At 50.2% G+C, this 922746-nt stretch carries 843 protein-coding genes, 2 tRNA genes, 9 pseudogenes and 7 riboswitches (1 of these 861 cut by a window edge); of the genes and pseudogenes, 181 read left to right on the forward strand and 673 right to left on the reverse strand.

From position 1 onward, the window contains the following. Positions 1-104: 104 nt before the first annotated feature. Both MHI43_RS16795 and MHI43_RS16800 read right to left on the reverse strand, forming a co-directional pair. On the reverse strand, positions 105-560 hold the full coding sequence (locus MHI43_RS16795) for an endo-1,4-beta-xylanase (RefSeq protein WP_235201644.1): 456 nt from the start codon (positions 558-560) through the stop codon (positions 105-107). Next, positions 557-1021: an endo-1,4-beta-xylanase gene (locus tag MHI43_RS16800; protein ID WP_327196867.1), complete on the reverse strand. Its 465-nt coding sequence runs from the start codon at positions 1019-1021 to the stop codon at positions 557-559. The genes MHI43_RS16795 and MHI43_RS16800 overlap by 4 nt, the downstream gene beginning before the upstream one ends. 310 nt (positions 1022-1331) lie before the next feature. On the opposite strand from MHI43_RS16800, the gene MHI43_RS16805 reads away from it, so the two are divergent. Further along, positions 1332-2105, forward strand: a complete 774-nt coding sequence (locus tag MHI43_RS16805; protein WP_036660575.1) for a helix-turn-helix domain-containing protein — start codon at positions 1332-1334, stop codon at positions 2103-2105. 105 nt (positions 2106-2210) lie between these two features. Here the strand turns inward: MHI43_RS16805 and MHI43_RS16810 are convergent, their stop codons facing one another. The 13 genes from MHI43_RS16810 to MHI43_RS16870 form a co-directional block, all read right to left on the reverse strand. Continuing rightward, positions 2211-3878 carry a glycoside hydrolase family 43 protein gene (locus tag MHI43_RS16810; protein WP_036660576.1) on the reverse strand — a complete coding sequence of 556 codons (1668 nt, stop codon included), beginning with the start codon at positions 3876-3878 and terminating at the stop codon, positions 2211-2213. A 156-nt stretch (positions 3879-4034) separates the two neighbouring features. Beyond that, complete coding sequence (locus MHI43_RS16815) at positions 4035-5657, reverse strand: helix-turn-helix domain-containing protein (protein WP_036660577.1); 1623 nt, start codon at positions 5655-5657, stop codon at positions 4035-4037. Then, the gene (locus tag MHI43_RS16820; protein ID WP_036660579.1) at positions 5650-7401 is read right to left on the reverse strand and encodes a histidine kinase; all 1752 of its coding nucleotides are present in this window, start codon (positions 7399-7401) and stop codon (positions 5650-5652) included. Before MHI43_RS16820 ends, MHI43_RS16815 begins: the two co-directional genes overlap by 8 nt. 79 nt (positions 7402-7480) lie before the next feature. Then, on the reverse strand, positions 7481-9175 hold the full coding sequence (locus tag MHI43_RS16825; RefSeq protein WP_036660580.1) for an extracellular solute-binding protein: 1695 nt from the start codon (positions 9173-9175) through the stop codon (positions 7481-7483). A gap of 163 nt (positions 9176-9338) precedes the next feature. Then, complete coding sequence (locus tag MHI43_RS16830; RefSeq protein ID WP_028404889.1) at positions 9339-10283, reverse strand: carbohydrate ABC transporter permease; 945 nt, start codon at positions 10281-10283, stop codon at positions 9339-9341. 15 nt (positions 10284-10298) lie between these two features. Then, positions 10299-11216: a sugar ABC transporter permease gene (locus MHI43_RS16835; RefSeq protein WP_015735530.1), complete on the reverse strand. Its 918-nt coding sequence runs from the start codon at positions 11214-11216 to the stop codon at positions 10299-10301. Further along, positions 11213-13771 carry a DUF5696 domain-containing protein gene (locus tag MHI43_RS16840; RefSeq protein WP_036660583.1) on the reverse strand — a complete coding sequence of 853 codons (2559 nt, stop codon included), beginning with the start codon at positions 13769-13771 and terminating at the stop codon, positions 11213-11215. Before MHI43_RS16840 ends, MHI43_RS16835 begins: the two co-directional genes overlap by 4 nt. Positions 13772-13783: 12 nt before the next feature. Then, positions 13784-14410, reverse strand: coding sequence for a Yip1 family protein (locus MHI43_RS16845; protein WP_036660584.1), 627 nt, complete (start codon positions 14408-14410; stop codon positions 13784-13786). Continuing rightward, entirely contained in the window at positions 14407-15867 is a 1461-nt protein-coding gene (locus tag MHI43_RS16850; RefSeq protein WP_036660585.1) for a hypothetical protein, read from the reverse strand. The genes MHI43_RS16845 and MHI43_RS16850 overlap by 4 nt, the downstream gene beginning before the upstream one ends. Positions 15868-15885: 18 nt before the next feature. Next, a complete protein-coding gene (locus MHI43_RS16855) occupies positions 15886-16749 on the reverse strand; it encodes a carbohydrate ABC transporter permease (RefSeq protein WP_175495229.1) in 864 nt (287 codons plus the stop codon). 14 nt (positions 16750-16763) lie between these two features. Beyond that, complete coding sequence (locus MHI43_RS16860) at positions 16764-17645, reverse strand: sugar ABC transporter permease (RefSeq protein ID WP_235201681.1); 882 nt, start codon at positions 17643-17645, stop codon at positions 16764-16766. A 98-nt stretch (positions 17646-17743) separates the two neighbouring features. Next, the gene (locus tag MHI43_RS16865) at positions 17744-20635 is read right to left on the reverse strand and encodes an extracellular solute-binding protein (protein WP_036660586.1); all 2892 of its coding nucleotides are present in this window, start codon (positions 20633-20635) and stop codon (positions 17744-17746) included. Between the two features lie 96 nt (positions 20636-20731). Beyond that, positions 20732-22123, reverse strand: coding sequence for an extracellular solute-binding protein (locus MHI43_RS16870; protein WP_036660587.1), 1392 nt, complete (start codon positions 22121-22123; stop codon positions 20732-20734). Positions 22124-22424: 301 nt separating this feature from the next. On the opposite strand from MHI43_RS16870, the gene MHI43_RS16875 reads away from it, so the two are divergent. After that, positions 22425-23114: a helix-turn-helix domain-containing protein gene (locus MHI43_RS16875; protein ID WP_015735538.1), complete on the forward strand. Its 690-nt coding sequence runs from the start codon at positions 22425-22427 to the stop codon at positions 23112-23114. Between the two features lie 390 nt (positions 23115-23504). Here the strand turns inward: MHI43_RS16875 and MHI43_RS16880 are convergent, their stop codons facing one another. After that, complete coding sequence (locus MHI43_RS16880) at positions 23505-24029, reverse strand: AAA family ATPase (protein WP_036660588.1); 525 nt, start codon at positions 24027-24029, stop codon at positions 23505-23507. 178 nt (positions 24030-24207) lie between these two features. Next, positions 24208-24837 carry a hypothetical protein gene (locus tag MHI43_RS16885; protein WP_036660589.1) on the reverse strand — a complete coding sequence of 210 codons (630 nt, stop codon included), beginning with the start codon at positions 24835-24837 and terminating at the stop codon, positions 24208-24210. A gap of 233 nt (positions 24838-25070) precedes the next feature. Here MHI43_RS16885 and MHI43_RS16890 point away from each other — a divergent pair, with 233 nt between their 5' ends. Both MHI43_RS16890 and MHI43_RS16895 read left to right on the forward strand, forming a co-directional pair. After that, positions 25071-25460, forward strand: coding sequence for a DinB family protein (locus tag MHI43_RS16890; RefSeq protein ID WP_341283137.1), 390 nt, complete (start codon positions 25071-25073; stop codon positions 25458-25460). 249 nt (positions 25461-25709) lie between these two features. Then, a complete protein-coding gene (locus MHI43_RS16895) occupies positions 25710-25919 on the forward strand; it encodes a hypothetical protein (protein WP_036660591.1) in 210 nt (69 codons plus the stop codon). A 221-nt stretch (positions 25920-26140) separates the two neighbouring features. On the opposite strand, the gene MHI43_RS16900 is transcribed toward MHI43_RS16895, so the two are convergent. From MHI43_RS16900 to MHI43_RS16910, 3 genes are all read right to left on the reverse strand, one after another. Then, positions 26141-27010 carry a hypothetical protein gene (locus MHI43_RS16900; RefSeq protein WP_036660973.1) on the reverse strand — a complete coding sequence of 290 codons (870 nt, stop codon included), beginning with the start codon at positions 27008-27010 and terminating at the stop codon, positions 26141-26143. A gap of 208 nt (positions 27011-27218) precedes the next feature. Continuing rightward, complete coding sequence (locus tag MHI43_RS16905) at positions 27219-28148, reverse strand: alpha/beta hydrolase (RefSeq protein ID WP_036660592.1); 930 nt, start codon at positions 28146-28148, stop codon at positions 27219-27221. A gap of 75 nt (positions 28149-28223) precedes the next feature. After that, positions 28224-29126 carry an AraC family transcriptional regulator gene (locus tag MHI43_RS16910; RefSeq protein ID WP_036660594.1) on the reverse strand — a complete coding sequence of 301 codons (903 nt, stop codon included), beginning with the start codon at positions 29124-29126 and terminating at the stop codon, positions 28224-28226. A gap of 153 nt (positions 29127-29279) precedes the next feature. On the opposite strand from MHI43_RS16910, the gene MHI43_RS16915 reads away from it, so the two are divergent. Further along, positions 29280-30191: a DMT family transporter gene (locus tag MHI43_RS16915; RefSeq protein WP_036660596.1), complete on the forward strand. Its 912-nt coding sequence runs from the start codon at positions 29280-29282 to the stop codon at positions 30189-30191. A gap of 227 nt (positions 30192-30418) precedes the next feature. Here MHI43_RS16915 and MHI43_RS16920 read toward each other — a convergent pair whose 3' ends face one another. The 9 genes from MHI43_RS16920 to MHI43_RS16960 all read right to left on the reverse strand — a co-directional run bounded on the left by MHI43_RS16920 (position 30419) and on the right by MHI43_RS16960 (position 41583). Then, a complete protein-coding gene (locus MHI43_RS16920) occupies positions 30419-30886 on the reverse strand; it encodes an IseA DL-endopeptidase inhibitor family protein (protein ID WP_235201647.1) in 468 nt (155 codons plus the stop codon). Then, positions 30887-31204 (reverse strand): copper amine oxidase N-terminal domain-containing protein, encoded by a 318-nt coding sequence (locus MHI43_RS16925; protein WP_235201649.1) that lies wholly within the window; start codon positions 31202-31204, stop codon positions 30887-30889. It abuts the gene before it with no gap. A gap of 114 nt (positions 31205-31318) precedes the next feature. After that, positions 31319-32734, reverse strand: coding sequence for a stalk domain-containing protein (locus tag MHI43_RS16930; RefSeq protein WP_036660598.1), 1416 nt, complete (start codon positions 32732-32734; stop codon positions 31319-31321). 407 nt (positions 32735-33141) lie between these two features. Next, positions 33142-34416 carry a Gfo/Idh/MocA family oxidoreductase gene (locus MHI43_RS16935; protein WP_155989844.1) on the reverse strand — a complete coding sequence of 425 codons (1275 nt, stop codon included), beginning with the start codon at positions 34414-34416 and terminating at the stop codon, positions 33142-33144. Positions 34417-34512: 96 nt separating this feature from the next. Beyond that, positions 34513-36195 (reverse strand): response regulator, encoded by a 1683-nt coding sequence (locus MHI43_RS16940; protein WP_036660600.1) that lies wholly within the window; start codon positions 36193-36195, stop codon positions 34513-34515. 12 nt (positions 36196-36207) lie between these two features. Further along, the gene (locus MHI43_RS16945; protein WP_015735550.1) at positions 36208-37938 is read right to left on the reverse strand and encodes a histidine kinase; all 1731 of its coding nucleotides are present in this window, start codon (positions 37936-37938) and stop codon (positions 36208-36210) included. 39 nt (positions 37939-37977) lie between these two features. Beyond that, on the reverse strand, positions 37978-38862 hold the full coding sequence (locus MHI43_RS16950; RefSeq protein WP_200868603.1) for a carbohydrate ABC transporter permease: 885 nt from the start codon (positions 38860-38862) through the stop codon (positions 37978-37980). A 37-nt stretch (positions 38863-38899) separates the two neighbouring features. Then, the gene (locus MHI43_RS16955) at positions 38900-39802 is read right to left on the reverse strand and encodes an ABC transporter permease subunit (RefSeq protein WP_015735552.1); all 903 of its coding nucleotides are present in this window, start codon (positions 39800-39802) and stop codon (positions 38900-38902) included. Between the two features lie 113 nt (positions 39803-39915). Next, the gene (locus tag MHI43_RS16960) at positions 39916-41583 is read right to left on the reverse strand and encodes an extracellular solute-binding protein (protein WP_015735553.1); all 1668 of its coding nucleotides are present in this window, start codon (positions 41581-41583) and stop codon (positions 39916-39918) included. A gap of 306 nt (positions 41584-41889) precedes the next feature. Here MHI43_RS16960 and MHI43_RS16965 point away from each other — a divergent pair, with 306 nt between their 5' ends. The 6 genes from MHI43_RS16965 to MHI43_RS16990 all read left to right on the forward strand — a co-directional run bounded on the left by MHI43_RS16965 (position 41890) and on the right by MHI43_RS16990 (position 47172). Beyond that, on the forward strand, positions 41890-42738 hold the full coding sequence (locus MHI43_RS16965; protein WP_036660602.1) for an AraC family transcriptional regulator: 849 nt from the start codon (positions 41890-41892) through the stop codon (positions 42736-42738). A gap of 106 nt (positions 42739-42844) precedes the next feature. Then, positions 42845-44227: an ADP-ribosylglycohydrolase family protein gene (locus MHI43_RS16970; RefSeq protein ID WP_036660603.1), complete on the forward strand. Its 1383-nt coding sequence runs from the start codon at positions 42845-42847 to the stop codon at positions 44225-44227. A 413-nt stretch (positions 44228-44640) separates the two neighbouring features. Next, positions 44641-45099, forward strand: coding sequence for a LytTR family DNA-binding domain-containing protein (locus MHI43_RS16975; protein ID WP_015735556.1), 459 nt, complete (start codon positions 44641-44643; stop codon positions 45097-45099). Further along, positions 45096-45506 (forward strand): DUF3021 domain-containing protein, encoded by a 411-nt coding sequence (locus MHI43_RS16980; protein WP_036660606.1) that lies wholly within the window; start codon positions 45096-45098, stop codon positions 45504-45506. Before MHI43_RS16975 ends, MHI43_RS16980 begins: the two co-directional genes overlap by 4 nt. A 17-nt stretch (positions 45507-45523) precedes the next feature. Further along, positions 45524-46435, forward strand: coding sequence for an ABC transporter ATP-binding protein (locus MHI43_RS16985; RefSeq protein ID WP_036660607.1), 912 nt, complete (start codon positions 45524-45526; stop codon positions 46433-46435). Next, positions 46432-47172 (forward strand): ABC transporter permease, encoded by a 741-nt coding sequence (locus MHI43_RS16990; RefSeq protein WP_036660609.1) that lies wholly within the window; start codon positions 46432-46434, stop codon positions 47170-47172. Before MHI43_RS16985 ends, MHI43_RS16990 begins: the two co-directional genes overlap by 4 nt. 27 nt (positions 47173-47199) lie before the next feature. Here MHI43_RS16990 and MHI43_RS16995 read toward each other — a convergent pair whose 3' ends face one another. Next, on the reverse strand, positions 47200-47568 hold the full coding sequence (locus MHI43_RS16995; protein WP_015735560.1) for a helix-turn-helix domain-containing protein: 369 nt from the start codon (positions 47566-47568) through the stop codon (positions 47200-47202). A gap of 139 nt (positions 47569-47707) precedes the next feature. On the opposite strand from MHI43_RS16995, the gene MHI43_RS17000 reads away from it, so the two are divergent. After that, positions 47708-48061: a DoxX family protein gene (locus tag MHI43_RS17000; protein WP_036660610.1), complete on the forward strand. Its 354-nt coding sequence runs from the start codon at positions 47708-47710 to the stop codon at positions 48059-48061. 157 nt (positions 48062-48218) lie between these two features. Here MHI43_RS17000 and MHI43_RS17005 read toward each other — a convergent pair whose 3' ends face one another. Further along, the gene (locus MHI43_RS17005) at positions 48219-48815 is read right to left on the reverse strand and encodes a TetR/AcrR family transcriptional regulator (RefSeq protein WP_015735562.1); all 597 of its coding nucleotides are present in this window, start codon (positions 48813-48815) and stop codon (positions 48219-48221) included. Positions 48816-49138: 323 nt separating this feature from the next. Between MHI43_RS17005 and MHI43_RS17010 the strand changes: the two genes are divergently transcribed. Together MHI43_RS17010 and MHI43_RS17015 are read left to right on the forward strand one after the other, a co-directional pair. Continuing rightward, positions 49139-50020, forward strand: a complete 882-nt coding sequence (locus tag MHI43_RS17010; protein ID WP_015735563.1) for an ABC transporter ATP-binding protein — start codon at positions 49139-49141, stop codon at positions 50018-50020. A gap of 23 nt (positions 50021-50043) precedes the next feature. Then, positions 50044-51657: a tetronasin resistance protein gene (locus MHI43_RS17015; RefSeq protein WP_036660611.1), complete on the forward strand. Its 1614-nt coding sequence runs from the start codon at positions 50044-50046 to the stop codon at positions 51655-51657. A gap of 234 nt (positions 51658-51891) precedes the next feature. Here MHI43_RS17015 and MHI43_RS17020 read toward each other — a convergent pair whose 3' ends face one another. Next, the gene (locus MHI43_RS17020) at positions 51892-52293 is read right to left on the reverse strand and encodes a DUF6223 family protein (RefSeq protein ID WP_036660612.1); all 402 of its coding nucleotides are present in this window, start codon (positions 52291-52293) and stop codon (positions 51892-51894) included. 629 nt (positions 52294-52922) lie between these two features. On the opposite strand from MHI43_RS17020, the gene MHI43_RS17025 reads away from it, so the two are divergent. From MHI43_RS17025 to MHI43_RS17035, 3 genes are all read left to right on the forward strand, one after another. Beyond that, positions 52923-53609 (forward strand): response regulator transcription factor, encoded by a 687-nt coding sequence (locus MHI43_RS17025; protein ID WP_015735566.1) that lies wholly within the window; start codon positions 52923-52925, stop codon positions 53607-53609. A gap of 32 nt (positions 53610-53641) precedes the next feature. After that, a complete protein-coding gene (locus MHI43_RS17030) occupies positions 53642-54742 on the forward strand; it encodes an ATP-binding protein (RefSeq protein ID WP_341283138.1) in 1101 nt (366 codons plus the stop codon). Between the two features lie 278 nt (positions 54743-55020). Beyond that, the gene (locus MHI43_RS17035; protein WP_036660614.1) at positions 55021-58101 is read left to right on the forward strand and encodes a PQQ-like beta-propeller repeat protein; all 3081 of its coding nucleotides are present in this window, start codon (positions 55021-55023) and stop codon (positions 58099-58101) included. A 114-nt stretch (positions 58102-58215) separates the two neighbouring features. On the opposite strand, the gene MHI43_RS17040 is transcribed toward MHI43_RS17035, so the two are convergent. The 3 genes from MHI43_RS17040 to MHI43_RS17050 all read right to left on the reverse strand — a co-directional run bounded on the left by MHI43_RS17040 (position 58216) and on the right by MHI43_RS17050 (position 63902). After that, positions 58216-59991, reverse strand: a complete 1776-nt coding sequence (locus MHI43_RS17040) for a S41 family peptidase (protein ID WP_081746261.1) — start codon at positions 59989-59991, stop codon at positions 58216-58218. 744 nt (positions 59992-60735) lie between these two features. Then, positions 60736-62160 (reverse strand): response regulator, encoded by a 1425-nt coding sequence (locus tag MHI43_RS17045; protein WP_036660618.1) that lies wholly within the window; start codon positions 62158-62160, stop codon positions 60736-60738. Further along, positions 62157-63902: a histidine kinase gene (locus MHI43_RS17050; RefSeq protein ID WP_081746262.1), complete on the reverse strand. Its 1746-nt coding sequence runs from the start codon at positions 63900-63902 to the stop codon at positions 62157-62159. The genes MHI43_RS17045 and MHI43_RS17050 overlap by 4 nt, the downstream gene beginning before the upstream one ends. A 364-nt stretch (positions 63903-64266) precedes the next feature. Here MHI43_RS17050 and MHI43_RS17055 point away from each other — a divergent pair, with 364 nt between their 5' ends. From MHI43_RS17055 to MHI43_RS17070, 4 genes are all read left to right on the forward strand, one after another. Continuing rightward, positions 64267-65967, forward strand: a complete 1701-nt coding sequence (locus tag MHI43_RS17055) for an extracellular solute-binding protein (RefSeq protein ID WP_015735573.1) — start codon at positions 64267-64269, stop codon at positions 65965-65967. A 97-nt stretch (positions 65968-66064) separates the two neighbouring features. After that, a complete protein-coding gene (locus tag MHI43_RS17060) occupies positions 66065-66955 on the forward strand; it encodes an ABC transporter permease subunit (protein WP_009590468.1) in 891 nt (296 codons plus the stop codon). A gap of 65 nt (positions 66956-67020) precedes the next feature. Continuing rightward, positions 67021-67911: a carbohydrate ABC transporter permease gene (locus MHI43_RS17065; protein WP_015735575.1), complete on the forward strand. Its 891-nt coding sequence runs from the start codon at positions 67021-67023 to the stop codon at positions 67909-67911. A 480-nt stretch (positions 67912-68391) separates the two neighbouring features. Continuing rightward, a complete protein-coding gene (locus MHI43_RS17070) occupies positions 68392-68760 on the forward strand; it encodes a hypothetical protein (protein ID WP_341283139.1) in 369 nt (122 codons plus the stop codon). A 173-nt stretch (positions 68761-68933) separates the two neighbouring features. On the opposite strand, the gene rarD is transcribed toward MHI43_RS17070, so the two are convergent. Next, a complete protein-coding gene (gene rarD / locus MHI43_RS17075; RefSeq protein ID WP_036660621.1) occupies positions 68934-69812 on the reverse strand; it encodes an EamA family transporter RarD in 879 nt (292 codons plus the stop codon). 530 nt (positions 69813-70342) lie between these two features. On the opposite strand from rarD, the gene rsgA reads away from it, so the two are divergent. Next, positions 70343-71416 carry a ribosome small subunit-dependent GTPase A gene (rsgA, locus tag MHI43_RS17080; protein ID WP_051425301.1) on the forward strand — a complete coding sequence of 358 codons (1074 nt, stop codon included), beginning with the start codon at positions 70343-70345 and terminating at the stop codon, positions 71414-71416. Continuing rightward, positions 71413-72429 (forward strand): phosphotransferase, encoded by a 1017-nt coding sequence (locus MHI43_RS17085; RefSeq protein ID WP_036660622.1) that lies wholly within the window; start codon positions 71413-71415, stop codon positions 72427-72429. Before rsgA ends, MHI43_RS17085 begins: the two co-directional genes overlap by 4 nt. Before the next feature lie 128 nt (positions 72430-72557). Here MHI43_RS17085 and MHI43_RS17090 read toward each other — a convergent pair whose 3' ends face one another. Both MHI43_RS17090 and MHI43_RS17095 read right to left on the reverse strand, forming a co-directional pair. Then, on the reverse strand, positions 72558-75341 hold the full coding sequence (locus MHI43_RS17090) for a hypothetical protein (protein ID WP_341283140.1): 2784 nt from the start codon (positions 75339-75341) through the stop codon (positions 72558-72560). Between the two features lie 97 nt (positions 75342-75438). Next, the gene (locus MHI43_RS17095; RefSeq protein ID WP_036660624.1) at positions 75439-75735 is read right to left on the reverse strand and encodes a hypothetical protein; all 297 of its coding nucleotides are present in this window, start codon (positions 75733-75735) and stop codon (positions 75439-75441) included. Between the two features lie 342 nt (positions 75736-76077). Here MHI43_RS17095 and MHI43_RS17100 point away from each other — a divergent pair, with 342 nt between their 5' ends. Both MHI43_RS17100 and MHI43_RS17105 read left to right on the forward strand, forming a co-directional pair. Then, positions 76078-77031 (forward strand): ABC transporter ATP-binding protein, encoded by a 954-nt coding sequence (locus MHI43_RS17100; RefSeq protein WP_036660625.1) that lies wholly within the window; start codon positions 76078-76080, stop codon positions 77029-77031. 2 nt (positions 77032-77033) lie between these two features. Beyond that, positions 77034-77864, forward strand: coding sequence for an ABC transporter permease (locus MHI43_RS17105; RefSeq protein WP_036660627.1), 831 nt, complete (start codon positions 77034-77036; stop codon positions 77862-77864). A gap of 238 nt (positions 77865-78102) precedes the next feature. Here the strand turns inward: MHI43_RS17105 and MHI43_RS17110 are convergent, their stop codons facing one another. The 22 genes and pseudogenes from MHI43_RS17110 to MHI43_RS17215 form a co-directional block, all read right to left on the reverse strand. Further along, positions 78103-79029, reverse strand: coding sequence for a DUF2268 domain-containing protein (locus tag MHI43_RS17110; RefSeq protein ID WP_036660629.1), 927 nt, complete (start codon positions 79027-79029; stop codon positions 78103-78105). A gap of 261 nt (positions 79030-79290) precedes the next feature. Then, positions 79291-80313 (reverse strand): alpha/beta hydrolase, encoded by a 1023-nt coding sequence (locus tag MHI43_RS17115; protein ID WP_081746273.1) that lies wholly within the window; start codon positions 80311-80313, stop codon positions 79291-79293. A gap of 277 nt (positions 80314-80590) precedes the next feature. Beyond that, positions 80591-80989 carry a YkvA family protein gene (locus tag MHI43_RS17120; protein ID WP_036660631.1) on the reverse strand — a complete coding sequence of 133 codons (399 nt, stop codon included), beginning with the start codon at positions 80987-80989 and terminating at the stop codon, positions 80591-80593. Between the two features lie 14 nt (positions 80990-81003). Next, complete coding sequence (locus MHI43_RS17125) at positions 81004-81144, reverse strand: hypothetical protein (RefSeq protein ID WP_340966937.1); 141 nt, start codon at positions 81142-81144, stop codon at positions 81004-81006. A 226-nt stretch (positions 81145-81370) separates the two neighbouring features. Next, a complete protein-coding gene (locus tag MHI43_RS17130) occupies positions 81371-81829 on the reverse strand; it encodes a DUF2269 family protein (protein ID WP_015735586.1) in 459 nt (152 codons plus the stop codon). A 14-nt stretch (positions 81830-81843) separates the two neighbouring features. Next, on the reverse strand, positions 81844-82572 hold the full coding sequence (locus MHI43_RS17135) for an NAD(P)H-binding protein (protein ID WP_036660632.1): 729 nt from the start codon (positions 82570-82572) through the stop codon (positions 81844-81846). Positions 82573-82842: 270 nt separating this feature from the next. After that, positions 82843-83175: a helix-turn-helix domain-containing protein gene (locus tag MHI43_RS17140; protein WP_015735588.1), complete on the reverse strand. Its 333-nt coding sequence runs from the start codon at positions 83173-83175 to the stop codon at positions 82843-82845. A 236-nt stretch (positions 83176-83411) separates the two neighbouring features. Beyond that, positions 83412-84422 (reverse strand): phytanoyl-CoA dioxygenase family protein, encoded by a 1011-nt coding sequence (locus tag MHI43_RS17145; protein WP_015735589.1) that lies wholly within the window; start codon positions 84420-84422, stop codon positions 83412-83414. Positions 84423-84525: 103 nt separating this feature from the next. Continuing rightward, positions 84526-85419: an AraC family transcriptional regulator gene (locus tag MHI43_RS17150; protein WP_015735590.1), complete on the reverse strand. Its 894-nt coding sequence runs from the start codon at positions 85417-85419 to the stop codon at positions 84526-84528. 316 nt (positions 85420-85735) lie between these two features. Further along, the gene (locus MHI43_RS17155) at positions 85736-86032 is read right to left on the reverse strand and encodes a hypothetical protein (RefSeq protein WP_036660634.1); all 297 of its coding nucleotides are present in this window, start codon (positions 86030-86032) and stop codon (positions 85736-85738) included. 375 nt (positions 86033-86407) lie between these two features. After that, positions 86408-86752 (reverse strand): DUF1048 domain-containing protein, encoded by a 345-nt coding sequence (locus MHI43_RS17160; protein WP_036660636.1) that lies wholly within the window; start codon positions 86750-86752, stop codon positions 86408-86410. A 9-nt stretch (positions 86753-86761) separates the two neighbouring features. Continuing rightward, entirely contained in the window at positions 86762-87109 is a 348-nt protein-coding gene (locus MHI43_RS17165) for a DUF1048 domain-containing protein (protein ID WP_036660638.1), read from the reverse strand. Positions 87110-87126: 17 nt separating this feature from the next. Beyond that, positions 87127-87323, reverse strand: a pseudogene (locus tag MHI43_RS17170) (hypothetical protein). Between the two features lie 349 nt (positions 87324-87672). Then, on the reverse strand, positions 87673-88821 hold the full coding sequence (locus MHI43_RS17175; protein ID WP_015735594.1) for an enolase C-terminal domain-like protein: 1149 nt from the start codon (positions 88819-88821) through the stop codon (positions 87673-87675). Positions 88822-88894: 73 nt separating this feature from the next. Continuing rightward, complete coding sequence (locus tag MHI43_RS17180; protein ID WP_036660640.1) at positions 88895-89236, reverse strand: iron chelate uptake ABC transporter family permease subunit; 342 nt, start codon at positions 89234-89236, stop codon at positions 88895-88897. Between the two features lie 2 nt (positions 89237-89238). Further along, complete coding sequence (locus MHI43_RS17185; protein WP_036660642.1) at positions 89239-89790, reverse strand: OsmC family protein; 552 nt, start codon at positions 89788-89790, stop codon at positions 89239-89241. A 93-nt stretch (positions 89791-89883) separates the two neighbouring features. Beyond that, entirely contained in the window at positions 89884-90852 is a 969-nt protein-coding gene (locus MHI43_RS17190; protein ID WP_036660643.1) for a winged helix-turn-helix domain-containing protein, read from the reverse strand. A gap of 154 nt (positions 90853-91006) precedes the next feature. Then, complete coding sequence (locus MHI43_RS17195) at positions 91007-91972, reverse strand: ABC transporter ATP-binding protein (protein ID WP_036660645.1); 966 nt, start codon at positions 91970-91972, stop codon at positions 91007-91009. Next, positions 91965-92948, reverse strand: coding sequence for an ABC transporter ATP-binding protein (locus MHI43_RS17200; protein WP_036660646.1), 984 nt, complete (start codon positions 92946-92948; stop codon positions 91965-91967). The genes MHI43_RS17195 and MHI43_RS17200 overlap by 8 nt, the downstream gene beginning before the upstream one ends. A 7-nt stretch (positions 92949-92955) precedes the next feature. After that, positions 92956-93840, reverse strand: coding sequence for an oligopeptide ABC transporter permease (gene opp4C / locus MHI43_RS17205; protein ID WP_235201683.1), 885 nt, complete (start codon positions 93838-93840; stop codon positions 92956-92958). 65 nt (positions 93841-93905) lie between these two features. Then, positions 93906-94859, reverse strand: a complete 954-nt coding sequence (locus MHI43_RS17210) for an ABC transporter permease (protein WP_015735600.1) — start codon at positions 94857-94859, stop codon at positions 93906-93908. A gap of 99 nt (positions 94860-94958) precedes the next feature. Next, positions 94959-96707, reverse strand: a complete 1749-nt coding sequence (locus MHI43_RS17215) for an ABC transporter substrate-binding protein (protein WP_036660988.1) — start codon at positions 96705-96707, stop codon at positions 94959-94961. 707 nt (positions 96708-97414) lie between these two features. On the opposite strand from MHI43_RS17215, the gene MHI43_RS17220 reads away from it, so the two are divergent. Then, complete coding sequence (locus tag MHI43_RS17220) at positions 97415-98314, forward strand: dihydrodipicolinate synthase family protein (protein ID WP_036660650.1); 900 nt, start codon at positions 97415-97417, stop codon at positions 98312-98314. A 228-nt stretch (positions 98315-98542) separates the two neighbouring features. After that, complete coding sequence (locus MHI43_RS17225; protein WP_036660652.1) at positions 98543-99442, forward strand: DMT family transporter; 900 nt, start codon at positions 98543-98545, stop codon at positions 99440-99442. Positions 99443-99673: 231 nt separating this feature from the next. Here the strand turns inward: MHI43_RS17225 and MHI43_RS17230 are convergent, their stop codons facing one another. After that, complete coding sequence (locus MHI43_RS17230) at positions 99674-100159, reverse strand: DinB family protein (RefSeq protein ID WP_036660653.1); 486 nt, start codon at positions 100157-100159, stop codon at positions 99674-99676. A 185-nt stretch (positions 100160-100344) separates the two neighbouring features. Between MHI43_RS17230 and MHI43_RS17235 the strand changes: the two are divergent. Continuing rightward, positions 100345-100443, forward strand: a pseudogene (locus MHI43_RS17235) (AraC family transcriptional regulator); the annotation flags it as partial. Positions 100444-100569: 126 nt separating this feature from the next. On the opposite strand, the gene MHI43_RS17240 reads toward MHI43_RS17235, so the two are convergent. The 9 genes from MHI43_RS17240 to MHI43_RS17280 form a co-directional block, all read right to left on the reverse strand. Then, entirely contained in the window at positions 100570-101511 is a 942-nt protein-coding gene (locus MHI43_RS17240) for a hypothetical protein (RefSeq protein ID WP_036660989.1), read from the reverse strand. A 240-nt stretch (positions 101512-101751) separates the two neighbouring features. Continuing rightward, positions 101752-103092 carry a two-component sensor histidine kinase gene (locus MHI43_RS17245; RefSeq protein WP_036660655.1) on the reverse strand — a complete coding sequence of 447 codons (1341 nt, stop codon included), beginning with the start codon at positions 103090-103092 and terminating at the stop codon, positions 101752-101754. A gap of 309 nt (positions 103093-103401) precedes the next feature. Further along, on the reverse strand, positions 103402-105999 hold the full coding sequence (locus MHI43_RS17250) for an ABC transporter permease (protein WP_036660656.1): 2598 nt from the start codon (positions 105997-105999) through the stop codon (positions 103402-103404). After that, positions 105996-106679: an ABC transporter ATP-binding protein gene (locus MHI43_RS17255; RefSeq protein WP_036660991.1), complete on the reverse strand. Its 684-nt coding sequence runs from the start codon at positions 106677-106679 to the stop codon at positions 105996-105998. Before MHI43_RS17255 ends, MHI43_RS17250 begins: the two co-directional genes overlap by 4 nt. 24 nt (positions 106680-106703) lie before the next feature. Then, on the reverse strand, positions 106704-107642 hold the full coding sequence (locus MHI43_RS17260; protein WP_036660657.1) for a VanZ family protein: 939 nt from the start codon (positions 107640-107642) through the stop codon (positions 106704-106706). Between the two features lie 101 nt (positions 107643-107743). Then, complete coding sequence (locus tag MHI43_RS17265) at positions 107744-108745, reverse strand: HAMP domain-containing sensor histidine kinase (RefSeq protein ID WP_036660658.1); 1002 nt, start codon at positions 108743-108745, stop codon at positions 107744-107746. Next, a complete protein-coding gene (locus MHI43_RS17270) occupies positions 108746-109429 on the reverse strand; it encodes a response regulator transcription factor (protein ID WP_015735612.1) in 684 nt (227 codons plus the stop codon). Between the two features lie 152 nt (positions 109430-109581). After that, entirely contained in the window at positions 109582-110823 is a 1242-nt protein-coding gene (locus MHI43_RS17275) for a YbfB/YjiJ family MFS transporter (protein ID WP_015735613.1), read from the reverse strand. A gap of 43 nt (positions 110824-110866) precedes the next feature. Further along, a complete protein-coding gene (locus MHI43_RS17280; protein ID WP_036660659.1) occupies positions 110867-111952 on the reverse strand; it encodes a polysaccharide deacetylase family protein in 1086 nt (361 codons plus the stop codon). Between the two features lie 125 nt (positions 111953-112077). On the opposite strand from MHI43_RS17280, the gene MHI43_RS17285 reads away from it, so the two are divergent. Further along, positions 112078-112980, forward strand: a complete 903-nt coding sequence (locus tag MHI43_RS17285; protein WP_341283287.1) for a LysR family transcriptional regulator — start codon at positions 112078-112080, stop codon at positions 112978-112980. A 211-nt stretch (positions 112981-113191) separates the two neighbouring features. Here the strand turns inward: MHI43_RS17285 and MHI43_RS17290 are convergent, their stop codons facing one another. Next, on the reverse strand, positions 113192-113524 hold the full coding sequence (locus MHI43_RS17290) for a glycerophosphodiester phosphodiesterase (protein ID WP_051425303.1): 333 nt from the start codon (positions 113522-113524) through the stop codon (positions 113192-113194). A 334-nt stretch (positions 113525-113858) separates the two neighbouring features. Between MHI43_RS17290 and MHI43_RS17295 the strand changes: the two genes are divergently transcribed. Then, complete coding sequence (locus tag MHI43_RS17295) at positions 113859-114341, forward strand: MarR family transcriptional regulator (RefSeq protein WP_015735616.1); 483 nt, start codon at positions 113859-113861, stop codon at positions 114339-114341. A 59-nt stretch (positions 114342-114400) separates the two neighbouring features. Beyond that, a complete protein-coding gene (locus MHI43_RS17300) occupies positions 114401-115432 on the forward strand; it encodes a nitroreductase family protein (protein WP_036660661.1) in 1032 nt (343 codons plus the stop codon). Positions 115433-115534: 102 nt separating this feature from the next. Here the strand turns inward: MHI43_RS17300 and MHI43_RS17305 are convergent, their stop codons facing one another. The 10 genes and pseudogenes from MHI43_RS17305 to MHI43_RS17350 form a co-directional block, all read right to left on the reverse strand. Continuing rightward, positions 115535-115960 (reverse strand): DoxX family protein, encoded by a 426-nt coding sequence (locus tag MHI43_RS17305; protein WP_015735618.1) that lies wholly within the window; start codon positions 115958-115960, stop codon positions 115535-115537. Further along, positions 115953-116441: a hypothetical protein gene (locus tag MHI43_RS17310; protein ID WP_036660993.1), complete on the reverse strand. Its 489-nt coding sequence runs from the start codon at positions 116439-116441 to the stop codon at positions 115953-115955. The genes MHI43_RS17305 and MHI43_RS17310 overlap by 8 nt, the downstream gene beginning before the upstream one ends. Positions 116442-116517: 76 nt before the next feature. Beyond that, a complete protein-coding gene (locus MHI43_RS17315; protein WP_036660662.1) occupies positions 116518-116997 on the reverse strand; it encodes a GyrI-like domain-containing protein in 480 nt (159 codons plus the stop codon). A gap of 338 nt (positions 116998-117335) precedes the next feature. After that, the gene (locus tag MHI43_RS17320; protein ID WP_036660663.1) at positions 117336-123284 is read right to left on the reverse strand and encodes an S-layer homology domain-containing protein; all 5949 of its coding nucleotides are present in this window, start codon (positions 123282-123284) and stop codon (positions 117336-117338) included. Positions 123285-123428: 144 nt separating this feature from the next. Then, complete coding sequence (locus MHI43_RS17325; RefSeq protein ID WP_015735622.1) at positions 123429-124697, reverse strand: cytosine deaminase; 1269 nt, start codon at positions 124695-124697, stop codon at positions 123429-123431. Next, entirely contained in the window at positions 124666-125943 is a 1278-nt protein-coding gene (gene codB / locus MHI43_RS17330; RefSeq protein WP_015735623.1) for a cytosine permease, read from the reverse strand. The genes MHI43_RS17325 and codB overlap by 32 nt, the downstream gene beginning before the upstream one ends. A 285-nt stretch (positions 125944-126228) precedes the next feature. Further along, positions 126229-127558, reverse strand: a pseudogene (locus tag MHI43_RS17335) (MFS transporter). 38 nt (positions 127559-127596) lie between these two features. Then, entirely contained in the window at positions 127597-127860 is a 264-nt protein-coding gene (locus MHI43_RS17340) for a CD3324 family protein (RefSeq protein WP_015735624.1), read from the reverse strand. Positions 127861-128024: 164 nt separating this feature from the next. After that, positions 128025-129065: a Cfr family 23S rRNA (adenine(2503)-C(8))-methyltransferase gene (locus MHI43_RS17345; RefSeq protein WP_036660664.1), complete on the reverse strand. Its 1041-nt coding sequence runs from the start codon at positions 129063-129065 to the stop codon at positions 128025-128027. 378 nt (positions 129066-129443) lie between these two features. Continuing rightward, positions 129444-130298, reverse strand: coding sequence for an AraC family transcriptional regulator (locus tag MHI43_RS17350; protein ID WP_015735626.1), 855 nt, complete (start codon positions 130296-130298; stop codon positions 129444-129446). Between the two features lie 106 nt (positions 130299-130404). On the opposite strand from MHI43_RS17350, the gene MHI43_RS17355 reads away from it, so the two are divergent. Further along, a complete protein-coding gene (locus MHI43_RS17355; protein ID WP_036660665.1) occupies positions 130405-131565 on the forward strand; it encodes an epoxide hydrolase family protein in 1161 nt (386 codons plus the stop codon). Positions 131566-131611: 46 nt separating this feature from the next. Here the strand turns inward: MHI43_RS17355 and MHI43_RS17360 are convergent, their stop codons facing one another. The 13 genes from MHI43_RS17360 to MHI43_RS17420 form a co-directional block, all read right to left on the reverse strand. Then, positions 131612-132097 (reverse strand): hypothetical protein, encoded by a 486-nt coding sequence (locus MHI43_RS17360; protein WP_015735628.1) that lies wholly within the window; start codon positions 132095-132097, stop codon positions 131612-131614. Positions 132098-132216: 119 nt separating this feature from the next. Further along, positions 132217-132414, reverse strand: coding sequence for a hypothetical protein (locus MHI43_RS17365; protein WP_341283141.1), 198 nt, complete (start codon positions 132412-132414; stop codon positions 132217-132219). Between the two features lie 113 nt (positions 132415-132527). After that, positions 132528-132923 carry a hypothetical protein gene (locus tag MHI43_RS17370; RefSeq protein WP_341283142.1) on the reverse strand — a complete coding sequence of 132 codons (396 nt, stop codon included), beginning with the start codon at positions 132921-132923 and terminating at the stop codon, positions 132528-132530. Positions 132924-133254: 331 nt separating this feature from the next. Then, positions 133255-134262, reverse strand: a complete 1008-nt coding sequence (locus MHI43_RS17375; RefSeq protein WP_015735630.1) for an SGNH/GDSL hydrolase family protein — start codon at positions 134260-134262, stop codon at positions 133255-133257. Next, complete coding sequence (locus tag MHI43_RS17380; protein WP_015735631.1) at positions 134259-135635, reverse strand: FAD-dependent oxidoreductase; 1377 nt, start codon at positions 135633-135635, stop codon at positions 134259-134261. Before MHI43_RS17380 ends, MHI43_RS17375 begins: the two co-directional genes overlap by 4 nt. Positions 135636-135674: 39 nt before the next feature. Continuing rightward, positions 135675-136688, reverse strand: a complete 1014-nt coding sequence (locus MHI43_RS17385) for a glycoside hydrolase family 130 protein (protein ID WP_015735632.1) — start codon at positions 136686-136688, stop codon at positions 135675-135677. Positions 136689-136722: 34 nt separating this feature from the next. Next, positions 136723-137625, reverse strand: coding sequence for a carbohydrate ABC transporter permease (locus MHI43_RS17390; protein WP_015735633.1), 903 nt, complete (start codon positions 137623-137625; stop codon positions 136723-136725). A 151-nt stretch (positions 137626-137776) separates the two neighbouring features. Then, complete coding sequence (locus tag MHI43_RS17395; RefSeq protein ID WP_081746274.1) at positions 137777-138676, reverse strand: sugar ABC transporter permease; 900 nt, start codon at positions 138674-138676, stop codon at positions 137777-137779. 72 nt (positions 138677-138748) lie between these two features. Continuing rightward, positions 138749-140152 carry a sugar ABC transporter substrate-binding protein gene (locus tag MHI43_RS17400; protein WP_036660667.1) on the reverse strand — a complete coding sequence of 468 codons (1404 nt, stop codon included), beginning with the start codon at positions 140150-140152 and terminating at the stop codon, positions 138749-138751. Between the two features lie 130 nt (positions 140153-140282). After that, positions 140283-141908, reverse strand: coding sequence for a helix-turn-helix domain-containing protein (locus tag MHI43_RS17405; RefSeq protein ID WP_036660668.1), 1626 nt, complete (start codon positions 141906-141908; stop codon positions 140283-140285). Next, positions 141895-143658: a sensor histidine kinase gene (locus tag MHI43_RS17410; protein ID WP_235201655.1), complete on the reverse strand. Its 1764-nt coding sequence runs from the start codon at positions 143656-143658 to the stop codon at positions 141895-141897. The genes MHI43_RS17405 and MHI43_RS17410 overlap by 14 nt, the downstream gene beginning before the upstream one ends. A gap of 180 nt (positions 143659-143838) precedes the next feature. Then, the gene (locus tag MHI43_RS17415) at positions 143839-146796 is read right to left on the reverse strand and encodes a family 16 glycoside hydrolase (protein WP_341283143.1); all 2958 of its coding nucleotides are present in this window, start codon (positions 146794-146796) and stop codon (positions 143839-143841) included. A gap of 439 nt (positions 146797-147235) precedes the next feature. Continuing rightward, positions 147236-148066, reverse strand: coding sequence for an isocitrate lyase/phosphoenolpyruvate mutase family protein (locus tag MHI43_RS17420; protein ID WP_036660670.1), 831 nt, complete (start codon positions 148064-148066; stop codon positions 147236-147238). A gap of 168 nt (positions 148067-148234) precedes the next feature. On the opposite strand from MHI43_RS17420, the gene MHI43_RS17425 reads away from it, so the two are divergent. Further along, positions 148235-148747, forward strand: a complete 513-nt coding sequence (locus MHI43_RS17425) for an SMI1/KNR4 family protein (RefSeq protein ID WP_015735641.1) — start codon at positions 148235-148237, stop codon at positions 148745-148747. A gap of 74 nt (positions 148748-148821) precedes the next feature. Here MHI43_RS17425 and MHI43_RS17430 read toward each other — a convergent pair whose 3' ends face one another. Further along, entirely contained in the window at positions 148822-149391 is a 570-nt protein-coding gene (locus MHI43_RS17430; protein WP_036660671.1) for a YdeI/OmpD-associated family protein, read from the reverse strand. 78 nt (positions 149392-149469) lie between these two features. Then, positions 149470-149934 (reverse strand): VOC family protein, encoded by a 465-nt coding sequence (locus tag MHI43_RS17435; protein WP_036660672.1) that lies wholly within the window; start codon positions 149932-149934, stop codon positions 149470-149472. A 98-nt stretch (positions 149935-150032) separates the two neighbouring features. Between MHI43_RS17435 and MHI43_RS17440 the strand changes: the two genes are divergently transcribed. Next, positions 150033-150941 carry a YafY family protein gene (locus tag MHI43_RS17440; protein ID WP_036660674.1) on the forward strand — a complete coding sequence of 303 codons (909 nt, stop codon included), beginning with the start codon at positions 150033-150035 and terminating at the stop codon, positions 150939-150941. 139 nt (positions 150942-151080) lie between these two features. Here the strand turns inward: MHI43_RS17440 and MHI43_RS17445 are convergent, their stop codons facing one another. The 11 genes from MHI43_RS17445 to MHI43_RS17495 all read right to left on the reverse strand — a co-directional run bounded on the left by MHI43_RS17445 (position 151081) and on the right by MHI43_RS17495 (position 166843). After that, positions 151081-152532, reverse strand: a complete 1452-nt coding sequence (locus MHI43_RS17445; protein ID WP_036660675.1) for an extracellular solute-binding protein — start codon at positions 152530-152532, stop codon at positions 151081-151083. Between the two features lie 92 nt (positions 152533-152624). Then, positions 152625-153653, reverse strand: coding sequence for an alpha/beta fold hydrolase (locus MHI43_RS17450; RefSeq protein WP_036660677.1), 1029 nt, complete (start codon positions 153651-153653; stop codon positions 152625-152627). Beyond that, entirely contained in the window at positions 153640-155547 is a 1908-nt protein-coding gene (locus tag MHI43_RS17455) for a hypothetical protein (RefSeq protein ID WP_036660678.1), read from the reverse strand. Before MHI43_RS17455 ends, MHI43_RS17450 begins: the two co-directional genes overlap by 14 nt. Next, a complete protein-coding gene (locus MHI43_RS17460) occupies positions 155528-156766 on the reverse strand; it encodes a DegT/DnrJ/EryC1/StrS family aminotransferase (RefSeq protein ID WP_036660680.1) in 1239 nt (412 codons plus the stop codon). The genes MHI43_RS17455 and MHI43_RS17460 overlap by 20 nt, the downstream gene beginning before the upstream one ends. A gap of 23 nt (positions 156767-156789) precedes the next feature. After that, the gene (locus MHI43_RS17465; protein WP_036660681.1) at positions 156790-158493 is read right to left on the reverse strand and encodes a hypothetical protein; all 1704 of its coding nucleotides are present in this window, start codon (positions 158491-158493) and stop codon (positions 156790-156792) included. Between the two features lie 125 nt (positions 158494-158618). Continuing rightward, entirely contained in the window at positions 158619-160214 is a 1596-nt protein-coding gene (locus MHI43_RS17470) for an extracellular solute-binding protein (protein WP_036660682.1), read from the reverse strand. Positions 160215-160302: 88 nt separating this feature from the next. Beyond that, positions 160303-161178: a carbohydrate ABC transporter permease gene (locus MHI43_RS17475; protein ID WP_015735651.1), complete on the reverse strand. Its 876-nt coding sequence runs from the start codon at positions 161176-161178 to the stop codon at positions 160303-160305. A 32-nt stretch (positions 161179-161210) separates the two neighbouring features. After that, positions 161211-162173, reverse strand: coding sequence for an ABC transporter permease subunit (locus MHI43_RS17480; protein ID WP_036660683.1), 963 nt, complete (start codon positions 162171-162173; stop codon positions 161211-161213). Beyond that, on the reverse strand, positions 162161-164668 hold the full coding sequence (locus tag MHI43_RS17485) for a heparinase II/III family protein (RefSeq protein ID WP_036660684.1): 2508 nt from the start codon (positions 164666-164668) through the stop codon (positions 162161-162163). The genes MHI43_RS17480 and MHI43_RS17485 overlap by 13 nt, the downstream gene beginning before the upstream one ends. 525 nt (positions 164669-165193) lie before the next feature. After that, positions 165194-166090, reverse strand: a complete 897-nt coding sequence (locus MHI43_RS17490) for a chromosome condensation regulator (protein WP_036660686.1) — start codon at positions 166088-166090, stop codon at positions 165194-165196. Between the two features lie 66 nt (positions 166091-166156). Continuing rightward, the gene (locus MHI43_RS17495; RefSeq protein WP_036660688.1) at positions 166157-166843 is read right to left on the reverse strand and encodes a DUF6273 domain-containing protein; all 687 of its coding nucleotides are present in this window, start codon (positions 166841-166843) and stop codon (positions 166157-166159) included. Positions 166844-166999: 156 nt separating this feature from the next. On the opposite strand from MHI43_RS17495, the gene MHI43_RS17500 reads away from it, so the two are divergent. Beyond that, positions 167000-167701: a MerR family DNA-binding transcriptional regulator gene (locus tag MHI43_RS17500; RefSeq protein ID WP_036660690.1), complete on the forward strand. Its 702-nt coding sequence runs from the start codon at positions 167000-167002 to the stop codon at positions 167699-167701. Positions 167702-167856: 155 nt separating this feature from the next. On the opposite strand, the gene tnpA is transcribed toward MHI43_RS17500, so the two are convergent. From tnpA to MHI43_RS17525, 5 genes are all read right to left on the reverse strand, one after another. Then, positions 167857-168330 (reverse strand): IS200/IS605 family transposase, encoded by a 474-nt coding sequence (gene tnpA, locus MHI43_RS17505; protein WP_015737123.1) that lies wholly within the window; start codon positions 168328-168330, stop codon positions 167857-167859. A gap of 244 nt (positions 168331-168574) precedes the next feature. Continuing rightward, on the reverse strand, positions 168575-169324 hold the full coding sequence (locus MHI43_RS17510; protein ID WP_009592402.1) for an ABC transporter permease: 750 nt from the start codon (positions 169322-169324) through the stop codon (positions 168575-168577). After that, positions 169325-170086: an ATP-binding cassette domain-containing protein gene (locus MHI43_RS17515; protein ID WP_036660692.1), complete on the reverse strand. Its 762-nt coding sequence runs from the start codon at positions 170084-170086 to the stop codon at positions 169325-169327. A gap of 203 nt (positions 170087-170289) precedes the next feature. Continuing rightward, positions 170290-170631, reverse strand: coding sequence for a DUF1048 domain-containing protein (locus MHI43_RS17520; RefSeq protein ID WP_036660693.1), 342 nt, complete (start codon positions 170629-170631; stop codon positions 170290-170292). Positions 170632-170700: 69 nt separating this feature from the next. Next, positions 170701-171021: a PadR family transcriptional regulator gene (locus MHI43_RS17525; RefSeq protein WP_015735658.1), complete on the reverse strand. Its 321-nt coding sequence runs from the start codon at positions 171019-171021 to the stop codon at positions 170701-170703. Positions 171022-171428: 407 nt separating this feature from the next. Between MHI43_RS17525 and MHI43_RS17530 the strand changes: the two are divergent. Next, positions 171429-171926, forward strand: a pseudogene (locus MHI43_RS17530) (AraC family transcriptional regulator); the annotation flags it as partial. A 99-nt stretch (positions 171927-172025) separates the two neighbouring features. Here MHI43_RS17530 and MHI43_RS17535 read toward each other — a convergent pair. Beyond that, positions 172026-173459 carry a family 43 glycosylhydrolase gene (locus MHI43_RS17535; RefSeq protein ID WP_036660696.1) on the reverse strand — a complete coding sequence of 478 codons (1434 nt, stop codon included), beginning with the start codon at positions 173457-173459 and terminating at the stop codon, positions 172026-172028. 267 nt (positions 173460-173726) lie between these two features. Between MHI43_RS17535 and MHI43_RS17540 the strand changes: the two genes are divergently transcribed. Beyond that, the gene (locus tag MHI43_RS17540; RefSeq protein WP_036660697.1) at positions 173727-176882 is read left to right on the forward strand and encodes an ATP-binding protein; all 3156 of its coding nucleotides are present in this window, start codon (positions 173727-173729) and stop codon (positions 176880-176882) included. Positions 176883-177000: 118 nt separating this feature from the next. Here the strand turns inward: MHI43_RS17540 and MHI43_RS17545 are convergent, their stop codons facing one another. After that, positions 177001-177906, reverse strand: coding sequence for a LysR family transcriptional regulator (locus MHI43_RS17545; RefSeq protein WP_015735661.1), 906 nt, complete (start codon positions 177904-177906; stop codon positions 177001-177003). 143 nt (positions 177907-178049) lie between these two features. On the opposite strand from MHI43_RS17545, the gene MHI43_RS17550 reads away from it, so the two are divergent. Further along, a complete protein-coding gene (locus tag MHI43_RS17550) occupies positions 178050-179069 on the forward strand; it encodes an alpha/beta fold hydrolase (RefSeq protein ID WP_036661005.1) in 1020 nt (339 codons plus the stop codon). A gap of 100 nt (positions 179070-179169) precedes the next feature. Here the strand turns inward: MHI43_RS17550 and MHI43_RS17555 are convergent, their stop codons facing one another. The 11 genes and pseudogenes from MHI43_RS17555 to MHI43_RS17605 form a co-directional block, all read right to left on the reverse strand. Continuing rightward, a complete protein-coding gene (locus MHI43_RS17555; RefSeq protein WP_015735663.1) occupies positions 179170-179700 on the reverse strand; it encodes a GNAT family N-acetyltransferase in 531 nt (176 codons plus the stop codon). Positions 179701-179780: 80 nt separating this feature from the next. Continuing rightward, entirely contained in the window at positions 179781-180569 is a 789-nt protein-coding gene (locus tag MHI43_RS17560) for an oxalate:formate antiporter (RefSeq protein WP_036660699.1), read from the reverse strand. Positions 180570-180747: 178 nt separating this feature from the next. Next, positions 180748-181017: a 30S ribosomal protein S14 gene (gene rpsN, locus MHI43_RS17565; RefSeq protein ID WP_036660701.1), complete on the reverse strand. Its 270-nt coding sequence runs from the start codon at positions 181015-181017 to the stop codon at positions 180748-180750. A 29-nt stretch (positions 181018-181046) separates the two neighbouring features. Beyond that, complete coding sequence (locus tag MHI43_RS17570) at positions 181047-182270, reverse strand: metal ABC transporter substrate-binding protein (RefSeq protein ID WP_036660703.1); 1224 nt, start codon at positions 182268-182270, stop codon at positions 181047-181049. Further along, the gene (locus MHI43_RS17575) at positions 182257-183123 is read right to left on the reverse strand and encodes a metal ABC transporter permease (RefSeq protein WP_036660704.1); all 867 of its coding nucleotides are present in this window, start codon (positions 183121-183123) and stop codon (positions 182257-182259) included. The genes MHI43_RS17570 and MHI43_RS17575 overlap by 14 nt, the downstream gene beginning before the upstream one ends. Beyond that, positions 183069-183776, reverse strand: a complete 708-nt coding sequence (locus MHI43_RS17580; protein ID WP_036660706.1) for a metal ABC transporter ATP-binding protein — start codon at positions 183774-183776, stop codon at positions 183069-183071. Before MHI43_RS17580 ends, MHI43_RS17575 begins: the two co-directional genes overlap by 55 nt. A gap of 106 nt (positions 183777-183882) precedes the next feature. Beyond that, positions 183883-184176: pseudogene (locus tag MHI43_RS17585) on the reverse strand (AAA family ATPase); the annotation flags it as partial. Positions 184177-184256: 80 nt separating this feature from the next. Beyond that, positions 184257-184505, reverse strand: a complete 249-nt coding sequence (locus MHI43_RS17590) for a type B 50S ribosomal protein L31 (protein WP_015735669.1) — start codon at positions 184503-184505, stop codon at positions 184257-184259. 199 nt (positions 184506-184704) lie between these two features. Further along, on the reverse strand, positions 184705-184830 hold the full coding sequence (locus MHI43_RS17595; RefSeq protein WP_081746264.1) for an NAD(P)-binding domain-containing protein: 126 nt from the start codon (positions 184828-184830) through the stop codon (positions 184705-184707). Positions 184831-184869: 39 nt separating this feature from the next. Next, positions 184870-185388, reverse strand: coding sequence for a GNAT family N-acetyltransferase (locus tag MHI43_RS17600; RefSeq protein ID WP_036660708.1), 519 nt, complete (start codon positions 185386-185388; stop codon positions 184870-184872). Positions 185389-185413: 25 nt separating this feature from the next. Next, positions 185414-185866, reverse strand: coding sequence for a MarR family transcriptional regulator (locus tag MHI43_RS17605; RefSeq protein WP_015735671.1), 453 nt, complete (start codon positions 185864-185866; stop codon positions 185414-185416). A gap of 287 nt (positions 185867-186153) precedes the next feature. Here MHI43_RS17605 and MHI43_RS17610 point away from each other — a divergent pair, with 287 nt between their 5' ends. Next, complete coding sequence (locus MHI43_RS17610) at positions 186154-186339, forward strand: hypothetical protein (protein WP_009591326.1); 186 nt, start codon at positions 186154-186156, stop codon at positions 186337-186339. Between the two features lie 356 nt (positions 186340-186695). On the opposite strand, the gene MHI43_RS17615 is transcribed toward MHI43_RS17610, so the two are convergent. After that, positions 186696-187004: a hypothetical protein gene (locus tag MHI43_RS17615; RefSeq protein WP_036660710.1), complete on the reverse strand. Its 309-nt coding sequence runs from the start codon at positions 187002-187004 to the stop codon at positions 186696-186698. 238 nt (positions 187005-187242) lie between these two features. Between MHI43_RS17615 and MHI43_RS17620 the strand changes: the two genes are divergently transcribed. The 3 genes from MHI43_RS17620 (at position 187243) to MHI43_RS17630 (ending at position 190524) form a co-directional block, all read left to right on the forward strand. Then, entirely contained in the window at positions 187243-187917 is a 675-nt protein-coding gene (locus MHI43_RS17620; RefSeq protein ID WP_015735673.1) for a response regulator transcription factor, read from the forward strand. Continuing rightward, a complete protein-coding gene (locus MHI43_RS17625) occupies positions 187902-188984 on the forward strand; it encodes a HAMP domain-containing sensor histidine kinase (protein WP_015735674.1) in 1083 nt (360 codons plus the stop codon). Before MHI43_RS17620 ends, MHI43_RS17625 begins: the two co-directional genes overlap by 16 nt. Positions 188985-189045: 61 nt before the next feature. Next, on the forward strand, positions 189046-190524 hold the full coding sequence (locus tag MHI43_RS17630; protein WP_036660712.1) for a serine hydrolase domain-containing protein: 1479 nt from the start codon (positions 189046-189048) through the stop codon (positions 190522-190524). Positions 190525-190600: 76 nt separating this feature from the next. On the opposite strand, the gene MHI43_RS17635 is transcribed toward MHI43_RS17630, so the two are convergent. Continuing rightward, complete coding sequence (locus tag MHI43_RS17635; RefSeq protein WP_036660714.1) at positions 190601-191830, reverse strand: multidrug effflux MFS transporter; 1230 nt, start codon at positions 191828-191830, stop codon at positions 190601-190603. Positions 191831-191986: 156 nt separating this feature from the next. Next, on the reverse strand, positions 191987-193033 hold the full coding sequence (locus MHI43_RS17640; RefSeq protein ID WP_036660716.1) for an NAD(P)-dependent alcohol dehydrogenase: 1047 nt from the start codon (positions 193031-193033) through the stop codon (positions 191987-191989). A 262-nt stretch (positions 193034-193295) separates the two neighbouring features. Here MHI43_RS17640 and MHI43_RS17645 point away from each other — a divergent pair, with 262 nt between their 5' ends. Further along, positions 193296-193844, forward strand: coding sequence for a TetR/AcrR family transcriptional regulator (locus MHI43_RS17645; RefSeq protein ID WP_036660717.1), 549 nt, complete (start codon positions 193296-193298; stop codon positions 193842-193844). 231 nt (positions 193845-194075) lie between these two features. On the opposite strand, the gene MHI43_RS17650 is transcribed toward MHI43_RS17645, so the two are convergent. From MHI43_RS17650 to modA, 10 genes are all read right to left on the reverse strand, one after another. Then, positions 194076-194852 (reverse strand): NAD(P)-dependent oxidoreductase, encoded by a 777-nt coding sequence (locus MHI43_RS17650; RefSeq protein ID WP_015735678.1) that lies wholly within the window; start codon positions 194850-194852, stop codon positions 194076-194078. Between the two features lie 252 nt (positions 194853-195104). After that, positions 195105-195752: a hypothetical protein gene (locus MHI43_RS17655; protein ID WP_015735679.1), complete on the reverse strand. Its 648-nt coding sequence runs from the start codon at positions 195750-195752 to the stop codon at positions 195105-195107. Positions 195753-195909: 157 nt separating this feature from the next. Continuing rightward, a complete protein-coding gene (locus tag MHI43_RS17660) occupies positions 195910-196542 on the reverse strand; it encodes a Vat family streptogramin A O-acetyltransferase (RefSeq protein ID WP_036660718.1) in 633 nt (210 codons plus the stop codon). Positions 196543-196779: 237 nt separating this feature from the next. Then, the gene (locus MHI43_RS17665; RefSeq protein ID WP_015735681.1) at positions 196780-198156 is read right to left on the reverse strand and encodes an amino acid permease; all 1377 of its coding nucleotides are present in this window, start codon (positions 198154-198156) and stop codon (positions 196780-196782) included. Positions 198157-198389: 233 nt separating this feature from the next. Next, complete coding sequence (locus MHI43_RS17670) at positions 198390-199268, reverse strand: metallophosphoesterase (RefSeq protein ID WP_015735682.1); 879 nt, start codon at positions 199266-199268, stop codon at positions 198390-198392. Between the two features lie 88 nt (positions 199269-199356). After that, positions 199357-200175, reverse strand: coding sequence for an SMR family transporter (locus MHI43_RS17675; RefSeq protein WP_051425311.1), 819 nt, complete (start codon positions 200173-200175; stop codon positions 199357-199359). 201 nt (positions 200176-200376) lie between these two features. Beyond that, positions 200377-201141 carry a DeoR/GlpR family DNA-binding transcription regulator gene (locus tag MHI43_RS17680; protein WP_036660720.1) on the reverse strand — a complete coding sequence of 255 codons (765 nt, stop codon included), beginning with the start codon at positions 201139-201141 and terminating at the stop codon, positions 200377-200379. Positions 201142-201331: 190 nt separating this feature from the next. After that, positions 201332-202318 carry a helveticin J family class III bacteriocin gene (locus tag MHI43_RS17685; RefSeq protein WP_036660721.1) on the reverse strand — a complete coding sequence of 329 codons (987 nt, stop codon included), beginning with the start codon at positions 202316-202318 and terminating at the stop codon, positions 201332-201334. Positions 202319-202545: 227 nt separating this feature from the next. Further along, the gene (gene modB / locus MHI43_RS17690) at positions 202546-203205 is read right to left on the reverse strand and encodes a molybdate ABC transporter permease subunit (RefSeq protein ID WP_036661011.1); all 660 of its coding nucleotides are present in this window, start codon (positions 203203-203205) and stop codon (positions 202546-202548) included. Positions 203206-203216: 11 nt separating this feature from the next. Next, complete coding sequence (modA, locus tag MHI43_RS17695) at positions 203217-204056, reverse strand: molybdate ABC transporter substrate-binding protein (protein WP_036660722.1); 840 nt, start codon at positions 204054-204056, stop codon at positions 203217-203219. A 224-nt stretch (positions 204057-204280) separates the two neighbouring features. On the opposite strand from modA, the gene MHI43_RS17700 reads away from it, so the two are divergent. Continuing rightward, positions 204281-205231 carry a helix-turn-helix transcriptional regulator gene (locus MHI43_RS17700; protein WP_036660723.1) on the forward strand — a complete coding sequence of 317 codons (951 nt, stop codon included), beginning with the start codon at positions 204281-204283 and terminating at the stop codon, positions 205229-205231. Positions 205232-205352: 121 nt separating this feature from the next. Here MHI43_RS17700 and MHI43_RS17705 read toward each other — a convergent pair whose 3' ends face one another. The 5 genes from MHI43_RS17705 to MHI43_RS17725 form a co-directional block, all read right to left on the reverse strand. After that, positions 205353-205736, reverse strand: a complete 384-nt coding sequence (locus tag MHI43_RS17705; RefSeq protein WP_036660724.1) for a VOC family protein — start codon at positions 205734-205736, stop codon at positions 205353-205355. 37 nt (positions 205737-205773) lie between these two features. Continuing rightward, positions 205774-206052, reverse strand: a complete 279-nt coding sequence (locus tag MHI43_RS17710) for a metalloregulator ArsR/SmtB family transcription factor (RefSeq protein ID WP_036661013.1) — start codon at positions 206050-206052, stop codon at positions 205774-205776. A 200-nt stretch (positions 206053-206252) separates the two neighbouring features. Beyond that, a complete protein-coding gene (gene ppsA, locus MHI43_RS17715) occupies positions 206253-208868 on the reverse strand; it encodes a phosphoenolpyruvate synthase (protein ID WP_036660725.1) in 2616 nt (871 codons plus the stop codon). A 223-nt stretch (positions 208869-209091) separates the two neighbouring features. Then, positions 209092-209556 carry a hypothetical protein gene (locus MHI43_RS17720; protein ID WP_009592531.1) on the reverse strand — a complete coding sequence of 155 codons (465 nt, stop codon included), beginning with the start codon at positions 209554-209556 and terminating at the stop codon, positions 209092-209094. 23 nt (positions 209557-209579) lie between these two features. Continuing rightward, positions 209580-210059, reverse strand: a complete 480-nt coding sequence (locus tag MHI43_RS17725) for a GyrI-like domain-containing protein (protein ID WP_015735692.1) — start codon at positions 210057-210059, stop codon at positions 209580-209582. A gap of 109 nt (positions 210060-210168) precedes the next feature. Between MHI43_RS17725 and MHI43_RS17730 the strand changes: the two genes are divergently transcribed. Further along, complete coding sequence (locus MHI43_RS17730) at positions 210169-211131, forward strand: HTH domain-containing protein (protein WP_036660727.1); 963 nt, start codon at positions 210169-210171, stop codon at positions 211129-211131. 384 nt (positions 211132-211515) lie between these two features. Here MHI43_RS17730 and MHI43_RS17735 read toward each other — a convergent pair whose 3' ends face one another. Then, the gene (locus MHI43_RS17735) at positions 211516-212247 is read right to left on the reverse strand and encodes a glucose 1-dehydrogenase (protein WP_036660729.1); all 732 of its coding nucleotides are present in this window, start codon (positions 212245-212247) and stop codon (positions 211516-211518) included. Between the two features lie 176 nt (positions 212248-212423). Here MHI43_RS17735 and MHI43_RS17740 point away from each other — a divergent pair, with 176 nt between their 5' ends. From MHI43_RS17740 to MHI43_RS17750, 3 genes are all read left to right on the forward strand, one after another. Further along, positions 212424-213038: a TetR/AcrR family transcriptional regulator gene (locus MHI43_RS17740; protein ID WP_081746265.1), complete on the forward strand. Its 615-nt coding sequence runs from the start codon at positions 212424-212426 to the stop codon at positions 213036-213038. A gap of 171 nt (positions 213039-213209) precedes the next feature. Continuing rightward, entirely contained in the window at positions 213210-213947 is a 738-nt protein-coding gene (locus tag MHI43_RS17745; RefSeq protein ID WP_036660733.1) for an EcsC family protein, read from the forward strand. A gap of 312 nt (positions 213948-214259) precedes the next feature. Continuing rightward, positions 214260-215609, forward strand: a complete 1350-nt coding sequence (locus MHI43_RS17750; protein WP_200868605.1) for a glycoside hydrolase family 64 protein — start codon at positions 214260-214262, stop codon at positions 215607-215609. Between the two features lie 232 nt (positions 215610-215841). Here MHI43_RS17750 and MHI43_RS17755 read toward each other — a convergent pair whose 3' ends face one another. Beyond that, on the reverse strand, positions 215842-216246 hold the full coding sequence (locus MHI43_RS17755; RefSeq protein WP_036660734.1) for a ketosteroid isomerase: 405 nt from the start codon (positions 216244-216246) through the stop codon (positions 215842-215844). A gap of 93 nt (positions 216247-216339) precedes the next feature. Then, entirely contained in the window at positions 216340-216807 is a 468-nt protein-coding gene (locus MHI43_RS17760; RefSeq protein ID WP_036660735.1) for a DinB family protein, read from the reverse strand. 197 nt (positions 216808-217004) lie between these two features. Here MHI43_RS17760 and MHI43_RS17765 point away from each other — a divergent pair, with 197 nt between their 5' ends. Next, positions 217005-217892 (forward strand): LysR family transcriptional regulator, encoded by an 888-nt coding sequence (locus MHI43_RS17765; RefSeq protein ID WP_036660736.1) that lies wholly within the window; start codon positions 217005-217007, stop codon positions 217890-217892. A 142-nt stretch (positions 217893-218034) separates the two neighbouring features. On the opposite strand, the gene MHI43_RS17770 is transcribed toward MHI43_RS17765, so the two are convergent. Both MHI43_RS17770 and MHI43_RS17775 read right to left on the reverse strand, forming a co-directional pair. Next, a complete protein-coding gene (locus MHI43_RS17770) occupies positions 218035-218430 on the reverse strand; it encodes a VOC family protein (RefSeq protein ID WP_036660737.1) in 396 nt (131 codons plus the stop codon). A gap of 114 nt (positions 218431-218544) precedes the next feature. Continuing rightward, positions 218545-219909, reverse strand: a complete 1365-nt coding sequence (locus tag MHI43_RS17775) for a PLP-dependent aminotransferase family protein (RefSeq protein ID WP_036660739.1) — start codon at positions 219907-219909, stop codon at positions 218545-218547. 179 nt (positions 219910-220088) lie between these two features. Here MHI43_RS17775 and blaOXA point away from each other — a divergent pair, with 179 nt between their 5' ends. Further along, the gene (gene blaOXA / locus MHI43_RS17780; protein ID WP_036660740.1) at positions 220089-220898 is read left to right on the forward strand and encodes a class D beta-lactamase; all 810 of its coding nucleotides are present in this window, start codon (positions 220089-220091) and stop codon (positions 220896-220898) included. Positions 220899-221066: 168 nt separating this feature from the next. Here the strand turns inward: blaOXA and MHI43_RS17785 are convergent, their stop codons facing one another. The 18 genes from MHI43_RS17785 to MHI43_RS17870 all read right to left on the reverse strand — a co-directional run bounded on the left by MHI43_RS17785 (position 221067) and on the right by MHI43_RS17870 (position 239577). Further along, entirely contained in the window at positions 221067-221945 is an 879-nt protein-coding gene (locus MHI43_RS17785; protein ID WP_036660741.1) for an alpha/beta hydrolase, read from the reverse strand. Positions 221946-221962: 17 nt separating this feature from the next. Then, the gene (locus tag MHI43_RS17790; RefSeq protein ID WP_036660743.1) at positions 221963-222661 is read right to left on the reverse strand and encodes an ABC transporter permease; all 699 of its coding nucleotides are present in this window, start codon (positions 222659-222661) and stop codon (positions 221963-221965) included. Beyond that, positions 222618-223580, reverse strand: coding sequence for an ABC transporter ATP-binding protein (locus MHI43_RS17795; protein ID WP_051425305.1), 963 nt, complete (start codon positions 223578-223580; stop codon positions 222618-222620). Before MHI43_RS17795 ends, MHI43_RS17790 begins: the two co-directional genes overlap by 44 nt. A 171-nt stretch (positions 223581-223751) precedes the next feature. Continuing rightward, positions 223752-224690, reverse strand: coding sequence for a sensor histidine kinase (locus tag MHI43_RS17800; RefSeq protein WP_036660744.1), 939 nt, complete (start codon positions 224688-224690; stop codon positions 223752-223754). A 3-nt stretch (positions 224691-224693) separates the two neighbouring features. Beyond that, positions 224694-225392: a response regulator transcription factor gene (locus tag MHI43_RS17805; RefSeq protein WP_036660745.1), complete on the reverse strand. Its 699-nt coding sequence runs from the start codon at positions 225390-225392 to the stop codon at positions 224694-224696. A gap of 231 nt (positions 225393-225623) precedes the next feature. Continuing rightward, entirely contained in the window at positions 225624-226730 is a 1107-nt protein-coding gene (locus MHI43_RS17810; protein ID WP_036660746.1) for an MBL fold metallo-hydrolase, read from the reverse strand. 79 nt (positions 226731-226809) lie between these two features. Continuing rightward, complete coding sequence (locus MHI43_RS17815) at positions 226810-227358, reverse strand: TetR/AcrR family transcriptional regulator (RefSeq protein ID WP_235201659.1); 549 nt, start codon at positions 227356-227358, stop codon at positions 226810-226812. Between the two features lie 103 nt (positions 227359-227461). Continuing rightward, entirely contained in the window at positions 227462-227857 is a 396-nt protein-coding gene (locus MHI43_RS17820; RefSeq protein WP_200868607.1) for a MerR family transcriptional regulator, read from the reverse strand. A 56-nt stretch (positions 227858-227913) separates the two neighbouring features. Further along, positions 227914-228894 (reverse strand): aldo/keto reductase, encoded by a 981-nt coding sequence (locus tag MHI43_RS17825; protein ID WP_036660748.1) that lies wholly within the window; start codon positions 228892-228894, stop codon positions 227914-227916. Between the two features lie 578 nt (positions 228895-229472). Beyond that, entirely contained in the window at positions 229473-230780 is a 1308-nt protein-coding gene (locus tag MHI43_RS17830) for an MFS transporter (RefSeq protein ID WP_036660749.1), read from the reverse strand. A gap of 148 nt (positions 230781-230928) precedes the next feature. Further along, positions 230929-231606: a metalloregulator ArsR/SmtB family transcription factor gene (locus MHI43_RS17835; protein ID WP_015735714.1), complete on the reverse strand. Its 678-nt coding sequence runs from the start codon at positions 231604-231606 to the stop codon at positions 230929-230931. A 200-nt stretch (positions 231607-231806) separates the two neighbouring features. After that, complete coding sequence (locus MHI43_RS17840) at positions 231807-232400, reverse strand: YdeI family protein (protein ID WP_036660750.1); 594 nt, start codon at positions 232398-232400, stop codon at positions 231807-231809. Between the two features lie 78 nt (positions 232401-232478). Further along, a complete protein-coding gene (locus tag MHI43_RS17845; protein ID WP_235201661.1) occupies positions 232479-233024 on the reverse strand; it encodes a hypothetical protein in 546 nt (181 codons plus the stop codon). A gap of 8 nt (positions 233025-233032) precedes the next feature. Further along, on the reverse strand, positions 233033-233587 hold the full coding sequence (locus MHI43_RS17850) for a hypothetical protein (protein WP_235201663.1): 555 nt from the start codon (positions 233585-233587) through the stop codon (positions 233033-233035). A gap of 322 nt (positions 233588-233909) precedes the next feature. Next, complete coding sequence (gene helD, locus MHI43_RS17855; RefSeq protein ID WP_036660752.1) at positions 233910-236324, reverse strand: RNA polymerase recycling motor HelD; 2415 nt, start codon at positions 236322-236324, stop codon at positions 233910-233912. Between the two features lie 448 nt (positions 236325-236772). Beyond that, the gene (locus MHI43_RS17860; RefSeq protein WP_081746266.1) at positions 236773-237600 is read right to left on the reverse strand and encodes a phytoene/squalene synthase family protein; all 828 of its coding nucleotides are present in this window, start codon (positions 237598-237600) and stop codon (positions 236773-236775) included. A gap of 189 nt (positions 237601-237789) precedes the next feature. Then, on the reverse strand, positions 237790-238152 hold the full coding sequence (locus tag MHI43_RS17865) for a DUF4181 domain-containing protein (protein ID WP_036660754.1): 363 nt from the start codon (positions 238150-238152) through the stop codon (positions 237790-237792). Positions 238153-238326: 174 nt separating this feature from the next. Then, on the reverse strand, positions 238327-239577 hold the full coding sequence (locus tag MHI43_RS17870; RefSeq protein WP_036660756.1) for an MFS transporter: 1251 nt from the start codon (positions 239575-239577) through the stop codon (positions 238327-238329). 374 nt (positions 239578-239951) lie between these two features. On the opposite strand from MHI43_RS17870, the gene MHI43_RS17875 reads away from it, so the two are divergent. Then, the gene (locus tag MHI43_RS17875; RefSeq protein WP_036660757.1) at positions 239952-240836 is read left to right on the forward strand and encodes an aminoglycoside phosphotransferase family protein; all 885 of its coding nucleotides are present in this window, start codon (positions 239952-239954) and stop codon (positions 240834-240836) included. A gap of 57 nt (positions 240837-240893) precedes the next feature. On the opposite strand, the gene MHI43_RS17880 is transcribed toward MHI43_RS17875, so the two are convergent. The 9 genes from MHI43_RS17880 to MHI43_RS17920 form a co-directional block, all read right to left on the reverse strand. Next, positions 240894-241772 (reverse strand): ADP-ribosylglycohydrolase family protein, encoded by an 879-nt coding sequence (locus MHI43_RS17880; RefSeq protein ID WP_036660758.1) that lies wholly within the window; start codon positions 241770-241772, stop codon positions 240894-240896. Positions 241773-241942: 170 nt separating this feature from the next. Next, positions 241943-242359: a VOC family protein gene (locus MHI43_RS17885; RefSeq protein ID WP_036660759.1), complete on the reverse strand. Its 417-nt coding sequence runs from the start codon at positions 242357-242359 to the stop codon at positions 241943-241945. A 166-nt stretch (positions 242360-242525) separates the two neighbouring features. After that, entirely contained in the window at positions 242526-243035 is a 510-nt protein-coding gene (locus MHI43_RS17890) for a GNAT family N-acetyltransferase (protein WP_036660760.1), read from the reverse strand. Between the two features lie 115 nt (positions 243036-243150). Beyond that, positions 243151-244056: a class I SAM-dependent methyltransferase gene (locus tag MHI43_RS17895; RefSeq protein WP_036660762.1), complete on the reverse strand. Its 906-nt coding sequence runs from the start codon at positions 244054-244056 to the stop codon at positions 243151-243153. 435 nt (positions 244057-244491) lie between these two features. Further along, the gene (cydC, locus tag MHI43_RS17900; RefSeq protein ID WP_036660763.1) at positions 244492-246213 is read right to left on the reverse strand and encodes a thiol reductant ABC exporter subunit CydC; all 1722 of its coding nucleotides are present in this window, start codon (positions 246211-246213) and stop codon (positions 244492-244494) included. Continuing rightward, positions 246210-248030, reverse strand: coding sequence for a thiol reductant ABC exporter subunit CydD (gene cydD, locus MHI43_RS17905; protein ID WP_036660764.1), 1821 nt, complete (start codon positions 248028-248030; stop codon positions 246210-246212). The genes cydC and cydD overlap by 4 nt, the downstream gene beginning before the upstream one ends. 55 nt (positions 248031-248085) lie before the next feature. Continuing rightward, complete coding sequence (locus MHI43_RS17910; RefSeq protein WP_009592515.1) at positions 248086-249102, reverse strand: cytochrome d ubiquinol oxidase subunit II; 1017 nt, start codon at positions 249100-249102, stop codon at positions 248086-248088. A gap of 6 nt (positions 249103-249108) precedes the next feature. Then, complete coding sequence (locus MHI43_RS17915) at positions 249109-250464, reverse strand: cytochrome ubiquinol oxidase subunit I (protein WP_036660765.1); 1356 nt, start codon at positions 250462-250464, stop codon at positions 249109-249111. Positions 250465-250807: 343 nt separating this feature from the next. Beyond that, the gene (locus MHI43_RS17920; RefSeq protein ID WP_036661023.1) at positions 250808-251236 is read right to left on the reverse strand and encodes a disulfide oxidoreductase; all 429 of its coding nucleotides are present in this window, start codon (positions 251234-251236) and stop codon (positions 250808-250810) included. 365 nt (positions 251237-251601) lie between these two features. Between MHI43_RS17920 and MHI43_RS17925 the strand changes: the two genes are divergently transcribed. Further along, positions 251602-252009 (forward strand): FixH family protein, encoded by a 408-nt coding sequence (locus MHI43_RS17925; protein ID WP_036660766.1) that lies wholly within the window; start codon positions 251602-251604, stop codon positions 252007-252009. A gap of 7 nt (positions 252010-252016) precedes the next feature. On the opposite strand, the gene MHI43_RS17930 is transcribed toward MHI43_RS17925, so the two are convergent. The 12 genes from MHI43_RS17930 to MHI43_RS17985 form a co-directional block, all read right to left on the reverse strand. Beyond that, complete coding sequence (locus tag MHI43_RS17930; RefSeq protein WP_036660768.1) at positions 252017-252703, reverse strand: sulfite exporter TauE/SafE family protein; 687 nt, start codon at positions 252701-252703, stop codon at positions 252017-252019. Beyond that, positions 252694-254904 (reverse strand): cation-translocating P-type ATPase, encoded by a 2211-nt coding sequence (locus MHI43_RS17935; protein ID WP_036660770.1) that lies wholly within the window; start codon positions 254902-254904, stop codon positions 252694-252696. The genes MHI43_RS17930 and MHI43_RS17935 overlap by 10 nt, the downstream gene beginning before the upstream one ends. 271 nt (positions 254905-255175) lie before the next feature. Further along, positions 255176-256072: an effector binding domain-containing protein gene (locus tag MHI43_RS17940; RefSeq protein WP_015735735.1), complete on the reverse strand. Its 897-nt coding sequence runs from the start codon at positions 256070-256072 to the stop codon at positions 255176-255178. A gap of 109 nt (positions 256073-256181) precedes the next feature. Continuing rightward, a complete protein-coding gene (locus MHI43_RS17945; protein WP_015735736.1) occupies positions 256182-256550 on the reverse strand; it encodes an iron chaperone in 369 nt (122 codons plus the stop codon). A 120-nt stretch (positions 256551-256670) separates the two neighbouring features. After that, positions 256671-257378, reverse strand: coding sequence for an FAD-dependent oxidoreductase (locus MHI43_RS17950; protein ID WP_036660772.1), 708 nt, complete (start codon positions 257376-257378; stop codon positions 256671-256673). Between the two features lie 14 nt (positions 257379-257392). Then, positions 257393-259648 (reverse strand): excinuclease ABC subunit UvrA, encoded by a 2256-nt coding sequence (locus MHI43_RS17955; RefSeq protein WP_036660774.1) that lies wholly within the window; start codon positions 259646-259648, stop codon positions 257393-257395. 170 nt (positions 259649-259818) lie between these two features. Then, on the reverse strand, positions 259819-260217 hold the full coding sequence (locus MHI43_RS17960) for an SRPBCC domain-containing protein (RefSeq protein WP_036660776.1): 399 nt from the start codon (positions 260215-260217) through the stop codon (positions 259819-259821). Then, entirely contained in the window at positions 260214-260543 is a 330-nt protein-coding gene (locus MHI43_RS17965; protein WP_036660777.1) for a metalloregulator ArsR/SmtB family transcription factor, read from the reverse strand. Before MHI43_RS17965 ends, MHI43_RS17960 begins: the two co-directional genes overlap by 4 nt. A 394-nt stretch (positions 260544-260937) precedes the next feature. Then, complete coding sequence (locus MHI43_RS17970; protein ID WP_009592465.1) at positions 260938-261714, reverse strand: TerC family protein; 777 nt, start codon at positions 261712-261714, stop codon at positions 260938-260940. A gap of 448 nt (positions 261715-262162) precedes the next feature. Beyond that, positions 262163-262600, reverse strand: a complete 438-nt coding sequence (locus tag MHI43_RS17975) for a hypothetical protein (protein WP_036660779.1) — start codon at positions 262598-262600, stop codon at positions 262163-262165. Continuing rightward, a complete protein-coding gene (locus MHI43_RS17980) occupies positions 262590-263063 on the reverse strand; it encodes a MerR family transcriptional regulator (RefSeq protein ID WP_036660781.1) in 474 nt (157 codons plus the stop codon). Before MHI43_RS17980 ends, MHI43_RS17975 begins: the two co-directional genes overlap by 11 nt. A 211-nt stretch (positions 263064-263274) precedes the next feature. Continuing rightward, positions 263275-263379 (reverse strand): DUF6254 family protein, encoded by a 105-nt coding sequence (locus MHI43_RS17985; protein ID WP_015735743.1) that lies wholly within the window; start codon positions 263377-263379, stop codon positions 263275-263277. A gap of 289 nt (positions 263380-263668) precedes the next feature. On the opposite strand from MHI43_RS17985, the gene MHI43_RS17990 reads away from it, so the two are divergent. Continuing rightward, positions 263669-264541 (forward strand): hypothetical protein, encoded by an 873-nt coding sequence (locus MHI43_RS17990; protein ID WP_036660783.1) that lies wholly within the window; start codon positions 263669-263671, stop codon positions 264539-264541. 107 nt (positions 264542-264648) lie between these two features. Here the strand turns inward: MHI43_RS17990 and MHI43_RS17995 are convergent, their stop codons facing one another. After that, a complete protein-coding gene (locus tag MHI43_RS17995; RefSeq protein WP_015735745.1) occupies positions 264649-265569 on the reverse strand; it encodes an arginase family protein in 921 nt (306 codons plus the stop codon). Positions 265570-265674: 105 nt separating this feature from the next. On the opposite strand from MHI43_RS17995, the gene MHI43_RS18000 reads away from it, so the two are divergent. Further along, the gene (locus MHI43_RS18000) at positions 265675-266016 is read left to right on the forward strand and encodes a helix-turn-helix domain-containing protein (RefSeq protein WP_015735746.1); all 342 of its coding nucleotides are present in this window, start codon (positions 265675-265677) and stop codon (positions 266014-266016) included. A 23-nt stretch (positions 266017-266039) separates the two neighbouring features. On the opposite strand, the gene MHI43_RS18005 is transcribed toward MHI43_RS18000, so the two are convergent. The 3 genes from MHI43_RS18005 to MHI43_RS18015 all read right to left on the reverse strand — a co-directional run bounded on the left by MHI43_RS18005 (position 266040) and on the right by MHI43_RS18015 (position 268702). Further along, positions 266040-266879 carry an SUMF1/EgtB/PvdO family nonheme iron enzyme gene (locus tag MHI43_RS18005; RefSeq protein ID WP_015735747.1) on the reverse strand — a complete coding sequence of 280 codons (840 nt, stop codon included), beginning with the start codon at positions 266877-266879 and terminating at the stop codon, positions 266040-266042. A gap of 172 nt (positions 266880-267051) precedes the next feature. Next, positions 267052-267687, reverse strand: a complete 636-nt coding sequence (locus MHI43_RS18010) for a glycoside hydrolase family 11 protein (RefSeq protein WP_009592475.1) — start codon at positions 267685-267687, stop codon at positions 267052-267054. A gap of 307 nt (positions 267688-267994) precedes the next feature. Then, a complete protein-coding gene (locus MHI43_RS18015; protein WP_036660786.1) occupies positions 267995-268702 on the reverse strand; it encodes a DNA alkylation repair protein in 708 nt (235 codons plus the stop codon). Positions 268703-269213: 511 nt separating this feature from the next. Here MHI43_RS18015 and MHI43_RS18020 point away from each other — a divergent pair. Next, complete coding sequence (locus MHI43_RS18020; RefSeq protein ID WP_015735750.1) at positions 269214-270425, forward strand: MFS transporter; 1212 nt, start codon at positions 269214-269216, stop codon at positions 270423-270425. Between the two features lie 121 nt (positions 270426-270546). Beyond that, on the forward strand, positions 270547-272010 hold the full coding sequence (locus MHI43_RS18025; protein WP_015735751.1) for an Msr family ABC-F type ribosomal protection protein: 1464 nt from the start codon (positions 270547-270549) through the stop codon (positions 272008-272010). Between the two features lie 123 nt (positions 272011-272133). On the opposite strand, the gene MHI43_RS18030 is transcribed toward MHI43_RS18025, so the two are convergent. The 28 genes from MHI43_RS18030 to MHI43_RS18165 form a co-directional block, all read right to left on the reverse strand. Continuing rightward, positions 272134-272355, reverse strand: a complete 222-nt coding sequence (locus tag MHI43_RS18030; RefSeq protein WP_015735752.1) for a helix-turn-helix transcriptional regulator — start codon at positions 272353-272355, stop codon at positions 272134-272136. Positions 272356-272366: 11 nt separating this feature from the next. Further along, a complete protein-coding gene (locus tag MHI43_RS18035) occupies positions 272367-272849 on the reverse strand; it encodes a DUF2975 domain-containing protein (RefSeq protein WP_015735753.1) in 483 nt (160 codons plus the stop codon). Positions 272850-273015: 166 nt separating this feature from the next. Continuing rightward, positions 273016-273468, reverse strand: a complete 453-nt coding sequence (locus MHI43_RS18040) for a hypothetical protein (RefSeq protein ID WP_015735754.1) — start codon at positions 273466-273468, stop codon at positions 273016-273018. Positions 273469-273808: 340 nt separating this feature from the next. Continuing rightward, positions 273809-276427 carry a family 16 glycosylhydrolase gene (locus MHI43_RS18045; RefSeq protein WP_015735755.1) on the reverse strand — a complete coding sequence of 873 codons (2619 nt, stop codon included), beginning with the start codon at positions 276425-276427 and terminating at the stop codon, positions 273809-273811. A gap of 429 nt (positions 276428-276856) precedes the next feature. Continuing rightward, positions 276857-277813, reverse strand: a complete 957-nt coding sequence (locus MHI43_RS18050) for an MFS transporter (RefSeq protein ID WP_081746267.1) — start codon at positions 277811-277813, stop codon at positions 276857-276859. 128 nt (positions 277814-277941) lie between these two features. Beyond that, positions 277942-279198, reverse strand: a complete 1257-nt coding sequence (locus MHI43_RS18055; RefSeq protein ID WP_015735757.1) for an MFS transporter — start codon at positions 279196-279198, stop codon at positions 277942-277944. A gap of 174 nt (positions 279199-279372) precedes the next feature. Next, positions 279373-280590, reverse strand: a complete 1218-nt coding sequence (locus MHI43_RS18060; protein WP_015735758.1) for an MFS transporter — start codon at positions 280588-280590, stop codon at positions 279373-279375. Between the two features lie 137 nt (positions 280591-280727). Then, positions 280728-281312: a TetR family transcriptional regulator C-terminal domain-containing protein gene (locus MHI43_RS18065; RefSeq protein WP_015735759.1), complete on the reverse strand. Its 585-nt coding sequence runs from the start codon at positions 281310-281312 to the stop codon at positions 280728-280730. Positions 281313-281373: 61 nt separating this feature from the next. Further along, complete coding sequence (locus MHI43_RS18070) at positions 281374-282687, reverse strand: CehA/McbA family metallohydrolase (protein WP_015735760.1); 1314 nt, start codon at positions 282685-282687, stop codon at positions 281374-281376. A gap of 22 nt (positions 282688-282709) precedes the next feature. Further along, on the reverse strand, positions 282710-283576 hold the full coding sequence (locus MHI43_RS18075; protein ID WP_015735761.1) for a carbohydrate ABC transporter permease: 867 nt from the start codon (positions 283574-283576) through the stop codon (positions 282710-282712). Positions 283577-283584: 8 nt separating this feature from the next. Then, the gene (locus MHI43_RS18080; RefSeq protein WP_009592462.1) at positions 283585-284457 is read right to left on the reverse strand and encodes an ABC transporter permease subunit; all 873 of its coding nucleotides are present in this window, start codon (positions 284455-284457) and stop codon (positions 283585-283587) included. 69 nt (positions 284458-284526) lie between these two features. Further along, positions 284527-285939 carry an extracellular solute-binding protein gene (locus MHI43_RS18085; protein ID WP_341283144.1) on the reverse strand — a complete coding sequence of 471 codons (1413 nt, stop codon included), beginning with the start codon at positions 285937-285939 and terminating at the stop codon, positions 284527-284529. 43 nt (positions 285940-285982) lie between these two features. Then, on the reverse strand, positions 285983-286996 hold the full coding sequence (locus MHI43_RS18090; RefSeq protein WP_015735763.1) for a LacI family DNA-binding transcriptional regulator: 1014 nt from the start codon (positions 286994-286996) through the stop codon (positions 285983-285985). A gap of 269 nt (positions 286997-287265) precedes the next feature. Beyond that, on the reverse strand, positions 287266-287676 hold the full coding sequence (locus MHI43_RS18095; protein ID WP_015735764.1) for a DUF6157 family protein: 411 nt from the start codon (positions 287674-287676) through the stop codon (positions 287266-287268). Positions 287677-288063: 387 nt separating this feature from the next. After that, a complete protein-coding gene (locus tag MHI43_RS18100) occupies positions 288064-288948 on the reverse strand; it encodes an NAD(P)-dependent oxidoreductase (protein ID WP_036661029.1) in 885 nt (294 codons plus the stop codon). Between the two features lie 55 nt (positions 288949-289003). Continuing rightward, on the reverse strand, positions 289004-291340 hold the full coding sequence (locus tag MHI43_RS18105; RefSeq protein WP_015735766.1) for a helix-turn-helix domain-containing protein: 2337 nt from the start codon (positions 291338-291340) through the stop codon (positions 289004-289006). 109 nt (positions 291341-291449) lie between these two features. Further along, complete coding sequence (locus MHI43_RS18110) at positions 291450-293549, reverse strand: hypothetical protein (protein ID WP_015735767.1); 2100 nt, start codon at positions 293547-293549, stop codon at positions 291450-291452. Between the two features lie 152 nt (positions 293550-293701). Continuing rightward, a complete protein-coding gene (locus MHI43_RS18115) occupies positions 293702-295252 on the reverse strand; it encodes an extracellular solute-binding protein (protein WP_015735768.1) in 1551 nt (516 codons plus the stop codon). A 149-nt stretch (positions 295253-295401) separates the two neighbouring features. Next, on the reverse strand, positions 295402-296283 hold the full coding sequence (locus tag MHI43_RS18120; protein WP_015735769.1) for a carbohydrate ABC transporter permease: 882 nt from the start codon (positions 296281-296283) through the stop codon (positions 295402-295404). A gap of 56 nt (positions 296284-296339) precedes the next feature. Beyond that, on the reverse strand, positions 296340-297317 hold the full coding sequence (locus MHI43_RS18125; RefSeq protein WP_015735770.1) for an ABC transporter permease subunit: 978 nt from the start codon (positions 297315-297317) through the stop codon (positions 296340-296342). Further along, on the reverse strand, positions 297304-299421 hold the full coding sequence (locus MHI43_RS18130; protein ID WP_162164386.1) for a family 10 glycosylhydrolase: 2118 nt from the start codon (positions 299419-299421) through the stop codon (positions 297304-297306). Before MHI43_RS18130 ends, MHI43_RS18125 begins: the two co-directional genes overlap by 14 nt. A 391-nt stretch (positions 299422-299812) precedes the next feature. Next, positions 299813-301579 carry a glycoside hydrolase family 2 gene (locus MHI43_RS18135; RefSeq protein WP_015735772.1) on the reverse strand — a complete coding sequence of 589 codons (1767 nt, stop codon included), beginning with the start codon at positions 301577-301579 and terminating at the stop codon, positions 299813-299815. A gap of 37 nt (positions 301580-301616) precedes the next feature. Next, positions 301617-304085, reverse strand: coding sequence for a family 43 glycosylhydrolase (locus tag MHI43_RS18140; RefSeq protein ID WP_235201665.1), 2469 nt, complete (start codon positions 304083-304085; stop codon positions 301617-301619). Positions 304086-304090: 5 nt separating this feature from the next. Continuing rightward, the gene (locus MHI43_RS18145) at positions 304091-304927 is read right to left on the reverse strand and encodes a carbohydrate ABC transporter permease (protein ID WP_015735774.1); all 837 of its coding nucleotides are present in this window, start codon (positions 304925-304927) and stop codon (positions 304091-304093) included. A gap of 11 nt (positions 304928-304938) precedes the next feature. Then, on the reverse strand, positions 304939-305832 hold the full coding sequence (locus MHI43_RS18150; RefSeq protein WP_015735775.1) for a sugar ABC transporter permease: 894 nt from the start codon (positions 305830-305832) through the stop codon (positions 304939-304941). 93 nt (positions 305833-305925) lie between these two features. Then, positions 305926-307311: a sugar ABC transporter substrate-binding protein gene (locus MHI43_RS18155; protein ID WP_015735776.1), complete on the reverse strand. Its 1386-nt coding sequence runs from the start codon at positions 307309-307311 to the stop codon at positions 305926-305928. Between the two features lie 135 nt (positions 307312-307446). Next, positions 307447-308523, reverse strand: a complete 1077-nt coding sequence (locus MHI43_RS18160; protein WP_015735777.1) for a GntR family transcriptional regulator — start codon at positions 308521-308523, stop codon at positions 307447-307449. 196 nt (positions 308524-308719) lie between these two features. Continuing rightward, a complete protein-coding gene (locus MHI43_RS18165) occupies positions 308720-309775 on the reverse strand; it encodes a GntR family transcriptional regulator (RefSeq protein WP_015735778.1) in 1056 nt (351 codons plus the stop codon). A gap of 131 nt (positions 309776-309906) precedes the next feature. On the opposite strand from MHI43_RS18165, the gene MHI43_RS18170 reads away from it, so the two are divergent. Continuing rightward, complete coding sequence (locus MHI43_RS18170) at positions 309907-311508, forward strand: hypothetical protein (RefSeq protein WP_015735779.1); 1602 nt, start codon at positions 309907-309909, stop codon at positions 311506-311508. Positions 311509-311700: 192 nt separating this feature from the next. Here MHI43_RS18170 and MHI43_RS18175 read toward each other — a convergent pair whose 3' ends face one another. Together MHI43_RS18175 and MHI43_RS18180 are read right to left on the reverse strand one after the other, a co-directional pair. Continuing rightward, the gene (locus tag MHI43_RS18175; protein ID WP_015735780.1) at positions 311701-313005 is read right to left on the reverse strand and encodes a hypothetical protein; all 1305 of its coding nucleotides are present in this window, start codon (positions 313003-313005) and stop codon (positions 311701-311703) included. Beyond that, positions 312998-313555 (reverse strand): sigma-70 family RNA polymerase sigma factor, encoded by a 558-nt coding sequence (locus MHI43_RS18180; protein ID WP_313958351.1) that lies wholly within the window; start codon positions 313553-313555, stop codon positions 312998-313000. Before MHI43_RS18180 ends, MHI43_RS18175 begins: the two co-directional genes overlap by 8 nt. Positions 313556-313711: 156 nt before the next feature. On the opposite strand from MHI43_RS18180, the gene MHI43_RS18185 reads away from it, so the two are divergent. From MHI43_RS18185 to MHI43_RS18195, 3 genes are all read left to right on the forward strand, one after another. Beyond that, entirely contained in the window at positions 313712-313882 is a 171-nt protein-coding gene (locus tag MHI43_RS18185; protein WP_015735782.1) for a hypothetical protein, read from the forward strand. 11 nt (positions 313883-313893) lie between these two features. Beyond that, the gene (locus MHI43_RS18190; protein ID WP_009592545.1) at positions 313894-314073 is read left to right on the forward strand and encodes an H-type small acid-soluble spore protein; all 180 of its coding nucleotides are present in this window, start codon (positions 313894-313896) and stop codon (positions 314071-314073) included. Positions 314074-314429: 356 nt separating this feature from the next. Continuing rightward, a complete protein-coding gene (locus MHI43_RS18195; protein WP_036660798.1) occupies positions 314430-315392 on the forward strand; it encodes a metallophosphoesterase family protein in 963 nt (320 codons plus the stop codon). A 141-nt stretch (positions 315393-315533) separates the two neighbouring features. On the opposite strand, the gene nagA is transcribed toward MHI43_RS18195, so the two are convergent. From nagA to MHI43_RS18300, 21 genes are all read right to left on the reverse strand, one after another. After that, on the reverse strand, positions 315534-316697 hold the full coding sequence (gene nagA / locus MHI43_RS18200) for an N-acetylglucosamine-6-phosphate deacetylase (protein WP_015735784.1): 1164 nt from the start codon (positions 316695-316697) through the stop codon (positions 315534-315536). Then, positions 316697-317482 (reverse strand): DeoR/GlpR family DNA-binding transcription regulator, encoded by a 786-nt coding sequence (locus MHI43_RS18205; RefSeq protein ID WP_015735785.1) that lies wholly within the window; start codon positions 317480-317482, stop codon positions 316697-316699. The genes nagA and MHI43_RS18205 overlap by 1 nt, the downstream gene beginning before the upstream one ends. A gap of 269 nt (positions 317483-317751) precedes the next feature. After that, positions 317752-318225, reverse strand: a complete 474-nt coding sequence (locus tag MHI43_RS18210; protein ID WP_015735786.1) for a heme-binding protein — start codon at positions 318223-318225, stop codon at positions 317752-317754. A gap of 92 nt (positions 318226-318317) precedes the next feature. After that, positions 318318-319346 (reverse strand): alpha/beta hydrolase, encoded by a 1029-nt coding sequence (locus tag MHI43_RS18215; protein WP_015735787.1) that lies wholly within the window; start codon positions 319344-319346, stop codon positions 318318-318320. A 259-nt stretch (positions 319347-319605) separates the two neighbouring features. Next, on the reverse strand, positions 319606-320532 hold the full coding sequence (locus tag MHI43_RS18220) for a hypothetical protein (protein WP_015735788.1): 927 nt from the start codon (positions 320530-320532) through the stop codon (positions 319606-319608). A gap of 189 nt (positions 320533-320721) precedes the next feature. Next, a complete protein-coding gene (locus tag MHI43_RS18225; RefSeq protein WP_015735789.1) occupies positions 320722-321078 on the reverse strand; it encodes a hypothetical protein in 357 nt (118 codons plus the stop codon). Positions 321079-321102: 24 nt separating this feature from the next. Further along, positions 321103-321777, reverse strand: a complete 675-nt coding sequence (locus MHI43_RS18230) for a hypothetical protein (RefSeq protein ID WP_015735790.1) — start codon at positions 321775-321777, stop codon at positions 321103-321105. 297 nt (positions 321778-322074) lie between these two features. Beyond that, positions 322075-324348, reverse strand: a complete 2274-nt coding sequence (locus MHI43_RS18235) for a hypothetical protein (RefSeq protein WP_036660800.1) — start codon at positions 324346-324348, stop codon at positions 322075-322077. Positions 324349-324628: 280 nt separating this feature from the next. Continuing rightward, positions 324629-325984 carry an extracellular solute-binding protein gene (locus MHI43_RS18240; RefSeq protein WP_015735792.1) on the reverse strand — a complete coding sequence of 452 codons (1356 nt, stop codon included), beginning with the start codon at positions 325982-325984 and terminating at the stop codon, positions 324629-324631. 198 nt (positions 325985-326182) lie between these two features. Then, positions 326183-327112: a dihydrodipicolinate synthase family protein gene (locus MHI43_RS18245; RefSeq protein WP_036660801.1), complete on the reverse strand. Its 930-nt coding sequence runs from the start codon at positions 327110-327112 to the stop codon at positions 326183-326185. A gap of 40 nt (positions 327113-327152) precedes the next feature. Next, on the reverse strand, positions 327153-328121 hold the full coding sequence (locus MHI43_RS18250) for a phosphoglycerate dehydrogenase (RefSeq protein WP_015735794.1): 969 nt from the start codon (positions 328119-328121) through the stop codon (positions 327153-327155). Next, on the reverse strand, positions 328121-328948 hold the full coding sequence (locus MHI43_RS18255) for a carbohydrate ABC transporter permease (RefSeq protein WP_015735795.1): 828 nt from the start codon (positions 328946-328948) through the stop codon (positions 328121-328123). The genes MHI43_RS18250 and MHI43_RS18255 overlap by 1 nt, the downstream gene beginning before the upstream one ends. Positions 328949-328960: 12 nt before the next feature. Further along, entirely contained in the window at positions 328961-329887 is a 927-nt protein-coding gene (locus MHI43_RS18260; protein ID WP_015735796.1) for a sugar ABC transporter permease, read from the reverse strand. 106 nt (positions 329888-329993) lie between these two features. After that, entirely contained in the window at positions 329994-331319 is a 1326-nt protein-coding gene (locus MHI43_RS18265) for a sugar ABC transporter substrate-binding protein (protein WP_235201666.1), read from the reverse strand. Positions 331320-331523: 204 nt separating this feature from the next. Beyond that, positions 331524-333284, reverse strand: a complete 1761-nt coding sequence (locus MHI43_RS18270) for a response regulator (RefSeq protein WP_036660803.1) — start codon at positions 333282-333284, stop codon at positions 331524-331526. Continuing rightward, positions 333262-334998 (reverse strand): histidine kinase, encoded by a 1737-nt coding sequence (locus tag MHI43_RS18275; protein ID WP_015735799.1) that lies wholly within the window; start codon positions 334996-334998, stop codon positions 333262-333264. Before MHI43_RS18275 ends, MHI43_RS18270 begins: the two co-directional genes overlap by 23 nt. Before the next feature lie 33 nt (positions 334999-335031). Next, entirely contained in the window at positions 335032-336339 is a 1308-nt protein-coding gene (locus tag MHI43_RS18280) for a sugar ABC transporter substrate-binding protein (protein WP_036660804.1), read from the reverse strand. Positions 336340-336556: 217 nt separating this feature from the next. Next, a complete protein-coding gene (locus tag MHI43_RS18285; protein WP_036660805.1) occupies positions 336557-337498 on the reverse strand; it encodes a copper amine oxidase N-terminal domain-containing protein in 942 nt (313 codons plus the stop codon). 150 nt (positions 337499-337648) lie between these two features. Beyond that, positions 337649-338470, reverse strand: coding sequence for a GNAT family N-acetyltransferase (locus MHI43_RS18290; protein WP_036660806.1), 822 nt, complete (start codon positions 338468-338470; stop codon positions 337649-337651). A gap of 42 nt (positions 338471-338512) precedes the next feature. Further along, positions 338513-340003 (reverse strand): arylsulfatase, encoded by a 1491-nt coding sequence (locus tag MHI43_RS18295; protein ID WP_036660807.1) that lies wholly within the window; start codon positions 340001-340003, stop codon positions 338513-338515. 254 nt (positions 340004-340257) lie between these two features. After that, positions 340258-341097, reverse strand: a complete 840-nt coding sequence (locus tag MHI43_RS18300) for a hypothetical protein (protein WP_036660808.1) — start codon at positions 341095-341097, stop codon at positions 340258-340260. 250 nt (positions 341098-341347) lie between these two features. Here MHI43_RS18300 and MHI43_RS18305 point away from each other — a divergent pair, with 250 nt between their 5' ends. Continuing rightward, positions 341348-342694 (forward strand): FAD-binding oxidoreductase, encoded by a 1347-nt coding sequence (locus MHI43_RS18305; protein ID WP_015735805.1) that lies wholly within the window; start codon positions 341348-341350, stop codon positions 342692-342694. A 31-nt stretch (positions 342695-342725) separates the two neighbouring features. Here the strand turns inward: MHI43_RS18305 and MHI43_RS18310 are convergent, their stop codons facing one another. The 7 genes from MHI43_RS18310 to MHI43_RS18340 form a co-directional block, all read right to left on the reverse strand. Further along, positions 342726-343418 (reverse strand): aspartate/glutamate racemase family protein, encoded by a 693-nt coding sequence (locus MHI43_RS18310; protein ID WP_036660809.1) that lies wholly within the window; start codon positions 343416-343418, stop codon positions 342726-342728. A 271-nt stretch (positions 343419-343689) separates the two neighbouring features. Then, entirely contained in the window at positions 343690-344343 is a 654-nt protein-coding gene (locus tag MHI43_RS18315; protein ID WP_036660810.1) for a SprT family zinc-dependent metalloprotease, read from the reverse strand. A gap of 61 nt (positions 344344-344404) precedes the next feature. After that, positions 344405-345322 (reverse strand): HPr(Ser) kinase/phosphatase, encoded by a 918-nt coding sequence (gene hprK / locus MHI43_RS18320; protein ID WP_015735808.1) that lies wholly within the window; start codon positions 345320-345322, stop codon positions 344405-344407. 112 nt (positions 345323-345434) lie between these two features. Then, positions 345435-346808 (reverse strand): PD40 domain-containing protein, encoded by a 1374-nt coding sequence (locus MHI43_RS18325; protein ID WP_051425312.1) that lies wholly within the window; start codon positions 346806-346808, stop codon positions 345435-345437. Positions 346809-346934: 126 nt separating this feature from the next. Then, positions 346935-347264: a chaperone CsaA gene (gene csaA, locus MHI43_RS18330; RefSeq protein ID WP_036660811.1), complete on the reverse strand. Its 330-nt coding sequence runs from the start codon at positions 347262-347264 to the stop codon at positions 346935-346937. Positions 347265-347438: 174 nt separating this feature from the next. After that, complete coding sequence (locus tag MHI43_RS18335) at positions 347439-348314, reverse strand: arylamine N-acetyltransferase (protein ID WP_036660812.1); 876 nt, start codon at positions 348312-348314, stop codon at positions 347439-347441. Positions 348315-348422: 108 nt separating this feature from the next. After that, positions 348423-349847 (reverse strand): PLP-dependent aminotransferase family protein, encoded by a 1425-nt coding sequence (locus tag MHI43_RS18340; protein ID WP_036660813.1) that lies wholly within the window; start codon positions 349845-349847, stop codon positions 348423-348425. A gap of 256 nt (positions 349848-350103) precedes the next feature. On the opposite strand from MHI43_RS18340, the gene MHI43_RS18345 reads away from it, so the two are divergent. Next, positions 350104-350628, forward strand: coding sequence for a thioredoxin family protein (locus tag MHI43_RS18345; RefSeq protein WP_235201667.1), 525 nt, complete (start codon positions 350104-350106; stop codon positions 350626-350628). A gap of 257 nt (positions 350629-350885) precedes the next feature. Then, complete coding sequence (locus MHI43_RS18350) at positions 350886-351818, forward strand: L-lactate dehydrogenase (protein ID WP_036660815.1); 933 nt, start codon at positions 350886-350888, stop codon at positions 351816-351818. Positions 351819-351900: 82 nt separating this feature from the next. Here the strand turns inward: MHI43_RS18350 and MHI43_RS18355 are convergent, their stop codons facing one another. After that, positions 351901-352494, reverse strand: a complete 594-nt coding sequence (locus tag MHI43_RS18355) for a LysE family transporter (protein ID WP_036660816.1) — start codon at positions 352492-352494, stop codon at positions 351901-351903. A gap of 128 nt (positions 352495-352622) precedes the next feature. On the opposite strand from MHI43_RS18355, the gene MHI43_RS18360 reads away from it, so the two are divergent. Further along, entirely contained in the window at positions 352623-353180 is a 558-nt protein-coding gene (locus MHI43_RS18360) for an XRE family transcriptional regulator (protein WP_036660817.1), read from the forward strand. A gap of 79 nt (positions 353181-353259) precedes the next feature. Here MHI43_RS18360 and MHI43_RS18365 read toward each other — a convergent pair whose 3' ends face one another. From MHI43_RS18365 to MHI43_RS18390, 6 genes are all read right to left on the reverse strand, one after another. Next, positions 353260-354036 carry an ABC transporter permease gene (locus MHI43_RS18365; protein WP_036660818.1) on the reverse strand — a complete coding sequence of 259 codons (777 nt, stop codon included), beginning with the start codon at positions 354034-354036 and terminating at the stop codon, positions 353260-353262. A gap of 15 nt (positions 354037-354051) precedes the next feature. Further along, positions 354052-354834, reverse strand: coding sequence for an ABC transporter ATP-binding protein (locus MHI43_RS18370; protein WP_186326465.1), 783 nt, complete (start codon positions 354832-354834; stop codon positions 354052-354054). A 13-nt stretch (positions 354835-354847) separates the two neighbouring features. Then, complete coding sequence (locus MHI43_RS18375; protein WP_036660821.1) at positions 354848-355858, reverse strand: ABC transporter substrate-binding protein; 1011 nt, start codon at positions 355856-355858, stop codon at positions 354848-354850. Continuing rightward, the gene (locus tag MHI43_RS18380) at positions 355851-357305 is read right to left on the reverse strand and encodes an aryl-sulfate sulfotransferase (protein ID WP_036660822.1); all 1455 of its coding nucleotides are present in this window, start codon (positions 357303-357305) and stop codon (positions 355851-355853) included. The genes MHI43_RS18375 and MHI43_RS18380 overlap by 8 nt, the downstream gene beginning before the upstream one ends. A 27-nt stretch (positions 357306-357332) precedes the next feature. Next, complete coding sequence (locus MHI43_RS18385; protein ID WP_015735821.1) at positions 357333-357875, reverse strand: MarR family winged helix-turn-helix transcriptional regulator; 543 nt, start codon at positions 357873-357875, stop codon at positions 357333-357335. A gap of 504 nt (positions 357876-358379) precedes the next feature. After that, the gene (locus MHI43_RS18390; RefSeq protein WP_036660823.1) at positions 358380-359363 is read right to left on the reverse strand and encodes a glycoside hydrolase family 5 protein; all 984 of its coding nucleotides are present in this window, start codon (positions 359361-359363) and stop codon (positions 358380-358382) included. Positions 359364-359634: 271 nt separating this feature from the next. On the opposite strand from MHI43_RS18390, the pseudogene MHI43_RS18395 reads away from it, so the two are divergent. Both MHI43_RS18395 and MHI43_RS18400 read left to right on the forward strand, forming a co-directional pair. After that, positions 359635-360833 (forward strand): annotated as a pseudogene (locus MHI43_RS18395) (AGE family epimerase/isomerase). Positions 360834-360971: 138 nt separating this feature from the next. Continuing rightward, on the forward strand, positions 360972-361976 hold the full coding sequence (locus MHI43_RS18400) for a substrate-binding domain-containing protein (RefSeq protein ID WP_036660824.1): 1005 nt from the start codon (positions 360972-360974) through the stop codon (positions 361974-361976). A 142-nt stretch (positions 361977-362118) separates the two neighbouring features. Here MHI43_RS18400 and MHI43_RS18405 read toward each other — a convergent pair whose 3' ends face one another. The 5 genes from MHI43_RS18405 to MHI43_RS18425 form a co-directional block, all read right to left on the reverse strand. Then, entirely contained in the window at positions 362119-363282 is a 1164-nt protein-coding gene (locus tag MHI43_RS18405) for an MFS transporter (RefSeq protein ID WP_036660825.1), read from the reverse strand. Between the two features lie 64 nt (positions 363283-363346). Further along, a riboswitch (purine riboswitch) is annotated at positions 363347-363446 on the reverse strand. Positions 363447-363478: 32 nt separating this feature from the next. Continuing rightward, positions 363479-363904 carry a VOC family protein gene (locus tag MHI43_RS18410; RefSeq protein WP_015735825.1) on the reverse strand — a complete coding sequence of 142 codons (426 nt, stop codon included), beginning with the start codon at positions 363902-363904 and terminating at the stop codon, positions 363479-363481. Positions 363905-364017: 113 nt separating this feature from the next. Beyond that, a complete protein-coding gene (locus tag MHI43_RS18415; RefSeq protein ID WP_015735826.1) occupies positions 364018-364821 on the reverse strand; it encodes a DUF6597 domain-containing transcriptional factor in 804 nt (267 codons plus the stop codon). A gap of 80 nt (positions 364822-364901) precedes the next feature. Next, positions 364902-365345 carry a hypothetical protein gene (locus MHI43_RS18420; RefSeq protein ID WP_015735827.1) on the reverse strand — a complete coding sequence of 148 codons (444 nt, stop codon included), beginning with the start codon at positions 365343-365345 and terminating at the stop codon, positions 364902-364904. Beyond that, complete coding sequence (locus MHI43_RS18425; protein WP_235201671.1) at positions 365346-366566, reverse strand: aminotransferase class I/II-fold pyridoxal phosphate-dependent enzyme; 1221 nt, start codon at positions 366564-366566, stop codon at positions 365346-365348. 150 nt (positions 366567-366716) lie between these two features. Here MHI43_RS18425 and MHI43_RS18430 point away from each other — a divergent pair, with 150 nt between their 5' ends. Beyond that, positions 366717-367922: an MFS transporter gene (locus MHI43_RS18430; protein ID WP_015735829.1), complete on the forward strand. Its 1206-nt coding sequence runs from the start codon at positions 366717-366719 to the stop codon at positions 367920-367922. A 1274-nt stretch (positions 367923-369196) separates the two neighbouring features. On the opposite strand, the gene MHI43_RS18435 is transcribed toward MHI43_RS18430, so the two are convergent. From MHI43_RS18435 to MHI43_RS18485, 11 genes are all read right to left on the reverse strand, one after another. Continuing rightward, a complete protein-coding gene (locus tag MHI43_RS18435; protein WP_015735831.1) occupies positions 369197-369526 on the reverse strand; it encodes a four-helix bundle copper-binding protein in 330 nt (109 codons plus the stop codon). A gap of 245 nt (positions 369527-369771) precedes the next feature. Then, on the reverse strand, positions 369772-370425 hold the full coding sequence (catA, locus tag MHI43_RS18440; RefSeq protein WP_015735832.1) for a type A chloramphenicol O-acetyltransferase: 654 nt from the start codon (positions 370423-370425) through the stop codon (positions 369772-369774). Positions 370426-370781: 356 nt separating this feature from the next. Beyond that, positions 370782-373025 (reverse strand): stalk domain-containing protein, encoded by a 2244-nt coding sequence (locus MHI43_RS18445; protein WP_015735833.1) that lies wholly within the window; start codon positions 373023-373025, stop codon positions 370782-370784. A 288-nt stretch (positions 373026-373313) separates the two neighbouring features. Continuing rightward, on the reverse strand, positions 373314-373940 hold the full coding sequence (locus MHI43_RS18450; protein WP_015735834.1) for a histidine phosphatase family protein: 627 nt from the start codon (positions 373938-373940) through the stop codon (positions 373314-373316). Between the two features lie 30 nt (positions 373941-373970). Beyond that, positions 373971-374345 (reverse strand): VOC family protein, encoded by a 375-nt coding sequence (locus tag MHI43_RS18455; RefSeq protein ID WP_015735835.1) that lies wholly within the window; start codon positions 374343-374345, stop codon positions 373971-373973. Between the two features lie 84 nt (positions 374346-374429). Then, complete coding sequence (locus MHI43_RS18460) at positions 374430-374870, reverse strand: hypothetical protein (RefSeq protein ID WP_015735836.1); 441 nt, start codon at positions 374868-374870, stop codon at positions 374430-374432. 51 nt (positions 374871-374921) lie between these two features. Further along, a complete protein-coding gene (locus MHI43_RS18465; protein WP_036660828.1) occupies positions 374922-375434 on the reverse strand; it encodes a GNAT family N-acetyltransferase in 513 nt (170 codons plus the stop codon). 189 nt (positions 375435-375623) lie between these two features. Then, on the reverse strand, positions 375624-376355 hold the full coding sequence (locus MHI43_RS18470) for a class I SAM-dependent methyltransferase (RefSeq protein WP_036660829.1): 732 nt from the start codon (positions 376353-376355) through the stop codon (positions 375624-375626). 161 nt (positions 376356-376516) lie between these two features. Then, complete coding sequence (locus MHI43_RS18475) at positions 376517-376792, reverse strand: CD3324 family protein (RefSeq protein WP_036660830.1); 276 nt, start codon at positions 376790-376792, stop codon at positions 376517-376519. 339 nt (positions 376793-377131) lie between these two features. Then, complete coding sequence (map, locus tag MHI43_RS18480; RefSeq protein WP_036660831.1) at positions 377132-377878, reverse strand: type I methionyl aminopeptidase; 747 nt, start codon at positions 377876-377878, stop codon at positions 377132-377134. 26 nt (positions 377879-377904) lie between these two features. Beyond that, positions 377905-378645, reverse strand: a complete 741-nt coding sequence (locus MHI43_RS18485; RefSeq protein WP_015735841.1) for a TetR family transcriptional regulator — start codon at positions 378643-378645, stop codon at positions 377905-377907. A 451-nt stretch (positions 378646-379096) separates the two neighbouring features. Between MHI43_RS18485 and MHI43_RS18490 the strand changes: the two genes are divergently transcribed. Further along, positions 379097-380377: a hypothetical protein gene (locus MHI43_RS18490; protein WP_036660833.1), complete on the forward strand. Its 1281-nt coding sequence runs from the start codon at positions 379097-379099 to the stop codon at positions 380375-380377. A 248-nt stretch (positions 380378-380625) separates the two neighbouring features. Next, complete coding sequence (locus tag MHI43_RS18495; RefSeq protein ID WP_015735843.1) at positions 380626-381039, forward strand: hypothetical protein; 414 nt, start codon at positions 380626-380628, stop codon at positions 381037-381039. Between the two features lie 42 nt (positions 381040-381081). Here the strand turns inward: MHI43_RS18495 and MHI43_RS18500 are convergent, their stop codons facing one another. Beyond that, positions 381082-382185: a beta-eliminating lyase-related protein gene (locus tag MHI43_RS18500; protein WP_036660835.1), complete on the reverse strand. Its 1104-nt coding sequence runs from the start codon at positions 382183-382185 to the stop codon at positions 381082-381084. 252 nt (positions 382186-382437) lie between these two features. Between MHI43_RS18500 and MHI43_RS18505 the strand changes: the two genes are divergently transcribed. Beyond that, entirely contained in the window at positions 382438-383361 is a 924-nt protein-coding gene (locus MHI43_RS18505; protein ID WP_036660836.1) for a cation diffusion facilitator family transporter, read from the forward strand. A 415-nt stretch (positions 383362-383776) separates the two neighbouring features. On the opposite strand, the gene MHI43_RS18510 is transcribed toward MHI43_RS18505, so the two are convergent. The 6 genes from MHI43_RS18510 to MHI43_RS18535 all read right to left on the reverse strand — a co-directional run bounded on the left by MHI43_RS18510 (position 383777) and on the right by MHI43_RS18535 (position 393312). Then, the gene (locus MHI43_RS18510) at positions 383777-385564 is read right to left on the reverse strand and encodes an ABC transporter substrate-binding protein (RefSeq protein WP_036660839.1); all 1788 of its coding nucleotides are present in this window, start codon (positions 385562-385564) and stop codon (positions 383777-383779) included. 180 nt (positions 385565-385744) lie between these two features. Continuing rightward, complete coding sequence (locus tag MHI43_RS18515; RefSeq protein ID WP_036660841.1) at positions 385745-387031, reverse strand: histidine--tRNA ligase; 1287 nt, start codon at positions 387029-387031, stop codon at positions 385745-385747. A gap of 253 nt (positions 387032-387284) precedes the next feature. Then, on the reverse strand, positions 387285-389354 hold the full coding sequence (locus MHI43_RS18520) for a catalase (RefSeq protein ID WP_036660842.1): 2070 nt from the start codon (positions 389352-389354) through the stop codon (positions 387285-387287). A 250-nt stretch (positions 389355-389604) separates the two neighbouring features. Beyond that, entirely contained in the window at positions 389605-390465 is an 861-nt protein-coding gene (locus MHI43_RS18525) for an RNA polymerase sigma-70 factor (RefSeq protein ID WP_036660844.1), read from the reverse strand. Between the two features lie 38 nt (positions 390466-390503). Then, complete coding sequence (locus MHI43_RS18530; RefSeq protein ID WP_081746268.1) at positions 390504-391691, reverse strand: FAD-dependent oxidoreductase; 1188 nt, start codon at positions 391689-391691, stop codon at positions 390504-390506. 172 nt (positions 391692-391863) lie between these two features. After that, positions 391864-393312, reverse strand: a complete 1449-nt coding sequence (locus tag MHI43_RS18535) for a PLP-dependent aminotransferase family protein (protein ID WP_051425306.1) — start codon at positions 393310-393312, stop codon at positions 391864-391866. Positions 393313-393413: 101 nt separating this feature from the next. Here MHI43_RS18535 and MHI43_RS18540 point away from each other — a divergent pair, with 101 nt between their 5' ends. After that, entirely contained in the window at positions 393414-394331 is a 918-nt protein-coding gene (locus MHI43_RS18540; protein WP_036660846.1) for an EamA family transporter, read from the forward strand. A 112-nt stretch (positions 394332-394443) separates the two neighbouring features. Here the strand turns inward: MHI43_RS18540 and gcvH are convergent, their stop codons facing one another. After that, positions 394444-394833, reverse strand: a complete 390-nt coding sequence (gcvH, locus tag MHI43_RS18545) for a glycine cleavage system protein GcvH (RefSeq protein WP_036660848.1) — start codon at positions 394831-394833, stop codon at positions 394444-394446. 171 nt (positions 394834-395004) lie between these two features. Further along, positions 395005-395125: riboswitch (glycine riboswitch) on the reverse strand. Positions 395126-395311: 186 nt separating this feature from the next. Next, a riboswitch (glycine riboswitch) is annotated at positions 395312-395414 on the forward strand. Between the two features lie 217 nt (positions 395415-395631). On the opposite strand from gcvH, the gene gcvT reads away from it, so the two are divergent. The 3 genes from gcvT to gcvPB are packed head-to-tail and all read left to right on the forward strand — an operon-like array spanning position 395632 to position 399544. Next, positions 395632-396744, forward strand: coding sequence for a glycine cleavage system aminomethyltransferase GcvT (gene gcvT / locus MHI43_RS18550; protein WP_036660849.1), 1113 nt, complete (start codon positions 395632-395634; stop codon positions 396742-396744). Further along, positions 396741-398090: an aminomethyl-transferring glycine dehydrogenase subunit GcvPA gene (gene gcvPA / locus MHI43_RS18555; RefSeq protein ID WP_036660850.1), complete on the forward strand. Its 1350-nt coding sequence runs from the start codon at positions 396741-396743 to the stop codon at positions 398088-398090. Before gcvT ends, gcvPA begins: the two co-directional genes overlap by 4 nt. Beyond that, the gene (gene gcvPB / locus MHI43_RS18560) at positions 398087-399544 is read left to right on the forward strand and encodes an aminomethyl-transferring glycine dehydrogenase subunit GcvPB (protein WP_036660851.1); all 1458 of its coding nucleotides are present in this window, start codon (positions 398087-398089) and stop codon (positions 399542-399544) included. Before gcvPA ends, gcvPB begins: the two co-directional genes overlap by 4 nt. Before the next feature lie 365 nt (positions 399545-399909). Here gcvPB and MHI43_RS18565 read toward each other — a convergent pair whose 3' ends face one another. Next, positions 399910-401556: a DUF4901 domain-containing protein gene (locus MHI43_RS18565; RefSeq protein WP_036660852.1), complete on the reverse strand. Its 1647-nt coding sequence runs from the start codon at positions 401554-401556 to the stop codon at positions 399910-399912. 119 nt (positions 401557-401675) lie between these two features. Between MHI43_RS18565 and MHI43_RS18570 the strand changes: the two genes are divergently transcribed. Beyond that, positions 401676-402458, forward strand: coding sequence for an arylamine N-acetyltransferase (locus MHI43_RS18570; RefSeq protein WP_036660853.1), 783 nt, complete (start codon positions 401676-401678; stop codon positions 402456-402458). 44 nt (positions 402459-402502) lie between these two features. On the opposite strand, the gene MHI43_RS18575 is transcribed toward MHI43_RS18570, so the two are convergent. Then, positions 402503-402982 carry a nucleoside deaminase gene (locus MHI43_RS18575; protein ID WP_015735860.1) on the reverse strand — a complete coding sequence of 160 codons (480 nt, stop codon included), beginning with the start codon at positions 402980-402982 and terminating at the stop codon, positions 402503-402505. Between the two features lie 221 nt (positions 402983-403203). On the opposite strand from MHI43_RS18575, the gene MHI43_RS18580 reads away from it, so the two are divergent. The 3 genes from MHI43_RS18580 (at position 403204) to MHI43_RS18590 (ending at position 405923) form a co-directional block, all read left to right on the forward strand. Then, on the forward strand, positions 403204-403548 hold the full coding sequence (locus tag MHI43_RS18580; RefSeq protein WP_051425307.1) for a hypothetical protein: 345 nt from the start codon (positions 403204-403206) through the stop codon (positions 403546-403548). A gap of 62 nt (positions 403549-403610) precedes the next feature. After that, the gene (locus MHI43_RS18585) at positions 403611-405317 is read left to right on the forward strand and encodes an ABC transporter ATP-binding protein (RefSeq protein ID WP_015735862.1); all 1707 of its coding nucleotides are present in this window, start codon (positions 403611-403613) and stop codon (positions 405315-405317) included. A gap of 258 nt (positions 405318-405575) precedes the next feature. Then, complete coding sequence (locus MHI43_RS18590; protein ID WP_015735863.1) at positions 405576-405923, forward strand: hypothetical protein; 348 nt, start codon at positions 405576-405578, stop codon at positions 405921-405923. A gap of 75 nt (positions 405924-405998) precedes the next feature. On the opposite strand, the gene MHI43_RS18595 is transcribed toward MHI43_RS18590, so the two are convergent. Next, positions 405999-406658: a response regulator transcription factor gene (locus tag MHI43_RS18595; protein ID WP_009593355.1), complete on the reverse strand. Its 660-nt coding sequence runs from the start codon at positions 406656-406658 to the stop codon at positions 405999-406001. Next, positions 406655-407482 carry a histidine kinase gene (locus tag MHI43_RS18600; protein ID WP_036660854.1) on the reverse strand — a complete coding sequence of 276 codons (828 nt, stop codon included), beginning with the start codon at positions 407480-407482 and terminating at the stop codon, positions 406655-406657. Before MHI43_RS18600 ends, MHI43_RS18595 begins: the two co-directional genes overlap by 4 nt. Positions 407483-407727: 245 nt before the next feature. Between MHI43_RS18600 and MHI43_RS18605 the strand changes: the two genes are divergently transcribed. Further along, a complete protein-coding gene (locus MHI43_RS18605) occupies positions 407728-408573 on the forward strand; it encodes a hypothetical protein (RefSeq protein ID WP_036660855.1) in 846 nt (281 codons plus the stop codon). Between the two features lie 136 nt (positions 408574-408709). Here MHI43_RS18605 and MHI43_RS18610 read toward each other — a convergent pair whose 3' ends face one another. The 6 genes from MHI43_RS18610 to MHI43_RS18635 form a co-directional block, all read right to left on the reverse strand. Next, the gene (locus MHI43_RS18610) at positions 408710-409186 is read right to left on the reverse strand and encodes a GNAT family N-acetyltransferase (protein WP_036660856.1); all 477 of its coding nucleotides are present in this window, start codon (positions 409184-409186) and stop codon (positions 408710-408712) included. 76 nt (positions 409187-409262) lie between these two features. Beyond that, the gene (locus tag MHI43_RS18615; protein ID WP_036660858.1) at positions 409263-411119 is read right to left on the reverse strand and encodes an ABC transporter ATP-binding protein; all 1857 of its coding nucleotides are present in this window, start codon (positions 411117-411119) and stop codon (positions 409263-409265) included. Continuing rightward, positions 411116-412903: an ABC transporter ATP-binding protein gene (locus tag MHI43_RS18620; protein ID WP_051425308.1), complete on the reverse strand. Its 1788-nt coding sequence runs from the start codon at positions 412901-412903 to the stop codon at positions 411116-411118. The genes MHI43_RS18615 and MHI43_RS18620 overlap by 4 nt, the downstream gene beginning before the upstream one ends. Before the next feature lie 231 nt (positions 412904-413134). Beyond that, entirely contained in the window at positions 413135-413383 is a 249-nt protein-coding gene (locus tag MHI43_RS18625; protein ID WP_036660860.1) for a hypothetical protein, read from the reverse strand. Positions 413384-413596: 213 nt separating this feature from the next. Next, complete coding sequence (locus MHI43_RS18630; RefSeq protein ID WP_015735870.1) at positions 413597-414079, reverse strand: tetratricopeptide repeat protein; 483 nt, start codon at positions 414077-414079, stop codon at positions 413597-413599. 137 nt (positions 414080-414216) lie between these two features. Further along, complete coding sequence (locus MHI43_RS18635; protein ID WP_015735871.1) at positions 414217-416454, reverse strand: MMPL family transporter; 2238 nt, start codon at positions 416452-416454, stop codon at positions 414217-414219. Between the two features lie 170 nt (positions 416455-416624). Between MHI43_RS18635 and MHI43_RS18640 the strand changes: the two genes are divergently transcribed. Then, positions 416625-417263 carry a TetR/AcrR family transcriptional regulator gene (locus MHI43_RS18640; RefSeq protein WP_015735872.1) on the forward strand — a complete coding sequence of 213 codons (639 nt, stop codon included), beginning with the start codon at positions 416625-416627 and terminating at the stop codon, positions 417261-417263. Positions 417264-417371: 108 nt separating this feature from the next. Here MHI43_RS18640 and MHI43_RS18645 read toward each other — a convergent pair whose 3' ends face one another. From MHI43_RS18645 to MHI43_RS18660, 4 genes are all read right to left on the reverse strand, one after another. Beyond that, positions 417372-418013: a nitroreductase family protein gene (locus MHI43_RS18645; RefSeq protein ID WP_015735873.1), complete on the reverse strand. Its 642-nt coding sequence runs from the start codon at positions 418011-418013 to the stop codon at positions 417372-417374. Positions 418014-418135: 122 nt separating this feature from the next. Beyond that, the gene (locus MHI43_RS18650; protein ID WP_015735874.1) at positions 418136-418585 is read right to left on the reverse strand and encodes an Rrf2 family transcriptional regulator; all 450 of its coding nucleotides are present in this window, start codon (positions 418583-418585) and stop codon (positions 418136-418138) included. Positions 418586-418712: 127 nt separating this feature from the next. After that, positions 418713-420716, reverse strand: a complete 2004-nt coding sequence (locus MHI43_RS18655; protein WP_036660863.1) for a Na+/H+ antiporter — start codon at positions 420714-420716, stop codon at positions 418713-418715. 189 nt (positions 420717-420905) lie between these two features. Continuing rightward, positions 420906-421664 carry an SDR family oxidoreductase gene (locus MHI43_RS18660; protein WP_015735876.1) on the reverse strand — a complete coding sequence of 253 codons (759 nt, stop codon included), beginning with the start codon at positions 421662-421664 and terminating at the stop codon, positions 420906-420908. Between the two features lie 224 nt (positions 421665-421888). Here MHI43_RS18660 and MHI43_RS18665 point away from each other — a divergent pair, with 224 nt between their 5' ends. Next, positions 421889-422497 (forward strand): TetR/AcrR family transcriptional regulator, encoded by a 609-nt coding sequence (locus tag MHI43_RS18665; RefSeq protein ID WP_015735877.1) that lies wholly within the window; start codon positions 421889-421891, stop codon positions 422495-422497. A gap of 190 nt (positions 422498-422687) precedes the next feature. On the opposite strand, the gene MHI43_RS18670 is transcribed toward MHI43_RS18665, so the two are convergent. Beyond that, on the reverse strand, positions 422688-423104 hold the full coding sequence (locus MHI43_RS18670; RefSeq protein WP_015735878.1) for an AsnC family transcriptional regulator: 417 nt from the start codon (positions 423102-423104) through the stop codon (positions 422688-422690). A gap of 169 nt (positions 423105-423273) precedes the next feature. Here MHI43_RS18670 and MHI43_RS18675 point away from each other — a divergent pair, with 169 nt between their 5' ends. Further along, positions 423274-424254, forward strand: a complete 981-nt coding sequence (locus MHI43_RS18675) for an NADH:flavin oxidoreductase (RefSeq protein ID WP_036660866.1) — start codon at positions 423274-423276, stop codon at positions 424252-424254. Between the two features lie 231 nt (positions 424255-424485). Here MHI43_RS18675 and MHI43_RS18680 read toward each other — a convergent pair whose 3' ends face one another. The 14 genes from MHI43_RS18680 to MHI43_RS18745 all read right to left on the reverse strand — a co-directional run bounded on the left by MHI43_RS18680 (position 424486) and on the right by MHI43_RS18745 (position 444981). After that, the gene (locus MHI43_RS18680) at positions 424486-425496 is read right to left on the reverse strand and encodes a LacI family DNA-binding transcriptional regulator (protein WP_186326462.1); all 1011 of its coding nucleotides are present in this window, start codon (positions 425494-425496) and stop codon (positions 424486-424488) included. 136 nt (positions 425497-425632) lie between these two features. Beyond that, complete coding sequence (gene iolB / locus MHI43_RS18685; RefSeq protein ID WP_036660867.1) at positions 425633-426433, reverse strand: 5-deoxy-glucuronate isomerase; 801 nt, start codon at positions 426431-426433, stop codon at positions 425633-425635. A gap of 49 nt (positions 426434-426482) precedes the next feature. Continuing rightward, positions 426483-427514: an inositol 2-dehydrogenase gene (iolG, locus tag MHI43_RS18690; protein WP_036660869.1), complete on the reverse strand. Its 1032-nt coding sequence runs from the start codon at positions 427512-427514 to the stop codon at positions 426483-426485. 24 nt (positions 427515-427538) lie between these two features. Beyond that, entirely contained in the window at positions 427539-428984 is a 1446-nt protein-coding gene (locus MHI43_RS18695; RefSeq protein ID WP_036660870.1) for a CoA-acylating methylmalonate-semialdehyde dehydrogenase, read from the reverse strand. A gap of 52 nt (positions 428985-429036) precedes the next feature. Beyond that, complete coding sequence (gene iolC / locus MHI43_RS18700) at positions 429037-430050, reverse strand: 5-dehydro-2-deoxygluconokinase (RefSeq protein ID WP_036660871.1); 1014 nt, start codon at positions 430048-430050, stop codon at positions 429037-429039. A 263-nt stretch (positions 430051-430313) separates the two neighbouring features. Then, complete coding sequence (gene iolE, locus MHI43_RS18705) at positions 430314-431219, reverse strand: myo-inosose-2 dehydratase (protein WP_036660873.1); 906 nt, start codon at positions 431217-431219, stop codon at positions 430314-430316. Between the two features lie 231 nt (positions 431220-431450). Continuing rightward, positions 431451-433316, reverse strand: a complete 1866-nt coding sequence (iolD, locus tag MHI43_RS18710) for a 3D-(3,5/4)-trihydroxycyclohexane-1,2-dione acylhydrolase (decyclizing) (RefSeq protein ID WP_036660875.1) — start codon at positions 433314-433316, stop codon at positions 431451-431453. Positions 433317-433546: 230 nt separating this feature from the next. Then, on the reverse strand, positions 433547-435673 hold the full coding sequence (locus MHI43_RS18715) for a glycoside hydrolase family 88 protein (protein ID WP_327196868.1): 2127 nt from the start codon (positions 435671-435673) through the stop codon (positions 433547-433549). Continuing rightward, positions 435670-437445 (reverse strand): hypothetical protein, encoded by a 1776-nt coding sequence (locus MHI43_RS18720; protein WP_081746269.1) that lies wholly within the window; start codon positions 437443-437445, stop codon positions 435670-435672. Before MHI43_RS18720 ends, MHI43_RS18715 begins: the two co-directional genes overlap by 4 nt. Positions 437446-437470: 25 nt before the next feature. Then, positions 437471-438346 carry a carbohydrate ABC transporter permease gene (locus MHI43_RS18725; protein ID WP_036660879.1) on the reverse strand — a complete coding sequence of 292 codons (876 nt, stop codon included), beginning with the start codon at positions 438344-438346 and terminating at the stop codon, positions 437471-437473. A gap of 26 nt (positions 438347-438372) precedes the next feature. Beyond that, positions 438373-439275: an ABC transporter permease subunit gene (locus MHI43_RS18730; protein WP_036660881.1), complete on the reverse strand. Its 903-nt coding sequence runs from the start codon at positions 439273-439275 to the stop codon at positions 438373-438375. An 84-nt stretch (positions 439276-439359) separates the two neighbouring features. Continuing rightward, positions 439360-440985 (reverse strand): extracellular solute-binding protein, encoded by a 1626-nt coding sequence (locus tag MHI43_RS18735; protein ID WP_081746270.1) that lies wholly within the window; start codon positions 440983-440985, stop codon positions 439360-439362. A gap of 440 nt (positions 440986-441425) precedes the next feature. Continuing rightward, positions 441426-443732 carry a helix-turn-helix domain-containing protein gene (locus tag MHI43_RS18740; protein ID WP_235201673.1) on the reverse strand — a complete coding sequence of 769 codons (2307 nt, stop codon included), beginning with the start codon at positions 443730-443732 and terminating at the stop codon, positions 441426-441428. Between the two features lie 199 nt (positions 443733-443931). Beyond that, positions 443932-444981, reverse strand: a complete 1050-nt coding sequence (locus MHI43_RS18745) for a Gfo/Idh/MocA family oxidoreductase (RefSeq protein WP_036660884.1) — start codon at positions 444979-444981, stop codon at positions 443932-443934. 190 nt (positions 444982-445171) lie between these two features. On the opposite strand from MHI43_RS18745, the gene MHI43_RS18750 reads away from it, so the two are divergent. Continuing rightward, positions 445172-446059 (forward strand): AraC family transcriptional regulator, encoded by an 888-nt coding sequence (locus MHI43_RS18750; RefSeq protein WP_036660885.1) that lies wholly within the window; start codon positions 445172-445174, stop codon positions 446057-446059. Between the two features lie 165 nt (positions 446060-446224). On the opposite strand, the gene MHI43_RS18755 is transcribed toward MHI43_RS18750, so the two are convergent. From MHI43_RS18755 to MHI43_RS18795, 9 genes are all read right to left on the reverse strand, one after another. Further along, positions 446225-448594, reverse strand: coding sequence for a DUF4962 domain-containing protein (locus MHI43_RS18755; RefSeq protein WP_036660886.1), 2370 nt, complete (start codon positions 448592-448594; stop codon positions 446225-446227). Then, entirely contained in the window at positions 448578-450824 is a 2247-nt protein-coding gene (locus tag MHI43_RS18760) for a heparinase II/III family protein (RefSeq protein WP_341283145.1), read from the reverse strand. Before MHI43_RS18760 ends, MHI43_RS18755 begins: the two co-directional genes overlap by 17 nt. After that, positions 450821-451588 carry a 3-oxoacyl-ACP reductase family protein gene (locus MHI43_RS18765; protein WP_015735897.1) on the reverse strand — a complete coding sequence of 256 codons (768 nt, stop codon included), beginning with the start codon at positions 451586-451588 and terminating at the stop codon, positions 450821-450823. The genes MHI43_RS18760 and MHI43_RS18765 overlap by 4 nt, the downstream gene beginning before the upstream one ends. 15 nt (positions 451589-451603) lie before the next feature. Next, complete coding sequence (locus tag MHI43_RS18770; RefSeq protein WP_015735898.1) at positions 451604-453475, reverse strand: sensor histidine kinase; 1872 nt, start codon at positions 453473-453475, stop codon at positions 451604-451606. Continuing rightward, complete coding sequence (locus MHI43_RS18775) at positions 453472-454539, reverse strand: response regulator (RefSeq protein WP_341283146.1); 1068 nt, start codon at positions 454537-454539, stop codon at positions 453472-453474. Before MHI43_RS18775 ends, MHI43_RS18770 begins: the two co-directional genes overlap by 4 nt. A 92-nt stretch (positions 454540-454631) precedes the next feature. Next, positions 454632-456209, reverse strand: coding sequence for an extracellular solute-binding protein (locus MHI43_RS18780; RefSeq protein ID WP_036660890.1), 1578 nt, complete (start codon positions 456207-456209; stop codon positions 454632-454634). Between the two features lie 125 nt (positions 456210-456334). Then, the gene (locus tag MHI43_RS18785) at positions 456335-457207 is read right to left on the reverse strand and encodes a carbohydrate ABC transporter permease (protein WP_036660892.1); all 873 of its coding nucleotides are present in this window, start codon (positions 457205-457207) and stop codon (positions 456335-456337) included. Between the two features lie 18 nt (positions 457208-457225). Beyond that, on the reverse strand, positions 457226-458188 hold the full coding sequence (locus MHI43_RS18790; RefSeq protein WP_015735902.1) for an ABC transporter permease subunit: 963 nt from the start codon (positions 458186-458188) through the stop codon (positions 457226-457228). Positions 458189-458194: 6 nt separating this feature from the next. Further along, the gene (locus MHI43_RS18795; protein WP_009590941.1) at positions 458195-458377 is read right to left on the reverse strand and encodes a tautomerase family protein; all 183 of its coding nucleotides are present in this window, start codon (positions 458375-458377) and stop codon (positions 458195-458197) included. Between the two features lie 271 nt (positions 458378-458648). Between MHI43_RS18795 and MHI43_RS18800 the strand changes: the two genes are divergently transcribed. Continuing rightward, positions 458649-459842 (forward strand): glycoside hydrolase family 88 protein, encoded by a 1194-nt coding sequence (locus tag MHI43_RS18800; RefSeq protein ID WP_036660895.1) that lies wholly within the window; start codon positions 458649-458651, stop codon positions 459840-459842. A gap of 18 nt (positions 459843-459860) precedes the next feature. On the opposite strand, the gene MHI43_RS18805 is transcribed toward MHI43_RS18800, so the two are convergent. The 13 genes from MHI43_RS18805 to MHI43_RS18865 all read right to left on the reverse strand — a co-directional run bounded on the left by MHI43_RS18805 (position 459861) and on the right by MHI43_RS18865 (position 476337). Beyond that, complete coding sequence (locus MHI43_RS18805) at positions 459861-460946, reverse strand: ATP-binding protein (RefSeq protein WP_036660896.1); 1086 nt, start codon at positions 460944-460946, stop codon at positions 459861-459863. Then, on the reverse strand, positions 460943-461635 hold the full coding sequence (locus tag MHI43_RS18810) for a response regulator transcription factor (protein ID WP_036660898.1): 693 nt from the start codon (positions 461633-461635) through the stop codon (positions 460943-460945). The genes MHI43_RS18805 and MHI43_RS18810 overlap by 4 nt, the downstream gene beginning before the upstream one ends. A gap of 153 nt (positions 461636-461788) precedes the next feature. Further along, positions 461789-462622, reverse strand: coding sequence for a sugar phosphate isomerase/epimerase (locus tag MHI43_RS18815; protein ID WP_036661046.1), 834 nt, complete (start codon positions 462620-462622; stop codon positions 461789-461791). A 3-nt stretch (positions 462623-462625) separates the two neighbouring features. Beyond that, on the reverse strand, positions 462626-463699 hold the full coding sequence (locus tag MHI43_RS18820) for a Gfo/Idh/MocA family oxidoreductase (protein WP_015735908.1): 1074 nt from the start codon (positions 463697-463699) through the stop codon (positions 462626-462628). 166 nt (positions 463700-463865) lie between these two features. Further along, positions 463866-464885: a galactose/methyl galactoside ABC transporter permease MglC gene (gene mglC / locus MHI43_RS18825; RefSeq protein ID WP_015735909.1), complete on the reverse strand. Its 1020-nt coding sequence runs from the start codon at positions 464883-464885 to the stop codon at positions 463866-463868. Continuing rightward, positions 464863-466419 (reverse strand): sugar ABC transporter ATP-binding protein, encoded by a 1557-nt coding sequence (locus MHI43_RS18830; RefSeq protein WP_081746271.1) that lies wholly within the window; start codon positions 466417-466419, stop codon positions 464863-464865. The genes mglC and MHI43_RS18830 overlap by 23 nt, the downstream gene beginning before the upstream one ends. 93 nt (positions 466420-466512) lie before the next feature. Then, a complete protein-coding gene (locus tag MHI43_RS18835; protein ID WP_009596029.1) occupies positions 466513-467565 on the reverse strand; it encodes a galactose ABC transporter substrate-binding protein in 1053 nt (350 codons plus the stop codon). A 172-nt stretch (positions 467566-467737) separates the two neighbouring features. Further along, on the reverse strand, positions 467738-468736 hold the full coding sequence (locus tag MHI43_RS18840) for a substrate-binding domain-containing protein (RefSeq protein WP_036660902.1): 999 nt from the start codon (positions 468734-468736) through the stop codon (positions 467738-467740). Next, positions 468729-470561, reverse strand: coding sequence for a sensor histidine kinase (locus tag MHI43_RS18845; protein WP_036660903.1), 1833 nt, complete (start codon positions 470559-470561; stop codon positions 468729-468731). Before MHI43_RS18845 ends, MHI43_RS18840 begins: the two co-directional genes overlap by 8 nt. Before the next feature lie 7 nt (positions 470562-470568). After that, a complete protein-coding gene (locus tag MHI43_RS18850; RefSeq protein WP_036660904.1) occupies positions 470569-472203 on the reverse strand; it encodes a response regulator in 1635 nt (544 codons plus the stop codon). Positions 472204-472399: 196 nt separating this feature from the next. Next, positions 472400-473758: an MATE family efflux transporter gene (locus MHI43_RS18855; protein WP_036660906.1), complete on the reverse strand. Its 1359-nt coding sequence runs from the start codon at positions 473756-473758 to the stop codon at positions 472400-472402. Between the two features lie 319 nt (positions 473759-474077). Further along, the gene (gene purT / locus MHI43_RS18860; RefSeq protein ID WP_036660908.1) at positions 474078-475238 is read right to left on the reverse strand and encodes a phosphoribosylglycinamide formyltransferase 2; all 1161 of its coding nucleotides are present in this window, start codon (positions 475236-475238) and stop codon (positions 474078-474080) included. Between the two features lie 82 nt (positions 475239-475320). Beyond that, positions 475321-475401: riboswitch (ZMP/ZTP riboswitch) on the reverse strand. Between the two features lie 60 nt (positions 475402-475461). After that, positions 475462-476337: a LysR family transcriptional regulator gene (locus MHI43_RS18865; RefSeq protein ID WP_036660909.1), complete on the reverse strand. Its 876-nt coding sequence runs from the start codon at positions 476335-476337 to the stop codon at positions 475462-475464. Between the two features lie 111 nt (positions 476338-476448). On the opposite strand from MHI43_RS18865, the gene dapA (MHI43_RS18870) reads away from it, so the two are divergent. From dapA (MHI43_RS18870) to MHI43_RS18880, 3 genes are all read left to right on the forward strand, one after another. After that, positions 476449-477324 (forward strand): 4-hydroxy-tetrahydrodipicolinate synthase, encoded by an 876-nt coding sequence (gene dapA / locus MHI43_RS18870; protein WP_036660911.1) that lies wholly within the window; start codon positions 476449-476451, stop codon positions 477322-477324. Positions 477325-477589: 265 nt separating this feature from the next. Then, positions 477590-479032: a PAS domain-containing sensor histidine kinase gene (locus MHI43_RS18875; protein WP_036660913.1), complete on the forward strand. Its 1443-nt coding sequence runs from the start codon at positions 477590-477592 to the stop codon at positions 479030-479032. A 24-nt stretch (positions 479033-479056) separates the two neighbouring features. Beyond that, positions 479057-479512, forward strand: coding sequence for a hypothetical protein (locus tag MHI43_RS18880; protein ID WP_036660914.1), 456 nt, complete (start codon positions 479057-479059; stop codon positions 479510-479512). 27 nt (positions 479513-479539) lie between these two features. On the opposite strand, the gene MHI43_RS18885 is transcribed toward MHI43_RS18880, so the two are convergent. The 5 genes from MHI43_RS18885 to MHI43_RS18905 all read right to left on the reverse strand — a co-directional run bounded on the left by MHI43_RS18885 (position 479540) and on the right by MHI43_RS18905 (position 485191). Next, on the reverse strand, positions 479540-480172 hold the full coding sequence (locus tag MHI43_RS18885; RefSeq protein WP_036660916.1) for a YdcF family protein: 633 nt from the start codon (positions 480170-480172) through the stop codon (positions 479540-479542). Positions 480173-480318: 146 nt separating this feature from the next. After that, entirely contained in the window at positions 480319-482865 is a 2547-nt protein-coding gene (locus MHI43_RS18890) for a diguanylate cyclase (RefSeq protein ID WP_036660918.1), read from the reverse strand. 101 nt (positions 482866-482966) lie between these two features. Then, complete coding sequence (locus MHI43_RS18895; RefSeq protein WP_036660921.1) at positions 482967-483488, reverse strand: GNAT family protein; 522 nt, start codon at positions 483486-483488, stop codon at positions 482967-482969. A 189-nt stretch (positions 483489-483677) separates the two neighbouring features. After that, positions 483678-484124 carry a DinB family protein gene (locus MHI43_RS18900; RefSeq protein WP_341283147.1) on the reverse strand — a complete coding sequence of 149 codons (447 nt, stop codon included), beginning with the start codon at positions 484122-484124 and terminating at the stop codon, positions 483678-483680. Between the two features lie 152 nt (positions 484125-484276). Continuing rightward, positions 484277-485191 carry a LysR family transcriptional regulator gene (locus MHI43_RS18905; RefSeq protein WP_036660926.1) on the reverse strand — a complete coding sequence of 305 codons (915 nt, stop codon included), beginning with the start codon at positions 485189-485191 and terminating at the stop codon, positions 484277-484279. A 375-nt stretch (positions 485192-485566) separates the two neighbouring features. On the opposite strand from MHI43_RS18905, the gene MHI43_RS18910 reads away from it, so the two are divergent. Continuing rightward, entirely contained in the window at positions 485567-486787 is a 1221-nt protein-coding gene (locus MHI43_RS18910) for a hypothetical protein (RefSeq protein WP_036660928.1), read from the forward strand. A 95-nt stretch (positions 486788-486882) separates the two neighbouring features. On the opposite strand, the gene MHI43_RS18915 is transcribed toward MHI43_RS18910, so the two are convergent. Further along, positions 486883-487602: a YebC/PmpR family DNA-binding transcriptional regulator gene (locus MHI43_RS18915; RefSeq protein ID WP_009596040.1), complete on the reverse strand. Its 720-nt coding sequence runs from the start codon at positions 487600-487602 to the stop codon at positions 486883-486885. Between the two features lie 339 nt (positions 487603-487941). Here MHI43_RS18915 and MHI43_RS18920 point away from each other — a divergent pair, with 339 nt between their 5' ends. After that, the gene (locus MHI43_RS18920; RefSeq protein ID WP_036661052.1) at positions 487942-489147 is read left to right on the forward strand and encodes an MFS transporter; all 1206 of its coding nucleotides are present in this window, start codon (positions 487942-487944) and stop codon (positions 489145-489147) included. Positions 489148-489291: 144 nt separating this feature from the next. On the opposite strand, the gene cysI is transcribed toward MHI43_RS18920, so the two are convergent. Beyond that, positions 489292-491016, reverse strand: coding sequence for an assimilatory sulfite reductase (NADPH) hemoprotein subunit (gene cysI / locus MHI43_RS18925; RefSeq protein WP_036660933.1), 1725 nt, complete (start codon positions 491014-491016; stop codon positions 489292-489294). A gap of 36 nt (positions 491017-491052) precedes the next feature. Further along, a complete protein-coding gene (locus tag MHI43_RS18930) occupies positions 491053-492891 on the reverse strand; it encodes an assimilatory sulfite reductase (NADPH) flavoprotein subunit (RefSeq protein WP_036660935.1) in 1839 nt (612 codons plus the stop codon). Positions 492892-493132: 241 nt separating this feature from the next. Between MHI43_RS18930 and cdaS the strand changes: the two genes are divergently transcribed. Next, positions 493133-493750 (forward strand): sporulation-specific diadenylate cyclase CdaS, encoded by a 618-nt coding sequence (gene cdaS, locus MHI43_RS18935; RefSeq protein WP_015735928.1) that lies wholly within the window; start codon positions 493133-493135, stop codon positions 493748-493750. Between the two features lie 158 nt (positions 493751-493908). On the opposite strand, the gene bshB2 is transcribed toward cdaS, so the two are convergent. From bshB2 to MHI43_RS18980, 9 genes are all read right to left on the reverse strand, one after another. Beyond that, on the reverse strand, positions 493909-494565 hold the full coding sequence (bshB2, locus tag MHI43_RS18940; RefSeq protein ID WP_036660938.1) for a bacillithiol biosynthesis deacetylase BshB2: 657 nt from the start codon (positions 494563-494565) through the stop codon (positions 493909-493911). Between the two features lie 22 nt (positions 494566-494587). Then, positions 494588-494932: a YojF family protein gene (locus tag MHI43_RS18945; protein ID WP_015735930.1), complete on the reverse strand. Its 345-nt coding sequence runs from the start codon at positions 494930-494932 to the stop codon at positions 494588-494590. Between the two features lie 103 nt (positions 494933-495035). Then, positions 495036-495527: a DUF523 domain-containing protein gene (locus tag MHI43_RS18950; RefSeq protein WP_036661055.1), complete on the reverse strand. Its 492-nt coding sequence runs from the start codon at positions 495525-495527 to the stop codon at positions 495036-495038. Between the two features lie 183 nt (positions 495528-495710). Then, complete coding sequence (locus MHI43_RS18955) at positions 495711-496505, reverse strand: helix-turn-helix transcriptional regulator (protein ID WP_036661057.1); 795 nt, start codon at positions 496503-496505, stop codon at positions 495711-495713. Between the two features lie 191 nt (positions 496506-496696). Further along, positions 496697-497785: a Gfo/Idh/MocA family oxidoreductase gene (locus MHI43_RS18960; RefSeq protein WP_015735933.1), complete on the reverse strand. Its 1089-nt coding sequence runs from the start codon at positions 497783-497785 to the stop codon at positions 496697-496699. Positions 497786-497799: 14 nt separating this feature from the next. Next, complete coding sequence (locus tag MHI43_RS18965; RefSeq protein ID WP_015735934.1) at positions 497800-498747, reverse strand: AraC family transcriptional regulator; 948 nt, start codon at positions 498745-498747, stop codon at positions 497800-497802. A 22-nt stretch (positions 498748-498769) separates the two neighbouring features. Beyond that, positions 498770-499771, reverse strand: a complete 1002-nt coding sequence (locus MHI43_RS18970) for a Gfo/Idh/MocA family oxidoreductase (protein WP_015735935.1) — start codon at positions 499769-499771, stop codon at positions 498770-498772. 158 nt (positions 499772-499929) lie between these two features. After that, positions 499930-500454: a YfiT family bacillithiol transferase gene (locus MHI43_RS18975; RefSeq protein WP_036661060.1), complete on the reverse strand. Its 525-nt coding sequence runs from the start codon at positions 500452-500454 to the stop codon at positions 499930-499932. 169 nt (positions 500455-500623) lie between these two features. Continuing rightward, positions 500624-501604: an aldo/keto reductase gene (locus MHI43_RS18980; RefSeq protein ID WP_036660942.1), complete on the reverse strand. Its 981-nt coding sequence runs from the start codon at positions 501602-501604 to the stop codon at positions 500624-500626. 110 nt (positions 501605-501714) lie between these two features. On the opposite strand from MHI43_RS18980, the gene MHI43_RS18985 reads away from it, so the two are divergent. Next, positions 501715-503142 (forward strand): PLP-dependent aminotransferase family protein, encoded by a 1428-nt coding sequence (locus MHI43_RS18985; protein WP_036660944.1) that lies wholly within the window; start codon positions 501715-501717, stop codon positions 503140-503142. Positions 503143-503236: 94 nt separating this feature from the next. On the opposite strand, the gene MHI43_RS18990 is transcribed toward MHI43_RS18985, so the two are convergent. The 21 genes from MHI43_RS18990 to MHI43_RS19090 form a co-directional block, all read right to left on the reverse strand. Then, on the reverse strand, positions 503237-504142 hold the full coding sequence (locus MHI43_RS18990; protein ID WP_341283288.1) for a hypothetical protein: 906 nt from the start codon (positions 504140-504142) through the stop codon (positions 503237-503239). Next, complete coding sequence (locus tag MHI43_RS18995) at positions 504142-504507, reverse strand: glyoxalase superfamily protein (protein WP_036661095.1); 366 nt, start codon at positions 504505-504507, stop codon at positions 504142-504144. Before MHI43_RS18995 ends, MHI43_RS18990 begins: the two co-directional genes overlap by 1 nt. Before the next feature lie 157 nt (positions 504508-504664). After that, positions 504665-505300, reverse strand: a complete 636-nt coding sequence (locus MHI43_RS19000) for a DedA family protein (protein WP_036661097.1) — start codon at positions 505298-505300, stop codon at positions 504665-504667. Between the two features lie 18 nt (positions 505301-505318). Then, positions 505319-506560, reverse strand: coding sequence for a glycosyltransferase (locus MHI43_RS19005; RefSeq protein ID WP_036661101.1), 1242 nt, complete (start codon positions 506558-506560; stop codon positions 505319-505321). 22 nt (positions 506561-506582) lie between these two features. Then, on the reverse strand, positions 506583-507119 hold the full coding sequence (locus MHI43_RS19010; protein ID WP_015735943.1) for a phosphatase PAP2 family protein: 537 nt from the start codon (positions 507117-507119) through the stop codon (positions 506583-506585). Further along, positions 507120-507737: a VTT domain-containing protein gene (locus tag MHI43_RS19015; RefSeq protein ID WP_036661104.1), complete on the reverse strand. Its 618-nt coding sequence runs from the start codon at positions 507735-507737 to the stop codon at positions 507120-507122. A 333-nt stretch (positions 507738-508070) separates the two neighbouring features. Continuing rightward, a complete protein-coding gene (locus tag MHI43_RS19020; protein WP_015735945.1) occupies positions 508071-508718 on the reverse strand; it encodes an HAD family phosphatase in 648 nt (215 codons plus the stop codon). 160 nt (positions 508719-508878) lie between these two features. Continuing rightward, positions 508879-509577: a YjjG family noncanonical pyrimidine nucleotidase gene (locus MHI43_RS19025; RefSeq protein ID WP_036661106.1), complete on the reverse strand. Its 699-nt coding sequence runs from the start codon at positions 509575-509577 to the stop codon at positions 508879-508881. Between the two features lie 64 nt (positions 509578-509641). Next, the gene (locus MHI43_RS19030; protein WP_036661109.1) at positions 509642-509911 is read right to left on the reverse strand and encodes a hypothetical protein; all 270 of its coding nucleotides are present in this window, start codon (positions 509909-509911) and stop codon (positions 509642-509644) included. A gap of 12 nt (positions 509912-509923) precedes the next feature. Further along, complete coding sequence (locus MHI43_RS19035; RefSeq protein ID WP_051425316.1) at positions 509924-510523, reverse strand: GNAT family N-acetyltransferase; 600 nt, start codon at positions 510521-510523, stop codon at positions 509924-509926. 4 nt (positions 510524-510527) lie between these two features. Next, positions 510528-511184, reverse strand: coding sequence for an HAD family hydrolase (locus MHI43_RS19040; protein ID WP_036661111.1), 657 nt, complete (start codon positions 511182-511184; stop codon positions 510528-510530). A gap of 49 nt (positions 511185-511233) precedes the next feature. Then, positions 511234-511713 carry a GNAT family N-acetyltransferase gene (locus MHI43_RS19045; protein ID WP_036661114.1) on the reverse strand — a complete coding sequence of 160 codons (480 nt, stop codon included), beginning with the start codon at positions 511711-511713 and terminating at the stop codon, positions 511234-511236. Positions 511714-511731: 18 nt separating this feature from the next. After that, complete coding sequence (locus MHI43_RS19050; RefSeq protein WP_036661121.1) at positions 511732-512430, reverse strand: class I SAM-dependent methyltransferase; 699 nt, start codon at positions 512428-512430, stop codon at positions 511732-511734. A 230-nt stretch (positions 512431-512660) separates the two neighbouring features. Further along, positions 512661-513407 (reverse strand): GNAT family N-acetyltransferase, encoded by a 747-nt coding sequence (locus tag MHI43_RS19055; protein ID WP_036661125.1) that lies wholly within the window; start codon positions 513405-513407, stop codon positions 512661-512663. A gap of 73 nt (positions 513408-513480) precedes the next feature. Then, a complete protein-coding gene (locus MHI43_RS19060) occupies positions 513481-514086 on the reverse strand; it encodes a GNAT family N-acetyltransferase (protein ID WP_036661130.1) in 606 nt (201 codons plus the stop codon). A 36-nt stretch (positions 514087-514122) separates the two neighbouring features. Further along, complete coding sequence (locus tag MHI43_RS19065) at positions 514123-514590, reverse strand: hypothetical protein (protein WP_036661133.1); 468 nt, start codon at positions 514588-514590, stop codon at positions 514123-514125. Between the two features lie 2 nt (positions 514591-514592). After that, positions 514593-515237 carry a hypothetical protein gene (locus tag MHI43_RS19070; RefSeq protein ID WP_036661136.1) on the reverse strand — a complete coding sequence of 215 codons (645 nt, stop codon included), beginning with the start codon at positions 515235-515237 and terminating at the stop codon, positions 514593-514595. 123 nt (positions 515238-515360) lie between these two features. Next, positions 515361-515906: a GNAT family protein gene (locus MHI43_RS19075; RefSeq protein ID WP_036661139.1), complete on the reverse strand. Its 546-nt coding sequence runs from the start codon at positions 515904-515906 to the stop codon at positions 515361-515363. A gap of 48 nt (positions 515907-515954) precedes the next feature. After that, positions 515955-516296 carry a DUF3139 domain-containing protein gene (locus MHI43_RS19080; protein WP_036661141.1) on the reverse strand — a complete coding sequence of 114 codons (342 nt, stop codon included), beginning with the start codon at positions 516294-516296 and terminating at the stop codon, positions 515955-515957. Further along, complete coding sequence (locus MHI43_RS19085) at positions 516293-516943, reverse strand: hypothetical protein (RefSeq protein WP_036661144.1); 651 nt, start codon at positions 516941-516943, stop codon at positions 516293-516295. Before MHI43_RS19085 ends, MHI43_RS19080 begins: the two co-directional genes overlap by 4 nt. 358 nt (positions 516944-517301) lie before the next feature. Further along, on the reverse strand, positions 517302-517703 hold the full coding sequence (locus MHI43_RS19090; RefSeq protein ID WP_015735961.1) for a NusG domain II-containing protein: 402 nt from the start codon (positions 517701-517703) through the stop codon (positions 517302-517304). A gap of 130 nt (positions 517704-517833) precedes the next feature. Between MHI43_RS19090 and MHI43_RS19095 the strand changes: the two genes are divergently transcribed. Beyond that, positions 517834-518232, forward strand: a complete 399-nt coding sequence (locus MHI43_RS19095; protein ID WP_162164387.1) for an AraC family transcriptional regulator — start codon at positions 517834-517836, stop codon at positions 518230-518232. A 40-nt stretch (positions 518233-518272) separates the two neighbouring features. On the opposite strand, the gene MHI43_RS19100 is transcribed toward MHI43_RS19095, so the two are convergent. From MHI43_RS19100 to MHI43_RS19135, 8 genes are all read right to left on the reverse strand, one after another. Then, the gene (locus MHI43_RS19100; protein WP_036661151.1) at positions 518273-518743 is read right to left on the reverse strand and encodes a hypothetical protein; all 471 of its coding nucleotides are present in this window, start codon (positions 518741-518743) and stop codon (positions 518273-518275) included. A gap of 14 nt (positions 518744-518757) precedes the next feature. After that, positions 518758-519297 carry a thioredoxin fold domain-containing protein gene (locus tag MHI43_RS19105; protein WP_036661153.1) on the reverse strand — a complete coding sequence of 180 codons (540 nt, stop codon included), beginning with the start codon at positions 519295-519297 and terminating at the stop codon, positions 518758-518760. Between the two features lie 11 nt (positions 519298-519308). Next, complete coding sequence (locus MHI43_RS19110; protein WP_036661156.1) at positions 519309-519836, reverse strand: hypothetical protein; 528 nt, start codon at positions 519834-519836, stop codon at positions 519309-519311. Between the two features lie 27 nt (positions 519837-519863). After that, entirely contained in the window at positions 519864-520496 is a 633-nt protein-coding gene (locus tag MHI43_RS19115; protein ID WP_235201714.1) for a DUF4407 domain-containing protein, read from the reverse strand. 229 nt (positions 520497-520725) lie between these two features. Next, positions 520726-521325, reverse strand: coding sequence for a GNAT family N-acetyltransferase (locus MHI43_RS19120; protein ID WP_015735967.1), 600 nt, complete (start codon positions 521323-521325; stop codon positions 520726-520728). A gap of 15 nt (positions 521326-521340) precedes the next feature. Beyond that, a complete protein-coding gene (locus MHI43_RS19125) occupies positions 521341-522021 on the reverse strand; it encodes a DUF6320 domain-containing protein (protein ID WP_015735968.1) in 681 nt (226 codons plus the stop codon). Further along, on the reverse strand, positions 522018-523289 hold the full coding sequence (locus tag MHI43_RS19130; RefSeq protein ID WP_036661159.1) for an alcohol acetyltransferase: 1272 nt from the start codon (positions 523287-523289) through the stop codon (positions 522018-522020). Before MHI43_RS19130 ends, MHI43_RS19125 begins: the two co-directional genes overlap by 4 nt. A 78-nt stretch (positions 523290-523367) precedes the next feature. Next, entirely contained in the window at positions 523368-523979 is a 612-nt protein-coding gene (locus MHI43_RS19135) for a polysaccharide deacetylase (protein WP_081746284.1), read from the reverse strand. 384 nt (positions 523980-524363) lie between these two features. Here MHI43_RS19135 and MHI43_RS19140 point away from each other — a divergent pair, with 384 nt between their 5' ends. Further along, positions 524364-526760 (forward strand): Ig-like domain-containing protein, encoded by a 2397-nt coding sequence (locus MHI43_RS19140; RefSeq protein ID WP_036661161.1) that lies wholly within the window; start codon positions 524364-524366, stop codon positions 526758-526760. 415 nt (positions 526761-527175) lie between these two features. Here the strand turns inward: MHI43_RS19140 and MHI43_RS19145 are convergent, their stop codons facing one another. The 9 genes from MHI43_RS19145 to MHI43_RS19185 all read right to left on the reverse strand — a co-directional run bounded on the left by MHI43_RS19145 (position 527176) and on the right by MHI43_RS19185 (position 534736). After that, on the reverse strand, positions 527176-528639 hold the full coding sequence (locus MHI43_RS19145; RefSeq protein WP_036661163.1) for a glycosyl hydrolase family 18 protein: 1464 nt from the start codon (positions 528637-528639) through the stop codon (positions 527176-527178). A 296-nt stretch (positions 528640-528935) separates the two neighbouring features. Then, positions 528936-529475: a hypothetical protein gene (locus MHI43_RS19150; RefSeq protein WP_036661164.1), complete on the reverse strand. Its 540-nt coding sequence runs from the start codon at positions 529473-529475 to the stop codon at positions 528936-528938. 52 nt (positions 529476-529527) lie between these two features. Further along, positions 529528-530055: a 2-phosphoglycerate kinase gene (locus MHI43_RS19155; RefSeq protein ID WP_235201699.1), complete on the reverse strand. Its 528-nt coding sequence runs from the start codon at positions 530053-530055 to the stop codon at positions 529528-529530. A 255-nt stretch (positions 530056-530310) separates the two neighbouring features. Next, the gene (locus MHI43_RS19160) at positions 530311-530907 is read right to left on the reverse strand and encodes an HAD-IA family hydrolase (protein WP_036661168.1); all 597 of its coding nucleotides are present in this window, start codon (positions 530905-530907) and stop codon (positions 530311-530313) included. A 162-nt stretch (positions 530908-531069) separates the two neighbouring features. Then, positions 531070-531834, reverse strand: coding sequence for an SDR family oxidoreductase (locus MHI43_RS19165; protein ID WP_015735978.1), 765 nt, complete (start codon positions 531832-531834; stop codon positions 531070-531072). 164 nt (positions 531835-531998) lie between these two features. Continuing rightward, entirely contained in the window at positions 531999-532817 is an 819-nt protein-coding gene (locus MHI43_RS19170) for a radical SAM protein (RefSeq protein WP_036661628.1), read from the reverse strand. Between the two features lie 84 nt (positions 532818-532901). Continuing rightward, entirely contained in the window at positions 532902-533615 is a 714-nt protein-coding gene (locus MHI43_RS19175; protein ID WP_015735980.1) for a 2OG-Fe(II) oxygenase, read from the reverse strand. After that, entirely contained in the window at positions 533608-534153 is a 546-nt protein-coding gene (locus MHI43_RS19180; RefSeq protein WP_015735981.1) for a methylated-DNA--[protein]-cysteine S-methyltransferase, read from the reverse strand. The genes MHI43_RS19175 and MHI43_RS19180 overlap by 8 nt, the downstream gene beginning before the upstream one ends. Beyond that, positions 534143-534736, reverse strand: coding sequence for a bifunctional transcriptional activator/DNA repair enzyme AdaA (locus tag MHI43_RS19185; RefSeq protein WP_015735982.1), 594 nt, complete (start codon positions 534734-534736; stop codon positions 534143-534145). The genes MHI43_RS19180 and MHI43_RS19185 overlap by 11 nt, the downstream gene beginning before the upstream one ends. Positions 534737-534883: 147 nt before the next feature. On the opposite strand from MHI43_RS19185, the gene MHI43_RS19190 reads away from it, so the two are divergent. Beyond that, positions 534884-535870: a DNA-3-methyladenine glycosylase gene (locus MHI43_RS19190; RefSeq protein ID WP_285857304.1), complete on the forward strand. Its 987-nt coding sequence runs from the start codon at positions 534884-534886 to the stop codon at positions 535868-535870. Between the two features lie 96 nt (positions 535871-535966). Here MHI43_RS19190 and MHI43_RS19195 read toward each other — a convergent pair whose 3' ends face one another. From MHI43_RS19195 to MHI43_RS19280, 18 genes are all read right to left on the reverse strand, one after another. Next, the gene (locus tag MHI43_RS19195) at positions 535967-536440 is read right to left on the reverse strand and encodes a hypothetical protein (RefSeq protein ID WP_015735984.1); all 474 of its coding nucleotides are present in this window, start codon (positions 536438-536440) and stop codon (positions 535967-535969) included. A gap of 229 nt (positions 536441-536669) precedes the next feature. Further along, positions 536670-537716, reverse strand: coding sequence for an ATP synthase subunit B (locus MHI43_RS19200; RefSeq protein ID WP_015735985.1), 1047 nt, complete (start codon positions 537714-537716; stop codon positions 536670-536672). Beyond that, positions 537704-538492 carry an alpha/beta hydrolase gene (locus tag MHI43_RS19205; protein WP_015735986.1) on the reverse strand — a complete coding sequence of 263 codons (789 nt, stop codon included), beginning with the start codon at positions 538490-538492 and terminating at the stop codon, positions 537704-537706. The genes MHI43_RS19200 and MHI43_RS19205 overlap by 13 nt, the downstream gene beginning before the upstream one ends. 97 nt (positions 538493-538589) lie before the next feature. Next, positions 538590-538724, reverse strand: coding sequence for a hypothetical protein (locus tag MHI43_RS19210; RefSeq protein WP_327196870.1), 135 nt, complete (start codon positions 538722-538724; stop codon positions 538590-538592). 17 nt (positions 538725-538741) lie between these two features. Beyond that, on the reverse strand, positions 538742-539545 hold the full coding sequence (locus MHI43_RS19215) for an acetamidase/formamidase family protein (protein WP_327196871.1): 804 nt from the start codon (positions 539543-539545) through the stop codon (positions 538742-538744). Positions 539546-539827: 282 nt separating this feature from the next. Continuing rightward, positions 539828-540019, reverse strand: coding sequence for a hypothetical protein (locus MHI43_RS19220; protein WP_036661169.1), 192 nt, complete (start codon positions 540017-540019; stop codon positions 539828-539830). 25 nt (positions 540020-540044) lie between these two features. Beyond that, positions 540045-541127 (reverse strand): glycoside hydrolase family 172 protein, encoded by a 1083-nt coding sequence (locus tag MHI43_RS19225; RefSeq protein ID WP_036661171.1) that lies wholly within the window; start codon positions 541125-541127, stop codon positions 540045-540047. Positions 541128-541225: 98 nt separating this feature from the next. Then, positions 541226-542893, reverse strand: a complete 1668-nt coding sequence (locus MHI43_RS19230; RefSeq protein WP_036661173.1) for a ribulokinase — start codon at positions 542891-542893, stop codon at positions 541226-541228. 109 nt (positions 542894-543002) lie between these two features. Next, on the reverse strand, positions 543003-544010 hold the full coding sequence (locus tag MHI43_RS19235) for a LacI family DNA-binding transcriptional regulator (RefSeq protein WP_036661175.1): 1008 nt from the start codon (positions 544008-544010) through the stop codon (positions 543003-543005). A gap of 232 nt (positions 544011-544242) precedes the next feature. Then, positions 544243-544875: a ThuA domain-containing protein gene (locus tag MHI43_RS19240; protein ID WP_036661178.1), complete on the reverse strand. Its 633-nt coding sequence runs from the start codon at positions 544873-544875 to the stop codon at positions 544243-544245. A gap of 27 nt (positions 544876-544902) precedes the next feature. After that, positions 544903-545625: an SDR family NAD(P)-dependent oxidoreductase gene (locus MHI43_RS19245; RefSeq protein WP_036661182.1), complete on the reverse strand. Its 723-nt coding sequence runs from the start codon at positions 545623-545625 to the stop codon at positions 544903-544905. 161 nt (positions 545626-545786) lie between these two features. Then, positions 545787-546521, reverse strand: coding sequence for an aminoglycoside phosphotransferase family protein (locus MHI43_RS19250; RefSeq protein ID WP_235201700.1), 735 nt, complete (start codon positions 546519-546521; stop codon positions 545787-545789). Between the two features lie 172 nt (positions 546522-546693). Then, positions 546694-547257, reverse strand: a complete 564-nt coding sequence (locus tag MHI43_RS19255) for a histidine phosphatase family protein (protein WP_036661186.1) — start codon at positions 547255-547257, stop codon at positions 546694-546696. Positions 547258-547502: 245 nt separating this feature from the next. Then, the gene (locus MHI43_RS19260; protein WP_341283148.1) at positions 547503-547922 is read right to left on the reverse strand and encodes a hypothetical protein; all 420 of its coding nucleotides are present in this window, start codon (positions 547920-547922) and stop codon (positions 547503-547505) included. Between the two features lie 7 nt (positions 547923-547929). After that, positions 547930-548280: a VOC family protein gene (locus MHI43_RS19265; RefSeq protein ID WP_015736006.1), complete on the reverse strand. Its 351-nt coding sequence runs from the start codon at positions 548278-548280 to the stop codon at positions 547930-547932. Positions 548281-548517: 237 nt separating this feature from the next. Next, on the reverse strand, positions 548518-548925 hold the full coding sequence (locus MHI43_RS19270; protein WP_036661189.1) for a DUF6220 domain-containing protein: 408 nt from the start codon (positions 548923-548925) through the stop codon (positions 548518-548520). 14 nt (positions 548926-548939) lie between these two features. Continuing rightward, a complete protein-coding gene (locus tag MHI43_RS19275) occupies positions 548940-549662 on the reverse strand; it encodes a VOC family protein (RefSeq protein ID WP_036661190.1) in 723 nt (240 codons plus the stop codon). A 488-nt stretch (positions 549663-550150) separates the two neighbouring features. Then, positions 550151-552031, reverse strand: coding sequence for a beta-L-arabinofuranosidase domain-containing protein (locus tag MHI43_RS19280; protein WP_036661196.1), 1881 nt, complete (start codon positions 552029-552031; stop codon positions 550151-550153). A 151-nt stretch (positions 552032-552182) separates the two neighbouring features. Between MHI43_RS19280 and MHI43_RS19285 the strand changes: the two genes are divergently transcribed. Beyond that, positions 552183-553088, forward strand: coding sequence for an AraC family transcriptional regulator (locus MHI43_RS19285; RefSeq protein ID WP_341283149.1), 906 nt, complete (start codon positions 552183-552185; stop codon positions 553086-553088). A gap of 33 nt (positions 553089-553121) precedes the next feature. Here MHI43_RS19285 and MHI43_RS19290 read toward each other — a convergent pair whose 3' ends face one another. The 3 genes from MHI43_RS19290 to MHI43_RS19300 form a co-directional block, all read right to left on the reverse strand. Then, positions 553122-553916 (reverse strand): SDR family oxidoreductase, encoded by a 795-nt coding sequence (locus MHI43_RS19290; protein WP_015736011.1) that lies wholly within the window; start codon positions 553914-553916, stop codon positions 553122-553124. A 116-nt stretch (positions 553917-554032) separates the two neighbouring features. After that, the gene (locus MHI43_RS19295) at positions 554033-554878 is read right to left on the reverse strand and encodes an aldo/keto reductase (RefSeq protein ID WP_036661199.1); all 846 of its coding nucleotides are present in this window, start codon (positions 554876-554878) and stop codon (positions 554033-554035) included. A gap of 109 nt (positions 554879-554987) precedes the next feature. Further along, complete coding sequence (locus tag MHI43_RS19300; RefSeq protein ID WP_036661202.1) at positions 554988-556205, reverse strand: MFS transporter; 1218 nt, start codon at positions 556203-556205, stop codon at positions 554988-554990. A gap of 193 nt (positions 556206-556398) precedes the next feature. Between MHI43_RS19300 and MHI43_RS19305 the strand changes: the two genes are divergently transcribed. Continuing rightward, positions 556399-556809: a helix-turn-helix domain-containing protein gene (locus MHI43_RS19305; RefSeq protein WP_036661206.1), complete on the forward strand. Its 411-nt coding sequence runs from the start codon at positions 556399-556401 to the stop codon at positions 556807-556809. A 104-nt stretch (positions 556810-556913) separates the two neighbouring features. On the opposite strand, the gene MHI43_RS19310 is transcribed toward MHI43_RS19305, so the two are convergent. The 4 genes from MHI43_RS19310 to MHI43_RS19325 all read right to left on the reverse strand — a co-directional run bounded on the left by MHI43_RS19310 (position 556914) and on the right by MHI43_RS19325 (position 561843). After that, complete coding sequence (locus MHI43_RS19310; protein WP_036661208.1) at positions 556914-557912, reverse strand: ABC transporter substrate-binding protein; 999 nt, start codon at positions 557910-557912, stop codon at positions 556914-556916. 34 nt (positions 557913-557946) lie between these two features. Further along, positions 557947-559662 carry an ABC transporter ATP-binding protein gene (locus MHI43_RS19315; protein WP_015736016.1) on the reverse strand — a complete coding sequence of 572 codons (1716 nt, stop codon included), beginning with the start codon at positions 559660-559662 and terminating at the stop codon, positions 557947-557949. Positions 559663-559752: 90 nt separating this feature from the next. Continuing rightward, positions 559753-560787 carry an iron ABC transporter permease gene (locus MHI43_RS19320; protein WP_036661212.1) on the reverse strand — a complete coding sequence of 345 codons (1035 nt, stop codon included), beginning with the start codon at positions 560785-560787 and terminating at the stop codon, positions 559753-559755. Next, entirely contained in the window at positions 560788-561843 is a 1056-nt protein-coding gene (locus tag MHI43_RS19325; RefSeq protein WP_049788715.1) for an iron ABC transporter permease, read from the reverse strand. Between the two features lie 228 nt (positions 561844-562071). After that, positions 562072-562132, forward strand: a riboswitch (Fluoride riboswitch). Positions 562133-562203: 71 nt separating this feature from the next. On the opposite strand from MHI43_RS19325, the gene MHI43_RS19330 reads away from it, so the two are divergent. After that, positions 562204-563529: a voltage-gated chloride channel family protein gene (locus MHI43_RS19330; protein ID WP_036661213.1), complete on the forward strand. Its 1326-nt coding sequence runs from the start codon at positions 562204-562206 to the stop codon at positions 563527-563529. A 16-nt stretch (positions 563530-563545) separates the two neighbouring features. On the opposite strand, the gene MHI43_RS19335 is transcribed toward MHI43_RS19330, so the two are convergent. The 3 genes from MHI43_RS19335 to MHI43_RS19345 are packed head-to-tail and all read right to left on the reverse strand — an operon-like array spanning position 563546 to position 565484. Next, positions 563546-564229 (reverse strand): hypothetical protein, encoded by a 684-nt coding sequence (locus MHI43_RS19335; protein ID WP_015736020.1) that lies wholly within the window; start codon positions 564227-564229, stop codon positions 563546-563548. Beyond that, on the reverse strand, positions 564226-565116 hold the full coding sequence (locus MHI43_RS19340; protein WP_036661214.1) for an ABC transporter ATP-binding protein: 891 nt from the start codon (positions 565114-565116) through the stop codon (positions 564226-564228). Before MHI43_RS19340 ends, MHI43_RS19335 begins: the two co-directional genes overlap by 4 nt. Next, positions 565116-565484, reverse strand: coding sequence for a GntR family transcriptional regulator (locus tag MHI43_RS19345; RefSeq protein ID WP_009591066.1), 369 nt, complete (start codon positions 565482-565484; stop codon positions 565116-565118). Before MHI43_RS19345 ends, MHI43_RS19340 begins: the two co-directional genes overlap by 1 nt. Positions 565485-565716: 232 nt before the next feature. Here MHI43_RS19345 and MHI43_RS19350 point away from each other — a divergent pair, with 232 nt between their 5' ends. The 3 genes from MHI43_RS19350 (at position 565717) to MHI43_RS19360 (ending at position 569588) form a co-directional block, all read left to right on the forward strand. Then, a complete protein-coding gene (locus tag MHI43_RS19350; protein WP_036661215.1) occupies positions 565717-566850 on the forward strand; it encodes a phosphodiester glycosidase family protein in 1134 nt (377 codons plus the stop codon). 247 nt (positions 566851-567097) lie between these two features. Beyond that, a complete protein-coding gene (locus tag MHI43_RS19355) occupies positions 567098-569167 on the forward strand; it encodes a restriction endonuclease fold toxin (protein WP_036661216.1) in 2070 nt (689 codons plus the stop codon). Positions 569168-569186: 19 nt separating this feature from the next. Then, the gene (locus tag MHI43_RS19360; protein ID WP_036661217.1) at positions 569187-569588 is read left to right on the forward strand and encodes an immunity 7 family protein; all 402 of its coding nucleotides are present in this window, start codon (positions 569187-569189) and stop codon (positions 569586-569588) included. Positions 569589-569756: 168 nt separating this feature from the next. On the opposite strand, the gene MHI43_RS19365 is transcribed toward MHI43_RS19360, so the two are convergent. From MHI43_RS19365 to pxpB, 4 genes are all read right to left on the reverse strand, one after another. Continuing rightward, positions 569757-570395, reverse strand: a complete 639-nt coding sequence (locus MHI43_RS19365) for a pyroglutamyl-peptidase I (protein WP_036661218.1) — start codon at positions 570393-570395, stop codon at positions 569757-569759. 64 nt (positions 570396-570459) lie between these two features. Then, entirely contained in the window at positions 570460-571221 is a 762-nt protein-coding gene (locus MHI43_RS19370; protein WP_036661219.1) for a 5-oxoprolinase subunit PxpA, read from the reverse strand. 7 nt (positions 571222-571228) lie between these two features. Continuing rightward, complete coding sequence (locus tag MHI43_RS19375) at positions 571229-572236, reverse strand: biotin-dependent carboxyltransferase family protein (RefSeq protein WP_036661220.1); 1008 nt, start codon at positions 572234-572236, stop codon at positions 571229-571231. Beyond that, complete coding sequence (gene pxpB, locus MHI43_RS19380) at positions 572233-572952, reverse strand: 5-oxoprolinase subunit PxpB (RefSeq protein WP_036661221.1); 720 nt, start codon at positions 572950-572952, stop codon at positions 572233-572235. Before pxpB ends, MHI43_RS19375 begins: the two co-directional genes overlap by 4 nt. A gap of 239 nt (positions 572953-573191) precedes the next feature. Here pxpB and MHI43_RS19385 point away from each other — a divergent pair, with 239 nt between their 5' ends. Beyond that, a complete protein-coding gene (locus tag MHI43_RS19385; RefSeq protein ID WP_015736028.1) occupies positions 573192-573368 on the forward strand; it encodes a hypothetical protein in 177 nt (58 codons plus the stop codon). A gap of 122 nt (positions 573369-573490) precedes the next feature. Here MHI43_RS19385 and MHI43_RS19390 read toward each other — a convergent pair whose 3' ends face one another. The 6 genes from MHI43_RS19390 to MHI43_RS19415 all read right to left on the reverse strand — a co-directional run bounded on the left by MHI43_RS19390 (position 573491) and on the right by MHI43_RS19415 (position 582536). Next, entirely contained in the window at positions 573491-574702 is a 1212-nt protein-coding gene (locus MHI43_RS19390; protein ID WP_036661222.1) for a VWA domain-containing protein, read from the reverse strand. 3 nt (positions 574703-574705) lie between these two features. Next, positions 574706-577060 (reverse strand): DUF5682 family protein, encoded by a 2355-nt coding sequence (locus MHI43_RS19395; RefSeq protein WP_036661223.1) that lies wholly within the window; start codon positions 577058-577060, stop codon positions 574706-574708. Beyond that, positions 577057-578160 carry an AAA family ATPase gene (locus tag MHI43_RS19400; protein ID WP_009591055.1) on the reverse strand — a complete coding sequence of 368 codons (1104 nt, stop codon included), beginning with the start codon at positions 578158-578160 and terminating at the stop codon, positions 577057-577059. Before MHI43_RS19400 ends, MHI43_RS19395 begins: the two co-directional genes overlap by 4 nt. 18 nt (positions 578161-578178) lie before the next feature. After that, positions 578179-580035, reverse strand: a complete 1857-nt coding sequence (locus tag MHI43_RS19405) for a HEAT repeat domain-containing protein (protein ID WP_036661225.1) — start codon at positions 580033-580035, stop codon at positions 578179-578181. Between the two features lie 27 nt (positions 580036-580062). Continuing rightward, positions 580063-581493, reverse strand: a complete 1431-nt coding sequence (locus MHI43_RS19410; RefSeq protein ID WP_036661229.1) for an SWIM zinc finger family protein — start codon at positions 581491-581493, stop codon at positions 580063-580065. 311 nt (positions 581494-581804) lie between these two features. Next, on the reverse strand, positions 581805-582536 hold the full coding sequence (locus MHI43_RS19415) for a metallophosphoesterase family protein (RefSeq protein WP_036661230.1): 732 nt from the start codon (positions 582534-582536) through the stop codon (positions 581805-581807). 480 nt (positions 582537-583016) lie between these two features. Between MHI43_RS19415 and MHI43_RS19420 the strand changes: the two genes are divergently transcribed. The 3 genes from MHI43_RS19420 to MHI43_RS19430 all read left to right on the forward strand — a co-directional run bounded on the left by MHI43_RS19420 (position 583017) and on the right by MHI43_RS19430 (position 586153). Further along, a complete protein-coding gene (locus MHI43_RS19420; protein WP_036661232.1) occupies positions 583017-584273 on the forward strand; it encodes an extracellular solute-binding protein in 1257 nt (418 codons plus the stop codon). An 81-nt stretch (positions 584274-584354) separates the two neighbouring features. Continuing rightward, on the forward strand, positions 584355-585314 hold the full coding sequence (locus tag MHI43_RS19425; RefSeq protein WP_015736035.1) for a sugar ABC transporter permease: 960 nt from the start codon (positions 584355-584357) through the stop codon (positions 585312-585314). Between the two features lie 17 nt (positions 585315-585331). Beyond that, positions 585332-586153: a carbohydrate ABC transporter permease gene (locus MHI43_RS19430; RefSeq protein ID WP_009591051.1), complete on the forward strand. Its 822-nt coding sequence runs from the start codon at positions 585332-585334 to the stop codon at positions 586151-586153. Positions 586154-586227: 74 nt separating this feature from the next. Here MHI43_RS19430 and MHI43_RS19435 read toward each other — a convergent pair whose 3' ends face one another. Then, positions 586228-587820 (reverse strand): MDR family MFS transporter, encoded by a 1593-nt coding sequence (locus MHI43_RS19435; protein ID WP_036661234.1) that lies wholly within the window; start codon positions 587818-587820, stop codon positions 586228-586230. A 207-nt stretch (positions 587821-588027) separates the two neighbouring features. On the opposite strand from MHI43_RS19435, the gene MHI43_RS19440 reads away from it, so the two are divergent. Together MHI43_RS19440 and MHI43_RS19445 are read left to right on the forward strand one after the other, a co-directional pair. Further along, positions 588028-588411, forward strand: coding sequence for a MerR family transcriptional regulator (locus MHI43_RS19440; RefSeq protein WP_009591074.1), 384 nt, complete (start codon positions 588028-588030; stop codon positions 588409-588411). A 39-nt stretch (positions 588412-588450) separates the two neighbouring features. Continuing rightward, the gene (locus MHI43_RS19445; RefSeq protein ID WP_036661236.1) at positions 588451-589680 is read left to right on the forward strand and encodes an aminopeptidase; all 1230 of its coding nucleotides are present in this window, start codon (positions 588451-588453) and stop codon (positions 589678-589680) included. 152 nt (positions 589681-589832) lie between these two features. On the opposite strand, the gene MHI43_RS19450 is transcribed toward MHI43_RS19445, so the two are convergent. The 10 genes from MHI43_RS19450 to MHI43_RS19495 form a co-directional block, all read right to left on the reverse strand. Beyond that, positions 589833-595049, reverse strand: a complete 5217-nt coding sequence (locus tag MHI43_RS19450) for an S-layer homology domain-containing protein (protein ID WP_036661239.1) — start codon at positions 595047-595049, stop codon at positions 589833-589835. A 782-nt stretch (positions 595050-595831) separates the two neighbouring features. Continuing rightward, positions 595832-596404, reverse strand: coding sequence for a DUF1697 domain-containing protein (locus tag MHI43_RS19455; RefSeq protein ID WP_036661241.1), 573 nt, complete (start codon positions 596402-596404; stop codon positions 595832-595834). Next, positions 596401-597798, reverse strand: coding sequence for a protoporphyrinogen oxidase (locus tag MHI43_RS19460; protein WP_036661243.1), 1398 nt, complete (start codon positions 597796-597798; stop codon positions 596401-596403). The genes MHI43_RS19455 and MHI43_RS19460 overlap by 4 nt, the downstream gene beginning before the upstream one ends. Before the next feature lie 533 nt (positions 597799-598331). Further along, positions 598332-599075, reverse strand: coding sequence for a GTP pyrophosphokinase family protein (locus MHI43_RS19465; RefSeq protein ID WP_015736042.1), 744 nt, complete (start codon positions 599073-599075; stop codon positions 598332-598334). A gap of 250 nt (positions 599076-599325) precedes the next feature. After that, positions 599326-601074 (reverse strand): sigma-70 family RNA polymerase sigma factor, encoded by a 1749-nt coding sequence (locus MHI43_RS19470; protein ID WP_015736043.1) that lies wholly within the window; start codon positions 601072-601074, stop codon positions 599326-599328. Positions 601075-601249: 175 nt separating this feature from the next. After that, on the reverse strand, positions 601250-602620 hold the full coding sequence (locus tag MHI43_RS19475; protein ID WP_015736044.1) for an LLM class flavin-dependent oxidoreductase: 1371 nt from the start codon (positions 602618-602620) through the stop codon (positions 601250-601252). Positions 602621-602669: 49 nt separating this feature from the next. Next, the gene (locus MHI43_RS19480; protein WP_015736045.1) at positions 602670-603479 is read right to left on the reverse strand and encodes an ABC transporter permease; all 810 of its coding nucleotides are present in this window, start codon (positions 603477-603479) and stop codon (positions 602670-602672) included. Next, entirely contained in the window at positions 603476-604345 is an 870-nt protein-coding gene (locus tag MHI43_RS19485) for an ABC transporter permease (RefSeq protein WP_015736046.1), read from the reverse strand. Before MHI43_RS19485 ends, MHI43_RS19480 begins: the two co-directional genes overlap by 4 nt. Before the next feature lie 37 nt (positions 604346-604382). Next, the gene (locus MHI43_RS19490; protein WP_015736047.1) at positions 604383-605402 is read right to left on the reverse strand and encodes an aliphatic sulfonate ABC transporter substrate-binding protein; all 1020 of its coding nucleotides are present in this window, start codon (positions 605400-605402) and stop codon (positions 604383-604385) included. Between the two features lie 64 nt (positions 605403-605466). Then, a complete protein-coding gene (locus MHI43_RS19495) occupies positions 605467-606243 on the reverse strand; it encodes an ABC transporter ATP-binding protein (protein ID WP_015736048.1) in 777 nt (258 codons plus the stop codon). A gap of 381 nt (positions 606244-606624) precedes the next feature. Between MHI43_RS19495 and MHI43_RS19500 the strand changes: the two genes are divergently transcribed. Next, positions 606625-607197, forward strand: a complete 573-nt coding sequence (locus MHI43_RS19500; RefSeq protein ID WP_036661246.1) for a thymidine kinase — start codon at positions 606625-606627, stop codon at positions 607195-607197. Positions 607198-607245: 48 nt separating this feature from the next. Then, the gene (locus tag MHI43_RS19505) at positions 607246-607458 is read left to right on the forward strand and encodes a hypothetical protein (RefSeq protein ID WP_036661247.1); all 213 of its coding nucleotides are present in this window, start codon (positions 607246-607248) and stop codon (positions 607456-607458) included. A 102-nt stretch (positions 607459-607560) separates the two neighbouring features. Here MHI43_RS19505 and MHI43_RS19510 read toward each other — a convergent pair whose 3' ends face one another. Beyond that, positions 607561-608427, reverse strand: coding sequence for a YitT family protein (locus MHI43_RS19510; protein ID WP_009592439.1), 867 nt, complete (start codon positions 608425-608427; stop codon positions 607561-607563). A gap of 336 nt (positions 608428-608763) precedes the next feature. On the opposite strand from MHI43_RS19510, the gene MHI43_RS19515 reads away from it, so the two are divergent. Continuing rightward, positions 608764-609417, forward strand: a complete 654-nt coding sequence (locus MHI43_RS19515) for a TVP38/TMEM64 family protein (protein WP_015736051.1) — start codon at positions 608764-608766, stop codon at positions 609415-609417. Between the two features lie 84 nt (positions 609418-609501). On the opposite strand, the gene MHI43_RS19520 is transcribed toward MHI43_RS19515, so the two are convergent. From MHI43_RS19520 to MHI43_RS19550, 7 genes are all read right to left on the reverse strand, one after another. Next, a complete protein-coding gene (locus MHI43_RS19520) occupies positions 609502-610383 on the reverse strand; it encodes a GNAT family N-acetyltransferase (RefSeq protein WP_036661248.1) in 882 nt (293 codons plus the stop codon). A 195-nt stretch (positions 610384-610578) separates the two neighbouring features. Next, entirely contained in the window at positions 610579-610974 is a 396-nt protein-coding gene (gene mnhG, locus MHI43_RS19525; protein WP_015736053.1) for a monovalent cation/H(+) antiporter subunit G, read from the reverse strand. Beyond that, positions 610958-611251, reverse strand: a complete 294-nt coding sequence (locus tag MHI43_RS19530) for a Na(+)/H(+) antiporter subunit F1 (RefSeq protein WP_036661249.1) — start codon at positions 611249-611251, stop codon at positions 610958-610960. Before MHI43_RS19530 ends, mnhG begins: the two co-directional genes overlap by 17 nt. Further along, complete coding sequence (locus MHI43_RS19535) at positions 611248-611727, reverse strand: Na+/H+ antiporter subunit E (RefSeq protein WP_015736054.1); 480 nt, start codon at positions 611725-611727, stop codon at positions 611248-611250. The genes MHI43_RS19530 and MHI43_RS19535 overlap by 4 nt, the downstream gene beginning before the upstream one ends. A 5-nt stretch (positions 611728-611732) precedes the next feature. Then, complete coding sequence (locus tag MHI43_RS19540) at positions 611733-613214, reverse strand: Na+/H+ antiporter subunit D (protein ID WP_036661251.1); 1482 nt, start codon at positions 613212-613214, stop codon at positions 611733-611735. Continuing rightward, complete coding sequence (locus MHI43_RS19545; RefSeq protein ID WP_036661254.1) at positions 613207-613545, reverse strand: Na(+)/H(+) antiporter subunit C; 339 nt, start codon at positions 613543-613545, stop codon at positions 613207-613209. Before MHI43_RS19545 ends, MHI43_RS19540 begins: the two co-directional genes overlap by 8 nt. Positions 613546-613547: 2 nt before the next feature. Continuing rightward, on the reverse strand, positions 613548-616406 hold the full coding sequence (locus MHI43_RS19550; protein ID WP_036661256.1) for a Na+/H+ antiporter subunit A: 2859 nt from the start codon (positions 616404-616406) through the stop codon (positions 613548-613550). 244 nt (positions 616407-616650) lie between these two features. Between MHI43_RS19550 and MHI43_RS19555 the strand changes: the two genes are divergently transcribed. Continuing rightward, positions 616651-616872 carry a hypothetical protein gene (locus MHI43_RS19555; RefSeq protein WP_036661258.1) on the forward strand — a complete coding sequence of 74 codons (222 nt, stop codon included), beginning with the start codon at positions 616651-616653 and terminating at the stop codon, positions 616870-616872. 26 nt (positions 616873-616898) lie between these two features. Here MHI43_RS19555 and MHI43_RS19560 read toward each other — a convergent pair whose 3' ends face one another. From MHI43_RS19560 to MHI43_RS19570, 3 genes are all read right to left on the reverse strand, one after another. Beyond that, positions 616899-617525 (reverse strand): DedA family protein, encoded by a 627-nt coding sequence (locus tag MHI43_RS19560; RefSeq protein WP_036661260.1) that lies wholly within the window; start codon positions 617523-617525, stop codon positions 616899-616901. A gap of 126 nt (positions 617526-617651) precedes the next feature. Beyond that, positions 617652-617927 (reverse strand): hypothetical protein, encoded by a 276-nt coding sequence (locus MHI43_RS19565; RefSeq protein ID WP_015736058.1) that lies wholly within the window; start codon positions 617925-617927, stop codon positions 617652-617654. A 28-nt stretch (positions 617928-617955) separates the two neighbouring features. Continuing rightward, positions 617956-618159 carry a hypothetical protein gene (locus MHI43_RS19570; protein ID WP_015736059.1) on the reverse strand — a complete coding sequence of 68 codons (204 nt, stop codon included), beginning with the start codon at positions 618157-618159 and terminating at the stop codon, positions 617956-617958. Positions 618160-618397: 238 nt separating this feature from the next. Between MHI43_RS19570 and MHI43_RS19575 the strand changes: the two genes are divergently transcribed. Next, positions 618398-619447 (forward strand): hypothetical protein, encoded by a 1050-nt coding sequence (locus tag MHI43_RS19575; protein ID WP_036661262.1) that lies wholly within the window; start codon positions 618398-618400, stop codon positions 619445-619447. Between the two features lie 26 nt (positions 619448-619473). On the opposite strand, the gene MHI43_RS19580 is transcribed toward MHI43_RS19575, so the two are convergent. From MHI43_RS19580 to MHI43_RS19630, 11 genes and pseudogenes are all read right to left on the reverse strand, one after another. Further along, positions 619474-619965: a M23 family metallopeptidase gene (locus MHI43_RS19580; RefSeq protein ID WP_235201704.1), complete on the reverse strand. Its 492-nt coding sequence runs from the start codon at positions 619963-619965 to the stop codon at positions 619474-619476. 12 nt (positions 619966-619977) lie between these two features. Beyond that, positions 619978-620400: a hypothetical protein gene (locus tag MHI43_RS19585; RefSeq protein ID WP_235201705.1), complete on the reverse strand. Its 423-nt coding sequence runs from the start codon at positions 620398-620400 to the stop codon at positions 619978-619980. Positions 620401-620614: 214 nt separating this feature from the next. Further along, positions 620615-621061 carry a hypothetical protein gene (locus MHI43_RS19590; RefSeq protein ID WP_341283150.1) on the reverse strand — a complete coding sequence of 149 codons (447 nt, stop codon included), beginning with the start codon at positions 621059-621061 and terminating at the stop codon, positions 620615-620617. A 300-nt stretch (positions 621062-621361) separates the two neighbouring features. Continuing rightward, complete coding sequence (locus tag MHI43_RS19595; RefSeq protein WP_036661264.1) at positions 621362-622378, reverse strand: hypothetical protein; 1017 nt, start codon at positions 622376-622378, stop codon at positions 621362-621364. Between the two features lie 4 nt (positions 622379-622382). Further along, on the reverse strand, positions 622383-622727 hold the full coding sequence (locus MHI43_RS19600) for a PadR family transcriptional regulator (RefSeq protein WP_015736063.1): 345 nt from the start codon (positions 622725-622727) through the stop codon (positions 622383-622385). A 297-nt stretch (positions 622728-623024) separates the two neighbouring features. Then, positions 623025-623183 (reverse strand): annotated as a pseudogene (locus tag MHI43_RS19605) (NADPH dehydrogenase); the annotation flags it as partial. A gap of 3 nt (positions 623184-623186) precedes the next feature. After that, complete coding sequence (locus MHI43_RS19610) at positions 623187-623984, reverse strand: Cof-type HAD-IIB family hydrolase (RefSeq protein WP_081746276.1); 798 nt, start codon at positions 623982-623984, stop codon at positions 623187-623189. Positions 623985-624235: 251 nt separating this feature from the next. After that, entirely contained in the window at positions 624236-625657 is a 1422-nt protein-coding gene (locus MHI43_RS19615) for a sucrose-specific PTS transporter subunit IIBC (protein WP_015736065.1), read from the reverse strand. Then, positions 625654-627156 carry a sucrose-6-phosphate hydrolase gene (locus MHI43_RS19620; protein ID WP_036661267.1) on the reverse strand — a complete coding sequence of 501 codons (1503 nt, stop codon included), beginning with the start codon at positions 627154-627156 and terminating at the stop codon, positions 625654-625656. Before MHI43_RS19620 ends, MHI43_RS19615 begins: the two co-directional genes overlap by 4 nt. A gap of 180 nt (positions 627157-627336) precedes the next feature. Next, positions 627337-628329: a LacI family DNA-binding transcriptional regulator gene (locus MHI43_RS19625; RefSeq protein WP_036661270.1), complete on the reverse strand. Its 993-nt coding sequence runs from the start codon at positions 628327-628329 to the stop codon at positions 627337-627339. Between the two features lie 276 nt (positions 628330-628605). Then, a complete protein-coding gene (locus tag MHI43_RS19630; RefSeq protein WP_036661273.1) occupies positions 628606-629475 on the reverse strand; it encodes a tetrahydrofolate dehydrogenase/cyclohydrolase catalytic domain-containing protein in 870 nt (289 codons plus the stop codon). A 65-nt stretch (positions 629476-629540) separates the two neighbouring features. Then, a riboswitch (ZMP/ZTP riboswitch) is annotated at positions 629541-629620 on the reverse strand. A 154-nt stretch (positions 629621-629774) separates the two neighbouring features. Here MHI43_RS19630 and MHI43_RS19635 point away from each other — a divergent pair. The 3 genes from MHI43_RS19635 to MHI43_RS19645 all read left to right on the forward strand — a co-directional run bounded on the left by MHI43_RS19635 (position 629775) and on the right by MHI43_RS19645 (position 632976). Then, complete coding sequence (locus MHI43_RS19635) at positions 629775-630785, forward strand: permease (RefSeq protein ID WP_036661276.1); 1011 nt, start codon at positions 629775-629777, stop codon at positions 630783-630785. A 107-nt stretch (positions 630786-630892) separates the two neighbouring features. Then, positions 630893-631870 carry a TIGR03943 family protein gene (locus MHI43_RS19640; RefSeq protein ID WP_036661279.1) on the forward strand — a complete coding sequence of 326 codons (978 nt, stop codon included), beginning with the start codon at positions 630893-630895 and terminating at the stop codon, positions 631868-631870. Further along, on the forward strand, positions 631867-632976 hold the full coding sequence (locus tag MHI43_RS19645; protein ID WP_015736071.1) for a GTP-binding protein: 1110 nt from the start codon (positions 631867-631869) through the stop codon (positions 632974-632976). Before MHI43_RS19640 ends, MHI43_RS19645 begins: the two co-directional genes overlap by 4 nt. Positions 632977-633053: 77 nt before the next feature. On the opposite strand, the gene MHI43_RS19650 is transcribed toward MHI43_RS19645, so the two are convergent. Further along, entirely contained in the window at positions 633054-633305 is a 252-nt protein-coding gene (locus tag MHI43_RS19650) for a YolD-like family protein (RefSeq protein WP_015736072.1), read from the reverse strand. Positions 633306-633616: 311 nt separating this feature from the next. Here MHI43_RS19650 and MHI43_RS19655 point away from each other — a divergent pair, with 311 nt between their 5' ends. The 3 genes from MHI43_RS19655 to MHI43_RS19665 are packed head-to-tail and all read left to right on the forward strand — an operon-like array spanning position 633617 to position 634990. Continuing rightward, complete coding sequence (locus MHI43_RS19655) at positions 633617-634018, forward strand: MarR family transcriptional regulator (RefSeq protein WP_341283151.1); 402 nt, start codon at positions 633617-633619, stop codon at positions 634016-634018. 27 nt (positions 634019-634045) lie between these two features. Further along, positions 634046-634684 (forward strand): nitroreductase family protein, encoded by a 639-nt coding sequence (locus tag MHI43_RS19660; RefSeq protein WP_015736074.1) that lies wholly within the window; start codon positions 634046-634048, stop codon positions 634682-634684. A 9-nt stretch (positions 634685-634693) separates the two neighbouring features. Continuing rightward, on the forward strand, positions 634694-634990 hold the full coding sequence (locus tag MHI43_RS19665) for a putative quinol monooxygenase (RefSeq protein WP_015736075.1): 297 nt from the start codon (positions 634694-634696) through the stop codon (positions 634988-634990). 103 nt (positions 634991-635093) lie between these two features. On the opposite strand, the gene MHI43_RS19670 is transcribed toward MHI43_RS19665, so the two are convergent. Continuing rightward, complete coding sequence (locus tag MHI43_RS19670; RefSeq protein WP_015736076.1) at positions 635094-636302, reverse strand: GTP-binding protein; 1209 nt, start codon at positions 636300-636302, stop codon at positions 635094-635096. A gap of 222 nt (positions 636303-636524) precedes the next feature. Here MHI43_RS19670 and MHI43_RS19675 point away from each other — a divergent pair, with 222 nt between their 5' ends. The 3 genes from MHI43_RS19675 to MHI43_RS19685 are packed head-to-tail and all read left to right on the forward strand — an operon-like array spanning position 636525 to position 637745. Further along, positions 636525-636863: a DUF1801 domain-containing protein gene (locus MHI43_RS19675; RefSeq protein WP_015736077.1), complete on the forward strand. Its 339-nt coding sequence runs from the start codon at positions 636525-636527 to the stop codon at positions 636861-636863. A gap of 24 nt (positions 636864-636887) precedes the next feature. Continuing rightward, positions 636888-637205 carry a metalloregulator ArsR/SmtB family transcription factor gene (locus MHI43_RS19680; RefSeq protein ID WP_036661282.1) on the forward strand — a complete coding sequence of 106 codons (318 nt, stop codon included), beginning with the start codon at positions 636888-636890 and terminating at the stop codon, positions 637203-637205. Positions 637206-637238: 33 nt separating this feature from the next. Beyond that, positions 637239-637745, forward strand: a complete 507-nt coding sequence (locus MHI43_RS19685) for an SRPBCC domain-containing protein (RefSeq protein WP_015736079.1) — start codon at positions 637239-637241, stop codon at positions 637743-637745. A gap of 143 nt (positions 637746-637888) precedes the next feature. Here the strand turns inward: MHI43_RS19685 and MHI43_RS19690 are convergent, their stop codons facing one another. The 3 genes from MHI43_RS19690 to hxlA all read right to left on the reverse strand — a co-directional run bounded on the left by MHI43_RS19690 (position 637889) and on the right by hxlA (position 639597). Next, the gene (locus MHI43_RS19690) at positions 637889-638308 is read right to left on the reverse strand and encodes a helix-turn-helix domain-containing protein (RefSeq protein WP_015736080.1); all 420 of its coding nucleotides are present in this window, start codon (positions 638306-638308) and stop codon (positions 637889-637891) included. Positions 638309-638394: 86 nt separating this feature from the next. Continuing rightward, positions 638395-638958, reverse strand: coding sequence for a 6-phospho-3-hexuloisomerase (gene hxlB, locus MHI43_RS19695; RefSeq protein ID WP_036661286.1), 564 nt, complete (start codon positions 638956-638958; stop codon positions 638395-638397). 6 nt (positions 638959-638964) lie between these two features. Beyond that, positions 638965-639597, reverse strand: a complete 633-nt coding sequence (gene hxlA / locus MHI43_RS19700) for a 3-hexulose-6-phosphate synthase (protein WP_015736082.1) — start codon at positions 639595-639597, stop codon at positions 638965-638967. A gap of 389 nt (positions 639598-639986) precedes the next feature. Between hxlA and MHI43_RS19705 the strand changes: the two genes are divergently transcribed. Continuing rightward, on the forward strand, positions 639987-640532 hold the full coding sequence (locus tag MHI43_RS19705; protein ID WP_036661289.1) for an AAA family ATPase: 546 nt from the start codon (positions 639987-639989) through the stop codon (positions 640530-640532). A 220-nt stretch (positions 640533-640752) separates the two neighbouring features. Here the strand turns inward: MHI43_RS19705 and MHI43_RS19710 are convergent, their stop codons facing one another. From MHI43_RS19710 to MHI43_RS19760, 11 genes are all read right to left on the reverse strand, one after another. Further along, positions 640753-641772: an ABC transporter substrate-binding protein gene (locus tag MHI43_RS19710; RefSeq protein WP_036661290.1), complete on the reverse strand. Its 1020-nt coding sequence runs from the start codon at positions 641770-641772 to the stop codon at positions 640753-640755. A 122-nt stretch (positions 641773-641894) separates the two neighbouring features. Next, positions 641895-642863 carry an ABC transporter permease gene (locus MHI43_RS19715; protein ID WP_036661297.1) on the reverse strand — a complete coding sequence of 323 codons (969 nt, stop codon included), beginning with the start codon at positions 642861-642863 and terminating at the stop codon, positions 641895-641897. Positions 642864-642906: 43 nt separating this feature from the next. Continuing rightward, positions 642907-644406 (reverse strand): sugar ABC transporter ATP-binding protein, encoded by a 1500-nt coding sequence (locus MHI43_RS19720; RefSeq protein ID WP_036661300.1) that lies wholly within the window; start codon positions 644404-644406, stop codon positions 642907-642909. Between the two features lie 131 nt (positions 644407-644537). Then, positions 644538-645518, reverse strand: coding sequence for a substrate-binding domain-containing protein (locus MHI43_RS19725; RefSeq protein WP_036661302.1), 981 nt, complete (start codon positions 645516-645518; stop codon positions 644538-644540). Beyond that, positions 645515-647311, reverse strand: a complete 1797-nt coding sequence (locus MHI43_RS19730; RefSeq protein WP_036661304.1) for a sensor histidine kinase — start codon at positions 647309-647311, stop codon at positions 645515-645517. Before MHI43_RS19730 ends, MHI43_RS19725 begins: the two co-directional genes overlap by 4 nt. Next, on the reverse strand, positions 647308-648927 hold the full coding sequence (locus MHI43_RS19735) for a response regulator (RefSeq protein WP_036661312.1): 1620 nt from the start codon (positions 648925-648927) through the stop codon (positions 647308-647310). The genes MHI43_RS19730 and MHI43_RS19735 overlap by 4 nt, the downstream gene beginning before the upstream one ends. Before the next feature lie 118 nt (positions 648928-649045). Beyond that, the gene (locus tag MHI43_RS19740; RefSeq protein ID WP_015736090.1) at positions 649046-649588 is read right to left on the reverse strand and encodes an NAD(P)H-dependent oxidoreductase; all 543 of its coding nucleotides are present in this window, start codon (positions 649586-649588) and stop codon (positions 649046-649048) included. A gap of 102 nt (positions 649589-649690) precedes the next feature. After that, complete coding sequence (locus MHI43_RS19745) at positions 649691-651403, reverse strand: VOC family protein (RefSeq protein ID WP_036661314.1); 1713 nt, start codon at positions 651401-651403, stop codon at positions 649691-649693. Continuing rightward, on the reverse strand, positions 651400-651960 hold the full coding sequence (locus MHI43_RS19750; RefSeq protein WP_015736092.1) for an NADPH-dependent FMN reductase: 561 nt from the start codon (positions 651958-651960) through the stop codon (positions 651400-651402). The genes MHI43_RS19745 and MHI43_RS19750 overlap by 4 nt, the downstream gene beginning before the upstream one ends. Positions 651961-652154: 194 nt before the next feature. Then, a complete protein-coding gene (locus tag MHI43_RS19755) occupies positions 652155-652817 on the reverse strand; it encodes a response regulator transcription factor (RefSeq protein ID WP_015736093.1) in 663 nt (220 codons plus the stop codon). 3 nt (positions 652818-652820) lie between these two features. Next, positions 652821-654512 carry a GAF domain-containing sensor histidine kinase gene (locus MHI43_RS19760; protein WP_036661316.1) on the reverse strand — a complete coding sequence of 564 codons (1692 nt, stop codon included), beginning with the start codon at positions 654510-654512 and terminating at the stop codon, positions 652821-652823. 436 nt (positions 654513-654948) lie between these two features. On the opposite strand from MHI43_RS19760, the gene MHI43_RS19765 reads away from it, so the two are divergent. Beyond that, the gene (locus MHI43_RS19765) at positions 654949-655230 is read left to right on the forward strand and encodes a CD3324 family protein (protein ID WP_006211013.1); all 282 of its coding nucleotides are present in this window, start codon (positions 654949-654951) and stop codon (positions 655228-655230) included. Between the two features lie 216 nt (positions 655231-655446). Here MHI43_RS19765 and MHI43_RS19770 read toward each other — a convergent pair whose 3' ends face one another. The 6 genes from MHI43_RS19770 to MHI43_RS19795 form a co-directional block, all read right to left on the reverse strand. Continuing rightward, positions 655447-655983 (reverse strand): hypothetical protein, encoded by a 537-nt coding sequence (locus MHI43_RS19770; RefSeq protein ID WP_036661318.1) that lies wholly within the window; start codon positions 655981-655983, stop codon positions 655447-655449. A gap of 22 nt (positions 655984-656005) precedes the next feature. Then, complete coding sequence (locus tag MHI43_RS19775; protein ID WP_036661321.1) at positions 656006-657499, reverse strand: amidase family protein; 1494 nt, start codon at positions 657497-657499, stop codon at positions 656006-656008. A gap of 271 nt (positions 657500-657770) precedes the next feature. Further along, positions 657771-659549, reverse strand: coding sequence for an ABC transporter ATP-binding protein (locus MHI43_RS19780; protein ID WP_036661324.1), 1779 nt, complete (start codon positions 659547-659549; stop codon positions 657771-657773). Positions 659550-659577: 28 nt separating this feature from the next. After that, the gene (locus tag MHI43_RS19785) at positions 659578-660168 is read right to left on the reverse strand and encodes a hypothetical protein (RefSeq protein ID WP_036661326.1); all 591 of its coding nucleotides are present in this window, start codon (positions 660166-660168) and stop codon (positions 659578-659580) included. After that, positions 660165-660398 carry a hypothetical protein gene (locus tag MHI43_RS19790; RefSeq protein WP_341283152.1) on the reverse strand — a complete coding sequence of 78 codons (234 nt, stop codon included), beginning with the start codon at positions 660396-660398 and terminating at the stop codon, positions 660165-660167. The genes MHI43_RS19785 and MHI43_RS19790 overlap by 4 nt, the downstream gene beginning before the upstream one ends. A gap of 586 nt (positions 660399-660984) precedes the next feature. Then, positions 660985-661398: a DUF4183 domain-containing protein gene (locus MHI43_RS19795; RefSeq protein ID WP_015736101.1), complete on the reverse strand. Its 414-nt coding sequence runs from the start codon at positions 661396-661398 to the stop codon at positions 660985-660987. A gap of 492 nt (positions 661399-661890) precedes the next feature. Here MHI43_RS19795 and MHI43_RS19800 point away from each other — a divergent pair, with 492 nt between their 5' ends. Continuing rightward, positions 661891-662688 carry a DUF4183 domain-containing protein gene (locus tag MHI43_RS19800; protein ID WP_200868609.1) on the forward strand — a complete coding sequence of 266 codons (798 nt, stop codon included), beginning with the start codon at positions 661891-661893 and terminating at the stop codon, positions 662686-662688. A 143-nt stretch (positions 662689-662831) separates the two neighbouring features. On the opposite strand, the gene MHI43_RS19805 is transcribed toward MHI43_RS19800, so the two are convergent. Beyond that, a complete protein-coding gene (locus MHI43_RS19805; protein WP_036661331.1) occupies positions 662832-664352 on the reverse strand; it encodes a glycoside hydrolase family 43 protein in 1521 nt (506 codons plus the stop codon). A gap of 125 nt (positions 664353-664477) precedes the next feature. Beyond that, a complete protein-coding gene (locus MHI43_RS19810; protein ID WP_036661333.1) occupies positions 664478-666157 on the reverse strand; it encodes an ABC transporter substrate-binding protein in 1680 nt (559 codons plus the stop codon). Positions 666158-666360: 203 nt separating this feature from the next. On the opposite strand from MHI43_RS19810, the gene MHI43_RS19815 reads away from it, so the two are divergent. The 4 genes from MHI43_RS19815 (at position 666361) to MHI43_RS19830 (ending at position 670142) form a co-directional block, all read left to right on the forward strand. Then, on the forward strand, positions 666361-667224 hold the full coding sequence (locus MHI43_RS19815) for an AraC family transcriptional regulator (RefSeq protein ID WP_036661335.1): 864 nt from the start codon (positions 666361-666363) through the stop codon (positions 667222-667224). 185 nt (positions 667225-667409) lie between these two features. After that, complete coding sequence (locus MHI43_RS19820) at positions 667410-668135, forward strand: type II toxin-antitoxin system prevent-host-death family antitoxin (protein ID WP_036661337.1); 726 nt, start codon at positions 667410-667412, stop codon at positions 668133-668135. Between the two features lie 251 nt (positions 668136-668386). Continuing rightward, the gene (locus tag MHI43_RS19825) at positions 668387-668698 is read left to right on the forward strand and encodes a YbjQ family protein (RefSeq protein ID WP_036661340.1); all 312 of its coding nucleotides are present in this window, start codon (positions 668387-668389) and stop codon (positions 668696-668698) included. A 949-nt stretch (positions 668699-669647) separates the two neighbouring features. Then, the gene (locus tag MHI43_RS19830) at positions 669648-670142 is read left to right on the forward strand and encodes a hypothetical protein (protein WP_341283153.1); all 495 of its coding nucleotides are present in this window, start codon (positions 669648-669650) and stop codon (positions 670140-670142) included. Positions 670143-670627: 485 nt separating this feature from the next. On the opposite strand, the gene MHI43_RS19835 is transcribed toward MHI43_RS19830, so the two are convergent. Both MHI43_RS19835 and MHI43_RS19840 read right to left on the reverse strand, forming a co-directional pair. Next, positions 670628-672034 (reverse strand): HAMP domain-containing sensor histidine kinase, encoded by a 1407-nt coding sequence (locus MHI43_RS19835; protein WP_036661345.1) that lies wholly within the window; start codon positions 672032-672034, stop codon positions 670628-670630. Continuing rightward, positions 672034-672747 (reverse strand): response regulator transcription factor, encoded by a 714-nt coding sequence (locus MHI43_RS19840; RefSeq protein WP_036661348.1) that lies wholly within the window; start codon positions 672745-672747, stop codon positions 672034-672036. The genes MHI43_RS19835 and MHI43_RS19840 overlap by 1 nt, the downstream gene beginning before the upstream one ends. 161 nt (positions 672748-672908) lie before the next feature. On the opposite strand from MHI43_RS19840, the gene MHI43_RS19845 reads away from it, so the two are divergent. The 5 genes from MHI43_RS19845 to MHI43_RS19865 all read left to right on the forward strand — a co-directional run bounded on the left by MHI43_RS19845 (position 672909) and on the right by MHI43_RS19865 (position 675995). Then, positions 672909-673826: an ABC transporter ATP-binding protein gene (locus tag MHI43_RS19845; protein WP_015736111.1), complete on the forward strand. Its 918-nt coding sequence runs from the start codon at positions 672909-672911 to the stop codon at positions 673824-673826. Next, positions 673823-674575 carry an ABC transporter permease gene (locus tag MHI43_RS19850; protein WP_015736112.1) on the forward strand — a complete coding sequence of 251 codons (753 nt, stop codon included), beginning with the start codon at positions 673823-673825 and terminating at the stop codon, positions 674573-674575. The genes MHI43_RS19845 and MHI43_RS19850 overlap by 4 nt, the downstream gene beginning before the upstream one ends. A gap of 12 nt (positions 674576-674587) precedes the next feature. Further along, complete coding sequence (locus MHI43_RS19855) at positions 674588-675319, forward strand: ABC transporter permease (protein ID WP_015736113.1); 732 nt, start codon at positions 674588-674590, stop codon at positions 675317-675319. 23 nt (positions 675320-675342) lie between these two features. Continuing rightward, complete coding sequence (locus MHI43_RS19860; protein WP_015736114.1) at positions 675343-675693, forward strand: YxeA family protein; 351 nt, start codon at positions 675343-675345, stop codon at positions 675691-675693. A gap of 182 nt (positions 675694-675875) precedes the next feature. Continuing rightward, positions 675876-675995 carry a hypothetical protein gene (locus MHI43_RS19865; RefSeq protein ID WP_235201719.1) on the forward strand — a complete coding sequence of 40 codons (120 nt, stop codon included), beginning with the start codon at positions 675876-675878 and terminating at the stop codon, positions 675993-675995. 130 nt (positions 675996-676125) lie between these two features. Here the strand turns inward: MHI43_RS19865 and fucU are convergent, their stop codons facing one another. The 4 genes from fucU to MHI43_RS19885 all read right to left on the reverse strand — a co-directional run bounded on the left by fucU (position 676126) and on the right by MHI43_RS19885 (position 680703). Further along, positions 676126-676554 carry an L-fucose mutarotase gene (fucU, locus tag MHI43_RS19870; protein WP_015736115.1) on the reverse strand — a complete coding sequence of 143 codons (429 nt, stop codon included), beginning with the start codon at positions 676552-676554 and terminating at the stop codon, positions 676126-676128. Between the two features lie 82 nt (positions 676555-676636). Next, a complete protein-coding gene (locus MHI43_RS19875) occupies positions 676637-678148 on the reverse strand; it encodes a rhamnulokinase family protein (protein ID WP_036661350.1) in 1512 nt (503 codons plus the stop codon). Positions 678149-678225: 77 nt separating this feature from the next. Beyond that, entirely contained in the window at positions 678226-678885 is a 660-nt protein-coding gene (locus MHI43_RS19880) for a class II aldolase/adducin family protein (RefSeq protein ID WP_036661352.1), read from the reverse strand. A gap of 24 nt (positions 678886-678909) precedes the next feature. Next, the gene (locus MHI43_RS19885; RefSeq protein WP_009592101.1) at positions 678910-680703 is read right to left on the reverse strand and encodes an L-fucose isomerase; all 1794 of its coding nucleotides are present in this window, start codon (positions 680701-680703) and stop codon (positions 678910-678912) included. A 202-nt stretch (positions 680704-680905) separates the two neighbouring features. Here MHI43_RS19885 and MHI43_RS19890 point away from each other — a divergent pair, with 202 nt between their 5' ends. Continuing rightward, a complete protein-coding gene (locus MHI43_RS19890) occupies positions 680906-681763 on the forward strand; it encodes an AraC family transcriptional regulator (RefSeq protein WP_015736118.1) in 858 nt (285 codons plus the stop codon). Positions 681764-681860: 97 nt separating this feature from the next. On the opposite strand, the gene MHI43_RS19895 is transcribed toward MHI43_RS19890, so the two are convergent. Then, positions 681861-682250 (reverse strand): 2Fe-2S iron-sulfur cluster-binding protein, encoded by a 390-nt coding sequence (locus MHI43_RS19895; RefSeq protein ID WP_015736119.1) that lies wholly within the window; start codon positions 682248-682250, stop codon positions 681861-681863. A gap of 222 nt (positions 682251-682472) precedes the next feature. Here MHI43_RS19895 and MHI43_RS19900 point away from each other — a divergent pair, with 222 nt between their 5' ends. Beyond that, positions 682473-683747 carry a stalk domain-containing protein gene (locus MHI43_RS19900; RefSeq protein WP_015736120.1) on the forward strand — a complete coding sequence of 425 codons (1275 nt, stop codon included), beginning with the start codon at positions 682473-682475 and terminating at the stop codon, positions 683745-683747. Between the two features lie 120 nt (positions 683748-683867). Here MHI43_RS19900 and MHI43_RS19905 read toward each other — a convergent pair whose 3' ends face one another. Then, on the reverse strand, positions 683868-684344 hold the full coding sequence (locus tag MHI43_RS19905; RefSeq protein WP_036661354.1) for a C40 family peptidase: 477 nt from the start codon (positions 684342-684344) through the stop codon (positions 683868-683870). A 3-nt stretch (positions 684345-684347) separates the two neighbouring features. Next, positions 684348-684481: riboswitch (cyclic di-AMP (ydaO/yuaA leader) on the reverse strand. 262 nt (positions 684482-684743) lie between these two features. On the opposite strand from MHI43_RS19905, the gene MHI43_RS19910 reads away from it, so the two are divergent. After that, complete coding sequence (locus MHI43_RS19910; protein WP_036661356.1) at positions 684744-685271, forward strand: hypothetical protein; 528 nt, start codon at positions 684744-684746, stop codon at positions 685269-685271. A gap of 305 nt (positions 685272-685576) precedes the next feature. Here MHI43_RS19910 and MHI43_RS19915 read toward each other — a convergent pair whose 3' ends face one another. The 11 genes from MHI43_RS19915 to MHI43_RS19965 form a co-directional block, all read right to left on the reverse strand. Further along, complete coding sequence (locus tag MHI43_RS19915) at positions 685577-686518, reverse strand: ROK family protein (RefSeq protein ID WP_341283154.1); 942 nt, start codon at positions 686516-686518, stop codon at positions 685577-685579. Positions 686519-686565: 47 nt separating this feature from the next. Then, entirely contained in the window at positions 686566-687252 is a 687-nt protein-coding gene (locus MHI43_RS19920; RefSeq protein WP_015736124.1) for a copper homeostasis protein CutC, read from the reverse strand. A 12-nt stretch (positions 687253-687264) separates the two neighbouring features. Next, entirely contained in the window at positions 687265-688743 is a 1479-nt protein-coding gene (locus tag MHI43_RS19925) for a leucyl aminopeptidase family protein (RefSeq protein WP_036661360.1), read from the reverse strand. 40 nt (positions 688744-688783) lie between these two features. After that, complete coding sequence (locus MHI43_RS19930; RefSeq protein ID WP_015736126.1) at positions 688784-689773, reverse strand: dipeptide ABC transporter ATP-binding protein; 990 nt, start codon at positions 689771-689773, stop codon at positions 688784-688786. Then, positions 689770-690774, reverse strand: coding sequence for an ABC transporter ATP-binding protein (locus tag MHI43_RS19935; RefSeq protein ID WP_015736127.1), 1005 nt, complete (start codon positions 690772-690774; stop codon positions 689770-689772). Before MHI43_RS19935 ends, MHI43_RS19930 begins: the two co-directional genes overlap by 4 nt. Before the next feature lie 15 nt (positions 690775-690789). Then, the gene (locus MHI43_RS19940) at positions 690790-691650 is read right to left on the reverse strand and encodes an ABC transporter permease subunit (protein ID WP_085981268.1); all 861 of its coding nucleotides are present in this window, start codon (positions 691648-691650) and stop codon (positions 690790-690792) included. 60 nt (positions 691651-691710) lie between these two features. Then, entirely contained in the window at positions 691711-692637 is a 927-nt protein-coding gene (locus MHI43_RS19945; RefSeq protein ID WP_009592113.1) for an ABC transporter permease subunit, read from the reverse strand. A gap of 114 nt (positions 692638-692751) precedes the next feature. Further along, complete coding sequence (locus MHI43_RS19950; RefSeq protein WP_036661369.1) at positions 692752-694341, reverse strand: glutathione ABC transporter substrate-binding protein; 1590 nt, start codon at positions 694339-694341, stop codon at positions 692752-692754. A 94-nt stretch (positions 694342-694435) separates the two neighbouring features. Next, on the reverse strand, positions 694436-695440 hold the full coding sequence (locus MHI43_RS19955; RefSeq protein ID WP_036661643.1) for an asparaginase: 1005 nt from the start codon (positions 695438-695440) through the stop codon (positions 694436-694438). A gap of 28 nt (positions 695441-695468) precedes the next feature. After that, positions 695469-696629, reverse strand: coding sequence for an ROK family transcriptional regulator (locus MHI43_RS19960; protein ID WP_036661372.1), 1161 nt, complete (start codon positions 696627-696629; stop codon positions 695469-695471). 914 nt (positions 696630-697543) lie between these two features. After that, entirely contained in the window at positions 697544-697780 is a 237-nt protein-coding gene (locus MHI43_RS19965) for a 4Fe-4S binding protein (protein WP_015736133.1), read from the reverse strand. A 292-nt stretch (positions 697781-698072) separates the two neighbouring features. On the opposite strand from MHI43_RS19965, the gene MHI43_RS19970 reads away from it, so the two are divergent. Further along, positions 698073-698720, forward strand: coding sequence for a metalloregulator ArsR/SmtB family transcription factor (locus tag MHI43_RS19970; protein WP_009592087.1), 648 nt, complete (start codon positions 698073-698075; stop codon positions 698718-698720). A 223-nt stretch (positions 698721-698943) separates the two neighbouring features. Here the strand turns inward: MHI43_RS19970 and MHI43_RS19975 are convergent, their stop codons facing one another. Together MHI43_RS19975 and MHI43_RS19980 are read right to left on the reverse strand one after the other, a co-directional pair. Then, positions 698944-700032, reverse strand: coding sequence for a PQQ-dependent sugar dehydrogenase (locus MHI43_RS19975; RefSeq protein ID WP_036661377.1), 1089 nt, complete (start codon positions 700030-700032; stop codon positions 698944-698946). Between the two features lie 22 nt (positions 700033-700054). Then, on the reverse strand, positions 700055-701563 hold the full coding sequence (locus tag MHI43_RS19980; protein WP_036661379.1) for a UDP-N-acetylmuramoyl-L-alanyl-D-glutamate--2,6-diaminopimelate ligase: 1509 nt from the start codon (positions 701561-701563) through the stop codon (positions 700055-700057). Positions 701564-702061: 498 nt separating this feature from the next. Between MHI43_RS19980 and MHI43_RS19985 the strand changes: the two genes are divergently transcribed. Beyond that, complete coding sequence (locus tag MHI43_RS19985; RefSeq protein WP_036661380.1) at positions 702062-702916, forward strand: SDR family oxidoreductase; 855 nt, start codon at positions 702062-702064, stop codon at positions 702914-702916. 189 nt (positions 702917-703105) lie between these two features. Here the strand turns inward: MHI43_RS19985 and MHI43_RS19990 are convergent, their stop codons facing one another. The 10 genes from MHI43_RS19990 to MHI43_RS20035 form a co-directional block, all read right to left on the reverse strand. Further along, positions 703106-703846: an LUD domain-containing protein gene (locus MHI43_RS19990; protein ID WP_036661382.1), complete on the reverse strand. Its 741-nt coding sequence runs from the start codon at positions 703844-703846 to the stop codon at positions 703106-703108. After that, positions 703839-705359: a LutB/LldF family L-lactate oxidation iron-sulfur protein gene (locus MHI43_RS19995; protein WP_015736139.1), complete on the reverse strand. Its 1521-nt coding sequence runs from the start codon at positions 705357-705359 to the stop codon at positions 703839-703841. Before MHI43_RS19995 ends, MHI43_RS19990 begins: the two co-directional genes overlap by 8 nt. Then, positions 705346-706083 carry a (Fe-S)-binding protein gene (locus MHI43_RS20000; RefSeq protein WP_036661383.1) on the reverse strand — a complete coding sequence of 246 codons (738 nt, stop codon included), beginning with the start codon at positions 706081-706083 and terminating at the stop codon, positions 705346-705348. Before MHI43_RS20000 ends, MHI43_RS19995 begins: the two co-directional genes overlap by 14 nt. Positions 706084-706186: 103 nt before the next feature. After that, a complete protein-coding gene (locus tag MHI43_RS20005) occupies positions 706187-706963 on the reverse strand; it encodes a DeoR/GlpR family DNA-binding transcription regulator (RefSeq protein ID WP_036661644.1) in 777 nt (258 codons plus the stop codon). Between the two features lie 30 nt (positions 706964-706993). Beyond that, on the reverse strand, positions 706994-708463 hold the full coding sequence (locus MHI43_RS20010; protein WP_036661386.1) for a rhamnulokinase family protein: 1470 nt from the start codon (positions 708461-708463) through the stop codon (positions 706994-706996). 71 nt (positions 708464-708534) lie between these two features. Continuing rightward, entirely contained in the window at positions 708535-709800 is a 1266-nt protein-coding gene (gene rhaA, locus MHI43_RS20015; RefSeq protein WP_036661397.1) for an L-rhamnose isomerase, read from the reverse strand. A 108-nt stretch (positions 709801-709908) separates the two neighbouring features. Beyond that, a complete protein-coding gene (locus MHI43_RS20020; RefSeq protein WP_015736144.1) occupies positions 709909-711978 on the reverse strand; it encodes a bifunctional rhamnulose-1-phosphate aldolase/short-chain dehydrogenase in 2070 nt (689 codons plus the stop codon). Positions 711979-712179: 201 nt separating this feature from the next. Beyond that, positions 712180-712506, reverse strand: a complete 327-nt coding sequence (locus MHI43_RS20025) for a DUF4176 domain-containing protein (protein WP_015736145.1) — start codon at positions 712504-712506, stop codon at positions 712180-712182. 5 nt (positions 712507-712511) lie between these two features. Continuing rightward, complete coding sequence (locus MHI43_RS20030) at positions 712512-712712, reverse strand: hypothetical protein (protein WP_015736146.1); 201 nt, start codon at positions 712710-712712, stop codon at positions 712512-712514. 17 nt (positions 712713-712729) lie between these two features. After that, positions 712730-713632: a WXG100 family type VII secretion target gene (locus MHI43_RS20035; RefSeq protein WP_341283155.1), complete on the reverse strand. Its 903-nt coding sequence runs from the start codon at positions 713630-713632 to the stop codon at positions 712730-712732. A gap of 299 nt (positions 713633-713931) precedes the next feature. Here MHI43_RS20035 and MHI43_RS20040 point away from each other — a divergent pair, with 299 nt between their 5' ends. Then, positions 713932-714825 (forward strand): hypothetical protein, encoded by an 894-nt coding sequence (locus tag MHI43_RS20040; protein ID WP_015736148.1) that lies wholly within the window; start codon positions 713932-713934, stop codon positions 714823-714825. Between the two features lie 89 nt (positions 714826-714914). Here MHI43_RS20040 and MHI43_RS20045 read toward each other — a convergent pair whose 3' ends face one another. From MHI43_RS20045 to MHI43_RS20055, 3 genes are all read right to left on the reverse strand, one after another. After that, positions 714915-715256: a hypothetical protein gene (locus MHI43_RS20045; RefSeq protein WP_036661398.1), complete on the reverse strand. Its 342-nt coding sequence runs from the start codon at positions 715254-715256 to the stop codon at positions 714915-714917. 100 nt (positions 715257-715356) lie between these two features. After that, positions 715357-716442, reverse strand: coding sequence for a redoxin domain-containing protein (locus MHI43_RS20050; protein WP_036661399.1), 1086 nt, complete (start codon positions 716440-716442; stop codon positions 715357-715359). A 105-nt stretch (positions 716443-716547) separates the two neighbouring features. Continuing rightward, on the reverse strand, positions 716548-717075 hold the full coding sequence (locus MHI43_RS20055; protein ID WP_036661400.1) for a GNAT family N-acetyltransferase: 528 nt from the start codon (positions 717073-717075) through the stop codon (positions 716548-716550). Positions 717076-717251: 176 nt separating this feature from the next. On the opposite strand from MHI43_RS20055, the gene MHI43_RS20060 reads away from it, so the two are divergent. Continuing rightward, positions 717252-719084 (forward strand): DUF2334 domain-containing protein, encoded by a 1833-nt coding sequence (locus tag MHI43_RS20060; RefSeq protein ID WP_036661401.1) that lies wholly within the window; start codon positions 717252-717254, stop codon positions 719082-719084. An 88-nt stretch (positions 719085-719172) separates the two neighbouring features. Then, positions 719173-719844, forward strand: coding sequence for a pentapeptide repeat-containing protein (locus MHI43_RS20065; protein WP_036661402.1), 672 nt, complete (start codon positions 719173-719175; stop codon positions 719842-719844). Positions 719845-719979: 135 nt separating this feature from the next. Here the strand turns inward: MHI43_RS20065 and MHI43_RS20070 are convergent, their stop codons facing one another. The 4 genes from MHI43_RS20070 to MHI43_RS20085 are packed head-to-tail and all read right to left on the reverse strand — an operon-like array spanning position 719980 to position 724131. Continuing rightward, positions 719980-721086, reverse strand: a complete 1107-nt coding sequence (locus tag MHI43_RS20070; RefSeq protein ID WP_015736153.1) for a Gfo/Idh/MocA family oxidoreductase — start codon at positions 721084-721086, stop codon at positions 719980-719982. 21 nt (positions 721087-721107) lie between these two features. Beyond that, positions 721108-721839 (reverse strand): ThuA domain-containing protein, encoded by a 732-nt coding sequence (locus MHI43_RS20075; RefSeq protein ID WP_036661405.1) that lies wholly within the window; start codon positions 721837-721839, stop codon positions 721108-721110. A 53-nt stretch (positions 721840-721892) separates the two neighbouring features. Then, positions 721893-723053 carry a Gfo/Idh/MocA family oxidoreductase gene (locus tag MHI43_RS20080; RefSeq protein ID WP_036661407.1) on the reverse strand — a complete coding sequence of 387 codons (1161 nt, stop codon included), beginning with the start codon at positions 723051-723053 and terminating at the stop codon, positions 721893-721895. A gap of 25 nt (positions 723054-723078) precedes the next feature. Next, a complete protein-coding gene (locus tag MHI43_RS20085; RefSeq protein ID WP_036661409.1) occupies positions 723079-724131 on the reverse strand; it encodes a LacI family DNA-binding transcriptional regulator in 1053 nt (350 codons plus the stop codon). 182 nt (positions 724132-724313) lie between these two features. On the opposite strand from MHI43_RS20085, the gene MHI43_RS20090 reads away from it, so the two are divergent. Both MHI43_RS20090 and MHI43_RS20095 read left to right on the forward strand, forming a co-directional pair. Further along, positions 724314-725360 (forward strand): ROK family transcriptional regulator, encoded by a 1047-nt coding sequence (locus MHI43_RS20090; protein ID WP_036661410.1) that lies wholly within the window; start codon positions 724314-724316, stop codon positions 725358-725360. 29 nt (positions 725361-725389) lie between these two features. After that, the gene (locus MHI43_RS20095; RefSeq protein ID WP_015736158.1) at positions 725390-726643 is read left to right on the forward strand and encodes an MFS transporter; all 1254 of its coding nucleotides are present in this window, start codon (positions 725390-725392) and stop codon (positions 726641-726643) included. An 86-nt stretch (positions 726644-726729) separates the two neighbouring features. Here MHI43_RS20095 and MHI43_RS20100 read toward each other — a convergent pair whose 3' ends face one another. Beyond that, positions 726730-728493: a beta-galactosidase family protein gene (locus tag MHI43_RS20100; RefSeq protein ID WP_015736159.1), complete on the reverse strand. Its 1764-nt coding sequence runs from the start codon at positions 728491-728493 to the stop codon at positions 726730-726732. A 176-nt stretch (positions 728494-728669) separates the two neighbouring features. On the opposite strand from MHI43_RS20100, the gene MHI43_RS20105 reads away from it, so the two are divergent. Both MHI43_RS20105 and MHI43_RS20110 read left to right on the forward strand, forming a co-directional pair. After that, positions 728670-729584, forward strand: a complete 915-nt coding sequence (locus MHI43_RS20105; RefSeq protein WP_015736160.1) for a helix-turn-helix domain-containing protein — start codon at positions 728670-728672, stop codon at positions 729582-729584. 259 nt (positions 729585-729843) lie between these two features. Next, on the forward strand, positions 729844-730236 hold the full coding sequence (locus tag MHI43_RS20110; protein WP_015736161.1) for a DoxX family protein: 393 nt from the start codon (positions 729844-729846) through the stop codon (positions 730234-730236). A 110-nt stretch (positions 730237-730346) separates the two neighbouring features. Here the strand turns inward: MHI43_RS20110 and MHI43_RS20115 are convergent, their stop codons facing one another. From MHI43_RS20115 to MHI43_RS20140, 6 genes are all read right to left on the reverse strand, one after another. Continuing rightward, complete coding sequence (locus tag MHI43_RS20115) at positions 730347-731588, reverse strand: MFS transporter (protein WP_036661413.1); 1242 nt, start codon at positions 731586-731588, stop codon at positions 730347-730349. Between the two features lie 149 nt (positions 731589-731737). Continuing rightward, positions 731738-732016, reverse strand: a complete 279-nt coding sequence (locus MHI43_RS20120; RefSeq protein WP_081746278.1) for a DUF6171 family protein — start codon at positions 732014-732016, stop codon at positions 731738-731740. 9 nt (positions 732017-732025) lie between these two features. Continuing rightward, complete coding sequence (locus MHI43_RS20125) at positions 732026-733519, reverse strand: alpha-N-arabinofuranosidase (protein WP_009593122.1); 1494 nt, start codon at positions 733517-733519, stop codon at positions 732026-732028. Positions 733520-733715: 196 nt separating this feature from the next. Beyond that, positions 733716-734462, reverse strand: coding sequence for an amino acid ABC transporter ATP-binding protein (locus MHI43_RS20130; RefSeq protein ID WP_036661415.1), 747 nt, complete (start codon positions 734460-734462; stop codon positions 733716-733718). A gap of 15 nt (positions 734463-734477) precedes the next feature. Then, complete coding sequence (locus tag MHI43_RS20135; RefSeq protein WP_009593110.1) at positions 734478-735137, reverse strand: amino acid ABC transporter permease; 660 nt, start codon at positions 735135-735137, stop codon at positions 734478-734480. A 157-nt stretch (positions 735138-735294) separates the two neighbouring features. Then, positions 735295-736062, reverse strand: coding sequence for an amino acid ABC transporter substrate-binding protein (locus MHI43_RS20140; RefSeq protein ID WP_036661416.1), 768 nt, complete (start codon positions 736060-736062; stop codon positions 735295-735297). A gap of 282 nt (positions 736063-736344) precedes the next feature. On the opposite strand from MHI43_RS20140, the gene MHI43_RS20145 reads away from it, so the two are divergent. Continuing rightward, on the forward strand, positions 736345-737088 hold the full coding sequence (locus MHI43_RS20145; protein WP_036661419.1) for a hypothetical protein: 744 nt from the start codon (positions 736345-736347) through the stop codon (positions 737086-737088). 105 nt (positions 737089-737193) lie between these two features. Here MHI43_RS20145 and MHI43_RS20150 read toward each other — a convergent pair whose 3' ends face one another. The 9 genes and pseudogenes from MHI43_RS20150 to MHI43_RS20190 all read right to left on the reverse strand — a co-directional run bounded on the left by MHI43_RS20150 (position 737194) and on the right by MHI43_RS20190 (position 745408). Further along, complete coding sequence (locus MHI43_RS20150; RefSeq protein ID WP_036661422.1) at positions 737194-737709, reverse strand: hypothetical protein; 516 nt, start codon at positions 737707-737709, stop codon at positions 737194-737196. Between the two features lie 345 nt (positions 737710-738054). Beyond that, complete coding sequence (locus MHI43_RS20155) at positions 738055-738984, reverse strand: manganese-dependent inorganic pyrophosphatase (RefSeq protein ID WP_009593146.1); 930 nt, start codon at positions 738982-738984, stop codon at positions 738055-738057. Positions 738985-739110: 126 nt separating this feature from the next. After that, positions 739111-740133, reverse strand: coding sequence for an FAD-binding protein (locus MHI43_RS20160; protein ID WP_036661425.1), 1023 nt, complete (start codon positions 740131-740133; stop codon positions 739111-739113). Between the two features lie 201 nt (positions 740134-740334). Further along, positions 740335-741207, reverse strand: a pseudogene (rpoD, locus tag MHI43_RS20165) (RNA polymerase sigma factor RpoD); the annotation flags it as partial. Between the two features lie 276 nt (positions 741208-741483). Beyond that, positions 741484-742803: a beta-N-acetylhexosaminidase gene (gene nagZ, locus MHI43_RS20170; RefSeq protein WP_341283156.1), complete on the reverse strand. Its 1320-nt coding sequence runs from the start codon at positions 742801-742803 to the stop codon at positions 741484-741486. Between the two features lie 185 nt (positions 742804-742988). Continuing rightward, complete coding sequence (locus MHI43_RS20175; protein WP_009593107.1) at positions 742989-743144, reverse strand: hypothetical protein; 156 nt, start codon at positions 743142-743144, stop codon at positions 742989-742991. Positions 743145-743271: 127 nt separating this feature from the next. Further along, positions 743272-744120, reverse strand: a complete 849-nt coding sequence (locus tag MHI43_RS20180) for a DegV family protein (RefSeq protein ID WP_036661431.1) — start codon at positions 744118-744120, stop codon at positions 743272-743274. A gap of 150 nt (positions 744121-744270) precedes the next feature. Continuing rightward, the gene (locus MHI43_RS20185; RefSeq protein WP_036661434.1) at positions 744271-744624 is read right to left on the reverse strand and encodes a GIY-YIG nuclease family protein; all 354 of its coding nucleotides are present in this window, start codon (positions 744622-744624) and stop codon (positions 744271-744273) included. A gap of 28 nt (positions 744625-744652) precedes the next feature. Beyond that, positions 744653-745408, reverse strand: a complete 756-nt coding sequence (locus tag MHI43_RS20190) for a DUF2087 domain-containing protein (RefSeq protein ID WP_036661436.1) — start codon at positions 745406-745408, stop codon at positions 744653-744655. 157 nt (positions 745409-745565) lie between these two features. Between MHI43_RS20190 and MHI43_RS20195 the strand changes: the two genes are divergently transcribed. After that, complete coding sequence (locus MHI43_RS20195; protein ID WP_036661447.1) at positions 745566-746858, forward strand: MFS transporter; 1293 nt, start codon at positions 745566-745568, stop codon at positions 746856-746858. On the opposite strand, the gene MHI43_RS20200 is transcribed toward MHI43_RS20195, so the two are convergent. The 4 genes from MHI43_RS20200 to MHI43_RS20215 form a co-directional block, all read right to left on the reverse strand. Further along, positions 746848-747525, reverse strand: coding sequence for a DUF4166 domain-containing protein (locus tag MHI43_RS20200; protein WP_036661455.1), 678 nt, complete (start codon positions 747523-747525; stop codon positions 746848-746850). The genes MHI43_RS20195 and MHI43_RS20200 overlap by 11 nt on opposite strands. Beyond that, entirely contained in the window at positions 747509-748468 is a 960-nt protein-coding gene (locus MHI43_RS20205; protein ID WP_036661457.1) for a DoxX-like family protein, read from the reverse strand. The genes MHI43_RS20200 and MHI43_RS20205 overlap by 17 nt, the downstream gene beginning before the upstream one ends. A gap of 184 nt (positions 748469-748652) precedes the next feature. After that, positions 748653-749291: a response regulator transcription factor gene (locus tag MHI43_RS20210; RefSeq protein WP_015736177.1), complete on the reverse strand. Its 639-nt coding sequence runs from the start codon at positions 749289-749291 to the stop codon at positions 748653-748655. Then, positions 749288-750631 carry a sensor histidine kinase gene (locus tag MHI43_RS20215; RefSeq protein ID WP_235201708.1) on the reverse strand — a complete coding sequence of 448 codons (1344 nt, stop codon included), beginning with the start codon at positions 750629-750631 and terminating at the stop codon, positions 749288-749290. The genes MHI43_RS20210 and MHI43_RS20215 overlap by 4 nt, the downstream gene beginning before the upstream one ends. A 266-nt stretch (positions 750632-750897) precedes the next feature. On the opposite strand from MHI43_RS20215, the gene MHI43_RS20220 reads away from it, so the two are divergent. From MHI43_RS20220 to MHI43_RS20230, 3 genes are read left to right on the forward strand one after another with little or no spacing between them, the layout of a single operon-like run. Beyond that, positions 750898-751611, forward strand: a complete 714-nt coding sequence (locus MHI43_RS20220) for a polyphosphate polymerase domain-containing protein (RefSeq protein ID WP_015736179.1) — start codon at positions 750898-750900, stop codon at positions 751609-751611. A gap of 3 nt (positions 751612-751614) precedes the next feature. Further along, positions 751615-752325, forward strand: a complete 711-nt coding sequence (locus MHI43_RS20225) for a DUF4956 domain-containing protein (RefSeq protein WP_015736180.1) — start codon at positions 751615-751617, stop codon at positions 752323-752325. Between the two features lie 18 nt (positions 752326-752343). After that, on the forward strand, positions 752344-754278 hold the full coding sequence (locus MHI43_RS20230; protein ID WP_036661461.1) for a CotH kinase family protein: 1935 nt from the start codon (positions 752344-752346) through the stop codon (positions 754276-754278). A 93-nt stretch (positions 754279-754371) separates the two neighbouring features. On the opposite strand, the gene MHI43_RS20235 is transcribed toward MHI43_RS20230, so the two are convergent. Together MHI43_RS20235 and MHI43_RS20240 are read right to left on the reverse strand one after the other, a co-directional pair. Continuing rightward, positions 754372-754689 (reverse strand): hypothetical protein, encoded by a 318-nt coding sequence (locus tag MHI43_RS20235; protein ID WP_036661465.1) that lies wholly within the window; start codon positions 754687-754689, stop codon positions 754372-754374. A 636-nt stretch (positions 754690-755325) separates the two neighbouring features. Then, positions 755326-755787, reverse strand: a complete 462-nt coding sequence (locus MHI43_RS20240; protein WP_036661467.1) for a hypothetical protein — start codon at positions 755785-755787, stop codon at positions 755326-755328. A 214-nt stretch (positions 755788-756001) separates the two neighbouring features. On the opposite strand from MHI43_RS20240, the gene MHI43_RS20245 reads away from it, so the two are divergent. Both MHI43_RS20245 and MHI43_RS20250 read left to right on the forward strand, forming a co-directional pair. After that, positions 756002-756529 (forward strand): hypothetical protein, encoded by a 528-nt coding sequence (locus tag MHI43_RS20245; protein WP_145037738.1) that lies wholly within the window; start codon positions 756002-756004, stop codon positions 756527-756529. Positions 756530-756544: 15 nt separating this feature from the next. Beyond that, positions 756545-757195 carry a hypothetical protein gene (locus tag MHI43_RS20250; RefSeq protein WP_036661470.1) on the forward strand — a complete coding sequence of 217 codons (651 nt, stop codon included), beginning with the start codon at positions 756545-756547 and terminating at the stop codon, positions 757193-757195. Between the two features lie 318 nt (positions 757196-757513). Here MHI43_RS20250 and MHI43_RS20255 read toward each other — a convergent pair whose 3' ends face one another. The 9 genes from MHI43_RS20255 to MHI43_RS20295 all read right to left on the reverse strand — a co-directional run bounded on the left by MHI43_RS20255 (position 757514) and on the right by MHI43_RS20295 (position 762777). After that, complete coding sequence (locus MHI43_RS20255; RefSeq protein ID WP_036661474.1) at positions 757514-757792, reverse strand: HIRAN domain-containing protein; 279 nt, start codon at positions 757790-757792, stop codon at positions 757514-757516. 267 nt (positions 757793-758059) lie between these two features. Then, entirely contained in the window at positions 758060-758683 is a 624-nt protein-coding gene (locus MHI43_RS20260) for a TVP38/TMEM64 family protein (RefSeq protein ID WP_036661648.1), read from the reverse strand. A gap of 55 nt (positions 758684-758738) precedes the next feature. Next, entirely contained in the window at positions 758739-759209 is a 471-nt protein-coding gene (locus tag MHI43_RS20265; RefSeq protein ID WP_036661477.1) for a DinB family protein, read from the reverse strand. Continuing rightward, positions 759202-759801, reverse strand: a complete 600-nt coding sequence (locus MHI43_RS20270; protein WP_036661480.1) for a DUF4269 domain-containing protein — start codon at positions 759799-759801, stop codon at positions 759202-759204. Before MHI43_RS20270 ends, MHI43_RS20265 begins: the two co-directional genes overlap by 8 nt. An 18-nt stretch (positions 759802-759819) precedes the next feature. Next, on the reverse strand, positions 759820-760647 hold the full coding sequence (locus MHI43_RS20275; protein ID WP_015736186.1) for a GNAT family N-acetyltransferase: 828 nt from the start codon (positions 760645-760647) through the stop codon (positions 759820-759822). Positions 760648-760750: 103 nt separating this feature from the next. After that, positions 760751-761470 (reverse strand): DsbA family oxidoreductase, encoded by a 720-nt coding sequence (locus MHI43_RS20280; RefSeq protein ID WP_015736187.1) that lies wholly within the window; start codon positions 761468-761470, stop codon positions 760751-760753. 127 nt (positions 761471-761597) lie between these two features. Beyond that, the gene (locus tag MHI43_RS20285) at positions 761598-762179 is read right to left on the reverse strand and encodes an AAA family ATPase (RefSeq protein ID WP_015736188.1); all 582 of its coding nucleotides are present in this window, start codon (positions 762177-762179) and stop codon (positions 761598-761600) included. 136 nt (positions 762180-762315) lie between these two features. Further along, positions 762316-762576 (reverse strand): YqkE family protein, encoded by a 261-nt coding sequence (locus tag MHI43_RS20290; protein WP_015736189.1) that lies wholly within the window; start codon positions 762574-762576, stop codon positions 762316-762318. Positions 762577-762704: 128 nt separating this feature from the next. After that, a tRNA-His gene (locus tag MHI43_RS20295) sits at positions 762705-762777 on the reverse strand. A gap of 194 nt (positions 762778-762971) precedes the next feature. Between MHI43_RS20295 and MHI43_RS20300 the strand changes: the two genes are divergently transcribed. Further along, on the forward strand, positions 762972-763823 hold the full coding sequence (locus tag MHI43_RS20300; protein ID WP_036661482.1) for a prolyl oligopeptidase family serine peptidase: 852 nt from the start codon (positions 762972-762974) through the stop codon (positions 763821-763823). Between the two features lie 43 nt (positions 763824-763866). Here the strand turns inward: MHI43_RS20300 and MHI43_RS20305 are convergent, their stop codons facing one another. From MHI43_RS20305 to MHI43_RS20340, 8 genes are all read right to left on the reverse strand, one after another. Next, positions 763867-764382, reverse strand: a complete 516-nt coding sequence (locus tag MHI43_RS20305) for a GNAT family N-acetyltransferase (protein ID WP_036661483.1) — start codon at positions 764380-764382, stop codon at positions 763867-763869. Between the two features lie 2 nt (positions 764383-764384). After that, positions 764385-764840 carry a RidA family protein gene (locus MHI43_RS20310; RefSeq protein WP_015736192.1) on the reverse strand — a complete coding sequence of 152 codons (456 nt, stop codon included), beginning with the start codon at positions 764838-764840 and terminating at the stop codon, positions 764385-764387. Between the two features lie 128 nt (positions 764841-764968). Next, on the reverse strand, positions 764969-766540 hold the full coding sequence (locus MHI43_RS20315; protein WP_341283157.1) for an S-layer homology domain-containing protein: 1572 nt from the start codon (positions 766538-766540) through the stop codon (positions 764969-764971). 133 nt (positions 766541-766673) lie between these two features. Next, entirely contained in the window at positions 766674-768626 is a 1953-nt protein-coding gene (gene pulA, locus MHI43_RS20320) for a type I pullulanase (RefSeq protein WP_015736194.1), read from the reverse strand. 12 nt (positions 768627-768638) lie between these two features. Beyond that, complete coding sequence (locus tag MHI43_RS20325) at positions 768639-769943, reverse strand: DUF4129 domain-containing protein (RefSeq protein WP_015736195.1); 1305 nt, start codon at positions 769941-769943, stop codon at positions 768639-768641. Beyond that, entirely contained in the window at positions 769940-771046 is a 1107-nt protein-coding gene (locus MHI43_RS20330; protein ID WP_015736196.1) for a DUF58 domain-containing protein, read from the reverse strand. Before MHI43_RS20330 ends, MHI43_RS20325 begins: the two co-directional genes overlap by 4 nt. A 12-nt stretch (positions 771047-771058) precedes the next feature. Continuing rightward, the gene (locus tag MHI43_RS20335; RefSeq protein ID WP_036661486.1) at positions 771059-772039 is read right to left on the reverse strand and encodes a MoxR family ATPase; all 981 of its coding nucleotides are present in this window, start codon (positions 772037-772039) and stop codon (positions 771059-771061) included. 225 nt (positions 772040-772264) lie between these two features. Next, complete coding sequence (locus tag MHI43_RS20340; protein ID WP_036661489.1) at positions 772265-772648, reverse strand: antibiotic biosynthesis monooxygenase family protein; 384 nt, start codon at positions 772646-772648, stop codon at positions 772265-772267. A gap of 148 nt (positions 772649-772796) precedes the next feature. On the opposite strand from MHI43_RS20340, the gene MHI43_RS20345 reads away from it, so the two are divergent. Continuing rightward, on the forward strand, positions 772797-773099 hold the full coding sequence (locus MHI43_RS20345) for a hypothetical protein (RefSeq protein ID WP_036661491.1): 303 nt from the start codon (positions 772797-772799) through the stop codon (positions 773097-773099). Between the two features lie 165 nt (positions 773100-773264). Here the strand turns inward: MHI43_RS20345 and MHI43_RS20350 are convergent, their stop codons facing one another. The 11 genes from MHI43_RS20350 to MHI43_RS20400 all read right to left on the reverse strand — a co-directional run bounded on the left by MHI43_RS20350 (position 773265) and on the right by MHI43_RS20400 (position 786055). Next, positions 773265-774197, reverse strand: a complete 933-nt coding sequence (locus tag MHI43_RS20350) for an NAD(P)/FAD-dependent oxidoreductase (protein WP_036661493.1) — start codon at positions 774195-774197, stop codon at positions 773265-773267. Between the two features lie 170 nt (positions 774198-774367). After that, positions 774368-775597, reverse strand: coding sequence for a chromate transporter (locus MHI43_RS20355; RefSeq protein WP_036661495.1), 1230 nt, complete (start codon positions 775595-775597; stop codon positions 774368-774370). Between the two features lie 283 nt (positions 775598-775880). Beyond that, on the reverse strand, positions 775881-777110 hold the full coding sequence (locus tag MHI43_RS20360) for an MFS transporter (protein ID WP_036661497.1): 1230 nt from the start codon (positions 777108-777110) through the stop codon (positions 775881-775883). A gap of 144 nt (positions 777111-777254) precedes the next feature. Continuing rightward, the gene (locus MHI43_RS20365) at positions 777255-778622 is read right to left on the reverse strand and encodes a hypothetical protein (RefSeq protein ID WP_036661500.1); all 1368 of its coding nucleotides are present in this window, start codon (positions 778620-778622) and stop codon (positions 777255-777257) included. A gap of 43 nt (positions 778623-778665) precedes the next feature. Beyond that, positions 778666-780045: a helix-turn-helix transcriptional regulator gene (locus MHI43_RS20370; RefSeq protein WP_036661503.1), complete on the reverse strand. Its 1380-nt coding sequence runs from the start codon at positions 780043-780045 to the stop codon at positions 778666-778668. A 234-nt stretch (positions 780046-780279) separates the two neighbouring features. Beyond that, positions 780280-780426: a hypothetical protein gene (locus tag MHI43_RS20375; protein ID WP_155989858.1), complete on the reverse strand. Its 147-nt coding sequence runs from the start codon at positions 780424-780426 to the stop codon at positions 780280-780282. A gap of 193 nt (positions 780427-780619) precedes the next feature. Next, complete coding sequence (locus tag MHI43_RS20380) at positions 780620-782008, reverse strand: helix-turn-helix transcriptional regulator (RefSeq protein ID WP_036661506.1); 1389 nt, start codon at positions 782006-782008, stop codon at positions 780620-780622. Between the two features lie 300 nt (positions 782009-782308). Continuing rightward, positions 782309-783103 (reverse strand): ABC transporter ATP-binding protein, encoded by a 795-nt coding sequence (locus tag MHI43_RS20385; RefSeq protein ID WP_015736205.1) that lies wholly within the window; start codon positions 783101-783103, stop codon positions 782309-782311. Further along, on the reverse strand, positions 783103-784023 hold the full coding sequence (locus MHI43_RS20390; protein WP_036661509.1) for an ABC transporter permease: 921 nt from the start codon (positions 784021-784023) through the stop codon (positions 783103-783105). The genes MHI43_RS20385 and MHI43_RS20390 overlap by 1 nt, the downstream gene beginning before the upstream one ends. Positions 784024-784083: 60 nt before the next feature. After that, positions 784084-785121: an ABC transporter substrate-binding protein gene (locus MHI43_RS20395; protein WP_036661512.1), complete on the reverse strand. Its 1038-nt coding sequence runs from the start codon at positions 785119-785121 to the stop codon at positions 784084-784086. A 295-nt stretch (positions 785122-785416) separates the two neighbouring features. Further along, positions 785417-786055 carry an SGNH/GDSL hydrolase family protein gene (locus MHI43_RS20400; RefSeq protein ID WP_036661515.1) on the reverse strand — a complete coding sequence of 213 codons (639 nt, stop codon included), beginning with the start codon at positions 786053-786055 and terminating at the stop codon, positions 785417-785419. A gap of 200 nt (positions 786056-786255) precedes the next feature. On the opposite strand from MHI43_RS20400, the gene MHI43_RS20405 reads away from it, so the two are divergent. After that, entirely contained in the window at positions 786256-787161 is a 906-nt protein-coding gene (locus MHI43_RS20405; protein WP_015736209.1) for a rhodanese-related sulfurtransferase, read from the forward strand. 80 nt (positions 787162-787241) lie between these two features. Here MHI43_RS20405 and MHI43_RS20410 read toward each other — a convergent pair whose 3' ends face one another. From MHI43_RS20410 to tatC, 5 genes are all read right to left on the reverse strand, one after another. Continuing rightward, positions 787242-787835 carry a hypothetical protein gene (locus MHI43_RS20410; protein WP_036661517.1) on the reverse strand — a complete coding sequence of 198 codons (594 nt, stop codon included), beginning with the start codon at positions 787833-787835 and terminating at the stop codon, positions 787242-787244. 524 nt (positions 787836-788359) lie between these two features. Then, on the reverse strand, positions 788360-788953 hold the full coding sequence (locus tag MHI43_RS20415; RefSeq protein WP_036661519.1) for a redoxin domain-containing protein: 594 nt from the start codon (positions 788951-788953) through the stop codon (positions 788360-788362). An 11-nt stretch (positions 788954-788964) separates the two neighbouring features. Further along, a complete protein-coding gene (locus tag MHI43_RS20420) occupies positions 788965-789489 on the reverse strand; it encodes a MauE/DoxX family redox-associated membrane protein (RefSeq protein WP_036661521.1) in 525 nt (174 codons plus the stop codon). 20 nt (positions 789490-789509) lie between these two features. Then, positions 789510-789668, reverse strand: a complete 159-nt coding sequence (locus MHI43_RS20425; RefSeq protein WP_036661523.1) for a twin-arginine translocase TatA/TatE family subunit — start codon at positions 789666-789668, stop codon at positions 789510-789512. Between the two features lie 13 nt (positions 789669-789681). Then, complete coding sequence (gene tatC, locus MHI43_RS20430; protein WP_036661525.1) at positions 789682-790449, reverse strand: twin-arginine translocase subunit TatC; 768 nt, start codon at positions 790447-790449, stop codon at positions 789682-789684. Between the two features lie 313 nt (positions 790450-790762). On the opposite strand from tatC, the gene MHI43_RS20435 reads away from it, so the two are divergent. After that, positions 790763-790858: transfer RNA gene (locus tag MHI43_RS20435), tRNA-Sec, on the forward strand. Positions 790859-790867: 9 nt separating this feature from the next. Here the strand turns inward: MHI43_RS20435 and selB are convergent. From selB to MHI43_RS20460, 5 genes are all read right to left on the reverse strand, one after another. After that, positions 790868-792754 (reverse strand): selenocysteine-specific translation elongation factor, encoded by a 1887-nt coding sequence (selB, locus tag MHI43_RS20440; RefSeq protein WP_036661527.1) that lies wholly within the window; start codon positions 792752-792754, stop codon positions 790868-790870. Positions 792755-792783: 29 nt separating this feature from the next. Then, a complete protein-coding gene (selA, locus tag MHI43_RS20445) occupies positions 792784-794175 on the reverse strand; it encodes an L-seryl-tRNA(Sec) selenium transferase (RefSeq protein WP_036661529.1) in 1392 nt (463 codons plus the stop codon). A gap of 385 nt (positions 794176-794560) precedes the next feature. Next, positions 794561-794809 carry a DUF1450 domain-containing protein gene (locus MHI43_RS20450; protein ID WP_015736210.1) on the reverse strand — a complete coding sequence of 83 codons (249 nt, stop codon included), beginning with the start codon at positions 794807-794809 and terminating at the stop codon, positions 794561-794563. A 90-nt stretch (positions 794810-794899) separates the two neighbouring features. Continuing rightward, positions 794900-795691, reverse strand: a complete 792-nt coding sequence (locus tag MHI43_RS20455; RefSeq protein ID WP_015736211.1) for an SDR family NAD(P)-dependent oxidoreductase — start codon at positions 795689-795691, stop codon at positions 794900-794902. A gap of 239 nt (positions 795692-795930) precedes the next feature. Further along, the gene (locus MHI43_RS20460) at positions 795931-797013 is read right to left on the reverse strand and encodes a lactonase family protein (RefSeq protein WP_036661533.1); all 1083 of its coding nucleotides are present in this window, start codon (positions 797011-797013) and stop codon (positions 795931-795933) included. A gap of 174 nt (positions 797014-797187) precedes the next feature. On the opposite strand from MHI43_RS20460, the gene MHI43_RS20465 reads away from it, so the two are divergent. After that, on the forward strand, positions 797188-797355 hold the full coding sequence (locus tag MHI43_RS20465; protein WP_176502423.1) for a hypothetical protein: 168 nt from the start codon (positions 797188-797190) through the stop codon (positions 797353-797355). Between the two features lie 78 nt (positions 797356-797433). Here the strand turns inward: MHI43_RS20465 and odhB are convergent, their stop codons facing one another. From odhB to MHI43_RS20485, 4 genes are all read right to left on the reverse strand, one after another. Then, complete coding sequence (odhB, locus tag MHI43_RS20470) at positions 797434-798708, reverse strand: 2-oxoglutarate dehydrogenase complex dihydrolipoyllysine-residue succinyltransferase (protein WP_036661535.1); 1275 nt, start codon at positions 798706-798708, stop codon at positions 797434-797436. A 5-nt stretch (positions 798709-798713) separates the two neighbouring features. Next, positions 798714-801590 carry a 2-oxoglutarate dehydrogenase E1 component gene (locus tag MHI43_RS20475; protein ID WP_036661538.1) on the reverse strand — a complete coding sequence of 959 codons (2877 nt, stop codon included), beginning with the start codon at positions 801588-801590 and terminating at the stop codon, positions 798714-798716. A 247-nt stretch (positions 801591-801837) separates the two neighbouring features. Continuing rightward, positions 801838-802737 carry a DUF72 domain-containing protein gene (locus MHI43_RS20480; protein WP_036661650.1) on the reverse strand — a complete coding sequence of 300 codons (900 nt, stop codon included), beginning with the start codon at positions 802735-802737 and terminating at the stop codon, positions 801838-801840. Positions 802738-802853: 116 nt separating this feature from the next. Beyond that, positions 802854-803363, reverse strand: a complete 510-nt coding sequence (locus MHI43_RS20485; protein ID WP_036661540.1) for a metallophosphoesterase family protein — start codon at positions 803361-803363, stop codon at positions 802854-802856. A 242-nt stretch (positions 803364-803605) separates the two neighbouring features. On the opposite strand from MHI43_RS20485, the gene MHI43_RS20490 reads away from it, so the two are divergent. Beyond that, on the forward strand, positions 803606-804241 hold the full coding sequence (locus tag MHI43_RS20490; protein ID WP_036661542.1) for a LysE family transporter: 636 nt from the start codon (positions 803606-803608) through the stop codon (positions 804239-804241). Here the strand turns inward: MHI43_RS20490 and MHI43_RS20495 are convergent. Next, positions 804238-805626, reverse strand: coding sequence for an amino acid permease (locus tag MHI43_RS20495; RefSeq protein WP_036661544.1), 1389 nt, complete (start codon positions 805624-805626; stop codon positions 804238-804240). The two genes, MHI43_RS20490 and MHI43_RS20495, sit on opposite strands and share 4 nt — an antisense overlap. 224 nt (positions 805627-805850) lie before the next feature. Here MHI43_RS20495 and MHI43_RS20500 point away from each other — a divergent pair, with 224 nt between their 5' ends. Genes MHI43_RS20500 through MHI43_RS20510 form a run of 3 tightly spaced genes read left to right on the forward strand, consistent with a single transcriptional unit; the run spans position 805851 to position 809499 of the window. Continuing rightward, positions 805851-806960, forward strand: coding sequence for an endospore germination permease (locus tag MHI43_RS20500; RefSeq protein WP_015736221.1), 1110 nt, complete (start codon positions 805851-805853; stop codon positions 806958-806960). Further along, positions 806957-808363: a spore germination protein gene (locus tag MHI43_RS20505; RefSeq protein ID WP_036661545.1), complete on the forward strand. Its 1407-nt coding sequence runs from the start codon at positions 806957-806959 to the stop codon at positions 808361-808363. Before MHI43_RS20500 ends, MHI43_RS20505 begins: the two co-directional genes overlap by 4 nt. Continuing rightward, positions 808360-809499 carry a Ger(x)C family spore germination protein gene (locus tag MHI43_RS20510; protein WP_036661546.1) on the forward strand — a complete coding sequence of 380 codons (1140 nt, stop codon included), beginning with the start codon at positions 808360-808362 and terminating at the stop codon, positions 809497-809499. The genes MHI43_RS20505 and MHI43_RS20510 overlap by 4 nt, the downstream gene beginning before the upstream one ends. Before the next feature lie 80 nt (positions 809500-809579). On the opposite strand, the gene nagE is transcribed toward MHI43_RS20510, so the two are convergent. From nagE to MHI43_RS20530, 4 genes are all read right to left on the reverse strand, one after another. Then, positions 809580-811049 (reverse strand): N-acetylglucosamine-specific PTS transporter subunit IIBC, encoded by a 1470-nt coding sequence (gene nagE, locus MHI43_RS20515; RefSeq protein WP_015736224.1) that lies wholly within the window; start codon positions 811047-811049, stop codon positions 809580-809582. Between the two features lie 354 nt (positions 811050-811403). Further along, the gene (locus tag MHI43_RS20520; protein WP_015736225.1) at positions 811404-811901 is read right to left on the reverse strand and encodes a PTS glucose transporter subunit IIA; all 498 of its coding nucleotides are present in this window, start codon (positions 811899-811901) and stop codon (positions 811404-811406) included. Between the two features lies 1 nt (position 811902). Beyond that, positions 811903-812790: a transcription antiterminator gene (locus tag MHI43_RS20525; RefSeq protein WP_015736226.1), complete on the reverse strand. Its 888-nt coding sequence runs from the start codon at positions 812788-812790 to the stop codon at positions 811903-811905. A gap of 279 nt (positions 812791-813069) precedes the next feature. Continuing rightward, on the reverse strand, positions 813070-815751 hold the full coding sequence (locus MHI43_RS20530; RefSeq protein ID WP_015736227.1) for a CHASE3 domain-containing protein: 2682 nt from the start codon (positions 815749-815751) through the stop codon (positions 813070-813072). A gap of 251 nt (positions 815752-816002) precedes the next feature. On the opposite strand from MHI43_RS20530, the gene MHI43_RS20535 reads away from it, so the two are divergent. Continuing rightward, positions 816003-816569, forward strand: a complete 567-nt coding sequence (locus MHI43_RS20535) for a cupin domain-containing protein (RefSeq protein ID WP_036661548.1) — start codon at positions 816003-816005, stop codon at positions 816567-816569. A 67-nt stretch (positions 816570-816636) separates the two neighbouring features. Here MHI43_RS20535 and MHI43_RS20540 read toward each other — a convergent pair whose 3' ends face one another. Then, on the reverse strand, positions 816637-817014 hold the full coding sequence (locus MHI43_RS20540) for a DivIVA domain-containing protein (protein WP_009590687.1): 378 nt from the start codon (positions 817012-817014) through the stop codon (positions 816637-816639). Positions 817015-817248: 234 nt separating this feature from the next. On the opposite strand from MHI43_RS20540, the gene MHI43_RS20545 reads away from it, so the two are divergent. Then, the gene (locus tag MHI43_RS20545) at positions 817249-817812 is read left to right on the forward strand and encodes a TraR/DksA C4-type zinc finger protein (protein ID WP_036661551.1); all 564 of its coding nucleotides are present in this window, start codon (positions 817249-817251) and stop codon (positions 817810-817812) included. A gap of 66 nt (positions 817813-817878) precedes the next feature. Here the strand turns inward: MHI43_RS20545 and MHI43_RS20550 are convergent, their stop codons facing one another. From MHI43_RS20550 to hrpB, 7 genes are all read right to left on the reverse strand, one after another. Continuing rightward, positions 817879-818472 carry a helix-turn-helix domain-containing protein gene (locus MHI43_RS20550; RefSeq protein ID WP_341283158.1) on the reverse strand — a complete coding sequence of 198 codons (594 nt, stop codon included), beginning with the start codon at positions 818470-818472 and terminating at the stop codon, positions 817879-817881. Between the two features lie 49 nt (positions 818473-818521). After that, a complete protein-coding gene (locus tag MHI43_RS20555; protein WP_036661553.1) occupies positions 818522-819799 on the reverse strand; it encodes an MFS transporter in 1278 nt (425 codons plus the stop codon). Between the two features lie 188 nt (positions 819800-819987). Further along, the gene (locus MHI43_RS20560) at positions 819988-820992 is read right to left on the reverse strand and encodes a Gfo/Idh/MocA family oxidoreductase (RefSeq protein ID WP_036661555.1); all 1005 of its coding nucleotides are present in this window, start codon (positions 820990-820992) and stop codon (positions 819988-819990) included. Positions 820993-821030: 38 nt separating this feature from the next. Further along, complete coding sequence (locus tag MHI43_RS20565; protein ID WP_009590710.1) at positions 821031-821390, reverse strand: helix-turn-helix transcriptional regulator; 360 nt, start codon at positions 821388-821390, stop codon at positions 821031-821033. Between the two features lie 331 nt (positions 821391-821721). After that, a complete protein-coding gene (locus MHI43_RS20570) occupies positions 821722-822918 on the reverse strand; it encodes an acyltransferase (RefSeq protein WP_015736233.1) in 1197 nt (398 codons plus the stop codon). Between the two features lie 287 nt (positions 822919-823205). Next, the gene (locus tag MHI43_RS20575; RefSeq protein WP_036661557.1) at positions 823206-823757 is read right to left on the reverse strand and encodes a general stress protein; all 552 of its coding nucleotides are present in this window, start codon (positions 823755-823757) and stop codon (positions 823206-823208) included. 78 nt (positions 823758-823835) lie between these two features. Continuing rightward, complete coding sequence (gene hrpB / locus MHI43_RS20580) at positions 823836-826346, reverse strand: ATP-dependent helicase HrpB (protein WP_036661559.1); 2511 nt, start codon at positions 826344-826346, stop codon at positions 823836-823838. Between the two features lie 170 nt (positions 826347-826516). Between hrpB and gluQRS the strand changes: the two genes are divergently transcribed. Further along, positions 826517-827494 carry a tRNA glutamyl-Q(34) synthetase GluQRS gene (gluQRS, locus tag MHI43_RS20585; protein WP_036661564.1) on the forward strand — a complete coding sequence of 326 codons (978 nt, stop codon included), beginning with the start codon at positions 826517-826519 and terminating at the stop codon, positions 827492-827494. A 69-nt stretch (positions 827495-827563) separates the two neighbouring features. On the opposite strand, the gene MHI43_RS20590 is transcribed toward gluQRS, so the two are convergent. The 13 genes from MHI43_RS20590 to MHI43_RS20650 form a co-directional block, all read right to left on the reverse strand. Next, the gene (locus tag MHI43_RS20590; protein WP_036661566.1) at positions 827564-827944 is read right to left on the reverse strand and encodes a DnaJ family domain-containing protein; all 381 of its coding nucleotides are present in this window, start codon (positions 827942-827944) and stop codon (positions 827564-827566) included. Between the two features lie 115 nt (positions 827945-828059). Continuing rightward, a complete protein-coding gene (locus MHI43_RS20595) occupies positions 828060-828857 on the reverse strand; it encodes an SDR family NAD(P)-dependent oxidoreductase (protein WP_036661568.1) in 798 nt (265 codons plus the stop codon). Positions 828858-828970: 113 nt separating this feature from the next. Continuing rightward, the gene (locus tag MHI43_RS20600) at positions 828971-829564 is read right to left on the reverse strand and encodes an ABC-2 transporter permease (protein WP_036661570.1); all 594 of its coding nucleotides are present in this window, start codon (positions 829562-829564) and stop codon (positions 828971-828973) included. Then, the gene (locus tag MHI43_RS20605) at positions 829536-830456 is read right to left on the reverse strand and encodes an ABC transporter ATP-binding protein (RefSeq protein ID WP_036661572.1); all 921 of its coding nucleotides are present in this window, start codon (positions 830454-830456) and stop codon (positions 829536-829538) included. The genes MHI43_RS20600 and MHI43_RS20605 overlap by 29 nt, the downstream gene beginning before the upstream one ends. Further along, entirely contained in the window at positions 830453-830836 is a 384-nt protein-coding gene (locus MHI43_RS20610; protein WP_341283159.1) for a GntR family transcriptional regulator, read from the reverse strand. The genes MHI43_RS20605 and MHI43_RS20610 overlap by 4 nt, the downstream gene beginning before the upstream one ends. 196 nt (positions 830837-831032) lie before the next feature. Further along, positions 831033-831875: a hypothetical protein gene (locus tag MHI43_RS20615; protein WP_015736240.1), complete on the reverse strand. Its 843-nt coding sequence runs from the start codon at positions 831873-831875 to the stop codon at positions 831033-831035. A gap of 11 nt (positions 831876-831886) precedes the next feature. Continuing rightward, on the reverse strand, positions 831887-832639 hold the full coding sequence (locus MHI43_RS20620; protein WP_036661656.1) for a vWA domain-containing protein: 753 nt from the start codon (positions 832637-832639) through the stop codon (positions 831887-831889). A 42-nt stretch (positions 832640-832681) separates the two neighbouring features. Next, complete coding sequence (locus MHI43_RS20625) at positions 832682-834757, reverse strand: membrane protein (RefSeq protein ID WP_036661574.1); 2076 nt, start codon at positions 834755-834757, stop codon at positions 832682-832684. Positions 834758-834946: 189 nt separating this feature from the next. Then, complete coding sequence (locus MHI43_RS20630; protein WP_006211202.1) at positions 834947-835222, reverse strand: WXG100 family type VII secretion target; 276 nt, start codon at positions 835220-835222, stop codon at positions 834947-834949. A 157-nt stretch (positions 835223-835379) separates the two neighbouring features. After that, complete coding sequence (locus MHI43_RS20635; protein ID WP_015736242.1) at positions 835380-835892, reverse strand: hypothetical protein; 513 nt, start codon at positions 835890-835892, stop codon at positions 835380-835382. A gap of 27 nt (positions 835893-835919) precedes the next feature. Further along, complete coding sequence (locus MHI43_RS20640) at positions 835920-836726, reverse strand: hypothetical protein (RefSeq protein ID WP_015736243.1); 807 nt, start codon at positions 836724-836726, stop codon at positions 835920-835922. Positions 836727-836742: 16 nt separating this feature from the next. Next, on the reverse strand, positions 836743-840726 hold the full coding sequence (essC, locus tag MHI43_RS20645; protein ID WP_036661577.1) for a type VII secretion protein EssC: 3984 nt from the start codon (positions 840724-840726) through the stop codon (positions 836743-836745). Between the two features lie 89 nt (positions 840727-840815). Beyond that, complete coding sequence (locus tag MHI43_RS20650) at positions 840816-841127, reverse strand: hypothetical protein (protein ID WP_009590697.1); 312 nt, start codon at positions 841125-841127, stop codon at positions 840816-840818. Between the two features lie 364 nt (positions 841128-841491). On the opposite strand from MHI43_RS20650, the gene MHI43_RS20655 reads away from it, so the two are divergent. Next, positions 841492-841731: a hypothetical protein gene (locus MHI43_RS20655; RefSeq protein WP_006211206.1), complete on the forward strand. Its 240-nt coding sequence runs from the start codon at positions 841492-841494 to the stop codon at positions 841729-841731. A 36-nt stretch (positions 841732-841767) separates the two neighbouring features. Here the strand turns inward: MHI43_RS20655 and MHI43_RS20660 are convergent, their stop codons facing one another. Next, positions 841768-841902 carry a hypothetical protein gene (locus MHI43_RS20660; RefSeq protein ID WP_260871389.1) on the reverse strand — a complete coding sequence of 45 codons (135 nt, stop codon included), beginning with the start codon at positions 841900-841902 and terminating at the stop codon, positions 841768-841770. A gap of 267 nt (positions 841903-842169) precedes the next feature. Here MHI43_RS20660 and MHI43_RS20665 point away from each other — a divergent pair, with 267 nt between their 5' ends. The 4 genes from MHI43_RS20665 to MHI43_RS20680 all read left to right on the forward strand — a co-directional run bounded on the left by MHI43_RS20665 (position 842170) and on the right by MHI43_RS20680 (position 844602). Next, positions 842170-842499: a PadR family transcriptional regulator gene (locus tag MHI43_RS20665; protein ID WP_009590638.1), complete on the forward strand. Its 330-nt coding sequence runs from the start codon at positions 842170-842172 to the stop codon at positions 842497-842499. After that, positions 842492-843052 carry a DUF1700 domain-containing protein gene (locus tag MHI43_RS20670; RefSeq protein WP_036661579.1) on the forward strand — a complete coding sequence of 187 codons (561 nt, stop codon included), beginning with the start codon at positions 842492-842494 and terminating at the stop codon, positions 843050-843052. The genes MHI43_RS20665 and MHI43_RS20670 overlap by 8 nt, the downstream gene beginning before the upstream one ends. Then, entirely contained in the window at positions 843049-843897 is an 849-nt protein-coding gene (locus tag MHI43_RS20675) for a DUF4097 family beta strand repeat-containing protein (RefSeq protein ID WP_162164388.1), read from the forward strand. Before MHI43_RS20670 ends, MHI43_RS20675 begins: the two co-directional genes overlap by 4 nt. A gap of 78 nt (positions 843898-843975) precedes the next feature. After that, positions 843976-844602 carry an FMN-dependent NADH-azoreductase gene (locus tag MHI43_RS20680; RefSeq protein WP_036661582.1) on the forward strand — a complete coding sequence of 209 codons (627 nt, stop codon included), beginning with the start codon at positions 843976-843978 and terminating at the stop codon, positions 844600-844602. A gap of 92 nt (positions 844603-844694) precedes the next feature. On the opposite strand, the gene MHI43_RS20685 is transcribed toward MHI43_RS20680, so the two are convergent. Next, the gene (locus MHI43_RS20685) at positions 844695-845000 is read right to left on the reverse strand and encodes a DUF2087 domain-containing protein (RefSeq protein ID WP_036661584.1); all 306 of its coding nucleotides are present in this window, start codon (positions 844998-845000) and stop codon (positions 844695-844697) included. Between the two features lie 218 nt (positions 845001-845218). Between MHI43_RS20685 and MHI43_RS20690 the strand changes: the two genes are divergently transcribed. The 7 genes from MHI43_RS20690 (at position 845219) to MHI43_RS20720 (ending at position 850555) form a co-directional block, all read left to right on the forward strand. Continuing rightward, positions 845219-846196 carry a YpdA family putative bacillithiol disulfide reductase gene (locus MHI43_RS20690; RefSeq protein WP_036661587.1) on the forward strand — a complete coding sequence of 326 codons (978 nt, stop codon included), beginning with the start codon at positions 845219-845221 and terminating at the stop codon, positions 846194-846196. 130 nt (positions 846197-846326) lie between these two features. Continuing rightward, positions 846327-846770 carry a DUF441 domain-containing protein gene (locus MHI43_RS20695; protein ID WP_015736251.1) on the forward strand — a complete coding sequence of 148 codons (444 nt, stop codon included), beginning with the start codon at positions 846327-846329 and terminating at the stop codon, positions 846768-846770. 276 nt (positions 846771-847046) lie between these two features. After that, positions 847047-847901 (forward strand): decaprenyl-phosphate phosphoribosyltransferase, encoded by an 855-nt coding sequence (locus tag MHI43_RS20700; protein WP_235201720.1) that lies wholly within the window; start codon positions 847047-847049, stop codon positions 847899-847901. A gap of 29 nt (positions 847902-847930) precedes the next feature. Next, positions 847931-848563, forward strand: coding sequence for an HAD-IB family hydrolase (locus MHI43_RS20705; protein WP_036661592.1), 633 nt, complete (start codon positions 847931-847933; stop codon positions 848561-848563). After that, positions 848551-848892 carry an EamA family transporter gene (locus MHI43_RS20710; protein ID WP_036661594.1) on the forward strand — a complete coding sequence of 114 codons (342 nt, stop codon included), beginning with the start codon at positions 848551-848553 and terminating at the stop codon, positions 848890-848892. Before MHI43_RS20705 ends, MHI43_RS20710 begins: the two co-directional genes overlap by 13 nt. Continuing rightward, a complete protein-coding gene (locus MHI43_RS20715; protein WP_036661597.1) occupies positions 848882-849202 on the forward strand; it encodes an EamA family transporter in 321 nt (106 codons plus the stop codon). Before MHI43_RS20710 ends, MHI43_RS20715 begins: the two co-directional genes overlap by 11 nt. Before the next feature lie 60 nt (positions 849203-849262). Beyond that, the gene (locus MHI43_RS20720; RefSeq protein ID WP_036661599.1) at positions 849263-850555 is read left to right on the forward strand and encodes a DUF6080 domain-containing protein; all 1293 of its coding nucleotides are present in this window, start codon (positions 849263-849265) and stop codon (positions 850553-850555) included. A gap of 79 nt (positions 850556-850634) precedes the next feature. Here the strand turns inward: MHI43_RS20720 and MHI43_RS20725 are convergent, their stop codons facing one another. Beyond that, positions 850635-852380, reverse strand: coding sequence for an ABC transporter ATP-binding protein (locus tag MHI43_RS20725; RefSeq protein ID WP_036661601.1), 1746 nt, complete (start codon positions 852378-852380; stop codon positions 850635-850637). Between the two features lie 250 nt (positions 852381-852630). Here MHI43_RS20725 and MHI43_RS20730 point away from each other — a divergent pair, with 250 nt between their 5' ends. After that, on the forward strand, positions 852631-853143 hold the full coding sequence (locus MHI43_RS20730) for a hypothetical protein (protein ID WP_009590651.1): 513 nt from the start codon (positions 852631-852633) through the stop codon (positions 853141-853143). A 139-nt stretch (positions 853144-853282) separates the two neighbouring features. Here MHI43_RS20730 and MHI43_RS20735 read toward each other — a convergent pair whose 3' ends face one another. Together MHI43_RS20735 and MHI43_RS20740 are read right to left on the reverse strand one after the other, a co-directional pair. Next, a complete protein-coding gene (locus tag MHI43_RS20735) occupies positions 853283-853732 on the reverse strand; it encodes an NUDIX domain-containing protein (protein ID WP_009590665.1) in 450 nt (149 codons plus the stop codon). Between the two features lie 46 nt (positions 853733-853778). Next, the gene (locus tag MHI43_RS20740) at positions 853779-854084 is read right to left on the reverse strand and encodes a HesB/YadR/YfhF family protein (protein WP_009590696.1); all 306 of its coding nucleotides are present in this window, start codon (positions 854082-854084) and stop codon (positions 853779-853781) included. 585 nt (positions 854085-854669) lie between these two features. Here MHI43_RS20740 and MHI43_RS20745 point away from each other — a divergent pair. Together MHI43_RS20745 and MHI43_RS20750 are read left to right on the forward strand one after the other, a co-directional pair. Next, positions 854670-856427: an ABC transporter transmembrane domain-containing protein gene (locus MHI43_RS20745; RefSeq protein ID WP_036661603.1), complete on the forward strand. Its 1758-nt coding sequence runs from the start codon at positions 854670-854672 to the stop codon at positions 856425-856427. Next, a complete protein-coding gene (locus MHI43_RS20750; RefSeq protein ID WP_036661605.1) occupies positions 856428-858533 on the forward strand; it encodes an ABC transporter ATP-binding protein in 2106 nt (701 codons plus the stop codon). Between the two features lie 197 nt (positions 858534-858730). On the opposite strand, the gene MHI43_RS20755 is transcribed toward MHI43_RS20750, so the two are convergent. The 7 genes from MHI43_RS20755 to MHI43_RS20785 form a co-directional block, all read right to left on the reverse strand. Next, positions 858731-859657, reverse strand: a complete 927-nt coding sequence (locus MHI43_RS20755) for an S-layer homology domain-containing protein (RefSeq protein WP_036661607.1) — start codon at positions 859655-859657, stop codon at positions 858731-858733. Positions 859658-859724: 67 nt separating this feature from the next. Further along, positions 859725-860189: a hypothetical protein gene (locus MHI43_RS20760; protein ID WP_015736261.1), complete on the reverse strand. Its 465-nt coding sequence runs from the start codon at positions 860187-860189 to the stop codon at positions 859725-859727. A 79-nt stretch (positions 860190-860268) separates the two neighbouring features. Beyond that, complete coding sequence (locus tag MHI43_RS20765) at positions 860269-861000, reverse strand: hypothetical protein (protein WP_015736262.1); 732 nt, start codon at positions 860998-861000, stop codon at positions 860269-860271. Beyond that, positions 860997-861887, reverse strand: a complete 891-nt coding sequence (locus tag MHI43_RS20770) for an ATP-binding cassette domain-containing protein (RefSeq protein ID WP_036661609.1) — start codon at positions 861885-861887, stop codon at positions 860997-860999. The genes MHI43_RS20765 and MHI43_RS20770 overlap by 4 nt, the downstream gene beginning before the upstream one ends. Before the next feature lie 5 nt (positions 861888-861892). Continuing rightward, positions 861893-863134 carry an ROK family protein gene (locus tag MHI43_RS20775; protein ID WP_036661611.1) on the reverse strand — a complete coding sequence of 414 codons (1242 nt, stop codon included), beginning with the start codon at positions 863132-863134 and terminating at the stop codon, positions 861893-861895. 168 nt (positions 863135-863302) lie between these two features. Beyond that, positions 863303-863641, reverse strand: a complete 339-nt coding sequence (locus MHI43_RS20780; protein WP_009590455.1) for a four-helix bundle copper-binding protein — start codon at positions 863639-863641, stop codon at positions 863303-863305. A 128-nt stretch (positions 863642-863769) separates the two neighbouring features. Beyond that, positions 863770-864840, reverse strand: a complete 1071-nt coding sequence (locus tag MHI43_RS20785) for a CobW family GTP-binding protein (protein WP_036661613.1) — start codon at positions 864838-864840, stop codon at positions 863770-863772. A gap of 108 nt (positions 864841-864948) precedes the next feature. On the opposite strand from MHI43_RS20785, the gene MHI43_RS20790 reads away from it, so the two are divergent. Then, a complete protein-coding gene (locus MHI43_RS20790; RefSeq protein ID WP_015736266.1) occupies positions 864949-865467 on the forward strand; it encodes a molybdenum cofactor biosynthesis protein B in 519 nt (172 codons plus the stop codon). Between the two features lie 64 nt (positions 865468-865531). Here the strand turns inward: MHI43_RS20790 and MHI43_RS20795 are convergent, their stop codons facing one another. Further along, positions 865532-866059, reverse strand: a complete 528-nt coding sequence (locus MHI43_RS20795; RefSeq protein WP_036661614.1) for a hypothetical protein — start codon at positions 866057-866059, stop codon at positions 865532-865534. A gap of 89 nt (positions 866060-866148) precedes the next feature. Continuing rightward, positions 866149-867147: an acryloyl-CoA reductase gene (locus MHI43_RS20800; RefSeq protein WP_015736268.1), complete on the reverse strand. Its 999-nt coding sequence runs from the start codon at positions 867145-867147 to the stop codon at positions 866149-866151. Between the two features lie 213 nt (positions 867148-867360). Here MHI43_RS20800 and MHI43_RS20805 point away from each other — a divergent pair, with 213 nt between their 5' ends. Further along, positions 867361-868161 carry a hypothetical protein gene (locus MHI43_RS20805; protein ID WP_036661616.1) on the forward strand — a complete coding sequence of 267 codons (801 nt, stop codon included), beginning with the start codon at positions 867361-867363 and terminating at the stop codon, positions 868159-868161. Between the two features lie 78 nt (positions 868162-868239). Here the strand turns inward: MHI43_RS20805 and MHI43_RS20810 are convergent, their stop codons facing one another. The 28 genes from MHI43_RS20810 to uxaC all read right to left on the reverse strand — a co-directional run bounded on the left by MHI43_RS20810 (position 868240) and on the right by uxaC (position 897873). Next, entirely contained in the window at positions 868240-869694 is a 1455-nt protein-coding gene (locus tag MHI43_RS20810; protein ID WP_015736270.1) for a nicotinate phosphoribosyltransferase, read from the reverse strand. Between the two features lie 57 nt (positions 869695-869751). After that, positions 869752-870309, reverse strand: a complete 558-nt coding sequence (locus tag MHI43_RS20815; protein WP_036661618.1) for an isochorismatase family cysteine hydrolase — start codon at positions 870307-870309, stop codon at positions 869752-869754. Positions 870310-870376: 67 nt separating this feature from the next. Then, complete coding sequence (locus MHI43_RS20820) at positions 870377-871162, reverse strand: NUDIX domain-containing protein (protein WP_015736272.1); 786 nt, start codon at positions 871160-871162, stop codon at positions 870377-870379. A gap of 160 nt (positions 871163-871322) precedes the next feature. Further along, positions 871323-871772, reverse strand: a complete 450-nt coding sequence (locus tag MHI43_RS20825) for a YlbF family regulator (RefSeq protein WP_015736273.1) — start codon at positions 871770-871772, stop codon at positions 871323-871325. Between the two features lie 101 nt (positions 871773-871873). Continuing rightward, positions 871874-873433: a tRNA (N6-isopentenyl adenosine(37)-C2)-methylthiotransferase MiaB gene (miaB, locus tag MHI43_RS20830; RefSeq protein ID WP_015736274.1), complete on the reverse strand. Its 1560-nt coding sequence runs from the start codon at positions 873431-873433 to the stop codon at positions 871874-871876. Positions 873434-873693: 260 nt separating this feature from the next. Continuing rightward, a protein-coding gene (locus tag MHI43_RS20835; RefSeq protein ID WP_085982514.1) for an IS3 family transposase occupies positions 873694-874838 on the reverse strand; the annotation gives its coding sequence in 2 pieces (ribosomal slippage) (positions 873694-874544 and positions 874544-874838; 1146 coding nt in all). A 188-nt stretch (positions 874839-875026) separates the two neighbouring features. Then, positions 875027-875599: a phosphate propanoyltransferase gene (locus MHI43_RS20840; protein WP_036659268.1), complete on the reverse strand. Its 573-nt coding sequence runs from the start codon at positions 875597-875599 to the stop codon at positions 875027-875029. A 163-nt stretch (positions 875600-875762) separates the two neighbouring features. After that, positions 875763-876734: a dipeptidase gene (locus tag MHI43_RS20845; protein ID WP_036659266.1), complete on the reverse strand. Its 972-nt coding sequence runs from the start codon at positions 876732-876734 to the stop codon at positions 875763-875765. Positions 876735-876823: 89 nt separating this feature from the next. Beyond that, positions 876824-877084 (reverse strand): stage V sporulation protein S, encoded by a 261-nt coding sequence (locus MHI43_RS20850; protein ID WP_006211249.1) that lies wholly within the window; start codon positions 877082-877084, stop codon positions 876824-876826. Between the two features lie 129 nt (positions 877085-877213). Next, on the reverse strand, positions 877214-878017 hold the full coding sequence (locus MHI43_RS20855) for a TIGR00282 family metallophosphoesterase (protein WP_009589304.1): 804 nt from the start codon (positions 878015-878017) through the stop codon (positions 877214-877216). A gap of 139 nt (positions 878018-878156) precedes the next feature. Then, positions 878157-879698, reverse strand: coding sequence for a ribonuclease Y (gene rny, locus MHI43_RS20860; protein ID WP_009589303.1), 1542 nt, complete (start codon positions 879696-879698; stop codon positions 878157-878159). A 365-nt stretch (positions 879699-880063) separates the two neighbouring features. Next, the gene (locus MHI43_RS20865) at positions 880064-880801 is read right to left on the reverse strand and encodes a RecX family transcriptional regulator (RefSeq protein ID WP_036659265.1); all 738 of its coding nucleotides are present in this window, start codon (positions 880799-880801) and stop codon (positions 880064-880066) included. Between the two features lie 139 nt (positions 880802-880940). Further along, a complete protein-coding gene (recA, locus tag MHI43_RS20870; RefSeq protein ID WP_015736279.1) occupies positions 880941-882002 on the reverse strand; it encodes a recombinase RecA in 1062 nt (353 codons plus the stop codon). A gap of 287 nt (positions 882003-882289) precedes the next feature. After that, positions 882290-883552: a competence/damage-inducible protein A gene (locus tag MHI43_RS20875; RefSeq protein WP_036659261.1), complete on the reverse strand. Its 1263-nt coding sequence runs from the start codon at positions 883550-883552 to the stop codon at positions 882290-882292. A 102-nt stretch (positions 883553-883654) separates the two neighbouring features. Then, on the reverse strand, positions 883655-884242 hold the full coding sequence (pgsA, locus tag MHI43_RS20880) for a CDP-diacylglycerol--glycerol-3-phosphate 3-phosphatidyltransferase (RefSeq protein ID WP_009589313.1): 588 nt from the start codon (positions 884240-884242) through the stop codon (positions 883655-883657). Positions 884243-884506: 264 nt separating this feature from the next. Continuing rightward, complete coding sequence (locus MHI43_RS20885) at positions 884507-884998, reverse strand: YajQ family cyclic di-GMP-binding protein (RefSeq protein WP_009589306.1); 492 nt, start codon at positions 884996-884998, stop codon at positions 884507-884509. Between the two features lie 151 nt (positions 884999-885149). Next, complete coding sequence (locus MHI43_RS20890; RefSeq protein WP_009589315.1) at positions 885150-885323, reverse strand: hypothetical protein; 174 nt, start codon at positions 885321-885323, stop codon at positions 885150-885152. Positions 885324-885399: 76 nt separating this feature from the next. Next, entirely contained in the window at positions 885400-886413 is a 1014-nt protein-coding gene (locus tag MHI43_RS20895; RefSeq protein WP_036659260.1) for a helix-turn-helix domain-containing protein, read from the reverse strand. A 49-nt stretch (positions 886414-886462) separates the two neighbouring features. Then, positions 886463-887230 carry a DUF3388 domain-containing protein gene (locus MHI43_RS20900; RefSeq protein WP_009589314.1) on the reverse strand — a complete coding sequence of 256 codons (768 nt, stop codon included), beginning with the start codon at positions 887228-887230 and terminating at the stop codon, positions 886463-886465. Between the two features lie 204 nt (positions 887231-887434). After that, complete coding sequence (locus MHI43_RS20905) at positions 887435-887689, reverse strand: DUF3243 domain-containing protein (RefSeq protein ID WP_009589302.1); 255 nt, start codon at positions 887687-887689, stop codon at positions 887435-887437. Positions 887690-887797: 108 nt separating this feature from the next. Beyond that, entirely contained in the window at positions 887798-888568 is a 771-nt protein-coding gene (fabG, locus tag MHI43_RS20910) for a 3-oxoacyl-ACP reductase FabG (RefSeq protein WP_036659259.1), read from the reverse strand. After that, positions 888568-889848: a pitrilysin family protein gene (locus MHI43_RS20915; RefSeq protein ID WP_036659253.1), complete on the reverse strand. Its 1281-nt coding sequence runs from the start codon at positions 889846-889848 to the stop codon at positions 888568-888570. The genes fabG and MHI43_RS20915 overlap by 1 nt, the downstream gene beginning before the upstream one ends. 3 nt (positions 889849-889851) lie before the next feature. Beyond that, positions 889852-891132, reverse strand: coding sequence for a pitrilysin family protein (locus MHI43_RS20920; RefSeq protein WP_036659251.1), 1281 nt, complete (start codon positions 891130-891132; stop codon positions 889852-889854). Between the two features lie 123 nt (positions 891133-891255). Beyond that, complete coding sequence (gene sleB / locus MHI43_RS20925) at positions 891256-892068, reverse strand: spore cortex-lytic enzyme (RefSeq protein WP_009589318.1); 813 nt, start codon at positions 892066-892068, stop codon at positions 891256-891258. Between the two features lie 193 nt (positions 892069-892261). Then, positions 892262-893374, reverse strand: coding sequence for a glycoside hydrolase family 88 protein (locus MHI43_RS20930; RefSeq protein ID WP_036659248.1), 1113 nt, complete (start codon positions 893372-893374; stop codon positions 892262-892264). 45 nt (positions 893375-893419) lie between these two features. Continuing rightward, complete coding sequence (locus tag MHI43_RS20935; RefSeq protein ID WP_036659246.1) at positions 893420-894934, reverse strand: altronate dehydratase family protein; 1515 nt, start codon at positions 894932-894934, stop codon at positions 893420-893422. Beyond that, positions 894931-896445, reverse strand: coding sequence for a tagaturonate reductase (locus tag MHI43_RS20940; RefSeq protein ID WP_036659245.1), 1515 nt, complete (start codon positions 896443-896445; stop codon positions 894931-894933). Before MHI43_RS20940 ends, MHI43_RS20935 begins: the two co-directional genes overlap by 4 nt. Before the next feature lie 3 nt (positions 896446-896448). After that, positions 896449-897873, reverse strand: coding sequence for a glucuronate isomerase (gene uxaC / locus MHI43_RS20945; protein WP_015736288.1), 1425 nt, complete (start codon positions 897871-897873; stop codon positions 896449-896451). A 322-nt stretch (positions 897874-898195) separates the two neighbouring features. Here uxaC and MHI43_RS20950 point away from each other — a divergent pair, with 322 nt between their 5' ends. After that, entirely contained in the window at positions 898196-898927 is a 732-nt protein-coding gene (locus MHI43_RS20950) for an AraC family transcriptional regulator (RefSeq protein ID WP_235201590.1), read from the forward strand. A gap of 81 nt (positions 898928-899008) precedes the next feature. On the opposite strand, the gene MHI43_RS20955 is transcribed toward MHI43_RS20950, so the two are convergent. The 22 genes and pseudogenes from MHI43_RS20955 to nusA form a co-directional block, all read right to left on the reverse strand. Continuing rightward, positions 899009-901654 carry a DNA translocase FtsK gene (locus MHI43_RS20955; RefSeq protein ID WP_036659241.1) on the reverse strand — a complete coding sequence of 882 codons (2646 nt, stop codon included), beginning with the start codon at positions 901652-901654 and terminating at the stop codon, positions 899009-899011. 61 nt (positions 901655-901715) lie between these two features. Continuing rightward, a complete protein-coding gene (locus tag MHI43_RS20960; protein WP_036659240.1) occupies positions 901716-901958 on the reverse strand; it encodes a YlzJ-like family protein in 243 nt (80 codons plus the stop codon). Beyond that, positions 901955-902731, reverse strand: coding sequence for an ATP-dependent Clp protease proteolytic subunit (locus tag MHI43_RS20965; protein ID WP_015736292.1), 777 nt, complete (start codon positions 902729-902731; stop codon positions 901955-901957). Before MHI43_RS20965 ends, MHI43_RS20960 begins: the two co-directional genes overlap by 4 nt. A gap of 269 nt (positions 902732-903000) precedes the next feature. Next, positions 903001-904680, reverse strand: a complete 1680-nt coding sequence (locus MHI43_RS20970; RefSeq protein WP_009594732.1) for a ribonuclease J — start codon at positions 904678-904680, stop codon at positions 903001-903003. A 225-nt stretch (positions 904681-904905) separates the two neighbouring features. Next, positions 904906-905787 (reverse strand): 4-hydroxy-tetrahydrodipicolinate synthase, encoded by an 882-nt coding sequence (gene dapA / locus MHI43_RS20975; RefSeq protein WP_036659239.1) that lies wholly within the window; start codon positions 905785-905787, stop codon positions 904906-904908. Between the two features lie 109 nt (positions 905788-905896). Continuing rightward, positions 905897-907111: an aspartate kinase gene (gene dapG, locus MHI43_RS20980; protein ID WP_036659238.1), complete on the reverse strand. Its 1215-nt coding sequence runs from the start codon at positions 907109-907111 to the stop codon at positions 905897-905899. A 125-nt stretch (positions 907112-907236) separates the two neighbouring features. Next, positions 907237-907446: pseudogene (locus tag MHI43_RS20985) on the reverse strand (Asd/ArgC dimerization domain-containing protein); the annotation flags it as partial. After that, the gene (locus MHI43_RS20990) at positions 907439-908029 is read right to left on the reverse strand and encodes a dipicolinate synthase subunit B (protein WP_009594715.1); all 591 of its coding nucleotides are present in this window, start codon (positions 908027-908029) and stop codon (positions 907439-907441) included. The gene MHI43_RS20990 and the pseudogene MHI43_RS20985, both read right to left, overlap by 8 nt. Next, positions 908030-908926, reverse strand: a complete 897-nt coding sequence (gene dpsA, locus MHI43_RS20995; protein WP_015736295.1) for a dipicolinate synthase subunit DpsA — start codon at positions 908924-908926, stop codon at positions 908030-908032. It lies immediately after the preceding gene. A gap of 244 nt (positions 908927-909170) precedes the next feature. Beyond that, positions 909171-909617 carry a dUTP diphosphatase gene (gene dut, locus MHI43_RS21000; protein WP_015736296.1) on the reverse strand — a complete coding sequence of 149 codons (447 nt, stop codon included), beginning with the start codon at positions 909615-909617 and terminating at the stop codon, positions 909171-909173. Next, on the reverse strand, positions 909592-910860 hold the full coding sequence (locus MHI43_RS21005) for a pitrilysin family protein (protein WP_009594719.1): 1269 nt from the start codon (positions 910858-910860) through the stop codon (positions 909592-909594). Before MHI43_RS21005 ends, dut begins: the two co-directional genes overlap by 26 nt. Positions 910861-910954: 94 nt before the next feature. Continuing rightward, positions 910955-911947 (reverse strand): polysaccharide deacetylase family protein, encoded by a 993-nt coding sequence (locus MHI43_RS21010; protein WP_036659236.1) that lies wholly within the window; start codon positions 911945-911947, stop codon positions 910955-910957. A gap of 216 nt (positions 911948-912163) precedes the next feature. Then, the gene (gene pnp / locus MHI43_RS21015; protein WP_015736299.1) at positions 912164-914269 is read right to left on the reverse strand and encodes a polyribonucleotide nucleotidyltransferase; all 2106 of its coding nucleotides are present in this window, start codon (positions 914267-914269) and stop codon (positions 912164-912166) included. 405 nt (positions 914270-914674) lie between these two features. Beyond that, the gene (gene rpsO, locus MHI43_RS21020; protein WP_006211281.1) at positions 914675-914944 is read right to left on the reverse strand and encodes a 30S ribosomal protein S15; all 270 of its coding nucleotides are present in this window, start codon (positions 914942-914944) and stop codon (positions 914675-914677) included. Between the two features lie 166 nt (positions 914945-915110). Further along, positions 915111-916064, reverse strand: a complete 954-nt coding sequence (locus MHI43_RS21025) for a bifunctional riboflavin kinase/FAD synthetase (RefSeq protein WP_015736300.1) — start codon at positions 916062-916064, stop codon at positions 915111-915113. Between the two features lie 35 nt (positions 916065-916099). After that, entirely contained in the window at positions 916100-917011 is a 912-nt protein-coding gene (gene truB, locus MHI43_RS21030) for a tRNA pseudouridine(55) synthase TruB (protein ID WP_015736301.1), read from the reverse strand. Further along, on the reverse strand, positions 917008-917985 hold the full coding sequence (locus tag MHI43_RS21035; protein ID WP_036659235.1) for a bifunctional oligoribonuclease/PAP phosphatase NrnA: 978 nt from the start codon (positions 917983-917985) through the stop codon (positions 917008-917010). Before MHI43_RS21035 ends, truB begins: the two co-directional genes overlap by 4 nt. A gap of 30 nt (positions 917986-918015) precedes the next feature. Continuing rightward, complete coding sequence (gene rbfA, locus MHI43_RS21040) at positions 918016-918369, reverse strand: 30S ribosome-binding factor RbfA (RefSeq protein ID WP_009594729.1); 354 nt, start codon at positions 918367-918369, stop codon at positions 918016-918018. A 19-nt stretch (positions 918370-918388) separates the two neighbouring features. After that, complete coding sequence (infB, locus tag MHI43_RS21045; RefSeq protein ID WP_036659234.1) at positions 918389-921040, reverse strand: translation initiation factor IF-2; 2652 nt, start codon at positions 921038-921040, stop codon at positions 918389-918391. After that, complete coding sequence (locus tag MHI43_RS21050; RefSeq protein WP_200868593.1) at positions 921033-921356, reverse strand: ribosomal L7Ae/L30e/S12e/Gadd45 family protein; 324 nt, start codon at positions 921354-921356, stop codon at positions 921033-921035. The genes infB and MHI43_RS21050 overlap by 8 nt, the downstream gene beginning before the upstream one ends. Continuing rightward, complete coding sequence (locus MHI43_RS21055) at positions 921349-921660, reverse strand: YlxR family protein (RefSeq protein WP_009594698.1); 312 nt, start codon at positions 921658-921660, stop codon at positions 921349-921351. Before MHI43_RS21055 ends, MHI43_RS21050 begins: the two co-directional genes overlap by 8 nt. 25 nt (positions 921661-921685) lie before the next feature. Further along, positions 921686-922746 carry the 3' portion of a transcription termination factor NusA gene (gene nusA / locus MHI43_RS21060; protein WP_009594773.1) on the reverse strand. 37 nt of this gene lie beyond the right edge of the window, so 1061 of the gene's 1098 nt are visible here — the last part of the coding sequence; its start codon lies off the right edge, out of view; its stop codon occupies positions 921686-921688.

Raw genomic sequence — 922746 nt, forward strand, 5'->3', positions numbered from 1 at the left:
TCTCATCATTCGGCTTTCTCCTTATCACGTTTTTTTCGGTAAGCGGCATTGAGCTATACAATTGTTTATCCATAATGCTCGCTCGATTCTGCGGTAACGTCTGTTTATAACTCGGTCTTCGCCGCCTCAACAACGGCCCAAAATGCCGGTTTGGGCTGATGTCGTTGATCGAACAGCAAAGGCGCATTGGTACGTGCGACCGGAAAACCGTGAAGCCAGGTATGATCGTCGGCGATGCCCCAAAACACGACGCCGCTAAGAATGTCCTTGTTTTGGCGGAATGACTTAAACAACTCGCCATATCGTTCGGCTTGCAGGTTTAGGATTTCTTGCGGGAGATCTTGGCCGTAATCGCTGCGGTCGTTCCAGGCATAAATGCTCATGTCGAGCTCGGTGACGAGATTGTCGAGGCCAAGCTCCGCGAATTTTCGCATCGACGTGATGATGGAATCCACCGATGGACCATAGATGTCAATATGCGTCTGATGTCCGACACCGTCGATCGGAACACCTTGCTCCAGCAAATCTTTCACCAGCTGAAACAAACGGTCCCTTTTCACAGGGTTATCCGTTCCGTAATCGTTAATATAGAGCTTCGCTTCAGGTCATCCGGCTTCATTGCGTTCTCCGCCACCAGCCAGCGGACATGCTTCTTCATCAGCTCCGACGATGGGCCGTTGGTCTGATTCGGTTCGATCGCGGCGCCGATCGGAAAATCCTCCTCGAATAGTTCATGAAGCGATGGAATATCTTGCCGCACAGACGGTTGTGCCTGCGGTTCAGTAGACGCGGGTTTGTTTGCACTGGCTGGGGATTCGGCACTCGAATTCCCGTTCGACGCTCCGGAGTTCTCCCGTAGCTCCGCGGCTCCTTCCTCCAGTGTTCCTGGTGCCTGACTTTCCGCGGCCTGCTTGTTGCGGCTGTCCATATAGGACACGATTAAGAGGAGAACAACGGACGCTGCCACCGCAGTTGCCACTGACGTTACCGCCCATCTGCCGAGTTTAGACATACGAAGCAAAACACTGCCTCCTTTCAGCTTCGAGCAAAAAACAGAAATCCGGTACGGAGCCCGGAACCCCGCCCGAATGGTCATAACTCCATATTAGCGCTTACATTTTTTTGCAACAACCTGCCAAATTGGGGTCCTTCACCCGTCCAATCTCAGGTTGTCAAAATTTCTTACGCGTTCACATACCGGTTATATTCGGTAAGAAGTAAATATCGGTTAGAAATATAAAGATCGGCACATTGTGATCCAGCCTTCCGTTCCCCATAATGTTATCAAACCGTATGTAAGCGTTATTACAAAGAAGTTAGGGGGAAGCATTGTGCATGATATTCTGCTTGTTGATCTGGAAACTCATGATGTAGAAACACCGGGAAGCCCGCCGGATTGGAATGATTTGAGATGCTCGCGGTGCCGCTGCGTCAGGTCCTCCTCGTCCGCTATGCAATTCGTTGCCTTGGAGCCTTACACGGTAGTGATTATCCATGCGTTCGGTTCAGATTCCGCAGGCATGGAGTTATGCGAACAAATCCGATGCGTAAGCCGAGTCCCTATCATTGTTGCCGGAGGCAGCACGGACTTTTATTGGACCCGGAAAGCCTTGCAGCTGCAAGTCAACGATTATTTGCCAGCACCGTTCACGATCGAAGAGCTCAGCTCCAGCTTGCAGATGATCACGCCGACAACCGATTCCGGTGACGGGAATCCGTGTCTTAGAGGGTCCCATGTCCATGCGGAAAAGGAGGATCAGGTCATTCAAGAGGTCAAGGAATACTTGGAAGATTCGAAGTATCAAAACGTCACCTTGAAAGAAATTGCCGAGCGGATGCATTTCAACTACTCCTATTTAGTCCAAAAATTCAAGTTCCACGAGAAGATGACGTTTAACGAATATCTATTGCAGCAGAGAATGGAGAAAGCGAAATTCTTGCTGGTGCACACCAACATGAAGATATACGAAATCGCTGACATGGTGGGTTATAACGATATGGACTGGTTCTATAAAAAATTCAAGTCCTATGCCGGCGTAAGCGCTAACATGTTTAGAAAAATGCATGGATCGCAGACAGTTCAGATCGCCTCTGGCCAGCATTAACTTGTACGTACATTATAACCTCGAAACCTAAAAAAGGCGCTGCTTTTTTCGGGAGCGCCTTTTTAGATTGCAATCATGTTATTAACGAACAGGCAATATCAGCAATCAATGATGAAATTGCCATGCTTCGAAATCAAATAGCCTCTGATCCCGCTGCCCGGTAAATATGAAGTAAAGATGATGGATGCCGGACGCGCCCGAAACCTCTATGGAGAATTCCCTTCGCTGTTCCGTACCGGATGAAGGCGGTACGTCCACCTTGCCGATCCGTTCTCCATCCGGACGATCCAGCCGAAGCTCCAGCCGCCCTCCCGCATCTATACCCGAGACCCAAGCCGTAAACGCAGATGCTCCTTTCCCGAAATCAGCATTGGCCACTGCGATCCAATCCCGGTCATGGATGTCCGTGACCCTCAATATCGGGCTTCCCTGCGAGTCCTCAGCAGCCATAGACGTATTGACTTGAATTCCGGCATTCCATGCCATCGTTACCGCCTCCGTTCGTTGGAAAGGATTGAGCGGCTGGATCCCTTTCACGCCTTCCATGTCAGCTACAATCTCCCTGATGGTACCGTCCGGCTCGAAATAAACCCGGTTCAGATGGGTTGACCGATAGCCTTTGGGAACCCCCATGGACTTCGACAGCGTTTGGGCGTGATAGGCAATATACCAGTTTTGTCGGAGTTGAAAAATGACGTGATGATTATTCCCTCCGACCCCGAAGAAATGCCCTGGATTTTTCAAAATAGTCCCTTTATAAATCCAGGGTCCCATCGGATGCTCGCTGACCATATAAGCGATCTCGCCTGGAGGAGGACTGTTCTCCGGCCGCGTTCCTCCGGAGAAATTGGAACAGTACGTATAGTAATACTTTCCACCAAACTTGTTGATTCCAGAATCCTCGAACATATAAGGAGCTGGAATCGTGACGGCTTCTCCAAGCACGCTGACCATATCTTCGCCAAGCTGCATGACGCGAGCCGTATCCGGCATTTCGGCTTTGCCTTCCGGAACGCCGCCGCCAAAGTAGATATAGGCTTTCCCGTCATCGTCAACGAGCACGGCGGGATCAAACAACCACGTGACTCCTTCCACGCCAGGCGTGTTTCTTGTGATCAGCGGCTTTCCTATAGGATCTATCCACGGGCCAACGGGGCTGTCGCTCGTCAGTACACCGATGCTGCTGGCATTGTTGGCAAAATAGAGGAAGAATCGATCTTCCCCGTGAATCACCTTGTGCGCGGCCGCTGGTGCCCATGATTGCGTTGCCCATGCGGCAGCGCCGGTCGGTCCTGCAACCTGGATTGCGCCGTGATCGGTCCAATTGACCAAATCCGAAGAAGAGATGACGGACAGCTTGTTGATCGTGCTGTAGCTGTTGTCCTTGACGTTCCCGTCACCGTCATACTCTAGTGCGTCATACGTGTTATATAAATATACACGACCGTCTACTGCCAGCGCATAGGGATCCGCGCCGAATTTATGCGAGACGACCGGATTCCCATTCGGAGGAATCTTGCCGATCGCGACCGCGTACGGCTCGCTGCGGGTGCTGTCCGCATCCCGAATCGTATCCATGCCGCTGCTGCCCTGGTCCATCATTTCAGTTCCCGCCTTTCCTGCTTTGATTTCATCACTCATCTTGTCACTCAACTCCTGGTTTAACAGTTTTGGATCGTCTTGGCCACGATTCGCAAAGTTTGCAAAGACAAACATTATGCAAACGAACGCGAATACGGTAGATATGACCAGTAACGGCTTTACGGGCTTCATCCCTGAACACGCCCTCCTCCATCGTTACTTGGCGACCTGTCATTCCCATTACGGGTCGACATTTCGGAAGTGGTCGTAAAAAGTGTACCTCTTGCTAAGCAAGGCAACAACCCGACATTCCATCTGAAAACACCGGACTAATAGTAGGTGGCCGGCCTAATTCACGAGATTGTCCCGGTACTCCTGAGGCGTTAACCCCGTCGCCTTTTTGAAGAAGCGGGTGAAGGAATGGGCTGCATCGTATCCGACAAGAGGAGCCACGTCCCTTACCTTCAAATCCCCTTCCTTAAGCAGCTCCTTGGCTCTTCGGATTCGGCATTTTTCGATATATTCGGAGATGTTGATTCCCCGTTCTTGCTTAAACAAGCGCGATAGATAGGACGGATTGAAATAATAGCGTTCTGCAAGATGCACAAGGGTCACGTCCTGATCCAAATGCTCCTCGATATATTGACATACCCGATCAATGACATGCGCCGTTTTGCCTCGTTCATCCATTCGTTTGAAAGCGAAGATGTCTTCGGCCGTTCGCCTCAAATACCGAAAAGCTTCCTTCATGGAATCATGGCCTTCCAAGTCCAGCAGCTTTCCCCGTTCACCGGTAGGATCCTGAAGACCTAGCCGGGTCAGCTTCGCATACAGCACCAGCGCGATAGAATAATAAGCTTGGGCAGCGTGCTGATGAAGATCGTCCACGGTCAGCACGATTTCCGACATCTGCTCCAATTCTTCCATAAATTCATTTTCCCTTCCGGCCTCCAAATGTGCTTCCAAGATGTCCGCCTTATGACTCGCCTCCACTCCTTCCTTGCAGTACGGCGATTTGTCAGAGTCGGTTTGATCCTTCAGAATCATCGGAAATCCGTCGCCCATCTTTAGCTGCTGCAGCCTTCGCAGCCTTTCATACTGTGGTGTCACATCCTCCCACCGGCACGGGAAGCCGCTTATGGTGAATGATACGGTAAGTTCAAGAGAATCAAGGCAGGCTTCCTGGATGAGTTCAAGCGTACCCTCCAAATAAAGAACCAGACGATCCCCGGTCGGGTTCTCGGACCGAGGCTGGAGCAACCATAATAAATCCCCGTGTTTGTCCACGACGCCGATGCTGCGGACATGCTCCTCCATAAAAGAATTCCATATCCATCTTACCGATCGATGGCCATTTTTCTTTTCTGCATATGCTTTGCCTGCTGAATACGCTACGCGGCCAAGAGCTAACAGTACAGGAAGTTTCGGATCCAGCCCAATGTTCAAGGTTTGGAAATCGTCAATCATCGCTTCGTTATCCGCTCCAAGCAAGCTGCTGTCCGCTACGAATTGCCGGAAGTACTCCCCCTGCTCCATCCACTCCAGCGCTTCGATCTGCATGCGAGATTGCTTGAGGCATTCTTTCATGCGGTTGCCGCTCTCGATTTCATGGATAACTTCCTTCACGACCTCCATGACCTTATCGAAACCTTCCGTCTTCAACAAATAGCGAATATTGGGCATCTGGATCGCTTGATAAGCGTAATCGAAATTACTGTACCCAGTCAGAAAGATAATTCTGCACCTTGGCCAAAGAGCGCGGATGCTCTCTGTCAATTCCAATCCGCTCATGCCCGGCATGCGTATGTCCGTCAGAACGATGTCGATTCTCGTGCGCGACATCCAATTCAGCGCTTCCTTGCCGGAGTAGGCCCGGCAAACATCAAGCTTTTCGGGCATCCATTGATGAAATACTTCGAACAAACTGTTCGTAATAATCTCTTCATCGTCGACGACCAGCAATCTATACATGTCCATTCCCCTCCGTCAGCCTGATTCGAATCTGGACCCGCAATCCATTCAATGGACTTCTTGAAAGAACTAATCCGCTGCTTTCCCCGTACGTTAAGGCAATTCGCCGATGGATGTTGATAAGGCCCGTCACTTCAGGGGATTCAGCGGATTCGGACGTCCGTTCAAGCCGCCTGTTTAGCTCTTCGATTTCGTTATCCGTCAGCCCGTTCCCATTTTCTTCAATCACGATGGAGGCTTCGTCTTTATCCAAATGAAACGCTACATGCAGCAAACCTTCATCCTGCATTTTTTCGAGACTGTGCTCATAGGCGTTTTCGATAATAGGCTGAATGATCAATCGCGGCACCTTGATGGTCTCCATTTCCTTCGGCAGCTCCCCGAATTGAACGCGGATCCGCCTTGAGAATCTGAGCTTTTGAATCTCGGTATAAATGCGGGAATGCCTCGTCTCTTCCAGCAATGGAACGTTGTCCGCATCATTGCGGGTAATGAATCGAAAATACTCTCCAAGCATGTTCGTGAACAACTCGATTTGCGCGACATCCCCCGTTTTGGCCAGGGAACTCAAGATGAAGAAGCTATTATATAAAAAGTGGGGATTGATCTGGGATTGGAGCTGTTTCAGCTCCGCCCTTTGCATCATGAGCTTATGCCTGAAATCCTGATCAATCAAATGCTGCAGCTTGATAAGCATATGATTGAATCGATCGTATAAATAGCCGAACTCATCCCTTTGTCCGTGCCTGATCCGGATATTAAACATGCCATCTTCCATTTTCCTGAAACTTTGGACAAGCAGGAGCAGCGGTTTATGAACCAGCTTGTATGTCGATACGGCATAGATGGCGATGGCTAAGAGCGTCGTGCCTGCAAACAGCCAGGCCCAGACATAAAATTTACTTAGCGGCCGCTTCACCACCTCGGTAGGCAAGTAGGTGAACACGGATAATTTCAGCTTATCGGAATACGCCTTATCGATCAGATACCTGCCTGTACCGATCATTATCAGTTGGCGATTCGCATTTGGGATGGCCTGCATGGCCCCTCCCATTAAACGATCCGCCTCCTCATGGCTGGCCAGAGCAAATCCGGACGGCTCGGAGACGATAAAAGCCCCGCTTTCCGGATATACGCTGATTTGCATCAGGGATTCCCTGAGTTTGCTCGGATCCAGTTCGATCTGAACGATCAGGAACGGCTCTTCCCCTTTTCTAGCTCCGTATTTAGCCGCTACAAGATGGAGCGTATCGTCGATCTGCAAGAGTCTCGCATTGCCGTGCGCCTTTCCTGCTTGGACATTGTTATACCGTATCGAGTCGAATGGGTTCATCCCGGTCATGGCTGAAATCGTTTTATCCATGCCGCGAATATGAACGAATACGTCTTTTATGTAGACACTGCTGTTTTTGATGGAGACCAGTCGAGGCAGCAAATAATGGAGGCTTGCTTTTCTATCGACCGTGCTCATCATCTCCCATGTCAGCGCCATTTTGTTGAGTTCCCCGTCCTGCAAAATATCGTATTGCTGAATTTCCAACCATTCGATTTCCCGGTTCAACCCGTCCAGGTAAGCCGAAAGCTGCGCTTGCGAATTTTTGGATATTTCCTGGCTAGCGTATTGGTAACTCCAGTTATACAGATAAACACCGAGAATGATAAGCGGAAGAATAACGAATAGATAGGTAGCAACCAATCGAATAAAGATGGTATTACGAATGGAATTCACGGGTAACTTAAGCAATTAAACTCCTCCGATGCGTGTGAATATGCTTGATGATTAGCCGCCTGATAGCCTTTGAAGCCAATCATGCTTGCGGGGCTCATGGTTCTATGGACGGCCTTTTCTTGTCCTCATGCCATTGATTCACTTCTGCCGTAATGTCCGCGCCGCCAAGCCGATACCATTCCTCGACAAACCGGTCGAATTGGTCGACGGGTTCACCGAGGATGATATTAACGAAGTAATCATGCTGAAGATTGTCCAGAATGTTTCTTCTTTCGATCATGGTTTCGGTCGGAGCGCCGGCAAATGCATCGAATAACAACTGATCGTTTTTCTCGTATTGGTCCAGGATACTCATCGCACCGGATGACCCGTAGATTTTTTCCCATCCCCAGCCGGATTCGCTGTCTTCTTTCTTATCCATATATCGAGCGATTCGGTCTTGAATGAATCCGGACTCACCTTGTAACTGTGACGTCAATCCTTGTTGACGCGCTTCGGCGATTTGCCGGTAGGCTTTGAGGTTTTTATCAGCAGGGAAAGGAGTCACGGGAGATAGACCCCACACGGGCGAGGAATCGTTGTAGTAAGTCCCGTACTCGGCCGTTTTGCCCCAATTTTTTTCAAGATGCAAATTGAACATTTTCAGAATCGCTTCCGGGTGAGCAAAATCCTTTTTTACGGCGTAAAAAGAACTTGTGGTGAATTTAAGCGGAACCATTGGCGCCTTGCCGGAGTCAGTAACAATGGGAAAAGCCTGCCACTCTGCATCCGGATCGCCGCTTCGGCTGGATTGAAACAAGAACGCTCCCCATTGCTCTCCATAGGCCATTCCGATCTTCCCATCGGCTATGAGCTGTTTGGCTTTGCTTCCGTTTTTAAAAATGAATTCACTCTCGATTTCATGGTTGCGATACATATCCTGAAGCGCTTTGAGCGCCTGTTTCACTTCGGGCTGAATGCCTCCGTATACGAGTTTGCCGCTCTCGTCTTCAAGCCATATGTTTGGGTAAGCTCCATAACCGGCCATGAATCCGGTTAAACCCATGACGGGGTCCCACAAATATTGGGTAGCCGCTATTCCATAGGTGTCCTGTTGGCCATTTCTGTCGGGATCCTGTTCTGTAAACGCTTTCGAAATTGCCAGGACATCATCCATCGTTTGCGGAGGCAACAGCTCCAATCGGTCCAGCCAATCCGTTCGAATCCACAGAAACATCGCCTTTTCGATAGAGGAATCGGTCTCTGGTATGCCCATCAGCTTGTCACCGATTATGCCGGATTCCAGGGTGCCGCTCCCTTCCTGACGATGAACTTGCCGAGTCAACGCTGAAGCATATTCCTCATAAGCCTGCGTCAGATCCTGGATCAGACCGGCATGACTTAATTGCCTGAGCTGCTGGGCATTGACCTTGACGATATCCGGAATGTCCCCTGAAGCCAGCATAATATCCAGCTTTTTGTGGTATTGTTCGCTTCTCACAGCCCATTTGTATTTGATTTGAATGCCAAGAACTTGTTCGTACAACTGACTCCAGCGATTGTCCTCCAGCGTTTCATCAGGCAATGCCTTCAGAATATCTTCCAAGCCGTCGCCGATTTCTCTAACAAGCGTGACTTCGATCGGCGGATGATAAGCGCTTAATGACTTATCGTTGTATACGCCCTCCCCGCGTGTTTCCGGCCCCCGATTGTGGTCGATACCGCTGCTTTGGTGACAAGACGCCAGTGTTGAACCAAACAGTAAAGCGCTTAGCATGACCTTGGATAAGTTCTTTACGATGATCAGCAACAGATAACACCCTTTCCTATCGATTAATTGTATTATTATACTTTAAAGGCCCCGGCCCACAATAAACATTTTTTTACTTTCCATCCCGTTATTTACTTGTTGCTGCATGCAAGCAAAAACCGCCATCCCCTAGATTCGGGGTGGCGGTTTTCATCTTGAAATGTTAGCCTACGATACCGGTACGCTCGATACTTTCCACGAAGTATCGCTGGACGAACAAATAAATGACGATCAACGGAAGGATGGCCAGCAAGATGCCGGTATCCTGCACCATACTCAAATAAAAAGGGTCTGCCTTCGACGGATCACCGCCCAGCATAATGGACAGATTGTACGGCAGCGATGAAAGCTGGGTGGACATGACCTTGCTTGAAGTCAGATACGTCGTCGTGTAGAAGCTGTCGTTCCATTGCCAGACGAAGGAGAACAACGTCGTGGTAATGACGGCAGGAATCGCGTTCGGCATCATGATGCGGGTAAAGGTGGTTCCGACGCCCGCGCCGTCGATATAAGCGGCCTCTTCCACTTCTTTCGGAATGCCGCGGAAAAATTGTCGGAATATAAAAATGTACAAACCCGCTTTGAGGGAATTGGCCGTCAGCGAAGTCAGAATGAACGGCCAATAGCTGTTTAACAGATTGACGGATTTCCCGGTTATGAGCGGGATCAAGCCCATCAGCGTAAAATCTTTCAGATTCAAGTATATAGGAATGAGAATCGTGGTTGGGGGCACCAGTATCGTCAGGATAACGCAAGCGAACATAAATTGGCTGCCTTTGAACTTCAAACGGGCAAAGCCGTATCCCGCAAGCGCGCAAGAAGCGGCTGTCAAGACCGTCGTCGTCGCCGACAGCGCAAACGTGTTGAAGAGCGTTTCCCAGTAATCCATAATGCGGATGGCATCAAGGAAATTGCTCATCGTAAAATTTTCCGGAATCCATACGACGACCGGTGAATAAAGATCGGCCTTGTCTTTGACGGCCGTCGAGATTTTTTGCAGAATCGGATACAGAATAACAAAGGACAGGCCTGCGATCAATGTTAAACGTATGAAAGACCAGAGCCATCGTTTCCAATGTTCGAGCGATAGCCACCGAGATACCGGCATTGCATTCACCTTCTTCTATTCATGGTAAAAGACTTTTCTGGATACCAAATATGCGCTGATTAATAGGATGATAGTAATGGCTAAGAAATAAATCCAGGCCATCGCTGAGCTAAGGCCGAAATCGAACTGAACGAAGCCCGTGGTACGGATTAACTCTGTCAGCTCATTTCGGGAGAACGAGTCGATAATCGTATAAATCATATTGACCAGAATTAGCGGGCTAACCATCGGAAACGTGATTTTCCAGAAGGCTTCGTAACCCGTTGCCCCTTCCATCTTGGACGCTTCATACAGCTGGGGAGATATCGTCTGGATGCCAGCCAGGAATATGAGAATCTGTACGCCGGATTGGCTTACAATATCATAAATACGATCCACGGCTCCCGTTAAATAGTTTACGATGGTCTCGCTTACGCCGGCTTGAAGCATTAATCGCTCGAGCTCAAAGCTTCCCAAAGCGTTGATCAGCCCTCCGGAACCGGCATTCTGATCATTGATCGCCTGAACGAGGCTGCTGCTTTCCAGGGTCAGTATGACCCCGGAAGCAAGAATGACAGGCAGGAAGAATATCGATCTGGCAAAGGAACGGCCAAGGAATTTCTGATTCAGGACAACAGCCAGAAAGAGGCTGAAAATAACGATCAGGGGCACGTTTACCACCATATTAACAATCGCTTCGGTCAGCATTCGATTAAAGCTGGTGTTGACCGTAAAGGCGGTCACATAATTTTTCATCCCCATTAGGGTAATGCCGATTCCTTCGGAATTCGCGGTTACAGTGCTAAAACTGTAGATCAGGGAAGTCAGCAAAGGGATCAGGAAGAAAAATATAAAGCCGAGAAGCCAAGGCATAACATAAGCAATGCCCCATAAAGCCTTCTGTTTCCCATAGCTCCTTTGCTTTCCCGCCAATCGCTGGGTTATGAATTTCACGGCGCTTCACCACCTGTCACATAGCTTTCGGCTTCAATGGTTAGATCGTCAATCGTCACCGGTACATGATTATAATTCACGATGACATAAACGCCGCTCTCATATATCGTCTTGAATACGCCGTCACCCAATTCGTCATGTCCGATGATCCGATCATGGCGAACCTTTTTCAGAAAAGCATTCACTTCCTCATAGATACGGGCGGCTTCATCGATCCATATCTCGTAATTGGCGGAGAACAAGTCGTTATGCGCTGTGTCCTTTATGTTGTGATTCGGTTCATAGATCCATTGGAAGTACACGCTGGAACCGTACTCCAAACACTTCAATATATACGGTTTGGGATCGGTATACGCAGTCAGATTGTAGGGTGAGCCTGTGTAATCGATATAACCGCGGACGACCATTTGATAGAACGGGATTTCCGCGTCCTCGATTTTAAACCTGCTGCTTGCCATGGGCGCGTGGGTGATATCGGTTAAGAAAGGCAGCGCATAAGCATTTCCTCCGTCAGCCATGACCTGAAGATTGGCATCTTCAATCTTGTTCAGCGCATCCTGAGACAGCTGCTCGGACTCCGTTCGGTCAATTTGGCGGTCCTTGCGAAAATCGCTATCGAGCTCGGCGGCCAGATCACTCAGCGAAACGGCATTTGCGCCGTATTTGCCATAGTCCTTTAAGAAAGCTTCCGTGTAACTACCTATAAACCGCGGCGATATGACATAGGTCGGCGAACCGGTCCGATCCCGGCGATTCAATGCCGGATTGAATGAATAGAGCTCTGCGGGGACGCCTCGGAGCGTTCTGGCCGCCTCCTTCGTTTCGTTGAACCCGGAACCGGACAATGCGGTAAGGATGGCGACATCCGGATATAGCGTTACCCCATTCTCGTTTGCATAGGATAACAGACGCCGAAGTCCCTTCTCTCCCCCTACCTGCTGGTCAACGGAGACGCTGCCAGGTACCTCATGAGCCAGCCCCTTGTTGAACCAGCCGCTATATTTCAATTTGATGTCATGGATTCCACGCTGGCTCATGTCTGTCAGAATACTTTGCGCTTGTTCAAAGGTCGTGAGCGGCTCCAGCGCCCGATAGGGAATTCCTGCAAAATGCTTTTTCTTATAAATGCTGCCTACGAGCTCCAGATAGAACGGCATATTCTCCCCGTTCCTCTCGGCAATTGCGGGAAGACCGCCATGCTGCTCCAAATATTTCCTGTAATAGGCAGCAAGTCCTTGATAGGAAGCCGACTGCTTGCCCACGAAGGCATATCGGACCGTAAAATCGCTTCGCATCGGAGCTTCCTGAAATTTCGGAAGCGAGCGCTGCTGGCCGTTCGCATCCAGGCTTAAGTCGCCTTTGTTGATCACCGTGAACGTCGGGTAAACGTAGTTATAGCTGTTCAGTCTGCCGCTAACGTCGGCATTGATTGTCGCGGCCGGAGCCCCTTCCTCGATGATGCCGATAAATGCCCCGGCTTGACGGATGATTCCGAACACCGGCAGCCTGATTTCCTGGCTGATTTCTGCCGTTTCGATGCGGCTCACGGTTCGGTCCGTTCCGTAAACGTTTTGTTGGTAGGCTGGATACCGGGTCTTGCCGTTATTAAAATGGATCAGCGCCCCCGATCCGTCAGGAATGAAGATCGAGCCTTTTTCTTCCGTTCCCCCGGCACCGAAGAAACTCAGGAACGATATGGTGTTCACCGGATATTCAGCCGGGAAATCGATGCTGGAAACCGGGATCTTGGCGAGCAGACTGTCGCCGTCCAGCGTGTATTCAACCGAAGCATGAAATACCCGCGGTTCAGGCTTGGTCTGATCCAAATGGTTTTCCTCAATGTCGACCAGCAAATCTTCTTCGGTATACCCGGCATCCTCAAAGGCTTTAAGCGCCCGCTCCAGTTGAAGGCCTTTAAGCGCGCCGTCGGACCGGACATGCATCCCCTGTTCCGCATCCTCGGTGTACGCGATTTTCAGCGTTCGCTGGCCCGTGCTGTCCAGCTTGTTTAACAGGTTCTGCTCGAAGCGCGACTTGCTGATCTTCTTGGGCATGTCGTCGATTGTTTTCTTGTCCGAGCCGAACCGGTAGTTTACGCGAACGCCATTTGCGATTTCCTCCATGCCGATTTGTTTATAAGCCACGCTATCGGCGTGCGAATTGACGGAGTTTATTTGTCCGAAACTATTATAAAAATCAAGCTTCAACTGAGAGGACAACAAACTCTTGTTCACGCCTGCAGCCAGCGGATCCGACTCACGCCCGGGAGGATTGCTGTGCCAAACTTCCCCGCTCGCTTTATGCACGACGGCGATCGCCCCCGTCTGATCGTCCGCTAGCAGCTGCAGTTGATCGTTCTCGGCGATGCCTTTCATGCCTTGGACTCTTGGATTGGCGAACGACGCCTTAAGGGTTGAATCGGGTTTAAACGTTTCGGTGAGCCTGTTGACTTGATCGCCAGCTGCCTCATCGGGTCCTTTATCCGTGCATCCGGCCATGATCAGCGCTGTCAGTACACTGGCAGCAAGCAGCATATATCTAGCGAAATTGCCCATTTTTCCTCCTCCTTAAGTTCTCATGACGAATTCTTGATAGATGACGGATATAAAGGCCACGATCTGTTGGACCAAGCTGAAAAACAGCAAACTGATAAAAGCCATGAACCCCATGGCGACCAGGGTCAGCATCATAATTCCGATCGTTTTGGACGGGGAAAACTGATGTACAGTCATATTGCCGATAAACAGCAGATATACGAACCAAAGAACCGCAACGGAGTTGGAAAAATAATAGAAGGCGGTCTCTTGCAGCGAAACGAGATTGCTGAGCCAAATCCATGGAAATTGAATGATCACGAGCGGCATAAGCGCAAAGCAGGTCGACGTGAAAATTTCGACGAATTTGCCTTCTCCGTCCATCAAGGTCGTAAGCGACCAGTTGGCCACGCACCAGAACAATACCGGCACGATCACATACACGATTTCCATGAAGCTGTTCATGGTCTCCGGATTGTACACATGGACTAGAAAACCGCTGTACTGGCTCCCCAAAATGTTCGTAACGGCCACCAGAAACAATACGCAAAATGAAATGATCAACGTGAATTTTCGGTTGCGATCGTATTTCAGGTCCCAATAGCCTTCAAAGGGATGAACCATGAGATTTAGGGGGAATCGAATCCAATCCCTGCTCATGCGGAAGCCCCCTTTCTTCGTTCCTTCACTTTCCGAAGCCTTGCCGCGGCAAAAATACTGATTCCGGCTAAGAACAGCACGGTCATGATCAACGGAAAATGCTCTCTCATGACTTCTTTTCGATATAGCAGGAATGCTTTGGAATAGTTTTTCTGATCCAAACTGCGTTTAAAATGCTTCATGGCGTCCTTATAATCGCCTTGACGAAGCAAGGCTTTACCGATCCCCGCATAGGCAAAATCCAGATTGGCATTCATGGCGATCGTTCGATTAAACAACGCAAAAGCGGTTTCTTCCTCGCCACGGTAATAGCTTTTGACTGCTTCATTCAGCGTTCGCCCGTACTCGGTCGTTCGGAAGACGGTGATTTCGCCCAGCGCTTTATCCAGCACAAGAAAATCCTCGCCGATTCGATCGATGGCGGCCGGCGTATGAAACTGGCCCAATTGGTTCCCCAGCCCGCCGAATACGTACATCAGATGACCGTCCCCGTTGTAAGTGAACACCCGCCCTCGCTTGCCATCGAGAACGGAGTATATCTCGCTGTTTGTAACATCGATATCGATCAGCTTAGAAGGACCTTCGCTGCTGATGTAAAGAATGTCGCCCTGCGGGTCGGAATACCCTGTTCTTCGTAAAATGTCACTGCCTTGCGCGTTAAGCTTCTTAATGTTGTTCCCCCACTGGTCTCCGTTAGTGGCATAGATAAATCCTTCCGAGTCCATATCCAGATTCGTAAACTCCGTAGGCGTAAACATGACCATCTGGCTGCGCTGCGCTTTAGTCGAGATCTGCTTCCAGAAATATTCGATCGGATCGATATAAACGCGATTCGCGCCAATGAAAGTAGTAAACGCCCCTTCGGCGTTGAATTCCATGAACCCGTCAAACACGCCGCCAGCCATGACATAAATTCGCTGTGCATGGTCCATTACGACCCGCACGGGTTCGAATTTAAACGAATCCTGCAATAGTTCCGACTCCGGCGAATCGATGATCTTGACCAGCTGAAAATCCGCATCTAAGTGAACCACCCGCTTGTTACCCGTGTCCGCTACAAGCACATCGCCGTCATCCGTCACGAAAATCCCTTGCGGTTGAAGGAATGTATCCGGCTTGCCCTCTCTCGTGAAGGAATCCACGGTGGTTACCAGCTTTAGATCATGGTCCAGCACAACGATCCGATTGTTGCCTGAATCCAGTACGTATACGCGATTGTCGGCGGCGACGTGGAGATCGCTGGGCTCTTGGAAAGCTCCCGTCCCCAGGTCCGAGCCGCTGATCCATTCGGTCGCCACATAAGCGGCCGGCGCTGCGACGGCATCGCCCCAATAGGAATAATTGTAGGAGTCCGCGGCGCTCTCGGCGCTTACGTTCCCCGTTCCTGCGCCAACCCCCAATAAGCAGCAGATCAAGATGAGGAGAGGCGTTTTCAGTTTGCGCAAGCTGTTGATCAATCTGGTCATGCCTCCTTTCTAATCCTTCATCCCTGAAGTGGCCATCGTCTGCATGACGCTGCTCTGGGAGATGATAAAGAGCGTGATGGGAACGATCATCAGGAGCAAAGCAACGGCCGCGCCGACGCCGGCTCTTGCGATTCCGCCTTCCGTGATCTGTCCCAGCGCGAAGTGTAACGTCTTCAGATGCTCGCTGTATATAAAGCTGCCGCCATCGCTGCCCCAAAGCGCGGGAAATTGCAAAATCATAAGCGTCAGCCAGGCAGGCTTCACGTTCGGCATCACAATGGACCAGTAAATCCGATACTCGCTGGCCCCGTCAATTTTGGCCGCCTCGAGCAGCGCGTCGGGAATTTGCTCCATAAACTGCTTCATCAGGAACAGCCCGAGCGGAAAAGCCAAGGAAGGCACGATGATGGAGGCATGCGTATTGATCCACCCCAGCCAAGACATGACCATATAGTTCGGGATCGCCGTTACATGGGGCGAAAACATCAGGGCGAGCACCACGATGGAGAACAGCGCTTTCGAGCCAGGAAACCGGTATTTGGCCAGCGGATAGGCTGCCGCGGACGCCAGCAGGATATGTCCGGCCGTTCCAATGATGGTGATCAATAGCGTGTTTGCGAAATAGCGCGATAAGGGTACCCAGGAATTCCCCATTAACACCATCAAGTCCAGGAAATTATCCATCGTCGGATTGTTTACGAAAAACCGCGGAGGGAAAATGAACAATTCGTCCAGCGGCTTGAATGCGTTGTTCACCGCGTAAATCAAGGGCAATGCCATGAAGGCTCCGAACAAGGCGAGCAGCGCAAACAGCAAAATGCTAACGGGCAAAGAACGGTTCAGCGTTCTCGGCAGCCGGAAATATCGAATCATTTTCGCAGCCAACGTTACTCACCTATCTTTCTCAACATTTTTTGCGTTAACTTGTTGGTCCCTACCATCAGCAGGAACAGGAACGTCGCAATGGCTGATGCGTAGCCGAGTTCAAAGCGGATCGTGCCGAAATCCATCAGATGGGTTACGATCGTGTGCGCCGCATAGTTAACGCTCGGAAACCCGGCTAGCGCGATGGAGATATCCGCGACCGCGAATGCGGTTGTAATCTGCATGACGGCCCCGAACATCAGCTGCGGCCTCATGGACGGCAGCGTAATATACCAGAGCTCCTGCCATCGATTTTTAATGCCGTCCATCGCCCCGGCTTCGATCAACGACTTGTCGATCGTTTGCAGACCGGCGATAAAAGCCAGAAAGCTGGTGCCCAGGCTGAGCCAAAGCTGTACGATAATCACGATCCATAGAATATAGTTTTCATTCAGAAGCCATTGAATCGGTTCCAAGATAAAACCGGCTTTCATAAGAAATCCGTTTAAATACCCGTAGCTGTCACCGGAAAAGATGATGAGCCAAATGAAATAAACGTTTCCCGATATGGAAGGCGCATAAAAGACCAGCGTCATGAACGCCCGCACTTTGGGCGACAGTTCATTGATGATCCATGCGAATACAAAGCAGGCGATATAACTGACAGGACCGGTTACGACTGCAAACATCAAGGTGTTTTTCAAGGCGATCATAAAGATATCGTCATTCAGAAATAGTCTCGAATAGTTTTGCCAACCGACGAACCTCGGAAATTCCAGCATGTTAAAGTAAAAGAAGCTTAGGGCAAAGGAAAAGACCACCGGAATGACCGTAAACAGAAAGAAAATAATCATATACGGACACATCAGCAAATAGTAGTGCTTGCTGCGTTTCAACTCACTCATGAAGGAAACCCAACGGCTGTTCCTCTGCACATTCGATTTGGGGCTCTTCACGGTTTGAATTCCTGGTTCTCCTTGCATCGTCTACCGCACCTCCCCTGTTAATATGGCAAATTGAACTCCTTTCGCTTGATCTCGATTTCATCGTTAATGTACAAAATATAATCGGACAAGGCTTCTCGCGGATTTTCGCTGGCATTCACTACTTTTCTAAACGCATTGTCCAAATGCCTGCCCGTGAAATATCCTCCTGGCACTTGCGGAATTCCTCGCACCCATCTCCATTGGTTATTCAAATTTCGGTAATCCTTCACCGGCCATGGCAGCTCCTCCAGCGCTTCGATGTTGGCCGTCGGATAGCGGGCCGCCTCACCCATCAAGCCTTCCATCTCTCGTCCATACGCAATTTGCGTATCCTTGCCGGTCCACCACTTCAGAAATTCCCAAGCGGCCTCTTTGCTCTTCGAATTCTGAAGCAGCATGACGGCGGTCGTATGGCTGGCAACCTCGTGGTTTACGGTGCCGTCCCCGCGTTCAGTGCCCGGCACGATCGTGAAATCCCACAGTCCCTTAATCTCGGGGGCCATAACCGTCAGCATGTTGTACGTCGTGTAATCCGCAATCCCGATCGGCATCTCTCCGGTCCGGAAACGGTTCGGAAAATCCGCTTGAAGCGGGAACTTGTAGCTGGTATAGAACTGCGTCCACTTCTTGAAGGCTTCCATGGAGATGTCGGAATCGAGCGCGCTCTTCGTATCGTTATCGCGGTAGAACTGCCCGCCGTTCTGGTACAGCAGCATCGCGAACGTCGCATTCGGGACCAGGCTTGCATTGGTGGCTTCCAGCGGCAAATAAAATTCCATGTTGTGCTTCTGAAGCACGGATATCATGTCATAGATTTCTTGCCAGGTAGCGGGCGGCTTTAAACCAAGTTCCTCCAAAATATCTTTCCGATAGAACAACATCGGGAAGGTTTGCTGCTCAGGCAAGGCGTACACCCCGCCGTTATATTTGTAAGGCTCCAGCCCGCTATCGCGGAACCGGGTGGCCACCTGCTCGAAATCATTGAATTTCGTCAAATCGGCAGCAGCGCCCCTCATCGCGTAGTTGACCGGCACATCCTCGCCGATTTGCATGGCGACATCCGGACCCTCTCCGGCAAGCGTAGCTGGCAGAAGGATATTTCCCGGAACAAGCCGGAGATGCACCGGAATGCCCGATTCAGGCGTAAACGTGTCGTCGATCAATGCTTTCAGTACTTGGGCCTGATCGCGTCCGGTCGTTACCCAAACGGTAATGGCGTCTTCTTCATCGCCGGCGTTGCCGATCGTGTCATAGTCTTCCGTGTATGAAGCCACGTAAGCGCCTAGCTCATGGCCCGTTATCTCGAGAAACGACGCGTCCGGTTTGGGCAGCTTGCGGTCCGGCGAGTGAATGATAAGGTAATCGAGCGAGATGGGCTGCTCTTTAATCTGCAGCATCCAGGTTCCCAGACCGCCTACGTTCACTTTATACGTATCCAAGCGCTTCGCGACGGTTTCGGGATTATCGGCAAGCTCGTTCAGCTGGTGCACCATCGAATGCAGGACGGCTACCTTGTCGCTTCGCTCGCCCGTAGCCTCTTCCAGGTAATCGGCCACGCTCTGAATGATTTCGGCCTGCTCGGCGAACACCTCCACCATATCCGGAATCCGCTTCTCCAATTGATAATCGCGGAACGGGTCCGGCGTATTGGAGGTGATCATCAATATTTTCCGGTACATTTCATTCAGTTCCAGCACGCTGGATTCAATCGTTTGCAAGAGAGGCGCAATCTCGCCAAGAGACACCATCATTCGGATCCGGTGCGTGCCTTTGGTGAAATGGAATAGATAAGGCTCTTCCACTCCCAGCACATTCATCTGCCAATCGCGGTCGTAATGAAAGCGGATTCGTTTCATTTCCTGAAAGGGAAACTCCCCGTCAATCATAAGGCTGCGGGTGGCGAATACGCCGCGGAGCTGGTCCTGCTTTTGCTTTAAGGCGATTTGGTATAAACCGTCTTCTTCCACTTCGAACTCCCATTCGATCCATTGCCCAGGCAGCTTCCAGTTGACGCCTCCGATGGTGTTGACTCTGATTTTGGAAACGTCGTACGGCACCACGGTCGGGCTGGATCTGTCGGATGTTGGATACAAGGTCGGCGACGATTTCCGCTTGGCGTCCTCCGCTTGGATCAGAATGTACTGATCCCGGCTCGGTTCCAAGCCCTCGGACTCATATTCATTCGCCAGCTCCTCGTACGTTCTCAAGGCATGATCCTGGTAGAGCTCGATATAATCAATGGCCATCGGCTCCCGCAAGGACGTTAGCGTAAGCTTCTGCTTGCCCCTGTCAAAATAAAAGGAATACGGCTCATCATAATAGCCATACCGATCGGAGAGCGGCGCAAGCTGCCATGAAGGCTTTTCGACCTGCCTTGGCCGCAGATCGTTTCCCCGGTTATCCTGCCTGATTTCTTCGTCCCGATTTCCCCATACCCTGTCGAATAGCACGATATCCGCACCTTTGAAAGGCACCTCGTCATTGATAGAGAACTGTCTTTCGATCGCCGAACTCTTCCCTTCAATCGGATAATAGCGAATTCGGACATGATATAAGCCTGGCTCTTCCACGTTCACCTTCCAGGAGATGGAACCCGTCTCTGGCGTGATCACGGATTTGCCTTCGGAACCGTGTAATTTCTCCGCGATCTCGAATCCCTTCCCAGCGGTTGATACAAAAGACTCGCCTTCGATGCGGACAATGCGGTCCGGACGGTTTGCCGATGCATGGGCTTCTAAATACTGGCTGTACCCGTCCTGCCCTTCCGTTTCCGTGATCGCTTCAAAGTCGGCGGTCGCTTGAACGGTGCCTTGGTTTGTCGATTTCGAAGGGTAGAAGGCCCATAGAGACAAAAAAAATAGGACGATGACAAGTATGGCGCTGCCGAAACGCTTGTTCCTGGTGTTCAATTTCTCTCCCTCCCACACGGTTAATCCATCCAATGATCGCCCCTGCCGCAGCAATGAGCTCCGCAGGGACGATCGGTCTTCGGCTAATATTCAAGGTCAAGGACCATATACTTCGTCGATGGCCGCTTGAAACGTTGACTTATACTTCTCAACAACGGTGGAAACGGATATCCCTTCATTCAGCTCCCCGACGAAATCGTAGTACTTCAAATTCGGGAATGTATTGTGGTCAAGAATAATCATATTTGGCGCCACCATCTTGGCGTTGTTCAAGTCATCTTCATTCGAGAATATCGTTTCGTACGAGCCTTGGTCCGGATAATCGTATACGGAATCAATGTCGTTGATTTTCTCCCAGATATACAGCAACTGTTCAGGATTTTCGACTGCTTTCGGAATGGTAAGCGCCTGGAAGAGTGCTTCGGCAGAGTGGTATTCCGTTGCGTTCGGCCCTTTTGGAAAAGGTACGAAACCGATGTCGTAATCCGGCATATCCGTCTGCAAGCCGCTCATCTCATAGAGGGCACCGGCGTACATTAATGTATTGCCTTGACGAAAAAATTGCCCTGGCTCCGTCCAGTCGCCGCCCTCGGTAGGTCTTGCTATTTTCTCGGTAGCAATACGAGAAATGAATTGAAGTGCATCCAATGTTGCAGGATCATCGAGATTTTGCTTATCTTCTTTGGTCAGCCCCGTATTGTTGGAATACAAGGCATGGTCCATGAGAGAGGAGTTTGCTAGCCCCCAAGTGTCCAGCTTGCCATCGTTGTTCGTATCTTTGTTGGCTTCCTTAGCCACTTGGATGAATGTTTCCCAGTTCCAGTTATCTTCGTTCACGTACTCTTGAAGCGGCTTTAAGCCAAGCTGGTTCATAAGTGTACGATTGTAAAAGATGCCTTGAACCAGATTTGCCTGGTTTTCGGTAAACCCATACCCCCTGCCTTTATACGTGTAGTATTCCTTCGTAACCTTTTGATTAAAGGCGATGGGGTTCTGGGTGTATTCGTCGATCGGCCAAAGCAGATCCTGTTTAACCAAGGTAGGCACCGTATAGGTTTTGCCAAGTCGAACGATATCGCCGATCGGCTCACCGGCTATCAGGGAAGCGGTAACTTTCTCTTGGTACTCGCCATAATCGATCGCCACGTACTCCACTTTAAAATTATGCTTTTGCATCAGGTCTTCAAGGTTCTTCTTGCGCTCGATATTGTCCGGGGTATCCTCCGGAATCGTCATATCCCACCAAGAGACGATTTTGATGGTCTTGCCGCCTAAATCAAAATCCATATCCGGCGTTCTGTAGACTTCTTCCTCGCCGCTGTTTTCGGTCTCGTCCGTTCCCTTCGACGTCTCGTTTTCAGTGCCGCTATTCGTCTCCGATTCCACGGTTTCTTGGTTGCCGCTGCTTGGGCTGCCTGAGCCTCCGCTGCAGGCTGCAAGCAGCAGCGCCAATCCTAATAACAGAACCATTAATTTGCGAACACACATCTTTAATCCCCCTCAACGATTGATGTTTGGTCCATATTCATCCAAAGTTTAGCGCTTACATTTCCATGCAACAACCTGGGGAAATCGGGATGTTCAACCTGTGAAACGCTAGATAGCCAGCTTGTTCTGCGGCATGTTCACCGATCTTTATAACCCAGCTATGAAAGAAGTAAAGAACGGCTAGCTATGCAAAGAAAAGCACATTGTGAAGAACGGGATCAGGGCAACATAATGTAAGCGTAATCATTTTGAATGATATTCCGTTTAAGGAAATGTACGGGAGGGAGTCAACATATCTAAGATGCTGTATATCAATCTGAGTTGCTATTCCGAAAGCGACATGCTTCGCCTGCAGGATTGGGGCAAATGCGGGATGAACATAGACATCTGCGAACATGATTGCGACGCATCGCTGCATCTGATTGAGGAGAATGGCTATTCGCTGACCGTCATCAACATGAACGGCAAACCTAAAGAAGGGTTGGAACTGTGCGGTCGGATCCGGAGGATCAGCCGATTGCCCATCATCGTCATCGAGGATGCCATGAAATTTGCCGTTATTCGAAAAGCGCTGCAGCTTCAGGTCAGTGATTACTTGCCGAGCACGTTGCCGGCTGAGGAACTGGTGAAGAGCGTAGCAGCTATAAAGGCGAACCATCACCGCACTGAGGATGACGTGATCCACAGAGTGAAGGAATATGTAGGAAAAATGCTTCACGAAAATATTACCCTGAAAGACTTATCGAGCAAATTCCATTTCAACCGCTCCTATCTTGGTCAAAAGTTCAAGAACCATGAAAATATGAGTTTTAACGAATATTTGCTCATCCAGCGCATGGAAAGAGCGAAAATATTGCTGGAGCAAACGGATCTCAAGGTTTACGAAATTGCGTATGAGGTGGGCTATACGGAAATCGACTGGTTCTATAAGCGATTTAAATCCTATACCGGCGTAAGCGCGAACGAATATCGGAAGATGGTCGCCTCCTAACGCCAAAAGTCCTTGGTTATCCAAGGACTGTCCCCCTTTGACCGGCCGTTTTGATGCTGCCAGGCTTTGACACCGGGACCCACCCAGGGGTTGTCCGTACATCGAGTTGGGGATACACAGTACGTTCGAGTTGGCAACGGCTTGCCAAGCATGTCAACTAGAGCGTCGTGCATGTTTTATGTTATTAACGCCTGCAGATGAGAGCAATAATTTCATAACTTTATGCGTCTGTCGTTTATTATTTGACTTTTTAGGGGGCTACATAAACTACAGAATAGTACATTTCGGTTCGTATTGTTTCTTTCAGAGTACTAATCTAAAAAGGCAACTGATCGCTCTGACCAGCTGCCTTTTCTTTATTTACTTTCGTTTCCCGTGAGCGTAACATGATTAATATTCGAACCTACCGTGCAAACATTTTAGAATCGAATCTGCACATTCTTCTGAAGAATTTACGTGTGTGTTGACAGTACAGTCGTACTGTATATCTTTTGCCATCAATTTGTCTTGCCAGTCTGATTGATCTTCAGCTCTATCTCCACGTTCAATATTTCTTTGGCGACAAATTTCCAAGGGACAAAACACTTCAACCATATAAAAGGGGTACCCAGCAAATATGTCCTTAACTTTTTCATAATGCGGCTTTAACTCAGGTCTTTCTACCAAGATGCCATCGATAAGCACATTTTTACCATGGTCAGAAAATAGTTTGGCGGTATGATACATCATAATAATGGCATCACTTAAATATTTCCAATAATCTTCTCGAAGATAGTGATCGCCAATTGTATTTTCAAAAAGATCGTTTGCAACAACATAATAAAACTCGTTCGATTTTAATTGAATAGCGTCTACAATAGATGTTTTTCCTGAACTGGTTACTCCGTTCAAAAACACGATTTTCCCTTTGCTCATCTCTAATTCCCCAATTCGTTCAATTTAATTACAGTTTAACAGTTTCAACGTATAAACAGGATTGAGAAAACAATTATAATTGAACTATGAGTAATGAAAATGAAGCAGCTGCCAACCGGCAAACTGCTCCATCTGTTTTCCTCAACTATCGTTTCCCATTAGTTCAGATAAGTTAAATCTAAATAACATTAGATTCATTGTTTACCACTATTATATCGAATGTTGTCGGTGGACGCAGAACTGTAAAATAGTAGTCCTCAGCCGAGTCCCATCGAAGATGCCAATCCAAATCGTCGGTACCCTCCCTAATATCATGCCTATGACGGCGAATTTCGGGTGGTACATCCACAAGTACTGTAAGATGGTTAACATCGGGTAGTTCAAGGAGGGAGCTATAAATACCATCAAGGATAATTACCTTTGAAGGCTCAATCGTCACCAAGTTCGATCCCAAGCTGTTGCCAGATAAAAAGTAATAAGGATAGTATTGGGCTTTCCTACCTTCTAACAGAGGCAATAATGCTTCATTAAGCATACGTTGCCAGTCAATACAACGACGGCATTTTTGCTCCAATGAGTATGTATCCCAATCGTTGTCAGGGACAGTTGCATCAAAAAAGTCATCGCAGTGAATCACTGCTGCACCTAACTGCGAGGTTACCCCAGCAGCAAGTGTAGATTTGCCTGCCCCACTTCCTCCGTCCAATGAAACTACTAAAGGATATTTATCATTCATATGGAGATTAATTGCAGAAACAATTGACTGAACGGCATTAAATGAATTTTGTGACAAATGGCTCTTTTCCAAATTTAACACTTCCAAACTTTCAAAGGGATTTTAAGCTAGTTTCTACCGATTTCCTCCCATTCACTTGAGATTCCGTTGTTCCCGTCCATATATTAAGTTATAATGAACCTCTATGATGATAGATATTCAACTTATACTTATTCTATCTTGCTACCGGAGGAATTATGAAACTAGTTGCTTTTTTTCCTTATCGAAATGATGTAAGGAAGATCCTGATCCCTTATTTAAACCAATTGACGGAAGAACAGTGGTATGAAACGCATCCCGATCATCCCAACTCTATCGCCTGGATCGTTGAGCACATCGCGCGCAGCGAAGACGAGTGGATTAACGTGATTAGTTCTAAGGGAAAATGTCAACTTCCGCAGTCTTTGGAGCACTCGCAGCAAATTTTACAGGCCTATATCGACATTCGGAACCAAACGGAGTTCAAGCTCAATTCCATGGTTTACGATGAATATGAACCAGCCATACAGCTCCCTCGTTTTTCAGACGGTTGGGAACCGCCTTCGGCGCCGACACTGCGATGGATTTTCCATCATGTTTTCGAGCATGAGTCGTACCATGTCGGTCAAATCGGCGTCATCGCACGTTTGAACGGATTCTCCGGTCCCCTCTTCTGAACGTAAAAACCATTTTGTCTTATAATGGTAAAGCCCTTTGCTACCCAACATCGGACTAATCCACCACTGCTTCATCTGATTTCTCATCAGGAAAATGATGCTGAAAATGACTTTCCGACTCTCCTTCTTCGACAGTTCACTTTAGCTTATCCAGACCTTCAAGTTCCGGAAGGCCCGCTTCTCAACGTTTCTAGAATAAGATGATTTATATTCAGTGGTTGTTAAAGTTAAGGAAGGTGAAAAATAGCCATGCGTAAAAAAGGTAGGAACGTAACAGGTATTGTATTGGCCGTAATTTACTGTGTTGTTCTTTTTGAGATTTTAATTGATGCACCCCCTGGTGAAGCTCCAAATAATCCGCCTTGGGCATACGCAATGATTCCACTTGGAGCTGTTGCAATCACCTTTCTCTTTGATTATGTGATCAAGTTCGATTTCTTCAAAAAAAAGAAAGAGTGAATGGGATGCGATAAATGACAAAATTAAATATGGATAACACATTTTGCGGAGTTCTCCTTTGATTGTTGAACTACCCGGATCGATGATGCTTGCTATGCCGAAACTCCCACTATGGTTTTTTAGCCCATGTTCTTGTGCCGCGGCAATCCTTGAACATATACCGTTAAAGGACAAGACCCCTTTCCCGCACTTGCCCCTTTTCGCCTATCACCTATCCAATGTTACCAGGACGAGAGCTCTGTTCTTTTCCACTTGTTTTCGGTAACGCAAACATATACATAATCGTCGTCCCATGCTATCTGACCCTGACTACAGGCAACTGTGGATGAAGCAGGCGTAAATTTGTCCCGGATTCGAAGCATATCCCCGTTTACATCTAACTTGGTATCGGGGTCATTCGTACCTAAACCGACATTACCGCTGCTGCGCCTTATGGTTAGCGGGGAATCAACGACGTTGCCGTCATCGTCATAACGAACGAACTGCATGTCGGCTCCGGAATTGTCCCCCGGTTCTTCGGAACTATCTGCCCGAAGGGCCCATCTCGTTATCGTCTCATTTTCCTTGCCGGCTACACTGAACTGGATATCCCGGTTAGTCCCTTTTTCCCCTGCGACTCGCAATATGCCGTTCATTACATTGAAGTTGGAAGAATGCGTACGAATCTCGCTAACGTCAGTATCGTAAGGAATTTCAAACCGGGTAAACAGTTGGTTCGGATATTCCCCCGTTGGCGACATCGTCGTCTCGAATGAGATATGCTTATGGTCGTGCTGATCAGGATTGTTAGCCTTGTCATGCGATATGATCGCCGTTTTGTTCATTCCCTTCTCGTCGAGCCACACGATTGCAGGTTTAGCCCTTTCCGCCGTCCATTGAAGCCGAATCAGATCAGACTGATGCCCTTCTTCCTCAACCCACCTCTGATCAGTAGACATATGCAGTCGGTCATTATGTGGTACGCGAATATTGTTATCGGATTGTTTGAGTTCGCTTAGGGTGATCTCCGATTCTTGTTTCTGAACGGTACAGCCAATGCCCAACAAGCAGATGCCGCCTACTATCATCATAATCGTCCTAATGTACTTCAAAGCGTTTCCCTCCGTTGTCGTAAATTCGAACTTGTTACGTAATAAGACTGATCGTATTATATTCAACAGAGGTCGTATACCCATTTCATCAAACTTCCCGGAAAAATGATTCTTTTCGTCTATACAATCAAAAGAGCACTCCGCCAGAGAGAAAGTCCTATAAATTACACAAACATAATCCCACGAGGGATATAACCGAACATGATTGTTATGGATTCACGAATGTATGATCATCCATATTAGCTTGTTCAACGTCCACCCAATTTGCATTATGCATCATCTCGGAAGAATCCCCATGAAATGCCTTCATGGCTTCCTGATCATCAAACAGCCGATATCTCATCCAAGCCGTCAAGTACCCCCGATGATTGCCACCATTACCTTCAATCGCTGTATGAGCAGCACCTTTCGCCATCCCCATCATAACTGGCGTGCTTGCATGAGTATTATGTAAGGCTAATTGATTCGTTGATACCGGTGATATTATGAAATCTCGTGTACCTCCCATAATGAGAAAAGGAACGGTAATACGTGCTGTATCGTACACATCTTCTGGATCACAATGCTTCAAATCCGGGAGAGCGATGGAAACAACCGTCTTAATCAACGATCCACTTTTATAGTTGGTATGTGCATTAATGACCCCTGTAGCCCCTTGAGAATGTCCAGCTACACCAATATGTTCCATTTGTATTTTTTGATAAAACAAGCTGTTTGCTTGTTCGTTTTCATTTTTCAAATAATCAATAGCCTCCACAATTTCTTTTCCTGTTCCTGTTGTCTTGCTGTACGAATCTATTACTATGAATCCCCAGCTAGCTAGATGAGTTAAGAGCTCATCATAACGATCTGGCGTGGCATCTGTTCCATTCCCCCATGAAATAATAGGATAGGATTCGTCTTCTTGAAATGCCGGGTAGTATATTCTAAATAAAGCCTCCCCGCTCATTCTCTTAACTTCTTCTACCTTTACATGATAGCTTCCTTTCTGCGCATACCTTTGCTCAATGCTTCCATCCGCAAGCTCTGGTATATTTGAATGAATGATGATTTGCATGAAAATAGTTATTGGAACTGCAACGATCAGGACTAAAGCTGACAACCATAAAATCCACTTTCGTTTTTTCAGAACCGACATATACGTGACCTCACGATAGACTACCGATTTCTCTATCGTCTTCTCAGTTAAAGTATGAAACTGAATGGATATACGTTAAACTTTGGAATGTTTCATTTCAGCTCTATGCTTTCGAAAATCTTTGGGTGTTCTTTCGTGGTACTTTTTAAAAGACTGAATAAAATGATTGACATGATTGAAGCCTACCCTGCGGGCGATCTCGGTTATGGTGTCGTCCGTTGATATTAATAATTCGCTGCTTTTCTTTATCCGGTACTTGATCAGGTACTCGTAGGGGGTCATATGAACCGTTTTTTTAAAACATCGGGTGCACTCCGAGATGCTCAGATGCGCAACATCGGCAATTTCTTGCAGCGTTACAGGAAACGAGTAGTTTTGATGTATGAAGCTAAGCATGAATTGCAGTCTCTCCTGTTGCCGCTTCACGTGTTTTGGTGCTTCCACGGGAGAGACCGACATATTGGAGATCAAGATGTACCATAGCTGAACGGTTTGAATCGAAATCTCATATTCCCATCCCCAGCTTTTTTTTATATTAAACTTCTTTCTCATTTCCCAAAGCAGGTCCAATACCTGCTTCTCCCACTCCGCATCTCCTGTGATCACGAGCGAAACGAAAGAAGAATTGGTAAAAGGGAGCACATAATTTTTTTCCATGGCACTGTCCGCGTGGAAGGCGAGCAGTTTCTCAGGAAAATTGAAACTCACATATTGACCGTCATGCGTTAGCTGCGTCGCCACATGAAGAACTCCCTTGTTGATCAGAATCGCCTGGCCGGTTTTCAGCTCATGATCCATCCCATTTACTTGAATACTCAGTTTTCCTTTCGTCACCAACGTGATCTGCAGATCTTCGTGCCAATGCAGATCGTTGAATCCTCTGCCTTCGGGAATGCTTTTATGAAGCGTATGCGTGTACATGATATAAGGAAACGAATCGTCGGGATACAAAATAGTTTCATGCAGCGGCTTAGCGATTCCAACTAGCTCCTTTCTATGACGATATATCTATATTATTGAAGGATATAATTACACAATACAATATTATACGATGATATTATTATATCATGAATTTGGCTTATCACTAGCCTGTGCACAGACGATCGGATAGGCCCTCTTGGAGGGTAATCATTGAAAAGATATAAATTACAGTTACAGCTTCATCCGTATATCCTGCTTTTTATCGCCATTCTGTCGGTGTCCGTATCTTCGATCATGATCAAATCATCGGACACGCCAACCGCTGTAGCCGGTATGTACAGACTTTATCTATCGGCACTCATCATGCTTCCGTTTGTCCCCTGGAAAACGCTCCGCTCCTCAAAACTGGACTCGAAGGATTGGAGAACCGTTTTTTTGGCCGGCCTGCTTCTGGGATTGCATTTCCTGTTTTGGATGGAGTCGTTGGTATATACCTCCGTGGCGAGTTCCATGGAAATCCTGGCGCTACAGCCTTTGTTTGTGATGATCGGTTCGTACTATATGTTTAGGGAACGAGCGAGTGTGCTGACCGTTCTTTGCTTGGTTGCCGCCCTGTTTGGCTCAATCATTATCGCTTGGGGAGATATTGGCGTCTCAAGAGAGGCTTTGATTGGGGACGGTTTGTCTTTGCTAGGAACCATACTGGTGTCGGCTTATATGCTGGTCGGACAGAAAGTGAGCCACAAAATCAATGCGAATCTATACAGTGTTGTCGTCTTCTTTATTGGGGGGAGTGTCCTGCTCGTCTACAGTTTGTGGAATCACCATTCTTTGACCCATTACAACGCTTCGGATTGGACATACTTCCTTCTGCTTGCGGTCATTCCCACGATCTTTGGCCAATATGTTTTCAATCTGCTGCTCAAGTCCATTGGTGCAACAACGGTTTCCGTTGGCATTATCGGCGAACCCGTTTTGGCCATAATGCTGGCTTATCTGTTGTTGGGAGAAACGATCTCCGTATTTCAATTTGTAGGTGGGATGATTACGCTGCTGGGCATGCTGACATATTTTTGGCTGCAAACCCTAAGATATTCAGCTCACAAAAATCTTTCGCATTGATCAGTGTATGCAGTATTAGTCCATCGGTAGAATGTAACTAGCCAGCATCCTCCATATGGAATAGGATACAATGCATCCCATACTGTTGCATGAGGTATAACATTATTAAGCTGCTCGTTAAACACAAACAGCCGATCCACGTGGATCGGCTGTTTTTAAACCCTTCTTTAAAAATATCATGCAGCGACATCATAATTCTTCTAGCGCTTATCCTGCTCTCGACCGTATTATGGCGCAATAATTTGTCTACCCACGTTCACATCATCTACCTTCCATTGGTTATCAACCAATTTATAGAATACAAAACGATCAACGAGCTCAAGATTGATCGGACCGCTTTCAAAGTAAGCCGATTGGTGCATTCTCGCCGCTGTGGTACTACTGTAGGTAATATCGGCCTTTTTTGTTAGTATAGCGTTATTTTTAATGCCATTACTGTGAATAATCTTGTTTATAAATGAGTCCGTGAAATAAGGTCTGAAATGTGTTCGGATTTGGGAATAGCTTGAGAGATCGGTGGCTTCATTTATCTTTTCATTCAGTACGTTTATTCTTTCTTGACTCATTCTCCAAGGCTTCTGCGGCTCTGTATAGATAAAGACCTGTTGCAGACCGATCGTAATGGTTGTTTTTCGTTCTTGTTTGGACCACAGCGCCGTTCCGCCAAAAGCTTCAGCAAAAACACGTGCGGGCACTTAAGTCGTTCCATGATCGATTTTTGCTGGCACATCAAGACTGAAAGCAGCGTTATTTAATAAAGCTGTGCGAGAGTTCACACGCAGCAATAGCTCTCGTTTGCCACGAATAATCGTAATGCTTTTTTTTGCCTGGTTCCAAGTTACTTCTGAATTGAATTTCTCTGAAACAGCACGTAATGGAATCAGCATTCGTCCATTTTCGATTTTCCCATTGTCAACCGTATTCGAAAAATTATCGGCGAAGCTTATCGCTGGATTACCGATTAGTAAGGTACACACTAAAGAAAATGTTAGTGCGAGTATTGTTTTTTTCATAGATGACTCCTCCCACGGTTCGATTATATCCTTGACCCTAACTCAATCCTTGTTATTTTAAAACAAACCCCTCCAGCAATTTACGCCGGAGGGATCAGGCAGTACGTAATGAAGCTATTTTTGATCAAATATGATTACCGTTTTGGGATTCGCCACGTATTCAACGGGAGATCCTAACAGCTCGGACACGAAGCGTACGGGGATAAACGAACTATTCTTCTTCAACAGTAACGGCGCATCAAATGAAACGGTTTTTCCATTCACGTTTGCTTTCTTTTCATTCACTTTCCAACGGATCGTCGTGTTGTCTTTGCTGATCGTTACCTCTTGTTTGCTTTGGTTCCACCCTACCTTCGAACCCAATCGCTCGGATACAAATCGAATCGGGACATAAGTGCGGCTCGATGCAATAAACGGCGCTTCGCTTAACCCAAAGGAACTCTCTCCTATGTAAGCAGTTCTACTCCCTATCACTAATCGCTGGGCTTTCAGTTGGCGGGATCCATCTCCACCGAGCTTATTGAGAAGTTGATACGTTTTGGTCGTACTTCTTAAATCCAAATAGTTACCGCTTAATTGCAACGCGTATCTTAGCGCTCCCGTGTCATAATGAGTATCGAACGAATGATTTCGAATGGGGTCCAAACTCCATACACGGTTATCCTTTAGATATAAATATTGAAGTTCCTTTAGGGATTTCAAAGGCTCAAGGTTGTAAACCAAATTAGAGTTTAGACTCAAGGAAGACAGGTTAGACATTTTTTTCAGTGGGTCTAGTTTCTTGATCTGATTGTTGTCCGCGGAAAGAACCCTCATTAGCGTCATCCCTTCAAGCGCACGGAGATCCGAAATTCGATTGCTTCCGATGTTAAGGCTCATTAAACTTTTGGATAGCGGCTTAAGTGGACTCAGGTCCGAGAATTGATTGCTCGCTATTTCCAAATTCTTTAGCTTGGTTAATCTGCTCAAGGGCTGAATATTCGCGATCTGGTTCCCGTTCAGTTGTAACCATGTTAATTCTCTGGCCATTGATAATGCCGTAATATTCGAGATTTGATTATCGTTCGCTTCGAATGTATGCAGACGCCCAAGCTGCTTGATCACATCAATCGACGAAATTTGGTTCCGGTTTACGATCAACATTTCCAAATCCGTCATGTCGGACAAATCCTCAATTGAAGCGATCTGATTGTCTGCAATATCAAGTTCGCGAATCTTAGTCAATGGCATGAGTGGCGTAATATCGTCAATTTCATTATCGGACAAGTCAAGATATGTCACATTGGAAGCATATTGCAAGCCTTGAATGCTTTTAATTCCTCGTCTTGAAAGATCAAGTAATGTTAATGATTCCATATCTTTCTGTGTAACAGCCGCATTTCCATCCTTTTTTAAAATCTGCTTTATTGCTTGCTCCAACTGCTCGTCCTGAAAACTTACTTCCAGGGAAGCCTGCTCCATAGATGCCTGGCCCGGTAAGCTGATCATCATTACCAAAATTAATACGAGCCCTGATAAAACCTTATTCATTTCCGTTCCTATCCCCTCTTCTACTGGTGTCTTATGGTAATGACGCTTATAACCGATAAAAGTTGCAGTACATTTTTTTCCATTGTGCCATCAAGACGAGTACAAAAAAAAGGCCAACCAGTAGACTCTGGCTAACCTTTCCATAAATCCTCCAACCTTACACGATTCTTTATTTAGTGCTCATACGCTCGAGCATATTTCTCATGGTAGTCGATTATCTCGTCCAACTCGGATTCCTCGAGTCCTTAACTTCCATTCCTCATTCCTTTCTTTGCTCGCGGACTTGTACGGCATCCGGGGAACGCAATTCCCAAGCCCGGACGCCGCGGATGTCCGCCATAATTACTTCGCAGCAAGTGATTCCGTTTTATATTGCCTATCACACATCGTTTTGCAGTTGTGTACAATTAAACGCCCGCTTCTTCCTTCTGATACATCTCGGTCAGCTTGATACTTCTGCCTTCCTGCAAACGGGATCGTTCGGAAGCGAAGGCAATCAAATGGCTTTGCAAGGAAGCGGTAGCCGATGTGAGGCCTTGAGACGGGTTGCGGTCGAATTTATGTACATTTTTAAGGAAGGAGCTCACCATGCGCTCATCGCCTCCGCCGTGGCCGTCGCCCTGCACGCTGCATTTAATTTCAATCTCTTCGCCCGTCGCATAGCGGTACAGCGTAAATGAGCCCTTATCCATGTCACCAATGATCTCTCCCTGCGTGCCCATAATCTGCACACGGCGGGTAGCGCTCTTGGTTAATCCCGACATAATAAAGTTAGCGTTGGCGCCGCTGGCAAATTCCATATTGACGACCTGATGGTCAACAACATTGTTATCGCAGCGATAGACGCAGCGGCCGAACGGTCCTTCCTTAAGCGCCCGGAGAATGCCTTCCCGTGATAAATCGTGCGTCATATAGCACGCCCAATGATCGGCAGGTTGCTCCAAATACATTTTAATCGCCGAAAAGGCACATTCCCTCTCCGCTTCGCAACCATCGATGCAGCGGTCCGTTGCACCCTCAGGCGCGTTCTCGGCTTTAAAATGCAGCAATGAGCCAAAGGAGCTGACCGCTGTGCACGGCTCATCCATCAGCCAGGAGATGAGGTCCAGGTCATGGCAGGATTTGGCCAGAATCATCGGACTTGTTTCCTCGGAATTGCGCCAATTGCCGCGTACGTAGCTATGAACCATATGGTGATAGCCTACGTTCTCTGTCAGCTGAATGGTGCCGATGGCACCCAGCTCCCCATCCTCGATGCATTTTTTGATGCCCGACCAGAACGGGGAATAGCGAAGCACATGCGTGACCACCAGCAAACGCTTATGCTTAAGGGATGCTTGCTCCAGGTCTATGCATTCCCGCACATCCGGTGACATCGGCTTCTCCAGCATGACATGGTAGCCAAGCTCCAACGCTTTCATTGTCGGTATATAATGCATCCGATCAAGCGTGCAGATGATCATCACGTCGGCTATTTTCCCCTGCTCGAATGCTTGTTCCCAAGAATGATAAACATGCTCTTCAGCGATTTGATGAATCTCAGCAAAACGCTGTCTGCGTTCATCATCCGGCTCGGCTACGGCAACAAACTTCAGCTCATTCGGAAATTTCTCCGCATATGGTCCGTAGATGTATCTACCTCTACTGCCTGCGCCTATTAGTACGGCCGTTAATGTTCTCAATGTTAGTCCCCCTTGCATGTACAGTTGCATCCTAATTTCATTGTAAGGGGTGACTCCGCGCATCAAAATAGATCATTGCTTACATTTCATATACATTTATTGACCTTGGTGCATAGTTTCGGTGCGGGCCGTTCGAAAATCCTGCGGCGTCATATCATTTTGCTTCTTAAAAAAGCGGATAAAGGCAAGCGCTGAATTGTAGCCGAGCTTGGCGGCAATTTCATTGACCTTCATGGATGTATTGAGCAGCATATCTTTTGCTATGACATTACGGTAATCATTTACGTATTTAGAAAGACCGATTCCCGTTATCTGTTTGTATAGCCTTGAGAGATAGGATGGATTCAAGCTGACATAATCCCCGATCGCGGTTAGGGATATATCATCCGCAATATGCTCCTCTATATAACGATGCACCTTATTGACAACCTCCGCCGGCAGCTCTGTCCCTCGAAGCGCATTCCATTCAAAAAAGCAGTCCGCAATTTGCCAATAGTATGGAATCAGTTCCGTCCATGAAGCGGTCTCCTCCTGGCGGAACAGCATATCCATATTCATCTGGGTGTTCATATAGTCTCGCATATCTTTATTTTTGTGCAAATGCGCCAGAAATACCGCAGATAGGAAATGGTACAACTCAAGCTTGCGCTCATAAGGAGTATCCGGATCGTTCCAGATGTCTGTCAATTCAACAAACAGATGATTAAACTGCTCGCGGTGATTATTTTCAAGACAGCTCATCAGCAGCTGCACGCGAGCGTGAAAAAAGCTGTCATGATAGCTTTTCGCCTTCTCTTTTTCTTCGGACTTCTGAAGATCTTGATCGGTCATGATGACCTCATGGAACAAGCCATGGCCTTGCATAAGACCGTATTTCATCGCATGAAAACGATCCGACAGCCGATTCCAGGGGACAGCCTCGCTGCCAATAAGAAAAGATACGGAGAGGTTCAGCAGCCTTTTGCTGGTCGCCTGGATCGTCTCCAAATTGCCGCTCACATAGCGGTACGCCCTGGTCCATTCCATCGTACGGGTATCCGCCGTTATCTCCGGACCGGCTTTAGGCTGAAAGATCCATACCATTTTGTTCATATCAAATACGACGGAAAAGCAGCGCACATGGGCGGATAAATACTCATCGCCGATATTTTGAAGAGCGTAAGCGAGCAAAGCTTTGTCCGGCGCCGTGAACATTTCCTTCCAGGCATCGATCCGGCCAATCAGTAAATAGACGGGCAGCGATGCGTCGAGCGTAATGTCCATTTCCGCAAAAGCGTCCCCAAGCTGCGGCTCCGTCATCGTCTTGCCTTGAAGCAAGCCCCAAATATACTCCTTCTGCAAGGAAGGCATCGCTTTCCTCATATTGGACTGGGCCCGCAAGATCATTTGCGCCTGACCCTGTTCCTCTTCAATTTGATCTATCGCCCGTTCAACGGTATGTATGATCTTCTCATCGCTTTCCACTTTCAGCAAATAATCAAAGGCACCAAATGTAAGGGCGTTCTTCGCATAGTGAAAATCGTTGAACCCTGTCAATAAAATAACTTTGCACGCCGGCCACTGTGATTTGATTTCCTGCAGCAGCTCAATGCCTTCTATGCCAGACATCTTAATGTCCGAAATCACAATATCCATCCGATGATGGGACAGCACCTCAAGCGCCTCTTCGCCGGAATAGGCCTTCATGACTTCAAGCTCCAAATGCTCCGTCTTCTCGAACAATTCCAGAAGACCATCTACAATGATCGGCAGATCATCCACGATTAAAAGCCTGTACATGGCGATTCCTCCTTAGTTCATGCTCAGTTTAATAATAGCTTGAAGCCCGCCAAGCTCAGAGCGTGATACGGTAATCCCATACTCTTCTCCATAACGAAGCCGAATTCTGCGATGAACATTAAGCAGGCCGGTTGTCTCCTCCATCAGGTTGGTTGAATAACGAAGCCTCTTGTCAAGCGCTTCAATCTCCTCGTCCGTAATGAACTCGCCATTATCTTCTATATAAATGTAATAAGCATCATTGCGCAGCTTACTGTGCACCCATAGCTCGCCTGTGCCGCGCATATTGCCCAGGGCGTACTTGTAAGCATTTTCAATAATAGGCTGCAAAATTAATCGGGGAACTTCTATCGACTTGGCTTCAACTTCAAACAGCACTTCGATTCGATCCCCGTAACAGATCGACTGCATCTCCACATACGTGCGGGAATGCTCAAGCTCCATCTCCAGCGGAATGTCGTCATCATGCTGACGGGTAATGAACTGAAAATATTGCCCGATGTATAAGCAGAACTGGTAGGCTTTTTCCTTCTGGCTATCGGATTTAATCAAACGGCAAAGGACGAAGAAGCAATTATATAAAAAATGAGGATTAATTTGCGATTGCAATCGTTTCAGCTCCGAACGCTGATTGCGAATTTGCTGCTCATAATTTTCCTCAATCAGTGTCTTCAAAGATTTCACCGTATCGTTAAAAGCCTGGTATAAATAGCCGAACTCATCCTTCCTGCGGTCGATCAAGATCGGCTCCAGCTCGTTTTGCTGCATGCGGCGGAAAGAACGCACCAGCTTGATTAACGGACGGTATATCAGCCGGATTAAAAAATAGGTGAAGAATAAAAATATAAAAACAGCAAGCGCGCAAGCCCACCAAAACAAAGTTTTATATACCTCGAGCGAACCAAGAATCGTCTCTTCCGGTATGCTCGTTACCATGTATGAATTCCAAAGGCTTGAATACTTAAATACGGTTAGAAATCGCTTATTTTTATAATGGATCGTATCATAGCCTTCATCCATGTTCGCTGCCTGCTTTTCAAAAGCCAGCTGCTTCATCAGATCATGCAATTCAAGGTCGGAGCCGCTATTGATTTCAAAGCCACGCTCCAGATTAAACAATACGGTCTGGCCTTCCCTGCTGTTGCCAATTTGCCCTAAAGTTTCTTTCATTTTGCCGGTTGAGAGCTCAACGCCTACCACATAGAGCGGGTCCTTCTTCCCTGCAGGGTACTGCATTGTAATAAACAGCCGATCCTGCCAATAAATAAAGGGCTCCGTATAGAGCTTCTTGTCTGGCTGCATCGCTTCGTATTCTTCCGCATTCAGACTGGTTTCAAAGCTGTTGCTCAGCACCGTGCGCTCGATTTGCGGAATGTACGCCTTCGCCTCACGAATAAACGGACTGGAATTTTTCATTAAATCCAATCGATGCTGAATATCCAATATTTTATACGACCGCTCATAGGAGTTCATCTGCTCGCCTGTCGCCGCCACCTCCATTAAATCCTTATCCATGACGTAGTTAGGCAAATATCGGCTGATTCGATCTGCTTCCTTATCCAGGGAGTCTATATAAAACCGCGTTGTATTCAAGATCGAATCGGATATTTCACTCCGGATATGATTGGCTCCTTGCTCATTGATCATCCAGGTAATCGCCATAAGCGGCAGTAAGGCCGCCAAAAAGGCAGCCATGATCTTTTTGAATATAGAAGAATCCTGTAACAAGAATATACTTTTCATCGTTTGTTCTCCTGTGCCTGAGATCTACGACCTTCCTGTCTATTCTTTTACACTTCCCATCACAATGCCTTTGATGAAAAACCGCTGCAAGAAAGGATAGACTATAAGAATAGGGAAAGCCGCAACGAAGATTTGTGCTGCCCTGCTTGTACGGTCAGACAGCTGGAGCATGAGTTCCACATTTTCTGATTTTAGAAATCGGAAGTCCATCTTAATAATAACGGTTTGCAAGAAGGTTTGCAGTGGATAATTTTCTGGATGATTCATATAAAGCATGCCATCGAACCAGCTATTCCAATGCCCGACCATCGTAAACAGCCCCGTTGTTGCCAGTGCGGGCAACGATAGCGGAACATATATTTTCCAAAGTGTTAAAAAATGTCCGGCTCCGTCTATCCGTGAAGCTTCCTCAAGCTCCTTGGGCAAATTGCGGTAAAAGTTCAATAGCAGAATGACGTTGAACACGTTAATCGCCATCGGAAACACTAGCGCTCCGAGAGAATCAATAAGTCCCAAGCTTTTAATTGTTAAATAGGTAGGGATTAATCCGCCACTGAACAAAATCGTAAACACGAAGATCCAGGCATAAACGGTTCTTAAACGAAACGTATTGCTGTCTTTGGATAAAGGATACGCCGTAACAATCGTTAACAGCATGCTTAATGCCGTCCCGACAACAACCCGTTGAAAAGAAATGCCAAAAGCTCTTAAATATTCAGGCTTGCCGAACACGTTATCATAAGCTGCCGTTGTAAATTCTACAGGCCACAGCCCCACCTTGCCGGCTGCCGCAGCTGAACCCGAGCTAAAGGAAATTGCCAAAATATGAATAATAGGCATTAAGCATAAAAACGATATAAAGGCTAGAAAAATTAGATTGCATACGAGAAAAGCTCTTCTTCCGAATGACGGTTTAATGACCACGATCTGTCTCCTTTCTGAATCACCGACTTTTTCGCTATTAGAAAATGCGGTAATTCGCTAGTCGGTATGCGAGTACGTAGGATACGGAAATGAAAATAAAGGATACAACGGATTTCAATAAACCGACAGCTGTGGCAAATCCGAACTGAGCTTGCTGGATCCCCATGCGGTAGACAAAAGTATCAATGATATCAGCACTTTCATAAACCGGTGCACTGTACAGGTTAAATATTTGATCAAATCCGGCATTCAGCACATTGCCGATATTAAGCGTAAGCATGAGGATAATGATCGGCATCATGCCCGGCAGCGTCACGTGAAGCGTTTGTTTCCATCGGCCTGCGCCATCGATTTGAGCGGCTTCATAAAGCGTAGGATTGATTCCTGTTAGCGCCGCCAAATAAACTATGGTGCCAAATCCAAATTCTTTCCATACATCGGAGATAACCATGACATAAGGAAACCAGTTATTGTCGCCAAGAAAGAAAATCGGCTTCATGCCGAACCATCCAAGCAGTTGGTTTAATATGCCGGAGGAAGGAGATAAAATGTCGACCAAAATACCGCTCAGCAGCACCCAGGATAAGAAATGGGGCAGATATACCAGGGTTTGGAACGTTCTTTTCATCCATTCTCTACGCAATTCATTAAGCAAAATAGCAATGGTGATCGGCACGAACAAACCGGCAACGATTTTCATTACGGCAATATAGACCGTGTTAAAAAAGATACGGCCGATATCCGGATAATCCATTAACAGCTGGAAGTTCCTCCATCCGATAAATGGGGAGCCGAACAACCCTTTATTCGGCACATATTTTTGAAAAGCCATCATGATTCCTGACATCGGAATGTAACTAAAAATAACAATAAAAGCCAAACCTGGCAGCAGCATCAAATGAAGCGGCCATTCCTTCTTCCATATGCGCATCAGTTTCATATCTTCACCTCGCTGATTCACTTTTCATGCTGTGCATTTCTTACTCAAGGACCTGATTGTTCTTGAAAAAAGGAGGGATTGCATAAAATCAATCCCTCCCTCCGCCACAGATTCTATTGAAGCGATTTATACCACTCGTTCACTTCTTTCGTGATTTCATCGCCGCCAAGCTTCTTCCACTCTTCAACGAATTTATCGAATTCGTCTACGGATACTTGGTTCATCATGATTTTGATGAATATCTCATCACGTTTCTTCGTCAAGATTTCTTGACGATCTGCCATCGTCGGAGTAGGCGCGCCGTAGAACTTGTTTTGCAGGTATTCTTTGTTTTGATGGATTTTAGGGTTATGCGATACCGCACCGTTCGGACCCGAAATCAGGTACTCCCACCACATGTTGATATCGCTGCCGTCAACATATTTCATTGCACGCTCATAACGCGTTTTTTGGTCTTTTGTTTCCAAAATGCTAGCATCTTTTGTTTCGATCGCTTTCGGCAAGATCTCCCCATTATTATCGATTTGTCTACCTACACGAAGCGGGTTAAGCAACCAGTAGTTAGCTCCTTTTTCTACCCGATCTTTACCGTATTCGTAAACCTTTTGTTCTTCTGTTGGATGAGACTGCGTTACGATGTATTGGTTCAGCAATTTGATAACGCCTTCCGGATGCTTGGCTTGTTTGGAGATTACATAGTACTCGTCAACGCCAAGGCCGATTTGATTCAACGTAGGCTTGTTATCGATTGAAGGGATCGGGAACGCTCCCCATTCTTGAACAACCTTGCCGTCTTTCACAGCGCCCTGCACAAGCTGGGCCGGTGTCCAGGAAGCGCCGAATACCATGCCGATGCTGCCGTCGTAGATGAGCTCAGCGGCTTTTTCCGTATCTTTAACGGCAAACTCAGGATCGATCAACCCTTTCTTGAACATGTCTTGTAGCGCTCCAAGAGCCTGCTTCATCTCAGGCTGAATATCACTGTTCATCAAACCGCCGTTCCCGTCTTCCATCCAAATGTTTTCATAAGCGTGATAGCCGTTCAAGAACGCTCTCAGACCGGTAACGCCTGTCTCTGTGCTAAATGGATTCTTGCTGACCGCAATACCGTAAGTCTGTTTTGTACCGCCAGGATTCTTCTCTTTGAACGCTTCGGCAATTTTAATGAAATCATCCATCGTTTTAGGCTCAGGCAGGTTCAGTTCTTTCAGCCAGTCCGTACGAACGAACAAGTACTGATAGTTGAATGGATTGTATGAGCTTGGAATACCCATCATTTTTCCGTCGATCATCGCTGTTTTCATTTGCATGCCGCCGTCCACGGTCAGAAACTTTTTTGTCTCTTCCGTAGCATGCTGATCATATATCTCTGTCAGATCCATAATCATATCCGCTTCAGTAAGCTCTTTAAGCTGTGCTGCGTTGACAAGCATGAAATCCGGAATATCATTCGATGCAATCGCGATTTTCACTTTTTCCTTAAATTGACTTACATCGGCAATCCATTTGTTTGTAATTTTGACACCGATATCTTGTTCATAAGCGTCATAAACTGAGTTTTTGTCGAAGTCTTCACCTTCGTCAAATTTCAAGTAAGGATCGCTTGGCGAAACCGTTGAAACCTCAATGATATCATTGCTGTTTCCTGTGCCTGTTGTTTGGATCGGTTCCTTGGAATTTCCAGATGGTTGGTTTGGCTCAGACGACGTTTTGAAGCCGCAGCCTGTAATCGCCAATGCAAGCGTCAAGGAGATCATTGCAAGTGCCTTTTTGCTCTTCAAATTTTACCCCTCCGGTACATTTTCGTTTAGTTTTCTGCAAATTGTATTGCAGTCTTTCATAATTCCAGTATAGAAAGAAGCCCCCCGCTGTTCTATATACTAGTCTTTACTTTCGTATACACCTCTTGACACCAGGCAAAAAGCAAATAATTACCGTGATTCACCTATACAACGGCAGCGTTTACTTTTCATTTAGAAACACCTCATAATGTATGTATGAAAGTAAATAACAGTATCTGGTTAAAGGCATCCCTTGTCTATATACTTAGCATATAAATTCATGTTTGTCTGGAGGCGTTGGACATAATGAGACTTCATATTGCCTATGACCATCCCATTGCTATCAATGCTTTCGAATGGACCCCTGCCACTTATCGGCAGCCGCCTCATGTGCACGCAAGTCTGGAGATCGGTCTCTGTTTAACAGGCAAAGGCTATTTTTTCTTTGGCAACAAACAATATGCAGCAAAACCTGGCGACTTATTTCTGGTCAACAATGATGAACGGCATATTGCCCAATCTGCCCCCGATGACCCGAGCCGCTATCTTTTTATTAATTTTGATCCCGCGCTGCTGCTAGCGGAAGAGCCCGGTCTTCTGCTGCCATTCTCCTATCGCTCCACTCATTTTTGCAATCATATTATGGGCGGCTCGCCGCTCGCCAAACAGCTTACGCCTTGGGTGCTGGCTATAGCGGAAGAACTGCGGGAAAAGTCCCCGGGTTATTTGGCAATGGCCAAAAGCGCGCTCATTCAGCTGTGCGGCCGTCTTCTTCGACATTACGACGGTTTGCTGACCGATGATGAGCGTCATCATATGGTACATTCCGTTCGCCAGGCGCAATCGCTGGCCGCTTTGGTCGAGCATCGTTACCATGAGCCGGTTAGCTTAGGGGAATTGGCTGATGAACTTGGTTTAAGCATCTCGCGCGTGAGTCGGGCGTTTCTGGAAACGACCGGTTATCGCTTCTCGGAATATGTTTCCTTGCTGCGTGTTCAGGCTGCCAAGCGGGAATTGGCAGGAACCGACAGAGCTGTTGCCGATATTGCATTCGAATGCGGCTTTCAAAGCTTGCCGACCTTTTACCGTGTTTTTAAAGAGATTGTCGGCCTGTCTCCGATCCGTTATCGGCAATCTAGAGGGATGACGGAATGAGCAAATAATGAGATTAATGCTTTCATGATTTGAGAAGCCATTGTCGTCATGACTGGTTATAATCAAGGCATATTTTGATTACATGGATTTCAGGAGGGCAACCTTAATGACGAAATGGATTGGACTGAGGGAATTAGTTCGGGATGAAATAAAACAGCGCGGAGAAGAAGGCTGTCATGTTGAGGGGATGGCCGAGCGTCAGGAAGCAGCCGGCACAGACGAAGCAAAGTTAATGGAAGTATACCAGGCTTTAATGGCTCTTGAAACGCATGCGGATTTCAAGTATTTCGAGCCGTCGGAATTGGAGGCCATTCGCGCCGAACGTCCGGATGGACCGAGATTCCTGTCCGGAAACTGGGATGAGCTTAAATGGCAGGATAAATTTCATGGTGCGTGGCTCGGCCGTTCGGCTGGTTGCGCGCTCGGAAAACCTCTCGAAGCTCCTTCCTTCATGCAAGGCTCGGGCGGAAGACCCGGCTGGCACAATATTAAGTTGTGGTTCGAAGGCGCAGGGCAATGGCCGATTCGCCACTATACACCGGGCGATTCAACTGCAGAAGCCGAGTACGGTATCGAGATAGCAAGGTGGAGCAGCTTGGCCAGCTGCCGGGATAACATTCGTTTTATGGAAACGGACGATGATGTTCGATATACCGTTCTCGGTCTGCTCATGCTTGAGGAACGCGGGCTCGATTTCAACTCTTGGGACGTGGGCAAGCTGTGGCATCGTCATTTGTCATTCGGGCAGGTATTTACGGCAGAAGCGCAGTCCTATCTTAATTTCGCTCGCGTCACTTCACATATTAGCGGCGATCAGCCAGACGACTGGGAGAAACATATCCACTGGGGGCGTTCTTATTTGAATCCCTACCGCGAATGGATCGGCGCCCAAATCCGTGTAGACGGCTATGCATACGGTGCTGCCGGCCAGCCCCAGCTTGCAGCTGAGCTTGCTTGGCGTGACGCTTCCTTCTCCCACGTGAAGAATGGGATTTACGGCGCCATGTTTTGCTCGGCAATGATTGCCGCCGCATTCGTTGAAAGTGACATGAAGCGAATTGTTGAGATCGGATTGAGTGAAATTCCGAAACGCAGCCGACTTGCAGAAGATATCGCATTAGCGGTCAACATTGCTGAGGAAACGGAAGACCCATTAGATTTGGTGAGTAAAATATGGGAAGCATTTAAGCATTATCACCCTGTTCATACCAATAATAATGCTGCATTATGCGCGGCAGCGCTCATTCATTCCGGAGGGGATTTCGAGAAAGGCATTACGGCAGCCGTACTTGGAGGCTGGGACACCGATTGCAATGGCGCCACCGTCGGCTCCATTCTTGGCGCATCGCTTGGAGCGGCGGCGCTTCCTGAGAAGTGGATCTCGCCGCTAAACGATACGTTGTATGCCGATGTCAGTGGCTTCCACCCCATTGCCATCTCCGAATGCGCGCAAAGAAGCTATCGCGTCTTTCGAAAATTGCAGCATTAACATGATTTAGGATGAATCGAGTATAATGCGGTATCATATTAAACTAATATGTCCGTTCACTTAAGAAGGCAGCTGATCGCTCTGACCAGCTGCCTTCTCTTTTTTATCAAACTCCTCTTGAGAAATTACCCGAACATCAACTTTCAAAGCATTTAAATAATAATCTGTGTAACACCTCCAATAATATCCTCTTGGCAAGTGTTCTGTACGCCCGATGAGCTCATTTCGATTATTCATTTTTGAAGGCATAAGCCATTTTCGTGTAGGATAATATCTGCTTTGCTGCAGGTCGGACGCCGATACATGCATCTTACTACCCGCGTCCTGCGTGTCGCCTTTGTTTTAATGACAATTGAAAAATCGCCATCTATACTAAACCTATAAAGCGTATGGAATGGAGGAGCCGTCTATACATGAAAATTTCACTCGACATCGACCCGCGCAACGAAGAAACCACGGTGACGATTCACTGCAAAGAATTGACCCCAGCCATCCAGGAGATCCTCGAGTACCTCAATAAGAATGACACGGATTTGATCGTCGGAAAAGATGGAGAGAATCAGCACTTAATTAAGCACGAGGAAGTACACTACTTTCGTACAGAAGGCGATGTGGTCACAGCCGCCACCTCAGAAGGAATCTTTAAAGTAAAAGAAAAATTATATGAGCTCGAAAACTCCCTTCCCTCCCACCGGTTTATCAGGATCTCAAAATCCGTCATTGCAAACCTGCATGCAATGAGCCATTTCGAACCATCATTTAACGGGACCCTCTGTGTTCACTTTAAATCAGGTGAAAAAGAATATGTTTCGCGTCATTACATTGGCCGAATTAAAGAAATTTTAAAGATGAACAGGAGGGAAACGAAATGAATGCATTTCTTTTCAGAAGCATGATCGGGATATTCTTCGGGGCCTTTATTGCTGTAATGACTACAAGTGCGCTTATTTATTTTGGCGGACAATCGACAATAGACGGAATGCATTTTATTAAAAATGCATTTGGCTATATATTCTGCGGCTGGCTGTTTAATGTCACACCCCTCTATTTCAAAATCCGCTCACTTCGCCTGCCCATACAGACTGCCTTGCACTTTCTAACAGTCACCATCGTCTACTTTATATTAAGCCTATGGATTGGCTGGATTCACATTAATGTGAAGAACTTTTTGATATTCCTGGGAATCTCTATTATCGGTTACGCCATCGGATGGATTGGATTTTATCTTTATTTTAAAAATGAATCGAAAAAGCTGAATAACGATCTTAGAAGACATTGAATAAAAGGAGAAAACGCATGGAGAGCGTCATTACAGTTCGCAATCTATCGAAAAACTTTGGCGGGACCAAGGCAGTAAAGAATCTTTCCTTTGATGTTTACAAAGGTGAAATCTTCGGAATTATCGGGCCGAACGGCGCAGGGAAAACGACCACCCTCGAAATCCTGGAAGGAATCTCTGATCCAAGCGAGGGAGCGGTTGAAGTCCTTGGACTCGTTCCCAATAAGCAGCTTCGGGCGTTAAACAAGAGAATTGGTGTCCAGTTTCAAGCCACTTCGATCCAGAAGAAAATGAAAGTAAAAGAAGCGCTGGATCTCTTTTCTTCATTTTATGATAACGCCACGAAAAAGGATCATTTCATAGAATTGCTTGGCTTAAACGAAAAGCTGAACGTAAAATTTGATGACTTATCCGGCGGATGGAAGCAGCGGGTAACTCTTGCTTTAGCCACTCTGCATGAGCCTGAAATCTTATTTCTTGATGAGCCGAGCATGGGTCTTGATCCCTCAGCAAGGCGGGAAATGTGGTCTTTGATCCGGCTGTTACGGGATCGTGGAAGTACGATTGTAGTGACCACGCATTATATGGAAGAAGCTGAGCAGCTGTGCGACAGGGTGGCGATGATTTACAGCGGCCAATTAAAAGCTTTAAACTCCCCTCGTGAATTATTAAACGAAGGTGCTGCTAATTGTCTTACCTTTATCAGTGAAGGACTCGCCCCCGAATATCTAAGCTCGCTTCCCGGCGTGGAGCGCGTTGAAAAGAATCAAGACGAATTCAAAGTGTTTTGTGATGACCAACAGACAACGGCTTATCACATTTTCAGTTACTGTCAGGAAAAAGGCATCCGATTGTCCAGCTTCAGGTTTGAAAAAGGCTCTCTCGATGATTTATTTATCCAGTACCTAGAAAAGGAGAAGATCGGATGAACGCAATCGTAAAACTCGCCGGTTTAGAAACGAAAATGTTCTTTAGAGACCGTTTAAGCGTGTTTTGGACGTTTCTCTTTCCAATTGTGATGATTGGGCTGTTTGGATCCATGTTTGTTGGAGATAACATGAGTCAAAAGGCTTTTGCCGAATATTTTGTTCCTTCGTGGATTGGCGTCAATATCGTAACCACTTCCTTTTTTACTCTGGGAACTGTTTTAACCAATTACCGGGAGACGGGCGTATTGCGAAGATATCAATCAACACCGCTCCAGCCATGGAAAATCCTCACCGCCCATACCTTTCAAGGAACCGTCATCTTTGCAATATCCGCCATGCTTCTGATGGTCTTTGGCATGCTGCTCTACGATTTAACCCTGCCGGCCTACATCGGAAGCACCCTGCTTTCATTGCTAATTAGCATCCTCGCCTTTTTCCCGTTTGCTTTATTCCTGACCTCATTAGCAAAAAACACTCAGGCTGCTTCCGCAATCAGTTCATTATTTCTAAACCTGATGCTGTTCCTCTCAGGAGCGACATTCCCGCTGGAAATGATGCCGACGGTTCTTCAATATGCAGCGAAAATACTCCCGCTCTATTACGTCATTCAGTTGCTGCGAGGGACGTGGACAGAAGCGCCAATAACGGAGTATGGCTTTGAAGCTGCTGTTTTGATTGGCATTGCTATAGTATCTGTTGTGCTTGCTACACGGTTTTTCCGGTGGAGCGGGAAATAGGAATATTATAAGAAGACTTGCATCGCATCATTTATAATCGGTTGACCCGGTTTCAAACCTAAAACGATCTACTCCATAGAGCGTATTCATATGCTCCATATGAGCCGCTCCCCAATTGTTCAATGCCTTTAGCACCGTGCTTAAACCTTTGCCATACTCGGAAATTGAATACTCTACTTTTGGAGGGACCTGGTTATAAACCTCTCGATGTACAATATCGTTATACTCAAGCTCTCTTAACTGTTGGGTAAGCATTTTTTTGTTTATACCCGGTATCGATTTTTGAAGCTCGCTGAATCTCATGGTGCCGTTGGAAATCAGTTGAAGTAAAATGACGGGCTTCCATTTCCCCACCAAAATATCAAGCGCTGATTCAAATTTGCAATACTCTTTCATTGAACTCCCCGCTTCCCTGTACCTTAGGTAACTTTTTATTCACTATGTTTAGATAAAGTGCCTACTTCATTGAACCCAATTACTAGACTATTATAACCTCAGAGAACGCAAATAAGTAATAAGGAGGTTAGCACCATTCATGAATATCGCATTATGGATCATTCAAGGGCTTGCTGCGCTGGGGTTTGTCTACTCAGGATGGTTGAAGGCGTTTCAGTTTGAAAAAGCCAACGCGTCTTGGGGATGGGTGAAAGACGTTCCCAAAGCGTTCGTCGTCTTTATTGGGGTAGCAGAATTGGTAGGAGCTTTCGGACTCATTCTGCCACTAGCGATGTATATCGCGCCCATATTGACGCCTATTGCCGCTGCAGGTCTTGCCACAATCGTTCTTCTTGGCGCCCTATACCATGTTGCACGCAAGGAGCATCGAGAAATAGGCGTAAACGTTGTCTTCTTTGTGTTAACTGTATTTATTGTGATCGGTCGTTTTTAAACCAGCATCTGCCGAAGCTGGATTCAATGTTTCAGTAGTGAATATAGCAGCAGAGAATCGACCTGCAGGTCGATTCTTTGCTCTACCACGATCGATGGTACGGTCCACCGTTAATGATCTCAAACGATCCTGCCCTTACTCTCTCATTCTTCTACCTTTATTTGCTTGGCGCAATCCCTTTTACCAGCAATTCCGTCCACTGGGCGGTATAAGGGAGTATCCTTTGGTAGATATGCGGGCTGGATATCCCTTCAACCAGGGCCTGGAAATATATCAGAAGAAATTCATCCGAATATTTCAGATCAACCTTGCCTTCTTTGCGCCCACGATGAAATAAATCCAACATAAGACTGTAGCTTTCGTTGACGTACTCCTGCATCATCAGTGATAATCCGTTATCGTCCTTCTTTGTAAAATAATCCATTAAATCGAAATAAAACTGCTTGTTGATCTTCTCCAGAAAATGAATTTTGATCTGACTCATGGCAATGATCGTTTCTTCGAAGGGTTTATTTTCGGCCATGATTTTTCGGGCATTTTCCCCCATTTGAGTTAAAAAATATTTAAACACCTCGTGGATCAGGTTTTCCTTGCTCCCAAAATATTTAAATATCGTCGTTTTACCGACATTGGCATGTCTAGCTATCTCATCCACTGTTACATTTTCGATGCCGGCTTCGGTATTCAACAAGTTAAAAGTTGCCTCCAAGACTTGATTTTTCTTCGCTTGTGTCCTCTTTTCAAAACCATTCATTCCTTATTCCTGCTTTCTAACGATTATGACTAAAATAAATTATTGCGGAGGTTTTAGTTCGTAATTTTCCTTCCTATTTATTATATAGCGAAATTATGAATTATCAAACTCATAAGAGTTTTAAACTTTAGTTTTTTTGCATTGACTATGCCAATAAACGGGTGTATAACTGAAGTTGTAAATGAACTTTGGTTTAAAACAAAGCATATTCAGCGAATAAATGAACTATTTCTAAATAATTAGTTCATTATTTATCAAGATGAAGCTTTGCTTTAGACTGGAAAGCACGTTACTAAAACTGGTTAAGAAGGAGTTTTAGTGCTATGACAAACATTGTAAAAGTGCAAGGCTTGCAAAAAAGCTTCGGGAAATTCAAAGCATTGCATGACGTGTCATTTACGGTAAATGCCGGGGAAGTTGTCGGATTTATCGGACCGAACGGTGCTGGGAAATCCACAACGATTCGTACGCTGCTCGGGATCATCCAGCGGGATGTCGGGGATGCGAAGATCTTTGGCAAGGATGTATGGAAGGACAGTCTTGAGATTCATAAACGAATTTCTTATGTTCCCGGGGACGTGGCGCTTTGGGGCAGCTTAACAGGCGGCGAAATCATTGATTTGTTTATGAAATTGCATGGCGGCGGAGACAAAACGAAACGCGACTATTTAATTAAACGGTTTGAATTGGACCCTAAGAAGAAAGCCAAAGGCTATTCCAAAGGAAATCGGCAAAAAGTCGGCTTGATCGCGGCTTTATCTGTTGATTCCGATTTGTATATTTTCGACGAACCGACCTCCGGCCTTGATCCGCTGATGGAATCCGTCTTCCAGGACGAGGTCGAGAAAATCAAGCTCGCGGGAAAAGCCATCTTGCTGTCCTCTCATATTTTGAGCGAAGTGGAACGACTGGCCGATAAAGTAGTTATTATTCGCCAAGGCAAAGTAGTTGAAACCGGAACATTGGATGAGCTGCGCCACTTAACCCGTTCGACAGTAACTATGGTAACGCAAGGCGATGTGGCTAAGATGGCAGCCGTTAACGGTGTCCATGATTTCAAGCAATCCGGCAATCAAGCGACATTCTCGGCGGATAACGAATGTATCAATGATATTTTGACCGAAGCGGTAAAATTGGGCGTCAAGAAATTTGAATCCGTGCCGCCTACGCTGGAAGACTTATTCATGCGTCATTATGAAGTCTAAGAGCGGAAACGGAGGAGACTAGGATGCAAGAAAAATTTGCGCGTTCGCGTGTACTGTTCGTCCAATATCTGAAACGTGATTGGAAAAAAGTCATCATCTGGGTTATAGGTTTAGGCTTGTTTTCAGCCGGATTTGTTCCGGCATTTGAAGAAATCGGCAAGGGGCAAGGATTGCAAGGAATGTATGAAACTCTGCAAAATCCTGCCATGATTTCCATGGTGGGTCCGACACCGATTGAGACCGCAGCGGATTATACTTTAGGCGCGATGTATGCGCACGAAATGCAGTTATTCTGCGGTTTGTTTGCGATGATTATCGCTGCATTGCATGTGGTAAGCCATACTCGCAAAGAAGAAGATCTTGGGCTTACTGAACTCGTACGCTCCTTTCAAGTAGGTCGTCAAGCCAATTCGCTTGCGGTGATTGCCGAAGTCGTTATGATCAATATTGTATTAGCGCTCGTGATTGGCGGAATGATGACTAGCTATGGCGCAGATACGATTTCGGCCGAAGGAGCCCTTTTGTTTGGCGCATCCATCGGGATGGCCGGGATTCTGGGAGCCGTGATTGCCTTAGTTATGGCGCAAATTATGCCGACCTCATCCGGAGCAACCGGTTCATCGCTCGGAATAGTAGGCTTGCTTTATATTTTTCGCGCCGGAACGGATGTGTCGAATCCTGATCTCTCCATGATCAATCCGATGGGTTGGACGTATCTAACCTATCCATTTACGGGAAACCATTGGGTCCCCCTGATTGTGGCGATAGTCTTCAGCGTCATTGTCGCGATCATCGCTTTTGCCCTTGAAGGCGGTCGAGACATGGGGGCCGGTTATTTGTCCGAACGAGAAGGACGTGAATCGGCAAAAAAATCATTGCTGTCCGTACCCGGCCTGTTTACCAAGTTGAACAAAGGCGTAATGATCAGCTGGTTGATTGCTTTCGTCATCATGGGAGCAGCCTATGGTTCGATTTATGGAGATATGCAGACGTTCCTAGAAAGCAATGAAATTCTGAGTCAAATGTTTACGATATCCGGCGTTTCCATCGAAGAAGCCTTTACCGGAACCATTATGATGGTCATGACCGGAATGGTTTCCATCTTGCCGATTGCAATCGTAAACAAACTGTTCTCGGAAGAAACGCGGCTGCATTTAAGTCAGCTTTATGCGACCAAAGTGACGCGAGCCCAGCTCTATTGGACGAGTGTCATGTTGGCCATCGTTGCTGGAATCGTGGGCATGTTGCTCGCTTCAAGCGGTCTTGGCGGAACGGCGATTTCGACCATGGGTGACCGCTCGTCCATGAAAATGTGGGATTTTATCGCCGCTGGTTATAACTTTCTGCCTTCCATGTTGTTCTTTACGGGACTTGCCGCTTTGGCTTTAGGCTGGGCGCCAAGACTGGGTAAAGCCGTTTATGCGTATCTTGGCTATTCTTTTGCATTAAACTACTTTGGCGGCATTTTGGAGTTGCCGGAATGGTTCTCGAAAACAGCCGTTCAAAGCTGGATTCCGCGGATGCCGGTTGATCCGTTTGATGCTGCCACCTTTATTGCGATCTCAGCAATCAGTATTGCCTTTATGGTTTTGGGCTTTGTCGGATATCGCAAAAGGGATATGGTTGAAGGAGCTTAACCGATAAATAAACTGATCTCATACTTTGATATAAATGGAACAGAAAACGGGCTGAATCCTGTATATTCAGCCCGTTTTTTTCATTTACGAAGTTTATCTGTATAACTAACAATATTGCCAAACTGCTCGCCCGCCATTATTCGCTGAAACGCGGTAGTGCTTCATCCATCGCGTAGATCCGCCCATTGGCTTAAATCACCTTTAAGTATTGGAATAGGAAGCATCATTGTCGGGTCAGCCGGCGCGGCGGGAGCGGACCAGAGTTAGCCCAGCGAGGATCACACCGATCAGCCCCATTACAATAGCAATGATCGCCCCAGCTCTCCCGGCGCCGGTACCGAAATCACCAGTGAATATGGTCAGATGCACTATAGCGTAGACTAAGACGATCAGCCCTAATACCATGGCCACGATCGACCCGTTTCGCCCACCATTTCCGGTACGACGTACGGAGCGGGCCAGAGACAGCCCACCGATGACCGCGCTGATCAGGCCCACCACCGCGTCCATCGTGGCCCAGAGTCGCCCGGGGGTTAATCCGTATCCGACATTACCGTTGGTCACTTCAGCAGAGGCAATAGTTGGAGCAAGTAGAAATGCACAAAGCATTACGAATGTAACTAGCTTCAATTTCATTTGTTAATTACCCCTCTCGGTTGTTTTTTCATCATTTGCAAGGAGACTTCATGAGTTTGATAGGAGTTCCTGCTAGATCAACTAGTAAGATCTGTTTACCACCAAAACCTGGCGACAATATCATTGCGGGTACGTAGGCCCGCTTTAAGCAGGGTTCTCCTCCTAGATTCTCATTTCTGGCCTAGACGTTCCAACAATCAGTACACTCGTCCGTATGCAATGACTGTGCTGAACTCAGCTAATTCAAACGTTTTTGTTTATTTAGATCTGATCAAGCACTGTCGTACTTCCGTTCTACTCAATTGTTACGGAATTGCCGGATAATCCCCCCCTTAATGCCGAGTTCAAACAGCGCTTTCTCAATCGATATCGTATACAATCCGCAGTTCATCCTTCCGTTTTCAAAAATTACGTTTCTCAGAATCCGATTCCCATATTAATTGTCCTTGTTGTTCTTCGCGGCTATCTCTCTCCTTTCACAGCCAGTTTACAAAACAAATGTCGAGAACTTATGCAGATCTTCCGCTCTTTGTGTGGATTTCTTTAAGAACCTACCTAATCACGTTATAATTTTCGGTAAGCGGCGTGTACTCGCTATGGAATCAAACTAAGGGAAGGATGTGATGGGAATGGAACCGAAATTGTTGATTGTGGAGGATGAACCGGGAATGCTGGAGGAGATGCAGACCTATTTGCAACGTGAAGGGTTCAAGGTATTGACAGCCTGTACCGGCAAGGAAGCGCTCATGATCGCCCGGTCTGAGCGGCCTGATCTCGTCGTGCTTGATTGGATGCTCCCGGAAAAAAGCGGAATCGACGTATGCCGCGAGATAAGACAAACCTCGCATTGCGGCATTATTATGGTCACGGCCCGATCGGACGAATCAGATAAAATCGTCGGTCTGGAAATTGGCGCGGATGATTATTTGACGAAGCCGTTCAGCTTGCGCGAGCTCGCATCGCGCATCAGAGCTTTGCTTCGCCGTTTACGCGGACCCGAAGACAAGTCGATATTCTTGGAAAGAGACAACCTGATCATTTCCGAGGCCAAATGTCAGGTATTCAAAGACGGTCAGGAACTCCAATTGACACCTACCGAATTCAAAATTCTGTTCACACTCGCGGGTCGTCCCGGCATTGTCTTTAGCCGTTTGCAATTGTTAAAGGCTGCTTTGGAGGATGAGTACATGGGATACGAAAGAACGATGGATTCCCATATCCGGAATCTTCGCCGCAAACTGGGAGACGATCCTGCCAATCCTCGATATATTCAAACGGTATATGGTTTCGGTTACCGGTTCGGTGAACGTACATGAAGATGACGGTCCGCATGAAAATGTTTGCCTGTATGGGACTGATCGTTTTCATTGTAAGCATCACGTTCTCCCTGACAACGCAGGTTTACACAAGCGGCTTGATCGATCAATTTCAAAGGGAACAAATCGATGCCAACTATTTGAGCGCATCGCCCGAAGAGAAAATCGAAATTTTTAAATCTTATATCCTTGACAATATGCAGCTGAACGAACTGCTTAATGTCACGCACGGCGTGCGCTTGTTCTTTTTTGTTGCGATCGGGTTGTTCTTCAGTTATTGGATGTCGGGGGTGCTTACCCTCCCGCTCAAAAAACTTATAGCCGCCATAGAGCGCGTGGCGCAGGGTGACCTGAATGTCAAAGTACCTGTAGACACGAAAGATGAGTATGGGAAAGTTGCCCAAACGTTCAACGATATGACGTTCCGTCTGCGTGAAGCCGAAGAGACCCGCAGGCGACTGGTGGCCGACATTGCTCACGAGCTTCGCACGCCGCTCTCCGTGATGCAGCTTAAACTGGAGAATTATCAGCAGGCCGGTCATCATGTCCCCCCGGAAATGCTGCTTCGGCTTCACGATGAGGTAATCCGGCTCAGTCAGCTTGTGAACGATCTTCATATATTGTCGCTGGCCGAATCGGGCCGGTTGTCGCTCGAACGCAAACCGCTCGATCTGACGATGCACCTAGAACGAATTGTGGACGACGTGAAATACGAAGCAGAAGAAAACGGTTTAGACGTTTGTCTTTATACGATTTCGAGTCCGGTTACCGTTATGGCCGATGCGAGACGGATCACGCAGGTATTCATTAATTTGCTGACTAATGCGATTCGTTACACGCCTCGTGGAGGGAAGATTACTGTTGAAATCGAAGACCGGGTCTTTGATAGGAATGCGTTCTTTGCGTGTGTCTCGGTAATCGATACCGGCATCGGAATACCGGCGGAAGAGCTGCCCTACCTATTCGATCGATTTTACCGCGTAGACGAAGCGCGCTCAAGGCATACAGGCGGTACGGGGCTCGGGTTATCTATCGCCCATCATTTTGTAAGAGCCCACGGCGGGTTCATCCGCGTTGCGAGTCAGTCTGATGAAGGTACTACATTTACCGTTTTTCTGCCTATAGGGCGATGATGTCTATAAAAGTTGATAACTCGGCATATAAACTTGCAGGAATTCCATTTACGTTCAATATCCTCATATATCCAGGTCTGGTAGCTTTATAAGGCTGAGACAAGACCTTTGGGGAGAGTATAGGCACAGCATATTTATAGAGAATTTAAAGACATTGACATTATATATGGCCCCTCATATAATCTATTTACATTTTTACCACTATTGAACTAGAAAGGAGAACGCAAACAACAAAATCAAATAGTTTATCGAAATTTACCGCATAAAGGAGGAAATTCATGAATTCCTGGATTAAAAAAACGGCCATCCTGTTAACTTATTCCTTAACTTTAAGTTCACTTGTACCTTTTGCTTCTGGATTTGCCCAGAGCTCCACCATGATGGTCTCCAATTCCTCTCCCGTCATTAACAACGCGGGTTTTGAAACCTTGGGAAGTGGTAGTGAAATACCGGGCTGGACTTATTATTGGTCACCACTGACTGACGAATATTCCATCTCGATCACAGATTCCAAAAGCTATGAGGGAAACTACGCTTTAAAGATGGTAGATGGAGGGCCAAAGTCACTGGGATTAATCAGTTCTTCCGTTCCGGTCACGGAAGGAATCAGTTATGTCACCTCCGTGAAAACCTGGCTGGAACAGGGTTCGGTGGCGATGATTGTTTATTACTACAATGCCGATAATAAGGAAATCAGCAACAGCCGCTCCTCCCTATCCTCCGTAAGCAGCGATTGGTTGGACTTTACGCATGAAAGCGTCGCGCCAGCCGGTGCCGTTACAGCCAAGATTATGCTGTACTCCGGTGCTGCCGGCTACAGTACCGCCTATTTCGATCATATGACCGTGTCCGCATCCACTGCAGCAGATATCCCCGTTGCCTTCGGGGATCCGATTGACCTGGGAGCCGCGACGAAAACGGTCAAAACCAGCGGGGCCGCCATGGCGAACGGCGAGGTTTACTTTGCAACGAATGGAACGCCTTCGACTTTCTATGCACTGGATGCCTCAACCGGCGAAGTCATCTATTCCTCTCCGGTCCAAGGCGTGAACACGGTATACGGTGTAGCAGCCGGTTCCGACGGCAATGTATACATATCCGGCGTGGAGAACGGCATGTTGTATCGTTATTCCCCTGCCGCGAAAACGTTGGAGTCTGTAGGCGTCAATCCATCTGAAAAGCTGGTCTGGGATTTGGCAGCCACCTCGGACGGCAAAATTTACGGGGCCACGTACCCAAACTCCAAAATCTTCGAGTATGATATTGCTTCCAATCAATTCCGTGATCTCGGAAGCGTTCGTGAGGACGTCATGTACGCTCGAGGAATCGGTGTGACCGAGCAGTATATCTATGTCGGGGTGGGAAACCCTGCTTATTTATACAAGATTGATCGTCAAACAGGTGAACAATCTGAAGTCAAGCTCCCGAACTCAGGAGACAATGACATGATCGCCGACATCTGGTCGTATAATGGAAAGCTGTTCGTACGTTCCGGTGCTACTACCCTGTTTATTTTGGATGAAGAAACCGAAGAAGTGCTTCAATCTCTCCCTTGGCCTTCTCCAACCCGTTTTGACAGTATGATCTCCCCTCCTTCCCCACTGGACAGAGATCTGGTGTATTTCCGGAATGTAGTTAACAGTGAACTAGTCACCTATAATACGGCAACCAATGAAATCTTCCCATTGGAGGGTGTCGTTCTGCCAAATTCAACGGTGCGGGCCTATGATTGGGTTACTCCTCAAACCGGGCATAAAGCCGGCAAAACCTTGCTGGCCATGGTAACAGAAAAGCTGGAATACGTGTTGTTTGATCCTGAAGATCGGTCGGTGGAGACCATCATGCCTGAAATTGAAGCGGAAGGCATTGATATTCAGAGCCTGGAGATGGGGCCGGACGGGAAACTGTATATGGGAGGCTTCCATACAGCCTTATCCATATTTGATCCAAGATCCAATGTCTACGAACTACAGAAACGTGTCTTTCCACAAATCGAAGGGATCGGCTTTTTAAACGATAAAGTATATTTCGGCACCTATGGGGGGGCTGTCATCTACAGATACGATCCATCCCAGCCGTACAAGAAAGACGTCAATCCTTCGCTCGCATTCAATATTGAGGATGGTCAGAGCAGGCCGTTCGCTTTTGCTTCAGGCGACGACCAGCTGTTCATCGGAACGATCGCCGACTATGGTCTCGTTAAAGGGGCATTGACCATGTACGATGAACCAACCGATACTTGGACCACCATTCCGGATATTGTGGAAAATCAAAACGTGATGTCCGTTGCCTATAAAGACGGTCTGGTCTATGGAGGAACAACGATCCATGGTGGCGGAGGCTCGACCCCCGCAGCTTCGGAAGCCAAAATGTTTATTTTTGATCCCAAAGCCAAAAGCAAAGTCACGGAGTTCTCCCCTGCGATCCCCGGCATGACATCCCACCAGCTGATCGGTGACCTGAAGGAAGGGCCAGACGGGCTTTTATGGGGTGTGACTTGGGGGAAAACAGCTTCAGGAACCACCGTATATTCGGTCTTCGCTATGGACGCAGCATCACAGGTGATCAAAAAGAGCAAGCTGTTATATCCGAATACCCCGTCCGGTAGTACATGGAGACCTTATTTTCTCCGTTTTGGCGACGATGGTCTGCTCTACACCACGGTCGGTCGTACTCTAACGGTGATCAATCCGGAAACAATGGATTCCCAAAAAATAGCGGACAGCGTCAACCTCATGACCTTGGCAGAAGATGGCGGAATTTATTATGCGGAAGGCTCCCATCTCAAGAAGCTCCCAATCGCCTTAAAAGAAGTCGCATTGAATTTGGATGAATCGTTACTCACTGTTGGAGATCAGGCACAGCTTATGCTGAGCGGAACCCTGTTTAATGGAAAATCCGCAGACTTGGCCAAAGCTTCGATCAACTATAAGAGCTCTGACGAAGGCATCATCACCGTGTCCGATTCTGGTACCATACAAGCTATAGGTGCCGGGAGGGCAGAACTACAGGCCACGGTTGTTCTGAACGGTATCACCGTACTCTCCAACTTTGTAGTGGTTGAAGTCCGTGCGACAGCGGAACAATTGACAGAGAAACTTCAACAGGAATTCAATCTTCGACTGGCTTCGGGCGAGATTCTTAAGCCGCTCGCGAATCAATTGGAGAACAGCCTGAAGCAAACCGAACATCAATTGCTCAAAAAACATACGACTCAGGCCATCCACCATCTTGAGAAATTCACCCGAGATCTTGCAGATCCGAAAATGAATGACTATATCGTTCCGGCCGCCAAGGAGGCATTGCTGCTCCAGGCTGCGGAGCTGCTGAATATCTTAAATCAACAATTGGACAGTTGAAATCGATGCTAGAGTTAAGCCTAAACAGCGTGTACCTATCGGTACACGCTGTTTGCGTGGATGAATTCATTACCTTTAGGCTTTCGTGCATGTAGCCATTTGCCTCGCCTTTGTTTAATAATCAGCTTTAATTATTTCTACGGCTTTCTCAACATACTCGTCCCTACCTTCCATCATTCCTTCAATGGTTGGATCAAGACGAATATCAGGCTGCACTCCTATTCTTTGCGTTGGTTTTTTATCTGGATAAAATACTCCTCTTCCACTTATTGCAGTTTTTATATTTCCTGGTAGAGTAAATATAACTTTATTACCGTCAGCTCCGGCAGTAGGCCTCCCAAGAACTATTGAATTTTCTGTATTTCTCAGCGACATCGTTGTAAATTCACCGTTACTTATCGTATGTTCATTGATTAACATCACGAGTTTTCCTTTGTAAACCTCGTCATTTATATTTTGAGGCTTCCCTGAGAAAATATGCATATAATAAAATTCACCTGGTATTGCAGGATTAGGATATGACAATTTGGCAAACTCTTTTTCGGAAGGGATCAGATATTGAGCTAATTTATAGGAAAGTTCGCTAGTAGGGTAGTTTCTAAGATCAAGAATTAAACCTTTTGTATTCCACCATTCCTTCATGAGTTTATCAATCTCTCCTTCTTCCAACAAACCGGCATTGATATAGTAGATGTCTCCATTCTCCATTGCTTGCGATTTCGTATCAACAAAGAAATTAAACCATTGTCGATAGCCTGTTGCACTTATTTTCATCGTATTTCCCTGTCGGATAACGGTAACGTCAGTATTCTTCTGTTGAGTTCGGAATAATGCAGGAAAGAAATGAGCTGACGTGTCTTCTCGAGACTGTGATATATATTTTCTTCTATTTTCTAATAATTCATCGATACTATCGTCGCCAACGTTTAGCACAATGTCTCCGACTTCAAGTCCACAATCGTTAATTACTTTACTGATAACAATCTGATTATTAATTTCGATAAAGTTTACGGGAAGCTGATACAATCCAAAATAGTCAGTAACAGTCTTTCTGTTTTTGCCCAACAAATAGGCATGAGAATCATGTATTCTAGTTGTCAGTTCTGCTAAGGTCATGTAATAGGAGTCATAATCAGACCCATCTATCATTTTAGGGATAAATTCCAGAAGCACTCGATCCCAATCCTCTTCGATGACATCTTTATAAGGATAATAATATTCAATAATATTCCAATAGCGGAATAAACCAAGTAATCTGTAGCCTGTATCATCAAATTTCATATTTATATAAGAGTTTTCATTATGCATACTCGGATGGGGTGAATCATCCTTAAAACTTACATATGCATGTTCTCGGTCTGAAATGTTCGAATTCAAAAGCATTGATAATTCAAGACTCAGATCTGCTCCGAGATATTCCTCGTCCTTGGACCAATCTGTAGTTGGTCTGAGATGTTTATAATCCTCGGGAATTTGGTATAGCTGTTCAAGAGCCCCGGGGACGTTCTCATTACCTAACGTATGAACCCACTCATAGAGGATTGAGTTCACATCCGAATTTTCATCTATAATAGAAGGCATCACACGAAAAAGCTCATAATCCCAATTTATTTCTCCAGATACAACCTTAGGATGGTAATATTTCACCAATCCCCATACCTTACTGAGCTTAGCGATATCCTCGATCTTCTGTTCAGAAAGGCTGGAAAATTTCATTCCACTTCCTTGGTCGTACTCCTGCCCCTGCTCCTGCTTCTGCTCTTTCACTTGCTCTTTCACTTGCTCAAGCTGATGAGCCTCCTGTGATGCAAAACATCCTGCAGTAATGAGGATAAACAATACACTGATAAACACAAAGAACATCCGGTCTCTTCTTTTTTTTAGTCTCACCTTTTTCCACCTTTCAGCTCAATAATTTATCTCTTTAGTCATTCTTGCAAATCTAGGACCTGCTTCGCCTTTCTAACACGTGGAATGTTAATATATTACATATTATATAAACTATCCCTCGAAATCTCTAGTGCAAATAAAAAGCCCAGCCTATATATTCTCCTAGGCTTGGGCGTATGTTGATCCGATTGATTACTCTTTCCTCAACATTGCTGAAGCATTTGCCGTAGTAACCTTCAACGAATTCCCTTTCCCCTTCAAAGGTAAAGCTGTAGCGTTTGAAAAAATGGGGGGCTATAATATATATCATATTTGATAAAATTGTACATGACATAGATAAGCCACCTGGTTCCTTTCCAAGTGGCTTATTGATCTTGCTACATATTTGATTTTCTTCGTTTTATTCCTTGGAAAATCAGCATTAACGCCATGAAGAAGAATAAAGTATTGACTGAACTTAGAGGCTGTTTTCCTAAAAAATCCTTAATAATAAGATACGATTGGATACCCAAGATAATCGATGCATATAGAAAATACATATTGGATTTGTCTTTAAATTTCCGGCCAAGCAGCTTAATTATCATTGTAAATGCAATGGCATAGATAGTGATTATCCCAACAAGAATAAGAGCTAAGATTGATAAGTTCATAATATCAATCCCTTCCATTTATTGATAATTACATTTTATCACAGTGATTGTTTGTAACAAAATAATTTTAGTATTTCAGGAGTTTAACTAGTGCCTACCTCGCCTTATACCGCTGTCTATATTCGCTCGGCAGCATGCCTGTCTGCTCTCGAAAAGTTCTGCTGAAATATTTCTCATCCTCGTATCCGGTTTGCTTGGCAATCCAGACAATTGGCCTGGCCGTCTGTTCCAGATATTCCCGAGCCTTATCGATCCGTACCTTGCGCAGATATTCATTGAAGGAGTAGCCAACGATTTCTTTGAAACATTGATAGAAGTAGCTTCGGCTCAGATTGACCCGCTTCGCGACATCGATAGCGAATAACGGCAACTCAAGTTCGTCGTGCACGATTTTGACCGCCGTCATAATGCTGCCGCTCACTTCGGGGCTCAGCTGCAGGCTGCCTGACAGCGTCATCCCAATTTCCCTGAATTGTTTCAGCCAGTCCGCAACCTCCCGCCAGCACGTAAATGTGTCAGGCATCTTGATATCATCAGGTTGTATCGCTCTATAAAGCCGGTTCCAGTCAACCATACATCCATAGATCCATTGCATTAGCTTGGAGACGGGTATACGCAGTTCTTTCAATCGACTGCAAAGCTTATCAAAGGCTTCATCGTCATGGACCCATGTGAAGGCGTGTAGTAATTCCTTTACAGTGGCCGTCTCTTCTTCTCCCGGTTCAGGACGTTCCGCCATCAGCTCCATGACAGACTTCTCAATCGGATAGGGCTCATTGCCGTCGCAGTCGTAGAAAAAATCTCTGCTCCTGTAGGCCCGTATTCGTTGAAGCAGCTCGGATGGAGATAAATCGGCTGTATGCCGTAGCCGTACCATATGCCATCCGGTGCTGCACGTTCCGTCTGGAAGCGGCGGCAACGGTTCTTCTTCGTCATTGCCATGAGACTGAACCTCCTTGGGAAGATCCGTCAGCCACATCAGAATAGATCCATCCGCTTCGGCTGTCCAGCCCAATGAAACGCAATCCGCTACCATTCTGCTTGTTAATGGCTCATCCGGGTACGTCAATAGCGCATACGCCGTATCGCAAGAACAAGCCGCTACTATCGAATCCGACTCATTCTTGTGCTTCTGCTTCACTTCCTCAATGCGCGAGTGAATGCGCTGAAACACTTCTTCGAACTGTTCTTTTTCAAGCTCAACCTTGGCAATGTAATCAATGGCACCCAGTCTCAGCGCTTCCTGGATGTATTCAAAATCCTGATGAAGAGTCAGCACGGCGATCGCGATATTCGGATATTGCTTGCGCACAACCCGAATTAACTCTATGCCCGACATCACCGGCATGGCCAGATCGGTCATTAACAGATCTACCCGATTCGCCTTCAGAAAATCGAGCGCCTTCTCCCCGTTGGCAGCTTCGCCTACAACTCTCATTCCGAACGATTCCCAGGGCAAAAAAGACATCAGTCCCTTACGTACAAGCTTGTCGTCGTCTACGATGAGAACATGGATCATTTCGTTAAATTCTCCTCCTCGATTTGTATCGAAATGATGATGCGGGTACCTTTGCCAAGCTCGCTTGTCACCGTCAGACTCGCTTTCCCTTCGTAATGAAATTCTAACATTCGTTTGACATAATTCAGTCCGATTCCCATTCCCACTCGATGGCGCTCAGTCTGTTCCTGCTCAAGCAATGCCTCAATCTTTTCCTCAGAGATCCCCCCACCGTTATCTCGAATTTCGATCTCAAGTCTGTCATTCTTTCTAACCACCACCTCGATTCTGCCGTTATCATCTAGACCGTGATACAGCGAATTTTCAACCAACGGCTGCAGAATGAATCTAGGAACCGTCACTTCGAGTAATGCGTCGTCCACGTGAATATTGACATCGAACTGAAAATTGTATCGAATCTGCTGGAGAATGAGATATTGCTTCAGTGAATCAATCTCATCCCTGATCGTCGCGACACTGTTGCCTTTGCGGAGATTGTAGTAAAGCAGTTTGTTTAACGAAGTGACAAGCCTGTCGATCTCCTCCTGACCGTTCATAACGGCTAGCCAGTGCGCGGTATCCAGCGTATTCATCAAAAAATGCGGATTAATCTGATACTGCAGCTTCTCGATCTCCAGATCCGCTCTGCGCTTCTCTTTGGCCTTGACTTCAGAATACAGCTGCGTAATCTGAACCTTCATATGTTGAAATTGGTTTAACACCATCTCAAATTCCGGGATGCGCGATTGCGTGGCAGCCGCATTAAAATTGCTGCCCGCAATCGATTTGATCTCCTTATTAAAGCGCGACAGCGGCCGGTACACCATTTTCCATAGAAGCCAGCCAATGGTCAGACTGACTACAGCGAACAGCAGCGCCAGCCCCAGCATCTGCATCATCCAGCGATTTTTCTCACGGTTGTAGTCGGATTTCGCAATAAGCGAGACCACACTCCAGCCCTGATTGCTGACTTGTCGATACCAATAATAGTCGGACGTAATACCTGTTACCAGGGAAGGCGCTAGAGCGTCCGAAAATATTGAATTTTCAGGAAAGATATCTTGAAGCTCGCTGTATGAAATTCTTCCGTTGTTGTCCAGAATTAAATGATTGGCATGCTTGCTGACTTCATCCAAATCAAGAATGCTCTGCGTCAGCTTGAAACCGGACTCAATGTAAACATAGGCATCTTCCCTCTGCGGCAAATCAACCTTTCGCAAGGCGGAAAGCACATATTGATTGTTGAATCGATCTTTACTGATATGCGGTCCAAAATAGGTAATGCCATAATACGCTGCTATGATGGGAAGGCCATCGATATCGAATGGCTGTTTCATGCCTGTATTCTCAAAAAGAGTGGTCTGATCGTCGCGTAAATAATACAGCGTTAATCCGACATTGGGATTGGTGAACGTGATTAAATTCAGCTGGTTTTTGATTTCATCCGTCAGATAACTCCGGTCGTACGGCTGCTTCGCCATCAAAAACTTCTCAAGCTGCCTACCGACATTCCCCTTAAAGGTCAGTTGTTGGGAAACGTGATTCAGATTGTCCAGCGTGTTCTCAAGCGACAATCGGACCTGCTTTAAATTGCTTTGAATGCCGGATTGCAGCTTCGTATTCAGAATGGATGTAATGGTGTTGTATGACAGATAACAGGTGCAGATGAAAGGGATCAATGTTGCTGCGGCAAACAGTAAAAGAATTCGATTTTTCAAGGTCAATCGCTTCAGGCGGGACTTCCAATCCTTTTCCGGTTTCATCGTTTCATCCCCATCGATTATCGACTCCTCCTCTCTTTGAATCATATGGTCTATGACGTGCATAATCAGAAACAGGCGGAAAAATCTTTCTAGAATATAACACAAATTAAAATGATTATTGAGCAAAGATTTCAATAAATCAGGTGCCAAATCCGTTAACGTTCAAATGAAAAAATCACGGGTAGACAAATGTCTTCTCCTTAGTGGGTGAAATGTCCAACCACCCGCAGCAGCCGTAAATTTTTGTACATATGACCCCCTCATTTAGAAACCACCTTCTATCCTTGAAGGCGGTTTCATTGTGTTACAGTTAAATGGTCCATACGAATAGTTATTCCATTCATCTGAAAGAAGGGGTGTAATTATGAAAAACAAGTCAAAGACGTTAGCGCTTTTACTGGCCTGTTTTCTCGTTCTAGCAGCTTGCAGCAATCCAACGAATAACACGCCGGCTGCACCGGAGAAAAGCGCGGAGTCCAGCGAACCCGCAGATCCATTTGGCCGCTACGAAGAACCTGTCCAGATCAGCATCAGTATTGAAATCGATCCCACCGATAATGAATTGCCTCCTGGCGACACGCCGCTCGACAATCAATACACTCGTCAGATTAAGGAAGCGCTTAATGTGGACGTCGATCATCAATTTGCTGCCTCTGGCCAGAATCTTCGTCAGAGAATTAGTCTCGCTATTGCAAGTAACGATTTGCCGGATGCTATGGTCGTCAATGCCGTTGAGCTGCGCCAATTGGTCGAAGCCGACCAAATTGCCGATTTAACGGAGGTGTATGAACAATATGCATCCCCGGATATAAAGACAATCATTGAAAACACCAACGGTGCTGCCCTGGATGCAGTAACATTCGATGGCAAAATCATGGCCCTCCCGGGTGTGCAAGCCAATGCCGATGGCATTCACCTCTTGTGGATCCGGCAGGACTGGCTGGATAAGCTGAACCTTGAACCGCCAACCACAATGGCTGAACTTGAGGAAGTCGCCCGTGCTTTCGTCGAAAATGATCCTGATGGTAACGGTCAGCGCGATACGATTGGGATCACCGGGCCGGAAAGTGGTGGCAAGCTGTATGCGAACTTCCTTGAGTCGAAGAACAATTTATACGGTTTTGACGCCATTTTCTCCGCGCATGACTCCTTCCCTGGATACTGGCTCGAGGGCGAGGATGGCAGCCCTGTATACGGCTCAATCCTGCCGGAGACTCGTGAGGCGTTAGCTAGTTTAAGAGATTTGTATTCCAAGGGACTTATTGATCCAGAGATGGGTGTTCGTAACAAAGCGGATGAGCCCATTATCGCCGGAAAATCCGGAATGTTCTTTGCGCCATGGTGGATGGCTTACGGCCCGCTAACCAATGCCGTAAAAAATGATGCCGAAGCCAATTGGCAGGCTTATGCTCTGCCTTTGAATCAAAATGGCGAATTTAGACCACATGCCGCTACACCTTCTACTGAGTTTGTGGTGGTTCGGAAAGATTACGAGCATCCGGAAGTTCCTATGAAATTGCTAAACAATCTGTTTAAAAACGAGCAAGAGAACACCTTTGACCCGAGCAAAGGCGGTCCTGGTTATTATCCGCTCCGCGTGGTTTACGCACCATCCGACGAAATTGAATTTACAGTCAAAGCCCTCCGTGACGTGCTGGCAGGCAATAAAACCGCCGAGGATTTTGCAAATGACAAGGCCTACAAACTGCTGCCTTCGGACATCGCAAGCATCAAGACGATCAAAAACGAGCCTTACGATTCCATGGATCTTTCAACATGGAACCCTGAAGCGAACTGGGGAGCATGGACTCGATCGTACTCCATCATGGTGGGCGGCAGGCCGCTGGTTGATACCGAGTTTGAGGAGGTGCCCAGTCTTCTGTATGAGCAGACACCGTTAATGGAGAGCCGTTGGGTGAATCTGCGCAAGTTAGAGGACGAGACTTTCCTGCGCATCATCATGGGGGCGGCTCCTCTGGAAACATTCGACTCCTTCGTCGAGAACTGGAAACGTCAAGGCGGCGACCAGATTACCCAGGAGGTTAAGGACGCGCTTGCGCAGTGATCTTAAGGCATACAACGAACCATAATAGCCAGAGCTCCCGGCAGCCGTCAGGAGCTCTGGAACACTCGATGCAGGATTCGGGGAAGGGAGTGCTGTCATGCGTATGAAAGGCTTCGCCAAACATTATTATCTGATGCTGATCCCGGGATTTCTATGGCTGTTCGTCTTCAGCATCGTTCCGATGTTCGGCATCATCATTTCGTTCCAATATTTTAATCCAGGCAAAGGTATCCTGGGCTCGGATTGGGCAGGGCTTGAGCACTTCAAGTATATGTTATTGCTGAAGGATACACAGGAAGTCTTCAGCAATACGCTTGTTATCGCGTCCATGAAGATTGTCGCCAATCTGATTGCGCCTCTGTTGTTTGCACTCATGCTCAATGAGCTGCGTTTGATGATTCTCAGACGCTGGATTCAGACCATCGTCTATCTGCCCCACTTTTTGTCTTGGGTTATTCTGGGGGGCATTGTACTCGATCTGTTCTCCTATAACGGACCCGTCAATCAACTGACTGCCTTGTTCGGATTCCAGCCTAAACTGTTCTTTGCCGACTCCCAACTGTTTCCGTTCCTCGTTGTCGGTAGTGACGTCTGGAAGGAATTCGGTTTTGGCACCATTATCTATCTTGCCGCGCTTACCGGGATCAACCCGGCACTGTACGAAGCTGCCAACATCGATGGCGCAGGACGCTGGAGAAGTCTCTGGCATATCACTTTGCCCGGGATCCGCACGACAGCCGTATTGCTTACGGTACTCAGCTTGGGTAATGTGCTTAATGCGGGCTTTGACCAGATCTTCAATCTGTACAACCCGCTCGTCTATTCTACAGGTGATATTATTGACACCTGGGTCTATCGTACAGGTTTGCTTAACCTGCAATATGAACTTGCGACCGCCGTCGGCCTGCTGAAGTCCGTTGTGGGCTTCCTGCTGATATCCGTCTCGTATTATCTGGCTTACCGTTTTGTTAACTATCGCATATTCTAAGGATTCATCCTGTTGAAAAGCTATATAAACCAATCCCATTCCAACTAGTGTAGGAGGTGCTGACCGTGGTCAGAGACCGGACGTTCGGCAACCGTGTGACGGATATTATACTGATTGTTGTCCTGATAGGCATTACGTTGTCATGCATCCTGCCGATCTGGTACACCCTCTCCCTTTCGCTTAGCTCCAACTCTGCCGCTGCGGCCGGTAAGGTCTGGCTATGGCCGGTCGATTTCAATCTCAACGCATATGCCCAGATTCTCAATGACCAGCAGTTCTTCCGGTCCTTCTGGACCTCGACCCAGCGAGTGCTGCTGGGGGTTATGCTCAATTTTATCATGGTTGTGCTCATGTCTTACCCGCTCTCGCGGACAGCGAAAGAGTTCAAGGGGCGCAATGTATTCATGTGGATTCTCATTTTCACGATGTTGTTCAACGGTGGACTGATCCCGCTGTATCTGACGGTCAAAGAGCTCAACATGCTGAACAGCATCTGGGCACTTGTCCTGGTCGGCGGCGCGCAGACACTCGTCTTCAACGTCATCCTCACGATGAACTTCTTCCGCAACCTGCCCAAGGAGCTGGATGAAGCTGCGCTTGTCGACGGCGCGGGACCATGGTACATCCTGTTCAAGATCTACATCCCGCTGGCCGTGCCGGTGCTGGCGACCGTCTCGTTGTTCAGTATCGTGTATCACTGGAATGAATTCTTGTACGGTCTGATCTTCATGTCCCGTGAGCAATTCTATCCACTCCAGACGTATATCCAGCAGCTTGTCGTCTCGGTCGATCCATCGACGATGTCCGAGGACCAATACCGTCGCTTGTCTGAGTTATCCAACCGGACACTCGATGCCGCCAAGATCTTCATCGCGATGCTGCCTGTCCTCATCGTCTATCCGTTCCTCCAGCGCTTCTTCATTCACGGGATTACGCTGGGTTCGGTTAAAGAGTAGCTCCGCCACCCAGGACAACAGCTTTCAGAGATCCGAGCCATTTTCTTTACATGAATATAAAAATATACGAAAACAGGCGCTGGGAGTACGTATCATCCCTCCCATCGCATGTGCTTTGTTTATCCTATGTACAGACAACCTCATTATCTTGGTTGTCTTTTTTTAATTCTACAAATATCCCCCTAATGGCTGACCTTCGTTTGGTTCACCGTGTGTTAATTGCTTCTCTTCGAGACCTGCTTCGATCGTTCTTCATAAAGATTTCAAACAGACGAAATTTCACGTAAAACACAATGTATCGTCATAAGTTCACAACATGAATTTGTTATTTTATAACGGTAAATAAGAACGCTACGGATTAGAAATTCAGAAACGAACATTAAGCCGACCCATCCGCTTTCGAGAAAATCAAGAATTTTGGTCCTCAGATCGTTCAATCACACCAGAAAGGAATTGTTTATAATGAAAACGTTCGATATCGTGAAAGAAAATTTGTTGTTTATTCTTGGACTTGGCGCATTAGCTCTAGTGAGGCCCATAATGAAGATGACGGGGATCATGGATCTGATCGGACAACAATTTGGCAGCATTCTGATGACGATTCTTATTTCCATAGCTTGGCTCGTTATCGTTTTAATTAAGAAACCCGCTTCTCCAGTGGTCATTCTTATTTTTGCCGGTATGAGTTATGCCTTATATGCCGTCATCCTTAGCGGCTTAGTCTCTCCGCTTCTTGATGGAAAATTACAAGGTCCATTAACTAATCCGTTTGCTCTTGTAAGTGTCTTTGCTATAAATGCCATTTGGGGATTCATCGTTGGATTCATTGCCAAAACACTACGCCGTTAACGTTTGAAATAACTGTTATCTCTTCCCGCCATCTCTCGAATCCTTGATAATGTAATTGTCATCGGCGCAGACGGCAGCAACTTCAGAGAAACGGAATATGTAACGGAAAACGGCCATCTCCGCCCCTATCGGACGGAAATGGCCGTTATGACTGTACCTTGACGCCCTTACCGTCAGCTCGCCTTCGCGAGTTTCGTGCTGCGAACCGATGCCACAGCGTATACAACGAGCGCTGTCCAGATGAGCGCGAAGCCGATAAGCAGAACCGGCGAGACCGATTCCTTGAACACGAATATGCTCAGTAACAGCATGATCGTCGGCCCGATGTATTGTACGAAGCCGAGCGTGGATAGCGCCATCCGGGCGGCCGCCCGCGCAAAGAAGAGCAGCGGCAGCGCCGTTACCACGCCGGATAGAAGCAGCTCGACGAACACCGGCGCAGGCAGCGTCCATGCCGTCGTCTTGCCCACGGCGGCCAAATAGATCCAGTAGCCGAGCGCGACGGGCAGGATTACAGCCGTCTCCGACAACAAGCCTACAGAAGCGTCCTGCACGATCTTCTTCTTCGCGAGGCCGTACAAGCCAAACGATACGGCCAACGAGATCGCGACCCACGGGAACCGCCCGTAGTCGATGGCGATGATGAGCACCGCGGCGCCAGCGATGGCAATCCCGAGCCATTGGCCGCGGTTAGGCTTTTCACGAAGGAAGACAACCGCTAACAGAACGTTCAGCAACGGATTCAAATAATAGCCGAGACTTGTCTCGACAACATGGCCGTTGTTGACCGCCCAGATGAAGATGAGCCAATTCGCAGCGATCAGCAGTCCGCTGGCGGCGAGCGACAGCAGGAGCGAGCGGCTAGTCGCAACCCGCTTCATGTCACCCCAGCGTCGCTGGACGGCGACGAGAATACCCATGAAGACGAACGACCAGACAACCCGATGCGACAGAATTTCGCCTGCCGGCACATTTTCAAACAACTTCCAATAAAGCGGGAGAACCCCCCACATGATATACGCGATAATAGCGTTAACCAACCCATTGTTCATTATGATTTCTCCTCTTCTAGCTCCGATGTCTTAACGGATTATACGCCTCGATCCTCGCTTAAGTAAAGCAAATAATTCGTGTCCGATAGCAGACAGTCACGCTCTTGTTCGATTCTCGTTGTATTTTGAGCTATCGTTTTCCGTTCGTTCGCAGACTCGATGAAGCAAGCAGCTGACACATTCTGCGCTGTTAGTCATTGATTATTTTTCCAAAATAGGTTATTTTATAGACAGCTTAGCGATAAGCAAGTTCCTACAACGAAGGGAGATGTGTTTTAATGGCGACTACTTATATGGTGGTTTGGTCTTAAAACTGAATAGCAGGCATACGCGATTAAAGCGGGACAACGCCCGTATTATTTGGTGTGCCATTCAAAGTAACCTTTCGTGAATATTGCTGTTTGCGAGATACGATGAATGTCGTATCTTTTTTGCGTCCTGATGCCGCGCGACAGCAGCTTCTTTAGAGGCTGCTTGTCCGTGGCATTTTTGCGTCCAAAAAACAACATTAAAGGAGCTAACAAAAAACTATGATGGATTTGAAAACTTATGGCTACACAGAAATAGAAGCAATTCAAGGCGGCTTATTGCCCGGCAGGGTGACGGAGCTTCGGCGCGAGCGCTTCAGGGTCATGACCGAGCGAGGCGAGGTAACGGCGGTGCTCAGGGGGGCGTTCTATCACAGTGCGGAAACGCGAGTAGACTTTCCTTGCGTCGGTGATTTTGTTTTGCTGCACTACAACGAAAGCGGAGATTCTCTCATCGACAGGGTACTGCCCCGCCGCTCCAAGTTCTCACGCGCGGATTACTCAGGGCATGCCGCAGGCTATGCCAAAACCGTGCGGGAACAGGTCGTTGCAACCAACTTTGACTATGTATTTATCCTTTCTTCTCTGAATTGGGATTTCAATGTTACCCGTATCATTCGGTATCTGACACAAGCCAGGCAGAGTGGCGGCCAGCCGGTCATCATTCTGACCAAGGCTGATCTCGCCCCAGATTATAATCTCCTGCTCGCAGAAGTCACACAAAGCATCCCCGATGTGCCGGTTCACGCGATCTGCAGTCATACAGGCCTGGGGATGAACGAACTCGATCCCTACTTGATGCCTGGTAAAACGGTCGTCTTTCTCGGCATGTCCGGGGTTGGTAAATCGTCTTTGCTCAATGCGTTGATAGAACAGGACGTAATGAAGGTTCAGGCAATCCGGGAGGTCGACAGCCGGGGGCGGCATACGACAACGCACCGTCAGCTGTTCATGCTGCCCTCCGGTACGATGGTTATTGATACGCCGGGTATGCGTGAGCTTGGGATTTTTGATGCCGACGAAGGCATACGCGCAAGCTTTACCGATGTGGAGGCATGGTTCCCGCAGTGCCGATTTACGGATTGCCGCCATCAGGCCGAGCCGGGCTGTGCCGTTCTTGCCGCGCTTGCCGACGGTTCATTGCCGCGTGAACGGTGGGAGCATTATGTGGCCCAGAAGCATGAGAACAAGTATGTCCAGGATAAAACCAGCTACCTCATCGACAAGAGGGCTCGAAACAAAACGAACGCCATGTGGAGCAAGCAAACGAAAAAAAACGGAGGATGGAAGATATGAATATTCAATTCGAAACGCTGATCTATGCCTTGAGCCGACAGTTCAAGAAGGATATCATCTCGGCCGACTGCCAAACCAAGCCGTTACAGGGCGGAACTGTGGGAAATGTGTACCTGGTAACGGGGATCGCCGATACCGCGGATGGCGAACAATTGCCGTATCGTATCGTGCTCAAAATCCAGCAGAAATGGGAGCGTAACGGCGATCCTGGTTCATGGCGCCGGGAATATGATCTTTATGCGTCTGACTTGGGAGCGACGTTCTCGGATGCCTTCCGCTGGCCGACATGTTATCACGCCGAGATCAATGCCGAGGAAAATGAATTCCAGCTGTGGCTGGAATATATCGATGGCGTAACCGGTTTAGATTTGACCGGTGACATGTATGAACAGGCTGCGCTGGAGTTAGGACGCTATCAAGGCAAGCTGTATGCGGAGCAGCCCGCTGTGCTGCAGAGCCTGACCAACCTGAGCCATGCGGATCTCATGAAGAATACGTATCTCCATTACCGGTCTTGGCCGGTCGTCTACGATTATATACGCTCGGAGAACTGCGATTTCCCGCAGCACGTGCGGCAAATGCTCATCGACATCGATGAGCATGCAGACGAGATTCTCGACCGCATCGAAAAATTGCCTCTCGTGCTATGCCACCGGGACTTCTGGGTGACCAACCTGATCTATGCCGACGGGAAAATCGCACTCATTGACTGGGATACATCCGGATGGGGCTACCTGGGCGAGGACCTCGCAAGCCTGATTGCGGATGAAGCGGATATCGATCACATGGTCGAAAACTACCAGCGTTGTGTCCCCGCGTATTACAAAGGCTTTTCGGAATATGCGGATGTACCCCCTATCGCCGAACATTGCATCTACGAGCTGATCCTTCTCGGCTTCGGATACAGGCTTGTGGAGTGGTATCTCCACACAGAGGACGATGACGAAAAGACGAAGCATTTCCATACGCTCCAAAAAATCCATGACATGAAGACCACCCCAGTACTGCGTTGACTCTAAAAAAAGAACTCCGAAAACCCTTGAATATAGTGGGTTTTCGGAGTTTCTTTCATTTACTCCCATTCGATCGTCCCCGGAAGCTAGCTCGTGATAACATCTCATATTGCTATATCATACACGTTTTAAAAAGGTCCGGTTATTTTCACCTTGATTTTATTGGATTCAACCGTTACCCCGTTCAATGTAATTCGAATCGACAACTCGGCTTGCCCCGGATGCTTGGCGATAATCTTTCCTTTCGGGTCGATCTCCGCCTTTTCCGGACGGCTGCTCAAATACTCAATGACTGCGCCGGATAACTCCTTAGTCGTTCTTTCTTTATCAAGGAATACTTCGTAGGAATAACCGACTTCATCTCCCGGACGAAGCTGGAGCGATTCAGCCTCAAGCTGTACTTTGTCTAGCTGCACGACCAGATTCGGATCGCTATACTTCATCAGCTCGCTGCCGTATTTGAAATATAAGTTGCCAAAATCGTCCTGGGCCAGTTTTTCCGCATTGCTCTCCAACAAGATGGACAGCGATTTGCTTGCAGCGTCAATCTTAAACATTTTGCTTGTGTACGTATGGTCAGCAACATATCCCGTAAAAATGGTACCGTATACATTCCCGTCGGTTCCCACGGTTAAGCGAGGATTGCTGTGTGCATAATCTGCTGCAGGAAACATATCTTCGCTGTAAATAATCTCTTGGCGCTCCGGATCATAGATAAACAGAGACCCTAGCGCCATTCCCCAAATGTTACCGTCCGGGCCCCATATCAAAGAGGTTACTGCTTTTTTGCCCGCAACAGGTACCTGTTCCAGCTCTACTCGGCCGGATGCTGTATCGTAAATGGCAAGCTTCCCCTCTCCGCCTGTCATCGCGCCGGTGGCCATAAACAGCTTTCCATTTTTGTAAAGCAACGAATTGATCGAATGCCCGGATATAATGTCACGTTTCACATCAAACGTTCCGGTAACGGGATTATAGACGGTAAGAGCCCCGCCTGTTTTGCCTGCGATTGGATAAGAACCGATATATAACAGGTTTTCTTCCTCGACCCCGAGCATGGCAACGGGCCGGTCTTGCTCTGAACCCAGCTGATCAAGCCGCAGCGGATTATTCGGCTCTGATGGGTCCGTTCGGTTCCATGGCTTGGCTGGATCGTATTCAAAGATAGTCGCTCTAGGATAAACGCCGAGATACATTTTCCCGTTCAAGGAACCGAATCCTTCGACTTGGCCGATTTGAGGATAATGCTTGGTCTCGTTACGGGTTGGGGAGTAAATTCCCATACCCCCGCCTGAAATGAAGCCAGAGGACAGTATCTGCCCATCTGTGCTCTTCCCGATATTAAACAATTCCACGAACTGTGCCGGAAACGGAAGCTCCGGCGTTTCAATCAAACCGGTTTCCAGATTGTAATAAAATGCTCTTCCGCTATTTCCGGCCAATCCGACTAATGTCCAGCCCGGATAATTTGTCTGGTCCAGCTGTACGTAACCAAAAGCTACGCCTGCTCCTTTGACGTCGACACCCAGCGAGCCGTAATCTCCCGTTCTCACGTCGTATGAATAGAGAGACCATTGCTGCACGCCACCTGGAAGGGTTTCGTAATAGGTGTAGAATACCTCCTCGCCGTCAGGCGATAACGGTGAAAATCCTCGTGCATTATAGGCAGTATTATTGTTAACGATCCAGCTAGCTGTATCGGGATCATACACGAACATAACCGGTCCGGGATCCACGCGCACGAACAATTTACCTCCTGCATACTGGAGATCGTAAACCGAAGTCTTGCCGATAAATTCAGGATGATGAAGCACAATCGACGTGCCGCTAGCAAGATCGTATTGATAAAGCTTAGCGACGTCTGCTCCCCCCACATAGATCATTTGACGATCGGAATCGTAAGCAAGGCTGCGGATATGAGCCTCTTTCGATGAAGTCTTGAAGGATTTAAGGATTCGAGTCTGGTCGGTAACGGGATCATATTCAAACAGCGATTGGGAATATCCTGTTCCTCCATACACTTTGCCATCTTCCCCGGCTACAAGCGTCCAGATGACGGTATCGGTAGGAACAGGTTTCCCGATGGCACGCAGCTTATCCTCTGCCGGATCATATTGAAACAACGTCCCGTTCGGCGTACTTCCGATGTATACCTTACCGTCGGAGGCTGTCACAATCGCCCAAGCTGCCGAAACGTTGCTCCCGTCAAGCGCAACAAGTGGATGAGTGGATTTCACTTCTTTCGAAGCAACATCCATCACGATGAATTGTGCCGGATCACCCTGTGCGACCGTAAACAAAGCATCCTGACCATTCCTATCTTTACCGAATGCAGCCGTCATTAAGGTTAAACTTGAAGATTGCGGTCCTAAATTCGTTAAGTACGGGGAGGAAGCCTGCGACTCCAATGAGACGCTGTCAACGAAATACCTGCCGGTTAGGTCACCATTAAAACCAAAGGCTACCCTGACCTCCGTTGCATTTTTAGGGGCAGAAGCAGCCACTCTTAAATTCTGCCATTTGCCCGATGTTTCACCGACCAGGCCGCTCACGACGGAGACAAGCTTTCCGCCTGCATCATAAAATCTGAGGTCTGCTTTGCCGCCTTGGCCTTCATCCGATAGCACGCTTGCTGTCATGATGACATTGCCGAATGGTTGGGCGGTATATGCATCGCTCACAACTCCGGAGCCTGCGGCGGGCGACAGGCGTTCCACCTGAAGACTTCGTTCCCCTTCTGCGTACACGGACTCACTTACAGTTATGACAGCTGTGTCTTCATCGGGCTGCCAGCCCGGCAAGCGTCCATCTTCTTCGGAATCCTCGAAGCCGCCGTTGATCAAAACGTTGGTCAATTCTTCGTCTGCTGCATACGTGATCGACTTTGCCCACCCGATACTTGCGAACATCATGATGACTGTTAGGGCTCCGGCAAGCCGACTCCTCCACTTGCTTCTCACTAAACTCTCCCCTTTGCGAATAAATTTTTTCAACAGATAGTAAACGCTTTCAATACGCTCTCATCTTATCATATCCCTTCATTCGTATACAAGTAAAATACATGTAAATATAATTCTTTCCGATAAACAAATAAGCCGTGGCATCGGGATATGTGTTAAACAGCGTTGCAATATTGGTCATGTATCCAAGTCCGAGTAGCACAAATTCATGTGGATTAGCCTTGATCATCTCATACATAAAGGCAGGCGCTTCCGATTTTTCATAGAAGCCGTGTTCCCAGTTTGCCAATGCCGCCGCGCCGTCCGGGGTCGGATATACAGGGACAGGCTGTAAAGTTGTATCCAATGCCGAGCTTCGTAAACCACCTTCCGTCCGTCCCTCCGGGGAGCAGCATCTGCACCGGAACGGCCTCCTTATCCACTCTTTCGGCACATCGGACAGCAAACCGAACATCCCCAGTCGGGATTTGAGGCGCGTGGGTCATGGTGCGGCACTAGGGCACGGCATGCCGTCTCCGTCCTCAGACGGAGACAAAAACCATTCTGCCGTCCCTCACTTCTTCTCAGAGCAATAAGTTATCGTTGTATTAACGCCTGTTGATATACCGTTACACAGTCAAAGAATTCTCTTTGTATTTAAACACGCAGCAGCAAAAACATAGTTCGAAAACTGAAAGGGGCAAGCATGATGAAGCTGATCTATCAATTAGAGCATGTGAATAAAACATACAAAAAAGGAAAGGTTGTCGCCAATCAAAACATAAGCTTCGACGTTCAACAAGGGGAAATTCTCGGTTTGCTCGGTCCGAATGGAGCGGGCAAATCCACGCTAATCAAGCAGATGGTAGGCCACCTTGCTCCCACCTCAGGTACGGTACGCTATAAAGGAACCAGCGTGCAGACACAAACAAAGCGAGTTGCCCAGGAGGTCGCCTACTACTCGCAAGAGCCTCACGCCCTGACCAGTTTAAAAACCTGGGAAGCCTTGTATTTTACAGGAAGATTGCGTGGGTTGACGACGGAATCCGCCTTAAAGCAAACAGAGGAATTGTTGGAACGCTTTGGTATGCAAGACCTCCGTCATAAGCTGTTGAAGAACGTTTCCGGCGGACAAAAGCGTTTAATCGGGATCGGAACTTGCTTGATCGGCTTTTCCCCCGTCATGATCCTGGATGAACCGACCAATGAACTAGATCCTAAAAAGAGAAGGCTCGTATGGGATCTGATTCAGGAACGCAATCGTCAAGGAGTAACCGTGATCTTGGTAACACACAACGTGCTGGAGGCCGAACAGGTCGTGGATAGAGTTGCTGTCGTAAATCACGGCAAGCTATTGGCCATCGATCATGTCAGTGTTTTAAAACAAAGGGTAGACCAGCGGATGAAGCTGGAAATTACGACTTCCTTTGGCGAAAGCGATTATGTTTGCCGAAGCTTAAGCGCTCTAGGGCAGTGGACCAAAACGGGAGAAAACCGAATCCGGACACTGATCGAGAAGCAAAACGCCAGCTACGCGATCGACTGCCTGACTGGGCAGCAATTACCGATTGAAGAATACTCGTTGGTCCCTCCGAATCTTGAAGATGTCTATTTTCATATTGATGATGATCAGGATAAGCCTGCCAAAGAGGAGGTGGTCTAAACATGGAAAAGATAAAACCATCCATGCAAAGCCATGACATGCAGCTGCAAGAAACCGTCTTTCTCCAAGGGCACGAACAGCAGAGCATAATCCAGCGCAGAATCACGGAATGGCTGATCTTAGCCCGCATTCAATTTACGATCATCCGCGAAGCATGGGTTTGGATTTTCATCATGGCATGCATGTTTCCGTTAACGACGCTGTTGTTTCTCAAATTCTTTACGGTCGACCCAACGCCGGCTGTCATGACACGTATTATTACGGGGAATATGCTTTTCGGCTTAATCGTCATGGGACTCAATTCCATGGCTCAAGAGATATCTTGGCAGAAGCATCAAGGCCATTTCACGTACTATTCGTCTCTGCCGATTGCCAAGGTAAACTTCATCTTCGCCAATTTGCTGCGTGGATTGATCATGAGCGTACCGTCTTTTATTATCCTGGCCATGATTGGTCAACTTGCTTATGGCATTCAATTCCACTACAGCTGGGGACTTGTCCCTGTATTGCTGCTCACCGTTTTTAGCGTGGTTGGCGCGGGTGTACTGATCGGCTTCTGGTCACCTAGCCATCAATTGACCAACATGCTGGTCCAGGCGCTGATGATGTTCATCTCGTTTTTGACGCCTGTCATGGTGGATATGGATCAATTGCCTATGATCTTGCAATGGCTCTCTTATATCTTCCCAACCACTTACGCCGCTGAGGCCATGCGGGAGGTATTGATATCTGGCTGGTCCGGCTCTGTTGCCTGGAACACGCTTGTTCTCTTGTTTTTCTCGCTGCTCTCCATCGTATTGATCTTGAAAAAGGTTGATTGGCGTGTTGAGTAGTAAAGAAAAGTTCTCCTTGTTTACGGTCGTTGACTAGCAACCTCGACGAAAATAGATAATCACGAGCATAACAAAGTCGTCTTTACAGGCGACTCTGGACACCAACTTGTACCTGTCAAAGCAAAAAAGCCGCTAAAATAGCGGCTTTTAATGGGAGCATGTCGTTGTCTCTCTGCCCGAAATTTCATAAACGTGGGCAATGTAAGTTCCAAATGGTTTCTGTTATTTAAACGCGATCTTAACAGCTAATCACCGTGTCTTCATTCCAAAATTCTTTTACTTCGTCTAATATTTCAGAAGCAGGCGTTATGGTGGCCTCGAAAATCGTTCTACCTGTTTTCCTTAAAAAATATTGGATTAGATAATATCCGCACGCGTATCCAGCACTATATGGCATGTTGACCGGTTTAAAGTTTTGTAGTTTGGCGATCTCGTCACCGTAAAGATACGGAGCAATATTATCAAAACCCGTTAAATGCAATTGCTCTTTAAGCACAGGCTTTATGCGCCTGTTCAGTGTTTCTGCATCTGTTTTCGTTACCCAAGGACCGAGCAATTCTTCTCCAAACATGAACGTAGCGTAATTTTCGGCTAATCCTTCACTTACAATGAGCTCACCCAAATGAACGGTGTGATCCCACTGAATAAATTGATATCGCACATTATGGTTGCATTCGTGCGCGAGCGCAGCCTTCATTCGAGGAATCGTGTACGCATTTGGCAAGATTGTACCCCAGATATACCCGGGAATGCCCCCAAAACCGCTATAACCTTCGTTAATGGTTAAGGCACGGCTTTCCGGATTCCCTAGTTGAATAGTAAATAAATATTCAGAAACAGGGAGGTTTATTTCATGTTCCATAAATAGTTGGAGGCTTTTCCTTACTGCGTGCTCACACTCTAACCAAAAAGAATCTGACGAAATCAAATCTACCTCATGTGAAATCTGCGCGGTAATCTGATCAGGAGATCGATGCATTATGCTATTAAACGTAATAACGTCAAAACCGTTAGCCTCTTCCGCTCTAAAAGGGATCTGTTGAATATGCCATTGTTTCATAAAGGGAGCCATCATTTCGTTTCTGAATAATTCAACTTTTTCCTCGGGCGAAGCTTGGGCAACTTTTTGATAAATATGGTCTGAACGCAATGTTCTTATGTTCATTTCTATCACTCCTAGTTATGTATTCATAGAGAGACTTATGCACGGGCTACGATCGATTTCTAACCGTAATACATAAACATCATATTTGAATAGAAGACAACGAGGATATGCCGATTATAGATATATTCATTTATTACCTCTTCCTGCCCGTTTCTTCATTTGAAAAAGGGAGCAGCTGCTGGCGCAATCTGCTCCCTTTCATTCAACTCGATCCAGTTCATTTTTGGTAATGCAATCGATCTACGCCATAATGGGATCTAATTATTTTATCCCGCCCGTAAAATCCCTAATTTTGTCCGAGATTTCTTTTGGATGAGAACGATATAAATAATGTCCCGCGTCCAATAAAACCATTTCTCCATGTACAGATTCCTCTAATTGCTTCTCATGCTCGGGGATCCATCGGTCCGTCACAGGGTGATTCGCTTGAACAAAGAAAAGAATAGGTAAATCGGGAGGAAAATCCAGCTGTTCTGCTGCTTTAAAGTTGGAATACATGCTCACTGCCTCATTTAATTGCGTGTTGTTATACATGTTTTTGCGTATCATAATGTTCAATTGTTCTTTGGTTTGTTGATCATACGGCAGTCCTTCATAAGGGTCAGCGCTTAGTTTCAATTGTAACCGGGCGAAGCCCAAGTTGCGGAACCATTTAACCGGTTCTGTGTCTGACGAATCAATCTTCTGTTCGCTCAGAGACGGAACGCTGCTATCCAGCCCGATAAACGCACGCACTTCATCTGGATATTGGTTCACGTAATCCAGACTATAGAGCCCCGAAATGGAATGAGCCATGAGGATATAACGATTGATCTGGAGACTTTGTAACGCTTCGTGAATTTCACTTACGATATTTGCTGTACTGCGCTCCTTCTGGGTTCGATCGCTCAAACCGTAACCAAAAGGTTCAATCACGACGACTTTATAATAAGGGATTAACTCTGATATGAGCGGCTTAAAATCAAGTGCAGGTGCCGCTGTTCCATAACCGGGAAGAATCACAATGGTTTCTTCACCTTGACCTTGAATGAAAACATTCATCTGTTTTCCATCTACAGCTATACGCTGACCGTATGGCTCCATTCTTTTTTGTTCTGCATGACTGCTGATTTTATTTACGGTATACACGGTGGCGATAAAAAGCAGGATGGCTATAACTACTGCGACGATTATTTTAAGCAAAATATGTAGTACTCTCTTTGTTTTTGTACTATTCCTTACTTCCTTTCCTGCTGGTTGTGTCAAACTCTTCAGCTCCTTCTTGTCTAACTGTACACTGGCCATGGGGTCCACTAATACAAGTCTAGCCAACCAAGATGTCCTCTCAATGAATGCAATATGAACGGAGCATGAACAAAGTTTATTGGTAATCGACACCCGCTTTTGTCCTCGGCTAGGGACTAGATCTTGTACGGACAAAACAAAAAAAGCCGCTAAAATAGCGACTTTTATAGGTATTTCGGAAGCACAATAAATAGCAAGTGAGCACTTTGCTGTAATCCGTAAACAGTGAGCTGATTAAGAGGTGAAAAGATGCAATTGAGAGCAGTTATAACCTACCTTAAGTAAATAATTTATAGCAGATGCTTCCGACCCATACGGCGATTAATACCCATATCAAAATGAATAACGCACCGGTCACCCAGTTTTTCGGTTTTCCCTGCTCCCTGATCTCCTCCGCTTTAGCTCTACATTCTTCAATAACCGATTGTGGAATCATTTTAAGGGCGATCGTAATTCCTAAAGGCACGATAATCAAATCATCAAGATAACCTAAAACGGGTATGAAATCCGGTATCAAATCGATCGGACTGAAAGCATAGGCAACCACTAAAACCGCAAACAACTTTGCGTACCAAGGTACTCTTGGATCTTTATAGGCCAGGAACAAAACAAAAACATTTCGTTTAATTTCTCTTGCCTTATTCTTTGCTTTTGTTAGAACCTTCGCTTCTCTCATAAAGACCTCCAAAATCATTTGCTATGTCCCTGGCGCAGCTCGTTAACGGAACAAATGGTGTTCTTTAGTTCAGAATACGGCAGCTGGATCGGCTGCCGTTTCTTGGCTATCATTCCCTTATCTTTCGTCAGATTGTCAGTGAATTTTGGCTTCATTTAAAAAGTTGGCACCCGCCCACTCCCCCTCAAACTTAAACAACTCATACACAGCCTCGCGGTCCTTAGGCGGTTCATCTATCCAAGAACTCAATTGGTCTAGACCATAACCCGCTTTTAAAATCCCAATTTCAATGACCGCCTTTTCTCTTAACCCAGCACTTTCCTAATTATATCACCAAAATCATGTGGCTATAAAAGTAAGTTAAGATGCTCCATCGGCTCCTTAAAAAGGTTTTAAGACCATAAGCACCAATATGGCAATCATCATCAGCTGTGCTGCCGTCTCGATGGGGACGATCTTTTTGATCAGCAGTCCGAACTCGGCGGGTATTTCATTACTCTGGTCTTGATTTTCAGATATGAGCTTGATGATCTTTTTCAAACGGGGCTCGATCCATCCGTCGATTAGGACGATCATGAGGAGCGATAAAAGGATGGACACATTCAACCACATTTGGGATATCCCCATCTTGGTTATGATCATAAGCCAAACCCCGGTTACAATAAGTAGAATGCCGCCCATTTTAGGTATGATGGCAAGTTTGGTCGTTATACCAAAAGTAAAGTGCAGCTGGCCGACGGTTCTAGCGGATCTTCGAATGAAGGGCATTACGAAAGCGGGGCCAATGATGGCGATCGAAGCCAATATATGAAAAACAAGCAGTAATCCAAACAAACCCATACTCCCTCTTCTCCTCAGCGCACCGAAATCTTGCTTTGATAGGCTAGCCCGACCCTTTTCCTTTTAAATGCTCCTCCGAGCTCAAGATGGTTGAGCATACACATTACAACATCGTCATAAGCAACATTGAGTTCTTGAAATCGGCTGAACAAATGACCGGCAATTTCTGCCTCGGAAAATTCCTTGATCATCTCCGACATCGGAACGGGCAAGGTTTCCGCTGTTACATGTAGCTGAACCGGATCTGGATGCTCTCTTGAATCCATCATGGTTCCCGGACACATCATGGACCAATCGAGCCCAGTCCGTTGCAGCCTTTCGAAATTCAGGTTGTGATTTTTATACTCGGGCGGGAAGCCGGGTAAATGGTTGCCGATCAGATCGGTATATGGAATATCCAGCAAACCGGCTCCTCCCATGACCCATACCCGCCCAGAGAAACTAGGCTCCAATTCACATCGGCTTATGATGTTATCGACGATACGAACAAACTCTTCTCCCTGTCCCGCATGTCCGGCCGCAATAATAGCAGCGTCTTGATGCGCAAGCGCCTCGCTGACGCTTACTGGGTTCAACATATCGTCCACGATCACCTTCACATGCTTTGCGGAATGTTCACCTAGTTGATCATATAGCTTCTCAGAATTCCGCACAAACGCGGTCATTTTGTGCCCCATTTTTATTCCTTGTGCCAACACTCTTTTCCCCGTATTTCCCGTTGCTCCAAAAACAATAATGTTCATTGTTCTTTCCTCCTCTTTAACGGCTCCAATATTTGGTTGACTCAAGCTTAGCATCGCTTCAAAAAGATGTTAAGAACCCACTTTAAAGTAGGGTACTTACTTAAAAGTAAGCTTCACAGAAAGAGAACCCATATTGTGCGCGGAGGTCGGGACGATAGGAAAAACCTTGTGGCAGATTGTGCGGCTGTAGACGAAAAAAAGCTGCCCGGAATTCCGTGGCAGCTTGTGTTATGGGTTGATTGAATTAGATTCGATTTCTTTAAATCAGCTTTATGACGCTGACTCTTCATACTTCCGCTTATTATGATTTTCTCCCCAAGCACACATGACTTCTGCTACAGGAATCAATGTTCTGCCATATTCACTAAGGGAATATTCAACTTTTGGAGGGATAGCAGGGTAGACCGTTCGGTCGACTATGCCTTCGCGTTCCAAATCTCGGAGATGTTGGGAAAGCATTTTTTGTGAAACATCAGGTATAAGCTTTTCCAGATCGTTGAATCGCTTTGTGGATTCAATCAAATGCCATAAAATCAAAGGCTTCCATTTGCCGCTTAAAACATGCAGGAGTGTTTCGACTGGACATTCGCGCTGATGAATCATGGATCAATCATCCCCTTACTTTTGAGTACGTGTATTACCGATATTAATGTAACAAAATTTTACAATAGGGATACCATCAAGTCAATCATCGAAACTAAAAAGGGTTTTGGGGAAGCACCTGTTATCTTATTCGTCTACTGACTGCTCCACCTATCAAGCAGTCAGTGCAATAAAACAATGAGCCCTCAGTTCGATCATTGAACTGAGGGACTTTTCCTCTTATGCAATTTTCACCTCTAGTCCTGTTCTTTTTTCACCTGTACGACAGGCAGCATCATGCCGTCATCCATGCCCATCAACGTCACGCTGGATGATTCGGGTATCTCATCGTGCTGCGTAATATCTACCGGGGTATCAAATATCGGTTCCGCATAAGCAAGATGCGTCCGGCCGCGGGCCAAAATCTGGCGGTAATTCCCGCTTTCGCCTTCATAACCGTCATGGTCCCACGGAACGAACGACCGAGCGTTACAATAATGGCACACATAGGAGCGGCGATAACGGTCCTTCGTTCGGTTCCGATATGAACGGTGGAACAAATGGGAATCAAAGAACAGCACATCTCCAGGCTTCATTCGCACTGGAATGGGGGCCGGATAATTGGACACCACTTTGGATAACGTGTTGACCTCATCGTCAAGGTGACTGACATTCTCCACGGAATGGAGATCGGTGAATGCTTCTTTAGCATGAACACTGCCGCCGTTATCCCCTGGCGGTGGGTAAATCGGTTCGTGATTGGAACCGGGAACGACCCACAAACACCCATTCTCTTCATCGGCATCCTCCAGGGCAATCCAGGCTCCGATTAGTGTGTCGGGATGGGTCTTGATGTAATATGCATCCTGATGCCAACCTTGCCCCCCTTTTCCCGGCGGGTTAAAGAACATCATCGATTGCAGAGCATAGACATCGGGCCCGATAAGCGCCTCAAGCACATCCAAAATCCGGGGATGAAGCATCAGCTGCTCCCCTTCCGGATGGACGCGGGAGATCATATGGACCCTCGTTTTCTCGGCAAACTCCGATTTGAGAGGATCCTTATCTTCCGTAGATGCCTCTTGACGTTTCCCCTCATGTTCAATCCGCAGTCTCTCTGCCCACGCTGCATAATGCTCTATTTCTTTCGGATCCAACAGTCCTTCAACAATAAGGAAACCATCTCTGTGATAGTGCTTGTATTGCTCTACCGTTACATAATAACGGCCTTCTCTTAGTTTGGCCTTAGGTACATAAGTCTGCCCCATGCTGATCCCTCCACATGAATTGATTACCTTAAGTGTGAAGGATTTCAAAAGCGTTCTCAATGGAGAGGACACGGAAAACGGTGGACTGATTTGATATCCGTTATCATGTCCGTTCCTGATTCAGAGCGACAAAATGCCGGTTCAAGGGATAAGCGGACTCCTCCTCTTCAGTCATGGCCAAATGACGAAATAACGGATCCGCAAAACGATCGCGGAATTCCACGGCAGTGACACCACGTGTCCGTTTGAACATGCGGGAGAAATAGTGCTCATCGGCAAACCCGACATCGTAAGCGATTTGTTTGATCGTTCGCTCCGCTTGGATTAATAGCTGTTCCGCTCTCCGTAGACGGCGTTCCAGCAAAGCCTTCTGGGGAGGGATCCCAATCCAGCGGACAAACATTCGGGTAAAGTGCTCATGAGTCCAGCCGGAACTGCCCGCAATCTCTTCAATGGTAATTTGGTGATGAAGATGTTGTTCCATATAATCCAATGCCTTGATAATCGGGGCAGGCAGGTTCATGGAAGAGCGCGAATCGTCTTCATCGATCGCCTGCCATTCCTCCAGAACGCTCAATAGCAAAATGGCTCCTCTTCTCTGCCAGCCGCGGGGTTTTACATGCACAATTTTGAGCATTTGTTTCAATAGGGAGGGAACAAGACTTCCCCCGGCAATCACCGACCAGTCCTGGCATTCCCCTCGGCTATCGTCCTGTCTGCAGAAGGTTTCCCGGAATGCTGTATATTCGAAGTGGACATATAAATGCCTGGTGGGAACGAGCGGATCAAACCGGTACCTATGCGGCTCTCCGGGACAGGTGAAAACAATGCCGGGCCGATCCAGCAGAAATTCGCCCCGGTCGTTTTCGTAAACGGTTCGGGACCCCGTCGGAAAGAATACCAATTCGAAATCATCAATCGTTCGCACCCCCAGAACGGATCCCTTGTTAACAGTGATATCCCCCATGACATGAAGTGCGGGCAGCGTTAGCGACAACGTATAACCTCCCATTCCTTCCGTTTGTTCTAAATAATATGACGCAGGGCACAAGTTATAAGTTCCATTTAAAACGGTTTCAATTATATGCTACACCACTTAACTCGTAAGAAGGAAATAACTGCCGAAAAAAATGGTATTAGTCTAATCGGTAAAAAGGAACTCCTTATCGGCGATCGGGACGAGAACTTGTAACGATAAAAAAAGCCGCTAATATAGCGACTTACAATGGGTGTTCTTATCCCTCGACACCTACAATTATTTTGTTTCAAACAATAGAAGGCTCTACTGCTTCGTGTTTTGTTGATCTTGATAACTAAACAAGAAAATCATCGGGCTCGGTAATCTCATGTTCCAATAACGAGTGCCATATTGGTTTAAGTCTCCAAACTACATACTCTTCATCAATATCAAGTTCTTGTAAGCCTCCTATGCTATTAATATCTCCTCTTTCTAAAATTATATTTTCAGGTAAGCTAAAAATGAAGGTAGCAATTGTCTGATCTTGATAGATGATATTAGTAGTTACTTTCTTTGCGCTTAAATCTACTTTCGTAAATACAGCTTTTAAATTCAGCGGTACGAATTCTGTATATCCTAATGTACTAGTCATCTTAAATCCTCCTCCCTTCATCTTACCATGCCTTGTATTGGAAAGTGACGAACCATGCCTCTACTCAAAAAGACTAGAAAAAAATCATGAACTCAAGGGGTGTCAGATTCCCCGCAATCACTTAGTCAGGCAAATTTCCAGACCGCGTCCCTACGGGTACACCTTCCCGTTAATGGTCCATAGAAAATGAATCTGACCATTGTAAAATCCCATTTCGTTGCCGAGAATCATATGGACGATCTTTTTGCCAGTATAACGACGGGACTCAAGAAGGGACAAAAAGCGAAAGGAACTAGCATTGGCCAGCTCCCTTATATACGTCTAACAAATAAAGCCGACTATCATTCGAATCTCAAAGTCACCTATATCCCACTTTTACTTTGTTTTATCCGTAATCTTTTTTATGGCCTTGCTTTGGTCAAATGATTCTTGATAGATATCAGCGTAAGTTTTTGAATCTTTGATAAGATCGTCGCAGAAAGCCGCTACGTCACTGCCCGTTACTTCGAGCACGCCTTTTCCCGCGGCCGCGCCCTCTTCAAAAAGATCGATAATCCCCGAGAGCAAACCCGTCCCGTCGGTTAGTTCGACAGGGCCGACCTTAAAGAGATATTTTTGAATCTCTTTATAAACAATCTGATAATCTTTCGGGAGTGCTTTGACACGCGCCACATGCGCTCGCCACTCTTTTTTGCCTTCGATGATATCTTGTATTCTCATGTTATCCTCCTATTTACCTAATTTTTTAGCGATATTATTGTTGAGCTGCTCGCGCCACTTGTCACGAAAAGACTTTGCTCCTTCTTCGCCGGCCAGCGCTGAACAGAAACCCTTGATATCGTTACCCAAAACCTCTTGGACATTCTGACCTTCCGCCGCCGATTCTTCGAGCAAGCCAAGCACGCCGTCAAGAATTGGCATGAGGTTGCGACCGGTGAAATCGGAGTGCGGCCAAAGATTGGCATTAATATCTTTCCATGCAGCTTGATAATCAGCCGGCAGCTTCTTGGCCCGTGATTCAAAAGTTTTAAATTCTTTAGTCATGTCGCTGCCGGTGATTTTTTCCCAAAAATTCATGATTAATTCTCCTTTAACTAGTTAATTGTTGAGGATACGAACTCCCATGTTTCCCAGAACCTTTTCAGCTCCGCGCGCTCCACGTACAGCCTTCCCTCCACAACACGGAAGTTCAGTCGCCGCGTGATTTCGTAGCCGTAGGTTTCAATGCAGCATATAATTCCAAGGACACACCTTCAAGCATCCCTTTGAGCAATTCCGTTAGGTTTTCCAGCCAATTACCCCTGGCTATTCTGTACCACTGGTATGAAGTGTTACTTACTACTTCTATAAAGTAACACGTAGTAGTTGGTTTGTCAATTGCATTTCCTCTGACACGGATTTTACATGTTCAACAATCCTGGCCGTTGGTAGAACAAAGGCAGCCGATTTTATGAACGGCTGCCTTTTTGTCTTCTAATGAACTAGTTCTGCTAAAGGCATGGCGATAGTTCCTATATACTAACGTTCCTCTGGCTAATTTTCCATGGGATAAGAAAGTCCCTCCACTTTCTCTGTTCTGGGAACACGGCTATGAATCCACTTCGCTTGCTCAGTTGCATGCTGCCATTACTCAACTGATCTCAGGACCAGCCGGATCGGTTTATAAGGTAAGTTACAAGTTCATCGTCGAAGACGATGCCGAAACCCGGCGTGGCCGGAACATGAATCTCTCCGTTTTCGATTCGATAGCCTGATACATCCATTCCTTCAATCGTGATGTCGTCATATTCCACAAATTCGAAGTTTCGCACCGCGGCAGACAAATGTCCCGACGCGTAAATGCCATAAGCATTGCCGTAACAATGAGGCGCAGACCGCAAACCATGGGCATCCAACTTCTCGCCTAATTCCATCCAATGCGTGAAACCAGGCCAAATGATATCGTACTGCAGTACATCAACACGGCCGCGAGTCGCCCACTCAATAAGATGAGGTGAGGCAAGCCCTTCCCCATCCGCGATAAGCACATTCTGCCCACGTTGCCCGAGCCATTCCTTCAGGTCCTCGTACAAGGCTTCATCCTCATGAAACGCTTCTTCCAGCCAATACAGATTCACATCCGATAAAGCCGCCAAGACCTCTTTGGTTAAGTTCAAATTATAGGCATTATTCGCATCGATCATGATCTTGCCTGCGGGACCTGCCACTTCCGAGATCCCGCGCACGATTGCGATATCTCGTTTCGTCCCTTCCCAGAGCGGCATATGGCGTCCGCCTCGGCCAACCTTAATCTTAAAATGACGTTGGCCCTTCGCATAACCTTGCATCGCTTCTTCCTGCATCAGCGCGACCGCGGCCCTCTCATCGGCCAAATGCAAATCGTCGAAGTATAGAGAGGTATCATAGCAGGGGACAACCAATGAGGCTCCCGTTTCCAGGTGGGCACCGGACACTAAGTCATACACTGGTTTGCCTTGTCTCTGTCCTAACCAATCGAGCACAGGGTATTCCAATTGCAAACGATACGCTTCCCGCAGTCTGCCACGGTCATCGAATAAATCAAGCAAACGGCGGCCTATTACATCTTCGGCCCATTCCGGTGTCATATGAATCGAGCTACCGTAACCTGTTTGTCCATCGATCGTAATTCTGGCGATATCCACTGTGCAGCTTTTGCCATGAACGCCGATTCTACCATTGGCCCCCGCGCTTCTGGCTCGTTCACCCGTTAACTTGGCGAATTCGATTTTTTCCACTTTCCAGTCAGATTGTATACCGGTAATGTTCATACGATCCTCCTTAACCGATTCGAACGGTTTCTTGTCCGGATTTGATTCGTAAGTAGAATACCATATCATAGAATTATACTGTGAGTTGAACTATGTTATTCACACGAATAAGCCGCCACGAATGACGGCTTATCCTTTTAGCTATATGCGGTCCAATCAGGCCGATAAACCCCACGGCTCCGACCAGAGCGACCGATGATCCGGCAAGTCCCACGGCAATGAGAAGCAGCCATAGGCGTTGTCGCTGCACAGCCGCGCCCATGCCGGTTGCGATCCCTTCCCCAAGCGTGTGAATGTTCAAATGGCGAGCATTCAACCAAGCGATTCCGCCGCAGAGCACCGTCCACGGCATTAGCGTTAGCACCTGGTTCCAAGTAGCTTCATACCGCTGCCGGTTAGGCGGAATTTCATTCATTTCTAGAGAGAAGAACCCTCTGGCTGTCCGGCAGGCGATCGATGCACCAATTCACCGGATATCGATTGCGGATATTTCAACAGGTTGTAAATCGGACATACGCGTTCAACCGCTTTATGAAGATCGGCGATGGTTTCAGCGGATTCTTCGGATACGATGTAAATGTGATATTCGATATTATGCGGATAGATAGGAATATCCTCGTATCCCGGTTTGCCGGCAAGCGGGTGCAATTGACCCGTGACTTCGACTTCAAGGGATTCCAGCGATACGCCCCGTTCCGCTGCCTGAATCAATGTAATATGAGTCAGGCAGCTGCCTAGTACGCCAAGCTGAATTTCTGGTGATGATGGACCGAGGCTATATCCGGCATAATTCTCGGGACTGTCGCTGATGATTTGGAAGTCGCGTATGCGTATTTCACGAACGCCGCTGCGGCCTTTCGCCTGTACCTTGGCCGAATAAGTATTCGGCTTGGGGTCTTGCTCCGCTTGAGAACGCAGGGACTCCGCCGCCGCTTTCTTTTGCGCTAAATATTCATTTAATGTAGTCATCGTATCTCGCTCCTTTAAAATATCAATGATTTTAACGAAAAAAGACACAGCTAAGCAGCATCTCTGCTTAAAGCTGTGTCTCCGACGATTCGGTCAACACTCGTTGCTCGGTGATACTATTTCATTAACTCGATTGGATAATAGGCTAGGGTTCATTCCCAAATAATCGAAGAGCCCCTGTTCGATTTGTTGAATTCGTTCCACTCTTAAACTATAGGTCGATACCGTCTCCCCGACGACATGAACATTGAGCAGCCCCGCGCAGCGCAAATTGAAAATATGGTCATGCGTTATGCCTTTGGATATGCCGAGATGACGAACCACTTCGATAAAAGTGCGCGGTTCGCTGCGCAAAAAGTGCAGGATTCGCAAACGACTCTTCTCGCTCAGGCTGCGGAGCAGCCGGTATAAATGAAGCGACGGCCCATCCTCTTCCTCGGAATGCGGCTCGATCCTGGAGGCATATTGGCAGATGGTTAGGCTTCCGTACGAATAAAAGATATTGCCGGGCTGAAAATGGTAATGCGGAATCAGAACCAGCTTCTCCAGCCCGTTCACCGGCTCGAAACAAAACCCGTTCGTCAAGGCTGCCGCCTTCTCGTAAGCCTCAAATCCACCCCATCCCGTCTTCTCTTCCGCTTCGGCACGCAAAGCCGTGACGATCCCCGGGTCGATATGTTTAAAATAGACTTCTTTCCATTCAGACAGCATCCGATGCTGCCGGTCTCGTACCGCGCCGAAATCTTCGGGAAACGTCTGGACATACGGCGACAGCACGGCATAAAGTTCACCCAACGTGAGTTTATGCAGCCAGGATAGAAAATCTTCGACGCTATTCTTGTTCGGGGACACATAGGCCAGAAGATGAAGCAGCTTCCATTCCAAATCGATTCCCGTCTGTTCCAGTTGATCGGCGAATTCTGAAGACAAGGCTGCATGTACATTCTGAGTCCAGTCAGGACCAAGATCAATCCGTTTGTGCCAGCTTTTGCAAAGATACGTATGGAGGCTGTTGATCAGTTCGTTGACGGGACTGAACGATAATTCCAATTGATAGGACAACAAGTTGCACTCCTTCTTTGACCTGTTATGACTGACTGGATGCCGTTAATACAGCAACCGTCTCGTTCATATTGTACAACATTTGGCAGCGGACGACACAGCCCAAGGCATATCCTCAATGTGTTATAAAATGATCTGAAAATGGCGTGCCGCTTCAAACGAGATGACAAGCCACGTAATGATCGTCCCCCACGTTTCGGAGCTCGGGCACGACCTCCCTGCACTGCGCCAAGGCATATGGGCAGCGTGTATGGAACTTGCAGCCGGAAGGCGGATGGGCCGGACTTGGAATATCCCCTTTAAGTACGATTCTCTCCCGCTTCAGCCTCGGAACCGGAACAGGGATCGCCGATAGCAATGCTTGCGTATAAGGATGCAGCGGACGGCTGAACAGTTCGTCACGCGAAGCCATTTCCATCATGGAACCAAGATACATCACCCCGATGCGATTGCACAAATGCTCCACGACGCTTAGATCATGCGAAATGAACAAATAGGTTAATCCGCGGTTATGCTGAAGCCTTTGAAACAAATTGATGATCTGTGCCTGGATGGATACATCAAGCGCAGACACCGGCTCATCGGCGATAATAAAATCGGGATTCAGCACCAGAGCGCGGGCAATGCCGATCCGCTGCCGCTGGCCGCCCGAAAACTCGTGCGGAAACCGATTGTAGTGATAGGCAGATAAGCCGCAAGCCTCCAGCACATCCAATACCTGATTGCGAACCTCGTCTTTTTCGGCCAAACCGTGCTCTAGCAGCGCTTCGCCGATGGCGTCTCCGATGCGGATTCGCGGATTCAACGAGCTGTAGGGGTCCTGAAAGATAAGCTGCATTTTAGGTCTAAGTTTGCGCATCTCCGATTTGGGAAGCTCGTGAAACGGGATTCCTTTATAAAGGATGTCCCCGCTGGTTTTCTCATGAAGCCGAAGAATCGTGCGCCCGACCGTGCTTTTGCCGCTGCCGGATTCGCCGACCAGGCCGAATGTTTCTCCGGCCCGTATACTCAAGCTGATGTCATCAACCGCTTTGACATGACCGACGGTACGGTTAAGCAGCCCTGCGGTGATGGGAAAATATTTTTTTAAATGTCGTACTTCCAGCAATGCTTCACTCATGCCGCGCCTCCTCTTCATACAACCAACAGGCCGTCCTGTGACCAGGCTCCACTTCTCTTAATGACGGCTGCCGGGTTCGGCAGACGGGCATGCAGCTCTCACAGCGATCATGAAAATAGCAGGATTCCGTCAATTCAAGCGGATTGGGAACCTGACCAGGGATGGAGTATAACTGCTCCGAGCGCTGGCCGATGATCGGCTTCGATTTCAACAATCCCTTCGTGTACGGGTGTTTTGGATGGTCGAAGATCTCCTCGACGTCTCCTTCCTCGACGATTTTCCCCGCGTACATGACGATGACATAATCCGCCATCTCGGCCACTACGCCAAGATCATGCGTGATCAACAGCATTGACATATTGGATTGCTCCTTGCTTTCCCTAAGCGTTTCCAGCACCTGCGCCTGGATGGTAACGTCCAGTGCGGTCGTCGGTTCGTCGGCGATTAACAGCTTGGGGCCGCACGAGATCGCAATTGCAATCATAATCCGCTGCAGCATGCCTCCCGACAATTGATGGGGATAGGAAGCCGCGATTTGTTCCCCTCGGGAAATGCCGACCAGCTCGATCAATTCGAGCGCTCGGGCATAAGCTTGTTTTTTGTTCATTCGCCGATGTAGCATGAGCGGCTCCATGATTTGCTTGCCGATGGTAATGACCGGGTTCAGGGAGGACATCGGTTCTTGGAAAATGATCGAGATGTCGTTGCCCCGGATTCGGCGCATCTCTTCTTTGCTGATCTTCAGTAGATCTTTGTCCCCAAATTGGATCCTGCCGTTCACCACCTTCCCGTGCGGCCCTTCGACCAGTCCCATGATCGACATGGCCGTAATACTCTTGCCGCAGCCGGATTCGCCCACGACGCATACCGTTTCGCCTTCGCGGATACGGAAGCTGATATCATCCACCGCTTTGACCGTTCCGGTTCCGGATTCGAAATAAGTGCTTAAGTGATTGATCTCGATTAATGAATTCATCATCCGTTCACCTGCTTGTATTCTGTTTAGGATCAAGTACGTCTCGCAATCCGTCGCCGAAAATGTTAATGGCAATGACCGTCAAAAAAATGGCCAAGCCTGGTGGAATCCACAGCCAGGGCCGTTTCTCAAAATCGATGACATTGTTGGCCGCATCGATCATATTTCCCCAAGTTGGCGTTGGAGGCATGACCCCCAGCCCGAAGAAGCTAAGGACCGATTCCGACAGTATAGCTCCACCGATGCTAAGCGTGGCGATGACAATCAGAAGCGGGAAGACATTAGGCAGCAAATGGCGAAACAGCTTCCGTTTATCGCTGAGACCAAGCACGTCGGCTGCCAGCATATACTCTCGTTCCCGCAAAGTCAGCATTTGGCTGCGGACGAGCCGAGCTACGCCGGGCCATCCGATGATGCTGAGCATGAGCATGACCAGATACAGCCGATAGTCGGTCGGAACCTTCCAATCCGACATCAGCGCACCCATGATAAAGAGAATTGGAAGACCCGGAATCGTGAAGAGCAAATCGGCTGTTCGCATGATCAACTGATCGACTACTCCACGATAATAACCCGAGATGACGCCGAGAACCGTCCCGATCGTCATAGACAGCGCCATGGATGCAAGACCGACCGTGAGCGATATTCGGCCTGCTTGCAAGAGTCGGGTCAGCACGTCGCGGCCGAGCAGGTCCGTTCCGAGCCAATGCTTGCCGCTTGGGGGCTTGTGCATCATGGCAGGATTGATTTTGCCATCCGCATACGGCGAGAACAACGGACCGATAAAGCATGCGACAAACATCAACACGATAAAGGCGAAGCCGGCTACGGCCAGCTTATTTTTCCAAAGTTGCCGAGTGGATTGCTTCCACAGGGAGTCTGGAACATCCATTCTTCGGGCGGCTTTTCCGGCTTGACTTGCCGTCGTTGGAATCGACAAGGTAATCCCTCCTTTCTTTAAAGCCTGACCCGGGGATCGGAAGTGTGGTAGAGGATATCGGATATGAGCGTCCCGACGACCGTCAAGATAGCCAAAAACATCGTAAAGCCCATAAGGAGCGGATAATCCCGCACCGTGAAGGATTGCATGTACAACTGGCCGATGCCCGGCCAATTGAAAATCTTCTCAATGATGATGGAGCCGCCGAAAAGGCCCGGCAATTCGAAACCTATCAACGTAATCGCGGGCAGCATCGCATTTTTCAATGCGTGGCGGTACAGCACCGTTCTCTCTTTCAACCCTTTCGCACGGGCGGTGCGGACATAATCCTGCCGGATCACCTCCAGCATGTTGCTGCGGAAATAACGGGTGAGCGACCCGACGCCGAGCAATATCATAACGGCGGCCGGAAGCAGCATATGGTGCAGCACCTCGACAACGTAGTCCCAGCCCTCGGCCCGGCTCCCCGTCGTAATCATTCCCCCTGGCGGGAGAATCTTTAAATCGACGGCGAATACTTTGATCAGGAATAATCCGATGAAGAACGAAGGAATCGACATCGCGGCGAAGATGCCGATCATAACCAGGGTATCGAGCAGCGAATATTGCTTATAGGCCGTAATAACGCCCACGACGACCGCGATGAACCAGGTGAAGAACGTGGATACCACCGCCAGCACAAAGGAGTTCCATATGTAATCCTGAAACAGGTCGAGGACGGGGCGCTGCTGAGCCAGAGAATAGCCGAAATCGCCTGTGAAAATGTTGGCCATCCAATTAACGTATCGTTCGATGACAGGTTTGTTCAACCCGTGGATTTCCCTGAGTTCCGCCTTGCGCTCCTCGCTCAAACTCAAGTTGTTATCGACATAATCGCCTGGCGTTAGGGAGTACAGGAAGAAGATTAACAGGGATGCGCCAATTAATATCAAGAGCATGTACAAGCATCTTCGGAGCAAATAGGTTCTCATGTTCTCTCCTTCATTAGTCATCTCCTTGCCTGATGGGTTCAGGCAGGAGATGTCTTCTTTGATAGAGCAGTCTAATCTTCCCTCCAGCTGCCGTCTGGCTTATTGCAGATTCCATCCCGGCAAGCTGTATGCGATTCCCGCCAGCGGGTTCAATTCGAAACCGTCGATGCGCCCGTTGATCGCGATGACCGATTTGGTATAGTTGGTAAACATGATCGGTAATTCGTCATTCAATATTTTGAACATTTCGTGGTAAATCGCTTTGCGTTCTTCGACGTCGTCCGTGGCAAGACCCTGGGCGTAGAGCTCTTCGATGCGCGGATTGTCGTAGCCCTTCGTTTCGCCTTTGATGAACCGCTCCACCCCTTGCGAAGGATCGCTGATAATCGTCGTCGAGAACGAAGCCATGTCATAATCACCGCTGTTGACCTTGGATACGAGTGTGTTAAAGTCCGGGAATTGCTCAGGCACGAAATCAACCCCGAGTTCTTGATAGTTCTCTTTGGCAACGGCAATGAAAATATCGGTATTCGGGCTCTTTGATCCCAGATAGTTGATACGAAGCTTGACCCCTTCCTTCTCCCGAATGCCGTCTGCGCCGACCGTCCAGCCCGCTTCATCCAGCAGTTGTTTTGCTTTTTCCGGATCATACGGATACGGGTTGATATCCTCCTCGGTATAGGACCACAGAATCGGAGATGATGGGATGTTGGCGATCGACGCAGCCCCTTGCCTGGAATCCACGTAAATCAGCTGACGATTCAGGCCGTAAGTCAAGGCTTGGCGAACCCGCTTGTCTTTCAATGGATCCCTCTCCAGATTGAATTGATTATAGCCGTAGTTGCTGGCCGTGGACGGAATCAGGTTCAGGAAACCAAGGGCTTTCAGTTTCTCGATGTTATCCGTCGTAGCCGAGAAGCTGCCATAGTCGACTTCTCCGGTTTCGATAAACTGCCAAGTGTCGCCTTCCGTCGTCTTGTAGATGAAGTATTCGGTCTCCGGTTTACCTAACACGTAGTGTTCATTGGCAACAAAACGCACTTCTTGGCCCGGAATGAACTTCTCCAGCTTGTAAGGGCCGTTCGTGATCGGATTGGCGTGCAGGTTCTTAATATAGTCCAGGTTGCCGAACTGATAATCCTTGCCGTAGTACGCCTTGGACAATATCGGTCCGCCAAGCACCGTCAACGCCGTTGCGTTGGTCTCTTCCAGCGTCACGGAAATCGTTCGCTCGTCGATAATTTGAATGCCTTCAATGGAATCCGCTTTTCCGTCCTTGTAGGCTTGACCTCCCTTGATCTTCGCCTCCACCACGCTGTTGAGACCGTCATACGACGGATCATGAAGCAAGGTCCATGTAAATTCCACGTCCTCGGTTGTCATGGGGGAACCATCGCTGTATTTCAGCCCTTCCCGAAGATGATACGTATACGTCAGCTTATCCTCGGAAATTTCCCATTTCTCCGCGAGACCAGGAACCGGTAAACCATCGGTATCGACGCGGACAAGCGGAGTGTACAGAACAGAGTTTACATTACCGTCATAACCCACTTGGGTGAAATATGGTGTGAATGCCCCGCTCGGATTCACCAGAGTGACGATAATGGCATCATTGCGCTGCTTCGCTCTGTCCGGTAGCTTGTTTAAATCGGTTGCCGCAAAGGGTTCTTCGAGCAAATGGCCCTCCGTATCTTGCTCAGCCGGCTCACTGGATGCGTTCGCTTCTGGAGTTGTCGGCGGCGATGCGGCCGTCTCCTTGTTAGCAGATCCGGAGGAGCAAGCAGACAATATTAAGAATAGCGACAATAACCCTAACCATAACAAACCGGAATATCGTTGTTTTCTCATAGAAACCACCTTTTCCATTTTTTAGAGTTTAACCTCCAAGTAAAATTATAATTCAAATAGGTTAAGTAGGATTTATTGCCAAACTGATGCATCAGTAAGCTCATTTTAGCCAGCGTTATTGATTCTGTAAATAGCTAACTTCCGCGTGTTTCTGTCTAGACAGAAACATTCTGACTACTTTTGGACATTACAATGTTGGCCGTAACTTCGTCGGCATTTGTTCAAATGATGGATATCAAATCATCTTTGATTCTCCAAGGTTTGCGATGGCTTCCTTCTATCGATTCTTGTCCTTCCATCTCCGTTCTATGGAATGACATGCCTACTAATAGGTAGAAATCGAATCTTCAAGCTGCATCTGTTCTTGCATCGCTACGACCTATTGGGCCCTGGGAGATTCCAGTCCGTTATTTATCTTGATGTTGAGTTGTCCATATCGACCGAATTTAGTAATTCCATTCCGGTTTTCACATAAATTTTTTTAAAAAAAAGTTTTTCCTCCCCTTCTTTTCCGATTTTTCCGGTTCCGTCTACCGACGGCATATCCACTTCCATCAAGGTACTTTTTTGTTTGAAACCGACACACCAATATTACTTTGATAAATTGGCCTAATAGAGTGTTTTGAAATTGGATCTTTAAGTGAGTCCAGTTGATTCTTATAATTTGTGTTATTTATGAAAGTTAACATTTGGAGGAGTGTAGCTTCATGTTCCATGGATTATCCGCCTTTCCACTGACCCCAATGAATGAAACAGGAATTAATGAAAATGAATTTGTTAAGCTAATTGAACGATTGGCAGCAGCAGGCGTAGACTCCATCGGGGCACTGGGTTCTACAGGTAACTATGCCTATCTGAGCCGGGAGGAACGCTACCGGGTTTTGCAACTTGCGGTCGGTTACGCTGAGGGCATTCCCGTGATGACAAGCATAAGCGCAATGCGCACGGCTGATGTGCTTCGTTTGGCAGAAGACGCACAAAGAGCAGGAGCAAGTGCGGTGCTGTTAGCTCCTGTTTCTTACCAAGCATTAACGGATGAAGAAGTATACTCCTTATATAAACAGGTGACATGCTCACTCTCTATCCCGCTTTGCGTTTATGATAATCCGGGGACTACGCATTTTCATTTTAGCGATGAACTGCATGGCCGAATTGCTGAGCTCCCCAATGTACGTTCAATCAAGATCCCTGGAGTGCCGTCTGAACCTGAAGCAGCCAAGACACGAGTAAGCCATCTCCGCGAGCTCATTCCTTCCGGCGTAACCATCGGAGTAAGCAATGATCCGTTTGCAGCCACCGGCTTGAATGCAGGTTGTGAAGCTTGGTACTCGGTGCTGGGAGGCTTATTTCCTAAGACATGCATGAGGATGACTCGATTGGCTTTGGAGGGCTTTGCAGACGAAGCCAATCTCCTTTCTAAACAGCTCGAACCGATTTGGACGTTATTTCGCCAATATGGTAGTCTTCGCGTAGTATCTGCAGCAGCAGAAATGGATAACTTGATTTCAAGTCCCAGCCTCCCTCTTCCGTTACAACCACTGAATCCTTCAGCCAGAGAGCATTTGAAGTCCATACTTGTTGACATTCAACTTATGGAATCATCTTGATTGACATCTATATTGGGGCTGTTGCGCAGCCCTAATATTTTTATGCATAGTAATTGACATGGATCAAAGTATGCTTTTATACTGTTAAATGAACTTAATATCTTACCTAAAACCTATTTGGGATGATGTGGACTTTTCTGGAGAGCTATCTCTCCATTTTCGCCACGCAAAGGCCGTACGGTCGTTTGTGTGGCTTTTTTGCGTTTAACTAAGGAGGATAATGATTAGATGAAATTATGGCACTATGCATTGATCGTTTTTTTAGGAGGCTGCAGTTATGGGGTTTTGTCCACCTTCGTTAAATTGGCCTATGCAGCAGGTTTCACCGTGTCCGCAGTAACCGGAGGACAGTATCTCTTCGGCGTTGTCCTCTGTTGGCTTGCCGTGTTATTTACCAAACAGAAAAAACTGACTCGGATCCAGACTTCAAAGCTTATCCTATCTGGAATTCCCTTCGGGTTAACGGGCATATTTTATTATCAAGCCCTACAAACTTTAAGCGCCTCTCTAGCAATCGTTATTTTGTTCCAATTTGTTTGGATCGGAGCCTTGTTGGAGTGGGTATTCCACAAGAAAAAGCCAACCAAGACGAAACTCATTTCCATCGCCTTGCTTTTGGCTGGTTCCGTGTTGGCAGCCAATATCCTATTCCAAGAACCCATATTGTTATCATGGCAGGGATGCCTCTGGGGAATGCTTGCGGCATCGTCCTTTTCCGCATTCGTATTTTTGAGTGGATCGGTTGAAAAGGAAACCCCTCCCATTTTAAAAAGCGCCCTACTTTCCACGGGAGGCGTATTGACCGTATTTATCGTTTTTCCGCCAACGTTTTTATTCGACTTGGATGTATTTGTGGGAATCATTCCTTACGGATTGGCACTGGGCATATTCGGCGGCGTCCTCCCCCCTCTTCTGTATTCGATTGGAATGCCGCATGTCGGTTCGGGATTGGGAACCATTCTTACGTCATCCGAATTGCCGGTTGTCATCGCCATGTCCTCTTTAGTCCTGGGAGAAACCATAAGCTGGTCTCAGTGGATTGGCGTGATCATCATTCTGGGCGGAATTTTTTACAGTAATATTCGATTTCGTACTCGGAACAGAGAAGCTTTGACAACCACTGTGTAAGCTAAAAGCATGTGACAAAAAAAACCGCTAAACCCAATAGGATATGGCTCGATATCAAGTAGATGGAGTAAGAACAAAAAGATGAATCCTTCGGTTCCATACTAGAACTGAAGGATTTTTGTTCTTTACGCCATTCGTTGGGGATAAGCAGTTCGGGCATCTTTGCCGATTGCATAGCTGTGAACTCGTCCATATGCTGACCCTGGCATGTTTATCGTTCAATAGAATACATCAGCATTTTATATCGAATAACCCTCTATGAATCAAGTTTGCAGTAACCGGCTGCTTTCCGATTTCTCGCGACCAGATAGACAATTGACCGATATGATGAATTTCATGGGCGATCACGTGACGCATCACTTCACCGAATGTAAATCTTTCCTGTTCCCCGTCCTGGTTCGTGTCAACCATGATGCGATCTTCCAAGCTATCATTCCAGTCGTAGACGAAGGGAGCAATTTCCGCATGGGCTCGGGCCGAATAATCTCTTAATCCTTTGACGCTTGCACAATCCTCGAACGAAGGGATATCCAGCTCTTTCCCTTGCAAATCCCCGCACAACCAGGCATATTCAACGGTCACGATATGATACAGTGTGAAGAGAATGCTTCCTATGCCACCGGTGCGTTGTTTCAACAACTCTTCCTCGCTCACGGTATCGCACCAGTCAAACCAATCTTGGCGTACTTGCCAGTTATACTCGAATAGCTTCAACATATCACAGCCTCCTGTAATCATAAACTTTGTTGCGTATACTCATGATTCGCGATCTAATTCCATTATCCTCCCTCTATGAAGATTCCGGATCCGAGGTTTACCTCTAACATATCATGTATTGTTGGATGAAGCGTCTCTATTCAAAGCTAAGAACAAAACCATAGCCATGATGCAGGACGTCCCAATCCAATCAGGTAGGATTTAACAGCACCAGCTATTTCATCAATCAATTCAGAAAAACAATGAACATGACACCTTTAATCTATAAAAAGCAGAAAAAATAACGTAACATGGCGATTCGTAATGGAGTGAGGAACTTTATATGCTTCAAACAAAAAAGCCGCATGGTATGCGGCTTTTCAGTGTATTCATGTTCTTGTCGTTTGACAAAAAACAGCGGTACGGGTAGTTTACAAGACTCGCCGTCGATCGTGCAGCACTAGAAGAATGATCATTACCATTATGATCCCCAAGATCATCCCCGCTTCCGTGGTCAACACCCGCAGCAACGGGTACTCCGGAGAAAATTGGGAGTCCGTGCGTATGGCGGAAAAGAGATTGTATGAGAATAACATTCCCGACGAAATCCACACCGTTGCCATCGGGGGGAGAAACCTTCGCGATCCGTTATCCGAAGTTAGAACCCGAGCTCCCCACGCTCCCGCGAAAGACCATGCTCCGGTACTAAACGTCAGCAGATGCCACCACACATCGCGTTCATCCACTCTTGCCGGGTCAATGCCGAAGGTCCCTCCCGCAGCCCAAAACACCTTGATGGTGCCGAGTAGAATACAGCCAACTCCAACAAACTTGGCCAATGTTTGCTGCAGCTTCAAAGTGTTCCCGGGTAAATCACGATAATCAAAGAATGTGCCGAAGGCCTCCGGCCAGCGTGTTCTGGCGTAACCTGCTAGGGCGAGAGGCAGACAAATGCCGACACCGACCAGCGATATCATGACGAAAAACTGTTCATAAACCCAAACATCGGCGGCGCCTGCCTCCTTATCCCGAGTCATTGCTGCCGGTCCTAGTACCGGAGCCAAGAGCAGCATAGGAACCAGCAGACCCGTACCCATCCAAATGGGGATGGCAACCAGCCAAGCAGGAAGACGTTCGCCCCATGGCATGCTGAACGCCAGCGCCAGCAGGATTCCGATCATTGCGAGCACTACGGTAGCTGCGTTGATCGCACGCCAACTAACATCGCCCATTTGTTCGGTCGGAATGAAGAAACCTAAAGTCCAAGCGATTTTGATCAACAGATACGGCAGCACCGATATGGCTGCTCCATAGCCGCATTTGCGACGCAAAGTCATCCATAACGGCGCCTGCAGCTCTTTCGACATTGCCATGTTATCATACCTCATGTTGGATTACTTACCTCCTTAAATAACGCTGCTTGCATATCCCATTCTATCTTCTGAATCGAAAAGTAAAGCGACCTTAAGTTTAAGAATGGGTTAAATTTCTGCATAAGTAGCCTTACGCGAGGTAATTGATCAAAAAAGAAACTGCATGCAACCGTGCACGCATTATCGAATGGATCAGGTTCGTCGGTTTCAGGGCTTACTTGATGTAATTTTCTATGTAATCTAAATGCTGCCGCCGCTATCCTTCCAAAGATAAAACGAGCTTCCGTTTGCTTCGGACTTCAACTCCCATTGCAAACCCATCTCCCTGGTCATCATGGATACAATGGACAATCCAATTCCAGCTCCTTTTTCAGGAGACTCGTTACAAGTGCCGGGACCCTTGTCTTGTACGATAATAGCCTGATTTGGATAATCCGTGATTTGAATGCCGATGTATCGGCCAGCTCCAGCATGACGCACCACGTTCTGGAACACATTGTCAATGATCCGATGAAGCCACATGGGGTCTACATTCCATAGGATCGGGCAATCAGGCAGCTCGACAACAACATCAAAGTCCTTTGCCTCGAAGATCGGATACCATTCGGCCACGCGGTTACGAACTTCTTCAGTGATATCGATCGATTGGATGTTAATGGGATACTTACCCGCCGATAGCAGTGAGTATGACAGCAGGTTATCCATCAACTTGTCGACTTCATCCAGCTTGTGATCAATGATAGAAAGCGACGTCTGTTCCTGGGAAGCAGCAGGATTACTTCGAACGGAATGAACATGCTGCCGAATGACAGTTAACGGAGTCCGGAGATCGTGGGAAATATTCGAAATGAATTGCTTACGCAGTTCCTCCTCCTCCCGCTCCCGCTGCTGACTTTCTTTAAGCTCGCAGACCATCCGGTTAAAGGCGCCTTCCAGCTCTCCAATCTCGTCTTCCTTGCTAATAACGACTTCATTCGGGAAGCCGGTCTTCCCGCTTAAGTTCATCGCTGATCGAAGTTTAATCAATCTTTTTCGAAGATTCACGAAGAACAGAAATGACAGTACCAGAAAGCATAGACAGACGGTGAAGAACATAATGGCTAACGGCATGTTTTCTGGAAACGACATTTCCGCAGATATAATATAAGATTCGGGAAGACTCATCACCATAAAGCCTTGTTTTGGATCGTTTCCGATGAGAGCCGTCAAGGTAAACGCTTCCTGGTTGCTATCCAGGGTTTGAAGCGAGAGCATATCCTCATAACTCCATTGCGCCGGGATATCGTTCGAGGTGACCTTGATCGCATTCGTTCTACCCGCCGAATCGACCCAGAACATCTCTGCTTCCGGATATTCCATGCTCAACTCGCCCAGTTGGGCTTGAATCTTCCCACTTCCTGCACCATTCAGCTTGATGGCCTCCTCTTGCCACCTACGAGTGATCTCTTCCGGACGATACATCGAATGCTCGCTGAATAGGTAACCCGGTAAATAAAACATCGCTGGAATGACTGGCCATAGCAGCAATGCGGTCATCATCAGAGCCAGGTATTTGCTCATTAACGAGGTGCGCATCCTCATGTTCTCACTCGGTATCTAACGCGGCGAATCGTCTCGATCATCTGAGGGGAACGGGAGTCCAGCCCTGTTCTCCAGATCACCTCATAGCCTTGTCCGCATAGAAAGTTTCTGGGCCAGGTGCTAATTTCCTGATTGTTTTCCATGTACAAGATCGTGAATGTCTTCATCTTCACACAGGCTCCTAACAAGTGGTATAAGGTTAGTCTAACACAGGAAGGAAATACGGTGAGCGTTATAACGAGAACTTCTATACTTCAAGCAAAAAAGCCGCAACTTTTGCGGCTTTCCTGATAGTCAATTTCGATCTGCCTATATATTCTCCTGCTTTAACGCATCAATAATGTTTTCCTTTTTTAATTTCCTGCTGGAAAAAATAATCGCAGAAACGACAATAACAAATACGGCGACGACAACAGAAAGCACACTCAGCCAGGGAACGGTGAATCCGTAGCTGAATCTGTTCGCAAATGACCTATAAATCAGAATCATCACGGCGAAACTGACGGGAAGCCCGAACAGCAGCGACTTGACTCCATAAAAAATACTTTCATAGTTCATCATTTTCGCAAAGCCCTTTGGCGTCATGCCAACGGATTTTAACATCGCAATTTCTCGCTTACGAAGGGATAAGCCCGTTGAGATGGTATTAAAAATATTCGCAATGGAAATCGCGGAGATTAATACGATAAAACCGTAAGAAAAGACGGCCGTCAATAGAATCTGTTGTTCTTCGCTTTTTCTGGATTGATATACATTGTAGACATTCAGATTGGTCTCAAACATCTCTTCGATTTCCTGCTGTGTTCTCATCGGCTCCGTACTTTTCAAATAGAGGTATGTCTGAAGGTTAGCCAGCTCCTCGTCGTCTGCCAATTGATCCATGATGTGTTCCGACACGATCATATTTAACCCACACACGCCTGCCCCGCTCATCCCCATCGGCGCTTGATCTTGATCCGCCAACGCGGCAACGGTCACCCGGCTTACCTTCGTTTCTTCCGCATTATCTTTATAGCTATTCGTTAGTTCGAAATTTTGACCGACATTCGTATACACGGCCTTTGTCTGGACATATCTCCCAGAATCCATATCTTGGTAGCGGATTGTATCCATCACGATCGCGGCAGGATGATCCGGATCCCTAAGCTGTTCGTAATTTGCACCGACGGCATTGGCATAGGCTTGCAGACTCAAATCGTTTAATGCATGGATCTTAATCTCGTAAGGGTATTTTCCGCCTTGCAGTAAACCCTTATCCTTCTTAACCATCTCTTGCAATTCATCGGCGATGTACGCTTCATCGACCCAAGCCTGCTTATAGAACTCTTGAATCAGGTTGTAATCCGTTACACCATCTAAGGATACAATCGATTGCAGCAACCGGTCGTCTATTCTTTTTCCATTGCTGTACGACAATTGAATATCATAATTGACGCCTTCCTGCGACAATTCCAGGGATTGTTTCATGCCGGTGGTAAAAAACGATACCGTCAAAAATAAAACGATGCTGATGACAAGCGAAAATACAATGGCATGATATCTCCGTTTGTTTCTTTTTAAGTTTTTCAATCCGATTTCCGCTTCGATGCCGAAGAGCTTGCGAATGAACCTCGACGTTTTCACGGCTTTCGCCGTAAGTTTAACGTCGGACGTTTGGCGAATTGCGTCCAAAGCGGAAACCTTGGATGCTTTGATCGCCGGAAGATACGTCGAAATGAAAATCGTCAGCATCGAAACAACACAGGCAATCAAGAGTGATAACGGCGTGACGATGACCGTCAGCTTTTCACTGCTCCATAATGCCCCTTCAATCATCGGGTTCATGAACCAAAAGGTGATTCCGATCCCAGCAAGACTGCATAGAATGCCAATCGGAATGCTAATCAGGCCAATAATGACACCTTCAAAAAGCACGGAATTTCGCTTCTGCCTTTTCGTAGCCCCGACGCTCGCGAGCATCCCTAAATGACGGGAACGTTCCGAGCCGGATATCGCAAACGCATTATAGATGAGCGAAACCGAGCCGATCATAATGACCGCCATCAGGATCGCCGATAAAGAGTACATCATGCTGTACGATTCTTCGTTTTTGGATAAGCCGTAATAATGCAGCAAGTCGTTATTGTATTGGACCGATTCGATGCCGTTTCTCTTTGCCACATTTTCCGCATGCGCGAACAAGGACGGTTTGATTTTCTGCAAGACCACCGCTGCATTCACGTGATCTTTTGCCCCGATCATATTTTCATCGACATAACTGATCATCGTATAACCCGGAGACCAATCCGTTTCCCATTCGGGACGCTTGATGTAGCCGACCACCGTATAATCCCTTGTCTCGATATGCTGCAAAGTTTCGGTCAAAGCGCCCTCTTCCCTGCGCAGCGGTTCAGTCTGATCCAAAGGATGATCGCCCCCTTGTTCGAATCGTTCGCCGATGCGAAGGGTTAGACGATTGCCGATTTCGTACTTCACTTTGGCGTTCGTTGCAACGGGCTCGGAGATAACGACTTCCTTGTCCGTATGGGGTAGACGCCCCTTGCTTAGTTCAACCTGAAATTGCGTGAAACCTTGCGCATCATACTCCTTGATGAACAAGTATGGTTTATTGGGATTCTGTCCCCCTTCTAAAGGAGCGAAGCCAAGATCCCTTGTAATCGCAACCGTTTTAGTTGCCTCATCGGCTTGTATCGCCGCAAGCTGTTCTTTGGTAACATCTTGATATTGGACATGCCACTCCCCGCTATCCGCGATGGTTTGCCTGATCATTAAATCCGAGAAGGAGAACACAAGCGTAGCGACAGCTGTCACCATGGCAACCGAAATGATGACGCCGATGATGGTTACGAGTGTTCGTCTCTTGTTTTGCTTTAAATTCCGGATGGCAAGTTTGTAGACAATATTCATCGACGGATCACCTCGTCTTTGGCAATCTTCCCGTCTACAATTGAAATGATCCTGTCGGCCTGCAAAGCGATTCGTTCGTCGTGAGTGATGACAATCAGCGTCTGATGATAGGTTTTATTCAACATTTTCAACAAATCGACGATCTCGCTGCTATTTTTGCTGTCCAAATTCCCGGTGGGCTCGTCTGCCAGCATGATGGCAGGGTTACTGATGATCGCTCTGCCGATCGAAACCCGCTGCTGCTGTCCGCCGGATAACTGATTGGGCAGGTGGTTTAAACGATGCTCCAAATTTAGCGTCTTTACGAGCCCATCGAACTGCTTCTTATCTTCCTGCTGGTTGTCAAGCAAGAGCGGAAGCGTCATGTTCTCTTTCACCGTTAAGGTGGGAATCAGATTGAAAAACTGGTAGATCAGTCCGATTTGTCGCCGCCGGAAGATGGCCAGTCGCGTTTCGTCCAATGCATAGATGTCCGTATTTTCAACGAAAACCTTGCCGCTTGTCGGTCGATCGACGCCTCCCAGCAGATGAAGAAGGGTCGATTTTCCCGATCCGGACGGTCCGATAATGGCCACAAATTCGCCTTTTTGAACCGAAAATGACACATCGTCAAGCGCCTTTACCGCCGATTCGCCTGTACCGTATATTTTAGACAGATGCTCGATGTTTAAAATTTCCATTTCCATAGCTCCCTCCCTTCATGCTCAATTCCAGCGATAGACCATCTCTTGATATCCAACATCCCACAGGGTTACATTTCCCTCAATGGTTATGGTAAGCTCATCGGCCTTGGGGAAATAAATCAAGCCCATATCCGGCTCGTGGCGTCCGGCTTCAACAGATACAGTCAGGTACTCATGTCCATCGGCGGTAACCCTAATGCTGCCTTGGGAATCCTGCTGATCGGGAATTCCATAATTCAAGAAAAGGTACAACTCCTTCTTATTGCCAAACGTATATGTGTACGTTTCCTTGTTTTTACCTTCAATGCTGTACACATTATATTGGGGTTCCACATCTTGACCGCCAATCTCAAAACTGGCCGTTTTGAGTCCTGTTGAAGGATTCCCAGTACTATTCCTTAAATCGTTTATCGCCACAAAGGGACCCATCTCTTTGGTGAACGCTTGGTCAACCATCCCGAAGATCCCCCACACCCCGAGCATCAGGACAATGCTGGAAATACCCGAAGCAGCAATATTTCTCCAGTAGTTTTTTCTACGAAAGCCAAGTTTGTACGCCCCGAATCCGATGGCTGCGCCCGTTGAGTTCTGAATGAGGTCGTTCATGTCGAAGCTGCCGAGGAAAGTTAGCGCCTGAATCGTCTCCAGCACAAGAATCGACAGGACGAACAAAGTCATGAAGCGAACAAAGTTGGTTCGATATAACAACGGAATCAATATGCCAAAAGGAATGAAAGCGGCGACGTTCCCGAAACCCACAAAATCCATCAACGTCGGATGTAGAAGGTCGGATAGACCTGGCAGCCTAAAAAAATCGTCCGGTAAAAAAATAAAGGTGTACCCCTTGATTTGATCTGCCTTACCTACTCTGCCGAAAGCGAAAAACAAAAAATAAAGAATAAACAGGGTGTAAAATATCGTAATAGCAAAAATAATCTTACGCTGTTGCTTCGATTGCATTGTCTTACCTCCATCGTTCTTCTGATGAATATCATTTTATCTGTCTAAAATGACTTTACAGTGACGATGGAGGTGACAATTCAGTCACTTACGGAGTGCCGCTAAATCACCTGCTTATAAAATTTAATCCGAAACTGCGTACCCTTCTCGCTGTCGCTCGTCACATCGATCACGCCGTTCTGGCTGGCAATGATGCTCTGAGCCATCGCAAGCCCTATGCCGATGCTCCCTTCGCTAGCATTCTTTCCTTTGTAGAAACGTTTGAAAATATACGGCAAATCTTCTTTCGGAATGCCTTTTCCGTTGTCGGCAATGACGATTTCCGTGTATAACGCGTTTTCGGAAAATGAGATGGCGATCGCACCGCCTTCAGGCGTATGCTCCACTCCGTTTTTCAAAATATTGATAACCGCTTCAGCAGTCCAATTGAAATCGCCGACAAAAGAGACATCGTCTTTCCCCGCAATGGAAACCGTCTGTCCCTTAATATCCATCGGAATCATTACCGGCTCTAATGCCTTTTGGATAAGGTTTTTCATGGGTATTCGATCTTTTTTGAATGGGATGGTCTTCGCGTCCATTTTCGAGAGCTTTAATAAAGAAGAAACAAGCCAGTCGATCCGTTCAAGCTGGATGCGAATATGGTGGGTGAACTCCGTTCTTTTGACCGGAGGCAGGTCAGGGGCGCTTAGCAGATCCGCCATGACGGTCATGGAGGTGAGCGGCGTTTTGAGCTGATGCGAAATATCGGAGATGGCATCCGTCAATTGAAGTTTGTCCCGCTGCAATAGCGACCGGTGTTCCGACAGCATGCGCGTCACTTTGTAAATATCATTCTTTAGGATGCTAAGCTCGCCTTCTGTATTATCCCGCACGTCAAGGGTATCATTGCCGCTGCTAATCTCCCGCAAATAGACGGACAGCTTTTCAATTTCGCGGTATCTCCATTTCGTAAATAACAAGCTGCCGCCAATGAGCAAAATCGATAGAAAGAAAACGAGCATTGCGGCGGCAGGAGAGATCATAAGAGCTGCAACAATCCCCGCAAGGCTGACGGAACCCATGACGAACAATAACATCATAATTTCTCGATTGCGCAGCATCTAATCACCAACCTTATATCCCAGTCCGCGCACGGTTTTGATCAATGTCGGATGTCCAGGATCATCTTCCAGCTTTTCCCGCAGTCTTTTGATATAAACGGTTAACGTATTGTCGTTCACGAAATCGCCGGCCACATCCCAAATTTGCTCTAATAGCTGATTTCTTGAGAGAACCTGCCCGATATGATTGCCAAAGATGAGCAATAAGCGATATTCCAAAGCGGTCAACGCTATCTCGGCACCGTTCTTGAACACTTTCCCTTCCAGCGTATTGATGCGGATATCATCGATATCCATGATGCTGTTAACTTGGGACGGCTTTTGATATCTTCTTAAAACAGACTTGATCCGCGATAGAAGTTCACGCACTCGAAAAGGTTTGGTAATATAATCATCGGCTCCCATATCAAGCCCCATCACGACATTAACCTCATCATCGATCACGGTTAAGAAGATGACCGGAATGTCACGCCGCTCCTTCACCATCTTGCACAATTCATAGCCGCTTCCGTCCGGAAGCTGTAAATCGAACAAACATAAAGCGAACTGATCGATGTCTTCGGCGAGCACCTGTTTTGCAGATGCGACATCATGGCAAATAACGGTGGAATAGCGCTCTTGCTGCAGCGAATATTCCAGACCGGACGCAATCGTTTTATCATCTTCCACTAACAAGAATTTCATATCCAAAAAGATCATCCTAACGTTATGATTAAATTTATGACCCCATCTTCATTCTGATAGTTTACCAACGCATTAGGAAAAATAAAAGCCGTTGCCTCAATGAAAACGGCAGCCGATCATTTGACCAGCTGCCTCAATATGATGCTTCAACATCAACTACGGATAGGCAAATCTCGAATCTCAAGCTTTCGTTGCTGTTGTCCATACAATACAGCCAACGCAGCGGCAATCGCCATAAAGATGGCGCTGGATGCCACGCCGAATGGCAAGCCGTATTGTTCGACGATCAAACCTCCAACGATGGGACCGATGATCTGTCCAGAGGCAAAAAAAGCAGTGGCTATGCTGAGGCTTGGCGCATACGCGTGGTGAGGGACATGACGACGAAGAAGCGCTGTTGTCATCAGCGGAGGGGTAATAAAGGAAACCAACCCAATCGTGGTGGCTCCAAGTACAGTAAAGAACATATTATTAGTGATTACCCCACACGCACCGATCGTACCTAAGGTTAATCCCGACGCCAGCGTATACCCGTTCGGCCATCGGTCAATGGCTCTGCCTCCGATCCATCCGTTAAACAAACCCGCGAATCCGATACCGGACCATATCAGCCCGGCATAGAGGGATGGAATGCCTTGGTTCACCAGATAGGGAATCAAATACGTGAAATAGATGATGTATCCCCAGCCGAAGAAGAAATAAGAAGCGATTAGGAACAAGAGCTTATTGGGGTTCAACAGGAGACGATACACATGATTGCTTTCTTGGTCCCTTGGCTTCGATTCGGTCGGCGCGGGTATTTTTACGACTCCCCTCTCTCTGGTAACAACGAACTCGAAACCGAGCGCGGCAATTACACCGAATACGCCCATGATTACCCAAGCATACCGCCAACCCTGCAGGTGTGAAGGATCAATGATAAAGGGGGCGAACAAACCCGTCACTAGAATGCCGGCAGATCCGCCCAGCCATATAAGACCCGATGCAACGCCTCGTTCCGCCGGTCGAACGGCATCCATGGCAATGGACAGGACTAACACGGTCGCGAAGGCAGATAACAATCCGATGGCGAACCGCCAAAGCCCAAGCTGGGTAAAATGGTCACTAAATGCCGAGCCGATCAAAGTTAATCCGAGCAATAAGCACGTCATCCGATTCATGATATGCTTGTGGTCTGGAAACCGGGAGATCAATGGGGAAAGACACAACGTCCCGATTAAATAACCGATAAAGTTGACGGTGCCGAGTATACCCAACTGTCCATAACTCCCCCCGATGACCCTCTGGATCCCGGGCAAAAACATGCCGTAGGAGAGCCGGGAAAAACCGAGTATCACGACAAATAATAACGATGCCCATAGCGTAATCCAATTCCATGCCGATTTAGTACCCATATCCCCCATCTTCCCCCAAAATAATAAGGCGAACCATGAACCGCTACCCTTCCTGCAATACAATCTCGGCTTCGATGCCCATCTGTTCGCACAGCTTGTGAATCCGGCGCATGTCCTGTGTGCTGGTGATCCATTCGCAACCCAAGGCTGATGCCTCGTGAGCCGCCCATTGCAGGATATAGACTATAGCATCCGCATGGGCTTCCTTCGTAGCGAAGTCCTCCAGTATCAGCGTGCCGCCCCGGATCGAAGCACGCACGTATGCCCAGTGCTGTCCGGCAAAGCTGCGTGCGACAAAACGCGTTTCACCATCCGACGGAGACTGCATGGAGAGCGCTTGCAGCCATTTGCCGAAAGCTCCTGACCCCGTCGGAGCTTTCGGGTTCCCCCATTCAAGTGAATCGGCAGCCAGCTTCCGCAATTCATCCTCGTCAGCGACGCTCTTCCACTGCTCACTTTGGTAAGAGTTCGGGAGAATCGGTTTGAAGCGGACTTGCCAGCTGCGTTCGCCTGCCCTGATGCCATTGGCATGTAGCAGATCGGATACGGTGATCATATCAAGACCTTTGGCGTGAGCATGGTGTACAAGCGATTTTACGGCCTGCGGCGTTTCTTTGGCGATTTCATTGGCATGAAACATCAAAATCGTCCCATTATCCAGCTTAGGTATCACCCGCTCCACAAGCTGCGCGCTTGGCGGTCCCGACCAGTCGACGGTATCCTCCCCCTCGATGACCAGATAGTTCCACTCCCGAAGCCATTCCAAATTCTCTTCCCGATAAGAGGCGTAAGGAAACCGCATGAAAGTCGGAACCGGCCTTCCCGTTGCTTCTTGATAAGCAAGCTCAGCCCATTTCAACTCTTCCAAGAATACGGCTTTGGTCACATCTGCCATTCTGCGGTGATGGTAGGTATGCGTGGTAAGCTCATGGCCCCTGGCTATCATTTCTCTTGCTTTCGCCGGATACCGATCAAACCACTCGCCCGTTAAAAAAAACGTCCCGCACGCGCCTCCCTGCTCCAAAGCATCCAGCCATGCGTCAACAGGAATCCGCATCGGTCCGTCATCAAACGTAAAGGCACAGTGAGAAAGCGCCGGATTGCCGCGAGTAATGACCAAATTAGACATCGTAAATCCCCCTTCTGTAATATCTTTTCATCAGAATACCGGTGTGACCCTATTGTAAAATCCCGGGAATGTTTTGTAAAATTGAATAATATGAATGAATGATTCAGATAACTTAAACAAAGGTGATGGAAATGATGGATCTTCGAGCTTTAAAGACCTTTGAGGCTTGCGTGCGTCTTGGACATTTTTTGAAAGCCGCCGAGGAACTCCAATATGCTCCTTCTACGGTAACCCTTCAGATTCAGCGTCTCGAAGCGGATCTTGGCGTTTCTTTGTTCGTGCGCGACGGAAAACGCGTGATTGTGACCGAAGCCGGCCGATGGCTCTATCATGAGGCCTCGGCTTTACTGAAATCGATCGGAGCCATGAGGCAGACCGTCTCGGATATTGCAACGGGAGATAACGGCTCAGTGCGTTTTTCCTCTATCGAGCCTGTCGCAAGCCAGCAGCTAGCGGCCGTGATAGCCCGCTATTGCAAGACTAGACCGAAGGTGCAGTTAACGATGGAAGTAGGCGGCAGCAGATCCATTGCGGAGAGGGTTCGGGCCGGCGAACTCGATTTTGGTGTTTGCTCGGCTCCACCTTCGAAGCTCATGCTGGAGTTTGAGCCGCTGTTTGAAGAAAGATTAGGCGTCATGTTAAACATGAATCACCCATTAGCCGATCGAGATAGCATCACGGCGAGCGACCTCGCGGGGCATACCATTCTAGTCAAAGAACCGACTTGTATCTATCGGGAGCTTTGGGAAACGGCGATTTATGAGGCTGGGGATAACCTGTTCTCTTGTATGGAGGTTGGAAGCTTCTTTGTGATTCAACAAATGGTAAAGGCCGAGCTCGGTATCGGGATTGTTCCGATATACAGCGGTCTGGAACAGGAGGGCTCCTTGGTTATACGACCAATAACCGATTTGAATCCTGTCATTACGATAGGCATCGCTTATAAAGACAAAAACGTCCTAGGCAAGGCAGCTTTATTGTTAATGGAGGCCATTCGGAGCATCCGCGAACCCAAGCCTGCTCTCTAAAATTCGACAGGACCTGTATGGAAAATGACGATGAGTTAACTCCCATGAAAAATTTCGGCGGTAAAGTCCCGTGCTGTTCATGCCCTTCTTGTTCAGGGCTGCAGCGTGCGCGGAAAGTTGGAAATCGTCCTCTTTACGTAAAATAAAAAAAGCCGCACCTGTGCGACTTTTAAGCATATATGTTGTATCGGTCCACGGCCATACCCCAGGACTACCCGTTCTGGCCGGATACCTTCGCCCAGAGTTCCAGCTCGTTCGTGCAGATAAGCAAGGAAGGATATTGAGCTGCCAATTTCATGTCGCTTTCTTGATTAACTGTCCAGGAGATGAGCTGAATGCCTTCTTCTGCACAGCGTTGGATGAAAGGCTCCGTAATATGTTGATGTTCAATCGACATGTAGCCGCAATGGATCTCTTTGGCAAATGGAAAAAATGCCGGCGAAGCCCCGATATTGATCAGGCCAAGGCCGATTGTATCGTCAAGCTGTCTTACTCTTTCGAGGCAATAGTGGTCGAAAGATGTGATGAAGACCTGCTCCTGCATTCCTTTTTTCTAGACCATATCCAGTACAAGCTGTTCCATCCCCGGGTATAGATCGCCCATCTGCTTCAATTCAATATCAATGATGATCCGGTCCTTTAATAAATCGAGCGCTCATCACCTGTATATTACAGTGAGCGGCGCTATTGCACAATGCGTTTCTTCCAACTCTTGCATTCAGATCGTCAATAACACATTTCGCTTGTTCCCAGCGCTCAAAATGCTCAGTAGCTGATTGTCGGACATCACATGCAAGATGCATGCGGCACTTGCTGAATCCGACAAACTGTGATATTTTAATTTCCAAGTAAACAATATGGAGTGTGAGACCGGAACTATGGATTACCCTGATCGCATCAAGTCAATCATTTATGAACAGCTGCTTCACTTCTCTCATTTGCATGAACAGCGAATGGAACTGGAACTTAAAGAAATCCAAGAGATGGTCCAGCTTCATCAACTGAAAGGCGTACCTGGAAATTTATCGACCATCCATGTCCTGGATTGCATCGGCCAACATGAACCGATCAATCATTCCGCGATTGCCGAAAAATTAAAATTGTCGAAGGCAAGCATTACCAAAATCAGCAAGAAACTGCTTGCGCTTGACCTTATTCATCGGACCCAGCTTAACGACAATCGCAAAGAAGTATATTTTCGTCTAACGCCCCAAGGAAAGCAGCTGTTCGAATTGCATCGGACTTTGCACGAAGCAGAGGAGCAGCGCTTTATGCGATTTTTGGACGATTACTCCGAAAGCGAGCTGCAGACGATGTTGAAGTTTTTTCAAGGAATGGCCCGGTATATAAGCGAGAGATAAGTAAATTTTTTTAACATTATTGTTTACCAGTAAACTAAATTATATAAGGAGGAATCGAATTGAATATTCCCCAAACGATAAGAGAACGCAGAACCATCCGGAGATTCAACACAACGCCGGTACCTCCCGAACTGGTCGTATCCTTGTTGAACGATGCGGTCAACCTGTACGAAGACAAAGGTACGCCCCGCTGGCGCTGTCTTATCGCTGGCACGCCGGAGTCGCGTCAAAGATTGGTGGAGAGCATGATGACCAAGATGAAGGAAAACCGATTCGTTAAGCTCATGCCCCCTAAAATGATTGATTTTTTCATTAAACGAGTAACGGAAATTCCCGCTCACCTGATTTTCATCACGGAATCGGCCTCCGATCGGCGGCAGAGCGACGAAAACTTCGCTGCAGTTTGCAGTGTGATGCAAAATTTTCAGCTGCTTGGCTGGGAACGTGGATTGGGAGCGCTGTGGGACACGGACCCCATGTTTCAAAGCGAGTCATTTCTTGCGGAAATCGGTTTGCAGGAAGGTGAAAGGTTTGCCGGGATTTTGCACATTGGATATTTCGATAAAGCGCCGAGAGCCCGAAGAAGAACGCCGGCCGAGCAGAAATGGACCGCCGTCGGCGAAGGCCGAGAAGCGAATGGGCTTCGGTCGGAACGCGGCCGGATTTCAGCGCAAAGCATTCTGGAAGTGCTGAATGACGCTGTCTGGGCCCCGAATGACGGACTAAGAGAACCGTGGCGCTTTATCTATGTGACGGGCAGCGAAGCGGCCGCAAAGCTCTCGAATTCGGAAGGATATACATCATCGGCTTTTCTCTTGATTATAGCAGAGCATGAAGAGGATCCCCACAAGCAGGAGGAGGATTATGCGGCGATATGCTGTTTGATCCAGAACGTACAACTATTGGTTAAATCCAGGCCGTGGAACGCACGCCGATCGATACCGGAATGGATTTATGACCAGGATCAGTGCAAAGTGTTCGGCATTCAGCCGGAGGAGCGGGTTGTAGCGGTGCTGGAGCTCGGAGAAAACGGTCGATCGTTGCAATCGGAATCGTCTCCTCCCCCGCTCCTTAACCTGACGCATCTATAATGATATAAGCGGGGTGGACCTCCCCAGATTGCTTGATGCGAAGTCCACTCCGTCGTATTTGTGCAATAACCCCGTTCAGATAGCCGTGATTTCGCCCTGTTCTTAAGATAAGCGGTTCTTCGGTGGCCGTAGCGCCCACGAGACGATATTAAGTACCGCATAAGAAAGCGGTAGGATAAGATTAAACCCGTAATCCCCGTAATCGTTAGCAAATGCATGAGATAATGCCGCACCCGTCATTAAAAAGAAGATGCCGGCGTGAACCCATTCTTTAAGTCGAGGTAAACCTGGCACGAGGAGAGCGATGGCACCAAGCACTTTCCAAATTCCGAGAATGGTCAATACATATAGTGGATAGCCCAGATTCGTCACCAATTCGAGGTTTCCCCCATATTGCATCAACTGTCCGATACCACTTAACATAATAGCTGCTGCGAGCAATCCTGTGACTGACCAATAAGCAACCGTTTTCCCTAGAGGGCGGGTATTTATTTTCATGCTTGTTTCTACACCGATCACCTTATTCATTGGTTTCCACCTCTTCATAATATTCTCTCTTGATTACAAAAAACGAGCCTCGAATCGTTCCTGCAAGTTTCGACTTCTGCCTAGCGAACTTGAACTTCCCTTCTAACTCTTCGGGCACCTCCATCCCCTCCGAAAGCTTAATACCAACGGCTCGCTTCTTAGGATCATCAACTGTATACATTACGTTTAACCCGAGACCATTCTCGTAAAAAACATAGGCAAATTGAATGTTTTCCACTTGAAAACGTGACGTTTCCAATGGTTTGGCCGCAAACTCAAGATCACGCTCTTCTTTCAATATTCGGTTCACGTAATCCAGGGTCTCCTGGCTCTCGCTAGCCGGTACAACCGTAAATGCATGCTTATACTTGTTCATAAAGTAACGGGCTTCATTCGCTCGTAAACCAGCAAGCGCTTCTGCTACGGGCGAAGACTCTAAACCAGTTGAAGATACATGTTTAAAATCAACGATATTGGACACGATCATCCCTCCTAATAGTATTGCGAGCTTTACTTCTTCTATGGGCAAAGCTCGCATCAAAATCATTCACGGCTCTTTATTTCCGAACAACAGGAATCCACATTTCGCCTAATTTTTGGCCGTTTCGCTGACCCATATCCACCATGGCATTCGGCCCGCCGACATAAGCGAAATTGTTGGCTTCCGGCAATACTTGACCAAAGGCGATACCAGCAAGCAATTGACTCAACTCATCAGCCGACTGCCCCTCCCCTTTTACAACGAGGTAATCCCCTTTAGGAAATTGGATAACGCGGGTTGCTTCGGGCACCGATTCCTCTGTCATGACGCCGGCGTAGAACATCATCTTGTTGTTAACCGCTTCGTTTACGGCAAAAATGTAGTCATTTGCGGCGATGCCCTTTAACGTGTCCAACCTTCCGTCTTGCTTCACGGCTTCCCAAAAGTCGGCCTTCTCCTTGTTAATGCCCGCATAGTCGGTGTAGTCGCTCTGAAGCTCAGTTCCAATTCCTAAAACGATAAAGCTGTCTTTTTCCTCGAGGATGTAATTTGTCATTTTCAATCCCTTCCTTTTCTTTGAATATTCATTTCGTTCGATGGGTTAATCATAACTTTTAATCATGTCAAAAAATGATACTGTTTAGAGGGCTTATGAAAAAAGTTAAAACGGATGAATTCCATCACTTGGTTTCTTAACCTCAACTCGGGTCAAGAGCTTGCAGCAATAAGACAAACTAGCCTCGATTCTCGCAATCTCTTATGCATGTATATTCTTGTAATCAAGTGCTTACAAGAATACAAGCAACAAAATAAGAACGGGAAGTTTCTCCCGTTCTTATTTTGTGAGCACTTCTAATTCATGTCTTTTTGCCTGATCCTCATGTGTTCTTTTGTTTATGAGGCTTCCCGGCTTTTGACTAGGTAATTGTACATCAGCTCGGCTGCCATTGCCCGATTGGTAACGGCCTTTGGAGACAGTTTGCCTCCGCCGGTGCCTTGAATCAATGCGGCTTCAAGCATGAAATCCATCGCTTCCCGCGCATAACCGGATACGTCCTTCGCATCGGAATAACGATCCATGTCGTCTCCTCCGCCCGGAAACTCGCTTCCGGCCGCTTCCATCATCGCATGAAGCATGACGACCATATCCTGACGCGTGATCGAGTCCTCCGGTCTAAACCGGTTATCTCCCGTTCCATGAACCAGTCCCAGCTGCTTCGCAGCGGACAAATACGGCGTATAATACCTGCTCCCCGCATCGGCAAAATTCATGGCGTCATCCGTTTTCCCTGGTTTGATGCCGAAGGCATTCATGGCCATGACCAGGAAATCGGCCCGGCTGATCTCATCCTGTGGGAGAAATCGCCCTCCGCCTGCACCTTTAACAACGTCCCTGGCAGAGAGGTAATGAACGGCGTCCGCATACCAGCTGCGCGGGTCTATATCCCGGTAAGATACTTGCTTATATGCGATCGCATACGTGCCAAGCTTGCCCGTTTCAAAGGTCAGGGTACGATGCTCGACATTGTAATAACCGTTTAGGACAGCGGATACGGATCCCATTGCATTGAGTTCCCACGCGACCAGCTGATCCAATCGCTCGTCAGCCTTGGCCTCATAATGGAGCGATACCTTTACAGGTGTGCTGCTTCCCGGCCACTCCACCGTCTTGCCATCGATCTGCAGCAGCAGCTCGACGATCGGTCTGTTCCAAATCCCGGCTAGTCGGTCCCCGGAAAGCCCGCCTTGATTGCCCGGACGAATCACGAGGCCCGTGAACTGCCCTGCTTCCTTCAGATTGTTCAGCATATTGGAAGGCACCTTCACAGTTGCCAGTGGGGTAACGATTTCGATCCGTTCCCGTGCGTGGTTCCGGTTCAAGTACGCTGACGGTACCTGGATGACGATTTCGCCGTTGAACGTTCGGACGCTTTCGTCCAGTTGAATCGTGACGGTCTTAATTCCCCGCCCATCTGCTGTTACGCTTTCGAAGGCTTCGCTGAGCTCCAATTCGCCGATGGCTGCCTGAGCCTTCTGACCGTTTATTGCGACTTCCGCCGTAATCGTTCCCGGTCTGGAAGCTCCAGTGGTCGGCGGTGTGCCACCTGGCTTGCTTGGGCCTGGTTGATTGCTGCCGCCTCCATTATTGCTGTTGTTTCCGTTGTTTCCATTGTTTCCGTTATTGCCGTTATTGCCACCCCCATTGTTTCCGCCGCCGTCATTCCCGCCACCTGGAGGTGAGGATTTCTTTGAGGTCGTAAAACGATAGATTGGACTAAGCTGCTTGGCGCCGAATTCATCGGTAATATCCATATACCAATAATACGTCTCATCGGCTTCTCGTCCATTCCATACGGCAGAAGCAATTTCTCCGGAATTCACGTCTTTTTGCTCGCCAATCAGCGTATCTTTGTACACATTGACCGCAAAATAATCGGTTGCCACCCGTTTTTGAATATCCCTGAACGCAAACGGTTCCGTAAAATCCTCAATGGCGTCGTCAAAGAAATTATAATCGTCCAAGTAAGGCGAATACGTATCCACGTCCAGCGTGCCGGAGGTTGGATCGAATTTCAGCAGACGCAGATAACCGTTTCCTCCGTTCGGCCCTCCCTGATAATCCGCCAGCATTTCAATGACCTGTCTTGACGATCCGTCCGGATGCGTCACCGTTTTCACGACCCGGTTGGCAGCATGATAATGGCCGCTTAGCACCAGCTGCACGTTTTTGTTTGGCGCAATGACCTGGTCAAAAACGCTCTGCGCCATATTGGACAAGGTGCCGTTGCTCTCCAAATAAGCGTGCATGCCCACGATCGCGATGCGGTCCGCATGCTTCTTCAGCACCTCGTTGGCCCAAGCGATCGTCTCCGGTGTATCCTCCAGCCCAAAGCCGATATAGAGGAAAATAAAGTCGTGGCCTCCGAACGACACGAGGTCGTAATGGTTGCGGTTGTTATCCATTTCGCCGCCATACCATGGATTGTTCTTGTACCGGTCGGCCCCGACATATTTCCCGTAGTAGGAGTAGTCCACGCCGTCAATGATGACGTCGTGATTGCCCGCCAGCACGCCATACGGTACGCCCGCTTCGTCCAGCTTCTTCAAATTCCGGTCGGCTACGGCCCACTGCTTCTCGTCGTCGGCCACGTTCACGATGTCGCCGGTATGGATCACATAACTGAACAAGCCCTTCTTATATTCTTCCGTGATCCAATCGCCCAGCTTATCGAAAATGTCCGGGTACGATTCTGCGTAATACTGGGTATCCGTAAACCATAAAATGTTGAACGGCGCATTCGCGCTCTTCACTTCATCTTGGACCATGGCCTGGATTTTGCCGTTTCGCACGTAACGGCTAGGATCCACTTCCGCTGTCAAGACGATGTCGGATTCGGCTTCGTCACCGGTGGCCGACTTCAGTGCCGTCCACTTTCCGCTCTCATAATCCCAAGTATACAGCGTCACGATACGGCCCGGAAGCGTGCGCCCTTGCCAGTGCAGCTCTACGGTATCCTGTTCCGACCATGCTTCGTCCAGCTCTACGGTATCCTGTTCCGACCATGCTTCGTCCAGCTCGATTTCGAATCGATGATAAGGGAACCCGGAATCCGTATCCGTGATAAGATACTCACCGTCCGGATAAGCCATCTTCTCGACTTCCTCCTTGCCGATCCCTTTCTCTCCGTCCGGCGCCAGCACGAGCGGAGGCTCCCGGTCTGCAACGTTGAAATGGCCTTCGATCCCGTCTTCGCGGGCAAAGTCATATTTATCCCCTTCCAAGAAGCGAACGTCCATCGAATCTCCGCTCGGATCGCTGAGTCGTGCTCTTAGGCTCGGATTCAAACCCACCTTCTCCGCGAAATCGGCTGGGGAAACCTCGCCCGGAAGAAGAGGTTTCTCCTCTTCGATCATAAAGGTGCGAGAAATCTCCGCCGAATTGCCGGCCCCGTCGAGTACGGTCACATTCATTATATGCTCGCCCGGCGAAAGCAGCGTGGAAGATGTTTCATAAGGTAGCGTGATTGGCTCGCCATCTAGCTCCGCCTTAATGCCCGTTACGCCTGTTAAGTTATCTGAAGCGACCACATCCAGCATGAACGGCCCTTTGAGCTGTATGGCGTCGGTCAATAATTGCCCTTCCCCATACGATATCCCTTCAATCTCGGGTTCGGTGTTGTCCACAGTCACGTCGATGGACTGGAAGACTTGACCGTTCACCGACATGCTCAGCGGATATACCCCGTCCTTTACCGAAGCGGTGTCGAGCTCGGCATATCTTGCCGTGAACTTGTCTTGCGGAATCGGAAAATGGAAGTCGCTGATCATCGGCTTGTTCGGGTTGCTGCCGTAATCCGCATCGCCGAATCCGTAGTACGTATCCTCCCGATAATCTACGGTCGACTGCCCAAGGTTGCCCAGGTAGTTCAGTACCTTATCCGGTTTGACCACCGAACCGTCCGGCAGCACAAGATGTAGATTCATCACTTCAAAATCATCATGGTTGTTCTTGCCGAATACCTTGTCATGGTCTTTGACTTGATATGGCGCATTCTCATTTCCGGTATGCACGGAAACCGTTGTCCCGGTGACGAACAGGTCAGGAGCCATATCGAACATCGACCAGGCGCCGTCGATGTATTTGGGCAGGATGCGGCTGAAAAATACCGTCTCCCCGCTTGCATCCAGCGCGCTTGCCGACGCTTGGTAAATCTGATCGATCCCCCGGGTCTGCATGCCCAGCTGTACCTTACCCGGCAGTGCCTTGCGAAGCGGCAGCGGATTGACCTCAAAGCGAACTTCGATGTCGTCTTCAGCCCGGGAGCCGTAAGCATAGAAGGATGACTTTCCGCTGATCATGCTGCCGTTTGATAAGGACAACCCCGGCTCCGGCAGCTCCGTTCCCGTATTCTCTTCGTTAACCGTTAGCAAGCCGCCTCGGGAGTTATATGGAACCCGCGTGCGGTTGCCGCTGCCGTCGGCAGCTTCAATGATATACCGATAGACGCCGATCTCATTTAGCGTGATCGTGCCTTGATAGACGTAAAGTCCATTATCTTGGGACGCAAGCGTCAGCGCATGCTTGTCCGTAAACGCTGTCGGCTCCTCGGAAGCCGCTCCAATCAGCACTTCAATGGAAGCAAGGGGCTCATCGCTGATCACGGAAACCGGATAAGCCTGTCCCTGGCCCAAGTTATAGGCGGTCTGCTCATGCTGCAGCGTCGGGGCAATCATGTCGACACCTGCAACAGGCGGCACCTGAACCGGATCAATGCTCCCAGGATTGGCGTACATCCGATTATCCAGGCGTTTCATGGTCGTTCCTGCATCCGGATAGGCATATCGAACGACCGCATTGCGGACGTCATTGACCAGCCTGTCCGGGCTGTCCGGAGCGCTGGGATCGTACCAGGCCTGTACAATGTACGAATTGGCCTGTCCCGGCGCGGACAAGGCGATCCCTCGATGCAGCGAATTCGGAAGATTGAAATCCGAAGCTTTCGAATTATCGTAGAAAATAATATCGTTGTCGTTCAGCATGCTGTTAAAATGCAGATTGAAGTCCGCCGTCGTCGTATAACCCTTGCCGTTAGCCACGGCTTCCTTCGCGAACCAGATAACCGCTGCGCTGTACGGCTCGATCGAGGTATGATCCGGTACCTTCCAGCTCTTAGGCGCCGTTGTGCCCGGATATAGATACCAGAGGGTGTAATCCTTGAGGTCCAAAACCTGATCCGAGTTATTGTAGATTTCAACGTATTCGTATTGGTTGCCGCTTCCCCACCGGTAATCCCCGGCCGGGTTCGGAAGAATTTCGGTGATTAGAATACGCGGTACGTCCCCGCCTGCAGAAGCTCCGGTTAAAGCCGTTTCATAATCGACAGATCTCGACTGCTGAAGTCCATCCGCTGCCTCGATATAATACTGCAGCTTATCCCCGGTCAACTGATCGGCCGGAATGACCGCATCGAATTGATCACCGCCCCGATCGATCATGTCGATCTGGCTGTAGGGACTATTGACCGCCGTTTTGTAATACATCTTAACTACCAGCGCATCTCCGTCCGCGTCATAGACGCTTGCGCTGACGGTCAGCGGCTGTGTCCGCTCGGTAAAGGCAATGGGCGTGTGATTGATTTCCGGCGCACGATTGTCAAGCGGCGATAGCTGGCCCAAGTCAACGATTCCGGCGCTAGGTGCAGCTTCCCTGGCGTAAGGAATCATCGCCGAATCGCCGGGAGGCAGCTGAAGATGTACACTCTTGCCGTCGCCGACATCATTGGCAGTATAATAGAAGCCACTGATCACGGCGTCGTCGTCGCCTTTTCGGGTTATGTATAAGCCGCGGTCCGTATTGTTGAGGCCATCCTGTCCCCGAAGCTTGAATACCGGTACTTGGTCGGGAATCGAATGATACCGGCGGAAATCGGATTCCGTCAGGGCAGCGGCTGCTCCGGTAATGGATGAGCTTGTCCGTTCCACCCAGAGCACGGCCGGGCTGTCCGCCGGGATGACCACCCCATCCGGATTGCCGTATACGGTGTCCGTTACCGTTAACGTCTTCACGCCCGTATTGTAGTCGTAACGCATGTTGAATTCGTCATTAAACGAGATCGGCGCTCCCGAGTGATTGTAAACCTCCACATATTCGAACAGGTCGGCCCCGCCCGCGCCTTCGATCGTCTGCTGATTCGACCGATCATCGGGATAAATTTCCGAGATCAACACCGGCATTGCTCCCGAAGGGGCCGCATAGGCCGAGTTGCTTGCAAGCGCAAGCTCAAACAAGCTGCTGCCAATCAGTATGCCGGATAATAATCCGGCGATCCATTTTCGCTTCATGTGCTCCTCCTATTTGCTTTATTTCTCTAAAATCCTAAAGCATAAGGGTCAAGCGAATATTAAATGTAATTGCGTGTTTCGTAAACGAATTCTGAATAAAAAAAAGCCATCGCTAAGAACGCGATAGCTTTAAACTTCATTTCATTATTTATTGAAAGTGACCTTCTCCGAACCGCCCTCAAGAATGATCGACGTGTCCCGCGGCTTCGTTTCGGCGATTTTGCGGCCGCCTCTGAACGAGTAGAGCACCCCGGCCTGTTTGCGTATAGCCTCATATTCGTTCTCGGCTTCAAGAACGATGAAGTTCGCAGGCTTGCCTTCTTCAATACCGTACACGTCCTCGATATGCAGCGTTCTTGCACTGTTTTTCGTAATGAGATCGATCGAATTCACGATTTGATCGTAACCGAGCAACTGCGAAGCATGGATGCCCATGTGCAGCACCTGCAGCATGTTGCCCGTGCCTAGCGGATACCATGGATCAAAGATATCATCGTGACCGAAGCATACATTAAGACCGGCTTCCTGAAGCTCTTTGACGCGAGTCAGCCCTCTTCTTTTCGGATATGTGTCAAAGCGTCCCTGCAGGTGGATGTTGACCAGAGGATTGGAGACGAAATTGAGGTCCGCCATCTTCAGCAATCTGAACAATTTGTAGGTATATGCATCATTGTACGACCCCATCGCCGTCGTGTGGCTTGCCGTGGTGCGGGAGCCCAGCCCGCGTTCGTAGGCTTCTTTGGCGACGACTTCCACGAAACGGGATTGCTCGTCATCAATCTCGTCGCAATGGATGTCGATGAGACGGTCGTATTTTTCGGCTAGGTCAAACGCAACCTTCATCGATTCAACGCCATATTCCCTCGTGAATTCGAAGTGCGGAATGCCCCCAACCACGTCAACGCCCATTTTCAGCGACTCTTCCAGCAATTCCGCGCCGTTCGGGTAGGAGTGAATGCCTTCCTGCGGAAAAGCGACAAGCTGAATGTCAATGTATGGTGCCATTTCTTCTTTCACTTCAAGCATCGCTTTTACTGCGGTCAAGCTTGGATCGGTGACGTCCACATGCGTTCGTACATGCTGGATGCCCTGTGCCATCTGCCACTTCAGTGCCGTTTTGGAGCGCGTCTTGACGTCTTCATGCGTCAGGAATGCCTTGCGTTCAGACCAACGCTGAATGCCTTCGAACAGCGTTCCGCTTAAATTCCATTCCGGCTCGCCTGCCGTTAACGTTGTATCCAGATGAATGTGAGGCTCAATGAACGGCGGCAGCACAAGCGAGCCGCCCACGTCAATGACTTCCTCATTCGCCGTTGCTTCCAGCGACTGCGTGATTAGCTCAAACCTTCCGTCTTTCACGACGATATTCCACAAACCTTCTTTACCCCGCAATTTTGCGTTCTGTATAATCATTGTTTTTCCCCTTTTCTTTGGATTCTTTCACAGGAGCGATCAGCATCAACACAATGTAGGCCACCGCCGTACCGATTAGTGCGTTCAATGGCGTTATGCCTGGAGCAAGCTGAGCGAACGCCACGCCGATAGCCCAAGCCAGCATCGCTATCCAGTTTACCTTCTTGAAAGTCATGTCGGCAAATGGCTTATAGTTTCTGCGCTTCACAAAAAAGTAGTCCGCGATGATGATGGCCCCGATGGACGGTACCGCCGCGCCCAGCACATTGAGGAAACCGACGAAATTGTTGTACATCCACATGGCAAATAGGGTACCCACGATGCCGTTTACGATGACGAAGAATTTTTTCGATATTTTTGTGATGTTGGCAAATCCCAGTCCGGAAGCGTAAAGAGCGTTATCATTGGTCGTCCAAATATTCAGCCCCAGTACGATGATCGCGGGAATGATCAGCCCTTGCAGGAACATGACCTCCGAGATATCTGCCAGGTTATAAGCCATGGCGCCAACCGCACCGAACAGGAACATGAGCGAATTCCCCAGGAAGAACGCTATGACCGTGGCGGTAACCGCCTGCCTCGATGTCCGGGAGAACCGTGCAAAATCGGGCGTCAAGGTTCCACCGCTAATGAATGAGCCGATACAAATGGTCAGTGCCGCTGCCGCGGTCAGTGTCTGTTCAGGCGTGTAATCGAGCAAGCCTTGCAGACCGCCCAGCATATCTGCGCCTTTGAACATGGAGTAACTGCCGAGAATGGTAATGGCCGGAACCGCGATATAACCCAGAATGACCAGCGACTTCATGCCGAAGATGGCCGATGCCGTCATGGCGAGACCAAACAGGAAGATCAACAGGTACACGTTCCAATCCATCGCTTTGGCAACCGGAATTGCGAACATGGCCACGCCGACGCCGAACCATCCGACCTGCGTGAAGCCAAGCAGGAATGATGGCAGGTACGAGCCTTTCTCACCGAACGCGTATTTTGCCAGCAAATGCGTGGAAAGGCCCGTTTTTGCAGCGATATGTGCCAGCGCTCCTGTGTAGATACCGAGTGCCAAATTACCCGCAAGCACGATTCCAATAAACTCCATGAACGTCAAGCCGACTCCGAGCGTCCCTCCCGCAAGCATGCTTGCCGAAAAGAATGTGAACCCTAACATGACGGATAACGTCTTCCAAAAATGGTTTCTCTGCGTTTTCGGTACCGCTTGCCACGAAAACTCTTGATCTTGTTTGCTCATCAGAATACCTCCAGGTTAAAGTGTTCTGATACCAAAGAAGCAGAAAAAAGAGGCTACTCGTCAAGTCTTCACTGACAAGTAGCCTCTTCTATCACATCATAACCCGCGTGAAGACGCAGAGCATCCCTGACGGAATACGCTCTGAATCACGCGTGATTATAAAAATCCGCTGCCCTTGCCAGCCTCTCTGGACTGAATTAAAGGTACCAGTATTCAATTACATTCTATTATTTTGGAAAAGCCTGCAGTTGTCAATGTTATAATTATCCAATGGTTAAAATCCTCTTAAGTATCTTTAATGCGGAAGGATATCGTAAAACTCAAGAGCACGAAGATAAATTGGAGAGACAAAGCCAATAAGATCCCCGTTAATATACCAAAATTCAGCGACTGACTAATCGCAACGAGGGCGCCGCCGATTCCAATGCTCAATCCAGGACTAAAGGCATCTGTAAACTGAAGACTGGCGGATATTTCCCCCTCTTCCCCTGCTTTTGCGTGCTGCAGCGCAATGGCTCCGGTGGTTGGATGTGCCAGACCGATGCCAAACCCAGTGAAAAGCTGCGAAATCGCTGCAAATCCAATTCCCCCTTCAGGTAGGCCCACAGCCAGCAATACGGATAAAACACCAATCATCATAAATCCAATACCGATTGTTACCCGTTTCTTTCGTCCCTTCCCGTGGTCTTTATCATCAAGCTTAGACTGCAGCCAAGCGGCCGTTGACCAACGTAACGCACCCGCGGCTACAATCAGTCCCGCTACATCTGCAGGGAGGTTTTTTACATCAGTCAATGCCAGTACGACATAGCTTTCAGTCGCATTATAGCAAGCCACGAAGAATGCTCTAGAAGCAATCGTAGCTGGCAGACCTGCTCTAGCGCTTAAGGTACCTGCAGGCAGCAATGTTCGCAAAGGCTGAATCAAGATCGCAAATCCTGCCAGTGAAAGCAAAATACCATTCCAATTGGTTATCAGGCTTAATCCAACCAGCAGCAGGCCCGTTCCTATTGTTAGAAGTAATGCAAATCCTTCTTTTCGGCTGTTCTTAAGAACAGAATCCCGTCTCACTGGAAATTTGAGAAAAGCGGGAAGCGTCAGCAGTACAGCCAAACCAATGAAAGGAAGCACCAGCCAAAAAACCAATCTCCAGGACATATACTCCGCAATGAGTCCGGCAATATAAGGGCCGATTAATGCAGGCAAAATATATGCCCCGGAAAACAAAGCAAGTATTTTCGTTCTCAGTTTATCGGGATAACCTAGAGTAATGCTGTAATACACGCATGTAACAATAGCCCCTGCACCAAATCCCTGAAACGCTCTCCCTGCGAGCAGCATCATCATGTTCACAGAAACAGCAGCAATCACGATGCCTGTCACAAAAATAAAAATCGATATGCCAAACGATGCAAAAACGCCGATTCGGTTGATCCGTTGACCTATAATCATCGTTCCGAGGATTTGGGCCAATAGATATCCAACCGAACAAATGCAGCCCATTCAACTGTTGAGCCAGGGTCGGTGCAATCGTCACAAGTGCCAGTCCTTCAAACGCAACGGTCGTTACAGCAAGAATGATCCCTATAGTTAAAAAAATCCCTTCAAGTAACAGTGCTGGATTTTAGCACGCTTGAAGGGATTCATAGGTAATTATTTCTGATAAATTATTTTTCTGATAGCGTAGGTTGATAAAAAGAACGATTCTGAGAGTTCCTCGACTGAAGCGCCAGATAAATACGCATCCACAATAGCATCATTTCTTTGGTTAATTTCTTTTCGTGCGCCAGACAGCTCTCCCCAGACTTTAAACTCATCTTTTCTAGCTGGTATATAGAGGTATTCGCCTTGGACATATTCCTGTAATTGTTCTACTAGTTCCTCCGGCAAGACGACAGAAGCATTAATATATCTCACGAACGACTCACTCCTTGAAATTATTGTTCAAGCAGCAAAGCCAGTTTCTATTTTGTTGGCTGCTCCATGCAAATACTCAAAACCGGCTCTGCATGGAGAATCACATGTGTTATAGATGTATTTTTTAAGAACATTGTATTCCTCCTGGTTAGTTGATCGACTTATTAAATGTTACCGTTTGATCCATATAGTTGACCGCATGCTGCGTTGATGTCTGATCCGAATTGGGTCCTCACGGTGACATGGATTCCCTTTGACTTCAAGATTCTAAGGAACATATTGATGCTGTTCTGATCCGACTCTACAAAACTTTGTGATGTGGCATCAGTGGAATTGTATGGAATTAGATTGACGTGATATAAATGTTCCCACGACCCTCTTTCACGCAACAAATCAGCAACGGCTTTAGCATGTTTAGTTGAATCGTTGATACCCCTTAGCAGGATATAAGCAATGTAAACCTTTCGCTTTGTTTGCTGAATATGCTCGTCCAACACGGTCATAACTTCTTCTAATGGAAAATGATTGTTAATGGGCATTAACTCGCTTCTCTGATCATGAAATGGTGAATGAAGCGAGAACGTTAAATTAATCTGTGGAAATTCCTTCGTCAACTTTTTTACTCCAGGTAATAAACCTATGGTAGAAACCGTAATCCTTCGATGTCCTAAACCGAAAAGTTTAGGATCCGTCAGCAAATGCAAAGCATCAAATACATATGGATTTGCAAGTGCCTCTCCCATTCCCATAAAAGACACACTGTCCAAGGGATGGTTATTCAAAGTAAAATAAAGCAGTTGATCCGTTATTTCATCCGTTGTAAGATTCCTCTTCAAACCGAGTGTTCCCGTAGCGCAAAATGTACAACCAAATCCGCAACCGCACTGCGAAGAGATACAATAGGATTCCCAGCCCGTTTGATAACTTAACCTTACGGATTCAATGTATTCATCGCCTGGGATAGCAAACAGAATTTTGCTAACTTGGTTGGATTTCTGCTCCATTTTCGGTGTGATGCTTAACACATTGTTTCCAAGCTCTTTGATTAATTCATTTCTTACAGGCTTAGGCAAGTTGTTCATTGCTTCGAAATTTCCGATCTTGTTCTTGAAGATTGCCTCTGTTATTTGCGAATATCTATAATTCGGTTGATTTAGAGCCGATAAGATCTTACGTATTTTTTCATACTTAGATAAATGCTTCATTTCTATCTCCCTTTAAACGGAGAAAACGCAAAAAAGCACCAGCTTACCGGTGCTTTTTGCGTACATTAACCTAACTATACCTATACAAAAATAAGAGACTAACTATAAATAAGTCGCGAACTGTATATATGCATAGAAGGATAAAGTTCCGGTATCTGATTTGTAATTATGTGAACCTTGTCAAACATCGCTTTACATGACAGGTTCACGTTTACATCTACAATCTCAGAAGCAGTCATCACTTTATCCCTCCCATTGTTCATCATCGTTAATACATGAAAAAAATTTAACACAAGATATATATTTCGGTCAAGGCGAGTTAGATAGCAGGCACATTTCCTCCCCGCTTCGGACTTTTTATTGATCCTTCCTCATCTTCTATTGTTCAGTCGCGAACTTACGAGTCATGTTCCTATACTTTGTAGGTGAAATGCCTTTTTTAGCTTGAAATTGCTTAATAAAGTAAGTGTCATACTCGAATCCGGTATCGCGTGCAATTTCATCAAGCTTCATACCTGTATGTGTCAGAAGATCGCACGCAACGTTTAAACGATAGGAAAGCAAGTAACCGATAGCTGTATTTCCGCATCTCTCTTGAAACAGCTTATTTAGCGTCACACGGTTCAAATGAGCGCAATTCGTCAAATCTTCCAACGAAATCTTTTTGGGATAGTTGGTGTGTATATATTCCAATACCAAATCAACCGGGGATTGTTCACTATTATGATTTAGATCCTCAAGTAAACCTAAAATTTGAATGAGGTATTTTTTTATTCTGCATACCCAGCGTTCATCACTTTGCGCTTGCACTTCCGTACCGAGTATGAAGAACCACTCGAATATAAGCGGGTATGCTTTTTCCGTTACACGGGGTACACCAGAGTTTCGATCATTTCTTTGAAAAAGTGAAAGACCCCTTTGTATACTCGGACCCGTAGGAATGTAACTCTGCGTTTCGGAAAGTGTTACGGTGTTAAGGAATGCAGGGTGAAAACGAAAGGATTGTGCAGCCACGTTCTGTCTCTCAACGACTTTCATCTCATCTTCTTCAGCAAGACAAAGGACGCCCGGTGCGGAAATTTTAATTGGTCGTTCGTTTAATATCCCGCTAAAACTTCCTGACGTAATGAGAACCAGGGTAAGACGTTCAGGATAAGGAAGCACACTAAAATCCTCCATTGCGGCAAATTCAATGTACACGGTACGGTTTTTGTGACGGTCTACTTGCGGCATAGCAATCACCTATCAAATCGTATAGTCAGATGCTTCATTTAAGCCAGTGTACCACACATAGGTGCGGGATATAATAGCGATGTAACAACTAAAGGAGGAGATCCATATGTCGATGGAACGTTATCATATTCACGTCTCCGATGAGATCCTTGCCGATCTCAAATACAGACTTCATCACATCCGTTGGCCTGATCAGCTAGAACACTCGGGTTGGGAACGGGGTACGGAATTAAGCTATTTAAAGTCGCTGGTTTCGTATTGGCGGGACCACTACGATTGGCGGGCACAAGAAGCTGAGTTGAACCGTTATTCCCAGTATAGCTGCAATATCGATGACATGGATGTGCACTTCGTGCACGAGCGTGGAAAAGGACCTAACCCCATGCCTATTATTCTTACTCACGGATGGCCCGACAGCTACCTTCGTTACCAAAAAATCATCCCCCTTCTTACGGATCCGGCCAGCCATGGTGGTCATCCCGAGGACTCTTTTGATGTGGTTGTCCCTTCATTACCTGGATTCGGGTTCTCAAGCAGCCCCAAACAACCTGGATTCAACAATAATCGCGTCTCCGAAATGTGGGCTAAACTGATGACAAAAGAATTAGGCTATAAGAAATTTGCTGCCGCAGGCGGAGATATTGGCTCCGGTGTTACAAGATATCTGGCAGCAAACCATCCCGAGTTATTATTTGGAATTCACCTGACCGATATCGGCATTATCAGAAATCTCATGAATGCATCTGGTCAGGCTAATCTCTCGCAAGAAGAACTGCGATACAAGACAAGCGCTTCGGAATGGATTGCTCTTGAAGGTGGCTATATGTCGATTCAATCGACACGCCCCCAAACCCTTGCATATGGACTTTCCGACTCGCCGGCAGGTTTGGCAGGCTGGATGATCGAAAAATTCCGATCATGGAGTGATTGTAAGGGTAACCTCCAGCAAAGATTCAGCAAGGATGAGCTCCTCACCCACATTATGATTTATTGGGTTACGAATACGATGGGATCGTCAACACGCATGTATTATGAGAATTCACATTCATTACCGCCATTGGGCTATATCGAGGTACCGACAGGCATCGCATTGTTTCCGGAAGACATCTTGCTGCCGCCTAAGGAATGGGCCTCACGTAACTTAAACGTTACTCGCTGGACTTCAATGCCATCCGGCGGACATTTTACCGCCATGGAAGAACCTGAGCTTCTAGCTCGTGACATTCGTGCTTTCTACAAGCCATACAGATTGGGAAATAGAAATTAATCTAAATCAAAACTATTTCATCATGCAAGCTATAGATGAGTGCTCATTAGGATTCAACGGCCTTTACTGTTTCGTCTTTAGTGCTGTTGAAGCCTGCACCTCTGATTGTTCTGGTGGGTAGAGGGTAAATCGTTATGAGTTTCTCATATATCTCCTTTACCTCTGATCGATTATCTTGTTTTATATGGACTACCAAAGATTCGAACTCCGGAATGTCCTTCTTTCGATACAAGTCATATCCAAGCTCTATCGTTTCGGCAAGTTGATTGCAAAATGCTTGAGAAACTTCCGGTCTTTCGAGATACATCTTAATGGAGTACATAATATTGGACCCATACCGTTCTCCGGCTTGGCTTAATTCGTCGGTTCCTGAATCAGCATGGGGATTCATATTCATGGACTCAACAGCTTCTTTCGTTGCTATCTCTTCTGGGATGCGTGGATTGCTTTGTTCACTAGCGCTGCAACCGACACTAAATGCAATGAACAACATCATAGTGATGCGGCCAGAATTTTTCACAAAACTCTTCAAGCCTGGTTCCTCCTCAAACTTTATATTGGTAGTTTACCAGGCCGAGGTTTATTTTTCTATAAAACCCATTATCTTCATTAGATTAAGGTGTAGCATGCTGCCCATTCCATTCATTCGTCTTATTTTTGACCTGTAAAGTCTTCTTGGATCTTTTTCAATCGTTCAAGATGTGGTTTCAACTGCCGCAGCATTTCCGCTTTATATGACTCTATTTGATCCTCGAAAAACATGTGGTGTGCGGCATCCTTGAACGACATAATCGTTTGGTTTAACGCACGGAGTTCAGTCGCAAGCGAGCGCAAGGTTTCTCTGGTCATGGCGTCAATTGTTTTAGGGTTAGACTTCCAATATGAATAGCTTATTTGGTATAACGATCGCCATGTCCTTGCCTGAAAAGCGAGAATAAACATATCCTCCTGGTTATCCGTTGTCATTGCCGTATTATTAACTGAAAGCTTGGGAACCGCGTTGTTGGGGAAGGTGTCGCTAATTCAATGATCGTTAATAGCTGCTCATCGATTTCCTCCGCTTGGATCTTCGCCTTATCGATCCATTGCCGTATCTTGGCAGGATCTTCATTTTCCTTCGACTCGCTGATCGCCATCAGCGTATCAGCAAGCGGAATCGTTTCAGAAGCGTGCTTCACTAAATAGGCAAATGCCGAGTCGTTCTTCAGCTGATACAGGGAATGGAGGCTGTTGTATCTAACAGATGCCTGGTTTTCCAAATGCCTGTACACCGCAACGTTTATAATGATGATAATAATAAGTATTGGTGCGTAGATCTTTATGTGCTTAGGCAAAGCTGTACTTCCTTTCTGATACATTCATCTTGTAAGTAGGATGATTTAATTGCTGCTATATGAAGTTGCTAGTTTATTTTCGCGAATGTTAGTTCATATTGCAGTCGAAAAAATAGTTTAACATACCAATTCATCAACCCTAAATGGATAATATATTCCATAAAAGTGCCCATTAACTTAATAAGCAGTAAATGCACCTGACTTAAGTAACAACAAGAATTTATATATTTCAAACCAAAAAAGCCGCATAGGATGCGGCTTTAAGTTCTTCAAGTTCTTTTCGTCCAATCAAAAGAAAGTCCAAAAATGATCCGCCATGATTCCCATTGGTTATCCCGAATTTAATAGAAGCACGTCACTCCGCGTTTCGATGTACAGTCCGTAACGCAAAGTCATGAAGATTGCGGAAACGCCGGCCCAGCAGCTCATATCCCTCGGCTCCAGGGTGTAGGCCATCCGTCAGAAAGGCTTCATCCTCCGGACCGAACCACTTCAAGCCGTCCTGATAGTATAACTGGCGATCGCCCCGAGCCCTTAGCAGCTCCACGGTCTCGCGGATGAATTCCCGCATTACGGGCAGGGTGAAGCCCAGTGAATTGAGCTGCGTTTCGCGGACTGTGCCATAAATCGGAGAAATGACAAGCAGCGGGGTATCCCTGTGTTTGTCGCGTATCGTCTCCAGCAGGCCAATCAGCAGCGGCTTGAACATGCGAGGGCTTAAGGTGCCCCCGCCATAGATGTTCACGCCTGCACATATCGAGATGAAATCGGCCGGCAAGTCGCGAATCAGACGCCCGATCATCGGTTCCATGTGGCAGTTGCCGGAGAAGCCGAGATTGGTCAAGCTGAAGCCGCAGGCTTCGGCGGCAATGGCTGGCCAAGCGCGGGAGGGGCTGGAAGCCCCGACGCACTGGGTAATGGAGCTCCCGTACGTAACCCAGCGGGGCCGGGTGTCCGGCAGCGGGACTCCGACGGCATGGGCATCAATCCGTAGGCCGGTGACGGTTATTCCTATATTTTGAGGGAGCCAAATCTCCACATCCTTGATTCCGTCCTTAAGTCCGCTGAACAAGGCTTCTGTTGCTCCGCCGGGCAGGCTGAGCGTCTGGCATAGTCTACCTTCTACAACGCAATCCATGGCGGCGGCGTCCGCAAGCGGTGCAAAAGATACTGTCACCTCGGTGGAGTCCGTCCGCAGCCGCAGGCGAACACCGGCACATATCTCGGCTTTGCCATCGATTCCCCCAGGCGGATACAGCTCGTAATCCATGTAAGGAATACGCCACGGCTTGATACCATCCTCCCCGTGTTCGAGCGACACGGCACCGTGAAACCACTCATCCGTTAATGGAAGCCGCTTCACGGCGCATTCCCGCCCTTCTGCTTATCAGCCGGAATGAAATCTTCTCCCAGCCATACATCCTGCTCCAACAGCCGCTGCTGAAGCTCGGCTACGGAAATGCCGCGCGAGCCGGTGCCGTCCCGCAGCGCCAATGCAGCCGCCGTTCCCGAGGCCTGACCCATGGAGAAGCAGTTCGGCATCACCCGAAGGGAGCCTTGCACTGCTCGGTCCGAGGATACGCAGCGTCCGGCAACCCAAAGGTTGTCGAAGCCAACCGGCAGCATGATCCGGTACGGTACGCCGTGTGAAACCCCGGGCGGCAGGTGGTTAAAGGTCATTTCGCTTTTGCTGTTGGCGAGATGAATATCGATGTAGTATGCGTTGCGGGCAATGTCGTCCGGGAAGGAACGCGCAGCAAGGAAGTCATCGACCGTCAGGATATAGTCCCCTTCGATCCGCCGCGTCTCCCGGATGCCGAGCTGCTCCCCGCTCGCTACCATATGGGCGCGCTCAAAGCCCGGGACGTAGCGGCGGAAGAACTGCAGCTGGCGTTCCGCCGTGCGGCGCCCTTCAATCGCCCCCCGCGTCAAGTCCTCGGCAAGGGTCCCGTCCACGCCGAATACATGGCCGAAGTTGACGCCTACCAAATAGTCGCTGACCCAAGCAAGGCCGGAGATCGACTTGCGGCCCTCCGGCAGCGCACCGTCCTCGATCGCCAGCTCCACCGTCTTGTGCAGTTGGCCCGTATCCCCGCTCTCCTCCAGGTACCGTGTGAACCTTGGACGGTCTACATTCGCAAGCAAATAGCACATGCTGCCAGGCTGAAGTTCGCCCGCTTCCCCGCCCTTCTGAAAAGGAGCTCCCGCCAGTGCGGCAATATCCCCATCTCCCGAACAATCGATAATATACCGGCAGGGAATGAAAGATCGTCCTGTCTTGTTTACGACAACGACACCCTCAACCTTCCGGCGGTCCTCAGACCGGACAACATCGTAAACAAAGGTGTGATACAGCGGCGTCACGCCGCTTTCCAGAATGGCATCATCATAAACCCGCTTCAGCACTTCGGGATCGATCGGCACCCAATCCAGCATCTCTTGATATTCCTCAAGGTACTGAGGATCGCATGCCTGCTTCATCCGTTCCATCAATTGAAGGCCGAGACCGCGGATAATCGGCTTCCGCTTATCCGTAAAGGGACAGAAAGCCGGAACGAGCGCAACCGTGCCCATGCCGCCAAGGAACCCTCGCTGCTCCACCAGCATTGTTTTCGCCCCCCCTTTCGCAGCGGCAATGGCCGCGGCGATGCCTGAGGCGCCTCCGCCGATGACAAGCACATCCACCTCGCGGCTGACCGGAATGCTGGCGGATGGCAACGTAATATGTCCTTTCATAGAACCCTCCCCATTCTGTATAGCTTTAACATGTCATCATTACTTATGGACTGTGCCTTTCAGACAAAGATGCAGCAAATCATCTACATGCGCAGTTGCCAGGCATTCTACGGTATCGGCGGCGCCGTAGTAGATTTTGACTTCCCCGGTATCTTCCAGAATCATGCCTCCCGGAAAAATAACATGATTGCGGAAGCCCCCATCGGTCTCGTAATCGGCTTCCGGGGCAAGCAGCGGCGTCTCCGCCCTGCCGATGATCCGGCTGGGATCGGCAAGATCCAGCAGTAAAATACCGGTCGTATAGCGCTTCTTCCAGCTGTCCTCCCAGCCGTTCTTGCCCCTGCTGGGATCGATGTCCACGGCATGGAACAGGGTCAGCCAGCCTTTGTCCGTTTTGACGGGCGGAGCGCCGGGGCCAACCTTGTCATTGGCATAAGCTACATCTTCAACCGCCAGCAGCAGCTTGGAGTTTCCCCAGTATTTCAGGTCAGGCGAGTCGCTCATCCACATGTCGAAGCGGTCTATCCCGCCTCGGCTGTATACAGGCATCGGACGCTCCAGCCGGACGTACTTGCCCCCGATCCGCTCCGGGAACAATACCATGTTGCGGTTATCCGGCAGCGACAGGCTCAGCACTTCAAAGGATCTGAAATCTTCGGTGACGGCGATGCCGCCGCGCAGCCCGTGCTTGGTATCGACCGCAAAGCACATATAACATTGTTCGCCGATTACCGTTAGACGCGGATCATACACGCGGATGACCTCTTCATCATGCCAAGACCAGCACGGCTTAGGCTGCACATCCCACTTTATGCCGTCATCGCTGAAGGCCAGACCAAGATTCGTTGTATGATGAGGAGCAACAATCCCTTTAAGTTCATCACCGTAGTCATTGCGAAAAACCATAACATATTTGCCTTTAAATTTGGCAACTCCGGCATTAAAGACCATCGCCGGACCGTAGGGCACATCACCCGGAGTCAGAATCGGATTCGCGGAATGCCGGGTCATGATCGGGCTGGAAAACAAAGGTCCCACGATTGAATCTCTCATATGCATCAAACTCCTTGTATATGGAATTATGAAATTAACCTTTGACTGAACCCGCCGTCACTTGAATAAAGGATTTGTTCGCCACAATATAAGCGAGAAGCATCGGCAGGATCGACAGGCATGCTCCCGCCATCATCAAATGGATCTGCATGGCCGCGGAAGAACCGTAACGAAGATTCGCCAGCCCGACGGTGAGCGTCTGCAGCTGCGGATTCGTCATCGTGAATACCAGCGGCAGAATGTATTCGTTCCAGGCATGGCGGAAAGCAAACAGCCCGGCCACGCCAAGCCCCGGCGTCAGGAGCGGGAGAATAATCCGGAAGAAGGTTCGGACGAACCCGGAGCCGTCCACCATGGCCGCTTCGTCAAGCTCGCGGGGAATCGCTTTGAAGAAACCCAGCAGCATAAAAAATGTGCTGGAATGCGCGCTGATCAGAATCAGGATCACGCCCCACAGCGTGGTATTCAGGTTCAGCGCGACCATCAAATCGAATTGCGGGCGCAGCACGATCGCACCGACGGATATAAACATCATCGACGCCTGCGTCGTCACATACAGGGATTTGCCGGGAAAATGGCGACGGTCCACCACATAAGCCGCCATGGCAGCTACCAGCAGGGTGCCTGCGGTAACCATAATGCTGACAAAAGCGCTGTTCCAGGTATAGCGGGCAAAATTAGCCTGCTTCCAGGCTTCGGCATAGTTGACGAACTGCAGCTTGGCCGGCAGCAGGCTCCCGCCGGTCATCATTTCGGCGCCGGTCTTGAGCGAACCGGACAATGTCATCAACAAGGGAAATAATGTCAGTATCGCCGTTATCAATAAGAACAGCCACATCACCGTACGGCCCACAATTCTGCCTGTGTGACCGGAAGGCGGGCGGGCGGCGATTTTGCCGCGCGCATCCGGTTGTTGGGGTAATACCTGTTCGTTCATCTGCTGATCCTCCTGCACGCCTGCAGCCGTTCATGATCAATCGGTCTGCGGCGTTGTTGTCAAATCGTAAGGGCCTTTGCTAAGTTGGCGTCTATTGTTGCATATAGTGCATGTTCAAAAATCATGTTAAGTGGGCTTTTTAAAAGAAACTCTAATAAAGCTTGTTCATTTTACGGCTTAATAAGAAATACAAACCCGTGATGGCTCCCACAATAACAGCGGTTGCGAAGCCAACGGCGCTGCCGTATCCAAGCTGCTGCTCCACAGGCGATCCCGTGGAAACCGGAAACAACAGTTTATACAGATAGAGATACATGACCTCGGTTTTGCCGATAGGTCCGCCTTCCGTGATGAGCATAATGCTCTCATAGCCTTTCAGGGATGCGATAATCGCAAGCATAATGACCAACTGGGCAACCGGAGCCAGCATCGGAAGCGTAATGCTCCAGAACCGTCTTCCTGCATTCGCGCCGTCCATGGCCGCACTTTCGTACAAATCCTGCGGAATGCTCTGCAAGCCAGCCAGAAACAGCAGCATATAGTTACCGACCGCGCCCCATACCGCCACAATAATGACCGTAAGCATCGCATGCTTCGGCCCGAGCCAGTCGATCGGCTGCGAGATCAGGTGCAGCTTCATCAATACGGTGTTAACCATCCCGTTATAGGAATTGAAGATCGTATAGAACACCACGGAGATAACTGCGGTGCTGATGATCGTCGGCATAAAATAGATCCCTCGCAGCAGTTTTCCGCCTCGCAGCTTGCCGTTCAGGATGACCGCGAGCAGCAGGGACAATGGCAGCGTCAGCAGCAGCTTGCCTCCGGCGTAGACAAAGGTATTGCCAACCGATTCCCAGAACAGGGCATCGCGCATCAGCCGACGAAAATTGTCCAGCCCAACGAACAGCGCTTCGCCATACCCGGCATAGTCATAAAACATATAACGCAGCATCCATATCAAGGGGTAGATGCCCAGGGCAGCCGTCAAAATGATGCTCGGCGATAGAAACAGAGCATTCTCCCCTAGCCGTTTCCATTTCATACTCACGATGGGTTCCTCCTTCGGGGAAAGAAAAGGGGCATCCGCCAAAAATGCTTGCGGCAGCCCCATCCTCGCCTGTTATTCTCCCTGTGGTTTGGTTGGATCAAAGGCAGGGTTCGGCGTTACAGTGACCTCGCCTTTCTCCACCGCTTTGGACAATGCGGCGTTGTATCTTGTGTTTAAATCCTCCGTAATCGCTTTCAGGTCTTCATCGGTAAGGATATATTTGAAGAAAGCGTCCGCATAGGTGGATCCCTCCGGAGTAACGTTTGGCGAAGCAGGCCAGAGCGAGTCGTGTTCCCCGACAAGGAAGCCTTCCATGCCACCCATCTCCGGATCTTTTGCCTGTTCTACAATGCTCGGTACAATGGCAATCCCGAAGCCTTTTTCGTGATAGGTCTTCAGAACCTCATCGCCGTACATATACTGCATGAATGTCCAAGCCGCTTCCTTATTGGCCGATTGGGCGCTGATGCCGAGCCACGTTCCGGCGGACACGATTTCGGAAGTTCCCTTGATCTGACCGTCCAGCGTTGGAGCCAACGCGCCCCCCCAGTTGATTTCGGTCGGGAATTGATCCATGTACACGCCGGGCTCCGTCGAGAAGGATAGATACATACCGATTTTGCCTGCGGCGAATTGGGCGCGCAGCGGGTCGATGTCCAGCGCTTCCGCGCCAGGCAGAATGCTTCCGTCTTTATGCATTTGCTTGAAATATTCAATGACCTGCGAGTAAGGCTCGAAATCGAATTGGCCTGTTTTCAGATCAAACCCTAGTCCCTGATGACCGCTCAAGGATAGAATCTCCCGTACGGAACGGTCAAATGCTTGCTTCGGATTTTTGAAGTTCAGCGCAAAACCATAGATGCCCTCGGCCTTGCCGACTTCGGTAATTTTCTTGGCATCCTCCACCATTTCCTGCAGCGATTTCGGAGGATTCTCAATGCCCGCTTTGGCAAAGAGATCCTTGTTGTAGACCAGGCGCATGGTGAGGCCGGTATTGGCAAGCGAGTACACCTTGCCGTCAAAACGGTTGACATCGTCGATCAGCAGGCTGCCGAACTTCGCTTTCAAGTCATCGGTCAGATACTCGTCAATTGGGGCGAGATACCCTTTTTTGACGAATCCGGACGTATTGGCGCTCTTGAGACGCAGCACATCCGGCGCCTGGTTGCTGGAGAAGGCAATGTCGACGCTTTGCGCGTAATTCTCGGACATGACCGTAAGTTCCACCTGGATGTTATCTCCGTTAGTTTCATTGAACTTGTTGATCAATTCCTTGATATACTCCTGGTCATGACGGTCGTCAGTCCAGTATTTAAGCTGTACGGGTTGGCCCGTCTCGGTTGATGGTGCTGCCGTTCCGCCGTCAGACTTGCCATTCGTCGTGCCGCCATTGCTGCTGTTGTCGTTCCCGCCGCAGCCTGCGATTCCGGCTGCCAGAATGAGGCTCAAGCCGAGACTTAACCATTTTTTTCGCATACATTCTACCCCTTTGATTAACGTTTGTATTGTGAGCTCGTTTTTTATTATAGAATCCCGTTCTCGGAAAAGGAGTGAGGCAAATTCACTCTCAAGGGATAGAATTCTATGGTCTCCTGCAGCAGGCACCTCAAGCCTCCGGCCGCTCCATGTGATAGCCCGCCCTGAATTCCGACGGTGTCTGGCCGGTGATCTTCTTGAACATCTCGCTGAAATATCTGCGCTCTTCATACCCTACCGCCGCAGCCACCTCCTGCACCTGCGCTCCCTCCACCAGCAGCAGTCTCGCTTTGTGAATGCGTTCCGAGGTGATAAACTGCGTGACCGTCATCCCGGTCACTTGCTTGAATAAGCTGGAAAAGTAGCTGGCGCTTAGATGCACATGCGCGGCGCATTCGCCAACGGTAATATCCTCGGACAAGCGGCCCTTGATGTAGCCTATGGCATTATAAATAACCTTCTGCCCTTCGGATAAGCTGTTTCGGCGAACCAGCTCGGCTCCCTCCGTGCACAAGGCATGCAGTTGACGCTGCAAAGAGGCCAGCGGCAGCCCCGCCGTCCCTTGTACCGTTCTGAATTTCTGAATCATCGGCTGTATCTCCGAATAGGTAACCATTTCGTAAAGCGTGCGGATCGCTGAAGCGGCCAGCTCATCGTACAGGCTGAGGAGATAATCCGGACTTTGCCGCGAGATCCGTTTCTGCAGCGCTTCCGAAATCGCGGACAGAATCTCGTCCGTCCGGGCGGCATTCCCGGAACGAAGGGCCAGCAGGAGCTCGTCCTTGTACTCCAGTGCCAACGGCTCCTGGCTTCCGCTCTGATGGATATCGTCATACATAATGGCGGCATTGCCTTCAGTGAATAAGTGATGGGAGAGCGCCCGATGAGCCTGGCGATAAGAATCCGGGAGCCCGCTAATCTCCTCCACTCTGCCGCCGACCCCGACCGAGATCGTAAACTTGGTGTATCGTTCAATATTCCGGCAGCACTGCTCGGCAATTTCGATCGGACTGGACGGTCCTGAATCGTTCAGTACGGCCAGGTACTGATCATGACGGGCACGGAAAAGAACGCTGTGCGCATAATGGGCAAGCGTCTCCTGCATAATATTCAACAGCGAGAACCGGATCAGCTCCATCTCCTTCACGGACTGCTCGGCAACTTGCTCCCGGAAACGATCAATTTCAATCAGCATCACGACGAAGCCGCGCGGCTCCAATTCAATATTCAGAAAATCCCACCGTTCCGAGGCCTCTTCCCATGATGTGCGGTGACTTACGAGCAGCCCAAAGTATTCCTGCCGCAGCGCCGGCATGCTCTCGCGAAGCTTGTTCTCCATTTCCCTCAAACTTATCCGTTTGGACCTCTCTTCCATAACCTCTGCTTTGGCTCGCAGCACAGCCGACATCATATCTTCTTCTGTGAAGGGCTTCACCACAAAATCAAACGCCCCCAGCTGCACCGCCTGCTGCGCATATTCAAAGTCGGCATAGCCGCTGATCAGAATGACCTTGCAGCTGGGATTCTCTTCCAGAACCAAACGCAGCATGCTCAACCCGTCCATGATCGGCATCCGGATATCGGTAATAACCAGATCCGGACACAACCCGCTGATCAGCTTCAGCCCCTCTTCTCCATTGCTCGATACACCTGCGACCCGAATCCCTTGCTCTTCCCAGTTCATGGCGGTCAACCCGTCCACCACGCTCTTAATATCGTCGATAATGCAAAGACTGATCGCTTCAGGATTGCTCATCCAAATGCTCCCCTTTCTTGGGTAAAGAAATCCGTATTTCGGTTCCGCGTTCCGGCGCACTGTCTACGCGAAATTCCGCACCGTCCCCATAATAGAGCCGGAGCCGCCGGATCAAGTTGGACACCGCATATCCCTTCTTCGATTCCAGCCAAAAGAGTGCGCGCACTTGGGCCTCATCCATGCCCCTGCCGTTATCGCGTACGGCAATCGTCCAGCGTTTCTCATCCCCGCTAATTTCGATTTCGATTAGGCCGCCGTTCTTCAGGTCGCGAAAACCGTGCAAAATGCTGTTCTCGACCAGCGGCTGCAAAATGATGCGTGGAATCGAAATCGATGACACCTCCGGTTCGCGTACATGGATCTCATAAGAGAATAAGTCTTCATAGCAGCTTAACTGCAGTTCCAAATACTGGCGCACATGCTCCAGCTCTTTCGACATTGTCGTAATTTCCTGACCATTGTTCAGCCCGAGTTGGAACAGGCGGGAGAGCGACATGACCATTTGCTGCGACGGTTCGATCTGCTTCAATTTCAATTTCCAGTAGATGGTATTGAGCGTGTTGTACAGAAAATGCGGGTCCATTTGCGCCGACAGCGCCTTGATCTCTGCAGTTCGCTTATGCGTCTGGGCTTCCGTTACCTCATCAATCAACACCACAATCTGTTCCAGCATCCGGTTAAACCGAAATCCCACCTGAGCCAGCTCATCTCCGCTGCCGCTCTCAAAACGGGCGGTCAGATCGTTGTTCTCGACCCGCTTCATCACCTTCAGCAGCCCTTGCAGCGGCTTTAGCAAATAGCGTGAAAATGCCCCTGAAATTAACGTGGTGACGGTAAAAACAGCCAGCGTAACCCCGGCAATCAGCCATTTGACATACACCATGTCCTGGAGCACGTCGGCCCGGGAACGGATGGTGGTCATCGTCCAATCCGCTATGCCGAGGCGGGCATAATTAAGCAGATAGGTTTGGCCGTCCAGATCAAAAGGCTGACTTCCCTCCGAGCGGTTCATCATGCCACTCAAATCTCCCGTCTCCACCGCCTGCCTGACCAGCGGTTCCTTCACGGGGTAAACCGTCTCTCCATCAGCGTTCAGCAAGAAGCTGGACGCCCCTTCCGCGGTGTTCCCCTGGACCAGCTTGCGGAAGCCGTCCTCACGGATATTCACGACAATATAAACACCACTGACCGGGGTGTCAAAGATCGGCTCCAGAATAAGCGAAATGACGCGTTCCTTGCCGGAGAAGAGCATATCCTCATGACCCTCCACCCACAGGTTCTTTTTCTCCTGTTCGATGCGCGCATACAGAACGGTATCCTCGAATGCGGTGAGCCGATTGCGGTTCATGGACGAAGGATAAAATTCGCCAATCGGCGTAAATACGTAGATCGATTGGATCAGCGGTTCGGCGATCCGCGCCTGCGAGAAAACGTTATCAAGATCGTTCAGATGCGTGTAATATCTGCTGGCATCCCCGGAGGCGGCATCCTTCAGCATGTCGTAGAAAGGCTGGCTGATCATAAACGTCATCATAATCAGCATCAGTTTGTTCAGCTTCTCATCGACGATCTGCGCGGATCTGACCACCGTATCCTGCGTGAGCTTCAGCGCATTCTTTTCCAGCGTGGCAGCCGAGATATAATAAGACAACCCTCCGGTCATCAGGACAGAAAGCACGATGACAGCCAGAAAAGCGACCTTGAGTTTGTTGCGGAACGATTGCCTGCGGAGGTAGTCCAAGCTTTTCACGCCTTCCGTTAAATTTCTTCCTTTGATTATGTCACTGCATCCCCTGTTCGACAATGCAAAAAAACGAAGCTGTCCCTGGCAGCCAATCATGGCGTTAGGGGCAGCTCCTTCGTATGATCCCATTAACGCTGACCGACCTGTGGATCGGCTTTTATTGACACGGTACGGGATGCCTTCAAGTTAGATCGAATCAGGTGCCAGTACCACAGCATCATCAAAAGCTACGCCTGCCGAAGTGGTCCGAAATCCTATTTTTCCTGCTGTCAGTTCCGTCTCGGGATTGGTCCATTCCACTTTTAATTCTCCATCCACATAACCTTTTATGGTGTTCCCTTCAATAGAAGCCTTCATCGTATACCACTGGTTCGCCTGAGCTGTAAACGGGGTACTGGATACAAGGGTCATGACGTTGTCCACGGATTTGTACAACTCCAGCTTTTGGGCTGCGGAATGGATTCGGAACATATAGAAATTACCCGCATCCTGTACCCTGAAGAGAATGCCTGCGTTGGCATTGGTGATGGGCATTTTCGCCTTGGCCTCATACGTATAATCCGTCCACGAATCGCCGGCAGCAATGACTGCAGTGGCAGCTTGATTCTGAATCAAGGCTTTTGTGCCGTCCGTTGTTACATCCCAAGAACCTGAAGCAGACGTCCATCCTCCGGCATTTCCATCTTCGAAATCGTCGCTGAATACAATGACCGTAGGATCCGGATTCACGGGAGGTTCATTCACGTCCGTGACATGGATCGTAAAGGTCTTCTCAACATACAGTCCGCCTGAGTCTGTACTCCTCACCCGGATGCTGTAGCTATCCTTGGCTTCGTAATCAGGCGTTACGGCTAGGAACAACTTATTGTCCGAAATGGTGAAGCTGCCGTTGTCCACATCCCCTGCCCCCGCTATCAGCATATAAGAAAATGTTTCTTCCGCATCAGGGTCGCTGGTGGAAAAGGTTCCGACCATTCCTCCCGCCGTCGTGTTTTCAACAACACTGTTGTGTGAAAGGGCAATCTCCTCAGGCGCTTTATTGAGGAGACTAACCACGGCATCGTCAAAATGGACGCCCGCCGAGGTGGTCCGGAATCCGATCCCCCCAGCCGTCAATTCGGTTACAGGATTGGTCCATTCCATCTTTAATTCTCCATCCACGTAACAGGAAATCGTGTTCCCTTGTATAACCGCCTTAACCTTATACCACTGTTTCTCAATGGCCGTGAACGGCATACTGTTTACAAGCGTCAGCTGTCCATTCACGGATTTGAACAACTCCAGCTGTTGATTCGATGAATGAATGCGATACATATAATAATTGTTTGCATCCTGCACCCTGAAGACCATGCCCGCGTTGGCATTGGTGATGGGCATTCTTAATCTGGCTTCATAAACGTAATCCGTCCATGAACCCCCGCTATTAGCGGTAATCAGGGAGGTGGTTGTCTGATTCCCGCTGGACAGCACGTGATTCGTGCCGACTTTCGGGACGATCCAACCGCCGGACATCGACGTCCAACCCGCCGTATTTCCGTCTTCGAAATTGTCGCTGAATAGCGGAGGTTTGGAATTGGCAAAAACGATACCATATACATTGTTATTGACGGTAACATTCAAGTCGTCCAGGGTTGCTGCAAGCTTGCCTCCAACATAAACATCCGTGAACGTGACGCCGTTAACCCTTCCGCCTTTCGTGGCATTCCCGGAAATTCTGGATTTCTGGGTGCCGGTCTCGCGAACATGGATGTTCTTGACTACAACATTGCTTACATCGCCGGAAGTGCTGGTGGACACTCCAAGCCAATAGTTCCCGAATTGATTGATGCCGACGCGTTCGATGTCGATATTTTCAAAGGTGATATTTTGGGCGTAACCTTCCTCCGGGAGTGTATTCAGTTGGTATCCATGATCAATAAGCAATGCTCGGGCGCTTTGATAGACATACGAATTTCGGATGGTTACGCCGATTTGCGGCTGGGCTACACCCATGCCAATCTTGAAAGCCGCGCATCTTGTCCATGCAAAAGCGTCATCAAAGACCACATTCTCCAAATGTTCAAGCTCGCCCGGCCAGTCTTTGGACATCCCCGTCTGCAGCCAGGTTTTAGTGGAATACGTGTCATCATCCGAGATGGCAATCGAATGCTGAACAAGCACGTTCTGACTCTCATTGATATCGATAACGTCATTCTCGATTTTGTATAAATCCTGGAATCCCTTAAGATTGTTTATGGTCACATTGTCGGAACGTACCACCATGAACGACCAGAAACCGCCATCCCGCAATATTAGGCCGTCAAAAGTAAAATTGGATGTTGCGATCGGAACGAGCAGGTTATTGAGGAACCCTTCATTCTTATTCGGCGCCGGCATCCTTCGCTCTCGCATCGCAATGCCTTTTCCATCAATGGTTCCCCGTCCCCGTATCGTAATATTGGTGGAATCTACGGCAGTACGAATAAAATACGTTCCATCCGCGTTTCGTGAATCCTTGCGAAAATCAATCACGTAGTCTTCCCCCTTGCCCGTGCCGACAATGACGGCGCCGCCGGCCAGGTAAAGGGTTACGTTGCTTTTTAATGTCAGGTTCCCGCTCTTATAAACACCGGCCGGAATGAATACAACGCCGCCGCCGGCTTGATGGGCGTCATCGATCGCCTGCTGAATCGGACCCGATGCCAGCGATGTACCCGTGTTATCCGCATGGTAAGGCGACTGCGTCACATTATAAATCCCGGCACCTGTGGACGGGGGAATATCCGTCTCCAAGGGATCTGCTGCGATAACAATCTTCTTCCTCTGGTCATTGATTTTCACGATGACATAGGTTGAGGATGAAAGATAGAACGTTAGCTTGTTCCCGTTGACCGTGCCTTCGATATTTTTAGCCTGAGGACTGATGGAGTATGATGTAATCGGCACATTGTTGGTAACTTCGATACGGACCGTGCCGGAAAAGGAAAATTGCGCATAATCATAATCAGCCAGATAACTGATAACAGGAATCGCTTCGTTATTCGCTTTCAACGAAAACACGCTGGATGCGGTATAGATGGATGGCATCGGGTAATTTTGTATCGTGGCCGGAGCAGCGGCGGTCTGTGCCAAAGATGCCGGATCAGCGGCATCCGTCATATCCATTGAAGAAATTGAATACCTATCGATTTCTAAAGCATCCGCAGTTCGGGGTGAGAATCCTGTGATCATTACGGCAAGCACGACCAACAGACTAACTGCTTTTCTTGTAATGGTAAGCATAAATACCTCCTCAAGATTATTCATCTGCCACACGATAATAAGGCACTGCAGCTTCCGTTCTCCCGGTTGTATTCTTGCTTGTTTTTTTGTGAAGGCGCTAACATTTATCGGAAGCAGGCAGCCCGCTTTCTGACGTTCACTCCCCCCTCCATCCAAACTTTTCACTGTCACGATGGATTATAATCCCTGCCCATAAAAAAAGGAGTGGGGCAAGCCCACTCTCCAGGGATACATTTTAACTGTTCTCGATCGCCTGCCGTTCCACCGGCAGCCATAGCAAAGCTGCAATGAAGATCTACGCAGGCGCTATCTCCGTTGATTGCTACCAAGACTGCTTTTCCGATAAATCGTCGTAAGAAAGGACTCCCGAAGTCATGTGCTCAAAAGTTCCCTCCTCCAATATTTCATGGCCCATGCGATGCAGCAGCGATATTGCGGCGCGAAAAGGACCTGAGCCGGTGCTGATACGCTGGATCCCTAGCGCTTCAAGCTCCTTTGCGGAAGGTATTCCCGGTCCGGCCAATACATTGATCGGACAGCTTATTTCATGGCGCAGTGTTTGGATGTCGGAGATTTCCTGGATTCCGGGGACAAAAATACAATCTGCCCCGGCTTCCTGGTAGGCATGGGCCCGCTTGATCGTCTCTTCAAGCCTCCCAGCAGACGGCATAGACTTGATCCAGTAAGCATCGATCCGTGCATTGATGAAGAGAGGATACCCCATGGCATTCCCCAGCCTTCGGATCACGGCTAATTTGTTTTGCTGGAGCAAAATATCATGCAGCGGCGCTTGTCGATCCATGCTGCTGTCTTCTATGTTAATCCCAGTCGCGCCTGCCTTGATCACCTGCTTAACCGATTCTGCGACTTCATCAGGCATCTGTCCATACCTGTCTTCCATATCCACGGTAACCGGGATATCCACGGTTTGCACGATCCTGCGGACCGTATCCAGCATCCTATCGAAGGGCATATTCCGATCCGCATACCCATGGGAAACCGCTATGCCGGCACTTGTCGTGCCAATGGCCTTGAAGCCGCACTTCTCGAAAGTTTTCGCGCTTGCAGCATCCCATGCATTGGGCAAAATAAAGAAATTAGAGTGAAGCTTTTTAAAGGCGGTAAGCTTTTCAAGCTGTTTTATCATGTCCATACTATACCTCTCCCCATCTATTATCGACTGGCGTACTTTTGTATATAGTATAAACCGAGTACTATTCGATACCTATCGAAATATGGAATGCACATTGAGTTCCAGAAGGATATGGAACTGTCTGACTAGAATAATAATCAGAGCCTATAAGAAATTGGAGTGAATACGGTGGGAGAAGAGACCCTGAATGACAAAATAAATGAATTTATGATTTGGGCTGAAGAAAACGGTTGGACGATAACTAAGAATGAGGATCATCAATTACATTTAGCTGGCAGCTTGTTATCAAGATATAAGGAAATCCCTAATGATTATTTGGAATTTTTAAGTGTTGTAAAACGATGCATCACACCTGATGAGAAGACCTGGTTTCTATGCGAGGATGAATACAATAATCGCTCCGAGGCTGAATTTAAATGGAATGAATTTGAAATGCTCAGTTTGGAGGCAGCAAGGGACGATGAACTATGGAAATCAGAAATAACTGCGTGGTGGGATTCTTACCTGCCGATCGTGATGTCAGTTGATGGAGGGTATTCCTTCTATGCGATTGATTTAACCAATGACATTGGTGCTATCGTGCGCGGATATGAACCTGAATTTGAAGAAGTTGAACAAGCGGCACATAATCTTGAAGAGTTTTTGGAATTGATTATGTCGAACTCTATAGAGTTCCAGTGATAAAAAGGCAATGCATACAACCTTAGTTCGGTACTCAACCAGACTAAGGTTGTTGGCCTTCGACCCAGGGAGTATTAATATTCAAGTAGACGGCCATGATCGTTCCATTGACTGTACATTTTGTTTTCTCTTGTGTTGGATATGAATTTGTCTAATCTGCTCTTGAATAATTCCGGCTGATTCTTATAGCTTTGTATCGTGTCGATCCGAACTCTTTTATAAAGATCAGGAAATGCCATGAAATTCTCAAATACTTGCTTTTCCTCTTTTAGCCTTTGTTCTATGACCCCATCTATTCTGAAAGAACCGGGATCCATGTCAGGATGAACCCTTCTGCCTTCGTCACTCATGAAGCCCAACTTTTCGAGGCGGCGGACACGTTCTTTATTCAATTCGGTCCATGAGCTTTTTCTACTTCTAGGAGACAGTCTCTGGGCCAGCTCGGTTTCGGACATTTTCTTTTTCATGCCATCAATCCATCCAAAGCATAAAGCTTCCTCAACGACGTCCAAATATAACAACATATCAGGGGTTGGCGTCATACTAACCAAGACCCAGCAAGACTTCTCGGCCGTGCCATGGTTCTGCAGCCAAATCCTTAGATCCTCTCTCGATTTTGCTGGAACCACATGTTCAATTTTCATAGCTATAACCCATCCTCCTCCTTTCTAATGAGAATATCAAAACATGGCCTTTCATTGGTAGGCCATGTTTTGAATGCGTTACTGTTTGTTTGAAATGACTTTATCCAGGAAGCGATCTGCGTCACGATTAAATTTCCAGGCAACTCCGAATTTATCAACCAGCATTCCAAAACACGAAGACCAAGGAGTATTGGATAATGGCATCACAACATGGCCGCCAACAGACAATTGGTTAAAGTATTTTTCCAATGCTTGTTTATCCTCCATGATTAGACTAATAAGCATGTTGTTTCCTTTCACCAACTCACCCGTTACCGCCTTCATGGAGGGCAAAATATCCGACATCATGATTTTCCCGCCTGCAAATTCTACCGAGGATTCCATGATCATATTGAGTTCATTATCTGGCAATGGATAGTTTGGATCCTGCGGAAAATCCTTAAATTTCACTTTTTTTACCTCGTTCGCCAGTAGAGCCTCCGAATAAAATTCAATCGCTTCTCCGGCGACCCCATCAAAGTTCAAATATGCAATAGCTGACATAAAGTTGTACCTCCTTCTTTTGATAGATGAAGTATAATTTATTAGTGGTGACAGACGCATGTCACCATTTAAAAATTTGTACCAAAAGAGGGGCTGTTATGGAGAAGGTTGAGAGATTAATATCCATTATCATGATATTGCTGAAAAAAAATATCGTTTCAACAAAAGAATTCGCACAATTATTCAACGTTTCCAAAAGAACGATTCTTCGCGATATGGAAACACTGAGCTTATCCAATATCCCCATCTATTCTGTTCATGGAATTCATGGCGGATACGGTATTATGGATGAATACAAGGTGGATAAGCGACTTTTAAACAGCTCCGACTTAGAAAATATATTGACTGCGCTCGGCGGATTGGAACAAATTCTAATTAGCGAGGAAGTTGAAATCACGATTAAAAAAATGGAGGCCATGGTTCACCCCATGTCACTGAAAGGTTCAGTCCGTCTATCATTTTATGATTGGGAGGGTCGGTCCGATATTCTTCAAACCTTGAAGACATGCCAAGAATCGATCATAGGGAAAAAGTTAATTTCATTTGATTATATAGATAAAAATGGCATGATAACGAATCGAATCGTCGAGCCGTATCAGCTTCATTTTAGCGAAACCAGTTGGTATTTGAAGGGATTCTGTTTACATCGCCAGAGCTATAGAACATTTAAATTATCCAGGATCGATAATCTCAATATGAATGAAGAAACCTTTAACCCGAGAGATTATGCATTAGAACAAGACGCAGCCAGTTATCAGCCGCAATTAGTCGCCATTAAAGCGTTGATTGCGCCCGGCATAAAAGATCAGTTTATTGAAAGGTACGGTCGAAAGAGTATTGAAAGTCATAGTTCTGAATATTTCCTGGCTACCATCCAAATTCCTCGGAACCCTATTGGATTTCAGTTTTTAGCAAGTTTCGGTACAAATCTAGAAATCGTAGAACCGAAATCATACGTAGAGGAATTTCGCAATTATTTACTTAAAATGGTCGATAAATATTCTTAAAAGGTCCTTTCAAATGAACATGTCGGCAACTTCTAACAGATATGCATATTTGCTGCCAACACAAAAACACCTTCAAGACCGTCTCCATATCTTACGACATGGCTTCGTTCTCCTGAAGGTGCTCTTTTTTACCGAATCGTCATTTCTCCATCCCGGTACCGGCGTCCTTCAAGCCCAGCCGGGAGTTGAAGAGTTGCTCGATCCGGGTGCAGGTATCCGCCGGGGTTTCCATGCCAGCCCACAGCAGATTCAGTTCATCCAGCAGCGTCAATATCTCAGATTGGTTCATGTTAAGGATATGCAGCGGATAAGCATGCGGCAGCACCTCGAGATAACGGTTATAGTGCTGCGGATGAATGTCCGGATTCAGCAGGCTGTCATCCTCGGCTACAGACCGCAACACCGGAATGGTGCAACCGTACTGTTTTAGCAGTTTCTGTGCTTCCTCGCCCGTCATAAAATCCACGAGTTTTTCGGCGATATTCCGATGACTGCTCGCAGCGTTGATCGACAGCCCCCCGCCTAGCAGTATAGTGGCGGGTTTGCTCCCTTTCGGCAAGGTCATCACATCCCAGTCGATGGAATGGTCGCGGAATTCATTCATGAAATAATACGTGGACATGATCATCGCAACCCGTTCTTTCATAAACAGGCTTTCGGCTAAATGGCTGCTGCCATGGGAAAAGATCGGCGACACATGCTCCTTGTACATCAGCGATACGCAAAACTCCAGCGCTTCGATGTTTCGTTCGTCCGCCATCGTGCTCCGGCTGCGGTCTGCAGCCATGATGCTGCCGTCATTTTGAAGCAGGAAGACCGGCCAGCGGTTGGGGGACGAAGAGAAGCAGAACCCGTAATGATCGGTCATTCCGTCTTCGTTCGGGGCCGAGGTGCTGGCTTTGGCCACCTCCAGCAGCTGCTGCCAGTCGACAAGACTGACGGGGTGAGACAGGCCGTGCTGACGGAAGATCGAACGGTTATAACATATGACTACCGGAGAGAACACGAACGGCGCCGCGAGCATGCCGCCTTCATGATTGAACAGCTCGAAGACCCGCGGATAGCTGACCCCTTTCTCCATCAGACGGGGTGGAACATACCCTGTCAGCAGATTCGTGCGCCCGCTTTCGGTCCATTCCCGGAAATGCTGATCCGACATGATAAACAGATCAGGCCCTTGACCGTCCTCAATGGACCGGATGATGGTTTCGGTGTAGAAATCCTCGGAATACAGCACCATCTCCACCTGAACGAACGGATGCTTCCGCTCGAACGCCTCGATCATTTTTTCGATTATCGGAATCTCATAGGAAGAAGAGAACCATGCGAGTCTCAGCACGACAGGCGTTCTGTCCTCATCCGGCACTTTCACCCGGTTGCCCTTGCCCGCGATTTTCTCGATCAATCCTTCGTTCACCAGCTCATCCAGCGCCTTCCGGATCGATACCCGGCTCATTTCGTATTTTTGGCTAAGCGTGTTTTCCGGCAAAATAAATTCACCCGGCTGAAGAACACCGGCAACGATTTCATTCCTCAATTCCTGGACAAAGCGTTCATAACGCTCATGAAATTCATTTCTTCTACGCAACAATATATACCGCTCCTATACATGTCTATAAAAATCAGTATATCATGAGGGACATCAGGATTCCATGCACTCCGGATAAAGAACGCGTATATATTTTACTCCGCAAGCTGTTTTTCAAGAAAAGCATAGGCACGCTGCCGGATATCCGGCGGAAAATCGTGCCCTTCATGACCGATCCAGCACTCGAAAGCAGATGAAGCGCCCAGAAAATCATACAAACCATCCAGCTCCCCCAGTCCCGTGACAATCTCTCTCCAGTTCGGAAAAATCGGGTCTCGCGTTCCGGACCACATCAACATCGGCACCGGAGCTGCAAGCGCCGCGATTTCATGCCACTCAAACGGAAGGGAGCCGCTCCTCAGGGTGTCCGTGATGAATGGGATATGGGAAAACCATTCCCGAAGGCCCCAGCGGTTCGGCTCCGGATCGCCGCGGAACATCGTAAATCCGCAGCTCGAGACGACGGCCTTGATGCGTTTATCTATTCCGGCCAGAAACCAGCCATTATAGCCGCCAAGCGAGTGGCCGATCACGCCGATCCTGTGTGGATTTACCTGCGGCAGCGAGGTCAGCACGTCGACCCCTACCATGTGATCGGAAAGCATTTTGCCGACTGCGGTCCACGCAGGGTGCCGTTGATAGAACGGAGCCGTTTGAAACGGCGCTTCCCCTTCATAGATTCGGTCACCGAACGTGATGGAGTCCGGAGCCAGCACGGCAAAGCCGCGCTGTACCAGCTCTAGACCATACTGCCGGTTCGCCCGTCCGGAAGCCAGACATACATCGTCTTTTCCATTCTCGGTTGTCGGGTGAAGGGCAAGTACAGCGGGGAATCCTCCTACAGCAGGCTTTCCTGAAGGGAGCAACAGATAAGCCGGGATCGAATCCCCGTCCGGTGATTCGTACATGATCGCCTGTCTTGTGTGATCTTCTTCCTTATGCACGGAAAGCACCCGGAAGCACCCGCTGTCTGCTACAGCTCTCGGCTTGTAATCTACCGGCTCCGGAGGCTCCCCCAGCAGCTTCAGCCATCGTGCTCTCAGTCTGGACTCCTTCTCCATCCAGGCCTCAAGGGTATGGATTCCCTCTAACAGCGGCACTAATTCCCCATTAAACTGAGTCATAAAAGTAATCACCCTCCCCTTCCATCCGATACCGCCACAGCTCAGCACCGGAACCGAAATACACGTTTCCGTTCAGGCAGGCGATTCCGCTGGTCGCTTCGACCGGAAGCACTTCCAGCAGTTCCGGCTGCATGTTCACCGTATTTAAGGTGAACAAAGCCCCGCTAAGCAGACCCAGAAGGAATGGATGCCCCTTGCGTTCTATCATGAGCAGTCCCTGCCGGACGATACCGCCCCAGGAAGAAAGATCGCGGCAATGAATGATCTTTTGCAGTCCTGCATCGTAAACGAAGAACACCGATTCCGAGGTCAAGCCATAGACAAGCCCGTTTGTGCCGGATCTCAGCTGAGCGATTTCCCTGGCACCCGGTACCGGCACCCAGCGCCGAATCACTTGTCGGGCAGGCCAATCCAACTCATACATCACCGCTTCCTCCGCCGTGCTGATCCCGCCGCCGGGCGTCTCAATGCTGGTGCCGCCGAATACCCTGCCATCCGGCAGCACGGCAAGCGAAATCGTACTCTGCCCGCTGACCATTTCCCGGTTCTCCAGCATCTCCACCTGCCCGGCCAGTACATCCACGATGCCGAGCCCGCCGCCGGCCGCACCATAACCAGGAAAGCCGCCATACAACACATGGCGGCCGTCCGGATGTGCGACTGCGCATCTCGGCCTGTGGACAGCGGCATTTTCATAGATTAGCCGGGGATTCCGGTGGGGTCCTGGTTCCGTACACCATTCTTTCGCCGTATCCATTAGGTGGACCATGCCGCCGGCATAAGCAGCACCCACGATGATGCTGCCTTGCGCCGCATAAGCGGCAATATTGCCGCCGCCTCCCCGCTCCACGATATCGCCGCCACAATCGGTCAGGCGCCCGGCTTCGGTATCGTACGTGAACAGATGAAGCGGGTGATTGGAAGTGCCGTAAAGAATGCCGTCCGGACCTCCGAACAGCGGAGAGAGTGACGTTCCGCCTCCCTTGTAGTCAAGCGGAATCCGGCTCAGGCTTCCGTCCGCTTCCATGATTTCGATCTGCTTGTCGGACAGCTGCCATTTCAGCAGCACTCGACCGGCATCAAGGTCCCGGTGCAGCTTGTTGTAACCTGCCCCCTTATACAGGGACGGGTTAACCTCCTCCGCCGACACCTGCTCTGCCCCCTGCTCGCCCAGCAGGTACCATATGCCGGCTCCGTCCTCCCCGGTTGGCAGCCAGCCGTAAACGGCGCCGTTGCAGCCTTGGTGAACGGCAGCGCTGCCTGTCGTACCCGGCAGTCCCTCCAGTATTATCTCAAGCTCTCCGGTCTCCTCATGAAAACAGGCAATGGCCGGCGACGTTGTGCCCAGTCCGGCATAGACCTTCCCACCGCTTCCGCAGGCGAGCGTCATGGCATACTTCCTCTCGGCATCCAGCCTGCATAAGGTACGCGAGGATTTTGACGATGCATCGAGCTCAATCAGATAGCTTCCCGGGTAAGTTGTTGCGTAGACCCGACCATCTCCATTCACGGCAAATGCAAAGCCGGCTCCCTCTTCCCCTTCAGGTACCCGGTGCTGCCCGACAAAAGCCGGAGTGAACGGATCGATAACGTAAAAATAGCGGCCTGCTCCGGTATAGAACCGTCCTCGGGAATCACTGATCGACGCAAACGGGTACTGGCCCTCGCCCCCTGGAAAATAAAGCTGCGTGCTGTTTCCTGTTCCCGGATCCGCGATCAGCACATATCCCCGGGCTGCGATTACGATGCGCTCGGTGCCGTCGGCTCTTCGGCACACCGCCGCAGATCTGCTCTCGTCGACATCAACGGGTACGCCGATCCGCTCAAAAGCCCCCATCGTCCCCGTTGCCTCGCTGACGTTCACTTCTTCCGCATTATTCATGGCTTTTCCCATAATAGGCGCCCACCTTGGCAACCGCCTGAATGATATGCTCAATATCCTCGGGCGAGTAGAATTCGTTCATCGGAATCTGCACCGCCGTGTCTAATATCGCCTCCGCGACAGGACAACGGCCTTGCTCATAAGAGACGCTGCTGTTGTCAAACGGAAAATGGCTCCCCGGATAAGCCTGCCGGTTCCGGAACAGCGGCTGCAAATAGCATACCTGCGGGATATAGCCGGCACGGTTGGGGATCCCCTCAGCCTCCAGCGCCCTGCAAAACTCTTCGCGGCTGCACGTCAGCTTGCCCAGATCAAGGCACAGCATGTAGAACCAGTATGTACAGTCATGCTCCGGGTCGACCTGCGGCGGAATGACGCCCTGGATTCCCTGCAATCCTTCATTGAGCCGGTCGCCGTATTGCTGACGCCGCCCGCAAATCCAGGGCAGCTTTTTGAGCTGGGCGATACCGACGGCTCCCTGAAGCTCGGTCATCCGGTAATTCGGCGCAATATAGCTGGTTCCCCGGTCAACCGTGGTGCCGAGACGGCGGTAGTTTTTGTCCGCGAAGGCGTGAGCGGTTTCGTAATCCTCGCGCGCTCCCGAATTGATCAGCACCATGCCCCCGTCCCCGGTGGAGATATGCTTAAAATCGTTCGTGCTGAAACAGCCATAATCGCCAATGGTGCCGGCCAGCCTCCCCTTATACCGGGTCAGATAAGCCTGTGCGCAATCCTCAATGACCTTAATGCCATGCTTTTCCGCGATCTCCATGATCGGGTCCATATCGCACGGATATCCCGCCAGATGGACGACTAGGATCGCTTTCGTTCTCGGCGTAATGCAGGCTTCGATCGAGGCCGGATCCAGATTGTAAGTGTAAGGCTCCAGATCGGCAAACACGGGGATCGCATTCTGGTACAGAATGCCGATCAGCGTTCCCTGGTCCGTAATCGGGCTTGTAATGACCTCGTCCCCTACGGAGACCCCAGCCGCACCCAGCGCGACATGAATCGCCGCGGTGCCGGAGGATGTCGCTACACTGTATTCCCGGCCGTACATCGCATTGAAATCGGCCAAAAACTGTTTAACCTTGGTGCCGAAATGATAAAACAGCGTGTTCTGCTCCAGCGCTTCGAGCAGATGCGCGGCCTCCTCTTCCCCGAATCTTTTGCCTGTGCCAAAAGGACCGGTCTTGACCGGCGCTCCCCCATGAATCGCTAACGCTTCCACTGTCTGATTCCTCCTCATTGCCGTTATTCAGCTGCTGTTTTCATCATGCTCGCCGCTTCTGCACACGGCCGCCCAAAGCGAATGTCCGTCTGTGAAGATGACGGGTCCGCCTCCGCAGCCAACGGCTGGCGCACGACCGCTCCCTGCGGAAGATTCTCGGTGATGAGGGTACCGTCTGCGCTTACCCGGAGCACCGCAGCTCGTCTGGCCTGCTCCCAGCGGGTGATCTCCTCGCTCGTCCAGAACGCATAACCGAGCCGCTTCGCGGTTTCGACCGCTTGCGAAAACGCATGCCGAACGTTCCCTAGATGATGGATGTGCTGCTGGTGAAACAGGAAATGGGCGACGCCGCGGACTTCCGCCACCTTTTCGAGAAACGGGGCAATCACCGACGCATCCGTAAGCGTGGGATGCTCCAGGTCCTGGGTAAGAAAGCCGATCTGCAGCACCCGGTATAGCCGGTTGCGGTCATCCGAACGAGCGATCGGGTAATACGGATGGCTGGTACCGAACGGAAAGCCGACATTTCCTTTTTTGCTCGGCCCTCTAGTTTGATCCGCTTCGATGCCGTTCTGCTCGCACCATACATAGAGCTCTCCCCAGCCCTCAAAGCGGGTATAGTGGTTCTTGTTCGAAATGATCGGTGCGCCGCTGGTGCTCCGGATTACGTTCAGTTGACGGGCAAATTCCTCGGCGCTCCATATCCCCTTCTCCTGCTCCAAAGCATTGTAGTGAAATGCCAGCTCATGCCCGGCAGCCTGAATTTCTTTGTAGAGCGACGGGGAGTAGCCTGGTTCGATCATGCACCAGGTCGAGCGGACGCCGTTTTCCTGAAGCACGCTCAGGGTCGTTCGGGCCGCCTCCTCTATGTTGAAGTCGCTGTCGTGCGAGATCATGGCCACCTGATTGACGCCTTCAGGCCAATAGTCCAGAAACGGAAGCGTCATTCCCAGCGCATCTGCTTCCTCCATCAGTTGACGGACCATCACCTCACGCCACCAGTCTGCATACGGCGTATCAAAGTATGGCATCCCGGTCTCCGTCACCGAGCGGTCCTCATTCCAGTCCATCTCACACCGGTCATCGGCCTTCAAAATGCCTTCGTCCACCGCTCCCGTACCGTCCGGCGCGGGGATGCCGTCCTGGACGACCGGGCCGACACCCTGCTGCAGCATAACGATATTCGCGGGGATGTCCACATTCCAGCGAATCAGCCGGCCAGCACCTAGCGGAATCTCCAGAACGGCTGCGGCTGCCTCGGCACCAGCTTTATGGAGCCGGCACAGAACGCCATCCGCTTGAACCGGGATGTCGGATTTCTCTGACACCATCCACGGATCGCTGCTTACCGCCCTTAAAACCGGTATGCCTTGCGCATAGCTTATTCCTGACAGGTGCCCGTACACCGCATCCCGGATGGCAAACCGGGTACAGCCCAGCCGGCCGGCCATGCGGTTCAATCCACCGTAACTGATGAGCGTCGCTCCACGGCGGGCCCACTCCTCCAGACGGTTCAGATCCTCTTCCTTCTCTCCCGGGTGCAGTATGACGATGATATCGGGTTCATATGACTCAAGGGTTTCGGCGTCATCAAACCTTGCATAAGGAATGCCCGCATGACCAAGCACCTCCTCCACATATAGCTGAAACAGATCCTGGCCATGTCCCCAGAAGTATTCCGCCGACTGCCTGTTAAACCACAGACCGATTTTCGCTGTCTTTTTCATGATATATGTCTCCCTCCTCCACAGCTCGCATTCCCATGGGCGCTAATTCTTCCAATGCAGAACAGGGGCAAAAAGATTTGCCCCGCTGTCCCACGGATCATGCATAAAGCGTCATCTCCAAAGTCTCACTTGAACAGTGCCTTCGGATCCTTCTCTTTGATATTCGCGTTGTATTCCTGGATGATCTGGGCACCGCCTTTGTCCAGATACTCCTGAACCAGTTTATCCCAATCCGAAACCGGACGGGTGCCTGCAATCATTTTTACCTGCTCATCCATGATATACTTTCTCAACTCTGCGCCTTTCGAGTTGTCGGTCGGCGACTCCAGTCCATTGATCGGGTTTGCATAAAGCTTGATTTCCTTATACATGGATTCGATCTCCTCAACCAGATCGGCCAGCTGCTTGGTCTGATACGTAATGGAGTAATCATTATCGAAATCCTGCGGCGCCCACGACGTGTTATCAACAAAATAAGTGGAAGGCGCAAGTCCGTCGGATGCGAAATTCTCCTTGTTGACCTGCACGCCGTCCTGCATGTCATAACCCACACCGACTTTGCCCGACCACCAATCAAAATCGGCGTTTGTATCATTCCGCTGATCCTGCGGATAGAACTGGCGGCCGAAATCAATCATTTCGAAAATCTTCTTCAGCTTTTCCGGCTCATCGGCAAGTTTGGCGCTCAGCACGGTAATTCCGTTGTAGCCCGCTCCAGACGTAAGCCCTTTGTTGCCGTAATTGTCCTCGAAAGGACCAAGACTGATAAACTGGGCATCCGGATGTATACTGAGCAGGCCGTTCATGTAATCCTTCGACATGCCGCGCGGCGTTCCAATAAAGATGCCTGCTTTGCCGGAATAGAACTCCTTGTTGGTGTCTCCCCAGTTCAGGATGGCGTAGTCCTTCGTCATCGCTCCCTGTTGGTAGAGCTCAGACAGCATCGTAATGAACTCCCGGCGGCCTTCCCCGATAATGCCCGGGATGTAGTTGCCCTGCGCATCTTGGTGGTACCAGGCATCCGGGTCCCAATACGGTCCCTGGTTGAAGTTCGGGTTAATGTCCTGACCAATGGCGATTCCGTAGGTGTCCTTCTTGCTGTTGCCGTCCGGATCTCCGTTCGTGAATGCCAGCGCTACCTCTTTCAGCTCCTCGTAATTTGTCGGCGGTTTCAGGCCAAGCTTATCGAGCCAGTCCTTGCGGAGCACCGTGACGACCTGATACTTCGGAGAATACTGCGGGATGGCATAAATCTTGCCGTTCACCCGCATGGCATCCCAGATGAAATCAGGCACCACTTTAAGCGACGGATACTCCTGGATATAAGGCTCGATATCTAGGAAAGCCCCCTGCTTCGCAAATTTATTGTAGCGGTTCTTGATGTCAGCCGACATAAGTCCGATCATATCGGGTATTTTACCTGAGGCGAACACAGCGTTGATCTTCTCATCAAAGGCGGTATTCGGCACAAAAACCGGCTTGTAGTCGACTTTAAATTTCTCGTTGATCATATCAAGTCCCGGACTTGAAGTCGGTGGCGGATCACCATAGCGAAAATCAATCGTAGAGATTTCATACGTCTGCTCTGTCTGTGCCGGTTTTTCCTCCCCCCGAGTGGTCGTTCCAGGTTTCTCCTCCGCCTTCGGCTGGCCGCCGCATGCTGCCACGCTGATGGAGAGCAAGGCCGCCATCACTGCGGTAAGTCTGTGTTTCTTTAACATGAGCTTTCCCCCATTCTAATCAGTGTTGGAGTGTGACCTCCGTTTATGATTCATTCGAACAGCTCCGTTATTCGGCCGTTCGAAGTCATCAACCTTTGACGGCGCCAAGCATGACGCCTTTCGCGAAGTGCTTTTGCAAGAACGGATACACGATCAGAATCGGCAGCGTCGCCATGAGAATCGCGGCCATCTGGATCGTTTCCGGGGGCGGCGGATTATCCATGAACATGTTATCTCCTCCGAGCGTGCCTGTCGTTTCCCCCACCACCACAATCTGTCTCAACACGACCTGTATCGTCCATTTGGCCGGATCATTGATGTACAGAATCGGCGCAAAATAGTTGTTCCAGTGCGTGACCGCATAAAACAGGCTGAATGCCGCCAGCGCAGGCTTCGAGAGCGGCAGGATGATGCGCCCGAAGATCTGCAGGTCATTCGCGCCATCTACGATGCCCGCCTCGATCATATCGCTTGGGATGTTCATGAAGAATTGGCGGATGACAATCAGGTTGAAGGGCGCGATGGCCACCGGCAAAATAAGCGACCAGATGGAATCCAGCAGCCCCGTTTCCTGGACGACCAGATAGGTCGGAATCATGCCGGCCGAGAACAATAGCGCAAAGACGACCATAAACATGACGGTACGCTGGCCTACGATCGGTCTTGACAAGGCGTATGCCATCGTCGCCGTAAAAAACAGATTGACGATGGTACCGAGCACGGTAACCAGCGACGTGTTCAGCAGCGCCTGCCGGAACGTCCTGGAGGCCCAGATATATTCATAGGCGTCGGTCGTCCATTTGGACGGCCAGAGCAGCAGTTTGCTGCCCAGAAAATCCTCGAACGAGGAAAATGAAACCGAGAACAAATATAAAAAAGGAAACAGCATGACTGCGGATATGACAAGCAGCAGACTGATATTCACGCCGCTGAACAAGCGTTCCGCGATGGATTTTTGCTTCATATGTCGTTCTCCTCCCAGAAAGAATCGAAGCCCTAATATACGCCCTGTTCGCCGAATCGCTTGGACAGCTTGTTGGCGGCCATAACCAGCACGAGACCGACCAGACCCTTGAATACGCCGACCGCGGTCGAGAAGCTGTAGTCCGACTGCTGGATCCCCTTGTAATACACGAAGGTATCGAGCGTATTGCCGATGTGCATGTTAAAGGCGTTCAGTTGAAGGAACACCTGCTCGAAGCCGACCTCCAGCACGTCGCCCAAACGTATGATCAGCATGATAATGATCGTGCTGCGGATAGCGGGCAGCGTAATATGCCAGATTTGGCGGAAGCGCCCTGCGCCGTCCATGACGGCCGCCTCGTAAAGAGCCGGGTTGACGCCTGCCAGCGCCGCCAGGAAAATAATCGTTCCCCAGCCGGCTTCCTTCCAGATGACCTCCAACACCAGAAAAGCTCGGAAATAATCGGGCTCGGTGAGAAAAGGGATCGTCTGCTGCAAGCCGAACCATTCGCGCAGCACGTCGTTGATCAAGCCCTCGTTGCGGAAAAAGATCGTCACGATGCCGACCACCACGACCCAAGACAGAAAATGCGGCATGTAAACGATGGACTGCAGCCCTCTTTTCAAGAGCGGATTTGCCACCTCGTTCAGCATGATGGCCAGAATGATCGGCGCCGGAAATGCGAACGCGATCTGCAGAAATGAAATGGTAAGCGTATTCCAGATAACCTGGATAACCTCCGGGCTTTCGAAAATCCGGGCAAAGTTCGCAAAACCGACCCAAGGACTCTCCGCGAACCCCCGGAACGGGCTGTATTCTTTAAAGGCTAGGGATATGCCCAGCATGGGCAGATACCGGTACACGATAAAGTAAAGCAGGCCCGGCAGCAGCAGCAGGTATAGATAACGATCCCTCCACATTCGGGTCCGGATTCGCTTCCAAGGGCTCTTCTTGACGGGAGCGGATGGATTGACCTCCGAAATCACGGTTTCCACACAGCTTCTCTCCCTTCCGCCTGACCACCTCTGCCGGTATTCATAAGATTCCATTCATAATAGCCGGGTGGTGCGGTTTGTTTGACTTCCACGCCAGCAGTTATCTGCCTCAGCTTGAAGGAGACCTCCACAGGGTGGGGGTTATGCACAATGCAGGTTAAGCGGCGGTCATCGCTGTATAAACTCAGAGGCAGCTCCGCCTCAAAAGCGATGTCTCCGCCGGACAACCGTTCAGCCTTCCACAAATTAAGCATGCCGTTACCCGATAAACGGGCGGCTTCTCCCAGGAAAGTTATGCCCCGGTAGCGGGCTTCCACAGCGTCAGCGCAAAACAGCCAGATATCCTCCGCCCCGCCGGGCCTTTCCACCGTTAAACCGGAAGCCAAGCTTCCGGTATCCTGCTCCTCCTGAAGGATGGCCAATCTCTCGCCGTAATGGACCCGTGGATTGATCAGCGTGATGAACCGCCGTCTTTTGCCTTTCGTGCCACCGACAGCTACATATGGACCGTAGGTTTCAGCCCCAGGGTACTCGCGGAGGGTGAGCACCTTCTCCTTGGGAAAAGGAAACATCAGCTGCAGTGCGGCGCTTTCTCCCTGGAATACAACGGATTCACTTCCCAGAATCTCGCCCGGAGCCTTGGGCTCTTCTCCATCCAGAACCGCCGAAGTCGTATGAAACAGCAGCTCGGCCTCATCCGATTCCTGATGAAGCTCCACGTCATCCACGATGAAGTAATATGCCGAATCGATATGTAGGACAGATCGCCGGTAGCGTTTCAGCAGCCCGCCATAGCTTTCGGCAGCGTCCCCGACAACCGCCTCAAATGACGGGAGTAACAACTCCTCCCGGAGACCCCCGCCACCTAGGTTGATCTGCCCCTGACCATTGACGAGCAGCGAATTATGGCCCACAGTGCCGGTAGTGTAATCCGCCTTCGGACCGGGTACATAATCCTGGTAGCCGGGATTGGTCAACAGCCACTCTCCGCCGACATTGATCACCAGATTGTTCTGGTCCTTGTGATTATGGTCCTTCGCCGAGCTGCTTGAGGTGAAGCACAGCAGATGATCCTCATCGCCCCATCCCGACCGCAGGGCGGCCCAGCCTACGCTCCGGAATACTGCGGAAGCGCGCTTCCCGTACAGCTCCGTTGGACTTGCAGGTGAGGTCTCTTTCCGTAAATAAAGAAGCGATGCGTGATGCGTTGCAGCATGCTTGTGCAGGTACCAAACCGCTGCCGGATGGTCGTAATGGGTAGCTGTCATGGCCATGAGGTAAGCGATATCGAGCTTGTAAAACGAATCCGACAGATTCGGAAACGAGCTTTCCTTTCCCGGTGCCAGGAGCCGAAAAAAACGTTCAGGAAGCTCTTCCCGCAAATACGGATGCTTAACCAGGCTGTCATCGCCGCTGATTCTCCGATAAAGATCCGCCGCCATCCAGGCATGGCGCGCAGCCACATTGTCGTACAGCAGCCCCTCTGTTTCTCCGGACATCCCTTTTCGGTCCAGATAGCTTTGAAGATAAGTAAGTCCGGCCTGCAAATATTTGGCGGCAAACGGGTTCTCATCCATGATGGCCGCCGCGCCGTACACCATCGCCACCTGCTTGGCTGCCACGATGTTGTGCATATCACGGCTTCCGATATCGATGGCCAGCGGATGCAGCCCTTTATCCAGAATGGCTTGTCGAATGGATCGCCGCTCTTCTTCCGTCAGCAAGCTGTGAATGGCATCATAGGCGCACGAAGCGCCTAGCAGCAGATGGGCGTTGCTCAGATTTCCTTCCGCACCCCGCTCGTCGAACTCATACCATTTGCCGAAGGCAGCCAGGGACAACAGATGCTGCTTCACTCGAACCGCATACTTTCTCTCTTCCGTCACCAGGAAGGCCGTGGACATGACGACCAGCCGATCCTCTATCGCTCTGGCGTACATCGTCCAGAACGGGAAGAAGGTATGGCCTTGCGGTTCTCGTACCCGCTTCGGCTCCGTTAGGGGCATCGCAACCTTCCACTGATCCGATATGGACGGATACAGCACCTCGAAGCTATCTTCCTCCACATAGTCGTCCGCTTTTGCCAAGTATCCGGCCCATAGCACAGATGCATCGATTGCCCTCGCAGAACTGCCGTCATCCCGCTTAATCCGATCCCGAAAATCCGCGAGCTCATCGATCGAAAACAACATCCTCGGACGGTCCTTCAGCTTCAATTTCGCGGGTTGACCAGCCGGCCTTACAAGAACCTTCCATTTAAACTCTGAAAATCTATCGTCCAGAAAGTCTACGGCAATTTCGGTCTCGCCCGGCTTCAGCCCGGTGATCGCGCTGCCGTTCACCTCAACGATCTCCGGGTCGCTGCAAGTCATGCTAAAGGTCGTATCCGATTGCGGCTCCATTCTTCCGCAGGGGTGCACAAGCATGAAGTTAAGCCGATGTTCCTCCCCGGCCTCCAGGAGCGAGGGCTTAATAAATTCCATCCGCAGCAACAATCGCAAGTTCCTCCTTTTATTAAGTGAGTATCTTTCTTTTCAATCGATCAAGAAAACGCTGTCATAAGTTTTTGCAACAAAGCACCGATTGAAGCCATCCGCCGTTACGTAACTTCTGGTTGTCATGATTCAATTGAATTCCCTTTTTAATATACATGTATATTACTTGTATATTTTATGATCTGTCAATTCAAATTTTTGTTGCATTCGTCCAACTGCAACATGATCAATCGGAAGGAAATCCCCCTTATACGGCCTGCTATAAGGAAACTTGCCCGTTCCACAGCGTTAGGCTGCAACCATATTTATTTCCGACTTTAAATCTTTGTTGTTAATCTCAATCCTTCACTTGCGGCGTCCGTTCAGGCGAAATCCAAATGTAAAGCGGCACCAAACATTCCTTTTGGTGCCGCCTCTTTTTGCCTTGCTATTTAACCGTGACTACACATTCCGACTTCTTGCTGCATTGAATCTTTGCCAAAAGTCTATGATCCATTCCTAAAAGTTAAGCAATTAACATTAAAACTACCTGCCGGGAAGCTTGATGCCGCGCCATTCGCTTACATCGCATTGGCCATATTCATTATCGCCCACGGCTACGACCGTGCCATCCGATTGAAGGCCGAGCGTATGAGCGCATCCCGCCGCTACCGCTACAATGTCGCGCCAGCCGCTTACATTGCATTGTCCATGCTGATTCCAGCCCGCGGCAATGACCGTACCGTCGGATTTAAGACCGATGGTATGATAACTCCCCGCCGCTACCGCCACTATGCCGCTCCAACCGATTACATCGCACTGGCCGTGCTTATTTAAACCCACAGCGGCCACCGTGCCGTCCGATTGAAGCCCGACGGTATGAAGGTAGCCCGCCGATGCTTCCACGATGTTGCGCCAGCTGCTTACATTGCATTGGCCGTACCGATTATTCCCCACGATCGTTACCGTCCCGTCCGCTTTTAGACCGACCGTATGCCAGTCACCTGCGGCGACCGCCACTATGTCGAGCCAGCCGCCTATACTGCATTGACCTTCATTATTTCGTCCCGCAGCCACCACTGAGCCGTCGGATTTAAGACCGACGGTGCGACGCCAGCCTGCCGCTACCGCAACCATATCGCGCCACCCGCTGACATCGCATTGATTATGCTTATTCCAACCCACGGCCGCCACCGTACCGTCCGATCTAAGACCGATGGTATGAGCATTCCCCGTGTTCGTTGCCATATGAACATTCCCGGCCGCGACCGCTACGATATCGCGCCAGCCGCTGACATCGCATTGGCCATTATGATTATCTCCTGCGGCCGTGACCGTGCCGTCCGATGTAAGAGCCACGGAATGACGTCGACTCGCCGCTATGGTATGTTTGGGCCACCGTTTTCCTTTGAACGCCGCTTCTGGCTGGGAAGTGCAATCCATGTCTTACCTCCTCGAAAAGTGTGAGTTTCGATATTTCTTCCGGAAAGTTCTCCTATTCCATTTCGTTTATGATAGATCCAAATTTAAAGCAGGGCGTACGCCATAACCGTCAATACTGTTATTTCCGTAACTGCGAGCACTGCAGCCTGTCCCTACAAAATACGCACGCGAAGGCTTGTTTCCTTGCGTCCGCAGCCACCACCAGGAACAGCCAGCTTCTTTGCCGTCTATGATCATATAGTTGTCTTTGTTCGTTTTATCATATACATATAAGCTGCATCCATCGGGCTTAATCGTTTTGGCATAATCGGTTCCGACAGCGCGTCTCCAATCCTTGCCGTGAGTCTCAGATACATCGTTTATTTCGGCAACGCTGAGCAGAAAAACCTTATCCTCCGTATCCGGGCAGCCCTTTCCGTTGTCCGTGCAATGCGTCGTCTTGATGAGTTCTTTCTCCGAAGCATTGAATGCGACGTTATAGAATTCATGATTCAGCCACTCGCGCAAGTCGCAGTCATGCCACGATATATCCATGCAATCACGCCACGTCAGATCCGCACGCTTGCCGTGATACCTCTTGCAGTCCAAAATATATTCGCTCAATACCAACAGCTCGCTTCCTGAGTTTTGAAGAACACGCCAAGTAATCGCCTGTTCTTTGCCGTCCATAGTCTGCGGATACGTGCCGAACGTAATGAATTCGCCGGGCTTTAGGTTGCGATATGACGCTAAAGCATAATTCCCTTTTTCCATGACCTTTACCTCCTCCATGTTGCGTTCCTGCTTCGATCATATAACATTCATGCAAGATTTCGCTTGATATACCGGGAATCCTTGTGGGGAGGGTCATTGTCTCTTATAATATTGTTGCCGTACTTTAGAGTTTGACTTTAAGGAAGGTGCACGCAAATGGACAGAACCTTTACACCGAAACAGATGGCCAAGAAACTTCATGTCAGCACCACTACCTTGCGAAGATATGAAAATCTCGGCCTGGTGCCTGACGTACCTCGGACTTCAAGCAACAGAAGATATTACACGCCGCTCCATGATCAAGCTTTTCTTGCTTTACGATCCTTGGTCCAAGGATTCGATCTGCCTATCGCCTACGAGGTCATGAGTTTATTAAAGAAAGGTCATGTTGAACAAGCACTTTGGATGATCAATGTACAGCAGTACAACATTCAGGTAGAGAAGCAGCGAGTCGAGGAGGTTATGAGGCTCATTCATCAAACGGATTTCTCCAAGTATAGAAATATTAAGGTCACGGATGAAATGAAAATCGGGGAGGTCGCGTTGATCGCTGGCGTTAACCCCTCCGCTATTCGACATTGGGAAAAGGAGGGACTTATTCGCGCTAAGCGAAACGCGGAAAACGGATATCGAGTCTTTACGTCTCAGGAATTAAAAAAGATTATAGTGCTAAGCAGTTTAAGGAAAACCATCTTTTTCATTGAAAGCATGAAACAGCTGCTTGAAGCTTTAGAGACACATGATCTAACTACGATTGAACGCTCCTTCAAAGTGGCTCTTCAGAAGCTGAATGAGCAACTGGAAAAGCAAATGAACGGCATATCCGAAATGATGAGATACATACAATTTTTCAAGTAAAACGTATATTCTTCAATCATGACCACCCGTCCAACGGGTGGTTTGCTCTTGGGGTATAACCCCTTGTTGCCAAACTGCGCCTAAAGACGCTAGCCTGACCACAAATCCGTTCAGGCTCAGTGTTTTTGTCACTTTCACTTACCAGTTAAACTGGTTTATTTCTTCTTGCTCCTGTTGCTACTGAACGGATCTTCGTACTCTTTTACACTCAGCTTATCTACCGCTTGGTCATGTGCTTCTTGTTCACGAATGTACTTTCTTACCGTTGCTTCATTTAATCCTACCGTACTCACATAATATCCTTCTGCCCAGAATTTTCGATTCCCGTATTTATATTTGAGTTGGGCATGCTTCTCAAAGATCATTAGCGAACTTTTTCCTTTTAGATATCCCATGAACGATGAGACTGCAATTTTCGGTGGGATCGCTACCAACATGTGTACATGATCCGGCATCATATGACCTTCTATGATCTCTACACCTTTGTACTTGCATAAGCGCTTGAAAATTTCAATCAGATCTCTTCTCACTTGATTATAAATCTCTTTCCGTCTATACTTCGGGGTGAATACAATGTGGTATTTGCACATCCACTTTGTGTGAGCTAGGCTGTAGCTCTTGGTTGCCATCTAAGACCATTCCTTTCTTTGAGCCTGAACATCTCAAGTTTATCGGAATGGTCTTAGTGGTCAAACCCTCAATCCCTCCACCCGCATAGCGGGTGGTTTTTTGTTTCGCGCGTTTCACGCACTCAACTGGCTAAAGCCATAACAAAAAAAGCCGCATTTCATGCGGCTTTTACAGTATCCATGGCCATTCTGTTCGATGAAAGATGTTACCTGTTCTTTGATCATCTGAGGAGGCTAGGTGTATTTAACCTAACTGGCGTTTAAAGGCTTTATTAGCGAAAAAGTAAGCGATGACCATGATGCCGACGCACCAGGCAAGCGCGATCCAGATATCGTTTCCGACAGATCCTTCATGCAAGAGGGCACGAATCGCATTTACGATGGAAGTCACGGGCTGGTTCTCAGCGAACGCACGCACAATTTTAGGCATGGTTTCGGTAGGGACAAAGGCCGAACTGATAAACGGCAAGAATATCAGCGGGTATGAGAAGGCCGTCGCCCCTTCCATCGTCTTTGCTGTCAAGCCGGGAATGACCGCCAGCCATGTCAGCGCCAGCGTAAACAACCCGAGTATCCCTGTTACCGCGAGCCAATCCAGGATATTAGCGCCGGAACGGAAGCCCATCAATAGCGCGACGAGGAAAACCACCACGACCGTAAGCGCATTGGAAACAAGCGATGTCAACACATGAGCCCACAATACCGACGAGCGCTTGATCGGCATGGTAATGAAACGCGCCATCAGTCCGCTCTTTACATCTCCGAACAGCCGGAAGGCAGTATAAGAGACGCCGGATGCGATAGCCATCAGCAAGATTCCCGGCAATAAATAATTGACGTAGTTGGCCGTGCCAGTCTCTATGGCGCCGCCAAATACGTAGACAAACAACAGCATCATCATTATCGGCGTAATCGCCACCGTGATAATCGTATCCGGGCTGCGCATGATGTTGCGCATTAAACGCCCCAATAATACCCCTGTTTTGCTTTTCATTTACATTTCCTCCTTTTTACCGATGATTGCAAGGAAAATTTCCTCCAATGTCGGCTGCTTCTCGATATACTCTACTTTTGCCGGCGGGAACATCTCTTTGAGTTCGGAAAGGGTACCGGTCGTGATGATTTTTCCGCCATGCAGGATGGCGATACGGTCCGCCAGTTGCTCGGCTTCCTCCAGGTACTGGGTCGTCAGCAAGATGGTCGTGCCGCTGCCGGCAAGCTCCTTGACGGTATTCCAGACTTCAATTCGTGCTTCAGGGTCAAGTCCTGTGGTCGGTTCGTCGAGAAAAATGACGGCTGGACTCCCGATCAGGCTCATGGCGATATCAAGCCGGCGCTTCATCCCGCCGGAATACTGGTCCGCCCGGCGGCCCGCCGCATCGGTCAGGCTGAATTTGGCAAGCAGATTGTCAGCGACTTGAGCAGGATTGGGAACTCCCCTCAGCTTGGCGATCATAATGAGGTTTTCCCTTCCTGTGTTCATGCCGTCAATAGCTGCAAACTGCCCAGTCAGGCTGATGCTTTGGCGAACATGATCCGGTTGACGCTGGACGTCAGAGCCGCAAATACTCGCTGCGCCGCCATCCGGCTTCATCAGCGTCGAGAGGATATTGACCGTCGTCGTCTTGCCCGCTCCATTGGAGCCCAGCAGCGCGAAAATTTCGCCGCGCCGCACTTCAAAATCCACCCCTTTTAAGACTTCCTTGTCTTTAAAGGATTTTTTTAACCCTTTTACTGAAATCGCCGCATTGCTCATATTTTTTCCTCCTTATAATCGATTAGGCCGCGCTTGAGAATTCCGAAAATTACGGTTAAGTGCCTTGAGAGCTAAATTAACGCAACTAGTTAGTCTGACTGATAATCTGTATTACTTACTACTGGACTAAAAATATAACTGAATAGCGAAGGTGGCAATTCACACGCGTAACCAGCTAATCAGTCGGTATTATTGTAATGAATTTATTTCTTACCCAATCGTTTCATGATGCTCTGATTCAAATCTTCACGATACTTCGCGACATAGGTTTTAGCGTTAGCAACCAGCTCGTCGGCAAAGGATGCCACGTCGTCCCCGGTGATCTCCAGCACTGGTCTGCCTTCCGCCGCACCGGCTTCGAACAATTCGATTAATTCATACTGCATATGCAGCATATCCATCCCGTTGCCGGAGGAGAAATTCCACATGTAATTTTGAATCTTCTTAAATACATACTGGTAGTCTTCTGGCAGGACTTCAACGCGTGCCATCATCATCTTGTATTCTTTTTTATCGCCGATCATTTTTTTGAATATTTCCATCATGTTATGGTTCCTCCTTTTTTATAAAACCGAACCCGACACTCCATATCTCGGACGGAATATCTTATGATGCTACGTCGACTTCAAGACGTTGATTTTTGATGATACAAAATCCCACTTTTCCCAAAACAACTCAAGTTCCTGGCGGCCCGCTTCATTCAGTGTGTAAAACTTGCGAGGCGGTCCCATGTCTGACGGTTTTTTTTCGATGTTCACCAATTTCTTCTTCTCCAATCGCACGAGAATGGTGTAGACCGTCCCTTCCACGACTTCGGTAAACCCAAGCTCGTTCAGACGGCGGGTAATCTCGTAGCCATAGGTTTCATGGCGGCTGATGATTTCAAGCACGCAGCCTTCCAGCGAACCCTTCAGCATTTCAGTTAAATTTTCCATGTTCAAAGCCTCCTCTTTTTCGTCCCTCCTCTATTTAGTCTGACCAATATTCAGTACAACATAGTACTAAGGGAATGTTTTTTACCTAACAGCTTTTGTAAATCGAGCTATTTAGTATTACTTACTACAGGTACATTGTATTACAGAGTAGATGGAGTGTCAACTGTTTTAATAAAAATTATTCTCCACATTCCGCGGCTCGGTAATTAGTGTGACATATTACCGGTATATCGTAACACAAAGTAGTTGGTTTTTCAACATGATTGTCTTTTTCCTTGTAAAGCAGGATCAACCTGACGCTTCTCCAATTATTCACACTTTTGTCCTCCAACCTTGATTTTAGATTCTTTAAATAGCATGATAAGGACAATCAGGTCACTGCAAGCCATGCTTTTGGAGGGAGTCCGAATGAGATGAGCCTGCCGATCTCAAGTCTGGATTACGTATCCTCCGTTGTTGACTTCATGATTGAGGAATACGCGTGCAAGCTGCAGGGCTACCAGACCATCCTGCGTTCGCGATTTATGGAGCTCGTCGTTCAGTTGTCACGGCAGTATGAAAAGCAGGAGCGTCAAGGAACCCAAAGTAATCTGATGCATTTGGCCAAAGCCATTTCTTTTATGGAGGATAACTATTTGCAGCCCATTTCCCGTGACGAAATTACGGCCAAATCCAATATATCCGTCAGGCATTTGAATCGGATATTCCAATCTTACTACCAAACAACGCCTTTCGCTTATCTCCTGCAGCTCCGATTGGAGCATGCATGCAGGCTGTTAAAGACGACCAACCTGCCGATATCGGAGATTTCTTATCAGGGCGGATTCAATGACAGCAATTATTTTACCCGTCAGTTCTCGAAGATCTTTGGACAGTCTCCAAAAGCATACCGAACCAATATGTAAAGTGCTTTCTACGCGCGGCATACAGGTTCTTTCTCCACACGCGCCGCCTCGCCAATGGAAGAAGCGACGCACCCATGTAAAAGGCGCGTCGCTTCATATTTACAGCTTCTGATAGATAAAGTTTTTAAACGTAACCTCGCCGGAACCTTTCGCCCGGAGAGCGATTCGCAATGCAAGAAATCCGCCCAATGTGTTATGATGCCAGCCTGAGGTTTCGAATGAATGCTCAAATTTATTCCATAATGATCCATCCGCACTGTAATAGAAGACGACTTCATGCTCGTTATTTTCAAGACGAACGATGACACGCCGATGCGGAAAAGGCTTTGATGGCGTCTCCCAGCCGCGAATAATCCCATAAAGCCCCTCTTGGGATATCCCGAATCCGCTATACGTCGATCCATTATAGAACAATAAAAACTGGGCTGCCGATTCTTCGGAAAGCTCAATCTCTACCTGCGCGGCATACGAATGGTCTTCCGGCATCATAACCAGTGGCGACGCCTCGGGAGCAGCTTGGATCGTTATCGCTTGCTTCTGCAGCGTATATTGAATATCATTGCTGGATTGATACCAGCTCCATGGATACCCCAGCCCGCCGGACACTTCTTGAAATTCACCGTAAGTCATGCCATGGGGAACGGCATCTCCCGGCGGTTTTGGAATAGGCTCATCTGTCTTGCAATGAAGCGGGACGCGGAACCATCCGTCCTCCGTCCATTCCAGCGGTTCGAGCAGCGTTTGCCTGCCGAGTGTGTAGTATCCTTTTTCGTACGCGTGATAAACGATCCACCAACCGCCGTCCGGGGTGTCAACCAATGAACCGTGCCCTTTAGAGCACCATCGTTCATTCCGGCTTTGCGTTCGAATAATCGGATTGTGGGGGGAGTGTTCATATGGCCCCCATGGCTCTTTGGATCGCGCAGAAGCGACCATATGGCTAGTCGAAGGCCCCGATGTACCTCCTTGCGCCACGGTAAGATAGAAATATCCGTTATGAAACGTTAGCTTGGGAGACTCCATAAAGTTTCCTTCCACGACCCATTCCTTCGGAAACGGCCAGCCATCGTACACTTTGCGCGGAGTGCCCACAGCCGACAAACCGTCCCCAGCCAGTTCTACCATATAACCATCGCTAAAAAACAAATACCGGTTACCATTGGAATCCGCGACATGTCCCGGGTCAATTCCTTGCACCCCCACCTTTTGCGGATCACTCCAAGGTCCGTGTGGGTGCGTCGCCGTCAGCACCATGATCTCTTCATTGATGGGAGCATAGATATAAAACCGGTCTTTGTAGTATGTCAAATCTGGCGCCCAGACATCTCCAGCATAATCGGTTAACGCTTTGGCGATGGGTTCCCAGTTCACCAAGTCTTTAGAGTGCCAAATCAATAACCCCGGCGCAAACTTAAAATTGGAGTGCGTCATATAATAATCGTCTCCGACTCTGACTACGCTAGGATCCGCATAATCACCGGCCAATATCGGGTTCCTATACATGCCGTTTCCTAAATCTCCGCTTGCCTGCATGATCAAACTCCTCACATTCCATGATGTTATGAACTGTCCAATCTACAATTATAAGGAGATCGAAATGACCGGACCTTGATTATTCTGTCATGGATTAGCATGATTGAGACATTGCTCCTCGCGAGTGCTCTTCCGAATTCGTTCATACAAATCATATTTGGCAAAGGATATAAGTTCGAGACCTTATCAACCTAACATATAGTGCTGTACGACTATGCTTTTTTTGCGTATATTGGGAAGTAAGACTTTTAAAAAGGAACGTGAACGGTGACAACCATACTCGCAAAGAACCACAAACGATTTCGAATCATTGCATTACTCCCGCATTTTGCGGCATTTGTCGTTTTTTTGAGCATGCTCCTGGGGATCCGTTGGCTCTGGCTTGAATCCTATGCCCCTCCTGCAGATCAACCGAAAGTCTCCAATGGAATACTCGATTTGAGAGGCTGGGATCTGTTGGGCGCAAAATCCATCAATCTGGACGGAGAGTGGCAATTCTACGCCGACATCCTGGCTAAAGAACAAGAAATGAAGCCGTCTCATGAGTTTACCTACGTAAATGTACCTGGAGACTGGAATAACAATCGTACGAATAAGACAAAAACTTCGTCGTTTGGCATCGGAACGTACCGACTTCGCATATTGCTGGATCGCCCGCTTTCGACCCCTATCTCGTTCTGGATCCAGGAGATTCAATCCGCGGCTACCGTGGACATCAACGGCGAAACGGTAGCTTCCATGGGAAGGACGGGCGAGCCCGGCCAAGCCTCCTATCTGCCGAACCGCACCTCTTTCGTTGTCGATTATGTTCCCGACCGGGATGCTCGCGAGCTCGATCTGATCATCCGCGTGGCGAACTATGAGCATCCTTACTTAGGCGGAATCGCAAAGCCGATCAAGCTGGGATCGCACCAGGCAATCCAGGATGAGCACGGCGTTTCCGTTGATCTTCAGCTGATTATGTTTGTCGTCCTGATGCTGCACGGACTGTACGCCTTCATTCTATACATATTCAATCCGCGGGAAAGGTCGCTGCTCGATTTTTTCCTGTTGCTAGTATCGGCCGCTTTAACCGTCGTGACATCAGACGACAGCCTCCTGCTGAAATGGGTGCCTTTAAACTATGAATGGGAGGTCAAAGTAACCTTTCTCTCTTATTCGTGGCTGTCGTATTTCATATGGAAGCTGAGCCGCACCTTTACCGCCCGGAACCGTAATGTGTGGTTTATCACATTCAGCACGCTTCTGGCTCTATATACGGTCGTAGTCTTTGCCGCTCCTGTGTCTTGGGTTCACTGGCTCGTAGAATTCCGGGTGTTCGGCGCCTTTTACCTGCTGCCGATGCTGATGTCGCTGTTCCTGTTTACCCGAATGGTCTTTAACAGCCAGGATGATTCCATATTCCTGCTGCTGTCGGCCAGCGGCGTGCTGGCAAGCGCCGTATGGGGGGCGCTTAATAAATATTGGGAACTCCCCGCCGTGTATTATCCGGTGGACGTGCTCGCGGCCATCATCGGATTTTCGGCCTATTGGTTTAAGCGATACTTCCGCAACCTTCATCAAATCAGCAAACTCAACGATAAGTTGAAGCTCGCGGATCAAATGAAGGACCGGTTCTTGGCCAACACGTCTCACGAGCTGCGTACGCCGCTGCACGGAATCATGAATATCGCCATAAGCCTTGCTGAACGGGAGAAAGAAACCCTCGGCAAACAGAGCAGCGAGGATTTGAACCTGTTGATTACGGTCAGCCGCCGGATGTCGCATTTATTAAACGACCTGCTGGATGCCGTCCGTCTTCAGGAGAAGCAAATTCAGCTGCAGCTAAGCCGGGTTTCCCTGGTTTCCGTCGTCAACGGGGTATTCGATATCGTAAAATTTATGACGGACGGCGCGCCCGTTCAGCTCAAGATGAATATCCCCGAAGCCCTTCCTGCCGTACAGGCGGATGAAAAGAGGCTCGTTCAAATTTTGCTCAATCTGATTCACAACGCCATCAAATACACGGAGAAAGGCTCCGTTACCGTCTCCGCCTTTACCAAGGGCAGTAAAATGACGATCTTGGTAACGGATACGGGGATCGGGATGGACCCTCAAACGCTAAACCGCATTTTTCTTCCGTACGAGCAGGGGAATCAAGGGTTGAATGACGCGAAGGGGATCGGCCTAGGGCTTAGCATCAGCAAGGAACTCGTTGAACTGCATGACGGCGAGCTGACGGTCGAATCGGAATCAGGGAAAGGAACGACTTTTGCGTTCACACTCCCGCTTGCGGACACAAACGCAGAGTACTCTGCTTCGCAGCGGGTTCACGTACCCGCTGTAGACACAGCTGTCTACAAAGAACTCGCTGCCAGCTGGGACGTCGCAGCTGGCGGTACCCCTATGCAGGTACCCACGAAGCTATGGTCGAAAGAGCATCCCGTCAGTATCCTGGCCGTGGATGACGATCCTGTAAACCTGCGCATCCTTGCCGGCATTCTTTCGGCAGAGCCGTACAACCTGAGTGTCGTTGCCTCGGCTGCCGAAGCGCTTGAGCTTCTCGGCTCGCAGCCGTGGGATCTCCTCATAGCGGATGTCATGATGCCGGAGATGTCCGGCTACGAGCTCACCCGCACCGTAAGGGAGCGCTTTAACGCAGCGGAGCTGCCCGTACTGCTGCTGACGGCTCGAGGCGAATCGGCCGATGTGTATGCAGGCTTCCAATCCGGCGCAAATGATTATGTAACGAAGCCGGTTGATCCTGTAGAATTGAGATACCGCATCCATTCCCTGATCACGCTGAAGCATACGGTGGATGATCGCCTGCGCATGGAAGCAGCCTATTTGCAGGCACAGATCCACCCTCACTTTTTGTTCAACACCTTGAATTCGATTATGGCGCTTAGCGAAATGGACATCGATCGCATGCGAAGCCTTGGCGAGGCTTTCAGCTCCTATCTGCAGATCAGCTTCCATTATCGGAATCAGGATCGGCTGGTACCGCTGCAGCAGGAGCTTGAGCTTATCCAAGCCTATTTATACGTAGAGACGGAACGATACGGGGAACGCCTGAACGTGACCTGGGAAGTTGATTGGGATCTCAACGTCCTCATCCCGCCGCTGGCGATCCAGCCATTATTGGAAAATGCGGTGCGGCACGGCATTATGAAGAGGGCCAGTGGCGGTACGATACGGGTCAGGATTGCAATGCAAGAGGACTTTATCATCGTTGAAGTGACGGATAACGGGCTTGGCATGGAACCCGACCAGGTTACCCAGCTGCTGAATGCACCCGACCATCGAAAAGGCGGCATCGGTCTCTACAACACGAATCGTCGTCTGCTCCAAACCTTTGGCAGCGGGCTGGTTATCAAGAGCACGATGAATCAAGGCACTACGGTTTCTTTTCAAATTCCAGCGCAGCTTCCTTCATATGCATAATTCAAAAAAACCCAACCTCAATAGGTTGGGTTTTTTTTGTTATAAAGTGGGGGGGTACAATTGAAGGTAAAGAGCGGTCTCTTTCTTTCCGGAGCAAACGACATTCTTCACCTTTTTCCTATGACCTATTATCCTCCTCTGAAGCAAGAATCTCCCTTGCCGCTTCTATGAACGACATCATGATTGGTGAAAGCCACTTGTCCTTATGCCACAGCATTTGTGTATACACGTGCAAATCCGGAATTTGCCATGGAAGGGCAACCAGTTCGCCTCGTTCAACTTCGGCTTCCACTACGATTTCTGGAAGAAAGGCAATGCCGATTCCCGAAATGGCACATTGTTTAATCGCTTCGGCACTTTGAAACTCTAAATACGTAATACTGTCAATGCCCTCTTTTTCAAAGGACCGGTCAAACATGGTTCGATAGGGACAACCCTTTTCATTCGTCAAGAACACTTCTTCGTGAAAATCTTCGAGCCGCAGCACCGTCCGTTTTGCGAGCGGGTGGTCTGGAGCGGCGAATAAGCGGAACGTTTCTTCCAGCAAGGGTTCCACGGCAAGTCCGCTTGAGCGAATGGGTTCGTCCAACATAAAGACGACGTCCGCGCTTCCTTCAAAGAGTGTTTGTTTGAGCTCTTGATTGGGAACGGAGCGGAAGATGAGACGCACGCCCGGATGGCGCGAACGAAATAACTGAAAGACAGCCGGAAGCCGATAGGCGCAAATCACCTCATTGGCACTGATCGTTAGGGTGCCGCTTAGAACCTCGTTGTCATGAACGACGGTTTTAGCTTCTTCCAATTGGTCAAGAACACTCTGGACATGTGTTAAAAAGCGTTTACCCGCCGTTGTGAGTACGAGCTGCTTGCCCAAACGGTCAAACAGGCGAACCCCCAGCTCATCCTCCAATGCCTTCATTTGCATCGTGACGTTGGAAGGGACGTAGCTCAGCACTTCCGCAGCACGACTGAAATTTAATGTGGACGCCACCGTGCGGAACGTAATCAGTTGGCGTAATTCCATATACGATGCCCCTTTTACCTTCAATTTTATTGAATACAGCTTTGAATTCTATTCACTTTTATTGAGAGTACCATGACCCTATACTGAGTACAAGAACTACACTCTAAATATATGGATTCATTTTGAAGGGAGCAAACGATATGATGGATTATGAAATTTTTGATTTGGGTGACGTAACCTTGCAATCCGGAGTGACGTTACCGGACGCTTTTCTTGCTTATAAGACATATGGACGATTGAATGAGAAGAAAGATAATGTCATCATCTATCCCACAGCCTTTGGGGACCAGCATACTCAGAATGAATGGTTGATTGGAAACGGTATGGCATTGGATCCGCGAGAATATTTCATTATCGTTCCAAACCTGTTGGGCAACGGATTATCTTCCTCTCCCAGCAACACGCCCCCCCCATTCGACCGGGCTCATTTTCCGCAGGTAACCATCTATGACAACGTTGAATTTCAGCATCGGCTGGTGACCGAGAAATTCGGCATTCACAAGATCGCTCTCGTCGTTGGGTGGTCCATGGGAGGCATTCAAGCATTTCAGTGGGGTGCGAGTTATCCCGACATGGTGGAGCGAATCGCCCCTTTTGCCGGCGTTGCCAAGACTTGGCCCCAAACGTACGTGGTCCTGGAAGGAATGAAGGCTCCGCTCATGGCTGCAGTCGGCTTCGATTCAAGCAAACTAAACAAGTTGACTTCTACAGACATGCGCGCCGTCGGACGCGTCTATGCCGGGTGGGGCGTATCGCAGGCGTTTTATAGAGAGGAACTTTATCGTGAGATGGGTTTTGACTCTTTGGCAGAATTTATGGCGGGCGTCTGGGAAGACAGCTTTATGAAGATGGATCCGCACAATGTCCTGGCCATGTTATGGACAGGTCAACATGCAGACATAAGTGCGAACCCCTCCTATAACGGAGATTTCGATAAAGCGCTCAAAAGCATTTCGGCGCTTGCCTGCATCATGCCGGGTAGCACGGATCTCTTCTGCCCGGCCGACGACAATGAATACGAGGCTAATCTTATACCACATGCTCTATTTAAACCCATTGAGTCGATCTGGGGTCATTTTGCCGGACGCGGAATCAACAGCGCCGATAATCAATTTATAGATGATAACTTAAAACGCTTGTTAGCGCTTCGTTCTAACGAATAGAACATCAATAGCTGAGGTCACCAGAGCTTGCTGGTCGACCTCTTTTTATCCTTCGCCCTCCAGTCCGGATAGGATGGGTAAAATCCTCAATGCAAAGAGTCTATAAGAATATCCAGAATCGTCTTACAACGTTCCCATTCTCCTCCACATACTCCGACTCAAACTGACCACCATTCTTCAGAATCGTTTTTTCCGATGCCACATTTCCTTTATCACAAACCAGCAGCACTTTGTTTAGTCCCATATCTCTCGTGATTTCAAGGGTTAATGCTAAAAGTACGGAAGCATAGCCCTTTCTTCTTTCCGACGGACGTATTCCGTAACCGATATGCCCGCCGCTATTCAAGAGTTTTTCATTAAGTCTGTGTCTAATATTGACTGCACCCATTACTTTTTTTGAATAGCTGTCGATAAGCCAGTACGTAGAATGAGGGACAAAGCTCTTGTTCTGTAGCTTCTCTTCTGTATCTTCCGCATATAAAAATTCGATCATGGAATCAAAATCAGCTGGATCTTTCCTCACTACCCACGGGGTAATATCCTGTTCATCCGACATCCAATCTTCGTAAAAAGACAGATACTCCCTCTTATATGCAGCTGAAGGTTTCACCAACTCAACGGCGTTCGACATTACACCATATCCCATCTGTTAAATTTTATATATAGTACTCCTAGTAAAATGAATTTACCTTTCTTGTCGTCCGACCTTTTTTATTGAAGTTTGGCTGAATAGACATGGTCAAGAAACTCGATAGAGATGCGTTCTGCTTCCGTTTTGGTTACAATTTCCGATGCCTGGCGTAAGCTTTGGTACAACGCTATCGTATTTTTTAAAGCCTGGTAGCAACTATCCAAGTTGTGGAGGGAAATCGTTCCTTTAAGCTCCTCTAATTCCTGGACACCGTATTTCTCTAATTTTCGAACCCCTCGCGGTTGCTGGCCGTTACGCATGAGAACGAGCGGCCCCAAGACTGCGCTTCGCATAAATGTTAAAAGATCTATTACTTCAAACAACTCGCCTCTCCCTAGTTTTGTTGCACCGTAATGAACCCATACCCAAAAGCGGTCTTCAATCCATTGCGGATCAGGGTTAGGAAAAGACAACGTCGTTTTGTTCAGTATCGTTGTAATGTCAGAACCTCTCTCCCATAGAATTCTCGGGTCTTCGATTCGAGATTCGAGCTCTTGCGGCTGTACAAATTTGAGGTCGACATGAAGCGGATCGGGGCCGTATAGGCAAATAACCAAACGAGGCTCACCAACATGCTCCCCGGTGAATGCCGACAGCAGGTTACCCAGCCCTTCCGCAATTTGAAGCCGTTGATCCATGATCTCACTTCGGAATTCATTACGATAAACCAGAATTAAATCTAAATCACTGTACTCATCCATAGCGCCGTGCACCATAGAACCGCCTGCGAGCAAACCTGCAAATCGTTGATCTTGGCGAAAATGCGTTATTGCCTGTTCAATGAATCGTTCATGCACGGGTAATCTCATACAAAACACTCCTTAAATGATGACCCATAAAATGGGTATTATTAAAAAGTAACATTGAAGCAATACGCGTGTCAATCAAATGAAATCCAATTTGCGAAATATGAAAAAAGCCGCAGTTTATGCGGCTTATCCATGTTTATCTGTTCTTGTCGTCCAACAATAGAAGTTGACAAGGTAGTTACCAGCTGGACTTCGTTATACCAGGAATTTGCCCCTTATGGGCCAACTCCCGAAAAACAATGCGTGAAACGCCAAATTTACTGATATAACCTCTTGGCCGGCCGCTGACCGCACAGCGATGATGAAGCCTGGTCGCCGAAGAGTCGTGGGGCAGTTTTTGGAGCGCTGCGTAGTCGCCCTTCTCTTTCAGTTCCTTACGCTTCTGCGCGTATTTAGCAACCATCTCTTGTCTTTTCCGTTCTTTCACGACTTTCGATTTTTTCGCCACTTGGAACACGCCTCCCTTCCTATTCGTGATTATTCATTCAAAGCCTTTGTTAAAGCGTCGAGGTTTTGACGCATAATGGCAATGTAATCAAGGTTATCCGCGATATCTTCCTCGGTTAATCCTTCGATCGGATTAAGTACGGAAGTCGAAGCGCCGATCTCAGAGGCTATCGTCTCTGCAACGTTTGACGACACAAGCGTTTCAAAGAATATCGTTTTTACATTGTGCTCCTTGGCAAATTCGATCACTTTAGCCATTTGAGCAGCCGAGGGCTCTTGGTCCGGAGACAAGCCTGCAATCGGCACTTGAGTCAAACCGTATTCTCTGGCTAGATACCCGAACGCAGCATGCTGCGTAATGAAGTCTTTTCGTTTGGTATTTTTCAGTCCGTCTCGAAACTCTTTGTCCAATGCCTCCAGTTTACTAACATAAGCATCTGCGTTTGCTTTGAATGCCTCTTGATGTTCCGGAGCAGCTTCGGCCAAACCTGCCTCGATGTTGCGCACTTGTTTGACAGCCATGGCCGGCGAGAGCCATACATGCGGATCCAGTCCACCGTGGTCATGGTGATGCCCCTCTTCCTCATGATCATGGGCGTGCTCATCATGGCTGTGATCGCCCTCTTCATGATCATGGGCATGCTCATCATGGCTGTGATCGCCCTCTTCACCATGATCATGGGCATGCTCATCGTGGCTGTGATCGCCCTCTTCACCATGATCATGGGCATGCTCATCGTGGCTCTGATCCCCCTCTTCACCATGATCATGGGCATGCTCATCGTGGCCGTGATCCCCCTCTTCACCATGGCCATGAGAATGACCGGTACCTTCCATGATCTCTATTCCCTTACTGGCCTCAATTGCCGATACCCCGGTGCCCTGGATGCTCTCCAGAACCTGATCGACCCAGCCTTCCATGCCGGCGCCATTATACACCAGCACATCGGCATCGGAAATCCCCGCCATGTCCTGGGGTGTCGGCTCCCAATCATGCGCTTCAATACCCGGAGGAATTAAATTCTCCACATCTGCCAGATCGCCCGCTACCTGTTTAGTAAATTCATACATGGGGTAGAAGCTGGTTTTAACTTTCAGCTTTGTAGTTTCCGTTGTGGAAGCATCAGACGTCTGGTTACTGGCGGAAGACCCGTTTCCATCATGAGAAACCGTCGGTTTACCCGAGCCGCAGCCTGCAATAGCCAATACTGCGGATAGGGATAGTAGGGTTAATACTCGCTTAAATCTCTTCATAATTCTTATGACTCCTATTTCTATTTATTTTTTGTATCGATCTTCGATTTTGTAACCGAAGCAATTTTTGAAAGATAACGGCCAAGATTAGAAATCCTAACAGAATCAGGGCAATGGTACCTCCTGGCGGCGTATTGAGATAGTATGAAGCAGCAAGGCCCGAAAAAACACCGCTCAACCCAACAAAGACGGCGATCCCCATGGCTGCTAAAAAACCTGTTGCCATCCGCAGTGCGATCGAGGCCGGCAGCACAATTAACGCCGAAACCAACAGCACGCCGACTACCGGCATGGCGGCGGCAACCGTCATTCCCGTAAACACGGCGAATAAAAAAGACAGGAGAGAGACACGCATACCGGATACCGAAGCGGTCTCCTCATCAAAAGCAAAGTTATAAAGCGGCCGGCGCAAACCAACAAAAAAGATGATCCCTACTGCTGCTACCACCGCAATAAGCCGAAGCTGCGTATCGCTAACCGCAACAATCGATCCGAACAAATAGGAGCTGAAGCTCTTGCTCAGATTTTGATTCAAGCTCATCAGGACCACCGATAGAGCAAGCCCAGAGGTCATAATAATGGCAACCGGAACCTCGGTGTATGTACGATACACTCTTCTAAGCTGTTCAATCACAAGTGCCCCGATCATAGCCATTGCAAAACCGCTGAGTGCGGGATTCAGTTTCAAAAAAGAACCCAATGCGACTCCCGCCAAGGATACATGAGAGAGTGTGTCCGCCATGAGAACCTGGCGCCTGAGCATTAAAAACACGCCCAGAACGGGACCGATCACGCCGATCAGGCCTCCTGCCCAAAACGCGCGCTGCATAAATTCGTAACTGAGCATCGCCATCCCTCATTCTCCTTTCGCTCCAAGTGGACGACCTGGTCCAGATATGGACCGATTTCATCAAGCGAATGGGTGACCATAATGACCGTGTTGCCTTTGTCCTTGACATAATCGTTTAATAGTCGGTACAGATCCGTACGACTCGACACATCCATCCCTGTCGTAGGCTCGTCAAGAATCAACACCTGCGGCTCCTGGGCCAACGCCCTGGCAACGCATATTCGCTGCTTTTGCCCTCCCGATAACTCGCCGATCCTCCGATGACGATATTCCCACATCCCCACTTCCTTCAGGCTTCGCTCAACGATCTCATAATCTGCGGATGTGAAACGCTTGAACAATCCGAGTCGTCCGTAGCGGCCCGATCGTACAAGCTCAATCACTTTACTGGGAAAACCAGCATTGAACGAGGCCACTTGCTGCGGAACATATCCAACAGATATCCTGGATCCGTCCTCCAATACTCGCTTGAAAACGATGGACCCGCTCCAGGGCTTTATCAAACCAAGCATCAATTTCAGCAAAGTTGATTTTGCGGCACCATTTGGACCGGATATACCGATGAATTGTCCGCTATGAATGTCGAGCGACAAATTCTCAACGACAGCTTGATCCCCGTATCCAAACACAACGTCGCGCATGGAAGACAATAACATATCCCCATCTCTTCCTTCCTTGTGACAGAAAAACTGTTTTATTCAGCATGAAACCCGGTGTATCCTATATCTAATCCCTTTCCCAACTCGGCAGCATGACAGCCGTCCATATTGCCTGGTCCAATTCCTTCTCCAAATTGGTGGCCGCCATCATGATGCTCTTGTCCCCAAAATCATCCAAACACTGCACCAATGTATTAACAGCACGGGCCATCTCCTTCACTTCATCGTTACTGTCCCTCGTCCTGGCGATGGCATCGAACTCATCCACAATTCTCTGATTGAAATCCGGCAATATCAGGTGCCTCGCTTTTTTGCCGCACTCCTTAGGTGAATACACGGTTGCCATATCGATCCCTTTGGCACGCGGAATACGCTGGCTTGCATTGCGTTTGCTCATGATCAACTGCTGCTCCTTCACTGCATAAATCGAGTATCATGGCGTGACCGTTCTTTTTCTGATTCGGTACGTTAACCTCTCTACCGTTTATAACTTAATCGTTTCTTGAACTTATCGACACGCCCGCCGATTTCGGTATTTTTCTGCTTGCCCGTGAAGAAAGGGTGCGAAGCCGAACTGGAATCTACGCGAATCACAGGATAGGTTTGACCGTCTTCCCACTCCATCGTTTCTGTCGAAGTCTTCGTGGACGCACTGAGAAATGAAAAGCCAACGCTCGCGTCTAGGAATATGACTTTTTGAAATGTTGGATGTATCCCTTTTTGCATGGTAATGTTCTCTTCTTTCCGAGCCAATCGACTCTGTATTATTTGTTATTCGTAATATTTACGATTAACGTCATGGATGAATATTAAAATATAAAATCATTTCTGTCAACTCTCGGCCCATACTGAAAAAATCGTTTCATTACTCTTGGGCATAAAGAAAAACCGCATACCACGAATGGAATGCGGTCGGACTATGCGATCATAAAGGCTTTTTAAACATTTCTATTAAGCTGGTAATGCTATCGTCAGCTTTGCTTGAAGTTCGATTCCACACAGTCATATTGTAGTCCTGATCCAAAAGAACACTGACCATCGCCTTGCCCATGAGTCCTAAGGTCGATACGCTGAGCTTCCTATCATGTTATTATTTGAGTGTTTGGGTCATGATAAGATCGATTTGCTCTTCATCCCCCATATAGAAAGTATGGGTCCCCATCTGAACAAACCCCATTTTATTATAAAAGGTAATGGCATTCTCATTTTTTTCCCAAACCCCTAGCCAGATCTTCCTTAGATTGCGTTCCAACGCGATCTCTACGGCTTTAATCATTAGATATTTGCCAAGCCCCTGTTTATGAAAGCTTTTCTTGATATAAATCCGCTCGATCTCTAGGCAATCATCGCCCATTGCTTCAGACTGAGCATGATGGGTGTTAATTTTTAAATACCCTGCAATTTCCCTATCAGCATAAATAAAATAGAATTCCGAAAAGATATTCGATAATTCTTTTTCCAATTGATTCAAGTGGAAAGCTTTATCTAAGTAGGCTTTCATATTTTCAGGCGAATTTTGATCCTTAAAAGTCTCGTTAAATGTCTCAATGCTTATTTCTTGAAGCAAGCCCAGATCTTTAATCGTGCACTTTTCTATAGTTATGGTCACTTTGCTTCGTCCTCCTTTGAATACATCAATAGTGTCGCTTGTTACCCTTTTTAACAAACTCCCAGTCTTTTTCCACATTGTGTCGGACTCTTTGGAGAAGCTCAAACATGACTTCTACTTCACTTGCAGAGAATCCGGATAGTGCAACCAAATTGGAATAATCGTTCTCCCTTTTTATTAATGGATACACATGGCTCCCTTTCTCCGTAGGAAACAGTTTTTTGATTTTTTTGTTATATTGATCTTCTCTCTTATCAATAAACCCATTCATCTCAAGCTTCTTTATAGCCCGGGCCGTTGTTGTTCGGTCGACCTTTATCATTTCAGATAACTTTTCTTGAATAATTCCTGGGTGTTCACATATTCGCACGAGGTACAAATACTGTCCTTTTGTAAGGTCGTATTGCTTAAACTCAATATTGCTTATCGAATCCAATGACCTGGCGATCATACCAATCTCACGTAGTACGTCCTTCATATATGCAACTCCACTCTTCTCGAATTTATTCAAATGAAGCAGTAAGAAAATAGTACACCATTTTTGTTGCATTTACAACAAAAAACAAGCACTCGTAGGTCCTGATCAAACACCAAGCCCTACAGGATAACCATCAACCAAAGATAAGGCAAACAAATCGAACGATCATATGGTCATATTCTCCTGTAATGACCGGCCGTCAGAAATCATCGGGTTGCCGTTACTTTACATGTTCTGGCATAACTTTCTGGCCGAAAAACAAATACTATTCATGAAGGAGGGTCATCATGGTTAATATCAACAGCTGGCTTGGACAACTGGCTCACAATTATTTGCTGATTGTCATTGCAGCCATCGTCTTTTTGGGCATCAAATCCATTCTCGGTGTATTAACTTACAGACATTACAATAAAGAACTGCGGCACTTGCACCAAAAAGTAGATCTCCTGCTAAAAAAGTTCCCCAAAGAATGAAGTCGGCGTGCAGAATCTATGATAGAAGGCAAGCCACCCTTCCTCCACTCCATTCTCTTACCGCCCCTCTCTTTCAGCCCTTCCCTATCCGTTGGGGCATCGCCGATGCCCGCTTGCGTTTGCTTTAACGGCCGCCATCAACTTGGTGGATTGGGGCAATAATTCGCGGATAGTCGCAGGCATCCTACACCAAACCATCCTGCGCCATTTAAAATGGACTTCGCAAAAAAAGCGCCGATGGACTCGGTAAGATCCTCTAACCAAGCTCATCGGCGCTTCTCATTTCGCTGTTTATCTCGACAGCCTAACATATCTAATACGGATGATCTTACGAAGCCCTTACAGGATCCATTCGGTTACCCTTCTACGATATCCGCCCGCAAATCAGTTGCAATTTCGATCATGAGAGGCACAAGCTCTTGATGGGAAACGGCGACATACAGCTCTCCCATGTAGTGCCTGAATGGAATCAAGGCTTCCCCATGTTTCCACATAAAGAAATCGCCTTCTACCGACATGGTGCTCTCTTCCCCTCTCACAGTGAGCTCCGTCTGATAAATAAAATCAGCTTTGGTTGAAAAATATTGTTGGCATTCTTCCAATGAAATCTCCTGATCGCCAGCGTTGGGTTGCATGGATCTCGTGATCCGAAAACGTTGATTCATTATTGATCCTCCAAAATAAAATAACTTGTATCTCCAATTACTTTCGTTAACCAGCCCTTCTCTAACGGTGGTGGTGTCGAAGCGCCACCGACACAGACAATACTATTCATACCACGATTGGTGAACCTCGTCTACTCTGCCTTAGACTTTCCATGCCGTTCAATTAAAATCCGATTGGTATGCGAAAATTTCTTTGATATGCTGAAATCAAACATATGAAACTGGAGATGAAGCATGTATGCATAAGATACTAATCGTGGACGATGAGGCGGATCTTCGAAAGCTGCTGACCGATTACTTTGAAATCAATGGATATTTTGTCATGACGGCCAAGGACAGCCGGGAAGCCATGCGAAAAGTGGAACTAGGACCCGATCTCGTTTTGCTCGATATCAACATGCCTGAGGAGAGCGGCCTTGAAATTTGCGAAAGAATAAGAGGCTTTGTTTCGTGCCCCATCTTATTTTTGACCGCTCGAATCGAAGATGCCGATAAAATAGCCGGCTTTCGGGCAGGAGGCGATGACTATATCCTGAAACCTTTCAGTATTCGCGAGCTTGGCGCCAGAGTAGAAGCGCATTTGCGCAGGGAACAGCGAGTCCCAACCAAAGCCTCGGTGAGGTTTAACCACGATTTGGTCATTAATTATACGGCCCGGGAGCTCTATTTCCAGGATAAACGAATACCTCTGGCCAAAAAAGAGTTCGGCATTATCGAATTGCTGTCCATGAATCCCGGCATGGTATTCGAGAAGGAGCGCATTTACGAGAAAATTTGGGGCCTGGACGAAGAAGGCGATAGCAGCGTCATCGCGGAGCATATTCGGCGAATTCGCAACAAATTCAAGGAATACGGCTGCAGCGATCGAATCGAGACGGTGTGGGGAGTAGGATACAAATGGCTAAACTCGTAAATAGGCTGCTGCTAGAAAGACTTAATTTGCTGCAATCGTTCATCCTGTTATGCATTCTCACGCTTTTGGCCGTACTGGCCATGATCACTTTGGAATTTGCCTGGGCGGAGATCCTGCGGGAGCGTTTTGGAGAGGCCGATTGGTTGCTGCCCTCCCTCGTCGCGGCGGTGCTGTTGACGGTAGCCGCAGGAATAGTCGCCATGGCCGTTCTATTTTACAGATGGAAGCTAAAACGACCGCTGACGATTCTGATGCAAGCATCCAAGAAGATCTCGGCCAACGATCTAGGCTTCAGCATCTCCTATGACAGCCGGGACGAGATGGGCGAGCTCATCGCCGTATTTGAAAACATGCGATCACAATTGGAAATCAATTTAAAGGCGCTCTGGCGTTCGGTGGAGGAGCGCAAGCAGCTCAATGCAATTTTTGCCCATGACCTGAGGACGCCGCTGTCTGTGCTGAAAGGATACGCCGAGTTTCTCGCCACCTATGTTCCCGGGAAGAAATTGTCGGAAGAGAAGATTCTGGACCTGATCCATACCATGAACCTTCACATCGTTCGCCTGGAGAACTATGCGGAGGCCATGAGCTCGATTCAGAAGCTGGAGGATACCCCGGTGCATCGCGATCCCGTGGATATCATCCCTTTTACGGCTTTGCTGAACGACAGTGCCAATCAAATTGCTAGTCAATTCGGCATAAACTTTGCCTCTTCCATTGATAACGCTGATTCTGAAATCAGCCTGGATGCCCATGTCGTCATGCAGGTATTCGAGAACCTGGTAGCCAATGCGGCGCGTTACGCAACCAGTCAGGTGAACGCTCGTTTTATCATTCGGGAAGCCTCTATGGATATTGCCGTCACGGACGACGGACCCGGTTTCTCGAACGAAGCCCTAAACAAGGCTGCTCTTCCTTTTTACCGCGGGGATATGTGGGATGCAACCGAACATCGTGGGCTAGGACTGTATGTTTGCAAGGTGCTTTGCGAAATACATGGCGGGAGCTTGCAGGTCGAAAACGGACCTCAAGGCGGCGGGTGCGTTACCGCAAGTTTTGGATCGTAGTTGATAAATAGTTGAAATTTATCCGATAGCATATCCTTATCTTGATTGAAGGAGTGCTATGATGCCGAAAACAATACATAGAATGTTTACCGTAATTACCTGCCTGCTGCTATCTTGGACCGTGATGGCGGAGTCCGTATCTGCATTGGGGGACGGGGACCGCACGGAACTTTGGCGGGACATTGACGAATACATGAGCCGGAGCATGAAGGCCAACCATATCGAAGGTGCGTCCTTGTCAATCTCCTTAAACGATAAGACCTTCTATGCCAAAGGTTATGGTACGTTTGGTGAAAACCAAAGCATAACGGACGAAACACCTCTACCCATTGCTTCGCTTAGCAAGTCCTTTACCGCATTAGCCGTTCTGCAGTTGGTGGATAAAGGCCGGATTGATCTGGATGAGGCTTACGTTTCCTATTTTCCCGAACTGACTCCTCAGGATCCTCGAGTTCATGACATAACGGTCCGGCATTTATTGAATCAGACCAGCGGCCTGACGGATGGCTCCAATCCCGATATGACGAGGACTCCGCAATTCCAAGCACTGCACGAGGCGAACCGGTTATTAAATGAGGTTGAACTCGCCCATAAACCTGGAACAACTTACAGCTACCACAATCCCAATTACGTGCTGTTGGCGAACCTCGTGGAAAGCATCAGTGGAGAGCGGTTTTCGGATTACCTGAATCGTCATATTTTTAAACCCCTGGGTATGAACCATACGTACAGCGTCAGCACGACGCATCAAATCAATGGGAATGAAGCTATCCCGCCGGGTCATTACTCGATTCTGGGCCGCTCCGTGAGTCGCTCAGAGCCGCTGTGGTTTATTGACGGTCCCGCAGGGATCGTTTCAACCGCGGAAGACATGTCCAGGTGGATGATTGCCCAATATAGCGGCGACCTTCTTCCCCCGGCGTTGATGAAGCAATTTCATTCAGCCGGAGAAGCTTCGCCGTACGGCATGGGTTGGCTCGCAGACCATGATCCATCGGGAGGCCGAACGATCTCCCACAGCGGTATTTTCTGGACGTACAAGTCGGAAGAAACGGTTTTTTTGGACGAGCAAATGGGGATCGCGGTGATGTTTAATTCAGGATTGAACGCATTTGTGAATTACTCGGGAATCATCGATGGGGTCGCGGCTATGATGAGGGGAGAACAGCCCAACATCTCTTTTCTTAACGATCGAAACATGTCTATGATCATGATGGCGTTGATTCTCGCAACGCTTGTATGGGGCGGCTATGCTTCTATTCGTATTCGTCGGAAGAAAAAACGCCTTACAATCGGCATGTTCATTCTCATATCGGTCATTAGGCTGATTCCGGTCCTCATCCTCTTGTCTCTCCCCCCTTTGCTGACGTTTATCGGCGGAGGGCGCGTGCTGCCATGGTCCGGTCTTTGGACTACCCTGTCGTCACCTATCATATGGCTCGTTGTATGGTCGCTTGTCAACTTCGTGCATGTGGCTTGCTATTATAACGTCTATGCTCGTTACGCTAAGAATAGCCAATCGATGGTTAACAACCCATAATGCCACTAGTTCAACACACCTAAGTGAAGAAAAGGCAGCTGCATCAGCTGCCTTATTAATTCGTTTACCTATAAATTCACAAGCTGGATTCAGAGCTGGTTTTACCGCCGGTTAATCTTTTTCCCCCTTGAATCAGGATGAGATAGGCAGCAATAGATAATACACTGGTGGAAAAGATGACAACTCCAAAAGGAATCGCGGAATTTTCGCCCGCAATTCCCACAAGCGGAGACGTAACGGCGCCTAATGCGAATTGTAACGAGCCGAGCACGGCTGAAGCGCTGCCTGCAATATGCCCCTGCGACTCCATAGCTAGCGTAAAAGAGATCGGCCCGATGATCCCAATGGAAAAAGCGAATAAGAAAATCGAAATAAACATGGCAGACAATGCGCCATGTACCAATACGACGAACAAGACCGCTGCAGAAGATATGAACGCAATGATTAATCCGATCCTGAATAGCCGGTTTTCCGGTACCCGGCCTGCATACAATTTGACGAATTGAGATCCCGCAATGATCGCAAGGCCGTTCAACGCAAAGAGGATGGAGAACATTTGCGGCGACACGCCGTACATATTCTGATAAATAAACGGGGTACCCGCCACATAGGCGAAGACGCCTGCGAACAGTATGCCGTTAACTAGTGCATATCCCATAAACGACCGCTCCCGGAACAAGCTGTTATAATTTTTTATCAACGTGCTGAAACTGCTTGGAACACGCTGCTGTACAGGTAAGCTTTCCTTTAACCCTCCTAAGGTTATCGCGGTCAGTGCTATGCCTAGCGCCCCCAAGAACAGAAATACACTTCCCCATGAGCTGTATGACATTACCGCGCTTCCGAGCGTTGGCGAAATTAACGGTGCCACATTGCTGATCATCGTTAAGAGCGCGATAAACTTCGTCATTTCAACACCATGAAACCGATCTCGGACAATCGCTCGCGAAATCACGAGTCCGGCCGACGCTGCAACCCCTTGAATGAATCTTAAACATATGAACCACTCGATGCTTGGCGCAAAAGCGCATCCAATCGAGGACAGAATGTACAAGATCATGGAAGTCAGCAAAGGCGGACGCCTTCCATACATGTCGCTTAATGGCCCCATGATCAACTGTCCCAATCCTAATCCTAACAGGCTGGTGGTTAAACTCGCTTGAACCGCAGCTGCGCTTGTTCCAAAAAATACAGCGATTTGCGGAAGCGATGCCAGGTACATATCGACCGTAAACGGCCCCAATGCCGAAAATGTCGCCAAGATTAGGGCAAAACCGAGAGAACTTTGTTGAGCTTTATAGTTCATTTCTCTAACTCCTATGACTGATGAGATGTTTTCTTATAAAATAACGTATCTGCTTAAGACGATGGCGCAGGTAGCCGTTCGTTCGACCGGTTCCTCATTTAACTAAAGGGCACACCACTCGGCGTGCCCTTCATGATTCGGGGATGCAATGAATTCTTATTCGTTCTCCATCGTGCTGATATCAATGACAAATCGATACCGGACGTCCGAAGCCAGCACGCGTTCCCAAGCCTCATCAATCCGACTTGCGGAGATGACCTCGATCTCAGGCGTTATGTGGTGTTCAGCGCAGAAATCCAGCATTTCCTGCGTTTCTCGAATGCCGCCGATTGCCGATCCAGCAAACGACCGACGATGCGGGATTAGCGAAAATACTTGAACAGGCAATGCCTCCGGCGGTGCACCGACGTTGACCAAGGTACCGTCCACTGCCAGCAGCGAGAGATAAGCATTCAAATCAATCTTCGCGCTCACCGTGTTCACGATGAGATCAAACGTGCCGGCTAACTTGTTAAATGTCTCCGGATCGTTGGTAGCATAATAATGGTCTGCGCCTAACTTCAAACCGTCTTCTTTCTTCTTTAATGTCTGTGATACAACCGTGACTTCGGCTCCCATGGCATGAGCCAGCTTTACGGCCATGTGGCCGAGCCCGCCAAGTCCAACCACTGCGATCTTCTTGCCTGGAGCGGCACCCCAATGGCGAAGCGGCGAGTAGGTTGTGATTCCGGCACATAAGAGCGGTGCAGCGGCATCAAGAGCAATGCCGTCGGGAATGCGTACGACGAAATCCTCCGTAACGACGATATGGGAGGAATAGCCTCCTTGTGTATATTGACCATATCTGTCGGTAGCTGCGTAAGTACCCGTATGTCCTTTCAGACAATATTGCTCCTCTCCTCTGCGGCAGCTCTCGCACTCTCCGCAGGAATCAACCATGCAGCCGACGCCTACTCGGTCACCAACCGTGTACTTTGTGACATTCGAGCCAACCCGGGCGACAATGCCGGCGATTTCATGTCCCGGTACGAGCGGATATTGGACCGGCCCCCAATCGCCGCGAGCGGTATGGATATCCGAGTGGCAAATCCCTGCATATTTGATTTCAATGAGCACATCATGCGGCTTAAGATCCCTGCGCTCAATTGTTGTTAGTTGGAACGGACCTTCCGGACCGAATACAGCACGTGCATTAGCTTTCATCGTGTATAACCTCCAGGTAGTATCAATTTTCTCAACTAGTCCCTTTTAGAAAATAGTTGAGTGGGCGTAAAACAGGCAATTCCTTAGCCGTCCCAATCCACAGAAAGCGACTAAACAAATTAAGTTGTTTAATCAACTCATGTCTATTATTATAGGAGCTAGAAGTTGAAGTTCAATGGTTAAATCAGCGCGATTTGTTGAGATATCAACAAGATCATCAAAAGTGTTCATTATGTTGGGAAGGTCAGGGGGTTAATCCAAGATGGCAAAAGTGGATCGTAGAATCCTAAAAACGCAAGAAGCCTTAAGAAAAGCCGTCATTGAATTGATGGCCGACAAAAACTTCGATGACATAACCATTCAAGACATCGCAGACCAGGCAAATTTGAATCGCGGCACGATTTATCTGCATTATCAGGACAAGTATGATTTATTGAATCAAATCATGGAGGCACACATTCAGGAATTAAAAGAGATGGATACTTGGGCGTGTGAAATGGAATGGGCGGATGCTCTCGTGCCGTATTTCGAATATTTCGAAAAGAATTATGTGCTTTTTTCAACCATGTTAGCGTCCAAAGGCGCCCCTTCCTCTTTCAGAACGCGGCTGCTTACGTCTTTCATGGAAGGATTCAAAGGTGAGATCGACAAAGAAAGCGGAAAAAACGCCGAATTACACGAAGATGTGATGCTGCAATATGCCGGGACTGCTTATGTCGGGGTCATTGAATGGTGGATCCGAAACGGAATGCCTTACTCGCCGCAAGTCATGGCCAAACAAGTAGGGACCTTGTTAGCAAGAAGCCTTTAATCGGCGTACGTGCGGCCGGGGCAGCTGATCACGTAATCGAAACGTACGTCAAGTGGGAATGACACGAACGATAGTCCTGAAAATAAAAAAAAGCCGCATTATTAACGCGACTTTCAGAAGACAAGCCTCTCATCGTTCATCGTATCCTCATGGCTTCTGTACGCATGCAAATCTCTATCAGGCATCACCGATCTACGGAAACGCAGGTTTACAGGTGCCTATTCGAAGCTGTTATTGTTGCTGGCCTCCCTGATAGACCGTCTCGTCCTGACGTACTTTGCTTCCCGCCGCCTTGGCTAACTCAAGCAGCTTTGCTGCGTCGTCCTGAGGTTTGTATCCGATCAATTCTTCCAGATAATCGATGTTATAATAGTTATCCGTATTGGCGGAAGTGCCGTACAAGTTCAAATACGTTAGTTTGTCATCTGCTTCAATGCAGCAAACGATCAGTTGAAGCATATCGCGTTCCGATATCCAGATATGCCCGGCGCGCTCTGAATGAGGTCGATCATCTCCAGGGAAGTTGCCGATTCGAATATTAATCGAAGAGATCTTGCCCTGATCTGAATAAAGCCGGCCCAGCAGTTCGATATAGCATTTACTGAGTCCGTAAAAGCTATCCGGGCGGTACGGATCGTCTGGCTCTACCTTTTCGTAAACCTTGTAATAACCGGTCGCATGATTGGAGCTGGCAAATATCATACGGCGAACGCCATTCTGCACGGCAGCCTCAAACAACTTGTACGCGCCGGTCACATTTCCCTCCAGTACCTTACCGAGGAAATCCCCGTTGTCCTTAATCCAGGCAAAATGGAGCACCGTATCGACTCCTTGCGTAAGCTCTGCCAGCCGCGCCTCGTCCACGATGTCCAACTGCACGATACCCTGCCTATCGTCCGCCTCTATATCCGCACCGATGATGTCATACCGGCTGTCTTTTTGCAGTCCCTTGTAAATTACGTTCCCTATGGTGCCTGCCGCTCCGGTTATCAATAGTTTGCGTTTCATTCGTTTCAAGCCCCTTTCCCACTGATCGTCACGTTTTTGCTGTGCTGTTAGTTATTACCCGTTGGGAGAGGGATGTATACGATCATGTTTTGGGTTCCCTCTTGCGGAAAACGAATAACGGCTAATGGATCATATCTCTTGTTACCGTTAATGTTCACAAGCTCCTGCTTTGGCAATTACAAAAAGCCGCAAAGATGCGGCTATTGTAATTGTAAGTTCTTCTTTAGCGCGATTCTGACACACGAGTAATCCTTAGAATTTCTCAGGGAATTGCTTGACAATGCCTTCTGTCAGAATATCCGCTAAATGAATCATATGGATCTCGTTTTTGTCGGTTGCAGCAATATCCGCTTTCCAATCTCCCTTGATACAGCTAACGACGATTTCCGTAATCAATTGGAGATGCGTATATAACATATCCTGGAGCTCTTTAAACTGCCAGTTCGGATTCGCTGCGCTTAAAAATTTTGCGATATCGTCAGCGTTTCTGTGCCAATCCGCCTCTAATTTGTCCACTTCCGACTGTTTGCCGGCCTTGGCCGCAGCCACGATTTTCACTGCAATCAGAATATGTTCTCTCATTAGATCGGCAAGCTTATTCCCGGCGGCTTCCCCATAGTAAGGTTTGATCACGTTGCCAATGTCCTGCTGGTTTCGCAAAAGCCGGTCCAGAACGTCCTTCTGATCAGGACGATTAGATATGGCACTCACGATATAGCTTCTTGTCCATATCGTATGGTCGATCCAAACCTTCTCCATTTCGCCTTTCAATTGGACTACTTTGGGACTTATGCAATCCGGATTCTTCTTCTCGCCCACCATGGCTTGCACAGGCGCTACGGCCTGAGTCATGCTAATTACGAACGCTAGGGTTAACGCTAGCAACCATTTGCTTTTCACACGTATCTGCTCCTCTGAATGGTTTGGAATAAAAAAGGCTGTATTATTATGATGTAAGGTTCCAATTTTTATGCAGAGGATCATATTGACGGTGCCCTGGTGTTCTGCAAAGCCGCTCAATAAGTAGATTCACCCATGAGATGCTATAATGAGCAATTTATATTTCCTTGATTTTAGTCAGATCTCCGCTGCATAACGTTTCAAGATGGTCAAAAATTTTCCGAGCAGGCCAATCCCACCATTGGATGGCAAGGAGATGGTCGATGAGTTCGTCATCAAATCTTTTCTTAATAACCCTGGAAGGGTTCCCGCCTGCAATATGATAAGGGGGAACATCTTTTACAACAACCGAATTGGCTGCTATGATAGCCCCGTCGCCGATGTGTACACCGGGCATTACGGTCACGTTTTGACCAATCCAGACATCGTTGCCAATGACGGTGTCGCCTTTAAGGGGTAAGTCGGCCAGTGCCGGAGTCGATTTCTCCCAACCGTTACCCATGATGTTAAACGGATAGGTAGTAACACTGCCCATTCTATGGTTGGCGCCATTCATGACGAATTCAATCCCCTTTGCGATTGCGCAAAACTTCCCGATAATCAGCTTGTCTCCAATAAATTCATAGTGATGCGTGACATGCTCTTCGAATTTCTCGGCGCCGTTTAGATCGTCATAATAGGTATAGTCGCCGACAATAATATTGGGACGTGTCACTACGTTTTTAATATAGCAAATACTTTTAATCGCCTCATTCGGGTAGATTGCGTTAGGGTCAGGCCCATATGGCATATAGAATCCCTCCTTCGTTTATATCAATCATGAGTTGTTCAGCGTCGTGTTCCTATCCATGAGGTCCGATACCGGAAGACAAACATTTACCTTTTCAATTTCGACGTATAGATTGGTTATCCTGTTTGAATCCTGCATAAAATCACTCGAGCTCGTACCTCAAAATGAAAACATCCCATTTGCACTTTGGTGAGAATGGGATGTTGATTCATTTCGTTATTGGATGTTTTTGCCGATTCATCTATTGCTTGACTCATGGTTTTTTTGTGCCTTGTTAACCCCGGAGGCATAATAACTGATCACGACAATACCCAAGAAAACAATGCCTGTAATCAGGGAAATCCGAGTTTCATCGTTAATCCACATACCGACCAGCACCATAAGCAAAAAGGCAATCGTCACATAGTTGGTCACCGGTGCGAAAGGCATTTTGAACGGATGATCATCCAATGCACTCCCCTTGGTTCTTCTGAAATTGATTTGACTGATCAAAATGACGAACCATGGCACCATGCCGGGAAGCACGCTGGCGCTGTACACATGCACAAACAGATTTTCCGGTGCGATATAACTTAAAAACACCCCAAGGCCCAACCCCGCGAGTACGCCGATCGTTCCCAGCAGGGGCACGCCGTTACGGGACAGTTTCGTAAATATTTTCGGTGCCTGTCCATTGACCCCTAATGTATAAAGCATGCGGCCTGCGCTAAATATCCCGCTGTTGCAACCTGACATGGCAGCGGTGATGACAACAAAGTTGATGATTCCGGCTGCAGCAGTAATGCCGACTTTCGCAAACGTGGCAACGAACGGACTACCGAGGGCTTGCAGCTGATTCCAAGGGTAGACCGTAACAATCACAAAAATCGCGCCGATATAGAAGATCAAAATGCGCCAGATAATGCTTTGCGTCGCGCTCATTAACGTTTTTTGCGGGTTTTTGGCTTCACCTGCCGTAATCCCTATCAGCTCGACGCCTTGATAGGCCCCGATCACTAACGAGAGAGCAAAGAAAAAGCCTGACCATCCGCCGGTAAAAAAGCCCCCATGCTGCCACAAGTTAGAAAATCCGATCGCATTTCCGCCATTGCCTAATCCGAACAAAATCAGACCAAACCCGGCAACAATCATCAAGACGATGGTTACGATTTTAATCATGGCAAACCAAAACTCGAATTCACCAAACGATTTCACGGAGAACAGGTTGGCTGCACCGAGAATCGCCATGGCGACGAGCCCTGGTATCCAAGCGGGCAAATCCGGAAACCAGTACTTCATATACGTCCCAACGGCAATGATCTCCGCCATCCCGACGATCACCCATTGGAACCAGTTGCTCCAGGCCGTCACATACCCCGCCAAGGGATGAATGTACTTATGGCCAAAGGTCGCAAACGATCCCGTGCTCGGTTCGATGTACTGCATTTCCCCCATTGCGCGCATGATGAAGAAAATAAAAATCCCTACAATAGCATACGCAAGCATCACCGATGGACCTGTCCATTTGATCGTGCTTGCCGAACCCATAAATAACCCGACACCGATGGTGCCGCCCAAAGCAATCATCTGAATGTGGCGAGCTTCGAGCCCCCTCTTTAGTTCATTGTTTTTCATTCCAAGTTTCCCCCTCTGTTACTCTCTTAGCTGTCAATTTGAACAAGAGCAAAATCTAAACACTGGTATGTAAGCCTTGATCCAATTGTAGTATCTTTTTCCTGTGAAAACAATTATATTCATTTGGTAATCCTGCAGCGGAGACGGAAAAACCCTCCATTTACCCGACAGCCCAGTTCAATCATAATGAACCGATGTCGTTGAATGGAGGGTTCTGTTGTAGGCGTTTCCAATTATTCGGATTGCTCAGGGATGTTACATTCAAACCGGACATTCTCCAGCCACTTGCCTGCAGCGAAATCCCGGCCTTTGACGATTACACGATCTGCATAAACCTCGACGAACAGCCCTTGACTCCCATCTTTATGTTCGTCTTTATCCGTCCATAGGTACGCGACAGAGGATCCGTTAAACATATAAGGCAGTCGTTCCTGTCCATCGAACATCGTATGCTGAGCCTCCAGCTCCCAGTGAGTATGGCCCGTGAACAGGATGGCATGCCGGTGTTTAGCCAGAACTTTCTTGAGCGCTTCGTCCTGAGCAACGCCGTACCATCGCTGCGACTCATAAGATCCTGCAACCGTGTCTTTGAGCGGCTGATGCAGGAAGACGAAAGCCGGTTGAACCGGATTCTTGCTCTCGGTTAGCTTAGTATCGAGCCATGTCAGCTGAGTTTCGGACAAGGAAGCAAACAGTTCCAGCCCCTCCTCGGTTCCGAGGAAGATAAAGTGGTACCCGTTAACCCAATGATCGTGATAGGGTCCCCTCATCCCCGTGGCATCCAGATAAGCTCCCAAACGTGAGGGCCAATGCCCCAGACCGACATCGTGATTGCCTGCAGCAAAATAACTGACCGGCAATCCTGCGCCATGCTCCCGCCATATTCTGCGAAACTCCGCATATTCCTCCGTACTCCCCTGGTCGGTTAAATCGCCTGCGTGCATAATGCCGTCACTGTCCGGCGCCATTCGTTTAATATCTTCTAGTGCCCTCGCCAAATTACAATTGTAGGTATGTCCGGGGTCCGCCTTCACGTGCGTATCGGTGATAACCTGAAATCGGAGCAGCACGTCCCCCTTCCGGTTTTCTCCATCTTGATTTCGCTTGTTCAAACTACTCAATCCTCCTTCTAAATGATGTCGAATATGGCCGTGGCGTTATCCCGGTGTTCACCGCAACGGTAAAATGCCGTCTAACTAATCATATGCCCAGCATGCCTACGAGTAAGATTCCGATAAAGATAATGCCGGCCGATACGATCCGCCGCCCTCCTTGACCTTCCTTCAGCAGCAATACGCCCAGCAAGGTGCCGAATACGGTTCCAATCTCTCGAAGAGGCGCTATGTATATTAATGGGGACATACTCATGGCAAACAAGAACAACAAATATGAACCTGGAGAAAGGATCGCGCCAACTGCAAGCCATTTTCCATGTTCTCTTATCTCTCTTACCCAGCGGATTTCGCCAAAACGGATAGACGGGGCCAGCCCCAGCATAAATCCGATATTGGATATTTCCAAAAGCAGCGTTGGCGAAAAATGCTGCAGATTCACTTTGTCTACCATCACGTACGCCATCGTGCAAAGCCCCACGGCTGCAGTATAGAAAAGAACCCTGTGAGGGGCATGAAATCTTTGCTTCCTCATAAAGATGCCGCTTGATAGAAAGAAGCCAAATGCAATCAATCCGAGTCCCAGCCATCCCCAGACGGATAATCGCTCGTTCAGGAGGATGACTCCGCAAAGAGGCAACAAGAAAGTGGAAATGCCTCTCATCATCGGGTAGACCTGGGATAGGTCGCCATAGGTTAAGGACTTGGACAAGAAATAGGCATATCCCCCTTGAATGAACACGGACAGGAATAACAAAAGGTAAGCCGACATGGGTGGATTCGCTGTGACGATTTCGATCATAAAGCCCGGGAGCAGCATAAGCGTGGTGGGGATATAAATCATAAATAAAAACAACTGCTTATTCCCACTCGACTTTGCCAACATATTCCATACCGCATGCGCCATGCCAGAGCCTAGAACCAATAAAACTGCAATTGAAATTATTGCACCCCCTCGAAAACACTATGCTACACAATAATATGCTTATAAACACACATTTATACAACTCGAGATTGATCGTATCATGGGGAATTCTTACTGTCAATTGATATGATGAGCAAAAAAAAAGAACCTCGTCGAAAGGCTCTTCTTGTTCCTTTGAAATTATTAGCAATCGATGTTGACCCCTGCCTCCCGATATTGTTCAAGGACATCATGCCCTAGCCCGGAGTCCGTCACAATCCGTTCAATCTGATCCAATCCGCAGACCGGTGTGAGCGAAACCGCGTTAAACTTACTGCTGTCTGCAAGCACGATGACCTTGTGTGCCCGGGCCAGCATTTTCTTCTTCAATTGAATCTCACTTAACCCATAATCCGTCAAGCCTTCGGTCAGGGATATGCCGCTCACGCTCATAAAGAAAAGGTCGGCATGAAACTGAGTGACAAAGGATTCGGCAAAATCGCCGACCACGCAATGTTCCGAGTTACGGACCACCCCACCGACAAAGATGATCGTGAAATGAGGTTTCTCCATAAGTATCGATGCGATCTGAAAGGAATTGGTCAGTATCGTCAATCGATCAAAGCGCGTCATCAAGGCCTTGGCGAATTCGGTATTGGTGGTGCTTACATCCATGAACAAGGATTGCCCTTCTTCCACGTAGCGGAGGGCAATCTGGGCCAACTCCCGTTTCTCTTGAAGCCTCTTCATTTCCCGCACGGTAAAAGGCAGTTCTTTCTGATAGTCCGCTGCCGGCAAGGTTGCCCCGCCATGAACCCTTTTTAAGAAGCCCTCTTGTTCCAGATATTCCAGGTCTCTACGAATCGTCTCGAAAGAAACTCCGAATTGCGCAATTAAATCCGTTGTCTTGACCGATTGGATTTCGTGAAGCAGTTTCATGATTTGTTGATGCCGATCATGTGCAAGCATTGAATATTCCTCCAATAAACGATTACCGCGTTTGAATTACTAGTACAGAATACCACAAAAACACACAATCTCACATTGTTCTCTGATATTAAGACGTGATAAGAAGTGATTTATACTTGCCGGGGACTGGACATACTAGTTACAATCTCGAAAAAAGCCGCCATTACATGGCGACTTTTTCGTAAAATATTTAAAAAATCGTATCCGGCACATAGTAAATTTTCTGCGTGTTTTTCTTGTTCTTGGGATCCGTCACGATCGTAAAGTAAACCTTCCCGTTCTTGGTCTGAACGCCCTCGATTTCATGCTTTCCCACATTCGTAATTTTCACCAGGCTCTTGTAGGCGCCCGAGCTGGTCATCATGGCGATCTGCGGGGTTTGGCCTTCGGCGCCTCCCGAAGTGTAAATTTTGGAGCTCCCCAGCATATCTGCACCTTGAAACGATCCATTCGGTCTAATAATACGATTGCCGGATTGAGTGAAACTCGCTATGCTCGCTTTTACCGCTGCGGCACTATCCATTCGAACCTGCTTTTTGCTGTCCAGAAGCTTGTTCAGGGCCGCTGTGCTGTATATGGACCAGGTGACGGTCTTTTCCTTGGTTTGTACGCGGAAGAACGTATATTTGCTGTTGCCGCCGCCGTCAACCCTATAGGTTGTGCCTAATCGTTTACCGGTCTTGTTGGCATAATTCATATAGACGAACCGGTCCAGCTTCGTATAATCGACCTTTGATCCCGCCTTATATTTTAGTCTTGCCACTTGGAGGGACCAGAATTGCTTGGTAGAAGAATCGGCTTTGGAACTGAAGTAGAAATAATGTTCCCCTTTGTACGTATACATATCAAGCGTTTGACAATGGCCGGTATTGGTGACGGTCATTTCGTCTACGTACTTCGCGTCTTTCCCGCTAATAAGCAGCCTGGAAAGATAGCATGTACCCTTAGACCGCTGTGTAACATAAATATACTTGTCTGCAATATATGCTTTTTGAACGGCCACATTGTGCTTAAGCCCTTTAAGATTATAGGCCAGCTTAGCCGAAGCATTCACGGTTTTGCCTGGTGATGCAGCTGCAGCCGGCAGGACCGGCATGATAAGTAAAATAATGGCGAGAACGAACGATGTAAAAATCTTTAAGTTCTTACCGCTGAGAGCAAAGCGCTCCTGAAACATTAAGATACCTCCTTTGACATGATGTCTCACTGGGGTTGATATGAAGCAGGAATTATAGCTGACGACAGCTAATCACAATCCTCCTTTCGGTTTGCGCGTAATCAGCACTTTTTACTGGAATGTGATGGTAAAATAATGTGCTGTAACTAATGATTACCCTTTTTTTAAAATAAATCAATATCATGAAGTTCCGAAACATGAAAAAAAGCCGCTGTATTTAGCGACTTTTATTGATCACTTCGCCTTGTAAGAAGCAACATTATAAAGGAAATCATGATCATGGAACCTGTCCAGGCCCATGCCATCGTCGTATTGCCCGCATCAACCGCAACGAATATGGCCGTAGGAATGGTCTGTGTTTTGCCCGGAATATTGCCGGCTATCATTAACGTTGCTCCGAATTCACCAAGTCCACGAGCAAATCCAAGAATATAGGCAGTTACCAACGAGCGATAAGTCAAAGGAAGCGTTATATACCTGAAGACCTGCCACTCGTTAGCCCCGTTTGATCGAGCTGCTTCCTCGACTTCCCGATGGACAGAAGAAAACCCTACCTTCATCGTTTGGTAGACCAGCGGAAAGGCTACGACGACCGAAGCGATCACGGCAGCCCACCAAGTAAAAATGACGGGCGCGGCAAAGAGCCATTCTATCCATTGTCCAAACCAGCTTTTTCGACCAAGTATGACTAATAGTACAAAACCAACCACGGTTGGCGGAAGAACTAACGGGAGCATAAAGGCGGTCTCAAGAATCGTTTTGCCTTTAAAAGATTTGCGTGACATCCACCAGGCAGCAGCCACTCCAAGCAGGACAACCGTTAGGCTGGACAGTACGGAAACCTGTAGTGACAGTTTAATCGGTAACCAGAATTCGTTCCAATTCATATTGGCCCCAATCAATTCAGAACGGAGAATCCGTACTTCTCAAAGACGTCCAGCGCTTCTTGAGTCTGCAAATAAGCGTAGAAATTCTCAGCCTCTTTTCGATGTTTTGTTGCCTTTACGATTCCAATCGGATATTCAACAGGCGTGTATGTTGCGGGATCCACAGCAAAAGCAACCTTCACTTTGTCAGAGGTTAATGCGTCCGTTTTATACACAAACCCGACATCTGCATTACCCGTTGCTACATATTGAAGAACTTGACGTACGTCTTTACCTTGTACGATCTTGGATTGGAGCGAATCCCAGAAGTTCGTTTTTGTAAGGGCCTCTTTAGCGTAACTTCCCGCAGGCACACTTTCAGGAATGCCAATGGCAATGTTCTTTATATCAGACTTGGACAAGTCGGCAAAGCCTGCAACCGGTACTTGTCCATCCGCAGACACGACAACCACCAACTCGTTGCTAAGAACATTTTTTTGTTGATTTGCATCTATCAGTTGTTTTTCCACGAGCGCTTCCATGTTCTTGGCTGCGGCTGACAGGAACAAGTCGGCTGGTGCTCCCTGCTCAATCTGCTGCTGCAATGCGCCCGATGCGCCAAAGTTAAAATTTAATGTGATATTTGGATACTTCGTTTTATAATCTTCCTGGATTTCCTCTAGAGCTTCTGTCATGCTTGCTGCCGCAGATACGGTCAATTCAACCGTTTCCGCTGCTGCCGAAGTTTGCGTATTCTTATCCGCAGCTTGAGAAGCGGTATGATCTTTTGCTGCCGTGCCGCAACCCGCCATTACTAATATCATGGATAATACAAGAGATAAAACCACGCTAATCTTTGCTGGTTTAATCATGGGTCCCCCTCCAAAAAACTATATTTAGTTATAATCAAGCATAAACATTATACTTTCATGCGCAATTCTTTGTAAACCAAATATATCTATTTATATCTAATTTAATGATATACATATAATCCGGAGAGGGGAGAAATCAGGAGAATCGTTTGAATTCATTCAATTGTGTTATAATTAGCCTCAAATGTTAAACCATTTATACAGTTAACCGGGAGGAACATGATATGTCCAATGACATGTCTTATACAACGGAGGAAATTGCCAAGCTCTTAAAAATATCCAAACTTACCGTGTATGATCTGATCAAAAAAGGGGAGTTGCCCTCTTATCGGGTCGGCAAACAAATGCGGGTGGATGCTGCTGACCTGGAGGCCTACAAACAAAGGACGAGAACGGTTCCGGTATCCAACCAGCCTGTTGAGGCGCTTTCGCCTTCACCTATCCAACCGCCTACATTCACCAGCGGGAATCGCCCGATCGTCATTACCGGACATGACATTAGCCTAGACATTTTGGCCAAACATATGGAACAAACAATCCCCGCCATTCGACCCTTGCGTTCATTTGTCGGCAGCCTCGACAGCTTAATCTCTATGTACAGAGGCGAGTCGGATATCGTCAGCACGCACCTCTTGGACGGAGATACAGGAGAGTACAATCTTCCGTATATTCGAAAGCTGCTCGTTGGTTCTTCCTATGTGGTCGTCAATCTTCTTTCCAGAAACGCAGGGTTATATGTCCAGCCGGGGAACCCCTTCGGTCTTAGAGGGTGGTCTGATTTAGACCGTCCGGGGCTGCGATTCGTGAATCGAGAGAAGGGATCAGGCGCCCGCGTATTGCTCGACGAACAGCTCCGCCTTCACGGAATCAATCCGGAGCAGCTTTCAGGCTATGATCATATTCAGACCAACCATCTCGGTGTGGCGACGAAAGTTGCTACCGGTGAAGCCGATGTTGGCGTAGGCATTGAGAAAGCAGCCTCAATAATCGGTCAAATTGATTTTATTCCTTTGATTCAGGAGCGTTATGATCTTGTGATACTTAAAACCACGTGGAGTCAGACTTGGATTCCCGCCCTTTTGCAAATTCTGCAATCGGACACCTTCCAAAAGGAGCTGCGTTCGATTCCGGGGTTTGATGTTTCCCGTACAGGAGAAGTCCTGTTTGAGACTTGAGCACGGCAGCAATTTGCATGCATATAAATAAAAGCCGCATACGATGTGGCTTTTATCGTCTTCATTTACTTGTTGTCCTACATGATTCATAAGAGTCAGGGTTATCTAACAAATCCGTAAATTACTTCTGCACGATCTGAATAAGGTTCCCGCAGGTATCGTCAAAGACAGCTATTGTGAGTTCGCCCATTTTTGTCGGTTCCATCGTAAACTTCACGCCTTTTTCCCTTAACCGCTCGTACTCTTTGCGAATATCTTCAACGCCAAACATGGTTGCCGGGATGCCTTCGGCAAAGATCTTCTTTTGATACTCCTTTGCGGCAGGATGCTCGTTCGGTTCGAGCAAAAGCTCGGTACCGTCTTGAACATCGGGCGAAACAAGCGTTATCCACCTGAATTCTCCGACAGGAACATCCTCCTTTTTAACAAATCCGAGCTTCTCTGAATAAAACTCCAGCGCCCTGTCTTGATCCTGCACGAATATACTGGTTACAATGATTTTCATGATTTTATGGCCTCCTCCAGCATTATAAAATTAAAAATTACTCTATCCATCCTTTCAGCAAATTCTTCAGTGGTTCGTTGTTAAAGATAATGACTCGATATTTCCCCTTACGCTTGGTTATGACGAGTCCGGCATCTTCCAATGCAGCAAGATGTTTAGCTATCGCTTGCCGTGAAATGGAAAGGTTGTGCTTCATGATGAGACGTACCGTAAGTTCATACAACGTCAGCTCATTGCGTTCGGATAATTCGTCTAACATAAGCCGCCGAGTTGGATCGCCAAGTGCTTTGAATATTGCGTCTTTGTCCCACTTCATAGTCCGATTATAAGCAACCCTAGGGTTGCTTGTCAACAATAAGCAACCTTAGAGTTGCGTGAATAAACCGTAACGTATAATAAGCTTCCTAAGTCCGCTGATCACCCCAGCCGATTTGTATCCATGGAAGGCATCTGCTTCCTAGATGTTGTTCAATAATTGAAAAAGCCGCGAAAATCGCGGCTTCATGTTGGTATTTATTATAATATTTCCACATACCCCTCTGTTCCATTCACGCGAATGCGCTGCCCATCCTTGATCCTTTTGGTTGCATTCTCGACGCCGACTACGGCAGGCAATCCATATTCACGCGCAATAACGGCTCCGTGGGTCATCAGTCCGCCCACTTCGGTGATCAATCCTTTAATGGATACAAACAATGGCGTCCAGCTAGGGTCCGTAAAGGCAGTGATTAAGATGTCTCCTTCCTCCAGATCAGCGTCTTCCATGTTTAAGATGACACGTGCTCTTCCCTCTATAACGCCCGAAGAAACTGGCAGCCCTACAATGGCTTCAGCAGGAATATTTTCCCGTTTGTACTCACCAACAATGATTTCGCCATCCGATGTGATCACACGCGGAGGAGTCAGTTTTTTATATAATTTGTACTCGTCTTTTCGTTTGTTGATCATTCGGTAATCCAGTTTATTTGTGCGTGCGACCTCGTGAAGTTCTTCAAAAGAGAGATAATATATATCTTCTCTGTCATGAATAACGCCTGCTTCTACGAGTTGTTCGGCTTCTTTCTGTAAAGCCTGCTTATAGACGAAGTAGCGATTAACCATGCCGTATTTCGGATACTCCCGATAACCAATGAAATTCCGGATAAGGTCGATCATTCGTTTGGTTTCTGCGGCTTTTTGTTCACCATCCGGTAATCGGCTTAATCGTTCCAGTAGTTCTTGTTCTTTGTTCAGCGCTTCCTGTCGTCCTTGCTCAAACTTTCGATGGCTGGCATTAGGCTCAAAGTTTTTGATGTTACCCATAATCAACGGGATGAGCGTTGTGGGTTTTTCGCTCCAACGTGTTCTAGTGATATCGATTTCTCCGGCACATCGCATCCCGTATTTGTTGAGAAAATCACGGATCGCGTCTCGGGCTTCACGCCCGCCATCAAACGTAACCAGCTCATCCAAAAAGTCATCGTGTTTGACTTGCTGCAAATAATCAATGACTTCCGGATAAGGACGAATCGCATCTGCGACATCGAGCAGCGCCAGACCCATTTCCGAAGTAATATTATGGGGTACAGACTGAGAAAGCGTGTCTGCTGCGTTTTTTTCACCTAGCCACTCGTTCATTTTTTCATTGATCCATGATGAAGCATTCATGGCAGCCATAAAGACAGCCGAACTTTGCGGGTCGAACAGAATCTTCTTCAATTGCTGGATATCTTCCACAATGAAATCAAATAAATCCGTCCCAGATTTCGTCTCGATGTTATGTTTTAACTCTTCGATCGATGTTTGACTTCGTTGAATCAGATCATTAACGATTGTTGGCTCGTTTTCGAATTGTGGGGGAGCACCGGCAGGCGGCATAGCATTACTGCTTTTAACGGGACTCGCTTCTTTTTTATCATCGGGTAACGATTTTATAAAATCTCCTCGATCAATGATGGTCATAAGTGCGTCTTTCATGAGCGGATCGTGTTGTTCCATGCTATTTAATAAAAATTCTCTGCTGTTAGGCGATGCCAGATGATGTGTGACATCAACAAACAATCTTCCGCCAGCTTTGCGCATGGGTGCAGGAGTCGTTAGCAGGAAAAAAGACAATCCCAGCGGTTTCATGGGATCCGTCATCATTTGTTGATGACCAACAGAAATATAGACGCGATTTTCTTGGTCACTCGCTTCAGGAATCGGGTATAACGTCGTGATCGGCCGGCTCTGAACGATATAAAACACGTCATCGGCCAGGCACCATTCGATATCTTGCGGCCGGCCGAAAAAAGCTTCAATCTGTCTTCCGATGCGTGCCAGCCGTAAAATTTGTTGTTCGGTAAGGGTTTGGATCTTTTGCTGATCGGGGGCAATCGACTGGGTCTCCGTTCCGCCCTCCCGTCGTCCATAGATCGCCAATGTTTTGGCGGCTATCCGCTTATCGACGATGACCTCATCCTGTACTTTGTAGCAATCGGCAGATACCAAACCGGAGACCAGCGCTTCTCCAAGTCCAAAGCTGGCATCGATGGAGAGCAGCTTTCGATTGGATGTCATCGGGTCTGCCGTGAATAGTATCCCTGAAGCCTGCGGGAAAACCATCCTTTGAACGATCACGGATAAATAAACTTGACTGTGGTCAAATCCATTTTGCATCCGGTAGATCACGGCGCGATCCGTGAATAGGGATGCCCAGCATTTACTGATATGCTGCAAGACGGCCTCTGTCCCGATGATATTTAAATAGGTGTCCTGTTGACCGGCAAAGGAGGCATGAGGTAAATCTTCAGCTGTCGCACTGGAACGCACGGCATAAGCATGTTCCTCGCCATACCGAGAGAGATAATGAGTTACGGCTTTCACGACGTCGGCAGGAATCTCTGCGTCCATAATGATTTGCCTGATCTTCCTGCTGACTTCACCAATTCGTTCCCGATCCTCTGCTTTTAGCATGGCTAGCTGTCCCAGCAAATCATGATAGGTTTCGTTTTGTTCGATGGCTTTTTGATATCCCGCGGTTGTAACACAAAATCCTTCCGGTACGTGTATTCCTTCGATTTTTGCTAATTCTCCTAGATTCATTCCTTTTCCGCCAACGAGCAACAGCTGGTTTTGTTCCATGTCTTGAAAATCGAGAACCAAAGAACGCATTCAACATCTCTCCTAACCATTAATTTGAGAAAAAAACATTTGACAAGGGTATTTTTAGCGTGGTACAATTAAATTGTAAGATGAAATATTTATACCCTTAAACCTGATTGTATCGCATTCAGATTGTATCATCGTGTCTATGTAATTGCAATAATAAAGAACCTGAAAGCAGAGGATTCAGGTTCTTTTTTGGGTTTTCGTTATTTATTTGACTGCTCACCGCTTAGTATTCCTTTTTAATTACAAAGAACGAGCCCCGAATGGTTCCGGCTAATTTGGACTTCTGCCTTGCAAACTTAAACTTCCCTTCCAACTCCTGCGGTACCTCCATCCCCTCCGAAAGCTTAAAACCGACAGCCCGCTTCTTCGGATCATCAACCGTATACATGACATTGACCGCGAGGCCATCCTCATAAAAGACGAAAGCCCACTGGATATTTTCCACTTGAAAACGCGACGTCTCCAAAGGTTTGGCCGCAAACTCAAGATCTCGTTCTTCTTTCAATATTCGGTTCACATAATCCAAAGTCTCCTGGCTATCGCCGGCTGGTACAACCGTAAATTCATGCTTATATTTGTTCATGAAGTAACGCGCCTCATTCGCTCGTAAACCAGCCAGCGCTTCCGCTGCGGGCGAAGACTCCAAACCAACCGTAGATACATTTTTAAAATCAACGATATAAGCCATGCCGCTTTCTCCTTTGATCTTATTTATTTCCTTACGACGGGAATCCACAATTCGCCACTTACGAAGCCGTCCCGCTCTTCCATCTCCACCGTAGCATTCGGCCCGCCGACATAGGCAAAATCCTTGGCTGACGGCAATACTTGACCAAAGGCAATGCCGGTAAGTTTATTGCTCAGCTCATCCGCCGTTTTCCCTTCCCCTTTTACAACGAGGTATTCCCCTTTAGGGAATTGAATAACTCTAGTGGCTTCTGGTAACGACTCCTCCGTCATGACGCCGGCATAATACATCATCTTGTTATTGACCGCCTCGTTTACGGCAAAAATATAATCATTTGCAGCTATGGCCTTTAAGGTATCAAGCCTTCCATCTTGCTTCACCGACTCCCAAAATTCCGTTTTTTCCTTGTTGATGCCGGCATAATCCGTGTAATCGCTTTTAAGTTCGGTTCCAATACCTAATACGATAAAGCTGTCTTTTTCCTCAAGCGTATAATTCTCCATATTCAAAACCTTCCTTTTTTAATTTTTTTCAAATGATTTGTCTTTTCACTTGATAGGTTTATAATAACCTTAAATCATGTCAAAAAATGATACTGTTTAGGAGAGTCCGATGAAAAAAGTTGAGCGGATTAATACCATCATGCGGTATATCAACAACCGCGCCCACTTTACCATTTCTGAAATCATGCGCGAATTTAACATTTCTCGCTCGACGGCGATTCGAGATATTCGAGAAATCGAAGCCATGGGGATGCCGCTTGTCGCTGAAGTTGGGAGGGATGGGGGTTATTTTGTCATGAACAACTCCGTCCTGCCCACGGTCCGCTTTACCGACACAGAAATCAAAGCTTTGTTTATCGCCTTTATGGCCACTCGAAATCAACAGCTCCCTTATCTAAAGAGTCGCCATTCTTTGGCTGAAAAATTACTCGGCCTCATCTCGGAGAACCAACAAGACGATCTTGTTCTACTAAATCAAATATTGCTGTTTGAAGGAACCAATCCTCATAATCCCGACTTGCTTGATCTGTCCGACCTGCCCCATCCGATGTTAGAAAAACTCATCCAACTCCTTCTGCTGGACAACTATTTATTGGTTTCCGTCCAGGAAGAGAAGGAAATAAAGTCTTATCCCATTTATCTCCTGCACCTTTATCGTGAAAAAAGCTTATGGTTAATTGAAGGCTTTGACTTAGCGGAAGAAAAGAGACGGATTATTCCTGTCGACAATCTCTCTGACATAGAACGATTCCATACGAAAAAAAGGGTTGGCAAGAAAAAGATCTTAGAGCAGCTGAGTAAGCAGGAAGAGTTCATCAACCTTGTCCTTGATCTTGGTCCAAAGGCGATAGCCCAGTTCAAAAAGTACCATCCTGTAAAGTTTTCCATTGCATATACGAATCCTTACCAAACCACAGCCGTTCTTAAGGCTTTTATCGATGTGAACAAGGTGGAAGAATTGACCGAAATCACAAATTGGCTGCTATTTCTAGGTGGGGATATCAAGGTTAGGGAGATACCGCCCGAAGTGTTGGATGGTATACAAGCGAGACTAAAATTATTCTGTCCATGATCCGTACCAGATAAAACCAACTCGTGATGAGTTTTTTTGAGATTGACAATTTAAGGAAACCGGTACTCCAGGAAGAGGATAACCACCACTTCATGTTGGTTCAACAGACCCGCACTTCAGACGGCGTACCCGAGGAAGCCAAGCAAATCATTGGCCAGAACACCATCGGGGATTTTAGCGATCAGCTCATGCCGTTATGAGAAATCCCAAGGATTAATACGAGGGTATGCTCGTATTCTCATCCAAAAAGGACGGAGTCAGTCTGAATAAGAGCGCTGATTCAGCTAGTCACATAAAGAAAAATCCCATCTTGAGCGCGATGGGATTTTTCAGATCTTTTACTTTGAAACGTACAACTTAAATACCTGATTTCTCATTTTGTGCTTATTGAGCGCCGAGACCACCGTCAATTACAAATTCGGAGCCGGTGGAATAACTCGATTCGTCCGAAGCTAGATAGAGTACGAGATTCGTTACTTCTTCCGGGTGACCGACTCGGCGAATCGGAAAGCTTGCCTCCAGTTCGTCGTTGATGAGCGCTTCTGTCATTGGCGTCCGGATAAAGCCGGGATGCACGGAGTTGACGCGGATTCCGTAATCGCCAAGCTCCAGTGCTGCCGCCTTCGTCATCCCGCGAACCGCAAATTTGGATGCGGTATAGGCAATTTTTTTGTAAGCTCCAACGATACCGGCAAGTGAAGAAATATTGACGATCGAACCGCCGCCCGCCTTGCGCATCGAAGGCACGACGTAGCGCATGCCAAGAAATACCGACAGCTGGTTCACATCAATAACCCTTTGGTATTGGGCGACGGAGACCTCCTCCAAATCGACCGCCGGAAGGTCGATCCCCGCATTGTTGATGAGTACGTTAATCGAACCGAAAGCTGTTTCAGCTTGCTTGATCACAGCCTGCCACTCGCTTTCGTCCGCAACATTATGTTTTATATAAAGGCTGTTTGGTCCAAGTTCATCCTGAAGTTTCCGTCCTTCTTCCTCCAAAATATCGGTGAATACTACCTTTGCGCCTTCGGTAACGAATCTCCGCACATGTGTCGCTCCCATTCCACGCGCAGCTCCTGTAATGACAACCACTTTTCCATTCAATCTGGACATTTGCTCATCTCCCTGTCTGTTTCTCTATATCGTCTCTCGGGCTGTTCATCATGACCCAACAAAATTATAATAGAATGAGGAGAAATCGGTTACAATCCACAACACTCTTCAATTTGTTGGACTTCCGACAAAAGCCATGAAGGTGTTGGAATAATCGTAAATTTCAATCATAGGATGTGATTCTGTTGGCTTATCTTCACAGACAGGAGCGCAAAAGAAGGCAATCGACAAACGCTTTAAAAGCCGCTTTCATCGATCTCATTTTAGAAAGTAATGATGCAAATGCCATCACGGTATCCGAAATCGCGGACCGAGCTGACTATAATCGCAGCACCTTCTATTTCCACTATAAGGACAAGCAAGAAATACTGGAGGATTTATTCAAGGACGCGATCGAAGGCTTCCGCAACGCAGTTACTGTTACCTTCAGCAAAGTCCAGTCGGTCAATCTTGACAAGGTGTCTCCATCAACCCGGCTGAGCTTCGAACATGTCGAGAACAATAAGAAGTTATTTAAAGCGCTGCATGCCATCCGAAAGACGGATTCGCTATATGAAAGACTAGAGCAGTTGTACATCGAGATGTTCACGGGCAACTACCATTTTTCACGGCGGCATGATGAGCCCACCATTGACCAGGAAATGACCGTTAACTATCAAATTCACGCAATGATCGGCATAATTAAATGCTGGATACAATCTGACTTCAAATATTCAGCCAGTTATATGAGTGAACAGATTACGAAGGTTCATGTCAATCGTCCCACCGATATGATCTATATGCAAACGTAAGCATCTATTCCAAAGTGCATCACCGTGCAGGCTCTGCGTTCGACACGCCCTTATCAATCCTCTTCGGCGATGCTGGACTTTAGTCGAGGTTCGCTACCTTCCTCAGACGGTTTTCGAATCACGGAGATATTCGTTACAATATAGCCAAGACTGTTGGAGGAGCGATTGATCATGAATTACGAGCATAAAGTACAGAGGGAGATCGCCGACTGGGAACACCAGATGTTCAAACCGCCGGGCTGGCTGGAAAAAACATCGAAAACCATCGGCAGCCGGATTAATCATTGGATTCCTCCGAAGGTGCACACCATCATAACGACCACCATACGATCGATCGTTCGCACGGCCCTGTTCGGTGCGGAATATACGCCTAGCCGGCCGGTCCAGCGTACTCTGGAACTGGAAGCTGCCGATCAAGAAGCGAAAGCGTTGTTTGCCCTGTACCAAAAAATCGCGGTTGCCGAAGGCGCTGGTACCGGAGCCGGCGGCATCATGTTCAGTATGGTAGACTTTCCGGCTTTGATCGCGATCAAAATGAAATTTTTGTTCGAGCTCTCGCATGTTTACGGTTATGACACCAAACACTTCTCCGAACGTGTATTCATCCTCAAGGTATTTCAAATGACATTCTCGGGCCCGGATAACCGTGCCAGATTGCTCTATTCCATCAAGCACTGGCATACGGAAAAGGAACAATGGCGTTCCGACGCCGAATACGCCCAGAATATGGACTGGGAGACCTTTCAGATCGAGTATCGTGACGCCATGGACTTCCGGAAAATGCTGCAGATGGTCCCTGGGATCGGCGCTTTCGCAGGAGCATGGGCGAACTACACCATACTTGAGGAGCTGCGCCAATTCGCTATGAACGCTTACCGCCTGCGCAGATTGCACGATTTCGAGGGATAGGGTTAACCCTATCCTATACATCTAAGAAACATGAACGAAGCATACCCAAAAAGCAGCTCATCCATAGGATAAGCTGCTTTTTGGTGTGATTCCATTGTCATTACCACGCGCATGCTTCCATTTCCGAAATGGCGAACCCCATCCCGAAATTCCGATACTACTAAATTTTGGAAAACGGGATTATAATCTTTTTGTCATCGCATGGATTGACTCTTACAGTCAGCCAACTATCAGGCCAAAATAAAGGAGGGATGCCGTTTCCGTCCCGAATGCGAAGTTGTTTTAATCCCAAGTTCAAAGGAGGAATTTTTGATGATGCAGAAGGGAATGCGTTACCTGCTGGTTCTGTCGCTGCTGCTGACCTGTTGGTCCGTTTTCGGTACGAGAGCCGAAGCTGCGGACTATACACAGGGCGTTGAATTATCCGGCAGCGCAGCCACCGTATGGTTCAAATCCGCCGTCAACACTAGCTGGGTCGATGTCCATTATCGAGTAAACGGCGGTGAACAGCAAAATTTCAGAATGTCTTACCATGCCGGAAAATCCCGATATGAGCAGGCCATCTCAGGCATTGCCGCCGGCCAAGTGATTACTTATTCGTTTACTTACAATAACGGGATCCCTGCCTACGACACGGGTGTATTCTCTTACACTGCCGGTTCCACGCCGCCTCCCTCTTCTTCCGGCTCCATATATGACATTCTTCCAACCACCATCCCCATGCCGCCAAACGGTGCCGTCTCGGTCAAGATCATGAACGGGACCCATGGCGCTTATACCGACCAGCAAATATACTGGGGCGTTCTCGGCATCAATCCCGTCAACAACCAGTGGAGCTATTTGGACCTTAACGGGAATCTGATCCCGATCTCCAGCGCCTTGAATGATGCGCCAGGCCATTTAACCAAGAACGGCATCAACTACGCCAACATTTATCATAAGGTCAGCGATGCTTCTTGGGTCACATTGCCCCAGATCACATCGGGCCGAATGTTCCTTAGCGTCGGCACTCCTCTGTACTTGAAGACCTTTAACGATGGATTCGCCGGCCCCGATCTGAACAATCCGACCGACCCGAACCGCGATATTTATTTTGATTTCGTTGAATTCACGATTGACGCCGCCGGCTACCACGGCAATACGACACGCGTCGATGGATTCGGTTTCCCCCTTCAGCATCGTCTGGTCAATAAATCCGGCTCCTTCGACCAGACTGTAGGCGAGCTGGAATCCGAAACCCGAAACGGTATCTTCGCCAAATTCCAGGCGGAAGTTCCTGCCGCCTTCAAATCGTTGGCCACGATTCAAGCACCGTATCGCATTGTCGCGCCGATTCACGGTTCTTTTGCCCAGGGTGGCGCGAATGCCAACTATTTCGGCGGGTATGCTCCGTACAGCACGCAGGATATTTTCCGATGCGACGGCGCTTTAACGGATGCGGCAACTTGTGCCGCCATTCAACGTCATGTATACACGGCCAACGACTGGAATAACGTTTCGAATTACTATCAAGCCGCCCCGGCTAATTATTACGCAAAATTCTGGCACGACCACAGCATTAACCGCTTGGCCTACGGTTTTCCGTATGACGATGTCAACGGCCAGGCCGCTTACCTTGAAGTTGGCGACCCGAAAGGCCTGATCATCCGCATCGGTTGGTAAATCTCCCATAATACCTGAGTGTCTGAGATTGCAAATTGCCTACTCGCTTTATCTATCATCTTTTAGTGCAAAAAAGCCGCCATTTTGGCGGCTTTTCATGCGTTTATACCCAGTAAACCGGTTAGAAACCACCTCTGGAATGAATGATGATTAGAAAATACCTCTTGATCAGTAAATCGATTCGAATGATGTCAATCTATAACGCCCGTGGAGAACAAGACCGGCCTGCCCATTAGGGAGCCTCATAGTTTTTTAACGGCATACCTACATATTCGCGGAAGGAGGCGACCCGCTCTCCCTCGAACTCGAATACGATGGCAAGCTCATTACTAAAAGACCGGCCATTCAACAAACCTTCTGAGCGAAATACCACCGTCCCGTGGTCCGCATTCTCAATCAAGACGAGCGGAATCAGCTGCATCTGAAATACGGAACGCTCGAACCTGACCAGCTCCTCGAACCGCTCTTTGCCTTGCTGCTTGTGATCCCACCCATCTAGCGGGAGCGGAACAAAGAAATGAAAACCATCTGTAACCTTATCAAGAAAATCCGCTGTATGCCCTGTTTCTAAAGCCTGCTTAAAAGCTTCAAAACTTTCAGTTGTTCGGGTTGATACGGAGTCTACGGATTTTTGCATGTAGGCTTCCTCCTTATGGTTAATCGTTAAAATGATAGCTCCATTTATGAAGCTGTCGATCATTCGCCTTTGTTTACGCTTTCCAAGCTTTGATTAGCGTGTCTGAACCTTTAGCTGACTTGATATCGTTCCGAGGTGAATGGCTTCGTGAAGCAGCGCGAAGTTGAACAGGTCCCCAGCCGTACTGAATTGGAACGGTCCCATGACATACGGAGTTGACAGCTTCTCGTCCAGCATATCAGAATTCAGCCCAGATAGGCGTGAAAGCTGAGCTGTTAACATCTCGACCAGCTCTTTTTTCGATGGAGGAGCCACCTTCCATTCCGAGGGCTTGGTTCCGGAGTTAAACAGTAAAGCATACGAGTCCGGTATGTCTGATGGGGAACCAAAGCTTAGGGTAGTATACGTATCCATCCAATAAATGATATGGCCGACATTCCAACGGATGGTGTTGTTAAATCCTCCAGTTTGTATGTCGAACTGCTCCTCCGGTATAGCCTGCACCTGCTGCAGCACCACTTGACGTCCAATCTTCGCCGTATTGATTATCACTTCGGACATATTCATTTCCTCCTTTGTCATAAAAAACGTTTGTTATGCTCCCAAGTATAGGTCGCACGGAACGTTACATCAATACAGTGGACATTACCGGAACGTTAAGTATAAGTTAACGATAATGAATTGACAGATCAGGAAGATAACGCCACAATAATCGTGAAACATCCATTCAATGATGCAAGGGAAAGCAGGTGTGCAGGATGGAGTTAAAACAACTGCAGTATTTTATGGCTATATGCGAAGAGCTTCACTTCTCGAGAGCAGCCGAAAAAATGGGAGTCAGTGCTCCCAACGTAAGCCAGCAGATCAGGAGATTGGAAGAAGAATTAGGGGTTCTGTTGTTCGATCGCGTGGGAAAAACCATTGTTCTTACGGACGCTGGAGCGATTCTTCATGAACATGCCGCCGCCGTGTTCAGGCATCTGCAGCAAGCGGGCGATGCCATTGCCGATCTGAAGCAGATGCAAGGTGGATCGCTATCGATCGGCGTCTTGCCCGGTGACGCGGATCTCATGTTTAATGCCCTGCTGCTGGATTTCCATCAGACCTATCCCACCATCTCGCTGTCCCTTCTGGAAACCATGAAGGTCACGGAACAGGTTTTGGACCGAAGCATCGATATCGGCGTAACCATCGGACCCGTTATCGATGAACGTCTTACATCAATCCCCCTGTTTCACGAGGAATTCTCATTGGCTGTACATAGGAACGATCCTCTTGCCGGGGAGAACTTCATCCCATTGAACAGGCTGCGCATGTTTCCACCCGATCATCAATGCCGCAAGCTGATCGACCGCTTCTGCATGGACAACGGCTTTGCAGTGCAGCCGCATATGGTGACAACAACATTATCCTCCCTCCTCCAGATGGTACAGAGCGGAGTTGGCGCGTGCGTTCTGCCGCGACTTCTACTGGATAATCTTCGCAATACAGAGATCAAAGTCGTGCATCTGAGGAATCCTACGCCTTCTCAAGACATTTGTCTGATCTACCGCAGCGACAGATTCGTGGGATATGCCATGCGCACATTCATTAAAAATTTGAGAGCTTATATCGAGACAGCCATCCGTCATTCGAAGTCTTCATGAGATAGGGATCTTTCCGTGTTCAGTTGTGCACATGCTGGATAAGAAATCAAAAAGCCTGATAACTCAGGCTTTTCTTAACGAATAAATGCAGTATTTTGTGTCAAATGTTGTCCCTAAATTAAACACGCGATCCATAACTTTTTCAAATGATTTGCTGCGCAATCTCCCACACATGCCCTGCCGGATCTGTGAAGGCAGCGGTTCGGACACCCCACGGCCGATCCATTGGACCGTTAAGCAGGGTAACGCCGCGTGTTTTCAATTCGCTGCATACTGCATCTACATCATCCAACCGGATAGTAAACTGGAACCGAGATCCGGATTCACGGCTCGCGACGGTTCCAGGACGGATCAGACCGTGGGCTTCGGAGATATTCAGGAGGTTAATGCTCATATTTCCGAAATTGAACACCGCAGAAACATCGTCTTCATAAACGGCGGAAAAACCGAATACTTCTTGATAGAATACCTTCACATTGTGCAAATCCTCCACAAACAATGTAATTACATCGACATTCAACGACCCTAAAGACCTCATACATACACCCCTTCACACTCAAATTAACTCATATTCATCATAATAGAATTAAGGAATTGATATTTCTTTTTATTTGCTATGCCATTCCTATGAATATCTCATTGTTTCTTCATATCATATAAATTTCACTTGCGGAACTTTGTTAAGTTGCTCTTTTATTACGCGAGCTATGGTATGGACTCCGATTTCGATGTGCTCCTCCTCTACCTGCGATACGCTTAAGCGAATCACCGAATTCTGGGCAAACTCGGGAAGATACATTTTTCGGGCATCGTCTACGTATACGTTTTCCTTCTTCAAATCCTCAATCAACATCCCGGCCTTAAGCAGACCAGGCAACCGGATTGTCGAATAGAATCCCGATTGAGAAACCGAATATGCGGCGCTTGACGGCAGCATCTCTTGATAAGCCTTTTGCAATAAGGCCGCTTTCCGTCTGTAGATGGATCTCATGCGCTGGATATGAGTCTTGAACATGCCGCTCTTCAAGTAAATTTCCAAAGCCCCTTGCATAAGGACCGGGGTATGGAGATCGGTAGCGAATTTGGCGCTAAGGAATGATTCACGCAGGAAGTCCGGAATAACAGCAAGCCCCAATCTTAAGCCGGGCAGCATTAATTTGGAAAAGCTTTTGATATATATGACCCTTCCGGATGGATCGTAAGCAAACATCGGATCCTGGTTCTTGTCAGGATCGAGATCGCCTAGATAATCGTCCTCGATAATGTAAACGTCGTATTTTTGGGCCAGCTCCACGATTTTTCGTCGTTCCTTATTGGAATAGCTGCAGCCTGTCGGGTTATGAAACCTGGTCACGGTGTAGAAACATTTAATGTCATTGCATTTGAACAGATGCTCCAGCCGTTCCATGTCGATTCCTCTCTCCGTTATTTCGATTCCGTAAGTCGTGGCCTGCTGAACCTTGATCGACTCGATCATACTGACATGAGTAGGCTGTTCTACGCAGATATTTTTTTTGCCATTAGGAAAGGAAAGCGAAATCAATAGATGGATCGCTTGCTGTGACCCGGATACCACGCAGATTCGGTCAGGAACCGTAAACACTTGCAGTTCTCGCAGATGCCGGGCCAGCTCCTCTCTTAACGAAGGCAGCCCTTGGATCTCCGAATAGGTAAACATCTCCTCTTTATATACTTCGATAGCTTGATTGATGCAGTGCTGAAAGTCCCGGTAAGGCATGGCATTCTTGTCGGGGCCAGCTGAGAGAAAATCTATGACTCCCGTGTTAGCTGAACCTGAATGTCCGGAAGGCACCCGCTCTACAACATAGTAACCGCTTTTCGAGACGGAATAGATTTTGTGTTTTTTTTCCAATTCTGAGTATGCTTTGATGATGGTATTCACACTGCAGTCGAACTGCTTGGCTAACGCCCGTATGGATGGCAGCCTCTTCCCGGGTTTCAACTCTCCATTATCGATTTGCTGTTCGATGCTCTTCATGACCTCGGCATAGATCATATGGCCTCCTCTTCCTCTCCTCAATCTGTATAGGTACAAACGTTAAATAATCAGATTTACTTGCAGCACCTGTAACCATAGACTAATAGTATCAAAATGCATTTGATATGGGGAATTTGTTCTGTTCGATGGCCATCGAGACCATTCCCGAAATAAGATGTTCTAGGAGTGATGCAGCCATGTTACAGATGAATAAGAAAAACCGCCTATCCGCTTTTATCTTTATATTCCTTGCACTCGTTTGCTTGTTCGCATACTCGTCAAGTGCCGATGCAAAGCCAAGCTCCCATGGACTTGAGCTGGAACAAACCTTCCGGAAGTCCCACGCGACACTGGTCCTCAAGAATTTGAAGACCGATCAAGTATACACATTCAATTCTGAAAGGAGTAAACAGCGGTTTACTCCGGAATCCAGCTTTAAAGTGGCAAATGCCCTCATCGGTTTGGAAGTCAAGGCTGTTGCTGACGAATACGAAGTCAAAAGATGGGACGGTATCGTAAGAGAGTTTCCGGTTTGGAACCGGGATCACTCACTCGCTTCGGCTATGAGGGAATCAGCGATTTGGTATTACCAGGCGATGGCTCGCGATATCGGCCAAGAGCTGATGCAGAAATACGTGAATCGAATCCATTATGGTAACCGCGACATAACCGGAGGCATCGATACATTCTGGCTGAACAGCAGTTTGAAGATCTCTGCCGTAGAACAAGCGGAATTTATCGAAAAGCTCGTTGAAGAGAATTTGCCCTTTCAGAAGAAAACGATGAAAACGGTCAAGCGGATGATGATCGACGATGAACAGAATGAATATACGATTCATGGAAAAACCGGTTCGAGGCTGTCCGATATGGGGCTTGGCTGGTATGTCGGATATGTCGAAACGGAGAAAGAGACCTGGGTGTTCGCAACGAATGCAGCCGGCAGCGGTACATTCGCGAAGCAATTAACGCTGACAACATTGGAGAAGATGAAGATCTTGAATAATTAATAAAGAATTTGCGTCCCATCTGATTGATTACCTTACAACTTTAGAGATACAGAATAAAGATTGGAGATTCATGCCACCGGACATAATATGGTAATAGGGTCCTGACGAATAGATCGTCAGGACCCTGTATTTGTTTTAAGATTTCGAGCAAGATCATTGCTCAGCCTTCTATGGCTGAGCAATGAATGCTTGGACGGCAGCGGCCAATCCATGTAAATCATCGATTAGCGGGGAGTGTCCTGCATCCAAGGCTACATACTGAACTGGCTTTCCATGACTTGCAAAGTCTTCTTTGATTTCTTCCGTCATCTGCTGCGTGGTAATCAAATCCTTAACGCCCCAAATGACGAGGACCGGACATTGAATACGCTCCAACTCTCCTGTTCCATCCGCGAGTCCGTTGGATACGGAACTGATATTGAATCGGTTTGCGGCATCGGCAGCATCCACCATGTTACGCTGCTTCATGCAGGCATCGATGTACTTCCCACGGGTGGCAGCATCAGACTCACGTTCATGTAACAAAAGGTAGTCCATCGCCTGAGCAAAGTAAGCCCGGTCCTGCCTCTGACTTGCTTGAAACGTCATGGCAAGTCCTGGGTCCTTGACTATTTCCTCTTTAGTCTTCAGACGATCGCCATCGGAATTCACGGCTGCATATCCTCTAGTCGAGATAGAGGCAAGCAGAATCAACTTTCGTACGCGATCTGGATAATCTGCCGCAAACTGCATGGCGATGCCTCCACCATTCGACCAGCCCATAACCATAACATGGCGAAGACCAAGCTGTTCTACGAATTGATGCAGGTCCGCGGAAAAGTCTTTCATGTCACCAATGGGATTCTGATAGCTGGACTCGCCGTAACCGCGCAAGTCTACAGCGATGAAGCGTTGGGTCATATCGGCATGCGTCAACAAGGGTTCCCACAGCTCCGAAGAAGCCATATTCCCGTGAATCAACAGCATGCAGGGTTCCGTACCTGTTCTTTCTCTATAAATCAGCGTTTCTCCATTAGGTAACAAAGCAGTTTTCACTTCGAGTTTCATGATGCCACATCCCCTCTTTACAAATCCCCTAGTTTATTCACGAATTTAACCGATAAAATGACGCTTGCCACACCCAATACGGTGAAAATGGCATATAAAAAGTCAGGATGCAGCGTAATCCGCAGCAACCCGAGAAAATTAGGGAACTGCATCAGGAAGACGGCGCAAATGACCGTAGGGATGACCGCCCTTTTCCATATTCCGAACCAAAATAGCGGAATCAATGAGGCAAGCGCGACAACGATGGAGTGTAAGGTCATTCGGATCGCATAATTCGCCAGGTCAGCTGCCGTCGGCGTTCCCGGGATGACATCCATCACTTGGTTGAGCGCATAAGTTGCAACACCGCCAAGTACGAAGGACACCAGCGTACCGAAGAAAACCGCCAACACAATGAACAGCACCTTGGCCATCACGAGCCTTTTTCGGCTGAGCGGATATCCGAATGAAAGAGCCATCGTCTTATTCTTATATTCTTCAATGAATACATGATTGATCAGGGACGCTCCGAACAATATAAACCCCATCTGAATGGGTATCATCAGTTCCAGAGCGGCAGCATAACTTTCTCCAAAACGAATCATCGGCATATCGGCAAAAACGACCTTGAGAAAAAATACCGGCAAGAACATAAGAATGATCCAATACGTAATCGCTTCACCGATCACTTTCTTACGATCCAGCTTCTTCCATTCCAGCTCGATTAATTTCAACATATCGGATTCCCTTTCCCTGAATTTGATGATAGAAATAGTCTTCCAATGTACTGTTATATTTTTGGATCTCCTCGATTTCAATCTCATGCGCAATCAGCAGTTTGGTAATTTGACTGGTCGATACGTCCGTATCATAGACTCGGATTCGCTGATCCTGCACGATTTTGATATTGGATATACGAAGCTCATGCTCAAGTAGAAAGGCGGCTTTCTGCACATTCGAGGTCATAAGTTCAATATAATCGGTACGCTGCTTTCGAATGTCGGACAACGTGACTTCGTCGACCAATTGACCGCGTTGAATGACGCCGATCCTATCGGCTACCTGCTCAATTTCCCCTAAGATATGGCTGGACAAGACAAATGTAATCCCATATTCCTGGTTCAGTGTTCGGATCAAATCCCTCATGTTTTTAATGCCGATCGGATCCAGTCCGTTCGTGGGTTCATCCAGCACGATCAATTCCGGCTTGGTGATGGCGGCCCTGGCGATGCCAAGACGCTGCTTCATGCCGAGCGAGAAATCCTTCACTTTTTTATCTTCGATTCCTTCCAATTGGACCAGGTCCAGGGCTTGACGTATAGCTCTCTTATCATAATAGCCCAAGTATTCGCAATGAATTTGGAGATTCTCAATGGCCGTCATGTGCTCGAAAAATATCGGGTATTCAATGATGCTCCCGACCCGCTTGAGGCCTTCTTTGGAGGTTTCTGAAAAATTCTTGCCAAACAGCATGATCGCGCCGGAGGTCGGAAGAATGAGCCCCGTCAGCATTTTCATGATGGTTGTTTTACCCGCGCCGTTTGGACCCAGCAAGCCATAAATCTCGCCCTTTCTCACATTGAGATTAACACTCGATACAATGGACATCCCTTTTACGGTTTTGCTCAGATCCGAAGTTTGAATGACGTAATTCACGAAGACCACCACCGTGTTTACAATTTGATTTCCTTTGTTATCTTTATCATAGACCTGAAAATGGACTTATTCCTTTCCCGTTCCTTACATGTTTCTTAAGAATCAATCGAAACGTGCGGCTGAAATAAAAAAGAGACGTTGAACAAGAGGACAACATCTCATGGATCAAGATTAGTAGGTTAATTGCTTAAATTTGCATGTGAAAATGGTCTTTTTGTCAGCCTCCGAGCTGCTTAGACTGATCCGTCCGTTCATTTCTTCCGTTAGGCGTTTAGAGATACTGAGTCCCAGCCCGCTTCCTTGAAATTGCGGATTCCGGGCATCGTCCAGGGTATAAAGTCTTTCAAATACGCGATCCTGATGAATCTCTGCGATCCCTTTCCCCCGGTCCCACACGTCTACGGCCACGTATTCTCCTTCTTCCCGAACCGTCAGCCCGAACACGCCTCCGTCGCTTCCATAGCGGATGGAATTCGATATGAGATTGCTCAATATTCGATGCAGCGCATCCTTGTTGCCAAGGAAATAAAAGGGCAGCTCCGGAATGTCGATCTCAACCCGAAGATTTCTGGAAACCAGCAGGTCGTAAAACTCAAGAACGCTGTTCCGGCAAACCTCGCTCAATGATATTTTGCTTAGCGGGATATCATAATCCTCAGACTCGATTTTGACAAGGTCGAAGAATTGATTAAGCAAGGCGATCAGACTGTTTACTTTTTCATTCAACCGTTGAATGACTTGCTCCTCGTCTTGCGCGGTCAACATATTCTTCTGATTCAGTTTTTCCGTGTAGCCGAGAATGACCGTCAGCGGCGTCTTCAAATCATGAGACATGTTTGAGATCATTTTCTTTTGGCTGTCCTTCGTTCTGGCATAATCCGCAAATACCTTCTGTTTGTTATCCAGCAAACGGTTAATCTGTGTGAGCAGCCGCCTGACGGCATCGTCGCCAGTGGGCACCAACACTTTCTCGGCTGTGTCCTGGTCCAGAATATCGGAGATTTTATTCGCTATCTCCAGGATGCTTTGATTTCGTTTCTTCTTGGAAACAAATAGCCATCCGATGATTGCAACCAATAGGGCAATGATGACGGATAAAAGATGGACCATGTGCTAATCCCCCATTTTATATCCGATTCCCCAAATCGTCCGAATGTATTGCGGAGCTGACGGATCCTCTTCCATTTTTTCCCGGAGTCTCCGGATATGTACATTAATCACGTTCTCATTCCCGTAATAATCTTCTTCCCAAATGAGCTGATAGATTTGTTCCTTGGTGAATACCCTGCTGTGATGGGTTAGGAGCAGCTTCAAAATATGGAATTCCTTCGCGGTGAGCGGCACGCTTTTTCCTTTGACTTTTACGGAGAACGAATGCAAGTCCAGGACGAGATCCTTAAACGTAATGACGGGAGGGTCTGCAGGTTTGCTTTCCGTTTCCGCGTATACCGTTGCCCTCCGAATGGCAGCTTGAACCCTGGCTGTTAATTCGATCATGGAGAAAGGCTTGCTGATATAATCATCCGCGCCAAACCCAAGGCCCATGGCCTTGTCGAGGTCGCTGCCTTTCGCAGAAATAATCAGAACAGGAACTTTGCTGGTCTCTCGGATATGTTTGAGCAGCTCCATTCCGTTTACCTTGGGGAGCATCAAATCGAGCAAGATCAGATCGAACTTCTCTTTTTGAAAAAGCGCGAGTGCTTCCTCGCCGTCGCGTGCCGAATCAACGCTATAATGATCCTGTTTCAGCTGGCTTTCAATCAACTGATTGATGTCGTTGTCGTCTTCAACGAGCAGAATGCGTTTTTGCATATCCTATGTCCTCCTGTGCATGCTCTGATCCATTCTACGGTTCCGATCCGAAACAGTAGTTTTTTCGATTTTAACACAATTTGGCATAATCTAGTGATCAATAGGAATTAAGCAATTACAGAAAAATCCCTTTCGCAGCAATCGGGTGCGGCTTCATGGGTGAAACAAAAAAATCCGCGTATTCCGCGGATTTATAATGCATGTATGTTGACGAAACTGCCGCTGTTTTTGTTATTTCCACCAAACGACAGCATGATCAGGCTCCGTAGAATATGCCGATGGAGCTATTACTACCGATTCCCCAATTTGAGGAGTGAGTATGTGCACTTGTTTTTGTTTAGCAGCCGTAGTAACACGTTCGATCGGTTCATTCCAGTCATGCAAGGCCAACGTAAACCCTGCCCAATGGATCGGAATCAACCATTGCCCTTTCACATCCAGATGAGCCTGCACCGTCTCTTCAGGCATCATATGAATATTCGCCCAACGTTTGTCGTATTGACCACATTCCATGAGCGTCACATCAAATGGGCCGTATTTTTCTCCGATCTCATGAAAATGTGGACCATACCCGCTATCCCCGCTGAAATACACTCGACTCTTGTTGCTGATAATGACCCAAGACGACCATAAGGTCGAATCGCGGTCAAACAGGCTTCGCCCTGAAAAGTGTCTCGCTGGCGTGCAGATGAGTTGTAGACCGTCTAACCCGGATGCATCCCACCAATTATGTTCGGTAATGCTCGATTTCGAAATCCCCCAGCGCTCCAAGTGACCACCAAGGCCAAGCGGCACATAAAAATGCTTAGCCTTCTCCTTAAGCTTCTGAATGGAGCTAAAATCCAGATGATCATAATGATCATGTGACAAAACGACGGCATCAATGGGAGGAAGCTTGTCCAGATCAATAGGAATATCCCTGCTATAACGTTGATTCCCAAAAACAGGGATTGGGGATGGAGACGTTCCTAACATAGGGTCGAACAGCAGCGTTTTCCCCTCGATTTCCAGCATGAATGCAGAATGCCCAAACCACGTTACACGTGTTAGCGCTTGTTGTTGTATACTTGCGGGATCTACTCGCTTTATCGGTAATGGAGAAGTCGGCTTCCGATTGGGATTCCGTTTCATGTAATCTCGTAATAGTGACATGAAGTCCGTTGCTCCCATCCTCATGGAGGTATGGATTGGATTCACAAAATGATTACGGTCGAAATTCGGGAGTTTGCGAAATTCGTTTCGTTTTTCCCTAGATACTCTTTGGCCGAATGGCGGATAATATCTCAGAAACAATGCAATGGATAGGATTAAAGCAGCGCATATTAAAAAAATGGTCATAGGGTTCTACCTCGATTTGTCCAATCTAGTTTAAGATAAAAGAATCGGATTACATAAATTGTAATGCTCCTTCTTACGTTTAAGCTTTCACAGCATCCCAGCTCATAACTATAGCTGCTTCCATTTCCCGATCACCAAATCGGGTTCCGTTCTTCAGATGTGATTTCGCCAATTCGGCTACGGGTAAAATCGAATAAACGATCAACATATCCACATCTTCCGCTTTCAATATGTTCTGTTTCTTTCCCGTTTCAAACATCTCGAAAATGGGTTGGAACAGGCTTGCGGTCTCGTCCAAACACCATTTCTGGGGCAATGGAGAATTCATGATTTGCTCTAAAAATAGAAAATAGTCTTTGTGCGTATGTATAAACTCAACATACTTCCGGATGATCGATTCAAAGCGTTCTTTAACCGATCGCGTATCATCGAATCCCTGTAACATGCTCTTACTCATCTTGCCCTTCACCTTTAAGTAAGTTTTAAGCAGCATATCCTCCTTATTCTCATGATAAATATAGATCGTTGCAGCCGATACATTAGCCTTCTTAGCTATTTTGGATATCGACGTTTCCGCAAACCCAATCTCATTCACTAATTGAATCGTCGCGTCAAAAATGGCTTCCACTTTGTTATCGTCTCTATGTCTCATGAAACAATAATAAACGATCATTCGTTTATAATCAAGAAACCGGGCCGGGAACTCCTCCCGAAACCCGGTTTTTGATAAGTTAGTCTGCCTGCTTCCTGAGTACATTTTCTTTTTTCATGATGGTCTGTTCATATCTTGCGATTTTATCGTTCAAGCGTTCCAGTGTGTTCGTCATTTCTTCGATTTTGTCCCCCAGTCGATTGCGCTGTTCAATCAACAATCCCTTTCGCGTTTCAAGCGTGTCGTCGCCTTGTTGAAAAAGCGAAACATACTCGATCAGTACCTCGACCGGAAGCCCCGCGCCTTGACGCATGCATTTAACAAAATCAACCCATTTGATGTCTTCCTCCGAATAATCCCTGATACCATTTTTGTTCCGGTTTACTGGCGGAATCAACCCAATTCGCTCATAATAGCGCAGGGTATCCTGGGAAAGCCCAAACCTTTCGCTGATTTCTTTAATCGTCACCGTCATGTCTTGATTCACCTTCTCTGTTCAATACCTTTTCCTGAATAAGTCAGTTGTTAAAGCTATAAGGCGCCCACAACCCGGTGAGGTATGTACGGCTCTTCCAGGGAGGCCATCTCCTCCGGCGTGAGTTTGACCGTAAGCGCGGCTGCGGCATCCTCCAAGTGTGATATTTTGGTCGCGCCGACAATGGGAGCCGTGATCGGTTCTTTCTGCAGCAGCCAGGCGAGCGCAACTTGAACGCGCGGAATGCCCCGCTCATTCGAAATGCCTGCAAGCCGTTCCACAATGATCCGATCGGCATCCGCCGTGGCATCATACTTGGATTTCTGAACCATGTCCGTTTCGGAACGCTGCGTCGTCTCCGACCAGTCTCGCGTCAATCTTCCCGATGCTAGTGGGCTGTAGGGGATCACGCCGATTTTTTCGGATTGGCACAACGGCAGCATTTCGCGCTCTTCTTCGCGGTAAATGAGGTTGTAATGGTTCTGCATCGAAACGAACCGGGTCCAGCCATTCTTTTCAGCGGTATGCTGGGCCTTGAGAAACTGCCATGCATACATGGCTGAAGCTCCGATGTAGCGAACCTTTCCGGCTTTCACCACATCATGAAGGGCCTCCATCGTTTCTTCGATAGGCGTATCATAATCCCATCGATGAATCTGGTACAGATCGACATAATCGGTACCCAGCCGCTTGAGGCTCTTGTCGATTTCGCTCATGATTGCCTTCCGGGACAGCCCCATCCCATTGGGGCCCTCGTGCATACGGAAATGAACCTTTGTCGCCAGGACGATTTCGTCGCGATTCGCATATTCTTTCAAGGCGCGGCCGACAATTTCCTCGCTTGTACCGTCCGAGTAGACATTCGCCGTATCAAAGAAATTGATGCCAAGCTCCAATGCCTTTTTAATAATAGGACGGCTGCTCTCTTCATTTAACACCCATTGATGCACCCAGCGCTCTGCTACGCCAAATCCCATGCACCCAAGACAGATGCGGGAAACATCGAGACCGGTGTTCCCTAGTTTCACATACTCCATCATAATCCCTCCTTAGACTTAAGTTTATCACTTGGAGTTAACTCCAGGTCAATACGCAATAAACACTCATGATGTTCCGTTTGACTCTAACCTGCAAAAACAAAAACTCCGCGTTCATCACGGAGTTTCCTTTGCATGATTGTGTATTGCTAGCTTACGAATCGCTTTGAACCGTAGATAACGAAACGAGGACAGGACTGGCAAAGTCCGAAGCCTCCTCGCCTTTTGGATTGTGAAGACGGAACAGAAATGCGTCACCCGTTTCAGACTTCCATACGATATAATCGTTAATCCCTTTATCGCTTGAGGCTTGAAGGTATAGCTCGGCGGAGCCCAGCGGATGCTCGACGAGTTCTCCACTGTAATCGGAAACTTCGCTGGACGCCTCCAGTTCTTTCCTTCCTGCCGTCTCAAGCTGCGTCAGGTCATAATTGGCAGGCAGTGCTTCAATGGTGACCTCGTATTCCGGATTGTCGCTTAGAAACAGGTGTCCTTCGGCAGCGTCAAAACTGAACTTTTCAAATACGTATAAGGAAAAGCCATCGCCTCCGACTCTACATGGTAGAGTCGGGTTCGCGTTAGAAAGAGATGGATTTTTCGTTTTTATCCTGACCTTGCCATAGCATAACCGGGATCAGCAGCAGGGCGAGTATGCTCCCGGCAAAGGAAAGTGTGGCATAACTGGAATGAGCAACCACCATACCTGAAAGGGCCCCACCTGATGCCCCCGCGAGGGCAATCAATACGTCAACAGACCCTTGCACTTTCGCGCGGTTTGTTGAGGTTGTTGCATCTACGATCAATGCCGTTCCGCTGATCAAGCCAAAATTCCATCCCAACCCTAGAAGAGATAGGGCGACAATCAATACGGTCATGGAATCAGCCGGTGCCATGGCGGCAATGACCCCTGCAAGCAAAAGCGTAACTCCAGAAGCCATTGCCATTGCCTTACGTCCGATTTTATCGACCAGGATACCGGTTATCAGGGATGGAAGATACATCGATCCGATATGAAAACCAATGACAAGCCCCACTTCGCTTAGTCCATGACCATGATGTCTCATATGTACGGGCGTCATGGTCATAATAGCTACCATTATAATTTGCGTTAAGATCATAACCACAGCGCCGATTGCGATTCCACGCTTTCCTGATCCTGCAGTACCCATTTCTTTTGCAGAACCGGCATGCTCATCCGAATTTCCCTGCATGGCTATAGCATTCGCTACCAGCAAAGGATCGGGACGTAGAAAAATTAGCAAAACGATGCCTGCGAGAATATATGCCGCAGCTGCCAATAAAAAGGGTCCGGCCAAACTCGGTATCCCCACCGACAGGGCGAAATCGCCAGTGACATTCACTAAATTCGGGCCTGCTACTGCACCAAAGGTAGTGAATACCATGGCCGTACTAGCTGCGGTTGCTCGTTGCTTAGAGTTAGCCAGGTCCGTCCCGGCATAACGTGCCTGCAAATTCGTTGCGGTGCCTGCACCATATATCAATAGTGAGATTAAGAGCAGAGTCAGGCTATTCAACATGGCTGCTAATACGACTCCAATCGCTCCTATACCTCCCGTCAGAAAACCGAGTCCCAATCCCAAACTGCGTCCATATCGTTGGGAAAGACGGCCAACCAGCAAGGCCGCACCAGCTGAGCCTAACGTAAACAGTGCCGTTGGTATACCCGTGAAGTTGTCGGTTCCCAGCATATCCTGAGCCAAAAGCGCCCCTACGGTAATGCCTGCCGCAAGACCAGCGCCCCCGAAAATTTGTGAAACAACAACGATGTTTAGTGTCCGCCGGTACAATTTACGTTGTTTTTCGGGTGAATCCACATAGCTTTGGAGCGAAGCCGGCAGCTTCGTCATGTCTTTTTTTGAATACATTCAAATGACATCCTTCCGTAGAAATACGATATGAAGTTGCCCGTCTGATTACCTTGAATCGCGGCCGGTTCCACAGACCTTAAGCTCTCCAATTCGTCGTCGTATACCTTCATGATTGGGTGAATTGATAAATTGAAGGAAACTTGTTTCACGAAATGGCCTGCTCTTCGCTGTTTCGCTTATTCGTAAATGCTTCCCAGTCCTGAACCCTCTTGCTTAAGCGAGCCGCATCGATTCCTTTGGACTTTAGTATCTCGATGGCTTTGATAGACATTAAACAGTGAGGACCCCGGCAATAGGCTACGACTTTGGCCTTCGCAGGCAACGCATGTAGCTGTTCGGCCAGCTCTTCTATAGGTATCGAGATAGCGCCAGGAATATGAGCAGCTTCATATTCGTCCTTTGGACGAACATCGATCAGCGTTACTTCCCCTGCTTCCATGCGGCTCATGAGTTCTTCAAACGATACTTCTTCTATATCCGATAGCTGACCCAGGAATTCATTTTTAATATGCTGGACTTCAATAAGTTGTTTTTCAGATAAACCATACAGAGAATCTAAAAAGTGCAAGACTGCAGGATCAGCGATTTCATAAATAACGAAATTCCCTCGTTTCTTATAATCGACTAGTTTGGCATGATGGAGGGTCTGCAAGTGTTGAGAGACATTCGCTATAGACATGGATGTGATTTTCGATATAACTTCTACGGATTTTGGTCCTTGTGTCAAAACATCCAGAATTTCTAAACGTTTTGGGCTGGAGAGGCATTTTCCAATTCGTGTATATTCCTTGTATAATTCGTCTTTAAGCTCTCTTTCGTTCATCGATTCAACCCCCCTGTAATAAACTATTCAATTGATATATTGAATAGTTTAAGTGGCATTCTGGCTTACGTCAATATTCTTTTAGCAAAGAAAACAGGCTGCCGGTTGAATGAACCAACAGCCTGTTACCTTGGCGTGTATTCTTGTTTAGAAGAACTACGCGGTTAGCGCAGCGTGTAATCCCCAATATGTAAAAACAACTAATCGTTTAATCCCTTTCCATTCAGGATATGCGGGATATATTTTTCAACCCTGGACTCTCGTGTTTTGGCTTGCTTGGGTGCGGAGAAATGCAGAATGTACGCTCTTTGCCGACCTGGCGTCAATGCTTCAAAAGCCTCTTTTAGGTTAGGCATTTCCTCGAATTTATTTTCCAGCTCTTCAGGTATGGTGTAATCCGTATTCTTTTTAAAATTTACTTGCAGACCGGCTTTCTCCACTTCAATGGCTTCCGTAATATAGGCTCTCACGATCAGTTGCATTTCATCTATATCTTGAGCACTGGTAAACCGAATCTGGCGTGCGGCCTGAACGTTCTCCGTTTGCTGGATCAGGATCCCATGGGGATCTCTTAACAATGCGCCTTTGTGAAACAGAAGCGCACAGTAATCCTTAAAACCGTGGATCAACACGATGTTTTTACCGTCGAACGTGTAACAAGGATGCATCCACTTAAAATCCTCGGTCAGCCCGCAGTCCAGCGCAATTTCTCTCAATAGCCCGAACTCTTCCTTCCACTTTTTAAGCTTATTAAAATACGGATCAATCTTTGTATTCCTTTCACCTTTTGTCATCAAGGTGCCTCCTCTGCTTTTGGGGGTTCTGGCTTGCTCGTTTGCGGTTCGATATATCTGATCAGTACAATACGGATTCTAATGTACTGGCACAAGCCCCTTTGATCTAAGTAACTCTAATTTCACTAGAGGTATACTTTTTTCAAGTTCGCCATTTGTTACATCCAAGCCCTCACGATCGACAAACACAATAAAGTCTTCAGCAAGTATGAAGTTTTCGGACCAATTCGTTTCATTTAATGAATAGGCCACTTCCTGCCACAACTTCATACCTTCCTCCCACCAATCATCTGTATTATGCCAAAACATAATCAGATTTCTAAGTTTCTGAATTAGTTCTTGATCTGTAAGTTCTTGTTGATACTTCACAGGATGCTCTCCCGAATTCCAGATGGTCTCATAGTCCTTTTTGTTATCCACTTGCTCATCTCGTATATTTTGCAAGCCAGGTTGGAAAATCGGCGAGTATACCGTATGAGCTTCATCATGTAGAAAGATGGCAAGAAAACAACAGCTTCTATCTACTAATACTCGGGACAAATTACCAATTATCTCTCTTAAAGCTGCTATTAGTCCTTTTTTAACTTCCTCTCGGAGAAGCGCCACCTCTTCAGCCAACATCATCACATAAATTACACCTTTGTGCCATCTAATACTCGACTGAGAATGCCTTTCTCATCATACTCAAAATAGGTTCGAACTAAGTGTTCAAAGTAACCTGGATTACTTTCGTATTGAGGCTGATATACTTGGATCAACCGTTCACCCTCATATATGTAATCTTCGTACTGTAATTTATCATTCCGAGCAGAATATTCTATGCATCGCTTGATAAAACCATCGTATATCAAATATTCCTTTATAGAGTCCAATACTCCACGGACATATAATCTAGTGATGATTCGGTTGTCTTCGTAGACGGTATAAGCGTATCCATCAATTAATTCATCACAAGCTGAAATACGAAGTCTATCATGATTATCGAATTCATAATAAGTGTCCGTCTCCTCTTCAGTAATTTCCCCTGGAACCGTACTTTGTCGCCCATACCAATACGGAGAAATATCATAACGTTTGCTTATGGTATATTCTCTCCTACAAATTGAAGACTCAGCCTCTTCTTTATAAAATTTATAATTATCTTGCGCTTCCTTACTTAATTTCAAATAATATTCTTTATCAACCATTTTGGGCTCCTTTTTACATTATGATTGACAAGCAATTCGACACAAAGCTAAATTTCACCTTTTTTGTCCTCTTGCCCTACAGTGATTATTCACAATCTTTTTTTGCTTGATTGTCATAACAAAAAAATAACCTTGGCCGACTTAAAGGCCAAGGTTATTGACATACGAGCAATTCGGAGACGATTCACGATGAGCGGAGGCTGCATCGTCCCTTCGGCTCCGATCGGTTTGGTTTTGAGTAAAGGGCTTGCGTTGCTCCCTTACCTATTTCTACTGCTCTCATCGTATTCTAGATGGTCTAATAGCCTGGTTAAAGAGCAAATTATGTTGCCTTCTCGTACAAATGCTCAGGCACTGCTTGCACGAACGGAGACCACTCGCTAGTCGCGTAAAGATACAGTCGGTGCATGGCCCGCGTACAGGCCGTATAAAGAAGCTTGCGTTCATTTTCCCTGCCGTAGGCTTCTGACGAAGCATCATAGACCAAGACCGCATCGAACTCGATGCCCTTTGCGAGATATACGGGGACAACCATCACCCCGTTTTGATAGGTGACGGTCTCCTTCGTAATGAGCTGCAAGGCTTCGCATCCCTGCAACTGTAATGATTCCAATGCTTGTCGGCTTTCGGCCGCAGTCTTCGTAATGATGGCAATAGAGTCGATGCCGTCGGCTTTAAGTGCCGCGATGTCTTTAAGCAACTGCGCATCACGTCTCTCTCTGCCTTCAAACCTAGTAAGAACAGGCTTCGGTCCGCTCCTCTCAAAGGGTACGATGTCCGACTCATCGATAAGCAGTTCTTTCGTGAATTCCACGATCTCCCGTGTAGAACGATAACTGCGCACTAGACGAATCAAGCTTGTATCGGCTTCACCATAAAGCCGAAGCAGAGGCGAATCGTCCCCTTGCAGCTTTGTGGACTGCATGAAGATCGCCTGCCCGAAATCGCCGAGTACCGTCATGCGGGCACGAGGGAATAGTTTCTTGAGATACTCGTATTGAAACGGCGAGTAATCCTGTCCCTCATCGACGAAGACATGCCGAATCTCTGTGTTCGTCCGAACGCCTTCGATCAATTCTTTTAAATACAAATATGGAGTCGCATCCTCATAGAACAATTCGAGCCCATCCAGCTTTTCTTTGGTTTGCTTGCAGATTTCAGGCCACATAGCAGGGACATCGGATTCCTTCGTTTTTTCCCGATATGCAGCTACATCGCCGAATAATTGGACGTATAAGCCGTGGGCATCGATAAACGATAATTTCCTCACGGTTTGCCTCAGCGGTTTGAAACTCTTCTTCACGATCCGCTGGCTGAGCAATTCCTCTTCCCGTCCGGCGAAATCAAAGTCGCCTTCATCTCCCCGGCGTTTATTGCTTTTTATCTCGTTCACTACGGCGTAATGCTCGGCAATGTCAAAGACTTCCCGATCCTTGTGCAGCTCGCCGAACACTTCCGCATAGAGCTCCGTATCGAGGTAACTCAGCTCCTCGACTACCCAGGACGCCTTAAGCTCCTTGCGTTCCAGTAGCGATAGCTCCTTCAGCAGCCATTTCTGTAGCTGCTCAACCCGATTGGCCAAGCTCAAGGAAGGGTCGTAGCTGTAAAATTGGGTCCTCATTTGCTCCGCCGTAATCAGATCACGCTCCCGGAATCGAATGCCTTTGAATAGCATCCCTTCCCGGCCCAGCCACTGTGCATAATTCTGCAAGGCTTTCATGAAAGACTCCGATGCCTTGTATTGAATTCCCTGCAGACGTGTCTCGTAATTCGGGGTTGATTGTGCTGTCAGCACATATTCGATCTGATCAAAGGGATCCTCCAGTCGCAAGGATGGACCCAGCCAGTATTCGAGATATTCCTGCAGCGTCGTCTGCTGCATGTTCTCCTCGCCGAGCTCGGGAAGAACAGAGGATACATAGCTGTTAAAAATCGGGTTCGGCGAGAAAAGAACAATCTGGTCAGCCTTCAGCGAATCGCGGTTTTTGTACAGCAAGTACGCCACGCGCTGCAAGGCCGCAGAGGTCTTCCCGCTGCCGGCCGCGCCTTGTACGATCAGAAGCCGGCTGCGATCGTTTCGGATGATGGCGTTTTGCTCCCGCTGAATGGTGGATACGATGCTTTTCATCTGTGAATCTGCGCCTTTGGCTAGCATTTGCTGGAGCAGCTCGTCGCCGATCGTCAGGTTCGCATCAAACATATTTCGAATTTGACCGTTGTGAATCTGATACTGCCGTTTCAGCTCCATCCTACCCGAAATCTGCCCCATCGGGGTGATGTATGAGGCCGCGCCTGGGGAGTGGTCGTAGTAAAGACTTGCGATGGGAGTACGCCAATCATACACCAGAAAGTTCATTCCATCTTCATCGATGAAAGATGATACGCCGATATAAATCTGCTCGGTCAGGTTCATGCCGTCTTCCAAAAAATCGACGCGCCCGAAGTAGGGAGAAGGCAGCAACTGATTGAAGTTCTTCCATTGCTGGGTCAGAAGCCGCTGCCGGCGTTCCCGTTCGGATAATATCGCGGCCTGTTGTTTGATCGTATAGAATGTTTCTTCGAATTCTTCATCCGTGCTTGTGTTGACCGTTACTTCTTCCCAGAATCGTCTGCGTATCTCAGCAGCCTGGTCGCTTAGCCCGGTAACCACAGGTTCCAACTCGCCAATCCTTGCTTTCAGCTTTTCCCTGACCTGTTCCAGCCGTTCTTGTTCTGTCTGCCATTCTTTTGCTTCCATGTTGTTCTGACACACTCCTTTTACCATTTTGTGGGGATAAAAAAGAGCATTGACAAATCAGAGGTCACTGGTGTACAATCAAATTAGGAATAGTAATGATAATGCCAGTTAACTTGATTTTTTTCAATTGCGCTATTGATTATAACATAGCGTCTTTTTCATGTTCAATATTTTTTTATTGTCGCTTGGCTTATGGCCAAGCTTTTTTATTTCTCCATATGACGAACTTCTCCGCTCTACCTCATAATTCCTTGTCCCTTCGCGTATCCACTTCTCACCAACGATCCATCCGTCCGTTTCATGGAGGGAATTTAATAGTACTTAACAAAAAAGCAGCCGATTACGCATCGGCTGCCTTCTCAATATGGATCTTTCGGATTTCTTGCAGTTCATTCACTTGCCTGTGAATAAGTTACTATCATACCCGGTATACATATGAACAATGCGATTAGCCGGTTACGCGATTCACGATTTTCAGTACGGCATCCCTCGTTAATTTGCTTCCGCCAGCAGATATGAGATTTACCGTGGCATGAGCTAAGGATAATGGGATTTTGCAAAATTTCAATGCTGGACCATCCTTCAAATCGGCAATATATGAATCGGCAATTTGTAAATTTCGGCGTGTGTATTGCTGCATCTCCTTAAATCCCCAACCATCCGGGTAGAAGTCGACGCCGCGATGAAGATCCTCTTCTCTATTGCGAAGGATATTTACCGCTTGCAGTCCTCTTCCGAAGGCAATTGCTTTGGTTGAATCAGACTGCGTCCCGTCATGCCAGAGCCAAAGCTCGGATAACATTTCTCCAACCATCCCAGCCACGCTATAAGTATATCTGTCCAAATCCTCTTCCGTGTGGATATTCCACCCGCTTTGAACCCACTGCGCCATATGTAACGACATCTTCGCGATGTAACGATTTACGATCGGGGCGCCGGATGACGGACAAAGAAGCGCCCAGTCATCGATCTGCATCGTAACGTCCGGTAATATTTCTTGGTAAGGTGAGAGCAAATGTTGTGTTTGGGTTACCATCATATCCTCGGATTTGAATATATCATGAATGCCCAGCAGCAGTTTCACTTTCAATTCGTCCGCGAGTTCTTTATGGTCCTCGATTTCGTCAATTGCCCTCATGCATAGATAGGCAGATGTAACAGCCTCCTTTAATCCCAGTTCCAAATAACTTATGGGTATATAAAAAGTCCGGCTCGTCTTCTTTAACATGATCATCGCTTCATTCAGGGTAACGTTACTAATGAGTATTCCCTCCAAGTATCAGGCTCAACTTTATATTAATTATTACTATGATAACATACATAGATATGGTTAAAGCAAATTTGCTGACGTACATCGTTAAAACAAAAAAAGCCGCGGTTTCCACGGCTTTCTAGACATGTTTAATCTTATCCTATCAAACAGCGCGACCATAGTAGTTTAGCGGATTCCGTTCTTCTTGTCTTGTTATGCAAATAGCTCCAGGCCAATAAAGAGCAGTAAACCGCTAACACTTGCATAAGCACTGAGGAAATGTTGTTTGGTATCCTTCATATAGCGTCTTTCTACAAGGGAACGGAACGCATGCAGAATAGCAACAACAAGAATAATATCCTGATGAGCCCACACTCTCCATTCCAATACATATCTCATAACGAAAATGGCAATGAGGGCAGCGACTACAAGGATGAGCTCTCCAATTAAATGAAATCGATTGATATGCTTATATAGCAGTCCGTCTGACGTGGAGGATACCTTCAGCTTTTTTTTGATCCAAACGTAGCCGCAAATGAAGATGATTACATACAACATGATTGTCATGAGGAACATTCATGAGGTCCCCCTTTCATAAAGTAGCAGTCATTATCAGCTTAACATCTTCATGATAGGTTTTCCACAATTACATGAATATGGAATAAGTTTGATTTGTATTGCTGAACACAAGATGTCGAAAAAAAACCGGCCATGATCCTGGCCGGTTCTTCCGCATGAAAATGTTAAAGCTTAGGTTTGTTGTGCAAGATGTCCGTGATCCGGCGCTTTTTGATTCATGATCGGCACCATGACCAGTGAGCCAAGAAGAAATAATAGTCCTGCCCCGCTATAGATCGTGCTCAGTGAGAAGGCATCCTTTAACGCGCCGGCGAAAGACATCGAAATGACCATCATGCCAACGAACATCGGATTCAAAACCCCGTTCACCCGTCCGACGATGGAAGCATTGGACCATTTCAGAATCATCGTGCTGATCCCGATATGAATGCAAGGGAACACAAGCCCATTTAGAAATTGAACCGTCAGTGTCAGCGGAATGCTCGTCGAATACCCGACAATTGTCGTGCAGACGGCGCCAGACAGCATGCCTATGGCAAGAAGTAATTGCGGCGGTACCCGCTTCGCAAAGACGGCTACGATCCCGCCGCCGATCAGCATGGCTGCACCATTCACCATCAGCAGATATTGCAGGAACTCCTCGCTCCTGCCCAGCCGCTCGGTTACGATAAACAGGTTGAGGGCTTGAGCTACGCCAACCGCGAGTCCCGCGAGAACAAACGCGAGTCCAAGCATTCGCAGCACCTGGCTTTGCCACACATAGCGGAAGCCCTCAACGAAATCTCTACGGAACTGGCCTTTAGCGGCGATGGTCTGCGGCTTCATATTATCCTCCGGCAGACGAACAAGGACGAGTGCGGACAGCAGAAATACCGCGCCCATGATCGCAATCGATGTTTCAAGGCCGAACGTGCTGTAAACGAAGGTGCCAAGCATAGGGCCGAGCACCATGAAGATGGCCATCAACGATTGGAATAAAGCCATCCCTTGCTGCAGTTGTTCTTCTGCCACATGATACTTAAACAAACGCATGCTTGACGGCTGCGAGAATTGTGAAAGGATAGCCGAGATAAACGCAACGAGGTAGACGGAATGCCAAGAACCGTAATGTATGGTCAGAAGGACAACGAATACCGATACCGCGGATAACAAGTCGCACCAGATCATTGTTCGCTTAGGCCGCCAACGGTCGGCAAATGTACCTCCGATGAACGAAAAAACAAAAATAGGAGCGAATTCTGCTACGCTGATTAACGAGATCGCATATGGATCATTATTCGTTCGATCCGCAACGTACAGGAGAATCGCAAAATTACGTACCCAGATCCCGATCTGCAGGAGCACGCTAGATAATAAAATCGTCTGCAGGAACCGATTGCGAAGCAGGCTTGGTGCTTGGGTTCTTTTATCGTGCCTAGTCAATCTTTTCTACCTCCAATTTGTCAATGAAAATGCATTCTTGTGTAATGGAATGACTCTCCTTTCATGATCTAATTATACGGACCGCATCATCGTTCACCTCCTACTTAAGACTGAATTTTTACTTATGTAGTCCCGCTAAATTTCGTTCAATTCCAGCTTTTTTTTATATCCATTCTCTCCCTTGTACCCGTTCGGAATCGGGAATTATAATGATGGTACCACGCCAGCTCGTTGAATAAACTCCGTAAGCTTGATTGCATCAATCGGCAGCTTCGGTGAATGGATGCCAACGGAATCCAGAATCTGAAACGGTGTGTATTGAATAAACCAACTGCAGCTTTTATTAAAAATTCACCCCAGGAGGCGTTGAACGTATGATTGAAATTACCACCGAACTTGTACGCCGGTTAATCCATAGTCAATTCCCCCAATGGAAGGATTTAACCATCACCCCAGTGGAAAAAAGCGGACACGATAATCGTACCTATCGGCTGGGTAACGATATGACCGTTCGTCTGCCAAGTCACGATCGCTACGCTTCAGCTGTCGAGAAAGAGCTGACATGGCTCCCGGTCTTCAAACCCCATTTGTCCTTGCCCATTCCGGCTCCGGTTGCAAAAGGAGAGCCTACGGAAGAGTATCCTCTTCCATGGTCGATCAATCGCTGGATTGAAGGCGAAACCGTATCGCATGCCAACATTCGGGATGTTAACGAATTTGCCGAAGACCTCGCTGCATTTTTGAAGGAGCTGCAGGCGATTGACGCAAGCGGCGGCGTGCCGGCGGGCATCCAAAATTTTCATCGCGGAGGAAACCTTGCCGTCTACGACAATGAGACTAGATCCATCATCGAAACGCTTTCCGACGAAAACGATCAATCGCTTTTAACGGAAATTTGGGAACTCTCCCTTACGACAAAATATCAATCCGCACCGATGTGGCTGCACGGCGATGTGGCGGTAGGCAATCTGCTCGTAAAGGATGGACGGCTGTGCGGCGTTATCGACTTCGGGACTATGGGTGTCGGCGATCCTTCAAGCGACCTCGTGATGGCATGGAACTTTTTTGACGACGACAGTCGCCGGATTTTCCTAAACCGCATGAATTTTGATGATAACACCGTTCATCGCGCACGAGGATGGGCCTTGTGGAAAGCACTCATCACCTTCGCTTGGAACGAGCGTGGCTCGGAAGCCTCGAATTGGGGGAAGCACGTGATGGATGTCATTATCCGAGATTATAAAAAGCATGGCGCGTGATATCGAATGTCCTTCATTCGGTAACTGTTCAGCAATCGTCACTTCGAGACAGACATATTAAGACGTTTTCAACGTATACAGCTGCGAAACCGTCCTGTCGAGCCGATCTTTGATGAGGATCGCTTCCGCATATCGGGCTGGTATGTCTTCATACCCGTAGTAAATACCTGCCAGCCCGCCGGCGATAGCGCCGATCGTATCGGAATCATTCCCTAGATTGGCCGCCTTCTGTACGACTCCTGCAAAATCGGATGTGTTGAGCAAAATATGCAGCACCCAGCGGAAGGTATGCACCACAAAACCGCTTGCCGGACAATCGGGCTCGGCTTCAATCATGTGTTCGTATTCGCTTCCCGCCACCTCGCCCATGACGGCAACCCTTAAGTTTTCACCCTGTAAAAGGCGCCGCGCGATTCGGTTGTACATGAGGCAGGCATCGGCGCACCTTGGATCGTAATGCGTCATCCTCGACTGCAGAATCGTCACTCGTTCCATGTCCGCCGGATCCTTATAGGCCAGAGCCGCCGGCAGGCAGCGCATGAGGGATCCATTCCCGCCGCTTTGCCCCATATCCATATGCGCAACAAAAGCCGCTTCGAGCCAATCCCCCTCGTAGGTTTGAAAAACATGACGGATGATATTCCCGATGTCTTTGGGACGCGATTGATACCATTCCATAAAGAAACGCCCGATCGCTTCCATCGGCTCTGCAGGATTCTCGATTATGCCTGCCGCGACGCAAAGCGTCATCATCGTATCGTCGGTCACTTCTCCCGGTTCCAGATTCCAGACCCCGCCGCCGATGATTTCCGTCAAATAACCGTACTGTGCTTCGATCTCCCGCGTACTCATAAACTCCGTCGTCCCACCCAAAGCGTCGCCCACGGCCACCCCGTATAGTCCGCCCTTGATGCGGTCTAAATATTTGTTGTCCATGCAAACACCTCACATTCTGTCCGTGTAAAACCACTCGCAGCATTATATCAAAGTTATAGAGGCGGATGTCTTCCCCACACAAGCGATACTCTGTAAAAAGCAGTAAACCCAGCCTTGGTAACGGACTAGGTTTAGTACTTAAAGTCAGTTTCGCAGTTCATGAAAAGGCATTAATCCTCAGTATAAATCTGGAAGGTCACGCCGAATTTATCGGTTACATCGCCAAAGCCTGGGCTAAAAGGGGCTTCCTCGAACGGCATATTCACTTGACCCTCTTGCTCCAAGGCTTCAAAAAATCGTTTGGATGTCTCCACGCTGTTCGTTGAAATGCAGATGGTGACCTGTTTGCCTTTCGGAATCGAGGTGCCGGTCGGTGCATCCGAGAACATGAGTTCAGCTTCGCCAATCCGCAGCTTCGCATGTGCGACAAGCTGATTTAATGCATCCGTGTATGTGTTCGGCATTTCCGGCATGTCTCCGTAAGTAATGATGGAAAGGACTTCGGCATCTAAAGCTTGTTCATAGAAGCGGATAGCTTCCCTTGCATTCCCTTCCATATTTAAATAAGGGGTAAGTTTGACTGTCATCCTCAATCAACTCCTTTTTTTCAATCATAGCAAAACAACCAAGAATGGGTTTCTTATGGATTGCTATCTTGAAAATCAGGCTAGCCATCCCCTTTATAAAAGCAACCCAAGCGAATGGGCTTGGGTTGCATCGTTTTTTTTTAGCATGGATATTAAGCCGTGCACCTTATGAAACCGAAATTTCCTTTTCCATAATATAATCGTCCATCACGAATCCATTCCCGATATCCGCGATTTGTTCCCTCACGGTCCGATAGCCTTTTTTCTCATATACGGCGATACTGGATTCATTATGTCGATTGACCGTCAGCCAAATATGGCTTAAGCTTCGGTCTTTACACAGCTCTTCCAGGAATGCCATCGCTTGACTGGCATAGCCGCGTCCGCGGTGCTCCCTGCTAATGTAAAACTTGCTCAGGAAGAGCTTGTCCTCTTCTTGTCTGACCGACATATAACCGACGGTGGAGGAGTCTGCCGAATGGATCAAGTAATATTCGTAGTCCTGATGCCGGATCTGATCCGTAATCGCCGGGACAGCTTGATATTTGCCGATCATGTATTCGATCTGCTCCATAGAAATGATGGATACGTAATATTCGCGCCAAATGTCTGCCGCCAGTCTGGCAACCTCTGCGATTTCTTCGGCCGTTTTCACTTGTGTAAATTTCAGTTTCATACATCTTCCCGCCTCTCCCGGATCGTTGGTTCACGCTCTACTACCATATCATCCGATCCCCGGCAGGTTCAAGAATGGTTGGTTGAGCCGGGAAAGATTGTTATTGGAATACTTATCAGGATAATGCCTTAAGTCCGTTTCCCGAGTACATGCTTTCATCCTGCAATCGAATCAATACCTTGCCGTAACGCCCACTCTGCCGGATGGTGACTTTTCCGGACGGATACGCTTGCTCCAAATAATCCGTTATCAATTTCCGCTTCTGATCATCTGGGACTTGACCATGACCGCGAAGCCAGTTCATGATTTCCTGCAGCGCAGCTTCGCTTGAGACTTCCGTCGTTTTCGTTTCCCGCGTCACAAGGGACTCGTAGGAATATCCTTTAAGATACAGCAGGTGAAGCAAATACCCAAATTCCATGTGTTTCGATCGGTAAGGCTGATCGGTGATGAGCGGCCAGATTTCATTCATCAGGCTGATCTCGGTGGAACCTGCGGGCATACTGATATAACAAAACTCCCGGGCGCATTGCAGTACCTTCTCCACGCTCTGCCAATCCACGATGACCGGGCACATCGAGAGAAAAACGAGATCGAACGCCTGGCTCCATCCTTTGGCCTGTACGTCAATATCTTCAAAACGTTCGGGAACGATCTTCACCTGATCCTGTGGAAAATTTGTTATATTCTCTTTCAGCAGATCGATCAATGGCAGCGAAGACTCCACGGCCGTTACATCCGCCCCGCGCTCCGCAAACGGAACCGAAAACACGCCCGAAGCGGCCCCGATATCCAGAACGGAGGCATTATCGAATCGGACGCCTTGCCCTTCAAGCCAGTTCATGATGCGCGAAGTCCTTTTTCTCCCTTCTTCATTAAATGATTGCTTATTGAAGGTCCGGGCCTTATGATCAAATGCTCGGGCCGGTTCGATTCCGGCTTTTTTCATTTTGTTGATGACGCTGTCGCCATGTTCCTTCCAAGCTTGTTCCCATATGGCTTCATTAAAAAAATCGTTCAAGACATCCCTCTCGCTTTCCGTTATGGTTTATGGTGCATGGTATTACAATTATGGATATTAAATATCCATAATTGTCGCGCACGAGAAGTATATTTCTTCCCGTTTCAGCATACTGACAAAAAGTTAATTACGGATCTACGTTATCCATAATATATGATTCATCCCCCATTTGCAATGCCCTTTTTTGATTAATCTGCGGTTGGCACACTGCCGCTGGCAACATAGCTTGAACATAGCCGCTCATAAAAAATGCTCGCCTATTCCACCAATCGTCTGAAATCAAATCTCCGTTAAGGTTATACAGCCGATCTTCCTCCGGAGGAAAATCGGCTGTGCTTCTGATGTTTACTTAGTGAATTGGAGTTGATCAATTTTGCTTGTCTTATATGTCGGTGACGCGAAGGTAGAAATTCACCCGACACTTCAATGGCAAGATCAGGCTTCGCCTATCATTTGCCGCTCAATTTGTTTCATCTCATAGAAGTAGCCCTTTTGCTCCATCAGCTGCGAATACGTGCCTGCTTCCATGATTCTGCCTTGAACCATGACCACGATCCGGTCCATTTCTTCCAAGCCGGTCAGCCGATGGCATATGAGAATAAGCGTATCATCCTGCGCTTGCGCCAGCAATTGACTGAAAACGCGCTGCTCGGTGATGTAATCCAGTGAAGACGTCGGTTCGTCCAAAAGCCACAAACGCCCTTTCCGGAGCATGGCACGCGCCAAGGCCAGCCGTTGCTTTTCTCCGTCGGACAAGTTCTCGCCCTTCTCATATACCGCAGCGTCCAGAGATTGATTCGGCAGTTGGACTTTATCCAGTATAGCGGACAACTCATGGTCGTCGTGATGTTCGGCATCCAGCAGCAGGTTGTCTCGAATGGTTCCCCGGAAGAAATGACTGTGCTGAAGCACTACATTCGACGCTTGCCAAATGCTCGCTTCATCCAATTCCTGAATCGAAACATCATGCAAACGAATCTCACCGCTTGTCGGGGTACGCAGCTTGAGCAGCAATTCGACGATCGTTGATTTCCCTGACCCGCTCGGCCCGACAATGGCCGTTTTGGAACCAGCGGGAAAATGGAGGGATACGTTTTGGAGTGCAGGACGCCATTCGTCTTCATATTGGAACGAAACCCCGCGCAGCTCCACCGAAACGGCTTCGTTGACGGGTAGAATGCCGCTCGGCTGCGGCGACATCACATCGGCAGCATGAACGATTTCCGCGAGCCGCTTGGCCGCGTGCTCGCTGTCCTGCTTATAAGCCGGCAGCGTGGCCATTGGCGCCGCCTCTTCGAACACCGTAAGCGAAGCCATGACCAGCATGGCGAGAAACACGCCGGCAAGGGAGCCGTCCATAATCAGATAAGCACCGAGAATCAGCACGCCCCAAGAAATGAGATACGTCACAAAAGTATGCAGCGATTGCCCTCGCAGCAGGTGCACGGCAGATGCCTGCTGCTCCGCTGATAAAACTGCCGAGGCATGCTGAAGCAGCTTCTCTCGCTGCTTCAGCTGCCCATATACTTTTAAATCACGGAACCCGTAGAGCAGTTCGGTCACTTCCGTGGAAAATGCGGCCCGCTGCCGGCGAACGCGACCATGAATTCTTCTCTGTCCAAGCAATACCAGCGCTGGAACCACAAAAGCCGTTGCCAGCATCCCCGCCACAAACAAACAGGCAATCCAGATCGAGAAAGCGGAAGTAAACAACACCGTCGCCAAAAACACCATAACAACGATGATAGGCGGATAAGCAACGCGCAAAAAATAATGCTGCAAGCTTTCTACATCCCCTACGATCCGCGCGAGCAGCTCACCGCTCCGCTTCTTGCCCAGTATCCCTGGCGTTAACGGAACAAGCTTGGCAAAAAAAGACGTGCGCAAACGGCTGAGCAGAGAAAACGTCGCCCGATGGGAATACAAACGTTCTGCATAGCGGCTGGCCGCCCGCAGCAGACCGAGGATTTTCACCAGAGACGTCAACACAATCAAGGTATAAAGCGGCGGAGCAAATACCGTCTGCGAAATGAGATATCCGCTAAGTGAAAAGAGACATACACCTGCGATGCCTGCCACGAATCCGCCGATGATGGCCATGGCAATATCCTTGCGTTCCTCAATCATCGCTTTTGTTAGAATTGCCAGCTCATTCATGCGAACCTCCCTTTCCGATGGGCATCCACCATTTCGGCATATTGCGGCAGCCGAACAAGAAGCTCTTCATGGCGCCCGCAGCCAAGCAGGGCTCCGTTGTCCATAAACAGGATCTTGTCGGCATCTTTTATCGTATACAAGCGGTGCGCAACGGTAATCATGGTCGCTTGGCTTGCAAGCTCGGCAATGGACAGCTGCAGCACGCGTTCGGTGTGGAGATCCAATCCCACCGTGGGCTCATCAAACAAAATGACGGCAGGCCGCTTCAAAAAAGCGCGCGCCAGCGCAAGCCGCTGCTTCTCGCCGCCTGACAACCCCCTGCCCCCTTCGCCGACGAAGGTGTCATAGCCCTGCTCGAGCTCGGCTGCAACCGCAGCAAGTCCGGCAGCTTCAGCCGCCTGCTCGACGTCATTTCTAGAGACATCCCTGCCCGCGCCAATCGCAATATTCTCGGCAAACGTGCCGGCAAAGATATATGGATGCTGGGTAATGTAGCTGACATGATCAAACCATGGAGCCTCATCGTCTGAATTAAGTGCCCTTCCGTTCACCAGCACTTCACCTGATACCGGCTTCAGCAGCCCGGCCACGAGATGCAGCAAGGTTGTTTTGCCGGATCCGCTTTTACCGACAATCGCAATATGCTCCCCTGGTCCAAACGATGCGGAACCCACCGCAAGCTCGAAGGAATCCGGCGCATACTGAAACCGGATGTCCCTCAGCTCGATGGTCGGGGGCATTTGAATGAACCCCCCACCGGCTGTCCCTGGCTTGTCCACTGCAGTCGTCCAATCTAACTCGCCTGTTCCCTCCCTATGATCAGTACCCTCACGTCGAGAGGTTGCCGCTTCTTCATCCTGAGTTTCCTCAAGCATCTCTTCCACCTTACGGATCGCCCCCATACTGGTGCGGCCCCCGTGAAAGGCGGTTCCCGTGTTTTTTAACAAACTGTAAAACTCGGGCACCAGCAGCAGGATCAAAAAGGCGGTGTGGAAGGAAAGCGATTTGAAGACCAGGAGCTGAAGCGCCAGCTCAAGCGCAACGATACCAATGCCGAGCATGACGATGGATTCCAGCATGAAGGTGTTGGTGAACGCAATTCGCAAAATGTCCATCGTCGCATCCCGGTACCCCAGGCTGCTGCGTTCGATGTCCTGCTGATGATGGCGAGCACGGCCGAAGAGTTTCAGCGATACGAGTCCTTGCAGAGAGTCGAGAAACGTGCCGGAAAATTCGGCCAACTGCGCGAATTTCTCCTCCGATTTGTTCTTCGTTTTGAGCCCCACCAATACCATGAATATCGGGATAAAGGGAGCGGTAACCAGCATAATGAACCCGGAATTCATATGCTGCGTAAATACAACGGCTAAGATTAAAATAGGAATGATGGCAGCTTCCATCATTCGCGGCACATACTGGCTGAAATAACTGTCCGCCTCATCCACGGCATCCAGCGCCACGCTCACCTTTCCGCCTGTTTGCCCGCGAAGCGCCATCGGCATGGAAGCCTTGGTCAGCTTTCGCAGCACGGCCGCCCGCATATCCGTTTTGGCCCGGGCAGCCATCTTCAAACCGATTCGTCCATTGCCATACGACAGCAGCGTACGCGCAGCCATGACGCCCAGCAGAATAACAAGAATGACGGCAACCGACGACAACGAAGCACGCTGCACAAATATCTTCTCCACCGATTCCGCGAGCAGCACGGCCTGGCCCACGATGGCGGCACCGAGCGCAAGCGACACGCCCCCCAGGAGAACAAGGGGTTTTCTTTGCGCCGACATTTGCTGGGAGATCAGTCCCGTTTTTTTCTTCATGATGACGCCCCTCCTTTAAGGCCGACCTCTGTATGTGATTTCACAACGCATCGGTTTATTTTTTGCCTTTTACATAATCCGCATCAAACAGGAATAGCCTGAAGACCAGGATAAGGGACGGAATCAGCAGACACAGTCCGCCGATAAAGGCGATCACCAGCGCAACGCCCATCGACTCATGCGTGGCACCGCTTTGAATGGTAATATACGGATCCAGAATATACGGATATTGTCCGATGCCATAAGCAAAAAAAGCACAGAAAAACTGAAGCATCACGCAAATAAAGGCCAGTCCGTAGCGCCGCCCGCTGTATAGAAGCCATACGGATATCATGAAAAAACCAACGGAAAGCGCCAGCAGCCACCATAAGTCCATCATGTTTTGAAAATGCCGCTCATTATGTTGAGAGAGATAAATGAATGCCGTTAGCGCGGCAATGATGGTTGGCATGCTCCAGAACAGGGCATAGGTCCGCATCAGCTTGAGCGCAGGCTGGTCGTCCGCCCGGGAAGCGTAATAAGACAAGAACGAACCACTGATAAACAGCACCGATACAATGGCCAATGCGACGATGCTCCACGACAACGGGCTTGTCATCAGCGACAAGTACTCTAAAGAAACGGCCCCGCCTTCCTCCACGATAAAGCCGCCCTCGGAAAGGGTCAGTGCCACCGACAACGATGCCGGGATCAGCAATCCCGTGGCCCCGTATAAAAACAGATACACGATGTTTTCTTTGGAGCCGTAGTTCTCAAACGCGTAAAAGGACCCGCGAATGGCCAGCAGAATGACGGCGATGCTTCCCGGCACAAGCAGCGCAGAACCATAATAATAGGCCGTATCGGGAAAAAAACCGACGATGCCAACGAAGAAAAAGACAAAGAACACATTCGTGATCTCCCAGACCGGCGACAAATAACGAGAGATCAAACGATTGAGCAGATGGTCCTGCTTCGTCAAGCGGGCATAGAAGGCAAAAAATCCGGCGCCGTAATCGATGGAGGCCACGATCAAATAGCCGTACAAAAACAGCCAAAGCACGGAGATGCCTATCAACTCGTAACTGATCATAACGGCTCACCCTTTTTCCATGGAATGAATTTGCTTCTCTTTGGACAGTTCTTCAAGCTCGGCTTCTGCCGGCTTGTTACGGAATAAGCGCCGCAGCACAAAAATACACATGACGCCCAGCACGATATACAGAAGGAGGAAAAGGAAAAAGAGAACCCTCACATTCGGCGAGGAGGTGGCAGCTTCCTCAACCCGCATGTATCCGCGGATAATCCACGGCTGTCTACCGACTTCGGCATAGAACCAGCCCAGCTCTACCCCTAAGAACGCCAGCGGCGCGCTAAGAACAATGGCCCGAAGCAGCCACTTGTTGAGCTCGTTCCGTTTCTTCCACATCACGAACAAGAAATACAAGAACGCAACGCCGAGCATCACAAAGCCGATGCCGGCCATCATATCAAACAAATAATGCACGAGCAGCGGAGGTCGCTCATCGAGCGGAAACTCCTCCAGCCCCTTCACCTCGGCATTAAAGTCGCCAAAGGCCAGGAAGCTGAGCGCCTTCGGAATGTGAAGAGCCCCCATGACCTTCTGCTCGGCGTTCAGCCATCCCAACAGGATCAAATCCGCGCCGCGTTCCGTTTCAAAATGCCACTCTGCGGCCGCCAGCTTCTCCGGTTGATGCTCCGCCAAAAACTTTGCGGACATATCGCCGGCAATAGTGGTCAGCAAACTGAAGACCAGCACCGCGCCCATCATCAGCTTCAACGCTTTTTTGTAATACGCCGACGCTCCTTTTCTGAGGATAATATAAGCCGCAATGCCCGCCAGCAGGGCTGCCCCCGTCAAGTAGGCCGAGGATAATACATGGAACACCTTGGAGGGCGTTGCTGCATTAAACATCGCCTGCAGCGGATCAACCGCCGTAAAGTGACCGGCTTCCATAACAAAGCCGTCAGGCTGATTCATAAAACCGTTCACCGACGTGATAAAAAATGCGGACATGCTTGCGCCGGCTACAATGGGTAACGTTAGCAGCCAGTGAACATACGGATTGCGGAAGCGATCCCACGTGTACAAATAAATGCCGAGGAAAATGGCTTCAAAAAAGAAAGCAAAAACCTCCATGAATAATGGAAGAGCGATCACGTTTCCTGCCAACTGCATAAAGTTCGGCCATACCAATGCCAGCTGCAGGGCAATCGCCGTTCCGGTTACAACGCCGACGGCCACGGAAATGACAAATCCTCTCGTCCATCTCTTGGCCATCAGAATGTAGTGCGCATCCTTCTTTCTTATGCCGACGAATTCGGCAATTGCAATCATTAATGGAACACCGACGCCGACCGTGGCGAATATGACATGAAATGCCAAGGTTAACCCTGTTAACCATCTGCTCCACAGCACCGTATCTACGACCATGCCAGAATGTCTCCTTTCAAACGCAATTCATTCGAATCGGGTCAGACCCTAACCTATACTTACCCGATATTCAAAGGCTATTATAACGAAGCATGATCACAATTGAATCACATCAGCGCTCCGTTCATGAAAGGATCGAATCTTTCTGACATCTCGGTGAAAAACAAGAAAACCACTCGTTCGAGCCATTGCATTGTCAGACGATACATGGTATTCGCGGCAGTGGCATATAACCGAAAAAGAACCCCATTTCTAGCCCATGAGCGGATCAAGAAACGGGGTTCTTACAACTACAATTCTATTTGTGATGACGGATAACCATCCACCTGTTGATGTTACAAATTCATGCTTGAGCGGCTTCTTGTTTCTGCGAACGCTTAGCCTGTAACAATGCAAAGGTTATGAGTATAAATGCTGCGAGTGCCAGCATCGGGATGGTCAACCAACCGAACCAATTCAAGTAGTCGTCCATACAGGACACCGGCCCGCATGCCGCCGCGCTCAGATCGTGCGGAAGTTTTTGGATGATGATATGGTATGTCGATATCCCTCCCCCAATGAGGATCAGTGGCAGGACGTACGGGACGATATCTGTCTTTTGCCGGTACGCTGCGATTCCCAGCACAATGACTAACGGATACATGAAAATCCTTTGGTACCAGCATAAGACGCAAGGCGTAAAATGCCAAACTTCACTTAGAAACAAACTTCCGCTAGTGGCCACTGTGGCGACCGTCCATGCAAAAAACAACCAGACTCCGGTTTTGTTCATGGTTTCAAACTTCGTCCCTTCTATTGGTGTTTCGACATCATATCGAAATGAATGTATCTTATGGTCTGCGACTCGGTCCCACACTTCCTTCGAGCTGATGACATTTCTCATTTTCGCTTAATTATAAATATAATAAAATGGCTCCTTTGGGCTATAAGCTGCTCTGGCCAGCTTGTTCTGCGAATGGACACATCATGTTAACGTATCAAGTAAACCAGCGAATAAAAAAAAGATTTTGCCGCTGATAGGGACAAAATCTTTTATGGTTTGTACACTCCATTGAAGAATACCCACTTTGCATGTTCTGAGCTTTTGTTACATACCTATGAGGGAAACTTATGCATTCAGGTGAAGGAAGGGATAGAATGAAGACCAGATGGGGGATTGCTCTGCTGCTGATCTGCACGATCGCGGCCATCCTGATGTTTCGACAGGTTCAGGATCGTACTCCAACGGAGGATCTTTATACCGATGGACAGCTGCGTATGGAAATCCAAACCGTTTCGTCTGCTGCTGAACCCATGCAGGAAACCGTTTTTGAGCTCTTCGTGACCGAGCTTCCCGAGAAGCCGATTACCGATGCTGACGTTGAACTTCACATCGCGATGCCGGATATGTTTTGCGGCGTGTTCCCCGCAAAGGTCGTCGAATCCAAGCCAGGCGTTTACAGCGCGACGGCAATCCCTGTGATGCAAGGCCTCTGGGAGGCCGAAGCCGTTCTGCGTTGGGAAGATCGCCATGTCAAAGTAAGGACGTTGTTCAAAGTTCGCTGAGCCCCTGTTACCATAGCCACGGGTGAATGCCCGGTATCCATCCATTGGCGCTTAGTCCTTTTAAAATAGACAGGATTCCCATCAGGAAAGCTAAAAATCCGCCGAATTTGCGCATGCCCCTGCGCCATTTTTTCGTCAGGCTGCCGGCAGACATCGCCACCACGAACAAGATCGGAAATGTCGCAAGTCCAAACACCAGCATAATCATAATACCTTCCAGGCCGGAACCGGATGCCGCTGCATTCATCTGCATCGCGTAAGTCAAGCCGCATGGAAGAAAACCAAGCAGAATGCCGGTTAAAAAAGTCGCAAGCATCTCATAACGCTGACCAAGCCGTGCCAGTTTCGCTTGAAAAAAGGGATGTCTCGGCAGATGAGCGTTATATATGGGCAATGTGTAGCGGCGAAAGGTCCAGAGCAGAATGAGCATTCCTCCAATGATGCTGGCTGCTCCTTGGAAACCGACAAAGCTGCCGGCCACATCCAGGAAGGAGCCCACCACTCCCATAAAACCGCCAATGGCCATATAGGTGATAACTCTGCCCGCATTGTAGGCCAATACGGATTTCAGCGGAGAGCCTTGGTTTCCAAGTGCCAGAGAAGAAACGATTCCCCCGCACATGACCAGACAATGCGGCGCCCCCATTAATCCTGCCAATGCCACTAACGGTAATCCGCTTCCGGTCAAGGCCATGCTCTCGCCCCCCGTTTTCCCCACAGCTGGAGCCGCAGCGAGTTACCGACAACGAGCAGCGAGCTTGCCGCCATTCCAATACATGCAATGCGCGGGTCCAAATAACCGAATGCAGCCAAAGGTACGGTCAGGACGTTATATAATAGTGCAAAGACTAGATTCTGATGAACATTCCGCATCGTATAACGACTCCAGGTGTAGGCTTCCGGAATTCGGGATAGCCTGCTTCCGATCAGGACGACGTCTCCTGCCTGTTTGGCTGCATCCGTTCCACCGCCCATGGCGATGCCGACATCGGCGGCGGCCAGCGCAGCCGCATCATTGATGCCGTCGCCGACCATGGCCACGGAACGACCTTGCTGCTGAAGCTCGCGTATGAACGCAAGCTTTTGTTCAGGAAGCATGCCGGCGCGTACCAGCTCAATGCCTGTCGCGGCAGCCACGGTCAGCGCTGTTCGCTCCTCATCGCCAGTTACCATCCACACTTCGGCTTTTTGCTTCAGCTCATGCACGACGCCTCGCGCATCCCGTCTGAGTTTGTCAGCCATATCAAACGTACCGATCCATGTCCCGTTCATGGCTATATAAAGTCTTATATGACCGGAGGCCGCTTCCTGATGTAATCCAAACCTCTTTTCCTCCGAAAAGCGAATGCCCATTTCCTCCAGCCATTTCCGGTTCCCCACGCATACGTTGTTTCCTTCCACATCGCCTTCCATTCCCTTTCCCGGCCGTTCGTGGAACGAGGCTGCTTCCGGAATGGGGACCTGTTGGTCTTTCGCCGCTTTCACAATGGCTTGCGCCAGTGGATGCATGGACAGAGAAGCTAGAGCCGAGGTCAGGCGAAGTACGTCTGCGTCACGTTGTCCAGCCGTTTGGATGGCAACAAGCTGCGGCAAGCCTTCGGTCAGCGTTCCCGTCTTATCCAGCAATACGACATCGATTTGCCGCAACCTTTCCAAGGAGCGCGCCTCTTTGAACAGAATGCCCTTTTGGGCAGATGATCCGGTTGCAATCAGGATGGAAATCGGGGTTGCCAGTCCAAGCGCACAAGGGCAAGCGACCAGTAAAACAGATAACGCGTGACGCATTGCGGTTTCAGAGAGATCAGGGCCATGGGAAAACAATAGCCATCCTGCAAATGTTACCGCCGCACAGCCCAGCATAACCGGTACAAAAACCGCCGCAATGCGGTCAACCGTTCTTTGAATGGCCGGTTTGCTCTGCTGCGCGGCTTCGATCAGTGCAATCATCTGGGAAAGTCGGGTTTCCTTATGCTTCTTATCGACCATGATATGCAGACTCCCGACCAAACAACGGGTTCCGGCATATACGCGGTCTCCGCTGCATTTGGTCACCGCCGTGCTTTCGCCTGTCATCATCGATTCATCCGCATCCGCCGTTCCCGAATGAACCACACCGTCAACGGATATCCATTCTCCGCTCTTCACCATAATGCGGTCCCCTGTTTGTGCCTGATCTGCCGTAATCCATTCTTCGCCATGCTGTCGCAACACCCGAACCAGCTTCACCTGAAGCGAGTATAAGGCACTCAGTTGTTTCAGCGCTTTTCCCTTGGCAATGGTCTCCAGCCACTTGCCTAACAAAACCACGGTCATAATCATGGCAATCGTATCGAAATACAGGGTGGGGTGAGAGGCATCGTGTGCGGCATGAAACATCGCGTAGTGGCTGTAGAAGTAAGCAACGGACGTGCTGATGGCAACCAAGGTATCCATGTTTGCGCTGCGATGGATGAAGGCTTGATAAGCGCCGTAATAAAATGGATAGCCCACGCCAAACTGAAGAAACGTCGCAATCAGGAATTGAAACATGGGCTCCATGAATAAATTCGGCGTCCATGGTTGAAACCACATGAAAATATGGGCCAGCATCGCCCACAAAAGCGGAATGGACAAACACGCAGCGATCGCGAACCGGGTGCGATAGGCGCGAGTTTCGGCTTCTATTCCTGCTTGGGGATGCGAGAGCTTGCCCGTTGCCTTATAGCCGAGCTTTGCAATTTTGGCGGTGATCGCCTGCATTCCAATTTCCCTCGGTTCGTAGTGAACGGTAGCCCGAGACAAAGCCAAACTGACATGAACAGCTTGAACCCCCTTCTCCTTGCGAAGCGCTTTTTCAATTCGGGTTGCACAAGCCGCGCATGTCATACCACTTACTTGTAATTGCTCCAGTTTCATATTCGCTCACCTCCGGCGCTCGTTCATGGGATCGCTCGTCCATAAATTGTATGAAGGTGTTCGAATATTAAGAATAGCTATAAAGAGCCATCCAAATTACACCTGCCCTATCAACATGGCAAAGGCGATCAATCACAAAGACTGGCCGCCATGAAATGATAGCTTTATTGTTCTTGAATCGAAAAAGCCGCGTATTACGCGACTTTTTGAGTCATAATATGTTGTCTCTTCTCGATCCATTATTTCCTTAATGACAGCTTAGAAATTAAATTTAAGCTATCTTTCTTACAGCGAACCATAGTTCAACGTAATTAAGACCGTCTCTACCGCCGTAGATTTCAAATTCCATTCCATCGACTTGTTCATATCCCGCCGTAGGAAGCCACTCTGAGAAGAATCGTCGATATAACGTCTCAATGATCTCATCAAAGCTGTCCCATGTGAATGGATCCGATGAAAAAACAGCCCAAGTATGCGCGGGTATCGTTATGTTTGTGTATCCGTTTGTATCACTGGAGTCACTTTTAAATGCGCACAACATGTACGGAAAAGAGTCATTTTCCGTTTTTCTGTAACTGCAAACCGCATGTACTTTATATAAATCCTTGTTTAAAAAAGAAGGCAAGTCGCCTGCATGGACAGCAAGTCTTTCAACCTCGCCATTAGCATGGCTTTCCTTCCAGAATTCTGCGGGCGAAGCCACCGCTTCGCCATCTCCGTTTATTGGAAACACTCTTTCGATTCCAAAGATCTGTAAGGCTTCCTTCGTTTCAATACGATAATTCATAGCCTCTGCCCCTTTGATTGAAATGAGGAAGGAAATCCGAGGATAGGCCTTTAGAGCGGTCCCTTCTTGACGAGCTATTGCTGGATTGACACCATGCAGCATTTGAAAAGCCCGCGCAAAAGAAACCGGTGATTCATAACCGTATTTCAGGGCAATATCAATGACTTTAGCGTCGCTATTCTGCAATTCAAAAGCCGCAAGGGTGAGACGTCTTCGCCGAATATATTCCGCAAGTGTCACATTCGTTATGAACGAGAACATTCTCTTAAACTGATGTGACGAACAGCAAGCTTTACGAGCCACTTCAGCCAATTCAATTTCTTCGGATAAATTCATCTCGATGTAATCCAATGCCCGATTCATCCTCATAAGCCAATCCATCTGGTTCCCTCCTCTCAACCAAAGTATAGTTTTGCTATGGCATCGCAGCGCAACTATTTGTGCTCAGTAAAGTTTCGTCTACCCGTTTCTACGGGCAGATGCTTTTTTCTCAGCGCCAAAACGTCGTACAGTTTGCCTTATCCAGCATATTAAACTCGATCATTCTCTCCAGCAATGAGAAATCAACCGGACGATCCCACCGAATACGGACAAGCTCCTTGGTGTGATCATAGCCGGCCTGGACGATTTCATCCGAAAATTGATGTATCCCTGCCTTTTCAGGGGCAACCGCCAAGTGAGGTTTGGCTACGCTAAAGCCAATGATAAATGTGCCGTGGTCGGTGAACATTGGCTGATTCCACGCAATTTTAGGAATCAGATTCGGAAATTTCTCAGCGACCCACCCCAAAACTTCTTCGGTTCTCGCCCGATGCTGCGGGTTATCGATTTTCGCTAAAAAATCTGCAAAAACCTCCATGTTGTTTCCTCCTTCTATAAATGACGCCATCCATGTAGCGATAATGCTTAAGCTAGTTCTCTATCCACGATTTCTCTATAATCATGGATTCCGCTCTTTACGATCAGTAAAAATCAATTGCTAATATCCAAAAAAAGCATCCTTTTTGATATTCCGCTTGGACACACCCTTACTTTGCAAGTACGCAGTAACCGACTCCACCATGGATTTCGGCCCAGCGACCAAATACTTGCCATGATCCTTATGCTGGGCGATGAACTTATCGATTTCCTGATCTAAATCATTTCTTGAATCAAGATAAGATACCTGGATCGAAGGATGGCTGGCTATTGCATCAAGTTCATCTTTATATAGATAGGACTTCTTGCTATCCATATAGAGAAGTTGTATGGGTTTCAACTCACCATTCCCGGCTGCCGTTATTTGTTTTAAAATTGACCGAAAAGGCGTCATTCCGATTCCGGCCGCGATCAGGAGCGAGGGACTTTGAGAATCCAAATGAAAGGACCCTACAGGACCGCTCATTTTCATATGCATGCCTGGTTTTAATTCCAGCAGCGCCTTCTTGAATTCGCTCGGGTTATCCCCGATGCGCGTTGTTATGTTAACAACGTTCTCTGTGGGAACAGAACTGATGCTGAATGGCTTTGTAGCATTCTTCATGGTTTTATGCGTAATGCTGAACAAACCGTATTGCCCTGCTTTCCATGTTAAATCTGGTCCTTTTTCGAACGAAAAAGTGTACACGCCTTCCGATTCTTTGCTGCTCTCTATAAATATCAATTCCCGCTTTTGGATTATGGACAGAAAATCTTTAATAAAACCCATGATCTCACCCCTCGTTACATCAAGTATCTTCCCGTAATCGACTGCTCCGCTTGAGTGATCTGCGCCGGCGTGCCCTCAAACACCACTTGTCCGCCCTTGCTGCCTCCGTCCGGTCCCATGTCGATGATCCAGTCCGCTTGGCTGATCACCTCGAGGTTATGCTCGATGACAATTACCGTATTGCCTGCGTCCACAAGACGGTTCATGATCTCCAGCAGGTGGCCGATATCCGACATATGAAGACCGGTGGTCGGCTCGTCCATCACGTAAATGCTGCCTTTCTTATGCAGCTCGCTTGCCAGCTTGATGCGCTGGCACTCCCCGCCCGAGAGCGTGCTGAGCGGCTGGCCGAGCGTAATATAGTTCAATCCCACATCGCTCATGGCCTGAAGCTTGCGAACAACCTCTTTGAGTTCAAAAAAGTCCAGTGCCTGCTCCACCGTCATCTCCAGCACTTCGGCAATCGACTTGCCGTTCAGTTTGTACTCGAGTACCTCATCCTTGAAGCGTCTCCCCCCGCACACATCGCATGGCAGCTTTACGCTGTCGAGGAAGGAAAGGTCCGTATACAATACGCCAAGCCCTTGGCAGTTCTCGCAGGCTCCCTTCGAGTTGAAGCTGAACAAACCCTGGTTCACCTTGTTCGCCGAAGCAAATGCTTTACGAACATCATCCATTATGCCCGTGTAAGTGGCAGGATTCGAGCGCGTGGATACGCCTACCGCCGATTGATCGATGACGATTGCATCCGGATGCTGGCTGAGAAATACTTCGTTGATCAGGGTGCTTTTGCCCGAGCCGGCGACACCCGTAACAACGGTCAGCACTCCGGTCGGAATATCAACGCTCACGTTCATTAGATTGTGCAGTGTGGCATCCTTGATGGGCAGCTTGCCCGATGGCTGCCTGCAGTCGTGCTTCAACTGGAGCGGCCGCTTCATATGGGTCCCTGTTAAAGTAGCAGACTCCAGAAGTCCGGAGTAGCTTCCCTCATATACGATGGTACCGCCGCGGCTGCCGGCGTAAGGCCCAACGTCGACGATATGGTCCGCCACCTTGATCACATCGGGATCATGCTCAACGACAATCACGGTGTTGCCCTTGTCGCACAGCTTCTGAAGCAGTTCATTTAACCTGTGTACATCGCGGGGATGCAAGCCAACGCTGGGCTCGTCGAAGATGTAAGTGACATCCACGAGGCTGCCGCTCAGATGCTTGACCATTTTGACGCGCTGCGACTCGCCGCCCGATAAGGTATCCGTCTCGCGGTCCAGCGTCAAGTAATCCAAGCCGATATCCACCAGATGCTGCAGACGCTCCGTTAACGATTTGATGATCGGTCCCGCGATCGGATCATCGATCTCGCGTATAACGCGGATCAGTTGGCCCACTTCCATGGCGGACATCTCCGCAATGTGGAGTCCATTGATTTTGCAGCTTAGCGTCGCTTGGCTGAGTCTTGCGCCAAGGCAGCTGGGGCACGGACCCTCCGTGATAAATGGCATCACGGCTTTCTGCGTGCGTTCGGACTTCGTTTTCACATCCTGCTTGATGTATTTGTTGGTGAACTTCTCAATGACGCCTTCCACCGTAATGTTCGTTGCCTTACCGGCGAAATCCATCTTCACTTTTCTTGCCTTGGCATACAGGAGATGCTCCAATTCCTCATCGGAATAATCGCTCAGCTTTTTGTCCGGATCAAAATCGCCCGATTGCAGTATCATGTTCCACTCCCAGCCGTTCACCGAATAGTCCGGCAGCATCAACGCGCCTTCATTTAGCGACTTGGTCATGTCCACCGCCTTGCTCATGTCGACGCCAAGTTTGCGACCGATTCCGTTGCATTCCGGGCACATGCCTTGCGGATCGTTGAAGGAGAATAGATGCGCGGGTCCGATATGGGGCTGACCCACTCGGGAGAATAAAAGACGGAGAATGGGAGAAATATCGGTAATGGTGCCCATCGTGGAATGGGAACCGCCGCCAAGCCGCTTCTGATCCACGATAACGGCCATGCTCAGATTCTCGATTGCGTCCGTATCCGGCTGGGGAACGCGGGGCAGGAACGTACGAACGAACATGCTGAAGTTCTCATTCAGCAGTCGCGTGGATTCTGCGGCGATCGTATCGAAGACAATCGACGATTTGCCGGATCCGGATACACCGGTGAAAATCGTGATCTTCCGCTTGGGAATGCGCAGGGATACGTTCTTAAGATTGTTTTCCCTCGCACCCGAGAGCACGATATACTCCTGATTTGTTTCGCTCATGCATAACATCCTTCCGATATGGGTGATTTAAGCAATTTTTCAAATGATTCGTCCAAGACTTAAACCGGCTGCAAGCAGCATGCAGCCGGTGATATCGATGCGGGCCGGCAGGTTCAATGAACGTCCTCTATTCATTTAGCGCTTGGGTGTGGTACGTAATATGGATAGGGTTAATCTGCCAATGCCTTTTCAAGCTTGGCGACCCATGCACTCCATCCATGCTTAGCCCCCTCGAGCCCATGAACGTTGGAAAATCCGATTTGTTCGAGATGGAGGTTAACCTTTCCGCCTCCTAAATCCTGCAGCGTCAAGGTAACCGTATGTCTTTCCTCACCGGTGGCCCAGGTATAGGATAGAAGATTCGGCTCGTCCACGATAAGCACTTCGCCTTCAACAATCCCATCCCACCATTCTGATGGCTCATGGCGAAACTGAAATCGGTGCCCTACGACGGGTTTAAAATCATTTTCCGTGATCCACTTGGTAAGCTGGTTTGAATCCGTGATGGCTAACCACAGCTTCTCGATCGATGTCTTGAACGGAAAATCCATAGACAGTGTTAAGCTCATTCATCTTCCTCCTCTAATAGCTGGCTTAAACGCAGCATGTTGGCATTCCAGTACTTGTTGTAAAAAGACACCCAATCTTGAACCTCTCGGAGTGGCGAGGCGTTAAGCCTGAAACGCGTTTCTCTGCCGACTTTTCGGTCATGTACCAGATCGGCTTCCTTAAGTATTGTTAAATGCTTGGACACCGCAGTACGGCCCATGGGAAACTGTGCCGTTAGCTCATGCAGCGGCAGCTCGTCGGCTTCCGCCAACAGATGGATCAGCTGGCGCCTGGTCGGGTCTGCAATGGCGTTAAACACATCGCGAGACTGGTAGTTCTCGTTCACAACACCCTCTCCTCCATATTACTGCCGAGGGACAGCCGTTCATTTTCCATCCCTATAGAGTGCGGCCCTGCGGACGAGCGTTCGCGGGGCGAGTCCTTGCGAATCGAAGCAGCAAATAAACGGCAAACTTAAAGCCCTTATCCTGCCACGCGTCCATGAAATGGAGTTGTGTCCGTCTGATCAAAGTGTAACCCTATCATGGATAAGCTGTTCCTCGGTGCTGAATTTCTACTTTTTCGATATTTTCAATAATTGGACACCATTTAGTGACATTTTGATTATAGGTCACCATTTGGTGTCATGTCAATCCATCGGGCTCGGGATTTTTATGATCGGAAAAGTATAAAACGAGGCAGTGGAATTCGATTCCACTGCCTCGTTTACTTAGGTCAACCTAAAGCGGATCAGGTTGAGTGTGCCTTTTATTCGAGGGGGCAAACCAACCGAGAAGGGCGATCGCGACCAAGACCCCGTAGAAAACGACGGTCCAGCCTGTGCTGTGCGGGAAATGATGAGCCAACACGCCAATATCTTCATGGGCCAGGGTGATCACAGCGAGCTTGACGCCGACCCATGCCACGATGGCATATGCCGTGGTCTCCAGTGCCGGCCGTTGAGCAAGCAGCTTCACAAACCACGTGGCCGCGAATTTGATCAGGACAAGCCCTGCGATCCCGCCAAGCACGACAACCAGGAATTGTCCTCCGTCCATCCCGCCGAAATCCGGTAGCGGCGAATCCGGGAGGCCCAGTGCCAGAGCCACAGCAGCAAGAATGGAATCAATCGCAAACGCGAGATCCGCAACCGCAATCTTTCCAACGGTCGGCCAAAAGCCTTTTCCCGCGGCATCTTTCTTTATGTCCTCGCGAATATTTTTGTTTTCCTTGCCGAAACGGGCTTTGATGATGTGCTTTAATCCGAGGTATAGGAGATAAGCCGCTCCAATCGCCTGTATTTGCCAGACGTTCGCGATAAACGATATCGCAAACAGGGCGGCGAAGCGAAATACAAAGGCCATGATGATTCCGTAATTGATGGCTTTCTTCTTTTGTTCCTCCGGTAAGTGCTTCGCGATGACCGCCAGCACAAGGGCATTATCCGCCGATAATAAACCTTCCAAACCGATAAGAATCAGTAATGCCCAGGCATACTCCAACCAAAGTGATTCCAACGGTACTTCCCCTCTCTTATGTTAGAATGTTCAGGACCCATTTGTTGCTTTCAAGCTCCACGTTTCAACTAATGAATTTTGATTGCACCGCTGCTCCCTGTCGTTATTACGTTGTCAAGTAATGTCTCGTTTCATTCATTAGGCATCATAATAAAAAAAATTGTATAGATTATGCTATTTTGAAACAAAACGCTTCGCATTATTCGGCAATCCAAAACACCAAACCACATTTTGGGGGCTGAAGGTAACATCTATTGATCGAACACGGATCGATATGCTCGGGGCCACATCAGGGCCGGAATCTGCTTCATTATTATAACTACACGATATGGCTGATAACTACAGCCGGCCTTTGGGCCGGCTGCTTTACATCGATTGATATCATCAAAGGATACTGGAATCATGTTCAACAAAACCCATGGACCTCTCTCATTATGGTAATCTTTCACTAGCGCTTACTTGACAGTAGCGTTGAATCCTTGGGCTCTTTTGATTTCATTTTAATGCCCAACAGGATGAAGATGACATAGATTACGATCGCAACCGAATCGACTACCGTGTCCGTTAATGACGAAACATTTTGAACTGCCGTTATGCCTAAAATGACCATCAGTCGTACGATCAGCAGCGATACAATCATCCATGCAACGGCCTGGATTTTCGATCGTTCGCCTTGGAATGCCATGCAAATGAACGCGATACCGAAGACCAGATTCTCCGCTGTGATGATATGCCAGACATACGTGAATATGATCTCGGAATCCAAGGCGATCTCGCTCGCGTGAAGTGTCGGCAGTACAGCGGATTGTCCGTTCCAAGCATGCGTAATGGCAAATAGTACGGCAAGAATACCGGCAATTAAATAATATGGATTCTTAATCTTCATGTCCAAGACATCCCTCCTCGGATATTCCATTCTCCTTCCTGCGAATCGTTTGGTAAATCTCGCGAACGAACACTGCCAGCCGCCGGTCGCTTTCATGATTAAGGTCCCTTAGCGTTTCGGCTGCTAACTCAAGCAATTGACTGACCTTTTCCAGATGAGCAATCTTCTCGCGCGTTTCCGCATTCTTGGCATCAAGGAACGAAGCTACCTTCAGGCATTCTGCTGGGTCAACCTCCTCCATGCCGTGGAATCGAAACTTCTCCTTGATTTCGTTCAGCGACAAGTCAGCAAACTGCAGGATTTGAATATTCATCAAATCCATGAGGTCCCTCCTCGAATACCTGCGGTACCGATTGTCTTCCCGGGCCGGCGATACGATTCCAATTCGGTCATAGTAGCGAAGTGTATCCTTGGGGATTCCAAGGATTTGCGAAACTTCTTGTATTGAATATAATGGTTTCATGCATTCAAAATAACATTGGAGTAAACTCCAGTGTCAAGTCACTTTTTTACGAGTTCACCATTACCTTATGTCATATCTAATCTAGACTTACTAGTGCAACCATGATCAGAAGAACAAACAAACGTCGTGGAAAGGATTGTTGAGGATAAAAAAGACTGCCGGTACCTTTCACCGGGCAGTCTTTTGATTTCCAAGTAGTATGCTCTCCAACCTATTCGCTGGACAGTTCCTTGAGCGATTTGATTTTACCATGGGGATGCTGTTCTTGCTTACGCGACTTCCAGGCAGCTTCTTTCCTTCTCTTCTGGTGAGCCATGACAGATATCCTCCTTTGGAAACAGAGATGTATACTACCATCTTATATTGTCATTCCCCGGCTTGGTTCATTCATGAAAATAAGATGCACAACACCACGTGTTTTACTCGCGCGAAGCCCAGGACCTTCATGGCATTGAGAAGCTCATTGGATCGCTCATCTATCGCTCAATTCTGCTTGGTCCTTTAAACGCATGTCCTACGCTGCTTGTTCCGTTTATAATGGAATATGGACAACCCGTCGTTACCTGAAGAGCGGGTGCAACCCCCGTCGAATGAAAGGAGCTTCCATGGACAACAAACAAATGCGCATGTTGAAAAGGCTGTACCATCATACCAATTACAACTATGACAGGGAGCGTGAAGTAAGCATATATAATACAGAAACACTTACTGCGGCAGAGCAGGAGCTGTTGGAGGCCAGCGGATGGGTCGCAAACGATCCGCAGTATATTCGGCATGACGAAATCATGGGCCGACTGATCGAGCTGCGTTCGAACGTTCGCTTGACCTGGTCCAGCATTGGCAATGCCTTTGTTGCAGGGGTGGGTGGAAGCTGGCCCCGAGGCATATCCACGCTGGCCAGTTATCACGCCATGATTCATGCACGCCCCCACGCTTACGAGGAACCCGAATGGCTTCGGGCTTGCAAGGTCTGTGGCTTCAGCCACAGCCATGAAGGCTGGGACAATCTGTCTTACATACGTTACGCGATGCATTTGGGCAACAATTACAGCGGGTCAAGCTTCGGCGCATACGTGGATATGGCCGAGTTGGTCGAACTGCTGGAGCAAGAGCCCGTTGAGGCAACGGACAATGACAAGCACGCCTTCAGAAAGCTGCTGCAGAGCTTGGACCGGGCCGAGGCTGGCGAAACGCCAGGGCAGTATGAGAAGCGGTTAACCGGCGAAAAAATCTTGAAGGGTCACGCGGGCATTCGCCGTGGCATGCTCCAGGCGCTAGCTAGGGTGGGCGTGCTCCCCAACCGCATCCTGGAGCTCGCTCCGGACCGCTGGACGGACACAGCAACAATCATCCATGCCGAGTTTGCACTGGACAACACCAAGGGCCGTTCCGACATGGAGATGCCTTGGGCTGGCTGGCAAGGCAGCATGGGCGTCGATTGGAACAAAGCCCGCGCGATTTTCGGCGATTGGGTTTGAATGATCGAGACAGGAGGTTTCCTATTAAGCGCTGCAGGAAACCTCCTTTTTGATCATTGCGACTTCTGTCCCGTATGATCCATCTATGATAAAACGGTTAGTGGCTTTTAGTTATTTAAAATAGGCATTTCACCCAGCAGTTTCTTCAAATAAATAGAATCCCATGGCAGATGCTCCGTGATCCCTAAACCCACGACATCGGTCTCTTCAGACAGTTCTTTCAGCAGATGAAGCAGCTGCGGCAATTGCATGGTTCCCTGGGGAGATAAATTGAAGGGTTCTTCAGGATTGGCGAACAGCAAAGACCGGAATGCCTTGGGATCAAGCACGTCCAGATCGAGGTGAATGGCCAGGTGCTTAATGCCGCGTTCTTTAATCCACGCTTTAATAGGCGCAGTACTGTTCTTCAACTCCTCGGTGCCAGCAGTTCGAATGCCCAGCCTCTGAATCATGTCTGTGTCCAGCTCCGCAAAACCGATGCCTAGCTTTTGGAATCCTTCCGAGATCACCTTGGCTTCTTGTTCGGTAGGCGTTGCTAATCCTGCAATAAAGACGTTTTCGGGTTTTAGAGGGATGTTCACATGTTTGGCAAACTCCTCATCCCCTTCTCCCAACAGATTCCCAAGCGGTACCGTATGCCCGTTGTCATAGCCTACATACCTCACCAAATCACTGTGAGCATCGATCCAGATTAAACCTAACTCCCCGTCGTATCGTTCGTTCAAATAGGCAAAAGGAGCTTGTTCGACCAAGCAATCACCGCCAAACATGACAATGCGATCCGGCTTATGTGCATGGATAAGATGATGAGCCGCCTTTAACTGTTCGAGCAGCTGTGTTCTGCCATTCATACCGTTCTCGTTTACAAGAGGCGTTCCATCATAGGTTTGGACGGGAACATGGATAAGGGGTTGATCATTATCCGGAGCCAGCCAAGCAAGCAGTTCGGCACCAAAAGAGTAGTTGGGGTTGTTCCCCCCTTGCCATTGCGGCATTAACAGGCGTATCGTTTTCGTTTTTTTAGTCATGCTGTTGTCTCCTTTACTTCAAAGTAAGGTTAGTATAGACTGAGCACAAATAAAAAAGTAGTACGCACTTATTTGAAAGGTACTACCCGAAAGGATAGTGTAGATATGAGCATGGCTGAATTTAAAGGTAAAGTTAAGAATATTCAAGATACGCCTTTTGGTTATACGGTGTCCGTGATCGGCGGCAAATGGAAAATGGTCATTATCTACCTTCTTGCAGAAAACCAAACGGTCCGCTTCAATGATCTGAAGAGACAGATCGGCGCCATTACTTACAAAACATTGAGTTCGCAGCTTAAGGAATTGGAGGCGGATGGACTCGTGAAACGGAAAGAATACCCTCAAGTCCCCCCTAAAGTCGAGTATAGCCTCACGGATAAAGCGGTAACGCTATTACCCGTTTTGGAAGGGTTATGCGAATGGGGAGTAAAGAATCAATACGATTAAAATCGGAACGGCTGGCTCCTTGACTACGCTCCGCGAACGACCCGAAACCCTTGGTCCGGGCCAAAGCCATTGGCATCGAATTTGCCTCGGAACGAGATCTCGTTGTTGCTGACGTCGCCGATCCAGCCGCCGCCCTTCACCACCCGAAAGATGCCGCTCTGGCTGTTCGAGTCGCCGTACCAGTCCCAGCACCACTCCCTAACGTTGCCTGACATATCGTATATGCCTAACTCGTTGGGCTTCTGGGTGCCGATCGATTTGGTTTGATTATGGTTGTTCTCGATGACGGGCCAGTTCCAATCTCCGGATAAGTACTGATCTCCGGCGTTTCTCCAATACCATGCAACCTCGTCGGCATTATGGCTTCCGCTGTATGCGTAACCCTTGCTCGCCTGGCCACCGCTTGCAGCATATTCCCACTCCGCTTCAGTAGGCAGCCGGTAGCCGTCAGCTCCCTCATTGATCGTTACGGTCCATTTGATATGATCATTATCATTCTTATTATTTGCGTCTTTTTCATCCTTGTGGATGTTGTAATACGGTTCGAATCCTTCCTGTATGCTTCTTCGATTGCAGTACTCCACAACGTCATACCAACTCACCATTTCAACCGGCAATTGATCCCCTACGAATTCCGAGGGATTGCTCCCCATGACTTCCTCCCACTCTTTTTGAGTGACCTCATATTTGCCGATATAAAAGCTCGATACCGACACGCTTTGTCCAGCGTAGTTGGACTTGTTGTTCTTAATAGGCCCCCCTTCTACGAACACAAGATCTTCCTTCTTATCAGGTTTATCCTGCGAACAAGCGCCGATCACAAGCATTGCTGCTATAAAAAGAAACAAGCATAGCTTTCTCATGGATAGATCTCCTTTAAGCTGATAGAAGAACCGATAGAACCAATAAGTCATGCCCCGGTCTGCAACTCGCCTCCGGCAACGTCGAAGGCCGCTGCTCAAACAGAGAACGGCCTGCAACGCATCCGGATAACGGATTGGTTAGGATGACGGCTTACTTATGATTGATGGTTGATTACCACACCGTTACGTTGGAGCTCCCGCTGCTTTGATAGCCCTCTGTCGCTAACACCTGGTAAGACCAGCTGCTTCCCAGATTCATTCCTTTGCTTGCCCATGCGTTCACGTGGTTGCTGAACGTGATGCTGGAGTTTACGCCTGTAGCTCTCTTCGATTGCCGAACGCTCCAATACTGGGCAAATGTTTGTGTGCCGTCAATCGAGGGCGCGTTGTATCGCATCGTTGTATAGATGTCATAGGTGCCCCCATCGCTGGTTACAGTGCCTTTATGCGTTCCGGTAGGCCGGTAAGTCCCCCAGCTGTCAACGACGTAATATTCGATCAGCGAGTTTCTCGTCCAGCCGTAGAGCGTCAAATACCCGTTGCCGGACGGCGCCCAGACGCCGGCATTGTAGTTAATCGTCCGGTTCGGCGATCCGGTATTCCAGCCTTTGCCGACAACGAAATTCCCGGTATTTTGCCACGTTACGCTGTAATTGCCTCCGGAGCCGTTAACGGCATTGACCGTTCCGCCGCCATCGGTCCAATTCTGCCAGTAGTCCGTCGCTGCGTTTGAGGTTGTTGCAAACAAACCAAAACTCATGGAAGCTGCCAGCACCAGCGTCATTACCTTTTTACTAAACTTAATCATAATCTACCTCCTCTTTTGTGTTTGCTCTGTACAACCGAATGTCGAATGATTCTCTTTTTTTACTTTTACCTCCTTTCTAAACAAATTATAGGATGACAGCGGTTACATAAAAATTAACAAATTAAATATGATGTATAGATTATCTTGGTAATTATAGTAAGTAATGGGGCGCTACGGATATTCGTTGATAACTTGCCGCTAACCTTGCCGATACCATAAACAAAAAAAGCCGCGTTACCCGCGACTTATGAATGCTTATATTTTGTCCCTATTCGATTGAGCTCGATTCTTCCTATTGCAGATGTTCCTAACACCTTACATATTTGCGTTTAAATCCGATCTTCCCTCTCTCGATCTCTTTTTGAATATTGTCGGAAGCCAGCAGGATGCTGCTCTTCTTCTTGTCCCTTTTGATTTCGACTGGGCCGACGGCCTTCGCGATTTCTACCGCCTTATCATGGCTTGGCAAATAAGAAACCCCTACGGTGTATATAAAATTGTTCATAGCGGATTTCGATCGTTCAGGGGAGTCGTGGATCTTGTCTTTCACCTGTTCGAGCATGCTCTCGATCTTGACGGTATCAAATGCAGCGTCCGCACGGTTACCCAAAAGCCAGCAGTAGCAGCTCCAGCCTGCCGACATTTTAAGCTCTTCACCGCTAGCGATCCACTTATCGGCAACAGCTTGAGCCATTTCCGTTTCGGCCAAAGTCACGGCAACCACATAATCTGAGAGCATATAAAAATAAGCCCGATCCATCCAACGATCGAAATCGGCTTCCGTCATGATCATGGGGTCTGCAATAATGCCGGCAAAATACATTGCGTCATAGTTGCCGGTGGCGTATAGCTGCTCTGCTAAAGGTTGATTTTTCTTGATTTGCTTTGCTAACGGCTTCATTGCGCCAGTAGCAACCCCAAAAAGCGGCTCCTGTGCACCATTGCTCATATAGGTTTTTTTAATCCGTTCCTTGCCGAGTGCCTCTAGTTCCTGCATAACCACGTCGAATTCCAATATAATCCACTTCCTTTTTTGTACAGTATTCATTCACAAATCACGTAGATATCCGGGTAAGGATGGAAATATATTAATTACGAAAAATTATATCATAAGTCGGCTTGTGCAGCCTTACAACCAAAGTCAACCATGTTGCGTCAACTCTTTTTGAACAGCCCCGCTCCTTGTTATGGTAGGTTGCTCCTGCTGTATTGACAGTAATGGCAGTCGATGTTATGATTCAACGTATCATTTATGAGGAGGCTCGTGATCTATGTTACATTCCATGCGTATAAGATAAGCTGGCAATAAAAAAGCGGATTTTCCAACCACAATGTGGGCTTTTTTTGAGCTGCTTATTTCCTGCGTATGTAGACATAGATTGCGACACGGTTAGCTTTTTTGCTATGCCTTTGTATCGCCATCTTCTCTCGTTATTCATGCAGATTTAAGCCCCATTGTGGACTCGAATCTGTATTTTTTATTGCCAAAAAACAACCGGACAATAAAAAATACAGGGAGAATGGACATGATACAACAAAATTGGAAGCGAAATTTCTTTACGATCTGGGCAGGTCAGGCGGTTTCACTAATTACGAGCGCCGTCCTTCAAATGGCTATCATTTGGCACCTAACCGAGACTACAGGATCAGCTATGGTGCTTTCCATGGCAACCATGGTAGGTTTTTTGCCTCAAGCCGTTTTGGGAACCATGATCGGTGTTTTGGTTGACCGATGGAATCGGAAATTGGTTATGATCGGTGCAGACCTTATGGTAGCAGCCGCTGGTGCTGCCTTGGCCATGGTCGCATTCTTCATCGATCTACCAGTATGGGTCGTAATGATCGTGTTATTTGTCCGTAGTATCGGAACGGCTTTTCACACTCCTGCTTTGAGTGCCGTAACGCCTTTGCTGGTACCGGAAGATCAATTAACGAAATGCGCTGGGTACAGCCAATCGGTACAATCTGTGAGTTATATTCTAAGCCCAGCTATTGGAGCTTTCCTATATGCAACATGGGAATTAAACGCCATTATTGCCATGGATGTATTAGGTGCATTGATTGCCAGCTCCACCGTGGCCATGGTTGCTATCCCGACGCAAGTTACGGCGGTCGAAGATGTTAAAGGTAAATTTTTCGAGGAAGTAAAAGAAGGATTTCGTATTTTCCGGGAATCCAAGGGGTTGTTTGCATTGCTCTGGATTGGTGCGCTGTATATGTTTGTCTTTATGCCAATCAACGCATTGTTTCCCTTAATGAGCATGAGCTATTTCGGCGGGACGGCAACCCACGCTTCGATCGTAGAAATCGTCTTTGCTCTTGGAATGTTGATTGGCAGCTTGTTGCTTAGTGTTTGGGGCGGCTTCAAGAACCGAGCGATGAGCATCATTTTTTCCATATCGTTGATGGGAATTGCTTTGTTCATTTCCGGCCTGCTGCCGATCCACGGCTTCCTGATCTTCGTTCTGTGCAGCGCATTGATGGGCTTTTCAAGCCCGTTTTACAATGGCGTACAGATGGCCCTGATTCAAGAGAAAATTCAACCTGAGTATTTAGGGCGTGTATTCGGCTTATTGGGCAGCATGATGTCCTTCGCCATGCCGATCGGATTAATCGTGTCGGGTATATTTGCTGATCGAATTGGAATTCATACGTGGTTTATGTTATCTGGGCTATGCATCATAGGAATTGCAGTTCTATGCGTGCTGCTTCCATCTATCCGAAATTCAGACAAATAAATATGAAATGAGGCAAATTCTTATGAGATCCATCCATTGGTTCTTCTTTATTTAAACCTCTCTTCTTCAATCGCAGGCGATCCTGCGAACAGAAACTGCGATTTTTGAAGGAGGAATCCATATGGGATTTTTGATAAAAGCAAAAGATATGGTTGTGGAATATTCGGGGCGCGATGTACTGGACATTGATGGACTAGAGCTTTACGACTATGACCGAATCGGTCTCGTAGGCGCGAACGGAGCAGGTAAAAGCACACTGCTAAAAGCCTTGCTGGGGGAAATTCCTTTGTCCCAAGGTACTGTCATTCGGGAAGGCAACTTCCGTTATATTCCCCAATTGGATGATGTCATTGTACAGGAGATTCAAGATTACGCTTTAATCGGCAAGCTGGGAATTGAGAGCTGTGAAGCGGAATATATGAGCGGCGGTGAAGAAACACGGCTAAAAATAGCACAGGCCCTCTCCGGAGAGGTGCACGGAATTTTTGCCGATGAGCCGACATGTCACCTGGATCGGGATGGCATAGACTTTCTGATCCACCAGCTTAAATATTATTCCGGCGCCTTGCTCATCATCAGTCACGACCGTTATTTCCTTGACCAAGTCGTCGATAAGATCTGGGAGTTGAATGAGGGAAAAATCACGGAGTACTGGGGCGGATATTCCGATTACCTGCGCCAAAAAGAAGAGGAGCGGCATAGTCAGGCTGCAAAATATAAGCAATTTACTGCGGAACGGGAGCGGCTGGAGAAAGCTATTACCGAAAAGCTTAGCCAGGCTCGAAAAGTGGATCAAAAGGCCAAGGGCGCTTCACGAAAAAACAGCTCCGAAGGCGGCGGCCGTCTGGCTCATCAAAAATCGACGGGAAGCAAACAGAAAAAGCTCCATAATGCCGCTAAAAATATGGAGCATCGAATCCAAGCGCTTGGTGAGGTGAAACCTCCTGAAGCCATGCGATCCATCCGTTTTCGGCAAAGCAAAGCTTTGGAGCTTCATCATCCGTTTCCGATTACAGGGAAAGACATTTGCAAACAGTTTGAGGGCAAGGAAATTTTCGAGGAGGCCACCTTCCAGTTTCCATTGGGCGCCAAGATTGCGGTCACCGGCGCGAATGGATCCGGGAAAACGACGCTTTTCAAGATGATACTCCATCGTGAGCATGGTATTTCCGTATCCCCTAAAGCGGAAATCGGCTATTTTGCCCAAACGGGTTACAAGTTTGACCGTGATCAAGGGGTTATGGAGTTCATGTTGGAAGACAGTGATTATGAAGTGTCGGATATCCGAGCCGTTCTGGCATCGATGGGATTTTCTCAACAGGACGTAAGAAAGTCTTTATCCGTGTTGAGCGGCGGAGAAATCATGAAATTGCAGCTTGCCAAAATGCTGTTAGGACGGTACAACATCCTGCTGATGGATGAACCCAGCAATTTTCTGGATCTTCCTGCGGTGGAAGCGCTGGAACAATTGATGATGCACTATGCGGGAACGATCATATTCATATCGCACGATGTCCGTTTGATCGAGAACGTAGCCGATACCGTATATGTAATCGAGGACAAAAAAATCATTCAGAGGGCTTAATCACCGTTCGGGTCTTCAAGCGGATAATAGGGTATGTTGTTTCGCTGTGTAAACCGTTTGGCTTAGGGCAGCCTTTTATGGCGGGTCCTAAGCCTTTTTGCGTTTAATTAGGATGCTCCATTTTTATTCCAGCTGGTCTTCGTCCATTCGATATTCTAAAATATCTCCGGGCTGACATTCCAAAGCCTTACAAATCGCCTCTAAAGTCGATAATCGAATCGCTTTTGCCTTTCCGTTCTTCAATATGGAAAGATTGGCCATCGTTATTCCAACCTTCTCCGAAAGCTCCGTAACGCTCATTTTTCGTTTAGCCAGCATCACATCGATATTGATTATTATGGCCATGTCGTTTCACCTCAGATTATTAAGTCGTTTTCCGATTTGATATCGATCGCTTCTTGTAACAGTCTTTGAAGGACGGCGGCAAAAACGGCAATCACCATGGAGGCGAAAATCAAGACCAATCCGATCAAGATGATGCCCGGGGCATCGTCTTTCTCCGCGACAAGATAGAACAGCGGCAGGCCAACCACGAACAAGCTGCTGATTGTGATTGCACAGTATTTTATAATTTTTAAAGCTCGTACAGACCATTCCGAGAACGCCTTGTTCTTATCAATATAACTTAAAAGCTTAAAGGCTTGATACAGCGCATAGTAAAACGGGATCGCCGCGGCATAAAAATCGATGAATACGAGATATTTAATATAACTCATATCCGGATACAGCTCGGCAGCGAAATTCGCGATCTCCGGCACCAAAAAGATGCACAAAGCAAGAATCGGAATACCGATAAGAATAACAGCCACCTTTAAAAAGAGCGTTGAAACTTGTTTCATCAAGAGCACCTCACTTCGATATTTTCATTTTTGACTTTAACATATAATTTATCGATTTACAATAAATCATTATTGTTTTTAATTATATTATTGCTGTTACACGATTTTATTCTGCAAAAGAAAAAAAGCATTCTTCATTAAGAAGAATGCTTTCATCCACAAAATGTTACCGGAACAGGGATTCAAAGACGCCTGAAGCGAAATCGCTCACGATTTTATACTCCTTGCCGTATCTTTTATGCTTGCTCGAATGGTTATAAATCAGTATATGGTCTGGACTATAAACGACTATTGTGAAGGTCGGGCCGTATTCGGTACTCAACCGGATCTCAAATTCGTCGCCGCTGTGATCCCTTACGCTGTTCTTACGAAGTTTGAGTTCCGAGAAGCCGTTCACGATGCGATCAATCTCCGCTTGATCCGTCATTTTCATCTGCTGCTCGTTCGGGCGGTTCTGGTTTCTTACAATGTCCAGCTCACGGATCGCGCCGGACTCCTTCAGCTGATCAAGGACCAACTCCTTGAACGAGGTGCGGTTTTGACTTGCCGAATATGCCGTCGCGCTAAGCAGGATCAGGACGCAGATTGCCAAAAAGACATACCAAAAGCGCTTGCTCATCCGCATCTCCTCCCTCGTGGTAAGTCATTAAATGACAAGATTGTTTTCGAGTGTCTCGGCAGCTTCTTCCATAACTATATCAAAACACAAGGCTTATCGTTTGGTAAAGCGACTCAAAAAAAATGGTTCCTGTTAAGGAGTTGTTAAACCCATGCGTTTCTTCACGATGTTTCAAGCCGAGTTGCGGTACCAGTGCAATGCTTATAGGAAAAACAAAATAACAGACGGAGGGAAGTCGTAAGACTTCGCCCCCGCCTGTTAGAGGATGTGAATTGTACTCCTGCAACCGAATTTGTTAACCGTATCTCCAGTTAATAGCATGATCTGCCGAAGTATCGATTTACTCCGGCATTCCCTGGGTCACGCCATGGATATAGGTGAGCCAAGGGGTATCCAAGGCTCCTTGTCCCGGGTTATAGGTGAAAAAGTACTCGACGGTGTCCCCTTGCTTGAGATTGTTTACAGGGTAAGTATAGTTGCCGTTCCCCGTTGGGGTCATGGCTACGTTCAGCTGCCCGCCGTTATTGATCTTGTAATGCAGATCGGCAAAGGTAGCGCCGTTGATATAGAACAGCAGGTCATTGCCGATTTTTTTCAGTCCCCTCGCCTCATCGCCGATGACAATCACGCTGGATGGTGCCGGTACCACCGTAATCGTGGAAGAAGCGGTTTTCTGGCCATCGACGCTTGTAGCCGTAACGGTTGCCGTACCCGGAGCGAGCCCCGTCACGACGCCTTCCTGACTCACAGAGGCAACACTCGCACCCGAAACGGACCAAGTCACCTGCTTATTCGTTGCATTGGAGGGCGCTATGCCGGCGTTTAACTGAAGACTCTGACCCACTTCCACTTGTGCGGAGGTTGGATTCAGCGTGACGCCGGTAACCGGCACATTTCCGGGATTTCCGCTGCCGTTTTCTTTATAAACCCGCACATAATCGACCTGCATCGTAACAGGAATATCGGACGGATTCGGGGAAATGCCGCCGTCAAAATTTCCGCCGAGCGCCAGATTCATGATGAGGTAGAAAGGCTGATCGAAAGGTGCGTTCGGATTGTTCGGTGCCGCCAATGAATACCATTGTTCATTCGTCACTTTGAAGAAGAACTTGCCATCCACATACCATTTGATGTTGTCCTCTTCCCATACGACGGAATAGACATGGTAGTCATTGTTGATGTTCTGCCCTTCCGGGAAATGATATTCGCCAGAAATATGTTGGTTCGCCGGCCATGTTCCACCGAAGTGCACGGCACCGCTCGTTGAGCCTGGCAATCTCCCTCTCGCTTCCATCACGTCGATTTCGCCGGATGCTGCCCATGTTCCGTAAGGGCTGTCTTGCGGCAGCATCCATAGTGCCGGCCATACGCCATTTCCTGTCGGCAGTTTGGCACGGAAGTCGACTCGTCCGTACTTCAGGGTAAAATGATTCTTCGTGTTAATCTTACCGGAGGAGTATTGGGCATACCGGCTTGGATCCTGCGGGAAAGACTTGGGATCGTTCAGTGCGCGGATGTTCAGCTTCCCGTCCTGCACGAACACATTTTGCGCACTATCGGTATAATGCTGCAGCTCCGCGTTGCCCCAGCCCCAGGTGTTTGGATCATCATTGAGATAATAACCTTGTTCATAGTTCCATTTGCTTGTATCCAATGTCGTGCCATTAAATTCATCCTGCCAAATGAGGTTCATGCCTTGAATGGCCGGGTCGCTTGGTGTCCCGATCGCAATATCCTCTTGGTCGCTTACATCCGGACGAGGAGCATCCGGATTGCCGATCAACGTGTAGTTGACGTAATTGCTGCCCACGCTGCCGCCTTTTTGCCCGTTCAGTGGATAGCCGATCCGGATCTGCATATCTTCCTGGATGGGCTGAAACCACAGGCCGTAAATATAATCGGCCCAATATCCCCACTGATTCGCATCGGACATGTTGTTGTAGCCATTGGCAGCGTATGTAAATCCGCTCTGGCCGGAATTCCCCAGCTCAACCCACTGCCCGTTGATGTTAATCTGGTATACGAAATTATCAAGCTCCTTGCCTATCGGCGCTCCCCCGTCAATCTTAGGCAGCGGAATGCCGATCGAACCGTTTGCATCTGCCGTAAAGGTCGTTCCCTCATAAGGCGTAATGACATATGAGTTTCGTACGGCTTCATTAAAAGTGATGGTATACACAACGTTAACCCCGGAGGTTTTCGATTCCAATTTGACGTGGATCGACTCCGTAACGTTAAACCAGTACCCGCCGCCTCCATCGGTGAATTGTCCGAAATTATGATCATAGATCCAGCCGCTTGCAGCGTTGTTGTCGATGTCGATCCAGGTGCTGCTGTTAACCGGTTTCACAAACACCTTCAGATCATCAGCGACGGCTGCATAGGTCACGGCCGGATCGTTATTGAACGTAGGGTAGGTAAAACCGGCGCCACCCGTAAAGCTTGCAGTAATCTGCGGCCCTTGCGTCGGCGTCATGGCTGTGATCGTGGTTTTGTTAATGTTCTGAAATACCAGCCTGTAATCCAGGGTAACCCCATTCGCTTTCGAGTAAAGCTGAATCTCCGTCGTTGCAGAAAGCGTGAACCAATAACCTGTAAATCCTCCGTCGCTCCAATGTCCCCAATTCTGATTATAAATAAAGCTGCTCACACTATCGATATCGACCCAGCTGCCGCCCACTTTCACTTTGACGCCCACGTCTTGGGCTACATCATTCCAAGTAGCTGCGCCTCCGTTGAATATGGGCATGACAAAGCCATAGCTGGCCTGTCCGACTCCTGATTTGGAGATGACCGGTCCGTCAGCCGCCGAAAAATAATCCATCGAGGTAACCGTGAAATCTGCTGCCTCGACCTTTGAAGCTGGCCATAATCCGACACTAGCCAGCATGACAACCGCGAAGAACAAACTCAATCCCTTTTGCAAGTACCGCCTTTCCGTCGCGTAAGATCTCTTCATGAATACCCTCCCTTGTTCATATTATGTGCTCTCAGCATTAGCGCCTGTAGGAAAACGCTTACAGCTGAGGACGTCTTCATTCTATCGAATTCCTAATCTGATGAATAGGTACCATATTTAGGTTGAGGTCTCAATATTTTGGATAACTAAATGCAAAGACTAGGCTTTCCGTCAGAAATTAACGAATCATGGTGTGTAGAGTTATTTTCCATACGACAATGAACAGAAGGCTGCCTCTTCGGCAGCCTTTTGTCTTTTGGATCAGTTGACATAATATTAATTGGGTAAACTTTAAAGTTCATGATCGCCTGATATCGATTCCCTCATTTTTCTTGCCCTAATAGATAAAGGAGCTGTAGGCCTAATGCTCATTAGCTCCTTTTTCTTATAGCACCAACTTTGTGGTTATCATGTGGAGGACGCTAACAATTACGTCCCTTGGTTCGCTTGCTTGCTCAAAATTCGGTTCACTTTCTCGGCGCTTAGCCACATGAAGATGAGGAAGGCAAGCACAACGGAAGGGAACAATCCGATGCTTGTCTGCGAAGCGACCAATCCAAACATGGGGGGAAGCAGCGTGGTCCCCGTATAGGCGACGGCCATTTGATAACCCATCAGCTTGGCCGAATGTTCTTTTCCGAACCGAGACGGCGTTTCATGAAGAAGTCCAGGATAAATGGGCGCAAGGCCAAGTCCAATCAGCATAAATCCCGTCAGAGAAAAGGAAGCACTAAGAGGTAGCACAAGGATAATCGCTCCTAGAATGGTGATGAGCTGTCCATAGCGGATCAACAGACGATTGCCAACCTTCAGCGTGATAAAGCCGGTAATCAGTCTGCCTAGCGTAATTCCTCCGTAATATAAAGAAATCCATATGGCAGCCGTATCGGCTGAAATATGTTTAGCACCGACAAGGTAACTAGCTCCCCACAACCCCACCGTGGTTTCGACTCCACAATAGAATAAAAATGCCGTAAGCGTTGGTTTAACGCCTCTGATTCGAAATATGCCTGCTTTTACGATCTGCTCCTGTTGGCGCTTTTCATTATCGACTACATTTTCGGTTTGCGGCCGGTCAATCTCCTGCATTGCTGCGACGCGTTTCCATAAAGGGAGCGTAATGAGCAAAATGATTACGAGCGAGAACTGGATTATGGATACAGCTGTATATCCGCTTCTCCAAGAATTATGATCTGCAATGTAAGAGGACATAATAATGGGCCCCATTGTTGCCCCGACACCCCAAAAGCAATGTAACCAGTTCATATGATGCGCCTTATAATTCTCAGCAACATAATGATTCAAAGCGGCATCCACAGCACCCGCCCCTAATCCCAGTGGAATGGCCAGAACGACAAGCCAAGCCCCCCTGCACACATGTATCATCTTAATCTATGTTATCCCTATGATATACTACTTTACCTGGTATACAAAACGGCATAATTATGCGTTAAGAACAAAAAAACCGCATATGTCATGCGGCTTTATATGTTACTGAGATGAGATCCGGTAAATTAATTCGGTGAGGCTTCTTCCTGCGGCAGCGGCATTCCCGCTTCAACCAATCGCTTATTGCGCATGAAGAAAACCGTAAGCACGAGCATGAACAATCCGGTACCGACCAGCAGCCATTCGATTTTGACCACGTCGGCAAGCGGACCGAATATCAGCATCCCGATGGGCATCATGGAAGTCGAAATCATCCCGAAGACACCGAATATACGCCCCAGATAATTTTCATCCACCTTCTCCTGCAGCATGACGGTCGTTGGCGTATTAAATATGGGCATCGCTACTCCGAATACAGCCATGATGGCCAAATAAATCCAGAAAACAGGCACAATGCCGAGCGCAAACGTGGACACGGCCATGACGAAGCTGGCTATAGCCATCGTGTACACTTTATTATTAAAGCCGCCCCAGGAAGCAATGATCCCCCCTCCAGCCATCATGCCGACGGAAAACGCGATTTCGATTGCCGTCAAGCGCCATACATCGTCCCCGAAGCTGCGGGTAACCTGCAGCGGGGTCAGAAAGGCTGCAGGCGCCATAAGCACGAAGAAAAAGGCGAAGAAGATAAAAAACGACTTGAGAAAAGCATGCTGTTTAATGTAGACCAAGCCCTCTTTGAAATCGTCCAGATAGCCCGTGCTTTGCGTGTCCGACGCCTTTTTGTGCAGCGGAATTTTGAGAAAGACAAACAATGTAAAGATCGCGATCGCAGCCGTAACGACGTCGATAAAAAAAATCGCTTCGATCGTTGCTACGGTGAGCAATCCCGCGCTGACGATGGGCGCTACGAACATGATCAGCGCTTGTAGGCTGCCGTTAATACCGTTTACTTTCGTCAGCTTATCTTGCGGCACGATTTGAGGCAATATGGCTCCGACCGCTGGAGTCTGAATGCCGGCCCCGAGCGCGCGTACGGCGGAAATGATAAACAGCAGCCAAACCGCCTGATAGCCAAGCATAAACGTAATGGCCAACATCAGCGTAACCACCGCGATCATAGAATCCGCGATCATAATGAGCGTTTTACGGTTGAAGCGGTCCGCCCATACCCCGGCAAAAGGCGACAGCACGAACGTCGGAATGAATCCGCAAATAATATACAGCGTCATCATGATGCCCGACTGCGTCGTCAGCGTAATGTGCCACATAATGGCATATTGAACCAAGGCAGACCCGAACAGCGAGAGTGTTTGGCTGCTTAAAAAGAGAATGATGTTCCTTTTCCAATGGATTTTCTGGGCATCTTCGGTTTCTGACATCGTCCCACCCTTTCGTATGATCTCGCTCACGCGAATTACACTCATTATACCGTTTAACGTTAGGCGACATTTCTTTTTAATTGCTCATTATGGATTATCTACGATCCATATATCCTACAGAATATTTCTAAGTTATCCTATAAAACGCTTGATGAAAACATGTATCGCCTTTTCTTATTTGCTGCCGCGCTCCACCTTGCGTTCCGTCAGAAAGTAGAGCAATGCCAAGGCCGGAAAAAGAACGCCTAGCCACATCGCCGCTTTCCAGCCGCCCATAGCGTATGCCCATCCCCCTGCTGCGGAGCCTATGGCCCCGCCGGCAAAAAAGATCGCCATATACAAGCCGTTCAGCCGGCTCCGTACCTCGGCTCCCAAAGTGAAGATCGCGCGTTGTCCCAACACCAAATTGGCGGACACACCCATATCCAGCAGGATGGCGGCAAGTACCAGGATCACGATAGAGAGCAGAGAACCGCCGGCAAACACAATCGGCAAAAGTCCGGATAGTATCACCAGCACGATGGCAATTCCGGTTGCGGGCCGGATCAGACCCTTATCCGCAAAGCGGCCGGCAAGCGGTGCGGCGGCCGCGCCTGATACTCCAGCCAAAGCAAACAACGCAACGCCTGCAGAGGAAAAGTGATACAGCGGACTTGTTAATACAAGCGGAACCGTTGTCCAGAACAGGCTGAACATCCCGAACAGAAAAGCGTGATACAGCGCCCTGCGACGTAGTATCGGCGTCGTTTTCAGCAGCCCCAGCATGGATGTGATGATTGCAGGGTATTTATCGGTTGTTTGCGGCTTCCTTGCCGGCAATACTTTGATCAAAACCAGAGCCAGCACGAAGAGAATGGCGGATGACATCATAAAGATAGCATGCCAGCCGAAGTAATTTTCCACCAAACTCGAAACCGGACGGGCCAGCATGATTCCTAACAACAGTCCGCTCATGACATTACCGACATTGCGTCCTCTCGTCTCCTCCGGGGAGAGATGCGCTGCATAAGGGACCAGGATCTGGGCCGCAACGGACCCCACGCCGATAAACAAGGAGGCGGCAAGAAACAGAGCGGCGTTTCGGGCTGCGGCGGCAAAGATTAAGACGACGGCCGTCAGCATCAGCAGCGTAACCACCAGTTTGCGATTTTCAAGCAAATCTCCCAAAGGAACGATGAACAGCAAGCCGATCCCGTAACCGATTTGGGTCAGCGTGACGATAACCCCTGCGGCTCCTGAAGATAATCCTATAGATGAACTGATCGACTCAACTAAAGGCTGCGTATAGTAAAGATTGGCAACGATCAAGCCGCACGCAACAGCAAGAATCAGCATAATCCAGGGGGACGCGGAAATCTCCAACTTGCCCTTTGCATTTCCATTAACATTCATGAGAAGCACTCCTTTTATAAAAATGATAGTGTAACTATATTGGAACGTTCATTCCAATATGGGAATACGTTCCCTCTCCGTGCTTAAGCAAGGGGGATTTAATCGGAATGATCGTTCCAGAATGATGAAAAAAAGCTCTACAGCGACTCGATAACGGCGTTCATCATGCCGCGGACCTGATCGCTGTCGCTTTGGATCCTGGCCATCACGTTGATGCTGTGATTGAGATTAAGCAGCAGGAACGATAACATTTTTATGTCTTTCTCGGGGGAAATTTCACCCGTTTCCTGTCCCTTTTTTAATTTCTCGTAGAACAACTGCTCGAGCTCCGTAAAGCTCTGGCGAATCGTATTCTGCAAGGGCTCATCCATGGCATCCAGACCCACGGAAGCGTTCGTAATCAGACATCCGTTCGGGTAAGCTTCACCGTGCGTCGCAAACGCGTTCGTGATATGCAGTTCAAAATATTGGCGGATCCCGGCGATCGCAGAAGGGGCATGGTTCATCAGATCGCGTTTTTTTTGCGACATTTTTTTGTATTGCTGGATGGCCTCATAATAAAGCGTTTGTTTATCCTGAAATGTTTCGTACATGCTGGACCTGCTTAATTCCATCGCTTGCAATAAATCCGGTATGCTTGCCCCCTCGTACCCTTTCTCCCAAAAAACGATCATCGCTTTGCGAAGCACCTGCTCACGGTCAAATTCTTTGGTCCGTCCCATTCATACCTCCTCCTTCTCAACACGAGTATAGACTATTTGGAACGAACATTCCAGTATTTTTTCAATCACTTATTTTCACCGTACCTCCATTCGAAGCAAAATAGATGCGGTTTGTCACTACCGCCATCGACATGCCATCCGCCTGTCCGAACTGCCGCCAAACCTCTGCCCGTAAGAAGCTTCTATGCTTAGCGTCAAACGATAGTATAACTTCACCTTCCGAGTCCACAGCAGTCTCTTCCTCAAGACCCCGCTCGCTGTACAGGCAAATCAGATCGCCCGCCATTACATCATCCAGTTGAACGACCACCTCGCCGGATTGCTCATATGGCACTTCATCTCCAATGCCGTAGTCACCGCACTGAAGGTTGGCAAAAGGGCCTTCAGGCGAATTGGTAATCACGACGCGGCCTTCCTTAATACCGTTCAGGACGCCCTCCACCGTATTTTCATGGGTCCAGACCCATACGCATGGCATCGCATGCTTCACATAGGAATCCGGGCGATGCACATCGCTTCCGCCTACGGCTACCAGGCGTCTCCCTGCGACAAGCTGTTCCTGCCACCAAGAAAGCGCGCGTCTGTTGTGCTCTCTCCATGGCCCGTTCCAAATTTCTACCCCGTCGTAATCCACATCGAAATCCCACTCCCACGGGCAGTGATCACAGTGCGTATGGTTCAGCACAATCTTGGCCCCCCGCTCGCGGGCGACTCGAAACTTCTCGTGAACATCGGATATTCCCGATACTCGAAAATCATCCATGGGGCTCGTCACGCCAAGGAAATTACTATGACCATAATTCGTCGTAAACTCCGTACCCGGTATCATAAGCACCGAGGTCCCGCGCGGATAAGCAAGGTTCTGGCTGCTCGTATTATGATCGGTCATGGCCAAAAAATCGCAGCCCAGGCTTTCCATGATGGCAGCATTTTCTTCCAACGTATAAGACCCGTCGCTATGAACGCTATGCGTGTGAAGATCTCCCTTCAGCCAGCGCCATGCTTTGTAGATAAACTCGATTTCGATCGTGACCAAGCAACCCTCAGCAGGCACCTTGTAAGCATTATGGAGAATAGCCCATTCTCCTGTGGCCAACCGTCCGGGCAGATAACCCGGGGTGGCTGTATTGAGACCGATATTGAATTCCTGACGAGCCCCTCCACTCCAGCCTCTTACTCTCTCAGCGTCACGTATCCCTAGATCAATGACCCCTTTGGCGGTATCGCCGCCATGGGAATCCACCTGATAGCTTACGTGGATTTCTTCGACATCCGGTGGCAATTGGAACGGAATTTCAATGTACGAGCTTTGTTCCGAATGCTCAATGTATCTTTTGTAAACCGATGTGGTCCTCCGCTCGATTTGTTGTGCCATATTGCTTCCTCCTCTTCTCTGCCTATTCTTTATTTGCGCCGACAAACATTCCTTTGACAAAATACTTTTGCACATATGGATAGATGATGATGAGCGGGAGCAAAGCAATGACAATCCCCGCCATTCGGACATTGGTCGTGATCATGAAATTGCTCGAGGTCGAATCGGTATCGACGATGAGCGATTTCAGCGCGATTTGCAGCGTATATTTGGACGAGTCGTTGATATAAAGGACGGCCGGCGTGAATTGGTTCCAGCGACTGACAAACTCAAAAAGCGTAACCGTTGCCAGTCCTGCGCTCGCAAGCGGCAAGTACATCGTAAAGAAGATCCGAGGATCTCCGGCTCCGTCAATCCGGGCAGATTCCGACATTTCGTAAGGAACGCTCAAAAAGAAATTTCGCATGAGGATGACACTGAATCCGGATACGAAACCTGAAAGTATTAATGAGGACAGCGTGTTAAGGAGTCCTAAATCCTGATTCACGATATAGAGCGGTATCATGATGGCCTCGCTTGGAATCATCATCGTTAGCAGGATCGCGGATAACATCCACTTTTTACCGGGAAGTCCTTTCTGTATCAGGACATAGCCCGCCATGGAACTTAGGAAGACATGACCTAAGGTACCGACAACGGTCACAATGACATTGTTCGTAAAAGGCAAATAAAGCTTCATGCGGTTCCATACGGTGGAGAATCCCTCGAGGCTGAATTCCTTGGGCCAGAATACGATCCCCGGCTGCATGGAAGCAAAATTGGATGAGAATGCAAGCGCGAGTGTATTTATGAACGGAATAACCATGGTCAAAACGAGCAGAAGGAGGAACAGAACATTGATCGTATCAAACAAACGGCCAGGCAAGCTAAATTTATTCGTTGATTTCATATACCGACTCACCCTTCATCGTAGCGGATCACCGCTCTTGTTACATACGTCAGCGTGAATGTTGCCAAAATCACCAGGAAGCCGGCCGCCGTTGCTGGTCCAACGCTAAATTCCAATATCCCTTTTTGATAGGTGTACATCATTATGACGTCAACTTTCTTGGCAATGGCGCCATTACTCATCACGAATATTTGATCGAACAAACGCAGGATCCCCAATACATTTAACATGATGACCACTTTCATGGTGGAACGAAGCATCGGAACGGTGACGTAACGGACCTTCTGCCAACGACTGGCGCCGTCCATGCTAGCAGCCTCATACAACGAGGGATTAATGTTCACGATGGCGGCCAGGTACATAATGCAGGTATATCCCATCTCCTTCCAACCTGAAGTAAGGATCATGACGATGCGGGCATAACGATCCGAAGAGAGGAACCCGACCGACTGGCCGCCGAATAGCTGAATGATCTGGTTCACGATGCCTGTATCCGGAGACAACAGCAGAATCCACATCCCGCCTACGACCACCCAAGAGAATAAATGAGGTAAATAGACGATCATCTGGGTCATTTTTTTGAACCAGGCGGAAGCCACTTCATTTAAGGAGAGCGCAAGAATCAGCGGCAAAAAGAAGTTGATGATAAAGCCTCCCGCGCCGATCACGATCGTATTTTGAAAAACTTCCCAAAACACCGGATCCTTCAGTACCCTCAGATAGTTATCGAAACCGATAAAGGGCCGGTCTCCGATCAGCCGGTAATCTTGAAAGCTGATGGCAAGTCCCCGGGCCAGCGGATAAAAGGAAAAGATGAGGAAATAGGCCAGGATGGGAAGCATCATAAAATATAAGGTTTTGTATTTGAATATGGCTTTCACGGAAATTCACCACCATGATCGAAAAATAAAGAGGGAGCGGCGTGATCACCGCCCCCTGCTCTTAAAGCTTTAATCGATATACCCGCCGGCTTTAAGTGCTTCCCGCATTTTCTTTACGGCGTCGGCTGCCGGCATCTCGCCCATGATCGCTTTGAAGGAATGTTCATTGATGATCTTCTCGGCATCTGCCCAATGGGAAGGCGTTAATTCCAAAGCAGCGTATTGATCGACGAGATCCTGCGCTTCCTCCACGCCCGGCAGTTTACCGAAAGGCGCTTCGACATTACGGTTGTACCAGAAAGGAACGCCATGGTCGGAAGCATGCTCTTTACCGGTTTGCGTCAGCGTAAACTTGCCGTTGTCAACCGTGTAATCCACATCCTTGATGCCTAAGCTGCCAAGGGTTATCCCTTCCTCGGAATGCCACCATTCAATGAATTCGAAAGCTGTTTTCGGATGCTCCGCATTAACGGGTATAACCCATACGTCCGGATCGCCCCTGCGCAGCATGTGGTTGCCGTTCGCATCGGCTGCACCCGGCAAGCCCTTCGCTTCGAATTCCGTATTCGGGTCTTGTTCATGGCGCGTGTTGTTCAGCATGCCGACCCAAGCGTCCCAATACGTAATCATTCCGACGCGGTCGGCAAGGAACAGGTCGCGCATTTTACCGGTGTCATTCGTGGTGAAGTTCGGATCCAGAATGCCTTCCTCAAACAGCATGTTCAGCCATTCATAAACCGGGATGGCCGCATCCGTGGAATACGGAACGTCCAGCTTGCCGTCAGCGGTTTCGACATATCGCTGTTTCAGGCCTGCGGCGCTGAAGAAGCCCTGCAGTTCGTACATGCCGGCCGTGCTGAGTCCGTACGTGTCTTTTTTGCCGTTGCCGTCCGGATCTTGTTCGGTGAAAGCTTTGAGGACGTTGTAGTAATCGTCCAGCGTTTCAGGCTCGGGCAGATTTAATTTGTCCAGCCAGTCCTTGCGAACGATCGGCATCGTTCCTCCTTGGTACTTGGTGAACACGCCGTAGATCTCGCCATCCTTCGTCTTGACTTGTTCCCACTCCTTGGCGGGAATGACATTGGGATCCGAAAGCACCTTGGAGCCGTTCACTTGATCGGTCAACGGTGTAAGAATTCCTTGATCCATGAACGTGGACATTTTCTCTTTGCTGATCTGCAGCAGATCGAACTTTTCCCCGGAAGCGATGGCTGCCAGCAGCTTCTGGTCATAGTCGGCAGCCGGCTTGTTCATCGTAACCTTGATGCCGGTTAGACGCTCGATTTCCTGCTCGAACTGCGTATTCTCTTCAGGCGTTTTGCCGCCGATGACACCCGTCATGATTTTGAGCGTACGTTCTTCAGCATTCGATGCAGCTTGGGACGCGGCATTACCGCCTTCCTGTGTACTACTGCTGCCTGCGTTCGGGGAACAACCCGCAAGCAGCCCGCCGAACAGAGATACAGCCATGATTGCACTCATGATCTTGATTCTTTTTACCAAGCTAACCACTCCTTCATTGTCGTTAAGAAAGAAATTTGCAGGATTCCCTCACAACCAGCTGCGCGGGTATGATGATTTGCCTGTGGATACGTTTATCGCTTATTTTCTCGAACAACAGCTTGGCTGCTTCCGCTCCGAGCGTCTCTGCCGACAATTCCACGGATGTCAGCTTTGGATTCATATCCTGTGCCAGAATAGCATCATTGCTGAGAGCGATGACCGATAGCTGTTCGGGTACCTCGATATCCAGCTCCCTGGCAGCCCTCAGCACGCCAAGCGCCACTCGATCCGTATCCGTAATGACTGCCGTATAATTCATGTTTCCATAAGTGTTCATGATGGACATATATCCGTATTCCGTTCCGTTGGCATGCAGCTTGTGGTCATAGTAAACCACATACTCTTCGGGCATCGGCAGGCCGTGTTGGCTATAAGCCTCCGCCAAGCCAAGTTGTCGATCGTAGGACACGGTCATATCGGAGGTTGCATTCAGGAAGAGAACAGTTTGATGTCCGCTCCGGAGCAAATAATCTCCAACCATTTGAGCCACGTTTGCATTGTTGTTATCTACGTAACTGATCGTATCGTCATAAGGATCCGACCGCCCCACCAGCACTAAAGGAGTGCCCATCATCAGGTACCGTTGAATTCGCAAATCATTTTTTCGCGGGTTGAGCAGAATGACGCCATCGACAGGATCCTGCGAATATAAAGTGGGATCCTCCTGCTCGGGCAAGGTGTCCAGAACTAGGCGGTACCCTTGCTTGGAGCATTCCTTGATGACACCGTTAATCAACTGAGTATCGAATGCCGTCATCGTCCCATCAGGCGGGAGAGGTATCTTGAGGCCGATGCTCATCGTCCTCTTGATCGCCAGGCTTCGGGCCAGGTGATTCGGGAAATATCCCAGCTCTTGGGCTACCTCTAATACCCGCTCCGTCACTTGTTGGCTGATCGGCCTTTTTTTGCTGAACACACTGGACACGGTTCCCTTGGATACTCCAGCCATCCTGGCAACGTCATCAATGGTAGCCATCTATCGTTGTTCCTTTCTCTAGCAGATTCTGATGGATTGCTTGATCATTAAACCGGTTTAATAACCCTACGTGATTGATTTTAAAAAAGAATAATTGAATAGAATGCAGGTTTATGTTAATTGAAAATTAAATCTTAGGAATGAAACTCGTTTCTTTTTGGCAAACCAAAAAAGCCGCCTATCAGGCGACTTGGTATGCACGTATATGATAGAAAAGCTATCCCTACTGAGCTCAATTACCGTTAAAGTTTATCCTTCCCGTGCATCTCCTAGGCTTTCTTTGAGCGCATCGCTTTACATTGAGTAATGCTTTGATCGTTCATGAGTTTGAGGTATTCGTCTGACTCTACGGCGTAGATTGCGACTTTCCCTTCAGCGTCATGATGAATCCCCCAGCCATAGCGTTTGCCTAAGGACGAGGTTCGGAGACAAGGCTGCCCTTTCGAAAAAAACTTCTCGCGTGCGGCTGCTCTTTCCGTTTCCGAGATCTGATTGCGCTCGGCAAACACTTCGAACAACACATCCTCTTGCGTGTATCGGTAAGGGTGGTTCGATAGCATCTCATACTGAATCACCGGTATGGTCCTAGACTCGCCTTTTGCTTTGGGAATGACGGCCTCGCTGACAGGGCAGTCTTCGGCAATTTGAATAAAGGTGTCGTATTCATTCATGTCTTTCATACGTAAGAATAACCTCCAATTCTAATTAACATTCAGTATACATCAAATCGTAGCATCATCTACAGACTAGTGCTTGAATCTTGAATCTCTTCCGCCTTGTATCCGAAGCAGCGGCTCCAGGCAGCGGAAGCTGGCTTCGACCACTTACATATTGGAGATCAAAACAGTTGGACGGGCAAGAGCAATCCGTTATCAATCAACGGTCCTAATATCAACATCCCGACGGACATCATGGACAGGCTTCTCTTAAATCGGTAATCGCCAAAAATTAAGTGCTCATGACTTTATCCTGATAAGTTTCCTAATGTCCTGGAATAAATAACAGCCTCAATCCGTCCTTCCGGGAAATTGAGACTGTTATGTTATTGAGGCAAAAGAATCCGAATCTCATTCACCCGTATAATATCTAATCAAAGCCTGCGTGCCTTTATCCTCAAGCCCCTTCTCGGCCAGCTGGCTGTACAGCGATTCGGCTAGGGACAAGCCCGGCGTAACCAAGTTCATCGCCTTAGCGGATTCCAGCGCGATTCCCATATCCTTGATGAAATGCTTGATATAGAATCCCGGCTCCAGATTCCCGGCAATCATGCGCGGAGCCAAATTGCTAAGCGACCAGCTGCCCGCCGCTCCGCTCTCGATGCTCTTGAGCACGGTTTCGGGATCCAGCCCGGCGCTCTCCGCATAGGCCATCGCCTCGCAGACTCCCATCATGTTAGAGGCAATGGCGATCTGGTTGCACATCTTCGTATGCTGTCCGGCGCCGGCTTGCCCTTGATGGACGATATTGCTTCCCATCGTCGACAGCAGCGGCTGCACCGCCTTGACGTCTCCCTCTTCCCCGCCGATCATGATGGACAGCCTCGCCTCACGTGCCCCCACGTCACCGCCGGAGACCGGAGCATCCATGGCATGGAGCCCTTTCGACGAGGCGGCTTCATAAATGCGGCGGGCAAGCAGCGGACTGGACGTCGTCATATCGATCAGATATGCCCCTTCCCTGGCATGCGCCACCAGCCCGTCCGGTTCCAAATAGAGTTCCTCGACATCCTTCGGGTAGCCCACCATCGTAATGATTACGTCGCAGGCCTGCGCCAGCTTGGCCGGGGTATCGTGCCAGACGGCCCCGTCCGCCACCAGCCGTTCCGCCTTGGAGGCGGTTCGCGTGTGAACGTGCAGCGGGTAGCCGGCTTTCCGGATATGCCCTGCCATGCTGTGGCCCATTACGCCCAAGCCGATAAACCCTACGGTCGTTTGATTCGGTGCGATTGTCATCATGTGATCCTCTCCTTTTATTCTATATAAGCCTGAGTCTGTAAAAGCTGTTTTCCTATCTTACCGACAGCCGATACTGCCGTGGAGACATCTGCAGGAATCGCTGAAAGGCCCGGTTCAGGTTTCGTTCGGAATAACCGACGATTTCAGCAATCTCCGTGACCGTGTAATCCGTATCCTTGAGCAGCTGTTTCGCCTTCTGCACTTTGAAGTTCATGACGTATTCAACAAAGGATATGCCCATCTCCTTCTTGAACAGCCGGCTGAGATACGACGGGCTCACCCCCACCAGCTCGGCACAGTCCGCCAGTGAATGAGCACCATCGGGATGACGGCAGATATGGCCGCATACCCGCTGAACGATCAGGCGGGTGGATCGGGTGCGCAAGTCATGGCTGATTTCCTGGTACAGCGGGAACAGCACGCCGATGAACCAGTCATGCATTTCGCGGGAGGTCTGGTTCTCCTTCAGCTGGTCGAACAGGTTACCCCCCAGCAGCTCCAGCACGCCGGGACCTTTCTCCTCCATCGACTGGACTATGGCCGAGAGCAGCACGTAATAGCTCTGGGAGGTCACGTTGTACGATTCCGACACCCGAATACGCCGGGAAAATTCATGAAGTGACGCCTCCGCCTGCGGAAGATCCCCGTTCCACAAATATTCGATCATCTCCGATTCGATATCCTTCGGATACATGAACACGGGATTACGCTCGATGCGGATCATGTCTTCATAAAACAGTACGGTATCGGCATCATGGAACAGGCGATATTGCAGAGCAAGCTGCGCCTCCTTATAGGATTCTGCCGCCCGGGTCAATGTTCCAGTATTGCCGATGCCGATGGACGCGGAAAAAGAAAGATAGCGCGCCAGGGACTGGCTGACGGATTCCGCATAACATGCGAGGAGGCTGCGGAACTCCTGGGAGGAAGCCCCGGGCTCTCCCGGCCTCAGGATCGCCGCCGCTTCACGATCCTCCCGGTCCACCACGTAGCCCTCCAGCTGCCGGTTGTTTGCCAGCAGCTCGGACATGACGTTTTTAACCGCAAACACGATGACCGGACCTTCGTTAGGCATGAATCGTTTTTTCACCGGATTCTCGACTTTCACCACCATCGTGGCATATGGTCCGCTCATCGGGATCTTGTGCTTCGCGCACCCCTCCTCCAGTGTGCCGGACCGCCATGAGCTTCCGGACAGCAGCAAACGCTGCAGAAACCGTTCCCGTAAATCCGGTTGAATTTTTCGAATGTAGCTGTTCAGGGATTCCGCCTGCTCGTTTAAGTAGCTGAGGGAGGAGCGGATGTATTCGATTTCATTCTCTTTGACGGAGCTCTCCACCCCGCTCCTGCCGTCTCTTCTCAAATGCTCCCCGTAACGAAGGAGCTGCTGAATCGGATTGTACGCGATTTTGGACGAGAACCAGGTGAGCAATACCGCGATCAGCATGAAGACGGTCACCGACATGACGATCAGGACGCGGATCCACCTCAATTGCTCGATCATCTCCCGCTCCGGCATCCGGGACACGTATAGACGGCCCATAGACGTCTTGTAAAAGGCGATCAGTTCCTTGCCGTCCTCCCCGGTCATCACGTCATGGCCGGACGTTTCCCCGCTCTCTACCAAAGACCCCAAAATTGGGTCTTCATCCGCGGTTTTGCCGATCTCGCTGCGTCCATCCGTATGCAGCAGGACCCGGTGATCGGAGTCCAGAATGGCCAGCGACTGCTCCTCCAGGGAAAGAGAGTAATTGTTCAAAAGGCTGCGAAGCGATTCCTCTTTCACGTGTATGAAGATGGTGCCTCTCGGTTGGCCCTGCACCATAACGGGAAGATGGCGGACGTAAGAGACGTATCCGTTCTCCGACGACTTCGGGAGGTGCATCCACCTCGCTCCCCCTTCCCTCGCCAGGGCTTGCTCAATATCTTCTTTTCCTTTATACCCGTCCAGGTGGACCAGGCCATAGGTATGCGACAGCAGCAGCCGGTGCCGAACATCGTAAAACAGGATGTCTTCGATCAGGTTATTAGTATTTTTGTGCAGCTGAAACAGCTTGAGCATATCCAATTGCTGCATGTAGTCCGTCTCATATTCGGGATTTTCCAGCGCGCTGCGAATCAGCGGACCGCTGGCAAGCTGAAGCGATTCATGCTCGATGCTTGTTATGATATTTTCGACGCGGTCCTTCAGCTGCAGCAAGGAAGCCATATTATTTTCCTGGAACTGGACCGTCAGCTTTTTCATGGAGAAATGATAGTACGCGCTTCCGGCTAGGATCACCGGAATTACGGCCGACAGACATCCGAGCCAAATCAGACGCTTCAGATAGCGGTTCGCGGAGAACCAGCGGAGGAACGATGCCTGAATATGCTGCCAAAGAGACTTCACGAATTATCACCTCCGGTTCCCGCGGCAGGAACTGCCCTGGGATCACTGTGCCATCCGCAACTCTCTACGGATGATCCTACACCTGTTATACTTCGTCCTCCCGCTTCCTCTATCCTTCCCCAACAGCGTTAACGGTGGGATTCAGCGGGATCCGAATGCACTCCCAAACCTCCAGCCGCGGCAGGGTGAAGTTCAATTCGTCGTTCGCTGCGAAACCTTCTATCCAGCCTCCGCCGATCAACATCTCCAGTTTAAAGCCGCTCCCTGTAGGCCATCTAGTCCCCGGTCTCAGCCGGACCTCGATGTCGTGCAGAGGCAGCGTCGCTGCAAGCGGCCGGCGGCCGGCTCCGTTCACGAAGTGAAGCAGCAGGTCGCTCCCGTTTCGGAAGAGGGTCGCCTGCAGTCCGGGATACGAAGTCGTTACGGACAGCAGCGGCCTTCCGTCAAGCAGGTGGTCGATCGCATTAGCCAGCAGCATCTCATGCTCGGGCAGCTTGAATTCGCGGAGCAGCGCACCCAGCGAGAACGTGAAATACATGGCGCGTCCGGCACCCCACGATTGCTCCAGCGCAAGCGGCAGATCGGTACGGGATACTGGCAGCGATGCCCGTTCCGGCGGCGCCCCCACGCTTTCCGGCGGAGAAAACGGCGGCACCAGCGTCGCCAGCACCCGTACCGCGTCATTCCGCGGATGAGCATAAGTCACATAACCGCGGTGAGCAATCAGCGCCGTCGTATCCATTCCCTGCTGGAGCGGGTTGATCTCGCACGACAGCTCCTGAAACCGCAAATAGGAGGCAATCAGGTATTCGCTTTTGAAGGCTTCATCCGAAATGCCGAGCAGATCATGGAGCAGCTTTACGCCGGCGTCGGCAGCAGCGGAAGGAAGTGCCCCTTCCGTAAGCAGTTGTCCCCCACCATGTACGTACGAACGCAAGTCGTGGATCAAGGACGGGGTATATTCAGTTCCTTCGGGAATCAATACAACGCGGTAGCGGTCCAACTCCCAATCCTTCCTGCTCTGGGGAAGCAGCACGTCAAACGGGATTTGCCGGTTGATCATCGTTTCGGCCCAGCTCTGCGCCTCGCCGCGCTCGTTCCAGAGCAGGGCGGTTTCCGCAGCCGATACGGCCCCGTCCATATAGGCATCCAACTTGGCGGCATGATGATTCAGCTCGGCTACGGTTTTCAAAATCCGCTTGTCTTCGATCGTATCGGGTATGCCCGAGACGGAGTGCCAGATCTGACCGCCGTTGGCCGGAATTTGAGCCAGCCAGAAGCGGTATTCCGCTACCGGAAGCCCGGTATGGCGCCAGTCCATACCCGGGCAGGAATGCACGATGCCAAACGGAGCCGGCCTGCCCGGAACCGACCGCCCCACCTTGATGCTGAGAGCCGGCTTCCAGAATTCAGGGATCAAGGCATGGCCGAGCGAGAGTACGTCCTGCGGCTCCGTACACAGCATATCAGTGATCTGAACGCGCTTCGACAGATTGTCGCGGTGGAGGTTATAGTATAGAATCATGGGCACCTCCGGCCTCTCCTGCTTGATCAGGTCATGCATCGCTTTCATATTGTCATCGAAGCATCCTGCAGCAAAATCCGGCTCCAGCTCCTGCGGGGAGTCCGGGAGGTCCTTGCCGTACCGTTCCGCGTATTTACGCCTGCATCGCTCGCATCGGCAGAACACATAACCGGGGTTATTAAAAAAAATGCCATCGATCGGATACCGCGACAGCGCTTCGCGGAGCACCGGAGCGGCAACATCCGCATTGCGGTAGCCGCCGTTGATGCAGGTGGACATCAAGAGCGGCCACGGTCCGGGCCGTTCAGCCCCGATGATCTCCGGGCGGCCGCCCTCCTTGCGGACGAACCATTCCGGCCTTCGGAGGTACACGCTGTCATCTGCTTTGCTGAAATCGAACCGGGCAATAAATCGAAGCTCTTCAAGGTGGCAGGCCGTGATCAGTTCCCCGAGCAAATCGCGCCCCTCCGGGAGATATCCGTTCACGGTATGGTACGGAACCTGCGTGTCATACCAGGCATATATGCCGCCTGTATTGAAGACCATCGCATTCGCCCCCATCTCCTTCAGCTGCGCGGCAAGCCGGGGCGGGTCGATGCAGGCGGTATCCTGGACTTGCATATTGGGCTGGATGACGCGCAGCGGCTTGTGCCACCAGAAGCGTTCCTCATTAACCTTCGTCATTGCCTTACCTCCTTCTCATTTCAAACTGGCAACAAACGGGCGATTCGCTAGGCGGAGACAGCCGGTTTGAACAGAGGCTTCAACGATGCTGTCTCCTCCCGTTCTTCAACATATTCGCTCCAGAATGCGAGACCGCCCGAGCCGACTGTCCGTTACTCCCCGTTGAACTGCTTGTATGCTTCGGCCATTTGTTGGTACGCTTCCTGAATGTCCGGCTGGTTGTTCAGCTGATCAACGTATGCGCGGAACTCCTCCATTGGAATATGCCCGACGATAGCCTTTGTCACCATGGAAGCATATTCGTCGCTGTATTTAGGCCATGTGCTGCGCCAGCCCTCGGACGTGATGACGCGATAGTGGTCGATTTTTCCGATCTCGTCGTAATTTTCCACCTCTTTGATTTTGGCATCGTTAAAGGCTTTATCTCCGGAAGCGCTGATCACCTTGCCCCACTTGGCATAAGCCAGTACGCCCGCTCCCTTGCTCGTCGTATTGACTTCTTTGACCCCTTGTTCCGTCAGCACCTTCTGCCCGTCCTTTTCGGTGTAATGGACGCCTTCAATGCCGTAATAGGCAAAATCGGTCATTTCCTGGGACGCCGTCTGGTCGAAATATTTGAGCAGCTGCTTCACCTTCTCCTCCGGCACCTTCTTGGAGATGTAGAACCCGCCGGCTACGCCGGTTTCCAGGCCGACCGCATAATCCCCTTTCGGTCCCTTCAAGGTCACGTTCAGGATTTTGGCATCAGGCTGACCGGACTTCTTCATCGCCTGCTCCCATTCATGATCCCACCAGATCGGACGTCCATAGGAAGCGGCGCGGTTCGTCTTGAAGAGCTCCTCCGCCTGGCTTTCCTTCATGACCGCGTATTCCTTGGACATCAGGCCGTCCGCGTACAGTCCGCGCAGCCATTCCACCATCTCGATGTACTGAGGCGTAAGGGACGGGCTCATTAGCCCGCCATCATCGGTATAGGTCGGATTGTATACGCCGAAGCCGGCCTGGAATGATGCGGGCGGGTTATTGATATATAGGAGACCTACCGTATCCTTCTTCCCGTTGCCGTCCATATCGGCATCGACGATCTTCTTCAACGCTTCTTTATATTCGTCGAAATCGGTAGGGATCGGAATGTCCAGCTGCTTCAGCCAGTCCTCTCTTATTTTCAACCCGCCGTCGATCCTGGACCGGGACCGCGGCACCGCATAGATGCTCCCCTCCACCGACAAATATTTCAGTGCATCCGGGGCGAGATTGCTTTTCAGGTTCGGATACTCGCTGAGATCCCCGAGGAACGGCGTCAAATCCCAAAACGCGCCGTTCTGGATCGCCGTAATCAGCGTGGGGCGGATCGGATTTTGATAGGCCACGACTTCGGGCAGATCGCCGGAGGCCAGCAGCAAATCCAGCTTCGTGTCCAGATCGCCCGACGGCACCCATTCCACGTCCAGCTTGACGTTGGTGCGGCGCTCCCATTCCTTCCAATAGTCATTGTTCATGTCGGGGATCTCGTTATAGAGCCCGGCAAACATTTTGATTGTCATCGGCTTGCCGTCATTGCCTTCTGCTTCCGATCCTCCGGCGTTCTGCGGTTTCTCGCCGGCCTGCCCCCCGCAGCCTGCCAGCATGACGACGGCCATGAGGGCCGCGAGCCAGAGCTTCCAGCTGCTATGCGAGCTTCCCTTCTTCGATGTGTTTTTCATGTAAACCCCTCCTTATGGATGCTCATCATCCATGTATTGTTCTTGAAGCAGAGTTCTATCTCCTTCCCGCCAATTTGCGGTAGGATAACGCTTTCAATCCTACCGGCTGCATATCCGATGCACAGGGCATCGATGCGCCGTTTCCTTCCTCAACCCTTAATCGACCCGAGCATCACCCCTTTGGCAAAATGCTTTTGCAGAAATGGGTAAACAACCAAGATCGGTACCATCGCTAGTACAATTGAGGCCATCCGGATGGTCTCTTGCGGCACCACGTTTTCGTCGCTTGCCCCGGCCTGGGCCACCGCCACCGAATTGGAATCGATGACCAGCGTTTTAATCAACAGCTGAAGCGTCCACTTGCTGGAATCCGATAAGTAAATCAAGGCGTTAAAATAGGCGTTCCAATGCCCGACCGCAAAGAACAGGGTGAAGGTGGCGATCGCCGGCATCGACAGCGGGATTATCATTCGCAAAAACACGCCCATATCCGAGCAGCCGTCCATTTTCGCGGAATCCTCCAATTCGGATGGAAGCGAATCCAAGAAGCTTTTGATAACGATCAAGCTCCAGGCGTTGGTCAGGCCCGGCCAGATCATGGACCAGTAGGAATTCAACAGGCCTAGTTCCTTGACCAGCAAGTAGTTGGGCACGATACCCGGGCTGAACACCAGCGTGAAGATGACGAGCCCCATTACCCAGCGATTCCCGGGCATGGACCGTTTCGTCAGCGCGTAGGCCATCGTAAAGGAAACGACGATGTTGAGCGCGGTACCGACAACCGTAATGAAAACGGTGCTTTTAAACGCATTCATAAAGCTGTTGGTCGATAGAATGTACTTGTAGGACTCCAAGGACCACTGCTCGGGAAACAAATAAAATTTAAGCGGAACATAGACCTCGGGATCCGTAAAGGAAACGCTGAACACGTATAGAAACGGAAACAAGCATGCGACCGAGAACATGGTGATTAGACTGTAGTTGATCCAATCGAACAAGCTTAGCCCTTTTTTTCGGATAACGAAGCTCACGCGGAATTCCTCCTTTCGTTTAGCATAATGAGTATTCGGCAGACGCCTTTGGTGGCTTAATAAATGCCTTCATGGCCGAGCCGCTTTACGATTTTGTCGGCGGCCACGATCAGGACGAGCCCCACCAGCCCCTTGAACATGCCGACCGTCACCCCTATGCTGATTTTCCCTTGAAGAATGCCGTGCGTGTAGGAGTACGTATCGAACACCTCCGCCACCGAGCGCACCAGCGGATTCATCATCAGCAAAATCTGCTCGAAGCCAGTGTCCGCCATGCTGCCCAGCCGAAGAATAAGCAAAATGATGATCGTTGGCCGGATGGCCGGAAGCGTGATATGCCAGATCTGGCGGAACCTGCCCGCCCCGTCCACGACGGCGGCTTCGTAACGCTGGGGATCCACGCCCGCCATGGCCGCCAGGAAGATAATCGTTCCCCATCCGGCCTCCTTCCACATGCTTTGCGCGGTCAGAAGTCCCCAGAAGTAATTGGGATTGGACAGAAAGGAAACGGTATCCCTGCCGCTTTCGGCAATGAGTTTATTGACGATCCCCACGTCCGTCGACAACAGAAAGAACGTCATGCTGGCCACGACGACCCACGACAGGAAATGAGGCAGGTAAACTATGGACTGGTTCAGGCGCTTAAAGCTCTCATGCCGGATTTCATTCAGCATCAGGGCCAGCAGGATTGGGAGCGGAAAATGGAAGATCAGCGCGATCATATTGATCGCAAACGTGTTCCGCAACATAATATAGAAGTTGGAGCTCGAGAACAGATCCGCAAAGTGCTTAAATCCAGCCCATTCGCTTCCGGCAAAGCCAAGAAACGGATTATAATCTTTGAAGGCCAGAAGCAGCCCCCACATCGGAGCGATTTTGAACAGCAAGAAGAAGAGCAGCCCGGGCAACAGCAGCAAATAAATGATGCGGTGCTTGACGATGCGGGACGCGAGACTGCTCGGGCGAAGCGTTAGGCCCGGCTTGATGACCCTGCCGGCCCCTTGGGCAGGTATAGCAGATTTAGGCTTTGGCATCGCTGGTGATCAGCTCCTTTCGATCGCCGACAGGCACGGCCTGAAGCCAAACCGCTTCATAACGGCCGATTTGCGGCAGCGTCACCGTCACGCGATCTTGCGAGGTTTCCACCTGCGCATCGGATTCGGCACGGAGCAGCCTGCCCCTCGCTACCGCGTTTCTTGGCAGCTTCCACTTTTGCGGCCAAGACCCCGACGCATTCGCTACAGCGGTTTCGTCCACGCGATCAACGGTCAGTTCCACCTGAACATCATATAACGGAAGCGGATTCATAAAAGTCGTCCCGTTATATCCGGAGAGATTCAGCAGCTGAACCAGGCATCCGCCCTCCTTCAAACGGTGAACGAACAACTCTAGACATGGAGGTGCGTTCGTAGTAGCAACCCGATTCGGCACGATGTTATGTAGAACGTCCGCCATTACCTGCCTGTAGTCCTCGAACCCGTGGCGATAGTAGAGCTCGCCTGGATTCCAAGGCATATACACGCCGGTTCGGACCGTTCCCTGCTTGCCGACCCGCCTGTGCAGCCCCAAACCGTAATCTGCTCCGATGCGGTGGCCGTAGGCACGCTCCGGCGGCCCGAACGTGGACGGTTCGATGAATGGCAATCGGCACTCGGTCGTATCCGGGTCAAAGGCAACGCGGGCAAAGCTTCCGCCCGCGACGATCCAGTCCCGGCCATGGGCAAATCCGGGGAAATGCGACTTGTCCGAAACGTCCAGGTATGCGCCCGGCTCCGATTGTTTCACGCCGGCGAACGAGGCCGCGAACCATTCCTTAAGCAGCTCCGGCTGCCGCTCCAGCGCGCTTCCCGTTGCGACCAGCACCGCGCCGGCATCCGCCGCCCGATGCAGCGCTCGCGCCGCCGCCACCGACAATCCCTGAACGCCGGGAAGAATAACCGCTCGCATATGCATTAGTTTGGACTCCATGGCCACCAGCTGTTCTTCCATCACCACATCGAAGAGGACGTGCTCTTCCTTTAGCATTTTGAACATACCTTGATATTCCGCTGCTGCTTCGGGGGCCGCTGGCTTGACGAGCACCGCTTCAGCCATGGAGCCAAGCTGTCCGAACAGCTCCTCGTGCTCCGCATGGTATCTGAAAATATCCTTTACCGTTTCGAAGCTTGCCCGGTCCGGGTATCCTTCGAATGCCCCGATGATACAGAAATCCAGCCCCGATCCGCTTCCGATGCTTTGATATAAACGGATCGCATTTTCATTCTCGGAGACTCCTGTGAATCGGTAGGTCAGGTCGATGGCGTTAATGCTGCAGTTGCTGACCAGCTTGTCATCCCAGCTGTCTTGTATGGACGCAACATTCTCCGAGGCTGAATACAGCCAAGGCTGGCCGCTCCTTTTCAGCGACGTATTCGATTCCTTGCGGACGATATCGACCCGGTGTGGGTGATACGTGCTAATGGCCACATCGGACCGCAGCGACTTCACGAATCCGTGAATGCGCTCCAGCATTTCCCTTGACGTCCGTTCCTGGAAGGACCGGTACAGCTCGTGCATCGGATGTTCGGGACCGGTATACGCCAGCAAATCTTCGCCGGTTACTTCGCGAAACCGCAAGCGGCAGTTTGGGCAATAGCAAGGACCATAGAAATTCCCGCTGTAATCCCAATGCTGGTAGCCGAACATATTGAAGAAAATCCCATCCACCGGATAACGCTCCAGCACTTCTTGAATACTCTCCAGCGACTTCACCTGCTGATAGGCTCCATTCAGGCACGTATGAACGATGCCGTTATAATTGACCTCCCGCCCCTCACGGTCCCGGTAAAACCATTCGGGATACCGCATCCACAACGATTCATGCGCTTTACTGAAATCGAACCGTGCAATAAATCGCAATCCATTAGCATGGGCTTTTTCTACCGCTTCCCCCAGAAGGTCCTTGGTTAAATAAGGCGTTACATATTGATGCATAAGCGATGATGGATAGAACGCAAATATGCCCCCTGCATTCATCATGAGCACATTCGCTTGGAACGACTTGAGCTCGCGAATCAAAAGATCCACATCCATATCGGCGTCCGTCTCGCGAAGATTATTTTGGATCAATCGGAGACGGTTCGTTGACCACCATTTCATCCCCATTCCCTCCTTGGCTTGTGGTGTATGTCTACCATAATGAAGCTGAGGGCAGCAGAACAGGGACAATTCTTGCATGAGCACGTTAGGAAAAATATGTCCGATCCGGCATGGGGCGATATCCAGCGCGAGGTCCCCTATACCTGACTGAGCCGCAAAGTAAGAACAGGAGTTTATTGGTCATTTCTTGTTTGGCAGGAAAACTGCAAAAAATGTCCCGTTCCAACATTCTCTTGTACGGCGGATTATGTCTGCATGATCGATCGAGTTTACGGTTAGGCATCCAAACGATGGGTATGTATTTTCTTTGTACTCGCAACAAAAAAAACTCACCCTTGGGTGAGTTTTTTCAATCATGCGCGGGTAAGCGAGAATACGTCTCCGGCTACGATCATGCCAGATTGATGCCTCGGATCGCTTCCACGTTTACTTTCGGTTTACGGTCTTCCGTCAGCAAGCCGTTCACTTCCTGCTGCACGTCCGTAATTTGCGTATAACAGAACCCGCACACATAAGGCAAATTCTTGATCGCTTGTGTGATTCCTTCGTACCGCTTCAAGAATTCGTCCTCGCTGCGGACCTGATTGCCGTAGCCCCAGCCTTCTTCGCTTGTAAAAGCGATGCCGCCGTATTCGCTGATGATGACGGGCTGGCCCCGATAGCCATATCCCTGCGCGAATGGATAACGGTGTGTATTATGCGCGATTTGGTTGCCTAACAGCGCATCCTTGTCCCGATACCGCTCTTCCAGCATAGCACCGATTTCTTCATAATCATGGAGCGTAATGATATCCGAAACCGTATGTTCCCAGCCGTCGTTCACGATCACCGGCCTCATCTGGTCGAAAGCCTTGGTCAGATGATAGATCGATTCCGTAAATTGCTGCTGCTTGCGGTTGGTCGATATATCGGAAATTCCCCAAGACTCGTTGAACGGCACCCAGGTGATGATGGAAGGATGGTTGTAATGCTGCCGGACGACGTCCATCCACTCTTGCGTGAACCGCTCGACCGCATCGTCTCCGAATTCGTAAGTCGACGGCATTTCCGACCATACTAACAATCCTTTGCGGTCACACCAATATAAATAACGGGGATCCTCCAGCTTCTGATGCTTGCGCACGCCGTTAAAGCCGAGCGCAAGCGTTTTGTCGATGTCTTCCAGCAGCGCTTCCTCAGACGGAGGCGTCAGATGCGTATCGCTCCAGTATCCTTGATCCAGCAGCAGCCGCTGATAAATCGGCGTATGGTTCAAGATGATTTGGTCCCCTGCGATCCGAATGCTCCGCATGCCGAAATAAGAATAGGCGGTGTCGATCGGCTTTCCGTTTTGCTTCAGAATCATCTCGACGTCGTATAAATTCGGATGGTTCGGATGCCACGGCTTGACTTTCCATTCGCCCACGGCTTCGTTTACGACGCTTACATCGACCGTTACCGTTCCGCGTTCCACGCTCGTTTCCGTCGAACGGATCAGCTTCCCGTCAAACCGGATGATGGTCTGGAGGGTTAACCCGTCGTAGCCGTGCGCGGCATTGCCCAGTTCATAGCCGAAATTCGCCGACCCGCGTTCCAGTTCCGGCGTTATCTTCACCCGGCTGATGTGAATCGGATTCACGTATTCCATCCATACGGTTTGCCATATTCCGGTCGTCTGCACGTACCAACACCCGAAGTTGTCCTTCATCCATCGCTGCTTGCCGCGCGGCTGCGTACAGCTGTTGCCGTCCACGACTTGAACGGTAATCCTGTTCTCGCGTCCAAACTCGACTGCTTCCGTAATATCGAAGGAAAAGGCTGCGTATCCGCCTTCATGCATGCCGATTTTGCTGCCGTTGACCCACAGGGTCGCCGCATAATCGACCGCTTGAAAATGCAAAATGATCCGTTTGCCTTCTGCCTCGGCAGGTACGGCTACACTACGTTCATACCATACGCAAGGATGAAATGTTTCATCCGCGATGCCGCTTGCTTTGGTCTCGTACGCAAAAGGCACCGTGATTTTTCGGTCAGCCTGAAGGCGTTCGTACCACTTGGCGCTTTCTCCTTCCAGAGCATCGTCGAAGCGAAAATCCCATTCCCCGTTCAGATTTACCCATTCCTCGCGTACCAATTGCGGTCTGGGATAGTCCTTTATATATTTGTGCGAGCTAGACATTATGTTCCACTCTCCATCTTCTGTTAGTTTATCGTTTCTATTTGGTTCCTATGGATTCCACCGTTAAATCGCCAAGCCCGATCTGTTCAGCATGAACCGATCGAATGCCGACCCTCCCCTGCATGAAGGCCTGGGGATCGTCATACGTCAGGACAGGCTCTTCTCCATCCTCGACGAAGACGCGGATCGTCCCGTGAACTGCTTCGATGCGCAAGCTGACGGGCTTGTTCCGTTCCAGCTCAACTTTGATGCTTTGAAGCAGCTCGGAATCGTAATTATGTTTGTACAGTTCCAGTTTCGTGGCGGTGACCGCGAGGAAATATCCCATCAGCGAATCGCTCACTTGATCCCTGAAATCCGACTCATTTGTCACCCGGAAGAGTAAGCCCGCTTGACCGGACGGATCATCGCCCAGCGTTACGGTCGTCCGGATGCGGTAGTCGGACCAAAGGCGGCTGCCTCCATACATCTTGGCATCGGCATCGGCTGCTCCGGCATAACTTCCGGCGGTTTCGTTCCAACGGCCGTGAACATCCTCGGAACTTGCTTGTTCCAATAAACGTTCGATCTTGAATGCTTGATCATCGACCAGCTCGAATTCCATCGTTTTCCACTCCAGCTGCCCATTGTCCAATTGAATGGCAAGGCTATGTAATCCCTTTTCGAGCTTTAGGGATCCTACCCGAATTTTTACCCAGGGTTCGCTGCTGGCGTCATGGCTGCCGTCGATTTTAAAGCTTCCGGCTTTTTGATCGTCCACGAGCAGCTTAAAGGCTGCCGGCCCCGCGTCAGCCTTGACCGACAAGTCCAGCGCATAGGTGCCCGATTCCGAAACGTTTACTGCATAACGCAGCCAATCGCCTTTTTCCGTAAGCGCAGCCGAATAGCTGCCATCCTCCGCCTGCCGAATCGCCGTTCCGTCCGAATGACGCCATGCGCCGGTTTCCGACGGTTGACGAACCGCATACCCCCTGCCTTCGCCGCTAAGATAATGCACGGCTTCCATGCTGCCGGGAAGCGGCTTGGCCGTTTCGAAGTCACTGCTGCCGTCGGCTTGATTCGAGAATGCGGTATACGACAATCCCGGTACGCCGTTATCGTACCGATACCCGATACGGCCAGGTCCGAACGTTTCCGAAGATTCATCCAGCTTCACAACGCCGTCCAGGTAGACCCGAAGCCGCTCGTTCCCTCGTTCGATACGAATCGTGTGCAGTTTAGACCAATCCGTATCTTCCGGAAGCTCCGCGGTGGCGAGCACTTTACGGTTGCCATCCTCCATCCTGCCCAAGGATAGTCGGTTTAGTTCCGGTTCGATTTCGGCGAACCCGAAACGGTTGGCCTCCTCATAGGCAAACAATGCGGCGACCCGCGTCTTTGACGGCACCAAATTATATTCCGCCGTATAGATGCGATTCGTGCTCTCCTTGCTGATGATTCGAGCGCTTCCTTCCGATTTCTCCGACTCCCACCGGTTCTCATCGATGGCGTCTGCGTCCAGCCGATCGGCAAAGACCGGCCCTCTCGGGATAGGCTGATCGTAATTCGTAGGACCCAGAATCTCCATCTTGTCTCCGTTGAATACCAGCCGGTCGATGTTCATGCGCCGGACAGGCGGGCCTTCCTGAGATCTTCCCGTCAAGTTATGATAGACGAGATAATAGGAATCCAGATCGGGTCCCATCACCGTCGAGCTGTGGCCAAGCCCGTAAAAGTCCGGCTTAGTGCTGATGACGAGCGGATTGTTGGCCGGAATGTTGTACGGACCGAGCGGCGAGTCATGCGATACGGCATAATGAATACGGTAGCCTTTGCTGAATACATGATTCCCGGTATATGTCATGTAATAGGTACCGTTCCGCTTGATGATCATGGACCCTTCCGTCCAATGCCCCAGATAGGGCCCGGGAATCGTCTGACCGACGCCGAATTCGGCGGGTCCGTCCATCGGAACGCCGACAATGCCCGACGATCCAGCATGGGTAAACAGCCAGGAGCCGTCATCGTCGATAAACACCGAGCCGTCGATGCTCATCCCGACGTTCTCGGAGATTCTTTCGAACGGGCCTGTCGGCGATTCGCTTCGGAACACGTAATGTCCCCTTCCCGCCGGAGAAGTGTATAGATAGAACCACCCGTTCGAGTAAATCACTTCGGGGGCATAGGCCCCGGTCGATACGGGATCTTCCGTCACAAGCCCCGCATAGCTCCAATCGACCAGATTGTCCGACATCCAAGCCTTGATTCCCGTCCGATGATCCTTAGTGCTCACATATAGATAATAGCGGCCGTCATGCCGCAGCACATACGGATCCCCGTTGCCGTAATCCTCCCATTCTTCCTCCAACGACGGAAAGGGATTGGCATACATTTCATTGTATATTTCCATATCGACCGCCTCCGGTTTCGTGGTTGTATCGCATCCCGATAATGCCAATCCGGCCGCTAAACCTAACGCTCCGATACAACATGCGATTTTTGACAGGCGCGGCATTCTTATCGGCATGCGCCTCACCCCTTGATTCCGCTGATTGCCATCGATTCGATAAAGTATCTTTGGCAGAAAAAGAACACGATGATCACCGGCACCATGGAAATGATGGCTGCGGCCATGATCATCGGATAATCCGACTGGCCGATGTACATCGCCTGCATGGAAGCGATCAGCACTTGAATCGTTTGCTTCTCGGGCGTATGCAGGTAAATCAGCGGGCCGAGAAAATCGTTCCAGATGCCCATAAAGCCGAGAGCGGCTTGGGCAGCGAGCGCCGGCTTCATGATCGGCAGCGCGATTTTGAAGAAGATGCCCGGAAAGCTGCAGCCGTCGATCTTCGCCGCTTCGATCAATTCGGTCGGCATCGCGCTCTGCAAATATTGGCGTATGAAAAAGATGACGACGATGTTGCCGAACAGGCCGGGTACGATGAGCGGCAGCAAGGTGTCTACCCAATCCAGCCTGGAAAACCCGATATACTGCGGTATCATTACCACCGAATACGGAATCATCATCGTTCCGAGCAAGCCCATGAAGAGCATGCCTTTGTAAGGGAATTCGAATTTGCCGAATGCATAGGCCGACATTGCGGATACCAGCATTCCTATGGTCAGGACGATCACCACGATGATCAAGCTGTTCATGAATCCATGCAGCAAAGGCGACTCCAGCCAAACCTTCGCATAGTTGCCGAACGTGATCGGTTCTGGAATCCATTGCGGAGGAATTTCGAATACGTTTCGCCGATCCTTCAACGAAGTCGAGATGGTCCAGATGAACGGAGCGATCATAAAGATCGATCCGAAAAGCAGCAGCAGCAGCGACCAGAGGTCCGTCATTTTTTCCCGTTTCACAGATTTCCCCCCTAGTCTTGGTAAACCCAGCGATTGGAAAGCTTGAATTGTATAAGCGTGACAACAAAGATGAGAATGCCCAGCACCCAGGCAACCGCGCTTGCATAACCCATGTTAAAGTACTGGAACGCATGCTGGAAAATATAATAGACCACCGTGGCCCCGCTATATTCAGGCCCGCCGTCTACCGCCAGCACGTAAATTTGGCTGAACGACTGGAACGCCCCGATGATGCCCATGACCACGACGAAAAAATGAATAGGCGTGAGCAGCGGGATGGTAATCCGCGTCAGCTTGTGCCATGCGCCAGCGCCGTCGATTTCCGCGGCTTCATAATACGTCGAGGAGATGGATTGCAGTCCTGCAAGGTACAGCACCATGTTTCCGCCGATGCCGCTCCAAAGCCCGATCAGGATTAACGAAGGCTTCACCCACTCCGGCTTACCCAGCCAGTTAGGGCCGGCAATGCCGAACGTTTCCCACAGAAAATTGTTGAGCAAGCCGTAATCCTGATTTAATATCCACTGCCACAACAGCGATACGGCGATGACCGGCGAAATGACCGGAAGATAATAGATCGTGCGCATGAACGAGATGCCGGCGAATTTACGGTTCATCAGGATGGCCAGCAGCATCGAGAGCACCATGCCGATCGGAATGCCGATCATTAAATAAATCGTATTGTACATCGATTTGTACACTTTCTCGTCGCCCATAAGATCCTTATAGTTTGCGAGTCCCGCCCACTGCGGATCGGATAGCATATCCCATTTGTGAAAGCTGATATATATGGAGAACAAGATCGGCACAAGGCCGAACAAAAGAAACCCGAGAACCGGCGGAGCGACGAACAGATACAACCATGCCAGTTCTCTTCTGCGATACCCGCCAAGCTTGGTACCCATATTCCATTCCACCTTCGCCAGTATTCGATTGATCAGGACGTCTTGATACGGCGGGAGGCGCCGATATCCATGGCTGGCGCCCCGCCTGCTTCATTATTTATTGCCTTTGTCGTACAGCTCCTGCATCTTCGGCTGGATTTGGGCCGTAAAGTCTTTGGCCGACATCTCGCCGTTCCATACTTTACTCGCGTTCTGATTGAACGTATCCATCCATTGCGTATCCTTGGAGAAAGCTATAACGTTTGGTCGTCCGTAATCTTGGATAATGTCCAGAAAGACTTGGCGCGTCTGCGGCCCTTTGTCCATTTCCTTAAATTCGCCTTCGGCCATGTTGATCAGGTTGGGAACCGCCTGGCCGAGCTGGTAGTTTTCGCGCTGGCCTTGCTCATCCAGCGATAAGAAGGCGGCCAAATCGAACGCTTCCTGCGGGTGCTTGGATTTTGCCGATACGGCAAATCCCATTGAGCCGAGCCAGGTCGCCGTTTGTCCCGTGTTCGGGCTTGCCGGCCATGCCGCAATATCCCAATCGAAAGGCAGCTCCCAAAATGCCGGCTGATCCCACGGACCCATCGCAAACATGCCTAGCTGGCCGTTAATGAAGCGCGTATACGCATTCATCGCTTGTTCGGCTTCCTGATTCGGGCTGACCTTATACTTCAAGTTCAGGTCGGCAACAAATTGCATCGCCTCATAGAATGCGGGCTCGTTGACCTTTACCGTGCCGGTGGCGTAATCGATGTATTCGCCGCCGTTGCCCCAAACCGCCGATTCCAGACTGTAAGCGCCTACACCATACTGTTCAGGCTTTCCGTCGCCGTTGTTGTCGACCGTCAGCTTCTGGGCAGCTTCCAGCATGTCGTCCCAGGTCCATTCTCCAGCCGTGGCGGATGGATACGGCACGCCCGCATCGTCAAACAAATCCTTGTTGTATACGAAAGCCCACGGACCTACGTCCTTCGGCAGGCCGTACAAATCGCCCGCCCCGACCTTACTGCCGTCAAAACGATAGCGGTCCATGGCCTGCTTCCATACGTTATCGGGATTAAACAACGACGTCTGATCCAGGTATGACTGGATGTTGAGAAGGGTGCCGGCTTCGGCGAAACGGTAAAACTCCGGACCGCCGACATAGAATACGTCCGGCACTTTGCCTGAACTGATCAGCGTTGTCATCTTCTGCGAGTATTCGCCCGGCGGCACCGAAGTGTATTTAACCGTGACGTGCGGATACTTCTCCTCAAAGGAAGCGATCAGCTTTTCGAAAATCTTTTTTTCGTTCGGATTGCCGTGGCCCATAAACTCAATCGTGACGGGTTCCTTCTGGTCCGTACCGGTGGACGCTTCCTGACCTGGCTTCGACGCGTCCGGGTTGCTTGAAGCAGTCCCTCCGTTTGTTCCGTTGCTGCCCCCGCTGCAAGCGGATAACGCAAACACCAGCAGCAGCATCAACATACCTGCAAATTTGCTTTTCGTTTTCATGCGATCCCCCTCTTCTTTAACAAATGATTTGGTTGTAAGCGCTTTACGGAATCATAATAACTTATATTATTATAATTTTATATACTATATTTATTATAAAATTAGTGGTTTTCAGTGGCTTCACGGACGAACCTTTCATTCGTTTACCAGCATGACCGGCACCATAATCCTTCTTGCCTCAAAGGCTCCTTCAATTTGCTCGATCAGCAGCTCTACGGTCAGGCGGCACATTTCCTCTTCATTTTGACGGATAAACGGCACGTGCGGCAGATCCGGCGGATCGAACGTAATCAGCTCCAGATCCTCCGGTACGCGCTTACGGGATGCAACCGCCGCTTTATATGCACTTCGGCATAGCTCCGTATTGGCCGTAACGATGCCGGTAATTTCGGGATTGCCGTCTAAAAACTCCCTGATTTTATCGACGGAGTTGCCCGAGGCGATCTCCTCCAACGGGATTAGGCACCATAAGCTTTTGTCGATCGACATCCCGCGTTCCAGAAAAGCCTGCTCGAACCCTTGGGCTCTCTCGTCCGTCACGGTATTCGTAATCTCCGGTGAGATGAACGCGATCGACGAATGGCCATTGTTAATTAAATACTCCACGGCTTCCTTTGTCCCGTTGACGTTGTCCGAGCTTACGCTGTACGTCTTGATTTCCTTCAAAAACCGGTCGATCAGGACAAAAGGGAAACGGTCCAGCGACAGCCTTAAAATCGAATCGTTGTATGTCTCGTTTTCAACCGGAAAGATGATGATGCCGTCCACCCCCTGGTTCAAGAAGGACGAGATGACCTTGGACTCCTCGACCTGGGATTCTCGCGTAATTCTCAGCATCAGCTCAAAGCCGGCGGCGGTGGCATATTTCTCGATGTTGTCCAAAAATCGCTGGTCCACTTTCGTTTTCATCGTGGGCAGTACGAGTCCGATCCGTCCGCTTCTGCCCGGACCTGCCGTCCATTCGCCTAACTGATCGAGTGCGGAAGCGTTCTCCGGCCTGCTCATCACGAAGGTACCCTTGCCCTGGATCCGGACGAGCAAACCTTCCTCCATGAGTCCGACCAGCGCGTTTTTGCTTGTAATTTGACTGACGCGGTAACGTTCAGACAGTTCCTTCTCGGAAGGGACCCGGTCCCCTTCCCGCAGCTTGCCGATGGCGATCAGCCGCTTGATGTCTTCCTGGATTTTTTTATATAGCGGCAACGATTTCAACGCGCATCACAACCTTTATATTGTAAATAGTATATTTAGTATATTATTATAATATAACTTTCGAAATGTAAATATAAAACTGTACAAACCCGTGATTTGCCTCAAAATATACGAAAAAAAACGGCTGAACGAAGTTCAGACCGTTTTCACGATGATATTTCTCCTGTGTATCAAGCCAGTATCCTGGATGAACGGATCATTCCGGCCAAATCCATTGGACCGGGACGACCTCCCTTCGAGGCTCGTGCTTACCGGCCAGCTGTTCCGACAGCAGATCGACGGCACGCCGGGATACTTCATCCGGTTGCTGCCGGATATAAGGAATGCCTTCAATATCCGGATCGTCAAAGGCGGCGAGCTGCGGTTTGCTCTCCGTCGCCGGCCAAATTTCCCGCATGGCGTAATGGGCATAGCGGGCCAGCTCCGCATTCACGCAAAAGACCGCGGTTACATCACTGCAGCCCTGCAGAAAACGAAGGACCTCCTGCGGTCCGTGTCCCTCCTGAATCGTAACCAAATCCAGCAAGCACCATAGCCTTTTGTCTATCGGCAAGCCCTGCTCCAGAAATGCGGCTTCGAAGCCTTTGGCTCTTTCGTCCGTAACCGAATTCGTAATCTCCGGAGACAGGAAGGCAATGCGCCTGTGCCCCGTCGCAAGCAAACCGGATATGGCTTCGCGTACGCCCTCGTAATTATCAGAGCTGACGCTATAGGTCCGGATCTCCTTCAAAAAACGGTCGACCAGCACCAGGGGGACCTGATCAAGCGACAAACGCAAAATGGCGTTATTGTAGCTTTCCTGCTCGACCGGAAATATCAAAAAGCCATCGACTCCCCGTTCCCGGAACTGCTCGATCGCCCGGGATTCTTCCTCCTGCGATTCGCGTGAGATACGGATCAACAGATCATATTCTCTTTCCGCGCAGTAGCGTTCCAGGCCGTCCAGCAGCTGCTGGTCGATCTTGGTTTTCATCGTTGGCAATATGATCGCAATCGTTTTTTTCATATCCGTCCGGGGCTGCGGTCCTTCCGAAGAGCCCTGCTCCCTAACAAAGGTGCCTTTTCCCCGGTAACGCACCAGAAAACCTTCCTCCACCAAACCGTTGAGCGCGTTTTTGGATGTGATCTGGCTTACGCCGTACCGCTGAGCCAGCTCCTTCTCCGACGGTACCAAGGCACCTGCCGGAAGCTCGCCGCTCTGAATACTGCGCCGTATATCGTTCTGTATTTGTTTATATAACGGATGCTCCATGTCATACCTCGCTTTTTACGACTGTCCAAACTGAAAAATAATATATATTTAGTATATCTTAATTTATACTAACTGCGATACAATCCAATTTAGAAAGCGCTTTCTAATCTGGATTGGAAGGATTGTTGCTTATGGAACGGAACAAACGCTTTTGGAAGAGACCGCTTGCCTTTATCGTGATGCTTGCGCTTGCTTTAACGTCATTTCCGTTGTCGCCGGCTCATGCGGCCTCATCCGGTATGGCATGGGCTTCGCAGAAGATTGCAGTCTATACGCCGCCTTCAGGCGGCGTATGGTATCCTCGGCTGCTCAAGCTAACGCCGAGCGAATGGCTCGTATCGTTTGACACCAACGCCGGTGGTGGGAACACGCGTATCGTAGTCTCCCGGACGCAGGACGGCGGCTACACTTGGAGCAATCCGGCTACGGCCGTCTCAAGGAGCGCTGGAAATGTTGGGAACGGACAGATGATGAGGCTGCCGAGCGGAGAAATTTGGTTAGCCTACCGTCATGTCGTGCAGAACGGCTCGACCTATGATATCCAGCTAAACGTCCGGCGGAGCGTCGACGGCGGGTATACTTGGAGCGATTTGCCGGGCGGCTTGATCGGAAGTTCAACCGCCTCCAGTTTTAAAGGTCTGTGGGAGCCGCATTTGGAAATGATTAACGGCACGATAGCCGTCCTTTATGCAGATGACAATCCGGCGACGGTAGGTACGACCGGGCGGCAAAATTTGTACATGAAAACGTGGAACGGAAGCGGCTGGGGCAGCCGAATTACGGTCAGCGACGGCGTTGCCGCGGGTTCTCGCGATGGCATGCCGGTCATCACGCGGATGCAAGACGGCCGCTATATGACCGTATTCGAAGCGTCCGACGTCGCAGGACACCCTTTTGTCATTAAATATAAAATATCCCCGGACGGCTTGAATTGGTCGGTTCCGCGCCAAACGCTGTACGTGCCGGTCGGCAACGGCAAAAAAGCCGGTGCTCCTTTTGTCGTAACACTTCCCGACGGCCGTCTGATGGCCGCATTCCAAACCGATGAGAGCAGCGCCAATACAGGGGATCCCTACACTTCGATGTTTACCATGATCAGTTCCGACAACGGTGCGACATGGCAGTACAAAACCAACGTTTTTCCGGTATCCGATACGAAGTCTTCCAATTGGAACTCCCTGATGACCGTCGATTCGACCCGCGTCGCAGCCGTGACGAGCGCGACTGATCCGGTTAGCGGAATCTATCTGCGCTTTGGCTATACCGTTACTCCTTCGCAGACGAATCTCGTTAACAATCCCGGCTTTGAAACGGCGAACGTAGCTGGCTGGACCACGTACGGCGACGATTACCCGAACCGCATCCTGATTCACGGAGCCAATGACGGCGTCGGGCTTCCCGCGGCGGAAGGCTCTTACTTTGTTGGACTTGCGGGCACGAGCGGGCCTGCAACCGCCTACGTCGGCCAGACCATTACCGGTCTCGATAACGGTACGTATACGATGAGGGCCCGCATGCGTAGCAGCGGAGGCCAGAACAGCTGCGTCATGGAAGTGAAGGACTATGGCGGCGGGATGCGCCAAACGGGCTGCCCGGTCACGACGGCGTGGACGCCTGTCACGATCTCGAATATCCAAGTGACGGCGGGCAAGGCAACGATCGGGTTTTACGTGTCGAACTCCTCCTCTTCCCAATGGGCAGATATCGATCAGGTTGAGTTTTTTCGGAACTGAATGAGGTCAGCTCTCTGCCGAATCCCATCCGGGTCAAACAAACATTGGCAAACTGTCGTAAAGGGACACGCCAGCTAATAAATCCATGAAAGCGAATAATGAAAACTAAAAAGCCGCTCTTAGCGGCTTTTTAGTTTTCTCTTTTCCCAGTCAGTCTGACAATCATGATGGTTCCCGCATTTCACGCCCTTCTTACATCTCCTCTAATGTTGCCTCCGCCACAAGAAACGTGGTCCCGTCGTATTCATAGCGCAGCCGGACCTCTGCCGGAAAGTTGCCCGGCGATACCTGGATTGGCACCGAAGCATAGAGGGTGTTTTCTTCCACGGAATACCTGACAATGCTGCCAAGTGCGGGCTGGTCCAGCCAAAAACCGGCGTCCTCCTCTTTGTATTCAAAGCTGCGGGTTACGCCGCTCAACGTAAGTTGAAATATCCTTTTCCCGTCTTCCGCCGTCATATGGTAGCTTAGTCTGGATTGTGACGCAAGGACCGGGTCGGCTGCCATCACTTCGATGAGATCGTCGGTAAGAAGTTTCAATGCGGATTCGCGCATCCCTGTTCCGTAACCGGTTGTCAAAACGATTGCCAGTATATCCTTCTCCTTCCCGCTGCTGCCTGGGGACAGTATCGCGGTTTCCGGATAATAGGATTCGTTACTCACGCTGCTCCAATCTGCAAAGGTTCGTTCCGTGTCGCCATATTGAACATTGATCGAACGAATGGTTCCTGCCTCTTTGAACAGAGTACCCGTAATCTTCAGATCCAAGGCTGCATCTTCCTTTAAAGTAACGGTTGTTCCTTGATCGTCTCCAGCCTCGAAATCGTCCCGTGGTGTTCCCGTTTCGTCAGTGCTTATTAGTTGGATTTGCGAGATTCGGCGGGTATCATTACGAATCTTAACATCTATCGTTTCCTCATATACCATAGGGATCGAATCCCGGAGCAGCAGACGGAGCTTGTATACCGTTTGTTCAGCATCTGTCGTAATCTCGTTTACGTATATTTCATAAACCCAGGGACTGGACACATCATAGCGTTCAAGCGGCCATTTCACCTCGGGATGCTCCCAGATGTCCGGCGTCGGGCCGCCCCAGATGCCGATCTCCCGTTTCAAAAGCGCTGTCGCCAGCGCCACGATCGTACGGTCGCTCTCCTGCGAGACTTCTCGATCCGCAAGGTTCCACCAGTCGAAACCGCCTCCGGACCCGGATACGAAGCTGGATTGAAACGTCCCACCCTTGGATACAGCCGGACTTGGGCTTACCGGATTACCGTTAGGCACGGCCTGGTAACCGAACCAGATTCCAACCCCGAACAAGAGCAGCACTACGGGAACAAAGGCACCGATAGTTCGGATCCAGTCCCTGCGGAATCGTTTCTTTTCAACAACCTGAAGACGTTCCTCCACGGCCTCCATCATGTCAATCCGGAAACGCTGGTTCTTAAATGGCGGATCAGCCAGCCTTCGATTCCAATCCGGTCTCCAATCATTCATCCTCGATCGCTCCTTTCCATGCGGCGGCCACCTTCTGTTTGGCCCTGTAAATTCTGGACTTTACCGTGCCTGGCGAAAGGCCTGTAATGGCGGATATTTCATCTATGGATAGCTGATGATGCAGACTAAGCACGAGCGGATCTCGAAATTTAGCTGGCAGCTTCAGTACCTGCTTCCACAATTCATCGGCCTCTGCCCGTTCCAAATATTCCGCTTCGGCTGATGGCGAAATTGGAGTCCGCATGGCCCCCTTCTGCCCGGTGCCGGGAGATTGCTCGCCCATCAGCACCACTCTGCGCAGGAACGCTCGCTTCAGATAGGAAAGCGCGGTGTTGCGCGTGATTTTCAAAAGCCAGGTCTTGACGGAAGCCTCCCCCCGAAAGGAAGCAAAATGTTGATAGGCTTTAATAAACACATCCTGCGCGACATCATCCGCCGTGTGCGTGTTTCTAGTTATGGCGAAAGCATAGTTCCAGACGTCCTCCCCGTAGGATTCCATAAGCATCCGAATGTCCGAAGTTTTCAGCTCCGCGGAATGCTGCATCTGCATTTCCTTCAAAGCAGTTCTCCCCCCTCACCAAAACAGACTCCGTACGGTCGATGAAAGTTCCCGAAATTATATAAATTTGCATAGGTTCATACATATTGGTGCATTGTAGTAATGCAGCTTTTTACAATGGATATATCATCACATGGAGGGATCATTTTGGCAAAGAGCAAACAACAACAGGAAGCACATGGGATCGGACAAGTCGAGCAGCAGCTCAATCATCAAATGGAGGCTGCCGAAGAAATTCAAGGAACGTCGAATTTGGACCGGGAAATCAAAAAAGCCGCTAACCGGCAGGCTGATCCATTGAATGACCTTTCGAAATAAGGAGAATTGTCATGAATAAACAAAGAGCGATTGAAATTTCGGAATCGGCCATTATGAAACATGTAACTTATCAGGATACCCCCATTTATATCCAGCATGTGAATGAGGATGAAACCGCTCGGGTCTATCCGATCGGCAACTCGGAGCAGGAAATGACCGTCCCTTTATCCAGTCTCACGGAGCATCCGTAAGATAGAAGACATACCCTCTATAGCCGCTTCAAACCTTCAATAAAAAAACCCATCCAGATTCAGCGGATGGGATTTTTTTATTGCTAAAACGAAATATGATTCACGCCTATTCCTCCCAGATGATTTGGGTAATGATGGTATTCGTTGTCGGGATCAGAGCGCCTGTATTCATAGGAACCTGATAGAACATCCATGTTCGAACGGAGAATGCCGCTGTCCTGGTGACTTCTTCTCATCCGGCTTCAAATGGCGATTGACAGCTTCAACCAGACTCATTATGCTAGGGGCGTAATCGCTGTAATGGTTCATATGAAGATCCGTGCGGATGGTTGAATGAATAAGGGGTGTTGGCCGAAATGAGAAAGTCATTGCATTTTAAGTCGAATGGCACGTTTAAGATCGTACAGTTTACCGACACGGAGTTTTGTGAACCGGATGAGGAAGAACTGCAGATGAAGGCCATGATGAAGAGAATACTGGAGAAGGAACAGCCGGATTTAGTGATTTATACCGGTGATGTCATTGCAAGCAACAAAAGTCCGAATCCCGTTCAAGCTTTTAAAGATGCGGTATCGGTCCCCGAAGAAATGCACATTCCATGGGCCGCCGTATTCGGCAATCATGATTCCGAAGCTGCTGAAATGACACGTGAGCAGCTGCACTATCTCCAGCTATCACATCGGTATTGTTATGCACAGCCCGATCCGCCGAATGTCCATGGGGTAGGCAATTATGTGCTTGAAATTTTGGATAGGCTTCACCAGCCTGCTGCCGCCTTGTTTTTTCTGGATTCGGGGAGCTACTCACCGCTTGAGCATATGCGGGTTGGACTCTATGACTGGATACGCCGAAGTCAGATCGCATGGTATACGGAAGCGTCTCATCGTCTGACCGCTCGAAACGGAGGTGAGCCCCTCCCTTCACTCGGCTTCTTTCATATTCCTCTGCCGGAATACAATGACATCTGGGATTTCTCGGTCTGTTACGGACAGAAGTTAGACGCCTATTGCTGCGCACCGCTCATCAATACCGGATTTTTTGCAGCCATGCTGGAAATGGGCGATATCATGGGAACTTTTGTTGGCCATGACCATGGGAACGATTTCTGGGGGACGCTGCATGGAATCCGTCTTTGTTATGGTCGTACGTCCCGCAATGCTTATCTGGATCGACCTTTTCAACCTGGAGCAAGGGTGATCCAATTAACGGAAGGCCAGCGGAGCTTTGAAACATGGCTTCATCTAGAAGATGGAACCATCGTTCATGATCAGCCTGCGCATTTACCCGAAGGGCGCGCTCTTAAGATCGAATCGACTTAGACTGAATTGTCTGTATCTATTTAGATCGCACTAAAAGGCGGTTAAAGTTTTGGATACAAAAAAAAGGGGATGCCCCAAAAGGTCCATGGACCTGGGGCGCCCCCTGTCTGTCGTATGATACTGCGTGTAGTGAATAAGAAGTTACGTGTCCTTCATCGGTACAATGTTACCCTCAATCATCGTCCACTGCACTTGATACCGTTCATCCATCAGAACGAGATCCGCATCGTAACCGACCTCGATTTTTCCTTTGCTATATAAACCTAGAATATGGGCAGGCGTTGTTGAAGCCATGCGCACGGCATTCTCCATCGAAATGCCGTTGGCTTCGGTCAGACGCAACGCTTCATTCATAGTCACGGTACTCGATGCTAAAGTGCCATCCGCAAGCCTGGCGATCCCCTCGGAAACGGTGACCTGATGACCACCAAACATATAATTTCCATCACCTAATCCCATCGCCTGAAGCGCATCCGTAATAAGCACCATGCCTTCCGGCCCTTTGAGACGATGCATTAATCTGACAATGGCCGGATGAAGATGGACTTGATCGACAATCGCTTGCAGGCTTACATGCGGTTCTTCGAACGCGGCTACAATCAGTCCGGGATCTCGATGGTGAATCGGTCTCATGCCGTTAAAGCAATGGGTTACATGACTCGCTCCGGCTGTAAAAGCCAGCTTTGCTTCCTCGTAAGTGGCATCGGAATGAGCTACGGCGATCACAACGCCCTGCTCTTTCAGGAAGGATATAAGCTCCAAGCCTCCAGGCAATTCCGGGGCGATCGTTACCATTTTAATGAGCGAACCCGCTTCCTGAAAAATCAACTTCATTTCTTCCAGATTCGGGTGGCGAAGATATTTCTCGTTTTGCATCCCTTTACGCTTCGGATTCAAATAAGGGCCTTCCAAATGAATGCCGGCGATCCTTGCCCCTTGTTCTCGTCCGATGACACCTTTTACGCTGCGAATCATGTTCATCAGATCCTCTATCGTAGAACTCACGGAAGTTGCCAGAAACGAGGTACAGCCGGTTGCCGCGCAAGAGCGTGACACTTCTTGAATGCTGTCCTCGGTTCCGTCCATCATGTCATAGCCATTGGCCCCATGGATATGAACATCAATCATCCCCGGTATAAGCCACATTCCGTTTCCATCAATCCGTTCATCATCGCCTTCGATGGTTTCAATTTCTTGCGTTGGTTCTATTCTCTTCAACTTTCCGTTCGAAATCCAAACCGTTGCAGAAGGAAGTATTCGATGAGGTAGGTGGACTTTGACATGTTGAATGATTTTGTTGTTCATTATTGCTCAACTCCGTCCTGTGGGTTATGAGTCTGGCATTCTATGAGCGTAATATTTTTCTGGTCTAATATTTCTTGTATGTCAACGGGAATCAATTGATCGGTTACAATAATATCCACATAATCAAAGTCCAGCTTGAACCTTGATTTCACCGTGAATTTGGTATGATCCGCAACAAGTATGACCTGATCCGAGCGCCGGGCCATTTCCCTCTTCACCCGGACATCTTCTTCATATGGATAATAGAGTCCGTCTGGCCGGATTGCCGTTGCACCGATGAACGCTTTGTCGGCACGGATTTCACTTATTTTATCGATGACGGAAGGACCGTATAATAATCGATTTTGGGTATGCAGATAACCGCCGAGCACGTAGATGCTCAGATCTTCTCGTTTGGAAAGTATCCCTACATTATCTATGGAGTGCGTAACCGCTGTTATATGTTTCGCTTGAATATGCTCCGCAACAAATTGTACGGTCGTAGATACGTCCAAAAACACCGTTTCGTGGTCCCGAATCAGTTTAGCGGCATGCTCGCCAATCACGTTCTTGCCCGCGGGCTCATCAACAAGTCGTTCCTGATAAGAAGTCAGTTCCTTTTGCAGATCAGGCCAGGCTACTCCTCCATGTGTTCGAACAACCACTCCTTCTTGAACTAATCTGACAATATCCCTGCGTGCGGTATCCCGCGACACTTGAAAAAACGAGCAGATCTCGCCAACACTCATCGTTTTATGTTGTTTTAAATAATCCAGGATTTTTACGAGTCGTTCCTCTTGGAACACATCTCATCCCTCCCCTGTTTAAGCATTCACATCATATTTATAAGTATATATAAGTAATTAATAACAAACAATAAGTATTTGTAAGTTTATTCATGTTATTATAAAAACTAAAAAAACCACGATCATCATGGTTTTTTTAGTAGACATATGTTAGCTCTTCGACATTTCCCGCTCCGGTAATCGTGATGTAAGTCACTACTCATAGCTTGGATGAAGATAGACTCCTTCTTGCCTGAAGCAGCCCCCTTACCGTCGATGCATAGAACCCGTTAATAAGTAAATGACTGCTGGATTGTACCAATCCGTGCACTTAAATATTGATTTTCTTGATATCTCATATTTTCGAACGCCTGCACAGCGGCATTGGCTACATCGATGTCTTGTGCGCTAGTTCCTCCGCTTACACCAATGCCGCCGACAACCCTGCCTTCGTGAACGAGCGGAATCCCCCCGCCAAGGATGACGACTCTACCCTGATTCGTTGTATTAATGCCAAATGTTGCTCCGCCCGGAAGCGCAGATTGCGCTAAATTCGCCGTCGGCATTTGCATCGCTACGCTGGTCCACGCTTTGCCAATGGCAATATCGATGCCTGCTATTCTCGCGTTATCCATCCGATGAAAAGCAATGAGGTTCCCCCCTTCATCGACGATCGCTACATCAGAATTAAGACCCATTTGTCGTGCTTGGTGTTCAGCAGTTTCCAATAACTTCTTAGCCGCAGTTAAAGTGAGTTTGTACATGGTAGCTCTCCTTTGCATAGAAGAAATACTACATTATATTGCCATTGCCTATATAGGTGAATTGCCCACTACCAGTACTTCCGGAATGCTTATTAAAGAAATGTCTCGGACACCCATACAAAAAACTTTTCCTTCTCTTCAAATTGCGGATAATGGGCAGATTGATCAAACGCGATAAACTCCTTCTGATCGGCTTCGAGCTTATCGAAAAATTCTTTTGCTGCATGGGAGGACGTCATATAGTCATAATCGCCCATGATAAAGTAGCAGGGTATTTCAAGTTTCGTTACAAGCGTTGGCAGCGGATGTTCTATAACTTCCTGCAACAAAACCTTTTGAGAAAAAGATATTCCGACGTTATATCGAATAACGTCCATTAAGTTATACTCGCTGCTTAATAGCATCCCAAGACTATTGCCGTCGGGACTGTCAATAAGTCTTGAAGCTCCGCCATATTGAATGACATAATTTCGTGGAGTGAACATTTCGCCCTTTTTGATTTTATCGGTTAGTCCTTGCAGATATAAGACGTCTTCCGCGTTGCCAGCCTGTTGAGCTTGGCTGATTAAGTAGGTCAAGCTGTCGATCTCGCTTGTTACGGTATCCCCCATCTGACCAATCCCCACGTAAGCCTCATATTTTTCGGGTGCCTTTTGGGCCGCCTGTGCAGCAATGTACGTGCCATAAGAATGTCCCATGAGGATTACCTTTTCTTTGCCCAGGCGCTCCGAAACATAATCCGTTATAGCCAATAAGTCATTTACCAGCAGTTCCGATGAAAGATCAGCGTAATCCTCAAAAAAATGATAGGATTTTCCGCTTGCCCTTTGGTCATAATGAACAACCGTGAATCGGGCTTCCAACAGGTCCTGATATGTATCGACATATGGTATCTCCGGGGCTCCAGGTCCACCGTGTACAAATAGAATCACAGGATTCTCCTTGTCATTGCCGCGTATCATCATTTCTTGCTTGCTTCCATTGATCTCTACTTGTTCTAATATGCTAATACTATTTTCGCCTTTGATGGACGATGTCCATGTAGGGAAAAATAGGGCTGTTATGAGTAGCGCTATCAGGGTTACTCCGGTAATTTTTAATATTTTTTTCAATTTTCTCATGATCTTAGGACACCTTTCTGCTAAAAGTTTGAAGTAAATGCTGAAGATTCAATGTAGGATGTCATACATCTCATTGTACCTTAGGCTTGTTTACTCCAAATCCTTCCTGAGGCTGAATTGGACCTAGACCCGAGTCGAAGAAATCGGCGACATTAGAACAACGCTAATAACAAAAAAAGCCGCGATGTCCGCGACTTATTTGGCACCATGTTGAGTTCCTCCCCATTTGAATGAAGGCTGTGTACTCCTGGTGCAATGGCTATTCGACTAGTGCATAGGCAAATGCTGGTCCCAACCGTTCGATAACTCGATCCAATTGTCCGGTTAAATAAGGCGATACCTCACCCAGCCCGGCTAAAGCTTCTAACAAGGGGAAGGTTTGCCCGCCCCAAGGGCCATGTGGATCATGGACCTGTCTGCCGATCCGCAAGCCATCCGTTTCGATGTAAATCTTCAACCGTTCCACACCTTCCACAAACAGGTCGACCGGCAGCGCTTTGTTTCTGCGCCGGGACCATTCTGCCAAGAAGGACATCCCGCGTAGGATATCATATTCAAAAAAACGCGGAAAGCACGGCTTCAGCCAATCCATATCCAGAACGCCGCCATGCTGTTTCGAACACACTAGACGATGCTCGATCAAATACCGGGCGCCTTCATCTAAGAAAGCGGCTTCCTGTTCGGTGAATTCACGGTCTGTATGCCATAAGATCGCTTCCAGCGGGGGAAGCGTTGAAATGATAGAGCTTTTTTTTGAATGAATGTAAGCTTCCGGCTCGCAGTTCAATCCGCCGTCTGGCAGTTGATGCTTTAAGAGCCATTCACGAATCCAGGGCAGCTCCGTGTCCACATCACAGCCATATGCTTTCAGAATCATATAGAATACGGCAAGTTCACAATGGCAGTAATCCATCTTCAACCGGTCACTATCTTTGGTTGGCTGGTCATCGGCTGTAATGACGAAGGTCCGCCAAACCTTGGTTTCGAGTAGATGTTTAGCCCTGGCGATAACCGATTCCGGGATCAGCTTCACCTCTCCCATTTCGTATAGAGCGGCCATATGCCACCAAGCGCCATCCCATTTATGGCGGCTGTTCTCGCCGTGAGCCGTCTCCCATTGCGAAGTAGATTCAAGGAATTGGATTGATTCTTCAATTGCCAAACGGATTCTCTGATTAGATTCCATTCTACATCTCCTTCTTGGACACTTTCCGGTTCACGCTTCCGTCATTCGGATTTCGATTTCCTTAATCACCCTGGCTGGATTGCCCCCGACGACCACATTATCGGGTATGTCCTTGGTATCGGGGCATCCACTTCCTAATTCAAGTGTCTGTTAGCCCGGCTAATGAACATTGCATTTTCATTTTTAGGATCATGTCGGAAATTTCCCTTTAAGATAGGAGTTCCATAGGTTATTGATAAATTCAATCTGAACGTTGTTCTCCAGCGCCGTGGAAATCAGGCACAAGTCGTCGGATACATAACCCGCCAGTTCAGCATTCCGGGTGATCCTGAACGTTTGCTTGAATGCATATTCCCGAATATCTCGGGTTGTCTGACTTTCAGTGGGACTAAGTTCATGCAATTTCTCGTAACTTGAGTTCCATGCCGAGTCAAATTCATGCGTGTCCCGCGCATCTAATTCGGCATCCCAATCCACTTCGTTATCGCAGACCTTTTCAAAAAAGCTGCCTGCGCTGATCGTCGAAAACATCTTAGCCGCTGTCATCAAGACTTCCCTCCTCCTTATAGGCTATGTGCCGATATACAGCTTCTGGTCTGAGAAAACAGCCGAATACCCTAATCTGTACAGCTCGAAATACGGCGCGAACGGGTCGCCTTTTAGCCCGTAACGGTGCCACTGCAAATAGTAGGAGATCCAGTATTCGCAGGCAATCGAATAATAAGCCTCATCCAGAATCTCTATAGGCTCCTCTTCATTTTTGTGCTCCATAATCACTTCGGTCAGCGCCTCATAGACATCGGGATCATATGAATCACGGACGGTGTCTATTTTCCCTGGAGGAAGAAGCTCGATTTTTTCGATTCCATCCAGGTAGGCGACTGCATCCGCTGCACGTTCCCATTTCGCAAAAGTATCCAGCAGCTGCTTTAACTCCCGAATAAACTGCTCGCCATACCCTCTCAATACATCCTCGGACTCCTCAGCCCCTTTGCCGTTAAAATAGGCCGGCACTGTTCCTCCGGTAAAATCCTCCGGGTCCAGCATCTCGTAAATCCGGGAGATCCGCCGCAAGTAAGCATGTCCATCCTCAAGCGGCTCAAAGGTGGCCTCCACCCCTTTTCCGCTAGGCATATACATTTGAAAATATCCATATAACGCTGCTTCTTCAATCACGGCCTCATCGGAATCTGCTTCTTCATCCATCAGGTTGAGCAGATACCGTGCATACGTCTGCTTATCCATATGTCCCCTTCTCCTTCTCGCCGTTATGCTCGTTATTAAGGTTCTGGTATCGAACGTTCACCGACCGAATGCTCCTCAGCTAAACACGTTACTATATTAACACACAAATCTCCTTTCATTGGCTTCGGTTAACAATGGGCCATCACCTAAGACGGCTGTGTTGATAGGTTCGTCTCTCTCCAAAGGTACGCGCTTGCATCGCAGGAACAAAAAAGTCGCCAGATTGGCGACTTTTTGTCATGAAAATTTCCGTTATGGTTGGCGGAGGTTCAACCTACCGTCATATCCTTGATTCAATCAGGACCATTCACCAATGAAGTCTTGAATGCGCTGCTCCGCTTCCGAACGCTTCTCTTCGGTAATCGTGTCGATTTTAGCTTTATTCAGGTGTTTGAGCGCATCATTCAGGTGTTTCACGGCCTGTTCCTGCTTCCCTTGCTTCTGCTTCAGCTCCGCTTGTTTCAGCGCATTGCCGATCTGCTGGCTCAGGGAATGACTGATAACGCCTTGTTGCTTCCAGGACTGAATATCGTCCATCAGAGACCCAATCGTATCCGATGCTGCAGCATCCGACACTTCAATCTTCATCAATTGCGTATCGTTCGTGTAATAAATATCGCCGTCGTGTCCGAGATTCACATGCTGGGATTCCGCCAGCGTCTGATGCTCCATCGTTTCCGGGTCAACCACGGTGACGTGACCGGCAAGCGTCAGATACATGAGGCAGTCCTCGCTCCAGCGAATGTACACCGGACGCCAGTTGCCGTATTTCTCCACGCCTTCGTAAATCGTTTTGCTTTTTACGATTTCCTGGGTGTCCGGATCTACGGCAAAGAGCGTTCCGTCGTAAGCCGCCCATAGCAGTCCGTCCGGACCGAAGCTGGTTCCGCTAATAATATGCGGCGTAGGAGAAGCACCTTCAATAGAAGGAACCCATTCCTTCTCCACCTTGCCCGTCGCGATATCCCAGACAAACATTTTGGCAGCCGGTTCGAAAGGAGTGATGCCCAGTCCGCCGGCAACGGTGGTTGAGCCATATACCTTGCCGTCTTTTACCGCAATGCCGACAATCGATTGATTGTTGATGACGTTTTTGTATTCGGTATACTGGCTGCCGTTCGCCGGATCATAGATCGTCAGGGAGCCGCCCAGCTTGCCGTAGTCCGGAATGGTGCCGATGAACAGTTTACCTTCCGCTGCTCTCATGATGAACGGACGGTCCTGACCGGTAATTTTGAACAAGCTCTTGCGCTGGGTCGGATTTTCCGCATTGTATTCGAAAATATCAGCACCCGGATATACGCCCATATACATCTTGCCGTTCATGGCGACCATGCCCTCCGACTGACCCATCGGGAAGGTTTCGAAGGTTCCGGTGTCGATGGAATACGCGGACCCTGTGCCGCCAGGATAACCGCTGATAAACAGCCGTCCATCCGGACCGGTCTCCATGGTTTGAACAGGAATCGGGTTGCCCTTCACCGGATAAGGTACGGCTTTGACCTGCTTGGTCGTCAGATTCATGTAAGCGACGCTGCCTCCGAATTGAACGGTTGCAAGCGAAACACCCGGAAGATCCGGATCGTTCGGCACCTCCACCCAGGCCGTATTGCGCAGGAACGTTCCGTACACGACGCCGGTGTCAACAGCAGCAAGGGTATTCAAATCCACTTCCATCAGATGGTTATTCTGAACGAAATAGATTTTATTGCTGCCCTCGGGCCCGTAAGAGAGGCGGATGCCTTTATTGTTCAGATGGTAGGTATCGCTCCATTGCTGCAGCTCCAGGTCATAGAACAGAAGCCCGCTGTTGCCTTTGCCGATGCCGGCAACCAAATATTTGCCCGCAACGTCCAGCTGGTTCACCATGCCGATGTCTACCGCTCCGTTATAGGACGGAAGCTGGATGGTTTCCTTCTCACCAGTCGCCACGTTCACTTTTACAATGCTGCCTTCAATCCCGATGCCGACATACAGATATCCGCCATGATATGCCGTGGAACGGCTGTAGCTTTGGCCCGTGCCTACGATGCCGTAGTCCTTCATTTCCCCTGTAGCTGGATCGTAGCGGCCCGCTTTCGCATTCGGGTAAGAACCGAAGTAGACACGGCCCTGTTCATCGTGGGACAGGCCGTAAACAACCTGCTCACCGATGCCGCCCAAATTTTTCAGCTGTTTCGTGACCGGAGAGTAGGCGTACAGCGTGCCGTTGCCTCCGATATACACCGTGCCGTCCGGGGTCGTCAAATGCGTCCACGAGCTTTCGGAACCCGTTAGCGGATGCGTGCTCAGCACCTCTTTGGTTTTCAGATCAATGACATGAAAAATAGCCGGCTTGCCGGACACCGTCGTATAAATAACCTCCCGTCCGTCCTGTATGCCAAAGGCCCCGTCATATATGGCAACGCTTTGCATCGGGGAGCCCAAATCGATAGGGTCGCTGTAGGTTTTGCCGATTTCCGCCGAGGCGCTTGCCGGGAAGAAAACCGCAGTCAGCAATGTGACGCAAATGGTGAGACATAGATGACGGAGTCCCTTCTTCGCTAGAGGTTTGCTGTGGGTAACGTTCATCAATTCATCCTCATTTCTGGTATGGAGTGTACTGCCAAAATCAATCAAATGGACCGACCTATAAGGGCAACTCGAGCGTTTACCTAGCAAGGATCGCGGCATCCCTCCTCCGTTATGAAGTGTTGTTCATGCTTCTCTGGTATTTATGTAGTTCGTATGTTTGCAAAGAATTTAGCATACACCTACCTGTCTGTCAACTGGTTCTTATCTGGTTATCCATAGAGAAAACGATAACTCAAAAAAAAGCCGCGACCTCATCGGTCGCAGCTTTCGTAGCCATTTAGGTCCCTGCCGTTTTCCTGCTCAGCACGGATATCAGTTCCCCTTCGTCTACAAGGTAGGAGAAGTATTGCTTCAGCCGTTCCCGGAACAACAGCATCTCGTCCAGGCTAAGTCCTACATCTCTGCAGGTCTTATACAGCGGGGCAATTTCTCGGTGCAGATTGAGGCGGGACGGCCGTCCTTCCATCTCCGGATCTACGTTCTCGGTGATGTAACGGTTCGCCGGAATGCTGAAAGTATGCCTGCGAATGTATTCCTGCACTTCGTCAGAGACTAGGAAATCGGCAAAGCTCTGGGCCAGCTCCCGCTCCTTGGAGCACGCGCTGACCCCGATTCCGGTGCCCAATAGCAGGGTTGTCCCATGATCAAAATGCGGCAGAGGCGCCACGTCATACTCAAAGGTCGCTCCCTTCAGCTGGTTGAGCAGATAATAGGTCGTCAGAATGACAGAGACCTTTTGCTCGCGGAACAGCTTCTCTGCTTCAAAAGCGCCTTGGGCCAAGGCCAGCGGGAACATGCCGTCCTCGTGAATCAGTCCGCGAAGCCAAGACAGCCCCTCGACCGCACGGCCCCACGAAGCATCAATCTCCGCCTTGCCCCTACGCTGCATGAGGAATATCGGCCAGCGGTTCAACGAGTACAGTTGCAGAGCCACGCTGTAGCGCCCGGGGCTCCTCAGCTCACGCAGCATTCGCTGGAGATCGTCCCAGCCCCAACTGCTGTCCGGCTCGAACTGGCGCTTTTCCCGCAGATGCTCTTTATTGTAGGCCAAGAGCACGGGAGAATGAATGAACGGCTGCGCCGCCAGCCGGCCTTCGGCATCCATGAACGGGCCGTGCAAAAAAGTATATGTAGACGCGCGCGGCTCCTGACGGTGAAACAGACCGGTACTGCCGTTCTCCTGAAAATGCATCATATCCTGGATGTTGACGGACAGCACATCCACAATGCCAAGCCTCATCAGATTGGCGATGCTTTCCGGATGTTCGTAGGGAAGGTCCACAATCTCCACGGCTACCTCCGGATGCCGCTCCTGAAATAAGGCGAGCACATATTCCATTTCGGCCTCCGCATATAGGGAAGGATACAAACCGAAACGAATCTTACGGGTTTGCCGGGAAGCTGCAACTACCTGGGTGCCTACACGGGGCACCTTCACGATCAATTCTTCCTGAACCAGCTGATCCAGCGCCTGCCGGACTGAATTTTTGCTCAGTCCATACAGCTCGATCAGGGTCATCTCCGATGGTAGATATTCGCCTTGAGCGTAAGTGCCGCGTTTAATTTGTTGGCGCAGGTCGGTGACCATGTGCTTCATTTTATTTTGATACGTATACCGGTCGGATTTAGCCATATGAGACCACCTTTATTTACCATAACTGGTTTGCTGCATCAATCCATTCTTATAGTATAATCACTCTTCAGCTCGTTTGGCAAAATGAAATCCTGTGAAAGCTGTATCCGGGCAGACAATCGTTGAAATAACAATACTACAAAAAAAAGCCGCCATGATAGGCGACTTTACACTTCAACGTATTTTTCCGATATCGTTTTAAGTAAAAATGGGATACTTCCGGGCATATTGTTTGGACACCCGGTATAATTGCTCGATCTCCAGCCGTTGGGTGGCACTGAACTCCTCATGATTTCTCGAACGGCAGCGATAGTTTGTCAGTATGCCCTCCAGCATGAGGTAATACTTGGCATTCACCGGGTAGAGCTGCTTCTCAAGAAATGACGACACACTGAGAAAATCAGACAGTTCCCCTGCCGCTTCCGGTTGGCTTTCCCAATTCCGGAACAGCCATGCATACAACTCGGGATGGAAGTTGGCCATCACGCCGCTGAAGCCGAAAGCGCCGAGCCGGTAGCTGTCCAGAAGCGTCGCCGTATTGGCGTTGAAGATTTTCAGGCCTCCGCCCTGGACCGCCTCGAGTTTATCCCCGATCAGCTGCAGGTCGCAGCTCACGTCCTTGATAAACCGGAAGCGTCCGGTATCGGAGCATTTCTTCAGCATCTCGGGCGTCAGAAGCCGCCGATACGGGGCTGGACACTCATATAATCCGAGTGGGACGTGTTCTGGTAAACGCCCGAGCAGCTTATCGAGATTCGCCAGCCACACATCATCGGATTCCTCAGCAGCGGCAAGCCGGTTCGTGATTAGGACAACGGCGTCGACGCCGGTTTCAGCCATGGCGTTCAGCTCCGTTACTTGATCCTCAAACGCATCCGATACATGACCCGATGCAATGACCGGTACCCGGCCGGCAGCCTTCGCTTTGACGAAGGCTGCTATCAATACGCGCTCCTCCAGAGTCAATGTATACATTTCGCTGGATTGACATACGGCAAAGAGTCCGTCTGCCCCCCGTTCGATATACCAATCGATAAGGCGCTCCAAGGCCTCGTAATCGACATTGTTCTGCTCCGTAAACGGCGTTAGCATAACCGGCCAGTTGCCGTCGGTGATGATCTGATACATATGCATCCCCTCCTGAATGGTTCGTATCATGGGTTGTACTTTATTCTTTTGCAGTCAGTATATTTTGCGGTTCCCTTCCTTCGAATATATCCAGCAATGCCTGAGCGGTAATCATGCTGACCCGCGTATACGTCTCGAAAGTCTCGGCTGCGGTGTGCGGCGTCGTTATCAGGTTCCCGATTTGCAGAATCGGATGGCCGGGGGTTACGGGCTCGGACTCGTAGACGTCGATGGCCGCCCCGGCGATGACTCCAGTCGACAGCGCCCGTGAAAGCGCCTGTTCATCCACGACGGCTCCTCTCGCGGTGTTAATGAAAATGGCGGATGGTTTCATCCTGGCAAAAGCCTTGTCATTCATAATATGGTGCGTCTCTTTCACGCTGGGTAAATGCATGCTGATGATATCGCTATGCGCCAGCACATGCTCGAAACTTGTCATTGTAACGTCGTATTCCGACGCTTTAGCTGTATCTGGATATTTATCATAAGCGATAATCTCGACATCAAAGCCCTTCAACTTCTTCGCGGTGAGCTGGGCGATATTCCCGAACCCTAGAAGGCCGATCGTTCCTCCAGCAAGCTCAGAACCGACAAAACGTTCCCAGCCGCCATTCTTCGTCGATCGATCCAGCGCGGGAATGTGCCGACGGACCGAGATCATCAATCCGATCGCCAGTTCGGCCACCGCGTTGGCATTACCTCGTGGTACATTGGTTACTTGTATCCCATACTTCCTGGCAGCCCCCAAATCGATATTGTCCACGCCAACGCCGAAACGGGCGATGCCTTGAAGCCGCGGCGCAAGCTTGAATACCGCCTCATTCCAAGTATCCACGCCGGCAATGACGCCGTCGACCGATCCCACCACTTCCTTCAGTTCCTCGAACGTCAGCGGACGTCCGAAACGATTCTCGATGATCTCGCATCCATGGCTTTCGAGCAGCTCCTTCGCATCCGCGCACAGTTTGGAGTAATTCGTAGCCGTTACTAACACTTTTTTCGCCTTCATTATTTAACTCCTCCTACCGTCATTCCGCTTACCATATATTTCGATGTAAACAGATACATCACGATGACCGGAATCGATGCAATAATGGAGCCACCCATCAGGGGTCCCCACGCGAAGACGTCGCCGACGATCATATCCGACAATCCCAGCGTGATTGTCTTGTCAGCGCCTTTTGTGACAACAACCAATGCATACAGATATTCGCTCCAGCATAACGTGAACGAAAAAATGAAGGTAGCAGCAATGCCCGGAGCCGATAACGGAAAAATGATCTTGGTCATCGTACGGATTCGCGAACATCCATCGATCATGGCCGCTTCCTCGATTTCGTCCGGGATGGATCTAAAATAGGAAATGAGCATCCACGTAGCATACGGAATCGTGATCGTCGGATAAATCAGCATGAGACCGTAGATGGAATTGTTGATGCCGATGGCCGTCACCAGCATGTACAGCGGGATAAACAGAACGGCTCTAGGCATCAGGTACGCATACAGAATGCTTTTGGAGATGAAGCTTCTTCCTCGAAACCTGAGCTTGGAGATCGCATATGCAGCCAACATGCTGACCGTGATCGAGAACAAGGATACGATCAATGAGACGAACAAGCTGTTTTTGATATTCGTCATAAAGCCCTTTTCGTTGATCAGCTTATCGTAGGCGGTTCCGAGAAATTCCTTCGGCCAAAACGTAGGCGTCATGGAATAGATCTCCCCGTTGGATTTGAAGGAGGTAATCACCATCCAATATAAAGGGAAGAGCGCGAATATTAGCAGCAGCGCGAGCGTCGAGTATACCGTAATTTGCTTGCCGAGCGAATTCTTCATTAAGATCACTCCTTACTTGTCGGACGCCAGCGAACGCTTGGTCACATAATGGATCAGCATGATCAGCGGCGGCAGCGTAATGAGGGAAATCGCAATGGCTTTGCCGAGACTCATGTTCAGAAAGCCGACGGTATAGCTAAGCGTGGATAACACCTGCGTGCCATTGTCTGGACCGCCGCGTGTCAGCAGCCAGATAATCTCGAAGTCGTTCAGCGTCCATATGGTGGTGATGACGGAAGACAGAATGGTCACTTCTTTTACCGAGGGGAGCGTCATGTAGAAAAAGCGCTTGATCGCTCCCGCTCCATCCAGCATAGCGGCTTCATACATCTCTTTGGACACCGTCTGCAGGCCGGCCAATATGGCAATGCCCATAAACGGAATGCCCCGCCACACGTTGACGAGAATGACGGAGAACATGGCCAGGTCCGGTGTGGCCAACCAGCCGACGGGACTGTCGATGAGCCCTGTTTTGAGGAGCATGGCATTCAGCACGCCGCCGACGTCGGAATAAATCCATTGCCAGGTAAATACGGAGACGATCGTGGGAATGGTCCACGGAAGAAACAGCATCACCCTGAAAAAGTTTCGAGCAACGATATTCTCGTTGAGCACGAGCGCCATAATCATCCCGAAGACCGCTTTCAAAATGACGGCCACCATCGTAAAGACAACCGTATTCCATACCGCCTTCCAAAACACGGAATCGGTAAATAGCTCCGTATAGTTTCGCAGGCCGATGAACGTTTCGGGAACGCCGACCACTTTATTCGTCAAGCTAAGATAGACTGCCCAGCAAAAAGGGAGCGCCATGACAGCCAGCAAATATATTAGCACCGGACTCATGAGAAGATAAGCCAGCCTGCTGCTTGTATCACTTCGTTCCCGCCTAGGCGCCCGGGTTTTCCCCGGTGTTGTTTGGACTTCCAAGCTTTTCATTGAGAGCACCTTCTTTCTGACGCCTCAGGCTCATCCGCAGCCACGGACCTTGTATCGATGCCTTGTAATCGGACTGCGGAGCCTGATGCGCGGTTAAGTCATAACCCTACTTCGCGTATACCGCCTCGATCTTGCTCTGTAATTCGTCCACTGCTTGTTGAGCCGTGAAGCCGGAATCCAAAAGCATCTTTTGGAAGACGTCGTTGACATATCGAAGGTTATAAATCTCTCCAGCCTTCGGGTTATACTTCGCAGGGTATCCAAGGAAAGCGAAATGTGCGATGGAGTCGACGAATCCTTTGTTCTTCTCCTCCTGCCATACGGATTCGTTTGCCAGGTCTGTGTAAATCGGACCGGTCAATGGAGCTCCATTCTGCACCCACTGGCCGTACCACGCTTTGTCCGTCATATATTCGATGAAGGATTTGGCAAGCTCCTTGTTCGCAGATGCCTTGAATATGCCTAGATTGTTGCTAATGCCAGGCACTACCGCTCCCTTCGGTCCTGCGGGCAGCATGGCGATCCCCGTATTCTCGTACAATTCGGGATTATCGTTCTTGATCGTCGCAGCCAAGCTGCCGACGTTGAAGATCATGGCCGACTGGCCGCTTAAATACGATTTGTTGTTGCCGCTGTCATCCCATCCGATGGAGCTCGGAGGCGTTACCTTATCTTCGATGAAAATGTCCCTGATCAACTGAACCGCCTGAAGAGTTTCCGGCGAATTCACCGCTACATTCTTGCCGTCCTCGGTATCTAGGGAACCTCCGTAGGACCAGATGATCGCCCGGGTCAGCCATTCGGCATCCGAATTGCCTTTCCCGTACCCGAGTCCTGCGCCGTATATCCCTTTCGAAGAATCCGTGAGTGCCTTCGCCATTTCGCGGAATTCCTCCCAGGTTCCAGGCGGCTCGCTGTAACCCGCTGCCTGAAGCATGTCCTTGCGATAGTATAATGCCGTGGACTCGGTCCAGAACGGCACTCCGTATAACTTGTCCTCGAACGTCACGGAGGTTTTCAGGCTGTCCTGTATTTCCCCGTTTGCGTGCTCCACGCTGCCCACAACGTCGGTAACCTCCTCAAGAACGTCCTTGGCATAGAATTGCCCAACTTCCTGGTAGCCGAAGAAGGAGACGTCAGGCGTAGTACCCGATTCGATGGCTGCCGACCATTTCGGATAAAAGTCCTCGTACGCAATAAACTCCACGTTGACATTCACGCCATGCTCTTCCCCGAACTGTTTTGCCCTCTCTTGGATCATCTGGTTTTGCTCTTCGAACATCTGCTTCTTCATCCAGAATGTCAGGGTTTCCTTGCCAGGCTCGGCATCCCCTGATCCGCTGCCTCCCGTCCCCCCTACGCTGCATCCTGCCATCAATATCATGACTAAAGCTGCCGTTACCCATCGTATGGAGTTTTTCTTCATCTTCATCATGTTCACCCCTCAGCATATAGTGGAATGTCCTTACACCATTCATTGTAAGGGCTTCATAAACAGGGTTAAATGATATAGGCTTAACATCCGCTCTCCTTACTTAACATGATGCCGCAATCGAAAGCAGCGGCCGAATGAGACAAAAAAAGCCCGCTTCCAGCCCAAATGCATGGCTGAAAACGGACGGTAATACAGGCTTTACTACGGCATTCCGGTTTCCAAACTGTTTCGGTATTCTTGCGGCGTCACGGAATAATACTTTTTGAACACCCGAATAAAATAATTCGGGTTGTGGTATCCCAGCTTCAGGGCAATCTCGAAGTTTTTCAAGGAGTGGTCGGCCAGCAGCTCGGCCGCCTGCTCCATTTTCAACCGGAGCACATAATCGCTCACGTTGAATCCGGTCTCCATTTTAAAGAGGCGGGACACGTGAACCGGATGCATATACATATGGTCCGCGATGGCTTGCAGAGAAATATCCTGAGACAGATGATCCCGAATGAACCGTTTCATCCGGGACACGGCAGCGCTCCTGTCGCTGCGCGTTGCCTGTTCGGCGCTTGACTCCAGTAGAGGCAGAACTTGGCCCACCCATTTGCCGAGCGTGGCCGCAGTCGTGCATTGCGAGAGTCCCGTTACATCCGCAAGGGACGCTCCGACGATATCGGCCAGACTGCGTCCGTTCTTGTGCGCATATGCGCTTAGCGAGGAATATATAAAGAAAAAGGCTTCGATTACATGCTCTTGCGAATTGCTGTGCGCGAGCGACAATTCTTTCAGGATCTGCTCAAGTTTCTCTTGGATTTGCTTCCAACTGCCGGATTCCAGCAGATGATGGAGCAGCGGAGGCTCATAACACTTTTGCAAGGAACGGACCGGATGCAGCTCCTCCTCATCTTCTGCGTAAACGAACATATCACTGTGGCTGCCGATATGGCGGCGCAAAGCGAAAAGACTGTCTTGATACAGCTTTCGGACATCTTCCGGGAAGGAACCTCGCTTTCCGATCAGGACGGAGATTGTTCCTTTCAGGTAACGGCTGACATTCATCTGCAGCTGTGCAGCGAAATGCTTGAGCTCATTCTCCTCTGTATGCTCATGAGGGTGCACCCTAGCCGCCGAATCATCGCTATAAGAAAAGCTGCTATCGAAGCCACTCGGGGATGTCGTCGAATCCTTCATTAGCGGTAACTTTTCTTGCGATATCAGGCTGCTTGTACTGCTAAGTTTATACTTACTGATATCTTCAAAAACAAAAAAGACGAGATATCCGTGTATGTCCCTGCATCGCCACAACCGAAACCGTTCCCCGAAGATCTCGTCCGCCATGTTACCGATCGCGTACTCCATGATGGAGGAGTCATAAGGACTCATTTCCGTCAGACGGTCCTCCATCCGTACGAGCATCAAGGCAGCTTGATTGCCGATGGCGGATTTCATTTCAAGCAGCTCCAGTTTTTCGGCCCAAACGTTCTTCGGTGATTTCATGCCTTGAAGCAGCTGATTCAGGAATTCGCCTCGAATTTGAGGCAGATTAGCTCGAAAAGCCTGAACCGCACGGTTGTAGGTTTCGCTGGACTCACGCTCCTGCCGCAGCGATTCCACAGCTCCGCCTACTTTCTCAAGTACGACTTCGTCGCTGACGGGTTTTAGCAGGTACTCATAAGTGCCAAGCGTAATGGCTTCCTTCGCGTAAGCAAAATCGGCATACCCGGACAGCAGGATCGTTTTGATATGCTTCCATTTTGATTTCGTGATCTCGACAAGCTCGAGGCCGTTCATCCGTGGCATCGTGATGTCGGAAATCATGATGTCGACCGGCTGCGTCTGCAGTATTTCCAGCGCTTCGAAAGCGGAGTATGCCTTGCGCACCTCATCGATTCCGATTTTCTGCCAAGGTATCGTATGCGCAAGCCCCTCTACCACGCTTGCTTCATCATCAACGATCAGCAATGTATACAACGTTATCCCTCCCTTCCCTACTCGGCATTTCCCAGCATATTTCCACGCGAAGTCCTCCTGACGGCGATTCTGAAAAGGCCAAGCCCGCATGTTTGCCGTACCGGGTGACCAGTCTCTGATGAATGTTCCATAGGCCGAATCCCCCGCTTTCGTTCAAAGGCTCTTCGACCTGTCGCTTCAGCTTGTCGATGATGCCTACGTCCATGCCCTGGCCGTTGTTGTCAATTCTGATCCGGCATCGACTCCCTTCGATTTCTCCGGAAATATGAATCATCGCAAAATCCAACTGATCCTCAACCCCATGGATGACGGCATTTTCCACGATAGGCTGAAGCAGAAGACGCGGAATCTCGAGCTGCATCATGCTGTCAGGAACCTCGATCTCGAAGGTTAGTCGCTGAAGCCGCAGCATCTGAATCGTTAAATAATTGTCAACCAGCTTCACTTCCTCTTCAAGGGGCGCGGTCGGTTTTTCCAGTCGCGTCGTGTACCGGTAATACTCCCCCAAGTTCAGGGCCATGGCCACGACAGCTTCCTTATCGCCAAGATTGGCCATGTTTTTGATGTAGAACAGGCAGTTATACAGGAAGTGAGGGTTAATTTGCGATTGGAGCTGCTTAAGCGTCGCTTCCTTGGATCGCAAAGACTCTTTGTACACCCGTTCGATGAGCTCCTCGATTTGCTCTGCCATGTTGTTGAAGGAGTGAAACAGATACATGAATTCGTTCTTCGGCACATCCTTCAGACGCGTCATGTATTGACCGTCCCTGATCCTTCTCACCGCATGAAGCAGGCGGGAAATCGGACGCTGGACATTGCGGTACAACAACAAGGTCAGCAGTAAGACAAGAACAAGCAGGAGCGATACGGAAATATAAAAGAGGACGCTGCTTAAGGTGATTGGGGAATATACGCTGTCCAGCCGGACGAAATCCACCAGATACCAGCCCAAACTGCTGGACAAGACGTAATTCATTACATATTTGCCCTGCCCCGATTGCACGATTCGGCTGCCCTCTTCCCCAAGCTGCAATTCGTTCAGGGTGCCGGCGGCCATTCGTATCGTTTCTTCGACCGATGTGCTGTTGGCAATAACGGTTCCGTCAGGTGCATACAGGAATGGCTCGCTGTCCCCGTCCTGTTTCAACCGATTCAGCATATTGACCAGATTCTGGTCGGTGAAACGGACCTCCACGATCAGATCCTGCGAAGAAGCGGACGTTCTCATCCAGCTAAAAAAAGCTTGTCCTCGCGAATCCCGATGATAAGTCCAGTTCTGCTTATGGGCATGAGCCAAGTATTCGGCATCATACCTTGCCGACAAGTCGGTGGTCAGCAATTCACGATACTGCGTCAGGTACATTAGGATTTGGCTGTCCCAGCTGCTAGTTGCAATCTGCATATTCAACATATCCGTGATCCGCTGCTGGCTGTCGATTCGTTCCATGGGAGTGCTACCTGAGCGCTCCGCCAGATAACTCTTAATCCCGTCATCATTGCTCGCGATCACCGAATATTTCGTTAGCTGATCGATCATGGTGTCCATCTGACTCATGAAAAACGTCAGTCGGTTCCGCTGGCCCTCCTCCACAGCCGAACGGACGACGTTGATGCTGACCTGATGGGAGTAGGCATACAGCAAAATAATCGGAATAACCAGGACCGCCAGCAATGTTGTAAGCTTGGCAAACGTACTTGTTCTTAACCGCTTCATCAAAAACATACCCCCGTGTCAGAGCGATTCGCTCTACTTCTCGCTGTCGATCAGTTCTTGCAATTGAACGTTTGCCGACTCGGCAGCAATTCCGACATCTTCGCCGATAATTCCTTTCACCACGATACCGCCGATAATGTCCCGTGCTTCCTTCACGTGAATGACTTTTGGACGGTCGTAGCTCATTCCGATCGGAATGGATTCATTGATCACCGGAATCAGCTCATCCGGAAAGCCGGAGATTCCTTCCTTGTCATGCCACAGCGAACTCCGCGCTCCCGGATTACCGATCTTCTGGGCTTGCAGCACCATGTCCCTGCCCGAAGCCCACTCGATGAATGCCCAGGCAGCATCCTTGCGGGCAGAATTCGCATTGATGCCAATGGCCCATGCAGTGGTGCTATACGGCTTGCGACCGGCATCACCTGCCGGAAAGAGCGCATAACCGATCTTCTCCTTAGCTAATCCCGATTGCGCTAGCAGGGAGTAGATCGCGCTGGCATCGGTGAAAAATACCGCCTTTCCTTGCGCAAAGAGATCTGCGGATTGCGGCCAGCTGTAACTAAGCGCATCGGGCGGTCCATAGTTTCCGAGCAGCCTTACGTACCGCTGAATCCCCTTGAGCGTTTCCTTTGTGTTCAATGCCGCTTTATCTGCGCTTAGAAAATTCCCGCCCTCGGAGTAAACGAATGACGATAGCTGGGTTACGAGAGCGCTTCGCTGCCCTCTAGCGACAAATCCGTACATGCCATGCTCGGGATCATGCACCTGTTTAACCGCTGCTTCCAGCTCATCCAAGGTCTGCGGGACTTCGATCCCTTTTTTCTCTAGCAGGTCCTTGCGATAGTATAGAATCTGCTGCTCCGTCGATAGCGGGACGGCAAGCAGTTTCCCGTTCACCGTTACCGATTCCAGCGCCGTTGAAGAGAAATCGGCGAAGTCGTAACGCGGGTCCGATACGGCATACGATTCCAAGGGCGTTAACCAGCCGTTATTCTCATACAGACTTAGCTCTTCCAACGGCCGGATCATGAACACATCGGGACTTTCGTTACCTACCGTCATCTGTACGAACATCTTTTGGCTGAGCTGCTCATTGGTCAACGCTTGAAAATCCACCTTGATACCCGTCTGCTTCTCAAATTCGGGGAGATGGGCGCGAAGGATGTCCGCAACCGGATTTTTAGCCATATATGCGGTAATCCGCACATTGTCAAACGGGCGTTCCGGTTGGTGCGACATTCTGCTGTCGGCCCCGTTCCTCGCCGCCATGCATCCGGCTGCCGACACCATGATGACGACAATCCATAACACCATGCAGAAACGTCCTGCAAACTTCATAACTTCCCCTCCTGTCAGTCGGTCATAAATCGATATTAAAGCGTTTACAATGGAGAAGACACTGAAAAAATTTAACATATGGTATACATATTTAGCCTTTCATGCATGGCCCTAATTCTCATTCAGTATTACGACAGACGAAATGGCCCTCTTTATCAAAGACTATTAATAGAAAAAAGCCGCTGATCTCATTCCGATTAGCGGCTTAGAAATTCACCTATTCTGCTTTCTCTTCATAGACAACGACGGTCTGACTTTCCGATTCCCACTTGACGGTAGCATTCAAGGCCTCGCTTATAAAGCGTACGGGCACATACGTATTGCCCTTTGTAACGGTAGCTGGGGCATCCAGCGAAATTTTCTTGCCATTGACGGACGCTGTTTTACTGCCAACCAGGAGTTGGATGCTCACCCCGTCCTTCGAGACGGTGATGGAACGCTTTTTAGGATTCCATATAACCTCAGCCTCCAAAGCCTCGGCTATGGCGCGAAAAGGAACATATGTATTGCCTTTTTTGACAAACGGTTCGGTGTCCGAAGCTTCGCCGTTCACATACAGCTTAACCCCATTCTTTTTACCCGCCTTTTCACTGAGCTTTCCCATGGTTTTGTAAAGATCCAGGTTTTTAAAATTTGCTTTGATGGCTTCTTCTTGCAAATACACGGCTTCAGTCACGCTGCCGTTTGTTTCGAGCATGTCCGCTGCCGCTTCTAACGCCTTGTCCTTTTCAATAATGGCCTCAAGTTGTTTTTGTTGCTCGTCCGTTAACTCGGCCGCATATTCGGTAAGCAAAATATTGGCTAGAACGGCGCCTGCCGGTTTATCCTCAACGTTTTGAATGGCATTTAGCAAACCTTTGTATCCTTTGTGTCCTTTGTTCTTGGAATCGACTTTATCGGTGGAAGGGTCGTTTGTTTTCTCTGTTTCCGGCGTTGTGGATTCCTGAACTTGGTCCTCTTCTTTGCTGGACTTATCAGAGGAATCGACTTCCTCGGTTTGCTGCTTGTCATTACGAGTTTCTTTTTCTTTTGGTCCCTTTGGCGATGCCGCGTTACTTGTCTTGCCGGGGGGCGTGTTGCTTGGTTTGGCTGAGATCGTGCCTGCGGCGGTCGCAAACATCAGGGCCGCGCTGGTTAGCAGGATGACAGTTTTTTTCATGATAATTCCTCCTGAATGATCAGATATGCATGCTCCATTCTTTATCGGCAGAGAAAATAGACTTCAACAGATCATCGAAAAATTTGAATGATGCCGTGAAAATCAAAAAGCCGCCATGATGGCGACTTTTCTTGCACATCTATTTTGTTATCATCTGCATTCATATTGATAATAATCTTGTGCATGCACGGCTTGAAATCCAACCGACTCGTATAACCTCAGCGCATGGTCGTTTTTCGTTTCGACTTCCAAGTGCACCGAGTATCCGGCTGAGCTCTGTTCCTTCACGATTCGTCGCAACGCTTTTCTGCCTATTCCCCGGCCTTGATACTCCGGCAATATGGAGAAACCATAGATCCACGCCTGCCCCTCTTCGCGGCTGACTCGAAACTTCCCGACCGTTTCTTCGTTTACGTCAATCATGAACATACCCGTATTATCAGCAAAATGATGGCTCTCCATCGCTCTGGCATCTTCTTCGTCCAATCCGAATGCTTCCACGGATAAGCGCACGCTTGTTTCATAATCTTCCAATGTTGCCTGCCTCAGCAGAATACCGTCCGAATCCTCAAGCGGCATTTCCTGCCACGTCATTTGATGCTCCGAGAAAGCATGCTCCGCACCTAGTTGATGCAAAAATGCCTTTGCCGCATCGGATCCCGCTGGCGCGTTCAACAAGATTTTCTTGTATCCGGCGAGTTTTACCTGTTCCATTCCGAGATGAAACAATCGCTGGAAATGCCCCTTTCGTCGTTCGGCAGGCTTTACCATGCCGCATACTTCGACGGTCGAGCCAAAAGGATATAGCCCTAGAAACGCTACAAGTTCGTTTTCCTCGTAATGAAAAAAATCCAGATTCTCCGTGTTGCGTTCTCTGAGCATTTCCCAATTCAGCTTTAATTGGACATGGTCATGAAGCTCGCACTCGCTTTGCAATTGTTCAATGTCTTTTAGCTGTTGTGTCGTTAGCATGTTATCTCCTAATCGGTTCTGAATGTAATTTACGGTCTCGTGCTATTTCAAAATATGGGATAATACGGCTACCGGCTTCCGGCCGGTGATCAGCTGTTGGCCATCCGTATAACCCTCTTCGCGTCCCTCAAGCTCTTGGATGAGGACCGAACGCCAATAACGGATTCGTTCCTGCCGATTTTCGTCCCCGATCGCGTTGTGCAGCTCATTGGGATCATCAACCAGATCGAAGAACTGCTCCTTGCCTGTTTGGGAGAACCAGATGTATTTCTCCTTCCCGTCGGTAACCCAATGATTGGACTGAAGCCCTTGAGCGTGCTCTCCATGAAGATGGGGACGCCAAGCCGGCTTGCTTCCCCCGTCCCTTCCTGCTGACGCTAGTCTCCAGATGCTCTCGCCTTCGACCGTTTCCGGTATAGGCACGCCGGCCGCTTCCAGCAGCGAGGGCATGATATCCCGCATTTCCACGACATGATCTGAAACCATACCGCTCTGCAGGCCTAAACGGTTGCCGGGATCGCTGACGATAAACGGCACGCGGGTGCTGCCTTCGTACGGAAGAGACTTTCGGAATAAATGATGGTCCCCCAGCAGCTCGCCATGATCGGAAGTAAACAGGATCACCGTGTTGCCTAGCTCCCCATATTCGTTCAATGATTGCAAAAAACGTCCGATTTGGTGATCGATATGCGTGATCAGGGCGTAATAGGCAGCCATCGCTTTACGCAGGCGGCGTTTCGGGACCAGTCCCCTCCCCGTTATAGGGGAGTACCCGGACAGATCCGGATCCTCCGTCTCCGCCCAATCGCCAACCGGAGGCTCCGGAATTTCGGCATCCTCATACAGATCCAAGTAGGCCTGCGGAGGGTCGAACGGAGGATGCGGCCTGACGAATGACATCCACAGGAAGAACGGCTTCCCGGGATCCCGTCGCCGCAAAAAATCAATCGACTGCGTTACCACCCAGTTCGTTGGATGCTGCATTTCCGCCAAATGCCAAGGACGAGCGACGGTTGATGAATTGCAGTCCAGACCAAGATCGGTCATATCGGCGCCCGGCACCCTTTCTCGCAGCCACTGCAAGTAATCGTCAACTTGATCGTAATGCTCCAACATCGGAATGCCGTGGTTATTGCGGTTGTGATGCAAGTAACCATCGTGAAGCATTACGTTGTGGAACCCCAGCAGATTGCGTGCAGGGTAAACATGCATTTTACCGATACACTGCGTGTGATAACCGGCTTTGGCCAATTCCCCCGGCAGCGTCTCCTTGTAATTCCACGGGACGCAGTCTTGATAGCCGACGCGGCCGTGAGCGCGTTGGGATTGGCCGGTGAAGATCGCCGCTCTTGCAGGTACGCAGGTGGGTGTGGCAGAATACGCACGGCTAAACCTTACACCGCTCCTTGCGAGCTCGTCCAGATTGGGCGTTTCCACCACAGGGTGACCTGCTATGCTAAGGCAATCAAAGCGCATCTGATCGACCGTAATGAGCAGCACATTCGGCCTTCCCTGGCGTTGAGTCGAATTCATCATATTCCCTCCTCGGCATGATACTGATATCTATTTGATCATACCTTGTTGCCGAGGGTTGTCAATTGCTTCCTTTAGAAGCTGCGATTCTCCCATACATACGACGGAATCTCCCGATCCCCGTTTCCTAATCTGTTTAATACGGCAATCTGCAGCTATTTGTTTCGCAAAAACATTAAAAGACCTGATTGCAGACGGATGTGCATCCTATCTGGCAATCAGGCCTAACCATTGCCTCACTCTGCGATTATTCGTTACTGTCCGTCTACATTTCTTCCGAACGCCTCAAGCTGCGTTAATGCCGGAAAAAGCGCCTCATCGCCTTTGATCAATCGTTTGAGCACCAACCATTCCACTTTGCGGGGCTGGATCTCAAAATACTGGATGCTTCGGCTTTTCACGGGATACAGCTGCTCCGTTGAACCGTCGGAGAATGCAATCGTGACTTCCTTCCACCAGCTGTCATGAGGAAAATCCCCCCGTAAAACAAGACCGATCCGGTCAAGCTCAACCATTCGCCCGAAATCCAGCGTCAGCTCCGCATCCGCCTGCTGGTTAATTCCCCAGGATTGATACGGATACGAGCCATGATTGCAGTTGGCATAAATGCCGTCGATCGCATTGCGCGCAAAGAAGGTAGGATCATTTCTGGTTTCTACGTTTGCGTGAGCATGCGGATAAGCGTTGGAATCATGCTTCTGGTCATGGGTATTCCATGCCAAATTCCGATATTGGGTAATTTCGCTCTCCGTCGCATAGCGTACCGAAACATAATGTTTTGTCCCCGTAAATGCCTTCTCTGGATAGGCTTGCTTGTACGACAATGGAACTTCGTATTCCCAGCTGGTGCCCTTGACATATACCAGGGACGGAAAGAGTGCCTCATCCAACTGGACCACCAAATACCGATTCGGGTGCTCCGTCGTAATTCTAAATTTGTCGCCGGCGGCGTACTCCAGCTGTTGACAAGCCAGGTAAGTGAAATCCTCGCCTTCCCGCTCCATCACGCGGTCATGGGAGGATTGCGAATGACGGTCACCCTCCACCCTCACGTTCTGTTCATGATTCAGCAACTCAATTTTGATGCTTGGCATATCCTTCTCTCCTTGTTCAAGACATATAATGAACTCAAATGGATTTATATGAACCCATATGAACATTATACATCGAACGAAACGAACAATGCAGCTTTTTCTAATTGTCATGGCCAGTAAATTCGGATGTTTTCATTCAATGAGTTATTAGCCTATACCATGGGCTGTTGCTCACCATATGATGTATGGTGCCGTACCGCATTCCATGATTATCGTTAGCATAAATTCAACGGATTAGGAGCTGTTGTTGGTGAAATCACAAACGAAACTGACCGGAAGGGTTATTTTCCGAGGAGATCCAGGTTACGATTCGGCTCGTAAGAATTGGGATCCCCATACGAACAAATTTCCCAAAGTGTTTGTTTTCGCTCGAAAGACCAAAGATGTGGCAAACGCTATCAAATGGGCTCGTGAGAATCGTGTCCCCATTCGTCCAAGAAGCGGAAGACATGCGTTGGAAACCAATCTTTCACAGGTAAACGGAGGCATTGTCATCGATGTCAGTGAGATGAACAAAATTAAGCTGAATAAAAAAAATGGCACCGTGATTGTCGAGACCGGCAACAGAGTGGGGAGAATTGCAAACACGCTTGCAAGGCAAGGATTCATAGCCCCCTTTGGCGACAGCCCTACGGTCGGGATCGGAGGAATTACGCTCGGTGGGGGCATAGGACCGCTGCAGCGTACCATTGGCCTCATCAGCGATAACCTGATCAGTCTGGAAATGGTGGATGCCAAAGGTAACGTGATCAAGGCTAATAAAAAACAAAACGCCGACCTTCTGTGGGCATCCCGCGGCGGTGGCGGCGGCAACTTCGGCATTTACACCAAATATAAATTCAACGTACGCCGTGCTCCGGAAAGCGCAACCGTGTATCGTATCACCTGGCCTTGGAATCAATTTGAAAAGGTATTAAAGGCTTGGCAGCTATGGGCTCCTTCCGTCGATACCAGACTCGGCAGCGAATTAAGCATTGGTCCGAAAAAAGGCGGCAATGTTTCCATGGAAGGGCTGTTCCTCGGGCCGAAAACAGAGGCAATCCGCCTCTTAAGCCCGCTCACGAGCGTCGGCACACCGACAATGAAAACCATCCGGCAGTTGCCTTACACCGAAGCTGTCAACTTCTTACTGCCTCCTGATCCAGTGCTTACTCAAAAATTCAGCAACCAATTCTCCAGCGGTTTCGGCAGGCGGCCGTTCCCTGATAAAGCAATTAAGTACATGCGCGAATTTTTAGAGAAAGCGGAGGCAAATTCTACCGCGGGATTCTTCTTCCTCAATTGGGGCGGAGCCGTAAGCCGTATATCTCCTAAAGCAACCGCCTTCTTCTGGCGTAAAGCAAAATTTTATGTAGAATGGAATACTTCTTGGATCCAGCCTTCCGATGCCGCTAAAAACATCGCCTTAACTCGCAATACGCGCCGGAAACTGCAGCCTTATATCGTGGGTTCCTACATCAACGTACCAGACCAAGGGATTAAAAATTCCGGGCCGGTGTATTATGGCACGAACTATCCAAGATTGCGGAAAGTGAAGGCGAAATACGACCCGGAAAACGTATTTAACAATCCTCAAAGCATTCCCCCTGCCCGATAAGCACAGATCCTACAACAATAAACATCCATGATTATTTTTCAAGTGCAAACAGGGCTGCTGTTGTTCCATGAATCTGAGTCGTATCAAAAACAGGGATATTCGTATCTTCCTGTTTAATAAGAAGACTAATCTCTGTACAGCCGAGTATGACTCCCTGGGCACCTTGCTTCTGTAATTGGTTGATCACACGCAAATATTCGTTCTTGGATTGTTGAGAAATAATACCCAAGCACAATTCGTCGTAAATGATATGGTTGATAAGTTGTATGTCATCTTCATCAGGAATCAGCACATGTATGCCGGCTGCAATCAATCTTTCCTTGTAGAAATCCTCAGTCAGCGTGTATTTGGTTCCAAGCAAAGCTACGTTATCTATACCGCTTTCTATCAGCTTCTTCGAAGTGGCATCTGCAATATGAATAATGGGAATCTGGATTCTTTGCTGAATGATCGGAGCAACCTTATGCATCGTATTGGTGCAGATAACGATAAAATCCGCACCTCCCCTTTCAAGGTTTACGGCAACATCTCCTAAAATTTCTGCGCTCTTGCTCCAGTTCCCAACGGCCTGGCATTCTTCGATTTCTTTGAAGTCCACGCTGTATAATAAAATTTTCGCGGAATGCAGCCCTCCCCGTTGCTCCTTTACGACCTCATTTATAATCTGATAGTACATCACGGTGCTCTCCCAGCTCATGCCTCCGATGAGTCCAATTGTTTTCATCATTGCCTCCGTAAGATTCAATTTTTCCGTGTCATTACTCTAATGTAAACAGATGTTATGATCAACGCAAGCAGCAGCCGGCATAACTGGTCGACAAGATGGCCGTCGTGCCGAATGTCAGGAATCCGTTAATCATGGTGAGCAGCTGCCCTGGCGCCCACGCTCCCAGTGGATCATGGAATCAGATCAGCCGATCAGCATCCATTCAAAAAAAGGACACTGCCCAAATCAGGCAGTGTCTTAACTCTCTCTATGACTCATAATCAATGCATTACAAAGTCATGGCATGTCCATATTTCGCGAGGAAGGCTTCCTTAGCTTTGTAGTCCTTCATCACGCTGCCGACGCATCGCCAGAAGGATCGGTCATGATTCATATGCAAGAGATGACAGAGTTCATGAATGACCACATAATCAATGACCTCGATGGGCGCCATCGCGAGGCGATAGTTGAAAGTGAGATGCTTCGCCGAGCTGCAGCTGCCCCATTTCGTTTTGGACTCCTCGATGATGAAGGATCTCGGCGTGACTTTCAGCTGCTTCTGATAAATTCGGATTCGTTCCGCGATCACCTTCTTGCAGCTTGCGAAGTAAAATTTCTTCAGATCCCGTTGAAGCTCCTCTTCCGTTCGCCCGTCCGTTTCGATTAACTCATGCAGCGAATAATACTGCCCAAGGTGAAGGAATTTGCCTTCATCTTCGTATGCCTTGACCTTCGGAGCCGTTCGGGCTGCCTCGATCGCATGCAATTGCTTCACGATTTTGCTCCCATGCCGCCTTACGGCGTTGATCACCGTCTCATCGCTTGTACGATTCGGTGCCTTCACCGTGATCAGACCCGATGGGTGGACATGGATCGAAAGCTTTTTGCGTGGACCATATTCTACATGACATTCGATTTGTAGTTCTCCTACTTGGATTTTCATCTATCACCAACATCGTTTCCGTAAGTTTTTTATTATCAGATGGCGGAAAGTCGTTTAAGCCTCACGATTGCATCTCGTTTTCGATTCGTTTCATAAAGTCTTCGGCCGCACTGTAGCCGAGTTGTTTAAGATACCAATTGTTGGCCGCCGCCTCGATCAGACTTGCTACGTCGCGCCCCGGCTGTAGCTGAACCTCGATATGAGGAATTTGGATGCCTAGATATTCCGTAAATTGAGGCACGGCCTCCAGCTCGTTGTTTAGGGAATTTTCACGCCAAGGCACCAATTCAATGTCGAGCACGATTCGTGTCTCATCTTGAAAAGCCGTGCGCCCGTATTGACGCACCACATTGATCAACCCGATGCTTCGCAGCGCGAGAAACTCTCGGGTTGTCTCATTATGCGTTCCAAGAAGAGTCGAAGGGCCTAGCTTTTTTAGCACCACGATATCGTCCGCCACAAACCGGTGGCCCCGCCGGATAAGGGTGTGGGCCGTTTCGCTTTTGCCAATGCCGGATTTGCCCCGGAGCAGGATTCCAATGCCGGATACATTCACGCATACCGCATGGATCGATATCTCCGGAGCCAGCGTCTTCACCAAATAACTGTTCAACTTGGCAATAAACTCCGTTGTCGTCTCGGTTGTCCGCAATAACGGGATTCCTTCCTGATTGCAGAATAGAGTCAGATAAGGGATCTCCTGCTGTCCTGAGGTGACAATAAAGCACGGCGGGTGATATTTGACGATATTCCCGATATGCAGTTTGCGTTCTTCTATGCTAAGCGTCAATAAATAATTAATCTCTTTACGGCCGAGCACCTGCACTCGCTCCATCGGGAAAAAATCGAAATACCCGACAAACTCCAGACCCGGTCTGTGCGTCTGCGCACGGGTAATCATTCGATCCATGCGATTGGCGCCTGCAAGCACTTCCAAATGAAATAACTCCGTAAGACTTTGAACGGTGATCGACTTCATGTTGTTCTCCTCCTGCGGCTATAAGTGTTCCTGAAAAGGCCTGATCATTATTGCAGCATTCGGATATATTCAACGGCCGAGGGGTACTTTCCTGCAACTCATTGCTCAAACGCTAGATGAACGACAGCCTCGCGCCGATTTGACCGATATGGTTAACGTCTGCCCACAAGATGAAATAAGCGTAGAACATATCCCCAATTTGGACAGGGCTCGGATATCTCACAATAAGGGCTGCTTGGTTATTCATCTCCGTTGGCTGGTCAGCTGACGGATAAATGAAGCACGCTTCTTGATTTTGTATCATAGCAGGGACAATCCTTGGAGAAGAACCGTAAGGCATTAATGGATGAAAAGCTTCGGAGCTGCATACATCGGCAATCCGGTCGCCAGACGAAATCGCGGATACCTGGAAGAAACCGTCGAAGCCCTCGTATCTCTCTTCACTGACCGGCCGCCAATTTGCGGGATACGGGAAGGACACCCGGTATACAAGGCTTGTGAACATGCTTTTCGGAACCTTCCTGCCACCTGGGGACCACTGCAAGGCAGTAATCCTGCCTCCGCTAACGACGTGCATCGGTATCTGTTCCCTGATATCGACGATCCAAAGCTGACTAGCGAATTCTTCAGCAGTGCACCCGGACAAATAGGCGATTTGGGCACCGTCCGGCGACCAATCGACGGGTGTGGCGAAACAGTTGGAAACTGCAACCGTCCTTTGATCCTGACCGGTACGGCTGTCAATCTGGATGAGCGAATAGTAATTTGGCTCGCTGTAGGCTGTTGCGCTGTAAGCGATGCTTTTAGAATCAGGAGACCACACGGGAAAATAGTTTTTCGCGAGTGGGCCGCCTTCCAATGCATAGATGGTGCCGTTTGCCAAATCCACCGTCGAAATCATGGAGATGCTTGCTCCAGGGGATGTATACAGCGCGAAGGTTCCATCCGGGGAAATCCGAACGTCGTGGAGCGGTCCGTCCGTTAGATGTGTGATTTGTCTCCGTTCCGTGCCATCGGTCCGAATGCGGTAGAGCTGCGTAACGCCGGCAGAATCTGGAGACGCAAAGAGAAGCTCCATGCCCGAAGGGAACCACTGGGCATCCCTTGCCCCGGTCTGCGGGATGGAATAGCTTCGATGTGAGGCCGTATCATAAATGACGATCCGATCATTCTTGACATACGCCAAAGACCGGCTATCGGGAGACCAGTCCAGCAGCGTGTACGGTTCGATCTGATCAATTCTGGCTACAGTGAACGATACGGTATCCAGCACATGGACCACATGGCCGATACCGATGAATGCGATACTCCTCCGGTCGGGCGACCAATAGGGAACCGAAAATTCCGCGCCGAGCCCTTGAGTAAGTTGAAAATCAAAACCGTCCTGAGGGCGGTACAGCCATATGTCGAACGATCCGCCGCGGTTCGATGTGTAGGCAATCCACTCTGGAACGATACCATGAGAAACAGTTTGCAAGGCCAACATCCTCTCTTGAATCATCTGATACTTCAGATATATTCAAAGGAGAACGGTTAGGCGACCGTCCCGGAACGCAATTATGAGCAGAGCTTCACCATAAAACCGAAGCCTGGGTCGGTAAATGGAATAAGCTTAAGCGATGGGCGTTCCATTCGGCAGATCGAAATCCGGCTTCAGAAGCACCACGTCCCCCTGCTCCGGTACGCCGCCGAGCACAAGCACCTCAGATTGATAGCCGGCAATGCGCCTAGGCGGGAAATTGACGATGGCCACGACTTGGTTTCCTACAACGCTATCCGCGTCATACCGATTCGTAATCTGCGCACTTGTACGCTTGATCCCGAGCGGGCCGAAATCAATCTTCATTTTAATGGCGGGAATGCGCGCTTCCGGGAAGGGCTCTGCTTCCACGACCGTCCCGACGCGAATATCCAGCTTGGTAAAATCATCGATGGTTGCCATGCATTTAACTCCTTACAGGTAGGTTATGGAACATGTTCATGTGCTTCGCGACATGAAATTTAAGTACCATCTTACCACCTGGGGTTGCAGGCATTCAAGAGACAGATTGGTTTAGAACGTTCTTTGACGAAGGAGATCAGCTTAGGTGTCACACGAGATGCCGGACTGGCCCCTCTAAGATCGTTGATCTTCCACAAGCCTCAGCCAATTCTGATGCTGCTTGCACACCTTTGCCCAAATCTGATCCCGTTCTAAAGTGGAGTAGTTGACGAGCGGCTCGTAAAATACGTCCGCCAGGATCTCGAACCACTCCGATTTCGACGAGACCTCTTCGGTGTCCAGCATGCTGCCGTTCCATTTTCTCCAAATGCAGCCTTTGAGCTCGTTCATGCCCACATCGTGCCGCTGCCTGACAACCAATAGATCCATCCATGGGGATTCCGGCGATCGGCTGTAAAAATCATGATTTGTTTTAAATAATTCCAAGCTGCTTACAACCTCAGGCGCATAATCTACCCCTACATAGGAATATTGGGGATCATGAATCAACCGCCAGCCCTGATCCGTTATGGCGGACGGCTCAAGCACATACGTGAACGGCCCCTGTTCATATTTCCCGAATTTCAATGGGATCGGCTCCCATGGCATATCCCCGAGACCGACGTCGACAAGCCAAGACTCTTCTTCCCCAAGATCTTCGTTCATGAGGCTGACCGTTAACCCAAGATGGAAGCCGTTAATCCGTGGCTCTTGTCCTAACGGTTGTACGCCGGCCTTATGCCAACTAACCGCATACCCCAAGGCTCGAAGAAGAGCGGTAAAAGCTCCATTCAAATGAAAACAATAACCGCTTCGTTGATGGATCAGCAGTTGTACCGAATTTTGGATATCCAAGGGAGTCGGTTTCCCGGCAAAAATATCCAGGGTCTGCCAAGGAATTCTTGCCACGTGCGCTTGATGCAGCTCGAATAAATATTCCTTTATCGGAGCCTTGATTTCGGATATGCCTAATCGGTTCAAATACGCCTTTACCTCGCTATGCGTGATCATAAATACCTGCTCTCCTTCTCCTGTTTTAGCTTATCATAACTAACAAATTGACCTGCATGGAATGGTCAGTTTGTTGGTGTTATAAAAGACAGGAGGGTTCCCGAGTAGTTAGTTCATGTTCCAGGCTTTTTGCAGCAGCCGAATGCCCGTTTCCATTTCGGACGCATTCAAGCTGGCAAATCCCAAGTAGATCCTCGGGTACTGTCCAGCGTCTTGACGCTGGTTTATCCACGTCTTCCGCAAGTCGTATACTTTCACGCCGGCTTTCGCAGCCTCCTGAATCAATTCCTCCGAGGTAGCTTCTTTTTTGACGAGCAGTTGAAGGTGAAGCCCGGCATTCTGACCGGTAATTTCAACATACTTGCCCAGATGAGTTTCAATCAGCTCGATCAACCGGTGATGTCTTTTCTTGTACAGGTTACGAACTTTGCGAATATGGCGGAACCAATGTCCCTGTTCGAAAAAAGCGGTCATCGCCCACTGCTCCACACGCGATGGAGCAAAAAACACCTCCTGCTGCATTTGGGTCAACTGATGCTGCAATGCCTGTGGAAGAACCAGATAGTTCATTCGCAGTGCGGGGGTGAGCACTTTCGAGAAGGTGCCGGCGTAAATCACCCGTCCTTTATCGTCCAATCCTTGCAGCGAAGCAATCGGCTTGCCCTGGTAGCGAAACTCGCCGTCGTAATCATCCTCGATGATGTATGCATGTTTAGCATTCGCCCACTCCAGCAATCGTTCCCGCTCCGGATACGGCATAATGCTTCCCGTCGGGAATTGGTGAGATGGCGTTACGTACACGAGCTCAGCATGACTCTGCTCCAATCGGTCAAGCGAGATCCCCTTATCGCCAAGCGATATCGGAAGAATCTCGCAGCCATTCAGCTGAAATTGATCCCGTACCAGGCTGTAACCCGGTTCCTCAACGGCAACATGCTTCATCCCTTTCAGCATCCTGGAGAGAAGGCCTATGCTATATGCCGTTCCGGCACCAATTACAATTTGATCCGGCGTTGAATTGACTCCTCTGGAATTCCGCAAATATTCCGAAACTACGCGCCGAAGGGCGTATTCACCTTGTGGATCCCCATACAATCCGATCTCGAATAAATGGTGGTCCAGCGCTTCCTTGAGCATTTTATTCCAAATTCGTACCGGAAAGGCAGCTTGATCTAATCGGGTTGGATTGAAATCGATGACATTGGGATTGGTGTGCGCATGGGAACGCATGACTGACATCGCGGTCATGGATGGCGGCTGTTGATGCTGTTGGGAGCATGAGAATTCCTTGTAGGGATTTATGACATAAAGCCCCGACCTCGGTTTGCTGATCACATACCCTTCTGCCGTCAGCATCTGATAAGCCGTCTCGATCGGCGTCTTGCTTATATTGAGCTGAAGCTGGAGGGATCGTACGGATGGCAATCGTTGCCCGTCTGGAATTGCGCCATTTCGAATACCCTCACGAAGTTGAAGGTATAACTGCTGATATAGCGGAAACTCGCTTTGCTCGGGTAGAAGGATATCAAACAAAATGGACCACCTCAGGCTTTTTTTAATATGAATTCAAGACCCACATTCTCAATCTGACTTGCATAAACAGCTCCAAAGTGACCATTTCTATGTGGTCAAATATATTCTAAGCTAGCTATAGGCTGAATGTACACTAAAACTACCTGTTCAGTACGAAAGGACGAATGAGCCAATGACAACGCTTATCCATCTTCGGCACAAAATAGGGCAAGGCATATCCCCCCGTCAATTTATGGAGGGCATGAGGAGCCTGGAAATGAAACTGAGCCGAATCCCCAATACAAAGGAACAGTTAAAGCAAGTCTATGACCGCTTTCAATGGGACGACCCAGAAATTCAACGGTTCTTCGCTGAACGTAACGAGCGTGGCCAACTGCACTGCCTTATCCTCTGTACGGATTGGTGTCCGGATGTGATCTGGAATGTTCCCGTCTTGTTCCGGGTAATGGAATACAGCCGCATACCGACCGAAGTGCTCATCATGGAAGAGCATCTGGAAACGATGGATCTCTTTCTTACGGGCGGTGGCCGCGCTCAACCGATCGCTCTCTTCCTTAATGCGGCAACCGGCGCGGTTCTTGGACAATGGGGCGCACGACCGGCATACATCCAAAACGTCATGGACGAGTTCAAAAGAAAACACGCTGATAAACAAGCCGATTCATATCAGGAACAATTGGATCAGGTCTACACAAGGATCGGTGAACTCTACCATGACGGGAACGATTACCGGAAGGTCATGCTTCAGGAGCTAAAGGAGCGGTTTACTTCATTCGCATGAAATGGAATCGCACTGACTGCGGTTCGACTTCGACATCTAGGACATATACAAGGTAACGTGCGATCAAAACCTTCTAAAGTGAGCATGAACGTAACTTAACTCACACTCCCACTGCTTAAATCTTCCTGAATATGTTATCATTACTATCGAAAGCGCCTAATGGAGTTGTTGTGTATACAACGGCTTATTAGGGTAAGTAATTAGAAGCTTTCCATGTATAGGAATTCATTAACTGAGTGCAAGGGAGAGAAACATGGATGACAAAAAATGAAGCTCAGCGCCCGTCCCGCGTCGTGATCATCGGTACAGGCGCTGTAGGAGCAACGACTGCGTACACCTTATTCTTGCGGGAAAGAGTATCTGAACTGGTATTGATCGATGCCAACCATGACAAGGCTCTTGGCGAAGCCTTGGATATGAACCACGGCCTCCCTTTTGCCGGCGGGGTGAAACTTTGGGCTGGAGATTACAGCGATTGCAAGGATGCAGACATCATTGTCATTGCCGCAGGCTCCAACCAAAGACCGGGCGAGACGCGAATCGATTTATTGAAGCGGAATACGGCCATATTTGACGATATTATTCAAAATATCGTGAAATACAACGATCACGGCATCATTCTCGTGGCTACGAATCCGGTTGATATTCTGTCTTACGTCACATTGAAAAAGAGCGGCTTCCCGGTTAATCGGGTAATCGGTTCCGGTACCCTGCTCGACAGCGCCCGCTTCCGTTATTTGATCGGGCAAAACAAAGGCATCAATCCGCGCAGCATTCACGCCCATATCGTCGGCGAACACGGCGATTCCGAGCTGCCGCTCTGGAGCATCGCCAACATTGCCGGTATCGGGATCGATCTGACGGACGAGGAAAGAGAAGATATCTTTGATCGTACCAAGAACGCCGCATATGAAATCATCAACGCCAAAGGCTCCACTTCCTATGCTATCGCATTGGCGCTTGACCGGATCATCGTCTCCATTTTGCAAAACGAGGGTTCCGTTCTCAATGTGTCCACGCTGCTTACAGACTACCATGGCGTGTCCGACGTATATCTAGGGGTGCCTTGCGTGGTTGACCGCACCGGCGTGCGGGAAATTCTCAGCCTTGAGTTTAACGACGAGGAATTGGCCCAATTCCATGCTTCCGCTAACAAACTGAAAGAACAGATTTCCAAAATCTTCGAATAACCCAAACAAGGCTTTCCGGATGAACGTTCCGGAAAGCCTTGTTTTATTTGGCATGGCATCCGTACACGACGAGGCCCGCTTGCTATCCATTCGCTGCATAAATTGAGAATGCGCTGTATATCAGAAGCAGTCCCATACATACATTGAAGATGCGCTCATATCGGGACAACAGGTTCTGGAACAGCGAACCGCATAGCGCCCAGGTCATATTGGCGCAAATGCCAACGATGGTGAGCAGTATCGAGAATAATAACAGCTGCACATGGGTTGCTGCAATTGGCATCACGAAGGTCGATACGGCCGTAATCCCGTATAAAATGACCTTCGGATTCATGAATTGAAATATGAATCCGAACGTAAAGCTGTTAAATCCGCCTGGCTTATCATCTGCATCCCCCTGCGGCCTGCTTCGCATGATTTTTACGGCAAGATAAATCATATACAGGAAACCGATCATATTCATAACCGATCGAATCTTCGGGATGTATTGATACATTGCCAAGTTGAAGTAGCTGGACAGCAGCATAATGATCAAACACCCGGCTGCAACCCCGCCGATAAAGCGCATCGTTGCTCGAAAACCGTAACTTCGTGCGTTGGTCATCGAAATAATGTTGTTGGGACCGGGCGTAAATGAAGCTACAATGGCATAGGTCAACAGCGGAAGGATAAACAAACTCTTAACTCCTTTCTTGTTTGTATGTTATAGTGATTGTAATCGGTCGTTATAGCGACCGTGCGTTATCATTATACATTATGTATGTTATAGCGCACAATATGTACAGTATAGAGGTGAACCATCATTTGAAGCCCATCAATCTGATATTGGCGAACAATTTAAAGATGCTCAGGGAGCAGAGAAAGCTCAGTTTGGATAAAGTCGCGGAAATGACCGGCATCAGCAAGACGATGCTGGGTCAGATTGAACGCGGGGAATCGAGCCCCTCCATAACCACCGTCTGGAAGATCGCCAACGGATTAAAGCTTTCTTTTTCGTCGTTGATCAATGAGCCGCATTCCGGTACCGTCGTGGTATCACGGGAAGAGGTGCAGGCACTGGTTGAGGATAACGGCCGGATTCGAATTTTCCCGTATTTCCCGTATGAAGACGGGCGGCGCTTCGAGATGTATTCATTAGAAATGGAACATGGCGGTTATTTAAGTGCAGAGGCCCATATCGAGGGTACGGAAGAGTTTATTACCGTTTTCGATGGTGAGGTCACCATTCGTGTCGATCATGAGGAATATACGGTAAAGCAAGGTGAATCCATCCGCTTCAAGGCAGACAAGCCACATGTCTATCATAATTCGGGTAATACCCTGAACCGGTTAAGCATGGTGATCCATTATTCCGGATCATGATGTCGATGGAAGAACAGCAACGGCACCCTTTTCATGAAGGGTACCGTTGCTGTTTTGAAACTGTTGTATTATTAACGTTTTACCGACGCAGCGAATTTGCGCTGACCACCCCATACCGGGACAGCAGCTTGCGGCCGAGCAGACCCACGGCCCGGTCTGTCAGGAATCCCATCAACCCCAGGCAGATCAAGCCGACAAATATCCAATCTGTACGGAAGAACAATCGTGAATTCCATATAAGATAACCAACGCCTTCATTGGATGCAATCATCTCGGCCCCGATAATCGCCATGAACGAGGTTCCCATGGCAAGCCGAATGCCGGTGAACATGAAGGGGACGGTTGCAGGAATGACGACATGCAGCACAATCTGCCATTCGGACGCCCCCATGCTGCGGGCGGAGCGGATCTTATCCTCCTCAACGGATAAAACGCCCGTCAGCGTATTCAAGACCACGATGAAGAAGGTTGCATACAGAATAAGCATGATCTTCGATGTCTCCCCGATGCCGAACCAGACCAGAAACAGGGTTATGAACGCAATCGGAGGAATGAACCGAATGAAATTGAGGAAAGGCTCGGCGAAAGCACGGATCGGTCCGACCTTCCCAATCATGATTCCGACCGGGATCGCTAGCAGACTGCCAAACGTCCAGCCAAGCAGCACGCGGTACGAACTGATTCCGATATATTGAATCAAGGTGCCGTCCATCAACAATTCGTATCCGCCCTTTGCCGTATAGACAGGACCGGGCAGAATTTCCGGGCCATACGCAAGGGACAGCAGATGCCAGACGCCAAGTCCTACCATCCATAACAGGATATGCAGGGACCATTTTTTAAGATGATTGCTCACGGGAACGCCTCCTCACTACTCGTCAAAATGCGATTGGATTTGGTTGTACAGGGCATGGAAGGCCGGGTCTGACAAATCTCTCGGGTATGCAAGCGGCACCTCATAGATATCCGTTATTCTTGAGGAAGGTCCTGCAGACATAATGCCGATGCGTCCTCCCAGCAGAAGTGCCTCCTGAATATCGTGCGTCACGAAGATGACGGTTTTGTCCGTATCCTGCCATATGCGAACCAATTCCCTTTGCATCGTGCGTCTTGTCATCGCGTCCAATGCGCCGAACGGTTCATCCATCAGCAGGATCGAGGGATCATTGGACAACACCCGTGCCAGCTGTACCCGTTGTTTCATGCCGCCAGACAGTTCGCGCGGATATTTGCTTTCATGTCCCGCAAGGCCCACGAGCTCAATAAATTCGCCGGATATCTCCCTTCTCTTCTCAGCTGGCATCCGTTTCATGCGGAGGCCGAACTCCACATTCTCCCTAACCGTCAACCACGGAAACAAGGATGAGTCGGCTTGCTGAAATACGACGGCACGATCCTGGCCGGGGCGCTCCACTTCCTTTTCCCCTACCCTTACTTGACCTGATGTCTTGGAGACGAAGCCGGCGATCAGACTGAGCAGCGTCGACTTCCCGCACCCGCTCGGTCCCAGCAGGACGAAGAACTCCCCGCCTTTAACCGCCAGGTTGACGTCCTGGATAATATAATGTAAACCGCCTGCCGATGCTGATGCCTGCGTGTAACTTTTATTCAGCTGCTCAATATGGATTTCATTCTGCCTTGACGCTGCTCTCATTTTCATCATCTCCTTACTTCAAATCAATGACTCGATCCGGGAAGGCTGTTCTTACCAAATCCAGATTCAATTTATCATTCAGCTCGAAATCCTTCTCGATGATACCGTTAGCGACCATGTATTCCTTCTGTCCCCGCAATCCCGCATAGGCTTTGTCCGTAAATCCAATGCTCCATGGATTCTTCGGCAGATCCTTTAAGGTCGCTTCCTTCGGCTGCTTGACTTCTTCGTACATCAAATCCGCTGCTTCCTCCGGATGGGCTTGAGCATAAGCCGACGCTTCATCCAGCGCTTTCAGAAGCGCTACGAATCCTTCCTTGTTGCTGTTGATTAATTCATTTGAAGCGATCAAACCGGTGCCAAGCCTTACCGGCGTCTTCGACATATCCGATAGCTCTCTGGCTTCGGCAAGGGCACCGAACTTTTCGTTCAGCACTGCGCCATATACCCATGCGGCGTCAATTTCGCCTTTTTTCAGCGCCACGTAGGCCTCGTCGAAGCCTCCTTGCCCGATCAGCTCCACATCCGACAATGCAACCCCGTTATCGGCGAGATAAACATCCCACAGATAGGGAATGAATGTGCCTCTGGAGAAACTCAATTTCTTGCCCTTGAGATCGGCAGCGCTGGCGATCTCTTTACGGACGAACAGTTTCCATTCGCTTGCGCTCAAATCCGTGGCTGTTCCGGTTGAGGCGAATATAGAGTAATCGCCTTTGCTAACAGCATTCAGGAGTGGGAAGTCTGCACCGAATGCAACATCCACCTGCTTAATAAACAAGGAGTTCACGCCTTCGGCCGGCGTTGCGAAGTTGACCAGCTCGGCATCAATCCCGTGTTTGTCGAAGATCCCCTTGCTCTTAGCTATACGAAACACCGTATTCGTGGAAATATCGGCGATTTTCAATTGAAATTTACTCTCTTGACTGTCACCGCTGGCCTTACCGCATCCGCTAAGCAAACTCATTGCCAGCGTCGATATCAGAAACCAAGCATGCCATCGTTTCAAATAAGGTCTACGCATCGCGATCCCTTTCTTTCTGCGTTATTTCATCGGTCCTGGCCACGCATAACGCCCCCTCCCCATAGGAGATCGTGCCTTCTACTTCCACGGTCGTAACGGCACCTCTCGGTGCGGCACCTGGCAGGCGGTAATCTGCCACATCAAGCGGAGCAATCTCGGTCTCTATGGGCAATTCAAGCTGTGGCACCCATTCATAAGGAACCCGGTATGCGCGGTAGACCATATTGGAGTTGCGGATATTTTTATAAGGCGATATATATTCCCATACCAGTTCAAATTCTCTTGTCACCTCGAATATTCGGCCGTCGGCCCCTTCGGTAATCAAGGTATTGCCGTTGGGCAGACGCTGTGCTGAGCTGATATACGGACTGTAGAAGCGGTAAGAGTCCAGCGGAGCCTGAAAGCCGGCCTCCGTGGGCGTATACTGCCATTCAATCTCTAAGGTTACGGGATTGATTTCCAGAATTCGCGAATGGTCGCGCCGCGCTATTTTCAAGCCATCTGCCGCTTCCGGATTCGGCTTTCCGTATCCGCCCCAGCCGCCGTTGTCGAAGATCAGAATATTGCCTTCGCCCGGAAGTCCCTTCGGTATGAGGTGAGCATGATGCTGGCCGATAATCCAGCCAATATGCTTCGTTTCCTCCGTGGAATAGTCGGGGCCAAGCTTCCAGACAATGTTCCCGGTTTTTTTATCGATGATGGCAATAATGTTCGTTTCCCGTGCATCCCAGATGATATTATCGGGATGGAAGCGTTCGTCCCCCGCATCATAAAACCGGTTAGGACCAAGCACAGATACCGAGTTAATATGCATCCAATCGCCGGCATGGGCTCCGAAGCCGCGGGTATTCGGATCACGGGATAACGCTAGCTTCGCGTCCTCATCAAACCCGAGTTCATCAAAGTGATCGCTAACCGCCCATTCCCAAATGACATTGCCTTCCCAATCCACTTCGATGATCGTATCGTCCAACAGTTCGATGTCGGAAATTTCGGGACGCTTCACATTTTTGTGAGCAAGAATAAGCGTATTGCCGGAATCTACCTTCGGATCCTGCCCGGGTACATAATAACCGACGGGATTGCCCTCCCGCTGGTAATCATGATGCTGGCGAGCCATCCATTGTGCCGGATGACCCGGGTCCTCTATGTATTCATAACGATCGAATTTCCAGACGATATTGCCTTCCCAGTCGACCTGTACCAGATTGGTTTCATCCTGAAACCCGTATTTCGGATCGCGCTCTGAGGTGCTCCCAAGCACATAACCTCCGGGAAAGAGCTTGTTCGGAAATCCCCGAAGCCCTTTCCATAAGTGAACCTCCCTGCCGTTCATGTCAATCAGGAGGGCGCCGGTATCCGCGGCTTGATAAATCGTGTAGCCGCTCCACGCCTTCCCCGGCTGAAATACGGTTGTACCCGTTGGATAAATCGTTGGATGTCCCATCGTTCAACTTCCTTTCTGATATGAATTTTAGTAAGAAATGAATTTGTTCGAGCGTTTCAGCGAGCCTGGATTGCTTTGATCAATTGCTGCCGGCGTATCGAAAGATGGGCGGGGCGGCCGAAGCACGAAATCCGAGAAGCCCTCCAGATGATCGTTCAACCGTTCAAAATAATGGATCAGATCCCGCAGCTCCTCATGCGAGAATATTCCGAATATTCGTTCGATCGAACGCCCGCCTATGTATTCGTTACGCTTCACCATTTCTCTTCCAGCATCCGTGATGTCCAGCACAATCGATCTCCGATCGCTCTCGCTCCGTCTTCTCACCGCGAACCCGCAAGCCTCAAGTTTATCGCACAAGGCCGTTACCGCTCCGGACGTAAAATCGAGCTGTTCCGCAAGCTCCCCAAGCTTCTGCTCCCCATCCCGCAATATGGTGTTCAGGATCAACAAACCTGGCAGCGATACGCCTTCTATCGAGATTTTGTCACGCTCCTTGACAAATCTCCGCACCATTTTGCGAAAATGCCAATCCGCCTCTTCCATTAATGCCCAATCCGCTTCTTCCATGCCGCTCCTTCCTGTGGAACGATAGCCTCAGACTCCAAGCCATAATCCGTAACGATGTCCGGAAAATACAGAAAGACTCCCATTTCCCCTTCCGTTAAAATAACGAAATCGAGTAAACAGGAGCCTTTGGTAGACCAATCGGCTGATATATCGTTCAATACTAAGATAATGAATAATCATTTAATGAGGACTGAATGAATTTGCTTGTGGCTAGATTAAACCAATTAATACCACCTGTCAAGTAGGAATTAAATATATATTTAAACCATCAAAACAAAACCCCGCACTAGATGCAGGTTTCTCCAAAGCCAAGCATATTGATATTGCATAAAGGTTGTTCCTCTTCTTTGTCGATAGGTCTCGAAGAGGATGCAAGAATAGGCTGCATGTCGATTCAGAAAATCCTATAGAAAAAAGCCGTCGAGACAGTTCCTCGACAGCCTGCATGCATCCATATGTTTGAGCTTGCTGTTAACATGCAATCTCATCTACCTTAACCCGATTTTAATAAATGCCCGCTTTCTTGGAGGTTTGCTGAATCCCGTCGGTTCCATGAACCACCGTGTTTCCCCAGCCGGTCAGGTTTCCGCTTGGCCCTACAGCCAGATCCAGATCGTTCAGCTCCGGGCTGTTTCCGTACCAGGACCAAGCCAGCCAGCCCACTTCCTTCTGCTGTCCGTACTTCATAATAGCAATCTCATCGACATCTGCGCCTTGATGATAGCCGCCGAACTCCCTAATGATTAAAGGCAATCCTTTGTTTAAAACATCGTCCATTTTCGTTTTCACCGTAGCGGCATCCTTACCGGCATACTCATACATATGGATGGAGAATACCGTATTCTTCAGTTGATCGGAAGCAAATACAGCGGCTCCCTCATCCACGATGGATTGCGGGTATTGCCCCCATCCGGCTGCATCAACGATCAACGTATTCTTAATGCCCGCGTTTCTTAATTTGGGAATGGCCTGCTTATAACCATCGGCCCATCCGCTGCTGTTCCAATTTCCATACCATTCATTGGCAATATTGACGATGACGCGGTCTTCTTTTCCGATCAATGCCCCTTTGATGCTGATCCAATAGTCGACGGCCGCTTCAAGGGAAGCATACTCATCTTTGCCTGTCGCATCATGCACCTCCAGAACGGCTATCATTTGATGCTGCGACACCAGCGAGATGATACTGTTGACGGCGTTCAGGTCATCCTTGATCCATTGCGACCCGTTCGACAAGACGACTCGTACGGTATTGGCTCCCGTTTGCGCGATAGCCGGAACAGCCGCGTTCAGATCATTCTTGTACCAGGTGTGGGGATGATTTACACCCCTCATCACAAAGGCTTTGCCCGTTGAATCATACAACTTGGTACCGTTTACATAAAATCCTGTGGCTGCTTCTGGTCTGGGAAGTCCACCGCCTACTGACACAAATGCCAAGATCGCGACTAGAATAGACTTCCATCCCTGCATCCATATCAACATCATCTTCCTCCTTCTGGATTCATATCATTTGATTTCTAGCCTCGACACTAGATGATGAATCAAAACCGAAGTGTTTAGAGTGTTCTTAAAGGCCGATAATATATAGGTAATCGTTTAAGTAATAATTCGAATTTTATATGCCTAGCCTTCACCTGTCAATGGTGTATGCATGTTTATAATAATGTTGCGTGCAAAAGATTTCGTTGACATCGAACGATGCTCTTTCTTAAAATATTTTCTAAGGTTAACGATAACTTAATAACGGAGGATTTATATGACAATGACTTTACATACCCTGGGTTCTGAAATCCGAAAAGAATGGCTGGAGCATATCCTGCCTTTTTGGGGAGGATTGAAGGACGAAACCAACGGCGGGTTTTACGGCCAAGTGAACGCCGATTTAAAGATCGATGAACAAGCAGCCAAAGGCGGGATTGCCTGTTCAGAATTTTATGGAGCTTTAGCGCAGCCTATCGGACGACGGGGCACGAAATCTACGCAGAGTATGCCAGGCATGCCTTTCAATTTCTCGCGCGCCACCTCATTGATCGCCAATATGGCGGACTGTATTGGATGGTAGATTACAAGGGAGTCCCGACAGATACGAGGAAACATATCTACAATCAAGCGTTCGCCGTATATGCATTAAGCGAATACCACCGCGCTTCCGGGAACCAAGAGGCATTGGATCTGGCCAAAGATCTGTACCGTCTGATCGAGAGTAAGGGGTATGATGCGAAACGGCAGGCCTACAAGGAAGAGTTCGACCGGGAGTGGAACGAGCAGCCCAACGAAATGCTTAGCGGCAACGGCGTGGTCGCGCATATCACGATGAATACGCATATTCACGTCCTGGAAGCTTACTCCACGCTTTATCGGGCTTGGCCCGAGGCGGTGGTCCGAGAATCGCTTCATAACCTGCTGTCCATTCTGTACCATCATATTTTCGATGCTGATCGGAGACGTTTAGGGGTGTTTTTTGACAAGGATTGGAACCCGCTCGTGGATGTCACTTCATTTGGCCATGATATTGAGGCCAGCTGGTTGATGAATGAGGCGCTTGATGTCATCAGAAGCACGAATCCGGATTATAAGCGCATGGTTCTGGACTTGGCGTATGCCGTTTCTGAACGGGCCGTGCAGCAGGATGGTTCGCTCATGAATGAGCAAGAAGGCTCACATCTGGATACCTCCAGAATCTGGTGGGTCCAGGCTGAGGCTATGGTCGGTTTTTTCAATGCCTATCAGCGTACGGGAGATATTCAATTTCTTGAACAGGTCTTCAGAATGTGGAATTATACGAAAAAAAATATTATCGATTCCCGCCCGGGCAGCGAATGGTTTTGGTCCGTCAATGAGAACGGACGGCCGGATCAGCACGAGATGGCCGGACCATGGAAATGTCCGTATCATAACAGTCGATTTTGCTTGGAAATCTTAAATCGAATCGAACATGTAAGCAGCAAGCTCTAACAGAATAACAATCAGAAATGCGCCTTCGCCTTTATTTGTCTCAGACGAGCAGGTATACTGTACTTGGATCATGGAATGATTGCATACATACTCGGACAGATGGTCTACTTCGACTGTAGATAAAAGGAGACAAACGCGATGAACAAAAACATAACGATGAAGGACATCGCGGAGCAAGTTGGCGTCAGCACGGTGACCGTCTCGAAAGCCCTGAACGACAAGGAAGGCGTAAGCGACGAGTTAAAGGCAAGAATCAAAGCCATCGCCAGCGAAATGGGCTATCGGGTGAACACCGTTGCCAGGTCCATGCGCGAAGGGCTGACTTACAACATCGGCGTTATCATTCCCGAACGTTTTACCGGACCCGACCAATCGTTCTATCTGCGCGTCTATCAAGAAATCTCCAAGGGATTGGAAGACTACGGGTATTACGGCATACTTCATATTTTAAGCAGCTCGGATGAACAGACCTTGCAGCTGCCGCGCATCTATTATGATCGCAAAGTGGACGGATTCATTCTGCTGGGACAGATCAGTAAGCCTTACATCGAGATCATGCACGCCATCGAACCGCCGATTCTGTTTCTGGACTTCTACGATGACCATTCGGATATTGACGCGGTGGTTTCGGATAATTTTTACGGTGCCTATGAACTTACCAATTACCTGATCCGGCAAGGACATCGCAACATTGCCTATGTGGGCAGTTTGCATGCCACAAGCAGCATTCAGGATCGGTTCCTGGGTTACTATAAATCGCTGCTGGAGCATCATATCGCTCTTCGGCAGGACTGGGTAATCAACGATCGGAATGAGTACGGCAATTATCTCGACATCGAGATTCCGGATGAATTGCCAACAGCTTTCGTATGTAATTGCGATCAGGTCGCCTATTTGGTTGTGCAGAAATTGCAAGGCATGGGTTACCGCATTCCCGATGACTGCTCCGTCGTTGGTTTTGACAACGATATCTACGCCACGCTGACCGTGCCGCACCTGACGACGGTTGAAGTCAATATGAAGCAGCTGGCTCAAACGTCGATCCAGTCCATCTTAAGCAAAATCAGCACCCCTGATACCAAATTCGGCAGAATTGTGGTGAAGGGCAAGATCATCTATCGTTCCTCCGTCGCCAAGATGTAAACCCCTCCCACCATCAAACATGCCCCGAACCACGCATCGTGCGCACAGGGAGCAGTGCGCACGATGTACAAAACGATTGCAAAAGAAAAGACAGCTGCATGGATGCGGCTGTCTTTTAAATTCGCGAAAAATTTTCGGCTATTTATTTGCTTGTCTTGCACGTTAGCGCAGGTCTCGTCAAAGAATAAACGGCACAAACCAGGGACACGATGACGATCCCCCCGCCGACCCAGGCCGTGCTGGCTACGGTGCCTCCCTGCTCTAACACGAGCCCCCCAATGGCAGAGCCCAATGCGATACCGATTTGCAGCGCGGAATTGTTAAAACTTTGCTGGATATCGGACGAACCCGGATCCACTTGAATCAGATAATTCTGCAGAGGAGGAGCCAGGCTCCAGCTCAATGCCCCCCATATCATCATCACGATTAAAAACACGCCAATCGAAAATGTGGATAATGGAAGCACGAACAATACCAGCATGAATGACGTAATGATGATCACGATGCTCTTATGCGATCCGATCCGATCCGCAAGCGCGCCGCCGAACGCCCCGCCGCCGACGGCGGATAGTCCGAACAGGAAGTAACAGATGCTGATCCAATAAGGGCTCAGACCAAGCTCCGATTCAAGAAACGGCGTGAAGTACGCATATATGGTGTAATGCCCTGCAAGCATGAACAAGGTGGCCAGATGCGCACCGGCGATTTTCATCTTGCCCAGCGCCTTGATCTGAACGGATAACGGCGTAACATTTTCAGGCTTGATCCGGTCCAGGAACATATAGATCAAAATCATGGAACCGATCGACAGGAAGCCGATACCCAGGAACAACACCCGCCATCCGAAAGCCTCGCTGATCAGGATGCCGAGCGGCACGCCTAGTACCAATGACGAACTAATCCCCATATAGATAACGCCCAAGGCTTTAGCGCGATGTGCAGGCTCAACCACCTTGGCGGTAATCGTCAAAGATAACACGATAATCAACGCCGTACTCATCGCGGTTAAGATTCTGGCTGCCATGAGCAGCGTAAAGTTCGGGCTTACATAAGCCAGCAAGTTACCAATAAAGAAAATAAACAAGGAAATCAGGTAAAGCCGTTTGCGCTCCACTCTTGCCGTCAGCGCAAGAAGCACCGGTCCCGCTATCGCATAGACCAGGGCGAACACGGTAATCAGCTGACCCGCCGTACCGAGCGAAATATGCAAGTCGTCCGCAATGAGCGGCAGTATCCCACCAACAATAAGTTCAACCAGCCCGACGGATATCGTCGATATCGCTAGGATTAATACTTTCAGATTCATCTGGAATGAAATCCCCTTTCTTCGATGTCATGTTTATAATCAACAAAAAAATCCTGATTACAAAAAATGAGTAAACATTTTCTGTAGTCAGGATTTTCCGGTTCCTGGTAGAGACCCTCAGACCATATTAATGAGGTTATACATTCAAATAAAATATTCAGTTGCACAACAATCGTTGATTAATTTATCACATCCGTTACGAAAGATCAACCTCCCATGCAGGATTCCAGCAAATCTCCCACAAATGCCCGTCCGGATCGAGAAAATGACCGGAATAGCCTCCCCAGAAGGTGTCTTGTGCCGGCACGGTTACGGTCGCTCCCGCTCTACTGGCTTGCTCCATCACCTCATCCACTTCTTCCTTGCTGCCGACGTTGTGGCCGATCGTGAATTCCGAAGAGCTTGGGGACGATAAGGGAACATTCGCTTCAACCGACAGATCCCTGCGATTCCATATCGCCAGCTTCACACCGGCTTGCAAGTCAAAAAATGCTACAGCCCCATGCTCAAATTCAGTGCCAATGATTCCTTCGGTCGGGAGCCCGAGTCCGTCACGATAAAACTTCAGGGACCGTTCCAGGTCATCAACGCCAATCGTAAGTACGGATATGCTTGCTCTCATTTTACGTTACCTCCTGTACATCATCATTGATACTTCTACCCCATTGTCGTTCAACACCCGAATGAAAGATTGTAAAAAACGGACAAACCTTGCCGCCGCCATGCATGCAAAATTTATGGTTGAAAAGCCTGCTTCGGCGACATGCCGTATAAGCGTTTGAAGGTGTTAATAAAATGAGGCTGATCATAATATCCGTATTGGGCAGCGATATCAGGAAACCGATTAGGCTTGGAACGGCGCATCTCCTGCAGCAAATTCTGGAATCGTATGATGTCCGTCATTTCCTTCGGCTTCATGCCCAATTCCTTCTGAAACGTTCTTCTTATGTTTCTCTCGCTGTAATTCATTTTTTCGGCCAGGGCATGAATCGTTATTCTCCCCTTGGAGGCGTATAAATGCTGCATGCCTTGCTCCACCAGCGGCTCAGAACGTATGTTACTCCGTCTTAACGCGTTGAATAAAAACGTCTCGATCAGCTCGATACGTCGGGCGGAATCAAGAGCTGTCACCATTTCTTCGTTCAAGTGATTCACTTCTGCCCCCCACGCTTCATCCAAGAGGACGGGACCCTCCCGAAATTCGGAAGCGGGAAATTGGATGAACGGACGAACGGTTTCCGCATAGAAGCGAATACCGAACAGAGACTGCTCCTGCGTGAGTATCGCCGCTTCATAACGGGACATCAGACCCGTAACGAAGCCGGTGGCCGAGGCGGTCCGTGCCTTCATATTAAATATGATATCCACGCAACCGTCGGGAAGGATGCGATGGAGCGGAGCTTGAATGGACGTGACTCGGTATTCCAAGCTCCAATAACAGGCTACATATGGCATCAATGGCTGGCACGGCCTATACTCCGTATAGGCATAATCTGAAGCAGGAGATTGAATCTCTATGGCCGGTGCTTGTACAGGCATAAAATTCCGCAAAGTGCTCACCCTTAATTATGCTTGAATTAGCAAACAACTTGAATGGAAAAATGTAGTCTTAGCGTCTATCAATCATGCTGTCCTGCTTGAATCTGCAGGTTCATAATTTGACCGTTTCGCGACGTAATATAAACCTTCCAATCCCCCGTTACTCCACGCCCGTCATGCATGGCGAATGTCCGGGTTCCCTCCGTGCCGGCTTTGACATCCGCGTATCCGAATTCCTCCGTTCCCCGGTAGACCTTCAGCATCACGTGGCCCGTGCTGTTCTTGTTATGAACCTTAACGGTTAATTTGCTGCCCTGCTCCGGCATGGTGGTAAACGTGTTTTCGTACGCATTGACGCTTTGGTACTTATCCAAATTTATATATTGCACCGTAAAAGGCGTGTTGCTGTCAGCACCCTCAACTTCCTCTATGTACGATGCCTGGTGATGAACGAGTTCGCCCGCACTCTGAGGGAACAGCGCCAGCGTCAGAAACATGGCGAAGCCGACTCCAAGCCATTTCATTTACGGCGAAACACCTCCAATAAATTTCCCTATGCGCACCGCCGCCTCGCGCAGCGCTTCCTCTTCCTGGACCAGCGCGATTCGCAAGTAGCCTTCACCTTCAGAGCCAAAAGCATCTCCTGGTATAACCGCCACGCCTGTATTCAACAGCAATTCGCGGGCGAACCGCCGCGAACTCCATGCTTCCTCGCGAAAAGCTACAGGCAGCCGCGCCCATAGAAACATCGTGGCCTGCGGTTTAGGGACGTCCCACCCCGCTTCGGCCAAGGAAGCTGCGAGGACATCACGGCGCTGTTCATACAGCGAAGCAACACCTCGTTCCTCGTTGGAAGCAGCCATGGCTTGACGCAATGCATGGACCGCCGCTGTCTGAACCGGCTTGAACACGCCGAAATCGATGTTGCTTTTGTATTCCCGCAGCGCGCCGACAGCTTCCACATGACCGGCAAGAAAACCGATGCGACAGCCTGCCATATTAAAGCTTTTGGAGAAGGAATGAAACTCCACCGCGATGTCGATGGCGCCTGGAGCCTGCAGTACGCTTATCGGACGATAACCGTCAAAGCCCATTTCGGAATAGGCCAGGTCATGGACGATGAGCACGTCCCATTTTTTCGCCAAACCGACCAACTTTTCAAAAAAAGCAAGATCGGCCTGAACCGCAATCGGATTCCCCGGAAAATTCAGCAGGATGAAGGTCGCTTTCGCCCAAATCTCCTCCGGTATGCTGTCCAGATCGGGCACGAACCGCCGCTCTTCTTTCAGTGGCAAATACCAAGGCGTTACCCCTGCGATCGCAAGGGCTCCGGCATAAATCGGATATCCCGGATTCGGCACAATAGCCATATCCCCCGGATTGCATATGGCTTGAGCCAGATGCGATAATCCGTCCTGAGAGCCCATTAAGGCCAGTATTTCCGTATCGGGATCGACGTTCACGCCGAAGCGGTGCTTCATCCATGCTGCCGACTGCTCTCGGAATTCCATGGTTCCTCTGGTGCCCGGATATGTATAGTTATCTTCTTTTAGCGCTTCTTGGCTCAGGATCTCGCGTATATCCTCAGAAGGACCACGGTCAGGACTGCCGATACTCAAATCGATGATATGTCTTCCCGCCTGGGCAGCTTCTTGTTTCCATTCGCTGACCTCGGCAAATATCGAAGAACCGATCTGTGATAATTTGTCTGCACGCCATGATCGCTTTGAAGTTTGATTCGGCATGGTATTCACCCACTCCACTTTTTTTTCCTATATTATAGCATGATGCCGGCTGAGCTTCTCTTGGAATTAAGATCTGGGGCTTGACTTGAAAAGCCTTTCATAACGTAAGATCGAACCATACAAAAAGAGAAACCAGGAGAAGAGACAACCATGACCAGATTGAGAGAAACCATTTTTATTATCGCGTTTACGTTTGCAGCCTTTGTGCTGGGTACCACCGAATATGTCATTGTTGGATTATTGAAGGACATTAGCGCAACTCTCAGCATTTCGCTTGCGGCTGCAGGTGTCCTCGTATCCTGCTTTGCTATCGCTTATGCGCTCGGAACGCCTTTTGCAGTGACGCTGCTCGGACGCATTCCACGGCATGTTACCATCCTGTCAGCGTACATTGCGGTGTTGGTGTTTAATTACTTGACCATCTTCGCCACCACGTATCCTGTCATGCTGTTCATTCGCATCATCACCGCCATTCTGTGCGGATTGACCTTGTCGCTGGCCATTGCCGCAACCAGCGAGCATATGAGCGCTTCCCGCAGGGCTGGCGCGGTTGCCTGGATCATTGGAGGTTTTTCCATAGCGAATGTCCTGGGCGTTCCCGTCGGGACGCAGATCGGCCAAATGGCTGGATGGCAAACCGCTTTTATCGTTACTTCACTTGTGGGGATCATCCCGCTTGCGTTCATGTTGGCCGTTATGCCCAAGAGCAATACGATTAGCGTAAGCTCCATGAAGCAGCAATTTGCCTTGTTCACAAATCAACGGATTCGTCTTGCATTCTTCATTCCGGTTTTCGGCGTAGGCTCCGTATTTATTGTATACACGTACATCACGCCGCTGTTAGAGAACGTGCTGGGGATACCGCAGCAATGGATCAGCACCGTCCTGCTAGCTTACGGCGCTTTCACGATTTTAAGCAACTGGCTTGGCGCCAAGGTAGCGCAAGGCAATTCCCGGGTAAAATTGAAAGTGATTTTCACCATCCAGGCGATGATTATGACGGCTTTGGCTCTAACCCTATCGCTCCCGTGGATGGCATTGGCATCCTTGATGCTGGTCGCCTGCTTCTCCTTTGCGCTCAGTACCGCCGTTCAGTTATACCTGATTGACTTGGCAGATGAATCTTCGCCCGGCTCCAAGGACTTCGCTTCCACGCTCATGCCGGTTGCATCCAACATGGGAATTGCGCTCGGCTCCCTTCTGGGCAGCCTGGTCGTGGACAGCATTGGCCTGGCCTACCTGCCGTGGGCCGCAGTTGCATTCGCTATCGGAGCTTTTGCCATAACTTCCCGCTGCCATCAGCTCGACCAAGAGCAATCGGAGTTAACGCTCCTGACATCGGTTAAAGCTTCATAGAACTATTTTAATCCTTCTCATGATCAGATGAGAGGGATTTTTTTGTACGGCGGAAATCGGTCATTCTCGCTATAACAGATACCTTATCACTAAAGCGGCACAGTAAACTCGTATTCATTCGATGGTCAACCAAATCCAAAGCCTATTTGGAATTCAAAAAGCTTACCCGTTATGTAACGGCGTAAGCTTTTTGTTATGCTGTTATTCAGTTCAGCAGGAATCGGCATGAGTCCAATATCATGCCGATTCCTGCTAATAGCGAATCCGCTGTCCTCACAATCTCCTTATTCGGCTTCCATTTCGGCGTAATAACGGATCCTCTGTCCTCATGAGCTCCATTTGGGGCATTTTCCAGCATGTAGCAGAGCCTTCTTTTGTGTACATGTGTCCAATTACAGGCCCATTCTAGCAGATAGAGATTCCTCTACTTCGATATGTGAGGTTAACGGACACTGGTTCCGCTATTCCTTTGTTTTTACCTATTTCATGGCATTATGCGGACTTGAGATCCGCTATTGTCGGATTTAGCGTGGATTCGTCCGTGATTATGGTGCAATAACGGATCTTGTGTCCGCTTGATCACCATATTAGGCCCATTTCGGCGAAATAGCGGATCCTCTGTCCTCATCGTCTCCCTATTCGGCTGATTTCAGCGACGTATTACCGACTCATCCATTAGGATACCAACACCATAGATCCAGCATTGTTAACTCCTTGGATTTGTGATATTAGAGGACACTGGTTCCGCTATTCCTTTGCTTTTACCTATTTCATGGCATTATGCGGACAAGAGATCCGCTATTGTCGGATTTAGCGTGGATTCGTCCGTGATTATGGTTCAATAACAGATCCTGTGTCCGCTTGATCACCATAATAGGCCCATTTCGGCGAAATAGCGTATCCTCTGCCCTGATGGACTCCATTTCGGCGTAATAACGGATCCTCTGTCCTCATCGACTCCATTTGGGGCAATTTCCAGCAAGTAGCTGAGCCTCTTCTATAAGCATGTGTCCAATATCGTACCGATACCAGCAAATAGCGGATCCTCTGTCCACACAATCTCCCTATTCGGCTGATTTCACCAATATAGGGTTGCGTCGTATTACCAACTCCCCATTAGCTGTCCTCACAATCACCATAACAGTCTCACTCCAGCAGGCAGCGGTGCCCCCTCATTCTACATCTGCCCACTTAGTCTACATGTATCCAATTTCAGGACCATTCCAGCATATAGCGAGCCTCCGAATCGTCCATCTGCTCGTTCGATCCCCTGCTTAAGCCGCCATCTCCCGGCATGCCTTCGCACATCTGAAGCAGGCTTCCGCACATTCCTGACAGTGCTTAGCATCATGCTTCTTGCACTCGTTTCCGCAAGCTTCACAAACATCGGCACAGATCCTGCATATTTCTCTGGCATACATGCTGTTCGTGGACATGGCCTGAGCCGCAAAATTACAAATATCCGCGCACTGTCGATCCAATCGTATGCATTCCTTCATCATCGCAACATCCTGCTCCTCCAAACATGCGGTGTAACAATGGTTACAAGCCACCATACAGCGCAAGCATTCCTCGATGCATTTTTGAAATGATTCGTGTGACATACAACATTCTCCTTTCGGTGTTAGCGATTATAGGATTACCTTGTACCAAGGTTGTATGTCATTAACCAAAACTTGTGAAGATTCAATGAGGATTTTTTGGAGCATCGAGTTGTCGAGCTTAAAGGTGTGATTAAATTAGATAAAAAAAGACGACTGCGCAGCAGCCGTCTCTCCTTTTTCATGATGCCATGAATGCACCATTTCCCGTTAATATACTTCGAGTTGAGCATTCATCGAACATCCCATTATTTTAGCCAGTCCTCACAGGAATCCGCCATTTTTTGCAAAGCTTGAAAGAACATGCTGGCATGGTAACCATCACACACCGCATGGTGCACCTGCATTGAAACCGGCAGCAGCATACGCCCTCCCTGCTCGGCGTATTTGCCGCCCGTGATGATCGGCAGCAAATATTCTTTATCATTGGCAATATTCAGATTGAACCCGCTAAATCTTGCCCAGGGAATCATGGATATGGGAAACGTATTGGGTGGTGGATTCTCCTTAACGAAGATCCCTTTGACATCCCGATAACGTTCCATGTCCTGCTCATATAGATCATGGAATCGATCAAAATCGTTCACAAATTCAGTCCATAAACAGGAGAAGGTATGATCATCCTTGTGAAAAAAAGTATAACTTGGCGTCATGGAATCCCAGTACCCCAGCTGCCCCTCTGGGCTATACGAGGTTTTGAATTCTGCGCGTTCATTGACAACCCGGGTCACCATGTAAATAAAAGCCGGGTAAAGCTTATACCCCCGAATCTTAAGCGCTTGAAGCAACAGCGTGATATCCGTGTCTAGAGTCATGCTGTAGGTGCATTGATTTACGTTTGTGTAATGCTCGAAATACGGCAGTCTGTTCCACCGCTCAATATCAATGGTATGGAAATTCATTTTTTTGCCCTCCTAAAATAAAATCGTTCTATTTCAGGAGGGTACATCCACCGCTTTAACCACAAGCCATCACTCCAAAGTTTTATATATCAGTCAGCAAGCTCAACGATTACATTTAAAATCCCGTACGACTTTCACGCATCAGAGAAAAAGGCCGTGTTGAACGCTCATATTGCGTTGTGTCCCTATTATAAATCATCACGCTCTTAAAAAATAGAGAATGACAATCCATGCTCCCGCCTGCTTATGTACCTTTGAACTCAACTCAGCGCGTCTCGTCGACGGGATACGATCAAAAGAAAAGGCTTCACTCCTCAAGCAGATGCTCAAGCAGCAAAGCCTTTATCCTTCCAATCTTAATGAATCACTTCCGGCAATTGGGTAAACAGCAGGTTTACCGGCAAATTGCTTCCCGGCGCAGCCGTCAGCATGATTTCAACCTTTTGCTCGTAATCGCCCGTACGGTAGAGAACCGCTTGCTCTCCTGGGGATACCTGGCCCAAGGAATAAATCGGTACGATCGTTCCATTCATCATGGCATAACCCGAGTACTTGCCGCCCCGCGGGTTAAACGAGATCAGAGTATTCGGTGCTACGCGATCCAGCGTGATTTTATACAGGACGCCGAAGTTGCCGGTATTGTGCGTAATATCTCCGACCATAGGATCCATGCCTTGCAGGTTAGGGTCATCCTGGTTGTCTCCAAGAACGAGACGCTGGGATTCTGCCCCCACCAGCTCGGAATAACGAATGATCCGCGTCGAATCCGGATAGGTTCCACGGTTATGAACGCCATCGCGATCCAGGATCGGCAGCGTGCTCAGCACCTTTAATGGATCGGATTTTTCGTCAATCATCACGACGTCAAACTGGATCGGAAGGTCGCTATACATATCCGAGTACAGGGAAATGACATGCCCCTGCTTCATTCGTATCTCGCTCAGCTCCGTCATGACCAGCTTCTGTTCGCCAGGTGCAAGCGTTACGGAAGTTCGCTTCGAACCGTCTTGCATGGATTGGAAATAGTTCAGCACGGACTTTTTGCCAGCTGCCGTCGCAATCGGCGATGGACCTGCAAATCCCAGGTAATCTTGTCTGAGCGTTACCGGGGTAGTGTTCTTGTTAGTTGCAATCACGTACATCTTCACATTTTTGTTCAGATTGTTCACGTGGTGAATCATGAAGCGCATGTCGCCTACCGCTGTCTCTTGATACACGATGCCCTCGCTGTTTACGGTTTCAGGGCTGTTGCTGCGGATCAGCGTGCTCGGCTCGTCGTAAAAATCATAATTGATTTTCGGACGCGAAGTGACGTTGCCGAGGAACGAGAATTTCTCTCCTTCCGGAATGAAGAGCATATTGAAATCGTCTTGCTCATACAACGTCTCGTTCGTTACGTTGATAGTCGTCTCGTAAGAGGAGCTAAGTCCCTTCTTATCGGTGACGGTCAACTTGATGGTGTACACGCCAGGCGAGAAGAAGGCATACTCTTTGTTCTCCCACTTGTACGTCAGGTCCTCGTTCTTGTCCTGGTCGTCGTAGCTTTGATCCGTATAGGTGATCAGCTCACCCATTTTATACTCCATCTTATCGGTTTCGAACATGGCTACAGGCGGAAGGTTCGGCTGAACGACCGTAATCGTTTGGCTGTATGGTTCACTCCAAGCTCCCGTCGAATCTTGAACCGAGTAAGTGACTATGTATTGACCTGGCGCATCAAATATATCTTGCTTGCCTTCCCAACGTTCGTCGATGATTTCACCTTGCACATTCTCAACCTGAGGTGTATAGGTAACTGTAGTCTTCCCTGCAAAGATCTCTTTAGGGCCTACCGTAAACTTCGCAACCGGCTTGCTTTCCAGACTCATGATAACACGCTTGCCAACATTGTCCACTTTATATTGAATGTCCAGCGCTTGCGTGATGGCTGTCAGCGGAACCATAAAGGTGCTCTTGGTTTGGTAAGAGGTGCCTTTCATCGTTTTGGTCACGCCGTTGACGGTATACTTGCTGCTGTCCGTTTTGAAGCGGAGCTCATTGCTTCCTTTGGTAATAATCGTTTCTTTGGTCTTCTTATCGTAAGTGACCTTGAAGCCTACACGATCCACAAGGGCACGAATGGGAACATAGGATACTCCCTTCTTGACTTGCATCGGCTGCGGTGCATTGTAGGTAACGCCGTCTTGGACCATCTTCGTGCTATTAAAATAAAGAATAAGTTCCTTGCCCGTCACGGATGGCGTGTTATTCTGGTTGTTCTGCCCTTCCGTAGTCGTTCCCGGTTCTTGCACTTCACCGGTTTCCGTCCCCGGCACTTCGGTCGTTCCTGTTTCGGTTGTACCTGTTTCGTTGGTTCCTGCTTCATCCGGCGCTTGAGTTCCTTCTGTCTCTGTCGTATCGGATGTCTCTTGAACAGCGCCTGTAGCGTCTGTACCCCCGGATTTCAGTGATTTCGTTGCCGCTGAATTTTGCTCATACACTTCTTGGGTGACTGACGGTTGCGTTGGGTCTGCGGCATTGGCATCCGCGCTCGCCGGATAAGCTGCGGCCAGTTGGGCAACAGCCAATACGGTTAGCAATGATCGTTTCTTCAGTTTCATTACATAACTCCTTCTAATCCTTTTTGATATTTTAATGAGGTCATACTATTAGACGTAAATTTTGGTAAAAAAGTTTCTCTGAACTGCGAATAATATTTAAGATGATGTAGAACTTTGTTAAAAACCTATAAAAAATCCCGAAACAGCATCAAAGCTGTAACGGGACTAATAGGTCACACGACAGAATTCATATAGATGCTCCTAGATATCATCAATCCACTAACCTTCCTCAGGTTCCGATTCATCACCATTTTGGAATATACAATATAGACATTGTAATCACCGAGCTCATTGTTCGACGTTCAGATGCTCCTGCAAATTCGTAACCGCAATAACCTTTCTCCCGCTTGCCGGGTCATATTTCCACAGATGAAGACCCGTATCACCTGTCGGAATATGAATGTCGGTATGATAAGGAAGATTCAAGAAGCTCCGAAATAACATCGAGATCATCCCGCCGTGAGAAACAATGCAGACGCTTTTCAACTCACGTTCGTTATCGAAGGTAGTAAACAGCTTGGACATGAATTGCTCGGCCCTTGCTCTGAGCTGTACTTCAGATTCCCCACCATCAATAGCATCATGCCGTTTCCTTCCGCCCAGGGGCAGAGGGTACTTTATCAAAGCCTCTTCTCTCAGCATCCCCGCGATAACCCCATTATTTTGCTCCATCAAATCAGGATCATAGGTGACGGGAACTTTTGTCGTTTCGGCGATCATGATAGCGGTCTGCTTGGCCCGCTGAAGCGTGCTGGAAAAAATCGCATCCAACGCATAAACACGATGAATCCAATCCGCCAGCAGCCGTGCTTGCTGTTGACCGAGGTCTGTTAAAGCATAATCTGCCCATCCTTCACATCGATTCAGAATATCCGCTTCCGACTGTCCATGTCTGACGACTAGAATTTCAACCATATGCAGTCCCTCACTTACATCCTTCAGCGTTTATTGTTTGTTGCCAACGGCGATCCAGCGCCCGTCCACATCCTCAAACACAAGCTCATGATTGTTATAATCCGTTATGGTTAACGGTCTGACAATCTTCACGTTCAATTCCATGAGCTCCTGCTCGATCTCTTGTTGTCCATCCGCAACAAAATAGGCATCGTACCCGTAACCGTAACGGATTCGATTCGGCACGACCTCCACGTCTGTCATCGTTAATACGATTTCAATGGAGTCCCTGTATAGGCACACATGCGGTTCGTCTGCATCAAGATAGTTCACGGCACGGAACCCGATTTCCTCATAAAACTGACTTGTCCTCTTGATATCAGATGTCGGAAAGATTTGCAAGCAATGGGAAAACCCTGTACTCATGGTTCTGTCTCCTTATCTCCTGTTCTAGCCCTCTTCATGACGACTCTACTGCTAATCCTTCATTTCCCGTATATCCCGGATCGCTCATGTGATCGGATCTTCTCCCGGATCCCCAGAAATTGACGCAATGCCAAACAGATGAAGAACCGCTAAGTAGAATGGGTAAAGCGCCAATCCCGCTATGGCAATGAGTCCTGTTACAGGGGTGGGTTTGTCGGCCGGATTCGTGATCGGGAACCATGCAGCCGTAATGTATACCAGCATCATGAAATAGGGAATCCATAAAATTAGAGCAAAAAAACTTGCTTTGCGACCGTTTAACCAATATCGGACCAGCTTCGGAACCCCCCAACCCGACAGAATGAATCCAGCAACGCAATAGACTAAGGTCAGCGCATTCACGTGATCCAGGTCCCACCCTGTCAATCTGCCAATCCGGTACACGTTGACCATCAGTTCAATCCCGGCAAAAGGGAACAGCGCATACAAAGCAGCCGCCATATTTAATCGAATGATGAAGTTCATATCCACTCTCCTTGCACGCATTCAACTGTAACCGATATGCGGCAGGCCGCTTTATGAAATCAGCTCTTTAATCAAATACAAGTTCAGATCATCATCCGCGCATACCATGTCGCCCGGCACCACAGGTTCGTTGTTGTACATGATCCCGTTGCCGTCCGGAATATAACCGCGCCGTACATATATTCTTTGAGCCGCTCCATAGTCTCTGTATAATCCCACCCCGATGCCGATACGCGGCAGTTTCTTGCTCACGATGATCTCGAATTCTTCTATGATCCGATTGGCGATCCCGTTTCTCCGATACTCGGGAAACACGTTCAGATCATTGATTTCCGGAATGTTCTGATCCCGAAAATACGGATAAGCCGACTCATATTTCAAATGCGATACGCCGGCCAGCTCACCCTGTACAAAAGCCAACAACGTGATGCGTATGCCGATTTGGTTTTCAAATTCACAACGATCATAATACTCATCCGATCTTTGTATCTTTTGCTGTTCAAATGTTTCTTTCCAAATACGTTTAAGGTCTGCGTTATCCAAAACTTTCAATGTAATGTCCATAGGGTTACCTCGCTGTTATGTATTGGTATGGTGAGTACCGTCAACCTCTATTTTAATGCTTTTCCTTAACTTGGTAAATCATTCCGCAGCAATTGATGCATGAAATCAAAACGGCCAAGACGAATGTCCCGGCCGCTGCCTGATTTTTACCACAAATAACCTGTTGCTAAGCAAAAAACTCGGTCTCTGCTACTTTCTGGCCGACATCAGCATAAACATCGGACGGTGACCTTCTTCCTCCCATTCGGGATGTGCCGCCAATTGTGCCTCAGAAGGACCCCAGTCCTCAACATGAGTTATGGTAAAGCCAAGCCCGATCAACATATTGAGATAGGTGCCCATCGTCCGGTGCTGCTTAATTACGCCTTCTGCAAGCCAATTCGTTGTACGCGGTCCTTCTTGCTGGTAATGATCAACCGGCCAAGTTTGATGCCCGCTAGGATGCTGAATCCATTCGGGACGGCTTGAAGCCGTGTATATCGGATGCTCGACGGAGCATACCAGGCTTCCCCCGGGTTTAAGTGAACGATGCACTTCCTTTAAGAGGCCCTGCAAGTTTTCAATATAATGAAAAGCGAGCGAGCTATACACCAGATCATACTTTTCAGAATCCAGCTCCAACGTCTCCAGATCCGCTTTGATATAGCTAATGTTGGAGTCCTGCGTTTCGGCCTTCCCCCGTGCCAGCATATTCTCGGACACGTCAACCCCAATCACTTTTTCGGCGCCGCCATGCTCCCTCGCCCATCGGCTGAACCAGCCGAACCCGCAGCCTAAATCAAGAACGCTGGCACCGCTCAGATCCGGCAGCATCGATCGCAGCGTTTCCCACTCGGGAGCGCCGTCCAAGCCATGAACGGAACGACTTAATTGGCTGTAACCCTGAAAGAATCCTTCATCATCATAAATGTTTTGCGTCATAACCGTTATAGCACTTCCTTCGTCTAGAATATCTCTTCTAAACTTACTTCCTTCATGCGTGGTTCTCAAGTTTATGTTTGATTCTGCCTTAAACAGGATCAAACACCCATAAAAAAGCGATATCTGAAGATCGCCACCGATCCTTCAAATATCGCTGCATTCTAACTTCTCCTTCGTTCTGCCCGAATAATTCTTCGTATCGATTGCTCCGTTAAATAATAACGTTCAGACAAGGTACGAATGGAATCACCCTTCATATGACACTTGAAAATGTTCCGATTCCGCTCGTCCAGATCTCGCTTGGCTCCGGTTTGTTCTCCCCAGCCCTTGCGGTTCTCCGACTTTCTGGGAATATAAATATAACTTCCATCAATATACTGCTGAATGGTTTTGATTACGTGTTCCGGCAAAATATGTTGTGCTTTTTCGTATTTCATACTCCTTGCCCCTATCTACATGGAATCGTGTAAATAGTGAGCAAAGCCTGCACATGAAATATAACAGCGGCTAATTCATGTTGGAAGTAGGCTCCGAACAATTTCTCTGCCCGTTATTTCCGTGCAGCTTTGCCCGGAGCCTGATTTAACCACTTGAACGGTCGTGCTCCTAACGTGAGCCATCATCATTTTCACCTCGCCCGATTGGATGATACAAAGCATTCCCTTCCCTCTATTGTAACAAATTCGATTTCCCTTGTGTCAGGTTCAAATAACGAGATGACGAGTTCTCCCGATCCCACACCTACCCAGCAACCTAGTAGACAAATATAAAAAAGCTTACTGGGCCGTTAAAATCAGCGGTCCGTCCGACGTAATAGCGATCGTATGCTCATATTGCGCCGACAGCTTGCCGTCGGCCGTTCTCGCCGTCCACTGATCGTCGTCGATCGTGATACGGAACGTACCTTCGTTGATCATCGGTTCAATCGTAAACACCATGCCTTCCTTTAACCGAATGCCTTTGCCGGCTACGCCGACATGCTCGTAGTTCGGCTCCTCGTGCAGACTCCGTCCGATCCCGTGCGCCAGCAGATCGCGTACGACCGAGAACCCGTTCGCTTCCGCATGTTGTTGAATCGCCGACGTTATATCGCCAAGCCGGCCCCCGGGGAGTGCCCGGGCGATCCCCAGATCCAGGCATTCCTTTGCCACCTTCATTATTTTTTGCGCCTCCGGCCGGATATTGCCCACCGGATAGCACCAGCACGAATCGCCGAACCATCCGCCGTATTCCACGACGATGTCGAGCTTCAGCAAGTCGCCATCCATCAGCGCCCGGTTCGAAGGAATGCCGTGGGCTACCACATCGTTGACCGATGTGCAGGTTTCGGCGGGGAAGCCGTTGTACCCTTTCGTAAACTGCTTGCCGCCCAGTTTGGTGATGTGTCTGGCAACAAAGTCATTGATCTCCCGGGTGGTGATCCCGGGCTCGATCAGTTTGGCCACCTCGCGGTAGCAGTCCGCAACGATTTGGCTCGCCGGCTTCATCTCTTCGATTTCCCTAGGTGATTTTAAAATGATCATCTATGTTTATTCGCTCCTTATCAGCTCTATAGTTTTAAAAACCGCACGATATCCCTGGCCTCCTCGTGCAGCATTCCTCGTCGAAGCGAGAGCGAGGCGCAGCCGACCAAGGCGGCCAGCAGCATTTCCGCGCGCTGCAGCCGATACGGCGGCTCCGCCGCGTTTGCTACGGCAGCGGCTGCCTCGTTCGCCGCACGCTCGCTTTCCAGCAGCGCGGCAATCGGCGCGAGCACCTCCCGGCGAAAGGCGGCCGTGAGCGGGGCCGAGCGCGCTTCAGGCAGCGCGGCAAAGCCCTCACCGGCCAGCTTATGCAGCAGGAATAGGGCGTGATCCTCCGCCCAAAGCTGCAGCAGCCGGACGCCGGCGGCGGCGACGGGGCTTAGCTCTGCGCCAGCGGCCGTTTCGAGGCTTGTGCTGCGGGAATCCGCGGCAGCCGAGTTACCGATGTCAGCCGCCGTAGCCAAAGGCCAGCCCGCAGGCGCCTCTCCCGAAGCCGATGCGCACAAGACCTTCGGAGGGGCGTTCAGCGGGACCTCCAGCCATTCCCCGGTCCGCTCCAATGCGTCCCACAGGAGATCGTGGAGCAAATCGCCCTTATTGCTGTAATAATGGTATACCGTTCCATAGCCGAGTTCCGCCTGCGCAGCCACATCGCGGATTTCCAGTAAAGGCCCTTTATTCAAAAACACATCGGCAGCGGCTTTACGGATTTGCGCCAGACGCCGCAGCCGGATCTCTTCGTTTTGTTCCTTCGTGCGTGGAGTCATCTCGTCCGTTCACCTCTTTTATTTTTGACCTACTCTTATGTCAATATAAAACATCAGCTTGCGAATAACAAGAGTTTAGCTGGAGGATTTGCGCCTCAGCCTAGCCATCGGTGCTTGACCATGGGTTAGCCTTAAACGCGCGACCTGTTTAGAACATTGCTGCGCTAACGTTACTCAAGGCGCTTAAACGGTCCCAAAACTCAAATCATGGTCACCAACAACCTTTAGATATTTCCCCGCTTTTACGCACCCGCATACACTCTTCCGGTCAAGCACCGATTGATCGTTACAGGCCATAAATTCTGTTAATCCCCAGGCTGGGGCCAAAGCACGTTTTATTTCAGAATCTTAATACTAGGACCTTTCTCCTCATTTAAACGTTCATTCCGGCCGGCGGACGCCGAGCATGGTATACTCTTCCCAACAATTCCGTGATTAAGGAGCCTGTACCGTGTTAAAAGAACGCATTGACTACTTGTGGAAGAAGAAAGGAATATCCCGCAAAGAGCTGGTTGAAGGATTCGTGACCACCGCCCACTTTGCGAACATCCTTGCCGAACGATATCCTTTGCCCGAAGATCTTGCCGGGCATCTGGCTCAGCGCCTTCAAGTGCCTCCTACCTACTTGTTGGAGGCTGGAAACACCGATCAAGATACGCTGGAGACCGCAAATCGCATTTTTGAAGAGCTTTCCCAAGCGGCTTCGCTTCTATCAGAAGAGCGTATCCACGATCTACCGGATCGCCATGACTGTTTAACGGTGGAGCTCACCGTAGCTTTGATGAAAGCCATCTATTACCAACAAGTGAATGATGCGGTATCCCATGATTACCTGCACCAGAACTACCTGAATTTTTACCTCGAGAAGTATGGGCGCCCCGATGATGCCGAGCTCCCGCTGCCTGCGAAGAAAGCGATGCTTTTCTACAAAATCCAATTCTACCGGTCCAAAAACCGTTATCATGAGGCTTTAAGCCACGCGAACCGGTTAAGCGAATATGTGCGGGAAGGGACCGATTTATGGCTGACTACGCAAAACTTCAAGATGGAGGCCAGCATTTTTTTGAAGTTATACGACCAGGCCAAGCAGGTGTTTGATGGAACGATGCGACGCGTTTATGAAGAACGGCTATTTCACCGCTTGACCGATCTGTACATCGCTTACAGCGGTTATTGTTACTCGATGGGATTGTATCAGGAAGCGCTGGTCACCCTCTCGATGGCGGAAGCCAATCTGGTGTATGCGGTAAACCAGGGGAATATGTTATCCACCATCATGAACAACCGGATCATCATGCTGACGATGCAGGGAGAGCATGAAAAAGCGGAGGAAGAAATCCGGCGTTTTGCGGAACTTCTCGAACGGGAATCGGCGGAGGTACGGGAGCAATTCCGTCCGATCCTATTGATTTACCGCTGCGAGTCGGCTGCGGCTCAAAAACAATGGGGGCTATTAACCCAGTACATACAAGAGCTCAAATCGTTAGAGCTGACAACGGATCAAGAGATGTCCGCATTTTTTTATCAATGCCAGCTCGCTTTGGCTCATGGACACCATGAAGAATTTATGGAGTATGCCCTGAAATGCCTGCCGTATTACGAATCCGCTCAGCTCACCATGCGACTAGAATCTTTATATGAAGCATTGGCGGCCGTATCGGAGGAATCAAGGAAATACAAGGAGTCCACCGTTTATTATAAAAAGCTGGTCTACCTGCTTCGAAACAAATAATTCATGCGTTAGAAGGTCGAAACGACCACCTTCATTCGCAAAACTTTCGTCATGACTTACCGTTCATTTGCTTTGCAACCGAATCAACCTGATTGAACCCTATGAATACCGCAAAAGTTTCTCCGAAACGATCAAGTTCATTCCATCATATTGCCCGAAGTTTTGTTTCCTTGCCAAACCATTGTCGCCACAGCTCCCCGAGGCTAACATTGAATTATAAATAATTCTTCTAAGCGAGGTGCTCGATTATGGGATGGTTTAGCAAAAAGAAAAGTCCGCAGGATGCGCTGGAGAAAGCAGATCAAATGATGAACAAAGGTTTGACGGGTATGATGATGAAGGGCTTAGTGCCGAAAGAACATCGACACGCCATCAATCAAAGTCTGGAGCAAGCGAAACAGGCACAGATGGCAGCGACCGGCGCCCTTTCGTTAACGGCGACCGCCCACGTACGATCCGTACGGGATACCGGAAAGCTGATCAATTTTGATCCGGTCGTCATCCTTGAACTGGATGTCACAGAGAACGGAGGAAAGCAATATACCAAAACGCTGGAAACGCTCGTATCGAAACTGCAAATTCCGAGAGCCGGTGATACCATCGGCCTCGCTCAGCATCCGGCCAATCCATCGGAACTGGTCTATATGGGGCTGATAAGCTGAATGCGCCACGTAAAAAGGACCTGAATCAGGTCCTTTTTGTTGTTATATGCCTGCAGCTTCCTGCAATTTTTCGTTCAACATTCGGAAGGCTTCGTGAATGCTCTCTTTTGGCGTCTTGCCGTACCGTTCCCCGATGTTGACCTCCGAATAACACTGATCTTCCCCTGCCTCGTTCAGATAAGCGACCAATCCGACGCCCGTCGCACGGTACACATCAATCAGGATCGGTTCCAGCTGTTCCTTATCCGTTTCAAAGTACACATGGAACATATTCGATACGGGCACGGCAGGCTTCGTCTTCACGCCTCGGCACTGGCCGAACATCGCTGCGAGCTCTTTGGCTTCTTCGTAATACCGGCCCATGCTGCCTATTCTTTCCGCATAATAATAATCCGAGCTGATAATATACGGGTAAAGACTGACCAGATCGCCGCCATGCCTTCTCTTCCACACTTTGGACTTTGCCGTGAAATCGGTCCCGCCGGCCAGAACGGCGCCGGCAATCCCGCCGATGCCTTTATAGAAAGATACATACACGCTGTCAAATAGAGCACAGATTTCTGCAGCCGTTTTCTGATAATACGGTGTAATCTCGAACAATCTTGCCCCGTCCAGATGCAGCTTGATGCCTTGAGTACGGCAATAGGCCGAAATGGCCTCCAACTCCGCGTAATCAGGCAGCTGCCCTCCGATTTCACGCTGCGGCAATTCCAGAAGCAGACATGCAATGTCACGATCCAAACGCTGCACGTCCTCAAGCGTAATCAAACGCTCCTGATCGCCAAGCAGAATCGGTTCGATATGATGCAGCTCTTTAAGCCCGTCCTCCTCATGAATCTCCAAATGGCAAAGCGGGTGATACGCCACTCGCTTCAGATCCGCATCATCGCACCAGATCCGCAAAGCAATCTGCTGCGCCATCGTTCCGCTGGGAAAGAATACCGCCGATTCCTTCCCCAGAACCTCTGCCATTCGCGTCTGAAACTCTTCGATGATGGCGCCCTTTCCGTATGTATCCCCCATCTGCGACCCATCCGCGCTGCGAAATGCCTCGAGCAGCACTTCAACATTCCTGCGGCTATGGCCAATCAATGGGTATGCTGTTTCGCCGTAAGCCTCGCCAAGCGATTTTCGCTGTTCTCCCATGTCGCAATAACTCCCCTTGTTCCATCGATTTTGAGCCTAATCTCTTTACATTGAATGAACCACCCTTTAAGCATACTAGATAAATGAGCAAGTGAAAAATAATTTTGATGACCTAACTTTTCGGAAAAACTTGACAACAGAAGAGGTCTGAAATAACATTGTATATGAGCATATGTTCATATTAAAATTTATTCAGCTTTTTGAATCATTCGTTCAACATTCTTAGGGTTTATCTGAAGGGAGTTTTCGATTATGCATCATCACAACCACCAGCACGGTCATGACCACAGTCACCATGATCACGCCCGCTCAGGGAATAAGAAAGGTCTTGCCATCGCCCTGATCATCACGCTCGGCATTATGATTCTAGAATTTGTGGGAGGTTTGCTTACCAACAGTCTGGCCCTGTTATCCGATTCCGGCCATATGCTAAGCGATGCCAGCGCTTTGCTGCTCAGTCTGGTCGCTTTATGGTTTGCAGCAAGGCCCTCATCGCCGAACAAGACCTACGGCTTTTACCGTTTCGAAATACTGGCAGCACTATTAAATGGCGTCGCCCTGTTTGTAATCGCCGGCTTTATCGTCTGGGAGGCGATTCAACGCTTTGATGACCCGCCGGCCGTTGCCAGCGGCAGCATGATGCTCATTGCATCCATCGGCTTGTTGGCTAATCTTCTGAGTGCCTGGTTCTTGATGCGGATGGGCGATGTGAAGAACAATGTGAACCTGCGAAGCGCCTACCTTCATGTCATCGGCGATGCGCTTGGCTCCGTAGGTGCTATTGTCGCCGGGATTCTCATGATTGCATTTGGATGGTATATTGCAGATCCTATGATTTCCATTCTGGTTTCGATCTTGATCCTGAAAAGCGCCTGGAGAATTATACAGAATACCGTTCATATCCTCATGGAGGGTGCACCTGCAGCGATTAACCCTGATGAGGTAACGAAATCCCTGCTGTCCATTCCGGGAGTCACGGGCATCCATGATCTCCATATTTGGACGATTACGTCCAATTTCGACTCCTTGAGCTGCCATCTTGTCGTAAAGGATGACGTGACTGGTTATGAGATCCTTCAACAAGCGATTGATCTTCTGGAAAGTCGATTCCACATCGAGCATTCAACCATTCAGATTGAGAACAGCGCCATCGCTCATAAAGAAAATAAAGTGTGATCTGGTTCCTGCGGCAGTCCTTCCGTTCATGAAAAGGGGAAATTCGGCTGCCGAGGTTTACACTTTTTACAAGCTCGGTTGACCTCCATAATGAGACTATCAAGACATTCTACGTAAGTTACCACGAAATCCTGAATGTCTGATAGGGAGGTTGCCATGAATAACGATATATATACGCTGGAGAAGCTAAATGAATATCGGCAAGCACATTGGGACGAACTGGATCGTCAAGGAAGATTCATTATTCATGATGAGATCGGCGTTGGTGAATCGGAGTTAAATGCGAGGAATCGTCGACTTATCGATAAGCTTTACGGGTTCTTTCGAAAGCGGAGATCACGAAAAACCCATTCAAAAACCTTATAAGCCAAAAGAGCAAGCGCCGTTGTACGCGCTTGCTCTTTTTTTACGGGAATCACGCCCGCCAGATCTGCTTAAAATCCAGCCATCCCAGATTATTAATGACAACTCCCTTGTAAGAAGGATGCAAACTTGCGAAGAATTTCGTATGAATCAGGAATGATACATGCGCTTCCTCCCGCAGCCTCTCCTCGATGTTCGATAAAATGCTCAACCGCTCCTCGCACTGTTCGCTGGCAAGCGCGTCATCGATGCATTCTTGTACCCAATCCTGCAGGGACGGATCCATGAACTCTTTGACAATGCTGCCCTCCTGCTCGTAATTCTCGATGATGCATACTTCTTCGCCCGGAAGAACTAGGCCGTGCAATATGCAGTCCATACTATTCACCACGTCGGGATGCAGCATGGTATCCATACGTATCTCCCGGATCATCAATGAAATCCCAACGGAAGCACACTGATTCTGGATCCATTCGGCATCCTTGATATGATTGGCCAGCGTTGCCATGATGACGGGGGAACCGTCGTAACCCGACTGTCTCAACAGCGACTTGGCGAACTCGGGATCATAACGGTCTTTGCGGTAAGGCGCTTGTTCATCCATAATGAACCCTCTGGCCGGATAAAGACGATTGTCGCCCAGCTCCCGGATCATCTCCGAACGGTTCCGGATCAGATTGAATGCGCGGCGAAATTCGACGGATTGAAACGGCCCCTCTTTTTTCATATTCCATGTAATCAAAGTCGTGCAGCCTTCGGAGGATTCTATGATATCCACAGCATGATGGTCGCCGCCATGACCGAATTGCTCCGAATCCTGCAGCAGCCGCTCCCAACTGACGTTGCAATGCTCGGCATCTTCCGGCATCATAATGATTTGGATGCTGTCCAAATGCGGCCGCCCTTGATAATAGTGGGCATTCGCGTGAATGGTCAGCCTCTCCTCGGTCCATTCCTCCACCTGAAAAGGCCCCGTTCCGACAGGAAGCCTCCAGAACTGTTCTTCATCGTGAATCAGCAGATGTTTAGGCACGATGGACATGCATATGGAACTGAGAAACCGGATGAAAATCCGATTCGGCTTATTCAGGATAAAACGGACCTCGCGGGGCGACACCGCCTCTACGCTGTGCAGTTCACGCACGATCCAAGCATTCCGTCGATCCTGACCCAAGCGCTCCACCGTGAATTTTACGTCCTCGGCCGTTAATTCCTTGCCGTCATGGAACAGAATCCCTTTACGAAGATGAAACGTCCAGCTCGTTCCATCCTCGCTGCTCTCCCAATGATGCGCAATCACAGGCATGTATTGATCCTTTGCTTTATCGTATACCACCAATCGATCGAATATTTGCTGGATCATATGAGCTTGAAAACTGTAATAGCACTCGGCGGGGTCCAAGGTTTCGATCAGCCGATAAACCGGCAGCCGCAGCGAATCTCTGGCTTCTTCCTCCCCTTCCTTCATCTCCTTGCAAAAGCCAAAATGCCCGTTCATCCACTCCACGTAGGAGTCGTTGGTCCGAATGCCTTGTCCGTAGGTACGAAGCAGCTCAAAGGCCTGCTTGTATTCCCCTTTTTCCGCGAGCTGCTGTGCCGCTTCCTGAAGCAGTTCTGCTTGATCCGCTTGAAAGGTCAGCTTGGACCGGTTTCCTCGCCCGCGTCCGGCTTTCCACAGAATCCAGCCCTTCTCTTCGAGCTTGCGCAAAACGAGCTTCGCGTTGCGCGACGTGCAATAAAGCGTGTCGGCAATCTGCTCAAGCGTCACTTCCGTAGCGGTATGGACTGGAGCGTTAACAGCAAGCTTCCGGTGCAGCATGAAAAATTGTTCGTACAGCATTGCGATCCGCTCCCCCCTTGGTAAAATCCAATACGTTTATTCTACTTGGAGATTGTTTCGAGCGCGAGTACCTTTTCGGTAGAAATCCATTATATTCAAAAAAGAACGGCTCCATTCCCCCTAAACCGTTAGCCTTAAACTGCACATCCTTGTTACATAACAGAAGCCCTTCGTTTCATATCAAGCCATCAAGTTCCGGCTTATGAACTCCTCCGCTTCCTTCAATTTTAAAGTAAGCTCCATGCCGTCGGACATGTTCTTCAATCGAAGCACGCCAGCCGCCGCTTCATCTTCGCCGATCAGAATGGCATAAGGGATGCCTTCCGCCGAAGCGGAGGCTAAGGTCTTTTTCAATTTGCGCCGCTGGGTAGCCAATCGGGTACGAATCCCGCGATTCCGAAGTGCCGCAGCAGCCATCAATCCTTCCGGGACAGCTTCTCCTATCGGGATAACCACAACGTGTGGCCTGTTCGTTTCCACCACCCGGTCCCGAAGCATCTCCATGATGGATTCCATGCCGAACGAAAGCCCTACCGTCGGATATGCCATATCTTCCCGTCCAACAAGCTGCCCGATGATCGCGTCATATCTGCCGCCGCCGCCCAGACTTGAACGAAAAGCATGGGACGCGTCGTAAATTTCGTAAACGGTTCCCGTGTAAAACGACAAACCCCGGGAAAGAAACGGATCAAATACGCAGATGTCCTGCAAACCGACACGCTGCAGCAGGCTTTGCAGGATTTGAACTTCGCGCGCGCCCCGCCCCGGCTCCAGGTTGTATGTTCTGGTAATCTGCTCAAACGTCGGTTCCTTGAGATCTACGAAGCTCAGGACGCGGCGGCAAATTTCCGGATCAATCACCTTATCCGCGAGCTCTTTCCGAACCCCTTCCCTCCCGATCTTGTCCAGCTTATCCAGTGTCAACATGACGGATGAACTTAGGTCGGCCGGTACGCCCATAGCTCCCAGGAGTTCACCCAGAAAGCCACGATTGTTCCACCTGAGGACGATCGGAATTTCAAGTCTTCGGAACACCTCGGCTGCGAGCTGCATCAGCTCCGCTTCCGCTTCCGGACCCGCAACCCCCACCACATCGACGTCGCACTGCAGAAACTCCCGCAATCTGCCCCTTTTGACAGGGCCGTCCCGAAATACCTTCCCCATCTCATATCGCTTGAATGGCTGGCTGATGCCTGGGTTCAGCGCGATCACCTTGGCGAACGGTATCGTCAGGTCGTAGCGCAGCCCCAGCTGTCGCGCTCCCTGATCCGTCAGCTGATACATCTCCTTAAGTATTTCTTCTCCTCCAGCGTACTTGGAAGACAGCAGTTCCAATTCATTCAGGATGGTTGACTCCATCTCCGCGTAATCGTAACATTCAAACACTTCGCGAAGCGTCGATTGCACCTTTCTCCTTACAGCCTGTTCCTGTCCAAAATAATCATATGTCCCTTTTACGTTCTGCATCGCTGCTCATCCTTTCGTCCCGAGAAAATAAAAAACGCGCCGGACCTCATGGTCCCGCGCGCTTGGTATGCGGCAGGGAGGCCAACGCGAACAGCGTTAGCCCGCCCTGTAGATTTACAGGCGTGCTAACGCTGCTTGTGATGATGAAGTTGATTCGATTTGATGCTGTTCATGTCATAATCCCCTTCACTTTCAGCCATTGATTAAGGGGAATTATAGCGCAGCTGATCTATATATTCAAGGGCTATTCCTCTTAGATGGTTCGGGACCAATGGCGATGGGCCGCAATCGCATCAATGAAGGCTTGGCCGAACAGCTTCGAATCCTCATTCTCTTTAGCGACCACGATCCCTTCACCGCTCGCCGCCGGAAGCAGATTCATTCCTTCGGCGATGGCCGCGATCGGTTTGAAATGCCGATAAGCTTCCTTGATGAAGTCCAGCACCTTCTGCTCCGTCAGGAGCTCTGACACGCTTAGCGCCCCGCCCGCGACAAGCACCGCGTCGAATAACACGGAATCCGCCCCCAGGAGCGAATGTTTCACTTCCAGTTCTCCGCCGGATTTGCCTGCAATGACGCCAAGCTTCGGGCTAACCACTTCGGTGATGATGCCGGCTTGCTGAAGCTGCGCAAGCACGAACGGAAGCTCGTCCGTAAATCCATTGCCTGCAAGCACAGCCACCTTGCGCGTTAACGGGAGCTTCGCGGTGTTCATCATGCTGAGAGCCGGAGAGGAGTCTTTGGAAGCGGAGCCCCTGGTTTGGGGAGGAATGGTTCCTAACCCTTCCGAAATTCTTGTCGCGAGTTCGCTGTCCACATTCGCAAACAGGTCGACGATCTGCTGGCGGATCTCCTTCCGCTGCACTTTGCCAAGCTCGAACTGGAATGCGGATACGATATGCTGCTTCTCCACCTCGGACATGCTGTTCCAGAACAAAGCCGCCTGGCTGAAGTGATCCTTGAAGCTGTCGCTTCGGGCTTGCACCTTGCGACCCTCCACCTTCTCGGTATAATGCTCGTAGCCGCCTCGTTCGGCTGGAACGGGCTTCGGCGTGTTGCCCGCAATGCCGTTCTTATGATAGCTGACCGGCCCCTTATTGATGGTCATGCGGTGCATCCCGTCCCGTTGGTTGTTATGAACCGGTGCAATCGGACGATTAATCGGAATTTCATGGAAATTCGGCCCGCCCAGACGGGACAGCTGCGTATCGGTATAGGAGAACAGACGTCCCTGCAGCAGCGGATCATTGGTAAAATCGATGCCGGGCACGACATGACCTGGATGGAATGCAATCTGTTCCGTCTCCGCAAAGAAATTATCCGTATTGCGATTAAGCGTCATTTTTCCTATGATTCTGACCGGAATGATCTCTTCCGGCCATATCTTCGTCGGATCGAGGATATCAAAATCAAAATTGAATTCCTCGTCCTCCCCGATCATTTGAACGCCAAATTCGAATTCCGGATAGTTCCCCGTGTCGATGGCATCCCATAGGTCGCGGCGGTTAAAGTCGGGATCCTTTCCTGCCAGCTTCTGCGTTTCGTCCCACACGAGAGAATGAGTGCCCAGCACGGGCTTCCAGTGGAATTTCACAAAATGCGCCTTTCCTTCCTCGTTCACGAAACGGAAGGTATGCACGCCGAAGCCCTCCATCATTCGGAAGCTTCGCGGAAGCGAACGGTCCGACATCGCCCACATCACCATGTGCGCGCTTTCCGTGTTGTTAGCTACAAAATCCCAGAACGTATCGTGAGCGGACTGCGCCTGCGGAATCTCGTTATGGGGCTCGGGCTTTACCGCGTGAACGAAATCGGGAAACTTCATCGCATCCTGTACGAAGAATACAGGCATGTTGTTGCCAACCAGGTCATAGTTGCCCTCTTCCGTATAAAATTTAGTTGCGAAACCGCGCACGTCCCGCACGGTGTCGGCTGAGCCCCTGGAGCCCGCCACCGTCGAGAACCGGACAAATACGGGCGTCACGACGGAAGGATCCTGCAGGAATTTGGCTTTGGTATAATCTTTCATCGATTCATATAACTGAAAATAACCATGGGCTCCAAAACCGCGGGCATGCACAATGCGCTCAGGAATTCGCTCATGGTCGAAATGCGTCATTTTCTCTCTGAAATGGAAGTCCTCCATTAACGTCGGACCGCGTTCGCCAGCCTTAAGCGAATGCTCGTCCTCAGAGACCGTAAGCCCCTGGTTCGTGGTCAAGCTCTTACCGTCATTGTCTACCGTAAATTGTTCCAGCTGTTGGTCCTTGCTCGTCTTGTTGTTGCTGTTGTTGACATTCGAATTGGAATTTGAATTGTCCATGATCGGAACCTCCTGGTATGTAGTAGATGTGTCTCTGACGAGTGTTTCCCTTGGTAACAGGTCCGCTTGCGAACCCGTCATCTAATTACCCTGCAATATGGAATACGAATCCAGTTTCATGCGACCTTCATAAAAAGCTCATGCAATCGAGCTGCAGGCTTAGCGCCGGGACATTCAACGTCTTTCCCTTGTCAATAAAAAAAGCAGCCTCCCTCTTCAGAGGTCGGCTGCAATGTAAAACTGTAATGGCTTAAATCCCTGTCAGTTTATCCGGATTTCTCACGATATAGATATCCTGCAGCAATCCATTCCGGATATTGAAGAAAACGACGCCCGTTACGTTCCCGGCTTGCCGGAAAACAACCCCGGTTTGATGGTTCAATTCCCTGACCGCGATCTCCGGCGCAACACCATCCTCCAGCAGTGCTTGGCGCAGAATGCCGCTAAGAAAACGGGCAACCCGCTCCCGGGTTTCGACCGGCCTTGCCGCCGCGATCACTTTACCGCCGCCGTCGGCCAGAAGGACGGCATCGTCCGCCAGCAGGGACAGGACATGTTCGGCGTTTCCCTCGGACAGGGCCGTGAAGAATCGCTTTACCCATTCCTCCTCGACGGACCCTACGCCAATCAGGTCCTCCTCCGTGATCCCCATTTTTCCTCTTGCCCTGCTCATAAGCTTGCGGCAGTTGGCCTCGGTTTTATCGATCAGCCCGGCGATTTCCGGGTAATCGAATCCCAGCGCTTCCCGCAGGACGAATACGGCTCGCTCCGAAGGAGACAGACGTTCGAGCAGAACCAGCATGGCATAAGAGAGCAGCTCGTGGTTCTCGACGGTCTCATAGGCCTCGCCGTAGGATTCGGGAATCGGCTCGGGAAGCCAAGGACCGAAATACTGCTCTCTCCGATTTCTGGCTGACTTGATCTCGTCGAGACAGCGATTCGTCACCATTTTGCACAAATAGGCTTTGGGCTCCCGTATTTGTCCGATGGGAAGGCTTTGGACCTTCACGAACACATCCTGTACCGCATCCTCTGCATCCGTAACCGTTCCGGTCATTTGATACGCCAGATGAAACAGAAGACCCTTATACTGTTCATACAGCTCTAACATACCGTCTTTACATCCTTTCAAGCAGGATTGTCCCTTATCTAACGAACCATGCTGGAATAATTCCACATGAACGATTTGACCTTGTAAGCCAGCTTTCCTGTGATCATCAGATCCATTCCCCAGGCACGTGACCACACCAGGCCGTGTCCGGGTCCCAATCCAACCGTATACCCTTCATTTACGCTCCTGTGCTTGGCGGCTGGGGTTCCGGTTACATCCGCCTGCACGATGCCGCCAAGCCGCGCCGCTTGCGGAATCGCTTCCTTGCATGTCATCCGGTCTGCGGCACCGCTTACGGGATCGACCACATGCGCGCAATCGCCGATGCCGTATACTCCCGGCGCATCCTTGACACGGTAGCTTTCATCGACAACGATCTGCCCGTCCGCCGTCACGGGCAGCCCCAGGCCTAGCAGCGCGGGGTTCGGAGCCAGACCAAGCGTCCACACCGTAAGGCCGACATGGATGGAAGCTCCTTCAAGAAAATGAAGCTTCCCCTGTTCCTCCTTAAGCGCTCTTCTCCCCTGATGAAGGACTATGCCAAGCTCGGTTAGATATCGTTCAAGCCGTTTCCCTACTTTGGCAGGCCCTTCGAGGAACAAGCGATCCTGAGCATTGAACAGATGCACCTGAATATGTGCCGGGTCTAAACGGAGCTTACCCGCCTCAGCCCGCATCGCGTGAATCAGCTCGGCCGACGTCTCGATTCCGGTAATGCCTGCACCGGCAACGGCAATGCTCATCAGCCGCTGCTTCTCTTGCGCATCCGTTTCTGCTGCCGCAAGCCTAAGATTGGACTGCCAGCGTTCGCGGATACGTTCCGCCGCTTCCATGCCTGTCAGCGATATGCCGCCTTGTTCCGGTGCTGCCTGGCGCACGACGCTTCCAATCGCCATCACAAGGACATCATACTCCATCCTATGCTCCTGCCCTCTGCCGTCTTCCAAGTTCAGCAGCTTGCTTTCCTTGTCAATGTTAGTCACCCTGCCCTGTATGAAGCGGGTGCCTTCCGGCATGACCTGTTCCCACGGGACGGTTATGCTTTCCCCACTAACGGCAGGGCGGAATAAAAGCACTTTCCGCACATGGGCGGACCCTTGATCGATAAGGAACAATCGCAGCTTTCTTCCGTTCAGCCCTTTCTGGCAGCCTTTATGAATGGCTTTGAGGGCATGTATGCCGGCAAAGCCTCCCCCTACGACAACGCATGTGAAATCCTTTATCAATACAACCCATCTCCTTTGGTTTATGCGATTTGCACATAACACGAGAAGGGGGCTGTTTTTGTGACATGACTGCCAACCTTTTTTAAGGGAACTGACTGCTCTTCATCAGCAAGTCCCATAAAAACTCTCTTTGCTGTCCGATTCCTCCTTAAAATCATGCCAATATGTTGCGCTAATCCTGCTTCACACGGTCCGATATCTCAACGAGGCGACGTATTCCCTCATCCAGCTGAACCTCGCTGATATAAGAGTAACTAAGCCTGATCCAGGATTCCATCCGATCCAGCGGATCGCATATCCGTCCGGGAACAAACGCTACCGATTCCGCCAAGCATTGCTGCAATAACGCATCCACGTTGATCGTTTCCGGCAGCCGTATCCATAGATTCAAGCCGCCTCCCGGGCTGCTCCAGCTCCAATCCGTAGCCGCCAGCAGGTTCTCCATCCTCGCTTTTCGAAGCTCCAGCGCAATCCGAAGCTTGGCCACATGCTCCTGCAGCCTGCTGGAGAAGAAATAATGCTGAAAGATCTTTTGCGTCAACAAGGGCGTACCGTTGTCCGAAAGCGCCTTAACCGGTACGATTACCTTCATCAGCTCCGGACGTGCGGCCAGGACCGATATCCGCAGGCCAGGGGCAACGTATTTGCTGAAGCTTCGAATATGAATGACGTAACCCTCGGTATCGTAATAAAAAAAGGGCAGCGGCGGCGGATCTCCAAAATAAATGTCGTGATAAACCTCATCCTCCACCAGAATGCATTCATATCGTTCGGCTAGTTCAACCAGCGCCTTGCGCTGCGTTGCCGGTACCGTATATCCTGTCGGGTTTTGAAACGTCGGGTTCATGTAGAACAGCTTCGGCTTCTCCGTCCGCATCATATATTCGATATGTTCCAGGTCGTATCCTTGCGGCGTAATCTCGATGGGGAGCAGATTGACATTTTGCTGAACAAAAACATCAATCGCCGGGCTGTATGTCGGCCGTTCGATCAATACAGCATCTCCGCTTTTGACGAGCGAACGCGAAATTAGATCAATCGCTTGCTGGGATCCCGTCGTAATCAGCAGTTCTTCCGGATGAACCGCTATGCCCTGCTTCTCCATGAAATACCGGGCCATTTCCTCGCGCAGCTCCAAATCTCCGGACACCGAAGAATAAGTGCTTAATACCTTCGGATACATGTCAAACACTTGTTTGACGTGGTTGGACAAGAATGCATTCGGCAGCAGCGCAGGATCGATCAGCGCTTCCGACATCTGGTAATCGACCTGATGCCTGTGAATGTCGGACAAGCGGCTGCGATTGACGTACAGCGATCTGGCCTGATATTCCCAAGGCGGGCTGAATGCAAGGGATTCCGCCGAAACGTCTTCTGCCTTACTCGCCACAAAATACCCTGATTTATATTTCACTTCCACGATGCCATCCTCTAACAGCTGTTGATAAGCCTTCAACACCGTTAATCGATGAACCTTCAAACGCTTCGCCATAACCCTAACCGACGGCAGCTTGTCAGACTCCTTCCACTCCCCTGTTGCAATGCCTTTTGCAATGGTGTCATAAACCAGCTGCTGCAATGTTCGTTTTCCTGCCTTTTCATCCATCATCGAAAGCTTCATCCGTACTTTCCCCCTGATCTATTTGCAGGCGCATCTGTTCTATCAGACCCAAATCTGTTCTATTAACTACCTATTATAGTATAGAAAAAGGAGGATGCAGCATGATTATTTTTAACTACTTATTAATGTGCGCCATTTTCAGCACCACGTTTCTCGCGATCAAAATCGGCGTGGAGGCTGGGCTGCCGCCATTTCTCTCGGCGGGGCTTCGATTTCTTCTGGCGGGCGCCTTCATCTTCCTGTGGATGATATTGCAGCGCAAGGCAAAACCGAGCCTGCTCTTGCGCAAGGAATTCCTTCTGATCGGGATGACCAGCACGTTTCTGACGTTTGCGACGCTGTATTGGGCCGAGCAGCATGTAGCTTCTGGCATTGCCGCCATGCTGTCGGCTACGGGCCCCATGATGATCCTGATGATTCAATCCGTTGTCATGCGGAAGAAAGCCCGACGCAGCGATTACTGGGGCTGCGCGGTCGGATTTGCGGGCGTGTGCGTGCTCATCATGCCCAAGCTGGCGATCGGGAGCGACCTCATCTGGATTCTGAGCTGCATGATCATCCTTATAGGCGAAATCGGTTATAGCGTGGGCTCGCTTGCTACCCGCAAACTGTCCTTTGACATGCCGGATATCTCGCCGATTACGATCAATGCGGTGCAGATGATGCATGGGGGCTTGGCTTTATTGCTTCTATCCTTGTTCAGTGAACGCGGGCAATGGACTGGGCTGACAACGATGCCGGCCATAGGATCCGTCTTATATTTGACAATCGTCGGCTCGATGCTGGGCCATAGCCTGTATGCCTGGCTGCTAAAAGCGACGAATGCCTTTTTCCCGTCCACCTGGCTCTTCGTGTCGCCGATCATCGCGCTGGGACTCGGTGCATTTCTGTACGGCGAAACGATTTCACTTTATTCGGTCCTAGGCAGTTTGTTCATTATCGGCGGGATTCTGATCGTGAATCTGCCTGAGCTCCGGACACGTTTCATGTCGCGCCGCATGGCATCAAGCTCAGGATAAAGCGTGGCATGGTTCCCCGAATGAATGGACAAACGGAAACGGCTGCGACCCGTAATTCTCGTTACGTGTCGCAGCCGTTATGCTATGCGTTTCTATTGTTATGTTACGATCCCTAATCCACTTTGGCACGATAAGCATCCGCGGTCAGCAGTTTGCCTAGCGCTTCGTCCAGATCGCCTTCCACCTCTACCTCCATAATCCATCCGCCCTCATACGGCTCTCCGTTCACAAGCTCAGGCTGGTCTTCCAAGGAGGTATTCACTTTCGTAATGGTTCCGGAAACAGGGGAATACAGCTCCGAAACGGTTTTGACCGACTCAATGGTGCCGATGCTATCGCCTGCGGAAACCGCAGCGCCCGTCTCAGGAAGCTCTACGAATACGATATCGCCCAGCTGGCACTGCGCATGATCGGAAATACCGACGCGCACCACATTCCCATCAACCCTCAATGCCCATTCATGATCGTCGCTGTACACCAAATTCTCTCTGATTTCGCTCATTTTCGAATACTCCTCTTTTCTTAAAAAAATGAAATTAAGGTGAATGAAAAAAAGGACGCGAAAAAAGGCTTTCGCCTTCTCTCTGTCCTCGGTACCTGAGAGTTTGTGATCGGCCGCCTCTTAACGGTTCGATCTTTCCCCTTGGGTGGCTTGCGCACTCTCCAGAGCTGCGTCGGATGGCGGTTCGTTTACCTGAGAGATTACTCGTCAGCCCGGCAGGCATAACGGTTTGCTCCTTCGGTGCCGCTCGGGTTATCCCCAACTCGTTAGCGGTCTCTCCCATCCATCGTCATTCGCATATTCGGTTGGCTTATTCTCCCACAGAATAAAACAGGGACGAGTCGATGTCAAGATTTCTAACAAAAATTTTAAACATGAACAAATTTTTGATGAAATAAAGGTTGACACTTTATGGAGAGGCACGTTTATAATAATCACAAGAACGTAGGAAGATGACAACTCAATATGTTTCACGCGGATGATGGTATTGGGAGAGATTACCGACAGACTGACAGGTAGCGCCGAAGGAGTAAGCCGGATCACACGGTGAATCTCTCAGGCAAAAGGACCTTTACCGGACGCACCTCTGGAGAGAATTCTGAATAAGGAATCACCCACGGGGAAACTCACACACGCTTGACACAACACTAACATGACATGTGGGGTAACTCTCAGGTACAAAGGACAGAGCAGAAGGATTACGCAACGAGCGGGCTTTTTGAGCACGGCTTGTTATCCTTCTGTCTGTCCTTTTTTGGTGTTTCCCCGATAGACCATGCCAATTAAAGAGGTGAAGAGATGAGTTCATTACAACGTACACCGCTTTACCCGCTTTATTCCGATTTCCCTTCTACTCGCTGCATCGATTTCGGCGGCTGGGAATTGCCCGTGCAATTTTCCGGCATCGTGCAAGAACATGAAGCCGTACGCAAGCACGCCGGCCTGTTCGACGTCTCCCACATGGGTGAATTTATGATCAGCGGACAAGACGCCGAAGCTTTCATCCAGAACATGACCACGAATGACGTCACCCGAATTACGGTCGGTCAGGCCCAATATACGCTAATGTGTAATGACAACGGCGGTACGGTCGATGACCTGCTAGTTTATAAACTGTCGTCGGATCGATTCATGCTGGTTGTGAACGCATCCAACATCGATAAGGATCTTCAGTGGCTTCATGAACACGTCACAGGTGATGTCGCCATCCGGAACGTATCCGCGGAGACGGCACTGATTGCACTCCAAGGACCTGCCGCCGAGAACATCTTGTCGAAGGCAACCTCGGAGACGCTCGGCGATCTCCCCTCCTTCCATTTTATCCAGAACGCGCAAGTATGCGGCCATGCCGCCTTGCTCTCACGGACCGGTTATACCGGTGAAGACGGCTTTGAAATTTATTGCTCCGCCGGGGATGCGCTGGATATCTGGAGAGGCCTGTTAACCGCGGGGGAAGACCATGGACTCATTCCTGCCGGACTTGGTGCGCGCGATACGCTCCGCTTCGAGGCGAAACTGCCATTGTACGGACAGGAGCTTTCGAGCACGATCTCACCGCTTGAAGCCAGCCTCGGTTATTTCGTGAAGCTGGACAGCGGCGATTTCATCGGACGGGAAGCGCTTCAACAGCAGAAACAAGACGGTGTGCCGCGTAAGCTGGTTGGCATTGAGCTTATTGATCGCGGTATCCCGCGGTCCCATTACCCTGTATTCAACGGTAATGGTGAACCGATCGGTGAAGTGACCAGCGGTACTCAATCTCCCTCTCTCAAGCGAAATCTCGGATTGGCCTTGATCGAAACCCCTTATGCAAGCTTGGATTCCGAGGTATGGGTCGAGATTCGCGGTAAGAAATTAAAAGCCAAAGTGGTTAAAACACCATTCTATAAAAGAGGAGCTGCCTTATCATGAAGCATCGTTACTTGCCTATGACAGATCAAGATCAGGCCGACATGCTTGCCGCCGTCGGAGCGGAGACCATCGAAGACCTGTTTGCCGATATCCCTAAATCCGTCCGATACAACGGCGTCCTCCCGATGTCGAAACGGCTGGGCGAGCCAGAGCTGCTGAAGCATATGCGCCGCTTGGCGGACCGCAATGCCGATTTCGACCGGTATACCAGCTTTCTCGGAGCCGGATTGTATGACCACCACATTCCCGTCGTCCTCAATCATGTGATTTCCCGCTCCGAATTTTACACGGCGTACACGCCCTACCAACCGGAGATCAGCCAAGGCGAGCTGCAAGCGATCTTTGAATTTCAATCTTATATCTGCGAATTGACCGGCATGAAAGTAGCCAATGCCAGCATGTATGACGGTTCAACGGCACTGGCTGAGGCAGCGGCGCTTGCCAGCGGGGCAACCAAACGAAAGAAAATCGTTATTTCCCGAGCCGTTCACCCGGAAGCCCGGGAGATCGTTCTGACTTCGGCTCACGGCCTCGATCTGGAAGTCGTTGAAGTCGGCATCGTTAACGGCGTTACCGACCCGGATGCGCTCGCCGCTGCCGTTACGGATGACACGGCAGCCGTGCTTCTGCAATCGCCGAACTTCTTCGGCTGCATTGAGGACGTGAGATCGATCGAGCCCTTGGTTCATGATCAAAAAGCATTGCTCGTGCTGAGCGTAAACCCGCTGTCGCTCGGGCTGCTCGAATCCCCTGGCGTGCTTGGGGCCGACATCGTTGTCGGCGATGCCCAGCCGCTCGGCATTCCTGCCTCTCTCGGCGGACCGACCTGCGGATTCTTCGCGGTATCCGAACCGCTGATGCGCCGCATTCCCGGCCGGATCGTGGGCCAAACCGTCGATAAGGACGGAAAGCGCGGCTTTGTGCTGACGCTGCAGGCACGGGAACAACATATTCGCCGGGAAAAAGCAACGTCGAACATCTGCTCGAACCAGGCGCTGCTCGCGCTGTGTGCCTCCGTTTATATGTCTACGCTGGGTAAAGCCGGCATTCAGGAGGCAGCGCTTCTGAACGTGCGCAAATCCCATTACGCTGCCGACCTTGTCGCCAAGGGCTCCTTATCCCTCCCATTCAGCTCTCCGTTCTTCAATGAATTCGTAGTGAAGCTGACGGATGGAACCAACGTGAAGGAGATCAACTCGAAGCTGCTGGAGGCCGGTTATATCGGCGGTTATGATCTTGGCTCTTCGTACCCTGAGCTTCATGGATGCATGCTGATCGCCGTGACCGAACGGCGGACGAAGGAAGAAATCGACCAGTTTATTGGTGAATTGGAGGCGATTGTATGAAACCGGAAAAAGCCTTGATATTTGAACTCAGCAAGCCCGGCCGCGTCGCCTATTCCCTGCCCGAATGCGACGTACCGGAAACCGACGCCGCTTCATTCATACCGGAGAGCCTGCTGCGCAGCAAACCGGCCGAACTGCCTGAGGTATACGAAGTGGATGTCATCCGTCACTATACCGAGCTGTCGCGACGGAATTTCGGCATCGATAACGGTTTCTATCCGCTCGGGTCATGCACGATGAAATACAACCCGAAGATCAACGAGGATGTTGCCCGTTTTGCCGGTTTTGCCAAGATTCATCCGTACCAGCCTGAGGAAAGCATTCAGGGCGCACTGGAGCTGCTGTATACCCTTCAGAACGACTTGGCCGCATTGACCGGCATGGATCAAGTAACGCTGCAGCCTGCTGCGGGTGCCCATGGCGAATGGACGGGGCTGATGCTGATTCGCGCCTACCATGAGAGCCGCTGCGAGAAACGCACCAAGGTCATCGTACCCGACTCCTCTCACGGCACGAACCCGGCCAGCGCAACAGTAGCCGGTTACGACACGATCACGATTAAATCCAATGAACGGGGCATGGTGGATCTGGATGCCCTCCGCGCCGTCGTTGGTGAGGATACGGCGGCCCTTATGCTGACGAACCCGAGCACGCTTGGCCTGTTCGAGGAGCAGATCGTGGAAATTGCGGAAATCGTGCACGACGCCGGCGGTCTGCTGTACTATGACGGAGCCAATTCCAACGCCATCATGGGAATTACCCGACCAGGCGACATGGGCTTTGACGTGGTCCATCTCAACCTGCACAAAACGATGAGCACACCCCATGGCGGAGGTGGTCCCGGCGCTGGCCCTGTCGGCGTGAAAAGCCTGCTGATCCCGTTCCTGCCGAAACCGATCGTGTCCAAGCGCGAAGACGGCACCTTCTACTGGGATTACGACCGTCCCCAGTCGATCGGCCGCGTGAAGGCGTTCTATGGCAACTTCGGCATTCTGGTTCGTGCCTATGCGTATATTCGCACCTATGGACCGGAAGGACTTCGTCGCGTGTCCGAGCTCGCCGTGCTGAATGCCAACTACATGATGCATCGTCTGGCTCCTTATTACGAAGTAGCCTACCCGGGCTTATGCAAGCACGAATTCGTGCTGTCCGGCAGAAAGCTGAAGGAGTACGGCGTGCGAACCCTGGACGTTGCCAAGCGGCTGCTCGATTTCGGCTATCATCCGCCAACCATCTATTTCCCGCTCAACGTGGAGGAATGCATCATGATCGAGCCGACCGAAACGGAGAGCAAAGAAACGCTGGACGGTTTCATTGACACGATGATCCAGATCGCAAAAGAAGCCGAGTCTACGCCGGACGTTGTCATTAACGCCCCTTACACCACGGTTGTGAAGCGCCTGGACGAAACGACGGCCGCGCGCAAACCGGTATTAAACTGCACCTGCGGATAGCGCAGGAGTTGATCCGTTATAATAGCTTAACAGCTATCGACATGCTTTCTGAGAAGCCAGACCGCATACAGCGGCTGTTTTCTTGCAAGCTAAAGATTAGATGTGGTACGTCTCTGAATTTCATGCTCTCTAATCTCTTAAGAAAGGATGTCCCTCACCGTACAAGCGGCTGTTGGGACACCCTTTTTAAATCGCATAATATAAGGCTTAATGCATCTGTGGGATCTCAGGCACACAGCAGCCCACTTGCCCTCACATGATGCTCTGACACCCTAGGGACAATGGCTGGCCCTTTCCATCTATCTCAATAAACCTGCTGCCATTCCTGGTACTACCCATGCCAACGATTCAGCATCGCTCAGTGCTCAGAATTTGGACCATATCAATTCTCCGCTAACGGCATCTATAAATTCCAAAAGATACTCTGAAACGGTTACTCCTGCTTTTGCTCGTCTCTTGTGCACGGGATCATAGATTAACCGGTAGTGGGCCGTGCCGTCATCACCATCCATATACCACCTGAGCGACACATCCAGCTGTTCCGCATATCGTGCGAGCGCCGAAGCCGCAGAAACCGCGGCCTTAAACCCGCAAGCCTCAAGCTCACGGATTTTCTCATGAGACACACTACGGTACAGAAGCACTTCTCCCGTCATCGTGCTTACGCAAATATTTACACGCTCCAGCCGTACCCGGTATTGATCCATATACAGCGGCAAGTGGAAGAATTCCCGATCTCGCTTCTCTGCTTCGCCCTCATCTCCCTCTTGTTCACTGTCCGTTACCCCGTCTTCCAAATCCCATTTCACTTCCAACCGCAAATACTTGGCGTATGACGGAAAAAATCTCTGCAAGAACAGCTCTGCTCGTTCCCAGCATTGCTCGCGAGTGAGCACCGTCTCTCCGTCGGAGCTTTCCGGTTTATAATGGTACGCCTCTAAGCTGCCTGTGGCCTTATCTATATGTATCATGTAAGCTGCCTGAAGATTGCGAAGCGTTTTTCCCCACCGCCGTTCAAAATATCGGTCCACCGATAACGGATCGGTCGCCGATTGATCCGCTTCATCCTCGTTCATATCGCTTTTGTCAAAGTACAATAAAATCAGGTTTTGATCGTCCCCCCTAGGCTTATCCAGAACATACCGCTCCGTATCAATGCCCAGCTGGGCCTCCCAGAACGGAATTAAATCTGAATTTTCATCTGAGCTTGAATGTTCGGTTCCGGTCCTTGATGGGAGAACAGGCTTAACGGTATAGACGTTATCTAAATTACCGGGATCCGCAGGCGTGATTGGAACAGTCGGCGGCAGCAAATCATGCTGCAGGTTATGTAAGGGTTCACCCGTAACGGCATCGATCTTACGACGCCCCTGAATAGGTTCATAAACCAGCCGATGCTGATCCTCCTCCCCCTCCATGTCATATATAGAGGGATACAGTGTGGTTATGATGGGCTGCATCTCCATATCCTGAAGGATCCTTTGCTTCGCAGCCTCCGCACTAACGAGCCTGTCCGGCCAAACCGGCAGCTCCATTCCCGGGAATTCTTCCGCCTTGTAAAGCACGATATTGAAATCGGCGTCAAGGCGGATCTCACAACCGGAGCGCGGCAGCGGCAATCCGCCGACCTCGGCCCTAAACTCAATCTCAACATAGTTTCGTTTGATCTCTGATCGAATCCAGGTAAGCGCTGCATAATTCGGATGATGCCGGATCATGAACGCTTTAGCTATGTCCGCTGCCTGCTCCGTCGTGCTTCCTGCTTCTACCGCGCTTCCCCGTATCGTGTCATCACGCTCTTGATCGATTTGAAGCCTCATCAGCTGACCGGTCTCCAGGCTTAATGAAACCTCAATTCGGCTGTTCTCGGAATGAGGGTCCTCCCAAATAAACGTTCTCTCTTTTTCATCGAACCCCTTAGGGGTGTTATCCTCCATGACAAGTTCATAATGCTCAGGTATGAAGGTGATCGTTCCTGCAGCTGCCCGGAGCGCCTGGATATCCATGGTCATATCCCGCTTCGCCTCCTTCTCCTTCTCTATTAGAAAGCTCTATTTTATGATATAAAGTATATAATTATATACGGCTTACTTCTACCAAGCTGACAATTTACGAAAGATGCGGTGATCGAATGAGTAACCCGACATATGGCCTGGACGTTAACCAGTATCTTGACCGTATTGGATATACGGGCCCGATTGTGAACAGCGCTTATATGCTCGCCAGACTGCAGGAGCAGCATGTGCATACCGTCCCCTATGAAAATCTCGATATCCTTGACCGAATTCCGCTTTCCCTGGATATTCCCCATCTCTACGATAAAATCGTCACCCGCCATCGCGGCGGCTACTGCTTCGAGCTCAATGCGTTGTTTGGCTGGCTGCTGCAGGAACTGGGCTTTAAGGTCACTCATTACTTCGGTCGCTTCTGGCGGGATGAGAACGATATGCCTGCTAAGCGGCGGCACCATATCCTGCAGGTGGATATCGAAGACCAGCGATATATTGCCGACGTCGGAGTGGGAGGCGCCGGACCTCGCCACCCCTTGGAGCTGGTAGATGGCCTGGAACAAACCCAGGGGAACGAAACCTACCGGCTGGTTCAGACCGAGGCTTATGGCTGGATGCTCGAGGAGTGGAAAAAAGATGCCTGGGATCCGGTCTTCTCTTTTACGGAAGAACCTAATCTACCGAAAGATTTCATCACCACCTCCTTCTGGTGCGAGCATGCCCCCGATTCGCCGTTTAATAAAACGGCCCGGGTATCCATACGTACCGCTGAAGGCAGAAACACCGTGGATGACGACGAGTTCAGAATCTACAAGTCCGGCGGCGTCCACACCTTTAAACCGGGAAATCCACAGGAATATGCCGAAGCGCTTCATACTTATTTCGGTATCCCTATCGATAAATAACAATAAACCGGGCTTCCCCCTAGCAGGGAGCCCGGTTTTTACGATTAATATTCAATTTTGCGCTCCGCAGAGCTCCACGCTTGGAATGGCAGCAAATAATCCGCTGTCCGAACCTGCTTCATGGGGATGGAACGCTGATCCATCGGCATGGCGATTTCATCGTATATGAAATGATCATCAAACCCGATCTCGGCCGCATCCTGCTTCGTGCTTGCATAATAAACGGCATCGGGCCTTGACCAGTAGATAGCCCCCAGGCACATCGGACAGGGTTCGCAGCTGGTATAGATCGTGCAACCTTTCAATTGAAAATCCTCTAAATGCAGGCAGGCTTCCCGTATGGCTTGCACCTCGGCATGAGCGGTAGGGTCGTTCAGCGCAGTAACCAAATTACGGCCCCTGCCGATCACTTGGCCATCCTTAACCACAATCGCCCCAAACGGACCTCCTTCCACATGTTGAACGTTTCGATGGGCTTCTGCAATCGCCTGATGCATCCAGTACTCATGATTATGATCGCTCATTATGTACAGCTCCCTTCCCATGTTCATCCCGATCCCGGTGTGCGTAATCAAACCATCCTCATCGACCGGGCGGCTAACTCTCATCATAGCATATCTTCTTTCGATCTCCTTCATTTTCCAATCTTTTCGCTAAAATGGATTGACGAACCGTATACAAACGTATACAATCACGAGTATTGGTATACAAACGTATACATTTGATGTTGAAGGAGGTTGGTTACATGCGGCAAGAGGAACCACATATGCCGGGCCAGAGCCGGTCGGAGCATCGCGACCGGGACAGCCACCGGCAAGGCGGACGCCACGGAAGACGGCGCGAGGAAGGGCATGGCGGCAGGGAAGGCGGGAAGATGGCGCAAACGTTCCGCCGGGGACGTGCGCTCTCTTTTCTGGACAACCTGGTTGTGAAACGGGAGACCCTGAAGAAACAGGTCAATGATCCGGACCTGCAAGCCATTCGGGACGTGGTCAGCGGAGAGCTGAAAGCGGTGGACCAGATCATTCAGGAGTACATTCAGGCTTTTGAATTGTATGATACGAGGCAGTCTCAGGACGGCCAGCAATAATGGCCCAGGCCATTCATAAACCAATAACCATGACAGAGGTAGGACTTGGAGCGTGATGATTTTTGATTAGAAAGTTTTTTTCATACTATCGGCCCTATAAGGGACTGTTTGTACTGGATTTTACGTGCGCCGTCATTGCGGGACTGCTGGAGCTTGCTTTCCCGCTTGCCGTCAGCAAATTCATCGACGAGCTGCTGCCCAGCCAGGATTGGCCGCTTATCCTGATTGCCTGCATCGTCCTGCTGTCCATCTATGCGCTGAATACCGCGCTGCAGTATATCGTGACGTACTGGGGACATATGCTCGGCATCAACATCGAGACGGACATGCGGGAGAAAATGTTCTCCCACATTCAGAAGTTGTCCTTCCGCTTCTTTGATAACAACAAAACCGGCCACCTGATGGGCCGTATCACGAACGATCTTAACGACGTCGGCGAAGTGGCCCACCATGGCCCGGAAGACGTGTTCATCGCCGTCATGACGCTGCTCGGTTCCTTCTCCTTGATGGCCTACATCAACCTGGAGCTTGCGCTGCTGACCTTTATCATCGTGCCGCTGATGGCATGGCTGATCATTAAGTTCGGTGGCAGAATGACCACGACTTATCGTCAATTGTTCCGAAACGTGGGCAATTTCAATGCCCGCATCGAAGACAATGTCGGCGGCATCCGCGTGGTTCAATCGTTTGCGAACGAAGAGCATGAGAATAAGCTGTTTCAGGAAGAGAACAAGCAGTTCCGCGCCACCAAGCTGCTGGCTTATAAAACGATGGCAAAAAGCACGTCCGTCAGCTATATGCTGATGCGTTTGATCACGGTATTCGTGATGATCTGCGGCGCTTGGTTCTTCATTCAAGGCAAAATCGAGATGGGCGAATTCATGGCTTTCCTGCTGCTCTCCAACATTTTCTTCCGTCCGATCGAGAAGATCAACGCGGTCATTGAGAGTTATCCCAAAGGCATTGCCGGCTTTAAACGCTACCTGGAAATCATGGATACCGAGCCGGAGATCGCCGATGTGCCTGATGCCGTATCCCTTTCATCGGTACGGGGAGATATCCGCTTCGAAGGCGTAACCTTCGGGTACGAGCCTTCCCGAACGATACTGAATAACATTCACCTGACGATACGTGCCGGAGAAACGGTTGCATTCGTCGGGCCGTCCGGTGCCGGAAAGACCACGATCTGCAGCCTACTCCCCCGTTTCTATGACGTGGATCAGGGCTCGATCACGGTGGACGGGATCGACATCCGGAACATCAAATTGCAAAACCTGCGCAAGCATATCGGTATCGTGCAGCAGGATGTGTTCCTGTTCTCCGGCACGATCCGGGACAATATCGCCTACGGCGACTTGAATGCAACCGACCATCAAATCTGGGAAGCCGCACGGCGCGCTTCGCTGGATGAACTGATCCGAAGCCTGCCGGACGGCATGGAGACGGTCATCGGGGAACGCGGGGTTAAGCTGTCCGGCGGCCAGAAGCAGCGTCTGTCCATTGCGAGAATGTTCCTGAAGAATCCGCCGATCTTGATTCTGGATGAAGCCACCTCGGCACTGGACACGGAGACGGAAGCGCAAATCCAAAAGTCCCTGGCTGAGCTGTCCGTCGGCAGAACAACGCTAGTGATCGCTCACCGACTGACCACCATTCAGAGCGCGGACCGAATTATCGTCGTCAATTCGGAAGGCATTGCCGAGCAAGGCACGCATCAGGAATTGATTCACTCCGGCGGTGCGTACAGCAGGCTTCACCAAGTTCACTAATGAAGCCGATGAATGGTTTGGTTGTGGATGAAGATTCGCCTGCAAGAAATGAACATCCCGCATTAATACTGTAAAGGATGACTCCCAGCGAAAGGGAGTCATCCTTTTTTTTGCCGCGCACCTATAAGAAGCATCCTGCTGATTTTGAGCAATCAGAAAAGTGTTGAGAGGATCCTTGCAAATTGTCCATGGATAAGAAAGTTGTCGCAGGGAAACATTAATGGCGTACTACAAAGACCATCGTTACAGGAGGGCTATATGTTTTATATCTACAGTGTCGGTTTGCTCTTCGGCGGACTGTCAATCATCAATTTGGTCTTCTCGTACCAAACCAAGCATATCCAGCATCTGTTCTGGCCTACCCTGCAGTTTCAGTTATGGATGCTTCCGCTCTTTGTCATTGCCAATATGTGCATCGGGTACGGGATCCGCTTTGGTTACAAAGCCACCGATCAGCTGGGGTACACGTTGATCTTCTCCAAATGTCTGGAGATCCTGATATCGTTGGGCGTGGCTTACTTGTTCCTGAAGGAGGTTCCCACCTGGAAAAACTGGGCGGGGATCGGCATTATTGCGCTCGGGATATTTCTGGTGAAGCAGAAATGAGCGCCTCTGGCGCACGGATGCCTGTTTTGCCTAAATTCATTCTTCGCCAACATCCTTCGGACATCGGTACCATGGTTATCGCTGTCTCTTCCCCATCCAGCCTTGTTCGAAGGCATAGCGGGTCAACTGTACCCGATTTTCCAAATGCAGCTTTTGCAGAATGTTCTTCAAATGGTTCTTGACCGTATTTTCGGAAATGCAAAGATCGCTCGAAATATCGCGGTTGGACAATCCCTCGGCGACGAGTCCCAGAATTTCCTTTTCCCGCGCCGTTAAGGGACTTTTGCTCGGGTCCGGCTTGTCGTATTGCGAAAATTCTTTCAGGATGCGGAACGCGAGTTCCCTGCTCACCGGTGCTTCGTCCACCGCAATGGCTTTCAGGTACTCGTGCCATGATTCGGGATTCAAGTTCTTTAACAAATACCCCTGGGCTCCACGCTTCAGGGCATCGAACAAATGGGCGATGTCGTCGGATACCGTGACCATAACGATCTTAACGTAAGGGAATTTGTCCTTCACCCGCTTGGTCGCTTCCAAGCCGCCCATGCCGGGCATCTGGATATCCATCAGGATGATATCGGGCATCCATATTTCGGTCAGTTCCAGCGCATCCTCACCGCTTTGCCCTTCGGCCACGACCTCAAAGGTCGGATCGCTGCTCAAAATGGTGCGAATTCCTTCTCTTGCCAGATCGCTGTCATCGATGATTAACACGCGAAAAGGTTGATTGTTCATGCCGTGCTCTCCTTCCGGATGTTGATAATCGTCTGGTCGTGCCGCCTTTCCATCTGGAACTTCCAGCCCATGGCCTCGGCCCGATCCTTCATGATTTTGATTCCATATCGGTTGCTGCCGAGCGGCTTGTCCAGATCAAAGCCTTTTCCATCGTCGGTGACAGTGCAATGCCAGCCCGAATCCGTTGTATTCGCGGTAATCTTGACGTGTTTTGCCTCGGCGTGCTTATGGATATTCAATAAGGATTCCCTGATCGAAGCCAGCAGCTCCACCTTTTCTTTGGCTGACAGCATGGCGTCCGGAATTCCCCACTTGATGTCGAAATGCAGGTCCGTCTCCTGCTTGATTTCCTCGATCAGGCTGCTCATGCTGTGCATCCACGGAATGGCTTGCGGATCTGCCGGGTAGCGGAGATTCGCAATAGCCTCTCTTACGTAGGTGTTGGTACGATGAACGCTTTCCTTGATTTCCTGATACGGAATGTCTCCCGTACGGCCTGACTTCTCGATTCGGTCGATCTGTGCGTTCAGCAGGAACAAGGATTGGGCGATTCCGTCATGGAGCTCCCGGCCGATCTTCTCCCGTTCATGCATGGCTGCTTGCAATGCCCTCGATCGGTTCAACTCCTCTTGATTCCGTTCAATCAACGAAAATAACTGGGTAAGAAACAGTATGGAAACCAAAAAAACGATGACAGGTGCCAGCAGATTGCCAAGATCCATCGATATATAAGGCAGCAGGAACTCATGGCGAACATATTCCCATATGCCAATCGTCAAGGTTGGAATGATGAGTATCAACCATTTCATTTGTTTATAAGACATACCCTGCCTCCTATTTCAATATAAAAAGTAATGTAATGAACCCGCCTTTCTTCCTACCATGTTACCATTGGTTATCCCTTCATTGTAACCAAAATCGTTCATGAGCGGAATGACTCAATAGAGCTACGAACAATCGCCGGATTCTCTCGTGCTGTAATAACCTATTTACAATTCAAGTGCTAATCGCTTATAAAGAGTAAAAGATATCCATTCATTCCATTTCCGATGAAGGGGGCTGCAGTTGGATGACGCAAAAAATTGCAGTGATCATTGTACACGGATTGGGAACACAAAAGAAAAGTTATGCGGATAAATTCATGAAAAACTTGAGGGACACCTTTTCCCGGACCTCGGGCATCCCGCATGAGCAGTTGGCCATGGAGGCCGTGCATTGGGCCGATGTTTTTGCGGCACGCGAGGATGAATTAATCGGCAGCAGCATTAAACCTTACCGTTTACGTTATCAGCACCTCCGGCAGTACGTAATCAACAATCTGGCGGATGCCGTGGCTTATCAGCCCGTGGAATCCGAAGATCAGAACTACGAGGCCATTCATCGAACGATCAGCGAGGCGCTGCACCGCCTAGCCCTGTCAGCCGGCCCCCATGCTCCGTTATGCGTGATCTCCCATAGCTTGGGGTCCGTGATTGCCAGCAATTTTTTCTACGATCTGCAATTTTCCTCCCGCGGGCATCGTCTGGTCGTTAATCCCGAAGCACCGCTGGAGCGCGGAGAACTTCTGACCTTGTTCTATACGCTAGGAACCACCTTGCCGCTGTGGAGCATGCGTTATCGTGACTTTGACAAGCCGATTGAGGTTCCTTCAGCACAGTTGCAGCTCTATTATCAACATCTACTGGGTGAATGGGTCAATTTCTATGATAAAGACGATATCCTTGCGTACCCCCTCAAAAGCATTAACGAAGAGTATGACCGCACGGTACGCCAAGACATATCCGTAAACGTGGGAAACTGGTTGACAAGCTGGAATCCGTTGTCGCACAGCGGATATTTCTACAGCAAACCGATTCTCGAATATATCGCTTCGCAATTGGAAGCGACCTGGCGAAGCATGAATCAGGTTAAATAAGCAATGCCGCAAAGACATAGGATCTTTGCGGCATTGCTCTTATATGATGATCCGATCATAGAATGAACTTAAGCACCAATTCCAACGTTGATCGAAGATGGCAGCATGTTTTTCACTTTAGAAAGCTGCTGTTATATCAGATGGTTAGATTCATCACCCATTGCTCTCCGATCGGCCCCATTCTTCTTCTGCCTGTATCTTTGAAACCAACACTTGCATACAGCTGCTGAGCCGGTACATTCTTATGATTCACGACCAGCACCACCTCATTGCAGGAAGGAAATTCTCTCCTAATGAACGCTGGCAGCGCAATCATCCCTCGTTTGGCGTAACCTTTACGCTGCTGTCGATGATCAATGGATAAAGCAGTCAACAGCATCGCATGAGAATGACTTGTATATTCCTTGACGCGCTCCGTAGCATGCAGGATAAAGAAACCGACAGGATGACCATCAGCTAAAATGACGATGGGAAACTGACCTTCCCCTAGGTTTAAAACTTCTTTCGGATGAGAGGTGAATTGGACTTGGTCCTCCGGTAGCTCGAATTCTTTCAAGACGGGCAGATGTTCTGCCGTGCGGACAACAAGCTGGATTTGTTCTGCGATTGGCATGGGCCCTCACTCCTCTGTCTAAGGTGACGTTGATTTAATCAAGTCTTCTTCGCGTTGAACATTTGTTCCCGCCTAATTATCCTGTTTCTTCGCCGTACCATAGCTGTCGGAAGCTTTCGCTGGAAGCCAGCAGCTGCTCCGCCGTGCCCTCGGCCTCAATCTCACCGCCGTTCAACACGATGATATGGTCAGCATGGTTAAGCGCAGCCTTCCGATGCGATACCACAAGACAAGTCGCACCTCCGCGCTCGCTGAACAGCCTCTCCCATAACTTGCGCTCCGTCTCAACATCCAATGCACTGGATAAATCGTCGAATACGTAGAGTTCCGCATCCCGTACCAACATTCTTGCCGCGGCTGTCCGCTGTGCTTGACCGCCGGACAGCTTGACTCCGCGCGGACCCACCATCGTCTCCAGCCCATTTTGCAGATGTTTGATATCTTCTTCCATTACGGCCGCATGAAGCGCGCGTTCCAGACTGCCCGGCTGCTCGGATATCCCCAACAGAATGTTGTTGCGCAGTTTGTCGCTGTACAGCCTTGGGATCTGCGCAGTATAAGCACTTTGTGGCGGTATGAAGAAATCAGCCGGCTCCGTTACCCTTTCGCCGTTCCATCGGATTTCGCCCTTTTCGGCTGGCAGCAAGCCCAGCAATGTGCGAACCAGCGTCGTTTTTCCGCTGCCTATCATCCCGGTTACGACCGTAAAGGTACCGCGCGCGAGTCTCAGATTGATATTCGAAATGCCCCGTCCGGTTTCGGGATACTGGTACGACAGCCCTTGCGCTTCCAGCTGCGAGAGCGGAGGTGCCTCGATATATGCCGTTTCCATCCCGTCTTCGATCGGAGCGCCGGCAGCGTGATTGGATGCCCCATGCGGTTGCCCATATCCTGCGGCATGATGACCGGAATTCTCTTCATGGGTTCGCTTGCTCTTAACCTTGCCGATACCAATGTAATGGGCTGCGGTAAGCAGAGAAGCCGGTGCTCCTTGCAGCATGGATTTGATGCGCTGAAAGCTGACGCCCATCTGCTTGTAATACGTCATGAAATTGCCGACGTTCGATATGAGCTGGGTAACAAATGTTAAATAATATACAAAGAGGGACAAATCCCCGACGGTAAAATCGCCGTTTCGCATCTTAAGGCTTGCGAGCACGAGGATCAGGCCGGTACCCAGGTTAACGGAGTTTGTGAATACGGAGGACAAGGTTTCCGTCAGAAGTTTATCCTTCACCATGGATTGGCGCCGTTTCTCGCTCAGACTTACGAAACGCTCCACCACGCGTTTCTCCGCTCCTGCGACCTGGATCGCCTGCACGTTGGCAAACATTTCGCTGATCGCCCCGGTTACCTTGGCGGTCGATTCCCGGCTTGCCGCCCTGTATTTCTGGATGCGCGCGGTTGCGATCTGGGCTGCGGTCACCACCAGAATCAAAGGAACGAACACGAGAATCGTTAGCTGCAGATCGATGGATATGAGAATCCAGCTGGCGACAATGACGAAACCGACAAGCCCTAATGTATCTACTGACCAGCTCGTCGCTTCTTCGGCCTGATCCACGTCATCCCGGAAATTGCTGATGGCTTCTCCGGGCGAGCAAGGGATCGCTCGCGCGCCGGGCTCCTTCATGACATGCGACAGCATATTGCGGCGGAGCAAGGTGCTGATGCGGAAGCGGAAATGCACGTCTGTCATAAAGCCGCCGAAGATCAGCACAATCCGTGCCAAGGCAGCGCCGATAAGCAGCACCGCAATCGCCCAAACGCCGTAAGGAAAAGAATAAGTGCCTTCCAAATGGTCGAAGAAGGCCTTGGTTAACAGACCGGGCACAAGCGGGGCCATATGGATAAGGGACCACGCGAACAGGTTGATGAGGTACAACCCCGGGCGGTACATAATCAACCGCCAGAAAAAATGCCTAGTTTTCATGCCAGCACCTCCTCCATTCCAACGGCAAGCATGCGGCTGAACCGCGATTGCGGATCTGAGGCCAGCTCTTCCCTGCGGCCGCTTTCGAGCATTCTTCCGTTCTCCAGTATGAGAATCCGGTCGGCGCGCTGAACCGTAGCCAGACGATGGGCAATTATAATGCAGGTCTTCTCCTGCAGCAGACGCGAAATGGCTGCTTCGATCCGGTATTCCGTTAACGGATCAAGCCGGGAGGAAGCCTCATCAAGAATGACAAGACCCGGATCCGTCAAAAATACGCGTGCAAACGCCAGCAGCTGGGCCTCGCCCGCAGACAGGCTTCCGCCTCCAGAAGCCAGATTGGTATCCAGCCCTTCGGGAAGCGAGCCGTACCAATCCCCTAGTCCAAGCTCTTCTAACACGGATATAATACGGGTATCGGCTATGCCTTCATCAAACAAGGTCAGATTATCCCGGACGGTTCCCTCAAGAATCTCAATATTCTGCGTGACCATGGCGACCTTCCGCCTTAGTTCATGGAGCTTGCAGCCTCGAATATCGGTTCCCGCCAGCTCGATGCTTCCCTCCTGTGGATCATAGAAGCGTAGCAGCAGGCGTGCGATCGTCGTTTTGCCGCTGCCTGTACGGCCGAGCAGCCCAAGAGTCTGGCCCGGCTCAAGGCGCAGCTGCAGATTTTCAAGCGTAGCCTGCCCGCCCTCTTCGTAAGCGAAGTTAAGGTTCCGGAATTCCACCGACAATGGGCCTGACGGAAGCGGCACGCCAGGGCCGTCTTTGATCCGGGGCTCGGTTGCAAGAAGATCGCGGACCCGCATCAAGCTGGCATCCGCTTTTTGCAAATCCTCCAATTGGGTACGAATCTTTTCAATAGGCTTGGCCAGCAGCTCCGTATAATAAAACACGAGATAGATAGAGCCGATCGTCAAGCCGCCCTGTCCGTTCTTCCACAGTATGGCGCACACGATAAAAGCCGCTGCATTGCCAAGCGCAAACACCAATATCGTGGTGCTCCACATCAAGAAAAATCCGATGAACGCACGAACGCGAACCGGCAGCATCCGCCTGGCCATCTCATAAAATCGATTCATGACATATCCGGCCGCCCCGTTGGCACGCGTATCTTCGGTTCCTTCGAGGTGTTCGCCGATGAATCCGTAGAAATCCGCATTCAGCTCGCGCCACCGCTTCCAGACCGGTATCGCAAATCGCCGGATATGTTGAATGACGTAAATGCTGCCGACCACAAACACCGTCATGACAAGGCCGATCCAGAAGTTCTCCCGATACAGCAAAGCAAGGATCCCGATCATGAGGATCAGATTGCCGAACAGATGGATAATGAAACTGGAGAAGAAATTGGCGAGCGCATTCACATCGCCATCCACCCGTTCAATTAGAGATCCGGAGGTTTGGGTTTTGTGAAAGCTCATATCCAGCGACAGGCAGTGCTCCGCCAACTCGGCACGAAGCTTGTTGGTGGTCGTCCAGCCCAGGTTCTCGCTATAATAAGCAGCCGCTATGGAAACGCCTTGTTGAAGCAATGAAAAGAGAATAAAAAATCCTGCCGCATAATAAAGGGAGGTCAGGCTTCCCTCTCCTTGAGCCGTATCGATGAAATACCGGATGATCTGCGGATTGATCAATTGGAGTCCAATGGAAAATAACAGCAGCACCGTCAGGGCTGCCAGAAGCTTCTTATGCGGGAATACGTACCTGACGAGCATCTCCCGATACATCCCAATCCCCGTGGTCCTTCGCTTGCTGTTTAACGTGTGATCGCTTTGCATTTCGTTTATAATCCCTCCGCTTCGGTTAACCCTATTGATAATAATAAGCTCCATGGTAAGATATGACAAGAACGTGGGTTCCCGTTTTTAAAATAAATTACTAGGAATCGTTATGGGACGCACCAGCACCAAGAAAAACCTGAGCCCTAGCTTCTGGATCACGCCAAGAAGACCAGCCCCTCGGCATGGGAGCTGGTCTTCTAACAGATTACGTATAGGTATCAAGATTTCTTATGTCTCTGCAACTATTTTCAAGAATTGATTGATCATTTCAGGGGTTATTTCCTGCTTCTCAGGCATGGTTGTTACGGCTGCGTTCTTGTCGACAGATTGAATGGCTACGTTGGATCTGACTCCATTCGAAGCGATACCGGTTCGGGCTTGACCATCATGAACGTTATCATGGTTGGCTAACATCATCATCAAAAAAGCACTTCCCAATCCGATCGACCACATACTCATTTTGTTTTTCTTGTTCATCAGCGTTGCTCCTTCCATCACTTGTAGTGACATACTTAGTATAAATTCCGAACCTTAGTGAGAGATGAAAGCAATCTAAAATCCAGTTAAGCAAGTGACGATAGGATCAATTTCAAGATAGTCCGTCTTTAAGCTGGATGCATAACATTGTTTTTTCATAGACTCGAACGAATCGTTCGTCTAACAAGAATAATAAAGTGATGCCGATAACGTTTATTTCCAAACCTGATCAAGCTTATCAGAATAAAAAGCAATGGCTCGCTGATAGCTCCTGGTCCCCTCGTCATTACTGGTTTCGCTTATTTCTCTAAGCAGCAGTTCCATCGCCTTGTCATACTGTCGCAAATTGTACAAGGTCATCGCGTAGAACACCCTGAACTCCCGCGCCCCGGGGTATTCCCGCAGTCCCTGCTCGAATATATCCTTGGATTTGCCGTACATCCCCAATGTACGATATGTGCTTCCAAGTCCAAGCAAAGCGCCGCACCGTTCGGGATCCTTCAGCCCTAAAGAGATCGCCTTCTCGTAATAAGGAACCGCTTCGCTCTCAAGGCCCATCATATCATGCACCCAGGCCAGCTGATAATGGATATCCGGATCATCCGGGGATTGGGGCAGCAGCTCAAGGAGAATTGTCTTCGCTTCCTCCGGTTTGCCTTCGGCGCGAAGTTCAATGGCTTGTTGTATCGTTGTCATGGGGCACATCCCTCTGGAGTTTTATCCGCGTTTTCTACCTTATCTTACCAGACGCCATCCGCACTGGTCAAAATGCAACACCCGCCTCATCTTTTAAATAACCTAAAGATGAGGCGGGTGTCACAAGCTGCTAATGTTTATGCTTTGTTCTCAAGGTTCAAAGCTGGCTTTTCCTCAGCCGCCATATGGGCTTTGCCCGGCCAGAACGCCCACTTGCCCAACAGCGTCGTGATCGCGGGTACCAGGAAAGGTCTCACGATGAACGTATCCAGCATAACCCCGATGGCCGTGATGATCCCAAACTGTACCAACACTTGAATCGGAAGCGTGGCAAGTACGGCAAAGGTTCCTGCCAGGATCAATCCGGCTGAGGTGATCACCGAGCTGGTCTCTCCAACGCCTTCTTTGATCGCTTGCTTCAGCGGCATTTGCTTCCGCTTTTGCCATATGCTCGAGATCATGAAGATGTTGTAATCCTCGCCTAACGCAACCAGGAACACGAACGAATACAACGGAATCGCTCCCTGAATGGCTTCGGCTCCCAGGCCGTAATGAATGATGATCCAGCCAAGCCCGAGGGCCGAGAAGTAAGACAAAATGACGGTTGCAATCAGATAAACGGTAGCTACAACGGATCTCAAATACACCAATAAGAGCAGCGTAATCAAACCGATAACGACGGGGATGATCAATTTGGCATCATGCTCGCCAGCGATCTCGGTGTCGTACTGGGTAGCGGTTTGACCGGAGATCCACACGGCTTCGGCCGGATTGCCGACACCTGCCTTCTCCAGTGAAGCCTCCGCGATCTCCCGAAGATCCGGAATGTGCTGCATTGCTTCCATGGAGTAAGGATTCATGGACAGCTCGATTTCATAACCGATGATATCGTTATTCTCGGCCCCATTCTGCGGATCGGATACGCGATCCACGTAATCCAGCATTTTCAGCCGCTCCTCGAGATCCAAAGCTTGCCCCCCGCTGTCCACCATCACGCGAACCGGCGCAAGCTCTCCTTCCGAGAACTGCTCGCCGATGACGGCGAATCCTTCACGCGAAGGTACATCCTCAGGGAAAGAGGATAAGAGATCGTAAGTGAACTTGATTTGGGACGAGAACGTTGCGAGTCCACCCAGTAATACCAATGCTGCCAAAACGACGGTCCAAGGCTTCGTTGTCACCAAGCGGCCGATCCGGCTCTCCTTCTCCTTGTGAGGGGCAGGAACCGGCTTTCCTTTTTTCCGGGCGCGTTCCGCTTGCATCTCCGGGGTTCTCGGAATGAAAGGATAGAACGAACCTCTGCCGAAAATAGCCAACAATGCGGGCACCAATGTCAGACTGGCTATAAACATGATGAGAATCGACAAACTGAAAGGCACGGCAAAACGTTGATATGCCCCGTACTGAGCCAGCAGCAGCGCGAACAGAGACAATACAACCGTGAAGCCGCTCATCGCAATAGCGCCTGATGAGCTGGTAATCGCCTGAAACAAGGCCTTGCGTTTATCGGGCTCGTGCCATAACAGCTGGCGGAATCTCGAGATCAGGAACAAGCAATAATCCGTTCCGGCTCCAAAGAGCAGCACGGTCATAATGGCGATGGACTGGGAATCCACCGTGATCCAGCCTTGATCCGCCATGAACCCGAGAATCGGGCTTGTTACCAAATACGCAAAGCCGACCGCAACCAAAGGAATGAGGGCCAGAATCGGCGAACGGTAAATCAACAGCAGCAATATCAGAACAAGAAGCACGGTTGCAATCATGAGCGATACGTCGGCATCCTCAAACAATCCGGTTGCATCAATAGATATTCCCACCGGTCCCGTTACGCGAGCGCTGATTCCATCTCCGCTCTGGACGGCAGCCTGAAACGGATTGCTGCCCAGCAATTGTTCCGACCGCTTCTCCAGCTCGGCCGTTCCTTCCTTAAGCTGGTCCGTCTCCTGATCTTCTTCAAAAAATACAGGCATAACCAGCGTACTCCGATCTACTGATAACTGGGCGCTTAAGGCTTGCGGAGGCAGCTGATGGAAAGGAACAACGAACGTCTGATACGGGAGCGGATCGGACTCAAGGCTTGCCGTCAATTCCTGCAGCTTGGTCAGATCCTCTTCGTTTAATCCGTTTTCTTTATGCCATACGACGAGAGCCGGCACGCCGCCATTGCTCGGAAATTCCTTGTCGGCCATCGCTTCCGCTACGACGGACGGAACATCCTCCTTCAGATTGGCGGCATTGTTATCCTCTTTATCTCCAACAGCCGGCCATAGCAAATTCAACGCCAGCGCGATGAGTATCCATACACAGAGCGTGACCCATTTGCTTCGCTTTCCCGCCACCCATTTTCCGTAATTCGGTCCTGATCCGTGCATATGCAGATCCTCTCCATTCCTACGTAGTCTTTATACTTCATCATGATTCTTCCTTCGTAAACCTTGATATTTCAACTTTGCAAATTAATTATATATACCGGTAGGTTAATTTTCAATATTTATTTTGAAAATGCGCCCCTCATGTCTTACACTATACACAGGAGGTCATCATGACAAAAATACGTAACCCCCGAAATCCCGGACGTCCCAAAGCAGCTGCCGATCAGATTCCCATCCAGGAAACGATCCTCTGGACCGCCTCCAAGATGTTCATGGAGAATGGCTACGAGTCCGTATCGTTGCAGCAGATCGCGAAGGTTTGCCAAGTGACCAAGGCTTCCATCTATTATCATTTCACAAGTAAACCCGAGCTGTTTAAAATAGCGGTAACCACGATTCTAGATAAAGCTTATGCTTCTACACATCGCTTTTTGCAGGAAGCCGATACCCTAGAGTCTGGATTGATCCGGGTAGCCGAAGCGAAGATTGCCAAGCCTCATGCGGAAATGGAGACCATGATGCGGGAAGCGGAGCCTTTCTTGTCTAAGGAGCAAATGGCCGCTATCCGTGAGGCGGAACAGCGGATTCATGAAGTCCTTGCCGAACAGATTCATCAAGCCATGCAATCCGGCGAACTTCGGGAAGGGAACGCCTTGCTGATGGCACAGGCTTTCTCGGCCATGCTGATGCTGGGCAATCGTGAAGATACCCGAAGCGGTTATGCCAGCGCCCGTGATATGGCAGTGGACATCGTTGATTTATTCCTGCATGGAGCTGTAAGGCCTGCCAATGAAAATATCGATGTGTAATTCCAAGCTCAGTATGACCGGGCAAATTTCTTGGCGAGAAGAGTTTCAACGATTACAACCAAAAAGAACGGAGGTCCGTTGATGACCTCCGTTCTTTTTGGTGCCTGTTTAGATTTCATTCCAGAACGCAACGTCTTCCAGCGGCAATCTTACCGTCGGCCGGCCTGGAGCGGCTGCTTTCCCGATGGCGATCAGCATCACGCTGCGGTAATGGGAAGGAATATGGAACTCCTCCACAAACCGAACCTTGTTATATCCGCCCATCGGAACGGTATCGTATCCTCTGGCGCGAGCGCTCAGCATCAGTTGCATGGAGATCAGTCCGGCATCCACGTCCACGATGCTTTCCTTTATGGACGGATCCAGGTTCGCATACATATTTTCGGCCGTATGAATGAAGCGCTGCTTCACCTCTTCGGTCATATAACCGGCTTCTTCAGACATGGAATAAATCTTCTCGCCCTTCTCATACCATTTCAGATCGCCCAGTACGGCAATGACGGCTGAGGCTTGAAGAACATGCTCCTGATTGTTGGCAATCGGATGCAGCTTCTTCAAGAGGTCCGCATCATCGATCACAAGAAAACGCCATGGCTGCAGGTTGCTTGAAGAAGGCGCCAGTGTAGCATCCTTCAAGATCGCTTCCATCTCTTCTCTTGGAATCTTCACCGATGGGTCGTATTGACGAACCGAGTGGCGTTCCTGAATCACCGTTTGAAAATCGGGTTTTGTTGTCGTTGTTGTAGACATGGTTATCCCTCCAAATTTATATTGTGCAATATTCTGCACAGTTTATATCGCGGCTTAACTGTGTTGTTTAATGCACAGTATAAAGCACACCTAAATTCTTTGTCAACCCAATTTAGAAGGGTTCATTGAGCGATGTCCGCAATCGTGCGCGACTCCAGTATTTTCAAGGTACTCTCCTCAATCTCGGACAATATGCCGGCAAAGGACTCCTTGATTTCCTCGGCAAAACAATGCCCTGCTGCGGCGTCCAGCATGCTGTCGCTAATCGAGCTGTGAACCTGAAGAATCGAGTATACTTCAGCCAGCGAAATATCGCGGGCGTTCTTCCGCAGACGGTATCCTCCATCCCTTCCTTCACGCGATTCAATCAGATCGGCTTGGGCAAGTGTTTTCAGCACGCGCCGAATCAACGTCGACTCCGAGTGGAGATACGATGCGATATCGCCGCTAGAACACTTCCCGGAGTGACGCTCAAGGGTCACAAGCGCTTGCACGGCAATACTGAAGGTTTTATAGGTGGATGGGCAGGCCATTGTCGATTTTTTGGAGGCCGCTTCTTTGTTTACGCTCATGTTCCTACCCCCTTTTAAGAATAAAAAGCCTTGAATGGATACTCACCTGCAGTAGCAGATGTTCCATCCAGCTTTTCATTATTGTAACGTAAACCTGACACTCCTTCAAGAACATAAGGGCCACTGCTTAATGGCCCTCGTCCTCGACCAGCGCTTGCGACTCAAACAAATTCGCCTCCCGGTAATTCACGTCCATTCTAAGCTGGCTTGCCTGCGTCCGGTCGATATCGCCTTGCTCGAACATGCTCTGAATCTCGTTACGCTCGGATTGAATCGCTTTAAGCTCCAGTTCCATGCGTTCACTGCTCAGCTTCTGTTTTCTTCGGCTCCAAACGCGATCGTTCTGGAGAAAATGCTCCATTGCACGATAATCCGCGATCACCGCTTGCAAGATTTCCTTCTTCTCCGCCGGCTTCACCGCTTGAATCTCGCCGATTGCCGCACGAATGGCCTCGAGCTTCAACGCCTTATACTGGTTCCAATCCGGATGATCCGGAGACATCGGCACTTCTTTGGGCTCGTTGTTTGTCAGCAATCGCTTCAAATTCTGCCATAATGTTCTCATCAACAGCTTGATTTTGTATCGGCTGGCAAGCAGCATCTCGACTCTGTCAAGCGAGGATAGGAACAGCTCGGCTGCTCGCGTTGAGGCTTTATGTTCCTTAAGCCATGCTTCGGCAACGCTTCGCTCCGCCGCCAGGCCGATTTTTCTAACTGCGATCGTGGCTTCCCAGAACTGCTTCATGTCGCTCTTATCCGTGATATGAGATTGCTGAAGCCGCTTGGTATACGCATAGATGAGCTGGACCGCCTCTTCCTTGTTCTCGTCGGTCATTTCTTCCCGTACGGTGCGAAGACCCGCCTGCAGCATTTGAATCCGTGCTTCTTTTCCATGATCGATCATCGTCGCCGAATCGGCATGTTTCTCCCGGGTTAACAGCGGGAGCAGGACACTCGCGATCACCAGAGTTAAGAGAATGACGCCCGCACAGATAAACAGCATCAAGCTTCGCTCCGGAAAAGGACGGTTGTCCGCCAGAGTCAGCGGAATGGAGAAGGCCGCTGCCAGCGTCAATGCTCCCCTAACGCCCGAGAGGGCCGTCAGCAGGGAAGATTTGAACTGACGGTTCGTTGATACCCATACCCATGCGAATCGCAGCAATATCAGCACAGCCGTTATCAGTAATATGTAACCGACGACTTGTCCGTTATTATAGGCAGGGTCGCTCCATATTTGATTCACGACGCCCGGAATTTCATGCCCCAGCAGAATGAACACTAATCCGTTTAGCGTAAAGAGAATGACGGACCAGGTGCTGTCCGATACCACTCTGAGCTTGATGGACGCCGAGCGCATGCGGTCCCTCTCTACTGCGTGGGTGACGCCCGCGGCAACGACGGCCAGAATCCCGGATACATGAAACTCCTCGGCTATGAGGTAAATGATGAACGGCGTCAGGATGATGATCAGCATATGAAGAGTGACGTCCTCCATACCGAGCCGGCGCAGCAGCATTCTGAACCAGATCACAAGAAAACCCAGCAATGCACCGATGACGATTCCTCCGACCGCGATAACCAAAAAACTTCCGATAGCCTTCGTCAGGGAGAAATAACCCGTCACTGTTGCTGCAATCGCAAAGTTGAATGCAACCAAACCGGATGCATCATTCATAAGCGCTTCGCCTTCAAGCAAATGCATGATTTTACCCGGCAGCTTCACTCTTCCCGACAAGGAACCTACCGCTACCGCGTCCGTAGGCGACAGTATCGCTGCCAGGGCGAAGGCCGCCGATAACGGGATTGCCGGAATGAGCCAGTGAATGAAAGGCCCCGCGATCAAGACCGTAGCAAATACGAGACCCAGCGCCAGCAGGAGGATGTATGATCTCAGCTTCCATAATTCGTCGCGCGGGGTCAGCTTTCCATCATTAAACAAGAGCGGTGCGATGAACAAAACCATGAACAATTCGGGATTCAGCGGCACATGATGAAAACCTTGGACATAGGCCACCCCGATTCCGAGGGCGATCTGGATCAGCGGGACCGGAATGAACGGCAGAAAACGATGGATCATATTGGATATCCCGATCAAAACCAGAAAAATAAGGACCATTAAAAATATTTCCACCCTGCATTCGCTCCTTTCTGAGGGGATTCATCTATGTAACATTCACTGCCTTTCAATAGACGGGTTTAGGTTATGTAGAATACCGATGGTTTATTAATGAAGCGGTAAAGTTTCAGCCTTTTGCCTGGATCATAAAAAGGCCCCCTAAAGAGTGTCCTTTAGGAAGCCTATTAAGCCTGCCGTTTCGTATTAATAAGCAGTCCAGCCGGCATCGGCTGTAACGACGGTGCCGTTGACAAAGCTGGCTTCATCCGAAGCGAGGAACAATACCACCTTCGCGATCTCTTCCGGTTCGCCCGCTCGCGGGTTCAGGTTCATGCCGGCCATGGCTCGTTCCATGCCGAACGAATTCGGCGCGTTGATGGTGGTGCCGATATTGGTGCTGACGCCGCCCGGAGCAACCGCGTTACAGCGGATGCCCTGCGTCGCATACTGGAAGCCGACATTTTTGGTCAAGCCGACCACGGCATGTTTGGCCGCCGTATACGAAGCGCCTGCCCTGGACCCCATCAGTCCTCCGGCAGAAGCAATGTTCACAATGACTCCGCTTTTCTTCTCCAAGAAGATCGGCAATGCTTTACGAATGGTTCTCATCGGCCCCGTTGCGTTGATGGCGAATACGCGGTCCCACAGCTCGTCCGTCACGTCCGCAGCCGGTACGAAATTGTCCATGATGCCGGCATTGTTGATCAAGATATCAAGCGTTCCGTATTCGTTAACAGTTGCGTCAACCAACTGCTGCACTTCTTCTTCCTTGGCAACATTCGCGGCCACAGCCAAGGCCGTGCCGCCATTCGCTGCGATTCCGTCCACGACGCCTTGCGCCGCCTCAAGCCGAAGATCGGACACCACGACTTTTGCGCCTTCGGCAGCAAACAATTCTGCCGTCGCTTTTCCCATTCCAGAAGCAGCCCCGGTTACAATCGCAACTTTACCAGATAATCTCATGCTTCATACCCCCATTATTCGTCATTGATCAAATTTAATATCAGGCACAATATATCAACAGCTGTTCAATACCAGACATATGTCAAATCTAGTATAATCAAAGTATGATATAGGTCACAATCATTAAAAAACGCAAAAGTGTGCGTTAACGAACAAAATGCGGGGATCTGTTTATATTTGAAATAATTAAATTCGTTATATTTTCACCGAAAGGACTCTTGCCTATGCAAACGAACAGAAAAAGGAGCGACCGGCGCATCGTCCGCAGCAAAGAGGCTTTAAAGCAATCGCTGCTGTCGCTGCTCTCCCAAAAAAGCTTCTCCAGCATTTCCATCACGGAAATCGTCGAATCGGCCAACTATAATCGAGGTACCTTCTATACCCACTATGACAACAAAGAGGCTCTGCTGGATGATATCCTGACTCCGCTCATGGAGGAGCTGATCGCTTCATTTAGAGCTCCATACGGGGATGTCGACGTTTTTCATATCGATGAGCTGCCCGCCAACGCGGTCAAAATATTCGACCATATCCATCAAAATGCCGGCGTGTACACGTCCCTGTTCAAAAGCGATGTGCTGCCGCTGGTCCGGGATAAAATGTTCACCGCCTTAAAGCAAATCGCCTTGGAGGATTTGGACTATCCGGGCGAAGAGCTCAACCATGAACTTCTCATCATTTATAATATGAACGCCTTAATCGGCCTGGTATTCCACTGGATCGAGAACAATTTCCACTATTCCGTCCCCTATATGAGGGATCAGCTGATTCTCATGATCAACTGGAGGCCACGCAGTGTTAGGACGCAGATCAAGCGGACGGACCCTACATGAAATCGGCGAGGATAAGCTTGATAAGTAAGTAGAAAAACCATGAGCCCTTTCTTAAGCAAGTGAAAGGATTCATGGTTTTTCAACGTCGATCTGCCATAGAACGCCATTTAAAATACGGAGCTTTCGCCTTTCCTTCACAGGTTCCTCGCGGTTAATCGATCATGAACCCGCTTTTCTTACAACCGGATTCTTATTCTTGTTGGTCTAAAGGCATGGATAGGACCGTCATCGTCGTTGTATGCCCATACTCGCTGCACTGATAGATAAAGGTTTCGAGAGACTTCATCGAACCTGTTTCGATTTTCATCAGAAAATTGTATTGGCCGCTGACTTGGTATATCTCGACGACCTCCTGCGATTGTTTGGCGAATGTCGTCAGACGGCCGCAATGACTGGCCTGGATCAGGATGAAGGCCGTTACGCCCTTCCCCATTTTTTCAGCTGAAAGAACCGTACGATACTCTGTAATTACGCCTTTCTCTTCCAAACGCTTCACACGCTCGGATACCGCAGGCTGCGTCATGTTGACCTTCCTCCCCAATTCGGAGAAGGAGATTCTTGCATTATGCTTTAACAGCTCCAAGATTTGAAGATCAATTTGATCCATGATTACACACTCCCTGCATTCCCAACTTCAATTTCCAAGTCGAATGTACGAAACAGCTATGATTTCAAAGTATTACGGTAGGAATTCCTTGATTATCATCTGTAACTATACGGCTCTGATTTATACAATGGAACTAGGTTAACAAGCCCCATTCTAGGAGGTATATACAATGACGATCAGCCTGCACGATTCCATTAGAATCGGAACCTTACCATTGAAGAACCGAATGATCATGGCTCCTATGCAGCAAAATCAAGGAACGCCGGATTCTCATGCAACCGATTATCATGTGAAATTTTACAGTGAACGGGCGGAACATGTCAGTATGATCATTATCGAATCTACCGTCGTGTCGGCAAACGGCCGGTTGTTCCCGGACGATATTGGAATATATACTGAACTGCATGCAGCTTCCCTACGCAGAATTGTCGATGCGGTCCATGCGAAAGGAACACCGATCTTCATCCAATTGACCCACGCCGGCAGAAAAGCATGGCCTACCGTAACCGAAAAAAGTCTGGCTCCTAGCGCGATTGCCTACGATGATCAATATGGACTTCCCGAAACGATGTCCCAAGCGGACATTAACGCGGTCATCGACCAGTTCCGGATGGCTGCCCGCCGAAGCCTCCAGGCCGGCTTTGATGGAATCGAGCTTCATGCCGCCCATGGTCATCTCCTCCACCAATTCCTCTCTCCGCTGTCGAATCGGCGAACGGACGCATATGGTGGGAGCCTTGAAAACAGAGTCCGCTTCATCCAGGAAGTTCTGGCGGCCATCCGTACCGAAGTAGGAAACGACTACCCGGTGCAATTGCGGGTTTCTGCATCCGACTTTGCCGATGGCGGCCTGACGCCGGCAGAGGTTGCGCTCGCCTTGACGTACCTGCAGTCCGAACTGGATGCCGTGCATGTATCTTCGGGCGGTCTCGTACCTGCTGCACCTTTAGCCACGCCGGAAGGCTACCAAACACCTTATGCGGCGGTGATCAAACAATATGTAAACATACCGGTAATCGCGGTCGGCAATATACGCACCCAGGCGTTCGCCAATTTCATTCTAGCAGATGGGATGGCAGATATGATAGCCATCGGCCGCCCATTGCTGGAAGATGCAAATTTCGGTAAAAAAATGCTGACCTTAGTTTAATGACTGCAAACTCAAGCAACATAGTCGTTAACTTGCGCAATTCAATAGAAAAGCCAAAGGCCGTTTCCGCAGGGAGCTTGGAACTCCCCTCGGAGACGGCCTATTCTTGAATGCCGATCAATTCTGCATCAGAACCAATTTGCCGATCCTCCTCAATAAACCGTGATCAAACGCCCCCATTGCTGTAGCAAATGGACAGGAGGTTTAGAGTACCGTCAGGATCGAAACATCTTAAGCCGGCGGCAGGGCCGTCGATTGGCGGACGATCAGCTCCGGGGGGAGCACAATTCGCCGGGCAGGATCTCCCTTGCCGGACAGCCCCCTTACCACAAGATCAACCGCCATGCGTCCCATTTGCTCGATCGGCTGGGCAATAACGGTCAGCGGCGGATCGGTTACGCTGGCCAGAATCGTATCGTCAAAGCTGACGACCGAACATTCCTCCGGTACGCGCAGTCCGAGTTCGCGGGCCGCCCGAAGGGCACCGACCGCCAGCAGGTCGTTGCAGCAGAACAGTGCCGTGGGTCTTACCGCTAGCTCCAGCATGGCTTTAGCTCGCCGGTAACCATCCTCGATCTTATGGTCACAGGCTGCAATACAGCCGGGGGACAGCTCCAAACCGTGTGAAGCGGCAGCTTCAACAAATCCCCTTACCCGCTCGCTGCTGCTTGTCACCCGTTCATTCTCAGCAAGCACTGCGAGTCTGCGATGACCCAATTGTAGCAGATGCTCCGCAGCCAGCCGTCCTCCCTCCAGGTCATGTACCCGGACGCTGCTGGCATCAAGCGCAGGATTGTCCCGGGCAATAAGCGCTATCGCCAGCGAATGCTCTTGAAGCGGCTTAAGCAGCTCGCCATGGGATATACCCGTCCCGATAATCACGCCATCCACTTGCTTCTGCCTCAACAGATTAACGTAGCGCTTTACTTTCTCTTCTTGGTTGTCCGTGCTGCAGATGATCACGCTGTAACCGAGCTGATGTCCTTGATCCTCGACGGAGCGAGCCATCTCGGCAAAAAAAGGGTTGGAGATATCGGGAACGAGCAATCCAAGAGTAAAGGTTCTTTTGCCGGCGAGGGCGGAAGCAATCGCGTTCGGCCGATAGTTCAGGCGCTTCATGATATCCAGAATTTCCTCACGCCGTTCGCGGCTGATCTTGCCCTTGCCGTTGATGACATGAGAAACGGTGGCAATGGAGACGCCGGCTTCGCGCGCAACGTCATAAATAGTCGCTCTTATCATCCCTTGGGCTCCATTTGTTTAATTTTGGAATTTCAATTTATTATGCGCCTTCCTCTCTTTTAGCGCAAGGCCGATTTATCGTTAATGCCGCCTGCAGACATTCAATCAAGAACCCTTGCCTGGATCTTATCTGACTTTATCTCATCAGCCAGTCATGATCCGGGTCGTTGCGGAATTTCCATATTCGCTTCGGACCTGCCATGACGTTCAGGTAATACACGTCATAACCCGGAGGGGCGGAAACCGGATGGTAGCCTTCAGGCACCATCACGGCCTCGCCGTCTTTGACCGCCATCGTTTCGTTCAGCGACCGGTCATCCGTGTAGACCCGCTGCACGGTAAACCCCTGCTCCGGCTCAATCCGGAAATAGTAGGTTTCCTCCAGCAGCGACTCCTCCGGCAGCTCGTCGCGGTCATGCTTGTGGGGCGGATAACTGGACCAGTTGCCTCCGTCCGTAAACACCTCGACCACCAGCAAACTGTCGGCCGGCATTTGCTCCGGCAAAATATTGTGCACCAGACGCGACATGCTGCCGCTGCCCCGGTTCTCGACGCCTACATCCTGCGGCTCAATCAGACGTGCCCGATGATTCCCTTGCCCCGGGGCAAGGCACACCGCCAGCTCTATTTCAGTAAGAGCCTTGACCTCATACTGCTGTTGCGAAGGCACATAAACGGTGTAGGGGGGCGTCTTCTCAAATACGCTCATGCGTTTGCCAATGTTGTCCCAGCTTTCTCCCCCGGCCTTCACGTCGGCCCGCCCGGACAGCAGGACAAGGGCCGCCTCCTGATCTCCCGTGGTTCGGCTCAGCGTCTGGCCTTCACTCAAACGGAAAACCTGGAAGCCTACATACTCCCATCCTGCCGTCTGCGGCGTAATCGACAGCACGCATCCGTCCCGGTCCGGAGTCGTTGCGGGTACTATTAAATTCGGCATGGTGTTTCTCCTCCTTTATCGTGGATCAGATCTGCAAATCATGACGGCATTAGCCTACTGAAGTACCGGCGGTCAGCTCGGCCAGCTTCACCGGACGGCCCTGTTCCAGCGAGCGTTTAGCCGCCAGCGCAATCAGCTCCGCCTGCAGGCCGTCGTGACCGCTAACCGGCACTGGCGTTCCGTTCTGAAGGCTTTCGATAAACTGCTTCGCCTCGTCCATGTACGCTTCCGTGTACCGTTCCAGAAAGAAATACAACGGCTTGTCACGGGTGACGCCTTCCGGGCCGCTGACCACCGTGGTGCTTGGATAATCGTTGTCGGCGGTCACGCTGCCGCCGGAGCCGAATACCTCCACCCGCTGATCATACCCGTAGACGGCTTGGCGGCTGTTGTCGATGACGCCGAGCGCGCCGCTTTCAAACCGAAGCGTCGTCACGGCTGTGTCAATGTCGCCTTGCTCGCCGATGGCGGGGTCCACCAGCACCGCGCCTTGGGCGAACACCTCGACCACCTCGCTGCCCGATAGGTAACGGGCGATGTCAAAATCATGGATCGCCATATCCATAAACAGGCCGCCGGAACCTTTAATATAATCCGGATGCGGGGGGTTCGGATCGCGCGAGGTGATCTTGATCAGATGCGGCTCCCCGATCCTACCCTCAGATACAATCTCCCGAACGCGTCTGAAGTTGTGGTCGAACCTGCGGTTGAAGCCGATCTGCAGGCTAACGCCTCCCGCTTTCACGGCCGCCAGCGCTTCGAGGGTCTGGTCCACGCTCAAACTGACCGGCTTCTCGCAGAAAATATGCTTGCCGTTTGCGGCGGCCTGCTTAATGAACGGGACATGCGTATCCGTCGAGGAGCAGATCAACACGGCATCGATATCCGGGCTTTCCAAGATTTCGATGCTGTTGTTTGTGACGACGGGGATGGCCCGCGACGCCGCCCAGGCACGCAGCTCATCGCCGGCGAACAGGTCGCCGATGGCTGAAATTTTCGCGCCGGGGATGCGCAGCAGGTTATCCGCATGGATTTTGCCGATTCGTCCGGCACCGATGATTCCGATATGAATGGTTTTCATATGAACGTCTCCTCTGCTTCAGGGCTACCAGCGCGCCGTCACCATTTTTTTGCGGGTATAGAATTCCACGCCGTCCGTGCCGTTGGCATGCAGGTCTCCATAGAAGGAGTTTTTCCAGCCGGAGAACGGAAAGAAAGCCATCGGCGCAGGAACGCCGAGGTTTACGCCCAGCATGCCGGCATCGATATGTTCGCGGAACTGGCGCACATCGCTGCCGTCCTGCGTGAACAAACAAGCCCCGTTGGCGAAATCGGAGCGGTTCGATATGTCGATGGCCGCATCCAGCGTTTCCGCCCGCATGATGGACAACACCGGGGCGAAAATTTCGTCCTTCCAAATCTTCATCTCGCTTGTCACTTCATCAAAAATCGTCGGTCCGACAAAATATCCGGCCCCGTTCACAGCCTCGTCCGCGCGGCCGTCACGAATCAGCTTCGCTCCTTCCCGCTCGCCCGCTTCGATATAAAAGAGCGTGCGCTCCTTGTGGGCTTGCCGGATCACCGGCCCCAGGAAGACGCCTTCGTCCGCTCCGTTGCCGATGGAGATTTCATCGGCCGCCTGCTTCAGCTTCGCGATCAGCGGTTCGGCTACGTCCCCTACGGCCACCACCACGGAGCAGGCCATGCAGCGCTCACCGGCAGAGCCGAAGGCAGCGCTGACGATCTGGGTGACGGCGGCGTCCAAATCGGCTGTCGGCATCACGATGCTGTGGTTTTTTGCTCCGGCCAAGGCCTGTACGCGCTTGCCATGGGAAGAAGCGGTTTTGTACACATGCTCCGCCACCGGTTGGGAGCCGACGAAGGACACGGCGGCGATGCCGGGATGCTCCAGCAAAGCGTTGACTACATCATGGGCGCCGTGAACGAGGTTCAGGACGCCGTCCGGCAGGCCCGCTTCCGAGAACAGCTCTGCCAGGCGCTGAGCCAGGAGCGGCGTACGTTCCGAAGGCTTCAGCACGAACGCGTTGCCGCAAGCGATGGCGAGCGGAAACATCCAGCATGGCACCATCATCGGAAAATTGAACGGCGTGATGCCGGCCACAACGCCAATCGGATACCGGTACATGCCGGATTCCAAATGGGTGGCGATGTCCGGAAGCTGTTTGCCCATCATCAGCGTCGGCGCCCCGGCGGCAAACTCGACGCATTCGATGCCGCGCTGGACTTCGCCGTAGGCTTCGGCATAGCTTTTGCCGTTCTCCGCCGTAATCAGGCGTGCCAGCTCCTCCCAATGCTCCACGAGAAGCTGCTGGTACTTGAACAGGATCCGCGCGCGCCGCGGCACGGCGGTCTTGGCCCAGTCGCGTCCGGCTTCGGCAGCCGCTTCCACCGCTTGGTCCACGTCCTCCTTGGTGGAAAGCGGGACGTAAGCAAGGATTTCTTCCGTCGCCGGGTTATAGACCGGTTCGCTGCGTTCCGATCTAGAAGGCACGAATTCTCCGCCGATATAATTGTTCAGGATTTGCGTCATGCGAGTTAGCCCCTTTCGATTGAATCAGTCAGGATAAATAATGATTGCTGCTTCAAGAATTGGCGATAATTTCGCCTCGCTTGCAGCGCTCGATATAATCGAGAACCGCGGCGCTTGTCGGCATCGCATCGGAGCAGCTGTGGCTGGAGATGACGATGCTCGCTGCAGCACTTCCGAACTCCATGCAGCGTTCGATAGCCCAGCCCTGCATTAGGCCGTACAGGAAGCCGGCGGCATACGAATCCCCCGCTCCGAACGTCTTGATGACCTTCGCCGGAAAGCTTTGAGCTGTATGGCTCCCACCGCCGGGGGTATAAGCGATGGACCCCTCCTTGCCGTGCTTGATAATGACGATTTTGGCCCTGTAATCAAACCACTTGGCAGCCGTGACGCGGTCGCTTCGTTCCGGGTTGCCGCCGAACTGCTCCATCATATCGAACTCCTCGCGCGTGCCGAGGACAATGTCGCATTTTTCTGCCGCTAAATTGTAATAGGTTGCCGTCTCCTGCGGCGATTTCCATGTGTACGGACGGTAATCAAGGTCAAACGCGATCACGGTGCCGTGGCGCTTGGCATAGTCCAGAGCCAGAAACACGGCTTCCCGGGAGGGGCTGGCCGCGAGCGCGGTCCCGGAGATGAGTACCATTTTGGCGGATGCGATCAGCTCCTCGCTCACTTCCCCCGTCTCCAGCAGCAAGTCCGCGGCGTTGTCCCGATACATCAGAATGCTGCAGTCGGTCGGGCTCCTGATCTCGGTAAAAGCCAGACCCGTTACGGCCCCCGTGTGGTCGGTGGAGACGCCGTTCGTCGCAATCCCGTTATCCTCCAGATATTTGGTAATAAAACGCCCCATCTGATCGTCCGCCACCTTGCCGATGAAGCCTGTATTCAGGCCTAGGCGGGCCATCCCGATACAGATATTGGCGGGGGATCCGCCCACATATTTGGTAAACGTGCTCGTCTCTTCCATCGGCCGGTTAATCTCATTGGCGTTCAGGTCGATGCACAGTCTGCCCATGGCCACGAAATCCATCGTTTTTTCGTTATTGAACGTGATTTCACTCATGGATAAACCTCCTCGTTCGGATCAGCCCTGGCCGAGCAACCATATGATTCTGACCATGGCTCCGCTCTTCTATGGACCGTATCGCTTACAGCTTTCGTAAGACTTTCGGTTATAATAAATTTCCAACCCGTAAACACTTCCCGCTCAAGTCGCCCACATTTGAGTTCGTTACTGGGGTGACTAGTAAGTTACGATTTCTCCCTCAAACGGGAGTCTGTCACCTTGAGCCAAGCCCGACCCTCATGCCATGGTCTTCAGCTCAGCTATTTCGTCAGTCCGTCCAAGCTGTCCAAGTATTCAATCGCCCGTTGAGCGTACTCCTTGGCCGGATGCAGCGCCGGATCCTGCTCACCCTCCAGCATCGCCCAGCCGTCATAGCCGCGTTCAACGAGCTCTCCGATTATCGGCGCGAAATCGATGCATCCATCGCCGGGAACCGTAAACACGCCCCTGCGGATGCAGCTTACAAAATCGCAGTTGTCCAGTCTCGCCTGTTCCAGCACATCAGGCCGTATATCCTTCAGGTGGATATACGCGATCCGGTCATAATGCTTGCGGAGCAGCTCCAGGGGGTCGTTCCCCCCGTAATAGGCATGACCGGTATCGTACAGGAGAGACACCAGCGAAGCGTCGGTCATGGCCATCAGCCGGTCGACCTCGTAAGGCTGCTCCACAACCGTACCGCCATGATGATGATAAGCCAGCCTCATGCCGTAACTCGCCGCAATTTCTCCTGCCTGGTTCAGCCCTTCCGCCAGGCTTTCCCATCCGGCGTCATCCAACCGCAGCACGATGCTCTCATTCGGCGTCCGGCGGGGATCGAAATGCAGCGAGCCGCCTACCTCCGCCGTGCTGATGACTTTGCTGCCGAACCCCGCCAGAAACTCCGCATGCCGGCGGTAGTCCTCCAGTTCCTGCTTCCGGTAATCGGGATCGGAGAACAGCACCGATTTCCACTGGGAAACCAGCTGGATACCGCGGGCATCCAGCTCCCGCTTCAGAACCGCAGGATCCTTCGGGAATTTACGGCCCATCTCCGTGCCTTTCAGCCCCAAAGCCGCAATATCGTCCACAATCGTTTCAAACGCCGTGCCGTCCCCATGCTCTCTTACATCCTCGCCGACCCAGTTGATGGGATGGATCCCAAGCTTAAACAGCCTGTTGCTCATATTCAGCACTCCTTTGCTTTGTGAGGTAGGGGCTTGCTTCCTTGCTCAAGTGCCCTTAACCGACGGCTTCCTTGCCCCGAACACCTTCATGGACTTCCGTCTATCGGGCTACCATGGCAGCCTTTCTTGTCCGCACCGCGCTTGCTTTCTCCGGCGCAGATGTTTCGCGTTGGATGACGGTTGTCAACCGTATCTCTAGGCTATAAGTTAAAGGCCTTTCAGCGCAGCCGCTTAGTAGGGCCTGGCTTCCTTGCTTCGAGCCGCCATCTGGCGCTGCGCATCGGTTACCTTGTTAGAGGAAGATACCTCCGGCACCTCCACGCGCCACCAGGACTCATAACCGTCGGTGTTCGTTCCCGGAACGACCGGAATTTCGATCAGCGTTGTCACCGTTTCCTTCCGTGCCTGAAGCAGCGCTGCATGCAGTTCTGCCGGCGTGCGGCCCTTGTAGGCTTTAGCCCCTAGCGCGCGTGCGTGGGCGGCAAAATCAATCGGAAGATAATCGCCGGTGAGTCGTCCCGTGCCTTCCTCGCGGCGGCGGAACTCGTTGCCGAAGCCGTCGCTGCCGTTGCTCCGCTGCAAATTGTGAATGCATTGGAAGCCGTGGTTGTCGAACAGCAGTATCGTTATCTTGCGGCCTTCCTGCAAACTGGTGACCAGCTCCGAGTGCATCATCAAATAACTGCCGTCGCCCACCAGTGCATAGACCTCGCGGTCCGGTTCGGCCAGGGCCACGCCCAAAGCGCCGCTCACCTCATACCCCATGCAGGAGAAACCATACTCCATGTGGTACGTCTTCGGTTCGGCCGGCCTCCATAACCGGTGCAGATCCCCTGGAAGACTGCCTGCCGCACAGACGATGACCGATGACGGGGAGATGACCTCGTTAATGACGCCGAGCGCCCTCGTCTGCGACAAGCCGTCGGGATGCTCCGCAGCGTACAGACGGTCTACCTCACTGTCCCACTCGGCTTTCAGCCCGGCAAGCTCGCCTTTTTCGTACTCGGCTTGATAGCTATTTTGAGACAGGATCTCCTTCAGTGCCTGCAATCCTTCCTTCGCATCGGCGATCAGCGATTCGCCGCCGAGCTTGGCTCCGTCCGCGCTGTTGACGTTCAAGTTCAGGAACGATACGTCCTCCCGTTGAAACGCCCATTTGGAGGACGTCGTAAAGTCCGAATAGCGGGTGCCGATGCCGATAATCAGATCGGCCTTTGCCGCTGCGCGGTTCGCCGCCAGCGAGCCGGTTACGCCCATCGCTCCCAGGTTCAGGGGGTGATTCCAGGGAAGCGCGCTTTTACCGGCCTGCGTTTCTGCAACCGGGATGCCGAAGGCTTCCGCAAAGGATGCCAAATCCCCGGTTGCCTCGCTGTAGTGCACGCCACCTCCGGCGATGATGAGCGGCCGCTTGCTTGCTGCAAACCGCGCCGCCGCCCGCATCAGTCCATCTGCCGCAGGCGGTCGGCGGTCGATGGCGTGCACGGTTTTCTCGAACAGCGATTCGGGGTAATCGTAAGCCTCAGCCTGCACGTCCTGCGGCAGCGCCAGCGTGACCGCTCCCGTCTCCGCGGGATCCGTCAAGACGCGGATCGCCTGCCGGACCGCCGCAATCAGCTGCTCCGGCCGGGAGATCCGGTCCCAGTACCGGCTCACCGGCTTGAATGCATCGGCGGCCGATACGGTGTAGTCCGACGAGGCTTCGATCTGCTGAAGTACCGGATCAGGCTGGCGGCAGGCAAAGTTGTCCCCAGGCAGCAGCAGAACCGGAATACGGTTCACGGTTGCCGTTGCCGCTGCGGTGACCATATTCAGCGCGCCGGGTCCGATGGAGGAAGTGCAGGCCCAGATTTGCCGCCGGTTCTTTTGCTTGGCGTACGCCGTCGCTGCGTGCACCATGCCCTGTTCGTTTTTGCCCTGCATATAAACCAGATCCCCGGCGCTTCGTTCCAAAGCCTCGCCAAGGCCGGTCACGTTGCCGTGTCCGAAGATTCCCATTACCCCGCGCACATACTTCGTCTCCACCCCATCGACGGAAACATACTGTGCATCCAAAAACTTCAGCAGCGCCTGTGCCATCGTTAATCGAGTCGTTGTCAACCGGTTCATCTCCTTTTCATCGTCAATATATCCTGTGAAGAAAGCCATTTACGAATTAAGCGCTTAACTCATCGTACCGAAACGCCTAACCAATTATCGGTTAAGCGCTTTAATGAAAGTGTATGCTTTACTTGCCGTTCAGCATGCCTTTCAATTTCATGATCTCCGCGCACGCCAGCATCATGATCCCGATCCCGTGGTTGTCATTGACCACCGTGAGCAGATCATGCTTAATGCTTATAATAGTCCCCGGTGAATGAATAACGGGATCCGCTGCACACTCCGTGCACGCTGCCGTGACGGTCGATGGCCTTCTCGGTCAACCCCTGCCATGCTCGAATGGCTGCATCGGTAAAAGGTGCCGGTTCCTCCAGCCAACCGAACCGGACGCCTCTGGCAAAGGCATAGGCGAACATGGCCGAGCAGGAAGCTTCCTCGTAAGCTTCCGAATCGGTAATAACCTGCCTCCAGAGTCCCGACTCCCCCTGATAAGAAGCAATTCCGGCGCACAATTTACGGAAAAACTCAAGCAGCGCAGGCCGGTCCTTATGATCCTCCGGCAAACGTTCCAGCAGTTCCGATAAGGAGAACAGGCTCCATCCGTTTCCGCGCCCCCAAGGAATTCGGGTCGCTTTTCCGTATTTGAAATCGAATACGTGGCTCATTACGCCTTCCTCCGGCATGAACAGATACTCCCGGTACCTCAAAAACTGCCTGGCCGCTTCGTCCAGGTAGGAGGAATCGCCTGTCATCCCGGCGTAGCGTGACAAGAACGGCGTGCTCATGTACAGATCATCCGCCCACATCGTATCTGCGGAATACTCCGAAACGCACAGACGATAGAAAGCGCCGTCCTCCCGGCGTTCCAGGCGGTTCATCATAAAATCCGCAATGTCCTCCGCGACTTTTACAACTTCCGGATTGCCTCTTTCCTTATCGTCTTCCAGCATCGCCGAGCTGAACGAACCACAGTTGTCCAGCATCTTGATCAGCACCAGCTGATGGTTCACGGACGGAAAACCGTAGGTATCCCGGTCCCAGACGGCGTATTCGTACCATTGGGTGCAGATGTCGATATGCGCCCGGGCATATTCCGCGATATCGGACCGCCCCAGCGCTCGCGATGCTTGAAGAAGTCCATACATCGTGACACCGAGCGGATAGTCCCAGCGCCCGAAATTGGTGGCGGACCCGGAGGTCCATTTGTTGCTCAGCATGGCGTTCTCATAGAACGGCCTGACCCGGTAGCCCGGCGCATCCAGGGACCAGCCGGTCAAACCGCGGCCGTCCGCACGCGGAAACAGTCTCTTGACCGAGCACACCTCCTCCGGCGTTTGCTCCTCCCCTGCGGCCAGCGGCCCGGCATACATCCACGGAGACGGGACGCCTTGTACCGGGACGGGAAGCTCAAACTCCAGCTCTCCCTGTGAAGTATAGGCATGAAGCTCAACCCCCCATCCCGACGGCCCGCGGCAGCTGCGTACCAAAAGATCCCCGCGGCAGGCCGAAGCGGGCAGCTTGCAACCGAAGAGACCTCCCTCAATGTCCATGACGGAATCACCGCCGATCCAGATCTCCGTCCTGCCCATAGTGCTGCCCTTGAACTCAACATGGTCAATGCCGGCAGGCACCTTAAGCCTGCTCCATGCATACCCCGCAGCCGGGGCCTCCGGCAAGCCGAATATTCTCTCGAAATTCGGTTTATCCGCTTCCTCTTCACTCCAGCCTGTGAGCGGAAGCCAATCCATGCCGGTTTCTACTTCGGACCCGTGAGCGTTCGGAAAGACGCCGTTTTCGCCAAGCGTGCCGGCAGCCAGCGGTCCGACATATGCCCAACCGGCGGTGTCATTCCGGTCTGCAAAAGGAGACAGCACCTGCAGAATGCGGACCTTGCCCTCCACGGCTCCGAAGCGGCAGCCGAATCCGGCTTCGGTCCTCCGGACCTCAATCAACAATGTGTTCCAGCCCGGGCTCAGCACCAGCGTAATGGCGATTTTGGCATCGGGCTTCATCTCGTCCTCGGCACCCGAACGATACATCAGCCGCTCGTTCAGATAGAAGCGGACCGGGCTGAACGGCATGATCGCGACATCCAGCGAACGTTCATCGTCGCTCCACACCAGACCAAGGGCGTAGGCGGCCTCCCCTTGCTTCGCTTCCCGGAACCGGTCGCCGAAGTTGAAGTCATAATATCCTTCCTCGGTCTGAAGAATTCCCGTTTCGGCGAACGGCCGCAGCGCGAACGGAATTTCCGGATTCGCCCCGATATAGCGCCCTGCGATCGTCTTCAGTATCCCGGCATCATCGTCGCCCATCCAATACCGGATGCTTTCACGGGCTTCGATATAGCTTGTCATGAGGATCCTCCCCTTTCCGTTCGGTCAAACCTCGCCGATGGCGAAAGCTTGATATGAATCTCCTTCACGAAGGGGGTCACCACATTCAGCAGCAGCGTTCGGAAGCCGAGCGGATAAGCCGCTTCCCGGACGCCAGCCGCCGTGTGCTGCAATCCGCCCCCGCTGATTTCCAGCCAATCGCCGTCCATCTCGTAACGAATGCTCCCTTCCATCCAGAACTGGGCATCCTCGCCTGCTGGAGCAAGCTCTCCGCCGCTAAGACTGCCGGCCGCCGGAAAAATCAGCGAGATTTGCGACACGACCTCCTCCGGCTCCGTCGAGGAAATGACCAGCTTCCAGCCGTCGCTGGCTTCCACCACTTCCACCTCCACCTTGTGCCGCTGGACATGCGTCTGCGGACGGCAGTGATGCGGCAGCAGATACCAAGGGCTGACGCCTTCCCTTGCACTATCAGGCAGAGCTGCTTCCGGCACCGGTCCGTTATAACCCTTTTCCTGTTCGCCGGATAACCGGTATCCCTGCTCCAGCGTCGTCAGCCGGCTCATCTTGACAAAGCCGGGGTCGAAATAGGAAGCGAACTGCACGCCGAGAAGGCGAGCCGCTCCATGACGCAGAGAAAAGAAGGAAGACATCTCCGTGCTCACGGTCACGCTGGTGCGGCCCTCACGGATTCGCGCAACCGGAGCGCCAAAATCCGTGTGCATCCGGCTGTATCGGATAACGCCGTGATGGCCGGCACCGGCAAATCCGGACAAGTAGCGCTCTCTTGGAAATTCGCCGTTCAGTACGACGCGGTAATGCTCCGGCATGGGCGTTGTCTCTGCACCCTCGTGCATGAGCCCCGGATCCAAGAGCAGCCGAACGGCTGCGTTGGTCGGTGCTCCGCCGGGATGTTTCAGCAGAGACAGCGACTGTTCCGCCATCCCTTGAAATACCGGATTGCGGTCCAGGGAAGCCATCATCAGAGACGGCAGGAAGTACCCCGACATATCAAAACTGTGACCATAATCCTGCCGTCCGGAATATTCCGTGACGATTTCCCCGTCCGGGTGGACCAAATAAGTCATCATCTTCAGATTGGCCCGTACCGGTACCAGCAGCTCCGGACGCTTCAGCAGCCTGGCCGCGTGAATCAGCATGACGTCGCTGACGACGTTGTAGATCCCGTTGCTGCGCTCGGTCCATTCTCCGTCCAAGGTGGCGTCCATGCCTTCGGCGAGCCACTCCTTCGTCCTGTTCAAAGCATCCGGCGAATCAAAAAGCTCATTCAAGAAGCCTAGTGCCGCGCAAATCACCCACCGGTGGTTCGGCGTATGGCAGCCTCCGGTAATCAGCGCAGGCAAGGTGCGTTCCAGAAACAGCAGCATATCCGCAGCCGCTTCCTTCAGCTCCGCCCAACCGTCAGCCAGAATCAGCTGTGCGGCTTGCGCATATCCAACCACCACGAAGGCGGTATCCGGGGGGGAATGGAAATTCGTCCAGCCGGGCGAAATCGTACCGTCGCCGTGCTGAGCCGCTAGCATATAATGGGCCGAAAGCGCAAACCTGTGAGCCAGCTCCTTATCGCGGTAATATACGGATGCCGGATTGCAGAGTGCTGCTGCCCATATCGCCATGGCGGTCGGCGTCCCTGTATTATGGTTGGGCGATGGCAAACCGTTCTCCATGGTGCGCACCCCGCCGCGCCAGCGATGCGTTTCCTCTAAGATCTGGCGGTCCATCCCCTCCCGCACCCAGCTGTCATTGACTTCAAAAACCCTGTTCAGCATCATACAATCCCCCTAATGTCCGTCATCCTTAACCCTTCACGGCACCCAGCATCACGCCGCTGACGAAGTAACGCTGCAGCCACGGGTACACAACAAGAATCGGCACCGTGGCAAATACGACGCTTGCCGCTTTCAGGCTTTCCGTGGTTGCTCTGACACCGGCTGCCGGTCCCTCGTTGCGGGTCAAATCCGTAATCATATTGTTCTGTACCAGCTGATACAGCTTCAGCTGCAGCGGATACAGCTCTTCCTTCGTAATATAGAGCAGCGTGTCCTGGAATCCGTTCCAGCGCCCAACCGCGTAGAACAGGCTCAGCGTCGCGATGACCGGCAAAGACAGCGGCAAAATGATTCGAAGCATCGTTCCGATTTGGCTTGTACCGTCGATCTCGGCCGCTTCCTCCAGACTTTCCGGAATTCCGTTGAAGAAGGAGATCAGGATAATCAGATAAAACGGACTGATCAGCCCCGGAAGAACAAGCGCCCAGATCGTATTCAGCAGGTTCAGGTCCTTCACGAGAATGTACTCCGGGATAATGCCCCCGCTGAAGAACATGGTCACAATGATGATAAACATAAACACTTTGCGGCCCTTCAGCTTCTTTTTCGTCAACGGGTAAGCGGCAATCATCGTCATAACCATGCACAGCACCGTCGTCAGCAGCGTCAGCATAATCGTAAAGCCGAGAGAACGGATCATGCTGGAATCCGAGAATACGGATTGATATGCCTGAAGGCTGAACTCCACCGGAAACAACGTCACCTCGCCGGACGTTACCGCCCGGTTGGAGCTGAAAGAAATCGCGATAATATGGAAAAAAGGCGCCAGACAGAGAAGTACGAAAACCGCCAGCAGGATCATGTTTACGGAATCAAAAAAGCGGTTCGACACACGCTCGCTCATGAGTGAATCTCCTTTCTGCAAAAACGTTAAATGATGGACTCGTCCGTCAGTTTTTTGGATGCATAGTTGGCGCCGAGGATAAAGACGAGCCCGACGACAGCCTGGAACAGGCCGACCACCGTAGCCAGGGTATACTGCCCGGATTCCAGACCCGTCCGGTACACATAGGTACTCAGCACGTCGGAATAATCCATGACCGCTTTATTGCCGATGACAAACGGACGGTCAAAGCCGATCGAGATCATATTGCCGAGGTTGATGATGAGGAGCGTCACAATCGTCGTTTTCAGGCCCGGCAACGTGATATGCCAGATGCGCTTGAACCTGCCCGCTCCGTCCACTTCTGCCGCTTCAAACAGTTCCTTGTTGATGCCGGTCAAGGCAGCCAGATAGAGGATGGTTCCCCAGCCGGCGCTCTGCCACACCCCCGTCGCGAGGTACGTAATGAGCCACGTGTTTTTTTCGGTTAGAAAAGGTACCGATTCAAAACCGAGCGCCATCAGCATGTTGTTGATCATGCCGGATTGCGTGCCGAACACCTGGTATACGATGCCGCCTATGATAACCCATGAAATGAAATGGGGAATATACAATATCGTTTGGGACAAACGTTTAAACCACTGGATTCTAAGTTCATGAAGCATGATGGCGAGAATCAAGGGCGCCGGAAATGATACCACAAGGTCCAGCAGGTTGAGCATCAGCGTATTGCGGAGGGTTTTATAAAAATCCTGGGTCTGGAAAACTTCGCGGAAGGCATCCAGTCCAATCCATTCACTTCCGGTGATTCCTTGGAAGAAGTTGAAGTCCTTAAAGGCGATCTGTACGCCCCACATCGGGCCGTATTTGAAAATAATGAAATAGACCAAAGGCAGAACAAGCAGTGCGTATAATTGCCAGTACCGGCGCAGGTAAACGGTTCCTCTCATCTGTATCATCCTCTCCTTGCTCATGACGCCGGGAGCGAAGGAACGGCCTCTTGAAGAAGCCGTCCTTTCCTTTTTCCCGCTGGTTTACTTGGGTTGCATCTCCTGATAAACTTTGGTCCGCTCATCAAGAATCGCCTGGCCGCCGCTGACCATGTAATCCTTCATGGTCGCTTCAAATGTTTTCTCGAAATCTTCCGGTTTCGCCATGGCCGTCTTCACGATCATCTCTTCGTATTTGGCCTGCAGGTTCGTGCCGTATTTCGCCTCAGCCTCGATCGGACGGTCGAAATTGACCGGCTTAAACGTATCCGTTGCCGAGATTTCCACGGCCTTGCGATGCAGATCCTGGAACTTTTCCGGGAAGTTGGTTGTCAGTTTCTCCCGGTTCTGCGTTTCGTCGCCTACAAAATTACCGTTGGCGATAATGGCAATGTCGCCGCTGTTGTAAAGCCGGTCAATCACCTCTTGAGGAGCGTCGGTCTTCATGACGGGAATGCCGTCCACCATTTCGTAGTTCTCGCCTTCCACGCCGTTTTGCAGCGCCAGCAGATTATCCGGGTCAGCCATCCAATTCAAGTATTTGATCGCTTCTGCAGCATGTTGGCTTGTTTTCGGAATCATGATGTACATGCCGTTTGGAGCGTATTCCGGCTTCGCATGCTTGCCTTCGGAGTTGGTGAATGGATCGATCGGCGTAAGCTTGGCGTCCGGCTGGTTTTTGAGCAGCGTGTCATAGGTGCCGTCCGCGTAGTACATGTTCGGATAATCCTCCGTCAGGAAGCCTGTAAGACCGTTGGTCACGTCCTGGGTCAACTGCTTCTTGTCTTCGTCCAAGCTGAAGTCGCGGCTGATCAGCCCTTCGTTGTAAAGCTTGTTGAAAAATTGCAGCGCATCCTTAAAGCCCGGAAGCAGCGTCGGATAGTCGTTGGCTCCAAGCTTTTGCAGCAGCGTGTACTTCTGTTCTTCCGTAGTCGGCTGAATAAAGGACCAGATCAGCGGATCGTACTGAGCCGGTTCGATCGTCATGCCGAAGGGAATGACCTTGCCGCCGGTTTCGCCCGGATCCTTTTCTTTAAAAGCTTTCAAGACCGCGTACAGCTCATCGGTCGTTTGAGGCGCATCCATGCCGAGCTTTTCCAGCCAATCGGCGCGGATAAAGGAAGAATACTTGCCAAGGAAGGCCCGTTTGCCGGGAACGGCGAACTGCTTGCCCATGTACTGGCCGTATCTCATCGCGTCCTCATCGAGGAATTCCTTCAGATTCGGACCGTGCTCGTTGATCAAATCCGTCAGTTCCGTCAATCCACCCTGCTCTGCGTAGCGGTTGAAGGTCGGCGTGTCATACGTAAATACGATATCCGGCACATTGCCGCCGCTGGCCATGAGAACGTTCAGCTTCTTGATCTCCTCGGAACGGGGGACCGGTACGAATTCCATCTTAATGTTGTTAGGGGTTCCAAAGTTGTCCTGGATATATCGGGTAAGATAACTGTCGGTGATGGTATAAGGCTTCGGTGTATTGCCTCGGTCAAAAATTTCGACCTTCAGCGTAATCTGCTTGCCGTCATTGGAGCCGGAATCCCCGCCCGAAGCATTGTTGCTGCTGCCAGAGCCTGAGGAACACCCGGATAATACAACTGTTCCGACCAACAGCATGACGAGCGTGAGCTTTGCGAGCTTGCCCCATGTTTTCTTGCTTGCTGCCATCATTACATCCCCTTTTCTATTTGGATTATGTCCCTGCCGATTTGCGCCGATCTTATTCATGATAGAAAGCTGCGGATTCATCCGAATTGCTTCGGACCACGTAATGTAAGCGCTTAACCTCTCAGGTGTTCTCAGTATGCCTCAAGGGCAAGCGGATGACAATAAACCAAATTCCAAACGTGAGAACCCGCTTCGTTACAAGGTTTCAACGTAGAGAAATGACAATTTTCGTTATCTAAACCGTTTTCTAATCATGACTTTAATGCTTGATATATCCGGTGATTGTTCCGTTTGCAGAACCCTTTCACATAACCCGTTGCATTCGGTACGCATACCGACATTCTCCAGAAAATACGAAACGGGTGCTGCTTCCGGCCGGAAACTTCTGCACCCGTTTCTGGATAAACTATAATCATAAACCGTTTTCGTTATCGAAGCGCTTTCTAGGATCCGAGCTCCGTCCCCGGCGCAGGCTTCATTTGCAGCTTGCGGTAGTCGCCCGGCGTCACACCCGACGTCCGTTTGAACACCCGCCCGAAGGTAATGGAGTTGGCGTATCCGATCTGCTCCGCAATTTCCTGTATCGAGAGGTCGGTCTGCGCCAGAAGCTCCTCCGCCCGCTTCATGCGCAGCTGTACGAGGAAATCCACGAATTTCATATCGTATTCCATCTTAAACAGATAGCTTGCATATTTTCCGGAAATCTGAAAACGGTCGCTCAGATGTTTCAGGGACAAATTCGGATCGTCAAAATGCTCTTCTATATAGTGCTTCATCTCGCTGATCATGGCACGGTAGCTCTTGGTTTCGCTAAGCGCAACATAGGTGCGGTAAATTTCCGTCAACTGATCGGTGATCCTGCTCTGCAGCTCCTCTAAGGTTGCGGCTCCGGCCAGTACATGCTCCCTCCCCTCCGACAGCTGGTTCCTCAGCTCGTCGGATAACACACCGACCTCCCGGGACAGCAGCTGAAGCATGCTGTTGACCAGAGAACGGATCGTATCGTCCTTCAGACGCTCTGCCTTGAATGAAACAAACATGTCCTTCAGACGGGTTCTCCAGCCTTCATTATTTAATCGGAAGTCCTTGACCAGCTCCGAAATTTCATTCAGGTAAGGAAGCAGGCGGCTTAAATCTCCCCGGGGCAGCTCGTCGCCGACCAGCACGGCATGATCGCCCATCGCCAGCCTGTGGCCGAGCGCCTCGGAGGCTGATTGGTGCGAAGCGCCTATTTCATGCAGCCCGGCAACCGTGCTGCCCAGCCCGAACCTCACCGACAAACGAAGCTTTTCCTCGACCCAGCTCCGACATTCCTCAGCTGCGCGGATCAGGGAAGCACGCGTCTCCTCCTTCACCTCCGTAAGCGCGATCAGAATGCCTACGCGGCTGCCGGCGATCCATTCAATCCAGCTGTTGAAGCCGGCATTGCGTGCAAGCTCCTGAAACACGTTCATCAAGGCAAACTTCAGCACGTTCTGGTCGCGGACGGTATGAACATCCTGAAAACCGCTGTAATCATTGATTTCACCGAGCAGGATGACGTAACCCGCGGGCTGTTCCAACAGCTTCATCGGCGTCAGCTCTGCCATCCGGGATAACAGTTCCTCTTCCGGCTTCTGCCCGCTGATCAGGTCCATGAACAGCTGGCTGCGCTGAAGCTGGAGATTCTCGTGCCGCTTTTTGTCATAGTCCATGGACCGGCTGATCAGGCTTTCAAGCGCACTATCGATCATGGAAAGCTCATCCTTGGCGGCCTGGGGCATGTTGAGCTGAATGGACTCGATGCGGTTCATCATGGATTTGATCGGCTGATAATTCCGCCTGGTAACATAAACGATATAAATAACGGCAAGCACCACAGTTACGAAGCCGATCACGATCCAGATATAGGACACGACCGACACCCAGGCATAGAGCTGCCCGACCCGGAGACCGCTTTCAAAAGTCCATCCCAGCTGATCCGATTGCAGCGTCGTCAGCACCTTGCCTTCTTTAGCCCGCTTATCCTCTCCGATTTGGGATGCTTCAAATATGAGATCTCCGCTGGAGTCCAAAATATTCAAAAAGGAAACGCTGTCATTTATCATCGGATTGATCATCTGCTCCACCCGGTACATGCTTACGTTAATGACGAGCAGCCCTTGGCTTCCGAAGGGAAGCGGCAAATTTTTATACATGGAGATGACCTGCTTTGGTTCGTTCTCCCCGAGTCCCGTCATGGATCGAACGGCGGACCACCCCCGGTAGTCGTGCTCTTTCAAGGCAAACTCGATATAAGAACGGTCCGGAAAAGTCGAGAGCGGGCTTTGGCCGCTGGTGGTCAGCACCGACTGATCCGAATGACGGTATAAATAGACCGATTCGATCAGGTCGCTGCCCGATTGTAACCCGCGGAGACGTTTGACAAGCGAGTACATCAAATTTTGGTCGGATGACGGGTTGCTGAACAGATAGCTTGAGTATAGGGCACTCGTCTCCACTTCGTTCAGCACGTTCATCTCGATCGCGTTGATGGAACGATCCAGATCTTCCATAATAAAACGCGTGGAAATTCCGTTCGCCTTGGCTGCCTCTTCGCGCGAGGCCTCATTAAACATGATGAATGAAAGAAACACCAGGATCGTAATCGTGATGAGGAATATGGGAAAATAGGAGAGAAGCAGCTTGCGGTACCAGTTTTGCTGCAAAGAAGTCATTCCTTTCTCTTCCAGGTTAAGCGTTTTACTTATGCTTGTGCTATATTGTAGCATGTCCGTGTCCCTCCCTGGAAGAGGGCTGTCTTCGAAAGTAGGACGCTTATAAAGCATTAAAACGAGGACATCCATTGTTACAATAAAAAAAGCCGCGATGATCGCGACTTCTTCTATGCTTATGTTCACGACCCGCCCGTAACTGCAAAGCTATTCGAGCTCAGAGGCAGGATACGTTTCGAGTACTCCTCAGCCAAGATTAAACGCCCATTCCGTTCATGAACTCCGAGATCATGATTTTCCGTCCGGTCTTGGCGCTTTCCAATGCAGCCAGCACCATCGCCATGCTGTATACGTTGTCGCTGCAGTCCGTTTCCGGCTTGATGCCGGCTTCCAGTGCGTGAAACATATTTTCCAGGCAGCCATGATGTCCGGTCTTCGCCATGGCAGGCAGCATGCCTTCGATCCGCTCATACTTCCGAATGAAGCTTCCCGATTGATCCCCTTCCGCAACGACCTCCGCATAGATCTCGTCATGTCCGTCCCAGATTGCCGTTCCTCTCTCACCCGTGACGCGCCAGGCGGCTTCCCAGGAGGTTTGAGCGCCTTCGGCACACCAGGACCCGCGGTAATTGAACACGGAGCCGTCCGACATTTCATAGATGCATATCGCCATCGCATTGCCGGCGTACCAGGAACCGGGCGGGTTGAACTCCTGACAATATACGGATACCGGATCGGCTCCGCTGATCATGCGGGCCTGATCGAAGGTGTGAATGGCCATATCAAGCAGCAGGGGACTGTCCATCAGGTCCCGAAATCCGCCGAAATGCGCGCCAAGAAAGAAATCCGCCCCTATGAATCCAGGCTTTCCGATCGCTCCGCTATCGATCAAAGCTTTAAATGCCCGTATTCGCGGATCAAATCGGCGGTTTTGCATGACGGCATGGGTTCTGCCTGCAGACTCTGCCAGCTTCACGATATCCAGACATTCCGTCATCGATTCTGCTAACGGTTTTTCGCTGAATACATGACACCCGTGCTTCAGCGCAGCCGTGCTAATCCCATAGTGGCTGGCGGGAATGGTCACATCGAATACGATATTCGCACCGCTTAAAGCAAGTGCATCGTTAATATTGTCATACGTCGGACAGGAAAGTTCGTGCCGATCGGCAAATGCCTTCGCGAAAGTCTCTTGAATGTCCACGAGACCCACGATTTCAACGTCCTCCCGACCTTTTGCATAATCCGCCCAAGTATTCGCCATGCTCCCGCATCCCGCGATAACAACTTTAAACGCCGTGGTCATATTTTCATTACTCCCCCTGAATACGTCATCGTTTGATTAATCGCTTTCAATTCATCGCCTAGTGGTTGTAATCATTCCGATATTGGCTTAATGTAGATGAAGCAACTTCATTATAATGGCGATACACAACAATATCTCTATACAACCTTGTGCAATACCACTCTTATCTTGCGGTTCGAGGTGAATTCGTATGTCCTATCCTAGAGAGCTTCATGAGAATACCAGGCTTGGCGATAAGGCGTATCCCGTACAGGTATTTCATAACCTCTGCCCCGGTGCCAAAACGAAGGATTGCATCCTCTATCTCCACTGGCATGAGCATTTTGAGATCCTATGCATGCGCCAAGGGCGCGCCGTCTTCCATATTGATACCACCCCATATGACGTTAAGGCTGGAGAGTTCATCATCATCCCGGGCGGCAGTCTGCATGTGGGTTATGCCCTCGAGGATGGCGATGTGCGGTTTGATTGCGTCGTGGTGAATGCATCCCTGTTTAACGATTCTCTTCACGATCCTGTTCACTCGCGTTATGTCGCTCCATATATGGAAGGCCGGCTGCGTTTTCCCGTCAAGCCTGCGGAGAGTGACCCGGCTGGCGCAGATTGCTATCCGCTGCTGGATGAAGTCATTGAAGAGCTTGCCGTCCGCCGACCGGCTTATGAGCTTATTGCCAAGTCGAAGCTGTACACCCTGTTCGTTCTGCTGGCGCGCACATTCATGCCTGTACAGCTCGCGGAGAAAACGCACGAGCCTTATTTTGCGAATCGGGAGCGTTATAAAAAGCTGATACAGCATATCGAGAACAACATCGGCGATAAATTGCCGGTGGAGGCCGCCGCTGCGGAAGTCGGTTTGAATCCGTTTCATTTTTGCAAAATGTTCAAGCGTTTAACGGGCCGCACCTTCGTGGATTACGTCAACCTGACCCGGATGAATGAAGCGGAACGGCTGCTTCGCGAACGGACGTTGACCATCACGGAAATTGCCGGCATCGTCGGCTGCAGCAACCCGAATTATTTTACCAAGCTGTATAAACAGTACAAGGGCATGACGCCTTCCCAGGCAAGAATGATATAAAGCTGCGAGTTGATCCTGATTGCTTAGCTGTTATTTCAAGCTGCTCCCTGTACGATGATAAATTGGCACCATGCTTCCTAAATATTAAAAGACTCAACTCCAGCAAAGGCTGCTGTATGTATGTTGAGTCTTTTGGCATTCGTTATCGTATCGGCGAAGCCCCACTTAATACGCCTTGGGCACCTCCACTTTCCTGGTGTTCCCGTCCTCGTTCGTGAAATAGATATGAACCCCATGGTCCTGATCGTCCAGAAAATACGAGACGTATTTACTCTCATCCACTTTCATCGGCACCAGGAGAGTCGCGATGCGATGGCTTGAAGCTGACTTCGTCTCCGCATGCAGATGCCACTGGTTATCCAGCCCTTCGATCTCTTCGGGATCGACGCCGGTGAATTGATTATGCTGATTCAGCGATAGATCGCCTGAGGAGCAGTACACGAATCGCCCCTCCATCTCCGCTTTGCTGCCCATCACTCGGAAGGTCTGCCCCGACAGCTTCATCCGGTTCAAGGTATGGAACAGCCACTCGATACTGGCTGGCTTGGCAAGGTCCACCGTATCCACGATCACAACATAAGATTCGTCGAAGAAATAGATTTCGCGCACATATCGCTCCAGGTAGGGGACATTCGCCCGATAGGCCTGTGTTGCATTCATGCGGGCGTACCCGAAGCCTGCTGCAGCATCGACTTGCTCCACCCTGCCGCTGGCCTCGATGCAGAGAACCTTGTCTTTTCCCGCATACTGACCATGGCCATCGATAAGAATATTGTTCGTCGAATGTGTCTGCCTACGCCAGTTCATATGCATCGTGCTGCCGAAGGCGATATAGTACCCGCTCTCGATAGCCAGCGGCTCGCCGTATGCGTGCAGCAGGAAGCCGTTCTGGTCACCGTGACTGTGGCTCATCGAGCCGTATCGGCTGCTCTTCGCAAGCAGCATGATGTGTTCATCCGGATCATCCATCCGGTGATGCATCGCCACCCAGTCAATATCGCGGAACCATTTGACGGATTGAATGGCCCCTTCATTGGGTTCCGAAGCGTCCGATAAGGCAAAGGGAACGGTATCCGATGGAGGAACGGCTTCCACTTGAGGAAAGTCATGCCGATACAGCATATCGTCAAACCGGAAATCCCACCAGCCGTAATTATAAAATTTGGAGTCGGCATCCGTATCGGATTTGGCCACTTGTTCGAAATACCATTGATACAGCCCGTTTCCCGTAATGCCTGCAAACTGGCGAATATTGAAGGCCGTCTTCAGGCTGACAGGTTCTCCAAGGTAGGACTGGTCGCCGAAGCTGGCCCGAATCGTATCCGGACTGCTGCAATATAGCGGAAAATCGCCGGTGCGCCCGAAAAACGGACGTTTATAAAAATCGATCGCTACGTAATTGCGGATGAGATTGAGCGCATCGATCACGAATGCCATGCCGGTTGTCCAATAGAGCGGCCCTTCTGCCCAGCCCCCGTCCTCTCCGCCCCATGGGGAGTAGAGGCAGGCGTAGTATTCCAGCGTGTAATCCAGCCATGTCCGCGCGCTCGCTTCTTCATGAAGCAAGGCGATGCAGGCTGGGACCAGAGCCGAGGATAACGAACGAACCGCATGGCTGTCGTAAGGGACATGATGGATCTTCGAGCGCTCCATCACATGGAAGGCCACCTGCTCGGTACGGCGCAGCAAGGCGCCCCTGACGAGATCAATCTCCTCAGCGCCGAGGTAATCGTGAAGCCAGTCGTACCCCCAGGCAAGCGCCCCGACCATGCGGAAAGCGGCTTCATCGTTGTAATCGCGGGACGTTGTTCCCTCCGTATCCCAACGGGCCGCGTGGAGCAGCCACGTTTTCGCTTTGGCTATCAAAGTATCATCCTGCAATATAACTCCTGCCACGCTTAAATGCCGGACGGCATAGAGCGTTTCCTGGCAATCCATGTACATTTGTCGCCACAGCTTCGCGACGCGCTTGTTGCCCGGATAACGCTCTGGTTCCGGGATTAGCGGCTTATTCACCCATGGAAGGACCGATCTCTCGTAAAAGGCCTGCCAGCCGCAGTAATCTTCATCCTTGCGGAGACCTTCCCGGAACGCCTCAATCCCCTTTTCGTCCAACCATAACCGCGGATGACCGGTATGCGTGCGTTCGTACCTTTCCGCTCTGCCAGGCAGGGGAGTCTCGGGCAGCCCCTCCGGGACATGAAACATTCGGGATTGACTCCAAGAAGAACGGTTATGCTCCAAGTCCGCGGTATCCTCCACTTGCTCACCGGTCAGCAAGGCATAGCGCCAATAATAAGTACCCGGCTCCAGCGGTCGATCCGGAGTGTATAAGTTATAGGGAATCGGCGATATCGTCGTCGTGGCCCCCGTTTCATACGAGGGTGAAGTCGAGATCTGCAGCATATAACGGTCGTCCTCAAGCTGTCCCGGCATCCAGGTGAAACGGGGAGGATTCTCGAGAAGCTTACTCCCTTCGTCCGGTTGATACGGCACGGACAATAATCCGCTTTTCGGTTCAAACAAGGTTTTCATCGAGCACCCTCTCCTTCAACCCGTTGTTGGTCATTGTAAAGCTTCTTGTCGTCCTCCCATCCGACAGATGGAGCCAATCCCCGTCCGCAGCATGCGTCCATCGCAAGGATATCGGCTCATTTCCGGCACGATAAACGACGATGAAGCGGGCTTTCGAATCCAATCGTTGAAGCCGGATTCCTTCCATGGGACGGCTGGGATCGTCAGCAAGCCCAGGTGATTCCACTCGTGAGCATACCGTTCCTTCAAAGGTGGCAAAGGATGCTACCGCAAGCGCTCCTGACTCGTTAGCGATATAAAGGTCAACCTGCATACCGTCTCTGGACCATACATTAGAGGAGCGCTCTTTTACGTATGCGCGTCCGTCCTCGTTTCCCGGTTCCGCCGACCCGCTGTACTGAACCTCATCCGAAGCTTGGCGAAGCTGCCCTGTGCCGACGTAATGAAACCACCAATCCACGGCGGCCGGTTCATCCAATTCCACTTCGAACCAATCCAGCAGCCAATCTTCCGCCATGATCAAATGCCGGTCCAGAATGCCATGATCGTAGGCTTCATCGGCCCGAACCCAAATATAGGAACGGTTTGGAGCGGATTCATACCGCATGCATTTGCCTTCGGCCGGATTCTGCGAGCGGCCGCCTACGGAGACGGTGTTGTGGCAGGCAGTATGGGGGTACCATTCCTTTTTCAGAACCGATCCATAAGGTACAGTTCCACGATCTGGCGAAAGAGGCTGATCCCCGGCATGAATCATCAGATTCAATTTATCAAAGTGACCATGCGAACCGCCATGGGGGCCAAAATCAATCAGCGCTTGAAGGCCTTGGGGATCGTTCGTCCTTAACAGGGCGAACCCGCTGTGAGGAAGAAAAACGGAATTACGCGATTCGCCGTCGGCATGATTTAAGTTACCGCCTGCGATCCCCCCCGCTTCATGAGCTGTCAGATCACGATCTGCTTGCATAGCGTCTCCCGGTCTTGGGACCTCACGGGTGACCTGTACTTCGATAATATCCCCCGTTTCCCATATCTCGCCCGATTTCAACATAGGCGAGTTCCTTATGCCGGGAGCCGCCATACCGTTTCGGCCATCCCATGATCCCGTGCCGTACAGCAGTGCCTCCAGCATGCCGATTCTGCCGGCTTCTCCATTCAGTTCCCGATATGCATGGCCAAGCAATCGTCGATAGCTCTTATCCCCAAATACGGATAAGCCGATCTCCCCAACTTCCGCAATTTCTCGCGCGAATGGGGCCCTGCGATAAGGACCATCGTGAAGTGCAGGCAAGAAGCCGTTTGGGTCTGATAATCGAACCAGGACCGATAACATTCCCTGCATGCATTGGCCTTGCTCCCCTCTCAGGGAAAAAAGCTCTTCACCAACCCTGCTCCCCATTTCCGCAGCAATCAGGTAAGCACGGAGCACGAATACGTGATAGTAAATGCTGCCTTCAAATTCAAGCTGATCGGGCTTGACGGCAATGGTGAGATGATGGCGCAGCCCGCCTTCCTGCTCAACCAGCTGCTTCAGCTTCTTCGTTTCGCCTTGCACCGCATAGATACAGAACAAAGCGGCGATCAGCCAAGCGGTATAGTTGTTCTCAGGATTTCCGCGTTCCCGGGACAAAATATGATGATATTCCGTCATGCTGCTCTCCAGCATGTGCAGGAACCGGTCAATCTTCCGAAGATCCGCCTCATCAAACCATACGCCCTCATCCCGCAGAAGCAGATATCCACGAAGAAGCGTCGTTGCCCAGATGGCTTCGGTTAAAGCCTGATGGAATGCTCTCCCTTTCAGCATCCATGGCTGCGCATCCGGGTGGACAGGATACAGCGGAAATTGCTCCACATATCGAACGATCAGCCTTTTTCCAAGATCGGCGTAAACCTTCTCCCCCGTGCCCGCATAGACGGCGGCGGATTGCAGAGCATATCGGGCCATGGCCTGATGCTTGAATACCAGCCATGCTCCCCGATACGGTTCTCCTTCCCATTCGCAGCCATACGGACAGCGAAAGGTGCCGCCGTCGGCTTCCAGAGGATCAAACAACAGCTCCGTGTGATGTTCGGGACAAACGAATTGGTGCCACCAGCCGCCGGGCTCGAGGGGAACATCCAGCTTCCGGTCAATTACTTGGTCCAGCTCGGCCTTCAGGATATCGATCGTTTGCACGCCCCACGCATACGAGTTCAGCTTCGCCTTCACCTTCATCCAATCCCTCATCGCATGAACATGCCGCCGTTGATTTCGATCGTCTCACCTGTTATATAAGAAGACAGCCCCGAGACGAGAAACAACACGGAGCCGGCGACATCGTCCGGCGTGCCTTCTCGCCCAAGCGGAATGCCCTGAATGGTAGCTTTGCGCGCATCATCTGGGGTAAAGGTCGCGTGAAACGCCGTTTGCCCGATAAAGCCGGGGGATACGGCATTCACATTGATTCCGCTTGAAGCAAGCTCCTTCGCCAAGCCTTTGGTAAAGCTCAGGACGGCAGCCTTGCTCGCTGCATAAATGCTAGCACCCGGTCCGCCGCCGTTGTGCGCCGCAACGGAGGTCATGTTCACGATGCGGCCTTGACCGGCCGCTTTCATCCCCGAAATGACCGCTTTGCTCACGAATACCGTGCTTTTCATATTGACGTCCATGATCTTGGCGTAGAGCTCCTCGGTCATTTCCGCATTTGCCAGCCGTTGGACCAAATGCCCCGCATTGTTAACCAGAATCGTTACCGGTCCGCCAAACGCCTTTTCCACTTCCGCCACAAGCGCCTCCGCCTGTTCTGCTTGCGCAACGTCTGCGCGAAAAGCATGGGCTTCGCCGCCAAAATCCCGGATCTCGGCAACGGCCTCTTCGGCAGCCTCCTTGCTGTTCAGATAATTCAGCGCTACCTTGGCTCCGCTTCTCGCCAGCATGATGGCAACCGCCCGACCGATTCCTCCGCTAGATCCTGTGACTAAAGCGACGTTACCCGATAGATTGATTTGCATGTTGATCCCTCCTGATTAGGTTTGCAGCTGTTTCAGCCTGTTTTCTTGCTCACATTTTCTTTCCATTCGCGGCATCGTCATGACGATGCTTGTGCCTTGACTCGGCGAACTATGAACCGTTATCCCGTACGCTTCGCCGTAAACCATCTGAATTCGGCGATGGACGTTCACGATGCCGATGCCGCCTCTGCGCCTGGCGCGTTTCCCCTCTTCATCATCGACCAGGCGGTTTTCCTCGAGCCTTTTGCGCAGTTTATGAAGCTTATGGTCCGCAATGCCTGCCCCGTTGTCCTCGACAATGACCAGCAAATTGTCTCCGTCGACTCTCGTATCAATCCGAATGTAGTGCCACGCCTCGATTCCTTCCGGAAAGGCATGCTGGAAAATATTCTCCACAATCGGCTGCAGGGAGAGCCTGACCATCTTCTCCAACAGGAGCTCGGGCGGCGTTGCCACCTCGATCTCAAAATCGCGCCCGATCCGATGCTTCAAGATCATCATGTAATGCCGCACATGGTTCAGCTCGTTGGCAATCGTGATTTCCTCCAGATTGGTCTGAATGGAATATCGAAGCATGAAAGCCATGGCCTCCACCATGTCCGAAATTTCGTCCGAATCCTGAACGATCGCGTAACAGTTGATCGTTTCCAGCGTGTTGTACAAAAAATGCGGATTGATCTGCAATTGAAGCGCCTGAAACTCGGCACGCTGGCGCTCCAGCTGGATGTCCTGCAGCTCCAGCTGCGTCTTCTGATTGTGGAGCTCCGTGTCGTATACCTGCTCGATCATGTCGGACAACCGGCTGACCATGAGATTGTAGCTGTGGATCAATCCCCCGATTTCATCCTCGCGCGGTTTCACGTCGGTGATGTGCGTCCAGTTCCCCTTCTCCGTCTGCCTCATCCCGTTCTTCAAATTGCGGATCGGATTCACGATCGATTTCCCGAATCTGTATGCCAGAACGAGCGCAATGAACAAGGTGACAAAGCCTACGATAATGGTGGTGGAGCGGATGCCCGAAATCGGCGCCCGGAGCTCATCCAGCGGCATCATAATGACGAGGCTCCAGCCCGAATATTCGGACTGGCGCGAGATGATCATCGCTTTCTCGCCTAATACCGGTTCAATGAAGCGATGATCGCCCTTGGCGATAATGCGCTTCGGCAGGTCCGTGGTCGTGATTCCCTCCATATCCACGTGCTCTGGGGCATAAACGACCTCGCCTTCACGATCCAGGATGAAAAAGAAACCCTGTTCCCCCAGGTCGACGCCATTCCATAAACCCGACAGCTGGTCTTCGTTGAATTCTACTGCAAGCACGCCTTTGACGTCGTAGGAATTCATTCCACGGATTTTGCGGGCAACCGTAATGACGTTGTCGCGATCCTGTTCCAGCAGGCTGGTCTTCAAGATGACGATCTCCCCGTTCCCCGGCGTCTTCTCCGTCAATTCACGAAGTCGGTCCGACGGATCGATCGACATGGCGGAGAAATTCTGGTTCTGATCGAAAATCGAACGGCCATGGAACCCCAGAATATACATCATATGGGTCTGCGTGGGGTATTGAATGAAAATCTTCTGAAAGACATCCTTTCGGATGAGATGGGTGAACCGGTAATGCTCGTAACTGTCGCTGGGGTCCATATCCAAAAATCGTTTCACCGAATCCTGCAGCAAAATCGTATTGCTGATCCGCTCGAACATTTTCAGCTGATTATCCGTTTGCCTTGCGGCGTTCGTGATGACGGTGGTCATATACTTCTCGACCTGCTCGTCAATCGCTTCGGATGATTTCATGTAGAAGAAGACGCCGACCGTGGTAAGCGAGAACATCACGACGATGAAGAAGTACAGGAAGATTTGACGGGACAGGCTCTTCCGCATCATTCGATCCCCAGCATCTCCCGGTATTCGGAAGGGGTGTAACCGGTGACCTTCTTAAAGGTTTTGGTAAAATGGGGATGATCCGCATACCCCACTTCGAACGAAATGTCCGTTATTTTATAATGCGGAATGGCAAGGAGCTTCTTCGCCTTCTCCATTCGTTTCTTGATCCGGTAATGGACAAAGGTCTCGTCCGTCATCTGCTTGAACAGCTGGCTGAAATACGACGGGTTGAGTCCAAGCATGTCGGCCACCTCATCCAGTGAGAGATCGCGGGACAAGTTGCGCTCGATATAGGCTTTCGCTTCCTCTACAGGCTCCTTCGCATTTCCTTTTCTCTTCTCGCGTATGAGCTTCACCGTCTGATTCACGGCCAGACGAAATCTCTCGAAATAATGATGGTTCCCTCCGGGCGCAGGCCCCGATATTCCTGTCATGCGTTCGAACGAATATACGTCCCTGCCGTTTAACTGCTTGATCAATTTCGCGTACAGCTCATCCAGCAGCTCCTGAAGCTGGATCGATTCGAACCGGCGCTCATTGCAATAATCCTCGATTTCCTGCAGCTTCATCTGGATATCGTTCATTTGCAAATGCCATACGGCCAGCTCGAGCTGCTCCAGCCAATCCTCCAGCTTGGAAAGCGGAAAATAGAACCGCTGCTTCTCCTGCATGGATTTTCGATCCGCCATCAATTTGTTCATGGTGTTATGTACCACCGATTTGGTCACGGGCTTGAGCAGATATTCCTTAACCCCATACGACATGCATTTCTGGGCGTATTCGAAATCGCCGTAACCGGAGATGACAACGACCGTGATATCGCCGTATGTTTCATATAACTGCTTGCTTAACTCCAAGCCGTCCATCTTGGGCATCTTGATATCCGTAAATATGAAGTCCGGTCGTGCCGTCTGGATCGCTTCCAATGCTTCCATGCCGTTTCCGGCCGTTTCCGCTTGAATCATGGCCGGATCCGTCTGCGTGATCAGTTTCGCCAAGCCCATCCTTATCATAGGTTCATCATCAACGACCAGAATGCGGTACATCACCCATTCCCCTTTCAAAACAGCGAGAGTAGTTTAGCTTTAGCAAGATACTCCTCTGCTTGGACAAGCAGAGGAGTCATTCTTCAACACTATACTAAAACATGCCCCGCCTATTCGAAAGCGTTTTCTTTTTCGTTGTATCGTTTTGTGGCTTCCTCAATAATCTCTTTACCGCCCTTCGACAGATACTCCTCGAGCACCTTGCCGTAGTTATCGATCGGCTCCCTTCCGTATACCATGCGGAGCACGTGCTCCAGAATCAGCGGAGGCAGTTCATCCGATTTCGGATTCAGCTCCGGATATTTCACCATCGCCTCCAGTCTCGGGTCGAATTCTATTCCGCGGCGGCCCTCAGTCGATAACATGTTATCAAAAGCATCAATCAGCTCTTTGCCGGAATCGGACAATTCGGACACGCGTTTGTTGTACGTTGTGTCCTGCACCAGCCACAGCCAGTAGTTCAAATAACGCATCTTATCCGCGCCTGCCGCGTCCGTCGGCACCTCGAAGACCGGCTTTCCGTCGGTCACCTGATAATCCTCGCCCTCGATGCCGAAGCTGAAGAACAATTCCGCGTCCTCACTGACCATCCAGTTGAAGAACTTCACGATATCCTCCGCTTTGTCCTTCGCCTTCGCGTTGATGAAGAAGGAACGCGTGACCGGATTATAATGGGCATATCCCCCTTTACCGTCAGGTCCTACAGGCGAAGGAATCAGCGCCACTTTCGCGTCCGGCACATTCTCCTTCAGCTGGGTTCCCCAGATCGGAAGCTCGTTGGCATTCATAGACCACATGCCGGCTTTGCCGCTCGTGACGATGGATTTGAAATCCGCGCTTTCAATGGTCGCGAATTCCTTGCTGATCAATCCTTCCTCATGCATCGTCTTATAGATCTGAATCGCCTGCTTCATATTTTCTTCATCAAAAAAGGTTGGTTTTACTTGCCCGTCCGGGAACACCTTGAATTGGTTCAGGTAACCCAGCACGTCATAGGCTCCGAAGAAGGTATCGGCATATTTGAAATTCTGACGTCCCGCATAAGGCTGCTCCACCCCGGCTTCCTTGAACGCGCGCAGAACATCCATCGTCTCTTCCACCGTCGTCGGGATCTCCTTGCCTACCTTTTCCAGCAGGTCGGTCCGAATCCATGTGGCCCGTCTGGACGGATTGGACAGGATTTCGGGAATCCCATAGATATTGCCCGTCTTGGAATCCGTCATCCGCTTCCAGGCTTCCTCGGGGATAAACTTAAGCAGGTCCTGCCCATGCTCCTGCAGCAGGTCGTTGAGCGGAAGAAAGACTCCGTTCTCCACGGCACCCGCCAGCTCGGGACCGCTGATTCCGCCAGTTCCCTGCACCACATCCGGTATGTCGTTCGTTGCGAACATCTGCACCATTTTATCCTGATATTCGTTATGCGGAATGAGACGGATATCGAGGTCCGTATTCGTCATTTTCTCTAGCTCCAGCACGTACTTATCCTGGTTGATATCCGGATTCTTCTCAACGTAGGAAACGTTAAGCGTCCGCATCGAAATGGAAAATTTCGTGGCTCCCGCTTCATTCCCGCCTTGGCCGTCGCCCCCGGCGTTGGCTCCTCCGCCTCCGCCATTATTGCCCGCACAGCCGACGAGCATGGCCAGTACAAGACCTGACGTAAGCGCACGTGTCCAGCTTTTTCTCATGAATACCCCTCTTTTCAAGCTAATATAGTCGCTTATAATAGCGCTTTCAAACTTATTATCAGTATAGAGAGCCGTCTGGGCGGGAACAAGGAATGTCTTTGGCTCGGTTTGTCGTTTTTTTAGGGCTATTCTTTGATCGACCCGATCATCATCCCGTGAATGAAGAAGCGCTGCAGAAACGGATACAAGAGAATGATGGGCAGCGTGGCTACCAGAATAACCGCCATCTGAATGCCCTGCACGGACTGGGAGCTTGCTTCGAACGCCATGTTGCCCGTATCGGTCAGGCCCTCGTTCACCAGAAGTTCCCTCAATTTTACCTGGAGCGGATACTTGCTGCGGTCATTGATATAGTAAAGGGCATCCATATATTTGTTCCAATTCGTTACGGAATAGAATATCCCTACCGTCGCCAGCGCCGGCTTGGATAACGGAAGCACGATGCTCCACAGGGTACGGACCTCGCTGCATCCGTCGATTCGGGACGAATCGATCAGTTCGCCCGGAATTTGGGTGAAAAACGTGCGAAGCACAAACAGGTTGAATGCGCTGATCGCCGATGGCAGCATCAAGGACCACAGCGTGTTGACGAGATTCAGCTCGCGCATCAGAATGAATTGCGGGATGAGTGGTGCCGTAAAAATCATGGTCAACAGGATGATTATCATGATGGTTTTTCTGCCGACGTATTCGGGCCTGGAGAGCGGGTACGCCAGCGAAGCGGTTGCTGCCAGATTGATGAAGGTTCCGAATATCGTAATATAGACGCTGATCCCGAATGCCCTCCAGATGGAAACATCGTTGAATACATGCTTATAGTATGCAAAGGTGAATTCCACCGGCCAGAACATCACTTCTCCGCGATCGATAGCGCCCGGGCTGCTGAACGACTGGGCAATGACATTTAGGAATGGGAGCAGCATGGTGAGTGCAAGAAAGGTAAGGATGATATAGTTCAATACAAGAAACATTTTTCTGCCTGCACTGTCATATTTCACGTTGGTGGTCACTCCCCTCTAATACAGCGACTCGCCGGTCGCTTTCTTGCTGATGGTGTTTGCAATGGCGATCAGGAACAAGCCGACAACGGACTTGAACACCCCGATGGCGGTGGCATAACTGTACTGAAGCTGCTGCAAGCCGGCTTTGTAAATATATGTGTCCAAAATTTCGCTGGACTGGATGTTAAGCGGGTTCTGAAACACGAACACGCGTTCAAACCCGTAATCCATGAAATCCCCGATCTTGAGCAGGAACAGGATCGTTATCACGGGAAGCAGCGCTGGCAGGGTAATGCTTAGGGTTTGGCGCCATCTCCCCGCTCCGTCGATTTCGGAGGCTTCGTAGAGATCCGGATTGATGCCTGCGAGCGCCGCCAGATAGATGATGGTTCCCCAGCCGACATCTCTCCATAATCCGGAGCCCACCAATACCGTTCGAATGTAGGAATCTTCGCCTAGGAAATAGATCGGTTCGATGCCGAACCACCCGAGCACCACGTTCACGATCCCCGATGATGGAGACAGGATGCCCACAAAGATACCGCTTACAATAACCCATGACAGAAAATGCGGCGCATAGAATATCGTCTGGACAATTTTCTTGTAAACGACCTGGCGAACCTCATTCAGCAATAAAGCCAGGACGATGGGGGCCGTAAAAGCAAACAGAATGTCATACGTACCCAGCAGAAGCGTATTGCGCAGAATTTTCAGAAAATCATAGTGCTGGAACATTCGCCCAAAGTGCTCAAGGCCCACCCAGGGACTTCCCGTTACGCCCGCAAACAAATTGTAGTTCTGGAATGCGATCACGGAGCCCATTAACGGAACATATTTGAACAATGCGAAGAACAGCAGTCCCGGCAGCGATATGAAGTACAGCGCCCTATATTTCCACATGAATCCGAGCAGCTTTCTCCGTTTATCAAGCTTTCCCTCCAGAATCGGGCTTACCGCTGCTTTGTTTGGCTCGGCCATCTGTCATCACCTCTTGTTTCTCAAATGGGCCGGTGCGTTGTCATCTATCGGAATTTCGTCAAACCGGATGCTGATAAATTCAGGCTCCCGGTCAATGATCCGCGACAGCTCCTTTGTAAAAACGTCAACGATTTCGTTCTTCTGCTCATCCGTGCGTCCTTCGTACATTTTAATCGTAATTTGCGGCATCGGCTGATCGCCTCCTTAGGAAATGGATGTGATGAATATCCTTATCCTATAGGTTTTCATGACCGGGCAGCAATGGAGGAAGATCGGTTCCTTTGTGTTTTTTTTAGGTGGATCGGCGGCTTGTGTTTTTTTAAGTTCGGCTTGTGATTTCAACAGTTTTTAAACGGCTGGTCTAGAAATTCGAAGCGTTCTGTGGAACAATGGTTCAAAGCAGATGCCAAGCAGATGCAAACACGGGCCGCTCGATGCCATCAGTTATGGGAGGTTAGCGATGAACGGACAAGTGAAGGAAGAGGTAACGACCTATGCGTCGTTATGGGGAAAACTCGAAAAGAAAGTAACGCGTATGACGGGTCAGCTCCAAGGCAAAGTTCCCCATGCCACAAAGAACGGGATCTATGATTCCACCCGGATCGATTGGTGGACCTCCGGTTTTTGGCCGGGGATGCTATGGATGATGTATGATATGACCAAGCAGCCGCAGTATAAGGAATGGGCTTGGGAATGGGATATTCGGCTTGAAGAGGCGCTGATCGGAGACAGTAACTTTCATCACGATGTAGGTTTTCAATTTCTGCCGACGGCCGTCATCAAATATAAACTGACCGGCGATCCGGATGCCAGGCGGAGAGGATTGTTGGCGGCTACCCTGCTCGCAGGAAGGTATAACCCCGTCGGCAGATTCATTCGCGCTTGGAATCAGGTGAAGCCTACCTCGTGGAACCACGGAAACGAAGGCTGGTCCATCATCGATTCCACCATGAATCTCTCCCTCTTGTTCTGGGCTTCCGAGGAGAGCGGCGATCCGAGATTCGCTCATATCGCCAGAGAGCAAGCCAATACGGTTGCTGAACATTTCATTAGACCCGACGGCTCGGTTCGGCACATCTGCCGGTTTGACCCGTTGACGGGCGAATATATGGAATCGCTTGGAGGGCAAGGCTTTGGACCGGAATCGGCCTGGAGCCGGGGAGCAGCCTGGGCTTTGCACGGGATGGCGAACACCTATCGGTATACCGGCGATATTCGGTATCTCGACGCTGCCAAGCGAGTCGCTCATTTCTTTGTGGCTTCCCTTGAGGAAGATTCCATTCCGCTTTGGGATTTTCGGGCGGAGCGCAAGGATTTGGAATCCCCCGATCATGACGGGACGGAAACATCCCCAATGGCACCGGTGCCAAGGGATACATCCGCGGCATCCTGCGCCGCATCCGGGCTGCTTGAAATCGCGGACCTCGTCCCGCAAGCCGAAAGCGCTCTGTACCGCAGTAGTGCCTTGCGTATCATCGACTCTTTGACGAACCGTTACGCCGAATGGGATGACCCGGATTATGAAGGCATACTGAAAGAAGCCACAGGGCATCTGCCTGCCGGACAAAATATAAACGTCTCGCTCATCTATGGCGATTATTATTATGTTGAGAGCGCAGCCAAGCTAATGGGATGGAAAAACCGGATCTTCTGATCCGGTTTTTTGTCGTGTTTATTCATTCTTTTTCGGAATCCGAATATAGAAGCAGCTGCCGCCAACATGCTCATCTCCGCTTTCGGCCCACACGTGGCCGCCATGAGCGGAAACCAGCTGCTTGACGATGGCCAGCCCCATTCCGCTTCCGCCGCTTAACCGATTCCTCGACTTATCGCCCCGATACAGCCTTTCGAATATATACGGCAGATCGGTTTGGGAGATGCCCTGTCCCGAATCCCGAATTCGAATCAGGGCATCGGCCCCTTCGTCCACGAGATCGGCTTGCACCGAACCGCCGGACGGGGTGTAGTGCAAGGCATTGCTTAACACATTGATCAGAATCTGGTGCATCCGGTCTGGATCCACCTCGACTGCGATCGACGAACTGCCGGCATATTGCAAACTCACTTCTTTTTCATGATACATCGCCTTCGCCAACATGACGGCTCTCTCCATAATATGGCTCAGATCCTGCTCGGACCGGGACAGCTGAAACTCCGGGGATTCCATATCGTGCAGCTCCTCCAGCTCCGTGACGAGCTGAATCAAACGGTCGATTTCATCCAAGCAGGTGCGGAAACGGTCTGCAGTCGGCTCCCATACCCCGTCCTCGAGTGCACGGGTGTGACTCTTTAAGGTGGTTAGCGGCGTTCGGAGTTCATGCGCGATATCTTGCGTCATGTTCCTGCGAAGCAACTCCTGTTTCTGCAGCTGCACTGCAAGCTCATTCAGCGAAGCACCAAGCCCCGCAATTTCATCGTACCCTCCGGCTGCCACGCGGATATCCCAATTTCCCTGCGTCATCATTTCTGCCGCCCGCTTCATCTGGACGAGGGGGGCCGATATCCTTCTTGCTACATAGATTCCTATTATGGAGGCTATGGCAATCGATAACAGGCAGGTTAAGATAATCGATTGCATCTGCGCCTGCTCCAAATGGTAGTTCAGCTCATCCATTCCGCTGTGCCCGCTGGACTGCTGCTGGTACATCGCGATATGGTAATGGTTCGTCACGATGTTGATCAAGGTAAACACGATCAGGATCCCTGCCGTGATGCTGATAATGATGGCGGCGAGTCTCAGGTCAAGCCGATGCTTCAAGCCCCGTCACCTCCGAAGCGATAGCCGAATCCGTAAACGGTGAGGATATATTTCGGCTGCTTTGGGTCGGATTCAATCTTTTGACGCAGATTCTTTATATGCTGATCGATGATGCGGATGTCGCCGATGAAATCGTAGCCTAATACCCGGTCGACCAGTTCCTCGCGAGAGAAGTTCCGCTGCGGGTATTTGGCCAACAGCAGCAGCAGTTTATATTCGCTCGGCGTCAAATTCACGATTTGTCCATGGCTGGTGACCTCATGCTTCATGGAATGGATGACCAATGCGCCTTCATCATACACAATGACGTCCGCGAGCAGCTTGCTGTCATCCCCCCGCCTCAAGACAGCCTTGACCCTTGCCACGACTTCCCGAGGGTCGAACGGCTTCACGATGTAATCATCGGCTCCGATCGCAAATCCGCCGATCCGGCTGCTCTGAGCCACCTTAGCCGTTAACATCACGATGGGGACCGAGCTAAACGTTCGAATTTCCTTGCATATCCGTTCACCGTCCATATCCGGCAGCATGAGGTCCAATAGGACAAGGTCCACGGCTTGTCCTCGCAGGCAATCGAATGCCTCGGCACCGTTCGCCGCTTCCAGCGTCAAGTAACGTTCTTTGTTCAAATAAGATACAAGAACTTCTCGAATATTCGGTTCATCATCCACGATTAATATGGTTTTCATTCCGGTATCTCCTTATAGAATCCTTCATCAGTACAAGTCAACTGTAACATAAGTCTCCATTGTAACTGAAACTTGTGAAGATTCCATGAGGATCAACAAGATGGTCCATGAAGCCCATGCGTTTCTTGGGCTTCATGGTAGCCTGTCGTTTCATCACGTGGCATTTATAAGAGACTTCAGATAAGAGACGCTTTGCGGCACCTGCTGTTCGTGCAAGCCATGAAGAATCAGCGGTCCGTTAAAACGATAAGCGCGCAGAAGTTGAATGTATGCTTCATAATCCAGTTCTCCGGTCCCGGCAGCCCTATACCGGAACCCATCTACGGTCGAATAATCCTTGGCATGAGCGATAATAACATGTTCACCGAGCAGTGACAGCGCTTGATCTACTACATCAGTCAAAGGCTTACCGTCGTTCGGATTGAACAAATTCGCTGCGTCCAGTACCACCTTTAACCGCGGAGAACGCATTGTATCCAGCAGCTGTTTGGCTTTGACGGCATCGCTGATCACATTGGCCTGCTCGGGTTCAATGGCCAACTCAAGCCCGTATTCCTCTGCTATATTCACCAGAACCTCCATGGTGCTCAGCAGATCATCCCATGCCTCCGGCGAATCGTTGTCCGGATGTCTTCTCCACATATCGATTGGATCCCTCGTTCCCGTGCACAGGGTGATGACGGACGTCCCCATGAAATGGCACATCGCTGCCAAATGGCGAAACCGGCGAATGTCATGCTGCCGTTTCTCCTGATCGGGGTGGATCATATTAAAGGTCCCGGATATGGCCGCCATATGAAGATGCCGATTCTCGCACGCAGCTTGAATATGTGCCGCGGTCCCCAGATCGACGGCCTCCGGCAGCGACGAAAGAGCGGCGGAGGAAAGATTGAACTGGATGACCTCCAATCCGGTTGCTATGACAGCGTCCAAGTTTTCTTCCAGTGTCGGCCTCTCAAACGTCTTGGAGAATATGCCCAATTTCATCACTCATACGCCTCCCGATACTTCAGCCAGCTTTACCGTCTTGCCGCTCTCAACGGATCTGGCAATCGCCGCCATCGCGCGCATGGCCGCTACTCCGTCATCCAGATTGGCTCCTCGCATGGGTGCCTGCTCCAGAATCGTATCCGCGAATCCTTCAACCTGCAGCTTGAAGAAATGCGCATCTTCGCCTAGCGGCCTGTGATAACAACCGTCGCGCGAGGAGAACACCTCGACGTCGCTTGACTTGAAGAGCCACGGATTGTAGGTCTTGCCAACAACGCTTCCGTGTTCACCGTAAATTTGAAAGCCTTCATGCCAGTCCATCCGGACGGCGACCGTAAGATCCAGATGCCCTACAGCGCCCGATGCAAACTGAACCGTGACGAACCAGTTATATGCGCCGAACTTCTGCGTATTCCAGGCCGTCACGCTCACCAGGTCCCCCCCTAAAAAGCGGGCCGTATCCACCAGATGGCTGCCATGCGTCAGCATGTAATAACGCAGCTTATCGAGCTTCGGATTACCTTCCGGCCTCAGGGCATTCGGACTAAGCCGCACCAGCGGCTGCACGTTTTCGGTGACCGTATACCGGTAGGTGGAATCGCAGTACCATGCTTTCAGGGCGAGCATCTCCCCCATCTCTTGATCAATAAACCGTTTGGCATAAGCGATGCCGGGATCAAAGCGTTTCATGTTTCCGATTTGGACAACACAACCGGAATCCCTTGCTCTCCGCTGCAATTCCTCACACTCTTCTACGGTGACGCCAAGCGGCTTCTCCACGAGAACATGTTTTCCTGCTTCGATGGCTTTAAGGGCGGCTTTCACGTGAAATTGATCCGCGATGCCAATGATGACAGCTTCCACCTCGGGATCTGCCAGCATCTTGTCATAATCCTTGTAGGTTCGTACCGGCTGATGGATTTCGGCCATGCGGTTCAGCAAATCCTCCGCTACGTCGCATATCGCATAAAGGCGTGCATTGCGCGCCCTCCGGCAAGCTTCGAAGTGTCCGTACTGCGATATGGGGCCGCAGCCCAGCACGGCTGCATTCAATGTCGTTCTATTCTCGGCCATGACAGCACCTCCTGTAGTTGATGATTTAGAAAAAACGCCGATCGACGTACTTTCTCAGAAACGGACCGCTGTTAGAGGAAGTTTTTCTGCGGCTCCGCTGAAAACTAATAAATTCTATAATCTATGGCAAAAGCCGCAGGATATACTCCTGCGGCTGCATTCCCTCTTATTTTTTTGCCATGTATTTGCGAATGTCAAATGCTACCGCTGCTACGATAATAAGGCCTTTGATGATCAATTGCCAATAGGGACTGACGCCGATAAAGGTTAACCCGTAATTGATAACGCCGAAGATCAGAACCCCGGCCATCACGCCGGGCACCGTGCCGATGCCGCCAGCCGTGGATACGCCTCCGACCACGCATGCCGCTATCGCATCCAGTTCATACATGTTGCCATAGTTGTTGGTCGCACCACCGGTTCTTGCAGCCTCCAGCACGCCGGCGATGCCGTACAGCGCACCGGAAATAGCGTAGATCGCGATGAGATTGCGAGCGACATTGATCCCCGATACATGCGCAGCTTGCACGTTGCCGCCAATGGCATACATGTTTTTGCCGAGCCGGGTCTTGTTGAAGATGACCCAGCAGACGAACGCAACAAAGATAGCGATGATGACGATGTAAGGGAGTGAGTAACCGCCGCCGAAGTCGATGTAGCCGCTGCCCCACACGGTAAAATCCGGTCGTAAGCCGCCGATCGGCTGGGACTGGTTCGGCTCCATATCAAAATAGATGGAATTGACGCCGTAGATCCCGACCATCGTACCGAGCGTCGCTATGAACGGCGGCACATGCAGCTTGGCAACAATGAAGCCATTGATTAGACCGACGATAAGCCCCGCTACGATACCGATCAGGATCGGCAATAGAACCGATACCTGGGGCAAATCCGGGAAAAAGCGGTTCGCATAAACCTCCGTTTGCAGCATCGAAGCCGATACGACCGCGGTTAAGCCTACGACGCGACCTGCGGAAAGGTCTACCCCGCCGGTGATCAGAATGAATGCCGCTCCCAGCGCGATGATCAATCTGGTCGAGGATTGCTGCAGAATATCCCGCAATGTGGAAAAGGCCAGAAAGTTGGGATCCGCGACGGCAATCCCGATGACGAGCAGTATCAATACTACGAATATGGCGCGCTGCGCCAAATAATCTTTAACCTTAACGATGGCTTGCGAATTCATCGACTTCCCCTCCCGGATCGGCCGACCGCTGCTGTGCGGCCAGCCGCATGATTTCCTCTTCGCTTGCTTCCTGCCCTTCCAGAATTCCCGTCATCCGCCCTTCGCTCATCACCATGATCCGGTCGGACATTCCGAGCAGCTCGGGCATTTCGGAGGAAATCATAATGATGCTCTTCCCTTGCGTCGCCAGCTGCGTAATGATGGAATAAATCTCGAACTTGGCGCCCACATCGATCCCGCGGGTCGGCTCATCCAGCAGCAGGATCTCGGGCTCCGTTAGCAGCCATCTCGCCAGCAGCACCTTCTGCTGGTTCCCGCCCGACAGATTTCGAATCTGGGTATTGACCGATGGCGTCTTGGTTCTCAGCTTCTCCACGTTCGTTCGCGCATCCTCGATGCCTCTGCGTTCATTCAGCAGGAACGCCCAATTCTGATACCTTCGAAGATTGGCAATGACCGTATTCTCGTAGACCGAGAGTACCGGGAATATGCCGGTGACTCTACGCTCCTCCGTCAGCAGTGCCATGTTGTTTTTCTTCGCATCGGAAGGCGACTTGATCTTCACTGGTTTCCCGTTAATCGATATGGTTCCGGAGGCCACCGGACGAAGCCCGAAGAGAGCCTCAACCAATTCCGTGCGCTGAGCGCCGACAAGGCCGCCAATGCCCAGAATCTCGCCCTTTCTCAGCTCGAAGGATACATTCTGAAACGACTTCGGATTAGTGGAGCTTAATTGGCGGACCTGCATCCGGGTTTCGCCCGGAATGTTCGTCCGTTCAGGATAGCGCTCCGTCAAATCCCGCCCCACCATGCGGGTAATGATCAAATCGGTCGTCAATTCTCCTGCTTGCCAGGTTCCCACGTACTTCCCGTCCCGCATGATCGTGACATCATCGGATATGCGCAGAATTTCTTCCATTTTGTGCGAGATGTAGACGATGGACACGCCCTGCGACCGCAGCCTGTTCATGATGCTGAACAGATGCTCCACCTCGTTCCCGGTCAGAGATGAGGTCGGTTCGTCCATTACGATCACTTTGGAGTGATAGGACACCGCTTTGACAATCTCAAGCGATTGGATCTTGGACACCGAAAGCGCTCCTGTTCTTGCTCTGGGGTCAATATCGATATCAAGCTCGCGGAACAGCCGGAGCGTGTCCGCTGCCATCTGTTTCTCGTTCACGAATTTCAAGGGCCAGAAGCCCGTCATCGGAAATCTCCCCAGCCATATATTCTCCATCACATTGCGGTGCGGCACGGGATGAAGCTCCTGATGAATCATGGATATTCCGTGATTTAATGCATCCTTGGAGCTGTTGATGGCGACTTTGTCGCCGTTTAAGTAAATGTCGCCTTCATCAGGCTTGTAGATGCCGAACAAACATTTCATCAGCGTTGATTTGCCGGCTCCGTTCTCGCCCATGAGCGCATGCACGGTTCCGGGTCTTACCTTGAACGTTACGTCGCTTAATGCCTGAACGCCTGGAAACGCCTTCGATATATTCCGCATCTCCAGCACATACGATTCCGCCACTTTGAATACCTCCTTCGCTTTTCCGGGCCAAAAGAGTCCAATATAAAGGGACAACGCTACGATGAGCCGCTGCCCCTTCTTATAACCCTGCCATTATTTCGCGTCGGCGATATTGTCCTTCGTTATTTTTTTGTAGGCGATCCACACGTATTTACCGTCGGTTATATCAAAGCCGGTATTCTCCTTGTTCGGCGTTTCCCCTTTGGAAAGCGCGGCCGCAATGGCAACGGAAGCTTTGCCCTGGCTCTTGGCGTCGTTAAGCACGGTTCCGAGAAGGGTTCCGTCTTCCAGCGCCTGGACGGCGGGAGCCGTCGCATCGACGCCCACGACCGGCATGTACTTGTCGCCGCTGAAGTAACCTGCCGCTTTCAATGCCTCAATCGCTCCAAGCGCCATATCGTCATTGTTGGCCAGCACCGCTTCAATCTTGTCGCCATGGGACGCGAGGAAGGTTTGCATCTTCTCCTGTCCTTTCACGCGGTCCCACATGGCGGTATCCACCGCAAGCGCTTCCACTTCAATGCCGGCGTCTTGAATCGCCTGAACGGAGAATTTGGTCCGCAGCTCGGCATCCTGATGGCCCGGCTCCCCCTGCAGCAGCACATACTGCAGTTTGCCGTCCCCGTTCTTGTCTGCCTTCGGATTCGCTTTCCAATAATCGACGATCAGCTGTCCGGAGATCGTGCCGGATTCCTCCGCCTTCGCCCCTACGTAATAAACCTTATCCCATTTGTTCATGTCTTCCGCGATCGGCTCCCGATTCAGGAAAACCACCGGCGTATTGGCGGTTTTCGCCTTGTCGATAATGACGCCCGCTGCCGTGCGATCCACGGGGTTGATAATCATGGAGCTGTATTTTTTCGAGATAAACAGATCAATTTTCTCATTCTGGGTCGGCTGCGCATTTTGACTATCCACGATATCCAGTTTGGCTACGCCATTCGCTGCATCGGACATCGCATTCCGAACGCCTGTCATAAAGGTATCGTCGAACTTGTAAATCGCCACCCCGACTTGAGGCGTGCTGCCGCCTGCCGCGTCGCCGCCCGTGCTATCGCTGCCGGTTGAACTGCTCCCGCCGTTGTTGCATGCCGCCGTGGTGAGCATCATGCCTGCCATAAGGACAAACAGCCATTTTTTCTTCACTTGGGTTGACCTCCCTGATTCATTCGATATTTCAGTGCTGGCTGCGGCACTCCGAAGCCGTATCTCACTGACTACCGCCATTATGCCGGAATGACCCTGATATTCGAATTCAAAATCCTCCTGATTTCTAGCAAAATTCTCATCACTTTATCGGTTTGCTTATGTGACTTCCTTACTTCACAAATGGAAACAGCACCTTCTGATTATCCATCCAGAACATATTGTCGGCATCAATCACCTTGGTCTCAAGCACGATCGGCTTATCATATCTCGAACCGTCCATGACCTTCACAGCCTGCTCTACGCCCAAGTAGCCCGTGCTGAAGCCGTTCTGTACCACGAGTTTATGAAGGACGCCATCCTGAAGAAGCTGAAGCTGTCCCAGATCGCTGCCGAAGGTGACAATCTTGATCTCACCTTGAACCTTCCGCCTTGCGACTTCTTTAGCCGCTCCCAAGGAAGCCTGGATATCGAGTGCCAGAATTCCGTCGACGGCGCCCTGATCCAGCAGCTGTTTGGCGGCCTGCCAGCATGCATCCTCGCGTTTGCCGCAAGCCGCGCCGCCCGCTATTTCAATTCCGCCGATATCTGACCATACCCGTTTGGCTCCCTCTTCGCGGGCGATCAAGTCGGGGTCCTCCATGTCGGAACGCAGGATGGCTACTGTACCCCGACCTTCAAGCAAGTCGGCCAGCTGCTCGCCCGCCTTGCGTCCGGCAGCTTCATTATTGATCACGATCGCGGATAAGATGCCTGTGGTCATTCGTTCATCATTCAATGCAATCACGGGGGTACCCGCTGCCGCTGCCTTATCGCCTAATTCCTGCAGCACTGCCTCCGATGCCGGGTCGATCAAGATCGCGGAGGCGCCCTTCTCCAACATCTTCAAAGCGGCCTGCAGCTGCTCCGCCTCATCGTCGCTAGGCTCCAGGGAAACATAATCGAGCGCCAATCCGTTTTCCTTGGCGGCCGCTTCGGCGCCTAAACGGATCGCATCTCCCTGCTCTTCGGCGTGTACGGGAGCCACAAGGGCAATATGTCGAAGCTCGGGCTCCTCATCCGGGTCCGTATCGGATGAGCACGATGTTAAGAGGATCAGGACAGCGACGAGTGCAGCGAAAAAGCCCCTAGGTCCAATCGGTAACCGCAGCGGCCGAAAAGTTCTAATCATGCTCGCGTCCCTCCTCGTCCATATCGTGAATGACCGGAATCCGTATGCGAACGGTAGTGCCCGCCTCCTGCTCGCTCTCGAATTCCAGCCCGTACCGTTTGCCGTAATACAGACGAATTCGGTCATGAACATTTCGAACGGCTACGCCGGAACCGGCCGTATTGATAAATTGAACAGGGTTATGAGGCGTCTCTTTAGCGTCCAAGATCCCTTCAACCATCTCGGGTGTCATCCCTACCCCGTTATCCGTAACCGTCATTTCCAACAATTCGCCTTTTACGGCTGCCCCTATGCGAATATGCCCCTGATCCACCATATACTCGATGCCGTGCACGATGGCATTCTCGATTAAGGGCTGAAGCACCAGCTTGAGGGTGTAACAGGATAGCGCGGCTTCGTCCGCTTCGATCGCAAAATCGAATTTCTGTTTATATCTCATCTGTTGTATGGTCAAATAATGCCGTGCGTGCTCCAGCTCTTCCCGGACGCTTATCGATGTCTTCCCTTTGCTCAAGCTCAAGCGAAACAGCTTCGACAAGGAAGTAATCATCGTAATGACCTCCTCCTTCTTGCTCATTCCTACCATGCGAACAACCGAATTCAGGGTGTTGTACAAAAAATGAGGGTTGATCTGGGCCTGCAAGGCTTCCAGCTCATATTTACGCTTCGATTCCTGCTCCTTCACAATCTGTTTCATGAGCTGCCGGATCTTATTCAGCATCAGGTTGAAACGGCTGGACAGCTGCACTACTTCAAGCGGCCCCTGCAACGGGAGCTCCACGTCGAAATCGCCCTGTTCCACGGCTTTCATCGTTCTGCCCATGCGGCGGATGGGCCGGGTGAGCATGGCCGAAAGAATCAGGGATACCGCGATGGCCAGCACCAAGACAATGGCAACCACCCGGACCAAATAACGGTTGACCTCTTCCCTTGTGGTCATGATCTCATCCAAATAGGATACGCCCACGATTTTCCAGCCTATGTTGACGACCGATTTGACCGTATTGAGCCGCTTGACCCCATCCGATTCATCAATGTAGCTCTCCGAGGAGGTCAGCGCCCGCTCAACGCTCTCATTCCGAAGCCCCATGTAGATTAATTGCTGCTGTGGATGGTACACGATATTTCCCGCTCCTTCGTCGATGATGTACGCATACCCGCGCTTCCCCAGACTGATGCGGCTGCTCAACTCGTCGATCTTCTTGAAGTTGATATCCACCAGCAGAATGACGTACATCGGCTCCCCGTCATGAACGACCGTAATGCCTTTGCTCATCGTGACGACCCATTCAAACGTTTGGTCGTATAAATTCTGAACATGGGGCAGCGAGAAGCTCAGATGGTCGGAGACTCTCATGGCCGAGTGAAACCAGCTCTGTTCCGTCACCTTGGCGCTGGGCTTGACCGGAATAGCCGGGTGGTTCCGCAGCATGTCGCCCTGATCATTAAACAAAGCGATAGAGACGATGTCATCACGGCTTCGCATGATCGTATCGAGTTGTTTTGTCACCTGTTCATCGTCCCACTGCCCGTCTGCCAGCATATTTTCCTCGATCGCCCGATACAGCTGCGCCATCCCGTCCACGTAATCCTCGAGATTATAGCTAACCTGGTCCACGATTTGCTGGGCATTCAGGAATACGCTTTGCTCTGCCGATCGTGAGAATTTATTGAAGAGCAGTACGGCTACCACAATCACAATGAGCAGAATGAACGCCGAGAAGGACCACATGATGATGGATTGAATGCTGTGCGCCCGGAATCGCTTAACCCATCGTTGAACAAAAGGTAGGACCGAGTATCGCTTCGTATACGTGATTTTCACCGATGCCCTACCCCCTCGCTTGTGCCCGATATTCCTTAGGCGAAACGCCGACCTGCTTCTTGAAGCTGAAGCTGAAATAATTCGGATCGGCAAACCCGACGCGCTCCGCAATTTCGAAAGCCTTCAGGTCGGTGGATCGTAAAAGCTCTTTGGCCGTTTCCATCCGCAGCTGCATTAAGTACTGCACATAGGTCATTTTGAGCTCTTTTTTGAAAACGCCGCTAAAATAGCCTGTGCTGATATGCAGGTGCATGCACAGCTTCTGCAGCGATATATCCGGGTCGCCGTAATGCTCCCGCGTGTATTGGAGCGCTTTCTCCACGATGTCTTTATAGGCATGCTGCCTGGAGCTGGAGATTTGCTTGCGGATGGCCAAACTGACATCCTGAAGCCAAGCTTTAGCCTCCTGTAGCCCGGAAAACTTGAAAATCTCGGCATGCAGCTGATACCCCGCTCCAAACATCTCCTCAAGCTCGATCCCGGATTCCTTAGCCGTTCGAAGTATGGCCGTTACGACTTCCAGGAGATAGATCTGAACCTCTTGAATCGTGCAGGATGCTCCGATCAGCTCATCGAATATGTGCGTAATCGCTTCACTTAATTCCTCCGCGGTTCCGAGCTTAAGATTGCGGATCAGCGCTTGCTCCTGCAATTCGTCCAGACGGACCCCATCTTGCCTCGGACTCTCCACGTCATCAATGAAGATGACTTTCTCGGCGCCGAGAATCAGCCGGTAGTCCAGCGCCAGCAGCGCATCCTGGTAGGAGTGCTTAAGATCGGACAGGGTCCGGACCCTGGAGCCCACGCCGATCGTAACCGGCAACTTCAGATAGTGAAGAATGCTTTTGAGCAAACGGTCCAGTGCCACCTGCAGGTCGCCAAACCACGACTCGTCCTCGCAGCCGTCATTCGTAATCAAAAACACGATGTTATCCTGGTGTATGAATGCGCTTCCAAATGAAAGGGGATCCATCAGCTCTTTCGCAATGTTCAGCATGGCGTGCAGCATCAAGTCCATATCGCCGGAATGCCGCAGGGAGCTTGATGGAGCACTCTCCTTATGCTCAGCCGCCGGATATAAAGCCAGCACCGCGGCGAGATAACAGGCGCCGTTCAGCGGAAGGCCGTAATTCCGAGTTTTCTCCTCTATGATAGAGAGGGGCAGTTTCCGGGTTAAGAGCGAAGCCAGGAACGATTCCCGAAGCAAAGGCAGGCTTGTCCGGTAATGCTCCTTCAATTGGCGCACGTCCTCACGCTCCGCCACCTCCATATCGATTTTGTCCTTGATCTTGCCTAATAACTCCATGAAGCTTTCGGCAGAGAACGGCTTGAGCAAATACTCATCCACGCTGAGCGTAATCGCTTGGCGGGCGTAATCAAATTCGTCATAGCCGGTCAAAATCACGATTTTGCACAGCGGCTGATGCTCCCTTAGCCATGAGGCCAGCTGCAGTCCATCCTGAAAGGGCATACTGATATCAGTAATAACGACATCCGGCTCCAACCGCTCCGCAGCCTCCACGGCCTCTCTTCCGTTCTCCGCCGTCCCCTTGATCTCGAATCCGCAGGCTTCCCATTGGATTTCCTGAACGAGGCCTTCTCTCACATCGGCTTCATCATCCACTAACAGCACTTTATACAATGCGACCCCTCCCGTTTCTGTCCTGTTCGGTTGCAAACTGAATCTATAGTGATCTTACCTCGCCGCACCCAAATTGGGAATCTTCCACATTATGTTTTTTGTAACAAAAAAAAGAACGAATGCACGACTCCAGCGAAACAGTGCTTCCCTGTTCCTGGAGTCATGATTCGTTCCGAATTCGATTGTGCAGCATTCCTTACGCCTGAACGGGTACGGAGACGGGTTTTACCGGCGTGCTTAACCTCTTGATGCTCAGATAGTAAGCGATGCCGAGCGGGATGACGGCGCCCAGCCAAGCCAGCGGATTTGCCAGGCTTGCACCGAGGAAGCCGATCTGCGCGGTCAGGAAGATAGCAGCCAGTACCCGCATGATCAGCTCCATGATGCCCGCCACAGTGGGAATTAAGCTCTGACCAAGCCCCTGAAGCGTGAAGCGGTAGATGAAGAGCAGCGACAGAAGCAGATAGGTGCTGCCGTTCGATAAGAAATACAGCCTGCTGAGCGACAGCAATTCCTCTTGGCCTTGACCCACAAAAAGGCTGACGGCGGCAGGACCCGCGAATATAACCAGCAGGCCCACGACGATGCTGAATGATCCTGAGAGCCAAATACACTGCTTAACCCCCAGTTTGATCCGGTCTATGCGATTCGCTCCGAAGTTCTGAGCGGCAAAAGTCGCCATCGTAATCCCGAAGGAACTCATCGGCTGCGTGGCGAGCATATCAATCTTCTGAGCCGCGGTATAAGCCGCAACGGCTGTTGCCCCGAGACCGTTTAGCGTGATCTGCAGAATAATGGCTCCGATGGCGATAATGGAGGCTTGGAAGCCCATCGGAAAACCTACCCACATATGCTGGCGAATAAATTTCCAATCGATGGACCAGTCGGCATTCTTGAATTGAAGGAGCGGGACCTTCTTATGAATGTAGATCAGACAGAGCAGGCAGGAGAACAGCTGCGATACAACCGTGGCAAGTCCGGCTCCGGCGACTCCCATCTTAAATACGAGAATGAATAAGAGGTCGAGCACGATGTTCAGAATGCTTGCAACGACCAGGAAGAGAAGCGGCGTCCGGCTGTCGCCGAGAGCGCGGAGCAGGTTAGCCAGCAAATTAAACAGAACGGCCGCGCCGACGCCCCAGTTAATGACAATCAGATACGAATACGCATCATCCAAAATTTCGGCAGGGGTGTTCATCATGACGAGGACGGGTCTCGTAAATATAACGCTCACGATAGTGAGGAATACCGTGAACACCAGACTGATCCATACACTCGTTCCCACGCTTTTGCGGACGCCTGCGATATCCTTAGCTCCAAAACGCTGTGCCGTTATGATAGACAAGCCAGCCGTCAATCCCTGGGCAAAGCCGATGACAAAAAACAAAATGCTGCCTGTCGAGCCAACGGCTGCAAGTGCGTTCACGCCAATGGTACGTCCCACGATAAGGGTGTCTGCCATGTTGTAAAATTGTTGAAAAATATTACCGATCAAAAGCGGGATGGTAAACATGATAATCAGCTTGATCGGACTTCCTTGCGTCATGTCTCTCATGTAGATTCTCCTATGCCTTCAATAAACGTTCCTCTAGAGATTTATTTGAAATATTATGCTCCAAGCAGCGCTTATCGCATCGAATGGAAACATTATAATGGGTGAGGGTCGTTTGTATTCTTGTGTATCTTATCATGAAAGAACATAAATTTCTCCCTATTTATTCCCGAAATCAAAACTAAAAGCAAGTACTCGTGATCAGAAGAGTTTGTACTCCATTTGGATCCCTGATTTCTCTATAACTGAAAAGGCCAACCGGTCATTTCGGTTGGCCTTTTTCAACATGATGACATGTGATATCCCTATGGAATTCCGATGTTTATGCCTCTTCGACGGCAAGCTTATCCAAGGCCAGCTTCGCACGTGACCGCGCTTCTTCGACATCGCCGGCGGTTGACAGCGCGACTGCTACTCGTCTTCCGACCTTGGTTACCGGTTTGCCGAACATGCGAAGCTGCGTATTCGGAACGGCCAGCGCTTGCTCGGCGCCTGTAATCGTATAGTCTTCCAGCTCTCGGCCGGCTTTCAGGGGGCGGCTGGCTCCCGGCGTGATCAATTCGATCTCTGGTATCGGAAACCCGAGAATGGCACGGACATGAAGCGCAAATTCGGATAGATTTTGCGTGACCAGCGTAACCAGCCCAGTATCATGCGGACGCGGGGATACCTCGCTGAAGTATACCTTATCCTCGGCCAAAAACAATTCAACGCCGAACAAGCCGTATCCGCCAAGCTCGTCGGTAATCTTCCGCGCAATATATTTAGCTTCCTCGATTTGCGCTTCAGACATATCGTGCGGCTGCCACGATTCGATATAATCTCCGCTTTCCTGAATATGCCCGATCGGCGCACAGAAGCTTGTTCCATTGACGGAGCGGACGGTCAGAAGCGTGATTTCCGACTGGAATGAAATGAATTCCTCAATGATCACCCTTCCGTTCTGCACGCGGCCGCCTTCCATGGCGATGTTCCAGCAGGACTCGATATCCCCTTCCGAACGGCACACGCTTTGACCTTTGCCGGAGGAGCTCATCAGCGGTTTGATCACGCACGGAAAACCCATGTCCAGGACAGACTGCTTGAATTCCTCATAGGTATCGGCAAATCGATAGTCCGCAGTCGGCAGTCCCAACTCCTCTGATGCCAACCGGCGGATCCCTTCACGGTCCATCGTAAGCTTTGCGGCTCTGGCGGTAGGAATCACCCGATACCCCTCATCCTCCAGCTTCACCAGCTCCGCAGTAGCCAGCGCTTCAATCTCCGGAACGATCAGGTCCGGCTTTTCCAACTCAATAATAGCGCGCAGCTTCTCTCCGTCCAGCATATCGATCACATGGCTGTGATCGGCAACGTGCATGGCAGGAGCATCGGCATAACGATCGACGGCTACGGTTTGGACACCCAATCGTTGTGCTTCAATTACGACTTCTTTCCCTAGTTCTCCGGATCCCAGCAGCAATATTTTTTTCGTTTTGAACATCGTTGTTTTATCCCCTTTTCATAGTTTCAGAGACGATAGAAGCCCAAGAAAATAATAAAGAGGTAAGGGAAATAAACTCCCTTACCTCTGCCCAGGCGTACGGCCGTTGTCATTCATGTGCTCCCTCATGGTTCCCCATGCTACGCCAGTCACACATAAACCTATACATTGTTACATAAATGATACTGAATCTTTTCGTTAAATGCAATATCAGCCTGCGTCTTTAAGATTTAGACTTCAACATTTCGATCATATCCCGAAGCGAGTGTGACAGCCATTTCTTAGGATGAATGACAATCTGGATGTCCAGTCGAATGTCAGGGTGTTGAAAGGGAAGAATCGCCAGCTCTCCCCTCTTGATTTCCTCCTCTGCTACCATTCTCGGCAATAGTGAGATGCCGGTACCGGACATGATATATCTTTTGATTGCCTCGGGGTTGCCCAATTCCAAACCAATACGGACGGGAGCTCCGCTGGCGCGCAGCACTTTTTCCAACATGATCCGGTAATTGCAAGTATCCTCGGTCATAATCCATTCGTAATCAGCCAGATACTCCAGCTCGATGACGGGCAACCTGAGAAGCGGATGATCCGGATGGGCAATCAGATGGAGGGGCTCTTCCCGGATCGGGATCCAATTCAATGAAGTGTCTTCCGGTTTGTTCTCCAGAATAAGCCCGAGATCGTACTCACCCTCTCTTACCTTACTGACGATGCTATCTTCACGATCCGTTTGCAAGCGGATGGCAAGATCTTCATGCTCCTGTCTTAGCCGATGAAGGACGGATGGAAGAAAATATGCGGCAAGCGAATCGATCGTTCCAATCGATAAGATGCCCCCGCCTTGTTTCGTCAGCTTTTCCTTAGACTGCTGGAACAGATCCAGCATTTGGACAGCATACTTGAACAGCTCCTCCCCTGACTTCGTCAGGCGCAGGCCTCTGCCATACCGTTCAAACAGCTTGACGCCGTATTCCTTCTCCAGCTTCTGAATCTGGGTGGTAACGCTGGATTGTGCATAACCCAATTCGTCAGCAGCTTTAGTAAAGCTCTTTCGAACAGCAACCTCCCTGAAGGTTTGCAGATAGATCAGTTCCATCGCTCTCTCCTCATCAATAATATTGATAATAACTATCTATTATTATAGATAACACCGATCCCGATTCCCATGGTAAAGTAAAGCCACAATTCATGAAATGGAGGAAAGATCATGTTGAGTCCGCAAGATTTGAGAGGTATTTATGTTCCGGTGGTCACTCCCTTTTCACATGAATACGCATTGGATGTTCCGTCTTATCATCGTTATTTGGAGAATTTGTTATCCCATGACATTCAAGGATTGATCATCAACGGTACGACCGGAGAGGCGCCGACGGTAACTTGGGAAGAGGTCGTTCAAGTGGTGGAGGAAACGCGAAAAGGTCTGGACGGGCGGCAATTGCCGGTCATTATTGGTACGGGTACCAACGATACGTTCTCCAGCATGAAGCGGACGGAATGGGCAGGACATATCGGGGCAGACGCGGTATTGGTGGTCACGCCGTATTACAGCCGCCCTTCGATTGAGGGCATTATACAACATTTCTGCAAAGTCGCGGAGGTGGGGATACCGGTTATTTTGTACGAAGTTCCTTCGCGCACTGGAATTTCCTTACCGGTCGATGCCATTCGAAGAATCATGGAGATCCCCGGTGTCATCGGAATGAAGGACAGCACTGCGAGTACGGAGCTTATGAGAAGCTTGTCTCCATACGATACGAAGCCTGTTCTATGCGGGGACGATGTCCGCTTTCATGAGATGCTGCGTCATGGTGCATCCGGGGGCATTTTGGCGTCGGCCAATGTGAATACCGAGGCTTTTATTCGTGTGTATCAATTAGCTGCCCAAGGGGATTATTCTCGTTCCGAAAAGGAGTTTGAAGTGCTGCTTCCCGTTATTCATCAGTTGTTCGCAGAATCCAATCCAGCTCCGCTAAAATGGCTTCTTGCCAAGCAAGGCCTTATCTCATCCGACACCCTGCGCCTGCCGATGGGCCCCATTACGGATGAGCTCAAGCTATCTTTGGATCAAGCATTCAAAGGCTGAGAAACTTTAAATCATGGACGTAACAGGTTTCTCCTCAAGAGTGGCGGGACGCATTCGCTTCCTTGCCATGCTTGAATGGATGATTCGAAGCTATAGGGCGCACATGCTTTCAATCAGTAGATGATGGGATGGATGATACTGACATTTTACGCAAAAAAAGATATCCTGCTTAGATCTATCGCTTTAAAGGATTGATGAATGAAATCGCCCCACTTATAATATGGGTACATTCAATTCCTCCCAGAAATTTGAAAGGAGACTTGCAGTGCTGCCCTATTCCACCCCTAATCATGATTTTGCCTTTGAACAATCTGTAATCGGTATGGCTTTGGTATCGCTAGATGGAACGATTCTTAAGGTCAATTCGGCACTATGTGATCTGTTGGGTTGCTCGCCGCAGGAGTTAACTGCCGGGGCGCCGCAAGAAGAAAACAGCCTCCGCGAGTTATTGAATCGAGTGATTCAGAACGCTAGGGCTGCCCAGGGTCATCAGCCATCCATCCCCCCGGTTGAATATGCTTACCGTCATCCGTCTGATCGCGAGTTATACCTTAGTGCACGCTGCAGCGTTGATCACGATCCGGAGCGGGGGCCCAAGGGATACTTGGTACAATTCGAGGATCGAACGCTGCTGAGACAGCTCATGAAACAGCTGGAGCAGAAGGAACAGAAGCTGAACGAGAAGGAAAATTCGTTTCTGCAGCTGCTGGAAGAGCTCCCTCTCTCCGTACTCATAACTAAAAAAGGCATTGTGCATTATGTTAATTCTGCCGCGCTCCGGCTCGTCAATGCGATGCACCTCCGTGACGTGCTGGGCATTTCAACCGACGTGATCGTCGACGCATCGTATCATCACACATTGATGAAACGCAGGGCAACGTATGCCGAGAGCGGAGAAATCGGAAGCGTCGATTATCTGATACGCTGCCTGGACGGGCAGGAAAAGATGGTCACGGGGTTCACGTTAATCATACAATATGAAGGCGAGAAAGCGGCCGTCGGCATCTTCAAGGACATTACGGAGCAGCGGATGGAAGAGGATCGCGTGATGCAATCGGAGAAGCTGACGACCGCCGGCCAATTGGCCGCCGGCATCGCTCATGAAATTCGAAATCCATTGACATCGATTAATGGATTCGTGAAGTTATTGCGATCCGCGGAACGCAGCAACGAGCTTTATTTTGAAATCATCGAATCGGAGCTCAAACGCATCGAGCTCATCGTCAATGAGCTCTTGGTGCTCTCCAAACCGCAGGGTGCCCACGTGAGCGGACCCATCGACGTGTCGGCCATACTGGATCAGATCATTACGCTGATGAAGGTGCAAGCCGCTCTCAAGAATATAGAGATCATTCCCCATTATCCACTGGTTCCGATCTATGTACAGGGCGAAGTCAACCAGCTCAAGCAAGTGTTCATCAATCTGCTGAAAAACGCGATGGAGGCGATGAATGACGGGGGAAGCATCACCTTGGACATTGTGCACAGCGGTCCCGAGGTGCAAATTATCGTGCAGGATGAAGGAGTTGGGATGACGCAGGATCAGATCCAATCACTGGGACAGCCCTTTTTTACAACGAAAGACACCGGCACGGGACTCGGTCTCATGATTACCAAGAATATTATTCATAATCACGGCGGTACGATGAACGTGGAGAGCACTCCTGATCATGGGACAACCTTTACGATCCATTTACCTGCATTATAATGCGTACAATCGGAGGACATAGGCATGGACATTCAAGATTCAAACTTACATAAACAATTTGCAATAAACTGCTTCAATCAGGTCTGGGATATCTTGGAGAAGAAGCAGCGGACGACGGAAGACGATGAGAACATGATTCACATGTGTCATGCTTCCTTTTGGCATTGGAGCCGGGTGGCGGATCATACAGAGCGCAACCTGTCTATCGGGTATTGGCAGCTCTCCCGAGTATACGCGGTAACGGGTCAGGGCGATCAAGCACTGCATTATGCCAAGCGCTGCATCACGATCGGGTCATCGGCTAACCTCGAACCCTTCTACATCGGTTACGGATACGAAGCGGAAGCCAGAGCCTATCTGGTTCTGAGGAACAAGGAGCATGCATTGGCATCCAAGCAAAAAGCGGCAAGTTATCTCGACAGGGTAACGGATAAGGAAAGCCATCAGATGCTTGCCAACGATCTCGGAAGTCTGGACTAACACGCAAACTGCGCATTATCGGATCTTTTATCGAAGGGGTTTCGCCAGATGATAACCGATATAATAAAAGACCTCTCTGCATAAAAAGGGGAGCTTGCTTCTTACGCTTTGGTAAGCGCTCCGTGACGCGGGAGAAGGATTGGCTTCGAGACCCATATCTTCAGCCATCGCCATCGCCCGCTTCATGTGCAGCGGATCGCTCACGATAATATATGAGGACAGCCCTGCCGCATCGCCTATCTTGTTCGCATAATACAGGTTTTGCTCGGTGATCGTCGAACTCGTCTCTACCAGGATGTCCCTCTCCGGAACGCCGTGTTCGATGGCATATTGTTTGGCCGCTTCCGATTCGGCTACTTCCTCTTCGGACCCGCGTCCCCCTGTAAAAATGAGCTTGTCTACGTATTGTTGATCATACAGCCATAACGCATGATCGATGCGCCCCTGAAACACAGGCGAAGGTCTCCCCTCCCATACTGCTGCACCCAGAACGATCGCTGCATCGGAGGGAATATTCACCGTTCGCCCTGCATATTTCCAAATCGTGTATCCCACATTAATCGAATAAACCAGCATGATGGCTATCAGTCCCAGCAAAACTCTCAACAAGACGCGCTTTCTTCTGCTTCCTGCTTTCCGCGGCTGCATCAATCGGGTCATGCAACACCTCCAACTTCCACTCGTTCAACTCCAGTCTTCATTTTAGCATCATATGTACAGGGATATAATACAGCAAAGAAGCCTGCAGCTCCATAATGGAGCTGCAGGCTTTTGATTATCCAACTTCCTCTTGGTTCCAACGGACATCAATCCGTTTCATATCCATATAGCGTGACTCTGTTCTTCCCCTTGCTCTTGGCAATATGCATGGCTTTTTCCGTTTCGTCAGTCAAATGGGAAAGACTCAGCATGGAGGTGGGCGTTAGGCAAGCCGCTCCTACGCTTACCGTCATAAATCCGTCTTCCTCCGTTCGGTCCTTGGGGATGCTGAGCGCCAGGACGCCTTGACGTATCTTCTCAGCCACTTCATAGGTTCGGTCGGGATCGGTATCTTTGATCTTCAATATAAAGGTTCCGCCGCCGTAACGCGAAATGGCCGCTCCATAGTATTCACCTATGATTTTCAGTGCGTCGGCAATCCATTGCAAACATAAATCGCCGCCATATAGACCATGAAGCGTGTTATACACCCGGAAATCATCGATATCGACCATCAGCAAGGCCAGAGAAACCTGGTTCTGAACGCTTTCCTCCCAATCCGTCGCCAATTCTTTTTCGAAAGTAGCCGGATTGGGCAGTTCGGTCAATGGATCTGTTGTCACGTAGCTCTGAAGCTGGTTCAATACATCGGAATATACGCGATCGGGGCCTCCATCCTGGGTACCTTCTCTCAAAATGACCATAATGGACGATTTGCGTCCCTGATGAATGGCTGCCAGCATATATTCAAGCTCCATCCTCTTTCCATCCAGCGTATCAAACCAGCCGCTGCCGGAAACGAGCTGGGCCTGATTCTGATCCATCCGTTTGATTTGCTCTCTTAAACCCATGCGGGAACCATCGCTAGCCAAGGTGTATATTTCAAGCTGGAGCAGTTCCTCCGGCCTCGTTGCGCCAAACAGCGTCTCGGCCCGCGAATTGCAATACACGATGGTTCCCGCCGTTGTCAGTGACAAGAAGGCTACGGGGGAGTGGCCCATAAGCTGCAAATACCGCTCCTCGTTCTCCCTGAATATGCGTGCATTTTGAATGGCCTGTTCTTTGGCTTGTCTTAATTGAAAATCGGTTTGCTTGCGGACAATCGATTTCAATTGGGGGAGAACGCTTAATTCCTGAGCCTTCCATGAGTATGAAGTGCCCTCCACCACCTGCCTCCATTTTTCGAACGATTTTCGAGGGGATAAACGCATTTTATCCTCTTCTTGTATAACGGCTTTGGCCGGATCGCCAGCCCAATCCACGATTTCAACAACCTCCGGCCTGAACCACATGACATAGTTTTGTTGACCTGGCGACAGGGCGAGATACAATACGCCGGAGGCCGCACCCTTGAATGCTTTGGCAGGCTCGTACTCTGCGCTGAGTTTCGAGCTGTGGTACGTATAATCCTCTGCTTGGGCGGATAACCAGCCGGCCAGCTCCATGACTTGCTTCGAAGTGGGCGTCGTGCCGTACAGCATCAAATTGTCCTGGTAATAGACGGCGGCACCGGTAGCGCTCATTAAATCCAGCAGGCCCTGCTCTTCGGTCTCAAGCTGCTCAAGCACCTGATAGACATCGGTGTTGCCGATGAAAATTTCGGTAAAACGGGCGGATAAAATTCGAAGCCTGAGTTCGGTTTGGTAATCATCGAGCTGCTGGCGTTGATACAGTTCGTTGGAGAAAAAGGATCCCAGAAAATTGCACAAGTTGCGGGTGCGGTGAGATACGTATTTTCGGCTGTAGTGATGGCAGGTGATTAATCCCCATAACTGGTTGTCATGGATAAGGGAGATCGTGGTTGTCGCGCCGACCCCCATATTATGAAGGTACTCAATATGAAGCGGCGACACGCTGCGAAGAACGGATAAACTGAGGTTCAGCGGCTTTCCGGTCAAAGGCTGCACCGTGGGGATGATCTCGACCGGCGTATAACCCACGTCAACAATCGTACGCAGCCAATTTCTCAAATACAGTTCACGGGCTTGCCGAGGAATATCCGATGCCGGATAATGATGGCCCAGGAAGGATTCCAGTCCTTGCTCTTTGGCTTCGGCAATCACTTTTCCGTTCCAGTGATCATCGAATTCATACAGCATCACACGGTCATAACCCAGAATGTCCTTCACGAGCTCGCAAGCCACTTGACTTGCTTCAACCCGATTCTCGGTTCGTTTCATCCGACTGAAAAACGTCTGGATCCATTCAAAATCATCCGTAAAGGGCACGGTATCTTCCGAAACCGGCTCTAATTCCAGCAGAATCAGCCCTTCGCTTTCGTGAAGAATTCCGATAAATTCAATCGGCTCATTGGCAACCGAAATCGTAAGATTGATATATTGTAAGTCCGGTGTCGCTATTGCTTGAAGGTCTCGGCGAATCATAAGCTCAAATTGCGTTTTTCCGATAAGCTCCTCAAGGCTCTGTCCCAAAAGGGATTCGGCGCTGATCCCGAGCAGCTGCTCCGTATTTCGGCTGCACTGCGCGATCCTGAAATCGTCGATAGGATTAATGGCAAGCAGTACGCCATGGGGCTGAATGTATCCTGGAATGAGAATAGGTTCTTTTTCGCAATTGGTCAGGTCGATCGGTTCATCCGTTACATAATCGCCCTCCGTCAGTAACTTTCGATTAAGTGCATCCTGTTCAGTCATTGCTTATCAACTTCCCTTATTCACAGATTTAAAACCAAATGCCCAATGCATCTCATTGTTATAAAGAGATACATTGGGCACAGCATATTATAACAACAGGTCTATGAAATTGTACGCCATTCAGACTCTAGGATAGCATAGTAATACTCATCCCACCAAACTTCGCCTCGAGGGATACACTGCCTAAAGCAGCCTTCTCTCCTCATGCCAAGCTTCTCCATCACCTTATACGAAGGCGTGTTCTCTGGCTGGCATGTCGCGATGATCCGGTGTATTCCCAATGCTTCAAAGCCATACTGAAGCAAGGCTCTGGCGGCTTCCGTAGCATACCCCATACCGTGGTAGGCTGAATGAAAGACCCAGCCGATCTCGTAAGTATGTTCGCCAAAGCAGGGATGAAACACCATGTGTCCGATCACGCGTTGTTCCTTTTGCAGCATGACGGCATAATGATGCGCCTGCCCGCCCTTGTTCTGCTCCAGAAATTCCTTCACCGTCTCTTCCGTATGGACCGGCTCCGGCATGTAAAACATCACCAAGGGATCGGATGTATATTGAAGAACATCCTGCCAATCTCCTGGTTCAAATTCGCGAATCACTAATCTTTCGGTAACGATATGCATTTGCCCGACTCCTCTTCAAGTTGTATTTCCGTGTCCTCTCTGCTCACACTTCAATACAGGGACAAATGCGATTCGCCGTTCATCCTTATCTTTGTCTTTCTTGATAACGCCGGGTCACCTTCTTTCATGCTGCAGGCTGTTTATACTTTATTCGACTTTATGTATGAAACCCCTTCATAAATTGTAAAATTACTGGGTATTTTGTCTTAATATCGATTTGATTTTATCAAAATGCATGCCTTCATGATATAAGCAGAAGCTTAAGAATTCTTCTATCTTGGATAACTTTAAACCTTTGGATGTCGTGTAGGGAGACAAGACGGTATCTTGCAGATGTGTTGTGTACCTCTGTTCGATCCACTGGACTTGACCTTCAAGCCGTTCGATAAGTTCGCTCATGGAAGGCCATGAAGCGTTGATCTCCCTTGGTTTGGAGCCCGTCTGGAACAGCTCGGTATAATGCTCGGGGAGGTGCATGGTCTCGCCATTCACGCCGAACGTAAACCGTTCCAGCGTCAAATAGATATGTCCTGCATTCCACTTCACTTGGTTGTTCATTCCGCTCGGAATCCATTCCGCCATATCATCCGGGATATCCCTTACAAGATTCAAGGTTTGTGCACGTACAAATTCCAAATGTTCAAAAAGGTATGGTCGCATGTACCTCGCTCCTTCTCATCTGATCTAGCATCCGCTTAACCGAGTGTACCCTATATAATAAAAAAGGAATAATACCGATTACGCTTCGTTTCATAAAAAAAATGGATGAATCAGGCGCGAGCCGTTCATCATCCATGGATATCGTAGTGTCTTTCGCGGATATCCGCCTGGATATAGGAAATAAAAGAACGGATGTGTGCGGGTATCGCTTCTAGCTTTTTGGTACACACCCGTATGGGATGCGGGATCGTTACGCCTGTTACCTTTACCTTGCTAAGTTCGCCGGAAGCCAGCTCTGTCTTGATGGATAGAGCCGGGACCAGGGCAGCCCCGTAACCCGCTTTAACCGCCTCAATGGTTTCGTTCAACCCCTCGATCGTGATGGAGGAACGAAGTCCCCGGATGCCTGAGGCCTCAATCAGAGACATTAACTGTTTTCGTGTGTAACTCCCTTCCTCCCTCAGCACAAAAGGCTCCTCCATAAGCTCGAATCGAGTAACTTCTCTGCCGGCTAGGCGATGAATTGCGGGTACGGCAAAAATCAATTCGTCCTCCATAATCGTAAAGGACTCAATGACCTCGTCTTCAATGGACCAACTGCCGCAAACGATCGAGATATGTACCGAATGATCCCGTAATCGCTGCAGCGCTGTGTTGGAATTCCCTTTCAGCAGCTCCACATCCATGCGCGGATTCTGTTGTTTATATCCAACCAGCCATCCGGGAAGCAAGGCGGTCTCCGGCAGCTCCGTCGCACATATCCGCAAACTTCCCTCCCGGCCAGATTTAATGGCTTGCATCATGTCTTCCATCTCGGCTTCCATCGAAAATAACCGCTGGGAGTGCGCGGCCAACGCTTCACCGGCTTCTGTCAATTGAATATTGCGCCCATTCGCCTCAATCAATTTCAAGCCGAGTTCCCGCTCCAGATTGCGGATTTGGGCGGTAACGGCCGGTTGGCTTAACATTAGATTGCCGGCCGATTTCGTAATGCTTCCCGTTTTGGACACATCATTAAATATGCGGAGTGCATGAAGATTCATGGATCCATCCCTCGATTCTTGAACGATTCACTGTGATAAAGAAGGTTTCCGATAAGGTTTGATCGGTTAACGACATCCCGACTGGTGTCAGCGAGTATTTCATTCTATCATGCGGATTACAATAACCATAGGCAAGCCGAAACTTTCGTTCGTCAGCTTGCACAAATCTGTCACGTGCTCCAAGTTCATATGTTCCATGGCTGCCCCCGTCTTCTAGTTAAATAACGGAATCGTTCAGCATGTTTTTCCGCCCGTGCTGCAACATTTCTACAGATCTCCCGTCTATAGAGGTGCAGCAAGTACATTTTACCAATTCGCGCATGGCTTGGCTGTATCCTAGCCTTTAGGATAATCTACACTTGGAGGATACCTATCATGAACAAAATCTACAAAGTATTAACAACCGCTACAATTCTGGCGATGGCAGCACTGCCGGCAGCCGCTAATGCACAGGACGCCCCTCCTGCTTCAGTCCATACGGGGCAAGGCAGCATCGTGAATCAGGCAAAGAAAAGCGTTCCTGGAACCATGGGTTATATAACGGAATACGTAAACGATAAAACGGGCAAATGGATTACGGTCACCGGCCGCGGTCTCGGTGCCACCGATCAACAAGAAATCAAGCTATCCATTTCCAAGGACACTAAAATCATCGATGCCAAAGGAAACAAAGTCCAACTCCAAACGATTGTGGACAAGAACAAAGCAATTAAAGCCTTCTATGGCCCGAACATCACCAAGAGTCTGCCTGCTCAAGGCTCAGCGCTTACGATCATCGTTCAGGATAAAGACTTTGCGGGTATTGATGGAACCATCGCTGAGGTAACCAAGCAAGGCATTCTGGTGGAGGGTACCAATCTGTACAACGACAGTGAAGAGACTATCCTGCTTCATCTGGATCCAAAAGCGACAATCATCAATGCAGACGGCAGCACACTCAATGCGGGTGGCCTGGAAGCCGGCATGAGCATTCGCGCTTTCTACGGACCTTATGTGGCGTTAAGCATGCCGCCTCAATCGTCAACCAACTACATTCGGGTTCAAGCCCAAGCAGAAGAGCCTGTACAAGAAGAGCCTGCCGGCACGAACGGAATCATTACGGACAAGGCAGATAACAAAATCACCGTCATGGGTCAGGCACTGGAGTCGGGCGGCGTCAATTACGTCATCCTTACCGTAGACGAAAATACGGAGATCGTCGATGCGAAGGGTAAACCGCTGACGGCTGAAGCTTTGAAAGCGGATCTCCGCATCGAGGCCTATTACAGCCAAGTGATGACCCTGATTTATCCTGCCCGGACTCACGCTGATAAGATCGTGGTTTCGGAAACGACCGCTCCCAAAATCGAAGGCACCGTTGCAGCATCCGACCGCACGACCAAAGACCAGCTGTATATCAATGTAGGCTCCGACCAATCAACGGAGAATGACGTCATTCTTAACGTTACCGAAGACACGCAAGTGATTGCGGGGCTCAGCACGGAATCGGAACTGAAACCGGGTGCGAAAGTCGTAGCCTACCACTCGCCTATCATGACCAAGTCCATTCCAGCCATCACCTCGGCCGAAGTCATCATTGTTCAATCGGGCCAATAAGGGTTAATCCAAAATAATATGCTATGCAGCAAAAAACCATCGTACGCAGGACTCCTGAATACGATGGTTTTTATTAGGATATCGATCCGTATCAACTATTCCTCAAACTCCACGTTGTGATAGACTTGCTGAACATCCTCAAGGTCTTCCAGTGCATCGATCAGCTTCTCGAACTGTGCCTGTCCTTCTTCCGGCAGGGACACAAAATTCTGTGCCAGCATCGTCAGCTCGGCAACGGTAAAGTCCGTTATGCCAGCAGCTTTGAATGCTTCCTGAACCGCATGGAACTGATCCGGTTCAGCGTAGACAATCACGGCTTCTTCCTCTTCCAAGATATCACGGACATCCAGGTCGGCTTCGAGCAGCAGATCCATGACTTCCTCTGCCGTCTTTCCTTCCACTCCGATGACGGCCGTTGGATCAAACATATAGGACACCGAACCGCTGACGCCCATATTGCCCCCGTTCTTGTTAAAGGCAGAGCGCACGGCAGGCGCCGTCCGATTGACGTTGTTTGTCAATGCATCGACGATGATCATCGAACCGTTCGGACCGAAGCCTTCATAACGAAGCTCTTCATAGTTCTCGTCCCCGCTGCCCTTGGCTTTATCCAGGGCGCGGTCAATGATCGCTTTCGGCACATTGTATGTTTTGGCACGCTCTAGTACAACCTTCAGCGCACGGTTGGATTCAGGATCCGGCTCGCCTTTTTTGGCGGCAACATAAATTTCCACACCGAATTTCGCGTATACGCGACTTGTATTAGCATCCTTGGATGCTTTCTTTTCCTTAATATTATTCCATTTACGGCCCATACGTTTCGACTCTCTTTCATCATTGAATCTGAAGCCGGTATTTAATAAATACCCCTGTCCATTATATCTCTATTAAGTCCCTTGAACAAGGTTAAGAGCGTAGATCCGGAAAATAGACACATACCCGTAATAATCATCAGGTTCGAAGGCACTTCAAGCGCATGATCCAATGCGGGAAGTGCCTTTTTGGCGAGCGATTTATAGACAACACAAAATTTATGTTGATTATTTATAGACAAAATATTATTATGTCTATGTATTAACCAACGAAATGCGCATTCGCTTGTTTTTACGATGTCCGCCTGCACAATGCAGGTCGCGAAAGGAGAGTCTTTCATGATGCTTAACAACCCGTATGTCCGAACCGTTGTGTTCTCACGCGTACTCTTGAACCTCGGCATTTGGGTCCGCAACTTTGCCATTCTGTTATACGTTACGGACATGACAGGCAATAATCCTGTGTATGTATCTCTCATATCCGTAGCCGAATTTGCCCCTATTTTCTTGTTTGCCTTCATCGGCGGTACTTTCGCTGACCGCTGGCGTCCTAAACGTACCATGGTCCGTTCGGATGTTTTGTCCGCGGTATCGGCATTTCTCGTGCTGATCGCCGTTCATAACGGGTCGTGGCAGGCATTGCTGGTACTCACGTTCTTCTCTGCCACCGTGTCACAATTTTCCCAGCCCTCGGCGATGAAGCTGTTCAAACAGCATGTGCCCGCTGAACAGCTGCAATCCGTAATGGCCATGTTTCAATCCATGGTTGCCTTCTTTACGGTCATCGGCCCGATCGCAGGCGCATTTGTATACCAGAAGTACGGCATTGAAATATCGCTGATCGCCACAGGCGCCCTATTTCTGGGTTCTGGCTTGATTCTGACTTTATTGCCTCGCGATATGCTGGAAGAGACACAATCCAAGCACCAGAATCTCCAGCAAGAACTTATCGAAGGCCTTCGTTATGTATGGAGTAATCAAACGCTCCGAACACTAGGTGCGACCTTCGCCGCCGCTGGCTTGGCATCGGGACTTATCCAGCCGCTCGCGATTTTTGTGACGATTGAGAACCTCGGGCAGGATAAATCATTCTTGCAATGGCTGTTAACCGTCAATGGGGCGGCGATGCTGGTCGGAGGGGGATTCGTCATGGCATTTGCCAAGAAAATAACCCCTCAAACCTTACTGGCTCTCGGTCTGACCGTTAGTGCTATCGGAAACCTCGGTATCGGCTGGTCAACAAACATCATGTTTACGCTGCTGCTTCTGGTGCTTAACGGATTCTTCTACCCCGCCATCCACATTGGAATCAACACCCTGATCCTAAACAATGCGGAGGGGCCATATATTGGTCGGGTGGGCGGCGCCCTTACCCCGATCTTTATGGGCATGATGGTGCTGGGCATGTCGCTGGGAGGATTGCTCAAAGACCAGCTGTCCCTGTTCTTCGTCTATGCGGTCAGTGCACTCTTGCTCCTCGCAGGATCGGCGTTGCTGATCCCATTATTTAAAAAGAAAACGAGCAATGCCGGCGTATTGGAGCAATGATCAGCAAAAAAGAGCCGCCTCCCATTTCAAGAGGCGGCTCTTTGGTTTGAAATATGGGGCGAGACGGACAATGAGGTGCGATGAACGTAACAAACCGGAGTTCTTCTTTAAGAAGGGCTCCGGTTTGTTAATAACTGAGTATAATTACGCGTGAAATTGTTGACCGTCCAATACTTCCTTCACGTAACCGGCGCGAATGACATAATCGCCCAAGCGCTCGCCGATCTCGCGTTCTTCTGCGTACTGCTTCATGATCTGGCGAAGAGAGTCCAGAATCTCAGCCTCCCCGATGTTCTCTTTATAAAGCTTGTTCAGCCGGTGTCCGGAGAATCCGCCGCCCAGGTACATATTGTATTTACCCGGTGCCTTACCGATAAACGCGATTTCGGCCAGCATCGGTCTAGCACAGCCGTTCGGGCATCCTGTCATTCGAATGACGATGTCCTCTTCGCTCAGTCCGTTCTCTTCCAGGATCGGGTCGATTTTATCCAATAGCGTCGGCAAATATCGCTCGGATTCGGCCATGGCCAATCCACAAGTCGGCAAGGCTACGCATGCCATGGAATTTCTGCGCAGCGCAGTATAATGATGGCCGTCCGTCAGCCCGTAACGCTTGATGAGTTCTTCAATCTTCTTCTTTTTGTGGCTGCTGATATTGGCAATGATCAGATTCTGATTGGCCGTCAATCGAAAATCGCCATTATGGATTTGGGCGATTTCGCGAAGACCCGTCATCAGCAGGTAATCGGCATCGTCTTTCACGCGCCCGTTCTGGATGAACAGCGTGAAATGCCATTTGCCGTTGCTGCCTTTTACCCAGCCGTAACGATCGCCGTTATGATCGAAATGGAACGGCTTTGCCTCCTCCAGCTTCCATCCCAGACGGCTGGTCAGCTCGTTAACGAACCAATCGATTCCGCGGTCATCAATCGTATATTTGAAACGAGCATGCTTGCGCACTGCGCGGTCTCCGTAATCACGCTGAATCGTCACCGTTTTCTCGGCCAAGTCCACGATCTGCTCGGGTTTGCAGAATCCAATGACTTTCCCCACTTGAGGATAGGTTAGCGGATCACCGTGCGTCATTCCCATGCCGCCGCCTACCGAGACGTTAAAGCCTTTTAATTTGCCTTCCTCCACGATCGCTATGAAGCCGAGGTCCTGGGAATACACATCGACATCGTTGGAAGGCGGCACGGCCATCCCAATCTTGAATTTCCGCGGCAGGTACACCGGGCCGTAGATCGGCTCCTGTTCCTCTCCATTCTGCGTGCTGTCCACGATCTTCTCGCCGTCAAGCCAAATCTCATGATACGCACGCGAACGCGGATCGAGATGACTGCTGAGCATGCGTGCCCACTCGTATACCTCCGAATGAATTTCGGATTGATCGGGGTTCGGATTGCACATGACATTACGGTTAACGTCACCGCAAGCGGCCAACGTGCTAAGCATGGCTTCATTGACTTCTTTAATGGTGCTCTTCATATTCCACTTCAATACACCGTGGAGCTGGAAGGATTGACGCGTTGTCAATCGAATCGTGCCGTTTGCATACTTCTGGGCTACGCGGTCCATCATCAGCCATTGCTCCGGCGTCACGACGCCGCCCGCGGCGCGTACGCGCAGCATGAACTGATAAGCGGGCTCCAGCTTTTGCTTGTGCCGTTCGTTTCGCAAGTCCCGGTCGTCCTGCATATAGCTGCCGTGGAATTTCATCAATCGGTTATCGTCTTCGGGAATCGATGCCGTAATGCGATCCTCCAACGTTTCTACAAGACTGCCCCGCAGATAATTGCTTCGACGCTTGATGTCCTCGACATCGCTATGCGGCGCACTATTCGGTGATACAAGGTTATTATCAGACATGTTCCTTTTCTCCTCTCGAAAACCACAGGGATGACCTCAATACACATCCCGCTGATAACGTTTCTGTTGCTGCATGAGCGTCAGATATTCCGCAGCTTCTTCCGGACTCATCCCGCCTTCTTGTTCAAGAATGGACCCCAGGGCGGAGTGCACGTCATGAGCCATCTTTTTCTCATCGCCGCATACATATACGCAAGCCCCTTCTTGGAGCCACTGGTACAGCTCCTTGCTGTTCTCCAGCATCCGGTGCTGCACGTACACTTTCTTGTCCGTATCCCGTGAGAAGGCAACATCCATGCGAGTCAACACCCCATCCTTCAACCAGCGCTGCCACTCGATCTGGTAGAGGAAGTCCGTCGTGAAATGCTGATCGCCGTAGAACAGCCACGATTTCCCTTCGGCTCCCGTCTCTTCCCGTTCCCCCAGGAAAGCCCGAAAAGGGGCCACGCCCGTGCCGGGTCCAATCATAATAATCGGGGTGTCCGGATTCTCGGGGAGTTTAAAGTTCGGATTATGCTGAATGTATACCGGCAATGAATCGCCAGCTTCCAGTCGTTCTGCCAATTGTACCGAGCACACCCCGTAGCGGTTACGGCCATGTGCTTCATAGCGGACCGTCCGAACGGTAACATGGACTTCATCCGGAAACGCTTTGGAGCTGCTTGCGATCGAGTACAGACGAGCCGGAATCTTGCGCAGAATGGATACAAAATCGCTTGCCGCCACTTGCTGCAGCCCATAATCCTGTACCAGATCCAGCAAATCCCGTTCCTCGATATAGGCACGAAGTTCCTGCTCATGTCCAGGCTCCAGCAGTTTCCGAAGCCCTTCGCTCCCCGACAGCTTAGCCGCCTGTTCAATCAGAGGTTTCGTGAGAACCGTGATTTCATAATGACGGAGCAAGGCATCCCGCAACGTCCGCGCTTCGCCACTTTTGTTCACAACGACCGCTTCGTCTGCATTCCATCCCATGCCAGCGATGAGATCATCTACCAGCTGCGGATGATTTTCCGGATAAATGCCTAAACTGTCGCCAGGCTCATACTGCAGATTCGATCCTTCAAGCGATATTTCGATATGACGGGTTTCCCGGTCAGACCCTCTTCCGTTCAAATTCAAATTTTCGAGGATTTCGGCTTGAAACGGATTACTTCTCGAATATTCCGATTCCGTACTGTCGGTCAGGGCTACCGCGCTTACATGTTCAACAGCGGACGATCCCGCTCCGGCCTCATTCAACGATAGGAGGACCTGATTCATCCATTCCGCAGCCGATTCATCAAAATCCACGTCGCAGTCTACTCTTGGCGTCAGCCGCTTACCGCCCAGTTCCTCGAGGCGCTTGTCGAAATCTTTACCCGTTTGGCAGAAAAATTCATACGAGGTATCCCCCAGCGCCAGTACGGAATATTGAAGATTCTCCACCTGAGGTGCCCGCTTGCTATGCAGGAACTCATAGAATGGAATCGCGTTATCCGGCGGTTCGCCCTCTCCGTGCGTACTTACAATAATGAGGAGATTCTGTAATTTCTTCAGGTTGTTCGGCTTGAAATCGCTCATCGAGGACATGGTGACCTGCAATCCGACTTCTTCAAGCTTCTTCGATAACTTTTTCGATAATCCATGACCGTTGCCCGTCTGGGACCCATATAGGACGGTGACTTCTTTAGGAGCTGACACGACCGGTGCCGATACGGCCGCCGCCGCACTCGCTTGCGGTGAAGCAGCAACTGCCGCAGCGGCTGCCGTTCCCTGCAAAGCAGCGATAAAACCGCTCAGCCACGTCCGCTGGGATTCCGTCAGTGTAGGCAGTAAGCGATTCAGCAATTCCACTTGTTCCTGATTAAAAGGACTGTTCGTTACTTGAAGTTCCAACAATATCCACCTCTCAAAAGCGCACATTATTAATTCCTACTATTGCGATACAATTAATTTTATTGCTCCTCTGAACCTATCACAGCTTACGGGACCGGTCAATTACAATGTTCTTATAGCATTTATCAGTTTTCCTGATAAATCGGTTTTCCCGACGTTTACTGGATAAAAGCAAGCCGAATTATGGAATATCGCCATCCCCGAATGGTAATGATACCAATGATAAGGAGGAAGACATCGGATGCACAATCAAGACTGCAATTTTACGCCGCTGAAACGCAAATTAAAGGAACAGCTCTCGGATATCACGGGCCACCTGCAGCAGGTTATCGTCAATTTGGATCAAGACGGCTCCTGCCTGCTAGGGGAGCTGGACTCGATACGAACCAAGTTCATGGAAGCCGAATCGATTTCATCAACGTATTATCTCAATTGTTTTCTCTTCCCCTTCACCAGCAAATATCAAGAAATCGCGAAATCTGTATACCATCTCAGCCAAAAAAATCTGGGTGCGTTGATTGTTATTCAACGCGAGGACGGCCTGGATTCCTTAATAACGCCCGGCATTCCCTTGTCGGCAGAAATCACGAGCCCCCTGCTTGAATCCATATTCGTTCCGGGCAGTCCGCTCCACGATGGAGCTGTGCTCGTGCGCAAAGATATGATTATTTCGGCTGCGAACGTGCTCCCGTTAACCGCCAAAACCTACGGGGATCGCAAGCTCGGAACCCGTCACCGTGCAGCCATAGGCCTGTCCGAGATCAGTGATGCCTTGGTCCTCGTTGTATCGGAAGAGACCGGAAGAACCTCCTTCTGCATGGAGGGCACAATGTATCCTTTATCCATCAGCAGCCCCTAGCGCATTGGCTGTTGATTCATTCTGCTTCCTAATATAGCAAATGAAGAGTAACCCTTCCTGACCGAAGCCGGCATATCTCATTAGACTAAACCTTGAAAAAAAGAGCCGCAGATGCTGAGTCTGCGGCTCTTTTTGTGGATCCAACCGATGGTGGAGCTTTATGCAAAGGTATAGGTCCAGAATCGCTCCGTTCCGAAGCGCTGCTCCACTTCCTTGGCCTTCATCTGTTTCTTGCCAACCAGCTCGGCTGCTTGGAATTGAGAGCGATGAGCTTGAATGGAGTTCAGCTTCTGCACCATAAACATGGATACGTCTTGGTAGACATCCGGTTTACCCAGTTCCTGTTCACAGTTGTTGGAGAAAGCCAGACATTGGACCACCGGTCTTTCTTCGGCAGGCATCCGACCAATCGTTTGAATGACGGCAGCGCCTGTTGCATCATGATCGGGGTGTACGCTGTATCCAGGGTAGAACGTGAACACCAGCGATGGCTTGATCTCCTGAAGCAGAGAAGCAATCACGCCGTCCAGTTTGTCCTGATCCTCGAACTCAATTGTTTTATCATGGAAACCAAGCAATCTCAGATCCTGTATGCCGATGGCTTTGCAGGATTCTTCCAGCTCCGCTTTGCGTATCGTTGGAAGCGTAATGCGATTCGCGAAGGGAGGAATGCCCATATTGCGGCCCATTTCCCCCAGCGTTAAACACGCGTAGGTTACATGTGCGCCTTCAACAATATATTTAGCCAGCGTTCCGGACAAACCAAAAGCCTCGTCATCCGGATGCGGCAATACGACCAGTATGTTTTGCTCCATCGATCCTCGTCTCCTCTCTCTATTAAAAAGGTTCCCGGCTCAGCTGCAAAGCGACAACCAGTTTCCCCTGACTGTCATGACCCGCCATGATGAGCCGTTCGGTGTCCGTCTGCTCGAAGTGGGTGAGTCCTTCCGTATATACCCAGCCTTGGCCCATCTTCAATCCGACCCGGTAAGGTCCGTTGCCGGATATGGAACCATGACTGTAACGAATGGTTGCGTTCGTTATAAAATTAGCCGCCGGGTGTTTTGAGCTGTCATAATGGGCAGCATAGGCGCCTGTCGTCATCTCAAGATGAATATATAAATCCTGATCCTTCAATTTATCAATCATTTGCTGTACTTCAGTTTGATTTATGAGTTCCATATTTCCCTCCAATATAAAGAATCACTACGCCATAAGCAGTCGATATGATAATTCTATCATAATTAATGAGCAGGACGAAAACCCTCAAAACCGATGAACAAGATTATCTCTCGGCAAAGAGAGTTGCGTATTCCGGCTGTGCCGCATAAACGCTTAGCTCGTGCTCAGATATAACCGTATAGCCTTCCCGACGCAGAAGAGCCGTAGTCACGCCATAACCGGCCTGTTTCACATTGTCAAATTCTCCGTTATAAATCATGGCACTTCCGCAGGAAGGACTTCCCTCTTTCAGGACGATCAGCAAGGCTCCAAGCTCTTGTGCCATTCGAAGAGCCTGGTATGCACCTTGGATATACATCTCGGTCACGTCTCTGCCCGATAGCTCCACCACTCTGGCATTACCCGCCAGTACATCATCCCCGTTCCCTCCAACGATCTCCGCAGGTTCTCGAGGGATGGTGAATCCACCCAGCAGTTCGGGACATACGGTTACGGCTTTCTTCGCTTCTACAAGCAGCTGAATATTCGTATCCATGCTGTCAGTCGCATTATAGCGAACTTTCATACCGGCTAAACAAGAGCTTACAACAATCACAGATGCCACCTCAAATCTTTCGTTCATACAAACTTACAATCGAAGCCGTTCGCCCTCATTCAAGTATCATGAATCTGAACTCAAATGTCAACGAAATGCAATGAAGAGCTGCCGTGGTGTTCGGAAGCCCTTAATGCCAAAAGTGTATCCATTTTACGAACCAAACCACTTCTCCAACATGACTCATCTCACCATGGGAGCAACCCTCTTTAGGAAATGATTCATTAATATCGGCAAGGAAATCAGAATCGGCGGATCGTCCAGCCGGGGAACGTGGAGCGTAACATGAAGATGCGGCGTCCTGGCGTACGGCTTTACGATAACGGGCTCCTTTGAACGGGTACGCAGCGTAGTGGACTGAGGAAGCAGGAAATCGACCGCCAGCATGCCCCATGGTACCGAAGTAGCCATCAAATAATAAGTGCCGGGTCTGACGTCGGTAAAACGAAAGGAGCCGACGGATGAAAGCAAAGTACCGTATAGGGGAAACCCTTCGGGGATCGGCTTGGCAAACAGCCCGATCAAAATCACGCCCTGAAAGGGAGCCGCGGCCTCGATCGTGCCTTCAACCGTCAAATCGGGATTATCTACCGGCATGGACTCGCGCCAGCTGTTCAGCTTCTGCAGGGCTAACAGATGCTCGTCGGCCTCCTCCTTCGAGTTCCGGAATTGCGAAGGGGTCACCCCCACCCTCTCCGTGAAGCGTGTCGTAAACGTTCCCAGACTCTGCTGGCCGATCTCCATGGCGATATCCCGTATGCTTAGATGGGTATGTAACAGCAAATCCTTTGCCTTCTCCAGGCGAAGCGATGAAACATAATATAACGGAGGCAGCCCGATTCGATCCTTGAATATACGCGAGAAGTGATATGGGCTGTACCCTATGTAATCCGCAAGCGTTGATAACGGGAGAGGCTCGTAAATATTCTTGTGAATATAAGCGATTACTTCATCGATTTCAGCATATCGATCAGTCATCAGGTCTGCACCATCTTTCATACCGGATATGTTATGTATGGATTCCAATTCATCTCTCTCGAAGAACAATTGTTCGCATTCATACTATCATATCCATCTAAAAAATGGAAGCATTTGCAATGCTATATTCACGAATTAAATAATTAAAATTGCAACTAAAAAGCCGCGCTGGTTGCACGGCTTTCATCATCTTAATCCAAATCCGGAATATGGATTTCCACTTCTTTTTTGCTTTGGGAGGATCGCAGAATACCGTCCAGTATCGCTTGATTGCGAAGCACCTGCTCACCCGGAATCGGCGCCGGCTTGCCTTCGCGCACCGCGCTAACGAAATCCTTGATTTTCTCCTGGAATACATTCAGCTCATGGCTGATCAGCGGTATTGCGCTTTCGGTATGATGGCCCTGGATATCGTGAAACAAGGAAATCGATCCTACCTTCCCGTCCCATACACCGCTCCAAGGGCCTGAGCCTGCAGGCGTAATCTTCATGCCCGCATCCGTCCCAAGGAACATCGTTGCCCCGAGCGTATCCATATGCATAGCCCAGGATGTTTTAAAGTTAAGCACAAGGTCGCCTTCAAACCGAATGATGGCTACCCCGAAATCCTCTACGTTAAACGCTCCGGCTTCCGCATGGTATTTGGGATTCGTCCCGAAATAATTCGACGTATAAGCGGATACCGTTAATGGCTTGGGATATCCCAGGGCGTTCAGCGCCATGTCCAGGGAATAGCATCCGATGTCCGCCATAGCGCCTGCCCCGGCGATTTCCTGGCGAACAAACGTGCCGCCTGGCATTCCCCGTCGGCGGCCGCCCCCGGTTTCCACATAGTACACTTTTCCAAGCTCGCCGTTCTGGATCAAATTCTTAATGATGCCCATGTTCGGGTCATATCGCGGCTGGAAGCCTACATTAAGCATATTCCCGGTCTTCTTCGAGATTTGAACCATCTCGATCGCTTCATCCAAAGTGACCGACATCGGTTTTTCAAGCATAACGTGTTTGCCCGCCGACAGCGCATCGATCGTCGTACGGTAATGAGCGACGTTCGGCGTACAGATGCTTACGCCGTCCAGGTCAAGATCCAACAATCTGCGGTGGTCATCGAATCCGATGGCTCCCTGCAATCCCCAGCGCTCAATAAACTGATCGGCTCTGCCGGGTAAAATATCAGCTACGGCAACAATTTGCACATCGTCAATTTGTTTATAGTACTTTGCATGCTCCCCCGCAATGCCGCCGCTTCCAATAATTCCAATTCGAATGGTTTTGCCCATGGCTGATACTCCCCCTACAATTTCACATTCATGGCTCGGTATGTTGTTGGCGTATATCCGTATCTCTTTCGGAAAACGGTATGCAGATAACTGCCGCTGGAGAAGCCTTCGTGAATGGCGATTTTGTCAATCGACCAATTGGTATCAATCAGCTTCCTGCACACGGCTTCCAGGCGGACATGCTCCAGGATCTCGCTGAAGGACTGACCTTCCGCTTGCTCCTTGAATATCCGCTGCAGCTGTCTTGAGCTGATATGCAGCTTCTCTGCGACGTCATCCAGCACAACCTCCCCCGAAGAATTCGCATGGATATACTCCAGCGCCAATTGATAACGGTAAGCCTTCATATCGCGCGAAGGCAGCTCCGCTTCCGATGGCTCGGATTCATATGCGCGCACAGCGCGCAGCAATATCTGAATAAGGCATTGCTTGATCGTTGTGTACAGACCCGAATATTTCTCCTGCGAAGCCTGATAAGCCTCAAGAAAATAAGGCATCGCGCGATGGATGTCCATCGTCGGCTTCATCGGCAATTCTCTCAGCTTCTCCATGCAGTCATCGGCTTCCGCCATTTCCCAAGGATCCGAAACAGGCAGTGCCGGGCTCTCAGGCTCGGAAATCTCATCGCGGGGAATGATGTCGACGTGCAGGCATAATTCGTCCATCGGTTCCGCGGTATCCGCTTCCTGATAATGAAGCACGTTCGGACCCGTTAAATAGAACATCCCTTCCCGCAGCGCATACGGCTCATCCTCCATAATAACGGTCCCCTTGCCGCGGGGTATGAAATGAAATTCATACTCCGCATGCTTATGGAAGGAGACAATCTTCCCGGGCGGGAAGGTGGTGAGATGAAACCGAAGGACCCGGATCTCGTAACGTCCCCAATAGACCCTAAGATCAAGCCGCTCCAAGGCATCCTGCCGCTCTTTCATCATTTCGTATGGAAAATGGTTATTCATCCCGGTGCATCATCCCTGTATCTTATGCTTGAAGTTCATCCAATCTTACAGCACGATGCTCCTTGGCCGAACGATTGGCTGCCTCCATCAATTTGGTCAATTCAACCGCATATGCGATATTTTCTTCGGCAACGGTATCTTCTTGAATATGAGAAATCCATTGTTCAAAAGCACTTGCGCGGTTCGCCGGTACCGGCAGCTCAACCCAAGCATCCTTGTACTCTTCTTTTTTCGTTGAACGAATCAGAAGCTTGCTATCCGGCGTACCGTACAGGATGGTTCCATCCGTGCCATGAATCTCGATCGTGAACGGAGAGAAGTTGTTAACGAATCCGGCTTCCACCACGCCGACGGCACCCGCCGCCGTAGAGAGCGTGGCAACGGCGTTGTCTTCTACCTCTTTGCCCGTTATGTATCCGAAATTCGCTTGGACGTCAATGGCTTCCTCGCCAAGGAACAGGCGCGTCAAATACATCGGATGGCAGCCCAGATCGATCAGGGCACCCCCGCGGCACTCCTCCAGGCTGTAGAAATGCTCAGGCAGCCAACCGGCGGTTGCGCCATTATGGGACAAGCGAACGCGAACGAGCGTCACGGTTCCCAGCAATTCCTGCTCCAATACCTCACGGATCGCCAGCGTATAACCGTCATTCAGCCGCGGTAGCGATACCGTGAATTTGACCTGATTCTCCTTCACGGCTTTAATGATATCATTGACCTCCTGAAGGGTTGCAGCAATTACTTTTTCCGTGAAAATATGCTTGCCTGCCGCTGCGGCCTTCAACATGACTTCTCTGTGCATGGATGTCGGAGCATCCACGATCACGGCATCAATATCGTCGCTTTGCAGCATGTCATCCAGCGATTCATGAAAACGCACGCCTTGCTTCTCGGCGGCTTCTCTTCCCCGCTCCGGATTCTCATCCCATACCGCTACGATCTGAGCATCGGGATGCTCCTGCGCTTGTTTCGTATAATCCCATGCGTGCACATGCCAATAACTAATTTTTCCGATTCTGATCATTCTAGTCACCTCAGTATCTAATATTAAGACATCATGCCATTAATCTATCACACGTACCGCCTGATTCACAGTGTAAAATTGCGACAAACAAGTTAGAAATCACGACATGGCCGCACACAAAGAACCCCGTCGTATGACGGAGTTCGATGTGATTTCGACTAAAATCCCAATCGTTCTCTGGCTGACGTGATGTGGGAAATGTGGTGATTCCCATGCCATGCATACATGCCTGCGGCGTATTCCAAACTCGTTGTTCGCTGGTTTTCGGGATGGTAGAACGTTCTCAGATAGTCCCCATCCTTCATATTCTCCAATAATGCGACCCATCTGGCATGTAATCCGTCGATCAATGCAAGCGGAGCCTCAATGTCTTGTGTCAATGAATCGTGCAGGGCAGCCCATTTCTGTTCGTCATACGGTTTAATCGTCGGGTTCTCTTCCGTCAACGCAAGTTTAAACCGGATATAGCTGTTCATATGACTGTCAGCAAGATGGTGAACAACCTGGCGGATCGTCCAGCCGCCCTCGCGATAAGCCGTATCCAGTTGTTCGTGGCTTAACCCTTGGACCGCTACCCTCAGCTTCTCCGGCATTCCCTTAATCTCTCGGACCCAGACCTTCCTGTGCTCAGGCGACGTGCTGCCTCCCCAGTCAAACTGTCCTATCGGATACCTCAAATCCATGTTCCCTCTCTCCCTTCCATTATGTTTGAGATCATTCCATGTCATGATTTTAGCATCTCCGCCGAAAAATAATAGTGTCTGCACTCCTGATGGATGCTGCTTATTTCCCGTCGAAAAGGCCCTCGGCATCTGCCAAGGGCTTCTCTCCTGCTACATAACTGGAATGTGACTACATGGAGCCCAGTATTCCTTCGATTTCGTTCATCTGTCCAGCCGTTAAAGGTCCAAAAGCAACGGCTCCTATTAGTTCTTCCGCTTGCCTTCTCGTTTTGAAACCCGGTATCGGAATCGCCGCACGGCTTCTTCCCCAAATCCATGCTAACGCTCCTTGCACTAAAGTACGGTCTTCACTCGTTAAAATCTCCCGCACCGCTTCAAGTTTAGCGAGGAACGACGGTACGGCTTTCCCCTCCTTGAAATAGGCGACCCAGTCGTGACCGCTTCCACGCACATCTTGATCACTGAATCGGGTGTCCTGATTAAATTTCCCGCTTAACAGCCCCATTGCCAAAGGCGTATTATTGATGCTCGCCAAACCATGACGTTCGCAAAGGGCAAGCATCTCCTTATCGTCGCTGAGAACATTCAGCACGTGCTGAATGGCTGCCGCTTCGGATCGCTCCGCAAATAACTCGGCATTGGCCGTATCCCAGGTACTCCAGCCATATGTACGGATCAGCCCTTCTTGACGAAGACCGTTTAAGGCATCTATCACCGTTTCCACCTCATCCAGTCGTAATCCGCCTACATGAATCTGATAGAGATCGATATAATCCGTATCGAGTCGCTGAAGAGACCGCTCACAAGCGTAGCGGATATAATCCGGCGTAACATTATAACGCGTAAAAACTTTCTTCGTTGTTTCATCATAGGTATATCCGAATTTGGTGGCTATCACGGCTTCGTGCCGCTTTCCTTTTAATGCGCGGCCAAGCACCCGTTCGCTATGCCCGGTACCATAAACGTCTGCCGTATCAAAAAAGTTAACGCCCCTCTCCAGGGCCGCATGAATCCCTGCAACGGATTCACGTTCGTCCACCTCGCCCCATCCGTCGGACAAGCCGTCCAACGTAAAATTCCCGCCCATTGCCCAGCAGCCTAAGCCGAGCGGGCTTACCGGGATTTGCGATCTGCCTAACGTTCTATCCATGATAGTTCCTCCCTTTTCGAATTGGTTCGCCTTCATTATAATTAGGAAAATGGTTTGTGATGAGATCCAATGATGGTCAATTTGGAGGAACCAATTAAAGGAGGGATACGGTGTACGGCATTTATATCGACCGTGAATCGAAACGATCCGTTACCCATCAGGTATGCCAGCAGCTGCGAAGGCTGATCGAATCGGGACAACTGGCAGCAGGAACACGGCTGCTTCCGACCCGAGTTCTGGCCAAAGAGTGGGGCATTGCGCGCAATGTAGTCATCGAGGTATATGAGCAGCTGACGGCTGAGGGATATTTGGAAGGGCGCGTAGGATCAGGCACCTATGTAGCGGGCGGGATTATACCCTCTCCCCGTCCACGAAACGAGCCATCTGTCGGCGAGCAGCCGATCCATAAAGTTACATCGACTGAACATTCGCACATGATCGATTTTGCCGCCGGCATTCCCGATCAGAAGATGTTTCCAAGGCACATCTGGGCCAAGTACTTGAAACAAGCAGCTGAGGACTCCGTTAATGCAAACCATGATTACGGTCACATCAAAGGTGATAAGATGCTGCGCTCTGCCATTTGCGACTATGTATTCCGGTCCAAGGGCATCCAATGCTCATCCGATCAAATCGTGATCGTGTCCGGCGCTTCCGAAGGGTTGCTCCTCCTTGCCAAATCGTTAGCTTCCAGGTTTCATTCCATCTATATCGAAGACCCCACGATCGATATTACCCGCGATATTTTTCAGATGATGAACTATCGGCTTGTGCCGGTTGAGGTGGATCACGGCGGCATGCGCATCGACGCCGTGACGAGTTTCGCACCAGGTCATCTGGTTTTATTAACGCCGTCACATCAGTTTCCTTCCGGCAGCGTATTATCCATCCAGCGCAGACATCAGGCCATCCGGATGCTGGAGGAAGCCGACTCCTTCGTGATCGAAGATGATTATGACAGCGAATTCCGGCTTCGAGGAATCCCGGTGCCTCCTCTGCAGACGCTATCGCCTTCGAGAGTCATTTACGTGGGAACATTCAGTAAAACCTTAACGCCAAGCCTCCGGATCGGATTTATGATCGTGCCGCCTGATCTAACCGATGCCATAACCGAGATGAAAGATAAACTGAATATACATACCCCAACCGTCATTCAACAAGCGCTAAGCCAATTCATTCTGGACGGCCATCTAGAACGGCATATCCATAAGATGAAAAAAGTGTACAAGAAACGCCGCAATGTATTAATGGAGCGGCTCCATCACTTGTTCGGGCAGGATATTTCCATTGTCGGCGATGATGCGGGGATGCATCTTCAGGTGATATTCGGTCCTCAAGCTTACGCTCTCCTCCCATGGAACGATACGGTCTCATACGGGTTTCGCGTCGAGCCTGCTTCTAATTACAGAATCTCGCCATCGCGTCCTCCGAGTTCGACAGGGATCGTATTGGGATATGGAAACCTTTCGACGGAAGAGATCGAAGAAGGCTTAAGCAGGCTTTACGCATTTGCTTCTCCTTGCAGGGATTCATCTTGATTCCCGGGCATATCTTCCCTTCTCCAAACAACAATGGCTCGGTTCGCTTTACGGCGAACCGAGCCATATCTGTTTCATCCTCAGGATCTTGCCATCATATCCCCTCAATCCGGTCAAAATTACGCAGCGTCCGAAGCGCATTCAGTGTCATAACGCCCTTCCATTCTTCCTTGGCCGACGGCCATACCTCTTCGAATTGGTACCAGCTCCAATTCGGCTCCCAGGCCCCATCTTCGCCCTGGTTCTCTATAAGCAAGTCCAGCTCCGCCGGAAGAAGCGCTCGATATTTTGGAAAGTAAGGAGAGTTCGGCGTGTCCATAATGCTCAGCGGTGTTGCCCCGTATCCCTCCCGGCTGCCGGGGTCCAGGCTAATGCAGTTGTCCATGAAAGCCTCCAAAGCCTCCCTGATCTCGGATGCCTGTTCCTTTGGCAATCGCTCATTCAAGCGCAAGTAACAAAACAGTTCATGCATTTCTTTTAAATCGCTGGTTCGATTCAGGTAGTCCAGAGCATAACGAACCAAGGAATCCAGCGATTCCAGAGGATACAGCTCCCGTTCATCGATAAAATAAGCGATGATGTCTGCATTGGGATTGCCCCAATGGTCCTTAAAAGCGCCGTATTGCCACCAAATCGCTCTAGGTGACTGCTCCGCTTCTTTGGGGATAATGTCCCATCCTGAGCGTTCAGGCACATACGTATGCTCGAGATACTGTAACGCGGATATAACCCGTTCGTTCCGCTCGGGATGATTCGGATGTAACCGAAGAATCTCCAGCGCTCTGGTCGTCGCCAGGGCAGATGACTCCTTGCAGCGAAGGTCAGGCTCAAGGCCATGACCGAATCCGCCATCCTCGTTCTGGTAGCTGGAGAGCTCAATCAGCACATCCGTAAACGACCCGTTCTCGAATTCATATCGGAACAAGGCCCGTTCAAGGTTTCTGGCCCGCTGCAGCATATACTGCCTTGCTTGTTCCCATCGTATCTCGTTTAGCTTCATCACTCGGGTTCCATCTCCTCGTAGAAAGTGATTCGATTGCCGAACGGATCCGTTACACGTACCTCTTTGCTGTTCCATGGGGCGATCTCGATTCCGGGTCTCTGATACGGATAGTTCTGGCTTGAAAGCTGTTCGTGAAAAGCTTCAATTCCTGCGATCTCCACGCGAATGGCTGCTCCAGGGGAGCAGTCACCGTAATGCTCCGTTAAATGGATCAATAACGAACCTTTGGATATTTGCATGTAAAGCGGCGCCGAATCGTCAAACCGGTGCTCCCAGTCCAAGGTGAAACCAAGATACTGCATGTAGAATTCCCTTGCCTTCGTTTCGTCGAACACCCTGAACAACGGTATGATTTTGCTCATGCCAGCCCCTCCCTCCTCTCATCATTCGTATACATTATGTATGTGCTGCTGTTGACTTATTTTAGATCGTATCACAAATCACGTCTCAGCTCGTCCCTATCTTATATAAACTAAACCCGAGCAAACCAATGATCCTTCGCCGGGTCAAGGATCCATTCTATTCATTCCTTGTCACTTTGGTTAGTTTCTTGGCCTTCTCGCGTTTCACGCGGCTCCAAACCAGCAGAACGAGAAACGAACCTGCCAGACAGAGAAAAATGACTTTCAAATAATGCTCCACCACATTCAGAATGTACTGCCACTGCTCCCCGAATATAAAACCTATGCTGAAGAAGGCCAATACCCATGCAGCCACTCCCGTGTATCCGTATATCCAAACCGTCCGGTAGGGAACCCGAATCATGCCGATGAAATACCCGATAAACTGCCTGACTCCGGGAATGAAAAAACAGACGATGAGCAGCTTGTTCCCATACTTGCTGTAATACGCCTGTGTTTTCTCCACAAGGGACGGCTTGATGAACAGCCATTTTCCATAGCGTTCAATCAGCGGCATCCCTAACCGGTAGCCGAGGATATAGGTAATGGTCAGCCCCATGGCCGCTCCTATAAAAGCAGATCCCATGGCCGGAACCATGTCGATGACCCCCTTATAGGTCAGGAACCCGGTATAAGTCAGGGTAGTGTTTCCTGGAGGAATTGGAAGAGCAATAAAATCAAGAGGGAGCCCAATCAATAACACCAGATAACCATATTGTTCAAACAACCGCTCAACCAATTCAAACAAATTCATGGGGAAAACTCCTTCGTCTTACCGATAACTGTCATGGTAGTGGTGCAGGGCTTCATTCACATAAACTTCCCTGTTCAGCACCTCGTAGGGCACCGGGTTCTTTTCTTCGGCCCATTCTCGCGAAGGGCGGTAACGCCGTTGAATCTCTATCAATCGGGTCAGAACCGATAGCGCCGAATCTTTGTGCGTGTTAATGGCCGCTTTTCGCTTCATCTCTTGCAGCAAGGACGAATCCGTCATTAGCGTCATGAATTGATGCTGCAGTTCTCCCGCCATAGCTTGACGTGCCACGCCAATGCCAACCAGGTAGTCGGCATTATCCTGCTCTTGGCCAGGCAAGGGTTTAACCAACAGCATGGGACGTTCCATCGTTAATGCTTCGGAAATCGTGAGACCTCCCGGCTTCGTCACCATCAAGTCGGCCATCGCCATCAATTCATGCATACGATCCACATAACCCATGACGGTGATTTGCGGATGCTCCGCAAACTCTTCCAGCAGCGATTGATATAATTTCATATTGCGTCCGCACACGACCATAAACCGAACATCCTGCGGGTATGCCCTGGATTTCAAGAGCTCGATAATTTCTTTATCGATCATCCCTTCTCCGCCGCCCATGATCAGCACGACCTGCTCGGATGGTTTCAAGCCATAATAATCGCGCAGCCGTTCCTCATCCACCGGTTGACTGTAGAGCGGGTTGACGGGTATTCCGGTCACCGAGATTTTTTCGCTCGGCACGCCTTTGCGCTCCAATGCAACCTGGACCACATCGGAACCCACCATGTAATAATCCGTATGCGAATGGATCCAATAACTGTGATCCGTATGATCCGTCATGACGGTGGCCGTGGGCACGTCCGTGTAACCCATTGCTTTCAACAGCGACATGCCTGCCGCTGCCGGCGGAAACGTACTGACTACGATAGCCGGCTTTTCGATCTCCAGCATTGCGCTCAGTTTTTGAAGACTGAAGGTGCTGAAGCGTTTCAGCATCTGAATGAGCGTGTTTTCCTCGCGCGTTTTTTGGAACAAATAACCGTAAACGGATGGAAAATGCTTCATCCACTGCACAAAGAAAAACTGTCCGGCCACATGCAGCCGCGGATGGGTTAACTCCATGTAATCAATGACTTTAACGCGCAGATGAGGGTATTTTCTTTTTGCTGATTCCACAATGGCCTTTGATGCCTGGTTATGACCCTCTCCCAGACTTCCGGTTAATATGATGATTTTTTGCTCATATATGGATCTCATTGATATTACTCCTTATCTAACGTTATGTGTTTCCCAAGACATGCATCAGGTAAACGACCAGCCATCCCGATCCGAATCCGATCAGGCTTCCCGCCAGACAATCGGTCGGGTAATGATATCCCCAATAGATACGGGATAGACCGACCAGCGCAGCCAGCATGATCAGCAGTATCGTCGGCAGCGGCGAAACCAGAAACAGCAGCGGGGTAATGACTGCAAAAATCGCCGTCGTATGACCGGAAGGGAAGGAGTAATCCTTCAGCGGGAAATTTCCGATCTTTACCTGCTCCAAAACCCGGAAGGGACGATCTCTTCTGACGATTCTCTTGATGAGGACCACGATCAGATGGCTAACGGTTAACGCAATGGCACTCTGATATGCCGTGATATCCCAAGCTTCGAATGCTGCCCAGGCGATAAGCAACGCGCTCAAAATGGTGAAGGTGGCTCCGCCGAGATGGGTGATGCCGCCGAACAACCGGTCAAAGGCTCGGTTGCTGATCGTCTGGTTGCACCAGACGAATACCCGGTGATCAAAACTTTGCAGTCGCTTTATCATTCATTCTTCACCTGCCGTTACGTCAATTGAATCTTTTGGCCCCTTCACGACGGGGACCTCCGAACGTTTATTCCTGCGCTTCTTGATAAGCCGCACCGTCAACCAAATGCCCCCGATCAGAGCACCTACGGATAACAAAATAATCGTAAGCACGCTGTCCACCATATTCTCGGCAGCACGGCCATATACGTAGAACAGCACACCCACCGTGTAGAACTTCACGGCGCGTCCGAGCGCTGCATAGCTGATAAGCTTCCATAAAGGATAGTTCATGCAGCCGGATAGAATGGTGAATATTTTGAAGGGAATCGGCGTAAACGCACCGACCAGGATAGCGGCTTCGCCATGCTTGGTGAACAAAGCGGTGGCGGAATCATACCATTTTTTCTTCATGATCTTGGTTAACACCAAATGACCTGAAGCCTTGCCGATTCCATATCCGATGGGCGTTCCGATCAAGCACCCGACAAACCCGATCGTGGCGAGCCAGATCGCACGGTCCGGACTCAAGGCACTTAAGGACAACTGCGAGAACAGTGCCGGAATCGGAAAAATGATCGCGTCGATCATGGCATGAATGAATAATCCGATATCGCCTAAATTACGTAAAAAATCCATCAAGCCTAATCTCCTCTGCTTGGCTGACCCTTGGACAGCCCGTGTATCGTGCGATATCGTTGCTTACATTCGAATTTGAAATCATCGGTTCACATTCCTCTCCCGTATCATGTTAATGCAAGGATATCACGAATGGAGGAGGATGCCTTCCGTCTTCAGACGATAATGAACCTAGACTTAGGTCTAGATCCTAATAGTAGATATAATATAGTAGATATAGTATAAACGAGTTTTATGATCAATAAGTTGGGTTTATAACCATTTGAATCAAAAACAAAAAAACAGCTCAGCCGCAATGTGCGCGGCCAAACTGCCAGGATCCAAGACCAAGTCCTATTCAAATTGGCAAATCCTCAGAACGTCCCCGATGGAATCCACGACATGATCGGCTTGCGACAAATCCTGATTTCCCGAATTCGGGTTCACGAAGCCGATGCATGTCATGCCGGCCGCCTTCGCTGCAGCAACGCCATGCCGGGCATCCTCCAGCACCATGCAGTGCTCGGGCTCCACGCCTAACAATTCAGCCGCTTTGAGGTACACATCCGGCGCAGGTTTTCCTTTTTCCACTTCTTCACCGCTCACGACGCATTCGAATTGATCCAGGAGATCGAACTTGCGCAAGACGGCCGTAATAAATACGGGAGGCGAGGATGATGCAATCGCAGCAGGGATACGACGTGCTTTAAGTTCAGCCAGAAGCTCCCGAATGCCGGCAATCGGCTCCATTTCCCGAGAGGTGAGCATCTCGATTTTATTGGACAATTGGTATTCGATAATCTCCGATACGGATTGCGCAAGCCGATGCTCATGTTTAATGGCTGCCCACATCTCCGGATTGGTCATGCCTACATACTTCTCCAATTGTTCATGGGTTATCGAGGATCCGTAGTAGTTCATCACCTGGATATCCACTTCAAAGTGCAGCGGTTCGCTGTCAATAATGACCCCGTCCATGTCAAAAATAAATGCCTGTATCATGTTCATGCTCCTTTGCTGAATGTTCTGTTAGTTAACCCCAGATGAGATCGAGCACCGTTCCCAGCACTCCGGATTGATGTCCGCGGAGGACATCGGGATTGAATACCTCGACGAAACCGCACCGCGTACTCCCCACTTCATCGATCTGGCCAAAGCACGGTCATTCGGAAGAAATGATGTCGTGGAGCTCCTCCAAAGTATGTATTTCATACTTGGGGTGAATGGACGTCGGATTGGCCTTTCGCTGCGGGTTATACCAGCAGGTATCTATCCCGTAACGGATGCCTCCTTGTATATCGGAAGTTAACGAATCGCCAACAATGATCACCTCGCTTTTATCGGGGTGGTTTAACTTATCGAAGGCGTAATCGAATATTCCTTCGTGCGGCTTTTGAGATCCTGCATCCTCCGAAACCACGATACATTCAAAGGAATCGCACAGCGCCGATCGGCTGATACGATTAAACTGCACTTCCTTGATTCCGTTCGTGATGATGGCCATGCGTTGGCCGCGCTCGGACAGTTGACTGCACAGCTTCTCTGCCCCTTCCATCAGAAAGGAGCCCTGTCCTAAATACTTTATGTAGATATTGCTAAAGGCTTCAGCGTCCAAAGCGCAATTGATACTATGTTCCTCCAGGAGTCTTTCGAACCGGGCCGCACGCAATTCGCCCTGCGTCACGATCCCCTGCTCGAAATCGTTCCACAACTGCTGGTTTATGCGCCTGTAACTGTCTACGATCGCATTCGTGCACTCCTGGTGGATTTCGCCAAAAACGCCGGCTAACGCAAACGCCTCCGATTGGGCATAGTCGTATAGCGTATCGTCCGCATCAAATAAAATAACGTTGTATCGCAAGGCTGGGCCTCCTCTCTTGCTGCTTAACTTCAACCATTACCCTTTCGCTACCCAGCATAACATTTTATTCATCCGGATTCATCGAACCATTGTCGGATGTCGAAGTTAATCTGGATTGTCGGTTCAATTCCTGGATCCTCTGCCTTTGTAGATGATCTAGACGGTCTCTGTTACTCTTCACCAACTCCGTCAGACGCATGAAAATTAACAATAATATCGTAATGATTACACCTGCTGAGAACACCATCATTGCCCATTCGTCCACGCCTAAGAGCGTGATCAAAAGCAATTCCGTCACAATGAAGATCCCCGCTCCAAGGGCAAGCTGTTTCATTGGGCCTCCCTATTACTCATCGCATAATTTATAGTGATGATACCGCTCCTGCTCAAGTTCGATCTCGCCGATATAGGCAAATCCGCACTTTTGGATTACTTTATTGGAAGCATGATGATGAACGACGGCGATTGCGTTGAGTTCTCGCTCCCTTGTATTCCGGAACAAATAACGGATTAACGCCCGCACGGCTTGGGTGGCATATCCCTTATTATAATACCGATTGGAGATTCCGTACATGATCTCTCGGTTAGGCGGGGGCAGCTCTTCCTTAGGACCGGTATTGCACCAGCCGATGCATTCCCCTGTTTCTTTCAGAACGATGGCTAACCGCAGACGCAGCTGCCCCACATCCCCGCCGTCTTGAACGGCATGCAGGAACCGCCGATTCTCCGGCATTTCATAGTCGGTTAACCATTCTCGCCGCTGTTCCCTTGATACATCCCAGCCAGGCAGGAACTGTCTGATCTCCGGTTCGTGCGTGATCTTGCAGATCGCATCCAGATCTTCCAACAAATATTCCCGAAGGAAGATGTCCTCACATTCAATCGTAAAGGGCTTACCCTGGAATTCGATAGTTGTCTTGCTGTTCAATATAACCCCTGCTTTCATTCGCTCAATGATTCCTGGTCATGATCCATGTTATCAACTGATCGGGCCGTGTAAAAATATTGTCGGGTTCCACCGCAAATTGTGCATTCTGAACGGTATCAAACCAATGCGCCCCGATGGTTAATACCTGAGCTGATTTGCCAGCCGCAATGTCGGCATCGCTGTCCCCGACAAAAACCACGTCCGATGTCCTCAGACCCAACAGCTGAACGGCTTTGAATATCCCTTCCGGGTCGGGTTTGGAACGTTCAACCTCGTCTCCCGTAATGGTAGCGGCAAAATACCCGTCCAGTTTCAGGTTTCTTAAACATATATCCAGGCATCTTCTGCTCTTGCCCGTGATAATAACCATGGGTATACGTAAATCCGACAGCTTCACAATTAGATCCTGTACGGCTTCCGATACCTGCACATGCTCTTGAAAATCCTGCTCAAACACTTCGTAATAATATTCTACGGCTTCATCAACATGGGCCGAATTCGAAAGATGATTGGCAATGATCTCTTCCTCCGTTGGCCCAAACGTCTGAACGATCTCGACATCGGTCAACCGCTGGCCTTCGTACTTCAAGAAAACCGCCCGGAACGCTTTAAACGAAAGCGGCAGCGTATCTGCTAAAGTACCATCGAAATCAAACAGCACCGCCTGTATGGTATTCATCCCAAATCTCCCCTTTCACCTCGGAATCCGACTGAACAACACGACTTGCTCAGACCAAATCCAGCCTCATCTGAATGGTAATCATTTTTCGATCGTCATCTAACGCCGTGATGCGGACATCGAACGGCTCGAATCCCAATTTATGATAAAAAACAAGCCCTCTGGAATTGGTATTATGACAGCTTAGATAAAAACGTTCCATTTCGTATTTTTCTTTGGCGATGTCCATCATGGTACGCAACAGCTTCTGCGCTGCACCGAGTCCACGGTGCGACGGTGCAACAACGACATTGCCAAGCCACAACGATCCATCCGCATCTTCATAAAAATTCGCGTAGGCGACGACCTGCCCGGTGGATTCTTCAAAGATAACCGTGGGATCAAAGCGGTTCTCAAGCAAACTCAGGATTTGATCCGGCGTCAAAGGGAATTCCGATCTCGGGCTCATGTAAAACAGTTCTTCCGGCGTTTGAGGAAAACTGCAAATCGCTTGCAAATCCTCGTCCCTCAGCGGCCTATGTGCATACATATCTTGAGGTCCTCCTTACTAAGCTATTCGGGCAATATACATGCCTCTTCCGATCAAGCCTTGCGTATCGTGCTCCACATCCAGTCCCGCTTCCAGAAATGCCCCGATCATCTCTTCCACGGTAAACAGACCCATACGATGCTCCTCCGTGTAATGCTCGATTCCAACCTCGCTGCCAAACAAATACGAAAAATTCATGATCGAAACATTACCTGCGCGATCCGAATGGGACATTCTGCTCATGTGGATCCCATGTCGCTCGGTCGTGATCGTGTCCACTCTTCCGGTTGTCCAAACGTCCGGCGTAAGCCATGGCTCAACCAGAATGACACCTTCCTCGTTCAGATGTTCCCTAAACTGCACAAGGGTTTGAACCAACAACTCCGGCGTCTTCACATACCCGATGGAGCTGAACAGACACATAATCACGTCATACTTCCGGCCGAGTCGAAAACGGGTCATATCAGCCACCGAATAATCCCCCTTGGGATTCTTCGACTTCGCTATAGCTACGAATTCGGGGTTCAAATCGATTCCATCGATTGCATAGTGCTGCTTCAAGAAAACAGCGTGTTCCGCCGTTCCGCAGGCTACATCCAGAACGGTTTGGTAATCCTTGCTTTGTCTTTCGATATATTCCCGGACCTGCCGCGCCTCCTGCTCATAGTCCTTGAAGCTGTAGATCACGTCATAATACTTCGAAGATAAGTCGAACATGATTTCACCAACTTTCCGTATCCTTTATGAGTACGTTAGAAAAAGGGAAAACGCGATTGATGACTGCGAACAGCCCATTTGACTAAAAAGACCCAACTTAGACAGCTTCATCTAGGGCCGGGTCCTCTGTGGCAGGCATCTTCCATGATTATACAACTGTTCATTCGATTGGGTAACCCCTGGATCCGTTAAGCTCAGATACACCGGTACATACGCTACGGATGCTGCCTTTATCCTTCGATACGCTTATGTCTATACCAATAGGAATAGATCTCCCTGTACTGAATACGATCGTACAACCGGTTAGCAGCAACATTGTTCTGGACCACTTGTATATAGCTGCTTGCGGCTCCATTCTTCTTGGCCCAATGCAGAATATGTAAGAGTAACTGCTTTCCGAACCCGCGATTTCGGCATGCCGGAGCTGTGGCGAGATCAAATATGCCGACGACGCCTTGCTCTATTGCCCCGATCCCGCATGCCACAGGTTCACCAAGATCATATAGGATGAAGAATCCGTATTGAATCACGGAATAGTTGAACAGCTTTCTTTTTACAGCCTTATACTTCTCGGATATTCCAGTTATCTCGGTCAGCACGCTCAGCCATTCATCCGTCAGCCGTTCTTCGATCTTAACCTCCTTATGCGTTGGAAGCTCCAGATGATCCAGATGATCTAACACCCTCAGACTGGTTGGATCAAGTATGGAATAACCCCTGGAATCCAACATACGGTCCAGCCCCTGCGGATTGAACGGGGTGATTTTAAATACGACGTCAAGCCCAGCCTTAACATATAATCGCTCGCATTCATGAATTTGGGCGTCAAGGTCTATCGAAAGGTTCGTGTATAAGGCATTAATCGAGTTGGATCTCTTCGTATAACCGTCTGCAAAACGTAACAGCCACCCATGGTGCGTCAAGGTTTGAAGCGCCGGCCAAGCGTTTAAGGTAAGTTCTTCGATTCTCTTTAGCACGTAACCACTCCTACCATATGATAGGAATTAATATACATCTATTTGTATTTTTATACAATCTAAATGATCTTCTTCATGTATCCTGCACGCCACTCGATTCTGCTAATTCCTTGGATCTATCGGCGATACTAAACACAATGGGAACGTCCGTCATCCTTCTTCTCCATATCATATGGTCGACTCCGCTCCCCCAGTGATCTTGAAGGACGTAATCGGGTTCACCTAGTTTCTTCTTCCATACTTTCTGAGCACGCGTATATCCGCTATCCAAACAAAATTCCGTTATCCCCTTATTGAGCAGCGTAAGATACATGATATGAAGCATCAGACTGCCGATTCCCTGTTGCTGATAATCAGGATGCACAAATACCGTTCCGATTTCAACCACGTCACGCAGTACTCCATTGGAACTTTTCCGTATCAATGCATTGGACGGGCCAAACTCGATGCTGCTTACAACACTGTTGTCTATAAGTCCGATCAGAAAATACCTCTGCTCTCCGTTCGTTGCAATATCCGCGTTCAAGCACCTCTTTTTGGTCTCAATCTCCTGCTCGACGTCCTCCGATAAATCTGCCAAGCCTTCTTTGGCAAACGTATCGGTAATCACGACTCTGAAAAAATGCTCCATCGCTTTCGTATCACTAGGATTCGGCCGCCTAATCTCTACATGAAACATGAGGAGTCCTCCTCCTATCGTCAATTACAAATAGACTCACCATTTTTGGGTATGTTCGATAACATGGGCTTTTATTTCATCCTTTTGTTGATCCGTTAGCTGAACGGGTGTCCCGGAATGATCGACGGGGATGTGGATGGTTAGAGGTGTTTCAAGCTCCTTTTCTTGGCTGCTGGAATCCTCGTTGGGTATATTCTTCCATCGTTTATGACTTTGATCGTACACCCTGGTCTTCATAAACTTCCCTTCGCTATCGTAATAGTCTTCAATCGCTCGTACACGCGACAGCGTGGCCCCTTGATTATCTTCATGATTGATTATCGAATTCACTTTTTTATAACCTGAAGGCACGTAGAGCCCATCTGCAGTTATCATCATATCTTCAACGATAAAAGCCTCAATGTGCTCTACCCGCTCCCCTCCGCTCTGACAAGAGCATAATGCCAACACGATCCATAGGATACAGATCCACGAACCCGTTTGTCGCACGTATTTCAGCAACACGCCTAACCTCCTTGCACACGAATACCTTCCAGGGTCAATAATGTGCTCAACTCCGCAGCCGTGTTCTGTACGAACCTCTCCACTTTATCCAAAGTAAAATAAATCAGTTCAATCTTCGGCTCATTACCTTCCTCCAACAACCATTCTAGTTTAATCGTTCGATACTGCTCCACCTCGGACTTGTCAACAAACGGGTCCAGTGCATGCCCGATCGAATCCTTAAGTGTCTTCAGTACGGAACCTGCCCAATGCTGGGATCGTATGATTTCGAACTCAAGCTGGCTGACCTCCTGGTTATATGTAAATCTCAAGCTTTCATTGTCCGCTTTGTTTTCTTTTTTGTAATCAGCGTACAGCGTCTGCACCCACCTTAAATCCGTGTAGATATGAGCAAAATAACCGTATACAAAGTCAATCCACTCTTTTCCCGGCTTCTGTGTTACATATAACAAATAATTCTCCCTGATTCGATTGGCATCCGGCAACAAATCTTCGTTTACCAGATGCGTGATCCCTTTTTGTTCTCTCGTTATGTTGCCCCTGACATGGACGGCATCGGGAGCGATGCTCCCAAGCAACAAACTCGGTGTCGGCTCCGGCGTACCCAGCTGCTGGGCAATCGCAAAATGGACCATGGGCCATGGCATTTTTCATACACCTCCGATCATCATTTATGGGTAATTCCTGTACTCGACCATTCGCTTACTCCAAAAATACAAAAACTCAGCCCCTTCGTACATGGAATCTCAGGTCACTCTCTTCCACATGATCTACTCCATACGCTCGTTACGGAGCACCATGTGAAGGTGGTCTTCCCATACACCGTTTATCTTCAGGTATTTGATCGCCAGACCTTCCTCATAGAAGCCCAGTCGTTTCACTACGTTCATCGAGGCTTTGTTTCTCGGCATAATGTTGGCTTCCAAACGGTGCAGCTCCAGCGTATCAAAGCAATAGCCGACCACGGCGCTCAGGGCTTCGGTCATATACCCTTTTCCCGTATGAGATTGTGCCAGCTTATACCCGACATGAGCCGATTGAAAAACACCCCGCACGATATTGCTGATCGCAATCGAGCCGATCATCTCATCGTTTTGATGCAGCCATACTTTAAGCAGGGAACCGTCAGCGATGCTTCGACTTTCCGCTGCCAGAATCTCAGCCTGTTTCTCCAGGGTATAAAACTCCGCTTCCCTGGCAGGCTCCCAAATCTTCCAAAACTCATCGTTCCTGACGATAAAATCCAACACATCCGCTGCCCGTTCCCGATCCACGGTTTTCAACTGCAGACGTGAAGTTTGTAGCGTTATGGACATGTGATGCTCCCCCCTGAACAGCTTTAAACTAAAAATTGCAACACCATATCAATCCCTTGGGATATCATGCTTTAGCATGGATCGTGTAATTCCACGGGCTTCCCCCTCAGGCGTCAATCGGTATTCAAACTGCATAATCGTGTCATGGGCAAAATAAATATACTCTACCTCAGGCTCGTCTTTAAATACCACGACGGCATAAAAAGGAGGCAGCTTAACGCCCCAGATGCCTTGGACCGACTGGATTTCATCCTGCGTATAATGTTCTTCTTCAAGCAGGTAGGTCTCCACCTTCTTGGCATAGATTATTTTGTTGGCTTGCACATACACAAAGGGAGACAAGAGCACAAACACCAGCAAAACCAACAATGCGATTTTGATTTTCTTCATTGGATTCCCTGTTGTTTGCATAGCATAAAATGACGCCTGACCTCTTCGTAGTTCTCCCGAACACTTCGGCTCCCGTCCACGAACATCACCTTGAATCCGCGGTCCAAGGCATCCTTGGCCACGTATCTCGCAAAACCGATATCCCGGTCCATCCAGTTTCGAAACGCGGCGCCGGGATCATCGCATGATACCAAAATTTCGTGGATCCATTCCCGTTTGGCATAATGCTCCTTCTGGAATGCCGGAACCGGGACGATCCATATCGCATGATGGGGGCTGGGTACCAGGTGCTCGACTTTTTCCGGCAATAGAGCCGCACCTTCAACGATGATGGGGCTCGTGTCCGGCAGGGCCGAAACATCATCCATAATCATGCCAAATTCCTCGCGGTAAAACTCCAATTCTTCCTCAACCTGCTGCTCCACCGGCCGCGACCACAATGCATTCCAGGACATATCCTTCAATCGGGACATGGTGGGGTGCTCCGACGGATGGCATATGCTCACATGCTTCTCGTTGAATAGATCGCATTGATAATAGGTGCAGCTGTAATCCTTCGCCAATTTTTCAGCAATCGTCGACTTGCCCGAGCAGGGGGAGCCTCCGATCCAGTATACATGGGAGTAGTCTTTTTTCTCGGTCAGCATCGTATCACGCCCCTCTGTCGCCATCACTTCTTAACTCGTTTCGAATGTCCAGCAACACGTTCCAAATTGCCCTCAAATATACCACAACGAACAAAAAGCCCACAACTAGTATCAGTGCGACCATATCCATGTTAACTCCCCACCTTTACTCTGCGACTGGGCATCCCGTCGACCTAAGATCTACGGATCTTATGCTCAGGAAGCACGTGGTTACGCAACTTTATCCCTTCATTTATTATAACTGTCTTTTCTGCGACAAAGTTACGCTATCATACCAGATGTCCTAAACAACAAAAAGAACCGGTTCAAAACCCGGTTCTTTCATTTAAGCCTATGATACTTACTCCTCTCCCTGAGCCTAGCTCACCACGGCATCCAGTTCGGACTCGTTCCGTTCATGCTCAGGTACCAGCACCTCTACCACGACTCTGGTCGGCACGCAAATAATCTGTTGATAAGGTTCCGAGATAAAACCCATGTCCAGCGCGATTCGCCTCGGAGCATCCGAATATATCATCTGGATCCCATAGTCATATACTTTCAATGTATTGTGTCCAAACTTGGTCTTAATGTCGATGATGCGTTCGTCCCCGTTCAGCGGGACGGTTTCGTATTCTTTGCCATTCACCGTGATCAGCGCCTGAAGCTGACCCTGCTGATATTCCACGTGGCTATGCTTCCACCATTGCAGCCCCGTGAAGGATCCAAGGATCAGGATGATGGCGAACAAAATCATATCTCCGCGTCTTATTCTGGACAAGGTGCTCCCTCCCGACGTGCAAAGTCTTCGGTACCCAAGTATGAACGATGCTCGAAGCCATGGAAATGAGTTTTGTCACATTCGCTACCCAGGTTAAACGGCTGCCCGGTTTTATGAATTGATGGCGTATGTGTTCCAGCAAAATATTCAGGACGGCCAATCGCCGACCTTGGCACAAACCGTTGAAAACGTTCTTCACTATGTAGACGAGCATTACATGGATCCTGATTTGACGGTAAAACAGCTGGCGCACATGGCCCGATTATCGACCTGGCGTTTCACGCCTATATTCCAGGAACTCACAGGGAAGAAACCATTGCATTACGTAACCGATTTGCGTATTAACCGTGCCAAAGAACTTCTGCTACGGAAAAATGAGCCGCTGCGATCCATCGCCCAAGAAGTGGGATACATGGATGAGTACTGCTTCAGTCGCCGTTTCCGCCAGATCACGGGGATGTCGCCTTATCGACAGGGCTGTACCACGCACGTGGTTTTCAGCCGACGGAACTTGTCCGTACGGTTCTGAGCGACGGGATGGGTTATCTATGCATGCCACATTCTTTCGATCAATACATTTCCGTTGATCGGCATGCACAGATTACATACCGCCCATAGACTCTGGCCCCCTGGTAACACCAGTCCCGTCCGACATAAGGATGTACGTATTGCGAGATGCAATCCTGACACTTGGCCCGATGTCCCACCGGATCGCTTGTATACCACCACCCGGAAGGATAAGGACATAAGCCCTTGCAATCGTTGATCACCGTCTTTGGCGTGCAAATGATATAATCGGACGGGCAGGAGGCATCTGCGCCGCAGCCCGTGCAATATTGTCCGTGCGGCGGTCTGCAGGGCCCCGCGGTAAAAGCGTGTTTAAGGATATCGTCATCGTTGGGCCGTACCAACACTTTGGCGAGCGCCTCGGCCGTCCTTTGCGCGAATTTATTCAGGAGCGTCTTGCGGTTCATTTTCCGGGTAACCCGGCTGATCAGCACCTGCGTCTCTTCGTCCTTGCTCTCCGGCTTACTCCACATGCTCTCACCTCGTCTTAGAAAACATTTGATGCTTTCGCATACGCTTCAAGCTGCTCCCGGCTGTTGACCAGACCCTTATGCCTGATGATGCCGTTTGTATCCACCGCGTAGGCGTAAGGCGTGACCTGGACATCCAAGTGATTTGCGAACTCCGAGCTTACGATCAGCACCTCATCGTCATATGCTATTTTGCGGACATAATCCGAAGCCAAATCCGCGGACGAAAATAACAGCAGGATCGGTTTCACGTTATTCATCATGGCGATCCGCTGAAAATCCGGCAGGATTTCGGCGCATTCCTTGCACGTCGGGGATCCGAACAGCATGAGGGATGGCGTGCCAATCAGCTCGCTGGTGGACCACTCGGCTCCTTGCAAGGTTGTCGTTGTGGCTCCGGGCATTTTGTGGCCGACCGGGATACCGGACTGATTCACTCCTCTTGCTGTGCCCATCACCATAATCCCGAGCTGCCGGAACAGGACCAAGTTCAGAATCACCAAAGGCACGACCAAAATCCACAGTATGGCATATGAGATCCAGAAGAACGTGTTCATCGCGGCCTCCTCTACCTTCTTTTTATCTTTGAAATATGCGGTGCGGCAATATCGCGGTATATTCGGATTGCGTGTAAGGCATCCGGAACTCCTACAACTACAAACAGCGCAAGCAGTAATATCATGCCTTCCATAAGCAGACCCGTTACTGTAAACGACTGATGAAACGCAAGCCTTGCGGCAGAGCTGCAAACCAATCCTGCGAAGCCCATCGCCAGATTAAACCCAATCAACGGAAACCCCAGCCTGGAGCTGATCTGAGGCCCGAAGCAGCCGCAGTCCACCCTTCCTTTTATTCGGATGAAATAAGCCACGCCCAGTCCTTGAATGAAATAAAGCAAGGAAATGCCCAGGAAGCTGATCAACGACGGAAAGCTGTATACCAAGGTCACCGTCAAAATTTGCAGAAGAATGAGCAGCACATGCAGCCCGGCTCCCCCGGGGAATGGATCCGGATCACCGAAGGCACGGCCCCAGGCATAACTTGCCACCGACAATAGCATGGGAAGCGTAACGAATATCGCGAGAACATCGTACATGGACCTGTATGCTCCTTTTTGGCATCATCAGCTGATGATGCAGATGATGGCTCCCATGATCAACAGCATGGAAACCGCCAGCCGCACCGCGGTCAGCAGCGTGAAGCTGTATACTCTTCTTTTAAGCATGCGGTAGACGATGGACCGGATCAGCGGAAGGCTGAACACGGTGCCTCGAACCATTCCAAACGTCGCGCCTGCCAGCAGGCTCAACCACCAGGGAGCCGCAAACAAGGAAACCACGATGTAGGCATGAAAGAGGACGCCCACTTGGAGCGTGATGAAACCCAAGCCCAGAATCAGGCCCCATAACGCCGCGGATCGATACCCTGCAGCCTTGATCCATTCCGAGGGAACGATGAAATTGCCGGAGGGCAGGATCCCCGTTTTTTGAATCAACTCCAAGACCAGAAACACGACCAACAGCACAACGATGACGTAGTTTTGATATAAGCCCGCCGGGGTTAATTTCAGCACATAATTGATGCCCCCGACCGCAAGCCCCGTTACGGCGCCGCCAAGGGTACAGGTCACGATATAGACCAGCGCATAGTTGAATTTACTGACCTTCGTGCTGTCCAGGCTGCCTAGCACGTTCAGTCCGCAGGTAGTATCCACGCTGGCCATTGCGGCACCGACCGCAAACATAAAAAGCAGCATCGTCAACAAGCCATGCCACCTCCCCACAATCCCGTTACATGAATCCTTAACACTTCATCTTATGAGCGATAGCCTGTCGATTATTTGCACGAATCTCCGATGGCTTGGGCATGTTTGCCCGTGGCTATCTTTTCCAGAAAAAAGAAACCGTCCATGGATGATCTCCGTGGACGGTTTTTCTGTAAGCTATTCACTTTTTCTAATTAAAACCAAAACATAACACGCTTGCCTAACCGTGTGGAGCCGATTTGGTCCACTCCATATAAATCCGGTCGTCGAAGCCTTTCTCATTCGAGTCCTCGGGTATACGCTTAAACTCCCGAAATCCTAATTTCTGATATAATCGAAGCGCGGTTTGGTTGCTGTCCGTCACTTCCAGAACGTAACGCCTGTATGGCAGCTCCGACATGACGTGTTTCATCAAAGCGGTTGATACGCCTTTGCCGCGTGCTTTTTCGGTTGTGGCCACGCATTCGATATATCCGGTCTCGTCATCATAGGGCAATGCCGGGTTGAATTCGTTCTTCATGACGTTATATGCAAGCTCTCCCGTCTTGTCCCCAAAAGCATCCTGAAGCGGGGCTAACGCGACCGGCATGGCCCGCTGCCCATTATGGGAACAAGCCAAGATTCCGACAATGATTCCCTGGACCTCCGCCACATAAAACACCTCCGGGCTGAACAACGTCCGGAAGGCGTTCTCCAGCATGTTCCGGTCTCGGGAGAAATAAGACAACTCCTTATAATACCCGTTAACAAACACCTCGGCCACTTCGCCGCGAACATCGCGTTCGTAATCGGCCATGCTTCTAACCGTGATCGAGCACATCTTGATTACCTCCTGTCAAAAATGTAGTCTGCGCTTCATTTCCTTGCGGAATCCCTTGTCTGCAATCAGGCACATCCCGCCGAATGTCAGCAAGGCGTACACCGCCGCAGCAACGGCTGTCCATAATACGTGCGACATGCCAACGGCATACAGCAATAAGGGAACGATACCAAGAAGGATCAGTGTTAATAAGTAACCTGCGAACTCCCGCCAGCCCATTTTTCGCGAACAGCATATAACGGTAATGAGCAAGGTTGCCGCCATCATCAGGAATGGAATGACATAACCGGTCGACCAGTAAGACGTTCCCGACGCCACGTTGATCCACAGCAGCATGCCGGACAGTCCGAGCAGCTGAACGATAATTTTGCCGCCGAGATGCGACCCGGACATCAGGGTATGCCTGATGGACAACCACGCATACAGCACGCAGGGCATGAGGGTTAAACTCCACCATACCTCGCGATTCCCAAGTAGGTTAATCAGGACGGATAACCCCATGACGGATACCGCAAGAAAGGTAAGCCACTTGGACACAAGACTGCTGCTCGCATGCTGCTCCTCGGCAGACTCGTAGACGGGATACCATGAATTTCTTACGAGGTGATTCTCATCTTTACCTTGCACATTCCTTCGGCATAAGGGACACGCTTGATGCGCCGGATCTACGGATACGCCACAGCTTTCGCATCTCATGCGCCCATCCCCCAATCATTGCTGACAATCGTAATGTCCAATTCGGTCAGGCTGGCAAGCTGGCGAAAAAAGCGCATGATCACATCGCTTTCGACGATATTTCGGGCAAACGTGATGGTGAGCTGATCGTTGATCGAGCTGACGGCACAGTTCATGGGACTTTTGGCTGTGGGATACATCGTGGTTTCCATCGCCTCGATATGGGATGCCATGCTCGCTGGAATGTCGACTCGGCCTAGGTTGGTAAGCGTAAGCGTTTTGGCTTCTTCCCCGAAATGGTCAAAGCCGTAACGGATTGCCAGATCCTTTAATTTCAGCGGCGTGAAGCGGGAAAACAGGTTTTTTTCGTACTTCATGCTCCCGGCCATCGCTTGGCTTAAATAAGACTTGGTCGTTTTCTCTTTCATCTGTGCATGAACGATTTCAAGCACCTGCTCGAATGTCATGCCTTCCTTTAGTTGCACGCCAATGTTGATGACCGCAAAAAAGTTGCGGAGGCTGCTGGAAGGAAAGATTTTTCGCAGGTTTACCGGCATGCTGATCACAATCGGCCGGTTATCGTTATTGAAGGGCAGTGTGGTATCGTAAACCGCCATAATCAAAATTGCCGTCAGGTAAGCGGTAAGGGTTACTCCCTTCTGCTTGGCTGCCGCATTCAGCCGCGATGCGTGAACCATCCCGTGTATGACGTTGTGTCCATAAGGCGAAAAACGGGTGCCCGGAATCTGAAGTGCATCCGGCATCCTGGCATCGGGTGTGGCCGAAATATAATGCGCTTGAAAGCTATCTTGAGCTTCAGCATAACGGGCAAATGAAGCGGGCGGCAGAATCAGGCCTTCCTTGTCCTCCACGTCCTCGCCGAGAAGAGATAAATACTGAAATGCCAAGGTTTTGAGGAACTCCAATGCCCCTCCCCCGTCCGTTAAAGCATGAAAAATCTCCACGCTGATCTTGCTGCCGTAATACAGAACCCTCACCAAGCTTCCATTCTCATGCGAAAGAGTAACGGGGGCACAGGGATAGGCGGATTCCGGCTCCACCATCAAGCGTGTCTCCTTCTCCCGCAGAAATTTCCAGAACAGTCCATTTCTTAGCTCGACATTCAATAGTGGAAATCTCTTAATTACGCTATCGAGCGCCTCCTGTAAAACCGTTGGTTTCACCCGGCTTGTCAGCATCATCGACAGCCGGTAGGTAGATGAATTCTCCCTCCCCGCAACCGCGGGGAACAGCTTTCCCGCGTGGTCAAGTTTATACCATTCTTCCATGTACGTTCTCCCCGTTTCTTCATGTTCTCCCGCTTAAACAGCATACCGGTCTACTATATGGATACATCGCCCTTATACTCAACCTTCGACCGCAGCCGATACCAAGACCGCGTTCCCCTCTTCATGTGGCTGTCTCCGATCTCCCATCGAAAATCGCTTCCTTAAAGAGGATCGGGTATGAATCAACTTCATCGGTACGAGCAATTCGGTTCTTCGATCGATGCGGCTCTTACCCTCCGGGTGCATCACGGACAACAGCATGCGCAGATAGGATGTGGTCAGCTTCTGGAACAGATCCGGTTTCATTGCTTGATGCTCAAAACCAAGCCCATGCGTTAATCCCCGGTGAAGCAGCGTAATCCCGACCAATGCGTTAACCTCGCTGAACTCGGACTGGCTTTCATAGGCGCGGCTAATCTGCTGCATGGATTTTCTTCCAAGCCTCGCAATCTTCAGGGCCGCGCGGTCCGGCCCTTCTGCTCGAATGAGCTTCAGAATCGTCTCATTATCCAAATGAAGCTCGCCTACCAGATCCCCATCCTGAATGACCGTGGAATCCTCGCAGACGATGCGCTCCCCCCGATGCTTCTTGATCATGACCGTGCATATGCCAAAGCGCGAGATATGCGTGCTGCGGAATTTGGAAATAAAGCTGAAGAAACGTTCCCATATCATCCATGTGCTTTGCATGATGGTTTTAAGTGATTTTTGCAGCAGATCCAACACCCCATTTTTTGATGAATATTACATTCAATCATTAGTCAGGAAAAAATCGTTACTCACATCTTAATGGAGAACTGCGCAGGTTCACACCGCCTAAGGTATAGAGTTTTACTCGGTCTCAGGGCGGAGGCCCGTTTAAAACTGCTCGTGTCGATTGAATGAACGCCCATTCGAGCACAACAAAAATAACCTGAAACATGCCAGTCATCGGTTCTAATCGATCTTTTTCGTAATATTTAAAAAGTAAGCGCTTTAAATTTGCGCAGCATGGTATTTTTAGGCTCTTCCGATCATGATGGCTGCCGTTGAGTCCATTTGGTTTACATCAAAACTGACAAGGATGTGGCTAAGATGATGCTTTCACATTTACGAAGGTGCGGGCTTTTGTTTCTGGCGGCCGTTCTGTTTACTACACTCTGCGTTCCATTACCGCAGGTTAAAGCGGCAGCGTTCATTACGATTGACTCCCATCAGGACGGGCAAGCACTGCAGCCGGGCGTAACGGAGTTATTCGGAACCTATTCCGGGGTGTATGAGCTTCAATTCATCTTGAACGGCGAGTTCGTAACGGATGTTCAGATGGAGGATCCAAACGGCGATGACAGCGGGAACTGGTCCTATAAACTCGACACAAGCCGACTTGACGGCCCCGTCGAAATGGTCCTGAAAGGCAATGACGCGATAACGCGTTATGGCATCTGGTCTCCTTGGATTCACTTGAACATCGATAATCCTGCAGCTGATACACCGGAAGTGGAGATTACCAGCCCAACCGAGTCTACGCTGCAGCGCAACAAAATGAAAATCAACATATCCGCAGAAGGGAAGAATCCGATAGCGCTGGTTGAGCTCCGCATCGACGGCGGCGACTGGCTGCAGGTTCCCCCTGCCAAGAACGGATATTCATATACATTGGATTTACGACAATCCCCTCGCCAGGTTCACAGTCTGGAGGCTAGGGCAACCGATACACGCGGCAATACAGGTTATAGTCTGACGGTCTATGCAAGAAACGGGGGACAGACATCGGCTCAACAAAATCAGGATTTCGCAGCGGTTACGAATACCGTTTATATGGCGGATGATCATATCAACCCACATCTCGCTAATGTAATGGGTGATGTTGACAATCCCTCGGCGACGAATCCTGAGACGGTGACCAGCAGCACGTATGACCCGGAACCGCTGCCGGATCAGGATCGTGCGATCTGGATCTGGGAAAATGCCTCCTATCCCCTGGTCCTGAATCCGAATTCCCGAGCCGTTCTCTCTTCCATGGCGAAGGATGTTACGACTTTTCATCAACGTCCCATCACGACGCTCTATTTGGCTGTGGGGCAATATAACGGAGCAAAAATGCTGGAGGATTACCGGAGCGAAGTCCAACAGTTCGTCGAGTGGGCTCACGCCGAGGGTTTTTATGTTCAAGCCTTAATCGCCGGGGGGACCGTGCCGCCTTACTTCGGAGCCTACAGCCGATATCATACTCACGCCGTGCGGGAGTTTGAGCAAATCCTGAATTACAACCTGGCTTCCAGCGAATCCGCTCGCTTCGACGGCGTGAACGTGGATACGGAGCCGTATATCCTGCCGGACTTCAAAACCGCAAAACCCTTCATACAGATTCAGTATCTGGATATGCTGCAGCTGCTCATGGAACGCAAACAAGCATCGGGACTCACCTTGTCGGTTGGCGCAGCGATCCCGAGATGGTATGACACTTCGGCCGATGCGAGCAATATCCCGTGGAACGGGCAAACCAAATGGCTGTCTGAACACATTCAGGATACCGCCGATTACATCTCGATCATGAATTACCGCGATCAGGCGGATGGCAGTGCAGGCATTATCGCGCAAGCGCTGAATGAGCTGGCCTACGCCAATCTGATCGGTAAGCCGAAGTCGGTTGTGATCGGTGTCGAGACCAAAGACATCGCGGATGGCGGGGACCCCGAAACCATCAGCTTCCATGAAGAAGGACGAATTTATATGGAGTCGGAGTTAAACAAGGTGTACGACGCTGTTCAGAATGACCCGGCGTTTGGAGGCATTGCCCTCCACCATTACTCCTCGATCTTGGATTTTCCAAGCGAATGGGGACCTGGCGGCTATACCTGGCAGCCTCCTGCCGACCATGAACCGCCAAGCGCGGTCAGCGGAGCGGCAGCTATCGCATTTGATTATCAACGGATCAATATAACCTACGATATGGCTATGGATAACAGTGCCGTAAATGCATATCGGATCTATCGGGGAACCGAAGCCGGCTTTGAGATTGGACCCGCTACTTACGCCGGAACCTCGAAAGGACTTTCTTATAAAGATACAGGGTTGCTGCCGGACACCACCTATTATTACAAAATCACTGCAGTCGATATCAGCGGCAATGAAGGAGCTCCCAGTTTGGCTGCATCCGCAACGACGATGCCGTCTGCGATGAAACCGATGGTGATCGACCAGATGAACATCACTTACACCTCCGGCATCGCCAAAGTCACTTTTAAGATGGTCGATATGGAGACAAGAATGCCTGTTGCGGCCAAGATCAGCGGACGATTCACCCATATGGCAGGCAAATACGTTACGGCCGCGACGAGTGCAGAAGGCATATTCCAATCGCAGTCCGAACTCGTCTCCGTATCCCGCGGCGAGATCGGCTTCCTGCCGAGGCGAATCATGGCGGACTCCTACTACTGGGCAAGTGCTTATGACCAACTCCCGTATCCAACGGTGATATGGGAGCCGTGAAACTCAGCTTGTATTTCAAAGCTATATTCAGATAGAAGATGCGCCCTGGCTTTAGGCCGGGGCGTATTGCTGTTATTGCACTGTCTGCATCAAAGAATGACCGTTCTCCCTCAAATATTGCTGGGTAAACGGTCGCTTCATTTCTTTACTAGGCAATGCAGCACTACGCATGCGGATCATCCTTCCAATCCCTGTTGCCCCCAGATTTCTTATGATCCTATTATATGGTTGAAATCCGGAGACAAAGGGACCTCTCTGCTTCTCCAGCATGATTCCGCCTGCTCCGTTGAGGCTAGATATCCATACAGAAACCTCTCTGTGATCATGATGGTTTGAGACCACCACTCATCTAGGAGAGGTTCCTTATTTTATATACATAATACAATCTACTTAAGTTGTACAAATATCATGCGTGTTAAGGAAGGGTGTTTAGGAATGGTCTCACCGTTTTGGCAAGCGCGTAATTCGTGGTCGCGTCCCAGTTAATGGACCAAGTCATCGCTCCTCGTATATCGGGATATTTAGCAACGGGCTTATAACTTCCACAGCTGTTTCCGGTTGCTAGACAATTGAGGGCATTATTTACGACCGTTGGAGAAACATATCCTCCTCCGGCAGCTGAAGAGGTAGCAGGTACTCCTATTCCCAATTGGGAAGGTGATACCCACTGCAGCGTTAAGTCCGAAAGAGCCGTCAGGAAATCAACCGTGCCTTGGGAATAGCATTTCCCGTCACGTCCTAACATGCATCCAGAATTATAATACTGGACGTTAATTACGGTTGTCATATCCTTCAGATTGTTATATAGCTGCATGTAAGAAGTGTTTGGATTCTGCATGTCTATCGTTTGGGGAGCCATCGTCAGAACAAAATCACTCCCTACTTTTTGTTTTAGTTGGCGGATCGCATTGGTTAAATTAGGTACATTCATGCCATGCTCCAGATCAATGTCTAACCCATCAAGCCCATATTGAGTGATGATTCCGTACATGCTGTTCACAAAGTTCGCTACATTCGGGGAAGGATTATTCAAATTGATGTTCCCTAATTCCCCTCCAATGGATATGATGACCTTCTTACCTTGAGCGCGTTTAGCCTGAATATCCGCGATTAGTTCGGCACTGGTGTACCCGCCAAGAGCTGCGGATAGTGCGGAATCAACGTTGAAAGTGACACCACCAGGGTTAGCAGGATCCATCTCGGCAAACGCTAAAACAATGATGTCGTACTGATCCGGTATATCTCTCACTTTCAATTTGCTGGCGCCATTGACAAAGTTCTGCCAGTACCCTGTCAATATATGCTTCGTCGGCTGGGGACCTCCACCCGTTCCTTCTGAAGTGGTTGCATTGACGATCGCACTGGCAGGAGAAAGATTCCCGGCAGCATCCTTTGCAATGACCTTAAAAGAATATGTTGTGTTCGGTGAGAGACCCGTTATTGTCGCTGTCGTTCCTGTAACAGAGATGGCGAGGGATGTTCCTCGGTATACATCATATCCTGCCACACCTACATTGTCCGTAGATGCTTGCCAGGATAAAGTAACGGTTGAAGAGGTGATTGCGCTTACAATTACATTCGTAGGAGATGTCGGAGCTACTGTATCATTACCTCCACCACCTTGAACAAACTGCCACAATGCAGGAACATTGGGTGGTTCCCATCCGGGTAATGAGGTATGCGATTGAATCGCTTTATACGCCTTCCCGTCGTACGTCACGTTGTCGTTAACGACATAAGATACATGGGGTGCCCAAGCGCCCCGTTCTGCTGCAGAAACTTCAAGGGGAAAAAAGTTCATAATCATAGACATGACGACCATGAAAGGCAATATCATCACTCTCGATTTGTCCAGCAATCTGGATAAATCCCTTTTCATCCATTAATCCCTCCTCAATCATTGATAATTAAACGTTAGCCTATCTTGATGTAAGCCGGCATCACCTCCTTGATGAAAATGATCTTGTTAATTTTTAAAACCATGTCGATGCATTGTTCATACTCAATTTTGATTCTTTTACGTATGTCGTAAGTTGATGAATATGTAAAAAATTTACTTTATATGTTAATCATTATCAATAGCTCAAAAGGATCAATTTGGTGAAAAGAAAAACCACAAGTCGAGTTTTAATCGAATTGTGGTCAGAACATTTCATTTTAACAATTTCATCCAATCTAGGATTTCATAAAAGGACCGAGTGCCCGATCGTCCCAAACCTGCACTTCAATATACCGCTCGGGTCCATGATGTCCGTCTTTGTTCCAATCTTGCGGCCAGCCAAACTCGTCTACAAGTTGAAGGATTTCGTTTTTTACATATACCTTTCCTCTATAAGGCTTGTCGTCTTGATACCGCATGGTCGGAAATAAGTCGCCATAAGTGAAACTCATCATTTCGGGTTGCATATCATCCAGCAGAATCCTGATTTCTTTTCCATTCGGATACCATTCCTTAATCCATTCGCAAGATCCAAGCGTCATGTAATGCGGATATTCTTTTGTTGGTTTGCCGCCTTTGGCCGTGAATAGAGCTCTCGCCCGTACTTCCAGATCGCGACGGATGGTCATATAATCATCCGCACGTTGACTCGCAAACCAATTTTTGTTTTGTTTGAGTCTCCTCTGTACCTGCAACGCTTCTTCGATGGATAACGAGGATAGATTTTGAAAGGGTCCTGTTGCCGCATCATAATAATGATATAGATATAAATCCATGGCGACTGTCCTTTCTTCGTCAACCTATGTTATGGTTTGTTCCAAACTTTAATTACCGCTGTTCATACTCTAGTTTCTTCTTCTCACGATCTATGTAGGCATATATATTTGCGATTTCTTCTTCATAGTTCTCTTGAATTTCAAAATAAGGGACATTCGATGCCGCACACTTTTCACGGAATACATCATGCTCATGAATATACTCGGCAACAGTTCTCTCTTCAGGATACATTCGCGCTTCGATAGCATTGCGGTGTTGAACGATGTTGGATTGGAAATTCTGCCGGATGTACGAGGTGGAGAATCCTAAGAACACGGAAATGATGTGTTCCGAATAGGGCGGCCGAAAATCTTGCAGATGATGAGGCAGTATGTAACAGCCTTCGATGATTAGATTTTGCTTGTTTTCGATGTTTGTCATGATGATCCCTTTGATGATCGGCCATAATTGTGCACCGATATGCTCGGTTGAATCCACCGGCGTGAAACCGCAGTTCATGTCGGCTCTGTACAAGCCCATTTTCAAATGATCGATGGACAGATAAGGCATTTGATACTTTTCAAGTAATTGTTGAGCCATATATGTCTTTCCCGTGCAGCTGTTTCCGCTGATTAATATGATCATTTACATGGCGTCCTCCCTGCATGCTTGATGCTTCGTTCAAATCTCTGGAACGATTTCATGAAGTGTGCTACTCATCGAAAAATCGTAAGACTTCGTTGTTAATTCAAGTATTCTCGACTCATAAATGCAGCCCAGTCCAAACAATGAGAATTCCTCACTTTTCATTGACTACATTTCCAATATCATTTTTTCCTGTGGTTCTCGCCTGTCTTACAAGACGTTGGTCACCAACATCGGTCCCACTTGATCTATCCATTTATGCTCTTGATCGGCCAGCAAGGTTTTCCATCCAAGGTCGATAGCCGGTTTCAGGTTCTTTTCCTGATCATCAACATAAACAACCGTCAGTTCTGAACGTTCGAATTGTTTCACAACATGTTTATAAATTTGCAGATCAGGTTTCCTCAAACCGACTTGATTCGAAATGGTAATGCTCCTAGCATAAGGTTCTACTTTTTCTAATATCGGCTCCAGCCATTCCTTGCAATGATTGCTTAGTACATGGATATCCGCGATTTCGCTCCATTGCGCCAAGTGATTTAATCCAGGAAGCGGTTGCAACGATTGAGTTATTAACTCCCTGGCTTCCTCTTTGTTGATCTGCTTTATTCGCAGGCTCATCCATCCCCAAAACTCATCTTCCTTCATCTTTCCTGTCCATAAGTCTCTACGAACCTCATCAAATTGTACCCTGATATCTTGAAACGAGATTTCGGAGCCCTCCGCTAATGTAAGCCAAAAAGCAGATGAAAAATTACTCACCAATACGCCAGCTAAATCCAATACCAGTTGTGGTTTTGCCGTCATTGTCTCGTCTCCTTTTATATCTTACTGAATTCCTGAGATATATGTATTCGTGTTTACGAGGGACCGTCCGCTTAACACCTCCACGAACTTCGCCTTCCCTTAATCGCAATGCGAATCCGAATTTCGTGGACGTTTCCCACTTACAAACCATGTGTCGAACCGCTAAATCCCCACCATCACATTGCCGCCACATACCGGAATATAAGCCCCTGTAATAAATGATGACAAATCCGAAGCCAGGAATGCCACGGCATTGGCAATCTCCTGGTCCGTTCCGCGGCGATTCAGCGGCACGGAGGCTTCGTAGGAGGCGCTATGCTCGGTACCGTTCTCCCGATCGCGGTCGCTGATCGTCCAGCCGGGCGCGACTTGATTGACGGTGATCCCATGCTCGCCGATTTCTTTCGCGAGTACGCGGTATACGCCGTCCATGCCGCGCTTGCCTGCTACGTAGGCGGATTGACTCGGGAAGTTCTGGATCGAACATTCGGTATTGATGCCGATGAAGCGACCGCTCTTTCGCTCGATCATGGCAGGCACGAAGGCTTTTGCCAAGTAGACGCTTTGCATGACGCAGGATTGGAACTGGCTCTCGTAATCTTCCGGCGCTTGCTCCAAGACAGACGTCCATTGATAGGATTCCACGGCATTCGCAACGATGATATGAGGCAGCATGCCAAAGTGTTCAAGCACTGCATCCCGCATGGCATTCACGGATGCTTGATCCGTCACGTCGGCTTGCACCGTGAACGCGCGTCTGCCCATCGACTCCACCTCGCGCTGAAGCTCTTCCGCCTTGGCTAAGCTTCCCCGATAATGGATAACCACATCGGCGCCGCATTCCGCCAAGGTTCGGACCATGACCCGGCCCAATTGGCCCGCAGCACCGGTGATTAACGCAATTTGATCCGTCAAATTCAACTTCATTGTTCATTCGCTCCTCTACGTTTGACTGGTTATTTTCGCCTATCATACCATAATCATCTACTGCTGGGCATGATAAAAAGACCGGAAGCTACCTCCCGGTCCTCGCCTCTTTCATTTAACATCCAAACAGCAAGCGCTCATCTGCTAGACGAGCTATCTACCGTTTAAGGTTCAAAACCCTTCTGACTGACAAATAGCTGCTCTTCCGGAAACGCCCTGCTGAATCGATCGTACACCACCTGATAGGCGGCGGGATCATACCATTCTTCCAGACCAAGCTCCTCATACAACGCCTGAACGGGCAGCCGTTTCGTACGTTTGCCTCCGCTGCCGTCCCCCATGAAATAATCGTCGATGCACACGCGATTGACGAGCGGTTTGAGGATCTGAGGAAATGCCTCCGTGCTTGGAAGGACGGGAGCAACCGCTGCTTGCGTCGGTATTCCTGCGTTTCTCAGCAGCTCAAGGGTTTTCAATCTGGCTTGGATCGGCGGAGCGGAAGGCGTAAAATGCTTGCGAATATCCTCTCGATCGGTCTCGACCGTCATGCTTACCCGCACGCGCGCTCCTAACTGCTGCAGCAAATCGATATCCCGTCGGACCAACGGACTGCGAGTCTGCACCAGCAGGAAATCCGGCGGCTCGCTTACCATGGCCTCCAGCATGGCACGGGTCACTTCTTCCTTGGCCTCAATCGGCTGATAGGGATCGGTACTGGATGACATGAAGATCGTGACGGGCCCCTTGGACTTGGCACGCTTCAGTTCTTTACGCAGAATGGCAGCAGATTCGAGCTTAACGTCAACCCAACTCCCCCATTCCTGATTTCGGAATATCGAAACCGGCATTTGCCGGACGTAGCAGTAGGAGCAAGCGAAGGTACAGCCTGTATACGGATTCAAGGTATGGCTGTATCCATTCAGGAAGCCGGTTCCTTTATTGAGCAGGGTCTTCGGCGTTTTATAAAGCACTTCATGTTTCACCTGGGACACCTCATTCCTATACTTTCTTCTATTATACGACTTCCCTCCTCTCATAACGAATGAGTGAATGCGCACCCAGCTCCTTTACTTCGCGTCATGAAAAATAATTCCCAAGCTGTATCTTGTCCCCGACGTGACCGTGCTGACGCCATGCCGGAGCGTAGTCCGGTAATATCCCCTTGTTCCCTGCACCGGACGATGGTTGGTCGGAAAGATCAGTCCCGCTCCCTGATCCAAGGCGATCGCATGTCCCCGGCTCTGTGCCCGCGGCCGCTGCTCCACCAGCAGAAACTCCCCGCCCGTGTAATCGACTTCCTTATCATTCAGGACAAAGACCGCTTGGAACGGAAAGAACTCATCCCCGTACAAATCCTGATGCAGGCAATTATATCCGCCTTGTTCATATTTTAAAATCAGCGGCGTTGACCGCTCCTGACCTTGAGCATGACACATCCCCAGAAACTCATCCAGACTTGCCGGATACTTCTCTTCATGCCCTAGCCGGTTCAACCAGCGGTTCGCCGTCAGCGCAAGTTCAGGATACAAGCCTTCCCGAAGCTGCTGCAGCGTTTCGGGAAGCGGCGCCTGATAATATTTGTACTCCCCCAGTCCGAACCGGTGCCTGGCCATTTGGATCGTGCTGCGAAAACGCTGCTCTTCCGTATACGTGCCTATGATCTCTGCGCATTCCTCGGGCAAGAGCAGCTTGGGAATGACCGCATATCCCTGTTCATCCAAAGCTGCCTGTACGGCAGGCCAATCCAGATTCTTTATGCGCTGCAGCAAAGGATTAGGCATACTCCTTCGTCTCCCTCACGGAGACGTTCATTCGCTCCAATTGCAGCAATCTTGTTTTCATTTCAAGTCCCCCGCGATATCCCGTCAATGCGCCGCTTTTGCCGATTACCCGATGACAAGGCACGGTGATAAGCAGCGGGTTCGCCCCGATAGCCGCACCAACAGCACGCATAGCCGCCGGCTTGCCGATCTGATGCGCAATGTCAGAATACGTGAAGGTTTGCCCATACGGGATCTGGCACAGTGCATCCCATACCGCCATCTGGAAATCGGTACCCTTGTAATCCATTGCGAACTCAAACCGTTCCCGTTTCCCCTGTAAATAGTCCGCCAGCTCGGCGGCATATGGCTGCATGCCCTTATCATTCTGGAATAGTTCACAGCCAGGAAATTTCGCGTTCACCCATTCCTCCAGCTCTTTAAACGGTTTATCCGGTGATCCGATGTAGCATAAACCTTGCGGCGTGGCCGCGATATATATGTTCCAGTCCTCATGCCGCAATCGTGTCCAGCTAATGATTGAATGATTAGATTTCATGATTATGCACCTCCGCACTCGTATTGTTCATATATTGCCCTCGATAGCTTAGGGGGGTCATCCCCGTCTTCTTCTTAAACAGCGTGATAAAATAAGCCGTGTTCTCGATGCCCACTTGATGGCCGACATCCGAAATAGCCAGGCTGGTATTCGCAAGAAGCTCTTTGGCCTTGCCGATCCGGTAATCCTGAATGTATTCCATCGGAGTCTGCCCTTTGACCCGCTTAAAAATCCGGTGCAGATGGTACGGACTGCCGTGGCTTACATCCGCCAAGACATCCAGCGTCAAATGATCCGTATAGTGCGCATCGATATACTCGGCAACGAGTTCGATCCATTCGTGGTCCGGCAGGCGCTCGCCGGTCGGCTTGCACCTTTTGCATGGCCGGAAGCGCTCGGCCCTCGCTTCATCCGCCGATTGAAACACGCGCACATTTTCAAACTTCGGGGGCCTGGATTTGCAGGATGGCCTACAGAAGATTTTCGTCGTCTGCACCGCGTAGAAAAATTGGCCGTCACTGTCCTTGTCATTGTCGATAATGGCTTTCCACTGGGCTTCGGTCGGTTGTATCCGGTTTGCCACGTTTCCTCACCTCCGCTAACATTATAACCACAGGAAGATCCGGTTGTACGCTTTTTGGAATATAAGAGCAAGATAACAAAATTATGAGGTCCGCGTTTATGGTACAACTAGTATAGAGTAGATCAGGAACGAAAGGAAACGATGATCATGCATGAACAGGACCACAATCGCGGCGACAAGCCGTATACCATGGAACAACAACAACGGCTTCCCAAGGACAGCTGGGAGGATCATATCCATACGCTAAAGCTATTCGTGCCGAAGGAATTCAGCTTTCAGGAGAACCTCAATTATTTGCAAAGATCGCCGAATGAATGTCTCTTTACGATTCGGAACGACAGCATCTACCGGGCGATCGCGCTTGAAGATGACGTTGCCGTGATCGAAGTCAGCGCCAGGAATCAAGAGCAAGCGATTCTGGTTCGATTTTTGGGGAATACCACCCCGACCGAACCAAGCAAGCGGGCGGAGGTAGCCATTTATGTCCGGGACTGGTTCGATCTAAACACCGATTTAGTGCCGTTCTATTCGATGGCCGAGACCGATCCCCTGCTCAGTCAAGCCGTCCAGTCCTTCTACGGGCTTCGCAACATGGGCATTCCGGATCTGTTCGAGGCTTTATGCTGGGGCATTCTGGGACAGCAGATTAACCTGGCTTACGCGTATACGCTAAAAAGGCGTTTCGTCGAGGCCTTCGGCAGACGTTTCGAGTGTGAAGGCGAGGTTTACTTGATGTTTCCAAGGCCTGAGGACATCGCGCCGCTGCGTGTTGAAGATCTTGGTGGACTTCGGATGACCGTGAAAAAATGCGAGTATCTCCTCGGAGTAGCTGGGCTTATGACGGATGGAAAATTAACGAAAGAACTGCTGCTGGAAGCTGGCAGCTTAAAGAAAGCGGAGAAACAACTGGTCGGCATCCGCGGCATCGGGCCGTGGACGGCCAATTATGTGCTGATGCGCTGTTTGCGAATGCCGGCGGCTTTTCCCATCGATGATGTGGGACTGCATAATGCCATCAAACATCTGCTAGGCCTAGAGGCGAAGCCGACGAAGAGGGAGATTCTGGAGCTGTCCGCAGGATGGGCGAACTGGGAATCCTACGCCACTTTTTATCTGTGGAGGTTTCTCTACTAACAAGTCCACACAAAATAAAGAGGACGTCTCCCTCTTCTGCCATACAACAGACAGCTGGGAGACCTCCCCTATGATCACTTCATGGATCGGAGACTGCTATTCAATGAAATACAGTTTACCGTCAACCTCAAGCGAAATGGCAGATTGCGAAAGATCATCCTTGAGCTTCTTCGCATAGTCCACCACTTGATTGAGCGAATCCTTGTCGAGTTTCTCGGCAAAAGCGTACACGATGGTTACTTTTTCCTTGATCAAGGTTTTGTTGTTATCCACCCAAGCCCCTTCGCCCGGTATTGCCGTTGCCCCGCCAAACCAGCCGGACAGCTTCGTCAACGCTTGATCGACAAACTTCTGGTGAGCCGCATCCGTGATGGGAATATCCCCCTTTACGGTGGAAGGCACGTAAATCTTCACGACGTGATCCAAGTGGAACTGATTGTTCAGGGCGCTCTGCGTAATGGCCGTTGCCGTCGGATTGCCCTCTGCGCTAAAAGACTGCTGAACCGGTACTACGATAAGCGTTAACAATAATGCCGCTGCAAATGCGATTAGCCAACCTTTTCTTTTCATGTCCATTTCTCCCTTATGTATATATAGTTTCGTGTCCGTACGGAGTCAGCAGAGTTTCAGTTGTTAAATACACTTCTTGCCATCTGTACGGTACAAACTAGCACATATTATATACTGACCTTTGCGTATCAGCTATGGGACGTACGGATTATATTATGCAAAATCATGTAAAAAAGCCGATATTCCCGATGAACAAACTTAGGGAATTCAGCTTTGGTCAACTAACTTCTTATTTTATTGTCCCGATCCAGGATAAACTCTCCACCGTTCGATGATCCATGCTGCCGTTCAATATGGCTTGCACGTCATGCAGCGCCTCTTGCAAGTGGACACGCTCGCCTGGCAGTCCGGTATAAGCTTCAGCAACGTAAAAAGGCTGCGTTAGATAAGCTTCGAGCCGTTCTCCCCGCTCATAAACCTCCATTTCGGATGACGGAATGGCCTCCAATCCTCGTACTTGAACCAGCGAACGCAGCTCCCGATAGCGGCGAAGCAGCTTCTGGGCCCGCTGTTGGACCGCTAAGTGAGCCTGATCCAGATGAACGCCTTCTAATACGGAAGAGGTGGAATATAAGGGGTTCACGGCAGGAAACAGATGTCTTGCCGCCAGATCGGCATCGAAATACCACAGCGTCTCCAGTGGCCCATAAGGCATGTCTTCATCAACAACCGCACCTTTGAGGTCCACAAGAAAAGTCGTGATCTGCTGCATGCCTTCCTGTTGAAAACGTTCCTGAAGATCATAGATTTTGCCGGTTAAGACATGCTCCCGATCCGCGGCAAACACAATTTCTTTATCGGTATTCGCATGCGATACGATAGAATAGATTTCTTCTATTGAAGAAGCAACCCGCTCTACGTCATTCAGCATATCCTGCAGCTCCGGGTAGTTCCCTTCCGGCTTCAGGAGAATCGTCATATACCCTTCCTGCTTGAAGTGATGAAACAACTCCCCGAGCAGCACCAGCTGCCCCATACCGGGACGAGCTACCAGCCCGACGGTACCGCCTTTTGCCAGAGGAGCGAATAGATCAAGAGGCTTAATGCCCGTTTCGATCATCTCCACGCTTTCCCCGCGCAGGATCAGTTCGTCAAGGCTGCATTTCGCCAAGGCTGCCAGCGCGGCAATGGTGCGAACTTCCGCCCGGCCTACGGGTATTTTTCCCGTACATAGATTGGAAACCGTGGCGGGCCGCAATCCAACGGATTTGGCCGCGCTGGTGAGGTTCGGAACCCTTTGTCGTAATAGTGATACATTCAGCTTCAGATTGTCCAAGTCCGTACACCCTTTTTGTGATAGTTTATTGATTTCTTCTTAATCTCTCTCAGAAAAGAGTCTGCGGTGCGAACAAACTCGTCCGCATCCGGTTCGAAAATATTATGATCATGCTGCTCGAATTCCACGATTCGTGCCTGAGGCAGCGATAGCTTATATTGTTCCACTGCTTCTAATGATAACCCGGGATTAGGTTTTACGCCACGTATAATGAGAACAGGGCATGTGAATCGGGACAGGTCGCTCCAAAATTCTACCTTCGCGGAATCCTTCTGCAGGGCATGCAGGGCCGATGGTTTCATCCGGTCGAATAGCTTCTTCCCTCTCCAAGGCGGCAGCGTTGCAAAGAAATCCTCCCATCCCGCTGGCAGCTGGGTATGTATCGCCGGATAGTCTCCGATGATCAGACCTTCAATGCGTTTCGGGTTCCGAATGGCATAACCTAATTGATAGGCTACCCCTCGTGAGTACCCCATGAGTACGAACTGTTCCAGTTCAAGATGGTGAATGGCCGCATCCAGATCGCTGATATGATTCTCAAGCGTGTATCCCGAATCAGGAGAATCACTTTGGCCACGGCCTCGGAGCGTAATGACAACGATATGCCTGGGCGACAGCGTTACCATTTTTTCCATAATGTCGATATAATCCTCGGCCGACTCGGAAAGGCCCGGGATGATAACCAGTGAGCTTTGTTCATTCCTAAGTTCCCGATGTACCTCCGTCACATGAATATGTACCCCATGGTTATTGACCATCGTTTCGTATAACTGCATGCATGAGCCCTCCTATAAAATCGACATTTAAAATATGAAGTTTAATCATCGGGATATCTCCCTTTTCAGTCGCTGAGCCAACACTTGGTGCATTCTTTCACCTCAACGCGCCAAAAGGCAAAAATGCATGCACACCCTTCAGGATATTCACGATCTGGGTTACTCTCAGATCCACCGTCAAGGTGGCGTATGCGTACGCCTCCGTTCTCGAAATGGAATAAAGCTCTGTCATGAGATCCAGCATCCCGCTCAAGCAATCCACATCGCTTCGTCCAGGTCCTCGTGGAATCCCATCGTTAGCCAACCGATACTCGTCTTTGCTCTGGGCATCTTAATGGGCATGTCGTCACGGACATGAAAGGTTAGGCTCACCTTCTCCATGGGACATTCCAAAGCGGGACCGCTAACTTCGCCGTCGCCTTGAGCCGCATGTCCATCCCCTGTTGAGAACAGCCCGCCATCTACCGGAATCGGCAGATACAAGGTGCTCCCGGCGGTTAATTCTTTGCAATCGAGATTTCCTCCATAAGGGCGCGGCACAAAAGTCGTATGCTGACCTTCTTCCTCCGGCGGCATGCCCATAATCCCCATGAATGGCTTCAGTCCGACGCTATACTTGAAATTTTCGAACTGACTCCTGCCAGTCATTGTTTTGGCATCCAATTCAAAGTCCAATGTCATTTCCTGGGTATCGGTCATGCCCAGCTTCTCGTTCCAATAGCTTGGAAACCCTCCGGCAGAGGTCCAACCCCACGGCCCGGGAACGACCTCGTTGATCTGAACCTCCAAGGTATGCCCCGGTTGAGCCCCTTGGATATGCACGGGACCCAATAAGGCATGCCCGAACTGCTTCTCCACCCGCTCCGGCGCACGCTCCGTAAACTTCGTTCTCGGCGCTCCCGGAGCAGAGCGCTTCGCAAGTCCCCATCCCGCATCCAAGGTTCGATACACCACGGTATCCCCGGACTGAATATACAGGGCCGGTTCCAGCTCCTTGCTAAAAAATCCGTGAAGCGTGTGAATATCCGGTTGAAGACTATGGATTGTTGACATCCGTTTCTCTCCCTTCACACACATGATCAGAGTGCCCATTTATCTTAACCCCCTCACTCTGTTACTTTATAAAGTATTTTAAATTACTCTATATGTCAACAATTATTTACTTCTAAGAGTAATAATAATTACTTCAAATAATATTCCCGCACTCATTGCAGCCTATAAAATCCTGGGCACACAACAAAGTCCCCAACCCGATCACGCAAGCGTGAAGGTTGGGGACTTTAGGTTGTTTGAGCCGAGAAGCTATAAACGAAGAACTACGTTAGTTAGAGCATGTCATTCATCGAGGAGCACGCCATCCTTATCATAAAACTTATAATCCCTTAATGTATACGATTGCTCATCAGACGGCGGTAATTCGATATATGATGCATGCGAGCGATAGGGAGCGAATGTTTGTTCAAACAGTTCCCCATTGATCTTGACCTGCATTTTGGCGATCGGGCTCGCCGCACTAGTTACGATCATGATTCGTTTAGCAATAACACCGTCTCTATATAACTTCCCGATCGTCATTATCGGGGAGCTGCGGGAAAGGCGCATGCGGCTCGGCCTGATACCAGAACGCCGTCGATGCAATATCGCTCTGCTGCGGCAGGTATCTGCCTCCGGACCTCCAGCCGAGATCCTGGATCGTGACGCGAAGATCGCTTTGGAAGCGGATCGGATCCATGACATGCCATCGATACATGCCGAAGCGCTGCTGGCTGCGATATAATCCGTCCGGCTTCAGCACTTGGTGCATCCCCAGATAAGGCGTCGAGTAGGTTCGGTACGTACCGATCGGCTGTTCCCAGTTCCAAGCTCCGCCGAAATAATCCTCCGTTCCCGTACCGCAGATGGTCGGGTAATCCTGGTCCCCGTCCATATAAAACTTGATCTCCCCTTCGCCCCACCAGCCGCTGTTGTTCACCTGCCAGGCAAGGTAAGTCCCTACATAGTGCCCCTGTCCCTTCACGCCATCCAGGATCGTGTAAACGTCCTTATAAGGAACGGGATTCGTTCTCCGCCACTGTGCATGAAAATAAGCCTCGTCTTCGGGGATGTCCGTCAGGGTATAGTCGATTTGGTAGTAAAGGACCGCCTTTTCCGGCGCGCGATTCTCCATCGTCAATCGGGCTTGCTTGCGAAAAGGCATCTGCCAGTAACTGTTCATGCCGCCGGCCGGATTGACGGCAACCGGAATCGAATTGACATCGCTTCGTTCACCCCACCCGTTACAGAACAAATCACCCACTGGAACCTCAACCGAAGGGTCCTGCTCTTCGTCCCAATACATGCGGATAATCAGATTGCGCCACAGCGACGGATGACAGGTCAGCCAAATATGCTGAATGGCCCCAGGGCCTTGAATGTCACCCATGGTAAAGGTTTCTCCCGGCATAATCTCCACGGAAGGAGACACCTTCCATCCCGCGCCCAAATCCCTGGAAGCAGCTGCACCAGTGCCTTCGGTGGCCATGCCCCCTTTTCCTTTCTCGCCGGTGAAATTCTCCGCGCTGATGGATCTCGTCTGCGCATTGGACAGCCGGGATAAATTTCCGAGGTGCATATTGAGTCCGTTAAAGTTCGTCATTAGTCATCGCTCCTTCAATTCGTGATATCGTATCCGCACCGCAACCCTTTTTGTTTAAGAAAGGACACACCAGAGGGGAACCCGATCGTTCATTAAGGTCATAAGCTGCTTCTTAATGACTTCAAACGCTTCATGACTCCATTCTCGCCTCTACCCAAATAATCATGAAGCTCTTTATACTCTTTGTATAACTGGTCATACACCCGTACATGCGCTTCGATAGGCTTGAATGTTTCTTCCCGGACGCGGGCCATCGCTTTTGAAGCCTCCACAATGTTGTCATATCCTCCCTGCTCTTTGCCTGCCGCCACCGCACCGAACATGGCAGCGCCGAAAGCGGCCGTCTGGACGGTGTCTGCAACCTTGATTTCTTTGCCGGTTACATCGGCATAAATCTGCATCAACAGCCGGTTTCGCTGCGGCAATCCGCCGCAAGCATAAAGCTCTTGGACTTCTACGCCGCTATCGGTAAACGCGTCGATAATCGCCCGCGTTCCAAAGGCTGTGGCTTCCAGCAGCGCACGATATATTTCCGCCGGCTTGGTCTGCAAGGTCAAGCCAAGCATGACGCCGCTGAGATCGGCATCCATCAGCACGGAACGGTTTCCGTTCCACCAGTCCAGTGCGAGCAATCCGCTCTGGCCAGGAGCATATTGGGCCGCTTCCTTCTCCAGCCACTCATGAATGCCAAGCCGCTCATCGGCAGCCTTGCGGCGAACGTATTCCGGAACAGCTTCATCCACATACCAGGCGAATATATCGCCTACGGCCGATTGTCCTGCCTCATACCCGTAATAGCCGGGAATGATCCCATCCTCGACGACGCCGCAGATGCCTTGGCCCGTCACTTCCTTGTCGCTTAATATCAAGTGACAAGTGGAGGTTCCCATGGCGAGCACCAGCTTCCCCGGGGTTACGACGCTGACGGCCGGTACCATGGCATGGGCATCGATGTTGGCTACGGCTACCGCGGTTCCCGGCAGAAGCCCCGTCATCGCCGCCATACTTTCGGTTAATCCGCCTGCTTTCGAACCCAGGGGCTTGATGGAACCTCTCAGCTTGGTCTCGACGAGATTTCCGAACCTCGGATCAAGCGAATGCAGGAACGCCTTGGACGGATAACCTTCCCGTTTATGCCAATTGGCTTTGTAACCTGCGGTGCAGCTGCTCCGCGCGAGCTGGCCTGTCAATTGCATGACCACCCAATCGGCAGCTTCCATGAACAATACCGCCTGTTCATACAGCTCGGGAGCTTCATTCAGAATCTGCAAAGACTTCGCAAGCATCCACTCGGAGGACAGCTTTCCTCCATAACGCGCAAGAAATTTCTCCCCCCGCGAAGCCGCGGCTTCGTTGATCCGATTCGCTTCATCCTGCGCTGCGTGATGCTTCCACAGCTTTACCCAGCTGTGCGGATGGTCCCTCCATTCTTCCGTCAAACAGAGCGGGGTGCCGCCTGCATCCAGCGGCATCATCGTGCATGCCGTAAAATCGATGCCAATGCCGATAATTTGTTCAGGCGAAACCTCAGCCTCCGACAACACGCGGGGGATGGATTGCGCAAGAACCTCCATGTAGTCCCCCGGATGCTGCAGCGCCCAATCCCGTTCCAGCTTCAAGCCAGAGTGAACCAGCACCTCGTCCATAACTCCGTGCGTATATGGCGTCACATACGTTGCAATTTCTTGACCTGTCGAGATATCGACGAGCAGGGCCCTGCCCGATTCCGTGCCGAAATCAACCCCGATGGCATATAACTGTTTCATGTCGTCTGCCTCCTATGTATACAAAGGGCCATGAGCTGCGCATGCCCTGTAACCGTTGGATCCGGCTCCAGTCCGTCAAAAAGTTCCGGAGCTTGGTCCATTCGATCGATCAGTTCAGCTGTTTGACTTCATTGCTGTATATTTCATAAGCCGGTGGATCCTGCCGGACTTCTTCCCGTATTCGGCTTAGAAGGATTTCTCCGGCCTTGATTCCCATATCGTAGGGATGCTGCTCCATGTAGTAGAGCCCCGATTCCTTGAGTAAAGGCCCGGCTTCCACCTCGCCAAAAGAAGCTACTGCCATGTCGGCAGGAATCTTCAGGCCGCTGCGCACAATCTCGAGCAGGACGCCAAGGCTCATGCGGTTATTCAGGGAAATGATGGCGGTTGGCCTGCGTTCTGCGTTCAGAAATTGCTGAACTGCCCGGATTCCGTCCTCCGTGGAAAAATCTCCGTTATACACCATGGGGCCCTCGTTCAGGCCAAATGCCTTCATCGCGTTCCGGACGCCTTCAAGACGTTCCCTCCCCGTGCTTGATCTCGTTGGCCCGTTAACTACGCCGATAGCCGTATGTCCTTCCTCCAGCAGCTTCCGGGTTAGGCGCGAGGCTCCCTCGGTATTGTCCTCGGCTACCAGATCGAGCATCGATCCTGTTTCCGGCGAGTCCAGCTTCCTGTCCACGAGCACGATCGGCATGTTGGAATCCGCGATCTGCTTGATCGCCGGGTCGTTCCCGCCTGACGTTGCCAATACGACGGCATCCACGCGCTTTTCCTGCAGAAGCTTTAGCAATCGTCTCTCCTTCTCCGGGTTTTCGTCCGAGCTGCAAAATATTAACTGAAAGCCTTCTTTGCCTACAATATCCTCAACGCCTCGGGATATGCCCATGAAATAGGGGTTAGAAATATCGGGCACGATCACGCCGATCATGTACGTCCGGTCCTGCTTCAGGCTGCGTGCGATGGCGCTTGGACGATAATTCAACCGGTTCACGGCCGCCATCACCCGCTCTTTAATTTCTTCGCTTACGTAATCGCTGTTGTTAAGCACTCTTGAAACGGTTGCCGTTGATACTTCTGCTGCCGCTGCTACTTGTTTAATCGTTGCTTTTGCCAATCATCGTTCACCTCAAAATATCATCCTGATTCCTGTATGTAATCGATTACGTAAACGATTACATACACAGAGTACAAGAAGGGACATGCTGCTGTCAACCCTCTTTTTAGAATTTTCCGGAAATACAGATCCGGGCGGAACGAATCGTTTGGCAGCAGGAACTATTCTGCGCAAATTAAAAATCACCGCCTTCGAGAGCGGTGATGGAATGCCTATAATGCGTGCCGATTTTCTAGTCTACGCACTTTCGGGCAGCCCACAGCCCGCTCTCCCGAATCAGATGACGCACGGATTCTATCCGAAAAGACGGCAAATGATGACCTGGCATCAGATATACCACCCGGCCGGAGCCGTATGGATGTGCCCACGCCGCAGGCCAGCGCTGGCCGTCATGCTCGTATTCCGCAAAGACGACCGTTGTTTCATGCGGACTCAATTCGAACCGATAGGGTTCTTCATCGATCGTAAAATCGGTTAAGCTCTCCACGATCGGATGGCTCCCCGATTGATATCGAACGGGCAGCGACGTATATGCCGGATGTCCCGTAAATCGCCCGCCGATTAACTTTTCCAGCTCCGTGCTCCGCTGCAGTGAGATGCCGTTGTGGATAACTAACAGCCCCCCGCCGTTGTGCACATAGGATATAAGCGCTTGTACTTGATTTTCGGGCATCTCCTCATCCGAAAACTCTGCGTACGATATGAACAGATCATATCCCTCCAGCTTATCTTTTTGCAGTACGGCGTAATCATCCGTGCATTCAACGTCCATCGCAGGTTCGAAGATGGTTTGCAGCTCGCGGTCAATTTGCGTAAACGGATGATATTTCGCTCCCTCGTATTGTCCCAGCGCAATGGCTTTCATAGATTTGCAGTCTCCTCTCCCGCCCTTTTACCAGGGCCACACTTGTCCTTCATAATCCAGAAAAATCGGCTGTTCACCAACGTATGCCTTATGGTCCATCACAAGTTTCATGATGCGATCGGCAGACACGTCCGGCGGCACGGCCGCTTCTTGATTCAGTTCGCCGCTCATGTAGGATTGCAGCCACCCGGGATAGAACACCATGACCTGTCCTCCATCGGCTGACAGATGCTGATGCAGTATCGAGGATTGCATATTGAGCGCGGATTTCGACATACAGTAGCCGTACATCTCCTTGCGTTTATTTCTGCTAACGCTGCCGGCTTCGGATGAGATATTGACCACGAGCTTGTTATTTCCTTGAAGCAGCAGATCGATAAGAGCATGACTTACCCGAAGAGGTCCAAGGGTATTGACGTTGTAGATTTGGGCCATGTCGGCAAAATCCAGTTCGCCCTGAATGTTCGCCAGATCGGACCGTTTCGTGATGCCGGCATTGTTTATGAGCAGATCCAGATGCGGCGCCGTATCCCGGATCAGCTTGGCTGCCTGCTGCACGCTGGCATCGTCGCCGATATCAAGCGGAATCAGCTCCAACTGGTCCGGATAATCCTCCAGCAATCGATCCAGTGCGTCCCAATCCTCCATATAGCGTCCGGCAAACACGGTGTATCCGTTTTCAAGAAGCCATTTCGCCAAGCTCAATCCTAAACCCCGATCGGCTCCCGTGACGAAAGCGATTGTTTCCAATGGGCAACAACTCTCCTTTATCCATTAAATGCGGTGCAACCGACATACGGGAGTTTCCCCAAATGCCATTCCTGCGTAATGTCTTCTAATGCTCTTTAACAAACGTTTAAGCATAACCTGATACTGCTACACATTTTGCTTGATATTCATCTAGGAGTGCTTTAGAGCAATTGGTCGTTTAAATATTCGTTTTTGGACAATATGGACCTAAACCTTGAGATGGTACGATGACCGATAGGTACATCATTCGCCTTAAACAGCATGATTCCTCTCATACAAGCTATGGCTTCAAACAATTCAAGGTCATGTTCATCATAACGATACTCGGCACAACATGCGGCACGATAGATGGAGGCTTGCTTTTCGCTTGCAAATACCCACATTACGATGATCGACCAAGCAACATCATATCTGGGATCCCCCCATTGGGCGTTCGTCCAATCGATTACCGTCAGCTTGTCTTTAGTCTCAAGAATATTGCCCAGGTGGTAATCGCCATGGATCAAACATGACTGTTTCATATCCGCACGCTGAAGAAGTTCTTCCAGAAGAATCCGGATATCGGGGTGGTTCTCGATGCGAGGAAAGAAATAATCAATGAAATCATATCGGGGTAATCGGTCACCAACTTCAAGCGGGAGCTTATGAATATCCGCTAAAATCTTCACCAGCTTCGTTAGTTTACGCTGATCGACCGTTTGAACGGGCGTTCCGTCATAACTGGTCAGCAATGATGAATCGCCATTTCGGTCCGTTCCCCAGCCCACGGGCTCAGAAACCGAACATCCATGCGTGAATAAAGCATTCAAAATCTGATATTGAGCATGTACATTCGGCTTGGACGCTTTGTTCCACACTTTCAGTACGTAGTCTGCCGTTGGCGCGGCGATTTTCATTACCTCTGCCTCCAGCCCCGAATCCAAGGAGACTGTTTGAAATGAACCTTTATGATCGAGCAAAACTTGAAGGGTATTGCTTTTCTCCACCCAATTGATTTCCCGCAATGGGTTTCCGATGTTCATCACAGCCTTTCAGAGGATGTTAGCTTAGCGCTTAGTGTCCAACAGGTTACAAGCTCATTCGGTATACCCCAGCCTCCCCGAGAAAATCTTTCCTGGTCAATCCTTTTTCTCCAAGCAATATCCGATAATTCGTTATCGTACCATCATGTGAAATAAAGAATATTTTTTTATAACTTTCCCCGATCCACTCTAACAACCGCGCAGCATACCCTTCGAAAATATTCTGTTCGATCCTATTGATCCCTTCTTTCCAGCAATCCAAATTGAAATCAAGAATTTCAGTATCTCCATACAGATCGGTAATTTCCGTTTTAGAAAGGATGTGATCGCAAGCTAAAAAAGGAAGTTCGGGGTTCTGAGGAAACATTCTCGGACCAACCAATGGAGAAATAATGAAGTCCATGCCATTTTTTATAATCGTTGCCGTCTCAATTGTACGTTTAGTGGGACTTACAAGAACTAAATCATCAGGATCCATTTTAATTTCATTTCGTAGCTGCGTTACTTGAAATTTGCCGTACTCTGTAAGACTAGGATGGAGCGTATTCAACCGATTTGGATAATCGTTGAGATGTTCTCCATGACCGTGCCGAATAAATGTGAAATCCATATCCGCCCTCCTAAGATCAAATCCCATATTAGGTATTCTATGATTTAACTGAGTAATCCTGCCCGTTAGCTAATGAACTATGTGCAGTGAAATATAACTAAATGCTTATCTAATCGGTTCATGAATTGCGGAGAGTTTAAAAAAGGCAGCCGATCACAAATGATCAGCTGCCTTCTAATTTGGATAGGAGCAATCGATTCCCGTTAACTTAGATCAATGGATCACATTTGTAGTCTTAGTGCAGCCTACCCATTATTCCGCGAATCTCCCTTTGCTTCATTATGCTGCGGAATTAATTCATATAAAGCACGAACGTCACAACCGATGGAATCGGCGATCGATATGGCAATTTTGAGTGGCATCACTCTTTTGTTCTCCATAAAGTCGTATACTCGTTCCGGTTTAATAAGCAAGTCTTTTGCCAACCATTCCGCTGACTTCCCGGATTCCACCAATCGTTCATTCAGTAAGCAACGTCCTAGTTCAAATTTCAAGAAATTATGACCTCCCACATAAGATTTACTTAACCTTAAGCGTTGTCCGTTGCCAGCTTGAATATACTTCATAAATGGGCCCGTAACGATGAAGTTCTCCATACGTCTGCCCCATTTGTTGGACGAGTTCCATTGCCGGGCTATCGCTGCCCATGCAACAATTTGCTCCATTTATTATTTATAGATGGATAAGGATATTGATAAGTTTCCCGAATGGGTCCCTAACAAAAAAACGCCGAACCCCCCATGGCTCCTCGGTTGGTCCATACTCAATTGGAATTCCTGCTTCTTTTATCCGAGTTAACGCCTCATCAAGATCATCAACCTCAATTGACAGATCAGGCACAGGTGCTCCGGAGCCTCCCTCTGATAGGAAACTAACCTGAGTGCCCATTTTCTCATGCGAACCGTATGTTGCAATAAATCCCATATCCATTAGTTGATCAAGTCCAAGTACTTCCCCGTAAAAATACGAAGCTTTGGAAATGTCCTGCGTCGCAACATTTGTAACAATTCGTTTGACCTTCATTTTTCATCCTCCTAAAGTTTTGATATCAAATTTTTACTCAACAATGGTCCCGTTCGAGGAACAACCTCATCCTTCTGCTCTCAGAATACCATATTTTACTTTTATACAATTATATATAAATTTGTTTTCACTCTATTCATAAAGACGATTGGGAAACAGGTATATATACGTGGCTTCGTGTTTCCAGCTTATGCTTTATCATTGTTTATGGCAAATTTATAGGCTTCTTTCTCTCATCTATCCTTTCGTCATCTCCCTCATAATCAACAACGCGTTCAAGAATAAGCCCAGCGAGATGACGGGATGTGCCGCTGCCGCAAATCCGATTTTTTCCGAAAAGACAGCCGTCGCGAAGATCAAAAGGATTAGGCCGATCAGCACCAAACTCTTAACTTTCATGCCCTTGGGCAGTCTCGCCGGAAAAGACAATATAAACAACAATACGGGGATAGGCGCGAAGTACATGGCGAAATTACCATGCATCCCCCATTGAGACGAATCCACGAACAGCGCGAATCCAGCCAAGAACACCTGTAGCGCGATGCAGATCGCAAAAAGCACGTTCAATATACTAAAACCTAGCCGCGCATATTGAGCGGCTGCCGGCAGCGAAGAGCGGGTTGCGGTTATTTCTTGTACTTCCATCGTTAACTCCTCCCTTAGACAAACCTTTCGGACACCGCACGAATGGTGTATGGGTACGGATCCAATTGAAACTCCCCTTCTTGGAAATCGAGAATCGTCATTCCGATAGGATGAACTTCCGGAATCTTCATCGAAGGATACCAGCCGATGGCCATATCCCCCAGGATGAACATTCCGTACTCGTCACCGAGCATCTGAAACGTCTTTCCGTCCCCGATATAACGCGTGACGTTAAATCGAGAATCTAGGCGCTGAACGGCCTCGGATACGCTTCCGCGGAGCGGAAAGCCGATCTCGCTGACATTCAGAATGGATTCATGATCGAAAGGCTCTGATAAGGCATTATCCATTCGATGCCGCGCGATGAACTCCACCAGATTCCCCGAAGGATCCTCGAAATAGAAGGCATGCGCATCCGTTCCTTCGAAATAGGCGATATCTTCGTTTGCCTGGATTCCAGCGAACGGAAGCGGTGCAGCGGAAAGCACCTGACAGCCTTTGGCCAGGATCCAGCTTTTCGCTTCGCGAATTTGGTTCTCGGGGATGTTCATTGCCAAATGGTAGGACGGCCGTACCCCTTCCTCCTCCTCGCGAACGAAAGTCAACCTCGTTTCACCGGCAACGATCGTGATGGAATGTTCCGTGATATCTGCTAGAGCAAATCCAAGTCTTTCAGTGTAGAACTCCTTCAGTTCGGCTAACCGGGCGGTTCTCAGTTCCAATTCGATGATTCTCATCTCACTACCTCCTCCAGATATTTGAGTTTATCAGGTCTCTCGCTAAATAAAGAGCCGCGGTCAGTCCGGCAATACCTCCACCCACAATGGCCACATCATGCTTTGCATTCAATCGAAGAAACCTCCTTCATGCGTTGTCATTAAACAAGACAGGAAGGAGGCCGATTATGTGACAAAATGAAAACAGCGATCTAAAAATAGCCCGTATAGTGCAGCCCACAATTGTCGTCTATCTTGATTCGATTCTCCGCGCTGAGTGTAAAGGCTATTTTTAGGCCCGGCCCGCAATGGATACATATCCCGCATTCATGAATACCTGCGGTGCTTACCGCTTGTTCGCATTCTTCATGCACTACGGAACAAGGGTTGCGACATCTTTCAGAGGTAATCGCAATATTTCTGCTCATTCCTTTTGGTGATTTGGACATAGATTCGTACAACAAAAAAACCGCGATATCCGCGGTTTTCGAATGTGTTAACATACCTGCTTAATTCTTAGCGATTCTGGTCCGATCCCCGATCAGAGGGAATTCTCCGATCCGAAGCTTCGCGCTTCCGTACGGAACCAACTCCAATTCCGTAACGGGCTGGCCGTCCGTGTTCGGATGCAGCGGTGGGTTTCCGGCGTTGTTGCCTTCCATTTTCCAATCCCGGATCAGCTGGCCCTTCACCTTCACCCGTACAGGCGCATCGGCAGCCAGGAACGGTTGACGGACCACCTCCCGCTCCAGCACCTCGAACGACGTATCGGCCATCAGTCCGTATTTCCATGGGGAAGCAGGATAGAGCTCCCAATCGTGGAACATCTCGCGCTGCCGGATCATCTGCCAGTTCTCCTTCACAGGCAGCACGTACACCAGCGGTCCTCTTGTAATGCTGGTTGCATACATGCTGCGTGATTCGGTCTTCACTTCCATAGGCAGGTACAGTTCCAGCAGATCGCCGCTCTGCCAGGTCTGCACGATCTCGGCATAACCGGACTCTGCCTGAATTGGCATTTCGCGCCCGTTCAAGGTAATGACGGGATGGTCGCACCAGGCCGGGATGCGCAGCGATATCCGGAATGATTCCGCGCGTTCAAGCGACAGATGGATTTGAATGCGATCCTTGAATGGATATTCGCCGGTGACCGCAATCTCAGCGGACACGCCCTGGCGGCCAACCGTTGTTCTAACCGTGCAGGGGGCATAGGAAACGGCAACTAACCCGTCCTCCTGGTCCTTCATCCACAGGTGCGAGGCCAGCTTGGGCCAGCCCTGATGCATATTGGCCGTGCAGCACCCGAAATTCGGCTCCAGGCCGAATACGTTGGCATCGGGACTGTTGCTCCAAGCCCGCGGAGCGACGTTGCAGATCATTTGGTTGACCTGCTGATCATACTGATGCGAGGTCCAATCCGCAGAGATGGCGGCAGGCAGCGCATTAAACGCGACCTTCTCCAAAATATCCCCGAAGCGTCCCTCCCCGAAAATGCGCGTCAGCTGCTCCATCGAAAACATATACTCGACGACGGCACACAATTCAACCCCTTGGCTCGGATGGGTGCCGGACAACCACTCGTCTCCCGAGAACATGCCGTGCGCTTGCCCGTGGTACGTCATCAAGGAATCGATGCCCCGGTGCACGCTTTCCCGCTCCACCGGATTTCCGTGTAATTCATACAGCACGCCCGGCGTTTTGATGCCCATCGCCACGTTCACGACATGGGTTGTCCAATCCCACTCTTCAACCTTGCGCCAGAACGGAAAATCATGAAAAATACCGCTCCAGTCCGTGGTTTGTTTCGCGATCGTATCCGCAAGCTGCAGCAGGAAAGGCTGCGCCGTTCGTTTATGCAGCCACGCGATGCACAGCAGCATCTCGGCCCCCCTGGTTTTGGCCCAGCCCCGCAGCGGCTGTTCCTCAATGACCGAATGGACGTAAGTAAAGAACTTGGTCAGAAACGGAATGATGCGTTCGTCGCCTCTTGCTTCCTCATGCTGCATCATCACTTTCAGCATGATCATATAATGCCACCAATCCTGATCCTTATCGATATCCTGATTCACGGAGGTGATACGCGCCGGACCGAACATGCCGTTCTCCTGCTGGCTGGCAAGCGACCACTCGACCCATCGATTCGCTTTAGCGATCAAAGACTCGTCCTCCAGCAAATAAGCTAAAGGAAGCAAACCGTCGACATAATAAGGTCCCCGCTCCCAGCTCTCTCCCTGGCCGCCAAGCCATCCGTTGTCTGCTCCGACGTCCTTCCACTGTTCCTCCAGATGTCCCGTAAACCCGCTTGCTTGAATCTCCAGCTGATCCTTAAGCCAGCCGGCCGGCTTAATCGCTCTAAGCGGCAAACTATTAAAAGCCGTCTGATGCAGCATCGACTTCCACGCTCCTTGTTCTGTCTTATAGGTGCTTACTCAGGTAGAAATATATCATCTCAACCGGCGTTTCCCTATACACAGAAACAACATCTTTTTATCCGATTACAACATCATGATTTATTGAATCCCGAGCAACAAAACGATTATCATGGAGAAAAGCCAGTTGGAGAAGGAGGACCGGCCGGAGATGATTTTCCAGTTTACGGCTCCGCCATTGCCGCATTATATGATTTGCGGAGAAGATACCTACCAGGAGGGAGATCGACATCCGGATCGGTATAACATCGGTGTCTTTGATCTGATTCTCGTGACCAGAGGGGAGTTATTCCTGGAAGAGAACGGAGTATCTTACAGCGTAAAGGCAGGGTATCACCTGATTCTAAGACCCGATGCCGCACACCGTACGTACCTGCCCTGTCAGAAGGAAACCCATTTTTATTGGCTGCATTTTCAGACGGTCGCACCGTGGATTGAAGCGGAGGAACGGATCCCGTTTGCCTTATCGCAATCGGATCACCCTTATGTGCAATTTGATAATTTCTCTTTCTATATTCCCAAGTACGGAGAACTGTCTTCGAAAGCGCAGGCCGGACGTCTGATTGAACAACTGCAGCTGCTCCAGCAATCGCCATCTTCCGCGGCACGCTGGAAACAGCAGCAGCTGATGCATGAGCTGCTGCTGTTGTTCCAAGCCGAAGAAGAAGGAATCCAGCAGCAGCATCCTCATTATGCCATTGCCGAACGAACGGCCAACTATTTAAGAGCACATTACAAAGAGCCGGTCAGCTACCAGCAATTGTCCGATGCCATGCACTTTCACCAGAATTATATTTCCATTTGCATGAAAAAAACGTTCGGCTGCACGCCCCTGGAGTTTCTGACGCGGCATCGGATCGAGCAAGCAAAACGCTTGCTGATCCACACCAACGAGCCGATCGGACGCATAGCCGAGGAATCCGGGTTCGGCTCGTTTCCGTATTTCATTCGCTGCTTTGTTCGTTATACCGGGTTTAAACCCAACTCTTTCAGGCTAAAGTACCGTTCATCCCGATAGCATGCCATCGAATGCGTTAGGCTTTTGGCTTGCTCAGAATACGCTTCGTACCAAGCCTCCGTCAATCCGGAGTGCCGAACCGTTGATCGCGGAGGATTTGGGACTGCTCAGGTAGGCGACGAAATCGGCAATTTCCTCCGGACGAATCAGCCGCTGAATAATGGAAGTCGGCCGATTTTCCTTCATAAACCGCTGTTCGGCTTCTTCGATGGTAAGATTCTCATCGGGATACAGCGTATCCAGCATCGTTTCGACGCCTTCCGTAAGGGTGGAGCCGGGCATAACGGTATTCACCGTGACGCGGGTTCCTGTCGTCAATTCGGCCAAGCTCCGGGAAAGGGACAGCTGCATCGTCTTCGTAGCGCTGTAATGCGCCATCTCCTGGGACGGCATGACGGCTGCTTCGCTCGCGATAAAAATAATTCGGCCTTCATTGCGGCTGATCATGTTCTGCAAATAGTGTCTGGTTAAACGGACGCCGCTCATAATATTCGTCTCGAAGAACCTGAACCATTCCGCATCCGATATATCGAAAAATTCGGCAGGCTCGAAGATGCCTAAATTGTTGATTAGAATATCAACGACCGGGGCGGCTTCCCTGACCTGATGGCAGCCCTCCTCGGTTCCGAGATCCGCCACGGCATAACGCAGCTCGGCATCCGGATGGACGGCGCGAATGTCATGGATCGTCTGCTTCACCTTATCCTCGTGTCTTCCATTGATAATGACGGACGCTCCTTCGGCTGCCAGCGACATGGCGATCGCTTTGCCGATGCCTGATGTCGAGCCTGTGACCAATGCGACTTTACCCTGTAAATCCAAGTTCATGATCCTCGCTCCTTTTCGTTATGTAGGAATGGACCCTCCCGATCCCCACCAAGGTGGAGAAGCTCAGGAGAGTCGCTATTCATTACACTTATATGCTTGCGGTAAACGCCGATTTTTTAGAAATCAAAATTGTCCGGGTCCGGTCCCACACGGTGATCCTGATTCAAGCTGTCGATGCGCTGCATATCCTCCATGGACAATTCAAAATCAAATAGATCGGAGTTCTCGGTGATCCGATGCTCTTTGGTCGATTTCGGAATCGTCACCACGCCGTTCTGTAGATCCCAACGAAGAATGATCTGCGCGATGGATTTATGATGCTTCTTCGCGATGATCTGAAGGTCCTCCTGATCCAGCAGCTGACCCTGCATTAAGGGAGACCAAGCCTCTAGCTGAATACCGTTCGCCTGGCAGTACGCCTGCAATTCTTTTTGCGTTAATCGGGGATGATATTCCACCTGGTTCACCATCGGTTTGATGTCGGTTTCCTTCATTAACTTCTCCAGATGATCGATTTGGAAATTGCTCACGCCGATGGCTTTTACGCGCCCTTGCTTGTACAACGTTTCGAGCGCCTTCCACGCCTCTATATATTTCCCTTCAACCGGCCAGTGTATAAGGTATAAGTCCAAATACTCCAATCCCAGCTTTCGCAAGCTTTCCTCATAAGCCTTCAAAGTCGATTCATAACCCAGGTCGGCATTCCACACCTTGGATGTGACGAACAGATCTTCTCTTTTTAATCCGGCAGCTGCCAAGCCTTCGCGAATGCCCTGTCCGACACCTTCTTCATTGCCGTATATGGCGGCGGTGTCCACGCTCCGATAGCCGTGCTGAATGGCCGTACGAACGGCATTCACCAGCTCCGGTCCTTCTTCAACTTTAAATACGCCTAGACCAAACCAAGGCATGTTGACGCCATTATATAAAGTGGTTGTATCTTGTAAGTGTTTTGCTGTCATGTTGATAAACCTCCGAAGTTTTTTTGGATAGTGATAAATTGATGAACCTATTGTGCAGTATCTCCCATGATCCGCTCCGTCATCACCTCCCTTCATCCTAAATGTTGCTTCATGCCGCTGGCATATCCGGTTTATCCGATTTATTATCCGAATCCTTTCGTTCCAGCTTCAAGCTCCAGCCCGTGAGCACGACCGCACCGGCCACCATCAGGGCTCCGATCCATGCCGTATGAATCAGGCCCATGGAATTCGTGATCAAGCCGCCTAGAAATGCGCCGATGGCGATACCGGCATTAAATGCAGCAATATTCAGCGCGGACGCCATATTCACGGCTCCGGGCGCAAAGCGCTCGGCCAGCATCACAACGTAAACCTGCAAACCCGGCACGTTCATGAACGCCAGGAATCCCATAAGAATAATCGTGATGAGTCCCGCCGTTTGAAACGGTGCGGTAAACGTAAGTGTAACCAGCACCAGGGCTTGGGCTATAAACATGTAGAGCAGGGCTTTCAGCGGGTTGCGATTGGCCGCCTTCCCGCCGATCACGTTACCGACTGCAATGGCTATCCCATAGACAAGCAGGATGATGGCCACCGTATTTTCATTGAAGCCTGTTATATCCTGAAGCAATGGGGATAAATAAGTGAAGACAACAAAGGTTCCGCCATAACCGAGAGCCGTAATCAGAAGCATGAGCAGCAGTCTTCCGTTTGTCATCAATTTAGCCTGGTCGCGGAATGAAGTCCGTTCTCCCTTAGGCAGGTCCGAAGGGACCAGGATGCTGTTCGCAATCAGCGCAACGATGCCGACGGCAACAATCGCGACAAAAGCAAGCCTCCAGCCCAACTGCTGACCGATAAACGTTCCGAGCGGAACGCCGGTGACCGTGGCTACGGTAAGACCCGTAAACATAATGGAGATCGCCGATGCCCTGCGGTTCTCAGGCACCACGCTTGCGGCAATAATCGAGCCGATCGACATGAATACGCCATGTGAAAAGGCCGACAGGACCCGTGCTGCAAGCAGGACGCCAATGGAAGCTGCGCCCGCTGCCAAGCTGTTGCCGATAATAAAAATGATCATGATCCAGAGCAGCAAAGTTTTCCTGGACATCCTGGATGTGAGCGACGTGAGGATCGGCGCACCGAAGGTAACGCCGAGCGCATAGATCGACACGGTTAATCCGGCTGTCGTCACGGATATATTCATATCCTCCGCAATCAACGGCAGAAGCCCTACGCTGATGAATTCCGTTGTTCCGATGGCGAAGGCACTGACGGCAAGCGCTATTAGCGCAAGCAAACTTCTTTTTTTATCTATAGTCATGATGTTCCTATTTTCCCCCTATCCTATTCTCTTGCTTGTATATTGTAAAAATATGACGTATGGTGTAATCCAGCTGGCAAATGCTATTATGATTCATATCATCACTTGTGTGAAGAACGTACTTTTTTGTAATGTAGGTACTTGACAGTACCCTAGGCACTTTTTAGTGCCTATCAAGAATAGGAGGCTCCATATGCAAACGAAGAAATACAATATAGCCGTCGAAGCAACATTGGAAGTAATCGGGGGCAAGTGGAAATGCGTGATCCTCTGCCATCTGACCCATGGCCGTAAACGGACCAACGAGCTGAAGCGCCTCATGCCGCATATCACCCAAAAAATGCTGACGCAGCAGCTGCGAGAGCTGGAGGAAGATGGCGTGATCAATCGCATCATTCATAATCAAGTGCCGCCTAAAGTGGAATATGAGCTCAGCGAGTACGGCAGAAGTTTGAGCGGAATTCTGGATATGCTCTGTGCATGGGGCGAAAAACATATCACGAAAGTATACGGGGACAAGTTCAGCGTGCTTGAGGAAAGCATCCTGAACGATAAGTTAAAAGTCTCAGACGAGCCCACAACCTCAGATGCACGCTTGACCTGATTTATAAGTATAAGCACTCCTGATACAACAGCAAGGGCAAGGTCCGTGATCACGGACCTTGCCCTTTTCATATATTCCATCTCTATCGCATGTTCGAAAATTGATTATTTCGCATTCTCCTTCTCTTTTTGGCTGACGATCATTTCCGTCACTTCCTCGGCCTGAGCCAGGACCGCAATGGGATCAAACGGCCAGAATCGCTTGGCATCCAGATAAAACACGCGATCCTGCTTCACCGCTTCAATCGAAGTCCACACCTTATCCTTCTTATCCATCTCGGCCCCGTTGGACTCATCAAAGAAAATATAATCGCCTGCATAATCTTTGAGCACTTCCAAGGAAACCTCCTTGTAAGTCACGTTGGCATCAATCAATTCCTTTTGGATCGTTGCCGGAGGCGTTAGCTGGAGTTCCTTATAGATGGCCAAGCCCCCGCGATAAATGCCGTCACCGTACAGGTAGAAGGTTTTGCCGAATGCGCCGAAAATCGAGAACGTCTCACCTTCTTCCAACACACCGTTCACTTTTGTGCGCAGCGCTTCGATTTTTTCATCAAAACCGGCAAGCCATTCTATTGCTTCTTCTTCCTTGCCAAGGATTGCGCCGAGTCCCTCTACTTCTTCGTGCACGCCTCGATAGGTTTCATAAGGAAGAATGACGGTCGGTGCGATTTTGGACAATTTCTCGTATAGCTCCGGGTCCGAGTTCGCGCTGATAATCAGATCGGGGTTAAGTTCCACTATCTTCTCCGCAGAGCTATCCCCGGTGTTCTCTATGCCATCGATCAGGTCCTGGATATGGACGTTCTCCAAATCCGTCGCGGTGGCGCCTACCGGCTTTTCACCGAGCAGCAGCAGCGTTGGCAAGTAGGCATCCACTACAATACGCTGAGGATCCGTCGGAATTTCGATGTCTCCGTTAATTGTCGGCACCTTTTTGATTGTTGGGGCTGAGGCTTCAGTCTTCGCAGTATCCGTCCCTGTTGCTGTTTCGCCTGCGGAACCGGCTTGATTCGCCGTATTTCCATTTGCGCCGCATGCCGAGATGAAGATCGAGCATAAGACAAGGATGGTGAGCATGACGCGTAATTTTGACTTGAACATATTTTACATCCTCCTAAGTATGGTGTTAGTTGAATCAAGCCCCGAATTGAGCTCGATGCAAACGGCTGTATATGCCGTGCGTCGCGAGCAGATCCTCATGGGCTCCTTGTTCGGCGATGCCTTTGTCCGCAACGACCACGATGCGATCCGCATTCTTGATGGTTGCGAGCCGGTGGGCAATCACCAGCGTCGTTCGTCCTTCCGAGAGCTCGGCAAGCGCCTGTTGAATCGCCGCTTCGGTTTCCGCATCAAGCGCGGACGTCGCCTCGTCGAGAATGAGGATCGGCGGGTTCTTGAGGAACATCCGGGCTATCGACAGTCGCTGCTTCTGTCCGCCGGACAGCTTCACGCCCCGCTCGCCAATCAAGGTGTCCAGCCCATCCGGAAGCGAAGCAACCAGCTCTTCAAGCTGGGCACGGCCCACTGCTTTCATGATGTCGCTGTCGTCAGCATCTAACCTGCCATAAGCGATATTTTCGCGGATGCTGCCATCAAACAGGAACACGTCCTGCTGGACGATGCCAATATGGGAACGAAGGGATTGCAGCGTCATGTCGCGAATATCGATCCCGTCTATCGTTATCTTTCCGGCTTCCGTGTCATAGAAACGAGGCAGCAATGAGCACAACGTGGTCTTGCCCGCTCCGGACGGCCCTACAAGCGCGACGGTTTCGCCTGCGCGAATGGACAAATGGACATCCTCCAGGACGTGGTCTTTGTTCTCGTAACCAAAGGTTACGCCGTGAAAGGCAATGTCACCACGTACATGGCCGAACGGCTTGGCACCCGGCATATCCGCGACGTCGGGTTCGCTTTCCAGAAGCTCCAAATACCGCTTAAAGCCGGCGATTCCCTTCGGATACATCTCAATGACCGCATTGATTTGTTTAATCGGACCGAGGAACACGTTAGACAGCATGACAAAAGCGATAAATTCCCCGTTGGTCATCCGGCCCTCAATCACGAACCAGGTGCCGCATACCAGCACGAACAGGGAGATGAATTTCATCAGGATAAAGCTGATCGACGAGTTCCAGGCCATGATGCGGTAAGCAATCAGCTTCGTCACGCGAAAGCGGTTGTTGTTCTCGGCGAAACGCGTGATTTCATGCTCCTCGTTCGAGAAGGCTTGAACCACGCGGATCCCGCTGACGTTGTTCTCCACGCGTGCATTGTAATCGGCAATATCGGAGAACATGCGCTTGAACGCTGCCGACATTTTCCCGCTGAAATACAGCGATAAATAGATCATCAAAGGAACGATCACAAACGTCATCACAGCAAGCTGCCAGTTGATCCCGAGCATGATGCCCAGCGCTCCGGCAAGCGTCATGACGGCGATGAACAGGTCTTCCGGGCCATGGTGGGCAATCTCACCGATATCCATCAGGTCGTTGGTCATTCTCGAAACAAGATGTCCCGTCTTGTTGTTGTCAAAAAAACGGAAGGATTGCTTCTGAACCCGATCGAACAGCTTTTTGCGCATATCCGTTTCAATGTTGATGCCGAGTTTATGACCCCAATACGTAACTACGTAATGCAGGAAAGAACTGACGACATAAATGCCGAGAAGCCCAAGGCAAGCGTATAAAATCCACTTCCAGTTCCCGCTTGGCAGCAAGTCGTCGATCACGCGGTTGACGGCTACCGGGAATATCAATTCCAACAAAGCGGCAAAGATAGCGCAGCAAAAATCCAATATGAATAGCCCTTTATAAGGCTTGTAATAGGAAAAAAATCGGCGCAGCATAAGGACCTCCTTAAATCCGTAATGGCGTTAAAAAATGTGCAAGCCCTTACCCGTCGCAAGATTGCGCTAGATCCCAGCGATCTTGGGCAGCTAAGCTTTTGTCCTGGATAGCAGGTACAGGAAGTACGGAGCGCCAATCACGGCAACCACGATCCCGGTCGGAATCTCGGACGGTTGAATGATCCAGCGGCCCAAAGTGTCGGCAGTGATGACCAGCAAGGCTCCGACCAGCGCCGTTACCGGAAGCAGCATTTGATGCTTCGCACCGACCAAGCGCCTGGACAGATGCGGCGCTATAAGCCCGACGAATCCGATGCCGCCGCTCACCGCGACGCAGGAGGCAGCCAGTCCGACAGCCGCTGCCAGCAGCTTCAATTGCTCCCTTGTAACGGAGGCTCCCAGTCCGGTTGCCGTCGGCTCTCCTAGATTGAGAACGTTCATCACCTGCGCTTTGTACATCACGAAGGGCAGCAGCACAAGCATCCATGGGAGCAATGCCAGGACGAACTTCCAACTCGAACCCCAGATGCTGCCGGCTAGCCAAGTGGCAACAAACTGATATTTTTCCGGGCTTAAACGCAGCGTCAGCACGATCATAGCCGCACTGATGCCGGCCGCTACGGCGATGCCCGTCAACAGAAGGCCCGTCGGCTTAAAGCCTTGATTCTTCTTGTAAGCCAGCACGCATATCAATGCCGCGGTGCCGCCCGCACCAATCAGGGCGAGTACCGGCAGCAGAAAGACCGGAGCCGCGGCCGTGCTCGGAAAAAATGAAATGAACAGCATAACCATTAATCCGGCTCCCGCATTGATCCCCAAAATGCCGGGGTCCGCCAGCTCATTACGGGAAATGCCCTGCATAACGCAGCCGGATATCGCCAACCCGGCACCAATCAGAAGCGAAATGACGATCCGCGGCAAGCGGAATTCGAACAGCACAAGCTCCTGCTTGTCCGTCCCGCCGCCAAAAAGGGTTTTTACGACCTCAAGCGGCGACAAGCGAATGACCCCCGTGTTCATGCTGATCAGAAATACCAGAATGATTAATGCACCCAGGACAGATAGCGTCATAATCTTGCGCTTCCTGCCTTTACGCTCGTGCATGGTATTGGTAACGGCATCCATCTACAGCTCCCTCCTTTCTTTGCGTGCCAAGTAAAGGAAGAAGGGCACACCGATCAGTGCGATGATCGAGCCCACAGGCGTCTCGTATGGGGGATTCACCATTCTTGCCGCCAGGTCGGCTATGACGACCAGCAAGCTTCCCAGTACGGCCGAGCAGGGAATGATGAGCCGGTAGTCCACGCCGACAAGCTTCCGGGTAAGGTGCGGAATCATCAGACCGACGAAGCCTACCGCACCTACAACCGAGACGGCAGCCCCCGCCAGCACCAGCACGATTACCGTACCGCCCAGCTTGACAAGTCCCGTTCGCTGACCGAGTCCCTTGGCGATATCGTCGCCGAGGCTGAGCATGGTAATGGAACGCGACAATGCTATTGCGCCCAATATAGCAGCTGCTATCCAAGGCAGCATAATTTTCAGATGAACCCACTTAATCCCCGCCGTACCGCCGGCATACCAGAACGCCATGTCCTGTCCGACCTGAAAATACAATGCGATGCCTTCGCTCAGCGCGCTTAGCAGAGCGCTCAGCGCCGCACCCGCCAGAACGAGGCGAACCGGTGTGAGACCGCCTTTTGCCATGGAACTGACTCCGTACACGAGCACGGCACCCAAGCCAGCCCCCAGGAACGAGAACAGAATCAGGTACATATACGGCAATCCCGGAAAAAATGCAAAGCAGATCGCAATGACAAATCCGGCTCCCGCATTTAATCCGAGCAGACCCGAATCAGCGAGCGGATTTCGGGTCATGCCCTGCATGATCGCACCCGATACGGCAAAGCAGGCACCCACCATCGCTCCGCCAAGGACCCTCGGCAGCCGAAGCTCCTGAATAATCTGATGCTCCGTCACATCGGGATTAAAGAAGAACACCGCTTCCCATACATTTCGCAGATCGATGTCGGCCGCGCCGAGCGATATGGATAAAGCTATGCCAAGCACCAATGCTGCCACGCCCCCGGTAAGAATCAGGGTCGCAGCCCATGGGCGCCCTTTGATATTGGCGTGGGTCTTGGCATCCGTAATACTTGGATTGGACGTGTTTGATGACATCATGTTCCCCTCAATTTTATGATATTGATTATCATTATCATTGGTAACTATAAAATAGACACCTTTCTTCGTCCATGGACAATTTGAATTTCTCCTTGGAAAAAAGTCCATGTCCAAGTCAAGCACTTTTTTCCAGGTCAATCGCAGCAATCCGAATTAAGTGTTCGTTTAAACCCTGATTTGTTGTCTGTTGACATATAAGCCGCCGGTCCATTACAATAAATGCTAATTGAATGAGGCGATGGAGTTCGCCATAACCGCTTCCATAGCTAATGACTCCTACCAGAGGTCGCTTTCCTGGTAGGAGTCTGTTTGTGTATGGGGGGTTAGCGGCGAATCTATAGAAACGGGTGAGCTTGCATGAAGAAAAAATGGATTGAGAGCGCCGGGAAATGGTCATTGGCCATGTTATCCGGTTACTTCATCAAATGGGTCGTTCTGGGAAGCCTCGTGGGATTGATGACGGGCAGTGCCTCCGCCTTCTTTCTCTACAGTCTGGACTACGTGACCTCCCTTCGCTTGGGAAATCCATGGCTGTTATACCTTCTTCCCTTGGGAGGCGCCGCAGTCAGCTTCCTTTATTACAAGTTCGGCAAGAGCAGTGCCAAGGGAAATAATCTCATCCTGGAACAAATTCATGGCGGAACCGAAAGCATTCCATTGCGAATGGCGCCGTTGGTCCTGATCGGTACTTTAATTACCCATCTATTCGGCGGATCGGCAGGTCGTGAAGGCACTGCCGTTCAGATGGGAGGCAGCTTATCGGAGTGGCTCGGCAAACTTATCCGCGTAACGCCGTCGGATCGAAAAATACTGCTGATCTGCGGAATCAGCGGCGGTTTCGGATCGATCTTCGGCACGCCGCTGGCCGGCACGCTGTTCGGGCTTGAAGTCCTTGCCATCGGGCTGGTCTCGCATCAGGCTCTCCTGCCTGCATTCGCTGCCAGTATGGTCGGAAATCTGACCGCTACCTCTTTATGGGGCGTCAGCCATTTGCATTATCCGATCGGAGATATTCCGGCATTGGGTTTTATGGTAATCATGAAAGTCGTCTTCGCCTCTATGCTATTCGGTCTGACAAGCCGGCTGTTCAGTGAGCTAACCCATTCGCTCAAGCGGTGGTACGGTTATGTTTTTCACAATCCGATGGTCAAAAGCGCTGCAGGAGGCGTCATCATCATTGGGCTGGTTTACCTGCTCGGAACCCGCGATTATCTGGGGCTGGGCATCCCGCTGATTGAAGCGGCCTTCGCTGGCGAAGTTTCGCCTTTTGCTTTTCTGGGCAAAATTATCTTTACCTCGCTGACGCTCGGAGCAGGGTTCCAGGGAGGCGAAGTCACCCCGTTGTTTGCTATCGGGGCAACGCTGGGCAGCGCATTGTCGGAGTGGATCGGATTGCATGCCCCTTTCTTGGCTGCTTTAGGTTTCATCGCGGTATTTTGCGGAGCGACAAACACCCCAATTGCTTGCTTTATCATGGGAATCGAGCTGTTCGGCGGGGAAGGCGCGGTGTATATGTTTATGGCCTGCGTCATCAGTTACCTCTTTTCCGGTCACTCCGGCATATACACATCGCAACTTATAGGCACTTCCAAACACCCGCAGCTTTCGTACCCGCCGGGCACGACCCTTGCCGGATCGAAGGCGTTAAACAAACGGAAGGACAACAAAAAGACGTCCGAGTAATCGGACGTCTTTTGCCTTACACCGAGCTTTTACGAATCGAGCGGTAGCTGACGAGTGCGAGGATAACCGAGATGGGAATGAGCCACAGGGACAATTCAAAGGCAGTGTGTCTGACAACCCAGTCAATCACTTGCCTCCACCAGCCGTAGTGGGTGACCAGAACGCTGGCCCCCGACAATAGAATGAAATAGGCCGCCATCATGACAAAGGTCTTAATGCCGCGATGACGAAGATAGAACACGCCGATTCCTATCCCGATAAAGGCAAATGTAAGAAGCAATATGAAATAAATGATGAATTGTTCGAATAACGTGCCGTCATTCAAATACGGCAGTTTGAAAAACGATAACCGGTCTCCCCAAGAACTCGTTAAGCTTTCTATTTCGGCTAATGCCAATAATATAATCGACGTTAGGACGCTGTACGCTACCACCATCAGAACAGAACCCAGATAGAAGTCCGTTCTTCGAATGCTGAATCCGAGGGAGAAGGGAAACAGCTGCAGCACCGATACCAGAGCCGCGATAAACACATAGATAAAGATTGTTGCCAAACCCCCGGCATAGATCGCTTCACCATTAACCAATACGCTAATAATGTAGTTGACCAGAAAGCTGAATGCCGTGATGGCCCAGGGCAAATAAAACCAGGATAGTTTCTGTCTCGAATAAATATGGATTACGCCAGGAATTCCGTTCATGGTTGGATCCCCACCTTTTCGTGCTTAGTTAAATATACGATCAATTGTTGAAGGGACACCGGGGTTGTTTCCAAGCCCAATTCCTCCGCCTCTTTTTGCAGCTTCGTTGTCGCGTTTCCCATCACCGTGACGGACAACATGGAAGCGAACGATTCCCGATGTATCACTTCATGCCCTTGGATAAACGATTCAACCGTTCCGGAAGGACCGACGATCTTAAACGCACGTCCGCGCAAGTCATCCGTAGCATCGTCAAGTAAGATTCGGCCGGAATCAATGACGATAATATGCTCCAGCAATCTGCTGACTTCATCGATCAAATGCGTGGACAGAATAATCGTGCGCGGATGATTCGTGTAATCCTCGATCAGATGATCATAGAACAGCTCTCTGGCCACGGCGTCCAGTCCAAGATAAGGTTCATCAAAGATCGTTACGGGCGCGCGGCTGGCGAGTCCGACGATGATGCCTACTGATGAGAGCATGCCGCGGGACAATCTCTTTACGAGTCGTTTCATAGGCAGCCGAAATACCTCGATCAGTTTATTCGCATATGCCGCATCCCAATTCGGATAAACGTTGGCGGCAATTCCCATAACGTCCTTGACCGTAAAGATATCCGGATATTTCTGGCCTTCCTTAATGAAGCATACCTGCCGGATCACCTTATGATTTTCGTATGGATGTTCTCCGAAAACGCGAATCTCCCCTTGGCTCGGGAACAGCTGCGCCGTTATCATCTGCATAATGGTCGTTTTGCCCGCTCCGTTCCTGCCCAGCAATCCATAGATCTTATTCGCCTCGATGGTAAAGCTTACATTATCGACAGCCGTCGCATCCTTGTATGCCTTGCTCAAATTCTTTACTTCGATCACGGTTTGGCTCATCAGTCTTGCTCCCCTCTGCGAATCATTTCCGACAATTGATCTTTGGTAATCCCAAGTTTGGCCGCTTCCTTAACCATGGCGACCACATACTGTTCATAAAACTCCGTCTTGCGTTTCTCCATCAGCAGTTCACGAGCTCCAGAAGCTACAAACATGCCAATCCCCCGTTTCTTGTACAAAATTCCTTGATCGACCAGCAGATTAACCCCTTTGGCAGCTGTAGCCGGATTGATCTGGTAAAAGGCTGCAAACTGATTCGTTGATGGAACCTGCGTTTCCTCAGGCAGTCGTGCTTCGATGATGTCGTCTTCAATTTTGTCGGCTATTTGCATGAATATCGGTCTGCTGTCATCAATCTGAAATGCCATTTACCTCACCAACTTTCGTTTATAACCTCGTTACATAATTGGTTAGTTACTCATGTAATTAACCATATAAGAGATGAGCTTCTTTGTCAATGGGTGATCGGAATTTTTTTACAACACCATGCCATGAACATGGACTTTTGTCCTAAACAAATAGTCCCTGCAAGCCGATAAAATATAGGCACTAATACTACGCCCATTACAGATAAAGACACAAAGGAGCTTGAGAGGAAACATGAAAAGAATCATTGCAATCGTTGTACTGGCCATGCTGACGGTCATCACGCCGCTTTATGCCGCATCCGCCCCCAAAAATTTGGCCTACGTGGACAAGAACAGCCAGTCCTTCATCTCGGTCGGGGTACTCAAGACCTATGACGGTGTAAAGGTAGCTTATACAGCTGCAGAGAAGAAACTCAACATCACACGAGACGATACAGCCCTCACGCTATACCTGGGCAGTCGAAATGCTTATGTAAACGGCAAAAAGCTGCAAGCAAAAGCGGCCCCGTTCTCCGAGAACGGCTCCACATATGTACCGCTGCAATTTGTCAGCCAGCATCTTGGCCTTAAGCTGTCCTGGAGCAATAACAGATCCACCCTGAACATTACGGACGGCAGCGTGTCAAACACCCTCCCCGTTCTTTCGGGGAACATGATGACCGGTTCATCCAAGGCCGTGACGTCGGCCAGAAAAACATTTAAAGTAGGAGCGCGTTCCTTCAGCGCCCAGGTTGTCACCGTTTCGCTGCTCCATCCGAAGGTGGAGTTGGACGTTGTTTTGGCTGGCAATAAAGCAGGCAAAGTCGAAGACTTGCGGAGCATAGCGAAGCGCAGCAATGCCGTGGTTGCCATCAACGGGACGTTCTTTGACGCCTATACTTCGGGAGCGTACAAAGCACCGTACGGTTATTTGGTCAGCAAAGGCAATATTTTTCACAAGGCCTCGGGAGATAACCGGACGATCTTCACCTATGACAGCAACAATCTGGCGACGATGATGCCGGGACTCGACTTCAAATCCGTATATGAAAAAGGCCGTATGGAAGGAGCACTTCAAGCGGGTCCGCGTCTGTTGACCAATGGCAAGGTGACGCTGGACGTCAAGAAGGAAGGATTCAAGGATCCGAAGATACTGACGGGCGGCGGGGCGCGAAGCGCGCTCGGCATCACGAAGGACCACAAGCTGATTTTGTTGACGACAGGCGGCGCTACCATTCCCCAACTGGCGGAAATCATGAAGCAGGCAGGTGCCTACCAAGCGATGAATCTAGATGGCGGGGCCTCCAGCGGATTGTATTATAACGGCTCTTACTTAACGACGCCAGGCCGTCAGATCAGCAATGCCATCGTCGTAAAATATAAATAATGAACCCTCTCCTCTGGTTAATCGGATCTTCCGCCGGCCGCCAGAGGAGTTTTATTTTATGAGCAGCACTACCTCCGTCTCGAACCGCATATGCTGATCAAAGAAATGTTTCACTATGAGGACCATTTGTGTAAATATATAGCAAACTGTCTATCGGGAGCCATGGGGAAGTTCGTGGTTGATTCAGCGGGGGGTGAATTCCATTACATCGTCAATAGCGGGTATTCGGATGAGAGTCAGGGACACCATGGAGCGGATATACGGGGTCTTGAGGGAATGGATCGGAAAATATCCTATCCTTTCCAAGGTATATCACTTGTTTTCCTGGATTTCCTTGGCGGTGCTCGTTGTAAGTCTGGTTCTGATCGAAGAATCGCGCACCATGCTTGTTCAATATTTATGGTCCTTCTACGTGCTGCTGCAATTTTGGCTGTTAAGCCGGAGCAAAACGGTCGCCTGGAAGCAGGTCAGCTTATTTGTTCTCTCGGGCGTTCTCTTGGTCATTCCCTTGACCAACGGGACCATGCAGGGTCTGCATATGATATTCGGAGGACGGACGACCGACACATGGTCATTTGCCGTCATGACCCCCATCATCGAGGAAATTTACAAGCTGCTGCCGCTGGCAGTATATTTGTTTTTTTCAAGAAGAGCCACTTCATTGAGCCTCGGCGATTACGTATTATTGGGCGCTGCTCCCGGCATTGGCTTTCAATTTATGGAGGAGCTGTCTAGACGGCTGGTCCAAAGCAATTACGGAGTTTCTTTTCTTGGCGGCAAAACGCTGCATTGGGAGTTCTTCGATTGGTTTCCCGGCTACTTCGAGGAAAGCTTTATTCCTACCATGATGAATGTTACGCATCCTGTACATAGTGCCATGATCGCGCTCGGCATCGGCCTCGCTTTTCGTTTCTCCAAACGCCTCACTCGCTGGGCCTATGCTTTTCCGGCGATCCTGCTGCTCTGGGCTGTCCTGAATCACGCGGCCTGGAATGGTCAGAATCGGCTGCCGGATTGGATACTTACCCTTCATGAGTGGACCGGGGAGGGCTACCGAACCGAAGGATTCTTCCTGACCCTGCTTGTTATCGGCTTGTTCATCGACTACTGGGACCTGCATCGAATACGGGACCGACTGCCTGTGCTTAAGGGGGAAGCCCTCATCAATCCGTTAACGGAGCTTTGGCAGATGACGCGGGCTTTGTTTACGGACCGGAAACGCCTGGGCTACTTGATCGGTTTCTACCGCCAACGGCGCGAGCTCGGATACTCGCTGCTGTACGGCAATCTCGAAGCCGCGGGCCAAAGGGATCAGGTTCAGGACAATGTAAGAACGTATTCAGCCGCTCTGGGAGCCATCGGAATCCTCATGCTAATTGCCGGGATCCTATCCAGCGTTGGCGATTTCATGACGGCAGCGGACTCCTCCTGTTTTGCGTGCCTGTTCGACTCCCTCCAAAATTGGTGGGATCGCCTTAGCGGCTGGGAACAAGCGGGAATCATACTGGGCGCCTTTGCCCTGTCCCTGCTGTTTGTCAGCTTCTGGCCTGCACTCGGCATTGCCATGACAGGTGCCGGCATTGCGGCAGGGGGACACGAAATCGCTGGATACATCCGCGATCCGAAGAAGCTGCTTTCTCCTCAAAATGCGGCCGCTGCCGTGTTAGCCGTGATCCTCAGCCGGATCCCGGTCGGCAAGGGCCTCTCGTGGCTGTCCAATAAACTGGGCCCGCGGGCAAGAAGATGGTTGGATTCGCTCACCGAAAAATTCGGCTCGAAGACGCGCGATGAACCGGATCGGCCCCATGAACAACCGCGAGAGAATCCACGGAAGCCTGACGATGACCATGAGAATGCTAAGCCGGACGAAGACAAACCGAATCAAGATAAACCGGATAACGATAAGCCCGATGAAAATAAGCCGGATGAAGATAAGCCGGACGAATCAAACGACACCCCTCAAGAGGTACCGAGATATTCCGGGGAGCTGCAGAAGGTCAACAAGCCGGACGCAGCGGCCGATGCGCTGGCGGAGCGGCTCGGCGGAGAATCGAGGATGAAGTTTGATTCCGATCCCATCGGCCGGGAATTCGACGCAATTAGCGATGAATACGTCGCTCAGACCAAGCCTGCCCTCCAGCAGGTGAACAAAAAGGTACGCGATCAAATGAAAGCGACCTTCGAAGCTGCCGAGCAAACCGGCAGAAAGGTCTATTATCATTTTGAAGGGGAGCCTGCCCAATCGGTTATTGACAAACTGCATGAATACAGCCAAAGATATGGAATAGAAGTCCACATCGATACCGATCCATTATAACGACAAGGAGTGAGCATTCATGTATGAATTTCACGGCTGGGCCACCATTCAAGAGAGTCCTGCGGAAGCAGATGCCGGGCAGCTCGATATGATCATTCAGAAAATACAGCTTAAAATTACCGAATTCGCATGGGGCAGCGGCTTGTTATCCTTAAATGCGGCCAACGGCTCGTATTATCTTCATGTCGGCGGGTTTACCAACCGCAAGGGAGCCGAAGCTGCCGAGATTGTAGCGTTGTACCAATTGATCGGCGAGATTGCTCCCGGTTCATACGGTTTGCTGTACACCCGAGACGATGAGAACTTGGAAGGCTACGATAACGAGTTCCGTGTTCGAGTGCTGGCACGCGGACAATTACAGGAGCAGCGCGACGCGTTCCTCTCTCCTTGCGTGCCGGTGATCGAAGATGAAGTCGACTAACGACGATATCCGTAGGGTCCTTGCTTCGAATCTATGCGTTTCGTTGTCTTAAAAAATCCCGCATCCCTTCATGCCATGTTTCCATGGAAGAGGAGGTGCGGGATTTATGGTTTATCTGAATATAGTCTGGTTCGTTGTAACACTTGGCGAACGAGCTTTCAAAAAGGCTTAAGCACGTCCATTCAATTCATCGATCGTTGCTTGAACGATGATCCGCAGGCCATTCAGCATCGTTTCATGCGATAGGGTCGGCAGGGTCGGCTTCTCCGCGGCCATCTCCGTCGAAGCCGGAAAATGCACGAAGCCGGCAATAGCAGGCCGTTGCTCGCGCCGGATTTCATTCAGAATCGCATACATCGTATTGTTGCAAATATACGTTCCAGCTGTATTGGATACCGCTGCCGGTATCCCTGCTTCCTTCAGCCGGTCGACCATCAAACGGATCGGAAGGGTTGAGAATAATCCGTCCGGTCCGTCAACGTCTATAGGCTCGTCTTGGGGCCGTGCACCCCGGTTATCCGTCATCGTCGATTCCGGCGGTATGTCCTTGATGTTAATCGCAATCCGTTCCGGCGTAATGGCGGTCCGTCCCCCCGCCACACCGCAAGCGATGACCGCATCGGGTTCGCATGCCTTCATCTCCTGCAGCAGAATGTCCGCGCATTCGTCGTAATGCACAGGAAGAAGCAGCGTCCGGATCTCGGCCCCAGGAAAGACCTCTTGCCGGATCTCCTCAACCAGTCTCTCCGTAGGATTGACGGAACTCCCGCCAAAGGGCTCAAAGCCTGAAATTAATATTTTTAGCATATGGCATATCTCCTGTACTCGTTATGTAAGCTGACTGGGTCATTCGTAAATATTTTACTGATCATTACGATTGGATCGCTTGTACGTTGACGCCCTCGGCTTCAAGCCGGGATCGCAAGGTGGTGGCGAATAGCGATGCGTGCGCACCGTCTCCATGTATGCAAACAGTGTCCGCTGTTATCGGGATCAGCTTGCCGGTCAAGGATACCACCATGTTTTCTTTGACCATCCTCACCACCTGCGAGACGGAAGCTTCGGGATCGGTGATGACGGCATCCGGCCGATTCCTCGGCGTGAGGGAGCCGTCGTCCTGGTACGTGCGATCCGCAAACACTTCACTGGCTGTTCGAAGCCCTGCTGCTTCCCCTGCCGCGATCAGCTCGCTGCCTGCCAATCCAAACAGAATGAGGGTCGGATCGATTTGTTTGATGGCGAAGGCAATCGCGTCTGCCAGGGGCCTGGAGGCTGCTGCCATGTTATAAAGGGCTCCATGCGGCTTTACATGCTGAAGCCCGGCTCCTTCCTGTATCGCAAAAGCCATCAAGGCCCCCACCTGATAGGTAACCATGTCATAAGCCTCAACGGGCGTAATGTCCATCCTTCTTCTTCCGAAACCGGCCAAATCGGGCAAGCCCGGATGCGCGCCGATGGCGGCGCCGCTCTCGACCGCCTGACGCACCGTTGCCCGCATGACGGCCGGATCGCCTGCATGGAACCCGCAAGCGATGTTAGCCGAGGTGATGCTTCGAAGCAGCTCCTTATCGTTGCCCAGCTTGTAAGCTCCGTAGCTCTCTCCCATATCGCAGTTCAGGTCCACTCGAACCATGGCGAAATCACCACTCCTTTAATTTATGCTTGATCATCGCTTCCATCATTCGAAGCTCCCGAGCGCGGGCCGCGTATAACCGTTCCGCTTCCGCCAAGGAAATTTCCGCAAATCGGATGCTGCCGCCTGGCGGCAGCTGGGCGATCAGCGGAATATCGACCGAAGCAACCTGCGCGATTTTGGGATAGCCGCCAAGCGTCTGCCGATCCGCCATCAGAATAATCGGTTGGCCATCGGAGGGAACCTGTACCGTTCCCGGAGCAACCGGCTCGGATACGTATTCCTTCGCTTGCCTTAATGTCAGCGGCGGACCGGACAATCGGTAGCCCATACGGTCCGATTGCGGGGTGACGGTGAACCGTTCCCGGAACAGCGCCTGCTTGCTGTCGTCGTCAAAATCGTCGAATTGACGTCCGTACAGCACGCGTACCACCGCATCTTGCCCGGTGAAGTCATACCCTGGAGCAGAAACAGACCATTTCACGGTGAAAAAGCCGCCGCAATCATCAACATGAAGGTATCGTGTAGACAAGTTCACAGGAAGCCGGGAAGGATGAGCATGCAGCGTATCCCCCTGCATGAGCGCTCTTCCCTCATATCCGCCGATACCGGCCCTTAAATACGTGCTGCGGCTGCCCATGACCGGCGGGACATCAAATCCGCCAGATACGGACATATAAGCGCGGCACCCCGCTGCCGGCTGTTGAAAGCTCAGCACACGGCCCGCTTTGACCAGCACCGGGCGCCACATGGGCACCTTTGCGCCATCGATTAGCGGCGATAAATCCCCGCCTGTTAAGGCAATCCAACAATTGTCGTGAAATTCAACGGCCAATCCTGACCATGTGATCTCCAGAACGGCGTGTTCACCCTCATTGCCGACAAGTCGGTTGGCAAGCCGATAGGCATAGGCGTCCATGACTCCAGCCGTGATGATACCGTATCTGCCGTAGCCCCGTCTCCCTGTATCCTGAAGAGTCGCCAGCAGACCCGGCTTGATGACGGTCAAACTCATAGGCTCACTTCCCTTAACCGCTCGTATTCCTCGGCTTGAATCGGCCGGAACCGGATATATTGGCCGCTCTTCAACAGCGTTGGCGGCTCGGCGCCGGGACGAAACAAAGCCAGCGGCGTCCGGCCGATAATCTGCCAGCCGCCCGGCGTTTCGATCGGATAGATGCCGGTTTGCGTCCCGGCAATTCCAACGGAACCGGCCGGTATTTGCAGCCTGGGCGTCTTTCTCCTAGGGGTTGCGATTTGTTCCGGGATTCCTCCGACATACGGAAACCCGGGGGCGAAACCGATGGCATAGATCAAGTAATCCTGCCCGGAATGAATCTTGACGACATCCAAGGGCGACAGATGATTCTTCCGGGCCACCTCGTCCAAATCCGGCCCATATTCGCCTCCGTAACAAACCGGAATATCGACAACCTCGTAAGGCGTCCGGTTCTCGTCTGCCGTGTTCGCCTCCATCCGCTGTTCCAGCATCGAGCATACATATGCAAATACCGTATCGAATCCGGCAGGCTTTTCGATCTTATCAAAATCGTAGTAAACCGCGATGCTCGTAAACGACGGGATACATTCGATCCAGCCCATAAATGGCTCCCGTTCCAATCGCCTCGTCATGTCTGTGACCTGACGATGCACCCTCTCGCTCACGAAGTCCGCAAATTGAATGAGGACGGCCGAATCCCCAAGGGGGTTGAACGTATAGGACTTGCTCATCGTACATCCTCCGTTCTGTATGTACTGCCTGATCTCCGTCTATCCTGAAAGGACTATCCCTATGATAGCAGAGAAACAGGCATTCTTTGAATACGAAATTCTATTATCATCGATGAATTATGAGAAACGGGCAGCTCCGTGCCGAACATGCCGCCGGATGCTGTTGCTGCCCTTTTTGCATAAAATTTAGGCATCCTTGGCAAAATACAGAAGTCGTACTAGCATAAGGAGGTGCCACTATGAGCGAACAAAACCGTAACAGCAACGAACCGACAAAAGCGGAAGTCCAGACTACGAAATTGAACAAAATGCCGGTTCCAGGTGAATTTGACACCGAGTTCTCTGCCGAAGAAGCAGCCGAGGTGTTTGAACAGCAGCAGCCTAGCGCGGGTCAAAACACCGAAAACCAGTCATAATAACATGCAGAAGACCTCATCGATGATCTGTTGTTTACGGGATCACGGTGAGGTCTTTTTAGTCGGTCATCTAACAAGCGAACCGGATTTGAGGATTAAACCACCCTGCCTAGGATCATCGTTTATATCCCTTTGGTGCCAATCCGTTTCGCGAGCTCCGCCAAATCCTGCCCTTTGAGGGCGCCCTCCACCAGCTGCGGAAGAAGCGCAGGAGTGCATGCGAAGCAAGGGGTGCCGTCCCGGGACAGCTGTTTGGCTACCTGCTCGTCATAGAAGGGTTTACCCTCGTCGGATAAAGCGAGAAGACACATCGTCTTGACCCCCGCTTCCCGCAATTCGCGCATGCGCCGGATCAGTCCGGCCTGATTGCCGCCTTCATACAGGTCTGAAATGATGATGAACAGCGTCTTTTTCGGCTCCTCGATAAACTGCTCGCAATAAGCGACCGATTTATGAATATCCGTCCCGCCGCCGAGCTGGATCCCGAACAGCATATCCACCGGGTCATGGGCACACTGCTCGGTCAGATCAACGACTTCCGTATCGAAAACCACCACGCGGGTGTCCAGCGAGGGAATGCTGGCAAATATGGATCCTACAACCGAAGCCCAGATCACGGATTCCGCCATGGAACCGCTTTGGTCGATATCCACGATGACGGTCCATTCTTTGCTCCGTTTGGCTCTGTCAAAATAGTAAAAACGCTCCGGCACGATCTGTTTGCGGTCCGCATCATAGTTTTTCAGATTGCGCTGTATCGTCCGCTTCCAGTCGATCCCGCTGAGCGAAGGGAGCGGCGTATGCTGCCTGCGGTTCAAGGCCCCGGTCACCGCCCGGCGGATATCCTCGTGAAGGCGCTGAACCAGCTCATCCACAACCGCCTTCACCAGCTGGCGTGCCGTATCCTTCGTTTTCTCGGGGATTTTCCCCTTTAGGGACAGCAGCGTGCCGACCAGCTGTATATCCGGCTTGACCGTAGCCAGCACCTCGGGCTCAAAAAGCAGCTGCTTCCAGCCTTTTCGTTCCATGGCATCATTCTGGATGATGGACACCACGTCTTCCGGGAAAAAGGAGCGGACGTCACCCAGCCACTGCGCGAGCCGAGGGGCCGACTTCCCCTGTCCGGCTCCCCGCTGTCCCGATGGCGCGCCGCCTGCATCCGTCCCGCCGTCCGTATTATCATAAATTGCGGCCAGCGCGCGGTCCATAATGCGTTCTTCCTCCGATAGCTCGATGCTCCCGCCGGGGCTGAAGCCCGCTAACTGAGACTCTGCCGACTGGCCCAGAATGAGCCGCCATCGCGATACTTGGTTGGATTCTTGCATACTGCTCATAGCCTAAAAATCCTCAAAATCAAAATCATTCAATTCGTCCAGCATTTTCGCTTCTTCCTCCTTCAAGTCACCGGTCAAAATCTCGGCGGCCTGCTCTGCGTTCACGCCCCAAAGTTCGCCAAGCAGCTCGGCTATCATCGTCTTTTCCTTGGGCGAGAAGCTACTGAACGCCCTGCGCAGAAAAACAAGGGCGCGCGCGAACTCTTCATCATCCAGGGACAGGATGTATTCATTCAGCTGCTCCCACAAGCTTAACCGTGATAGCAGGGCATAACGGTTCCGCATCGATAAGCCCTCGAACCATCCAGCCCCCAAATCGGCCGGAATGCCGGGGGAGAGTCTGCGCGAAACTTCTTCGGCGCACTGCTGCGCGGAAATCGCGTTCAGCTCCATTAAAACCGCGCAGGCATACCCCGACAGACGGGCATTGAGGTCATCCCTTTCCGACAAATGCCGAAGCTCTTGCAGCCAAAGTTCCTCGTCTACCTGCTCGGCATGCTCCATCGCAACGCTGTTCAGCTCATTCATAGCGGTGATCATCGAGCCGGACACCTCATCGCTGCACTGGCTGCCATCAAGCAGGAACAAGCAAGCGCGCATAAACAGCTGCTGAAGCAGCGGCACTAACGGCTCCGTATCCATTCGCCGGACCCCGCCATAACGGATCATCACGGATAACGACCGGGAAGCGGCCGCGATCTGTACGACATCACGGCTGTCCACAGCCAGCTTCTGCAGGGTCTGCCTGCCTGCTTCCATCTGGTGAATCATCCCGCACTCATAGGCGATTCGGATAAGCGAAGAGGCTTCGGCAATCGAGCTGCAGTCCGCCAGCTTCTGTTGGAGCATATAAGCGGCAGCTACTTCTACCGTCTCTCCCAGCAGCGTAGACTCCACGACCTGGATTTCAACCTCAGGCGTCCATTTCACAACCCAGTGCTCCGCCCACGCCGCCTGCTCCTGCCCGCTCGGCCTCGCGCTGACGAAGTCAATCCCCAGCAGCTTCAAGCGGTGAAACAAGAAGGAACGGTTCAAATCCAGATAGGCGGATTCTTTCGAAGCAACCCTTCGGTTTTCGCGCAAATCCAGAATTACATCGTTGGCCACAACCGATTTATATTTCTCCAGCTTCAACCTTTTGAGCTGGCGGTTCAGGTCGTCCTGGATCGGCGTCTGGCTGACGCCTTCGGCCAGCTCGCCGATCGCCGTGCCGATATCCGTTCGGGCAAGCTCCTCTGCCACGACGGCAAGCTCACCGCGCCCAAGCAGCGTCTGGGCCGCATCCCGCAAATCCCGCAAGGTGGGGATGCCGCCCCCATGGAGCGCGGCGAGCGACTCCGCCAGCCGGACGGCTTCGATCACTTCTGCCGTTGACCGGTGGGTCCCTTTCTTTCTCATCGAGCCCGCCACCAAGGATAAATACTGATGCGGCAATTCCGTTAGCGCGCCCTTCAGCATCCGTTCCCACATCATTTCAAAATAATGGGGAGCCGCATTTCCTGCGCCATAGCCGGAAATAGACGACAGTTTATAGTAAGAGTATGGCATCAGGGTCAGTTTGGTTGCCCGGGAAGGCAGCTGAGTTAATTCCTCGTCGCTCATCGGGTTAGACAGATCGCTAAGGGCAGGGGCATGGTATGCCCCGCAGACGACGACAATGCGTTCGGGCTCATGCCCCGCCGCAATCGCTTCAACAATCTGACGGCGCATGTAAGACTCCCGGACGGCATTGTAGGCGTACTCCACTGTATCCTCAAGCCGTTCTCTCTCCTCCGAAAGTTCTCGCATATGCCCGGAAAAAGCCGTTATGGATTGCCGGTAAGACCCCGCGTTTAAATTATGTTCATAACTCCGCTCCCAGTACATATCGTAATCGTATTCGCCAGCAAGCTCGGCTATCCGCTCATATACGGATTTTCCGGCCGGCAGGCTATCATTCGACGGCTCTGCTGCACCTGAAACGCTTCCCGGCTTCCCGGCTTCGGACTCTTCCCCGCCAGAACCGCCTACCGGGCTGCGGCGGAGCTCCTGAAGGCATACGGCAGAGGACGACGGCAGATCGATAAATGCGGCGTAGGCTCCGTGCTTCTGCGCCCATTTCATCGCCTGATATTCCGGAGAATATACCGCAAAAGGCCAAAGTACGGTTTGTACCGGCACTTCTTCGGTAAATGCCAATATGGCAACCGGCGGCTTTGTCGTGGCATGGGCCAGATGCCGGATTTCCCCGCTTGCGTCAGACGGTCCTTCAATGAGGACGGCGGTGGGATCAATCTCATCCAGAAAATCTACTAAATGCTTCGCACCGGCGGGTGACAAATGCCGAACGCCAAAAACATGGATGCCGGCGGCATTCACTTGTTTATCTCCTTACATGCTTGATATAAGCCCCGCCACTCGGCACCGCGCTTTTTCATCACGTTGTCGAGATATTCCTTCCACACGAGCCGGTCCTTATCATCATCCTTCACGATCGCGCCTTGAAGTCCTGCTGCCAAATCCTCGTCGGTGAGCTCCCCGCTGCCAAAGCTGGCTGCCAGCGCCATGCTGTTGGTCAGGAGCGAAATCGCTTCAGCCGTCGAGATTACCCCGGCAGGAGACTTCACTTTTTCCTTTTTATCCAGGGTCATGCCGCTGCGCAGCTCGCGAAAGATGGTAACTACCTTAAGCAGTGCTTCATCTGCAGGAGCAGCAGCCTGAAGATCGTAAGAGGAAGCAATCTCCGACACCCGTTTCTTCACGATTTCGATTTCGGTTTCCAGATCCGCAGGAGCCGGAAGCACGATGATGTTGAAACGGCGCTTCAGCGCGGTCGACATCTCATTGACCCCGCGGTCTCTCGTATTCGCTGTAGCGATAATCGAGAAGCCTTTTCGGGCATTCATTTCTTTTCCGAGTTCAGGCACCGAAATCGTCTTTTCGGACAAAATGGAGATAAGGGCATCCTGTACCTCCGAGGCGCAGCGGGAAATCTCTTCGAACCGGGCGATCCCGCCCGCTTCCATCGCCCGCATGATCGGGCTCTGCACCAGCGCTTCGGGGGTAGGGCCTTGGGCAAGCAGCATGGCGTAGTTCCAGGAATACCGCACGTGTTCTTCGCTTGTTCCAGCCGTGCCCTGTACGACCAATCCGGAATTTCCATAGATTGCTGCCGCCAGATTTTCGGACAGCCAGGATTTGGCCGTACCTGGTTCCCCGATCAATAACAGGGCGCGGTCGGTTACCAGGGTAGCGACCGCCATCTCGATCAGTCGTTGGTTTCCGATATATTTAGGCGTGATTTCCGTCTTGCCGGCCTTGCCGCCAACGATGAATTTGAGTACGGATTGAGGGGACATCTGCCATCCGGCAGGAATTTTCCCGGTATCCTCCTTGCGCAGCGCTTCCAGCTCATGACGAAACAGTATTTCCGCGGGCTGGCGCATGATATCTTCCAATTGCTCTTGACCTGCTCCCATGGTTCCACTCCTTAATATTTATTGTTCTTTCATCTTGCGAAGGATATATCGAAGCTGATCCTCGGCGTTGTCCTTGTAGTTGCCCAGGACCGCATGAACGCGGTCATAATAACCTGCAGGCAACCGGCACAGCTGCGAGAATATAAAAGGCTCAATCATGTAGCAGTCCTGATTGCGCTTATCCTCAAGAGCGGCCACAACAGCTTCAAACAGCTCTTCATCCTTTATGCCGGTACGAACAAGACCCATAATAATCAGATTGGCAAACCGGTTGCGGAATTCCGGCGAATTCTGCAGCTTTGCCAGCAAATACGATTCGGCTTCCCGATGTCCCCGGCGGGCGAACGCGCTGACCAGCGCCAGCTCATCCTGCTCGATCAACAGCTCCAGCCATCTTTCATCCCAGCTTGCCAGCAGCTGCTCTTGCGGGAGCATCTCCACGTAATACGTGTAGCTCTCCTTGCCCGTAAACGGCAAAACTTCCTCATAAGGCTTATACTGCCTGCGGATTACCAGATCTGATAGGGTATCCAAAAGCTTTTTCCGCTCCTTGGCCGCGTTGCTGAGCGGGGACGAGGCGAAGCCTTGTAACAGAACGTCCTTGTATTGCTCATATACGCGGTCAGGCGGGAGCACGCGCGCGGCTTTTTGGAAGACCTCGCGGACATAAGAGCCGCTGTGTCTATATTGCTCTATATCATTCTCCGCATTTTGGCGCAGCAGTTCCCTGGCTTCCCCGGAATCCACGCGATTCATGTAGATGACCGCTTCATTCATCAGATAGGTCCAGCCCAAAGACTTGATGTATAAGGCATACTGTTGAAGCACGTTCCGGTACAGCTCTTCGAGCTCCGGATTTTGTTTGTCGTGTAGGGCCCACAAGCAGCGTTTCACCTTGATCCAGCTCTCCTCCAGCTTTTGCTTGTCGTCCAGGGATTCGGAAGCCGATTGAAGCTCGGCCGACAAGTCTCGTACAAGCCAATCCGTCAACAGGGCGGAACGGCATCTGCCTAAGGCAGGATTCACCAACTCTTTGTCTTTTCCTTGAGCGGCTTCATACAACCGCTCCACGGCTTGATCGGAACCGTTCTCGGCCAGCGCGCCATAGGCCGCTTCGCGAATGACCTTCTTCTTGCTCCTGCTCCATTCCATCAGATCCGCTTCAAACTCTTCGTACCGCGCAAGCAGTTTGATGGCCATGCACCGTACCTCGTCGCTGCCGATCTCGGCCGCTTGGCGGATCAGCTCCAGCGCTTCCTTCCCGCCTGTTGCCGCCATCACCTTCAGCTTGCGTGATTCCGGCCTTCCGCCAGCCGGATTAAAACTTTCCATCAGAAACGGAACGATTTCCGGGCCGTATGCCGGCAGTATCTCATTGGCCGCGAGCTCGCCAATCTCGACGTATGGGTCATTCAACGCTTCGATTGCAAGGTATACCAGACGGAAATCCCGGAACACCCCTTCCTTCCACGCTTCTTCTATGATCTCGTAACGGCCGCTGCCCGTCGTGGTCAGGGCGGTCTGTACTGCTGAAAGCTTGCGGTAGGATAAATGGGATGACAGCGAAACCGGATGATGGTCTGCCTGAAACAGTTCTCCCTCGGGTGCTGTCGTTCCTTGCGTATGCAGCACGGAGCTCAGCAGCTGGTTTAAATCCTGAAGCAGCTGTGCGGACTGGTTTTCCTTCTTGGAATCCGGCTCGATCAAGGCAAGGATTCCTTCGCCCAATCGTTTGAACACGGGAGCGCGTTCTCCCAGCTGTTGAAACTGCGGCAGCAGCCGCTTCAGGCGGAAATCGCCTGCCGCGAGCTCGCTGCCGGCGATATATAAACGCCTAACCTCTTGGTTAAGCTCCTGCAGTAATGCCGTACTCATGTTCGCTTTCCTCCTTCGTTACCCTGCTTAGTACAATAGCCGGATGATTTCGTTCGTCGTAATGATGCTTAGCGGCTGTGCCCAGAGACGGCCCGTCGCAAGGTTGTGCTCAAACATAACCAGCATGGATACGCCGCTCAGCTTCTCCTCCGGCAAATACCGCAGCATCGGCACGGTTGGTTCCATATACACATCGGCCAGCCCGATCGACTGCCCGGATTCATCCGTAATGGCATATTGCCCTTCAGCGTTCCGGCCAATCCCGGATACATGCAGCAGCATGACGGGGTTGCTGTCGCTAAGCGGATTCTTGAGCTGGTTCTTCACCTTTTTAACGGCTTCAGCATAAGAACCCGCCGCATGGTTGCGAATCCATTCCAGATCCTCTTCCGTTACCGGACTTGAGGTCATTTCTTCAAAGCGAACACGCCGGTTCATATCACCCGGGTAGCGATACAGTACAGGGACATGGGCTTTATCAAAGAAGCTGTCTTCTTCCCGCATCAGCTTGGCGGCTTTGTAAGGACGGTACTGGATCGTTCGGTGAATTTCGCCGCTGTCCTTCTGGATCCAGTACCCGGTATCCACATGCTCCAGCCGCGCATCGTCGGCATAACTCAGAAAAGAAAGCTGTACCAGCTCCGCTCCTTCGCTCACTAACCCATAGCTTTGCAGCTCGGTCAGCTGCCATGCATGCCCCAGCCATTCCTCTATCGTCGACTCGTGGTCCAGCCTCATATCCGGATCCTCAAGTTTTGTGGTCAGGTACTGTCTGCCCTTCTTGATCATTGCGTTCATGACGGCAAGCTGCCCCACCGCATATGTATAAGCTTTCTCCTGGTCTTCGGATGACAGAACCAGCGCCAGGCGGCGGAGTTCCGTCTGAGCACCCGATAAGTAATAATTGCCCATCTGCTTCACATGCTCCTGGATCCGCTTATGTTCTTTTTTGTCCAATGTCCCGAGACCGTTCCGGATCAACGAGTGTATAAGCTTTTCCAGTACGTCCAGGCCTTCTAGCTGGGCATGGAGTTTCTTTTTTAACGCCGATTTGTTAACCTTCTTCGGTTTGGGTGCTGCTCCTTCGGCTGCTTCTTTGAGCTTGCGCTCTTCCCGCTTCTCCGCCTTCTCCCGCTTGGCGGCCAAATCCTCCGGCACCTCGGCGGGGGTGAACGACGCTCCGCCCGCATAAGCATATAGCAGTCCAAGCACATGTTTGCACGGAAACTGCCGGCTCGGGCAGGTGCACCGCATGACCGGCTTATCCGGCACCGCAAAATCGGCGGACGGCTGGTAATCGGAACTTCCGCTGCCGGCACAGGTGCCGAACAACACGGCTTGATCCTCGGAATGATGCAGCTTGAGGAATCGTCCTTTTTTTACTAGACCTTGCCCGTTCTTAATGGCCGCGCTATTCGGCGCCTGCGAATCGATCCATGTCTCTGTAATCTCAACCAAACTCATACCCTCCTAAATCAAATCGCTGCGTTCAGAAAACAGCAATAATATCCATTACGTTTAATCATATCGAATCTTCGCCCTGCTCCCTACCCTTCTAAAGACCTATTTAAGAACACCCATTCCTATTTATTCCATCATCCTCCTCCTTAAATGGAACATATTGTTATACTATGCTGCCGTTAAAATAAAAAAGAGCCGGCTAAGCCGGTTCTTCGAAATTTGCTATCACCCAGGAGTAGACGAACACGCGCAATGCGGACTTAAAGATCGCCTGCGGCGTTCGCTTATCCCTTTTGTCTCCGATGCCGTTAGTCTTTTCGCGCTTGATACCGCCCTGTTCGAATCTCGAGAATATACGATTCAGGGTGGGGCATGCCGGACTCCAACGCATCCTGCACGGCTTGTTCGATCGGATACGGCACACGGATGCATTGAATGTTTAACGGCGCGGGATCTTCGCTTCCATAGACTCCCTCCAGAACGACGTAAGACGCCTCGGGCATTTCAAGTGGATTGCCGACGCTGCCGGTATTAAACAGCGTTCTCCCGTCCAGATGCTGGTGATAGGCATTATGGATATCGCCGTAACCGGCGACGTCCGCGATTCTCGGGCTGCCGCACAGCGGGGAGCTGTGAAACAAGGTAGCCCGCTTCTCCTGGTCATCCCAGGGCTGGATCCGTTCGTACACGCTTCGCGGCGAAGCATGAAACAGCCGGACCCATTTACCGCTCATCATGAATTCTATGACATAAGGGAGGCCGGCAAGATATTGCAGCCTCTCGCTTCCGAGTCTATGCTGATGCCATAGCAGCGACGGATCATCGGTCTCATTGCCAATAAAGTCGTCCCAATTCCCCTTAATGACCTGCTGGCAATGGGTTCGTACCATATCCACCGCCACATCGCCGTGCGGGCCCTTGCCGATCAAGTCGCCCAGGCAATAGATGGTTTCTATTCCGCGGCGTTGGATATCCCTAAGAACTGCCTCCAGTGCAGGGATATTTCCGTGTATGTCGGAGATTAATGCAAATTGCGCCATCAGCCGGCCTCCAAACTTTGTTTATTTCGGTTTGCTATGGTTATGGCGGAGTTGCTTCCGTATATTCATCCTATGTCTCTTTTTAGCCAGGGATGAACCCGTTCAGCGATTCACGCCGTGCCCCAAAATCAGGTCTTTGGATTTACCAATCCAGCACTTCATTTTCCATACAATATTAACTTATAATGAAAATAGTTTGAAGCTATTCTATAAGAAAGTCACAGGAAGGAGGTTATGCCGTTCCATGCATTGCCGTCCGGAAGCGTTCGGGCACGCGATGCGTGTTTCAACTACATCGGCAGTACATAACGTGCATTGGAAGGAGGCAATTATACGCCGGAACGTGCCAAATCCTTATTTTGGATGTTTTAATTTTTAGTCTATTGTATTAAGGTAATCATATATTTTTACTCACGCAAGCTAGGTAACTGAATAAGATTTAAGCATCACCGACTTCACCACGTTAGGAGGCTGACGATAGTGAATACACGCAGGATGGTTAGCTTAGGGTTACTGATTCTTGTCTTGATCATCAGCGGTTGTACGGGAAATGTTTCAACCGAAAAAACGAAAACGCTTACACTTTGGTATTGGAACCGAAGCCTGGACGATGAGCTGATTAAGTCTGTTGAAAAGGAGTTTCCGGGTATCCGCATCGACGCGCAAAAAATCGGTGGCGACTTCAAATCGAAATTAAAAACAACGCTGGCCGCCGGCTCCGGAGGGCCGGACATCGTCGCATTTAACGACTGGGTGGCGGAGCTGTTTACGAGTTCGGATCGCTTCTACGATCTGTATGAGCTTGGCGCCAAAGAAATCGAACCGGATTTCCTGGATTGGAAATGGAAGCTCGGCGTTACGCCGGAAGGCGCCATGATCGCCTTGCCGATCGATACGGGGCCAACGGCTTTATACTACAGAGCGGATTTGTTCGAGGAAGCCGGACTTCCGACCGAACCGGAAGATGTCCACGAGCAGCTCGGCACCTGGGATCAATATTTCGAGGCGGGACAGAAGCTGCAGGAGCATTTTGATCAAAAAGTGAAAATGCTCGATAACATCACGAACATTTATACCCAAATCAATGCCCAATCCGATCGCATCTATTTTGCCGAGGATGGAACGTTCATCGGCGAGTCCGCGGAATCTTCGATGAAAACGGCCTGGGATACGGCGGTAAAGGCCTCCCAAATGAAGCTGAGCGCCAACGTCAACACTTCTTCCTCAGAGTGGAATGCCGCCATGAACAACGGGCGGGTCGCTTCCTTTGTCGGTGCGGTCTGGATGAAGGAAATACTCATGCAGGCGGCGCCGGACACCACCGGCAAATGGAGGGTAGCCCGTGCACCTGCCGGTGACGGCAACAACGGCGGTTCCTTCCTTGCCATTATGAAGACAAGTAAATATCCGCAGGAAGCATTTGATGTCATGAAATACATTCAGAACCCGGAAAATCAGGTTCAGTCCTTTAAGAAGATCAACCTCTTCCCTTCCGCCAAGGACGCGCTGGATGCACCCGTCATGAAGGAACCCGAAGAATTTTTCGGAAATCAGGCGACGGGCGAGGTGTTCTCGGAATCTGCACGAAACGTTAAGCCGGCTTATTTCGGCGGGAAGTTCGCGAATGTCAACGGCATTGTCAATCGAGAGCTGTCCTCGGTTGCCCTACAGGGCAAAAATCCCGATAAAGCCTGGGCCGACGCGCTGGCCAGGGTCAAAAAAGAACTGCTGCGCTGACCAAGGTTCTTGTTTTGCGAGGTATGGCTTTCCGATTGTTAGGAGTACTTAAATACCAACCGCTACAGGAGGTACAGTACGATGGATAATCCAATGCTGAATCGCACGCCCGTGGAACAGAAGCCTGTTCCCAAGCATCCGAAATCCCAAGACCGACTGTCTGCACAGATCTGGAAGCACCGCAAAGAATATTTGGCGATATCCCCTTTTTACATTCTATTTGCCATCTTCGGGCTGTTCCCGATCGCCTTTTCCATGTTCCTGTCCTTTCAAAAATGGGACGGCATCGGCGAGATGACCTATAACGGTCTCAATAACTATCAATTCATGCTGACCGATCCGGAATTTTGGAGAGCCGTCGGCAATACACTGCTGATCTGGATTTACTCCACGATACCGATGCTGTTCATCGCGCTGGTCGTGGCTTTCCTGCTAAATGCATCGTTCGTCCGTTTCCGCACCTTCTTTCGCATCGGTTATTTCCTGCCAAACGTCACCTCGCTTGTTGCGGTTGCCATCGTGTTCGGCACGGTCTTCTCGAACAACTACGGTCTCCTCAACTATATGTTGTCCTTGCTCGGCCTCAACTCCGTCGAATGGTTGAATAAGACGTGGGGCATTCAGTTAGCCATTTCGGTCATGGTTATATGGAGATGGGCGGGATATAACGCCATCATCTATCTTGCCGGGCTGCAGAGCATCCCGACGGTTCTGTACGAGGCAGCCAAGATCGACGGAGCCACCGGCATTCAATCCTTTTTCAGAATCACCATTCCCAATCTAAGGCCCATCATTCTCTTTACGGTCATTACGTCAACCATCGGCGGCATGCAGATCTTCACCGAGCCGCAAGTGCTGGTCGGCAATGACGGCGGCGTAAGCGGCGGCGGGATGACCATCGTCCTCTACCTGTACCGCGAAGCCTTCGTGAACAACTATTTCGGATATGGCGCTGCCGTCGGCTGGGGCATGTTCCTGCTCATCGCCCTCTTTTCCATCGTGAACTGGAAAATGGTGCAGGGCAGTCCTTCCAATGACTGAAAATGGGGGTGAATCGTATGTTCAAATGGAAATCCATTCTGCTGCACATCGGGTTGATCGCCGGATTGATCTTATCCATTTTTCCCTTCTACTGGCTGCTTGTGATGGCGACGCGCACCACTTCGGATATCTACAGCTTTCCTCCGAAACTATGGTTCGGTCCGCACTTGCTGGATAACGTGTCGAGGGTGCTGAGCAGCATCGACTTCTTCGGCGCCTTCTGGAATACCCTGTTCGTCGCTTCCGCTTGTACGCTGCTGGTCTTATTCTTCGATTCCCTGGCCGGATTCACGTTCGCCAAATTCCAGTTCCCGGGCAAAAAATGGCTGTTTGTCCTGCTGCTTGCCACCATGATGGCGCCCGCACAATTATCCTTGGTGCCTTCGTTTGTCATTATGGCAGAATTCGGATGGGTGGGCACCTACAAGGCGCTGATCATTCCGGGAATGGTCAACGCTTTCGGAATCTTCTGGATCAGGCAATATGCACAAGAATCGGTGCCTTCGGAGCTTCTCGATGCCGGTAAAATCGACGGCTGCGGTTTCTTCCGCCTCTATTGGAACATATCGCTGCCGATTCTGCGGCCCGCTTTATCGTTCTTGGCCGCCTTCACGTTCATCGGGGTATGGAACGACTATCTGTGGCCGCTCATCATTCTAAATGATGAGAACAAGTTCACCTTGCAGGTTGCGTTATCATCATTAAACGGAATATATACCACCGACTATTCGATGGTCATTGCCGGCACGCTGCTCGCGGTCATCCCGCTGATCGTCATGTTCTTGTTCATCAGCAAGCAATTCATTTCCGATATCGCCGCAGGCGCGATTAAGAGTTAACGGCAAAGGAGCTGCCTCCAGGTGTTATGCCTGGCAGGCAGCTCCTTTCTATATTCCGGTCCATGACTTACGCGCTACGGCACCATGACCAGCTGTTCATTTTCTTTCGTTCCTGTCTCTTCTGCTGAATCGGCTGTCTCCTCCCTTTTCAATTCTGCCGTTTCATCCAGCTTTTTGCGTCCCATTAAAGTTGCTGCCAGAAGCGCTAACGCTGCAGGAACGATAGCCCAGGCAAACGTAGCCGCGATGGAGGAAGCGAGCGTGTCCGAGATCGGCTTGAGCAGGTCGGACGGAATCCATGATCTCGTCTCCGGTGCCAATAAGATGTGAGGATCCTTAAGATCGAATCCTTCAGGAAGCCCACCGGTGTTCATCACGGCCGATCCCGATGTTAAGGAACCGGTGAAGGATCGGCTCTGGATCAACCCGAACACCGTAATGCCAATGGTCATTCCAAGCGACCGCGTGAAGTTGAAGGTCGAGCTCGCCATCCCGCGCTGTTTATAGGATAAGCCATGCATGACCGCCGTTCCCAGCACGGAGAACGATCCGCCGATGCCAAGCCCGATCAGAACCATGTACAAGGTAACGATGAACCTGCTGGATTCCGCAGTTAACGTCGAAGCGAGCACCATCCCTCCCGTAAACAGGATCAGCGTCGGGATCATGATGCTGCGATACGAGATTTTACTCATCAGAAAACCGCTGACCGTCGCCGTGACGACCGAGCCCACCATCATCGGCAGCAGGACCAGCCCCGAGTTCGTGGCGCTTCCGCCGAGCACGCCTTGAATGAAGATCGGAATGTAAACGGAAGCCACGATGAAGGATCCTCCGCTAAACAAGCCGCACAGCACGCTTGAGGTATAGAGTTTATTCTTGAATAAATGAAACGAGATGATCGGCTCCTCCGCCCTTCTCTCGGCAAGCACGAAGAGCACAAGCATGACGGCGGCAGCGCCAAACAAAGCCAGGATGACCCAGGAATCCCATGCCCATTGCTTCCCTCCAAGCTCAAGCGCGAACATGAAACAGATCACGCCCGCAAGGAGCGTGGTTGCTCCCTTCCAATCGATCGGCTGTTTGGAACGTTCATGCGATTCCTTATAGAATATCGTCACCATCAGGAAGGCCACGATGCCGATCGGCAAATTAATATAGAATATCCATTGCCAGGTAATATGATCCGTAATATAAGCGCCTGCGAGCGGCCCGAAAATGCTGGATAATCCAAAGACGGCTCCGAACAAACCGGTGAGCTTTCCGCGCTTCTCCAGCGGCACGGTGTCGAACATGATCGCGAAAGCGATCGGGATGAGGGCTCCGCCCCCTACGCCTTGCACGGCCCGATACAGCGCCAGCTCCGTGATGGAGCTTGCCGTACCGCACAGCACGGAGCCCAGCATGAATACAATCATCCCGAACACAAAGAATTTTTTGCGTCCATACATATCGGACAGTTTGCCGAAGATCGGCATCCCCGCAAGCTCGGCAACCATATACGCGGAGGTCACCCATACGAAATGATCAAGTCCTCCGAGCTCCCCGACGATGTTTCCCATGGCGGTTGCTACGATCGTATTGTCCATGGAGGCCATCAAGATGCCGAGCAGCAGGCCGGCAAGCACGATGGGCAGTTTGTTTCTGTTGGCTGTTTGTGTCTTCAAGTTCTCATACACTCCTTCTAAGTAGGTTTCCTTAGTACTGCAGTCATTGTAATTCGAAAAGTATGACAGGTGACTGTCACACTTTTGTCCCCGATTCCGTTATTTTTTATCAAACGCTCTTATTCAAGCAGCCTAATGGCTTTATGTTCGCATGCGGGGTAGCGTATAATCGGTTTATCTTAGCTCATGCCAAGGAGGTCAAGTGATATGAAGATCAGTGAATTATCGCAGCGCAGCCAGGTCAGCGCACGCTCGATCCGGCATTATGAACAAAAAGGCCTGCTGGAAGCCGACAGACTCGATAATGATTACCGCCATTTTAACGCGTCCGCCATCGAACGGGTCAAAATGATCCAATTGTACTTAAAGCTGGGCTTGACCACGGATCAAATTCGCGTATTGTTTCGCGGTGAAGTCGCTTCGCCGGACGATTATGAATATTGCGAAGAAATGCTTTCCTTTTATGAGGACAAATTAAGCAGCGTGGACAGTCAGATTGCAGCGCTCCATGAATTGAAACACCTGCTGGAAAGGCAAATCTCCCGGACCCTTGGCAAAAAGAAGAGTCAGCAGCAACCCTCCGCAACGTGATAGAATGAAGTGTACATCTGAAATGGAGGATATCTACATATGGACAATTTCGAGAAAAATCTGGAGAAATACGCGGAGCTGGTCGTGAAAGTTGGCGTAAACGTTCAACCGGGCCAAGTGCTGATCATCAATGCCCCAATTGAGACCGTAGAGCTGACACGCCGCATCGTGGCCAAAGCATATGATGCAGGCGCCAAATATGTGCAAGTCGACTGGGAAGACGAAAAAATCACCCGAATCCGCTATGAGAAGGCACCGGAAGATTCCTTCCATTATTATCCGCAATGGCAGGCCGACGCCATGCAGCAGCTCGCTGAAGGCGGAGGAGCCATTCTGCGCATTAAGGTTCCGGATCCCGAACTGTTCCGCGGCATTGATTCGGTAAAAGTATCTACAGCCGTTAAGGCTGCTGCCGTGGCTAACGAAAAATATCAGGTATACGTCCGCAACAATAAGATCAGCTGGTCGCTGATTAAGGCGCCTACCCGAGCCTGGGCCAATAAAGTATTCCCGGACCTCCCCGAAGAAGAGCGCATCCAAGCGATGTGGGATGCCGTATTCCTGATGAATCGGGTAGGCAGCGAAGATCCGGTAGCCGCGTGGCGGGATCATATCGCCGGACTGAAGCTGCGCCAGAACCACATGAATGCCAAACGCTACAAGAGTTTCCACTATCGTGCGCCGGGAACGGATCTGCGCGTCGACATGCCGGAAGGTTATCTCTGGCTCGGCGGCGGTGACGAGAATGAGGCCGGGGTGTATTTCGTAGCGAATATGCCCACCGAAGAAATCTATACGATGCCTCATCGCACGGGCGTGAACGGGACCGTATCCAGTACCCTTCCGCTGAATCTGAACGGCCGCCTGGTGGAAGGCATAAAGCTCACGTTCAAGGACGGTAAGGTTGTTGCATATGAAGCCGAATCCGGACGGGAGCATCTCACGACGCTGCTGGAAACGGACGAGGGCGCCTCGTATCTTGGAGAGATGGCACTTGTGCCGCATGATTCGCCGATCTCGCAACTAAACCGCGTCTTCTATAACACCGGCATCGATGAGAACGCCTCCTGCCACTTTGCGCTGGGAAGCGCCTATCCCGTGAATATCGAAGGCGGCACCAAGATGAGCAAGGAAGAACTGCTGGCTCGCGGAGCCAATGTCAGTCTGACGCATGTCGATTTCATGATCGGTTCCGCTGAACTGGACATTGACGGCGTGCTGGCGGACGGTACGATTGAACCCGTATTCCGCGGTGGACGGTGGGTCTAAAGTTCGTTTGGGTAAATTGGGGCTCCTTAGCGTGCCGTTTGGCGACATATGACCGGGGGCAGCCCTTTAAGCCTTCAACTGTAAAAAAGGCGGACACTGGAGCAATTGCTCCATGTCCGCCTTTTTCTATGTTCTACATTCGTATGGTTACTTTACTCCGCATGCTCCAGCATCCGAAGTATCATCATGACCGCTTCCGCACGGGTCGCAGATTCCTGAGGAGCAAACCGGTTACCCGAACGGCCGTTCACGATGCCGGCCTCGGCCGCGGCTGCGATTTCCTTCTCTGCCCAAGCCGGAATATTCTGCTGATCGCGGAAGTCCGTTCCGGCACCTGGCTGGGTAAGGCCTAGGTAGCGTGCGATCATCACCGCCATTTCCGCACGGTTAACGGATTCATTCGGTTTGAATGTCCCATCTTGATATCCTTTCACGATGCCTTCGGATACGGCCCATTGAATCGCTTCAAGCGCCCAGGATCCGATGGAGGAGCTGTCTTTGAAGCTCAGTTTCTCAGATCCCGCTTGACCTTTCAGTGCCTTGGCCATCATCACCATAAATTCGGCACGCGTGACCTGACGTTCCGGTTTGAAGGTTTGATCCGGATAGCCGCCAACGATGCCGAGCGAAACCGCCTGCTCAATCGCAGATGAAGCCCAATGTCCGCCGATGTCGGTTAACAGCACCGACTGGGGTTCCGGTTTCGGTTCTTCTGTCACTGCTTTCACCTTACGGTGAATGGTTAATTGATAGGTTTTGGTCGCACCGTTCTCGGCCCGAACCACCAGCTTCAGGACGTTATCCCCTTCCTTCAGCCCGATGACCTGATCATTCTTCAGAGGCTCTCCTTCCAGAAGGACAGCGGCCTTGCCATGCGCCGCCCCAACGCGAAGCTGTACGGATTCCGCATCCGTTTCAAGCCGGTACTCCGTCGTGCTTTCGTTGAACGCAGGGGTTAATGCAGCCGCTACGCCGCCAATGATGACTTCCAGCGCTTTTAATTGATTGTTTCCTGACAATGGGACTCCACCGCCAGAGGATTCCGATCCCGATCCCGATGACGGAGGATTCTCGGATGAAGGGATCACCGAAGCGTTATAGGCGCGGATCGCGGCTTGCAGTGCGGTCATTGCGTCCTTGACATCCTTCGCAGTTGCATGATCCTGCTGCGCTATGGCGCTGGCGTTTGCAATCGCGTCACGGAGCGCTGACCTTGCGCCTGCAGGATACTGCCCTGGCGATGAGCCTTCCCGTGTTTCGTCGAGCCTTTGCTGCGCCGAGGCGATTAATCCGATTAACTCGCTCTTGTCCACTCCTGCAGCCGAAGTCGTGACCGAGTTATGGAGTCCCACGCTCTCACCAGCAGCGTTATAAGCTTTGACGGTAAAATGATAACGCGTATCCGGCGTAAGCCCGGCTGCGGTATGCGAATACACATCGCCGGTTACGGTCACCACCGGTTCCTCCCGGCCTTTCAAATATACGCGATATCCGTCCACGCCATCGCTTGCAGCCGCCTCCGGCCAGCTCATGGTTACACGGCTCGATGTGATCTCCGAAAATTCCAACTCCCCGGGCGTCCATACCGGCGCACCCGGTACGTCTACAGCACTCGTGATCACCGTTAAGATCTCGCTTGGTGGCGATTCCGCTCCATGCTGATCCGAGGCGGTTACTTTGAATTCGTACGGCGTATCCGGCGTAAGCCCTGTCGCTTCGTATACGCTGTCCGTAACGGTAGCCACTTGCTGTCCGTCCTGATACACATGATAGTTCACGACTTGCTGGTCCGGACGGTTCACAGGGTCCCAACCGATTTGAACCGAGGACGACGTGACCTGAAGTGCTTTCAGATTGGTTGGGGCCGCGAGATCCCCTTCATCCGTTGTGAATGTCCATACGTCCGATACCGTTCTTCCCCCGAATTCATCTTGGGCGACGGCATACCAGGAATAGGTTCCGTTGGATAACAGTCCTGCCCACGGCTGAGTAACTTCCGTGCCGCTCGCTGCGTTTTGCGGCGTACCGATGGCCTCTCCTCTCAGATGATTCACCTGGATCGAATCGGTGGCTACCCGCTTCAGTTTCGGCTCAAGATCCAGGTTCATCGTAAATTCATCCACGCCCGGATTCGTATAATAATTGTACTTATCCAAATAAGGAGAGTACGTATTCACGTAAATCTGATTGCTTTCCTTATCAAAATGCAGCAGTCTCAAATATCCGCTGCCGCCGTCCGCATGTCCTTGATAGTCCGCCAGCATCTGATACACGGTTCGGTCCGTATTGCCGTCGCCATCATCGTCCAATTCGTTCTTAAGCAGGCTGGCTCCCGTGTAATGGCCGCTCAGTACGGCAACCACGTTCGGATTAGGGACGACTACTTCCTTGTACAACTTGTTGCCTACGCCGGAACGCGTTCCGTTCGCGAGCATGTAATCATGGAAATTCAGGAATGCCATACGATCCGGATATTCAGCCAAAACCTCGTTCATCCACTTGATATCCTCGTCTTCGATGCCCCATCCCATATACATCATGATGAAGTCGTTGCCTTCGACGGAGACCAGATCGTAATGTCCCCGGTTGTTCTTGTAGGAGCCTCCGTAATAGGGCTGATCCTTATAACGGTCTTCCCCGAAATATTGACCGTAAGTTGTGTAATCCCAATCATAGCTGCCCACGTCATGATTGCCGGCAAGCACGCCGTGCGGCAGCTTGGCATCCTCCAGCATGTTCATGTATGCATCGGCACGTTTCCATTGGTATTCGGCTGTTGGGTCATTCACGATATCACCGGTATGGAACAAATATTTGATGTTCATCTCATCGATGGAATCAACGATCCATTCGAACTGCTTTTGCTGAATACGCGGATAGAGCTCCGTCAAGAACTGCGTATCGGATACCCATACAAAGGTGTAATCATAATCCCCTCGGGAAGGAATTTCATCCTGTACGATCACATCAACTTTGTTGTTCTGTACATAGTCCGCTGCCGTCAGTTCGCCTCGAAGCGTAAAATCATCTTCAGACTGGGCAATATGCTTGGTTATTTCCGTCCATTTGCTCAGCTTGTGGTTCCACGCATACATTGTGACCTTGCGGCCGGACACCGTGTGTCCTTCCCAAGCGACTTCGACGCTGTCGCCAGGCTCAACGGCATGCTCCAGCTCTGCCTCGAACCGGATGTAAGGGAATTGAGACGTTGAATCTACGGTGACATATTCATCGTTGGATTCGGATACCCGCTTCAATTCCTCTTCGGTCAGCACAGTTTCGCCCGCAGGGAATCTATCCTTTGGCGGTTCTTCGTCCGAAGCGTTCTTGGACAATTTCACCCGATACCCGCTTAAAGCATGATACGAATAAGCCTGATGGAAGGAGACCTCGAGCTCGTCATCCGATGGATCGCTGACTTGAACCTTCAGCTCCGGCGACAGCCCGGTGCCGCTCTCCTTATCTGCCGGCGACACCAATACAGGTTTATTCGGATGCTCCTGAGCCGTGTTAAACGTCACGGTTCGTTCCGAGCGGTTGCCGATCTTGTCCACTGCGCGAATTTCCAGCTTATGACCGCCTGGTTCAAGCTCAGCCGAGGAAGTATTGTACGGCAACTGGATGGCGCGTCCATCAAGCGTAACCTCGACCCGGTCTACGCCCGATACGCGATCCGTGGCGGTCACATCGATCGGGATGCCGCCCTTGTAACTCTTGCCCTCTTCAACGGTTGCGCTAATTTCCGGTCCGTTGTTATCTACCAGAACATCGGCAGCTGCTTCAGACTGACCTTTGACCTTCAATTGAATGGAATACGTTCCGTCCGAGACGGCCGAGGTATCCCATGCGTAGGACAATGCATTTACTTTTTCGGCAGGAATGTCGAATTGAAAAGTTACGAAAGGCAGGAAACGTCCATCGTCGCCAAGGTCATGGATCCGTGCGGGATCGCTATATTGCGGATCCCGGATTTCCGTTCCGTCACCCAAGCGCAGCCGCACGTTGCGCGCATTGAAATCATCCATATTGCCCGTCGGCTTGTCGTCTTCGAAGTAGGTCTTCTCGTTATCGCCGGCCCGAAGGGTAATTTCGTTCGATCCGCTTGTCAGCCACTGCGGTTCGATCGGGAGCACGATGGTTTGATAACCGTCAATGTTCGCCTCCGTCTCGAAAAGAACCTCCTTGCCGATGGTTACCGTGTTGATCCCATCGTCAATGCCGTCGCCTTCAAATATAAAATAGGCGGAATGCTCCATGGCGGGATTACCTTGAACCGGCGTTCCGTCCACTTGAAGCTCCAAATCGGAAGGCCCAGCCCCATCAGCTGCACCCCGAATATACGTGATGCCCGTAACCGTTTGTTGATCTTTAACGTTCAGGCTCGCGCTTGCACCGCTGCCCGTGAGATCAACCTCATATTTAGGGCTCTCCACTTTCTTAAACGTGTTGGACACCGTGAAGAAATACTCCAGCTTGGCATGTCCCAGCAGCTCCAGATAAGGTATCGTATGATGATAGCCTTGCTGTCCTTCCTGAAGCTGTACGACCTTGTAATCGTTCTGTCCGTCGACACGATACGATAACGCGAGCGATGTCACCATGCGGTCATCGTGCGCTTCCGCGGCGATTTCCAGATTGTCTCCCGGCTCCACGTTCGTGGTGGTCGTCCGATTAACAACGGACGGCTCCTTGGTCACGTCGATATGTACCGGCCCGGCGGGCACTTCAGAATGCGCTAGCGAACCCGGCGTAGCCTTATGCTCCAGCTGGGAGATCCGCTGCATTTTAAGGCTGCCGTCTTCAGGATATTTATAGAAGATTCCCTGATCGGGGCCGTTATGAACATCACCGTCGTTGTAAAACGCGGACACGATCGGGCGGCCGGTGTTCGTCACGACCACAAGCTCCCGCATGCGCGAATTGGACATGCCGCCTGAGAATATTTTGACGACATCGGTGTTTTCGTTCAGGTTGGTACCGTAATTATGATTAAAATCAGCAATCGTGGATTTGCTGTTCTGGCCGTTAATGATCCAGAATACCAGCGTGCCTCCGGATGGAATGGTCACCTCGTCGGGTACATGAGCCCACAGGGTGTCGCTCTCCAAGTAACGGTAGCGTATCTTATAATTGCTGAAATCGATGGCTTGATCGGTATTGTTGTAAACCTCGATAAATTCGTAACCGTCGGCGGTTCCTACGTTCGTGGAATCAGGCACAAGCTCGGTGATCAGCAGCTCGGGCACGGGGTTAAGCGCGGTGGATGTCTGGGCGGAAGCTTGTCCTGCGAGAGCAGTAAACGAGGCAGACATAACGATACAAAGAATCAAGAAACAGGAAATACATCGTTTAAGGACGATCTTAGACATGGAAAACCTCCTAGAAATGATTTTTTGAGCAATCAATTCAGTTTCCCAATTCTCCAGGTCTCCATGGGATCTCCAAATGATAATTAAAGCGTTTTCAACATAAAATCCCTCGCGATTTCAACGTAGGCTTTTTCCCCTTGAGGGGTCCTTTTCCTCTTCACCTCCCAAGATCAATAATTGCATATTCCGATCGTTTTTTAAACCACTTTATGTAAAATTTGATAAATGATATAAAGGTCCCGATATTTGCTGAACATCTAGTACAATAGGACAACTTAATGCCGCGTCTTTCTGTCCATAGCATTTGATCACCTGTTTCTCAAGGTACATATTTCAGGATCAAAATAACCTTTATTGTTCGATACTTCAGCACTATGAACGGCTTATTTTCAATTCATCTTTGAGCAACAACTTCCCGCTCCGGCGTATCTTACATCCTGCACCTACTGCTTAATCCGCACAAAAAAAAGACCCCGCGAATGATATCGCAGGATCCTTATCAGTGGGAAGCGATTTTATTATTCATTATGCAGCAATTTTCCAATTGCTAGGGTGCCTTACCTGAAAAGAATCGAAGAAACTTCGCTCTCCTTCTCCTTTTGCGAGTGTTCATGGCGAATCAACTGCCTTTCGGAATGACATGATGTTCTTCCGTCCGTCGATTGACAATACCACTTCCCACTTGTTCTATATTTACCCGGTCCACGGGAAGTGAAACACGCCGGCCCAAATTTCCTTCGAAATCGGATGCCGCCTATGCCTCCTCCGTCACCTTGAATCCATTATCGCGGCTGTTCATTTTGCATCGTTCGGGACAGCTCTACCAGCTTGTTCATGGTTTTCCAATTCCGCATCGTCATCGGTACGCCGAACTTTGCCATTTGCGCCGCCAGCTTGGAATTCCGTACGCTTTCCTTAAATAGTAAATAGATTTCTTCTCCGAGTGCTTCAAAAGTTTCTTTATCGTTCACGTAGAGCCTCAATTTCTCAACGTCATCGGGAGCTGGCGCATCCGGCAGCATGGCAACATAAAGACTCTCAAACTCTGATGCTGCCTCCGCTGCACGTATCGTTTCTTCCGAAAAAGGACAATGCCGGACGATGCCCTCGATTTCCTGCGAGGTTCTGAGTATCACGGTTATCGGGAAGCCGAACGTTTCTTGTATTCCTTGCTCCAGTTGGACCTGCAGCGTTTTCTTGGAGTCCGCAGATTCGAAGAGCACGTTTCCGCTCTGAATGTATGTCTGTACCCGGGCTAGGCCCATGCCTTCAAGCATTTTTCTTAAATCGGCCATTTTGATTTTATTGTGTCCGCCGACATTGATTCCTCGAAGCAAAGCGATGTAGATGGTCATTTGAGCATCCTTTCCATGATCATGCCTGCCGTTTTCTCCCCGTTCGCGATGCAGTCCGGGATCCCCACGCCATAATATGAGCAGCCGGCAAGCATCACGTTAGGATAAAGGTCTTCCATTGCGTGCTCCAGCGACTCCACGACCTGCCTGTGCTTCAGATGATAGTTCGGCATATTCTCATGCCATTTGGTAACTTCGCAGGACACGGGCTCAGCCTCTAAACCTAAGCTGTGACGAATATCCTCCATCCCGACATGCTTCAATTCTTCGTCCGACAATCGAATCAATTGGTCATAATGCGGACTGGAGCTTTTGTAGAACAATCGCATCAATAACCGATTATTCTCGGAGGTATGCTCCCATTTCCGGCTCGTCCATGTGCATGCGTCACACTTCAGCTTCGTCCCCTTGGCCGTAATAAACCCCGTACCGTCGTATGGGAGCTCTTCATCTCGAATATCATAGGCCAGATACACGCTGATGAGGGACTTGGTATACAATTGGTCAAAATCCTCATGAAGCCGCGGATCTTCCAGAAGCTCCTTCGCGCTTGATCCCAGCGTGCTTATTACAACAAAATCGGCTTCCATCTGTTCGCCGTTCGCCAGCATCAATTGATAGCCGTTAGGCGTCCTCTCCAGCTTCTCTGCGGCAACGCCCTTGCAAATCTTCGCGCCTGCTTCTGTCAGGCTCCGTTCCAGTGCGTCAATCAACACCGAGACACCGTTTTTGAAGGAAAGGAATTTCTTATTGCCGGTGCCTAGGAATTTCTGTTTGTTCCCGGCCAAACCACCCATGATGCTGCCATAGGTATTTTTGTACTCCAGCAAATAGGGGAATGTGGACGCAATGGTCAGGTCATGGAGCTCCCCGGAATAGACGCCCGATATGACCGGAGCGATCTGGTTCTGAACGATTTCCCTCCCTAGAAAGGACTCCAGGAATTCTCCCAGGGAATCATGCTTGGTGAACGTCTCATTCGGCGTGTAATAGTCCTTGAGCGCTTCCACCTTCCCCTCCGCGGATACCAGCTCGCTTTCGGCCAAGGATTTCAAGCTAAGCGGTATGCCGAATACGCTCTCCTCGGGAATTTTTTTTAGGCCGTCGGTTGTATATATGAAAGAAGTCCCCGTGGCATTGTACACAACCTGGTCCGTTATCTGAAGCTCCTCCAGAAGCGGCGCCACATTCGTTTTCCGGGATACGATCGAATCCGCTCCGGTTTCCATAATAAATTCACCGTTCTGGACGGTTCGGATTTTGCCTCCCAGCACATCGCTTGCCTCAACCAGCACCAAGTCCATGTCCCGTCGATGATGTTTCAGCTCTTTTTGCAGATAATATAAGGTCGAAAGTCCGGTAATGCCGCCGCCGATGACTACGGTAGTTGTCACTGTACATACACCTCTATTATGTAGGTTTATATCAATAATATATAATGTTACGTTACCATTGTATCCAATTCCTAAGTATATCATAGTGACCGTTCATTCGTTGGGGGCCATTCCCTCAATATTGTGAACAGAACCGTCCACACAGCCACGGGCTTCCCGGGCAGCACCCCTGAACAATTTATACATTGTGCGTGCTGCACTCATTATCCAGGTGCTGGGATGGTCGTCGACAGCAAAAAACCCCGCGAGATCACTCGCAGAGTTTTTTTCGTGGGAAGCGGTTATATCCATTCTGACGCTATCATTCCATTGCTTTAATAACTTAAGGTGTACGCCGGAATAATTCAGGCTGTGCCGTCCTTATTCCTTGTTACGTTGTACATGGGTATCAAATCCTTTCGGTAATTCCGACTTAACGTCTTGTTATCCGTCTGGTGTTGATGTGTTTCCACTTCCCACTTAGGATATATATACCCGGTGCATGGGCGATGAAACAGGTCAGGCATTCCTTTTTTGCGCCGCCCGGGTACGTCTTAATTATCCTCGGTCAATACTTCGAGCAAGCCCGCCGGGAGCTCATACTTGCGGTTGTTGATCTGGATGCTTTTTAATTCCTCCAGCAGCGAATCGTCGCTTTCCGAATCCTTAATGGCCTGCACTTCGCGGTGCAATTGCTCCATCTGACGGTCCAGCGCGTTGGCGGTATCCGCCGCCTTCTTAAGCTCTTCGAGCAGGTGCTGGGGAACCGACTTATTATATTTGTAAAAGATTTTATGCTCCAGACTCGCCCAGAAATCCATGGCAATCGTTCGAATCTGGACTTCAACGCATACCTTCTCCACCCGGTCAGAGAAAAAGACGGGCACTTCCACTAACAGATGCAAGCTTTGGTATCCGTTCGGCTTCGGATTCTTGATGTAGTCCTTGACGTTCAGGACCGTTAAATCGCTTTGATTCTGCAGCATGTCGCTGATTTTGTAAATGTCGGTAATGAATGAACAGGTGATTCGTAAACCCGCAATGTCCTTAATGTTATCTTCTATGGAACGGAGCGATATGTTTCCGCCCTTGCGAAGCAGCTTCTTCATGATGCTCTCCGGCGATTTCAAGCGGGATTTCGTGTGCTCGATCGGGCTATAGTCATGAAGAGCCTGAAACTCTTCTTTTAATATCTCCATTTTGGTTTCGATCTCATCTAAGGCGAATTTGTATTTCATCATGAATCGGGTAATTTCGTTCCGAATGATTTTGAGCTGTTCGATTTGCAAAGAATTCATGGGATACTTCCTTTCGATTGTGTGATTCAGAGCCGTGACGACTCGAGTAGTAAATAAAAACAAAACGCGTTGCTAACATTCTAGAAGTTCTGTCCCTCTTTAAATAGTAGTTGATATTGAGGTGCGACTGCAACTTTAGTGCAATAACGTCAAAAAGACGCCGCAACTACAAACGTTGCAGGCGTCTTTATCTTATGCTTATTCATTCCAATTATTGCGGCAAGGATTAAGCCGCTAAACCAACCTGGAATCAGGAGGACAATCCAGCAAACATCTGGCTCAATTTTGCAGCAGCTTCGATCTCCAAGGCCTTGATCTCCTCTACCAGCGATATCGCCGTTGCTGCTTGTTCTGCCGAATTAGGCTCGCCCCCCTTCGGAAATGGAAACATCCCATGCAAAACGGTGAACTTCTTGCAAATCTCCGTATACAGCGCAGCGGCATCTTCGAACGATGTCGTCAGATCCGGCCCGTCCTCCATGGCTTTCGGCCAGGCGGTCACCAGTTCCTTGAAGAACTCGGCGGCATAGTACCGTGCGTCCCGCAGCACTTCGATATTGTAAGCATGACCATTCGGCTCTATTTCACGACCATGCAGCGATTCTATCCAAGCATCGTAGGCCGCAATTCCCTTCACAGCCGTCGGCACCGCGTTTTCCTTTCCTTCATATAAAGCGGTGGCGGTTTCCAGTGCCAGTCGCAGCTGCTGCCGAAGCGTCAAATCCACGGAACCCTCAATCGCCAGGACGAATATTTCTTCCAAGACGCTCTTGCCTAGATTTTCGTATGGGAGCGTATCAACTCTTCCGCACTCCTCCGCATATAAGGTTCTCGTCTCGTCATCGTACCCGTACAGCGTTCCGAACTCCGGAAAGAAAATATCCCAGGCCAGGACGGGATATCCGCGATCCAATGAGGCATGGATCAAATCAAGGGCTCTTGGCAGCTCTTGATGAATGCTGCGTTTATTCATCGCTCCCTTTTCCATAAGGGCAGGATCCAGCAGATTGGCGTTTGTCCCGATGCCGTCCGACATGCCGTCGACGAATTTGGAATGGAAGCCGATATTATGAAGGCCGCGGGATAAAGATTCGCCGAAAAAATAGGCGGTCGGGCCCGCGATATGGACATCATTCGGTATGATATTGATCCGGAATGCATGCCCAGTCAGCCCCATGACCATTGGCAGCGATAGCTTGCGGTCTGTAAACTGAAGCATTTTGTACGTGGCGTCCGCTGCGGATGTCCAGGTTTTGGTTTCCTTCATCGGTCCTTCGTAAGGCAATATGTTCTTCTTCATAATTCCCAAGTCCCTTCTCGTCTTAATATAAGAGTCAACGGTAACGCGGATTTTTTCTTGGATCACTTTTTTCCGTGATCTCGAAATAATCTGATACACATTGGCCGAAGAGAGCTGAAACAAGTCGGCAATTTCCTGCGGGGACAGCTGATCGAAAAAATGGGATTCGAAAATAAGCCTTTCGCGCGGCTTCAGGCATTGAATGATGCCGGTTAAAGCACGCAGCGTTTCCTGCTGCACGATACGCTCCTCCGGTACGTTAGAACCCGTGGCCGCTTCGCTTGCGGAATGGTTGAGCCTGCCCAGAATGCTGTCCAGATCGTTCCATTGCTCCAGACTCCCTGAACCGTTGACTCTTCCCATGCCTTCTAGCTCGGTGAAAGTCTGCTCTTTGCACGCGGAGCTCCCTTTAAGGCGGGTATAGGCCTGATTCCGGACGATGCGGTGCATCCATGGAAGGAACCGCCGGGCATCCACCAATTTGCCAAGATGCATGAATGCTCGGATCAGGGCATCTTGCACCACGTCTTCTGCTAAGTAAGACTCCCGCGTTATCGCTCTGGCATAGCCATACACCTTGGAGCGATGGCGCCGAACAAGCTCCCCGAATGCTTCCCTTTCCCCTGCCTGCGAGTATTTCACCAGTTCGTCATCTTCCATCTCATCCCATTGAATCGCTAAGTCTGCGGTCGTTTCCAATTGCTCGAACCCTCTTTCGTATCGTTGACTACTTATATGACTTGAGAAGATCGTCATTTCTGACAATATCACCCGAGAAATAGTATAGCTTTTTTTGCATTTGAAGCGACAAAAAAAAACGTTCCAAGCTGACCTGCACCCTCGGTCGCTTGGAACGTTCTCCGGCTTTTCACGCTTATATGGCATCTGCGGCTGCCTGTTGAGCCTCCCGGCGAAAATGTCCCGGTTCAGGACGCGTTAGGCCCAGATGCTCCCTCAGTGTATTGCCGCTGTATTCGGAACGGAACAGGCCCCGTTCTTGCAGCACCGGGATAACCGCATCCACGAACTCGTCCAGATCTCCCGGCAGCACCGGAGGCATGATATTAAATCCGTCGCAGGCATAACCTTCGAACCAATCCTGCATCATGTCGGCCAGCTGCTCGGGCGTCCCGACAAATGGCATGTGACCTCTCGAGGTTAGTATCTTTCTCCCTAACTCTAGGATCGACAGATTATCCTGATAAGCCATGTCCATATATAACTGGACCCGGCTTTTCATGCCGTTGGAGGCGGCCACGGGGTCCGGGATGTTTCTAGGCAGCGGCTGGTCCAGCGGATAACCGCTCAGATCGAAATTCAGGAACCCGGACAGAACGGCGATCGCCGAAGCTGGCGGAATCAATTCCAGCAGCTCGTTCGCTTTGCGCCGTGCCTCCTCCTCGGTTGAGCCGATGACAGGCGACAGGCCCGGCATGATTTTCAGGCTTCCGCTTGCCCTTCCATAATGGGACAGCTTCGAGTGCACGCTGGCGTAAAACGCCTGCGCTGCCTTCTTGGACTGCTGTGCCGTAAAGATGACCTCGCCATATTGGGCGGCAAAGTCCTGTCCCGGACCAGAAGAACCGGCCTGTATCAGGACGGGGTAGCCTTGCGGCGGCCTCGGAACGTTCAGCGGGCCTTTCGTGGAATACCATTGCCCGTTAAAGTCCACGGGACGCACCTTCGCTCCATCGGCAAATTTCCCGGACTCCCGATCCAGCACAAGGGCATCGTCTTCCCAGCTGTCCCATAACCGGGTAACCGCTTCAACAAACTCGCGTGCCATTTCGTAACGCAAGCCATGCTCCGGGTGCTTCGGCTTCCCGTAATTATGGGCTTCGATATCCAGCTGGGACGTCACGATATTCCAGCCCGCTCTTCCCCCGCTGATCCAATCGAGAGAAGCAAATTTCCGAGCCACGTTATACGGTTCATTGTACGTAGTGGAGACCGTAGCGGTCAGCCCCAGTTTGTCCGTTACGGCGGAGAGTGCGGATAACAGCGTTAACGGGTCCAGCATGCCGGAAGCGGAATTTTCGACCTGGGTCACGTACAGCAAATCGGCAAAAAACATCATGTCGAACTTTCCCCGCTCTGCCGTGGCCGCCAGCTGCTTATACAGCTCAATGCCAAACATGCCCTCCACGTCCGAGGCTGGATGACGCCACCCGGCGTGATGATGTCCTGCATAATAGATAAACGCTCCCAAATGCATCTGATGAGCTCTGCGGTTGGTTGTCCCCATCTTCGTAACCACTCCTGTTCATATAAAATAGTCAGCCAACCATCCTTGATCAGCCCTTATATGTCTCTCTCCAGCCCAGCAGCCTGGATTCCAGCCGGCGTACAACGGAATCGCAGAGCTTGCCCACGACCGCAAAAATAATAATGCCTACAAACACAATGTCCGTTTGGGAATAGGCTCGGGCGTCTTGAATCATGTATCCGATGCCCGCGCTGGTCCCCATCATCTCCGCTACGACCAGCACAAGCCAAGAAACGCCGAGCGACAGGCGGATGCCGAGCAGGATGTTCGGCAGCGCAGCCGGTACGATCAACCGGATCAGCAGCTGCAGCTTGGAATATTGAAAGATCCTCGATACTTCATAAAGCTTCGCATCCACGCTGCGAATACCAAGGAAGGTATTCACATAGATCGGGAAAAAGGCTCCGAGGGAAATCATGAGAATCTTCGAGAATTCCCCGATGCCGAACCACAGAATAAACAGCGGAATCAGCGATAAAAGCGGAACGGTACGCAGCATTTGAAATGAAGGGTCCAGCGTACGCTCCGCCATTTTGCCAAGCCCCGTGGACAATCCCAGAGCCAGACCCGTCAAGCCGCCCAGCAAAAAGCCCGATAGCGCTCGAAGAAGACTGATCCGAAAATGCTCCCACAGCTCGCCGCTGGCCCCCAAATTCGCGAATTGCTTGGCTATCGTAAGCGGCGTAGGCAGCAGGGACGCCGAAATCCAGCCAAAGCCGCCCGCCGCCTGCCATAAAGCCACGATCGCTGCGGGTACAAGCCAGGCATGGAGGGGCTTTGGAATGGCCTTCAGCCAGTCCCGCCCCCCTGTTTCTGAGGTGGCTGCATGACTTCTCATGATGGATCACCTCCCTTATAGCTGTCCTGCCAACGCAAAAGTCTGCCTTCGAGCCCTTTGACGAGGGAATCCGACAGCTTCCCGACGAGCGCAAACACCAAAATTCCGACGAAGACCACCGTGGTCCAGGAGAAGGAACGCGCGTCATTGATGATATAACCGATGCCGGAACTGGAACCCATCAGCTCCGCCACAACCAGGCCAAGCCATGCCACCCCGATCGAGAGACGGATGCCTAGGAAAATATGGGGCAGCGAAGCGGGAACGATCAGCCTGCGGATCATATCCCAACGGCTGAATTGCAGGACGCGGGCTACGTCAAACAGCCTGTTGTCCACGGAGCGAATGCCGAGGAATGTGTTCACGTAGAGCGGAAAGAACGAGCCCTTGGCAATAAGCAGGATTTTCGAGGTTTCCCCGAAACCGAACCATAGGATGAACAGCGGCGCAATGGCCAGATGGGGAAGCGTCCGCAGCATCTGCAAGGAAGGATCGACAAGCCGCTCGGCCTTGTACGAGAAACCAACCCATATCCCCGCGGCCAAACCGAGGCTGCCGCCGAGCAGAAACCCGAGCAGCGCTCGCCAGGATGAAATGCCGAGATGCCGAATCAGTTCGCCGGAGCTTGTTAAATAAACAAATTCCTTCCAGATATCGAGCGGAGTCGGAAGCAGGATCGGATTGAGCCAACCCATGGCCCCAGCCGCCTGCCACACGATGATGATAAAGAGCGGAACAAGCCAGCCGATCCATGCATGGGTAAGTTTAAACAGGAACCTGCGGTCAATCCGCTTATGACGGAGACGGGTTTCGACGGGGTCGGCGGTCACGACAACCGCCCCTTTGCTGATCCCTTCCGGGAGCATAAGCGCTACCTCCTTTCAATTTCAGATGATGTGCCGCTTATTGGGTTGCAGCCTCAATATACTGATTATCAAACACGTCTTTGACCTGGATTTTTTTGCGGATCGTTTTTTGCTCGAATTGGAAGTCGGCGGTTTTCTGCTGCTCCGCGATGATGTCATCCGTTACGGGAATGTTGATCGACCTTGAACGGTCAAACGTGCCTTGAATGACTTCCTGCGGGATGCCGCGCTCATCGGCGTAACGTTTAATCGCCTCCGCTTCGTTTTCTTTCTCCCAGGCGAGAGTTTTGTTCAGCACGGTCAGATAGAGCGTGACGAGATCCGGATATTGATCGGCAAAATCCTTCCGTACGATATTGAACGAAGGCGACAGGACGCCAAGCTGCTCGCCGTCCGCCAGCACGTTGCCTTTGCCTGTCAGCGTGTTCAAGGTAATGTACGGGTCCCAGGTTGCCCAAGCATCGACGCCGCCCGATTCGAATGCAGGCTGGGCTTCGTCAGGCTGAAGCTGAATGATTTCGATGTCGGATACCTTGAGCCCTTGATCCGCCAATCCCCTATACAAAAAGTTAAAGGCATTGCTCCCTTTGGTTACCGCTACCTTCTTTCCCTTCAGATCACTGAGGGTCTGCGCGGTGCTGTCCGGCGGCACGATGATGGCCACATTCTTCTGGCCGTGCAAGCTCTGGGAGATGACCTTAAACGGAATATCGGCCGCCTGGGCGGCGATAATCGGCATATTGCCGAGCCCCGCAAAGTCCAGACGATTCGAAGCCATCGCTTCGGTCATGGGAGGGCCGCTCTGAAATTCTGCCCACTCCACCTTGACGCCTAGCTTGCCGAACTCCTCCTCGAACCATCTCTCCTCGCGAGCTTTGCCAAACAAACCGCCGCTTCCCTGGACCCCGAGCCGTACGGTCAAATCTGTGTATTTGCCGTCTGCTCCCTTCTTAACGGCTCCAGCCGCGGGCTGGCTGTTTGCTCCGGCGCAGCCGGATGCGAAGACGGAAAGGATAAGCAATAGCATAATGGCGACGTTCTTTTTCTTTGTATGCATGATCAGATTCTCTCCCCTGTTCTCTATCGTTCATTTGATTTGAGGCTCGACAACCCTGGACCGATTAAATTCCTGCACCGGTATCGAACTCCGGTTCTTCCACTTTCTCGAACTCTCGCAGCACTTTGGTTCGCAGCTCCTGGAAGGAGGATCCGGTCCGTTTCCGCGGAAACGGCAGATCGATCGGCAGGATGGAACGAATATGGCCCGGTCTCGGGTTCATAATGACGACCCGCTCGCCAAGAAACACAGCCTCATCCAGATCATGGGTAACAAATAGCATGGTCGTGCGGTTATTTTGCCAGATGTCCAGCAGCACCTCCTGCATATGGGAGCGAGTGAACGCATCCAGCGCGCCAAAAGGTTCATCCAGCAGCAGCACGTCCGGATTCCGCAGCAGCGCCCTGGCGATGGCTACCCGCTGGGCCATCCCTCCCGACAGCTCCCTGGGATATGCCTTCTCGAAGCCTTTCAGCCGAACGAGCTCAATGAATTCATCCACCTTTTTCCGGACGTCCTTCTGCTTCAGCGATAAATTGCCTGCGATATTCTTTTCCACCGTCAGCCATGGAAACAAGCGCGGCTCTTGAAAAATAAACCCCTTCTCGATGCTCGGGCCCGATATCGGCTTGTCATTCAGCAGGACGCTTCCCTCGTACGATGTATCCAGGCCCGCAACGATTTTGAGCAAGGTGCTCTTCCCGCAGCCGCTCGGTCCGATCAATGTGATGAATTCCCCTTTACGAACCCGCAAGTCAATGCCTTTCAGCGCCGTAACATTCCCTGTCGGGGCTTGAAAAATTTTGTTTACCTGTTGAATAATCAATGTGTCTGCTGACATTTTCCTCACCATCCCCTATTATAATTATTCACACCTGTTTACTTGGTTAAGAGGTGAAAAAAAAAGAGATATCACGCTGGTCAAAGTACGCTCAACCGTCGTACTTGTTCCTTCGCGTGATATCTCCAGTTATCTGGTCGATAATCTTGGTATTCATTTGGTATGCCGTTATATTACAACTGCTGGTAATGGTTGTCAAACCTTTTTTTCGTTCCCTGCTAACAGGTTTGTCAGAATATATTCAACACCAGCAATGGACAAATACCGCCCAATAATGCGACAATATACTCTGCATGTCATATCTTATATAGTAAGAATAACGAAATTTGCACCATTACGCTTATAAAAGCAACATTGCATCTATAGGAAGGGAACGAAAGCATGGCTCAATTATTTTTCAAGTACGGCTCCATGAACAGTGGTAAATCCATCGAGATTTTGAAAGTCGCCCATAACTACGAAGAACAGAACAAACCGGTGCTTCTCTTTACGTCCGCTCTCGATGACCGGGATGCCGTCGGTTATGTATCGTCGCGAATCGGCCTGCGCCGTGAAGCGATACCTATATCCGATACGACCGATATCTACGGGATCGTGAAGGATCATCAGCCTAAGCCCTACTGCGTTCTTGTTGACGAATGCCAGTTCCTGTCCAAGGACAGCATCCTCCAGCTCGTTCGGATCGTCGATGAGCTTAACGTGCCTGTCATGGGCTTCGGACTAAAGAACGACTTCCGCAACGAGCTGTTTGAAGGCAGCCGCTGGATGCTGATTTACGCCGATAAAATCGAGGAAATGAAGACGATCTGCTGGTTCTGCGAGCGCAAAGCGATCATGAACCTTCGCGTCATCGACGGCAAGCCCGTCTATGCCGGCGAACAGATCCTGATCGGCGGGAATGATACCTACTTCCCTGTCTGCCGCAAATGCCATACCAATCCCCCTTTAGCATAGGACGTTATCGCAATCAAACCACCTTTTTACGTTAGGAGTTGGTCATCCATGCCGATCGTCAGACCGTTATTGACCGACCAGGACTTTCAGGAAGTCATGGAGCAGCAGATCCGTATACGCATCTTCAAGGATAATCATTTGATTGATTCGGGGAGTCTTGTCATCCGTTTCACCGACGATACCGTCATTACGCAATCCAGCGTCAGTTCGATCGGCTATCACAAGCGGGACGAATGCGAGTTTTTTGAAGTACGGAAGTGATCGGCGGATTGCCGATCACTAAAACAGCGGCCCTCTGCAGAACTTATCTGCAGAGGGCCGCTTCGTTAATCAGCATATCAAGACGATAGCTTAAACGTATCCCTAATGAATATCGGACTTTGCCATGCTTCCGCCCAGCACGTCCGCGACATTTTGAATCGAAATAAATGCGTTCTTGTCTATCTCCTGCACCACGGTCTTCAGCTTCGCAATCTCCAGCCTGGTGATGACGCAATAAATCATCTGCGTGTCCTCTTTCGAATATCCGCCCTTAGCATAGATCATGGTCGTGCTGCGTCCCAGACGCTGCATGATGGCACTCGAAATTTCCTCATATTCGTTGGATATAATCGTAACGGATTTGGACTCGTCCAAGCCCTCTACCACAATATCCATCACTTTTGCCGCTATGTAGTATGAGAAGATCGAATACATCGCCGAATCTGCACCGAATACAAACCCTGCGGTAATGAATATGAAAACGTTGATGATCATGATGATCTGACCGACCGGCATTCGCAGCTTCTTGGACAGCAGGATGGCTACGATCTCCGTCCCGTCAAGCGCACCGCCGTAACGGATGACAAGACCGACCCCGAGGCCCAGAACCAATCCGCCGAATAATACCGCCAAAATCTTCTCGTTCGTGAACGGATCTACATGATGCAGGAAGGTTGTCGCCACCGACAGCACCACGATCCCGTACAGCGTGGAAAACGCAAACGTTTTGCCAATCTGCTTGTAGCCGATAAACAGAAACGGTAAGTTGATGATAAACAGGAATACCCCCAATTTGATGGGCGTAATCGATGATAATACGATGGAAATACCGGTAATTCCACCATCGATGATTTCGTTGGGCACCAGGAAGATCTCAAGCGCCACGGCCATCAGAATTGCACCGACGGTGATAAAGATGAACCGTTTCAGAATTTCGCCGACTGTCAGTTTTTTGTGATTTTTGACCATGCCATTCTCCTTTTGTATCATTTTTCACACGATAAAGCCTGTCGAAGAACCATTGTATTAAAAAAAGGAATGGCGTGTCAATGTTGACACACCATGTCACATGGATCTTTCAGACCATGGCCGGGTCCTCTGACATAAGGAGTACAGTCCCGCCCTATAAACCTTTCGATCTATTCCTGACCCATCGCTGCGGGGCAAGACCGAATCGATTGGAACTGGGTAGGGCAAATACTTGCAATTTATAATATTGATTCCGGTTATGCTATAATATATTCCATCCGCGATCGACGAGAAAATACATAATTTTACCCTAGGCAGGGAGAGGATTTACTCATCATGTTGGAATGGCTTCAGAACGTGTGGACCCATATGAAAGAAATTGACATGGATCAAGTGCAGGGATGGCTGCAGCAGTACTCGCAGCTGGGTCCTATTCCGGGTATTTTGCTTCCATTTATAGAGGCGTTTCTCCCCTTTCTGCCCCTCATCGTCCTGGTGATGGGAAACTCCGCAGCCTATGGTTTATGGTGGGGATTCCTGCTGTCCTGGATCGGCGTTTGCCTTGGATCCGTCACGGTGTTTTGGATTGTTCGCAAGCTGGGAGGCAAACTGGGATTGCTTATACAAAAAAGAATGCCGGGATCCCAGCGTTTCTTCCATTGGATTGAAGAAAAGGGCTTTACGCCGATCTTCATCCTGTACTGCTTTCCCTTTACGCCTTCCTCGCTGATCAATATCGCATCCGGCATCAGCACGGTATCGGCTACAACGTTCACGATCGCCGTTATGGCAGGCAAATCCGTGATGATCTTCATGGTGGCATTCATCGGACATGACTGGCAGGCCTTTATCCAGCAGCCTTGGCGCATTCTTATCGCGGCCGTCGTCCTCTGGCTGTTGTGGCTGGCCGGCAAAAAGATGGAAAACCGTTACCATCACGATGATCAGCCCGGAAGCGTCGTCATCAGCAGTAAAAAGACGAAGCGTTAGAGGTTAACAAGACCCGCCGGTCCCGATTGCTGGGATGGGCGGGTCTTGTTATTTATGGGCGTACTATGTTGGAAATCATCATGTTCACTCCAATACGTATGCCGCCAGTTTATGCACCGTCTCAAAGCCCGCACGATGATACAGCTGGAGCGCCCCTGCATTGTCCTGGTCCACGCATAGCGAGATTTCTTCCAGCTGCAGGACCTGGAACAAATAATGGAGCGCTTGATCAAGCAGGATCCGGCCATAGCCTTTGCGCCGGAAATGTTCGGATACCGCGATGTACTCTATGCTTCCTTCCTGGAATTCGGGGTCTCCCTCCACATAAACATACCCGGCGAAACGGCCTTCTTCCGTAAGTATGAAGAGCCTGTGATCCTCATCCAGCTTCTGCAAAATAGACTCCGAGTTGAGATAGGTATTCGGGAAGGCTTTGCCATGCAGATCCGCGAACTCATCCCAATATTCGGGCGTGATATCCTGCAATCCAGACGCGGCATTCGTTAGCAAGGTGGATTTTTGGATTCTCAGTACATGATGCACGCCTGTCTTTCTTCCCCCTTTGTCCTCCATAAACCTCGCAGCGGACAGATGAGCTGCATTATAAAATCCGAAATAGCGTGATACGCTACCATTCAGCTTCGTTGTTCCTTCAACCCATAGCTCCTTCGCCAATCGATGCCAAAGCTCGCCTTGTCCATCGATAAAAGGTCCCCATATCTCAGCAGTTCCCTCTTCTTCGTCCACATCGAATCCCAACGCGCCTACCATCTGATCTTGATCATAGATCACGGTAAATCGCTGGCTGCTCAGCCGGCCATTTTCCGAAAAATCTTCAAGCAGCGTGCTATAAATCTCCCCTTCCTGTTCGCCGCAATATCCGACATGATGATGACGATTCCCATTCATTCGAGCAATAAAGGAAGACAGCTCTCTTAATTTCGTTTGATCTGTATCCAATACCATCCGTACACATTCTCCTTGTTCAGGATCAGCTTTCCTAGCGTGATATCCCATCACTCCGCGAATCCGTTTTGGTCAATTTTACCACGAAATGATATCCGTGAGCCAGGCATGAAACCAGAAATGGGCTTCCCATATGCTTGGAAAGCCCATCTCATCTTCTCGATTATTCATCGGGACCTTGTTTACGGTTTGCGGTCATCCTTTCTCGGAATGTTCGGCCTTCCGGGAATCGCGCATGCGTTCACGTTCGCGCTTGAGAGCAGGCTTCAGGTCATCATGTACGCTTTTCTCCCACATGGAGACGCCAGACCGGTAAGCCGCCCTCCCGTTCAAGTGGCCTGCAACCGGACCCGTAATGAAAACGAACACGATCCCCAGCAGCAGCTTCGCGCTGACATGCTCCAAGTAAAAGGTGAAATATAGAAATGCGCCCGCAAGAATAAAGAGGACGCCAAGGGTAGCGCTCTTCGTGGCTGCGTGGGATCTCATGTACACATCCGGCAGGCGAATCAGGCCAAATGCGCTCAATGCGCCGAGTAAAGCTCCGAGCAGCACCATCAGCGCAATCAGAAACTCACCGATCTGACTCATCGTTTGTGCGTTCAATGACGTCACCCCTTTCGATATATCTGGCGAGTGCGGTCGTTCCGATAAACGTTAGAATTCCGATCAGCAATATGATGTCGAAATAGACCGTTGTGCGGAAGAGCATGCACAACACGGCGATCATGGACAACAGGATGATTCCGATCGTATCCAGCGACATGATCCGGTCGTTCATGGAGGGTCCCTTGATCAAGCGATACAAGCAGCCCAGGATGGCAAGCGACAAAATCACCAGCGAAGCAATCAGCATGCTCTGGGTCATGTGCGGGTCACCTCCTTGATCGCCCGTTCGAAGGTACCGCGAATCTGATTCGACAGCTCTTCGACGTCTTCGATATCCATCGCATGAATGTAAAGCGTCTGACCCTCGCGCGACACTTCCAGGGTAAGCGTTCCTGGCGTCAAGCAGATCAGGCACGATAGCACCGTGATCTCCCAATCGGATTTCAGCTCCGTGGAGTAAGCGAAGATGCCGGGACGAACGTTCAGCTTAGGTCTTATGATCTGACCGATGACCGTGACGCTCGATTTAAACAGTTCGCTTAGAAACAGGAGCAGCAGCATCAGGATGGACCACAGCTTGCGCAAATAGAAGTCGTTCGGCCAGAATCGCCGCAGCATATAAATGAGCAAGATGCCGATCAGGTACCCAACAATGAATTGTTGGGGAGACCAGTTGTTGTTCAGGAACATCCAGACAATGGCAATGATGATATTCAACAGGATTTGATGGCCCATATCCACTACTCCTTTAATACGGCTTGAATGTATAGTGACGGATCGGATAATACGGCGCCTGCTTGGGAGGTATAGGTATATACCCATTCTGAACCGACTCCCAGGACAATCACTATGATCGCAAGCAGAATCGCTCCCGCATAAGCGGTCCGATGGATTCTGACCGGCCGCGATTCGTTAGGCCCTGGCGATTCGCCCCAGAATGCTCCCATAAACACTTTAATCAGGGAGTAGAGCACCGCCAGGCTTGATGCCAGCGCCAATCCCGTCAGCGCATAATGCCCCTCGCTCAGTCCGCCGCGAACGATAAGGACCTTGCCAAGAAATCCGCTAAGCGGCGGAATGCCGACCAGCGCCAGCGCCACGATGAAGAACATCCACCCTACCAGGGGATGGCGCTTCATCAGGCCGCCCATATCGCTCAGCTTGCTCGCGCCCGCGCTCGCCATGATGATGCCGCCCAGAATAAAGAGCAGCGCCTTAGCGATCATATCATGCATCAAATAGAACACGGCTCCGTTTAAGGAATCCGAGGAGGCAACCGCCACACCAAAGGCGATGAAGCCCACGCTAATGATGATGTTGTAATTCAGGATGCGTCCGAGATCCTTATACGCAACCGCGCCCAAGCTGCCCAGAACAAGCGTGGCCGCAGCCATCCAGCCGATGACGGCGTGAATGTTGCCGGTATCGTGATGGAAAATCAGCGTAAAGGTTCGGATAATCGCATATAAACCGACCTTCGTCAGCAGGGCGCCGAACAGAGCCGTTACGGCCGCCGGAGGTGCGCTGTAGGAACCGGGCAGCCAGAAGAACAGGAACAAGCCCGCCTTCAGTGCGAATACGATCAGGAACAAAAGGCCAATGACCGACAATATTCCGTCCTGCTGTACTTCTGCCACACGCAGGGACAGATGCGCCATGTTCAGCGTGCCGACCGTGCCGTATAAATAAGCTACGGCTGCAACAAACAAGGTGGATGAAATAATGTTTATAAGCATGTACTTCAAGGTTTCTCTCAGCTGCCGCTTGGTGCCGCCCAGCACGATCAGCGCATAGGAAGCGATCAGCATGACCTCAAAGCAGACAAACAGGTTGAACAGATCCCCCGTCAGAAACGATCCGATCACGCCGGCCAGCAAAAATTGAAAAAAGGGATAGAAGTAATGCTTCTCTCTCTCTTCCCCGATGCTCCGAAAAGCATAGAACAGGCAGGCTGCTGCAACGATCAGCGTCGTAAGCACCAGCAGTGCCGCCAGCATGTCCGCCACGAACACGATCCCGTACGGCGGCTGCCATCCGCCCATATGAAGCGTCTGGATGCCTTCGTTACTCACCTGGTTGACGATGAACAGGGCGCCAAGCAGGTTGATTAGAATACTAACCGCGCTGATCCACCGCTGCGCGCGGACGTATTTGGAACAGAAAATAAGAATGACGGCCGTAACCAAAGGAATCAGGAGCGGAAGCACAATCACGTTATTCATCGTCCATCCCCCTTAACTCCTCCATGTTGTCCGTGCCCAACCGTTGATATGCTTTATAAGCCAGTACGAAAAAGAACGATGTGACGCCAAAGCTGATGACGATGGACGTCAGTATCAATGCTTGCGGAACCGGATCAACGTAAGAGGAAGCCTCTTCGCCAAGCAGCGGCGCAGCCCCGGTCTTCAGCCTTGACATGGTGAGCAGCAGCAGATGGACGCCGTGGGTTAACAGCGAAGTGCCAAGAATGATCCGCAGCAGGCTCTTGGATAAGATCTGGTAGATCCCAACCGCGAAAATAATTCCAATGGCAAACGACATATATAGTTCCATGGTCAGTTATCCCTCCCGATCGAATTGATGATGGTCATCGTCACGCCGACTACGGCCAAATAAACGCCGAGGTCGAAGAGAACCGCAGTAGCCAGCTCCGTTTTCCCGAGCAGCGGCAGGTTGAAATAACCGAAGGAATGACTTAAGAACGGTGCGTTAAAAGCAAAGGAGCCGATCCCTGTAAGCAGGGCGATGGCAAGTCCCGCCGCCGTAACCTTTCGGAACTCGAAAGGCACGATCTTGCGGGTCATATCCATGCCGAAAGCCATGGATAACAGAACCAGTGCCGCAGAGGTCATCAGTCCTCCGATAAATCCGCCGCCCGGCTCATGGTGTCCCGAGTTGAACAAGAACCAGGAGAAGGTTACCACGATAAAGATAACCACCTTGGATACGGTTCGAAGAATGACATCATTGCTGTTGGGCAGATATGCCCCTTCATAACGATCCCGCTCTCCCAGAATCCCTTCTCCCAAATCGATTTTGATCAAGGCATAAATTCCAAGGGATGCAATGCCCAGAACCGTAATTTCAAGCAGGGTATCAAAGCCGCGGAAATCCACCAGAATGACGTTGACGATATTTTTGCCGCCGGCGGAGCGATAGCTCTCTTGAATGAAGTAATCCGCAATGGAGTCGAAGGTCCTCCCGCTGCTCGCAGCCAGGGCGATCAAGGTCACGACAGCACCGACGCCTGCCGAAATAAGCAGATTTCTCCATTTCAAGCTCATCGGCACCTTCTCCCGCTTCAGCTTCGGCAAATGATAGAAACAGAGCAGGAACAGCATCACGGATACCGTCTCGACGACCATCTGGGTCAGCGCCAAATCCGGCGCCCGGAACAGGACGAAGAACAGAGTCACCATGTAACCGGCAGCACCGGTCAATATGATCGCCATCAGCCGCGTCCGGACGAACGGCAGCGCGATGACCGGAATGACCAGGCCGAGTATGGCGACGGCCTCATAGAAGGACATCGGCGCGTAAGCGGTCCTATCAAACCCGATATTGTCGACCAGCAGAAGCCCCCCGCCAAGAACGGCTATAAAAAACACGAAAATATACATCACGTAATGACGGAGAGAGCCTGTCATGTAGGTTGAGGTCAGCGTTTCGCCGCCTCTTTCTAGGACTCTCAATCCCCCGTCATACAGCTTGTTCCATGTCCATCGCTTCATCAGCGATGTATTCAAAATTCGAGCTCTGCCGTGAAGCTTATACAGCACGATACCGAGAACTATGATGCCGATGGTCATGAAAATCTCCGTCGTCCAGCCGTGCCACATTTCGATGTGTACGTGAAAACGATCCTCCGCCCCGAGCAGCCCTGGATGAATCGCGGCCATCGCCGGTTCGATGAGCGTTTGGGACAACAGGTTCGGAAACAAACCGAACACGATGGCGAGCGATGCCAGAATGACCGGTGGAATCAGCATTCCCAGCGGGGCTTCGTGCGGCTTCTTCTCCAGCTTTTCAGGCTGGAAGCGTCCGGTGAAGGTTTTGAAGACCAGGATCATGCTGTACAGGAACGTAAACACGCTGGCAATCCAGGCGACGACCGGGATCAGTATGCCCCAGGTCTCTGCATTCCAGAAATTCATGTCAGAGGCCTGAAGGACTGCCGTAAAGAACATCTCTTTACTCAAGAATCCGTTGAACGGAGGCAAACCGGCCATGGAAAAAGCCCCTATGACCGCCACGGTAAACGTAATCGGCATGAGGGACATCAGCCCGCCGAGCTTCCGCAGATCCCGGGTGCCCGTCTCATGATCCACGATGCCGACGACCATAAACAAGGCGCCTTTGAATATGGCATGATTCATCAGATGAAAGATGGCCGCCGTCGTCGCTTTCGCGTAGAGCAGCGTGTCTACGCCGCCTCCATAATAAGCGGCGGCAGAGCCCAGGCCGAGCAAGCTCATGATCAGCCCCAATTGGCTGATGGTGGAGAATGCCAGGAGCGCTTTTAGATCCGTCTGCTTGATCGCGCGGATCGAAGCATAAATCAGCGTGGTCAAGCCCGTAATCGCTACGATCCAGAACCAGGATGCCTGCCCGGCAAACACCGGACTAAACCTGGCCACCAAATAGATCCCGGCCTTCACCATGGTCGCGGAGTGCAGATAAGCACTTACCGGGGTCGGTGCTTCCATCGCATCCGGCAGCCAGATATGGAACGGAAACTGCGCGGACTTGGTGAAGGCCCCGAGCAGGATCAGAATCATGGCCGGAATAAACATCGCATCTCCGGCAATGCTCCCCACATCGGCGACGATCTCCCGTACGCTAAAGGTGCCCGTCATGACATAAAGCAGGATAAACCCCGCGAACATGGCAAGTCCGCCGAATACGGTGATGAGCATGGATTTTAAGGCTCCGTATCTGGAGCGGTCCCGATGATGCCAGAATGCAATCAGCAGGAAGGACGAGATACTGGTCAGTTCCCAGAAGCCGTACAGCACCATCAAATTATCGGAGAGCACGACGCCCAGCATGGCGCCCATGAACAGTAGCAAGTACACATAGAATCTGTGGACCGCTTCCTTGTTTTTATCCATATAAAAGATAGAGTACAGGACAACGAGTGAACCAATGCCGGATATTAATAGTGCAAAAATCAAGCTTAATCCATCCAAATAAACGGTAAAGTTTATTCCCGCGCTTGGGATCCATTCCAGGACGGCTTGGAGCTGTTCACCTCCCTGAATGGTTGGGATAAGTCCCAAAAAATAGGCGAACAGGACAACCGGGACCGGCAAAACCACCCATCCGGTGTGGACGCGGCCGATGAGCTTGTAGGTCAGCATAACCACAAGCGCTACGATAAAAGGGGCCAAAACGGCGATGTGCAGCAAAGACAAAGTCTACTCCTCCTATAGTCCGATTTTTCCTTCATTAGTAGTATTTCCCCATAATTTAGGCATAAGTCCAAAAAAACACAAAAAGAGCCCGCTGTTGGCAGGCTCCTCCAGGTAAAACCATATGGTATTTTTTCGAATCACACTGAAAATCAGTATATCTTGAGATCAAAGCTTTGTCAAAGGGTATGTCGGGGAATGAAATGGAGGCTCTCGGGAAATTACTGTATGTAAAGGAGTGGTTCCCATGATGATCAAAAAAGCGGCAGTTTGCGCCTTCGTCTTTCTCATGATATTGACGGCGGCCATCGTGATGAATCTACGCACGCAGTCCGCCTACCTACAGGAAAACCCGTCAAACGGCTTATATCAGATGCAGCATTCCCAAGGAGGGGCCCCCTTGTTCTCTCCCCGAGAATACGTGAAAATCATTCGCCATTCACCCGAGACCTTGCCGAATCAGCCTTAAGCTATATCAGAACCCGATCCGTGGGCCTATCCATGAAATTGGATCTCATTATTCTCCTTGCTTCGTTTATTTCTTCGCGTCCACCACGAAATGATCAGGATGACGGCCAGCGCCGCAACGATTCCAGCCGCATAATAACCGTACCGGTTAATCAGCACGCCAATATGATCGACGACCTGATCGCCGACAAACATGCCCAAAGAAAAATAACCGGTGGTCCACACCAAGGACGCGGTATACGAGTAGATCGCAAACCGGCGATACGGCATTCCCTTCATCCCGACCGCATACGGAGTAACATTGCGCAGGATGGGCAAAAAGGCGCTGATGCATATGGCGTAATTGCCATATTGGCGGGTCAAGCGTTCGGATACATCGAGAAACTGGCGAATCTTCGACTTTTCCCCTACGCGGTTTAACAGCTTGCTGGCGGTAAAGCGGCTAAGCATGAAACCGACCGTCGATCCCGAGCACACGCCGAGAAAGGTCATGATAAAAGACGGGGCCGGCGATAATATCCCGGATGCCGCCAACGCTCCGCCAGTCATGGCCACGACTTCATTCGGCACGGGTAGCCCGACCAATCCCAGGCATAATACGAGGAATAATGCGTAATGCCCGATTTGTTCAATAAAATTCAATAGCGTATCCACGCCCTGGCCCCCTAATCCGTCCCTGGAATATATATCAGCTTATATGACAACGCGGCTTTCGCAAACGTGCTGTAGACGAGGATATCAACTGGACCTGAGACCAGGTTTGTTTGGGATTATGCTCGTTCAGAGATTTTTAAATGCCGAAATGAAGGACCCCGGATCCTCCTTCACCGTGTACGAATACACCCCTTGCTGGGTATGCAGGTACAAGAAACCTCCGCCGTCTCCCATCGGCCGATAGGACAGGTCAAACACCTGCCGGATCGGAAACTCCCGGTATTTGGTTACGATTCGATCCTCGTACAGGAACATCTCCCGCCCTTGCTCTTCCGTTCGTTGTTCAATGCCGTCCACGATTCGGTTGATTTTGTAGTACGGCTGTACGGCTACCCAATTCACAAGCTCCCTCCTTGCCGTCTTCATATTCTCACTTGGGAGATCGCATGTCTCCCTTCTTCTTCCTGCGGCTCTTTATTCGTTCCAGCAGCTCCAGCGCCCCGATAAAAAGCACGAATACCACGAAGAGTGCGGCGGCACGGCCAGGCTCGATCAGACCGGTAACGGACGCTATAATGCCTGTAATGCCTACAATAATAATACCTAATACAGATAGTTTCCAACCTGTTAACATATGTATGCTCCTATAAGTAAACATAATTGCCGTCCCATATGATCGTAGACCTTCATGATCAACCAACTCTCCGGCACACACGGAATGTATCATAAAGAACACCCTATATTCAAGTTATGGCCGCTATGCCCGAATCCAGAATTTCGATTGCCAACCTGCGATACATTTGCAATAATTTACACATGGAGAGAAATGATAGTCCCGCCTCCGCATACCAAAATAGACAGGAGGAGCATGTATGAACTCAACAACCTGGATACTGCTCATTGTATTCATCGTGGTGGATGTATGGATTATTTCTTTTTTCGTTAAACGCTCGTTACGCAAACAAAATAGCCAGCTGGTCCCTAAGGGAAATAAGCCTCAGCGAGGGAAAATACCGGAGCTGCCGCCGATTGTCAAGGCCGGAAGCCCGGCAAACGAGCTTGTCGGCAGACTGGAAGCTGCGCTGCCCGATACTTATCAGAGCATGCTGAAACAGCGCGTGATGAGTGAGCATCCGGACATGTCCGAACAGGAATATGAATGGAGATGGCAGGAGCTTAAACGTTTCTTTATCATGTGCGCCGTGTTGGACCGCGTACCGATGTTCAGCAAGGACGTCGATGAGGTCTGGCATGAAATGCTGATGTATACATACGAATATCAACAATTCTCGGACCGATTTCTTGGCCGGATGCTTCACCATGCTCCCAACACCGGTACCGAACATGTGCCGATTCCGAATGAACGCGCCTGGTTCGATACCGTATATGTGCAATTGTTCGGCTGGCATGAATACAGTGCCAAGCTATGGGGAGCTTTCTTCCGCGTCCCGCTGCCGCGTAAAGAGCTGGACCTTTGCACCTCCCCCCATTTTGATGTGAATCATGGCCAGAAGCGATTTAATGCCTGGACCTATGAGAAGATTCCTGCAGCACGCATGGCCATTGATGCTATGATCCGGGATCTGCAGGATCGGGTCAGAGCCGCTCAAACCGAGCCGCGGCGTCAAGAGAAGAGGGTCAACTTTCAGAATAGCGATGTGCTCCTGGCAGCGGCCGTCTATTTTGCCTGGAATGCACCGGACCAATTCAATGATCATATGATCCCGGATGAGCGCGAGCTTCATAAAAACAACAGCAGCTCCTCCTGCACCTATGCTTCGGCTTGCGGCTCAGGCGGCTCGGATTCCCATGACGGATCGTCAAACGATGGTTCATCAGGCGGCGGTTCCTCCTGCAGTAGCGGGTCCTCTTGCAGCAGCGGTTCGTCCTGCAGCAGCTGCGGAGGCGGCTGCAGCAGCTAAATACAAACTTAACAAGAATCGCTTGCTTATTCATGAATCGAACAAAAGCATGGACCTGAGAATTCAGGCCCATGCTTTTTGTTATATCCAGCGTTCAAACCCCGCCATATACAACTTGGCCTCGTCTTACCTTTGATATCGCCAAGCCAGTTAATATTAAGAGACTTCGTATTAACCCAAAACAAATCCGGATGATCCGACACTTGAAAATGCAAATGCGCTTCGGTTGAGTTGCCGGAATTTCCGCATAGACCTATCAGATCGCCTGCTTCGACCTCAGAGCCTACCTTTACGCATACCGATCCCTGCTTTAAATGTGCATATAGGCTGTATTCTGAATGTCCATGATCGATGATGACATAGTTGACGACGGGCTTGGTTTCGTTTGTCTCACCCACAGGCTCATTGTCCCTGATGTTATTCTCGATACCCACCACCTTCCCGCGGGCACCAGCAAGAATCTCCTCTCCAAACGCGAAGTAACTCTCATTCTTGGCTGGATCTCCTTCATAGGACATGGCGTTCTCCGTCTAGATGACGTCTATTGCGTACCGCTGGCTTTCCTCTGCGTAATGGTAATTATCCGTAACATTCTCGCCGCCCCAGAACACATACCATTTTCCCTTAAACGGAACTCGGAAAACCGTGACGGTTTGCTTGGCATCCGATTCAGGAAATCTCTCAATAGGCGATAGCATAAGCCCTACAATGGTACCCGTTTCATCGATCATCGCCTGAATGCCTTTTTCCCCGCTATCATCCATCCAGTTTATCAGTCGGATTTTGTTGAGCGTGTCGTCCAACGTGATATGGAACGTTTTTACGCCTGCCGTATACTCCACTGCCATCGCTTCAAATTGTTCGATCGTTGCAAGTGAACGCAAATCCTCTCCGAACAGCTCGTACAGCTTGCGATGTTCCCCATTCAACAGGAATCTAGAAACATCTACCATATTCAAACCTCCTTAATATTCAAACCCAATGTTATAAATAGTATCTGACGAAATGAACCTGCATTGAAACAGAATCTTAACATTGGTTAAACTTTCAGTTCCCGTAGGTACAGATGCCCGGAAAAACACCTTTCCTCTACAACTAAAACAAAGAAGCACCCGAACCCATTCGTCAAGGTTCGGATGCTTCTATTCTTAATATATATACAGCCTATTAATGGTTAGATGTGAGTACCAAGCCGGAACGGGTTTGCGGTCCGACCTTGCGCACGGAAACCTGATTTCGCTCGGCCCAACGCGTGAGACTCCGAATGCCTTCACAATTCTTCTCTTCAAATTTAAAGCAGCAGTACATCGGATTTACGGTCTTATCCTTGAGGCTAATTTGAAAAGCGGCTTTATGGCAACCGGAAACCTTGATTTCGCGGATCTGTTCAGCACGAATCTCTACGCCGTTGATCGAAATCGTCTCCGAATCCTCCTGAATATTCACTTCCCGCTTCACCAATCTCGCATAACCTTCAATAGCCAGTGCCGCAACGACAACGACATTCACGGCCATCTGCATATAGAAGAAGAAAGGATAGGAATATTCGGTCAAGGTGGCTACCTGAAACAGGATAATGCTAAGGACAAAGGAAAACAAAATAACGTCTTTCATTCTGGTAGAGTAATGGATCGCATATTTCATGATTAATCAGCTCCGTTCATTCTGTAAGGGTTTTCATTCAGCTCTTACCTTATTATAACACCATTGTACATAATTTTGACACATATCATTCACATTTTTGTCAAAAAAATATTTGCCTCGCTCCTTATCCTATGCTTATCCATTTCGTGTCGTGTCGTTCATGGTCCAACCAACCATATAAATACACGGTTTGTTTCCTGACCACAAAAAAAGAGCATCCCGCCAGATCCAAGATCCGTTGGGACACCCTTTGCTTCAACACTTTTGTCTTTATTTGGTTAACGCCGTATTGCCTTCCTTTCCCCGAAACCATTTCATTACGACAGATACGGTATCAATAAAGGTAATGATCACAATGACGTAAATGAGGCCATCCCTGGATCGATCCCAAATTGATTTTACGGTCTCATACGCTTCATCCCCCGGTGTTACGAAACCCGCGTGAACGAGCTGATCCATGAATGTTGGATTCCAAATCGTCACATCGGAGAACAGGATCACCGCAACGATAACGGAAGCAACGTTAAATATGACGTGCATGACGGCAATCTGCGGCGTCCACTTTCTTGTGATTAATTTCCTGGCTTCATTGAATATGCTGAAGGCAGTAAGAAGCCATATCAGCGGTAAATACTTGGCGAAGGCAGCCTGTTCAAACACCGGAATGGCGATCGAGTTTTCATCGAATCGATGAACACCAATCAGGTTAATGGAAAACGTGAACAGGACGAAGAACAGCACGGAGAACAGGATGCCGAGCACCGGCTCAATCGGTTTAATCCGAGCGGCTGGTTCCGGAATTGCAGGCAATTCCGAGGGTTTCCATGGATCATTGGGGACTTGGCGAGCCCCGCGGTATTCGATAAAGGCAAAAATAACGGTAACCCATGCAAATCCGTGGATTCCCACGCTAAGCAGCGAAACAAGAAATTCCAGCAGCTTCTCGGCAGTGGGTTCCGTGCTTGTAAAGAAATCAATGATGTAGACGATGCCAAGAGCAACGGCTATCGAATACAGTACGATCTTCAGGACGGACCAATAGCTGTTAATCAAACCCGGACCTATGAGATACCTTTCCCTTCCTCTGTATCTGGCTGCCATTTCCCCGGGCGGCCCTAGCTCAAGCAGCACCTGCTCCACCTCTTCCAAACTTGCGGTCTCTACGCCGACTCCCCGGTCTTCCAGCATGTCTTCGACGAGTCCTTGAAGCTCCTTCTCAATATCCGCCCGCTGCGATTCGGGCAGCTTCTGGGTCACCGCATAAATATACCTATTAATAAGATCCATCACCTTAGTCCCCCTTGTCATTCACAAGTCCCTCCAGACTTGTCATCATATCCTTCCATTCATGGTAGAGCTGCCGATATATATCCTTGCCTGTCTGACTTATGATGTAATATTTTCTGGGCCGGGCTTCATTCGTATCCCACTCGCTATTAAGCAAGCCTTGTTTCTCCAACCGACGCAGCAACGGATAGAGCGTACCCGCTTCCACGTTGATCCCCCTCTTCTGCAATATGGTCACCAATGAATATCCATACTGTGGTTCGGACAACTGACTGAGAACACCAAGGATGATCGTACCCCGCCGAAGTTCCTGCACCATACTGTTTAAAATATCCTGCTCCTCTGGCATATCATCATCTCCTGGAAATTATTATACTGTACGTCACACACTAATGTAAATAAACAATTAATAATCTTTTAAAATTATTTTAGATAACCTTATGTTAACGGCTGCCAAGCTTGATGGCTACCATAATTCGAGCATTTCCTTGTACGCAATAAAAGGTTACCCTACGGCCGTGACGGTCCGTAAGATAACCTTCTCTAATTACGATCACCCATTACCGGGTTCCTGATAATGTTCACTTGCAGGGAATGATACGCCAGTCTCCATAGTTCGTTGGCAGCTATATGTTCAGCCGCCTATCTATCTCGATTTTCTGGGAAAACCGTTCTGGTATTGTGCCGGAATCGCGATCTCCTTCTGAAGCACCGTTGCTGCTTCTAATGCCCAGTACGGATTGCGCAGCATTCCTCTTCCAACAGCGACGAGATCAGCGTCTTCGTTGCCTATTACCGCATTTGCCCGTTACTTAATCTCCTGCGGCTCCTTGCCCAGCAAACCGAGCATGCGAAGTCCGTATTGTATTCCGTCTTGGCCGACATCGCGGGTGACATGCCTGGCCGCCTGCTTCACGATCTCCGGCGCATTGCCCATTGCCACGCCGTGGCCCACGTACGACAGCATCTCCAGATCATTCAGATAATCGCCAAACGCGACGGTATCCTCCAGATCGATGCGCAGCAGCTGAATCAATTGTTTGATTCCTTCGGCTTTGGAGCCCCCTGCCGGTAACACGTCAATTCCATAGGGGCCCCAGCGCACGAAATCGAACCGCCCTTCGAATCTTTTTACGTAATCGGCCTCCTCATCCTCGTTACAGAATACAATGGCTTGATATATATCGCGGCCCAAGTAATATTCCGGATCGTATTCCGGAATCGTCAGTTTCAGCTCCCCCCAGCTGGAATCGATATGGACATGCTCGGTTACGTTCATCTTCATCGCTTCGCTGCCGGCATAGATAATCGGATGATCCAGCCGAACGGCTTGTTCCGTCAGCTCCTGCAAGGCATCCTCCGCCAGAGGATGACCGTAGATCGGTTTGCCTTCATAAACCACATATTGACCGTTCAAGCAAACATAAGAATCGATGCCGAGCTCTTCCCGCAGCTCTTCAAAATGATAGGGGGCGCGTCCCGTAGCAATGGCTACGATATGGCCGGCCTTCTTTAATTCAGCAATGGACTCCTTCGTTGTCGCCGGAACCTGCTTCTCATGATCCAGCAGCGTACCGTCAATATCAAAAAATAGGATCTTCTTCATCAATAACGCTCGCCTCTCTTTACGTATATTCAAGCTTGTAACTGTATTGTAAATGATGAAAAGCATTTCAGAGCAAGCCATAATTTTACCAAGCCTTCCGGGATCAAGTCCAGCTAACGCCAAAAACGGCAGGGGAGCACTCTTTTCAAGATATCCATTTTAATGAACAAGAAAGCCGGTCAGCCAGACGATTTACCAGCATCCGGACCAAAAAGGCCCGCCTGTTCAGGGCGGACCTTTCTCTTATGGCTTTATTTCGCTTCCGAGCGGACCTCTTCAAGCATTTTATCATTGAATCCGAACATCCAGGTCAGCACGAACGTAATCGCCATCGCCGTCAGGTTGCACAAAATATAAAGAGGAAGCTGGCTGTTCAAGTACAACAGCGTGCCCGGGATGACGGTAATGGCCATGCCTGTGGCCTTAAGCTGAAAGATGGAAGCCATGAAACCGCCCACACCGCCGCCGATCAAGGCGATAACAAACGGTCTGACGTAACGGAGGTTGACCCCGAAGATCGCCGGCTCGGAGATTCCCAGCAAGGCGGAGAATGCCGATGGCAGGGATAATGCCTTGAGCTTTTTATTTCTCGTCTTGAGTCCGACAGCCAGACAAGCTGCACCCTGCGCTGCCATGGCGCTGGTCACGATCGCATTGAACGGATTGCTCCCTGTCTTCTCAAGGAGTTGGATCTCCAGGAAGTTGAAAATATGATGCACGCCGGTGACCACAATGATCTGGTTAAAGAAACCGATGACCAGACCCGCGATACCGAACGGTAGCTCCAGCAAGAAGGTCGTCGCGTTCAGAACCACCTCTTCCAGGGAGTGGAACACGGGGCCGATCGCAAACAGGCCGAGGGTTATCATAACGAGCAAGGTCAGAAACGGCGTAACGATCAGATCGATGGCGTCAGGAATGCGTTTTCGCAAAAATCTCTCGAATTTCGCGCCCAGCAGTCCAATGAAGAATGCCGGCAGGACCGAGCCCTGATACCCGACAACCGGAATGAAATCAAAAATCATGAGTGCCTCAGCCGACCCGTTCGCCACGCTGTACGCGTTGGGAAGAGCCGGGTTAACCAGCATCAATCCCAGGACGATACCCAGCACGGGGCTGCCTCCGAACACCCTGAATGCGGACCATGCCACCAAGGCCGGCAAGAAAGCGAAAGCCGTATCCGTCAGTACCTGGGTGAAGAGCAGAAAATTAGCCGAGATATCATCCGGTGTCGCACCGAACCAGGCAAGCACGGTGTCCTGGGTCAGCAATCCTCGTAGCCCCATGAACAAGCCAGTCGCGACCAGTACCGGAATAATCGGCACAAACACGTCACCGAATGTACGAATCGCCCGCTGAAACGGATTGCCCGACTTTTTTGCCTGAGATTTCAGTTCTTCCTTGCTTGTGCTCTCCATTCCAAGGGATTCGACCGCTTCAAAAATCTGATTGACGGTTCCTGTTCCGAAAATGATCTGGTATTGCCCGGAGTTGAAAAAGGCTCCTTTGACCTTGTCGATCTGCTCGACCTTCTTCTGGTCGATCTTCTTCTGATCATGAACCATGATTCTAAGTCTGGTCGCACAATGGGCAAAGGAAGCGATGTTCTCCCTGCCGCCAATGGCTTCCACTACCTGCCTTGCGATTTCCCGGTTATCCGCTGCCATGTTCATTCAGCCCCTTCTTTATCTTTTACGGCTTCGGTCAGATCCCATTTCCGGACCTTCAAGCCGGCACTGCCGTTCTGTACGAAAAATCGAATGTTTCGGCTGTTCCACTTCGGAAAAATTCTGCTTGTAAACACCTCTTCGCCATCGTTGATGAACAGCTCGACCGAAGAAATGTCCACGAACAGATGAAATTTGATCGAATTTCTTTCGGTTGGCAGCATACAGGATCGTTCCGCTCCGTAATCACTGACAATCGTTGCACCCGAAGAAGAGCGATCCAGCGTAACCTTCCGTTGGCCGGATTCATATCGAATAACGGTTCGTTCCCCTTCGCCAGCCCGAAATTCAATGCCAACGACGTCCGCCTCGATGGCTTGGAACTCGCATATCATTTCGAATGCGGTTCCTTGAACCCCCTCGTAACTCTTCACTTCGCTGTGAAGCGTATCCTCTGCCTCAACGGCATGATCGCGGAGCGCTTGAAGCTCGGGAACCGGCTGTTGAATCAGCCTGCCTTCACGGAACGTAAGCATACGCGGAAGCGTCAAACAATGGGCCCAGCCATGCGAATCGGTGGGATACCCGATATCCGGCAAACCCATCCAGCCCACCATGATGCGCCGGTCTTTCTCATCCAGCATGGTCTGCGGCGCATAGAAATCAAAACCTCTGTCCAGCTCGCAAAAGGGACCGTGATCAAACTCCAGCGTATCCCTATTGAGCGGCTTGCCTGAAATATAGCCGGATTGGTAAATGTTTCGAAAATGGTCGTCCTCCGGAAGCAGCCCTTGCGGGGAAAACAGAAGCACGCCCTGGCCTTCCAGTTCAAAATAGTCGGGGCATTCCCACATATAGCCGAAATGCTGAATTCGGGTTTGTATCTCCCCCTTGAATTCCCAAACCAACAGATCCGAGGATTCATAAACGACAGCCGCACCTGTCTGATTAACCCTTTGGGCACCGATGACGAACCGGTACTTGTCTTTGTCTTGCCATACTTTCGGATCCCGGAAGTGTTCGGTATATCCATCCGGCACATGGTCGATCAGCGGCTTATCGAGCTTCGTGATGGATCCGTCGCGGTTCATCACAGCCATGCATTGATAAGATTGCCTGTTCCATTCCTCATCCCGGGCATTCCCGGTATACATGAGGCATAGTTTGCCATCTTTCACGATTCCGCTACCCGAATAAGCGCCATATGCATCATGCGGGTGACCGGGTTCAATAGCGATGCCTTGGTTCTGCCAAAACACCAGATCTTTCGAGGAAGTATGGTACCAGTATTTCAAGCCGTGAAACGTGCCCAGAGGAAACCATTGGTAAAACAAGTGATACTCTCCGTTGTAATAAGAAAATCCATTGGGATCATTCATCAGGCCCATGATGGGCTGCACGTGAAATTTTTGCCTCCATTCGCTCAATCGCACTTTCTTCCTTAAGGAGGAAAGCTCTTCGGGAGAAGCCTGATCCAGGCGTCGGTATTTCAGTTCTCTGTCCATATCTCTTCTCCTTATAAATAGGCTTCCTGAAAAATCAAGCAGATCGTGCTACGCGTGCACGCGAATAAATCCAACTGCAGTGGAACCGGTTCCAATCAAAGGTAAAAATAATGAACTCAGTTCCAATACCAAGCAAACACTCGGTTTGGAACCGGTTCCGTTATTTGAAGTATAAAATACCTAATTCAGATTGTCAACGCTTTCCCGATGAATCATCTCGCAATTCATGACCGTCAGGAAATCCACCGGCTCGTCGTTGACCAGCTTCATAATATGCTGTGCCGCGAGGTGGCCCGCTTGGAAATATCCGTATTTCACCGTTGTTAACCCGGGATGAATCACCTCGGTTACGTCGTATCCGCCAAATCCGGTAACGGAAAGTTGGTCGGGAATAGGGATGCCTTTCATGTGCGCCGCTTTCATCACGCCCAGCGCAATGTTGTCCGTGGCGCAGACCACGGCCGTTGGCAGCGTTCGGTTCAGCTCAAACATGGAGCATGCCGTTTTCACACCATCCGACATCTTGAATCCACTCTCATAGAGAACCGCTTCCGCCTCTTCATACTCGCTTACCGCTTTGAGGAACCCTTCCTTCCGCTTGACTCCGACGGCAACGTCCTTTTCCGTCACCCCGATATAGGCAATTTGACGATGTCCCATCGACAGCACGTACCGGCCCATGTCATAACCTGCGGCATAATCGTTATAGATCATGCTGTGGACATGGTCATGCTGTTGTCCGAGCAGAATGACCGGAATGCCGATCTCTTGAATCGCGGCAAGATGGGTTTCCGTCACCTGCGTGGCGAACAGAATAATGCCTGATATTTTTTGTCTGGCGAGATCATACAGCGCTTCGATCTCCCTGGATAAATCCTGGCTTGCGTTGATGATCAGAAGCTGATATCCGTGTTTTCTTAATTCTTCGTCCATGCCGGCGACAGTCTGCGATGCGGAGAAGGAGTCCAGACGCGGCATAATGGTGCCGATCATGCTCGTTTTTTTCGCTTTCAGGCTTTGCGCAAAAGAATTCGGGATATAGCCGGTTTCCTGAATAACCTGCTCAATCTTGCGGCGTGTCGCATGACTGACGGATCCTCCGTTCAAGAAACGGGAGACCGTGCTTTTGGCAACTCCGGCTTTGTGGGCAATATCGGCGATCGTGTTCTTCATGCCAAGATCTCCGGAGCCGTTAGCAGCGCAGCATCGAACGGATCATTCTCTGCAGCTCCCTGTTGTCCCGCACAACAGGCCATGATTCGTATAAACATGAATCTCTCCCCTTCGTAATTCGCTTATTCCTAACTATACCATGACGTCCAGGGGTCCGTGAAATGCGGGCTCCAAGCCTAGCATTGCATGGTCCATATTTGCTTCTATGTTCCAGGCTCTGGCATGAAATGAAGGATTCGAAGGGGATGATTCATGGGTGCAGCCTTACTTCACATACTAATGGTCAAGTGCATTCCCTTTGCCTCGGACGGTTCGCTCGGCCGATTCGACGGTATGCTTCAGCAATGTCGCTATCGTCACGGGGCCGACGCCCGCCGGTACCGGCGTGATTGCGGATGCCGCCTTGACGCAGGCTTCGTAATCGCAGTCCCCGATGTTTCCTTTATTGTAACCGGCGTCTAACACGACGGCACCCGGCTTGATCCAGTCCCCTTGAATGAAATTAGGCTTGCCTACGGCCGCAACCACAATATCCGCTTGGGACACAATCTCCCCAAGGTTCTTCGTTCTCGAATGGCAGATCGTAACCGTGGCGTTACGATTGAGCAGCATCATCGATACCGGCTTGCCCAGAATCGGACTGCGTCCGACCACCACCGCATGCTTCCCTTCGATCGGCAGGCTGTAATAGTCCATAATCGCGATAATCGCCGCCGGCGTACATGACGGGTAATCGGCGAAACCAAACGCATTTTGCGAGAACCCGAGCGTGGTTACTCCATCCACGTCTTTTTTAATGTCGATGGCATCAAAAGCCGCCCGCTCATCGATATGGTGCGGTACCGGGTGCTGAAGCAGAATACCGTGGACGTTCGGATCCTCGTTCAGTGCTTGAATCGCGGCAATCAGCTCCTCCGTCGTTGTCGATGTCTCCAGCACTACTTTTTTGGATATGATGCCAAGCCGCTCGCACGCATTTCCCTTCATCCGCACATAGGTCGCCGAAGCAGGATCATCGCCAACCAGAATCGTTGCCAGACAAGGGGTTACCCCTTGCTGTTTCAATTCCTGTACCTTCACCGTCAGTTTTGCCTTGATATTATCGGATACTTTTTTTCCATCCAAAATTACGGGTTCCTTACTCATGCTAATCCGCTCCTTCGCCATTGTATTAAAAACATAAAGAGGCAAGGCGACTCAAACGTCTCCTTACCTCTTGCCCAGGCGTACGGCATATGATCCCATGTGCTCCCTCTTGGTGACCCAAGCTACGCCAGTAACACATGGATAACTTTTTTTAATATATCACGACTTTGGACTTCGCGCCACCGGCTATGCGGCAGCCCTTTAATCGTAAAGTTTTTGATTTATTGCCTGGAATCACGTATGTTGCCGATGGTACAAGCATAGAATGTCTTAAGAACAATTCGCTCCAGGAGGCCTTGATGAGATATCCGGCGATCTTCAAAATGCTGCCCTTTATACTGCCGCTTGTGTTCGTGATTCCGGTCTTGACGATATGGCTGCAGAGGGACTTCAACCCCATATCCAGCCAAGACCTACAGCAGATTAAAACCGTCTTCACGGGCATCTTCCTTGAGGCACTTCCTTTTATTTTGCTTGGAGTGCTGCTGTCGTCCCTTCTGCAGCTGTTCGTAAAAGAGCAATGGGTGCGGCGTCTCACGCCGAAGAATCCGGTGGTTGGCGTCCTGTTCGCTTCCATGCTCGGCATCCTGTTTCCCATCTGCGAATGCGGGATGATCCCGGTCGTTCGCAGGTTGATGCTGAAAGGTATGCCCGCCTATATCGCCGTCACCTTTATCCTCAGCGGTCCTATTCTGAATCCCATTGTATTCGCATCAACGATCATGGCCTTCCGTTCGCATCCCGAAGTGATGATCGGACGAATGGGACTGGCTTTTGCAGTCGCGGTGACGACGGGTTTGCTCGTCTATGTTTTTTCAAAAAGCAGCCCCCTGAAGCGTTCTCTTCAAGAGTTCGCCGAACAGGGCTCCAGCAAGGGGGAACGTTTGTTGCATGAGCATCCCAAAACCTGGAGAAGCATGTTTGTCCACGCCGGAGACGAGCTGATCGAGATGTGCAAATATTTAGTCCTGGGTGCTTTCCTGACGGCCTGCATCCAATCCTTCATTCCGAGGGAGGAACTGCTGGCTCTGGGGAACGGTCCTGCCGCCTCCTATCTGTTCATGATGGGATTTGCCTTCATCCTGTCCCTCTGCTCAACTTCGGACGCCTTCGTGGCATCGGCATTCACGCACACCTTTACCGTCGGCCCGCTGGTTTCCTTCCTGGTTCTCGGCCCGATGCTGGATTTCAAAAGCCTGCTCATGCTGTCGGCTACCTTCAAGACCAAATTCGTGATCGGTTTAAGCCTGCTGGTGATTACGCTTGTCTTTATCGGCTCTGTAACCGTCAACGCGCTATTCGGCGGTTAGGTGTAGTAAACAAACTAGAGTGGCAATACACGAAAACGGTTGGAATAACGGCACCTTCAGGCTGTTATGCCTTCGGATATCCACTTGAGATTGGAGGTGTTCGGGACGTGAATCCCAGTCTGAGCCTGCGAAGCCACTATATACTGCGATCGCTGCTTATCGCAGCTCTGGCCGCCTATATCATGCATTTGAACGCATCAAATTCGCTGGACTATTACTTGGCTCCCCATATGCAGACCCTGCTTCTGCTCTGTCCCGTGCCGCTGTTGTTCATAGCTTTCGGCATGCTGTGGCACGCCATTGCGGGAGTTTCCGGCGAGGTGTGCGATTGCGAGCACCCCCTGCCCAGCGGACTGATCAAAAACATATCGGTTTACGGGTTATTCTCGGTGCCGCTGCTGTTCGGCCTGCTCCTGCCGGACCAAGCCCTCGGCAGCGATATGGCGGCCAAAAAAGGCATGATCTACACCTATCCGAACCCCGATGTTCGCCGTAAAACCGAGGAGCGGAATGCTCCCGCCGTATCGGGCATGGAGAAGCATGGAACGAATGATGACCTGGCGGCAGCGGAGGACATCGCACTGAACGAGCGTTTTGTTCCCAAAGACATCTACAGCGTGGAATTCGCGGAGCTGGCCAAGCGCTTATATACCTTACCCGTCATCCGAGTGGAGCCGGACATTTTCTCGGAGACCGTTGGGGCCATGGATATGTACAAACAGCATTTTCAAGGAAAGGCCATCACCGTCCAAGGATTTGTTTTCCGCGATGGACATATGAACGAAGACGCCTTCGCCGTCAGCCGCTTCCTCGTGATGTGCTGCACGGCAGACGCCGTCCCGTTCGGGGTCATTGTGCGCGACGCGAATGCTTCGTCGTTCGCGAATGACGCGTGGGTTCAGATCGATGGCACGATCCAGGTCACCACTGTGGACGGTAAGGAAACGCTGCAGATTCAAGCGGAACGGATTCAGCCGATCGAGCAGCCGTCATCCCCTTACATTTTCACGAATCCGGACTCTGTCGCAGAGTTTGATGAACTGTATTCGAATGATATCGAGACCAAGGAGGAAATCAATAAATGAACAAGATACCCGTCGTGCTGATTAGCGGATTTTTGGGGAGCGGCAAAACCACGCTGCTCCTCAGGCTGCTGGCGTATGCCGCCAAACGGCAATGGAGAACCGCCGTCCTGATGAATGAGATGGGCGAACAGGACGTGGATGGCGATATCCTGTCCGGTGAAATGCCGGATCTTCCGATCGAGAAGCTGCTTGACGGCTGCATCTGCTGCACCAAACGCGACGAGCTGGGGCAAGCCCTGAAAAGCCTGTTAGATCAAAAGCCCGATCTCGTCTTCATCGAGACGACCGGAGTGGCGAATCCTGAACAGATTCTTGAGGATTTGCAGGATCCGTCACTGGTGGATCGAATATCGATCCGTGGCAAAATCGCCTTGGCCGACTGCAGCAAATTTCTCGAGTACAACAGCTTCTTTGCATCCAGTCGCGAGCTGGTCCGTACCCTGCGGGGACAAATCAGCTTCGCGGACCGGATCATCCTGAACAAGGCGGGAGAATGCGAAGAGAAACAGATCCATAAAGTCATTACCTCCATTAGAAAAATCAATACGACGGCAAGCCTGTCCGTAACCGACTACAGCCGTTTGGATGAGCATGAAATGTTTGCGGCCCTTCAGCTAGAGCCAACGGAGAATCATAGCCATTCATCTCATTCTTCGAACCGGCAAGGGAGTCCTGCGGACCGCCTGCAAGGCAGCGCTTGGACCGGCGAAGAAGATCGGAGCAAGCTGGGTCGCCGCAACCATGAAGGAGCTTTCATTCATAATGAGCATCGCCATCGCCATGGTCATGAAGAGGAGGCCGGACACGGCAGCCATTCCTATACCGGCCTGGATACCTTGACTCTATCTGCACCGACCCCTTTCCCGCTTGAGATCAGCCTCATCGAAACCTTTCTCGCTGCACGCGGTTCCGGCCTGCTACGGGCCAAAGGATATATTCAGCTCTCCACGGGTCCCTCCCTGGTTCAGTGGGCAGGTTCACAGCTTGCCATCGAGCCCAGCACGCTGAAGCTGCAGCGCGGCTATCTTACGTTAATCGGCCATCGCCTGGATAAAACGCGCATTGTCCAGCAGTGGGAGGATTTGCTCAGCGGCGTGGTGCAGTGACATTTGAATGCATGCAGGGATATGAAAAAAAGATAAGGAGATCCTCAGGGATCTCCTTTTTTTCGGTTCGCTTATGTTTAGTCCCTGGGATAATTCACTTCCATAATATCCATAAAAGGAACCTTCGTAATGACGCCGTTCTGTTTCATATGCACCTTCCCTGTGCGGGAGTCCATTTGATCGATTTGTCCGCGGACCGCCTCTTCCCATCCCCAGACCGTCAGTACGATGATCGATTCCTCCTGATAAGCTTCCGTAAGCTGATTTCCGAGCTCTTCCAGTACAAACTCATCCCTGGTGGGTCGCTTTGGAACTTTTGCTTTTGCCATAATCTTGTCCTCCTGATTTATGTTGTTCATGCGTCAGCATTACATTTTCAATGAAAACGAATCTTTTATCCATTCTATGAATTAGGAATCTACTATCTATTATACATCAAATGCGATTCAGAATTCTCGGGCTCTCCCAGGATTCAGATTATCTGAAGGAACTATGGACTCGATTCGCTTTTTTATACAAAAGACTTGATTTTCAGAAAATAAACATATATGATTGACCCATCAACCATTGACGAGTCAATGAATTGAAGGAGGTCTTTATCATCTCTACATGCCATACACAAGACCTGCTGTACTTGCTAATGCATCTGAATAAGCACATTGCGACTCGGTTTGAACGATGTGCCGGTGTTAGTCCCAATCGGCTGGAACTCCTCTGCAAACTGACCGGCGGCGAAATTAGCCAGTCGGATCTCCAGAAGGCAGTGTCTATCGATCCAGCTGCGGTGACCCGTCATGTTCAACAGCTGGAAGCGGAAGGATTGCTTCTGCGGACGAGATGCGAGAATGACAACCGGATTACGTTGGTTCAGCTAACTGAAGTGGGCAAAAGTAAAGTCGCAGCGTTTAAGGCGGAGAAAGATCGATTTATGGAGGAACTGCAGGCAGACCTCACGGAATCAGAACGACTTGCGCTTGTTCATGCTTTACAGAAACTGAACAGCCAGATTCAACGGATGAAACACCCAAGCAAAACCGATTAACTTATAGAGACTAAAGGAGAGAATACCATGTCTGTAACGACCCTAAACAATGATTATAAAGAAATTATTACTTCCCGCCGCTCTGTGCGGGTATACGACCCATCGGTCAAAATCAGCCGTGAAGAGATGACTGAAATTTTGGAAGAAGCGACTTTGGCTCCGTCATCCGTTAATCTTCAGCCTTGGAGATTTCTTGTCGTTGATAGCCCGGAAGGAAAAGCGACGCTTGAAGAGCTGGCACCAGGGAACAAAACACAAGTTTCAACTTCTTCGGCAGTCATTGCGGTATTTGGAGATATGAACGCATTCGACAATGCAGATGAGATTATGAGCACTGCTGTGGAACGCGGTTATCTGCCGCAAGAGATAAAAGATCAGATGATGGCGAACTATACCGATCTATTCGGACGTATTCCGGCACAGGCTTTCCGCGAAATGATCCTTATCGATAGCGGCTTGGTTTCCATGCAGCTTATGCTTGCTGCCCGTGCCCGTGGATATGACACGAACCCCATCGGCGGATACGACAAATCCCGAATTGCAGAAGCATTTGGTATGGAGAAAGAACGTTATGTGCCGGTCATGCTCATCTCGGTAGGTAAAGCTGCCAAAGAAGCGCGTTTGACGACTCGTCTTCCTATTGACCGTATTGCAGAGTGGAAGTGAGGCATAGCGATGATTATTATTCATGCAGAAATGAAAGTAAACGGCGAACGAGAGGCTGAATTTCTGGAATCCGTAAAAGAACTTATTGAAGCATCCCGTGCGGAACAAGGAAATGAATCTTATAAGCTGCTCAAAGATACGGAGCAGGATAACACGTATCTCATGGTTGAACAGTGGAAAGACCAGGAAGCTGTGGGGCTCCACAATGCGAGCAGCCATTTTCAGGCGTTTGTGGCTAAAGCTCCAAAATACCTGACAGCTCCGCTAAACGTGCAGGCCTATGCAGGCCAACTGATCAACAAATAATGAAGCAAACTATATTCCGTATTAAAAAGCCAACTCGTTTAGACGAGTTGGCTTTTTTTATGCTATTACTCCATTCCATATCGGATCGAACAGATAAGCAGCCTTACAGCGATAGCTCTTCGATGACCATCCATGGCAGCGGATTGTGAAACGTTGACCAGTCCAGCTGCATTTCCCGGTCGGTCAACAAACACTCGTCCAGCTCCCGCTCGATTTGTTCCTGTTCCATCCCAATCCCGATCATCACGAGCTCGGTCATCCGATCTCCCCAGACGTTATCCCATTTCCTTCGCACATCCGGCTCACTTCGTAACAGCTCCTGCTGCTCCTGCTCGGTTAAAGCCGCGACCCAGTATCCTGCAGGCCCGAACTGAATCGAAGGTCCGGCCTGGCTCACACTTGCCGCAACATCCTCGCGCACGGCCAGCCAAGCGATCCCTTTCGCACGTACGACTTCTTCCGGCCAATCACCCATGAATGCCGCCAACCGCTCCGGATGAAACGGTCTTCTTCTCCGATAGACAAAAGAGCTGATGCCGTATTCATCCGTTTCCGGCACGTGCTCCTCCTTCTGAAGCTCCTGGATCCAGCCGGGGGACTGACTGGCTTTTTCAAAATCGAATAAACCGGTATTCAGAATTTCCGCAGGTGCCACTTGTCCCTTCACGGTGCGGATGATTTTGGCGCTTGGCTGAAGCTTTCGCAGTATGCCCTCTACCTTGGCCAATTCGTCCTCGCTTACCAGATCGCATTTGTTCAACAACAGCACATCGCAAGTCTCTACCTGGTCGATTAACAAATCCACCACTTCCCGCGTATCCTCTTCGCTCAGCGCTTCCTTCCGATCAAGCAGGCTTTGCCCCGAAGAGAAATCTTTCCAGAATCGGTTCGCGTCCACCACCGTTACCATGCAATCAAGCCGGGCGAGATCGGACAGCTGTACGCCGGACACCTCATCCGGGTAAACAAAGGTCTGCGCAACGGGCACGGGCTCGCTGATTCCCGTCGATTCGATCAGTATGTAATCAAAACGCTTCTCTTGAGCCAGCTTCTGAACTTCCTGCACCAAATCTTCCCGGAGCGTGCAGCAGATGCAGCCATTGGACATTTCGACCAGCTTCTCATCCGTTCGGGACAGGCTTCCTTCCCCTCTCACCAAATCCGCATCGATGTTCACTTCGCTCATGTCGTTCACGATGACCGCTACCTTCAACCCTTCGCGATTATGAAGCACGTGATTCAGGACCGTCGTTTTGCCTGAACCGAGGTAACCGCTAAGAACAGTAACCGGAATTCTATTGTTGTTATTCATCAAATGAACTTCCTCCATTCCTTAATCGTAATAATTACGATTTATACGGTATGATGATATATCCCCTCCATTAAATTGTCAATCCTTCACGTTTAAAAACATTTCTACAAGCAGAAAAAATCTCCGGAAATCAATTTCATAATATTCCTTTACAAGAATATTCTCAAAATGGTATATTACAATTAATCATTGGTTAATCTTTACAAATAAGGAGGATACGTTATGAGCCAAGACGTAATTTCGTTCATTGAAAACCTGAGTTTGCCTTGGCAAGCAGAAGTCGGCAAAAAGCTTCGACTTATGATCCATGAAGCCATTCCGGAGGTAGAAGAACGGATTCAGTACAAAAAACCGCATTTTCTCAAAAACGGACACTATGCAGCCGTGATTTCGCCATCCAAAGATGCAATCGCCTTTATGATCATGAACACAACCAATCTAGAAGTCCCTTCAACTTTCGATGGTCCACCCGAACGGAAATGGCTCAAAATTCGAAAAGACGATACTCCTGACTATGAACAGCTATCCGAATTATTAGTTCAAGCATCAAGTTCGTTGTAATAACCAGATCGGGGGTAAGGTCCCATGAAACAGACAACGTTGAACGCGCTAGCCGAACCTAACCGATTACAGATGGTCGAACTGTTACGAGAAGGTCCTTTAACCGTCAATCAGATTGCCGAACGTCTTCAAATCCGGCAACCTCAGACTTCCAAACATTTAAAAATATTGCATGAAGCTGGACTGGTAGAAGTCCAAGCGGAAGCTAATCGACGATTTTATAAACTACGCCCTGAACCGCTTCAAGAATTGGAAGAATGGTTGGACTCGTTCCGCAGAATTTGGGAAAAGCGCTTAGATCAACTTGAGGATTATTTGGAAAAATTACAAAAGAAAAGGTAGCTGCCGCTACCCTTCTTCTTAGGAGGAATTCAAATGACCGAGCAAAGCAAACAAGGCTTACTTCTGTCACGTGTTTTCAATGCCCCCAGGGAACTGGTTTTTAAAGTTTGGACCGACCCTGAACACTTCGGCAAATGGTGGGGTCCTCAAGGGTTTTCCTTAGACGTTATCAAAATGGATGTACGTCCCGGAGGCATGTTTCTAGGCTGTCAGAAGTCTCCGGACGGCAGTCAAGCCATGTGGGGTAAATTTGTATATCAGGAAGTTATCGAACCTGAGAAGCTGGTATTCATTCAATCATTCTCAGATGAGGAAGGGAACACGATACGTGCACCTTTTAACGCAAACTGGCCGCTTGAAATTATGAATATCATCACATTTGAAGAAATCGACGGAAAAACTACGCTTACCATGCAGGGAGGCCCCGTAAACGCGACTGCGGAAGAACTGGCAGCGTTCGATGAAATGGCTCCAATGGTGAAACAAGGATTTGGCGGTACTTTTGATCAACTCGCTGAATACCTTGAAAGCCAGCAATAATTACATCGATTATGGAAGCTCAACCGAGCGGAGGCGAACCTGTTGGTTCGCCTATTTTTAATTCTTCAGAATGCAGCATCATCACGCTCGAAAACCCCCCTTAAAAAAATTTAAGGAGGGTTTTTCCATGAAGGTTCGAGAAATTACAGCTTTTGGGCGACCGCTTGTTCCGCTGCCTGTACATCGTCTTTATTCTCAGGCAACTCGCCGTCTTTCCAGATGACTTGTTCGCCGTAATCTTTTCCCCAATCGTACATCAATTTCAAAATCGGCATCAAACTCTCCCCGTAGGGAGTAAGCGAATATTCCACCCGAGGGGGAACCTCAGGGTAAACCACGCGGTGGACCAGCTGGTCTTCCTCCAATTCACGAAGCTGATTGGTCAGCATTTTTTGCGTGATGTGGGGAATCATTCGGTTCAGTTCACCGAAGCGTTTCACGCCCTCCAAACCGAGATGCCAGAGGATGATCAGCTTCCATTTGCCGCCGATGACCGCCAGGGTTAACTCCTTATGGCAGTTTATTTCCTTCAGATTAATTCGCTGCTTGACCTCGTTTGCCATAATGCATCACCCCTTCTTCCCTATAGTATACAACGGTTGCGGGGATATCATCAAAGCGGCAAACTTATCATCATTACCGTTTTTTCTTATTCCAAATTGGCATGCAGGCTAAACATTTGGTCTGAGCGAAGCTTGCTTTTTTCCATCAATCTCAGGATAACCGCATCGAGCACGATCAGCATGCTTTGCTCAAATAATGAAGCCATCGGTTGAACGGTGACGAGGATATCCTGATTCTGCTCCTTCGTTGTTCCCGGAAGCTGGACCATCGCATCCGAAAGCATGCCGATACTCGATTCCGGTCTCACGGTTACGACTGCAACCGCGGACCCGATCCCTTTGGCTTTCCGAGCCATGGATACCAATCCTTGCGTTTCGCCGGAGCCTGAACCGATAAGAAGCAGGTCATTCGCTCCGATAGCCGGTGTTACCGTATCGCCGACGATATGAACCTTAAATCCCATCTGCATTAACCGCATGCCGAAAGCCCGGATCATCAGTCCGGATCTGCCTCCCCCTGCCAAGAAGACGGCATCGGATTGCACGATCCGTTCAATCAATTCCTCGATCTGGCCAGCATCCACCTGCTGAACGGATTCCGATAACTCCTTGGCAATGACGGATGCATATTGAAAGATGTTATGACTCATGGCGACTTATGCCTGCTTCACAAGCTCGTTCATTTGAGCCGCTGTGGCCTTCTTGTCGGTTTGGCTTGTAATTCCGCCGCCGACGATGACGAGATCGGGATTTGCCTGAATCACCTCAGGGAGCGTCTCCATTTTGATTCCGCCCGCAACGGCAGTTTTGGCTTGTTTCACGACACGTTTGATCGCTGCCAATTCCTCGAATGAGTTTTTGCCTTCCGCCTGGTGGTCGTAGCCGGAATGAACGCAGATGTAATCCACGCCGAAAGCATCGATCTCCCGCGCCCTGCCTTCAATGTCTTTTACATTGATCATATCCACCATCACTTGCTTGCCTTGCTTGAGGGCTTCCGCTACCGCGCCTTTGATCGTGGAATCGTCGGATACGCCAAGCACCGTAATGATATCCGCACCGGCTTCGGATGCCTTCATCACTTCATAGCCGCCGGCATCCATAATTTTAAGGTCGGCCAGCACGCGCAGATGCGGGAACGCCTCTTTAATCGCTTTGACGGCATGAAGCCCTTCGTTAATGACAACCGGCGTGCCGATCTCCACGATATCGATAAACTCCGCTACCTCCGCCACGACTTCTTTTGCTTCCGGAATATTCACCAAATCCAATGCCAATTGAAGTTCCATATTGTCAATCTCTCCTTATGAGTGTATTGGTTAATAACTACACGATCATTGTAGAGTAGACAGTTTACTTTACGGAAGTACGTACTTATAAGTGAGATACTTACGTGGAAGTAAGTAATACGGAGGGACAAGGGTTCTCGGGCTTTCGCTTATTTGCGAAACTTTCGTCTCGATGCTGGTAAAAAACAATTAAGCCTGTTTGTTCACTTTAGTCCAGTCTTCGGCTGTGATTTAATATAGTTGTCAGGCCGGACAAAATGATCGGAAAGGAGGCTGAACGAATTGATTCAGAATATGGAGGTGGCATCCGCGTAAGCGGGTGTCGCGTTTAAGGGAGCCCCGTGCTGGGCTCCCTTTCATTTGAAATCCACAGAATCGGAGGTAACATGATGTCCTATCCACGTCAACCTGCCGTTATCGTTGTCACCGGCGTCATGGCATCAGGTAAGTCGACCGTAGCCCAGCTGCTGGCCGAGAAGTTTGATCGCGGAGTCCATTTGCGGGGAGACTCGTTCCGGAAAATGATGGTCAGGGGCAGGGAAGAAATGCTTCCGGATGCTTCCGACGAAGCGAAGCGGCAGCTTGCCTTGCGCTACAGATTATCCGCCTCCGCTGCCAAAGCTTATGCCGAGGCCGGTTTTCATGTCGTACTGCAGGACGTCATTCTCGGCCCGGCGCTGCAAGAAATAACCGATATGTTAACAGGCGTTCCCGTGTTCGTTGTTGTGCTGAATCCTTCCGAGGATACCATCCGTGCCCGGGAACAGAATCGAGGCAAAAAAGGCTACGGAGTCTGGAGCATTCATGAGCTGAACCGGCGGTTAACCGACGAAACGCCTAGAATCGGCCTCTGGCTGGATACTTCCGATTTAACACCTCAAGAAACCGCCCAAGAGATTTGGAAGCGGATTTGGGATGAGGGGAAGATCCATTAACCTATACCCTGCATCTTCACGACCGGACTTCCTGGTAAAAAACAATTAAGCTTGTTTATTCACTTCAGTCCTGCCGCCGGCCGTGGTTTAATATAGATGTCCGGCTGGACCAAATGATCGGAAAGGAGGCTGAACGAATTGATTCAGAATATGGAGGTGGCATCTGCGTAAGCGGATGCCGCGTTAAGGGGAGCCCCTACAGGGCTCCCCTTCATTTCATTTATTCATAGATTACGGCTTTGATTTCGTCGCTATCGATATTGTTTTTGTCGTACCAGTAGAATCCCGTATCGATCTGCGGTTCGACCTTCTCCCCTTTGATGGCTGCCACGGCGGCTTTTACCGTCTCATATCCGATGCCGACCGGATTTTGCGTGATGGCTCCCGCCATCGTTCCGTTCTTGATCGCGTCGATCTGCGCTTTTCCGGAATCGAATCCGACCACGATGATTTGGCCTTCCTTCTTCATCTCCGTCACCGCATTGATGACGCCGACGGCGGAGCCTTCATTGGCGCCGAATATCCCTTTTAAATCCGGATGCGCCTGCATCATCGCTTTGGCCAGGTCTGTCGACTTCAGGTGATCCCCGCCGCCATATTGAATGTCCACGATCTCGATATTCGGATACTTCTCTTCGATCTGCTTCTTGAAGCCGTCGCGGCGGCTGACCCCGGTTACGCTGGTCTGGTCATGGACCACCATGGCGATTTTGCCTTCATTCCCGATGAGCTCCGCCATTTTGTCCGCCGCGAGCGCGGATGCAGCCATATTGTCCGTTGAAGCCGTCGTTACCGGAATGTCGCTTTCCACGCCCGAATCGAAGGCGATGACCGGGATGTTGTTTTCCTGGGCTTTTTTCAGATAAGGTATGGAGGCCTGGCTATCCAATGCGGCAAAGCCGATCGCGCTTGGTTTCTTATCGAGCGCAGCCTGCAGCATTTCGATCTGCTTATCCACCTGGGATTCCGTTTCCGGACCTTCAAAGGTAATCCGCACGCCAAGCTCTTCCCCTGCTTGCTCGGCACCGGCTTTCACCGCCTGCCAGAACTGGTGCTGAAAGCCCTTGGAAATGATCGGGATGTAGATCTCTCCTTCGGCTTGAGAACTGGCTCCTGATCCGGATCCGCCCTCGCCTGGACTGTCGGTACCTCCGGCAGCGTTATTGCCCGATGAACCGCAAGCCGCCAGCATGCTTGCAGTCAGCAAAAGAATCAGCGTTAATACGGAAAGCTTTTTCATAATGCAATCTCCCCTTGTTTGGACATTTTGGTACAGCTATAGATCTTCCGTTATGGAAGCTTCTATCGAGATCAAGCCAACCTACGGCTAACCTAGCTCCGGCAGCAGGCACTTATAAGGGCTTACGCTTTGCGTCTGCGCAAAATATCCGCATACACCGCGAGTATAATAACGAACCCTACAACAACGGTTTGCCATTCCTGCGGCACGGACAGAATGCGCAATCCGTTCGTCAGCACGCTCATGATCAACGCCCCGATCACCGTTCCGATAATGGTACCCTTGCCTCCGCTGAGCGAAGTTCCACCGATCACGACCGCCGCGATGGCTTCCAGCTCATACCCGGCACCCAGCGCCGGATTGGCCGAGTTCAGCCTCGATGCCATCATGACGCCCGCCAAACCGGTAAATGCGCCGGTTAAGGTGTAGATCACGATTTTCCAGAAGCCCACGTTGACGCCGGACAATCGGGTCGCTTCTTCGTTGCTGCCCAGCGCAAAGTTATAACGGCCGATGATTGTCTTCGATAAGATGAGATAGCCCAGGATCGCCGCAATGAAGAAAATGACGACCGCATTGGGAATATCGAGGCCCGGTACCAGCCAGCCCAGCACGCTGCCCTGGGACACCTCGGCAAAGCTTTCGGCATCGTTGAAATAGACCGGTTTGGCCCCGGAGATGATGAGCGCGAGACCTTTGGCAATCATCATCATCGCCAGCGTTGCGATAAAAGGCGGAATCTTCATTTTCGCCACCGCCGTCCCGGACAGAAGCCCGCACAGGGCGCCGGTCATGATGCCGCCAAGAATGCCGACGGGGACCGGCAATCCCCAGAAGGTGATGCATACCCCGGTCATAACGCCGCTCAGCGTCATGACCGTCCCGACGGATAGATCGATGCCGCCGGTAATAATGACAAAGGTGGATCCCAAAGCCAGCACGCCGATTACCGCTGTGGAAAGAAGAATGCCCACGATGTTGGAGAACTGAAAGAAATTGCTGGACGAGAACGTAAAGAATAGGACGAGAACGACCAAGCTGGCAAGAGCCAGCACTTGCTGGAGCGCGCCCGATTTGATTTGAATGTTCATCTGCTTGTTCCTCCTGACGTGAATAGATGACGGCGACGGCGTCTTACATCCTCGCTGTAGCCAGATGCATTATGCTTTCTTGGGTCGCCTCTTCATGATCCAGCTCGCCCGTAATCCGGCCTTCGCACATGACGAGGATCCGGTGGCTCATCCGAAGAATTTCCGGCAGCTCCGACGAGATCATGATGATCGACTTGCCCTGTGCTGCAAGATCGTTCAGCAATCGGTAGATTTCGCTCTTGGCCCCAACGTCGATTCCTCGCGTCGGCTCGTCGAAGATCAGGATGTCGCAATCCCTCGTCAGCCATTTGCCAATGACCACCTTCTGCTGATTGCCCCCGGAGAGGAACTTGACCTCCTGGTCGACATGCGGCGTTTTGACCTTCAATCGCGACACCATATCCTCCGCCTGCTCGCGAATCCTCGCCGTATTCATCCAGCCGCCTGGACGGAGGAAGCTGCCGTATGAGGCGATAGCCACATTGCTCTTCACGTCGAGATCGACGACGCATCCATAGCGCTTGCGATCCTCGGATAGATAGCCGATCCCTTGCCGCACCGCATCGTGCGGGCCCTTGATCGTTACCTTGCGGCCGTGCGCGCGGATCTCGCCGGATTGGATGCGGTCGGCGCCGAAGATGGCCCGGGCAAGCTCGGTCCGTCCCGCGCCGACGAGGCCGGCAATGCCAAGAATTTCTCCCTTTTTCAGAGTCAGGTTAATGTCCTTCAAGTTTCTGCCTTGATTCAGTCCTATAACCTCCAATACCGTCTCGCGCTCACCAGCCGTCCTCTCCGGCTTCGAGGTCTCGTATATCTGCCGACCAACCATCTTCGAGATAATGTCCTGGGTCGTGACTTCAGCCGTGGATACCGTATCGATGTACTGCCCGTCGCGCATCACTGTAATGCGATCCGTGATTCGTTTGATCTCATCCATTCGGTGGGAAATGTAAACGATTCCAACTCCGCTCTCGCGAAGCTGCCGTATGATGCGGAACAAATCCTCAATCTCCGTTTCGCTCAAAGCCGCTGTCGGCTCATCCATGACCAGCACATCGGCGTTGTAGGATAATGCCTTGGCGATCTCCACCATCTGCTGCTTGGCAACCGTTAATTCCGAAACCTTGATGGAGGGGTCCATGTCGAGGCCCATCCGTTCGAACAGTTCCTTCACCTGCCGGTGAAGCGCCCGGTCGTCCAGAAACAATCGGAGCTTTCGCCGCGGCTCCCGCCCGATGAAGATATTCTGGGCGACTGTCAGGTCAGGGGCCAGATTCAGCTCCTGATGAATCATGCTGATTCCCGCGTCCTGAGCCGCTTTCGGGTTCGATAACTCAACGGGCTGCCCTTTGAATTCGATCGTTCCTGCATCCTTCTGATAAACGCCGGTCAGGATTTTCATCAGGGTTGACTTGCCCGCACCGTTTTCACCCATAAGGGCATGGACTTCACCGGCCCGCAGGTCGAACCGGCAGTTATTTAATGCAAGCACACCCGGAAATTCCTTCATGATTCCTTCCATCTGTATCAGCCATTCGCTCAACGTCCCTCACCTCTCTAGCTGGCACCTTTTATGAATCATTGTACAAACCGCTACCCCGCGAAGGAATGGAATATTCTCTGATCGATGTTGAATAATCTATGATCCGCCGCAGAAACCCAAAAGAGAAGAAGCTACTCCTCCACAAAGGGAAAGAGCAGCTTCTGGTTCTCCTCGGTATACATATTGTCCTTATTGATGATAACGGAATCGGTGTATATATGCCGGGGCATCCTGTCGCCCTCGATAACGGATACGGCAGTTTTGATGCCCAAATAACCGATGTTGAAGGGCTTCTGAACGATCGTGGATTGCAAGACTCCCTCTTCGAGCAGCTTGACTTCCTTCACCGAGCTGTCGAATCCGACCAGCTTGACTTTGCCCACCAGCCCCAGTTCCCGAATCGCTCTGCCGGCCCCCACCGTAGAAGGCTCATTCAGTCCGACGATTCCATTCAGGTCAGGCCTCTCAAGCAGGAGCTTTTTCGTGATTTCGTACGCCCTCTCCTCCTTGCCTTCGCTGTAGTAGGTGCCTACGATTTCCGTGCCGCCGCGCTGCTCCAGAATACTTCGAACCCCTTGCTCCCTCTCGATCTGCGTCGAGGTGCCCTGTACGAAACTGATGATAGCAACCTTGGCATGTTCCGGCAGGCGTGACGAAAGCTCCTTGCCGGCCTTCTGTCCCGCATTCACATTGTCGGTCGCGATCAAGCTCAGCGCGTAATCACCATTCACGGCGGAATCAATCATAATGAGCGGGATGCCGGCCTTACGAATCGACTCTGCTACGGGAACCAGGCGATTATAATCACCGGCGGCCAAAACGATCGCATCCGGCTTCTGCTTGACGGCTTCCTCCAACAATTGAATCTGCAAGTCAACCTCGATTTCCTGAGACGGTCCTACCACCGAGACGTCAACGCCGAATTCCCGGGAAGCCGTGTTCACCCCTTCAATCAGTACCCGCCAGAATTCATTCTCGTCCAGCGCCTTTACGCCGACGATGATCTTCTCGGCTCCGGGTTCTTCCTTGGACCACTGATTAACGGCATAACCCAGAAGAAGCAACGGAATCAGCAGCAGTACCATATAACGCATTCGCAGGTACGACTTCAAGGCACATCCCCCTCCACACGCTGCCACTCATCTGCATGAACGGCCGGAATGACCAGCGTTACGCTTGTACCCGATCCGGGCACGCTCGCATAGCTAAGACCATATTCCGTTCCAAAATATAACTGTATCCGCTGATGAACATTCGCAATGCCAACGCTGTTTCTCGATCGTGTGCCTTCTTTGGACGTGAGCAGCGTCTCCACCTTGGACTGATCCATCCCGATGCCGTCGTCCTTAACTTGAAATTCGATGCGGGTATCTCGACGCACCCCCGTAATCGTGATCGTCCCCGGCCCTTCCTTGTTTTTGATGCCATGATAAATGGCATTCTCCACCAGCGGCTGCAGCAGCACCTTCAGCGTCAGATACGGGTAAAGCCCGCGATCGATATCCAGGGCAAACGTGATTTTGTCCTGATAACGCATCTGTTGTATTTTCAAATAATTCGTTATATGCTCCACCTCGGTCGCAATCGGTATCAATTCCTTCCCCTTGCTGAGCGAAGCCCGAAACAGCCTGGCTAAAGCCGATGTCATCAAAATCACCTCGTCATGCTTCTTGCTCTCGGCCATCCATATGATGGAATCCAGCGTATTGTAGAGAAAATGGGGGTTGATTTGGGCTTGCAGGGCATTCAGCTCGCTTTTTCTCTTAATCTCCTGCTCTACCACGATTTGATACATCAATTCCTTAATCTTCAGCACCATCACGTTGAAGCTGCGGGCCAGTCCGGAGATTTCCCTGGAATGCCCCACCGGGACCCGGATGTCGAAATCCCCCTTCTCCACCTCCATCATCTTCTCTTGCAGCTTCTTGATGGGACGCGTCAGATTGCGCGAGAGGACGACGGAGAACAGCACGCCGACGACGAGGCATAACAATCCCGCTATAGCAAAAGACAGCTGCATCTGCTTCTTATTGTCCACCAGCTCATTCTCGTAAAAAACGCCCACGATTTTCCAGCCGAAATCCGTGTTCTTAATGCTGTAAATCCGGCTCGCACCGCCCTCCTTCACGACAAAACTTCCATGTTTGTCCTGCAGCACCTGGTCCAATCTCTCCGTTTTCAGATTGCTGTAAAGCAGCTGCTGCTGGGGGTGATAAACAATCCGGCCTTCGCGGTCGATAACGAACACATACCCCCGGTTCCCCAGATCGAGCTTGCTGAGCATATCGTTAATCACTTTGAAGTTAAGATCGATTAGCAGGATGCCAAGCCCTTGGGTCGAATCCATGCCGCTGAGCTCGCGGCTCAGCGATACAACCCAGCGGTACTCTCCCTTAATGACGGGCTGTACATGCGAGGAAGAGATCACCGTCTGTCCTTGGTTTTCCTTCGCCTGCCGATACCAGGGCTGATCGGATATTTCAATATAAGGATTTAACTCCGCGTTGGACCGATCGGATATGAAGGTTCCGCCCGCTCCGAAGATGTTGATCGAAGCAATGTCTTTGCGCGAAATGCGAATCGAGTGAAAATAATCCGATATCTTCGCCTTCAATACCGCCAGCTGCGCAGGCTCCAGCTCGTCGGCCGAGGCCAGGTATTCTCTTACGTTCGGATTGTTCATCGCGGCCAGCGAAATGTCCTTCATGCCTGTAATGTAGGTTTGGATATTCGCATTGACTTGATTGATCAGCTCGGAGGTATAACTTTCCGCCGTTTCGCGAACAGCCGATTCGGACAGCCGATAGGAGATGAAGATAAGCAGCAGGGCCGTGAACAGCACGAGCATCACGAAGGAACTGGCAATGCGGGACTGAATGCTTTTGATTCGCTGCGGAGCCTTCATGGCTGTACCTCGCCAGTTGCCATTTTGTTCCGGTACTCCGTCGGGGTATCTCCGGTATGTTTCTTAAACAGCACGCTAAAATATTGAGGATCCTGATAGCCGGTTTTCGCCGCAATTTCATAGGTTTTTAACAAGGAATGCTTCAGAAGTTCCTTCGCTTTCTCCATGCGGACTTCCGTAACGTATTCGACGAAGGTCTTCCCGGTATGCGACTTGAACAAGGCGCTGAAATAACTCGTGCTCATGAAGATCCGGCTGCACACGGTCTTAATCGATAACTCCTCATCCTCATAATGCCGCTGGATGAAATCGACCGCCTCCAGCATCTGGGAGCGTGTAATATCCTTTCTGGTCTTGGCTACGTCCCTTAACGCCTGCTCGCATACCTCGTTTAACCAGCGCTCGATCTCATCCAAGGACCGAAAAGAATACAGATCGGACAGCAGCCTCTTCTCCTTGCCGATCAGCTCGTTCCCATTGCTGCCGATTTCCATCAAGGTTTGAAGCACGGCAAGCATGACCCGAAGGACCCGCACGTAACAGAGCTCGATTGAAATTGAAGCGCTTCCAATTTCGTTGATCAGCCGCCGGATGCACGCCTTCACCTCTGAGCCTGTGCCCGCCCGGATTGCCGAAACCAGCGCCGTCTCCGTTTCGATCCCATCCAGGAGAGGACCGCTCCCGCGTTTTTCAAGATCGGTGATATGGACCACCTGATCGCGGCCGATCAGAAGCCGGTACTCCAGGGCGGCCTCCGAGGCCTTGCAGGAATATCGTATGTCCTGCAGCTCGCGACAGATCGTTCCGATGCCAACCGTGACCGTGAATTTCATGAACTGCTTGATGGAGCGGCGAATGTCCTCCGCCAGTTCCTGGGCCCGGGCGTGCAGATCTTTCTCGTCGGAGCCCGACAGAATGGTCATGACCTTATTCTCTTTGTACCGAAACACGGCCGCACCAGGCTCACCCGCCAGGATCTCCTGCATGATGTTGTATAAGGCAAAAGCATGCAGTTCATTATCGGCGTGCTGTTCATCCGAGCGTAGCTCATCCATATCCGCTGCCATGGCGATATACAGCGGCCCGCGCAGCGGAATATCGAAATAATCCAGCCGGCTCTCCATTTCGGACCGCTTCATCGGCGATGACGCCAATCGTTCCAGAAAACGTTCCCTAAGCAGAACCAAGCTCTCGTTCAACTGCTTCTTGAGTCTCTTCAAGTGCTCGGTATGACCGCGCTCCTCATCCATTTCCAGCTTGAGCTTGTCGAGCATGTCCCTTAATTCCGCCGCCGTAACCGGTTTCAAAATAAAATCCGTCACCTGCAGCTTCACCGCCTGCTGGGCGTATTCGAAATCGTCGAACCCGGTCAGGATGATGATCTTCGTCTTAGGAAAACGTTCCGTAATATGACGGGACAATTCCAAGCCATCCATGTACGGCATGTTGATGTCCGTTAACACGACATCGGGCTGATGGCGGGTTACGGCCTCCAACGCATCTCTGCCGTTCTCGCAATCCCCGATGCATTCATAGCCATGCTCCGACCACGGAATCCGGTTTCGGATCCCTTCCCTTACGATCGGTTCGTCGTCCACAATAAGAATCGTATACAATCAAAGCCTCCCCCGTTCAAAAGCAAATCCATTCGCTTTGGTTTATCGTGTTACGAGGTGAATAATACAGGAAAAGCCCTTCGGCAGGCAACTGCCAAAGGGCTCCAGACTTCATGTTTTATTTCCTGGCTTTCATCCACGTCATGAAATTGTTCACCACGATATCGATGAAACCGATCGTCGGTTCATGGATCAGCTTGCCGGACTCATCCATCTTCTCGTGCACGGCGCCGATATAAACTTCATTATTGGGAAGCAGCGGTGAGGTAATGCCAACGGAGAAGAGAATGTCCCGAAGATGCTCTTGGGCGCGAACCGTTCCGAGCTGCCCCATCGACGCCCCCATGATCCAGGAAGGCTTCCCGTTCATGACCTTATCGACGCGCGATAACCAATCCAGCGCATTCTTGAGCACGCCCGGTATGGAATAATTATATTCCGGCGTGATCCACAATACGGCATCGGAAGCGGCAATCCGCTCCTTGAATTCCTTGACGGCCGCTGGAGGGTCCAACTCCGTGTCTTGATCGTAGAACGGAAGATCGCGAAGATCCACGATATCAAAGGCGATCTGATCCGAATAGCGCTGCTTCAAATATTCCGCCAGCTTCCGATTGTACGACTCTTTTCTAATGCTTCCTACAACGATTGCAACGTTCATGATATCCTCCAGTTCTATGCCTTTCCAGCATACATGATTCAGTTATTGGGTAACTTATTTTAGCCTATCACCATATTTTACCATTGTCAAAATAGCCATGTTCTACTTCATCAGGGACAGCAGCTTACATACTTCACGTTCCAGGTCTCCCCTTCTTTCAACAGGCACATGCCGCAGCAGCGCCATGGCGGCGTAAGGTACCTTGATGGCATGCGGATCTTCATACAGCCGGCTCCAATAGGCCGATTCCGTGATGGAAGCCTTGGCAGGCGCATCGATCCCCTGAGCCATAAGCGCTTGAGGTCTGAGACGGTTAAGTTTCGTTTGGAGCCGGTGATTGCCTTGGCCCAGCTTGCCCAACTGGGCATAACCGAGCCGTTCCAGCTCAATCAGCGCGTGTGCGTGGGTAATCCCATGCTCAAGCTCACCGGCAAAAAAATAATATTGGCCATCCACATGCTGATCCGGCAGCACGTGATCCAGCTCGGAAAGTGCGCGGCATGCCAAATCGGACGCATCCCGGTAAGGCGGTATTTCCGAGAGTGAGATTTCCGATAGATCCAGCTGCGTATAATCGTCAATGCCGTAATACCTTGCAAGCTTATGTTCACTCGCTGCATCGTCCATGAGCTTAAGCAAACCTCTCACGATGGACGGAGTCAGTAAGTCCGGACGGTCCCGCAGTGCTTTCAGTCCGAGCACGCCCAGGGTCACGCCGTGGCCCGAGGTGCTCAGGCTTGTCAGGTTGGGCAGAAGCCCTTCCAGCAATTGATCCATCAACTCAGGCTGAGCGGGCTCGGATGGATACGGTTCAAACCAATCTTCATGCTGAGCGCGCAGATGACGGCAATTGGCAGCCAATCCATGAAGCACATCTTGAGGCAGATCTTGCTCCTTCTGCATGTAATACGCTGCCAAATACGCTCCGCCGACATGCCCTTCAAACCAACCGACTTCGCCGCCGCGGCTCAAAGCCGTGAGACCGTCTATCAAATATTGGTCGTCAATGACCGGGTTCATCTCCTCCCCTTCGGCGGCACTCGGCAGATTCAGCTTGGCTGCAATGTCCTTGGGAAAGCTGGTTATCTTCAACCTGATGCTGTAGCCGTACATTCTAAAACGCAGTCCCTCATCGTTATCCGATTGGATCATCCGCCGATCCAGGGCCGAGCGAACCCGGTCTATAAACCGCTCGTCGGTGACGCCATACGTTAATTCCAGCGTCGGTGCCAGCGCGTACATCGAGATCGGGATCCATTTGCGCCTCGTGGATACCACAACGGCATGGGCCGTTCCGCCGATGACAAAAGCAAATTGTTCCGATTCCTTGGCGATGGTGAATCCGAGCGTCCGCTGCATCCACAGTCGGGCAGCTACCGGATCCTCGACAGGCAGTCCCACTTCCCGCAAATAGAGGACGCCATATTTACCGCTCGGGGTCAGGACCCCTTCCTTTAAATCCGGATGGGCGATAAACTCCAGCAAATTTCCATCCCCATCCCTGAAGTATACGTTCACGCCGGAATCGAAGGGTTCGACCACCTTGCCGTCCGGCCATTTCAACAACGGCACCTGTTCCGCGAGGCTCCTGACGGTGGAATCAAATTGGGAGAAAGCCACTTCAAACGCGATATGGGCAGGGGCTATGGGTTCGAACACCTCTTCAAATACAAGCGTGAAATCGGGTGTAGGCTGAAATGCAATTTCGGCCTCGCTTTCTCTGACGACCGGGAATTGAAGCAATCCGTGATAGAATTGCTTCACTCCCTCGATGGAGACGGTCCTTAAAGTTAATCCGGCGAAATGGGTGATCATGAGATTTCAGCCTCCACTTTATTGCTGATCTTCTTAACCAGCTCCATAAAGATGGAAAGCGCCTCTTTCGCCCGATAATCCAGCACGATCGTACCCTCAGCCGCTTCCGATTCGTAAATGGCCCGTTGAGATCCGCCAATGGAAATCCATTCCGGACTATTAATACCATGCAAATTGCGTATGGTGGCCTGCATTTGCTGCAGTGAACTTACGCCGACCGCCCCGCCTGCCGAGCTTACCGATAAGACGGGTTTACCCGAGAAATGCATTTGCCCCAAATGATCCAGAGCATTCTTCAACACTCCGCTCATCCCGCCGTGATACTCCGGGGTAGTCAAAATGACGCCGTCCGCCTCCATTAATAACCGCTGCAGCTCACGCACGCCCTCATGCCGGTTGAATATTTCGTCCGGGGAATAGAACGGGAGCGGCGTTTCATACAAATTAAACAGCTTCACTTCGACGAACAACCGGTTCATTTGCGCTTCCAAGGCTTTGGCCAAAATGGTGCTTGTCGCTTCTTTGCGATTGCTGCCTGCGATAATTACGATCTTCATGGTAATGCCTCCCTTATTCGTATTCGAATGTTTTGTTAAATACATTGTAGAGGAGGCACGTCATGAAATCGTCAACATATCGAGTGATTTTACGAGCAAAAGCTCTCATGCCTTCGGCTGAGAGCTTCTACGACTATAGTCTTAGAAATGATCATTATGTACGGTTATATTGCATAAGCAGCAAATCCCTAATCCTATACGATTCCATGCTTAAGCGCATAGATGGCAGCCTGTGTCCGGTCGGCAACCCCAAGCTTATCCAGCAGGTGGCTGACATGGGTTTTGACCGTCTTCTCGGTAATATAAAGCGCTTCGCTGATTTCCCTGTTATTCATCCCAGAGGCAATCAGCTGCAATACTTCCTGCTCTCGGCGGGTAAGCTTATCCAGCTGCGCAGCTTCCTGATGGCTGGATCCATTGGCCTCATCCTCTCCCGCCGGGGAAGTAACATGCGTCATGAGCAGGCCGGCTGCATCCGGATGCAATTCGACCTGTCCTTGGAACACGCGTCGGATCCCGGCTACCAATTCCTCCGGCTCGATATCCTTCAGGAGATAGCCGCGAGCACCCGCTCGAATCGCAGGCAGAACATGATCGTAATCAACAAACGAGGTCAGTACGATCACTTTGATATGAGGCAGTTCTTTTTTCAAACGTGCCGTGGTATCGATGCCATTCAATACAGGCATATTCAAATCCATCAACACGACATCAGGCAGCAAAAGTTTGGCCTGTTCCAGCGTCTCTTCGCCATTCGCGGCTTCTCCCACCATTTCGATATCCGGCTGCGTCGCCAGAAAAACCTGGAGGCCCCGCCGTACCATGGCGTGATCGTCAGCTATTAACAATCGGATCATCGGTTATCCCCCTTTCTCTGTTGTGACCGCCTTCAAGGGTATCGTAACCTCAATGATGGTTCCCTCCCGGTGCACGCTGTATAAACGGAACTGGCCTCCGAGCGATTCGGCCCGCTCCCGCATGCTGGACAGGCCGATGGAATGCCGCGTCAGCTCCTTCCATCGTTGCTTGGTTATCCCGCGCCCTTGATCCTCGATCCGAAGCTCCGCTTCATCGTTCTGCAAGGATAACGCTACCGTTACTTCCTTCGTATCCGCATGCTTGCTCACATTGTTCAGCGCCTCTTGCCCGATCCTCCACAATGCCTCTTCCGCAATCCGCGGCAGCTCCTGCATCCCGCTGATATGTGTACGCACATGAAGCTTCAATCGTTCGCCGTATTGCTGTAGACCTGTCATCAGCCCCTCCTCAAGTCCGGGCGGGCGAAGCTGCATGATCAGCTCCCGCATTTCCTTTAGTGCGCTTTGCGATAATGACTGGATATCGTGGATCGTGTCCTGGAGCAAGCTTTTCGACTCATCCGGTTCAGCGGCAATCATCCCCCCTACACCTTTGGACATCATCACCAGCGAGAACAGGGTTTGGCTTACCGAGTCGTGCAGGTCCCGGGCCAGGCGATTTCGTTCATCCATCCTTGCGAGCTCCCGCCGGTTCTCCTCCAGACGGATGCGCTGAAGCGTCATGCCGATATGCTCCGCTATGGCCTCGATGACCTCCATGTCCGCCCGATGCTGGTCTCCATACTGTTCATAGCCCACCAAGAGCATCCCGGTTAAGGAGTCCGAAGCAACCGCAAGCGGTACCGCAACGGCTCGACGAATGGGAGCTATCCATCCTTTCTCCACCAGTTGATTCGCAAGTTGCTGCGCATCCGGATCGCCGATCGGCTCTGCTGAGTGCTTCACTGCATCAGGACCGGTCCGAGCCATGTCGGCTAGCGGAAATTTGGCATGGGGCAGCGTGGTCTGTCCACCGCTGTATAGCGCACGCAGCGTGATTTCCTGGCCCACCGGTTCAAGCAGCGCCGCAACCGGCCAATCAAAATAACGGCCGAGCAAACTCATCACCTGCTCCGTTAATTCGGCCCGGCTCACTGCTTGGGATGCATAAGCGCCTAGCGCGCTGCTATATTCTCCTAGCCGGGCGAACAAATCAGCCCGACGCTGCTCAGCCGCGTACAGACGCATGCGCTCGATGGCGCTGCCGATTTGGTAGGCTACCGATTCCAGCAGCGCCAGCTCCTCCTTGGAAAAATGAAGCTTCCCGGGTGCGGCCACATTCAGCACGCCGAACCTGCGGCTGCCGGAACGCAGCGGAACGGTAGCATGATGGGTAATTCCCTCCGTGTCGCCCCACTGATAACGAACGGCGTTTTCCAGACGTTTGCAATTCAAAATGTTCACGGCATTTTTCAGTCGGCCGTCATCATAGCGCTCCAGGCACCAGCAGCTGCCGCACCTCATCGGTTCGTCATCTTCCCGTCTCAGAGCAGGCGGCAGATTCCGGCCCGCTACGAATTCATGCGTTCTCTTCTCTTCCACCAGGAACAGCCAACCGGTCGTAAGTCCGGTCAGCTCCAGCAGTTTGCCGATAACAACGTCCAGCATGGGGGCTAACTCATTGGATTCGTTCAGCGTTTCGGCAATCGTCTTCAACGTGATTAACTCCTGGATATGCGGGTCGTGTGTGGACATACAAGCAAGCTCCTTCTATATTTTGCATTCTGAAGTAACTATATTATATAATCCTGTCACGCACCATCCAAATTCCGAATGGAATTCCTGGTCGGTGAAGATCATTCATCCCATGAATTGTGGTAAAAAACAATTAATATTGTTTTATCTCTTGCAAATTTCCACCTACATATGGCTTAATATAGAAGTCGGGCCGACGAAATGAGCTGAAAGGAGGCTGATTGCAATGATTCAGATCCGTGAGGTGGTATTCGCGTAAAGCGAATATCCGTTAAATGGGAGCCCGTCGCGGGCTCCCTATATCTATTTTCAACTCCAATAAAACCAAAATCTAAAAAAACCAATTTCACGAAAGGAGGAGGGCAAGCATGATCAATGCAATTGTTTTGAAACTCAGCGATAGCTTAAATATGTATACAGAAAGAGGAGGGCATCGATGGGCCATTACAAGAACGGAAGAGAAGTGCTTCCCCCCGAGCTGCTGCAGCAAATTCAACAGTATATAGACGGAGAATTACTCTACATACCGAAACAGAGCGAGCAAAGAGCCGGCTGGGGAGAGTTAAGCGGTTCCAAACAACGCATCGAAAGTCGCAATAAAGAAATGTATCGCGCTTACTGCAAAGGACGGTCCATTGAGGAATTGGAACGGACCTACTTCCTGTCTGGAGAAAGCGTGCGCAAGATCATAAGTAAACTTACCCGCGTAGGGACCTGAACCGATGAGGTTTAACGGTCTCCGCACGGATTAACATAGGACTGTTCCCACGGGGTACAGTCCTTTTCATGTTGCATGGATCGGGGCACGGTGAACCCGCGATGTACCGTTTTTAGGGCTGTTCGGCATTTTTACCGCATTGCCACTTTGTCCGATTCGTCTGCACCATAGAAAAGGCCCGGCTGCAAACGAGCTGCAGCCGGGCTTGAATGTACCCTAAAGTTCTTCCCGCTTCTCCCCGGCTACATCCCATCGATGGCGGAATTTCTCCAGCCTCGGATGCAGAACCGGCGGCTCGGACAACAAGATCAGCCTCAGCTTCACGATCCATTCCTCGAAGGAAGAAAACGAAGCAAACACGTTAGCTACCTCCGGAGTCAGGAGAAGAAAGTGGGGACTTCCGTACTTCTCGACCAGATGTCGAAGCGCCGTATCGATCGGCGTGTATTTTTTTCGCTTCGACTCGAACGATTCAATCACGACCGAAGGTCTTCCGTGCTCCTCAATCCATTCCTGAAGCTGTTTCTCCCGCTTGTAATAAGGGCTCACCGGCTCCTTGAACATCCGCTTCACCGTCTCTTCGTGCAGCGGATACAACACCAACTTTGCGAAGGATCGTTCCTCAAAGATGGCAGCCGCCTGCTCGAGGGCCACCTGATCCTGCTCAAAAAGATCGTAAAATATCAAAGTGCCTTTCGTTGTCGGCTTCGGGGGCTCGTAGCCGTATGGGACATACTCCAAATTGCGCGGCATGATTGAACATCACCTCTCTTTACTATGATGACTGGGATGAAAGGTTCGGCGGCACACGATGCTTGGTGGCCTGCTCGAAGCCGTAGGCTAACTGAATCAACACCGGCTCGCTATAAGCCGTCCCGATGAATGTGATGCCCTGAGGACCTTTGGTGTTGTATCCTCCCGGAGCTATGATCCCATTCTCGGCATAACCACCGGGAACGGTAACCGAAGGATACCCTGCACGGGCAGCCAGATCGGGTCCATATTCATTACCCAGAAACAGCAGTGCGTCCAGCTGATGCTCCCGCAGTACATGGTCAATTCCCATGGCGCCCGCCCTTTCCTTGTTCTTCCGCTTGCTCTCCAAATACTCTTTTTCGGTCAACGCACCGCTTGTTTCCTCGGCCCAAATCAGCGTATCCTGTCCATATTTCAGGGCTATGTCGGCGTGTGCCTCATTATAAGCGATAACCTCAGCTAATGAATGAACCGGCAGCGACGGAGCTACATTCGCCAAATAATCATTGACGTATTTCTTGAATTCATAGCGAAGTACGTTGGCATCCCATCGGGTGCCCTGGCATGGCAGTTCCACCGGATCGATGATGGTCGCGCCTTGTTCGCGAAGAACATCAATGGCAGACTCTACGATATCTAGTCTATCCCGATCCAGGTGCTTATAGTAGTATCGGGGAATCCCGATTCGTGCCCGCTTCAGATAACTGGCGTCCAGAAACTTCGTGTAATCCTCTACCCTTGCTTGAGCAGAAGTCTTGGTCACCTCGTCCAGGTCATCCGCACCCGCGATCGCGCCAAGCAGAATCGCGGCATCTTCCACCGTTCGGGTCATTGGACCTGCCGTATCCTGCGTATGCGTGATGGGAATGATGCCCGTCCGGCTTACCAGACCGATCGTCGGCTTCAAGCCGACCAGACTGTTCTGGCTGGAAGGGCTGATAATCGATCCCGAAGTTTCCGTGCCGATGGCTGCCGCAGCCAAATTCGCCGCCACTGCAGCTCCGGAACCGGAGCTCGAACCTCCGACGAACATTTCGCCGGGACCGTAGGGATTTAAAGTAAGCCCGCGTCTTGACGAGTATCCTGCCCACATGGTCGAGGACATGAAATTCGCCCACTCGGTCATGTTGCTCTTGCCCAGAATAACGGCCCCCGCCTCTCGGAGCTTTGCGGCAACAAAGGAATCTTTGGCGGCGTACGAATCGGCCAGCGTGATGGAGCCGGCGCTCGTATGCAGCCGATCCCCGGTGTCGATGTTGTCTTTGAGCAGTATCGGAATCCCGTGCAGCCGTCCCCGTGCTCCCAAGTTTCTGCGCTCCTGATCCAGCTCTTGGGCAATCTGCAGCGCATCCGGGTTCACCTCTAGAATCGAGCGAAGCCATCCATCGTATAACCCGATCCGTTCCAGATACAATTGCACCAGTTCGACCGAAGACATCCAGCCTTCTTCCATGGCATGCTGCATATCCGCTATGGTTGCTTCCACAATCCATGTTCTTTTATCCAAGCTCATATATGGTCCCCCTTATTTTTCTGATCTTGCGGCAGGTGTGGGGTTTAACGTTTCATATTTTAGCCTCCAGACGTTTCAAGTCCCTATTCAATTCGGGATTCAGACATGAAACTCCTTCTGGCACGCAATCGGTCGGCATCTTAGCGGCTCTCTCGTCTCCCATGGCGGCTTGCCCCTCCTAACGTAAACTAAACGCAGGAAGCGGACCAAGAATGACTTCTTGATCCGCTCCGCTTAACTTTCGAAATCGCTTCATAACCGGTGCCGCATGCTAGCGATACCACTGGGCCTGCTTATTGAACATCTCGGCATAATGGGCTCCCTGCCCGATTAATTCCTCATGTTTTCCCTCTTCAACGATTCTCCCTTCCTTGAGGACGAGAATGCGGTCCGCATGTCTGCAGCTTCCCAATCGGTGCGATATGAAGATGGCGGTTTTGCCTTCGGTCATGGACATCAGGCTCTCGAATATCGCGGATTCCGTAAGCGGGTCTACGGCCGCCGTCGGCTCGTCCAGATAGATCACTTCAAAATCCCGATAGAACGCCCGGGCGATCGCGACCTTCTGCCATTGGCCCTGAGACAGTTCGCGCCCGCCGGAGAAGCGCGTACCCAGCTGGGTTGCTACTCCGTCCGGCAGCGAATCTACTAGCGGCGTCATCGCGGCCTTCTCCATGGCATGATTCAATCGGCGATGGGCTTGCCGGTCGTCCGGATCATGCTCACGCAGCGCAATGTTAGCCTCAAGGGTCCATTCATATCGGTAAAAATCCTGGAACACCGCCGTTACTTTGCTGCGGAAGCTGACGGAATCATAATCCTGGATGGGGATGCCGCCATAGCGCACAACGCCATGCGTCGGTTCATACAAGCCTAGCATGACTTTTACGAGCGTGCTCTTCCCCGCACCGTTCTCCCCGACAATGGCAACCTTTTCTCCGGGCTTGATGCGAATCGTCAAATCGTCTAGCACAGGCTTACCCTGATTTGGATAACAAAAGGTAACGCGATCGACTTCGATTCCCTCCCGCAAAGGCGTGGTCATCGGCAGCGCTTTTTCCGGCTGCGGAACCGGCGTATCCAGAAATTCGAACAATTGGTGGATAAACAGACCGTCATGATAGATTTGCCCGATGTTCTGACTGATGTTCTGGATGGAATATCGCGTGTCCTGGACCGCTTGATAGAGGGCGACATAGCTGCCGATGGTTAGTTTGAGGCGTGAGCCGAGCCAGACGAACACGGCTAAAATGCTAAAAGAACAAATCGTCACCGCCCCTTCCACGATCAGGCGATTCTTCATGTTTTTCCGCTCGACGCCCAGCATTTCATACGTATTTTTGAAATAAATGCCCCGCCATTTGTTCAATAAATAATCTTTGGCATGAAACAGCCGGATTTCCTTGGCCGCTTCCTTCGTCTGCAGCAGTTGGTTCATGTAGGCCGCCATACGGGACGAAGCCGTCTGCTGATGAATGACCACGAAGCGGGAAGCCCCCTCTTTCTTCTGGATGATCAACAGCGGAACGATCAGAAGCAGCATAACGATTGGTAATATGTAATGAAAGCTGAACAAGAGCACGAGCAAACCCGTCAACGTGATGAGGTTCTGAATAATCGAGAACATGTAAAACACCATGTTAATTCCGCAGATATTCAGATTGCGAAGAGCACGCTGCAGCTTGTCGTAGCTTTCCGGAGATTCAAAGAATACGAACGGAAGCTTGCTTAACTTCTCCGACACTTGGAGATTAAACCAGTAGGATACATAAGCATTCATCTTTCGCTCGGTATACTTTTGAAGAGATGCCAGCACGAGGCCAATCAGAATGACCGCCATCTGGAGTAACAGCCAATACAATGCTTGGTATGGAGCTTGATCCCGAATCAACACACCGGTAACGGCGTCTATGACTTGAGCCGTAATATAAATCTGGGCAACGGGCAAAAAAGCCTGCATCAAATAAATCATGGTCGATCTGGTGAACATCCGCGGAGAGACGCGGTACACCTGCTTCATAACCTCGAACATCAGGTTCGCATATTTCATGTTGTATAACCTTGAGCCTCCTTCGTCGCTAAGCCGATTTGTTTAGGGCTGAAGGTTTAGCATGAGGCAGCTGGTTGATCATTTGTTCTAAATGATGCAAATAATTCGTGACGCTTTTGTTGATGACGAGCTGCTCCTCGGATAAGTAGAACGCCAACGGAAACCGGTTCACTTTAAACGAATCGATCATAGCCCGGTCTGCCCACACGACCTGCATATCGGTTAACTCATTGGCAACCGCCATTTCTGCGGCCTCATCCGCATCCTGGGCATATAGGAATACCGTGACCGAAAGATCCGGATGCGAAGCCATAAACGCTTTGATGGCCCCGTACGTTTCTTTGCAGGCATTGCAATGGTTCATCGTGAACAATAGAATTTTGGGCTTGCCGTCGTACAAATTCACGGTATCACCGGCCATGCTCGTATAGGCTGCCCGAGGAATCTGCGTGCCAAGCTCGAGCCCTTCCTTCGGAACCGCAGGCATCTCGTGCCCGGTCACGACTGTCTGCGGCTTCAACTTCAACTCCCGAACCTGACGGTACAGTTTGAACACGAAGAAAGCCAAGCTGAATATCAAGCCATACTGAATTACGAGCACGGTCGTAATCAAATTCATGGATTCGTTCCCTCCTTCGCCTGTAATGAATCAAGAGTATACGCATTCACCGCCACCAACGAAATAACGGCAATGCCGCCGGCCGACAGCAAGGTAAGAACCGCCTCTTGGGCCGGCATGAGGAAGAGATTCACGGGTTCGGACAAAAGCCAAATTAGCGCTTGATATCTTGCTTGGACTGCACCTTGCCGTTCTTCTTCGCTGTTCACCCGTTCTCGATCATACTGCAATGGACCCAAAACCATATTCGACCCCTCACTCTTCAACCGTAATAGGAAGCCGCATGCCCTACGTGAAATATAAACAGCGGAACAAGTAGTTCCGCTGTTTAAAAGATAGGTTCATGCGTTTACAAAAAATTAACAGCCGCAAGTATATCTCTCTTCCGAACCGTTGCCGCAGTCCCATACTTCAAGACGAACGCCGAATTTGTCGCGTCCGCATTGCTCCGTAGTGTTACAGGAAGTATGACGAAGAATGCACATAAATACTCACCTCCTTTCAAGTCATGAAGTTCAGTCATTTATATGAAAGGTGTTGCTATGCAAAAAGCTTCGGAATGTGTTAAACGCTGGCTGTAGGGATCTTCAAATTCTTAAACCGAGTCGTTTGTAAGCGGGTTCAATTTCTGAGGGGTGTAAGTGGTTTATGCTAACTAGCTGGCTTGCAGGATAATTTTAAATATACTATATTTATCATTTCTTACAAGGATAATATCTTATAGTAAAATAATAGAATATTATCCCTTATTAAAGAAATTACATAAACAAAAGGCCGCCCCGTTTTGTTAATCGGGGCAGCCCTTTGCTTACCTATTTAACTGATGATCGTAATGACCGGCGCCGAAATGGTAGGCTGTGTCGTGATGGCGGAGGCCGTATTCGTGAAGCTTGCAATTTCCAACAACACCGGTATTCCCGCCGGAACATCCGTCGTATCGAGCACCAAGCTGGCGGTTGTCAAAGTCGATAACGCGAGCTGCTGCAGCATCCCGTTAATATACACATTAAAGTATTCAGCGCCTGTCAACGCGGGAAATGCCGTCACGGGTGCTTCGGCATCATCGATGAAACTCGTGGCCGGCATGGTAATCGAGTCTGCACCGATCATCGCTTCGTCGACCAGCGCAAAATAACGGGTTACGATTGGCGTTACCGTCGTGGTGATCGTGCCGCCGGTTGCAACGGGAACCGATGCGACCGCGGTAATGATAGGTTTAATAACTGGCATGATCTTCACTCCTCTCTTGTCTAAGATAGAAAAAATATGGCTGTGCCACATTATCATTAAATGATAGATTCTGAGATTTGGTTCTGACATTCTCCCACTATATAAAAAACAAACAGTGAATGAATCCATGCTCAGGCCAATATATCACCGAAGAAAGGATAAATGTCCACTCGAGTCCTTCCCCGATAACATAAACTAAGTGGAGACATTCATCCGGGGGGAGGGGGGATAAGACTGAAAACTCCCGTGATCAAGCGGAAACGATATCGAATTCTAAAAGCTGCAGAATATCGAAAACGCAGGAACTGCAAGAAGCGAAAATACAAACGAGTCGTGGCGGCAGGCAAACGAAAATGGAGATGCAACTCCAGATCCACTTATCGGACCACCCCCTCTGCTGTTCAACATAGACGTCAAGTGGGACGCGGTCCAAAAAAATTCTTATCGACACTATTACCTCTATTCCCTCAAGTCGTTCCTGGGAACTCGGGCTTGGCGGGGCCAGCCGGGCTTCAAGGACCCCAGGGCATTCATGGCAACCCTGGCTCGGAGGGGGCAGCGGGCATTCCCGGACCGGTGGGACCCCAAGGCCCTCAGGGTGTTCCTGGCAACTCTGGCATGGAGGGGCCGGCGGGCATTCCCGGACCGGTGGGACCCCAAGGTCCTCAGGGCGCTCCAGGCAACCCTGGCATGGAGGGGCCGGCGGGCATTCCCGGACCGGTGGGGCCCCAAGGCCCTCAGGGCGCTCCAGGCAACCCTGGCATGGAGGGGCCGGCGGGCATTCCCGGACCGATGGGGCCCCAAGGTCCTCAGGGGGCTCCTGGCACCACAGGCTTGGAGGGGCCGGCGGGCATTCCCGGACCGATGGGACCCCAAGGCCCCCAGGGCGCTCCAGGCCCTCCAGGTATGGAGGGGCCCGCTGGAATCCAGGGGCCCACGGGGCCGCAAGGCCCTCAAGGAATCCCCGGAAGCGTCATCGTGCCGGAGATTAACGTGCTGCCGACCACGCTTCGCTATTTTTACGTATTGATGTCCGAGGTTAATCTGGATGATCCCTTCGTCATATCTGCCGGACAATTTACGGATGACGACGGTAACCAGGCATTTCAGAGCATTATGGTAGGTCCGAACAGCTCCTCGACCGTTTATATCAACGGTATGATTCAGGAAGGCCGAATCTACACCATCACTTCGGAGGCACTAACCTTGTATTCTCCCGGCGATGTGCTTCTGGCCGGAACGCAGATCTTGCTGGAGGTGCTGTATCTCACCGTTCAGGTGGTAGCTTGAACGGTGAGCAAAACACCCCGCTGCGGCGGGTAGCAAGGTTCGCGCAAAAAAGACATCTGCCGCAAGGAAGATGTCTTTTTCCTCTGCTTCTTAACATGTTACCGAAATAAACGGTCCCCTCTCTTCCATCTTATCGAATTCGACTATTCGGCCCGGCTATCGATGACTTCATAATCAAACCAGTCGAACAGCGCAGGGGTTGTTCCGTTGTCGCCGAATGCATACATAGCAATCATTAACCCTGTAAATCCGCCGGCTACTTCCGTCGCAAGCAGATGGGTTTCACCTGATCCCATATTCAGGAACTCCGATGAGCCTTGCCCCATGGAGAATCGGAAATGCTCGGGCATTGCTTCGATTCGTAACACGACAGCCCCCTCCGGACAGCGGCTGGTTTGTTCTACGCTAAGCGACCCCACGGTACGTCTGAATACGATCGTTTTTTCCTCGTTTATAAGCTTTACGGCCAGTTCATAATGATAATTTTCATTCATAAAAACGGTTAATCCCGCTTCTTCCCCCTCGTTTGCAGGCTCAAAGTCCAAAGCAGCGGATATATTGCAAGAAAAGTGGCATAATCGTCGCCCGACAAAAGCAGGGGCTGCCGCGTCGTTCAAGGACGATGGGTTGCCCCGCAGCACGAGATATCCCGGATGTTCCTGCAGCGACCAGCTCCCTGGCAATGGGTTGCGCAAAAAGACCCAGTCCAAACCGAGGGAGGCGTGATCGAAATCGTCTCTGGACGGCTTTGCGGGCCACCGGCATACCGGCAGCTGAGGACTGTCCATTACCTGCTCGACCCGTCCCTCGAATCCAATGCTCGGCCAACCGTCCGCCGTCCATGTGACCGGAGCCAGATAAGTTTCTCTGCCGAGATGATGGCGCATGGGGTATGAAACCGGCCTGATCCCCAAGAAAACGGCCCACCACGTGCCATCCTGAGCCTGCACCAGATCCGCGTGCCCTGTCGCGTGAATGGGGCTTCTCCTGCTTCGATGGGACAGAATCGGATTATGGGGACAAGGCTCAAACGGCCCGTAAGGATGTCGGCTTCGCGAGACCGTGACCATATGTCCGTACTCGGTTCCGCCCTCGGCAATCATTAAATAATACTGACTGTCTATTTTGTATAAATGCGGAGCTTCCGGACTGGCTCCCCCGGTTCCTCTCCAGATTAAGCGGCTTTCCGTCAGCTTCTTGCTGCTTGCAATATCGATTTCGCATTGATAAATGCCCTCTCCCTCGTCGCCGCAGCAAGCCGTCTGAAAATAGACGCGACCATCGTCGTCAAATAGCAGCGAAGGATCGATGCCTTGCTGGGCGACAGGGATCGGGTCAGACCAAGGACCCGCAGGATCCGGGCTTTTGACGTAAAAGTTGCCGATTCCGCTGACGTTGGTTGTCGTCATATAATACCAGCCCTCATGATAGCGAAGGGTCGGGGCATAAATTCCCCCTGAGCTCCCGGCTTTCTTAAGGGGCAGTTGTTTTTCCGATGTAAGGCAATGGCCTATTTGCTTCCAATTTACCAAGTCCTTGCTATGAAAGATGGGAACGCCCGGGAAATACTCAAATGTGCTCGTCACCAAATAATAATCTTCGCCAACACGGCAAATGCTTGGATCCGGATAAAAGCCCGGTAGGATGGGGTTGCTAAACTTCATGAAACAAAACACTCCTCTGCACTCCTTATTTATGTCTAAGAAGCGATGGTCTATGAAACAATGGCGGAAAACAGATTGGCATAAAAGAGAGGCAGCTTTTGGGCCTGCCCCTCAAATCAAACGGTTCAGTTATTCCACAGCTCAACCCGATCACGAACCAGCTCCGAATATTCCTGCTCCATTTTTTCCGCCCCGGCAGCGTTCAGATCTTGAATGAACTGATCGTAAAGAACATCGAATTGGGACGGGTCTGCAAGGATGATCTCCGGAATGCGTTTGCGAACAATCTCTTCAACCCGCTTGTAGGTGATTGCAATATTGGAGTCGATCGGCGGGGAAATAAGATATGCCGCACCCCACGGCTTTGTCGGAAATTCCTCCGACTTTGGCCAGAGATCCTTCCACATTTCCGCACCATACGCTCTCAGCGTCTCTTTGGCTGAAGGCGTATAATTGGCCTTGATTTGTTCCGGGAAGTTGGTCGTATAATAATTTCCGGTCGAATCCTTCGCGCCGTCGCCATAACGAGGAAACAAACTGTTATATAATCCAATTCCGCTCTCTTTGGTAAAGCTGGCGTTGTCGTTAACTTTGCGGTCCTGCACGTCCTCCGGAATGACGCGTTTGCCGTCTTTGACATTGTAATGCTCGCCTTCAATGCCCCAGTTCATCAAAATTTGCCCTTCTTCGGAAGCCAGATAATCCAAGAACTTGATGATCCGTACCGGATCCTTCGCGGATGTCGTGATGCCTACTCCCCAGCCTGCTGCATACCCCGCATTCTGGAACGAAGCGTCCTTGGTCGTCCCATCCAATTGGATCGGGAATCTCGCATAGGTACGGTTCTCTTTGCCGGCCGTTCTCAGCGCATTCGTCGGGTTTCCAAACCCCCAATCGGCGTCAATGACGCCAAGAACGCGGCCGGAGGCGATCTTTGCTTCGTACTGGTCCGTCTTCTGAACGAACGTTTCATTGTCCAATATGCCCGTGGCGTTGAGATGATTCAACCAGCGGAAGTATTCCTTGTCCTCCGGACGTCTGTAGTGCAATTTCGCTTCATACGTTTCCGGATCAACATAATACTCCCCATCCCCTGACAAACCGGTAGCAATCACGGCCGCATCCGTTACGGAGATCATGAATCGCCAGCCATCCGCATTGAGCGTCAACGGAATCGTTGGCTGACCGTCGATCGTCGGGTGTTTCTCATAATAATCCTTCAGCGCCTTCTCAAAATCCTTGACGGTCTTGATTTCCGGATAACCGAGCTCTTTCAGCACTTCATGCTGGATATGGAAATTTCCGCCGGCATCCAATGGCTGATGATCCACGGCATTCAACGTCGGAAGGACGTAGATCGATTCATCTTCGCTGCTCCACTTCAGACGGTTCATGTAATCCCCATAGAGCTTTTTCAGGTTCGGTGCATGTTCTTCGATCAAATCGGTAAGGTCGATAAAAGCGCCCGAATCAACGAACAGATTCGCATCGCCTTTCGCGAATACGAGATCCGGATATTCACCGCTCGCTACCATCAACGGCAGCTTCTGATTGGAACCGTCAACCGCAAATTCGGCTTGGATCGTAACGCCGGTCGTCTCGGTCAGCTTTTTGCCGACGGCATCCTGCATACTTGCCCAGTTCGCATTCGAATCGGCGCTGAAATACGTAATTGTAACCGGTTTCAAATCTTCCCCTTCGCTGCCTGCGGAATTGCCGCTGTCACCGCTGCTGCACGCAGCCAGAATAAAAGTAACCAGCAGCATCATGGCCATGAGCAGCGATAATCCCTTCCAGAGTTTCATGTCTTTACCCCCTATTCAATATCTTCTTGTCAGTCGCCAGCAGATCATGCTTTCTAGCTTTTTTGTATGGATGGTTTAGAGCGACTCCACTTTCAGATCCTATTATATCTTCTAGTTTTGTCCTTATTCCTTGATCATAGAGCCTGAATATAGCATGATAAGGACATCAAGATACGACATAATTTACTTGGGAGGGTGGCCGAATGAGAAGCGTACATTTGGACTGGTTTACGACCGATGAGCAGTTTCAGTTCTTTATTCAATATGGCGGACACGAAGAGGACATGTACGTGCATCACCATGTTGATTTCTCCGAACTCGTTATCGTTTTGCATGGTCATGCCACCCATATCGTCAACACAGAGGAATCGTTTATCAAGAAGGGGGACGTCTTTGTCATTAACGGCACCACCTCCCATGGATATAAAGACCCGCATGAGTTTCGTATTTGCAACATCATGTACAAGCCCGAGATGCTGGAATTGACGGGTCCGGAGTTCAAAAGATCGAACGGGTATCAGGCGCTTTTCGTTCTGGAGCCGTATTACCGCAATATCAACCACGCCTTGAGCAAGATGAGCCTGCCGATCTCTAGTCTGGATTACGTATCGTCCGTTGTTGACTTCATGATTGAGGAATACGCGAACAAACTGCAGGGCTACCAGACCATCCTGCGTTCGCGATTTATGGAGCTCGTCGTCCAGCTGTCACGGCAGTATGAAAAGCAAGAGCGTCACGGAGCCCAAATTCATCTGATGCATTTGGCGAAAGCCATTTCCTTTATGGAGGATCACTATTTGCTGCCCATTTCCCGTGACGAAATTGCGGCCAAATCCAATATATCCGTCAGGCATTTGAATCGGATATTCCAATCCTATTACCAAACAACGCCTTTCGCCTATCTTCTTCAGCTCCGCTTGGAGCACGCATGCAGGCTGTTAAAGACGACAGCCCTTCCGATTTCGGAAATTTCTTATCGGAGCGGATTCAATGACAGCAATTATTTTACCCGTCAGTTCTCGAAGGTGTTTGGCCTATCTCCTAAAGTGTACCGAAAGCGCAGGTAAGCACTTTGCAAGGCGCGAGAAATACCGTCCGCCACAAATCCGTGAGTTTCAATGCAACCTTAGATCCTGCAGCAGAAGCAAACCGTTCGAAAAAATCATCCCACCTTTAAATTAGCTAAATTAATTGAAACGCTCCCTCTATTTAGCTATTATAGACTCAAATTAGCTAAATCGAGGTGAAATTTATGAGAATGACTTCCACCGATATGCAAAACAATTTCGGAAAGTATCTTAAGTTAGCTGAGGCTGGCGAGGACATCATCGTGACGAGAAACGGCAGAGATATTGCCAAATTAATAGCCTATGCCGGCACAGATGAACCCGTCCTGAGAGAGGGGGCTGTAAAGTATACAGCCGACAATGACTTTGTTACTTACGAGGATTTCCTGGAACTAACCGGGGGCTCGGAACAGCGCCACGAGCTGATCGACGGGATCGTGTATAACATGGCTTCCCCTTCATACAACCACCAACATGCAGTTAATGAACTGCACGGCACATTTTACAATTGGTTCAAAGGAAAACCCTGTACACCGCTGACTTCCCCACTTGATATTACATTGAAGAAGGAGGAGGCAAATATCTGTGTCGTACAGCCGGATCTGGTCGTCATTTGCGACAAAGATCAAATCAATGAGAAGGGAAAATATATGGGTACGCCTGACCTCGTCGTCGAGGTGTTGTCTCCGCCCACGCGTAGCAAGGACATGATCCCGAAGCTTGATCTATACCGGCAATGCGGCGTAAAAGAGTATTGGATCATCGATCCGATGAAAGCTCAAGTCATCCTCTTTTCCTTGTCCGACGGCGAGATCGCGGATGTGAACTACTTCTCGCAAGCCCATGACTCTTTTGCGGAATCCAAACTTTATCCAGGGTTACAGGTTTCAATGCAAGATTTGTTTGCGTGACTACTATACATTAGGAAACAACCTATTATTGGCCACCTGCTTTGCAACTTCAATAAGCATTTTCCAGCGTATAATTGTCTTCTTACGCCCATTCATGAAACCAATCCTCTTCTGTCGGCGTACTAAAAGAAAGCATCCACGCTGGTAAACGATCGTATACTTCCTAGTACTGCAATCCAAATCAGCATCAGCTTAAAGGTGTTTTTAATCGTAAACGCTATTTAAAAATTATTTGAAAGAAGGACGATCATATGATTATGACAACAACATCTACCATTGAAGGTTACCCGGTTAAAAGGTATATCGGCATTGTGAACGGCGAAGTCATTATGGGCGCTAATGTAGTGCGGGACTTTATGGCCTCCATTACCGATTTTGTTGGTGGGCGCTCGGGAGCCTACGAGAACAAGCTGCAGGAAGCAAGGGATGTAGCGTTTGCCGAGATGAAAGATAAGGCTGAGCGAATGGGGGCAAACGCTATCGTAGCGGTGGACATCGACTATGAGGTCATTCGTGAGGGAATGCTGATGGTGGCTGTCAGCGGAACAGCTGTGGTGATATAACCGCTCGTTACTTCTGTATCGCGTAGCCCTAGTAATCTGGAATCAACAGATTACCAGGTGCTATCCACTTCGAATCAAGGATCTCAGTTGCATGTATATTGGAACAGCGTGTATGGGTTCCCCCATACGCGTTCTTCCTTCTACTACTGTTTTCAACACTCCGTCGACTTGGCACGGATCACCCGAATTGACGTTCAAGCCAGATCACTTCACTAATTCTTATTCTAGTCTTTGAGATGTCCTCTATTAAACAAAGTACCCCAAGCTTTAGAGAATCATTCAATACTCTATAAGAGTTTTCTACAAGCGCACTACTTTTTGGCAAATTTTGTGGATGTATTATTTATGTCCTTGTGGACTGGATCTTTAATTCTGAACGTTTTCAGGTTGAGGTTGCTGTGTTACGCCTTCAAACAGATCAAATTCTTTACGCTAACTGCGCCAGGATTTGCATTGAGCCAAACTTCGTAAACCCCAGATATATTAACAGCAGTTCTTGTTCCATCCTTTACTAATGTACTACCCATATCTAATAGTACTTGGTTATTCTCATCTAAAAAACGAAGACGAATTACTTGTGAAGTACTGCCTAACAAAAGCTGATAGCCTTCTATGTCTATTGGCTTATCAAAACGATAATGTAAATAGGCATTAGAAGATCCATTATCGCGAAGAGAGATCCTTAAGACCCAAGGCGCACTGAAATCTGAGCTGATAAGGCACTAAGTGGCCGTCAGGACGCAGCTTTGGGGAGAGCTGGTTTATGGAAATGAGAAGTTGATTGATGATCGGACACTTTGAATTATTTTTGCTTGAATGCTTATGATTTATTATTAAGCATGCTTAGAAGCAGCGTCATAAGCTGTAACATATTGTATCGCTGAGTATCACATTGTTGTTGAGCGTAGATTTCAACATTTGGGAAGTTAATGGCGTTATTTATTATAGAATGAAAATCGATAAAAATGAGAGGGGAAAAGGAATGAGATGGCTTGGAGGTTTCATCATTTTAATTGTACTATTGTTAATTATTCTGGTGTCTTGTAAATCTTCATCCAACCAGAATATGGTTGAATATCGTCAAGAAGTAAGCCAATCAGAAATACCTGCTTTCAGTATATCAGCCAATGAAGTTGTAAGTGTGACAACGCACATGTTGGATTCAGATGATATTGCCGGAGAAACACATGAGGAAAATAATATTAAAAAAATAATGAATATTTTAAACCACAATCATGCAATGGATCCCGATGATTCTCCACCGGCGGACTTTTACAGAGAAGTACGCATAAAAAAAATAGATGGATCCTATATAGTACTAAATTTCGGAGGAGGGGGGTCCTTTTTTAAAGAAGAAGATTCAGGATTTTTTTATGTTCTTTCACCAAAAGAAAATTATAAATCCTTAAATTCATTAATTGATTATATTGAAGGTGAAGACTAAATTAACATCATTTTTCGTAAATAGCTGTTGAAGAGATGATCTGTCCTTTTTGTAGCCCTTTCACTTGATAATTTCCGATCAAGACCATCCTTTTAACAAACAGGCTGACCTAAATTTTACATAAACGAATAGAACGATCATCTAATATAACCATGCAAGACTGCGGCCACCTCCCCTTTGTCGAGGAACCTCATCCATTCAATCAAGTAGTTCTTGATTTCCTGTCGAAAAAGTTTGAAGCCTTTTGATTCTACTGGAACTTGGATATATACAAGCAGAATGAAACGGACTAGCGTGACTAGTCCGTTTCTGTTTGTTCAGGTTATGTCTTTTAGAGTTATTGCTGGAAATGATGAATGGAAGTTTTAATCAGTGCAAAGATTGCCGTCAAAATTCGATGAACAGCAGAAACGGAACATATAAAACAACTTCTTAATCAAGCGTGGGATATATTGGGTTTATGGTTCTCATCAATGGGTACCCATTTAATCATCTTCCACTTTTGCATTCTGCGACTGCACAGGGAATTCCATGATCGCTGTTAGACCTCTTTGGTCCACATTTGCAAGAATGAGGTGGCCGTGATGCGCCTTCGCAATCCTTGCTACCATCGGAAGTCCCAAACCGTGACCTTGCTGGTCAGGGCGCTTTCTTCTTGCAGAAAAGTACAATTCGGTAATCTCCGCCAATTGCTCTTGCGGGATTCCTCGCCCATCATCCCTTATGATCATGCGATATTGGGAGCGGTCTTGGGATAGAGAGGTTTCTATTGTGATTTTGCAGCCCTGCGGGTTATGACGCACACTGTTCTGGACAAGATTGCTGATTGCCCGAAGCAGCAATTTCTCGTCCCCATGGACCCGAACCGCTTCATCGGCTAGTTTTAATTCAATGTCATACCGGTCATCCAAACCATGATTCACAAATTCCGTGACAACCTGTCTACCCAGAACCGATAGCCGGATGCACTTCAAGTGCAATGGCTGCATCTCATATTCAAGCATAGAGACCAGATTCAGATCGCTTACCAGTGAGCGCAGCTTCTCGCCTTGGCTCCGGATAATACCGGCTTGATGCCTCTGCTCCTCCGACAAGTCCGATTGATCCTCCATTTCGCTGGCATAACCGAGGATGAGGGAGAGCGGCGTCCGAATATCATGAGAAATCCCGGCAATCCAGTTGGCGCGTGCTTCATCCCGTGACTGCAGCGCGGCTGTCTTGTTCTGGAGTATTGCTGACGCTGAATTCATGCTCTGGGCCAAATCACCGAATATCCCTTTGGTGTCCAACTGAACCTCTTGCTCCCTAGCTAAATTGTGGACTCCTTCCACCAGAGGGCGTATCTTTCTGATGAGCCGCGTGCCAATGACAATAGATATCAGTAGAGCTAACGCCAAATTACAAAGTAGCAGCAGCACGATCCGCAGGGGCAACGAGCTTATCCATTCTGCAAGGAAGTCCAATTGATACTTCCAGTGGCTTTCCTTGGGATACCCTACGACCATCAGACCTTCCTGATGTTCTGACGTATAAACCGGATAATCCTTAAGGTAGTACCGTGAGAACTTGGCTACATCGACTAGATTGTAAGAATCAGGAACATCATGAGGTATATGATACTCCCAGATCACATGACCATTTTCACCGAGCAGCATGGCCCAGGCATGATTCTGCTGCAGCAGCTCGGTAGCTTGCCCGTCCAGTTGAAAGCTGTCCTTCTGCATCTCCAAGCCTTGGGTCACTTGCTTAACTATGCCTTCCGGGGACGAGTTCTGGTCATTTTCCGTGAACACTAGCGTGCCTAATAATACGAAATTAAAAAGAAGCAGAAATAACGAGAACAATAGGGTAGCGGCGACAAACCGCCGTAATATGCGAATAATCCCCTCCACTAACGTATCTCCTTCACCAGCAGCTTATATCCCAGTCCCCTGACTGTGAGTAGATGAATCGGTTTAGAAGGATCCCTCTCGATTTTTTCCCGTACCCGTCTGACATGGACCATCAATGTATTTTCGTATCCGTAACTGTCATCTCCCCAAACGGCTTGACATAAGGCATCGCTCGTGACGATTCGGCCTTGGTTCTCGTACAACTTTACAAGAATCGCATGTTCCTTTGCCGTCAATGACAGTTCCTTCCGGTTCCTGTGCACGACAGCGCTCTCAAGGTCTATCGTCTGTTCCCCCAATCGGAAGACAGGAAGACGCTCTGCTACGGGAGAGGAGTAGACCCGCTTCAGTATTGCCATCAGTCGTAATACCAGCTCCCTCGGCAGGAAAGGTTTCACAATGTAATCATCTGCCCCCAAACCCAGTCCAAGCAATCGATCTTCATCCTCACCTCGCGCGGAGAGAAAAAGAATTGGAATATCCGTCAACTGTTTAATGGAAGACAGAAGCGAGAATCCGTCGCCATCAGGCAGCATGACATCGAGAATCGCGATATCCGGTTTACCCTCTCGGCAGATCGACAGAGCCGAAGCACAGTCGCCTGCCATGTAAATACGGTAAAAACCCTCTTTTCTTAAAAATCGTTCGATCATAATTCTGATTTCCGGTTCATCATCTACAATTAATATTTTTTTGTCTTTTAAATTCTCCATGCCCCATCACCTGAATTTATTATACATGAACAACGGGATGAGCCGTCTTTTTCTAAATCTATTTAAGGTTAGCGTAAGGTTGTCTAAAGACTGAAGTAAGGTAGATTCTTTATGGTTGAAACGAAGGAGAAATTAAAGACTGGAATGGAGCTGACTTTCTTATGAGTGCACTCGCTATTGTGCAAACGCAAAATCTGTCTAAAACGTATGGGGCAAATAACAGTGTAAATAAAGTGGATTTACGTGTTCAAGAGGGAGAAATCTATGGGTTTCTGGGCCCAAACGGTGCAGGGAAAACAACGACGCTAAAAATGCTGCTCGGTCTCATCAAACCTACGGAAGGGACCATCCATATTTTCGGGGAAAACCTGAGCAAACATCGGCCATCCATTCTGCAACGTACCGGGTCGCTGATTGAATCTCCCTCTTATTACGGGCATTTGACCGGGCTTGAGAATATGAAGGTTATGCAGAGCCTTCGGAACGTACCCGATAAAAACGTGCACGAGGCCCTTCGTATTGTGCGGCTGGAAAATCAGAAAAACAAAAAAACGGAACAATATTCGCTAGGAATGAAGCAACGGCTGGGCATCGCGATGGCACTGCTTGCTTTCCCCAAGCTGCTGATCCTTGATGAGCCGACGAACGGACTTGACCCTGCAGGCATTGGAGAAATTCGGGAGCTCATCAAGTCATTGCCTGAACGCTATGGAATCACTGTATTGCTCTCCAGCCATCTCCTCTCGGAGATCGAACAAATCGCTACCTCCGTTGGTATTATCACGCAAGGGAATCTGTTGTATCAGGGGAGTATGGCAAGCTTGAGGCAAAAAAACAGAAACGCCATTTTTATGAAAACCGGGGACAATGCGAAAGCCGAGCAGCTCCTGCTCACTCAAGGATACAGCCCGGCACAAAGTGGCAGCCGGCTTGAGCTCGGCACGCTTCAGGATACGGAAGTGGCGGAGATGAACAGACTGCTTGTTGAACATAAAATCGAAGTCACTCGGATTGAAGAGCAGAAGAAAAGTTTGGAGGATATATTCCTGGAGCTGACAGGAAAGGGGCGTAGCTTGTGATCAAGTTGTTAGGGTTGGAGTATTATAAAATCCGTCGCAAAAAAATAGGGATCATGATGATATTATTTCTTGTCGTAGAGATGCTGTGGGCTTTTATGTCCGTAAGCCGGTCCATTGCGAGCAACCCGGATCACGCCGTTTGGGAATCCGTTTTTTTTAGTATATCATCCATGAATGGTTTGTTTATGCCCATTATGTCGGCTGTTGTTGTCTCACGCATTTGTGATATGGAACATAAGGGATCGACCTGGAAAATGCTTGCTGCTACCAATGTTGGACGCGGACGGCTCTACGCAACGAAGTATATATGCACTAATAGTCTAATCTTGTATGGCATCGGGGTACAGGCTTTATTCATCATCGTGTTCGGACTCACAAAGGATTTCCCCGGTACGCTGCCTAGCGATTTATTATTCCGGTTCGTTGGAGGCACTCTCCTCACGACGCTCGCTGTTACAGCTCTTCAACAGTGGATATCTTTTGCTATCAAAAATCAGGCTTTTGCGCTGTGTTTAGGCATGCTGGGCGGCTTCATCGGAATGACCGCCGGATTATTTCCGGCTGCAATTCGGCATCTTTTTATTTGGTCTTACTATTTGGATCTCAGTCCTGTAACTTATCGATACGCCGAGTCTGCGAGCGTCTATATCGTACAGCCTGAAAGTGTTGGTATCGTACTGGGTTCGTTGATTATGACTCTCCTGTTCTATTTCGTGGGGAACTTCCATGTAAGCAGGCAGGAAATCTGAGGAGGAGCGTTTATGAAACGAAGTATTTCTGCTGAGTGGCTCAAACTGCGTCATTCTCGAATTGGCCTTATCATCGCGGTGCTTCCAATTCTAAGTCTGTTGATTGGATGTGCGAATTATTATTTTAACCAGGACGCCCTGCAAAATGGTTGGTACAGCCTTTGGACCCAGGTCGCCCTATTCTACGGCGTGTTTTTCCTGCCTATTCTGATTTCCATCTGCTGTTCCTATATTGGTAGGCTGGAGCATTTAAACCGAAATTGGAATATCGTGATGACCTCTCCTGTTTCGATTGCCAGCGTGTTTCTTGCAAAATGGATAGTCGTCGGTGTTTTAATCTTGTTCGCGCAAGTACTGTTCATAGGACTCTATTGGCTTGCAGGTACCCTATTCTCCTTACCCGGGCCTTTCCCTGTAGAGATTATAGGTTGGATAATCCGTGGATGGTATGCGTGTATGTCCATTACTGCTCTACAACTGGGACTTTCGCTGCGGATCCGCAGCTTTGCCACGCCGATCGGCATTAGTTTGTGCGCGGTCTTTATTGGTCTGGGCATGTATATTGCCAAGTTGGGCCTATTTTTCCCGTTCTCGTTACTCAACATCGGGATGAGTGTGATGAGTCAAGATCCGTTAACAGGCATGCAGAACATTCTGTTTTGGATCATCAATTTGGCTTTCATCATCATTTTTGCATCGATGACTATTCGCCGGCTGAAGAATAAAGACATTGTCTCATCCTGATTACGCTTAGGAGGATTTTTATAATGAAAAAAATAGTTCAAGTCCTGGGGCTCATCATCGTGATTGGAGCATGCTTGTGGATGTTCTTCTTGGACTCTGAGAAGCTTACCCCAGAAAATTCTGCAGGTAAAAACATCTATTATACGATGATAACCGGCCTCGGTATTCAAGATGACAATGGACGTTACAACTATGAGCTGACTTCATATAATGTGAAAGGAAATGAAAGAAGGCTTGGGTTTTCGGCCGGAAAGCAATTAAGAGAAGGAGCTTATGTACAGCTATATCACACGCTGCTTCGGGGTGTCACGCACTGGGAAGAGGTTGCCTTCAAGGAACTGCCTGAGACGGTTCAGCGGCGATATTCGAGGTGATTGGTTATCCGTTAATTTCATAGCATCAGTTCATTTTGAATTATTAGTTTAAGTACTAGGTTATTTTCCAGTGATTCCTTTTCATAGATGAAAATCGTATGGTAACCTTGTCTCTCAGCAGAGATTTAGTAATTCGTAAATTAAAAACCGAGGTCGTTCCCATGCGTTTTGTTAGTGAAGAAATGGGTCTGAGCGTAGGCTGGAATAACAAAGACAAGCTTGTTACTCTATCTAGCAATACATCCCTTCCATCAGAGCCCTCTAATGGAAGTGGGATGGAAGCAACCACGAATCTAATTTGAAATAAACTATGCAAGTAACCAACTGGTGGATTGTTTTCCCGGTGCCAACTAATTTAATGAGAGCCCAAACTGAAACCGAAAAAAAAAGACCGCCGCAGCGATCTCTTCTCTAATTATTGCACCAGGTAGTCTAAACGACAACGCCCTTTTTGAGGATAACATTGGCATACAGCGCTTGTTCGCCCGTCGACACGATGGCATACGCATTCTTGGCGCGTTCATAGAACGAGAAACGTTCCATCTCATCGAATTCAACGGGAACGGCGTGAAACTGCTGCACGATCTGGCGGTAATCCTCCCAGATCGGCGTTTTCACGGTATCTCCGGGGGTGACGGCCATCAGCGCTACCGGGGATTCGACGTACGTATCCAGCGGAAATAACGGCAATATTGCGTTTAATAACGCAGGGATTCCGTGTCCGTCTGCCCGGACCAACCGCCGGGCGTGACTGGCTGCAGGGAAATTGGCGTCGCCGAGAACGATTTCATCCGCGTGCCCCATCTCCATTAGTATTTTCAGCAGCTCAGGCGAGAGCAAATGAGATATGCCTTTTAGCATGGAACGACATCCTTCTTTATCAGATTTTGAAGCAAGTTGAGAATCTTAACAGGGAGCTGTCAGTCCCTGAACGCTCTCATGATCACGGCTGTGCCTGCTGCTGCCCGATCAAGGACTTGTAACGCAGGAACGCTGCCTCCCAATCCTCACTGGATTCGGGTTCATACCAGGCCAGCGGAAAAGACCGCTTCACGAGTTCGACTCCCTCTTCCCTGCTGCGCAGCGTGCCATTGGCCACAAATTGAACCAGCATGTTCCCGATGGCGCTGGCTTCGACCGGACCGGCCCACACCGTACGGCCCATCGCATTCGCCGTATACCGGCATAACAGCTCGTTTTGAATGCCGCCGCCAACCATATGAAGACCATCGTACGACTGCCCTGTCAGTACTTCCATCCGTTCAAGCACTTCCCGGTATCTTAGGGCCAGGCTTTGCAGTATGCACTGGACATACTCACCGGCGCTTTGCGGAACGGGCTGCCCGGTCTCCAGGCAATAATCCCGAATTTCAGCCGTCATATCGGCCGGATTCATGAAGCGTAGATCATCGGGATGGATGAGGCTGCGGAAAGGCTCCGCGTCCTCCGCGAGCTCAACCAGCTCTGCATAAGAATACTTCAGTCCCTGATTTTCCCACTGCCGCTTGCACTCCTGAAGAATCCAGAGGCCCATGATATTCTTCAGCAATTGATAGGACTGATAAGCCCCGCCCTCATTGGAGAAGTCTTCTTCCAGCACGTCCGGGTGGACAAGCGGCTCCGGCATCTCGGTTCCGAGAAGCGACCAGGTCCCGCATACGAGATAAGCAAACCTGCTGGCGTTCGCCGGAACGGCCACCACGGCGGATTCCGTATCGTGCGACGCCACGGCAATCGCTTCGATCGCCGGAACGCCAAGCTCTTGCGCCACGGCATCCTGCAGCCTGCCAATCACGCTTCCCGGCTGTACGGGTTCAAGGAACAAGGACGAGGGAAGTCCCAGCTCATCCATTAACCGGTTATTCCACTTGCCTTCCGTAACATGGTACAGCTGGGTCGTGGTTGCCATGGTAAACTCGCATGCTTGAACCCCTGTAAGAAAATAGTTCAGAAGATCCGGCGTGAGCAGGAACTTGTCCGCGATATCCAGCATCGGCGACTTCGCCTTGAGCATCGCATTCAACTGGAAAATGGTGTTAAACGGCATGAATTGCAGACCGCTTTCTTGGAACAGCCGCTCTCTGCCAACCTGCTTGCAGGTTTCCTCCACCATGCCTTCCGTCCGGAGGTCCCGGTAATGATAAGGCACTCCGATGAGCTCCCCGTTGCGGTCAATCAGTCCATAATCGACGCCCCACGAATCGATGCCATAGCTGGCCGGTCGATAACCGTCCTGAAACGCTTTACGGATGCCGTGCTTGACCTCCTGGAGCAGCATCGGGAAGTTCCAGTGCAGATGATCTCCCATCTGAACAGGGGTATTGGCAAAACGATGAATCTCCGTAATCTTCAGTATGCCGGGGGAGTCATGATCAGAAGCGGTGATTTCGCCCAGCAGCGCCCGGCCGCTGCTGGCCCCCAAGTCAAACGCAAGCACCGCAGATGGATTGCTCATACGCCGCATCCTTTCTCACCTTTAGTACGATACCGATTCAAATTTCAACTACCCGAGTCTGAACGTTAACTCGACATTTATTTCATCTTCTGCAGAAGCTGAATTCGATAATCCTCGCTCTCCAGTGCAGCAATATCGTCTACTTCCTGATCGGTCAGCGGCACCGGCGTGCCGGCCGCCTTGGCGCTCAGATAAATTTTGGCGCTCTCTTCAACCACTTGGGTCCGGTAATACGCTTCGCGCAGATTCCGGCCGGTTGTGACCAGTCCATGATTACCCAGCAGTATGGAGCTGGCCGTGGTCACTTTCTCCGCGACGGCATCTGCCAGCAAATCCGTCGTTGGTATGATGTACGGGATATAAGCCGTACGGCCGACCAATGCCGCCTGATCGGGGAACATTACCGGCAGCTCCTGTTCCACCAGCGTAAAGGCAATGCAATGGGACGGATGCGTATGCACCATGGCCCCGATGTCAGGGTTGCTGCGGTATCCGTACAGGTGCATCAGCACTTCGGAGGAAGGCCGCAGACCCATATCGGTAATATCGCCCGTCGGGATATCCACTTCAATCCATTGCTCCGGCTCGATCTCCTCCAGCGCGAAACCGCTCGGGGACAAATACATTTTGTCCCCTGCCCTGGCGCTGATGTTCCCTCCAGGCCCTACAACGAGTCCGCTGTCGACGATTTTTTTGGCATATTTGCAGAGCTCGTTTCTCGTTTCTACATTCAGCATGATTCGCTCTCCTCTCGAATGACCTTATTTATATAGAGGACCGAAGTTCTGGCAAGCGCGGAAATCGGCGCTTTCCGGATCGGACGTTCCAAACATGCCCCATGCACGCGGACGGAACACCTCATTAGCGGGCACATTATGCATGTTGACCGGAATTCGCAGCACCGAAGCCAGGGTGATAAGATCTGCTCCGATATGTCCGTAACTGATCACGCCGTGATTGGCGCCCCACTGGTTCATGACCTCATAAACACTGGAGAAGGCTCCCTCTCCCGTGAGGTTCGGTACGAACCAAGTCGTTGGCCATGTCGGGTCTGTACGCTTATCGAGCGTATCGTGCACCTCCGACGGCAGGTCCACGGAATAGCCTTCGGCGATTTGCAGGACGGGACCAAGCCCTTTCACCAGGTTAAGGCGGAACATCGTCATCGGCATGCCGCCGCGCGTCAGGTAGTCGGTCGAGTAACCGCCGCCCCGGAAATACTCCAGGTTAGCCGGTCTCCACTGCGTGGCCTTGAGCGTGCGGTCGACCTCTTCATCCGTAATATCCCAGAACGGTTTCATGGCCGGTTTGCCGTCAAGCTCCTGCTCGCCCGTTCCGTCCAGCGCAGCCGAACCGGAATTGATCAAATGCAGGATGCCGTTCTCCGCCTTGCCTTCAAGCTTATAGCCGGTAACCCGTTCTACCGAAGCCGGACTCCAGTACGTCCGCACATCCGCGAAAATCTGTGCCGTATTGGTTAACAGGTATCCGAACAGCATGCCGACTCCGTTCAGGCTGTCATTCTCCGTTGCCACGATATAGGGCGAACGTCTGCCGTTCCAATCGAAGGAGGAATTGAGGATGGTCTCCAGAAAGTCTCCGTTCGGGGAGTGATCCGTCCATTGGCGCTGCCCCTGGAAGCCGGAAGCGATCGCGCTGTGGCCTTGGGCTTCCTCTTCGAAACCAAGCTCCTTCAATCGCGGATTGCCAATCATCAAATCACGGGTGATCAGCGTCATTTTGACGACGGTTTCCCATTCGAGATCCTTGCGCTCCCGGCTGTTCTGCAGATGATCCGGATTGTTATCCGGTCCTTCGGTACAGTTCTCCTTCACCCAAGCAAGCGCCTTCTCATATTCTTCAGGATCATAGATCCCTTCTTCCAAACGGCGCGTAAACTCGCTCATATCCACATATTCGTTCCGCATGCCCAGATATTCCTGGAAGAAGCTGTCGTCCACGATCGAGCCGGCGATGCCCATCGACACCGAGCCCATGGACAAGTACGATTGTCCGCGCATATAGGCCGCAGCCAGTCCGCTCCGTGCAAAACGCAGGAGTTTCTCTTGAACGTCATCCGGAATGCGGGTATCCCCTTCATCCTGAACGTCTTCGCCATAGATGCCGAATGCGGGAAGTCCTTTCTGCGCATGGGCCGACAGTACGGCGGCCAGGTAAACCGCGCCTGGACGTCCTGTTCCGTTGAAGCCCCATACCGCCTTCGGACGCGAAGGATCCGCATCCATCGTCTCGGTGCCGTAACACCAGCAAGGCGTAACGGTTATCGTCAGGCCGACCTCGGCATTCTTGAATTTTTTGGCAGCCGCAGTCGCTTCGGCCACGCCGCCGATGCAAGTATCCGCAATCACGCATTCAACCGGCTCGCCATTCGGATATTTAAGCTCTTTCGTCAGCATCTCGGCGACGGCCTTGGCCAGATTCATCGTCTGTTCCTCAAGGGATTCCCTTACCCCTCTCCGTCTGCCATCTATCGTAGGGCGAATGCCGATTTTCGGAAATCCGTCCCGCCATCTGTAATCGTTTTCAATTGTCATGTATGTCACGCCTCCCTATAAGGATTATGACATCATTGTAAGTTGATTCGGGCTCAAGGATAACCCACTATGTTGTTATATCGGTCCCCAATTTCAGCAAGACAGTGTACCTATGCGTAAGCGGGTTGCAAACGATTTCGGCATCGAGGAGCAATATGCATTATAATAGGAAAAGGATGCTGCTTTCAGGAGGGACGAGACCGTGCCAAAAATCGAAATCTCGCATAGTAAAAGCGATCACTTCCGCTTCATCAAAAATCCGCAGCTGCTCTTTGCCGGCCAGGTCGTGGACGAGGACTTCTTTTATGGCCCGCCCCAAATCCACGATTTCTGCGAGATCATCTATGTGGTTGAAGGTCGCGGAGAATTCACCATAGCAGGTAAAGTATATGAGCTTCACAAAGGCGATGTCGCCATCTATAACCCCGGCATTCCCCATGAGGAGAAATCCATCACGGACGGGCCTTTCAAGGTAATCTATTGCGGCGTGGATTCGCTTCACATTGAAGGGGTGCCTCAGGGGATGCTGCTGCCGGCCTATGTCGAGCCGGTCATATCCTGCGAAAAATACGCTTATAAAGTGGAGAGCTATCTTTCCGAGATCCTCCGCGAATGCGATTCGCAGGTACTGGGATATGAAACGCTGAGCACGAACCTGCTGATGTCATTGATTACCGTGATTTATCGCATCGTGGACGTTAAACACCAATTCCAATCCTTGAAGGGCAAGAATGAAATCGCGCTGCGGACCAAGCACTTTATCGACGCCAACTACACCCAGAGCATCAGCCTCAAGGACATTGCCGATACGATGTATGTCAGCCAGCATTATTTATCCCATCTGTTCAAAAAAGAAGTCGGCGATTCCCCCTTCAATTACTTGATATCCCGCCGGATTGAAGAGGCCAAGCGCCTGCTGGCGGATTCCGAAATGCCGGTGCACGAGGTTGCTTCCCAGGTCGGCTACGGCAACGACAAGTATTTCTCGATGTTGTTCAAGAAAATTACCGGTCAAACGCCAAGCTCGTTCCGGGAACAGAGCAAATTGGCCGTGGAGTGAAGGAATTTTCGATTGTTTTCCTTTCGATAAAGCAGGCAGCCGCAATGGTACGGCTGCCTGCTTTTTATATATTACTGTTATTTGTCATTCTATATCGTCAAAAGTATGGAGCATGCTTGATTTTGACGGGGCCGACCGTTTCGATCCTGCTCTGGCATCCGAGACGGTACCCCTCTTCGATTTCTTCCGGATCCAGGCGCCGTTCTTCGGCCAGATTGGGTTCGGACAGATACTCGATTCCCTCCACCACCATGCAGCGGCAGCGCGCACATGTCCCTCTTTTGCAAAAAGAGTTCCAATCCACCTCATTCCGCTCGGCCAAGTCAAGCACCGTCATGCCCAGAACAGGGGCCACGCTACGCTGAACCTCGCGGCCCGTAAGCTCGATGATCCGGTCCGGCACGGCTTCCATTCTCTCTTCCGCTGCCGGGAGCGACGATTTCTCTCCGCTGTTCTCGCCCTTTTTGTTTTTCCAGAATTTAAACACGCCTTTATCCCCCTATGCATGTAATCATCAGGTTATGTATGAATTCCTTCAATTATTATACTGGAAAGTTTAAAAAATCAACATGCTTACTCTTATCGATTCTATGACATCATGCAATTGGAACTCTATGAAAATTTTGCTATACTAGCGTATGCTAGAGCAAATCCCATATTCTATGAGAATCATTCTATTATTTTATTGGGTTGGAGGGAAAACAATAGCATGCTGCATAAACCAATAGGAAAAACAGCCGTCGCTGCCGTTCTTGCCTTATCTCTGCTCGGAACCGCTCCCCATATCGGCCAGGTACAGGCTGCGCCTGCCATTTCGGTCAAGCTGGATGACGTTGCGCTTACATTCGATGCGGCTCCCAGGATAGACAAAGGGGTCACTTACGTGCCGTTCCGGACGGTCGGTGAGGCGCTGGGCATTCAAATCACGTGGAACAGCAAGACCCAAACGGTGAAGGCCATTGGCGAGGTGAAAGGTCAAACGACGGAAGTGCTGCTTCAAGTCGGGAGCTCGAGCGCAACCGTCAACGGTAAAAAAGTGAAGCTGGCCGCTCCCCCTGTCCAGCGGGAAGGCCGCGTTCTGATTCCGCTCAGCTCGTTCAGCAGCCAATTCGGCGTTAATGTCGGCTGGAATCAGGCGACTCGCACGGTCTCCCTCGTGTCGCCGCAGCGCGAAATGCATCTAAGAGCCTTTTACGCTTTGCAATCTTTCCAAGAGCGGGATCTCGTAGCATCCATGAATTCAGTCGCTTTCGGCTGGAGCCGCATTGATCGGGAAGGTCAGTTTACGCTTCAAGGCGACGAGTATCGTCTGCCTGCGGCGGCCGGCGACGTGACTCCGCAATCGATTGTTGCGGATGCTGCGGATCGGGAGATTAAACCGTACCTTATGGTTTACGCTTTGGACGGAAACGGCGAATTAACCAAAGTCCTCAGCGACAGCAGCCTTCGCCAAAAGTCCATTGAGGGCATCACGACTGCGGTGGCGGATAACGGATTCGGCGGCGTGGTGCTTGATTTCGAAGGGCTCGGTTTTAAACTGGATGCCGCGAAGCAGCAGAAGCTGCTTAATGATTACGTCAAGCAATTGAAAGCCGCATTGCCGAGCGACATTGCTCTGTCCTTAGCCGTTCCGCCATTGAACAGCGCCTATAAAGGCTATGATTACAAGACGCTGGCCTCCCTTGCCGATGATCTCATCGTCATGGCGTATCAGTACAATCCGGTTGGCACCAAAGCCCAGGTTCCTGAACCCAACAGTCTGGTGGACCAAGCCATTCAGCAGGCACTTCAGGCAGGCGTTCCTAAGCAGAAGCTCCTGCTCGGCATCAGCTTAAGCAGCGAAACCGCCACATCCGTCGACGATAAGCTCGGCTTGGCCAAGCGCTATGATCTGAAAGGTGCCGCCTTCTGGCGTCTGGGCTTGTTCCGTTCCTATAATAATGGCATGGAAGCCGCCGTGAATGCCTCTGTCGTAAAGGAATAATCTAGTGAATCTTTTCGCAGAATCCCAAATTATAATCTTCCATAAAAAAAGAAAGCCTGACAAGATCATCTCTTGTCAGGCTTTCCGGTTATGTATCGAACTCTAAACTGCGTATTCCAATTAGCTCGCGCTTCCTACCAGTTTAGCATAGTTCTCTTGACTCAATACACGGCGCGCCGTAACATAACGCGGTTCGTAATAGGAGTCGCTAAGCTTGCTGATTCTTACGCCCTTGCTGCTGGAAGCATGCGCAAATTGTCCATCTCCAATGTAAACGCCCGCATGGGAAATGCCGCTTCCGCTTGTATTGAAGAATACCAAATCTCCGACTCTCAGGTCCTCGCGATCCACATGAACCCCGGCTTTAGCCTGACTCTGGGAAGTGCGTGGAAGGTCCAAGTCGAAATTTCTAAACATATACAGAATAAATCCGGAGCAATCAAATCCGCTTGTCGTTGTTCCGCCCCATTTATAAGGCGTTCCTACTAATTGCTTCACTTGATGCTGAAAATTCGGTTGTTGATCAGCATAGGCTGATACGGCACCAGAAGAAAAAATAATTGCAGACCCAAGCAATGTGATGACAAATTTCTTCAAAATACGTTCTCTCCTTCGATGCCTACGGAGTTAGCTAAGGGTTCGGTTGAAGGTTCCCTATACTCTCTATGGTACAAGAATAATTCACCCAAGACGGTTCCCCCGTTTTCACAAACGAAATTCGGCAAAATTCATTAACATTTTGTAACCTTCTCTTAATATAGTATACAAGCAAGGATGCTGTCAATAATATCCTAGAAATCTATCACTATATGTTAATCAATGTCGTATAGGCTGAAAATTTTCATGTTTTTTCATTATGCCATCTCGTATACTCATGACAATTATGTAACACTCCATCGAACCTCCGGCGACGTTTTGTTAATGGGCATGCAACTTTTTTGCAGTTCGGAACGTTTACATATTCAGACAAGAAATCAAAGAGGTGATCCTTCGCTTATGAGTCAAATTACGATGGCTGAAGCTTTGGCAGTCCGGGCAGCAATCAACCGTCTCATGAATCAACTGATGTCGGAACGCTTGAACAACAGCAGCACGATCATTGAAAAAGGGGAAACGGCGGAGTATCCTGCACGCAGCGTGGATGCCATTACGGAAGAGATCGAAGCTGCCGCAGCGGATTACAGAAAGCTGGATCTGCTGATGGCAATCTCCAACACGACGCAGACCATTAGTTGGAACGGCTCCGACATGACCATCATGGAGGCGATCGAGCTTGCCAAACAAATGCGCAGCGATATCGGACAGCTTGCCCATCTCGGCTCCCGCAAGAAGCTGGAGCGCCAGAACGGCCGGGGAAGCGGAGATGGCGCCGTAACGCTGTTTAACGTGGCCTTATACGATCCGGAAGCTTATCAGGCGCAGGCGCGCAAGAAGGAACGCGAAGTGACCAGGCTCTCCTCACTGATCGAACATGCCAACCATACGAGCATGATTACGTTCGACGCATCAAAATACATGGAGTAGCGGAAGCCGCCGGCTCCAAGCCTGCAGGCCGCCTCGCGTGCGGGTTTGGAGCCGGCGGTTGCCGTCGGCGGGCGGGAAAGTGCGGGCAACCGCTTATTGTTTGTCGGATACAAACAAACCTAATAGGAAACCAAAAACTCGACTCCAGTGAAAACGGATGACGGCTTACGGTTTACGCCTATCACCTGTCACAAGTTACGGACTTCGCTTACGCAAATATGATCGCTCCGTTTCCCGCTCTCTTCATGAATAATCAGAAAGCCGCCCTTGAGGGCGGCTTTTGTTGCCTTTTCTTTACGAATGTATTATTGGAACAAGGCTGCGGCTCCCACCAGGCCAACATCGTCCCGCAGTCCCGCAGGAACGATCTCGTAGGTTCCTAAATAAGACGGCATGACCAGCTTATCCGTCATTTCCCGAAGCTGCGGGAAAAGGAGCTCGCCTGCTCTGCTCACACCCCCGCCAACCACGATGCGATCGGGGTTGAAGCTGTGAATGACATTAACCAGTCCAAGCGCCATGTAATAAACGGCACGATCGATGACCTCTACTGCGACGGGGTCATGAAGACGTTTAGCCTCGAATACATGCCTGGCGTTCACGCCTCCATCGGCTGCGGCCAGTTCAGAAATAACGCTGGTCTGGGTAAGCATCCGCTGGGATGCTGCCAGGCCGATGGCCGTTCCTGAAGCAAACACCTCCCAGCAGCCATGGCTGCCGCAATTGCACTGCGGACCGCTGGGATCAATGATATGATGCCCAAGCTCCCCTGCAAAGGAATTGCTGCCCAGAAACAGCTTGCCATCCAGCACGATGCCTGAACCGATGCCTGTGCTGAGCGTCACGTAAACCATGTTCGTCGACCCTCGGCCGGCACCTCTTACATATTCGCCCCATGCGGCTGCATTGGCATCATTCAGCACTTGTACTTCCGTATTCAGATCTCGTTCCATCCAGGCTTTGAGAGGGACGTTGGTCCATTCCGGCAAATTCGTGCCGTGAATGACAATGCCCTCCCGGCTGTTAACCGTTCCCGGCGAAGCCATGCCTACGCCTCGAAGCGGGTGGCCGCCCGACACGCTGCGAATCATGTTCGTAATTCTCGCGACCACTTCCTCGGCCGTACGCGCTCCGGCTGTCTCCATTTGCTCCCGGTTCAGCAGCTGTCCTTCGGAATCAAAGAGCGCTGCCGCGATCTTCGTACCCCCAAGGTCAACGCCAACCACAAATTCTTGCTGTTTATTCAATTCGGTTTGCAATTTTTGTTCACCTGTTTCCGATAGGTTTGCTACTTCTATTGATGTAAGCTGTCAGCCAAGGATCGCAGTTCAACCGGATCAATGGGCTTCAGCCCTGATCGGCCATACCGGACAGCTGAGCCGAAATGAACCTCGCTCACGCCGGTCTGGTCGATGAAATCGCGTATGATTTCCCACTTCAGGCCGTTCCCGGCCAAAATCTTAAGCCCGGTGCCTGCGGCTTGTTCCACAAGCTCGCGAATCCTCGGGATCGCTTGCGGTGCCGGCTGCGGTCCTCCCGACGTCAAGACGCGGGTGACGGCCGGATATTTCTGCAATGTACGCAGCCCTTCGAATTGATCCTCCAATTCATCAAAAGCCCGGTGGAATGTCACCTGCATATCGCCCGTCCATTCCAGCATTTGGGCCAAGGCGGCCTCGTCGATCTTTCCTTCCGGAGTCAGCATGCCAAGGACCACGCCAGCCGCACCCGCCTTGCGGATCGCCTTAACCTCCGCAACCATGGTTGCTATATCCAGCGCGTTATACACAAAGGATCTGCTATGGGGCCTTACCATCACATGGACCGGAATCCGAACGGCTTTCACGACCTCTTCCACGAGACCGATGCCCGGCGTGAGCCCGCCTTCGGTGATCGCCGTGATCAATTCCAGACGGTCCGCGCCATTTTTCTCGGCTGTGATGGCATCGTCCACGCATGTTGCGATAATTTCAAGCAGCATGTTCTTCACTCCTTACTGTCGTTGGTTCGCTTGTGCAGGGCGAAACTGCTTCTCCACATAGTCCGCCAGCAGCCTGGCTCCATAGCCGGTAGCCCCTGCCGCGGAGTGAGGGAATTCCCGTTTATACTGGACCGTGCCTGCCATATCGATATGCACCCATTTCATGGTCTCCGCCACAAAATGACGGATGAACAACGCGGCCGTGATCGCGCCTGCCAAAGTCGACGTGCCGACATTCCTCAGATCGGCATAATCGCTTCTAAGCTCGGATTCATACTCGTCCATCAGCGGCATGGGCCATAAGCGCTCTCCGTTGCGCTCCCCGATCTCGACCAAATCGGCCGTTATCTCCTGATCGCCCCAAATGCCGGCGATCTCCAAGCCTAATGCCGCACCGACATTGCCGGTAAGGGTGGCGATATCGATCACCTTATCAGCGTTAAGATGGGCTGCGTGCAGCAGCGCGTCCGCAATGATCAATCTTCCTTCCCCGTCCGTATTCGCCACTTGAACGCTCAAGCCGTTCGGATAGTGAACGACGGAAGAAGGAAGCATCGCATCCGGCCCCGATAAATTATCCGCCACCGCGATCAATGCCGTAACCCGTACCGGAGCTTTCCGCGACACAAGAATATCCATGGCGCCCACGACCGCGGCTGCGCCGCCCATATCCATGCGGGCATCGCTGATGTCTCGGCCGATCTTAACGTTCATGCCGCCCATATCAAAGGTAACGCCTTTGCCGATAAGCACGATATGAGGGCTTTCCTTCCCGGATTCCGCTCCATTGTAGGAAATCTCGATCATCGCTGGCTCGTATTTGCTGCCGGCACCCACGGCGATCAGTCCGTTCATCTGCCGGTCATGAAGCTCTTGTCCGCGGTATACGTGAAGGTCTACGGGCGCTTTTTTGAAACGATCCTCAACGACCGCAACAAACGCCTCCGGATTTAACGTCTCAGGTGATTCATTCACCAAGTCTCGGGTGAGCTGCGTTCCTTCGATCCGGATTTCCGCCGTCCGGATGATGGCTTCCATATCTTCACGGGAAAGCCCCTCCCAGTCCTCTTGTCGAAGATGAAGGGACAGGGCTTGCAGATTGGCCGTAACCCCGCGATGCTTATTGAATTGATATAATCCGTACAGCCAGCCTTCCAACCACGCTTGGAGTTCTTCCTCCGCCGAAATCCGCGAAGTTGCTCCGACATCGCGGGATGCCGGGCGGATCAGCACTGCGCTTGATTTATTCTCCTTGAGCAGCGCCCTCGCGGCTGAAGCGCCCGTTCTTCGCACCTGCTCCGAAGTCAGGTTCGAACGTTGCCCCATTCCGGCAACGAGATCGTCCGACTCGTGCTCGGAACGTCCATAGAACCAAGTCAGCGTCTTGCTTTGCTTCCGGGATTCCGTTACGCGGTAATGAGACTCTTCCCCCTCATAAACCGCATAAATCGAAGTATCTGCCAGCTGAACTTCATCGATGGTGATGTTCATATCGAGCCCTTACCTCCTTTTATCAGAAAATCGATGCCTGTTACGCCTTCTTCATGATTTCTTCGTCATATAAATGGCAAGCCACCTGATGTCCCGGCTCAATCTCACGGTATACAGGCGTAATCTGTTTGCATACTTCCATGCAGGAAGGACAGCGGGTATGGAATCGGCAGCCTGTCGGCGGATTGACCGGGCTCGGCAGATCCCCCTTCAGAATGATCCGTTCCTTCTTCTGCTTCGGATCCGGAACCGGCACCGACGACAGCAGCGCTTGAGTGTAAGGATGAAGCGGTCGATCGTACAGCGTATCCTTATCGGCCGTCTCCACGAGCGCGCCAAGATACATAACGCCGATCCGGTCGCTGATATGCTCAACCACGCTGAGATCATGGGAGATGAACAGATAGGTCAGTCCGTATTCTTCCTGAAGATCCTGCAGCAGGTTCAATACCTGGGATTGAATGGATACGTCCAGTGCCGATACAGGCTCGTCGGCTACAATCAGATTGGGACGCACGGATAAGGCTCGGGCAATGCCGATGCGCTGGCGCTGCCCGCCGCTGAACTCATGGGCGAAGCGTTCGGCATGGAAGCTGTTCAAACCGACCGTTTCCAACAGCTCGCAAGCCAGTTTATCGCGCTCTTTGGAACTCAGCTTGGTATGAATCAGCAAGGGCTCCGCTACGAGCTCTTTGACTTTCATCCTTGGATTAAGGGAAGCGTACGGATCCTGAAAGACCATCTGCATGTCTTTTCGCAGCGGACGCATCTGGTTCTCGTTGTATCCGCTAATGTCGGTTCCGTTAAAAATCACTTCGCCGCTATTCGGCGTCAGCAGGCGGGTCACCAGCCGGCCGGTCGTCGATTTGCCGCAGCCGCTCTCGCCAACCAGGCTGAAGGTCTCGCCCTTATGGATTGCGAAGGAGATGCCATCCACGGCACGAAGCTGCTTGGACGTACCGAAGAACCCTTTTTTCACCGTGAATGATTTCTGCAAGTTTTTTACTTCTAATAAAGGTGTTTCTTTCATGCAGTTTCTCCTCCCTTCGAGTGACCTTCCTGTGTCAGCCAGCAGCGGCTTTTGCGATGTTCTTCATTTACAACGGGGAGAAGCTCCGGCTCCCGGGAGAGGCACTGCTCCATGACAAACGGACACCGCGGAGCAAATTTGCAGCCTTGCGGCATATTCCGCAGATCCGGCACATTCCCGGGAATGGATTCCAAGCGGCGCACCTTTTGTCTAAGCTTGGGCACCGAATTAATGAGTCCTTTGGTGTACGGATGCTGAGGGTTCTCAAACAATTCCTCGACCGTCGCCTCTTCGACGACCCGGCCAGCGTACATGACAACCACCCGGTCACACATTTCAGCCACAACGCCAAGGTCATGGGTAATGAGCAGCATGCCCATTTCCTGTTCCGTCTTGAGCCGATTCATCAGATCCAGGATTTGAGCCTGAATCGTAACGTCCAGGGCGGTAGTCGGCTCGTCCGCGATCAGCAGCTTCGGATTGCACGACATCGCCATCGCAATCATGACCCGCTGGCGCATGCCGCCGGACAATTGGTGCGGATAGTCGTCCACGACCTCGTCCGCCCGCGGAATGCCGACGAGTTTGAGCGAATCGATGGCATGCTGCCGCGCTTTTTTGCGGCCGTATCCCAAGTGCAGCATAATCGCTTCCTCCAGTTGCTTCCCGATCCGAAGGACGGGATTCAGCGACGTCATCGGCTCCTGGAAGATCATGGCCAGCTCGTTTCCGCGATAGCGGCGCATTTCTTTTTCCGACATTTGTACGAGATCCTTGCCCTCAAAGCTTACCGAGCCCCCGGATATTCGGCCGGGCGTGTCTTTAAGAAGCCTCATGATGGACAGGGAGGTCACGCTTTTGCCGCATCCGGATTCACCCACGAGCCCGAGCACTTCGCCTTTATTGATGTGAAAATCCACGCCTGCTACGGCAAGCACCGATGAGCCATCGCGTTTGAATTCGGTTTTGAGACCTTTAACTTCAAGCAATGTTTGCGTCACGATCTATCCCCCCTATTAGTTTTTCGTCTTCGGATCAAGGGCATCATTCAGTCCGTCACCGATCAGGTTGAATGCGAGCACGGTCAGGAATATGAGAAGCCCCGGGTAATATACGATATGGGGTGCAATACTCAAGTAGTCCCGACCCATGCTGAGCATGGCGCCCCAGTCCGGTTCCGTCGGCTTGGCCCCGAGGCCGAGAAAGCTTAACGAGGAAGCCGCCAGTATGGCGCCGCCGATTCTCATCGATACGTTGACGATAATGCTGGGAACCGTCTCGGGGAAAATATGTTTCCAGATAATCCGGTTATGCTTGGCACCCATGGACCGTGCTGCCTCTACATACAAAGATTCCTTTGCGGAGAGCGTCACGCTTCGAATGATTCTGGCAAACGACGGGGTCCCGAAGACCGCCACCGCGATGACTACATTGGATAAGCCCGGCCCCAGTATCGCCACGATACCGATGGCCAGCAGCAGGTCAGGGAACGAGAACATGACGTCACTGCCCCGCATGATGAGGCGATCCAGCCACCCGCCATAGTACCCGCTGATCAATCCGAGAATCGTACCCAGCACGGCGGATATAAATACGGCGCTTAAGCTGACCGACATGGTCAACCGCGTACCGTCGATCAAGCGGCTGAGAATGTCGCGGCCGTATTCGTCCGTGCCCGCCCAATGGGCAGCAGACGGGCCTTGCATCATCGCATCATAGTTCGGCTCATTGGGAGGATACGGAACGATATGCGGACCGATCACCGCCAGCACAAGTAGTAACAAAATAAATCCGCTTGATATAACGGCAAGCTTTTGTTTCAAGAATTTAGACGTAAACGCTTTGAATTTGCCAGTTGCCTGACTCTTCGCAAGCATATCCTCCGGTGCGGAGGAATGGACCGTCACTGTTGAATTGTCGCTCATGAGCTCCCCCTCCTATTTCGATGCATACCGGATTTTTGGATTCAGTACACCGTACAATAAATCGACAATCAGGTTAATCAGGATAAATTCGGCTGCGAACAGCAATAGAAGCGCTTGAATCACGGTGTAATCCCGGAACGCGATGGAATCGACCAAGAGACGCCCCATGCCGGGAATACTGAATACCGTCTCGACCATAACCGAGCCGCCCAGCAAAAATCCGAACTGAAGGCCCGCTACGGTCACGACCTGGATCAGGGAGTTGCGCAACGCATGCCTGCCGACAACGACGAATTCCCGCAAGCCCTTCGCGCGTCCGGTCCGGACATAATCCTCGCGCATCGTTTCGAGCATCGAAGTACGGGAGTATCTTGCCAGCATGGACATAATCCCCGCTCCCAGCGTAAAGGAAGGCAAAATATAGGATTGCCAGCTGTCGACGCCCCCTGTAGGGAACCAGCCCAGCTCAACGGAGAAAATTTGAATCAGGACAAGACCAAGCCAGAAACCTGGCAGGGAAATACCCGATATAGCCGTCAGCATCCCAATATAGTCCGGCCATTTGCCGCGATTGACTGCTGATATGATACCAATAATCAGACCAATGACCAGTGCCCAGCCAAGGCTGGTAAAGGTCAGGACAATCGTCGGGAAAAAGCGGCTTTCCAACATGTCCGTCACCGGCAAACCGGAAGTAACGGATACACCCAAGTCACCCTTCAACAGATCACTCATGTAGTTCACATACTGCTGCCATAGCGGCAAGTTTAAGCCTAGCTGCTCTCGAATCCCGTTGATCTCCTCAAGGGTGGCATCCTTACCTGCAACAAGCCGTGCCGGATCTCCAGGAATCAGGTGAATGAACATAAATACAAGGATGGATACAACGAACAACAGCGGGATTACACCCAGCAGCCTCTGAATTGCATATCTTCCCAAAGGATGTGCCTCCTTTCAACATGCCAGCTTTTAAAATACGATGGGCCGCTTCCTTATTGATTCAAGAGGCGGCCCACCACAAGGTATACGTTTAGCAAGCTCTTCGCTGCCTGATTATTTGACTTCTGCGTTGATCACGCTGATCGATCCGTCCGGTAGGGCCTTCACGCCTTCAAGGTAAGCACGTTTGCCCGTGATGACCTGATCGACTCCGAGGAATGCCCAAGGAGCATCTTCCCAGATTTGTTTTTGGATGTTTGCATAGATTTCTTTGGCATCTTCAGCTTTGACGGATGCGTTAGCATCTTTGATCCATTGGTCAACGTTGTCGTTCTTGTAGTAAGCGGTGTTGGAACCCGCTGGCGGGAAGAACTCGCTGCTGAACAGACCTTTTGTCGCGCCGTCGGCATCGCCAGACGAAGGAGACCAGCTTACGTACCACATTTGAATTTTCGCGTTTTCCGGCGTAGCCGAGTTAATCTGATCGGACAGGGTTGCACCTTCCATCGACTTCGGTTCAGCTTTGATTCCGACGAGGGCAAGCTGCTGCTGAATAAACTGCATGCCTTTTACCGTTTCGGAATCATTCTCTCCCCAAATCTCAGCTTCGAATCCATCTGGATATCCTGCTTCAGCCAAAAGGGCTTTGGCTTTCTCCGGATCATAATCATAACCGGATTGCTCGGAGTAGTGCTGGGTCATGGAGGACATGGAAGAAGTCAGCTTCGAACCCAGTCCGGATTTAACGACTTTAATGTAAGCATCTTTATCGATGGCATAGTTGATGGCTTGACGAACCTTCAGATCGTCGTAAGGCTTCTTCATCGTATTCAGCGTGATATAACGCACGATCGTAGAATCAGTCTTATCGATGACGATATTGGAATCGCCTTCTACTTCGGACACTTGCTCTGTCGGCATAGGATAGATGAAGTCCGCTTCGCCCGTTTTCAGCATCGCGATCCGGGAACCGTTCTCCGGTACCGGTTTGAACGTAATGCTGTCCACCTTCGGAAGTCCTTCTTGCCAGTAATCTTCATTCTTCACAACGACAAGGCGGTCGCCTTGAATCCATTCCTTGAATTTGTAAGCCGCCGTACCTACTGGGTTCTTCGTGATGTCGACGCTTTCCTTAAGAGCCTTCGGGCTGATCATCAGCGCCATGGCCGTCTTGTTCAAGAAAGCGTTATACGGCTGGCTAAGGGTGATGACAACGGTGTGTTCATCCGGAGTTTGAACATCGGCTACTGTTGAGAAGCTCTTGCGCATTCTTAGGTTGTTCTTTTCATCCATGATGCGATCCAGATTGGCCTTTACCGCTTCAGCATTGAAATCCGTTCCATCATGGAACTTGACGTTCTGGCGCAGATTGAATGTGTACGTCAGGCCGTCTTCGCTGATCTTGTAGTCTTCAGCCAGCACGGGAACGAGTTCCATTTTCTCGTTGAAGCCCATCAAACCTTCATACATCGTGCGAGCACCGGAAATGGAGTGCGTGTCTCCGGCATTGTGAGGGTCAAGCGTGATGAAGTTGGCGTTAATCGCAATGACAACATCTTTGTTATCTTTTGTCACCGGCTTGCTCTCGCCGCCGCCTTCACTTCCCCCTTCGCCGCTTCCGCTGTTTCCGCCGCAGCCTGCCGCAACAATCGTAAATGCGAGCAGCAGCATGAGCAGTGACCATGTTCTACCTTTGAATCTCATTGTTTTACTCCCCCTTTGATGTAGTGAATATCTATAGATTCACTCGCCGCTTCGGCATGTAACAGCCTGCCTGCCGCTTTGAGTTCCTCACCGTTTAAGCATTCCATTCGTACACAGCGCGCCGTTCACCGACAAACGTGCCCCCATCGTTGAAAATGGCATTTGGAACCAGCTCATACAACCGGTCAATCGTAGACTGATCGCTGTAGCCGAGACGCTCCAGGATGGAAGCGATGATGCACGGCCATACTTGCTCGGAGCCGTCGGATACTTTGAGCGAGATCGCCAAGCGTTCTTTCCGAAGACCGATGCCGTACACGCCCTTCGCGCCGCCCTTGGCTGTCAGGTTTTGGTCCCTGAGCAGAGCTGAGCACACAAACTTGGTGTCTGCAATGATATCCGGATACTCATTCATCAGCTTCGCCATTCTGGCTGCAGCTTCTGCAGTCTCTGGATCCTCGATCAAATCCGGGCATGCCAGCTTGAGGAAGGAATACCCGATACGATCCAGGGGAAGCGCGAAGATGGGAAGTCCGCAGCCGTCAATGCCTTGCGGAATCGAGGAAACCGGAACCTCGGCGAAATAAGCCAGCGTCTCGAGGATTTCTTGCTGAACCGGATGCCCCGGTTTGTAATACGTGCTTTCGTCCCAGCCCATATGCTTGCATAGGGCAATCAAGCCGCTGTGCTTGCCGGAGCAGTTATGGAAGATTCTGCGCTTCTCCTCATGATCGCGATGGCGCTGCGCCTTGGCATCCTCATTCAATGGATAAGTTGCGCAGCAGTGAAGCGCTTCTTCCCGAATGCCGGTTTTCTTCAGAATGGATTCCAATGCATCAATGTGGAATCGCTCGCCCCGATGGGAGGCGGCAAACAAGGCCGTTTCTTCCCCCGTTAGTCCGTACACTTCGTCAATCCGGCGTTTCATTACCGGAATCGCCTGGAACGGCTTGGCCGCCGATCTCAGAAAGGTCATATGATGCGGATCGCCCGCTGCGTATACAACCTTTCCGTTCTCGTCTACGACGCTGATCGCGCCGTAGTGCACATTCTCCAATACGTTCCCGCGATATTCCTCTACCAATGGCACAAATCCCATGTTCATGCTCCCCCGATCTCCAGATGAATTAATTCAATTGAAAGTAACGATCCTGTGCGACAAGCCCCGACCCGATGATGACCCCATGCTCGTGAAGCTCCGAGCGAACAATCGTAAAGGAATCTTGAAGCGGCTCCCAGATGTACTGCGAGTAACACAGATCGGTGATCTCTTCGTATACTTCGGGAAACTTGTCCAGAAACTCGCCGCTCAAAATGACGCTGTCCGGATTGTACATGCTGACGACGTTATTGATCGTAATCGCCATGTAGGCCAGGGCCCGGTCGATCAAATAGCTTGCCCAGCGCGTTCCGGCCCGCCTCTCCGCGAACAGCTCCTCGATCGTGCGGACGGGTTTGATTTTGCTGGCCTCCGACAACAAGGACGGTATATTGATATACGTTTGGAGGCATCCGGCTTTCCCGCAGTCACACATCATGCCTTCAGGGTCGACGGTCGTGTGACCGATTTCCCCGGCGCTGTTCGTCACCCCGCGGTAAATCTCCCCCTCCAGAATGAGCGCCGATCCGACGCCATTGCCGAAGCCCAGGAGCACCGTACGGTTGGAGCCGTAGGCCGAACCCTTGAGCTGCTCCGCCAACGCCTTTACCTTCAGCTCATTGTCCACGACAGCTTGAAGCCCGGTTAGTTCCTTGAGCCTCTCAGCAAGGCTCACATTCTTCCATCCCAGCTGTACCGAAAAATTGACGATGCCGGCGTCGACATCGATGATGCCCGGAAGTCCAACGCCAATGCCCACCACCCGTCTTCGGTCGATATCGCATTCGGCGATCAACTCTTCAATGGTTTCCGCAATCCGGGTTACCGTGACATCCGCCGTTTCATCGGATGATCTTGAAAAGCTTCCGCTGCACAATACGTTACCCTGAACATCAATGAATCCGATATGGGCTTGATGCCGATCCAGCTCGACGCCGATCGAGATGACCGCCGTATCCAGCAGCCTTATTAAGGAAGACTTTCTTCCGCGGCCGGCCGAGGCCTGCTCTTCCGTTTCGTGAACGTATCCTTCCTCCGTCAGCTCCGATACGATCCGGCTGACCGTTGTCGGACTCATGCCCGTCTGTTTGGCAATGACGGCTCTTGAAATCGGCTGTTCATTCTTGATGATTTGAAATACTGTGAGTCTGTTCTGCCGCTTCATAAAGTCTTGATCATGCTTTTTCATGAAGACATCCCCTATTTAATTTCACCAGTAGATTAATTAGATCAATTTTCCAAGTAAAAAGATCCGAAATCATCAAAAAACAGTGATTAATATCAGTTTTAATATTTTTATTCTCCAGTGATATTAATAATAAATCGTGTTTTGTAAAAGTGTCAATATATATGACACATTTAAATAAATATTTTTTTGATTCTGGAAATGTAAGCATTTCACTTTTTTACGAAAGAAATTCAATCTCCTGCATACATACATATGACCTCCCATCACGCACAACATGACATGAACATGACGTAAAATCTCCTAAAATGTAGGTAACAACGTCGTTTCACCTCAATAATAAAGCCACCCGAGAAAAGAATGATTGGAACATTCTTCATCCCGAATGGCTTTAAGAGCAGTAAATTATGATATTTTCAGTATTCACCCAGATCGCTAGGGACTTCGTTGCATCATCCGCCTAAAACGAATTAAACCACCCGAGAAATTAATTCGAGGGGGCCTCGAAATCCCGAATGGCTTATGTATAGATCGAAGCATGAACGCAGTTCAAGTCGCTCTATTTTGCACGCTATTGATCTTAACCGCTTTGTTTTGATACACATAACTTATAGATTTAATCGCTCGCTCCAAACTTCAATCTCTAATCTTTAATCTTTAATCTCTTATCTTATCTCTTATCTTTAGTCTTTTAATCTTTCCCACCAGCGGAGGTTTGAGGATAGCCGATCCTTTGGGAGTTCGTTTCTCCCCTGTCTAATTTCATTCCGGAAACGGACGGACAACAGAGCGGATAGCCTTAAACCGGAGCGCCCGATAGCCGATCCTTTGGGAGTCCGTTTCTACCTTGCCTAATCCATTACCGGAAACGGACGGACAACAGAGCGGATAGACTCAAACCGGAGCGCCCGAGCGCCCTACTTGTTTTTGTAATATTCAACCGCTTTATCGAAATAATGCTTCTGGTCTTCCGGCAGATCCTCAAAATAGAAGATGGCCGCCACCGGACAAGCCGCTTCGCAAGCCCCGCAGGAGATGCAAATATCGGTATCGATGTAGAACTGGTCATCTCCTTCTTCTATACAATCCACAGGGCAAACGTCAACGCATTCTCCCGCCTTCTCTTCGATACAAGCTGAGCCGATAACATACATCCGTGATTCCACCTTCCCAAGTGTTATAAGAATCTTTTAAATTCTATGACGCACTATCATTACAAAAAGCCCATTACTCATCCATTGCTTGGTTTCTATACTTTTTATACTAAAATATATCATAATTATGTGGTTAATCATGCCAGTTGTCAACAAACCGCGAGAGAACAGCCTCGAAAACGCCCATTCCGGTTGACTTATAGAAGGTAAAGACATAAGATGAGACATATTGCTTTTTAACCTTTTTTGTTGCAAAAGAAAGCATTCATCGAGAAACAAGGCGGTGATTATAGTGGATCAAGAAGTTGCATACAGCACCCGCGAGTATATCATGCAAATGTTGAAAATAAATGGTGAACTCAGCACGAAATCCATAACCGAGGCACTGGGCATTACAGGCATGGCCGTCCGTCGCCATCTGGAGAGCTTGAAGAATGAAGGGTACATCACGTACAGAACCGTGAAGCAGCCGATGGGAAGACCCGTCTCCCTATACAGTCTTACCGAATCTGCAGAGGATTTTTTCCCTAAGAACTATCATTCGCTTGCCCTCGATCTGCTTAACGAGCTCCAGGACGAAGCTGGTGACGAAATGATATCCTTACTGTTCGACAAGCGCAAAGACACGTTGCTAAACAAGTACACGCCGACGGTAAAAGCCGAAACTCTCGAAGATCGGGTTGCGGCACTTGCCCAGATTCAAAATGACAACGGATATATGGTGGATTACCAAAAAGTCACGGATGAAGAATATGTGCTTGAAGAACTGAACTGCCCGATTTCCCAGGTAGCCAACCGGTACCAGCATGCATGCCGCTGCGAGCTTGATCTGTTTCAATCCTTGCTGGAAGCGGATGTGGAACGTACCGAATGTCTTGCCAAAGGCGATAAGAAATGCGTGTATCGGATCCGAAAGCAAGCTGAAGCCAAACAAACATAATATCTGTTATTGCCACTTCAGGCTCCTTCCATACGGGAAGGAGTCCTTTTTTTGTTAAGAGATAAGAAAGTATAAACTTCAGAGGCTTACCTACCTTATCTCGCAAGAAAAACCTCCGCTATATGCGGTCTGTCTTCTGAGAAAGTACGTCGATAGACGTTTTTCTTATAGCACTTGTCCTATCCTATTCTCTTGAATCACGAGTCATGTATGTTTCTCGGAATTATTCCAGTACAAGCAGTCGATCATCCTGATCGGACGGCACGCCCCGGCCATCGGTATTGTTGGTAATGACATAGGTTTTGCCGTTATGGACTTTAACGTCTCTTAATCGGCCTTCGCCTTCCAGTACGGTCTCGAGCGCGTCTTTCTCCGGCTGGAACCGGTACAGCTTCTGTCCCCGAAGGGTCGCCACGTACAAGCGGTCCTGCTCGTCAAAAGCGATGCCGGAAGGAGCAATTGCCTTTACGCCGCTATGGTAAAGCGGGAGTTTCATGCCTTCTAACGTATCATCGCCATAAATTTCGGGCCAGCCGTAGTTGCTGCCAGCCGTGATTTCATTAATCTCATCGTGTCCGCCCGGCGTGCCGGAAGGCCCGTGCTCCGAGCTGTAGAAATCCCCCTCCGAATTCCAGGCCAGGCCCTGCGAATTCCGATGCCCTAACGTATAGACGTAAGAACCTGCCGTCGGATTGTCCGCCGGGACTTTCCCGTCCAGCGTTAACCGCAATATTTTACCTGCCAGATTCTCCTGATTTTGCGCAAGCTCGCCCTCGCCCGAATCTCCCGTCGTAACATAGAGCATCTCGTCGGGACCAATCGCGATTCTGCCGCCATTATGGACGTTGGAGCCGGGAATGGACTCAAGGAAGACTTGGGACTCTGTCCATTGGTTTCCCTTCAACTCCAGCAGGACCAGCCGGTTCATGAGCGCTCCACCCTGATCATAGGTATGATAGGCGAAGGCTTTTCCGGAATCCTGAAAATCAGGAGCTAACGCAAAACCCAGAAATCCCCCTTCTCCTTGATGCGAAACCGGCTTCTCGGTATGTACCGATTGTCTGTTCAATGTGCCGTCCTTGATCTGAACGATATTCCCTTCCCGCTCGCTGATATAAATCGCCTCCCCGTCAAAATCAATGGACCAGGGCGTTCTCAACTGCTCGGCAAGCACCTGATAGGAAGGATCCGGAGTCGCTTCCCGCCTCTCCTCCTGCGTTCCTTCGTTCGCCGAAGGGGACGACTGGCTTGTACAAGCAGCAAGTAGCAGCAGCGCTGCTGTAAACATCATGCCGAACGTCTTTCGTTTCAAATCCAGCACCTCCCAGGTTTGTTTAGGGTTCCGGTGTCATCATCAGGATGTCCTGCTCTATGCCCTGCAAAGAACTCATCACGATATCCTCATCGCTAAACGATTCGATCCGACTGCCCGTAACATAACGGGTTTCGTGCCCTCGTCCGGTTATAATAATCCTGTCCTCGTCACCGGCCATTTCCACTGCGCGTTGAATCGCTTCTTTGCGATCTAAGACAACCTCCCAGTTTCCCGATTCGCGGGAAGTTAAGCCGCCCAGCATCTCGGCCATGATCTGCTCCGGATCCTCCGAAAACGGATTGTCGGCCGTGAACAATACATAATCCGCATACGAAGCTGCAATATCGGCCATGATCGGCCGTTTCGATCGGTCCCGCTCTCCCCGGCAGCCCATTACGCATATCATTTTGCCTGAAGTAATGGCCTTGGCGGATTGCAAGGTTGCCTTAAGACCGTCCGGATTATGCGCATAATCGACCACCACGCCAAAACGGCGTCCTGTTTGTATTTCTTGAAACCGGCCATGAACCCCTGCAAATTGTCCCAAACTTTCGCGGATTTCTTCCAGCGGTATCCCTTCCAGCAGGCAGGTCGTCATGGCGGCCAGCGCGTTGTAAATGTTGTGTGCTCCATGCACCTTCAGATTAACTTCGCTGCTTCCCCAAGGCGTTTCTGCATGAAAGGCGCAGCCTTCCCTTGTGTGATGAATGTGCGTTGCCCGGACGTCCGCCTGATTCTGAATGCCATAGGTTATGATCTGGGCGGATGTGCGTTTAACGTAATAAGAGGATGCATCATCGTCAGCGTTCAAGACGGCCTTCTTCAGCATGTCACGGTTACTGTTGCCCAGCTGGGCGAACAGCAGCTCCTTCGTATTGCGATAGCTCTCCATTGTCTGATGAAAGTCCAGATGATCATGCGATAAATTCGTGAAGACGACGGTCTGAAAATCGCATCCGCGCACCCTTCCCATATCCAATCCGTGCGAAGATACCTCCAGAACACCGTATTCTCCGCCATGCGAGATGATCGTATGAAAATAACGCATGAGCTGGATCGTATCCGGCGTTGTATTCAGCGTCTTCTCCGCATGATTTCCGATTTTCATATACAAGGTGCCGATGATCCCTGTTTTGCGGCGGGCGTCGTTAAGTATTTTATCTACCATATGGGTCGTCGTTGTCTTGCCGTTCGTCCCGGTAATCCCGATCAATTTCAAACGCTGCGTAGGATCGCCATAAAAAGCGTTTGCGAGAATCGGCAGGATTCTTCTGGTGTCCGGTACGGTTATCAGTGTTACGTTTTCAGACAGTCCCGAAAGCTCCCGCTCGGCCACGATGGCTACAGCCCCGTTTCGTATCGCCTGCTCGGCGTAATCGTGGCCGTCTACGTGAAATCCCGGAACGCAGACGAACATGCCGCCTGGCCGGATTTCTCTTGAATCTGTATCCAGGTTCGTGATATCCACGGAAAGACTGCCCGTAATCGTCTTAAGGATCAACCGCTCCGTCAGTGATTTTAGAATCATGTCAGCTTCCTCATCTCGTGATGTAATCATAATCCCAGGGTCTGGTGGCAGTGTGATGTATAAGATGTAGAATTTACGACTATGTATCGTTTTAACCAGCATTTCTAATTAACCTAACCAAGCAAGGGCATTCTGAAACTGAAAAAGGCAGATTCCTTAATGATCAAGCGGGTTGCCGCATTCTTCTCTGATATCCGCACCTATTTTCAATAGAAAAAGCGAACTATCGACTGATAGCTCGCTTTCATTCCTATCAAGTTGAGCAATGATGACGTGCGTAACGCGCATATGCCTCAGCTACGGCCCGATTTCTTTGGAGGAGTTCACTGTATGCCCTTACGCCATATCACACCAAACAAAGTGGATGACTGGATTCGCTAACCATGTTACCCTGAAAGTAAGCGGTTGCATTAAGCATGACGATGTATGCAGCCTGTTCTATAAAGAACGCGGACAAAGGATCCGAAAATCCATATCTGCCTGAAAGGGGAACTTTCGATGGGACCGTTCACCGACGATTTGCTTCGCGATAAAGTCGTTTTAATTACGGGAGGCGCCACGGGCCTGGGGCGCGCCATGGGAGAGAAATTCGCGCTGCTGGGCGCCAAGCTCGCCATATGCGGACGCCGGGAAGAAGTGCTGCAGCAGACCGCTGAGGAATTAAAGCAGAAGGGCTGCGAGGTATGGTACAAAAGCTGCGATGTTCGCGACCCTGCGCAAATCTCGGCTCTTGTTGAAGCAGCAGAGCAGCATTACGGAGGCATTGATGTGCTTGTCAACAATGCGGCCGGGAACTTTATCAGCCCCACGGAGCGCCTTTCTCCTCGGGCTGTGGATGCCGTGCTCAACATCGTGCTGCATGGCACCTTCTATGCCACCCTGGAGGTCGGCAAACGCTGGATCGAACAAGGCAAAGGCGGAACGATGCTCAACATCGTCACCACATACGCTTCTACGGGCTCAGGCTACGTGGTCCCGTCCGCGGCTGCCAAAGCAGGCGTTCTTGCGCTGACGCGCTCCCTGGCCGTGGAATGGGCACCATACGGCATACGCCAGGTAGCCATCGCCCCGGGTCCGTTCCCAACCGAAGGCGCCTGGTCAAGATTATCCCCTACGCCGGAACTGGAACAGAAAATGATCGACCGCATCCCCCTCAAGCGCGTTGGGGATGCTGAGGAGCTGGCTAATCTCGCCGCCTATCTGATTTCCGATTATGCCGGCTATATTAATGGCGACGTGATCACCATTGACGGCGGCGAATGGCTGCAGGGGGCAGGGCAGTTCAACGACTTAACGGAAGTGACTCATGAGCAGTGGGATCGGCTGGCCGAGCTGACGCGCAAAGGCAAATAGGATATACGCAAGAAAAGCAGCTTTCCATCTACTTTCACTGAAGACGGAAACAGAAGAAGGAATAGTGTGAATCGAGTTTTCAGTTTTTCTGAAAACTTATGTATTTCTATAATCTAAATGAGCCCCAAGCCGGGAGCATCCAACGGACTGCTCCCGGCTTGGGGCTCATCTTGCGTTTAAGATTAAATATTATGCTTCGTAAGAATCTACCAGCAAGGCATATACGATGCCGGGTCCGTGAACGCCAATCGTCAGATCGTTCTCGATATCGGCGGAACGGCTCGGACCCGATATGAAATGGATTCCTGCTGGCAGCTGCTCACGTCCGGCCTGATCGAACTGAACGAGAATCTCGCCTAATCGGGTAACCATTCGCTCGACTGGAATAATAGCCATCAGCACGGTCGGCAGCAGGCTGACCGAACGGCCCTTATGCGGGGCGGACTTCACCGTAATCGAACCGGTGTAAGCCGCAGCGTAATCGGCCATGACAACGCCGAAGTCGGCTCTGGCAGCGACTGCCTTCCAGTCGGTGTCCGCCGCTTCGTTCCAGGAGAGAACCAGCGCATCCGGCAGACTCTCTTCCAGGCCCAGTCGATCCAGCGCGTCCTCCTGCTGACGAAGAATCGTAGCTGCGCTCATCTCCATCGCTTTATCCCTGATAAACCGGGTGACCTCATCGCGATGGCTCAGTCTGACCACATGGCCTCCGGCTGCTTCAAAGTTCGCGGTAAACTGCGTAATTTTCTCCTCGAGCGACCAATTAAATTCTTTCCAGAAATCCGGGGCACCGCGGAAAGGGTGCTCCGGAGCGGAGCGAATCCGATCTCTACCCAGCTTCGCGGCGATCCCATCCATGAACAACTCCTGCTTCCTGCGGGATTGTTCTTCTAGACGGGTTAACCAGCCGCGATCGGTTTCGTTAGTCATGCGCGTTCTCCCCCTTTCCGGATTTCTGCTGCCGAAGCCGCTCGCTCAACCGATCGGCGATTACAGGATCCATGGTCCCCGAGGTTCTGCGAATATCCTGCTCCATTTCGGGCCATCGATCACGGAAGGAATGTTTGGGGAGGCTTGGGGTCACCCTGTACGAATTCCATCCCTTCAAAGGACCGATTCTCGTTCGGATCTCGCCGCCCCGCACGACCAGCTTCTGACCCCATTTTCCGAGGGATACCACGCTGCGGTAACGCTTGGCATTACCCATGACCGCCGAGAAGCCTTTCATCCCCATCGCTTCCAGCTTATCGCCGCGTCCGGCTTCAATCTTCCGGCGGCGCAAGGATACCAGCATGTCATGCAGCGGGATCTTCACCGGGCACGCTTCGTAACAGGCGCCGCACAGGCTGGATGCGTTGGCGATATCGTCCCATTCCGCGACATTCTTGTTCAAGGCCGGCGTTAATACGGCACCGATCGGTCCGCTGTAAGTGCCGCCATAGGCATGCCCGCCGATATGTCGATATACCGGACAAGCATTCAGGCAGGCGCCGCATCGTATGCAATTGAGCAGCTCCTGGAATTCCGGATCGCCGAGTTGGAGTGAACGCCCGTTATCGATAATGATAATATGCATTTCGTCTGGTCCGTCGGCATCCAGCTCTCTCTTCGGTCCGCTGATGCCGGACATATAGACCGTCAATTTCTGGCCGGTCGCGGACCGCGGCAGCAAGGTAGCCATCACCTCAAGGTCAGACCATGAGGGAATAATCCGCTCCATGCCCATTAGGGTGATCTGCGTCTTCGGCACGGTGGTCACCATCCGGGCATTGCCTTCATTCTCGAACAGAACCATGGAGCCCGTCTCGGCGATGGCAAAATTACAGCCCGTCATGCCAATGTCCGCTTCGAGAAATTTCTCGCGCAGCTTCATGCGGACGAAACCCGCCATAATCGCCGTATCCGGCGGCAGCGCTTCGCCTGCCTCCGCGGACAGCAGCTCTGCGATCTGATAACGGTTCTTGTGGATGGCGGGAATAATAATATGGGAAGGCGTTTCATCCGCAAGCTGAATGATGTACTCGCCGAGATCCGTTTCCACGGCCTCCACCCCGATGGAATCCAGTGCCTTGTTCAAGTGCAGCTCCTCGGACACCATCGATTTCGATTTGACGACGGATTTGGCCGACTTATGCTCCGCTATCTGCAGGGAGATCGCAACCGCTTCTTCCGCCGTCTCCGCAAAATGGACATGTGCTCCGTTCGCCCTGGCCTGCTCGGCAAACTCATTCAAATAATAATCCAAATGCGCAATGGTATGGAGCCGGATCTGGCGCCCCCGTTCCCTCCACGCATCCCAGTTGCCATGCTCCTCCGACGCCAGCTTTTTACCAAGCCGCAGCCGTTCTGTCGTAAACTTCACCGCATTGCGCAGAAATTCATTGTTCAGAGCGTAACCTGCACGCTCCTTCACCGTCTGCGCTTTCGTCTCAGCTGTGCTCATGCACGCTCACCCCCTCGTACAAAAGCTCGGTCAAATGCTTGACCTGAACCTTCTCGCCCCGGTGTCGCAAATTGCCGGCAATGTTCATGAGGCAGGCCATGTCAAGTCCGACCAGCACGGACGCCTCGGTTTCCAGCACATGATCGCTTTTCTCCGTCACCATCGCGCCCGATATATCCGCCATTTTCACGGCAAACGTTCCCCCGAACCCGCAGCAATCCTCGGCAAACGGCAAAGGGACGAGCTCCAGCCCTTTGACGTGACTCAGCAGTTTCATCGGTTCGTCCTTCACCCCGAGAAGGCGGCTGCCGTGGCAGGAAGGATGATAGGTAACCTTGTGCGGATAGACGGCGCCAACATCGGTCACGCCCAGCACGTTGACGAGGAATTGCGTAAACTCATAGCATTTGGATTGAAGCGCTTTCGCTTTATCCAGGTAAACGGGATCGTCCTTGAACAAATCCGGATAATGATGAATCATATACGTGCAGGACCCCGAAGGGGACACCACAAAGTCGCTGTCGTCAAAAGCGTCCAAAATCGTCCTGGCGCTGATGCGCGCCTCTTCCCAATAACCGCTGTTGTAGGCAGGTTGGCCGCAGCAGGTCTGGATTTCCGGGAATTCCAGCTGCACGCCGTACCTTGCCAGCAGTCTTGCCATCGATTCAGCTACCCGCGGGAACAAGGCATCGCTGAGACAAGTGACAAACAATGAAATCTTCAACCTCTTCACCCCGCTAATCGTCAGGATAGGCCGATGAGTCGGCCTCTAGCAAGAACCCCCCGGAACGGGGGGATTCCATGTTGATATGATCCAGCAGCTTGCTCTATACGGATTCGATTCGAAGACCCAGCGCCCGATAAGGCGCCGCTTCCTCTTCCGTCAATCTCCGGTCGGTGATGATCAGGTTCACTTCGGCGAGGTCGGCGACCTGCGCAAAAGCCTGCGTGCCGAATTTGCTGGCATCGGCAAGCAGAATGGTCTCATCCGTCATCCCGATCATTTTTTGCTTGATTCTCGCCTGCAGCTCATTGGATTCGCTCAACCCCCTGTCCATGTGGACGCCCTTGCAGGAGAGGAAGGCTTTATCCACGTAATAAGCTTCCAGCGAACGCTCCGCCAGCGGACCGACGAAGGACAAGGAGCGATGAGCCAGAATCCCGCCCGTCGAGATGACCTGAACGCGCTCCTTGGCGCTCAGCTCAGCGGCCACCTTAATCGAATTCGTCAGCACGGTAATCGGAATGTCCGGTATGATCTTGGCCATGTACCACGCGGTTGAGCTTGCATCCAGCAGGATGCGGTCGTTCGGATGGATTCGCTTGACCGCTTCCTCCGCGATTCGCTGCTTCTCCAGCGCATGCATGATTTCCCGTTCAGCATACGGTATTTCCGGCTGAGACCGCTGAATTTCCGGTTGATCCTTCACGCTAACCGCTCCCCCGTGGGAACGGCGCAGGCGCCCTGCTTGCTCCAGCCTGTCAAGGTCGCGGCGAATCGTTTCCTCCGTTACGCCGCAGAGCTGACTCAGCTCGGAGACTCGAATGCTCCCTCTTTCGTTGACCAACTGTACTATTTTCTCATATCGTTCTGCAACCAGCATCATACCGCCCATCCTTACTGTTCGTATATTCTATCTCTTCCCGGTCCGCTGACCGAACACCCCGTAAGCTTCCTCCCATAAGGGAGCATCCTGCGGCTCGTAGGTCTTGACCGGGAAGGATTCCCTAATGACTGCGCGCGCTTCCCATATATCGGACAGTTCGCCCTGCGCAATGAACTGTACGGCCATATTGCCGATGGCGCTGCCTTCCGCAGGCCCCGCCCATACCGGCTTCCCAATGGCGTTCGCCGTCCACTGGCATAATGTTTCATTATGAATGCCACCGCCTACCATATGCAAGCCCTGAAATTTCCGTCCGGACAATTCCTCGGTCAACTCCAGCACATATCGATATTGCATGGCCAAGCTTTCCATAATGCAGCGCACAAGCGCGCCCTCGTTCTGCGGAACGCCCTGGTTCGTGCGGGCCGCATATTCCCTTACCCGTTTCGGCATGTCTCCCGCAGGGAGGAACATGGAATCGTCTGGATCGATGAAGCAAGCAAATGCCGGTGCCGCTTCCGCCATATGAACCAATTCGGGATACGAATACGACATCCCTTCCCGCCCCCAGGTCCGCTGACATTCCTGCAGGATCCACAGCCCCATGATGTTCTTGAGCAGCCGGTACGTGCCGTATGCGCCTCCCTCATTCGTGAAGTTCAGCTCGCGGGCCCGTTCATGAATGACCGGCTGGTCGACCTCGGTGCCCATCAACGACCAAGTGCCGCAGCTCAAATAGGCGAAGGACCGTTCCAATGCCGGAACCGCGACCACGGCGGAAGCCGTATCATGTTCCGCAACCGCATAAAGCGGGATGGATGGAACCCCCAGTTCCTCGGTTACGGATGGCCTTAACCCCCCGATAAGGGTACCGGGTTGAACCACTGGATGAAATAACTTATGAGGGATCTTCAATGATTTCAATAGATGATCATCCCAGCTGGCCGAGTGCGGGTTATACAGCTGCGTCGTGGTCGCATTCGTGAATTCGTTCGCCATCTCGCCCGTCAAGAAGTAGCGCAGCAAATCGGGGATCATTAAGAATCGCTCAGCCTCTTGAAGCAGATAGGGTTTCTTCCGTTGGAGCGAAGCAAGCTGGTACATGGTATTAAACGAAAGAAATTGAATTCCCGTCCGATCAAAAATTTCTTCAGGCGGCAGCTCTCGGAAAATCTGCTCCATCACGCCATCCGTGTGCGTGTCCCGATAATGATACGGATTCATGAGCAGCTCCCCGCCCCGATCCAGGAGACCGAAATCTACCGCCCAGGTATCAATGCCGATGCTCGACGGCAAGCGATGTTTCCCCTTTAGCTTGAGCAAGCCCTGTTTCATCTCATGGTAGATCCGTAAGATATCCCATTGAAAGCGGTCGCCGATTCGAACAGGATCGTTCGGGAACCGGTGAATTTCCGTGACGCCGATAGTGCGGCTGTTCAGCTGGCCCAGCATCGCCCTGCCGCTGCTTGCTCCCAAATCAAATGCAAGAACGCTCAACGCTCCCCAGCCTCCTTGTCAGATCATAATCAACGGTTCGGGCATGAACCCGATGACGATTCCATCTCTTCTCATGCCTGCGAACGCTTCAGCAATACGTCCTGTTCATACTGTTTCACTTCGGACAGCCACTCTTCTCTGACCGGCACTCCCAAACGTTCGCAATAGTAATCCCACACCGCTCCGAACGGATAGGATTTAAACTCTTCGGTCAACGCCAGGCGGGTCGTGTAATCGCCTTCAAGTTCAGCCTGCTTCAGCCGATCGACCGGTTCAAGCTTGGCGCGCAGCAGCGCCTTGATCGTATTGCGGGTTCCGATAACCCACGCAGCGATGCGGTTAATGCTGGCATCGAAGAAATCCAGTCCGATATGGGTAACATCCAGCAGTTGATTGCGCACCAGCTCGCGTCCGATCTCGGTCAGTTCATCGTCCATGATGACGACATGGTCGCTGTCCCAGCGCATCGGCCGGCTGACGTGAAGGAGAAGTCCATCGGTGAATAGGGCGAGCGACGACAGTTTGCCGGCAATGCTCTCGGTTGGGTGAAAATGACCCGCATCCAGGCAGATCAGCTTGTTGTTCCGAATGCCATACCCCATGTAGAACTCGTGCGAGCCTACAACGTAGGCTTCGGAGCCGAGCCCGAACAGCTTGCTCTCGACGGCATCCAAATTCCATTCCGGATTGATATCCTCGGCAAAAATCTCATCCAGCGAATCCTTCAGCCGCTGTCTCGGTGCCATTCGGTCTACCGGCATATCCTTGTAACCGTCCGGAACCCAAATATTCGTCACGCAGGTCTGACCCAGCTGTTCTCCGAAATAAGCTCCGATTCGTCGCGAAGCCTTGCAATGGTCAATCCAAAATTGACGGATCGCCGGGTCGGCATGACTCAACGTAAACCCGTCCTTCGACTTGTCGTGGGAAAAGCAGGTGGGATTAAAATCGAGTCCGATCCCCTGCTCCTTGGCCCAATCCACCCAGGACTGGAAGTGCCTCGGCTCCAGCTGATCCAAATCAACGGACTCGTCGGTATCCGCATAAATCGCGTGGAGATTCACTTTGTGGGATCCGGGAATGAGCGATAACGCTTTTTCCAGGTCGGCCCTCAGCTGGTCCGGCGTTTCGGCTGCCCCGGGATATTCCCCGGTCACGGAGATGCCGCCGGACAGGTCCTGATCACGGAACAGGAATCCGCGAACATCATCTCCCTGCCAGCAATGGATGGAGATTTTGATGCGCTCAAGTTCCGTCAAGATTTGGTCCACATCGATGCCATGCTGCCCATAGAGCTGTTTAGCTTCCTCAAAGTTCCTTGCAACGTCCTGCCTCATCGCATATCCTCCCATATGAATGAGGACAGCCGGGTTGTATCAACCCAGCGCCCCATCTTAATAAGAATTCTTGATTCCTTGCGTTAGGTTGGTTACTCATTCTTTCGATTATCGAGTAAACGCTGCCGGTACTCCCCCGTCAATCGTCAGCATACAGCCGGTCGTCTTCGATGATTTGGACGAAGCAAAGTAAGCAATGCCTTCGGCAATGTCCTGTGGGTAGATGTTCACGAGCAGTGTCGTGCGTTTCCGATAGTGCTCTTCCAGCTGATCCGGTTCGATCCCGTAGGCTGCAGCCCGCTCGTTTCTCCAGTTCGAGTTCCAGATCGCAGAGCCTTGCAATATCGCGTCAGGCAGGATCGTATTCACTCGGATGCCGTATTCCCCGCCCTCGGCAGCGATGCAGCGGGCCAAATGCGCCTCGAGCGCTTTCGCGGAGCTGTATGCGGTCACATTTTTTCCGGCATAAACGGAGTTCTTCGATCCGATAAACACCATGCTCCCGCCAATCCCCTGTACCTTCATCAAGGAGAAGGCTTCTCTGGCCACGAGGAAATAACCTGTGCCCAGCACGTTCATGTTCAGGTTCCATTCCTTTAGAGACGTCTCGTCAAACGGGCTGGACGTTGCAAGACCCGCATTGTTCACGATAATATCGACACCGCCATAAGTTACGGAGGTTTCGCGATAGGCGCGCTGCACGGCCTCTTCGTCGGTTACGTCCATTTTAACAGCAAATGCCCGATTCTCCCCGTACTTTGCATTGATTTCCTCGGCAACCTGCTGCGCGCCTTCGAGATTTAAGTCCGCCAGCACGACATGGGCTCCTTCGGCTACCAGCCTGCGCGCCGCGGCACTGCCGATCCCCCCGGCTCCCCCGGTGATAAAAGCAATCTGCCGCGAAAACTCCGCTTCGGCCGGTGCAAGGCTCAATTTATACAGCTCCAGCGGCCAATACTCCACGTTGTAGGATTCGTTCTCGCTCAGGGATACGAAGTCGCCGAGCGCCGTTGCGCCGCGCATGACCGCGATGGCCCGGTGATACAGGGCGCCGCTGACTTGCGACATCGCCCAGCTCTTGCCGGTGTTGATCATTCCGATTCCGGGAATCAGGATGACGCGCGGAGCCGCTTCGAACATGACGTCGCCTTCATGATGGTTGCGTTCAAAGTAGGCTTGATACTGCGCTTTGTATGCCGCAATGCCCTCGATGAGCTTTGCCTTAAGGCCTTCGATATCTTCAGCGTTCGGCGTCCAATCGATGAAGAGGGGAACAACCTTGGTATGAACCAAATGATCCGGACAAGCGGCGCCTACTTGGGACAGCTTCGGCGAATCGATGCCGCCGACGAAGTCCAGCACATCGTCTTGATCATCGAAGGACAGGATCATTTTCTTCGCGTCGCTGACGGCTCCGCGTACGGCAGGCATCACTTCCGCAGCGATGCTCCGGCGGATTTCCGCGGCAAGCGGCGCATGCTTCCGGCCGCCGAACAGCTTGTCGTTGTTCACTCGGGCTTCAATGAAGGCTTCCGCTTCACTTATGATGCGAATCGTCTGTGCGTAACAAGCTTCCGAGGTGTCGCCCCAGGTTACAAGGCCGTGCTTCTCCATAAGCACAAGCTCGGCGTTCGGATTAGCCAGCACCCCTTCCGCGATCATCTTCGACAGCGTAAAGCCAGGGCGGACATATGGAACCCACACAAATCGATCGCCGAAAATTTCCCGGGCTAATTCTTTGCCGTTATGGGCGCAGCACAAGCTGATAATGGCATCCGGATGCGTATGATCCACATGCCGAAACGGCAAGAACGCGTGCAGCAGCGTTTCTATGGATGCTCGCGGGTGCTTCGCATCTACCATGCAATGACCCAGGTATGCCACCATTTCCTCATCCGACATCGAATCTCGTTCGAACAGCGGCCGGATATCCTCCATGCGCAAGCCTGTGAAATTGCCCGCTTTCATGGTGGCCAGATCGGATCCGCTGCCTTTCACGTACATTACCTCGACGTCGTTGCCGCGAAAATCCTGAATCGTTGTTTTACTGGATGTGTTGCCGCCGCCCCAGTTGCATACGCGCCGGTCGGCACCAATCAAATTCGAGCGATAGACAAGCTCATCCAATGTATTTTGTGCCTGCTGTGCCTTTGATTGTTCCCATAAGCTCTGAACCATGAAGCTTCCCCTCCGATTGACCATATGAATTTGCTTTCATTTGTTTCCCATATTAACACGCCCGTTTATTTTTGAATAGTATATTTTCAAAAATAAACAAAGATATTATATTTGTTTGTTTGGTTTTCAATGTAAATCCCGTACAAACAAAAAAGCAGCTCTTGTCAGAGCTGCTTTACGAACCGAGCTGCTATATTTGATTTATGAATGGTCCGTGCCGGAGCCCGCGGCCGCCATTTGATCCGCTTTTGCAATTCCTTCCAACAATGCATCACGGAATGCAATTTCATCCTCGTTGACGTAACCCGTGAATACGATTTCCGAGATGTCCTTATGGTTGAAAAAGATGTTGGAATCCGCGGTCAGATTTCCGTGAGGATAGAAGCAGGCAACGTAATCCCAACGCTTTAGCGTCTTGGAGTCGTTCTGCATCCGGCCATAGATCATCAGCGTCTGGTCCCAATCCTTGAACTTGACTACAGATCCGATTGGCAGCAGCTTCTGCTCCGTTTGCTCATGCTGTTCCATGTTGATCAACCCTTCATTATTTTTTTACCGATCCAATAGACAATCGACACTACGAGCGGTACTCCAATGAGAAAGGATAGGCAGATGACGGCTTTTTCCGCTGCCGCGTAACTCGTGTCCAGCAGATTCGGAATCACCGTGCCCAGAACGCCGACGATAGCAATAATCACCATTATGTATTTGAACCGTTTTTGTCTGTCGCCCATAGGCTGTGCGCCCCCTTCTATTTTACCGTAATCGCTCCGCCGACTCCGACGAGGCTTGCTCCCGGTCCCAACGGGATGTGGAACTTCAAGCCGCTCTTGCCCACCTCCGCGGATGCGCCGAGCACGCCCAGTGAAGCGGAACCTCCGATGTGCAGCTCTTTATCCGTCCAAGGAAGCGGAATATTCACGCCGCCCTCATATTTGTTTAATGTAGCCTCAGCTCCGACGCTAAGCGTACCGTCCTTGACCGCCGCCTCGACTTCGGCCTTCACCAGGCTAACCGATCCTTCGACATGATCATTCGCATAGCCTGCTTCAACAACAGCCCCGCTGGCATGCGCTCCTTCGGATAAGCTCGCTCCCGCGCTGCCTGTTATTGCTTTGGCATAAAGTCCATTCTCTTCGTGCTTGATTACGCTGCCTTCCACTTCTACTCCTTTGAGCGCTGCGTCCAGCGGGTTGCTTGAGGATTTAGCGGCCACGCCGGAAGTCTTGGATGCAGCGCCTGCCGCCGCAGCGATTCCCGCTCCGGTTGCCGCCCCGGCCATAATGCCCGCGCCTGCTGCGGCTCCTCCAGCTGCAGCACCGTTCACCATTTCATCCGTGGAACGGAATTTGACGGAAATTTGCTTCAGCTCGGCGGATATCGTTTGCAAGCACTCCACAAACTTGAGCATCGTCGTCCTGGCATGCTGATAATCCCCGTAAAACCGCTCGCGGGTCATCCCTTCCCACTGACCTTCCATTTCGTGAATGCTTCGCTGGAGCCGCTGCACCAAATCGCCGCTAAGTTGCCCTGATTGGGCAAATTGCGCGGATACCTGCTCCAGCTGCTCGGGTGTAACTAATATTCGATTGGACATAAATACGGACGCCCCTTCTGTCTCGCCGCCCTGCTTCTTCAGGCAGTCTACAAACAAATTTCAATTCCATAAACTATTAAACCGATCTACCAAGCAATAACCACATTTTTCAATTTTAGTAGGTATACAGGAAAGGAACAATCAAGCGAAGGATTCATTTTCATCAGGTCCCGATCTAGTAAAAAAGCACTGACCTCCTCATTCCCCATGCGGAAACAGCCATCTCATCCCCGGCTTAAGCCCAGCCATGAAATCATCCCGGGGTACGGTGCCCATTACATCCCCAGCCCGTTAAAGCAGCTCCCGTTCTCTTGTACATTAGAAACAATTCATCTTTCCGAAAGAGGGTATTCATTATGAACCGACTTGCACGTGAAGCGGCCAGCGGGGCATACCGGCTGTATAAACAGGAGACATGGCTCATGCTGACGAGTCTGCTCGGCTTTTTGCTGGCCGGAATTTGCGGGGTATGGGTGCTGCTCCATGGCGGACCTGTCTCACCGGACGGAGATGTCTCCAAAGCCTTTTCCTTCAACGCGGCCCTGGGAATATTCATCCTATCAACCGCAAGCGTTCTACCGGTTTCCGGCATGCGGCCACGAAGCCAATCGATCTACCGCTGCTGTTACATTCCCCTAGTGTTGTTCTCCTACTTCGCCGAGACCGTACAACATTTCCGCGGCGTCGATCCGAGGTTCGTTCGGAACGGTTCATCCTTCGATCATGTCATCTCCACGATTTTTCCTGCCGTTGCGCTTCTGCTCATCGTGTTCTACCTGATCCTGGGGGCTCAATATTTCCGCAAGCGTGTAATAGAGGCCCATCCGGAGCTTGGTCTCGGCATCCGTTATGCCATGATCGCGGTGCTGGTATCTTTTGCGGCAGGCATCTGGATTTCCATCAACGCGGGTCGTTTCACCGGGATCGGCGGCAATATCATTTGGCTGCACGGACTCGGGTTTCATGCACTGCAGGCCATTCCTTTGGTGGCCTGGCTGTCCATGAGAAAATCCGTCAATGCTGCCGTCAAACCGATAATCATCCATATCAGCGGCCTCGCCTATTTATTCGGACTGATCGCCATCGGATGGCAGACGCTTCTCGGTTACTCCGTGGCGGAATGGTCCTTGCTGCCGATTCTGGCGGGCAGCTGTTTTCTCGTTGCCTTTACCCCTGTGATATGGCTGATCAGTCAATCCGATGCATCCGCCGAACCTTTCAACCGTACCCAATCCACGCGAAATTTATAAAATGGACATAGAAAAAGAGACAGTATGGGGCACCTTCCCCGACTGTCTCATCGAAAACTGCTGGCCTTGATCCATATCCTGATGTGGGTTTAGATAAATAAAAACGGAATGAGGAACAACAAGGCAATGGCTTCCCAAGCAAGCACATTGCCTGCGAAACCGTAGCCTCCATACGGTCCAAAACCGCCGTAGCCGTACGGTCCAAATGCGGACGTTTGTGCACCGCCTTTGGTCGACTTCGAAGATTTTCTGCCCTTTTTCCCTTTGGCGGACAATATATATGCGGATGGGTTCGCAAATTCGAGTTCAAGACCCCGATCATGTACACCGCGAATCGTCCCCACGACTTCCGTCCCATCATGCATGACAGCGCAAACGGTTTTGCCGACGTAACCTTTGCATCCTTCTGCCGAAATTGGTATTGGCTGCAATCCTTCTCCCCCTCCCAAGCGTTTGTGTATTATATTCCTCCTGGGGAGAAGGCGGCAGAGATAGAAGTCCACGCAACCAAAATTCCGCCATTAACCTTACTTAATCGCTAGCCTTGCGGTAAGCCCTGGCCATGATATCTTCGTCGATCGCGCCTTGAAACCGTTCTGATACGATGCCGCCAGGCGAAATGACGTAGGTGGTCGGATAAGCCACCACCTCGTACCGCCCGGAGTTCTCACCATGCTGGTCGTACAGGACGGGAAAGGTGATGCCGTTCTTCTCAACAAAAGACTGTACCTCGCTCATGCTTTTTTCCAGGTGGGTCATATTGACGGCCAGTATGATAACATCCTCATCCTGATGTTTCTCGTAAAAATCCTGCATATAAGGCATTTCGACCTTGCAAGGGGGACACCAGGAGGCCCAAAAATTAAGGAGAACGGTTTGCCCGCGATAATCGGACAGCTTGATCTCCCGGCCTTCTGAATCGGTCAGCGTGAAATCCGGCGCGCGAAGCCCAGGCTTCAAACCTTCCGCTGCGATTTCCTGGCTTCCCTCTTGATGCGGCGGTGCGGCTGCTTCCCGCTCGCTGGCCGTGTTCGAAGTGAAGTCATAAATGACCCACGCGAAGAGAGCTGCCATCACGACCAGGACTGCCCTGTTTTTTCCTAATCCCAGCGTAAGGAATTGCGGCAGCGGTGCCTGAAAGCGAAGCCAGCTGACCGTCAGCAAGACGCCGAACATCAGAGCATAGAATAAAAAAGGCGTCACACTCGCACCATCCGCCCACAGCCACTGAAAGAGATACCCTGCCGTTCCGCTTGCAAAGGCCGATAACAGCGCCGATTTCAGCAGCAGGCCAGACTCCCCCCTCTTCCTGTTCCAGCGAAGTGCAGCGTAGACGATAGCGAGAACAACCCCCAGCCATATGCCCCTGACTCCCCCCGTCATGTAGATCAGCGAGGTCGGATGCTGGAGGGTGCGGATCGGATCGAATACCAGCATCCCGAATTTCCATGAGAGAAAACCTATGATGATGACGGATAAATAGGTGTCCAGGATCCATTCCCGCTGCGGCATCTGGCGCAAACGAATGCGAAGTGCGGCGAACCCGGCCGCGGCGCAGATCAGAAATATCACCATATCGGCTCGGATCATCAACGGACCTATCGGAATAATACTCAAATGCGAACCTCCTATAGTGCGGCAAAATCAAAAATCGAGTTACCCGCCGGGGTATATCTCCATCATAGTGGATTCTCTCATTAATGTAAAACCGAGCGAAGACCTTCAGGAAGATGAGCGGATTTGGTCAAGGGAACTCCAAAGCAGTGCCAATTCGGCATGTCTTTTTCCCCCGATGACAATCTCTTTTTGCTTCAGCTCTTGAGCGCCCATATATCTATAAAATTGCTCGGCTTTATTGCCTACCAGCACCCAAACCGACAACGAACGATATCCTCTCGTTTGCAGAAATTCCTTCAACCTGGCAAATAGCCGTTTTCCCCATCCCTGCCCTTGAATTTCTTCCAAGAGATAGATCGCGTAGAGTTCTCCTTCATGGGAGATTTTCTGCTCTCGCTCCGTCCCGTACGACATAAACCCGTAAACCTTGCCATGTTCGTCTGAAATAACCAGTAGCTGTTCGTCTTCGGGCATATTGACAAGCTTCCTGCGCCAGCCTTCTACGCGGTCCGCAACGGAAAGCTTTTGCAAAAAATCATCATCGACGATCCCCCTGTACGTCGTTTTCCAGCTGTTTACATGTACGCTAGCAATGCCTTCGGCATCTTGCTCATTTGCAATTCGAATCTGCATGGTCTTCCACTTCCTCCTGTTCCTCTCTTGATCTCTTGGTATTCGCGGAGAGGCTCGAAGATCCTCTTTTTATCATTGATTGCTTCATCCTGATGACGCTAAGCCCACAACTAGCATAAATAAAATGTATCGGATACCACATGGCGCTCGGATGCCCGTGAAAGGAGTGTCTGTACATGAATAAAGCAATGATACGGCTTGAAGATATCGGCCCTGGCGGATGGTACGGGACGGAAGAACAACAAGCAAAGCTGCTTGTCATCGCAAGATTCCTGCACCAGCTGCAAATCCCCTTTCATCTGGCCGTTATTCCCCGTTATGTTGATCCGGCGCAACATACGGACCGTTCAATAGCCGACCTGCAGGATGAAGCTTCCCTTCGGTTTGTGCGGCTGCTCCGCACGATGGCAGCGCTCGGCGCCTCGCTTGGCATTCACGGCTATACGCATCAGTACGGGAGATCGGCAAGCGGTGACGGATTCGAATTTGCATATTCGGAATGCACCGCCGATTGTCCGCCGGATGATCTCCCCGAGGCTGTGGCTTCGCTCCTGCAGCTGCAGCAATCCTATGCCTATCGGCGGGTTCAGCTGGGGCATCAAGCGTTCCAAACGGCGGGCTTTGCCGCGGCCTGGTTCGAGACGCCGCATTATGCCGCATCGCCGGTTCAGCGGCAGATCATCGAGATCTGCAACGGGGTCCTGTACGAATCTCCGCCGGACGAACCGAATGCGAAGACAGCCGTGCTCCGGCACAACCTGGACGATCCGTTGACGAACGGAACAATCTATGTTCCCACGCCGCTTTATTATGTTTCAGGCCATAACATCGAAGCCGAAGTTGCTCGCATGGAACAGACTTTAAAAGATTTCACGGGTGAACGCGAACTGGCCTCGTTCTTTTACCACCCTTATCTTGAATTTCCTTATATCCGATTCCTTGATGACGGCACCGTGCAGTATGACGAACACTCGCCGCTCAGAAGGATCCTTCGGTTCTTCGAGAGGGAGCGCAAATCGTTTGTATCCTTAACCTCCATCCTCCCCTTCATACCGGATTTCAGGGAAACCCGGCTGTCGGACAGGTTGAGTTTGAAGCGTCCCAAGTTTCTGCACGCCAAAAGAAACAAGCTCCCGAACCGATGGATCATTCGGGACGAGGCCAGCAACACATGGTACACCTTGGATCTTGGGATCCGGTCCCCCCTTAGAATCCATAATGGCATACATTCGATACGTCCGCTATTGGCCGACTGGCCGCCATCCCCTAGCGGCACCGCAATGACAGGCGATTTCGACGGCGACGGCTTTATCGATGCGGCAGTATGGCATGCAGAGCTTGGGATATGCCATGTGGCCTTGGGCGCAGGCAGCAGCCGTTTGGCACCTGACGGGATTTGGCTGTCCGAGCCCGGAGTCCTGAATTGGAAATCCTTAACGGGAGATTTTAACGGGGACGGCAGAGATGATTTATTTCTATGGGATGACGTCACCGGTAAAGCCGCCATCGCTTACAGTTCCGGGGGGAGCTTTTCTCCTCCCCTTTTTCAGCATGAGGTTTCCTTTCAGAGCAATGATATGATACCGTGCATCGGAGATGTAAATGGCGATGGCCTGGATGATCTGGTGGTGTGGAACTCCGCCTCCGGAGCATGTCAGGTCTGGCTAAGCAGCGGTACACGGCTTCGGAATGCCGGCGTTTGGTATTCCGGCGAGGATCCCTTGGGTTCGCCCCTGTCCGTGGTGTTAGGGGATGTCGATGGAGACGGGCTGGAAGATTTGGTTCTCGTACAACCTGCTTCAGGGATGTGGTTCATCCTGTACAGCTCGGGAACGGCCTTCGGCAGGCAGGAAGAATGTTTTGGGCCATGGGCTGCCGGAGAACAGACGACGCCTTTCCTTGCTGATCTATCGGGCAACAGCCGCGTCAGTCTGCTGGCATGGTCACCGAATCGGCACGGCGGAACCCTGGACGCCGCCATCAATGCGAGGGACCGGACAATGGGATAAGTACATGTTATACTTCTATTCAAACCTATGCGGTTTGTTCTGTTAAGTTATATTTCAAACCTTATTCCTATGTTTGGAGGAAAAAATCATGGCACCCCCCAATACGGCCGGTTCAGCGGCACCGATCAAAATCGTGAAACCCAAGCTCCCCAAGCAGCTTGAGCCTGTGATCCTGTCCGATGCCGGCATTGACGACGAATCCTCGTTCGTTCAATCCGCTTGTCAGGACGAGACGCTTGTCTATGTTACGGCCAACAAGGTTCAGTTCGACCAAATGATCTTCGATAACGTGACGTTCCAGCACGTCACGCTCCATCATGCCGAACTGACGGACCTCGTGTTCAACCACTGCGATTTGTCCAATGTTGATCTCAGCGAGGCCATCATGTATCGGGTACAATTTAATCATTGCAAAATATTGGGGCTCGACCTGACGGCCGCCACCATCCGTAATGTCGTATTCGACCATTGTACGGGCGACTATGCCACGTTCCGGTTTGCCAACATGAAGCAGGTATCCTTCCAATCGACATCGCTCGTCAAATCGGATTTTTATCATTCCGAGTTAAGCAAGGTAGAGTTTTTGGACTGCCAGATCGATCAATCGCAGTTCTCCGGCACGAAACTTGCGGGAATCGATCTAAGCCGAACGGACTTCCACCATATCGGCGCAACGCTGGAAGATCTTCAAGGATGCATTATATCGCCGCATCAAGCCATTCCGCTAACGAAAATATTCGGTCTTGTCGTAAAAGAATAACCTCTTGTCGCTCCATTCCAGTTCGGAATAGACAGGTTAGCCAGTGCGATATAGAGTTCCCGACACAGTGTAAAGCGGCTTACCCCGGGTCCAGTTGACCTTTGGGGTAAGCCGCTATTAACATGTGACGCAATATTATTGATCCAGGGTGTACTTCGGCAAATCAAGCGGAAGCGGTGCCGGGATGTCGCAGGTGCTGGACATCTCATACCGTTTGCCGTCATCGGAAGCATCATGGAACCCCCACATGGCTTCAAGCACATGATAGGCAAGCTCGCCGCTCGCTCGATGAGCTCTTCCGCTCCGGATAGCGTAGGCCATATCCGCAGGGCCGATCCCCCTCGTATTCTCGTTATACCCCGGAAGCAGCGGTTCTTCCGTCCACTCGGTTTCACCGGTCAATCGGTATTTTACCGGCCCGCCGAAGGTGTTGGGATCCGGAACGAGAAGCGTACCCTTGGTGCCGTAAATCTCAATATTAGGAAGCGTGCTGCCTCCAAAAACATCGAAACTCGTAATCAGCGTGCCGATGGCTCCATTCTGAAAATCGATAAGTCCGGCTACATGCGTAGGAATGTCTACCTTAATCTTCTGCCCTTGCTTCTTCTCGCTGGTAATGGTCCGCTCCGCGAGCGCAGCGCCGGTCATTCCGCTAATACCGCGGATCGGTCCCAGCAATTGGACCAGTGCCGTCAGATAGTAAGGCCCCATGTCAAACATCGGACCGCCGCCGGCGGCATAATAAAATTCCGGATCCGGATGCCAATGCTCATGTCCGCGGCTCATCATGAATGCGGTTGCTGCGATCGGCTTGCCGATACGTCCATCCTCAATCAGCTTCAGGGCCGTTTGGATACCGGCTCCAAGGAATGTCTCGGGGGCGCATCCTACCAGCAGCCCTTTGGCTGCTGCCATGTCCAACACCGCTCTGCCTTCTTCCCGGGTTACGCCCAGCGGCTTCTCGACGTACACATGCTTTCCGGCTTCCAATGCATCCAGCATAATTTGCGCATGAAGGGCAGGAATCGTCAGATTAATGACCAGCTCAATTTCCGGGTCCGCGAGCAGCTCCTCGGTGGTATAAACATTCGGGATATTATATTTGGCGGCCTGTTCCTCGGCACGGGCTCGATCGATATCCGCACAGGCCGTCAGCTCCAGGATGTCGAACTTGTGGCAGTTTTCCATATAAATGCCGCTGATTTTACCGCAGCCGATAATGCCTACCTTTACCTTCTTCATGATCCCAGTCTCCTTCTGCCTTTATTGGCTGTCTCCCATGCCTGTGTAGCCCTGACCTTCGGTAAAGAAACTCATGTCCGAGCCGGCATACAATGACTTGCCCTCGGAGGCCCACAGCAGTCCTCTCCGCATCATTTCCTTCACCTGCGGCATGTCGACGATATCTGCATGATGACCCAGCGAATTGTAATAGACCCGTCCGTATCCCCAGCGCTTCGTCCACGCCACCGGCATGTCAACCGCTTTGTTCAGCAGATGCGGTCCTGCCGCAACCGGAAAACGGGTGGTGGCCAGCACTTCGACGGCCGGATCCACATGCAGATAATACTGCTCGGATGCCACGGTGAAATCCTGCAGCCCTTCCACAAGCGGACTGGAGCTGGATTTGATCTCGACCCGGTACTCCACTCCGTCGTTCCCCGGATGCGCAACCCAGTTTCCTCCCGTCATGAACTGCCAATCCACATTATTGCGGAAAGAATCGCACATCCCGCCATGACAGCCGGCCAAGCCGGTTCCCTTCTGCACGGCAAGCGATACGTTCTCCACTTGCTGCTTCGATATTTCGCCCATCGTCCATACCGGCACGATCAGATCCAAACCCTGCAGCTTCTCAGCATCGTTAAATGCATCCAGCGTGTCGGATACTTCCACTTCATACTGCTCGCCCCGAAGCATTTCCGCAAAAATGCCGGCAACCTGCTCCGGTTCGTGTCCGTCCCAGCCGCCCCATACGATTAAAGCCTTTTTCATGCGTAGCACTCCTTTTTTATGTGTCCGGCCAAGCCCTGGCCGAATGATTATGATTACATTTCAGACAGCTGCACCCAGCGTCGTTCTTCGATCGATTTATCCACGGCTTCCAGGACGGCTTGGCATTTTACGCCGTCCGCGAAATTAGGCACCGGCTGCCGTCCCTCCGAAATCGCGTTCGACAACTCAAGAAATTCATGCGTAAAGGTGTGTTCGAAGCCGATCGTATGCCCCGGCGGCCACCATGCTTCCATATAATCGTGTACGGGATCGGTAGCCAGTACCCGGCGGAAGCCCTGAACGTCCTCATCGTCGGTCGTGAAGTAAACCTCCAGTTCGTTCATCCGTTCAAAATCAAATTTCACGCTGCCCAAGCTGCCGTTGATCTCGAAGGAATTGGTGCTGCGATGTCCCGCGGCAAACCGCGTGGCCTCGAAGCTGCCCAGCGCCCCATTCTCGAAGCGGGTCATGAATAACGTAGCGTCGTCTACCGTAACTTGGCCCATGGGGCCGCCTTCGCTTCCTTTTGCGCTTAATCCGGTCATCTCGCTGGCAATGGGACGCTCCTTGATGAAGGTCTCGCTCATCCCGATTACTTCCTGCATATCCCCGACCAGATAATGCGCGAGGTCGATCAGGTGAGCGCCCAGATCCCCATGCGATCCGGAGCCGGCCACTTCCTTCTGCAACCGCCATACCAGCGGGAACTGCGGGTCCATGATCCAATCCTGCAGAAACCAGGCACGGAAGTGATAGATCTGGCCCAATCTGCCGCTGTCAATCAATTTCTTGGCCAGTCTTACGGCCGGAGAAAATCTGTAGTTAAACCCGACCATATGGGTGACTCCCGCATCTTCCGCCGCCTGCAGCATCTCTCTGGCGTCGGCCAAGGTCAGCGCGAGCGGCTTCTCGCAGAAAATATGCTTGCCGGCCTTCGCCGCGGCCAACGCAATTTCCTTATGGGCGTCGCTTGGAGCATTGATATCGACCAGATCGATATCCTCCCGATTCACGAGCTGCTTCCAATCGGTAACGCTTTCACGCCAGCCAAGTTGATCCGCCGCTTCTTGCACGGCCGACGCATTGCGGCCGCAGATGGCCACCATTTCAGGCTTCAGCGCCTTCGGAAAAAACATCGGAAGGCTTCGATATGCGTTGCTGTGGGCTTTGCCCATGAATTTATATCCGATCATGCCGACACGTAATTGGTTCATCTTTCATTCCTCCTTGAATAAGGGTTCATTGATTTTGATGAAGCGAAGATGCGCGGATCACCAGGCGAGTAGGCATCTGCCGATGCAGCGCGGCGTTCGATCCGCTGCCGTCCGGCGAATCGGAGTCGTCCAGCAGGCGAAGCACATGCTCCGCGGCAAGACATCCCAGTTCATAGAAAGGGACTCTTACGCTGGTGAGCGGCGGGGTGCAGAGCTCTGCAGCCTCCGAGTCGTCATAACCGACAAAGGCAGGCATTCGATCCTCTGCAATACCTAACGCGCGCAGGCCCTGCTGTAATCCGATCGCCATGCGGTCATTGGCCGCAAACACCGCTTCAATCCGGTCCAGCTTCCCGGCGATTAGCTCGGCTGCGGCATAACCGCTCTTGCGGCTGAAATTGCCCTCGAACAGCAAGGATTCATCCGGCTTGATTCCCGCTTCGTTCAGCGCCCTGGTGTACCCCTTCAGCCGGTCGCGACTGTTGGAATACTGGGGCGGGCCATTAAGAAAAGCAATCTGCCGGAATCCCTGCCCGATCAAGTGATGAACGGCTTGATAGCTGCCTTCTACATGATCCGCATCCATGACGTGAAACGCCTCGCCGTCAAAGTATTGATTAATAAGGCAATAAGGGCGATCCGCTTCACTCAGCTGTTTGATGGCTGCGCGCTCGCCTTCATCGTCCCGGGCGCCGAGAATGATGCAGGCATCCACCTTCTGGGTACGAAACAGGTTCAAGTAATCCATCGAACCGCCGGGTTCACGGAACAGCATCAGCAGGTCATGCTTGCTCTCCAGCGCCTTACTGCCGATGCCGCTTAGGATCTCCGAAAAATAATAGGCGGAGAATATGCGAGCTTTCGGCAGGTAAGGCATAACGACGCCAAGATTACCGCTCCTGCGCCGCGCAAAACTGCGGGCTAGCGCGCTTGGGGTATATCCAAGCCGATCCGCCGCTTCCAGCACGCGCTGCTTGGTCTCCTCCTTGATCGGCCCAACACCATTCAGGACGCGGGATACCGTTGCTTCCGAAACGCCGGCGAGCTGTGCTACCTCTTTACGACTAGCGATAATCATCAAGCCTCCTGCAATTTATGTACGCGCGTACATTTTCTCATGGAGCATGGCTGTTGTCAACCGCTTTCCGATCCTTCATCCTATTCTTTTTAAAACCAACATATTGTTCTTGCACCGTCTTATCGGATGTGCAATAATCATCCCCATGGACTTATTAAACACGTTTAAAAAGAGTGAACGAGGTGATTCATACGCGCAAAGAAGCTTTGCCTACGCCGCAATCCATGAAATTCGCCGTCCGGCGCGCGCTCCGTTCGTCGCTGCTGGAGCTGGGGAGCGGAACCAAAGCCGAGCTCAGCGAAAGACTCGGCATCAGCTTTCCGACAGTGAGCAAAGTTGTGGAGCTCATGGTGCAGGAGGGTGAAGTCAACCTGCTCGGACTGGATGAATCCAGCGGCGGCCGACGTGCGAACCGCTATGCTTTTAATCCGGATTACATGCTGGGTCTCGCCGTTTATTATGAGAAAGAGCAGAGCGTATACACTGTTTTTAATTGGAACGGCGACTTGCTCGAGCGGAAGGTTGAAGACGGCATCCTTCATCGTGGACCGGAAGCCTTGGCTTCCCAAATGGCAAACTGGACCCGCCGTTATTCAGAGATTCGCTCCATCGCCGTTGGCATGCCGGCGGCGGTGCGAGACGGTCTTATTTTTCATGTGCCGTCGTATGGAACATTCCAGGATTACAATCTCCAATCTTACCTGGAGGATCTGTTCTCCATTCCTGTCATCGTAGAGAATGACATGAATGCAGCCGTGCTCGGTTACCACAATCTCAGCGGCTCGGAGGAGGCTTCCCTCGTATACGTATACCTCGGTCACAACGGACCGGGGGCCGGACTGCTCATTAATGGAAACGTCGTTCGCGGCCGCTCGTTCTTCACGGGCGAGATCGGCTTCGTCCCGATGAGCGAGGGCAGCAATTTTCAAGACATATTGGAACGTAATCGTTCTGTGATGAGCAGTCTCATCGAGCCGGATCAGGAGCAAATCGATGCGTTAAGCCGGCTAAGTGCCGCCTTCGCCGCGATTCTCAATCCCGATGCCATTCTGTGGTGCGAGCATAATCTCTCGCCCTCCGCCCTGCTCTCCATTAAAGAGCGTGCTTCCGCCTACGTGCCGGAGCGGCATCTTCCCGAAATGCTGCTTCGCGATTGGGAACACGACTATCTAGCCGGCTTGCAGCGGATCGCTCTGGATATGATGATATCCGATACAAGCGCAATGTAAAATTCAACAATGACGATTGGGGATTAACCGTGAATACTGACCTTCAACCAAAAACAAAACCTAAATTGAGCAAAGACTACACCCTGCATTTGGCAACGATCTTTCTCGGCTTTATCATATTTGGGATATCGGAGAATATTAAGGGGCCCGCCATTCCGCGGATCCAATTCGATTTTCGATTGGATGAAATGCAGATCGGCACCTTGCTCTCCCTGAACGCGCTCGGGTACCTGATCGCATGCTCTTTCACCGCGCTGTTGACCCGGAAGATCGGAATCAAGTGGGTCAGCATGGCTGCCTTCGGATCGATGGCCATCTCGGGCGTGTTGATTTTCCTGTCCCACAGCTACCCTCTGTTTACCGCATCCTACTTCTTAATGTACATTGGGAACGGTATGCTGGAGATCGGCCTCGCGATATTGTCAGCCCGGATCTTTGTGCGCAATACGGGCACGATGATGAACCTGTCCCATTTCTTCTACGGTATCAGCTCAACGGTGGCCCCGATGATTGCATCCGGTCTCATGACCGTTACCGTGTTTAATTACACGCTGGATTGGCGGGGTATGTACCTGGCCATGCTGATGTTATCCATACTTCCCATGATCCCGGCACTCATGAGTAAGTTTCCCGGGGACGATCTATCCGAAACGGAACGGACTCCGCTGAAGCTGCTGGTCAAAGATCCCGCGCTGTGGCTGGTCGTCATGATCCTATCCTTCGGCGTCGTATCGGAGATGGCGGTTGGCGGTTGGCTCGTCAACTTTCTTGAAAAATCGTACAAATGGGAACCTGCAGCGGCAGCCGGCATGCTATCCGCGTTCTTCCTCTGCTTCTCGGCGGCACGCCTGCTGCTTGGCCCGATCACGGACCGGATCGGCTTCACGCTGTCCATCATCATTCTGTCCGGACTGACCGGAGTATGTACGTTTGTCGCGATTTTCGGCGGAGAATCCTACGCCTTCCTGTTTGCGGCGGCAGGCATCGGGATTGCCCCGATCTATCCGACGGTTATGGCTCTCATTGCCAAAAGATATCCGAATGAGAGCGACACCGCGATTACGTTCACCGTCACCATGATGGGGATCGGCAGCGTCATCGGCAATTACGCGATCGGCGCGATCACGAACGGATTCAAGCAAATGTACGGTAGCGGTACAGAGCTCGGCCTGCTGCGCGGGCTCCAGGCCGGCTATGGCTTCATTGGATTATGTGCCGTTCTGTGCTCGCTATTCGGTATCGTCTTGTACCGATATTTAAAAGTCCGCAAGCAATTAATCTGATACTCATTCCAACATGAAAGGGAGCCCTCTCAGTTTACAAGAAGGCTCCCTTTTTGTTTATCCATCGTCGGTCTGTTCCGGCCGAATTAACCCAAGTCGGGTGTGTCGACAAGCTTGATGCTTGCCGTTTCGGTATGATGCAGCTCAAATACCAAGATTTCATTCCGTCCCTGCTTCAGCAGCGGTCCAGGCAGATACAGCGCTGCTTGCGGCCCTTGCTCCCAGTAGCGTCCCAGATTGAATCCATTGACCCAGACGACCCCTTTTCCCCATCCGTCTAAGCGGATAAACGTATCGCCAATGTCATCCACATAGAATTCGCCGCGATAGAAGGTAGGTCGGTCCTGCTGTTCAAAAGGCCCCTCCAGCGGTTGAAACGGTGCCGCATTCGGATGATCAAGCGGTAAGGGATAGATGCTCCAGTCATACAGGAACTGGTTGTTCATTCGGACTCCCTCCGTGATTCCTTTATAATCCTTCAGCTTTGGACCGTAATTGATGCGTCCCATATTCTCGACAACGATCTCCAGCTTGGCGCCGGCTGCCGGAACATCGATTGGCAGGGCTTTGGGATCCCAACGTTCGACCGTCCCTTGATACTTTCCATCCAGGAATACCTGTGCCCGGTCATGCACCTCTTGCAGATGCAGGGACTCCCCTTGGCGCGGCCCGGATATATGCGTTGCGTAAACCGTGAAGCCATAGCTTTGGCCCAGCCGTTCCATCGGTACGGGTGCCGTGCGTTTCTGCTCCTCGGAAAGCGCAGGCAGATGCTCCAGCAGGTCGGCATAGTGCGTCATGCTCACAGAGCCATAGCTTATTTTCTTGACAGGCTGCGGAAGACTTGGCAAATCGGAGAGCTCTTTTCCCTGATGCTGTGCGATCGCGCTTCGAATGGCTTCGAATTTGGCCGTCACGTCCCCGCACTCCGAGAGAGGCGCATCATAATCGTAGCTGGTTAGCGTCGGCTCATACTTTTCGTGAAAATTCGCCCCGTTATAGAATCCGAAATTCGTTCCGCCATGAAACATATAGAAGTTCACGGATGCATTCAAGTCCAGCATTTCCTTGAACACGGCAGCAGCATCCTCCGCATCCCGGGTATGGTGTGGCTTCAGCCAATGATCAAACCAACCGTTCCAGTATTCCATGCACATCAGAGGATCTTCCGGACGGTACTCCCGCAGTTTATCAAAAGCCTCCTTCGTTCTTGATCCGAAATTGACCGTGGCAAGCACGCCGGGAACGGCTCCGCCCTGCAGCATTCCGTCCGTGGGACCATCCGAAGTGAACAGCAGCACGTCCACGCCCCGCTTGATCAAGCCATCCTTTAGATACTCCAGATATGCCGTATCATTTCCGTAACTCCCGTACTCGTTCTCGATTTGCATCGCAATCACGGGACCACCCTTGGAGGTCAGTAACGGAACCAATCGCGGAATCAGCTCATCATAATATTGGTCGACCTTCTCCAGATAAACCGGGTCCATGCATCGAAGCTGAATATCCGGATTTTGCAGCAGCCAGGATGGAAGTCCTCCAAATTCCCATTCTGCGCATATGTAAGGGCTCGGCCGAAGAATGACATGCAGCCCGAGATCGCCGGCGATACGGACGAATCTTTCCAGGTCGGCAATGCCATCAAACACAAATTGTCCTTCCTTCGGTTCATGCAAATTCCACGGAATATAGGTTTCCACCGTGTTCAATCCGCAGCTTCTCAGCTTCATCAGCCGATCTTCCCAATATTCCGGAACCACTCGAAAATAATGGATGGCACCAGACAAAATCTGAATCGGCTCATCCCCCAGCAGGAATTGTTGGTTAACCGCTTTCAATTGAGCTTTCATAGCTTGTTTCCTCCTAACACGTTTCATTTGCTTTCTATTGCCATCATCTATCAAAATCCCATGCTGCTCAATCTCCAAATGGGGCATTCTTTATACCTTTTGTGCCGAATCATCGTTATGATACAATATAAGGCATCATTATCGGCGTTTTGTATGCCCAAAAGGAGCCAGCTGTCATGGATATCGCTTTTCGCTTTCCCAATATGATTCAAACGCTGCAGGTAACCGGATGCCATTTTGATTCCCAGCCGCCAGGCTGGAGTTATCCGAGGCATCACCATCACCTGTTCGAGCTGCTATACTGTCTGGAAGGCGAAGTCCTGCAGGAAATTCATCGGGATTCCATTCAGCTCCGCGAAGGGGAATGGCTTCTGATCAAATCCGGGGTGCCCCATCAAACCTCGAATGCATCCAACAAGCAGTATGGGTACTTCAATGTTCATTTCGATCTGGATGATGCAGAAATTCGAAGCTCATTATCCGCTGCCCCTTACCGACATATTCGCCAGCACGAAAGCGAGCGCAGCAAACTGGCTGCCTACGTTCAAGAGCTGGAGGGAATCGTCCGGCGCAGCCAGCCGGCAGCCCATTCGGTCCGTCCGGAGAACCAGCCAAGCGATTACAATCTCACTTTTGAGGACAGGCTTCTGCTCCAGTCCTACACCCTGCTCATCATCCATGATGTGCTCTCTCTCTTGAAGAGGCAGGATGCGCTGAAGCCGCCCCGCGCTTTATTTGCGGCAGCAGGCACCCCTAAACCATCCTCCCTGCTTGCAGCGGATGCGGCTCATGCCATCGAAGCGAAGCTGTCGTCGGGATTGACCGAAGAGATATCGGTCATGGCTGTGTCCCAAGAGCTTAATTTAAGCCGAAGCCAATGCTCCAAGTTATTCCGCCAAGTGTACGGGATCTCGCCAAGACAATATATCAGCCGCCAGAAGCTCAGTCTGGCCAAAGAGCTGCTGGTCACGACCCATCTGCCGATGAACGCAATCGCCGACAAACTCGGTTTTCGCTCAGCCAGCCATTTTTCCAGGCAATTCCGCCGCTGGACCGGGCAGTCGCCGACGGAATACCGGCCCAGGCACTAAGCCATGAACAGCATTAAAGAACCTCCAATATCGAGTACCAGAACAATAGCCATCCCTTTGAGGATGGCTATTGTTCTGTATTGGCTGAACTTCATCTAATCATATGGCATCATGATTGGATATTGTATAATCCAAGTATTTTTAGTTAGTTACTTGACATTCAATAGTTAAATTGAGTATGATACAACCTATAGTTCTCAGCTATATTTAAGTTAGTTGATAACATTTTAAACCAAAATGACAAGGAGTGGTCTATTTCATGGGTAGTTATTCTTCTGCAGGCACTTTCATAATTCGGGTGATTCTGGGGGTCATCTTTATGGCTCACGGTTTGGATAAATTCCAGAGCGGCATCGGGAATATCGAAGGATTCTTCGCAAGTCTGGGAATCCCTGCCTTTATGGCAACCGTTGTAGCCATCATCGAAATCGTGGGCGGAATTGCGCTGATTATCGGTTTGGGAACGAGAATCGCTTCTCTGGTTCTTGGGGTCGTGCTTGTCGTGGCGATTTTTCAGGCGAAGCTGGGCATGGGTTTCCTGGGTGGCTATGAACTGGATATCGCGCTGCTGGCCATGGCCGTACATCTTGTTCTAAGCGGCAGCAGCCTGCTCTCGGTTGATTCGCTGTTCAGCAAGAAGAACAAGGCCTAACGCGGACAAGAGCGTCCTCAAGGTTGTCGGAGCGTCGATCCCATGAAAAAGAGCTGTGCGCAGATCCATTCCGAAAGGAATGAGACTGGTACAGCTCTTTTCTAGTGATCTCATGACAAGATGCTGCCTCCCGCTTCCGCCGCTGAAGCCAGCTTCCGCTGCAGCCTCAGGATAGTGAACGACAGCCCTGCGGATATGGCAATACAGATTGCCCCTGCAATGTAAACCATGCGAATGCCGAGCGTATCCGCGATAAGACCAATAACCGCAATCGATACACTTGTTACCGATGATAATAAGATATCCCGAGAAGCATATATTTTCGGCAGCATGTCCTGATCCACACTGGATTGGAGAGCGGTTTGCTGCGCCACATCCCTCAGCTGATAGGCCGGCCCCATCGCAATACATAAGATTAAAGCCACAACCGGGATACTGTTCAGGCCGTACCACAAAGTAAGCAGACTGAATACCGCGGAACCCGTAGCCATGCAGGGTATCAGATTTTTCTGGATGAAGGAAGACAGCAGCAGCATCAGCAAACCGCCAAGAATGGCGCCGACGTAATAACTGGCATTAATAAATCCCCACCAGGCTTCGCTTTGATGCAGCACTTCCTTTACGTATACCAGCGTGATCGCTCCCACCCAGATGGTTCCGGCTATCCCCTCAACCATATCCATGATCGTGACGATTCTTAGCGTAGGATTTCTCCACAGATAGAACCAGCCTTCACGGATTACTTCCCAGCTTGGTTTCCCTCGTCCGGCTGCAGCAGGAGCTTTGGTCTGCATGGATCGAGCCGCAATCCAAAAACATAATACGGATAGCCAGATGAGCGTACAGCTCATGATTAATGTCGGCATATCTCCGTAGCGTATGACCAGAAACCCCGTAAACGTATACCCGGCAATCTGCAGGGATTGGCTGGTAACGGATAACGAGCTGTTGGCCTTTACCAACCGGTCAGGAGCAACCATTCTTGGTACCATGGACTGGATCAGCGGATTCCCCCATCCCTCGGTAAACGCTATGAATAATATGAAGATACACAATATCGCGACCTGCGATGATATGTACGGGAACAAGACTACCAGCGTGGTCAACAGCAGGGCTTTCAGAACTTGAAGCCTCAACAGCAGCTTGGAGAAGCCGAATTTCTCCATGACGAGCGGAGCCGTAAAGCCGGCGGCAAACCGCGCCACTGCGTTAAACAGCGGGAACAACGCAGCAATAAAAGCCGAACCGGATTCCTGATACATAAAGGTAGTCAGCACCATGATATAGACAACGCCTGCCAGCGAAATGCTCGAGTGCGCGGTCCAGTAATATAAAAAGCCTCCTTTTTTCATGTCACACCCTATCCTAACGTGCCGATCTTTTTCTATTAGTCATAACATAGGTTGTAAGTTTCTGTAAAGCTAATGAACCCTTCCCGTGCTAAAAAAGCCTGCTCCCATGATCCATCCATGAGAACAGGCCTTTGACTATGCGTTATTTTCTATGAAACACTAACGGTGATCGACCAACGGTCTTTCCCCGGATAAGGGCAGCGCTTGTCTTTCAGCTTCGCGGCGATCTGTACGATGCATCCGCACAGCGTACACGTGGTGTCCCCTTGCAGTTTAAGGCATGCGAAGCACGCACGAAGACGGGCATCATATTCGTCATCCGGCACGCACCGGTCCGATGAGAACATCGGGGAGGACAGTACGCGCGTTATCTGCTCATCGCTGACCCGGTAATCGTCATGACAACCTTTACACCGATTATCCGCCATGACCTTCGTTTATTCCGCCGTGATCTCGAGAACGGTAACGGACATCGGTGCCAGCTTCGCACGCAGTACGTCACCTTCCTGTTCAAATGCAGTGAATGCAGCCGGCTTGAGAACCTCCGGCGATTCAAAGGTGTTATGAGCGTCCAGCGAATCGGCGGCAAGCTGCCGGCCTACGATTTGCTTCACCGCACCGCTTAATCCCCGAAGCTGGATCTTCACGTCGCTCTGCTCCGCGTGACTAACATTACACAGGCTTACATGGATTTTGCCGGCTTCATCCCTCGAGGCCGTTACGGATACTTGCGGGATCTTCTCGCCATTCATCTCATAATCGGCCCCGCTGTGATGGGTAGCCAAACGTTCGGCATCCTGATGCACTTTGTACATATCAAACACATGATAGGTCGGGGTAAGGATCATCTTTTCGCCTTCGGTCAAGATGACGGACTGCAGGACGTTGACGATCTGAGCGATGTTTGCCATCACCACCCGATCGTTATGCTCATGGAAAATATTCAGCGTCAAACCCGCCACCAGGGCATCACGGATCGTATTCTGTTGGTACAGGAAGCCAGGGTTCGTGCCGGGCTCGACATCAAACCAGGTGCCCCACTCATCCACGATGAGCCCGATGCGCTTATTAGGATCATACTGATCCATAATCGCCGAATGTCTCGTGATCAATTCATCCATATGGAGTGCTTTCTTCATGGTGGTGAACCATTCCTGTTCGCTGAATCCGGTGGCAGGTCCTTTGCCTGTCCAGAATTCGCCCGGAATCGTGTAATAATGAAGGCTTATGGCATCCATGTACGGATGTGCTTCCCTCATGACGGTCTCCATCCAGCGGTAATCGTCCACATTCGGGCCGCAGGCAATTTTGTAGATCTTGTTCTCGCCATAGTTGCGGACGTAAGTCTGATAGCGTCTATACAAGTCCGCATAATATTCCGGCCGCATATTGCCCCCGCAGCCCCAGTTCTCGTTCCCGACTCCAAAATATTTCACGTTCCACGGCTTCTCGCGGCCATTCTCCTGACGCCATGCGGCCATCGGCGACACGCCGTCAAAGGTCATGTATTCAACCCATTCCGACATCTCCTGAACCGTGCCGCTGCCGACATTGCCCGATATGTAGGGTTCGCAGCCCAAAAGCTCGCAGAGACGCAGGAATTCGTGCGTGCCGAAATGGTTGTTCTCCACAACGCCGCCCCAGTGCGTATTGACCATCTGTTTCCGATTCTCCCGCGGCCCGACGCCATCTTTCCAATGGTATTCGTCGGCAAAACAACCGCCGGGCCAGCGCAGAACAGGTATATTCAGCTGTCTCAACGCATCCAGCACGTCATTGCGGATCCCTTCCGTATTAGGTATCGGCGAATCCTCGCCCACCCAGATTCCTTCATAAATGCAGCGGCCCAGATGCTCGGAGAAATGTCCATAAATATTGCGATTGATTTTGCCTTTGGATACGTCCGAATGAATGGTAATAACCTGACTCATGACTTTTTCCGCTCCTCGCTATTATTTTATAGATATTTATATGAAACAGTTTAAAAATCTTTAAAACAATGATATCGATCAATTCCGATTCCGTCAACCAATAATTTAAACGCTTTCACTATATGGCCTTATTTTTTGCCAAAAAAAAAGACCAGCCCACAGCCGATCTTTCGATCCAGCTTTGAGCCAGTCCTTTTTAACGCGCGGCCCGATTTAAAAACTCGCGGGTCCGCTCCATCTTCGGCTGGTTAAATATTTGATCCGGCGTTCCGGCTTCGACTACTTGTCCGTGATCCATGAAGATGATCCGGTCCGCCACTTCCTTGGCAAAACTCATCTCATGCGTCACGATCACCATTGTCATGTGCTCCTCGGCCAGCTGCTTGATGACGGCCAGCACCTCGCCGGTCAGCTCGGGATCCAGCGCCGATGTCGGTTCATCAAACAGCATGATGTCCGGATTCATCATGAGCGCCCGAGCAATGGCCACGCGCTGCTTCTGACCGCCCGATAGATTTCCGGGGTATACATCCGCTTTATCGGACAAACCGACCTTTTGCAAAAGTGCGGTGCCGTTCGTTCTAACTTCTTCTTTGCTTTGTTTCTTGACATGTTTGGGCGCGAGGCCCAGATTCTCCTGTACCGTCAGATGCGGAAACAGGTTGAAGTGCTGAAATACCATGCCCATCCGGGACGTGATCGCTTTGATCTGCGGCGGACTGGAATACACGCCGTCCTTCACCAAATACTGATCCTGCACCTTGATCGATCCGCCGTTGATTTCCTCCAGATGCACCAGGCTGCGGAGCATGGTGCTCTTTCCCGAACCGGAAGGCCCGATGATGGCAATCACTTCATTCTTCTGAATCTCAAAGCTGACGTCCTTCAGCACGTCCAGCGAGCCGAAGGATTTTTTCATATGGGTTACTTCGATAATTGCCATTGCGCGACAGTCCTTCTATTCATATTTGAATCGGCGTTCCAGAAATTTAAACAGCAGCGTTAACACAAGCGTCATCAGCAGGTATATCACGCCCGCAATAACAAACGGCATAATCGTGAAATCCCGATTGACCGCCGTATACGCGAAGTGCAGCAGCTCCGGTACCGCCACGGCATACAGCAGCGCCGTATCTTTTACCAGCGTAATGGATTCGTTGGATACCGCAGGCAGGGCTACGCGGAACATCTGGGGCAGAATTACTTTCGTGGTCGTCTGCCAGCGGTTCAAGCCCAGCACCTTAGACGCTTCATATTGTCCCTTGTCAATCGCCAAGAGTCCTCCGCGGAAGATTTCCGCAAAATAAGCGGCATAGTTCAGCACGAATGCCAAGCATGCGGCTACAAAACGATCCAAAACGAGATATTCTCCGATCACCGGCAGCACCGGCAGCCCAAAGCAGAAGAACAGCAGCTGCAGCAGCAGCGGGGTACCTCGAAAAACATATATATAGGCATTGGCTAACCAAGCCAGCGGCTTGATTGCGCTTCGAACCATTAACGTGAACACAAACCCGAGCGGAATGGAGGCCAAAATGGAAATCAAGAACAACAGGATCGTGGTCTGCGCGCCCTCCAGCATCGGTTTGCCGATTTGAACGATGTAATCCATACTCATATCTGCTTAACTCCTAATGGAAAAACTTCCGGAATGCTGAAGTTCTCCGATGATTTCATTGTACCGACCGATTGGAACAGAAAACCGGAGCCTTTGGTCAAAGTCCGGTTTCTTGGAATACCTATGGGAGGTTGGATGACCAACCTCTTGGGAATGCTTACTTCAACACTTTGTCTTCCCCGAACCACTTCTCGGAAATCTTGGCGGCCGTACCGTCGGCATTCATTTCGTCCAAGGCTTTCTGCAGGCTTTCCAGCAGTTCCTCATTGCCTTTCTTAACTCCGATCCCGTACTGCTCCGGCGCCAGGGACTCCTCCAAAATCTTGTACGTTCCCTCTTCCTTGGACATGTAGTATTTCATGACCACTTCGTCAATGATCACGGCGTCTACGCGTCCATTCTTCAAATCGCTCAATGCCAGCACGTTATCGGGAAATTCGGAAATGTTCTTCACTTGCTCGTGAATGGCATTGGCGCTCAGCGCGTCGGCTGCCGAGGATAGCGACTGCAATCCGACCTGTTTGCCGGCCAAATCGCCGATCGTTGCGATATCCGAATCGTTCAGCACCGCGACGACCTGACTGTTCTCCAGATAAGGCTTGGTGAACAGCACTTTCTCCTTGCGCTCATCGGTGATGGTATAACCGTTCCAGATCAAGTCAATGCGGCCGCTGCTAAGCTCGGATTCCTTCGCTTTCCAGTCAATTGGCTGGAACTTGACTTCCTTGCCCATTTTCTCGGCCGCTGCGCGGGCATAATCAATATCAAAGCCGACAATTTCATTGCTCTCGTCGCGGAATCCCATGGGCGCGAACTTGTCGTCAATTCCGACCACCAGCTCATTCCCCCCGCTTGCCGAGCTCGAACAGCCGACTACAGTAAATAAAAGCATGAAGCCTGCTAACACGGATGCTATCTTTTTCACCAAAAAATCCCCCTCGTAGACGTTAAGCGCAGTCATATTCTAGGATCTGCATCAATCCTCGTCCTATGCATAACTGCTTTTTCACTTTAATACGTTATCAAGACTCCATGATAGCATATTAGCAGAGAAGAGTCGATAGTTTCATAGAATGGCCACTTTTCACCATTTGCATGAAATTTATGTATTTTCATCCTATTTTAAGGTTATTTTAAGGATGAGTTCAGTTTAGCGGGAAAGAATGATGGACTGTAAGACCAACAACATGAAAGGCGGTAAACAACAATGACAACCCACTTGAAGTCAGTGAAGCGGTTGGTGCTGCTCGCCATCGCTGTAGTCATGGGCCTCGCTTATCTTCCCGTCTCGGTTTCGGCGGAACCGATCGGACAGCAATCGGAATCACCGGCTGTTCCTTCGTCCAAGGACGAACGCGGGCAACATAAACCCGGCCATATGTTCAAGGCCATCTCCGAGTTTCTGAAGCTGGAGCCGCAAGTTCTCCGGGATAAACTCAAAACCTCGACCCTCGCGGAAATAGCCAAAGAGCAAGGCGTATCGCGGGATGCCATGAAAGCCAAGATCATGGAGCTGCTGAAGGAGAAAATCGCTTCGCATCCAAAGCAGCTGGGCAAATCCATCGATTACTCCGCAGCGGCGGATAAGCTGCTTGACGCCAAGGGCGGATGGCACAAGCAGCGGATGCATCAGCGGCACGGCCGGCTGATCTCGGATAGCGACGAGCTGGCCAAGCTGCTGAAGACAACGCCGGACCAACTTAAAGCATCGCTTCAATCCGGAAAATCGCTGGCACAGATCGCGAAGGAGCAAGGTATACCCGTCCAGTCCGTCATTGATCAGCAAGTCCAGGCACTCACGAAGCGCCTGGATCGGAAGCTGTCCGAGGGCAAGGTGACGAAGGAAGAATACGAGGAACGGAAATCCAAGATAGCACCCTTCGTCAGCGACGTGGTCAACGGCAAAATCAAACCGATGAAACACCAGCACTACAGCAAAGATGCCGGTTAACGCTTGCCGTTAGGCTTAGAAACAAACATAAGAGCCGCCCATCGGTAGGATTAACCGAAATGGAGCGGCTCTTCATCAGTTCGCTTCTCTATTTTTCATGATAAATTAAGGTACATACTGTTGGATGATCTTCACGACGACGCCGTCTTCAACGGTAATATGAAACGGAAACCATTTCATGTCCACGATATCATCCTTTTTGTAGATGTCCGCGAATTTGCTCAGGCTCACCGGCTGATTCCAGGAAATCTGGGCATCCTCATATCGTCCGGTATGGTCGTACAGCTGGAGCAGCACTTCTGCATCGTCCGCTACTGGAAGTTCGATATGCTCTTCCGTATCGTTCACGATATAATAGCCGTCCGGGGCCTCGGTCATCTCAGGGTCCTGCTCCCGTTCGCGGAACACCTGATTCGCTTCCTCTCCCTCATACCACTCGATTGGATCTACTAGAAGAAAGACCTTGCCGTCTTTGATCTCCAGTCCGTTTATGTAGGCAGCTTCCTGATTCGAAGCTTTCGGAACCGGCTCATAATTGTTGCCTGAGGCTACACCGACGGTTGTCATCATGATCAGGACAAGCAGCATCATTGCTCCCAATTTCCAAGCCGACCTCTTCATCTTCTCATCGCTCCCTCTTCATACTTCTATTATAGATCAGATTTATACCACTTTCTGCCTCGGAATCCGACTCAACAAACATTAATGGTCATTAACCCAATTCTTGGGATTTGAAACACCTATGTACTTGTCGTTCCTATTTCTTTCCTTCATTATACGAATCGCCGCCGTAAAAAGGATGTCATTTCGATGTAAATTCATTACAATATTTCAATTTTCGAAAGCGCTTCATATAGGTTGGAGCGGTCCTGCATGATGCAGAAATCCGAGAAAACAGCAAAACAAAAACAAGCCCGCCCCGCTGATTCCTCAGTCGATGGTCAGGCTTGTTCCAATAACCAGCTATTATTGATTGAATGCTTCGGTCAGAACCGGAACGATCTGCGATTTACGGGAAACCACGCCTTTAAGAAGCGCCTTGTTCTCCGACAGAGATACATTGTACGCTCTCTCCACGGCTTTGGACTCTTTACCGAGCGCCAGCGCGATGGAATCGTTGTTCAGGATGTCCGTCACCACGAAGACAAACAAGTCCAGGTTTTTGTCCGTAATAATCGATTGAATCGCATCCTCGAGTTCTGCTTGGCGGGACAATACATCATTCGTATCCACCGCGTTGACCTGGGCGATTTCGACTTTGGCACCGCCCATTTGGAATTCCTTGGCATCGAGGGAGATCAATTGAGCGATGGTTTTGTCGCTCAGATCAGCACCTGCCTTGAGCATGTCCAAACCATAGCTGTCGGCATCCACGCCGGCGATTTCAGCCAGCTCGCGAGCAGCAGCCACATCCTCGTCCGTGCAGGTTGGAGATTTAAACAAGAGGGAGTCCGAGATGATCGCGGACAGCATCAAGCCGGCAATTTCTTTGCGAACGGCTACGCCCTTCTCCTTATAAATCTTGTTCAGGATGGTAGCAGTGCAGCCGACAGGCTCCGCACGGTAGTACAGCGGATGGCTTGTCTCAAAATTAGCGATGCGGTGATGATCGATAACCTCGATTACGCGAACCTGATCAATGTCGCTGGCGCTTTGCTGACGCTCGTTATGGTCCACGAGAATGACGTCCTGCGCTTCGTTTGCAACCGTCTCAACGAGGCGAGGCGCCTCTACTTTGAAGAAATCGAGCGCGTACTGCGTTTCGCCGTTTACGTCACCAAGACGCACGGGCTCGGCCGACAGACCAAGCTGGTTCTTCAAGTCAGCATATGCAATAGCAGAGCAGATGGTGTCCGTATCCGGATTTTTGTGTCCAAAAATTAAAGTTTTAGCCATATTTAATGCCCCTCTCGCAACATGAATTTCATCGTTTATACCAATAAACAGATGATCACCTATCTGATTATAGCGTTAAATTCTACTTATTCCAATTCCTTTACAGAGATTATTTTCAGAGAGCGTTTATACCAATACAATCTCCGGTTCCGGAACGAACCCGAATTGGTTGTTGATCGACTCCGAAATCAGATTCATCAAATATAGTATGTCCGTTGCCTTTGCATGCTTCTGATTCAGAATCATGTTGCCGTGGTGCGGAGAAATGATGGCGCCTCCGTATTCGGTCCCCTTCATATTCAGCTGGTCCACGAGCGAGCCTACGGCTACCCCGTAATCATAATTGTTCTTGAATACGGAACCGCAGGACGGATAGTCGAAATGACGCTTACTCGTCCGGTACTTGATGATGTCGAGCATCGACTGCGGCGTCTCGATTCCCCTTCCGGCCAAAGCATGGACCTCGCCCAGAAAGAACGAGAAAAAGGACGGCAGCGAGGACGGATGGCTGCCGCGGCTCTTCCACTCCGCGAGCAGCGCCGAAGTCGAATGGATCTGCTCCTCCGAGCTGACCGGTATGTTGAGATCGGCGCCTACGATGATCCATGGATGCTGCTGGAAGATGGATTGCTTGTATGCAAATAAACAATCCCCCACCGCAATGGACTGCACCTTCAGGCCCGGATCCATCGTATCGATATAATATACCGTATCCAGGATATCGCAGATTTGGCGCGCATTATATCTGGCGTTCATATAGATGCCGGCGCCTACGCAGCCCGGCAGCAAAAAAGTAAAGTCGAGCAAATCGGTTCCGCCCATTAACCCCATCAAGGAAAGCAGGGACATCGGCGTTCCGGATGAAACGTACCATTTGTCTCCCGCAACCTGCAGCTCCACCAGGTTTTTGAGCGAGATAAAGACCAGATCGCGTTTCGGTTCGTCCGGGAACAGGATATTGGAGCCCATGCCGAAAGTGTACCATGGCAACCCGCGTTTTTTGCAATCCTGCAAAAGTTCCGCCAGGTCGGCTGCCGTTTCAGGCATGGCCAGATAATTGGCTGAACCGCCGATCCCGTACGTCGAAAAGGCAGACAGCTCCACATTGCGCTTGCACAATCGGTCAATAGCAGATGTATGTAAAGTCATCGTAGACATGTCACTCCCTATTCTTCACATTAGGCACAACAACCCTTACTAAATGTGGGGATGTTACATCATTATGATGCAACTACTCGGATGGTGTCAATCTGGGGCGAAATCCTGGCCATATAGCAAAAAATCCCTGGATTACGGCTCGTAGACCGTAACCAGGGATTCGTTCATCATCAGATGATCCGTTACCAAAATTTATTCGAGGAAATCCTTGAGACGCTTGCTGCGGCTCGGATGACGCAATTTACGGAGCGCCTTCGCTTCGATCTGGCGGATGCGTTCGCGCGTTACGCCGAACACCTGCCCCACTTCTTCCAGCGTGCGGGTCCGTCCGTCCTCGAGTCCAAAGCGAAGCCGAAGCACGTTCTCTTCACGCTCGGTAAGCGTATCGAGCACTTCCTCCAGCTGTTCCTTCAGCAGCTCGAAAGCTGCCGCATCTGCCGGTGCCAACGCATCCTGATCCTCGATGAAATCGCCCAGGTTGGAGTCGCTTTCCTCTCCGACAGGCGTTTCCAGGGACACGGGTTCCTGAGATACCTTCTGGATCTCGCGCACTTTCTCCGGTGAGATGTCCATCTCCTTGCCGATTTCTTCCGGCGTCGGTTCGCGGCCCAGCTCCTGAAGGAGCTGTCTGGAGACACGAACAAGTTTATTGATCGTTTCCACCATATGCACCGGAATCCGGATGGTTCTGGCCTGGTCGGCGATCGAGCGGGTAATCGCCTGACGAATCCACCAAGTGGCATAGGTGCTAAACTTAAAGCCCTTGGAGTAGTCGAATTTCTCCACCGCTTTGATCAAGCCCATGTTGCCTTCCTGGATCAGATCAAGGAACTGCATTCCCCGACCGGCATAGCGTCTTGCTATACTAACAACGAGACGAAGATTCGCTTCGGCCAAACGGCGTTTCGCTTCCTCATCTCCCTCCTCTATACGTTTGGACAGTTCCACTTCTTCATCGGCTGAGAGGAGGGGAACACGACCGATTTCTTTCAGGTACATGCGAACTGGATCGCTAATCTTGATGCCTGGCGGAAGCGAGAGATCGTCGTGAACCGAAAAATCCTCTGTTGGAGAATTAGCCGATTTCTCTGTATCCGTAACCTCGCGTTCCAATGCAAAATCCGCACTCTGACGGTTCTCCATTCTATGCCCCCCTGTTGACAATCCCATATTTTCATGCTAATCTAGCATTAGATCATTATGACATTAAACCAATAGTTATTTATCCTTCATTCTAGCATATTTTATAGACTATATCAACTTCTAATATATTCTAGTCCGTTGTACCCGATCTCAACTCTGAGATCGGGTTTTTATATATTCCTATTATATATGTTACGTTTACTTCATTTGATCTAGTACTGCTTTCGTATGCTGATTTAACGGCTTTATATCGGGAGCCTTCACGGGATCATCGCTTAGCTCATATTTGTGCTTTAGCTCAAGCGTCGCCTTTACCCGGTCGTTCAGCATCTCCTCCGGGATCACGCCGCTCCGGACAGCCTTGGTCAATGCCTGGATGACGGCTTCCTCCAGGGCATATTCATGTCCGATCAGTACCATGTTGCTTCCTGCGACAACGGACTTCACGGAAGCCTCACCTACGTCCGTGCTGCCGGATATAGCACCCATTGTCATGTCGTCCGTTATGACAACTCCCTTAAATCCCATCTCTTCCCGTAACAAATCGTTGATCACGGGCTTCGAGTACGAGGATGGGGTATCCGGATCAATGCTCTTCATGAGCAGATGCGCAACCATGACCACATCGGCGCCTTCATTAATCGCTTGTTGAAACGGAACCAGCTCCATTTCATGCAGACGTTTCAAGTCATGTTCCACCACGGGCAGACCGAGGTGGGAATCGACCGAAGTGTCGCCATGCCCTGGAAAATGCTTCACGACGGGAACGACTCCCTTCTCCTGTATCCCCTTCATGGAGGCAATCCCATGCTTGGTAACGGTCTCCGCCGTAGTGCCAAAGGATCGATCGCCGATGACCGGATTGTTCGGGTTGCTATGAATGTCCAGCACCGGGGCGAATACCATATTGAGCCCGAGTCCCGCAACCTTCTGCGCGATAAGGCCGCCAACGCGCTTCGTGAGCGCTAGATCCCCCTTGCTTCCGACTTTGCCGCTTGACGGCAGCTTTACATATTCCTCGGGAAAACGCGTAACCCGTCCGCCCTCCTCGTCTATACTCAGCCACAGGGGCACCGGATTGGCAGCATTGGCTTCCTTCAGATCATTGAGCAGCTTTACCGACTGCTCTAGGCTCTCTATATTGTCTTTGAAGAGGATAAACCCGCCAACATGGTGATCCTTCACCAATTTACGCGAAGTTTCATCGATGGCCGTTCCTTCGAGTCCGACCAGTACCAGCTGGCCGATCTTCTCCTCGACGGTCATGTCGTTCATAAGCTCAGCGATCTCATCTTCGATTTCGTTCGGAGGCAGGCTGCCGTCCTCACTTTCATTGTCGGCACTGCCTGATGGAGGCTCGGTTTCGTTGTCATTCTCTTGAGAAGGCGGGTTCTGGTCCTGTCCAACCTCCGATGGCGAAGTTCCTTGGCCATCATTGCCCGCATTCCCCGTCTCCGAACGGCCCTGGCAACCTGCCAGAACCAGCAGCAAGATGACAACCAGCATCGTTAAGCTCATCCATGGTGTCCTTCGCTTCAACATTGTCACCTTCCTTCATGTTCACACTACTGTATTCGCCCTCTGTCCCGCAGAGTCCTTCCATCATAACATGATTTCGTTAAGGGCCAAAACGATCCACAACGAAAGCCCCCCCGTTGCAAAACAAGAAGAAAAGAGCCGCAGCGATGGCGGCCCTTCCTCTTCTATTTAAGCAGTCCGAGCTGACGGGCCTGCTCCTCCGTCAATATAAACTGCTCTGTCTCCCATACTTCATCCTCGTCCGTTCTTCCGAACATCAGCATGATATCGTCCCATATATTCTTTTGCATCGCCTCGGCTTGCGTGATAATAACCTTCATGTCTGCCTCATTCCTTTCCTTGGGTTCATCCCTACTATTACATAATAAAACCATGGAGGGCAGAATAGAATCGATAAGCAAAGGAAAAGCCTGCAAATAGTATCTGCAGGCTGGGGCTGAAGTATAACTAAGAATAGGCAGGATGGTGTTTAATCCATGACATGGCAATGGTGCCTTCGCCTGCATGGATGCCTGCAACAGGGATAAAGGTCATGATTTCGGTCTTAAGCGACGGATGGGCCCCGCTGATTTCCTTCTGGATCTCCTCGGCCTCTTCCACATTGTTCGCGTGCATGATGCACACCTTCTTAATTTTCTGTATGTCTGTTTTCATGATATCGATCATTTTCTGCTTGGCTTTCTTAAACGTCCGGATCTTCTCCTCCACAATGACTTTGCCTTCGTCAAAACGGAGCAGCAGATGTATGCGGAGCAAATTGCTCAGCAGCAGCTGCGTGCCGGACACCCGGCCGCTGATATGAAGTCGATGCAGGCTTGCCGGTATGAGATAGAACGACATGTTGTGCACCATGGTCTGAATTTTATCCTTTATCACCTGTACGGTATCCCCCTGGCTGTGCCAGTGAATGCCGGACATAATCATTTCGCGCACCGGAAACGCTCCCGCTTGAGAGTCGATGCCAACCACGGGTACCTCGGCAATCTCGGCCGCCTGCAGGGAAGAATTCAAAGTTCCGCTGAGCTCCGAAGAACAGTGAATCGCAATAATATCGTCATACTTCACTTTCAGGGTTTCGTAAAGCTCAATGAATTCTCCGATGGGAGGCTGGGAACTGCTGACTTTCGGCTCGTCTTTCATTCGTTCATAAAAGGCTTCTGCCGATATGTCGATTCCTTCCCTGTAGGCCTCTTGTCCCAGAATCAACCTCAAAGGCACAATGTAAATATGATGCTTCTTGGCGAATTCAGGGTCGATCGTGCTCGTGCTGTCGGTTACCCATGCAATGGATCTCATGATCGTGTTCACGTCTCGCTTTCGTGTAGTAAGAAGTAGGAATGGAAGCGATTTAAGCCGCTCATTTCATCATATCTTACCCTCGCCGCGCTTTGCAAATGGAAGGGGGTTAATTTCACGTCCTACGCCTGGGTTCGCCACACAAAAGCCTTATTTTCCGTCTCCGTTATACCCTTTTTCCCCAAAAGGTTCCAGCCGTTCGATCCAATAGGCTTCCCGCTTGCTGACCGCTCCCTTCAAATCGAAGAACGGGTCTTCCTTCGGCTCAATCTTCTCCAGGATCTCAAAAACAAACGCATCCTCTCCAAACTCTTTCCAATCCTGCTGAAGCGGCTTGTTGTAGCTTGTCCCCATCTGCAGCTCGAAGCGCTTGCCGTTCATGGTTTTCAGATTGTTCGTTCCTGCGACGAATATTTTATCGTTCTTCGTGTTCCGAATTTGATACACGCCGGCTTCAATCTTGATCTCCTTGTACATCTGATTCAGTTCCTGTCTGCGATTCATGGCCTTAACGCCTCCTTCTTGCTTTCATCTATGTCGTTAGCCAGTACTGGCTTCCATCATCCTTGCGATCCAAAAAACCATATTCGATCAAATATCGGCGAATGGTCACATAATCGGGATTGTCTCTTCCGATCGTATCGTTGATTTCCTGCTCGGAATACAAGACATCGGGTTTAAAACGGGCAGCGATTTCGCGCAGCACGACGTACTTCTGCTTCTCTTTAAGCTTAAAAGTCTTCAACGGGCCATCGGTCCCCTCGGGGAACGCCTTGGCCAGGATCGATTGCCTCTCTTCTTCCGTAACATTGTAGCGTTCATCGATCATTTTGGCCTGCTTGGGGATTTCCACGAACGCCGGAGCATGGCTGTCCTTTTCCTTCAACAGCTCCATCAAGGTAAGCAGCACCTTGGACTGCCTCTCCTTCTCTTTCAAGGCAAACCGGTGATTGCGTATCGTCGACGCGCTGCCGATGCCGAGCTCCTGCTGGACCTCCTTGTCGTTCATGCCTTGATAGAAGAGCTGCAGCAGCCGGTTCTGATGCTCGGTCAGTCCGGTCAGCTTCTTATCGAGGCCGGACAGATACTGAAACACGGAGCCATGCTCCCGGCGGATATGAACGGTCATGTATCGTTCCGATTCGTACAACACATCCTGATCCGGGTAGATGATCCCTTTCTCCAGCGCCTTGCCGCACAAGAGACATACCCATACGGGGCCTTCGTCGATATAGCCTTGTTTAAGTTCATCTATGGAAGCATTCCAGAAGCGTTCATTAAGGTCCATCGCACACACCACTTCCCCAAAAGTTATTTACATAGACATTTTATATTTTTGTCTATAGAATGTCAATCAAGCTCCACGACGACATAATATTTCTTCCTCCCTCCCGTGGAACCTGCTAGAATAGAGGTTGCTGCTGTAAAATTTAGGGGGTATCATCATGGGATTCATACAACAGTCGGCAAAAGAAATGCGTTCTTGGCCGCGCAACATCAAGCTGTTTTTTCTAGCTAACGTGCTGTATCAGTTCGGTACCGGCATGTTCAGCGTGCTCTACAATTTGTACATACAAGGCCTGGGTTATAATGACTCCATGAATGGAACAGTGGTCAGTATTCAATCCCTCGCCACGGCATTGATGTTTATCCCGATCGGCTTGATCGGCGACCGCGGAAGCCGCAAGCGAATCCTGGTCCTTGGCGCGTTGTTAAGCGGCGCCGGACTGATTGCGCGAGCTTTTCTGGCGAGTGAGTTCAGCTTGCTTGGGCTCGCGGTATACACCGGACTGTTCGCATCCTTTTTTCAGGTGCTGGCGATTCCGTTTCTGGCGGAAAATACGGCGAAATCGGCTCGTATGCGCATCTTTAGCATCCATGCCTCGCTTGTGCTTGCTTCTCAAGTGTTAGGCAGCATGGGAGGCGGCTTTCTGGCGGATGCCCTGCAGGCATTCGGCCTGAACAAGGTCGATAGCTTGAAAACAGCCCTGTTCATCGGCGGTCTGGCAACCTTTGCGGCATTTATCCCGCTCTTGTTCACGACCGACAAGAACGACGCGCATGCACGGCCTCTGGATGCACCCATCCCGGATCAACCCCTGCGCCCTGGAGGAGCGGTTACCGCCTCCGGGATCGGAGATTTCAAAGTCATCGGGCAGTTCGCACTTGCCCAGCTGTTAATCGGCCTCGGGTCCGGACTGGTCGTTCCTTATTTGAATTTGTATTTTACCAACCGTTTCTCGGTATCGTTATCCGCGGTTGGGATTCTGATATCGCTCGGACAAGTCATGACGATTGTATCCATGCTGATCGGCCCTTCGCTGGTGAATCGGGTAGGAGCCGTCAAAGCCGTGGTTCTCTTTCAAGTCCTATCCTTGCCCTTCCTGTTGTTAACCGGCTTCACGAATGTCCTCCTCATCGCATCGGTCGGCTTCCTGTTCCGTCAAGCCTTGATGAATGCGGCCAATCCGATACAGTCGTCGATTCTGATTGACCGCGTACCGGATCACCGGAGAGGCATCGCCAATTCCGTCACGCAAACCGCCTTTATGCTGGGCTGGGCGACGATGGGGCCCGTACAGTCGAAATTGGTCACCTCATACGGCAGCTACTGGGGATACGCAATCACCTTCTGCATTACCGGAACGCTGTACGTCGTTTCCTCGTTCCTATATTACCGAATGTTCCGCGAACGCAAGGGCAGCGGTCTTTCCCCGGATGCTTCGGCTACTCTCTAGCCTCGACCCGCAGCGGTTTGACATGGGGCGGGACATCCCGTTCGCCTGCAGGAACGGTCCGGGCCTGAAAGCTTCCCTTATACCGGAAGACAGGCCCAAATATCGGGTTGACCACCTCAACGGATATCCGATATAACTGATATTCGTCATCATACCATTCGCATACATCGGCCGTTCCGGTGAGCCACCGGTGAAATCGAAACTGCAGCCGCCCTTCATAAAACCTCTGCTCCCCCGATTGAATGCGAATTCCGCCATGCTCCGCTGCAGCGATCCGAAGATCGACTGCCAAGTGCTGTTTGTTTCCCAAATAATCCACGACGCGGCTGCGCTGTGCGCTATAAATCATCGTGGCGTCAAATCGTCTTTGAATGCCAGGAAAATCAAAACTTCGGCACCACGTCACCGTTTCTCTTCCCCGGTCATCCCGATAAGCGTAGTTCTCAATCCGAAACGGGATCCCTTTCCCCCGGTTAGGAAACATGATATGCCGCATCGTACCTATATACAGCGGCAGCGCCGCCCATGGAGCGTACCAGATTTCTTCCATGATGCCTTCGCCGATCGAAGCGACGTTATCCTTGCTGTCAAACCCGAAGCGCTCCTGGATTTTAGGATGAAGCTTGTGAAACTGGCTTCCCAGCGCCTGTTCATAGATCGAGGTCATGTTCTTCCACTCCTTTGCCGGATGTATGCCTGCGGACCGGTCTTTGTCTTCGAACCGGACGGTAAGCGCTTGGCAAGTCCGATGCGGACAGCGAAGCCATGAAGCAGAACCCAATCATCGACCCGCTAAGCGTTAAGGGATTGAACGGGGCTTTCATTAACTCGGCATCCGTCATCCATGCTCCAAGCATCAAGATCGCAAGCAAGATCATGATCAGCCTGTACCACAACCGGTTCTTGTGAAAGAGCAATGTCAATAAACCGACGCCGATCTCGGTGATGCCGAGCAAGGTCAGCACTACCCCTTCCCGACCGGCTGCCAAACCCGACTGCCTCAGCAGATCAAGCTCTCCCGCTTCCGGGAACAGAAGCTTCGGAACCAGTCCTTCATAGCACCATAGAACAACCAGCATAAACACACTTAAAGCGTGGATGATTGCCTTCTGGATCGTGACCGTAGGCGGAATATCCTTCTCGGCCCATAATCGGAGCACATCGAAGCTCCAAGCCGTCGCTGCGCCGAATAAAGGCCGAAACAGCAGGCGGTCAAACCAGGCCCCCGGCATACCGAACCGCGTCCTGTAATCGTATTGGGTCGAGAAACGGATGACGCCGTTGCCGCTGTCGGCGTATTTCCAATAGCCGCTCCCCTCCTTAACCAGGGAAATGCGCTGATCCGAGCCGAATCGCAGCACCGAGATCCGGTTCCCGGTCCTCGGGTGCACGGCCGTTTTCGTAGCGCCCGTTCCCGTAACTTCCAGTCCGAATCCGATGCGGGTTTTGTATAAAAACCGCTGGACGTCCGAATCAGCCTGCGGCAAATCATGAATCTCGGAAAAACGCAAATCCCATTGTTGATGTTGCTCGGGTCTCTGTGTCAATGACCACAATGTTTCCATATCCGTCTTGATGTCGAGTTCAACATAGATCGGATTTCTCTTCATGCTCACTCAGCTCCTAATGGATAACCCTTCTCGCTGACAGCCGGGCCCCTCTATTTACAAGTCATTTTACCGCTGAGGGGGATTCCCCGTTAGACCTCACTTTTATAGAACAAACGAAGAAGAGGTACTACATTTCGTAGTACCTCTTCCATTTCTTCCATATGATCCGTCTTCCGTCCCGAAGCTAGTTGTCGTTCTCTCTCACGATCCCTTTTCGGCGGACCTTCTCCACGGCCTCCCTGCTGCTCCTCACCCCGAGCTTTTTCAGAATTTTATTGATCTGATTCTTGAGCGTGCTCTCGGTTTTGAACAGCTTCTTCTCCATTTGGGAATGGGTGAAACCCTCATCCAACAGATCAAACACTTCACGTTCCGCCGGCGTCAAGCTCCGCAGCTGTTCTTCGCGCTTGAGGCGGGCAAATTCCTTGAGCAGCACCTCCATCGATCCCGGTTGATGTACGGCGCTTCGGATTGCGGCCGGCAATTCCTCGAAATTCGATTTCTCAATGTAATTGACGGCTCCGGCCGTATAGGATTGCATGATCACCAACTCGTCATCCAGCGAGGTCAGCATGATCACCTTGGCCTCGGGCTTTCGTTCATGGATTTCTGCAGCCGCGTAGATGCCGTCGAGTCGGCCCGCCGTCAGCTGAATATCCATAAGCACGATATCGAAGGACAGGACTTGCGCCATCGCAATCGCTTGTTCGGGGGACTCGGCCGCGCCGACCACGATCATATCCTCCTGCGCATTCAGAAAAACGGTCATTGATTTAATCCAATCCGGATCGTCCTCGACCAGAAAGACGTGTATTCGATTCAAGGCTCTTCCCTCCCGGATAAACGAATGATTTTGCTGCGGGGAAAATACAACGTGATCTCGGTACCGACCGATTCGCGGCTCTCCAATCCCACGGAGCCGCCGCTTTTCTTCATCACGTTGTACGCATAGGTAAGGCCAAGACCGAAGTTTGACTTCCTGTGGCCCTTGGTGCTGTAGAACGGTTCAAACACAAGCGGCTGCTGCTCTTCCGGAATGCCCATGCCGTTATCCTTGACGGAAATCGCGGCACCCTTGCGGTCTGCCGTTACCGTCAACGCGATCACTCCTCCTTCAGGCATCGCCTCGACGCTATTGCTTATGAGATTGCTGATCGCTTCCTTCAAGTGGACGGCATCCGCAAGCAGCCAGGGACGCTGTGTGCACAGCACCATTAACTCGATGCCATGACTGCGCAGCCGTTCCTGTTCGCGAAGCTGCAGTTCAGCAAGCAGCTGATCCGCGCGGACAGGCTGTTCCACCAGCTTAAACGCCTTCATCTGCTGCTGCATGCGCCCTGTCATCGCTAACAAATGCTTGGAAGCGTTAGCGATGACATCAAGCTGCTCCAGGGCCGTTTCGTTATCCGGCGACAGCAGCCGTTTCACGTTATCGGTGCTCATGGCGATTTTCCCGACCTCGTTCTTGATGGTATGATTCAGCATCGTTGTACCCGAGCTGACCGCTTGCATCGTGCGATCCAGCGGATCGCGCTCGAATTTCAGGCGGACGCCCAGGACGCCGTACACAAAGGTGCAGATGACGGCAACGCCCATCGAATACAGAATAAACAGGGACACGTACCGGAATGAATCGTAACCGGGCCAGATGACATTCCCTACATTTATCAACAGCATCACACCGAGCAAGGTTGGCACCATAATCCAGGTGGTAATCCACATGCTTTTGCGTTTCTGCGGGTTCTTCTCAGAGGATAAGGCTCCAATGAGCAGAGCGCATGCAGCAACATAATACGGGCCGGTCCATACGAACAGCCATCCGTAATGAATCCGGTAATCTTTCGTAAGGAGCACCTGGACCAGCATCGCGAACACAGGCAGCAGCAGGCCTATTTTGAGATCACGTTTTCTCCTATGGTGCCGGGGCCTGCCGGTATACACCATGCAAAATATCAACACGCCGTAAGGTGTCAGGGTATGGTTGAGGAATTGAATCCACGGCCCGTACGCGGCCGCAATAAAACCGGAAGGCGCAAGCCAGTCCGTCAACCCCCCGATCCCTGCACTCCACAGGAAAAAAGCCGCCCAGCGGTTCACCTCGCTTCGAGGCTGATTGAACAGCAGCAAGGCCGCTGCACTCCAAAGCGCGAACACATAATACATCAAGACGCATCGTTCCATTCTCTTCCCGAATATAGTTTCATCCTACCATAAATGCGCCAGCAGGGGGACCTCCCTCCTTACCTATGCCGAGGAAATAAAGACCACTGATATATGAAATTGTTTCTTTCTTCAATACCTTCATTTTACATTGCGAAAACATTCAGTTTACATTCAGCCGCGCTTAAGAAAGATATCAGGAACGATTGATAGGATAGATCTCGTAAGCAAACAAGCATACGAAAGACAGAGAGAAACGAGGTGGAAACATGACAACCCCATTAAAATACCGGAACGAGCTGAAGTTCTTCGTGAATCTTCACCAATATCGGATCATCAGCCAACGATTGAAAAATCTGGTGACCTACGATCAGCATGCCGGACCCGCCGGGGAATATCACATTCGAAGCTTGTACTTTGATGATATCAACAATAAAGCCCTATACGAGAAGCTGGCGGGCGTCCGGGATCGGGTGAAATACCGCATCCGTATTTATAACGTAGCCGACGACACGATCCATTTTGAGAAGAAAATCAAATTCCGGGATTACATCGCCAAGCTGAAGGAGCCGCTCACAAGGGAGATGACCGATCAGATCATGGCCGGACAATACGACTGTCTCTACCAGCCGGATAAGCCTTTGATGATGGAGCTGTACCACGAGATGAAGCATAAGCTGCTGCGGCCCAAGGTCATTGTCGATTATGTCCGCGAGCCTTACGTCTGCGCTAACGGAAATGTGCGGATTACGTTTGACAAGGAGCTGAGAACCGGCCTGCACTCCACGGAACTGTTCAATCGAAACCTGCTGCCGATCCGGGCAATCGATGAGAATCTGATCATACTCGAGGTCAAATACGACGAGTACATTCCGGATTACATCAAAATCGCGCTGCAGCTGGAAGGCCTCAACCGGCAATCGGCATCCAAATATGTAATGTGCCGTAAATTTCTGAAATATAACACATGGGAGGATCAATAGTTCATGAACACCACATCGACTTCAAGCAATACGAACACCACCAATTTTTCGGACATCGTCAAAAAATCCGTCATGGAAAATTTCGTATCCGACATCAGCATCGCCAAAATTTTGATCACGCTCGCCGTTGCCTTTGTGATCGGGCTGTTTATTTATCTGCTCTATAAAAGGGTCTTCAGCGGCGTTCTGTATTCCAAGAGCTTTAACGTATCGCTGATCGGGATGACGATGATCACGGCCGTTGTCATCATTGCCATCAATTCGAATCTCGTGCTCTCGCTCGGTATGGTCGGCGCGCTCTCCATCGTCCGTTTCCGCACGCCCATCAAGGACCCAACCGATCTGATCTTCCTGTTCTGGGCCGCGGTTGCCGGGATCGTAACCGGAGCCGGATTCTACACGCTGGCTGCCATCGGCTCCGTCGTTGTCGGTCTTATCCTGTTCTTCTTCATTAAGAAAGCGACGGTCGATACCCCTTACCTGCTGGTCGTCCATTGCGATAACGAGCAGGCCGAGCAAGCCGTTCAAGGTCAAGTCGGTCAGGCTGTGAAGCGTTACAACCTGAAGCAAAAAACCGTGACGCCAGGCAGCATCGAGCTGACGCTGGAAGTACGGCTGCGCGATGCCGAAGGCCAATTCGTGAACAAGCTGTCCCAGCTGCAGGGCGTTCAACATGCGGTTCTGATCAGTTACAGCGGCGATTATGTATCCTAAGTCAGGCGGTGGTCAGAAATGATGAAGAAAAGAACGACAGTCCTGCTGTCCCTTGCGCTGGCCATAATCCTTCTGCTCACAGGCTGCCAAAGGACAACACAGGTTGCCGGGACGGCTGGAAGCTCTGAGAACGATGGCCTGCAGGAGCAAATCGATTCCGCGGTTTTTCCGAAGGACAAGGTCATTGACGTTAAAATCACGATCGACGAAGCGGATTTCCAGGATATGCTGGACAACGCCAGCGCTGAAGAATACAAAGAAGCGTCCGTCAATTACAACGGCATGCAATTTGATCATGTCGGCATTCGCACCAAAGGCAATTTAAGCCTGCGCAGCGTGGTCAATTCCGATTCCGACCGCTACAGCTTCAAGATTTCCTTTGACGAATATCTCAATCAAACCTTGAACGGGATCAGCAAAATCAATCTGAACAACAACTACAGCGACGCCTCGTATATGCGGGAATTCCTGACCTACGAGTTGGCGGAATCCGTCGGTCTGCCGACACCCGGCTTCTCTTACGTCAATGTATACGTTAACGATGAATTATGGGGCTTCTACCTCGCAATCGAACAGATTGGCGATTCTTATCTGCAGCGTCATTTCGATCATTCGTACGGCGCATTATACAAAGCCCAGATGACAGGCTCGGGCAGCGATCTGGCTTGGCTCGGCAGCGACCCCGATTCGTACACCGGGCTTGTCATGAAATCCAAGTCCTCCAATGACGATGTGTTGATCGACATGCTCGACGAGCTGAATAACGGCATCGATTACGAGAAGGTGCTGGATGTCGATAACGTGCTCAAGTACGTTGCCTTGAACGTCGTTGCCTCCAATATGGACAGTTACTTGGGGATGAACAAACAGAACTACTACCTGTATGAGAACAACGGCATTTTCTCCGTCCTGCCCTGGGATTATAACATGGCGTTCGGAGGGTTTGGGGGCTCCGGCATCCTGATTGACGAGCCCACTCAGGGTGCTCTGGCGGAACGTCCCCTGATTGCCAAGCTGCTCGAGGTTGACAAATATAAGGAACGCTATCACGCCATCCTCTCGGAGATGCTGGAAGGCTACATGCAGCAGGAAACATTCAATGAACGGGTGGAGCAATTACAAGACTTAATTTCCGAGCACGTAAAGCAAGACCCAAGACCCTTCTATTCCTATGAGGATTACGAGCAATCCATCCCGACATTGACCTCATTCGTGGAAGAGTCCATGGATAATATCCAGCAGCAGTTGGATGGAACGATCCCTTCCGCAGGCGATGGAAACGGCAGCGGCGGCATGGGCCCCGGGGGTGGTGGCGGACTGGTACCTGGCGGAAATAACAGTACGCCGCAGCCTAATTCGAATGGAGGCACCCAGGGAAATACTACTGATACTGATATTGGCACGAGCACGACACCGGGTGGAGATGGCGGCAGCGGGATGAATGGAAACGGGCTTGTTCCTCCAATCGATGCCCCGGCCGGAGGCATCTCTGGCGGGAACACGCCCGCCAACAGCGATGGTGCTACGCCTGATCCTTCTGGCGACGCGTCCGGAAGTAGCGCAGATGCTACCTCAGGCAAAGCTGGAGGGCCTGATCCTGACACCGACACCGTACCTACAGGAGATGAACCTTCCTTGTCAGTCGTACCAGCTGTCGGATCGAGCGCAAGCCCCCCTTCTGCTGGAAATCAATCAACCATGCCTCAGGACCCCGACCAGAATGGTCAAGGCCAGATGCCGGATTTCCCTCAGGGGCAGATGGGGAACGGATTCGGCGGCGAGTTTGGCGGTCAAATGCAGGGAGGCCGGGGAATGGGCCGGCCGGGGGATTGGTCAAACGGGGCTGCCGAGGAACAAGGCAGTGCCAAGGAGGCCTTGTACGCCGGAGTATCCATCGTGCTGCTTCTTCTCTCTTGTCTCTTGGTAACGCTGTATAAACGTAACAGACTGTAATCATCCAACAAGGGGCAGCTCCAAAGGTCGATACCTTTGGAACTGCCCCTTTAAATCCCATCGTTCGAGCTTATGACCGATGAATTACAGCAATTATACAACGAACCACGTGATCATGATGGGCGCTCCGATAAAGATCATGCCCAGTGCCATGACGATCCTCGTCGTATTTCTAGACAGCTTGTGCTGGGTCGCGGTTGAACGATACCAACCGCTGAACTGCAGGCGATTCCGGTAAAACACAAGAAACAACAGCACATTCCCCACGAACAGGAACAGGAAATATAGTCCGTTCCAAGGTATCCAGGCCTTCAGTATTTCATGTTCAATGTTGCCCAGAACCGTTACAAAGATCATCATTATGATCATCATACGTATCATTTCGAGAATGGATGAGGCCAATTTGGTCATAACACTTACTCCTTTTTAATCTTGCTGGTACTGTAAACAGAAGGGCGATATGACCATGATGCACCCATACCGCCTGCTTGAATTTTGAGGCAATCGATAACCTGCATTAGCAATTTAACCACTCCTAAAAAAACCATCCCAGAGCCGGCTATTTCATGGGACCTAACTAATTAAATTTCAAAAAAGCAGCCGATCACTTGCCGGCTGCCGCTTCCATCAACGTTTTAACAAAAAAATGATTTTAAAAAATTCAATTTTTTAGCTACTCGGCTATTAAGCGTGTATGTTATCGTCTTACAATTTATGTTCCATACAACATAAATTTTCGGGCTTTTACTTGTAACTTTTGAAACTGGATAACTTAGGCCAATCGTTTGACTGGTCCCCCTCTTGGCTCAATAGCTATAATTCATGTTGCACAGGTATCGTTTAGATGAACAAACGTTATTTCTGATTGGAGATAAATGCTGCTGCAAAATTGCGTAAATCATCATCAGCAGCGGTAAAAACGCCAAACACTTGGAATTCCTTATAGTTTGGCGTTTTTTTCGTTACGCACAAAATCATTGCTTGAAAATCATCGAATCTTTTTAGAAAGGCATCTCTACCAGTAATATTATTGGACTTAGGTTGGTTTTATTCTGCAAAATGACCTGCTAGTTCAGTTACATCATAACCATTTATAATTTCATATCTTGTAATTCGATTGCTAGTATTTCTAGCATCATATAACTCTAGGTTACTTTCGTTTAGAAAAGTGATACCAAACCTATCTTCTTGGTTTACTTTAATAAACAAATCATATCGATAATCAGGATTTGGAATATATTTGTTGTGTCTTTTAAGCAATTTAATTGCATTTAAATTCTTCATAATATTTCTGATATCGCCTTCTTCATTAATTGTTACTTCTTCACGCTCTAAAGTATCGGACGATATTCGAGTAATTTTGATTTCATTTATTTCAGATATTGAAATTTGTTCCGAAACTACGTTTTGAAATGAAAGGTTTTTTTGTGAAAAGCACATTATAACAACTACAATTATGACAACTAGAATCACAATACCGATCAGTAACCTTTTTGAATTGATTCTCATTTTGCCACTCCTTTATTCTTTCTTATAGATTAAATCAATTCCATCCCTTAGCTAAATCTCGAACACGGCCCTATTGTAATATATCTTTTGTATAATTTCCAATACCATGTTCTTTTTTACTTTTTTTTATTTTTTTTCGTAACCTTTCCTGTTTTGTTAGCGTTGAATAGTTATAGAGGGCCGTAATTTATTTCTAAATAAGAAGGTAATTCTATTGAGAAAAAAAATCGGGTTTCTCTTAGCAGTAACATCACTGGTAGGTACACTATTTATTGGTAACGCTAATAATGGTAATGTAGCCTCAGCTGATCCTATTCGTCCTCAAGCAGTTACAGCAACCGACACAGATTTGATCTCTATTTGGATCGTCGATGATTCAGGAGCGCGTGTTTATAGCCCTGTAAGTGTCACAACAACCGCACAAATTAATGCTACCACCTCAGGATCGAATTGGGTTGCTACTAGAAGGGAATTAATTAGCTCAACTCATAAAAATGCATTCTTAGCTTATCCGAATGCAACATGGGGAGCAGGAACGCTAGAACTACGTGGTAGTAATGTCTCTTTACCAAAAAAAGGTTCATATATAGGTCAGCCTGGACTTGAATATTCCGGTAAATATAATGATACTAGCCAAACGTATAGTTCAACATCTGCTCCGGCACGCGGCTCCACAGTATTTTATGGCGGTTTTGGGGCTTGGCAAATCGATAATACTGCCTGGGTTGATTTTACTTGGTAAAGGAGGTTTTAATAAATGAAAAAAAACAAAAAAATGATTATTTCTCTTGGCATTTTGTTGACAGGAGCCCTAACATTTGGTGCAATATCATCTTCTGCAATTGATCCACTGACTTCAGAGCTGAACCGTATTAAAACAAATACGGAAATTAATAATAAAGCAGAAACAAGTGTTTTGGTACATGTTGGTCAAAGAGAAATAACTACTACTGATGTATTGAACTACAGGGAACATAATAGTCTATCCCAATCAACAACCAACTTTACTGACTCTGACATTCTTAAACATATGATTAAAGAAGAATTGTTCCTTCAATTAGCTGAAAAAGAAGGTGTATCGGCAACTTTAGAACAAGGAAAACTTGAATCAAACAGAATGAGGGAGTTGCTAAATCAACAGTCTACAGAAGTACAGGATACACATAAAAAATTTATTGAAGCTTATGGAGTCACCGAGGACGAGCACTGGGAAAATGTCGCCCCGGCTATATACCAAAAGCTTTTAACTAAACAAAATTTAGCTGAGAAGATTTTGAATGAACAGAATTCTTTACAAAAAGAACCATCCGATACAGCATCATTTATAAATCAATATAAAGAGCAACTATTTAAATCAGCAATTACGGATGGAACTGTCAAAGTACTTGATAACAGCATCAGATTTTGATTAATATGTTTCTTTAAATTGTGTTAAGTATTGTACGGATCCAATAAATAGGCCCTCTAGCTTTTTTTTACTGAAAAGAGCCTGAATTATTATTGAACTGCATCCCGATTGTTAGACATAACCTAACAGTTGGAGGTGCAGTTTTTTTGAAAACATTACACCAACTCTCTAAAGCGGTTTTAATACCAGTTATAATTGTAAAAAGAGCAGGCTGCTGTAGCCTTCTCAACATTATTAAGTTTTATTAAACTACTAACGTTACCGGTTATTATAGTTACGTCTGTTTAGGATAATCTTCAGGTGGTATTATTGTTACGATTATTGAAATAACGGTATACCATTCAGTAGCTCGACTGACGCAGGCATTGTTTTCACCTGGATGTAAATAACCTTTTTCTCGACTTCAACTTTCTCCAAAGTTAACGTATAGGAGAATCCGACATCCATCTTATAGGCAAGGATAGATGCCCAATCTTTCGCCACGAGTCCAATCTCTCGACCATCCTTCGTGTAGACCTTGATTGCATTCTTGTCAAACGGATCCTCTGGCTCACGGACAAGCTGTAAGGCAACTCCTTCATTAACCGATTGAATCACCTTAAGACGGTTTCCTACGTTAATTCCTACTACCGGAATCCGCTGAAATTAGCTGAAGGATATACATATTAAGTTTACTTCACCATCCACAAAATGGGAATATCTATTGAGCACTGCCCGACTGCCCGATAACTTAATGAAATTGCATGGAAACATAGTTAGATACTAATCTAATCGGTAATCGGCTCATGTTCTTGTCCTTGACTCGGGACAAGAACTTATACCAATAAAACAAAAAAGCCGCTATTTTAGCGACTTTCAATGGGACTATGTTCTTGGCCCCCGACCTAGCTCTGTTTGTTTATCGTGTACCGATTGTTTTCTTACAAAGTATGAATCCAGCTTCCGACTGCCCCATAGGGACAGCAAGATAAAGGCTAGGACACCGAGCAATTTGAAGGGCTCCGCCATAAAATCCGAGAGATTAGCCCCGATGTACGAAACGCAAAACACCATAATGCCCTTGCCCAAGGTTACGGCCATGAGATAGGACATGACATTCATTCTCGCCAGTCCGGCGGCCACGTTGACAGCGACAAACGGCCCGACGGGAAGTATGCCCAGCAGAAAAACATAACTGAAGCCGTTGCGTTGAATCCAGCGCATGCCGCGCTGAACCTTCGGTTTTTTCGCCCAGCGTTCGATCAGGGGAGTACCGGATATTTTCCGCACGAGGAGAAACGTCGTCAAGCATCCCGCCACCATTCCGATCCAGGAGTAGAGAAATCCTGCCCACAGCCCGTACACCGCTGCATTAACGCCAACGATCACGATCGTGGGCATCGGAGGAATAAAGGATTTCAAGAAAGTCAGCAGTATGCCCGGCAGAGGGCCCAAGGCTCGAAACTGGTCAAGAAACCATTCCAGATTGCTCTGTGTAAAATAAGACATGATGTCCAAGTAGCCATTCAATGACTTCACCCATTTCCGCTAAGTATTGCTTGTCCTAACCGACTTGCAGCACCTGATTCAGCTGAACCAGATGGTGATTATCGTGCCAGATGAAATCCCGCATAAATTGCGCCACTTCAAAGGGATGTCCGTCTCCGTCCGCGTACCGCTCCTCATACTTCGTTTCCGGCAACGCTTCAATGGTCCGAATCAGCTGTTCCCTTGCGGTTATCGTCCGTTCCACCAGCGCTTCCGTCGATAACGTTTTGGCATATTGCTTGGCCTCCTCATTGAAGGCGTCATAATCCAGATGCCGGACGGTCAATGCATCTCCCGTTGAGATTTTGGCGATAGCCTCATTAAAAAAATACTCATCCCATCGCATGATATGGCACACCACATCGCGCACGGTCCATTTCCCATCCGCAATCGGGGAATTCCAATAGCCCTCTTCCAGGACACCGAACTCCTTCACCTTGCCGATCCATTCCGAATACTCGTTTAACAGCTGCTGTTTGTCATTCATATACATTCTCCTTGTCCATATATGATTTGATATAAGCGTCCAGTCGATCCACCGGCCAGCGATACATCTCCAGCAGCTCCTCATAAGGATCGCCCGGTAAATGCAGCAGCTTCGCAAAGGCAGGTTCCGTCTTATAACCCGCCCTCTTCAGCTCGATGATGGTTTCTCTTGCAGCTTCGCCGAGCCGCTTCAACAGCTTGTATTCCACTACCATATGACGGTAACCATTCTGCTTCACGGAAGGTACCGGCTGGGCAAAAATCTCGAATTCCCAGCCTTTGTACCGAAATCGCGCTACTGCTCGCTCTACGTTCCCCACACTTCGGTAAGCGTATGTGAAATCCGAAACAAGTCGGTCGTATGACGCTCTGAGTTCTCGCTCGAACCGGTCAAACTCCGTCACATGACATATGATATCGAGATCGCTTGTAGCGATGTCAATCCCTATAGGGATCGTGCCCACCAATATAGGACTGCAGGCTTTCAAATGCTCCCATAGTTCCAGTTCATCTATAACCGAAGCTGCCTGCCTCTGCTTGGCCGTGCCTTGACGTAAATACTCCAGGTTTAAAAAATCCAACTCTGCTTGCATCGCTGTTTCCCACCTGCCCTACTCCGCTGAACTTTCAGGTTGACGCTCGGTCCAGGTCGTCCGAACATAGCCCAGCTTCATGCCGACGGTTTCCATGTCGCGATGGCTCTGGGATAAGAAGGCACACTGACCGACAACCAGATTGCATCCCTCCCGCTTCGCGTCCCGTATTCTTCTGCGAAGCAGCTCCTGATGCAGCCCCCGTCTACGGTATTCCGGCAGCGTAGCGGCAAATGTAAGCGAAGCCGTGGAATGGTTCATATGCATGACACCGGCCGCAGCCGGCTGCTCATCCACATAAGCCATATAGAACCTCCAGCCCGGTCTTGCATGCAATACGCGATTGTTCAATGCTACGGATGGGATCCCTTGCACCGGCAGTCCTGTTCCCAGGCAATGAACTTTAGCATAATCTTCAAACTCGTCTTTGTCTATTGTTTTGATCACAATTCCGTGATCCGGCATGTCCACCAGTTCTTGCGGGTTCATATACATGGAATTATGAAAGGCGGATTGGAAGAATCCACGATCGGCAAGCGCCGAGAGAAATGCCTGATTCACCATGGCGGGCACGATCTCGAACTGGAATTTGCGGTCCCGCGAATGATAGAAGTCGATGATTGCGTCCAGATCCTTCAGATTCTCCGAACGGAGCCCTTTGACCGTGTTAAAAGAAAGCCAAGGCATCGTTTTGCTGTACAAACACAGCGCATGTCCGAAACGAACCATCTCGATCCCTTCGGGATTTCCGGTCCGGCCTTCGATGGCTTGCATTCGATCATACATATACTCCGTTTCCGAACGTTGAATGCGATGGATTAGCTCCTCGGATGGAAGATGCAGCATGGTTACCTCCTATGTTCTATGTATTCAACATTAAGGGTCGGTGATAAATAGAGCCCGAAGATCGTGTACGGATGCTTCGGGCTCTAGGCTTGCTGTGTATGGTTTATTTCGCGCTGCCCGGCAGATCGCAAGATCCGTCGGCACACATGCCGTCGTTGCTGTCGGACTCGTTCACCATGACTAGGGGATTCGCTTCACGATAGGCTTTGTCCAGTGCATCCGTGAAAACTTCCAGCGGTTGTGCGCCGGACACGGCATATTTGCCTCCGAGCACGAAGAACGGCACTCCCCGAATTCCAAGATTCGTCGCTGCGGCTTCATCTGCCCGTACCTCGGATTGGAAAGCATCGCTTTCAAGCACCGCCATAGCCTGCTCCCGCTCCAGTCCGACCTCCGCCGCCAGATCGGCGAGCAGGTTCTTATCTTCCAGATTCTCGGCATCCGTGAAATAGGCGCGGAACAGCCGCTCCGTCATGTCTTTCATTTTACCATGCTGCGCAGCAAAATGAACCAGTCGGTGAGCATCAAATGAATTGGCAGGGATCACGCGGTCCATGTGGTAGGTAAGTCCAACACCGGCCGCTTGTTGAGTCACGTTGGCATTAGCTGCCTTGGCCTGCTCTATGCTCATGCCGTATTTCGCCGCCAATAACTCGTCCATGGACACCCCGGGCATATACGACGCATTCGGATCAAGCTCAAAGCTGCGATATACCACTTCAACCTGATCCTTATGAGGGAACTGCTCCAATGCCGATTCGAACCGGCGCTTTCCAATATAACAGAACGGACACATAAAATCCGACCAAATTTCAACTTTCATTTCATTCGCCTCCTAGCGAGCAGGAATACTAACTTACTAATTGTAACCCGCTTTCACCCTGATATCAACACTACATATGAAAACAGCAATGCTGCACGGTAATCCATGATATGAGCTTAAACAGCCTTCAGCGATGCTTTCTGCTATCTTGTACCCTGGCCTGAATCCAGTCCATTACAACCGCACAGCCAAGCTTCCCCTCCACGGAGCCGTTCATCACCAAATCCGCATGCCAACGGGTAGGCTCGACATATTGATCATGCCTGTATCGCACAAGCTGCAAATATTCCTGTATCACGCTTTCCTCGCGATGACCCTTCTCCATGAACCGCCGGTTTCTTCGAAGCATTCTTTCATCCGCGGGACAGTCGACGAACAGCTTCAGATCCAGGGAGTTTCGAAGATCCTCGAATTGATACAGAAGAAACCCTTCAATGACGATGACATCATGGTCACCGCAACGGGCGGCTTGTTCTATCTCATCGGTCAGACGCTGGATGTTGACGGCGTCCGGATGGTTAAAATCCTCAAAGACTGTATTCGTAAAGGGCGCTTTAGACATAGGTCTGACGGACTTATAATATTTGTCCATATGAAAGAGCGCCACCCGATACTCGACAAGCTTCTGCTTGAGTTGGAGGCTTAGCGTCGTTTTGCCGCTGCCCGTCCCCCCGCCTATCCCGATCCTTATAGCACGGCCATGATTCATGTTCTCGTTCTTCCTCCGCATTTGGTTCACTGTGTAGACTTCAGTCGTTTATATTGCATTACCAGATAGGCCTGGTTTATTAAACCTATCCTTATCTGATATCTATATTAAAAAACAGACAGCGTGCCGCCGCCTGTCATTTGTACTTTTTCCAATCCATCTCGCTGTGTTCCAGCAGATATTCAAAATCGTTATCGCGACGCTTCTGTTCCGCCTTGCGTGCAGCTTCCCGTTCCTGCCGCTCCTTCTCCAGCCGCTCGGCTTCAGAGGCCTTTAAGGACTCGGTTGTCGCCTTCAGCTTTGCCAAAACTTGAGGGTCCAGCATATCTTTTAGCGTTGCGGGTTTATCGGCAGTTTCCGTCCGCGGCGCCGGGGACGTTCGTTTCTTTTTTGCCATAAATACTCACCTCGATTTCAATCCATTATACCATCTTAAATGTCGTCTGACATCCGTATCTATTGAAGAGGCTTTACGAAAAAGGAGAGCCTCTCGGCTCTCCTTCTCGTTATGTATACTTACTTAAGGGCGATCGATGGGACTTGAACCCACGAATGCCGGAGCCACAATCCGGTGCGTTAACCCCTTCGCCACGACCGCCATGACAATGGACATATCATTATGCCCGAGATCATAATATATCAGATATTCAACCGTTTGGCAAATTGTAATTTCTTACATCGCCCCTTGATTTCAACGACGAGTAAATACTATACTTACTTGAACTCCGTCGTCTGACCAAGAGTCCACATACGCTACAACATGATGATTTCAGCATAGGGGGTAAGACATCCATGATCTATCATATCGATTACGTCTCAGAGGGATTGCATGTGAAAGGATATCTGGGTCTGCCGCCGCAATTGTCCCCTAATCGCAGCCAGGAGATGTCCGAAGCGGTCGACGCCATACCCGGCGTTACGATAACCGGCACGCTTGCATGCTCATTGAATAAGGAGCCTGTTCCGGAAGGAGCCTCCGGCTCGATCGAATCGAAGCTGCCGCTGGTCCTGTATTGCCGCGGAGGCATAGGCCGGATCGGCGCGGTCAGGTTGAAGTGGGTCGAAGAATTCGCGGCGCAAGGCTATGCCGTGTTTGCTCCGGCCTATCGCGGAAACGAAGGCAGCGAGGGCAGGGATGAGTTTGGAGGCGCCGATACGATGGATGTGATCACCGCCTTGGAATGGTTATCCCGCATTCCATGGATAGACAACAGCCGTATGCATCTGCTGGGCTTCTCCCGCGGGGCGATCAATGCTGCCGTGGCAGCCGCCCGGTCATCTCATGTATCCAAAATGATTCTATGGAGCGGCGTCTCCGACCTGGCGCAGACCTACGAGGAACGGATCGATCTGCGCAGAATGATGAAACGCGTCATTGGCGGTACGCCGACCAAGTTTCCGGAACGATACCTTCTTCGGTCCCCGATTCACTATGCGGATCGAATCCGATGTCCTGTCCTGATTGTGCATGGTACGCGGGACGAGCAGGTCCTGGTTGAACACAGCTTCCGAATGCTGGACAAGCTTCAAGAGCTGGGACATCACCCCGAAGCTCACCTGTACGAAGGGCTGGGACATCATTTCCCGCCGCCGCAGCATGCAGCGGCGATCAACCGGATGTTCGACTGGTTGAAGCGAAGTTAAGGCGTAATTAATCTCAAGCTCATGAGGATCGGTATCTACACCCCTATTCCAGCCTAGCAGCCGTATCGATCCAGTATTTGCAATTCCCGTCCGCAATGGAACTGAGTTCCCCATGGTTCCATTCTATGATGCGACGGGAAGCCAGATTGGTTTCATCGCAGGTTAGAAGGACCCGGCTTATGTTCTTCTCACAGGCTTTCTTAACGAGCCCCGCCAGCATCTGTTTGCCATATCCTTTCCCCCGCTCCGACGGCCTGATGACATACCCGATATGCCCCCCTGACTCCAACAGCTTCTCATTCAAGCGGTGTCTGAGCTTGCCGTAACCTACAGGCTTGCCGTTATGATACAGCCAATAAATCGTCTGGGGAACATACTCATCCGGCAGATTGATGCTTCGTGCTATTTCGTAATTGCGACGAACCATGGAGGAGAATTCCTCCATGCTGCTGCTATTTAAGCCGTTAACAAAGCCGTTCTCGCCGGAGCCAATCTCCTGGACCATAAACAGCAGACTCTCATCCTCCTTCTCCAGCAGCTCCCTTAATGTTAACGTCAAGGCTATCCCTCCACTTGAAAAATCGAATCCACAATGACAGGCAGCTGATCCCGCAAGGATACCGCGCCGAATACGGATCTGGCATGGATCCCTTGATCCCCGAACACCTCAAGCATCAAATCTGAGAATCCATTCAAAACCATATGATGCTCTTCGTAATCGGTTGTTGCGTTAATGAAGCCCTGAACCTTAACCACCCGCTTCACTTTATCAAGCGATCCAAGGCCTTCCCTCAATACGGCCAAGACTTCGATTCCGGTCAGCCGAGCATATTCGTATCCCTGCTCCGTTGTGTAATGCTCGCCCAATTTACCCCTTGGCTGCCCGGATGGACCCTTGCCGGAAACATACATCAACCCGTTCACGATGACGTAGTTGGCATACTTGGCTGCCGGCGATCCGGCTTTTGGCAAGCTGATGCCCAGCTGCTGTAAACGTTCCTCCGCACAAACGGTCATTTGATCACTCCTATAGGAAAATCATTCAAATTAAATTTCAATTATTGTATCACGGAATAACCGTTTTACAAGCAAAAAAAGACCAACCCCATTCATCGGGATTGGTCTTGGATGTAACCTGTCTGCTCTTAGATCCGGAACGAATACGAAGCATAACGCTCCGCATTGTCAATCGCCTGCCACACGTCCGTCGTTTCTGCTCCCGGATACCAATAGGCATACCCGGCAATTCGGTATTTGGCGGCCATGAGATGTTTCCATGACAGGGAGCGGGAATCCTCGGTCCATATGCGATGCTGGATGCCTCTGCTGCTATAAGCTGCTTCATATTGCGCCACGCTGGCATTCCAAGTTAAGGAAGCCCGGGTCAGACGGATGCGATGTCCCTGTTCAATCAAACTGATATCCGACGAGGACACCGATGAAGCAATCTGCCAATCCCTCGTATAGAGCGGATACGCAATGATGCTCTTCTTAGCCGGCACTTGGGTCAGCAGCTTGCTCAGCGCGGATTCGCTCCATGGCAGCGAGGATACGGAGCCTGCTTTCGGCGAACCGCCCCAGTGCTGATCATAACTCATGAGCACCATATAGTCCACTTGACTCCCAAGCGCCGCATAATCGAAGGCAGCCGTCCAATCCGTATTCAGATCAGGTGAAACATCAATGGATAACTTGGCTCCAAGCCGTTTCATTTCCATGGATAACTGCGTGATGAAGGCCGTCAGATTCTGCCTGTCCTCAGGCATGACGTTTTCAAAATCGATATTGATCCCATCCAATCGGTAGCGGGATACGCTCGCAGCGATGCTGTCTACGACAGACTTCCGGGACTGCGGACTGCTTAGAACCTGGTGGGTTCCTTCCGCATTCGCGCGGTTGCCCACCATAGCCCACACCTGCCGGCCATTGTTATGTGCCCAATTCAGCAGCTCGATGTCGGTGCTGTCCGACAGCTTCCCGTTAGACTCCATGTAATACCACCGCGGCACCAGCACATTCAACCCGGCCCGTTTGGCATAGGAGATATATTGCTTGGTCGAGCCATTGTACAACCAGCCCATATGAATATTCGCAGCCGGCTGGCTGTCGATCATGGATTTCACGTTTCCCGATTGAAGGACCCTGTCCAGCAGCATCGCCGTTTCTTCCCTGGTGATCGGGTCCAGCGGTCTGAATTGGCCTTGGCTTCCTTGCAGCCAGCCTGTATTCGTCGCTTGGCCGACCGCACGCCAAGCCCATGCCGCGATCGATTCCGAATCCGTATAGTAGCCGGCGGTATATCCGTTATCGTATCCAATATCCTTCATGGCACGAATAACGATGACCGCGGCTTCCTGTCTTGTTATCGAAGCATTCGGAAAGAACTTGTAGCCGTTCCCCTCCACGATGGATAAATTAAGGCCTGCATGAACCCAGCCGTAGTACCAAGCTGAACGGGATACGTCCTGAAAGGCGGGCAGATCGTTCGGAACAGGCTCCATGTTCAGCATTCTGGCAACCATAGCGATAAATTCGGCCCGCGTAACCGGATTTCGCGGCAAAAAAGCTCCTGTGCCATCCCCGCTTACGATGCCTCGCTTGGCCAGACGGTAAATCGCGTCTTTTGCAAAGCTGGACGAAATATCGTGAAAAGCGGTCGGGCTAGGAGCTTGAGCTGCTGATGCCTGAAGGGGGCTTATAAACGCTGTAAAAGACAAAAGGAAACAAAGTGACAGGATATATTTCTTCAAAGGGGCGCCTCGATTCTATCATCTGATATTCTCAGCATATCAGATGATGATAGAATCAGGCATTATGCATTTCTTGGCAATGTGGGCAACGGTTAAGGATTTAACAAGTTAAAACGACCGCGCCTATACCTTCGACTACAAGGGAATCCCGGCTCAATCCCTTCACATGCTCTTCGCCAAACAGAACCTTCCAGTCGCCCAGCTTGGGTATCGTCAGGGAGGACGGTTTGCGTCCGGCATAATAGAGCACATAGATATTCTCTGCCGGGTCGCCGCCCGCATGATCGCGAAGCGTGAAAGCAACGGTATGCTCCGGGCACGGCTCGAAATGAAGATGCTTGCGGATCGACGCTGCATCCCTCATTCTGAACGCCGGATGATTCCTGCGCAGCTGAACGAGCCGCTGGATGTACTTCACCCCGTCCTGGTGTTCCGATGCCATTCCCCAATCAAGCCGGTTCACCTCATCGCTGGCATTGTAGCTGTTCTCCACACCGTTCTTGGAGCGATAATACTCTTGGCCGGCGTGCAGGAAAGGAATGCCTTGGCTGGTAAGAATCATGGCCGATGACAGCCGGTGCATATCGCGGCGAACGGCATCCGACTCCCCATCCGTAGACAGCATGATTTTATCCCAAAGGGTATGGTTATCATGACACTCCACATAATTCACGCACTGATCCGGCTCGGAAGCAAACGCCTTGATATCTTGGGAATACGGAATGCCGCCCACGATGCCTTGCTTCACCTTGTTTTGATATCCGACGCCGCCGCTCACAAAGCCTTTATAATCAAAATGAAAGATATCCCCTTTAACTGCATCACGGAAACCATCGTTAAAGTGCGCGATTCGCGGCATCAAGGCCGCTTGCTGCTGATTCGCCCGTTTCTTCTCGTCCAGCTCGGTATTCATGACCCAGCCTTCGCCGATCGTCATGATGGAAGGATCGATTTCGTCCAGGCGCGCACGGATTTCATTCATCGTCTGCACATCCAGCAATCCCATCAGGTCAAAGCGGAAACCGTCCACCCGATACTCCTTCACCCAATGCAGGACGGATTCCACAATGAACTTCCGCATCATCGGACGCTCGGATGCCGTGTCATTGCCGCATCCGGATCCGTTGGAGAATTTGCCGTCTTTCGTGTAGCGGAGATAATATCCCGGCACCAGTTTCGTAAAGTTGACCAAATACCCGTCATAAACGTGGTTATACACCACGTCCATGATGACCCGCAGGCCATGTTCATGGAAGGTCTGAATCAGCTCCTTCAATTCACGGATCCGAATCTCCGGCACATACGGATCGGTAGCATACGAGCCTTCAGGAGCATTATAGTTCTTCGGGTCGTACCCCCAGTTGTACTGAGGCTCATGCAGCCTGGTCTCATCCACGCTTTCCGTGGCAAAATCATAAATCGGCAGTAGTTCCACGTGCGTGGCCCCAAGCTCCACGATATGATCAAGTCCTGTACGAATCCCTCCCGGCCCCCGGGTACCCGTCTCCGTCAGGCCTTTAAACTTGCCCTTAAACTCCACTCCGCTGTCCGGATGAATGGTGTAATCACGAACATGCAGTTCATAGATAACGGCATCCAGCGGGCTTTGGAACGGAGGTTTCTCGTCTGTCCAACGCTCGGGATCGGTCCCTGCCATATCCACGATGTAAGCCCGATCGCCATTGACGCCTACGGCTGCCGCGTAGGGATCGACTGCTTCATTCCATTGATCCCCGATCAGCACCTGGTAGGTGTAAAACATCCCATGAAGATTCTCTTCTACTTTCAGCAGCCAGGTTCCCTTCACGTCGCGCGTCATCGGGAAACGCCGGGCTTCTGACGTCTGCCAATCCGCGTACAGCAGCACGTAGGCCTCGCTGGCCGTGGGTGCCCACAGGCGAAACTTGGACTCTTGGGTTTGGTAGGTTAACCCCAGGTCGGTTCCGTCATAATAAAACAGCTTGTCAAATTCCTTATCAAAAACGGAGACGCCCCCGGTTACCGCGGGATCCCCGTAGTGAATAACAGCGTTGCTTTCTTTTTGTACCGACAAGATGTTCACTCCTCATTTAGGCTTCCGGTCAAGTTGCAGTCCTTCAACTTCTTCTTTTGTAATGGTACGGTTTCCGTAGCGGGCTTCCTCATACAGCTCGATCAAGGACTGCGGAATGCGATCCTTCCGTCCGTCCCATTCCTTAAGATCGTTTTCGGTCTCCCGCGGTGTAAATGACGCTTTCCAATTATAGCCTTCCCTGATGCTTCGGGAAAGTATCAAACGATACATTTGGCGGATTTTCTCATTGAGAAACTCCGAGCCCTCTCCTTCCCGATGCCTTCCGCCGATACGCACGCCGGACAACAGCCGTCGCAGCCGCTTGGATGCCGGGTCATGCTCTATATTCTCCACTTCGTCCTCATAGCCCAGTTGGGGCTGGACGTTCTGCCTGTTCATCATCCTGTTCATCCACGCGGAGAATTTTCTGTAGAGGCTGGGCAGCACTTTGCCAAACCGGAACAGAACGTATAGCATACCGATCCCGATCACGGTGAATACGCCATAAATCAGCACTTGCTCCAGGACTTTCATCCATTGGCTAGGCGGCTTGGTTTCTTCATCGAGATACGGCATCTCGGGAGGAGGCTCCGACATTGAAGGAGGCTCCGGCGCTTGCTCTGCACCCGAACTGAACCACCCGGAGATCCAGGCAGCGATCCCCCTCGCCATATCGGAGACCCACTGCTGCAGCTGCGGAAGAAAAGCGACCAGCGCAATAAGGATCAGCAAAAGGATGATAAACCAGCGATTGTAGCGCAGCACGCGCCGTTCCAGCACGGGCTGGTCATTGCCCGGCAGCGTTTCGTCCAGCACGTATTGCCGGTTGACGATCAGCAGGGTCAATCCTAACGCAGCCGCTCCCATCCAGGTCAGAGACGATATTCCGCCGCGGAAGGAGTCCGTGAAACTGAGAAAAAAACTGCTGACCCCGTACAGAATCAACCCGATCAGAAAGTATGTTCCCGGGAACATCAAATTCCAGTTCACCTGCTCCATTCGGCTTCCGCGAATACTGGCAATAAACAACAGCGGGATCACGTAAGCAAGGATGATATCAACCCCTACAAAGGCAACGGATACAGCAACGGATACCAGGCAAGACCATACGAAAGCTTTGAACTGACGATCCATGTTGAACCAATGTGCACCTGCGTAGCCCAGGACGTACCCGCCTAAGACCAGGGCGGGCCATATCCATCGGTACGATTCAGGCAGCAGATAGAATGCCGGGATGAAGAGCACCGGGAAATACAATACGCACTCCACCAATCCCTGCAAAAAAGCCCTTATAAATCCGGGTCCTCGACTGGTCATGCGGACACCTCCTTCGCGGAAGACGGCACGTCGCGGAGAAGGAATACCTGGATCGTGTGCCCATTATCCCGGAATCGCTGAAACATCTCTTCCAGCCTGGGACTGACGTAAGTGCTCAGAATGAGGATATCTTTAGCTTCTTCATGCCGCGACAGCTCATGGGCCAAATAATCATGAAAAGAAAGCCGGCGGGTCAGCTCCAGTCTGGCCAGCATTTCGAATATCAGCTCCTGCTGCATCATGCCGCCTGCAACCGGAACGAATGCTTCATCGCTTGAATCCTCGCCAAGGGTTCCATTGGTCCCCATCCCGATCTCCATGCCCAGTGACAATAAATGCGCCGTAATGCCGGCAGCCAGGCGGATGCCATACTCAATCGCCTCCGGCCGCGTTGCCTTGCTCCACATCTGCTCATGATCTTCAATATTCAAATAGATGAAGAGCCGGCTGTCCGCGGTCGTATCCCGCCTGTGAACCTGCAGGCTTCCCGTCCGTGCAGTCGCTTTCCATTGGATATCCTTCAGCGGATCACCGTCCCGATATTCGCGAACGCCCGATATCAGGAATGGATCCTCCATGATCCATCTTCGGACCAGCATCTCCCCCATCCAGGTCTGAACCGGCAGCTCCATGTCCGACGCATCCATCGGCATCGGATACACGATAATTCCGCCGGACAGGGTCTTGCTCTGGACAACCGATTCCATGCCGACCAGATCCCCTGTCGTCATCGATACCGTTCCCAGCTTGTACAAACCTCTTCGTTTCGCGGTAATCCGATGCCTTCGAAGAATCTTGGTCCAAGGCAGCAGACTGAAGAAGCTCTTATGGTTCTGATTGTATTGCCCCTCGCTGATGTCCAGGTTCAATTGGTTATCGAACGCCAGGCCCGAGCGGAACTGAGATTCTACCCGAAGCCAGGGCACCGGCAGCGCTTTACGGTTCTCGATGATTTCGATCAATTCCACGGAATCTCCCTCATAGCAGGTCGATACCTTGAAGGAACGGCTGTAGTTCAGCTTTTGGAGTGCCGTCCGTTTGAAAATCTTGCCCTGCACGACCACAACCACCGCAGCGATCAACAATATCCAGTAGGCTCCCATCGCCATCGCCCCCTACGACGAAATGCCTTCTTCTGTCGGCACGGCAACCTGCTGCAGCAATCGTTCGATCACTTCTTCCGAGGCGGTCGCGCCGCCGCGGTTGTGGAGCGTCCCCCGCAGCTTCAAGCGGTGCGCCCACGTCGGCACGGCCAGCTCCTTCACGTCATCAGGCGTAACGAACTCTCTCCCGTTCAGGACGGCCTGTACCTGCACCGCCTTCAATAATGCCTGGCAGCCCCTCGGGCTTACGCCGGAGGCGACGGCTTCATCCCGTCTCGAATGCTCGGAAAGTTCGACTATATAAGCCAACATCTCATCGCTGACATGTACTTTGCTGACGATATGCCTGGCTTGTACGATGCGGTCGGACGCTGCGATGGCCGTCAGGGATTCCAGCGGCTGTTCGTCTTTGAAGCGCTTCAAAATATTCACGCTTTCCTCCGAGGTAGGATACCCCATGTTCAGTTTGAATAAAAAGCGGTCCAGCTGTGCCTCCGGCAGCGGAAACGTTCCTTGCTGCTCCAGCGGGTTCTGCGTGGCGATGACCAGAAACGGTTCTTTCAGTTGATGGGTTACTCCGTCGATGCTGATCTGGCGCTCCTCCATGCACTCGAGCAGACTGGACTGCGTACGAGGCGTCGCTCTGTTGATTTCATCGGCGAGCAGGATATTGGTGAACAGCGGACCGGGACGGAATTCAAACGTCGCGGACTGTTGATTATAGAAATAAATGCCGCTCAGATCGGACGGCAGCAAATCCGGCGTAAACTGTACTCGCTTAAACGTGCAATCAATCGACCTGGAGATGGATTTGGCCAACAGCGTCTTCCCGGTTCCCGGAACATCTTCCAGCAGTACATGTCCCGATGTGACCATGGCAATAAACAATCTGTCAATCAGCTGCTCCTTGCCTACCATAACTTTGGAAACGTTTGCCCGAATGTCGTCGGCAAGACGGCGGACGTCATGATAATCTGTAATGATTGTAACCACCCCTTATGTAGTTTAACTTAACAACAAAGTTCGTCACGCCATCCCATAATTCCTGTTATTCGGGACAAAATAAGACCGATTAGCCAAGTTTGGCCAAGCCTTCACTGACCAGGGCGCGCTTCTTCCAATAACGCCAAGAAGCCGTCCAAGGACGGCTCCCGGGGAATCACCCTCAGTAGGGGATACTCATGCCGTGTTGTATTAGCCGATAAAATGAAGCCCATATTATTCTGACGGCCTGTTTTCCTCGGCGGAATCCGAGCCGCTTTCCGGAATCAACAGTTTAGCCAGCTCCGATTCCGCCTGCTCTCGGCTGTCGATCCGGATGTCGATATAATGCTTGACCTCAGGCGCCTTTGCATAAAACGGTTCCAGAGAGGCAGCCCATTTCTTATAGTCCGGGTGCCCGCGGAAGCCGATCAGGTGATCCTTAATGCCGCTCCAGCGGACAAGGAATATATATTCATCCCGGTTCTCCACGCACTTGTGAAGTTCATGGCCTACATACCCCTTTTTGGATAACAATACGCCGGAAGCCTCCCGAAAAGCACTTTCGAATTCGCTTGCCAGCCCAGGTTTAATATAAAGAATAGCTGATTCCAATATCATAACGTTCCCCCTCTTTCGACATCGATCCGATCAACGGTAAGGCAGCGCTACAGACTTCGCAGCACCAGGCTATGAAAACAAGTAGGTGCAGTCAAGTATATGCTGGTATAATGAGAAGAATGAATATACGAATGAGGATGAGACTAACATGGCATTCGGCATCTCGAAGCAGGAATTGCAGCAATGGAAACAGAAAGTCGCCAAAGGCGATATCGCGTTTTTAACCCATTATTGGTACGATAAGCGGTTTCCGGAGTTCCATACCGTAACCAAAGTAGGCTGCTCGGATATTCAGCTCCTGAAGGACTGGTGCATATCCAATGGACTGAATCCGCAGTATATCCATCACCGCCAGCCATACCCGCATTTTGACCTGATCGGTCCCAAGCAAACGGAATTGCTGCAAAAATATAAACTCGAAGATCATATCACGAGATTCGGTCTGTCATAGCGTCTAGTCTCTCGACTTGAACTAAGTTGACAGTCCGCTCATAGCACCAGAAAACCCGCCTTGATCCACGGTGTCGGCTTACATCCCGTGCCCGATTCAGGCGGGTTCTTTTGTCATCATGTCATGGCTCTGGACCATGCGAATATTCCAGCCTGACTCCTAACATTATGTTACGGCTTGGCTTGTCATCTTTTTCAGCGTTTTATGGATCCAGATCGCAGCCGTTGCGCCTTCCCCCATCGCTACAGTCGTTAATTCGGAATGGACGCCAAGGTCGCCTGCAGCCCACAGCAGTTCGACACTTGTCATTTTGGATCGGGGATCGGTCTTCACATGCCGGTTGTGCTCCAGTTCCGCCCCTAACTGCTCGGCCAATTCGGAATAGATCATGTTCCCGCCAAAGGATATGAAACCGCGCTCCGCGCGTATGATGCTGCCGTCTTCCAGCACGACAGCCGATAGGATGCCCCCTTCCTCCTGAATTTCGGTTACTCTTTTCTCTATATACGGAATCCCAAGATTCGCTAACTGCGTCATGTTCTCGGACGAAGCCGGCTGTCCCTCATGGTTGACATAGATGATTTCCTTAGCCCGCTCGGATAACAAAATGGCCATACTGGCACCGGGATCCCCCGATCCCAGCACAACGGTTTTTCGATCCTGAATTTCATATCCATCGCAATCGGGACATACAAAAACGGATGTGCCCAGCGTAGACATCAGGCCCGGCAGCTTGGGAAAGCGGTCCATCAAGCCTGTTGCAAGCAGCATGCTTTTTGCCCTGTACCTGGTTCCGTCTTTACCGGTTAACACAAAACACTTCGCTTCATCCCGTTCGGCCTTCCGTATATCATCGGCTGCAAACGCAACTCCCACGGCCTCCGCCTGCTTCCGCCCTCGCTGTCTGAGCTCTTCACCGGACACCCCTTCCGGCCATCCTAGTATGTTGCGGTAGCTCTTGCAGATGGTGGAACGCCCCGTTCCCCGGTCGATGACCAGTACATCGTAGGCCGAATACCGTCCCAGTTGTATAGCTGCCTGCAGACCTGCAATTCCGCCGCCAACAATAATGCAATCTTTCACGTCTCTGTCCATCATGTAGGTTTATCCACTCATTTCTGTATCGAATTAAGAGCTGAAACTCTTGTGATCAACGCATGCTTCCCGAATAGAGATACACCCTAATATTTAACCAATCCGATGCGATTTACTCCTGATCAATCAAATAACCCCCGGCACACCGTGCCGAGGGCTATTCAATAAGGCCTTCACAGGAGAAACTGTCCTGCTAATGCGCCAATGATGACAACAAGCCACGGGGGACTCTTCCAGAACATCAGCATCCCGAACAGTCCCGTGCCGATCACAAATTCAAGCGGCCCCTGAATGGAGGAAGTCCATATGGGATGGTACAAAGCGGCCAGCAGAATTCCGACCACAGCCGCGTTCATGCCTGTCAGCATGCCCTGCAGCTTCGGGTTTCTTCTGATGCCGTTCCAGAATGGCATGGCTCCTACAATGAGCAGAAATCCGGGCAGAAAGATGGCAAGCGTGGCAACGATGCCTCCGGGTATTCCCTGAATCAGGACCCCAAGATAAGCGGCAAATGTAAACAACGGGCCAGGAACCGCTTGTGTCGCCCCGTAACCGGTTAGAAAATCCTCTTTAGACATCCATCCGTTCAGTACCGTCTCGCTCTCCAGCAGCGGAAGAACGACATGCCCTCCGCCGAATACAAGCGATCCGGCACGGTAGAAGCTGTCCACAATGGCTACCCATCCATTATCGGTTATTCCTTTAAGGAGCGGGAGACCTACCAACAGAACGACAAACGCTCCCAGGCAAAAGAGTCCGGCTCTCCGTCCGATCGGCATTTTCATATCGGGTGTTGCCTCTTCGTTTGCTTGACGCTTGAACAGCCACAATCCCGATAGGCCGGCTAGAGCGATCACCGTCACTTGAGACACGGGACTCTGCCACAGCAGCACGACTGTCATGGCGATTAACGCTACAGCTGCCCGGACAGGGCCTGAGGCCAGCTTTCCTGCCATACCGAGCACCGCTTGCGCTACGATGGCTACCGCGACGATTTTAAGTCCCTGAATCCAGCCTGCCGAGCCGGGATCGAAGGTCTGCATCAGATAGGCAAAAATCATAAGCATGAGCACGGACGGCAGCGTGAAGCCGAGCCAGGCGACAAGTCCGCCCAAGAGTCCGGCTCTCATAACCCCAACGCCAATGCCTACCTGGCTGCTGGCAGGTCCGGGAAGGAACTGGGCCAAGGCCACCAGATCCGCGTAGCTTTTCTCATCCAGCCATTGTTTGCGCCGTACGTAGGTCTGGTGAAAGTATCCGAGATGGGCAATCGGCCCGCCAAATGAAGTAAGTCCCAGCTGCAGAGCAGTCCACCAGGTTTCGCCGAGCGCACGCCACCTTCCGGACGGTTGTCTGTTGCCAACTTGAGACTGTGTTTGCTCTTTATCTGTCTGTAGATTCAAGATACCATCGCTCCCCGTTTGCTTGGTGTAATGTGATAGAACTCTTAACCCGTTCAGTCTTAAGTATATAGATCATCTTTATCAAATTTCAGAGTATACCATATTCTCATGATCAATCTACCCATTTATGTAAACGCAATGTAAATTTTTCAGACTTGAATGCTTCGCGTGAATGTCCGCACATGCATTAAAAAAAGAGCGATCCAACTGGAGTATCTCCATGGATCGCTCTTCATATCGTTCTAATAGCATGATGCATCACCAGATGCTGACTTCTGCAGCTTTAAGCCTCCGTCTTCGTTTCGTCCGGAACGGACAGATAACCTGGCTTCGCTGCCCCAAAACCAAAGATGAACAACACCACGACAACGGCGGACAGCACCGTCAGAGGCACCTTCCACCCTCCCGTTGCGTCATGCAGGAACCCGATCAGCATCGGACCGACGGCAGCCAGCAAATAACCCAACGACTGGGCCATGCCCGATAACGCGGCGGCTTCGTGGGCCGTTTTGGTACGAAGGGTGAAGAACATCAGGGACAAACTGAAATTCGCCCCGCCCGAAATACCTACCAGCATCACCCATAGGAGATTCAATGAAGACATGCCGGATAACAAACCGGCATAACCGATCAGCATGGACAATGCAGAGATCGTTACCAGTACGCGCTGGTTCGGATTCCGGCCGGCCAGGACTGGAATGATGAAGGAAAACGGCAGGCTGACAAATTGGAGAATCGAGAGCATCCATCCTGCGGCGCCGTAATCCATGCCTTGGCTTCTCAGAATTTCTGGCAGCCAAGAGATGTTCACGTAGAACGTAAACGATTGAAGCCCCATAAATAAAGTAATATACCAAGCAAGCGGCGACTTCAGCACGCTCTGCTGCTTTCCGGCAGCCGAACTGACCTCAGCGGTTTTTCCGGAACTGCTGCGTTGGATCAGCCATACAATCATCGCCAATATGGACAAGGATCCCCAAATTAACAGGGAGCCCTGCCAACCAAGCCCGGCTTGGGTAGCCAGCGGAATGCTCACCCCCGATGCAATCGCGGCGAGCAGGTTCATCGAGGCGGAGTAGGTGCCTGTCATCAAACCGATATGGCGCGGGAAGTCCCGCTTGACCAGACTCGGGAGCAGCACGTTCCCTACGGCTATGGCCATCCCTAGGAATGCGGTACCTATCAACAGCGTATAGGGAGACGATATCGAGCGTATGCCGATGCCGAAAGTCAGCACGACCATACTCAGCAGAAGGGTTGTCTCCAGTCCCCATTTTTTGGCCATGGCCGGCGCCATCGGCGACAGTAAAGCAAAGGCTAATAGCGGCAGCGTTGTCAGCATGCCTGCCAATGTGTTCGAAATTCCCGTATCCTCTCGAATTATTCCGATCAGCGGACCTACCGAAGTAATCGCCGCCCTGAGGTTAATGGCAATAAGGATAATGCCTGCAAAGATCAACCATGTGCGCCCTGTGGAATTGGTGTTTGGATCTATCGATGTTCTTGATGTCATGACATGGACTCCTTACTTTTCATGCGATATGTAAAAATAAACTTATCCGAGTTTATCACAAACCCGGACTTTAGGCCATAGCCCCGGGAGGTCAACATCCTGGCGGCAATGTCATGTAATAACGCATGGACGCACCGAAGAGCCCTACACAACCGGGCTCCAGACATACACGGATAATTTTTGGACATCGCGAATCAATTCATTATACCGGTTCAGGATATCCTCGGTTGCAGCATGGCGGAACTGCTCAAAGATCCCCATGCACCGCAGCATCCCGTTATCGCTTTTGATTCTGATCGAATACTCGAGACTGTCCAGGATATAGGATAAACCGTGATCATACTGTTTGGCATTCAAATAGTATATCCCTAATTCGGCGAGAAGGCGGGTGTATTGATTTAATGTTACGTGTACATTAATGCTGCTAATTTGGTTTTTCTGCGGTTTGTAATTAAGATGCTGTTTAAAACGTTCAAGTAAATATTCTACATTGAACCGATATCGATTTGCTGCAAGTACAATATGACAGAGTGCCACAAAGACTTCATCTTCTTTTGATTCGATGTATTTTACATAATCAGGCAAAATGCTAAAGTCTCCAGCCAAGATGGAAAACAAGTAGCGGTTGGCTTCAGCCCATTCACTAAACTGCTTTATGACTCTACATTCATTTTCGGTAGGGTCTTTAATCCAATCAGGCCTTTCGTATAACCGTGTATAGGACAAAGCTTGTTCATAATCCCCACGTTCACCATAACTATTTTCTCGGGCTAAGTATGAATACAAGATATAAAAAACTAAAGGTTGGTTACCTATATATTCATTGTATTGATTCTGATATCTAATCATGGCTTTTGATCCCATTCTTATAGCTAAATCGTCCACTTTATCCCATTGGCCTAATGAACCATTTACATTAATTAATTCTACATATGCATCAAGTTGATACTCTTCTTCCAACCGTTCAATGTAAGGCTCAAATAGCACTACAGCCCGCCAGTTCGATTCTTGATTATCACTTAATCTTTGTAAAAAAAGACGGTAGTGACACAGGGCGAGCCTTTCAGAGTGTTGGAATTTTTCACTTTCGGCAACACATTCATATAAAACTGCCGCAGCTTTATAATTTTTTTCGTTAAATAATAATTCCGCCAATTCAAATAACATTGGGGCGTAAGTGATGTTTTCCATTGCCATTCGGGCTGCTAATTGCATACAATCCAGTTTATCTAATTCAATACATCGTTGAAGAAAAGCTCCAAGTCGTCTCCAGTCAGGGGTTGTATGAAAGATACATTCGAATATATATCTTTCATAAAAATGACCTTCACTAAATCCTATACAGGCGGTGATAAGGTCCAGTTGATTCATTGACATTGGACGATTCCCATTAAGTATGCTGCTTAAAGATCCACTGTTAATACTAGATATCTTTGCAAACTGATTAATTGTCAAACCATGTTCTTGCAAATATCTAGCTATTTCTCCGCGAATCGTGGCTGTCGTCTCCAAGTAACAACACCCCCAGAAAAATCTATAAACTTAGCATTTCCCTTTACACTTGAGGGCTCCAGGCATACACGGATAATTTTTGGACATCGCGAATCAGTTCATTATACCGTTTTAGTATATCCTCGGTTGCAGCATGGCGGAACTGCTCAAAGATCCCCATGCACCGCAGCATCCCTCTGTCACTATTGATATTTATCGAGTACTCCATGCTGTCAACGATATAAACTAAACCACGGTTAAACTTTTTGGAGTTCAAATAGTATATGCCTAGCTCGGTAAGGAGGCGAGCATGTTGATTCATCGTAACTTGCTCACTTACCTTGCCTAGTTGATTTCGTTGTGGTTTATATATTTGATACTCCCGAAACCGCTCTATAATATAATCGATGTTGATGCGATGTCGATTAGCTGCTACCACAATATTGCATAAGGCCGGAAAAATTTCATCAGTTCTAGATTCAACATAGTTTACATATTCAGAAAGAGCGTCAGAATGTCCAGACATTAACCTATATAGGTAACGATTCGCTCTCGCCCATTCTTTAAACTGTTTAATAATTATTATTTCCTGTTCTGAGGGTGTCTTTATCCAATCCGGGTTCTCATACAGGGACAGGTAACTTAATGCTTCTCCAAAGTTTCCAGATTCACGACAGACACTCGCCAGAATGAGATATGAATAGAGTATGTAAAAAACTACAGGCTTTTCCTGTTCATCATTCATGATTGCAGTGTTTAAGTTATTCTTATATTGCAGTCTTGCTATTTGACCCATTTTTTTAGCTAGGACTTCCACAGTATCCCACCGTAGAAGTGAAATGTTCACATTAATAAGTTTTCTATATGCGTCTAATTGGTAATTTTCATCTAGCCTATTGATATATTGCTCAAATGATACTGCCAGTTTTAAGTTATCATCCACGTTATCACTTAACTCCACCATAAAAAGACGATAGTGACATAGTGCAAGCCTTTCTGAATGCTGGAATTTTTCACTTTCGACCACACATTCATAAAGCAATGCAGCAGCTTTATACTTTTCTTCTTTAAAAAACACCTCTGCCATTTCGAAAAGCATTGGTACGTAATTGATATTTTCCAACGTCATTCGTGCAGCTCTATGCAAACAATCCAATTTATCCAGTTCAGCACACCGTTCAAGAAAAGGCCCAAGCCTCCGCCAATCCGGAGTGGTACGAAAAATACTTTCTGTTATGTAAAGTTCATAGAAGTGCCCCTCTTCAATCTCCATCCCTTTGGTAATCCGGTCTAACTGGTTCATAGACATGGGACGATTACCATTCAAGATATTACTAAGTGTTCCGCTGTTGATGCCGGATATCCTGGCGAATTGGTTAATTGTCATACGATGATTCTGCAAATACCTTACTATTTCTCCGCGAATCGTGGCTGTCGTCTCCAAGTAACAACACCCCCAGATGGAAAACCAAATATTAGTAATTAAATGCTATTATTTTATAACATTAGAATCAACCATTTTTAAGAGGTAAATTTGAAATAAATAGTTTAGATTCCTTCCTCACTTCAATGATCAAGATAGAAATAAAAGATGACTTCAGAATATCCGAAGTCATCACACATTATGAGATCATCTTCTATAAAATTATGTAGATAGCTAAAAGCAAGCATAAAAAACTTAAGTTGTTCCTATTCCATGATTACTTAAAGACTTCATCATTTCATTATTAGGGATATTACTTTCTGCATTTACAATTAAACTTGGAGTTGCAATCGTTAAAATAATGCTACAGAGGATAAAAAGAGAAGCCAATCTTCTTTTCATTAATGTATTCACCTCGCTAATTGATTTTATCGCATTTTTTGTTCAATATAGTGGAATACGACGAAACTTCGCATATATTCACGAATTACGCCTTGTATAATTGTAATAGAATCTACCAGGCTTTCCAAGATAATTATGCTACATTATGATAACAAAAATCTAGACTGAAGATTAAGATAAGAGATTTTCTTAGTTAATACTTAAGGGCAAGACCTATTTTTTCTTCATTCAACTTCTGTACTTCACATACTAATTTTCTATATTTTTGTTGTAAGTCAATTGTAGAAAACTCTCGGAATTGTTCAAATAATGCCATACATCTTAACATTCCATTGTCATTGTTTATAGCTATTGATTGCTGTAAACTTTCTAAAATAAATTGTAAACCTTTTTCAAAGTGCTTTAAATTCAAATAATATATTCCCAATTCTGTTAACAACCTTGTATATCGATCAGCAGTAATTTGTTGAATAATTTCCCCTATATGATTACGTTGCTCTTTGAATTCAATATATCCCTTAAATCTTTCTAGAATATGGTCAACTTGCAGTTGATATCTATTTGCAGCAATCATGATATTACAAATTGCAAGAAATATTTCGTCTTCTTTATCAGCAATGTAATTTACATATTCAGAAAGAGCTCCGTTATTTCCAGCCATTAGTTTATAAAGAAATCTGTTTGCTTCCGCCCACTCATTAAATTGATTAATAATACGACGCTCTTCTTCATTTGGCTGTTCTTTGAGCCATTCCGGTTCAGAATACATCGAAACATATTCCAATGCTAAATCAATTTCTCCACGTTCATAACAAACAGTGGCTTTTACTAAGTATGAATATAACATATAGAAAACAACTGGTTTCTTCCCACTAACTTCTTGTCCAACCCTTCCTACTTCAAATTGATACTGAATTGAGGCAATTCTTCCCATCTTATGGGCTAACTCTTCAACTTTGTTCCACCTATTTAACGATACATTTAAGTTAATAAGCTCTTTTAGCGCATCCAATTGATACACTTCATCTAAACGATCAATATAAGGTTCGAAGTATACTGCTGCCCGCGAATTCATTTCCTGATCATCCGTAAGCCCGAGCGTAAACAACCGGTACTGACAAAGGGCCAGCCGCTCCGAATGCTGGAATCTTTCGCTCTCAGCCACACTCCTGTAGAGCAGCACGGCCGCCTCATGCTTTCCCTCTTTGAAAAAAAGCTCGGCTGTTTCAAAGAGCAGCGGGGAGTAAGAAATATTATCCATCGTCATTCGGACAGCCTTGTCCAAACAATCCAGCTTCCCCAGTTCCGCGCACCTGTGAAGAAACGGTCCCAATCGACGCCAATCCGGCGTAGCATGAAAAATACACTCATCTATGTACAACTCGTAGAAATAACCCTCTTCCAGACCCATGCCTGACGTAATTCGGTCCAGTTGCTGCATGGAAATCGGGCGGTTCCCATTCAGAATGTTGCTGAGTGTGCCGCTGTTGACCTCCGATATTTCAGCAAACCGATTAATCGTCATTTCGTTCTTATGTAGAAACTCTTCCATTTGTTCGCGAATCGTGGCTGTCATTTCCAAGCTAACACCACCCTCCAGGATCAGAACCCAAATATTAGTATATTTCTCTATACAGTAATCATATTAATTAATATTCCAGCGGTCAATACTTATTTACGTCATTTTTTTACATAAAATACCCAATAAGATTTAAAAATCCCAATTTCCTTGTAAATCCTATTCTATTTATATATCGTCAAATGAAATGACACTATGAGAAAAAGCGCTCCGAAATTTTCGGAAGCGCTTTTTTTGATGAATTCTATGAAGAACTTTCTAATCAATCTTCAGTCCAAAAATTCCTTGTCTTGAAGTAAAATTTTACCCCAGCACCAAACGATCATCGGACAGCTTATGGCCGCTAATCTGCTCAAATTCCCCAAGCAGCTGCTCCACCGTCAGGGATTTCTTGCGCTCTTCGTCCACATCCAGAATGATGCGCCCCTTATCCATCATAATGAGACGATTGCCAAGACGGATGGCTTGCTCCATGTTATGCGTGACCATGAGCGTGGTCAACTTCATGTCGCGTACGATGTCATCGGTTATTCGGGTAATCAGCTCCGCACGAGCCGGATCGAGCGCTGCCGTATGTTCATCGAGCAGCAAGATTTGCGGCTGCGTGAAGGTTGCCATTAGCAAGCTTAGCGCTTGACGTTCTCCTCCCGACAGCATTCCTACTTTGGCTCGGAGCCGATCCTCAAGTCCAATGCCAAGCCGCTCTAGATGTTTGCGGAATCCGGCCCGCTTGGATGCTGTAACGCCTATGCTGAGCCCGCGGGACTGGCCGCGACGATATGCCATCGCCAGATTCTCTTCAATGGTCATATGCGGCGCCGTGCCCGCCATCGGATCCTGAAATACCCGGCCGATCCAACGGCTGCGACGGAATTCCGGCAGATGGCCGATCGAAGTGCCGTCAATGCGCACTTCACCCGCATCCGGCTTCATTACCCCGGAAATGATATTCATTAGCGTGGACTTGCCCGCACCATTACTCCCGATAACCGTCACGAAATCCCCCGACTTCAAGCGAAGATTGATATCCATCAAGGCGATTTTCTCATCCACCGTCCCCGGGTTAAACAGCTTGGACACATGGTTCATTTCCAGCATCAGAGGGCACCTCCTTTGGTCTTCCCTTGCGTAGCTAACAGTTCGGTTGAGCGCCTCCGTGCCTGTGAACGCTGCTTCATCGCCCGGTTGATGGTCGGAACCACGAGAGCGATAATGACGATGATCGCCGTGATCAATTTTAAATCCGAAGCTTCGAGCCATGGAATCTCATAAGCAGCGGCAACGACAATCCGATAGATAATCGAACCGCAGACGACAGCCAGCGTCGTCCGGAATACCGAGCCGGTTCCAAGAACGGCTTCGCCGATAATAACGGATGCCAAACCAATGACAATCATTCCAATACCGGAGCCGATGTCCGCAAAACTGGATTGCTGGGCAACCACTGCTCCGGATAAGGCCACCAGCCCGTTCGAGATGCTGAGTCCCAGAATGGTTGTTGTGTCCGTGTTGGCACCAAAGCTGCGGATCATCCGCTTGTTATCGCCTGTCGCGCGCAGCGCAAGACCAAGATCCGTCCGGAAGAATGCATCCAGCAGCAGCTTGCCGATGATCACAATCACTAACATAATATAAATCGGATCGATCGATCCGAAGATATTCGCTTCCTGGCTCAACGATATATTAGGCTTGCCCATGATCCTCATATTGATCGAATACAGCGCAATCATCATAATAATGCCCGACAGCAAACCGTTGATTTTACCCTTGGTGTGCAGCAGGCCTGTACAGATACCGGCTAACATACCTCCGGCAAATGCGGCAAGCGTGGCAAGCCATGGGTTCACACCGTTGGTAATCAGAATCGCTGCAATCGCTGCGCCTGTCGTAAAACTTCCATCCACCGTCAGATCCGGAAAATCCAGAATCCGGAACGTAATATACACGCCAAGTGCCATCAGCGCATACAGCAGCCCCAATTCAATCGGACCATCCAGCCTCATCACGAAATCCAGCATGTCATGACCTCCTTAAGGATTAAGAAGTAAGGCGCGGGCTGTTATCTCCGCGCCTTACCGTTACTCGATGATGTTGTTGTCCGGGTCCTTGACTTCTTGTTTCATGGCGTCGGTCACTTCAATTCCATATTCAGCCGCAGCCTTCGTGTTCAGGATCAGATCCAGCTTATCCGGCTTCGTGATTTCCATGTCCGCCGGATTTTTGCCGTTTTTCAGGATCTCTACGGCCATCTGTCCAACTTGATAGCCGTGGTCGTAATACTTAAAACCAACCGTTGCAAAAGCTCCCTTCTCCACCGTATCGCGGTCACTGGAAAAGAACGGTATTTTGTTTTTTTGTGCTGTCTGAATAATTGTCTCGACTCCACTTACCACGGTATTATCCAGCGTGATATAAAAGGCATCGACTTTACCGACTAGCGATTCCGCTGCTTGCTTCACTTCCGAAGTATTGGTAACGGCAGCTTTCACAAGCTCGATTCCATGCTCCGAAAGCACCTCTTCTGCCGTGTTGGCCATAACAACCGCATTTGCTTCTCCTTCATCTAAGACCAAACCAATCCTCTTAACATTTGGAAAATGAGTATTTACAAAATTCATCAATTGTTTGGTTGCTTCCGGGTTCGTGTCAGATGCCCCGGTGATGTTGCCCCCTGGTTTCTTCAAATCGCTGACCAGCTTCGCATCGAGCGGATCTGTTACAGCTGCGAACAAGACCGGCTTCTCCTTCACGTTCTGCGCCACAGCCTGTGCCGAATCGGTTGCAATTGCGATCACCAGATCCGCTTTCGTATCCTTCAACTTCTGTCCAATCGAGAGGTTGTTCGCCGGGTCACCTTGTGCATTGTTGTAATCAATCTTCAGCGTTTTGTCATCCTCCGAAATTCCAGCGTCCTTCAATGCTGCCAGAATGCCTTCCCGCGTTGCATCCAAGGATGGGTGCTCTACGATCTGAGAAATCGCAATGCTATAGGATTTCTTCTCTGCTTCTCCGCCACTGCCAGTTTGGGTCGCGCCGCCTTCCTGCTTGTCCCCGCATCCAACAGCCGTAACCAGCAGTGCGGAGAGTGTAAGTGATAACCACATTTTTCTCTTCATCATGAATCCCCTCTCAATTTGTTAACCGTTTTGCTTTCCAAACCATAATTTTCTACATAAAGCGACAACGCTTCCCCGCTTTCATAGACGAAAGCATTAAAGTCAAAAAACAGGTCGTTCCTATTGAACAACGGTCTATTATGAACATTTTATATGTACCCAATTGTATTCGTCAATCAAGATTTTCTAATGGAGGATGCTTTCCATAAAGAACATCCCCGGATGTCACACATCTCCGGGGATGCCAGTATAACGAAACCATATTTATATAGTAGAAAAAATCTTAAAATTACCTCTACAGAATGGAACGGCCCTGCATGGTCGCAAGCCACGCATCTGCCATAAGAGCATGCCCTGCCGGCGATGGATGCACGCCATCGGGCGCCCAATAACTCATCTCTATCTTGGAGCTGGCTGCAGCAAAAATGCCGTCGAGCGGAACGTACAGCGTCTCAAATTCTCGCGACAATTCGCGAACGGCCTGAATTTTGGGATCCAGATCTTCTCGCCATTCCTTCTTCGCTTCCGTAACGGGCAGCAGGAAGGGCTCCATGAGAATGAAGCTCGCGCCGGTCAACTCGCGGGTTTGGATTAGCAGCTCCCTGTAGCCTTCATAATAAGCTTCCACGGACGTGGTTTCGCCGCGATTAAATCTCCTGCCGGTTTCATTGATGCCGACCAGGATGGATACCCATGTCGGATCCAGATCGATGCAATCTTCCTCCCAGCGCCCCCGCAGATCGACGACCCGGTTGCCGCTGATTCCCCGGTTTACAAAACGCAGCCTTTTCAAAGGCAGCTCCATACCAACCCGGGCAGCAGCCATCAGCGCGTATCCATGCCCCAAACTGTCCGACTCCTCGTAATTTCGCCCGCAATCGGTGATGCTGTCGCCTTGAAACAATACGAGTGCATTTTGCTCGATATGTACCATGCTGTTCAACGCCTCCAATAATGAAAGTGTTCACCTGCTCACCCCTTCATCATAACCGCTTTCAAGCATTCGTGAAACCCCTTAAATTCACATATCATGGCAAACTTTCTATACATTTAAGTTGACTATGTGGAATGAATTCACTACAATTCTATAGGTATACGTATGGCTGAATCTTAAAAAGAACAGGTGATTAAATCATGTCAGAGCAACAGAACTATCAGATCCTTCTCTATTATAAATTTGTTCAAATCCCGGACCCTGAAGCGTTCAAAGACGAGCATCTGCAATACTGCAAAGATCTCGGGCTCAAAGGACGCATCCTGGTTGCCTCCGAAGGCATCAATGGTACGGTATCCGGTACGGTTGAACAGACTGAGCAATATATGCAGGATATGCACGCCAATCCGCTATTTGCGGATATGGTGTTTAAGATTGACCCATCCGAAGGGCATGCCTTCAAAAAAATGTTCGTGCGTCACCGCGAAGAACTCGTTACGTTCCGTGTCGAGGATGAACTCGACCCTAACGTGATCAGCGGAAAACGCCTATCGCCCCAGGAATTCTTTGAACACTTGCAGCGTGATGATGTCATCGTCATCGACGGACGGAATGACTATGAGTACGACATCGGTCATTTCCGCAATGCAATAAGACCTGAGGTGCAATCCTTCCGGGAGTTTCCGGAATGGATTCGCGAGAACCTGAGCGAGCACAAGGATAAAACCATCCTGACTTACTGCACAGGGGGCATCCGCTGCGAGAAACTGACCGGATTTATGCTCAAGGAAGGCTTCAAAGATGTTGCCCAGCTTGAGGGCGGTATTGTCACCTACGGGAAAGATCCTGAAGTACAGGGCCGTCTATTCGACGGAAAATGTTATGTGTTTGATGAGCGCATTTCCGTTCCGATCAATCAAACGGACGAGGATGTTATCGTGGGCAAATGCCACCATTGCGGAAAGCCCGAAGATCGGTATATCAACTGCGATAATGACGCTTGCCACCTGCAGCATGTGTGCTGCGAAGAGTGTGAGGAGCTTCATCATGGCTGCTGCTCAGCGGAGTGCGAAGAAATTGTTGCTGCAAGCCACAACGCTTCCTGATTATAAATAACCTGAAGAAATAACAAGCGACCGTCCCTAACAATTGCGAGGAACGGTCGCTTATTTATTTAGAACATTTATCATTTTAGCGATATTGTCAATTCCATCACTAAATAAATCAAGAATAACATGGATGCAATACCATTTACGGATTTATAAAATCCGGTTTTGTTCTTATACAAGCTTCTAACTTTAGTTACATCCAATTCTTTTCTTAACGAGAAAAGTATTGTTGGCATTGCGCGTGAAAAACCATACAAAAAACCGAAAAGCAGCCCGACGGTTGGATCTTTAAAAAGACCAATATAGATGTACAAAATATAGAAGGTCATAAATGGTAAATACGTAAAGATCCCCGCCCCCAGAATGCTTCCCCAAACCCACATATTTCGAACCGGAGGTCCATTAACCCATGAGGCCGGGATTTGCCATTTCCGCTGTGGGACTTTTAAGTTTAAAATTTTATAATCATGCAGCATGTATAATCCGACTAATACGATCATGAATATCATTTTTAGAATGTACGGCAACCATGAGAAAACGACAAATAATAATAAAGTATACAAAAATCCTGATAGCGCGCCAGAAAGGGACGAAGCCATCAAATAGTTAGCCCAGCACTTCATTCTTGTTTTTAAATTCTTCTCACCGAGAAGACTGACCTCGAAGGTCACATTTAGCCCTCAATTTGTGCTGACTTTAGTTACGCCTGCTGTGCAAGCCAAGAATAACAATATGATGAACTCAACATATTCCAAGTCTAATTTCCCCCTTATCTTATTGTCACGGCACATCCACAATCCGATGAATATGGTCGAGTGGAGTCGTTACCGCTTAATGTACAATCACAACAAGCTATGGAACCCCAAGAATAACCTAAGCACCAGCAGCCTGTCGATTCGTAACCATGCGCATAAGAGACTTTATAACCCGTTGGACATTTGCTTGATTGTGAACTTGAACACCCTGGACAAGCTTTCCGGTTAGGAAAATTACAAGTCGCAGATTGATCGTATCCCCAAATTTGGCACCACGAGGAAGATCCATCCGCAAAAACCGGACGTGCCGAGAAAGAAACGAATGAAAGGAAAGCAGTCGAAAGAACTGTTTTTAAGAACGTTGATCGTGAAACTTTTCGTTCCAAGTTTTCAGCCATAACCTTAGTAAACCTATCAACCGATTCAAGCCATTTAATCATTTATTTTACCGTCCTTTCAGGGAGATTTGTTTCTTCAACTAACACAGATTCACCTTCAAGTGCCGATATTAAACCATGGATGTGTTCGATACCGTTGCATAATCCTTTTCCTTTGACTGTCCCATTCTCGTCTATAACAAATGCAAACGGTGTAACTCTAACCTGACAGGATGCTAGTATCTCTCTTTCTTCATCTAATAATAGTTCGCCAATCAATGATTTATCCGCTAAAAGTTTGGAAAACGAAGTCTTGTCCCCGAGCCCTACTATAACAAAGTTGATTTTTTCATTATATTTCATATAAGCTTTATTCCATTCGGGAATTAACTCCTGGCAAGGTTTGCAACCAGGCGAGATAAAAGCAATCAATGTCGGTTTATGATAAAATGAATCGATCGGTATTCTTTCATTCGAAAAATACGATTTTGCTGAAAATTCAGGCAGCTTGCTCCCGATGGATATACCGTCTCGAGTAATGGCGTCACGTGTGCCCAAATACACGGTACCAAATTGTCTATAAAGAAGAAATAATGAGAACAACATGAATAAAACAACTATCCACAAGAGCACATTAGAATAAAATAATATGTCCATAAACCCTCCCGTTAGGCTTTTAATAGCTTCATGTTTTTCTTATAATCATTCCATATTTTCTGCGAAAGAAAGTAGATAAAGACTATAACCACGCCTAATACCGATGATGCTACTGAGTATATAGTATGTTGAGAAAATGTTAATCCTATTGCCAAAACATTCAATACGATTAAGGCACCATTTCGGTACAGCGAAAAAATATCAACTTGGCTTTCCAAGAAGTTTCCGAAACATGAACATGTAACGGATCGTTTTGACTTGATAACCATGATATCCGCCATAAGAAAACTGACCAGCAGCAACAAAGTCATCATAAAGCCGTAGGATGAACTTGCGTGAAATATAATCAAAATTGAAGCAAACAGTTCGATGACAGGCAGGGTATAACCATACATAACAGATAATTTCCTTGGAACGACTCTATACTCGATGACGCCATCAACGAATTTTTTTATGTTGGCAAGCTTTGGTACCGAGGATATTAAAAAAATCAAGAAAAACACAACTTTTAATATGCTGCCCGCTAGCTCTAACATAAATATAGTTCCCTTCGATTTTATTGATCATTAGGTTCTTTACTCGAAATCCCTTCTTTAAATTCTTTCACAGCGGAGCCTAGCGATCTTCCCATTGACGGTAAATTCTTCGCCCCGAATACGATAAGGCCAAGAATCAACAATAAAATAATGCCTGGGACGCCGATTTGATTAAACATAACCTCCCCCCTTTCAGTTCTTCCGTTTATTTTCTAAAAAAGCGCACAAGGCTAGCCCAATCTCGAAAATTGAGATTAATAAAATCATTGCGGTAATATCCGAAATAAAGTCAGGTGGAGTTAAAACAACAGCAGTTATACAAAAGATGGGATATAAAAATTTACGAAATTTCTTAATTGTAGTCGGGGATATGATTCCTAGATGAGTTAAAAAAACCATAAATGCGGGGATTTCCAGTATTAATCCGGTCAATAAACAGATCATAAATACGAACTGAAAGTAATCGGAGAAGTTATACATCGTATTCATACTCAGTTCCTCGGTAACACCCAGAAAAAAGGAAAATAAAAATGGTGTCAAGAAATAATAGCCAATGAGCACTCCAAGAAAAAAGAGGATAGATACGATAATTGAGAAAACTATAAAGCCTTTTGTGATATTCTTGCTAATTGCCGGCCTTATAAAAAGAAACAATTGCATAATTAAGATTGGAAATGACAAACACACGCTTTGAAGGAGCATCGTTTTAGCATAAATAGAAACGGATTCCGTGACTTTAAAAACATTTAGTTCAATTTCGTGAGAAATTGCTGACGATTTCAACAAATTCACAACATATGGCGATGTAAAATAAGTAATAATTAAACTCGTTAAAAATGCAGCTACGAAATAAAGTAATCTCTTTCGAAGCTCATAAAAATGTTCAATAAATTTCTTAGAATCGTTATCATAAATACGAGGTTCTTCAATAGCGCTTATTTTTTCAATTTCATTTAACATTTTCTCTCCCAAGTATTACGAGTAATTGTATTCGGATTGCTAAGAACGAAACGCCGATGGAATTTGACTTAATCTCCCTCCTTCCAGCATGTCATTTCAATATTCTTTAAAATATCCAAATAAAAGAAATAGAACCCAAATATTTACTTGGTAATATTTATTATAGTTATATTAATAATTCTTTCAAATAGGACCATTAGCTCAAAAAGTATGATTGCATAAATATGAAACTGAACTACGAACTATGATCTGTAGACGATGCTTGATAATGTGAATATATAGTTGTATAATGAGGTTCCAAAATTAGATATTTGAGGCTGGCTGGGATACTGGTGTTCCTCTAGGTCTTCAAAACCTTTTGGGAGATTATTGGATCTCCGGTGGGTTCGATTCCCACACAGTCTCGCCATTAACTCATTCACAATGTCCATTTTCGGATCTCTTTTACTCTCTGGGTAAATTGTAAGTGGTCCAGAAGTTCGAGAAACTTAACTAGATTTTTTCTTGGTATACTTAAGATCTCCCTTGCATCTTGCAGAGAAAATGGAAGTTGTTTTGTTGCGTGATATAATAATTTATATTGATCCTCAAAAGTTTCATAATGAATAAGATGTTTATCGCCTATTGGATAACCCAGTTTTTTCGTAATCATGAAATGATATGATTCATGTTCAAATCGACTATGAACATTTTCGCTTCTCAAGTATTCCCCCCATTCCTTCACCTCCATCCGATCATGCTTTAAATTGTCTAAAACTCTGTCAAATTTCGACACAAGTTCTTTCGGGATATGAGGCTCAAAATCTGTCAAATAAATAATGTGCTGCTCCCTTGCAATGGTTCCCTTTTTTATTTCCTTTTTTATTACCGCCTCAATTAGTTTTTTAGGAAAATTTCTTTCCAAAATTTGAATGCACTCTGCTTTGCTTATCCCGATTCGAAAAGGATTTAATCCATGGTATTTGTGCACTTCAGCCTTTACCTGGGATCCTACATCTTTATAAACTTCCCTAGAAGTGAAAAAACTAGGCTCGATTTCAACAATTTGATCGCTGTCTATCATCCCATTTAGTATTACGTCGATCTGATCGCCGCTAATTGACAATGACTTAATTATTTCATTCTTATCCAAACTTTTTTTTGTTGATAATAGATCTAGTACTCTTTCTTCCGGATTTGCTTCTCTTTGTTGCAATAATTTCTGAATCGTTTCTTCACCAAATCGATATTTTTCGCCGGCCGTACCAATAACCCATCCACCACCAATGGTTTCTGCAGGTGAAGGCCGTCTTATAATAAAACGATCGCCGCGTCTAACGACAATCGGATTCTCTAATCGAATTTGACACAAAACTTCAGAGCCTTCGCGTAATTCATTGCGATCGAAGAATACAATGTATCCCGAGGATTCGGTTGTTCCACAATAAAATTGGATGGGGGTACGTTGTTTTACAGGATATTGAAGATGATTTACTGAGTTAAGTGACACATCCATCATCGTACTTAGTGTGAAATTGGTCGATGTTACGATAACATCGCCCCTCTTTATTTTGATTTGTTTAAGTGCACCACCAATATTTATGGCTACTCGCTGACCTGCAGAAGCTTTATCTTTAGAACAGTTATGTATTTGAACTTCCTTTGCCTTTACGGCGCATTGTTGTGGCAATACGGTTAACGTATCCCCTTTTTTTACAACCCCTTCGTATATTGTCCCTCTTACAACGACTCCATGACCGTGAATGGTAAAAACCTGGTCAATCGGTAATCTTAAAGCTCCGTTAGATACTCGTTGCGGGATTTTTTTCAGCTTTTCATGTAGCGATAGCTTTAGTTCATCCACCCCTATTTTTCTTATATTATCCACAAACAACACTTCAACTCCTTCAAAAATGGAGCCTTTTACAACCTTGTTTATATCTTCCACTACCATCTTCAGAAAATCATGTTCTACCTTATCAATTTTCGTGACAACGATTAGGCCATTCACGATCCCTAACAGCGTTAGAATTTCAATATGCTCTCTCGTCTGGGGCATAACCCCTTCATCTGCGGCAACGACCAGGATGACAAGGTCTATCCCTGCGACCCCCGCAATCATTTTTTTTATAAATTTTTCATGTCCCGGTACATCGATAATGGATGCTTCTATACCATATAATGAGAATTGAGCATAACCTAGCTCAATGGAGATATTTCTTTCCTTTTCTACTTTCAAACGGTCGGTATCGATATTCGTTAATGCCTTCGTTAATGAAGTCTTACCGTGGTTAATATGACCAGCGATTCCAATCGTATAATACATAGTTTGTTCTCCAATGCTATTCAAAAGTTTTAAATTATCCGGGTACCAAAGATCTCGTTTAATCCTTGCGCAACAATCACAATTTCGTCCGCCTGTATCGTCCTAGCATCTAGAAGAAGAGCATTCTTATGAATACGAGCAATGATCGGAGGATCATTCTTTCGTAGTTCTCTTTCCAACCACTGTACATCGAATCGATCGGAATTAACCGCGACAACAAAAGAAGGCAATTTAACATCAGGCATCGACCCGCCACCGATCTCAGAGTAATCTGGAATGATTTCAGCATATGGTTTATAGTCGTCTAACAGTAGGTCACAAAGTTCCTCTGCCTTTTTCTTAATTTCTTGTGGAGTAAGCAGGATATCTCTAAGTGTTGGTAGTTCTTCTACCAACTTTTTTTCATCAAGATACAATAATAGCGTGGATTCTAAAGCAGCGAGAGTTAACTTATCCGGTCGCAAGGCTCTGATGAGCGGATTTTTCTTTAATGTATTAATTAGATCGCGTCTACCAATAATAATGCCCGCTTGAGGTCCTCCTAACAGTTTATCGCCGCTAAAGCTGATCAAATCTACTTTTTTGTCGACAATCTCTTTAATAAACGGCTCGTTTCCGATATTGTGTTTTTTCAAATCGTATAATACACCGCTGCCAAGATCCTCATACACCGGAATATGATGCTTCTGTCCGAGCATGACGAGGTCTTCAGTCATTACAGAATGCGTATATCCATTCATTACAAAATTGCTCTTGTGGACCTTAAGCAACATAGCCGTATTCTCATTGATTGCTCGCTCATAGTCATAAGTATATGTGCGGTTAGTTGTACCAACTTCGTTAAGAACAGCCCCGCTTTCCTTCATGATGTCAGAAATACGAAATGATCCGCCGATTTCAACAATTTCACCTCGGGATACAACAACCTCCTTTCCTGAAGCTATTGCCTTCAGTATCAGAAATACAGCAGACGCATTATTATTTACAACCAAGGCTGCTTCAGCACCTGTCAAAGTCGTAATAATTTGTTCGACGATATCATGTCTGGATCCGCGATTTCCCGTTTCAAGATTATATTCTAAATTCGAGTATCTTCCGGCTATTTTTGTTAGATGCTGATTAACCTCATTCGGAAGTACGGAACGTCCTAAATTGGTATGCAAAACAACGCCAGTGGCATTGACGACTGGAACCATTTTGGGTTTTAAACGCTTCCAAATATAATCGACAAAATCGTTTAGCAATTGGTCCTCCGATATGGATGTCAACTGCCCTGAGACGATTTCGCTTCTCACTTCTTCAAGATACTTTTTTATTAATATTGTGATATAGTCGGATGATACTGCATGATTTTTTGCAATATTTTTTATAATGGGATTGTTTAATATGCTGGCAACAGAGGGAATCGAACGAAGGATCATATATTTCTCCTTGGTTTTAGTATAGGAATACTTAATTACATCAATTTATAGTGTATATTATTGTATGAAGGAATATCTTATGGTTTATTTTTTACAAGATGCCAATTATAGTATAAGCAAATTTATTTTCATAATTTTTCCTTTTGAATCAAAGTATAATCATAGTTTCTGTATCAAGCAACCGCTAAAATTGAAATTCTAAATAATTCTTAAGATGGAATGTTGCTCTTCAGATCGTGTAGAAAAACGAATTCAAATTTTTTATGTTGCAATATGTAAAAATCCCTTTCAGCCAACAAAAGTTAAGTCATCGTTTCAGATGTACTTTTCAACATTTGAGTGCTAAAAGGGATGATATCAACATGTATTTAATTGTTTCTAGCGATTAAATATCGTGGAAAACAGCCAATTCAGCTTCGATAGCAGCTTTGATCTTCTCGACGCATTCTTCCGTCGTTGCCGCGAATACACGTTTACCATTCACCAGTGCATATGGACGCAGCTTGCATAGACCGCAAAGATTCATGCAATCCGCCCGCAGGACAGCGATTTCGGGATACAATTCCTCAAGATGCTCAAGTTCCAAAGCACTCATCAAGTTGCTGTCGCAAATTTCCACAACAACAATCCCCATCCCCATCTTTATCACCACTATTCATTTGACAATTCGTTCATTCATTATGAGGAAAACGCATGAATTTGTCAAATCGATCGTAGGGGTTGATCAATGGATGAGGGATTCCGCACCATCGATATAAATTTCCGTACCGGTAATATGGGAAGCATCATCCGATGCTAGAAAGGCTACGAGCTGGGCAACCTGTGATGGCTGTCCCGGTCCGTCCGCCAACGGCTGGTCTCCCTCCGGATATTCAATCGGAATCGTCACCTCGTCCAGCTCCGGCTTCGCAATGGTGCTCTCATCAATATTCGTTGCAATCGCGCCTGGGCATATGGCGTTCACCCGGATTTTGTAGCGGGCGAGCTCCAGCGCCGCCATCTTCATGAAAGCCACCTGTCCCGCCTTCGTGGTGCTGTATGCGGAGAAACCAAACCCGGTAAATACCCGGTTTCCGTTTATGGAGCTCGTAATGATGATGCTGCCGCCATGATCCTTTAAATAAGGAATCGCGTATTTTACCGTAGCAAACGTTCCTCTCAAGTTCGTGTTAATGGTAGCATCCCATTCATCCAGCTCCATGATCTCGATCGGAGCCTTGGTCCCATTAATACCGGCATTCGCAAATACGATATCAATCTTTCCCCACTGCTCGGCGGCTTGACTGAAGCAATCCTTCAGCGATTCCGCTTTGGAAATATCGCAGTTGCCCGTGAGCACTTCGCCCCCGCCATCTTCTATGGTCTTCTTCACATTCTCTACGCGTTCACGATCGATGTCGATCAACAGCAGTTTAGCTCCTTGCTCTGCCATAAGAAGGGCTGCGGCCCGGCCGATTCCGGAACCAGCACCGGTAACGATGGCTACCTTACCATCCAAACGTTGATTTGTTGTCATTGCCACAACCTCCTCGTTTAAGTTTTCATGATTATAGATAACCCAACGAGTCCTTGTCTGAATCTTGGCAATCCGGGCCTGCCATGCAGCAAGCAGTACTCAACCATATCCCAGCGGCAATGCTAACCTGATACAAAAAAAAGAAATCGTCCCCCGCCTCATGGTAACACCTTACCATTCGAGCCGTAAGAACGATCTCTTTGCATTCATTTCCTATGAGAGGAGCGGGTCTTCCAGGCCTATCGTTGGAATACCGCAGGTTTTACGCATACCGGCTTGGATTGCGAAACCGTATACCCGGTAAAGTCAAGCTTGCCGTCTTCCGGATTCACGTTAAACAATACCAGGTTATTCCCGTCCCGATTGGCAACGATAAGGAATTTCCCCCCCGGCATGAGCGTAAAATGACGCGGATGGCCGCCCTCCGTCGAAATATATTGAACCGGACTTAGACGACCGGTATCTTCATGCACGTTAAATACTACAATGCTGTCGTGTCCGCGGTTCGATCCGTATACCGTTTTGCCATCCGGTGACACGGCGATTTCGGCGCAATAGCTCTCCCCGTCAAAATCCGCAGGCAGTGTCGATACCGTTTCCAGCACCTTTAAACGTCCTGCTTCTTGATCGTAGCGAAGCACCGTTACACTGGAATTCAGCTCGTTGATGACATAAGCATAGACACCGCTTGGATGGAAAGCCAAATGACGGGGCCCTACGCCCGCGTCCAGCTGGGTTTCGCCGTGAAAGCTCAGCTCTTGCTTATTCTCATTTATCGTATATGCAAGAATCTTGTCCAATCCCAAGTCCTGTACGAACACATATTGACCATCCGGGCTGTAAAATGCCGAGTGCGCTCTGGATTGCTGATCATCACGCACTGTCACGAGATCCGTATGTTTCTTCTCATCCAGCAGTTTGCCGGCTTGTCCATTCTCATCGATCGAATGAAGACCTACCAGGCCTCCATGATAACTCGAAACAATCAGATACTTGCTGGATTCATCACGCTGAATGTGGCAAGTGGAGCTGCTGACACTGCGGGTACGATTCAATTCGGTCAGTTTGCCGGCCTCCGGGTCAATTTCAAAGCTGATGACCTCGGCTGCTTTGCCGCCTTGATCTGCAATTTCGCCGATGGCATACAAACGTCCGTTATCCGGATCGACGTTCAAGAAAGTGGGATTCTTAATGCCGGATACTTCATCAAGCAGCTTCAGTTCGCCGCTGTCCTCGTTAAATTCATAAACACATACCCCGCTTTGATTATCTTCCGCATACGCACCTGTAAACAGCAGTGTGCGCTGTGATGGATTCGCCATAAAATCCGATCTCTCCTCTCGTATATCTATCATTTCATGTCCTATGTAGTGATACTTTCAGTTACCATGTTAACTTCAACCCTGATGAAAATCAAATGACTTGCCGTTTGCAGCCTGTTTGTCTTTTGCCATACCGGGTATGTATGTATTACATTGACTGAAGGAGGTATTCCCATGAAACAACCGAACAGCGAAGAAGTACGCAATCATCAGGACACGGAGAACGACTCCCAGGAACAACGCGACAAGGTGAAGAAGCATCAGGATGTGGAGCCTCAGGCTGAGAATTGGAATCCCCGGGATCTTCCCGATCCAGACGATAAAAATCAATCTAAATCCTAATCGGGCAATAAAAGAAAGGCCGCATGGACACTGCCATGCGGCCTTCTTATATAGGTGAGTCTCTTTGCCTTGGATGATTTATCCTTCCAGAAGCAGCGACTCCGGATCTTCGAGGAGCTCTTTCACGGTTACCAGGAAGCGAACCGCCTCGGAACCGTCAACGATCCGATGATCGTAAGACAATGCAATGTACATCATCGGACGATTTTCCATGCGTTCAGCATCAATCGCTACCGGGCGCAGCTGGATTTTGTGCATGCCGAGGATACCCACCTGAGGCGTATTCAGGATCGGCGTAGACAACAGCGAGCCGAAGACGCCGCCATTCGTAATCGTAAACGTACCGCCTTGCAGCTCAGACAAGGACAGCGCGTTATTGCGGGCTTTGGCAGCCAGATTGCCGATTTCCTTCTCAATCTCGGCAAAACCAAGACGATCGGCATCGCGAACGACCGGAACGACAAGCCCTTCTTTGGCGGATACCGCAATACCGATATCATAGAATTTCTTCACGACGATATCGTCGCCGTCGATCTCGGCGTTCAGATGCGGGAATCTCTTCAACGCACCCACGACCGCTTTGGTGAAGAAGGACATGAAACCGAGCCCTACGTCATGCTTCTCTTGGAATGCTTGCTTACGACGCTTGCGCACGTCCAGGATCGCGGTCATATCCACCTCATTGAAGGTCGTCAGCATGGCAGCCGTATGCTGCGCTTCGACCAAACGATTCGCAATCGTTTGACGACGGCGGGACATGCGGGTACGTTCAACCGGTTTGCCATACTCGGCAGCAGGTGCTTGTGCTGCCGGTGCAGGCGTTGAAGCTGCCGGCTTGCTAGGCGCCGCAGACGGTTTAGCTTCGTTATGATTCTTCACATCATCATGGTAAATCCGACCGATCGGGTCGCGGCCCTGTACCTGGTCCAGATCAATCCCGCGTTCACGAGCCAGTTTGCGTGCGGATGGCGATGCAGTCAGACCTGCTCCTTCCTCGTTCTGAGCCGGTACCGGAGCTTGTGGTTTCGGTGCTTCTGCGGCGGGTGCCGAAGCAGCTTCCGTTTGCACGGAGGCAGGAGCTTCAGCTGCCTTCGGCGCCGATGCGCTTGCAACGCCTTCCTGCGGAGAAATTTGACCGATCACTTCGCCGATCGTTACGTTCTCCCCTTCTTGACGAAGGATTTTTTCCACAACGCCTTCAGACTCTGCGCTAATTTCAAGATTAACCTTATCCGTTTCTAACTCGAGCAGCACATCACCGATGTTGACGCTATCCCCTTCTTTTACGTGCCATTTGAATATCGTTCCTTCGGTGATGGATTCGCCCATAGCTGGTACAGTAATTTCGCTCACAGCCGCTACCTCCCCAATGAGATCTCTTGATTTATAGTTTTACGATTAAGGGCAAAAGAAATGATGGTCTGTTGCTCATAAGCATGAACATCCTGATATCCGCTAGCAGGGCTCGAACGCTCAGGACGTCCGCTGTAACGGACCTCTGTGCCTTTAGGTGCAATTTCACGAATTCTCGGCTCCATGAAGCTCCAGCCGCCCATGTTCTGAGGCTCTTCCTGAACCCACAAAATCTCTTTCAGGTTCGGATACTTCTGCATCACACGGGAAATTTCTTCTTTAGGGAAAGGATACAGCTGTTCCACACGAAGAATGTGGATCCAGGATTGGTCCTCACCCTTCTGCTTATCCAGCGCGTCTTCCAAGTCGATCGCGATTTTCCCCGAGCACAATACAAGGCGTTCCACCTTCTTAGGTGTTTGACCTAGACCCGGCTGTTCCATTACCTTCTGGAAACCGCCCTCGCTGAACGCGTTCACAGACGACGCGACACGCGGGTTACGGATCAAGCTCTTCGGAGCCATAACCACCAGCGGCTTGGCATCGTCCGTGTTGGTCAGGGAAGCCTGTTTGCGCAGCAGGTGGAAATATTGGGCGGCCGAAGTCAGATTCGCAACCGTCCAGTTATCCTCGCCGCTCAGCTGGAGGAACCGTTCCAATCTGGCGCTGGAGTGCTCTGGGCCGTTTCCTTCATAGCCGTGAGGAAGCAGCATCACCAAGCTGGACTTCTGTCTCCACTTCGAACGTCCGGCCGTAATGAACTGGTCGATGATCACCTGTGCACAGTTGACGAAATCGCCGTACTGCGCTTCCCAGATCACCAAAGTCTCGGGAGAGTACACATTGTAGCCATATTCAAATCCAACGACCGCAGCTTCGGTCAGCGGGCTGTTATGGATCGCGAACGATGCCTTGGCTTGCGGCAGCCGGTGCAGCGGGCAGAAGGTTTCTCCATTAACCGCATCGTGAAGCACCAGGTTTCGATGGGCAAACGTTGCACGTTCGGCATCCTGTCCCGTGATCCGGATCGGCTTGCCGTCAGCGAGAATCGTAGCGAAGGCCAGCGTTTCGGCATGACCCCAGTCCACCTTCTCGCCCTCGTCAAGCGAGTTGCTGCGCCGCTCGAGGATGCGTTGAAGCTTTGGATACACCGTAAAGCCTTCAGGCCACTGCAGGAGCTCGCGGTTAATGCCGCGCAGCACCTCTGCAGATACATTCGTCGCGGCTTCCGTCTTGGATTTGCCGTCCGTAGGGTTCAGTCCGAGCAGAATCTGATCAACCGGATCCTTCGTCTTCACGTTCTCGTAAGAGTTCTTCAAGACCTCCACGACGCCGTTCTTCAAACCGTCCACTTGTTCTTGGGTCAGAATGTTTCCATCCACCAGTTTCTTCATATAAATCGTGCTGACGGTTGGATGGTTCTTCACCTTCTGGTAGATCAGCGGCTGGGTCGTTTCCGGATCGTCCGTCTCGTTGTGGCCATATTTCCGGTAGCCGACAAGATCGATCAGAATGCTCTTCTTGAACTTGTTGCGGTAATCGCTGGCAAGACGGGCCACTGCGATACACGCTTCCGGATCATCCGCGTTCACGTGGATAATCGGAATCTCATAGCCTTTTGCCAAATCGCTCGCATAATGGGTCGATCTGGAATCCTTGCCTTCCGTCGTGAATCCGATGCGGTTGTTCACGATGATGTGAATCGATCCGCCCGTACGGAACGCCGGCAATTTATTGAAGTTCAAGGTTTCCGGCACGATGCCTTCGCCAGGGAACGCGGAATCGCCATGAATCTGAATGCTCAGCGCTTTGTTCACATCCTGCTTCGGATAACCCGCTTCGCTGCGATCCTCCTGGGCGGCACGAGCAAAGCCCTCTACTACCGGATTGACGTATTCCAGGTGACTCGGATTGTTCGCAAGCGTGATCCGAACCTGTCGGGCCTCATCCTTCTTCAGGTAACGGTCCGCGCCCAAATGGTACTTTACGTCGCCCGTCCAGCCGTAGTTGATGCCCATGGAGCCTTCGGACGGCACCAAATGTTTATTCGGAGAGTGCATGAACTCCGAGAAAATCTTGCCGTAATCCTTGCCCAGCACATGAGCCAGAACGTTCAAACGTCCGCGGTGCGCCATACCCACGAGAATGGAGTTGACATCCGCTTCGGCCATTTGGCGAACGATCTCGTCGAGCAGCGGCACGAGTGCCTCGTTGCCCTCAACCGAGAAGCGCTTCGCGCCTACGAACGTGCGATGCAGGAATTCCTCGAACTGCTCGGCTTCGAACAGCTTCTTCAACAATCCCCTGCGCTCTTCAACGCTCATGTCGGACAAGTAGCGGCCTGATTCGGCCTGCTGGTTGAGCCACTTGCGTTCTTCTTCATCGTGGACGTGGCTAAATTCATAGGCAATGGAGCCTGTATATAGTTGCAACAGCCGCTGGATTGCCTCTAAGCCGTTCTTGATATCGCCAGGAGCCTCCTCCCAGACGATCTCTGCAGGCAGGGCGGCCAAATCCGCTTGGCTGAGTTGGTAGCTTTCCGGTTGAAGCAGACGCGTGTCGGCTTCGTTTCCGATTCCAATCGGATCAATGTCTGCGGCCAGATGACCGTAGGTTCTAATGTTCCACACCAGTTTGCCGGCAGCTACCCCTTTTTTCATCAATTGCGGGTCGTAGCTTACACCTTGTCCCTGCGAATCCGCTTTCTTTTCATTGTTTTCCAAAGATGGAGGCGGTCCCCAGCTTGCGAACAGCTCGCGGTATCCTGGCTCCACAGATTGCGGGTCTTGCAAAAACTTCTCATACTGATCTTGAATGTACCCCAAGTTCGGACCGTGATATTTCTGCCATGGTCCCTCTGTCATTCTGTCAAGGGTCTTCATCGCTGACTCCCTCCGTCAGATTATTTTGATTGCTCAAGGACGGAATTTCTAATTTTACATTTTGCATACTACATTTTACATTAAATAAACGTTTTCTTACGATTACATTATAATACACTTGGCCTCAATACCGAAAATACCCTTTATATATAATAATGATCTCAGAAACAGATGAATTTGCGTCAATTTTTTGACGATTTGTCCGCTCGTTCACCAGTTCCCTGTATGGGGTTCCATTTAAACCCATTTATTCGGAAAAAATATCCTCTTCCAGCCAGTCCATCTGCCGCAGCGGCTCGGGGCCGGTGTCCATCCCCAGCAGTTGAAGAAGCTGTTTGGCGTTGTCGGAAGCATCGCCTCCCGAATTGTTGTTGAAGATAATCCAGCACTGCTTCGCTTTCTTTAGCAATTGCTCTATCCATCCTCTCAGCTGTTCCAATTCTTCCGGACTGTAACGGTACAAATACCGTACCTCTCGCCAGTTGGGCAGACCGCTGGATTGCCACCCATCGGCGTTTCGTCCGTGCATCCGGATCATCACGGCCTCCGTGCCCGATGTCTCGAGCACGACCGGCACCGATCCGATACCGGCTTGCGGCTCGTCGGCTATGCTGTGGATCCAACCCTCGCTTCGCATAAATTCGAGGGTCTTCTCGCGAAACTCCGGCGCATACCAGCTCTGATGGCGAAACTCCAATGCTACCGGAACGTCCTTCATCCATTCCCGCGTACGCTTCAGCGTGTCCACATGCTTGCGTTCGCAACCAAACCATGGCGGGTATTGGAAAAGCACGGTCCTTAATTTGTCAGCCGCTCGCAATTCTTCGACCGATGCAAGCAAATGATCGAACATCGCTTTTACGCTGGGGTATCTGTCCTTGCCCTGTCCGCGGGCATGTCCTGTCATGCCCTGATAGGCCTTTACAATAAAACCGAAATGCTCCGGGACGGCTGCCGCCCATTTTGTCATTTGTTCCGGCGAGGGTATGGCATAGAACGAATTGTCCATCTCCACGATGGGAAAATGCCTGCTGTACATTTCCAGTTTATCTGCAGGCCTTGCCCCTTCGTCATACAGCTTGTCATGATCTCCCCACCCGGACAAACCTACCTGAATCACATCTTTTTGCTTATCTTTCTTTGACATAACAATCCTCTCATCCACATGATTTACCATATCGGGGACTTCTATTAATTAACCTGATACGGGTGATTTCAAAAGCAGGCAGCCCCATACTGATTTTACCAATGCCTTGATTTCGTTCACTTCCGATCATAAAAAACATGATGGGCTTCCAGGTTTCCGTCCAGGATCTCGATCCTTCCATGCGAATAACGGGGCTGCCGCCTTTTATCCGTAGCGGAACCGGGATTGAACAGCAGGACCCCCTGTACATCTTCTTTAAAGGGAATATGGGAGTGGCCGAACAAGATGCAGTCCACCTCCGTATCTGCAAAAGCTTTTCTTGCTCGCGTTGGCGTCGTTCCGCCTTGACCGTGTCCGTGCACAATCCCGATGCGCTTGCCTTCGATTTCAACCAGTCTTTTATACCCAAAGCGTTCCACGATCCGCGCGTCATCCACATTCCCGGCCACGCCCTCCACGGGAGCATATTGACTTAACAGCTCGTAGAGCTCCCAATCGGACCAGTCTCCGGCATGAACAATAAGCTCCGATTGCCGTAAATCTTCAAGCAGCGGGTCTGGCAGTTCCTTCGCCTTTTTGGGCATATGGGTGTCTGACAATACCGTAATCCGATATGGGCGACTCATTGGGATGCACCTCTTCTTATGGTTATGTAATGCTGTAATACCAGCCATCTGACATTCATCTATATCCTACCAAATAAACGAAATCAAATAAAACCGCGCAGGGAGCTGCGCGGTTTTTCATGTCTTTTTTAAGGCAGAAAAAATTCCCAATCCAGTTTTAGTTTGTCCGCCTTCCGAATACAATGTACGAGCAAGCAGGTACAAGCTGTGTTATCCATGTTCCAGACGAGAGGTGGAAGTTGATGAGTATTCTAATTAGCTACATGATCCTTGGCCTTTCCCTATCAGCCCCCGTTGGTCCGATTAATGCGGCGCAGCTTGATAAGGGGATCAAGAAAGGATTCTGGCATGCTTGGCTGTTCGGCATTGGTGCGGTCCTTGCGGATATCCTGTATATGGTCCTCGTCTATCTCGGCGTTGTTCATTTTCTGAATACGCCGTTCATGCAGACATTCCTCTGGCTGTTCGGCGCTTTTGTCCTTATCTATTCCGGGCTGGAAAGCATCCTGAACGCCAATAAAGTGACGATCAGTCAAGAAAAAAGCGATGATTCGTTATGGAGAAGCACGCTCTCCGGGTTTCTCATGTCCGTCTCGAATCCGATGACGATTCTGTTCTGGCTCGGCATCTACGGCTCCATCCTGGTCAAAACGGCTGCGGACGAAGGGTCCGGGAACCTGTTTCTCTACAGCGTTGCCGTCATCGCCGGGGTCGTGCTGTGGGACTTGTTCATGGCCGCGCTCGGCAGCGTATTCCGCCGATATTTAAACGAGCGGGCGCTTTCTCTCATTTCGGTGCTTTCCGGGATCTCGCTGATCGTGTTTGGCGTTTATTTCGGAATTCGAGCTCTGGCATTACTTTATCCGCTCGTATTCTAACGGGCCGGTTTGGGGCTAAGTTTGCGCTTTTCCCTCTCCATCGCCCGGCCCTGACCGGATTTCTTCCACACGGAGCGCATGCATAATACGACCAGTCCGATTAACAATATGAACCCGAGACTGATCCAGAGTCCCGGCCGACTCGTCGGGTGCAGGGCGGTTCCGCTGACGGCAGCCGCTATGAGTATCATTCCGATGTATCTTTTGACCTTGCCCCATCCCGTAAGCTCGATCAGCCGGCCTGCCGATATCAGGATAAAAAACCAGTTATACAGCAGCATAAGGCCTGCCGCAGTTGTCAGGTACTCGTAAATCTTGCCGGGCATGAGCAGAGACAGCACGATGGATACAATCAACCCGGCGGCGGTTAGGGAAAGGGAGAAGATGGGCGTATCGCGCTTAAACATTTTTCTGGAAAACAGCTTGGGCGCATCCTTATCCTCGGATAACGTGACCAGCATCGTGGTTACGGCATACAGCGAGGCAACCATCGTCGAGAAGCCGGCAATGATTAAGACCGCATTGAATAGATGGGGGATAAAAGGCAGTTGATACGAGTTAAGCGCTACAACGAAGGGGCTTTTCGTCGTGGAGAAGCGATTCCAGGCTACCATCATGACGGCCATCCCAATAGACAGCACATATACGATGGACAGCAGGAGAATCATCACCTTGCCCGATTTCGGCGCTTCCTTCGGATTCTTCAAGCGGACGGCCATGACTCCCATGACTTCAATTCCGCCGAAAGCATAAAACGCAAAGATCAAGGACGACCACACGCCTTTTCCGCCCGTCGGAAATAAGGCGTTCATGCTGCCCGGAACATGGGGCTTAGTCCCGCCTTTCAACCATCCCATCCAAGCGGCGGCGGCAATGACAAGAAACATGACGATGGCAGCAACCTTAATAACAGCCAGCACATTCTCCAGGCGGTCGAAGCCCTTGGTGCCGATCCATATGACAAAAAGCCCCAGTACGGCATAACCTGATGCGAATATCCACATTGGAACGCCAGGAAACCAAAAACGGGAGAAAATCGCCAGCGCCGTCATCTGGCTTCCCATGATCAATACTTCGGAGCACCAGTACATCCACCCTGTTGAGAAGCCTGCCCACCGGCCGTAGGCTTTTTTGGCGTAGGTTCGGAACGAGCCTTTTTGCGGATCCTCCGCCGTCATTCGCGCCAGCACATCAAACACGAAGTAGGTGGCCGTCGCCGCCAATATAATAGAAAGAAGAAAAGCCGGTCCCCCAAGCCGGATACCCAGCGCGGATCCGAGAAAATACCCCGTGCCGATCGTTGATGCGACCCCCAGCAGCGATAGCTGCCACCACTTCAGATTCCCTTTTTCTTTCCCTGCCTCCGTCTTCGCTCCTCTGTTCACGGTTATGTCCTCCGGATATTGTGATGTGTTCGTTCAAAACTTTCCTTATTATGAAGGGATTCTCCGTGATTTATGTACCGTGCCGCCCAGCCTAAAAATGCCTTTAAAGTTCATAAAAAGAAGACGAGCAAAGAGCTTATGCAACCCGAGGCTGGATGCTCTCGCATATTTTGGCTGTTCCCCGAGAAGTATAAACGGAAGAAAGCAGAATTGGGGGATCACACATGTCATTAGCTCGCATTCCAACGAATCAGGCATTTATGATTATGATGCTCACGGCAGGTTTGACCAATCATGTCATGATCATCCCTGTGCTTCTGGAGAAGTCCGGACGGGATGCCTGGATCACCATTCTAGTGTCAGCCGTGTTATTTATGCCCTGGGTTCTGCTAGTTTACGGAATCATCAAAAAAGTCGGCCCCCGTTCGATCAAGCAAGCGTTGGACGAGAGCAGCGGCAAAGCGGCTCGCATGCTTGCAATGGGCATGTCCGGCTTGTATTTTTTCGCTTTCGCCTTCTATACCCTAAAGGAAGTCATCGATTGGACGAAATCGACCTATATGGTCCAAACCCCTGTCATTGCAACGGCCTTCGTGCTCATGATGCTGTGCCTTATCAGCATTAACCATGGAATCAAAACCATCGGCGTTGCCGCCGGCATCTTGCTGCCTTGCGTCGTCTTGCTTGGCATATTCGTGTCCGTGTCCAACCTGAAAGTAAAAAACTACAGCTACTTGCTGCCTGTCCTTGAGGAAGGCTTCATGCCGGTGCTCAGCGGAATCCCGACCATGTTAGGGGGGCTTGCCCAATTTATCCTGATCTTGTTTCTGCGGCCTCACCTGCAGAAAAAGCCCGGTTTCTTGACGATCCTGCTCATCCATCTGGTTCTCATACTCCTCACGTTTGGACCCACGATCGGCGGCATTGCCGAATTTGGTCCGGAAGAAATGAAGCTTCAGCGATATCCCGCCTATGAACAATGGCGTCTCGTGAAGCTGGGCAAATTCGTGGAGCACGTCGATTTTTTATCCATCTTCCAGTGGCTTAGCGGGGCTTATATCTCCATTTCGATTTCGATTTTTTTGCTCTGCGAAACCCTTCTTCCCAAGTCCAGACAGAGCGTTGGCGTATTAGCCGCCACCACGCTGCTCATCATACTGTGCGCCTCACCGATCAGCAATTTGAAAATGTATTATGCCATGGCCGACTATTTCTTGCCCGCATCCGCCGTTTATATCACCATCCTAAGCCTCCTGTTATTCTTCCTGATCCGCAAACCGAATCAGCAGGAGCCGCAGGATGCCAGTTCCACGAAAGGAGATACGCCGCAATGAACATGACCGAACAGCAGCTGCGCGATCGTTATGCCGATTCCGATGACGTCTATATAACGTCCTACCCGGGAATGGATGAAGAGCCTTGGGCGATTATGGTTTACAGCCCGATGATGTGCGATTCGAAAGTGTTGTCCGAGGTCTTTTTGCCTGTCATCAGCAAGGAATGGAATACTTCCGTTTCGCAAAAGCATCCGTTTGACCCGACCAGCCTTGAATATTATCTTACGCTGGATGTCGCCGATGCCGATTTGGAGTCCGTCGATGACATTGTTTATTCCGGCTACGTTGCCTTGTATTTTCCCAAGGACGATAAGCTGTATTCGTACAGCGCCGGCAAAACCATCGGCCGAACGCCGGAAGAAAGCGCCACGGAAACCTCGGTCAAAGGACCTCGCGACGGGTTTGTCGAGGAATTGGATATCAATGTAGCACTTATCCGCAAAAGGCTGAAATCACCGGGACTTGTCTATTCCTCCTTTAAGCTTGGAGACAAAAGCAAAACCACCGTCGGCATCATGTATTTAAAGGACAAGGTCATACCGGAGACCGTCACGGCCATCGTGGACAAGCTAAACCATTACGCCGGGGATCCTCCCGTAGGGATCGGCGAGCTTGCGGAGCATCTGACTCCATACAGGTTCAGCGTGCTTCCCATGTTTGACTACACGGGGCGGACGGATCTGGCATACGACTCTCTGACCCGCGGCCGATTGGTCATTATTTTGCAGGGGAGCCCCGTCCTATTGATTGCACCTGCGAGCTTCATGCAGCTGCTGTTCGCTGCCGAAGACCCCCAAATGCCGTTCTATTTCGTGATGCCTTGGAGAATTCTGAGAATGTTCGGGTTCCTGATTTCCATTTTTCTTCCCGGCTTCTATATAACGCTATTAGCCTTTCACCAGGATCAAATCCCTTTTCCGCTGCTGGCAACGGTTGCGAATACCCGGCTCGGCCTTCCGATCCCGACCGGGTTTGAGATGCTGATCATCCTGTTTCTCCTCACTCTGCTGCGGGAAGCCGGCATGCAAATGCCTTCTCCGATCGCGTCAACCATTACGGTGGTTTCCGGTATCATTATCGGCGATGCGGCGATTCGGGGCGGTTTTTTCTCCCCGACGATGACCGTCATCGGCGCCCTATCCTTTGTGGCGGGGTCTACCCACTCCAATCAGGATTTTGTTGTCAGCCAGACGATCATGCGTTTCTTTGTCCTTACCCTGTCCTCGGTGTTCGGTTTATTCGGTTTCTTCATATCGGTCTTCATGATCGTTCAATATGCAGCAAACCATAATCCGTTCGGGCAGCCGTACCTTGCCCCCTTCTCGCCCTTCTCCAAATCCAAAGTCCTGGGCAATCTCTTGCGATTTCCGGGGAAACGGAAAAAGGGCGGCGCGTTATGAAGCGGGTATGGATACTTGTATGCCTAACGTCTCTGCTGCTCTCAGGCTGCTGGGACAACAATGAAGTCCAGGATATCAACTACATCACGGCGCTCGGCGTAGATTACAAGGACGAGAAATATATCATTTATGTGCAGATGCTTGACTTTGCCACGATTGCCAAACAAGAATCCAACAAACAGACGGAGAAAGCGCCTATCTGGGTTGGCCGAGGAACCGGGACCACGTTGACTGAAGCCCTCATTGATCTGTACACGTCGAGTCAACAGCGGGTCTCTTGGGGTCATGTGACGGCTTTGGTGCTTAGCGAATCGGTATTAAAACCTAAGCTGTTGGCCCAAGTGTTCGACTTGACCAACCGTTCCCAGGAAATCCGGTATACGAAATGGATATACGGGACCAAGGATAAGATGGAGGATCTTTTTACGGTATCGCCGTTCTTTCAGCTCTCCCCCCTGCATTCACTGCTTCATGAACCCAGGGAAAGCTATGTCCAATTCTCGTTTATACGTCCGATCCAATTCGTGAACTTTATTCGTCTCTACAGGGAAAAAGCCGCCACCGTGCTGCTTCCCTCCCTTCATATTTCGACGCAGAACTGGTCGGAAAATCTAAAGCAGCATCCGATATTGGAAGTGAACGGTGGATTTCTGATCAAGAACAAGGAATTGATGGGCTGGCTCCCACGATCCGATCTGCTGGGGACCCGCTGGTTAGCATCGAATAATACTCACGCTGCCGTCGTCGTTCAGGCGGACGGTGAAGCCGTTGGGAGCATTCGGCTGGAGAAGCCCCAATCTACCATCGAAGTCATCCGGAAGCCAAACGATGCGTCGTATCGAATCAAGCTGAACGTCATAGGGACGGTACAGAATATATACAAGCAGGTGGGGATTAAGGAAATGAAGCGATTAACGGAAGATACCCTGCGTAAGGAATTGCAGAACACCTTTCATAAAGCAGCATTGATCCACGCAGATCCTTATGAGCTATGTCTCCAATTGTACCGAACCGATCCAAAACTATGGAAGAAACTAGTGGAACAGAAAAAGGAAATCTACGACGAAACGCCGCTTGAGCTTGATGTCAATGTCAACATCCGGTATTGGGGACAGCGTAAAAGCCTGAACCGATAATGAACCTGTGCAAAAAAAAGAGAAACCCTGTGCTTGGAATAGCACAGGGTTTCTCTCGTTAGTAGCAGCTGCCGCCACATTTACATCATTTTTTTGATTTCGTCTTTAATGGATTCGGCCTGCGGTCCGAATACGACCTGGACCGCACCTTGACCCAGACGCATGACGCCCGATGCGCCTAATTTTTTCAACTCCGAATCCTTAACGGCCTTCTCGTCTTTAACGACGAGGCGCAGACGCGTGATACAAGCATCGATGCTGGTAATATTATCCGCGCCGCCGATGTTTTGCAGAACCTTGGCCGCTTTGGATTCATTGGATGCCGCTCCGGATGGAGCCGGGGCAACTGTATCGCCATCGTCAGAAATCGGATCCATGTCGTCGTCATCCTCGCGTCCAGGCGTTTTCAAGTTCAGCTTCACAATGAGGATTCTGAACAGCAGATAGTAAACGACTCCGAAAGCCAAGCCGACCGGCAGGAGCAGCCAAGCATTGGTAGACAGCTTCAGATTCACCAGGTAGTCGATCAGGCCCGCCGAGAACGAGAAGCCCAAATGCACATCCAGGACATACATGATCAATCCGGAAAGACCTGTCAAAATCGCATGAACTACATACAGTACCGGAGCAATGAACATGAACGCGAATTCAAGCGGTTCGGTGATCCCCGTCAGGAACGACGCCACTGCCGAACCGATAAAGATGGAGCCGACGAGCTTGCGTTTGGACGGCTTGGCGGTATGCATAAACGCCAGTGCCGCAGCAGGCATCGCAAACATCATGATCGGGAAGAAACCGGACATGAACATGCCTGCCGTCGGGTCTCCCGCAAAGAAACGCCACAGGTCGCCGTGAACGACTTCGCCCGCGGCATTCGTGTAATCTCCGATCTGGAACCAGGCGATGGAGTTTAATACGTGATGCAGACCCAGAGGGATCAGCAAGCGGTTAGCCGTACCGAAGATGAACGAACCGATGCCTCCCAGACCGACAACCCAGTTGCCGAAGGCGGAAATGCCATCCTGGATCGGGCTCCAAATCATGCCGATCAGCACTGCCAGCACCATCGTGGAGGCCGCCGTGATGATCGGTACGAAGCGTTTACCCGCAAAGAAGCCCAACCAATCCGGCATCTTAATGTTGTGGAATTTATTATACAGGTAGGCGGACCATAGACCGACAAAGAAACCGCCAAGAACGCCCATATTCAGCTTTACGTCATCCGGAATAAACGGCATTTGCAGCGGCACTTGCGCCAGCACTCTTGTAAGCACCATGTACCCGATAAGAGCGGAGAGACCCGCAACGGCATCCCCGGCGAATCCGATCGCAACGCCGATCGCAAAAATAATCGGCAGATTATCCAGAATGGCAAGGGCGCCGGAAGTCATGAACGGAGTTACATATTGATTCAGAAAAGCTCCGAGAGCTCCCAATGGTATGTCTTTTTGATAGTCGATCAATCCAAGCCCCTGCAAGATACCTGCCGCAGGCAATGTGGCCACCGGCAGCATAAGGGACTTACCCAGCTTTTGCAATTTAGCCAGCATGTCAATCATCCTTTCAACTTCAATAATTTAGCTTTTGCTGAAACCGTTTACATAATGCGTCGATATAATAACCATTTCTTCCCATTCACTCCGGAACAGAAATACCTCAGAAAATCCTCCTCCTTGCGGGCTCTTGTATTCATCATTTTAAGGCGGCATGGATACCATCATCATTCGAAGTCAACAAAAAAAGCCAAGAAGAACGGCGACTATGCATTAAATAGTCCGTTTCTTCTTGGCTCATGCCCATGTTTATGGTAACACGCCTTAAACGTATTCATTTGATGTTGTTATCTTAATTCACGTCTTCCCGTTTTGTCAATAACCAATATTTATTTCCTTATCGAATGAAAACTATTTCAAATCGATGGTCAAAACAGGATTTTGGCCGGACACGACGTCACCGGTCTGACCGTCCACCTTGGAAGCCACTTCATCCGCATTGGTTACGATAATCGGCGTAATCGTCGGATAACCGGCGGCCCGGATCGCAGCCATGTCGAATTCGATGAGCGTCTGACCCGACTTCACCTGGTCACCGGCTTGAACATGGCTTGTAAAGCCTTCACCCTTCAAACCGACCGTGTTAATCCCGATATGGAACAAATACTGCAGGCCGGTTGCGGGATCCTCGAGCATGACGGCATGCTTGGACTTGATGACATGCGCAACGGTCCCGTCAAAAGGCGCGATTAATTTGCCCTCGGAAGGCTCGATGGCGATGCCTTGGCCCATGTGTCCGGCAGCAAACGCCTCATCGGGCACTTGCGATAAAGGCACGGCTTTACCCGACAATGGGGCTGTGAGTTGAATGACAGTAGCTGTTTTTTTCTTTTTCCAACGATCGAACATGTTAAGATTCCTCCCTGGGTTGATTCTTTTGCTGTAGTCGGCCTGTGAAGAGCCGGTATAAATGCATAGCTAGAAAGCAGACCTCCGCTTCGGGCACTTTCTTGCCAAGTTCTTTCTCCATCATGCCTGAGAGACGTGTTGCCAATCCGTATTCCTGCGTGAACTTGGAGCGGATCTGTTCCGCGAACGGATTATCGACATGGATTTCCTGATTCAGAATGCGGTCTACCGAGAACCTTAAATGCATGAGCAGACGAACATAATCCATGCTTCCCCGGTCAAAGGCGACCTGCCGCTCCTCTTCAATATACTTCACCAGGCTTCCCACCACGTTGGATGCCTTGACCAGATGGCCAACGGGTACATGACTGACGGCCGAATACACATGGTAGGTCAAGAAGCCAATCTCATCCTCGGGAACCTCTATATCGAAGGTCTTGCCGATCAATTCCGCTGCCTTGGCTGCGATATCATATTCTTTTGGGAAGCTGATCCGGGTTTCTTCAAGGAAAGGATTGATAATATCCATGCCTTTGCGGATTCTGTAGATCGTAAACTGGATATGGCTTGGAAGCGCCAGGTATACCTTATCATTTAATGTGCCCGGAAATTCCTGTCCGATGAGATTCAGTATCTGATCCGTAATCTCCATCACCTGCGGATCAAATTCTTCCAGCAGATGGTGAGCTTGGCTCCACTGCTCCCGATCCTCCAGCCTGAACAGCTTTTCAATCCGCTTATCGTCCGAAGCGATCGTACCGCCTATTTTTGCGCCGAAGCCAATGCCTTTGCCTAAGATGACATATTCCGATTCTTTTTTGCCGCCAGTAACCATCACGACATTGTTACCAATAACACGAACGACTGTAAACAACTCAATCCCGCTCATTAACTTCCCCCTTTCCTTTAAGTTTAAACAGTGTTCCGCCATAGGATTCATTTGCGGAGAAATACTCCTACCGCATGAACATTGAAAAAGCCAAGAAAAGACCCCTTAAATAAAGATGTCTCTTCTTGGCTCATGCCCTGCTTCAGGTAACACGCCGTTTTATGTTTCTACTATGATTCCATCATAAAACAACCCGCTTGCATTCGTCAACTTACGACATGCCCTTGCAAGGAACAGCACATTAGCGCCGTCATATCCCGGACTTGACTTGATCGCTTATTACCCTATCCATTTCTGAAGGGTAAGGATGACCTCGCGGAGTTGGAGCGGCTTGTGAAGATAGCCGTTCGCACCTTCTCCAAGGAATTGATCCGAATCCCTCATCGCATTCGAGCTCATGACGATCAGTGGCAGATCGCTCCACTCCGGGTTCTCCCGAATCCGCTTCATGGTTTCGACGCCGTCCATTTCAGGCATGACCGTATCCAGCAATACCGCATCGATGGATGAATGTTTGCTTAACAGCTCCAAGCACTCGAAGCCGTTCTGGGCTGTGTGCACGGTCAACTGGAGTTTCTCCAGCGCATTGGTCAATGCGTAAACATTCCGTATATCATCATCGACAATCAATACGGTTTTGTTCTCCAACCGGCTAAGCTCCTCCTGTTCGTACTCTTCCATCCGGATATCGCTCAAGCTGTTGTCGCTTGCCGTGGCAGCCACTTCGGGCAGCATAAACAGGCTGTCGACTGCACCGCCCTCCGTAACGAGCGGCAAATATAATATAAAGGTGCTCCCGATTCCTTCTTCGCTCTCCACGGTAATATACCCGCCCAGCAGCTTCGCTAAATGCAGCGATATGGATAAGCCGAGGCCCGTTCCCCCGAATCTTCTGGCGGTGGTTTCTTCGCCTTGCTGGAATGCTTCGAAGATCGGCTGTAGATGCTCTGCCGCAATCCCGATGCCGGTATCCTCAACGGAAAAAGCAATGACGTCGCCGCTGATAATGAAATCCGAAGTGACAATCGAATTCATTTTCTTTACCTTCAGCTTCACGCTGCCGCTCTCCGTAAACTTAATCGCATTGGAGAGCAGGTTGCGCAGAATTTGATGAAGGCGCATCCCATCGCTGTACATCATGTCGGGCAGGTCATCCGCCACCTCGATATCAAATTCCAGATTTTTGGATTCCGCGCTTTTGGAGAAGTATCCTTCCATCAGCTCCGGCAGCTCCGTCAAGTTCACCAAGTCCATTTCGATCTGCATCTTACCTGCCTCGACCTTGGACAGATCCAGGATATCATTGATCAAATTCAACAATTCACTGCCTGAATTATGAATGACGGTAGCATAATGTTGTTCTTCCTCTGTCAAATTCCCCTGCTTATTCTCCGCCAAAATCTGGGAGAGGATGAGCATGCTGTTCAGCGGCGTCCGCAGCTCATGGGACATATTGGCCAGGAACTGCGATTTATATTTAGAGCTCTTCTCCAGCTCCTTCGCGTATTTTTCCAACTCGCTGGCTGCGATTAAAGCCGCTTCCTTCTGGGCTCCCAACCGTTCATTCAGCAGATGCATTTCCACGGAGTGCGTTTGAAGCTCCTCGGTCTGCGCTTGCAGCTCTTCGGTCTGGCTCTGCAGTTCCTCGTTCAGCGTTTGTGATTCATGATACAGCTGCTGGATTTCCATTTTGCTTTGAATCGAATTCATGGTCACTCCAAGCTGAAAATTCAACTGTTCGATCAGCTGAATCTCCAGCTCATCGAAGGGTTGGAATTTGGCCAACTCGATCACGCCGAGAACTTGTCCCTCGAACATCACGGGTGCCAGCAGCAGCGTCGAAGGCTCGGCATCGCCGAGTCCCGATTCAATCCGCACATAGTTGGGCGGTATATCGTCCAGTATGATCATACGCTGCTCCAGCATGCACTGCCCCACCAAACCTTCGCCCGGCAGGAAACGATCCCGGACCTTGTTCCAAGGCTCGCCGTCCGGGTCGGCAAAAGCAGCAGCCTTAACCAGTTCCGATCCTGACCGGGTAATAAACACCGCCCCGTACGGAAGCTTCATGATCAAAGCGAGCTTATGGATGAAAAATTGCACGGCCGTCTCCACGCGATCGGACGATTGAAGAATCGTCGACATGACCGAAACATGGTCCTTGGCCCAGTTCTGCCTGCCAACCTGTGCGAGCAGTTCGTTGGTTGTATCCGCCAACTGGCGGACCTCGTCATTGGAATGTACATGGATGCGTTGGGAGATGTTGCCTCCATTTACAATATCGGAGATGACGTTGGTCACTTGGTTGATCGGCTTTACGATGCTTTTCGAAATGACCCAAGCCGCACATATGGTGATCAGTGCCGCCCCGGCCCATAACAGGTACATCGTGTACAATAAACGGGCATTGCTCTCCTTCATTTCTTCGATTCTGCTGGTTGTCAGTTCACGTTCCTTGCTTCGAAAGGAGAGGAAGAGCTCATGAATGGAATTCATCGCTTGCTTTCCGGGATCGTTAATAAAGAAATGAAGGGCCTCTTCATCCTGTCCCAGCTGCATGAGTTGAACCGCAGGCTGTCCGGCGTTGGTAATCCACTCTTTGATATTCTCCTTAATATTTTCCAGATGATTGGCTTGCTCCGAGTTATCGCTCACAAGCTTGTACAGCTTGTTATAATTGATCTGCCAGGACGACAGCGCTTGGTTGAACGGCTCCAGGTAGGTTTCATCGCCCGTAATGACGTACCCTCTCTGGCCGGTTTCCATCTCCAGCATATTCTTCTCGATTTCATGCGTGAGATTATGTACTTCGATATCATGTTTCTCTATAAAATCCGCTTCTTGCTGCAGGGAAGAGATACGGTCGGAGACAATCCAGAGAAAAGCTCCAAGACACATTAATATCAATAAATAGCCGATGACAATCTTGCTGCGGATGTTGAATTTCAGGTTGTTAGACATACGGCTAACCTCCCTTGTTATCGATCAGTATAAGTCTGCTCATATTCTCATAGTAATTGTTATGAAAATGGTTTACAAGCAAAACCAGTTTTCATGACATTCAATGATTCTTTAGTCGTAGGCAGTCAGATTTATAAACGTTTGGGCATATATTGTTAGGGGACGTGCTTGTCACATTTTTAATATATTCCAGCTTAAAAAAGGAGGACCGCTCATATGAGGAACGTCACAGCGTTTGCGGAGACACTGCGTTGACAAGGCATGTATATCATTCCAGGAAACAGGCTGTACGTACTGCCGGTCGAGGAGCAGCGAACGTGTCGTCCCTGGAGCTGCCCCTTCTGCAGGGCATGTTCATGTCGGAAATCCATCTCGGCCGCGGTGAGGGCCTCCCGCCTCACGGCCATCCGGATACCGATGAATTGTGTTACATCATTCAAGGAGACATCAGTTATTCCCTGGTGGATCCGGAAAGTCACCGGAATCTCGTGTTTCAAGCCGTACCCGGTCAGGTGGTACATGCCCCGATCGGTTGGTGTCACTGGATTACATCGCTATCCCCCGGGACAATCCTGCTCTTGATCTATCGGACCGGGCATCCGCACCAAATCGATTTTACACCGTTATGGCCATATTCGATTTACGAAGAAGATACCTATGAAGGTAACGACCTGAACAAGCAGCTTTACTCGAAGACACTCCTTACGCCCGTCCCGCTGCAAAACAGGATCGAGAGCGAGACTCCGGAGAAGCCCGTGCCGGGGCCGCCATGGCTCAAAGCCGGGCACCTAAACAACAAAACCACACGCAGCCGGTGATCGGCCACGTGTGGTTCTTGTTGCTGGGACACTTCTTATGTAATGATTTCGCTCGCATCGTATGGCATTAATCAATATAGAATCTTTGTTCAGGGCGGATCTGTTTCTTCAGAAGCCGCAAGTCGGCTTCCAGTTTCGCCACCGTCTCTTCGATCTCTTCGGGATTCAGTGCCGGACGCTCAGCTTCTGGCTTAACGCCAGCCCTCAGATCGCGAATGGTGATCTGCTGCTCCTGCCATTTATCCATCAGATCGGAGATGGTGGCATAGAACCGCTCATAATCTTGAATCACTTCGTCCAGAAAGGAATCCACTTCCTCCTGATCGTAACCCCTCAGTTTATTCGAAAAATTCTTTTCATGGATAGACAAAGCGTCCAGTTGAATGCCTAGCTGACGAAAAAGCTTTTTCTGTTTATCCAATCGGCGTTTCATGTGTTCATCCATAATGATTTACCTCCAGATATTGGTGCAGCCCTTCTTCTTAGCCTTCTCTCTATCATTGTTTATATCATATTAAGCACCGTGATTAAAACACTCCGGGGCTTTTTTGGAGAATGTTCCAAAAACGGCAGGCCGTCATTCCCATGCTTCATGTGATTGTTACCAATCCATTTCGGGTATTGAATTTACATAAGAAGTTCTATTGTGCACATAACCCAGAGAGGAGCGACTATTCCTATGACCAGCATGACAAAACAACAATACAGTGAACTAAGACAACGGTTGCTCAGTGATAAAGAACGGTTGGAAAATCAATTGGAGTCCCGGGAAGACACCAACAAGGATCTTTCCCTGCGAGACTCCACGGGAGAGCTGAGCGCTGCCGACAACCATCCCGCTGACGTGGGCACCGAAGTTTTCGAACGCGGTCGGGATTCGGCCATTCAGGAGACGCTCGAGCGTGAATTGGAGCAGATTGATGCTGCCCTGCAGCGTATGGACCAAGGCGAATACGGAACCTGCGCCGAATGCGGACGGGAAATTCCGTATGAACGGCTGGAAGCTTTGCCTTATACGGCCTATTGCCTCGAGCATACTCCGCGAAAAGACATCAACGACAACCGTCCGGTTGAAGAGGATGTCATGACCCCGCCCCCATCAGGCGCCGGCGTCAACCGCCAAGCAGCCGACGGTAAATTTGATGACGCCGGCGCCTGGGATGCCGTGGAAGATTACGGAACCTCCACATCGCCCGGCATGTCCATTAAACCAGGACAAGACGATTATAAGAAGAATGTATGAATTGATTTGGCAAATTAGAAGGGAAAGCTGGTACCTGACGTTCGGGTACCAGCTTTTTTTGCGTAATCAAGATTCTTTATGGTTCCGAACATTGGAAGCAAAAAACTCGTATTCGTCAAACTCTTCCCCGCGCTTCTTTTTATAAGGGGTCAGCATTTTATCCAGCTCAACAAATAACTCGCGCGCTTCATCTTTGCTCATATACAAGGTGGTATTGGTCAACATGGACGTCGCTTCGCCATCCTGGCTCATATTTTTAAAGAAACGGTCTCGATTCTGGTCGAACAGCTCGGATAATAATTTGTTCGTTTCGGTCCGAATCAATTCCTTGATGACCGGCTCGTCGGAATCCGCCCCACGCTTGATCTTTACCGTACCGACAAAAGGCTCGTAATATTTAGCGATAATTCCGTTGATCTCTTTCGTCGATACGATCTTGACCAGGCCGATCCGCTCCAGCTTCTTCATATGATAATGAACCTTCGCAGGCACATCCCCGATCTTGTCCGCGACCTCCTTTACGGTTGCCGGACGATCCATCTTGTTTAATTCATTCAAAATCTGGAGCCGATATGGATCTGAATATATTTTGATCTCTTCCAGTGTAGTCAATTCCTTCGTTTCCACACCGTACACCTCAGCTTCACGTTTAATTTTCACCTTTTCATTATAGGCCGAGAATGTCGAAATTACAAAAACAGCGATGGGTTCAGATGGCACGGAAACTCTTCTTTCGAATCAGGAACAGCACGGGCACCAGCATGACAAATCCCATCAACGAGAAGAGCACGGGAGGGGATTGATATTCTGCCACGACTCCCGTTATCAGGCTTCCGACAGGAATTGCAGCCGTGCACAATACCGTCATCAGTGCGCCAATTCTGCCCAGCATATGCCGCGGCGTTACTTCCATCAGATACGTCGAGATCGGGGCATTCAGCATGGAGACGGCAAAACCGGCAACGAACATGCAGACCGCCGCGGACTCCACGCGCCACGCCGGGAGATGTCCTGGAATCCCTAATGCAAAATATCCGATCCCGAGCATGATCGATCCTGACATGATCAAGGTACTCTTTTTGAAACTCTTGCCGTAGCGACCAATCCATAGCCCGCTGCAAATCATACCGATCAGAAGAGCCGTTCCCATTACGCTCAGACCTCCCGCTCCGGCACCCAATGTCTCCTTGACGTAGACCGGCTGCAGCACGTTCAACGGTGCCAAGCAGAAATTATTGATCATCGCCAGAACCGTCGTGATGAGAAGCAGCGAATGCTGCTTCACAAACAGAAGCGCCTCTTTGATGTCGCCGAGCACCGTTCTGTTCTTCTCAGGCACCGGACCAGGGAAATCGGACTTGTCTTCGGCCTGTTCGGCCGCTTCCGGATTCGGCATGAATGCAATAATAACCGCGGCAATTAGAAACGTCACGGCATCGATCAGGATCGTTCCCGAGATTCCGATCAAGGCGATCAGGGCTCCGGCAATGGACAGACCGATTAATTCGGCGCTGCGGCTAACGGATGTGGAGAAAGAATTGCCCGCGAGCAGCTGTTCCTTGGGGAGCAGCCGGGGAACGATGGAGGTTTCGGCGGGTCTGGAGAAACATTCGAGCGTTGAATTCAGGAACGTGAAAACAAACAGATGCCAGACTTGAAGAGAACCGATCGCATACAGAAAGGCCGTCAGAGACACCACGATGCCGCGGCTGAGGTAGGTTAAGGCGAGGACTCTTTTCTTAGGCCAGCGGTCTACAAAGGTTCCCGTAAACAAACTGAAAAGCAATCCCGGCAGAAAGTTAAAAGCGAACAAGGTCCCCATTAACAGCTCTGAGCCTGTGAGCATATAAACCATCCAGCTGTAAGCGATGGAGTCCAAGGAATCCCCTAATCGGGTAATGGCTTGAGCAGATAAATAAATCAGGTACGGGCGGATTTTCAACAGTTGGCCAAAGCCTTGTTTTTCCAAAACGGCGGCATTTTGCATGTTACTTTCTCCTCTTCGTTATGAAATGGTTTCATCAAACTTTTTTATTCGTTAAAATTATGATTACGTTAAATATTTTTTAACGTTAAGTTTATTTTAATGATTTTGAAGAGGAATGCAATAGGCAAAAAAAATAAATCGCCATGTTGGCGATTTAAGGTATAGGGTTAATATTTGATAGCGCAGCTTTATTTAATTTCCACCCGCGACGAAGATCTCGCAGCTTGAAGGCATGCTTCGATGGCTCTGATATTGCTGATGGCATCTTCCGGACCGTATGGCAATGGTGCGCCATCCATCACGGCAGCAGCCATGGCGTCCGCTTGCAGGGCAAAATGGTTGTAAATCCCCACTTTCTCCTCGCGGGTTCCCTTGGCCGTATGAACGAATATCTGGGCCATATCCTCCATTCTCTCCCAGCCGAAGGCGGAGGGCAGCTCGATCCTGCCGTCGGTTCCCGCAATCTCTAACGAGCATCTGGAGTAGGTCCACATGCCGCAGTCAAATGTCAGGCCCAGTCCATTGTCAAATTCCATCATTCCATGGACCATCATGTCCACGCCGTCATGCTCCTCGGAGAAAAAAGCGTGGGCCGTCACGGCTTTAGGCTCCTGTCCGTATATCATTCTCGCCGCCGAGATGGGATAACATCCCACGTCGTAGATCGAACCTCCGCCCATGTCCTTGCTGTAGCGGACATTGCTTTTATCCTCCGCATTGTTGAAGGTGAACGACCCGTGTATTCCGCGAAGATGGCCGATTTCGCCGCTTTCGATGATTTCGCGGACGCGCGCGTGCTTCGGATGGTAGCGGTACATGAAGGCTTCGGCGAACAGCACGTTGTGTGCTTTGGCTGCCTCTGCCATCTCACGGACATCCGTTTCCGTCAGGGCCGCCGGTTTCTCGCACAGGACATGCTTTCCGGCCTCAGCGGCTCTGATGGTCCAAGGTTTATGCAGGTGATTCGGCAACGGAATATACACCGCATCAATGTCGGGATCGGCCAGAAGCTCATCGTAAGAACCATAGTATGTTTTAATATGGTATCGTTCCGCGAGCTCCCTGGCTTTATCGGCATTGCGGCTTGCGACGGCCCCAACCTCACAGCGTTCCGATTTCAATATGCCGGGTATCATTGAATTTCTTGCAATTCGAGCGGTACTCATAATCCCAAAGCGCAGTTTCTTGCTCACGAGGTCATTCCTCCTTTGGCTGCATTCCGGATCGATTTTTAATAATTGTCGTTTACGGCTTTATGAAGGATCCCCAAGCATCGATCCAAATCGGTCTTAACCTGTTTTTTATAGAGTTTGGCCTTCTCGGCACCTTCGTCAGTAAAATGATAAAGTACGATTTCCTGGAAATCGACCCGCGGATCGTTTCCTTTCAGCTGTTTGGTACGGTATAGAACACCCTCCTGCACCAATTCATGAAGCGCACGATAGATTTCGCTTTGCGGCGGCGAATATCCATGGCTCTTGAATTCCTGCCGAAGTTCTTCGAGCATCTGATATCCATATCCGCGCTGCTGCTCCACCATGGTAATAAGATATACTTTGATAAAAGCGCGCTGCGCGATCATAAATGCCATTCGGACGCCTCCTCCTTCACGAGCTACTTGTCCCATAATATACCTTATTATAACCCACAGTTTCCCAGTTTGCACAATAGGAAGCATCCTTCTCTTTTTAAACCAAGAAGGCGTGGATTGAAACGTTGGTAGGTGATGGTCGCATGGGAATGAGGCAGGGATGCGCATGTTTTTTCTATTATGAATTTTTCATATGTTGCAATTGTATAATGTTTGGTTTTTCAACTGTTGTTGGTTCGGTCGTTTGGTTCGTTTGGTTCGTTTGGGTCTTAGGAACGATGGCGCGAGCCCACGAAAAAGCCCACACTAAAGGGTGGGCTTCATTTTATTTTCACATGCCGGTGGTTGTCCCGGCGGATGGATGCGATTTTCCGTATGGCCGAATAGAGCGAGGGTTCCGTGCACCCGCGATGCCGACGAGCCATTTTCCGAACGGCAGCTTTGCAAGCAGGCGCGTTGCGGCGTACGCTATCGCCACGCTGATGATCCATGAAGAAAGGATCCTCACCAGAGATGGCATACCAATCAGCAGATACTCATCGACTGCATAGCTTATCCGGAGCGTTAATAAATGCATCAGGTAAGCACCGTACGAATAGACTCCAATGGAGGTTAGGAGCGCATTCGTCCGCGCTCCGGCATGCCGGGTAATCCAGCCGGCCGTATCGTACATGACCATGATGGAGCTAATCAGGAAAAGCGCCATCATCGGCCGCAGCAGCGACAAGGAATAGAACGTGATCGCTCCATTCTCCGCTGAACGGATTTCATTCACGGCCTGCATGAGCATCCAGCCGAACGTAAATGCAAAGACCAGCCATATGGCCGGCCGGGCCTTCTCCAGCCATTTTATCCAAGAGGCATGATATAAGCCGGCTGCTGCCCCAAGCGCAAAATAGAAGAAATAATAAAGTGCATTCCGATCCGCATAGGTTGTGAACAGCTCGCTCCACACCGGTATGCTCAAACTTCCCATCCAGTGTCCGATATCGTTGATCACTCCCGTTAATCCCACGTACAGAAGCCCGGAAAGAACCAGTATCGTAAGCTGCGTCCGTATGCCGCATCGTTCCTTGATTCCCAGTATGGCGGATCTGAAGAGTGGATACAGCAAATAAAATTGGAACAGCATAATAATATACCAAAAATGCGAGCTGGCTTTTCCGGTTAACCATACTTCCCCAAGAAATTTCCAGTCCCCGATCAATGCGGGATTAAACTTATGATTGATTAATAACGTGATCAGGGTCCATAAGGCAAAAGGAACATAAATGTCGCCGAATCGTCTTTTGATGAACCTGCCGTATTGTAAACGGCCTTTATCATTATAAAACAGCACCATGCCGGTAATAAAAATAAAGACGGGCACAGCGAATTTCGTCGCCATCAGGAGGAAGCCCATCATCAGGCCATCGTTTGCCGTCATCCCCGGCGCTACCGAATAATGCGCGATGGAGTGCTGCAAAACCACAGCCAGGAAGGCCATTCCTCGGAGGCGCTCGATTTCCGGAATTCTTTGTTTGGACATACTGCTCCCCCTTCATGCTGGCTTCGTATAATCAACCTCATTGTAAGGGACTTCTCCCTTGACGGGCTAATCCAATTATTTACTGGGCATGACGGCTGACTCCATAACCTAGCATTCATCCGTATGATTATGTATATATTGAAAACTTCTATCGGCGTGCGTTCACGGAAGACTTACCGCGGGTAGCGACCTCGTTTCTAAACGAATATCTACAAGGCACAAATGAGGAAGTGTTACTTTCTAACCACAAAAAAACCGGTTCCGAATCGGAACCGGTTCACGCGCCTTTACAGCAGCGTAGTTCCTCGAGGCGGCAATGTGTCGTCCCGGTCTGGATCAGCCGCACCGTATCGCCCCTCGTTTCTGTAATCGTAATCGCGGAATATATCGTAAATGCCGGTATTCTCTTGATCGGCGTCAACCAGAACGAGAATCCTTCCCTGCTCGACATAGGACTCATATTCCTTCGCCTCATCTTCCGGGATGCCAAGGCCGATAAAACCTCCGACCAGCCCGCCGGCTCCCGCACCGACTGCTGCGCCCGTAAGCGTCGCTGCTATCGGTCCGGCCGCAAGAATCGGGCCGATGCCGGGTATGGCGAGGGCTCCCAGTCCAGCCAGCAATCCTGCCGTGCCTCCAAGTATGCCGCCTGTTGCTGCACCCGCAGCTACTCCTTCGGGAGCCATCGTTCCCGTCTGCTCGGCTATCATGTCCGCCTCGCGTTTGTCCTTCGCTATAATGGAAATGGCATCGTTCGGAATTCCGTGCCGCTGCAGCTGCTCTATAGCTTGAGCGGCCTCCTGTTCCGAACGAAATACCCCAACAACTTTCTTCTCCATGATAAACCCTCCTCATCGGTGGTCGTTCATATTTAACATTACCCGACGGGAGGGGAAATTAAACGTGGCGCTGCCTTGTTATGCCTTGGGTCTGGTCCGATTTGTTGCAATCGCCTCCAGCGGATCATCAGGCCAATAATGCTTAGGATATCTACCCTTTAGGTCCTTTTTCACCTCGTAATACCCGTTTGCCCAAAAGCTCGACAGATCCGAGGTAACCTGGACCGGTCTCTGCGCAGGCGACAACAAATGTAAGGTCAGCGCAACGCGCCCGCCGGCAATGCGCGGCGTGTCCCGCATCCCGAACATCTCCTGCAGACGAACGGCCAGAAACGGCTGTTCAGGGTTGCTGTAGTTGATCGGGATCTGCGACCCGCTCGGCACCTTGATATGCGTCGGGGCTTCTTTTTGAAGCTGCTGCTTCTGCTCCCAGCTGAGCATATGCTCCAAGAGCGTTCCGGGTGCCAGTCGCCTGATATCATTACGATTCCGCAGCCCGTCCAAATAAGGAAGCAGCCACGCTTCCGCGCGATCCAGCAATCCTTCGTCCGATACATCCGGCCAATCCCCTTCGGCTTCGTGCCGGAACATAAAGGCCATCCGTTCTCTCAGCTGCACGGCCGCCTTGCTCCACTGAAATAAGCCAAGGCCCTCCTGCCTGATCCCTTGCAGCAAGGCGCGCGCTATTTCCTCCCCTGTCGGATTGGGATAGGCTTGTTCCTTGACCACGATGGCTCCCAGCATCAGCTTCTGCCTGGCCCTGATGCTGCCGGAAGCTGTATCCCATGCGACTTCTTTCTGCTGTTCCATCTCGTCAAGATAATACTGCTCAAGCCAGGCTTCATCCATTTCGGAAGCTAGCTGGATATTCCCGTCTGCACCTTGATCATCTACGGCTGCGGCCACAATGTACCGGGCACGGCTCATAGGCTGAACCGCAGCCAACTTCACGCCCCTGCCGCTGCGCATGAGAAACCCGCTGCCTCCCCTGTTCTTCGCGATCCGATCCGGATAGGCAAACGACAGCAGCAGGCCGCAGAGGTTCAGGTCACCGTCAGCTGCATATTCGATATTCAGCTGGGCATGGAGCTTCCGAATCTCTTGTTTCATCCGCTGCAGCACGGCTTCGTTCGCCGTGTCCTGTTGGGCGGATCGCAGTCCTTGCTGTTCAAACAAGAGAAACTGTTCCACGCGCGAACGCAAATCCTGGTCCCGAAGCGCATCGCTTCGGCTCAGTATATCGCGCTCCTGAAGCAGAACAGCGATTCGGATGGCTAGCGGGGCCTCGCCGATTTCCTGTGCCTTCAGCAGCATGTGAGCCAGCCTCGGATGAACTCCAAGCAGCGCCATCTCACGGCCGTGCCGGGTGATGCTGCCCGTATCATCCAGAGCCGATAGCTGCTTCAATAACGCTTGACCTTGCGCATAGGCCAGCCGAGGCGGCGCGTCAAGCCAAGCGAGCTGCTCCGGATCACGCGCACCCCATACGGCCAATTCCAAGGCCAGCGGCGCAAGATCGGATTCGCGGATCGCCGGAATGGTACTCTCCGGCAGATGGCGGTGCTCTTCCTCACTCCACAAGCGATAGCACACGCCGGCCGAGACGCGGCCTGCCCTGCCCCTTCTCTGATCGGCGGACGCTCTGGACAGCCGCCTCGTGATCAATTGCGGCAGTCCCGTTCTCGGGGAGAATACCTCTGTTCGCATATAACCGCTGTCCACGACGGTTTTGATCCCCTGAATGGTAATGCTGCTCTCCGCGATGCTAGTGGACAGAACAATTTTACGCCGTCCGTTCACATCGCGTTTTATGGCTTCATCCTGCTTCTCCGCCGGAAGGGCGCTGTATAATTCACGAATGACGACTTCTGGGCTTAAGCCCGTTCTTAATAATTCATTCGCGGTCCGCCTGATTTCACGAGCCCCTGGCAAAAATACGAGAATATCGCCTTCCTGTTCCGAGAGCGCGCGCATAATGGCGTTAGCAGCACCTTTATGTATCTCATCCAGTGGGAACGAGCGCAGATAGCGAGTCGTTACCGGAAAAGCACGCCCTTCGCTGACGATGACCGGTGCGTCTCCAAGGAGCTTTGCAACCGGCTCCGCCTCAAGGGTAGCGGACATGACCAGCAGCCTTAAATCTTCCCGCAGCACCGCTTGGGATTCCATCGCAAAAGCCAGTCCGGCATCGGCCTGCAAATTCCGCTCATGAAATTCGTCGAATATAATCATGCCGATGCCGGTCAATTCCGGATCATCCTGCAGCATCCGCGTCAAAACGCCTTCCGTGACGACCTCGATCCGGGTGTCCCGTCCGATCTTGCTGTCCATCCGGACCCTGTACCCGATCGTTTCTCCTATCGCTTCTCCCAATGTGGACGCCATATATCCAGCCGCTGAGCGGGCCGCGATCCTTCTGGGCTCCAGCATGATGATCCGTTTGCCGGCAAGCCAAGGTTCATTCAGAAAAGCAAGCGGCACTTGCGTCGTCTTCCCTGCACCCGGTTCGGCGATCAACACGGCATGAGTTCCTGTTGATAAAGCCTTTTTCAATTGCGGTAATACTCGGTGAATCGGTAGTTCAGTCATGGATATCTCTCCGTCATCCTATCGAATATCAATATAATCCCTTAATTATATTAAACAGCCGATTTACGTCAAGTAGGCCATTGGCTGGCGAGAATCGATGCATATGCGCTACAATATGAGTATCATTCCCATGGAAACATCAAGATTCAATTAGTCGGAAGGTGAAATGTATGGAGCAGCAAGCCACATTTCGCGGCCGCTTTGCCCCTACGCCATCAGGTAAGATGCATATCGGCAATGCCTTGACCGCTTTGCTTGGATGGCTGCAAATGAGGAGTATGAACGGTCAATATATTCTCCGAATCGAAGATATCGATGTGCAGCGTTCCCGCCAAGAGCTCGCAGACGAGATCATGAGAGATCTGGAATGGCTCGGATTGGATTGGGATGAAGGCCCCGGCGTTGGCGGAGCCTGCGGGCCGTATCATCAGGCTGCTCGCCACGCGTTATACGAACGGGAAATCGCCAAACTGAAGGAATCCAGTATGTTGTACCCCTGCTATTGCAGCCGGGCGGATATTACGGCAGCAGCCAGCGCACCGCATGGCATTGCATCGGAGGGTTTTCGCTACCCGGGAACCTGCCGAGAGTTGACCCGGGAGGAAGCTGCCCTGAAAGAGCTTCATAAGAAACCTTCGCTGCGCATGAAGGTGCCGCACAGAATCGTTTCCTTTGTTGACGGCATTGCCGGGGTGCAGCGCTACCGGCTATCCGACGGCGGAGATTTTGTCGTGAGGAGAGCCGACGATATCATTTCATATCAGCTCGCAGTGGTGGTGGATGACGCGCTAATGGGCATCACCCATGTGCTCCGTGGAGCTGATCTTCTGGACTCCACCCCTCGTCAGCTGCTGTTGTATGAAGCGCTGTCCTATCAGCCGCCGCAGTTTGCGCACACACCGCTGATGGTGGATGCGGAGGGCAAACGGCTGGCCAAGAGAACCCGCGGGCTCAGCCTCTCCTTTCTGCGCGGCCAGGGCATCGCGCCGGAACGCTTAACCGGCTGGCTGGCATGGACAGCCGGCCTCCTGGATCACCCGGAAGCAGCAACTCCTGCGGAATTGATCCCTGTTTTTGATTTATCGAAAGTTTCTTCATTCCCCATAAAAATTACGGATCCTGTCAAAAACCGGCTGTTCGAGCTTTAACTTTAGCGAAAAACAATCAGCGCCAGCCCTTTCATTCTCGAGGCGAGAAGAAAGACTGGCGCTGTTCCGTTATTCCTTACCGGTTAATCGTTCCCTGACCTTGGACTCATACTGCGTAAACGCGCTGTTACCGCTTAGCCCCCGCTGTTCCAGCAGCAACTGCAGTCTAAGGTGCTTTTCGTTCAGCTTGCGTTTGAGCTGCTCCTGCTCGCCCTCGTTTCGGGTAGCGCCGAGCAAATCATAGAGCTGGACACATTCCTTCCGAAGCGTGACTTCTTCAGGAACGTAACCCGCGTTTTTCATGATGCGGTAGGACATTCTCAAATCCTCCGGGATGTGCGAAAGATCGTCGATCGGGAGTTTTTTGCCGGCAAGAGGCAGGTTATCGAATTCTCCGTTGCGGATCGCTTCCTCAATCTTCTGCTCAGCCAATCTGTAAAAGATGCTCATGTAAATCCAGCCTCCTCCTGTTCCTCTGTCCTCTCATCATAAATCAGCCCGCAAGATATTCCAAGTTCAAAAAGTAGGGAATCACACGCAGGTGCACCTGATCCCGCTTAAGACATTACAACAGCGATTCCGCTCCATCTATGAAGATCTGCGCCCCTGTAATATGCCTCGACTGGTCGGAAGCGAGAAACGCCACCAGATCGGCAACCTCTTCAGGCGTCCCCGGACCGTCTGCCAGCGGCTGACTTCCTTCCGGATATTCAACCGGTATCACGATTTCCTCCAAATCTCCTTGCTTCTTCGTGCTTTGGTCGATGTTGGTGGATATCGCGCCGGGACAAATTACATTCACTCTGATTTTGAATTGTGCCAGCTCCAGCGCAGCCATCTTCGCAAAGGCGACCTGTCCCGCTTTCGTTGTGCTATAAGCGCTCATGCCAAAGTTGGAGAAGGTTCGAGTGCCATTGACGGAGCTGGTAATGATGATGCTTCCCTGTCCCCTCTTCTTGAGATGCGGAATTGCATATTTGACCGTCAGAAACGTCCCGTTCAAATTCACGTTCAGCGTCTTGGCCCATTCCTCCAGCTTCATTTCATCAATCGGCGTCATCACGCCGTTGATCCCCGCATTGGCAAATACAATATCGACGCCGCCAAATATCTCCACCGTTTCAAGGACTGCCTTCTCCACCCGGTCGGGATCGGTTGTATCCACGTCGAATGCTCTGGCCGCCCCTTCGCGAATGGAGTTGATTTCCGATTCCGCTTGGTTGGTCCTGTCATCCAACAGATCGAATAGGGCCACATTCGCGCCTTCCTTTGCCAGCTGAATGGCAGCCGCCTTTCCGATGCCTGATCCGGCACCGGTAATGATCGCCGTTCTCCCATGAAAACGTCCGTGTCCTTCATTCATGTCCAACACGCTCCTTTTGTCGTTATCCGTTATGCGTTCATCTGTCACAAGATTACCCAAAAGGAGTTGTTTTATAATCATGATTTCTAATTTTTTGCAAGATCCGGTTGGACTTACACGTCCGTTCGCGAAAAGATATAGGCTGAGAGCTGATATGAAGCGAAAACCACCAGGCAGGATATGCCGAGTCCATACCAAAGATAATCCGTTTGCAGGCCATCCGACCACACCGTATTGATAGCCATCGTAATCGCGAACAACACCGCTACCAGCACCAGCTTCAGCGTTTGTCCGCCCTTGGGCCCCAGCCAATAATAGAGAGGATAGTACACGGCTATAAACAGGATCAAGGAAATGCCGGACACTATATTTTGATAAAGAACAGCGCCTTCTCCATCCCCGCCTAACCAGATATAAGCGACTTGGATCAGGAAACCCGCTAATAACCCGATCAACATAAACAAGAGGGAAGAGACATACTTGCTCAACACAATGTCCCGGCGACGTATCGGCAAGCTCATGGAATATTTATGGAAAGGATGCAAATCGGTATTCGATATGACGATGATCATCATCCCGGCCACCATATAACCTAAGATGCCGACGGCATTGCCAAACGAAAACAACGCCAGCCAGATCGCAAAGAGCCAAGCATACTTACGGATGACCATCCAATCCTTATGAATGAGGGGAACGATATGACTCATGAACAGCGTCTCCTTTCGAAGTGTAATACATAATATCCTCCAGGGCAGGCCGCTCGTATAACACGCTGTCTCCGAACAGCTTGTGCGCGGATTCCCGGTTTGCCGAGAGAGCCTCGAACCCGTATGGCGTTTCCTTGAGGCCGGTAAACTGCTTGCGGACATCCGGGTCCAACAGGTCGCTGCTGCCTTTGACAATGACATATTTGTCGATAATTTCATCCTTGCCTTCACTGAACACGATGCGACCCCGGTGAATAAAGGTGATGTAATCCGCGATTCGATCCAGATCATCCGTATTATGCGTCGAGAACAGGATGGTACGGGTCTCATCCTGTATAAAATCGCTCAGCAATTGCAGCAGCTCTCTGCGAAATACCGGATCAAGACCCGCTGTCGGCTCATCCAAAATCAATATTCGCGGATCATGGGCCATGGCCATCGCAATGGAAAACTTCATTTTCATGCCTTTCGAGCAATCCTTTAGTTTCTTTCTGCCGGGAAGCTCGAACATCCGCATCAGCTGATCCATTCTGGTGCTGTTCCAGCGCTTATAAAAAGGGGACGTCATGCGGATAATTTGATTCAGCGTTAAATACTCATAAAAAATATTCTCGTCCGAAACAAAACCGATCTCTTCCTTATAACTTGCATCGTCCGAGCGAAGCCGCCGGCCATTCACGACGATTTGGCCTGAATCCGGGACAACCATCCCCATGATGGAGCGGATGAGCGTGCTCTTGCCGGCTCCGTTGGGGCCGATCAATCCGGTAATGTATCCCTTAGGGATAAGAAGCGAAATGTCGTTCAGCGCAAACGATGGATATTTCTTGCTCAGATGGTTGATTTGCATTGCAGGTTGATCCTGATCCTCTATTCCGTCTACATGCCTCATTCGGTTTCCTCCTTGTTTATTGTATGGATCATCTCGAACAATTCCTCGGCCTCTATAGGAATGCTCCGGCATTCCTCGAGAATGTCCCTGATTTTATCCTCGATCAGGCGCAGGCGCTGCTCCCGAATCATATCTTGATTGCCTCCCGATACGAAGGAGCCTCTGCCTACCATCGACTCGATCAAGCCCACGGCTTCCAGCTCGCTGTATGCCCTCTTCGTCGTAATAACGCTGATTCCCAAGTCCTTGGCTAGCTGCCGGATGGAAGGAAGCGGCTCTCCCGGCTTCATCTCTCCGCGCATGATGCTCTGCCGGATCTGTCTTTCAATTTGCAAGTAAATCGGCTCGCCGCCGGAATGGGATAGAATAATCTGAATCATCGCAATAATCATTCACCGCCTTTGCTGTACCTGATATTAGGGTTCGGTATGTTGATGATGTGTATATAAAGTATTCATTGTATATATACAATATACACACTAGATGATGCCGCGTCAATTCCGTTTATTATCGCATCCAAGTAAAAAAAGCCGGACCTCATGGGTCCGGCTCGCGAAATAATCGGTCATTTCTGTATTACCATACGATCTCCAGAAAGGAAGCATCATCTTCCAGGCCGCCTGTATGGCGGGCATTCATTAATACTTGCACTTGCTCATCGGGAATCGGCTCCTTCATCGGGTCCAGATCCGTAAGCCCGTCGCTGTATAATTGAAGGCGATAACCGGTCTCCGGTTCCAGCTTGCACGTAAACACGTGAGGACTGCCTCCGATCGGTCCGGTGCGGGAAGACCAGCGTTCGGCCGTTCGGAAGCGGTCTCCGAATATTGAAGTAATCTCGTCCTGCTGACGCCATAATCGTACCCTGGAGTCTCCCTGCCAGGCAAGCCACAGCCTTCCTTTTCGACGAAAACCCGATGACCGCTCGATGCGTCCGCATATGTACATGGCTTCGCTTCCCTTGCGCTGCTTCTCCTCCAGCACTTCACGCAGAAGCTTGGGGGTTTCGGAGCTCAGCGAGTGCGTGCGCATTTCCCGATCTGCTTCATGCGTTAGTTCCTTCAGCTTGCGCTCCAGCGATGAGGACGTGGGATCTTCAACCGTATCCAGCCAGTTCATCAAGCCCTGACCGAGCAGGCGCGAAGCCACATCGCCTCGATAACTCAAGCCGACGCCGTCACACAATACAAAATGGCAGACCTCTTCATCCATTTTCAATGCAATGAAATCCTGGCCCGTCTCGGAGAGCATGACGGATTCCGCCGCTCTGCCATACGCATAACGACATGTGAACAAATCCCTAATCTTCGTAAGCGGCTCTTCCCCGGTCTGCTTGCTCTCGTAATAAAACGACGCTGCTTGAGCCTTCCGCTTGCGAATCCCCAACGTTTCCATGCTTCTAGCGTATGATCGCTTCATGCTGTGACCTCTTACCTTACCGGCGTGGCGGCTGACATCTGGAACCCGATGGACACCAGCTCGGAGCATGTGCCCGGGAGCATCATCAAGGCCCCCGGACTCAGCTGATAATCCGCCTCAACCAGCATTTCTCGATAGCTTTCGGGAAGAACGGAAGACATCATCTTGAGTTTGCGCGCGTGTTCATCCTCAAGCTGCGTATCAGCCAATATCCCCTTCCAGCGGCGTGGTTCGGAGATCGGCTGGTTCATCAGATGGTCGGAGATGAAAATATTCTCCACCAGTACGTTTCCGTCCGGAACGCTCATATTCATGATACGGCGGGCAATCGGTTCCGGGTCCTCTCCCGTGGCCACGCCATCCGTCATATGGCATACGAGCGGCGCAGGGCAATCCTGCATGTTGGGAATCTCCGATTGCAGAATTTTCTCGGCCTGAAGAAACGCTTTGGCCGAATCGGAGAAACGCTTCGGCGTCAAATCCGGAAGCGAGCCGATCGCCGCAATTTCGTCAATGCCCTTGATCCCGTTTAACAAATCATATACATCGTCGCTGTATGCAAGAATGGCAATCCGGTACCTCGGCGTCAGCCGGTTCCCCTTGGTGGAACGAAACACCATTTGCCGAATGGCTAAGGATAATGCTTCGTAAACAACATCAATCCTTCTGCGATCCTCCATCAGCATATTCATGGACGCGCTGATATCAATCAGATATATAATGAGCGCTGGCGTGCGCTGTGATGCTTGAATGGTATAGTTCATCGTGAATAACATTCACCCCTGCAATTTGTCATGTTTACTTCTTTACAGTTTAGGTATCCAGTGGCTGTCGTCACTGATGAATTGCTGCAGATTGTTAAGGCGGCTGCTCATTTTGCCAACCGTTTTGTAATAGGATTTGTCCTTGTTATACAGCGCTATGAATTCACGCGCGGCATTCTTCGCGCGGTCCTTGTTGCCGGCAACCTGCGCATTATATGCCTTGTTATATAAGGCAACCAGTTCGACAACGTTTTGGGACCGCTGCTTCTGAAGCTGGGCTGCTTGCGCTTGCTGAGCAGCACGCGCTTGAGCCTGTCGTTCCGCTTCCGCCTTGGCCGCTGCCTCTTCCTGAGCCTGCCTTTTCTTCTTCTCTTCCTGCTGGGCTAAATACGCCTCGTATTTTGCCTGATTATCATATTTCTCCTGCAGCGCCTGCTTCTTCTTTTTCTCCTCAAGCGATGCCAGATAAGCTTCATACTTCGCCTGCTTATCATACTTTGCCTGAAGCTCGGATTTCTCCTTCTCCTTGCGCGCCAACTCGGCTTCCTCGGCCTTCTTCGCCTCTTCCGCCTTCAAGCGTTCCTCTTCGGCTTTTTTGGCCTCAGCTTCCTTCTTTGCAGCCTCTTCCTGCTGCTTCCGCGCTTCTTCCTCCTGCTTGCGCGCAGCCTCTTCTTTCTCCTGGGCCTGCTGCTCCGCTAAACGCTGGGCATCCATCTGGCGGCTCTCGGCCTTCTCAGCCAATATCTGATTCACCGTAATCGCGGAGCCCGCTAAGATCACGATGGCCGCAGCGGTAGAAAGCATGAATTTGCGGGATGACAACAAAGCTTTAATGCCTTTGTTGGATGATTCTTCAGCGGGACGCAGTTGTTCCTCCAGCCCCTGTATGGCGGCGGCAAGCTCCACTTCAAGCGGACTGTCCTTCTTTACGAAGTGATACGCCGAACGGAATATCTCCAATGCTCCGGAAAGATTGCCTGCCTTCTCCAAATCGCGTGCCTGATGAAACAAGCGTCCTACTACATTGTCGTTAACCTCTCGCGTGCCCGGCTCGATTCCAAGCGATGCCATGATGTCAGCAGGCACCTCCCGGGAACGTTCAGATCCGGATTCATCCGAATCGTCATCCTGGGCAGCCGCAGCGGCAGTGGCGGCGGCAGCCGGAGATTCTTCCACCACTTCTTCCTCACTTACCGAGGATAAAGCGATAAGCCACTCGCCAAAGGTAGGGCAGCTGCTCAAATCCTGACTGTCCCAAGCTCTGCCGAACAGATCCGAAATCCGTGTGCCCCAACGCTGACCTAGCGATTTTTTAAGCAAAAAATAACGTTCGCATGGAGTCTGCATTTCATGCTGATCAAAATAGCTTTCGCCCCATGCCCGATTCACGATAGCCGGATCGCTCCACCCCAGCATCTCAGCAATGATGACGGCCCCTGCAAAACGATCGGCATACGCACTCCATAAACCGCTGTGCACCGTTCGATGCGCCGCATATCCCGGCGAGCCGGCGAGCAAAACGTCGGGACGGTCCATTTTTGGACTGTACATCTGCTCCACATCGACAAGCTCCACGGCGGCAGCGCCTTCCGGCAGCTTCACTTCCGAAAAAAACGGAAGCATGACATTGGGCGCAGACAGATCGCAATGCGCCAATCCGCGCTGCTCCATGCTAGAGCCGATGGCTGCCAAAGCCTTGGCCAGCATCAGGCTTTCGGAACGTCCCAGATTACGCTGATCGCTTATAACGTCAAACCAAGTACATCCATGAATCCATGGCATGATGACCGCGTAGAGCAAATCCGGATATTCCGCTATCAAATCTCCGTTTCTTTCGGGAGTGAGCACCTCTCGACTGCTTACCTGCAAACCCGGTATCTCGCGATAATTCCCCATATGCTCGGATTGATAAACCATAGCCGGAATTCTGAACTTAGGAAAAAACACTTTAAGTGCTTTGGCTTCATGCAGCTCCCCATTCACGGGGATCAGCTGGTAGACGATCCCTTGCCTCCCAGCCTGGGCATAAGCTACGCCCGGTGCCGCCGGATGCTGTCCTACCGTATAAGCCGTTCCATTAACAACGATCCCATCGCCCGGGTTTGGCTGAAATGTCATGAACTTCACCCTCTCTTAACTCCATTACCTTGCTATATAACTCTATTAACCGATTGAACCGCGATTGATTCACGATTAACTACATTCTAAATATCCAAAATTGCAAGAAAACCGGGTTACCTACCACCCGGTTTATTTTGCCTATTAAACTATTATAATGCATCAGAAAGCAAAAGTCTCCGAATGATATTAACGGGATTCGTCAGCCATACGGAATTTCTGAGCGATCGCCTTCAGCTCATTGCTGATGCTGTCAAGCGTTTGTACGAAGGAGTTCATCAAGCGGCTTGCTTCCTGGAATTCCTGGAAGAAGCGCTGCTTCGTCATACCATCCCATTGACCTTCCATTCCGTTGATCGATTGCGTCAGGCTGTTAACGATTTGCTGACTTTGATCACCGCTCTGTTTAAATTGGTTCGCTACTTGCTCCACTTGTTCTGGCGTAATTAAAATACGTCCTGCCATTTATGTAACCTCCTTGAAATTCGTTTTCTGGTGACACTTGACATCTTAGCCCAGAAGACTCGGTTTATCAAAATGTCCTCAGACCTAATTTCGAGTTACCCTATACGTCCCAATTTGAAACATTTTCCATCCCGAATTTCCCAAATGGAATAGGGATTTAGTTGGCAATCCCAAACGAAGACGGATCGGTAAAGGTCCAGCTCTGCCCGGCTAATGCGGCCTGTTTAGCCGCTCCCCCGTTGTCTCCGCTGGTCATGCCCACGGCTGCGGCTGCCGAACTCGGGTTCGATATAACCGTGCCGGAGTTACCATATTCCGGAAGTATGGACGAGCGCCCATCCATCCCGGAAGCGGCGAACAGAGCCGTCGGTGATACGGTGCTTACGATAGCATGCTCCAAAATCGTATGGTATTGATGATCCGTTTCTTGAAATTGATCGGCTTTGCTTTGAAGATGCTTGCCCAGCTGAGCAAGAAGAGCTCCCAGATGCTCTCCAAGACTCCGGGCAGACTGCCATTCATCAATAACCGCCGCTTTGAGAGACGTCTCCCAAACAAGGGATTCCATGGCTTGGTTGAGCGTTCTCGTTATCGCTAAATATTCATCGCCACTATGCTGCAGCTGACGGCTTAACGTCCGGAGAGACTCCGGCTCGACAGAAATACGCATTGGTCCTCACCTTTCATACAGGCTCTGTTACTGTTTCAGCCACATGAGTAACATATGACGAAACTGCTCTTTGGTCGCTGGCGCTGCGGTTAGCCAGTCCTGGTCTCCCTCCAGGCTCATACGCAGCAGCCAATTCATGGACTCGTTCACTATAAATGCTGCATTTTGACTTTCCCAGCTGATTCCGTTCCAAATCGACAGCTGGAGTTCCCCCGAAGATACCTTGTTCTTCATGCATTTCGCCAAAGCGATTGAACCCTCCGCATCGTCCGTCAATCTGGCCAAACGATCGCCGATATCGTCGCAATTATGCTCGGTAACCGAGGTATAGATATCGCCGAATTCCTTCCGGCTAAGCAACAGTGCCGGAATATCTCCCCAGTTTTGGTCGCTGAGGGCCAGATCCTGCACCAGTTGATCGCAGGTTTGTTCGATGGTACCGAGTTCGCTAAGCATGTAACACCGGTTGTCTTCATCGCTTCTGCATACTTGTATTACCCGTTCGTCAGTAACATGCAAATATCCTTCAAACGCCGAATCCTGATTTTCATATTTCAACCAGCACGCACGTTCCGCAAGACCGGCAATAGCCACTCGTGAGAAGACTTCGGGTGGGATCGACAATTCCCCGCCTTCCTCTTGAATCAAATATTGCTTGCTTAGGAGCGATTGTTTGGTTTTCTCCCATTCAACCGCGATTTCTTCCGTTAAATATCCTACAAAAGGATCTTCAACACCAAGTAATCGGTCCGATCCGATAATTCCAGCCAAGAAGAAAAATTCCTTGTCATTCAGCGTGATCGTTTCTTGTTTGGAAGCATGAATTGTCAACATTATGAGCCACCTCCCCTCAAACTACAACATGCCATCGGTCGCGAATTTCTGTGACCCATCTTTGGGCGTTCCATTCCTCATCGAACGGAACTGCGCCTTTTATTCTGGAAAATTTACGTTTTACGTAGTACCCTTGTCCCGGCGGCAGTATTTTTAGTCCTCCAGGACTATTAGAAGATTCGGAAAAAGGAATCCGGAAGAACGATAAATCGTTGGAATCCAAGGTCCCGAATAAAAATCCGTTTTGAGCAGCTTTGATATCGGTAAACCAGTCGACGCCATACGTCGGGAAATCCGCCGGCACGCCGGCAATGACGACATGAACCCTGCGGTCCCTTCCCTGTCTGACGATGGCCGACAGCTGGTCCTTCAAGGTGAAATCCGAAAGCTGCTTGCTGAGAACGTCGGCGTCATCAATCATAAGCAGGATGGCCGGGTCCTCGCTCTCCTTCGACCGGGTCTGTACCCGTTCATAAAGGCTCGTAATAAGCGGCCCCAGATCCTCCTCATTCTCCGCGTGGCCGCGGACATGCGGGAGATGGTTCATCCGGCTCAGGCCGCTGCTTCCATAGCGCGTATCCACCGTATAGATCTCCAGCTCATCCGGAGAAGTATGATATGCGAGCGATAGCATCCAGCTAAGAAGGAATGACGTCTTACCGCCTTCCATCGGACTGGCAACGATAAAATGAGGCCCATCTTCGAGATTGATCGCAAAAGGAGTCAGATCATCCGTAGCCACCCCGACGGGCACCTGATACTTCACCGTTGCGGCTGCTTCATAAGGCTTTTGCACCTTAAGCAGCTGATGGAGCGGAATCTTGTCCGGCAGCGATTCGATCCGCGGGGCTTCCTCGCCACGCCATGATTCATGGTGTACCCGAATCCTGTCGCGAAGGGCTGCCGAACGGTCCCCCTCCTCCTGGCCGGAAGCCGGAAGTGCCGTCTGGAATTCAAGCGGAGGCACCTGGCCTTTGACCAGCCCTCTTCCTGGCGGAAGCTGGCTCGGGGCTCTCGTGGGACGACCCACCGCGTAATAATAGTCGGCGGGATCGGCAAGCTCGTACGATACCGCTTGCGCGATATTGCTCCGGACCTTCTCGAACATATCCGAAATCCGGTTCGCCGTGATGATAAACGTGATGCCCAGACTGCCGCCTTCCCGCAGCAGGTATTCCAGCATATCATTCTCGTCCGGATAGGAATTCCTAAAATTCAGATAACCGTCAATAACCACGACCAGCTGCGGAACCGTCACCGTGCTGCCACGGCGGTAGGAAGCAACGGTCTTCACGCCAGCCTCGGCGATCATGTCTTTGCGTACTGCGGCCGTTTTCGCAAGAAAACGAAACAGGCGCTTGATCCGGTCATCTTCCTCTGCCGTCATGACTCCTCCGATATGGGGCAGTCCTGCAAAGTCCCGCATCATTCGGCCCATATCCACGATATATCCATGCCAAAAGTCCGGGGTATATCGACTCGCCAACGACATGAGCATCGTTTGAATAAAAGTCGTCTTGCCGAGCCCTGGCATCCCATATACGGCCCAGTGGCCCTGCTCCAGGTTGAGCACGAGCGGCTTCTGGCATTGGTTAGGCAAATCGTCAACCATTCCGACATAGGATACGAGAGCCGAATCGCCGAACGTAACCGGCTGCTCGATGCCGGATTGTACCGTCTCCAAATCCAGGCTCTCCGGAAGCGGTGGAAGCCAAGGCCCCTGCAGCCGTTCGATCCCTTGCGCCTTGGCCACTTCCGCTACATGGTCGATAAACACCTGCAGCTGTTTGGGCACTTCCAGATGCGCTCCCAGGGATGGAGTCGACGCAAGCAGCGGTTCCGTCTTCCCGTTGATCCGGACCTCGCGGATGGAAACAGCGCCAGGCGTATCCTTCTCTTCAATGTAAGGAGCGCCGCTCCAAGCAAATTGCATTTCTTCAAACACTTCATCGCTGCCCACCTGGAAGTAGCCTCGTCCGGGCTTGTTGATCCAGGCTGCATTCGGTATCTTCAGCATGTCGCGGCTGTCGCCTTCGCTTTGTACCCGAAGACAGATGCGGAAGCGCGAGTTACTCCAAATTTTATCGTCCACGACGCCTGCCGGCTTCTGGGTCGCCAAGATCAAATGGACACCCAGCGTTCGCCCGATTGCGGCGATGCTGATCAATTCATCCATAAATTCCGGCTGATCTTTCTTCAGCTGCGCAAATTCATCAATGATAATGACGAGATGCGGGAGCGGCTCGCCATGGCGATTGCGCAGCAGCTTGTAATACTCGTCAATGTGCTGCAGGTTTCCCGCATCGTTCAATATTTTCTGGCGGCGGACCAATTCGGCTTTGAGCGACACCTTCGCCCGCTCGATCAGATTGTTGTCCAAATTCGTTATGGTGCCCACGACGTGCGGAAGGTTCACAAACGTATTGGACATGCCGCCGCCCTTATAGTCGATGAGCATGAATGCCAGATCATGAGGGTGAAACTCCGATGCCAGGGAAGCCACGATGGATTGGATAACCTCGCTTTTCCCGGAACCGGTCGTTCCCGCGATCAGGCCATGCGGACCATGACCTTGACGCTCTATTTTATCATGAAGATTCAAATTAATCTTCTTTCCGCCCGCTCGCACACCCATGGGAACGGGCAATGAATCCGGATATCGGTTCTGCTGCCAGCGTTTATATACATCCAAATCGTTGATTTTCTGAATATCCATCATCTCGAATAGTGCCAAAACGCTAGGAATATCGGATGCAGAAGACCGCTTCAGCCGAATCGGCGCCATATACCGGGCCAATGCTTCGATCTGTTCCCTGCTGATGTGATGGGATTGGAAGGATTGCTTGGAAACGGTGCCGTCCGGTTTCTTGATCGTGTACGCCGCCTGCTCCCGATCGACTTCGACGATAAGCTGGCAGTGCATCGGCAAGCTTTCTTTCCGGTCGGACAAGATGATGGTGACGGCGTCAGCCGCATCGGCATCTTCCATCAGCAGAGGCAGCAGAGGTTCTTCCTCAATCAATTGGGCTGCGGATAGGATCACAACGTAAGCCGGCGTCTCAATCGATTTTTTTCCATGTTCGGAGCGATTGTTTTTACGCCGGTATAAATGGGTAAATATTTCATCAGCAAGCTGATGCGCATTGCTCCGTCGATCTGCAAGATAGCGGCTGGAACGGTCATCATCCCAGGTATGGGGCAGCCAGCGCAGCCACTGCCATTCGCTTGCTTCCCTCTCCTCGTAGAAGGCGGCGATTTTCACTTCGTCAGGCGAGTGCCTGACGGCGGTTTGGGCCATCATGACGCGAAGCATGTTTAATACGCGTTCTCTTCCGCCGACGATCCCGATGACCTTGGATTCGAATAACGGCAGTGCAATCGAGGCATCGTCGACCGTCTGGAACTCGGATGACAGCAATTCGGCCGCTTCGATTAACGGGTCCTTATCATACCCGTCCGCACGGGGAGGCTTCACGTTAATGTGAAACGGAACTTCCCCCTTGCCCACGCAAATCTCCAGAAAATCCTTATCTTCCGGGGAACGTTCCCATAAACTGCTGCTCCGGTTCTTCACAACGTTGTAACAGACGTCCGGATCCCCATGGATGTCAAACAGAATATGGACCTGATCCTCCTGCCGCTCCTTCAGTTCTTCCCGATGCACATCAAGCTGAGCCCGGTACTTCTGATTGCGTTCGGCCAGGTTCTTCTGATAGGTCTTCTTGTTACTTAAATACATGAAGAACGGCAGCGTGTAGGATGTCAGCATCATAAAGATGGAGAGCATCTGGAACATCATGTAATTGGGATTCCCCATCTTACCGCTTACGTTCATATAGACATAGAAACCGATCGTCGCCGCCGTCATAATAATCGGTATGATGATGGCAATCATGGAAAACGACGGCTTGCTTGGCTCGGACGGGGGTCTCAGAATTTCCAAGTCTTCATTCGGTAAAGCCGGTCTAATGCGCGGCGAACGTTGGTACAACACGTTCATATGTCACTTCCTCCTAATCCAAAGCATCTGAAATGTACAATTATGTATTTGGCTGTTTCAGTTAAAACCAATGGGTTACTTACCCAATTTCAACTCTCTTGAAACAACGATCTTCTGCCATAGACAGGAGCTTCATCGGTGGTTGTCGAGAATGCGCGCTGCAACCGAACGTAGGAGCCTTCCCTCAATCCCGCTTCAACCAGGTTAGAGTGGCCGCCTACCGTAAACCACAAGCCTTCCGGGAATTTCGCTTCTAATATATATTGAATCCCTTCACTCGAGGGTTCGCGAAAAAGACGTAATCCCAGCAGCTCGTTCAACCGTTCAATAGAGCATTCATCGGGTACGTCGATATCAAACCAATCATCTTCGTTTCGACCGCTGATCACGGTGAGTATCATCTGGTCAACCTGCCTTCCTCAAAATGGTAATCCTATGTTTATTCCATATTGAAAGCCCAATCACCTATTTCAATAGTTGCAAAAAATAGTTACATTATTGTAACTATATCATTCCAGGGTCTGTTCTGTCAATTTGTGTCATATTTCCTATTTCCTATTTCCGATGCGGATTTGTTGGTTCCGAGGAACTATTTATGTATTGATTATAGGGGGAATCCGGGTTTTTCGACGGTAAAATCCCGTCGTTCACAAAAATGTCACGCTCATAAAAATGATGCTGATTAATTCTATGAATTTAAGGTTATTTTAAGATTGGCAATTTATAATGCAAATATCATGAAAAAACTTTCGTGAGGTGATTGATATGAAAACACTGATCATGTTCCAAAACAAGCCGGTTCCCGTTTATTTTACTACGGATAGCAAGCAGCCGGTTCAAAAGGTATTGAAACTGCTAACCAGCGCGCTTGACCATAAAATCCAAACCGGCAAAAAGGCGCTGCAAAAATGCCTCAACTCCCTCATCAGCATTGAAATCGAGGGATCCGAGGCAATTCTACACAGCAAAAGCGAAAACGACTCTCTTGCGCTATCTCTCTTTTAATAAAAGAGGGGTAGCCCTTTTTTTTGTTTGTCTCCATTATAACCCGTAATAACGATCCTCGGCTATCTGCGCCCGCTGAATTCGGATCTGGAACAATTTCACGAGATTTCTCCGCGTTGTGATCTCCTGGCAATTACTCAGCTTTTTTAATATAAACCGATCGATGGACATACTGTTCATCCCTCCATTCTTGTCTTGGAAAAACGACCCTATGTTCTGATAACTTCTATTAACCGTGCCTTTTCAAGATTAAACGAGACTTCCGCCCTTATACAAAGCTTCTCACGGTTCGACGTTTTTTGATGCTTACCCATTTTATGATCAGTACCTTGCATTATTCAGTACTAAGTGATATCTTATTGTAGATCATTACTGAATATTAATTACTACCTCGTGATAACAGCATGAACATGGACTTACGAAAGGAGGTCTCGCCGTATGAATGTCAGTATTCAATTCAAAAAAGGCGTTCTTGAACTCTGCGTGCTTGTGCTGATCCATCGCAAGGACCAATATGGCTACGAGCTGGCTCAAGCCGTCTCCCGGCATATCGAAGTAGCCGAAGGCGCCCTGTACCCTCTCCTTCGCAGGCTTGTTAATGAAGGCTACTGCACCACCTACCTCCAGGAATCGAGCGAGGGTCCCCCCCGTAAATATTATAAGCTGACGGACAGCGGAGTGATTTATATGCGATCTATGGTGAAGGAATGGCAAGCATTTGTAAGCAACGTGACCAATTTGATAGAGGAAGGAAATTTGTATGACTAAAAAACAGTTTATTTCGATTTTGGAATCTCGCCTTGCCGCGCTTCCTCCGGGTGAACGCCGGGAATTCATTCAGGATGTAGAGTCCCATTTTGTCATCGGCATGCAGAATGGGCGTTCCGAAGAGGAGATTGCCCGGGAGTTGGGAGATCCTTTTGAAATGGCGAAGGAAGCGTTAGGCGACCGGTACGTGGATATGGAATCGCCTGCTCCCGCGGCGGTCAGAAGGCCGTCTGCCATAGGCAAATATGCGGTGGGAACCGGTTTGTTCTTCTGTGCATTAGTGACCGTCCCGTTCCTTGCGGCATTATGGTCCGGTGGCGTCGCCATCGCTCTGGGAGCCCTGGCAACCTTGCTGAGCCCGGTGCTCGTTCTGCTCGATTACATCCTGAATGGAACGTTTTATCCGGCTAAATTATTCTTATCGATCTCCTTGATCGGAATCGGCATCTTCCTTGGATATGCCACACGCTCGGCCATGGTTGGATTGTTATCGTTAACCTTGAGGTACTCCAGATGGAATACACGTTTGTTGAAGGGTCGTGACGCACAGTGAACAGAAAATGGTTGTTCAGCTTAGCAATCGCACTTATATTGGTAGGAATTATCGGCATGGCTGCGAACAAGTTTAAATTCGGGGAAGAACTGGTCAGCTACCAGAACCGATGGGATCTGCAGGATGCCGTGAATTTGAAGAAATTAACAATCACCAGCAATATGAATGTCAGTTTCGCGTTTGAGGACAGCGGCGATGATAACGGGTATATCGCTTTTGACGGCAAATTAAAGCCGGAGCATGTCGATATCCTTGAAGCTTTTAAGCCTGCAGGTCAAGAAATCGATTTGGATCTGACTACGGCTGATTCGTTTCAGTTTATGAGCGTGGACTTTCATTCGCCGAAAGGGAAAATAACCATTGTCCTTCCTTCAAGCACATTACTCGAGGAGCTCGATTTATCAACGTTATCCAATAACATCCAGGTAAGCGGAGCTTCGTCCAAGTCGATTGCCATTTCCGTAAAGTCAGGCAACATCAACATGAACGGAATCGTAGCTGACCAGTTGAACGTAGAGAACATTTCGGGCAGTATTCGCGGCTCCGACATTCAGGCCTCCACTCAACTCGTCAATCATTCAGGAAACGTCGAATTGAAAGATATGGAAGGCCCCGTGGACATCGAGGTCACTTCCGGCAATGTAAACGTAGGATTGCTCGGCGTTTCGTCGGTGAATATCCTGTGCAGATCAGGCAACGTGAAAGTGCAGCCTGACCCTTCATTCCGCGGTTTCTATGACCTTAAGTCGCTCACCGGATCGATATCGGCGCCGGAGTCATTGAAGGAAACAACCGATACCATCCAAGTGGAAACCTACTCCGGTAATATCGATATCGTACACTAAGGCATTGTTGACAAACGATAGAAATGAAATATACTATAATTTATAAAGTAAACTATACAACAAGGAGAGTCTTCATACATGTCGAATGTACTATTCATCAAAGCAAACAACAGAGCGATCGAGCAATCGGTCAGCGTAAAAATGTACCATGAGTTTCTGGAATCCTTCAAAGCAAGCCATCCGGAAGATCAAATCACGGAGCTTGACCTGTTCGCAGAGAATCTTCCATATTACGACGGAACAGCCATCAACGGTATGTTCAAAGCCGCCAAGGGTTTGGAAGCTACTCCTGAAGAGCAAGCGGCTGCTGCCAATGTCAGCAAATATCTTGACCAGTTCCTTGCCGCAGACAAAATCGTGCTGGCTTTCCCACTGTGGAACATGACCGTCCCTGCCGTTCTTCATACCTATATCGATTACCTGAACCAAGCAGGCAAAACGTTTAAATATACACCGCAAGGCGTGGTAGGTCTCGTGACCGGCAAAAAAGTCGTCATCCTGAATGCACGCGGCGGCAACTATTCCGAAGGTCCTATGGCTGCAGCAGAGATGGCTGTCAACTTCGTTATGGGCAATCTTCGTCAATGGGGCGTGCAGGATATCGAAACCCTCATCATCGAAGGCCACAACCAGTTCCCTGACGAAGCGGAAAAGATCGTTCAGAATGGTCTTGAGCTTGTTAAAAAGGCCGCTGCCGGATTTTAATTGAACTTATACGTATTCATTCATATAGCACTTCGCAAAAGCTGTCTTCACTGACCAAATCAGTGAAGGCAGCTTTTTTGTTTTGCTTTCGTTTAAAGCGCATCCCAATGCGTCCATTCCTCGCGCGGGTTAAGAATATAGATTTCCTGATCCCGGCTCATATATCGATGATTGATAAATTCTCGCCGAATCGTCGCATAATCCTCGTGATAGCGCTTGATAAACGCATTGATGTCCTTTTCCGGATATTCCCTCCCCGTCTCCAACTGCTCCACCAAAAATTCCATGATGACAAGCTTCTTTTTAAACTGTGCCGGGATGGACCGCAAGGATCCGTCCTTAGCAATAAAACTGCGAAGAACGGATGCTTTGTAGGCTTCTCGGGCAGTCTGCTCCATGCTGGACTCCTCCTTTTCGACAAACAATTTAACGAATTTCTAATTTAACATTTATCTAATTAGATATTAATTAAATTACAATTGTTTGTCAATCTCTTTCTGCATCAGGCCCGCTCGGGCGGGAGTGCGATCGCCTGCATTCTGGATTTATCGCGATAATTGCTGTAGGATTATAATGCTGATAGATAGCGTAAGGTTAATACATAAGGAGGTTCGTCATGCTCGACGTCTTAATTATCGGCGCAGGCCCATGCGGTCTAGCAGCTGCCATTGAGTGCGGCCGCCAGGGCCTCAGCTGCGAGATCATTGATAAACACAACGTAGTCCATTCCATTTATCTCTATCCGACCCATATGCAGTTTTTCAGTACGGCTGAAATGCTTGAAATCGGAGAAGTTCCGTTCGCCATATCGAATGACAAACCGTACCGGCACGAGGCGCTGGCCTATTATCGCCGGGTCGCCAAACATTTTAACCTGAATATTTCCCCATACGAAGAAGCCCTCACCATTGCCAAGCAGCCTGACGGCAGCTTTCAAGTAAAGACGCGGCGACGCGGCGGTGAAGAGACCCTTCGACAAGCCAAACACGTAGTCATTGCTACGGGTTATTTTGATCATCCGAATTATATTGGCATTCCTGGTGAAGACTTGGAGAAAGTAACCCATTATTTCCGGGAAGCCCATCCTTATGCCGGCATGAAAACGGCGATCATCGGCGGCAGCAATTCCGCGGTGGACGCGGCCATGGAGCTGATCCGTGTCGGGGCCGAGGTTACGATGGTCTATCGGGGCGAGGAAGTCTCGCAGAACATCAAACCTTGGGTTCGGCCCCTGTTCGACAGCATGGTTCAAAAAGGGCATATCCAGCTTCATCTGAACTCCCGCGTCGTTCAAATCGCGGAGTCCTCCATTACCGTGCTTTCGAATCAGGGACAGGAATCGATCATCGAAAACGACTTTGTATTGGCATTGACCGGGTTCCGTCCTGATCGCAAACTGCTCGCCTCTTCCGGCGTTCAGCTCGACGAAGATATGGAGAAACCTCTCTATAATCCGGATACGATGGAGACCAATATTCCGGGACTGTACGTCGCCGGCGTAATTGCGTCCGGCCGCAATGCCAATGAGGTGTTCATTGAAACCGGCAGGCTGCACGGCCGATTGATCGCGGAGCATCTGGGCACAAAGGTGTAACCAACGTCTTCCAAAGCGTACATTCCGGGAAGACAACCCGCGTGTAATTGATGTTTATTGCGATATCAGGAAGGCTTGCTCATCGGTAATTCATACTTTCTGATATCTAAATCATAAGGAGTGATCTCCATTGGACGTAACCTCGCTCATTCTGCTGGCAATGGCGGGCCTGGGCATTATCAGCAGCAATTCCGCCGTGACCATAGCCATGCTGGCATTGCTGCTCATCCGCGTCACCGGCTTCCAGCAAGCCTTCCCATGGCTTGAGAAATACGGGCTGACCCTCGGCATCATAATTCTCACCATTGGCGTGATGTCTCCGCTGGCGAGCGGCAAAATGAGTCTCCAAACGATCGGTGAATCCTTCCTGAATTGGAAGTCGCTTCTGGCCATCGCCGTCGGCATGCTTGTCGCATATCTGGGCGGACGCGGAGCCACGCTGATGGGCAGCAACCCTACGGTAGTCGCCGGCCTGCTCGTCGGCACCGTGCTCGGGGTAGCCCTATTCCGCGGCGTGCCCGTCGGCCCGCTTATTGCCGCCGGCCTGCTGTCCTTACTTATCGGCAAATCGTGAAGTCTCACGGAACAACTGTTATTTATATAGGTAAATAGGATAAAGGCCAAAAACCTCCCTGCCGGTTTCATGAACCTTAAGGGAGGTTTATTTGTTCTATATTTAAGTACCATGCCGGACGGGCCGTTACCATATATAGTCTATTTTATGGTATGATAGCTATCGTATTTTAACGGCTTTTCCCGTATTCCCCTAAGAATTAGGATGTATCAGGAGGTAACACAATTGTCTTCAACGAATACCGAATCGGCCGCTGCCCCGTTAAAGCAGCTTCCCATGCTGCTCTTCAGGCAGCTAAGGCCGAAGCAATGGACCAAAAATTTGTTAATATTTGCAGCCCCCCTCTTCTCGTTTGAAACGGTAAATCCGGGGGCGCTAGTTGAAACCCTGATCGGTTTCTTCCTGCTGTCCTTCGTTTCGGGCTGCGTCTACATTGTGAACGATTATGCCGATCGCGAAGCGGATCGCAACCATCCGGTGAAGAAATACCGGCCCATGGCCTCGGGAGCACTCCCGCCTAAGCTGGCCGTTGTGTTCGGCATACTGCTGCTGATCGCTTCGCTGACCGTCTCTTATCTGCTCAATCCGCTGTTTACCGCATTACTGCTGCTCTATTTTGCCATGAACGTGGCTTATTCCTTCAGGCTGAAACATGTTGTCATCATCGACATCATGATTATCGCGGCCGGGTTTGTGCTGCGCGCGATCGCAGGCGGGCTCGTCATTCACGTCCCGTTCACGCCCTGGTTCCTTTTATGTACCATGCTGCTATCGCTCTTCCTGGCGATCGGCAAGAGACGGCATGAGCTTCATCTGCTGCAGCATGACAAGGGCTCTCACCGCAAGGTGCTTGATCAATACTCGTTTGATCTGCTCGACCAGATGAGCAGCATCGTCACAACGGCAACCATCATCAGTTATTCGCTCTTTACCTTTACGTCCGGCAGGACCGTTCATCTTATGTGGACCATTCCGCTCGTCATCTACGGGATGTTTCGGTATCTTTATCTGATTCATATCGAGAAAAAGGGCGGAGCCCCGGACCGGGTGCTCCTGGAGGACTCGCACATCCTGGTCACCGTGATCCTCTATGTCATCAGCGTTATCGGAATATTGATCTATTTTGAGTAATTAAAAAAACGGCAATTGAGGGAAATTTTATGAATCAGAAATTCGCTATTTTTGACATCGACAAAACGGTCATCCATACGGACTCCATGTTTCGATTTTTGAAGTACGGCATACGAAAACACCCGGCCACGACACCGGTCATCCTGAAAGTCGTGCTGCATTCCGTGCTCTACAAGCTCCGTCTCCTGGAAGCCGAAAAGGCAAAAAGCGCTTATTTTCATGCGATGCGCCATATGGATGACGCCGACCTGAAGCATTTTTACGAAACGGAATTGAAGCCTGCCATCTTCCCGGATGCGCTGAAGGAAATGCAGCTAAAAAAAAGCGAGGGCTATCATGTCCTGCTCGTAACCGCGTCCCCCGACGCTTACATGAGATATTTTGCGGAGCTGCCCTGCGTCGACGCGGTCATCGCCACGAAATTATCCGTTCGGGATGGGCGTTTCACGTCGATGATTGAAGGAAACAACTGCAAGGGAGAGGAGAAAGTGAACCGGATTCAGGAATACTTAAGCGAGCAGCGGCTGGCCATTGATTACGACTCTTCCTGCGCGTACTCCGATTCCTTATCCGACCTGCCGATATTTCGGCTTGTTAAGCACAAATATTTGATCAATCAAAAGTCCGCCCATGGATGCGAGGGATTAACATGGAACAAGTAAAAGCGCAGAGCGCCCCGCGCCACTTAGGCAAGCTGTTTATGATCCTGTCGGCTTTTTTGACGGCGAGCGGCCAGCTGTTCTGGAAATGGGGACACGCCAATTTGGTGTATATGGGAATCGGATTTGTCTGTTACGGCATGGGAGCCATCCTCATGATCAAATCGTTTTCCCTGGAGAAGCTGTCCGTCGCTTATCCCCTGATGTGCATCAGCTATATCGTGGCTTTGTTTTATGGGGATTTCTTTCTGGATGAGCCGTTAACCTTGAAAAAGCTGGCCGCCGTGGCCCTTCTTGGAATCGGGGTGACATTAACCTCCTATGAAAAGTGACGTGCCGCTGTACTTGCTTCTGCTCCTAATGACCTTGCTGGGCTCGCTGGGCAGCGTATTCTTCAAAGGATATACCGCGGGTAAACAAATCAAGCTGCTGCTGATCGGTTTTCTTAGTTACGGTTTGGGAGCCTTGTTAAACATTTATTTGCTTGGAAAACTACCATATACGCTGGTGATGCCGGCCAATGCCCTTACGTTCCTGTGGGCGCTGCTGTTTGCCAAACTGGTGTTCAAGGAAACCATCGGCATTCGAAAAATCGCCGGCGTTGCCTTTATCATATCCGGATTGCTGCTGCTGATCTGGTAAACGAATGCCGCTAGGCCGAATCTCAATACATATCACGGATAGATTGGTGGAACGAAAAACATGACTTTTTTCAGTTATTTATTTGGAAATAGAAAAGATAATTACACGGCGGTCGGGCTAAGCGTCTGCCTTGCCTTATGGTATGTGTTCATGAACCTTCCCTTCGTGAATTACATCAAGGATCACGCAGCCGAATTGATGCCTCACAGCCCCTTCTACGGTGCGCCCTTTACGCTGAATCTATTTAACTTCGACCCTTCGATGGAGTATGGACCGGAAAATATTTCGATCATCCATCCGTTCATTAATTTCCTGACGAGTCCGCTAACAACGATGATCGGGAGCTCCAACCTCCCTTATCTTCTGATTCAATCCCTCTTGAACGCCTTTAGTGCAGCTTTGGTTTATTACATCGTTCGGCGAAGCGGAGCCGGCTGGCTGCTGTCCTTCGTAACTGCAGCTTTCTTCGGTATCAGCTCATATTCGCTGTTCACGGCATTCATTCCGGATTCATACGCGTATGCCCAATTCATGATCATTTTGTCGGCCGCTTATTTGCACTACAGCCGGTTGGAGGACCGGTATGCCGTCATGCCGAATGCCTCCCTGGCCCTGATTAATTTCGGGATCACGTCCACGAATGTGGCAACGTTCGCTGGAGCGCTGCTGATCAGCCTGTTCGATCGACGCCGAATGGATACGTTCAAAAGGTTTATCATCATTATGCTGATTTTTCTGGGAATGGTGGTGATCGTCACCCTGCTTCAGCACTTGCTGTTCTCCGGTAAGTCATGGATCGCGAACGTGTTTTCAAGCGTGCAGAATGGTGCGCTCAGCTATGTTTCGCCCTTTTCATGGGAGCATCATTCCCGGGTCTTCTACATGCTGTTTGTAAGCCCGATCCTGTCGCCTGAGCTTGCCATGATCGATCCGGGAATCGCGGCGTTCGTGACAGATCTGGCCAAACCGTATCCGATCCATGTCCATATCGTCGGGATCGGGGTACTGCTCCTAGCCGTTCTGTCCTTCATCAAGGGCATCCGTTCCCGGGATACCTGGGCATTTTCCATCTATATTCTGTTCGCCATTCTGCTGCACATCATCGTGGGGTTCGGTTTGGCCACATATGCTTACGATCTCTACCTCTACGCAGGACATTATCTGTTTGCGCTGTTCGTGCTTGCTGGGCTGTTCATTGCCAAGACGAAGAGCCTCCGGCTTCAACAAGTCCTCACCGGCATCATGGCGCTGTTCCTGCTCATCACGCTCGTCAACAATATCGTGCTGCACGGTCAGTCGCTGGACTATATTCAGACGACCTATGACACGGTGTTCAAACATATCGAGAAATAAGACTGTAAAAAAATCAAAAGACCCGTCCCCTGAAGCATGGCCGAATACCATGCCTAAGAAGGACGGGTCTTTCGTGTAATTAAGTCTCCAAATGCTGCACGTTGTACAGTCTGGCATAGCTTCCATCCAGAGTCATCAGCTCGCCGTGCGTGCCCTGCTCCGTAATTCTTCCATTCTCCAGCACAACGATTTGATCGGCGTGCGTTATGGTCGAAAGACGATGGGCGACGATCAATGTGGTGCGGTTGTTGGATAAGGATTGCAGCGCCTGCTGGATCAAATGCTCGGACTCCAAATCCAGCGCCGAAGTCGCCTCATCCAGCACCAGAATGTCCGGATCCTTGAGAAAGACGCGGGCGATCGCCAGTCTTTGCTTCTGACCTCCCGACAGCTTGACGCCGCGTTCGCCTACTTCCGTGTCATAGCCTTGCGGCAGCTGGGTAATGAAGTCATGGGCATTGGCGGCTTGGGCAGCGGCGACGATCGCGGCTTCATCCGCCTCCGGATTGCCGAACAGAATATTTTCTCGGACGGTGCCGCTAAACAGGAAGTTGTCCTGCAGGACCATGCCCACCGATCCGCGCAGGCTGTCCAGCGTCAAATCCCTGACATCGTGGCCGTTAATCTTCACCGCGCCCTGCTGCACATCGTAGAATCTCGGAATCAGTCCGATCAGGGACGATTTGCCGCCGCCGCTCATGCCGACGAACGCAATCGTCTGTCCCTGCCGAATGGTCAGGTTAATATCTTGAAGCACCCATCCCGCAGCGTCATTGTATTTGAAGGAGACACGGTCGAATTCGATCTGTCCCGCGGTCTTAAGCGTTTTGGCATTCGGACGGTCCACGATGTCATACGGCTCGTCCATGAGCTCCTTGACCCGCTCCAGCGACGCTGAGGCCTGCGTCAGCACCGTTGAAGAGTTAATCAGGCGGCGAAGGGGCGCATACAATCTGTCGAGATAACCGAAGAAGGCAACAAACGTACCTAATGTCAGATCTCCCTGGATCACCCGGTAGCCCCCGTACCCGATAACCAGAATAGGCGCAATATCGGTCAGCGTGTTAATCACCGAGAAAGTCAGCGCATTCCAGCGCGTCTGGGCCATCGCTTTATTCAGGAAATTTCCGTTGATGCCTTCGAATTTCTTCTGATCATAACGCTCCAGGGTAAAGCTTCGGATGACCGAGATCCCTTGAATCCGCTCATGCAGGTATGCCTGAATGCCCGCGAGAGCCTGCGACCGGTCTTTGGTCAAGCGCTTAAGCCGTTTATAGAGTAAGTTCACCGCTAGTCCGTAGAGAGGCAGAATCGAGATGGCAACCAGCGTCAAAACGGGATTCATGAAGAGCATGACCACTAATACGAACAGCAATGTGAACATATCCAGCCAGATGTTCATCATGCCGACTTCCACCAGGTTTTTCGATTGCTCCACATCATTGATAAAACGCGATATTGCCTCGCCGACCTTGGTATTCTGGTAGTAACGGAGGGACAACCGCTGCAGATGCGCATACAGCCGGTTACGCATGTCAAACAAAATACGGCTCGTAATGAACTGCGCAAAATACTGCCGCAGGTATTCCACCGGACCGCGAACGATGACAAACAGCACCAGCGTCCCCCCAAGAATCCACATCAGATCCTGGATTTTCTGCTCGATGCTCATCTGCTGATTGATCAGCAGATCATCCACGACATATTTCATGATCATGGGCAGCAATAATGGGATCGCGAATTTGATCATGCCGATGATGAGGGTGAGAATGATCCACTTCATATACGGCTTAACGAACGGATAATAGATTTTCCATGACTTCAAAGGTGAATCACAGCCCCTTTCTTCAGATTATAGAATGCACAAAGTTTTCTGCGAAGGTGAACTCCTTCGATAATCGCAAGAAAAACGCCCTTCTAAACACTGTCTGCCTTCAGTAAAGGTACATCGATGGAGGTTTTTCTCAAGGGACATCCATCTTGTGACAGACGAAGAGCAGTTGACATTTGAGAGCTTCAATGCTTTATTAGTTCTAAACTCATGAAATGTATCATGTCTGCAGGAGGATTTAGTCATGACCAGAATTTTCGTGACGGAAGCGGTCATGCTGGCCATTTACGGTCAGCTGTTAGTACCACCCAAACCCGTCGAATACATCATTCCATACACCACGATTTTGGAATTATATGAGCTTCATACCACGGAGGAACATCTCATGAATAGCAGTGCTGATGACCAGCACGTCAAAATAAAGATCGGCGAATTGATATCATATTTCGAAGAGCCGCTGAACAAAAAGAAAATCGAGCGGGCCCTCCAGGTTCCCTGGTCCAAAAGCCCGACCATTCCCGTTAGCGAAACCACTCGGGTCTCGGTCATGAACACCATGGACACCGCACCGTACGGAGAGTCCTTCGATCCCATTGAGACCGAGCTGCTGCTGGCTTCCCAAAAAGCGGAGGCTCCCATATTGACGGATCAATACGAGTTGATTCAGCGTATCGTTGAAAGCGCTCTTCCCGTACAGGTCTATGATATCGACGATTTTGACTTTGCACTGGAGGTCCCGTTATCCGGGCAGCCGTAAGGCTCCTGTGTACATGCATACACAAGGCAAAAGGAGTCCCTTCCCCGGTTTGAATGGGGCAGGGACTCCTCATGTTGACCGAAAAAAATTCCCCGTGCGGGGAATTTAAAGCATGCACATCTGCCTCCACGAACGAGCCTCAGCTCTTCTTTTTTATCTTATCGAGCAAGCGGATCGTGATCGCATCCATAGCGGGCAATGCCTGGAAATCAAAATATTTAAGAGATACTTCCGTATTCGGGGACAAATGAATGGCGCTGTGCAGACCGGTTGCCGCGTAAACGCCGATTACATAATATACCTCATCTCCACCAAGCTGCTTCTTCATATACTCCGGACCTGATACAAGGTCCAAGAGTCGCATATCGTCCGCGGTCAGGCCGCTCTCTTCCCACAGCTCTCTGGAGGCTGTATCTTCAAGAGCTTCGCCGGGCTTCAGGTTTCCGATCGGGAGTCCCCACTCGTCCCTGTTCTGACGTTTCAGGAGAAGTATCTCTCCGTTATCGTTCAGCACAAGCACCGCCGCTTTCACACGGACCACCGAACGTTTGCCGATATACTGGCGAATATCACGGTGATATACGCTCATCTTGGGAACCTCCTTTCCCTAGATGGCGCTGCAGTCTCTCATCAGGTTAATTTACTGCGCCCTCTTCTTCATAAATATACGAAATGTCATCCAAGGATTCCTCATATTTCACGCGTAGCGTATACCCTTTCAAATACCACAGATCCTGCTCTTCCATATAGAAAGTTACCTCTTCCGAACGCTCCGTCAGTCCTGCTTCCCTTGGCTCTTCTACCGAAATACCGAGCGAAAAGCCGGGATGGAGCCCGCCGCCTGAGCTATAGCGTGGAAAGAAGCGAACGAACGTGCCGGCTTGAAGGTCGAGTTCCTTCTTGTACCAACGTGCTGCCTGATCGCTGACTTGAATTTGCATGTGTCGTGCACCCTCCTTAGACGTTATTTTATGTTGATCCCTATCTTTTTGGCAGACCGGAGATCATAGGGACGGTATCCATATTTAGCTGCAATATTATCATAACGCATACGCACGTTAGGATACAAATCATTTTGATAATTAAATAGTGACATAAGGTTCCGGCCTTCCTTCACTATAAGAATGACTCGCGGGGATCCGAAAAAATAAGTTTGACACATTCCAGTTCATGGTGATAAAATTCAGTCCATACGAGATCGATTTGAATAAAATGTAAAATGACGAAGAAAGGGTGAGTGACATGCTGAAATTGTTTGCGATGGATAAAGATCATCTGGATCATCATTCCCTACAATTCAATATGGATCGACTCCCCGCTGGTGCTGTCTCATCATCATCAAGCCTCGTTCGTTCGTTGTCGGAATGAATTAGAACGAAGCTGCTGACCTTTGCGCGGAAGTCATGATCACCGTGCGTATGATAAGTTCAAAATTAATGAAGCATATCGTCCGTCGTCGGATGATGTGCTTTTTTTGGTTTTTGCGGATGATATGATGCCAGAACGATACGAAAGGAAGGGATAATGTGTTTGCCGTACTTAAAAATTTAGGCTGGTTTTTCAAGCGTGAGAAAAAACGTTATTTGATCGGCCTGGCGCTGCTCATCTTTTGCGGATTGGTTGAGCTTCTGCCGCCGCTCCTGCTCGGAAACGCCATTGACGATATCGTCAGCAGTTCCATAACCTGGGCGTCCCTCGTCCAATACCTGCTCATGATTCTCGGCATCGTTGCTGTCGTATATTGTGCCACGTACATATGGATGCACCGTTTATTCGGAGGCGCAAACCTCGTGGAACGCCTGCTCCGTACCCGGTACATGAACCATTTGCTGCGGATGCTTCCTCCGTTTTTCGAGCGCAACCGTACCGGGGACCTGATGGCCAAGGCGACGAATGACCTTCGCTCCGTGGCTGCAACCGCCGGCTTCGGCATGCTCGTCATGACGGACTCCACCATCTACTTGATCGTCGTCTTGTTCGCCATGGGTTTCATCGTCAGCTGGAAGCTGACGCTGGCGGCGATTCTGCCGATGCCGATCATTGCCATCGGCATGGTGATCTACGGAAGAGCCATTCATAAGCGCTACACGCTGGCTCAAGATGCCTTTGGAGACATGAACGACCAGGTGCTGGAGTCCGTAGCCGGCGTGCGCGTCATCCGCGCTTATGTGCAGGAACGCGCCGATCAACAGCGCTTCCAGGATATTACGGATGACGTATATCGCAAAAATCTGGCGGTTGCCAAAGTGGATGCCTTATTCGAGCCGACCATCAATTTTTCCATCGGTCTCAGCTACGTCATCGGTTTGGCCTACGGGGTGTACCTCGTGTTCCAAAATCAAATCACGCTCGGAGATCTCGTATCGTTCAATATGTACCTCGGGATGATGATTTGGCCGATGTTTGCGATCGGGGAATTGATCAATATCATGCAGCGGGGTAACGCCTCGCTGGATCGGGTCAACGAAACCTTGAAGACGCCGCCGGATGTTGCCGACGTCGCGGATCCCGTAGACGTGAAGGTTCCGGACACGATTCAATTTAAGGATGTCACCTTCCGTTACCCGACCTCGACGATCGAAAATTTGCAAAATATCAGCTTTACGCTGCAAAAAGGGCAGACGCTAGGCGTTGTAGGACGCACGGGCAGCGGTAAATCGACGCTGCTGAAGCAGCTTCTGCATGAGTATCCGACCGGAACCGGGGATATCCTCATATCCGGCGTGCCGATGGAGAGGCTCGCGACCGATCAGCTCCACAGCTGGATCGGGTATGTGCCGCAGGAGCAGATCCTGTTCTCCAAGACGGTGCGCCAGAACATCCAATTCGGCAAGAAAGATGCCAGCGACGAATTGATCATGGAGGCGATTACGACCGCTGCGTTTGACCGCGATCTGGTCACCCTGTCCGATGGTCTTGATACCGTTGTCGGCGAAAAAGGCGTGGCGCTGTCCGGCGGGCAAAAACAGCGGGTTTCCCTGGCCCGGGCTTTCATCGGCGACCCTGAAATCCTGATTCTGGACGATTCCTTGTCCGCGGTGGATGCGCGCACGGAAGCCAGGATCATCGATAATATCCGGAGCAAGCGCGCCGGTAAAACGACCCTGATCTCCACGCATCGCCTCTCGGCGGTCCAGCATGCCGATCTGATCGTCGTGCTGGAGGACGGCCGAATCACGGAGCAGGGAACCCATGATGAACTGCTGGAACTCGGCGGCTGGTACCGCGAGCAATTCGAACGCCAGCAGGTGGAAAACAATCTGACCTCGGAGGAGGTGTCTTAATTGACTCCAAGCGATACAACCATCTCGAATGAATCCGGAATTGCCAAACGGCTCTTCCGCTATGCCTTAACGGCTAAGGGCACCTTCATCACCGCCCTGATTCTGCTGGCCATCGGCGTTGCCGCCGAGCTGGCAGGACCCTTCATCGCGAAAACGATGATCGACGAGCATATCTTGGGCATCGAGCGTCCCTATTATGAGACGACGCAGGCTCAGGGTGCCGCATACTATAATGGAACTTATTATAAACGTGAAGATCGCTTTCAGGAAAGCGAGACACGAGGTCAGGAAGTGCGCCTCGTTCAGGCTGGCCGCAGCTTCTATTTCATTGATGAGCCGGTAACCCGAACCGAGGGAAACCGTTCCTTCCAGGATGGCGTATTGACGATTTCCTACGCTTCGGAAGAGCTGCAATACCCGGCCGTCAAATTAACCAAAGAACAGCTGTTTGAATTTTACAAACCCGAGCTGCCCAGCATTTATAAACTCGTCGGCCTGTTCCTGATCTGTCTTCTGATCTCCATGATAACGGTATTCGGCAGAACGTACTGGCTCCAATCGGCAGCCAACCGGGTCATCCAGAAGCTGCGTACCGATGTATATGCCCATATACAGCGCTTGCCCGTCAACTTCTTCGATAATCTGCCGGCTGGCAAAGTCGTTTCCCGGGTAACCAATGACACCGAAGCGGTAAAGGACCTGTTCGTTGCGGTATTATCCAACTTCAGCTCCGGCGCCGTCTATATCACGGGTGTTTATGTCGCCCTGTTCCTTCTGGACGTCAGACTGGGCTTGATCAGTTTGTTTGTCATCCCGATGCTGATTGTATGGACCATCCTGTACCGTAAATTCGCAACCAAATACAATACGGTTATCCGCTCCCGTCTGAGCGAGATCAACGCCATTATCAATGAATCCATCCAGGGTATGGCCATCATCCGTGTATTCCGCCGCCAAAAAGCGACCCAGGACGAGTTCGAGGCGCTAAACGCGGATTACATGGCCCATCAGAACAAAATGCTGAATCTGAACTCCTTCACCACGCACAACCTGGTCAATGTGCTGCGTAACGTTTCCTTTGTGGTCGTGCTCTGGTATTTCGGTTCGGCATCGCTGAACGGTGCCGGGATCGTTTCGATCGGCGTGCTGTACGCCTTCGTCGATCTGCTCGGCCGCATGTTCCAGCCGATTACCGGCATGGTCAACCAGCTGGCCGCGCTCGATACCTCCATCGTCTCCGCCAAGCGGGTATTCGAGCTGATGGATGAAACGGGCGAAAAAGTAACGGACGGCTCCATGCCGCGATATTTGGGGAATGTGGAATTTCAGGACGTATCGTTCGCTTACAAGAAGGACTACGTGCTGAAGAACATTTCGTTTGAAGCGAAGCAAGGACAGACGGTGGCGCTTGTCGGGCATACGGGCTCGGGCAAAAGCTCCATCATCAATCTGCTGTTCCGTTTCTACGACCCGCAAAAAGGCACCATCACGATTGACGGCCAGCCTGTCACCGATATTCCGAAGCAGTGGCTCCGCAAGCATATGGGAATCGTGCTGCAGGATCCGTACCTGTTCACCGGCACCATTGCATCCAATGTCAGCCTGGGCGATCCGGACATTACCCGGGAACAGGTAGAGCAGGCCCTTCGCGACGTAGGTGCAGATCGGCTCCTGGCCCATCTGCCGCAAGGCTTTGATGAGCCGGTGCTGGAGAAAGGCAGCACGCTTTCCGCCGGTCAGCGCCAGTTGATCTCGTTTGCCCGTGCATTGGCGTTCAACCCGGCCATACTGATCCTTGATGAGGCCACCGCTAACATCGATACGGAAACGGAAGCCTTGATTCAAGACGCGCTGGAGGTTCTGAAGCGCGGTCGTACAACGTTTATCATCGCTCACCGCTTATCCACGATCCGCAGCGCCGATCAGATTCTGGTCCTTCACCGCGGAGAAATCGTGGAACAGGGTTCCCATGACGAATTGATGGCCTTGGGCGGAAGGTACTTTAAAATGTACCAGCTCCAGCAAGGAAGCTCGCCTTCGGTTCCGGAGAATAAGGAAACGGTGCTGGCCGCTTCCAACAGCAACTTGGCCGGAGGGCATTTATAGATCAAGTTAGGCAAAGCCAACGCAGTCATATGAAGACAGACCGAGGTTAATCGTAGTTTTTCTTGCGATATCCGGAAGTTCCAAGCTTCGAAGTTTATACTTTCTGACACTATAAAAAGGCTGTCCCCTGTCGAATGTAACATTCGCTTGGGGACAGCCTTTTTTTCACATCGTATTCTGGCGGCACATGACAAGAATTACTTTGCCGAATCAAGAGTACCGGCTGCTTTGACCGTGATTTTGGTGTACTTGGACGGCACGAGCACGTCATCGGACGATTTTGAGATGACCTGCGGGTACATTTTGTCCGGATCGGGTTGCACCACCTTGAAGTAGATTACGGCTTCGGTGTCGCTAACATAGTCGACCGAAGTAATTTTAATGCCATACCCCGGATTCGGCAGGTCTTCCTTGGTTACCGTGACTTTGTTCTGCGATTCGTCCACCTTGACGACGCTTGTGCTTACATCCGGTTCGGATTGCCCCGGCTCTTCAGGTGTCATGTTCTTCTGATGCTCCTCAATGAATCGAATGGAATTGTATACGAGCTCTGCGGCTTCGATTCGCGATAAACTCTTCGTTGGATGGAACTTGTCGTTCGCGTCCAGCTTCGCGATTTTGGTTAACAGCAGGAATTGCACGGCCCCCCGGCTCTCCTCTTTCATCAGATCCTCGTCGGCCACATGCAAATACATCATGATCACGGGATAATTCCCGGTCTTCTGAATCGCTTCCGAGAGCAAGGTCGCGAACCCTTCGCGCGTGATCGGCTCATTCCATTTCATGTCCGCGGATACCGACAATCCATTCTGAGCCGCAATGTTCACGGCTTCGGCAAACCAAGCATCCTTCGGAACACTGTCGAACGAGCGGCCCGTAAAGTTCGGCTGCACCTCCAGGCCGGCCGCATTCACGATCATCTGCACCGCCTGAGCGGTCGTTATCGTCTTGGACGGAGCAAATTTGTCGGCGCTGATGCCCTGGATAATCCCTTTCGATTGCAGTTCCTTCACCATTTGCAATGGCTTCTCCTCTTGTATATCCGTAAAAGCAGAGGCGGCGCCGGCACCGAGCAATGACGAAGTGACAAGCATAGCGGTTAATAATTTGGTTGTTTTTTTCATAGTTACACCTCCTATTATTCCTGACGCAGAGGTGCTGGAATATGTTTCATCTGAAGCGCATTTTCTTCTACACGCTTTTTTCGCTATCCAGGCCCAGCTTTATATACATCTCGCGGGAGTAACCTTGAAGCTTCTGCTCCAGCGCTTGGGCTTGGTCCTTAAATGCCGTCAGCTCCCGAATCATTCGGGAACGGCCGGCCGGGCTAAACGTCTCATGGATCCGTTCTTTGAAATAATCATGAACGATATAGTTTCGCTGCTTCCATACTTCTTTTAATTGAAGCGTCTCTTCCTCGGAGAACGGAAAGTAATGCTGGATCTCATGGACCAGCTGGCCCAGGGAGCTGCTTAGTTTCCGCTGATATAATTGGGTGAAATCTTCCTCTGAAGGCACATTCCCTTGAGAAAGCTTGATCAGCATCAACAAATTCGCGAGCTGCTGCTCAAGGGCCTGTGAATAATACACCGCTAATCCGAAATAGGCAAACAGCTCTTTGGAGTGGTCACTGTCCAGCAGTCGAGTTTGTTTCATGGTATCCTCCTCTAGTATTGGCTGTCTTTACCGTTTCTATTTGTGTATATTCCTATGGTAAAGGAAGACTCCTCCTACTTCAACCTACTTTTCGGATCATGGACGCTGCATCCTTGCGGGAAGCCGTCCATAGATAAACAGCCAGTAATATAAATCCGTAGATGAAGGAATAGGCGATCGTCAGGAGTTTGACGGCCGGTGACCGCTCGTCGGCATGCATGAACAGGTCCATCATGACGGAGACAGGCGGCAGCAAGTAAGGGATGATTCCCCAATAAGCATGATCGAACTGGACAATGGATTGACCGGCCAAGGAAACAATGATCACGATGAATAGTAACCCTGCCGCTCTTCCCTGGTTCTCCATGAAGCCGAACTGAAAGAAAACGGACAGCGAAATGCCCAGCAAGGACATTGCGACATGTCCCACATAACCAAGTGCAAACTCGTAGAATGTAATCGGCTTATCGAACATCCCGAACATGACGGGATAAAGGACAGCGAATGCACTGAATAGGATGGACAGAAGACTTACCGTGATATATTGGGCGGCATAAAACCGTAGGGCCTTGCCGCTATGAACAATCAGGAGCATCGTTTGACGCCCTTGATCGTGATTGTGGAAATTCAACCCCAGCCAAGCTGAGCCGACAAACAGAAAGGCTGCCGTCACGGCATAACTGTCCATGATCGGGTTAGGCCGGTAGGAGTAGAGGAACACCACCGAGATCAGCATGAATGCAATCGGAGCGAAGTATCGATAAGATCTTGTGTAACTGGCAAGCAAGTAACGGATCAGGGATCCCATCATGCTCCCTCCCCCTCCATAGGCTGGCCCGAACCCGGGCGCTCGGGCTCTTTCATCTCCCCGCGCCAAGGCTCAAGCCGTATCAGCGAACCGCCAGACTGCAAAATATCCAGCAGCATGTCGTCCGTTGCCTGCCGCGTAACCATCATCGATGCCGGGTTGCCTCTGGATATCCAATAGAGAAACCCGGGGCGGCGTTCAAGCTCCAGCATGTTGTCTGGCGAAACATGCGTGAATTCCAGCTTCATCCGCTCTAAATGCGGACTCCTTTCAAGCAATCCGTCCCGCTCGATCCGCCCCTGCCGCAGCCGCGTCTCCCGATCAGCCAGCGATGCAATAAGCAGCGGCTCGTGAACGGACATCACGATAGCCGTTCCTTGTCTTTTGATCTCGGTCAGAATGCCGATCATCTCCATCTGGGAGGACTCGTCCAATCCCGAAAGCGGCTCATCCAGAAGCAGCAGATCGGGCTGGCTAAGCAAGGCCTGCATGATATTGACCTTTTGCAGCATTCCCTTGGAGCATAGCGTCATCTTCATGTCCTGCAATTGAAACACATTCAGCATGGCATCGATCCGCTTCGCGGCTTCTTGTTTGTCCATGCCCTGAATGCCGGCCATATGGCGCAAATATTCGGAAGGGCGAAACCGCAGCGCAGGAAAACGTTCCGGTACATAGCCGACGCGCAGCGATGTTCCATATTCGATCCTGGACCCTTCCGACGGGTTAGCAAGCCCCGCTATCACATGCAGCATGGTGCTCTTGCCTGCGCCATTGCTTCCCGTTATCGCAACGCACTCAGCGCGGGAGATGCTCCAGGTGATGTTATGCAGGACGGCATACTTGCCGAAACGCTTATGTACTCCGTTCAATTCCAGCAGCTCCTGCAAACCCTTCAACTCCTGTTCACATATTCTGGTGTTTGTATTTCGTTCAGGTATTTTTCGAACACGATCGTGCCGGCGCCTATGACGCCCGCGTACTCTCCCAACTCGGATGGCTGAAGCATGATTTTATCGTGAAAGCTGGACAAGCTTCTGTTATATGATGTTTCTCTTACATATGTGAAGTAATCCGGGTACCGGTTCGCAAGGACTCCACCGATGATAATCGTTTCCGGGGTTAGCAGGTTAATGACATTAGCCAGGGATATACCGACATAACGAGCCGATTCGTTCAGCATATTGGCAGCCAATGGATCTCCGTCCAGACCGGCCGTGATCACATCGGTGATGTCCAATCCGTGATCATTGCCATCAAACGAGGATTGAAGAGAACTGGCAGCTCCGCGCCGCAGCTCTTCTCCGACCCTGCGGACGATGGCCATACCGGATGCGATCGCTTCCAGGCAGCCGGTATTGCCGCAATTGCAGCGCGGACCGTCAATATCGATCGTGCAGTGCCCGATCTCACCGGCTCCATACGGGTAACCCTGATATATTTTCTGGTTGAAGATCAATCCGCTTCCGATCCCAATATCCGCATCCACGTATACCAAATGGTTGAAATGCCTGCCGTTTCCATACCATAACTCACCGAGTGCCATCACGTTAGCGTCCTTCTCGATTTGGGTCGGAAGCTCCGTATTCTCCTCGATCAGTCCCTTTAATCGTACCTGATGCAGTCCGGGAAGGTTCGGCGGAGACAGAATCTTGCCTTGGACCGGATCAAGCGGTCCCGGTGCTCCCACCCCTATGCCGATGATTTGGGACTTCAGGCCCGACTCGTCCAATACGTCTTGGATCGTGGAGATTATGACATTCACCACGCTGCCGCGATTGGCGTTATTTTCAAAGGAGGAACGTTTCTCCATCATCGCTTTCCCCTGCAAATTAATGACTGCCGCTCTTACGGAAGAGGCGCTGATATGAACGCCAACCGTGTAAATATCACCGGGATTCAAGGAGATGAGTTTGGGCTTCCTGCCCCTGCTGGACTCGTCATAAAACCCGGCTTCAGCAATCAATCGATCCTTCATCAGCTCATCCGTCAAATTGTTCACGGCGGTAAACGTCAAATTCATCTTGGCTGCGATTTCCGCCTTCGTCAAACTGCCGTAGTCGCGGAGCAGCGCGATAATGCCGATACGATTCAGGTTTTTGACATGCCGATTGTTCTTTCCAACGGAACTGTTCATCTTACAACCTCATTCTTTTTACCCATATTGTTCTTCCCTCTCACACATCTATCATAGGGGAAAATTCGGAGTTAGTAAAATCCATTACTCAACGAACTGCAAATGAAAAGCCTGACCTCCTATTCGGAAATCAGGCCTGGTTATATCACACAATAGAAACTTGTTAGATTAAACGTGGCTCAGCATTTCGCGGCATGCTTCGGCACATTTCCGGCATGCTTCCGCACATTGTTTGCAATGCTCATGATCATGCTTCTCGCACTCTTCCGCGCAAGCCAGGCACGCCTTGATGCAGAGCTCGCAAATCTCCTTAACGTAAGGGCTTTTGCGGGACATGGCTTGAGCCGCGAAAGCGCAAATATCCGCACACTCTCTATCGAGTGTAATACAATCGCGAAGCATGGCCAGCTCGTATTCTTTCAGGCAGGATACATAGCATACATTGCAAGCGTTCATACATTGGAGACATGCTTCGATGCATTCTTTATATTTGAGTTCATTTAACATTGGATAGATCCTCCTTGTAGTTATTACGCTATGCCTTTGTATTAAACGTTCGACTGCCCTCTGAATCAAACCCGGCCAGAAAGTCCCAAGGTACAATTGCCCAGATTGATCAGGCAAAAATGGCTGAGTTATGCCCGGCTTGTCTTCCCCTCCAGCTGTTCAAGCTGCTCCCTTAGCAGCGATTTCTGAAAATGCTCCCCGATAAACACCACCACATCCGGCACTTGGCCCTGGGGCGTTATCTTCATAAAATCGGATTCGCGAAACGCGTACTGGAACAAAAAACGGCTGTTCGTATCGCTGAAAGTGAGAATGCCCTTCGCCCGGTATACATCCCTTGGCAGCCCGGCTATCAATCGTTCGAACTCCACGCTGTTTACCGGATGGCTGAAGTAGTATGTGTACGACATTACATGATCATGGGAGCCATGATCATGTGTTTGGTCGTGGTCGTGGTTGTGGTCATGCTCGTGGCTGTGGCTGTGGCTGTGGTCATGCTCATGGCTGTTGGCTTGCTTGTTTTTGTCTCTGTGCTCATGGGCATCCCCGGCCTCTCGATGATGTACAATCGAATGCTCATTCCGATCCCCGGGATCGCTCTGCAGCAAATCTTCAACATTCAAGTCGCATCGCACCGAAGGAACAATCGAGGCATGTGGATTCCACCGCTTCACCAACTCTCGAATCGTCTCTCTGTCCCGGTCCTCGACCAGGTCCATTTTATTAAGGACGAGCGCGGAGGCTGCGCGAATCTGCTCCTGCATCAACCGGTAGGTCTTTCCCTTCTGCTCTATGTTCAAATGCAGCAGATGCGCGGCATCCACGACGGTGATCAGTTTTTTCACGTCAATTCTCATATATAATGAGGCTTCCGCTGTCGCGTCCAGAATTTCCATCGGATTGGCGATTCCCGTCGCTTCGATAACGATGACATCCGGCCGCTCCCGCTGAATCAGCATCGCGATTTCGGATGATAAATCGGAACGAATGGTGCAACAGATGCAACCGCTAAGCATCTCTGCCGTCGGCACCGCTTCATCGGCTGCCAGCCCTTCAATGTTAACCTCGCCGATCTCGTTCATGACAATGGCCGGCCGCAATCCCTGCTGCTTGAAGGAGGCAATGAGGCGGCTAAGCAATGTCGTTTTTCCACTGCCGAGAAAACCTGATAAAATATAAATGGGTGTTACGTGCTCCACGTTCCATACTCCTTTGCGCACATTGTTTATTATGCTAGCGAGTGTACTACATTTCATCCGTCTACCGCAAGCGTCCCGCCATTAACTGAACAGGAGTTGTCATAACGCATGAATTCGACGCAAGAACATAAACAGCAATCCCCCGCTTCCGTGAACTGTATGGTGATTACGGTTTCGGACACGCGGACGAAGGACACGGACAAGAGCGGCAAACTGATGATCGGCTTGCTTGAAGAAGCCGGACATGCCGTCGTGGCATACAGCATTGTTCCAGACGACTACGAAACGATCCGTGAAACGATTTATTCCGCGGCCAGCGCTCCGGAGATCGATATCGTGTTACTAACCGGCGGAACAGGCATCTCGAGCCGGGATACCACCTATGAAGCGGTCTCTTCGCTGCTGGATAAAGAACTCCCGGGATTCGGAGAAATCTTCCGCTTCCTTAGCTTCACCGAAGATATCGGGTCTGCGGCTATTTTAAGCCGCGCGATCGGCGGCACGATAAGCCACACGGCCGTTTTCTCGATGCCGGGTTCCAGCGGTGCCGTAAAACTTGCCATGAACCGTATCCTCCTGCCTGAGCTGCGGCACGTCAAATATGAGCTGGATAAACACCGATCATAACCAACTAACGCCGGGCACCATGCAAAAGGCCGGATGCATATGGGCATCCGGCCTTAGCTGTATCCTAACTGCTGGCGCGTCGTTGATGTTTGGCAAGCAGGGAGGGCGCTATTTTTTTGACCTGGTCATAATAGTTATCCGTTTTGTCGCCTGTCGACGTATAGACGATGGACGTTTCCTTGTCACTTATGATCAGATTATGCCCGCCGGCCGCATTGGCATCCCCTTCCGTTACGCCATAGATTTCCTTGAGGCCTTTTTCCCTTGCCGCTTGATTTTGATAGACGTACACGGTAATAAACTGGCTTGCATCATAATTGATCCGGTATTGATATGTGATATTGCCGACGTTGTCCTCTACATAGGTTTCGTTGGTCAACGGCATATCGGCCTGGTTGAACGAGGCTTGGAGATCCTCAAGGAATTTTCCGTTCATGCCCCGGCCTGATATCCGGGCCTCTCTGGAGCCTTCCTCGTAAGCCCTCATGTTATATAGGCGCATCTCGTCCCTGGCCACCTGCCTGGAGCAACCGACCGATATGGCAAGAATGGAACAGAGCAATAACACGGTAACGATTTTGCGGTATTTCATGTTCACTCCCCCTTCCTAAGGTGTCAAAGGCTACCTTCCCTTAGAATGCCTGTGGGAGAGGAACATTATTCGATAAAAACGGCCAAATATTATAAGGCGATGACGCTTCGTCCTACCGCCCCGCCCTGCAGGATGGTATTCAGCACTTCGGGCAAATCGGTCAATCCGTATTCGCCGATTCCTTCTTGAAGCACGGATGTCGGCTTCCATTCATTCGCCAGCTTGGTCCATAACGCTCGGCGGTAGGCCATGGGGCAGTACACCGAGTCGATGCCAAGGAGATTGATTCCCCTCAGTATGAACGGAAACACCGTCGTTTCAAACGCACCACCGCCCGTCATGCCGGAAACGGCGACGCTTCCGCCGTATTGTACGCTTTTCAGGATGGCGCCCAAGTGATCACCACCGACGGGATCTACCACGGCTGCCCATTTCTCGGCGGAGATGGCCCCCTTGGAGGCTGCTGCAGCTTCTTCTCTGGAGATCACCTCATGGGCTCCCAGCTTCAAGAGCCAGTCGGTTTGGCTGGATTTGCCTGTCGATGCCGTTACCCGATAACCTAACTGGTTAAGAATGGATACCGCGAAGCTGCCCACTCCCCCGGTCGCGCCCGTAACCAGGACGGAACCCTGCTCCTGCCGCAACCCATTCCGCAATAAAGCCTCGATCGATAATGCTGCCGTGAACCCTGCGGTACCGATGGCCATCGCATCGCGCGGAGACAAACCCTGCGGCAGGGGAACGAGCCATTCTCCCTTAACCCGTGCATATTGGCTGAACCCGCCTTCATGGGATACCCCTAACTCATAACCGGTACAGAGGACGGAATCCCCTTCCTTGTAATCCGCATGAGCGGAATGCACGACCGTCCCTGCCAGGTCAATGCCTGGTATGAACGGATACCTGCGAACGATTTTTCCACCCGGTATGCTGGCCAGCCCGTCTTTATAGTTAACCCCACTGTATAACACCCGCACAATAACGTCGCCTTCGGGCAGCTGATCCAACCTCATGTTCTCCACGCTGCCGCGAACCCCTTGCTCATCTTGACGAAGCACATAGGCTTGAAATTCGGTTTCGTTGTCCACACATATCACTCCTTGGGTTAGTTTAGGTGCTGCAAAGCAATCTGGATTTGCACGAAGAATATGTCGAAGCTTTATGCATGCTCTCGGAATATGGCGACTTATGCGCTTTCCCGAGAAATGATCCTCCACTCGGCTTAATTAGTAAAAATTATGTTATCATGGAAAAGGAATACTTTTATACAAAAATCACCAGCAGGAGTTGAAATCTAAGTTATGACTCATTCTGAATATAGATCTGAACGTTCATCCTTCCGCTTCTCGTACTTGCTCACTTTGGTGACCTTAGTTCTGTTACCGGTCGTCTATAAACCGATCAGCCAGTTTTTTGGAGCCCTTGGTATTCATACACAATCAGGGGGCGTTGCCGGCTCGTTTCTCGTGTTCTTTCTAAGCTTGGGTCTCATTCTTACACTGTATCGGCTAATCTTCAGAGTATTCCCCATCATTACCCGGCCTGGTCTCAAAGTATACGTATTAATCGGTCTACTCTTCCTATTGATTACCGGGATCTATGAATACATGAGCACACACCGCTCGGTTGAAGCAGCCGTATTCAATGGGAAACATGCTTTTCTTGAGGCACCTTTCAGCGTTGAACATGCTGAAATCATACAATCAGAATTATCGCCGAAGAAGGCTTATGCTTTCTTGGTTACACCTGGAACGGGATTGCATTTATCAACCTATACCAAGGGATGGTTCGGATGGAACACTTCATTTGCAACAATATTGTACCCTCCTGCTGAAGATTCCTCTTCTCACTCCGTATTCTCGGAGACAGGCAAGTATTCATCACTTGTCATTGGCGTATATAGAAGCCAGGAACCCTTTCAGGTCCGAGTAAATGGTCAGCCGGTCCATACCATACCTTATCAGCAACTCAAGCCATATGTCAGTGAAGATTTGTACATTTGGTACTACGAACGCCAGCCCGACATGCTAGAGAACAAGGACAAGGTTCATCTCACCGCGCGTGACGTCAACGGAAGTATAGTGGATCGACTTGACCTATAGGCCAAGTACAAAAAGACGCTCCCTTCTCCTGCCAAGCGGCAAGATTGGGGAAGCGTCTTTTTCATTGGTGTGTATATTCTAATCTTCATGCTGTTCCATGAACTCGGCCATCATCCGCTGTTTCACTTCCCAGACCTCTTCGCTCAGGTTCACGCGGTATATCTCCGGATTCAGCTTACGCAAATACTCGGGCCAGAACTGTCCCAGCTGTGCGTCATGATAGCTGCGGATTTCCTCCAGCTCCGGCAGTTCATACACCAATTCGCCATGCTGGAATATCGGTTCCAGCATGGACACCGCTTCAAAGTTCTTCACGTTTTTGCGCATGTAAGGATGCAGCGGATTAAACAGCTTCAGCTTACCGCTTTCCGGCGGCATCTCCTCTTCCGGGAAACAGATGTAATCGGCGATTGCTTTGCCGCTGCCCTTGGATATGATGCGGTACACGTCCTTTTTGCCGGGGGTGGACACTTTTTCAGGGTTGCCCGAGATTTTGATGGTCGGTACCATTTTCCCGTCAACCTCCCGCTCCACCAGCTTGTAGACCCCTCCGAGCGCAGGCTGGTCGGCCGCCGTGATCAGCTGGGTACCGACGCCCCAAGTATCGACCTTGGCACCCTGTGCCTTGAGATCCAGAATCGTACCCTCATCCAGATCGTTGGAAGCTACGATGCCTACATAGTGAAGACCGGCCTCATCCAGCATCTTCCTTGCCTGAATCGACAGGTAAGCCAAATCCCCGCTGTCCAGACGAATGGCATTCATCCGCTTTCCTTGGGCCTCCAGCTTCTTCGCCGTTGCGATGGCGTGGGGAATCCCGCTCTTTAACGTATCGAAGGTATCCACCAGCAGCGTCACTTGATCCGGCATGACCTCGGCAAAAATATCAAATGCCTCCTGCTCGCTCCGGAAGGTCTGCACCCAGGAATGCGCATGCGTGCCTTTGGTCGGAATACCGAATTTCTCGCCGGCGAGCATATTCGAGGTAGCATGGAAGCCGGCCAGATACGCTGCACGGGCTCCCCACACGGCCGCATCCGCTTCCTGCGCGCGTCTTGTGCCAAACTCCAGCAAGGTATCGCCGCCGGCCACCTGACGGATGCGGGAGGCCTTGGTCGCGATCAAGGTCTGAAAATTCATGAAGTTCAGGAGCGCGGTTTCGACCAGCTGCGTCTCGAAAATGGTGCCTTCCACCCGAATGAGCGGTTCGTTCGGGAATACCAGCGCCCCCTCCTTCATGGAATGAATATTCCCTTGAAACCGGAAGCGGCGAAGCTCCTCCAGAAATTCAGGCTTATACTTCTCTTCCTGTTTGGCCAGATACGCGATATCCTCATCCGAGAAACGCAAGGACTCGATATAATGCACGATCCTTTCCAGTCCGGCAAAAACGGCGTACCCGTTACCGAACGGCAGCTTGCGGAAATATCCCTCAAACACCGCACGCGTACGATGAGAGCCGTTAATCCAATGCGCATACATCATGTTGATCTGGTATTTGTCCGTATGTAGTGCTAATCCTGCTGTCAGCATCACGATCATCCTCCAGTATGACCCGGTTCATCCATGCTTCCGGGTAGTTCGAGCTGTCTATCGATTAAGAAATTCTTCGCTTCGCACAACGGCTGCCCCGAGACTGCCCTGAAAGTGGCTTAACGCCCACTTATGCCCCTCCGGATTGAAGCTGGCAACGCCATCTTCATACACCGTTATTTTGTACCCGTAATTATACGCATCCACGGCAGTATGCAGCACGCAGATGTCGGTGCATACCCCGACAAGATCGACTTCGGTAATCCCGCGTTCCCGCAGCTTCTGGTTCAGATCCGTACCGCAAAATGCGCTGTATCTTGTTTTATCCATCCAATAGATCGTATCCTTGCGATCCTCATAGACCTGTTGTAACTCGCCGTATAATTCCCGCCCCTGGGTTCCCCGGATGTTATGCGGAGGAAACAGCTTGGTTTCGGGGTGAAAAGCGTCGTCCTGCTCATGCAGGTCCACGGCCATGACGACAAAATCTCCGCGATCGCTGTATAATCGGGTCAACTCCGCAATGGTCTTCTGAATGTCGATGGCGGGTTTCCCTACCGGCAGGTTACCATCCACGAAATCATTCGTGAAATCTATCACGATTAAGGCTTTCATCTGACACACTCCTCTACGATATGATTAATGTGATCGATAAAATAACAGCGGTTGAATCATAGACCTGCTACGTATAAATCGATAGCAGCGGCGCATGATCCGTAAATCGGTACAATTGGGCCGGACGTTGGGAATATTGGTTGGAGCTTAGCGGCTTGCCGTTCTCATCCCGCGCTTCTTCCAGTATCCCCTGTCTGCTGCGGGTCGATGTGATTTTACGGATAAAGTTGGGTTCGTTGAACTCGGGCACAACCGTCTGGATGACCTGGTATAACTCGCTCAGCGTAAAATGCTCCGGCAAAAACTGCCTGGCAATCGTCGTTTGCAGCATTTGCAGCTGAATCTTGCGGTAAGCATCCATAATAATATCCCTGTGGTCAAAAGCAAGCTCCAGCTCCTCCAAAGCTTCCGCGACCGTAAACAGGCCAACCTCTTCCGCGTCATCGGCAGCCTGGCGGTGCTCCAGCATCCACTCCTCTACGAGCGCATAGAAGGCATGACTGATAATCCAGCCTCTTGGATCACGTCCCGGCGCGCTATACACGCCCAAGTACTCCAAGTGTCCGCCGTCCACCCCGGTCTCTTCCTTCAGCTCCCGTTTGGCGGCATCGTAAATCGACTCGCTTTCACGGCAAAAACCGCCGGGAAGCGCCCACATGCCGGCACAAGGCCATGACCTGCGCCGGATCAGCATCACCTTAAGCTCCCGAATGGGCAGTGTCTTGGTAAAGGTCTTCCGTTCCCGCTTCGTCAAGGTAAACATCACGATATCGGCGGGCACACCGTCCGGTGTTCTGTATTTCTTGGCACTGCTCTTTGGCGCCTGTTCGCGATCCGTCATTTCCATCACCATAACTATTAATTTGATAATTTCATTATGACATATTTAAAAATGATGTCAAGGATTTCCTAGCCCAATCTCTATATAGTTTACTATGCCCTATACATTCTCATTCTGTGCATGCCTTAACAAGAACAGAAAAGGTGCGGAACCATTCCGCACCTCGTTTCCTCTATCCGCAGCTGCTTGGCGGCGTATCTTTACCTGTTTCCACGTTCACTTTTTCCGAAACGGTATCGTGAATCACGGATACGACCAGCTGAAGAAGATAATTAATGTCGCTTTGACTTTGCTGGAACTCCATCACGAGCGGGATGCTGTCAATCTCCTCCTGCAGCTCTTCGATCTCGCGTTCGATTTTTGCTACCATGTCCTTGTTCTGGAACGTTTCAAAAGCTACGATTTCTTTTTGCTTTTTCTTAATGGTTTTGATCAGGTTTTGGACCCGTTCGTGATTCTGGATCTTCTCTTCCGCTTGCTTAAACATCTGAACTTCTTCGCTTGTGGATATTAAATTCGCCAGCTCGCCGGCTTTCGCCAGAATATCGTCGCGTATAATCAATTCACGCGTATTGTAAGTGGACATACCGTAGGTGTTGGTACGAACATGATCATGTGCCAAGGTTCATCGCTCCAATTCTTCATCATCTATATGGGTATATGCAGGCATGGATCCATTGCGGTAACGGTCTATGCTGCATTGGCATGCTTCTTGCCCCTCCATTATACCGCATCTGAGGCAGGAATCGCGTCCGGGATCATATCCCCTTTGATATACCAGGTCTTCGTATCCGTGATCCTTACATTCACGAAGCTGCCTACGAGTTCCGTTGAGCCTTCAAAATGCACCAGCTTGTTCGTGCGCGTGCGTCCGGACAGCATGGAATCATTGTTCTTGCTGACTCCTTCTACCAGGACCTCCACCGTAGATCCAAGCAGCCTGTCGTTGCTCTTGCGGCTGTATTCATTAATGGCGGCGTTCAAGCGCTGCAGACGCTCGCTCTTAACCTCCATCGGCACATTATCCTCCATCACCGCTGCCGGCGTTCCTTCGCGCGGAGAATAAATAAAGGTATACGCAGAGTCATAACCTACTTCCCGTACCAGGGACAGCGTCTCCTCAAACTGCTCATCGGTTTCGCCGGGGAAACCGACAATGATGTCGGTGGTGAACGCTACATTGGGAATCGCCTTCTTAATCTTATGGGCCAGTTCCAAATACGTCTCGCGGGTATATTTCCGGCTCATTTTCTTGAGCACTTGCGAGCTTCCCGACTGCACCGGCAGATGAATATGCTCCACCAGGTTGCCGCCCTTCGCCAGCACCTCGATCAGATGATCGTCGAAGTCCCTTGGATGGGATGTCGTGAAGCGAACGCGCGGGATATCGATTTTGTGAATATCATCCATCAGATCGCCGAAGCGATACTGTATATCTTCAAAATCTTTGCCGTACGCATTCACGTTTTGACCGAGGAGCGTAATTTCCTTATACCCTTGACGGGCCAATTCGCGAACCTCGGCAATGACGTCCTCCGGACGCCGGCTGCGTTCCTTGCCGCGGGTGTAAGGGACGATGCAGTATGTACAGAATTTATCACAGCCGTACATAATGTTGACCCAGCCGCGGAGACCTTCCCTTTTCTTCGGAAGATTCTCGACAATGTCGCCTTCCTTGGACCACACTTCAACCACCATTTCCTTGCTGAAGAGCGCTTCCTGAATCAAGTGAGGCAGACGATGTACGTTATGCGTGCCGAAGATCAGATCCACGAAGCCATGCTTTTGGAGAATTCGATTCACGACCGATTCTTCCTGCGACATGCAGCCGCAAACCCCAAGCAGCATATCCGGCTTTTCCGTCTTCAGATGCTTCAGGTGGCCGAGTTCGCCAAACACCTTGTCCTCCGCATTTTCACGAATGGCACATGTGTTGAGCAAAATGATGTCCGCCTGCTTGCGATCCTCGGTTGCCCGGTAGCCCATCTGCTCCAGCAATCCCTTAATCGTCTCGGAATCATGCTCATTCATCTGGCATCCGTACGTATACACGATGTAATGCTTGCCAGCCCCGATGCTTCGGAACTCCTCAGGCAGTTCGGTATCGTACAGGACTTCGACACTCTGTTTGCCGCGTTGTTTTTCCTGTCTATGATTAGGCTCCGAAAGAATGTTGATTTCCCGGCCATTGATGCGAATTCTCTTCCCGTGTTCATCTTCCGAGAGAACTTTGGCTCCTGAAAAATCAAAATACTTGGAGTAGTCCTTACTTTCTTTCGACATGCTAGGTCACTCCTTAGATCCGCAAAATCTCTGGTTTACATGACAATATTGCTTAAATAGGCACTGTTTTAAATTATATCATGATCTTTATGCCTAAGCTACCACCCTGGTGCTATTAGAGCGTTCCTTGGCCGTTGATTTTCTTCTCCCATGTTCGGCAGCACGCCGCCCGTAAACTTGGAATTTCCAAAAAAGAGCCTGGCATCGATGAATGGGACTGCCCCCCGTTTGTGAGACAGGGATCAAAACACCTTGCAAGTTTAAGCAGCCAGTTGCCGGAAATGAACCGGTGACTGGTTGTTTAGTTTTGTTTGAATGCGAATTGAGTTATAGTAAGTAATGTAGTCTCGAACGGTCTGCTCGACGATTGCCGTCGTCGTACAGGTTAAACCTTCGAGATAGAACGTTTCAGACTTTAGCGTGGAATGAAACGATTCGATGGGGGCATTATCAGCGGGCGTACCCTTGCGGGACATGCTCATGGTAATGCCTTTTCCCTTTACAGCTTCTTGATAGGCCTGAGAGGTGTAGACGCTGCCTTGGTCGCTATGGAGCATGGTGCCCGACAGGGTGGGCAGTTGAGCCAACGTGTCCAGGACAAACTCAGTGTCTTGCTTGTCAGATATACTGTATGCCACAATCTCTCCGTTAAACAAGTCCAAGATGCTCGACAGGTATAACGTTTTTCCGCCAAACGGCAAATACGTAATGTCTGTTACGAGTTTTTGCATAGGGGCATCGGCCTCAAACTGACGCTTTAACAAGTGTTCTGCGATGTAAGCTGGCTGCCCTGTAGGTTTGCGTTTCTTCACTCTGACACGACATTGGAGCCCCTCTCGCTGCATAATACGCTGCACACGTTTGTGATTTATACTTTGCTCTGTTCGGAGGAGCGCGGTGATCTTCCGGTAACCATACCGAAATTTATGATGAATGCAAAGTTCTCGGATTTTCTCCACCGTTGGTTCTGGACCTTTTGCTTCCACAGTTGCTTTCCAGCGATAATAGGTTGCTCTTGCAATCCCAAGCCATGCACAAGCTTGCGTCACCGTGACTTCTTCTCGAATGGACTCGATCCAAGCAACGACGACCTCGGGTTTCACCTCCTTTCTAACTCCGTGTACTTTTTTAGCAGGTCCAATTGCTGCTTTAAAAATCGGTTTTCTGCCTGTAGTTTTTCTAACTCTGAAGAGTATTCTGGCCCCTTCCCGTAGCTATATTGCTTACCCACAGGCTGCTCCAGCCGATGTACGTCACCTTCTCGATACCACTTCATCCACACCTTTAGCTGTGTCTTATTCCGTATCCCGAGTTGCTCCATGACCTCTCTAACCGGAACTCCTTCTAATCTCATTTCAATAGCTTTCATCTTAAGTTCGAATGGGTAGCTAACTCTTGTTGCCAACGCAAAAACACCTCCAAGGTTATCTCCATATCTTACGACATGGTTTAGTTCTCTTGAAGGTGTTTTAATTTGTCTCACGCTTTGGGGTCAGTCCCGAATCGATCCAGGCTCTTCTTGACTGCGAACTTGTAAAAGTTGCGCATGCGTGACACATACAGTATGTTCTTATGGCTTTCTATAGCCGCGGATTAATCAATAATTTCAGCAGTATCTCCGTTTTTGGCGCCGGCTGCGTTGGCTTCATCGGTATCGATGTGCATGTCGAGCGCAAAATTGTCGGATACGCGGGCAATGACGTTCTCCAGCACAAGGCCGCGTTCGCCGCCTAGGCGCACTTTGAGCAGGTCCTTGTCCTTAATGCCCCACTGTTCCGCATTGGATGTATGGAAGTGAATATGACGAGCGGCCACGATGACGCCTTCGTCCACCGTTACTTCACCTGCCGGGCCTTTAATCGTGATTCCCGGGGTACCGGCAATGTTTCCGGATTCGCGCACGGGTGCTTTCACGCCGATGGCAAAGGAATCCGTACGGGAAATTTCCAGTTGGGTTGCAGGACGCGCAGGTCCCAAAATTCTTACTTTATCGAATTGTCCCTTTGTTCCAATGACCGCTACCGTTTCGTTGGCCGCGAATTGTCCTGGCTGGGACAAAGGTTTGAACTCTGTAAGTTGATATCCAGGGCCGAACAATGCCTCAATATGCTCTTGGGTTAAATGAATATGGCGGGCGGATACACCCACGGGTACAGTTTTACTCATCTGTCTCACTCCTTGTTTTTCTCTATATGCTGTACATGCCATCACCTATTATACTCTCTATTACCCAAAAATAAAAAGGCAACCCGCGTGTTTCAGGTCGCCTTCTTTCGTTTCTTGCGCGATCTGCAACAGGATTGTCATAGTTATCCTCGAATCCAGGATGTTATGCGTCATGTTCATATTCTTGAACCGGCGATGCAGGCAAATGCTGTTCAAGAAAACGCAGCGGATTATCCGACATCCAGCCTTTGACCGTCGATTCGGGATAAAACTTGAGCAGCAGCTCCTGAAAATCCGGATACCGGCCCGGATGCTCCAGCCCTTCGATCCACTGATCGATTCCGTCGAAATCCGACCCGAACATGATGTGCTTCTCTCCGCCCAGCTCACAAATCTTCTCGATGTGCGGCAGGACGTCCTCCGGCGTCACGCGCTGGACACCGCTGCGGATAAACCAGGGCACAAACGTGATGCCGATCATGCCGTTTAACGCTATCAGTGCCCGTATCTGTTCATCGCTCAAATTCCGGGGATGCGGGCAAATGGAGTAGGCATTGGAATGCGAAGCAATGACGGGCCGCTGAGTCAGCTCCGCCAGTTCCCAGAAACCGGCCTGGGACAGATGAGACACATCCAGAATGATGCCTGTTCTATGACATTGCTCGATCAGCTGACGTCCCCGTTCCGTAAACCCGCCGTTTCGCTGCTCCAGCACGCCATCCGCTGCCCAGTTGGCATAATTCCAGGTAACTCCCATCAATCGTACGCCCATATCAAATAAAAGCTGAACGTAATACAGATTGCCCTCCAGCCCGTCAACGCCTTCCAGCGACAGCACGCCGTACCGCTCCGTCTTGCGTTGTCTCATCTCTCGGACTTGTTCCCGCCAAAGCAAGGGCTTGAGATGACCCGCGTTCACGATGCGGCTTCGGTATACATCCAGTTGGGCCAATACGCGTTCAAAGGAGGGCCTCCCGAATTTCTCCGACAAGAACACAGCGAACACCTCAAGCGCCAGATCCCCCTGCTCCAAACGCTGCAACGTTACGTCCAAATGCGGGCCGTCCACAAAAGAGGCTTTGGGATCTTCCCACATTTTGCTCAAAGCATCGCAGTGAAAATCAACCGTCCGCATCGCGGCGCTCATCTCCCTTCTGACCTGTCACAGCAAAAAGCCTGTTTACGCTTAGCAGAGTAAACAGGCTCATCCTCAACATTCGAAATTTATCTAGGTTCCACGATCAATTTAATTGCCGTCCGGTCTTCGCCATCAATCACAATATCCGTAAAAGCAGGGATGCATATCAAATCCACCCCGCTCGGTGCTACAAATCCCCGGGCAATCGCTACCGCTTTAATGGCCTGGTTCAGTGCTCCCGCCCCAATCGCTTGCAGTTCCGCTCCGCCCCGCTCCCGAAGAACTCCAGCGAGCGCCCCTGCAACCGAATTAGGATTGGATTTTGCTGAAACTTTTAATACTTCCATGGTAAGTACCTCCCCTGGGAATGTTGAGTGATGGTTTGCTTCCGCTTACTAGATGTTATTCGTGAGAGGGGAAAAAATTCCTGCTTTTTACCATCCGTACCTAATTTAATTAAACTGATTTTGACGTTTTTAATCCATCCGCCATTCATCTTCGTACATGCGGATTTTTTGGATCTTCCGGGCTTTTCCCGTCTCCTCATCCATGTCCACGCATACGGCGTGGAACTGCCATTTGCCCTCATCGACCTGGAAACGGGCAGGAAGCTGGGTCTTGAATTTATACATGACCGCATCGCGCTGCATGCCGAGGATGCCTTCCTTGGATCCCACCATCCCGGTATCCGTAATGTATGCCGTTCCTCCCGGGAGTATGGTATCGTCATTGCTCTGGACGTGGGTGTGCGTGCCGACCACCATCGAGGCACGGCCTTCCAGATGCCATCCCATGGCAATTTTCTCCGAGGTCGCCTCAGCATGAAAATCCACAAGGATGCATTTATGCTTTTGGCGCAGTTCATCCACAATGTCATCGGCGGCCCGGAACGGGCAATCAATGGCTGGCAGGAATGTCCGTCCCTGCAAATTCACGATCGCCAGCTGTTTGCCGTTCGCTTTAATGACGGTGTATCCGCGGCCGGGTGTGCCGGGCGGGAAATTCGCCGGGCGAATCATTCGCGGTTCGTCGTCGATAAACTCAAAAATATCCTTGTTATCCCACGTGTGGTTTCCCAAGGTGATGCCATGAATGCCCCAATTGAAAAATTCATTGGCTATGGCCGAGGTGATGCCGCGGCCTGAAGCCGCGTTCTCCCCATTGGCAATAATAATGTGCGGATTATATTTGGACTTCAGCTCGGGAAGGGAAGCTTTCAGCGCCTTGCGTCCTGTGCTGCCGACAATGTCTCCGATGAATAATACTTTGATGTCAATCACTCCTTCAGGGGGAGCCTGTCCTGTCCTGACTTGATCCCAGGCAGGTCGGTTCCCGATTCATGGATAGTCCGATATGTATTTTCGGATATCTTAAAGATAAAAAGTGGCCGGAATGCGGCCACTTTTTAAGGTCCAAACTCTATTTCGCGTAATCGACCGCACGGGTTTCCCGGATAACGGTGACTTTAATATGACCCGGATAATCCAGTTCATTTTCAATCGTTTTGGTAATATCGCGTGCCAAGCGGAATGCTTCGGCATCGTCGATTTTTTCCGGCTGTACCATGACGCGAACTTCACGTCCTGCTTGAATGGCGTAGGATTTCTCAACGCCTTCAAAGGATTCTGAAATTTCCTCGAGCTTCTCAAGACGACGGATGTACGTCTCAAGCGTCTCTCTGCGTGCTCCCGGTCTGGCAGCGGACAATGCGTCGGCTGCACCCACCAGCATGGCGATAACCGAAGTTGCTTCGCAATCACCGTGATGGGAGGCAATGCTGTTGATAACCACCGGATGTTCCTTATACTTCTTCGCCAGCTCCACGCCGATTTCAACGTGCGATCCTTCCACTTCATGATCCAGCGCTTTACCGATGTCATGCAACAGTCCTGCCCGTTTCGCAAGCACGATGTCTTCGCCCAGTTCGCCGGCCATCAGGCCAGTCAAATAGGCCACTTCCATGGAGTGTTTCAACACATTTTGTCCATAGCTCGTACGGAATTTCAGTCGACCCAGAATTTTGATCAAATCCGGATGCAAACCGTGTACGCCAACCTCGAAAGTGGCTTGTTCTCCATACTCGCGAATGCGTTCGTCCACTTCCTTGCGGGATTTCTCCACCATTTCTTCGATACGAGCCGGATGAATCCGTCCGTCCGCCACGAGCTTTTCCAAAGCCGTACGGGCAATTTCACGGCGAATCGGATCAAATCCGGACAGAATGACAGCTTCCGGAGTATCATCGATAATAAGGTCAATCCCTGTAAGGGTCTCAAGCGCACGAATGTTTCGGCCTTCACGTCCGATAATCCGGCCTTTCATTTCTTCGTTCGGCAAGGTGACAACAGAAACCGTGGTCTCAGCTACGTGATCAGCCGCACAGCGTTGAATAGCCAGCGTGATGATCTCGCGTGATTTCTTATCTGCTTCTTCCTTCGCCTGCTGCTCGATTTCTTTGATCATCTGAGCGGTTTCATGACGAACTTCTTGCTCGACATTGCTGAGAATGATGCTGCGGGCATCCTCCATCGTCAGGTTGGAGATGCGCTCCAGTTCCGTCGTTTGCTTCTTGTAAATTGCATCGATTTGCTGCTGGGTTTCCTCTATTCGTTTCTCTTTGTTCGCCACTTGTTCTTCTTTACGTTCCAAAGATTCTATTTTTTTATCCAGCGACTCTTCCTTTTGCAACAATCTGCGCTCCTGCCGTTGAATTTCATTCCGGCGCTCGCGAGTGTCTTTTTCAGCTTCGGCTCTGATTTTATGAACTTCGTCTTTAGCTTCGAGAACCGTTTCTTTCTTCAATGCTTCTGCTTCCTTCTTCGCACTTTCGACGATCTGCAAAGCGGCATGCTCGGCACTGGAAATTTTAGCTTCTGCAAGGGATTTGCGAATAAAATAACCGAACCCAAAGAATATAGCGGCTACAGCGAGAACGATTATGATCCAGATCCAAGTTTCCATCTGTTCACCTCCTCGTTGTTTCCTCCAAGGCATTCCTTGGGAAAATGTGCAATTGTCAGGTTACTCATTCATACATAAAATTTTCCGACAGTGGAAGCTGCCGTCCATACTGCGCACGCCATAATGATCGTACGCAAATCCCGCCTTAGCCAGCGGAATACATTTCACTATGAATTGGCGATTTAAGAATCTTTCACAAAGTAGTCACTTTTTTGGAAGGAAAAAGGATTCTAATTTATGATAAAAAGATTCATATTTATTTTAGTATTTATAAAAAGATATTGTCAAGGGAAAGCAATGGGTAAACGTCAGTTTCATCCAGTGAAACCATTTCTTTAGCGAAAAAATGCACAACTGCTTGTGCTTTATTCAAAATCATACGGCTCTTCGTCCCATTCGCCTTTCTCCTGCTCCTCTTCGATCAGAATTTTGAGTGCCTGGCGCACAGGCTCTCCCCCAAAACCCCTACGCATTAAATATGCTCCGGTTTTACGTTTGCGATCCAGCAGCTCCCCCTGGGTTTGCTGCCATTTTTTTCGTCCCACGGCCAAGCAGCTCTCCAATTCCGATTCTGCGCTGATCTCGCCCAAAGCCTCCGAAATCAGCTCGGTGCCGATCCCCTTCTGCCTCAGCTCCTGCTTAACCCACAGCCGTCCCTTCTTATGGCTGGTCATGCGCTGCTCTGCCCACATCTTAGCGTACAGCGCGTCATCCACCAGCTTGTCCTTCTCGAGGCGTTCCAGCGTCGTCTCCACGCTGCTGGGCTCGAACCCCTTTTGCTGCAAACGCTGCGTGATCTCCTGAGTCGTCCTAGGTTTCCGAGCCAAATGATTCAGCGCTTCCACGTAAGCCCGCTGCCGCTCATCTGCCACGACAATCTCCTGCAGCTCTTCCTTGCGAAAAACATTTCCCTTTAACATGCGATATTTAAGCATCACGTCTTCATGAACGGTCATAAGGTACGGACCGAACGCGATTTGATACCGGTGTTTGGGCTTTTTCAGCATTTCGACAGAAGTTATGACCAGATCCTCGTCTTCCGGAAAATGTCCAATTCCCGAGGAATCCGCCTGCCCCGACATTTCTTTATTCTCTATATCCATACGACGCTCCCTTCACTGCTGCACGCTTCTCGACACATCGTCAAGACCAATGATTCGGCAGAAATAAATGCAAAGAAGACCGTCTGGCGTTACCCACACCGGACGGTCCCAAACACTGTCATCGTTAACCAGCGATTTATTACTCTACCTTAAACAACTCTTGCTCTTCCAATTGCTCTTGTTCCTTCTCCTTGTCGGAAGGCTCAGGAACAGCCGTCGTCAGATTACTCGCTTCACGGATCTTGTTCTCGATCACGCTGGCGATCTCCGGATTCTCCTTCAAGAACTGCTTCGCATTCTCGCGGCCTTGACCAAGACGGTCACCGGCATAAGAATACCATGCTCCGCTTTTATCCACGATATCCAGCTCCGTACCGATATCGATCAGGCTTCCCTCTCTAGAGATGCCTTCGCCGTACATAATATCAAGCTCGGCCTGTTTGAAAGGTGGAGCTACCTTGTTCTTAACAACCTTAATCCGTGTGCGGTTACCCACCACATCGTTGCCCATTTTGATGCTCTCAATTCGACGCACGTCCAAACGAACCGTGGAATAGAACTTCAGAGCACGTCCGCCTGGGGTTGTTTCAGGGTTACCGAACATAACGCCAACCTTCTCGCGAAGCTGGTTGATAAAGATGGCAATCGTTTTCGACTTATTGATGGCACCCGACAATTTACGAAGAGCCTGGGACATCAGACGGGCTTGCAGACCTACGTGGGAATCACCCATGTCGCCTTCGATCTCGGCTTTCGGTACAAGCGCGGCAACCGAGTCAATAACGATGACATCGACGGCTCCACTCCGTACCAGAGCTTCCGCAATTTCCAGCGCCTGCTCGCCCGTATCCGGTTGGGAGAGCAGCAATTCATCAATATTAACGCCCAGTTTGTTTGCATACGATGGATCCAGAGCATGCTCGGCATCGATAAATGCAGCTTGTCCGCCAGCCTTCTGAACCTCTGCGATGGCATGCAGGGCTACTGTTGTTTTACCGGAGGATTCCGGGCCGTACACTTCGATAATCCGGCCTCTAGGCAAGCCGCCGGTTCCTAAAGCTATATCCAATGCCAACGATCCGCTTGGCACAATCTCAACTTGCATATGGGTGGATTCACCCAGTTTCATGATGGAACCTTTTCCGAACTGTTTCTCTATCTGACGAAGCGCCATTTCCAGCGCAGCACGACGATCTGACAATTGTTCCACAACCCTTCACTGTTGATAGTCTTATCATACCTTGTTTTGACACGTTTGCCAAGCTTTTTTTCGAACATACATTCGTTTTTTTTATTCAACTCCCCTTCCCGTTCATGCTCCGAACCCTATGTATAAAGAACAAGAACCGTGGCAACATCAATCGATATGCCACGGTTCTTCCGTATTTACCATTATACTTGGAACGGTTCCTGAATTCAAGAACAGCTATTTAGCAAGGTGTAAATTTTTTACTTTTCCAAATGCTCGGTCGCCTTTGGCCACGAAGCCTAAGCCTGCTCAGACGCTACGAGACGCTGCCAAAGCCGGTATAGCAGCGCTTTGGTTGCGCGGAGCCGGATCGTTTCGCGGTTGCCTTGGAGGTTCAGCTCATGCACTTCCGTTTCTTTGCCCCTTTGGGACAATCCGATGTAGACCAGCCCTATAGGCTTGCGTTCCGCGTAACCCGGACCTGCCACGCCTGTCACCGATAAACCGAAGTCGCTGTCGGTTACCATCCGGACATGATCCGCAAGCGCTTCTGCAACCTCCGCACTGACGGCCCCCGGCGCATCGTCCCCCTCCAGCAGCGCATGCGGGATATGCACAAGCTTCTCCTTGATCTGGTTGGTGTAACAGATGATCCCCCCAAGAAACATCGATGCGCTTCCGGGAATGGAGGTCAGGGTCTCCGCTACAAGTCCTCCCGTGCAGCTCTCCGCCGCGCTCAGGGTCCAGCTTCGATCTGCCATCATGTCCACGATGACCTTTTCGATAGGCACATCCTCGTTGGCATACATAAATTCAGGCCCTCTCTCCCGGATCCTGGCTTCCAGTTCATTCAGTCGGACCATCGCCTCAGACTCGCTGGAGGCCTTAGTGGAGATGCGGACGGTGACCTCCCCGTCCTTGGCATACAGAGCAATCGTCGGATCGGTCTGGGCCGTAATCAGGTCCTCCAGGCGTTGATCCAGCGCGGACTCCCCAATGCCCGCGAATTTAAGCATCTTCGAATAGATGGGAAGCTCATCCGTGAGCACATGCTGCAGAAGCCAAGGCTTGGCCTCCTGCTCAAACATCGGCATCAATTCTTTGGGCGGCCCCGGCAAAACGATATAATGAGTGCCTTCATAGGATACCGCGTTCCCGACGGCGAGGCCTGTCTCGTTCGGAAGCGGGGTGCCGCCCTCGATGGCTAGAGCCTGGCGCCGATTGTTCTCGGTCATGACGGATCCCCGCTCATGAAAGAAGCGTTCAATCCGGTCCATGGCCATCCGGTCGATATGCAAGGAACGATTTAGAAAGGAAGCCAGCGCATCCTTCGTCAGATCGTCCTGCGTGGGACCGAGACCGCCGGACAGGAGTACAATATCGGCTCTGCTGCTGGACAGGCGCAAGGCCTCCTTGAGCCTCTCCAGGTTGTCCCCGACAACGGTTTGATAGTACACGTCGATCCCCATTGAAGCAAGCTGTCTGGACAAATACTGTGCGTTGGTATTCACGATCTGTCCGAGGAGAAGTTCTGTTCCAACTGCAATGATTTCTGCTTTCATGATTCATCGATCCTCCCGTATCTTCTATCTCTTCGTTAGTAGCTGCCTTTGTTATTCCTTACCCGGCGGAAGAAAAAAGCAATAGGATGGCTCCTATTGCCGTTATGCCCCGGTACCTTTGAGAAGGTGCCTGTTCTGGACAAAATATTCGATTCCCGAATAGATCGTAATCAGCGCGGCAGCCCAGATCGCAATGACATCAAACGGAATCCCCAAAAATACAAACGGGAAATTGTTGATCAGAAGCGCGACAATCGCCACGATCTGAATCACCGTCTTGATTTTTCCGGATTGACCTGCTGCGACTACCGAACCTTCCAGAAGCGCAATTTGTCTCAAGCCAGTCACCGCAAATTCCCTGCTGATGATGACAACAGCAATCCAGGATTCGCATTTTCCCATCTCTACAAGCGATATGAGTATGGCCGCAACCAGCAGTTTGTCCGCCAGCGGATCCAGAAGTTTACCCAGATTCGTCACCATATTGTTTTTCCGGGCCAGATACCCGTCAATGCCGTCCGTGCTTGCAGCAAGTATGAATATCAGTGCCGCAATCAATTGGTTATAGGGCAGGACAAAATCATTCCACACAATGGGATCCGGATAAAAATCAAAATCCACCAGCAGGAAAATCATCATGACAGGGATCAAGCAAATGCGGGCCAACGTGATACGATTGGGTAAATTCATGGGGCAACCTCCCTTGCAACGGGTTGTCTTGTTAACTCGGCAGACCCTGCAGCGGTTATCCTTCTGCATGTCATCAGGGTCGCTCTTCCCAAGAGCCTAAAGGGTTTGAAGCGTGCATCGCTGTCTGTCATTTTCATCCCCCAGTAATCTATGTATACGTTAATCCTTATATATCGTTTTTTAGTATAATATTTCCGTTGACGCCCTGTCAAAAGAAACAAACCAGCCGAGCCCACCCCTTATTGCTTGGAGGGAGAGGAGCGTTTATTTAAAATTGGTGAATTGCAGATCCAGGGAAAGGTCCGCTTTGCGAAGCAGCTGCATGATCTGCTGAAGATCATCCTTGCTTTTTCCGGTTACCCGAATCTGGTCGCCTTGAATCTGGCTCTTGACCTTCAGCTTGGAATCACGGATCAAAATATTGATCTTTTTGGAATTCTCCTGGTCGATTCCCTGCTTCAAGGTCAGACGCTGACGGACGGTACCCATGGAAGCCGGCTCGATTTTACCGTACTCCACATTTTTAAGCGACAAGCCCCGCTTCACCATCTTGGTCTGCAAAATATCGATAACGGCGTTGAGTTTGTACTCGTCATCGGAGGCAATGACCAGCGCGTCCTTGTCCAGCTTCAAGCTGCTCTTGCTGCCCTTGAAGTCAAAACGGTTTTCGATCTCGCGCTCCGCTTGATTAACCGCATTGGTAAGTTCCTGCATATCCATTTTGGATACGATATCAAATGAGCTTTCTGAAGCCATGGTGAATCCTTCCTTTCATTTGGCGATAATGCTTCTATTATAGGTAAAACCGAGAGACAAGTCTAATCCTGTAAGGAATCCGCGATGGATCAGGAACGAAAAAGACTCCGCTTATCGCCAACATCATCCGGCGAAAACGAAGCCCGCTCCCTCAACTGCTAGCTTTCTCATCATGCACCGGACGGCGGAACATACTCAGTATGCCGAGTAAAATATGTGCCAGCCCAAAGCCTAATATGCCATACCCCCAGCTGCTCGGAATCAAATAATAGCCCAAGAGGCTGACGATAACGCCTAATCCGAATATAATCCAATTGACCGTCACAGAGCATCACCTCTTTCGGGAAGTGAAATAACAGCATGCAGCTGCATGCTGTTATGATGACCTGGAGGACAGGCAATTATTCGAAGTCGGTGGTATCCGATGTATCTGATGTATCCCCGGTACCCGCGTTATCCATGGTGCCTGCGGAACCATCGGCCGGCTCCAGCACGATTCGCGACGTGGACTTGCCATCCGTTACGGGCTGGCCGCCAACCGTAATGGTCGTTGCAGCGGAATTCCCCGATTTCACGAAGAGTCCCTGGCTGTCCATGTCAAAGCTCAGCGAAGCACCGTTCTCGAGCATTTGGAATGCCAGCTTCTCCCCGGAAGTATTGTTGCCGCGGTATACCTCGACCCAGCTCTTGCCTTCGCTCGTGGCCACAATCTCAACCTTCACGGACGAGCCCGATACCTTAAATACGGTGTTCTTGCCTTCCGTCCGGTCCTGCGTCACCGTAGCCGTTCCAGGCGTTGAATCACCCGGTTCATCGATGTCCGTTCCGTCTGTGCCTTCTGTTCCGTCCGGGGTGTCAGTTCCTTCTCCGTCCGTGCCTTCGTTAACCGCGCCGTCCGGAACATTGTCGCCGCCCTGCGCTCCGTCGCCTGGCGTCCCGGAATCCGTGTTATCCGGAGTTTGCGGGTTCTGCGCCTGATCGGTCTGCGTTTGATCATTATTGCTGACCGGCGGTTCGTCCTTAGGCTCATTCGAATTGATGGCCACCAAATATATGACAACAACGATCAGGATCGGGAACGTCCACATCAGCAACGTAGGCAGCCATTTCATGTTCCGTTCGGCTGTCGGTCTGCTGGCGCGCTTTTGAATAACCGGCTCCATGGTCGCTTCCGGTTCGGATTTAGGCACATCCTGTTTATGCCCTTCAAGCAGTTCGTCCGGGTCAATCCCCACCGCTTCCGCATAGGTTTTGATGAATGCCCGCACGTAAAAACTGCCGGGAAGTACTTTGTAATCCCCTGCCTCGATGGCTTCCAAGTATCGCTTGCGTATTTTAGTCATTTCCTGCACATCATCAAGGCTCATCCCTTTTTGCAGACGCGCCTCCCTTAATTGCTGTCCCAGTTCGGACATGCCATCACCTCCTACTTTAGAATTTCGTGGTCAAAGTCAAACAAAAATATTACAAATCGTCACTATAAGAGCCCGTGAACGTATCATAAACGATTTCCTCTTCCGGATTGTTTCGCAATTCGATGATAATGTCGAAATCATCGTAGGAATATTCGGATTCGCGAACAAAGATATCGGGATGCTCGATCACCTTCGTGCTCTCCATTCCCATGATATCCTGCAGGAGCTGATAGTGGCGTTCATTGGATCGGATCGTGCTCACAATGCCGTCAATGATAAAAATGTTGTTCGTATTCATCTCGTCCTCGGAGAGTTGACTGCGAATGGTTTGACGGAGCAGCGTAGAGGAAACGAAGGTCCAGCGCTTCATCGCGCAGACGCTGCCGGCGATAATGGACTCGGTTTTGCCCACGCGGGGCATTCCGCGGAGGCCGATGACCTGATTACCTTCCCTTTTGAACAATTCACCCAAAAAATCAACAAGTAAACCGAGCTCATCACGCGTAAAACGAAACGTTTTACGATCATCCGAGTCCCGGTCGATATATCGTCCATGACGGACAGCCAGAATATCCACCAGTTTCGGGGGCCTCAAGGCTGATACCGTAATATTTTTCATTTTGTTTAACATTTTACCCATCAGAACAATTTTTTCTTCGTCATCCGTCTCGAGCAGCATTCCGCGGGTTTGGCCTTCCACGCCGTTAATGGTTAGTATATTCACTTCGAGCATACCCAGCACGGATGCAATGTCACCGAGCAAACCTGGCCGGTTCTTATGTATCTTATATTCCATGTACCATTGATTCGATTCCACAAAGACACCTCTTTGCACTTCTTTTCCATCAATATTCGACAAATTCCAGCGAAAATTGCACGCAAAAACAGGTCAAATGAAAAATGGGTCACGTTAATGATATATAAAATAAAAATGAAAGGCAAGTATTAACGGTGACATGAAAATTACATTCTTTTTTCTTGACAAAAAGCCCCCATTGTCGGGGGGCTTTTTGTTAATGGATTATGCGTTGTTCTTGGCCAATTTCACCATCAGACGCGCGATAACGTGGCGTTCTTCCTCGTTACCTACATCCCACAATTCTTTCAGTGCCCGGTTGGATGAGTTTTGCGGATCAACCTTCTCATCGAGGAAATCACCGATCTCATAAGCCAGCTGGGAAATGGTGTCTTCACTCATACCCGCTTTCTCGGCTTGAACGACGCGCTCGCCCAGGAATTTCTTCCAGGAATCAAAGTTTTTGATTACGGATGACATGAATTAAATCCTCCTTTTGCGTGGTGGCAATTCAGATTTAAAGTAACAATAGTAATATGTCCCCGTAACCAATACCTTATGAGTGGTGAATTGCACCACGAACGAGATCTAGGTCACCCATCCTCCGTTCGGGCTGATCACTTGCCCGGTAATGTAGCCCGACTCGGGCAGCGCCAAAAAATACACCAGCGACGAAATCTCATCCGGCTGCGCCAATCGGCCGACCGGAATTTCATCCTCCAGCATGCGAATTTCATCCGACTCCAGATGCCCCAGCATGGACGTATCGACCGCACCGGGCGCCACGGCGTTCACCGTTACGCCTGACGGGGCAAGCTCCTTCGCGAGAGCCTTCGTAAAGGCGTTAACGCCGCCTTTGCTTGTTGAATACAATACCTCGCAGGAGGCTCCGGATAACCCCCAGATCGAGGATACATTGATGATCCTGCCAAAGCGCTGGGAAACCATGCGCCCCATAAAAGCCTGGGAACACAGAAACATCCCACGCAGGTTAATGGACATCAAAGTATCCCACTGCTCTTCCGTCACGTCGGACAAAAGCCCGTAATGGGACACGCCCGCGTTGTTAACCAGAATATCCGGCTCCATACCATGACTCTGCAGTTTCTCTTTCATCCGTAATATCTGCTCTTTGTCGCGCAGGTCGGCGGATACGGTTAATACCTTGGCTCCATAAGCCATGCAGCGGCGGGCTACTTCGTTGGCCGCTTCGTGCGAATTCATGTAGTGGATGACCACATTCATGCGGACCGAGGCAAAGCGTTCGGCGACAGCCGCCCCTATGCCTCTGCTCGCACCCGTAATCAATACCGTCATTTCCCCGATCGGCTTCAATTCTCTTCCCATGCCTTGCTTCATTACGGACTCACAACGATCGATACAGCCAGCTGGTTCCAATCGACATGCTCCTGCAGGCGGCGGTTGACATCCTCCAGGGTGATGGATTCATAAACCGGCAAAACGTTGAAGAAATCGGCGCCGCGGAACTGATAGCGAGTAAATTCATGGGCAATGTTTTCCGGGGAATTGAGCATGCGCAAGTATCCGCCCATTTTCTTCTTGCGGGCCCGTTCAAAGTCCGAGGCTAGGAATCCGGCTGCCTTTAGCTTATCCACCTCGGTACGGATGCGCTCCAGCAGTTGATCCGGATCCTTCGTGTCCCCGCCAACCGCGGAGAACGCATACTGGGGCGAGCTGTTATATTCATGACCGAAGCTGTCGGAGATCAAATCCTCATCGTACAGCTTCTGATACAACTCCGTACTGGAGCCAAACAGGAGATCCATCATCAGCTTGGTCGTCAGGTCGCGGCGCAGCTGCTCATCGGCCGATAAACCCACCTGCTTCTCCTTGAAGCCGAACAGGCATTTCGGCAGCGATACGGCCAGGCGGCTCTCCCTCCGCTTCTCTTCGACTCCCTGCGGCTCCGGATCGAATAAACGCTCAATGGAGCCTTGTTTGTCGTACGATTTTCGGGCTTGGTTCGATCGGATCAGGCTCATCGTTTCCTCGGGATCGACGCCGCCCACCACGAACAGCAGCATGTTGCTCGGGTGATAGAACGCATTGTAGCACGTATACAGATCTTCCTTCGTAATCGTCCCGATGGATTCCACCGTGCCGGCGATGTCGATATGCACCGGATGCACCTTATACATCGCTTCGATCAGTCCGAAGTACACGCGCCAATCCGGGTTGTCTTGATACATGTTGATTTCCTGGCCGATGATCCCTTTTTCCTTCTCCACGTTCTGGTCGGTAAAATAAGGATTCTGCACGAAATCGATCAGCGTCTCCAAATTTTCATGAATGTTCTCCGTGGCCGAGAAGAGGTACACGGTCTGGTCAAAACTGGTAAAGGCGTTCGCCGAGGCGCCATTGGAAGCAAACTTGGCAAAAATGTCGCCTTCCGGCTCCTCAAACATTTTGTGCTCGAGAAAATGCGCAATTCCGTCCGGAACCCGGGTCTCGGACTCGCCTTGGACCTTGAAATGGTTATCGACCGAACCGTACTTGGTTGCGAAGGTCGCATAGGTTTTCTGGAAGCCGGGTTTAGGCAGCACATACACGTGCAAACCGTTATCCATCACTTCGTAATACAGCGTTTCCTGCAGGTTGTCATAATGAATGCTCTCCACCGGCTATTCCTCCTTTTGACCTTTCAGGAAATAGATCGTATCCAGGGAAAATGCCGAAGCCGCCTGCTTCACATCGTCCACTGCAATGCCCTCGACCTGCTTCAGCAGCTCATCCGGCGTACGTTCCCGTCCCGACAGCGTGCGGTTAAAATCATACGCAATCATCTCGAAGGCCGAATCCTGCATTTCTTTGATCACGTTGCGGATCATGGCTTTCGTCTGGGTCATTTCGATGTCCGAGATGGCACCCTTGGCCATGTCATCGAGCTGTTGGCGAATGATGTCGACCGCCTTCTCGAAATTTTGAACCTCGATCCCGGACTGGATGGTAGCAATCCCTTTATGACCGTCATATCGGGAGGAAGCGTAATACGCCAGGCTTTCCTTCTCCCTCACGTTAACAAACAGCTTCGAATGCGGATACCCTCCCAAAATCCCGTTATACAGGAGCGCAGCGGCATATTCATCATCTCCGTACGTAATCGTGCTTCGAAGGCCCATGTTGAGTTTGCCTTGATTGATGTCCAGCTTCTCCACGACCGTCTGCGTCTCGTTAGCGGCCGTCCGCGTGATCGAAGGAACATAATCCCGGCTTTCCGTCCGATTCAGTTTAAAATGCTCCTCGACGAGCGTCTTCACCTCATCCAGACTCGTATCGCCAACCACGTACAAATCCAAAACGGACTCTTGGAGCCATTTCTGATAAGACTCATACAAGTCCTCCGGCGTGATGCCGTCAAGGTCCTTCCGCTCTCCGAGCGGATGCAATCGGTACGGCTCGTTCTTGCACATAACCTCAATGCAGCGCTCGGCGGCATAACGGATCTTATCGTTTACGATAGACTCCAGCTTCTTGCGGACCGTGTCGCGCTCGGTCTGCACGTAAGATTTGCGGAATGCGCCATTCTCCAGCACGGGCTGGGTGAATGCCTCGCCCAGTAAAGCAAATGAGGAGCGCAGCAGGCTCTCAGGGCTCTTAACAAAAGAGTCATTGATCGTGTCCATGCGGAAGTGCACGATCTGATAATCGCCGCGCTTATACACGTCAAAGCCAAACCCGGCGCCGTACAGCTGCTCCAGCTGCTCGCGGAATGCTCTGGTTTCCGGGTAAGAAACCGTCCCTCTGCGCAGTACAAAAGGCGTAAGCGCGGTCGAGGTCACGGTTTCCTCCGCTAACGGGCTTCCGGCGTAAAGCGATATCGCAAATGTCTTGAATCGGTTTGTCGGCAACACGTGAATCCGTATCCCTCCGGCAGTACCGTGTTCAAATTCCGTTTTCGTCAAGGTCCATATCCCCTTACATCATGGATTGTCGTTGCCATAATTTACTTCATAGATAACTTACATTCTAACCCATCGCAAAGTGAAGAAGCAACCGAAGACAGGCCCCGGTTGCCGTTGGTTGAGCTACATACAGAAGATATGTTGACCGATGGTTTTGACTTGAGGACGCGTCCAAATCCATGGCGAGGTGGCTGTTTTCGGATTGAAGTAGTACAAGCATCCTCCTGTAGGATCCCAGCCGTTCAGCGCCTGCTCCACCGCTTTTCGAGCCTGGGCGTTCGGCTCCAGCCATATTTGGCCGTCAGCGACCGCGGTAAATGCTCTCGGCTCGAATATAACTCCATGCGGCGTGTTCGGGAAGCTTGGCGATTTCACCCGGTTGAGAATAACGGCCGCTACGGCGACCTGTCCTTCAAACGGCTCTCCGCGCGCTTCGCCGTAAACGGCATTCGCCATGATTCTCAAATCATTGTCGGACAGGCCCATAGTATTCGATGAGGCTAAGTTGTTATTCCCTTGATTAGTACCGCCGCCGTTTCCGCCAGCACCGGCCGCTGCACCTCCGCCTTCATGAAGCTTCGGAGCGGTGGGACGGAAATCCTTGGTGGCGTTATACAGTTTCAATTTGACCTTCGGCCCCACGATGCCGTCCACCTTCATGCCGAACTCGGATTGGAACCACTTGACGGCGCCTTGGGTCTTGGAACCGAACACGCTGTCGATTTTGCCGTGATAAAAGCCTAGGTACTTCAGTCGCCCTTGCAGCTCATACACGTCTTCGCCGGTGGAACCGAATTTGATGGTCTGCTGGCTAAAGGTCGGCAAAGCTTCCTGTAGACTCGAACTGTGATCCGCTTTCAGCCTTCCCTGGGCGAAGACGACGGCAGATAACAATATCGCAATGCTGATCAGAATCCAGATTCTTGAGTTTTTCATGCTGCGCTCTACCTTTCTCTTGTGGTTTAACAAGCCTCGCTACCGTTATTATGACAAGCCTGCCAATATCCTATGCACCTATTCCCTGAGGACGGCATGAGCGCAGAAGTTCCTATAAGCGCAAAGAGAGCTGCTCCTATGAGGGAACAGCTCCTTAAATGTTCTGTATCAGTTGCAGCGTTCAAACACGCTTTCATCCGTCGCTTCTGCCTAGCTCTACGCACGCCATGACCAACGCTCCTACGCCATGAAGGTCATTTTCGCATTGCTGCCTTTCCACATAATGCTTGTAATCGCCTACCCCCGTGCCGATGCAGATTTGGGGCATGACCAAATGTCCCTTGTCATTGCGATATACGGATTGGACCAGGCCTTGATATCCCTGTCTTGCATACGTCATAAAAGCAGGATCCAGATAACCCAGACGGACTCCTTTTGCCAAGGTATAGGTGAAAAGACTGGAGCAGGAGGTTTCGAGCCAATTGTCCTCCCGCCCCCCTTTGTCCACAACCTGATGCCACAGACCGGTAGCCGGATCCTGATAACGCACCAGCGCTTCGCTTAGTTCACGTAGCGCGGCAGCCAGCTCTTCCCTCGCCGAATGATGCTCAGGCAGTAAATCGAGGAACTCGACAAGCGACAGCGCATACCAGCCTATGGCGCGTCCCCAAAATTCCGGAGATTGCCCGCTGACCGGATCCGCCCAGGGCATCGTTCGGCTCTCGTCCCAAGCATGATAATACAAACCGGTAGCCTCATCCTTGGTATGGGAGCGCATCAGCTTCTCCTGGAACAATACCTCGTCAAATAAATGCGGCTCGTTATACTGCCTCGCATAGTTCATCGTAAATACGCCGCCCATATACAGTCCGTCCAGCCACATCTGGTATGGATACCGGTCCTTATGCCAATATCCGCCTTCGGTGGTCCGGTTCAGCGTGGACAGCAAGCGGAGCAGTTTATCCGCTGCGGCCCTGTAGCGGTATTCGGGAAACACAGCATCCAATTCCATCAGGAGCAGGCCCGCTTGAACGGAATCCAGCTCCCCCCGCTCCAGCAGCAGGTTGCCGTTAGCGTCCACCAGATGATCAACATAGCCTTTGATATAATTCAAAAACTTGGCGTCCCCGTTAAATTTCCACAATTGAGACAACCCAACCAAAAATACGCCCTGATGGTAATGCCACCTGCCTGCAGGCGGAAGCTGCTCGGGCAAATACGTTTCCATGATCGATTGGCACGCCTTCTCGGCGAGTTCTATTGGTGACAAAGCGGACTGTGCCTGCTGCTGTACAGGATTGGACATACGTGCTCCTCCTCTTTCTAATCAATTACTAAAAAGCGATTGAATTTATAAAATAACGCCATCCTTGAAAATGGATATTTCCCGGAAGCCGTTCCGTTCATTTTGCGTCTTCTCAACGCCTGAGGCCAAATGAACGATGACCTCCAAAAGTTCCGCATGAAGCTCATCCATGCTTTTGCCCTCCAGCAGAGCTCCCGCATTATAATCGATCCAATGCTTTTTGCGTTTGGCCAGCTCGGAATTGGTCGCGATTTTGACGGTTGGTACAGGCCCCCCAAACGGCGTCCCCCTTCCGGTCGTGAACAGCACGAGGTGGGCGCCGGCTGCAGCGAGTGCCGTAACCGATACGAGGTCATTGCCCGGCCCCTCGATCAGGTTCAGTCCCGGCTTCGAAGTTCTTACGCCGTAACGGAGCACATCGGATACGGTTGCAGTCCCCCCTTTTTGGGTGCATCCCAGCGATTTCTCCTCTAAGGTCGTGATGCCGCCGTCTTTATTCCCGGGAGACGGATTTTCATAGATTTCCTGTCCATGCGAGACGAAATATTGTTTAAAGTTGTTGATGAGCAAGGTGATATCCTGGAACACCTGCTCGTCGGCAGCCCGATCCATCAGGATCGTTTCGGCTCCGAACATCTCCGGCACCTCCGTTAGAAGAGCGGTGCCTCCATAGGCGGTAATCGTATCCGCGATGCGGCCCGCCAGCGGATTGGCTGTAATGCCCGAGAGTCCGTCCGACCCGCCGCATTTCAGCCCGATCTTCAGTTTGGAGAGAGGAACCTCCGTTCGTTTGAAAGTCTCCGCATATTCCACGAGCTCGGATATAAGGGACAACCCTTCCTCCAATTCGTCCTCCATGTCCTGGGCACGCATATATTTGATCCTATTCCCGTCCTGCTCCCCGATCATGGCCTGCATTTGATCGATCTGATTGTTCTCGCAGCCGAGCCCGATAATGAGCACGCCTGCGGCATTGCCATGCTGAGCCAGGGAGGATAATAGGCGCTGGGTATGGCTCAGATCATCTCCGAGCTGTGAGCAGCCGTAAGGATGCGGAAAATGATATATCCCATCAATCCCTCTCCCTTGAAACTGCTGACCTGCCATTCGTGCCAGCAGCTCGCAGGTTTTATTAATGCAGCCGACGGTGTTGATGATCCAGATTTCGTTGCGGATTCCAACCTCGCCGTTCAGTCTGACATATCCTTGGAAAGTTGACGAACCGTGGCTGGCAGCTGAAGGCTCAAGCCCTTGATTCGCGTTTGGCTTATACTGATACTCCACTTCACCGGAGAGACCTGTTTTCAAATTGTGGGTATGAATCCAGGTCCCCGGCAAAATGGCTTCCTTCGCCAGACCGATCGAATAACCGAATTTGAAAACATGGCTACCCGCCTCAATCCACCGCAGAGCCACCTTATGACCCTTCGGGACGTCCTCCGTTAATTCGATGGCATGCTCCTTCCCGTTCAAGATCCCGATGGCATGTTCTCCTGCCGACAAAGGACGAAGCGCAATGCCGACATCATCCTTGCTGTGAAGTATGACGATGTCACTCATGTGTTGTTCAGCTCCATTTCTTCGATATAGCTGCTTACCGTTTCATGAAGAGCGGGAATTCGGTTCAGATCCTCGCCCCATATCCTCTGGTTACCAAGAATGGAGGCCACAAGCTGACGTATAGTCCACTCCCCGCCGTCTACCTTTTGCCAAGCTTGCTGCAGTGTCATCAGGTTATCCGGATCATCTCTTAACGGCAGACGTTCACCATCAAGTCGCGTGCCGTACCATTGCCCCTCTTTAGTGCCGATATGATACAGACGGATCAAGGAAGCCAATCCAAGAGTAATGGTGCTTGGCAGCTCATTATGCATTCTGATATATTCCTTTAAGCTCGGCAGAACCCGAACCCTAAATTTGGACATGCTGTTCATGGCGATGTCCTGCAGCCTGTGCCGAATGAAGGGGTTGCCGAACCGCTCCCACACGGTTTCGGCATATGCTGCAACCTCTTCCGGCGGGAGGGGCACCCCCGGGACGATTTCCTCGAGCATCGCGTTTCGGATGAGATCACCCCATTCAGGACTTTCCGTCATCTCCTTCACTTCGTTCAAGCCATGGAGCAGGCCTATCGAAGCCATAAGGGTATGCGTTCCATTCAAGATCCTTACTTTTCTAACCTGATACGGAGTCAGATCGGATACCCAGCTTACCTGAAGGCCCGCCGACCGTAGAGGCAATCTGGACTCCAGTGACGGATCGCCCTCAATCGCCCAGAAATAATAGGGCTCGGCCGTGTTGAGCAATCGGTCCTGATGACCCCATTTGTCAAAATAACGCTCCGCTTCTTCCGGATAACCGGTTACGATCCGGTCTACAAGCGAGTTCAGGAACAGATTATGCTCCGCCACCCAGCTCTGAAAGGCGGGCGAAAGCCCCCAATCCTGGGCATGCCGCAAAACAATGGATCGCAAGATGTCCCCGTTTCGTTCCAGAAGTTCGCAGGGCAATATCATCAAGCCCTTGTCCGGCGAGCCCTCATAATGCACATAACGCCGATACAGCAGCATGGTCAGCTTGCCGGGATACGACAACACCGGTTCGTCCGGATTCCATTCACTGCGCTGATAATCGAGGCCCGCCTCGGTGGTATTGGAAACGATGATATCCAGGGAATCCAACTCGGCGATCCTTAAGAAGTTCTCCCATTCCGCATAGGGATCCACGATCTTCGAGAACACCGGAATCCACTGCTCCTCCTCAACTTTTCGTCCATTCTGCAGACCTCGGGTCAGCAGGCCGTATATCCCTTCCTGTTCCCGCAGCTGCTCCAGCTTGGGCCTTCCGCCGGGTCTTGGCTGACTGACCGCGACGCTCCCTTGAAACAGCCCCTGCCGGTTGCATTCATAGATCATCCAATCGAAAAAGCCCCTGAGAAAATTACCTTCGCCGATTTGCAGCACCTTCACGGGGAAGTCCAACATCTCCGAGTCCTGGCGTATATCCTGCTGCTGGAGAAACTCCCGTCCGACCAACTTCAACGACCCGCTTCGGTCCGTGCTCGTACCCATGGTTTATCTCCCTTCCGTCTGGCCAAACCGGAAATAACGCTCGGCGTTGTTGTAACAAATATCCTGTACGATGCCTCCGAGCCACGGAAGATCATCCGGCGCTTCGCCCCGCGTAACCCACTCGCCGAGAAGATTGCAAAGAATACGGCGGAAATACTCATGCCGGGTGTAAGACAAAAAACTTCTGGAATCGGTCAGCATCCCGACGAATTGGCTCAACAGGCCCATATTGCCGAGTTTGCTCATCTGCTCGACCATGCCGTCTTTGGTGTCGTTGAACCACCACGCCGAGCCGAACTGGATTTTGCCCGGAATGCCGTCCCCTTGAAAACTCCCGATTAGTGCAGCTAGGATATCGTTATCGCTGGGGTTGAGCGAATAGAGTATCGTTCTCGGAAGCGCTGACTCTTGATCGAGCCGATCCATCAGCTTAACGAGCGGTACGGCGATCGGACTATCGTGAATCGAATCATAACCGGTATCCGGACCCAATTGTCGGAACATCCTTGTGTTGTTGTTGCGTTGGGCATTGATATGGAACTGCATGACCCAGCCGAGCCTGGCGTAGACACGGCCGAGATGAAGCAGCGTATGCGTCTTGAACTGTTCCTCTTCTTCCCGGGAAACCCTCTCCCCTTGAAGCGCTTTCATGAAAATGTCGCCCGCCTGCGCCTCGCTGACCTCTCGATAAGGCACGTAATCCAGCGCATGATCGGATACCCTGCCGCCAACCGAATGGAAAAATTCCGCCCGCTGCTCCAGCGCTGCCAGAAATGCCGGATAATCCGCTATCTCGATCCGGCTTCGCTCGGCGAGCAACTTCACCCAAGGAACGAACGTCTCCCGGTTAATCTCCAGCCCCTTGTCCGGACGGAACGACGGGAGCATCTGAAATCCGGCATCGCCTTCCTCTGCCAGCTTGATATGATATTCCAGGCTATCCGCCGGGTCATCCGTCGTACACACGACCTTCACGTTGCTTGACGTAATCAACCCCCTGGTCGTAAAATCATGTTCCTGGAGACGCTTGTTTGCCGCCTCCCAAATTCGCGGAGCAGTCTTTTCCTGAATGATATCCGATATGCCGAACAGCCTTTGCAGCTCCAAATGCGACCAATGGAATAAGGGGTTGCCAATCGTCATCGGCACGGTGCGGGTCCAAGCCAAGAAGCGGTCATAATCGTTCACGCCCGGCCCTCCCGTGATGTAGGCCTCTTCCACGCCTGCAGCACGCATCGCCCGCCATTTATAGTGGTCACCGTTGATCCAGGCTTCCGTTAAGTTCTCGAACCGGTGATTGTCAACGATCATTTGTGGACTCAAATGACAGTGGTAGTCGATGATTGGCATGGCTTTAGCATAATCGTGGTATAAGATGCGAGCAGTCTCGTTATGAAGCAAAAAATGTTCATCCATAAAAGGTCTCATGATTTCACCGTCCGTTTCTGTAGATTATCTACTATGTTACGGCATCATCAGTTGGATTTCTTCACGTTTATTGCGAATATAGAGGATTAATCAACATATCTTGCTTTGTTTAGCAAGAAGAAGTTGATACAATATAGCTGTATATATTGGAATAGCTCCAAAATGTTATGATCTGAACGAAGCGGGGGCGATTGTCATATCCAGCGAAACCCACACCGTATCCTACGGAGAAGAAGAAGGAGAATTTTACTATCATCGCATTCACCGCACGAAGCCCTTTGAACGGAATAACCATTATCACGGAACTTACGAAATCTACTATTTGGTTTCGGGAGAACGCCATTATTTTATCAAAGAGAAGCTGTACTCCATACGGGCGGGGGATCTGATTCTCATCAATAAATTCGATGTCCATAAAACCTCGGGCCATGGAGACCCGGAGCATGAGCGTATCGTCATTAATTTCAGCGATTCCTTTCTCGGCAAAGGCCATCCCTTGCTGGCATCGGGATTGCTAGGCATGTTTAACCAGGATCGGCCGCTGCTGCGTTTAACCGTGCCGGAGCAGGCCATCATCATGCAAATTCTGAATAAAATGGCCGATGAGATCCGGGAACGCTCCGCTTCGTATGAGCATATGCTGCAGGTGCTGCTTACGGAGTTATTAATCAAAACCTATCGATTAACCCATTCCGCCTCGCTGCCTGCCAACGTCTCCATGAATCCGCTCCATCAGAAAATCACGGACGTGGTGAAGTTTATTCACGTCCACTACGCAGACAAAATCACGCTGCAGGGATTATCCGAAACCTTCTACATCAGTCCGTTCTACCTGTCCCGGATCTTCAAAGAGATTACGGGATTTACCATCATTAATTACCTCAACCTCACCCGGATTCGCGAGGCGCAGCGCCTTCTGACGGATACGGATCTGAAAATCGTGGACATCGCCGAATCGATCGGCTTCGAAAGCCTCACCCATTTTGACCGGACCTTCAAAAAAATCATGAACATGACGGCAAGCCAATATCGCAAAATCAACAGCGTCCCCTGAACATGCAAAAAAGGAAGCGAGCCACCAGGAGTCCAGGGTTGTTCGCTTCCTTTTTTAGTTGGTGATCATACAATGAGCCGCTTAGCTGATTCGATTCTGCTGCTGATGATATTGCTCAATGGACATCAGCACTTCCCGCGGCTTGCTGCCCTCATAAGGACCGATCACCCCGCGCGCTTCCATGGAATCGATGAGGCGGGCGGCGCGGGTGTAGCCTACACGCATTCTCCGCTGCAGCAGCGATACGGATGCCTGCTTAGCTTCCAATACGATGGTCACCGCCTGTTCATACAACTCATCCAATTCTTCTTCGTCCACGCCTGCAGATTCCTCTATTTCAGGCACCAACGACTCGTCATACTCCGCCTGTCCTTGATCCCGGACGAAATCCACGATGTTCTCAACCTCATGATCACTCATAAAGGCTCCCTGAACGCGGATCGGCTTGGAGGAGCCCATCGGCATAAACAGCATGTCCCCGCGGCCTAGCAGCTTCTCGGCGCCCGCCATATCCAGAATGGTTCGGGAATCGACCTGCGAAGACACGCCAAAGGCAATACGCGACGGGATGTTCGCTTTAATGACCCCGGTGATAACGTCGACCGACGGACGCTGCGTCGCGATAATCAGATGGATACCGGCTGCACGCGCCATCTGGGCCAATCGCGTAATCGCATCCTCCACGTCGTTGGCCGCGACCATCATCAAATCGGCCAACTCGTCCACGATGACAACGATATACGGCAATACCGCAGGCAGATTATCCTTCATCAGATTGTTGTAGCCCTCAATATTCCGCGTTCCCGACTTGGAGAACAGCTCATACCGCTTCTCCATCTCCACGACGATTTTCTTAAGCGCTAAGGAGGCCCGCTTCGGGTCGGTTACCACCGGCGCCATCAAATGCGGAATCCCGTTATAGACATTGAGTTCGACCATCTTCGGATCGACCATCAGGAACTTAACCTCATCCGGCTTCGCTTTATACAGGATGCTGGTAATAATGCCGTTGATGCATACGGATTTACCGGAACCCGTGGCGCCTGCAACCAGGAGATGGGGCATCCGTGCCAAATTACCGACAATCGTCTGGCCCGAAATATCGCGGCCGAACGCAATCGACAGCTTCGATTCCGCGTCCTGGAACGTCGGCGTTTCCATAACCTCTCGCATGGTGACGAGCGAAACTTCATTGTTCGGCACTTCGATCCCGATGGCGGACTTGCCTGGAATCGGCGCCTCCATCCGAATATCCTTGGCCGCAAGCGCGAGTGCGATATCATCGGTCAGATTCACGATCCGGCTGACCTTGACGCCGATGTCCGGCTGAATTTCATAGCGGGTTACCGACGGACCCCGGACAACCTCCAGAACCTTGGCCCGAACGCCAAAGCTTTCCAGCGTGGCCTCCAGCTTTCGCGCTGTCTGCATGTAATCGTTCTGGTCTCCACCCTTGCCGCCGTTGTTCGGTTTGGACAGCAGCCGGAACGGAGGCAGCTTGTACGGCTTGGGCGGCGGAGCCGGAGGCGCTGCCGGTGCCGATCCTTCTTGCCCCCCAGTATCCGCCATAACAGCTGAATTCGTCCCGCCGTTCAGCGTCTCTGGGTCAACCATGGCATCCGAACTTGATGCCGCGTTCCCCGAAGGGTCCTCATGTGCCGGAGGCATCACCGCTTCGTGATCGTCTTGATCGTCATCCAATCGACCTTCTTGCTTCACCTGCTCGAAGAAATCGCGAATAATCGGCGAAGAAGGCACAGGATCCGGTGCAGAAAATGCAGCATCCGTCCCCTTCTCCGATTGATCCGCTCGGCTGAACAGGACGACCTCGCCCTCATCATGCTCACCATGTCCGTTGCCAACCGTAAATACCGGAGCCGACTCATCCATAACATCCTCTGCCTCTTCTGCGGCTTCGTTCCGCTTGTTGCCCTTGGAACCAAACAGTTGGAAGAATTGCGGCGCTTTACGCTTCGGCAGCCGCATGCCTTCCATATCGTCGAGGTCATCGTCTTCATCCAGATCCTCCGGCAGCTGTATGCGTTGCTCCTTGGCGCTTGCCTTCGCCGCCGCCTTTGATTTCGTCTGCTGGCTGTTCATTTTCTTTTGGATTCGTTCCCCGGCTTTCACAACCCTGACGCGGAACATCCGCATTAAATCAACATAGGACAGATTCGTAATCAGCATGAAGCTGATAAACAGCATGACAATCACAATCAACTTTGCCCCGATGCTGCCGAACAGCATCAACAAGAGGGCAAACTGCAAGGCTCCAACATAACCCCCGCTGATATCCCGGCCCATGACGGGATGACGTCCGTCATCCGCCCCGGCATGAAGGAGCTCGCCCTGCAAATCACTATGTATCTGGCTCATCGCACTCGATGCATTCAATTGACCGATCGGAGCCAATTTGGACTCCAGACCTGCAATACTGCTCATTAAGGTGAGCGATAATACCAGGAGAAGGACACCGGTACGCCTGCTGTTCCACCGTTTGGGCCATTTCCGGTGAATCATCACCATTAACCCGTAATAAATGCCGATTAGGGGGATGATAAAATAATACTTACCCAGCAGATATCCCGACATCTTGGACAGGGAACGCCCCACCGGTGCTTCTCCGGATAACGCGATGACCGAGAGTGTCATCAATACAATTCCATAAATTTCATATTTCAATACGGCTGCAAAGGCTGCCTTCTTCTTTCTTTTCCGCTTTGCCAAATGTGTCACCCCCGAATCCATATTATAGCATAATATTCGGTGGCGTACCTATGTTCTGTTTTCAGCCTTTAGCCTCATTTTCGACGGTCGGAATATAGCGAATCATCGTCCCTGGCGCGTAGCGCGGGTTCAAGTAATCATGAAGCTCGCAGTCCAATAAACGAACGATTTTCGCCTGATCTTCCGTTACTGGCTTCACTTCCATCAAAATGCCATCGACTCGAACTTCCCTGGACATGACCTCCTGCTCCACTTGAAGCATCCCGATGGTCGGATCCAAGGGCATGACGCTGTACCAAGTCATTGCGTAATCCCCCCGGGCTGAATCGTTTTACGCTCGGCGATCATGCTGTTCAATCGGCTTAATGCCTGTCCGATTCCACCCACTTCGTTCATAAGGCCATACTTTACGGCGTCTGCACCCGAAACCGCAGTACCGATATCCCTGTTCAATTCGCCGGTCTTGAACATCAGATCCTTGAACTGTTCCTCCGTGATCCCCGAGTGGCTCGTCACAAAGCGCACGACGCGTTCCTGCATTTTCTCCATGTATTCGAAGGTTTGCGGCACGCCAATGACTAACCCGCTCATGCGAATCGGGTGAATCGTCATCGTTGCGCTCTCTGCGATAATCGAATGGTCTGCGGCAACAGCGATAGGCACGCCGATGCTATGACCCCCTCCTATGACCACCGTTACCGTCGGTTTGCTGAGCGATGCAATCATTTCGGCAATGGCAAGCCCTGCTTCCACATCGCCGCCAACGGTATTCAGAATGATCAAGAGTCCTTCGATTCGCGGATTTTGCTCGGCTGCCACTAGCTGTGGAATCATATGCTCGTATTTGGTCGTTTTATTTTGCGGCGGCAGCACGAGATGACCCTCGATTTGCCCAATAATCGTCATGCAAAAGACGTTGGATTCTCCACCGGTCGGAAGCCCCGTCTGTCCCAGCTGCTGAATGGTTTCCGTCACAGCCGCTTTCTTGCCTTCCTCGGTCGGAACGACCGGAGGCGCCTCCGTCTCGCCGGTCCACCCCGCTTTTTTGTTGCCCGTCATCCGTTGATCGTTGTCCATCGCGCATCCCTGCCTTTTTATTCTTAATGTCTAGCTGCTGCAACAAACACATAGCTAACCCTTAGTATGGCAAATGACGCGGCTTTTTTATGCTTGTGCAGAGCATTCGGCATTAGGCCTTGCCCATAACAAACAAAAAAACTCCTGCCGAACCAATCGGGAGAAGTTTCATGATTTCCATATAAAAAGCCCCTCTTTCGCGGAAACCGTCCAATTATTACCTGCGAAAAAGGGGCGACTGTGTGCCTGATTTATTGTATTGTCTCGTATCAGACTTCCATGATGATCGGCAAGATCATCGGTCTGCGACGTGTTTGTTCATACAAGAAGCGTCCCAAAGCGTCTTTCACGCTGGTCTTCAGTGACGCCCATTCATTCACGTTTTCGCTCATCAGCTTCTGAAGCGTGCTGGAAACGATACGGTTGGCTTCATCCAGAAGCCCTTCGGATTCTCGTACGTATACGAATCCACGGGAAATAATATCGGGACCGGAAACGATGGAGCCGTTTTGTTTGCTCAACGTAACGACAACGACCAGAATTCCGTCCTGGGACAGAAGCTTGCGGTCGCGCAGTACGATGTTCCCTACGTCCCCGACGCCAAGTCCGTCAATCAGCACATTGCCGGCGGTCACTTTGCCGGCTTTGCGGGCCGAGCCGCCTTGAATCTCCACAATTTCTCCGATATCGGTAATAAAAATGTTGTCCGGATCCACGCCAACGGATTCCGCAAGCAGGGCATGACGGCGCTGCATCCGGTACTCCCCATGGACAGGGATGAAAAATTGCGGTTTCATCAGATTCAGCATCAGTTTAAGCTCTTCCTGGCTACCGTGACCCGACACGTGGACGCCCGAATTGGATCCGCTGTAAATGACGTCTGCTCCAAGACGGAACAACTCATCGATCGTACGACCCACGTACTTCTCATTTCCAGGTACTGGAGTCGCTGCGATGATGACCGTATCTCCCGGCAGAATGTCCACCTTGCGGTGAGTGGAACGAGCCATGCGCGTGAGCGCTGACATCGGTTCTCCCTGACTGCCTGTACACAATACGACAACGCGGTCCGCTGCCATTTTGTTAACCTCTTCGGGTTCGATCAGCATGCCGTCCGGAATGTGCAGGTATCCAAGCTCTGCGGCAATGGACACAACGTTAACCATGCTTCTGCCGATTACCGTTATTTTGCGGCCGGTGGACTCGGCTGCGTTGACAACCTGTTGAATACGGTGTACGTTCGATGCAAACGTTGCAACTACAACCCGCTGTTCGGCTTTGCGGAAGATGTCTTCCAGCACGATGCCTACGTTTTTCTCGGAAGGCGTAAAGCCGGGGCGCTCTGCGTTTGTACTGTCCGACAGAAGTGCCAATACTCCCTTGCTTCCGATCTCAGCCATACGCTGCAGATCCGCATACTGGTCATTGACCGGAGTATGGTCAAACTTAAAGTCACCCGTGTGCACCACATTGCCTTCCGGCGTTTCGATACAGATCCCCACGGAATCCGGAATGCTGTGATTGGTTTTGAAGAAGGTCGCTTTCAATGTGTTTCCGAGTTGAACTTCCGAATCCGCATGGATCAGAATCCGTTTCGTCTCACCAAGCAAATTCGCTTCTCTGAGCTTGTTTTCCACCAATCCGAGCGTCAATTTCGTTCCGTATACAGGAACGTTCAGGTGTTTCAATACGTAAGGGAGGCCGCCGATATGGTCCTCGTGACCGTGAGTCAGCAAAATCCCTCTCACTTTGTCGCGATTTTCCGTTAAATAGCTAATATCAGGAATAACAATATCAATCCCAAGCATATCTTCTTCTGGGAACTTCAATCCCGCATCCACGACAACGATGTCGCCTGCATACTGGATGACATACATGTTCTTCCCGATTTCACCGACGCCGCCCAAGGCAAAAATCGATAGTTTATCGCTGCTTATTTTCTTAGACAAATGTATCTAACCCTCCTATAGTTTTGGACGTCGTACCATTGTTATATTAAATTTCAAAAAAATACCGCACCCAGTCACTTGAATTCATTATACATGATGAAAAAGTGAAAACACAAGTCAGCCACCTTCGTGAGCCATAGGATGCCCAGAATCAGAAGGGTTTAAAACGAAGAAAGCCACCGCCTTCGATGAAGGCAGTGGCTCTGAAAATAGGTAAGCGGCAGCTTACAAGGAAGACAGCATATTACGGATAAAAGCAGCCTCGTTCTCGCTTGGAGCAACGAGCGGCAGGCGAACCCCGCCGACTTGATAGCCGCGTTCGTTCAAAGCGAATTTTACCGCCGCAGGATTCGGAAGCGGGTCAGGACATTCAAAGAGGCCTTTGAACAGCGGGAATAAGGATTGATGAAGCTTGGCAGCTTCCTTCACGTTCCCCTCCACGTAGGCTTCGATCATGTCCTTCATGCGGGCACCTGCAATATGGCTGGCCACGCTTACGATTCCATAAGCACCTACCGACAATGCAGGCAATGCCGCGGAATCGTCGCCGGAATATACAATGAATCCTTCGGGAGCACCTGCGGCAATGCCGGTAACCTGGTCAATCGAAGCGCATTCCTTGGTCGCAACGATGTTCGGAATTCGTGCCAGCCTTAAAGTGGTGGACGTGCTTAGGCTGATGCTCGTTCTTCCAGGCACATTATACAGCATGACGGGCAAGGAGGTTGCCTCGGCAATCGTCTTAAAATGCTGGTAGAGTCCTTCCTGGTTCGGCTTGTTGTAGTAGGGTGCAACAAGCAAAATGCCGTCAACGCCGCAGCTTTCGGCTTTTTTCGTCAATTCTGCAGAATGTGACGTATTGTTGCTGCCGGTGCCTGCGATGATCTTGCTCCGTCCGCCCGCCTGTTTCACAGCGAACTTAAACAATTCAAGCTTTTCGTCTTCGCTAAGCGTTGGCGATTCGCCGGTCGTTCCAGCAATGACCAGGGAATCCGACTTCTGTTCCACAATCAGGTGCTCAATCAATCTCGCAGTCTCGTCCCAATTGATCTGGCCGTTCTGATCAAAAGGGGTTACCATAGCCGTAATCAGTCTTCCGAAATCCACAATGATTCCTCCTTAAAGCATTCCCGCGCGGGAATGCTTCCTTCGTAAGTAATCTTATCTATATTATTTCCTATCAAACGTTTTAAGGGAATATCCGTCTTTAGTAACTTTATCGGTGAAGCTCAAATTTATGATGAAGTGCGCGCAGCGCTTGAGCCATATCCTCTTTTTTAACCAGTACCCATATCGTCGTATTCGAATCCGCGGATTGCAGAATCGGAATGTCGTGCTCGCTCAAGGATTCCACGATTTTGGCCATGATGCCCGGAACGCCGTTGATGCCGCCGCCAATGACGGACACTTTGGCACAGCCGGATAAGCTTTTCGGTTTCAGGTCCAGGCTCTGCAGAACTTCGATCGCCTTCTCCGAATCGCTGTCAAACACCGTATAAAGCACTCCGGTAGGGGTAACATTAATAAAGTCCACGCTGATGGAATGCTCGGCCATCGATTTAAATACCTTCAGTTGAAGACCTTCCGTGCGATCGCATTCCACCGAGATTTGCGTTATGTTGCTTACATAGGCAACTCCCGTCACAAAGCGGTCCACGATTCCGGATTGAATATCTCTGAAGCCTTCAGGCTGGGTTACCAGCGTGCCCTCATTATCCGAGAAGGTCGACCGCACTCTGACCGGAATTTGGGATTGCATGGCAATCTCAACCGCTCTAGGATGAATGACCTTTGCCCCTTGATGAGCCATGTTGCAAATCTCCGTGTAACTCACGTAACTAAGCGGCTTCGCATCCTCGACGATGCGGGGATCCGCCGTTAGAATGCCGTTGACATCCGTGTAGATATCTACCATTTCCGCGCGAAGCGCGGCTCCGAGCGCTGTAGCCGAAGTATCGCTTCCGCCTCTGCCCAGCGTGGTAAAGTCGCCGGAATCGGTCTGCCCCTGGAAGCCGGTTACGATGACAACCTGATAACTCTCCAACTCTTTCAAAACCCGTTCAGGTTTTACGTCCTTGATACGTGCATTTCCGAAGTGATCGTCTGTGAGAAATCCGGCTTGTGCACCCGTCAGCACCGTTGCGGTTATCCCCTCATGCTGAAGGAGACTGCACAGCGTTGAAGCCGAGATAATTTCACCGCAGCAGAGCAGCAGATCCCGTTCTCTGTCTGGAAGCGCGTTTCCGTTATGCCCGATCCAGTCCAGGAGCGTGTCTGTCGCATAAGGCTCCCCTCTGCGTCCCATAGCCGATACGACCACGACCAATTGGTAGTGATTGGCCAGTTCACGCTGGATGTGCCCAATAACATGGGTTCTTGCTTGCGGTGTAGACAATGAGGTGCCGCCGAATTTTTGAACTAAGATGCGCATAAAATATTCCTCCGTTTATATATGCCCAGGAGACGTAAATTGCGGGCCGACCGACTGAAACGGCCGGCTATTAAGCCTGGCCGTTCCGTTGTTGATGATGATTTCTGCGATTAGCACAGCATTTCCATGCTGCACCCTTCAGAAGATGATCTAGCGAACTCCAGATCATAGTCCTTCTTGAATTCAACGTACATGGATTTCGAATGCCCGTTAACGACCGGGATGCGTACACTAGCAGCCGTCACTTCAATGGATTCGTCGCCCATCATTTTTTTGGTCTCGCGGACCATCTTCATTTCTTCCAGGGTATAACCGTTCTCTGTAAATTTATCGAGAATATTCAACGATCATCGGCTGGAGCTGTTTCCCTTCCAATGCCGCATAACAAGCTTCCGGAATCAGATTCATTTTGGCGACAAGCGAGTTCGGTTTCTGCTGCGGATTATCCTGTCCGTAAGGGACGAAATATATGTTTTTGGTAACCAGCAGCTTCGCGATATTGGCCGCATTCAGTCCAAGGCCGTCATTCGTTGAGATCGCCAGCACCAGCGGTCTGCAATTTCTCATCTGCGCCTTGGCTGCCATTAAGACAGGACTGTCAGTCATCGCGTTGGCCAGCTTACTGGTCGTGTTTCCCGTGCAAGGGGCGATAACCAGGACGTCAAGCAGCTTGGATGGGCCCAGCGGTTCCGCCTCCACAATTGTAGAAATAATATCATTCCCGGTTATATCTTTCAACTGTTTCTGCCAATTTTCCGATGTGCCGAATCGGGTATCGGTCGTCATGATGGTGCTCGATACAATCGGCACCACATTCGCTCCCCCGTCTTTGAATCGCTGGATCTGCGGCATCACTTCTTCGAGTGTGCAGTGCGATCCTGTCAGGGCATAACCCACTGTAATTCCATTCCAATTCATTTACGCATCCCCCCGAATCTTGATTTCTTCAGAAATCAGCTCCACCAGCGTGTTGGCCATGATGATGCCGGCTGTTTTTGGAGCCACGATTCCGGGTAGTCCGGGTGCGAGCATGGCTTTGATACCCCGTTTCTCGGCATAGCGAAAATCGCATCCGCCGGGTGCGGAGGCAAGGTCAATAATGACAGCCTCCCGAGGCATTTTCGAGATGATTTGTGCTGTGACTATCATAGTTGGAATCGTGTTAAAAAGCAAGTCAATATCCGACACATAAGAACCCAGATCCCTTACCAGGAAGGGCTTCCAGCCCATTTCCTCAGCTCTTGCGTAGTGCTCCGATTTACGTACCCCCATCCGAATTTTGGCACCCAGTCCCTGCAGGCTGCGAGCCATTGTAAATCCGGTCCGTCCCATGCCGAGCACCATGCTTGTAGATCCGTGGATCGTAAAATCCGTGTTTTGGATCGCCATCATGAGTGCGCCTTCGGCGGTCGGAATGGAATTATAAATAGCCACATCGTCCCTCTCCAATATCTCTACCAGCTTGATCTTATATTTGTCACATAGCGAGCGCAAATAGGGTTTCGCCATGCCTGTATAGATCACTCCATGTCCGGGCATCGCCGCGATATGTTCTTCCTGCAGTCGCAGCGGCCCTTCCGAGAATAGCGCGCTGACACGTCCCTCATCATCACATCCCACTACAGGCAGGATCAGAGCATCGGCGTCCGATAACAGCTCTGGCGTAAGCGGCTCGCGAGTCACTCCCTGAAAAGAATCCTGCAGTTTCTCAAACCCGGCGATCATGACGGAGGCATCCATCTCAGCGCATTTGCGAATCACTTCAATTTGCCTTGCGTCTCCTCCAACAAAGACGGTCCGGACTCCAGTCAGCATGGAAGGCCTCGCTCCTTTCTTCAAACCAACGTATAAAGCATCTTATGCTGCCGCCTATGGGGAGGTGAGCGCATTTCCTTTAAACTACCGCCTTAACGCAGTAAATAACGTTAGGAGAGATAAGTCCGGCTTCATGTCCATCCTGCTTGAAGATCAACGAAAAAAACACCGCTCCGTTTCAACCGGAGCGGTGTTCATGCTGATATCATGATCCTGATGATACCCTTAAGCTTCCATGGTATATTTATTTGCCGGTATGACCGAATCCGCCCGCCCCGCGTACCGTATCGGACAGTTCGTCAACTTCCGTAAATTCTACGGCAGGCACGGATTTGAACACCATCTGGGCAATCCGCTCATTACGCTCAATCGCAAAAGGCTCCTGTCCCAAATTGACAAGCAGCACCTTGACTTCCCCGCGATAATCGGCGTCAATCGTACCCGGAGCATTCAGGCAAGTAATGCCATGTTTGTAGGCAAGACCGCTGCGTGGGCGAATTTGCGCCTCAAGCTCGGCCGGCATGGCAATCGCAAAACCGGTCGGGATTAATTTGCGCTCACCCGGGTTTAGCACCACCGGCTCTTGAACGGCAGCGTGCAGGTCGAAACCCGCAGCCAGCTCGGACATTTTCACCGGAAGTTTCACATCTTCATTTCCTGGCAATCTATTGATTTGAACGTAGTGCAACAAATTCATTCCTCCTAAGTACATTCAGTGCTTTATCTGAAGTTCCTACCATCGCTAGTGCATATGGAGTCCCGAACATACGGTCAAGAACCGCGTTGACATCCTTCATGTCGACCTGTTCGATCCGTTTAATGATCTCGTCCAGACTGAAATGACGGCCCAGCATCAATTCGTTCTTACCCAGGCGATTCATGCGGCTGCTCGTGCTCTCCAGACTCAGGATGAGACTGCCCTTCAATTGTTCCTTTCCTTTGCGCAGCTCTTCCTCCGTCATCCCGTTCTGTGCCAAATCATGGAGCATTTCCGTGGTCAGCTGAAGCACTTCTTTTGTCTGTTTGGGCGCTGTGCCTGCATAGATGGTAAACATGCCGTTATCCGCGTGGGAACTGTGGTACGAATATACCGAGTACGCCAGCCCGCGCTTCTCCCGAATTTCCTGAAACAAGCGTGAGCTCATGCCGCCGCCAATGGCGTTATTCAGCAGAACCATCGCATACTGAAGCTCGTCGCCGATCGAGCAGCCGGGAAACGACATGCAGATATGATTCTGCTCCGTTTTCTTCTTGCGGAACTGCACGCCGTCCAAAAAGGCCGGTACCGCCAGCGGCTCCGACGTTCCATGGTTCGCAAAGCCGCCAAAATGGCGCTCCAATAACGCAATCACTTCATCATTGATGTTGCCGGCCAGGGCAATCACCGTATTCTCAATGGTATAGTGTCGGTCCATGTAGGATCTCAGCGCTTGCGAATCCATCGATTCCAGCCGCTCCTTCGTGCCGAGAATCGGATAAGCAAGCGGGTGGTCACCGTACACTGACAACGACATCAGATCATGAACCAGATCATCCGGCGTATCTTCATACATCGCAATCTCTTCAAGAATGACATTTTTCTCCTTGGCTAACTCGCCCGCATCCAGCTTCGAATTGAAGAACATGTCGGACAGCACGTCAACGGCAATCGGAAAATGCTCATCCAGCACCTTGGCATAATAACACGTATATTCCTTGGACGTAAAAGCGTTGACGTTACCGCCGATGGCATCAAATTCTTCAGCAATGGCACGGGCGTCAAAGCGCTCCGTCCCTTTGAACATCATATGCTCTATAAAATGCGTAATCCCGTTGATGTCTTCCGATTCATTGCGGGATCCGGTTTTCACCCAAATGCCGAATGAAACCGAACGACTTGTCGGGATTTGCTCCATAACCACTCTCAGGCCGTTAGACAATTGTATTTTTTTCACGAATAGGCCCCCCTAACTGTTCCATCAAAGGCTCACTTCGGCTGACAATCAGCCTCATGCCATCCATTCATTCTATCAAACTTTACCATGCGGCTCAACTTCCCTTTGGCATGATTCGCTCCGGTGAAAGCGTCTGGCTGACGGTCCCGATCTCCAGTCCCTTGGCCCGTATTCCGTCAATCATTCCTTTTAATGCTTGGGAAGAGGAGTCCGTTGGATGCATCAATATCAAAAATCCCGGCTCCACCTTCGACGTAATCTTCTGAACGACGGCATCCGGCGCCGGATGCTTCCAGTCGACCGTGTCAAGCGTCCACAGCACCGTCTTCAATCCTCTTGCATGCGCGATGGATACGGTCTGCTGATTGAAATCGCCGGAAGGCGGTGCAAACCACTTATTTACTACGCCCAGGCTTTCTTTAAGCAGATCCTGCGTCTTCGCGATTTCCATCTCCGCCCGTTCCCTGCTGAGACGGCTCATGTTCGGATGCGTAAAGGCATGATTCTCCACCTCATGGCCTCGTTTCACGATCTCGGCGGCCAGCTCCGGGTTTTTCTTCAGCCAGCTGCCATCCAGGAAAAACGTAGTTTTCACCTTCTCCGCATCGAGCGTATTCAGCATCGGCACCAGAAATTCATTCCCCCACGCCACGTTAATCATTATCGATACCATCGGCTTGTTGGGGTTCCCTCGATAGATCGGTTGTTCCCCCAGATCATCGAGCGTGACTTTAGCCGGTATCTGCCGGTAAACGTAGGGAATGGCATCGCCGGCTTTACGTTTCTTCGACGATGCTGCTTGATATGTAGCTTCGATATCGACTTCGAGTCCATTGTATCCGGGAATCGCTTTCCACACCGAGTCCACCCTGGCATCCACCGGCTCGATACGCGATTTAGCCGCAGCGGCTTCAATTTGACCCAATAAATCCAGATCCACTGCCGTCTCTGAACCACTGACGAGATGCGCCTCCGGTTTGTTCTCCAGCCCCGATACGTATTTCCAAGCCCCGCTGAACACAGCAACAGCCGACACCATTGCGGCACCGGTCAGCAGCACGGCCATCTTTTTTCCATTCATGGGCATATCCATCCTCCCTAGAGAAGCTTTGTCCCATTTTATGTGCGATCTGACGGAAATATGTACCGAAACATGGGGCCTTAAGCCGTGAAAGCTTGACCCGATGCTTATCCCGGAGCAAGAACATAGGAAATCCGGCGTCTGATGAGCAAAAAAGAGCCAGAATGATAGGTTCTGCCTCTTTTCCTTCTATCGATATGCGGTTAAACCTGCAAGCGCGAATTAAGATCCGCTCTTGCTGGCTTCGGTTGTCAACACGGCTTTGCGAGACAGGTTAATCCGTCCCTGCTGGTCGATTTCGGTAACCTTCACGGTAATGACGTCACCGATTGCAACCACGTCCTCTACCTTCGCTACGCGCTCAGTCGAGAGTTGGGAGATATGCACAAGCCCGTCTTTGTTAGGCAGGATTTCAACAAATGCACCGAATTTCTCAATCCGTTTTACAGTACCTGTATAGATTTCGCCAACAGCCACCTCACGCACGATGCCTTCAATAATCGAAAGAGCCTTCTTGTTCATCTCATCGTTGGACGATGCGATGAATACGCGGCCGTCTTGTTCGATATCGATCTTCACGCCGGTCTCTTCGATGATTTTGTTGATGATTTTGCCGCCGGCCCCGATAACATCGCGGATTTTATCCGGGTTGATCTGCATCGTAATGATCTTAGGCGCATATTGGGACAGCGTTTCTCTTGGCTTTTGAATGGCTTCCGCCATTTTTCCAAGGATGTGCATGCGTCCTTCTTTTGCCTGCTGCAGCGCTTCCTGCAAAATCGCGCGGTCGATGCCGTCGATCTTGATATCCATCTGAATGGCGGTAACCCCGTCAGGCGTACCTGCCACTTTGAAGTCCATGTCGCCGAGATGGTCTTCCATCCCTTGAATGTCCGTCAAGATGGAAACGTGGTCTCCGTCTTTAATCAAGCCCATCGCCACGCCGGCTACAGGCGCTTTGATCGGCACCCCTGCGTCCATCATGGCAAGCGTGCTTGCGCAAATGCTCGCTTGGGATGTCGAACCGTTCGATTCAATCACCTCGGACACGAGGCGAATCGTGTACGGGAAATCCACTTCATTCGGAATGACCTTCGACAATGCACGTTCACCCAGTGCACCGTGACCGATTTCACGACGGCCCGGAGCGCGAAGCGGACGCGCTTCCCCAACGCTGAACGGCGGGAAGTTATAATGGTGCATGAAGCGCTTGGTCTCTTCCAGATCGATTCCATCGAGAATCTGTACATCGCCTAGAGCACCTAGTGTACATACGCTAAGAGCCTGGGTTTGTCCACGCGTAAACAGACCGGAGCCATGCGTTCTAGGCAGCAGGCTGGTATCGCAATCGATAGGACGGATCTCAGACAGACCGCGGCCGTCCGGACGAACTTTATCGTGCGTGATCAAACGGCGAACTTCTTCTTTCACGATATCGTGAAGGACCTCTTTAACATCCTTCAATAACTCGGGTGTCTCGATGTATTTCTCTTCGAACACGGTGTATGCTTCGTCGTTGATAGCGTCAATCGCATCTTGGCGAGCGTGTTTCTCCTCAATGCGAACGGCTTCAACAAGACGGGCTTCCGCAAATTCGCGCACTTCGCGATTCACGGTTTCATTGACCGCATGAAGCTTAACCGCCATTTTCTCTTTGCCGCAAGCTGCCACCAGCTCTTCGATCTTGGCTACGATTTTCTTGATTTCCTCATGCCCGAACATGATCGCTTCCAGCATGACTTCCTCAGGAACTTCGTTCGCTTCGGCCTCGACCATCATGATCGCATCTTTGGTGCCGGCGACGACCAGATAAATATCGCTTGCTTCCTGCTCCGCAATGTTCGGGTTCACGACAAAGTTGCCGTCAACGCGCCCCACCGCAACGCCGCCGATCGGACCGTTAAAAGGCACGTCCGAGATGCTCAAGGCAGCGGAGGTACCGATCATGGCCGCAATTTCCGGCTCGCAATCCTGATCAACGCTCATCACCAAATTCAGAACTTGAACGTCATTCCGGAATCCTTCCGGAAACAGCGGACGAATCGGACGGTCTGTCAGACGGCTGGCAAGAATCGCCTTCTCGCTTGGTCTGCCTTCGCGTTTGATGAATCCACCCGGAATTTTACCGACTGCGTACAAGCGCTCCTCATAGTTGACCGTCAATGGAAAGAAATCCAGATCCTTCGGTTCACTGGAAGCCGTCACCGTACACAGGACTGCCGTTTCGCCGTAACGAACCATAACAGCCGCATTAGCCTGCTTCGCAAGGCGCCCTGTTTCGAACACGAGGGGTCTTCCGCCAAGCTGCATTTCAACACGTGTTTCCATGTAATCCCTCCTCATGGGGATAAATTTTTTTGAAATCCTAATCATCAGCATGTTTTTGCCAAACGCTGTCCACATTTCCTAACCAGAGTCATCGAAGCGGTCGAATATCACGAACCTATGTACAGGAACAACCCGAACCGTATAGAAAACATTCTCCGTATAGATTGCCCCGGTTATACCATGAAGTGAAAATTAGCGAACAGACCACGCCTACCATCTATCAAGAATCTATATTAAGATAACCCCACAAAGTGGAGTTTAGGCTATGAAGCGTACGCAGTACTTTGTGGGGAAGCTTTCGTAACGGTAAATTGTACAATACTTAGAAAAGAGCCCGGCTGTGCCGCTGTCGTTCCAAGAAGGACAGTGGACAACCAGGCTGTTTTCGGCACATCTTATGGATGATTAGCGACGCAATCCAAGCTTCTCGATCAAAGCACTGTAACGTTTAACATCCTTGTTTTTCAAGTATGCAAGCAACTTACGGCGTTGGCCGACCATTTTCAACAATCCGCGACGGGAATGATGATCCTTCTTGTGCGTACGCAAGTGGTCAGTCAAGTTCGTAATGTTTTCCGTTAGGATAGCGATTTGCACCTCTGGGGATCCTGTATCGGACTCATGAGTTTTGTGCTCGTCAATCAGTTGTTGTTTACGTTCTTGAGTCAATGCCATCCTGTTCACCTCCCTCATTATAATCGCCGTTGGCCCAGGTACCGACGGTGAGATCGAACATCCAAGCCAAGGTTAGAATTGCCCGATCCTCGGGCAACCTCTAAGAGTATAGCATACTTTACCTGAAAAAGAAAATCCGTTTGCGAACAATTTGTCCCAAAACGTTTTATTCGCTGACATTCAATATTTTGCGGGCCTCGACGGCATCCCGCTGAATCCATTCCACAAGCTCCTGAACCGATTCGAATTTATGCTCCTTGCGGATATATTGAACGATATCCACCGTCATGATCTGGTCGTACAGATCCCCTTCGAAATCAAACAGATGGACCTCGAAGATCGGTTCAGTAATCCCTTCGTGGAACGTCGGCTTCACGCCGACGTTCATGACGCCCGGTATCCAGTCGTAATGCTTATCCGTGCGGGCACGGACGGCATAGACGCCCAATGCAGGCGCCACGAACGGGTCCGTCAATTCCAGGTTCGCGGTAGGGAAACCGATCTTTCTTCCCCGCTTCTCCCCGTGAACGACCGTACCCCGGATGTGGTAATTCCGTCCGAGCCAGCGGTTTGCGTCCGACAGCTGTCCAGTTTTTAAGGCAATCCGTATGGATGAACTTCCTACCTTCTCGCCATCGACCAGGAATGGCGGTACCGTAACGACCGACATTTTGCCTTCGCCGAGTTCCTGAAGTTTAACTGCGTCTCCTGCGCCTTTATGGCCGAACCGGAAATCAAATCCGACTACCGCCGTTTGAAGATTCAAGGGAAAGAGCATTTCTTCAACAAACGCTTCCGGACTTACTTGGGAAAATTCTTTATTGAACTCGACGACGTACAGAATATCGATGCCCATCTGCTCGAGCAGCTGCTGCTTGTCAGGCTGGGGTGTCAGATAGCCTTCATAGCTCCCCTTACCGATCACGTCCTTCGGATGCGGATAGAAGGTAATGAGCGCGGCCGGCACTCCATTCTCCCGAGCAATGTTGACAGCGGTCGAAAGCACGCTGGCATGTCCCAGGTGAAGACCGTCGAACTGGCCGATTGCCGCTACCTTGGGCTCGGCAGCTTCTCGTACGATGTCGGAAGATACAGGATAAGATAATGAAACAATCCTCATGATTTCTCACCTCCACTCACTAAATCCAGTCATGCTTAGGAAAATACTTTCACGGGAACGATAGCGCCCGTCTCTTCCTGACGCTTATAGATGCCCAGAAAGTTTTCCTTTATATCGTACAAACGGATAGGCTCCGAACTGTCGACGGCCGGTTCTACCGCCCTGGAGGACAAACGTTGCCCCTTCAGCGCGGCCTCCGCCTTCTCTTCGGAAACCGTATGCTTTGCTAGATGATGAATCGCCTGATCCACCGGAATAAGCCGGGTTTGCAACGTTTCATCCTTCATGAACTGCTCAATTTGCTCTAGTGTCAAGCACTGCGCCTCGGTGATTCCCGCCGATATCGTACGTACCAGCTTAACCATGACGGACGGCAGGCCGAGCTTCCTCCCGATATCCACACAAAGCGTGCGGATGTATGTACCTTTGGAGCACAGTACACGGAAAGAAATTTCCGTATACTCCCCTTCCGCATCAAAGTCCGTCATCTCGATTTCATGAATCGTTACGGTACGGCTTTTGCGCTCCACCGTCTTGCCTTCTCTGGCAAGCTCGTACAATCGTTTGCCGTTGATTTTGACGGCGGAGTACATAGGAGGAACCTGAGAGATCTGGCCTCTAAAAGATTGCAGCGCTTCAAGCGCCTCGTCTCTGGTCACGCGGACTTCATCCGCAGTCTCCACCACATTCCCGGTAATATCCTCGGTATCGGTCGAGTATCCAAGGCGGAGGACCGCATGATACTCTTTAGGCAGCTCCTGCAGATATTCGACGACCCGCGTGGCTCTCCCCAAGCATAACGGAAGCACGCCCGTCACTTCAGGGTCCAGCGTCCCGGTATGTCCGATCCGCTTCAAACGAACCATTCCCCGAACTTTGGCTACCACATCGTGGGAGGTCCATCCGGCCGGTTTGTGAACGGCCAAGATGCCTTCTAATTGCGTCATAGCTTTAATCTCACCTGCTCTACTACTTTAGGGATGATGTCTTGAAGGGAGCCTTCCATGCTGCACCCTGCCGCCCGGACATGGCCGCCACCGCCAAAAATTTGGGCCAATGCGGCAACATCCACTTTGCCGGCTGAACGCAAACTCGCCTTGACCATTCCGGATTTCAGCGATTTGAACAGAATCCCGACTTCGACTCCCTGAATGTTTCGGGGATAATTGACGATCCCTTCAAGATCCTCGCTAACGGCACCGCATAATTCCATATGCTCGGGGGTTACGTACACCCAGGCTATTTTACCGTCATCCGACAGACTCAACGTGTTTAACGCCTGAATCAGCACCTTCATCTGCGGCAGCGTCATTTCCTCCAGCAGCGTTTCCGCAATTTCAGGGCCGTTCACACCATAGGATAACAGATCGGAAGCCATGCTCATGACCTTGGGCGACGTATTGGAATAACGAAAACCGCCAGTATCCGTTAACAATCCGGTATAAATCGCAGTAGCGATTTCGGCATCCCAATCGATTTCAAACAAATTCAGCAAATCATAAAGGATTTCTGCGGTTGCAGCCGCCTCGGGCACAACCAGGTTAACGGCTCCGTAACGATCATTCGTTGGATGATGGTCAATATTAACGATGCTCGCATGATCGGCAAACACCTGCTGCGTATAACCTACTCTCGCAAAATCCGCGCAATCCACGCAAATGACGTTTGAAAACGTCCTTCCCGGCTGCTGTTCGGACAGATTGAGAATGTCTTCTGCATGCCACAGCTTTTTCATGCGCTTCGGGATGGGCCCTTCGTTGATCATCGTGAATTTCTTGCCCAGACATGAGAGAAGCCAGCCCACCGCAAGGGTGGAACTGACTGCATCTCCATCGGGCTGAACATGCGACACAACCAAATAATCATCGTGCTCCAGCAGAAACGACTTCACCTGCTGCAGCTCTTGTTCATAGGTCTGCATTCGCCCTCTCCTTTATAAACAAAAACTACTCTATTTCTCTTCGCGATCCACGATTTCGGTCAGCAGCTTCTCAATATGGCTGCCATAAGCAATGGAATCGTCGAATTTGAAGATCAGCTCCGGAACATGCCGGAGACGAATTCGCTTGCCCAGCTCAGAACGGAGAAAGCCGCTTGCCTTCTCCAGCCCTTTCAAGGAAGCCGCCTTCTGCTCGTCGTCGCCGAGCACGCTCAGGTATACCTTCGCTTGGGAAAGGTCGTTAGTTACATCCACGCCGGTCACGGTAATAAAACCGATTCTCGGGTCTTTCAATTCCGTTTGGATCAGTTGGCTGAGCTCTTTTTTAATCTGCTCGCCTACGCGCCCAGTTCTGATTTTTGCCATGGTCTGATCACCTCATTCGTTAGCGCTCTACCGTCTCCATGATGAAGGCTTCGATTACGTCCCCTTCTTTGACGTCGCTATAGCCTACCAAGGTAATACCGCACTCGTAACCCTGTGCCACTTCTTTAGCGTCATCTTTAAAGCGCTTGAGGGAATCGATCTTGCCTTCATGAACGACAATGCCGTCACGGATCAAGCGAGCTTCTGCGTTACGCGTAATTTTACCGGATGTCACCATACATCCTGCAATCGTACCCACTTTGCTCACTTTAAAGGTGTTGCGGACTTCCGCATGACCGATCACGGATTCTTTATACTCCGGATCGAGCATCCCCTTCATAGCTTGCTCAATTTCCTCGATTACATTATATATTACACGGTGCAGACGGATATCAACCTTCTCCTGCTCGGCGGTTTGCTTCGCTTGAACGTCAGGACGAACGTTAAACCCGATTACGATCGCGTTGGAGGCAGCTGCCAAAATAATATCGGATTCGGTGATGGCACCGGCACCGCTATGGATAATCTTGACGCGAACGCCTTCCACTTCGATTTTGTTCAAGGAGCCTTTCAGCGCCTCGACGGAACCTTGCACGTCACCTTTGATAATAACGTTAAGATCCTTGATCTCGCCGTCTTTAATGTGCTGGAAGAGATCATCCAGCGTCACCCGCGTATTCGTGTTCAATTCGGATTGACGATGGGTAATCGCACGCTTATCCGCGATATTACGCGCTTTACGCTCATCCTCGAACACCATGAACGGATCGCCGGCGCCCGGAACTTCAGTCAAACCGGTAATTTCGACCGGCGTTGATGGTCCGGCTTCTTTTAAACGACGGCCTTTATCGTTCACCATGGCGCGAATACGTCCAAAGCAGTTGCCGGCTACGAAGGCGTCGCCCACTTTCAACGTACCATGCTGAACGAGGATGCGTGCTACCGGTCCTCTGCCTTTATCAAGCTCAGCTTCAATCACGGTACCGCGCGCGCGTTTATCAGGGTTTGCTTTATATTCATTCACTTCTGCTACCAGAAGGATCATTTCAAGCAAGTCTTCCAGACCCATCCGCTGTTTCGCCGAAACGTTAACAAAGATGGTATCTCCGCCCCATTCTTCAGGCACTAACTCGTATTCCGTCAATTCTTGTTTCACTTTATCCGGGTTAGCGTCCGGCTTATCGATTTTGTTCACGGCAACGATGATCGGCAAACCTGCCGCTTTAGCATGGTTAATCGCTTCGACCGTCTGTGGCATCACGCCGTCGTCAGCCGCAACCACGATGATCGTCATATCCGTTACTTGTGCACCACGGGCACGCATGGCCGTAAACGCTTCGTGGCCCGGTGTATCCAGGAACGTAATCTTCTTGTTGTTGATCTCGACTTGGTAAGCACCGATATGCTGCGTAATCCCGCCAGCTTCGCCACTAGATACGTTCGTGGAACGGATCGCATCCAGCAGCGTCGTTTTACCGTGGTCAACGTGACCCATAATCGTAACAACCGGTGGACGCTCTTTCAGTTCTTCCGGAGCATCGTTTTCTTCAACGGTCTCAAAACGATCTTCCTCTACCGGAATTTTCACTTCGACTTCTACACCGAATTCGCCAGCGAGCAATAGAATCGTATCGATATCCAGCTCCTGGTTGATGGTGGCCATCACGCCGAGGAAAATCAGCTTCTTGATGACTTCGGAAGCGTCCTTATGAAGCAGCTTCGCCGTTTCACCGACGGTCATGTTGCCACGGACGATAATTTTCTTCGGCGTGTTGTCGATTTTCTCACGAGGCGGCTGCTGATTATGTTGATTCCGGCCGCGGTTGTTCTTGCCACCGCGATTGTTGCCACGGAATCCTCCCTGACGGTTGTCATCAAAACGCTTGGAGTCTGAACGATTGTTATTGTTGTTTCTGGAACCGCGGTTCTGGCCGTTACTGTTATTGGATCCTGAGAATCCGCCTCCGGTTCCACCCGGCTTGCTCTGAGGACGCGCTCCGCCTGGGTTGTTGCCGCCCTGCGGACGCGATCCGCCCTGATTATTGCCTTGCGGACGCCCGCCGCCTTGACCTCCGCCTTGTGGACGGGATCCGGTCTGCGTGCTGCCGCCCGGTCTGGAGCCTTGGCTGCGATTATTCTGCTGGCTTCCTTGTGCGGAGCCAGATTGGTTTCTTCGGGTATCCTGCCCTCCTTGGGGACGCTGGGAACCTGAAGCTTGTTGTGTGTTTGAATTCGTTCTACTATTCATACCTACCTGCTTTTCCTGTTGTTTTTTGGGCTGGCTTTGACCTTGTTGTCCTGATACTCGTTGTCCTGAATGACGCATACCGTCCTGCCCATTACGGTTGCCGTCTGCATTCACGTTAGTGGAAGTGCCTTCTGTTTTAGCATGGGATACGGATGCGGCTGCATTCGCTCCGGAACCCGAAGGTTTGCGGTTCTCGGTTCGGGGAGCGTCGCCACTGTCCCGCTTAGCTGCCGCATTCGATTTGATATCTTTGAAGAACTGCTCTACCTTGGACACCGTATCGTTTTCCATTACGCTCATGTGGTTATTGACCGGAACGTTCAAACGCTTAAGTATCGTGATAATTTCTTTACTGCTCATGTTCAACGATTTAGCATATTCGTACACTCGAAGTTTATTGTCTTTGTTTTCCTGTTTACTCAATATACTCCACCTCCGACATTGTCTCCATTTTCTTGGAGATCATTCCTGCGAATCCTTGATCCGTAACTGCCAGCACAACCCGCTCGGGTTTACCTACACTTGTGCCCAGACTTTCCCGGTCAAATCCGATTACCAGAGGGATATTGTAAGAACCGCATTTGTCGCGGAACTTCTTTGTTGTATTATCTGAGGCGTCACCCGCCAGAATAACCAATTTTGCTTCAGAAGACCGGATGGCTTTGAGCACGATCTCATCTCCGGTAACCACCTTACCTGCCCTCATGGCCAGGCCGAGCTGAGAAAGCGCCCTATTCATCATCGGCAGCACTCTCTTTTGCAGCCAGGAATTCATCCTCAACCTTGATGAAATCCTGTGCCAACTGTTCGTAGATCTCAGGCTTCACATGTTGTTTCAACGCTCGATCCAGTGCTTTATTTTTGTGTGCCAGCTTGAAGCAGGAAACCTTGCCGCATAGATACGCTCCCCGTCCCGACTTTTTGCCGGTGAGATCGATCAGGACAGCGTCATCGGGAGTCCTGACAATCCGGATGAGCTCTTTCTTCGGCATCATTTCCTGACACGCCACACATTTACGCAGCGGTATCTTTCTCTGTTTCAAGACGACAACCCCCCGTCATTTGGAATTAATCGACAGAGACGGAATCCTGGTGCATTTCACCTGATTGGGACTTCGGTCTGCCAAATTCCTGCTCCGCCTGACTTTCGCTCTTAATATCAATCTTCCAGCCGGTCAGCTTCGCCGCGAGACGAGCATTCTGGCCTTTGATCCCTATCGCCAGCGAGAGTTGGTAATCCGGAACGATTACGCGCGCCATCTTCTCATCTTCAAATACTTGGACTTCAAGCACTTTGGATGGGCTCAGCGCATTGGCCACGTATTCTTCGACCTGGTCGGAATAACGCACGATGTCGATTTTTTCGCCGCGAAGCTCATTGACAATCGTTTGTACGCGCAATCCCTTAGGCCCTACGCAAGAGCCGACCGGATCGACTTCATCGTTGCGGGAATACACCGCAATTTTGGAGCGGAATCCTGCTTCGCGCGCAACCGAGCGAATTTCCACGACGCCGTCGAAAATTTCCGGCACTTCCAGCTCGAACAGGCGCTTCAAAAGGCCCGGATGCGTACGGGACAGCATAATCTGCGGCCCTTTGGTTGTGTTCTCAACCTTCGTAATGTACGCTTTGATCCGGTCGCCATGCTTGAACTTCTCGTTAGGCATAAGCTCGGTAAGCGGCAGTGCCGCTTCGATCTTGCCAAGGTCGATATAGATGTTGCGCAAATCCTGACGCTGCAGCGTACCCGTAACGATATCGTCTTCCTTGTCAATAAAAGCGCTGTAGATCAGGCCGCGTTCGGCTTCTCTAATGCGCTGGGTAACAACCTGCTTTGCCGTTTGAGCGGCGATCCGTCCGAAATCACGCGGCGTAACCTCGATTTCCGCTATATCTTCGATCTGAAAATGCGGATTGATCTCGCGTGCGGCATGCAACGAAATTTCAGTGCGCGGATCCAGAACCTCGTCCACGATCAGTTTCCGTGCGAACACCTTGATAACACCCGTGTTGCGATTCATGTCTACCCGTACATTTTGCGCGGTGTTGAAATTGCGCTTGTAACTTGAGATCAGTGCCGCTTCAATGGCTTCAAACAGCACATCCTTGCTGATGCCCTTCTCTCTTT

Origin of the sequence: Paenibacillus sp. FSL H8-0457 (assembly GCF_038051935.1) — a bacterium.
Taxonomy (GTDB): Bacteria; Bacillota; Bacilli; order Paenibacillales; family Paenibacillaceae; genus Paenibacillus_AQ; species Paenibacillus_AQ lautus_A.

What these genes read in the sequence shown, in the direction of transcription:
- MHI43_RS16810 (WP_036660576.1), bottom strand. Translation starts at nt 3,878, where the DNA reads ATGAAGCCCGTAAAGCCGTTACTGGTCATATCTACCGTATTCGCGTTC.
- MHI43_RS16815 (WP_036660577.1), bottom strand. Translation starts at nt 5,657, where the DNA reads ATGTATAGATTGCTGGTCGTCGACGATGAAGAGATTATTACGAACAGT.
- MHI43_RS16830 (WP_028404889.1), bottom strand. Translation starts at nt 10,283, where the DNA reads ATGCCGGTATCTCGGTGGCTATCGCTCGAACATTGGAAACGATGGCTC.
- MHI43_RS16840 (WP_036660583.1), bottom strand. Translation starts at nt 13,771, where the DNA reads ATGGGCAATTTCGCTAGATATATGCTGCTTGCTGCCAGTGTACTGACA.
- MHI43_RS16845 (WP_036660584.1), bottom strand. Translation starts at nt 14,410, where the DNA reads ATGAGCAGGGATTGGATTCGATTCCCCCTAAATCTCATGGTTCATCCC.
- MHI43_RS16855 (WP_175495229.1), bottom strand. Translation starts at nt 16,749, where the DNA reads ATGATTCGATATTTCCGGCTGCCGAGAACGCTGAACCGTTCTTTGCCC.
- MHI43_RS16860 (WP_235201681.1), bottom strand. Translation starts at nt 17,645, where the DNA reads ATGAGTGAGTTGAAACGCAGCAAGCACTACTATTTGCTGATGTGTCCG.
- MHI43_RS16870 (WP_036660587.1), bottom strand. Translation starts at nt 22,123, where the DNA reads ATGTGTGTTCGCAAATTAATGGTTCTGTTATTAGGATTGGCGCTGCTG.
- MHI43_RS16875 (WP_015735538.1), top strand. Translation starts at nt 22,425, where the DNA reads ATGCTGTATATCAATCTGAGTTGCTATTCCGAAAGCGACATGCTTCGC.
- MHI43_RS16880 (WP_036660588.1), bottom strand. Translation starts at nt 24,029, where the DNA reads ATGAGCAAAGGGAAAATCGTGTTTTTGAACGGAGTAACCAGTTCAGGA.
- MHI43_RS16895 (WP_036660591.1), top strand. Translation starts at nt 25,710, where the DNA reads ATGCGTAAAAAAGGTAGGAACGTAACAGGTATTGTATTGGCCGTAATT.
- MHI43_RS16905 (WP_036660592.1), bottom strand. Translation starts at nt 28,148, where the DNA reads ATGTCGGTTCTGAAAAAACGAAAGTGGATTTTATGGTTGTCAGCTTTA.
- MHI43_RS16925 (WP_235201649.1), bottom strand. Translation starts at nt 31,204, where the DNA reads ATGAAAAAAACAATACTCGCACTAACATTTTCTTTAGTGTGTACCTTA.
- MHI43_RS16930 (WP_036660598.1), bottom strand. Translation starts at nt 32,734, where the DNA reads ATGAATAAGGTTTTATCAGGGCTCGTATTAATTTTGGTAATGATGATC.
- MHI43_RS16940 (WP_036660600.1), bottom strand. Translation starts at nt 36,195, where the DNA reads ATGTACAGGCTTTTAATCGTGGATGATCTGCCGATCATTGTAGATGGT.
- MHI43_RS16945 (WP_015735550.1), bottom strand. Translation starts at nt 37,938, where the DNA reads ATGAAAAGTATATTCTTGTTACAGGATTCTTCTATATTCAAAAAGATC.
- MHI43_RS16955 (WP_015735552.1), bottom strand. Translation starts at nt 39,802, where the DNA reads ATGAAACTGATGCGCATATGGAAGAAGGAATGGCCGCTTCATTTGATG.
- MHI43_RS16965 (WP_036660602.1), top strand. Translation starts at nt 41,890, where the DNA reads ATGAGACTTCATATTGCCTATGACCATCCCATTGCTATCAATGCTTTC.
- MHI43_RS16970 (WP_036660603.1), top strand. Translation starts at nt 42,845, where the DNA reads ATGACGAAATGGATTGGACTGAGGGAATTAGTTCGGGATGAAATAAAA.
- MHI43_RS16975 (WP_015735556.1), top strand. Translation starts at nt 44,641, where the DNA reads ATGAAAATTTCACTCGACATCGACCCGCGCAACGAAGAAACCACGGTG.
- MHI43_RS16980 (WP_036660606.1), top strand. Translation starts at nt 45,096, where the DNA reads ATGAATGCATTTCTTTTCAGAAGCATGATCGGGATATTCTTCGGGGCC.
- MHI43_RS16985 (WP_036660607.1), top strand. Translation starts at nt 45,524, where the DNA reads ATGGAGAGCGTCATTACAGTTCGCAATCTATCGAAAAACTTTGGCGGG.
- MHI43_RS16990 (WP_036660609.1), top strand. Translation starts at nt 46,432, where the DNA reads ATGAACGCAATCGTAAAACTCGCCGGTTTAGAAACGAAAATGTTCTTT.
- MHI43_RS16995 (WP_015735560.1), bottom strand. Translation starts at nt 47,568, where the DNA reads ATGAAAGAGTATTGCAAATTTGAATCAGCGCTTGATATTTTGGTGGGG.
- MHI43_RS17000 (WP_036660610.1), top strand. Translation starts at nt 47,708, where the DNA reads ATGAATATCGCATTATGGATCATTCAAGGGCTTGCTGCGCTGGGGTTT.
- MHI43_RS17005 (WP_015735562.1), bottom strand. Translation starts at nt 48,815, where the DNA reads ATGAATGGTTTTGAAAAGAGGACACAAGCGAAGAAAAATCAAGTCTTG.
- MHI43_RS17010 (WP_015735563.1), top strand. Translation starts at nt 49,139, where the DNA reads ATGACAAACATTGTAAAAGTGCAAGGCTTGCAAAAAAGCTTCGGGAAA.
- MHI43_RS17015 (WP_036660611.1), top strand. Translation starts at nt 50,044, where the DNA reads ATGCAAGAAAAATTTGCGCGTTCGCGTGTACTGTTCGTCCAATATCTG.
- MHI43_RS17020 (WP_036660612.1), bottom strand. Translation starts at nt 52,293, where the DNA reads ATGAAATTGAAGCTAGTTACATTCGTAATGCTTTGTGCATTTCTACTT.
- MHI43_RS17025 (WP_015735566.1), top strand. Translation starts at nt 52,923, where the DNA reads ATGGAACCGAAATTGTTGATTGTGGAGGATGAACCGGGAATGCTGGAG.
- MHI43_RS17030 (WP_341283138.1), top strand. Translation starts at nt 53,642, where the DNA reads ATGGGACTGATCGTTTTCATTGTAAGCATCACGTTCTCCCTGACAACG.
- MHI43_RS17035 (WP_036660614.1), top strand. Translation starts at nt 55,021, where the DNA reads ATGAATTCCTGGATTAAAAAAACGGCCATCCTGTTAACTTATTCCTTA.
- MHI43_RS17045 (WP_036660618.1), bottom strand. Translation starts at nt 62,160, where the DNA reads ATGATCCATGTTCTCATCGTAGACGACGACAAGCTTGTACGTAAGGGA.
- MHI43_RS17050 (WP_081746262.1), bottom strand. Translation starts at nt 63,902, where the DNA reads ATGAAACCGGAAAAGGATTGGAAGTCCCGCCTGAAGCGATTGACCTTG.
- MHI43_RS17055 (WP_015735573.1), top strand. Translation starts at nt 64,267, where the DNA reads ATGAAAAACAAGTCAAAGACGTTAGCGCTTTTACTGGCCTGTTTTCTC.
- MHI43_RS17060 (WP_009590468.1), top strand. Translation starts at nt 66,065, where the DNA reads ATGCGTATGAAAGGCTTCGCCAAACATTATTATCTGATGCTGATCCCG.
- rarD (WP_036660621.1), bottom strand. Translation starts at nt 69,812, where the DNA reads ATGAACAATGGGTTGGTTAACGCTATTATCGCGTATATCATGTGGGGG.
- rsgA (WP_051425301.1), top strand. Translation starts at nt 70,343, where the DNA reads ATGATGGATTTGAAAACTTATGGCTACACAGAAATAGAAGCAATTCAA.
- MHI43_RS17085 (WP_036660622.1), top strand. Translation starts at nt 71,413, where the DNA reads ATGAATATTCAATTCGAAACGCTGATCTATGCCTTGAGCCGACAGTTC.
- MHI43_RS17090 (WP_341283140.1), bottom strand. Translation starts at nt 75,341, where the DNA reads ATGATGTTCGCAAGTATCGGGTGGGCAAAGTCGATCACGTATGCAGCA.
- MHI43_RS17100 (WP_036660625.1), top strand. Translation starts at nt 76,078, where the DNA reads ATGAAGCTGATCTATCAATTAGAGCATGTGAATAAAACATACAAAAAA.
- MHI43_RS17105 (WP_036660627.1), top strand. Translation starts at nt 77,034, where the DNA reads ATGGAAAAGATAAAACCATCCATGCAAAGCCATGACATGCAGCTGCAA.
- MHI43_RS17110 (WP_036660629.1), bottom strand. Translation starts at nt 79,029, where the DNA reads ATGAACATAAGAACATTGCGTTCAGACCATATTTATCAAAAAGTTGCC.
- MHI43_RS17115 (WP_081746273.1), bottom strand. Translation starts at nt 80,313, where the DNA reads ATGGCCAGTGTACAGTTAGACAAGAAGGAGCTGAAGAGTTTGACACAA.
- MHI43_RS17120 (WP_036660631.1), bottom strand. Translation starts at nt 80,989, where the DNA reads ATGAGAGAAGCGAAGGTTCTAACAAAAGCAAAGAATAAGGCAAGAGAA.
- MHI43_RS17125 (WP_340966937.1), bottom strand. Translation starts at nt 81,144, where the DNA reads ATGAAGCCAAAATTCACTGACAATCTGACGAAAGATAAGGGAATGATA.
- MHI43_RS17130 (WP_015735586.1), bottom strand. Translation starts at nt 81,829, where the DNA reads ATGGGTTTGTTTGGATTACTGCTTGTTTTTCATATATTGGCTTCGATC.
- MHI43_RS17135 (WP_036660632.1), bottom strand. Translation starts at nt 82,572, where the DNA reads ATGAACATTATTGTTTTTGGAGCAACGGGAAATACGGGGAAAAGAGTG.
- MHI43_RS17140 (WP_015735588.1), bottom strand. Translation starts at nt 83,175, where the DNA reads ATGATTCATCAGCGCGAATGTCCAGTCGAAACACTCCTGCATGTTTTA.
- MHI43_RS17145 (WP_015735589.1), bottom strand. Translation starts at nt 84,422, where the DNA reads ATGGGGCAGACTTATGTACCTAAGGCCAAACTAAGAGAAGGCCGTTAT.
- MHI43_RS17155 (WP_036660634.1), bottom strand. Translation starts at nt 86,032, where the DNA reads ATGACTAGTACATTAGGATATACAGAATTCGTACCGCTGAATTTAAAA.
- MHI43_RS17160 (WP_036660636.1), bottom strand. Translation starts at nt 86,752, where the DNA reads ATGAGAATACAAGATATCATCGAAGGCAAAAAAGAGTGGCGAGCGCAT.
- MHI43_RS17165 (WP_036660638.1), bottom strand. Translation starts at nt 87,109, where the DNA reads ATGAATTTTTGGGAAAAAATCACCGGCAGCGACATGACTAAAGAATTT.
- MHI43_RS17175 (WP_015735594.1), bottom strand. Translation starts at nt 88,821, where the DNA reads ATGAACATTACCGGTATACAATCTGACTGGAAAGTGGAAAAAATCGAA.
- MHI43_RS17180 (WP_036660640.1), bottom strand. Translation starts at nt 89,236, where the DNA reads ATGAATGAAATTCCGCCTAACCGGCAGCGGTATGAAGCTACTTGGAAC.
- MHI43_RS17185 (WP_036660642.1), bottom strand. Translation starts at nt 89,790, where the DNA reads ATGACTACATTAAATGAATATTTAGCGCAAAAGAAAGCGGCGGCGGAG.
- MHI43_RS17195 (WP_036660645.1), bottom strand. Translation starts at nt 91,972, where the DNA reads ATGAGTGAAGCATTGCTGGAAGTACGACATTTAAAAAAATATTTTCCC.
- MHI43_RS17200 (WP_036660646.1), bottom strand. Translation starts at nt 92,948, where the DNA reads ATGAATTCATTAATCGAGATCAATCACTTAAGCACTTATTTCGAATCC.
- opp4C (WP_235201683.1), bottom strand. Translation starts at nt 93,840, where the DNA reads ATGGATGTTCCAGACTCCCTGTGGAAGCAATCCACTCGGCAACTTTGG.
- MHI43_RS17210 (WP_015735600.1), bottom strand. Translation starts at nt 94,859, where the DNA reads ATGAGAACCTATTTGCTCCGAAGATGCTTGTACATGCTCTTGATATTA.
- MHI43_RS17215 (WP_036660988.1), bottom strand. Translation starts at nt 96,707, where the DNA reads ATGAGAAAACAACGATATTCCGGTTTGTTATGGTTAGGGTTATTGTCG.
- MHI43_RS17220 (WP_036660650.1), top strand. Translation starts at nt 97,415, where the DNA reads ATGTTCCATGGATTATCCGCCTTTCCACTGACCCCAATGAATGAAACA.
- MHI43_RS17225 (WP_036660652.1), top strand. Translation starts at nt 98,543, where the DNA reads ATGAAATTATGGCACTATGCATTGATCGTTTTTTTAGGAGGCTGCAGT.
- MHI43_RS17230 (WP_036660653.1), bottom strand. Translation starts at nt 100,159, where the DNA reads ATGTTGAAGCTATTCGAGTATAACTGGCAAGTACGCCAAGATTGGTTT.
- MHI43_RS17240 (WP_036660989.1), bottom strand. Translation starts at nt 101,511, where the DNA reads ATGGCAATGTCGAAAGAGCTGCAGGCGCCGTTATGGATGACTTTGCGT.
- MHI43_RS17245 (WP_036660655.1), bottom strand. Translation starts at nt 103,092, where the DNA reads ATGAGGATGCGCACCTCGTTAATGAGCAAATACCTGGCTCTGATGATG.
- MHI43_RS17250 (WP_036660656.1), bottom strand. Translation starts at nt 105,999, where the DNA reads ATGAATATTGTCTACAAACTTGCCATCCGGAATTTAAAGCAAAACAAG.
- MHI43_RS17255 (WP_036660991.1), bottom strand. Translation starts at nt 106,679, where the DNA reads ATGGAAATTTTAAACATCGAGCATCTGTCTAAAATATACGGTACAGGC.
- MHI43_RS17260 (WP_036660657.1), bottom strand. Translation starts at nt 107,642, where the DNA reads ATGCAATCGAAGCAACAGCGTAAGATTATTTTTGCTATTACGATATTT.
- MHI43_RS17265 (WP_036660658.1), bottom strand. Translation starts at nt 108,745, where the DNA reads ATGCTGCGCAATCGAGAAATTATGATGTTATTGTTCGTCATGGGTTCC.
- MHI43_RS17270 (WP_015735612.1), bottom strand. Translation starts at nt 109,429, where the DNA reads ATGAAATTCTTGTTAGTGGAAGATGATAAAACGATTGCGTCCGGTCTG.
- MHI43_RS17275 (WP_015735613.1), bottom strand. Translation starts at nt 110,823, where the DNA reads ATGGGTACTAAATCGGCATGGAATTGGATTACGCTATGGGCATCGTTA.
- MHI43_RS17280 (WP_036660659.1), bottom strand. Translation starts at nt 111,952, where the DNA reads ATGTCTAATTTGGTCATTACTCGCGGCAATCCGGCGCTTTCTCACTGT.
- MHI43_RS17285 (WP_341283287.1), top strand. Translation starts at nt 112,078, where the DNA reads ATGGAAATGATGGATCTTCGAGCTTTAAAGACCTTTGAGGCTTGCGTG.
- MHI43_RS17290 (WP_051425303.1), bottom strand. Translation starts at nt 113,524, where the DNA reads ATGCAGGAGCAGGTCTTCATCACATCTTTCGACCACTATTGCCTCGAA.
- MHI43_RS17295 (WP_015735616.1), top strand. Translation starts at nt 113,859, where the DNA reads ATGGATTACCCTGATCGCATCAAGTCAATCATTTATGAACAGCTGCTT.
- MHI43_RS17305 (WP_015735618.1), bottom strand. Translation starts at nt 115,960, where the DNA reads ATGAATAAGGTGATCGGTGTAGAAACAAGCATGAAAATAAATACCCGC.
- MHI43_RS17315 (WP_036660662.1), bottom strand. Translation starts at nt 116,997, where the DNA reads ATGACAAATTACATCCTCGAGGAAAAAGACAGCTTTATCGTTTTAGGA.
- MHI43_RS17320 (WP_036660663.1), bottom strand. Translation starts at nt 123,284, where the DNA reads ATGAAGCGAAAATGGATCGCCGGATTATTATCCGGCATACTGATTGGC.
- MHI43_RS17325 (WP_015735622.1), bottom strand. Translation starts at nt 124,697, where the DNA reads ATGATTATACAGAACGCAAAATTGCGGGGTAAAGAAGGTTTGTGGAAT.
- codB (WP_015735623.1), bottom strand. Translation starts at nt 125,943, where the DNA reads ATGAGCAAACAAGATCAAGAGTTTTCGTGGCAAGCGGTACCGAAAACG.
- MHI43_RS17345 (WP_036660664.1), bottom strand. Translation starts at nt 129,065, where the DNA reads ATGAAGCATTTATCTAAGTATGAAAAAATACGTAAGATCTTATCGGCT.
- MHI43_RS17350 (WP_015735626.1), bottom strand. Translation starts at nt 130,298, where the DNA reads ATGCCGCAAGTAGACCGTCACAAAAACCGTACCGTGTACATTGAATTT.
- MHI43_RS17355 (WP_036660665.1), top strand. Translation starts at nt 130,405, where the DNA reads ATGTCGATGGAACGTTATCATATTCACGTCTCCGATGAGATCCTTGCC.
- MHI43_RS17365 (WP_341283141.1), bottom strand. Translation starts at nt 132,414, where the DNA reads ATGACCAGAGAAACCTTGCGCTCGCTTGCGACTGAACTCCGTGCGTTA.
- MHI43_RS17370 (WP_341283142.1), bottom strand. Translation starts at nt 132,923, where the DNA reads ATGTATCAGAAAGGAAGTACAGCTTTGCCTAAGCACATAAAGATCTAC.
- MHI43_RS17380 (WP_015735631.1), bottom strand. Translation starts at nt 135,635, where the DNA reads ATGAAAGGACATATTACGTTGCCATCCGCCAGCATTCCGGTCAGCCGC.
- MHI43_RS17385 (WP_015735632.1), bottom strand. Translation starts at nt 136,688, where the DNA reads ATGAGAGATTCAATCGTGGGACCTTTGTTTTCCAGCCCGATCATGACC.
- MHI43_RS17390 (WP_015735633.1), bottom strand. Translation starts at nt 137,625, where the DNA reads ATGAACGAACAGGTATTACCCCAACAACCGGATGCGCGCGGCAAAATC.
- MHI43_RS17400 (WP_036660667.1), bottom strand. Translation starts at nt 140,152, where the DNA reads ATGCGAAAAAAATGGTTAAGTCTCGGCTTGAGCCTCATTCTGGCAGCC.
- MHI43_RS17405 (WP_036660668.1), bottom strand. Translation starts at nt 141,908, where the DNA reads ATGAGCAATCCTGAAGCGATCAGTCTTTGCATTATCGACGATATTAAG.
- MHI43_RS17415 (WP_341283143.1), bottom strand. Translation starts at nt 146,796, where the DNA reads ATGGATATGACGGATGCCGCTGATCCGGCATCTTTGGCACAGACCGCC.
- MHI43_RS17420 (WP_036660670.1), bottom strand. Translation starts at nt 148,066, where the DNA reads ATGGACATGATAAAACAGCTTGAAAAGCTTACCGCCTTTAAAAAGCTT.
- MHI43_RS17430 (WP_036660671.1), bottom strand. Translation starts at nt 149,391, where the DNA reads ATGAAAATTGAACATGTGGTTCCAGCAAAATCGAGAGAGGATCTAAGG.
- MHI43_RS17435 (WP_036660672.1), bottom strand. Translation starts at nt 149,934, where the DNA reads ATGTCAGCTATTGCATATTTGAACTTTGATGGGGTCGCCGGAGAAGCG.
- MHI43_RS17440 (WP_036660674.1), top strand. Translation starts at nt 150,033, where the DNA reads ATGGAGAAGGTTGAGAGATTAATATCCATTATCATGATATTGCTGAAA.
- MHI43_RS17450 (WP_036660677.1), bottom strand. Translation starts at nt 153,653, where the DNA reads ATGACTCAGTTTAATGGGGAATTAGTGCCGCTGTTAGAGGGAATCCAT.
- MHI43_RS17455 (WP_036660678.1), bottom strand. Translation starts at nt 155,547, where the DNA reads ATGGGAAAAGCCATGAATAATGCGGAAGAAGTGAACGTCAGCGAGGCA.
- MHI43_RS17465 (WP_036660681.1), bottom strand. Translation starts at nt 158,493, where the DNA reads ATGAAAAAGACAGCGAAAATCGGTCTGTGGTTTAACAGGCAGTCGGCG.
- MHI43_RS17470 (WP_036660682.1), bottom strand. Translation starts at nt 160,214, where the DNA reads ATGTTAAAGAAACACAGACTTACCGCAGTGATGGCGGCCTTGCTCTCC.
- MHI43_RS17475 (WP_015735651.1), bottom strand. Translation starts at nt 161,178, where the DNA reads ATGAAGCAAAAATCCATCGCGGAACGCTTGTTCAGCGGCGTGAATATC.
- MHI43_RS17490 (WP_036660686.1), bottom strand. Translation starts at nt 166,090, where the DNA reads ATGGATTGCACTTCCCAGCCAGAAGCGGCGTTCAAAGGAAAACGGTGG.
- MHI43_RS17495 (WP_036660688.1), bottom strand. Translation starts at nt 166,843, where the DNA reads ATGGAAAAAGGGAATTATGCTTTAGCGTCATATCGCAACCTAAAGCCC.
- MHI43_RS17500 (WP_036660690.1), top strand. Translation starts at nt 167,000, where the DNA reads ATGGACAGAACCTTTACACCGAAACAGATGGCCAAGAAACTTCATGTC.
- tnpA (WP_015737123.1), bottom strand. Translation starts at nt 168,330, where the DNA reads ATGGCAACCAAGAGCTACAGCCTAGCTCACACAAAGTGGATGTGCAAA.
- MHI43_RS17510 (WP_009592402.1), bottom strand. Translation starts at nt 169,324, where the DNA reads ATGAAAAGCAAAACAGGGGTATTATTGGGGCGTTTAATGCGCAACATC.
- MHI43_RS17515 (WP_036660692.1), bottom strand. Translation starts at nt 170,086, where the DNA reads ATGAGCAATGCGGCGATTTCAGTAAAAGGGTTAAAAAAATCCTTTAAA.
- MHI43_RS17520 (WP_036660693.1), bottom strand. Translation starts at nt 170,631, where the DNA reads ATGATGGAAATATTCAAAAAAATGATCGGCGATAAAAAAGAATACAAG.
- MHI43_RS17525 (WP_015735658.1), bottom strand. Translation starts at nt 171,021, where the DNA reads ATGGAAAATTTAACTGAAATGCTGAAGGGTTCGCTGGAAGGCTGCGTG.
- MHI43_RS17535 (WP_036660696.1), bottom strand. Translation starts at nt 173,459, where the DNA reads ATGCAGGCAAGCGGAGATTTAGGAAACGGCATGTATAGGAACCCGATA.
- MHI43_RS17545 (WP_015735661.1), bottom strand. Translation starts at nt 177,906, where the DNA reads ATGGAATTACGCCAACTGATTACGTTCCGCACGGTGGCGTCCACATTA.
- MHI43_RS17550 (WP_036661005.1), top strand. Translation starts at nt 178,050, where the DNA reads ATGGATTATGAAATTTTTGATTTGGGTGACGTAACCTTGCAATCCGGA.
- MHI43_RS17555 (WP_015735663.1), bottom strand. Translation starts at nt 179,700, where the DNA reads ATGTCGAACGCCGTTGAGTTGGTGAAACCTTCAGCTGCATATAAGAGG.
- MHI43_RS17560 (WP_036660699.1), bottom strand. Translation starts at nt 180,569, where the DNA reads ATGAGATTACCCGTGCATGAACGATTCATTGAACAGGCAATAACGCAT.
- MHI43_RS17570 (WP_036660703.1), bottom strand. Translation starts at nt 182,270, where the DNA reads ATGAAGAGATTTAAGCGAGTATTAACCCTACTATCCCTATCCGCAGTA.
- MHI43_RS17575 (WP_036660704.1), bottom strand. Translation starts at nt 183,123, where the DNA reads ATGGCGATGCTCAGTTACGAATTTATGCAGCGCGCGTTTTGGGCAGGA.
- MHI43_RS17580 (WP_036660706.1), bottom strand. Translation starts at nt 183,776, where the DNA reads ATGTTATTGTCTTCCATGCGCGACGTTGTGTTTGGATACGGGGATCAA.
- MHI43_RS17590 (WP_015735669.1), bottom strand. Translation starts at nt 184,505, where the DNA reads ATGCAAAAAGGGATACATCCAACATTTCAAAAAGTCATATTCCTAGAC.
- MHI43_RS17595 (WP_081746264.1), bottom strand. Translation starts at nt 184,830, where the DNA reads ATGGGCAAGGCGATGGTCAGTGTTCTTTTGGATCAGGACTACAATATG.
- MHI43_RS17605 (WP_015735671.1), bottom strand. Translation starts at nt 185,866, where the DNA reads ATGAAGGACGTACTACGTGAGATTGGTATGATCGCCAGGTCATTGGAT.
- MHI43_RS17610 (WP_009591326.1), top strand. Translation starts at nt 186,154, where the DNA reads ATGGTTAATATCAACAGCTGGCTTGGACAACTGGCTCACAATTATTTG.
- MHI43_RS17615 (WP_036660710.1), bottom strand. Translation starts at nt 187,004, where the DNA reads ATGAATCAACGTTTTCGGATCACGAGATCCATGCAACCCAACGCTGGC.
- MHI43_RS17620 (WP_015735673.1), top strand. Translation starts at nt 187,243, where the DNA reads ATGCATAAGATACTAATCGTGGACGATGAGGCGGATCTTCGAAAGCTG.
- MHI43_RS17625 (WP_015735674.1), top strand. Translation starts at nt 187,902, where the DNA reads ATGGCTAAACTCGTAAATAGGCTGCTGCTAGAAAGACTTAATTTGCTG.
- MHI43_RS17630 (WP_036660712.1), top strand. Translation starts at nt 189,046, where the DNA reads ATGCCGAAAACAATACATAGAATGTTTACCGTAATTACCTGCCTGCTG.
- MHI43_RS17635 (WP_036660714.1), bottom strand. Translation starts at nt 191,830, where the DNA reads ATGAACTATAAAGCTCAACAAAGTTCTCTCGGTTTTGCCCTAATCTTG.
- MHI43_RS17640 (WP_036660716.1), bottom strand. Translation starts at nt 193,033, where the DNA reads ATGAAAGCTAATGCACGTGCTGTATTCGGTCCGGAAGGTCCGTTCCAA.
- MHI43_RS17645 (WP_036660717.1), top strand. Translation starts at nt 193,296, where the DNA reads ATGGCAAAAGTGGATCGTAGAATCCTAAAAACGCAAGAAGCCTTAAGA.
- MHI43_RS17650 (WP_015735678.1), bottom strand. Translation starts at nt 194,852, where the DNA reads ATGAAACGCAAACTATTGATAACCGGAGCGGCAGGCACCATAGGGAAC.
- MHI43_RS17660 (WP_036660718.1), bottom strand. Translation starts at nt 196,542, where the DNA reads ATGCCATATGGGCCTGACCCTAACGCAATCTACCCGAATGAGGCGATT.
- MHI43_RS17665 (WP_015735681.1), bottom strand. Translation starts at nt 198,156, where the DNA reads ATGAAAAACAATGAACTAAAGAGGGGGCTCGAAGCTCGCCACATTCAG.
- MHI43_RS17675 (WP_051425311.1), bottom strand. Translation starts at nt 200,175, where the DNA reads ATGGCGCATGCGGTATGGAATATGTTGGCAAAGTCGAGTGGGAATAAG.
- MHI43_RS17680 (WP_036660720.1), bottom strand. Translation starts at nt 201,141, where the DNA reads ATGCTTGCACATGATCGGCATCAACAAATCATGAAACTGCTTCACGAA.
- MHI43_RS17685 (WP_036660721.1), bottom strand. Translation starts at nt 202,318, where the DNA reads ATGTTTCAGGAGCGCTTTGCTCTCAGCGGTAAGAACTTAAAGATTTTT.
- modB (WP_036661011.1), bottom strand. Translation starts at nt 203,205, where the DNA reads ATGAATTGGAACGAATTCTGGTTACCGATTAAACTGTCACTACAGGTT.
- modA (WP_036660722.1), bottom strand. Translation starts at nt 204,056, where the DNA reads ATGATTAAACCAGCAAAGATTAGCGTGGTTTTATCTCTTGTATTATCC.
- MHI43_RS17700 (WP_036660723.1), top strand. Translation starts at nt 204,281, where the DNA reads ATGTCCAATGACATGTCTTATACAACGGAGGAAATTGCCAAGCTCTTA.
- MHI43_RS17705 (WP_036660724.1), bottom strand. Translation starts at nt 205,736, where the DNA reads ATGAAAATCATTGTAACCAGTATATTCGTGCAGGATCAAGACAGGGCG.
- MHI43_RS17710 (WP_036661013.1), bottom strand. Translation starts at nt 206,052, where the DNA reads ATGAAGTGGGACAAAGACGCAATATTCAAAGCACTTGGCGATCCAACT.
- ppsA (WP_036660725.1), bottom strand. Translation starts at nt 208,868, where the DNA reads ATGCGTTCTTTGGTTCTCGATTTTCAAGACATGGAACAAAACCAGCTG.
- MHI43_RS17720 (WP_009592531.1), bottom strand. Translation starts at nt 209,556, where the DNA reads ATGGCTTATATCGTTGATTTTAAAAATGTATCTACGGTTGGTTTGGAG.
- MHI43_RS17725 (WP_015735692.1), bottom strand. Translation starts at nt 210,059, where the DNA reads ATGGAGAATTATACGCTTGAGGAAAAAGACAGCTTTATCGTATTAGGT.
- MHI43_RS17730 (WP_036660727.1), top strand. Translation starts at nt 210,169, where the DNA reads ATGAAAAAAGTTGAGCGGATTAATACCATCATGCGGTATATCAACAAC.
- MHI43_RS17735 (WP_036660729.1), bottom strand. Translation starts at nt 212,247, where the DNA reads ATGTCCAGATTGAATGGAAAAGTGGTTGTCATTACAGGAGCTGCGCGT.
- MHI43_RS17745 (WP_036660733.1), top strand. Translation starts at nt 213,210, where the DNA reads ATGAATTACGAGCATAAAGTACAGAGGGAGATCGCCGACTGGGAACAC.
- MHI43_RS17750 (WP_200868605.1), top strand. Translation starts at nt 214,260, where the DNA reads ATGATGCAGAAGGGAATGCGTTACCTGCTGGTTCTGTCGCTGCTGCTG.
- MHI43_RS17755 (WP_036660734.1), bottom strand. Translation starts at nt 216,246, where the DNA reads ATGCAAAAATCCGTAGACTCCGTATCAACCCGAACAACTGAAAGTTTT.
- MHI43_RS17760 (WP_036660735.1), bottom strand. Translation starts at nt 216,807, where the DNA reads ATGTCCGAAGTGATAATCAATACGGCGAAGATTGGACGTCAAGTGGTG.
- MHI43_RS17765 (WP_036660736.1), top strand. Translation starts at nt 217,005, where the DNA reads ATGGAGTTAAAACAACTGCAGTATTTTATGGCTATATGCGAAGAGCTT.
- MHI43_RS17770 (WP_036660737.1), bottom strand. Translation starts at nt 218,430, where the DNA reads ATGAGGTCTTTAGGGTCGTTGAATGTCGATGTAATTACATTGTTTGTG.
- MHI43_RS17775 (WP_036660739.1), bottom strand. Translation starts at nt 219,909, where the DNA reads ATGATCTATGCCGAGGTCATGAAGAGCATCGAACAGCAAATCGATAAT.
- blaOXA (WP_036660740.1), top strand. Translation starts at nt 220,089, where the DNA reads ATGTTACAGATGAATAAGAAAAACCGCCTATCCGCTTTTATCTTTATA.
- MHI43_RS17785 (WP_036660741.1), bottom strand. Translation starts at nt 221,945, where the DNA reads ATGAAACTCGAAGTGAAAACTGCTTTGTTACCTAATGGAGAAACGCTG.
- MHI43_RS17790 (WP_036660743.1), bottom strand. Translation starts at nt 222,661, where the DNA reads ATGTTGAAATTAATCGAGCTGGAATGGAAGAAGCTGGATCGTAAGAAA.
- MHI43_RS17800 (WP_036660744.1), bottom strand. Translation starts at nt 224,690, where the DNA reads ATGGTCCATCTTTTATCCGTCATCATTGCCCTATTGGTTGCAATCATC.
- MHI43_RS17805 (WP_036660745.1), bottom strand. Translation starts at nt 225,392, where the DNA reads ATGCAAAAACGCATTCTGCTCGTTGAAGACGACAACGACATCAATCAG.
- MHI43_RS17810 (WP_036660746.1), bottom strand. Translation starts at nt 226,730, where the DNA reads ATGACCATTTTTTTAATATGCGCTGCTTTAATCCTATCCATTGCATTG.
- MHI43_RS17820 (WP_200868607.1), bottom strand. Translation starts at nt 227,857, where the DNA reads ATGACGGTGACGATTAAAGAAATCAGCGAAAGGTTTGGGCTTTCCCAG.
- MHI43_RS17825 (WP_036660748.1), bottom strand. Translation starts at nt 228,894, where the DNA reads ATGGAGTATGTGAAACTAGGGAACACCGGTCTCGATGTTTCCCGCATC.
- MHI43_RS17830 (WP_036660749.1), bottom strand. Translation starts at nt 230,780, where the DNA reads ATGTATTCAAAAAAAGACATGACGAAGCTGCCGGCTTCGCTCCAAAGC.
- MHI43_RS17835 (WP_015735714.1), bottom strand. Translation starts at nt 231,606, where the DNA reads ATGAACGAAAGAGAGCTTAAAGACGAATTATACAAGGAATATACACGA.
- MHI43_RS17840 (WP_036660750.1), bottom strand. Translation starts at nt 232,400, where the DNA reads ATGACAAAAGGTGAAAGGAATACAAAGATTGATCCGTATTTTAATAAG.
- MHI43_RS17845 (WP_235201661.1), bottom strand. Translation starts at nt 233,024, where the DNA reads ATGATGTTGGCTGAAGAGGTGGCGCTTCTCCGAGAGGAAGTTAAAAAA.
- MHI43_RS17850 (WP_235201663.1), bottom strand. Translation starts at nt 233,587, where the DNA reads ATGGTTGATAAAGAATATTATTTGAAATTAAGTAAGGAAGCGCAAGAT.
- helD (WP_036660752.1), bottom strand. Translation starts at nt 236,324, where the DNA reads ATGGAAGCAAAAGAATGGCAGACAGAACAAGAACGGCTGGAACAGGTC.
- MHI43_RS17865 (WP_036660754.1), bottom strand. Translation starts at nt 238,152, where the DNA reads ATGTTCCTCATGACAATCATGTTGTATGTAATCATCTTCATTTGCGGC.
- MHI43_RS17875 (WP_036660757.1), top strand. Translation starts at nt 239,952, where the DNA reads ATGATTGAAATTACCACCGAACTTGTACGCCGGTTAATCCATAGTCAA.
- MHI43_RS17880 (WP_036660758.1), bottom strand. Translation starts at nt 241,772, where the DNA reads ATGGACAACAAATATTTAGACCGCATCAAGGGCGGACTATACGGGGTG.
- MHI43_RS17885 (WP_036660759.1), bottom strand. Translation starts at nt 242,359, where the DNA reads ATGACAGTCAAACTTACCCCTTATTTAAATATGGAAGGGAATGCAAGG.
- MHI43_RS17890 (WP_036660760.1), bottom strand. Translation starts at nt 243,035, where the DNA reads ATGAAACTGAAATTTACACAAGTGAAAACGGCCGAAGAAATCGCAGAG.
- cydC (WP_036660763.1), bottom strand. Translation starts at nt 246,213, where the DNA reads ATGAATGAGCTGGCAATTCTAACAAAAGCGATGATTGAGGAACGCAAG.
- cydD (WP_036660764.1), bottom strand. Translation starts at nt 248,030, where the DNA reads ATGAAGAAAAAAACGGGACTGATCTCCCAGCAAATGTCGGCGCAAAGA.
- MHI43_RS17910 (WP_009592515.1), bottom strand. Translation starts at nt 249,102, where the DNA reads ATGATCAGTTACGAGTTGATAGGCATCTCCGTGCTTTGGCTGTTTTTG.
- MHI43_RS17915 (WP_036660765.1), bottom strand. Translation starts at nt 250,464, where the DNA reads ATGGTCGTAGATACGGTGCTGTGGAGCAGATGGTTAACAGGGTTAACC.
- MHI43_RS17920 (WP_036661023.1), bottom strand. Translation starts at nt 251,236, where the DNA reads ATGAACAAAACCGGAGTCTGGTTGTTTTTTGCATGGACGGTCGCCACA.
- MHI43_RS17925 (WP_036660766.1), top strand. Translation starts at nt 251,602, where the DNA reads ATGAAGACCAGATGGGGGATTGCTCTGCTGCTGATCTGCACGATCGCG.
- MHI43_RS17930 (WP_036660768.1), bottom strand. Translation starts at nt 252,703, where the DNA reads ATGGCCTTGACCGGAAGCGGATTACCGTTAGTGGCATTGGCAGGATTA.
- MHI43_RS17935 (WP_036660770.1), bottom strand. Translation starts at nt 254,904, where the DNA reads ATGAAACTGGAGCAATTACAAGTAAGTGGTATGACATGCGCGGCTTGT.
- MHI43_RS17940 (WP_015735735.1), bottom strand. Translation starts at nt 256,072, where the DNA reads ATGGATTGGCTTATGAGGATGAATCGGGCATTGGATTACATCGAGATG.
- MHI43_RS17945 (WP_015735736.1), bottom strand. Translation starts at nt 256,550, where the DNA reads ATGGAGGTTTTTGCAGATTTTTTAGCGAAAATCGATAACCCGCAGCAT.
- MHI43_RS17950 (WP_036660772.1), bottom strand. Translation starts at nt 257,378, where the DNA reads ATGGGTTTTATTAAAGATTTTCTGTCCATAATCCAAAAGCGGGAATTG.
- MHI43_RS17955 (WP_036660774.1), bottom strand. Translation starts at nt 259,648, where the DNA reads ATGAGCGAAACAAATCAGGAGTATATCGTGCTCTCGGGTGCGAGGGAA.
- MHI43_RS17960 (WP_036660776.1), bottom strand. Translation starts at nt 260,217, where the DNA reads ATGAGCTTAACACTGTCTATGGATTTTCCGTTCAAGACATCGATCGAG.
- MHI43_RS17975 (WP_036660779.1), bottom strand. Translation starts at nt 262,600, where the DNA reads ATGAAGATTAAGAATCCATATTATTTAATTGCCGGTATTCTTGCCGTA.
- MHI43_RS17980 (WP_036660781.1), bottom strand. Translation starts at nt 263,063, where the DNA reads ATGAAACCATTATATTCAATACAAGAAGTTTCGCAAATCCTTGGAATC.
- MHI43_RS17985 (WP_015735743.1), bottom strand. Translation starts at nt 263,379, where the DNA reads ATGGCTCACCAGAAGAGAAGGAAAGAAGCTGCCTGGAAGTCGCGTAAG.
- MHI43_RS17990 (WP_036660783.1), top strand. Translation starts at nt 263,669, where the DNA reads ATGGACAACAAACAAATGCGCATGTTGAAAAGGCTGTACCATCATACC.
- MHI43_RS17995 (WP_015735745.1), bottom strand. Translation starts at nt 265,569, where the DNA reads ATGACTAAAAAAACGAAAACGATACGCCTGTTAATGCCGCAATGGCAA.
- MHI43_RS18000 (WP_015735746.1), top strand. Translation starts at nt 265,675, where the DNA reads ATGAGCATGGCTGAATTTAAAGGTAAAGTTAAGAATATTCAAGATACG.
- MHI43_RS18005 (WP_015735747.1), bottom strand. Translation starts at nt 266,879, where the DNA reads ATGAGAAAGCTATGCTTGTTTCTTTTTATAGCAGCAATGCTTGTGATC.
- MHI43_RS18010 (WP_009592475.1), bottom strand. Translation starts at nt 267,687, where the DNA reads ATGATTAAGTTTAGTAAAAAGGTAATGACGCTGGTGCTGGCAGCTTCC.
- MHI43_RS18020 (WP_015735750.1), top strand. Translation starts at nt 269,214, where the DNA reads ATGATACAACAAAATTGGAAGCGAAATTTCTTTACGATCTGGGCAGGT.
- MHI43_RS18025 (WP_015735751.1), top strand. Translation starts at nt 270,547, where the DNA reads ATGGGATTTTTGATAAAAGCAAAAGATATGGTTGTGGAATATTCGGGG.
- MHI43_RS18030 (WP_015735752.1), bottom strand. Translation starts at nt 272,355, where the DNA reads ATGGCCATAATAATCAATATCGATGTGATGCTGGCTAAACGAAAAATG.
- MHI43_RS18035 (WP_015735753.1), bottom strand. Translation starts at nt 272,849, where the DNA reads ATGAAACAAGTTTCAACGCTCTTTTTAAAGGTGGCTGTTATTCTTATC.
- MHI43_RS18040 (WP_015735754.1), bottom strand. Translation starts at nt 273,468, where the DNA reads ATGAGCAAGCGCTTTTGGTATGTCTTTTTGGCAATCTGCGTCCTGATC.
- MHI43_RS18045 (WP_015735755.1), bottom strand. Translation starts at nt 276,427, where the DNA reads ATGAAGAGATCTTACGCGACGGAAAGGCGGTACTTGCAAAAGGGATTG.
- MHI43_RS18050 (WP_081746267.1), bottom strand. Translation starts at nt 277,813, where the DNA reads ATGATACATGTGTGCAGGGGGGCTTGGCTTGTCGTTCTGGCCATTCCA.
- MHI43_RS18055 (WP_015735757.1), bottom strand. Translation starts at nt 279,198, where the DNA reads ATGTCAGAAACCGAAGATGCCCAGAAAATCCATTGGAAAAGGAACATC.
- MHI43_RS18060 (WP_015735758.1), bottom strand. Translation starts at nt 280,590, where the DNA reads ATGAATGTTAATGGAAATGCAAAGGGCAAGTTGGAGATTTCCGCGTCC.
- MHI43_RS18065 (WP_015735759.1), bottom strand. Translation starts at nt 281,312, where the DNA reads ATGGGACGGACCAAAGAATTTGACCGTGAGCAGGTGCTTCGCAAAGCG.
- MHI43_RS18070 (WP_015735760.1), bottom strand. Translation starts at nt 282,687, where the DNA reads ATGGCACAACAAATCGAGCGGAGGACCACATCGGTTTACAAAAGATAC.
- MHI43_RS18075 (WP_015735761.1), bottom strand. Translation starts at nt 283,576, where the DNA reads ATGAAATCAACGAATAAATTTAGCTTGCCTGGCCGTTTGTTTGATACG.
- MHI43_RS18085 (WP_341283144.1), bottom strand. Translation starts at nt 285,939, where the DNA reads ATGAGTGCAATCATGGCTGTATCTCTGTTCGGCGGGCTGCTTGCGGGT.
- MHI43_RS18090 (WP_015735763.1), bottom strand. Translation starts at nt 286,996, where the DNA reads ATGGCTACCATTGATGACGTTGCCAGGATGGCTGGAGTATCCAAGGGA.
- MHI43_RS18095 (WP_015735764.1), bottom strand. Translation starts at nt 287,676, where the DNA reads ATGAAAGACATGAATGAATACGACACCTTTATTCAAATTGCCGAAGAC.
- MHI43_RS18100 (WP_036661029.1), bottom strand. Translation starts at nt 288,948, where the DNA reads ATGACAATCGCACCGAATCAAACGACCGTAGGGTTTATCGGCTTGGGC.
- MHI43_RS18110 (WP_015735767.1), bottom strand. Translation starts at nt 293,549, where the DNA reads ATGACGAAGGTTAATGAGGAACGCTTCTGGTGGCACAAGCCGCTGCGC.
- MHI43_RS18115 (WP_015735768.1), bottom strand. Translation starts at nt 295,252, where the DNA reads ATGAAAAACACATCGAAGAAGGGAAGCTCGCATAGCAGCTGGAAGCTC.
- MHI43_RS18125 (WP_015735770.1), bottom strand. Translation starts at nt 297,317, where the DNA reads ATGCCAAAGCCTAAATCTGCTATACCTGCCCAAGGGGCCGGCAGGGTC.
- MHI43_RS18130 (WP_162164386.1), bottom strand. Translation starts at nt 299,421, where the DNA reads ATGAAATGGTGGTCAACGAACCGTCTCCGATTGATCCAAAATAATCTT.
- MHI43_RS18135 (WP_015735772.1), bottom strand. Translation starts at nt 301,579, where the DNA reads ATGTCTAGCTCGCACAAATATATAAAGGACTATCCCAGACCGCAATTG.
- MHI43_RS18140 (WP_235201665.1), bottom strand. Translation starts at nt 304,085, where the DNA reads ATGCCGATAAGAATGCCGCGCCTGTCAAAAATCGCATGTTGTATCGGA.
- MHI43_RS18150 (WP_015735775.1), bottom strand. Translation starts at nt 305,832, where the DNA reads ATGGGTACCAAGCTTGGCGGGTATCGCAGAAGAGAACTGGCATGGTTG.
- MHI43_RS18155 (WP_015735776.1), bottom strand. Translation starts at nt 307,311, where the DNA reads ATGAAAACGAAAAGCAAATTTGCAGGTATGTTGATGCTGCTGCTGGTG.
- MHI43_RS18165 (WP_015735778.1), bottom strand. Translation starts at nt 309,775, where the DNA reads ATGGAGCATCCGTTATATAAACAAATACAGAACGATATACGGCGCAGT.
- MHI43_RS18170 (WP_015735779.1), top strand. Translation starts at nt 309,907, where the DNA reads ATGGAACGGAACAAACGCTTTTGGAAGAGACCGCTTGCCTTTATCGTG.
- MHI43_RS18175 (WP_015735780.1), bottom strand. Translation starts at nt 313,005, where the DNA reads ATGAATGATTGGAGACCGGATTGGAATCGAAGGCTGGCTGATCCGCCA.
- MHI43_RS18180 (WP_313958351.1), bottom strand. Translation starts at nt 313,555, where the DNA reads ATGCAGATGCAGCATTCCGCGGAGCTGAAAACTTCGGACATTCGGATG.
- MHI43_RS18190 (WP_009592545.1), top strand. Translation starts at nt 313,894, where the DNA reads ATGAATAAACAAAGAGCGATTGAAATTTCGGAATCGGCCATTATGAAA.
- MHI43_RS18195 (WP_036660798.1), top strand. Translation starts at nt 314,430, where the DNA reads ATGAGAAAGTCATTGCATTTTAAGTCGAATGGCACGTTTAAGATCGTA.
- nagA (WP_015735784.1), bottom strand. Translation starts at nt 316,697, where the DNA reads ATGAACAACAAAATCATTCAACATGTCAAAGTCCACCTACCTCATCGA.
- MHI43_RS18210 (WP_015735786.1), bottom strand. Translation starts at nt 318,225, where the DNA reads ATGTACAAACTCACTTTAACTGCGGCTAAGAAGTTATTGGAAACTGCT.
- MHI43_RS18215 (WP_015735787.1), bottom strand. Translation starts at nt 319,346, where the DNA reads ATGAGAAAATTGAAAAAAATATTAAAAATTACCGGAGTAACCCTGATA.
- MHI43_RS18220 (WP_015735788.1), bottom strand. Translation starts at nt 320,532, where the DNA reads ATGGAATCTAATCAGAGAATCCGTTTGGCAATTGAAGAATCAATCCAA.
- MHI43_RS18225 (WP_015735789.1), bottom strand. Translation starts at nt 321,078, where the DNA reads ATGACAGCGGCTAAGATGTTTTCGACGATCAGCGCAGGCAGCTTTTTT.
- MHI43_RS18230 (WP_015735790.1), bottom strand. Translation starts at nt 321,777, where the DNA reads ATGGATAAGCAGACGTATGCACGGTATCTGCTCAACCTGATGGATGAA.
- MHI43_RS18235 (WP_036660800.1), bottom strand. Translation starts at nt 324,348, where the DNA reads ATGAACGTTACCCACAGCAAACCTCTAGCGAAGAAGGGACTCCGTCAT.
- MHI43_RS18240 (WP_015735792.1), bottom strand. Translation starts at nt 325,984, where the DNA reads ATGGCTAAATCCGACCGGTATACGTATCAAAATAAAATGAAGCACATG.
- MHI43_RS18245 (WP_036660801.1), bottom strand. Translation starts at nt 327,112, where the DNA reads ATGTATCAGATCATCACCGACGGCAACTGGCCGGTTATGCTAACGCCG.
- MHI43_RS18250 (WP_015735794.1), bottom strand. Translation starts at nt 328,121, where the DNA reads ATGAAGGCGAAAAAAGTGTTAGTAACGGCTACGAATTACTCCAAACTG.
- MHI43_RS18255 (WP_015735795.1), bottom strand. Translation starts at nt 328,948, where the DNA reads ATGAAGAATTCGCTCGGCAAGCAAATTACGGTATACTCGACGCTCGCG.
- MHI43_RS18260 (WP_015735796.1), bottom strand. Translation starts at nt 329,887, where the DNA reads ATGAAAAGCTTGGAAGTCCAAACAACACCGGGGAAAACCCGGGCGCCT.
- MHI43_RS18265 (WP_235201666.1), bottom strand. Translation starts at nt 331,319, where the DNA reads ATGAAGATGAAGAAAAACTCCATACGATGGGTAACGGCAGCTTTAGTC.
- MHI43_RS18275 (WP_015735799.1), bottom strand. Translation starts at nt 334,998, where the DNA reads ATGAAGCGGTTAAGAACAAGTACGTTTGCCAAGCTTACAACATTGCTG.
- MHI43_RS18280 (WP_036660804.1), bottom strand. Translation starts at nt 336,339, where the DNA reads ATGAAGTTTGCAGGACGTTTCTGCATGGTGTTATGGATTGTCGTCATC.
- MHI43_RS18285 (WP_036660805.1), bottom strand. Translation starts at nt 337,498, where the DNA reads ATGAAAAAAACTGTCATCCTGCTAACCAGCGCGGCCCTGATGTTTGCG.
- MHI43_RS18290 (WP_036660806.1), bottom strand. Translation starts at nt 338,470, where the DNA reads ATGCTAACGACACAACAGCTAAAAGACATTGAACAATTGCAAAGCGAG.
- MHI43_RS18295 (WP_036660807.1), bottom strand. Translation starts at nt 340,003, where the DNA reads ATGAATTCGACTCAACGCCAGGGAAGGCCGAATGTGCTGCTCATTACG.
- MHI43_RS18300 (WP_036660808.1), bottom strand. Translation starts at nt 341,097, where the DNA reads ATGCCAAGCATCAAAATTGAGTTGCTGAATCATGAACAGAACGTGAGG.
- MHI43_RS18310 (WP_036660809.1), bottom strand. Translation starts at nt 343,418, where the DNA reads ATGAAAACAATTGGACTCATCGGAGGCATGAGCTGGGAGAGCACCGTG.
- MHI43_RS18315 (WP_036660810.1), bottom strand. Translation starts at nt 344,343, where the DNA reads ATGAAAATCCAAGTAGGAGAACTACAAATCGAATGTCATGTAGAATAT.
- hprK (WP_015735808.1), bottom strand. Translation starts at nt 345,322, where the DNA reads ATGAAGTCGATCACCGTTCAAAGTCTTACGGAGTTATTTCATTTGGAA.
- MHI43_RS18325 (WP_051425312.1), bottom strand. Translation starts at nt 346,808, where the DNA reads ATGTTGGCCTTGCAAACTGTTTCTCATGGTATCGTTCCAGAGTGGATT.
- csaA (WP_036660811.1), bottom strand. Translation starts at nt 347,264, where the DNA reads ATGGCAACCATCGATGATTTTACCAAGCTGGATATTCGCGTCGGGACG.
- MHI43_RS18335 (WP_036660812.1), bottom strand. Translation starts at nt 348,314, where the DNA reads ATGATCACGCATAGCGAGGTAAAGGCGTATTTGAACCGATTAGGCATA.
- MHI43_RS18345 (WP_235201667.1), top strand. Translation starts at nt 350,104, where the DNA reads ATGAAACTGAGCCGAATCCCCAATACAAAGGAACAGTTAAAGCAAGTC.
- MHI43_RS18350 (WP_036660815.1), top strand. Translation starts at nt 350,886, where the DNA reads ATGACAAAAAATGAAGCTCAGCGCCCGTCCCGCGTCGTGATCATCGGT.
- MHI43_RS18370 (WP_186326465.1), bottom strand. Translation starts at nt 354,834, where the DNA reads ATGAGAGCAGCGTCAAGGCAGAATGAAATCCATATTGAGCAGCTGAAT.
- MHI43_RS18375 (WP_036660821.1), bottom strand. Translation starts at nt 355,858, where the DNA reads ATGCGTAGACCTTATTTGAAACGATGGCATGCTTGGTTTCTGATATCG.
- MHI43_RS18380 (WP_036660822.1), bottom strand. Translation starts at nt 357,305, where the DNA reads ATGGGACATCCAACGATTTATCCAACGGGTACAACCGTATTTCAGCCG.
- MHI43_RS18385 (WP_015735821.1), bottom strand. Translation starts at nt 357,875, where the DNA reads ATGGAAGAAGCGGATTGGGCATTAATGGAAGAGGCGGATTGGCATTTT.
- MHI43_RS18390 (WP_036660823.1), bottom strand. Translation starts at nt 359,363, where the DNA reads ATGATGTTGATATGGATGCAGGGATGGAAGTCTATTCTAGTCGCGATC.
- MHI43_RS18400 (WP_036660824.1), top strand. Translation starts at nt 360,972, where the DNA reads ATGAACAAAAACATAACGATGAAGGACATCGCGGAGCAAGTTGGCGTC.
- MHI43_RS18405 (WP_036660825.1), bottom strand. Translation starts at nt 363,282, where the DNA reads ATGAATCTGAAAGTATTAATCCTAGCGATATCGACGATATCCGTCGGG.
- MHI43_RS18410 (WP_015735825.1), bottom strand. Translation starts at nt 363,904, where the DNA reads ATGAGAGCAAGCATATCCGTACTTACGATTGGCGTTGATGACCTGGAA.
- MHI43_RS18415 (WP_015735826.1), bottom strand. Translation starts at nt 364,821, where the DNA reads ATGCCTGTACAAGCACCGGCCATAGAGATTCAATCTCCTGCTTCAGAT.
- MHI43_RS18420 (WP_015735827.1), bottom strand. Translation starts at nt 365,345, where the DNA reads ATGAAATGGCTTGGAGTCGGCTTCGCCATGTTTCTGACGCTGGCGCTG.
- MHI43_RS18425 (WP_235201671.1), bottom strand. Translation starts at nt 366,566, where the DNA reads ATGCCGAATCAAACTTCAAAGCGATCATGGCGTGCAGACAAATTATCA.
- MHI43_RS18430 (WP_015735829.1), top strand. Translation starts at nt 366,717, where the DNA reads ATGACCAGATTGAGAGAAACCATTTTTATTATCGCGTTTACGTTTGCA.
- MHI43_RS18435 (WP_015735831.1), bottom strand. Translation starts at nt 369,526, where the DNA reads ATGTCACACGAATCATTTCAAAAATGCATCGAGGAATGCTTGCGCTGT.
- catA (WP_015735832.1), bottom strand. Translation starts at nt 370,425, where the DNA reads ATGAATTTCCATACCATTGATATTGAGCGGTGGAACAGACTGCCGTAT.
- MHI43_RS18445 (WP_015735833.1), bottom strand. Translation starts at nt 373,025, where the DNA reads ATGAAACTGAAGAAACGATCATTGCTAACCGTATTGGCTGTTGCCCAA.
- MHI43_RS18450 (WP_015735834.1), bottom strand. Translation starts at nt 373,940, where the DNA reads ATGGTTGAAATTCTAGTCGTCAGACATGGACAGTCGGAAGCGGATATT.
- MHI43_RS18455 (WP_015735835.1), bottom strand. Translation starts at nt 374,345, where the DNA reads ATGAGTACAGGGTTTTCCCATTGCTTGCAAATCTTTCCGACATCTGAT.
- MHI43_RS18460 (WP_015735836.1), bottom strand. Translation starts at nt 374,870, where the DNA reads ATGAACTTCATCATTCGATTAAATATGGCGGCTGCTTTGTATGCGCTG.
- MHI43_RS18465 (WP_036660828.1), bottom strand. Translation starts at nt 375,434, where the DNA reads ATGGACATTACATTGAAAGTTTTGGATAACGCAGACCTTAAACGTATT.
- MHI43_RS18470 (WP_036660829.1), bottom strand. Translation starts at nt 376,355, where the DNA reads ATGACGCAAAACATTTATGATGATGAAGGATTCTTTCAGGGTTACAGC.
- MHI43_RS18475 (WP_036660830.1), bottom strand. Translation starts at nt 376,792, where the DNA reads ATGAAATACGAAAAAGCACAACATATTTTGCCGGAACACGTAATCAAA.
- map (WP_036660831.1), bottom strand. Translation starts at nt 377,878, where the DNA reads ATGATCATTTTAAAATCACCTAGGGAAATCGAAGAGATGAAGCCGGCG.
- MHI43_RS18485 (WP_015735841.1), bottom strand. Translation starts at nt 378,645, where the DNA reads ATGACTCCACGCACGAAGGAACAAAACGAAGAGATCCGGCTGCGGCGT.
- MHI43_RS18495 (WP_015735843.1), top strand. Translation starts at nt 380,626, where the DNA reads ATGGGATGGTTTAGCAAAAAGAAAAGTCCGCAGGATGCGCTGGAGAAA.
- MHI43_RS18500 (WP_036660835.1), bottom strand. Translation starts at nt 382,185, where the DNA reads ATGGGAGAACAGCGAAAATCGCTTGGCGAGGCTTACGGCGAAACAGCA.
- MHI43_RS18505 (WP_036660836.1), top strand. Translation starts at nt 382,438, where the DNA reads ATGCATCATCACAACCACCAGCACGGTCATGACCACAGTCACCATGAT.
- MHI43_RS18510 (WP_036660839.1), bottom strand. Translation starts at nt 385,564, where the DNA reads ATGCTGTACGAACAATTTTTCATGCTGCACCGGAAGCTTGCTGTTAAC.
- MHI43_RS18515 (WP_036660841.1), bottom strand. Translation starts at nt 387,031, where the DNA reads ATGCAGAACGTAAAAGGGACATATGATTATTTTGGACAGGAACAGGCT.
- MHI43_RS18520 (WP_036660842.1), bottom strand. Translation starts at nt 389,354, where the DNA reads ATGGACAATTCAAATTCCAATTCGAATGTCAACAACAGCAACAACAAG.
- MHI43_RS18525 (WP_036660844.1), bottom strand. Translation starts at nt 390,465, where the DNA reads ATGTTAGAGCTGTATGAACAGTATAAGGGTCTTCTGTTTCATCTGGCG.
- MHI43_RS18535 (WP_051425306.1), bottom strand. Translation starts at nt 393,312, where the DNA reads ATGAAGCTTTCGATGATGGATGAAAAGGCAGGAAAACGAACATTGCAG.
- MHI43_RS18540 (WP_036660846.1), top strand. Translation starts at nt 393,414, where the DNA reads ATGATTATTTTTAACTACTTATTAATGTGCGCCATTTTCAGCACCACG.
- gcvH (WP_036660848.1), bottom strand. Translation starts at nt 394,833, where the DNA reads ATGAGCGAAATCAGAGAGAATTTGGTGTACAGCGACGATCATGAATGG.
- gcvT (WP_036660849.1), top strand. Translation starts at nt 395,632, where the DNA reads ATGAGTTCATTACAACGTACACCGCTTTACCCGCTTTATTCCGATTTC.
- gcvPA (WP_036660850.1), top strand. Translation starts at nt 396,741, where the DNA reads ATGAAGCATCGTTACTTGCCTATGACAGATCAAGATCAGGCCGACATG.
- gcvPB (WP_036660851.1), top strand. Translation starts at nt 398,087, where the DNA reads ATGAAACCGGAAAAAGCCTTGATATTTGAACTCAGCAAGCCCGGCCGC.
- MHI43_RS18565 (WP_036660852.1), bottom strand. Translation starts at nt 401,556, where the DNA reads ATGACCATGGATATCCAGGCGCTCCGGGCAGCTGCAGGAACGATCACC.
- MHI43_RS18570 (WP_036660853.1), top strand. Translation starts at nt 401,676, where the DNA reads ATGAGTAACCCGACATATGGCCTGGACGTTAACCAGTATCTTGACCGT.
- MHI43_RS18575 (WP_015735860.1), bottom strand. Translation starts at nt 402,982, where the DNA reads ATGAGCGATCATAATCATGAGTACTGGATGCATCAGGCGATTGCAGAA.
- MHI43_RS18580 (WP_051425307.1), top strand. Translation starts at nt 403,204, where the DNA reads ATGCGGCAAGAGGAACCACATATGCCGGGCCAGAGCCGGTCGGAGCAT.
- MHI43_RS18590 (WP_015735863.1), top strand. Translation starts at nt 405,576, where the DNA reads ATGTTTTATATCTACAGTGTCGGTTTGCTCTTCGGCGGACTGTCAATC.
- MHI43_RS18595 (WP_009593355.1), bottom strand. Translation starts at nt 406,658, where the DNA reads ATGAACAATCAACCTTTTCGCGTGTTAATCATCGATGACAGCGATCTG.
- MHI43_RS18600 (WP_036660854.1), bottom strand. Translation starts at nt 407,482, where the DNA reads ATGTCTTATAAACAAATGAAATGGTTGATACTCATCATTCCAACCTTG.
- MHI43_RS18605 (WP_036660855.1), top strand. Translation starts at nt 407,728, where the DNA reads ATGACGCAAAAAATTGCAGTGATCATTGTACACGGATTGGGAACACAA.
- MHI43_RS18610 (WP_036660856.1), bottom strand. Translation starts at nt 409,186, where the DNA reads ATGCCAATCGCAGAACAAATCCAGCTTGTTGTCCGCACGGCAGAACAT.
- MHI43_RS18615 (WP_036660858.1), bottom strand. Translation starts at nt 411,119, where the DNA reads ATGAAAACTAGGCATTTTTTCTGGCGGTTGATTATGTACCGCCCGGGG.
- MHI43_RS18620 (WP_051425308.1), bottom strand. Translation starts at nt 412,903, where the DNA reads ATGCAAAGCGATCACACGTTAAACAGCAAGCGAAGGACCACGGGGATT.
- MHI43_RS18625 (WP_036660860.1), bottom strand. Translation starts at nt 413,383, where the DNA reads ATGAACAAGAAAAACAAAATGAGTATGTGGTCGATCGGATTGGGAAGT.
- MHI43_RS18630 (WP_015735870.1), bottom strand. Translation starts at nt 414,079, where the DNA reads ATGACAACGATACAACAAGCCATTGAACTTCGCGCCGAAGGCAAACCG.
- MHI43_RS18635 (WP_015735871.1), bottom strand. Translation starts at nt 416,454, where the DNA reads ATGCACGGATCAGGACCGAATTACGGAAAATGGGTGGCGGGAAAGCGA.
- MHI43_RS18640 (WP_015735872.1), top strand. Translation starts at nt 416,625, where the DNA reads ATGACAAAAATACGTAACCCCCGAAATCCCGGACGTCCCAAAGCAGCT.
- MHI43_RS18645 (WP_015735873.1), bottom strand. Translation starts at nt 418,013, where the DNA reads ATGTCTACAACAACGACAACAAAACCCGATTTTCAAACGGTGATTCAG.
- MHI43_RS18650 (WP_015735874.1), bottom strand. Translation starts at nt 418,585, where the DNA reads ATGAGCGTAAACAAAGAAGCGGCCTCCAAAAAATCGACAATGGCCTGC.
- MHI43_RS18660 (WP_015735876.1), bottom strand. Translation starts at nt 421,664, where the DNA reads ATGAGATTATCTGGTAAAGTTGCGATTGTAACCGGGGCTGCTTCTGGA.
- MHI43_RS18665 (WP_015735877.1), top strand. Translation starts at nt 421,889, where the DNA reads ATGCAAACGAACAGAAAAAGGAGCGACCGGCGCATCGTCCGCAGCAAA.
- MHI43_RS18670 (WP_015735878.1), bottom strand. Translation starts at nt 423,104, where the DNA reads ATGGATCAAATTGATCTTCAAATCTTGGAGCTGTTAAAGCATAATGCA.
- MHI43_RS18675 (WP_036660866.1), top strand. Translation starts at nt 423,274, where the DNA reads ATGACGATCAGCCTGCACGATTCCATTAGAATCGGAACCTTACCATTG.
- MHI43_RS18680 (WP_186326462.1), bottom strand. Translation starts at nt 425,496, where the DNA reads ATGATAAGAGCGACTATTTATGACGTTGCGCGCGAAGCCGGCGTCTCC.
- iolB (WP_036660867.1), bottom strand. Translation starts at nt 426,433, where the DNA reads ATGCCGAATTTAATAGTACCCGCAACGACTCCGGACCGGGACGGATGC.
- iolG (WP_036660869.1), bottom strand. Translation starts at nt 427,514, where the DNA reads ATGAAAACCATTCATATCGGAATCATCGGTGCCGGACGAATCGGCAAA.
- MHI43_RS18695 (WP_036660870.1), bottom strand. Translation starts at nt 428,984, where the DNA reads ATGACGCAAATCCTGAACAATTATATCGGCGGAGAATTCGTGCCTTCT.
- iolC (WP_036660871.1), bottom strand. Translation starts at nt 430,050, where the DNA reads ATGAGTGAAATCACGTTCAATAACGAAAAAACGATGGATTTCGTGGCC.
- iolE (WP_036660873.1), bottom strand. Translation starts at nt 431,219, where the DNA reads ATGAGCAACAGGCTGTTTAAGCTTGGGATCCATCCCATCAACTGGGTC.
- MHI43_RS18715 (WP_327196868.1), bottom strand. Translation starts at nt 435,673, where the DNA reads ATGACAAGCTATATCGAAGCCCGTGAAAGCATCCGGTATTGGATGGGC.
- MHI43_RS18720 (WP_081746269.1), bottom strand. Translation starts at nt 437,445, where the DNA reads ATGATGCTGAACAGGGTTTTTGAAGTCAATGACAGCTGGGTGCGGGAG.
- MHI43_RS18725 (WP_036660879.1), bottom strand. Translation starts at nt 438,346, where the DNA reads ATGAGCGAGCGTGTGTCGAACCGCTTTTTTGATTCCGTAAACATGATC.
- MHI43_RS18730 (WP_036660881.1), bottom strand. Translation starts at nt 439,275, where the DNA reads ATGAGAGGAACCGTTTACCTGCGCCGGTACTGGCAATTATACGCACTG.
- MHI43_RS18735 (WP_081746270.1), bottom strand. Translation starts at nt 440,985, where the DNA reads ATGATGGCAGCAAGCAAGAAAACATGGGGCAAGCTCGCAAAGCTCACG.
- MHI43_RS18740 (WP_235201673.1), bottom strand. Translation starts at nt 443,732, where the DNA reads ATGCTACAATATAGCACAAGCATAAGTAAAACGCTTAACCTGGAAGAG.
- MHI43_RS18745 (WP_036660884.1), bottom strand. Translation starts at nt 444,981, where the DNA reads ATGACCACGGCGTTTAAAGTTGTTATCGCGGGATGCGGGAGCATGGCG.
- MHI43_RS18750 (WP_036660885.1), top strand. Translation starts at nt 445,172, where the DNA reads ATGTCCTATCCTAGAGAGCTTCATGAGAATACCAGGCTTGGCGATAAG.
- MHI43_RS18755 (WP_036660886.1), bottom strand. Translation starts at nt 448,594, where the DNA reads ATGAAAACCTTGTTTGAACCGAAAAGCGGATTATTGTCCGTGCCGTAT.
- MHI43_RS18760 (WP_341283145.1), bottom strand. Translation starts at nt 450,824, where the DNA reads ATGAGGGATTGGATGAAGGTGAAGGCGAAGCTGAACTCGTATGCGTGG.
- MHI43_RS18765 (WP_015735897.1), bottom strand. Translation starts at nt 451,588, where the DNA reads ATGCAAATCAATCTATCGGGTAACGTCGCTTTAGTCACAGGATCTAGC.
- MHI43_RS18770 (WP_015735898.1), bottom strand. Translation starts at nt 453,475, where the DNA reads ATGATGCGGAAGAGCCTGTCCCGTCAAATCTTCCTGTACTTCTTCATC.
- MHI43_RS18780 (WP_036660890.1), bottom strand. Translation starts at nt 456,209, where the DNA reads ATGAGAAAAAGCTGGACACGTGCGCTTACGTCAGGTCTTGTACTGGCC.
- MHI43_RS18790 (WP_015735902.1), bottom strand. Translation starts at nt 458,188, where the DNA reads ATGGCCGAGCCAAACAAAGCAGCGGTAAGCCCGATTCTGGAGGGAAAG.
- MHI43_RS18795 (WP_009590941.1), bottom strand. Translation starts at nt 458,377, where the DNA reads ATGCCGCAAATTACGATTAAAATGTACGAAGGACGCACGGATGAGCAG.
- MHI43_RS18800 (WP_036660895.1), top strand. Translation starts at nt 458,649, where the DNA reads ATGAACGGACAAGTGAAGGAAGAGGTAACGACCTATGCGTCGTTATGG.
- MHI43_RS18810 (WP_036660898.1), bottom strand. Translation starts at nt 461,635, where the DNA reads ATGAAAACCATATTAATCGTGGATGATGAACCGAATATTCGAGAAGTT.
- MHI43_RS18815 (WP_036661046.1), bottom strand. Translation starts at nt 462,622, where the DNA reads ATGAAATTGGGCATATTCTCCAAGACGTTTGAGAGGCCGACACTGGAA.
- MHI43_RS18820 (WP_015735908.1), bottom strand. Translation starts at nt 463,699, where the DNA reads ATGGCCGAGAATAGAACGACATTGAATGCAGCCGTGCTGGGCTGCGGC.
- mglC (WP_015735909.1), bottom strand. Translation starts at nt 464,885, where the DNA reads ATGAATTCGCAAGCCATCGTTAAGGTTAAAGATTATTTGGCGCAGCGC.
- MHI43_RS18840 (WP_036660902.1), bottom strand. Translation starts at nt 468,736, where the DNA reads ATGATTAGAACTTTTCGGCCGCTGCGGTTACCGATTGGACCTAGGGGC.
- MHI43_RS18855 (WP_036660906.1), bottom strand. Translation starts at nt 473,758, where the DNA reads ATGAGAGACATGACGCAAGGAAGTCCGATCAAGCTGATTATCATGTTT.
- purT (WP_036660908.1), bottom strand. Translation starts at nt 475,238, where the DNA reads ATGTTCAAAACGAAAAAAATATTGCTGCTGGGATCCGGAGAACTAGGG.
- MHI43_RS18865 (WP_036660909.1), bottom strand. Translation starts at nt 476,337, where the DNA reads ATGGAACTGATCTATCTGCAAACCTTCAGGGAGGTTGCTGTTCGAAAG.
- dapA (WP_036660911.1), top strand. Translation starts at nt 476,449, where the DNA reads ATGTTGAGTCCGCAAGATTTGAGAGGTATTTATGTTCCGGTGGTCACT.
- MHI43_RS18880 (WP_036660914.1), top strand. Translation starts at nt 479,057, where the DNA reads ATGGACATTCAAGATTCAAACTTACATAAACAATTTGCAATAAACTGC.
- MHI43_RS18885 (WP_036660916.1), bottom strand. Translation starts at nt 480,172, where the DNA reads ATGACCCGATTGATGCAGCCGCGGAAAGCAGGAAGCAGAAGAAAGCGC.
- MHI43_RS18890 (WP_036660918.1), bottom strand. Translation starts at nt 482,865, where the DNA reads ATGACTGAACAGGATGCACTTAATCGAAAGTTACTGACGGAGGGCGAT.
- MHI43_RS18895 (WP_036660921.1), bottom strand. Translation starts at nt 483,488, where the DNA reads ATGCATATCGTTACCGAAAGATTAGTGATTCGCGAATTTGAACCAGGA.
- MHI43_RS18905 (WP_036660926.1), bottom strand. Translation starts at nt 485,191, where the DNA reads ATGAATCTTCATGCACTCCGCATATTTAATGATGTGTCCAAAACGGGA.
- MHI43_RS18910 (WP_036660928.1), top strand. Translation starts at nt 485,567, where the DNA reads ATGAACAAAATCTACAAAGTATTAACAACCGCTACAATTCTGGCGATG.
- MHI43_RS18915 (WP_009596040.1), bottom strand. Translation starts at nt 487,602, where the DNA reads ATGGGCCGTAAATGGAATAATATTAAGGAAAAGAAAGCATCCAAGGAT.
- MHI43_RS18920 (WP_036661052.1), top strand. Translation starts at nt 487,942, where the DNA reads ATGCTTAACAACCCGTATGTCCGAACCGTTGTGTTCTCACGCGTACTC.
- cysI (WP_036660933.1), bottom strand. Translation starts at nt 491,016, where the DNA reads ATGTCTGATAATAACCTTGTATCACCGAATAGTGCGCCGCATAGCGAT.
- cdaS (WP_015735928.1), top strand. Translation starts at nt 493,133, where the DNA reads ATGCACAATCAAGACTGCAATTTTACGCCGCTGAAACGCAAATTAAAG.
- bshB2 (WP_036660938.1), bottom strand. Translation starts at nt 494,565, where the DNA reads ATGGAGCAAAACATACTGGTCGTATTGCCGCATCCGGATGACGAGGCT.
- MHI43_RS18945 (WP_015735930.1), bottom strand. Translation starts at nt 494,932, where the DNA reads ATGGAACTCATAAATCAAACTGAAGTACAGCAAATGATTGATAAATTG.
- MHI43_RS18955 (WP_036661057.1), bottom strand. Translation starts at nt 496,505, where the DNA reads ATGACTGATCGATATGCTGAAATCGATGAAGTAATCGCTTATATTCAC.
- MHI43_RS18960 (WP_015735933.1), bottom strand. Translation starts at nt 497,785, where the DNA reads ATGGGCAAAACCATTCGAATTGGAATTATTGGAAGCGGCGGCATTGCG.
- MHI43_RS18965 (WP_015735934.1), bottom strand. Translation starts at nt 498,747, where the DNA reads ATGAATAACCATTTTCCATACGAAATGATGAAAGAGCGGCAGGATGCC.
- MHI43_RS18970 (WP_015735935.1), bottom strand. Translation starts at nt 499,771, where the DNA reads ATGATCAGAATCGGAAAAATTAGTTATTGGCATGTGCACGCATGGGAT.
- MHI43_RS18975 (WP_036661060.1), bottom strand. Translation starts at nt 500,454, where the DNA reads ATGGATTTGAGGTATCCGATAGGACAGTTTGACTGGGGAGGCAGCACG.
- MHI43_RS18980 (WP_036660942.1), bottom strand. Translation starts at nt 501,604, where the DNA reads ATGGATAGAACGTTAGGCAGATCGCAAATCCCGGTAAGCCCGCTCGGC.
- MHI43_RS18990 (WP_341283288.1), bottom strand. Translation starts at nt 504,142, where the DNA reads ATGAAGCTAAACGAGATACGATGGGAACAAGCAAGGCAGTATATGCTG.
- MHI43_RS18995 (WP_036661095.1), bottom strand. Translation starts at nt 504,507, where the DNA reads ATGAGCAAAATCATACCGTTGTTCAGGGTGTTCGACGAAACGAAGGCA.
- MHI43_RS19000 (WP_036661097.1), bottom strand. Translation starts at nt 505,300, where the DNA reads ATGAATTTGTTTGAATTGGTTGAGCGGTTGTTTGAACAATATGGTTAT.
- MHI43_RS19005 (WP_036661101.1), bottom strand. Translation starts at nt 506,560, where the DNA reads ATGAGATCCATATATGAGCAAAAAATCATCATATTAACCGGAAGTCTG.
- MHI43_RS19010 (WP_015735943.1), bottom strand. Translation starts at nt 507,119, where the DNA reads ATGATAAAGCGACTGCAAAGTTTTGATCACCGGGTATTCGTCTGGTGC.
- MHI43_RS19015 (WP_036661104.1), bottom strand. Translation starts at nt 507,737, where the DNA reads ATGGATTTTTTACGTAATTTAGGCGATATCGGATTATTCATTCATGCC.
- MHI43_RS19020 (WP_015735945.1), bottom strand. Translation starts at nt 508,718, where the DNA reads ATGATACAGGCATTTATTTTTGACATGGACGGGGTCATTATTGACAGC.
- MHI43_RS19030 (WP_036661109.1), bottom strand. Translation starts at nt 509,911, where the DNA reads ATGAAACAGCTTGCCCTTGGAGCGGGGATCTTCATTGTGACGGAATTG.
- MHI43_RS19035 (WP_051425316.1), bottom strand. Translation starts at nt 510,523, where the DNA reads ATGAAAGCAGGGGTTATATTGAACAGCAAGACAACTATCGAATTCCAG.
- MHI43_RS19040 (WP_036661111.1), bottom strand. Translation starts at nt 511,184, where the DNA reads ATGAATACCATACAGGCGGTGCTGTTTGATTTCGATGGTACTTTAGCA.
- MHI43_RS19045 (WP_036661114.1), bottom strand. Translation starts at nt 511,713, where the DNA reads ATGTATGCACATAGGCCGCTGAGGGACGAGGATTTGCAAGCGATTTGC.
- MHI43_RS19050 (WP_036661121.1), bottom strand. Translation starts at nt 512,430, where the DNA reads ATGTTCGACTTATCTTCGAAGTATTATGACGTGATCTACAGCTTCAAG.
- MHI43_RS19060 (WP_036661130.1), bottom strand. Translation starts at nt 514,086, where the DNA reads ATGTTTCATGTAGAGATTAGGCGGCCGAATCCTAGTGATACGAAAGCG.
- MHI43_RS19070 (WP_036661136.1), bottom strand. Translation starts at nt 515,237, where the DNA reads ATGCCATGGCCCATGGTCCATTTTGCGATTGCCCAGCAGCTGGGTACG.
- MHI43_RS19075 (WP_036661139.1), bottom strand. Translation starts at nt 515,906, where the DNA reads ATGTCCATAACGCTACAAACTTCACGTCTGCAGTTGAAAACCGTGGAT.
- MHI43_RS19080 (WP_036661141.1), bottom strand. Translation starts at nt 516,296, where the DNA reads ATGAAGAAAATCAAAATCGCATTGTTGGTTTTGCTGGTGTTTGTGCTC.
- MHI43_RS19085 (WP_036661144.1), bottom strand. Translation starts at nt 516,943, where the DNA reads ATGCTGACCGAGAAAAAAGACTACTCCCATGTATACTGGATCGGAGGC.
- MHI43_RS19100 (WP_036661151.1), bottom strand. Translation starts at nt 518,743, where the DNA reads ATGTGGAGTAAGCCGGAGAGCAAGGACGAAGAGACGCAGGTGCTGATC.
- MHI43_RS19105 (WP_036661153.1), bottom strand. Translation starts at nt 519,297, where the DNA reads ATGAACACGTTCTTCTGGATCTCATATGCCATACTGTGGATTTTGGTC.
- MHI43_RS19110 (WP_036661156.1), bottom strand. Translation starts at nt 519,836, where the DNA reads ATGTACGATGTTCTCGCGATATTCGTTACGCTTCCCATGCTATTGTCG.
- MHI43_RS19115 (WP_235201714.1), bottom strand. Translation starts at nt 520,496, where the DNA reads ATGCTGCTTTTTATGTTTGCGGTCGGTGCCGCAATGGCCAGCGTGGAT.
- MHI43_RS19120 (WP_015735967.1), bottom strand. Translation starts at nt 521,325, where the DNA reads ATGTGCTCGATCACGGTTAGAAGCATGGCCGATTACGAACGCGATGTT.
- MHI43_RS19125 (WP_015735968.1), bottom strand. Translation starts at nt 522,021, where the DNA reads ATGAGATGCGAAAGCTGTGGCGTATCCGTAGATCCGGCGCATCAAGCG.
- MHI43_RS19130 (WP_036661159.1), bottom strand. Translation starts at nt 523,289, where the DNA reads ATGGAAGAATGGTATAAACTTGACCACGCGGGAAAGCTGTTCCCCGCG.
- MHI43_RS19135 (WP_081746284.1), bottom strand. Translation starts at nt 523,979, where the DNA reads ATGCAAAGCACATGGATGATATGGGAACGTTTCTTCAGCTTTATTTCC.
- MHI43_RS19140 (WP_036661161.1), top strand. Translation starts at nt 524,364, where the DNA reads ATGATGCTTTCACATTTACGAAGGTGCGGGCTTTTGTTTCTGGCGGCC.
- MHI43_RS19145 (WP_036661163.1), bottom strand. Translation starts at nt 528,639, where the DNA reads ATGAAAAGGGATTTATCCAGATTGCTGGACAAATCGAGAGTGATGATA.
- MHI43_RS19150 (WP_036661164.1), bottom strand. Translation starts at nt 529,475, where the DNA reads ATGGATTTATATCTATATCATTATTATGATGCGGCAACAGGACCCTTT.
- MHI43_RS19155 (WP_235201699.1), bottom strand. Translation starts at nt 530,055, where the DNA reads ATGGCTCAACAATTACTTGAAAAGTATCAAATGCCTTATCTGTCCATC.
- MHI43_RS19160 (WP_036661168.1), bottom strand. Translation starts at nt 530,907, where the DNA reads ATGACGGCAAAACCACAACTGGTATTGGATTTAGCTGGCGTATTGGTG.
- MHI43_RS19165 (WP_015735978.1), bottom strand. Translation starts at nt 531,834, where the DNA reads ATGAAGTTGAATTTGACGGATCAAATTGCGTTAATCACCGGTGCTGCG.
- MHI43_RS19175 (WP_015735980.1), bottom strand. Translation starts at nt 533,615, where the DNA reads ATGCCTAATCCTTTGCTGCAGCGCATAAAGAATCTGGATTGGCCTGCC.
- MHI43_RS19180 (WP_015735981.1), bottom strand. Translation starts at nt 534,153, where the DNA reads ATGAAATCTAATCATTCAATCATTAGCTGGACACGATTGCGGCATGAG.
- MHI43_RS19190 (WP_285857304.1), top strand. Translation starts at nt 534,884, where the DNA reads ATGCATGAACAGGACCACAATCGCGGCGACAAGCCGTATACCATGGAA.
- MHI43_RS19195 (WP_015735984.1), bottom strand. Translation starts at nt 536,440, where the DNA reads ATGAAAAGAAAAGGTTGGCTAATCGCATTTGCAGCGGCATTATTGTTA.
- MHI43_RS19205 (WP_015735986.1), bottom strand. Translation starts at nt 538,492, where the DNA reads ATGCAGTTATACGAAACGATGGTCAATAACCATGGGGTACATATTCAT.
- MHI43_RS19210 (WP_327196870.1), bottom strand. Translation starts at nt 538,724, where the DNA reads ATGACAGAGCTTTATTCCATTTCGAGAACGGAGGCGTACGCATACGCC.
- MHI43_RS19215 (WP_327196871.1), bottom strand. Translation starts at nt 539,545, where the DNA reads ATGTCAACAATCCATAGTCTTCAACCGGATATTCACACGCTTCACGGA.
- MHI43_RS19220 (WP_036661169.1), bottom strand. Translation starts at nt 540,019, where the DNA reads ATGATCGTAACTAGTGCGGCGAGCCCGATCGCCAAAATGCAGGTCAAG.
- MHI43_RS19225 (WP_036661171.1), bottom strand. Translation starts at nt 541,127, where the DNA reads ATGACGAACTTTAACGGACTCAATATGCACCTCGGAAATTTATCCCGG.
- MHI43_RS19230 (WP_036661173.1), bottom strand. Translation starts at nt 542,893, where the DNA reads ATGAAACAGTTATATGCCATCGGGGTTGATTTCGGCACGGAATCGGGC.
- MHI43_RS19240 (WP_036661178.1), bottom strand. Translation starts at nt 544,875, where the DNA reads ATGAAAGCCATTGCGCTGGGACAATACGAGGGAGCGAAATATCATCCG.
- MHI43_RS19250 (WP_235201700.1), bottom strand. Translation starts at nt 546,521, where the DNA reads ATGAAAATCGCCGCGCCAACGGCAGACTACGTACTGAAAGTGTGGAAC.
- MHI43_RS19255 (WP_036661186.1), bottom strand. Translation starts at nt 547,257, where the DNA reads ATGGATTTCACATTTATTCGGCACGGTCATGGAGAACATCTCAACGAT.
- MHI43_RS19260 (WP_341283148.1), bottom strand. Translation starts at nt 547,922, where the DNA reads ATGGAGCAAATTGTTGCATGGGCAGCGATAGCCCGGCAATGGAACTCG.
- MHI43_RS19265 (WP_015736006.1), bottom strand. Translation starts at nt 548,280, where the DNA reads ATGAAGGTCAAACGAATTGTTACAAATGTTGCGACGCAGGACATTTCC.
- MHI43_RS19270 (WP_036661189.1), bottom strand. Translation starts at nt 548,925, where the DNA reads ATGGAAGTACAAGAAATAACCGCAACCCGCTCTTCGCTGCCGGCAGCC.
- MHI43_RS19275 (WP_036661190.1), bottom strand. Translation starts at nt 549,662, where the DNA reads ATGAGAATCATCGAATTGGAACTGAGAACCGCCCGGTTAGCCGAACTG.
- MHI43_RS19280 (WP_036661196.1), bottom strand. Translation starts at nt 552,031, where the DNA reads ATGCTGCATCAGACGGCTTTTAATAGTTTGCCGCTTAGAGCGATTAAG.
- MHI43_RS19285 (WP_341283149.1), top strand. Translation starts at nt 552,183, where the DNA reads ATGGAGAAAAGCCAGTTGGAGAAGGAGGACCGGCCGGAGATGATTTTC.
- MHI43_RS19290 (WP_015736011.1), bottom strand. Translation starts at nt 553,916, where the DNA reads ATGAACTTGGATTTACAGGGTAAAGTCGCATTGGTCACAGGCTCGACA.
- MHI43_RS19295 (WP_036661199.1), bottom strand. Translation starts at nt 554,878, where the DNA reads ATGACAGCAAAACACTTACAAGATACAACCACTTTATATAATGGCGTC.
- MHI43_RS19300 (WP_036661202.1), bottom strand. Translation starts at nt 556,205, where the DNA reads ATGACTATAGATAAAAAAAGAAGTTTGCTTGCGCTAATAGCGCTTGCC.
- MHI43_RS19305 (WP_036661206.1), top strand. Translation starts at nt 556,399, where the DNA reads ATGCAAACGAAGAAATACAATATAGCCGTCGAAGCAACATTGGAAGTA.
- MHI43_RS19310 (WP_036661208.1), bottom strand. Translation starts at nt 557,912, where the DNA reads ATGTTCAAGTCAAAATTACGCGTCATGCTCACCATCCTTGTCTTATGC.
- MHI43_RS19315 (WP_015736016.1), bottom strand. Translation starts at nt 559,662, where the DNA reads ATGCTGCGCCGATTTTTTTCCTATTACAAGCCTTATAAAGGGCTATTC.
- MHI43_RS19320 (WP_036661212.1), bottom strand. Translation starts at nt 560,787, where the DNA reads ATGGATGCCGTTACCAATACCATGCACGAGCGTAAAGGCAGGAAGCGC.
- MHI43_RS19325 (WP_049788715.1), bottom strand. Translation starts at nt 561,843, where the DNA reads ATGTCATCAAACACGTCCAATCCAAGTATTACGGATGCCAAGACCCAC.
- MHI43_RS19330 (WP_036661213.1), top strand. Translation starts at nt 562,204, where the DNA reads ATGAAGAAAAAATGGATTGAGAGCGCCGGGAAATGGTCATTGGCCATG.
- MHI43_RS19335 (WP_015736020.1), bottom strand. Translation starts at nt 564,229, where the DNA reads ATGAACGGAATTCCTGGCGTAATCCATATTTATTCGAGACAGAAACTA.
- MHI43_RS19340 (WP_036661214.1), bottom strand. Translation starts at nt 565,116, where the DNA reads ATGAGCCAAACCGTGATCGAAGTAAAGAATTTGAGCAAGGCATACAAG.
- MHI43_RS19345 (WP_009591066.1), bottom strand. Translation starts at nt 565,484, where the DNA reads ATGGCATTTCAGATTGATGACAGCAGACCGATATTCATGCAAATAGCC.
- MHI43_RS19350 (WP_036661215.1), top strand. Translation starts at nt 565,717, where the DNA reads ATGAAAAGAATCATTGCAATCGTTGTACTGGCCATGCTGACGGTCATC.
- MHI43_RS19355 (WP_036661216.1), top strand. Translation starts at nt 567,098, where the DNA reads ATGGAGCGGATATACGGGGTCTTGAGGGAATGGATCGGAAAATATCCT.
- MHI43_RS19360 (WP_036661217.1), top strand. Translation starts at nt 569,187, where the DNA reads ATGTATGAATTTCACGGCTGGGCCACCATTCAAGAGAGTCCTGCGGAA.
- MHI43_RS19365 (WP_036661218.1), bottom strand. Translation starts at nt 570,395, where the DNA reads ATGCTAAAAATATTAATTTCAGGCTTTGAGCCCTTTGGCGGGAGTTCC.
- MHI43_RS19370 (WP_036661219.1), bottom strand. Translation starts at nt 571,221, where the DNA reads ATGGTTCGAGTGGACCTGAACTGCGATATGGGAGAGAGCTACGGAGCT.
- MHI43_RS19375 (WP_036661220.1), bottom strand. Translation starts at nt 572,236, where the DNA reads ATGAGTTTGACCGTCATCAAGCCGGGTCTGCTGGCGACTCTTCAGGAT.
- pxpB (WP_036661221.1), bottom strand. Translation starts at nt 572,952, where the DNA reads ATGAGCAAGTCCTATACGTTCAACCCCCTTGGGGATTCGGCCGTCCTC.
- MHI43_RS19385 (WP_015736028.1), top strand. Translation starts at nt 573,192, where the DNA reads ATGAGCGAACAAAACCGTAACAGCAACGAACCGACAAAAGCGGAAGTC.
- MHI43_RS19390 (WP_036661222.1), bottom strand. Translation starts at nt 574,702, where the DNA reads ATGAGCAGTATGCAAGAATCCAACCAAGTATCGCGATGGCGGCTCATT.
- MHI43_RS19400 (WP_009591055.1), bottom strand. Translation starts at nt 578,160, where the DNA reads ATGGGAGCAGGTCAAGAGCAATTGGAAGATATCATGCGCCAGCCCGCG.
- MHI43_RS19405 (WP_036661225.1), bottom strand. Translation starts at nt 580,035, where the DNA reads ATGAGTACGGCATTACTGCAGGAGCTTAACCAAGAGGTTAGGCGTTTA.
- MHI43_RS19415 (WP_036661230.1), bottom strand. Translation starts at nt 582,536, where the DNA reads ATGGCGCAATTTGCATTAATCTCCGACATACACGGAAATATCCCTGCA.
- MHI43_RS19425 (WP_015736035.1), top strand. Translation starts at nt 584,355, where the DNA reads ATGGATAATCCAATGCTGAATCGCACGCCCGTGGAACAGAAGCCTGTT.
- MHI43_RS19430 (WP_009591051.1), top strand. Translation starts at nt 585,332, where the DNA reads ATGTTCAAATGGAAATCCATTCTGCTGCACATCGGGTTGATCGCCGGA.
- MHI43_RS19440 (WP_009591074.1), top strand. Translation starts at nt 588,028, where the DNA reads ATGAAGATCAGTGAATTATCGCAGCGCAGCCAGGTCAGCGCACGCTCG.
- MHI43_RS19445 (WP_036661236.1), top strand. Translation starts at nt 588,451, where the DNA reads ATGGACAATTTCGAGAAAAATCTGGAGAAATACGCGGAGCTGGTCGTG.
- MHI43_RS19450 (WP_036661239.1), bottom strand. Translation starts at nt 595,049, where the DNA reads ATGTCTAAGATCGTCCTTAAACGATGTATTTCCTGTTTCTTGATTCTT.
- MHI43_RS19455 (WP_036661241.1), bottom strand. Translation starts at nt 596,404, where the DNA reads ATGACCATCTACATCGCTTTGCTTCGAGGAATCAATGTCGGCGGACAC.
- MHI43_RS19465 (WP_015736042.1), bottom strand. Translation starts at nt 599,075, where the DNA reads ATGAATTCTTTGCAAATCGAACAGCTCAAAATCATTCGGAACGAAATT.
- MHI43_RS19475 (WP_015736044.1), bottom strand. Translation starts at nt 602,620, where the DNA reads ATGGGGACAACCAACCGCAGAGCTCATCAGATGCATTTGGGAGCGTTT.
- MHI43_RS19480 (WP_015736045.1), bottom strand. Translation starts at nt 603,479, where the DNA reads ATGAGAAGTCATGCAGCCACCTCAGAAACAGGGGGGCGGGACTGGCTG.
- MHI43_RS19485 (WP_015736046.1), bottom strand. Translation starts at nt 604,345, where the DNA reads ATGCTCCCGGAAGGGATCAGCAAAGGGGCGGTTGTCGTGACCGCCGAC.
- MHI43_RS19490 (WP_015736047.1), bottom strand. Translation starts at nt 605,402, where the DNA reads ATGCATACAAAGAAAAAGAACGTCGCCATTATGCTATTGCTTATCCTT.
- MHI43_RS19495 (WP_015736048.1), bottom strand. Translation starts at nt 606,243, where the DNA reads ATGTCAGCAGACACATTGATTATTCAACAGGTAAACAAAATTTTTCAA.
- MHI43_RS19500 (WP_036661246.1), top strand. Translation starts at nt 606,625, where the DNA reads ATGGCTCAATTATTTTTCAAGTACGGCTCCATGAACAGTGGTAAATCC.
- MHI43_RS19505 (WP_036661247.1), top strand. Translation starts at nt 607,246, where the DNA reads ATGCCGATCGTCAGACCGTTATTGACCGACCAGGACTTTCAGGAAGTC.
- MHI43_RS19510 (WP_009592439.1), bottom strand. Translation starts at nt 608,427, where the DNA reads ATGGTCAAAAATCACAAAAAACTGACAGTCGGCGAAATTCTGAAACGG.
- MHI43_RS19515 (WP_015736051.1), top strand. Translation starts at nt 608,764, where the DNA reads ATGTTGGAATGGCTTCAGAACGTGTGGACCCATATGAAAGAAATTGAC.
- MHI43_RS19520 (WP_036661248.1), bottom strand. Translation starts at nt 610,383, where the DNA reads ATGGTATTGGATACAGATCAAACGAAATTAAGAGAGCTGTCTTCCTTT.
- mnhG (WP_015736053.1), bottom strand. Translation starts at nt 610,974, where the DNA reads ATGAGTCAGATCGGTGAGTTTCTGATTGCGCTGATGGTGCTGCTCGGA.
- MHI43_RS19530 (WP_036661249.1), bottom strand. Translation starts at nt 611,251, where the DNA reads ATGACCCAGAGCATGCTGATTGCTTCGCTGGTGATTTTGTCGCTTGCC.
- MHI43_RS19535 (WP_015736054.1), bottom strand. Translation starts at nt 611,727, where the DNA reads ATGGGCCATCAAATCCTGTTGAATATCATCATTGCCATTGTCTGGATG.
- MHI43_RS19540 (WP_036661251.1), bottom strand. Translation starts at nt 613,214, where the DNA reads ATGAATAACGTGATTGTGCTTCCGCTCCTGATTCCTTTGGTTACGGCC.
- MHI43_RS19545 (WP_036661254.1), bottom strand. Translation starts at nt 613,545, where the DNA reads ATGGAACTATATATGTCGTTTGCCATTGGAATTATTTTCGCGGTTGGG.
- MHI43_RS19555 (WP_036661258.1), top strand. Translation starts at nt 616,651, where the DNA reads ATGATGATCAAAAAAGCGGCAGTTTGCGCCTTCGTCTTTCTCATGATA.
- MHI43_RS19570 (WP_015736059.1), bottom strand. Translation starts at nt 618,159, where the DNA reads ATGTTAACAGGTTGGAAACTATCTGTATTAGGTATTATTATTGTAGGC.
- MHI43_RS19575 (WP_036661262.1), top strand. Translation starts at nt 618,398, where the DNA reads ATGAACTCAACAACCTGGATACTGCTCATTGTATTCATCGTGGTGGAT.
- MHI43_RS19580 (WP_235201704.1), bottom strand. Translation starts at nt 619,965, where the DNA reads ATGTCCTATGAAGGAGATCCAGCCAAGAATGAGAGTTACTTCGCGTTT.
- MHI43_RS19585 (WP_235201705.1), bottom strand. Translation starts at nt 620,400, where the DNA reads ATGGTAGATGTTTCTAGATTCCTGTTGAATGGGGAACATCGCAAGCTG.
- MHI43_RS19590 (WP_341283150.1), bottom strand. Translation starts at nt 621,061, where the DNA reads ATGAAAGACGTTATTTTGTTTTCCTTTGTCCTTAGCATTATCCTGTTT.
- MHI43_RS19595 (WP_036661264.1), bottom strand. Translation starts at nt 622,378, where the DNA reads ATGGATCTTATTAATAGGTATATTTATGCGGTGACCCAGAAGCTGCCC.
- MHI43_RS19600 (WP_015736063.1), bottom strand. Translation starts at nt 622,727, where the DNA reads ATGCCAGAGGAGCAGGATATTTTAAACAGTATGGTGCAGGAACTTCGG.
- MHI43_RS19610 (WP_081746276.1), bottom strand. Translation starts at nt 623,984, where the DNA reads ATGAAGAAGATCCTATTTTTTGATATTGACGGTACGCTGCTGGATCAT.
- MHI43_RS19615 (WP_015736065.1), bottom strand. Translation starts at nt 625,657, where the DNA reads ATGAACATGGCAGCGGATAACCGGGAAATCGCAAGGCAGGTAGTGGAA.
- MHI43_RS19620 (WP_036661267.1), bottom strand. Translation starts at nt 627,156, where the DNA reads ATGGACAGAGAACTGAAATACCGACGCCTGGATCAGGCTTCTCCCGAA.
- MHI43_RS19625 (WP_036661270.1), bottom strand. Translation starts at nt 628,329, where the DNA reads ATGAAGAACACGATCGCCGATATTGCCCACAAAGCCGGAGTTGCCAAA.
- MHI43_RS19630 (WP_036661273.1), bottom strand. Translation starts at nt 629,475, where the DNA reads ATGAGTAAGGAACCCGTAATTTTGGATGGAAAAAAAGTATCCGATAAT.
- MHI43_RS19635 (WP_036661276.1), top strand. Translation starts at nt 629,775, where the DNA reads ATGAGATATCCGGCGATCTTCAAAATGCTGCCCTTTATACTGCCGCTT.
- MHI43_RS19645 (WP_015736071.1), top strand. Translation starts at nt 631,867, where the DNA reads ATGAACAAGATACCCGTCGTGCTGATTAGCGGATTTTTGGGGAGCGGC.
- MHI43_RS19650 (WP_015736072.1), bottom strand. Translation starts at nt 633,305, where the DNA reads ATGGCAAAAGCAAAAGTTCCAAAGCGACCCACCAGGGATGAGTTTGTA.
- MHI43_RS19655 (WP_341283151.1), top strand. Translation starts at nt 633,617, where the DNA reads ATGCATCTGAATAAGCACATTGCGACTCGGTTTGAACGATGTGCCGGT.
- MHI43_RS19660 (WP_015736074.1), top strand. Translation starts at nt 634,046, where the DNA reads ATGTCTGTAACGACCCTAAACAATGATTATAAAGAAATTATTACTTCC.
- MHI43_RS19665 (WP_015736075.1), top strand. Translation starts at nt 634,694, where the DNA reads ATGATTATTATTCATGCAGAAATGAAAGTAAACGGCGAACGAGAGGCT.
- MHI43_RS19670 (WP_015736076.1), bottom strand. Translation starts at nt 636,302, where the DNA reads ATGAATAACAACAATAGAATTCCGGTTACTGTTCTTAGCGGTTACCTC.
- MHI43_RS19675 (WP_015736077.1), top strand. Translation starts at nt 636,525, where the DNA reads ATGAGCCAAGACGTAATTTCGTTCATTGAAAACCTGAGTTTGCCTTGG.
- MHI43_RS19680 (WP_036661282.1), top strand. Translation starts at nt 636,888, where the DNA reads ATGAAACAGACAACGTTGAACGCGCTAGCCGAACCTAACCGATTACAG.
- MHI43_RS19685 (WP_015736079.1), top strand. Translation starts at nt 637,239, where the DNA reads ATGACCGAGCAAAGCAAACAAGGCTTACTTCTGTCACGTGTTTTCAAT.
- MHI43_RS19690 (WP_015736080.1), bottom strand. Translation starts at nt 638,308, where the DNA reads ATGGCAAACGAGGTCAAGCAGCGAATTAATCTGAAGGAAATAAACTGC.
- hxlB (WP_036661286.1), bottom strand. Translation starts at nt 638,958, where the DNA reads ATGAGTCATAACATCTTTCAATATGCATCCGTCATTGCCAAGGAGTTA.
- hxlA (WP_015736082.1), bottom strand. Translation starts at nt 639,597, where the DNA reads ATGGAACTTCAATTGGCATTGGATTTGGTGAATATTCCGGAAGCAAAA.
- MHI43_RS19705 (WP_036661289.1), top strand. Translation starts at nt 639,987, where the DNA reads ATGTCCTATCCACGTCAACCTGCCGTTATCGTTGTCACCGGCGTCATG.
- MHI43_RS19710 (WP_036661290.1), bottom strand. Translation starts at nt 641,772, where the DNA reads ATGAAAAAGCTTTCCGTATTAACGCTGATTCTTTTGCTGACTGCAAGC.
- MHI43_RS19715 (WP_036661297.1), bottom strand. Translation starts at nt 642,863, where the DNA reads ATGAACATTCAAATCAAATCGGGCGCGCTCCAGCAAGTGCTGGCTCTT.
- MHI43_RS19730 (WP_036661304.1), bottom strand. Translation starts at nt 647,311, where the DNA reads ATGAAGGCTCCGCAGCGAATCAAAAGCATTCAGTCCCGCATTGCCAGT.
- MHI43_RS19740 (WP_015736090.1), bottom strand. Translation starts at nt 649,588, where the DNA reads ATGAACGTTGCAATCGTTGTAGGAAGCATTAGAAAAGAGTCGTACAAT.
- MHI43_RS19745 (WP_036661314.1), bottom strand. Translation starts at nt 651,403, where the DNA reads ATGATCACCCATTTCGCCGGATTAACTTTAAGGACCGTCTCCATCGAG.
- MHI43_RS19750 (WP_015736092.1), bottom strand. Translation starts at nt 651,960, where the DNA reads ATGAAGATCGTAATTATCGCAGGCAGCAATCGCAAAGAAGCGACAAGC.
- MHI43_RS19755 (WP_015736093.1), bottom strand. Translation starts at nt 652,817, where the DNA reads ATGATCCGATTGTTAATAGCTGACGATCACGCCATGGTACGGCGGGGC.
- MHI43_RS19760 (WP_036661316.1), bottom strand. Translation starts at nt 654,512, where the DNA reads ATGTCCACACACGACCCGCATATCCAGGAGTTAATCACGTTGAAGACG.
- MHI43_RS19765 (WP_006211013.1), top strand. Translation starts at nt 654,949, where the DNA reads ATGGGCCATTACAAGAACGGAAGAGAAGTGCTTCCCCCCGAGCTGCTG.
- MHI43_RS19770 (WP_036661318.1), bottom strand. Translation starts at nt 655,983, where the DNA reads ATGCCGCGCAATTTGGAGTATGTCCCATACGGCTACGAGCCCCCGAAG.
- MHI43_RS19775 (WP_036661321.1), bottom strand. Translation starts at nt 657,499, where the DNA reads ATGAGCTTGGATAAAAGAACATGGATTGTGGAAGCAACCATAGCGGAT.
- MHI43_RS19780 (WP_036661324.1), bottom strand. Translation starts at nt 659,549, where the DNA reads ATGAAATATGCGAACCTGATGTTCGAGGTTATGAAGCAGGTGTACCGC.
- MHI43_RS19785 (WP_036661326.1), bottom strand. Translation starts at nt 660,168, where the DNA reads ATGAATTTGATTACGACCGTGCTCGTAATTCAGTATGGCTTGATATTC.
- MHI43_RS19795 (WP_015736101.1), bottom strand. Translation starts at nt 661,398, where the DNA reads ATGCCAGTTATTAAACCTATCATTACCGCGGTCGCATCGGTTCCCGTT.
- MHI43_RS19805 (WP_036661331.1), bottom strand. Translation starts at nt 664,352, where the DNA reads ATGAAGTTTAGCAACCCCATCCTACCGGGCTTTTATCCGGATCCAAGC.
- MHI43_RS19810 (WP_036661333.1), bottom strand. Translation starts at nt 666,157, where the DNA reads ATGAAACTCTGGAAGGGATTATCGCTGCTCATGGCCATGATGCTGCTG.
- MHI43_RS19815 (WP_036661335.1), top strand. Translation starts at nt 666,361, where the DNA reads ATGAGAAGCGTACATTTGGACTGGTTTACGACCGATGAGCAGTTTCAG.
- MHI43_RS19820 (WP_036661337.1), top strand. Translation starts at nt 667,410, where the DNA reads ATGAGAATGACTTCCACCGATATGCAAAACAATTTCGGAAAGTATCTT.
- MHI43_RS19825 (WP_036661340.1), top strand. Translation starts at nt 668,387, where the DNA reads ATGATTATGACAACAACATCTACCATTGAAGGTTACCCGGTTAAAAGG.
- MHI43_RS19830 (WP_341283153.1), top strand. Translation starts at nt 669,648, where the DNA reads ATGAAAATCGATAAAAATGAGAGGGGAAAAGGAATGAGATGGCTTGGA.
- MHI43_RS19840 (WP_036661348.1), bottom strand. Translation starts at nt 672,747, where the DNA reads ATGGAGAATTTAAAAGACAAAAAAATATTAATTGTAGATGATGAACCG.
- MHI43_RS19845 (WP_015736111.1), top strand. Translation starts at nt 672,909, where the DNA reads ATGAGTGCACTCGCTATTGTGCAAACGCAAAATCTGTCTAAAACGTAT.
- MHI43_RS19855 (WP_015736113.1), top strand. Translation starts at nt 674,588, where the DNA reads ATGAAACGAAGTATTTCTGCTGAGTGGCTCAAACTGCGTCATTCTCGA.
- MHI43_RS19860 (WP_015736114.1), top strand. Translation starts at nt 675,343, where the DNA reads ATGAAAAAAATAGTTCAAGTCCTGGGGCTCATCATCGTGATTGGAGCA.
- MHI43_RS19865 (WP_235201719.1), top strand. Translation starts at nt 675,876, where the DNA reads ATGGGTCTGAGCGTAGGCTGGAATAACAAAGACAAGCTTGTTACTCTA.
- fucU (WP_015736115.1), bottom strand. Translation starts at nt 676,554, where the DNA reads ATGCTAAAAGGCATATCTCATTTGCTCTCGCCTGAGCTGCTGAAAATA.
- MHI43_RS19875 (WP_036661350.1), bottom strand. Translation starts at nt 678,148, where the DNA reads ATGAGCAATCCATCTGCGGTGCTTGCGTTTGACTTGGGGGCCAGCAGC.
- MHI43_RS19880 (WP_036661352.1), bottom strand. Translation starts at nt 678,885, where the DNA reads ATGCTGAATGTAGAAACGAGAAACGAGCTCTGCAAATATGCCAAAAAA.
- MHI43_RS19885 (WP_009592101.1), bottom strand. Translation starts at nt 680,703, where the DNA reads ATGACAATTGAAAACGATTACAGATGGCGGGACGGATTTCCGAAAATC.
- MHI43_RS19900 (WP_015736120.1), top strand. Translation starts at nt 682,473, where the DNA reads ATGCTGCATAAACCAATAGGAAAAACAGCCGTCGCTGCCGTTCTTGCC.
- MHI43_RS19910 (WP_036661356.1), top strand. Translation starts at nt 684,744, where the DNA reads ATGAGTCAAATTACGATGGCTGAAGCTTTGGCAGTCCGGGCAGCAATC.
- MHI43_RS19920 (WP_015736124.1), bottom strand. Translation starts at nt 687,252, where the DNA reads ATGCTGCTTGAAATTATCGCAACATGCGTGGACGATGCCATCACAGCC.
- MHI43_RS19925 (WP_036661360.1), bottom strand. Translation starts at nt 688,743, where the DNA reads ATGAACATCACCATCGATGAAGTTCAGCTGGCAGATACTTCGATTTAT.
- MHI43_RS19930 (WP_015736126.1), bottom strand. Translation starts at nt 689,773, where the DNA reads ATGAAAGAAACACCTTTATTAGAAGTAAAAAACTTGCAGAAATCATTC.
- MHI43_RS19940 (WP_085981268.1), bottom strand. Translation starts at nt 691,650, where the DNA reads ATGCTTGCGAAGAGTCAGGCAACTGGCAAATTCAAAGCGTTTACGTCT.
- MHI43_RS19950 (WP_036661369.1), bottom strand. Translation starts at nt 694,341, where the DNA reads ATGAGATTCAAAGGTAGAACATGGTCACTGCTCATGCTGCTGCTCGCA.
- MHI43_RS19955 (WP_036661643.1), bottom strand. Translation starts at nt 695,440, where the DNA reads ATGGGATTTGTGCCATTGGTAGAGGAATATCGCGGGAACGTATTGGAG.
- MHI43_RS19960 (WP_036661372.1), bottom strand. Translation starts at nt 696,629, where the DNA reads ATGAAAAAGCATGATCAAGACTTTATGAAGCGGCAGAACAGACTCACA.
- MHI43_RS19965 (WP_015736133.1), bottom strand. Translation starts at nt 697,780, where the DNA reads ATGTATGTTATCGGCTCAGCTTGTATCGAAGAGAAGGCGGGAGAATGC.
- MHI43_RS19980 (WP_036661379.1), bottom strand. Translation starts at nt 701,563, where the DNA reads ATGATTCTAAAATCACTGACGGAGCGGTTGATCCTTAAGACGATTACG.
- MHI43_RS19985 (WP_036661380.1), top strand. Translation starts at nt 702,062, where the DNA reads ATGGGACCGTTCACCGACGATTTGCTTCGCGATAAAGTCGTTTTAATT.
- MHI43_RS19990 (WP_036661382.1), bottom strand. Translation starts at nt 703,846, where the DNA reads ATGACTAACGAAACCGATCGCGGCTGGTTAACCCGTCTAGAAGAACAA.
- MHI43_RS19995 (WP_015736139.1), bottom strand. Translation starts at nt 705,359, where the DNA reads ATGAGCACAGCTGAGACGAAAGCGCAGACGGTGAAGGAGCGTGCAGGT.
- MHI43_RS20005 (WP_036661644.1), bottom strand. Translation starts at nt 706,963, where the DNA reads ATGCTGGTTGCAGAACGATATGAGAAAATAGTACAGTTGGTCAACGAA.
- rhaA (WP_036661397.1), bottom strand. Translation starts at nt 709,800, where the DNA reads ATGAGGCAGGACGTTGCAAGGAACTTTGAGGAAGCTAAACAGCTCTAT.
- MHI43_RS20020 (WP_015736144.1), bottom strand. Translation starts at nt 711,978, where the DNA reads ATGGTTCAGAGCTTATGGGAACAATCAAAGGCACAGCAGGCACAAAAT.
- MHI43_RS20025 (WP_015736145.1), bottom strand. Translation starts at nt 712,506, where the DNA reads ATGGAACAGCATGAGCAAACGGAGCAGAAGCTGCTGCCAATCGGATCT.
- MHI43_RS20030 (WP_015736146.1), bottom strand. Translation starts at nt 712,712, where the DNA reads ATGGGCGACAGACAAAAACGGTTCAAATACATAATGGTGATTATTGCT.
- MHI43_RS20040 (WP_015736148.1), top strand. Translation starts at nt 713,932, where the DNA reads ATGAACCGACTTGCACGTGAAGCGGCCAGCGGGGCATACCGGCTGTAT.
- MHI43_RS20055 (WP_036661400.1), bottom strand. Translation starts at nt 717,075, where the DNA reads ATGCAGATTCGAATTGCAAATGAGCAAGATGCCGAAGGCATTGCTAGC.
- MHI43_RS20060 (WP_036661401.1), top strand. Translation starts at nt 717,252, where the DNA reads ATGAATAAAGCAATGATACGGCTTGAAGATATCGGCCCTGGCGGATGG.
- MHI43_RS20065 (WP_036661402.1), top strand. Translation starts at nt 719,173, where the DNA reads ATGGCACCCCCCAATACGGCCGGTTCAGCGGCACCGATCAAAATCGTG.
- MHI43_RS20070 (WP_015736153.1), bottom strand. Translation starts at nt 721,086, where the DNA reads ATGAAGAAGGTAAAGGTAGGCATTATCGGCTGCGGTAAAATCAGCGGC.
- MHI43_RS20075 (WP_036661405.1), bottom strand. Translation starts at nt 721,839, where the DNA reads ATGAAAAAGGCTTTAATCGTATGGGGCGGCTGGGACGGACACGAACCG.
- MHI43_RS20080 (WP_036661407.1), bottom strand. Translation starts at nt 723,053, where the DNA reads ATGAACCAATTACGTGTCGGCATGATCGGATATAAATTCATGGGCAAA.
- MHI43_RS20085 (WP_036661409.1), bottom strand. Translation starts at nt 724,131, where the DNA reads ATGATTATCGCTAGTCGTAAAGAGGTAGCACAGCTCGCCGGCGTTTCG.
- MHI43_RS20100 (WP_015736159.1), bottom strand. Translation starts at nt 728,493, where the DNA reads ATGAAAGCTCAATTGAAAGCGGTTAACCAACAATTCCTGCTGGGGGAT.
- MHI43_RS20105 (WP_015736160.1), top strand. Translation starts at nt 728,670, where the DNA reads ATGGATATCGCTTTTCGCTTTCCCAATATGATTCAAACGCTGCAGGTA.
- MHI43_RS20110 (WP_015736161.1), top strand. Translation starts at nt 729,844, where the DNA reads ATGGGTAGTTATTCTTCTGCAGGCACTTTCATAATTCGGGTGATTCTG.
- MHI43_RS20115 (WP_036661413.1), bottom strand. Translation starts at nt 731,588, where the DNA reads ATGAAAAAAGGAGGCTTTTTATATTACTGGACCGCGCACTCGAGCATT.
- MHI43_RS20120 (WP_081746278.1), bottom strand. Translation starts at nt 732,016, where the DNA reads ATGGCGGATAATCGGTGTAAAGGTTGTCATGACGATTACCGGGTCAGC.
- MHI43_RS20125 (WP_009593122.1), bottom strand. Translation starts at nt 733,519, where the DNA reads ATGAGTCAGGTTATTACCATTCATTCGGACGTATCCAAAGGCAAAATC.
- MHI43_RS20130 (WP_036661415.1), bottom strand. Translation starts at nt 734,462, where the DNA reads ATGGCAATTATCGAAGTAACCCATATGAAAAAATCCTTCGGCTCGCTG.
- MHI43_RS20135 (WP_009593110.1), bottom strand. Translation starts at nt 735,137, where the DNA reads ATGAGTATGGATTACATCGTTCAAATCGGCAAACCGATGCTGGAGGGC.
- MHI43_RS20145 (WP_036661419.1), top strand. Translation starts at nt 736,345, where the DNA reads ATGACAACCCACTTGAAGTCAGTGAAGCGGTTGGTGCTGCTCGCCATC.
- MHI43_RS20150 (WP_036661422.1), bottom strand. Translation starts at nt 737,709, where the DNA reads ATGAAGAGGTCGGCTTGGAAATTGGGAGCAATGATGCTGCTTGTCCTG.
- MHI43_RS20155 (WP_009593146.1), bottom strand. Translation starts at nt 738,984, where the DNA reads ATGGCTAAAACTTTAATTTTTGGACACAAAAATCCGGATACGGACACC.
- MHI43_RS20160 (WP_036661425.1), bottom strand. Translation starts at nt 740,133, where the DNA reads ATGACTTTACATACATCTGCTATTGACCGATTGTGCAAGCGCAATGTG.
- nagZ (WP_341283156.1), bottom strand. Translation starts at nt 742,803, where the DNA reads ATGAGCTTAACGATGCTGGTTGTCATCTTGCTGCTGGTTCTGGCAGGT.
- MHI43_RS20175 (WP_009593107.1), bottom strand. Translation starts at nt 743,144, where the DNA reads ATGAAGGTTATTATCACGCAAGCCGAGGCGATGCAAAAGAATATATGG.
- MHI43_RS20180 (WP_036661431.1), bottom strand. Translation starts at nt 744,120, where the DNA reads ATGAGATCCATTGCATGGGTAACCGACAGCACGAGCACGATCGACCCT.
- MHI43_RS20185 (WP_036661434.1), bottom strand. Translation starts at nt 744,624, where the DNA reads ATGAATCGCAGACAGGAACTGAATCAGATGTACAAGGAGATCAAGATT.
- MHI43_RS20190 (WP_036661436.1), bottom strand. Translation starts at nt 745,408, where the DNA reads ATGGACCTTAATGAACGCTTCTGGAATGCTTCCATAGATGAACTTAAA.
- MHI43_RS20195 (WP_036661447.1), top strand. Translation starts at nt 745,566, where the DNA reads ATGGGATTCATACAACAGTCGGCAAAAGAAATGCGTTCTTGGCCGCGC.
- MHI43_RS20200 (WP_036661455.1), bottom strand. Translation starts at nt 747,525, where the DNA reads ATGACCTCGATCTATGAACAGGCGCTGGGAAGCCAGTTTCACAAGCTT.
- MHI43_RS20205 (WP_036661457.1), bottom strand. Translation starts at nt 748,468, where the DNA reads ATGAAGAGAAATCCGATCTATGTTGAACTCGACATCAAGACGGATATG.
- MHI43_RS20215 (WP_235201708.1), bottom strand. Translation starts at nt 750,631, where the DNA reads ATGTATTATGTGTTCGCGCTTTGGAGTGCAGCGGCCTTGCTGCTGTTC.
- MHI43_RS20220 (WP_015736179.1), top strand. Translation starts at nt 750,898, where the DNA reads ATGACAACCCCATTAAAATACCGGAACGAGCTGAAGTTCTTCGTGAAT.
- MHI43_RS20225 (WP_015736180.1), top strand. Translation starts at nt 751,615, where the DNA reads ATGAACACCACATCGACTTCAAGCAATACGAACACCACCAATTTTTCG.
- MHI43_RS20230 (WP_036661461.1), top strand. Translation starts at nt 752,344, where the DNA reads ATGATGAAGAAAAGAACGACAGTCCTGCTGTCCCTTGCGCTGGCCATA.
- MHI43_RS20235 (WP_036661465.1), bottom strand. Translation starts at nt 754,689, where the DNA reads ATGACCAAATTGGCCTCATCCATTCTCGAAATGATACGTATGATGATC.
- MHI43_RS20240 (WP_036661467.1), bottom strand. Translation starts at nt 755,787, where the DNA reads ATGAGAATCAATTCAAAAAGGTTACTGATCGGTATTGTGATTCTAGTT.
- MHI43_RS20250 (WP_036661470.1), top strand. Translation starts at nt 756,545, where the DNA reads ATGAAAAAAAACAAAAAAATGATTATTTCTCTTGGCATTTTGTTGACA.
- MHI43_RS20260 (WP_036661648.1), bottom strand. Translation starts at nt 758,683, where the DNA reads ATGTCTTATTTTACACAGAGCAATCTGGAATGGTTTCTTGACCAGTTT.
- MHI43_RS20265 (WP_036661477.1), bottom strand. Translation starts at nt 759,209, where the DNA reads ATGAATGACAAACAGCAGCTGTTAAACGAGTATTCGGAATGGATCGGC.
- MHI43_RS20270 (WP_036661480.1), bottom strand. Translation starts at nt 759,801, where the DNA reads ATGCAAGCAGAGTTGGATTTTTTAAACCTGGAGTATTTACGTCAAGGC.
- MHI43_RS20275 (WP_015736186.1), bottom strand. Translation starts at nt 760,647, where the DNA reads ATGCTGCATCTTCCATCCGAGGAGCTAATCCATCGCATTCAACGTTCG.
- MHI43_RS20280 (WP_015736187.1), bottom strand. Translation starts at nt 761,470, where the DNA reads ATGAAAGTTGAAATTTGGTCGGATTTTATGTGTCCGTTCTGTTATATT.
- MHI43_RS20285 (WP_015736188.1), bottom strand. Translation starts at nt 762,179, where the DNA reads ATGAATCATGGCCGTGCTATAAGGATCGGGATAGGCGGGGGGACGGGC.
- MHI43_RS20290 (WP_015736189.1), bottom strand. Translation starts at nt 762,576, where the DNA reads ATGGCAAAAAAGAAACGAACGTCCCCGGCGCCGCGGACGGAAACTGCC.
- MHI43_RS20300 (WP_036661482.1), top strand. Translation starts at nt 762,972, where the DNA reads ATGATCTATCATATCGATTACGTCTCAGAGGGATTGCATGTGAAAGGA.
- MHI43_RS20310 (WP_015736192.1), bottom strand. Translation starts at nt 764,840, where the DNA reads ATGACCGTTTGTGCGGAGGAACGTTTACAGCAGCTGGGCATCAGCTTG.
- MHI43_RS20325 (WP_015736195.1), bottom strand. Translation starts at nt 769,943, where the DNA reads ATGACCAGTCGAGGACCCGGATTTATAAGGGCTTTTTTGCAGGGATTG.
- MHI43_RS20330 (WP_015736196.1), bottom strand. Translation starts at nt 771,046, where the DNA reads ATGGGAGCCTACTGGATATTGTTGATCGCTGCGGTGGTTGTGGTCGTG.
- MHI43_RS20340 (WP_036661489.1), bottom strand. Translation starts at nt 772,648, where the DNA reads ATGATATTGGAATCAGCTATTCTTTATATTAAACCTGGGCTGGCAAGC.
- MHI43_RS20345 (WP_036661491.1), top strand. Translation starts at nt 772,797, where the DNA reads ATGGCATTCGGCATCTCGAAGCAGGAATTGCAGCAATGGAAACAGAAA.
- MHI43_RS20350 (WP_036661493.1), bottom strand. Translation starts at nt 774,197, where the DNA reads ATGATGGACAGAGACGTGAAAGATTGCATTATTGTTGGCGGCGGAATT.
- MHI43_RS20360 (WP_036661497.1), bottom strand. Translation starts at nt 777,110, where the DNA reads ATGACATCAAGAACATCGATAGATCCAAACACCAATTCCACAGGGCGC.
- MHI43_RS20375 (WP_155989858.1), bottom strand. Translation starts at nt 780,426, where the DNA reads ATGAAAAGAAGATTGGCTTCTCTTTTTATCCTCTGTAGCATTATTTTA.
- MHI43_RS20385 (WP_015736205.1), bottom strand. Translation starts at nt 783,103, where the DNA reads ATGCTGGAAATGAACCATGTGTCCAAGCTGTTTAACCCGGGGACGGTG.
- MHI43_RS20390 (WP_036661509.1), bottom strand. Translation starts at nt 784,023, where the DNA reads ATGCTGGATTTCGTGATGAGGCTGGATGGTCCGATTGAATTGGGGCTG.
- MHI43_RS20395 (WP_036661512.1), bottom strand. Translation starts at nt 785,121, where the DNA reads ATGAAGAGAAAAATGTGGTTATCACTTACACTCTCCGCACTGCTGGTT.
- MHI43_RS20400 (WP_036661515.1), bottom strand. Translation starts at nt 786,055, where the DNA reads ATGGTACATATCGAGCAAAATGCACTCGTATTGTTTCAAGGCGACAGC.
- MHI43_RS20405 (WP_015736209.1), top strand. Translation starts at nt 786,256, where the DNA reads ATGTCAGAGCAACAGAACTATCAGATCCTTCTCTATTATAAATTTGTT.
- MHI43_RS20415 (WP_036661519.1), bottom strand. Translation starts at nt 788,953, where the DNA reads ATGGACATATTATTTTATTCTAATGTGCTCTTGTGGATAGTTGTTTTA.
- MHI43_RS20420 (WP_036661521.1), bottom strand. Translation starts at nt 789,489, where the DNA reads ATGTTAGAGCTAGCGGGCAGCATATTAAAAGTTGTGTTTTTCTTGATT.
- MHI43_RS20425 (WP_036661523.1), bottom strand. Translation starts at nt 789,668, where the DNA reads ATGTTTAATCAAATCGGCGTCCCAGGCATTATTTTATTGTTGATTCTT.
- tatC (WP_036661525.1), bottom strand. Translation starts at nt 790,449, where the DNA reads ATGTTAAATGAAATTGAAAAAATAAGCGCTATTGAAGAACCTCGTATT.
- selB (WP_036661527.1), bottom strand. Translation starts at nt 792,754, where the DNA reads ATGTATTATACGATTGGAATCGCTGGTCATATTAACCACGGTAAGACT.
- selA (WP_036661529.1), bottom strand. Translation starts at nt 794,175, where the DNA reads ATGATCCTTCGTTCGATTCCCTCTGTTGCCAGCATATTAAACAATCCC.
- MHI43_RS20450 (WP_015736210.1), bottom strand. Translation starts at nt 794,809, where the DNA reads ATGGGGATTGTTGTTGTGGAAATTTGCGACAGCAACTTGATGAGTGCT.
- MHI43_RS20455 (WP_015736211.1), bottom strand. Translation starts at nt 795,691, where the DNA reads ATGACAACAAATCAACGTTTGGATGGTAAGGTAGCCATCGTTACCGGT.
- MHI43_RS20460 (WP_036661533.1), bottom strand. Translation starts at nt 797,013, where the DNA reads ATGGCGAATCCATCACAGCGCACACTGCTGTTTACAGGTGCGTATGCG.
- MHI43_RS20465 (WP_176502423.1), top strand. Translation starts at nt 797,188, where the DNA reads ATGAAACAACCGAACAGCGAAGAAGTACGCAATCATCAGGACACGGAG.
- MHI43_RS20475 (WP_036661538.1), bottom strand. Translation starts at nt 801,590, where the DNA reads ATGAAGACCCTTGACAGAATGACAGAGGGACCATGGCAGAAATATCAC.
- MHI43_RS20480 (WP_036661650.1), bottom strand. Translation starts at nt 802,737, where the DNA reads ATGTCAAAGAAAGATAAGCAAAAAGATGTGATTCAGGTAGGTTTGTCC.
- MHI43_RS20485 (WP_036661540.1), bottom strand. Translation starts at nt 803,363, where the DNA reads ATGAGTCGCCCATATCGGATTACGGTATTGTCAGACACCCATATGCCC.
- MHI43_RS20490 (WP_036661542.1), top strand. Translation starts at nt 803,606, where the DNA reads ATGAGTATTCTAATTAGCTACATGATCCTTGGCCTTTCCCTATCAGCC.
- MHI43_RS20500 (WP_015736221.1), top strand. Translation starts at nt 805,851, where the DNA reads ATGTCATTAGCTCGCATTCCAACGAATCAGGCATTTATGATTATGATG.
- MHI43_RS20505 (WP_036661545.1), top strand. Translation starts at nt 806,957, where the DNA reads ATGAACATGACCGAACAGCAGCTGCGCGATCGTTATGCCGATTCCGAT.
- MHI43_RS20510 (WP_036661546.1), top strand. Translation starts at nt 808,360, where the DNA reads ATGAAGCGGGTATGGATACTTGTATGCCTAACGTCTCTGCTGCTCTCA.
- nagE (WP_015736224.1), bottom strand. Translation starts at nt 811,049, where the DNA reads ATGCTGGCTAAATTGCAAAAGCTGGGTAAGTCCCTTATGCTGCCGGTG.
- MHI43_RS20520 (WP_015736225.1), bottom strand. Translation starts at nt 811,901, where the DNA reads ATGTTCGATCGTTGGAAAAAGAAAAAAACAGCTACTGTCATTCAACTC.
- MHI43_RS20525 (WP_015736226.1), bottom strand. Translation starts at nt 812,790, where the DNA reads ATGAGCGGGATTGAGTTGTTTACAGTCGTTCGTGTTATTGGTAACAAT.
- MHI43_RS20530 (WP_015736227.1), bottom strand. Translation starts at nt 815,751, where the DNA reads ATGTCTAACAACCTGAAATTCAACATCCGCAGCAAGATTGTCATCGGC.
- MHI43_RS20540 (WP_009590687.1), bottom strand. Translation starts at nt 817,014, where the DNA reads ATGGATGAACACATGAAACGCCGATTGGATAAACAGAAAAAGCTTTTT.
- MHI43_RS20545 (WP_036661551.1), top strand. Translation starts at nt 817,249, where the DNA reads ATGACCAGCATGACAAAACAACAATACAGTGAACTAAGACAACGGTTG.
- MHI43_RS20555 (WP_036661553.1), bottom strand. Translation starts at nt 819,799, where the DNA reads ATGCAAAATGCCGCCGTTTTGGAAAAACAAGGCTTTGGCCAACTGTTG.
- MHI43_RS20565 (WP_009590710.1), bottom strand. Translation starts at nt 821,390, where the DNA reads ATGGCATTTATGATCGCGCAGCGCGCTTTTATCAAAGTATATCTTATT.
- MHI43_RS20570 (WP_015736233.1), bottom strand. Translation starts at nt 822,918, where the DNA reads ATGTCCAAACAAAGAATTCCGGAAATCGAGCGCCTCCGAGGAATGGCC.
- MHI43_RS20575 (WP_036661557.1), bottom strand. Translation starts at nt 823,757, where the DNA reads ATGGAGAAGAAAGTTGTTGGGGTATTTCGTTCGGAACAGGAGGCCGCT.
- hrpB (WP_036661559.1), bottom strand. Translation starts at nt 826,346, where the DNA reads ATGACTGAACTACCGATTCACCGAGTATTACCGCAATTGAAAAAGGCT.
- gluQRS (WP_036661564.1), top strand. Translation starts at nt 826,517, where the DNA reads ATGGAGCAGCAAGCCACATTTCGCGGCCGCTTTGCCCCTACGCCATCA.
- MHI43_RS20590 (WP_036661566.1), bottom strand. Translation starts at nt 827,944, where the DNA reads ATGAGCATCTTTTACAGATTGGCTGAGCAGAAGATTGAGGAAGCGATC.
- MHI43_RS20595 (WP_036661568.1), bottom strand. Translation starts at nt 828,857, where the DNA reads ATGAATGAAGGACACGGACGTTTTCATGGGAGAACGGCGATCATTACC.
- MHI43_RS20600 (WP_036661570.1), bottom strand. Translation starts at nt 829,564, where the DNA reads ATGAGTCATATCGTTCCCCTCATTCATAAGGATTGGATGGTCATCCGT.
- MHI43_RS20605 (WP_036661572.1), bottom strand. Translation starts at nt 830,456, where the DNA reads ATGAGGCATGTAGACGGAATAGAGGATCAGGATCAACCTGCAATGCAA.
- MHI43_RS20610 (WP_341283159.1), bottom strand. Translation starts at nt 830,836, where the DNA reads ATGATTCAGATTATTCTATCCCATTCCGGCGGCGAGCCGATTTACTTG.
- MHI43_RS20615 (WP_015736240.1), bottom strand. Translation starts at nt 831,875, where the DNA reads ATGAAGCGATCATACGCTAGAAGCATGGAAACGTTGGGGATTCGCAAG.
- MHI43_RS20620 (WP_036661656.1), bottom strand. Translation starts at nt 832,639, where the DNA reads ATGAACTATACCATTCAAGCATCACAGCGCACGCCAGCGCTCATTATA.
- MHI43_RS20625 (WP_036661574.1), bottom strand. Translation starts at nt 834,757, where the DNA reads ATGACATTTCAGCCAAACCCGGGCGATGGGATCGTTGTTAATGGAACG.
- MHI43_RS20630 (WP_006211202.1), bottom strand. Translation starts at nt 835,222, where the DNA reads ATGGCAGGACGTATTTTAATTACGCCAGAACAAGTGGAGCAAGTAGCG.
- MHI43_RS20635 (WP_015736242.1), bottom strand. Translation starts at nt 835,892, where the DNA reads ATGCGTATTTCTGTCGAGCCGGAGTCTCTCCGGACGTTAAGCCGTCAG.
- MHI43_RS20640 (WP_015736243.1), bottom strand. Translation starts at nt 836,726, where the DNA reads ATGTTGACAATTCATGCTTCCAAACAAGAAACGATCACGCTGAATGAC.
- essC (WP_036661577.1), bottom strand. Translation starts at nt 840,726, where the DNA reads ATGAACGTGTTGTACCAACGTTCGCCGCGCATTAGACCGGCTTTACCG.
- MHI43_RS20650 (WP_009590697.1), bottom strand. Translation starts at nt 841,127, where the DNA reads ATGATACTCACCGTGATCAGCGGTCGAAACGAAGATGATTGGTTTGAT.
- MHI43_RS20655 (WP_006211206.1), top strand. Translation starts at nt 841,492, where the DNA reads ATGAAAACACTGATCATGTTCCAAAACAAGCCGGTTCCCGTTTATTTT.
- MHI43_RS20660 (WP_260871389.1), bottom strand. Translation starts at nt 841,902, where the DNA reads ATGTCCATCGATCGGTTTATATTAAAAAAGCTGAGTAATTGCCAGGAG.
- MHI43_RS20665 (WP_009590638.1), top strand. Translation starts at nt 842,170, where the DNA reads ATGAATGTCAGTATTCAATTCAAAAAAGGCGTTCTTGAACTCTGCGTG.
- MHI43_RS20670 (WP_036661579.1), top strand. Translation starts at nt 842,492, where the DNA reads ATGACTAAAAAACAGTTTATTTCGATTTTGGAATCTCGCCTTGCCGCG.
- MHI43_RS20680 (WP_036661582.1), top strand. Translation starts at nt 843,976, where the DNA reads ATGTCGAATGTACTATTCATCAAAGCAAACAACAGAGCGATCGAGCAA.
- MHI43_RS20685 (WP_036661584.1), bottom strand. Translation starts at nt 845,000, where the DNA reads ATGGAGCAGACTGCCCGAGAAGCCTACAAAGCATCCGTTCTTCGCAGT.
- MHI43_RS20690 (WP_036661587.1), top strand. Translation starts at nt 845,219, where the DNA reads ATGCTCGACGTCTTAATTATCGGCGCAGGCCCATGCGGTCTAGCAGCT.
- MHI43_RS20700 (WP_235201720.1), top strand. Translation starts at nt 847,047, where the DNA reads ATGCTGCTCTTCAGGCAGCTAAGGCCGAAGCAATGGACCAAAAATTTG.
- MHI43_RS20705 (WP_036661592.1), top strand. Translation starts at nt 847,931, where the DNA reads ATGAATCAGAAATTCGCTATTTTTGACATCGACAAAACGGTCATCCAT.
- MHI43_RS20710 (WP_036661594.1), top strand. Translation starts at nt 848,551, where the DNA reads ATGGAACAAGTAAAAGCGCAGAGCGCCCCGCGCCACTTAGGCAAGCTG.
- MHI43_RS20715 (WP_036661597.1), top strand. Translation starts at nt 848,882, where the DNA reads ATGAAAAGTGACGTGCCGCTGTACTTGCTTCTGCTCCTAATGACCTTG.
- MHI43_RS20720 (WP_036661599.1), top strand. Translation starts at nt 849,263, where the DNA reads ATGACTTTTTTCAGTTATTTATTTGGAAATAGAAAAGATAATTACACG.
- MHI43_RS20730 (WP_009590651.1), top strand. Translation starts at nt 852,631, where the DNA reads ATGACCAGAATTTTCGTGACGGAAGCGGTCATGCTGGCCATTTACGGT.
- MHI43_RS20735 (WP_009590665.1), bottom strand. Translation starts at nt 853,732, where the DNA reads ATGAGCGTATATCACCGTGATATTCGCCAGTATATCGGCAAACGTTCG.
- MHI43_RS20740 (WP_009590696.1), bottom strand. Translation starts at nt 854,084, where the DNA reads ATGCAAATTCAAGTCAGCGATCAGGCAGCACGTTGGTACAAGAAGGAA.
- MHI43_RS20755 (WP_036661607.1), bottom strand. Translation starts at nt 859,657, where the DNA reads ATGAAAAAAACAACCAAATTATTAACCGCTATGCTTGTCACTTCGTCA.
- MHI43_RS20760 (WP_015736261.1), bottom strand. Translation starts at nt 860,189, where the DNA reads ATGAAACAAACTCGACTGCTGGACAGTGACCACTCCAAAGAGCTGTTT.
- MHI43_RS20765 (WP_015736262.1), bottom strand. Translation starts at nt 861,000, where the DNA reads ATGATGGGATCCCTGATCCGTTACTTGCTTGCCAGTTACACAAGATCT.
- MHI43_RS20775 (WP_036661611.1), bottom strand. Translation starts at nt 863,134, where the DNA reads ATGAACAGTTCCGTTGGAAAGAACAATCGGCATGTCAAAAACCTGAAT.
- MHI43_RS20780 (WP_009590455.1), bottom strand. Translation starts at nt 863,641, where the DNA reads ATGTTAAATGAACTCAAATATAAAGAATGCATCGAAGCATGTCTCCAA.
- MHI43_RS20790 (WP_015736266.1), top strand. Translation starts at nt 864,949, where the DNA reads ATGAATTCGACGCAAGAACATAAACAGCAATCCCCCGCTTCCGTGAAC.
- MHI43_RS20795 (WP_036661614.1), bottom strand. Translation starts at nt 866,059, where the DNA reads ATGAAATACCGCAAAATCGTTACCGTGTTATTGCTCTGTTCCATTCTT.
- MHI43_RS20805 (WP_036661616.1), top strand. Translation starts at nt 867,361, where the DNA reads ATGACTCATTCTGAATATAGATCTGAACGTTCATCCTTCCGCTTCTCG.
- MHI43_RS20810 (WP_015736270.1), bottom strand. Translation starts at nt 869,694, where the DNA reads ATGCTGACAGCAGGATTAGCACTACATACGGACAAATACCAGATCAAC.
- MHI43_RS20815 (WP_036661618.1), bottom strand. Translation starts at nt 870,309, where the DNA reads ATGAAAGCCTTAATCGTGATAGATTTCACGAATGATTTCGTGGATGGT.
- MHI43_RS20820 (WP_015736272.1), bottom strand. Translation starts at nt 871,162, where the DNA reads ATGGTGATGGAAATGACGGATCGCGAACAGGCGCCAAAGAGCAGTGCC.
- miaB (WP_015736274.1), bottom strand. Translation starts at nt 873,433, where the DNA reads ATGTCGAAAGAAAGTAAGGACTACTCCAAGTATTTTGATTTTTCAGGA.
- MHI43_RS20840 (WP_036659268.1), bottom strand. Translation starts at nt 875,599, where the DNA reads ATGAGTAAAACTGTACCCGTGGGTGTATCCGCCCGCCATATTCATTTA.
- MHI43_RS20845 (WP_036659266.1), bottom strand. Translation starts at nt 876,734, where the DNA reads ATGCGGACGGTTGATTTTCACTGCGATGCTTTGAGCAAAATGTGGGAA.
- MHI43_RS20850 (WP_006211249.1), bottom strand. Translation starts at nt 877,084, where the DNA reads ATGGAAGTATTAAAAGTTTCAGCAAAATCCAATCCTAATTCGGTTGCA.
- rny (WP_009589303.1), bottom strand. Translation starts at nt 879,698, where the DNA reads ATGGAAACTTGGATCTGGATCATAATCGTTCTCGCTGTAGCCGCTATA.
- MHI43_RS20865 (WP_036659265.1), bottom strand. Translation starts at nt 880,801, where the DNA reads ATGGATATAGAGAATAAAGAAATGTCGGGGCAGGCGGATTCCTCGGGA.
- MHI43_RS20875 (WP_036659261.1), bottom strand. Translation starts at nt 883,552, where the DNA reads ATGAAAGCAGAAATCATTGCAGTTGGAACAGAACTTCTCCTCGGACAG.
- pgsA (WP_009589313.1), bottom strand. Translation starts at nt 884,242, where the DNA reads ATGAATTTACCCAATCGTATCACGTTGGCCCGCATTTGCTTGATCCCT.
- MHI43_RS20885 (WP_009589306.1), bottom strand. Translation starts at nt 884,998, where the DNA reads ATGGCTTCAGAAAGCTCATTTGATATCGTATCCAAAATGGATATGCAG.
- MHI43_RS20895 (WP_036659260.1), bottom strand. Translation starts at nt 886,413, where the DNA reads ATGTCCGAACTGGGACAGCAATTAAGGGAGGCGCGTCTGCAAAAAGGG.
- MHI43_RS20905 (WP_009589302.1), bottom strand. Translation starts at nt 887,689, where the DNA reads ATGTCATCCGTAATCAAAAACTTTGATTCCTGGAAGAAATTCCTGGGC.
- fabG (WP_036659259.1), bottom strand. Translation starts at nt 888,568, where the DNA reads ATGAAGCAAGGCATGGGAAGAGAATTGAAGCCGATCGGGGAAATGACG.
- sleB (WP_009589318.1), bottom strand. Translation starts at nt 892,068, where the DNA reads ATGAAAAACTCAAGAATCTGGATTCTGATCAGCATTGCGATATTGTTA.
- MHI43_RS20930 (WP_036659248.1), bottom strand. Translation starts at nt 893,374, where the DNA reads ATGTCCAATCCTGTACAGCAGCAGGCACAGTCCGCTTTGTCACCAATA.
- MHI43_RS20935 (WP_036659246.1), bottom strand. Translation starts at nt 894,934, where the DNA reads ATGAGTGACATCGTCATACTTCACAGCAAGGATGATGTCGGCATTGCG.
- MHI43_RS20940 (WP_036659245.1), bottom strand. Translation starts at nt 896,445, where the DNA reads ATGGGTACGAGCACGGACCGAAGCGGGTCGTTGAAGTTGGTCGGACGG.
- uxaC (WP_015736288.1), bottom strand. Translation starts at nt 897,873, where the DNA reads ATGAGACCTTTTATGGATGAACATTTTTTGCTTCATAACGAGACTGCT.
- MHI43_RS20960 (WP_036659240.1), bottom strand. Translation starts at nt 901,958, where the DNA reads ATGACTTGGTACAGCGTCATGCCCTTGGATCCGACCATCGGGATGCTT.
- MHI43_RS20965 (WP_015736292.1), bottom strand. Translation starts at nt 902,731, where the DNA reads ATGGACAACGATCAACGGATGACGGGCAACAAAAAAGCGGGGTGGACC.
- dapG (WP_036659238.1), bottom strand. Translation starts at nt 907,111, where the DNA reads ATGCGCATCTTAGTTCAAAAATTCGGCGGCACCTCATTGTCTACACCG.
- MHI43_RS20990 (WP_009594715.1), bottom strand. Translation starts at nt 908,029, where the DNA reads ATGAATTGGAATGGAATTACAGTGGGTTATGCCCTGACAGGATCGCAC.
- dpsA (WP_015736295.1), bottom strand. Translation starts at nt 908,926, where the DNA reads ATGCTGACTGGAGTCCGGACCGTCTTTGTTGGAGGAGACGCAAGGCAA.
- MHI43_RS21010 (WP_036659236.1), bottom strand. Translation starts at nt 911,947, where the DNA reads ATGCCCATGAATGGAAAAAAGATGGCCGTGCTGCTGACCGGTGCCGCA.
- pnp (WP_015736299.1), bottom strand. Translation starts at nt 914,269, where the DNA reads ATGGAAACACGTGTTGAAATGCAGCTTGGCGGAAGACCCCTCGTGTTC.
- rpsO (WP_006211281.1), bottom strand. Translation starts at nt 914,944, where the DNA reads ATGGCATTGACTCAAGAACGTAAACAACAACTGATTGACGAGCACAAA.
- MHI43_RS21025 (WP_015736300.1), bottom strand. Translation starts at nt 916,064, where the DNA reads ATGAGGATTGTTTCATTATCTTATCCTGTATCTTCCGACATCGTACGA.
- truB (WP_015736301.1), bottom strand. Translation starts at nt 917,011, where the DNA reads ATGACGCAATTAGAAGGCATCTTGGCCGTTCACAAACCGGCCGGATGG.
- MHI43_RS21035 (WP_036659235.1), bottom strand. Translation starts at nt 917,985, where the DNA reads ATGCAGACCTATGAACAAGAGCTGCAGCAGGTGAAGTCGTTTCTGCTG.
- rbfA (WP_009594729.1), bottom strand. Translation starts at nt 918,369, where the DNA reads ATGGCAAAAATCAGAACTGGGCGCGTAGGCGAGCAGATTAAAAAAGAG.
- MHI43_RS21050 (WP_200868593.1), bottom strand. Translation starts at nt 921,356, where the DNA reads ATGAATAGGGCGCTTTCTCAGCTCGGCCTGGCCATGAGGGCAGGTAAG.